The sequence below is a fragment of the Pseudodesulfovibrio hydrargyri genome, assembly GCF_001874525.1.
GTDB classification, from domain to species: Bacteria; Desulfobacterota; Desulfovibrionia; order Desulfovibrionales; family Desulfovibrionaceae; genus Pseudodesulfovibrio; species Pseudodesulfovibrio hydrargyri.
In genome coordinates this window covers 1-908,185 of record NZ_LKAQ01000001.1, presented here as the reverse complement: position 1 = coordinate 908,185, position 908,185 = coordinate 1, and the positions used below count along the sequence as shown (strand labels likewise).

807 protein-coding genes, 19 tRNA genes, 1 other RNA gene, 1 pseudogene and 3 riboswitches (1 of these 831 cut by a window edge) are annotated in these 908,185 nt (G+C 63.4%); of the genes and pseudogenes, 436 read left to right on the top strand and 392 right to left on the bottom strand.

Annotated features, from left to right (window positions below; genetic code table 11):
• Window positions 1-103: the beginning of an ABC transporter substrate-binding protein gene (locus BerOc1_RS04080; RefSeq protein WP_071544418.1), read on the bottom strand. Its footprint begins 971 nt before the window's first position; 103 of the gene's 1,074 nt are visible here — the first part of the coding sequence; the start codon lies at window positions 101-103; the stop codon falls past the left edge of the window.
• A gap of 678 nt (window positions 104-781) precedes the next feature.
• Between BerOc1_RS04080 and BerOc1_RS04075 the strand changes: the two genes are divergently transcribed.
• The gene (locus BerOc1_RS04075) at window positions 782-1,093 is read left to right on the top strand and encodes a TIGR03905 family TSCPD domain-containing protein (protein ID WP_071544417.1); all 312 of its coding nucleotides are present in this window, start codon (window positions 782-784) and stop codon (window positions 1,091-1,093) included.
• A gap of 33 nt (window positions 1,094-1,126) precedes the next feature.
• Here BerOc1_RS04075 and BerOc1_RS04070 read toward each other — a convergent pair whose 3' ends face one another.
• Window positions 1,127-1,837: a 4Fe-4S double cluster binding domain-containing protein gene (locus tag BerOc1_RS04070; RefSeq protein ID WP_071544416.1), complete on the bottom strand. Its 711-nt coding sequence runs from the start codon at window positions 1,835-1,837 to the stop codon at window positions 1,127-1,129.
• A gap of 170 nt (window positions 1,838-2,007) precedes the next feature.
• Between BerOc1_RS04070 and BerOc1_RS04065 the strand changes: the two genes are divergently transcribed.
• Together BerOc1_RS04065 and BerOc1_RS04060 are read left to right on the top strand one after the other, a co-directional pair.
• On the top strand, window positions 2,008-3,291 hold the full coding sequence (locus BerOc1_RS04065; protein ID WP_071544415.1) for a permease: 1,284 nt from the start codon (window positions 2,008-2,010) through the stop codon (window positions 3,289-3,291).
• A gap of 244 nt (window positions 3,292-3,535) precedes the next feature.
• Entirely contained in the window at window positions 3,536-4,159 is a 624-nt protein-coding gene (locus BerOc1_RS04060; protein WP_071544414.1) for a hypothetical protein, read from the top strand.
• 178 nt (window positions 4,160-4,337) lie between these two features.
• Here the strand turns inward: BerOc1_RS04060 and BerOc1_RS04055 are convergent, their stop codons facing one another.
• From BerOc1_RS04055 to BerOc1_RS04005, 12 genes are all read right to left on the bottom strand, one after another.
• Entirely contained in the window at window positions 4,338-5,861 is a 1,524-nt protein-coding gene (locus tag BerOc1_RS04055; RefSeq protein ID WP_071544413.1) for an ATP-binding protein, read from the bottom strand.
• 46 nt (window positions 5,862-5,907) lie between these two features.
• Entirely contained in the window at window positions 5,908-6,336 is a 429-nt protein-coding gene (locus tag BerOc1_RS04050; RefSeq protein WP_071544412.1) for a response regulator, read from the bottom strand.
• A gap of 10 nt (window positions 6,337-6,346) precedes the next feature.
• Window positions 6,347-7,276: a sensor histidine kinase gene (locus tag BerOc1_RS04045; protein WP_071544411.1), complete on the bottom strand. Its 930-nt coding sequence runs from the start codon at window positions 7,274-7,276 to the stop codon at window positions 6,347-6,349.
• Window positions 7,273-7,671 (bottom strand): sigma-54-dependent transcriptional regulator, encoded by a 399-nt coding sequence (locus BerOc1_RS04040; RefSeq protein ID WP_071544410.1) that lies wholly within the window; start codon window positions 7,669-7,671, stop codon window positions 7,273-7,275. Before BerOc1_RS04040 ends, BerOc1_RS04045 begins: the two co-directional genes overlap by 4 nt.
• Window positions 7,668-9,344, bottom strand: coding sequence for a sensor histidine kinase (locus tag BerOc1_RS04035; protein ID WP_071544523.1), 1,677 nt, complete (start codon window positions 9,342-9,344; stop codon window positions 7,668-7,670). Before BerOc1_RS04035 ends, BerOc1_RS04040 begins: the two co-directional genes overlap by 4 nt.
• Window positions 9,341-11,956, bottom strand: a complete 2,616-nt coding sequence (locus BerOc1_RS04030) for a PEP/pyruvate-binding domain-containing protein (RefSeq protein ID WP_071544409.1) — start codon at window positions 11,954-11,956, stop codon at window positions 9,341-9,343. Before BerOc1_RS04030 ends, BerOc1_RS04035 begins: the two co-directional genes overlap by 4 nt.
• Window positions 11,957-11,971: 15 nt before the next feature.
• The gene (locus tag BerOc1_RS04025) at window positions 11,972-12,355 is read right to left on the bottom strand and encodes a response regulator (RefSeq protein WP_084641049.1); all 384 of its coding nucleotides are present in this window, start codon (window positions 12,353-12,355) and stop codon (window positions 11,972-11,974) included.
• Window positions 12,356-12,474: 119 nt separating this feature from the next.
• On the bottom strand, window positions 12,475-13,023 hold the full coding sequence (locus BerOc1_RS04020) for a Yip1 family protein (protein ID WP_071544408.1): 549 nt from the start codon (window positions 13,021-13,023) through the stop codon (window positions 12,475-12,477).
• 31 nt (window positions 13,024-13,054) lie between these two features.
• Window positions 13,055-13,204: a hypothetical protein gene (locus tag BerOc1_RS19005; RefSeq protein WP_165610774.1), complete on the bottom strand. Its 150-nt coding sequence runs from the start codon at window positions 13,202-13,204 to the stop codon at window positions 13,055-13,057.
• A 72-nt stretch (window positions 13,205-13,276) separates the two neighbouring features.
• Entirely contained in the window at window positions 13,277-15,127 is a 1,851-nt protein-coding gene (locus BerOc1_RS04015; RefSeq protein WP_071544407.1) for an SLC13 family permease, read from the bottom strand.
• A gap of 27 nt (window positions 15,128-15,154) precedes the next feature.
• The gene (locus BerOc1_RS04010; RefSeq protein ID WP_071544406.1) at window positions 15,155-16,054 is read right to left on the bottom strand and encodes a response regulator; all 900 of its coding nucleotides are present in this window, start codon (window positions 16,052-16,054) and stop codon (window positions 15,155-15,157) included.
• Window positions 16,055-16,074: 20 nt separating this feature from the next.
• Window positions 16,075-16,509: a response regulator gene (locus tag BerOc1_RS04005; RefSeq protein WP_071544405.1), complete on the bottom strand. Its 435-nt coding sequence runs from the start codon at window positions 16,507-16,509 to the stop codon at window positions 16,075-16,077.
• A 406-nt stretch (window positions 16,510-16,915) separates the two neighbouring features.
• Here BerOc1_RS04005 and BerOc1_RS04000 point away from each other — a divergent pair, with 406 nt between their 5' ends.
• The gene (locus BerOc1_RS04000; protein WP_071544404.1) at window positions 16,916-19,951 is read left to right on the top strand and encodes a hypothetical protein; all 3,036 of its coding nucleotides are present in this window, start codon (window positions 16,916-16,918) and stop codon (window positions 19,949-19,951) included.
• Here BerOc1_RS04000 and BerOc1_RS03995 read toward each other — a convergent pair.
• A complete protein-coding gene (locus tag BerOc1_RS03995) occupies window positions 19,920-21,596 on the bottom strand; it encodes a sensor histidine kinase (protein WP_071544403.1) in 1,677 nt (558 codons plus the stop codon). The two genes, BerOc1_RS04000 and BerOc1_RS03995, sit on opposite strands and share 32 nt — an antisense overlap.
• Window positions 21,597-21,824: 228 nt before the next feature.
• Between BerOc1_RS03995 and BerOc1_RS03990 the strand changes: the two genes are divergently transcribed.
• Window positions 21,825-24,347 carry a sigma 54-interacting transcriptional regulator gene (locus BerOc1_RS03990; protein WP_071544402.1) on the top strand — a complete coding sequence of 841 codons (2,523 nt, stop codon included), beginning with the start codon at window positions 21,825-21,827 and terminating at the stop codon, window positions 24,345-24,347.
• A 417-nt stretch (window positions 24,348-24,764) separates the two neighbouring features.
• Here BerOc1_RS03990 and proX read toward each other — a convergent pair whose 3' ends face one another.
• The 6 genes from proX to BerOc1_RS03960 form a co-directional block, all read right to left on the bottom strand.
• Window positions 24,765-25,793 (bottom strand): glycine betaine/L-proline ABC transporter substrate-binding protein ProX, encoded by a 1,029-nt coding sequence (gene proX, locus BerOc1_RS03985; RefSeq protein ID WP_071544401.1) that lies wholly within the window; start codon window positions 25,791-25,793, stop codon window positions 24,765-24,767.
• Between the two features lie 25 nt (window positions 25,794-25,818).
• Window positions 25,819-26,649 carry an ABC transporter permease gene (locus BerOc1_RS03980; protein ID WP_071544400.1) on the bottom strand — a complete coding sequence of 277 codons (831 nt, stop codon included), beginning with the start codon at window positions 26,647-26,649 and terminating at the stop codon, window positions 25,819-25,821.
• Complete coding sequence (gene proV, locus BerOc1_RS03975) at window positions 26,649-27,869, bottom strand: glycine betaine/L-proline ABC transporter ATP-binding protein ProV (RefSeq protein ID WP_071544399.1); 1,221 nt, start codon at window positions 27,867-27,869, stop codon at window positions 26,649-26,651. Before proV ends, BerOc1_RS03980 begins: the two co-directional genes overlap by 1 nt.
• A 923-nt stretch (window positions 27,870-28,792) precedes the next feature.
• Complete coding sequence (locus BerOc1_RS03970; RefSeq protein WP_071544398.1) at window positions 28,793-29,230, bottom strand: arsenate reductase ArsC; 438 nt, start codon at window positions 29,228-29,230, stop codon at window positions 28,793-28,795.
• Window positions 29,231-29,240: 10 nt separating this feature from the next.
• On the bottom strand, window positions 29,241-30,344 hold the full coding sequence (gene arsB / locus BerOc1_RS03965; RefSeq protein ID WP_071544397.1) for an ACR3 family arsenite efflux transporter: 1,104 nt from the start codon (window positions 30,342-30,344) through the stop codon (window positions 29,241-29,243).
• A gap of 15 nt (window positions 30,345-30,359) precedes the next feature.
• Window positions 30,360-30,710, bottom strand: coding sequence for an ArsR/SmtB family transcription factor (locus BerOc1_RS03960; RefSeq protein ID WP_071544396.1), 351 nt, complete (start codon window positions 30,708-30,710; stop codon window positions 30,360-30,362).
• 271 nt (window positions 30,711-30,981) lie between these two features.
• Here BerOc1_RS03960 and BerOc1_RS03955 point away from each other — a divergent pair, with 271 nt between their 5' ends.
• Complete coding sequence (locus BerOc1_RS03955; protein WP_071544395.1) at window positions 30,982-32,340, top strand: phosphomannomutase/phosphoglucomutase; 1,359 nt, start codon at window positions 30,982-30,984, stop codon at window positions 32,338-32,340.
• A gap of 477 nt (window positions 32,341-32,817) precedes the next feature.
• Here BerOc1_RS03955 and BerOc1_RS03950 read toward each other — a convergent pair whose 3' ends face one another.
• Window positions 32,818-34,905: a molybdopterin-containing oxidoreductase family protein gene (locus tag BerOc1_RS03950; protein WP_071544394.1), complete on the bottom strand. Its 2,088-nt coding sequence runs from the start codon at window positions 34,903-34,905 to the stop codon at window positions 32,818-32,820.
• Between the two features lie 271 nt (window positions 34,906-35,176).
• On the opposite strand from BerOc1_RS03950, the gene BerOc1_RS03945 reads away from it, so the two are divergent.
• From BerOc1_RS03945 to BerOc1_RS03935, 3 genes are all read left to right on the top strand, one after another.
• A complete protein-coding gene (locus BerOc1_RS03945) occupies window positions 35,177-35,626 on the top strand; it encodes a 4Fe-4S dicluster domain-containing protein (RefSeq protein ID WP_071544393.1) in 450 nt (149 codons plus the stop codon).
• Between the two features lie 84 nt (window positions 35,627-35,710).
• Window positions 35,711-36,838 (top strand): sulfite exporter TauE/SafE family protein, encoded by a 1,128-nt coding sequence (locus tag BerOc1_RS03940; RefSeq protein WP_071544392.1) that lies wholly within the window; start codon window positions 35,711-35,713, stop codon window positions 36,836-36,838.
• Window positions 36,839-36,915: 77 nt separating this feature from the next.
• The gene (locus BerOc1_RS03935) at window positions 36,916-37,572 is read left to right on the top strand and encodes a hypothetical protein (protein WP_071544391.1); all 657 of its coding nucleotides are present in this window, start codon (window positions 36,916-36,918) and stop codon (window positions 37,570-37,572) included.
• A gap of 69 nt (window positions 37,573-37,641) precedes the next feature.
• Here the strand turns inward: BerOc1_RS03935 and BerOc1_RS03930 are convergent, their stop codons facing one another.
• Window positions 37,642-38,154 (bottom strand): PH domain-containing protein, encoded by a 513-nt coding sequence (locus BerOc1_RS03930; protein WP_071544390.1) that lies wholly within the window; start codon window positions 38,152-38,154, stop codon window positions 37,642-37,644.
• A 164-nt stretch (window positions 38,155-38,318) separates the two neighbouring features.
• On the opposite strand from BerOc1_RS03930, the gene BerOc1_RS03925 reads away from it, so the two are divergent.
• From BerOc1_RS03925 to BerOc1_RS03905, 5 genes are read left to right on the top strand one after another with little or no spacing between them, the layout of a single operon-like run.
• Window positions 38,319-39,257, top strand: a complete 939-nt coding sequence (locus BerOc1_RS03925; RefSeq protein ID WP_129586476.1) for a phosphate/phosphite/phosphonate ABC transporter substrate-binding protein — start codon at window positions 38,319-38,321, stop codon at window positions 39,255-39,257.
• Window positions 39,258-39,263: 6 nt separating this feature from the next.
• Entirely contained in the window at window positions 39,264-41,324 is a 2,061-nt protein-coding gene (locus tag BerOc1_RS03920; protein WP_084641045.1) for an ATP-binding protein, read from the top strand.
• Between the two features lie 3 nt (window positions 41,325-41,327).
• Window positions 41,328-41,693 carry a response regulator gene (locus BerOc1_RS03915; RefSeq protein WP_071544388.1) on the top strand — a complete coding sequence of 122 codons (366 nt, stop codon included), beginning with the start codon at window positions 41,328-41,330 and terminating at the stop codon, window positions 41,691-41,693.
• Window positions 41,694-41,747: 54 nt separating this feature from the next.
• Complete coding sequence (locus BerOc1_RS03910; RefSeq protein WP_071544387.1) at window positions 41,748-44,201, top strand: PEP/pyruvate-binding domain-containing protein; 2,454 nt, start codon at window positions 41,748-41,750, stop codon at window positions 44,199-44,201.
• Window positions 44,194-45,258 carry a dual specificity protein phosphatase family protein gene (locus BerOc1_RS03905; RefSeq protein ID WP_071544386.1) on the top strand — a complete coding sequence of 355 codons (1,065 nt, stop codon included), beginning with the start codon at window positions 44,194-44,196 and terminating at the stop codon, window positions 45,256-45,258. The genes BerOc1_RS03910 and BerOc1_RS03905 overlap by 8 nt, the downstream gene beginning before the upstream one ends.
• A gap of 7 nt (window positions 45,259-45,265) precedes the next feature.
• On the opposite strand, the gene BerOc1_RS03900 is transcribed toward BerOc1_RS03905, so the two are convergent.
• From BerOc1_RS03900 to BerOc1_RS03890, 4 genes are read right to left on the bottom strand one after another with little or no spacing between them, the layout of a single operon-like run.
• A complete protein-coding gene (locus BerOc1_RS03900; RefSeq protein WP_071544385.1) occupies window positions 45,266-46,120 on the bottom strand; it encodes a hypothetical protein in 855 nt (284 codons plus the stop codon).
• Window positions 46,092-46,850 (bottom strand): molybdate ABC transporter permease subunit, encoded by a 759-nt coding sequence (gene modB, locus BerOc1_RS03895; RefSeq protein WP_071544384.1) that lies wholly within the window; start codon window positions 46,848-46,850, stop codon window positions 46,092-46,094. The genes BerOc1_RS03900 and modB (BerOc1_RS03895) overlap by 29 nt, the downstream gene beginning before the upstream one ends.
• 7 nt (window positions 46,851-46,857) lie before the next feature.
• The gene (locus BerOc1_RS19405) at window positions 46,858-46,980 is read right to left on the bottom strand and encodes a hypothetical protein (protein ID WP_278248038.1); all 123 of its coding nucleotides are present in this window, start codon (window positions 46,978-46,980) and stop codon (window positions 46,858-46,860) included.
• Between the two features lie 8 nt (window positions 46,981-46,988).
• Window positions 46,989-48,083: a LeuA family protein gene (locus BerOc1_RS03890; protein ID WP_071544383.1), complete on the bottom strand. Its 1,095-nt coding sequence runs from the start codon at window positions 48,081-48,083 to the stop codon at window positions 46,989-46,991.
• Window positions 48,084-48,407: 324 nt separating this feature from the next.
• Between BerOc1_RS03890 and nifH the strand changes: the two genes are divergently transcribed.
• The 12 genes from nifH to BerOc1_RS03830 all read left to right on the top strand — a co-directional run bounded on the left by nifH (window position 48,408) and on the right by BerOc1_RS03830 (window position 59,780).
• The gene (gene nifH, locus BerOc1_RS03885) at window positions 48,408-49,238 is read left to right on the top strand and encodes a nitrogenase iron protein (RefSeq protein ID WP_071544382.1); all 831 of its coding nucleotides are present in this window, start codon (window positions 48,408-48,410) and stop codon (window positions 49,236-49,238) included.
• Between the two features lie 156 nt (window positions 49,239-49,394).
• Window positions 49,395-49,748, top strand: a complete 354-nt coding sequence (locus tag BerOc1_RS03880) for a P-II family nitrogen regulator (protein ID WP_071544381.1) — start codon at window positions 49,395-49,397, stop codon at window positions 49,746-49,748.
• On the top strand, window positions 49,748-50,122 hold the full coding sequence (locus BerOc1_RS03875; protein ID WP_071544380.1) for a P-II family nitrogen regulator: 375 nt from the start codon (window positions 49,748-49,750) through the stop codon (window positions 50,120-50,122). Before BerOc1_RS03880 ends, BerOc1_RS03875 begins: the two co-directional genes overlap by 1 nt.
• A gap of 22 nt (window positions 50,123-50,144) precedes the next feature.
• Window positions 50,145-51,782 carry a nitrogenase molybdenum-iron protein alpha chain gene (gene nifD, locus BerOc1_RS03870; protein WP_071544379.1) on the top strand — a complete coding sequence of 546 codons (1,638 nt, stop codon included), beginning with the start codon at window positions 50,145-50,147 and terminating at the stop codon, window positions 51,780-51,782.
• A gap of 9 nt (window positions 51,783-51,791) precedes the next feature.
• Window positions 51,792-53,168 (top strand): nitrogenase molybdenum-iron protein subunit beta, encoded by a 1,377-nt coding sequence (nifK, locus tag BerOc1_RS03865; protein ID WP_071544378.1) that lies wholly within the window; start codon window positions 51,792-51,794, stop codon window positions 53,166-53,168.
• Between the two features lie 73 nt (window positions 53,169-53,241).
• Window positions 53,242-54,411: a radical SAM protein gene (locus tag BerOc1_RS03860; RefSeq protein WP_071544377.1), complete on the top strand. Its 1,170-nt coding sequence runs from the start codon at window positions 53,242-53,244 to the stop codon at window positions 54,409-54,411.
• A gap of 20 nt (window positions 54,412-54,431) precedes the next feature.
• Window positions 54,432-54,734, top strand: a complete 303-nt coding sequence (locus BerOc1_RS03855; protein WP_071544376.1) for a (2Fe-2S) ferredoxin domain-containing protein — start codon at window positions 54,432-54,434, stop codon at window positions 54,732-54,734.
• A gap of 16 nt (window positions 54,735-54,750) precedes the next feature.
• Entirely contained in the window at window positions 54,751-55,182 is a 432-nt protein-coding gene (locus tag BerOc1_RS03850) for a GNAT family N-acetyltransferase (RefSeq protein WP_071544375.1), read from the top strand.
• A 23-nt stretch (window positions 55,183-55,205) separates the two neighbouring features.
• On the top strand, window positions 55,206-56,600 hold the full coding sequence (gene nifE, locus BerOc1_RS03845; protein ID WP_071544374.1) for a nitrogenase iron-molybdenum cofactor biosynthesis protein NifE: 1,395 nt from the start codon (window positions 55,206-55,208) through the stop codon (window positions 56,598-56,600).
• Window positions 56,593-57,960, top strand: coding sequence for a nitrogenase component 1 (locus BerOc1_RS03840; protein WP_071544373.1), 1,368 nt, complete (start codon window positions 56,593-56,595; stop codon window positions 57,958-57,960). Before nifE ends, BerOc1_RS03840 begins: the two co-directional genes overlap by 8 nt.
• 94 nt (window positions 57,961-58,054) lie before the next feature.
• Complete coding sequence (locus BerOc1_RS03835) at window positions 58,055-59,323, top strand: radical SAM protein (RefSeq protein WP_071544372.1); 1,269 nt, start codon at window positions 58,055-58,057, stop codon at window positions 59,321-59,323.
• Window positions 59,324-59,444: 121 nt separating this feature from the next.
• The gene (locus BerOc1_RS03830; protein ID WP_242652854.1) at window positions 59,445-59,780 is read left to right on the top strand and encodes a hypothetical protein; all 336 of its coding nucleotides are present in this window, start codon (window positions 59,445-59,447) and stop codon (window positions 59,778-59,780) included.
• A 73-nt stretch (window positions 59,781-59,853) separates the two neighbouring features.
• Here BerOc1_RS03830 and BerOc1_RS19400 read toward each other — a convergent pair whose 3' ends face one another.
• The 3 genes from BerOc1_RS19400 to BerOc1_RS03815 all read right to left on the bottom strand — a co-directional run bounded on the left by BerOc1_RS19400 (window position 59,854) and on the right by BerOc1_RS03815 (window position 63,817).
• The gene (locus BerOc1_RS19400) at window positions 59,854-59,982 is read right to left on the bottom strand and encodes a hypothetical protein (RefSeq protein WP_278248037.1); all 129 of its coding nucleotides are present in this window, start codon (window positions 59,980-59,982) and stop codon (window positions 59,854-59,856) included.
• Between the two features lie 272 nt (window positions 59,983-60,254).
• A complete protein-coding gene (locus BerOc1_RS03820; protein ID WP_071544370.1) occupies window positions 60,255-61,838 on the bottom strand; it encodes a sigma 54-interacting transcriptional regulator in 1,584 nt (527 codons plus the stop codon).
• A gap of 158 nt (window positions 61,839-61,996) precedes the next feature.
• Entirely contained in the window at window positions 61,997-63,817 is a 1,821-nt protein-coding gene (locus tag BerOc1_RS03815) for a YgiQ family radical SAM protein (protein ID WP_371912882.1), read from the bottom strand.
• A gap of 159 nt (window positions 63,818-63,976) precedes the next feature.
• Here BerOc1_RS03815 and BerOc1_RS03810 point away from each other — a divergent pair, with 159 nt between their 5' ends.
• From BerOc1_RS03810 to BerOc1_RS03790, 5 genes are all read left to right on the top strand, one after another.
• Entirely contained in the window at window positions 63,977-64,972 is a 996-nt protein-coding gene (locus BerOc1_RS03810) for a zinc-dependent alcohol dehydrogenase family protein (protein WP_071544369.1), read from the top strand.
• Window positions 64,973-65,553: 581 nt separating this feature from the next.
• On the top strand, window positions 65,554-67,752 hold the full coding sequence (locus BerOc1_RS03805; protein ID WP_071544519.1) for a type I secretion system permease/ATPase: 2,199 nt from the start codon (window positions 65,554-65,556) through the stop codon (window positions 67,750-67,752).
• Between the two features lie 7 nt (window positions 67,753-67,759).
• Window positions 67,760-69,088, top strand: coding sequence for an HlyD family type I secretion periplasmic adaptor subunit (locus BerOc1_RS03800; RefSeq protein WP_071544368.1), 1,329 nt, complete (start codon window positions 67,760-67,762; stop codon window positions 69,086-69,088).
• A 7-nt stretch (window positions 69,089-69,095) separates the two neighbouring features.
• The gene (locus tag BerOc1_RS03795) at window positions 69,096-69,824 is read left to right on the top strand and encodes a transglutaminase-like cysteine peptidase (protein ID WP_071544367.1); all 729 of its coding nucleotides are present in this window, start codon (window positions 69,096-69,098) and stop codon (window positions 69,822-69,824) included.
• Window positions 69,825-69,868: 44 nt separating this feature from the next.
• The gene (locus BerOc1_RS03790) at window positions 69,869-71,971 is read left to right on the top strand and encodes an HD domain-containing phosphohydrolase (protein ID WP_071544366.1); all 2,103 of its coding nucleotides are present in this window, start codon (window positions 69,869-69,871) and stop codon (window positions 71,969-71,971) included.
• Between the two features lie 463 nt (window positions 71,972-72,434).
• On the opposite strand, the gene BerOc1_RS03785 is transcribed toward BerOc1_RS03790, so the two are convergent.
• The 4 genes from BerOc1_RS03785 to BerOc1_RS19395 form a co-directional block, all read right to left on the bottom strand.
• On the bottom strand, window positions 72,435-73,775 hold the full coding sequence (locus BerOc1_RS03785; RefSeq protein ID WP_071544365.1) for a TolC family outer membrane protein: 1,341 nt from the start codon (window positions 73,773-73,775) through the stop codon (window positions 72,435-72,437).
• Between the two features lie 307 nt (window positions 73,776-74,082).
• Complete coding sequence (locus BerOc1_RS03780) at window positions 74,083-74,907, bottom strand: hypothetical protein (protein ID WP_071544364.1); 825 nt, start codon at window positions 74,905-74,907, stop codon at window positions 74,083-74,085.
• Between the two features lie 80 nt (window positions 74,908-74,987).
• The gene (locus BerOc1_RS03775) at window positions 74,988-84,920 is read right to left on the bottom strand and encodes a cadherin-like domain-containing protein (protein WP_071544363.1); all 9,933 of its coding nucleotides are present in this window, start codon (window positions 84,918-84,920) and stop codon (window positions 74,988-74,990) included.
• 694 nt (window positions 84,921-85,614) lie between these two features.
• A complete protein-coding gene (locus BerOc1_RS19395; RefSeq protein ID WP_129586475.1) occupies window positions 85,615-88,008 on the bottom strand; it encodes a calcium-binding protein in 2,394 nt (797 codons plus the stop codon).
• Window positions 88,009-88,697: 689 nt separating this feature from the next.
• Between BerOc1_RS19395 and BerOc1_RS03765 the strand changes: the two genes are divergently transcribed.
• Window positions 88,698-89,519 carry a nitroreductase family protein gene (locus BerOc1_RS03765; RefSeq protein WP_071544361.1) on the top strand — a complete coding sequence of 274 codons (822 nt, stop codon included), beginning with the start codon at window positions 88,698-88,700 and terminating at the stop codon, window positions 89,517-89,519.
• 73 nt (window positions 89,520-89,592) lie between these two features.
• On the opposite strand, the gene BerOc1_RS03760 is transcribed toward BerOc1_RS03765, so the two are convergent.
• Complete coding sequence (locus BerOc1_RS03760) at window positions 89,593-90,207, bottom strand: TetR/AcrR family transcriptional regulator (protein WP_071544360.1); 615 nt, start codon at window positions 90,205-90,207, stop codon at window positions 89,593-89,595.
• 101 nt (window positions 90,208-90,308) lie between these two features.
• Between BerOc1_RS03760 and BerOc1_RS03755 the strand changes: the two genes are divergently transcribed.
• A complete protein-coding gene (locus tag BerOc1_RS03755) occupies window positions 90,309-91,847 on the top strand; it encodes an MFS transporter (RefSeq protein ID WP_071544359.1) in 1,539 nt (512 codons plus the stop codon).
• A gap of 271 nt (window positions 91,848-92,118) precedes the next feature.
• Window positions 92,119-92,194, top strand: a tRNA-Ala gene (locus BerOc1_RS03750).
• Between the two features lie 90 nt (window positions 92,195-92,284).
• Here the strand turns inward: BerOc1_RS03750 and BerOc1_RS03745 are convergent.
• Complete coding sequence (locus tag BerOc1_RS03745) at window positions 92,285-92,842, bottom strand: LysE family translocator (protein WP_278248041.1); 558 nt, start codon at window positions 92,840-92,842, stop codon at window positions 92,285-92,287.
• Window positions 92,843-93,004: 162 nt separating this feature from the next.
• On the opposite strand from BerOc1_RS03745, the gene BerOc1_RS03740 reads away from it, so the two are divergent.
• Window positions 93,005-93,880, top strand: coding sequence for a LysR family transcriptional regulator (locus BerOc1_RS03740; protein WP_071544357.1), 876 nt, complete (start codon window positions 93,005-93,007; stop codon window positions 93,878-93,880).
• Window positions 93,881-94,376: 496 nt separating this feature from the next.
• On the top strand, window positions 94,377-94,613 hold the full coding sequence (locus tag BerOc1_RS03735) for a hypothetical protein (RefSeq protein WP_071544518.1): 237 nt from the start codon (window positions 94,377-94,379) through the stop codon (window positions 94,611-94,613).
• 163 nt (window positions 94,614-94,776) lie between these two features.
• Here BerOc1_RS03735 and BerOc1_RS03730 read toward each other — a convergent pair whose 3' ends face one another.
• On the bottom strand, window positions 94,777-95,826 hold the full coding sequence (locus BerOc1_RS03730) for an NAD(P)-dependent alcohol dehydrogenase (protein ID WP_242652849.1): 1,050 nt from the start codon (window positions 95,824-95,826) through the stop codon (window positions 94,777-94,779).
• A 290-nt stretch (window positions 95,827-96,116) separates the two neighbouring features.
• Window positions 96,117-97,055 (bottom strand): AraC family transcriptional regulator, encoded by a 939-nt coding sequence (locus BerOc1_RS03725; RefSeq protein WP_071544356.1) that lies wholly within the window; start codon window positions 97,053-97,055, stop codon window positions 96,117-96,119.
• A 546-nt stretch (window positions 97,056-97,601) separates the two neighbouring features.
• Here BerOc1_RS03725 and BerOc1_RS03720 point away from each other — a divergent pair.
• Window positions 97,602-98,747: an aldo/keto reductase gene (locus BerOc1_RS03720; RefSeq protein ID WP_071544355.1), complete on the top strand. Its 1,146-nt coding sequence runs from the start codon at window positions 97,602-97,604 to the stop codon at window positions 98,745-98,747.
• Window positions 98,748-98,888: 141 nt separating this feature from the next.
• Here BerOc1_RS03720 and BerOc1_RS03715 read toward each other — a convergent pair whose 3' ends face one another.
• From BerOc1_RS03715 to metE, 9 genes are all read right to left on the bottom strand, one after another.
• Window positions 98,889-99,530: an ABC transporter ATP-binding protein gene (locus tag BerOc1_RS03715; RefSeq protein WP_071544354.1), complete on the bottom strand. Its 642-nt coding sequence runs from the start codon at window positions 99,528-99,530 to the stop codon at window positions 98,889-98,891.
• Window positions 99,523-100,446 carry an ABC transporter ATP-binding protein gene (locus BerOc1_RS03710; protein ID WP_071544353.1) on the bottom strand — a complete coding sequence of 308 codons (924 nt, stop codon included), beginning with the start codon at window positions 100,444-100,446 and terminating at the stop codon, window positions 99,523-99,525. Before BerOc1_RS03710 ends, BerOc1_RS03715 begins: the two co-directional genes overlap by 8 nt.
• Before the next feature lie 2 nt (window positions 100,447-100,448).
• Window positions 100,449-101,333, bottom strand: coding sequence for an ABC transporter permease (locus BerOc1_RS03705; RefSeq protein WP_084641044.1), 885 nt, complete (start codon window positions 101,331-101,333; stop codon window positions 100,449-100,451).
• A complete protein-coding gene (locus BerOc1_RS03700; RefSeq protein WP_071544352.1) occupies window positions 101,330-102,325 on the bottom strand; it encodes an ABC transporter permease in 996 nt (331 codons plus the stop codon). The genes BerOc1_RS03705 and BerOc1_RS03700 overlap by 4 nt, the downstream gene beginning before the upstream one ends.
• 54 nt (window positions 102,326-102,379) lie before the next feature.
• Window positions 102,380-103,981, bottom strand: a complete 1,602-nt coding sequence (locus tag BerOc1_RS03695; protein WP_071544351.1) for an ABC transporter substrate-binding protein — start codon at window positions 103,979-103,981, stop codon at window positions 102,380-102,382.
• Between the two features lie 192 nt (window positions 103,982-104,173).
• Window positions 104,174-104,398, bottom strand: a complete 225-nt coding sequence (locus BerOc1_RS03690) for a hypothetical protein (protein WP_071544350.1) — start codon at window positions 104,396-104,398, stop codon at window positions 104,174-104,176.
• Between the two features lie 17 nt (window positions 104,399-104,415).
• Window positions 104,416-106,506 carry a ribonucleoside triphosphate reductase gene (locus BerOc1_RS03685; protein WP_071544349.1) on the bottom strand — a complete coding sequence of 697 codons (2,091 nt, stop codon included), beginning with the start codon at window positions 106,504-106,506 and terminating at the stop codon, window positions 104,416-104,418.
• Window positions 106,507-106,675: 169 nt separating this feature from the next.
• Window positions 106,676-106,851, bottom strand: a riboswitch (cobalamin riboswitch).
• 65 nt (window positions 106,852-106,916) lie between these two features.
• Window positions 106,917-107,789, bottom strand: coding sequence for a methylenetetrahydrofolate reductase (locus tag BerOc1_RS03680; protein WP_071544348.1), 873 nt, complete (start codon window positions 107,787-107,789; stop codon window positions 106,917-106,919).
• Between the two features lie 59 nt (window positions 107,790-107,848).
• Complete coding sequence (gene metE, locus BerOc1_RS03675) at window positions 107,849-110,119, bottom strand: 5-methyltetrahydropteroyltriglutamate--homocysteine S-methyltransferase (protein WP_071544347.1); 2,271 nt, start codon at window positions 110,117-110,119, stop codon at window positions 107,849-107,851.
• An 84-nt stretch (window positions 110,120-110,203) separates the two neighbouring features.
• Window positions 110,204-110,391: riboswitch (cobalamin riboswitch) on the bottom strand.
• A gap of 324 nt (window positions 110,392-110,715) precedes the next feature.
• On the opposite strand from metE, the gene BerOc1_RS03670 reads away from it, so the two are divergent.
• The gene (locus BerOc1_RS03670; RefSeq protein WP_071544346.1) at window positions 110,716-111,156 is read left to right on the top strand and encodes a flavodoxin; all 441 of its coding nucleotides are present in this window, start codon (window positions 110,716-110,718) and stop codon (window positions 111,154-111,156) included.
• 277 nt (window positions 111,157-111,433) lie between these two features.
• On the opposite strand, the gene tpx is transcribed toward BerOc1_RS03670, so the two are convergent.
• On the bottom strand, window positions 111,434-111,952 hold the full coding sequence (tpx, locus tag BerOc1_RS03665; protein WP_071544345.1) for a thiol peroxidase: 519 nt from the start codon (window positions 111,950-111,952) through the stop codon (window positions 111,434-111,436).
• Window positions 111,953-112,320: 368 nt separating this feature from the next.
• On the opposite strand from tpx, the gene BerOc1_RS03660 reads away from it, so the two are divergent.
• From BerOc1_RS03660 to BerOc1_RS03645, 4 genes are all read left to right on the top strand, one after another.
• Window positions 112,321-113,088, top strand: a complete 768-nt coding sequence (locus tag BerOc1_RS03660; RefSeq protein WP_071544344.1) for a PEP-CTERM sorting domain-containing protein — start codon at window positions 112,321-112,323, stop codon at window positions 113,086-113,088.
• Between the two features lie 339 nt (window positions 113,089-113,427).
• Window positions 113,428-114,852: a sigma-54-dependent transcriptional regulator gene (locus tag BerOc1_RS03655; RefSeq protein ID WP_071544343.1), complete on the top strand. Its 1,425-nt coding sequence runs from the start codon at window positions 113,428-113,430 to the stop codon at window positions 114,850-114,852.
• A 74-nt stretch (window positions 114,853-114,926) separates the two neighbouring features.
• Window positions 114,927-115,382: a hypothetical protein gene (locus BerOc1_RS03650; RefSeq protein ID WP_071544342.1), complete on the top strand. Its 456-nt coding sequence runs from the start codon at window positions 114,927-114,929 to the stop codon at window positions 115,380-115,382.
• A 472-nt stretch (window positions 115,383-115,854) separates the two neighbouring features.
• Entirely contained in the window at window positions 115,855-116,367 is a 513-nt protein-coding gene (locus BerOc1_RS03645) for a PilZ domain-containing protein (protein WP_071544341.1), read from the top strand.
• Between the two features lie 143 nt (window positions 116,368-116,510).
• Here the strand turns inward: BerOc1_RS03645 and galE are convergent, their stop codons facing one another.
• Window positions 116,511-117,542 carry a UDP-glucose 4-epimerase GalE gene (galE, locus tag BerOc1_RS03640; RefSeq protein ID WP_071544340.1) on the bottom strand — a complete coding sequence of 344 codons (1,032 nt, stop codon included), beginning with the start codon at window positions 117,540-117,542 and terminating at the stop codon, window positions 116,511-116,513.
• A 302-nt stretch (window positions 117,543-117,844) separates the two neighbouring features.
• Here galE and BerOc1_RS03635 point away from each other — a divergent pair, with 302 nt between their 5' ends.
• Complete coding sequence (locus BerOc1_RS03635; protein ID WP_071544339.1) at window positions 117,845-119,209, top strand: NAD-dependent succinate-semialdehyde dehydrogenase; 1,365 nt, start codon at window positions 117,845-117,847, stop codon at window positions 119,207-119,209.
• A gap of 82 nt (window positions 119,210-119,291) precedes the next feature.
• Here BerOc1_RS03635 and BerOc1_RS03630 read toward each other — a convergent pair whose 3' ends face one another.
• A complete protein-coding gene (locus BerOc1_RS03630) occupies window positions 119,292-119,825 on the bottom strand; it encodes a ferritin-like domain-containing protein (RefSeq protein WP_071544338.1) in 534 nt (177 codons plus the stop codon).
• A 264-nt stretch (window positions 119,826-120,089) separates the two neighbouring features.
• Here BerOc1_RS03630 and BerOc1_RS03625 point away from each other — a divergent pair, with 264 nt between their 5' ends.
• Complete coding sequence (locus tag BerOc1_RS03625; RefSeq protein ID WP_071544515.1) at window positions 120,090-120,557, top strand: methylglyoxal synthase; 468 nt, start codon at window positions 120,090-120,092, stop codon at window positions 120,555-120,557.
• Between the two features lie 103 nt (window positions 120,558-120,660).
• Here BerOc1_RS03625 and nhaB (BerOc1_RS03620) read toward each other — a convergent pair whose 3' ends face one another.
• From nhaB (BerOc1_RS03620) to BerOc1_RS03610, 3 genes are all read right to left on the bottom strand, one after another.
• Window positions 120,661-122,283 carry a sodium/proton antiporter NhaB gene (gene nhaB, locus BerOc1_RS03620; RefSeq protein ID WP_071544337.1) on the bottom strand — a complete coding sequence of 541 codons (1,623 nt, stop codon included), beginning with the start codon at window positions 122,281-122,283 and terminating at the stop codon, window positions 120,661-120,663.
• Window positions 122,284-122,466: 183 nt separating this feature from the next.
• A complete protein-coding gene (locus BerOc1_RS03615) occupies window positions 122,467-124,266 on the bottom strand; it encodes an SLC13 family permease (protein WP_071544336.1) in 1,800 nt (599 codons plus the stop codon).
• Between the two features lie 43 nt (window positions 124,267-124,309).
• Window positions 124,310-124,789, bottom strand: a complete 480-nt coding sequence (locus tag BerOc1_RS03610; protein ID WP_084641074.1) for a putative universal stress family protein — start codon at window positions 124,787-124,789, stop codon at window positions 124,310-124,312.
• 703 nt (window positions 124,790-125,492) lie between these two features.
• Here BerOc1_RS03610 and BerOc1_RS03605 point away from each other — a divergent pair.
• Complete coding sequence (locus tag BerOc1_RS03605) at window positions 125,493-127,562, top strand: S16 family serine protease (RefSeq protein ID WP_071544334.1); 2,070 nt, start codon at window positions 125,493-125,495, stop codon at window positions 127,560-127,562.
• Window positions 127,563-127,566: 4 nt separating this feature from the next.
• Here the strand turns inward: BerOc1_RS03605 and BerOc1_RS03600 are convergent, their stop codons facing one another.
• The 3 genes from BerOc1_RS03600 to BerOc1_RS03590 all read right to left on the bottom strand — a co-directional run bounded on the left by BerOc1_RS03600 (window position 127,567) and on the right by BerOc1_RS03590 (window position 131,104).
• On the bottom strand, window positions 127,567-128,898 hold the full coding sequence (locus BerOc1_RS03600; protein ID WP_071544333.1) for a sigma-54-dependent transcriptional regulator: 1,332 nt from the start codon (window positions 128,896-128,898) through the stop codon (window positions 127,567-127,569).
• Entirely contained in the window at window positions 128,895-130,307 is a 1,413-nt protein-coding gene (locus tag BerOc1_RS03595; protein WP_084641041.1) for a sensor histidine kinase, read from the bottom strand. Before BerOc1_RS03595 ends, BerOc1_RS03600 begins: the two co-directional genes overlap by 4 nt.
• Window positions 130,308-130,432: 125 nt before the next feature.
• Window positions 130,433-131,104: a hypothetical protein gene (locus BerOc1_RS03590; RefSeq protein ID WP_071544331.1), complete on the bottom strand. Its 672-nt coding sequence runs from the start codon at window positions 131,102-131,104 to the stop codon at window positions 130,433-130,435.
• A gap of 256 nt (window positions 131,105-131,360) precedes the next feature.
• Between BerOc1_RS03590 and BerOc1_RS03585 the strand changes: the two genes are divergently transcribed.
• The 15 genes and pseudogenes from BerOc1_RS03585 (at window position 131,361) to BerOc1_RS03515 (ending at window position 146,929) form a co-directional block, all read left to right on the top strand.
• The gene (locus BerOc1_RS03585) at window positions 131,361-131,930 is read left to right on the top strand and encodes a TetR/AcrR family transcriptional regulator (RefSeq protein ID WP_071544330.1); all 570 of its coding nucleotides are present in this window, start codon (window positions 131,361-131,363) and stop codon (window positions 131,928-131,930) included.
• A 77-nt stretch (window positions 131,931-132,007) separates the two neighbouring features.
• A complete protein-coding gene (locus BerOc1_RS03580) occupies window positions 132,008-133,243 on the top strand; it encodes an HlyD family secretion protein (RefSeq protein ID WP_071544329.1) in 1,236 nt (411 codons plus the stop codon).
• A 2-nt stretch (window positions 133,244-133,245) separates the two neighbouring features.
• Window positions 133,246-134,820: a DHA2 family efflux MFS transporter permease subunit gene (locus BerOc1_RS03575; RefSeq protein ID WP_165610773.1), complete on the top strand. Its 1,575-nt coding sequence runs from the start codon at window positions 133,246-133,248 to the stop codon at window positions 134,818-134,820.
• A 60-nt stretch (window positions 134,821-134,880) separates the two neighbouring features.
• Window positions 134,881-135,345: a Cys-tRNA(Pro) deacylase gene (gene ybaK, locus BerOc1_RS03570; protein ID WP_071544328.1), complete on the top strand. Its 465-nt coding sequence runs from the start codon at window positions 134,881-134,883 to the stop codon at window positions 135,343-135,345.
• Window positions 135,346-135,472: 127 nt separating this feature from the next.
• A complete protein-coding gene (locus BerOc1_RS03565; protein WP_071544327.1) occupies window positions 135,473-137,086 on the top strand; it encodes an aldehyde dehydrogenase family protein in 1,614 nt (537 codons plus the stop codon).
• 254 nt (window positions 137,087-137,340) lie between these two features.
• Window positions 137,341-137,769 carry a PPC domain-containing DNA-binding protein gene (locus BerOc1_RS03560; RefSeq protein ID WP_242652847.1) on the top strand — a complete coding sequence of 143 codons (429 nt, stop codon included), beginning with the start codon at window positions 137,341-137,343 and terminating at the stop codon, window positions 137,767-137,769.
• Window positions 137,770-137,772: 3 nt separating this feature from the next.
• Window positions 137,773-138,366, top strand: coding sequence for an ECF transporter S component (locus BerOc1_RS03555; RefSeq protein ID WP_071544325.1), 594 nt, complete (start codon window positions 137,773-137,775; stop codon window positions 138,364-138,366).
• 16 nt (window positions 138,367-138,382) lie between these two features.
• Window positions 138,383-139,207 carry an energy-coupling factor transporter transmembrane component T family protein gene (locus BerOc1_RS03550; RefSeq protein ID WP_071544324.1) on the top strand — a complete coding sequence of 275 codons (825 nt, stop codon included), beginning with the start codon at window positions 138,383-138,385 and terminating at the stop codon, window positions 139,205-139,207.
• 59 nt (window positions 139,208-139,266) lie between these two features.
• On the top strand, window positions 139,267-140,091 hold the full coding sequence (locus BerOc1_RS03545; protein WP_071544323.1) for an alpha/beta fold hydrolase: 825 nt from the start codon (window positions 139,267-139,269) through the stop codon (window positions 140,089-140,091).
• A 3-nt stretch (window positions 140,092-140,094) separates the two neighbouring features.
• Window positions 140,095-140,625 (top strand): annotated as a pseudogene (locus BerOc1_RS19490) (energy-coupling factor ABC transporter ATP-binding protein); the annotation flags it as partial.
• 323 nt (window positions 140,626-140,948) lie between these two features.
• Window positions 140,949-141,770 (top strand): energy-coupling factor ABC transporter ATP-binding protein, encoded by an 822-nt coding sequence (locus tag BerOc1_RS03535; protein ID WP_071544321.1) that lies wholly within the window; start codon window positions 140,949-140,951, stop codon window positions 141,768-141,770.
• Between the two features lie 127 nt (window positions 141,771-141,897).
• Entirely contained in the window at window positions 141,898-143,901 is a 2,004-nt protein-coding gene (locus BerOc1_RS03530; protein ID WP_071544320.1) for a GNAT family N-acetyltransferase, read from the top strand.
• A gap of 10 nt (window positions 143,902-143,911) precedes the next feature.
• Window positions 143,912-144,523: an SET domain-containing protein gene (locus BerOc1_RS03525; protein WP_071544319.1), complete on the top strand. Its 612-nt coding sequence runs from the start codon at window positions 143,912-143,914 to the stop codon at window positions 144,521-144,523.
• A gap of 151 nt (window positions 144,524-144,674) precedes the next feature.
• Window positions 144,675-146,033 carry a dihydrolipoyl dehydrogenase family protein gene (locus BerOc1_RS03520; RefSeq protein ID WP_071544318.1) on the top strand — a complete coding sequence of 453 codons (1,359 nt, stop codon included), beginning with the start codon at window positions 144,675-144,677 and terminating at the stop codon, window positions 146,031-146,033.
• Window positions 146,030-146,929, top strand: coding sequence for an Lcl C-terminal domain-containing protein (locus BerOc1_RS03515; protein WP_071544317.1), 900 nt, complete (start codon window positions 146,030-146,032; stop codon window positions 146,927-146,929). Before BerOc1_RS03520 ends, BerOc1_RS03515 begins: the two co-directional genes overlap by 4 nt.
• A gap of 7 nt (window positions 146,930-146,936) precedes the next feature.
• Here the strand turns inward: BerOc1_RS03515 and BerOc1_RS03510 are convergent, their stop codons facing one another.
• Window positions 146,937-150,287, bottom strand: coding sequence for a response regulator (locus tag BerOc1_RS03510; RefSeq protein WP_071544316.1), 3,351 nt, complete (start codon window positions 150,285-150,287; stop codon window positions 146,937-146,939).
• A 252-nt stretch (window positions 150,288-150,539) separates the two neighbouring features.
• Between BerOc1_RS03510 and BerOc1_RS03505 the strand changes: the two genes are divergently transcribed.
• The gene (locus tag BerOc1_RS03505) at window positions 150,540-151,565 is read left to right on the top strand and encodes an HD-GYP domain-containing protein (RefSeq protein ID WP_071544315.1); all 1,026 of its coding nucleotides are present in this window, start codon (window positions 150,540-150,542) and stop codon (window positions 151,563-151,565) included.
• 27 nt (window positions 151,566-151,592) lie between these two features.
• Here the strand turns inward: BerOc1_RS03505 and BerOc1_RS03500 are convergent, their stop codons facing one another.
• From BerOc1_RS03500 to BerOc1_RS03485, 4 genes are all read right to left on the bottom strand, one after another.
• Window positions 151,593-152,381 (bottom strand): hypothetical protein, encoded by a 789-nt coding sequence (locus BerOc1_RS03500; protein WP_071544314.1) that lies wholly within the window; start codon window positions 152,379-152,381, stop codon window positions 151,593-151,595.
• Window positions 152,382-152,384: 3 nt separating this feature from the next.
• Window positions 152,385-154,169 carry a DEAD/DEAH box helicase gene (locus tag BerOc1_RS03495; protein ID WP_071544313.1) on the bottom strand — a complete coding sequence of 595 codons (1,785 nt, stop codon included), beginning with the start codon at window positions 154,167-154,169 and terminating at the stop codon, window positions 152,385-152,387.
• 137 nt (window positions 154,170-154,306) lie between these two features.
• Window positions 154,307-155,089 carry an NAD kinase gene (locus BerOc1_RS03490; protein WP_071544312.1) on the bottom strand — a complete coding sequence of 261 codons (783 nt, stop codon included), beginning with the start codon at window positions 155,087-155,089 and terminating at the stop codon, window positions 154,307-154,309.
• A 66-nt stretch (window positions 155,090-155,155) separates the two neighbouring features.
• Window positions 155,156-156,484 (bottom strand): citrate synthase, encoded by a 1,329-nt coding sequence (locus BerOc1_RS03485; protein ID WP_084641038.1) that lies wholly within the window; start codon window positions 156,482-156,484, stop codon window positions 155,156-155,158.
• Between the two features lie 383 nt (window positions 156,485-156,867).
• Between BerOc1_RS03485 and BerOc1_RS03480 the strand changes: the two genes are divergently transcribed.
• The 3 genes from BerOc1_RS03480 to BerOc1_RS03470 all read left to right on the top strand — a co-directional run bounded on the left by BerOc1_RS03480 (window position 156,868) and on the right by BerOc1_RS03470 (window position 158,826).
• Window positions 156,868-157,932: a 4Fe-4S dicluster domain-containing protein gene (locus BerOc1_RS03480; protein WP_071544310.1), complete on the top strand. Its 1,065-nt coding sequence runs from the start codon at window positions 156,868-156,870 to the stop codon at window positions 157,930-157,932.
• On the top strand, window positions 157,922-158,383 hold the full coding sequence (locus tag BerOc1_RS03475) for a 4Fe-4S ferredoxin (protein WP_071544309.1): 462 nt from the start codon (window positions 157,922-157,924) through the stop codon (window positions 158,381-158,383). Before BerOc1_RS03480 ends, BerOc1_RS03475 begins: the two co-directional genes overlap by 11 nt.
• 107 nt (window positions 158,384-158,490) lie before the next feature.
• Window positions 158,491-158,826 carry a tRNA-binding protein gene (locus BerOc1_RS03470; protein ID WP_071544308.1) on the top strand — a complete coding sequence of 112 codons (336 nt, stop codon included), beginning with the start codon at window positions 158,491-158,493 and terminating at the stop codon, window positions 158,824-158,826.
• Window positions 158,827-159,182: 356 nt separating this feature from the next.
• Here the strand turns inward: BerOc1_RS03470 and BerOc1_RS03465 are convergent, their stop codons facing one another.
• The 3 genes from BerOc1_RS03465 to BerOc1_RS03455 all read right to left on the bottom strand — a co-directional run bounded on the left by BerOc1_RS03465 (window position 159,183) and on the right by BerOc1_RS03455 (window position 161,268).
• The gene (locus tag BerOc1_RS03465; RefSeq protein ID WP_071544513.1) at window positions 159,183-159,794 is read right to left on the bottom strand and encodes a nitroreductase family protein; all 612 of its coding nucleotides are present in this window, start codon (window positions 159,792-159,794) and stop codon (window positions 159,183-159,185) included.
• A 122-nt stretch (window positions 159,795-159,916) separates the two neighbouring features.
• Window positions 159,917-160,969 (bottom strand): N-acetyl-gamma-glutamyl-phosphate reductase, encoded by a 1,053-nt coding sequence (argC, locus tag BerOc1_RS03460; protein ID WP_071544307.1) that lies wholly within the window; start codon window positions 160,967-160,969, stop codon window positions 159,917-159,919.
• A gap of 11 nt (window positions 160,970-160,980) precedes the next feature.
• Window positions 160,981-161,268, bottom strand: a complete 288-nt coding sequence (locus tag BerOc1_RS03455; protein WP_071544306.1) for a DUF1844 domain-containing protein — start codon at window positions 161,266-161,268, stop codon at window positions 160,981-160,983.
• 357 nt (window positions 161,269-161,625) lie between these two features.
• Between BerOc1_RS03455 and BerOc1_RS03450 the strand changes: the two genes are divergently transcribed.
• The 4 genes from BerOc1_RS03450 to BerOc1_RS03435 all read left to right on the top strand — a co-directional run bounded on the left by BerOc1_RS03450 (window position 161,626) and on the right by BerOc1_RS03435 (window position 167,176).
• Entirely contained in the window at window positions 161,626-162,774 is a 1,149-nt protein-coding gene (locus BerOc1_RS03450) for an efflux RND transporter periplasmic adaptor subunit (protein ID WP_242652845.1), read from the top strand.
• 3 nt (window positions 162,775-162,777) lie between these two features.
• Window positions 162,778-165,930 carry an efflux RND transporter permease subunit gene (locus BerOc1_RS03445; protein WP_084641036.1) on the top strand — a complete coding sequence of 1,051 codons (3,153 nt, stop codon included), beginning with the start codon at window positions 162,778-162,780 and terminating at the stop codon, window positions 165,928-165,930.
• A gap of 127 nt (window positions 165,931-166,057) precedes the next feature.
• Window positions 166,058-166,861: a substrate-binding periplasmic protein gene (locus BerOc1_RS03440; protein ID WP_071544304.1), complete on the top strand. Its 804-nt coding sequence runs from the start codon at window positions 166,058-166,060 to the stop codon at window positions 166,859-166,861.
• 108 nt (window positions 166,862-166,969) lie between these two features.
• Window positions 166,970-167,176, top strand: coding sequence for a hypothetical protein (locus BerOc1_RS03435; protein ID WP_071544303.1), 207 nt, complete (start codon window positions 166,970-166,972; stop codon window positions 167,174-167,176).
• A 325-nt stretch (window positions 167,177-167,501) separates the two neighbouring features.
• Here the strand turns inward: BerOc1_RS03435 and BerOc1_RS18770 are convergent, their stop codons facing one another.
• The 6 genes from BerOc1_RS18770 to cbiR all read right to left on the bottom strand — a co-directional run bounded on the left by BerOc1_RS18770 (window position 167,502) and on the right by cbiR (window position 174,237).
• A complete protein-coding gene (locus BerOc1_RS18770; protein ID WP_129586473.1) occupies window positions 167,502-168,137 on the bottom strand; it encodes a hypothetical protein in 636 nt (211 codons plus the stop codon).
• Window positions 168,127-169,086, bottom strand: a complete 960-nt coding sequence (locus BerOc1_RS18765; RefSeq protein ID WP_129586472.1) for a hypothetical protein — start codon at window positions 169,084-169,086, stop codon at window positions 168,127-168,129. Before BerOc1_RS18765 ends, BerOc1_RS18770 begins: the two co-directional genes overlap by 11 nt.
• Window positions 169,087-169,210: 124 nt before the next feature.
• On the bottom strand, window positions 169,211-171,880 hold the full coding sequence (gene polA, locus BerOc1_RS03430; RefSeq protein WP_071544302.1) for a DNA polymerase I: 2,670 nt from the start codon (window positions 171,878-171,880) through the stop codon (window positions 169,211-169,213).
• Between the two features lie 18 nt (window positions 171,881-171,898).
• A complete protein-coding gene (locus BerOc1_RS03425; RefSeq protein ID WP_071544301.1) occupies window positions 171,899-172,894 on the bottom strand; it encodes a DHH family phosphoesterase in 996 nt (331 codons plus the stop codon).
• 3 nt (window positions 172,895-172,897) lie between these two features.
• Complete coding sequence (locus BerOc1_RS03420; protein WP_071544300.1) at window positions 172,898-173,407, bottom strand: bifunctional adenosylcobinamide kinase/adenosylcobinamide-phosphate guanylyltransferase; 510 nt, start codon at window positions 173,405-173,407, stop codon at window positions 172,898-172,900.
• Complete coding sequence (gene cbiR / locus BerOc1_RS03415; protein ID WP_242652843.1) at window positions 173,404-174,237, bottom strand: cobamide remodeling phosphodiesterase CbiR; 834 nt, start codon at window positions 174,235-174,237, stop codon at window positions 173,404-173,406. Before cbiR ends, BerOc1_RS03420 begins: the two co-directional genes overlap by 4 nt.
• Before the next feature lie 68 nt (window positions 174,238-174,305).
• Between cbiR and BerOc1_RS18995 the strand changes: the two genes are divergently transcribed.
• The gene (locus BerOc1_RS18995) at window positions 174,306-174,449 is read left to right on the top strand and encodes a hypothetical protein (protein WP_165610772.1); all 144 of its coding nucleotides are present in this window, start codon (window positions 174,306-174,308) and stop codon (window positions 174,447-174,449) included.
• On the opposite strand, the gene BerOc1_RS03410 is transcribed toward BerOc1_RS18995, so the two are convergent.
• Complete coding sequence (locus BerOc1_RS03410; RefSeq protein WP_071544298.1) at window positions 174,446-177,544, bottom strand: UvrD-helicase domain-containing protein; 3,099 nt, start codon at window positions 177,542-177,544, stop codon at window positions 174,446-174,448. The genes BerOc1_RS18995 and BerOc1_RS03410 overlap by 4 nt on opposite strands.
• A gap of 95 nt (window positions 177,545-177,639) precedes the next feature.
• Between BerOc1_RS03410 and BerOc1_RS03405 the strand changes: the two genes are divergently transcribed.
• The gene (locus BerOc1_RS03405; protein ID WP_071544297.1) at window positions 177,640-178,110 is read left to right on the top strand and encodes a MarR family winged helix-turn-helix transcriptional regulator; all 471 of its coding nucleotides are present in this window, start codon (window positions 177,640-177,642) and stop codon (window positions 178,108-178,110) included.
• A gap of 257 nt (window positions 178,111-178,367) precedes the next feature.
• Here BerOc1_RS03405 and BerOc1_RS03400 read toward each other — a convergent pair whose 3' ends face one another.
• The gene (locus tag BerOc1_RS03400; protein ID WP_242652842.1) at window positions 178,368-178,667 is read right to left on the bottom strand and encodes a late competence development ComFB family protein; all 300 of its coding nucleotides are present in this window, start codon (window positions 178,665-178,667) and stop codon (window positions 178,368-178,370) included.
• Between the two features lie 150 nt (window positions 178,668-178,817).
• Between BerOc1_RS03400 and BerOc1_RS18760 the strand changes: the two genes are divergently transcribed.
• On the top strand, window positions 178,818-179,432 hold the full coding sequence (locus BerOc1_RS18760) for a hypothetical protein (protein ID WP_071544296.1): 615 nt from the start codon (window positions 178,818-178,820) through the stop codon (window positions 179,430-179,432).
• Between the two features lie 382 nt (window positions 179,433-179,814).
• Here BerOc1_RS18760 and BerOc1_RS03390 read toward each other — a convergent pair whose 3' ends face one another.
• From BerOc1_RS03390 to BerOc1_RS03365, 6 genes are all read right to left on the bottom strand, one after another.
• Window positions 179,815-180,990 (bottom strand): pyridoxal phosphate-dependent aminotransferase, encoded by a 1,176-nt coding sequence (locus BerOc1_RS03390; protein ID WP_071544295.1) that lies wholly within the window; start codon window positions 180,988-180,990, stop codon window positions 179,815-179,817.
• Window positions 180,991-181,067: 77 nt separating this feature from the next.
• Complete coding sequence (locus tag BerOc1_RS03385) at window positions 181,068-181,496, bottom strand: FKBP-type peptidyl-prolyl cis-trans isomerase (RefSeq protein WP_071544294.1); 429 nt, start codon at window positions 181,494-181,496, stop codon at window positions 181,068-181,070.
• A 69-nt stretch (window positions 181,497-181,565) separates the two neighbouring features.
• Window positions 181,566-182,555 carry a tryptophan--tRNA ligase gene (gene trpS, locus BerOc1_RS03380; protein WP_071544293.1) on the bottom strand — a complete coding sequence of 330 codons (990 nt, stop codon included), beginning with the start codon at window positions 182,553-182,555 and terminating at the stop codon, window positions 181,566-181,568.
• A gap of 25 nt (window positions 182,556-182,580) precedes the next feature.
• Window positions 182,581-183,222, bottom strand: a complete 642-nt coding sequence (locus BerOc1_RS03375; RefSeq protein ID WP_071544292.1) for a site-2 protease family protein — start codon at window positions 183,220-183,222, stop codon at window positions 182,581-182,583.
• 74 nt (window positions 183,223-183,296) lie between these two features.
• Window positions 183,297-184,265, bottom strand: a complete 969-nt coding sequence (locus tag BerOc1_RS03370; RefSeq protein ID WP_071544291.1) for an HD-GYP domain-containing protein — start codon at window positions 184,263-184,265, stop codon at window positions 183,297-183,299.
• Between the two features lie 183 nt (window positions 184,266-184,448).
• Window positions 184,449-184,820 (bottom strand): response regulator, encoded by a 372-nt coding sequence (locus BerOc1_RS03365; protein WP_071544290.1) that lies wholly within the window; start codon window positions 184,818-184,820, stop codon window positions 184,449-184,451.
• Between the two features lie 206 nt (window positions 184,821-185,026).
• Between BerOc1_RS03365 and BerOc1_RS03360 the strand changes: the two genes are divergently transcribed.
• From BerOc1_RS03360 to lepB, 6 genes are all read left to right on the top strand, one after another.
• Entirely contained in the window at window positions 185,027-185,224 is a 198-nt protein-coding gene (locus tag BerOc1_RS03360) for a hypothetical protein (protein ID WP_071544289.1), read from the top strand.
• A gap of 14 nt (window positions 185,225-185,238) precedes the next feature.
• Window positions 185,239-186,156 (top strand): TIGR00269 family protein, encoded by a 918-nt coding sequence (locus tag BerOc1_RS03355; RefSeq protein WP_071544288.1) that lies wholly within the window; start codon window positions 185,239-185,241, stop codon window positions 186,154-186,156.
• A 4-nt stretch (window positions 186,157-186,160) separates the two neighbouring features.
• Complete coding sequence (locus BerOc1_RS03350) at window positions 186,161-187,180, top strand: glycosyltransferase family 2 protein (RefSeq protein ID WP_071544287.1); 1,020 nt, start codon at window positions 186,161-186,163, stop codon at window positions 187,178-187,180.
• A gap of 65 nt (window positions 187,181-187,245) precedes the next feature.
• Entirely contained in the window at window positions 187,246-187,644 is a 399-nt protein-coding gene (locus tag BerOc1_RS03345) for a RidA family protein (RefSeq protein WP_071544286.1), read from the top strand.
• On the top strand, window positions 187,641-188,759 hold the full coding sequence (locus BerOc1_RS03340; protein ID WP_071544285.1) for a threonine synthase: 1,119 nt from the start codon (window positions 187,641-187,643) through the stop codon (window positions 188,757-188,759). Before BerOc1_RS03345 ends, BerOc1_RS03340 begins: the two co-directional genes overlap by 4 nt.
• Window positions 188,760-188,776: 17 nt before the next feature.
• Entirely contained in the window at window positions 188,777-189,619 is an 843-nt protein-coding gene (gene lepB, locus BerOc1_RS03335) for a signal peptidase I (RefSeq protein ID WP_084641032.1), read from the top strand.
• Window positions 189,620-189,629: 10 nt separating this feature from the next.
• On the opposite strand, the gene BerOc1_RS03330 is transcribed toward lepB, so the two are convergent.
• The 4 genes from BerOc1_RS03330 to BerOc1_RS18990 all read right to left on the bottom strand — a co-directional run bounded on the left by BerOc1_RS03330 (window position 189,630) and on the right by BerOc1_RS18990 (window position 192,331).
• On the bottom strand, window positions 189,630-190,355 hold the full coding sequence (locus tag BerOc1_RS03330) for a Ppx/GppA phosphatase family protein (protein WP_165610771.1): 726 nt from the start codon (window positions 190,353-190,355) through the stop codon (window positions 189,630-189,632).
• Window positions 190,356-190,727: 372 nt separating this feature from the next.
• On the bottom strand, window positions 190,728-191,792 hold the full coding sequence (gene mltG / locus BerOc1_RS03320; protein ID WP_071544282.1) for an endolytic transglycosylase MltG: 1,065 nt from the start codon (window positions 191,790-191,792) through the stop codon (window positions 190,728-190,730).
• Window positions 191,768-192,181 (bottom strand): Holliday junction resolvase RuvX, encoded by a 414-nt coding sequence (gene ruvX, locus BerOc1_RS03315; RefSeq protein ID WP_071544281.1) that lies wholly within the window; start codon window positions 192,179-192,181, stop codon window positions 191,768-191,770. The genes mltG and ruvX overlap by 25 nt, the downstream gene beginning before the upstream one ends.
• Window positions 192,182-192,331 (bottom strand): hypothetical protein, encoded by a 150-nt coding sequence (locus tag BerOc1_RS18990; RefSeq protein WP_165610770.1) that lies wholly within the window; start codon window positions 192,329-192,331, stop codon window positions 192,182-192,184.
• Between the two features lie 193 nt (window positions 192,332-192,524).
• Here BerOc1_RS18990 and BerOc1_RS03310 point away from each other — a divergent pair, with 193 nt between their 5' ends.
• Window positions 192,525-193,562: a T6SS phospholipase effector Tle1-like catalytic domain-containing protein gene (locus BerOc1_RS03310; protein WP_071544280.1), complete on the top strand. Its 1,038-nt coding sequence runs from the start codon at window positions 192,525-192,527 to the stop codon at window positions 193,560-193,562.
• Between the two features lie 9 nt (window positions 193,563-193,571).
• On the opposite strand, the gene BerOc1_RS03305 is transcribed toward BerOc1_RS03310, so the two are convergent.
• The 3 genes from BerOc1_RS03305 to BerOc1_RS03300 form a co-directional block, all read right to left on the bottom strand.
• Entirely contained in the window at window positions 193,572-197,093 is a 3,522-nt protein-coding gene (locus BerOc1_RS03305; RefSeq protein WP_071544279.1) for an FAD-binding and (Fe-S)-binding domain-containing protein, read from the bottom strand.
• A gap of 282 nt (window positions 197,094-197,375) precedes the next feature.
• Window positions 197,376-198,899, bottom strand: coding sequence for a P-loop ATPase, Sll1717 family (locus BerOc1_RS18755; protein ID WP_129586471.1), 1,524 nt, complete (start codon window positions 198,897-198,899; stop codon window positions 197,376-197,378).
• A gap of 354 nt (window positions 198,900-199,253) precedes the next feature.
• Entirely contained in the window at window positions 199,254-201,200 is a 1,947-nt protein-coding gene (locus BerOc1_RS03300) for a methyl-accepting chemotaxis protein (protein WP_071544278.1), read from the bottom strand.
• Window positions 201,201-201,469: 269 nt separating this feature from the next.
• On the opposite strand from BerOc1_RS03300, the gene BerOc1_RS03295 reads away from it, so the two are divergent.
• From BerOc1_RS03295 to BerOc1_RS03285, 3 genes are all read left to right on the top strand, one after another.
• On the top strand, window positions 201,470-202,609 hold the full coding sequence (locus BerOc1_RS03295; protein ID WP_071544277.1) for a pyridoxal-phosphate-dependent aminotransferase family protein: 1,140 nt from the start codon (window positions 201,470-201,472) through the stop codon (window positions 202,607-202,609).
• A 36-nt stretch (window positions 202,610-202,645) separates the two neighbouring features.
• Window positions 202,646-203,830 (top strand): phosphoglycerate dehydrogenase, encoded by a 1,185-nt coding sequence (locus BerOc1_RS03290; RefSeq protein ID WP_071544276.1) that lies wholly within the window; start codon window positions 202,646-202,648, stop codon window positions 203,828-203,830.
• A gap of 164 nt (window positions 203,831-203,994) precedes the next feature.
• Window positions 203,995-206,166 (top strand): methyl-accepting chemotaxis protein, encoded by a 2,172-nt coding sequence (locus tag BerOc1_RS03285; protein WP_071544275.1) that lies wholly within the window; start codon window positions 203,995-203,997, stop codon window positions 206,164-206,166.
• 95 nt (window positions 206,167-206,261) lie between these two features.
• Here the strand turns inward: BerOc1_RS03285 and BerOc1_RS03280 are convergent, their stop codons facing one another.
• From BerOc1_RS03280 to BerOc1_RS03270, 3 genes are read right to left on the bottom strand one after another with little or no spacing between them, the layout of a single operon-like run.
• Window positions 206,262-206,972 (bottom strand): DUF3298 and DUF4163 domain-containing protein, encoded by a 711-nt coding sequence (locus BerOc1_RS03280; protein WP_071544274.1) that lies wholly within the window; start codon window positions 206,970-206,972, stop codon window positions 206,262-206,264.
• Between the two features lie 9 nt (window positions 206,973-206,981).
• Window positions 206,982-209,300 (bottom strand): carbamoyltransferase HypF, encoded by a 2,319-nt coding sequence (hypF, locus tag BerOc1_RS03275; protein ID WP_071544273.1) that lies wholly within the window; start codon window positions 209,298-209,300, stop codon window positions 206,982-206,984.
• 40 nt (window positions 209,301-209,340) lie between these two features.
• Window positions 209,341-210,291 carry a DUF362 domain-containing protein gene (locus BerOc1_RS03270; RefSeq protein ID WP_242652839.1) on the bottom strand — a complete coding sequence of 317 codons (951 nt, stop codon included), beginning with the start codon at window positions 210,289-210,291 and terminating at the stop codon, window positions 209,341-209,343.
• Window positions 210,292-210,343: 52 nt separating this feature from the next.
• Between BerOc1_RS03270 and BerOc1_RS03265 the strand changes: the two genes are divergently transcribed.
• The 4 genes from BerOc1_RS03265 to BerOc1_RS03255 all read left to right on the top strand — a co-directional run bounded on the left by BerOc1_RS03265 (window position 210,344) and on the right by BerOc1_RS03255 (window position 212,941).
• Window positions 210,344-211,840: an ATP-binding cassette domain-containing protein gene (locus tag BerOc1_RS03265; RefSeq protein ID WP_071544272.1), complete on the top strand. Its 1,497-nt coding sequence runs from the start codon at window positions 210,344-210,346 to the stop codon at window positions 211,838-211,840.
• A gap of 246 nt (window positions 211,841-212,086) precedes the next feature.
• Entirely contained in the window at window positions 212,087-212,353 is a 267-nt protein-coding gene (gene rbp, locus BerOc1_RS03260; protein ID WP_071544271.1) for an RNA-binding regulator, read from the top strand.
• A 103-nt stretch (window positions 212,354-212,456) separates the two neighbouring features.
• Window positions 212,457-212,615: a hypothetical protein gene (locus BerOc1_RS18985; protein WP_165610769.1), complete on the top strand. Its 159-nt coding sequence runs from the start codon at window positions 212,457-212,459 to the stop codon at window positions 212,613-212,615.
• 95 nt (window positions 212,616-212,710) lie between these two features.
• Window positions 212,711-212,941 carry a cold-shock protein gene (locus BerOc1_RS03255; protein ID WP_071544509.1) on the top strand — a complete coding sequence of 77 codons (231 nt, stop codon included), beginning with the start codon at window positions 212,711-212,713 and terminating at the stop codon, window positions 212,939-212,941.
• Here the strand turns inward: BerOc1_RS03255 and BerOc1_RS03250 are convergent.
• Window positions 212,938-214,899: a molybdopterin biosynthesis protein gene (locus BerOc1_RS03250; protein WP_071544270.1), complete on the bottom strand. Its 1,962-nt coding sequence runs from the start codon at window positions 214,897-214,899 to the stop codon at window positions 212,938-212,940. The genes BerOc1_RS03255 and BerOc1_RS03250 overlap by 4 nt on opposite strands.
• A gap of 346 nt (window positions 214,900-215,245) precedes the next feature.
• Window positions 215,246-216,448 (bottom strand): aminopeptidase, encoded by a 1,203-nt coding sequence (locus BerOc1_RS03245; RefSeq protein ID WP_071544269.1) that lies wholly within the window; start codon window positions 216,446-216,448, stop codon window positions 215,246-215,248.
• A 283-nt stretch (window positions 216,449-216,731) separates the two neighbouring features.
• Between BerOc1_RS03245 and BerOc1_RS03240 the strand changes: the two genes are divergently transcribed.
• The 5 genes from BerOc1_RS03240 (at window position 216,732) to BerOc1_RS03220 (ending at window position 219,806) form a co-directional block, all read left to right on the top strand.
• Complete coding sequence (locus tag BerOc1_RS03240) at window positions 216,732-216,920, top strand: ferredoxin (protein WP_066802455.1); 189 nt, start codon at window positions 216,732-216,734, stop codon at window positions 216,918-216,920.
• Between the two features lie 283 nt (window positions 216,921-217,203).
• Window positions 217,204-218,028 carry a YkgJ family cysteine cluster protein gene (locus tag BerOc1_RS03235; protein WP_071544268.1) on the top strand — a complete coding sequence of 275 codons (825 nt, stop codon included), beginning with the start codon at window positions 217,204-217,206 and terminating at the stop codon, window positions 218,026-218,028.
• A complete protein-coding gene (locus BerOc1_RS03230; protein WP_071544267.1) occupies window positions 218,025-218,390 on the top strand; it encodes a hypothetical protein in 366 nt (121 codons plus the stop codon). Before BerOc1_RS03235 ends, BerOc1_RS03230 begins: the two co-directional genes overlap by 4 nt.
• 15 nt (window positions 218,391-218,405) lie before the next feature.
• The gene (locus BerOc1_RS03225; protein WP_071544266.1) at window positions 218,406-219,032 is read left to right on the top strand and encodes a tetratricopeptide repeat protein; all 627 of its coding nucleotides are present in this window, start codon (window positions 218,406-218,408) and stop codon (window positions 219,030-219,032) included.
• Window positions 219,033-219,116: 84 nt separating this feature from the next.
• On the top strand, window positions 219,117-219,806 hold the full coding sequence (locus BerOc1_RS03220; RefSeq protein WP_071544265.1) for a DVU0298 family protein: 690 nt from the start codon (window positions 219,117-219,119) through the stop codon (window positions 219,804-219,806).
• A gap of 112 nt (window positions 219,807-219,918) precedes the next feature.
• Here BerOc1_RS03220 and BerOc1_RS03215 read toward each other — a convergent pair whose 3' ends face one another.
• Complete coding sequence (locus BerOc1_RS03215; RefSeq protein WP_071544264.1) at window positions 219,919-220,320, bottom strand: VOC family protein; 402 nt, start codon at window positions 220,318-220,320, stop codon at window positions 219,919-219,921.
• A gap of 197 nt (window positions 220,321-220,517) precedes the next feature.
• On the opposite strand from BerOc1_RS03215, the gene BerOc1_RS03210 reads away from it, so the two are divergent.
• The 9 genes from BerOc1_RS03210 (at window position 220,518) to BerOc1_RS03170 (ending at window position 230,195) form a co-directional block, all read left to right on the top strand.
• A tRNA-Val gene (locus tag BerOc1_RS03210) sits at window positions 220,518-220,592 on the top strand.
• A gap of 218 nt (window positions 220,593-220,810) precedes the next feature.
• A complete protein-coding gene (gene thrS / locus BerOc1_RS03205; RefSeq protein WP_071544263.1) occupies window positions 220,811-222,748 on the top strand; it encodes a threonine--tRNA ligase in 1,938 nt (645 codons plus the stop codon).
• A 1-nt stretch (window position 222,749) separates the two neighbouring features.
• Window positions 222,750-223,280 (top strand): translation initiation factor IF-3, encoded by a 531-nt coding sequence (gene infC / locus BerOc1_RS03200; RefSeq protein ID WP_071544262.1) that lies wholly within the window; start codon window positions 222,750-222,752, stop codon window positions 223,278-223,280.
• A gap of 42 nt (window positions 223,281-223,322) precedes the next feature.
• Window positions 223,323-223,520: a 50S ribosomal protein L35 gene (rpmI, locus tag BerOc1_RS03195; protein WP_071544261.1), complete on the top strand. Its 198-nt coding sequence runs from the start codon at window positions 223,323-223,325 to the stop codon at window positions 223,518-223,520.
• A gap of 179 nt (window positions 223,521-223,699) precedes the next feature.
• Window positions 223,700-224,053 (top strand): 50S ribosomal protein L20, encoded by a 354-nt coding sequence (gene rplT / locus BerOc1_RS03190; protein WP_014321735.1) that lies wholly within the window; start codon window positions 223,700-223,702, stop codon window positions 224,051-224,053.
• Window positions 224,054-224,056: 3 nt separating this feature from the next.
• The gene (gene pheS, locus BerOc1_RS03185; protein ID WP_071544260.1) at window positions 224,057-225,109 is read left to right on the top strand and encodes a phenylalanine--tRNA ligase subunit alpha; all 1,053 of its coding nucleotides are present in this window, start codon (window positions 224,057-224,059) and stop codon (window positions 225,107-225,109) included.
• A 232-nt stretch (window positions 225,110-225,341) separates the two neighbouring features.
• A complete protein-coding gene (gene pheT / locus BerOc1_RS03180) occupies window positions 225,342-227,744 on the top strand; it encodes a phenylalanine--tRNA ligase subunit beta (RefSeq protein WP_071544259.1) in 2,403 nt (800 codons plus the stop codon).
• Between the two features lie 343 nt (window positions 227,745-228,087).
• Window positions 228,088-228,396 carry a MerR family transcriptional regulator gene (locus tag BerOc1_RS03175; protein ID WP_071544258.1) on the top strand — a complete coding sequence of 103 codons (309 nt, stop codon included), beginning with the start codon at window positions 228,088-228,090 and terminating at the stop codon, window positions 228,394-228,396.
• A gap of 26 nt (window positions 228,397-228,422) precedes the next feature.
• A complete protein-coding gene (locus BerOc1_RS03170; protein ID WP_071544257.1) occupies window positions 228,423-230,195 on the top strand; it encodes an AsmA family protein in 1,773 nt (590 codons plus the stop codon).
• Here BerOc1_RS03170 and BerOc1_RS03165 read toward each other — a convergent pair.
• Genes BerOc1_RS03165 through flgB form a run of 7 tightly spaced genes read right to left on the bottom strand, consistent with a single transcriptional unit; the run spans window position 230,192 to window position 236,192 of the window.
• On the bottom strand, window positions 230,192-231,610 hold the full coding sequence (locus tag BerOc1_RS03165) for a FliI/YscN family ATPase (RefSeq protein WP_071544256.1): 1,419 nt from the start codon (window positions 231,608-231,610) through the stop codon (window positions 230,192-230,194). The two genes, BerOc1_RS03170 and BerOc1_RS03165, sit on opposite strands and share 4 nt — an antisense overlap.
• A gap of 2 nt (window positions 231,611-231,612) precedes the next feature.
• Window positions 231,613-232,362, bottom strand: coding sequence for a FliH/SctL family protein (locus BerOc1_RS03160; RefSeq protein WP_071544255.1), 750 nt, complete (start codon window positions 232,360-232,362; stop codon window positions 231,613-231,615).
• Window positions 232,349-233,347 carry a flagellar motor switch protein FliG gene (gene fliG, locus BerOc1_RS03155; RefSeq protein WP_071544254.1) on the bottom strand — a complete coding sequence of 333 codons (999 nt, stop codon included), beginning with the start codon at window positions 233,345-233,347 and terminating at the stop codon, window positions 232,349-232,351. The genes BerOc1_RS03160 and fliG overlap by 14 nt, the downstream gene beginning before the upstream one ends.
• A 3-nt stretch (window positions 233,348-233,350) precedes the next feature.
• Window positions 233,351-234,943 (bottom strand): flagellar basal-body MS-ring/collar protein FliF, encoded by a 1,593-nt coding sequence (gene fliF, locus BerOc1_RS03150; RefSeq protein ID WP_071544253.1) that lies wholly within the window; start codon window positions 234,941-234,943, stop codon window positions 233,351-233,353.
• A gap of 50 nt (window positions 234,944-234,993) precedes the next feature.
• Complete coding sequence (gene fliE / locus BerOc1_RS03145) at window positions 234,994-235,323, bottom strand: flagellar hook-basal body complex protein FliE (protein ID WP_071544252.1); 330 nt, start codon at window positions 235,321-235,323, stop codon at window positions 234,994-234,996.
• A gap of 17 nt (window positions 235,324-235,340) precedes the next feature.
• Window positions 235,341-235,781 (bottom strand): flagellar basal body rod protein FlgC, encoded by a 441-nt coding sequence (flgC, locus tag BerOc1_RS03140; RefSeq protein ID WP_071544251.1) that lies wholly within the window; start codon window positions 235,779-235,781, stop codon window positions 235,341-235,343.
• On the bottom strand, window positions 235,782-236,192 hold the full coding sequence (gene flgB / locus BerOc1_RS03135) for a flagellar basal body rod protein FlgB (RefSeq protein ID WP_071544250.1): 411 nt from the start codon (window positions 236,190-236,192) through the stop codon (window positions 235,782-235,784).
• 434 nt (window positions 236,193-236,626) lie between these two features.
• On the opposite strand from flgB, the gene BerOc1_RS03130 reads away from it, so the two are divergent.
• The 3 genes from BerOc1_RS03130 (at window position 236,627) to hflX (ending at window position 240,082) form a co-directional block, all read left to right on the top strand.
• Window positions 236,627-237,190 carry a tetratricopeptide repeat protein gene (locus tag BerOc1_RS03130; RefSeq protein WP_071544249.1) on the top strand — a complete coding sequence of 188 codons (564 nt, stop codon included), beginning with the start codon at window positions 236,627-236,629 and terminating at the stop codon, window positions 237,188-237,190.
• Between the two features lie 457 nt (window positions 237,191-237,647).
• A complete protein-coding gene (locus BerOc1_RS03125) occupies window positions 237,648-238,244 on the top strand; it encodes an IMP cyclohydrolase (RefSeq protein WP_071544248.1) in 597 nt (198 codons plus the stop codon).
• Window positions 238,245-238,363: 119 nt separating this feature from the next.
• On the top strand, window positions 238,364-240,082 hold the full coding sequence (gene hflX, locus BerOc1_RS03120; RefSeq protein WP_242652837.1) for a GTPase HflX: 1,719 nt from the start codon (window positions 238,364-238,366) through the stop codon (window positions 240,080-240,082).
• Window positions 240,083-240,097: 15 nt separating this feature from the next.
• Here hflX and BerOc1_RS03115 read toward each other — a convergent pair whose 3' ends face one another.
• The 4 genes from BerOc1_RS03115 to BerOc1_RS03100 form a co-directional block, all read right to left on the bottom strand.
• Entirely contained in the window at window positions 240,098-240,667 is a 570-nt protein-coding gene (locus BerOc1_RS03115; protein ID WP_071544247.1) for a hypothetical protein, read from the bottom strand.
• A gap of 95 nt (window positions 240,668-240,762) precedes the next feature.
• On the bottom strand, window positions 240,763-241,734 hold the full coding sequence (locus BerOc1_RS03110) for a cation diffusion facilitator family transporter (RefSeq protein ID WP_071544246.1): 972 nt from the start codon (window positions 241,732-241,734) through the stop codon (window positions 240,763-240,765).
• A 4-nt stretch (window positions 241,735-241,738) separates the two neighbouring features.
• Window positions 241,739-242,326 (bottom strand): glycerol-3-phosphate 1-O-acyltransferase PlsY, encoded by a 588-nt coding sequence (gene plsY / locus BerOc1_RS03105; protein WP_071544245.1) that lies wholly within the window; start codon window positions 242,324-242,326, stop codon window positions 241,739-241,741.
• 70 nt (window positions 242,327-242,396) lie between these two features.
• Window positions 242,397-244,451 (bottom strand): ribonuclease catalytic domain-containing protein, encoded by a 2,055-nt coding sequence (locus tag BerOc1_RS03100; RefSeq protein WP_071544244.1) that lies wholly within the window; start codon window positions 244,449-244,451, stop codon window positions 242,397-242,399.
• 88 nt (window positions 244,452-244,539) lie between these two features.
• On the opposite strand from BerOc1_RS03100, the gene BerOc1_RS03095 reads away from it, so the two are divergent.
• Window positions 244,540-244,836 carry a SemiSWEET family sugar transporter gene (locus BerOc1_RS03095; RefSeq protein ID WP_207503285.1) on the top strand — a complete coding sequence of 99 codons (297 nt, stop codon included), beginning with the start codon at window positions 244,540-244,542 and terminating at the stop codon, window positions 244,834-244,836.
• Between the two features lie 55 nt (window positions 244,837-244,891).
• Here the strand turns inward: BerOc1_RS03095 and BerOc1_RS03090 are convergent, their stop codons facing one another.
• Window positions 244,892-246,166, bottom strand: a complete 1,275-nt coding sequence (locus BerOc1_RS03090; RefSeq protein WP_071544243.1) for an IMP cyclohydrolase — start codon at window positions 246,164-246,166, stop codon at window positions 244,892-244,894.
• 242 nt (window positions 246,167-246,408) lie between these two features.
• On the opposite strand from BerOc1_RS03090, the gene BerOc1_RS03085 reads away from it, so the two are divergent.
• From BerOc1_RS03085 to BerOc1_RS03060, 6 genes are all read left to right on the top strand, one after another.
• A complete protein-coding gene (locus BerOc1_RS03085; RefSeq protein WP_071544242.1) occupies window positions 246,409-248,091 on the top strand; it encodes a methyl-accepting chemotaxis protein in 1,683 nt (560 codons plus the stop codon).
• Between the two features lie 152 nt (window positions 248,092-248,243).
• A complete protein-coding gene (locus BerOc1_RS03080; RefSeq protein ID WP_071544241.1) occupies window positions 248,244-248,639 on the top strand; it encodes a hypothetical protein in 396 nt (131 codons plus the stop codon).
• Between the two features lie 111 nt (window positions 248,640-248,750).
• Window positions 248,751-250,013, top strand: coding sequence for an adenylosuccinate synthase (locus tag BerOc1_RS03075; RefSeq protein WP_071544240.1), 1,263 nt, complete (start codon window positions 248,751-248,753; stop codon window positions 250,011-250,013).
• A gap of 12 nt (window positions 250,014-250,025) precedes the next feature.
• A complete protein-coding gene (locus BerOc1_RS03070) occupies window positions 250,026-250,865 on the top strand; it encodes a DNA polymerase III subunit delta' (protein ID WP_071544239.1) in 840 nt (279 codons plus the stop codon).
• 3 nt (window positions 250,866-250,868) lie between these two features.
• A complete protein-coding gene (locus BerOc1_RS03065) occupies window positions 250,869-251,360 on the top strand; it encodes a GNAT family N-acetyltransferase (RefSeq protein ID WP_071544238.1) in 492 nt (163 codons plus the stop codon).
• 64 nt (window positions 251,361-251,424) lie between these two features.
• Entirely contained in the window at window positions 251,425-251,880 is a 456-nt protein-coding gene (locus BerOc1_RS03060) for a TIGR02594 family protein (RefSeq protein ID WP_084641028.1), read from the top strand.
• An 85-nt stretch (window positions 251,881-251,965) separates the two neighbouring features.
• On the opposite strand, the gene BerOc1_RS03055 is transcribed toward BerOc1_RS03060, so the two are convergent.
• From BerOc1_RS03055 to BerOc1_RS03045, 3 genes are all read right to left on the bottom strand, one after another.
• A complete protein-coding gene (locus BerOc1_RS03055; RefSeq protein WP_071544236.1) occupies window positions 251,966-253,663 on the bottom strand; it encodes a Na+/H+ antiporter NhaC family protein in 1,698 nt (565 codons plus the stop codon).
• 180 nt (window positions 253,664-253,843) lie between these two features.
• Window positions 253,844-254,167, bottom strand: coding sequence for an antibiotic biosynthesis monooxygenase family protein (locus tag BerOc1_RS03050; protein ID WP_071544235.1), 324 nt, complete (start codon window positions 254,165-254,167; stop codon window positions 253,844-253,846).
• A complete protein-coding gene (locus tag BerOc1_RS03045; protein WP_071544506.1) occupies window positions 254,143-257,982 on the bottom strand; it encodes a class I adenylate cyclase domain-containing protein in 3,840 nt (1,279 codons plus the stop codon). Before BerOc1_RS03045 ends, BerOc1_RS03050 begins: the two co-directional genes overlap by 25 nt.
• A 277-nt stretch (window positions 257,983-258,259) precedes the next feature.
• On the opposite strand from BerOc1_RS03045, the gene BerOc1_RS03040 reads away from it, so the two are divergent.
• From BerOc1_RS03040 to BerOc1_RS03020, 5 genes are all read left to right on the top strand, one after another.
• Window positions 258,260-260,428, top strand: a complete 2,169-nt coding sequence (locus BerOc1_RS03040) for an acyl-CoA dehydrogenase family protein (RefSeq protein ID WP_071544234.1) — start codon at window positions 258,260-258,262, stop codon at window positions 260,426-260,428.
• A gap of 359 nt (window positions 260,429-260,787) precedes the next feature.
• On the top strand, window positions 260,788-262,629 hold the full coding sequence (locus BerOc1_RS03035; protein ID WP_071544233.1) for a 4Fe-4S ferredoxin: 1,842 nt from the start codon (window positions 260,788-260,790) through the stop codon (window positions 262,627-262,629).
• A gap of 301 nt (window positions 262,630-262,930) precedes the next feature.
• Entirely contained in the window at window positions 262,931-263,740 is an 810-nt protein-coding gene (locus tag BerOc1_RS03030) for an electron transfer flavoprotein subunit beta/FixA family protein (protein ID WP_071544232.1), read from the top strand.
• An 11-nt stretch (window positions 263,741-263,751) separates the two neighbouring features.
• On the top strand, window positions 263,752-264,759 hold the full coding sequence (locus BerOc1_RS03025; protein ID WP_071544231.1) for an electron transfer flavoprotein subunit alpha/FixB family protein: 1,008 nt from the start codon (window positions 263,752-263,754) through the stop codon (window positions 264,757-264,759).
• An 80-nt stretch (window positions 264,760-264,839) separates the two neighbouring features.
• Window positions 264,840-265,247 (top strand): rhodanese-like domain-containing protein, encoded by a 408-nt coding sequence (locus BerOc1_RS03020; protein ID WP_084641027.1) that lies wholly within the window; start codon window positions 264,840-264,842, stop codon window positions 265,245-265,247.
• On the opposite strand, the gene BerOc1_RS03015 is transcribed toward BerOc1_RS03020, so the two are convergent.
• The 3 genes from BerOc1_RS03015 to BerOc1_RS03005 are packed head-to-tail and all read right to left on the bottom strand — an operon-like array spanning window position 265,240 to window position 268,112.
• Complete coding sequence (locus BerOc1_RS03015; RefSeq protein ID WP_071544230.1) at window positions 265,240-267,288, bottom strand: ATP-binding protein; 2,049 nt, start codon at window positions 267,286-267,288, stop codon at window positions 265,240-265,242. The two genes, BerOc1_RS03020 and BerOc1_RS03015, sit on opposite strands and share 8 nt — an antisense overlap.
• Window positions 267,285-267,704, bottom strand: coding sequence for a response regulator (locus BerOc1_RS03010; RefSeq protein ID WP_071544504.1), 420 nt, complete (start codon window positions 267,702-267,704; stop codon window positions 267,285-267,287). Before BerOc1_RS03010 ends, BerOc1_RS03015 begins: the two co-directional genes overlap by 4 nt.
• A 54-nt stretch (window positions 267,705-267,758) precedes the next feature.
• A complete protein-coding gene (locus BerOc1_RS03005; RefSeq protein ID WP_071544229.1) occupies window positions 267,759-268,112 on the bottom strand; it encodes a DsrE family protein in 354 nt (117 codons plus the stop codon).
• Between the two features lie 186 nt (window positions 268,113-268,298).
• On the opposite strand from BerOc1_RS03005, the gene BerOc1_RS03000 reads away from it, so the two are divergent.
• Entirely contained in the window at window positions 268,299-268,853 is a 555-nt protein-coding gene (locus BerOc1_RS03000) for a cysteine hydrolase family protein (RefSeq protein WP_071544228.1), read from the top strand.
• Here BerOc1_RS03000 and hgcB read toward each other — a convergent pair.
• From hgcB to BerOc1_RS02975, 5 genes are all read right to left on the bottom strand, one after another.
• Window positions 268,850-269,137 carry a mercury methylation ferredoxin HgcB gene (hgcB, locus tag BerOc1_RS02995; protein ID WP_071544227.1) on the bottom strand — a complete coding sequence of 96 codons (288 nt, stop codon included), beginning with the start codon at window positions 269,135-269,137 and terminating at the stop codon, window positions 268,850-268,852. The two genes, BerOc1_RS03000 and hgcB, sit on opposite strands and share 4 nt — an antisense overlap.
• Before the next feature lie 11 nt (window positions 269,138-269,148).
• Window positions 269,149-270,300 carry a mercury methylation corrinoid protein HgcA gene (hgcA, locus tag BerOc1_RS02990; protein WP_278248040.1) on the bottom strand — a complete coding sequence of 384 codons (1,152 nt, stop codon included), beginning with the start codon at window positions 270,298-270,300 and terminating at the stop codon, window positions 269,149-269,151.
• Window positions 270,301-270,350: 50 nt separating this feature from the next.
• Window positions 270,351-270,668, bottom strand: coding sequence for an ArsR/SmtB family transcription factor (locus BerOc1_RS02985; RefSeq protein ID WP_071544226.1), 318 nt, complete (start codon window positions 270,666-270,668; stop codon window positions 270,351-270,353).
• A gap of 75 nt (window positions 270,669-270,743) precedes the next feature.
• A complete protein-coding gene (gene rarD, locus BerOc1_RS02980; RefSeq protein ID WP_071544225.1) occupies window positions 270,744-271,667 on the bottom strand; it encodes an EamA family transporter RarD in 924 nt (307 codons plus the stop codon).
• An 81-nt stretch (window positions 271,668-271,748) separates the two neighbouring features.
• Window positions 271,749-273,173 carry an aminotransferase-like domain-containing protein gene (locus BerOc1_RS02975; protein WP_071544224.1) on the bottom strand — a complete coding sequence of 475 codons (1,425 nt, stop codon included), beginning with the start codon at window positions 273,171-273,173 and terminating at the stop codon, window positions 271,749-271,751.
• Window positions 273,174-273,312: 139 nt separating this feature from the next.
• Between BerOc1_RS02975 and BerOc1_RS02970 the strand changes: the two genes are divergently transcribed.
• The 4 genes from BerOc1_RS02970 (at window position 273,313) to BerOc1_RS02955 (ending at window position 277,045) form a co-directional block, all read left to right on the top strand.
• Window positions 273,313-274,023 carry an AzlC family ABC transporter permease gene (locus tag BerOc1_RS02970; protein WP_071544223.1) on the top strand — a complete coding sequence of 237 codons (711 nt, stop codon included), beginning with the start codon at window positions 273,313-273,315 and terminating at the stop codon, window positions 274,021-274,023.
• Window positions 274,008-274,334 (top strand): AzlD domain-containing protein, encoded by a 327-nt coding sequence (locus BerOc1_RS02965; RefSeq protein ID WP_071544222.1) that lies wholly within the window; start codon window positions 274,008-274,010, stop codon window positions 274,332-274,334. Before BerOc1_RS02970 ends, BerOc1_RS02965 begins: the two co-directional genes overlap by 16 nt.
• Before the next feature lie 9 nt (window positions 274,335-274,343).
• The gene (locus BerOc1_RS02960) at window positions 274,344-275,033 is read left to right on the top strand and encodes an aspartate/glutamate racemase family protein (protein WP_071544221.1); all 690 of its coding nucleotides are present in this window, start codon (window positions 274,344-274,346) and stop codon (window positions 275,031-275,033) included.
• Between the two features lie 140 nt (window positions 275,034-275,173).
• Complete coding sequence (locus BerOc1_RS02955; protein WP_084641025.1) at window positions 275,174-277,045, top strand: AMP-binding protein; 1,872 nt, start codon at window positions 275,174-275,176, stop codon at window positions 277,043-277,045.
• A 23-nt stretch (window positions 277,046-277,068) separates the two neighbouring features.
• Here BerOc1_RS02955 and BerOc1_RS02950 read toward each other — a convergent pair whose 3' ends face one another.
• From BerOc1_RS02950 to BerOc1_RS02935, 4 genes are all read right to left on the bottom strand, one after another.
• Window positions 277,069-279,276, bottom strand: coding sequence for a response regulator (locus tag BerOc1_RS02950; RefSeq protein WP_084641024.1), 2,208 nt, complete (start codon window positions 279,274-279,276; stop codon window positions 277,069-277,071).
• A 212-nt stretch (window positions 279,277-279,488) separates the two neighbouring features.
• Entirely contained in the window at window positions 279,489-280,034 is a 546-nt protein-coding gene (locus tag BerOc1_RS02945; protein ID WP_071544219.1) for a peptidylprolyl isomerase, read from the bottom strand.
• A 127-nt stretch (window positions 280,035-280,161) separates the two neighbouring features.
• Window positions 280,162-280,551 (bottom strand): response regulator, encoded by a 390-nt coding sequence (locus BerOc1_RS02940; protein ID WP_071544218.1) that lies wholly within the window; start codon window positions 280,549-280,551, stop codon window positions 280,162-280,164.
• A 194-nt stretch (window positions 280,552-280,745) separates the two neighbouring features.
• The gene (locus tag BerOc1_RS02935) at window positions 280,746-280,988 is read right to left on the bottom strand and encodes a hypothetical protein (RefSeq protein ID WP_071544217.1); all 243 of its coding nucleotides are present in this window, start codon (window positions 280,986-280,988) and stop codon (window positions 280,746-280,748) included.
• Between the two features lie 149 nt (window positions 280,989-281,137).
• On the opposite strand from BerOc1_RS02935, the gene BerOc1_RS02930 reads away from it, so the two are divergent.
• The 3 genes from BerOc1_RS02930 (at window position 281,138) to BerOc1_RS02920 (ending at window position 285,972) form a co-directional block, all read left to right on the top strand.
• Complete coding sequence (locus tag BerOc1_RS02930; protein ID WP_071544501.1) at window positions 281,138-284,008, top strand: sigma 54-interacting transcriptional regulator; 2,871 nt, start codon at window positions 281,138-281,140, stop codon at window positions 284,006-284,008.
• A 158-nt stretch (window positions 284,009-284,166) separates the two neighbouring features.
• Window positions 284,167-284,514 carry a thioredoxin family protein gene (locus BerOc1_RS02925; protein ID WP_071544216.1) on the top strand — a complete coding sequence of 116 codons (348 nt, stop codon included), beginning with the start codon at window positions 284,167-284,169 and terminating at the stop codon, window positions 284,512-284,514.
• A gap of 96 nt (window positions 284,515-284,610) precedes the next feature.
• Window positions 284,611-285,972, top strand: coding sequence for a radical SAM/SPASM family putative metalloenzyme maturase (locus tag BerOc1_RS02920; RefSeq protein WP_071544215.1), 1,362 nt, complete (start codon window positions 284,611-284,613; stop codon window positions 285,970-285,972).
• A 119-nt stretch (window positions 285,973-286,091) separates the two neighbouring features.
• Here the strand turns inward: BerOc1_RS02920 and BerOc1_RS02915 are convergent, their stop codons facing one another.
• From BerOc1_RS02915 to BerOc1_RS02855, 13 genes are all read right to left on the bottom strand, one after another.
• Window positions 286,092-287,690, bottom strand: coding sequence for a C69 family dipeptidase (locus tag BerOc1_RS02915; protein WP_071544214.1), 1,599 nt, complete (start codon window positions 287,688-287,690; stop codon window positions 286,092-286,094).
• 351 nt (window positions 287,691-288,041) lie between these two features.
• Window positions 288,042-288,923, bottom strand: coding sequence for an N-carbamoylputrescine amidase (gene aguB, locus BerOc1_RS02910; protein WP_071544213.1), 882 nt, complete (start codon window positions 288,921-288,923; stop codon window positions 288,042-288,044).
• Between the two features lie 9 nt (window positions 288,924-288,932).
• A complete protein-coding gene (locus BerOc1_RS02905) occupies window positions 288,933-290,003 on the bottom strand; it encodes an agmatine deiminase family protein (RefSeq protein WP_071544212.1) in 1,071 nt (356 codons plus the stop codon).
• 55 nt (window positions 290,004-290,058) lie between these two features.
• Window positions 290,059-291,501: an aminobutyraldehyde dehydrogenase gene (locus BerOc1_RS02900; protein WP_071544211.1), complete on the bottom strand. Its 1,443-nt coding sequence runs from the start codon at window positions 291,499-291,501 to the stop codon at window positions 290,059-290,061.
• 11 nt (window positions 291,502-291,512) lie between these two features.
• Window positions 291,513-292,868 carry a putrescine aminotransferase gene (locus BerOc1_RS02895; protein ID WP_071544210.1) on the bottom strand — a complete coding sequence of 452 codons (1,356 nt, stop codon included), beginning with the start codon at window positions 292,866-292,868 and terminating at the stop codon, window positions 291,513-291,515.
• Between the two features lie 60 nt (window positions 292,869-292,928).
• Window positions 292,929-294,467, bottom strand: coding sequence for an amidohydrolase (locus BerOc1_RS02890; RefSeq protein ID WP_165610767.1), 1,539 nt, complete (start codon window positions 294,465-294,467; stop codon window positions 292,929-292,931).
• A gap of 64 nt (window positions 294,468-294,531) precedes the next feature.
• Complete coding sequence (locus BerOc1_RS02885; RefSeq protein ID WP_071544208.1) at window positions 294,532-295,572, bottom strand: polyamine ABC transporter substrate-binding protein; 1,041 nt, start codon at window positions 295,570-295,572, stop codon at window positions 294,532-294,534.
• Entirely contained in the window at window positions 295,565-296,386 is an 822-nt protein-coding gene (locus BerOc1_RS02880; RefSeq protein WP_071544207.1) for an ABC transporter permease, read from the bottom strand. The genes BerOc1_RS02885 and BerOc1_RS02880 overlap by 8 nt, the downstream gene beginning before the upstream one ends.
• Window position 296,387: 1 nt before the next feature.
• Window positions 296,388-297,308 (bottom strand): ABC transporter permease, encoded by a 921-nt coding sequence (locus BerOc1_RS02875; protein WP_071544206.1) that lies wholly within the window; start codon window positions 297,306-297,308, stop codon window positions 296,388-296,390.
• Window positions 297,301-298,323: an ABC transporter ATP-binding protein gene (locus BerOc1_RS02870; RefSeq protein WP_071544205.1), complete on the bottom strand. Its 1,023-nt coding sequence runs from the start codon at window positions 298,321-298,323 to the stop codon at window positions 297,301-297,303. Before BerOc1_RS02870 ends, BerOc1_RS02875 begins: the two co-directional genes overlap by 8 nt.
• Window positions 298,324-298,333: 10 nt before the next feature.
• The gene (locus BerOc1_RS02865) at window positions 298,334-300,106 is read right to left on the bottom strand and encodes an aldehyde ferredoxin oxidoreductase family protein (RefSeq protein WP_071544204.1); all 1,773 of its coding nucleotides are present in this window, start codon (window positions 300,104-300,106) and stop codon (window positions 298,334-298,336) included.
• A gap of 6 nt (window positions 300,107-300,112) precedes the next feature.
• Window positions 300,113-301,414, bottom strand: a complete 1,302-nt coding sequence (gabT, locus tag BerOc1_RS02860; RefSeq protein ID WP_071544203.1) for a 4-aminobutyrate--2-oxoglutarate transaminase — start codon at window positions 301,412-301,414, stop codon at window positions 300,113-300,115.
• Window positions 301,415-301,801: 387 nt separating this feature from the next.
• Entirely contained in the window at window positions 301,802-303,523 is a 1,722-nt protein-coding gene (locus BerOc1_RS02855) for a sigma 54-interacting transcriptional regulator (RefSeq protein ID WP_084641020.1), read from the bottom strand.
• 357 nt (window positions 303,524-303,880) lie between these two features.
• Here BerOc1_RS02855 and BerOc1_RS02850 point away from each other — a divergent pair, with 357 nt between their 5' ends.
• Window positions 303,881-304,540, top strand: a complete 660-nt coding sequence (locus tag BerOc1_RS02850) for a substrate-binding periplasmic protein (RefSeq protein ID WP_071544499.1) — start codon at window positions 303,881-303,883, stop codon at window positions 304,538-304,540.
• A gap of 63 nt (window positions 304,541-304,603) precedes the next feature.
• Here BerOc1_RS02850 and BerOc1_RS02845 read toward each other — a convergent pair.
• A tRNA-Ala gene (locus BerOc1_RS02845) sits at window positions 304,604-304,679 on the bottom strand.
• Between the two features lie 37 nt (window positions 304,680-304,716).
• On the bottom strand, window positions 304,717-306,258 hold the full coding sequence (locus BerOc1_RS02840) for a glycosyltransferase family protein (protein ID WP_165610766.1): 1,542 nt from the start codon (window positions 306,256-306,258) through the stop codon (window positions 304,717-304,719).
• Between the two features lie 69 nt (window positions 306,259-306,327).
• Here BerOc1_RS02840 and BerOc1_RS02835 point away from each other — a divergent pair, with 69 nt between their 5' ends.
• The 4 genes from BerOc1_RS02835 (at window position 306,328) to BerOc1_RS02820 (ending at window position 309,733) form a co-directional block, all read left to right on the top strand.
• Entirely contained in the window at window positions 306,328-306,927 is a 600-nt protein-coding gene (locus BerOc1_RS02835) for an RlmE family RNA methyltransferase (protein WP_071544201.1), read from the top strand.
• Between the two features lie 53 nt (window positions 306,928-306,980).
• Complete coding sequence (locus BerOc1_RS02830) at window positions 306,981-307,727, top strand: YebC/PmpR family DNA-binding transcriptional regulator (RefSeq protein WP_071544200.1); 747 nt, start codon at window positions 306,981-306,983, stop codon at window positions 307,725-307,727.
• Window positions 307,728-307,732: 5 nt separating this feature from the next.
• Window positions 307,733-308,236 (top strand): crossover junction endodeoxyribonuclease RuvC, encoded by a 504-nt coding sequence (gene ruvC / locus BerOc1_RS02825; protein WP_071544199.1) that lies wholly within the window; start codon window positions 307,733-307,735, stop codon window positions 308,234-308,236.
• Between the two features lie 120 nt (window positions 308,237-308,356).
• Window positions 308,357-309,733, top strand: a complete 1,377-nt coding sequence (locus BerOc1_RS02820; RefSeq protein ID WP_071544198.1) for an amidohydrolase family protein — start codon at window positions 308,357-308,359, stop codon at window positions 309,731-309,733.
• A gap of 80 nt (window positions 309,734-309,813) precedes the next feature.
• Here the strand turns inward: BerOc1_RS02820 and BerOc1_RS02815 are convergent, their stop codons facing one another.
• On the bottom strand, window positions 309,814-310,368 hold the full coding sequence (locus tag BerOc1_RS02815; RefSeq protein WP_071544197.1) for a hypothetical protein: 555 nt from the start codon (window positions 310,366-310,368) through the stop codon (window positions 309,814-309,816).
• A 158-nt stretch (window positions 310,369-310,526) separates the two neighbouring features.
• Between BerOc1_RS02815 and ruvA the strand changes: the two genes are divergently transcribed.
• The 3 genes from ruvA (at window position 310,527) to BerOc1_RS02800 (ending at window position 312,358) form a co-directional block, all read left to right on the top strand.
• Window positions 310,527-311,138 (top strand): Holliday junction branch migration protein RuvA, encoded by a 612-nt coding sequence (gene ruvA, locus BerOc1_RS02810; protein WP_071544196.1) that lies wholly within the window; start codon window positions 310,527-310,529, stop codon window positions 311,136-311,138.
• On the top strand, window positions 311,135-312,121 hold the full coding sequence (gene ruvB, locus BerOc1_RS02805) for a Holliday junction branch migration DNA helicase RuvB (RefSeq protein WP_071544195.1): 987 nt from the start codon (window positions 311,135-311,137) through the stop codon (window positions 312,119-312,121). Before ruvA ends, ruvB begins: the two co-directional genes overlap by 4 nt.
• A gap of 81 nt (window positions 312,122-312,202) precedes the next feature.
• Complete coding sequence (locus BerOc1_RS02800) at window positions 312,203-312,358, top strand: rubredoxin (protein WP_071544194.1); 156 nt, start codon at window positions 312,203-312,205, stop codon at window positions 312,356-312,358.
• Between the two features lie 434 nt (window positions 312,359-312,792).
• Here the strand turns inward: BerOc1_RS02800 and BerOc1_RS02795 are convergent, their stop codons facing one another.
• The 3 genes from BerOc1_RS02795 to BerOc1_RS02785 are packed head-to-tail and all read right to left on the bottom strand — an operon-like array spanning window position 312,793 to window position 316,608.
• Window positions 312,793-313,695 carry a CPBP family glutamic-type intramembrane protease gene (locus tag BerOc1_RS02795; protein WP_071544193.1) on the bottom strand — a complete coding sequence of 301 codons (903 nt, stop codon included), beginning with the start codon at window positions 313,693-313,695 and terminating at the stop codon, window positions 312,793-312,795.
• Window positions 313,688-314,860 carry a class II aldolase/adducin family protein gene (locus BerOc1_RS02790; RefSeq protein ID WP_071544192.1) on the bottom strand — a complete coding sequence of 391 codons (1,173 nt, stop codon included), beginning with the start codon at window positions 314,858-314,860 and terminating at the stop codon, window positions 313,688-313,690. Before BerOc1_RS02790 ends, BerOc1_RS02795 begins: the two co-directional genes overlap by 8 nt.
• Window positions 314,857-316,608 (bottom strand): aldehyde ferredoxin oxidoreductase family protein, encoded by a 1,752-nt coding sequence (locus BerOc1_RS02785; protein WP_071544191.1) that lies wholly within the window; start codon window positions 316,606-316,608, stop codon window positions 314,857-314,859. The genes BerOc1_RS02790 and BerOc1_RS02785 overlap by 4 nt, the downstream gene beginning before the upstream one ends.
• A 92-nt stretch (window positions 316,609-316,700) precedes the next feature.
• Here BerOc1_RS02785 and BerOc1_RS02780 point away from each other — a divergent pair, with 92 nt between their 5' ends.
• Entirely contained in the window at window positions 316,701-317,228 is a 528-nt protein-coding gene (locus BerOc1_RS02780; RefSeq protein ID WP_071544190.1) for a tetratricopeptide repeat protein, read from the top strand.
• 74 nt (window positions 317,229-317,302) lie between these two features.
• On the opposite strand, the gene BerOc1_RS02775 is transcribed toward BerOc1_RS02780, so the two are convergent.
• Window positions 317,303-317,779: a hypothetical protein gene (locus tag BerOc1_RS02775; RefSeq protein ID WP_242652835.1), complete on the bottom strand. Its 477-nt coding sequence runs from the start codon at window positions 317,777-317,779 to the stop codon at window positions 317,303-317,305.
• A gap of 203 nt (window positions 317,780-317,982) precedes the next feature.
• Here BerOc1_RS02775 and BerOc1_RS02770 point away from each other — a divergent pair, with 203 nt between their 5' ends.
• The 4 genes from BerOc1_RS02770 (at window position 317,983) to BerOc1_RS02755 (ending at window position 320,708) form a co-directional block, all read left to right on the top strand.
• On the top strand, window positions 317,983-319,269 hold the full coding sequence (locus BerOc1_RS02770) for a DUF401 family protein (protein WP_071544188.1): 1,287 nt from the start codon (window positions 317,983-317,985) through the stop codon (window positions 319,267-319,269).
• A 110-nt stretch (window positions 319,270-319,379) separates the two neighbouring features.
• Window positions 319,380-319,760: a pancreas/duodenum homeobox protein 1 gene (locus BerOc1_RS02765; protein WP_071544187.1), complete on the top strand. Its 381-nt coding sequence runs from the start codon at window positions 319,380-319,382 to the stop codon at window positions 319,758-319,760.
• Window positions 319,761-319,951: 191 nt separating this feature from the next.
• Window positions 319,952-320,317, top strand: coding sequence for a hypothetical protein (locus BerOc1_RS02760; protein ID WP_071544186.1), 366 nt, complete (start codon window positions 319,952-319,954; stop codon window positions 320,315-320,317).
• A gap of 106 nt (window positions 320,318-320,423) precedes the next feature.
• Entirely contained in the window at window positions 320,424-320,708 is a 285-nt protein-coding gene (locus BerOc1_RS02755) for a hypothetical protein (protein ID WP_129586470.1), read from the top strand.
• 251 nt (window positions 320,709-320,959) lie between these two features.
• On the opposite strand, the gene BerOc1_RS02750 is transcribed toward BerOc1_RS02755, so the two are convergent.
• Window positions 320,960-321,886: a 4Fe-4S binding protein gene (locus BerOc1_RS02750; RefSeq protein WP_071544184.1), complete on the bottom strand. Its 927-nt coding sequence runs from the start codon at window positions 321,884-321,886 to the stop codon at window positions 320,960-320,962.
• 124 nt (window positions 321,887-322,010) lie between these two features.
• On the opposite strand from BerOc1_RS02750, the gene BerOc1_RS02745 reads away from it, so the two are divergent.
• Window positions 322,011-322,406, top strand: coding sequence for a YidH family protein (locus BerOc1_RS02745; protein WP_071544183.1), 396 nt, complete (start codon window positions 322,011-322,013; stop codon window positions 322,404-322,406).
• A gap of 12 nt (window positions 322,407-322,418) precedes the next feature.
• On the top strand, window positions 322,419-323,357 hold the full coding sequence (locus BerOc1_RS02740; protein WP_071544182.1) for a DMT family transporter: 939 nt from the start codon (window positions 322,419-322,421) through the stop codon (window positions 323,355-323,357).
• On the opposite strand, the gene BerOc1_RS02735 is transcribed toward BerOc1_RS02740, so the two are convergent.
• The 5 genes from BerOc1_RS02735 to BerOc1_RS02715 all read right to left on the bottom strand — a co-directional run bounded on the left by BerOc1_RS02735 (window position 323,354) and on the right by BerOc1_RS02715 (window position 329,339).
• A complete protein-coding gene (locus BerOc1_RS02735; RefSeq protein WP_071544181.1) occupies window positions 323,354-324,406 on the bottom strand; it encodes an ABC transporter ATP-binding protein in 1,053 nt (350 codons plus the stop codon). The two genes, BerOc1_RS02740 and BerOc1_RS02735, sit on opposite strands and share 4 nt — an antisense overlap.
• Complete coding sequence (locus BerOc1_RS02730) at window positions 324,403-325,230, bottom strand: ABC transporter permease (RefSeq protein WP_242652833.1); 828 nt, start codon at window positions 325,228-325,230, stop codon at window positions 324,403-324,405. The genes BerOc1_RS02735 and BerOc1_RS02730 overlap by 4 nt, the downstream gene beginning before the upstream one ends.
• Before the next feature lie 3 nt (window positions 325,231-325,233).
• A complete protein-coding gene (gene wtpA, locus BerOc1_RS02725) occupies window positions 325,234-326,208 on the bottom strand; it encodes a tungstate ABC transporter substrate-binding protein WtpA (RefSeq protein WP_071544179.1) in 975 nt (324 codons plus the stop codon).
• A gap of 194 nt (window positions 326,209-326,402) precedes the next feature.
• Window positions 326,403-328,250 carry a translational GTPase TypA gene (gene typA, locus BerOc1_RS02720; RefSeq protein ID WP_071544178.1) on the bottom strand — a complete coding sequence of 616 codons (1,848 nt, stop codon included), beginning with the start codon at window positions 328,248-328,250 and terminating at the stop codon, window positions 326,403-326,405.
• Between the two features lie 129 nt (window positions 328,251-328,379).
• Window positions 328,380-329,339, bottom strand: coding sequence for a hypothetical protein (locus tag BerOc1_RS02715; protein WP_071544177.1), 960 nt, complete (start codon window positions 329,337-329,339; stop codon window positions 328,380-328,382).
• Between the two features lie 109 nt (window positions 329,340-329,448).
• Here BerOc1_RS02715 and BerOc1_RS02710 point away from each other — a divergent pair, with 109 nt between their 5' ends.
• Both BerOc1_RS02710 and aspA read left to right on the top strand, forming a co-directional pair.
• Window positions 329,449-330,723 carry an aromatic amino acid transport family protein gene (locus tag BerOc1_RS02710; protein WP_084641012.1) on the top strand — a complete coding sequence of 425 codons (1,275 nt, stop codon included), beginning with the start codon at window positions 329,449-329,451 and terminating at the stop codon, window positions 330,721-330,723.
• 12 nt (window positions 330,724-330,735) lie between these two features.
• Complete coding sequence (gene aspA, locus BerOc1_RS02705) at window positions 330,736-332,145, top strand: aspartate ammonia-lyase (RefSeq protein WP_071544175.1); 1,410 nt, start codon at window positions 330,736-330,738, stop codon at window positions 332,143-332,145.
• Between the two features lies 1 nt (window position 332,146).
• On the opposite strand, the gene BerOc1_RS02700 is transcribed toward aspA, so the two are convergent.
• Window positions 332,147-332,923: a substrate-binding periplasmic protein gene (locus tag BerOc1_RS02700; RefSeq protein ID WP_071544174.1), complete on the bottom strand. Its 777-nt coding sequence runs from the start codon at window positions 332,921-332,923 to the stop codon at window positions 332,147-332,149.
• A gap of 177 nt (window positions 332,924-333,100) precedes the next feature.
• Between BerOc1_RS02700 and BerOc1_RS02695 the strand changes: the two genes are divergently transcribed.
• Window positions 333,101-333,841, top strand: coding sequence for a septal ring lytic transglycosylase RlpA family protein (locus tag BerOc1_RS02695; RefSeq protein WP_071544173.1), 741 nt, complete (start codon window positions 333,101-333,103; stop codon window positions 333,839-333,841).
• A 162-nt stretch (window positions 333,842-334,003) separates the two neighbouring features.
• Entirely contained in the window at window positions 334,004-334,276 is a 273-nt protein-coding gene (locus BerOc1_RS02690; protein WP_071544172.1) for an HU family DNA-binding protein, read from the top strand.
• A gap of 79 nt (window positions 334,277-334,355) precedes the next feature.
• Here BerOc1_RS02690 and BerOc1_RS02685 read toward each other — a convergent pair whose 3' ends face one another.
• The 12 genes from BerOc1_RS02685 to BerOc1_RS02630 all read right to left on the bottom strand — a co-directional run bounded on the left by BerOc1_RS02685 (window position 334,356) and on the right by BerOc1_RS02630 (window position 355,510).
• On the bottom strand, window positions 334,356-335,933 hold the full coding sequence (locus BerOc1_RS02685; protein WP_071544171.1) for a methyl-accepting chemotaxis protein: 1,578 nt from the start codon (window positions 335,931-335,933) through the stop codon (window positions 334,356-334,358).
• A 158-nt stretch (window positions 335,934-336,091) separates the two neighbouring features.
• On the bottom strand, window positions 336,092-338,242 hold the full coding sequence (ldhH, locus tag BerOc1_RS02680) for an L-lactate dehydrogenase (quinone) large subunit LdhH (RefSeq protein ID WP_071544170.1): 2,151 nt from the start codon (window positions 338,240-338,242) through the stop codon (window positions 336,092-336,094).
• 2 nt (window positions 338,243-338,244) lie between these two features.
• The gene (locus BerOc1_RS02675) at window positions 338,245-338,871 is read right to left on the bottom strand and encodes a LutC/YkgG family protein (RefSeq protein ID WP_071544169.1); all 627 of its coding nucleotides are present in this window, start codon (window positions 338,869-338,871) and stop codon (window positions 338,245-338,247) included.
• Between the two features lie 60 nt (window positions 338,872-338,931).
• The gene (locus BerOc1_RS02670; protein WP_071544168.1) at window positions 338,932-340,134 is read right to left on the bottom strand and encodes an acetate/propionate family kinase; all 1,203 of its coding nucleotides are present in this window, start codon (window positions 340,132-340,134) and stop codon (window positions 338,932-338,934) included.
• Window positions 340,135-342,249 (bottom strand): phosphate acetyltransferase, encoded by a 2,115-nt coding sequence (gene pta / locus BerOc1_RS02665; RefSeq protein ID WP_071544167.1) that lies wholly within the window; start codon window positions 342,247-342,249, stop codon window positions 340,135-340,137. It lies immediately after the preceding gene.
• Between the two features lie 33 nt (window positions 342,250-342,282).
• Window positions 342,283-343,563, bottom strand: a complete 1,281-nt coding sequence (locus tag BerOc1_RS02660) for a (Fe-S)-binding protein (protein WP_071544498.1) — start codon at window positions 343,561-343,563, stop codon at window positions 342,283-342,285.
• A gap of 9 nt (window positions 343,564-343,572) precedes the next feature.
• On the bottom strand, window positions 343,573-344,958 hold the full coding sequence (locus tag BerOc1_RS02655) for an FAD-binding oxidoreductase (RefSeq protein WP_071544166.1): 1,386 nt from the start codon (window positions 344,956-344,958) through the stop codon (window positions 343,573-343,575).
• 139 nt (window positions 344,959-345,097) lie between these two features.
• A complete protein-coding gene (locus BerOc1_RS02650; RefSeq protein ID WP_071544165.1) occupies window positions 345,098-346,807 on the bottom strand; it encodes an L-lactate permease in 1,710 nt (569 codons plus the stop codon).
• 110 nt (window positions 346,808-346,917) lie between these two features.
• Entirely contained in the window at window positions 346,918-350,508 is a 3,591-nt protein-coding gene (nifJ, locus tag BerOc1_RS02645; RefSeq protein ID WP_071544164.1) for a pyruvate:ferredoxin (flavodoxin) oxidoreductase, read from the bottom strand.
• 334 nt (window positions 350,509-350,842) lie between these two features.
• The gene (locus BerOc1_RS02640) at window positions 350,843-351,406 is read right to left on the bottom strand and encodes a DNA-3-methyladenine glycosylase I (RefSeq protein WP_071544163.1); all 564 of its coding nucleotides are present in this window, start codon (window positions 351,404-351,406) and stop codon (window positions 350,843-350,845) included.
• 8 nt (window positions 351,407-351,414) lie between these two features.
• A complete protein-coding gene (locus tag BerOc1_RS02635; protein WP_071544162.1) occupies window positions 351,415-352,854 on the bottom strand; it encodes a sigma-54-dependent transcriptional regulator in 1,440 nt (479 codons plus the stop codon).
• Between the two features lies 1 nt (window position 352,855).
• Window positions 352,856-355,510 carry a hybrid sensor histidine kinase/response regulator gene (locus BerOc1_RS02630; protein ID WP_071544161.1) on the bottom strand — a complete coding sequence of 885 codons (2,655 nt, stop codon included), beginning with the start codon at window positions 355,508-355,510 and terminating at the stop codon, window positions 352,856-352,858.
• A 277-nt stretch (window positions 355,511-355,787) separates the two neighbouring features.
• Here BerOc1_RS02630 and BerOc1_RS02625 point away from each other — a divergent pair, with 277 nt between their 5' ends.
• Together BerOc1_RS02625 and BerOc1_RS02620 are read left to right on the top strand one after the other, a co-directional pair.
• A complete protein-coding gene (locus tag BerOc1_RS02625) occupies window positions 355,788-356,090 on the top strand; it encodes a Dabb family protein (protein WP_071544160.1) in 303 nt (100 codons plus the stop codon).
• A 100-nt stretch (window positions 356,091-356,190) separates the two neighbouring features.
• Window positions 356,191-356,559, top strand: a complete 369-nt coding sequence (locus tag BerOc1_RS02620) for a hypothetical protein (RefSeq protein WP_071544159.1) — start codon at window positions 356,191-356,193, stop codon at window positions 356,557-356,559.
• A 678-nt stretch (window positions 356,560-357,237) separates the two neighbouring features.
• On the opposite strand, the gene nhaB (BerOc1_RS02615) is transcribed toward BerOc1_RS02620, so the two are convergent.
• The 12 genes from nhaB (BerOc1_RS02615) to BerOc1_RS02560 all read right to left on the bottom strand — a co-directional run bounded on the left by nhaB (BerOc1_RS02615) (window position 357,238) and on the right by BerOc1_RS02560 (window position 372,680).
• The gene (nhaB, locus tag BerOc1_RS02615) at window positions 357,238-358,860 is read right to left on the bottom strand and encodes a sodium/proton antiporter NhaB (protein ID WP_071544158.1); all 1,623 of its coding nucleotides are present in this window, start codon (window positions 358,858-358,860) and stop codon (window positions 357,238-357,240) included.
• A gap of 52 nt (window positions 358,861-358,912) precedes the next feature.
• Complete coding sequence (locus tag BerOc1_RS02610; RefSeq protein ID WP_071544157.1) at window positions 358,913-360,334, bottom strand: transferase; 1,422 nt, start codon at window positions 360,332-360,334, stop codon at window positions 358,913-358,915.
• 94 nt (window positions 360,335-360,428) lie between these two features.
• Window positions 360,429-361,904: an SLC13 family permease gene (locus tag BerOc1_RS02605; RefSeq protein WP_071544156.1), complete on the bottom strand. Its 1,476-nt coding sequence runs from the start codon at window positions 361,902-361,904 to the stop codon at window positions 360,429-360,431.
• A 26-nt stretch (window positions 361,905-361,930) separates the two neighbouring features.
• The gene (locus BerOc1_RS02600) at window positions 361,931-362,452 is read right to left on the bottom strand and encodes a CBS domain-containing protein (protein WP_071544155.1); all 522 of its coding nucleotides are present in this window, start codon (window positions 362,450-362,452) and stop codon (window positions 361,931-361,933) included.
• A gap of 305 nt (window positions 362,453-362,757) precedes the next feature.
• Window positions 362,758-363,096: a NifB/NifX family molybdenum-iron cluster-binding protein gene (locus tag BerOc1_RS02595; protein WP_071544154.1), complete on the bottom strand. Its 339-nt coding sequence runs from the start codon at window positions 363,094-363,096 to the stop codon at window positions 362,758-362,760.
• 9 nt (window positions 363,097-363,105) lie between these two features.
• Entirely contained in the window at window positions 363,106-364,494 is a 1,389-nt protein-coding gene (locus BerOc1_RS02590; RefSeq protein WP_071544153.1) for a sigma-54 interaction domain-containing protein, read from the bottom strand.
• A 137-nt stretch (window positions 364,495-364,631) separates the two neighbouring features.
• Window positions 364,632-364,928: a hypothetical protein gene (locus BerOc1_RS02585; protein ID WP_071544152.1), complete on the bottom strand. Its 297-nt coding sequence runs from the start codon at window positions 364,926-364,928 to the stop codon at window positions 364,632-364,634.
• A 195-nt stretch (window positions 364,929-365,123) separates the two neighbouring features.
• Window positions 365,124-366,929, bottom strand: a complete 1,806-nt coding sequence (locus tag BerOc1_RS02580; protein WP_071544151.1) for a methyl-accepting chemotaxis protein — start codon at window positions 366,927-366,929, stop codon at window positions 365,124-365,126.
• Between the two features lie 781 nt (window positions 366,930-367,710).
• Complete coding sequence (locus BerOc1_RS02575) at window positions 367,711-367,971, bottom strand: hypothetical protein (RefSeq protein ID WP_071544150.1); 261 nt, start codon at window positions 367,969-367,971, stop codon at window positions 367,711-367,713.
• Between the two features lie 69 nt (window positions 367,972-368,040).
• Window positions 368,041-368,889 (bottom strand): hypothetical protein, encoded by an 849-nt coding sequence (locus BerOc1_RS02570; protein ID WP_071544149.1) that lies wholly within the window; start codon window positions 368,887-368,889, stop codon window positions 368,041-368,043.
• A gap of 84 nt (window positions 368,890-368,973) precedes the next feature.
• A complete protein-coding gene (locus BerOc1_RS02565) occupies window positions 368,974-369,633 on the bottom strand; it encodes a tetratricopeptide repeat protein (protein ID WP_165610765.1) in 660 nt (219 codons plus the stop codon).
• A 77-nt stretch (window positions 369,634-369,710) separates the two neighbouring features.
• A complete protein-coding gene (locus BerOc1_RS02560) occupies window positions 369,711-372,680 on the bottom strand; it encodes a CHAT domain-containing protein (protein ID WP_071544147.1) in 2,970 nt (989 codons plus the stop codon).
• Between the two features lie 264 nt (window positions 372,681-372,944).
• Here BerOc1_RS02560 and BerOc1_RS02555 point away from each other — a divergent pair, with 264 nt between their 5' ends.
• From BerOc1_RS02555 to BerOc1_RS02510, 10 genes are all read left to right on the top strand, one after another.
• Window positions 372,945-373,523 (top strand): type III-E CRISPR-associated RpoE-like sigma factor, encoded by a 579-nt coding sequence (locus BerOc1_RS02555; RefSeq protein ID WP_278248035.1) that lies wholly within the window; start codon window positions 372,945-372,947, stop codon window positions 373,521-373,523.
• Window positions 373,524-373,600: 77 nt separating this feature from the next.
• On the top strand, window positions 373,601-374,845 hold the full coding sequence (locus BerOc1_RS02550; protein ID WP_071544145.1) for a hypothetical protein: 1,245 nt from the start codon (window positions 373,601-373,603) through the stop codon (window positions 374,843-374,845).
• A gap of 14 nt (window positions 374,846-374,859) precedes the next feature.
• The gene (locus BerOc1_RS02545; RefSeq protein ID WP_071544144.1) at window positions 374,860-375,309 is read left to right on the top strand and encodes a hypothetical protein; all 450 of its coding nucleotides are present in this window, start codon (window positions 374,860-374,862) and stop codon (window positions 375,307-375,309) included.
• A gap of 50 nt (window positions 375,310-375,359) precedes the next feature.
• On the top strand, window positions 375,360-376,667 hold the full coding sequence (locus BerOc1_RS02540; RefSeq protein WP_129586469.1) for a hypothetical protein: 1,308 nt from the start codon (window positions 375,360-375,362) through the stop codon (window positions 376,665-376,667).
• A gap of 124 nt (window positions 376,668-376,791) precedes the next feature.
• A complete protein-coding gene (locus BerOc1_RS02535) occupies window positions 376,792-377,370 on the top strand; it encodes a hypothetical protein (RefSeq protein ID WP_071544142.1) in 579 nt (192 codons plus the stop codon).
• Window positions 377,371-377,395: 25 nt separating this feature from the next.
• On the top strand, window positions 377,396-377,821 hold the full coding sequence (locus tag BerOc1_RS02530; protein WP_071544141.1) for a hypothetical protein: 426 nt from the start codon (window positions 377,396-377,398) through the stop codon (window positions 377,819-377,821).
• Window positions 377,822-377,928: 107 nt separating this feature from the next.
• On the top strand, window positions 377,929-378,474 hold the full coding sequence (locus BerOc1_RS02525) for a hypothetical protein (protein ID WP_071544140.1): 546 nt from the start codon (window positions 377,929-377,931) through the stop codon (window positions 378,472-378,474).
• A gap of 81 nt (window positions 378,475-378,555) precedes the next feature.
• Entirely contained in the window at window positions 378,556-379,209 is a 654-nt protein-coding gene (locus BerOc1_RS02520) for a hypothetical protein (protein ID WP_071544139.1), read from the top strand.
• A gap of 36 nt (window positions 379,210-379,245) precedes the next feature.
• Window positions 379,246-379,896 (top strand): cold-shock protein, encoded by a 651-nt coding sequence (locus tag BerOc1_RS02515; RefSeq protein WP_071544138.1) that lies wholly within the window; start codon window positions 379,246-379,248, stop codon window positions 379,894-379,896.
• 729 nt (window positions 379,897-380,625) lie between these two features.
• Window positions 380,626-381,582 carry an integrase domain-containing protein gene (locus BerOc1_RS02510; RefSeq protein ID WP_071544137.1) on the top strand — a complete coding sequence of 319 codons (957 nt, stop codon included), beginning with the start codon at window positions 380,626-380,628 and terminating at the stop codon, window positions 381,580-381,582.
• Between the two features lie 153 nt (window positions 381,583-381,735).
• Here BerOc1_RS02510 and BerOc1_RS02505 read toward each other — a convergent pair whose 3' ends face one another.
• Window positions 381,736-383,421: a site-specific integrase gene (locus tag BerOc1_RS02505; protein ID WP_071544136.1), complete on the bottom strand. Its 1,686-nt coding sequence runs from the start codon at window positions 383,419-383,421 to the stop codon at window positions 381,736-381,738.
• Between the two features lie 153 nt (window positions 383,422-383,574).
• A tRNA-Leu gene (locus BerOc1_RS02500) sits at window positions 383,575-383,661 on the bottom strand.
• Between the two features lie 228 nt (window positions 383,662-383,889).
• On the opposite strand from BerOc1_RS02500, the gene modA (BerOc1_RS02495) reads away from it, so the two are divergent.
• From modA (BerOc1_RS02495) to BerOc1_RS02440, 12 genes are all read left to right on the top strand, one after another.
• The gene (modA, locus tag BerOc1_RS02495; RefSeq protein ID WP_071544135.1) at window positions 383,890-384,624 is read left to right on the top strand and encodes a molybdate ABC transporter substrate-binding protein; all 735 of its coding nucleotides are present in this window, start codon (window positions 383,890-383,892) and stop codon (window positions 384,622-384,624) included.
• 3 nt (window positions 384,625-384,627) lie between these two features.
• Entirely contained in the window at window positions 384,628-385,284 is a 657-nt protein-coding gene (gene modB, locus BerOc1_RS02490) for a molybdate ABC transporter permease subunit (protein WP_071544134.1), read from the top strand.
• Entirely contained in the window at window positions 385,284-386,036 is a 753-nt protein-coding gene (locus BerOc1_RS02485; RefSeq protein WP_071544133.1) for an ATP-binding cassette domain-containing protein, read from the top strand. Before modB (BerOc1_RS02490) ends, BerOc1_RS02485 begins: the two co-directional genes overlap by 1 nt.
• A 293-nt stretch (window positions 386,037-386,329) precedes the next feature.
• Complete coding sequence (locus BerOc1_RS02480) at window positions 386,330-386,539, top strand: TOBE domain-containing protein (protein ID WP_071544132.1); 210 nt, start codon at window positions 386,330-386,332, stop codon at window positions 386,537-386,539.
• Window positions 386,540-386,852: 313 nt separating this feature from the next.
• The gene (rfbG, locus tag BerOc1_RS02475) at window positions 386,853-387,947 is read left to right on the top strand and encodes a CDP-glucose 4,6-dehydratase (RefSeq protein ID WP_071544131.1); all 1,095 of its coding nucleotides are present in this window, start codon (window positions 386,853-386,855) and stop codon (window positions 387,945-387,947) included.
• Between the two features lie 632 nt (window positions 387,948-388,579).
• Window positions 388,580-389,197: a hypothetical protein gene (locus BerOc1_RS18750; protein WP_129586468.1), complete on the top strand. Its 618-nt coding sequence runs from the start codon at window positions 388,580-388,582 to the stop codon at window positions 389,195-389,197.
• Between the two features lie 1,810 nt (window positions 389,198-391,007).
• Window positions 391,008-391,250 carry a GlsB/YeaQ/YmgE family stress response membrane protein gene (locus BerOc1_RS02465; protein ID WP_071544129.1) on the top strand — a complete coding sequence of 81 codons (243 nt, stop codon included), beginning with the start codon at window positions 391,008-391,010 and terminating at the stop codon, window positions 391,248-391,250.
• Between the two features lie 197 nt (window positions 391,251-391,447).
• Window positions 391,448-391,648 (top strand): BON domain-containing protein, encoded by a 201-nt coding sequence (locus BerOc1_RS02460; protein ID WP_071544128.1) that lies wholly within the window; start codon window positions 391,448-391,450, stop codon window positions 391,646-391,648.
• Window positions 391,649-391,769: 121 nt separating this feature from the next.
• The gene (locus BerOc1_RS02455) at window positions 391,770-394,805 is read left to right on the top strand and encodes a chemotaxis protein CheB (RefSeq protein ID WP_071544127.1); all 3,036 of its coding nucleotides are present in this window, start codon (window positions 391,770-391,772) and stop codon (window positions 394,803-394,805) included.
• Window positions 394,802-396,025 carry an ATP-binding protein gene (locus BerOc1_RS02450; protein WP_071544126.1) on the top strand — a complete coding sequence of 408 codons (1,224 nt, stop codon included), beginning with the start codon at window positions 394,802-394,804 and terminating at the stop codon, window positions 396,023-396,025. The genes BerOc1_RS02455 and BerOc1_RS02450 overlap by 4 nt, the downstream gene beginning before the upstream one ends.
• Before the next feature lie 505 nt (window positions 396,026-396,530).
• Window positions 396,531-397,610 carry an ATP-binding protein gene (locus BerOc1_RS02445; protein WP_071544125.1) on the top strand — a complete coding sequence of 360 codons (1,080 nt, stop codon included), beginning with the start codon at window positions 396,531-396,533 and terminating at the stop codon, window positions 397,608-397,610.
• Window positions 397,611-397,693: 83 nt separating this feature from the next.
• The gene (locus tag BerOc1_RS02440; protein ID WP_071544124.1) at window positions 397,694-398,068 is read left to right on the top strand and encodes a hypothetical protein; all 375 of its coding nucleotides are present in this window, start codon (window positions 397,694-397,696) and stop codon (window positions 398,066-398,068) included.
• Window positions 398,069-398,106: 38 nt separating this feature from the next.
• Here the strand turns inward: BerOc1_RS02440 and BerOc1_RS02435 are convergent, their stop codons facing one another.
• On the bottom strand, window positions 398,107-399,585 hold the full coding sequence (locus BerOc1_RS02435) for a B12-binding domain-containing radical SAM protein (protein WP_071544123.1): 1,479 nt from the start codon (window positions 399,583-399,585) through the stop codon (window positions 398,107-398,109).
• 406 nt (window positions 399,586-399,991) lie between these two features.
• Here BerOc1_RS02435 and BerOc1_RS02430 point away from each other — a divergent pair, with 406 nt between their 5' ends.
• The gene (locus tag BerOc1_RS02430) at window positions 399,992-408,766 is read left to right on the top strand and encodes a GH36-type glycosyl hydrolase domain-containing protein (protein WP_129586467.1); all 8,775 of its coding nucleotides are present in this window, start codon (window positions 399,992-399,994) and stop codon (window positions 408,764-408,766) included.
• Window positions 408,767-409,662: 896 nt separating this feature from the next.
• Window positions 409,663-410,619: an integrase domain-containing protein gene (locus tag BerOc1_RS02425; RefSeq protein WP_071544121.1), complete on the top strand. Its 957-nt coding sequence runs from the start codon at window positions 409,663-409,665 to the stop codon at window positions 410,617-410,619.
• A gap of 152 nt (window positions 410,620-410,771) precedes the next feature.
• Here BerOc1_RS02425 and BerOc1_RS02420 read toward each other — a convergent pair whose 3' ends face one another.
• Together BerOc1_RS02420 and BerOc1_RS02415 are read right to left on the bottom strand one after the other, a co-directional pair.
• Entirely contained in the window at window positions 410,772-412,457 is a 1,686-nt protein-coding gene (locus tag BerOc1_RS02420) for a site-specific integrase (protein WP_071544120.1), read from the bottom strand.
• A gap of 153 nt (window positions 412,458-412,610) precedes the next feature.
• Window positions 412,611-412,697: transfer RNA gene (locus BerOc1_RS02415), tRNA-Leu, on the bottom strand.
• Between the two features lie 158 nt (window positions 412,698-412,855).
• Here BerOc1_RS02415 and BerOc1_RS02410 point away from each other — a divergent pair.
• A complete protein-coding gene (locus tag BerOc1_RS02410; protein ID WP_071544119.1) occupies window positions 412,856-413,761 on the top strand; it encodes an AEC family transporter in 906 nt (301 codons plus the stop codon).
• Window positions 413,762-413,835: 74 nt separating this feature from the next.
• On the opposite strand, the gene BerOc1_RS02405 is transcribed toward BerOc1_RS02410, so the two are convergent.
• The gene (locus BerOc1_RS02405; protein ID WP_071544118.1) at window positions 413,836-415,590 is read right to left on the bottom strand and encodes a methyl-accepting chemotaxis protein; all 1,755 of its coding nucleotides are present in this window, start codon (window positions 415,588-415,590) and stop codon (window positions 413,836-413,838) included.
• A 173-nt stretch (window positions 415,591-415,763) separates the two neighbouring features.
• On the opposite strand from BerOc1_RS02405, the gene BerOc1_RS02400 reads away from it, so the two are divergent.
• From BerOc1_RS02400 to BerOc1_RS02375, 6 genes are all read left to right on the top strand, one after another.
• A complete protein-coding gene (locus BerOc1_RS02400) occupies window positions 415,764-416,981 on the top strand; it encodes a bifunctional folylpolyglutamate synthase/dihydrofolate synthase (RefSeq protein WP_242652831.1) in 1,218 nt (405 codons plus the stop codon).
• 13 nt (window positions 416,982-416,994) lie between these two features.
• The gene (gene selA / locus BerOc1_RS02395; RefSeq protein ID WP_071544116.1) at window positions 416,995-418,401 is read left to right on the top strand and encodes an L-seryl-tRNA(Sec) selenium transferase; all 1,407 of its coding nucleotides are present in this window, start codon (window positions 416,995-416,997) and stop codon (window positions 418,399-418,401) included.
• A 13-nt stretch (window positions 418,402-418,414) separates the two neighbouring features.
• Window positions 418,415-419,797, top strand: a complete 1,383-nt coding sequence (locus tag BerOc1_RS02390; protein ID WP_084641008.1) for an aminopeptidase — start codon at window positions 418,415-418,417, stop codon at window positions 419,795-419,797.
• A 7-nt stretch (window positions 419,798-419,804) separates the two neighbouring features.
• Window positions 419,805-420,425, top strand: coding sequence for a LysE family transporter (locus tag BerOc1_RS02385; RefSeq protein ID WP_071544114.1), 621 nt, complete (start codon window positions 419,805-419,807; stop codon window positions 420,423-420,425).
• Window positions 420,426-420,791: 366 nt separating this feature from the next.
• Window positions 420,792-422,699, top strand: coding sequence for a selenocysteine-specific translation elongation factor (gene selB, locus BerOc1_RS02380; RefSeq protein WP_071544113.1), 1,908 nt, complete (start codon window positions 420,792-420,794; stop codon window positions 422,697-422,699).
• Between the two features lie 31 nt (window positions 422,700-422,730).
• On the top strand, window positions 422,731-423,480 hold the full coding sequence (locus BerOc1_RS02375; protein WP_084641006.1) for a lipid-binding SYLF domain-containing protein: 750 nt from the start codon (window positions 422,731-422,733) through the stop codon (window positions 423,478-423,480).
• Window positions 423,481-423,487: 7 nt separating this feature from the next.
• Here BerOc1_RS02375 and BerOc1_RS02370 read toward each other — a convergent pair.
• Window positions 423,488-423,563: transfer RNA gene (locus BerOc1_RS02370), tRNA-His, on the bottom strand.
• Between the two features lie 68 nt (window positions 423,564-423,631).
• On the opposite strand from BerOc1_RS02370, the gene murA reads away from it, so the two are divergent.
• From murA to BerOc1_RS02330, 8 genes are all read left to right on the top strand, one after another.
• Complete coding sequence (murA, locus tag BerOc1_RS02365) at window positions 423,632-424,888, top strand: UDP-N-acetylglucosamine 1-carboxyvinyltransferase (RefSeq protein WP_071544111.1); 1,257 nt, start codon at window positions 423,632-423,634, stop codon at window positions 424,886-424,888.
• Window positions 424,889-425,295: 407 nt separating this feature from the next.
• Window positions 425,296-427,782 (top strand): DNA internalization-related competence protein ComEC/Rec2, encoded by a 2,487-nt coding sequence (locus BerOc1_RS02360; protein WP_242652829.1) that lies wholly within the window; start codon window positions 425,296-425,298, stop codon window positions 427,780-427,782.
• Between the two features lie 50 nt (window positions 427,783-427,832).
• The gene (locus tag BerOc1_RS02355) at window positions 427,833-428,696 is read left to right on the top strand and encodes an HDOD domain-containing protein (protein WP_071544110.1); all 864 of its coding nucleotides are present in this window, start codon (window positions 427,833-427,835) and stop codon (window positions 428,694-428,696) included.
• Window positions 428,696-429,577, top strand: a complete 882-nt coding sequence (locus BerOc1_RS02350; protein ID WP_071544109.1) for an MBL fold metallo-hydrolase — start codon at window positions 428,696-428,698, stop codon at window positions 429,575-429,577. Before BerOc1_RS02355 ends, BerOc1_RS02350 begins: the two co-directional genes overlap by 1 nt.
• Before the next feature lie 110 nt (window positions 429,578-429,687).
• Entirely contained in the window at window positions 429,688-430,083 is a 396-nt protein-coding gene (locus BerOc1_RS02345; RefSeq protein ID WP_071544108.1) for a response regulator, read from the top strand.
• A 178-nt stretch (window positions 430,084-430,261) separates the two neighbouring features.
• Entirely contained in the window at window positions 430,262-431,410 is a 1,149-nt protein-coding gene (locus BerOc1_RS02340) for a PSP1 domain-containing protein (protein WP_071544107.1), read from the top strand.
• A gap of 44 nt (window positions 431,411-431,454) precedes the next feature.
• Complete coding sequence (gene metG / locus BerOc1_RS02335; protein WP_071544106.1) at window positions 431,455-433,392, top strand: methionine--tRNA ligase; 1,938 nt, start codon at window positions 431,455-431,457, stop codon at window positions 433,390-433,392.
• A 400-nt stretch (window positions 433,393-433,792) separates the two neighbouring features.
• Complete coding sequence (locus tag BerOc1_RS02330; RefSeq protein ID WP_129586466.1) at window positions 433,793-434,563, top strand: hypothetical protein; 771 nt, start codon at window positions 433,793-433,795, stop codon at window positions 434,561-434,563.
• 56 nt (window positions 434,564-434,619) lie between these two features.
• On the opposite strand, the gene BerOc1_RS02325 is transcribed toward BerOc1_RS02330, so the two are convergent.
• Together BerOc1_RS02325 and BerOc1_RS02320 are read right to left on the bottom strand one after the other, a co-directional pair.
• Window positions 434,620-435,570 (bottom strand): YbgA family protein, encoded by a 951-nt coding sequence (locus BerOc1_RS02325; protein ID WP_071544104.1) that lies wholly within the window; start codon window positions 435,568-435,570, stop codon window positions 434,620-434,622.
• A 162-nt stretch (window positions 435,571-435,732) separates the two neighbouring features.
• Complete coding sequence (locus BerOc1_RS02320; RefSeq protein ID WP_071544103.1) at window positions 435,733-436,014, bottom strand: FeoA family protein; 282 nt, start codon at window positions 436,012-436,014, stop codon at window positions 435,733-435,735.
• A 398-nt stretch (window positions 436,015-436,412) separates the two neighbouring features.
• Between BerOc1_RS02320 and carB the strand changes: the two genes are divergently transcribed.
• The 8 genes from carB (at window position 436,413) to BerOc1_RS02280 (ending at window position 448,575) form a co-directional block, all read left to right on the top strand.
• The gene (gene carB, locus BerOc1_RS02315) at window positions 436,413-439,646 is read left to right on the top strand and encodes a carbamoyl-phosphate synthase large subunit (protein WP_071544102.1); all 3,234 of its coding nucleotides are present in this window, start codon (window positions 436,413-436,415) and stop codon (window positions 439,644-439,646) included.
• 29 nt (window positions 439,647-439,675) lie between these two features.
• Entirely contained in the window at window positions 439,676-441,088 is a 1,413-nt protein-coding gene (gene purF, locus BerOc1_RS02310; protein WP_071544101.1) for an amidophosphoribosyltransferase, read from the top strand.
• Window positions 441,089-441,213: 125 nt separating this feature from the next.
• On the top strand, window positions 441,214-442,227 hold the full coding sequence (locus tag BerOc1_RS02305) for a KpsF/GutQ family sugar-phosphate isomerase (protein WP_071544100.1): 1,014 nt from the start codon (window positions 441,214-441,216) through the stop codon (window positions 442,225-442,227).
• Entirely contained in the window at window positions 442,227-442,790 is a 564-nt protein-coding gene (locus BerOc1_RS02300; RefSeq protein ID WP_071544099.1) for a YkgJ family cysteine cluster protein, read from the top strand. The genes BerOc1_RS02305 and BerOc1_RS02300 overlap by 1 nt, the downstream gene beginning before the upstream one ends.
• A gap of 10 nt (window positions 442,791-442,800) precedes the next feature.
• Window positions 442,801-445,149, top strand: coding sequence for a penicillin-binding protein 1A (locus BerOc1_RS02295; RefSeq protein ID WP_071544098.1), 2,349 nt, complete (start codon window positions 442,801-442,803; stop codon window positions 445,147-445,149).
• Between the two features lie 17 nt (window positions 445,150-445,166).
• Window positions 445,167-445,949 (top strand): PhzF family phenazine biosynthesis protein, encoded by a 783-nt coding sequence (locus BerOc1_RS02290; RefSeq protein WP_071544097.1) that lies wholly within the window; start codon window positions 445,167-445,169, stop codon window positions 445,947-445,949.
• An 11-nt stretch (window positions 445,950-445,960) separates the two neighbouring features.
• Window positions 445,961-446,299, top strand: coding sequence for a phenylpyruvate tautomerase MIF-related protein (locus tag BerOc1_RS02285; protein ID WP_071544096.1), 339 nt, complete (start codon window positions 445,961-445,963; stop codon window positions 446,297-446,299).
• Between the two features lie 248 nt (window positions 446,300-446,547).
• Window positions 446,548-448,575: a methyl-accepting chemotaxis protein gene (locus BerOc1_RS02280; RefSeq protein ID WP_071544095.1), complete on the top strand. Its 2,028-nt coding sequence runs from the start codon at window positions 446,548-446,550 to the stop codon at window positions 448,573-448,575.
• A gap of 147 nt (window positions 448,576-448,722) precedes the next feature.
• On the opposite strand, the gene BerOc1_RS02275 is transcribed toward BerOc1_RS02280, so the two are convergent.
• Window positions 448,723-450,729: a peptidase U32 family protein gene (locus BerOc1_RS02275; RefSeq protein WP_071544094.1), complete on the bottom strand. Its 2,007-nt coding sequence runs from the start codon at window positions 450,727-450,729 to the stop codon at window positions 448,723-448,725.
• 11 nt (window positions 450,730-450,740) lie between these two features.
• Here BerOc1_RS02275 and BerOc1_RS02270 point away from each other — a divergent pair, with 11 nt between their 5' ends.
• From BerOc1_RS02270 to BerOc1_RS02260, 3 genes are all read left to right on the top strand, one after another.
• Window positions 450,741-451,526 (top strand): iron-sulfur cluster-binding protein, encoded by a 786-nt coding sequence (locus BerOc1_RS02270; RefSeq protein WP_071544093.1) that lies wholly within the window; start codon window positions 450,741-450,743, stop codon window positions 451,524-451,526.
• A 12-nt stretch (window positions 451,527-451,538) separates the two neighbouring features.
• Window positions 451,539-452,456 carry a dihydroorotate dehydrogenase gene (locus BerOc1_RS02265; RefSeq protein ID WP_071544092.1) on the top strand — a complete coding sequence of 306 codons (918 nt, stop codon included), beginning with the start codon at window positions 451,539-451,541 and terminating at the stop codon, window positions 452,454-452,456.
• A gap of 62 nt (window positions 452,457-452,518) precedes the next feature.
• Window positions 452,519-452,610 (top strand) — tRNA-Ser (locus BerOc1_RS02260).
• Window positions 452,611-452,682: 72 nt separating this feature from the next.
• Here the strand turns inward: BerOc1_RS02260 and BerOc1_RS02255 are convergent.
• Complete coding sequence (locus tag BerOc1_RS02255) at window positions 452,683-452,871, bottom strand: hypothetical protein (protein ID WP_071544091.1); 189 nt, start codon at window positions 452,869-452,871, stop codon at window positions 452,683-452,685.
• A gap of 305 nt (window positions 452,872-453,176) precedes the next feature.
• On the opposite strand from BerOc1_RS02255, the gene BerOc1_RS02250 reads away from it, so the two are divergent.
• Together BerOc1_RS02250 and BerOc1_RS02245 are read left to right on the top strand one after the other, a co-directional pair.
• Window positions 453,177-453,824 (top strand): transporter substrate-binding domain-containing protein, encoded by a 648-nt coding sequence (locus BerOc1_RS02250; protein WP_071544090.1) that lies wholly within the window; start codon window positions 453,177-453,179, stop codon window positions 453,822-453,824.
• 174 nt (window positions 453,825-453,998) lie between these two features.
• Window positions 453,999-457,412, top strand: a complete 3,414-nt coding sequence (locus BerOc1_RS02245) for a hybrid sensor histidine kinase/response regulator (RefSeq protein ID WP_084641003.1) — start codon at window positions 453,999-454,001, stop codon at window positions 457,410-457,412.
• Between the two features lie 40 nt (window positions 457,413-457,452).
• Here the strand turns inward: BerOc1_RS02245 and ffs are convergent.
• An RNA gene (ffs, locus tag BerOc1_RS02240) (signal recognition particle sRNA small type) lies at window positions 457,453-457,546 on the bottom strand.
• A 165-nt stretch (window positions 457,547-457,711) separates the two neighbouring features.
• Here ffs and arsS point away from each other — a divergent pair.
• The 3 genes from arsS to BerOc1_RS02225 all read left to right on the top strand — a co-directional run bounded on the left by arsS (window position 457,712) and on the right by BerOc1_RS02225 (window position 460,532).
• A complete protein-coding gene (arsS, locus tag BerOc1_RS02235) occupies window positions 457,712-458,656 on the top strand; it encodes an arsenosugar biosynthesis radical SAM (seleno)protein ArsS (RefSeq protein WP_207503284.1) in 945 nt (314 codons plus the stop codon).
• 79 nt (window positions 458,657-458,735) lie between these two features.
• Window positions 458,736-459,659 (top strand): bile acid:sodium symporter family protein, encoded by a 924-nt coding sequence (locus BerOc1_RS02230; RefSeq protein ID WP_071544495.1) that lies wholly within the window; start codon window positions 458,736-458,738, stop codon window positions 459,657-459,659.
• Window positions 459,660-459,785: 126 nt separating this feature from the next.
• Window positions 459,786-460,532, top strand: coding sequence for a DUF4198 domain-containing protein (locus tag BerOc1_RS02225; RefSeq protein WP_071544088.1), 747 nt, complete (start codon window positions 459,786-459,788; stop codon window positions 460,530-460,532).
• Window positions 460,533-460,572: 40 nt separating this feature from the next.
• On the opposite strand, the gene BerOc1_RS02220 is transcribed toward BerOc1_RS02225, so the two are convergent.
• Window positions 460,573-461,010: a hypothetical protein gene (locus BerOc1_RS02220; RefSeq protein WP_071544087.1), complete on the bottom strand. Its 438-nt coding sequence runs from the start codon at window positions 461,008-461,010 to the stop codon at window positions 460,573-460,575.
• Between the two features lie 287 nt (window positions 461,011-461,297).
• On the opposite strand from BerOc1_RS02220, the gene BerOc1_RS02215 reads away from it, so the two are divergent.
• On the top strand, window positions 461,298-462,515 hold the full coding sequence (locus tag BerOc1_RS02215) for an OmpP1/FadL family transporter (RefSeq protein ID WP_071544086.1): 1,218 nt from the start codon (window positions 461,298-461,300) through the stop codon (window positions 462,513-462,515).
• Between the two features lie 131 nt (window positions 462,516-462,646).
• Here the strand turns inward: BerOc1_RS02215 and BerOc1_RS02210 are convergent, their stop codons facing one another.
• Window positions 462,647-463,267: a PEP-CTERM sorting domain-containing protein gene (locus BerOc1_RS02210; RefSeq protein WP_071544085.1), complete on the bottom strand. Its 621-nt coding sequence runs from the start codon at window positions 463,265-463,267 to the stop codon at window positions 462,647-462,649.
• Between the two features lie 391 nt (window positions 463,268-463,658).
• Between BerOc1_RS02210 and BerOc1_RS02205 the strand changes: the two genes are divergently transcribed.
• The 3 genes from BerOc1_RS02205 (at window position 463,659) to BerOc1_RS02195 (ending at window position 466,029) form a co-directional block, all read left to right on the top strand.
• Complete coding sequence (locus BerOc1_RS02205) at window positions 463,659-464,402, top strand: energy-coupling factor ABC transporter ATP-binding protein (RefSeq protein WP_071544084.1); 744 nt, start codon at window positions 463,659-463,661, stop codon at window positions 464,400-464,402.
• Window positions 464,399-465,109, top strand: a complete 711-nt coding sequence (locus BerOc1_RS02200) for a cobalt transporter (protein ID WP_071544083.1) — start codon at window positions 464,399-464,401, stop codon at window positions 465,107-465,109. Before BerOc1_RS02205 ends, BerOc1_RS02200 begins: the two co-directional genes overlap by 4 nt.
• Before the next feature lie 95 nt (window positions 465,110-465,204).
• Window positions 465,205-466,029 carry a rhodanese-like domain-containing protein gene (locus BerOc1_RS02195; protein WP_071544082.1) on the top strand — a complete coding sequence of 275 codons (825 nt, stop codon included), beginning with the start codon at window positions 465,205-465,207 and terminating at the stop codon, window positions 466,027-466,029.
• Between the two features lie 16 nt (window positions 466,030-466,045).
• On the opposite strand, the gene BerOc1_RS02190 is transcribed toward BerOc1_RS02195, so the two are convergent.
• From BerOc1_RS02190 to thrC, 3 genes are all read right to left on the bottom strand, one after another.
• Window positions 466,046-466,921, bottom strand: a complete 876-nt coding sequence (locus BerOc1_RS02190; protein WP_071544081.1) for a DMT family transporter — start codon at window positions 466,919-466,921, stop codon at window positions 466,046-466,048.
• Between the two features lie 4 nt (window positions 466,922-466,925).
• Entirely contained in the window at window positions 466,926-467,675 is a 750-nt protein-coding gene (locus BerOc1_RS02185) for a TlyA family RNA methyltransferase (protein WP_071544080.1), read from the bottom strand.
• Window positions 467,676-467,823: 148 nt separating this feature from the next.
• Complete coding sequence (thrC, locus tag BerOc1_RS02180) at window positions 467,824-469,272, bottom strand: threonine synthase (protein WP_071544079.1); 1,449 nt, start codon at window positions 469,270-469,272, stop codon at window positions 467,824-467,826.
• Between the two features lie 165 nt (window positions 469,273-469,437).
• Between thrC and BerOc1_RS02175 the strand changes: the two genes are divergently transcribed.
• Together BerOc1_RS02175 and BerOc1_RS02170 are read left to right on the top strand one after the other, a co-directional pair.
• Window positions 469,438-470,319 carry a patatin-like phospholipase family protein gene (locus tag BerOc1_RS02175; RefSeq protein ID WP_071544078.1) on the top strand — a complete coding sequence of 294 codons (882 nt, stop codon included), beginning with the start codon at window positions 469,438-469,440 and terminating at the stop codon, window positions 470,317-470,319.
• 101 nt (window positions 470,320-470,420) lie between these two features.
• Window positions 470,421-470,771: a carboxymuconolactone decarboxylase family protein gene (locus tag BerOc1_RS02170; protein ID WP_071544077.1), complete on the top strand. Its 351-nt coding sequence runs from the start codon at window positions 470,421-470,423 to the stop codon at window positions 470,769-470,771.
• A 44-nt stretch (window positions 470,772-470,815) separates the two neighbouring features.
• On the opposite strand, the gene BerOc1_RS02165 is transcribed toward BerOc1_RS02170, so the two are convergent.
• From BerOc1_RS02165 to BerOc1_RS02125, 9 genes are all read right to left on the bottom strand, one after another.
• Window positions 470,816-471,313 (bottom strand): DUF456 domain-containing protein, encoded by a 498-nt coding sequence (locus BerOc1_RS02165; RefSeq protein ID WP_071544076.1) that lies wholly within the window; start codon window positions 471,311-471,313, stop codon window positions 470,816-470,818.
• Window positions 471,314-471,322: 9 nt separating this feature from the next.
• A complete protein-coding gene (locus BerOc1_RS02160; protein WP_071544075.1) occupies window positions 471,323-472,612 on the bottom strand; it encodes a phenylacetate--CoA ligase family protein in 1,290 nt (429 codons plus the stop codon).
• A gap of 21 nt (window positions 472,613-472,633) precedes the next feature.
• On the bottom strand, window positions 472,634-474,088 hold the full coding sequence (gene dnaB / locus BerOc1_RS02155; RefSeq protein WP_071544074.1) for a replicative DNA helicase: 1,455 nt from the start codon (window positions 474,086-474,088) through the stop codon (window positions 472,634-472,636).
• Window positions 474,057-474,608 carry a 50S ribosomal protein L9 gene (rplI, locus tag BerOc1_RS02150; RefSeq protein WP_071544073.1) on the bottom strand — a complete coding sequence of 184 codons (552 nt, stop codon included), beginning with the start codon at window positions 474,606-474,608 and terminating at the stop codon, window positions 474,057-474,059. Before rplI ends, dnaB begins: the two co-directional genes overlap by 32 nt.
• Window positions 474,609-474,620: 12 nt before the next feature.
• Complete coding sequence (gene rpsR, locus BerOc1_RS02145) at window positions 474,621-474,884, bottom strand: 30S ribosomal protein S18 (protein WP_014321549.1); 264 nt, start codon at window positions 474,882-474,884, stop codon at window positions 474,621-474,623.
• Between the two features lie 11 nt (window positions 474,885-474,895).
• Window positions 474,896-475,186: a 30S ribosomal protein S6 gene (rpsF, locus tag BerOc1_RS02140; protein ID WP_014321548.1), complete on the bottom strand. Its 291-nt coding sequence runs from the start codon at window positions 475,184-475,186 to the stop codon at window positions 474,896-474,898.
• Between the two features lie 263 nt (window positions 475,187-475,449).
• Window positions 475,450-476,346: a phosphoribosylaminoimidazolesuccinocarboxamide synthase gene (locus BerOc1_RS02135; RefSeq protein ID WP_071544072.1), complete on the bottom strand. Its 897-nt coding sequence runs from the start codon at window positions 476,344-476,346 to the stop codon at window positions 475,450-475,452.
• Between the two features lie 28 nt (window positions 476,347-476,374).
• The gene (gene hisD, locus BerOc1_RS02130) at window positions 476,375-477,679 is read right to left on the bottom strand and encodes a histidinol dehydrogenase (RefSeq protein ID WP_071544071.1); all 1,305 of its coding nucleotides are present in this window, start codon (window positions 477,677-477,679) and stop codon (window positions 476,375-476,377) included.
• Window positions 477,680-477,897: 218 nt separating this feature from the next.
• Entirely contained in the window at window positions 477,898-479,256 is a 1,359-nt protein-coding gene (locus BerOc1_RS02125) for an outer membrane homotrimeric porin (protein WP_071544070.1), read from the bottom strand.
• A gap of 280 nt (window positions 479,257-479,536) precedes the next feature.
• Between BerOc1_RS02125 and uvrC the strand changes: the two genes are divergently transcribed.
• The gene (gene uvrC, locus BerOc1_RS02120) at window positions 479,537-481,351 is read left to right on the top strand and encodes an excinuclease ABC subunit UvrC (protein ID WP_071544494.1); all 1,815 of its coding nucleotides are present in this window, start codon (window positions 479,537-479,539) and stop codon (window positions 481,349-481,351) included.
• 32 nt (window positions 481,352-481,383) lie between these two features.
• A complete protein-coding gene (locus tag BerOc1_RS02115; RefSeq protein ID WP_242652825.1) occupies window positions 481,384-482,292 on the top strand; it encodes an aldo/keto reductase in 909 nt (302 codons plus the stop codon).
• Window positions 482,293-482,296: 4 nt separating this feature from the next.
• Here the strand turns inward: BerOc1_RS02115 and BerOc1_RS02110 are convergent, their stop codons facing one another.
• Complete coding sequence (locus BerOc1_RS02110; protein ID WP_071544069.1) at window positions 482,297-482,974, bottom strand: metal-dependent hydrolase; 678 nt, start codon at window positions 482,972-482,974, stop codon at window positions 482,297-482,299.
• 293 nt (window positions 482,975-483,267) lie between these two features.
• On the opposite strand from BerOc1_RS02110, the gene BerOc1_RS02105 reads away from it, so the two are divergent.
• A tRNA-Arg gene (locus BerOc1_RS02105) sits at window positions 483,268-483,344 on the top strand.
• A gap of 52 nt (window positions 483,345-483,396) precedes the next feature.
• On the opposite strand, the gene BerOc1_RS02100 is transcribed toward BerOc1_RS02105, so the two are convergent.
• On the bottom strand, window positions 483,397-483,801 hold the full coding sequence (locus BerOc1_RS02100) for a bacteriohemerythrin (protein WP_071544068.1): 405 nt from the start codon (window positions 483,799-483,801) through the stop codon (window positions 483,397-483,399).
• Between the two features lie 231 nt (window positions 483,802-484,032).
• On the opposite strand from BerOc1_RS02100, the gene BerOc1_RS02095 reads away from it, so the two are divergent.
• The 3 genes from BerOc1_RS02095 (at window position 484,033) to BerOc1_RS02085 (ending at window position 486,785) form a co-directional block, all read left to right on the top strand.
• On the top strand, window positions 484,033-484,311 hold the full coding sequence (locus BerOc1_RS02095) for a hypothetical protein (RefSeq protein WP_071544067.1): 279 nt from the start codon (window positions 484,033-484,035) through the stop codon (window positions 484,309-484,311).
• A 108-nt stretch (window positions 484,312-484,419) separates the two neighbouring features.
• A complete protein-coding gene (locus BerOc1_RS02090) occupies window positions 484,420-486,264 on the top strand; it encodes a UbiD family decarboxylase (RefSeq protein WP_071544066.1) in 1,845 nt (614 codons plus the stop codon).
• Between the two features lie 11 nt (window positions 486,265-486,275).
• Window positions 486,276-486,785, top strand: a complete 510-nt coding sequence (locus BerOc1_RS02085; protein ID WP_071544065.1) for a hypothetical protein — start codon at window positions 486,276-486,278, stop codon at window positions 486,783-486,785.
• A 66-nt stretch (window positions 486,786-486,851) separates the two neighbouring features.
• Here the strand turns inward: BerOc1_RS02085 and BerOc1_RS02080 are convergent, their stop codons facing one another.
• Both BerOc1_RS02080 and BerOc1_RS02075 read right to left on the bottom strand, forming a co-directional pair.
• A complete protein-coding gene (locus tag BerOc1_RS02080) occupies window positions 486,852-487,253 on the bottom strand; it encodes an Hpt domain-containing protein (RefSeq protein ID WP_341349788.1) in 402 nt (133 codons plus the stop codon).
• A complete protein-coding gene (locus tag BerOc1_RS02075; RefSeq protein ID WP_071544064.1) occupies window positions 487,250-488,194 on the bottom strand; it encodes a chemotaxis protein in 945 nt (314 codons plus the stop codon). The genes BerOc1_RS02080 and BerOc1_RS02075 overlap by 4 nt, the downstream gene beginning before the upstream one ends.
• Before the next feature lie 214 nt (window positions 488,195-488,408).
• Here BerOc1_RS02075 and BerOc1_RS02070 point away from each other — a divergent pair, with 214 nt between their 5' ends.
• The 22 genes from BerOc1_RS02070 (at window position 488,409) to BerOc1_RS01965 (ending at window position 514,444) form a co-directional block, all read left to right on the top strand.
• Entirely contained in the window at window positions 488,409-491,369 is a 2,961-nt protein-coding gene (locus tag BerOc1_RS02070) for an NAD-glutamate dehydrogenase domain-containing protein (protein WP_071544063.1), read from the top strand.
• 116 nt (window positions 491,370-491,485) lie between these two features.
• Window positions 491,486-491,842, top strand: coding sequence for an ArsR/SmtB family transcription factor (locus BerOc1_RS02065; RefSeq protein ID WP_071544062.1), 357 nt, complete (start codon window positions 491,486-491,488; stop codon window positions 491,840-491,842).
• A 77-nt stretch (window positions 491,843-491,919) separates the two neighbouring features.
• The gene (locus BerOc1_RS02060; protein WP_071544061.1) at window positions 491,920-493,011 is read left to right on the top strand and encodes an SO_0444 family Cu/Zn efflux transporter; all 1,092 of its coding nucleotides are present in this window, start codon (window positions 491,920-491,922) and stop codon (window positions 493,009-493,011) included.
• Between the two features lie 113 nt (window positions 493,012-493,124).
• Window positions 493,125-494,051, top strand: a complete 927-nt coding sequence (locus tag BerOc1_RS02055; RefSeq protein ID WP_071544060.1) for an ABC transporter substrate-binding protein — start codon at window positions 493,125-493,127, stop codon at window positions 494,049-494,051.
• A gap of 3 nt (window positions 494,052-494,054) precedes the next feature.
• Entirely contained in the window at window positions 494,055-494,789 is a 735-nt protein-coding gene (locus BerOc1_RS02050) for an ABC transporter ATP-binding protein (protein ID WP_071544059.1), read from the top strand.
• Window positions 494,783-495,547, top strand: coding sequence for an ABC transporter permease (locus BerOc1_RS02045; RefSeq protein ID WP_071544058.1), 765 nt, complete (start codon window positions 494,783-494,785; stop codon window positions 495,545-495,547). The genes BerOc1_RS02050 and BerOc1_RS02045 overlap by 7 nt, the downstream gene beginning before the upstream one ends.
• On the top strand, window positions 495,514-496,533 hold the full coding sequence (locus tag BerOc1_RS02040) for a PhoH family protein (RefSeq protein ID WP_207503283.1): 1,020 nt from the start codon (window positions 495,514-495,516) through the stop codon (window positions 496,531-496,533). Before BerOc1_RS02045 ends, BerOc1_RS02040 begins: the two co-directional genes overlap by 34 nt.
• Window positions 496,530-497,036, top strand: coding sequence for an rRNA maturation RNase YbeY (gene ybeY / locus BerOc1_RS02035; protein ID WP_071544057.1), 507 nt, complete (start codon window positions 496,530-496,532; stop codon window positions 497,034-497,036). The genes BerOc1_RS02040 and ybeY overlap by 4 nt, the downstream gene beginning before the upstream one ends.
• A 2-nt stretch (window positions 497,037-497,038) precedes the next feature.
• Window positions 497,039-498,604, top strand: coding sequence for an AlbA family DNA-binding domain-containing protein (locus tag BerOc1_RS02030; protein WP_071544056.1), 1,566 nt, complete (start codon window positions 497,039-497,041; stop codon window positions 498,602-498,604).
• Window positions 498,605-498,732: 128 nt separating this feature from the next.
• The gene (argF, locus tag BerOc1_RS02025; RefSeq protein WP_071544055.1) at window positions 498,733-499,632 is read left to right on the top strand and encodes an ornithine carbamoyltransferase; all 900 of its coding nucleotides are present in this window, start codon (window positions 498,733-498,735) and stop codon (window positions 499,630-499,632) included.
• A gap of 25 nt (window positions 499,633-499,657) precedes the next feature.
• The gene (locus BerOc1_RS02020) at window positions 499,658-500,890 is read left to right on the top strand and encodes an argininosuccinate synthase (RefSeq protein ID WP_071544054.1); all 1,233 of its coding nucleotides are present in this window, start codon (window positions 499,658-499,660) and stop codon (window positions 500,888-500,890) included.
• Window positions 500,891-500,893: 3 nt separating this feature from the next.
• Window positions 500,894-502,279, top strand: a complete 1,386-nt coding sequence (argH, locus tag BerOc1_RS02015; RefSeq protein WP_071544053.1) for an argininosuccinate lyase — start codon at window positions 500,894-500,896, stop codon at window positions 502,277-502,279.
• A gap of 142 nt (window positions 502,280-502,421) precedes the next feature.
• Window positions 502,422-504,458: an ATP-dependent zinc metalloprotease FtsH gene (ftsH, locus tag BerOc1_RS02010; RefSeq protein WP_071544052.1), complete on the top strand. Its 2,037-nt coding sequence runs from the start codon at window positions 502,422-502,424 to the stop codon at window positions 504,456-504,458.
• 17 nt (window positions 504,459-504,475) lie between these two features.
• Complete coding sequence (gene folP, locus BerOc1_RS02005) at window positions 504,476-505,315, top strand: dihydropteroate synthase (RefSeq protein ID WP_071544051.1); 840 nt, start codon at window positions 504,476-504,478, stop codon at window positions 505,313-505,315.
• 9 nt (window positions 505,316-505,324) lie between these two features.
• On the top strand, window positions 505,325-506,074 hold the full coding sequence (cdaA, locus tag BerOc1_RS02000; RefSeq protein WP_071544050.1) for a diadenylate cyclase CdaA: 750 nt from the start codon (window positions 505,325-505,327) through the stop codon (window positions 506,072-506,074).
• A gap of 1 nt (window position 506,075) precedes the next feature.
• Window positions 506,076-506,981 carry a CdaR family protein gene (locus BerOc1_RS01995; protein WP_071544049.1) on the top strand — a complete coding sequence of 302 codons (906 nt, stop codon included), beginning with the start codon at window positions 506,076-506,078 and terminating at the stop codon, window positions 506,979-506,981.
• 31 nt (window positions 506,982-507,012) lie between these two features.
• Complete coding sequence (gene glmM / locus BerOc1_RS01990; RefSeq protein ID WP_071544048.1) at window positions 507,013-508,365, top strand: phosphoglucosamine mutase; 1,353 nt, start codon at window positions 507,013-507,015, stop codon at window positions 508,363-508,365.
• A gap of 25 nt (window positions 508,366-508,390) precedes the next feature.
• Window positions 508,391-509,263 (top strand): UTP--glucose-1-phosphate uridylyltransferase GalU, encoded by an 873-nt coding sequence (galU, locus tag BerOc1_RS01985; protein WP_071544047.1) that lies wholly within the window; start codon window positions 508,391-508,393, stop codon window positions 509,261-509,263.
• Between the two features lie 61 nt (window positions 509,264-509,324).
• A complete protein-coding gene (locus BerOc1_RS01980) occupies window positions 509,325-510,050 on the top strand; it encodes a hypothetical protein (RefSeq protein WP_071544046.1) in 726 nt (241 codons plus the stop codon).
• A gap of 7 nt (window positions 510,051-510,057) precedes the next feature.
• Window positions 510,058-512,424, top strand: coding sequence for a replication restart helicase PriA (priA, locus tag BerOc1_RS01975; RefSeq protein WP_071544045.1), 2,367 nt, complete (start codon window positions 510,058-510,060; stop codon window positions 512,422-512,424).
• 70 nt (window positions 512,425-512,494) lie between these two features.
• Window positions 512,495-513,004, top strand: coding sequence for an OmpH/Skp family outer membrane protein (locus BerOc1_RS01970; RefSeq protein WP_071544044.1), 510 nt, complete (start codon window positions 512,495-512,497; stop codon window positions 513,002-513,004).
• 12 nt (window positions 513,005-513,016) lie between these two features.
• On the top strand, window positions 513,017-514,444 hold the full coding sequence (locus tag BerOc1_RS01965; protein WP_071544490.1) for a hypothetical protein: 1,428 nt from the start codon (window positions 513,017-513,019) through the stop codon (window positions 514,442-514,444).
• 68 nt (window positions 514,445-514,512) lie between these two features.
• Here BerOc1_RS01965 and BerOc1_RS01960 read toward each other — a convergent pair whose 3' ends face one another.
• A complete protein-coding gene (locus BerOc1_RS01960) occupies window positions 514,513-514,953 on the bottom strand; it encodes a hypothetical protein (RefSeq protein ID WP_071544489.1) in 441 nt (146 codons plus the stop codon).
• A 110-nt stretch (window positions 514,954-515,063) separates the two neighbouring features.
• Window positions 515,064-515,167, top strand: a riboswitch (TPP riboswitch).
• A gap of 75 nt (window positions 515,168-515,242) precedes the next feature.
• On the opposite strand from BerOc1_RS01960, the gene thiS reads away from it, so the two are divergent.
• The 7 genes from thiS to BerOc1_RS01925 all read left to right on the top strand — a co-directional run bounded on the left by thiS (window position 515,243) and on the right by BerOc1_RS01925 (window position 521,389).
• Window positions 515,243-515,443 carry a sulfur carrier protein ThiS gene (thiS, locus tag BerOc1_RS01955; protein ID WP_071544043.1) on the top strand — a complete coding sequence of 67 codons (201 nt, stop codon included), beginning with the start codon at window positions 515,243-515,245 and terminating at the stop codon, window positions 515,441-515,443.
• 8 nt (window positions 515,444-515,451) lie between these two features.
• Window positions 515,452-516,231, top strand: coding sequence for a thiazole synthase (locus tag BerOc1_RS01950; RefSeq protein WP_071544042.1), 780 nt, complete (start codon window positions 515,452-515,454; stop codon window positions 516,229-516,231).
• Window positions 516,228-517,364 carry a 2-iminoacetate synthase ThiH gene (thiH, locus tag BerOc1_RS01945; RefSeq protein ID WP_071544041.1) on the top strand — a complete coding sequence of 379 codons (1,137 nt, stop codon included), beginning with the start codon at window positions 516,228-516,230 and terminating at the stop codon, window positions 517,362-517,364. The genes BerOc1_RS01950 and thiH overlap by 4 nt, the downstream gene beginning before the upstream one ends.
• Window positions 517,361-517,990, top strand: coding sequence for a sulfur carrier protein ThiS adenylyltransferase ThiF (gene thiF, locus BerOc1_RS01940; protein WP_071544040.1), 630 nt, complete (start codon window positions 517,361-517,363; stop codon window positions 517,988-517,990). Before thiH ends, thiF begins: the two co-directional genes overlap by 4 nt.
• A complete protein-coding gene (thiE, locus tag BerOc1_RS01935; protein WP_071544039.1) occupies window positions 517,990-518,640 on the top strand; it encodes a thiamine phosphate synthase in 651 nt (216 codons plus the stop codon). The genes thiF and thiE (BerOc1_RS01935) overlap by 1 nt, the downstream gene beginning before the upstream one ends.
• 5 nt (window positions 518,641-518,645) lie before the next feature.
• Window positions 518,646-519,950 carry a phosphomethylpyrimidine synthase ThiC gene (thiC, locus tag BerOc1_RS01930; RefSeq protein ID WP_071544038.1) on the top strand — a complete coding sequence of 435 codons (1,305 nt, stop codon included), beginning with the start codon at window positions 518,646-518,648 and terminating at the stop codon, window positions 519,948-519,950.
• Window positions 519,951-520,363: 413 nt separating this feature from the next.
• Window positions 520,364-521,389, top strand: a complete 1,026-nt coding sequence (locus BerOc1_RS01925) for a 2,3-butanediol dehydrogenase (protein WP_242652824.1) — start codon at window positions 520,364-520,366, stop codon at window positions 521,387-521,389.
• Between the two features lie 80 nt (window positions 521,390-521,469).
• On the opposite strand, the gene BerOc1_RS01920 is transcribed toward BerOc1_RS01925, so the two are convergent.
• Window positions 521,470-522,540: a class I SAM-dependent methyltransferase gene (locus BerOc1_RS01920; protein WP_129586465.1), complete on the bottom strand. Its 1,071-nt coding sequence runs from the start codon at window positions 522,538-522,540 to the stop codon at window positions 521,470-521,472.
• Between the two features lie 71 nt (window positions 522,541-522,611).
• Complete coding sequence (locus BerOc1_RS01915) at window positions 522,612-523,403, bottom strand: DUF4079 family protein (protein WP_129586464.1); 792 nt, start codon at window positions 523,401-523,403, stop codon at window positions 522,612-522,614.
• Window positions 523,404-523,623: 220 nt separating this feature from the next.
• Here BerOc1_RS01915 and BerOc1_RS01910 point away from each other — a divergent pair, with 220 nt between their 5' ends.
• Window positions 523,624-524,283 (top strand): hypothetical protein, encoded by a 660-nt coding sequence (locus tag BerOc1_RS01910; RefSeq protein ID WP_071544034.1) that lies wholly within the window; start codon window positions 523,624-523,626, stop codon window positions 524,281-524,283.
• A 220-nt stretch (window positions 524,284-524,503) separates the two neighbouring features.
• On the opposite strand, the gene BerOc1_RS01905 is transcribed toward BerOc1_RS01910, so the two are convergent.
• Complete coding sequence (locus BerOc1_RS01905) at window positions 524,504-525,907, bottom strand: anion permease (RefSeq protein ID WP_071544033.1); 1,404 nt, start codon at window positions 525,905-525,907, stop codon at window positions 524,504-524,506.
• A gap of 301 nt (window positions 525,908-526,208) precedes the next feature.
• On the opposite strand from BerOc1_RS01905, the gene BerOc1_RS01900 reads away from it, so the two are divergent.
• The 4 genes from BerOc1_RS01900 (at window position 526,209) to BerOc1_RS01885 (ending at window position 529,389) form a co-directional block, all read left to right on the top strand.
• On the top strand, window positions 526,209-526,712 hold the full coding sequence (locus tag BerOc1_RS01900) for a MarR family winged helix-turn-helix transcriptional regulator (RefSeq protein WP_084640997.1): 504 nt from the start codon (window positions 526,209-526,211) through the stop codon (window positions 526,710-526,712).
• Between the two features lie 45 nt (window positions 526,713-526,757).
• On the top strand, window positions 526,758-527,048 hold the full coding sequence (locus BerOc1_RS01895) for a cupin domain-containing protein (RefSeq protein WP_071544032.1): 291 nt from the start codon (window positions 526,758-526,760) through the stop codon (window positions 527,046-527,048).
• A gap of 2 nt (window positions 527,049-527,050) precedes the next feature.
• Complete coding sequence (locus tag BerOc1_RS01890; protein ID WP_071544031.1) at window positions 527,051-528,241, top strand: MFS transporter; 1,191 nt, start codon at window positions 527,051-527,053, stop codon at window positions 528,239-528,241.
• Window positions 528,242-528,432: 191 nt separating this feature from the next.
• Window positions 528,433-529,389, top strand: coding sequence for an aldo/keto reductase (locus BerOc1_RS01885; protein WP_071544030.1), 957 nt, complete (start codon window positions 528,433-528,435; stop codon window positions 529,387-529,389).
• Between the two features lie 204 nt (window positions 529,390-529,593).
• Here the strand turns inward: BerOc1_RS01885 and catA are convergent, their stop codons facing one another.
• The 3 genes from catA to BerOc1_RS01870 all read right to left on the bottom strand — a co-directional run bounded on the left by catA (window position 529,594) and on the right by BerOc1_RS01870 (window position 530,885).
• Entirely contained in the window at window positions 529,594-530,247 is a 654-nt protein-coding gene (gene catA, locus BerOc1_RS01880; protein WP_071544029.1) for a type A chloramphenicol O-acetyltransferase, read from the bottom strand.
• A gap of 342 nt (window positions 530,248-530,589) precedes the next feature.
• Window positions 530,590-530,666, bottom strand: a tRNA-Met gene (locus BerOc1_RS01875).
• Between the two features lie 142 nt (window positions 530,667-530,808).
• Window positions 530,809-530,885, bottom strand: a tRNA-Met gene (locus tag BerOc1_RS01870).
• A 161-nt stretch (window positions 530,886-531,046) separates the two neighbouring features.
• Between BerOc1_RS01870 and BerOc1_RS01865 the strand changes: the two genes are divergently transcribed.
• Genes BerOc1_RS01865 through BerOc1_RS01855 form a run of 3 tightly spaced genes read left to right on the top strand, consistent with a single transcriptional unit; the run spans window position 531,047 to window position 532,732 of the window.
• Entirely contained in the window at window positions 531,047-531,769 is a 723-nt protein-coding gene (locus BerOc1_RS01865) for a glycosyltransferase family 2 protein (RefSeq protein ID WP_071544028.1), read from the top strand.
• A 2-nt stretch (window positions 531,770-531,771) separates the two neighbouring features.
• Complete coding sequence (locus BerOc1_RS01860) at window positions 531,772-532,032, top strand: lipid A biosynthesis domain-containing protein (protein ID WP_071544027.1); 261 nt, start codon at window positions 531,772-531,774, stop codon at window positions 532,030-532,032.
• Window positions 532,019-532,732, top strand: coding sequence for a TVP38/TMEM64 family protein (locus tag BerOc1_RS01855; RefSeq protein ID WP_071544026.1), 714 nt, complete (start codon window positions 532,019-532,021; stop codon window positions 532,730-532,732). Before BerOc1_RS01860 ends, BerOc1_RS01855 begins: the two co-directional genes overlap by 14 nt.
• 38 nt (window positions 532,733-532,770) lie before the next feature.
• Here the strand turns inward: BerOc1_RS01855 and BerOc1_RS01850 are convergent, their stop codons facing one another.
• Window positions 532,771-533,367: a phosphatase PAP2 family protein gene (locus BerOc1_RS01850; protein WP_071544025.1), complete on the bottom strand. Its 597-nt coding sequence runs from the start codon at window positions 533,365-533,367 to the stop codon at window positions 532,771-532,773.
• A 97-nt stretch (window positions 533,368-533,464) separates the two neighbouring features.
• Between BerOc1_RS01850 and BerOc1_RS01845 the strand changes: the two genes are divergently transcribed.
• Window positions 533,465-534,598 (top strand): glycosyltransferase family 4 protein, encoded by a 1,134-nt coding sequence (locus BerOc1_RS01845; protein ID WP_071544024.1) that lies wholly within the window; start codon window positions 533,465-533,467, stop codon window positions 534,596-534,598.
• A 75-nt stretch (window positions 534,599-534,673) separates the two neighbouring features.
• Here the strand turns inward: BerOc1_RS01845 and BerOc1_RS01840 are convergent, their stop codons facing one another.
• Window positions 534,674-535,624, bottom strand: coding sequence for a UDP-glucuronic acid decarboxylase family protein (locus tag BerOc1_RS01840; RefSeq protein ID WP_071544023.1), 951 nt, complete (start codon window positions 535,622-535,624; stop codon window positions 534,674-534,676).
• Between the two features lie 181 nt (window positions 535,625-535,805).
• Between BerOc1_RS01840 and BerOc1_RS01835 the strand changes: the two genes are divergently transcribed.
• From BerOc1_RS01835 to BerOc1_RS01745, 19 genes are all read left to right on the top strand, one after another.
• Complete coding sequence (locus tag BerOc1_RS01835) at window positions 535,806-536,510, top strand: 2-phosphosulfolactate phosphatase (RefSeq protein WP_071544022.1); 705 nt, start codon at window positions 535,806-535,808, stop codon at window positions 536,508-536,510.
• Window positions 536,511-536,519: 9 nt separating this feature from the next.
• On the top strand, window positions 536,520-537,857 hold the full coding sequence (locus BerOc1_RS01830) for a diguanylate cyclase domain-containing protein (protein WP_071544021.1): 1,338 nt from the start codon (window positions 536,520-536,522) through the stop codon (window positions 537,855-537,857).
• 294 nt (window positions 537,858-538,151) lie between these two features.
• The gene (locus BerOc1_RS01825) at window positions 538,152-538,529 is read left to right on the top strand and encodes an NADH-quinone oxidoreductase subunit A (RefSeq protein ID WP_071544020.1); all 378 of its coding nucleotides are present in this window, start codon (window positions 538,152-538,154) and stop codon (window positions 538,527-538,529) included.
• On the top strand, window positions 538,508-539,053 hold the full coding sequence (locus BerOc1_RS01820; RefSeq protein WP_071544019.1) for an NADH-quinone oxidoreductase subunit B: 546 nt from the start codon (window positions 538,508-538,510) through the stop codon (window positions 539,051-539,053). The genes BerOc1_RS01825 and BerOc1_RS01820 overlap by 22 nt, the downstream gene beginning before the upstream one ends.
• A 2-nt stretch (window positions 539,054-539,055) precedes the next feature.
• Entirely contained in the window at window positions 539,056-539,583 is a 528-nt protein-coding gene (locus tag BerOc1_RS01815; protein ID WP_071544018.1) for an NADH-quinone oxidoreductase subunit C, read from the top strand.
• 42 nt (window positions 539,584-539,625) lie between these two features.
• Window positions 539,626-540,798: an NADH-quinone oxidoreductase subunit D gene (locus tag BerOc1_RS01810; RefSeq protein WP_071544017.1), complete on the top strand. Its 1,173-nt coding sequence runs from the start codon at window positions 539,626-539,628 to the stop codon at window positions 540,796-540,798.
• Between the two features lie 9 nt (window positions 540,799-540,807).
• Window positions 540,808-541,791, top strand: coding sequence for an NADH-quinone oxidoreductase subunit NuoH (gene nuoH / locus BerOc1_RS01805; RefSeq protein ID WP_071544016.1), 984 nt, complete (start codon window positions 540,808-540,810; stop codon window positions 541,789-541,791).
• A gap of 10 nt (window positions 541,792-541,801) precedes the next feature.
• A complete protein-coding gene (locus BerOc1_RS01800; RefSeq protein ID WP_071544015.1) occupies window positions 541,802-542,389 on the top strand; it encodes a 4Fe-4S binding protein in 588 nt (195 codons plus the stop codon).
• Between the two features lies 1 nt (window position 542,390).
• Complete coding sequence (locus BerOc1_RS01795) at window positions 542,391-542,915, top strand: NADH-quinone oxidoreductase subunit J family protein (protein ID WP_071544014.1); 525 nt, start codon at window positions 542,391-542,393, stop codon at window positions 542,913-542,915.
• The gene (gene nuoK, locus BerOc1_RS01790) at window positions 542,915-543,223 is read left to right on the top strand and encodes an NADH-quinone oxidoreductase subunit NuoK (protein WP_071544013.1); all 309 of its coding nucleotides are present in this window, start codon (window positions 542,915-542,917) and stop codon (window positions 543,221-543,223) included. Before BerOc1_RS01795 ends, nuoK begins: the two co-directional genes overlap by 1 nt.
• Window positions 543,224-543,228: 5 nt before the next feature.
• On the top strand, window positions 543,229-544,773 hold the full coding sequence (locus tag BerOc1_RS01785) for a monovalent cation/H+ antiporter subunit D family protein (protein WP_071544012.1): 1,545 nt from the start codon (window positions 543,229-543,231) through the stop codon (window positions 544,771-544,773).
• Window positions 544,774-544,783: 10 nt separating this feature from the next.
• Window positions 544,784-545,047, top strand: a complete 264-nt coding sequence (locus BerOc1_RS01780; protein WP_071544011.1) for a hypothetical protein — start codon at window positions 544,784-544,786, stop codon at window positions 545,045-545,047.
• Complete coding sequence (locus BerOc1_RS01775; RefSeq protein ID WP_071544010.1) at window positions 545,037-546,836, top strand: Na(+)/H(+) antiporter subunit D; 1,800 nt, start codon at window positions 545,037-545,039, stop codon at window positions 546,834-546,836. Before BerOc1_RS01780 ends, BerOc1_RS01775 begins: the two co-directional genes overlap by 11 nt.
• A gap of 23 nt (window positions 546,837-546,859) precedes the next feature.
• Window positions 546,860-548,395 carry a complex I subunit 4 family protein gene (locus BerOc1_RS01770; RefSeq protein ID WP_071544009.1) on the top strand — a complete coding sequence of 512 codons (1,536 nt, stop codon included), beginning with the start codon at window positions 546,860-546,862 and terminating at the stop codon, window positions 548,393-548,395.
• Window positions 548,396-548,407: 12 nt separating this feature from the next.
• Window positions 548,408-549,865, top strand: coding sequence for an NADH-quinone oxidoreductase subunit N (locus BerOc1_RS01765; protein WP_071544008.1), 1,458 nt, complete (start codon window positions 548,408-548,410; stop codon window positions 549,863-549,865).
• Between the two features lie 312 nt (window positions 549,866-550,177).
• Window positions 550,178-550,981 (top strand): 4Fe-4S binding protein, encoded by an 804-nt coding sequence (locus BerOc1_RS01760; RefSeq protein WP_071544007.1) that lies wholly within the window; start codon window positions 550,178-550,180, stop codon window positions 550,979-550,981.
• 50 nt (window positions 550,982-551,031) lie between these two features.
• Window positions 551,032-551,844, top strand: a complete 813-nt coding sequence (locus BerOc1_RS01755; protein ID WP_071544006.1) for a DUF169 domain-containing protein — start codon at window positions 551,032-551,034, stop codon at window positions 551,842-551,844.
• Between the two features lie 83 nt (window positions 551,845-551,927).
• Window positions 551,928-552,503 carry a type I restriction enzyme HsdR N-terminal domain-containing protein gene (locus BerOc1_RS01750; RefSeq protein ID WP_071544005.1) on the top strand — a complete coding sequence of 192 codons (576 nt, stop codon included), beginning with the start codon at window positions 551,928-551,930 and terminating at the stop codon, window positions 552,501-552,503.
• 9 nt (window positions 552,504-552,512) lie between these two features.
• Window positions 552,513-553,064: a hypothetical protein gene (locus BerOc1_RS01745; protein WP_071544004.1), complete on the top strand. Its 552-nt coding sequence runs from the start codon at window positions 552,513-552,515 to the stop codon at window positions 553,062-553,064.
• Between the two features lie 39 nt (window positions 553,065-553,103).
• Here BerOc1_RS01745 and BerOc1_RS01740 read toward each other — a convergent pair whose 3' ends face one another.
• Window positions 553,104-553,319: a 4Fe-4S domain-containing protein gene (locus tag BerOc1_RS01740; protein ID WP_071544003.1), complete on the bottom strand. Its 216-nt coding sequence runs from the start codon at window positions 553,317-553,319 to the stop codon at window positions 553,104-553,106.
• A gap of 442 nt (window positions 553,320-553,761) precedes the next feature.
• Here BerOc1_RS01740 and aroL point away from each other — a divergent pair, with 442 nt between their 5' ends.
• The 4 genes from aroL to aroC are packed head-to-tail and all read left to right on the top strand — an operon-like array spanning window position 553,762 to window position 557,453.
• Window positions 553,762-554,292, top strand: a complete 531-nt coding sequence (aroL, locus tag BerOc1_RS01735) for a shikimate kinase AroL (RefSeq protein WP_071544002.1) — start codon at window positions 553,762-553,764, stop codon at window positions 554,290-554,292.
• Window positions 554,293-554,328: 36 nt separating this feature from the next.
• Entirely contained in the window at window positions 554,329-555,693 is a 1,365-nt protein-coding gene (locus BerOc1_RS01730) for a TrkH family potassium uptake protein (RefSeq protein ID WP_071544001.1), read from the top strand.
• A 20-nt stretch (window positions 555,694-555,713) separates the two neighbouring features.
• Window positions 555,714-556,373 (top strand): potassium channel family protein, encoded by a 660-nt coding sequence (locus tag BerOc1_RS01725; protein ID WP_071544000.1) that lies wholly within the window; start codon window positions 555,714-555,716, stop codon window positions 556,371-556,373.
• Between the two features lie 15 nt (window positions 556,374-556,388).
• Window positions 556,389-557,453 (top strand): chorismate synthase, encoded by a 1,065-nt coding sequence (gene aroC, locus BerOc1_RS01720; protein ID WP_071543999.1) that lies wholly within the window; start codon window positions 556,389-556,391, stop codon window positions 557,451-557,453.
• Window positions 557,454-557,692: 239 nt separating this feature from the next.
• On the opposite strand, the gene BerOc1_RS01715 is transcribed toward aroC, so the two are convergent.
• From BerOc1_RS01715 to BerOc1_RS01705, 3 genes are all read right to left on the bottom strand, one after another.
• On the bottom strand, window positions 557,693-558,031 hold the full coding sequence (locus BerOc1_RS01715; RefSeq protein ID WP_071543998.1) for a YbjQ family protein: 339 nt from the start codon (window positions 558,029-558,031) through the stop codon (window positions 557,693-557,695).
• A gap of 205 nt (window positions 558,032-558,236) precedes the next feature.
• Window positions 558,237-558,920, bottom strand: coding sequence for a TIGR02391 family protein (locus BerOc1_RS01710; protein WP_071543997.1), 684 nt, complete (start codon window positions 558,918-558,920; stop codon window positions 558,237-558,239).
• 94 nt (window positions 558,921-559,014) lie between these two features.
• The gene (locus BerOc1_RS01705; RefSeq protein WP_084640993.1) at window positions 559,015-561,723 is read right to left on the bottom strand and encodes a M16 family metallopeptidase; all 2,709 of its coding nucleotides are present in this window, start codon (window positions 561,721-561,723) and stop codon (window positions 559,015-559,017) included.
• 426 nt (window positions 561,724-562,149) lie between these two features.
• Between BerOc1_RS01705 and BerOc1_RS01700 the strand changes: the two genes are divergently transcribed.
• From BerOc1_RS01700 to BerOc1_RS18980, 6 genes are all read left to right on the top strand, one after another.
• Window positions 562,150-562,800, top strand: coding sequence for a succinate dehydrogenase/fumarate reductase transmembrane subunit (locus BerOc1_RS01700; protein WP_071543996.1), 651 nt, complete (start codon window positions 562,150-562,152; stop codon window positions 562,798-562,800).
• Window positions 562,801-562,813: 13 nt separating this feature from the next.
• Window positions 562,814-564,649, top strand: coding sequence for a fumarate reductase flavoprotein subunit (locus BerOc1_RS01695; RefSeq protein WP_071543995.1), 1,836 nt, complete (start codon window positions 562,814-562,816; stop codon window positions 564,647-564,649).
• A 3-nt stretch (window positions 564,650-564,652) separates the two neighbouring features.
• Window positions 564,653-565,390 carry a fumarate reductase iron-sulfur subunit gene (locus BerOc1_RS01690; protein WP_071543994.1) on the top strand — a complete coding sequence of 246 codons (738 nt, stop codon included), beginning with the start codon at window positions 564,653-564,655 and terminating at the stop codon, window positions 565,388-565,390.
• 304 nt (window positions 565,391-565,694) lie between these two features.
• The gene (locus tag BerOc1_RS01685) at window positions 565,695-566,534 is read left to right on the top strand and encodes a fumarate hydratase (RefSeq protein ID WP_071543993.1); all 840 of its coding nucleotides are present in this window, start codon (window positions 565,695-565,697) and stop codon (window positions 566,532-566,534) included.
• The gene (locus tag BerOc1_RS01680) at window positions 566,534-567,085 is read left to right on the top strand and encodes a Fe-S-containing hydro-lyase (RefSeq protein WP_071543992.1); all 552 of its coding nucleotides are present in this window, start codon (window positions 566,534-566,536) and stop codon (window positions 567,083-567,085) included. The genes BerOc1_RS01685 and BerOc1_RS01680 overlap by 1 nt, the downstream gene beginning before the upstream one ends.
• Window positions 567,086-567,176: 91 nt before the next feature.
• Window positions 567,177-567,347 carry a hypothetical protein gene (locus BerOc1_RS18980; protein ID WP_165610763.1) on the top strand — a complete coding sequence of 57 codons (171 nt, stop codon included), beginning with the start codon at window positions 567,177-567,179 and terminating at the stop codon, window positions 567,345-567,347.
• Window positions 567,348-567,445: 98 nt separating this feature from the next.
• Here BerOc1_RS18980 and BerOc1_RS01675 read toward each other — a convergent pair whose 3' ends face one another.
• A complete protein-coding gene (locus BerOc1_RS01675; RefSeq protein ID WP_071543991.1) occupies window positions 567,446-568,198 on the bottom strand; it encodes a substrate-binding periplasmic protein in 753 nt (250 codons plus the stop codon).
• A 357-nt stretch (window positions 568,199-568,555) separates the two neighbouring features.
• On the opposite strand from BerOc1_RS01675, the gene BerOc1_RS01670 reads away from it, so the two are divergent.
• The 3 genes from BerOc1_RS01670 to BerOc1_RS01660 are packed head-to-tail and all read left to right on the top strand — an operon-like array spanning window position 568,556 to window position 571,922.
• Window positions 568,556-569,734 carry an aminotransferase-like domain-containing protein gene (locus BerOc1_RS01670; protein WP_071543990.1) on the top strand — a complete coding sequence of 393 codons (1,179 nt, stop codon included), beginning with the start codon at window positions 568,556-568,558 and terminating at the stop codon, window positions 569,732-569,734.
• Between the two features lie 50 nt (window positions 569,735-569,784).
• Window positions 569,785-571,494: an FAD-dependent oxidoreductase gene (locus tag BerOc1_RS01665; RefSeq protein ID WP_071543989.1), complete on the top strand. Its 1,710-nt coding sequence runs from the start codon at window positions 569,785-569,787 to the stop codon at window positions 571,492-571,494.
• Window positions 571,495-571,526: 32 nt separating this feature from the next.
• On the top strand, window positions 571,527-571,922 hold the full coding sequence (locus tag BerOc1_RS01660) for a response regulator (RefSeq protein ID WP_071543988.1): 396 nt from the start codon (window positions 571,527-571,529) through the stop codon (window positions 571,920-571,922).
• Window positions 571,923-572,121: 199 nt separating this feature from the next.
• Here the strand turns inward: BerOc1_RS01660 and BerOc1_RS01655 are convergent, their stop codons facing one another.
• The 5 genes from BerOc1_RS01655 to BerOc1_RS01635 form a co-directional block, all read right to left on the bottom strand.
• Window positions 572,122-573,129, bottom strand: a complete 1,008-nt coding sequence (locus tag BerOc1_RS01655) for an ABC transporter ATP-binding protein (protein WP_071543987.1) — start codon at window positions 573,127-573,129, stop codon at window positions 572,122-572,124.
• A gap of 2 nt (window positions 573,130-573,131) precedes the next feature.
• Complete coding sequence (locus BerOc1_RS01650) at window positions 573,132-574,103, bottom strand: ABC transporter ATP-binding protein (RefSeq protein WP_071543986.1); 972 nt, start codon at window positions 574,101-574,103, stop codon at window positions 573,132-573,134.
• Between the two features lie 3 nt (window positions 574,104-574,106).
• Complete coding sequence (locus BerOc1_RS01645; RefSeq protein WP_071543985.1) at window positions 574,107-575,024, bottom strand: ABC transporter permease; 918 nt, start codon at window positions 575,022-575,024, stop codon at window positions 574,107-574,109.
• Window position 575,025: 1 nt separating this feature from the next.
• Window positions 575,026-576,003: an ABC transporter permease gene (locus BerOc1_RS01640; RefSeq protein WP_071543984.1), complete on the bottom strand. Its 978-nt coding sequence runs from the start codon at window positions 576,001-576,003 to the stop codon at window positions 575,026-575,028.
• A gap of 168 nt (window positions 576,004-576,171) precedes the next feature.
• The gene (locus tag BerOc1_RS01635; protein WP_071543983.1) at window positions 576,172-577,797 is read right to left on the bottom strand and encodes an ABC transporter substrate-binding protein; all 1,626 of its coding nucleotides are present in this window, start codon (window positions 577,795-577,797) and stop codon (window positions 576,172-576,174) included.
• 313 nt (window positions 577,798-578,110) lie between these two features.
• On the opposite strand from BerOc1_RS01635, the gene BerOc1_RS01630 reads away from it, so the two are divergent.
• Window positions 578,111-578,437 (top strand): hypothetical protein, encoded by a 327-nt coding sequence (locus BerOc1_RS01630; RefSeq protein WP_129586462.1) that lies wholly within the window; start codon window positions 578,111-578,113, stop codon window positions 578,435-578,437.
• Here the strand turns inward: BerOc1_RS01630 and BerOc1_RS01625 are convergent.
• The 4 genes from BerOc1_RS01625 to BerOc1_RS01610 all read right to left on the bottom strand — a co-directional run bounded on the left by BerOc1_RS01625 (window position 578,434) and on the right by BerOc1_RS01610 (window position 583,732).
• On the bottom strand, window positions 578,434-580,980 hold the full coding sequence (locus tag BerOc1_RS01625) for a TIGR03960 family B12-binding radical SAM protein (protein WP_071544486.1): 2,547 nt from the start codon (window positions 580,978-580,980) through the stop codon (window positions 578,434-578,436). The genes BerOc1_RS01630 and BerOc1_RS01625 overlap by 4 nt on opposite strands.
• 86 nt (window positions 580,981-581,066) lie before the next feature.
• Window positions 581,067-581,396: a hypothetical protein gene (locus BerOc1_RS01620; protein WP_071543981.1), complete on the bottom strand. Its 330-nt coding sequence runs from the start codon at window positions 581,394-581,396 to the stop codon at window positions 581,067-581,069.
• Window positions 581,397-581,843: 447 nt separating this feature from the next.
• Window positions 581,844-583,418 (bottom strand): sodium/solute symporter, encoded by a 1,575-nt coding sequence (locus tag BerOc1_RS01615; protein ID WP_071543980.1) that lies wholly within the window; start codon window positions 583,416-583,418, stop codon window positions 581,844-581,846.
• Between the two features lie 2 nt (window positions 583,419-583,420).
• Window positions 583,421-583,732 (bottom strand): DUF485 domain-containing protein, encoded by a 312-nt coding sequence (locus BerOc1_RS01610; protein WP_071543979.1) that lies wholly within the window; start codon window positions 583,730-583,732, stop codon window positions 583,421-583,423.
• A 193-nt stretch (window positions 583,733-583,925) separates the two neighbouring features.
• Here BerOc1_RS01610 and BerOc1_RS01605 point away from each other — a divergent pair, with 193 nt between their 5' ends.
• From BerOc1_RS01605 to BerOc1_RS01590, 4 genes are all read left to right on the top strand, one after another.
• Complete coding sequence (locus BerOc1_RS01605; protein ID WP_071543978.1) at window positions 583,926-584,984, top strand: putative nucleotidyltransferase substrate binding domain-containing protein; 1,059 nt, start codon at window positions 583,926-583,928, stop codon at window positions 584,982-584,984.
• An 80-nt stretch (window positions 584,985-585,064) separates the two neighbouring features.
• Complete coding sequence (locus tag BerOc1_RS01600) at window positions 585,065-586,612, top strand: glycosyltransferase family 9 protein (protein WP_071543977.1); 1,548 nt, start codon at window positions 585,065-585,067, stop codon at window positions 586,610-586,612.
• Window positions 586,613-586,690: 78 nt separating this feature from the next.
• A complete protein-coding gene (locus tag BerOc1_RS01595) occupies window positions 586,691-587,293 on the top strand; it encodes a DUF8043 domain-containing protein (protein WP_071543976.1) in 603 nt (200 codons plus the stop codon).
• Window positions 587,294-587,295: 2 nt separating this feature from the next.
• On the top strand, window positions 587,296-587,652 hold the full coding sequence (locus tag BerOc1_RS01590) for a hypothetical protein (protein ID WP_071543975.1): 357 nt from the start codon (window positions 587,296-587,298) through the stop codon (window positions 587,650-587,652).
• A 125-nt stretch (window positions 587,653-587,777) separates the two neighbouring features.
• Here BerOc1_RS01590 and BerOc1_RS01585 read toward each other — a convergent pair whose 3' ends face one another.
• Together BerOc1_RS01585 and mltC are read right to left on the bottom strand one after the other, a co-directional pair.
• On the bottom strand, window positions 587,778-588,704 hold the full coding sequence (locus BerOc1_RS01585) for a hypothetical protein (RefSeq protein WP_071543974.1): 927 nt from the start codon (window positions 588,702-588,704) through the stop codon (window positions 587,778-587,780).
• Between the two features lie 12 nt (window positions 588,705-588,716).
• Window positions 588,717-589,874, bottom strand: a complete 1,158-nt coding sequence (gene mltC / locus BerOc1_RS01580) for a membrane-bound lytic murein transglycosylase MltC (protein ID WP_071543973.1) — start codon at window positions 589,872-589,874, stop codon at window positions 588,717-588,719.
• Between the two features lie 120 nt (window positions 589,875-589,994).
• On the opposite strand from mltC, the gene BerOc1_RS01575 reads away from it, so the two are divergent.
• Window positions 589,995-590,303, top strand: coding sequence for an Hpt domain-containing protein (locus BerOc1_RS01575; RefSeq protein ID WP_071543972.1), 309 nt, complete (start codon window positions 589,995-589,997; stop codon window positions 590,301-590,303).
• A gap of 302 nt (window positions 590,304-590,605) precedes the next feature.
• Here the strand turns inward: BerOc1_RS01575 and BerOc1_RS01570 are convergent, their stop codons facing one another.
• The 7 genes from BerOc1_RS01570 to BerOc1_RS01540 form a co-directional block, all read right to left on the bottom strand.
• On the bottom strand, window positions 590,606-591,397 hold the full coding sequence (locus BerOc1_RS01570; protein ID WP_071543971.1) for a 2-amino-3,7-dideoxy-D-threo-hept-6-ulosonate synthase: 792 nt from the start codon (window positions 591,395-591,397) through the stop codon (window positions 590,606-590,608).
• 237 nt (window positions 591,398-591,634) lie between these two features.
• Window positions 591,635-592,018: a Rid family detoxifying hydrolase gene (locus tag BerOc1_RS01565; protein ID WP_071543970.1), complete on the bottom strand. Its 384-nt coding sequence runs from the start codon at window positions 592,016-592,018 to the stop codon at window positions 591,635-591,637.
• A gap of 19 nt (window positions 592,019-592,037) precedes the next feature.
• Window positions 592,038-593,003, bottom strand: a complete 966-nt coding sequence (locus BerOc1_RS01560; RefSeq protein WP_071543969.1) for a hypothetical protein — start codon at window positions 593,001-593,003, stop codon at window positions 592,038-592,040.
• Complete coding sequence (locus BerOc1_RS01555; RefSeq protein WP_071543968.1) at window positions 593,000-594,085, bottom strand: glycosyltransferase; 1,086 nt, start codon at window positions 594,083-594,085, stop codon at window positions 593,000-593,002. Before BerOc1_RS01555 ends, BerOc1_RS01560 begins: the two co-directional genes overlap by 4 nt.
• Before the next feature lie 204 nt (window positions 594,086-594,289).
• Window positions 594,290-596,425 carry a ferrous iron transport protein B gene (feoB, locus tag BerOc1_RS01550; RefSeq protein ID WP_071543967.1) on the bottom strand — a complete coding sequence of 712 codons (2,136 nt, stop codon included), beginning with the start codon at window positions 596,423-596,425 and terminating at the stop codon, window positions 594,290-594,292.
• Between the two features lie 4 nt (window positions 596,426-596,429).
• Window positions 596,430-596,672, bottom strand: a complete 243-nt coding sequence (locus BerOc1_RS01545; protein WP_071543966.1) for a FeoA family protein — start codon at window positions 596,670-596,672, stop codon at window positions 596,430-596,432.
• Window positions 596,673-596,731: 59 nt separating this feature from the next.
• The gene (locus tag BerOc1_RS01540; protein ID WP_071543965.1) at window positions 596,732-596,914 is read right to left on the bottom strand and encodes a FeoB-associated Cys-rich membrane protein; all 183 of its coding nucleotides are present in this window, start codon (window positions 596,912-596,914) and stop codon (window positions 596,732-596,734) included.
• Window positions 596,915-597,154: 240 nt separating this feature from the next.
• Here BerOc1_RS01540 and BerOc1_RS01535 point away from each other — a divergent pair, with 240 nt between their 5' ends.
• Entirely contained in the window at window positions 597,155-597,352 is a 198-nt protein-coding gene (locus BerOc1_RS01535) for a hypothetical protein (protein ID WP_071543964.1), read from the top strand.
• 256 nt (window positions 597,353-597,608) lie between these two features.
• On the opposite strand, the gene BerOc1_RS01530 is transcribed toward BerOc1_RS01535, so the two are convergent.
• From BerOc1_RS01530 to BerOc1_RS01485, 10 genes are all read right to left on the bottom strand, one after another.
• On the bottom strand, window positions 597,609-598,307 hold the full coding sequence (locus BerOc1_RS01530; RefSeq protein ID WP_071543963.1) for an acylneuraminate cytidylyltransferase family protein: 699 nt from the start codon (window positions 598,305-598,307) through the stop codon (window positions 597,609-597,611).
• Entirely contained in the window at window positions 598,304-599,215 is a 912-nt protein-coding gene (locus tag BerOc1_RS01525) for a Gfo/Idh/MocA family protein (RefSeq protein WP_071543962.1), read from the bottom strand. Before BerOc1_RS01525 ends, BerOc1_RS01530 begins: the two co-directional genes overlap by 4 nt.
• Before the next feature lie 3 nt (window positions 599,216-599,218).
• Entirely contained in the window at window positions 599,219-600,286 is a 1,068-nt protein-coding gene (locus BerOc1_RS01520; protein ID WP_071543961.1) for a nucleotidyltransferase family protein, read from the bottom strand.
• Window positions 600,283-600,576, bottom strand: coding sequence for a hypothetical protein (locus tag BerOc1_RS01515; protein WP_129586461.1), 294 nt, complete (start codon window positions 600,574-600,576; stop codon window positions 600,283-600,285). The genes BerOc1_RS01520 and BerOc1_RS01515 overlap by 4 nt, the downstream gene beginning before the upstream one ends.
• Complete coding sequence (locus BerOc1_RS01510) at window positions 600,573-601,691, bottom strand: LegC family aminotransferase (protein WP_071543959.1); 1,119 nt, start codon at window positions 601,689-601,691, stop codon at window positions 600,573-600,575. The genes BerOc1_RS01515 and BerOc1_RS01510 overlap by 4 nt, the downstream gene beginning before the upstream one ends.
• A gap of 8 nt (window positions 601,692-601,699) precedes the next feature.
• Window positions 601,700-602,710 (bottom strand): NAD-dependent 4,6-dehydratase LegB, encoded by a 1,011-nt coding sequence (locus BerOc1_RS01505; protein ID WP_071543958.1) that lies wholly within the window; start codon window positions 602,708-602,710, stop codon window positions 601,700-601,702.
• Window positions 602,711-602,813: 103 nt separating this feature from the next.
• On the bottom strand, window positions 602,814-603,845 hold the full coding sequence (locus BerOc1_RS01500) for a glycosyltransferase family 9 protein (RefSeq protein ID WP_071543957.1): 1,032 nt from the start codon (window positions 603,843-603,845) through the stop codon (window positions 602,814-602,816).
• A gap of 259 nt (window positions 603,846-604,104) precedes the next feature.
• Window positions 604,105-604,836: an amino acid ABC transporter ATP-binding protein gene (locus BerOc1_RS01495; protein ID WP_071543956.1), complete on the bottom strand. Its 732-nt coding sequence runs from the start codon at window positions 604,834-604,836 to the stop codon at window positions 604,105-604,107.
• Window positions 604,837-604,838: 2 nt separating this feature from the next.
• Window positions 604,839-605,849, bottom strand: coding sequence for an amino acid ABC transporter permease (locus BerOc1_RS01490; RefSeq protein WP_071543955.1), 1,011 nt, complete (start codon window positions 605,847-605,849; stop codon window positions 604,839-604,841).
• 76 nt (window positions 605,850-605,925) lie between these two features.
• Window positions 605,926-606,750 (bottom strand): transporter substrate-binding domain-containing protein, encoded by an 825-nt coding sequence (locus tag BerOc1_RS01485; protein WP_071543954.1) that lies wholly within the window; start codon window positions 606,748-606,750, stop codon window positions 605,926-605,928.
• Window positions 606,751-607,164: 414 nt separating this feature from the next.
• Between BerOc1_RS01485 and BerOc1_RS01480 the strand changes: the two genes are divergently transcribed.
• The 7 genes from BerOc1_RS01480 (at window position 607,165) to BerOc1_RS01450 (ending at window position 617,116) form a co-directional block, all read left to right on the top strand.
• Window positions 607,165-608,730 carry a hybrid sensor histidine kinase/response regulator gene (locus BerOc1_RS01480; RefSeq protein ID WP_071543953.1) on the top strand — a complete coding sequence of 522 codons (1,566 nt, stop codon included), beginning with the start codon at window positions 607,165-607,167 and terminating at the stop codon, window positions 608,728-608,730.
• Between the two features lie 40 nt (window positions 608,731-608,770).
• Window positions 608,771-609,880, top strand: a complete 1,110-nt coding sequence (locus BerOc1_RS01475) for an AI-2E family transporter (RefSeq protein WP_071543952.1) — start codon at window positions 608,771-608,773, stop codon at window positions 609,878-609,880.
• Window positions 609,881-609,984: 104 nt separating this feature from the next.
• A complete protein-coding gene (gene mltA / locus BerOc1_RS01470; RefSeq protein WP_242652820.1) occupies window positions 609,985-611,136 on the top strand; it encodes a murein transglycosylase A in 1,152 nt (383 codons plus the stop codon).
• A 37-nt stretch (window positions 611,137-611,173) separates the two neighbouring features.
• Window positions 611,174-611,575 carry a type II toxin-antitoxin system HicB family antitoxin gene (locus BerOc1_RS01465; protein WP_071543950.1) on the top strand — a complete coding sequence of 134 codons (402 nt, stop codon included), beginning with the start codon at window positions 611,174-611,176 and terminating at the stop codon, window positions 611,573-611,575.
• Window positions 611,576-612,023: 448 nt separating this feature from the next.
• A complete protein-coding gene (locus tag BerOc1_RS01460) occupies window positions 612,024-613,160 on the top strand; it encodes a class II glutamine amidotransferase domain-containing protein (protein ID WP_071543949.1) in 1,137 nt (378 codons plus the stop codon).
• Complete coding sequence (locus BerOc1_RS01455) at window positions 613,124-614,758, top strand: glutamate synthase-related protein (protein ID WP_071543948.1); 1,635 nt, start codon at window positions 613,124-613,126, stop codon at window positions 614,756-614,758. The genes BerOc1_RS01460 and BerOc1_RS01455 overlap by 37 nt, the downstream gene beginning before the upstream one ends.
• A 30-nt stretch (window positions 614,759-614,788) precedes the next feature.
• Entirely contained in the window at window positions 614,789-617,116 is a 2,328-nt protein-coding gene (locus BerOc1_RS01450) for an FAD-dependent oxidoreductase (RefSeq protein WP_071543947.1), read from the top strand.
• A 250-nt stretch (window positions 617,117-617,366) separates the two neighbouring features.
• On the opposite strand, the gene BerOc1_RS01445 is transcribed toward BerOc1_RS01450, so the two are convergent.
• The 5 genes from BerOc1_RS01445 to modA (BerOc1_RS01425) form a co-directional block, all read right to left on the bottom strand.
• Window positions 617,367-617,966 (bottom strand): DUF922 domain-containing protein, encoded by a 600-nt coding sequence (locus BerOc1_RS01445; protein ID WP_071543946.1) that lies wholly within the window; start codon window positions 617,964-617,966, stop codon window positions 617,367-617,369.
• 188 nt (window positions 617,967-618,154) lie between these two features.
• Window positions 618,155-619,963 carry an ABC transporter ATP-binding protein gene (locus BerOc1_RS01440; RefSeq protein ID WP_071543945.1) on the bottom strand — a complete coding sequence of 603 codons (1,809 nt, stop codon included), beginning with the start codon at window positions 619,961-619,963 and terminating at the stop codon, window positions 618,155-618,157.
• Window positions 619,964-620,176: 213 nt separating this feature from the next.
• Window positions 620,177-620,902, bottom strand: coding sequence for a Rossmann-like domain-containing protein (locus BerOc1_RS01435; protein ID WP_071543944.1), 726 nt, complete (start codon window positions 620,900-620,902; stop codon window positions 620,177-620,179).
• Between the two features lie 8 nt (window positions 620,903-620,910).
• Window positions 620,911-621,579 (bottom strand): molybdate ABC transporter permease subunit, encoded by a 669-nt coding sequence (locus BerOc1_RS01430; RefSeq protein WP_071543943.1) that lies wholly within the window; start codon window positions 621,577-621,579, stop codon window positions 620,911-620,913.
• Between the two features lie 3 nt (window positions 621,580-621,582).
• A complete protein-coding gene (gene modA / locus BerOc1_RS01425) occupies window positions 621,583-622,317 on the bottom strand; it encodes a molybdate ABC transporter substrate-binding protein (RefSeq protein ID WP_071543942.1) in 735 nt (244 codons plus the stop codon).
• Window positions 622,318-622,474: 157 nt separating this feature from the next.
• Between modA (BerOc1_RS01425) and BerOc1_RS01420 the strand changes: the two genes are divergently transcribed.
• A complete protein-coding gene (locus BerOc1_RS01420; protein ID WP_071543941.1) occupies window positions 622,475-623,536 on the top strand; it encodes a TOBE domain-containing protein in 1,062 nt (353 codons plus the stop codon).
• Window positions 623,537-623,612: 76 nt separating this feature from the next.
• Here BerOc1_RS01420 and BerOc1_RS01415 read toward each other — a convergent pair whose 3' ends face one another.
• Window positions 623,613-624,461, bottom strand: a complete 849-nt coding sequence (locus BerOc1_RS01415; RefSeq protein ID WP_071543940.1) for an FRG domain-containing protein — start codon at window positions 624,459-624,461, stop codon at window positions 623,613-623,615.
• Between the two features lie 76 nt (window positions 624,462-624,537).
• Window positions 624,538-624,624, bottom strand: a tRNA-Leu gene (locus BerOc1_RS01410).
• A gap of 208 nt (window positions 624,625-624,832) precedes the next feature.
• Between BerOc1_RS01410 and BerOc1_RS01405 the strand changes: the two genes are divergently transcribed.
• Window positions 624,833-626,149: an APC family permease gene (locus BerOc1_RS01405; protein ID WP_071543939.1), complete on the top strand. Its 1,317-nt coding sequence runs from the start codon at window positions 624,833-624,835 to the stop codon at window positions 626,147-626,149.
• Here BerOc1_RS01405 and BerOc1_RS01400 read toward each other — a convergent pair.
• Window positions 626,133-627,803 carry a YcaO-like family protein gene (locus BerOc1_RS01400; protein WP_071543938.1) on the bottom strand — a complete coding sequence of 557 codons (1,671 nt, stop codon included), beginning with the start codon at window positions 627,801-627,803 and terminating at the stop codon, window positions 626,133-626,135. The two genes, BerOc1_RS01405 and BerOc1_RS01400, sit on opposite strands and share 17 nt — an antisense overlap.
• Window positions 627,804-627,955: 152 nt before the next feature.
• On the opposite strand from BerOc1_RS01400, the gene BerOc1_RS01395 reads away from it, so the two are divergent.
• The gene (locus BerOc1_RS01395) at window positions 627,956-628,702 is read left to right on the top strand and encodes a TVP38/TMEM64 family protein (protein WP_071543937.1); all 747 of its coding nucleotides are present in this window, start codon (window positions 627,956-627,958) and stop codon (window positions 628,700-628,702) included.
• Here the strand turns inward: BerOc1_RS01395 and BerOc1_RS01390 are convergent.
• From BerOc1_RS01390 to rdgC, 3 genes are read right to left on the bottom strand one after another with little or no spacing between them, the layout of a single operon-like run.
• A complete protein-coding gene (locus BerOc1_RS01390; protein ID WP_071543936.1) occupies window positions 628,692-629,258 on the bottom strand; it encodes an arylesterase in 567 nt (188 codons plus the stop codon). The two genes, BerOc1_RS01395 and BerOc1_RS01390, sit on opposite strands and share 11 nt — an antisense overlap.
• 4 nt (window positions 629,259-629,262) lie before the next feature.
• Window positions 629,263-629,784, bottom strand: a complete 522-nt coding sequence (locus tag BerOc1_RS01385; RefSeq protein WP_071543935.1) for a hypothetical protein — start codon at window positions 629,782-629,784, stop codon at window positions 629,263-629,265.
• 9 nt (window positions 629,785-629,793) lie between these two features.
• Entirely contained in the window at window positions 629,794-630,408 is a 615-nt protein-coding gene (rdgC, locus tag BerOc1_RS01380; protein ID WP_071543934.1) for a recombination-associated protein RdgC, read from the bottom strand.
• Window positions 630,409-630,572: 164 nt separating this feature from the next.
• Here rdgC and BerOc1_RS01375 point away from each other — a divergent pair, with 164 nt between their 5' ends.
• Window positions 630,573-630,950, top strand: a complete 378-nt coding sequence (locus BerOc1_RS01375; protein WP_071543933.1) for a hypothetical protein — start codon at window positions 630,573-630,575, stop codon at window positions 630,948-630,950.
• On the opposite strand, the gene BerOc1_RS01370 is transcribed toward BerOc1_RS01375, so the two are convergent.
• Window positions 630,947-631,504, bottom strand: coding sequence for a PilZ domain-containing protein (locus BerOc1_RS01370; protein ID WP_071543932.1), 558 nt, complete (start codon window positions 631,502-631,504; stop codon window positions 630,947-630,949). The two genes, BerOc1_RS01375 and BerOc1_RS01370, sit on opposite strands and share 4 nt — an antisense overlap.
• A 209-nt stretch (window positions 631,505-631,713) precedes the next feature.
• On the opposite strand from BerOc1_RS01370, the gene BerOc1_RS18975 reads away from it, so the two are divergent.
• On the top strand, window positions 631,714-631,857 hold the full coding sequence (locus BerOc1_RS18975; protein ID WP_165610762.1) for a hypothetical protein: 144 nt from the start codon (window positions 631,714-631,716) through the stop codon (window positions 631,855-631,857).
• Between the two features lie 106 nt (window positions 631,858-631,963).
• Here the strand turns inward: BerOc1_RS18975 and rfbA are convergent, their stop codons facing one another.
• A complete protein-coding gene (gene rfbA / locus BerOc1_RS01365) occupies window positions 631,964-632,845 on the bottom strand; it encodes a glucose-1-phosphate thymidylyltransferase RfbA (RefSeq protein WP_071543931.1) in 882 nt (293 codons plus the stop codon).
• Between the two features lie 137 nt (window positions 632,846-632,982).
• Here rfbA and BerOc1_RS01360 point away from each other — a divergent pair, with 137 nt between their 5' ends.
• From BerOc1_RS01360 to BerOc1_RS01340, 5 genes are all read left to right on the top strand, one after another.
• Window positions 632,983-633,714: a DUF1614 domain-containing protein gene (locus tag BerOc1_RS01360; RefSeq protein WP_071543930.1), complete on the top strand. Its 732-nt coding sequence runs from the start codon at window positions 632,983-632,985 to the stop codon at window positions 633,712-633,714.
• A gap of 17 nt (window positions 633,715-633,731) precedes the next feature.
• Complete coding sequence (locus BerOc1_RS01355; protein ID WP_071543929.1) at window positions 633,732-634,523, top strand: MogA/MoaB family molybdenum cofactor biosynthesis protein; 792 nt, start codon at window positions 633,732-633,734, stop codon at window positions 634,521-634,523.
• A 191-nt stretch (window positions 634,524-634,714) separates the two neighbouring features.
• Window positions 634,715-635,983: a TolC family protein gene (locus BerOc1_RS01350; protein ID WP_242652818.1), complete on the top strand. Its 1,269-nt coding sequence runs from the start codon at window positions 634,715-634,717 to the stop codon at window positions 635,981-635,983.
• A 4-nt stretch (window positions 635,984-635,987) separates the two neighbouring features.
• Entirely contained in the window at window positions 635,988-636,194 is a 207-nt protein-coding gene (locus tag BerOc1_RS01345) for a dual CXXC motif small (seleno)protein (RefSeq protein WP_071543927.1), read from the top strand.
• 19 nt (window positions 636,195-636,213) lie between these two features.
• Window positions 636,214-637,137 carry a lytic murein transglycosylase gene (locus BerOc1_RS01340; protein WP_242652816.1) on the top strand — a complete coding sequence of 308 codons (924 nt, stop codon included), beginning with the start codon at window positions 636,214-636,216 and terminating at the stop codon, window positions 637,135-637,137.
• 6 nt (window positions 637,138-637,143) lie between these two features.
• Here the strand turns inward: BerOc1_RS01340 and BerOc1_RS01335 are convergent, their stop codons facing one another.
• Window positions 637,144-638,253 carry a glycosyltransferase family 4 protein gene (locus BerOc1_RS01335; protein ID WP_071543925.1) on the bottom strand — a complete coding sequence of 370 codons (1,110 nt, stop codon included), beginning with the start codon at window positions 638,251-638,253 and terminating at the stop codon, window positions 637,144-637,146.
• A 72-nt stretch (window positions 638,254-638,325) separates the two neighbouring features.
• On the opposite strand from BerOc1_RS01335, the gene BerOc1_RS01330 reads away from it, so the two are divergent.
• The 5 genes from BerOc1_RS01330 to BerOc1_RS01310 all read left to right on the top strand — a co-directional run bounded on the left by BerOc1_RS01330 (window position 638,326) and on the right by BerOc1_RS01310 (window position 644,934).
• Window positions 638,326-639,186: a glycosyltransferase family 2 protein gene (locus BerOc1_RS01330; protein ID WP_071543924.1), complete on the top strand. Its 861-nt coding sequence runs from the start codon at window positions 638,326-638,328 to the stop codon at window positions 639,184-639,186.
• A gap of 79 nt (window positions 639,187-639,265) precedes the next feature.
• Window positions 639,266-641,923 (top strand): tetratricopeptide repeat protein, encoded by a 2,658-nt coding sequence (locus tag BerOc1_RS01325; RefSeq protein WP_071543923.1) that lies wholly within the window; start codon window positions 639,266-639,268, stop codon window positions 641,921-641,923.
• 83 nt (window positions 641,924-642,006) lie between these two features.
• Entirely contained in the window at window positions 642,007-642,753 is a 747-nt protein-coding gene (gene gpmA, locus BerOc1_RS01320; protein WP_071543922.1) for a 2,3-diphosphoglycerate-dependent phosphoglycerate mutase, read from the top strand.
• Window positions 642,754-642,765: 12 nt separating this feature from the next.
• Window positions 642,766-643,860, top strand: a complete 1,095-nt coding sequence (gene mutY / locus BerOc1_RS01315; RefSeq protein WP_071543921.1) for an A/G-specific adenine glycosylase — start codon at window positions 642,766-642,768, stop codon at window positions 643,858-643,860.
• A 108-nt stretch (window positions 643,861-643,968) separates the two neighbouring features.
• Complete coding sequence (locus BerOc1_RS01310; RefSeq protein ID WP_071543920.1) at window positions 643,969-644,934, top strand: VgrG-related protein; 966 nt, start codon at window positions 643,969-643,971, stop codon at window positions 644,932-644,934.
• Between the two features lie 341 nt (window positions 644,935-645,275).
• Here BerOc1_RS01310 and BerOc1_RS01305 read toward each other — a convergent pair whose 3' ends face one another.
• Both BerOc1_RS01305 and dksA read right to left on the bottom strand, forming a co-directional pair.
• Complete coding sequence (locus BerOc1_RS01305) at window positions 645,276-646,793, bottom strand: NFACT RNA binding domain-containing protein (protein WP_071543919.1); 1,518 nt, start codon at window positions 646,791-646,793, stop codon at window positions 645,276-645,278.
• A 30-nt stretch (window positions 646,794-646,823) separates the two neighbouring features.
• Window positions 646,824-647,186, bottom strand: a complete 363-nt coding sequence (gene dksA / locus BerOc1_RS01300; protein ID WP_071543918.1) for an RNA polymerase-binding protein DksA — start codon at window positions 647,184-647,186, stop codon at window positions 646,824-646,826.
• A 224-nt stretch (window positions 647,187-647,410) separates the two neighbouring features.
• Between dksA and BerOc1_RS01295 the strand changes: the two genes are divergently transcribed.
• From BerOc1_RS01295 to BerOc1_RS01275, 5 genes are all read left to right on the top strand, one after another.
• A tRNA-Gly gene (locus BerOc1_RS01295) sits at window positions 647,411-647,485 on the top strand.
• Between the two features lie 7 nt (window positions 647,486-647,492).
• Window positions 647,493-647,567, top strand: a tRNA-Cys gene (locus BerOc1_RS01290).
• 4 nt (window positions 647,568-647,571) lie between these two features.
• A tRNA-Gly gene (locus tag BerOc1_RS01285) sits at window positions 647,572-647,646 on the top strand.
• 62 nt (window positions 647,647-647,708) lie between these two features.
• Window positions 647,709-647,783 (top strand) — tRNA-Gly (locus BerOc1_RS01280).
• Between the two features lie 190 nt (window positions 647,784-647,973).
• The gene (locus BerOc1_RS01275) at window positions 647,974-648,993 is read left to right on the top strand and encodes a hypothetical protein (RefSeq protein WP_071543917.1); all 1,020 of its coding nucleotides are present in this window, start codon (window positions 647,974-647,976) and stop codon (window positions 648,991-648,993) included.
• Window positions 648,994-649,370: 377 nt separating this feature from the next.
• On the opposite strand, the gene BerOc1_RS01270 is transcribed toward BerOc1_RS01275, so the two are convergent.
• Window positions 649,371-650,237: a DMT family transporter gene (locus BerOc1_RS01270; protein ID WP_071543916.1), complete on the bottom strand. Its 867-nt coding sequence runs from the start codon at window positions 650,235-650,237 to the stop codon at window positions 649,371-649,373.
• Complete coding sequence (locus tag BerOc1_RS01265; RefSeq protein WP_071543915.1) at window positions 650,234-651,235, bottom strand: metal-dependent hydrolase; 1,002 nt, start codon at window positions 651,233-651,235, stop codon at window positions 650,234-650,236. Before BerOc1_RS01265 ends, BerOc1_RS01270 begins: the two co-directional genes overlap by 4 nt.
• Before the next feature lie 107 nt (window positions 651,236-651,342).
• Between BerOc1_RS01265 and BerOc1_RS01260 the strand changes: the two genes are divergently transcribed.
• The 6 genes from BerOc1_RS01260 (at window position 651,343) to leuB (ending at window position 657,581) form a co-directional block, all read left to right on the top strand.
• Window positions 651,343-651,990, top strand: coding sequence for a phosphatidylserine decarboxylase family protein (locus BerOc1_RS01260; protein ID WP_071543914.1), 648 nt, complete (start codon window positions 651,343-651,345; stop codon window positions 651,988-651,990).
• A 27-nt stretch (window positions 651,991-652,017) separates the two neighbouring features.
• Window positions 652,018-652,785: a CDP-diacylglycerol--serine O-phosphatidyltransferase gene (pssA, locus tag BerOc1_RS01255; protein ID WP_071543913.1), complete on the top strand. Its 768-nt coding sequence runs from the start codon at window positions 652,018-652,020 to the stop codon at window positions 652,783-652,785.
• A gap of 139 nt (window positions 652,786-652,924) precedes the next feature.
• Window positions 652,925-654,457 carry a 2-isopropylmalate synthase gene (locus BerOc1_RS01250; protein ID WP_071543912.1) on the top strand — a complete coding sequence of 511 codons (1,533 nt, stop codon included), beginning with the start codon at window positions 652,925-652,927 and terminating at the stop codon, window positions 654,455-654,457.
• Between the two features lie 4 nt (window positions 654,458-654,461).
• Entirely contained in the window at window positions 654,462-655,721 is a 1,260-nt protein-coding gene (gene leuC / locus BerOc1_RS01245; RefSeq protein WP_071543911.1) for a 3-isopropylmalate dehydratase large subunit, read from the top strand.
• A gap of 12 nt (window positions 655,722-655,733) precedes the next feature.
• Window positions 655,734-656,225: a 3-isopropylmalate dehydratase small subunit gene (locus BerOc1_RS01240; protein ID WP_071543910.1), complete on the top strand. Its 492-nt coding sequence runs from the start codon at window positions 655,734-655,736 to the stop codon at window positions 656,223-656,225.
• A gap of 288 nt (window positions 656,226-656,513) precedes the next feature.
• Window positions 656,514-657,581 carry a 3-isopropylmalate dehydrogenase gene (gene leuB, locus BerOc1_RS01235; RefSeq protein ID WP_071543909.1) on the top strand — a complete coding sequence of 356 codons (1,068 nt, stop codon included), beginning with the start codon at window positions 656,514-656,516 and terminating at the stop codon, window positions 657,579-657,581.
• A gap of 74 nt (window positions 657,582-657,655) precedes the next feature.
• Here leuB and BerOc1_RS01230 read toward each other — a convergent pair whose 3' ends face one another.
• From BerOc1_RS01230 to BerOc1_RS01220, 3 genes are all read right to left on the bottom strand, one after another.
• A complete protein-coding gene (locus BerOc1_RS01230) occupies window positions 657,656-658,111 on the bottom strand; it encodes a hypothetical protein (RefSeq protein WP_071543908.1) in 456 nt (151 codons plus the stop codon).
• The gene (locus BerOc1_RS01225) at window positions 658,108-658,356 is read right to left on the bottom strand and encodes a hypothetical protein (protein WP_071543907.1); all 249 of its coding nucleotides are present in this window, start codon (window positions 658,354-658,356) and stop codon (window positions 658,108-658,110) included. Before BerOc1_RS01225 ends, BerOc1_RS01230 begins: the two co-directional genes overlap by 4 nt.
• A 102-nt stretch (window positions 658,357-658,458) precedes the next feature.
• Window positions 658,459-658,734 carry a GIY-YIG nuclease family protein gene (locus BerOc1_RS01220; protein ID WP_071544485.1) on the bottom strand — a complete coding sequence of 92 codons (276 nt, stop codon included), beginning with the start codon at window positions 658,732-658,734 and terminating at the stop codon, window positions 658,459-658,461.
• A 100-nt stretch (window positions 658,735-658,834) separates the two neighbouring features.
• On the opposite strand from BerOc1_RS01220, the gene BerOc1_RS01215 reads away from it, so the two are divergent.
• The 5 genes from BerOc1_RS01215 to BerOc1_RS01195 all read left to right on the top strand — a co-directional run bounded on the left by BerOc1_RS01215 (window position 658,835) and on the right by BerOc1_RS01195 (window position 664,186).
• Window positions 658,835-660,808, top strand: a complete 1,974-nt coding sequence (locus BerOc1_RS01215; RefSeq protein WP_071543906.1) for an ABC-F family ATP-binding cassette domain-containing protein — start codon at window positions 658,835-658,837, stop codon at window positions 660,806-660,808.
• Window positions 660,805-661,194, top strand: a complete 390-nt coding sequence (locus BerOc1_RS01210; protein ID WP_071543905.1) for a (deoxy)nucleoside triphosphate pyrophosphohydrolase — start codon at window positions 660,805-660,807, stop codon at window positions 661,192-661,194. Before BerOc1_RS01215 ends, BerOc1_RS01210 begins: the two co-directional genes overlap by 4 nt.
• Before the next feature lie 123 nt (window positions 661,195-661,317).
• Window positions 661,318-662,190: a methylenetetrahydrofolate reductase gene (locus BerOc1_RS01205; protein WP_071543904.1), complete on the top strand. Its 873-nt coding sequence runs from the start codon at window positions 661,318-661,320 to the stop codon at window positions 662,188-662,190.
• A gap of 18 nt (window positions 662,191-662,208) precedes the next feature.
• The gene (locus BerOc1_RS01200; RefSeq protein ID WP_071543903.1) at window positions 662,209-663,234 is read left to right on the top strand and encodes an aspartate-semialdehyde dehydrogenase; all 1,026 of its coding nucleotides are present in this window, start codon (window positions 662,209-662,211) and stop codon (window positions 663,232-663,234) included.
• Window positions 663,235-663,244: 10 nt separating this feature from the next.
• On the top strand, window positions 663,245-664,186 hold the full coding sequence (locus BerOc1_RS01195) for an aminotransferase class IV (protein WP_071543902.1): 942 nt from the start codon (window positions 663,245-663,247) through the stop codon (window positions 664,184-664,186).
• 428 nt (window positions 664,187-664,614) lie between these two features.
• Here BerOc1_RS01195 and BerOc1_RS01190 read toward each other — a convergent pair whose 3' ends face one another.
• Window positions 664,615-665,517 carry a glycosyltransferase family 2 protein gene (locus BerOc1_RS01190; protein ID WP_071543901.1) on the bottom strand — a complete coding sequence of 301 codons (903 nt, stop codon included), beginning with the start codon at window positions 665,515-665,517 and terminating at the stop codon, window positions 664,615-664,617.
• 277 nt (window positions 665,518-665,794) lie between these two features.
• Between BerOc1_RS01190 and BerOc1_RS01185 the strand changes: the two genes are divergently transcribed.
• The gene (locus tag BerOc1_RS01185; RefSeq protein ID WP_071543900.1) at window positions 665,795-668,584 is read left to right on the top strand and encodes a SulP family inorganic anion transporter; all 2,790 of its coding nucleotides are present in this window, start codon (window positions 665,795-665,797) and stop codon (window positions 668,582-668,584) included.
• On the opposite strand, the gene rfbD is transcribed toward BerOc1_RS01185, so the two are convergent.
• From rfbD to BerOc1_RS01130, 11 genes are all read right to left on the bottom strand, one after another.
• Window positions 668,581-669,456, bottom strand: coding sequence for a dTDP-4-dehydrorhamnose reductase (gene rfbD, locus BerOc1_RS01180; RefSeq protein WP_071543899.1), 876 nt, complete (start codon window positions 669,454-669,456; stop codon window positions 668,581-668,583). The genes BerOc1_RS01185 and rfbD overlap by 4 nt on opposite strands.
• Complete coding sequence (gene rfbB, locus BerOc1_RS01175) at window positions 669,456-670,472, bottom strand: dTDP-glucose 4,6-dehydratase (protein WP_071543898.1); 1,017 nt, start codon at window positions 670,470-670,472, stop codon at window positions 669,456-669,458. Before rfbB ends, rfbD begins: the two co-directional genes overlap by 1 nt.
• Window positions 670,473-670,548: 76 nt before the next feature.
• The gene (locus BerOc1_RS01170; protein ID WP_071543897.1) at window positions 670,549-671,010 is read right to left on the bottom strand and encodes a tRNA (cytidine(34)-2'-O)-methyltransferase; all 462 of its coding nucleotides are present in this window, start codon (window positions 671,008-671,010) and stop codon (window positions 670,549-670,551) included.
• A 3-nt stretch (window positions 671,011-671,013) separates the two neighbouring features.
• Window positions 671,014-671,721 (bottom strand): molybdopterin-guanine dinucleotide biosynthesis protein MobB, encoded by a 708-nt coding sequence (locus BerOc1_RS01165; protein ID WP_071543896.1) that lies wholly within the window; start codon window positions 671,719-671,721, stop codon window positions 671,014-671,016.
• 16 nt (window positions 671,722-671,737) lie between these two features.
• The gene (locus BerOc1_RS01160) at window positions 671,738-672,391 is read right to left on the bottom strand and encodes an energy-coupling factor ABC transporter ATP-binding protein (protein WP_071543895.1); all 654 of its coding nucleotides are present in this window, start codon (window positions 672,389-672,391) and stop codon (window positions 671,738-671,740) included.
• On the bottom strand, window positions 672,388-673,083 hold the full coding sequence (locus BerOc1_RS01155; RefSeq protein ID WP_071543894.1) for an ABC transporter permease: 696 nt from the start codon (window positions 673,081-673,083) through the stop codon (window positions 672,388-672,390). The genes BerOc1_RS01160 and BerOc1_RS01155 overlap by 4 nt, the downstream gene beginning before the upstream one ends.
• Before the next feature lie 67 nt (window positions 673,084-673,150).
• Entirely contained in the window at window positions 673,151-673,975 is an 825-nt protein-coding gene (locus BerOc1_RS01150) for an ABC transporter substrate-binding protein (RefSeq protein ID WP_071543893.1), read from the bottom strand.
• Between the two features lie 54 nt (window positions 673,976-674,029).
• Complete coding sequence (locus BerOc1_RS01145; RefSeq protein WP_071543892.1) at window positions 674,030-674,416, bottom strand: winged helix-turn-helix domain-containing protein; 387 nt, start codon at window positions 674,414-674,416, stop codon at window positions 674,030-674,032.
• Between the two features lie 125 nt (window positions 674,417-674,541).
• The gene (locus BerOc1_RS01140) at window positions 674,542-675,378 is read right to left on the bottom strand and encodes a HesA/MoeB/ThiF family protein (RefSeq protein ID WP_071543891.1); all 837 of its coding nucleotides are present in this window, start codon (window positions 675,376-675,378) and stop codon (window positions 674,542-674,544) included.
• Between the two features lie 4 nt (window positions 675,379-675,382).
• A complete protein-coding gene (locus BerOc1_RS01135) occupies window positions 675,383-675,610 on the bottom strand; it encodes a MoaD/ThiS family protein (protein WP_071543890.1) in 228 nt (75 codons plus the stop codon).
• Window positions 675,611-675,702: 92 nt separating this feature from the next.
• On the bottom strand, window positions 675,703-677,430 hold the full coding sequence (locus tag BerOc1_RS01130) for an aldehyde ferredoxin oxidoreductase family protein (RefSeq protein WP_071543889.1): 1,728 nt from the start codon (window positions 677,428-677,430) through the stop codon (window positions 675,703-675,705).
• 171 nt (window positions 677,431-677,601) lie between these two features.
• Here BerOc1_RS01130 and BerOc1_RS01125 point away from each other — a divergent pair, with 171 nt between their 5' ends.
• A complete protein-coding gene (locus BerOc1_RS01125; protein ID WP_071543888.1) occupies window positions 677,602-678,183 on the top strand; it encodes a hypothetical protein in 582 nt (193 codons plus the stop codon).
• 108 nt (window positions 678,184-678,291) lie between these two features.
• Window positions 678,292-678,654 (top strand): SpoIIAA family protein, encoded by a 363-nt coding sequence (locus BerOc1_RS01120; RefSeq protein WP_071543887.1) that lies wholly within the window; start codon window positions 678,292-678,294, stop codon window positions 678,652-678,654.
• Window positions 678,655-678,743: 89 nt separating this feature from the next.
• On the opposite strand, the gene BerOc1_RS01115 is transcribed toward BerOc1_RS01120, so the two are convergent.
• Window positions 678,744-679,484 carry an SDR family oxidoreductase gene (locus BerOc1_RS01115; protein ID WP_071543886.1) on the bottom strand — a complete coding sequence of 247 codons (741 nt, stop codon included), beginning with the start codon at window positions 679,482-679,484 and terminating at the stop codon, window positions 678,744-678,746.
• A 286-nt stretch (window positions 679,485-679,770) separates the two neighbouring features.
• Between BerOc1_RS01115 and BerOc1_RS01110 the strand changes: the two genes are divergently transcribed.
• A complete protein-coding gene (locus BerOc1_RS01110; RefSeq protein ID WP_071543885.1) occupies window positions 679,771-680,370 on the top strand; it encodes a TetR/AcrR family transcriptional regulator in 600 nt (199 codons plus the stop codon).
• A gap of 171 nt (window positions 680,371-680,541) precedes the next feature.
• On the opposite strand, the gene BerOc1_RS01105 is transcribed toward BerOc1_RS01110, so the two are convergent.
• From BerOc1_RS01105 to BerOc1_RS01055, 11 genes are all read right to left on the bottom strand, one after another.
• Window positions 680,542-681,834, bottom strand: a complete 1,293-nt coding sequence (locus BerOc1_RS01105) for a hypothetical protein (RefSeq protein WP_071543884.1) — start codon at window positions 681,832-681,834, stop codon at window positions 680,542-680,544.
• Window positions 681,835-682,204: 370 nt separating this feature from the next.
• Window positions 682,205-682,281 (bottom strand) — tRNA-Val (locus BerOc1_RS01100).
• A 76-nt stretch (window positions 682,282-682,357) separates the two neighbouring features.
• On the bottom strand, window positions 682,358-684,460 hold the full coding sequence (locus BerOc1_RS01095; RefSeq protein WP_071543883.1) for an FAD-dependent oxidoreductase: 2,103 nt from the start codon (window positions 684,458-684,460) through the stop codon (window positions 682,358-682,360).
• 12 nt (window positions 684,461-684,472) lie between these two features.
• A complete protein-coding gene (locus BerOc1_RS01090; RefSeq protein ID WP_071543882.1) occupies window positions 684,473-685,048 on the bottom strand; it encodes an electron transport complex protein RnfA in 576 nt (191 codons plus the stop codon).
• Entirely contained in the window at window positions 685,048-685,560 is a 513-nt protein-coding gene (locus BerOc1_RS01085) for a DUF2059 domain-containing protein (protein WP_071543881.1), read from the bottom strand. Before BerOc1_RS01085 ends, BerOc1_RS01090 begins: the two co-directional genes overlap by 1 nt.
• Before the next feature lie 2 nt (window positions 685,561-685,562).
• The gene (gene rsxE / locus BerOc1_RS01080) at window positions 685,563-686,240 is read right to left on the bottom strand and encodes an electron transport complex subunit RsxE (RefSeq protein ID WP_071543880.1); all 678 of its coding nucleotides are present in this window, start codon (window positions 686,238-686,240) and stop codon (window positions 685,563-685,565) included.
• Between the two features lie 10 nt (window positions 686,241-686,250).
• Entirely contained in the window at window positions 686,251-686,829 is a 579-nt protein-coding gene (rnfG, locus tag BerOc1_RS01075) for an RnfABCDGE type electron transport complex subunit G (RefSeq protein WP_071543879.1), read from the bottom strand.
• Window positions 686,830-687,810, bottom strand: coding sequence for an RnfABCDGE type electron transport complex subunit D (locus BerOc1_RS01070; protein WP_071543878.1), 981 nt, complete (start codon window positions 687,808-687,810; stop codon window positions 686,830-686,832). It abuts the gene before it with no gap.
• Window positions 687,804-689,009: an electron transporter RnfC gene (locus BerOc1_RS01065; RefSeq protein WP_071543877.1), complete on the bottom strand. Its 1,206-nt coding sequence runs from the start codon at window positions 689,007-689,009 to the stop codon at window positions 687,804-687,806. Before BerOc1_RS01065 ends, BerOc1_RS01070 begins: the two co-directional genes overlap by 7 nt.
• A gap of 14 nt (window positions 689,010-689,023) precedes the next feature.
• Entirely contained in the window at window positions 689,024-689,764 is a 741-nt protein-coding gene (locus BerOc1_RS01060) for a cytochrome c3 family protein (RefSeq protein WP_071543876.1), read from the bottom strand.
• A gap of 127 nt (window positions 689,765-689,891) precedes the next feature.
• On the bottom strand, window positions 689,892-690,179 hold the full coding sequence (locus tag BerOc1_RS01055) for a potassium:proton antiporter (RefSeq protein ID WP_071543875.1): 288 nt from the start codon (window positions 690,177-690,179) through the stop codon (window positions 689,892-689,894).
• Between the two features lie 65 nt (window positions 690,180-690,244).
• On the opposite strand from BerOc1_RS01055, the gene BerOc1_RS01050 reads away from it, so the two are divergent.
• Window positions 690,245-690,874 carry a PilZ domain-containing protein gene (locus tag BerOc1_RS01050; RefSeq protein ID WP_071543874.1) on the top strand — a complete coding sequence of 210 codons (630 nt, stop codon included), beginning with the start codon at window positions 690,245-690,247 and terminating at the stop codon, window positions 690,872-690,874.
• Between the two features lie 10 nt (window positions 690,875-690,884).
• On the opposite strand, the gene BerOc1_RS01045 is transcribed toward BerOc1_RS01050, so the two are convergent.
• The 4 genes from BerOc1_RS01045 to BerOc1_RS01030 all read right to left on the bottom strand — a co-directional run bounded on the left by BerOc1_RS01045 (window position 690,885) and on the right by BerOc1_RS01030 (window position 693,789).
• Window positions 690,885-691,793 (bottom strand): NAD(P)/FAD-dependent oxidoreductase, encoded by a 909-nt coding sequence (locus BerOc1_RS01045; protein WP_071543873.1) that lies wholly within the window; start codon window positions 691,791-691,793, stop codon window positions 690,885-690,887.
• Window positions 691,794-691,867: 74 nt separating this feature from the next.
• Complete coding sequence (locus tag BerOc1_RS01040) at window positions 691,868-692,650, bottom strand: sterol desaturase family protein (RefSeq protein WP_071543872.1); 783 nt, start codon at window positions 692,648-692,650, stop codon at window positions 691,868-691,870.
• 17 nt (window positions 692,651-692,667) lie between these two features.
• Complete coding sequence (locus BerOc1_RS01035; RefSeq protein WP_071543871.1) at window positions 692,668-693,456, bottom strand: HD domain-containing protein; 789 nt, start codon at window positions 693,454-693,456, stop codon at window positions 692,668-692,670.
• 3 nt (window positions 693,457-693,459) lie between these two features.
• On the bottom strand, window positions 693,460-693,789 hold the full coding sequence (locus BerOc1_RS01030; protein ID WP_071543870.1) for an SHOCT domain-containing protein: 330 nt from the start codon (window positions 693,787-693,789) through the stop codon (window positions 693,460-693,462).
• Window positions 693,790-693,974: 185 nt separating this feature from the next.
• On the opposite strand from BerOc1_RS01030, the gene BerOc1_RS01025 reads away from it, so the two are divergent.
• From BerOc1_RS01025 to lpxC, 10 genes are all read left to right on the top strand, one after another.
• Window positions 693,975-694,373 (top strand): response regulator, encoded by a 399-nt coding sequence (locus BerOc1_RS01025; RefSeq protein WP_071543869.1) that lies wholly within the window; start codon window positions 693,975-693,977, stop codon window positions 694,371-694,373.
• Window positions 694,374-694,408: 35 nt separating this feature from the next.
• Entirely contained in the window at window positions 694,409-695,224 is an 816-nt protein-coding gene (locus BerOc1_RS01020) for a Tim44 domain-containing protein (RefSeq protein WP_071543868.1), read from the top strand.
• A 44-nt stretch (window positions 695,225-695,268) separates the two neighbouring features.
• Window positions 695,269-695,994, top strand: coding sequence for a class I SAM-dependent methyltransferase (locus BerOc1_RS01015; protein ID WP_071543867.1), 726 nt, complete (start codon window positions 695,269-695,271; stop codon window positions 695,992-695,994).
• Entirely contained in the window at window positions 695,991-697,718 is a 1,728-nt protein-coding gene (locus BerOc1_RS01010; protein WP_071543866.1) for a YcaO-like family protein, read from the top strand. The genes BerOc1_RS01015 and BerOc1_RS01010 overlap by 4 nt, the downstream gene beginning before the upstream one ends.
• Window positions 697,719-697,930: 212 nt before the next feature.
• Window positions 697,931-698,248: a TusE/DsrC/DsvC family sulfur relay protein gene (locus BerOc1_RS01005; protein ID WP_014321317.1), complete on the top strand. Its 318-nt coding sequence runs from the start codon at window positions 697,931-697,933 to the stop codon at window positions 698,246-698,248.
• A 169-nt stretch (window positions 698,249-698,417) separates the two neighbouring features.
• Entirely contained in the window at window positions 698,418-698,645 is a 228-nt protein-coding gene (gene rpmE / locus BerOc1_RS01000; protein WP_071543865.1) for a 50S ribosomal protein L31, read from the top strand.
• Window positions 698,646-698,842: 197 nt separating this feature from the next.
• Window positions 698,843-699,769 (top strand): DUF1385 domain-containing protein, encoded by a 927-nt coding sequence (locus tag BerOc1_RS00995; RefSeq protein WP_084640991.1) that lies wholly within the window; start codon window positions 698,843-698,845, stop codon window positions 699,767-699,769.
• Window positions 699,770-699,771: 2 nt separating this feature from the next.
• Window positions 699,772-700,839 (top strand): peptide chain release factor 1, encoded by a 1,068-nt coding sequence (prfA, locus tag BerOc1_RS00990; RefSeq protein ID WP_071543863.1) that lies wholly within the window; start codon window positions 699,772-699,774, stop codon window positions 700,837-700,839.
• 22 nt (window positions 700,840-700,861) lie between these two features.
• The gene (gene prmC, locus BerOc1_RS00985) at window positions 700,862-701,713 is read left to right on the top strand and encodes a peptide chain release factor N(5)-glutamine methyltransferase (RefSeq protein WP_071543862.1); all 852 of its coding nucleotides are present in this window, start codon (window positions 700,862-700,864) and stop codon (window positions 701,711-701,713) included.
• Window positions 701,714-701,894: 181 nt separating this feature from the next.
• Window positions 701,895-702,812, top strand: a complete 918-nt coding sequence (gene lpxC, locus BerOc1_RS00980) for a UDP-3-O-acyl-N-acetylglucosamine deacetylase (RefSeq protein ID WP_071543861.1) — start codon at window positions 701,895-701,897, stop codon at window positions 702,810-702,812.
• Window positions 702,813-703,084: 272 nt separating this feature from the next.
• On the opposite strand, the gene BerOc1_RS00975 is transcribed toward lpxC, so the two are convergent.
• The 13 genes from BerOc1_RS00975 to BerOc1_RS00915 all read right to left on the bottom strand — a co-directional run bounded on the left by BerOc1_RS00975 (window position 703,085) and on the right by BerOc1_RS00915 (window position 714,339).
• Window positions 703,085-703,912, bottom strand: a complete 828-nt coding sequence (locus tag BerOc1_RS00975) for a hypothetical protein (protein ID WP_071543860.1) — start codon at window positions 703,910-703,912, stop codon at window positions 703,085-703,087.
• A gap of 9 nt (window positions 703,913-703,921) precedes the next feature.
• Window positions 703,922-704,329, bottom strand: a complete 408-nt coding sequence (locus tag BerOc1_RS00970) for a hypothetical protein (protein WP_071543859.1) — start codon at window positions 704,327-704,329, stop codon at window positions 703,922-703,924.
• An 18-nt stretch (window positions 704,330-704,347) separates the two neighbouring features.
• Complete coding sequence (locus tag BerOc1_RS00965; protein WP_071543858.1) at window positions 704,348-704,674, bottom strand: hypothetical protein; 327 nt, start codon at window positions 704,672-704,674, stop codon at window positions 704,348-704,350.
• Between the two features lie 3 nt (window positions 704,675-704,677).
• Window positions 704,678-705,379: a flagellar basal body-associated FliL family protein gene (locus BerOc1_RS00960; RefSeq protein ID WP_071543857.1), complete on the bottom strand. Its 702-nt coding sequence runs from the start codon at window positions 705,377-705,379 to the stop codon at window positions 704,678-704,680.
• A gap of 27 nt (window positions 705,380-705,406) precedes the next feature.
• Window positions 705,407-705,787, bottom strand: a complete 381-nt coding sequence (locus tag BerOc1_RS00955; RefSeq protein ID WP_071543856.1) for a chemotaxis response regulator CheY — start codon at window positions 705,785-705,787, stop codon at window positions 705,407-705,409.
• A gap of 23 nt (window positions 705,788-705,810) precedes the next feature.
• Entirely contained in the window at window positions 705,811-706,596 is a 786-nt protein-coding gene (locus tag BerOc1_RS00950) for a FliA/WhiG family RNA polymerase sigma factor (RefSeq protein WP_071543855.1), read from the bottom strand.
• Window positions 706,538-707,365: a MinD/ParA family protein gene (locus tag BerOc1_RS00945; RefSeq protein WP_071543854.1), complete on the bottom strand. Its 828-nt coding sequence runs from the start codon at window positions 707,363-707,365 to the stop codon at window positions 706,538-706,540. The genes BerOc1_RS00950 and BerOc1_RS00945 overlap by 59 nt, the downstream gene beginning before the upstream one ends.
• 17 nt (window positions 707,366-707,382) lie before the next feature.
• The gene (locus tag BerOc1_RS00940) at window positions 707,383-708,462 is read right to left on the bottom strand and encodes a flagellar biosynthesis protein FlhF (protein WP_071543853.1); all 1,080 of its coding nucleotides are present in this window, start codon (window positions 708,460-708,462) and stop codon (window positions 707,383-707,385) included.
• 9 nt (window positions 708,463-708,471) lie between these two features.
• A complete protein-coding gene (gene flhA, locus BerOc1_RS00935; RefSeq protein WP_071543852.1) occupies window positions 708,472-710,571 on the bottom strand; it encodes a flagellar biosynthesis protein FlhA in 2,100 nt (699 codons plus the stop codon).
• A gap of 61 nt (window positions 710,572-710,632) precedes the next feature.
• Window positions 710,633-711,703 (bottom strand): flagellar biosynthesis protein FlhB, encoded by a 1,071-nt coding sequence (flhB, locus tag BerOc1_RS00930; protein ID WP_071543851.1) that lies wholly within the window; start codon window positions 711,701-711,703, stop codon window positions 710,633-710,635.
• Window positions 711,704-711,711: 8 nt separating this feature from the next.
• A complete protein-coding gene (fliR, locus tag BerOc1_RS00925) occupies window positions 711,712-712,500 on the bottom strand; it encodes a flagellar biosynthetic protein FliR (RefSeq protein WP_071543850.1) in 789 nt (262 codons plus the stop codon).
• Between the two features lie 121 nt (window positions 712,501-712,621).
• Window positions 712,622-713,527: a M23 family metallopeptidase gene (locus tag BerOc1_RS00920; protein WP_071543849.1), complete on the bottom strand. Its 906-nt coding sequence runs from the start codon at window positions 713,525-713,527 to the stop codon at window positions 712,622-712,624.
• A gap of 62 nt (window positions 713,528-713,589) precedes the next feature.
• A complete protein-coding gene (locus BerOc1_RS00915; protein WP_071543848.1) occupies window positions 713,590-714,339 on the bottom strand; it encodes a tRNA lysidine(34) synthetase in 750 nt (249 codons plus the stop codon).
• Between the two features lie 167 nt (window positions 714,340-714,506).
• On the opposite strand from BerOc1_RS00915, the gene BerOc1_RS00910 reads away from it, so the two are divergent.
• Genes BerOc1_RS00910 through moaC form a run of 4 tightly spaced genes read left to right on the top strand, consistent with a single transcriptional unit; the run spans window position 714,507 to window position 717,711 of the window.
• Window positions 714,507-715,844 carry a DUF4340 domain-containing protein gene (locus BerOc1_RS00910; protein WP_071543847.1) on the top strand — a complete coding sequence of 446 codons (1,338 nt, stop codon included), beginning with the start codon at window positions 714,507-714,509 and terminating at the stop codon, window positions 715,842-715,844.
• Window positions 715,845-715,877: 33 nt separating this feature from the next.
• Window positions 715,878-716,105 carry a DNA-directed RNA polymerase subunit omega gene (gene rpoZ, locus BerOc1_RS00905; RefSeq protein ID WP_071543846.1) on the top strand — a complete coding sequence of 76 codons (228 nt, stop codon included), beginning with the start codon at window positions 715,878-715,880 and terminating at the stop codon, window positions 716,103-716,105.
• 10 nt (window positions 716,106-716,115) lie between these two features.
• Complete coding sequence (dnaJ, locus tag BerOc1_RS00900) at window positions 716,116-717,228, top strand: molecular chaperone DnaJ (protein WP_071543845.1); 1,113 nt, start codon at window positions 716,116-716,118, stop codon at window positions 717,226-717,228.
• A 3-nt stretch (window positions 717,229-717,231) separates the two neighbouring features.
• Window positions 717,232-717,711 (top strand): cyclic pyranopterin monophosphate synthase MoaC, encoded by a 480-nt coding sequence (gene moaC, locus BerOc1_RS00895; RefSeq protein WP_071543844.1) that lies wholly within the window; start codon window positions 717,232-717,234, stop codon window positions 717,709-717,711.
• A gap of 246 nt (window positions 717,712-717,957) precedes the next feature.
• On the opposite strand, the gene hisF is transcribed toward moaC, so the two are convergent.
• From hisF to BerOc1_RS00870, 5 genes are all read right to left on the bottom strand, one after another.
• A complete protein-coding gene (hisF, locus tag BerOc1_RS00890; RefSeq protein ID WP_071543843.1) occupies window positions 717,958-718,737 on the bottom strand; it encodes an imidazole glycerol phosphate synthase subunit HisF in 780 nt (259 codons plus the stop codon).
• Window positions 718,727-719,368 (bottom strand): imidazole glycerol phosphate synthase subunit HisH, encoded by a 642-nt coding sequence (gene hisH, locus BerOc1_RS00885; RefSeq protein ID WP_071544484.1) that lies wholly within the window; start codon window positions 719,366-719,368, stop codon window positions 718,727-718,729. The genes hisF and hisH overlap by 11 nt, the downstream gene beginning before the upstream one ends.
• Before the next feature lie 154 nt (window positions 719,369-719,522).
• A complete protein-coding gene (locus tag BerOc1_RS00880; protein WP_071543842.1) occupies window positions 719,523-720,302 on the bottom strand; it encodes a J domain-containing protein in 780 nt (259 codons plus the stop codon).
• 16 nt (window positions 720,303-720,318) lie between these two features.
• Window positions 720,319-720,756, bottom strand: a complete 438-nt coding sequence (locus BerOc1_RS00875) for a YkgJ family cysteine cluster protein (RefSeq protein ID WP_071543841.1) — start codon at window positions 720,754-720,756, stop codon at window positions 720,319-720,321.
• Window positions 720,753-721,172 carry a CoA-binding protein gene (locus tag BerOc1_RS00870; protein WP_071543840.1) on the bottom strand — a complete coding sequence of 140 codons (420 nt, stop codon included), beginning with the start codon at window positions 721,170-721,172 and terminating at the stop codon, window positions 720,753-720,755. The genes BerOc1_RS00875 and BerOc1_RS00870 overlap by 4 nt, the downstream gene beginning before the upstream one ends.
• Before the next feature lie 87 nt (window positions 721,173-721,259).
• On the opposite strand from BerOc1_RS00870, the gene BerOc1_RS00865 reads away from it, so the two are divergent.
• Both BerOc1_RS00865 and BerOc1_RS00860 read left to right on the top strand, forming a co-directional pair.
• Complete coding sequence (locus tag BerOc1_RS00865) at window positions 721,260-722,483, top strand: M24 family metallopeptidase (protein WP_071543839.1); 1,224 nt, start codon at window positions 721,260-721,262, stop codon at window positions 722,481-722,483.
• Between the two features lie 92 nt (window positions 722,484-722,575).
• Window positions 722,576-722,965, top strand: a complete 390-nt coding sequence (locus BerOc1_RS00860; protein WP_071543838.1) for a hypothetical protein — start codon at window positions 722,576-722,578, stop codon at window positions 722,963-722,965.
• A 47-nt stretch (window positions 722,966-723,012) separates the two neighbouring features.
• On the opposite strand, the gene BerOc1_RS00855 is transcribed toward BerOc1_RS00860, so the two are convergent.
• Both BerOc1_RS00855 and BerOc1_RS00850 read right to left on the bottom strand, forming a co-directional pair.
• Window positions 723,013-724,209: an iron-containing alcohol dehydrogenase gene (locus tag BerOc1_RS00855; RefSeq protein WP_071543837.1), complete on the bottom strand. Its 1,197-nt coding sequence runs from the start codon at window positions 724,207-724,209 to the stop codon at window positions 723,013-723,015.
• 28 nt (window positions 724,210-724,237) lie between these two features.
• The gene (locus BerOc1_RS00850; protein ID WP_071543836.1) at window positions 724,238-726,070 is read right to left on the bottom strand and encodes a protein-disulfide reductase DsbD family protein; all 1,833 of its coding nucleotides are present in this window, start codon (window positions 726,068-726,070) and stop codon (window positions 724,238-724,240) included.
• Between the two features lie 98 nt (window positions 726,071-726,168).
• On the opposite strand from BerOc1_RS00850, the gene BerOc1_RS00845 reads away from it, so the two are divergent.
• Both BerOc1_RS00845 and BerOc1_RS18740 read left to right on the top strand, forming a co-directional pair.
• A tRNA-Lys gene (locus BerOc1_RS00845) sits at window positions 726,169-726,244 on the top strand.
• A 282-nt stretch (window positions 726,245-726,526) separates the two neighbouring features.
• A complete protein-coding gene (locus tag BerOc1_RS18740) occupies window positions 726,527-727,174 on the top strand; it encodes a hypothetical protein (protein WP_129586459.1) in 648 nt (215 codons plus the stop codon).
• A 38-nt stretch (window positions 727,175-727,212) separates the two neighbouring features.
• On the opposite strand, the gene mdoH is transcribed toward BerOc1_RS18740, so the two are convergent.
• The 5 genes from mdoH to BerOc1_RS00820 all read right to left on the bottom strand — a co-directional run bounded on the left by mdoH (window position 727,213) and on the right by BerOc1_RS00820 (window position 733,660).
• Window positions 727,213-729,309 (bottom strand): glucans biosynthesis glucosyltransferase MdoH, encoded by a 2,097-nt coding sequence (gene mdoH, locus BerOc1_RS00840; RefSeq protein ID WP_071543835.1) that lies wholly within the window; start codon window positions 729,307-729,309, stop codon window positions 727,213-727,215.
• Between the two features lie 8 nt (window positions 729,310-729,317).
• Window positions 729,318-729,689, bottom strand: coding sequence for a hypothetical protein (locus tag BerOc1_RS00835; protein ID WP_071543834.1), 372 nt, complete (start codon window positions 729,687-729,689; stop codon window positions 729,318-729,320).
• Window positions 729,673-731,274: an OpgD/OpgG family glucan biosynthesis protein gene (locus BerOc1_RS00830; protein ID WP_071543833.1), complete on the bottom strand. Its 1,602-nt coding sequence runs from the start codon at window positions 731,272-731,274 to the stop codon at window positions 729,673-729,675. The genes BerOc1_RS00835 and BerOc1_RS00830 overlap by 17 nt, the downstream gene beginning before the upstream one ends.
• Before the next feature lie 314 nt (window positions 731,275-731,588).
• A complete protein-coding gene (locus BerOc1_RS00825; RefSeq protein ID WP_071543832.1) occupies window positions 731,589-732,965 on the bottom strand; it encodes a HAMP domain-containing sensor histidine kinase in 1,377 nt (458 codons plus the stop codon).
• Window positions 732,962-733,660, bottom strand: coding sequence for a response regulator (locus BerOc1_RS00820; RefSeq protein ID WP_071543831.1), 699 nt, complete (start codon window positions 733,658-733,660; stop codon window positions 732,962-732,964). Before BerOc1_RS00820 ends, BerOc1_RS00825 begins: the two co-directional genes overlap by 4 nt.
• Window positions 733,661-733,807: 147 nt before the next feature.
• Between BerOc1_RS00820 and BerOc1_RS00815 the strand changes: the two genes are divergently transcribed.
• Genes BerOc1_RS00815 through BerOc1_RS00805 form a run of 3 tightly spaced genes read left to right on the top strand, consistent with a single transcriptional unit; the run spans window position 733,808 to window position 739,714 of the window.
• Window positions 733,808-735,289 carry an efflux transporter outer membrane subunit gene (locus tag BerOc1_RS00815; RefSeq protein ID WP_242652814.1) on the top strand — a complete coding sequence of 494 codons (1,482 nt, stop codon included), beginning with the start codon at window positions 733,808-733,810 and terminating at the stop codon, window positions 735,287-735,289.
• A gap of 2 nt (window positions 735,290-735,291) precedes the next feature.
• Window positions 735,292-736,551 (top strand): efflux RND transporter periplasmic adaptor subunit, encoded by a 1,260-nt coding sequence (locus BerOc1_RS00810; protein ID WP_071543830.1) that lies wholly within the window; start codon window positions 735,292-735,294, stop codon window positions 736,549-736,551.
• Complete coding sequence (locus BerOc1_RS00805) at window positions 736,544-739,714, top strand: efflux RND transporter permease subunit (RefSeq protein ID WP_071543829.1); 3,171 nt, start codon at window positions 736,544-736,546, stop codon at window positions 739,712-739,714. The genes BerOc1_RS00810 and BerOc1_RS00805 overlap by 8 nt, the downstream gene beginning before the upstream one ends.
• Window positions 739,715-739,780: 66 nt before the next feature.
• On the opposite strand, the gene thiE (BerOc1_RS00800) is transcribed toward BerOc1_RS00805, so the two are convergent.
• From thiE (BerOc1_RS00800) to fdnG, 10 genes are all read right to left on the bottom strand, one after another.
• The gene (gene thiE / locus BerOc1_RS00800; protein ID WP_071543828.1) at window positions 739,781-740,419 is read right to left on the bottom strand and encodes a thiamine phosphate synthase; all 639 of its coding nucleotides are present in this window, start codon (window positions 740,417-740,419) and stop codon (window positions 739,781-739,783) included.
• Complete coding sequence (gene thiM, locus BerOc1_RS00795; protein WP_071543827.1) at window positions 740,416-741,231, bottom strand: hydroxyethylthiazole kinase; 816 nt, start codon at window positions 741,229-741,231, stop codon at window positions 740,416-740,418. The genes thiE (BerOc1_RS00800) and thiM overlap by 4 nt, the downstream gene beginning before the upstream one ends.
• A complete protein-coding gene (locus BerOc1_RS00790) occupies window positions 741,228-741,530 on the bottom strand; it encodes an MTH1187 family thiamine-binding protein (protein ID WP_071543826.1) in 303 nt (100 codons plus the stop codon). The genes thiM and BerOc1_RS00790 overlap by 4 nt, the downstream gene beginning before the upstream one ends.
• Window positions 741,531-741,788: 258 nt before the next feature.
• Window positions 741,789-745,295: a pyruvate:ferredoxin (flavodoxin) oxidoreductase gene (gene nifJ / locus BerOc1_RS00785; protein ID WP_071543825.1), complete on the bottom strand. Its 3,507-nt coding sequence runs from the start codon at window positions 745,293-745,295 to the stop codon at window positions 741,789-741,791.
• A 381-nt stretch (window positions 745,296-745,676) separates the two neighbouring features.
• Complete coding sequence (locus tag BerOc1_RS00780) at window positions 745,677-747,059, bottom strand: MBL fold metallo-hydrolase (RefSeq protein ID WP_071543824.1); 1,383 nt, start codon at window positions 747,057-747,059, stop codon at window positions 745,677-745,679.
• 77 nt (window positions 747,060-747,136) lie between these two features.
• Complete coding sequence (locus BerOc1_RS00775; RefSeq protein WP_071543823.1) at window positions 747,137-748,183, bottom strand: hypothetical protein; 1,047 nt, start codon at window positions 748,181-748,183, stop codon at window positions 747,137-747,139.
• Between the two features lie 355 nt (window positions 748,184-748,538).
• Window positions 748,539-750,590, bottom strand: coding sequence for a bacteriohemerythrin (locus tag BerOc1_RS00770; RefSeq protein WP_084640989.1), 2,052 nt, complete (start codon window positions 750,588-750,590; stop codon window positions 748,539-748,541).
• A 163-nt stretch (window positions 750,591-750,753) separates the two neighbouring features.
• Entirely contained in the window at window positions 750,754-751,548 is a 795-nt protein-coding gene (locus BerOc1_RS00765; protein WP_084640987.1) for a formate dehydrogenase accessory sulfurtransferase FdhD, read from the bottom strand.
• Window positions 751,549-751,661: 113 nt separating this feature from the next.
• A complete protein-coding gene (locus tag BerOc1_RS00760; protein ID WP_071543821.1) occupies window positions 751,662-752,396 on the bottom strand; it encodes a 4Fe-4S dicluster domain-containing protein in 735 nt (244 codons plus the stop codon).
• Between the two features lie 11 nt (window positions 752,397-752,407).
• The gene (fdnG, locus tag BerOc1_RS00755) at window positions 752,408-755,449 is read right to left on the bottom strand and encodes a formate dehydrogenase-N subunit alpha (RefSeq protein ID WP_071543820.1); all 3,042 of its coding nucleotides are present in this window, start codon (window positions 755,447-755,449) and stop codon (window positions 752,408-752,410) included.
• Between the two features lie 563 nt (window positions 755,450-756,012).
• Here fdnG and BerOc1_RS00750 point away from each other — a divergent pair.
• Window positions 756,013-756,345, top strand: a complete 333-nt coding sequence (locus BerOc1_RS00750) for a zinc ribbon domain-containing protein YjdM (RefSeq protein ID WP_071543819.1) — start codon at window positions 756,013-756,015, stop codon at window positions 756,343-756,345.
• Window positions 756,346-756,461: 116 nt separating this feature from the next.
• On the opposite strand, the gene BerOc1_RS00745 is transcribed toward BerOc1_RS00750, so the two are convergent.
• The 5 genes from BerOc1_RS00745 to BerOc1_RS00725 all read right to left on the bottom strand — a co-directional run bounded on the left by BerOc1_RS00745 (window position 756,462) and on the right by BerOc1_RS00725 (window position 760,960).
• On the bottom strand, window positions 756,462-757,751 hold the full coding sequence (locus BerOc1_RS00745) for a TRAP transporter large permease (RefSeq protein ID WP_071543818.1): 1,290 nt from the start codon (window positions 757,749-757,751) through the stop codon (window positions 756,462-756,464).
• Window positions 757,752-757,755: 4 nt separating this feature from the next.
• A complete protein-coding gene (locus BerOc1_RS00740; RefSeq protein WP_129586458.1) occupies window positions 757,756-758,235 on the bottom strand; it encodes a TRAP transporter small permease in 480 nt (159 codons plus the stop codon).
• A gap of 103 nt (window positions 758,236-758,338) precedes the next feature.
• Entirely contained in the window at window positions 758,339-759,406 is a 1,068-nt protein-coding gene (locus BerOc1_RS00735) for a DctP family TRAP transporter solute-binding subunit (protein WP_084640986.1), read from the bottom strand.
• Between the two features lie 448 nt (window positions 759,407-759,854).
• Window positions 759,855-760,544 (bottom strand): substrate-binding periplasmic protein, encoded by a 690-nt coding sequence (locus tag BerOc1_RS00730; protein ID WP_165610761.1) that lies wholly within the window; start codon window positions 760,542-760,544, stop codon window positions 759,855-759,857.
• Between the two features lie 340 nt (window positions 760,545-760,884).
• Window positions 760,885-760,960, bottom strand: a tRNA-Asn gene (locus tag BerOc1_RS00725).
• 277 nt (window positions 760,961-761,237) lie between these two features.
• Here BerOc1_RS00725 and lysS point away from each other — a divergent pair.
• From lysS to BerOc1_RS00665, 12 genes are all read left to right on the top strand, one after another.
• Complete coding sequence (gene lysS / locus BerOc1_RS00720; protein ID WP_129586477.1) at window positions 761,238-762,746, top strand: lysine--tRNA ligase; 1,509 nt, start codon at window positions 761,238-761,240, stop codon at window positions 762,744-762,746.
• 5 nt (window positions 762,747-762,751) lie between these two features.
• Window positions 762,752-763,981 (top strand): lipoprotein-releasing ABC transporter permease subunit, encoded by a 1,230-nt coding sequence (locus BerOc1_RS00715; RefSeq protein ID WP_071543814.1) that lies wholly within the window; start codon window positions 762,752-762,754, stop codon window positions 763,979-763,981.
• A complete protein-coding gene (locus tag BerOc1_RS00710) occupies window positions 763,974-764,657 on the top strand; it encodes an ABC transporter ATP-binding protein (RefSeq protein WP_071543813.1) in 684 nt (227 codons plus the stop codon). The genes BerOc1_RS00715 and BerOc1_RS00710 overlap by 8 nt, the downstream gene beginning before the upstream one ends.
• Window positions 764,647-767,367 carry an outer membrane protein assembly factor BamA gene (bamA, locus tag BerOc1_RS00705; RefSeq protein ID WP_071543812.1) on the top strand — a complete coding sequence of 907 codons (2,721 nt, stop codon included), beginning with the start codon at window positions 764,647-764,649 and terminating at the stop codon, window positions 767,365-767,367. Before BerOc1_RS00710 ends, bamA begins: the two co-directional genes overlap by 11 nt.
• A gap of 36 nt (window positions 767,368-767,403) precedes the next feature.
• Window positions 767,404-767,919 (top strand): OmpH/Skp family outer membrane protein, encoded by a 516-nt coding sequence (locus BerOc1_RS00700; protein ID WP_071543811.1) that lies wholly within the window; start codon window positions 767,404-767,406, stop codon window positions 767,917-767,919.
• Between the two features lie 3 nt (window positions 767,920-767,922).
• On the top strand, window positions 767,923-768,963 hold the full coding sequence (lpxD, locus tag BerOc1_RS00695) for a UDP-3-O-(3-hydroxymyristoyl)glucosamine N-acyltransferase (protein ID WP_071543810.1): 1,041 nt from the start codon (window positions 767,923-767,925) through the stop codon (window positions 768,961-768,963).
• On the top strand, window positions 768,956-769,414 hold the full coding sequence (fabZ, locus tag BerOc1_RS00690; protein ID WP_071543809.1) for a 3-hydroxyacyl-ACP dehydratase FabZ: 459 nt from the start codon (window positions 768,956-768,958) through the stop codon (window positions 769,412-769,414). The genes lpxD and fabZ overlap by 8 nt, the downstream gene beginning before the upstream one ends.
• A complete protein-coding gene (lpxA, locus tag BerOc1_RS00685; protein WP_071543808.1) occupies window positions 769,414-770,223 on the top strand; it encodes an acyl-ACP--UDP-N-acetylglucosamine O-acyltransferase in 810 nt (269 codons plus the stop codon). The genes fabZ and lpxA overlap by 1 nt, the downstream gene beginning before the upstream one ends.
• Before the next feature lie 15 nt (window positions 770,224-770,238).
• On the top strand, window positions 770,239-771,078 hold the full coding sequence (locus tag BerOc1_RS00680) for an LpxI family protein (RefSeq protein WP_071544480.1): 840 nt from the start codon (window positions 770,239-770,241) through the stop codon (window positions 771,076-771,078).
• Window positions 771,079-771,210: 132 nt separating this feature from the next.
• A complete protein-coding gene (locus BerOc1_RS00675) occupies window positions 771,211-772,110 on the top strand; it encodes a damage-control phosphatase ARMT1 family protein (protein ID WP_071543807.1) in 900 nt (299 codons plus the stop codon).
• A complete protein-coding gene (locus BerOc1_RS00670; RefSeq protein ID WP_084640984.1) occupies window positions 772,103-775,258 on the top strand; it encodes an AsmA family protein in 3,156 nt (1,051 codons plus the stop codon). The genes BerOc1_RS00675 and BerOc1_RS00670 overlap by 8 nt, the downstream gene beginning before the upstream one ends.
• Window positions 775,259-775,343: 85 nt before the next feature.
• Window positions 775,344-776,732, top strand: coding sequence for a YhjD/YihY/BrkB family envelope integrity protein (locus tag BerOc1_RS00665; RefSeq protein WP_071543805.1), 1,389 nt, complete (start codon window positions 775,344-775,346; stop codon window positions 776,730-776,732).
• A 9-nt stretch (window positions 776,733-776,741) separates the two neighbouring features.
• Here the strand turns inward: BerOc1_RS00665 and tgt are convergent, their stop codons facing one another.
• Window positions 776,742-777,860, bottom strand: coding sequence for a tRNA guanosine(34) transglycosylase Tgt (gene tgt, locus BerOc1_RS00660; RefSeq protein WP_071543804.1), 1,119 nt, complete (start codon window positions 777,858-777,860; stop codon window positions 776,742-776,744).
• The gene (nth, locus tag BerOc1_RS00655; protein ID WP_071543803.1) at window positions 777,860-778,495 is read right to left on the bottom strand and encodes an endonuclease III; all 636 of its coding nucleotides are present in this window, start codon (window positions 778,493-778,495) and stop codon (window positions 777,860-777,862) included. The genes tgt and nth overlap by 1 nt, the downstream gene beginning before the upstream one ends.
• A gap of 120 nt (window positions 778,496-778,615) precedes the next feature.
• Between nth and cutA the strand changes: the two genes are divergently transcribed.
• From cutA to pal, 12 genes are all read left to right on the top strand, one after another.
• Complete coding sequence (gene cutA, locus BerOc1_RS00650; RefSeq protein WP_071543802.1) at window positions 778,616-778,945, top strand: divalent-cation tolerance protein CutA; 330 nt, start codon at window positions 778,616-778,618, stop codon at window positions 778,943-778,945.
• Between the two features lie 72 nt (window positions 778,946-779,017).
• Window positions 779,018-779,953, top strand: coding sequence for a carbohydrate kinase family protein (locus BerOc1_RS00645; RefSeq protein WP_071543801.1), 936 nt, complete (start codon window positions 779,018-779,020; stop codon window positions 779,951-779,953).
• Window positions 779,954-779,984: 31 nt separating this feature from the next.
• Window positions 779,985-781,067 carry a phosphotransferase family protein gene (locus BerOc1_RS00640; RefSeq protein ID WP_071543800.1) on the top strand — a complete coding sequence of 361 codons (1,083 nt, stop codon included), beginning with the start codon at window positions 779,985-779,987 and terminating at the stop codon, window positions 781,065-781,067.
• A gap of 2 nt (window positions 781,068-781,069) precedes the next feature.
• The gene (locus BerOc1_RS00635; protein ID WP_071543799.1) at window positions 781,070-781,657 is read left to right on the top strand and encodes an adenylyl-sulfate kinase; all 588 of its coding nucleotides are present in this window, start codon (window positions 781,070-781,072) and stop codon (window positions 781,655-781,657) included.
• 74 nt (window positions 781,658-781,731) lie between these two features.
• A complete protein-coding gene (miaB, locus tag BerOc1_RS00630) occupies window positions 781,732-783,078 on the top strand; it encodes a tRNA (N6-isopentenyl adenosine(37)-C2)-methylthiotransferase MiaB (RefSeq protein WP_071543798.1) in 1,347 nt (448 codons plus the stop codon).
• Window positions 783,072-783,566, top strand: coding sequence for a bifunctional nuclease family protein (locus BerOc1_RS00625; protein ID WP_071543797.1), 495 nt, complete (start codon window positions 783,072-783,074; stop codon window positions 783,564-783,566). The genes miaB and BerOc1_RS00625 overlap by 7 nt, the downstream gene beginning before the upstream one ends.
• A 7-nt stretch (window positions 783,567-783,573) precedes the next feature.
• Entirely contained in the window at window positions 783,574-784,224 is a 651-nt protein-coding gene (locus tag BerOc1_RS00620; protein ID WP_071543796.1) for a histidinol phosphate phosphatase domain-containing protein, read from the top strand.
• Between the two features lie 139 nt (window positions 784,225-784,363).
• A complete protein-coding gene (locus tag BerOc1_RS00615; protein ID WP_071543795.1) occupies window positions 784,364-785,068 on the top strand; it encodes a MotA/TolQ/ExbB proton channel family protein in 705 nt (234 codons plus the stop codon).
• A gap of 9 nt (window positions 785,069-785,077) precedes the next feature.
• Entirely contained in the window at window positions 785,078-785,494 is a 417-nt protein-coding gene (gene tolR / locus BerOc1_RS00610) for a protein TolR (protein ID WP_071543794.1), read from the top strand.
• 21 nt (window positions 785,495-785,515) lie between these two features.
• Complete coding sequence (locus BerOc1_RS00605; RefSeq protein ID WP_071543793.1) at window positions 785,516-786,439, top strand: energy transducer TonB; 924 nt, start codon at window positions 785,516-785,518, stop codon at window positions 786,437-786,439.
• A 5-nt stretch (window positions 786,440-786,444) separates the two neighbouring features.
• On the top strand, window positions 786,445-787,752 hold the full coding sequence (locus tag BerOc1_RS00600; protein ID WP_071543792.1) for a beta-propeller domain-containing protein: 1,308 nt from the start codon (window positions 786,445-786,447) through the stop codon (window positions 787,750-787,752).
• A 120-nt stretch (window positions 787,753-787,872) separates the two neighbouring features.
• Window positions 787,873-788,430, top strand: coding sequence for a peptidoglycan-associated lipoprotein Pal (gene pal / locus BerOc1_RS00595; RefSeq protein ID WP_071543791.1), 558 nt, complete (start codon window positions 787,873-787,875; stop codon window positions 788,428-788,430).
• A gap of 333 nt (window positions 788,431-788,763) precedes the next feature.
• On the opposite strand, the gene BerOc1_RS00590 is transcribed toward pal, so the two are convergent.
• A complete protein-coding gene (locus BerOc1_RS00590) occupies window positions 788,764-789,249 on the bottom strand; it encodes a phosphatidylglycerophosphatase A family protein (protein ID WP_071543790.1) in 486 nt (161 codons plus the stop codon).
• 208 nt (window positions 789,250-789,457) lie between these two features.
• Here BerOc1_RS00590 and BerOc1_RS00585 point away from each other — a divergent pair, with 208 nt between their 5' ends.
• Complete coding sequence (locus tag BerOc1_RS00585; protein ID WP_071543789.1) at window positions 789,458-789,946, top strand: GNAT family N-acetyltransferase; 489 nt, start codon at window positions 789,458-789,460, stop codon at window positions 789,944-789,946.
• Window positions 789,947-790,022: 76 nt separating this feature from the next.
• A complete protein-coding gene (locus BerOc1_RS00580; RefSeq protein ID WP_071543788.1) occupies window positions 790,023-790,592 on the top strand; it encodes a class I SAM-dependent methyltransferase in 570 nt (189 codons plus the stop codon).
• A 22-nt stretch (window positions 790,593-790,614) separates the two neighbouring features.
• Here the strand turns inward: BerOc1_RS00580 and BerOc1_RS00575 are convergent, their stop codons facing one another.
• The 4 genes from BerOc1_RS00575 to BerOc1_RS00560 all read right to left on the bottom strand — a co-directional run bounded on the left by BerOc1_RS00575 (window position 790,615) and on the right by BerOc1_RS00560 (window position 793,279).
• Window positions 790,615-791,037, bottom strand: a complete 423-nt coding sequence (locus BerOc1_RS00575; RefSeq protein ID WP_071543787.1) for a GNAT family N-acetyltransferase — start codon at window positions 791,035-791,037, stop codon at window positions 790,615-790,617.
• Window positions 791,038-791,085: 48 nt separating this feature from the next.
• Complete coding sequence (locus BerOc1_RS00570) at window positions 791,086-791,586, bottom strand: DinB family protein (RefSeq protein WP_071544479.1); 501 nt, start codon at window positions 791,584-791,586, stop codon at window positions 791,086-791,088.
• Between the two features lie 189 nt (window positions 791,587-791,775).
• The gene (locus BerOc1_RS00565; protein ID WP_071543786.1) at window positions 791,776-792,669 is read right to left on the bottom strand and encodes a glycosyltransferase family 2 protein; all 894 of its coding nucleotides are present in this window, start codon (window positions 792,667-792,669) and stop codon (window positions 791,776-791,778) included.
• Window positions 792,662-793,279, bottom strand: a complete 618-nt coding sequence (locus BerOc1_RS00560) for a Maf family protein (RefSeq protein WP_071544478.1) — start codon at window positions 793,277-793,279, stop codon at window positions 792,662-792,664. The genes BerOc1_RS00565 and BerOc1_RS00560 overlap by 8 nt, the downstream gene beginning before the upstream one ends.
• 204 nt (window positions 793,280-793,483) lie before the next feature.
• On the opposite strand from BerOc1_RS00560, the gene BerOc1_RS00555 reads away from it, so the two are divergent.
• The 12 genes from BerOc1_RS00555 to BerOc1_RS00500 all read left to right on the top strand — a co-directional run bounded on the left by BerOc1_RS00555 (window position 793,484) and on the right by BerOc1_RS00500 (window position 805,278).
• Window positions 793,484-794,206, top strand: a complete 723-nt coding sequence (locus tag BerOc1_RS00555; protein ID WP_071543785.1) for an OmpA/MotB family protein — start codon at window positions 793,484-793,486, stop codon at window positions 794,204-794,206.
• A gap of 16 nt (window positions 794,207-794,222) precedes the next feature.
• The gene (locus BerOc1_RS00550) at window positions 794,223-795,110 is read left to right on the top strand and encodes a motility protein A (protein ID WP_071543784.1); all 888 of its coding nucleotides are present in this window, start codon (window positions 794,223-794,225) and stop codon (window positions 795,108-795,110) included.
• Window positions 795,111-795,217: 107 nt separating this feature from the next.
• A complete protein-coding gene (locus tag BerOc1_RS00545) occupies window positions 795,218-796,180 on the top strand; it encodes a glucokinase (protein ID WP_071543783.1) in 963 nt (320 codons plus the stop codon).
• Window positions 796,177-796,872, top strand: a complete 696-nt coding sequence (locus BerOc1_RS00540; protein WP_071543782.1) for a TVP38/TMEM64 family protein — start codon at window positions 796,177-796,179, stop codon at window positions 796,870-796,872. Before BerOc1_RS00545 ends, BerOc1_RS00540 begins: the two co-directional genes overlap by 4 nt.
• The gene (locus tag BerOc1_RS00535; protein WP_071543781.1) at window positions 796,865-798,316 is read left to right on the top strand and encodes a dihydrolipoyl dehydrogenase family protein; all 1,452 of its coding nucleotides are present in this window, start codon (window positions 796,865-796,867) and stop codon (window positions 798,314-798,316) included. Before BerOc1_RS00540 ends, BerOc1_RS00535 begins: the two co-directional genes overlap by 8 nt.
• A gap of 57 nt (window positions 798,317-798,373) precedes the next feature.
• Window positions 798,374-798,856, top strand: a complete 483-nt coding sequence (gpt, locus tag BerOc1_RS00530) for a xanthine phosphoribosyltransferase (protein ID WP_071543780.1) — start codon at window positions 798,374-798,376, stop codon at window positions 798,854-798,856.
• A gap of 127 nt (window positions 798,857-798,983) precedes the next feature.
• Window positions 798,984-800,132: a BMP family ABC transporter substrate-binding protein gene (locus tag BerOc1_RS00525; RefSeq protein WP_071543779.1), complete on the top strand. Its 1,149-nt coding sequence runs from the start codon at window positions 798,984-798,986 to the stop codon at window positions 800,130-800,132.
• A 10-nt stretch (window positions 800,133-800,142) separates the two neighbouring features.
• Window positions 800,143-801,204 (top strand): ABC transporter permease, encoded by a 1,062-nt coding sequence (locus BerOc1_RS00520; RefSeq protein ID WP_071543778.1) that lies wholly within the window; start codon window positions 800,143-800,145, stop codon window positions 801,202-801,204.
• Window positions 801,205-801,207: 3 nt separating this feature from the next.
• Window positions 801,208-802,125, top strand: a complete 918-nt coding sequence (locus tag BerOc1_RS00515; protein WP_071543777.1) for an ABC transporter permease — start codon at window positions 801,208-801,210, stop codon at window positions 802,123-802,125.
• A gap of 16 nt (window positions 802,126-802,141) precedes the next feature.
• Window positions 802,142-803,665 (top strand): ABC transporter ATP-binding protein, encoded by a 1,524-nt coding sequence (locus BerOc1_RS00510; protein ID WP_071544477.1) that lies wholly within the window; start codon window positions 802,142-802,144, stop codon window positions 803,663-803,665.
• 80 nt (window positions 803,666-803,745) lie between these two features.
• Window positions 803,746-804,507: a basic amino acid ABC transporter substrate-binding protein gene (locus tag BerOc1_RS00505; RefSeq protein ID WP_071543776.1), complete on the top strand. Its 762-nt coding sequence runs from the start codon at window positions 803,746-803,748 to the stop codon at window positions 804,505-804,507.
• Window positions 804,508-804,567: 60 nt separating this feature from the next.
• On the top strand, window positions 804,568-805,278 hold the full coding sequence (locus tag BerOc1_RS00500; RefSeq protein WP_071543775.1) for an amino acid ABC transporter permease: 711 nt from the start codon (window positions 804,568-804,570) through the stop codon (window positions 805,276-805,278).
• A 148-nt stretch (window positions 805,279-805,426) separates the two neighbouring features.
• Here the strand turns inward: BerOc1_RS00500 and BerOc1_RS00495 are convergent, their stop codons facing one another.
• The 7 genes from BerOc1_RS00495 to BerOc1_RS00465 form a co-directional block, all read right to left on the bottom strand.
• Window positions 805,427-806,473 (bottom strand): hypothetical protein, encoded by a 1,047-nt coding sequence (locus tag BerOc1_RS00495; protein WP_071543774.1) that lies wholly within the window; start codon window positions 806,471-806,473, stop codon window positions 805,427-805,429.
• A 290-nt stretch (window positions 806,474-806,763) separates the two neighbouring features.
• Window positions 806,764-806,985: a YgdI/YgdR family lipoprotein gene (locus BerOc1_RS00490; RefSeq protein ID WP_071543773.1), complete on the bottom strand. Its 222-nt coding sequence runs from the start codon at window positions 806,983-806,985 to the stop codon at window positions 806,764-806,766.
• Window positions 806,986-807,079: 94 nt separating this feature from the next.
• Entirely contained in the window at window positions 807,080-807,865 is a 786-nt protein-coding gene (locus tag BerOc1_RS00485; protein WP_071543772.1) for an amidohydrolase family protein, read from the bottom strand.
• A gap of 85 nt (window positions 807,866-807,950) precedes the next feature.
• Window positions 807,951-808,370: an acyl-CoA thioesterase gene (locus BerOc1_RS00480; RefSeq protein ID WP_071543771.1), complete on the bottom strand. Its 420-nt coding sequence runs from the start codon at window positions 808,368-808,370 to the stop codon at window positions 807,951-807,953.
• Window positions 808,370-809,563, bottom strand: a complete 1,194-nt coding sequence (locus tag BerOc1_RS00475; protein ID WP_071543770.1) for a cofactor-independent phosphoglycerate mutase — start codon at window positions 809,561-809,563, stop codon at window positions 808,370-808,372. Before BerOc1_RS00475 ends, BerOc1_RS00480 begins: the two co-directional genes overlap by 1 nt.
• Before the next feature lie 11 nt (window positions 809,564-809,574).
• Window positions 809,575-810,873 (bottom strand): homoserine dehydrogenase, encoded by a 1,299-nt coding sequence (locus tag BerOc1_RS00470; protein ID WP_071543769.1) that lies wholly within the window; start codon window positions 810,871-810,873, stop codon window positions 809,575-809,577.
• Window positions 810,874-810,875: 2 nt separating this feature from the next.
• The gene (locus BerOc1_RS00465; protein WP_071543768.1) at window positions 810,876-812,087 is read right to left on the bottom strand and encodes an aminotransferase class I/II-fold pyridoxal phosphate-dependent enzyme; all 1,212 of its coding nucleotides are present in this window, start codon (window positions 812,085-812,087) and stop codon (window positions 810,876-810,878) included.
• 218 nt (window positions 812,088-812,305) lie between these two features.
• Between BerOc1_RS00465 and BerOc1_RS00460 the strand changes: the two genes are divergently transcribed.
• The 9 genes from BerOc1_RS00460 (at window position 812,306) to ettA (ending at window position 823,491) form a co-directional block, all read left to right on the top strand.
• Window positions 812,306-813,229, top strand: a complete 924-nt coding sequence (locus BerOc1_RS00460) for a branched-chain amino acid transaminase (RefSeq protein ID WP_071543767.1) — start codon at window positions 812,306-812,308, stop codon at window positions 813,227-813,229.
• A 132-nt stretch (window positions 813,230-813,361) separates the two neighbouring features.
• Window positions 813,362-815,209 carry a DNA polymerase III subunit gamma/tau gene (gene dnaX / locus BerOc1_RS00455; RefSeq protein WP_071543766.1) on the top strand — a complete coding sequence of 616 codons (1,848 nt, stop codon included), beginning with the start codon at window positions 813,362-813,364 and terminating at the stop codon, window positions 815,207-815,209.
• Window positions 815,210-815,232: 23 nt separating this feature from the next.
• Window positions 815,233-815,544, top strand: coding sequence for a YbaB/EbfC family nucleoid-associated protein (locus BerOc1_RS00450; RefSeq protein WP_071543765.1), 312 nt, complete (start codon window positions 815,233-815,235; stop codon window positions 815,542-815,544).
• Window positions 815,545-815,637: 93 nt separating this feature from the next.
• Window positions 815,638-816,243: a recombination mediator RecR gene (gene recR / locus BerOc1_RS00445; protein WP_071543764.1), complete on the top strand. Its 606-nt coding sequence runs from the start codon at window positions 815,638-815,640 to the stop codon at window positions 816,241-816,243.
• 11 nt (window positions 816,244-816,254) lie between these two features.
• Window positions 816,255-818,465 carry an SF1B family DNA helicase RecD2 gene (gene recD2 / locus BerOc1_RS00440; protein ID WP_071543763.1) on the top strand — a complete coding sequence of 737 codons (2,211 nt, stop codon included), beginning with the start codon at window positions 816,255-816,257 and terminating at the stop codon, window positions 818,463-818,465.
• 191 nt (window positions 818,466-818,656) lie between these two features.
• A complete protein-coding gene (locus BerOc1_RS00435) occupies window positions 818,657-819,163 on the top strand; it encodes a ferritin (RefSeq protein ID WP_071543762.1) in 507 nt (168 codons plus the stop codon).
• 73 nt (window positions 819,164-819,236) lie between these two features.
• Window positions 819,237-820,922, top strand: coding sequence for a 2-oxoacid:acceptor oxidoreductase subunit alpha (locus BerOc1_RS00430; RefSeq protein ID WP_071543761.1), 1,686 nt, complete (start codon window positions 819,237-819,239; stop codon window positions 820,920-820,922).
• A gap of 15 nt (window positions 820,923-820,937) precedes the next feature.
• On the top strand, window positions 820,938-821,768 hold the full coding sequence (locus BerOc1_RS00425) for a 2-oxoacid:ferredoxin oxidoreductase subunit beta (protein ID WP_071543760.1): 831 nt from the start codon (window positions 820,938-820,940) through the stop codon (window positions 821,766-821,768).
• Window positions 821,769-821,808: 40 nt separating this feature from the next.
• A complete protein-coding gene (gene ettA, locus BerOc1_RS00420; RefSeq protein ID WP_071543759.1) occupies window positions 821,809-823,491 on the top strand; it encodes an energy-dependent translational throttle protein EttA in 1,683 nt (560 codons plus the stop codon).
• A gap of 347 nt (window positions 823,492-823,838) precedes the next feature.
• Here ettA and BerOc1_RS00415 read toward each other — a convergent pair whose 3' ends face one another.
• The 3 genes from BerOc1_RS00415 to BerOc1_RS00405 all read right to left on the bottom strand — a co-directional run bounded on the left by BerOc1_RS00415 (window position 823,839) and on the right by BerOc1_RS00405 (window position 829,985).
• Window positions 823,839-826,019 carry a GGDEF domain-containing protein gene (locus BerOc1_RS00415; RefSeq protein WP_242652811.1) on the bottom strand — a complete coding sequence of 727 codons (2,181 nt, stop codon included), beginning with the start codon at window positions 826,017-826,019 and terminating at the stop codon, window positions 823,839-823,841.
• Between the two features lie 296 nt (window positions 826,020-826,315).
• Window positions 826,316-828,562 (bottom strand): carboxyl transferase domain-containing protein, encoded by a 2,247-nt coding sequence (locus tag BerOc1_RS00410; protein ID WP_071543757.1) that lies wholly within the window; start codon window positions 828,560-828,562, stop codon window positions 826,316-826,318.
• Window positions 828,563-828,566: 4 nt separating this feature from the next.
• Window positions 828,567-829,985, bottom strand: coding sequence for a biotin carboxylase N-terminal domain-containing protein (locus tag BerOc1_RS00405; protein ID WP_071543756.1), 1,419 nt, complete (start codon window positions 829,983-829,985; stop codon window positions 828,567-828,569).
• A gap of 248 nt (window positions 829,986-830,233) precedes the next feature.
• Here BerOc1_RS00405 and BerOc1_RS00400 point away from each other — a divergent pair, with 248 nt between their 5' ends.
• Window positions 830,234-831,496, top strand: a complete 1,263-nt coding sequence (locus BerOc1_RS00400; protein WP_071543755.1) for an NAD(P)/FAD-dependent oxidoreductase — start codon at window positions 830,234-830,236, stop codon at window positions 831,494-831,496.
• A 267-nt stretch (window positions 831,497-831,763) separates the two neighbouring features.
• On the opposite strand, the gene BerOc1_RS00395 is transcribed toward BerOc1_RS00400, so the two are convergent.
• Window positions 831,764-833,971 (bottom strand): CHASE2 domain-containing protein, encoded by a 2,208-nt coding sequence (locus tag BerOc1_RS00395; RefSeq protein WP_071543754.1) that lies wholly within the window; start codon window positions 833,969-833,971, stop codon window positions 831,764-831,766.
• A 161-nt stretch (window positions 833,972-834,132) separates the two neighbouring features.
• Window positions 834,133-834,855, bottom strand: coding sequence for a sulfite exporter TauE/SafE family protein (locus BerOc1_RS00390; protein ID WP_071543753.1), 723 nt, complete (start codon window positions 834,853-834,855; stop codon window positions 834,133-834,135).
• A 161-nt stretch (window positions 834,856-835,016) separates the two neighbouring features.
• On the opposite strand from BerOc1_RS00390, the gene BerOc1_RS00385 reads away from it, so the two are divergent.
• Window positions 835,017-835,199 (top strand): ferredoxin, encoded by a 183-nt coding sequence (locus BerOc1_RS00385; RefSeq protein WP_071543752.1) that lies wholly within the window; start codon window positions 835,017-835,019, stop codon window positions 835,197-835,199.
• A 72-nt stretch (window positions 835,200-835,271) separates the two neighbouring features.
• Here BerOc1_RS00385 and BerOc1_RS00380 read toward each other — a convergent pair whose 3' ends face one another.
• From BerOc1_RS00380 to BerOc1_RS00355, 6 genes are all read right to left on the bottom strand, one after another.
• Window positions 835,272-835,718 (bottom strand): DUF1499 domain-containing protein, encoded by a 447-nt coding sequence (locus tag BerOc1_RS00380; RefSeq protein ID WP_071544476.1) that lies wholly within the window; start codon window positions 835,716-835,718, stop codon window positions 835,272-835,274.
• A 65-nt stretch (window positions 835,719-835,783) separates the two neighbouring features.
• Complete coding sequence (locus BerOc1_RS00375; protein ID WP_242652810.1) at window positions 835,784-836,653, bottom strand: DMT family transporter; 870 nt, start codon at window positions 836,651-836,653, stop codon at window positions 835,784-835,786.
• Window positions 836,654-836,710: 57 nt separating this feature from the next.
• On the bottom strand, window positions 836,711-837,043 hold the full coding sequence (locus BerOc1_RS00370) for an MGMT family protein (RefSeq protein ID WP_071543749.1): 333 nt from the start codon (window positions 837,041-837,043) through the stop codon (window positions 836,711-836,713).
• 46 nt (window positions 837,044-837,089) lie between these two features.
• Window positions 837,090-837,800, bottom strand: coding sequence for a DUF554 domain-containing protein (locus BerOc1_RS00365; RefSeq protein ID WP_071543748.1), 711 nt, complete (start codon window positions 837,798-837,800; stop codon window positions 837,090-837,092).
• 130 nt (window positions 837,801-837,930) lie between these two features.
• Window positions 837,931-838,248 carry a DUF190 domain-containing protein gene (locus BerOc1_RS00360; protein WP_071543747.1) on the bottom strand — a complete coding sequence of 106 codons (318 nt, stop codon included), beginning with the start codon at window positions 838,246-838,248 and terminating at the stop codon, window positions 837,931-837,933.
• Window positions 838,249-838,460: 212 nt separating this feature from the next.
• Entirely contained in the window at window positions 838,461-839,270 is an 810-nt protein-coding gene (locus tag BerOc1_RS00355; RefSeq protein ID WP_071543746.1) for a ZIP family metal transporter, read from the bottom strand.
• Between the two features lie 482 nt (window positions 839,271-839,752).
• On the opposite strand from BerOc1_RS00355, the gene BerOc1_RS00350 reads away from it, so the two are divergent.
• From BerOc1_RS00350 to BerOc1_RS00340, 3 genes are all read left to right on the top strand, one after another.
• On the top strand, window positions 839,753-840,004 hold the full coding sequence (locus BerOc1_RS00350) for a hypothetical protein (protein WP_071543745.1): 252 nt from the start codon (window positions 839,753-839,755) through the stop codon (window positions 840,002-840,004).
• An 8-nt stretch (window positions 840,005-840,012) separates the two neighbouring features.
• Window positions 840,013-840,201: a hypothetical protein gene (locus BerOc1_RS00345; RefSeq protein ID WP_071543744.1), complete on the top strand. Its 189-nt coding sequence runs from the start codon at window positions 840,013-840,015 to the stop codon at window positions 840,199-840,201.
• Between the two features lie 746 nt (window positions 840,202-840,947).
• Window positions 840,948-841,271, top strand: a complete 324-nt coding sequence (locus BerOc1_RS00340) for a TIGR03905 family TSCPD domain-containing protein (RefSeq protein ID WP_242652808.1) — start codon at window positions 840,948-840,950, stop codon at window positions 841,269-841,271.
• A 142-nt stretch (window positions 841,272-841,413) separates the two neighbouring features.
• On the opposite strand, the gene BerOc1_RS00335 is transcribed toward BerOc1_RS00340, so the two are convergent.
• The 7 genes from BerOc1_RS00335 to BerOc1_RS00305 all read right to left on the bottom strand — a co-directional run bounded on the left by BerOc1_RS00335 (window position 841,414) and on the right by BerOc1_RS00305 (window position 847,687).
• The gene (locus BerOc1_RS00335; RefSeq protein WP_071543743.1) at window positions 841,414-842,616 is read right to left on the bottom strand and encodes a multidrug effflux MFS transporter; all 1,203 of its coding nucleotides are present in this window, start codon (window positions 842,614-842,616) and stop codon (window positions 841,414-841,416) included.
• A 472-nt stretch (window positions 842,617-843,088) separates the two neighbouring features.
• Window positions 843,089-844,255: a sensor histidine kinase gene (locus BerOc1_RS00330; protein ID WP_071543741.1), complete on the bottom strand. Its 1,167-nt coding sequence runs from the start codon at window positions 844,253-844,255 to the stop codon at window positions 843,089-843,091.
• Between the two features lie 628 nt (window positions 844,256-844,883).
• Entirely contained in the window at window positions 844,884-845,513 is a 630-nt protein-coding gene (locus BerOc1_RS00325) for a hypothetical protein (RefSeq protein WP_071543739.1), read from the bottom strand.
• Between the two features lie 112 nt (window positions 845,514-845,625).
• Window positions 845,626-845,721, bottom strand: a tRNA-Ser gene (locus BerOc1_RS00320).
• Between the two features lie 191 nt (window positions 845,722-845,912).
• On the bottom strand, window positions 845,913-846,299 hold the full coding sequence (locus tag BerOc1_RS00315; RefSeq protein WP_071543737.1) for a NifB/NifX family molybdenum-iron cluster-binding protein: 387 nt from the start codon (window positions 846,297-846,299) through the stop codon (window positions 845,913-845,915).
• A 75-nt stretch (window positions 846,300-846,374) separates the two neighbouring features.
• Window positions 846,375-846,863: a nucleoside deaminase gene (locus tag BerOc1_RS00310; RefSeq protein WP_071543735.1), complete on the bottom strand. Its 489-nt coding sequence runs from the start codon at window positions 846,861-846,863 to the stop codon at window positions 846,375-846,377.
• Between the two features lie 8 nt (window positions 846,864-846,871).
• Window positions 846,872-847,687: a phosphoribosylformylglycinamidine synthase subunit PurQ gene (locus tag BerOc1_RS00305; protein ID WP_071543734.1), complete on the bottom strand. Its 816-nt coding sequence runs from the start codon at window positions 847,685-847,687 to the stop codon at window positions 846,872-846,874.
• Between the two features lie 173 nt (window positions 847,688-847,860).
• Here BerOc1_RS00305 and pyrG point away from each other — a divergent pair, with 173 nt between their 5' ends.
• The 15 genes from pyrG to BerOc1_RS00230 all read left to right on the top strand — a co-directional run bounded on the left by pyrG (window position 847,861) and on the right by BerOc1_RS00230 (window position 860,574).
• On the top strand, window positions 847,861-849,498 hold the full coding sequence (gene pyrG, locus BerOc1_RS00300; RefSeq protein ID WP_071543733.1) for a CTP synthase: 1,638 nt from the start codon (window positions 847,861-847,863) through the stop codon (window positions 849,496-849,498).
• 3 nt (window positions 849,499-849,501) lie between these two features.
• A complete protein-coding gene (gene kdsA / locus BerOc1_RS00295) occupies window positions 849,502-850,305 on the top strand; it encodes a 3-deoxy-8-phosphooctulonate synthase (protein WP_071543732.1) in 804 nt (267 codons plus the stop codon).
• Complete coding sequence (locus BerOc1_RS00290) at window positions 850,298-850,822, top strand: KdsC family phosphatase (RefSeq protein ID WP_071543731.1); 525 nt, start codon at window positions 850,298-850,300, stop codon at window positions 850,820-850,822. The genes kdsA and BerOc1_RS00290 overlap by 8 nt, the downstream gene beginning before the upstream one ends.
• Window positions 850,823-851,440, top strand: a complete 618-nt coding sequence (lptC, locus tag BerOc1_RS00285; RefSeq protein WP_071543730.1) for an LPS export ABC transporter periplasmic protein LptC — start codon at window positions 850,823-850,825, stop codon at window positions 851,438-851,440.
• The gene (locus BerOc1_RS00280; RefSeq protein WP_242652806.1) at window positions 851,424-852,305 is read left to right on the top strand and encodes an LptA/OstA family protein; all 882 of its coding nucleotides are present in this window, start codon (window positions 851,424-851,426) and stop codon (window positions 852,303-852,305) included. The genes lptC and BerOc1_RS00280 overlap by 17 nt, the downstream gene beginning before the upstream one ends.
• A complete protein-coding gene (gene lptB, locus BerOc1_RS00275; RefSeq protein ID WP_071543728.1) occupies window positions 852,306-853,031 on the top strand; it encodes an LPS export ABC transporter ATP-binding protein in 726 nt (241 codons plus the stop codon).
• A gap of 237 nt (window positions 853,032-853,268) precedes the next feature.
• The gene (gene rpoN / locus BerOc1_RS00270; protein WP_071543727.1) at window positions 853,269-854,678 is read left to right on the top strand and encodes an RNA polymerase factor sigma-54; all 1,410 of its coding nucleotides are present in this window, start codon (window positions 853,269-853,271) and stop codon (window positions 854,676-854,678) included.
• Between the two features lie 36 nt (window positions 854,679-854,714).
• Window positions 854,715-855,257 carry a ribosome hibernation-promoting factor, HPF/YfiA family gene (hpf, locus tag BerOc1_RS00265; protein WP_071543726.1) on the top strand — a complete coding sequence of 181 codons (543 nt, stop codon included), beginning with the start codon at window positions 854,715-854,717 and terminating at the stop codon, window positions 855,255-855,257.
• Between the two features lie 2 nt (window positions 855,258-855,259).
• Entirely contained in the window at window positions 855,260-855,709 is a 450-nt protein-coding gene (locus BerOc1_RS00260) for a PTS sugar transporter subunit IIA (protein WP_071543725.1), read from the top strand.
• 20 nt (window positions 855,710-855,729) lie between these two features.
• On the top strand, window positions 855,730-856,611 hold the full coding sequence (gene rapZ / locus BerOc1_RS00255) for an RNase adapter RapZ (RefSeq protein ID WP_071543724.1): 882 nt from the start codon (window positions 855,730-855,732) through the stop codon (window positions 856,609-856,611).
• 2 nt (window positions 856,612-856,613) lie between these two features.
• Window positions 856,614-857,051, top strand: coding sequence for a PTS sugar transporter subunit IIA (locus BerOc1_RS00250; RefSeq protein ID WP_071543723.1), 438 nt, complete (start codon window positions 856,614-856,616; stop codon window positions 857,049-857,051).
• Between the two features lie 10 nt (window positions 857,052-857,061).
• Window positions 857,062-857,526, top strand: a complete 465-nt coding sequence (locus BerOc1_RS00245) for a PTS sugar transporter subunit IIB (RefSeq protein WP_071543722.1) — start codon at window positions 857,062-857,064, stop codon at window positions 857,524-857,526.
• A gap of 26 nt (window positions 857,527-857,552) precedes the next feature.
• A complete protein-coding gene (locus BerOc1_RS00240; protein ID WP_071544474.1) occupies window positions 857,553-858,227 on the top strand; it encodes a PTS sugar transporter subunit IIC in 675 nt (224 codons plus the stop codon).
• A 335-nt stretch (window positions 858,228-858,562) separates the two neighbouring features.
• Window positions 858,563-859,483 carry a manganese-dependent inorganic pyrophosphatase gene (locus tag BerOc1_RS00235; protein ID WP_071543721.1) on the top strand — a complete coding sequence of 307 codons (921 nt, stop codon included), beginning with the start codon at window positions 858,563-858,565 and terminating at the stop codon, window positions 859,481-859,483.
• Window positions 859,484-859,857: 374 nt separating this feature from the next.
• Window positions 859,858-860,574 (top strand): PEP-CTERM sorting domain-containing protein, encoded by a 717-nt coding sequence (locus tag BerOc1_RS00230; RefSeq protein ID WP_071543720.1) that lies wholly within the window; start codon window positions 859,858-859,860, stop codon window positions 860,572-860,574.
• Window positions 860,575-860,750: 176 nt separating this feature from the next.
• Here BerOc1_RS00230 and dapA read toward each other — a convergent pair whose 3' ends face one another.
• The 14 genes from dapA to BerOc1_RS00160 all read right to left on the bottom strand — a co-directional run bounded on the left by dapA (window position 860,751) and on the right by BerOc1_RS00160 (window position 874,473).
• The gene (dapA, locus tag BerOc1_RS00225) at window positions 860,751-861,632 is read right to left on the bottom strand and encodes a 4-hydroxy-tetrahydrodipicolinate synthase (RefSeq protein ID WP_071543719.1); all 882 of its coding nucleotides are present in this window, start codon (window positions 861,630-861,632) and stop codon (window positions 860,751-860,753) included.
• Between the two features lie 48 nt (window positions 861,633-861,680).
• Complete coding sequence (locus BerOc1_RS00220; protein ID WP_420705222.1) at window positions 861,681-862,541, bottom strand: UshA-like (seleno)protein family 2; 861 nt, start codon at window positions 862,539-862,541, stop codon at window positions 861,681-861,683.
• A 1-nt stretch (window position 862,542) separates the two neighbouring features.
• Window positions 862,543-862,818 (bottom strand): HU family DNA-binding protein, encoded by a 276-nt coding sequence (locus BerOc1_RS00215; protein ID WP_014321169.1) that lies wholly within the window; start codon window positions 862,816-862,818, stop codon window positions 862,543-862,545.
• A 136-nt stretch (window positions 862,819-862,954) separates the two neighbouring features.
• Window positions 862,955-863,764 (bottom strand): MinD/ParA family protein, encoded by an 810-nt coding sequence (locus BerOc1_RS00210; RefSeq protein ID WP_071543717.1) that lies wholly within the window; start codon window positions 863,762-863,764, stop codon window positions 862,955-862,957.
• A gap of 12 nt (window positions 863,765-863,776) precedes the next feature.
• Window positions 863,777-864,628, bottom strand: coding sequence for a GGDEF domain-containing protein (locus tag BerOc1_RS00205; RefSeq protein WP_071543716.1), 852 nt, complete (start codon window positions 864,626-864,628; stop codon window positions 863,777-863,779).
• Window positions 864,606-865,725, bottom strand: a protein-coding gene (gene prfB, locus BerOc1_RS00200) for a peptide chain release factor 2 (protein WP_129586456.1) whose coding sequence is annotated in 2 segments (ribosomal slippage) — window positions 864,606-865,649 and window positions 865,651-865,725 — 1,119 coding nt in all. Because the reading frame shifts where the segments join, the coding sequence is not laid out codon by codon here. The genes BerOc1_RS00205 and prfB overlap by 23 nt, the downstream gene beginning before the upstream one ends.
• Window positions 865,725-867,242, bottom strand: a complete 1,518-nt coding sequence (gene lnt, locus BerOc1_RS00195) for an apolipoprotein N-acyltransferase (protein WP_071543715.1) — start codon at window positions 867,240-867,242, stop codon at window positions 865,725-865,727. Before lnt ends, prfB begins: the two co-directional genes overlap by 1 nt.
• A gap of 3 nt (window positions 867,243-867,245) precedes the next feature.
• On the bottom strand, window positions 867,246-868,067 hold the full coding sequence (locus tag BerOc1_RS00190; protein WP_071543714.1) for a hemolysin family protein: 822 nt from the start codon (window positions 868,065-868,067) through the stop codon (window positions 867,246-867,248).
• Between the two features lie 130 nt (window positions 868,068-868,197).
• Window positions 868,198-870,081: a tRNA uridine-5-carboxymethylaminomethyl(34) synthesis enzyme MnmG gene (mnmG, locus tag BerOc1_RS00185; protein ID WP_071543713.1), complete on the bottom strand. Its 1,884-nt coding sequence runs from the start codon at window positions 870,079-870,081 to the stop codon at window positions 868,198-868,200.
• 13 nt (window positions 870,082-870,094) lie between these two features.
• A complete protein-coding gene (locus BerOc1_RS00180; RefSeq protein ID WP_071543712.1) occupies window positions 870,095-871,318 on the bottom strand; it encodes a M20 family metallo-hydrolase in 1,224 nt (407 codons plus the stop codon).
• Between the two features lie 101 nt (window positions 871,319-871,419).
• Window positions 871,420-871,707, bottom strand: a complete 288-nt coding sequence (locus BerOc1_RS00175; RefSeq protein ID WP_071543711.1) for a PxxKW family cysteine-rich protein — start codon at window positions 871,705-871,707, stop codon at window positions 871,420-871,422.
• A gap of 129 nt (window positions 871,708-871,836) precedes the next feature.
• The gene (locus tag BerOc1_RS00170) at window positions 871,837-873,186 is read right to left on the bottom strand and encodes an amidohydrolase (protein WP_071543710.1); all 1,350 of its coding nucleotides are present in this window, start codon (window positions 873,184-873,186) and stop codon (window positions 871,837-871,839) included.
• Window positions 873,187-873,189: 3 nt separating this feature from the next.
• Window positions 873,190-873,939, bottom strand: coding sequence for an S-methyl-5'-thioadenosine phosphorylase (mtnP, locus tag BerOc1_RS00165; RefSeq protein WP_071543709.1), 750 nt, complete (start codon window positions 873,937-873,939; stop codon window positions 873,190-873,192).
• A 12-nt stretch (window positions 873,940-873,951) separates the two neighbouring features.
• Complete coding sequence (locus BerOc1_RS00160) at window positions 873,952-874,473, bottom strand: adenine phosphoribosyltransferase (RefSeq protein ID WP_071543708.1); 522 nt, start codon at window positions 874,471-874,473, stop codon at window positions 873,952-873,954.
• A 113-nt stretch (window positions 874,474-874,586) separates the two neighbouring features.
• On the opposite strand from BerOc1_RS00160, the gene rsmA reads away from it, so the two are divergent.
• The 9 genes from rsmA to cbiB all read left to right on the top strand — a co-directional run bounded on the left by rsmA (window position 874,587) and on the right by cbiB (window position 883,776).
• Window positions 874,587-875,372, top strand: coding sequence for a 16S rRNA (adenine(1518)-N(6)/adenine(1519)-N(6))-dimethyltransferase RsmA (gene rsmA / locus BerOc1_RS00155; protein WP_071543707.1), 786 nt, complete (start codon window positions 874,587-874,589; stop codon window positions 875,370-875,372).
• Between the two features lie 273 nt (window positions 875,373-875,645).
• Window positions 875,646-875,918 (top strand): HU family DNA-binding protein, encoded by a 273-nt coding sequence (locus BerOc1_RS00150; protein ID WP_071543706.1) that lies wholly within the window; start codon window positions 875,646-875,648, stop codon window positions 875,916-875,918.
• A gap of 14 nt (window positions 875,919-875,932) precedes the next feature.
• Entirely contained in the window at window positions 875,933-876,103 is a 171-nt protein-coding gene (locus BerOc1_RS18970; RefSeq protein ID WP_165610760.1) for a hypothetical protein, read from the top strand.
• A 180-nt stretch (window positions 876,104-876,283) separates the two neighbouring features.
• The gene (gene rpsU, locus BerOc1_RS00145; protein ID WP_071543705.1) at window positions 876,284-876,484 is read left to right on the top strand and encodes a 30S ribosomal protein S21; all 201 of its coding nucleotides are present in this window, start codon (window positions 876,284-876,286) and stop codon (window positions 876,482-876,484) included.
• Between the two features lie 3 nt (window positions 876,485-876,487).
• Window positions 876,488-876,934, top strand: coding sequence for a GatB/YqeY domain-containing protein (locus tag BerOc1_RS00140; RefSeq protein ID WP_071543704.1), 447 nt, complete (start codon window positions 876,488-876,490; stop codon window positions 876,932-876,934).
• Between the two features lie 23 nt (window positions 876,935-876,957).
• The gene (locus BerOc1_RS00135; protein ID WP_071543703.1) at window positions 876,958-879,255 is read left to right on the top strand and encodes an endonuclease MutS2; all 2,298 of its coding nucleotides are present in this window, start codon (window positions 876,958-876,960) and stop codon (window positions 879,253-879,255) included.
• Between the two features lie 21 nt (window positions 879,256-879,276).
• On the top strand, window positions 879,277-881,034 hold the full coding sequence (gene dnaG / locus BerOc1_RS00130; protein ID WP_071543702.1) for a DNA primase: 1,758 nt from the start codon (window positions 879,277-879,279) through the stop codon (window positions 881,032-881,034).
• A complete protein-coding gene (gene rpoD / locus BerOc1_RS00125) occupies window positions 881,021-882,772 on the top strand; it encodes an RNA polymerase sigma factor RpoD (protein ID WP_071543701.1) in 1,752 nt (583 codons plus the stop codon). The genes dnaG and rpoD overlap by 14 nt, the downstream gene beginning before the upstream one ends.
• Before the next feature lie 50 nt (window positions 882,773-882,822).
• On the top strand, window positions 882,823-883,776 hold the full coding sequence (gene cbiB, locus BerOc1_RS00120) for an adenosylcobinamide-phosphate synthase CbiB (protein WP_071543700.1): 954 nt from the start codon (window positions 882,823-882,825) through the stop codon (window positions 883,774-883,776).
• A gap of 300 nt (window positions 883,777-884,076) precedes the next feature.
• Here the strand turns inward: cbiB and proC are convergent, their stop codons facing one another.
• From proC to BerOc1_RS19465, 16 genes are all read right to left on the bottom strand, one after another.
• Window positions 884,077-884,880, bottom strand: coding sequence for a pyrroline-5-carboxylate reductase (proC, locus tag BerOc1_RS00115; protein ID WP_071543699.1), 804 nt, complete (start codon window positions 884,878-884,880; stop codon window positions 884,077-884,079).
• Window positions 884,880-885,302, bottom strand: coding sequence for a nucleoside-diphosphate kinase (gene ndk / locus BerOc1_RS00110; RefSeq protein WP_071543698.1), 423 nt, complete (start codon window positions 885,300-885,302; stop codon window positions 884,880-884,882). The genes proC and ndk overlap by 1 nt, the downstream gene beginning before the upstream one ends.
• Window positions 885,303-885,382: 80 nt before the next feature.
• The gene (locus tag BerOc1_RS00105; protein ID WP_071543697.1) at window positions 885,383-886,177 is read right to left on the bottom strand and encodes an ABC transporter ATP-binding protein; all 795 of its coding nucleotides are present in this window, start codon (window positions 886,175-886,177) and stop codon (window positions 885,383-885,385) included.
• Window positions 886,174-887,073 carry an ABC transporter permease gene (locus tag BerOc1_RS00100; protein WP_071543696.1) on the bottom strand — a complete coding sequence of 300 codons (900 nt, stop codon included), beginning with the start codon at window positions 887,071-887,073 and terminating at the stop codon, window positions 886,174-886,176. The genes BerOc1_RS00105 and BerOc1_RS00100 overlap by 4 nt, the downstream gene beginning before the upstream one ends.
• A 126-nt stretch (window positions 887,074-887,199) precedes the next feature.
• On the bottom strand, window positions 887,200-888,150 hold the full coding sequence (locus tag BerOc1_RS00095; RefSeq protein ID WP_071543695.1) for an ABC transporter substrate-binding protein: 951 nt from the start codon (window positions 888,148-888,150) through the stop codon (window positions 887,200-887,202).
• Window positions 888,151-888,555: 405 nt separating this feature from the next.
• Window positions 888,556-889,533 (bottom strand): flagellar motor switch protein FliM, encoded by a 978-nt coding sequence (fliM, locus tag BerOc1_RS00090; RefSeq protein ID WP_071543694.1) that lies wholly within the window; start codon window positions 889,531-889,533, stop codon window positions 888,556-888,558.
• 389 nt (window positions 889,534-889,922) lie between these two features.
• Window positions 889,923-891,161, bottom strand: coding sequence for a divergent polysaccharide deacetylase family protein (locus tag BerOc1_RS00085; protein ID WP_071543693.1), 1,239 nt, complete (start codon window positions 891,159-891,161; stop codon window positions 889,923-889,925).
• Window positions 891,162-891,179: 18 nt separating this feature from the next.
• On the bottom strand, window positions 891,180-892,463 hold the full coding sequence (locus BerOc1_RS00080; protein ID WP_071543692.1) for a S41 family peptidase: 1,284 nt from the start codon (window positions 892,461-892,463) through the stop codon (window positions 891,180-891,182).
• 48 nt (window positions 892,464-892,511) lie between these two features.
• A complete protein-coding gene (locus BerOc1_RS00075) occupies window positions 892,512-893,618 on the bottom strand; it encodes a murein hydrolase activator EnvC family protein (protein ID WP_071544473.1) in 1,107 nt (368 codons plus the stop codon).
• A gap of 6 nt (window positions 893,619-893,624) precedes the next feature.
• Window positions 893,625-894,278: an endonuclease III domain-containing protein gene (locus tag BerOc1_RS00070; RefSeq protein WP_071543691.1), complete on the bottom strand. Its 654-nt coding sequence runs from the start codon at window positions 894,276-894,278 to the stop codon at window positions 893,625-893,627.
• 3 nt (window positions 894,279-894,281) lie between these two features.
• Window positions 894,282-895,142, bottom strand: coding sequence for a 50S ribosomal protein L11 methyltransferase (locus BerOc1_RS00065; RefSeq protein ID WP_071543690.1), 861 nt, complete (start codon window positions 895,140-895,142; stop codon window positions 894,282-894,284).
• 78 nt (window positions 895,143-895,220) lie between these two features.
• Window positions 895,221-895,448 carry a hypothetical protein gene (locus tag BerOc1_RS00060; protein ID WP_071543689.1) on the bottom strand — a complete coding sequence of 76 codons (228 nt, stop codon included), beginning with the start codon at window positions 895,446-895,448 and terminating at the stop codon, window positions 895,221-895,223.
• A 65-nt stretch (window positions 895,449-895,513) separates the two neighbouring features.
• The gene (locus tag BerOc1_RS00055) at window positions 895,514-896,722 is read right to left on the bottom strand and encodes an aspartate aminotransferase family protein (protein WP_071543688.1); all 1,209 of its coding nucleotides are present in this window, start codon (window positions 896,720-896,722) and stop codon (window positions 895,514-895,516) included.
• Between the two features lie 13 nt (window positions 896,723-896,735).
• Entirely contained in the window at window positions 896,736-897,194 is a 459-nt protein-coding gene (gene dut / locus BerOc1_RS00050) for a dUTP diphosphatase (RefSeq protein WP_071543687.1), read from the bottom strand.
• A 252-nt stretch (window positions 897,195-897,446) separates the two neighbouring features.
• Window positions 897,447-899,054, bottom strand: a complete 1,608-nt coding sequence (locus BerOc1_RS00045) for a sodium:solute symporter family protein (RefSeq protein WP_071543686.1) — start codon at window positions 899,052-899,054, stop codon at window positions 897,447-897,449.
• Window positions 899,054-899,185, bottom strand: coding sequence for a symporter small accessory protein (locus BerOc1_RS19465; protein ID WP_341349789.1), 132 nt, complete (start codon window positions 899,183-899,185; stop codon window positions 899,054-899,056). The genes BerOc1_RS00045 and BerOc1_RS19465 overlap by 1 nt, the downstream gene beginning before the upstream one ends.
• A gap of 509 nt (window positions 899,186-899,694) precedes the next feature.
• Here BerOc1_RS19465 and BerOc1_RS00040 point away from each other — a divergent pair.
• From BerOc1_RS00040 to secF, 8 genes are all read left to right on the top strand, one after another.
• Complete coding sequence (locus BerOc1_RS00040) at window positions 899,695-901,224, top strand: glutamate synthase-related protein (protein WP_071543685.1); 1,530 nt, start codon at window positions 899,695-899,697, stop codon at window positions 901,222-901,224.
• Between the two features lie 12 nt (window positions 901,225-901,236).
• Window positions 901,237-901,683 carry a 4Fe-4S dicluster domain-containing protein gene (locus BerOc1_RS00035; protein WP_071543684.1) on the top strand — a complete coding sequence of 149 codons (447 nt, stop codon included), beginning with the start codon at window positions 901,237-901,239 and terminating at the stop codon, window positions 901,681-901,683.
• A gap of 9 nt (window positions 901,684-901,692) precedes the next feature.
• Window positions 901,693-902,979: an NAD(P)/FAD-dependent oxidoreductase gene (locus BerOc1_RS00030; protein ID WP_071543683.1), complete on the top strand. Its 1,287-nt coding sequence runs from the start codon at window positions 901,693-901,695 to the stop codon at window positions 902,977-902,979.
• A gap of 11 nt (window positions 902,980-902,990) precedes the next feature.
• Window positions 902,991-904,088, top strand: coding sequence for a class II glutamine amidotransferase (locus BerOc1_RS00025; RefSeq protein WP_071543682.1), 1,098 nt, complete (start codon window positions 902,991-902,993; stop codon window positions 904,086-904,088).
• Window positions 904,089-904,850 (top strand): GltB/FmdC/FwdC-like GXGXG domain-containing protein, encoded by a 762-nt coding sequence (locus BerOc1_RS00020; RefSeq protein WP_071543681.1) that lies wholly within the window; start codon window positions 904,089-904,091, stop codon window positions 904,848-904,850.
• Between the two features lie 43 nt (window positions 904,851-904,893).
• Complete coding sequence (gene yajC / locus BerOc1_RS00015; protein WP_071543680.1) at window positions 904,894-905,259, top strand: preprotein translocase subunit YajC; 366 nt, start codon at window positions 904,894-904,896, stop codon at window positions 905,257-905,259.
• A 129-nt stretch (window positions 905,260-905,388) separates the two neighbouring features.
• On the top strand, window positions 905,389-906,984 hold the full coding sequence (gene secD / locus BerOc1_RS00010) for a protein translocase subunit SecD (RefSeq protein ID WP_071543679.1): 1,596 nt from the start codon (window positions 905,389-905,391) through the stop codon (window positions 906,982-906,984).
• Between the two features lie 10 nt (window positions 906,985-906,994).
• On the top strand, window positions 906,995-908,059 hold the full coding sequence (gene secF, locus BerOc1_RS00005) for a protein translocase subunit SecF (RefSeq protein WP_071543678.1): 1,065 nt from the start codon (window positions 906,995-906,997) through the stop codon (window positions 908,057-908,059).
• Window positions 908,060-908,185: the final 126 nt, after the last annotated feature.

The following is a 908,185-nucleotide window of genomic DNA, read 5'->3' as shown; positions in this document are numbered from 1 at the left end:
AGTGCACGGCCCTGTCGGCGGCCCGGGACAGGCCCGGCACGGCTGCGAGCAGGGTGCCCATGGCACCCATGGCCGAATATTTCAGGAACTCCCTTCTGCGCATATGTCCTCCTCGGATGGTGCTGCACGATCGGCAGGCGAGCGTTGTTGATATGGACGTATGAGCAATATGCGTACCACCTCATTGGAAGGAGTGGATTGATTTGTTCAAAATGTAAAAAATGAACGATTGTCCGCCTACTCCCGTATGCTGTTTTCCCGATATTGCAAAATATTGGGAGATGTTGGCCTGTCGGCATCGCAGCCGGTTTTCGGATCGCCCGCGCGAATCGCAATCGGCCTCGCGGGTCAGCTCGCTGCGGTTTTCCGGATGCGCCCCGGACACACTCCGGCACCTTTCAGCCGAGGGACCGTTTTTGTATCGTTTTGAGACTTAATGGCTTTACACTTGGCGGCACGTTGGCTTCAACGTGTTGATATGGCGACTTTTCGGACCAAATGGCCAGGGACGGGCAGGGCGTTATCGGATTGATACAACGGTTGACAATTATGTGGCACGGAATCCGGGCCTGTTCGGGACAAGGGGCGGGTTTGTCCTTGCGGAATATGCCACCGGGGGGTATGTTGAATTCCTCGCCGCAACGTCGGGAGCGCGCCGGTCCCCTTCGACCGGCCGGGACCGCGGACCGCCTCTGGGCGGAAAGCGGTTTTTTCACTGGCCCCGCGCGGGCCGACCCGGCCTTCTGCGCCGTTTCGCCAACTTCAACCCATTGCTCAAGACATGAAATCCAATCTCTCCGAACTCACTCCCCTCACCTCTCTCGATCTGACCGCACCGGCCTCCGATGACCGCGAAAGCTTCAAGCCCGAGAACGTCTGCTCCAAAATGATCCGCTACAAGGTCGAGAACGGCCGTTTGACCCGCCTGGATTTCACCGGCGGGTGCGACGGCAACCTCAAGGCCATCGCCGCCCTGGTGGAGGGCATGAAGGTCGAGGACGTGATCGACAAGCTCAAGGGCATCACCTGCGGCCGGAAGAACACTTCCTGCGCGGACCAGCTCTGCGTCGCCCTGCTGGGCGGCGGCCGCTGATTTTTCGGACGCCCTCCGCGACCGAGGCGGCCGTCAGGCCGCCTTGGCCCGTTTTTTCGCGCCCCAGGGGCAGACCTTGATGCATACGCCGCAGATGGAGGATTTGATATTCTCCATGCTGGCGCAGACGTCGCGCACGTGGTGCAGGCAGCGCTCAAAGTGCAGGGCCTCGTCGCGCGACGCGTAGTGCGAGTCGGTGTTCACGTTCTTGATCGCCCCGGCCGGACAGGCGTCCGTGCATTTGGTACAGCCGCCGCAGCGGTTCCTCAGGGGCTCGTCCGGGACCAGGTCCGCGTCGGTCAACACCGTGACCAGGCGGATGCGCGGGCCGAAGTCCGGGCTGACCGTGAGCAGGCTCTTGCCTTGCCAGCCGATGCCGGCGGCCACGGCCACGGCCTTGTGTGACAGGAAGGAGAGGTTCCGCTCCGCGTCGAGCACCTGGCTGGCGGGCAGGGGCATGGCCCTGGCTCCGCGCTCCTCGATGTAGCGCGAGACCCTCAGCGCCGCCTCGTCCAGCAGCGCGTTCACCCGCGAGTAGTGGGAGGCGTAGATGGGCGTGGGCCTGTCCGTGATGGTTTCAATGATCGAGTCGCTCAGGGCGATGGCCATGGACACCGCGCAGCGGAATCCGTCGAGCAGGTCCGGCGGCATGGTCTCGATGCCCCGGAGCCGATCGAGGTCAGCGATGCGCGCTCTGGTCGCGCCCGCTTCCACTGCGAATTTCTTGAGTTCTTCACTGTTCATGCGAGTAGGCTAGCAGTGCTCCCCCCCGGTTACAAGCGGACATTTACGCCGTAGCCGCACTTTTCTGATCGGCCGTGCGCGCTGCCTGCCCTTACTCGGCCGTTTGCCGCGCCCGCTCCCCTGTGCTATACTTTGCAGTTAGGACCAACGGCATGGAAACAGGGAGGGACATGAAGACGTTTTTGACCTTGTGGAACGAATCGGCGGTGACCTCGCTCGGCCTGTTCTGGACGGCCTTCTGGGCCTTCGGGCTGGGCTATCTCGTCAGCGGCATGATCCAGGTCTTCGTCACCCGCAGCCGGATGAAGCGGGGCATGGGCAAGGCCACGGCCGGGAGCGTGGGGCTCGGCACCTTCTTCGGCTTTCTGTCCAGCTCGTGCAGCTTCGCGGCCCTGTCCACCACCCGTTCGCTCTTTGCCAAGGGGGCGGGACTGGTGCCCGCCCTGGCCTTCATGCTTTCGTCCACCAACCTGGTGGTGGAGTTGGGGATCATCATCGCCCTGTTCCTCTCCTGGCAGTTTGTGGTCGGCGAGTACCTGGGCGGGGTGCTGCTCATCGTCTTCATGTGGATCGTGGTCGCCCTGACCCTGCCCGCCGGACTGGAGGACGAGGCCAGGGAGCACGCCCGCGCCCGGGCCGGGGACGGCGACGAGGACGAGAACCCGGACTGGCGGACCCTGATCCGCTCGCCCGGGGGGTGGCTGAAGGTGGCCCGGCGCTACGCCATGGAGTGGGACATGGTCTGGAAGGACGTGTCCATCGGCTTCACCGTGGCGGGTATCATCGCGGTCTTCGTGCCGCGCGATTTCTTCCAGGCCCTGTTCATCGACTCCGGGGCCGCCCATCCGGCCTTTTGGCAGGTCCTGGCCCAGGCGGTCATCGGGCCCGTCGCCGCCTTCTTCACCTTCATCGGCTCCATGGGCAACGTGCCGCTGGCCGCCGTCCTCTTCACCAACGGGGTCAGCTTCGCCGGGGTCATGGCCTTCCTGTTCAGCGATCTGGTGGTCTTTCCGGTGGTCCGCATCCAGGCGGGCTACTACGGCTGGAGGATGGCCCTCTATCTCGTCGTGGTCCTGCTCCTGGCTCTGGTGGCCACGTCCGTGGTCCTGCACTACGGGTTCGCCGCCTTCGACATGCTCCCCAAGGGCGGAGCGGGAAGGATCATGGCCGACCGCGAGTTCTTCGCCGTGGACTACACCCTGTTTCTCAACGCGGCCTTCGCCGTCCTGTCCGGAGCGTTCTGGCTGTGGAAGCGCGCCGCGGACCGGGCCGCCATGGCAGGGCGTACGGCTCACGGTTCCGGCCATGACGGCATGGACATGCCCCACGGTTCGGATCATGAAGGCATGTCCCACGGCTCCGCCTCCCTGGGCGACCGCCTGCTCTTCTGGTTCGCCATGGCCGCCTTCGCCTGGCTGGCCGGGGGCGTGGCCGTTCCCCTGTTCGCGGGGTGACCGGTCGCCGTTTTCTATCCCGCAAAATCTCTTCCCGAGCGCGCAAGCCCTCTGGCGGCGGCCTTGCAAAATTGCGCCAGCGCGCCCCGAGTCTGGCAACCTGGAGGCTTTGCCGTATTTTGCTATAGATATTATTCAATAAAATCAATCAAGTGAAAAAAATATTTTGTTCACGGCCAATGCGGCATGCCCTATGCAAAGTTGTGAGGCAAGAAACGCGACCACCCAACAAGGAGAGAGGATAATGGAGATAATCTTTAGCGCACACGGTCACTCCTGCGACCTTGCCCTGCATCCGGTTTCCGAGAAGACGGCCCGCACCATCCAGAAGTACGGTTCCGAAGTTTATTCCATGAGGGCCCTGGAATGGTGGCGCAAGGGCAAGACCGCGACCTGGGGCATGCGCATCGACGACATGTGCAACATCCAGGTCTCGGTGGACGGCAAGCCGGTGGAGTTCGACTACAACCGGATCATCGCCGATCCGCTGAAGATTCGCCGCCGCATGTACCTCGACAGCCGGGCCAAGTACCTTTGCGTGCTCGGTTTCGACAACGAAATGTGCAAGTTTTCCTGGAAGTGGAGCGATGTCACCGAGTACGACCCCTCCAAGTTCGAGTTCATGGTCCACCAGTGGGACCGCATCATGGGCGAAGAGGGCTACTTCATCCTGGACGAAATCCGCTACTGCAACGAGTTCGCCACCAGCCACGACTGGTGCGACGCATCGGGTTTCACCCTGGTGCCGCCGCGCATCATCGACCTCGACGAGGTCAGGCGCGAACTGGCCCAGGGCGGTCCGGAGCACATCGGCCCCGCTTTCCCCTCCCCCCAACATACCACACCTTCTCCCAAGTCCCCGGAGTAGTCCGGGCACTCCTCTTCCCGTCAGGGGCATCCGCAGCCCCGCAGGGCTGGCCCCGCGCAGACTCCTCTGCGCGGGGCCTTAGGTTTTCCGGGCCCGGACTCCTGTCGGGGGCCACCCTCTTCCCAAACAGAGCCCCCGTGCCTTGCGGCGAGGGGGGCTCTGTTTATAAGGGAAGAGGTTAGATATTGTTTGATTCGTTCCGGACCGGATGCTCCACGTCCATGGCCGGCGGCAGGCGCAGGGTCACGGTGGTGCCCTGGCCCGGACGGCTGGCCAGGGTCACGTGGCCCCCGGACTCCTCGATGATCTTCTTGATCAGGGCCAGGCCCAGTCCGTTGCCGTCCGCCTTGGTGGAATAGAAAGGGTTGAAGGCGCGGTCCAGCTCGGTCTCGCTCATGCCCGAACCCGTATCCGTGATGCGCACGACCACGTCGCCGTCGCCCAGGGACAGGTCGATGGTGATCTCGCCGCCGCCGGGCATGGCCTCGATGGAGTTCCTGATGATGTTCACCAGGCACTGCTTCAGGGAGTCGGCGTCGCCCTGCACCGAGGGTAGGTGCTCCTCGGCCTTGATGACGAAGGCGTATCCCTGGCGGCCGTAACCCACGTCCATGAGCTCGGCCACGTCGCGGCACACTTCCGCCAGGTCCACGGCCGAGCCCGGTCCGGGCGAGGGGCGCACGAAGTTGAGCATGTTGGTCAAAAGCTTGTCCAGGCGGCGGGTCTCCTCCACGATGATTTGGACCTTTTCGCGTTCCTGTTCGTCCAGCTTGGGGGAGCGCAGCAGGGCGTTGGCGAATCCGCCCACCGCGTAGAGCGGGTTGCGGATTTCGTGGGCCAGGTAGGTGGATATCTCGCCGATGATGGCGAACTTGTCCTGCTGTTGCTGGTACTTCTCACGCTGGGTCCGCTCGGTGATGTCCCGGTGCATGACCATGATGTGGGACATGTTCCCCCGCATGTCGAAGATGGGGTAGGCGTAGAGCCGGTAGTACTGGAGCAGGCCGCCGCCGTTGACCCGGGTGACCAGGGCCTCCTCCTTGCGCCCGCTTAAGAGCGTCTTATGGAAGGGGCAGACCGGGTCGAGCTGGTTGCAGAAGGTCGAGCCGTCGCGCAGCCTCGCGGCCTCCCAGCACGGCCTGCCGAGCAGCTCCTTGCGCGGCACGCCCGCCCGTTGCCAGACCGTGCGGTTCAGGTCCTGGATGTTCCCACTCTTGTCCAGAAGGAAGATGTCCTCGCGAATCTCGTCGATGATGGACTGGATCAGGGTGCGCTGGTGGTCCAGGCTGGTCATGTAGTGTCCCTTGACCACGGCCATGTCGTGCAGACCGCACAGGAAGATCAGCTCGCGGTGGTCGATCAGTGCGACCGTGGCGGGCAGTTCCTTGCGCAGCGATGCCGCGGCACCCCGGTCGCCGGTGATCTCGACCACCAGGTTGATCTCCGGGTGGGCGTCGAGCATCTCCCGGTAGGTCGGGTAGATGGGGCAGGTCTCGCAATCCTCGGGCAACGGCTCGCCCGGCGTGGTGTCGCTGATGGCCGACAGGCACATCTCGGGCAGGAATTCGCGAAAGGCCTCGTTGTAGATGATGTCGAGCAGGACCCGGAGCATGGAGCCGGTGCCGACCACGCCCACGTTGAAGGGTCCGAGCGTCCCGTTCCAGTAGCAGATGCCGAGGTTTTCGTATGCGAAATCGTCCATGAACGTCCTCCGGTCCGTCCTTTCCGTCCCATCGGGCCCGGGCGGCCTAGCGGGAGCCCGACCCGTCCAGCAGTTCCGAAACGCCGATCTCCCCGTGACGCAACAGCTTGCGCTCCATGGCCCGCTGCACGGTATCGAGGATTTCCTGCATGGACGCGGGCTTGAGCAGGTAGTCGAAGACCCCGTTGTGCAGCAGCTTCATGGCGTCGCTGATGGAGGTGTGCCCGGTCAGGCAGACGGTCTCCACGTCAAAGCCCTGCAGCTGTATCTCGGTGAAGGTCTCCGCGCCCGACATGCCGGGCATTCGCATGTCCAGCAGGACCACGTCGAACTCGTTCGTGGCCAGCTTGTTCAGGGCGTCGAGCCCGCTTGCCGCCGAGTCCACGGTCAACCCCTCCGCGCGCAGCAGGCGGCACAGGGACTGCCGGAACCGGTCTTCGTCGTCGACCACGAGGATTCTCGCCTTTACGGTCATGGTACACCTCTTATCGTTTGAAGGGAATGCGCACGGTGAACGACGCGCCCTTGCCCGGGGAGGACTGCACGAGAATGTCCCCGCCCAGTTCGTTGATGATCCGCAGGCTGACCGACAGGCCGAGCCCGGTGCCCTGGCCAGGAGCCTTGGTGGTGAAAAACGGGTTGAAGATGCGTTCGCGGTCCTCCTTGGAGATGCCCGGGCCGGTGTCGCGTATCTCGGTGCAGGCCATGTCTCCCTCGCGGAAGGTGGTGATGAAGATGTCGCCGTCGCGGTCCACGGCCTGGACCGCGTTGATGAGCAGGTTCAGAAAGACCTGGCGCAGCAGGGGAGGGTCCGAGATCACCGTGGGCAGGTCCGGGCCGGGCTGCCGGTGGATGCGGATGTTCCGGGGGCCGGATTCGCGCTCCACCAGCTCGAGCATGTCCTCCACCAGCCGGTTGACGTCGGCCGCCTGGGACACGGGCTTGCGGTTGCGGGCCAGGTCCAGGAGCTTGTGGGTGATGTCCGAGCAGCGGGAGACCTGGGCGTAGATGACGTCCAGGCTGGTGCGGATCTCCTCCAGGACGTCGGGCAGGTCCTCGGGCGCGGGGGCGGCGGCCAGGTTGTAGCGCATCAGCTCCGCTTCCTGGAGGATGATGTTCAGGGGGTTGTTGATCTCGTGGGCTATGCCCGTGGACAGTTCGCCCAGGGCCAGGACCCGCTGGGACTGGATGAGCTGGTCGCCCATCTCGGTCCGCTCGGCCTCGGCCTGATCCAGCCAGCGCGCCGATGCCCAGAGCAGGAGCCACATGCCCCCGGCCACGGCCACGGCCGCGACCAGGGCCAGGCCGTCCCCGGTGCGCCCGTGGAACCAGGCGGCCGCGCCCACGGCGAGGCAGGAGACGGGAAAGGCGGAGCGGCCGAGCATGATCACCCGCCGCGCGTAGGTCAGGCTCATTGCTGTCCCCGCCTTGCGATGCGCAGCTTGGCGTGCTCGTTGGCCGCCCGGATGCGCCCCAGCAGGTTGTCGATGGAGAACGGCTTGAGGATATAGTCGTAGGCCCCGAGGCTGATGCCCTCGATGCCGGACTGCAGGGAACCGTGTCCGGTGAGCATGATGACCTCGGTGTCGCGGAACCGCTTGCGGATTTCCTTGAGGGTGTCGATGCCGGACAGTCCGGGCATGCGCACGTCGAGGATGACCACGTCCACCGGGTGCTCCCGGAGGAAGGCCAGGGCCGCCTCGCCGTTGGTCACGGTGTCCACGTGCACGTTGCGCTTGGTCAGCCTGCGCTTGATGAGCTTCAGGAAATCGGGTTCGTCGTCGACCACAAGTACGCGGATCTGGTTCATGGTTCCTCCTTGCCGCCGGGGAATTGCGGCCCGGTGAAGGGCAGGCGGATGGTGAAGGTCGTGCCCTGTCCCGGCTCGCTGTTGACCTTGATGGTCCCGCCCAGCTTGCTCAGGGCGCTGTAGACGATGGAAAGCCCCAGTCCGGTCCCCTCGCCGGTGGGCTTGGTGGTGAAAAAGGGGTCGAACACCTTGGCCAGGTTCTCCCTGGCGATGCCCTCCCCGCTGTCCGCGATGTTCAGAACCACCCCGTCCCGGCCGGTCCGGGTGACCAACGTGATCTCGCCGTCGCGGTCGATGGCGTCGATGGCGTTTTCCAGCAGGTTCAGGATGACCTGCTGCAGCTGGTTGGCGTCGGTGGTGATCAGCGGCAGTTCCGGGTCCAGGTCGGTCTTGAGCTCGATGTTCCTGTGCCGGGTCTCGTTTTCCAGGAAGGAGGCGGTCTGGTTGGCCAGCATGTTCAGGTCCACGTCCTCCTGCAGCGGCTCCATGCGCCGGGCGAAGCCGAGCATGCGGTGGGTCACGGTGCGCGCCCGCTCCACGTGGCGGTCGATGTCCGAGACCGCTTCCTCGAGTTCGTCCACGGCCGGGCCCTCGCCCAGCTCGCCGTCGTTGATGATGTCCCGGATCCAGCCCGCGCTCTCGCGGATGATGGACAGGGGGTTGTTGACCTCGTGGGCCACACCGGCGGCCAGCTTGCCCAGGGAGGCCATCTTGCTCGACTGCATGACCGCCGCGTCCATGTCCGCCCGCTGGCGGTCAGAGGCGCGCAGCCGGGACACGGCCGAGGACACGGTCAGGTAGGCCCCGAGGAAGATCATCAGGCCGCAGGCCCCGAGCAGCGCGTAGACGATGGACCGGGTGCGCACCAGGGGGGAAAGCTCCTCGTCCGGGTTCTCGGTGACGACCAGCCGCCAGTTGGTGTCGGGCAGGGGGGTGATCCCGGCTATGACCGGAACGCCGTCCCGCCGCCAGGACGCGATCTCCACGCCCTCGCCCCGCGGGTGCACGGGCAGGGCGACACGGGCCAGGGCCTTGCCGCCGAACCGCGACGGGGTCTGGAGCACGTCCTTGTCGTTGACGATGTAGGCGTCGCCCTGCTTGCCGGTGCGCACGTTGCGGACCAGCGAGGTGAATACCTCGGAGTCGATGGTCGCCCGCAGGATCCAGGTTCGGCCCGCCTCCTGGCGCTTCACCGCGATGATGAAGTGCGGGAAGTTGCGGAAGCCCATGAACACGTCGCTGATGTACAGCCCCTTGAGCATGACCTGGTGGAACCACGGCTCGTCGCGGTAGTTCACGTCCATCAGATCAAAGGGGCCGCAATACGCCTCGTGCCCGCCGTTCTGGCCGATGACCCCGATGTCGAAGAACGAGCTGGACGTGCCGTGGACCGCCTCGAAGACCCTGTTCAGGTAGGCCTGGTTGGACATCTCGGCAAAGGAGTGGATGTCGGCCAGCATCTGCAGCTGGACCACCCGCTCGCCCAGGAACATGGAGATGGCGTCCCGCCGGTTGGCGACCATCAGCCGCAGGTTGTCGGTCAGCTTCTCCTCGTAGGTCTGCCTGAACTCGCTGTGGATGACGTAGCCGAGCGCGAAGAGCGGGACCAGGGAAAGCCCCAGGGTGATCAGAACCAGGTACCACTTGAGCCGGGCATAGGGTGTGGCGTTCACGCTGCGCACCCCGCTTCCCGGAGCTCATTGGGCAGTCCTTCCAGCAGCCTCTCGATGTCCGCCTCGAACCGTTCGCGGTAGCGCACGGTCATGCCCGGGTCGGCCATGGACATGTCGATCTGCCGGGTGTGCATGAGCAGGTAGCCGAGCACGGCCATGGCCTGCTCCACGGCCTGGCGGCTGACGCCCTCCAGGCGCGCGAACAGGGCGTCTTCTCGGATTTCGGCGATGAAGCCGCGCTTCTCCAGGATCTCGGCCACCAGGCGCGAGCGCAGGTGGCGGCGGTCCATGCTCGCCCCGCCCCCCTTGAACTGGAACAGGGCGTAGTTCACGTTGGGGTCGTCGCCCGCGAAGCCCTCGATAGTGCAGAAGTGGAAGCCGAACCGCGATTGCAGGTTGCAGTAGCGGCCGCCCACGATGAAGTAGTTGCGCTCGCCCATGTCGTTGCGCACCCCGGCCGCCAGGGCCGGATTCCGCGCCGCGCTGGTCATCACCGACATGAACCCGTCCATGGTCGGCGGCGGCGGGCCCTCCCAGGGAACGGCCATCATGCCGTACCACAGGGCGCGCATGGGACTGGAGCACACGGCCTCGATGGTGATGTCCCGGCGGGAGTTCGCGGGCCCGCCCGCGTCCGCCGAGGTCCCGCCGCCGATATCCACCAGCCAGTACTGCATGGCCCGTTCTCCTGCCAGCCTGCGCGCGCCCGACACCGGGCGGTCGCCCTGGGCGAACATCTCGTAGACCGCCTTTTCGTGGCAGAACCGGGTGATGTCGTGCATGGACCGGCACCCCTCGGGCCTAAATTCCGTGGACTCGGGGTCGGTCAGGGTCAGCGGGGTGATGAACCGCAGGACCCGCTCCAGGGCCAGTCCCACGTCCGTGGTGCGCACCCGGGCCGTGGGCCGGGCCTCACGCTGGATCATCCGCTTGCGGCGGCCCAGGTAGATGGTCCCGTTGCTTCCGTTGACCGTGATCACGCCCACGCCCGAGAGGCGTTCCACCGCGCCGGGCGCGCCGATCAGGGCCGGGATGGCGTATTCCCTGGCGACGTTGGCCAGATGGCCCACGGAACTGCCGAACTCGGCCACCAGGGCCGCGGCTCTGGGCAGCAGGGCGGAGAGCTGTGGCCGGGCGTTGCGGGCCAGCAGGACCGCGCCGTCCGGGAAGCGGAACATGTCCTCCTCGGTCTCCACCTTGACCACGTAGCCGGCGGCCGCGCCCGGGCTGGCCGGGATGCACCCGGACAGAATGGCCAGCCCCCGGCTCTCCTCGTCGTCGGACCACGGCTTGGACCTGGGACCGGGCGCGTCCTCGCACACGGTCAGGGGACGGCATTGCAGGATGACGATCAGCCCGTCGCGGTCCTTGGCCCACTCGATGTCCTGGGGATGGCCGAAATGTTCCTCGATGCGCAGGGCCAGGGCGGCCAGCCGCTCGATATCGCGGTCCGGCACGGCCGGTTCCAGTTCCCGGCCGCCGTAGAGCTTCTCCTTGCGCACCTTGCCGCCCGAGGTCAGGATGAAGCGGATCTCCTTCTCGGCGATGTCGCGGCTCCTGATTCTGCCGGTCTCGCGGTCCACGCTGTAGGAGTCGGCCATGGAGCTGCCGTCCACCACGGCGCAGGGCAGGCCGGGCACCGCGTTGACGATGACCGCGTCCGAGTCGCCGCCCACCGGCGGACGGGTGTAGATCACTCCGCCCGCCACGGCGTTGATCATCTCCATGCATCCGGCGGCCATGACCATGCCGTCCTCGCGCAACCCTCGGTTGCGCACGTAGGTCATGGCCGTGGCCGAGTACATGCTCGAGACGACCTCGCGGTAGGCGTCGGTCACCTGGGCGGGCTTGACCCCGAGCCGGGTGGCGAACTGCCCGGCGAATCCGGCCTGTTCCGAATCCTCGCCCAGGGCGCTCGAGCGCACGGCGAGGCGGACGTCGCCGAGTCGGGCGCACTGTTCGCGCACGGCCGTTTCCAGCTCTTCGGGCATGGGGGCCAGATCGATGGCCTGGCGGATGCTTCGCGCCAGGTCGGTAAGCTCCTCCAGGGAGTTCCCGTCGTGGATCTGGATGAGCCGGTTGATCTCGTCGTCCAGTCCGGTGGACTCCATGAACAGGCGGAAGCCCGAGGCCGTGATGGCGAAGCCGCGCGGGACCACCGCGCCGAGTTCGGCCTTGATCTCGCCGAGCATGGCCACCTTGGAGCCGGTCTCGAGCAGGTCGATGGCGCGCAGATCGGCCATGCGCACGACAGTCGGCCCGAGCGGCCCCTTCGGGGGACCGGCAAAGGCCTGGTCCATGTCCTGGACGATGGCGTTGAAAACCTCGCGCAGGGCGTCGTATCGGCCCGGGGCCATGCGGCATAACCGTTCGATCATCTGGCGCACGCTGGAGGCGACCATGACGCTGAACGCCCGCACCCGGGTGATCCCGGACGGGTGGCCGGAGCGGGCCGCCTCGGTCATCTCGGCCATGAGCTCCAGGGCCTTGCCGTTGGCCGCAAGAAGGAGCCTGAATTCTTCGGACTTGTTGAGGAACTTTTCAACCGCTTCCCGCTTTCCCTCGGGATTGCCGTGGATGAAGTGGAACAGTGTCTTGAGCGCGGTCTTCATGGCGAACCTCCGGGGCTACGGTTGGCCGCGACGGCGGGAGCGAACGGCGTCCAGCACCTTGAAATAGAGCTCGTCGGTGCCCACGGGCTTGAGCAGGAAGTCGAAGGCGCCCATGTCCATGCCCTCTATGAGCACGCCGGAGTCCGCGTGGCCGGTCAGGATGATGACCGGCAGGTCGGGTTTGATGGCCTTGATCCGGCGCAGGGTCTCCAGCCCGTTCATCTCCGGCATCATGACGTCGAGGATGGCCACGTCGAACTCGCCCTCGCGGACTCGGTCGATGGCCTGCTGGCCGCTCTGGGCCTCGGTGATCTCCACGTTCCTCCGCTTGAAGCGGCGGGCGTAGGCGGTCAGGAAGTCGGGTTCGTCGTCGACCAGGAGCAGGCGTATCTTCTTCATGGCGGTCCTCCCGTGTGTGGCCTCCCTCCAGGGGCCGGGGGCGGGGGCGCGCCCCCGGCCGTATGGGGAGGGTAAGGAATGCATTCGCGCGCGGTCGCCCGCGGCGCAGGGGGACATTCCTATTGGAACAATTGCTTCAGCTCGACGACCATGGGAGCGGCGGTCCAGAAGAAGAGGAGCATGATCACGGCGGTCAGGACGATGAGCATGCACGCCCTGGTCTTGCTCACCCCGAGCCCCTTGTGCAGTCCCACGCCGATGAGCACGGCGCGCACCGGTTCCATGATGATGGCCAGCCCCGGAATCCAGGAGACGACCATGACCGCGCCGCTGGCGTAGGCGTAGATGTTGAAGACCCGGCCGAACCGGACCCGGTCCCGGCCGGTCATGCCCGTGAGGATGAAAGTGATGACCGCGCCGAAGGCGGGCATGAGGACGGCGTTGAGCATCATGACCATCCCCATGGCCAGCGAGTTCTCGAAAAAGTAGGTCATGCTCACCGAGCAGTAGAACAGGGCCGAGATCATCAGGAAGATGAGGGCCCGCCGGGAGCCCGGCTCGTCGGCCACCCGTTCGAAGTGGCGCACGGGCGTGCGCATGACGTCCATCAACGTCTCGAAATATTCCCGGATCCCCATCCTGGCGGTCGTTTCCCGTGTCGCTTCCATGGTGCCCCTCCCTGGTTGATGATTCGAAGGCCTAGAACAGGTCCCTGGAGCATTCGAAGATGCCCCAGACCAGCATGAACATGGTCAGGACGAACAGAATTCTGCGTTCGGTCCGTTTGGAGAAGTAGGTCACGCCGTTCTTGTGGACGAATCCGCGTTCTTGCTTTTCTTGTTCCTGCATCGTGAGCTCCCTTTGTTGTCGGCGGCCCGCCCGGAGGCGGGCCGCCGGTATTGTTGTTTCAGGTCAGGGTCGTCAGAACGATGGCAGACTGCCGAACCCGACGCCGCTCCAGTAGACCGCCGTTATCAGCACGATCATGATGTTGGCGACGAACCACATCGGGATGCCCACGCGCAGATAGTCCTTGGGCTCCAGGTAGCCGGAGGCGTAGACGATGGCGTTGGGCGGGGTTCCGATGATCAGGCAGTAGGCGAAGGAAGACGCCACTGCGGTGGCCATGGCCATGAACGGCAGGAAGGTGGTGCCCGGGTGCACGATGCTGGCCATGTTCAGGGTGATGGGACCGACCGCGGCGGCAGCCGGGCCGTCGGCCATCAGGTTGGTCAGCACGGCGGTCAACCCGTTGGAGGTCAGCATCAAGGGGATGCCGTGGTCCATGCCCAGCGGGGCCAGCAGGTCGATGACCGACTGGGCCAGCCAGTAGGCGGCACCGGTCTTGTCCAGGGTGCGGCCGAAGATGATCGCGCCCGCGTACAGCCAGACAACGCCCCAGTCGACCTTTTCCTGGTAGTCGCGCCAGTTGACCACGCCCGCCAGCAGGTAGGCCACCGCGCCCGCGACCGCGATGACGCCGATGCCGAGACGGATGGGGTAGATGCCCATGTTGTAGAATTCCTTCTCGGTGAACCACCCGAAGACCATGATGACGAAGATGACCATGGCCCAGATCTGGTGCTTGTTCCACTTGCCCATCTTGCTGATTTCGCCTTCCAGGTGGCGCATGGCCGGGGCCAGGGAGGAGATGCGGGGCTTGAAGAGCAGGTTGGTGGCGAACCAGGTGATCGGGATCATGACGACCACGAACGGGAAGCAGTACATGATCCACTGCGCGTACCCGATGTCCATGCCGAACATGTCGGTCAGGTAGGTCATCATGATGACGTTGCGCGCGCCGCCGGACGGAGCGCCGGGGCCGCCGATGTTACAGGCCATGGCGATGGTGATCATCAGCATCTTGGCCAGTTCCTTGTCCTCGGGCACCTCGTCGGTCAGGCTGTTCTGGTAGAGCAGCATGCCGATGGGCAGGAACATGGCGGCCAGGGCGTGGTCGGAGATGAACGCGGCCAGCGGGGAGATGACGATGAAGAAGATGAGCGTGATCCAACGGACGTTGGGCACGGCCAGCTTCTTGAACATGAGCAGGCACATTCGCTTGTCCACGCCGGTCTTGACGAAGGCGGCGGCGAACATGAGCGAACCCATGATGAACCATACGGCGTCATCCCAGTATAGCCCCGCCACCTCGCTGCGCGAGACCACGCCGGTGAAGACCAGGATGAGGCCGATGCAGAAGGCCACGCCGGGCAGGGGCATGCACTCGGTCATGAAGCAGAAGACCACGAACACGACCATGGCGATGGCCACCTTGATGCTCCAGGCCCCCTTGTTGGCGCTCTTCTGGTCCTTTTGCGAAAGTTCCAGGTAGTCCATCCCCTTCATGCGCTTGTCGAAGGCGCCCTTCATGATGACCATGTACTTGTCGGCGGGAATGGTCTCGCCCACGAATGTCAGGGCGCGCTTGAAGTTGGCCGAATCAACGGGGATCTTGTATTTCTTGGCCCACTTCTCGTTGCGCTTCATCAGCCGTTCCTTGGACAGGGCGCCCATGCGCATGTTCTGTTCCATCATGCGCGCGGTCAGGATCTGCCACTGCTCGCAGTCCGAGCTCTTTTTCTGGAAGAGCTCCTGGCAGAGGTAGTTGGTCACGACCTTGGGGCCGACCGAATACTGCATGCCCACCTTTTTCATCCCCTGGGGGGTGGGAAGGAGCAGGATCAGAACAAAAAGTACCACCGGAATTATGAGCAGCTTCCAGTTGACGAACTTATCGTAACCGGTCGCTTTCTTCTTTGCTTGAGCCATGTTGTAACCTCGCAATCGGGCTTCGGGTTAGCTGGACGAAATGATCTTGGCGATTTCGTAGAAGAGTTCCTGTTCGCGGACGATGCCGATGTCCGCGTTCCCCTCCCGGACGAGCATGCGCCGCGCAGGAAGCGTGATCATCGTGTTGGCCACGTCCATGAGGTTGGCGTCGGCATTGATGACCGGGACGGTGTCGGACATGATGTCGCGAACGGGATTGCCCATGATTTCCCTGACCCGCGAGGAGAACAGCCCCTGCCAGAACATGGTCGAATACTGCAGGCTGTCCGCCATGGACGGTTTGGGCGCGGACAGGTAGCCGGGTCTGATGGCGTCCACCAGGTCCAGGGGGCTGAGCAGTCCGGCCACGCTGCCGTCGGGATTGGTGACCACCACCGAGCGGTGGCCGGTGTCCATGAGCCTGTCCGTGGCCAGGAGATGGCGCATGGACTCCTCGAGGGCCGTGATGGCGTCCCGGACGGTGCTGTTCAGGGGAATTTGCGTGTATTCGTCCAGGGGGATCATGATCCCCTTGGCCAGCTTTTCGACGTAGGGCGCCTTGGTGGCGTACTCGAAGGCGTCCTGGATCTTGGTGCTCAGCAGATCCACGTCGCACGGTTTGGCCAGGTAGTCGAACGCACCCGTGTCGAGCGCCTTCTTGGCCCCGGGCATGTCGCCGTGGCCGGTGAGCATGATTACCGGGAGCTCCGGCAGCTTGTCCTTGATCAATTTGAGCGTTTCGTGCCCGTCCAGGCCGCCCATCTTGACGTCCAGAATGACGACGTCCGGCTTTTCGGCCAGTTTTTCCAACGCCTCTTCCCCACTGGCCGCCAGGATCGTGTCGAATCCTTTGCGGGCCAGTATCTTCGCAGTGGTGGTGCGGAAGCGCTCCTCATCGTCGACCATGAGGACCTTGATTTTAACCATTACAACCTCCTTGAAGTTAGCTAGCGCAGTTCACCCTGACCGGCGGACTCGGCCATCCGGGCAGAGTGTATTTTCTTTTTTTGAAGCGTAACTTTTTCAAATGCTTCCTCGGCCTTGCCGAGAAAGTCCTTCATGCTGACGGGCTTTATCAGGTAGTCCAGGGCGCCGAGCTTGAGGCCCTCCACCGCGGTCTCCATGGTGGCATGGCCGGTAAGGATGATGACCTCGCTGATGGGATAGTCCTTCTTGATGTGCTGCAGCGTCTCCATGCCGTCCATTCCGGGCATCTTGATGTCGAGAAAGATGACATGCGCTTCATAGGTCTTCAGCACGTCGAGGGCGTCGGCTCCGGAAGTGGCCGTGCGCGTCTCGATGCCGAGCTTCTCGAAGAGCTTCTTCGTGGTACTGAGCAGGCGCTCTTCATCGTCCACGAGCAGGATTTTCATCTGTTCCATGATGTCACCGTTGGGTTGATCGGTTGTTATTCCGCAAAATCTGCCCCGACTAAGCAACTCACATGCCAACCATATTTATTTGATTTTTATTTATATTTTCTTGCAAAATTGATTGCGAGAATGCTTTGCGAGATGGTATTGCGCGCAAAAACGGGCCGATCCGGACCGGGAAGGAAGCGGACCGCGACAGGCAGGGGAGGGGGCGAAAGCCTACAGCCCCAAGGGATGGCTGAATAAATTCGGCGCAGGCACGCACATCCCACATGACGGAAGGCATGGATACTGCTAGGCTGTGTTACGTTCGTGTTAAGAAAGAGGTCGCTCAGACCAAGGGGAAAGGTGTCTCATGCCTTCGCTGTATTACGATAAGAATGATCACAAACTTCTTGAAATAGTGGAAGATGTTTTGAATCGCGGGGTGGACAGGGCGCAGTTCAAAACCCTGCTCGAGCCGTATCTCAAGCCCCACGGCATCAAGGAACTGGCCGCGGACAGGGGATTGCGCATCGCCTATGCGATCATGCATCTGCTCGAATCGCTCAAGTCGGACCAGGCCTCGGAGAGGACCAAGGCCCTCATCGCCCTGCGCGACGAGACCCTGACCGCGGCCAAGGGGGCCATGCGCAACAACCGGGCGCGGGTCCTGGTCCAGATCGGCAAGGAGCTGGTCCGGGCCAAGGGTGACCGCTGCCGCCAGCTGGCCCTGGCCCACGATTTCCGCCGGGCCGCGGCCGGAAAGATCGGCTTCCTGCGCCAGCAGATGCGCCGCTACCACCTCCTGGAGATGCCCGAGGAGTGGAACCAGATCGCTTTTGACGACCGCGTGCACGACGCCAACAGCAAGGGGCGCAAGTCCGCCACCCACCTGGTCATGGACGCCTGGATCAAGGGTATCCGCTACCTGACCGTGGTCTACTACGACTGCGTGGACCTGCCCGTGGCCCGGGAACTGCTGGCCTCGGCCTCCATCCTCGGCATCAAGGTGCGCATCGGCATCGAATACCGGGCCATGCACCGGGGCCGGTTCGTCAAGATCGTCTGGTGCCCCGGCGGGCTTCGGGACGACTGCGACATCGAGAGCCTGTTCAAGGTGGACGCCGTGCGCGAACTCATGGAGCAGGGCCGGGCGGTGCGCGAGACGAGGAGCGAATACGTCCGGGCCGTGATCGGGGCCTACAACGAGCACCACCGTCAGTCCATCCGCAAGGAATTCGGGGTCATGCTCCCGCCCGTGGATTATGATGAAATGGTCGCCGCCGTGGGCGTGGACCAGCCGTCCGTCCTGCACCTGGGCAACTACATCCATACCCAGGCCATGCCGCTCTTCGAGGAGCGGGTGGCCGCCCTGCGCCAGGGTGCCGACCATGCCGACTACGACGCCCGGGCGGCCATCGCCATGCAGGTGGAGTCCCTGGACGCCCTGGACGTGGACACCCTGGTGGCCCGCTATCTTTCCCCGGACGAGAACCGGGACATCCCGGACCCGGATTTGCCCCGCGACCAGGGCATGCCCTCGCTCCTCTCCCTGACACCGGCCGAACTGACATCCCGGCTGCGCAAGGCCGCCCACTCCAGCCATCTGACACTGATCCTGGCCGATCTCGATCTGGAGGACGCCCTGGAGATCCTGTTCCACTGCCAGGGACGGATCACCCACCTGGAGGTCTTCAACACCAAGCATCTCGACCCCGGGCAGACCCGGCAGCGCATGCCCTTCAGCCAGTTGCAGCAGGCCCTCAACGAACAAAACGCGGTCAAGCTCAAGCGGCTCATCCGGGGGTGCATGGACGACGTGCGCCAACGGGGCGGTCCGGACAGCGAGGAGCGGCTGGAGATCCTGGAAGGACTGCTGGAGCGGTTTGACAGGCTCCTGGAATTCTACCGGCGGGTGCCGCTGGGAACGAGCATCGGCTCCGGGTCCACGGGGCGCTCCACCCGGACCCACGGCATGGGCTTCGCGGTCCTGGAGACCCTGCCCCTGCGGGCCCAGCGCGAGGCCGCGCGGCTGCGCCCGGGCGACCGCATCCCGGTGCAGTGCACGGCCATACGGTCCAACGAATACGTCATGCCCCGGCCGACCAGGGGAATATGGAGCGGGCTTATCCACATGGCCTCGCAAATGTCCGGCCTGCGTAGGCTGGTTTGCCGGATGTGCACCCGGTGGCGCGTGGAGGAGTACGCCGTGACCGAGACAGGCGGCAACCTCGTCGCCCTGGGAGGCAGGCGGCAGGAGGGCAACGGGCTGTCCCTGTTCAAGGCCGAGGACTCGTGCAGGCGCCGCCCCTCTCCCGGCCATCTGAACACCCGGCTCAAGAACGTGCTCAAGGTCCTGGCCGGGTTCATCCCCGCCTTTCTGACCTTCTACCTGACCAAGGACTGGTGGGTCCTGGCCTACCTCGGCGGGGTCATCTGGTTCTCCATCACCGGCCTGCGCAACGTCATCCAGTCCGTGCTCGGCGGCGGGGGGCTCAGACGTTCGCCGTTCCTGGCCTGGAACGACTACATCGACTGGGAGCGCATCTCGGAATCCCTGCTCTACACGGGCTTTTCCGTGCCCCTGCTCGACTGGCTGTGCAAGTCCGTGGTCCTGGACAAGGGGTTCGGCGTGACCACGGCCACCAACCCGCTGCTGCTCTATACCATCATGGCCCTGACCAACGGGGTGTACATCTCGACCCACAATGTGGTCCGGGGGTTGCCCCGGGAGGCGGCGGCCGCCAACTTCTTCCGCAGCGTCCTGTCCATCCCCATCGCCATGCTCTTCAACTGGGCGGTCCAAGGCATGCTGGTCCTGGCCGGTTCGGCCGACCCCATGGCCGTGCTCCAGCTGTGGGCGGCGGTCATCTCCAAGCTCGCCTCGGACTGCGTGGCCGGGGTCATCGAGGGGTTCGCGGACCGCAGGCGGAACATCGCCATGCGCCGCTGGGACTATTCGGAAAAGCTGCGCCAGGTCTTCGAGATATACTCGCGCCTGGAGATCGCCTTCCCCACCCGGGACATGCTCGGCATGCTCAACCGGCCCGCCGAGTTCATCGCCTTTTCCCGGGAGTCGAACTTCAACCACGTGCCCGAGGTTATCGCCAACGCCCTGGATCTGCTTTACATCATGGCCTACAAGCCGCGCGCCCGCGAGGCGTTGCGCCAGGCCCTGGAAGCCATGTCCGAGGACGAGGTCGCCGTGTTTCTGGCCTCGCAGCAGATTCTGCGCGAGGAACAGTCCGTGTCCATGCTTTTCGTGGACGGGCTGGTGGGGCGCAACTTCGCCAAGGGGTTGTCCTTCTATCTGACGCGCTACGGGGCCTACCTGGACGATATCGGCAGAATGACCGCCGAGGCCCTGCGGAAGATGGCGGGGAACGGGGCCGAAGTCCCGTCCCCCGATGGGATCCCGTCTCCCGGGGAGGACGGCATTACGCGTCCCTGCCAGGGATACGAACGGTGAAGGTCGTGCCTTCGCCCTTGGCGCTGTCCACGGTCAGCTCCCCGCCCAGGGAGTCGATGATCGAGTGGCAGACGGACAGGCCCAACCCCGTGCCCTGGCCGGGCGCCTTGGTGGTGAAGAAGGGCATGAATATCTTGGACAGACTCTCCTGATTGATGCCGCAGCCGTTGTCGGCCACGGTGATCACGGCCCGGCCCCGGTCGTCTCCCCGTGCGGCCACCTCGATGCGCCCGCCCTTTGACCCGTGGCGGTCCACCACCGCATGTATGGCGTTGTTCAGCAGGTTGATCATGACCTGCTGCAGCTGACCCGGGTCGGCCAGGACATTCGGCACGTCCGGGGACACGTCGCAGGTCACGTCGATGCCGTTGACCTGCGCCTTGTTCTGGACCATGGCCCCGACCTTGGGCAGGAATTCGGCCAGGTCCATGTCCTCCACGTGCGGGGCGTCCTGCCGCCCGAAGCGCAGTATCTCGCGGGTGATGGCCGCGCACCGCCCGATCTGGATCTGGAACTGGTCCGCGATTTCCTTGAGTTCGTCGCACGCCTCGCGGTTGGCGCACACCTCGGTCACGTCCTTCAGGGTCAGGTCCAGGAGGGCCAGATCGGTCTTCATGATCTGCAGCGGGTTGTTGATCTCGTGGGCGAAGCCCGCGGCCATCTCGCCCAGTTCGGCCAGGCGGGCGGCCTGGAGCAGCTGGCCTTCCAGCTTGCTGACCGCCTCGGCCTGGCCGTGCAGGGTCTCGGACAGGCGGCGGCTGACGATCAGCGCCAGGACCACGATGAGCGCCCCTCCGCAGAGCAACACGAAGATGACCGTGTAGCCCGCCATGAACACGGCCTGGAAGGCCTCCTCCTCCTTCTGGCGGACGATGAGCCGCCACTTGCCGTCGTTGAGCCGGGCCGAGGCGAACAGGTAGTCCTCGCCGCCGTCCGAGCCGGTGAAGGAAATCAGGTTCTCGTCCTGGGAAGGGTAGGCGTAGCCGTCGCGCTCGAGCAGCCCGCCGCCGGACCGTCGGTTGGTCTGGAACAGCCCCTCCCGGTTGAGGATGTACGCCTCGCCCGTGTCGCCGATGCCCGGCGCGTTGACCATGTTGCCGAAGATGGTCGGGTTGACCGTTGCCCGCAGGGTCCAGACCCGGCCGTCGATGCGCCGGGTCACTGCTATGACGAAGTGGGGCACCTTGCGGTAGCCGAGATACACGTCGCTGATGAAATAGCCCTTCTGCAGGGTTTCCCTGAACCAGTCCGCGTCGCGATAGTCCTTGTCGGCCAGGCCGAAGGGCCCGACGTAGGCCGTGTGACGCCCCAGCGGGTCGATGAGTCCCATGTCCTGGAAGACCGGGCCCCCGGAGTGCTGCCAGGCCGTCACTTCGGCCTGGGCCCTGGACCCGCGCAGGGCGTCCTCGGGAAGCAGGGCCAGGAACGACTCGAGATCGTTGCGCCGCTCGTGGAGAAATTCATCGATGAGCGCGGTCCGGTCCACGGCGGCCTGGCGGATGGAGGACACTGCGAACCGCCTGGACGCCCCGGCAAAGGAATAGAATCCGATGGCTGCCGAGATGAGCAGGGGGATAGCCGGGATGACGATCATGGTGACGAGGAGCAGTCTGTGAATCCCGCAAAGGTGCTTTTGCTTGGCCATGGTTTTTCTGCCTGATTATTTTTGCAAGATATTTTAAAAATTAATATTTATTCCAAATAGTTAAAAAATCGCGCAAAACTTCAACATTGCATGACAATGTCAAGGAGTATTTAGCAACCATCGTGCCGGAAAAGGTTTGACAAAGGGGTTGGGAGCGGCATAACGGCAAAAACACATGAGGCGGCGTTCACCCGTTCGGCTCGCCGCAAGCAAGTGCTGGAGGTTGCCATGACGTCATTTCCCTCTTCGGGTTCCCGGATGTCCGACTGGATGCGCAGGCATCTGCCCGGCCTGGTGCGCCGGCTCGGGCTGCGGGGCAAGCTGCTCCTGGCCCTGATGCCGTCCATCGTGGGCATTCTCCTGTTCACGGGGTGGGCCTCCTACCGGGTATCCGACGAATTCATCGACATCGCGCTCAGCCGGACCGTGCGCCAGAACACCATGGCCGTGGCCCACGAGATGGAGCAGTACCTGGACGGCTGCCGTACGGATCTGCTCTTCTTCGCCGGGGGGCGGGCCGATCCGGACAGCCTGCGCGACGCCTTTTCCCGGCTCATGCGGGCGGGCGGAAGGCCGTACCTCGAACTCTGCTACCTCCCGGCCTCGGGCGGGGAGCCCGTGGTCCTGGTCCGCCAGGACGGCACGGTCCGCGCCGTGGCACCGGCCGCCCTGGACCGGGTGCGGCCCAACCCCTTTGCCGAACTGGACCGGTTGGCGACCCTCAAGCCGGGTCGGGTGGCGGCCTCGGACGTGCTTGAGGTCTCCTATCCCATGCCCACCAAGGACAGCGCCAACCGCTACACCACGGCCAACGTGGTCCGTTTCTACACCGCCTGTCCCGGCGACGGCGACGAACCTCCGGGGCTGCTCTTCCTGTCCGTGGAAGCCACCACCCTGCGCAACATCCTTTCCTGGTACAATTCGCGCAAATCGCCCCTGTGGGCCTATCCCCGGAGCGACGAACTCCGGTTCAGTTATTTTCTCAATCATGAAGGGTGGATGCTTTTCCAGTCCGAAGACTATGACAAGCAGGGGAACGAGCTGACCACCTACCTGGCCCGCGAGGGCTTCGACGGTTCCCTGGGCAAGCCCGGCAACGCGGCCGCGTTCAGGCCCAACGAGAAGTACGACCTGTACTGGGAGGCCGTAACCTCCATGGGCAAGGGCGGGAACGGCCTGGCCCGGGTTGAGGAGAACCATCCGCAGCAGTCCGGCGTGGACTTCCACTATTTCAGCTACGCCCCGGTCCTGTTCCGCGCCGATCCGGCCGGGCCGCCCACGGTCTACGGCGGGGTGGTCTTCGTGGACCGCAGCCAGTTGCCGATCATCGCGGGCTACAAGAACATGGACGTCATGCTCTTCGTGACCATCGGCGGTATCGTGGTCATCTCCATCCTCATCTTCCTGTTCGGGCGCATCCTGACCAAGCCCATCCGCGAGCTGGCCGCCCGCATGAACACCCTCAACTCGCTGGAAGAGATGGAGGAAATCCATTTGCCCTACAGCGGCTACGACATCACGGTGCTCCAGGAGTCCATCAACAACATCATCCGCCGGGTCAAGCAGCAGGTGGTCGAGATCCAGGCCAAGGACGAGGCCATCCTCAACGTGAACAGGCGGGAGCGCGCCACCCTGGACCGCGAGCGCGAACTGCTGGTCGAGAACGAGTTGAGCCGCATCCCGGAGATCGTGGGCATGGGCTCGGCCACAGCCAACCTCAAGGTCAACATCCTCAAGGCTGCCCAGGTGGACGTGGACGTGCTCATCGCGGGCGAGACCGGCACCGGCAAACAGCTGGTGGCCGAGGCCGTGCACGCCCATTCCAGCCGCGCGGACAGCCCGTTCATCTCCATCAACTGCGGGGCACTGGACGAAAACCTGCTCCTCGACGCCCTGTTCGGCCACGTCAAGGGGGCCTTTTCCGAGGCCAAGGAGGACCGCAAAGGCGCGTTCGTCGAGGCCGACGGCGGCATCCTCTTCCTGGACGAGGTCCAGTCCGCCTCGCCCAAGGTCCAGCAGTCCCTGCTCCGGGCGCTGGCATCACGCAAGATCAAGCCCCTGGGCAGCGACCGCGAGGTCACCGTGGACGTGCGCATCCTGGCGGCCACCAACGTGGACATCCCGTCGCTTATCGAGGACAAGGTCTTCCGCGAGGACCTCTACTACCGGCTCAAGGTCATCTCCATCAACACGCCCGCCCTGCGCGAGAACCGCGAGAACATCCCGCTGTTGTCCGTCTACTACCTCAAGCAGGCCGAATCCCTGGCCGGGCGCGAGCACCTGGACCTGAGCAAGGGGGCACTGGCCAAGCTCGTGTCCCACGACTGGCCCGGCAACGTCCGCGAGCTGGTCAACTGCATCACCCGCGCCGCGGTCATGGCCGAAACCGACGTCATCCAGCCCGAGGAGATCCGCCTGGAAAGCGACTTCTACGCCTGGCCCGCCCAGCCTCTGTCCGCCGAATCCGCCAACACCGACAGCCCGCGCCCCCAGGCCCCGGACATCCCCGCGCCCCACCCGGCGCCGTCCGCCGCCCCGGAGGCCGATACCGGTCTCAACCCCCGCCAGAAAGAGGCCTGGGACGTCATTCGCAGGCAGGGCACCGTGACCCGCAAGCAATACCAGGACCTGGTCGGCGGCAACCTGCCGACCCGTACCGCCATCTACGACCTCCAGGATTTCGTCAAACGAGGCCTTCTGACCAAAAGAGGCAAAGGCCCCTCCACCCGCTACGAACTGACGGGCGAGTAGGGAGGGAGCCTCCGGCGGCCGGGGAAGGGGAAGGAAAAACCTTTGAAAAGGGCTTTCCTTCCCTTCCCCGGACCCCCATCCCCATCCTTTCCTAAACTTCTTATCGCCGCTTCGCGGGGCGGGACGCAAAAAAGAGCCTTCTACTCAGCATGAGTCGAAGGCTCTGTCTTTCTTTTTGGAGCGATTCGGGTGCTTCAGCACCCGACAGCGGCTCAGTCCTCCGCACCAGGAATAGGCTTCCGAGAGTGGGGCAGCTGTGCATTTTTTTTGGCCGGGGCAACCGCAGCGTAGCCGTCTACGTGAGGATTGCCTCGGCCGGAAAAAATGTGCAGATGGCCCGCTATCGGAAGCCGCCCCCCAGCGAAAAAAGGCGGCCCCCGAAAGGGCCGCCGTATTTTCGCCGGTCATCCGGACTCGTTATTTGGCTGCTTCTCGGGCGGCTTTGAGCCAGCCGTCCCAGGTCGCCTTGTTGTTCTTGATCCATTCGTCCGCATGCTCGGCGATGTCCTTGTCGGACTTCTCGCCTTCGTTCATGCGGGTGTTCTGGGCGTTGATGTCGGCCAGGGGCAGGGTGAACAGCTCCAGGAACTTGGCGGCCGCCGGGTTCTTTTCCAGGAACTTCTTGTTGGCCACGGCACGGATGTCGGAGACCACGAAACCGGCCTTGAGCGGGTCGGAGACCGCGCCTTCGACGCCGGAAACGGTCATGCGGTCGGCGTCGGAGGCCTGGGCCTCGGTGGGCTTGATCTCGGGCACGTTGATCCAGACCACGTCCTTGCCGGGCTTGAACTTGTACACGGTCCAGTTGGGCGTCCATGTGTAGAAGAAGACCGGCTTGCCGGACTTGAATCCGCCCAGCGCAGCGGCCATGCCCGCCTCATAGGAGGCCTTGACCGGGTTTATGTAGTCCTTGAGGTCGTAGACCTTCATGTGGTGGGTGATGACCTGCTCGCAGCCCCAGCCCGGAGGGCAGGCGGTCAGATCGGCCTTGCCGTCGCCGTTGGTGTCGAAGGCCTTCATGACCTCGGGCCGCTTGAAGTCGTCCAGGGACTTGATGTCGTATTTCTCGGCGTCGCGTTTGGACACCAGGTAGCCCTGCATGCCGCCCGCCTTGGCAACATAGCCGATCTTTTGCGCCTTCTCGTCGAAGTTTTTGGGCAGCTGGGCGTTGTGCATGGGGAACCAGCCGTTGGTCCAGTAGTCCACGTCGCCGAGGGTCACGGACTTGTAGAAGATGGGGTTGGTCAGGTCGCGCGGCTTCTTGACCTCGTAGCCGAGCGCTTCGAGGCCCTTGTGGACCAGGGCTTCCTGGAAGAAGCCGGTGTTCCAGGTGGCGCGCGCGGGCTGGACCGTGACGCCCTTGCCGGGCTGCATGTCCATGGCGAACGCGGAGGACGCGATCAGGACCGCGAACAGGGCGGTCGTCAGGGATTTCATCAGTTTCATGGAACCTCCTCGGATTCGATTTCGGTTATTTTCTTTGAGCCATTGACTGGGTGATGCGGTCCAGGACGATGGCCATGAGCACGATGCCCAGGCCGCCGACCACGGCGCGTCCGATGTCCAGGGTGTTCAACCCGAGGATGACCGGGGAGCCGAGTCCGCCCGCGCCGATGAGCGCGGCGATGACGACCATGGACAGGGCCATCATGATGGTCTGGTTCAGGCCGGCCAGGATGGTCGGCATGGCCAGGGGAATCTGGACCTTGACGAGGACCTGCCAGCGGGTGGCGCCGAAGGCCTGGGCCGCTTCCACCAGCTCCGGGTGGACCTGCCTGATGCCCAGGCCGGTCAGGCGGATGATGGGCGGCAGGGCGAAGATGATGGTCGCCAGCACGCCGGCCACGTTGCCCACGGAAAAGAGCATGACGATGGGCACGAGGTAGACGAACGCGGGCGTGGTCTGCATGGCGTCGAGCACCGGCCGGAGCCCGGCCTCGAAACGGTCGCTGCGGCCGGACATGATCCCCAGCGGGATGCCGATGACCGCGCAGATGACCACGGACGACAGGACCATGGCCAGGGTGATCATGGTGTCCTCCCAGAGGCCCAGGAAGCCCACCAGGAGCAGGGAGGCCAGGGAGAAGGCGGCCAGCCGCTTGCCCGAGAATCTCCAGGCCAGGAAGCAGACGATGGCAATGACCACGAGCGGGTGCACGCTGGTCAGGCCGTGCTCGAAGCCGCCCAGAAGCCAGTCCACCGGCCATTTGAGCATCTGGAAGAATTCGCGGTAATTGTCCACCAGCCATTCCACGGCCACCGAGACCCACTGGTCCAGGGGGATGATTGCGTCTTGAAACATTATTGGTCACCTCCTTCGGAAAGGGCGACTTCGGTCTTGTGCAGGGTCTTGAGGAACCGGTTCTTGGAGACCACGCCGAGGTAGCGGTTGTCGTCGTCCACCACCGGGATGGGCCAGGTGGCGGCGGCCACCTGGGGCAGGATGTCCTGCATGGAGTCATCCTTGTGCACGGCGAACGCCTCGGGCAGGAAGACCTGGTTCAGCGGGTGCTCGGGCAGCCCGGCCTCGAGCGCGTTGCGGATGCCCTCGGACGAGATCACGCCGAGGAAGTGGCGGCGGGAATCCACGGCATAGCCGTATTCGAGTTCGCTGCCGCTCAAAATTTCATGGGCGATGCGCAGGCTGCCGCCCTTGGTGATGACGATGGTCGGGTGCGAATCGCGCACGATGTCGCCCGCGCTGATGACTCCGGTGGGGTCCACGCCCCGGAAAAAGGCGCGCACGTAGTCGTTGGCCGGGTTCTGCAGAATTTCGTCGGGCGTGCCCACCTGGACCACGTTGCCGCCCTCCATGATGGCGATGCGGTCGCCGATGCGCAGGGCCTCGTCCAGGTCGTGGGAAATGAAGACGATGGTCCGCTGGTGCTCTTCCTGGAGGTTGATGAGCTCGTCCTGCATCTCGGTGCGGATGAGCGGGTCAAGGGCCGAGAAGGCCTCGTCCATGAGCAGGATTTCCGGGTCCACGGCCAGCCCCCTGGCCAGGCCCACACGCTGCTGCATGCCGCCGGAAAGCTGTTTGGGATACTGGTCCTCCCATCCGGCCAGACCTACCTGGGCGAGCGCCTCGCGGGCCCGTTCGTGCCGCTTGGCCTTGTCAACCCCGGCCAACTCCAGGCCGAAGGCTGCGTTGTCCAGCACGGTCTGGTGCGGCATGAGCGCGAACGACTGGAAAACCATGCTCATGTTATGCAGCCGGAACTTGACCAGCTCATCGTCGTCCATGGCCGTGACGTCCTCGCCGTTGACCAGGACCCGCCCGGCCGTGGGCTCGATGAGCCGGTTGAGCATGCGCACCATGGTGGACTTGCCCGAGCCGGACAGCCCCATGATGACAAATATCTCGCCATCCTCGATGGTGAAGGAGGCGTTGTTCACGCCCACCGTCATGCCGGTCTTTTCCAAGACCTCGGCCTTGTCGAGCCCTTTCTTCAGCAGCTCAAGGCCCTTCCGGGGCTTGCTCCCGAAAATTTTGTAAAGGTTTTCTACTTTGATTTGTCCCATGTTAACTCCGTTGAATGTGGCGACGGGCTCCCGCGCCAGCGGCGTGGGAGCGTCCGAAAAGAAGACGGTCGAAATGGAATCAGAGGAGGGGAACCCGATCGCGGAGACCGCAAGGGGTGGCCGCGCGCGGACGGCGTACGGACAGGGTTCCTTGTCCGCTATGGCATTTCGAGGTCAGTGGCATGTAAATCGTATTGTGCACGATTTCTAATGTTGTTTTACTGATAATACAGTTATCAATTGCTACAACAGTCTTTTGTATTAGGTGTTAGCAACTGTAGGAATGGATTTATTACTGTATTATCTGATTGAATCTTTGTTACAAATTGAAAACAACAGTTTTAGATGTGCATCGTCGAATTCCAATTTATGATCATATCGGAATAACTGCATCATGTCAAAAATTGATTTTTTATTCATTATACGACGCTGTTTTTCCGGGTGGAATCATAAGTAACATAGCCTAAAAACGGCTCTGTCGCGACAATATTTTAATCTTTTTTGGCGACGTGTTTGCGGATGTGAAAACAGGGGGAGTCGCATGACGGTCAGGTGTCAAAAATATATTGATATAATTATTCTTTTCTCAGCCGTCTGGAAGGGGGTAATGGGTGCTTGCGTGAGCATGTATGGCAGGGATTGAAGATGAGGTGCGACAGGGACAAACCCAGGGAGGAATGCCGGGCGGGATGGGGGAGGCGGGACGCCGTCCGACCCGGCTGAATCGCGGCGGAGTGACCAAGAAATCGAAGGCCCGGCGGGAATTCCCGCCGGGCCTTGTTGTATGGCCGGTTTACGTATTGCCTAGGCGAACAGGGAGAAGCGGAGCTCACCGCTCTCCTCGACCCGGATGCACGCGGTCCAGGCGCTCAGGGGCGACCAGGAGCGGATCCGTTTCCACAGGTGCTTTTTCATTGTATTCCTCAGCGGCCGTCCGGTTCCTCCAGGGAGCCGGGCAGCCCTTGGACAAAGGCCTTGATCTCGTCTCGCACGCGACGGTACACGGCGAGGATTTCGGCCTCGTCGGTCAGGGTCTTGACCAGGGCCGGAGGGTCGTCGAAGCCGACGTGGACCACCTTGGTCCTGGCCGGGAAATAGGGGCAGTTCTCGTTGGCGTGGCCGCAGACGGTGACCACGTAGTCGAAATCCACGTCCACGGGCAGGTCGTTGGTCAGCTTGGAACTGTGGCCGGAGATGTCCACGCCCGCCTCGGCCATGACCTGCACGGCCAGCGGGTTCAGGCCGTGGGTTTCCACCCCGGCGGACCAGGCCGTGAATTCGTCCGCCTTGAGCGCCTTGGCCCAGCCTTCGGCCATCTGGCTGCGGCAGGAGTTGCCGGTGCATAGGAAAAGTATGTTCATGACGCGGCTCCTATTCTGCGTTGGAGGTTTCGCAGCGGACGTGGCACACGCCGCCGATGGTTTCCTTGGCAAAGGGGAAGTGGCGGCGCTTGAAGCGCACGGCCACGTTGACCAGTGCGATGAGCACCGGGACCTCCACCAGCGGGCCGATGACCGCGGCGAAGGCTTCGCCCGAGTCGATGCCGAAGACCGCGATGGCCACGGCGATGGCCAGTTCGAAGTTGTTGGAGGCCGCGGTGAAGCTCAGAGTCGCGGCCTGCTCGTAGGTGGCGTCCGCTTTCCACGACAGGTAGAAGGAGACCAGGAACATGACCAGGAAGTAGACGGTCAGGGGGATGGCGATGCGGATGACGTCGAACGGCAGGGCCACTACCCGGTCGCCCTTGAGCGAGAACATGACCAGGATGGTGAACAGCAGGAAGATCAGTGTCAGCGGGCTGATCCTGGGTACGAACACGGTCTCGTACCACTCGCGTCCCTTGACCTTCAGCCCGATGAAGCGCGAGGCCATGCCCGCCAGAAACGGGATGCCCAGGTAGATGAACACGCTCTCGGCGATCTGGCCCATGGACACGTCCACGGCCGCGCCCTCAAGCCCGAACCAGCCGGGCAGGACCGTGATGAACACGTAGGCGTAGACCGGGAAGAAGAGTACCTGGAACACGGAGTTGAAGGCCACCAGCCCCGCGCAGTACTCGGAGTCTCCTCCCGCCAGGTCGTTCCAGACGATGACCATGGCGATGCATCGTGCCAGGCCGATGAGGATCAGGCCGACCATGTATTCGTGCTGGCCGGACAGGAAGGTCACGGCCAGGCCGAACATGAGCACCGGGCCGATGACCCAGTTCTGGACCAGGGACAGGGCCAGCACCCGGCCGTTGCGGAAGACCCTGCCCAGCTGCTCGTACTTCACCTTGGCCAGGGGCGGGTACATCATCAGTATCAGGCCGATGGCGATGGGAATGTTGGTGGTTCCCACCTGGAAGGCGTCGATGACCCGCTTCACGCCCGGGAAAAAGTAGCCGCAGCCCACGCCCGCGAACATGGCCAGGAAAATCCAGAGGGTCAGGTAGCGGTCCAGGAAGGAAAGTTTTTTCAATGCGGTTTCGGTCATTGCCGGTCCCTCTGTCTAGTTTGAGCAGGTTTCTTCGGTCTTGTTCGCCAGATGGGTCATGAGCCGTTCATGGTCCCGCCTCGCCTGTTCCAGGTCCGGCAGCCGTCTTCTGAGAATCTCGAGGACCTCGGATTGCAATGCGTCCGAGGGCGCGGCCAGGGTGTAGTAGACCCATTTGCCCTTGCGGCGCCCGTTCACCCAGCCGCCGTTGCGCAAAAAAGACATGTGCCGGGAGACCGTGGATTGCGGCAGGTCGAGGGCGGCCATCAGGTCGCAGACGCACAGTTCGCCGTGGTCGAGCAGCCTGATGACCCGCAGCCGGGTGGGGTCGCCGAGCCCTTTGAGTTTCAATGCGAGTTGTTCCATGGGATGATAAATATCCGCTTATGCGGATATGTCAATGACGGTTGTGTGACGATTTTGTACCCGGTCCTTGAAACGGCCGGTGGTATTTCCGCTGAAATGTCTGTATACGGTGTCATGAACCGAGGTGCTCGCCGGTGGAAATCCGCGGCGGCCGGGAGGAATCCCTGACAACGCACCGCAATGGATGATTGAATGCCACTCCGGCCGCGCGGCCGGGATATTTTGTATGACAAAGACCGATCGCCCGCTACACGGGCAGGGAGGAATACGCATGAAGCCTATATCGCGAGAAGTGTTCAGGACCTATGACATTCGCGGCGTGGTGGACAAGGATTTCGACAAACAGTGGGTCGAGCGGCTCGGCCGGGCCTGCGGTCAATATTTTCTGGAGCGCGGCTCCAAGACCGCCGTGGTCGGCCATGACTGCCGCCATTCCTCGCCCGGTTACGCCGAGGCCCTGGTGCGTGGCTTGAACTCGACCGGGGTGGATGTCGTGACCATCGGCCAGGTTTCCTCCCCGGCCTTCTACTGGTCCGTGACCAAACTCGGCGAGACCGCAGGCGTGATGATCACAGCCAGCCACAATCCGTCGGAATACAACGGATTCAAGGTATGGCAGGGGATCAGCACCATCCACTCAGATGAAATCCAGGACGTCTTCGAGCTCATGGAAAAGGGCGACTTCCCCGAAGGCAAGGGCACCTCGCGGCATGAGGACATGCTCGGCAAGTACGTGGACGAGTTGTCCGGGGACGTGACCTTTGCCAAGCCCGTGAAGGTCGTCGTGGACGGCGGCAACGGCACGGGCGGGACGCTCACCGCCGACGCCCTGGAAAAGGCCGGAGCCGAGGTGGTGCGCATCTATTGCGAGCCGGACGGCGCTTTCCCCAACCATCACCCCGACCCGGTGGTGGAGAAGAACATGGTCGCCCTGCGGGAGGCCGTGCTCAAGGAGAAGGCGGACATCGGCATCGGTCTGGACGGCGACGGCGACCGCATCGGCGTGATCACCGAAAAGGGCGAGCTGCTCTTCGGCGACCAGCTCGTGGCCATCTACGCCCGCGACATTCTCAAGGCCTTCCCGGGCGCGTCCATCATCGGCGAGGTCAAGTGCTCGCATCTCATGTACGACGACATCCGCGCCCACGGCGGCGACGCGGTCATGTGGAAGACCGGCCATTCCCTGATCAAGGCGCGCATGCGCGAGATCGGGGCCAAGTTCGCGGGCGAGATGTCCGGCCACATGTTCTTCGCCGACCGTTATTACGGGTTCGACGACGCCACCTACGCGGCCCTGCGCATGGTCGAGATTCTCTCCAAGTCGGACAAGCCCATGTCCGGACAGCTCAACTGGCCCAAGACCTGGTCCACCCCGGAAATTCGAGTGGACTGCCCCGAGAACATGAAGGAGCGCGTGGTCGGCAAGGCGGTCGCCTACTTCAGCTCCAAGTTCGACGCCATCGATATCGATGGCGTGCGCGCCGTCTTCCCGGACGGCTGGGGACTCATCCGCGCCTCCAACACCCAGCCCGTCCTGGTCCTCCGTTTCGAAGCCGAAACCCCGGAACGCCTCGACGAAATCCGGTCCATGTTCGAAGAAAAACTCCAAACCTGGATCGCCGAAGGCTAGCCACATTCAAGTGAACAATCAAAAAGGCGCGGACCTGATGGTCCGCGCCTTTTTTGATTGTGCCTCCGGCGGCCGGGGGAAGGGGAAGGAAAACCCTTTGAAAAGGGCTTTTCCTTCCCTTCCCCGGACCCCCATCCCCATCCTTTCCGAAACTTCTTATCGCCGCTTCGCGGGGCGGGTCGCTAAAAGGGCCTTCTACTCAAAAATGAGGCGAAGGTCCTGCCTTTCTCTTAATGGAGCGAATCGGGTGCGGAGCACCCGACAGCGGCTCAGTCCCCCGCGCTCGCACAAGGCTTTCGAGAGTGGTGTAGCTGTGCATTTTCTTCCGGCCGGGGCAACCGCAGCGTAGCCGTCTACGTGAGGATTGCCCCGGCCGGAAAAAATGTGCAGATGCGCCGCTATCGGAAGCCGCTCAACGCAGAAAAGGCCAGCATCAAAAAGATGCTGACCTTTTCATATTATGGGGGTGTGGTAGGTTTATTTGGATACGGAAACGAAGTGCTCCTGCATGGCGATGGCCCCGCCGCCGTGGTCCCACTTGTCGATGCCCTTGGGCATGAGCATGTTGTCGGCCGCGCCTTTGCCGTTGGCGCGGGTCTCGCACGGCAGGTCGTGGCCGAAACCATGGACCATGAAGACGGCCTCGGGATGGACGAAGTCCGTGACGAACGCCTTGATCTTGGCCTTGTAGCCGTTGCTGCCCACGGTCACGTACTCGTCCTGCTCGATGCCCAGCGCTTCGGCGCGCTTGGTGTTGATCCACAGGACGTTCTCGGGCATCTGCTCGAAGAGCAGGGAGTTGTTCACGGTGTGGCCCTGGGTGTGCAGGGCGCAGCGGCCGAAGGTGATGCGGAACTTGCCCTCAGGCGCCTGTTCCGGGGCCTCGTAGGGCTTGAGCGACGGCATGCCGTCCGCCTCGAGCTTGGCGTCGATCATCTGGACCTTGCCGGACGGGGTCTTGAAGGAGCCCTCCTTGACCGGCTTGTACAGCGGATCGGAGGCCAGGGACACGATGCCGGTCTTGGCGAAGTCCTCGATGGACACGCCGGTGCCCTCGAGCTGGAATTTCCAGATGTCCTCGATGTTGGTGTAGTCCAGCTCCTTGAGGCCCATGCGCCGGGCCAGGCCCGCGTAGATCTCCCACACGGCCTTGGTGTCGTAGACCGGCTCGATGGCGCGTTTGCGCACCTGGAAGGCGGGCTTGGGGCCGTTCTTGGTCATCAGGATCTCGTCCCGTTCGAGATACGGGGAGATGGGCAGGATCACGTCCGCGTTCCAGGCGGTGTCGGACCAGGAGAAGGTCACGGCCACGAGCAGTTCGATGTCCTTCCACTTGGCCTTGACGTCTTCCTTGTCCGGGAAGGCCATGAGCGGGTCGTGGCGCTGGGCGATGTACGCCTTGATCGGGTAGGGCTTTTCCTCCACCGCGGCCTCGTAGGCCAGGTGGACCAGGCCCGGGCCCGCGTCGAAGTGCTTGCGTCCTTCCATCCAGCCGATGCCGTCCGCGCGCTGGCCCTCGGGCTTGGGATAGAGCTCCATGAAGCTCTTCAGCCCCTTGGCGCCCACGTCGCCCGGCTTGTTCATGAACGGCAGGCCGCCCTTGGCCCCGATGGCCCCGAGCAGCGCGTTGATGATGTAGATGGTCCGGGTCATGTAGAAGGAATCGGAGTAGCGCGCCGTCATCCAGCCCGGATGCCAGATCACGCTCGGCGCGGCCTCGGCCAGCTGGTTGCAGAAGTCGATCAGGCCCGCCGCGGACACGCCGGTCTCGCCCTCGGCCCACTCCGGGGTATAGGGCTTGACGAACTCGGCGAGCTTGTCGAAGTCCTCGACCCAGTCGGCCACGAACTGTTTGTCGTACAGCTCATTGTTGATCAGGACGTTGATGACCGCCAGGTTGAAGGCGTAGTCCGTGCCGGGCCGGACCATGAAGAAGTTGTCCGCCTTGGTGGCCGGGACGTTGGCCCGGATGTCGATGACCGTCAGCTTGGCGCCTTTCTCGATGCCCGCGAACAGGTTGTTCACCTCGGCCACGTTGATGGCCTCGAGGATGTTGCGCTGCTGGAGCACCACGTGCTTGGCGTTTTTCAGGTCGTAGGACACGCCCTTGCGGCCGAAGCCGAATACGGACAGGGCCGCGTTCTGCACGTTGCGGGCGCAGGCCGAGTCGTGGTTGTTGTAGTTGGCCGTGCCGATACCGCGCAGAAAGGCGCGGTAAAAGTCGCGGAACGGGCCGCCGCGGTCCGAGAACAGGACCGAATTCTTGCCGTAGGTGTCCTGGATGCGGGTCAGTTCCTCGGCCACGTAATCCAGGGCCTCGTCCCACGACACACGCTTCCATTTCCCTTCGCCGCGTTTGCCCGTGCGCACCATGGGGTACTGCGGGCGGTCCTCGTCGTAGGTCAGGGCCGTACCGGCAGCGCCGCGCGGACACAGGGAGCCCATGATGCCGGGGGCATCGGGATTACCCTGGATATATTCCGCTCTGCCGTCGACCACTTCGACCTCGATAGGACATCGTACAGAGCACATGCCGCATATGCTCTTTACCAATTCCTTACCCATACACTCCTCCTGTACAGACAATGGTGATACTGCGCGCTTTTTGATTATGTTGGACCTTATGCGTGGCGGTCCTCCGTGGGCAATGAATACCCGGCATGTGAAATCTATAACATGATTTTTCTTTCACTCGTGAGAAAAAAGGGGTTATGATTGGTTTTGATTGAGAAATTTCTCACAAGAGGGGAGATTGTTGACCAAGTCCGGATTTTTCTTCAGTTCCTGGACTACTAACAAGACTGCGCGCCCAAATCCAAGTCTGCAGAGGTGGAAAATGGCTGGTTACAGAATGAAATTCGACAAGAAGCGGTGCATTGCGTGCAACGCCTGCCTGGTTCACTGCAAGGTGAAGAACAAGGTGCCCGCCGGGCTTTCCCTCAACCGCCTGGAGGCGGAGGGGCCCGTGGCCGACGAGGACGGCAAGCCTTCGGCCAAGCTGAAGTATACCAACTGCCGGCACTGCAAGAAGCCCGAATGCGTGAGCGCGTGTCCCACCGGGGCCATGTATAAGCGCGAGGACGGGCTGGTGCTGGTGGACCTGGACAAGTGCGACGGCTGCAAGAGCTGTATCGAGGCCTGTCCGTGGACCGTGCCGGTGTTCAGCGAGGCCACCGGCAAGATCATGAAATGCGATTTCTGCGTGGACAGGGTCGATGCCGACGGCATCCCTGCCTGCGTTGTCGGCTGCACGGCGAACGCCCTGAGCTTCGTGCGGCCGGAATAGACTGGGTACCAACTCCGCTGCCTAGGGGGGCGCGGAGTGACATTTTGGGGTCCTTTTAACATTCATTATGAGGAGGAGGTAACTGTGTTACGTTCCAAGAAAACTCTCCTGATGCTGGCCCTGGCCGCGGCTGTCTGCCTCATGGCTCAGCCCGCCCTGGCCGATCGTCTGGCCGACGCCATAGCCGAGGCCAAACCCACCGGCGAGCCCGGCTACATGGGCATTCCCGGCGGACCGCAGCTGAACATCATCATCGGTTTCCTGTGGGCGATCTGGGTAGGCTGGATCTTCTCCACCGTCGGCGCCTTCGGCGGCATCATGGCCGGTGTCGGTCACATCACCATCTACGGCCTGGGCGACTACGCCAGCTCCTTTGGCAAGGGCTCCAAGATGAACAAGGTCGTCACCGACTCCATCCGCGTGTCCAACCAGTGGCTCGTCGGTTGTTCCGCCGCCCTGTCCTCCTTCAACTACTACAAGGCCGGCCGCCTGGTGCTGCCGCTCGGCATCGCCCTGGCCATCGGTTCCGTGGCCGGTTCCTGGCTCGTGCCCTGGCTGACTGCCGGTAAGATCAGCCTGAAGGCCTACCTTGGCTACTTCGGCATCTTCGTCCTGTTCCTGGGCTGCTACCTGTTCTACCAGACCACCCCCAAGGGCCAGGCTGGCAAGCAGGCCGCCAAGAAGGCCGCCGAGGCCTTCCAGAAGTCCGTCAAGGAACAGCAGCAGGGCGGCACCGTGGACATGGCCGAGATGGGCGTGAAGGTCCAGAAGTTCACCCCGACCATCTGCGAGTTCACCTTCTTCGGCGTCGAGTTCAAGTTCAACCCCCTGATCCCCGTGATCGGCGGTTTCTGCATCGCGGCCCTGGCCTCCTTCCTGGGTGTCGGCGGCGGCTTCCTGCTGGTGCCGTTCTTGACCTCCGTGGCCGGTCTGCCCATGTACCTGGTTGCCGGTACCTCCGCCCTGGCGGTCCTCATCGGCATGGTCAACTCCATCGCCTCCTACATGCTGCTCAAGCAGACCCCGGTGGCCTGGGGCCTGATCGGCGCCGAGCTCGTCGGCATCGTCATCGGCTCCATCGTCGGACCCAAGACCTCCAAGTTCATCCCGGACAAGGTCCTGAAGTACATCTTCATCGTCCTGGCCGTGTACGTCGGTCTCCGCTACACCACCAAGGGCTTCCTGGGCTACTCCATCGTCCCGCCCTTCTAAGTCGGGCGAACTGACGGCAAGAAAGGGGGCCGCCCATACCGGGCGGCCCCCATGACCAACCTCTCACAGGAATGAACATGACCGGCCAAATCGTATACGAATTTCTCGACCCCTGGATGATCTGGGCCTTCCGCACCTCCGGCAACGCCTACGTGGGGTTCGCCCTCGGTCTGATCTGGGTCGCCCTTGCGGCAACCGTCATCGGCGAATTGTGCATGGCCGGGGTCTATTTCACCAACAAGAAGCATTTTAGGACCATCAACCGGGACATGGTCGACCACCACAACCTGTCGGTCAAGGCGCTGGGCGCCAAGAACAAGACCGCGTGGAAGGCCTGCAACTCCATCGCCAACGACGCCTTCGGCAAGAACTTCTTCGCCCGCATCGCGCTGTTCGCCTCGTCCCTGTGGGTGGTCCCGTTCGGCATCGGCTGGCTGTTCTACCGCTTCGGCCAGGTGGACTTCACTGTCCCGTTCCTCGGCTCGGTGGGCCCGGCCTTCGTGTTCATTCCGGTCTACATCCTGGTCCGCTATCTGTTCAGCCTGGCCAAGCCGTGGCTGCCGGTCTTCAAGACCATCCGCCAGAAGGTCAAGGACAACGAGGCCGGGGACGAGATGCTGGAATTCACGGACCTGCTCAGCGAAGAGGACAGGAAGGAATACATGCGCAAGAAGGAGCGGGCCAAGGTCAAGCCGGGGCTTGTGAAGAGCAAGCCGGTCCCCGAAGGGTCCTAGCGATTTCGAAAAAAGGAAAAGCCGCCCCATGGGGCGGCTTTGTTCTTTGATATGTCCGGCCGGGCCGGTCTAGGGAGCACCCTTCTCCACGGCCTCCAGAAAGCCGGGGAGGTCCGAGGGGCCGATCAGGTAATACCGTTCCTCGGTCTGGACGCAGAGCACGTCCTCGCGGTTGGTGACCACGACCGCCTCGCGGCCGTCCTTGATCTCGACCATGCCGGACCGGTAGGCGCCGAAGGTCATGTACTTCTTGGTCTTGGTGAAGTGGAAGTCCGCATCCTTTTTCAGGTCCACGCGGAAGGTCTTGACCACCGAGGCCCACGGGATGACCGCCGATGCGAACGGCGGGGCGGCCAGGAGGATGCCCTCGTCCGCCACCGTGACCGAGGCCCGCTTGGGCGTGATGTAGAGCATGTACCAGTAGAACAGGGAAAGCGGTCCGGCCACGGCGATGAGGCAGATGCCGGTCCAGGTCAGGCCGGAGTTGAAGCTCCAGGCCACGGCCGCGGCGACAACGGCCACGACCAGGAGGAAAAAGGTGAGCACGGTCTTGCTCATGGGGATCTTGAAAATCGTCGTCATGGGAATCTCCTTGCTTGGGCACGCCCGTGTGCTGGTCCCCTTCATACTGACTTGGCGGCGAGTTGCCAAGGGATAAGACTTGTTGGAATGCGGCCTGAATTTCTGTACTGTTTCAGGGCATGTCCGAAACGCGGCGCACGGCGCCGGGAACTGCTGATCCGATGATGACCATGATGAGAATCCGAATGACGACCTGGGCGGCCCTGCTCGCGCTCCTTCTGCCCGTGGCCTTCGCGTCCGGGTGCTCGGACGAGAAGCCGGTCAAGGTGGACCTGTCCAAGCGCGAGGACCTGGTGGCCCCGCGCATGGACGAGGCCATCACCTACGCCTACCTGCCGCAGTATTCCCACACCATCTCCTACCAGCGCCACCGCAGGCTGGTTGAATACCTGCGCAAGGCCACCGGCCTGCCCATCCGACAGATATTCCCCGACACCTTCGAGGAGCACGTCAAGATGGTCGAGCGCGGGGAGATCGACATCTCCTATTCCAATCCGTTCGTCTACGTGCGCCTGGCCAAGGCCGGGGCCCAGGCCTTCGCCCGGGTCATCGAGCCCTCGGGCGAGCCCAACTTCCGGGGACAGATCATCGCCCGCGCGGACAACGCGGCCGTCAATTCCATCGGTGACTGCCGGGGCAAGCGCTGGATCGCGGTGGACCCCAACTCGGCCGGCGGCTACCTCTTCCCCCTGGGGCTGTTTTACGACCACGGCATTCATCTATCCGACTTCGAGACCGTGGACTTCGCTCCCGGTCCGGGCGGCAAGCAGGAAAAGGTCGTCCTGGCCGTGCACGCGGGCGTGTACGACATCGGGACCATCCGCAAGGGCACCCTGGACGTGGTCAAAAACAAGATCGACCTCGGTTCCATCCGCGTCCTGGCCGAGACCCGCACCTATCCCGGCTGGGTGTACGCGGCCCGCAAAGGGCTCGATCCGGCAGTGGTGGAGGCCGTGGCCCAGGCCATGTTCGCCCTGGACGTGGACACCCCCGAGCACCGGGCCATTCTGAGCGCGGCGGGCATGAAGGGCATCATCCCGGCCCGCGACCTCGACTACGACCCGGTCAGGGAGCTGGCCGAGAAATTGAACCTGGACCGGTAGCCGTTCATGCGCATATTTCCCCGCCTCAAGTTCCGCACCAAGCTCAACCTGGGCATGTCCGCCATCCTGGTGGGCATGGCCGTGCTCCTGCTGCCCCTGGTCGGGACCATGAGCGCCAACTCCCTGGTGGAGGAGAGCAAGAAGCGCGGCTCGGCCCTGGCCGAGGGATTGTCCGTGCGCGCCGTGGACCCCATGCTCGCCCGCGACTTCCTGCGGCTCAAGAACATGGTCGACGAGCAGTCCACGGTGGAGGACGTGATCTACGCCTTCATCCAGGACAGGAACGGCTTCGTCCTGGTCCACACCTTCCAGAAAGGATTCCCGGTGGACCTCATCGACGCCAACCGGGCCGCCTCGGGCGAGTCCCTGCGCATCCAGCTTCTGGCCGACGGCTCGCGGCGCATCTACGACTTCGCGGCCCCTATCCTGGTCTCGGAGGGGCGGCTCGGGACCGTGCGCATCGGCCTGTCCCAGGCGCGCATCCAGATGGCCGTGCAGCGCCAGCTGACCCTCATGGCCGGGCTGTTCACCGGGGCGCTGATCCTGGCCACGTCGCTGGGCACGGTCTTCGCCCGGCGCGTCACCGCGCGCCTGGGGCGGCTGCGCTCCCATGCCGAGGAGATGTTGACCGGCAACCTGGACATCACCTCGGGCCCCACCTGGGGCATCCACTGCTGGGAGAAGCAGGAGTGCGGGACCACCCAGTGTCCGGCCTACGGGGAGACCCGGCGGCGGTGCTGGTACATCGCCGGGACCATGTGCCCGGACTGCAACAACGAGGGCAATTTCCAGTGCCGCCTGGAGTCCTGCCGCCGGTGCGTGGTCTACCGCGAGAACGCGGGCGACGAGATCCAGGACCTGGCCGAGACCTTCGACGTCATGGCCCTGTCGCTCAAGAGCCACATCGAGGAGCTGCGCGACGCCGAGCGCAACCTGCGCGACCAGCAACGGCTGACCCGGACCATCCTGGACGTCTCCCCGGACCGTGTCTCCCTGGTGGACTCGACCATGCGCTACCGGGGCTGCAACAAGAGCTTCGCCGAGTCCGTGGGCATGTCCCTGGCCGAGATCGAGGGCAAGACCGATTTTGACCTCTTCCCCGAGGCCGAGGCCGAGGAACGGCACATGGCCGCCCGCGACATCCTCCAGTCCGGGCGTAGGCTGGACACCCAGCTGATGGTCGAGACGGGCGGGGGCGAGCACTGGTTCCACGTGGTCTGCGTGCCGGTCTTCAACGACGAGGGGCGCATCGACGGGCTGCTGCGGACCGACCGTGACATATCGGACATCAAGCGCTACGAGAACCAGCTCATCCAGGCCCAGAAGATGGAGTCTCTGGGACTTCTGGCCGGCGGCGTGGCCCATGAGATCAACACCCCGCTGGGCATCATCCTGGGCTACGCCCAGCTGCTCCAGGAGGACGTGGATGCGGGCAGCCAGATCCACCAGGACCTGGCCATCATCGAGAAGCAGACCCAGGTCTGCAAGAAGATCGTGGCCGACCTGCTCGGCTTCTCCCGCCAGACCCAGTCGGCCAAGCGCGAGATGTGCTTCAACAACTCGGTCATGGAGGCGGTCTCCCTGGTGCGCCACACCCTGGAGCTCGACCAGGTGGAGATCATCACCCAGCTCGACGACCGCTACCCGATCATCTACGGCGACCCCGAGAAGCTCAAGCAGGTCTGGATCAACCTGCTGACCAACGCGCGCGACGCCATGGCCGGCCAGGGCGGGACCATTCTCATCCGCACCCGGCTGGACACCCCGGTGGGCATCGTCTCCCTGTGGGTGGCCGACAACGGCTCGGGCATCGCCGAGGACGCGCTCAAGAAGATTTTCGATCCGTTCTACAGCACCAAGGCCGTGGACAAAGGCACCGGCCTGGGGCTGTCCGTCTCCTTCGGGATTATCGAGGACCACGGCGGCGACATCCGCGCCGTGAGCCCGGTCCCGGACGATTTCGGGTTCCCGGACGCCAGGAAGGGAGCCGAGGGCGGCGGAACGGTCTTTGAAGTGAACCTCCCCCTGGACCATCAGGCCGACGGCGGGGAACCCGAAAAGGAGTAGATCATGGCGAATATATTGGTACTCGACGACATCAGCGACGCCGGGATGCTGGTCAAGCGCATCCTGGAGCGCAAGGGGCACAAGGTGTGGAACTTCACCGAGGAGGAAGACGCCCTGAAGCACGCGGCCGGGAAGAGGATCGACCTGGCCATCCTGGACATCAAGCTCAAGAAGATGACCGGCGTGGAGGCCCTCGAGGAACTCAAGAAGGTCAACCCGGAGATGAAGGCGATCATGCTGACCGGCTATCCCACCCTGGAGACCGCCCGCGAGTCGCTCAGGCTCGGGGCCCAGGAATACTGCGTCAAGCCCATCAACAAGGAGGAGCTGGAGGCCAAGGTGGCCGAGGTCCTCGACGGCGGGGAATAGGGAAGGGCAAAGGCCCGCGGGCAGCGAACCACATAGAAAAGCCAAGGACGATCCATGTATCTCAAACAGCTCTTCAGGCACTGGACCTATCAGGTATTCGCGCCGGGCACCCTGCTTCGGCGCAAGTACGAGGCGTTCAAGTCCCTGCTGGCCCACGACGCCGTGGCCCTGGAACTGGTCGCCGACCTGGAGGAGATGTTCTACGGCAAGCGGCTGGCCGACCGCCAGCGCGCGCTCTGGATGACCAACCGGCTGTCCTCGGCCGTGTCCACCATGGCCGGGCAGCTGGTGGAGATGAACCCGACCCGGTACATGGATCTGCCCGAGTACTTCCGCAAGATCGACTTCTACGTGCACATGGCGCTGGAGCTCGAACAGCCCGAGGTGGGCCCGCCGTACATCCTCTCCCTGGAGGAGGCCGGTGCCCTGCCGAGGCTGGCGGGCGGCAAGGCGTCCAACCTGGGCCGGGCCAAGGCCCTGGACGGCATTCCGGTGCCGCCCGGCTTCGTGGTCACGGCCAACGCCTTCAACTACTTCATCGACTTCAACGGCCTGGGCGAGGAGATCGAAAAGCGGCTGCGCCAGATGGTCGTGGGCGACCGCGACCTGCTGGCCCGGCTGACCGCCGAGATGCAGGAGCTTATCCTGGCCGCCGACGTGCCGGAGGAGATCGCCCGGGGCATCCGCTACGGCGTGTCCGAGATCATCGAGGGCGACGACCTCATCGCGGTCCGCTCCAGCGCCTTGGCCGAGGACGGCGAGATATCCTTCGCCGGGCAGTACGCCTCGGAGCTGAACGTCCAGCCCAACGACGTGCTCGAGGCGTACAAGCGGGTCCTGGCGGGCAAGTACTGCCCGCGCGCCGTGGCCTACCGCATCTCCAACGGGCTGACCGACAGCGAGACGGCCATGGCCGTGCTGGTCATCCCCATGGTGGACGCGGACACCGCGGGCGTGCTCTACACCCGCGACCCGGACTGCCGGGGACGCGAGGCCATGGGCGTGTACGGCGTGCGCGGCCTTGGCCACGGGCTGGTGGACGGCTCCACCTCCCCGGACAAGGCCGTGCTGACCCGCGAGACGACCCCGCGCCTGGACGCGGACTGCACCCCGGACGTGGGCGGACTGCCCTCCGAGGAATCCCTGGTCCGGCTCGGTCAGCTGGCCATGCGCTTGGAGGAGGCCTTCGGGCGGCCCCAGGACATCGAGTGGGCAGAGGATGTTACCGGCAAACTGTATATCCTCCAGACCCGGCCTCTTCAGGAGGAGCGCGAGGAGGCCCTGGCCGCGCCGGAGCCCCTGCCCATGGCCGTCCGGCCCATCGCCGAGGGGCTGGAACGCGCTTCCACCGGCGCGGGCTGCGGCAAGGTGTATTTCGCCTCCACGGGCGAGCGCATCGCCCAGATTCCCGAGGGGGCCGTGGTCGTCACCCCGAGCCTCAAGCCGTCGCTTCTGACCTTCATCGGCAAGATGAACGGAGTCATCGCGGCCACCGGCAGCCGGGCCAGCCACTTCGCCTCCGTGGCCCGCGAATCGGGCGTGCCCGTGGTGGTCGGCGACGTGGGCGACCAGCTCGCCCAGGGGAGGCTGGTCACTGTGGACGGCACGCACGGGGCCGTTTACGACGGCTGCGTGGAGGAGATCATGACCCGGGCCCGGGAAGGGCAGCAGGTCTCGGCGCGGGTTGTCGAGCAGTACGCCAAGGTCGCGCCCCTGACCGTGCGCCTGAACCTGACCGACCCCCAGAGCGAGGACTTCACCCCCATGGGCTGCAAGTCCCTGCACGACGTGATCCGCTTCTGCCACGAGAAGTCCGTGAACGAGATGTTCGCGGTCATGGACAAGAAGGGGCGGGGCATGCACACGGCCAAGCGGCTGGAGACCAGCCTGCCCCTGGTCATGTACGTCCTGGACCTGGGCGGCGGCTTTTTCGCCAACGCGGGCGAAGGCAAGACGGTTTCGCCCCAGGACATCAAGTGCCGACCCATGTGGGCCCTGTGGTACGGACTGGCCGACGACCGGGTCCAGTGGCCCTCGCGGCTGACGGCCATGGACTGGGAGGAGTTCGACAAGGTCTCGGGCGGCATCTTCAGCTTCGATTCCAAGCTGCTGGCCAGCTACGGACTGATCTCCGAGGACTACCTGCACCTGATGGTCCGCTTCGGCTACCACTTCTCGGTGGTGGACGCCATCTGCGGGCCCGAGCAGGGGGCCAACTACATCAATTTCCGCTTCAAGGGCGGCGGGGCCGGATTTGACCAGCGCCTGCTCCGCCTGGAGTTCATCCGCCGGGTCCTGGAGCACTACGGGTTCGAGACGGCCACGCGCGGCGACATGATCGACGCCAAGTGCGCCCGGCTGCCCGAGAACGACATCCGGCGGCTGCTCATGCGGTTGGGCTACCTCATGGCCGTGACCCGGCTCATGGACATGCGCATGGACGACGAGGAGCAGGTCGCGGCCGAGGTCGAGCGGTTCATCAACGACGCGGAGTCGCGCGATGGCTGACAAGACCGCCGCCTACAAGGTCACCTGGGTCACGGACCAGCTCGGCGTGGGCAGCGCGCCCATGAGCTACCCGCAGCTGGAGGCCATCCGCGCCCAGGGCGTTGACGCCATCCTCAACCTGTGCGGCGAGTTCTGCGACCTGCACGACATCGAGAAGGACGCGGGCTTCGAGGTCCACTATCTGCCGCTCGAGGACGAGGAGGCCCCGGGCCTGATCGAACTGGAAAAGACCCTGGCCTGGCTGGACGAGGCCATCTACCTGGGCAAGAAGGTGCTCATCCACTGCCGCCACGGCATCGGCCGGACCGGCACGGTGCTCAATGCCTATCTGCTGCGGCGCGGCCTGGGCCACAAGCTGGCGGGCAAGGCGCTCAAGAAGCTCAAGAGCAAGCCCGCCAATTTCGTTCAGTGGCGGACCATCCGCAAATACGGCAAGCAGTCCGGCCAGCTGACCGTGCGCGAGCCGTCCCTGGAGTTCAAGCGGCTGGTGGACCTGTCGCCGTTCTTCAACGATTATTCGGAGCTGGTCGCGCGGGTGGACGAGAGCGGCCAGGCCACCGAAGGGCTGGCCTGCGGCCTGGACCACAGCCAGTGCTGCACCACCCCGGTTTCCCTGACCCTGGCCGAGGCCGTGTACATCTCCCACCGCATCAACCAGAAGCTGTCCGGCGAGGAGCGCCTCAAGGTCATCGAGCGGGCCGTGGCCACGGCCCAGGCCGAACGCAAGGCGGCCAGCGATCTGGCCGGAGGCGGGGAAGGGGAATACTGCCTGTCCGAGGCCGGGGCCGTCTGCCCCCTGCTCGAGAACGACAAGTGCCTGCTCTTCGAGCACCGGCCCATCCAGTGCCGCGCCTTCGGCCTGGACCGGCAGGACGCCGGAGGCATGTGGGGGACCATGATCAACCCGGCGCTGAACAAGATCTCGGCGGAAATATGGTTCGCCTACACCGGTTCCATGGCGTCCGGCGACATGCCGCGCTTCGCCCTGCCGGACGTGGTCTCCGGCAAGTTCGTGGAGACCATCTTCCGGTACATGATGCGGCAGGGGCTGGAATAGGCCGCGCCTAGACCGAGCAGTGCAGCTCCACGAAGGGGTTGGCCAGCTGCGGCAGGTGGGATTCGGCGAAGAAGACGTGTCCCTCCCTGGGCAGGGTCATGGGTGTTGCGTCCGGGTCGGTGGATACGCTGACCGTGTCCTTGGTGAAGGTTACGGTCATGGGCACCACTTCCTGTTCCGCCTCGCTGCACAGGCTCTCCCGGGTCTCCGGCACGTGGCAGTGGGTGTGCCCGTCCGGGTGGATCACGGTCAGCTTGGTCAGGGTGGTTATCACCCGGCAGACCTTTCCTTCCTCATCAAACATCAGCGAATTGGCGTCCCCGTTCACGCCCACGGCGTCCGGGTCGTAGGCTGTCATCTCGCCCGCTCGGGTGGGTACGGAGGTGGGTTTGGCCGGCTCCAGGGAGCGGACCTTGCCGTCCCGGGTGAAGCTGACCCCGATGCGCGCCTCGATGGGCCCGGCCGGGGTGGGCACCGACAGGGTCTCGCCCGGCCACAGGGTCAGGCTGCGCAGGCTGCGGTCGTCGTAGAAGCTGACGCTCAGGACCTTGACCCGGATCAGACCGATGGGCGTGGTCAGGGTGACCGGCTTGGACAGTGCGGCCTCGTCGTCCTGGCTCCAATAGCCCGACAGCTTGCCGTTCAGGGGAAAGATGCGGTTGATGGCCCCGTTCTCGTGAAAGGAGATCAGTTCGGCCGGAATCTCGCCCGCCGGGGTGGCGATGACCGTCTGGGTCTCCAGGGGCACGGACTTGAGCCCGCCCGACCCGTGGTATTCCACGGGCAGGATCTCCCGTTTGCGCAAATCGTCGGACGTGTGTTGGGGAATCAATTCACCGTACTGCGTGGATATGGTCTGCATGATAACCTCTCTTGGAGTCTTGGAAGGCGGGTCGGCGCCGGGGGTGGCTGCCGTCCGGAATCCTTGAGGGTGCGGGGCGTCCGGCCAGGCCGTGGCGTCCGATGAAGAGCAATGTCGCGTAGCTGACGAGCAGCAGGGCCAGGGAGAGCAGGCCGGCCTGGCCGTATTCCAGGGACTCGGTGTGCTCGAAGATGGCGATGGAGGCGACCTTGGTTCGGCCCGGGATGGACCCGCCGAGCATCAGGGCCACGCCGAACTCGCCCACGGTGTGCGCGAAGATCAGCGCGGCCGAGGCCGTGAGTCCGCCCTTGGCGTTGGGCAGGATGACGTGCCAAAAGGCCTGGGCGTGGGTCATGCCCGAGCAGCGGGCCGCCTCGACGATGCCGGGGTCGATCTTCTCGAAGGCCGCGCGCATGGGCAGCACCCCGAAGGGCAGGCTGTAGACCAGGGAGCCGATGACCAGCCCGGAAAAGGAAAAGGGCAGGGCAAAGCCGAACAGCGATTCCCAGGCCGCGCCCAGGGGCGAGCTCGGGCTCATGACCATGAGCAGGCCGAAGCCCAGGACCGTGGGCGGCAGGACCATGGGCAGGTTGCAGGCCGCCTCCGCGTACCGCTTGCCCGGCATGCGCGACACGGCCAGCCAGTAGGCCAGGGGCATGCACAGGCACAACAGCAGGGGAGTGACCGCCAGGGCCAGCTTGCCGGTGATCGTCAGCGCCGTGAAATCCATACCGTACCTAGGGGTTGAGGGTGGCCTGGGCCGCCGTAATCGTCGGGGCCGCGTCCGGGGGCGTGGCCGTGGAGGCCGCGCCGGACAGGACGCAGAGCCAAAGACAGATGTACAGGACTTTCTTGAACACGGTCCCTCCTAGTTTTTGACCAGTTTCGAGAGTTCGCTGTCGGTCAGGGGGCGTTCCAGCTCCCAGGCCAGCTTCCTTACTTCGTCGACAAGGGCCGGAAGGCCCTGTTCCGGAAGGTCGAGGCCGTGGTCCGCAAGGGCGCTGGCGATCGCCGCTCGCCCACTTTTTCCGCCAACAGCGACCATCCGGTTCGCACCGATGCGGCCGGGGTCGAAGGGTTCGAAAAGCTCAGGCGACTTGCTGAGGGCGTGCGCGTGAAGGCCGGACTCGCAAGCGAAAATGTCCTTGCCCGCGATCGCCTTGGTTCGGGGAATCGGCACCCCGGCAGCTTGAGAAACGAAATGGCAGAGGTCGCGAAGGTCTTCAACTTTGTACGCATGGCTTTTCTCCTTGAGTGTCAGGTAGGCGGCCAGCTCCTCGGTGGCCGCGATGCCGGACCGTTCGCCGATGCCGAGCAGGCTGACGTCGGCGTAGTCCGCGCCGGCGGACAGCGCGGTGACCGCGTTGCCCGTGGCCATGCCGAAGTCGTCGTGACAGTGCACGGCCAGGTCGATGTTCAGTTCCTTCTTGAAGGCCGTGATCAGGGCCGCAGTGCCGGGCGGGGTCAGCAGCCCCAGGGAGTCGGACAGGCGCACGCGGGACGCGCCCACGTCCTGCGTCAGCCCGGCCGCCTTGAGGGCGAAGTCCTGGTCGGCCCTGGAGATGTCCTCCAGGCCGACGGACACGTATTCCAGGCCCAGGAGCCCGGCCGCGAGAACGGTTCGGGCCAGACGTTCCAGGAGCCCCTCGCGGTCCGTCCCGAGTCGGTTTTCGATGTGCAGGTCGGATACGGGCACGCCGATGTTGATGCGGTCTATCTTAAGGCCCGCGGCCTTGCGGATGTCCGCCTCCCGGCAGGGCGACCAGACGGACAGGGCGGTACCGTTGCGCCGCTTGCCTATCCTCCGTATGAGCTCGTCCAGCCCTTCCTGTCCCACCCAGCCCAACTCGATCTCGTCCACTCCTATGGCAAGGAGGCCGGACACGATTCTCTCCCGCGCCTCCATGGAGAAGTAGGCCCCGAAGAGCTGCGCGCCTTCTCTGAGTGTGGTGTCGATCAACATGTGGTTTGTCCTCTTATTATTGTTGCGGGTGATGCTGACTCTCTATGAGCAGGAAGGGTGCCAATTCTCAATTTATAGCTATCCAGTTGATATTATAAGTGAAAATTATTGACGTAAAAGATAGGGATTTGCCTACGTTTTTGTAGGCTACAACACTTGTGTCTGCGTGTTTGGTGTGAACCTACACTTTTTGTAGGAAGCTACACCGCTGTAGGAAACTATATTTCTCCTTTAAAAACAGATTGTTAACACTGTGTAGGCAGTTTGGCACGGCGTTTGCCTTAAGGGCTTCATCGACGCAAACAAACCCATGGAGGAGAAATCATGAGGAAAGTAGCAATTTACGGAAAGGGCGGAATCGGAAAGTCCACCACCACGCAGAACACTGTTGCCGGCCTGGCTGAGATGGGCCGCAAGGTCATGGTCGTCGGTTGCGACCCCAAGGCCGACTCCACCCGTCTCCTGCTCGGCGGCCTGGCGCAGAAGTCCGTGCTCGACACCCTTCGCGAAGAAGGCGAGGACGTGGAACTCGAGGATATCCGCAAGCCCGGTTTCGGCGGCACCTGGTGTGTTGAGTCCGGCGGTCCGGAGCCCGGTGTCGGTTGTGCCGGCCGCGGCATCATCACTTCCATCAACATGCTCGAGTCGCTGGGTGCCTACGAGGAATCCGAGGGTCTGGACTACGCCTTCTACGACGTCCTCGGCGACGTTGTCTGCGGCGGCTTCGCCATGCCCATCCGCGACGGCAAGGCCCAGGAGATTTACATCGTCTGCTCCGGCGAGATGATGGCCATGTACGCGGCCAACAACATCTGCAAGGGCATCATGAAGTACGCGGAATCCGGCGGCGTCCGCCTGGGCGGCCTGATCTGCAACTCCCGCAACACCGACCGCGAGGCCGACCTGATCACCGAGCTGGCCGCCAAGCTGGGCACCCAGATGATCTACTTCGTGCCCCGCGACAACGACGTGCAGCGCGCCGAGATCAACCGCAAGACGGTCATCGAATGGGACGGCTCCGTGCCTCAGGCCAATGAGTACCGCGGCCTGGCCAAGGCCATCGACGAGAACGAGATGTTCACCATCCCGACCCCGCTCGAGATCGAAGACCTGGAACAGCTGCTCATGGACTACGGCATCATGGAAGCCGCCTAGTTCTCCCCCGACATTTCGCCCGGTCGGCGGCCCCGGCAGGCGCGGAATTCGAAAGAATTCCGTGCCTACAGGGGAGGACCGGCCCGAAAATACGGCGAAATCGGGACCTGAAAACAATCAAAGTCCTTTAATTAAGAAGAGATAGGAGAGAGCAAAATGATGATCATGGTACGAGCAATTGTGCGGCCCGAGAAAGCGGACACCGTTCTGGCCGCTCTGATGGACAACGGCTTCCCCGCCGTCACCAAGTATTCCGTGGCCGGTCGCGGCAAGCAGCGCGGCATCAAGATCGGCGAGGTCACCTACGACGAGATCCCCAAGACCATGCTCATGTGCGTTGTCAACGCCGCCGACAAGGACTTCGTGATCAACACCATCATGGACTCCGCCCGCTCCGGCACCAAGGGCGCGTTCGGCGACGGCAAGATCTTCGTTTCCGACGTGGAGGACGTCTACACCATCAGCTCCGGCGTGAACGAGACCGCCGCAGCCAGCGAGGAGGCCGCGTAATGAAGGAAGTCATCGCAGTCGTGCGCATGAACATGATGAACCAGACCAAGGCCGCCCTGAGCGAAGCCGGCGTGGACGCCTTCTTCGCCCACGCAGCGGAAGGCCGCGGCAAGGGGTTCGTCAACTCGGCCGTCGTCGAAGGCGCTGAGAGCGGCTACGAGGAAGCCGCCGCGGTGCTCGGCGAGAAGGGCAAGCTCTATCCCAAGCGCATGGTAACGGTAGTGGTCCCCGATGACATGGTGGAAGACGTCGTCGAAGCCGTCATCGCCGCCAACAAGACCGGCAAGCCGGGCGACGGCAAGATCTTTGTCCTGCCCGTGGGTGACGCCGTCCGCGTCAGAACCGCCGAAACCGGTGCAAAGGCCATAGCCTAGCCGACATCAAGGAGTACTGAGAATGGCCAAGACCAAGAAAGTGGTGCAGCTCATGCCCACCGACATCAAGGAAGAACTTCTCAAGAAGTATCCTCCCAAGGTGGCTCGGAAGCGCGCCAAGCAGATATTGATCAACGAAGCCACGGAAGCCGAGGCGCCGCCCGAGATCCTGGCGAACGTCCGTACCATTCCGGGCATCATCACCATGCGCGGATGCACCTATGCGGGCTGCAAGGGCGTTATCATGGGCCCGACCCGCGACATCCTGAACATCACCCACGGCCCCATCGGCTGCGGATTCTACTCCTGGCTCACCCGCCGCAACCAGACCGATGCGAGTGCGGACGGCGTGAACTACATGCCCTACTGTTTCTCCACGGACATGCAGGACCAGGACATCATCTTCGGCGGTGAGAAGAAGCTCGCCGCCGCCATCCAGGAAGCCTACGACATCTTCCATCCCAAGGGCATCTGCGTCTTCGCCACCTGCCCGGTGGGCCTGATCGGCGACGATATCCACGCCGTGTCCAGGAAGATGAAGGAGAAGTTCGGCGACTGCAACGTCTTTGCCTTCTCCTGCGAAGGCTACAAGGGCGTGTCCCAGTCCGCCGGCCACCACATCGCCAACAACCAGGTCTTCACCAACCTTGTCGGCGAGAACGAGACGCCCAAGGAAGGCAAGTACAAGATCAACCTGCTCGGCGAGTACAACATCGGCGGCGACGGTTTCGAGATCGACCGTATCTTCAAGAAGTGCGGGATCACCAACATCTCGACCTTCTCCGGCAACTCGACCTACGACCAGTTCGCCTCCGCCCAGCACGCCGACCTCGACTGCGTCATGTGCCACCGGTCCATCAACTACGTGGCCGACATGCTCGAGACCAAGTACGGCATCCCCTGGATCAAGGTGAACTTCATCGGCGCCGAGTCCACGGCCAAGTCCCTGCGCAAGATCGCCGAGTACTTCGGCGACAAGGAGCTCACCGACCGGGTCGAGGAAGTCATTGCCGAGGAGATGCCCGAAGTGAAGGCCGTGGCCGCCGACGTGCGCACCCGCACCGAGGGCAAGACCGCCATGCTGTTCGTCGGCGGTTCCCGCGCCCATCACTATCAGGACCTCTTCGCCGAGATGGGCATGAAGACCCTGTCCGCCGGTTACGAGTTCGCCCACCGCGACGACTACGAAGGTCGCCAGGTCATCCCCGAACTGAAGCCCGACGCCGACTCCCGCAACATCGAGGAGATCGAGGTCGTGGCCGACGAGAAGCTCTACAACCCGCGCAAGACCACGGATGAGTACAAGGCCCTGGAAGATGCCGGCTTCGAGTTCAAGCACTACGAGGGCATGAACGACCAGATGGACAAGGGCACCCTGATCATCGACGACCTGAACCAGTACGAGGCCGACAAGCTGGTCGAACTGCTCAAGCCCGACATCTTCTGCGCGGGCATCAAGGAGAAGTTCTCCATCCAGAAGCTCGGCGTGCCCATGAAGCAGCTGCACAGCTACGATTCCGGCGGCCCCTATGCCGGGTTCAAGGGCGCCATCAACTTCTACAAGGAAATTGATCGGCTCGTGTCCTCCAAGGTGTGGTCCTACATGAAGGCCCCCTGGCAGGAATCCCCCGAACTGACCGCCACCTTTGTTTGGGAATAGGAGAATACAATGGCTTTACTGAAGCATACACCCGTTGAAATCAAGGAGCGCAAGGCGCTCACCATCAACCCGGCCAAGACGTGCCAGCCCATCGGCGCCATGTACGCCTCGCTCGGCATCCACGGCTGCCTGCCGCACTCCCACGGCTCCCAGGGTTGCTGCGCCTACCACCGCTCTGCCTTGACCCGGCACTACAAGGAGCCCATCTCCGCCGCGACCTCGTCCTTCACCGAAGGCGCGTCCGTGTTCGGCGGTCATGCGAACCTGATTCAGGCCATCGACAACATCTTCACGGTCTATGACCCCGAAGTGATCGCCGTGCACACCACCTGCCTGTCCGAGACCATCGGCGACGACCTGAACCAGATCTTCGACAAGGCCCAGAAGAGCGGCAAGGTGCCCGAGGGCAAGACCTGCCTCGGCGCGCCCACCCCGAGCTACGTCGGCTCCCACGTGACCGGCTTCTCCAACATGGTCAAGGCCATGGCCCAGCTGGCCGAGCCCTCCGGCAAGAAGACCCACAAGGTCAACGTCATCCCCGGTTGGGTCGAGCCCTCCGACATGGCCGAGATCAAGCGGCTGTGCGCCATGGTCGGCGTGGACATCACCCTGTTCCCGGACACCGACGGCGTGCTCAACGCCCCGCTGACCGGCGAGTACAAGATGTTCCCCGACGGCGGCGTGACCATCAAGGAACTCAAGAAGACCGGCGACGCGCTCGGCACCCTGGCGCTCGGCGAGTGGTGCTCGGCCGACGCCGCCCGCTGGCTCGACGCCAAGTGCAAGGTCCCGTGCACCGTGCTGGACATGCCGTTCGGCCTGGCCGCCACCGACCGCTTCATCGACGTGCTGCGCACCGTTGCCGGCGTCTCGGTCCCCGACTCCGTCGCCTTCGAGCGCGGCCAGCTCGTGGATATGATCTCCGACATGCACCAGTACTTCTACGGCAAGCGCGTGGCCATCTGGGGCGATCCGGACCAGCTCATCTCCATGTGCGAATTCCTGGTCTCCCTGGACATGCAGCCCGTCTACGTGGTCACCGGCACCCCGGGCAAGGCGTTCGAGCGCCGCATCAAGGCGATCTGCGCCGACCAGCCCTTCGAGGTCAAGGTCAAGGCCAAGGGCGACATGTTCCTGATGCACCAGTGGATCAAGAACGAGCCGGTCGACCTGCTCATCGGCAATACCTACGGCAAGTATATCGCCCGCGACGAGGACATCCCGCTGCTGCGCTGGGGCTTCCCCATCCTGGACCGCCAGGGGCATCAGTACTTCCCGACAGTCGGCTACAAGGGCGGACTCAGGCTTCTCGAGAAGATTCTGGGCCTGCTGATGGATCGTAAGGACCGCGACGATCCTGAGACGACGTTCGAACTCGTCCTGTAGCGTTCATACCCGGTCCGGGGCGGAGACCTTCCCCCTCCGCCCCGGACCAAACCCTCAACCCAAGAAGGCTGTCATGTCCACCAATGCTGATCGTACATCCCATCCCTGTTTCGGCATGACCGCACGCAAGACCGTGGGCCGTCTGCACCTGCCCGTGGCCCCGCGCGCCAACGCCCGCATCCGCTTCGCGGGCGGCAACGGCAACAAGCCGGCCATGATGCCCGAAGAGGCGCTTACCTGGCTCGACCACGTCATGGAGCAGGGCAAGCCCGTCTCCATGGTGGGCATCACCGGGCCCGGCGACCCGCTGACCTCTCCGAAATTGACCCTGCACACCCTGCGCCTGGTCCGGGAGAAGTACCCCGATCTTTCCCTCTGCCTGACCACGCTCGGCATGAACGGCGCCGAGTACGCCGAGGAGCTGGCCGAGATCGGCCTGTCCCACATCACCGTGCTCGTGGACGCCGTGGACCCCGAGGTGGCGGAGAGCCTCTACGCCTGGATCCGGCCCGCCAAGCATACCCTGCCCCTGAAGGCCGCCTGCGAACTGCTGGTCACGGACCAGGCCCGGTCCGTGTCCGCCTTCAAGAAGGCCGGGCTGACCGTCAAGGTCAACACCACCGTGTACCCCGGCTACAACGCGGGCCACGTCGAGAAGATCGCCACCGTCATGTCCGACCTCGGCGCGGACATCATGGCCGTGGTCCCGTTCCACCCCGAGGAGGGCGTGGAGGACGCGCCCCAGGCCACCGACATGGAGCTTTTGTCCGAGATCCGCGATCGCGCCGGACGGCACATCGAGCTCATGCCCACCTTCAGCGAGTGCGGCGAGAACATGGTCGGCCTGGACAACCCGGACAAGCCCGGCGCACCGGTCTCGGTCCTGCCCAAGCCCACCAAGGAGCGGCCCAACGTGGCCGTGGTCAGCTCCACCGGCATGGATATCGACCTGCATCTGGGCCACGCCATCAAGGCCATGATCTACGGCCCGCGCGGCGACGGCCTGGCCTGCCTGCTGGGCGTGCGCGACCTGCCCGAGCCCGGTGCTGGCAACCAGCGCTGGGAGACCCTGGCCGACACGTTGGGCGACTGTTTCGTCCTGTTGACCGCCTCGGCCGGAGAGAACCCGAGAAAAATTTTGAGCCGCAAGGGTCTGTCCGTCCTGATCACGGACGGCGAGATCGAGGGAACCGTGGATGTGCTCTACGGGGGCGGTAAGAAAGGCAAGAAGAACAAGAAGTAACCAGAAGGAGAGTAAAGGAAATGGCGATTCCCGAGAGAATGATCATCTGTTGTCAGTCCTTCCGTGCGGCCGGAGATCCCAAAGGCATCTGTCATAAGCAGACCGACGGATTCCTGCAGTACATCGAGGAAGAAATTTTGGATCGCGGTCTGGACGCGCTGGTGGTCGGCTCCACCTGCCTGAAGCAATGTGAATCCGGCCCCATGGTGGTCATTCAGCCTGAGAACTGGTGGTTCAAAGGCGTGGATTCCGAGGCTGCGATCGACGCTATTCTGGACGGCCTGGAAGACGGCGAGCCCGCCGAAGAATACCTGGCGTCCTAAAAGGAATCAGAGTCCCATGCCTGAAGCCGTCGTCATCCGCCCCGCAACCCGCACGGACCTTACCGGTCTCGTGTCCCTGCTCGGTTCGATCTCCTCTCTCCGTGAGGAGTTCGCCGGAAGGGACGGGCAACGGCGTGATCTGGAACTGATGCTGAAAAACGGTCGGGGACGCATCCTGATCGCGAGCGTGGCCGACGGGACTGTGGTCGGCATGTGCTCGGGGCGGCTGACGATCCAAAAGGCTGAAGGCGGCCCCGCCGTCCTCATCGAAGATGTGGTTGTCCGTGAGGACTGGCGGGGCCAGGGCCTCGGCGAATTGCTGATTCACCGGCTCACCGAGTGGGCCAGGGCCGACAGCGCGGGGAGGCTGATGCTCCTCGCAGACCCGGACGCGGCCCCGGCTCCCGGATTGGAAAACAACACCCATCGTCCGGACAACCGACTGTAATCTATCGATATAGGGGAAGTAAAATGAGTACGACCAGTTCGACCATACTCGAGGAAAGAAAGGACCAGATCCACCGGACCGGCGAGGGCGCCATCGACATCGCCTGCAACCGTGAGTCCCTTGCGGGCGCCGTCAGCCAGCGCGCCTGCGTGTTCTGCGGCTCCCGCGTGGTCCTCTATCCCATAGCCGACGCCCTGCACCTGGTGCACGGCCCCATCGGCTGCGCGGTCTACACCTGGGACATCCGCGGCTCGCTGTCCAGCGGCCCGGAGCTCCACCGGCTGTCCTTTTCCACGGACCTGCAGGAGACCGACGTGATCTTCGGCGGCGAGAAAAAGCTTACCGCCGCCCTGGACGAACTCATCGACCGGCATTCCCCCAAGGCCGCCTTCGTCTACTCCACCTGCATCGTGGGGCTCATCGGCGACGACCTGGAGGCGGTCTGCCGTAAGATGACCGAAAAGAAGGGCATCCCCGTGCTCCCGGTCATGTCCGAAGGGTTCAAGGGCAACAAGCGGGCTGGCTATCTGGCCGCGTGCAAGGCCATGTTCCGGCTCATCGGCCAGGGTGACACGTCCGGTATCTCGCCAGTTTCCATCAATATTTTCGGCGACTTCAACCTGGCTGGAGAAATCTGGATCATCCGCGAGTACTTCGAGAAGATGGGTGTCCAGGTGGTCGCCAACGTGACCGGCGACGGCCGCGTGGCCGACATCAGCCGTTGTCACGGCGCGGCCCTGAACCTGGTCCAGTGTTCCGGGTCCACCCAGGACCTGGCCAAGATGATGGAGGAGGAGTTCGGCATTCCGTACCTGCGCGTCTCCTACCTCGGCATCGAGGACATGGCCGACTCCCTGTACAAGGTGGCCGACTTCTTCAAGGACAAGGACCCCGGGATCGTCGAGAGGACCCAGGCCCTGGTCCGCGAGGAGTTGAACAAGCTCATGCCCGAGCTGGCCCGTTACCGCAAGGACCTGGAGGGCAAGCGGGTGGCCATGTACGTGGGCGGCTCCTTCAAGGCGTTCTCCCTGGTCAAGGCCTTCCGTCACCTGGGCATGAAGGTCGTGGTCGTCGGCTCCCAGACCGGCACCAAGGAGGATTATGCCGAGCTGGCCGAGATCACCGATCCCGGCACGGTCATCATCGACGACGCCAACCCGCTCGAACTGTCCCATTTCATCAAGGAGAAGGACGTGGACGTGTTCGTGGGCGGGGTCAAGGAACGGCCCATCGCCTACAAGCTGGGCGTGGGCTTCTGCGACCACAACCATGAGCGCAAGGAGGCCCTGGAAGGGTTTGCGGGCATGCTCAACTTCGCCCGCGAGATCCACTCCTCGGCCATGTCCCCGGTCTGGCAGTTCGCCCCCCGGCGCGCCAACCGTATCAAGGAAGCCCGGAAGGAGGCCGTCAATGAGTAAGGTCAAGACCGCAAGACCCAATTTCGTCTCCACGACCAACGCCTGCAAGCTGTGCACGCCGCTCGGGGCCTCCCTGGCCTTTCGGGGCGTGGAGGGGGCCATTCCCTTCCTGCACGGCTCCCAGGGGTGCGCCACCTACATGCGCCGCTACATCATCTCGCATTTCCGCGAGCCAGTGGACATCGCCTCCTCGGCTCTGGGCGAGAAGAACGCCATCTACGGCGGCGGCCCGAACCTGAAGAAGGGCATCCTCAACGTCATGAAGAAGTACAACCCCCAGCTCATCGGGGTGGCGACCACCTGCCTGACCGAGACCATCGGCGACGACGTGCCCATGTACTTCAACGAGTTCTTCAAGGAGTTCGGCGACCTCGACCTGCCCGAGCTGGTCCGGGTCTCCACCCCCAGCTACAACGGCACGCACATGGACGGCTGGCACGGCGCGGTCCGCTCACTGGTGGAGCAGCTCTGCCTGGAAAAGGCGGACGACGACGGCCGGGTGAACATCCTGCCCAGCCTGGTCTCCTGCGAGGACGTCCGGCACCTGCACGACATCTGCGACCACTTCGGGATCAAGTCGACCATCCTGCCCGACATCTCCGAATCCCTGGATGGCCCGGCCCTGGAGGACTACGTCGACATCCCCGAGGGCGGCACGCCGATCAGCGAGATCAAGACCATGAGCGCGGCGGCGGGAACCATCGAATTCGGCCGCTGCCTGCCTCCCAAAACCGGCGGCACCAGCCTGGAGGAGCGTTTCGGCGTGCCCAACCACCGCATCGGCCTGCCCATGGGGCTGCGTGAGTCCGACCGTTTCTTCGAGACCCTGGAGGAAATCTCCGGAAAGCCCATGCCGCGCCGTTACGAGCTGGAACGCGGCCGGTTGGTGGACGCCTACGTGGACGGCCACAAGTACATCTTCGGCAAGCGCGCCGTGGTCTACGGCGAGGAGGACCTGGTCGTCGGCCTGTGCGCCTTCCTGGCCGAGATCGGCGTGGACGTGGTCCTGGCCGGGACCGGCGCGCGCGGCAAGGGGCTGGAGCAGGCCATCGCCAAGGTCACCGACGGCGTGGCCCGCATGGCCCCCGAGGTCCGCGAGGGCGTGGACTTCCACGACATCGCTGCCGAGGCCGAGGAACTCGCCCCGGACCTGCTGGTGGGGCACTCCAAGGGCTACCGCTACGCCAAGGCGTGGAACGCGCCCCTGGTGCGCGTGGGCTTCCCCATCCACGACCGGTTCGGCGGCCAGCGCACCCTGACGCTCGGCTACAAGGGCACTCAGGCCCTGTTCGACCGTGTGGTCAATGCGGTCATCGCGAAGAAGCAGGCCGATTCCCCCATCGGCTACGGATATATTTAACCGCGGAACGAAACGCCGACACCAAGGCAGACACAGAACCGACAAGCAGCCCGGCCCCGGTTCCCGACCGCCGGACAACCACAGGAGACCTGATATGTCCAAGGATACCACCAAGCACCCCTGTTTCAACAAGAAGAGCGCCGGAAGCTGCGGCCGCGTGCACCTGCCCGTGGCCCCCAAGTGCAACATCCAGTGCAACTACTGCAACCGCAAGTACGACTGTGTGAACGAGTCCCGCCCCGGCGTGACCTCCGGCGTGCTCAAGCCGTTCCAGGCCGCGGAGTACATGGACAAGGTCCTCGAGAAGGAGCCGCGCATCACCGTGGCGGGCATCGCCGGTCCCGGCGATCCCTTCGCCAACCCCGGGGAGACCCTGGAGACCATGCGTCTCTTGAACGAGCGCCATCCCGAGCTGCTCTTCTGTTTGTCCTCCAACGGCATGGGCATCCTGCCGTACCTGGACGACATCGCCGAGCTCGGCGTGTCCCACGTGACCATCACCATTTCGGCCGTGGACCCGGCCATCGGGGCCAAGATCTATGCCTGGGTCAAGGACGGCAACGTGGTCTACCGGGGAGAGAAGGGCGCCGAGATTCTCCTGGACCGCCAGCTCAAGGCCATCAAGGGCCTCAAGGAACGGGGCATCACGGTCAAGATCAACTCCATCGTCATCCCGGGCGTCAACGACCACCACATCGTCGAGGTCGCCAAGGTCTGCGCCTCGCTCGGCGCGGACATCCAGAACATGATTCCGCTCAAGCCCACGGCCGACACCCCGTTCGCCGGGATTCCCGAGCCGGGCCGCGAGACCGTTCTGCCCCTGCGCAAGGAGGCCGAGCCGTTCATCGAGCAGATGACCCACTGCAAGCGCTGCCGCGCGGACGCGGTCGGCCTGCTCAGCGACGACCAGTCCGTGGCCCTGTGCGGCACGCTCCAGGCCTGTTCCAAGCTCAAGCCCCTGGAGGCGACCATGGCCCGTCCGTTCGTGGCCGTGGCCACCCGCGAGGGGCTGCTTGTCAACCAGCATCTGGGCGAGGCCAAGTCCTTCCAAATATGGGGCGAGTCCGAGACCGGCGGCTACCGGCTCATCGAGGAACGCCAGGCCCCGCAGGCGGGCTGTGGTCCCCAGCGCTGGTCCGATCTGGCCGCCACCCTCAAGGACTGCCGCGCGGTGCTCTGCGCCGCCGTGGGCGAGACCCCGCGCATGCTTCTCGAGGAGCACGACATCAAGTGCCACACCGTGGACGGCTTCATCGAGGATGCCCTGCGTTTCGTCTTCGAGGGCGGCGACATCAACGCCCTCAAGGTCCGCCGCGCGGGCATCGGCTCCGGCTGTGCCGGAGGCGGTGCGGGCTGCGGTTAATCGCGGCCGCGCGCCGGGTCCGATCGTCGGGCGCGGGAGGAAAGCCGGGAACAGCCTCCACCCGGGAGGGCCCGGTTTCCTCGCCCGCGGCGAGGCGATCGAACCGGCAGGGTGATCGGATATGGCCGAAGCGGCCGGGCGCGGCACCCGACAGTCTTTTCCGGGCCGGTGCTTTCCGGCCCGCAACCAGAAGGAACCCATGGAGGAACGCATGAACAAGGCGACATTGGAGAAAGTTTTCGAATACGCGTCCAAACCCGTGCAGGGGACCATGTCCCGCAAACTGCGCAAGGACGTGAAAATCCAGGTCAACGAGGGCGAGGTCTACGAGGGGGCCACTCTGTTCCTGGGAGAGGAGTTCGTCCGCGTGACCTGCGTCAAGGACGGCCTGAACATCAACACCTACTACGATTGGGAAAAGATCGCCTCGGTGCGTACCCTGGGTGCGGTCGAATAGCCCGTCCCGCCCCGTCGAAAAAACAAGGCCCCGCCGTGACCGGCGGGGCCTTTTCTTTGATGTCCGGGGCGCTTTAATAGAAGCGCCAGCTTCCGGGCGCTTCGCGGTAGAACTCGTCCATGTCCTCGCTGATGCCGATGCGGACCTCGTCGTCCACTTCGGTGCGGATCACGTTTCTGGCCGGGTCGAGACCGACGTCCAAGGCTATCTCTTCCAGATAGTGTTGGACCCGGTTCGCCTTTTCGCGGAGCGCGCCATCGGTTTTCAGCCGGTTTTTATCGAATCGAGCTGCGGTAACATAGGTCTTGGCAGCCTCCTTTCCGGCCCGGGGCCGAACTCATTCATCTTCTCAATATAATAAGCCTTCGGGGCGCGGAAGCAAGCGGAGCGCGGCCGCCGAAACGGCGGACACCCCCCGCCGGGCCGTCCGGCGAGGGGTGTCTTGCATGGGGTGGAGGTATGTATGCCGAAATTTTAGGTCTGGCCTTCCTTGATGCGCCGCAGCTTGGCCCTGCCCTCGGCGATCATGGATTCGAGCCCGTACTTCTTGACCCGGTAGCCCATCTGGCGGGCGGACAGCCCCAGCGCCTCGGCGGCCTTGTACTGGACCCAGCCGCTGCGCTCCAACGCGGCCATGACCTCGTTGCGCTCGAACTCCTTGAGCGAGGTGTGGCGCGGCGCGTCCTCGGACATGGGGATGGCTTCCTGGACCGTGGCGGACTGTCCGGGCGCGAGGTAGGACTTGAGAAATTCCAGGCTGATGCGATCCTCTTCGGACATGATCACCAGCCGCTCGATGAGATTCTGCATCTCGCGCACGTTGCCTGGCCAGTCGTAGCGGATGAGCGCGTCCAGGGCCGTGGAGGTCAGGTGGATGCTCCGGCCGTAGTCGCTGGCCATCTTGTGCAGGAAATGGTTGAGCAGGCCGGTGATGTCCTCCTTGCGCTCGCGCAGGGCGGGCACGCGGATGGGGAAGACGTTCAGGCGGTAGTAGAGGTCCAGGCGGAACCGTCCGCGCTCCACCAGGTGGCCGAGGTCGCGGTTGGTGGCGGCCAGGATGCGCACGTCGATGGTCCGGGTCCGGTTGGAGCCGAGCCGCTCCAATTCCTTGTCCTGGAGCACGCGCAGCAGCTTGGCCTGCAAGCCCATGGGCAGTTCGCCGATTTCGTCCAGGAAGATGGTCCCGGTATCCGCTTCCTCGAACCGGCCGGGCCGCGTGCCCGTGGCCCCGGTGAAGGCTCCTTTCTCGTGCCCGAAGAGCTCGGATTCCAGGAGGTTGCAGGGAATGGATGCGCAGTTGACCTTGATGAACGGGTTGCCCTTGCGCTCGGACAGTTCGTGGATGATCCGGGCGATGAGCGTCTTGCCCACGCCGGATTCGCCGAGCAGCAGGACCGTGGCCCGGGTGGGCGAGACCTTTTCCATCTGGCGCTGGACCTCGACCATGGCCGAACTCTGGCCCACGATGTACGGGCCCTTGGAATTCTTGGAAATCTGGTATTTTAGCGAGGTGTTCTCGCGCTTGAGCGCGGCCTCGCGGGCCATGATCTTCTCGTTCAGGCTGAGGAACTGGCCGATGAGCGTGGCCACGACCTTGAGGAAGTCCACGTCCTCCTCGTAGCTGATTTCGTCCTCGAACAGCCGGTCCACGTTGAGCACGCCGATGGGGTCGCCGTGCAGGATGATCGGCACGCCGATGAACGAGATCATGCCGCGCTTGACCCGGCGCGATCCGGTCTTGTCGAGGAACAGCGGCTCCTTGTCGATGTCCGGCACGTAGTACGGTTCGCCGGTCTGGAAGATGCGGCCGGTGACGCCCTCGTCGAGCCTGTAGACGCCGCGCCGCTTCTCCTCGATGGTCAGGCCGTAGGAGGCGTTGATGGACAGCTGGCCCGTCTCGGGGTCGAAGAGGGTGACCGTGGCGCGCTGCATGGACAGCTGTTCGGAAAGGATTTTCAGGACGCCGTCCAGTGCCGACTGCAGGTCTATGGCCTGGTCGATGACCTGGCAGATGGACTGCAGGGCCGACAGTTTTAATCCTGGGACGTTGGCTAGCATGGCGAGTGAATAGCAAGCACAGTGCCATGCGCGAAATATGGCGCTGGGCTTGGCTTTCCGGGTCGCAGCCGCATACGAAAAGGGAGAATTAATTTAACAAATATGTAATTTCAGAGCAAAAGATGTACATATCTGCAATATTGCGCAGGTAGTCCTTGTCATCTGCGGGCGCGGCGCTCGTCGCCGGACCGGGGCCGTTTCCGTCCCTTGCCGCGCCGTTCCTGGCCACCGCGCCCCTTGCCGCCGGGGACGCGCCCGGTGTCCGGCATGAGGATGGCGTGCTGGCGCAACCGCTCCGCGTCGGTCTTGGCCACGTATATGGGCTCGCCCCGCATGTCGCATTGGGCGTGGAACATGGCCGCCGCCGCGGTGCCGGGCAGGGGGATGAAACACTGGACCTGCTCGGGCTTCCAGCCGCGCGCGTCGAGCCAGGCGTGCAGGGCGCGCATGTCCTCCTCGGTGCAGCCCGGGAAGGCGGACATGAGGTAGGGGATGACGTACTGCTTCTTCCCGGCCTTTTTCGACTCCTTGTCGAACAGGTCCAGGAAGGTTTCGAAGGTCTCGAAGCCGGGCTTGCGCATGAGTTTCAGCACGTGGTCCACCTGGTGCTCGGGCGCGACCTTGGCCTGTCCGCCCACGAACTCGCGGATCATGGTGGTCAACGCCTGCATGTCGGTCACGGCCAGGTCGATGCGCCAGCCCGAGGCCACGCGCACGTGGTCCACGGAGTTGACGTCGGACACGGCCCGCAGCAGGGAGATGAAGTCGCGCTGGGCCACGCGGTAGTGCTTGCAGATGCGCGGGGTCAGGCAGCTGGGCCGCTCGCAGGCCGACTGGTCGGAGGCGCAGTGCGCGCCCCACATGTTGGCGCTCGGGCCGCCCACGTCCGAGATGGACCCGGTCCATCCCTTGACCTCGGTGATGGCCCTGACCTCGCCCAGGATGGACTTTTTGCTGCGCGAGCGGATGGTCCGCCCCTGGTGCAGGGCCAGGGTGCAGAACGAGCAGCCGCCCGAACAGCCCCGGTGGGTGGTCACGCTGGTCCGGATCATGTCCGCAGCCGGGATACGCTCCCTGTAGGCCGGGTGGGGCAGCCGCGTGAAGGGCAGCCCGGACAGTTCGTCCAACCCCGCCGTGTCGAGCAAGGGGCCGGGCGGGGCGACCAGGACCATCCGGCCGCCGGTTGCCTGCACGGCCCAGGCCTTGTTTTGATGGACCTGTTTTTCGAGCAGTTTGGTGGCCTCGATGAGCTGTTTCGGGTCGTCCAGGATCGCTTCGTGGGAGGGCAGCTCGATGACCTCGGCTCCCTCCGGGATGTCGTCCTTGGTCCCGGCCACGGCCAGGCCGGGCAGCCCGGCCAGCTGGGGGCGCAGGGCGCGCAGGTCCACCTCGCCGGTCTCGTCCAGGATGGTCGCGATGGTCCGGGCCAGGGTGACGATGGAATTCTCGGCCATGCCGTAGGTGATGGCCGTGGCCTTGGAATCGAGCAGCACGGATTTGCGCACCGAGTCGGACCAGAAATCGTAGTGGGAGATGCGCCGCAGCGACGCCTCGATGCCGCCCAGGATCACCGGCAGGCCGGGGAAGGCACGCTGCACGGCGTTGGTGTAGGCGATGCACGCCCGGTTGGGACGCGCGCCCGCCTTGCCGCCCGGGGTGTAGGCGTCGTCCGAGCGCTTCTTGCGGAAGGCCGTGTAGTGGGCCAGCATGGAGTCCAGCGACCCGGCGGTGACGCCCGCGAAGAGCCTCGGGCGGCCCAGGCGCAGGATGTCGTCGGGCCGATCCCAGGCGGGCTGGGCGCAGATGCCGGTGCGGAAGCCGTGGCGGACCAGCCAGCGCCCGAGCAGGGGCGCGCCGAAAGACGGATGGTCCACGTAGGCGTCGCCCGAGACCAGGAGAATATCCAGCTCCTCCCAGCCGAGCGCGTCCATCTCCTCGCGGGACATGGGCAGGACTTCGGGCTGGCGGAGGGGAGGCATGTGTTCGTTTCGTGACATCCGCGCATGATGAACCACGCGCCCGTCCAGGTCCACCTATTTTCCGCGTATGCTCCCGTCCGCCGCCCGGCGTCCGGCCCCCTTCGGGCCTGTACAGGCCGGGGGGATACGGGTACTATGTTCAGACCGGAGGATTTGCTCATGAAAGCCATGCTGCTGACGGAATACGGTGGGGAATATCCCTTTGCGGAGCGCGACGTGCCCGTGCCCGAACCCGGGCCGGGCGAGGTCCTGGTCCGCGTGGCCGGGACCAGCCTCAACCCCATCGACAACAAGATCGCCACCTTGGGCGCGGCCCTGGCCTTTGCGCCCGATCCGCCCGCCCTGCTGGGTATGGACATGTCCGGCGTGGTTGAGGCGGCAGGGCCCGGCGCGACCCGCTTCCAGGCCGGCGACCGGGTGTTCGGCTGCCCGGGCGGGGTAAGGGGGCTGCCCGGCACCCTGGCCGAATACGTGGTCGCGGACGAGCGGCTGCTGGCCCGCGCGCCCGAGAACATGGATCTGGTGGACGCCGGGGCCGTGCCCCTGGTGGCCACCACGGCGTGGCTGGGCCTGTTCGACAAGGCCGGGCTGACCTCCGGCGAGCGGCTTCTGGTCCATGGCGGGGCCGGGGGCGTGGGGCACATGGCCGTGCAACTCGGGGTTCACGCCGGGGCCGAGGTCTTCGCCACGATCTCGTCCCCGGACAAGGCGGCCGTGGTCGAGGCCCTGGGCGGCACGCCCATCGACTACACGGCCGTGGATGTGGACGCGTACGTCGGCGAATGCACCGGCGGCCGGGGATTCGACGCGGTTTTCGACACCGTGGGCGGCCCGGTCCTGGACGACTCCTTCAAGGCGGCCCGCATGGGCGGCCGGGTAATCTCCACCAACACCCGCTCCACCCATGACCTGGGGCCGCTGCACGCCAAAAGCCTGTCCCTGCACGTGGTCTTCATGCTTCTGCCCCTGGTCACGGGTGAAGGCAGGGAGCGGCACGGCGAGATCCTGGACCGGGTGGCCGGGCTGATCGACGCGGACGAACTGGCCGTGCTCCTGGACGAGCGCCGCTTCGGCTTCCGCGACATCGCCAAGGCCCACCGCTACTGGGAACAGGGCCGGGCCCTGGGCAAGATCGGGATTTCGGTCGAGGACTGAGCCCGCTGGCCGCCGGGGATCACGGGCCGGAATATCGTCCAGCGCGTATTTTTGAACTGTGCGGGATACAAGGAAGAATCTAATTGAAACTTGACAAAATCAGTCTCAAGATAAAGATTGTGTCACTATAACTGTAAGAACTGAACGGCGGCCTTGTTGTGCGGCCTCCGCGCGCTCAATCAATCCTCATCCAAGTGAAATCTATGCCTGCCGAGAAAAAGCCAGCGTCAGCAGCCTCGAAGCCTGCTCAAGCCCCTGCGAACGGGGCCGGAGCCACATCGAGCCAGGCCGGGCCCACGCCCGTGCCGGGCAAGGCCCGTCCCGTATCGGACAGGTCCGATGACGGAAAATCCGCGACCCGGTCCTTGCGCCTGGATGCGGGCCCCATGCCGGGCGGCGGGAACCAGGCCGGACCGGCTCCTTCGGGCGCGGACGATACCCGTGCCGTCTCGGGCGGCAAGCCCGCGTCCGCCGATTCCTTGCAGACCGATCCCGCCCCGGCGGGGCAGGACGCGCCCGGCGGGCCGCAGGCTCGGCCGCAACAAGCCCAGCCCAATCCCGGTCAGCCGGGCAAGGGGCAGATGCCCCCGGGCATGGCCGCAATGCCGGGCATGCAGAAGCCCATCCGGGTGGAGACCGATGAGCGGCTGACTCCCAAGGATATCGACTTCCAGCCGCCCCTGGTCATCTGCCTGTCGATCATCAGCCGTCTGCTCGGCAAGCCGGTTTCCTCGGCCACCCTGAAGGCGGGCATCCCCCAGCAGGAGGGGGTCATCACCGCCGCCTCCATCGTCCGCTCGGCCGAGCGCATCGGCATCAAGGCCAAGACCGTGTACCGCGAAAAGCTCCAGGCCATCACCAAGCTGGTCATGCCCTGCATCCTGCTGCTGCGCGGCGGCAACGCCTGCGTGCTCCTGGACTTCACCGGCAACATGGCCCGGGTCATCGTGCCGGGCCACGGCATGGACGAGACCGAGATTCCCATCGCCACGCTCGACGAGGAGTACACCGGGTACGCCATCTTCTGCCATCGCACGTCCAAGCTGGACAAGCGGGCCAGCGAGCTCAAGCTGCTCAAGACCAAGCGCTGGTTCTGGGGCGTCATCGGCAAGTTCTGGCCCATATACAAGCACGTCATCGGCGCCTCGATCATGACCAACATCATCATCATCGGCTCGCCGCTGTTCGTCATGAACGTGTACGACCGGGTCATCCCCAACAACGCCACCGAGACTCTCTGGGCCCTGGCCATCGGCATCGCCATCGCCTACCTGTTCGATTTCCTGCTCAAGAACCTGCGCTCCTATTTCGTGGACGTGGCCGGGCGCAACGCCGACGTGCTCATCGGCTCCAAGATCATGAATCACCTGACCTCTGCGCGGCTGGACTACATGCCGGAGTCGGCGGGCGCGGTGGCCAACAACATTCGCGAATTCGAATCCCTGCGCGAGTTCTTCGGCTCGTCGTCGCTGGTGGCCCTCATCGACCTGCCGTTCCTGATCCTGTTCATCTGCGTCATCTACTACATTGGCGGGCCCATCGCCTATCCGATCTTCGTGGCCGTGCCCCTGGTCATCCTGGTGGGCGTGTTCATGCAGATTCCCTTCCAGCGGATCATCGAGAACCACTACAAGGAATCCACCCAGAAATACGCGCTCCTGTTCGAGGTCGTGCAGGGGCTGGAGACCATCAAGACCAGCATGGCCGAGGGCCGCATCCAGGCTCGCTGGGAGAACGTGGTCGGCCTGTCCGCCCACTCCAACAGCCACGCCAAGACCATCGCCAACGTGTCCATCTCCTTCTCGGTCTTCGTCACCCAGATGGTCTCCGTGGCCGTGGTCATCACCGGCGTGTATCTCATCTCCAAGGGCGAACTGACCGTGGGCGGGCTGATCGCCTGCAACATCCTTTCCGGCCGGTCCATGGCCCCGCTGTCCGCCGTGGCCGGGCTGCTCTCCCGCTTCCAGCAGTCCCGCATGGCCTTGAACGCCCTGGACATGCTCATGGAGATGCCGTCCGAGCGGCCCGACGACAAGGAGACTTTCCACTACGGGGCCATCGAACCGTCCGTGACCCTGACCGACGTGGCCTTCAGCTACCCCGGCACGGACAAGGCCGTGCTCCACGACATCAACCTCAAGCTCAAGCCGGGCGAGAAAGTCGGCATCGTGGGCCGCACCGGCGCGGGCAAGACCACGCTCGGCAAGCTCTGCGTGGGCCTCTACCAGCCGATCGAGGGCTCGGTGCAGGTGGGCGACATCGACCTGCGCCAGATGGACGTGGCCGACCTGCGCCGCAAGGTGGGCTACATCTCCCAGGACAGCCTGCTCTTTTACGGCACGCTCAAGGATAACATCGCGTTTGGCCTGCCCGAGGCGGACGACCAGTCCATCAACGCGGCGGCCGAGATATCCGGGGTCAACGACTTCGTCCGCGACCACCCGGCGGGCTTCGGCATGATGGTCGGCGAGCGGGGCACCTCCCTGTCCGGCGGCCAGCGCCAGGCCGTGACCATCGCCCGCGCCATCCTGCCCGACCCGGAAATCCTGATCATGGACGAGCCGTCGAGCAACATGGACAACCAGTCGGAATACCGCCTCAAGGAGCGGCTCAAGGAATACATCGAGGACAAGACGCTCATCGTCATCACCCATCGCCATTCCATGCTCGATCTCGTGGACCGGCTGGTGATCATGGACCGGGGCAGGATCGTCGTGGACGGGCCCAAGAAGGCCGTGCTGGACGGACTGCGGTCAGGTCAAATCAAGGTTTCCCTGTGAGGGCGCAATGAGTCAGAAATTCGATAGAGAAACGCTGCTGTTCATGAGCGAGGTGGACCAGGCCATGTACGGCAGGGGCCACAGGCTCGCCTACCTCATGTCCACCGCCATCCTGCTGCTGATGGTCCTCTTCATCCTGTGGGCCAACTGGGCCATGCTCGACGAGCGCACGCGCGGCTTCGGCCGGGTCATCCCGTCCCAGCGCATCCAGGAGATCCAGAACCTGGAGGGCGGGATCATGAACGAGCTCTTCGTCCAGGAGGGCCAGACCGTGGAGAAGGGCGACATCCTCTGCCGCCTGTCCAACGAACAGGCCGCCAGCTACTACCGCGACGCCCAGAGCAAGGCCCTGGAGCACCAGGCGGCCATCGCCCGGCTCACGGCCGAGGCCAACGGCACGGACGAACCGGATTTCCCGGCCGACGTGGTCGAAAAGGCGCCGCAGCTGGTCGAGGACCAGCGGCGCATCTTCATGGCCCAGCGCAACAAGCTGAACATCGACATCGGCCTGCTCGAGGACCAGTACCAGCAGCGCCAGCAGGAAGTGAACGAGATGGTCGCCCGGCGCAACCAGCTGCGCCAGAGCCTGGAGGTGGCCGAGAAGCAGCGCGACATCGCCAAGCCCCTGGTGGAAAAGCACATCCACTCCGAACTCGACTACCTGCGCCTGGAGCAGACCGTGGTCCAGCTGCACGGCGACATGCAGGCCCTGACCCTGGGCATCCCCCGCGTGCAGCGCGCGGCCAAGGAGGCCAAGGGGCGCATCGACCAGGCCAGGGCCGAGTACCGGGCCAACGCCCTGGAGGAGATCAACGCCCGCAGGCAGGAGCTCAACTCCATCCTGGAGAACCTGAGTTCCGGCGGCGACCGCGTGACCCGCACCGACGTGCGCTCGCCGGTCCGGGGCGTGGTCAAGCACATCATGGTCAACACCATCGGCGGCGTCATCCGGCCCGGCGAGTCCATCATGGAGGTCGTGCCCCTGGACGACACCCTGCTGGTCGAGGCCGAGGTCAAGCCTTCGGACATCGCCTTTTTGCATCCCGGCCAGAGGGCCAAGGTCAAGATCACGGCCTACGACTTTTCCATCTACGGCGGCCTGGACGGCACCGTGGAGAACATCTCGGCCGACACCATCGAGGACGAGAAGGGCGAGAGCCACTATCTGGTCAAGGTGCGCACCAAGGAAAACGCCATCACCTACCGGGGCCAGCAGCTGCCCATTATCCCGGGCATGACCGCGAGCGTGGACATCCTGACCGGCCGCAAGTCGGTCCTGGCCTACCTGCTCAAGCCGCTGCTCAAGGCCAAGCAGAACGCGCTTCGGGAACGATGAGGCGTGAATGAGGGCGGTGCGGAGGGGGATATACTCGGCGCTCGCGGCCGCGCTCTGCGCGGCCTGCATCGCCGCCGCCGTGATCCGGCCCAGGGCGGCCCTTGCGGCCGAACCCGCCGCGGCCGAGGTCTCTGCCCCTAAGCCCGACAAGCGCCAGCTCTTCGGGACCATGGAGTTCAAGGGCAAGCTGCAGAAGCTCCCCAAGTGGACCGGCGTGCTCGCCAAGATGAAGGCCTGGAAGGGCTATTTCAAGGACGACAGGACCGCCAACCATCCGTCGAAAAAGGCCTGGGAGACCCTCAAGACCCAGGCCCGGGGCAAGTCCGAGCTGGACCGGCTCAGGGCCGTGACCAAATTCTTCAACAAATGGCCGTACCGTCTGGACAAGGCCAACTGGGGCGTCAGCGACTATTGGGAGACGCCCTGGGAATTTCTCAAGAAATCGGGCGACTGCGAGGACTATTCCATCGCCAAGTTCTACGCCCTCCAGGAGCTCGGCTTCACCGGCGACCAGATGCGCATCGTGGCCGTCCGGGACGCCATCCGGGGCATCGGGCACGCCGTCCTGGCCGTCTACGCCAAGGACGACATCTACATCCTCGACAACCAGACCGACATGGTTCTGCCCCATACCAAGTACAAGCATTACATCCCGCAGTACTCGGTCAACGAGCACTACCGCTGGATGCACGTGGCCCCGCAGAAGCGGACCACCTATGAAAAGGCGAAGCAATAAGGCCCGCCCTCTCGGGCTGGCCATAAACCAGATGGAGAATCGACATGGCTGAACATCCTACAAAGACCGCAGAGGTCCCCAAGTCCATCGGAGGGGCCGGACAGGGCGTCAAGATCGGCGTGGTCCTGGCCTTTGTGCTGGTCATCTCGGTGGGCATCGCCCTGCTGGCCGCAAGGGCCGTGCGGGACAACGAGGCCTCGGTGCTCGAGAACCAGCAGAAGCGATTTCAACTGCTGACCCAGGGGCGCACCGAGGTCATCGCCTCCTGGCTCGACAACTTGTCCCACCAGGGGGACCGGCTGATCAAGTCCGACCTCTTCCGGCTCTACGCCTCGGAGGTGGACACCTATGCGGGCGACCTGTCCAACCTCTTCGGTCGGCTGCATGCGGACCGGTCCGTGGAAGGACAGGAGGGCGCGACCCTGGCCGAGCAGCTGCCCATGATGGAGAACATGCTCCGCGAGTTCTCCACCTACGCGGGCTTCCTCAACGCCCGCATCCTGAGCCGCAAGGGCGAGGCGTACATCGCCACCGACGGCTACCTGCCGCCCATGAACCAGGAGCAGATCGGCCTGGCCACGGCCGCCATCAAGGAGAACGGGCCGCGGTATTCCACCCTGCGCAAGACCGCCCAGGGGCTGGAGATGGACGTCTTTGTGCCGGTCTACCCGCCCGACGCCGTGGGCGGCACGGATGAGGCCACCGGCCAGAAGGCCGTGGGCGTGCTCATGATGACCCGCCAGATTTCCGGCAAGATCACCGAGCTGCTGTCCAATTCGCCCCTGGCCGCCAAGGGCGAGAAGACCCGGCTCATGCAGAAGAGCGGGGCGGGCTACCGCGAGATCGCGCCCTGGACCGCCGACGGCTTCCTGGACGTGGGCTTCCCGGTCAAGGTCGACGAGGATGGCCATATCCCGTTCGGGATGCGGCCGAGCATCGAGGACGCGGACACCCGGGTCTACTCCATGGGCGTGCGCATCCCGGGTCCGGCCTGGTGGCTGGTCCAGGAGATCGACTACGGCCAGGCCATGAAGCCCATCCTCGACTATGACCGCACCGTCTACATCGTGGCCGGGCTGGGCATCCTGACCGCGCTGCTCATCGCCGGGCTGGCCTGGTGGATCCTGACCGGCGTGCAGAGCCAGCGCATCGCCGAGCAGTTCCGCGCCCTGGCCACCCAGATCGAGGAGCAGAAACTGTTCATCGACTCCATCAACGCCAACATCGACGAGTTCATCGTGCTCAAGGACGCCCACGGCAAGTTCACCTACGTCAACGACGCCTTCGCTTCGGCCGCCGGGCGGCCCAAGGAGGAGCTCATCGGCATGGACACGGCCGCCGTGTTCGGCTTCGACACGGCCAAGCGGCTGGAGTCCATCGACGAGGTGGTCGTGCGCGAAAAGCGCCAGATGACCGTCAGCGAGCCCATCTTCCTGCGCTCCCGCCGCCACCAGTTCCAGGTGTCCAAGTCGCCGTATTGCGCCAAGGACGGCTCCTGCCAGGGCATCGTCGAGGTCTACCGCGACGTGACCGAGTTCGTGGCCGCGCAGGAGCGGAACAAGCGGCTGATCAGGAACGCCATGGAGGCGCTGGGCTCGACCATCGAGGCCGCCGACCCGTACCTGGGCGGCCACACCAAGCTCTTGGCCGGGCTGTCCGTGGAGGTGGCCAAGGCCATGCACCTGTCCGAGATGGACATCGCCGAGATCGAGACCGCCGCCAACCTGTCCCAGATCGGCAAGATGTTCGTGCCCAACGATATCCTGACCAAGCCGGGCAAGCTCACCCCCGAGGAGATGACGGTCATGGAAGGGCACGTGGAGCACGCCTACCGCATCCTCAAGGACATCGACATAGCCGAGGGCGTGCTCACGGCCATCTACCAGATGAACGAGCGCCTCGACGGCACGGGCTACCCCAAGAAGCTGAACGACGGCGAGATCATCGTCCTGGCCCGCATCCTGGCCGTGCTCAACTCCTTCTGCGCCATGATCCGCCCCCGCTCCTACCGGGGCGCCAAGGAGCCGGAACAGGCCCTGGAAATCCTGTCCGGAGAAAGCAACCGCTTCGACCCCGCCGTGGTCGCGGCCCTGGCCGACGTCATCCGGACCCCGGCCGGGGAAAGGCTGCTCGCCGACAAGGATTAACCTCCACTCCATCTGGTTACGCAAAAAGGCCCCGGTGTATACCGGGGCCTTTTTGCGTTCTTATGGCGCGGCCTCCGATAAGGGGCCATCCGCACCTTCTCCCGGGCGGGCTTTGGCCGCAGCGTAGCCGTCTACGTGAGGATGGAGACCCCCGGAAGGAAAACACGGCTGCCCCACTCTCGACAAATCCGCAGGACAGCGGATTTGGGCGTTGCGGTCTTTCCGCAACGCCCCGAGGGGGTGAGCCCCGAGACGGGGCGAATCAAAGCCTTGGGCCGTGCGAGCGCAGGGGAGAAGAGCCGCTGCCGGGTGCCTGAGGCACCCGATCCGCACCAAGAGGATAGGGCGGAAGCGGGGCTTTGAGCAGGCTTCCCTCTGTGTCCGGACGGAGTCGGCAGCCAAGAAAAGGGGCGCAGCCACGACGGCTGCGCCCCTTGAAGACTGTTCTCGCAGTGCTGTCTTGCTATTTGGCGGCGGTTTCCATGGACGCGTTCTCGTAGGTGTCGGGCGCGATTTCCAGGGTCTTCATGAGCTGGCCTTCGAGGGTCAGGAACTTGTAGACCGTGTAGTCGCGGTTCATGGTCGCGGTCTCGAGCTGCACGCGGTTGGTGAACACCTCGTTGGTGGCGTCCAGCAGGTCGAGCAGGGAGCGCTGGCCCACGTTGAACTGCATCAGGTACATGTCCAGGGACTCGAGGCTGTACTGCAAGGCTTCCTGGTACTTCTCGATCTGGCTCAGGCTGGACTGGTAGTCGGCCCAGGTGGAGGCCACCTGGCGGACGATGTCGTCGGAGGTGTCCTGAAGGTTGTCCTGCGCCTCACGGATGCGCGCGGCGGCGGTCTGGACGTCGTAGTAGTCGCTGGTGCCGTTGAAGATGTTCCACTGGGCGCGCAGCATGGCCTTGTTGTCCTGGACATAGGTGTCCACGCCGTCGAGGTTGTCGGTGTGGCGGGAGGACAGGTAGGCGTCCACGGTCGGGTACATGGTCGACTCGAGCTGGCCCTTGGTCTGTTCGGCCACGCTGATCTCGGCCTTGTACACGGCGATCTTGGGGTTGTTGTCCAGGGAAAGCTGGAGGATCTGGTCGGCCTGGTTCGGGATGTAGTTCGGCAGGTACTGGGGGTCGGCCAGGGAAGTGGGCGCCGTGCCCACGGTGCGGATGTACTGGGCCTCGGCGGTGCGCAACTCGCCGGTATAGGTGACCAGGGTGGTCTCGGCGCGGGCCACGCGGCCCTTGGCCTGCATCTCGTCGGCCCGGTTGCCCGCTCCGCCCTGCACGCGTTCGGTGATGGAATCGAGCAGGTTCTGGTGCGCGGTGATGTTGTCTTCGGCCAGGGCGACCAGCCTGCGCAGGCGGACCACATCCACATGGGCGCGGACGGCGTCCAGGCCCACGGTCTCGACGTTGTCCACCAGGCGGCCTTCGGCCGAGGTCAGGCGAAAGCCTTCGCGCTTGAAGTCGTGCCAGCGGTCGAAGCCGTCGAAGATGGGCTGGGTCAGGGTGGCCCGGAAGTCGGTCGGGCTGCGCCAGTGGTCCTCGGTGCCGTCGATGCGGGTGGCCGCGCTGTTGTACTGCTGCTTGCCGAGCTCGCCGGTCAGGTCGAGGGACGGGAAGAAGCGGCCCAGCGCGGAAAGTTTGGCCTTGGCCACGGCGTCCCTGTTGTTCAGGAGCGCCTTGATCTGCGGATGCTGCTTGACCGCGGCGACGACGCTGTCCTTGAGCGTCATCGTGCCGTTGGCGGCAAAAGCGGGCACCGACAGCGACAGCGTCAGGATGAGAATCGCGAGAACTTGTTTTTTCATTGTCTTCCCCATGGTTGGGTTGTCAAAGGTACTTACTGCTATGCTTGTAGCCGGTTATATAATTATGGTCAAGAATGTAGGGAAGCTGTATCCATAAGTCCGGGAAATTCGGACTGTTGCGTTTGAGAGTGATATTTATTCATTGATATCAGGACAATGTCTTTGATTCGGCCACGGGACCAGGGGAGCGCTGTTCTGCCGGGCCGGGGCGGTCTGAAACCGGGCGTTACGGCACCGTCTGATCGCTGCCGTAAAAAACGCGTCCCGAAGGACGCGTTTCCAGGCCGCCGTACGGGTTTCAGGCCGTTCATTCCATGTGCCTGCCTGAGTGGATCAGATGGGTGATCAAGTCGTCGCCGGAGTGGTCCGCGTCGATATGGATGTCGTGACCGGGCATGTCCGGGTGCGAGACGCCGAGCAGCTTGACCACGATGTCGTCGCCCGTGTGGTCGTTCTGGGCGAGGATCACCGAGGTCAGGTCGTGTTCGTGGTCCACCACCACGTCCTTGACGGACAGGGTGTCGGGCAGTTCCAGGTGGTTGCTGCCCAGGGTGAAATTGCTGATCACGATCTCGCTCTGCCCGTGCGCGAGGACCGAGGGGTCGATGAACAGGTCGCCCGCGTTCGCGCCCGCGTGGAGTTCGTGACCGTCCGTGTGTCCTTCTCCAATGTGGTGGGCCGTGTGCCCGGCAGCGAAGATGTCGTGTTCGGGCAGGTCAACGAGCAGTCCGTCGTGCGGCAGGTCCGCGCCGGGAGCCGGGTCCGCGCCGGTATGCACGGCGTAGGAGCCGTCGCCCAGCAAGGCGATGGAGAAGGTTCCTTCCTGCCCGCCCGGGTTGAAGCCCGCGTCGTCGAACAGGACGTTGTGCATGGTGTTGCTGTTGGCCAGCACCCAGTTCCCGGAATCCTTGATGAAGTGGAAGTCCGCCCCCATGTCCAGGGCGGCCCGGTCCACGTCCGGGAGGAGGAAGAACCGGATCTCGGCGTCGCCCGCGAACATGCCCACCAGCCGGCCGAGCATGGCCGTGTCCTGGCAGTCGGACAGGACGATCTCCGGATCGACCGGAACGTTCCCGTCAAGGGTGTAGGTGCCGAGCATGGTAGTCTGGTTCATATTGATAGTATCGGTCATATTGGTCTCCTTGTATAGGAGAAAAATGCAGTATTGGTCCCCCGGCCCGGCGGTCTCGCCGGGCCGGGGGCTTCGTCCGTCTAGGAGGAGTGCCCCCCGGAGTTTATGATGTGCTGGATCACCGTGTTCAGGTCCTCGCCGGTGGCGGACAGGTCCACCTGGTGGTCGACCGCGTCGTGGGACGGGGGCAGCACGCCCTGGAGGGTGATGGTGATGTCGTCTCCGGCCGGGTTCACGTTGCCGATGGTCACCACCAGGTCGCCGCTGTCCCCGGCGGAGGTGACGTCCACCAGGCCGCCGGACAGGCCGCTCAGGTCGAGCTGGTCGCCCTCGCCGATGTTGAAGTCGGTCACGGTCATGTCCCCGCCGCCGTGGCCGGCGGTCAGGTAGCCGGGGTCGACCATGATGGTGTCCGCGCCCGCGCCCAGGGTCACGGTGTCGTGGCCCGAGCTGACGAACACGGTGTCGTCGCCCGCACCGGCGTGGATGACGTCGTTCCCGGCTCCGCCCCACAGGACATCGTTGCCGTTGCCGCCGAACAGGTAGTCGTTGCCGTCCCCGCCGTGCAGGACGTCGTTGCCGTCGCCGCCGCTGATGAAGTCGTGGCCCGCGCCGCCGTCGATGGTGTCGTCGCCCGCACCGCCGTACAGGAAGTCGTTGCCCGCATGGCCGTTGATGACGTCGTTGCCGCCGTGGCCGTATATCAGGTCGCTGCCGTCGGTGCCGGTGAACTGGTCGGCTCCGTCCGAGCCGCTGAAGGTCGAGGCGTTGACGTGGACCGGGACGTACAGGGTCGCGGTGTCGGTCAGGCCGTGGGAGTCGGTCACCTGGTAGGTGAATTGCTCTACGGTGGGTTCGGTCAGCCCGCTCGTGGTGATGGAGTGGGCGTTCTCGTTCGGGGTGTAGGTCCACTCGCCGTTGGCCGCGATCTCCAGGGTGCCCCATGTTCCCACGCCCGAGCCCACGATGGCCGCGGTCATGGCCGCGTCGTCCGAGCTGTAGACGTTGGCAAACAGGGAGCCGGTCACGGACGGCAGGGTCAGTTCGCCTGTGGTGCCGTTCCGGACCCACTCTCCGCCGGTGGTGGCGTTGATGTAGTTGAGCGAGAACCGGGTGTGCCACGCGCCGCCGATGGTCACGGACTTGATAAGCAGTTCGCCCGAGCCGTCGAGGTCCCCGTGGCTGCCGGTGATGTAGTATTGGTTGTTATTGGCCTTGGTCAGCACCACCGTGCCCGTTCCGTCGGTATAGGTCGCGTTGTTGCCGCCCGCGCCGACGTGCACGGTGAACGTATGGTCGTTGCTGTCCGTGATGGTGAAGATCACGTCTTCGCCGGTCTCGACGTTGTTCAGCATCAGGTAGAGCTGCTCGGGCAGGCTCTTGCCCTCGTCGCCGAACTCGAGGGTCAGGGCCTCGCGGTACAGCGGGCCGTTTTCGATCTCATGGCTGTCGGGGACGAGCGGGGTGTTCACGCCGATGCCGAGGCCCTCCACTTCGCCCACCCAGGCCGGGAAGCCGTCGATGGTGGCGGACACCTTGAGGCCCATGTCGTGGGCCAGGGTCTGCCATTCGTTGGGGTTGCCGTCGGTCTGGTTGGCGAAGTTGATGTCGTGTCCCCAGCCGCTCTGCCACTGGTAGGCGGGCTCCAGGGTATCGGTGACCATGGCCCCGTGGCCGAGGTCCGCGTGGGCGACCAGGGTGTTGATGGTCGCGTTGACCTCGATCACGCCGTAGTCCACGGCCCCGTCCGTGTCGGACACCTGGTAGGTGAAGGACTCGGTGTAGTCGCCCGCGGGCAGACCGTCATGGGTGGTGTAGGTGTAGGAGCCGTCCTCGGCGATGAGCAGGTCGCCGTACTGGCCGTGGACGGTCGCGCCCACGCCGTCGTCTCCCAGGCTGAAGGTCCCGGAGTCGCCGTTGAAGTCGCCGTCGGCCAGGTGCTGGTCGTATTGGGCCTGGGTCAGGTCGTCCAGGTCGCCCGCGGCCGCGCCGGTGACGGTGAGTTCCGTGGAACCGGCCGGGAAGCCCGGGCCGTCGGTGTAGTCGGTATCCTGGGCGTCGTGGTCGTTGGCCAGCACGTTGCCGGTGATCACGGCCGCTTCATAGGTGCCGGACAGGTGGTCCACCGGATCGGAGCCGTGGACTTCCTTGAGAGCCACCGAGGCGTTCGGGTCGTCGGGATCGGCCATGACCACCACGGTGCCGATGACGGCGGTGGAGCTGGTCACTGTGACCACGTCCCCGGACTCGCTGATGGTCAGGTCTGTGATCGGGTTGCCGTCGGGGTCCCAGGCCTGGAGGGATTCCTGGCCGTTGCCGTCGCCGGTGAACTTGAGGCTGACAGACTCCTGCGGGTCGTCGAACTGGATGAGCAGCCGCTCGGCATTGCCGTCGTTCTCGATGAACTTGTCGTCGCCGCTCTTGCCGTTACCGCCGGAGGCGGATTCGACGCCGTAATGGCTGCCGTTGCCGTTGCCCCAGTGTTCCAGGGTGGCCTGGACCCACTTGCCGGACTGGGCGTCGAACTCCTGGGCCACCAGGTGGAACGCGTCGGAGCCTTCCACGGTGCCGATCACGCCGCCGTCGCCGGTGATGGTCCCCGAGCCCGAGCCGGTGTCGTCCACGGCCACGGGCGGGGTGTTGTCGTCCACCGGGACCACGTGGATCACGGAAGTGGCCACGTTGCTCGGCGCGCCCGTCGGGTCGGATGCGTCGTCCCAGACCTGGACGTCGATCAGCCGGTCGCTGGCGTCCGGGTCGTCCGAGCCGTTGGAGAAGGTGATCCGCTCGATGGCGGACTCGTAGTCCGAGATCGGCGCGTCGCCGGACAGGATGATCCGGTTGCCGTCGATCGTGGCGGTGATGCCGCCGGGCAGGGCGCTGGTGTCGATGTTCAGGGAATCCATGTCGTGGGCGTTGGTCAGGGTGATGACCGCCTGGGACATGTGCGTGGAGTCCGCGTCCGAGATGTTCACCTCGCCGGTGATGTGCACCGGGCCGCCGTCTTCGACAAAGGTGTTCTCGAATCCGGTGCCCGCATGGTCGTTTTCCCGGATGACGAGGTCGTTGAAGTCGTCGTCATCGTCCACATCCCGCGGGTCGCCGGTCAGCATCTGGTCATCCACATGAATGACCCGGCCGTTGGCGTCGGTCTCGATCCGGAAGGTGTCTTCCGGGTTGTTGTTGATGCCCGCGTCGTCGAACCGGACCTCGTGGGAGGTGGCCCCGCCGTCAAAGGAGATGTCCCACCCGCCGGAGCCGTTCGGGACAAAGGTCGGGACGCCGTTGCCGACGTTGGTGTTCGGGATCAGGAAGTAGTGCAGTTCCTGGCCGTCGCCGAAGGTGGCCAGGAGCTGGCCGTCGGTGCCGCTGTTCGAATCGACCAGGATGATCTGCGGGTTGGTCGGGTGGCCGTCACCGTCCAGTTCGTAGATGCCGACCATGTTGTTGTTGCCCGCGTCCTCGCTCACGAAGGTGACCGTGCCCGCGGACAGGTCGATGGTCGGGGCGTCGTTGTCCGGGGTGATGTCGATGGCCAGGTTCGCCGAGGCGTAGCCGCCGTTGCCGTCGGTCACGGTGTAGGTGGCCGTGGGCACGTCGCCGTCGTAGTCGGCCGCCGGGGTGAAGGTGTAGGAGCCGTCGGCGTTGATGACCAGGTCGCCCACGCCGTCGATGTGCGCGGTCTCGCCCGCCGCATGGGGGGTGGCGTCGCCCTGGACCGTGAAACCGGTCACGGTCAGCGTGTCGCCGTCCGCGTCGGTATCCTGGCCGAGGTGTTCGGAACCCGCGCCCTGGATGACGTTGCCGCTGGCGGTGTGGTCCTCAAGCACGGTGACGGTGTCGTTCGCCGCGACCGGCGCGTCGTTCACCGGGGTCACGTTCAGGTAGACCGTGGCCGTGTCCGTGGCGCCATGGTCGTCGGTGATGGTGTAGGTGAAGGAGTCCGGGCCGTTGTAATCGGCGTTCGGGGTGTAGACGACCTCGCCGTTCACCAGCGCGACGGTTCCGTGCGCCGGGTCGCCCAGGCCGGTGATGGACAGGTGGTCGTTGGGCAGGTCCGGATCGGTGTCGTTGGCCAGGACGTCGATGGAGATCGAGGAGTCCTCGGCCACCACGATGGCCCCGTCCGTGGACGAGTAGTCGGTCACCTGGCCGGAGATGGACTGGACGTAGAAGCCGTCCTCGGAGCTGCCGGCCGGTTCCACGACCACGTACACGAACGGCTCGGAGCCGGTCAGGTCGATGGTCGGGTCGGTCTGGTCCACGCCCACGTTGTAGGTCCCGACCACCTCGCCGTCCGCGTTCAGCAGGGTGATGATCGCGTCGTCGTCATGGTCCGTGTTGTTGAAGTCGGCCAGGGTGATGGTCGCATGGGCCTGCGGGTCGTCGAACTGGAAGGTGACCTTTTCCGCGCCCTGGGTTGTGTCGATGGCCGAGTTGTCGCCGGGGCCGGTCTTCACGCCCAGGCCGAAGGTGTCATGGATGACCGTGTGGTCCGTGGTCTGGTCCTCGACGATGGTGATGCCGTCGGCCGTGAACCCGTTGGCGATGTTCAAGGCCACGTCGTGGGTCGCGCCGGTCAGGCCGGGCACGCCGTCGTCCACCGCGTCGGGCGCGTCGTTCAGGCCGTTCACCGTGATGACCAGGTTGGCGGTCTGCGCCGCCGGATCGTTGTCCACGGTGTCGCCGTCGGTCATGGTGTAGGTGAAGGTCTCGGTGGGCGCGTCGCCTGGAGCCAGGGTGTCGTCCGTGGCGGTGTAGGTGTAGTCGCCGTCCGCGCCGATGACCAGGTCGCCGTGCTCGCCGTGGATGACCGCGGTGCCGTCCGAGCCCCACTCGGCATGGCTGCCGGTGATCTGGTGGTTCGCGAAGTCCACGGTGGTGTCGCCGAAGGTCACCTTGGTCACGGACATCTCGCCGGGCGTGTTGTCCGCGTCCACGTCGTTGGACAGGACATTGGCCGAGACCGAGTGGTCCAGGCCGTCGGTGTTGGGCTCGTGGACCGAGGCCGCGTCGTTCACGGCGGTCGGGTCCTCGTTGGCCTGGCCGGGAAGCACGTCCACGGTCACGGTGTAGTCGCTGTCGCTGACCTGCCCCTCGCTGTCGATGGGCCGGTAGGTGATGGTGTCGTTTCCGGCGAACTCCACGTCCACGTATTGGAGCTCCCAGTTGGCGTTCCAGTCGCGCGGGCCGTCTTCGGTGGTGCCGAAGACGATCCTGTCGAAGTGCTCGCCGCCCAGGATGGTCTGGTCGAGGACCAGGGATTGGAAGGTGTCGCCGTCGCCGCCGCCGATGGTCCCGGACTGGCCGGTGACCGCGTTGGTCCAGGTCATGACCGAGTTGTCGACCGTGCCCGAGGCGATCAGCTGATCGCCGTCGTACACGGCCCAGGTGGCCTGGCCGTTCTGCTGACCGCCGTGGTCGAAGTAGCTGCCCAGGCCGCCGAAGCCGATGTCGGCGTAGGACACGTCCCTGCCCTCGAAGGTCATGGTCAGGGTCTCGCCCGCATCCAGCCCGTTGTTGCTCGAGTTGGCCAGCCCGTGGTCGATGTGGCTCTGCTGGTCCGAGTAGACCTTGAGGTTGCCGGAGCTGATATGGGTGGTGACGGTAACGTCGGCGGAGCCGTCGCCATCGGTATCCACCGACAGCTGGCGGGTGGAGCCGTTCACGCGCTCGCCCCAGGTGTCCAGCCCGGCGTCCTCGGCCAGGCGGGAGCCGATGAGCACGCCCTGGCCCGCGGGCGCGTCGCCCTTGTAGGTGAAGTTGTCCAGGTCGTCGAAACGGGTGGAGTTGTCGACGTCGTCCTGGGTCACTTCATGACCGTCGTAGTAGAGCGTGCCGTGGTCCGGCAGGCCGGTGATGACCACGCCGGTGTCCAGGTCGTCGCCCGTGTCGTGGTCGTCCTCCACGTCGGTGATGGGCGCCTGGTCGAAGTCGATGTGCACGGGCTCGCCGTAGGCGTTGCCGTGGACCGAGAAGTCCGCGCCCAGCGGGGCGTCGTTCTCGCCGCCCACGGTCACGGTCACGGTGTGCTCGGTGCCGTCGGCGGAGCGCACGGTGAAATCGTTGGAGAAGCCGCTGTTCACGCCGTCCACTTCGCCCAGGTGCTGGACCGAGCCGTTGTCGATTTCATAGCTCCAGGTGCCGTCCGCGTTGATGTGGAAGGTGCCGCCCTGGGAATCGGTGATGGTGTCGGCCTGGAACAGGTTGTCCGGGTTGTCCGCGTCCGAGGCGAACAGTTGGCCGGAATCGGTCAAGAGGCCTCCGGAGGTGACGTTCACGTCCTCGGTCACGGCCCCGGTGGAGTCGCCGGTGATCGTGGCCGCGTCGTTGGAGCCGGTGACCTCGATGGACAGGGTGGCCGTGTCGGTCGCGCCGAGGAGGTCGCTGACGGTGTAGTTGAACTCGTCGTGGACCACCTGGCCCTCGGCCAGGGCCTGGGTGTCGGGGTCGTTGTTGTTCAGCTCGTACCGGTATTCGCCCGAGGGCTTGAAGTACAGGGTGCCGTACTGGCCTTCGATCGAGGCCCAGCCGAAGAGGTGCGAGCCCGCCTGGCCGCCGGTTTCCGAGCCTTCGGCTCCGGCGCCGGCCTTGGTCACGAAGATGACGGAACTGTCCACGTCGCTGTCGTTGGCCAGGACGAATCCGTGGGCGAACTGGTTGCCCGCCTCGTCCGCGCCCGCCTCGACCACCGAGCCGGTGTTGACGTCGTCCACGGCCGTGGGCGCGTCGTCGGAACCCCAGACTTCGATGTGCAGGGTCGCGGTGTCGGTGCCGCCCATGCCGTCGGACACGGTGTAGGTGAAGCTGTCCGTGGGATGGTCGAGCACGTTCAGTTCATTGACGATCGCGACATCGTTGTCGACCTCGTAGTGGTAGGAGCCGTCGGCCTCGATGTACAGGGTGCCGTACAGGCCGGTGACGGCCGTGGTCCCGCTGACGTCGGCCTCGCTGCCCGCGTTGCCGACCGAGGAGACGTGGGTCACGGTCAGGTCGGTGTTGTCCACGTCGGAATCGCCGCCGATGTTGCCAAGAATGGGCAGGTCCATGCCGTGGATGACGTTGCCGGAGGCGTCGAAGCCGTCGGTGTAGAAGCCCGCTTCCTTGGCCAGGTTGTAGTCGTCGGAGGCCGTGGGGGCGTCGTTGGTCCCGTTGATGGTGATGGTCAGGGTGGCGGAGCTTTCCTTGGCGTCGCCGCTCTGGTTGTCGGACATGGTGTAGGTGAAGACGTCGGTGACCGGGTCGCTGTCGCTGTTCAGGTGATCGGTCGCGTTCGGGTTCTCGGTATAGGTGTAGGACCCGTCGGCGTTCATGTGCAGGGTGCCGTAGCGGCCGACGATGTCGAATCCGCCGGAAGCGTCGTTGTCGGTCCCGCCGTGGCCGGCCACTCCGGTGACCGTGAAGTCGGAGACCTCGTTGTCCACGTCGGTGTCGGCCACGCCGCCGTGCGCGTCGCCCGCCAGCACGTTGCCGCTCACGCTGGCGGCGTCCGCGCCGTCCACGGATTCGGTCAGGGAATTGGTGTCGGCCATGGCCGTGGGGGCGTCGTTGGCCCCGTTGATGGTGATGGTCAGGGTGGCGGAAGCGGTGCCGGGATGGCCGTCCGCGTTGTCGGTCATGGTGTAGGTGAAAACGTCGCTGACCGGCTCGCTGTCGTTGTTCAGAAAGCCGGTGGCGGCCGGGTTCTCGGTGTAGGTGTAGGACCCGTCGGCGTTCATGTGCAGGGTGCCGTATTGGCCGACGATGTCGAATCCGCCGGTTGCGTCGGAGTCGGTCCCGCCGTGGCCGGTGACCGAGGTGATGGTGAAGTCGTCGACCTCGTTGTCCACGTCGGTGTCGGCCACGCCGCCGTGCGCGTCGCCCGCCAGCACGTTGCCGCTCACGCTGGCGGCGGGGTCGAGGTCCACGGATTCGGTCAGTGCGTTGGTGTCGGCCATGGCCACCGGGGCGTCGTTGGAGCCCGTCACGTTGATGGTCAGGGTGGCGGGTTCGCTGTACACGCCGTCGGCGTAGGGGTTGGTCAGGGTGTAGGTGAAGACGTCGCTCTTCACTTCGCCTTCCTGCAGGGCCTGGACGTTGTCCCACTCGTTGTGCAGCGCGTAGTCGTAGCTGCCGTCGGCATGGATGGTCAGGGTGCCGTATTCGCCGTCGATGGTCACGGAGCCGTCCGGGTCCATGTTGTCGTCGGTGTACAGGGTGCCGTTGTGGTCGGTCTGGGAAGAGATCGTGGACACGAACATCCGCGTGTCGTCCACGTCGGTGTCGGCCACGCCGCCGTGCGCGTCGCCGGTGACGACGTTGCCGGAGACCACGGCCGAGTAGTCGGCGTCGCCCTCGAATCTGATGCCGAATTCGGCCACGTTGTTCTGGTCGGCATTGGCCACGGGCGCGTCGTTGGCGCCGTTCACCGTGAAGGAGATGTTGGCGTAGCTGAAGGCCCCGGAGTCGTCCATGATTCCGTAGGAGAAGGCGTCCACGTTGTCCTCGCTGCCGTAGTTGAGGGCGTTGAGGGCGTTGTAGGCGTCGCCGTCCTTGGGCGTGTAGAGCCGGTAGTCGTAGGAGCCGTCCGCGTGGATGGTCAGCACGCCGAACTCGCCGTTGACCGTGACCGAAGCGCTCGGGTCCATATGGGCCTGGTCATAGGCCTGCTCGGCCGTGGGCGTGAAGTCGCCGTTCTGCTCGTCGGGCAGGACATAGTCCATGGTTTCGGTGGCGTGGGAGTAGACGCCGACCACGAACATGGTCTGGCCGTCCGGGGAGTCGCCGCTGTCCACGTCGCCGTCGGCCACGGAGCCCGCGTCGTCACCGGACAGGACGTTGCCGTGGACCACGACGGAGCCGTCCTGGGTGTAGTCGTGATGGTCGCTGTCGTGCACGGCCACGTCGCCGCCCGCGCCGCCATTAAGGTCGGCGTCGTGCACGCTGGCGTGCAGGCCGTAGTCGGTGGAGTCGCCGCCCTCCACGGCCTGTACGTTCAGGTCGTCGTGGGCCACGGGCATGTCGTTGGCGCCGTTGACCGTGATGGTCAGGGTGGCGGTGTTGGAGACGAGCCCGTCGGAATCGGTGATGTTGTAATGAAAGATCTCGTCGTAGGATTCGCCCTCGTTGAGCGCGTCGGCCCATTCCTGGTTCAGGGTGTATTCCCAGTGGCCGTCGGGATCCACGACCAGCACGCCGTACTTGCCCACGATCACGATGTCGTCGGACGTGATCTGCACTGCGGCCGGGTCCACGCCGTCATGGTTCACGCCGTCATAATCCACGGTGTACATGGACAACTGGCTCTGGGGGCCGTCCGGGTCGACGTCGTTGTCGATGACGTTGCCTTGGATGGTCTCGTCCGTCTGCGGGGGATTGGGGTAATCGATGTAGAACCCGCCGCCCGTGGACAGGGGGAAGAATTCGCTCAGCGCGGAACCTTCGCCGCCGGCGTGGAGGGCCACGGCTTCCTGATAGTCTTCCAGGCTGTCCACAAAGATGACGTGGCGGCCGACGGAGAAGTCGGCATCGCCCTGTTCGTCGATGGACGCGAAGTCGTCGTTGGCGATGGGGGCGAACCGGCCAAGGACGCCGCCGATGGTCGGGAAGGCGTGCGTGCCGTAAGCGTCGTCCTGGCCGCCCAGGGCGTTGATGCCGGCCGAGAGCGTGCCCGCGTCGTCATTGTACTGGCCCGCGCCCGAGCTACCCGTGGTTCCGGCCGCCGCTGTCTCCAGGTCGGCGTTCTGGTCCGCGCCCTCGAAGGCGAAGAGATAGACATCTCCGGCCACCTGCTCGCCGTTGAGCATTTCGAACAGCGGAAGGCCGCCCGTGTCGGCCAGGGGTTCGTAGTTTTCGAGGACAACGGTGCCGCCGCCCTCGACGGTGATTTCAAGGTTGCCGTTCTCGCCGGTGAACACCGCGTTGGCCAGATCGAAATCGAACTTGACCGGGGTGTCGGCATCAAGGTGGTAGGTCTGTATGTTCCCAGCTCCGGGAAGCGAAACGTGAAGCTGGTTTATATTCGTGTCCGCCATGGTGAACTCCTGGTCTGAAGTAAAGCGATTGTGTTTAATGTCGTCCTCATAAAGATATCTCAATGGCTATTTTTTAGTCAATTGAGAAAAAAATATTTAAATAAGTATGTTAGCATGTGGAAAATAGTGGATGGCAGGCATTTATGCCTGTATTTGCAGGCTGTATATGAATCGACGATTTTTGGTGTTTATTCAGTCTTATTAGATGTTATCAACATATATATGTTGATAAGAAAAAATAGGGGATGCAGTTTTCCCCATAGAAATTATGAAGAAAATAAAAAATTAACAGGCTTGTTTAATTGGATAAAAATTAAAATTATGAGAATTGCTACTACTTATTGGGACGACTGAAGATATTTCGCATCCCTCTGAGCGGTGGACGAAATGTCTGGAGCCAAAAGTCATGTGTTTACCTAATAATTATAGATATTGTGACTTTTTATAGGCGGTGTGGTTCCGTCCGGGCTGCGACCCGGGGCATGCCTTGACTTGCCCGGCTCGGCGAGGAGTCTGCCAAATTACGGGCGGCCATGCTCGGTCTGCCGGCTGGATGGCGGTCGAAACCACGGGCCGGGGCGAAGGTGCGAGGGGCCGTCTTTGGCGGAGGTGTGATTTTGCGGGAGGGTTGCCCGGCGGGGGAAGCCGGGGGTGTTTTCCGGCCCGGTCTCGCGACCGGGCCGGGGATGTTTGTCTAGGTGTCGGTGCCGGTGCTGATGATGTGCTGGATCAGATGGTTCAACTCGTCGCCGGTGGCGGTGATGTCTATCGAGTGGGTGATGTCCGCATGGGCGACGGAGGTCATGGCGCCCTGGAGGGTGATGGTGATGTCGTCGCCGGCGTGGTTCGCGTCGGTGATGGTCAGGACCAGGTCGTTGCTGGAGCTGGTGGTGGTGATTATCGCCTCATGGCCGGTCAGGTTGCTGACGTCGAAGTGGTCGTTTTCACCAATGTGGAAGTCGACGACGTTCATGGACGCGTCGCCTTGGCCCGGGGTCAGGTAGGTCGGGTCGATGACGATGGTGTCCTCACCCGCACCGAGGGACACGGTGTCATGTCCGGAGCTGATGAACACGGTGTCGTCGTCGTTGCCCGCCAAGATGAGGTCGTTCTCGGCGCCGCCCCAGAGGAGGTCATTTCCGTTGTCGCCCGAAAGGACGTCCATGCCGTCGCCGCCGAACAGGTAGTCGTTGCCGTCGCCGCCGTACAGTTGGTCGTTGCCCGCACCGCCGTTGAGGTAGTCGTGCCCCGCATTGCCGTACAGGTTGTCGTTGCCGTCGCCGCCGTACAGGAGGTCGTTGCCTCCGGCGGCGTGGATGCTGCTGCCGTCTGTGTGGGCATAGATGGCGTCGTTGTTGTCGGTGCCCCAGGACGTGCCGGAAACGGCGTTGCTTTCCGAGGCGTCGATGTGCACGGGGATGTACAGGGTTGCCGTCTCGGCCGCTCCGCTGGCGCTGTCGATCACCTGGTAGGTGAACGTCTCCACGGTGGGATGGTCGAGGCCGGTGGTGTCGATGGTGGTGCCGTCGTGCGGGGTGTAGGTCCAATCGCCGTTGGCGGCGATGGACAGCGACCCCCAGGAGCCCGCGACCGAGTCCACGGCGACCGCGGCCGAGACTTCGGTGCCGTAGCTGTCGAGCAGGTTGCCGGTCGCCGCGGTGACCGCGTCGCTGGAGGTCGAGGCCGAGGCGCTGTTGCCGCTGACGGCATCGGCGATCAGGGTGTGGGCGTCGATGCTGCTGGTGGCCACCTCGAGGGTCGTCGTGGCTACGTTGCTCGCCGCGCCGGTGGGGGAGGCGGCGTCGTCCCAGACCTGGACCTCGATGACCCGGGCCTCGGTGTCCATGGTGTTGCCCAGGGAATTGTCGAAGGTGATCAGGCGGAGGGCCTGCTCGTAGTTGGCGATGGGCACGTCGCCGGTGAGGGTGATCACCGTGCCCGTGCCGTCGAAAGCGGCCGTGATGCCCAAGGCCGCCAGGGAGGCCGCGTCCACGTTCAGGACGTCCCCGGCGTGGGCGTTGGTCAGGGTGATGACCGCCTGGGACATGTTCGCGGAGTCCGCGTCGGATATCTCCGCCTGGCCGGCGATGTGCACCTCGCCGAGCCCCACGTAGAACGTATTGTCGAATCCGGTGCCCGCGTTGGCGTTTTCCTGGATGATGGTATCGTTGAAGTCGTCGTCGTCATCGGGTTCCAGCAGCTGGTCGTCCACCAGTACCTGGCGTCCCTGGGGCGTGTCCACGAATCTGAAGGTCTCCTCGGCATACCCGTTGAGGGTTGCGCTGTCGAAGCGGACCTCATAGGAATGGGAGTCGCCTGCAAAGGAGATCGACCATTCCCCGGTGACGGGATCCTGGCTCAAGGTGGCGGGGCCGCTGGCCGCGGTCGCTCCGACGACCAGGAAGTAGTGCAGTTCCTGCCCCTCCTCGATGGTGGTCAGCACCTGGTTCGGCGTGGCCGCGTTCGAATCCAGGAGGATGATCTCCGGGTTGATCGGCCTGCCGTCCGCGTCAAGCTCGTAGATGCCGATCATGTTGTTGTTCTTGGCGTCCTCGCTGACGAAGGTGACCGTGCTGGTGGACAGATCCAAGGTCGGGGCCGCGTTCTCCGGGGCGGCGGCAGTGTCGAGCAGCAGGCCGGTGACCGGATCGGAGATCGGGAAGGCGTGCGGGTCGTAGGCGTCGCCCTGGCCGCCCAGGGCGTTGAGGCCGTCATAGAGCGCGCCGGGGTCGTCGTTGTACTGGCCCGCGCCGGAGCCCGAGGTGGCGTTGCCAGCCGCGGTCTCCAGATCGCCGTTCTGGTCGGCGCCGTTGAAGGCGAAGAGGTAGGTGTCGCCCGCGATCATCTCGCCGCCGGGCATCTCGAACATCGGCAGGTGGCCCGAGTCGGCGAGCGCCTGGTAGTTTTCCAGGATGACGGTCCCGCCGCCTTCGACGGCGATCACGAGATTGCCGTTCTCGCCGGAGAACACGGCGTTGCTCGGGTCGAAGTTGAATATGACCGGGATATCGCCGTCAAGGTGATACACCTCGATATTGCCATTGCCGGGCAGAGAAATCTGCATTTCTTGTGTGGTTGTGTCGGCCATGGTGATCTCCTGGGGCTGAACGTGCGTAAAAATTTTTGAGTGAACAATCTGTTCTATTTTATACCCATTGGCCGATTTTTAGTCAATTTTAAATAATTTAATAAGCCAGTATGTTATGGTGTGGAGAAAGCCCTATTCGGGGTGCTAACGGCAGTGGTTCTAGGCATGATTCGATATCAAGAATAATGGCAACTAGATTGTAAAATTTTATGTTTTCAACATGGTCATGTTTAAAAATAATTGGTGGCCGATTGGTTTTCCCCATGGATTGGATAAATCGATATGGAGACAACAATTACGTATTGTTGGATAAAATTTACGCATGGAGGAGTCGGTCCTATTTTCATTTTATTTGAGGGTGCTCCCTGTGCTTGCGAGCGGGGTGCGAAAAGCGCCGATTAAGGCCTGGATGCGGGGTGGGGCAACCGTGTCCTGGTCCGCACGCCGTACGGGTGTGTCCGGGAGCGGTAACGGCGTTGTCCGCGTATTGGTCACTGCCCCTTCTTTATATGGCATTATGTCAAACGCGGCCGGAAGACCGTCGGACGGCCCGTTCAGGTCCGCATGGCGCAACCCGGCGGAAAGTCGTGATTCCTACCTGCGCGGAACCGCAGCACGGAAAAGTGCCTGCTTCCGTTTGCGGCCAGGCCTGCTATGGTGGATAAAATCAACCGGACAGGAGAACGATCATGTTGAATTTCACGGTGGATGCGGACAAGTGTACCCGTTGCGGGGAGTGCGCCAGGGACTGCCCGGCGGGCGTCATCGACATGGACGGCCTGCCCGTGGTCCGGCCCGAAAGGGAAGCCCGGTGCATCGAGTGTCAGCACTGCCTGGCAATATGCCAGCCCGGCGCGCTGGGTGTCTTCGGCAAGGACCCGGCCGACAGCCTGCCGCTCAAGGGCATGTTCCCGGTCCCGGCCAAGATGGAGACCCTGATCATGGGCCGCCGCTCCGTTCGTCGATACAAAAAGGAGGGCGTGGACCCGGCCCTGATCCGTCATCTGCTGGATGTCGCCTCGCACGCGCCCACGGCCGTGAACGGCCGTCCTGTTACCCTGACCGTGATGGACGACCCGGCCGCGATGGACCGGCTGCGCGCCGAGATGACCGCCGAGGCCGTGAACCTACTCCACGGGGACGGCTTTCCGGCAGGCTGGGAGCATGTGGCCGATTACGTGCGCGGCTGCGAGGACGGCACGGACATTATCTTCCGCAACGCCCCGCACGTGCTGATCGCCTCGGCCCCGGAGGATTCCTTCGCGCCCATGGCCGACTGCCACATCGTCATGAGCTATTTCGACCTGCTGGCGAGCGCCCACGGCCTGGGTACGGTCTGGAACGGCATGGTCCGCGCCATGCTCACGGAAATCCTGCCGCGGTTCCGGACCCGGCTCGGCATCCCGGAGAACCACCTTCTGGCCTGCGTCATGTCCTTCGGCTGGCCCGCGGTCAAATATCACCGCACGGTCCAGCGCCCCGGAGGAACCATCCGCCGGGCGGATTTCTAGCCGGAGGGGGGGCGCTCTCGGGCCCGGAGAGCCATGCGGAGTCGGGAGAGACATCCCGGCTCCGCCATGCCGTTCATCCCCGGGGCCAGGCGGCCATGGCGCAGTCCACGGCCTGGACCAGCGCTTCGCGGGGGACGTTGTCGCGGGCCTGGATGGAGAGCCCGTGGAGAAAGGTCGTGTAGAACGAAGCGAGGGCCGCGATGTCGGCTGTGGCGGGCACGTCCCCCTCGTCTATCCCGCGCTGCAATCTTTTCCTTATGAGTTCAGTTGTTTCCAGCCGAATGGAGGCCAGGTGATCCTGGATGGCGCGGCTGGCCTTGCTCGTGTTGATCGTGGAGAGCACGATCAGGCAGCCCGGCGGCGTGTCCTCCGCGCAGAAGGCGTCCACCGCGCCGTAGAGCATGGTCTCGACCGCTCGCCTGGCGGTGGGCTCCCGCGTCAGTGCGCGTACCGTCCCCGTTCCCACCGTGGAGCGGTAGAGATTGACGGCCTCGTGGAAGAGTTTTTCCTTGGAGCCGAACGCTGCATAAAAGCTCGGGGCCGAAATGTTCCCCATGGCGCGTTGCAGGTCGGTTAGAGTCGCCCCTTCGTAGCCCAGCCTCCAGAACGTGCGCATGGCTTTGACCAGCGCCCCTTCCCTGTCGAATTTCCTCGGCCTGCCGCGCTGTCCCGGCGTCTTCTCCGTCATGGTTCCTCCATTCTGTAGTGTGCATTATAAAAACATTGACACAAAAGAGCAAGGCCGCTAACTGCTTTTTGTAGTGATTGCTACAAAAATAGGAGAACAACATGCGGACTCTGGACGTTTCCCGCCGGAGCGGGAGTGTTTCGCGGGCGTACGCCACGCTGGCGACGGTATGTGCGGCGGCCCTGGTGCTGCCCCTGAGCTTTGCGGGGGCGGTCGTCGCCATCCCGGCCATCGCCAGGGAAGTGGGGGGCGGTCCGGTCGGGCTTAACTGGGTGGTCAACGCCTTCATGCTTGCCTTTGGCAGTTGCCTCATGATGGCGGGCACCCTGGCCGACCGGTATGGGCGAAAACGCATTTTCGCGTTGGGCATGACGTCCTTTGCCGCGTCATCGCTGCTCATCGGGTTTTCGCCCGGCATTGCGGTCATCAACCTGTTGAGGGCGGTGCAGGGGCTTTCCGCCGCCGCCGCGCTGGCCGGGGGGGCGGCCGCCCTGGCCCAGGAATTCGACGGTGACGGGCGCACCCGCGCCTTCAGTCTGTTGGGGACCACGTTCGGCGCAGGTCTCGCCTTCGGCCCTGTGCTGTCCGGTTTCCTGGTGGAGTGTCTGGGCTGGCGTTCCGTGTTCCTGTCCGGAACGGTCATCGGCGTGATGGTGCTGCTGTTCGGGCTGCCATACCTGCGGGAGAGCCGCGACAGCGGGGCCGATCGCCTGGATGTCGGCGGCGGGTTGAGCTTCACGGTCATGCTGGCCCTCTTGACGTTTGCCGTGCTTCAGGCTCCGGAGTACGGATGGAACCACGTTGCGGTGGTGTCGTCGCTGGCCATGAGCGTGGCGGCTCTGGCCGTTTTCATCCGCGTGGAATGCCGGGGAGCGCGACCCATGCTCGATCTGAGCCTGTTCCGTTCCCCCCTGTTTCTCGGGGTCCAGGTCCTGCCCATGGCGACCTGCTTCTGCTATGTGGTGCTACTGGTCATATTGCCTATCCGCTTCATCGGGATCGAGGGCTATTCCGCCATGCAGGCAGGCCTGCTCATGATCGCGCTTTCCCTGCCCATGCTCTTCGTTCCCTTTGTCGTCTCGACGTTGGCGTTGCGCTATCCCGGCTATCTGCTCTGTTGCCTCGGACTGGTATGGGCGGCGGCAGGGCTATTGCTCCTCGCCGGGTTGGGGTTGCATCCCCCGGTGGGGTCCCTGGCCGCAGTCCTGGGTATGATCGGATTCGGCGCGGCCATGCCGTGGGGGTTGATGGACGGACTGTCGGTCAGCGTGGTTCCAAAGGAGCGCGCGGGTATGGCCACGGGCATCTTCAGTACGGTCCGCGTGGCGGGCGAGGGCGTTTCCATTGCCGTGGCCGTGGCCATGTTTACCTGGCTGGCGCGCGATGCCGTCCTTGGGCTGGGAGCCGGAATCAACGCGCCGGCCGCCGACCTACAAAGCGCATCGCAACGTTTGGCCACCGGGGACTTGCCCGGCGCGCAACGTCTGCTGCCCGGTCTCTCCGTCTCGGACCTGGCGGGCGCGTATGCTGAGGCCTTCGAATCCCTGATCCTCACCCTGTTCGTTCTGACCCTGGCCTCTTCCTTGGCCATTTTCCTGCTTTTCAGCCGAGCGAGGCGGAGGGAGCATGAAGAGCCTTGAGGTTTTTTGCCGGAGTCAGATCAAAATCGTCATTCAGAAGCGGGACTTTGAGGGGCGGCTCACATGCGCCACTATCTCCGCCGTAAGGCGGCATCCGTAGTAGTCGGCCCAGGATGGAACATCCCCACGGAGCCTTAAAGCGAGGTCGGCGGACAGCGTGCGCCTGTCGGCGTCCACGGCGATAAAAAAACATCCGAAGCGATGAATTTTGTGCGCATTTCCTGTTGACAAAAACCACCCCCTTGGGACAAGTTGTCTTTCCCAACGACGTGGGGCTGTAGCTCAGTTGGGAGAGCGCTTGAATGGCATTCAAGAGGTCGTGGGTTCAATTCCCTCCAGCTCCACCAATGATTATAAAGGCTTAGAAGGTTTTCCTTCTAAGCCTTTTTTCGTGGAATATACAAAAGGATATACAAATCGCCTGCGCCCGTGGAGGGTCAAAAGCCGATGGATGTCAGGAGAAGATATACTGCACACATGCACAGTAGCGAGCCCATGGCTATATTGAAGCGTCGCATCTTCTTTCGGGTGTCGAGGATCACGCCGAATCGGGTTCCCATGGCGGCCCAGGTGGCGAGAGAGAGATAGCAGATGATGAAATAGAGGCCGGAGAAGAGAAAGAGCGGGGCATGGGAGCCTGGATTCGTGAACATGGAGATGCCAGCGATGCAGGCCAGCCAAGCCTTGGGGTTGAGCCACTGCATGAGGAAGCCCTGCTTGAAGTCGGGGCAGGGGACCTCCTCGGTGGAGAGTTCGGGAGCGGCCAAGGCGATTTTGTAGCCGACATAAATAATGAACGACGAGCCCGCCAGGGAAAGGTATTTGAGAAGGTCGGGATATGCTGTCACGATTTGCATGAGCCCAAGCCCCAGCGAGAGCAGGAGCAGGATGAATCCGATGGTCGCACCTGAGACGAACAGAAGCGTCCTCCTCAATCCGTAGGTCGCTCCTGAGGCGAGGATCGTCATGTTGACTGGCCCGGGTGAAATGGACATTGTAAGTGAGAATACACACATGGCGGCAATAAGAGTGAACATTGTTGCCTCGCGGTTGAAGTTTTGGGAAAGGCCTTACAAGCTAGGGGTTGGCTGCAGTTGAGTCCAATTAAATGATTGGATTAACCCGATAAACGCCATGGATTGCCGGGAGTAGTTGTTGTGGAGCTGTACCAACTTGTGTCCTTTGTTGCCGTAGCCGAAGAGGGCAATATGACGCGGGCGGCGAGTCGGCTGAATATGAGTCAGCCCGCGGTCAGTGCGCAGATCAAGGCTCTGGAGGAAGAGCTCGGGATCAGTTTGTTCTGGCGGACACCCCAGGGCATGGATCTGACCAAGGGCGGGGAGCGTTTGAAGGACAGGGCGGATATCATCCTGCGTGATGTCGACGCCTTCAGGAATGAGGCTGAAAAGGCCCGGGGCGGCGGCCGTGGCTCCATCGCCCTCGGGGTTAACACCGACCCTCGCCTGCTGCGGTTGAAGAACGTTCACTCCTTGCTGGCAAAAGAGTTCCCGGAGATATTCCTGGTTGTTAAGGAGACAATGAGCTGGGACGTTGCGTCGGAGCTGTCTTCAAGAAACATTGATCTGGGCTTTTCCTACACTCTCCCCGATGACGACAGAATTGAAGCGCAGTCTCTGGGGGAGATTGAATTGTCGATTGTCGCATCCGAAGCCTGGCGAGAGCGGCTGGGGGCTCCCGGCTTGAAGGAACTCGCATCTTTCCCGTGGGTCTGGACCAGTGACCATTGCCCGATGAACAAGGTGCTCTCCGGTCTGTTCAAGAGTATTGGGGAGGAGCCGGTCAAGGCCGTAGTGGTCGATCAGGAATCGGCCATCCTGCGTTTGGTGGCGGACGAGGTCGGCCTTGGGATCATGCCCGCGCTTAAAGTGGAAGACGTCTCCGATGCGTATGGTATATTCTCCGTGATGAATCTTGAGAAAAAGCTCACTCTCCACCTGCTCTCATTGGAGCGCAGGGCGGATGAACCCATGATAGCCGCGATGGTGAGTCTCATAAGGGAGGTCTGGAGCTAGCGGCACTGCCCGGATAGCCTTGAATGGCTCAAGAAGCCGTGGATTCAATTCCCTCGGCTCCACCAAAAAGGCTTAGAAGGTTCTCCCTCTAAGCCTTTTGGGTGGTATGTAACGTATACGAATTAAATAAGTAAGTTAGAGTTGAAATCGGTTTGAAAACTGTCCAATGAAAAACGGCATTTGCGGTCCGGCAAAGTGGGGATGCCTTCTTTCGGCATGTAGAAATGGCGCGAACAGGAAGAGCTTGACTCCTTGATAAAATGGACACTACCACAATACGTTAACTATCAAATGTTCATGAGGCCGGACCCGCTTTAATGGCAACCGGGCTCACTTACGGTGCGAATAGACTGGAAAACACGGCCCCGGGCTCGCGTTGGACGCAATGGAGCGTAGGCCAGGGAAGATTTACTGAAACCCCATGCTCCCAGGTCGGATTACGGGCATCGGCCCTGGGGTCGAACACGGAACGGCCAGCAACAAGCGAGGACAGGATATGAACGGCGAACAGGAAAAGGTCAAAACGATTTTCATGGGCTACCACCCTCGGACGCATGACGGCAGCTCTCCGCGATCCCGCACCCTCGGCGACGCCATCGCCGTCATGGATGCCTTCAACAAAAGTCAGGGGGAGGGCACGCTTCGGGCCGAGGTTGTCGAAATCGCCTATAGCGACCTTTGCGCCGTTGCCGTGATGGAAACAACAATCGGCAAGGTCTGGCAGTACCTCTGATCCCCGCAAAAATTCTCTTTTTCGATTCGCCGGAGCCCGTTCCTGTCGGGATCCCGGCGTGACGGCCACCCCTTTTTCGAATCTCGCAATAAAAGCGGCCCCGGTTGCGTGGCAATCGGGGCCGCCTTTGTTGCGGCGTATGGTTTCCGCGAGTTGAAGGGGGTTAGCTCGTCAGATCGATCACGAAGCGGTAGCGGATGTCCTTGTTCACCACGCGGTCGAAGGCCTCGGTGATCTGGTCGGGCTTGATCAGTTCGATGTCGGCCTTGATGTTGTGGGCCGTGCAGTAGTCCATGACCTCCTGGGTCTCGGCGATGCCGCCGATGACCGAGCCCGCCAGGCTCCTGCGTCCGCTGGTCAGGGTCATCCCGGGGATGTCCTCCAGCTGGTCCAGGGCGCCGACGTTGACGAGGGTTCCGTCGACCTGGAGGAGGTTCAGGAACTGGTTCACGGGGAATCCCTTGGGGACCGTGGAGATGATCAGGTCGAAGTGCCGGGTGAGCCGCTGCATGGCGTCGGCGTCGCTCCACAGGACCGCTTCGCGCGCGCCCAGCTCCCTGGCCGCGGCCACCTTGCCGGGCGAGGTGGTGAACACCGTGACGTCCGCCTTGCGCGACACCGCGAGCTTGACCGCCATGTGGCCCAGTCCGCCGAGGCCGATCACGCCCACCCGCTGGCCGGACTCGACCTTCCAGTGCTGGATGGGCGAGAAGGTGGTGATCCCGGCGCAGAGCAGGGGGGCCATGGCCGGCAGGTCCACCCCCGGCGGCACCCGGATGGCATAGTGCTCGCGGACCACGATCTTGTCGGAGAAACCGCCGTAGTTGTAGCCGCCCGAAATCTTGTCCGGTGCGTTGAACACGAGGGTCCAGTCGGGGCAGTACTGCTCCAGATCGGATTCGCAGCACTCGCAGGTGCCGCAGGAATCCACGATGCAGCCCACCCCGGCGAAATCGTCCACCCTGAATTTCCTGACCTTGCTGCCCACGGCCACCACCCGCCCGATGATCTCGTGCCCGGGAACGCAGGGGTAGTTGGCCGGGCCCCACTCGCTCCGGGCCATGTGGATGTCGGAATGGCAGATGCCGCAATACATGATGTCGATCAGCACATCGTCCGGCCTCAAGGCCCGGCGTTCGATGGTCATGGCCTGGAAGCCGTCCGTCGGACCGTTCACTCCGTAGGCCTTGATGGAATAAGGGCCGTTACCCATGTCGCTGCCTCCTTAACGGTTTGCGCGTTCATGTTCACAGGTCTTCATGCGCCCTTTACGGCCTCGGGGGAGAAATTCTTCCGCCCGGCCCGCGGCATATGAAGATGCCTATTGTCCCTATAGCAGCGTCCGTCAAAAAGGTCATGAAACGATTGTGTCTTATTCATGCATAATCCTGTCGCGTGGCGCGGGCGGGCACCGTTTGATCGCATGAAAACGAAAGCGGGACCGATGGCTCGGCCCCGCTCGATCGGTTTCATCGGAGGAGGGCCCGTCGGGCCCAAGGGAAGCTAGGCCGCGCCCGAGACGACCTCGGTCCGGCCCTGCCGGTGCAGGTTCTTGATGTCGCGCAGGGGCGGCGCTCCGAACTGGCGCTTGTATTCGCGGCTGAACTGCGACGGGCTCTCGTAGCCCACCTGCAGGGCCGCGGTGGTGGCGTCCTGGCTTTCGGTCAGCATCAGCCGTCGGGCCTCGTGCAGCCTCAGCCATTTCTGGAACTGCAGGGGGCTCATGGCCGTCATGGCGCGGAAATGGTGATGGAAGGTGGACACGGACATGCCGGTCTCCCTGGCCAGCCCCTCCACTTTGAGCTGCTTGGCGTAGTTCTCCTTGAGCCAGTCCACGGCCCGGGCGACCTGCTGGCCGTGGCTCTCGGCCGTGGCGATCTGGCGCAGGCGCGGGCCGAGCTCGCCCATGAGCAGGCGATACAGAATTTCCTTGAGAATCAACGGGGAGAGGATGGGGATGTCCTCCGGGGTGTCCAGGAGGTCGATCAGCCGCTGGAACCCGTCAAGCAGCGGTTCGGACACCTCGCACACGGCCATGCCCCGGCCGGTCCGGCGGTTGTTCGGGGCCGGGAGATTGCTGTCGACCATGAGTTGGGCGACCATGCCCAGGTCGATCTTCAGGACCAGGCTGAGGAGGGGGGCCTCCTTGCTCGCCTTGAGAACGTTGGCCATGACCGGCAGGCCGACCGAGGTGATCAGCATGTGGTTCTCGTCGTAGACGTATTCCTCGTCGCCGAGCTGGACCCGTTTGGCCCCCTGGGCGACCACGCAGATGCACGGTTCGTACATGGCGCTCTTGGGCTCCGTGGGTGTCTCGTAGCGGACCAGCATCAGGCCCGGGATGGCCGACTCCAGGTGGCTGTCCGTTTCGGTCCAGCGGTAGATCCGCTCCGCCAGGGCGCTTCGCGCCGCACTGATGTCGCCGGTCGTTTCCTTGCTCATTGTGCGTCTCCTTTGCGTGTATCCCTAGCAGTACCCGGACGCGTTGGACAAGAGGCGGAGTGTTTATTCCGGACGATCGGGCAATAATGAAAGAGGATCGGTCTATCCTTCCCGGCTCTCCCGGCCGTATACGATGGAGGAAGTCGGGCCATCCGTACGGAGAAGCCCGCCGTCCTGTCCAAGACGATACACCATAGGCCCGGGGATATCCACGAGGGACATGCCCACGTTTTCGATCGGAGTACCTCCGTCCGATTTCGGGCATGGGCGCCCTTTCCCCGTCCGGGGGAAAGGGGTCTGTTGCCGCCCGCCGTGTTGCGTTGGATGCCGCAGTGCATTCTATCGTGCAATCGGCGGCTTTGGGGTGGCCGGTGCCGATATTGCCGGATGCTCCGAGAGGGAGGGAATCCGTGCGACCGATCCGTGCCCCGGAGGGGCGGCGATGATAAGGGAAAGTACGCGCAGCCTCGGACGGGGGCGCGCGTTTCATGGCGCGTCCGGCTGCGTCCGGCCGCCAGAGATGTTCATATTCCACAAGGAGACCAGATGCTTTACAGAACAATGCCCAAGAACGGCGACAAACTCTCCGCCCTGGGGTTCGGGTGCATGCGCCTGCCCATGACGGACGGCGTCATCGACGAGGAGCGGGCCATCGCCCAGATCCGCCAGGCCATCGACAATGGGGTCAACTACGTGGACACGGCCTGGCCGTACCACAACGGAGAGAGCGAGCCGCTGCTGGGCAAGGCCCTGAAGGACGGCTACCGCGACAAGGTCAAGCTGGCCACCAAGCTGCCCACCTGGCTGCTCAAGAGCCGCGAGGACATGGACACCTTTCTTGACGCCCAGTTGGAAAGGCTCGGCACCGACCACATCGACTACTATCTGGTCCACGCCCTGTCCGGCCCGTCATGGAAGACCATCGAGGCGCTCGGGGCCAAGGCCTTCCTGAACAAGGCGGTTCAGGAAGGGCGCATCGTCAATCCCGGCTTTTCCTTCCATGGATTGGCCGAGGATTTCCAGCCCATCGTCGACGCCTACCCCTGGGTCTTCTGCCAGATCCAGTACAACTTCCTGGACACCGATTTCCAGGCCGGGACCAAGGGACTGGAATACGCGGCCTCCAAGGGGCTGGGCGTGGTCATCATGGAGCCCCTGCGCGGCGGCAACCTGGCCCTGCCCGAGCCGCCCCAAGCCATCGCCGACATCTGGGACTTGGCCGAGGACGAGCGGACCCCGGCGGAATGGGCCCTGCGCTGGGTCTGGAACCACCCGGAGGTCACCGTGGTCCTGTCCGGCATGAACGACGAGGAGCATATCCGCCAGAATATGGCCGTGGCCGCCGAAGCCGAGCCGGATTCCCTGACCCGCTCCGAGCTGGACCTGGTCAAGCGCGTGGCCGATACCTACCGGCGGCTCATGCAGGTCGGCTGCACCGGCTGCGGCTACTGCATGCCGTGCCCGGCGGGCGTCCAGATTCCCACCTGCTTCGATATGCTCAACAAACTGCACATGTTCGGCAACGAGGCCGAGGCCAAGCACATGTACAACGCCTTTGCCGCGGGCACGGTCCTGCAGCGCGAGCCCGGTTTCGCCTCCCAGTGCGTGGAGTGCGGGAAGTGCCTGGAGAAGTGTCCCCAGTCCATCGAGATCCCGGAGGTCCTCAAGCGGGTCGCCGCCGCCCTGGAATAACCAACCGCCGACAATATCACCGGAGATGTCCGGTTGCCGAAAGGCCTGGAAGCGAACCTTCCAGGCCTTTTTTTGCCCGGAGGAGGTGTCCGGGAAGATGGTTCGCCGCGTCCGCCGCCATGCGGGCGGTCTTCAAACCCGTCAGGCGGCGGCGCGGTGAATTGTCGGGGACTCGGCCCGGTCCGGAGGCGCGAAGGTCTCGTCGATGCGGTGGGCGACGCGGCCCAGGAGGTTGCGGTCGTGGCTGATGGCCAGCACGCCCGCGCCCTGTTGCTCGGCCCAGTGTAGGACCGCGTCCCAGACCATGGCCTGGGTGTTGGGGTCGAGCATGGCCGTCATCTCGTCGGCCAGAAGATAGCGGGTGCGCGGGGACATGACCCGGGCCAGGGCCAGCCGCTGCAGCTCGCCGCCGGACAGTTCGTGCGGGTAGCGGGACAGCCAGGCGGGCTCGACGTTCAGCCGGGCCAGGGTGCGGGCGTCGGGCCGCCACCCCTCGTTCAGGCTGTCGCCGAGCTTCCAGCGCGGGTTCATGGTCAGCTCGGGATGCTGGAAGATGAGCTGCACCGGGCTGAAGGCGCGCCGGGGCAGGGGGTGGCCGTCGCAGGTCACCGTTCCCTGCTGCGGGGTCAGGTGCCCGGCCAACAGCTTGGCCAGGGTGGACTTGCCCCGGCCGCTGGGGCCGGGCAGGCCGACGACTTCCCCGGGCTGGACGGAGAAGGTCAGCCCCTCGATGATCCACGGCGTGGTCTCGTAGCGGAAGAACAGCTTGTCGCCCTTAAGCATGGCAGCACCTCACCTGGCCTCCCCCCACCACGCGCAGCGGTTGGGGGCTCTTGCAGTCCTCGCGGCATTCGGAGCAGCGCTCGGCGTAGATGCATCCTTCGACCAGGCTGTCCTCCATGGGCTGATTCCCGGCAACATACCGGAATCCCTGCTGCGGCAGGGCGTTCCACAGGGCGCGCGTGTACGGATGGCGCAGCCGTCCCCGGCCCGCGAAGTCCGAGGCCGGGGCCGTCTCCACCGTGGTTCCGGCATAGATGACCGCCACCCGGTCCGCGATAGTCACGGCCGCGTCGATGTCGTGGGTGATGAGCATGATCCCCTTGCCCGAGTCGGCCAGTTCGCGCAGGTGGTCCAGGGACTGGCGGATGACCCCGGCGTCCAGGCCGGTGGTCGGCTCGTCCGCGATGAGCAGGTCCGCGTCGCCGGCCGTGGCCGTGGCCGTGAGCACTCGCCGGGCCATGCCGCCCGACACCTGGAACGGGTACATGGCCTTGACCTTGTCCTCCAGCCGGTAGCGGGCGAAGGCGCAGTCCGTGTTCCGGGCCGCGTCCGTGCAGCATTGGCCGCTCAGTCGCGAGGCCCGGTAGACCTGCCTGCCGACCCGGGCCAGGGGATTCAGATAGGCCACGGACTGGGGGATGAGGGCGATCCGTCTGCCGCGTAGCCGTTTTACGTTGCGCGGGGTCACGGGTTCGCCCTGGAACAGGATGTCCCCGGTGTGCCGGGCGTTGCCCGGCAGCAGGCCGAGGACCGCGTGGGCCAGCAGGCTCTTGCCCGAGCCGCTGGAGCCGACCACGGCCACGATCTCGCCGGGGGCGATGCGCAGCGACAGGTCGCGCACCGGGTGCAGGGTCCGGCGGCGCCATCCCTTGTCGTAACGGGAAAATTCGATGGACAGGTTGTTGACCGACAGCATGGCTACTCCTGGCTGGTTTTGGGATCGGTGATGACGCGCAGGCCGTTGCCCAGCACGTCGAAGAGCTTGACCGTGACCAGCAGGGACAGGCCGGGCAGGATGGCCAGCCACCAGTAGCCGGTCGAGATGTGGCGCATGGACTCGGACAGCAGGATGCCGATGGACGGGTTGTGCGGCGAGAGCCCGAAGCCCAGGAAGGTCAGCCCGGCGGCGTGCAGGATGGCGTGCGGAAAGAGCAGGATCAGGCCGATGGTGAACTGGGGCACGATGTGCGGGAGCATGTGCCTGCGCGCGATCCACCAGGGGGAGCGGCCGAGCCGGCGCGAGACCATGACGTATTCCGCCTGCTTGAGTTGCAGGATTTCGGCTCGGATGATGCGCGCCAGCCGGGTCCAGTGGGACACGGCCACGGCGATGATCACCCCGGTGGCCCCGCCACCGCAGGCGAACGAGACCAGGATGAGCAGGACCAGGTGCGGGGTGGCCATGACCAGGTCAATGAGCGTGGTCACCACCGCGTCGGTCCGCTTGCCCATGGTCGCGGACAGGGTGCCGAGCACGGCCGAGACCACGGAGCTGACCGTGGCCGCCAGCAGGCCGATGCCCAGGCTGCGGGTCAGCCCCTTGACCGTGCGCACGAGCATGTCGCGGCCCAGCCAGTCCGTGCCGAAGGGATATTCCAGGCAGGGCGGCAGCTTCTTGTGCAGGAAATCCGTGGTCAGCCCGGTGTCGCCCATCAGCCGGGAGGCGGCTGTCAGGGCGGCGAAATAGGCCAGGCACAGGCAAAGCGCCCAGGCGGCCCGGCCCCGGCCGTCCAGCAGGCGCAGCCGCCCGGCCAGGTGGTACAGCCGTTGGGACGGGGTGGGAGCGGCGGTGACGGTGGTCATCGCGCCTCCTCCGCGCCGATGCGGATGCGCGGGTCGAGCACCCCGTACAGGATGTCGGCGATGAGGTTTCCGGCGAACACGAACACGGCGCTGAACAGGGTGATGCCGAGCAGCAGCGGCACGTCGCCGCGTATGCCCGCCTCCACCGTGGCCTTGCCCAGCCCGGGATAGGAAAAGACCTGTTCGGCCAGGACCGACCCGCCGAACAGCTCGCCCAGGGAGGCGAACTGGAGGGTCACGGCGGGCAGGGCCACGTTGCGCATCGCGTGCCGCCAGGCCACGCCCGCGCGCGACTCGCCCTGGGCCAGGGCGAACAGGGCGTACTCGCTGTGCATGGCGTCGATGGTCTTCTCGCGGGTGTGCAGGGCGATCTGGGCCACGCCGATGAGCGACAGGGTGGCCGCCGGGAGGATGAGGTGGTGCAGCCGCTGCCACAGAGTGGCGTCGCCGGGCGACACGCCCGGCGGGGTGGCGCAGCAGATGGGCGTCCAGCCCAGGGAGACCGAGAACACGGCCAGCAGGACCAGCCCCATCCAGAAGGACGGGGTGGAGGCCAGGGTGTAGCTGTACACGCGGATGACGCGGTCGGCAAAAGAGTTGCGGTTGGTGCCCGCCGTGACCCCCAGGACGAAGCCGAGCAGGCCGGACAGCAGCCAGGCCGAGGCCATCAGCCACAGCGAGGTCACGAACCGCTTGCCGATGACCGTGGTCACCGGCTCGTTGAAGATCATTGACTGGCCCAGGTCGCCCCTGAGCGCGTGGCCCGCCCAGATGGCGAACCGCTCGGGCGCGGGCCGGTCCAGCCCCCATCGTTTGACGATGCGCTGTTCCTGCTCAAGGCTTATCTGCATGCGGTCGATGCCGATGTAGGCGTTCACCGGGTCCACCGGCGACAGGGAGACCAGGGTGAAGGCCAGGACCGAGACCAGCGACAGGATCAGGGCCAGGCGTCCAAGCTTGCCCAGACAGAAGGATGGTGAAATGGCGTGCATTGCGGCTCGTTCCGATCCCGGGGCGCGGCTGCCCGCGCCCCGGGAGACGGATGGTTAGTCTTTCCAGGTCCACTTCTGGATGTTGGCCGTGACGGGCCAGCCGTGGCCGTGGGGCTCCACTTGGGAGACGCCCACGTCCAGGTGCTCGCTGACGAAGTAGGTGTGCTCCAGGTTGACCAGCCAGACCCAGGGCGCGTCGCCCAGTCCGTTGGAGCCTGTGGTCCCGTCCCACTGGGCCTTCCTCCACAGGGGAAGCGACGCCTCGTAGTTCTCGGCGGCCACGGCCGCGTCCAGGTATTCGTCGACCTTGTCGTTCTTGTAAAAGCCGGGATTGTTGAAGCCTTCCCCCGCATGGTGGCTCGAATACAGCTGGTAGACCTCGATGGGATCATGGGCCCCCCAGCCGAAGACGATGACCTCGGAATGCATCAGGTGCTTGATCTCGTCCCAGCTGCGCTTGCCCTCGACCACGGCGTGGATGCCCACGGGCCGGAGCATGTCGGCCACGGCCAGGGCCAGGTACTGGCGGATGGCCCGGTCGGCCGGGTAGATGACCGTGAACTCGGCCTTGACCCCGTCCTTCTCGACGATGCCGTCGCCGTCCGTGTCCTTCCAGCCCGCGTCGGCCAGGATCTTGCGCGCGGCGTCCGGGTCGGCGTCCTTGAAGACGTTCTCCGGGTTGTCCCAGGGCAGGCCGTCACAGGGGCCGTAAGCCGGGCGGCCGAACCCTTCGAGCACGCCTCTGACCAGCAACTCGCGGTCCACCGCCACGTCGATGGCCTTGCGGATGGCCGGGTCGGCGGTCACGTCATTGCCGATGGGCGCGCCCTTGTCCGTGACCTGGCCGGTGTCCGGCACGCAGGGAAACATCAGCCCCCGGTTGTCCACGCTCTTGACCGGATGGAGGACCATGCCCGGGATGGTCTGCACGGCCAGGGCCTGCGGGACCACGACGACGTCCACCTTGCCCGCCTTGGCCGCGGCGAACGAGGTGTCCTCATCGGTGAACAGGAAGACCAGCCGTTTGAAGAAGGGTTTGTCCCCGTAATAATGGGGGTTGATCTCGGCGATCATCTGCTGGCCTTCGTTCCATTCGACCATTTTGTACGGCCCGGAGCCCACGGGCCGGCGCGCGTAGCCGGGGCCGTGCAGGGCCTTGGGCACAATGCCCAGGCTGATCAGCCGGTTGATGAAGGTCGTGTCGCGTTTCTTGAGGGTGATCCGCACACCGTATTCGCCGGTGGCCTCGGCCTTGTCCATGTTGATCAGGTCCACCTTGCCGCCCGCCTTGGCCGCGGTGTTGAAGGTGTAGGCCACGTCCTCGGCGGTCAGTTTCGAGCCGTCGGAAAATCTGGCGTCCTCGCGGATGGTCAGGTTCCAGGTCAGGCCGTCCTCGGACAGGCTCCTGGCCGTGGCCAGGTCGTTGACGATGTTCAGGTTCTCGTCGCGTTTGAGCAGGGTGGACTGGAACAGGGGGTTGCCGTAGCGGCCCCAGCCCAGGGTGGGGTCGTATCCGTCGTCCGGCTCGCCCTTGACCGCCAGGGTGAGTGTGTCCCTGGCCAGGGCCGGGGCCGAGGCCAGCGTGCCCAGGACAAGCAGACCGGCCAGTGCGGCCAGAAGCAGCCTGCCCGCACGGCATTGAGTGAAAACGTGCATGAACTCCTCGCTTTGAGTACTCGTTTCGGAAATGATTGCGCTGGATAACACTTTCATAAAAAAAGTGTCAACATAGACATATGAAAAACGAAAAGATGAGCAGTTTACCCCGCCCGTCCGGGCACGAAAAAGGCCCGGCCCGCCGTATGGCAGGTCGGGCCCTGGTCGTCGCGGGACGCCGTGGACGGGAGTCTAGTCGGGCTGGTCCGAGGCCAGTTCGCCGATCGTCTTGAGGGTCTTGCCACGGTCCTGGGCCAGCTTCTTCCACTTCCGCTTTTCCTTTTTCAGGGCCTCGACGGTGTGCAGGAGGTCCTGGACGGTGCGCGCCGGGTAGCCGTGCGTGGCGCGGCTGCCCCTGCGCAGTTCCTCGTCGTTGTGCTGTCGGATGGAAGCGAGCTGGTTGGCGTCGAGTATCATGGGTTTCCCGTATCAGGTCAGGCGGCGGGCTCGCAAGCGGTCTCGCAGGCCGACGAGCAGAAGCTCAGCTGCGAGTATTCGACGCGGTCCTTGTACTCTTCCTGCTTGCCTTTGTTCCAGCGGCCCACCGGGCGGTAGTAGCCGACCACCCGGGTGTAGACCTCGGTCTCCTTGTCGCAGGTCGGGCAGTTGAAGTGCTCGCCGTAGATGTAGCCGTGGTCCTCACAAACGGAGAAGGTCGGGGTGACCGAGATGTACGGGATCTTGGTCTTGCTCATGGCCTTGAGCAGGAAGCTCTTCACGCTCTCCTCGTCCGGGGCGGCCTCGCCCAGGAAGGTGTGGAAGACCGTGCCCCCGTTGTACAGCGTCTGCAGTTCGTTCTGGTGTTCCAGGGCGAAGAAGACGTCCGAGCTGATGCCCACGGGCAGCAGGGTGGAGTTGGTGTAGTACGGGGTCTCGTCGCCCGAGGTGTGGATGTCCGCGTACAGCTCCTTGTCGATCTTGGCCAACCGGTAGCAGGTGCCTTCGCCGGGCGTTGCCTCGAGGTTGTACAGGTTGCCGGTCTCCTCCTGGAACTGGACCACCAGTCGGCGCAGGAGGTTGAGCACCCGCTGCATGAGCCGGGAGCCGGACGGGGTGTCGAGCCCCTTGTGCAGCAGGTTCATGCACGCCTCGTGGCCGCCGATGAGCCCGATGGTCGAGAAGTGGCCCTTGAACCCGTTCTTGAGGTAGCGCCGGGAGAACGGGAACATGCCCGCGTCCAGGTTCTTCTGGACCACCTTGCGCTTGAACTCCAGGGACTCCGAGGCCAGCCGGGCGTACTCGGAGATCAGGTCCATGAAGTCCTCTTCGTTGTGGGCCAGGTAGGCCAGCTTGGGCAGGTTCAGGGTGACCACGCCGATGGACCCGGTCAGGTCGCCCGCGCCGAACAGGCCGCCGGTCTTCTTGCGGATCTCGCGCAGGTCCATCTGCAGGCGGCAGCACATGGAGCGCACGTCCTCGGGGTTGAGGTCCGAGTTGATGAAGTTCTGGAAGTAGGGCGCGCCGTACTTGGCGGTCATCTTGAGCAGCAGCTTGCCCTCCTCGGACTCCCAGGGGAAGTCCTTGGTCACGTTGTACGTGGGGATGGGGAAGGAGAAGATGCGCCCGTCCGCGTCGCCCTCGATCATGACCTCCAGGAAGGCCCGGTTGAACATGGCCATCTCTTCGGCGTACTCGCCGTAGGTGGAGTCCTTGAGCTCGCCGCCGATGATGACCGCCTCCTTGGCGATGTGCGCGGGCGGCACGAAGTCCAGGGTGAAGTTGGTGAACGGCGACTGGCCGCCCCAGCGCGAGGTGGCGTTTAAGTTGTGCAGCAGCTTCTGAACCTGCTGTTTGACGTCGTGGTAGCTCAGCCCGTCGTTGCGGATGAACGGGGCCAGATAGGTGTCCACGTTGTTGAAGGCCTGGGCCCCGGCCCATTCGTTCTGCAGGGTGCCGAGGAAGTTGACCATCTGGCCGCAGGCCGCGTCAAAGTGCTTGGCCGGGGTGGACGAGCAGCGGTCGCGCAGGTTGAACCCTTCGAGGAGCAGGTCGCGCAGGGACCAGCCCGAGCAGTATCCGGCCAGGCCGAAGGACAGGTCGTGGATGTGGAAGTAGCCGTGGGTGTGGGCCAGGCGGACCTCCTCGGGGTATTTCTCGAGCATGTACCGGGCCTGGACCGAACCGGCCATGTGCAGGATCAGCCCCTGGAAGGAGTGAGTCATGTTCGAGTTTTCGTTGACCCGCCAGTCCACGTTGTTCAGGTAGCCGTCGGTCACCTTGGCGATGTCCAGGAACGCCTCGTCCTGGGAGCGCAACTCGCGTCGTTTCTCGCGGTAGATGATGTACCGTTCGGCCACCTTGTACAGGCGGGCCTCCATGAGGACCTCCTGGACCATGTCCTGGACCTGCTCCTGTTCGGGGATGTCCACGTCCTTGAGTTTCTTGGCCACCTTGCCGGCCAGCCGGTCGGCCAGCAGCGGGTCCTTGATGCCGCTGCCCTTGAGGGCCTTGAAGATGGCGGAGCCGATCCGTTTGGTGGACCAGGTTTCGATGCATCCGTCTCGTTTGAGAATTTTGCTGGGCATGTGAGTCTCTTGCAGGCAACGCGGAGGACGGCGCACGATCAGGGTGCGGCCGCTTGTTAAACTGCCTGCGCTGTCGCCGATGAGCGGTCTCGCGGCGGAACCGCGGACCCGGCGACGGTTGTCGGGTGGGCTTCATTCTTGTCCGCATGCGGGTTCCGCGATCCGCATCCGGCAGGAAACGCTTCAGGTAGGTCTTCTGGCTCTCCCCGTCCGGCCCGCCTTCCCGCCTTGCGGCAGTGGCTTTCGGACCGGACCTCCATGGGGGATCACAGCGGCGGGACCGCTCCGGCTTCGCACCGGATTCCCTGTTATGGCCCGGGGGCCACCTGAAGGACATCTAGAACTTTTCGAGAGTAGCCAAAGCGGCGGTGAAGCGCAAGGGCCGAATTCACCAAACCGGCCCCGGCGGGTCAGCCGCCCAGTTCCGGCACCCCGGACAGGATGTCCAGGCAGACGTCGGCGTTATTCAAGGAATACAAATGGATACCGGGTGCGCCGAGGTCCAGCAACTCGCGCACCTGGCGCCGGGCGATCTCGATCCCCTTGCGCCGCACCGCCTCGTTGCCGCCTGCCTGGTCGGCCTCCTGGAGCTCCAGGTAGAGCTTGAGCGGGATGTTCGCCCCGCACAGGGACAGGATGCGGTTCAGGGACGCCATGCTCAGGACCGGGAGGATGCCCGGCAGCACGGGATCGGTCACGCCCCGGGACTCCAGCCTGCGGACCAGGTCCCGGTAGCGGCGCACGTCGAAGAAGAGCTGGGTCACGGAGAAGTCCGAGCCCGCGTTGAACTTGTGGCAGGTCCAGCGCAGGTCGTCGTCGATGGACGGGGACTCGGGGTGGGCGTCGGGATAGCAGGCCGTGGCCACGCCCATCCCGGGCCAGTCCGCCTTGACGAATTCCACCAGGTCCGAGGCGTGCCGGAAGTCTTTCCAGATGTCCTCCTCGTTGCCCGGCATGTCGCCGCGCAGGGCCAGGACGTCGTGGATGCCCGCGTCCCGGAGCCGGTCGACGTATTCGGCGATGGACCGCTTTTCGGCTCCCACGCAGGTCAGGTGGGACATGACCGTCAGCCCGAACCGCCTGTGCATCTCGGCGGCGATGTCCAGGGTATTGTCACGAAACGAACCTCCGGCCCCGTAGGTCACGGAGGCGAACACCGGGTCGAGTTCGGCCAACCGCTCCACTTGGCCGAAAAAGCGGGGCCACTGCTCCCGCTCCTTGGGCGGAAAGAATTCGAGGGAGAGGAAGGGGGATTTGTCCTTGATGCGGTCGATGATCTTCATGGGGTATCCTTGTCGGGGGCGGGCGGGAAGCCGCCTTCCCGCCCGCTCGGGTTCGGTGGTTATCGTTGTTCCTCGCGCAGCCTGCGGGTCGCCTTGACCATGTTGTCCAGGGAGGCCAGGGTTTCGGGCCAGGCGCGGGTCTTCAGCCCGCAATCCGGATTGACCCACAGCCTGCGGGCCGGGATGACCGCCAGGGCCTTCCGCAGCAGGGAGTGGATCTCGTCCTCGGACGGTACGCGCGGGCTGTGGATGTCGTACACGCCCGGGCCGATGTCCGCCGGGTATTCGTCGGCGTCGAAGTCGTCGAGCAACTCCATCTTGCTGCGGCTGGCCTCGATGCTGATGACGTCCGCATCCATCCTGGCGATGGAGGACAGGATGGCGTTGAATTCGCTGTAGCACATGTGCGAATGGATCTGGGTCTCGTCCCGGACGCCCCCGGCGGCCAGCCGGAAGCAGTCCACGGCCCAGCGCAGGTAGTCGGCCTGCTCGGCCCTGCGGATGGGCATGCCCTCGCGCAGGGCGGCCTCGTCGATCTGGATGGCCTTGATGCCCGCCGTCTCCAGGTCCAGGACCTCGTCGCGCATGGCCAGGGCGATCTGGCGGCAGACCTCGTCGCGCGGCATGTCGTTGCGCACGAAACTCCAGCACAGAATGGTCACCGGGCCGGTGAGCATGCCCTTCATGGGCTTGCCGGTCAGGGACTGGGCGTACACGGCCCAGTCCACGGTCATGGGAGCCGGGCGGGATACGTCGCCGTAAATGACCGGCGGCTTGACGCAGCGGCTGCCGTAACTCTGGACCCAGCCGTTTTGGGTGAAGCAGAATCCCTTGAGCTGCTGGCCGAAGTACTCGACCATGTCGTTGCGCTCGGGCTCGCCGTGGACCAGCACGTCCAGTCCCAGCTCCTCCTGGTGGGCGACCACTTCGGCGATCTCGGCCCGCATGGCCGCGACGTACTCCGTCTCCGTGATTTCGCCCTTGCGGAAGCGCAGCCGCGTGCGGCGGATTTCGGCGGTCTGCGGGTAGGAGCCGATGGTCGTGGTCGGGAACAGGGGGAGTTTCAGCCGCTCATGCTGCGCCTCGGCGCGCACGGCCAGGGGCGAAGTGCGGTCATACATTCCGGGCGTGATCGCCAGGACCCGCTCGCGGACCGCCTTGTCCGCCACGTCGCGGTGCGCGGCACGTGCCAGCAGGGCGTCCTTGTTCTCCTGAAACAGTCCGGGCGCGCCCTTGCCCACGGCGGCCTGCTTCAGGGCCGCGATCTCGGCGCATTTCTGGGCGGCGAAGGCCATCCAGCGTTTGATCTCGGGGTCGAGTCCGGTCTCGCCCGCCGCGTCCACCGGGCAGTGGAGCAGGGAGCAGCTCGAGCCGATCATGAGCCGGTCCGTTTTGACCTGCTGGCGGGCCGTGTTGACCTTGCGCAGGGCGGTTTCCAGTTCGGTCTTCCAGATGTTCCGGCCGTCCACCAAGCCCATGGAAAGGGTCATGTTCGGCGGCAGCTTGCCCAGGATTTCCGTCAACTGGCCCGGTGCGCGGACCAGGTCCGCATGCAGGCCGTCCACGGGCAGGGCCAGGGCCGTGTCCAGGTTGTCGCCCGGCGCGCCGAAATAGGTGGCCAGGAGCAGCCGGGAGCTGATTGCCGCTTCGCGGATGCGCGCGTACGCCGCGGCAAAGGCAGCCTTGGCCTTGTCGGAGAGGTCCGTGCACAGGATGGGCTCGTCCAGCTGGATCCAGGCGCACAGCCCGTCCAGCTCGCGGATGACCGCACAATAGGCGTCCACCAGGGAGTCGAGGTGCGCCCAGCGGTCGCAGCCGTCGACCTCCTTGGCCAGCAGCAGGAAGGTTAGCGGACCGACCAGGACCGGTTTGGGGGAGAGCCCCAGGGACCGGGCCGACTCCACCGCCTCGAGAAGGCGGCTGCCGGTCTTGGCGAAGGTGGTGTCCGGGGCCAGTTCCGGGACGATGTAGTGGTAATTGGTGTCGAACCACTTGGTCATCTCCATGGCCGGAATGCCGTGTTCGGCGTCGCCCCGGGCCATGTGGAAGTAGGTCTCAAGGTCTACCTCGCCGCCGCCCCGGCCAAAGCGGGGCGGGACCGCGCCGAGCATGGCGGCCGTGTCGAGGACGTGGTCGTACAGGGAAAAGTCGCCCACCGGGACAAGGTCCAGCCCGGCCCCGGCCTGGACGGCCCAGTGCCGTTTTTGCAATTCGTCGGCCGTGGCGGCCAGATCGGCTTCGGGAATCTCGCCCCGCCAGTACTTTTCCAGGGCCCATTTCAGTTCCCGGTCGATCCCCATGCGGGGAAATCCCAAAACGTGCGCGTGCATGTCTGCTCCATGGTTACGGGTGAAAATCAGTCTGCGCCCGCCTCGCGACGCCGACCGCCGCGGGTGGCCGGGTGTGGTCGCGAAGTGGTGCGCATCCCGGCAAGACGTCTTCTGGCTTCCGGCCCCATCATGTTGATTCCCTTCCCGAATCCGGTGGTCCTCAACGAGTTATGCCGGTTACAGCGGCCCGTCCGCAGCGGTCTTTCACCGCTTTCCGTTTCTTGCCATATCCTTATATCAAGATGTATTGATATTTGAACATGCGACAAATGGCAAGCATTTGTTCGACGCAGCGGGAGGCTGTGCGCGGGCAGCACTGGACCGGTTGAGCTCCCCGCAGGCTGAAAAGGCGAGAACGGGAAGGCGGCGAAGTTGGAAAAGTGGGTGGTTGACAAATGGCGGACAGCCTCCTATTTTTCGTGAAAATGATTTTCACTTTCACTATAGGCAATTGACATGGGGCATTCGCGACTACGGATGCCAGCCTAACCGCCGGAGCTGGAGTTGAACATGATTTCCTCTTTCCCTTCATACTGTATCGGGCCCGGCGAGGGCCCGTGCGCACGAGACAACTTCAACGCAACGAGGAAAACACCATGGGCAAGGTATTGATCGTCTACGGTTCGACCACCGGCAACACCGAGAGCGTGGCGGACGCCATCGCGAAATTCCTGGAGAAGAACGGACGGAAAGTGGAGGCCAGGAATGCGGCCGACGTGGCCGTGGAGGATATGGCCGACGGCTTCGACGCCGTGCTCCTCGGCTCTTCCACCTGGGGCGACGACTCCATCGAGCTCCAGGACGACTTCATCCCGGTCTACGACAACCTGGACAAGGCCGGGCTGCAAGGGAAGAAGGTCGCGGTCTTCGGTTGCGGCGATTCGTCCTACGAGTACTTTTGCGGGGCGGTGGACGCCATCGAGGAGAAGGCCGAGGATCTGGGCGCGGTCCTGGTCGGCGATTCCCTGAAGATCGACGGAGACCCCGACATGGGGGATGTCACTGCCTGGGCCGGAACCATCCTGCCCGGATTGTAGCGCCGCGCCCGTCTGCGCCTTCGGAAAAGACGGTCGCTTCGGCAAGGGCAAAGGCTTGGAAGGATATCCTTCCAAGCCTTTTTTCGAGGAGATCGGGGTGCGGTGGGAGGGGGGGGCAGTGGATGACGGGCCGTGAGGACGCCGGTAAGGTGGTGTCAAACTTTCCGACAGGCCTTGACGGCGCGGCCGGGAAGGTCGGGATCCTCCGCCGCAGGACATGAAAAAGCCCGGAAGTTTTGCTTCCGGGCCAAAATGCCGTGCGCAGCGCGGGGACGGATCAGCCGATCAGTTCGCGGACGACCTTGAGAGCGGCCTCGTAGTCGGGCTCCTCGGTGACTTCCTTCAGGTACTGGACGTAGGCGATCTTGCCGTCCTTGCCCACCACGAAGACCGCGCGGGTCAGAAGGCGCAATTCCTTGATGAGGGTGCCCCAGTTCTCTCCGAAGGAGGCCTGGGCGTGGTCGGACAGGGTCTGTACGGCCTCGATTCCGGCCGCGCCGCACCACCGGGCCTGGGCAAAGGGCAGGTCCATGCTGACGGTCAGGATTTTCACGTCGTCGCCGAGCGCCGTGGCCTCGGTGTTGAAGCGACGCGTCTCCATGTCGCACACGGGGGTGTCCAGGGAGGGCACCGAGGCGATGACCAGCACCTTGCCGGAAAAGTCGGCCAGGGTGGCGGGTTTCAGCGCGTTGGTGATCACGGTGAAGTCGGGAGCGGTGTCGCCGACTTTGACTTCAGGGCCTATGAGGGTCAGCGGATTGCCTTTGAACGTGATGATTTCGGTTCTTTCAACCATGATATTGGCTCCTTTCACGAATGTGGGTTGGTCGTTCTCATTCAAATAAGTATCCACAATGGCGAGTAAAGGTGCAACCAATAATTGTTCTCGTTCTTTTTTGCGGGGTTGGGCGGACTCAGCCCCCTTCCCGGACAGGCCGACCCTGTCGGTTATCGGCGGTTGGCCCGTTTTTTTTCACATTCCATGGTTAAAATCTATGGCATCATGTTCAAACAAGCACAAAATGTAAGAGAGTCCGACAAAATGTCGGGTAAAATGACATTTTTCATACGTTCAGGACGTCAAAACCCGTGTTTTACATGTCTGGCATGTTTTGTGCTTATTTCCGGTAAGAAAAAAACGGGGAATTCAACGTGGGAGACACCATGAAACGCCTTATTGCAATAGCTCTGTTCGCCATCTGCCTGCTCCAGGCCCCGTACGCCCGGGCGTATTCGGTGGCGTTCGGGGACGATGTGAATTACTGGTCCGGATACGGGAACCGCAACCGGGACGTTGTCAACGGCTGGTGGGTCCCGCAAAACAACCGGGATGTCATCGGGACCCCGGACATTACCGGCGGCAACTTCATCTTCGACGGCCACACCCTTTCCGGAATCCAATTGAACTACTCGAGCACCAGCCGGAGTCTCGTTCCCGGCGACTGGTTCTTCGATACGAATCAGGACGGGGCGTGGGACTATGTCCTGCACCACACGCTGCGGGTCTTTGGGGACGGGTCCATCTCCAGGGAGGAGTTCGGCTACGGCCTGTTCGCCTTGGATGATCTGTCCTATGAAAACGGCAATCGGGTCGGCTACCAGGAGTCCTTCTGGCCCCGGGGCGCAGAGGGCAGGCATGATCACCCGGTCCGGGCCTGGGTCGACCTGGATGACGTCCTGTCGGACGTCGGCTACGACGGCTGGGATTACTGGATCGCGGAAAACAGCCTGGGCGAGACCAATTGGTCCGACATCAACCTCGATTTCTCGGGAATCAGGGCGTTTACCTACGGTTTCGCCATGACCTGCGGCAACGACGTGCTCTTCGGCGAGGCCCTGGTCCCCGCTCCCGAACCCTCCACCTTCCTGCTGCTCGGCTTTGGCGGCCTGGGGCTGCTGCTCTACGGTCGCAGGAGAAAGCGCTTTTTCTGATCCGCGTCCACCGTTAAAGTAATGGAAGGCCGGACAGTCCGCGGACTGTCCGGCCTTTTTGCCGGCGGTGCTCCCGCCCGGCTTTCGGCGTTCGGCATCGTCCTTCACGAATTCGAACCGGAAAGTCTTGAAAAATCGGAGAAGAGGGGTATGCTGAAAGCAAGGGGTTACACGGGTTTTTAACCCTGCGGAGGGTCTTTGTCCGGGAAAAACGGAAACGGGAGTTTCTCCTATGGACAGAAAAAACGCGCCTATGTATAGAATCGCTAACTTTTGTCCGGTATCCGTTGTCCGCAGGGCCGCAGGTCAGGGATAGGAAATTGTGGAGTGGAGTCTTTAGTGGGAAAGATATTACTCATAGATGACGACCCGTTCCAATGCGCCGTCGTCGAGTCCATCGTCAAGAAGATGGGCTACGACTGCCATTGCGTGTATTCCGGGATAGAAGGGCTGACGCTCCTCAAGAGCAGCCACTTCGACATCATCTTTCTGGACCTCAACCTCCACGAGGGCAGCGGGCTGGCCCACATCCCCCGTCTGACCGAGCTCGACCCCGACGTGGATATCGTCATGCTCACCGGAGAGCCGGATACCGACTACATCTCCCAGGCCTTTGCCGCAGGGGTCAAGGATTACCTGGTCAAGCCGATCAAGGAGGAACGCTTCCGTCAGGTCATCCAGAATCTGCTGCAGCAGAAGACCGTCCGGAAAGAGCGGACCGAGACCCTGATCCGCGACGAGATCATCGGCGATAGCCCCGCCCTGAACCAGTGCCTCGAACGGCTGGCCATCTCCGCCAAGGGCAACGGCAACGTGCTCATCACCGGCGAGACCGGGACCGGCAAGGAGCTCTTTGCCCGGGCGCTGCACAACAACAGCGACCGCAAGGACAAGCGGTACATCGTGGTGGACTGCACCAATCTCCCTTCGACGCTGGCCGAGAGCCTGCTGTTCGGCCACTCCAAGGGGTCCTTCACCGGGGCGGACCAGGACCGCAAGGGGCTGTTCCACCTGGCCCACGGCGGAACCTTGTTCCTGGACGAGATCGGCGATCTCGACCTGGGTATCCAGAAGTCCCTGCTCCGCGTCCTGCAGGAGAAGACCTTCCGCCCGCTCAGTTCCAGCAAGGAGGTCTACAGCGATTTCAGGCTGGTGGCGGCCACCAACCGGAATCTCGAGGAGATGGTCGCCCGGGGCGAATTCCGCAGCGACCTCTATTACCGGTTGCAGAGCGTGATCATCGACCTGCCGCCCCTGCGCGAACGCAACGGCGACATCGAGATGCTGACCCGGCACTACCTGCCCTCCCTGTGCAAAGAGAACGGCATGGAGGCGAAGGAGGTCGATCCCCAGTTCATCGAGACCCTGCGGCTTTACGACTGGCCCGGCAACGTGCGCGAGCTGGTCAACGTCCTCCACGTCTCGCTGCAGAAGGCCCGCTTCTCCAAGTACTTGAATATCTACCATCTTCCCCAGCAGTTGCGCATGCGCCGCGTGTTTCAAGACATGGGCGAAAACGGCCAGCCCACGCAGGACGCGGGCGTCATGCCGAGCCAGTTCTCCCTGCCCGCCACGGTGGAGGACTTCCCGATCATGAAGGCGGCACGCCAGGAAGCGGTGGAGGCCATGGAACAGGCCTACCTCGTGCGGCTGGTTCAGCTCAGCGACGCCTCCATCTCCACGGCCTGCAAGCTCTCCGGCCTTTCCCGCGCCCGCCTGTACGAGCTGTTGAGCAAGCACAACCTGTCCCTGAAAAGCAGCTGACGCGCCCTGATCGGCCGTCTTGATTTTTTCCGCAGGTCGCGTCTTTTTGGCGCGAAATTTGCTTTCAAAATTACATGTACGACTACAAGATCAATAAACGGATGCATGTCGCCGTAAAGGACGGCGCCGCGCTCACCGAGATCGTCAACCGGCTCGGAGCGCTCTTGGGGAGCGCCCTGGCGGAAGACGCCCCGGACGCCAACGACAGGCGGTGTTGCCCGCGCAGGTCCGTCACGATCCCCGGACTGGTCCAGGTGTTGAAATCCAGCGGGGAGATCATGGTCTTTCCCGTCCAGATCCGGAACATCTCGAACCAGGGCATGCTCCTTGAATTCAAGGACAAAGGGCACGTGTTCGCCGGCATGCTCCAGCAGATCGAAGGGCTGAGCGTGACCTTCCAGGTGGACGATTCGGTCACGACCCTGGAGTGCCTTCCCAAGCGTATCGTCCTGGACGACCCGGTGGAAGTGGGCGTCCAGGTCTCGGACGAGACCGACGACAAACCGCGCATTCAGCGTTTCCTCATGTAGCCGGTTCCGGGCCGATCCTCCCTCGGGGACGCCGACGGGCGCGCCCGTCTTTACGTCAGATTTCCTCAACCGTTATCGGTACGGCCGCCACGACCGCAGGCGGGATATCCTTGTCGCGGGATTCCATCTTGTTCGGCTCGATGTCGGATTGCCAGACACTGTGTAAGGGGTTCCCGGCCCTGTCCGGCGCGGAATTGTTTCGGTCGGATGGCGGGAGCGCTTTTTTTGGTGTTCGGCTTCCGGTTGGGAGCGGGCTTCTAGCTCCATTGTATTATTCGATAATTTCGGATCGATTTCGCATGTCGCGGGAGATCACCCCTTCGCCTCCCGTACGGAGTGACGGAAGGGTGGAATCGTGCAACAGACGCGGTATGTTTTTTGCAAAATTATTAAAGATTGTTGAGGTATTGGAACGGGGCTCCGGGGGAACCGCCCCACGCACTGCACGATACGTTTTAAGGTAGTTGTAAAGATGTCTGAATCGGTGAAAATATGTTTCGACATGGATCGTGAGAATTTTCAGGCACTCAAGCGCGTGGCCAGAGCTGAGGGGCTGGACTGTTCCCAGTATGTTTCCAACCTCGTGGAAGGGACCCTGAAGCATTTCATCAGCCGGGACTGGTCGATGAACGGCAAGGAGCGGCGGCGTTACCATCGGGTGGATGTGTCGCTTCCCGCGATATCATGCGTAAAGTTTTCCGACAGGGAGATGCGGAGTTATCCGGTGGTGGTGGACGACATTTCCCAGGGCGGATTGCGTATCTCCTTCAAGGATATCCCCCCGGAATTGGCGGAGAAGCTGGCGACATCCTCGTTTTTCGAGGTGTTTTTCACCCTGCCCCATCTTGCGCAGACGGTCTCATTCTATTGCAGGCGGTTGCGCCACAAGGTGGACCGCGACGTGTCCATGGTCGGGGTGTTCGAAAGCAACAACCCCGAAACGGTCTCCATGGTGGATGCCATGATGGAGTATTATACCGCGTAGGCAACCCAATCCGTTACCATTGTCGTCGGACCGAACAGTGCCGTCTCGCAGGGGCGCGCCTGGTGTGCGGTAATTCCGGACGGCTCGCGGCGGCTCCGCCCGCCGAGCCCTTTAAAGCGCGTTTCCGCGCTAAAACATTGCCTTTATCCATCGGCGTCCCGATAGCCTTGGGGGTTCTTGGACTGCCAGTTCCAGGTGTCGCGGACCATGTCCTCAATGGTGTGGGTCGCCTGCCAGCCAAGCTCGTTCCGGGCCTTGTCCGTGGAGGCGTAGTTGGCGGCCACGTCGCCGGGGCGGCGGGCGGTGATCTCGTAGGGAATGGTGACGTTGTTGACCCGCTCGAAGGCGCGGACCAGCTCGAGCACGCTGCATCCCTTGCCCGTGCCCAGGTTGTGGACCGTGTAGCCGGGCTCCGCCTCGAGCTTGCGCAGGGCGGCCACGTGGCCCCGGGCCAGATCCACCACGTGGATGAAGTCGCGCACGCCCGTGCCGTCCGGGGTGTCGTAGTCGTCGCCGTAGATGCTCAGTTTTTCGAGCCGCCCCACGGCCACCTGGGCGATGTACGGCATGAGGTTGTTGGGGATGTCCGCCGGGTCCTCGCCGATGAGCCCCGAGGGGTGCGCGCCCACCGGGTTGAAGTAGCGCAGGATCGACATGTTCCAGTCCGGCTCGGCCGTGTGCAGGTCCTTCAAAATCTCTTCGATGTACAGTTTGGTGCGACCGTAGGGGTTGTAGGCGCTGGTCGGGGTTTCCTCGGTCAGAGGGAGCCTGTCGGACAGGCCGTAGACCGTGGCCGAGGAGCTGAAGACGATGTTTTTGGCCCTGCCCGGGCCCATGGCCCTGCACAGGTTGATCAGGCTGAGCAGGTTGTTTTCATAGTACATGAGCGGCTTTTGCACGGATTCGCCCACGGCTTTGTGCCCGGCGAAGTGGATGGCCGCGTCGATGGCCTCCTCGCGGAACAGGGCCCGCACCTCGTCCAGGTTGCAGAAGTCCATGCGGTGCACCGGAATGGCGGTGCCGGTGATCCGTTCCACCCGCTCCATGGCCACGGGCGAACTGTTGTTGAAGTTGTCCGCACAGATCACGTCGTATCCGGCGGCGATCAGTTCGATGCAGGTGTGGGTCCCGATGTAGCCCGCGCCCCCGGTGACCAAAACTCTTTGTATCTTCATGGGAGGTCCTTGTCTGCCTGGTTCGCCCTTCGGGCATTGGAATCTAAGCGGTTACAGGTTCAACGAATCCGACCCGTTTGTCCAGCCCAAATGGCGGCGGAGGCCGTCTCGCGCCGAACGGGCCCGTCCGGGGATCATGCCCGTGCGGACTTGATGCTGGACAACCCGGGGATTCTGGCTTAAGCCCGGAAAATGCGCCGGACCGGCCGTTTGGCCCGGCGCATCCCGCTTGATCGGAAACCGGTTACCGCACTCCCCAGGCCGGTTCCGGAGTGTTTCACCCCTTTTTTCCGGAGAAAAAAATGCCTCTGCAGAGTCTCAATCCGTTGACCGGCAAGGTCACGAAGCAGTTCGACGAATTCACCCCCGAGCAGACCGCCGAAGCCGTTCGCGCGGTGGCCCAAGGATATGCGTCCTGGAAGAACACCGATTTCGCCCACCGGGCCGAGTGCCTGCTCAGCCTGGCCGAAGTGCTCAAGGCGCGGGCGGACGAGTTCGCCGCGATCATGGCCGAGGAGATGGGCAAGCCCGTGAGCTTCGGCCGGGCCGAGGTCCTCAAGTGCGCGGGCGTGTGCGAGTTCTACGCCAAAAACGGCGAGGCCATGCTGACCCCCGAGCCGGTGGCCGGTTGCGGGCAGGAGGCCTATGTGGACTTCGCCCCCATGGGCACGGTGCTCGCGGTCATGCCGTGGAATTTCCCCTTCTGGCAGGTTCTGCGCGTGGCCGCGCCCTCGCTCATGGCCGGCAACACCGTGGTCCTGAAGCACGCCTCCAACGTGCCCCAGTGCGCCCTGGCCATCGAATCCGCCTTCCGCGAGTCCGCGTTCCCGGACAACGTCTTTCGCACCCTGCTCATCGGGGCGCGCCAGGTGGAGTCCGTGCTCGACGCCGACTCGGTCATCGGCGTGAGCCTGACCGGCAGCGAGGGGGCCGGGAGCAAGGTCGCGGCCGCTGCCGGCGCCCGGCTCAAGAAGTGCGTCATGGAGCTGGGCGGCAGCGATCCGTTCGTGGTCCTGGCCGACGCGGACATCGACAAGGCGGCCAAGGTCGGGGCCATGTCCCGCTGCGCCAACGCGGGCCAGACCTGCATCGCGGCCAAGCGGTTCATCGTGGCGGACGCGGTCTACGACGACTTTCTGGCCGCCCTGGGCCGGGAGATGGACGCCCTCAAAATGGGCGACCCCATGGACAAGGACACCGTGGTCGGGCCCATGTCCTCCACCGGCCTGCGCGCCGAACTGCAACGCCAGGTGGAGCGCTGCGCGGCCGAGGGCGGCAGAATCGTCAAGGGCGGGGTCCTGCCCGAGGGCGAGGGAGCCTTCTATCCCCTGACCATCATCGCGGATGCGCCCTTTGACGCCGAGGTCTGCCGCGAGGAGTTTTTCGGCCCCGTGGCCCTGGTCTTCCGGGCCAAGGACGAGGAACAGGCCGTGGCCATGGCAAACGACACCCCGTTTGGCCTGGGCGGCTCGGTCTGGACCGGGGACGGCGCGCACGGCCTGGAGCTGGCCCGGCGCATCGAGGCGGGCGAGGTGGTGGTCAACGGCCTGGTCCGCAGCGACCCGCTCATGCCGTTCGGCGGCATCCGCCGCTCCGGCTTCGGCCGCGAACTGTCCGCCTTCGGCATCCGCGAATTCGTGAACATCAAGTCGGTCATCCGCGACTAGCTTTTACGCGCAATCAAACGGAAAGGCCCGGCCAGTGTACACTGGCCGGGCCTTTTTTCATGCGCTGAGGGAGGGCGCGGTTCTAGGCGTTCTGGGCGTTGATGACAAAGCCCTGGTCGGCCAGGCCGGTGGACGAGGGGGTGCCGGCGATGCGGGACAGGAAGGTGTTGCCCAGCTTTTCGATGTGTCCCTTGATCGCATCGAAGTAGTTGAAGTGGGCCTGTTCCTCGTCGATGATGGTCTCGAACAGTTTCTCGCTGATGGAGTCGCCGTTTTCGCGACAGACCAGCAGGAACTGGTTGTAGGCGTCGATGGTGTCGTCTTCCTCGGTGGAGTCGTAGGTGTAGATGACCTCGATCTTCTGGCCCCGTTCCACCTTCTTGGACTTCTTGTCCGTGGGTTCGCCGCCCAGTTCCTTGATACGCTCCGCGAACTGCTCGGCGTGGCGCATCTCGTCGATGGCGATGAGCTTCATGTTGGAGGCCAGTTCGCCGTAGTCCATGTCGTCCAGGTTGTAGTGCTGGTTCATGTACAGGTGGATGGCCTGCAGTTCCATGGACCGGGCCTGGTTCAATACTTCGACGACTTTCTCACGACGTTCTTCCTTGGTAGCCATGGTGTTTCTCCTTTGCATCGCTGTTGCGGACAGCCGGCATGCGGTCCGTTGCGACATTGTTGTTACGTTGTGTCAGATGTTCATACGCGTGGTATACATTGATAGCCCAAAGGGTAACTGCGCTCCCGGTCCGCGTCAAGACGGTTCGGGGAAAATCGGGCCTATCTTTTGGGGGCTCGCTCCGGCTTGTTCCCGCCCCCGGCGGATGGTATTGAACGGATGGCGGCCGTGTGCGCGGCCGACAACTTCAAGCCCGGAGAATACATGGACAGGATCAAGAATATTGCGGTGGTCGCCCACGACAACTGCAAGGAAGAATTGCTCGATTTCATCGACTGCAACCGCGAGGCCCTGGCCCCGCACCGCCTGGTCGCCACCGGGACCACCGGGCGGCTGGTGGAGGATCTCCTGGCCGAGAACGAGGATGCCGGCGCGGAACACAAGCGCGTTCGGCGGCTCAAATCCGGCCCCCTGGGCGGGGACCAGCAGCTTGGGGCCATGATCAGCAACGGCGAGGTGGACGTTCTGTTCTTTTTCTGGGACCCCATGGAGCCCCAGCCGCACGACGTGGACGTCAAGGCGTTGCTGCGCCTGGCCGTGCTCTACAACATTCCCACGGCCTCCAACCGCTCCTCGGCCGAGTTCCTGATCTCGTCGACCTTCTTCGACCACGAGTTCTGCATCAAACGCGGGCGCTATTTCGAATACGCCGACCGCGAGCTGAAACCGTAGAGGGTGCCGCCCGGCAGCCCGAACCGCCGGGCAAGGACGTGAAAAGGGCTCCCGAGACGATCTCGGGAGCCCTTGCGTTGTTGAAGGCCGCGCCTTTGGGAACCTAGAGGAAGGCGTACACGGCGAACAGGCCGGTGATGGACATGGTGATGGTGTACGGCAGGGCCAGCATGACCATTCTTCCGTAGGACAGGCGGATGATCGGGGCGAGCGCGCTGGTCAGCAGGAACAGGAAGGCCGCCTGGCCGTTGGGGGTGGCCACGGACGGGATGTTGGTTCCGGTGTTGATGGCCACGGCCAGCTTGTCGAAGTGCTCCATGGTCTCCTTGACCATGGTTGCCGCGTTCTGCGGGAGGGTGGCGAGCACGTCGGCCCGGGCGATGTGGGGGTCCGTCATCTTGTCCATCAGCGCCTGGCCGGTCATGCCGATGTCGGGGATGGCGCCCAGCACGTGGACGAAGTGCAGCTTGGTCTCGGAGATGTAGACCGTGGCCACGAAGACGTTGTCCGAGATGGAGGAGAGCAGGCCGTTGGCGACGTAGTAGGCCGCCAGCTGGTCCTGGCCCTTCAGGCTCAGCACGAACTCGATGATCGGGGCGAACAGCTCCTGGGAGTGGATGACCGCGACCACGGAGAAGAAGACCACCAGCAGGGCGGTGAAGGGCAGGGCTTCCTCAAAGGCGTGGCCGAGCTGATGTTCCTCGGTGATGCCGGTCAGGGAGGTCAGCAGGATGATGACCGACAGGCCGATGAGGCCGACGGCGGCCAGGTGGAAGGCCAGGGCCAGGACCAGCCACAGGCCGGTGCAGGCCTGGATGATCAGCTTGAGTTTGCCCTTCTGGCCTTGCTCCTGTTCCATCTGCACGGCGGTTTCCAGCAGGAAGGAGCGGATGTTGCCGGGCATCTGGAAACCGTAGCCGAAGATGTGGAACTGCTCCACGGCCAGGCAGGTCAGCAGGCCGATGACCAGGACCGGCATGGTCACGGGCATGGCGTGCAGGAAGAACGGGATGAAGTGCCAGCCCATCTCGCCGCCCACAAGCAGGTTTTGCGGCTCGCCCACCAGGGTGCACACGCCGCCGAGCGCGGTGCCGACCGCGCCGTGCATCATCAGGTTGCGCAAGAAGCCTCGGAACTCGAGCAGTTCCGCGCGGGTGGTCTCCTTGACGCTTTCGTCGTTGACCAGGTCGTGGCTGTCGGCCGCGCCCTTGCCGGAAGCGAAGCGGTGGTAGACGTTGTAGAAGCCGAAGGCCACGGCCATGATGACCGCGGTCACGGTCAGGGCGTCCAGGAAGGCGGACAGAACCGCGCCGGCCAGACAGAAGAGCAGGGCGATGACCTTCTTGGAGCGCACGCGCACCAGGATGCGGGTGAAGGTGAACTGCAAAAAGTCCTTCATGAAGTAGATGCCCGCGACCATGAAGATCAGCAGCAGGATGACTTCGAAGTTCTTCAGCGCCTCGTGGTACACGGTTTCGCTCGAGGTCATGCCCATGATCACGGCTTCCAGCGCCAACAGGCCGCCCGCGGGCAGCGGGTAGCACTTCAGCGCCATGGCCAGGGTGAAGATGAATTCGGCGATGAGCGCCCATCCGGCGACGAATTTTCCGACCGTGAGGATGAGCACGGGGTTGAGCACGAGAAAGGCGATGATGGTCAGCTTGTACCATGAGGGAGCGTTCCCGAGGAACGTTTCGACAAAGGTTTTCGACAACGATGGCTTCATTCAGTTTCTCTCCTTTAATACGACGAAAACGCCACGAACAACCATGGCGGCGGACAACAATCCGTCGTTGGGTCGAGGCGCAACGTCGTTGAAAAATCCTTGGCGGGCTGTGAGTTACAGTTCGTGGATCCTCAATTGCCACAAAAAGGGCGCCGGTAACGACTACCGGCGCCCCGTCGGCGATCAGTAGAATAGCATCAAGGCGGATATCATGACAACCATGTAAAGCACGGTCATCCCGGCCCCGCTTTTGACGTAGTCGATGGTGCGGTATCCGCCCGGGCGCATGATCAGCGCGTTGACCTGGTGGGTGGGCAGGACAAAGGTGTTGGACGCTGCCACGGCCACGGTCAGGGCGGCCACCCTGGGGTCCACGCCCGCGTTGAGCGCCATGTTCATGGACAGCGGGACCAGGAGCACGGTGGCGCCCACGTTGGAGGCCACCAGGGTGAAGAAGGAGGTCAGGATGCCGATGACGGTGAGCAGGACCAGGGCGGACGGCGTGCCCAGGGCGGCCATGATGGTGTCCGCGATGAACTTGGCCGCGCCGGTGTTCTCGAAGGCCATGCCCAGCGGAATGAGCCCGCCGAGCAGGAACACGGTCATCCAGTCCACGGACTGGTAGGCCTCGTCGATTGTCAGGACCTTGGTCAGGACCATGCCGAGCGCGCCGGTCAGAAGCGCGATGGACAGCTGCACGTGGAAGCCGAGGATCATGACCAGGGACACGGCCAGCCACATGAGCGCGATCTTGGCCTTGTCCGTGCGCAGCAGTTCGCCCTTGACCGTCTCGGTGAAGACCAGGTCGGGCAGTCCCTTGAGCATGTGGAACATCTCCCAGCGGCCGTGCAGGAGCAGGGCGTCGCCGGACTCGATGATGATGTCGGACAATCCGCTGACGAAGATCTTGTCGCCCCGGAAGATGGCCAGGGGAGAGACCTGGAACCGTTCGCGGATGCGCAGCTCGGCGATGGTCTTGCCCATGAACTCGGAGCGGGGGGTGACGATGCCCTCCATGATGCCCGCGTTGTTCGGGGACAGTTCCTCGGCGAAGGTGGTCAGTTCGGGCCGCAGCTCCCAGCCGAGGTCCTCGGCCATGTGCTCCACGAACTCCTGCGGGCCCACGACCACGATCTCGTCGCCCGGCCGGATGGTCTCGTCCGGCAGGGGGGCGAAGATGTGCTGCTTGCCGTTCTCGCGGCAGATGGCCACCAGGGTGCAGAAGTAGATGGGCCGCAGGTCCAGGGACTTGAGCGGGGCGTCGTTGGTCCAGTCCGCGGGCACGGCCAGCTCGAACAGGGAACCGACGTTGTTGTAGGTGCCGGTCAGGATCGAGGACATGGGGCCGGAGCTCTCCTCGTCGGACCGGGCGGGCAGGATGAACCGTCCGAGCAGGATGAAGTAGAGCAGCGCGGCGGCGATGAGCAGCAGGCCCACGGGGGTCACGCTGAACAGGCCGAACGCGTCGTACTTCTTGCCGCCCACGACCATCAGGTCGTTGAGCAGGATGAGCGGGCTGGACCCGACCAGGGTCAGGCAGCCGCCGATGATGGCGCAGAAGCCCATGGGCATGAGCAGGCGGCCGACGGGCACGCCGGTCTGGTTGCCGATGCGCTTGGCCGCGGGCAGGAACAGGGCCGCGGCCCCGATGTTCTGCATGAAGCCGGATATGATGGCCACGGTGCCCGCTATGAGCGTCATGATCCGCGATTCGCTCTTTCCGGCGAAGCGCAGGATGACTCGGGCCATGGAGTTCATGACGCCGGTCTTGTCCAGTCCGGCGCCGATGATGATGACGGCGATGATGGAAACGACGGCGTTGCTGCTCAGCCCGCTGATGGCCTGTTTCGGCGTGACCAGGCCAAGCAGGGGCAGAAGCACCATCATGATGATGCCGACCACGTCAACCCGGACCCATTCGAAGATGAAGAGGAGTACGGCGAATACGAGAACGGCCAGAACCGTTATGATCTCTGGGGTCATTGTGCGTCCTTGGGAAACGTGAGTTTTCTACGTTGCGGGCGTCTTATTTCGCCCGCAACGTAGCTCGGGTGTACACGGGGATGCTTCTCCTGTTCTTGCAGACGGCTGCGGAGTCGTCCATGACGTAACGGAAGCTCGGGTCCTTCTCATGCATGCGGGCGACGATGGCGTTCTCGTCCCCCTGCTGGATTTCGTGGCTGAAGGCCAGGCCCGCGTCGGCCGCCCTGGCGTTGAAGTATTCGATGTTGCGCTGCGCCTGGCTGCGGAACCCGTCGAAGTCCTTGCCCGATTCGTCGATGTTCAGGGCCACCAGGGAACTGCGGGTCTTGCAGGCCATGTCCACCGCGTAGTCCGCGATGCCACGGGAAAATTCCTGGCCCTTGCAGACGATGAGAATCTTGCACTGCTGCCTTTCATTGCAGACGCAATCGGCGGCGGCCGAAGCGGCTGCCGTGGCGGCGGCAGGTGCGGGGATGACGGTTTGGCTATGGTTTCCGGAGATACGCTTGAAAAAAGTCTTCATCGAAGAACCTCCCGATTTCTCCAATAAATGATTTTCATGGCAGACGACCCACGTGCCCACGCTGCATGTGTTACAGTTCGCCGCGGCCTGGGCCGCATAATGCTTGTCCACCATTCTCTTGACCGAATTGAAGAGGGCCATTTCTCAACTCCTTGCTGCAGGTTTGGAGATTGCTTTTCGCCCCTGTCTGCTGGCTTGTGAATCAAAACACATGCCAAGACGGTCATGTGTGTTAACGCCTTGAAAAATAATGATTAATGAAAAATCAAACCTTGTAGTGGCACTCAGTGTGATGCGATACGCAACGCTGACGCCTTGTTCTCGGGACGATGTATGGCTGTGTGGCGTGATTCTGCGGTTTTCGGTTGTGATGCAGTTTGCAACGGTGTGTCGTTCCGCCAAGAGAAACGATGATCGGGGTAACTAAAGGGCGAGGATAATCTCTGTGGGGGGGAATGCGGTGTTGTCCGGGGGGATATTTGAAAATCTGGTATAACGCATGGTTATGTCGCATTTTTGAAGAAGATGCGACGTGGAAAAAAGACGGGCCGGGCACGGTCGGGACGAAAAAGGCCGATGTTGCGCATTGCAACCTTAACAACTCCAAAATTGCGTGATAGATAACTATAATAGGGTAATATGACTTCAACGCTTGTGAAAAGGGGATGTATTTCCTTTAAGCAGGTCAGCAGGAGGCGACGCCATGGGTTGGTTCGGCAAACGAAGGTCTTCCATTCCCGGCGAAGTGGCGTCCGCACCGGTGGAAACGCCTGCGGCGCGGCCCTCGCCGCCCCCCACACCGGCTCACGACTCCCTGCGCGAGCAGGTCGAATCCGCCGGGCTGCCGCCGGAGATTCTGGACACCGCCCGGGCCGAATGCGAGCGCATGGACAACCTGGACCCGGCCTCGCCTGAGTACGCCATCAGTTTGAATTTTTTGGAAGTCATCCTCTCGCTGCCGTGGAACACGGCCACCCGCGACAATCTGGACATCATCCGGGCCGAGGAGGTCCTCGACGCCCGCCATTACGGATTGCAACGGGTCAAGGACCGCATCCTCGAGTTTCTGGCCGTCAAGAGCCTCTGCTCCCGGCGCAATCCGCGCATCCTGCTGGTGGACGACGAACTCATCGCCCGCGAGAACCTGACCATCGTTTTCCAGGCCGACGGCTACGAGGTGGAGGCCGTGGGCAACGGGCTCGAGGCGGTTGCGGCCATGGAGCGCGAACCGGCCAACATCGTGGTCTCGGACCTCAAGATGGAGGGTATGGACGGCATGGAGCTGCTCCAGGTCCTGCGCAAGCGGTGGCCCGACACCAAGGTCATCATGATCACCGGATATGCAACGGTGAAGACGGCCGTGGACGCCATGCGCCGGGGCGCGGACCAGTACCTGGGCAAGCCGGTCAACCTGACCAAGCTGCGCCGGCACGTGGCCGAATTGTGGGAGCAGAGTCTCCGGGCGCAGCACCTGCGGGGCTTCGTGCTCTGTTTCACCGGCCCTCCGGGCATGGGCAAGACCTCCATCGGCAAGGCCATCGCCGAGGCGCTGGGGCGCAAGTTCATGCGCCTGTCCCTGGCCGGGCTGCGCGACGAGGCCGAGCTGCGCGGGCACCGGCGGACCTACGTGGGAGCCATGCCCGGCCGGATCATCCAGGGCCTCCGCAAGGTCGGCACCCGCAACCCGGTGATCATGCTCGACGAGGTGGACAAGGCGGTCCAGGACTTTCAGGGCGACGCCGTCTCGGTCCTGCTCGAGATGCTCGACGCGGAGCAGAACTCCGCCTTCGTGGACCATTACCTCGGCCTGCCGTTCGACCTGTCGGCCGCCCTGTTCATCTGCACGGCCAACGGGGTGGAGCGCCTTCCGGCCCCGCTGCGCGACCGCCTCGAGGTCATCGAGTTCCCGAGCTACACGCCCGGGGAGAAGTTGCAGATTGCAACCCGCTACCTCATTCCCGAGGTCATGGCCCAACACGGGCTGGACGACAGGCTGGTGACCATTCCAGGCGAGACCGTGGCCCTGCTGATCAAGGGGTATGCCCGCGAATCCGGGTTGCGCAAGCTCCGGCAGCAGGTCGCCTCCCTGTGCCGCAAGCTGGCCAAGCGGGTTTTGTCCGAGGGGTTGGGCAAGGTGGTCGTGGACGAGGCCATGTTGCAGGAATTGCTCGGCGCGCCGCCGTACACCTCCACCCCTGCCCAGGCCAAGCCCCGGGTCGGCCTGGCCACCAGCCTGGTCTGGACCGAGATCGGCGGCGAGATCATCTTCATCGAGGCGGCCCGCATGCGCGGCTCCAAGCAGCTCATCCTGACCGGCTCTCTGGGCGAGGTCCTGCGCGAGTCGGCCCAGACCGCTCTGAGCTTCTGCCGCAGCCACGCGGACGGGTTCGGCATCGACCCGGAGTTCTACGCCGCCTCGGACATCCACGTGCACATCCCGGCGGGCGCGGTCTCCAAGGAGGGGCCGAGTGCGGGCGTGGCCATCACCATCGCGCTGCTCTCCCTGCTCACCGGACGGCCGGCGCGCCAGGACGTGGCTTCCACCGGCGAATTGTCGCTGCTCGGCGAGGTCCTGCCCGTGGGCGGCATCCGCGAGAAGCTCATGGCCGCCCGGAGCGCGGGCATACCCGTGGTCATCCTGCCGCAGGGGTGCGAGGCGGCAGTCAAATCCGTGGAGGACGAGGTGGTCGAGGGGCTGGACATCCGCTATGTCTCGACCATGGAGGAGGCTGCGGAGATCGCCCTGTGCGAGGCGGATGAGTCCGCCGGATAGTAACCTATTCCAGGTGGTAGCGCTTGATTTTGCGCCACAGGGAGACGCGGTCGATGCCCAGGATGCGCGCGGCCTGGGTCTTGTTCCCGGCCGATGAGGCCAGCACCTTTCTGATGTAGGATTTCTCCATGTCCTCCAGGGTGGCCAGCGGCGCCTTGGCCTCGGTCTCCGCGATCTCGGCGGGCAGCAGCTCGGGGGTGAAGGTCGTGCCCTGGCCCAGGGCCAGCGCCCGTTGGACGATGTTCTCCAGCTCGCGCACGTTGCCCGGGAACGGGTACGACATGAGGATGTCCAGGGTATCCTGGTCTATGGAGTTGATGGTCTGGCCCGGCTGGCGGTGCTTTTCCAGGAAATGGCCGATGAGGATGGGGATGTCCTCGCGGTGTTCGCGCAGGGGCGGGGCGTGCAGGGTGACCACGTTCAGGCGGTAGTAGAGGTCCTGGCGGAACTCGCCTTTCTCCACCAGCTCGTGCAGATCGCAGTTGGTGGCCGCGATGACCCGGATGTCCACCGGAATCTCCTTGGTCCCGCCCACGCGCAGAAAGTTGCGCTCCTGCAGCACCCGCAGCAGCTTGACCTGCATGTTCAGCGGCAGTTCGCCGATCTCGTCGAAGAATACCGTGCCCCCGTCGGCCGCCTCCAGGATGCCTTTCTGGCCCCGGTTGGCCCCGGTGAAGGCCTCCTTTTCATGGCCGAACAGCTCCTTGTCCATGAGCTCGGCCGTGAAGGTCCCGCAGTTGATGGCCATGAACCGCTCGCCCGACCGGGTGGAGAGCATGTGGATGCCCTGGGCCACCAGCTCCTTGCCGGTGCCGGTCTCGCCCTGGATGAGCACGTTGCAGTTCATCTGGGCCAACTGGCGGACGTCCTTCTTGAGCTGCACGAAGGCGTCGCTCTCGCCCACCAGAGGCAGGTCGCGCTTGCCCTGGGCGATGATCTCGCGCAGCCGCCGGACCTCCACGGACAGGGCGTGCTGCTCCAGGGCGCGCTCCACCTGCAGCCGCAGTTCGTCGAGCTTGAGCGGCTTGGCGATGTAGGAGTGCGCCCCCTTCTGCATGGCCTTGACCGCGTTGGCCACGGTGGCGTGGCCCGTGACCACGATGACGATGGTCAGGGGATGGTGGGCGCGGATGTGCTCGAGCAGCTGGATGCCGTCCATGCCGGGCAGCATCAGGTCGGTGATGACCAGGTCGAATTCCTTCTTGTCCAGCTCGCGCATGCCTTCCTCGGCCGAGGCGATGGCCGTGACCATGTACCCGCTCCCGGTCAGGACGTGGGTCAGGTTTTCGCGGGCGATGCGTTCGTCTTCAATGACCAGGATGGACGCGGCCGTCATGCGTTCTCCTCGGGCTCAAGGGGGAGTTTGATGATGAAGGAGGTCCCCTCGCCGGGGGCGGAGTCCACACGGATGGTGCCCCGGTGCTCCTCTATGATGCCGTAGACGATGTACAGGCCCAGGCCCGTGCCCTGGCCCACCTCCTTGGTGGAGAAGAACGGGTCGAAGATGCGCTGCAGGGTGTCCGGGGACATGCCCGGCCCGTTGTCGGAAATGGTCAGGACCTTGTGGTCCGTCTCCCGCGAGGTCTCGATCGTGATGGTTCCGTCCGCGTCGCCGATGGCCTGTATGGAGTTGATGATCAGGTTGAGCAGGGCCTCCTGGAAGCGTTGCCGGTCCAGGTACAGGGTCACGTCGTCCGGCACCCGGATGTCCACGCCGATGCGCGGCCCGAGCTGGCCCGAGACCAGGCGCACCGCGCTCTCCAGGACTTCCCTGAGATTGCACGGCGCGGGCGAGAAGTCCTTGTGCCGGGAGAATTCGAGCAGCCCCTTGACGATGTCGCGGGCACGCAGGGTTTCCTGGGTGATGTTGGCCATCATCTTGTCCGCGAACCGATCCTTGCCGCCGGTCTCCTCGGCCAGGATCTGGGCCGAGGTGGAGATGTTGTTCAGCGGGTTGTTCAGCTGGTGGGCGATGCCCGAGGCAAGCGTGCCAATGGACGAAAGCTTTTGCGCCTGGACCAGCTGGGTCTGGCGCTTCTTGAGCTCGTCGACCATGGAGTTGAGGGCCACGAAGACCTGCTGGATCTCGTCGCCGTCCTCGCGCACGGCCAGGGGCACGAAGGTCCCCTGGGCGATGCGCCGCGTGGCCGCCTGAACCTGGGTCAGCGGCCCGAGGATGGCCTTGGACACGAAGATCACCAGGGCCAGGACCACCAGGGCGACCACGCCCATGGAGATGAACAGGGTCATGCGCAGCCGCTGGTTGATGTTCAGGATGTTGTCGCGCTCCAGCTCGGCGATGGCCCTGGAGTGCTCCACCAGGTTCTGGCCGGTCTCGCGCAGGGCATGGGCGGCCGGGCTGTTCTCGCCGATGTCCCCGGCCGCGTTGCTGAACCGGGTGAGCAGTTCGCCGTAGCGCCGCATGCCCTGGTCCAGGTCGGCGCCGTGCGCCTCGCCGTGGAGCTTGGCGATCTCGCCGGACAGCTCGTCGAGGATGGTCCCGGCGCGGTTGAGGTTCTCGCGGCCCACGGAGAACAGGGAGCTGTCCTGGTAGAGGAAGAAGTTCTTTTCCTCGCGGCGGATTTCGAGAATCAGGTTGCGCAGATCGTCTGCCCGTTCCACCAGAAGGACCGCCTCCTGCAGCCTGTTCAGGTTGGACAGGGAGAGCAGGGCGATGCTGCCGAAGGCCAGGGTGAAGATGGCTATGCCGAGTATGATGGTATGTCTCAGATTGGGTCTGACCACGCCGCTTCCCTTCATCCGCATGATTTGCAAGTGTTTTCACACTATGCCGCGGACAGGGAAAAGGCAAGGGGACGGGGCCGGGCAAGCCCCCCCGGCCCTGGCGGGAAGCTGTTTCGCGGGGCGGATCAGATGACCATGTCGATGTGCTCGCCGGGCGGGACGTCGACCTGCGTTCCGGCCGCCGCTCCAGGCTCGGCCTCGGCCGGGGCCTGGGTTTGTGGCTGTTCCTCCTGCGCGGCGGCCTCGACGACAGGGACCTCGGGTGTCTCCGGGGTTTCGGCCTCATCTTCGGAAGGCGATTCCACGGCGTTGGCGGTCTCGGTGGCGTCCGCGGCGTCGGTCGGGACCTGGGCGGTCCGGTCCTGATCCCCGGCGATCTTCTTGTCCACCGCTTCCTCCATCTCGTCGGTGTTCTTCTCGACCTCTTCGCCTACCGCGTCCGAGACTTCGCCCTCGACCACGTCCTCGACCTTGCTCGCGGCCTCGTCGGCGGCCAGGATTCTCTTGGCGTAGTTGTCCATATCGGAGGGGGCGACCAATCCGCCTTGCTGCACCAGGGATTGGAGCTGGGTAGTGAACGTGTTCTCCATCTTGAGGGAGTCGAGCAGGCCGGTGGCGTATTTGGATTGCTGGTAGTCCTTGTCGAAGAAATTGGATGCCAGCATGTTGTTGGAAGTGATGCCGCTCAGGTCCACTCCGCCTCCCCCGGCGGGGGATGTCCCTTTGGCCTCGTCTTCACCGGGCTTCTTGCCGATGGTCAGAGCTATGCGCATGGTGTTGGTTTCGTCGATACGCACGGTATTCCCCTTGTTGTGTGAACATGCGTTCATGTCTTGTTTCGGCGAAGAGTTATGTTTCTTTAGGCCGAATGCGATAGAAACCGCCTCCCGGGCGACTTTTTTCTAGTACTCCGGGTCAGTCGTTGACAGTGCAACTAATTGGCGCGTAATCCATGCCTTTCAATACTGACCGGTCAGTACTGACCATGTCCGCGGGACCCCGGCCTGAAGCCGGGGCCTTCCGACGCCCATGCAGAACTAAGGAAGACAGGCGATGAAGGAAGACAGCGCAAAGGAACAACGCATCCTGGACACGGCGGCCGAGCTTTTTTCCCGGCAGCCCTTTCACAAGGTTCTCTTGAGCGACGTGGCCCGCGCGGCTGCGGTGGGCAAGGGGACCCTGTACCTCTATTTCAAGAGCAAGGACGACCTCTATTTCGCGGTCCTGTTCCGGGAGTTCTCCACCCTGATCGACTCCATGCGCCGCTTTCTGGACGAGAACGCCCTCGGCCCGGGCGAGCAGTTGGCCGGAGTGGTCCGCATCCTGGCCGAGCATTTCCATACCACCTCCTTCAACATGGAGTTGCTGGGTTCCGTGATCACCTGCCCGGTGACCGACGAGTGGAAACAGCTGCGCGCAGACCTCTGGGATCTGTTCGCGAGGATCATCCGGCGCGGCATCGACAAGGGCGTGTTCCGCGACGAGGCCCCGGACCTGACGGCCCGATACATCTCCGGACTGGTTCGGGCGGTCTGCCTGTTCGCGCCCGCGAACGCCGACCTGGATTCGGTTTGCCGCCACGCCAGCGGATTCGTCCTGCGCGGGCTCGCTCTGGAACGGTAAGGCGGCGGATGTCCGTTCCCGGTTCGGCCGGGACGCCGCGCCATAGGGTATTTCAAGTATTTTTTTGAGGGAAACCGATGAGTGACGATAACGCGAACAACAGCCCGGCCTCCAGGCTCAAGGGGCTGATCGCCAAGCGCAAGGGGCTGGGGTCCAGGAAGACCCTGCTCGTCCTGGGACCGGTGGTCCTGGTCCTGGCCGTGGCCCTGGGCTATCCCCTGTACCTGCGGATCATGACCCACGAATCCACGGACGACGCCTTTGTGGAGGCCCATGTGGTCTCCATGAGCCCGCGCGTGGCCGGGCACGTGGCCGAGGTGCCGGTGCACGACAACCAGTGGGTGGAAAAGGGCGACCTGCTGGTTCAGGTGGACCAGCGTACCTTCCAGGTGGCCCTGGACGTGGCCAAGGCGCGGCTGCAGTCCGCCGACGCGGCCATGCAGGAGGCCGAGGCCGAGGTTTCGGCCGCGCGCTCCCTGGTGGCCCAGCGCAACGCTGCCCTGTCCTCCAACCGTTCCGAACTGGCCCAGGCCAGGGCCGGGGTGGACGAATACGCAGCCGGGCACAGCCGCGACGAGAACGATTTCAAGCGCATGGACGAGATGGTCGAGGCCGGGGCCGTGTCCCGCCAGGAATACGACCACGCCCGCGCACAAGCCGCCGTGTCCAAGGCCAAGCTCTTGTCCGCCAGGAAGAAGATCGACACCCAGTCGGCCCAGATCCGCCAGGCCGTGGCCTCGGCCCAGGCCGCCGAGGACGAACTGCTCCAGGCCCAGGCCGTGGTCGACAAGCGCCGCGCCGAGGCCAACGAGGCCGAGGCCCAGGTCCGCCAGGCCGAGCTGGACCTGTCCTACACCCGGATCACCGCCCCGTGCGCCGGCTTCGTGACCAAGAAGTCCGTGGAGCCGGGGGCCTACGTCCAGGTGGGCCAGCAGCTCCTGTCCGTGGTCGGGCGCGACGTGTGGGTGGTGGCCAACTTCAAGGAGACCCAGATTTCCGGCATGAGGCCCGGCCAGCCCGTGGACATCGAGGTGGACGCCTATCCCGACGTGGTCTTCAAGGGGCGCGTGGACTCCATCCAGCGCGGCACCGGCTCCCGGTTCACCCTGCTGCCGCCCGAAAACGCCACCGGCAACTTCATCAAGGTGGTCCAGCGCGTGCCGGTGAAGATCGTCCTGGACCGGCGAAACGGCGGCAACGGCTATCTCCTGGCCCCGGGCATGTCCGTGATCCCGGACGTGGATCTGGCGGACCGGCCGGGGCATGACGGCCTGGCTGCGGCGGATCCCGGCCGCGCCACGGCGATGCAATAGCCATGAGCCTGTACAAGGACCCGGAGGAGATGACTCCGGCCGAACGGTGGACCATCGCAGCCACCGTGGTGTTCGGCGCGTTCATGGCGGTCATGGACACCAGCGTGGTCAACGTGTCCATGCCCCACATGATGGGCGGCTTCGGCTCGGACCTCTCGGCCATCACCTGGGTGGCCACCAGCTATTCCATCGCCGAGATCATCATGGTCACCATGTCCGGCTGGTGGTCCGCGCTGCTCGGGCGCAAGAACTACTATCTGGCCTCGTTCGCCCTGTTCACCATCGGCTCCATCCTGTGCGGCACGGCGACCTCCTTTTCCCAGATGATCATCTATCGGATTCTCCAGGGCATCGGCGGCGGGGCGCTCATCCCCGTGTCCCAGGCCATCCTGCGCGAGACCTTTCCCCCGGCACAGCAGGGCATGGCCATGGCCCTGTACGGCATGGGCGTGGTCCTGGCCCCGGCACTGGGCCCCATCTGCGGCGGCTGGCTGACCGACGCCTGGGGCTGGCCGTGGATATTCTACATCAACGTGCCCTTTTGCGCCGTGGGCGTGCTCCTGACCATGCGTTTCATCCATGACCCGCCGTACCTGCGCCGGGGCATCCGCTCCGTGGACTGGCTCGGCATCATCCTGCTGACCGTCTGTCTGACCGGCATGCAGGTGGTCCTGGAGCGGGGCAACGACGAGAACTGGTTCGAATCCTCCATGATCGTCTGGTGGACCGTTGCCTCGGCTGCGGCCCTGCTCGTGCTGATATTCTGGGAGCTGCGCAGCAGGGAGCCGGTGGTCAACTTCCGCGTGCTCAAGGACCGCAACCTGGTGCTCGGCTCGGTCATGGGGCTGGTCTTCGGCGTCTCCCTGTTCGGGACCACCTTCGTCCTGCCCCAGTTCACCCAGCGCATCCTCGGCTACCCGGCCTTCGAGTCAGGCCTGGTCCTCGCCCCCCGCGCCCTGGTCCTGCTCCTGTGCATGCCGCTGGCGGGCTGGGCCTTCCAGCGGGTCGGGGCCAAACCGCTGCTCATGACCGGCCTCGGGGTCATCGTCCTGGCCTACTACCAGCTCATGCAGCTCTCGACCACGGCCGGATTCCTGGACCTCGTCCCGCCCCTGATCGTCATGGGCATCGGCATGCCGTTTATGTTCGTGCCCCTGTCCACGGTCTCCCTGATGACCGTGGACAAGAGCCAGATGACGGACGCGTCCTCCATCTACACCCTGACCCGGCGGGTGGGGGGCAACATCGGCTACAGCCTGGCCGCCGTGCTGCTCGACCGGGGCGAGGCCATCCACCGCGTCTACCTGACCGAGCACGTCAGCCAGCTGAGCCGGACCACTCAGGAATACCTGGCCCGGACCATGGACGCCCTGCTGGCCAAGGGCGTGGGCACGGTCCACGCCACGCGTCTGGCTCTCGGCCTGCTCGAGCAGAAGGTCATGCGCCAGGCGACCATGATGGCCTACAACGACATTTCGTTCGTCTTCGGCTGCCTGTTCCTGCTGCTCATCCCGATGATCTTCCTCATGCCCGGCCGGGCGGCCATCCGGGCCGTGATCGGCGGCAGGCACAAGTGACCGCGCAACCCGGCCCCGCGCCCCTTGCGCGGGCCGGCTCCATCCGTTAGGTAACTGCCCATGACGCCAGCCATCAACGCGGCCAAGAAGGCCAAGATCAAGTACACGGTCCACGAATACGATCACGATCCCGCGGCTCCGTCCTTCGGGGTGGAGGCGGCGGAAAAGCTCGGCGTGCCCCCCGGGCGCGTTTTCAAGACCCTGGTGGTGGACGCGGGCGGCACCCTGGCCGTGGCCGTGGTCCCGGTCCTGCTCAAGCTCGATCTCAAGGCCATGGCCAAGGCCGTGGGAGCCAAGAAGGCGGCCATGGCCGAGGTCAAGGTGGTCGAGCGGACCACCGGCTATGTGGTCGGCGGGGTCTCTCCCCTGGGCCAGAAGAAGCGGCTGCCCACGGTCCTCGATGCGTCGGCCCAAGGGCTCGACAGCCTGTTCGTCAGCGGCGGGCGGCGCGGCCTGGACATCGAGCTCGCCCCGGCCGACCTGGCCGCCCTGACCCGGGCCTCCTTCGCGGCCATCGCCCGCTAGGAAGCCCCGGCGGGCCGGACGCTCCGGTTTTCGCCCCAAAAAGCGGTTGTCATCCGCGCGCGCCTTTCATATTGTGTCCATCCGGACATAATAACATGTCTCGGCAAACCTGGAAGTCAGAGACGTCATGAGCTCACCAAACACGTTATTCCCCGAAGAATCCGCCATCCCCGAACCGTTCCGCATCGACACCCCGCTGGAGGTCTCCGAGTACCTGCTCGACGGCCGCATCGAACAGTGGGGGGGCGAGACGCAGCGGGTCGACTCCGCCATAGAGACCGCCGTGGACGGCGTGTACGCCCCCAAGCACATCGGGTCCTGCCCGGATATGGACGAAGCGGCCGGAGCGGCCGCCGTGGCCTCCACCCGGGGGGCCTGGGACAACGGCATGGGATTGTGGCCGACCATGTCCGTGGCCGGGCGCATCAAGCATGTGGAGGACTTTACCCACCGCATGATCGAGGTGCGCGACGAGATCGTCCGCCTCATGTGCTGGGAGATCGGCAAGCCGTACAAGGAGTGCTGCGTGGAGTTCGACCGGACCATCGAATACGTCCGCGACACCATCGACGCCCTCAAGGAACTGGATCGGACCTCGTCGCGCTTCGTCATCGAGTCCGGCATCTACGCCCAGGTCCGGCGCGCGCCGCTCGGGCCGACCCTGTGCATGGGGCCGTACAACTACCCCCTGAACGAGACGTTCGCCACGCTCATCCCGGCCCTGCTCATGGGCAACCCGGTGATCATCAAGCCGCCCAGGCACGGCAAGCTGCTTTTCGCGCCGCTCATGGAGGCGTTCCGCGACTGCTTCCCGGCGGGCGTGGTCAACCTGATCTTCGGCAACCGCAGGCTGGTCAAGCCCATCCTCGAATCCGGGGTCGTCAACGTCCTGGCCTTCATCGGCTCCAGCGAGGCGGCCAACGCCATGCGCCTGCTGCATCCCAGCCCCAACCGGCTGCGCTGCATCCTCGGCCTGGGGGCCAAGAACGCGGCCGTGGTCATGGAGTCCGCCGACATGGACCTGGCCGTGTCCGAGGCCGTGTCCGGCAGCCTGTCCTTCAGCGGCCAGCGGTGCACGGCGCTCAAGATTCTTTTTGTCCACGAGAACGTGGTGGACGAGTTCATCCGCCGCTTCAACGAGGGGCTCAAGAACATGCCCATCGGCATGCCCTGGGTCGACGGCGTGCGCATCACGCCCCTGCCCGAGCCGGGCAAGATCCAGTACCTGACCGACCTGGTGGCCGACGCCGAGGCGCACGGCGCCAAGGTGGTCAACCCCGGCGGCGGGGCAGTGGACCGGTCCCTGTTCCATCCCGCCGTGCTCTATCCGGTGAACGGGCAGATGAAGGTCTACCACGAGGAACAGTTCGGCCCGGTGGTGCCCATCGTGCCGTTCAAGGACGTGGAAACCCCCATCCGCTACATCATCGAGTCCCGCTACGGCCAGCAGATGTCCATCTTCAGCGACGACGCGGCCGAGGTCGCCTCCCTGGTGGACCCCATGGTCAACCAGGTTTGCCGGGTCAACGTCAACTGCCTGTGCCAGCGCGGGCCGGACGTCTTTCCGTTCACCGGGCGCAAGGACTCGGCCGAGGGCACCCTGTCCGTGGGCGACGCCCTGCGCTGCTTCTCCATCCGCACCCTGGTGGCGGCCAAGGGCACCCCGCGCAACAAGGCCCTGCTCTCGGACATCGCCCGTAACCACAAGTCCAATTTCCTGAGCACGGACTTCATCATGTAGCCGGCCGCCCGGCCGGACAACGCCATAAGAGTGAAGAGGCTTGGGAGGGGGTCCTTCCAAGCCTCTTTTTTTTCGGTTTCCCGTCCATTCACGGATCGTCCGGGTGGTTATGCCTTGGGGGGAGAGGCGCAGTGTCAAATTCCAAATAGACAAAATATATTGACAGGATTCGACGGTGCAATAGTAAGTGATGGATACACGGTACCGCCGGGCTTTGCCGGGTCGGACCATGAAACCGTTTCGAGGGGGCAGTGATGGAACACGCGCCAACCATGACCGCGGTGGCGGCGCGACTGACTCCGGGGCAGGACCTGCTCGCGGAGCTGGAGCGGCTGTTCGCGGAGAGCGGGGCCGGGGCGGGCTGCGTCCTCGCCTGCGTGGGCAGCCTGACCACGGCGGTCATCCGGTACGCCGACCGGCCGGAGTCGGCCACCCTCACGGGACATTTCGAGATCGTTTCGCTGACCGGCGTGCTTTCGCCGGACGGGGCGCACTGCCACATCGCCGTTTCCGACGGCGAGGGCGGGACCAGCGGCGGGCACCTGATGGAGGGCTGCCGGGTATACACCACGGCGGAGATCGTGCTCGGCCTGCTGCCGGGCGTGCGCTTCTCGCGGCCGTTCGACCCGCAAACCGGGTACCCGGAGCTGGCCGTGGAAACCATGCAACCGGAGGAGGAGTAGGGTATGAGCATTTCCGAGCAATTGAAGAAGGAATTCAGCACGTTCACTTTCGTGCTGATCGCCGTGGCCATCGTCCTGAACATCGTGGTGGGGCAGCTCGTCTCCCTGCTCAAGCTGCCGGTCTTCCTCGATTCCATCGGCACGGTCCTGGTCGGCGTGCTGGCCGGTCCGTGGGCGGGCGGCCTGGCCGGCCTTCTGACCAACCTCATCTGGGGCGTGATCTCCTCGCCCGTGGCCGCCGCGTTCGCTCCCGTGGCCATGGTCATCGGCATCGCGGCCGGGCTGTGCGCCCGGTACGGCCTGTTCCGCACCTGGTGGCTGGCCATTGTAAGCGGCGTGATCATCACCGTGTTCAACTCCATCGTGGCCGTGCCCATCCGGCTGTACATGTTCGGCGGCATCACCGGCTCGGGCGCGGATTTCTTCACCGCCTACATGCTCGCCCTGGGCAACGACCTGTTCGGCTCGGTGGTGGTCATGGTCTTCACCTCGAACCTCCTGGACAAGGTGGTCACGGCCCTGATCGCCTGGGGCGTGGTCAAGGCCATGCCCGGTCGGACCACGGCCCGGTTCCCGGGCGTGCGGTCGGTCTCCTGACCGGGCCGCTTCGTCCATGAAGGGCACCTCCCCGGGCATGACCCTCTTTGTCGAGGGCCGTTCCTTCGTCCACGCGCTCAACCCGCTGACCAAGCTGGCCTGGGTCCTGCTGGCCGGGGCCCTGGCCTACGGCGCGCCCGTGCCCTCGTCCGCGCCCGAGGCCCGCTGGCTGGTCTGCGCCGCGCTCCTGGCCCTGGACGGCTGCCTGCTGCTCTCGGCCGGGGCCGCGCCCAGGGCGTGGGGGCTCGTCTGGCGGATCATGTTCCCGCTCGCGCTTTTCATGCTTCCCATCCATGGGCTGCTCTATCCTGGCAATCGCACGGTGGTCTGGGCCTGGCAGGGGATCACCGTCCACCGTGAGGGGCTCGTCTTTGCCATGACCGTCCTGCTCCAGGTGGCCGTGCTTCTGTCCGCTTCCCTGCTCTTTGTCCTGTGCACCCATCCGGCGGACATGGTCACGGCCGTGACCCGGGCCGGGGGGGCGCCCAAGCTGGCCTTCCTGGTGGGCAGCCCGCTGCTCATGCTCCCGGCCATGCGGGCGCGCGCGGCCACGGTCCAGGCGGCCCAGCGGGCGCGCGGCCTGGATTCCGAGGGCAACATATTCAAACGCGCGAAGGGGCTCGTCCCCCTGGTCAAGCCGTTCCTGCTCGGCGCGATCATGGACATCGAACAGCGCGCCGTGGCCCTCGAGGTGCGCGGTTTCAACTCGCGCTCTCCCCGGACGGCCTGGCGGGAGGTGGCCGATTCTCCGGCCCAGCGGTGGGCCCGCCGGGCCATGCTGGCCGTCTGCCTGGGCGTGGCCGTGTACTGGATTGTTGTAAAAACGGGGCTCGGCGCATAGGCTGACCGGAAACGGTCTTCACCAGGCCCGCCCGCCGGGCGAAGCACGAAAAGGAACCCATGTCCGACACCGATTGGAACCTGCGACAGACCTTCACCTTCCAGGGACGGGAGGTGGCCTGCGACGTGATGGGGCGGGGGGAGCCCCTGGTCCTGGTCCACGGTACGCCCTGGTCCTCGTTCAACCTGCGCCACCTGGCCCGGGGCCTGGCCGATTCCTTTCGGGTCCACCTGTTCGACCTGCTCGGCTACGGCCAGTCGGACAAGTCGGACAACGACGTCTCCCTGGGCGTGCAGAACCGGCTCCTGACCGCACTGATCGGGTTCTGGGGGCTGGAGAATCCGTTCGTCGTCGGGCACGACTTCGGCGGCACCACCGTCCTGCGCGCCCACCTGCTGGACAAGACGGATTTCAGGAAGATCGCGCTCATCGATCCGGTGGCCGTGTCACCCTGGGGCTCGCCGTTCTTCCGCCATGTCCGGGAGCACGAGGCGGCCTTTGCCGGGCTGCCCGACTACATCCATGAGGCGGTGGTCAGGGCCTACGTGGGGTCCGCCGCCTTTTCCCCCCTGCCCGAAGAGACCCTGGCCTGCATCGTCGCTCCGTGGGCGGGCGCGCGGGGCAGGGCTGCCTTCTACCGGCAGATGGCCCAGGCCGACAGCCGGTACACGGACGAGGTCCAGGACTTGTATCCGTCCATACAACGGCCCGTGCTCATCCTGTGGGGCAGGGAGGATACCTGGATTCCGCCTGAAAAGGGCCGCCTGCTCAATCGGATGATCCCCGGCTCGACCCTGGTGGAGCTGCCCGGAACCGGACACCTGGTTATCGAGGAACAGCCGGACGCCCTGGTGCGCGAGATCAAGACCTTTTTCCATCATTGAGCCATGGCGCACATTTCACTCGACAATCTGACCTACACCTACCCGGCGGCCAAGAAGCCCGCGCTGGACGGCATCACCCTCGACATCGAGGAGGGGACGTTCACGGCCATCGTCGGCCGCAACAACGCGGGCAAGACCTCCCTGTGCTACGCCCTGGCCGGGGTCATTCCGCACCTCTACGGCGGGGACATGGCCGGGCGGGTGCTGGTGGACGGCCTGGACACGCGCGAGTCGGACGTGGCCGACCTGGGCCTGCGCGTGGGGCTGGTCATGCAGAATCCGGCCAGCCAGTTTTCGGGGGCGCGCTTCACCGTGTTCGAGGAGGTCGCCTTCGGCCTGGAGAACCGGGGCGTGGAACGCGACCTCATGGCCGAGCGCGTGGAGCGTGCCCTGCGGCTGGCCGGGATAGGGGATCTGGGCACCCGGTCGCCCGCGCACCTGTCAGGCGGCCAGCAGCAGAAGGTCGCCCTGGCCTCGGTTCTGGTCAGCGATCCCGACGTCCTGGTCCTGGACGAGTCGACCACCTTTCTCGACCCGAGCGGCGCGGTCCGGGTCTTCGAGACCCTGGACGGGCTGTGCCGCGAGGGGCGTACCGTGATCCTGGCCGAGCACCGCCTGGAGTGGATCGCCCGGTTCGCGGACCGGGTCGTGGTCCTGGATCACGGGCGCGTGGCCCTGGACGGCCCGCCCGCGGAGGTCCTGGCCTCGCCCGAATTGTCCCGCACAGGCCTGCCCGGCAACCGCTACACCGAGGTGGCCCGGCTGGCCCGGGAGCTCCGGATGTGGGATAAGGGCCGCGCCCTGGCCGTCACCCTGGAACAGGCCGTGACCGGGCTTGAGGCCGGGGGGGAGCGCTGATGCCGACCGAACTGCGCGGCGTGACCTTCGCCTATCCCGACGGAACCGAGGCCCTACGCGACGTGTCCCTGTCCATCGAAGCCGGGGAGCGCATCGCCCTGGTGGGGCGCAACGGCTCGGGCAAGTCCACCCTGGCCCGCCACCTGAACGGGCTGCTGCGTCCGTCCTCGGGCGAGGTGCTGTTTGACGGCGAGCCCGCGGCGGACCTGTCCGTGGCCGAGTTGGCGGGCAAGGCGGCCCTGCTCTTCCAGAACCCGGACGATCAGATATGCAAGGGGCGGGTGGCCGACGAGGTCGCCTTCGGCCCGCGCAACCTCGGTTTTTCGCCCGCGCGCACAGCCAAACTCGTGGCCGAGTCCCTGGCCCTGTTCGGCCTGGACGGACGGGAGGAGGCCAACCCCTACGACCTGGGGCTGTCCGAGCGCAAGCGGCTGGCGCTGGCCTCGGTGGCGGCCATGGACACGCCCCTGCTGGTCCTGGACGAGCCCACGGCAGGGCTGGACGCCTTCGAGGCCGGGCTGCTGGCCTCGGCCCTGGACGGACTCAGCGGGCAGGGCAGGGCGGTGCTACTTATCAGCCACGATATGGATTTCGTGGCCGAGAACTGCGAGCGGGCGGTCAGCCTGGAGTCCGGACGGTTGCGTTTCGACGGCCCGGTTACCGAACTGTTCACCCGCGACGACCTGCTCGCATCCTGCGGCCTGCTCCCGTGCCAGGTGGCCCGGCTCAGCGCCTGTTTCAAGCTCAGGCCGGACCGGTTCACGCCCGGTGCGTTCCTGGCCTCCCTGCGCTCCGGCCGGGCCGGGACCGGCAGGGGATAGGCCGTTGCGAAAAAGGTGCGCCGCACCCACGCGTTTTCTGTTTACCTCCCCGAAAACCGGGTATATGGGAGTGCCATTCTCGGGCGCATGATCGCGGCCCGGGTGGCCTGCAACTTCGGGAGGCTTCATGAGCCTTGCGTGCGAGACGCCAGCCGTCTCCTTTCCCTCCTCCTCGGTCCGCCCGGCGACCCTGGACGACCTGCCTCTATTCGAGGCCTGCGAGCGGACCGGCTTCAGCGAGAACCGGCGCGCCTCAAAGGCCAGCCTGCGCCACAGCATCACCAGCCCGTCCCAGCTGGCCCTGGTCATCGAGGGCAGGGCCCGGCGCAAGAAGCCGGTTCCGGCCGGATGCGCCGTGGTCTTCCAGTACAAGCGGTCCCTGCGCGTCTACTCCCTGGCCATCCTCAAGGAGCACCGCATGCTCGGCCTGGGCGAGGCCCTGGTCCGGCACATCGTGGAGTTCGCCGCCAGCCACGGGTACGAGCGCGTCACCCTGGAAGCGGACATGAACAACCCCAAGCTGGTCAACTGGTACCGCAAGTTCGGCTTCGAGCCGGTGCGCTCCCTGCCCGACTACTACGGCCCGGCCGAGCCCGCCGTGCGCATGGTCCTGTCCCAGCTGAGCCGCGACGGCTCGCCCGAGAGCGTGGTCATCGTGGTGGACGAGCCGGGCCGGGTCCGGGACTGCTGCCCGGGCGTGCAGTTCTGCTCGGCCACCGATTATCTGGCGGACACCAACTACGCCGGGTCCAACCGGTTCCACGTCCTGAACCTGTGCACCTCGTACAAGACCCACTCCATGGGCTACTACGTCTCCCTGCTGGCCTCGGCCCGCAACCACCGCGTGACCCCGTCGGTCATGACCGTGAAGGACGTGACCACGCCCCTGGTGGCCCAGTCCCTGCTCGACGAGATCAAGGACGCCATCCACCCCAGGCCGCTGCCGGAAAAGGGCGCACTCCTGGAGCTGACCATCATCCTCGGGCGCACCCCGGACCCGTGTCGGGCCGAGCTGGCCCGCAAGCTCTTTTCCCTGTTCGCCATCCCGTTCTTCACTATCGTCATGGAGCGGCTCGACGACGGCTGGAAGTTCCGCAAGGTCAAGCTCCTGCACCTCAGGCAGGTGGCCCGGCAGTGGCCCGAACTGCTGCGCACGTCGCTCGAGGCCTTCTGCCTGAAGAAGCGCTACAACCGGCCCCGGCTGAAGAGCTACCAGTACGACCTGGCCATCCTGGCCGACGCGACGGAACCCACGCCGCCGTCCAGCCCCATGGCCCTGGAAAAGTTCCGCAAGGCCGCAGAAAAGGTCGGCTTCTTCGTGGAGTTCATCACCAAGGCGGACCACCGGCGCATCTGCGAGTTCGACGCCCTGTTCATCCGCGAGACCACGGCCATGGACAACCACACCTACGCCATGTCCCGGCACGCCTACACCGAGGGGCTGGTGGTCGTGGACGACCCGTGGTCCATCATGCTGTGCTCCAACAAGGTCTATCTCCAGGAGCGGCTGGCCCATGCCGGGGCCAACCAGCCGCGCGGCTGGCACCTGACGCGCAAGGAGTGCACCCCGAAGTTCCTGAACAGCCTGCCCCTGCCCCTGGTCCTGAAGCTGCCCGAGAGTTCCTTTTCCCTGGGCGTGTTCCGGGTTTCCTCGGTGGAGGAGCTGGGCGACAAGCTGGTCGACATGTTCAAGCACACGGACCTGGTCATCGCCCAGGAGTTCCTGGTCTCGGACTTCGACTGGCGGGTGGGGCTGCTCGACAACAAGCCGCTGTTCGCCTGCAAGTACTACATGGCCAACAACCACTGGCAGATCTACAACTGGCAGGAGAGCGAGGACCAGGACGGCGACGGCTTCAGCGGGCGGTCCGAGACCATACCCGTGGACGAGGTCCCGCCCCACATCCTCAAGGCGGCCATCCAGGCCTCGTCGCTCATCGGCAACGGCCTCTACGGGGTGGACCTCAAGGACATGGGCGGCAAGGCCTACGTCATCGAGGTCAACGACAACCCCAACGTGGACGCGGGCATTGAGGACCTGGTCCTGGGCGACGAACTGTACGAGCGCATCATGCGTTCCATCCACAACCGCATCGAGGCCGAGCGGCACCAGGTGCGCTACATCTATTGAGAGGGTGCAGATGATCCATCCCAACACCCGGGTCCTGTCCGGGGACCCGGCCATCGGCGTGGGCGTGTTCGCCACCGCCCCCATCCCCAGGGGGACCGTGGTGGTGGTCCGCGACCGGTTCGACGTGAGCATGAGTCCGGAGGCGTTCCTCCATCTGCCCGAACCCCAGCGCGCGGCCATGGAGACTTACATGTACCACGACAAGTGCGGCAACCTGGTCCTCAGTTGGGACCACGCCCGGTACATGAACCACAACTGTCACCCGACGACCATGATGACCGACTACAACCTGGAGATCGCGGTGCGCGACATCGCGGCCGGGGAAGAGCTGACCACCGAGTACGGGTTGCTCAACATCCAGGAGCCCTACGCCATCTGCTGCGGCTGCGAGCACTGCCGCGAGCATCTGCGCCTGGACGACATCGACGTGTACGGCGACGACTGGGACGCGCGCATCCGCGAGAGTCTGACGCGCATCCCGCGGGTCGCCCAGCCCCTGCTGCCCCTGCTGGCCGGGGAGCCGCGCACCCGGCTGGAGGACTTTCTGGCGGGCCGGGCGGATTACTCGTCGGTGCGCAACCTCAAGTGGCTGGCCGAACCCGTGTGCGGGGCCGCCGGATAGGCCGGGCCGAGACCGATATTTACCGCAGCGGGCGGGACGTTTCCTTTCGGGGGCGTCCCGCCCTTTACATTCCGCGTGAATATGCGAGGATGGACCGAACCGGTTCGCCGAGGGCGGGCCGTCAACCTGGAACCATACCTGGAGCAGACCAGTGACCCGACAGACTTATGATGTGATCGTGATCGGTTCCGGCCCCGCGGGCGGCATCGTCGCCCGCAGGCTGGGCGAGGCCGGGCTGGACGTGGCCGTGGTGGAGAAAAACGGCTGGGGCGGGGTGTGCCCCCTGCGCGGGTGCGAGCCCAAGAAGACCCTGGCCGACATGACCCACGAGATTCTCCGGGTGCGCGACATGGCCGCCCACGGCGTGGCCGGGAACCTGCGCGTGGACTGGGCCTCGCTCATGCGTTTCAAGCATTCGGTCATCGATCCCATCTCGGACCGTGTCTTCGACTCCTTCCACGGCCGGGGCGTTACCACCTTCCACGGCGAGGCCCGGTTCACCGGCCCGGACACGGTGGAGGTGGGGGAGATCGGCCCGCTGACAGCCAAGCATATCGTCGTGGCCACCGGGGCCGTGCCGCGCAAGCTCGATATCCCGGGCGAGGAACTGCTCATGACCAGCGACGGGTTTCTGGATATGGAGGAACTGCCCGAGTCCATGCTCTTCATCGGCGGGGGATTCGTCTCCTTCGAGTTCGCCGGCATCGCGGCCGCCGCCGGGGCCAGGGCGACCATCCTGCACCGCAGCCGCCGCGTGCTCAAGGGGTTTGACGAGAGCCTGGGCCGCAGGCTGGTCCAGGCCATGCAGGATCAGGGCGTGGCCGTGCACACCGACCATCCGGTCAAGGCGGTGGAGCCGTTCGAGGACGGCGTGCGCGTGATCGTGGCCGGACCGGACGACGTGGAGATGGAGTTCGTGGCGGCCGCCGCCGTGAGCGGCGCTGGCCGGGTGCCCGACCTGGACGGCCTGGACCTGGACAAGGCGGGCGTTCAGCGCGGACCGAGCGGCATCGACGTGGACGTGCGCATGCGCAGCGTGTCCAATCCCAACGTTTTCGCCGCGGGCGACTGCGTGGAACCGGGCCACCCACTGACCCCGGTGGCCGCCCTGCAGGCCGACACCGTGGTCCGCAACATCCTCGAGCCGGATTCGGCCCGGTCCGACCTCTCGGGCACGGCGGGCGCGGTCTTCACCCACCCGGTCCTGGCCTGCGCCGGATTGCTGGTGGAGCAGGCCAGCGAGCAGGGCTACGATTTCAAGATCTATGAGGGCGACGCGGCCAAGTGGTCCGAGCACAACCGGCTGGGCATGGCCCACGCGGGCTACCGCATCCTGGTGGAGCGGGGCTCGGGGCGCATCCTCGGGGCGCACTACCTGGGCGCCCACGCCGAGGAGGTGGTCAACATCTTCGGCATGGCCATCCGCCACGGCCTGACCCGCGAGGACCTCCTGGGCCAGCCGTGGTCCTACCCGTCCTTCGGCTACACCGTGAGGTACATGCTGGGATGACGGGGGCCGCGCATGAATCCCGCTTCACGGTCAGGGGGGACGTGGTCGAGGACAACCTGACCGGGCTGGTCTGGCCCCGGCTGGCCCAGCCCGCCGAGACCGGACTGTCCTGGCCCGAGACGTTCCAGTTCGTCGAGGCCATGAACCGCGACAACCGCTTCGGCTTCGCTGACTGGCGGCTGCCCAACCGCCGCGAGCTCTATTCCCTGGTGGATCATGGGCAGCGCGAACCGGCCCTGCCGCCCGGCCATCCCTTTGAGCACGTCTGGGCGGGCAAGTGCTGGACCGCCACCACCTCGGCCCGCGACCACGCCTACGCCTGGTGGGTGCAGTTCAGCGGCGGGCGCATGTTTTTCGGCAACAAGGCGGACGACGCGGTGGTCTGGCCCGTGCGCGGGGAGTCCAAGGCCCTGTGGGCCACCGGGCAGACCGGCTGTTTCGGCACGGACGGCTCCCCGGTGGACTGCGCCGGGAGCGGCCAGGACGGGGCGTTGCGCATGGGGTGCCTCTGGCCCGAACCACGATTTCGTGAGAACGGCGACGAGGTCGAGGACCGCATGACCGGGCTGGTCTGGCGCCGGAGCACCGACCTGGCCGGTGGCATGGTCGACCGCGTGGCGGCGGGCCGCGCCGTGGATACGCTGGCCCGCGAGACCGGACTGGCCTGGCGGCTGCCCGCCATCATGGAGCTGGAATCCCTGACCGACTGCTCGCGGGCTGACCCGGCCCTGCCCGAGGGGCACCCGTTCAAGGACGTGCGCGAGGCCTACTGGTCGTCCACGGACAGCGGCTACGACCCCACCTGGTCGTTCTGTTACTATCTGCACAAGGGCGCGGTGGGCGTGGGCTTCAAGGCGAGGGCCGAGTTCCACGCCTGGGCCGTGCGTTCGGCCTAGGCCGGGCTCATCCCTCTTCTTCCTGCTTTTCGTCCGGGCACTGGCCTTCACGGCAATGGGCCATGAGTTCGCGCAGGATGTTTCCGGCCGAGGTGAAGTCGAACTGGTCGATGAGCCGGGCCATGGTCCGGCCCTGGGACGGCGCGTTTTCCTCCAGCTTGTCCCGCAGGGTGGAGAAGAGTTTCTGGGCGTCGATGTCGTGGCGGTCGAGCAGGCCGAGGAGCGCCTCGAGTTCGGGCAGCATGGCCCGGACCCCCTGAATCTCGATCCGGCCCTTGTCCTCGGCCGGAATTTCGGGTTCGTCCTCGGGCGGGTAGGCCGCGAGGATGCCGTCGGCGACCCGATGGGCCTCGCGCACGGCCTCGTCCATGCGGGTGTGCAGGTCCCCCTGGCCGCTTAACAGGGTCTGTTCGAGCCGGGCCAGGACTTCGCGCAACCGGTCGGCCCCGATGCTTCCGGCCACGCCTTTGAGGTTGTGGGCCACGCCCCGGCAGGCGTCGAACCGCTCGGCCGCCGCGTCGGCCGCCAGCTTGTCCAGGAGAACGCTGCTGTCCTGGGCGAAATCCTGGAGCAGCTTCTGGTAGAGTTTTTCGTTGCCGCGCAGTCTGGACAACCCCTGGTCCGTGTCCACGCCGGGCAGATCGGGAATGACCCCCGGTGCCCGGACGGGCGCGGCTGTTTTCGTGGGCCGGCGCGGCGCCTCGCCTTCGCGCTTCGGGAGCCACTGGGACAGGGTCCGCATCAGCTCCTCGGGGTCGATGGGCTTGGTCACGTGGTCGTTCATGCCCGCCTCGATGCTCCTTTCCCGGTCGCCCACCAGGGCGTGGGCGGTCATGGCGATGATCGGCAGGGAGTCCTTGCCTCCGCTGCGGATTCCCCTGACCGCCTTGAAACCGTCCATGACCGGCATCTGGATGTCCATGAGCACGGCGTCGAAGTCCTGGGCCAGGGCCATGTCCAGAGCTTCCTGGCCGTTGTTCGCGATGGACACCCGGATGTCCGCGCTCTCCAGGATTTCGCGGGCCACCTGCTGGTTGATCTCGTTGTCCTCGGCCAGGAGAATGTGCGCGCCGGGCAGGTTGGGCGGCACCCCGGACTGGTCCATGTGCAGGGACACCCTGGGCTTTTTTCCGTCGTCGCCGTTCAGGGCGTCCATGATGGTGTCGAACAGGATGGAGCGGTTGAATGGTTTGAGCATGTACCCGTCCAGGCCGATCTCCTGCGCCCGATGGCGGATGGACTCCTGGCCGTAGGCCGTGACCATGATGATCTTGGGCTTGTGTTCGATGGCCCGGTTCTTGCGGATGCGCAGGGCCAACTGGATGCCGTCGGTGTCCGGCATGTTCCAGTCCGTGATGACCAGCCGGAACGGGGTGGTTTGGTCCCGTTCCTCGAGCAGGGTCAGGGCGTCCGCCGCACAGCTCGCCTCTTCAACTTTAAAAGTAAACGATTCCAAAACCTTGCATAGAACAAGGCGGGACATCCGGCTGTCGTCTACCACCAGGACGCACAGCCCTTTGAGCTCGGTCGGGTATTCGAAGGTGTCGTCCCCATGGTCGGGCTGGAGCTTCAGGGGGATGGTGAAGGAGAATTCGCTGCCCTTGCCTTCCTCGCTGGTCACGCTCATTTCGCCGCCCATCATCTCCACCAGCCTTTTGGAGATGGACAGACCGAGGCCGGTCCCGCCGAACTGGCGGGTGATGGAGCCGTCGGCCTGGCTGAAGGGCTGGAACAGCCTGCTCAGGTGTTCCCGGCTGATGCCGATGCCCGTGTCGCGGACGCTGAACCGGATTACCGCCGTGTCACCGTCCTGTTCCAGGAGGTGGGCGCGCAGGATGACCTCGCCTTTTTTGGTGAACTTGACGGCGTTGTTGGCCAGGTTGAGCAGGATCTGGCCCAGCCGGAGCGCGTCGCCTCTGAGGCGGTTGGGCACCGTGCTGGGGACCAGGAGCAGGAACTCGATGCCCTTTTCCTCGGCCGCCAGGCCGAGCATGTTGATGACGTTGTTGAGCACGTCGTCCAGGAGGAAGTCGGCTTCGTCCACGGTCAGCCTGCCCGCCTCGATCTTGGAGAAGTCCAGGATGTCGTTGATGATCCCGAGCAGGGAGTTGGCCGACAGGGAGACCTTGGACAGGTAGTCCGCCTGCTTGTCCGTCAATTCGGTCTTGAGCGCCAGGTGGGTCAGGCCGATGATGGCGTTCATGGGAGTGCGTATCTCGTGGCTCATGCGCGCCAGAAAATCGCTCTTGGCCTGGTTGGCCTCAACGGCGGCGTGCCGGGCGGCCTCGAGGTCCCGGCGGTTGCGTTCCCTGGCTGCGGAGAACCGGGCTCTGGTCAGGCCGATGAGGATGGACAGCAGGAAGATGGCTCCGAAGATGGTCAGATAGCGCAGCCGCACCGGGGCGACATAGGCCCGCAGATTGCCCTCGGAGGTGAAGCAGACCACCTTCCACGCGTGGGACTCGGCCACCTTGACCTCGGTGGCGTCCACGGGCGTGACGCGGATGGTGCTGACCGTGTAGACGCCCCCCGGAGTGGAGAACTGGCCTTCGTCCATGGTTTTGATCCGCGCCCAGGTCTCGGGGTGTGCCGCCTTGAAGCTTTGGTCCTTGCGGTCTTCGTACATGAAGGCCCAGTTCTTTTCCGGATAGGGGGAGGCGAGCCAGTAGCCGTTCTCGTTGAGGAGCATGGTCGGCTCGCCCTCGTTATGGCCGTCCTTGCCCAGGCGGTCGATGATCCGCTGCCCCAGGTAGTTGAGGATGGCGAAGCCGAGGCGGCGCCCGGTGTCGTCGTACACGGGGGTGGATACCCTGATCATCGGCTTCAGGGGCAGTTCGATCTTCTTGTTCTCGATGTTCAGGTCAAAGGGGGAGACGTATATCTCGCCGTTTTTCAGGGGCAGGGAATCCTGAAAGTAGTACCGGTCCGCCTTGTTCTGGAGTTGGTCCGGGGGAACCGGCGCGGGATGGCCGTTGTTGTAGTTGACCCGGATCAGTTCCATGCCGTCGTTGCCCAGGAGGCGGATCTGGTCGTAGGCCCTGCTGATGGTGCTCAGGGCCATGAACTCGCTCTCGAGGTCGCGCTGGTTGCCGTCGGTCCGGTCCTGGAGGAAGTATTTGGTCTCCGCGTGGTTGGCCACCAGGTAGAGATCCATGAACAGGGTCTTGAGGTCTAGATCTATGCTCTGGGCGATCATCCTGTTGTGGATGGTTTCGTTCAGCTTGAGTGACCGCTCGATGGAATGCGCCGCCTGCGCGTACAGGAAATAGACGCCCAGGGCCGCAAGCGCGGTCAGGAAGATGACGGTCCCGAGAAAGCTGCGCAGGGCCAGGGACATGTCGGAGTAGTGTTTCAGCATTAACTTCTCAATTTGCGGTGCCGTCCTGGTTGTTCGATCCGGGACCATGATACCAGCAAAACAAATTTGCGATGTATTATAAATAGACGAGTATTCTTTTTGCGTCGTAACCTCATCAGGTAATTGATGTTTGCCGGATCAGCCTGACTCCGCTCCGAGGGAGCTGCGGGAAAAACCAATTATAATTGCGCGCACGCAGCCTTGTGGGGATGATTTCAGGCAGGCTGCGTGTCGAGGAATATCGGAGGTCGCATGGCGGACAGGGAAAAGCAGACCGTGCTGGTTGTGGATGACATCCCCACCAATCTCGATCTGCTGGTGGAGACTCTGAAGAACGAATACCGGGTGCTGGCCGCGCTCAGCGGCCGCGAGGCCCTGGACATCGTCCACTCGGGCACCCCGCCGGACATCGTCCTCCTGGACGTCATGATGCCGTACATGGACGGCTACACGGTATGCGAGAGGATCAAGGCGGACCTGCGCTCCCGGAACATTCCGGTCATCTTCGTCACGGCCCGCGACCAGGAACAGGATCAGACCAGGGGATTCGAGGTCGGCGGAGTGGACTACATCACCAAGCCGGTCAGCCCGGCCGTGGTCCTGGCCAGGGTGCGCACCCATCTGGCCCTGCACAACCAGAACCTGGCCCTGGAGCGGAAGGTGGCCGAACGCTCCCGCGATCTCTATGAGACCCGGTTGCAGATCATCCGCAGGCTCAGCGTGGCCGCCGAATACAAGGACAACGAGACCGGCATGCACATCGTCCGCATGAGCGGCTATTGCCGGGCCCTGGCCAAGGCCGCCGGGCTGGACGAGGAGGCGGTCGACCTGATCCACAGCGCGGCTCCCATGCACGACGTGGGCAAGATCGGCATCCCGGACCACATCCTGACCAAGCCCGCCAGGCTCGACCACGACGAGTGGGAGATCATGAAGACCCACACCACCATCGGCGCGGCCATCATCGGCGAGCACGACAACCGGCTCATGGTCATGGCCCGGCGCATCGCCCTGACCCACCACGAGCGCTGGGACGGCACGGGCTATCCCGAGGGGTTGGCCGGGGAGGACATCCCGCTGGAAGGCCGCATCGTGGCCCTGGCCGACGTGTTCGACGCCCTGACCTCCCGGCGTCCCTACAAGGAGGCCTGGCCAGAGGACGAGGCGTGCGCCCACATCCGCGAGCAGCGGGGCAAACACTTCGACCCCGAACTCACGGACCTCTTCCTGGACAACCTGGAGACCCTGCGCGAGATCAAGGCGAGCGTGGGCGAATAGGCGAAGGGAGGGCTGGCGGCCGCCGGATCAGGCGAACCGCTCCCGGATCATCTTGAACAGCGAGGGCTTGCGGTCGTATTGATGGACCAGGCGGGGCACGCGCCCGGCCCGGTTCAGTATCTCGCCGCGCGTGTTGATTGACGGTTCGCCCCGGGTCTGGGCCAGGGTCAGGATCGGGCCGTCATTGCCGTACAGGGTCAGGCGGTCCAGCCCGCCGGTGTGCACGAGATGGTTGTGGACACCCTGGTCGTACCCGGCCATGCACTCGCCCGTGGACGGCGGCAGGAGCCGGTCGGTCATCTTTTCCAGATAGGCGAGCATGGCCCCGTGGTCGGCCACGGTGGTCCCGGAGCAGGACACGGGCCGGTCAGCGATGGCCTCAAGTGCGGCCCGGCCCAGGTGTTCGCGCACCCAGCGGGCGTTGAACGGGCAGGACCCCACGGTGGCCGAGGGGTCCTCCAAAGCGCAGCAGACGCCGTCCGGCCAGGGAAAGTCGAAGGGATCGCCCTGGAAGATCACGTCGCGCACGTCGCTGATCAGGATGCGCCCGTAGGTTTTGCCGCGGGTCCGCAGATAATCCAGGTACAGGAAGTAGCGCAGCCCGTTGCAGGGCACGTCCTCGAGGCCGGGTGGCCGGTCCATGGGCAGGAGTTCGGCCCCGTGCCCGCGCATTCGTTCGAGGTCGCGGGTGGTTTCCGAGACGAATAAAACGAGATCGCCCGCGTACGCCGCCCTGTCCAGGGAGGCGAGGAACGGGCGAACGTCGCCGTAATGATAGCCTGCTGCCAGGCCGAGGATCAGCGTCCCGCCGCTCACGGCCTAGCTGCCGGAGGGCTTGCGCCGCCTTCTGCGCCTGCGCCGCTTGACCTTGGGCCTGGATTCCCCGTCCTCGTCTCCGGCCGGGCCGCTGTCGCGCGGCTCCTCCGGCGCGGCCTTGGGCTCGGGCGCGGGCCGGTCGTTCTGCGGTTTGGCTGCTCGTCTTCCCCTGGACCGGGGCGGGCGGGGCTGCTCCTTGGCCGCCCGGGGCTCGCGGGATTCGCCGGGTTCCTGCTGCTGGGCACGGGGTTCGCGCGGCTCGTCGTCGCGGGCCGGTTCCTCGGTCCGGGCGGGCTGCTCTGGCCGGGCGGACCGCTCGGGACGCCGCTCCCTGGGCTTGTCCGCGGGCCGTCGGTCCCTGCCGCCGCGCTCGCGGGGGGCGGGCCGTTCGCGCCGGGGCTCGGGAGCGGTGTCGGGCTCGGCGGGCTTGCCATGCAGGGTGGGCTGGTACAGCTCGTCCAGAAGCATGGCCAGCAAGGCCAGGGACTCCTCGTCCTCGGCGTATTTCTTGACCAGGGGCAGGAAGCGGGAGACCCGCTCGCGCTGCAGATTGGTCAGCTTGCGGTATTTCTTTTCCAGGATGGCGGTCAGCCGCTCCCCGATAATCGCGGTCACGTCATCCTCGGTGGGGTCCTTGATCTCCTCGAAGTGGATCTTGAACCGGGCGGCGATGCGCTCGAGCTCCATCTTCTGGATGACGTCGACCATGGTGATGGCCGTGCCCGTGGCCCCGGCCCGCCCGGTGCGGCCAGCGCGGTGCACGTAGGACTCCGGGTCCTCGGGCGGCTCCATCATGAACACGTGGGACAGTTCCGGGATGTCGATGCCGCGCGCGGCCACGTCCGTGGCCACCAGGAAGCGCAGCTGCCCGGCCTTGATGCGGGTCATGAGCGCCTCGCGCTTGTTCTGGGTCAGGTCCGAGGTCAGCCCCTCGGCGTCGAACCCGAACTGGGAAAGCAGGGCGGCGGTGAACTCCACGTTCCGTTTGGTGTTGGAGAAGATGATCGCCGAAGACGGGTTCTCCAGCTCGATGAGCTTGATGAGCTTGCGTTCCTTGCCCATGGCCGGGACCTCGACGAACTGGTGGGCGATGGCCGAAACGTTCTCCTCGTCCGAGGAGAGGCTCATGAACTGCGGCTTGACCATGAACTCCTCGGCCAGGCGCAGCACGCTGGGCGGGAAGGTGGCCGAGAACATGAAGGCCCCGTCGATGTTGCGCGGCAGGTACCGCTTGACCTCGAGCATGTCCGGGTAGAAGCCCACCGAGAGCATGCGGTCCGCCTCGTCGAAGATCAGGACCTTGAGGTCGTCCAGAGTCAGGTTGCGGCGCATGAGGTGGTCAAGGATGCGGCCGGGGGTGCCGACCACCAGGTTCGCGCCCTCGCGGAAGGCGTCGAGCTGTTCCTTGTAGCCCACGCCGCCGTAGACGGCCACCACCTTGAAGCCGTCGCCGGCCAGCATGCGCGCCTCCTGGGCGACCTGCTTGGCCAGTTCGCGGGTGGGCACCATGACCAGGGCCTGGCAGGTGTGCCGGGACGGGTCGAGCTTGTGCACCAGCGGCAGCACGAAGGCGCCGGTCTTGCCGGAACCGGTCCGGGCCTGGACCATGACGTCCTGGTTGTCGAGGAGGAAGGGGATGGCGCGCTCCTGGACGGGCATGAGCCTGTCCCATCCGGCGCGTTCGCAGGCCTGCCGCAGGTTCTCGGGCAGGGTGTCGAAGGTGATCGGCGCGGGGCCGGTTTCCGTTGTTTCGGTCCCGTTGTCGGGATGCTGTGTGTCGTTTTCCATTTCTACCTACTGTGTGATGTGGATTCCGGCCATTGAGTATGGTTTTGCGCGGGCCGGAATGGGAAATTCGTTCGTTGCGGGGAACACTATACCGTATTTGCCCGGTTGTACAATACACCCGGTGGGGGGCTCCGGGATCAGTGCACGAACTGTTCGTTGAAGATGCGCTCCTCCAGGGAGTGGTTGGGGTCGAACAGGACCAGGGCGGGCCGGGAATGGTCCTCGGCCACGCGCACCCTGGCCACGTCGCGGATCTCGAAGGAATCGGCGGACGCGCCCACCGGCCGGTGCTGGGGATCGAGGACGATGAATTCCACCTCCACGGAGTGGGGCAGGAGCGCCCCGTCCCAGCGGCGGGGCCGGAACGGACTGACCGGGGTGAGGGCCAGAACGTTGGACCCGATGGGGATGATCGGGCCGTGGGCGGACAGGTTGTAGGCCGTGCTTCCGGCCGGGGTGGCCACCATGACGCCGTCGCAGACGAGCCGGTCCAGCCGCTCGCGTCCGTTGACCAGCACCCGGATGTTGGCCGACTGCTGGGAGTAGCGGTGCAGGGCAACCTCGTTGAAGGCCAGGGCCGTGCAGGACCTGCCGTCCACCGTCTCGGCGGTCATGACCAGGGGGTTGAGGACCACGCGATGAGCCCGGTCGAGCCGCTCCATGAGCCCGTCGAGCTCGAAGCGGTTGAGCAGAAAACCGATGGTCCCCCGGTTCATGCCGTAGATGGGGATGCCGGAATCCCGGTAGTCGTGCACGGTCTGGAGCATGAACCCGTCGCCGCCCAGGGCCACCAGGACGTCGGCTTCGTCGGTCGGGACCAGCTCGTAGCGCTCGGCCAGCTGCCTGAACCCCTTGACCGCCTTGGGCGAGTTCGAGGCCACGCAGGCGATGTGTTTGATCGGTTTGTGAAAGGCGTTCATGCGGTGAAATTCACTCCGGGGCCGGAACGGACCGGAGGCCCCTGGCGGGGCCTCCGGTTCTTGACGTTAGATTCTGGAGTCCAGCGGCACGTAGACTCTGGGCTCGCGGCCGGTGTAGACCTGGCGCGGGCGGTGTATCTTGGTGGCGCCGTCGGCGTAGGCCTCGTACCAGTGGGCGATCCAGCCGGGCATGCGGCCGATGGCGAACATTACCGTGAACATGTTCACCGGGATGTTCAGGGCGCGCAGGATGATGCCCGAGTAGAAGTCCACGTTGGGGTAGAGCCTGCGTTCGATGAAGTACTCGTCGCTCATGGCCGCGTCGGCCATCTCCAGGGCGATGTCCAGCAGCGGGTCGTCGTGGCCAGTGGACTCGAGCATGTCGTGGGCGGCCTTGCGCAGTATCTTGGCCCTCGGGTCGAAGGACTTGTAGATGCGGTGGCCGAAGCCCATGAGCTTGCATTCCTTGTTTTTGACCTTTTCGAGGTAGTCCGGGATGGACGTGCCGCCCTCGTGGATGTGCTCGAGCATCTCGATGACGCCCGCGTTGGCTCCGCCGTGGAGCCGTCCCCACAGGGCGCAGATGCCGGCCGAGACCGAGGCGAACAGGTTGGCCTCGGTGGATTGGACCATGCGCACGGTGGAGCAGGAGCAGTTTTGCTCGTGGTCGGCGTGGAGCAGGAAGAACAGGGTCAGGGCGCGGACCTGGGCGTCCGTGGGCTCGTAGTGGCGGTGCGGAATGGAATGCATCATGTGCAGGAAGTTCCGGCAGTAGGAGAGCTTCGGGTCCGGGTACATGAACGGCAGCCCCTGGGCCTTGCGGTAGGACCAGGCCGCGATGGTGCGCACCTTGGAGATGATCTTGGCCGCGGCCCGCAGGAAGTCCGCCTTGGAGTCGATCTCCAGGAGGTCCGGATGGTAGCAGCCCAGGGCGTTGATCACGGCGGACAGGATGGCCATGGGATGCCCGGTGGACGGGAACCCTTCGAAATGGTGCCTGAGCCCCTCGTGCAGCAGCTCCTGCTCGCTCAGGAGGTCGCGGAACTTCTGGCGCTGGCCGCGCGTGGGCAGGTCGCCGAAGATGAGCAGGTAGGCGGTCTCGATGAAGGTGGCGTGTTCGGCCAGGTCCTCGATGGGGTAGCCGCGATAGCGCAGGATGCCCTTTTCGCCGTCGACGAAAGTCACGTCGCTCTTGCAGGAGCCGGTGTTGGCGTAGCCCGGATCGTAGGTGATGTAGCCGGTTTCGTTTCGCAGCCGGGTGATGTCGATGGCGTGTTCGTTTTCGGTGCCGATGATCACGGGCAGCTCGAAGGTCTTATCGTCGATGATGAGTTTGGCGGTCTTGCCGCAGGCGCATTTGTCGTCTTTTAGCATCTCGTTACCTCTGGAAATCATACGTCAAGCCTCCCAACCGTTGTCGGGTTTCGAAAGAAATTCGGTCGTCTGGCCTGGTTCCGGTCGGCCTTCAGGGGTCAGGCCGTACCATGCGATGGAAGCTTCCGATCAAGAAAGGACTTACAATCCGAATCGACTACTTATAATGAAAATGGGTATTGTGTCAAACGCCGTGTTGGCAGCTTCGTGGACAAGTGTAATTTTAACAGCATGTTAACATTTTAAAGCAGACAGGGCGAGGAGGTGATCCCTCGGCTTCCCGATTCATCGCCCAACACCTCTGCCGGGGTTGACTTTCGGAATTATACCCCTATAGGGTATGTACAGAAACGCCGGAAGGATGTCCGGTCCGCAAGCATACCAAGACGAGGTGGCAAACCAACATGTCAGAGAAGAAATATCGGGCAAAAGCCGTCAGCCGACGCGGGTTCCTCAAGGCCCTGGGCGTGGGCTCCGCCGGGGCGCTGATCCCGGCCGCGCCAACCTTGGCCGCTCAAGAGCGGGCGGGCGCGCCGTCGGACGGCGAACTGGCAACCCTGCTCGACCTGTCCAAGTGTATCGGCTGCGGTGCCTGTGTCGAGGCCTGCCGCGAATCCAACAGCGCCAAGTTCCCGGAGCCGGTCAAGCCGTTTCCGGACATGCTTCCGTCCCGCCGGGCCAAGCCCGAGGACTGGTCGGACATGCGCGACGTGGACGACCGGCTGACGCCCTACAACTGGCTTTTTCTGCAGAACGCCGTGGTTGAGTACGAGGGCAAGCCATACGCCATCAATATTCCCAGACGGTGCATGCACTGCCAGAACCCGCCGTGCGCCAACATGTGCCCGTTCGGCGCGGCCAACAAGCAGGTCAACGGACTGACCCGGATCAGCCCCGGCCTGTGCATGGGCGGGGCCAAGTGCCGGGCCGTGTGTCCGTGGCACATCCCCCAGCGCCAGTCCGGGGTGGGGCTGTACCGCCATCTCATGCCGCGCCTGGCGGGCAACGGGGTCATGTACAAGTGCGACCGCTGCCACCAGCTCCTGGACCAGGGCGAGTTGCCCGCGTGCATCGCGGTCTGCCCCGAGGACGTCCAAACCATCGGCCCGCGTCATGAAATCGTGGCCCGGGCCAAGGAACTGGCCAGGGAGATGAACGGGTTCATCTACGGCCTGGAGGAGAACGGCGGGACCAACACCCTGTACGTCTCCCCGGTCCCGTTCGAGCTCATTGACCGGGCCATCGACAAGGATTCCGGCCCCGGCGCGAACAAGGCGGGAAAGGGCAAGAGGAAGCGCACCCCCCTCGGCCCGGGCAAGCCGCATATGGGACCGGTCAAGGACGTCATGGCCGACGAGACCAACCTGGCCGCGGCCGCGTTCATCGCCCCGGTGGCGGGCATCGCCGCGGGCGTCCTCGGCCTGGGTTCCAAGCTGCTGAGCAAGGGGGAGGGCGATCATGAGGACTAGACCCTATCCGGCCTGGATTTCCCGGCTGTTCATCCTCCTGGTGGCCGCCCTGACCTTCACCGGGTTCATGCAGATGCCCCTGGCCAAACGCTACGCCCTGACCACGGTGCCGGGCATGGCCTGGACCGGCGACTTCTTCCTGGTGCACAAGATCCACTACGTTCTGGGCGTGGCCTTGCTCTTTCTGGTCGCCCTGGTCGCGGTCAATTGGATCAAGTCCTGGAAAAACACCCTTGCCCTGACCGGCCTCGGGCTGGCCCGCGCGGGCGTCGTCTTCGGCCTGGTCGTCTCCGGCCTGTTGCGCGTCTACCGCAACCTGCCCGGCGTGACCCTGGACCCGGCCGCCATCCTGGCCATCGAGTGGGTGCACCTGACCCTGGTCATGGTCCTGGGCGTCCTGGCCCTTGTCGCGATTATCCGCAAATCCTCGGCCTACGCCGTGCGTCGATAGTTTTGTCTCACTCCATTCCCACAGCCGGAAAGGGGGCCTTCGGGTCCCCTTTCTTGTGCCCGGCAAACGTGCTACCTCCTCCCGAAGACAATCAAACGGAGAGCCCCATGGAAACCATATCCTGGAACGATTTCGAAAAGGTGGAGCTGCGCGTGGGCACCATCGTCAAGGCCGAATCCTTTCCCGAGGCCCGCGTCCCGGCCTTTAAACTCCTGGTGGATTTCGGCGAGGACATTGGCACGCGCAAGTCCAGCGCCCAGATCACCGACCTCTACAACCCCGACGAACTCGTCGGCAAACAGATCGTCGGCGTGGTCAACTTCCCGCCCAAACAGATCGGCCCCATGCGCTCCGAATGCCTGGTCACCGGCTTCTTCAGCCCCGAAGGCGTCGTCCTCGCCATCCCCGACAAACCCTGCCCCAACGGTCTGAAGTTGGGATAGGAATGCCTCCGGCGGCCGGGGGAAGGGGAAGGAAAACCCTTTGAAAAGGGCTTTTCCTTCCCCTTCCCCGGCCCCCCATCCCCATCCTATCCTAAACTTCCTATCGCCGCTTCGCGGGGTGGTAGACGCAAAAAAAGCCTTCGACTCAGCAATGAATCGAAGGATCTGTCTTCCTTGGAGCGATTCGGGTGCGCCAGCACCCGACAGCGGCTCTCTTACCGCGTTCGCACAAGGCTTCCGAGAGTGGGTCAGCTGTGCATTTTCTTCCGGGGGGCTTTCACCGCAGCGTAGCCGTCTACGTGAGGATGAAAGCCCCCCGGAAAAAATGTGCAGATGGCCCGCTATCGGAAGCCGCCTTACTCCAAGATCATATCGTCTAAAGGTTGGCGCCAGGCTTTGGGGTGGACCTGGAGGTCCGGAATGCGGTGACCCACGGCGATGAGCATGGGAATCCAGTACTGGTCCGGGATGTTGAACTCCTTGCGCACGGCCTCGCGGTCGAACCCGTCCATGGGGTGGGTGTCCAGGCCGTGGGAGCACGCGGCGAACATGAAGGACATGGCGAACAGGCCCGCGTTCTTGGCGGCAAAGGCCAGGGAGGCGTCCGGGGTGTCGCCGTACAGGAACTTGGTGGAGTTGACCAGGTAGTCGCGCTGCTCCGGCTTCATGCTGTGCTGGAAATGGCCCTCGAAGTTGGGGGTGCCTTCCTTCCAGCCGTCGCGGTCGCCCAGAAGGATGAGCACCACGGGGGCCTCGGTGATCTTGGGTTGGTCAAAGGCCACGGCGCGCAGTGCGGCCTTGCGCGTCGGGTCGCGGAGGATCTTCACCTTCCATGGCTGGAGGTTGAAGCTGGACGGGGCCATGGCCGCCTCGGCCAGGACGGTGCGCAGCAGGTCGTCGGGCACGTCCTGCGAGGGATCGAAAAAGTTGATGGCCCTGCGCCGTTCCAATATCTCGCTGAAATCCATATAGATATCCTCCATGTTGGGGATGGGGTTAAGGTTGTCCTCCACCAATATATACATTGGCGGAAAAAAGAAAAGGCCGTCGGTGACGACGGCCTCTCATTTTGTCGGAATGGAATACGGCGTCAGGGCATCATAGGGGCCATGGGCAACCCTTCGTCGATGTCCAGGCCGCAGATCAGGTTGGCGTTCATCAGCGCCTGGCCCGACGCGCCCCGGCAGAGGTTGTCGATGGCCGACAGGATGATCAGCCGGTTGGTCCTCGGGTCGACCACCAGGCCGATGTCGCAGAAGACCGTGCCGCGCACGAACCGGGTCTCGGGCAGCTGGCCCTTGGGCAGGACGCGCACCAGGGGCTTGTCCGCGTAGAAGTCGGTGTACGTCCGGTGCACCGCGTCGAGATCGGCCTCGCCCTTGAGCCGGGTGTAGATGGTCGACAGGATGCCCCGGTCGATGGGCAGCAGGTGGGTGTTGAACGAGACCGTGATTTCGGTCCCGGCCAGCTTGGAAATTTCCTGTTCGATCTCCGGGGTGTGCCGGTGGGTGGGCAGGCCGTAGGCCTTGAAGGAATCGGCCACCTCGCAGAACAGGTTGCCGACCTTGGCCCCGCGCCCCGCTCCCGAGGCCCCGGACTTGGCGTCGATGACGATGTTGTCCGTCTCCACCAGCCCGGCGGACAGGGCCGGAGCCAGGCCGAGGATGGAGGAGGTCGGGTAGCAGCCCGGGTTGGCGATGAGCCGCGCGCCCATGATCCGGTCCAGGTACAGCTCGGGCAGCCCGTAGACCGCTTCCTTAAGCAGGTCGGCGCGGGTGTGCTCCACCTGGTACCACGCCTCGTAGGTGGCCTTGTCGTTGATGCGGAAGTCGGCGGACAGGTCCACTACCTTGACGCCCGCCTCGATCAGCTCGGCCGCGATCTCCATGGCGGTCTTGTGCGGCACGGCCAGGAAGACCACGTCGCAGTCCGCCAGGTCGGCGGCGTCGGGTTGGGTGATGACCAGTTCGCCCAGCGGCAGCCGGTTGAGGAAGGGGTAGAGGTCGGCGAGCTTCTTGCCCGCCTCGGACCGGGAGGTGACCCGGACCAGTTCCATGGAGGAGTGGTGGATCATGAGCCGGGCCAGTTCCATGCCGGTGTAGCCGGTGACGCCCACCAGCCCGGCCTTGATGATCTGAGACATTGTCGTTCCCGTTATTTGGTCTTGTTAACGTAGGCCATGCGCAGGTTGTAGACGAGGTCGCACAGAAGCTTCTTCTCGTCCTCCTCCAGGCCGTTGTCGAATTTCTGTTTGAGCATGCCGAGCACGTCGATGGTGTGCTTGGCCAGGTCCTTGTTGAAGGAGACCTTGCCCGTGCCCGGATCGGCGGCCTCGCCCAGGGCGACCATGGCCGAGGACGACAGGGAGTAGATGAAGGTGGTGAAGTTGATGCCCAGGGGGATGCCCTTCATGGGGTTTTCTCTGCAGTTATTCTGGCCCATTTTCCTCTCCGTGCTGATTGAAGGCGGTTGTCGCTGACCGATAAGTACGGTCTGGCCGGGCCGGAGTCAATACGGAGGGTGCCGGTTTAAGCCCTGCCGGAATGGCGCAAGTGCACGCATTATGTGAAATAACTAATATACATGCTTGCGTGAAGCTTGTAAGGTGTGCACAATTGTCCATGGTGACGAGAGGTCTTTTCATAACAACACAATGCAAGGTTTTTCGAGATGGTAAACTCTGTTTTGCGTTCCGCGTCGGTCTGTGGTGTCGTCCTGTTTCTCTCCCTGGCCCTGGCCGGATGCTCCGGCAATAATGACAAAAAGGCGGCGGAGAATGCGCCCCAGGAAGCTGCGCCCATGAAGGTGGTCAAGGCCGAGATCCGCGACGTGCCCAACTGGGGCGAGTGGGTCGGCCAGATCAGCGCCCACGAGACCGTCGAGGTCCGGGCGCGCGTGGCCGGGTTCCTGATAGAGAAGAATTTCGAGGAAGGCAGGACCGTCAAGAAGGGCGACCTGCTCTTCGTCATCGATCCCAAGCCGTTCGAGGAGGACCTGAAGCAGGCCCAGTCCGGTCTGGAATACAATCAGGCCCTGTACAACAAGGCCGCCAAGGACCTGAAGCGGTTCAAGAAGCTCTTTGACGAGGGCGTGGTCAGCCGCGACGAATACGAGAGCTACGAGACCCAGGCGGCGACCTACAAGGCCCAGATAGCCGATAACAAGGCCAAGGTGGAGAACGCCAGAATCCAGCTCGGCTACACCAAGATATACTCGCCCATCGACGGCGTCATCGGCCGGGTGCAGGTGGACGTGGGCAACCTGGTGGGCCAGGGCGAGAACACGCTGCTGGCGACCATCTCCACCATGGACCCGATCTATGTCAGCTTCAGCGTCAGCGAGGGCGACTACATCCGGGCCATGCGCGACCAGAAGGCCCGCGAGTCCGGCCAGCGGCCCATCCGCCTGATCCTGGCCGACGGCGGCGAATACAGCCAGCCGGGCCGCTTCGACATGGTTGATCCCACCGTGGATCCGCAGACCGGAACGCTGGGCATCCGCGTGCTCTTCCCCAACCCCGAGAATCTGCTCAAGCCCGGCCAGTACGCCAAGGTCCGGGTGCGCGTCTCCAACCACCAGGACGCGGTGGTCATCCCGGTCACGGCGATCATGGATGTCCAGGGCATGAAGTCCGTGTACCTGGTGGACGCGGACGGGGCCGTCAAGAACCAGCCGGTCAAGCTCGGCACCGAGTCCATGAACCTGGCCGTGGTCACCGAGGGCGTCCAGGCCGGGGACATGGTTCTGGCCGAGGGCATCAACCGGGTCAAGCCGGGCATGAAGATCAAGCCGGTGGTGGTCCCCATGGACCCCGGCACCCCGCAGCAGACCGAGGCCTCCGGCGACGCCGGAGCCACGCCCGCGCCGGTCGCCGGCGACGCGGCCCGGCCCGATCCGGGAGCGGCCCAACCCGCCCCGGGCGACGGCGCGAAGACCGGAGCGGAGTAGCCCATGTTCGTCCGCTTCTTCATCGACCGGCCCATCTTCGCCTCGGTGGTGGCCATCATCATCCTGCTGGTGGGCTCGCTCTCCCTGTTCGCCCTGCCCATCGCCCAGTATCCGCAGATCTCGCCGCCTTCGGTCAGCGTCAAGGCCACCTACACCGGCGCGGACGCCGCCACCGTGGAGCAGTCCGTGGCCGCGCCCATCGAGGAGCAGGTCAACGGCGCCCAGGACATGATGTACATGAAGTCCATCTCGGCCAACGACGGCTCCCTGAACCTGACCGTGACCTTCCAACTGGGCCGCGACCTGGAGCTGGCCACCGTGGACGTGCAGAACCGCGTCAACCTGGCCTCGCCCCAACTGCCCCAGGAGGTCCGCAACACCGGCATCTCCGTGCGCAAGCAGTCGCCCGAGTTCGTGCTTATCGTCTCCCTGACCTCGGACAAGCCGGAATACGACACGCTTTTTTTGAACAACTACGGCAAGATCAACCTCTATGACGCGCTCAGACGCATCGAGGGCGTCGGCGACGTGAACATGTTCGGCGACCTGGACTACGGCATGCGGCTGTGGCTCGACCCGGACCGCCTGGCCTCCTACAATCTGACGGTCAGCGACGTGATCAACGCCGTGGAGGAGCAGAACACCCAGGCCCCGGCGGGCCAGATCGGCATGCCGCCCACGCCCAAGGACCAGCAGTTCCAGATGACCCTGCGAGTCAAGGGGCGGCTGGCCGACCCGGACGAGTTCGGCAACATCATCCTCAAGGCCGAGGCCGACGGGTCCAACGTGCGCATCAAGGACGTGGCCCGCGTGGAGCTGGGGGCCAAGAACTACTTCACCTTCGCCCGGCTCAACGGCCAGGCCAACGCCTCCATGCTCATCTACCAGCTGCCCGGCTCCAACGCCCTGGACGTGGCCAAACAGGTGCGGGCGACCATGGAGGACCTGTCCCGGTACTTCCCGGAGGGCATCCACTATTCCATTCCCTACGACACCACCCGGTTCGTCAACTCGTCCATCGACGAGGTCATGTCCACCCTGTACGAGGCGCTGATCCTGGTCTTCCTGGTGGTCTTCGTCTTCCTGCAGAACTGGCGCACGACCGTCATCCCCATGGTCTGCGTGCCGGTCTCCCTGATCGGCACCTTCGCCCTGTTCCCCATGCTCGGGTTCTCCATCAACACCCTGACCCTGTTCGGCCTGGTCCTGGCCATCGGCATCGTGGTCGACGACGCCATCGTGGTGGTGGAGGCGACCCAGCGCAACATCGACGACGAGGGCATGAGCCCCAAGGACGCCACCAAGAAGGCCATGAGCGAGGTCACCGGCCCGGTCATCGCCAGCACGCTGGTGCTCATCGCGGTGTTCATCCCGGTGGCCTTCATGGGCGGCATCACCGGCCAGCTGTACAAGCAGTTCGCCCTGACCCTGTCCGTGTCCGTGGCCATCTCGTCGGTCAACGCCCTGACCCTGTCGCCCGCCCTGTCGGCCCTGATCCTGCGGCCGTACGCGCCCATCCGTGGGCCGCTCGGCTGGTTCTTTAGCAAGTTCAACACGGTCTTCGACTGGGTCACCGCGCGCTACAACAAGGCCGTGGCGGCCATGGTCCGGCGCGCCTTCATGGGCGTGCTCGTGGTGGCCGTGCTGATCGGGGCCTGCGGCGGGCTGTTTTCCATCCTGCCGTCCAGCTTCGTGCCGGACGAGGACCAGGGCTATTTCATCATCAACGTCTCCCTGCCCGAGGGCGCTTCGCTGGAGCGCTCCGACGCGGTCATGAAAAAGGTCGAGGCCTACCTCAAGGACGCGCCGGGCATACAGAACTACGTCGTGCTCGGCGGGTTCAACCTGCTGACCGGGGCGTACTCCTCATACACCTCGGCGCTCTTCGTGATTCTGGACGACTGGTCCGAGCGGACCACGCCCGACCTGTCGCTTGCGTCCATCATGGGCAAGGCGCAGAAGGCGTTCTGGGGCATCCAGGAAGCGGTGGTCATGGGCTTTTCGCCGCCGCCCATCCCGGGCCTGTCCTCCACCGGCGGGTTGCAGTTCGAGGTCCAGGACCGCTCGGGCAACTCCGTGGCCGAGCTGGCCGCCGTGACCAAACAGTTCATCGCCGAGGCGTCCAAGCGCCCGGAGATCACCAACCTGTTCACGACCTTCAGCGACAGCGTGCCGCAGTACTTCGTGGAGATCGACCGCGACAAGGCCAAGAAGCTCGGCGTGCCCATCTCCGATGTGTTCAAGACGCTGCAGACCTACCTGGGCGGCTACTACATCAACGACTTCAACAAGTACGGGCGCACCTACCGGGTCATGGCCCAGGCCGAGTCCCAGTTCCGCACCCGGCTGGAGGACCTGAACCGGTTCTACATGCGCTCCAACACCGGCCAGATGGTCCCGCTGTCCACCCTGAGCAACGCCAAGCGCATCGCCGGGCCGGAGTACATCCAGCGCTACAACGTCTTCCGCACGGTGGAGATCAACGCGGCCACCCCGGCCGGGTACAGCTCGGGCCAGACCATCGCGGCCATGGAGGACGTGGCCGCGAAGAGCCTGCCCGAGGGGTACGGCTACGACTGGACGGCCATCGCCTACCAGGAGAAGACGGCGGGCGGACAGGTCGGAATAATCTTCGGCCTGGCCATCGTCATGGTCTTCCTGGTCCTGGCCGCGCAGTACGAGAGCTGGACCACGCCGTTCGCGGTCATCCTGTGCGTGCCGCTGGGCATCTTCGGGGCCATGTCGGCCCAGTGGATGCGCGGGCTGGACAACAACGTCTACGCCCAGGTCGGCCTGGTCATGCTCATCGGTCTGGCGGCCAAGAACGCGATCATGATCGTGGAGTACGCCAAGGACAAGCACGACGCGGGCATGTCCATCCTGGAGGCGGCCAAGGCCGCGGCGGCCCTGCGCTTCCGGCCCATCCTGATGACCTCGTTCGCCTTCATCCTCGGGGTCATCCCCCTGGTCCGGGCCTCGGGCGCGGGCTCGGCCAGCCGCCACGCCCTGGGTACCTCGGTCTTCGGCGGCATGATCGCGGCCACGCTTCTGGGCGTGCTCGTGGTCCCCTCGCTGTACACCGCCATCCAGGGCGCGGGCTCGTGGATCGGCGGGTTCCTGCGCAAAGAGGGCATAGCCAACAAGAAAGAAAAATAGTCTGGCAACTATAAGACAACACAGAAAAAGAGCCGCCTTCGGGCGGCTTTTTTCGTCATTGCCGTACTTCCGCATGAATCGGTGCGTATGCTGTTGACTGAGGTAAGGAATCTGCTACCGTCCGAACATGCGCGGAAACAAACTGCGAATAAAATTCAGCATCGCCGGAAAATGGCTGCCCGGCCTGTGTCTGGCCGTGGCCCTTCTGGCGGGCTCCTGCCCGGTGTCGGCGGAGGAGCCCCTGCGCGTGGTCTATCCGGATTACTGGCCCTTTTTCACCCGGACCGGGGAAGGGTACATGACCGGAATTTTCTTCGATATCGTCAGCGAGGCCCTGGGCCGCGTGGGCGTCGGCGCCAAGTGGGAGGCCTATCCGTGGAGCCGCTGCCAGGCCCTGGTCCGGTCGGGCGAGGCCGACGCCATGATCACCGTGCCCACGGCCGAGCGGCTGGTCTACGCGGCCACGCACGACGACCCGTTCTACATGAAGCGGCTCAAGGTCTTCACCACCGTGGGCCATCCCAAGGGCGCGGCGATCAGGAACATCAAGTCCATCGACGACATCTACCGGCTGGGGCTGGTGGTGGTCACCTACCACGGCAACGGCTGGAACGATAAGTTCATCCGTTCGCGCGGCATCAAGACCTACGAGTCCCCGATGCTCAAGAACGTCTGGCTCATGCTGGCCAACCATCGGGGAGACATCGCCATCGAGTGGCCCATGGCCGCCTGGCCCCTGATCGAGGAGGGCGGGGTGGCGGGCCGCGTCGTGGAGACGGACGTCTCGCTGGAGGCCATGCCGTTTCACCTGCTCATCAACCGCGATTGCCGCTATGCCGCGCGGCTGCCCGAGTTCAACGAGGCGGTCAAACGGATGCGGGCCGAAGGGCGGATCAAGGCCATCCTGGCGAAGTACGTGGGAAAGCAATAATCGCGGGTGGTTATTTTTTTGCCTATGGCAACCGGCTAGCCGATATTCTGTTTGCGTTTCACATCGTGTTCTATATGATGGAACAAACGTCATACTACGGGAGGTTTCATGTATAGATATTACGTCAACAAGCATGCCCAACGTACCGGCGAACACGAGGTCCACACGAGCCTGTGCGGGTACAGGCCCCAGCCGGACAACTGCATCTATCTCGGCGAATTCAAGTCCTGCCAGGGGGCGATCGCCAAGGCCCGGGAGTATTACGCGGATGCGGACGGCTGCTATTTCTGCTGCCGGGAATGCCATTCCCGCTAGTCGTCGAGAAGGAACAAAGCAAAAGCATAAGGCCCGCGGGAGCGGGCCTTATGCTTTTGAAAGACAAAGGCGAAGGCAAAGACAAAAGCGAAGACGAAGAGAAGAAGAGAGCCGTCGCTGGCGCTCCTCCCAGTTTTTTGCAGCCCTCCCGGCGGGGTTCTTTCTTTTGCTGGCCCAAAAGAAAGAACCAAAGAAAAGGGCCTGGAGGGGCGCACCGCCTTCCTCGCCAGCCCAAGAATCTGATTGGACCGGCTCCGCTCCCGATCCAGTCGTCCGCTCCGCTCCCTCCCAGGATCGAAGAGCCGCTCCGCTGCTCCGTCAGCTTCTAGGGCTGACGAGGAGATGGCTGAGACTGTTCATCATTTGCTCCTTGCGGCAAGCGTCGAGCTTCACCTTCCCAGTGGATGCGATCTGCTGTGAAGAATAGACCAAGTAATGTCGTAGTGATTAGATTAAAGAAAACGAAAGAATAAAATAAAGTGAATGTATAAAGCACAATGCGATGAAGTTGGTCTGGTATGATCGAACAAGCTAAACTGTAAAAGAGGCTACAGAAAAGCCCTATTAAATATAGCATTAAGCTTGTAAAGCTTAAATACCCGAAAAGATAGCAGAGGAATCGTCTTCTAGTTAATTTTCGTGGTTCAGTTGATCCGTTCTCTTTCGCTTGTAGAGTGGGACAATTCCCAGACATATACTCATCTAGCTCCCCTTTATTGAACGATGCAACAGCAGCTAGGGATGCAATAAAAAAACCTGTTAATAGCTGCAAGATGCCAGATGCCATTTTTAGAAAACCATTATCCCCAAAAATAGCTATTTGGTTTGGATTGAGTGCTAGTATAAAAGTAAATGCAATGGAGAATAAAATCGGCAATAGAAAGCAATAACGATTTTTGTTAGTAAACTTTATTCTTAAAAAGTTAAGAGGCCTGAGTAGGCGAGAGGATTCAAGCATCATCTTGCCACTTATTGCGCTCGATTTCGAGTAGTTTGAACATTTTTTGGAAAAGTTCTTTATGTATTTTTATACAGCATTGCTCTACTTTTCTGTTAACAAATATTCTTTCTATTTTATCATAGATGATGTTTGAAAAGTCATCTACAGTCATATCCACCCCCACTGTCTTTTGTTTGCTGTCGTTTCTTTTGTACCGGACTATGAGGTCATCGTAGTTTGGGCGTATTCGTTTGATTTTTTCTAGTAGGCCAACAGCCTTATCGCCTTCAAAGTGACCAGTGATGTCTACTTTTAACGATTTTGTCTCTTCAACAATACTCGCCCCTTCATCAAGTCTTTCTTTAATTGAGTGGTATTTTACAAGCTCTACTCCACTTAGAACTCCTCGTTTGAGGTCTTCTCTAAGTGTCTGCGCCATCAGAGGGTCAATATTAATGATGGCTCTATAGTTTCCATCTTTATAAACATTGGGTTTAATTTCTTTCCTGTATTTCTGTGGATAGTATTCTTTAAAAAAAGTATTCAGAGCACTAATAAAATAGTAATTTGCAAGTGTGGGTATTCTCTCTCGGACAATGTGATAAATCGATTTTTTTGATCTATCTAATGAAATTATCATATGACATGATGCTGCAATTCCTTCGAGCTCTTTTTTTTCTTCAACTCTTACATCTCCTGTCTGCATATTACAGAAAGCAGGATCGGCTAGGTTTTTATCACCGAATTGCCAGAGTAAAACTGCAGCCCCTTGTTCGTTTAACACCTTGATATCGGATAGCCGGAGAGCTCGTGTCTCTTTGTTGAACATTTTTACTAAGTTTTTCTGCTTAGTGACAGCAGCCAACCTATCCATTAGTTCAACCATGGTGAAGTCATCGGGAGCGCTATTGGGAGAAGGTCGGAGAGTTGCCCCTTGGAAGAGAATCCAGCGGGTGTTCGAATCGATCATTTAGAACCCTCTATCGTTGTTGAGTGTAAGTGTATAGATACATATATACCGTAGTATAGGCAAGAGGGTGTTAAGCGGATCGTGTATATTGTTCGTAAAATACCTTCTAGCTTATTGGATCGACCTAATGCGCCTCCGCCCAATTCTTCCCCACGCCCATATCGACCTTGAGCGGGACGTCCAGCTTGGCGACGTTCTGCATGATCTCCATTAAGCGCGCGCCCGCTGCCTCGATGTTGGCTTCGGGGGCCTCGATGATCAGTTCGTCGTGGACCTGGAGGATGAGGCGGGCGTTGAGTTCTTTGAGGGTTTTGTCCTTGTGGGCCTGGACCATGGCCATTTTGATGATGTCGGCGGCCGAGCCCTGGATGACCGTGTTGACCGCTTGGCGGCGGGCCTGGGACGAGAGTTGGTTGTTGCGGGAGTGGAGCTCGGGCAGGAGGCGGCGGCGTCCGGCCAGGGTGGTCACGAAGCCGTGCTTGAGCGCGTCCTCCACGATGGTGTCGTAGTACGCCTTGAGCGTGGCCATCTTCTCGAAGTATTTGTCCGTGAACTCCTGGGCCTCGGTCTGCTTGATCTTCAGCTCGCGGGCCAGCTTCTGCACGCCCATGCCGTAGATCAGGCCGAAGTTGATGGTCTTGGCCCCGCGCCGCTCGCCGTCGGTCACGTCCGCGATGTCCTTTTCATGGATCAGCGCGGCCGTGCGCGCGTGGATGTCCTCGTCGTGGCGGAAGGCGTCGATCAGCGCCGGGTCCTTGGAGAAGTGGGCCAGGACGCGCAGCTCGACCTGCGAGTAGTCCGCCGCGGCGAGCCGGTTGCCGTCCTGCGCGTTGAAGCAGGCGCGCATCCTCGGGCCGTGCACCCCCCGGATGGGGATGTTCTGCAGGTTCGGCTGGGAGCTGGACAGTCGGCCCGTGGCCGTGGCCAGCTGGTTGAAATGCGTGTGCAGGCGGCCGTCCTCCCCGACCATCTTGGGCAGGGGCTCCAGGTAGGTGGAGCGCAGCTTTTCGAGCATGCGGAATTCCAGCACCGCGTCCACGATGGGATGCTGGTCGCGGATTTTCTCCAGCACCTGGTTGGCCGTGGAGCGCAGCCCGGTGGAGGTCTTGGACCCGGCCTTGATGCCCAGGCGGTCGAACAGGACCACGGCCAGCTGCTGGCTGGAGCGGATGTTGAACTCCTCTCCGGCATGCTTGATGATCGTCCGGGTCAGCTCGTCGAGCTGACCGTTGACCTCGTCCAGAAACGCCTGGAAGGCCGCGTCGTCGATGGCGATGCCCGCCCGCTCCATGCCGACCAGCACAGGGATGAGCGGGATTTCCAGCTCGCGCATCAGCGCGTTCAGGTGCGCGCCCTCCACCTGGCCCCGGACGGACGCCATGTAGGCCAGGGCGGCCAGCCCCTGGGACTGCGGATGCAGGTCGCGGGCCGCGTCCGCGAATTCGGCCCGGCCGTCCTGGAACATGGACTGGCGCAGCCGCGCCCAGGTGTAGTTGCGCGCCTCGGGGTCGAGCAGGTAGGCGGCCAGGCTGAGGTCGAACCACTGGCCCGACAGGATGTGGCCCCACGCCTCGTCCGCGCGCAGCAGGTCCTGCACGCTCGGCGTGGCGATGACCGAGGCGTGCTCGATCTTGCGCACAAGCTCCCTGGCCGGGCCCGCATAGCGGTATTCCTGGCCGTTCACGCCGATGAAGAACGCCTCGTCCTCAAAGGTCAATCCCACGTCCTCGCCGCCCAGGTCGGGCAGGGAGTCCACGGTCTCGGCCACGTTCACGTCCATGGGCTCCTCGGCCTTTTCATCGGCCGGGGCCTCGCCGAACAGGGAAAACTGCTTTGCCTCCACGGCGGGAGCGGCCTTGGCCGCCTTCCTGACCGTCTCGGCCAGCGGAGCCTGGGCGGCCTGGGCCGCGCCCGTTCCCCTGGGCAGGAGCCGCTGCAACCCGCGCAGCTCGTATTCCTCGAAAAACGCGTCCAGGGCGGCCAGGTCCGGCTGGCGCAGCTTGAAAAAGTCCAGGTCCTGGTCGCAGCTGTCGGTCTTCATCCGCGTCAGTTCGCGGTAGGTGAAGACGTTGTCCATCTCGGGCTCGACCTTGGCGCGCAGCTTCTCGGGCACCTTGTCCAGGTTGTCGCGCACCTCCTCCAGCGTGGGGCCTGTGGCGGCGAACAGCTTGCGCGCGGTCACCGGGCCCACGCCCGGGACGCCGGGGATGTTGTCCGCCGAGTCGCCGATCACGGCCTGGAAGTCCGGCCAGGTGGCGGGTTCCATGCCCTCGGCCTCGCGGAAGGAGTCGAGCGTGTGGATGGTCTCCTTGCGCCCCATCTGGCTGACCATGACCACCTGGTCGTCCAGGCACTGCTTGATGTCCTTGTCCGTGGCCAGGATGATCACCGGCCGGTCCGCCTTGTAGCGGCCCGCCAGGGAGCAGATGCAGTCGTCCGCCTCCACGCCCTCGGAGACCAGCAGCTTGACGCCGAGCAGCTCCACGCCCCGGCGCACGGGCTCCACCTGGTCTCGCAACGGCTCGGGCATGGCCGGGCGGTTGGCCTTGTACTCGCCGTACAGCGCGTTGCGGAAGGTCGGCCCCTTGCCGTCCATGAGAAAGCCCACGTGGTTCGGGTTCTCGTCCTTGAGCAGGTTCATGAGCACGCGCATGACCGTGTTGATGGCGTTGGTCGGGAACCCGTCCGAGCGGGACAGGTCGGCGCGGGCGTAGAAGGCGCGGTAGAGCAGGGCGGTCCCGTCGATCAGGTACACCGGGTCCTTATCGAAATTGAGGCGTTCTTTTAACGACATAGATATGGGGGGTGGGGGTTAGATTCTGTGGATGGAGGATTTGCGGCCGTGTCCCAGGCGTTTGAGCATGAAGATTTCCGGGTCCACGCCGTCCAGTTCGGCCAGCGCCACCTCGGCCCGGGCCGCCTGTTTGTGCCCGCCCGCCGAGCCGAGCCCGTTCATGATCTTCTGGGCCATGGTGCCCATGTCGCGGCGCAGGCCGTCGCCCCGGAAGATGCAGACCAGCTTGTCGTCGGCCGTGCCCGAGACCACCACCCAGGCCACGTTGTGCACCCGGGTGAAGAAGTCGGCCACGATGACCAGGATGTCCGGGTTGTCCACGTTGCCGCAGTGTGCGAACAGCCCGTGGCCGATGCGCCGCAGGTTGTAGAAGGCGCGCGAGAAGTAGCGCATCCAGTCCAGGTGGAACTCGCTGCGGCTGATGCGGTTCATCAGCTTGGAGTCCGCGAATTTGCTCAGATACTTGAAGGCGGCCATGTCCGCGTCGATGAATTCGCGCTCGAACGTCTTGGTGTCGCAGCGGATGCCGTACATGAGGGCCGTGGCCAGCAGTTTGGGCGGGCGGATCTTCATGTTGTACAGGTACTCGGTCATCATGGTGCAGACCGCGCCGTACTTGGGCCGGATGTCCACGTAGTCGGCCTGGACCAGGTTATCCTGCACGATCGGGTGGTGGTCGATGACCACCGAGAAATCGAACTGCTTGAACTCGGGGTTGTGGTGCGGCTGGGAGTCCACCAGGGCGAACTTGTCATACTGGGCCGCGAGGTTCGGGATGAGCTTCTGGGTGGGGATGCGGCAGTAGCGGATCATGGACAGGTTGTCCGGCCGCTTGATTTCGTTGATCTGCGCAATGGCCGCGGCGTTCACGCGCCGGGTCATGATCCGTTTCAGGGCCAGGGCCGAGCCCAGGGCGTCCGGGTCGGCGTTGATGAGGATCAGCCAGTTGTCTTCCTTGTTGAACAGGCTGAGCAGCTGCTCCACCTGTTCGTCAAGTTGTCGAAATAGTGCCACGTACTATCCCTGTTTCAGGGTTAACGGCAGCCCGGCCGCCACCAGGAACGCCTGGTCGGCCCGCACGGCGACAGCTTGGTTGAGCGCGCCGAGGCTCCGCACGAAGGCCCGGACCGCGCTGCCCGCAGGCAGAGGCCCAAGCCCGGTCTCACAAGAGACGAGTATCAAATCCGTGGAGCCCCAGTCGTCGAGAACTTTCAGGAACTCCTCAACCTTAACCGGCTCGCAACCGGCCTCGCGGCAGGCGAACAACCAGTAGTCGAGGCTATCCACCAGCACGGCCGGAAACGACAATTTAGCCTTTTGGAGCCTTTGAGGCAAGCCCTCGGCCACTTCCGCCACTTCGATATCCGGTCCCCGGCTTTGGCGGTGGCGCCGGATCTGGTCGCGAAATTCCATGTCCCGGGCCTTGCCCGTGGCCACGAACAGGCCCGGAGAGGCCGATCGGGCCAGCAAATCCAGCGCGAAATCGGATTTTCCGGATTTGTTGCCGCCGAGCACCAATGTGATCATTTTTCTTTCTCCCACCTGGCGAGCCACTCGCCGAACAGGTCCAGGGAGTCGAACAGCCCGCTCCGCCCGAAGACCTCCAGGGTCACGGTGAAGTCCGACGCCCGCTCAAGCAGGGTCCGAAGCAGCACCTGGCCCACCGGGTCCAGCTCGTTTAGCGGCCAGTGGCGTCGGTCCCGCTCGGCCCCGTACACGTGGAGCATGCGCACCCGATCCCACAGGCCGGGCAGCCCGAGCACGTCGCGTTGGTCGTAGGCCTGGATGTGCCCGATGTCCAGGCAGGCGGAAAAGCCGCCCTCCACGATCTCTTCCCAGATCGTGGTCAGGCTGCCGCCGCTGACGTTCTCGATCAGGAAGCGGGCCGGGTCCACGCCCTTGTCGCGCAATCTCGCCGCCAGGGGAAGGAGCATGTCCGGTCCGTCCGGCGGATGGAGCACGTAGGCCCAGGGCGAGACCGGGGCGATCTTGTCCAGCAGCCCGTCAATCTTTTGCCAGACGGTCTCGAACCCGGCCCGCCACGGCAGGTCCAGGGGCATGTGCACGTGCCAGGAGCAGGGCAGGTCCGCGAGACTCGGGGGCAGGTCCTCGTCCGTGTAGGCCAGGCAGGCCTCGGTCTCGAAGAAAAGGACAGCGATTTCAGGAAAATGGTCGGCCAGAAAGAGGGCGTTCCCGGCCAGCCCCGTGGGCAGCACGGCCGAGGGCGCGGCCAGGGGGAAGGGGAAGCGGACGCCCCATTTTTCCTCCACGTCCCGTACGGACAGGGGGACGGAGTGCGCACTATTTGCCCGGTTCGAGCCGGGCCGGGGGTGGGAACCCGCCGGTTTCGTTGACATAGGGTCTCGGGGCATGGCTATTGCAGCGAATCGCTCAGTGTGACGAACGATTTGCCGAGGTTCTGAATATGATCGGGTTTCGGAATTATTTCCAACATAAGTTCAACCCCCTGCACGTCTTCTGCCGGTTGCGCCGATTCGGCGTGTCCCGGTCCGCGGCCCGCAATCTCTGCTGGGTCTACGAACGCGGACTCTACCGCTTTCTTCTCTAATCGAGCAGGCCGAGTTGCTTTTCCTTGGTCACCTTGCGGGCGGCCAGGGTTGACTTGGTCAGGAGTGCTTCCGGGATTTCCCGCAGGTAGCGCGACCTCGGCAGGGTCAGGGTCTTGCCGTAGAGCTGCCTGCTCTTGGCGTGGCTGAGATAGAGGTTGCGCCGGGCGCGGGTCATGCCCACGAAGGTCAGGCGGCGCTCCTCGGCGAACCTCTGGCTCCGGCCCGGGGTCAGGGTGACCTTGGCGGTGAGCAGGTCCATGCCCGCGAACGGCAGGATGCCCTCCTCGCAGGCGGGCATGAAGACGGCCTCGAATTCCAGCCCCTTGGAGGCGTGCAGGGTCATGATCTGGACCTTCTCGGCGGTCCGGCGTACCAGTTCGAGCTCGGTCTGGAGCGACACCCAGTTGACCAGCCCCTGCCAGCCGCCGCGCCGGTCGAACTCCTTCTTGAGCTCCTTGAACTGGCGGCTTTCCCAGAAAAACTGGTCGAACGGCGGGGTCTCGCTGAGGAAGGCCGCCAGCCCCACCGGGCCCTTGGCCAGGATGTGGTCCGGGATTTCGATGGTGTCCTCCACGCCGGACAGGGTCATGCCCAGGAACTGCTCGGCGGCCCTGAGGATGGAGGCCACGCGGGGCTCCTGCCAGAACCCCTCCAGCTCCGGTGTTGAGACCGGCACGCCCGCGCGCTTGAGGGCCTTTTCGATGACCGGGATGAGCGCCTTGAAGCGGACCAGCACCGCGATGTCGCCGGGGGCCAGTTCGCCGCCGCCCTCGCCGTCCACGATGGAGTGGCTGGTGGCCCCGATGAGCCCCTTGATCTTGTCGCTGATCCAGGTGGCCTCGCGCATGGAGTCCGGGGCCTCGAACAGGTGCATGGTCGCGTCCAGGTCCTTGCGCGCGATCAGACGCGGGGACTCGGGAAAAAGATTGCCCGCCCCGTCCAGGATGGTCTGGCCCGAGCGGTAGTTGTCGATCAGGGTGACCAGCTCGATGTTCGGCCAGACCCCCTTGAGGTGCTCCTCCACATCGCTTACGGCCCCACGGAACCCGTAGATGGACTGCTTGGGGTCGCCGATGCAGAACAGCCCCTCGCCGGACTGTCCGGCGATGCCCCGGACCACGGCCAGTTGCAGGGGGGTGAGGTCCTGGACCTCGTCCACCAGGACGTGGGTGTAGGGCATGTGGAAGGTCGGCGCGCCGCTTTGTTCGAGCATGAATTCCAAAAGGTCGGTGTAGTCCACCAGGTCCCAGTGGTTCTTCTGGTTGCCGTAGCTGATGTGCGCCTCGGCCAGGTCGTCGGGCAGGCCGGCCAGTTGCTCGCGGGCCAGGATGTACTTGTTCCAGTAGTGGTCCAGGTTCTTGCCCGCAAACTCCGGGTTGACCTCGGCGAAAAGTTTCTTGGCCGCTCCCTCGGGGACCACGATGGGCGTCTCGGAATAGGCGTGCTTCCAGTAGTCGAAGCACAGGGAGTGGAGCGTCCCGGCCTGGGGCATGTCGGCCTTCTCGCCGCGCAGGGCGTGCAGCCGGTCGCGCATCTCCTGGGCGGCCCGGCGGGTGAAGGTCAGGGCCAGGATGCGCTTGGGGTTGACCCCCTCGTCCATGAGCCGTTCCACCCTGCCCATGAGGGTCTGGGTCTTGCCGGTGCCGGGGCCCGCCAGGACGAGCACCGGGCCCGGGCCCGCGTCTATGGCCGCCTGTTGGGCGTCGTTGTAGGCCAGGGGCACGGCTTCGACCTTGGGCCGGGACACGGCCTTGCAGGTCGCGGTCATGCCTGGATCGGGCCTGACTTCGGGCCGGGGAATGTGGATGAGCGTGGCCCCGTTCTTGATCTCGGCGCGCTCCTTTTCCGAAAAGACCGAGATGACCCCGAACTCGCCGTCGAACCCGGCCTTGCGGATGACCTGGCCGTCGCGCATGCGGGTGATGCCCTCGGCCAGGTGGCAGGAAAAGCGGCTCAGGTCTTCGGCGGGCACCCGCTGGAGCACGTCCAGCTCGTTGCCGAACTCGCGGATGAGCTGCATGTACAGGTGGTCGACCTTCTTGGAGCCCGTGCCCACGCCGAGCACCTCGGAGAGAATCTCCTTGAGCGGGATGAGCGAGACGAAGCCGGGCGCGCCCGCGGGCTGGACAGGCTCCTCGCGGTCGGCCAGCTCCAGGACGCGGTTGTACACGCCCACGGTCACTGGCTTGCCGCAGACCGGGCAGATGCCGTCCCGGGCGATGGTCTCGTGGGGATCCATGGACACGCCGCACTTGCGGTGCCCGTCCATGTGGTACTTGCCCTCCTCGGGGAAGAACTCGACGGTGCCGAGAAATTTGTGACCCAGTCCCTCGCCGCGCAGGGCCCGGTAGATGCCCTCGTAGGAAATCTCGCCCCGGAACAGGTTGGCCTCGCGGCCGAGCTTCTCGCCGGAGTGGGCGTCGGAGTTGGAGATCAGCCGGATGCGGTCCAGCTCGGACCAGGTCCAGTTCATCTCCGGGTCGGACGACAGCCCGGTCTCCATGGCGAAGATTTCGTCCGCGTAGTCGCCGAAGCACTCGCGGATGGAGTCGAAGCCGGACTTGGAGCCGAACAGGGAGAACCAGGGGGTCCAGATGTGCGCCGGGACCAGGAAGGCCTGGGAGTGGGTGTCCAGGACCAGGTCCATGAGGTCGCGGGAGTCCAGGCCGAGGATGGGGCGGCCGTCCGAGGCCAGGTTGCCCACCTGGCCGAGCCGCTCGTTGAACCGTCTGACCGCGTCCAGGTTGGGCATGAAGACCAGGTTGTGGACCTTGCGGACCTTGCCGCCGCGCTTGTAGATGGAACTGATCTCGGTCTGGAGCATGAACCGGGTGCGGCCGGGGATTTCGCCGTCAAAGGCCGGGATTTCCCTTTCCAGCCCATCGGGCTCCCGCAGGGTGAACAATCCCTTGCCGTTGTCCTCCAGCTGCTCCTCGATCTCCGACAGCCACTCCGGGTGGGTGAAGTCGCCCGTGCCGAGCACGGAAAGCCCCTTCAGGCGGCCCCATGCGGCCAGGTTCCGGATGGTCAGTTTCTTGCTGGTGGCACGCGAAAAACGGGAGTGGATGTGCAGGTCGGCGGTGAATCTTTCCATGGAGGGAACAGTATAGGCATACTCCTATTATTGCAACCCGTGGTCCCCGGCAAAATGGGTTGACTGCGGGTTTTGTTGCAGATACAACTTTCGCCATGAATCTTGAACGACTGAATCCGAGGGAGTCCATCGGCTTCCTCACATGGAAGGTGGCCCGCATACACGCCAACGACCTGGCCGCCCGCTTCGCCGAGGCCGGGGTCAAGATCACGGTGGAGCAGTGGCGCGCCCTGTTGCCGGCCTACAAGGCCGACGGGCTGACCCAGGGGAGGCTGTGCGACATGCTTTCCCAGGAGAAGACCGGGGTCAGCCGCCTGGTGGCCGCCCTGGAAAAGCACGGCCTGCTGCGCCGCGAGTCCGGCGACGACGACCGGCGGGTGAAGTACATCTACATCACGGACAAGGGCCGCGAGCTGGTGGACTTCACCCTGGACATCGTCCAGGAGAGCCGCTCCGAGATAGCCCGGCACGTGGACCCCGAGGAGTTCGCCGTGTGCAAGCGGGTCTTGTGGCAGCTCATCGAGCCGCACCTGGACGAAAACTGTTGCCTCAAGAGAGAGCCGTGACGCGACACGGGACCGGGAAACGGCCGAAGGGACCGCTTCCGCGCGCCGCCGTCCGCTCCAACACGGTGCCCGCGCACGGATTTGCATCGTTTCACTGAGGCGGGGCGCCGTCCGGATGCCGCGTCCGGCGTACCTCCGCTTTCGCGGGAATCCGCAATGTGGACGTCGAGGGCGGATATGGGCCGAAAAAAAACGGCCGACCATGTTCGCCATGGCGGGCCGTTCGTTGTGCCTTCTTCCCTGCCGCCGAACCTCGGCTAGCCGCTCGCCCTGGTGGGGTTGTCCAGGACCCGTTCCACGGCCTTGCGTATCTGGGAGCGCAGCTCGTAGTCGGAGATGCGGTCCGAGAGCACGATGGACCCGGCCTGGGCATAGGCGGCGGGCAGCAGGTTCAGGGCCAGGGCGTAGATGTCCTGGATGTCCAGGTCCTCGAAGATATAGTCTTTGTAATATTCCTCGAGGATTTCCGGGATCAGCCCGGCCACGCGCCGTTCGTTGCGGTTCACGATCTTGGATACTTCCACCCCGTTTATCTTCAACGTCTTCTTGAGCATCATGGCCTTCCCCCGGCGGTTGGCGGTTTGTCAGGAGTTGCCCCATTCTAACCTTGATCGCCGATTCTTGGCAATCGAATGGTACATTTCATGCTACGAATATAGGGTGAACGTCTGCGGTTTTTCGGTGCAACGCCTGCGCGGGAAGGCATTATGGCAACGCAACCTATTGAACAGGCTGTACAAGGGTACACGTACAAGCGTCCGAGGAGATCCGCCTCGGACGGCGAATTTCCCCTGGGTCCCGAGCAGTCAAAAACCCGTCGAGACGACGGCTCCGCCTCGGGATCGGTCCTGCGCGGCTATCTGCGCGACCTGCTTTCCACCGCATCGCCCGACGCCGGCGGGCAGCTGACCTTCGCCGACGTCGAGAATCGCCACGCCGAACTGCTCGAAACCTGGACCGACGAGGTCAAGGCCGACCTTGAGGGCCTGGGCGTGAACACCGCCACGGTTTTCCGCCTGCTCTACGATCCGGCTGGCTCGGCCGCGGTCGCGGGCGAACACCCGGACAAGGACATGATCAACGCCTATTTCGCGGCCAACCCAGACCGGGTGCGACAACTCGGCCAGGCCCTCCAGTTCGGCAAGCTCGCCGCCTCGGCCAGGAACGGCCTGCCCGAACAGGACATGACCCGCCCCCTGTCCGCCGAAGCCATGGCCAACTGGTACGCCGCCAACATGCCCCCCCAATCCCTGTTCGCCCCCGGCGGCGTTGTGGTCGGCGCGGGCGCCGCCCCGTACAAGGGGCTGGACATCCGGGTGTAGGGGGCGCCTCCGGCGGCCGGGGGAAGGGGAGAGGGAAACCCTTTGAGAAAAGGGTTTCCCTCTCCCCTTCCCCCGGACCCCCCATCCCCTCTTCCTTCCTAAATTTTTTGGATGCGTTTCCGCGCGGGGGGCGGATCGAGGCGGGGCGGACGTCCGGATGGAACATGGGCGGATGCGCAAGCGTGGTTGAGAGGGGACTCTCTGCGCACGCACGGCCCCGCGAAGCGGCAGAAAAAGTTTTGGAGATTCTCAAGGACCTTTTTCAAAAGGTTCTTGAGCCGTCGGAGACGCCCGGCCGGCGAGGCCCCGCCGGAGGCCTTTCCTGGGCGCAAAAAAGGGGAGCATGTCGACTGCTCCCCTTTGATTGGCGTGTAGGACGGAACTAACTGAAGTCCTTCAGATACCTTTCCAACCGGTTCATGCCTTCCTCGATGTTGGCCATGGAGGTGGCGTAGGAGAAGCGGATGTAGCCCTCGGCACCCTGGCCGAAGTCGATGCCCGGGGTGACGGCGATGTGCGCCTTTTCGAGGATGTCGTAGGCCAGGGCCAGGGAGGAGCCGCCGAACTTTTCGGCGTAGGGGCGCATGTTGATGAGCACGTAGAACGCGCCGGTGGGCTCGTGCCTGACGGGCAGGCCCATGTTCTTGAGGCGCTCGAGCATATAGACGCGGCGCTTGTTGTAGGTGGTCTTCATCCGTTCCACGTCCTCTCCGGCCTCTTTGAGCGCGGCCAGGCCGCCCCACTGGGCCATGGTGTTGGCCGAGATGAAGAAGTTCTGGCAGAGGTTCTGGAGGGTGCGCATGAAGTTGGGCGGGGCGATGAGATAGCCCAGCCGCCAGCCGGTCATGGCGTAGAGCTTGGAGAAACCGTTGAACACGAAGGCGCGGTCCGTGTATTCGAGGATGGAGTGTTCCTTCCCCTCGTAGACCAGGCCGTGGTAGATCTCGTCGGACACGATCCACAGGTTGTGCTCCTCGGCGATCTCGGCGATGGCCGCAAGCCGCTCCTCGGAGAGCAGGGTGCCGGTGGGGTTGGCCGGGGAGTTGATCAGGATGGCCTTGATCCGGTTGTTCTCCGCAAGGGCCCTGCGGATGGCGGACACGCGGTACTGGAAGCCGTCGTCCTCGAAGACCGGGACCTTGACCGGCTGCGCTCCGGCAAAGGTGATGAAATTGTCGTAGCAGGCGTAGCACGGGTCCGAGGAGATGACCTTGTCGCCCTGGTCCAGGATGGTGGAGAAGAGCACGAGCATGGCCGGGCTGGTGCCCTGGGTGACGACCATGTTGTCCGGGGAGATGTCCACGCCGTAACGCTTTTGGTAGTCCTCGCAGATGGCCTCGCGCAGCTCGCGGATGCCGAGCGAATGGGTGTAGTGGGTCTGGTTGTCGTCGAGCGCCCGGCAGGCGGCCTTCTTGGCGCATTCGGGCGTGTCGAAGTCCGGTTCGCCCACGCACATGCGGATGACGGACTGTCCGGCCCGCTCCATGGCCTCGGCCTTCTCGTTGATTTCCATGACCAGGAACGGGGTGATGCCGCAGCAACGATCGGATATGCTCATGACGCGTCTCGCAAAAGAAAACCCCGCCCCTCGCCGGTGCAGCAAGAGGCGGGGAAAGTTGTTAACAGTGTCGCCGGTTACGCTACTTCAACGATTTCGATGTCGAACACCAGGGTCTGGCCGGACAGGGGATGGTTGCCGTCCAGGGTGACCAGTTCCTCGTCGAACTCGGTCACGCGGACGTAGGCGGGCTGGCCGTCCTCGGTGCGGATCTCCAGCATGATGCCCTCCTCCAGCTCCACGGTGGGCGGGAGCTGCTCGCGGCGGACCTGGAAGACCAGCTCCTCGCTGGGGGAGCCGTAGCCCTCCTCGGGCGGAATCTCCACGGTCACGGTGTCGCCCGCGGACTTGCCGATCACGGCCTTCTCGAATCCGGCGATGACCATGCCTTCGCCCAGCTTGAACTCCAGCGGCTCGCGGCCTTCGCTGGAATCGAACTGGCTGCCGTCCTCCTTGAGGGTGCCGGTGTAGTGTACCTTGACGGTGCTGCCATTCTGCGCAGTCATAGAATCTCCTGGATGGTGGTTTGGCCCGGTCGTGTCCGGGTGGATTCGAACACTCTAGCGCGTTTTCGCCTAGAAGTCGAAGTTGATGACCTTGCGGACCTCTTCCATGGTCTTTTCGGCGTAGGAACGCGCCCTGGCGTTGCCCGCCTCCAGGATTTCCCGGACCTTCTCGTCGGTGCAGGCGGCGCGGCGCTCGTGCAGGGGGGTGAGGAACCGTTCCAGGGACTCCATGAGCAGCTTCTTGCAGTCCACGCAGCCCCAGGACGCGTCCTTGCACCCCTTGATGATCTCGGGGAGCCTGGCCTTGTCGGTCATGAGCCGGTGGTAGGGGAAGAGGTTGCAGACGTCCGGATCGCCCGGGTCGGATTTGCGCAGCCGGTTCTCGTCGGTCTTCATGCCGCGCACCTTGGGCATGATTTCGTCCAGCGGCTCGGAGAGCATGATGGAGTTGCCGTAGCTCTTGGACATCTTGCGCCCGTCCAGGCCGGGCAGGACCGGCTCCTCGGTGAGCATGTCGGCCGGTTCCGGGAACAGGTCGGTGTTGTTCAGGTGGTTGAAGCGGCGCGCGATCTCGCGGGTCAGCTCCAGGTGCGGCAACTGGTCCTTGCCCACGGGCACGGCCAGGGGCTTGTACATGAGGATGTCCACGGACATGAGCACGGGATAGCCGAGGAAGCCGTGGGTGTTCAGGTCCTTCTGGGACAGCTGCTCCTTCTGGTCCTTGTAGGTCGGGCAGCGTTCGAGCCAGCCCAGCGGGGTGTACATGGACAGGATCAGGTTGAGCTCGGCGTGCTCCTTGATCTGTGACTGCTGGAAGATGGAACACTTTTCCGGGTCCAGTCCGGCGGCCACCCAGTCCTTGACCAGGCCGGGGATGAACCCCTTGATGCGGGTCGGGTCGGCGTATTCGCTGGTCAGGGCGTGCCAGTCGGCCACGAAGAAAAAGCAGTCGTACTCCTCCTGGAGTCTCAGCCAGTTGTCGATGACGCCGAAATAGTGGCCGAGGTGCAGGGGGCCGGTGGGACGCATGCCGGAAAGAATTCGTTGTTTTTCGCTCATGATGAAGTGGTCTGCGGTTAGAAGGTTAGAGGGGCACGCCCAACAGGGAGCCCAACCCCTGGACCAGGGGGACGATCACCCGGCCGACGATGTCGAGCCCGGTATAGCGTCCGAGCAGGATGATGGCGATGAGGATGATGAACCCGTAGCGGCTCAGGGACATGTACTTGTAGGCGGCTCGCGGGGAAAGAAAGTACGCCAGGACGTTGCTGCCGTCCAGCGGCGGGATGGGCAGGAGATTGAAGGCGGCCAGGATGAGATTGACGAAGACCCCGTAGTAGGCCACGGCGTAGAGCGCGCTGCTGGGGCTCAAGCCGAACAGGGCCATGAGATGAAAGGCCCCGGCAAACAGGGCGGCCAGGATGAAATTGACGCCCGGCCCGGCCATGGCCGTGAACATCATGCCCTTGCGCGGGTTCTTGAAATAGCGGGCGTTGACCGGCACGGGCCGCGCCCAGCCGAAGTGGACGAAGAAGAAGGCCAGTGTCCCGATGGGATCCAGGTGCTTGAGCGGGTTCAGGGTCAGCCGCCCGGCGGATTTGGCCGTGGGGTCGCCGAGCAGGTAGGCCACGTAGCCGTGCGCCACCTCGTGGAAGACCAGGGCGATGAGCAGACCCGGTGCCAGGGTCAGGTAGACCTGGATGTCCTGTGCGGTGATGTTGAACATCAGGTGCGGCTACCATGCAACGGGGTGGCGCGGCAAGGGATTTCAGGCCGCGAGCCCGCCCGGAGCGTGGGTTGTTACACGATCTCCGCCCTGGACAGGAGCTTGATGAACCTCTTGATCATGTCCGGCTCCACCAGCCCCTTGTCGTCGGTCAGGGCCTTGAGGGCGTCGAACGGCTTGATGGCCCGGCTGTATGGGCGGTTGCGGGTCAGGCCGTCGTAGCGGTTGCACAGGGCGACCACGCGGGTGGGCAGGGGGATTTCCTCGCCCGTCGCCTGGGTGGGGTACCCCTTGCCGTCGACCCTTTCGTGGTGGAACAGGATGCAGTTGGTGGCGATGACCGGCAGGTCGAAGTTGGCGCACACGCGCACCCCGATGAGCGGGTGCATGGCGTAGGCCTGGAACTCGGCCGGGCCCATGGTCTCGGGATCGGCGTTGAGCAGTTCCTCGTCCATGCCGACCTGGCCGATGTCGTGGAGCAGCGCGCCCATGCCGCAGGCCAGGACGTCTTCGTCCTCGAACTTGTATTCCTGCATCAGATTCACGGCGTAGACCATGGTAGAGATGCCGTGGTGATAGGTCCCGTATCCCTTGCCGATGAACCGGGCCAGGTTCTTGAGCGGGGCCGGGGATTTCAGAAAGCTCGTGCTGCTGTGGATGAGTTCCTGGAAGCGGACGTAGCGCTTCTTGAAGGCCGGGCCCGGCAGGTTGGTCTCGAACAGTTCCTGGGACAGGGCCGAGGCCGCGTTGGTCCACGCCTGGGCGCGTTCGGCCAGGGAGATGGACTCGTCCTCGAGCAGGTCGATGAGGTTGGCTTGGATATAGCTGTGGTAGAGCTTGCGGGAGCGCTTGTCCAAGTAGATGGTAACGATGCCGGCCAGGGCCAGTTCCTTGCGCTTGGCCTTGGTCAGGGTCCGGCCGCTGGCGTTGAACAGGACGTAGCTGTCGTCGTGGCGCAGGAAGATGTCGAAAGGCACCTTGAAATCCGGCCGCAGGATGAGCGGCGAGATGGGGAAATATTCAGCCTTGGTCAGTTGGGCCATGGACATCTTCCTGTTTTCCCGGTCGTCCGGAACCCATTGTTCCCTCCCGGAATTCTTTCAGCTATCCATGAAAGTTGTCGGTTGTCAATGATAGCCGGACGCTCCCCCGGGGGTGTGAAAAAGCGGGACGCCCCCCCTTGAAGGAAGGGCGTCCGTTTCGGGAGTGAGCATGAAGGAGAAATACTAGACGCCGGCCTTGTTCAAGGCCATCCGGACCTTGTCCTTCAACTCGGTCAGGTCCACGGACTTGACCACGTAGTAGTCAGCCGCGATGGATTTGAGGTCATGCTGGAAGGAGTCGTAGGCGGTCGAGAGAATGACCGGAATCTGCTGATCCTTGGTGCGGATCTCCTGCAACAGGTCGAGGCCGGAGCGGTTGACGCCCAGCTTGATATCCAGGATGACGATGGTTGGGTTCTCCCTGGCGATGACATCGAGAATGTCCTCTTCTCCGTCCGAGGTGGCGACGACGTAGTCGTCGGCTTCCAGTTCTTCTCGATAGAGCATGCGAATGTGTTTTTCATCGTCGACTACGAGAATCTTGGGTTGGCTCATGGCTTCCTCCTTGGAATTAGCCCTTGGTACGAACATAGGCGATATATCACTTTAGGGTCAACAGCGGTTTTGCAATTAATGGCAGATAATCGCCAGGGCCCCGGTCCGGGTGGCCGCGCGGGCAAAACTTGAACTCGCCCGCCAACATGGGTACTGTCCGCCGCAGCCGCTGGCCCTCAAAATGACCTGCGGCAAAGGAGACACCCATGATCATTGTCAATCTGGAACCGGACGGAAAGCGCATCGAGCTGCACGACACGCGCTCGGTGCTGGCCGTGCTGAACAAATTGCGGCTCCGTTCCACCATGGCCATCGTCGCCCGCGGCGGTGAGCTGCTCACCTCGGACCGCAAGCTGAACAACGGCGACGAGCTGCTGGTCCGCAAAGTCACCTCGGCCGGTTAAGGGGGTATGTTCACATGAAATGCACCCGCTGCCGCAAGACGGCCCACGTGGCCCTGCCGAGCCACCATTCCGGCTTTTGCGCCGACTGTTACCCGCTCTTCTTCACCAAGCAGGTGGAGACGGCCATCCGACGGGAGAAGATGTTCACCCGCGACGACCGGGTTTTGGTGGCCCTGTCCGGGGGCAAGGACTCCCTGGCGCTGATGCTCGAACTCAAACTGCAGGGGTACGACGTGACCGGCCTGCACATCGACCTGGGCATCCCGAACTCGTCGGACAAGGCCCGCGGCAAGGTCGAGAACTTCTGCGAACTGAACGGACTGCCCCTGCGCGTCTTCGAGATGGCCGCCTGGGGATTGCCCATCCCGGACGTCAAGGAACACATCAAGCGTCCGGTCTGCGCCGTGTGCGGCAAGATGAAGCGCCACCACTTCAACCGCATCGCGGTGGAGGAGGGCTTCGACGTCCTGGCCACCGGGCACAACCTGGACGACGAGGTGGCCCGGCTGTTCGCCAACACCCTGCGCTGGGACACGGCCTACCTGTCCGACCAGGGGCCGGTCCTGCCCGCGTCCGAGGGGTTCGTGCGCAAGGTCAAGCCCCTGTTCCGCCTCAGCGAATTCGAGACCGCCAACTACGCCTTCCTCAAGGGCATCGAGATCCACTCCGACCCCTGCCCCTATTCGGGCGGGGCCAGCTTCACCGGCCACAAGGAATTGTGGGGCGAGCTGGAGCACCGCAGCCCGGGGCAGAAGTTCCAGTTCTACCAGTCCTTCCTGAAAAAAGGGAAACCGGCCTTCGCCCAGGTGGAGAAGGAGACCGGGGCGGAACTGAAACCGTGCACCGAGTGCGGCTCGCCCACCAGCGCCGAGATCTGCTCGGTCTGCCGCATCAGGGCGGCGGTGCGCGAGAGCAAGGCTAAGGCGGAGTAGTCCCGTGGCCGGACCTCGAATATCCGTGACCATGCCCTGCTATAACTGCGGGCAGACCGTGGCCGGGGCGCTCGATTCGCTCCTGGCTCAGGAGGGCGCGGATTTCGAGGTGGTGGCCGTGGACGACGGATCGACCGACGACACCGCGTCCGTCCTGGCCGAATACGCGCGCCGGGACGGACGCGTCCGGACCTTCTCCATCCCCCACGGCGGGGTCATCAAGGCGGCCAACGCGGCCATCGAGGCTTCAAACGGGCAGTATGTCGCGCGCATGGACGCCGACGACGAGGCGTTGCCGGGTCGCCTTGCGGCCCAGGCCGGACTGCTCGACGACCACCCGGAGGTCGGGCTGGTCGGCTGCCGGGTGCGTTTCGGCGGCTGCCGCACGGCCTGTCGGGGGTACGCCCATTACGTGGACTGGACCAACACCCTGCTGACCCACGAGGCCATCAGCCTGAACCGGTTCGTGGAGTTCCCGGTGCCCAACCCGTCCATCATGTTCCGGCGCGACTGCCTGGAAGAGCACGGCCCATACCGCGAGGGCGACTTTCCCGAGGACTACGACCTGCTCCTGCGCTGGCTGGAGGGCGGGGTCAGAATGCTCAAGGCGGACGCCGAGCTGCTGGTCTGGAACGACCCGCCGGACCGGCTGTCGCGCAACCACCCGCGCTATGATGTGGACGCCTTTTACCGCATCAAGACCGAGTACCTGGCCCGCTGGCTTGCGCGCAACAACCCGCACCATCCGGTGGTCCACATCCTGGGCTCCGGGCGGACCACCCGCAAGCGGGCCGACCTGCTCCTCAAGCACGGCATCGAGTTCGCGGCCTACTACGACGTGGACCCGAAGAAGATCGGCCACGTGGTTCACGGTCTGCCGGTCCGCGACCGCGGCGAGGCCCCGGCACCGGGCCAGGGGTTCTGCCTCCCCTACGTGGCCAGCCGGGGGGCGCGCGGGGAGATCGCCGCATTCCTCGAAGAGCGCGGCTGCGAGCTTGGCCGCGACTACATCCCGGCCGCCTGATCTTCCTCTCTTTCTAGCCATTCCTCACGGAATCTGGCACGGTTCGCTCAAGACAAGGAGTATTCATGAAATTCGTATCCACCCCGGATTGCGCGCCCCCGGCCGGACATTATTCACAGGGCGTCGTTCACGGCGGCCTGGTCTGGGTCTCGGGCATGCTCGCCGTGGACCCGGCCACGGGCGAGCGCAGGCTCGGCACCGTGGAGGAGCAGACCCGGCAGGCTTTGGCCAACGTGGACGCGGTTCTGCGCGCCGCCGGGTCGAGCCGCGACCGGGTGCTCAAGTGCACCTGCTATATCTCGGACATCGAACTATGGGGCCGGGTCAACGCGGTCTACGCCGAGTTCTTCGGCGACCACAAACCCGCCCGCGCGGTGGTCCCGACCCGGGACCTGCACTACGGTTTCCAGGTGGAGATCGAGTGCGTGGCCGCTGTCGGCGACAGCGAAGGGGAGGGCGCATGACCCGGTTCGTCTGCCGCGACTGCGGCCTTGATTTCGACGTCATGGTCCCGCGCTGGCGCTGCGACTGCGGCGGCCTGCTGGACCTGGATTTCACCCCGAGCCTCGATCCCGCCAAAGTGGCCGGGCGGCCCGCCACCCTGTGGCGCTATCGCGAGGCGCTGCCCGTGCCCGAGGGCGCGGAACTGACCCTCGGCGAAGGGTTCACCCCCATGGTCGAGGTGGAACTGGGCGGGCGACCCGTGCTGGTCAAGCAGGAGCAGCTTTTCCCCACCGGCTCGTACAAGGACCGGGGCGCGGCGGTCATGATGGCCATGGCCGCGCACATCGGCGTGACCGACGTGGTCGAGGACTCGTCCGGCAACGCGGGCTGCGCCGTGTCCGCCTTTGCGGCCAAGGCGGGCATCCGCTGCCGGATATTCGTGCCCGCCGACAACTCGCCGGGCAAGCTCGGCCAGATCGAGCTCTACGGGGCCGAGCTCAACCCCGTGCCCGGCTCGCGCGAGGACACGGCGGCCGCGTGCATGGCGGCGGCAAAGGATCACTACTACGCCAGCCATGTGTACAATCCGTTCTTCTTCCACGGCACCAAGACATTCGCCTACGAGGTGGCCGAGCAGCTCGGCTGGCGGGCCCCGGACACCGTGATCCTGCCCGCGGGCAACGGCACCCTGCTCCTCGGGGCGCATATCGGTTTCGGCGAACTCAGGGACATGGGACTGATCGAGCGCGTGCCTCGGCTGGTGGCCGTGCAGTCGGCCCGCTGCGCGCCGCTGTGCGCGGCCTTCGCCGAAGGTGCCGACGGCGTGTCCGCCGCCGTGTCCGGGCCCACCCTGGCCGAGGGCATCGCCATCGGGCTGCCCATGCGCGGGACGCAGATGCTTCAGGCCGTGCGCGACACCGGCGGGACCTGTCTGGCCGTGTCCGAAGAGGCCATCCTGGCCGCCTTCCGGGACGCGGGCCGCAAGGGATTCTGCATCGAGCCCACCTCGGCGGCCGTGGCGGCCGGGGCCGCGCGGTACGCGAAAAACGCCGATCCGGACGAGACCATCGTGACCATGTTCACCGGCCACGGGCTCAAGGTGGGCGACAAACTGCACAAGCTGGTCAGCGACTGACCGGGAGGACGCTTCCCATGACCGACGCGTTCGACATGCCTGTCGTCAAGCCGCGCAGCCCGTGGCTGGCCCTGTTCCTTTCCCTGGTGGCCGTGGGGTTGGGCCAGGTCTACAACGGGCAGTGGAAAAAGGGGGCGGGCCTCTACCTGGCCGAACTGGTCGTGGCCCTGTTCATGGTCCTGTTCTGGGCCGATTTCGCGGCCATGCTTCTGTGCGTGTCCATCCTGATCGGCTACAACCTGTTCGCGGCCGGAGAGGCCTTCGCCACGGCGCGCAAGCTGACCGGGTACACTCTCAGGCCGTGCAACCGGCTGTGGATATACCTGGTCTGCCTGGCCGTCAGCCTCGGCACGGGCGCGGCCTTCGAGCGCACGATCAACGGCTGGTTCTTCAAGGCCTACAAGGTGCCGTCCGCCTCCATGCTGCCGACCATCCGGGTGGGCGACCACTTCATGGCCGAGGTCCTGGAGCCCGGGGATCGGCTTGCGCGGGGCGAGATCGTCATCTTCTCCACACCCGGGACCAAGGGGCGCGATTTCGTCAAACGGATAGTGGGACTGCCGGGAGAGACCGTGGAGGTCAGGGCGCGACGGGTGCTCATTGACGGCGCGCCCCTGGACGAGCCCTACGTCTGCTACACCAGGGAGGGCATCCTTCCGGTGCGCGACACTTTCGGGCCGGTCACGATGGGATCGGACGAGTATTTTCTGATGGGCGACAACCGGGAGGACAGCCTGGATTCGCGCTGGCTCGGACCGGTGCCACGGAATCGGATTACCGGAAGGGCCGGGTATATCTATTTCCCCGGCGACATGAACGCGCCCGACTGGTCGGACAGGTTGGGAGCGCCCCTGAGATAGACGGGGCGGCCTACCAGAACTCGCGGGTCGCGAACAGCCCGTCGGCCTGGTTGATCTTCAGCGGGCGGACTTCCTTGATACCCAGGGCGTCCATGTAGCCCAGGACCAGGATGAGGTTGGTCAGCCGGCTCTCGGCGTATTCGCTCTCGAACGCCTTGTCCGGCTTGCCGGTCCATTTCTGGAGCGCCTCGGCCACCTCGTCGCGGGTGTAGGTTTCCTTGCGCCCGCCCAGGACCTCGGGCACGGAGTAGTAGTGCACCCCGCCGATGCCGGCCACGGTCAGGCCCGGATGGGCGACCCGATTGGCGATGTACAGGGGCACGGTCATGGCCGCGTGGGCCTGGATGTAGGCCAGGGCCTGCTCAGCCTCGCCGGTGCTGACCGGGTTGGGGCTGACCGTGGTGTTGATGTCCTTGCGCTGGATGTTGTGGATGACCACGTTCTTGAAGGCGATGGAGGCCATGGGATCGAGGTAGAAGAGCAGGCCGCCGTCCGGCTTGCGGATGGTCATTTGCATGGAGTTGCCGCCGATGTCCCAGACCAGGAGGTCGTGGGCCTCGTCGCCCAGCTCCTGGCGCACGGCGTGGTAGCCGAGCATGGCCGCCTGCTGCTCTGAGATGACCCGCGAGGGGATGCCCGTCTCCTGGCGGATGCGCACGAAATACGCCCGCCCGTTCTGGGCCTCCTGGAAAATGCGTCCGCCCACGGCCGAGTATTCCAGGGCGTTCCGATCCACGGCCACGGCCTTGAGCTTGTCCCTGGTCCATGACGTCCTTGCTCAGGTTGCCGTCGTAGGAGCGGGCCAGGTCTTCGGCGAAATCGACCTTTTCGGACAGGGTCGCCACCGGGGCGACGATGCGGCCGGTGGAGATGTCCACGTCCGCGATGATGCATTTGATGTTGGCGGAGCCGATGTCGAAGGCCGCGCGGCGGACCACGGTGGCGTCCTGCGCGGATGACGGCGAGGCCAGGAAGAGGCACAGGATCAGCCCGGCCAGCAGTGCGATGTTCAATGTCGGACGCATCATTCTCCCCCGATGTACCGATTGCGCTTACCCGTGTAACTTATAGAAAAACGGGTGGGTGCGCAACGCCAAGGCTTGGCGGGTCATTGTTTGGTGGAGCGGTAGGTGGATCGGTTGCGTTTGAGCTGGTATTTGCGCACGGCCCGGTTGTGTTCCTCCAGGGTCCGGCTGAAATGGTGCGAGCCGTCGCCTTTGGCCACGAAATAGAGGAACTGGTGTTCCTCGGGGTGGACCGCGGCCATGAGCGAGTCCAGGCCGGGCGAACAGATGGGGCCCGGCGGCAGCCCGGGGTGGACGTAGGTGTTGTACGGGTTGTCCCGGTCGGTCAGGTCGCTGCGCTTCAGATTGCCGTCGAACTCCGGGCCCAGCCCGTAGATGATGGTCGGGTCGCACTGGATGAGCATGTGCCGCTTCAGCCGGTTGCGGAACACCCCGGCGATGCGCGCCCGCTCGGTCGCGTCGCCGGTTTCCTTTTCCACCAGGGAGGCCAGGATCACGGCGCGGTGCATCTCCTTGAAGGGCGGCAGCCCGCCGGGCCAGACCTTGTGCGCGTTCTTGAAGAATTCCCGGATCATGACCTCGGCCATATGGTGGGCCGGGCGGTCCTTGGGCGGGGTGAGCAGGTAGGTCTCGGGAAAGAGGTAGCCCTCGGCGTCCCTGGCCTGGATGCCGTACCCGGCCAGCAGTTCGGGATCGGCCACGGCCTTGGTGAAGCCGTCCGCGCCGCCCAGGCCCGCCTCCTCGATGACCGAGGCCGTCTGCCACCAGGTCAGCCCCTCGCGCACGGACACCCGGCGCATGACCCCGGTGGACGAGGTCAGCTCGGTCAGGACGCGCTCGGGCACCCAGCCCGTGGACAGCCGGAACACGCCGGCGCGCACGGCCGAGCCCTTGCCCGTGCGCACGGCCAATTGGTAGAACCGGCGGGTGTCGGTGATCAGCCCCTCGCTCTTCAAATTGGCGGCGATGGTGGTGAATATCTGGCCCGGCTCCACGCGGAACAGGATTTCGCGGCCGGGCGTCTCGGGCGCGGTCTTGAGGAACTGCTCCTCCTGCCACGCCTTGTACCACTTGTAGCCGCCCACGCCGAGTCCGGCGAGAACCGCCAGCAGGACCGAGGCAATCAGGAAGTAACGGAATCGAGCCATGAGCGAAGGATGACCACGGCGGCCTGGCTGTCCAGGGCGGCCTTGCGTTTGGCGCCGTGCAGTCCGGCGGCGTTGAGTTCCTCTTTGGCCTGGGCCGAGGTCAGCCGCTCGTCCATGAGGTGGACGGGCGCATCGATCCTCCGCTCCAGGCTCTGCGCGAAATTGCGGGCCTGCCGGGTGGTCAGGGTGTCCTCGCCGTTGAGAGCGAGCGGCAGGCCGACCACCACGGCCTCGATGGCCTCATCATGAATGATTTCGGTCAGTTCGTCAAAGAGCGCCTGGCGCGTGGTCCGCTCGATGGTCTTCAGCGGCGAGACCAGGGTGCCGGTCCGGTCGCTGACCGACAGCCCCACGCGCTTGAGCCCGAAGTCGATGCCGAGCGCGCGCACTTAGGCGGCCTCCAGCAGGAGCCAGGTCCGGCGGCCCTCGCCCATGCGGCGGACGGCCGCGCCGGATGAGGCCTTCGGTGCCTCAATGCCTGCGTGGGCGGCGAACCGGTTCTTCCCGTTGAAGAGTCGTCGTATGTCCTGGCTGTCCATGGGCCTCCCTTAACGCGTGAATGACTGAGACAAAAAAGCATGCCCGCCGTCCGTGGTCAAGGTCCGGATGGGCCGGGCAGGGTAAAACCTCCGGGGCTGGCGGAGGTTATTTTTTGCCGTATCGATTTGACGTATAATTTGTATCGGGTGTATGAATCCGGAGTGTGCGTTCACTGCAAACCGGGGAGGCGGCATGGCTGACGGGAAGCGGATAGCGATTTTTTGCGACGGCACCTGGAATTCGCCCGACACGACCAGCGAGGGCGTCTCCTGCGCCACCAACGTGGTGCGTATGGCCGAGGCGGTCAGGCGGGAGGGCAAGGACGGCGTGGAGCAGAAGATGTTCTACGATCCCGGCGTGGGGGCCAGCGGCAGCAGGCTCAGGCGGGTCTTCGAAGGGGCCACGGGCACCGGACTGTCGAAAAACGTCCGCGAGGCCTACCGGTATCTTTCCTCGGTCTACGCCAAGGGCGACGACCTGTACCTCTTCGGGTTCAGCCGGGGCGCGTTCACGGCGCGCAGCCTGGCCGGGCTGATCCGCAACTCCGGGCTGCTTTGTCCCGAGCATCTGGACAGGGTCGGCATGGCCTACAAGCTGTACCGGTCCCGCGCCAGGGAGTCGCACCCCCGGGCGCGGGAGGCCGTTCTGTTCCGCAAGACCTACGCCTTTGAGGACGTCACCCCGATCAAGTTCGTCGGGGTCTGGGACACGGTCGGCGCACTGGGCAACCCGGCCTGGCTGCAGAGCCCCCTGAGCCGCCGCAATTCCTTCCACGACGTGGCTCTGAGCTCCAAGATCGAGAACGCTTTCCAGGCCCTGGCCGTGGACGAGAAGCGCCGCCACTTCAAGGACAGCCTGTGGGTTCAGGACGATCCCGCGCCCAAGGGGCAGACCCTGGAGCAGGTCTGGTTCGCCGGGGTGCATTCGGACGTGGGAGGAGGCTATCCGCAGACCGGGCTGTCGGACATTCCGCTGAAGTGGATGATCGACAAGGCCAAGTCCTGCGGACTGGAGTTCTCGCCGTTCAGGCCGGGGCCCAAGCCGGACCCCATGGCCGAACGCCACGAGTCGTGGAAGGGGTTCTACCGGATCATCGCGCCCCACCACCGCAAGGTGATGCAGACGGACCATTCGGGCGAGTCCCTGCATCCGTCGCTGGAACGGAAATACCGGGAGGACCCGTCCTACAAGCCGGAAAACCTGCGCCACATCCTGGGGCCGAAACCCTAGGGGAGACGGCTACGCGCCCTTGCGCTCCACGGTTTCGAGCAGCTTCATGAGATCCTTCTCCCACCTGGGGCCGCCCACGCACTCGGCCAGGTACTCCACGGCGTGCAGGACCCGGTTGGGGCGCTTCATCTGGAGCATGGACCTCTTTATGCCGATCTTGCACGACGGGCAGCCTACCACGATGGGCCGCTGGCGGTCCATGCCCAGGTCCTCGCGCAGCTGCTCCTGCTTGCGGTCGCGAAGCCGGTTGTAGATGGCCGGGCTGGTCATGGCCCCCATGCCGGACTCGCCGCAGCAGCCCGGGGAGAGGTCCACGTCCGTGCCGGTCAGCTTGGACAGGGCCGCGCGGTACATCTCCGGGGCCTTGAGCTTGGGCACGCCGGTCCACTCCATGTGGCAGGCCGAGTGGTACAGGACCGATTCGGCCTGGCGCACGGCGGGCAGCCGTTCCATGAGGTACTGGACCACGTCCAGGTGCTCGAGCGGGTCGGCCAGTTCCGAGGAGAAGTCGTAGGTCTCCAGCGACTCGCGGCAGGTGCCGCAGGCCGTGAGCAGGGTGGTGGCCTTCAGGCCCGCCTTGCCGGTCTTGACCAGGAGGTCCAGGAACTCCTGCCCGTTGCGGTGGCGGTTGGTCTTGTAGGCCTCCTCGCAGCCCGAGGCGAGCAGGGGATAGCCGCAGCACATGTGGTGGTCGGGCAGGACCACGTTCACCCCGCTCTTGAGCAGCAGGTAGACCGAGGCCATGCCGATGGACCGGGAGAAGAGCGAACCCCCGCAGCCCGGGAAATAGAGCACGGTCCGGTCGCGGTCCGCGCCCGGGTTCCTGAACACCGAGCCCTCTTCGAGATGGAGCTTTTCCGACAGGTTGCGGTAGTCCATGTCCGGGGTGTGGTGCTTGATCACGGGCGACTGGATGCGCGACAGCCAGCGGGCCGGGATCATGCCCAGGGTCTTGTCCTGGATGGACTGGCCAACGGACAGGACCTTGGCCGCCATGGGCAGGGTCTGGGCCGGGTTCTTGGCCAGGTTGCGCAGCACGATCTGCTTGAGCGGATGGCCGGACTTGCCCTTGGAGTCGAGGAACGAGCGCATGGACAGGGCGGCCCCTGCCGAATCGATCTTGACCGGGCAGGCGGCCTGGCATTTGCCGCAGGCCGTGCAGTGGTCCATGAGGTCGCGCAGCTCCTTCATCAGCCGGTGGGCGGGCTCGCCGGTCTGGATCTGCGAATAATAGATGCCCTCGATGAGCGCGCCGAGCGCGATGTTCTTGTTGCGCGGGTGGTACATCAGGCCGCGCGCGGGCTGGTACATGGGGCAGACCTGCTTGCACTTGCCGCAGCGGGTGCAGGTCTGGATGTTCCTCAGCAGCCCCATGAGCGCTTCCTTGTCCTTGAGGGCCGTGCCGTCCAGGTCGTGGATCAGCCGGTTGAAGGAGAAGGTGAACGGCGTGCTCGGCAGGGTCTTGGACGTCAGCTTGCCGGGGTTGAAGACCCCGCCCGGGTCCACCTGTTTGCGGTATTCGCCGAGCGCCCTGATCTTCTCGTCGCTCAGAAAGCCGATCTTGGTGATGCCGATGCCGTGCTCGCCGGACACCTGGCCGCCCATGTCCAGGACCTTGCTCATGACCGTGTCCGCGGCTTCATGGGCGGCGGCCAGCATCTCGGCGTCGTTGGAGTTGACCGGCAGGTTGACGTGGCAGTTGCCGTCGCCCGCGTGCATGTGGTTGGCGATGACGATGCGTTTGAGCTGCAACTCCTGCCACAGCGCCTTTATCTCGCGGTCCAGCTTGGGGTAGGTGTCGCGCAGCTTGAGGAACAGGAACCGGCACTGGGCCTCCTGCTCCACGTCCGAGAAGTCCTTGGAGGTGATCTCGTGGCTCAGGATGGCCCGGATGCGTTCGCGGGCCTCCTTGATGTCCTTGTCGCCCGGGTTGACCCCTTCCAGGGCCTCGACCTTGTTCAGGGTGGCCGCGTAGATGTTCGCCAGGTAGATGAGGTTCAGGTCCTCGAGGAACTCCGAGAATTGCGGGATGACCTCCATGGGGATGACCACGTCCTCGTTGATCTTGAACCCCGAGGTGCGTCGGGCGATGGCGGACAGCTTGTGGCGGTCCTCCCAGAAGAGCTCGGCCTCGCGCTCGTCGCGGGCGGCGAAGATGTCCACGCCGTCGTAGGGCTGGGCCAGGGCGAGCACGGTCTGGCGGGCGGCGTCCAGGGCGTCCTTGTCGTCCGAGTCCAGTTGCATGATGATGACCGAGATGGGGTCGCCCTCGTACTGGGTGGACTTGGTCTGGTACTCGATGGCCTGGACGTACTTGGGCCCGAACTCCTCCAGGGCCGAAATCTTGACCAGGTCCCCCTCCTCGCGGATGGTGTCGCGCATTCTGACCACGTCCTTGATGACCAGCATGGCGTTGCCCATGGACCGGCCGAAGAACTCCAGACAGAGCACCTGGGAGTGGGCCAGGGTGGGGTAGCAGACGAAGGTGGCCGTGGTGATGATCCCGTCCGTGCCTTCCTTCTGCACGCCGGGCAGGCCGCCCAGATATTTGTTGGACACGTCCTTGCCCAGGCCCGGGCCCCGGATTTCGTCGCCGTTCAGGGTCACGGTGTCCAGGAGTTTGCCGCTCTGGTCGAGGATCTCGAACACGGCGGTGTCGAACGGGTAGATCTTGTGGCGCGGGTGGTCCTTGCGCCGGACCTCGATGAGCGAGCCGTCGGGCCGGACCATGCGGTAGCTCAGGATGTTGTCGATGGTCGTGCCGTATTCGAAGGCGAACGGCCCGCCCGCGTTTTCCGAAATATTGCCGCCCAGCGAGGAGCCCGCCTTGGAGGCCGGGTCCACGGTGAAGAGCAGGCCCTCTTTGGCCGCGGCCTGGATGGCGTTCAGGGTGATCACGCCGGACTGGGCGGTCATGGTCCGCTCGGCCGGGTCGATGTCGAGAATCTTCTTGAACCGGGAAAGCGACAGGATCACGCAGCGCGCCTCGGCCGGGATGGCTCCGCCGGTCGCGCCCGTGCCGCCGCCGCGCGGGATGACCCCGAAACGCATCTCGTTGGCCAGCCGGACGATGGACTGGATCTGGGCCTCGTCCTCGGGGAAGAGCACGAGCATGGGCAGTTCCATGCGCAGGTCCGTGGCGTCCGTGGCCGACTCGATGCGCGAGTGCGGCTCGTTGCCGATGGCGTCCTCGGGCATGAACCGCTTCAGCCGGGAGACCACGTTGTCGCGGAAGGCCAGCTCGTTTTCGTGGCGCTCCCAGAACAGTTCCACGCCTTTGGTCAGGATGGTGGCGAACTCCCGGTCCAGCATGGGCCGGGACATGTTCAGCCGCCGCTCCACCGCGGTCTTGACCAGTTCGGGGTCGATGAACGGGTTGTAGCGCACCAGGAACAGTTCGGCGGCCAGGTTCGAGGCGAGTTTCTTGACCTTCTCGGGCCAGTGCTGAAACTGCTCCATGTCCACCACCCCGAAGGCGCGGGTGATGAGCTGTTCGTCGGAAATCGATATATGGGGTCCAAGCTGGGCCATGTCTTATTACTCCATGGATGGTCGGTGAAGGGAAGAGGAGTAAGACCTTTTGGCTTGGTTGGCAAGGGTGGCTATTAATACTGCTTTGGGGAGGGATTTAATCCAGAGGGGAAGGCTCTCTCTCTTTGGGGTGGAGGCCAAAAGTCGGTATCATACTCTATAATAAATAATCCGCAGGATTTTAAAAGTGAGGGGGAGGAGCCAAGAGGCAACGAAATTGTGTATTATAAAGTTAAAATGTAATTGGTGGATAATTGATTCGTATTTGATCAGCCCCTTTGGCTATTGTCCCTTTTTCCATGGTTTATATGGTAAAGATTGTTGTCTGTCATCATCCATCATTGAATAGAAAGCGGGGTGTACTTCCCATTGACATTTTTGAAGTTCTTGAATGTTGTTATGGGAAACAAAATTTGGCGAGTCATAGAATGCTACATGAGCAAAACCTTCTGGTTGTGTGGGGTCATAAATGCGAGGGTTAACTATATTGGCCATATGTAATACTCGCATAATTTCAATTGCTGAGGCAGTGTCATTGGCATTCATAGTCTTTCCATCGATATCGATCCTGCGAATAGAGGGGGTTGTTTGTACGATTTTTAAGTAGTCCGTAAAGTCGTATATTTGCTTTTTTAGGACGACATTTGTTATCGTCTCTAAAGAAGGGCATATGTCAGCAAATTCGGCATATGTTCTTGCTAACACACCTTTACCGTATTTTGCCATCGCTTTATATGCGTGGTTTGCAGTTATTTTATGCTCTTTGGCTTCTTTTAAAATAAGCTGCATGAACAATACTAACTCTCTTGGCTTATTTCTACTTGTCTTCGCTAAAAAAGATGTCCATTTGCGAATGATCTCTTTTTTCCCGGGGAGAACCAAATCTTTGCTTTCAAAAAAAGGGTTAACTCCTGGCTTTGGTTTTGGTGATAGTTCATCAAATGCTGCATCAAGACGTTTCACTAAAATACGTTCCACGTCTTCATCGGACATTCTGAGTCTAATTATGTCATTAATTTTATCACGTCTGTCGCTGCCAAGTCCCCGTCTTTCCATCGTGTGCCAAATGTCATTTCGGACGCAAACTACCGCATTGATACATGGAATTGATAAAGTTAGTTGATATAGTGCGTCAACGATAGCCCAGCAATTTGAGTAGTTGAGTTTGGTCTTTTCATTTGGGCTAATAGCTGCTTGAGTTGCTGCCCTATCAATATCATCAACGAATAGGAATAGTTTTTTCTGTTGTGCTTTTATTACATTGTTTATTGAGTTTGAGATTGATGAAGGTTTGCTATACCCATCTAGCTCCATTATACCTTTGACGACATCTGTAGATCTTGGAATTATTGACGAAATGAATTTAGTCAATTTAACACTAATATTGTTACATTGAATATTTTCATCATTGACCGCACATTTTAATAAATGCCGTTCGTCTTCGTCGACAATGGATATTTCTTCTGCTGCGTTTAACAGTATGCTGATTATTTTTTGATTAAGTTGTTTTTCAAATTCATTTGATTTTGAGGACAGGGCTGAGCAGCTATTGACAAGTTCTATATTGAAGTCTGAAGGTGTGATTAAGATCGATAAAGTGTTTTCATCCAATAGTCTTGAGTGCGTTTCTTCGATAAGACAAGATTTCCCAACCCCTTTGGGAGAAATAAGAATTTTCAGTTTGCCAAAAGAAAAGTCAAAAATTTCTTCATATTGTTTTGTTTTTATGAAAATTTTGTCTCTAATATCCCGCTCAGCCTGGGCGTCACCACTTTTAAAATATTTATGGAGTACATGCATGCTCATTAGGGGAAATCCTTGTTTTTATGATTTCGTATTAGATTAACTCGCATAAGTATCAAGTGCAATATTTAATTGGGTTGCTGCATCTTCAATTTTGCTCACTTTGTATTTTTCACCCCGCCTGTTGTTCATTAAAATATTTCCCATCGGATTGGGTAGGACCTCTTTTCTTGCAACAATTACTAAGAATTAGGTGAGGCTGTGATTAATCCAGAGCTTGCGGTTTTGAAACACGGTAATGTCGAGTTAGAGTGAAGTGGATACTTGAATGCTCTTTCGTCGTGGTATATTCTAGAAAACAAAAAACGCGCGGCACCTAACAGGTACCGCGCGTTTTTTGTTTTCTAGAGCCTTCGCCTAGAACCGCTCGAAGTCCCCGTCGCCGCTTTCCAGGGCCGGGGGGGCCTTCCTGGAGGCGGTTTCGGAACCGGGCAGGGCCTTGGGGCGGGCGGGCATGGCGCGGACCTGGGTGGTGTGGCCCGCGTCCACGTTGAAGAAGGCCATGGTGGTCTGCAACTCCTGGCCCTGGGCCGAGAGCTCCTCGCTGGTGGAGGCCATCTCCTCGGAGGCCGAGGCGTTCTGCTGGATGACCTGGTCGAGCTGCTCGATGGCCTTGGAGACCTGGTTGGCGCCCGCGTTCTGTTCGTTGCTCGACGCGGTGATCTCCTGGACCAGGGAAGCGGTCCTTTCGATGTCGGGCACCAGTTGCTGCAGCATCCTCCCGGCCTTGTCGGCCACGGCCAGGCTGTTTGCGGACAGGTCGCTGATCTCGGCCGCGGCCACGCCGCTGCGTTCGGCCAGCTTGCGCACCTCGGCCGCGACCACGGCGAATCCCTTGCCGTGCTCTCCGGCGCGGGCCGCCTCGATGGCCGCGTTCAGGGCCAGCAGGTTGGTCTGCCGGGCGATTTCCTCGATGATGGAGATTTTTTCGGCGATGCTGTTCATGGCCTCCACGGTCATGACCACGGACTCGCCGCTTTCGCGGGCGTCGGCCGCCGCCTTGTTGGCCAGCTCCTCGGTCTGCCGGGCGTTGTCCGCGTTCTGGCCGATGTTGGAGGCCATCTGCTCCATGGAGGAGGATATCTCCTCGATGGACGCGGCCTGTTCCGTGGCCCCCTGGGCCAGGGCCTGGGCCGAGGCGGACAGCTCCTCGCTGCCCGAGGCGATGTTCTCCGAGGCCGCGCCCACGGACTGGACCACCTGGCGCAGCTTGACGACCATGTCGTTCAGGGCGGCCGCGAGCACGCCTATCTCATCCTTCTGGTCCACGTCGAGCGTCTTGGTGAAGTCGCCGCCGGCCATTTCCTCGGCAAAGCGGACGCCCTTGGCCACCGGCCGGGTGATGGACAGGGTCAGGAGCACGGCGGCGGCCAGACCCAGGAGCAGGGACACGCCCGCCGTGCCCAGGCTCAGACGGTTGGCCCACATCATGTCGTCGAGCATGGCCTGCTTCTGTTCGGCGCGCGCCTGGCGGCAGACCTCGTCCGCGGCCCGGGCGGCCTTGACCATCCCGTCCTCGGCCACGGTCTGGCTCTGCACGTACGTATAGAAGGTCTCGAACTCGGTCCGGTAGCGGGTCACCGCCTCGCTGACGCGTTGGAGCAGGTCGAGGTTGCGCTGATCGTTGAAGCGGGTTCCCAGGTCGGCGGTCAGGGCCAGGATGTTCTGCGTGTCTTTCAGATTGGCGTCATGGTAGGCGCCGTCCTTGGACACGATGTATTCCTTCTCGTTTTTGCGCGCGTCCAGGATTTGCTTGATGATCCGGTTGGCGTCGTCCGCCTTGGCCAGCTTGGACTCCAGTTCGCTCCGGGGAGCCGTGCCTCCGGCGAGCATGGTGGTAAACTGTCCCTTCTGCTCGCTGCGCAGCTCCTCGGCCAGGGCCAGGGCCGCTTGGGCGCTCTCGCGCATCTGGGCCAGGTTGGCGGCCTTTTTCCGTTCCAGGTCCACGTAGTCGGCAAAGGCCTTTTCGTAGTTGCGGACCGCCTCCACGGTCGCGGCCATCTGGTCCTTGTTGGCCTGGTTGTCGAACTTGTCGCTGGTCGCGTTAGCCTGCGCGAACAGGGCCTTGAGGGTGGCCGCGTGCTCCTCGATGAGTTTGGCGTCCTTGCGGATGATGAAGTTCTTTTCCTTGATGCGCCCCTCGAGGATGAAGCGGACCAGGCGGTTGGCGTCGTCCGCCTTGTCCACGCGGTCCCGGATGGACGACATTCCCTGGAGGCAGATCACGGCAATGGCCGCCGTCAATATGAGGACGATTCCGAAACCGATGCCCAACTTCACTCCCAAACGTAGATTCTTTAACATGGTCGTTCTCCCGACGGGATTGGCTGTTGCGAATATCCGGCGTATGACGCCGCGTCGGGCATAGTGTTCACGCCAAGTCGGATCGACGATATTATAAATTGCATCCCGTTACGTGCGGGGCGCGTTTTCGGGAACAGTCCGTGCGGGAAAGAGGGCCGGGCGGGCCCGTCCGTCTTGCCTTTCGGCCCGGCCCGTTATACTGATCGAAAACATTTTTCATGGTATGGACCGACGTATCTTTTCGTCACAATCACTGAAGGGTAGAGACTATGAGCAAGCCGACTTTCGCGCCTCTGAAACTGTTCATCACCGGGCCGACCTACATCCGCCAGGATGTCAAGGAGGCGGCCCTGTTGCCCGAGTTCGGGCATCGCGACGCGGAAAACGACCTGCGTTGCGTGCCCATCCGGGAAAATCTGCGCAAGCTCGCCGGGTGCGGCGACGACTTTGAGCCGATCCTCTGTCTGGGCTCCGGGTCCACGGCCATGGAGACTTCGGTACGCTCCCTGGTGGCCGACGGCGAGACCATCCTGAACGTGTCCGTGGGCGCGTTCGGCGACCTCTACTACAACCTGGCCGCGTCCAACGGCAAGAAGTGTGAAAACCTCAAGTTCGACTACGGCACGGCCGTCGACCTGAACGTGCTCGAGGACAAGCTCAAGGAACTCAAGCCCGAAGTGGTCTCCTTCACCCACAACGAGACCTCCACCGGCGTGGTCAACGACATGAAGGCCGTGTGCGGGCTGGTCCGCAGGCACGGGGCCATGCCCCTGGTGGACGGCGTGTCCATCTACGGCGGCGCTCCGCTCGATTTGTCCGACTCCGGGGCCGCCATGTATTCCACGGCCACCCAGAAGTCGCTGGGCCTGCCCGCCGGATTCGGCATCGGCTTCGTCTCGAAGGAGGCCGAGGAAAAGGCCGAAAGGGTGACGAACAAGGGCCACCATCACGACCTCACCAAGCACCTGGACAAGGCCCGCAAGAACCAGACCCTGACCACCCCGAACACCTGCCTGATCAACCAGATGTGGTATCAGCTCGACCGCATCGTCAACGAGGAGGGCATCGAGAACCGGTTCGCCCGCCACGCGGCCATGCGCGGCCAGGTGGAGAAGTGGGTCGCCGGGCTCGACGGCTTTGATATGTTCGCCCCCGAAGGGTACCGTTCGCCCACCGTGTCCACCGTGCTCTGCCCCGAGGGCGTGACCGTGGCCCAGCTCAAGAACGGCGTGAAGGAGGCCCTGCGCGGCGAGGGCTATCTCATGGACCCGGGCTACGGGAAGCTGAACGCCGCCCTGGAGGGAGCTGGCCGCCGCCTGGTTTTCCGCGTGGGTCACATGGGCGACATCACGCCCGACATGCTCGCGGCCTACCTGGGCAAGCTCGAGGAGGCGCTGAGGAAGTTGTAACCGTCTGCCATAAAAACATGGCATGGGGAGGAGCGTATGCGGATACTTGCCAACGACGGCATTGTGGAGGAGGCGCGGAAGTATTTGAAGCAGCAGGGCTTCACCGTGGAGACCGAGAAACGCGACGAGGACGACCTCCTCAGCGAGATAGGCTCCTTCGACGCCCTGCTCGTGCGCTCGGCCACCAAAGTCACCCGGGCCCTGCTCGAGGCCGGGGTGAGGGACGGGGGCAAGCTCAAGATCGTCGGCCGGGGCGGCGTGGGCACGGACAACATCGACCTGGAGGCGGCCAAGGAGCTGGGCGTGATCGTCAAGTTCGCGCCCAACGGCAACACCAACGCCACGGCCGAGCACGCCCTGGGGCTGATGTTCGCCATCGCCCGCAGAGTGCCGTTCGCCCACAGCGCCCTCATGAGCGGCACCTGGCACAAGAAGCGTTTCAAGGGCGTGGAGCTGTTCGGCAAGACGCTGGGCATCATCGGCTGCGGCCGCATCGGCCAGGCCCTGGCGGCCAAGGCCTCGGCGCTGGGCATGAAGGTCCTGGGCTACGACCTCCGCCGGTCCATCGACGCGCCCCTGACATACGTGGACACCATCCCGGAGCTGCTCGGCAAGTCCGACTTCGTGTCCCTGCACTGCGGCGGCGATGACCCGGTCATCACGGAGGCGGAGTTCGCGCAGATGAAGGACACCGCTTTCCTGATCAACGCCTCGCGCGGCAAAAACGTGTCCGAGGACGCCCTGTACCACGCCCTCAAAACCGGGCGGATCGCGGGCGCGGCGCTTGACTGCTACGAGACCGAACCCAAGCGTGAGGGGCTGCCCTTCGCGAACAGGCTTCAGGAACTGGACAACATCGTCATGTCCGCGCACCTGGGCGCGTCCACCAGCAACGCGACCATCCGCACCGGCCTGGAGATTGCCGAGGTGGTCACCGGCTACCTCAAGCGCGGCGAATACGGCAATTCCGTGAACGTGGGCGAGACCGTGGAGGAGGAGGGGGCCGACGTCTACACCATCTTCATCACCCACGAGGACAAGCCCGGCATGTTCGGCAAGTTCGGCACCCTCATGGGCGAAATGGGCGTGAATATCCGGGAGAACAACTCCCGCAAGCTCGGCGGACAGGTCCAGACCGTGTACATGGTCCACTCCAGGCCCGACGAGACGGTCCGCAAGGCCCTGAGCTCCATTCAGGGCGTAAACCGCGTGACCATCTGATCCGGGCGCGCATCCGAAGTCAGACGGGCCGGGGAGTTTCCCCGGCCCGTTTTTTTGTGTCCGCGTATTTCGTAACCATATCGTAACATTAATATAATGGATGGAGATGTGTTCCTGTCTGATGAGTGATTAATACCATTGTCATCCCCAGGAAGGAGATTTTCATGTTTCACGCCCTGAAACTCAGGACCAAACTATTGTTCGGCTTCGGCACGGCCAGTCTGTTGCTGCTCGTCGTGGTCGGCCTGTACCAATACGCCAACACTGTCTCAGTGCGGGGGTTCGACCGGCTGCTGGGCGAGCAGGTGGCCATCAGCGCCCGCGCCCGGCAGGCCGAGATAGCCATGCTGCAATGCCGCCGCAACGAGAAGGACTTTCTCCTTCGGCTGGACAGGAAATATCTCACGGACTTCGAATCCAACCTGGCCCGTGTGAACGAGCACGCCTCGGCCGTGATTCCCCTGGCCGAGGCCATCGGCCAGCCGGATCTGGCGGCCCGGGCGCGGTCCGTGGAATCGGCCGCCGTCGAGTACAAGGCCGCCTTCCTGGAACTGGTCGCGGCCTGGGAGCGGCGCGGCCTGACCCCGGACACGGGGCTGCAGGGCGCTTTTCGGGACGTGGTCCATGCGGCCGAGGCCGCCTTCGAGCGGCATCAGGTCCAGGACCTGTACATCGACATGCTTTTCATGCGCCGCTGGGAAAAGGATTTTCATCGAACCGGCGCGGACCGCTACCTGAAACGGCTGCTGGACGCCATGGACCGCTTCGAGCACGATTTGGATCTGAAGGAGAAGAGCGCGCTGCTCGACGACGCGGGCAAGTCGCTGGCCGATTACCGCGCGGCCTTCGACAGCTTCCGCGCCACCCGTTCCGATCCCGATTACCAAGTCGTGCGCGAGACCGCCGAAGCCCTGGAAAAGATCCTGGATTCGGTGTTCGTGCCCGACGTCAAGGGGCTCCTGCTCATGGTCCGCCGCGGCGAGAAGGACTATCTGTTGCGCGGCGACGGGAAGTACGTGCGCAAGACCCACGCCAGCCTGGACAAGCTGGTCGCCGCCTTCGAACGGTCCGGGGCGGACCAAAAGTACGTGCGCGAGGCCGGGGAGATGGTCAAGGCGTACGCCGCCTCCTTCGACGCCCTGGTGGCCGAGGACTCGCGCATCAAGGAGGTCACCGAGCGCATGCGCACGGCGGTGCACGCCATTGAGCCCCTGGTGGAGCATCTTTCGAGCGAGGGGGCGCGGCTGGCCGGGGAACGGGCCGTGGAGGTCGGCGACAGGGCCGTGTGGCTGGGCCGCATGGCCATGGTCATCGGGCTGGTGGCCATAGTCCTGAGCCTGGTCTTCGCCGTGTTCATCGTGCGCGGCGTGCTCGGCCAGCTTGGCACCGACCCCATGGAGCTGGTGCGCATCACCCGGCTCATCGCGAACGGCAAGCTCGGCGTCCGGTTCGACGGAAGCAGGAAGGCCGGTTCGGTATACGGGGCCATGCGGGCCATGTCCGAGAAGCTGGTGGAGGTGGTCTCGACCGTGTCGGACGCGGCCTCCAGCGTGACCGCCGGGGCGGAGGAGCTCAACGCCACCGCCGTGCTGGTGGCCGAGGGGGCCAACCAGCAGGCCGCCGGGGTGGAGGAGGTCTCGGCCAGCGTGGAGCAGATCGTGGGCTCCATCCAGCAGAATTCCGAAAACGCTTCCAAGACCGAGTCCATCTCGCGCCAGGCCAGCGGCGACGCCGAGGAGGGCGGCCGGGCAGTGGGCGAGACCGTGCAGGCCATGCGCGACATCGCGGAGAAGATATCCATCATCGAGGAGATCGCCCGGCAGACCAACCTGCTGGCCCTGAACGCGGCCATCGAGGCGGCCCGGGCCGGGGAGCAGGGCAAGGGATTCGCCGTGGTCGCGGCCGAGGTGCGCAAGCTGGCCGAGCGCAGCGGCAAGGCCGCGGCCGAGATCAGCGAGCTGTCCACCAATTCCGTGGCCGTGGCCGAGCGGGCCGGGGAGATGCTGTCCAAGATGGTCCCGGACATCCAGCGGACCTCCGAGTTGATCCAGGAGATTTCGGCGGCCAGCGCCGAGCAGTCACTTGGGGCCGGTCAGATCAACACCGGCATCCAGGGGCTGGACCAGGCCATCCAGCAGAACGCCTCGGCCTCGGAGGAACTGGCCTCCACCGCGGAGGAACTGTCGGGCCAGGCCATGCAATTGCAGAGTACGATCAGGTTCTTCGACCTGGCGGGCACCGTCAGGCCGGACGATTCCGGGCGGCCCAGGGCCTTGCCGCCCGTCTCGGACGCCGGCCCCGATGACGATTCGGACGAAGACCTGGAACGGTTCTGACATCGGGAAGCCAAAAGGGCCCGGCGTGCGCCGGGCCCTTTTTTGACGTCCACCGGCGGATGGCGGACTGATCTCCGGTCGCGGCGCATCGGCCGTCAGTCCCCCCTCGCCGTGGACGCGATACCCGGGGCCATGAGCCCGCCCAGGCGGTCGTAGGGGATGGTCACCACCTGTTCGCCCGCCGCGTAGGGGGCCACCTGGTAGGGACCGAAAAAGAAGGCCACGCCCTCGCGGGTCAGGACGAAGCGGCTGAAGTTGTCGGCAGTGGGCGTGAGGCCCGCGTCGAGCATGTCCGGCACGAGCATGCCGCCCAGCGACCCGGACAGGACCTCGCGGCACAGGCCGGACACTTTGGCCAGGGCCGCCTCGCGGTCCGGGAACAGGCGGTCCAGGGTGATCTCGCCGCCGTCCTCCATGTCGAAGACCCAGGTCATGGGCCAGTTGTTGGGATGGGCCCCGCCGGTGTAGGCCATGACGTGCAGCTTGACCGAGATGTAGCGGCCGCCGGGCGTGGCCCAGACCGCGTACCGGGTGATCAGTTCATAGGGATGGGGAAAGCGGTGCAGGTCGTGGTCCGGGTCGGTCTTCTTGAACTCGTGGACGGTCCCGGACACGTAGTCGCGCACGGCCCGGGTGGGCTCGGCCCGGCAGAGGACCGGGTATTCGGCGTCCACCTTGAATCCGGGCGTCCGTTCCCCGATGGTCACCGCGCCCAGGACCGGCGGGGAGCAGAGCGGGGCGGCCCAGAGCGTTGACGGGCCGAGCAACAGGAAAAGGATGGTCGGCAGCGTCAGTCTCCGGGGCATGGTCCCTCCCTATGGTTCGTTGAGCAGCTTGCGCAGTCCCCACGCCGCCTGGCCCAGGGAAATGCACCCGTCGTTGGGCGGCAGCTGGGTATGGACCAAGGATAGCAGACCCGCGCCCTGGAGGGCCAGGGGCAATTCGCGGGCCAGGGTCAGGTTCTGCATGACCCCGCCGGACAAGGCCACGTGGTGGATGTCCAGGAGCATGGAGAAGGAGAAGGCCATCTCGGTCAGCCCGTTGATCAGTCCCAGGTGGAAGCGCCGGGCGATTTTGCCCACGGAAACGCCGTTCTCCAGGTCGTCCAGGGCGGCCGCCACCAGGGACAACGTGTCCAGGGCGACCGGGTCGTCGGACCTGAGCGGGCAGGGGTACGCCCCGGCCTCGTCCATGTCCTGGGCCTTTTCCAGGAGAATGGCCGCCTGCCCCTCGTAGGAGATGGCGCTGGTCAGGCCGCACAGGGCGGCCACCGCGTCGAATAGCCTGCCGCAACTCGACGTCAGCGGCGCGTTCAGTCCCTTTTCGAGCATCTGCGGCACAAAGCGGCTCTCGGCCTCGAAATCCTTCAGCCACGGCCAGGCGTACGCACCCGGCTCCTTCACGCCGATCTCCCACAGGGCGGCCTGGGCGATGCGCCACGGCTCCCTGACCGCGGCCTCGCCGCCGGGCAGCCGGAAGCGCGCGAAATGGGCCAGCCGCTGGTGGTCGAGGGGGTGCGGGTCCACCAGCAGGCACTCGCCGCCCCAGATGGTCCCGTCCTCGCCGTAGCCCGTGCCGTCCAGGGCCAGGCCGATGACCGGCCCGTCGAATTTGTTCTCGGCCAGGACCGCGTGGATGTGGGCGTAGTGGTGCTGCAGCGCGGCCACAGGCACGCCCCGTTCCCGGCCCAGTTCCTCGGCCAGGGAGGTTGTCATGTAGTCCGGGTGCAGGTCGCGGACGATGAGCCTGGGTTCGACCTGCAGAATGTCTTCGAGATGGGCGCGGATCTCGTTGTGGAACGTAAGCGTCTCCAGGTTGGACATGTTGCCGATGTGCTGGCTGGTGAAGGCCTGGTCCCCCTTGGTCAGGGTCAGGGTGCATTTGAGCTCGGGCCCCACGCCGAGCACGGTCTCCCCCTTGACCGGCAGGAAGACCGGGGAGGGCACGAAGCCGCGCGCCCGGCGCATGAAGATCGGCTCGTCCGAGTCCGGGTTGACCCGGACCACCGAGTCGTCCGTGCGGATGAGAATGTCCCGGTTGTGGAACAGAAAGATGTCCGCGATGTCGGTCAGCCGCTCCAGGGCCTCGTCGTTGTCCAGGCAGATGGGCTCGGAGCTCATGTTGCCCGAGGTCATGACCAGGGCGGCCTCGGAACCCATGAGCTCGGCGTAGTCGTGAAGCAGGATGTGGTGCAGCGGGGTGTAGGGCAGCATCAATCCGACGAAATCCGTGTCCGGAGCCACGCTTGCGGCCAGCGGGAACGGGCGCTTCTTGGCCGTCAGGACGATGGGCCTGCGGATGCCGGTCAGCCACTCTTCCTCGGCCGGGGAGACGCAGGCCAGCCGCCGGGCCGTGTCCATGTCCGCGACCATCACGGCCAGGGGTTTGTCCGGGCGGTGCTTGCGGCGGCGCAGTTCGTCCACGGTCGCGGTTGATCCCGCGTCGCAGACCAGGTGGAAACCGCCCAGCCCCTTGACCGCCGCGATTTTGCCCGCCGCCAGTTCGATGGCCAGCCTGCGCAGGGATTCGTCGCCCTGGGCCACGACCATGCCGCCGCTGTCGGTCAGCCAGGCCCTCGGGCCGCAGCGCGGGCAGGCGTTGGGCTGGGCATGGAAGCGCCGGTCCAGCGGGTCGGCGTATTCGGCCCCGCACTCCGGGCACAGGGCGAACTTGGCCATGGAGGTCTGGGGCCGGTCGTAGGGGATGGACCGCGTGATGGTGTAGCGCGGGCCACAGTTGGTGCAGTTGGTGAACGGGTAGCGGTAGCGCCGGTTGTCCGGATCGCGCATGTCGTTCAGGCAGTCCCGGCAGGTGGCCACGTCCGGGCTGATGAGCACGGAGTGGCCCGCGCTCTTGGTGGATTCGAGGATGATGAAGCCGTCCTCGGACTTCACCGCGTCCATCTCCTCGGAGTCCAGGGTGACGATGCGGGCCAGGGGCGGCAGCTTGCCGGTCAGGTCCTCGGCGAACCCGCTCACCTGCCCGGCGTCGCCCTGCACCTCGATGAGCACCCCGTCCGAGGAGTTGTTCACCGAACCGGTGACGCCGTGGTCAAGGGCGATGCGGTAGACAAAGGGCCGAAACCCCACTCCCTGCACTTGGCCGGTGATGGTGAAACGCTGCCGAATGGTCATGGTTGTGCATACCGTCCAAGACTATTTTACGCAAGGGGAATCAGTTTTTTGCAAGATGTTTCAACAGGCTGCGTACCCGTCCACGGATAAGTCGCATGGGCGCGAAGGACAGTTCGCGGGCCTCGGAAAGCATGAACCCGTCGGTGTCGAACCCTTCGGGCGATTCCAGGGGGTAGACCAGCCGGGCAGGGTCCGCGCCGTCCATGCCTCGGGTACGGGCCTCCTCCCACAGGGGAACCTGCTCCGGAGAGAGTCCAAGCAGGGAGCAGGCCATGGTGTCCAGGGCCACGCCGTTTCTCGACGCGGCCAGCATGCCCAGGGGGAACGGCTCGCCCTTGATGGGGCCGTCCCTGTGCATGGGCTCGACCGCGTCCATGAGGTGCATGGTCCTGGGCAGGGCGCGGTACACGTCCATGACCATGGACCGGAAGATCGCGTGGCTGTGCCCCAGCCGGTGGTGGGCGAACGCCTTGCGAAACCCGACCACGCAGCCGAACAGGTTCTTGACCGCGCCGGACACGGTCATCTGGCAGTGGACCTTGAGCTTGGGCAGATTGAGGATGCGGTCGGCCTCGAGGGCGTCGCGGGACAGTCCGATGGTCCCGCCCAGGGTCAGGGGCAGGGGCGCGGGACGGCCCAGGCTTCTTGCCTCGAGGCCGAGGTCCGCCAGGGCCGCCTCCAGTCCCGAGGCGCGGGCCACGTGGGACGCGGGGCCGAAGGCCGGGGAGTCGGCCACGGTGACCTTGGCGCCGTGGTCCAGAAGCCAGGCACAGGCCGCCCGGACCACCTGCGGGTGGGTCGTGCAGCGGGCCGCATTGCTCCCGTTGACCAGGTTCGGCTTGACCAGCACCCGGTCGCCGGGAGCGGGGTGGAATTCGATGGCGTCCAGGAGCAGGGCCACGGCCTGGCCGAGGGGTTTTGTCCGGTATTCCGGGACCCGGAGTATGGCGACGGTTTCGGGCATGGGGGCGAGCATAGGCCCGGTGCGCATGGTTGACAAGTCGGGGCTTGCCAGCCGGGCCGGGAAAGGAGACAATAGCCAAATGAATCCACTTGTTTCCCTGAAAGACGTGTCCGTGACCCGCAACGGCAGGCGGCTGCTCGGGCCCGTGACCTGGCGACTCGAGCGCGGCCGTCACACCGCCGTGACCGGGCGCAACGGCTCGGGCAAGACCACCCTGCTCAAGCTGCTGCGCGGCGAGATCACCCCGGACATCGGCGGCGAACGCGTCTACGACTTTGGCGAAGGAACGCAGCGGACCGTGCTCGGCCTGCGCCAGCGCATCGGCCTGGTCTCGGCGGACATGCAGGACTTCTACTTCCTGCACACCCCCCGGGTGAAGGGCCGCGACGTGGTCCTGGCCGGGTTCTACGACACCCCCATCCTCTACGACCGGGCCGAGCCCGGCGAGGAGGCCGCGGCCGACGCGGTCATCGACCGGCTCGGCATCCGCGAGCTGGCCGAGAGCGAGCTGCGCACGCTTTCCACCGGCCAGGTGCGCAAGCTCCTGGTGGCCCGCGCCCTGGCCCCGGAGCCGGACATCCTGCTCCTGGACGAAGCCCTGGACGGGCTGGACGCGGCTTCCCGGGCCGAGGTGGTCAGGCTGCTCGATCTGGCCGGGGAACGGACCACCCTGGTCTGCGCCGCCCACCGGACCGGTGATCTGCCCGACTGCGTGCGCCACGCCCTGGCCCTGGACCACGGCGGGGTCCTGGCCGAAGGGGAGCGCGCACAGGCCGAGCGCGTCCTGTGCGAGGCCGCCCCGGACACGCTCGCCTGCGACCTGCCGCCCGTGCCCGAACCCGAGAATTTCGAATACCTGTTGCGCATGACCGACGTGTCCGTGGTGGCCGACGGCAAGCGCATCCTCGACAAGATCGACTGGCAGGTCCTGCCCGGCGAGAACTGGCTCGTGCTCGGCGAGAACGGGGCGGGCAAGTCCACGCTGCTCAAGTTGATCCTGAGCCACGTCGCCCCCTATGCCGACGGCGAACGGGGCACGGGCACGGTGGAGCGGTTCGGCGGCATGACCATGGACGAGGCCAGGCCGCTCATCGGCGTGGTCTCGCCGGACCTCCAGGCCGGGTATGCCCGCGAACTGGGCTGGGAGGTGACCGCCGAGGAGACGGTCATGTCCGGGTTCAGAGGCTCGGTGGGCATGCTCGACGAGCCCACCAGCCGGGAGCGGCTCGGGGCCGAACAGTGGCTGGACATCGTCGGCCTGCACGGGCTGGGGGCGCGGCGGCTGCGGCACATGTCCTACGGCCAGCAGCGGAGGGTCTTCCTGGCCCGGGCCATGGCCCCGGGGCCGAGGCTGCTCCTCCTGGACGAACCGCTGTCCGGCCTGGATCCGGCCTCCAGGGGGCTGACCATCGGCCTCATCCAGCGGCTGGCAGAGGCCGGAATCCCGCTGATAATGGTCTCCCATTACGCCGAGGACCGGGTGCCCGCGATCAACCGGATCATGGTCATGGCGGGCGGTAAACAGCGCTTTTGCGGCGACCGGAGCGGGTTTGAGGCGGACATGTCCAGGGGGTGAAAATGGAACCCCGCTATTTAATTCCGTTTAAATTTTAAAAAACCCCTTGACTTATTCTGTTTTTTGGAGAACTGTGCCCACTAGTGTGTCAGCGGGACCCTTCGGGGACGGTCTCATTTCCGGCCGACGCTGATTGGGGAAAGGAAACAGGTATATCGAGAAGCAGTGTGCGCATCGTGTACGCTGCTTCTCTTATTATTTCATCGATGCGAAAGCATCAAATCGCATTCACCAGGAGTGAATATTATGTCCAAGAATATCTATGTCGGCAATCTGCCCTGGTCCGCCACCGAAGACGAAGTCCGCGCCGCTTTCGAAGCTCACGGCCAGGTTTCCTCCGTCAAACTGATCGAAGACCGTGAGACCGGCCGCCCGCGCGGTTTCGGTTTCGTGGAAATGGACGACGATTCCGCCGCTCTGGACGCCATCGAGGCGCTGGACGGCAAGGATTTCGGCGGCCGTAACCTGAAGGTCAACGAAGCCAAACCCCGTGCGGAGCGCCCCCGCTGGTAGTCCGTACCCGCCATTAATGGCATCTGTGCCCGTCTCTCTCAAGGGAGGGACGGGCTTTTTATTCTCCGGCGTCCGGCCGGTCATCCAATAACCGGGAGTTGTTTTGGCCAAACCGAATTACAAGTTCGCAAAGCGGCAGAAAGAGTTGGCGAAGAAAAAGAAGAAAGAGGAAAAACTCAAGCGCAAGGAACTGAAGAAGCAGGACGGCTTTGATCCGGGCGACGACGCGGAAGCGGACGGCGACGACGGCGAGGCGTCCTGATTTCATTGTCGGGCCGGGGCGGTCGGCGCATTGCCAAGACCCCGGCCAACGGGTAGTATCGGGCAAATTCCATGCGCGAGCATGCGGAGGAAGCCATGCGACACAAGGGTGAAGTGACCTGGTTCAACGAACAGAAGGGGTTCGGGTTCATCGCCGGCGAGGACGGTCGCGACGTCTTCGTCCACTACACCGAGATCGTCCGAGACGGGTTCCAGACCCTGGAGCCCGGCGAAAAGGTCACCTTCGGTCTGGCCGACGAGGAGACCGGCCCCAAGGCCGTCGAGGTCCGCCCGGCCAAAGAGGCCAAGTCCGCCTCCCTGATCTAGTCCTGTCCCAACCCCATGCCCGGCTCCATGACGCGGCCGGTCAGATCCGTCTCGTATCCGCCCTGGGCCTTGATCCTGGTCTGGACGGGCTTTTGGGCGATGACCGCCAGCAGGGTCCCGATGCGCGGGTCGTCCATGTGTTTCTCCGGAATGACCAGGTCGTAGCGCTCGTGGGCCAGGGGCACGAAGTCCAGGCCGAGCGCCTTGGCCGCCGCGTAGATGCCCAGCCCGCAGGAGGCCGCGCCGGTGAGCACGTTCACGGCCACGGCCATGTGGGTGAATTCCTCGTTCTCGTACCCGGCCACGTCGCGCGGGTCGATGCCCGCCCTTTTCAGATGGTGGTCGAGCAGGATGCGCGTCCCGGCCCCGCGCTGGCGGTTGATGAAGGTCACGTCCCTGCGGGTCAGGTCCTCCACGCCCCGGATGGACTCGGGGTTGCCCTTGGCCACGATGAGCCCCTGGTGGCGGATGGCCAGGTTGACCACGGTCACCGGGAGGCCGCTCAAATACCTCTTGATGAACGGAAAGTTGAAGTCCCCGGTGTCGGGGTCGAACAGGTGCGCGCCCGCGAACAGGGCCGAGCCCGCCTTGAGCGCGGTCAGGCCGCCCATGGACCCGGCGTGGCTCGAGACCAGGCGCAGGGGATCGGACAGCCCCATCAGTTCGTTGGCCAGGAGGTCCAGGGTGTTGTCGTGGCTGCCCACGTGGACCAGCACCCGGTCCAGGTCGGCCTTGTGGACCAGCAGCTCGGCACGGACCGTCTCGCCCTGTTCCACGCCTTCCACGTCTTCGGGAATGTAGGTCACGGCCTGGGCCTTGGTCATGGTCGAGATCATGCCCGCGCCCCGGGCCAGAGGCGCGCCCACGATCTGCTCGCCGATGCGCCCGGCGGCCAGCCGGATGGCCTCGCGCATGCCCGGCCTGGACGGCGTCTTGCGGGCCAGGACGATGTCCGCCTCTGCCCGCTCGGGCGCGGATTTGCCCATGAGCCAGTGGACCACGGGCGCGAGGATCTTCTCGTGGCAGACGATGGCCGACACCGGATAGCCCGGCGCGCCCACCAGGAGCCTGCCCGGATACCCGCTGCGCTCGTCGGTCACGGCCAGCAGGCTCGGCTTGCCCGGCATGACCGAGATGCCGTGGACCAGGACCGTGCCGATGGATTTGAAGACCTTCTTGGAAAAGTCCTTGCTCCCGGCGCTCGATCCGGCGCCGACCACGACCATGTGGCACCCTTTGCGCAGCCCGTCCAGGACCGCCTCGCGCAGGGCGTCCTCGTCGTCCGGCACCGGGGGAGACCACTGGGCGTCGATGCCCCAGCCCTTGGCGTAGGCCAGGAAGACCTGGGAGTTGGATTCGATGACCTGCCCGGCTCTGGGCTCGGGCCTGTCCAGGAAATTCAGTACCTCGTCGCCCGTGGGCAGGAAGATGGTCCGGACCCGGTCGCGGACCTCCACCTCGTAGATGCCCGCCGAGATGAGCGCGCCGATGTCCGACGGCGTCAGCTCCCGATTCTGGGGGATGAGCAGTTCCGTGGCCACGATGTCCTCGCCGATGCGGCGCACGTGCTGCCACGGAAAGGCGGGCCCGTCGATGAGCACGGTGGATTTGTCCTTCTGGACCACGTCCTCGATCATGACCACCGCGTTCTTGCCGTCGGGCAGGGGATTGCCGGTGTTGACGAACAAAAATCCCTCGCCGTGCTCCAGGGCCACGGGCGCGTCCTCGCGGGCCGCGAAGGTGGATTCGGCCACCACGGCCACGCCGTCCATGGCCGCCGCGTGAAAGGTGGGCGAGGAATACCTGGCGTAGATGGGCCCGGCCGTGACCCGGCCCGCGGCTTCGTGCGTGGGCACCCGCTCGGTGCCGAGCAGGGCGTCGCGGTTCAGATTGGCCTTGGCCAGGGCCACCGCCTCTTCGGGCGGCACGGTCTTCAGATAGATATTGCGTTCGCTCATGGTGGGAATGCCTCCGGCGGCCAGAGGGGAAACTTAATCGCTGCTGCCGCCATCTCTAGAGTTCGAAGACTCACTAAGAGCTGGCGCTGAAAAAGTTTCCCCTCTGGACTCACCTTCAAAACTTTTTATCGCGCTTCGCGACGGACTCAAACATATGTAGATGTATCGTTCCGGCGGGAAAAAAGGCAAACCCTTTCCTGATTTTCCGTTCCGGCACGGCCTATCCCGCGAAGCGGCACAAGAAGTTTAGGAAGGGAGAGGGGATGGGGGGTTCGGGGGAAGGGGAGAGGGAAAGCCCTTTTCAAAGGGTTTCCCTCTCCCTTCCCCCGGCCGCCGGAGGCGTTTCTTATTCGTACTGGAATTCGCCGTCGGTGTAGATGACGAGTTCCTCACCGCCCTTGAGGGTGGCGGTGACGGTTTTCTGCTGGGTATTGACCAGGTCCCAGTGCAGGGCGGAGTCGTTGAAGCCGAGCTCTCTTTTCAGCCCTTCGTCCAGAGTGGACTGGTCGCCGGAGAAGGTGTCGGCGTAGGACGCGCCCACGGCCACGTGGCAGTTGCCCTGGGGCCCGCCGAAGTTTTCGTCGAACAGGGTGTTGGCCATGAAGGCGTTGATTTTGGAGAAGCGGCGGTCGGTCAGGGAGAACTCGCCCAGCCTGTTGGCGCCGTCGTCCAGGGTCAGCTGCTTGGCCACGAAATCGCCGCCGGTCTTGGCCTCGGTCTTGACGGCCACGCCCTTCTCAAAGGTCAGGCGCACGCCCTCCACGAAGTTGCCGGAGCGGAAGGAGGGCTGGTCGGCGTAGTACACGCCCTCGGTGCCGCGCCAGTCCGGGGAGAGGAATATCTCGAAGGACGGGATGTTGTGGCCGGACACGCCGAGCCAGCGGCGCTGCTCGCCCGGGACCACGATGAGGTCCGTGTCCTTGGACTGGATGCGCAGGTGCTCGATGGTCAGGTTGTTCAGCCACGCCTTGACCTTCTCGGCTTCCTTGAAGATGTCGTTCCAGCGCTCGGGCGGGTTGTCGTCGTCCAGGTAGCAGGCCTTGACCACCTGGGCCTTGAAGTCGGCCATGGACAGCTTGGCCGCCTCGGCCAGGGCCGGGGTGGGGTAGATGCACAGGGTCCAGCCGAAGTCCCCGGACTGCTCGCGCTTCTCCATGATGTCGCGCATGAACTTGCGGGCCACGGCGGCCTGGCCTATGCGTTTGGAGTCGATATCCTGCAGGTGGGTCAGGGAGGCCGGAGCGATGAGCGAGATGAGCCCGTTCAGGCCGCCGATGAACTCGCGGTCGCCGGACGGGATGGCGGTCAGCTGGGCCTCGCTTCCCTTGCCGTAGAAGGAGAGCTCCATGTTGGAGGACAGGTTCTGGCGCGGGATCGGGTTGATGCCCTTTTCCATGAGCAGGTCGAACATGGCCTCGGCCAGTGGCAGGGCGTCGGGGTCGAAGCGCAGGAGCACGAAGTCGCCGGGCTCGTACGGTTTGGTGCGTGCGGTGGACAGCCCCCACCACAGGGTTTCGGCATATTTTTTCAATTCGTCGTTGGTGAACATATGCGTACCTCGTTTGGTTGGTCTCGTGATTTCAGGCCATAAGGTTAAACGACTCCGGGCCGCACCACAAGTCGCCATCGCGGATCACGATTTTGTAGGACTTTGGAAAAGCGCTTTCATGGCTTGACACAGGGCGGGCTTGAATATATCAGCAAGTTCGTGCCCGGTCCCGCGTGACCGGAATCGTACTTTGAAATGTCGTGTCCCGACCCGGTCGCAAGCGAACGGGCAGCGCGAGAAACAGCCCCGAAGGGGGCATCCCAATTATCTTCTGGAGGGAAAAATGGGCTACACTATCACTATCGACACCGACAAGTGCACCGGCGACGGCGAATGCGTGGATGTTTGCCCCGTTGAAGTTTACGAACTTCAGGACGGCAAAGCCGTTGCGGTCAACGAAGACGAATGTCTCGGTTGTGAATCCTGCGTCGAAGTCTGTGAAAACGACGCCATCACTGTCGAAGAGAACTAGTCTTTCGATCTGATATGGCTACGGGAGCGGCGGATATCCGCCGCTCCCGTTCCATTTTTGGGGCCGCCGGACGATGGGCGCGCTGCGGGTCGCGGCCACGGGGAAACGTTCCGGGCCGCCTTTTTTTCGCCGAAGCCGTCGTTCGAAGGCCTCGATTTCCCAGGGTAAGCCCCTTCCATATTTTGCGGCGGCGCGGTTGACGGCGCCGAATCACGACTTAATTGGTCCCAAGCGAAACACCATCCATGCCGGCGTTTTCGCCGGACCGGCCCAGGAGCAGACAATGGCCCTTGATTTTACGGAGTATTTCAAAAAATACGAAGCCATCGTGGCCGAGGTCGACGCGGTCTTCAAGAAGTTCGAGACCGAGATGCCGGACCTGGTCAAGTGCGGCAAGGGGTGCAGCGACTGCTGCTACGCCCTGTTCGACGTGACCCTGGTCGAGGGCATGTACATCAACGCCAAGTTCAACGAGAAATTTTCCGGCCTGGAGCGTTCGGCCATCCTGGACCGCGCCGACAAGGCCGACCGCGAGATCCACAAGCTCAAGCGCAAGGTCTACAAGGCGAGCCAGGAAGGCCGCCCTGTCAACGACATCCTGCTCGAGGTGGCCAAAGCCCGGGTGCGCTGTCCCATGCTCGGCGACGACGACCTGTGCTCCATCTACGAAAACCGGCCCATCACCTGCCGGTTGTACGGCGTGCCCACCTCCATCGGGGGCGAGGCCCACACCTGCAACAAGGCGGGCTTCAAGGGCGGGGAGAAGTATCCCACGGTGAACATGGACATGGTCCTGGACCGGCTGCTGGCCATCGGCAAGGAGCTTCAGTCCGGCATCGGCTCCCGGTTCCGGGAGTTGGGCGAGATGCTTCTGCCCGTGTCCATGGCCATCGTCACCGATTATGACGAGACCTACCTCGGCGTGGGCGAGAAGACCGCGCTCAAGGAAAAGAGCCCCGAGGAAGAGGAGCGGCCCAGGGAGATCGTCGCCCCGGCGGCGGCCAAGGAGCCCGCCAAGTCCTCGGCCTGCGCCTCCTGCACCGAATCCAAGTCCGCCTGCTCGTCCTGCGGCGAGTCCATTGTCCTGGGCGGAAGGAATAGGCCATGACCAAGACGGTGAACTACGAGGAGATGCCGGACCACGAGGTCGAGGCCCGAAAGCGGTTCATGTACGAAAAGATGTCGCCCCGGCGGCGCAAGTTCGTGGACCGCCTGGGCTACGAGAACTGGGACCCGTTCCAGGCCCCGTTCGACCCCATCGACATCCGCGTGGAGAAGACCGGCCTGACCCAGACCCAGCTGACCCAGCTGTTCATCCGGGAGTCGGGCAAGCATTTGAACCAGGAGTACATCGATCAGATCAACGAGTTCAACGTGATGCTGGTCATGAACTTCGAGAAGATCCGCCCGGTCTACGATTTCTGCCTCTGGTACGCGGAGCACTGCAAGAAACACGGCGTCCAGCCATAAAGCAAGGATAACCCAATGGAACAATTCGACAATATTGAAGATTACATTGCCGATCTCAAGTCCAAACTGCGCGACAACCCGACCTGCGGCAACACCCATTACAATCTGGGTGTGGCCTATCTTTCCCGCCGCGATTTCATGGAGGCCGAACGCGAGTTTCTGGACGCCGTGGCCCATTCCCCGCGCATGGCCGAGGCCTACGTGCAGCTGGGCGGCATCGCCCTGCAGCGCGGCGACCTGGACTCCTGCCTGAGCTACAACGTCCAGGCCACCCAGCAGCGCCCGTTCTTCGCCGTGCCCTGGGGCAACATCGGTTTCGTCTACATGCAGCAGGGCGACAACGACAAGGCCCACAAGTCCCTGAAAAAGGCCCTGAAGCTCGACCCCGAGTTCGCCCAGGCCCAGGCGACCATGTCCAGCGTGCTTATCGCCATGGGCGACTTTGAGGAGGCGGACAAGGTGCTCAGGAACCTGCTCGAAAAGCAGGCCCACTTCGGCCCGGGCTGGAACAACAAGGCGATCATCGAGGCCGAACGCGGCAACTGGTCCGAGGCCGCCGTGTGCATCCAAAAGGCCGAGGAATCCGGCTTCGAGGTGCCCGCCGAATTCAAGCAGGAAGTGGAGGCGCAGGCCGGGGCGTAAACGCTCCTGTTGCCCGACCCGCGAAGATGATTATATTAAGGGGGCTGTCCTGTGACGGCTCCCTTTTTTTATCGGAGGAGTGCCATGTCCCGATTCCGCAGCGTCAAGAAGACCGTTCGAGATATCCTGGCCGACGATGATTGGCAGGCCCGGCTGGCCGAGCTGGACGGGTTTCGCCCCGCCGACCTGGTCCCCCCGCTGCTCAACCTGCGTCTGGATCGGCTGGAAACCGTGCGCTGGCGCTCGGCCACGGCGTTCGGCCTGACCGCCGCCCGCATGGCCGAGGCGTCCATGGAAAAGGCGCGGGTGATCATGCGCACCTTGATGTGGTACATGAACGAGGAGTCCGGCAACCTCGGCTGGGGCATCCCGCTGTTCATGGCCGAGGCCATGGTCAACAGCGGACGCATTGCCGAAGAATTCCACAAGATACTGGTTTCCTACATATTCTGCGACGAGGAGTGCGACGGCAATTTTCTGGACCACCCAGAGCTCAGGCGCGACGTCTACTGGGGGCTGGTCCGCCTGGCCGAGTACCGGCCCGAGCTGGTGGCCCACGGCGAGCGGTTCCTGATGGTCGGCCTGGACGACCCCGACGCCTACAACCGGGCCTACGCCGCCCGCGTGCTCGGCCTGATAAAGGCCGAAGGGGCCCGGACCCGGCTCGAGGCCCTCAAGGACGACCCGGCCGGAATCCGCACCTTCCACCACCGCGAGATCCTCGACACCACGGTGGGCGAGCTGGTGCGGGCGGCCCTGGATGACCTGGGCTAGTTCCCGTCGTCTGAAAAGATGAAGCCGCCCTAAGGGGCGGCTTTTTTTGGGGATGTTGCACGGGCAGGGGTGAGCGGGGTTCCCGTGCACATCGGGCGCTTCCCGCACCCGATTACAGATAGTATTGCTTGAACTCCTCGCTCGGCTCGATGTCCACGTAGACGTACAGGGCCACGCCGTAGGGATCCAGCGTGCAGAAGCCCCGGTCGCCCCAGGGGTGGTCCTCCAGGGGCATGACCATGGGCAGGCCCGCTTTCACGGCCTTGCCGTGGGCCGCGTCGACCTTGGCCGCGTTCTCCAGCTTGATGTTGTAGGTCAGGCCGCCCTGGTAGAGCTGATGGTCCGGGGACCGCGGCTGCATGAAGTGCAGGGTGGGGCCGTCCTCGCCGAACTGGAGGCCGATATACCAGCCGCAGTCGAAGATCAGACGGCCGTTCAGATGGGTGGTGTAGAAGGCTCGGGCCTTGTCCAGGTCCTCCACGACGATGGTTGCGGATATGTCGATGGGATTCATGGTTCTCTCCTTGGTGTTGGTGCTCCGTAACCTGTACGGTAAAACGGGTGGTTGCGCCATCCAGAAGGACGAAAACGGCACGGGGACGGCGTCTACGGCGGGGTGGCGGAAACGGGATGCGGAAAAATGAAAAAATCCGCACAACGTGCTTGACAACCAACCGGCCTCCATATAGTTTCCACTCCGCTTCGACGAGAAGGCGCGTAGCTCAGGGGGAGAGCATTTGCTTGACGTGCAAAGGGTCGTGGGTTCAAATCCCTCCGCGCCTACCAGAACATCCCCGGAAGGGAGGCCTAGTGGCCTCCCTTCCATTTTTTGGTTGAAGCGAAAACGCCGGTCCGGCCCGTCTGCCCATTGACGGCCCCGGGTTCCGTTCCTACCTTCTCCGGAGTAGAACGCGAACCGCTCCGGCGGATCGGAACAGATGTCACACGGCGGGCCCATGGCGCGCCCAAAGAATCCGGCCACGGCCGGGCAAGGGAGAGATGAAGTGTTGGTTGAAATCTCCGGTAAACAGGTTGAAGCGGCCGACGGCGCATCCTGCGCCGACGTCCTCCAGGAAGAGCTGTCCAAGAAACAGTTCAAGAACGTCGTGGCCGTCAAGTGCGGCGACGCGATCGTGGACCTGAGCACTCCCGTTACCGAGACCTGCACTACCATCGAGCCCGTCTTCGCCGACAGCGAGGAAGGGCTCGGCGTCATCCGCCACTCCGCTGCCCACGTCATGGCCGAGGCCGTCAAGAAGCTGTTCCCCTCCGCCAAGGTGACCATCGGCCCGTCCATCACCGACGGCTTCTACTACGATTTCGATTACGAGCGCCCGTTCACGCCCGAGGACCTGGAGGCCATCGAAAAAGAGATGCTCTCCTCGGTGGGCGCGAACAAGGAGTTCACGCGCACGGTCATGTCCAAGGCCGAGGCCAAGAAGCTCTTCGAGTCCATGGGCGAGACCTACAAGTCCGAGATCATGGACGACCTGGGCGGCGACGAATTTTCCATCTACACCCACGGCGACTTCGCCGACCTGTGCCGCGGCCCGCACGTGGCCCGCACCGGCCAGATCAAGGCCTTCAAGCTGCTCTCCGTGGCCGGGGCCTACTGGCGTGGCGACGAGAAGAACAAGCAGCTGCAGCGCATCTACGGCACCGCCTGGCAGGACCCCAAGGCGTTGAAGAAGCACCTGGCCCGCCTGGAAGAGGCCAAGAAGCGCGACCACCGCAAGCTCGGCAAGCAGCTCGACCTGTTCTCGTTCAGCGAGGAAGTCGGCCCGGGCATGTCCCTGTGGCACCCGCGCGGCATGCTCCTGCGCGCCATCCTCGAGGACTTCGAGCGCAAGGAACACCTCAAGCGCGGCTACCAGCTGGTCCAGGGCCCGATCATTCTCAAGCGCGAGCTGTGGGAGAAGTCCGGCCACTATGACAACTACCGCGAGAACATGTACTTCACGGAGATCGACGAGCAGGCCTACGGCATCAAACCCATGAACTGCCTGGCGCACATGATCATCTATAAACGGAAGATCATGAGCTACCGCGATCTGCCCCAGCGCTATTTCGAGCTGGGCGTGGTCCACCGCCACGAGAAGTCCGGCGTGCTCCACGGGCTCATGCGCGTGCGCACCTTCACCCAGGACGACGCGCACCTGATCTGCCGCCCGGATCAGGTGGAGGAGGAGATCCTCAACCTGATCAAGTTCTACCAGGACATCTACGCGCTGTTCGACTACGAGTTCGACGTGGAACTGTCCACCCGGCCGGAGAAGTCCATCGGTTCGGACGCCGACTGGGAGCTGGCCACCGAGGGCTTGCGCCAGGCCCTCGACAAATCGGGCATGCCGTACGCCATCAACGAAGGCGACGGCGCGTTCTACGGCCCGAAGATCGATTTCCACCTGCGCGATTCCATCGGCAGAAGCTGGCAATGCGGCACAATTCAAGTGGATTTCACCTTGCCAGAGCGCTTTGACATAGTATATGTGGGCGAGGACGGTGAGAGGCACCGGCCCGTGATGATCCATCGCGCCATGCTCGGCTCCATCGAACGCTTCATCGGCGTCTTGACGGAGCACTGTGCCGGCGCGTATCCTGTCTGGCTGGCGCCCGTGCAGGCGCGGTTGCTGAACGTGACCGACGCGCAAGCGGATTTCGTAAAGAAAGCCGAGGCGTTCCTCGTCTCCAAGGGGATCCGCGTCGAAGCGGACACCCGCAACGAGAAGCTCGGCTACAAGATACGGGAGGCTCAGGTTGAGAAGATCCCGTACATGTTGGTAATCGGTGACAAAGAGGTTGAGGCCGGATGCGTCAATATCCGTTCGCGAGACGGAGAAGACCCCGGGATGGTGACACTGGAGGAAGCCGCGCAGTTGATTTTGGATGCTGCAAAGGCGCCCTTCAAAGCAGGAGGAATGAGCTATAGCTTTTCGGGGTAACATGCGCCGCGACCAGAAGAGGGAAGACCTGGTCCGGCGGAACGAAAGAATCCGCATCCCCAAGGTGCGGGTCGTGGACGATGACGGTGAGCAGCTCGGTGTGATGGCAACCCGCGACGCGCTTGATCGCGCCCGGGAAAAGGGTCTCGATCTTGTGGAGGTCGCGCCCAACGCCGACCCGCCCGTCTGCAAGATCATGGATTACGGCAAATTCAAGTACCAGCAGCAGAAGAAGCTGCAGGAAGCGAAGAAGAAGCAGACCGTAATCAAGATCAAGGAAGTCAAATTCCGGCCCAAGACCGACGAGCACGATTACCAGACCAAGCTCAAACAAATTGTAAAGTTCCTGGAAGGCGGCGACCGTTGCAAGGTGACCATCTTCTTCCGGGGACGCGAGATCGTCCACAAGGACCGCGGGCTGGCCATGCTCGAACGGGTCGTGGTGGACACCCAGGATTTAGCCAAAGTCGAGAGCAAGCCCATGTCGGAAGGACGGACCATGACGATGATGCTCGCTCCGGTGAAAAAATAGAGACGTGAGAAGGGACCTCTGGTCCCATTCTAGGAGGATACTATGCCCAAGATCAAAACCCGCCGTGCAGCCGCCAAGCGGTTCTCCAAGACCGCGACCGGCAAGTTCAAGCGCCGCCGCAAGAATCTCAGGCACATTCTGACCAAGAAGAATGCCAAGAGAAAGCGCCGCCTCGGTCAGTCCGCTACCGTGGACACCGCGAACATGAAGGCTGTCCGTCGTCAGTTGCCCAACGGCTAGCAGTCCGCCTGATACGGCCATCCGGCGGCGTCACAAGAGAGGAGGGGAACGGCCCCGACTCGCACGTACGCCGGTTGCGCCCAGACGAGATGCCCGTTGATCCCTTAACCCTATAAAGCAATCCACCTCGTCGGGGGAGTCCGTCCGGCCCGGGAGGTAAAAGCGATGGAGGTTTTACCATGAGAGTAAAGCGTGGAGTTGCCGCCAAGCGGCGTCACAACAAATATCTGAAAATGGCCAAGGGCTATCGCGGAGCGGGTTCCCGCCTGTACCGCACCGCCCGTGAGCGCGTCGAAAAGGCCCTGTGCCATGCCTACAAGGACCGTAAGCGCAAGAAGCGCGAGTTCCGCAAGCTGTGGATCATGCGCATCAACGCCGCCGCCCGCATCAACGGCATGTCCTACAGCCGTTTGATGGATGGCCTGAAGAAGGCCGGCATCGAGCTGAACCGCAAGGTTCTGGCCGATATGGCAGTGCGCGACCCGCAGGTGTTCGCCAAGATCGCCGAGGCAGCCAAGGCCAAAGTGAGCTAAATCGTGAGTAGTGAATTGAAGTCCTTCCTGGAAGGACTCGACAGCCTGGCCCAGGATTGCGCATCGCGCAAGGGCCAGGCTTGTTCGTTAAAGGAACTGGAGGAACTCCGCATCGAGTTCCTGGGCCGGAAGGGCAAGCTCGCCCAGATCATGGGCAGGCTCGGCAAGCTCGACAATTCCGACAAGCCCGAGGCCGGCAAGAAGGCCAACGAGGTCAAGCAGGCCATCACGGCCACGCTTGACGCGTGGGAGGCCGAGCTGAACGCCGCCGAGGCGGGCCAGGCCATGTCGCGCTTCGATCCCTCCATGCCGGGCCGCAAGCCGTGGGCCGGTTCCCTGCATCCCGTGACCCTGGTCATGGACGAGATCGCCTCGGTCCTGGTCGGGCTCGGCTTCGAGCACGCCGCCGGGCCCGAGGTGGAGAACGACTGGCACAACTTCGAGGCCCTGAACATGCCGCCGGACCACCCGGCCCGCGACATGCAGGACACGCTGTACGTGTCGGAGAAGATCGTCCTGCGCACCCACACCTCGGGCATGCAGATTCGTTCCATGCTCAAGCGCCAGCCGCCGGTGGCGGTCATCGCCCCGGGCAAGGTCTATCGCCGCGACTCGGATCTGACCCACACCCCCATGTTCCATCAGATCGAGGGGCTGCTGGTCGATAAAAACGTGTCCATGGGCGATCTGCGCGGCACCCTGACCGTGTTCGTGCGCAAGGTCTTCGGTCCCAAGACCAACGTCCGTTTCCGTCCGAGCTTCTTCCCGTTCACCGAACCCAGCGCCGAGGTCGACATCTCCTGCGCCGTGTGCGGCGGCAAGGGCGAGATGCACGGAAAGACCTGCCGTGTCTGCAAGGGCACCGGCTGGGTGGAGATCCTGGGCTGCGGCATGGTCGATCCCAACGTATTCAGGTCGGTGGGCTACGACCCCGAGGTCTACACGGGCTTCGCCTTCGGGCTCGGCGTCGAGCGCATGGCCATGCTCAAGTACGGCATCGACGATCTGCGCATGTTCTTCGAGAACGACGTCCGTTTCCTGGAACAGTTCGCCTAGATTTTGTGGCGGCACGGGAGGGCGTCAGCCTTCCCGCGTGCCCCTTTTGACATACTGAACTCGACAGGGTTCACCTCTTACGAAGACAACTTTTCCTCCCCCTCCGAACGCGCGCACTGCGCATCCAAAAAAGTTTAGGAGGGGAGATGGGGATGGGGGTCCGGGGAAGGGAAGAGGGAAGCCTTTTCAAAGGGTTCCCCTCTTCCCCTTCCCCCGGCCGCCGGAGGCACTCATGTTAGTTAGCTTGAATTGGTTGCGTGAATTCGTCCCCTACGAGGGGGATATCCAGGTCCTGGGGGACAAGTTGACCATGCTCGGCCTTGAGCTGGACGGCATCACCGATCCCTTCGAGGCCGTGCAGGACATCGTGGTCGGCTTTGTGGCCGAGCGCGAGCCTCATCCCGAGTCCGACCACCTGTCGGTCTGCACCGTGGATGTGGGCGGCCCGGAGACCCTGACCATCGTGTGCGGCGCGCCCAACGTGGCCAAGGGCCAGAAGGTGCCCGTGGCCATGGTCGGCACGACCATGCCCGACGGCATGAAGATCAAGAAGGCCAAGCTCCGGGGCGTCAAGTCCATGGGCATGATCTGCTCCGAGCGCGAACTGGGCTTTTCCGAGGATCACGAGGGCATCTGGGTGCTCGACGACTCGCTTACGGTCGGCGACAAGCTGGTGGACGCCCTGAACCTGGAGCGGGTGGTCTTCGACTTCGACATCACCCCCAACCGCGCCGACTGTCTTTCCATCCTCGGTTTCGCGCGCGAGACCGCGCTGGCCTTCGACCTGCCCCTGACCATGCCTCAGCTGAACCTGGTCGAGGGCGGCGGCAATGCCGCGGACGAGATCAAGATTCTGATCGACGACCCCGAGTACTGCCCGCTTTTCAACGGACGCGTCATCAAGGGCGTGGAGACCCGCAAGGCTCCGGACTGGATGCGCTTCAAGCTGCTCGCCCTGGGCCAGCGTCCCATCTCCAATATCGTGGACGTGACCAACTACATCATGTTCGAACTGGGCCAGCCCATGCACTCATACGATCTCGACCGGGTCGAGGACTCCACGCTGCGCGTGGCCCTGGCCGAAGAGGGCATGAAGTTCACCACCCTGGACGACGTGGAGCGCACGCTCACGGCCAACGACCTGCTCATCCGCGACGGCAAGCGGGCTGTGGGCCTGGCCGGCGTCATGGGCGGTTCCAATACCGAGATGCACGCCGGGTCCACCAACGTCCTGCTGGAGGCCGCCGTGTTTCGTCCCGGCACCATCCGCAAGACCGCCCGCCGCCTGGCCCTGCCTTCCGAGGCGTCCTACCGCTTCGAGCGCGGTGTGGACCAGCAGCTCAACCGGTTCTGCATCGACCGCGCGGCCCAGCTCATGGCCGAGACCTCGGGCGGCACCGTGCTTACGGGCGTGGTCTCCAACGAGCCCCGGCCCTGGCAGGACCGCACCCACGGCTACCGCCACAAACGGTGCATGTCCCTGCTCGGCCTGGACCTGGAACCGGCCTTCGCCAAGAAGGTCTTCGAGCTTGAAGGGTGCACCGTGGACGATGCCGATCCGGACAACTGGACCGTGAATTCCCCGTCCCACCGGTTGGACCTTGAGCGCGAGGTGGACCTGTACGAGGAAGTGGGCCGCGTCTACGGCCTGGACCGCATCCCGGCGGTGCTTCCCAAGGTGGCCAAGTCCCTGGAGGGCGTGGCCGGGACCCCGGTGTACGATTTCATCAGGCGGGTCAAGCTGTGGGGACGCGGCGTGGGCCTGAACGAGGCGATCAACTACAGCTTCACCGGCTCCGACGACCTCGACCGCCTTTCCCTGCCCGAAGAGGGCCGCGTGTTCATCGCCAACCCGTTGTCCGAGGAACAGAACGTCATGCGCACCGAACTCGCCCCCGGCCTGCTGGGCGCGCTCAAGAACAACCTGTCCAAGGGCAACAACCACATCCGCCTGTTCGAGGTGGCCAAGCAGTTCGTCTTTGACGAGACCTCCGAGACCGAGACCCGCGAGCAGACCCGGCTGGGCATGCTGCTCTATGGTCCGCGCCACGCCGAGGAATGGCCCTGGGCACACGGCGACGTGGACTACCTGGACATCAAGGGCCACGTGGAGCACCTGCTGGCCGACACCCTCAAGCTCGAAGCCCCGGTCTTCACCATGGCCGAGGGCGAGCACCCCTACCTCACGCCCTGCGTGCGGGTGGCCGTGTCCGGCGAACCCGTGGGCGTCATCGGCCGGGTGCGCGAGGAAATGGCCGACTACTACCACGCCCGCAAGGACGTCTGGCTGGCCGACTTCAACCTGGACGGCCTGCGCGACATGGTCGATGCGCACAAAATCAACTTCCAGTCGCTGCCGGTCTTCCCGCCCAGCCGCCGCGACGTAACCGTCATCGGCCCCGTGACCCTGCATGCCGACGCCATCCGCGAGACCATCCTGTCCGCGGGCGTGGACATCCTGGAGTCCGTGGAGCTCGTGGCCGAGTTCGTGCCCGAAGGCCAGGAGGAGGAACGCAACCTGTCCTTCCGCCTGACCTACCGCTCGCCGACCAAGACCCTCAAGGACAAGCAGATCGACAAGGAACACAAGAACATCCTGGACGCCCTGGAAAAGAACCTGCCCATCCGGTTCTAGCCGCCCGAACAAGAACGCCAAGGCCCCGCTCCGAAAGGAACGGGGCCTTTTTTGTGCTGTACGGATGCCTCCGGCGGCCGGGGCGCTGCCCCGGACCCCGCTCAAGAACCTTTTGAAAAAGGTTCTTGAGAATCTCCAAAACTTTTTATGTGCCTTCGGCAAGGCCGTGCGTGCACGGAAGTGTGAGTGAATGAGGATAGTTCCAAGCTCGCACCATCCGCGAAGCGGCAATAAAAAGTTTGGGAGGGTGAGAGGGGGTTGGGGGGCGGCCAGGGGGGAAGGGGGAGGCATCTTCCTCCCAAACATAGTTGAAGGCGGCGGGGGTATTTGGTAGACGTAGGGGATGGAAGATTTGCAGGAATTCAAGCGGTACAAGATCGGGCAGGCGGCCAAGGCCATCGGGGTCAAGACCTACGTGCTCCGGTTTTGGGAGGGCGAGTTCGACGAGATCGACCCGATCCGCACGGAGAGCGGCCAGCGGCTGTACACCGAGGAGCACCTGGAAATCATTCGCGAGATCAAGCGGCTCCTGTATGACGAGGGGCTGACCATCGACGGAGCCAAGAAGAAACTGCGCAGCCGCGAGCACAGCGACATTTTGTGCGAAGTGCGCGACGAACTGCTGGCCATCCGCAACCTCCTGAAAAAATAGCGGGATATTCCGCAAAGGGGCGGACCATGGGCAGCCTCCTGAAATTCGGGCTGATCGGCCTTGGTGTCTGCCTTGTCCTGTGTGCGGTCGCGGCCGTGGTCTTCATGGCCGTGTTCGATCCCAACGACTACAAGGACCGCATCAGCCGGGCCGTGCTCAAGGAGACGGGCAGGGCCCTGACCTTTGACGGCGACATCGGGGTGACGTTTTTCCCGAGCCCGGGCGTGCGGCTGGGAGGGCTCTCCCTGAGCAACGCGGATGGGTTCGGGGCCGGGCCCATGGTTTCAGTGCGTTCGGCCCGGGTGACCGTGCGCCTCCTGCCCCTGCTCACGGGCAAGGTCCGGTTCGGGGAACTGGAACTGGACGGGCCGGTCCTGAATTTGGGCCGCGACGCGCAGGGCCGGGCCAACTGGGACGACCTGGTGGGGCGCGAACCGGGGAAGGGCGGAAAGGGGGATCGCGGCCGGTCCTTCGACCTGGTGGACCTGGCGGGCGTGTCCGTGACCGGCGGCGAACTGACCTGGGACGACCGCGGGACGGACGTCCGGTTCGCCCTGAACGGCCTGGAAGTGACAGCGGGCGCGGTCGGCAAGGACGGGCTGTTTCCGGTCAAATTGTCCGCTCGTTTCGACTGCGGGCATCCCGACATCAAGACACGGATTGAGGCGGACGGCACGGCCCGGGTGGATTTCAAGCCCGGCCGACTGGTCATAGAGGATATGGAGTTGTCCGTGGACGGGACCCGCATTGTCGGCCGGGTGACGGTGGAGCGGAGCGGCGAATGGCCCCGGATCACGGCCCAGGTGGACGTGGGCGACCTGGATCTGGACCGCTATCTGCCATCCGGGCATGGGGCTGCCGGGGCCGGCCTGTCTGATGCCACGATCCTGCCCGGGAGAGTCCTCCGGCGGCTCGATTTCGGCCTGGACGCCAAGGTCGCCAGACTCAAGCTCGGCGGGGCGCTTTTCAGCAACGTGGCCGTGGCGGCAAGCGGTGTTGACGGATTGGTGACGGTCGATCCCTTCTTTGCCGAGGCCTACGGCGGGACCATCAGGCTGACCGGCACGGTGGACGCCCGCAGCGGCGTGCCCGTGACCCGGACCCGCACCGTGGTGGCCCACCTGGACGTGGCCGGTCTGGCCCGGGATGTGACCGGCAAGGACGAGTACGCGGGTGTGGCTGACTACGATTCCTCCCTGAGCGCGCGGGGTCAGCGCGTGCGCGATATCTTGGGCACCCTGGGCGGCGATTTTTCCTTCAAGTTGTCGGACGGGGTGTTTCCCGGCGTGGATTTGATCGGCCTGGCCCGGTCCACCCATTCGGCCCGGGACAGGCAGGGCACGGTGGAGGGGGAGACCGGCTCCACCCGGTTCGGCTCCATCTCGGGCACCGGGACCGTCCTGGACGGCGTGGTCCGCAACAGAGACCTGGAGGTCAAGGCCCCGGGGCTGCGCGCCGACGGGCACGGCGCGGTCTCCCTGGTCACCCGCCGGATCGACTACATGGTCCGGGCCAAGCTGGTGCCCACGAGCGAGGGGCAGGGCGGCAAGTCGTCCGAAAACCTCATCGGGGTCATGGTCCCCATCCACGTGACCGGAACCATCGACAGGCCGCGCTACTGGGTCTCGATCCAGGAGTACGTCAAGGCGCTGGGCGGCGTGGTGGTCGACACCGTGGGCACGGTGCTCGGCGGGGTGAAGAGCGTGGTCAGGGGCGTGGGCTCGGCCCTGGACAATTCGTCCGGCGGGGACGAGGAGTCCGGCAAGTCCGGGCGCAAGAAGTTTCTCGGAATATTCTAGCGGGCCTTCACCTTGATGTTGGCCGGGGACGTCCCGTTCGGGCGGGCCACCTTTTTGAGCTGCTGCCGCGACTTGGCCGCCGGGGCGGCGGGCTTTCTGGGGGCTGTCGGGGCGGCGTCCTCGCCCACCAGTTCGTGCATGGCCGCGAACGCGCCGTCCAGGGGCTCCTGCTCCTCCACCAGCTGGCGCAGGAATCGGTTGATGGGCCCGACCATGGCGATGGCCTTGTCCACCTCGGCGTTGGCCCCCTTCTGGTACGCCCCGATGTTGACCATGTCCTCCACGCGCTTGAAGGTGGCCATGTGCCGCAGCAGGGCGCGGCCGTCCGCCTGGGCCTGTTTGGTGGTGATGTCGCTGCGCAGACGGCTGATGGACTTGAGCACGTCGATGGCCGGATAGTGGCCCATGTCGGCCAGGTCGCGGGTCAGGACGATGTGCCCGTCCAGGATGGAGCGGGTGGAGTCCGCGATGGGTTCGGTGAAGTCGTCGCCGTCCACCAGGACCGTGTAGATGCCGGTGATGGACCCCTCGCGGTTCTTGCCCGCGCGCTCGAGGAGCTGGGGCAGGTGGGCGAAGACCGACGGGGTGTAGCCGCCGCGCGTGGGCGGTTCGCCGGCGGCCAGGCCGACCTCGCGGCCCGCCATGGCGAAGCGGGTGACCGAGTCCATCATCAGCAGCACGTCCTTGCCCTGGTCCCGGAAATATTCGGCGATGGCCGTGGCCGCGTAGGCCGCGCGCATGCGGATGAGCGGGCTTTTGTCCGACGTGGCCACCACCAGGACGGACCGGGCCATGCCTTCGGGGCCGAGGTCGCGCTCCATGAATTCGACCACCTCTCTACCGCGCTCGCCGACCAGGGCGATGACGTTGATGTCCGCCTTGGTATAGCGGGCCATCATGCCCAGAGTGGTCGACTTGCCCACGCCGGAACCGGCCATGATGCCCACGCGCTGGCCCTTGCCCAGCGTCAAAAGGGCGTTGACCGAGCGGATGCCGACGTCCAGGGGCTCGTTGATGCGCGGGCGCTCCAGCGGGTTGGGCGGCTCGCGGTGCAGGGGGGCGTAGGTTTCGGCGTGAATGGCGCCCTTGCCGTCCAGGGGGTCGCCGAAGGCGTCCACGGCCCGGCCGAGCAGGGCGGAGCCCACCGGGACGTGCGGCGGGGTGGCCGCGTTCTGGATGAGCGAGCCCGGTCCGATGCCGCGCATGTCCGAATAGGGCATGAACAGGCAGGCTCCGTCGCGGAAGCCGACCACCTCGGCCGGGATGGGGTCGTGCCCCGTGGGCAGGAGATAGCAGACCGAGCCGAGCGGGGCCTTGATGCCGTGGCCCTCGGCGATCAGGCCGACCACCTTGGTGACCTTGCCGAAGGTCTGGCAGGGATCGAGCTCTTCCAGCAGTCCGAGCCGCGAGTCCATGCCTACTCCTTGCTCCCCGAGGTGATCTGCTCGGCCAGTCGGTCGAAGATCGGCTCGACCAGCTTCCAGCGGGTGTCGATGGTATTGTCCACCTTGCCGCCCTCGGCCTCGATGACCACGCCGCCCATCTCGATGGAGGCGTCGCCTTTGACGGTCCAGTACTTGAGGGTCGGGTTGCGGTCCTGGATGATCTTGACGAACTCGTCCAGTTCGGCGGTCTCCTCGGGGTTGCAGCGGATCTCGATCCGCCGCTGGGACTCGATGCGCTCCAGGGCCTCGGCCATGAGGACTTCGAGGGCCTGGCCGCGCTTCTCGTCCAGCTCCACCTTGAGGGTTTTTTTCAGGGCCAGGCGGATGAGCGTGACCACGTCCTGCCGCCTGGTCTCGTAGATGTCGCTCCCTTGGGCCCCGAGCTGGGCGAACAGGGCCTCGGCCTTGGCCGAGACGTCCTGGATGTGCTGGTCCACGAAATCCTGGGCCTCGGCCATGCCCTGGGCGAACCCCTCGTGCCGGGCCGTGGCGCGCAGGGCCTCGGCCTCGAGCTCGGCCAGCATCTTGATCTCCTTGGCCGCCTCGCGGGCTTTTTCGCGCACGCGGGCCAAATACTCCTCGTTGGTCGAGTCGTCCCAGATGAGCTGGCGCTTGCCCTCCAGCTCCTGGATGGTCATTTCATCCGGACCGGGGGTGTCCATGCCGACCACGACCTTGCCGGTCATGCGCGGACGGTGGGGCTGGAGCTTAGATAAAGACATCGCTGCCACCTCGGCTGATGACGATCTTGCCCTCGTCCTCCAGGCGGCGGACGGTCTTGACGATGGACTGCTGGGCGGCCTCCACCTCGGAGAGCTTCTTGGGCGGCATGATCTCCAGGTCCTCCTTGATCATGGCCGAGGCGCGCTCGGACAGGTTCTTGAAGAACTTTTCGCGCAGGTCCTCGCTGGCGCCCTTCAGCGCCACGGTGAGGTCCTCGTTGGAGACCTCCTTGAGCAGCTCGCGGATGGCGATGTCGTCGATGCCCTTGACGTCCTCGAACACGAACATGAGGTTGCGGATGTCCTCGGCCATCTGGGTGGACTCCTCCTCGATTTCGGACAGGACCTCTTCCTCGGTGTTGCGGTCCACCGCGTTGAGAATCTCGGCCACGGAATTGACGCCGCCGACCTTCTTGCCTTCCTTGCCGCCCATGGCGATGAGCTGGCTCTGCAGGACCTTGTCCACTTCCATGAGCATCTCCTCGGCCACGGCCTCGAGCTTGGCCAGGCGCATGAGCACCTCGGCGCGCACGCCGGCGGGCAGGTTCTGGATGAGCTCGGCGGCCTGGTCCGGGTGCAGGTGGCCCAGGATGAGAGCCAGGGTCTGCGGGTGCTCGTTGCGCAGGATCTGGGCCAGAATGCGCGGGCTGACGTTCTCCAGCTCCTGGAACGGCGTGGGGCCGGTGTCCAGGTCCAGGGAATCCATGATGTACTTGGCGGTCTCCGCGTCCAGGGACTGGGTCAGCAACCGCTTGACCTGTTCCGGCCCGCCCACCAGAAGCTCCGCGCCGTAGGCCAGGGACTCGTTGTACTCCTTGAGCACTTCCAGGACCTCCTCCTTGGGCACGGAGTCGGTTTCGAGCATGGCCTTGGACACGGCGGCGATCTCGTTGCGCTCCATGCGCTTGAACACCTCCGCCGTGAACTTCTCTCCCAGGGAGAGGAGCACGATGGCCGTTTTCTGGGGGCCGGTGAAGTCTGCCATTTCTTACGCCTCCTGGGTAAGCCAGGTTTTGAGCAGGTGGACCGCCTGGTCGATGTTCTCGTCGGACAGCTGAATGGCGTGGTTTTTGGCGTTTTCGAGCCGACGGGAAGTGTCCAGGGCCTCCTCGTCCATCTCGTCGTCCTCCAGGGCCAGGCGCTCGGAACCGGGCAGCCCGGCCATCTCCTCGATCTCCTGCTCGGCGACCCTCGGCCGGATCAGGGCCATGACCACCGGGCGGACGACCAGGATCAGGAAGAGGAAGATCAGCAGTCCGTTCAGGAACGGCTTGCCCAGCCGCTGGGCGTATTCCAGCATGGTCCGCATCAGGGAATCGCCGCTGGCCAGCTGCGGTTCGCCGAACGAGATGTTGCTGACTTCGATGGTGTCGCCGCGCGCCTCGTCGAAGCCCACCGCGTTCTCGATCAGGGTGCGGATGCGGTCGATCTCCTCGGCGGTGCGGGGCACGTAGACCTGATTGCCGTCGGCGTCAGCCTGCCACGTCCCGTCCACGATAACCGCAACGGTCAAACGTTTCAATTCCCCGACGGGGGCTACGATATTTTCTTCCTGCTTGTCGATCTCGAAGTTGGTGGTCCGGGACTCGCGGGTGGAGTCCTGGGTGGTCTGGGTGCCGGTGAAGCCGTCGCCCCGGAAGTTGGTGTCGGGCGCGCCGCCCGCCAGGTTGGCCGCGCCGTTGGTGGTCTCCTCGTTGCGGGTTTCGGAACGGACCACGGCGCTGGCCGGATCGTAGGTCTCCTTGCGCACGGTCCGCTGGCTGAAATCGAGGTCCGCGTTGACCCGGGCGATGACCTTCTCCGGGCCCACGGCCGGTCCGAGCAGCTCGAGGATGCGGCGTTGCAGCTTGCTTTCCACGCCCGCCTTGTGTTCGAGCTGGGCGTTGGACATGGCCAGGCCGGAGGCCTCGTCCTGCGGGGTGTACAGGGGGTGCCCCTTCATGTCCGTGACCGTGATGTTCTTGGGTTCGAGCCCTTCCACGGCCATGGACACCAGGTTGACGATGCCTTGGATCTCGTCGGGCTCGAGCTTGCCGTCGCCCTTGAGCTGCAGGACGATGGACGCGGACGGCGGGATCTGGTCCTCGATGAACAGGGACTTCTGCGGGATGACCAGGTGCACCCTGGCCTTGTCCACGATGGGAAATTCGGTGATGGTGCGGGCCAGTTCGCCCTGGAGCGCCCGCTGGTAGTTGACGTGCTGGACAAAGTCGGTCTGGCCGATCTGGACCTCGTCGAAGATCTCGAAGCCGATGCCCTGGCCGTGCAGGTTGCCTTCACCCGCCACCTTGAGCCGCAGCTCGTAGACCCGGTCGGCCGGGACCATGATGGTCGTGCCGTTGTTCTCGAGCTTGTAGTCCTCTTTCTGGGCCTGGAGCATGCCCACGACCCGGGACGCGTCCTCGGGATAGAGGTTGGTCATCAGGACCCGGTAGTCCGGCTTGTTCATCCAGTAGATCATCAGCGCGAAGGAGATGACCACGGCGGCGGCCAATCCTCCGATGAGGATGCGCTGGGACACGGTGCGGTCGGTCCAGAGCCCTTGCATTTTGTTCCAGTATTCGTCGACGAACGGAGGCATCTTCTATTTCTCCAGCTTGCGGTGGCGGTGTGATCCGGTTGCTGCGACGCCTAGAAGGGCATCTGCATGATTTCCTTGTACGCGGTCATGATCTTGGAGCGGACGGCGCCGGTCATCTGCATGGCCATGCCCGCCTTCTGCATCGCGATCATCAATTCGTGCACGTTCTGGGTCTTGCCGGAGGCGAATTCCTTGATCATGGATTCCTTGGTCTCCTGGAGGTCATTGACCTTGACCAGGGAGGACTTGAGGGTGTCCTGGAAGCTGGTGGCGGGTGCCTGGGGCTTCCTGAGACTCTGGGAGACCGTGGAGTCCACCGTGCGGCGGCGGAGGTCCATGGCGTTCTGATAGGCATTGAATGCGACGCTTTTGACGACCATTTGCTCTTCTCCTTTTCCTAGCTCTGCCCGATGGTCAGGGCTTTCTGGAACATGCGTTTGGCGCTTTCGATGGTCTGGACGTTGGACTCGTATCCGCGCATGGCCTGCATCATGTTGGCCATTTCCTCGACCACGTTGATGTCCGGGTAGAACACGTAGCCCTGGTCGTTGGCGTCCGGATGGTTCGGGTCGTAGACCTGCTTGAACGGACGCTCGTCACGGATCACGCCGAGCACCTTGACCCCTTCCAGGTTGCGGTTGAGCTGGTCCTGCATGGCCTGGTCGAAGGGCGAGTAGACCGGTGTGGCCTCGAAGGACACGGACTTGCGCTGGTACGGGCCGCCCGCCTCGGTCTTGGTGGTCCGGATGTTGGCCATGTTCATGGAAATGACGTTCAGCTGCGCCCGCTGGGCCGAGAGCCCGGACGCGCCGATGTCGAGGGCGGTCATGATATCCATTTACTTGCTCCCTTCCTGGATGACTCTGTTCATGCCGTCGAAGCTCTTCTTGATGACCGAGGCCAGGGCATTGTACATCATGGTGTTCTTCGTGTTGGTGGCCATTTCCTTTTCCAGGTTGACCTCGTCCTGGCCCCAGACCTCGCGGCCCCGGAAATCGTCCAGCCCCTCGCCCTTGAATCCGTCGGGGTCGAAGGTGGCGGGCAGGTGGTCCTGCTTGGTGCGGGTCAGCTTGCCCAGTCCGTCCTGGTTCAAGGCGGCCTGGAGCTGGTTCTCGAATTCGAGGCGGCGGGCTTTGTAGCCCGGCGTGTTCACGTTGGCGATGTTGCCCGTGACGATATTTTGACGTTGCAGGCGCAGGTCCATGACCTTTGCCGTTATGTTGAGGTGATGCTCGAAAAGTCCTCGCATTCCTTGCTCCTCCTGCGTTCGCGTGACGTTCCTGGGGGCGGCGGAGGCATGTTTTTCCGCCGAGTCCGCAGGAGACTTAGCAACTCCCGTTCCAATCAAACAACTTATTGAAATCGAAGAGAATTTGTAGACAATGGGCCTGTCGTGCGTCAGACTCCCGGTCAAAGAGCTCGGGGCGGTGCCGTCCGGGCAGGGCATAAAAATAGGGTAGAATCTGCCTCCCGGGGTGGTTTCGGGCAGGATTGAGGCTCTGGAGCTTGCTGGCCGGTTTGTGTGAAAATATATTTATTACAGCGTATTAAGAAAATAGTGTCCGTGCTGGAAAATTCGTTTTTTCCCTTTTTGGCACATTGATTGCTAGATCGGTTGCGGCCGATTCGGCCATGGAGATCTTTTCAGCCCGCTCTCGGGCAAAGGAGAAATGGAGGGGAACTATGAGTGGTCATCTGGATTACGAAATCAACAAGGAACTCGGCGAATGCTACCTGTTCATGGGTGAGCTGGACAAGGCCGAGGAGTACTACAAGAAGGCGGTCAGTTCCAACGGCGTCCATCCGGACCCGTATCTCGGGCTGGCCACTGTCGCCGTTCAGCGCGGCGATCTGGAAGACGCCGAACTGATGTACAGGAAGGCCCACAAGATCGCGCCTTCGGACAAGAGTCTTTCCGGGATAGCGCTCATCCGCATGGAGAACAACGACAGGGAGCAGGCTTTTTCCCTGTTCGTCGAGGCCATCGGGATGAATCCCGAAAACATGGTCGCCCTGTTCAGCCTGATCAGGCTCGGCCATGAACTGGAACGCATCGGCGAAATCATCCCGCACCTCGAGAACTATCTCGAAATCGATCCGGCCAAGCACGAAGTGCGCTACTCCCTGGCCGGGTGCCTCGCCTGCGTCGGGCAGAAGGACGCGGCCGTCAAGGAACTCGAGACGATCCTGGAAAAGGATCCCGAGAACGCGCCGGCCAAGGAAATGCTCGACCAGTTCCGGTCCTGACAACGGTCTCCCCTCCCCGTTGATTTCCCGTCCCGCGTCCCTTGCGGAGGCGGGGCGGGAAATCAGCCTTGAGACCGTCCGGCGGCCCGGCCGCCACCCACGTGGCAACCGTTCGCGCATCAGCCTGCGCACGGTCTTGTCTGCTTTCCGCTTCCCATCCCCCTTGCCCCGCGCGCGCCCGTTCCCTCGAGCCATATCCGGAAATGGCTTTTGTGCTGTTTTCGTTGATCTTCCGTCCATAGTAGGCGATCCCCGCGGGGTATGACTCTGGCCGCGCATCGGGCGCCTAACTCCCGGTTTTTCCGGTTTTTTCGGATTCACTCTTTTTCCCGTTATACACACCTGTGGAAAACCAGAGTCCCGTCGGGCGGTTTTTCGCCGGAAACCATGGCCTTCCGCGCCTTGCGTTTGGGCGGCAAATCTGGCACAGGCACTCAAAACATCAAGTGAGGTTGCGATGAATCTGTTGCCTGTTAAGAGAGCGATACTATCCGTTACGGACAAGACCGGTCTGGCCGAGTTCGGCAAATTCCTGGTGGACCGGGATTGCGAACTGGTGTCCACCGGAGGGACCAAGAAGATGCTGAAGGACGCCGGGCTGCCGGTCACCTCGGTGTCCGACGTCACCGATTTCCCCGAAATCCTGGGCGGCCGGGTCAAGACCCTGCACCCGCACATCCACGGCGGCATCCTGGCCGACAAGGACGACGAGGCGCACATGGAGACCCTGCGCGATTTCGGCATCGAGCCCTTCGACCTGGTCTGCGTCAACCTGTACAACTTCGCCGACGCGGTGGCCAAGGGGTTGGACCTCAAGGCGGCGGTGGAGCAGATCGACATCGGCGGCCCGACCATGCTGCGGGCCACGGCCAAGAACTTCCACTCCATCTGTGTGGTCCCCGATCCCCAGTACTACGAGACCGTGGTAAAGGAGATCGAGGAGCATGGCGGCCTGACCCTGGAATTCCGCAAGGAGATGGCCACCCTGACCTTCCGGCTGACCAGCGAATACGACGCCATGATCACGAAATACCTCAGCGAAAACGACGCCTAGGCGTTGTTTTTCGTCCGCCGCGCGGCGTCGGGGGGATTGCCGCGCGGCGTTTGAGGGTGCATAGTCGAATCACGCCGATCAGGGAGTTGGGATCAAGGGTCCCGGCTCCCTGATCGACAATGGGATTCCAGAAATTTTTCGGCTGCGGAAATCGGTCGTGGGACCGCCGCGGACACGTTTTATCCAGGAGCGTCATCATAGCCCAGAAGCCCAAGGGCAACCTGCAAGGGTTGAAGCCCAGCCAGATCAAGCGGCTGTCCCGCCTGTACCAGCGTCAGTTCCCGGTCAGCGAGGCCTACACCAACGAGCAGGCCCGCGAACTGGCCGAGCTGTCCGAGGACACCGGCCGCCAACTCGGCCTGCTCATCGACCGCCAGGGCAAGGTGGCCATGGTCCTGGTCGGCGACAACCGGTCCATCTACATCCCGGAGCTGCCCAGGGCGCGCATGAGTTCGGGCCGTCTGCGCGGCCTGCGCCTGCTGCACACCCACCTGGCCGAGGAGAGCCTGAGCCAGGAGGACCTCATGGACATGGTCTTCCTGCGGCTGGACTCCGTGGCCTCCCTGACCGTGCGCGAGGGATTTCCGGTGGCCGTGGAGGCCGCCCACCTGCTGCCGCCCAACACGGACGAGAAGAGCTACGAACTTTTCCCGCCCGTGCGCTGGGACCGCTTCGACCATGACCTGGGGGCCATCACCTCGGCCATCGAGGACGAGTTCGGCCGCCAGGCGGACGGGCAGGGGCTGGGCTCGGACGAGGACCGGGCGCTTTTGGTCAGCGTGGACGAGACCCCGCGCCCGGTGCAGGAACTCTCCCTGGAGGAGCTGGCCGAACTGGCCGATACCGCCGGGCTGGTGGCGGCCGGAACCATGATCCAGCGGGTGCGCCAGCGCAATCCCAAGTTCATCATGGGCAAGGGCAAGCTGGCCGATCTCGAGGTCCGGGCGTTGCAGGCCAACGCCTCGATCATCATCTTCGACCAGGAGCTGTCGCCCACCCAGATGCGCAACCTGGCCGAGATCACCGAGCGCAAGATCCTGGACCGCACCCAACTCATCCTGGACATCTTCGCCCAGCACGCCACTTCCAAGTCGGGCAAGCTCCAGGTGGAGATGGCCCAGCTCAAGTACACTCTGCCCAGGCTGGTGGGAAAGAACCGGGCCATGTCCCGGCTCATGGGCGGCATCGGCGGGCGCGGGCCGGGCGAGACCAAGCTCGAGATCGACCGCCGCCGGGCCAACGACCGGCTGACCCGGCTCAAGGCCGAGCTCAAGCAGGTCCGCAGACACCGCTCCCAGACCCGCGAGCGCCGGGCCAAGGCCGGGCTGCCCATCGTCTCGCTGGTGGGCTACACCAACGCGGGCAAGTCCACGCTGCTGAACACTCTGACCAGTTCCAAGGTCCTGGCCGAGGACAAGCTCTTCGCCACCCTGGACCCGACCAGCCGCCGCATCCGTTTTCCCGAGGAGCGCGAGGTGGTCCTGACCGACACGGTCGGCTTCATCCGCCGGTTGCCGCCGGACCTCAAGGAGGCCTTCAGGGCCACCCTGGAGGAGCTGGACTCGGCCGACCTGCTCGTGCTCGTCTGCGACGCCTCCCACCCGGAGGTGGAGGAGCAGGTGGAGGCGGTCCGCGCCATTCTCGACGAAATGGAGCTGGCCGAGATCCCGTCCATCCTGGTCCTGAACAAGTGGGACAGGCTCGACGAGGAAGGACGCGAAGCGATGGCCCGCGTCTTCCCCGAGGGCATCCCGGCCGTGGCCGTGGACCGCGCCTCTCTGGAGCCGGTGGTCGAGGCCATCCTCGGCAACCTCCCGTGGGAGAAGCAGGGCGCCTGAGGTCTTCCCGGCCCATTACCCGCGGCCCGCCCTGCGGCGGGCGCGGTAGGCGTCGGCCACAAAGATCAGCGAGACCAGTTGCTGGGCCATGAGGATGTAATAGCCCTGGCTGCCCATCAGGACCGCGCAACTGAGGTTCCCGAGCATGAACCCGAAGTAGCCGTTCACGTTGTCTTTGGCCGAGAAGTAGGTGCCGATCAGGAATCCGGCGGCCACGCACAGTTCGTAGATCTGCGTCAGGGTCGTTATCCCACCGAAATCATACAGGCTTGCCGCCAGCCCGAAGACCACCGAGAAGCGCGCCATGTAGTCGAGCCATCTCGGTTCGCGCCCATGGCCGCGCAGGGCGATGATGAAGCCCATGAGCATGGCCGGCGCGCCGCCCGCCTCCACGGCGGCCGCGATCCAGTTGTGTTCCAGGATGAAAACGGTGACCCAGGCGGGCAGCCCGGCCAGGAAGATGGCCCACGACCGCAGCCGCCAGGCCTTGTTGGATTCCGGGGCGGCGCTGCGCTCCGCCCGGGAAAAGCATATCTTGTTGAGCAGGTACGAAGACCCGCCCCATATCTGAAGCAGAATATCCATGTGTTACCTCGTGTCCGGCGCCAGGGCCGGTTAAGGACGTGACAAAAGACATGGGCCTCGGCCCATGGACCTCGAAAGAGGTGGGGGAGCAGGGTCTACTCGCCCGATTTGTCCGTCAAAGGAGGCGACATCATGGGACATTCTCCGCCAAGACTGGCCGCGCAGGCTCCGCCCACGTCCCTCCCGTCATAGGAGGTGTCGCATTCCAGCGGCTCGACGTGGATGGTCACCTCGGCGCGGGGCAGCTTGGAGTGGATGAGTTCTTCAATGAGTTCACACAGTTCATGGGAATCGTGCACAGTCATGGAACCGGGCACCACCAAATGAAAATCGATGAATCGCTTGGGCCCGGACTTGCGCGTGCGCAGGCCGTGGAAGGACGACTCCGTGCCCGCGTAGCTGTGGATGGCGTTGGCGATGAGCTTGAGTTCCTCTTCGGGCAGGGCGTCGTCCATGAGCCCGCCCACGGACCGCTTGAGCAGCCCGATCCCGGTGAAGACGATGTTCACGGCCATGATCACGGCGATGATCGGGTCCAGGATCTTCCATTGGGGCATGACGATGATCACGGCCAGCCCGGCCACCATCCCCACCGAGGTCCAGACGTCGGTCAGCAGGTGCCGGGCGTCCGCCTCCAGGGTGATGGAGTCGAACCGGTCGGCCGCGCGGAGCATGATCCGGGCGACCAGGAAGTTGACGGCCGAGGAGACCAGGGCCAGGACCAGGCCGGGGCCGAGGTGGCGCAGGTCCTGGGGCGAGAGGAAGCGGTCCACGGCCGCGTAGCCGATGCCGAAGGCGGCCACGATGATCAGCGAGCCCTCGATGCCGCTGGAGAAATATTCCGCCTTGCCGTGGCCGTAGGCGTGGTCCGCGTCGGCCGGGCGCAGAGCGATGGTGATGGCCGTCAGGGCGAGGACGCCCGCGGTCAGGTTGACCAGGGATTCGGTGGCGTCCGAGAGCAGGCCGACCGAGCCGGTCATCCCCCATGCGCCGAACTTCAGCACCAGGGTCACGATGGACGCCCCGATGGAGTAGACGGCGTAGCGCTTGGGGGAGGCCTTCTGCACGGGGTTACCCCTTTTTGAGCCAGGGATTTTCCTCGCCCCTGGCCAGGCGGCGGATGTTCTCCCTGTGTCGCCAGAACAGGACGAGCATGACCACCACGGCCACGGGGATGAAGGCGAAGTTGCCGGACAGGAGCATGAGTACGGGCAGGGACAGGGCGAAGGTCAGGGAGCCCATGGACACGTGCCCGGTGAGCCAGACCATGAGCAGGCACAGGACGATGCAGATCAGCGCGGGCCAGAAGGCCAGCCCCAGGAACGCGCCCACGGTGGTGGCCACGGCCTTGCCGCCTTTGAAGCCCATGAAGCAGGAAAAGACGTGGCCCAGGATGGCCGCCAGGGCGACCAGGGACAGGGCGAACGGGGATTCGAGCCAGGAGGCGGCGAAGACCACGGGGAGCAGTCCCTTGAGCAGGTCGCAGGCCAGGGTGGCGATGCCGTACTTCATGCCGCACAGCCGGGCCACGTTGGTGGCCCCGGTGTTCCTGCTGCCGTCCTTCCGCGGGTCGATGCCGCACGCGGACTTGGCGATGACCAGCCCGAAGGGGATGGAGCCGAGGACATAGGCGAGCAGGGCCCAGAAAATGAAGGTCATGGTGATTTCTCCTGATAAATCGCGATTGCTGCGTGATATTACAGATTTTGCGGCACGTTGAAAAGCACGCTTATTCCTCCAGGGCCTCGCTCAGACGGATTTCGTTGGTCAGCGGGTCGATGCGCGAGAAGCTGATCTGGAACCGCTGGCCCGGATAGAGCTTGTCGCCGAGCATCTTTCTGGGCGCGCGCACGTTGACCTGGAGGTGCGGCATGGCCAGGGTGGCCATGGGGCCGGCCTCGTCCACCAGCACGGCGGGCTGGAACTCGCGGCGGCGCTTGGCCAGGTAGACCAGTTTCCAGTACCGGGGCCGGAACCGCTGCACCGTGCTGACCGACTGGATGCGCATGTTCAGGTGGGTGATCAGCTGGTCCAGTTCCTCGCGGTCGAGCCTCGGCTCGCCCGAAGCCAGAAAGGCGCTGACCTGGGCCATGTTGATGAAATCGGTGTAGCGCCGCAGCGGCGAGGTGATCGGCGCGTAGGCCGCCACGCCGAGCGCCGCGTGCCGCTTGGGCGCGGTCTCCAGTGTCGGAGGTAGGAGCAGCTTGACCGAACGCAGTATCTCGGCGGGCTCGGTGAAGATGCCAGCGGCCTCCGGGGGCAGGGCGATGTCCTGGGTGCGGTGGAGCAGGGGCACGCCGTTGTCCTTTGCCCACAGGGCCAGCCCCGAATTGGCCAGGATCATGAATTCGCTGATGACCAGCTCCGAGCGCGGGCTGGGCGTCTTGAGCTCGATATCCACCGAGGTCTGCGCGCCGCTGCCCGTAAGGGTGACGATGGGCTCGGGCTTGCGGATGACGCACGCCCCCGAGGCCAGCCGCCGCTCCAGGAGGTGGGTGGCCAGGTCATGGGCCAGCATCAGGGATTCGTCGGTCCGCTCCCGGATGGCCCGGTCCGCGTCCTCGTAGGTGGTGTTGGCCTTGACCCGGACCCAGGCCGTGCGCGGCTCGACTTTGTCCAGGGCGCCGTCGGCCGCCAGGAAGAAGTCCGCGACCAGAGCCGGACGCGCCTCTCCCTGCAACAGGGAATACTGGCCGGTGCCGAGCCGTTCGGGCATCATGTGGCTGGTGCCTTCGGGCAGGTAGAGGCTGGTGGCCCGGTGCAGGACCGCCCGGTCCAGGGGGGAGCCGAAGGTCCAGTGGGCCTCGGGCCGGGCCAGAACGATTGACAGCTTGTAGCCCGCGCCGCGTTTTTCGATGCGGAAGGCATCGTCGATGTCCCGGGTGGTACTGCCGTCGATGGAGACCAGGTCCTCGATCTCCGGCGTCTCTGCCTGATTGAAAAACCTGTTTTCTATCTCTTCTATTTCATTGATGAAGGATTGCGACCACTCGTCGCCCCAGGCGTAGTCGGCCTCGTCCAGGTGATAGTTGTGGTGCATGGGCAGCACGCCCCAGGTCTGGGCCAGGAGCAGGGCCAGGTGCGGGACGTCGGGCAGCCCCTTGGAGATGGCCGTCCATATCTTGCGGTCGTTCTCGTCCAGGTTCTCGCCCACCTTGCCCCTGAGGATGCGGGCAAGCCCTTTGGCCAGCTCCGGGTCCAGGTCGGGCAGGTTCGGCCTGCGGCCCTGGCCGTGGGCGGCCCAGAGGTCCTTGAGCAGGGTCTGGCCCGCGCCGGTGATGGCCTCCCGTTCCTTTTCCTCGGCCTGTTGCCGGAGTTTCTGCTCCACCTTTTCGGCGGGCCAGATCTCGAAGACGGGCGGGCGGAACTTGAAGTGGGTCTTGGCCTGGAGCATGGCCCGGCCCAGCGCGGCCAGCCGGTCCTCGTCCCACTCCTCCCAGAGCAGATCGGCGAACCAGGTCAGGGGCGCGGATTCCAGTTCGCCCTGGGCCAGGTCCCACAGTTCCATGACGTTCAGCCCGGCCTGGATTTCGCCGCGCGCCTCCTGGCGCTCGTTGAGGATATTCTGGATATCCTGGCGCGAGGCGTCGGCGGACAGCACCGGGCCGTGCCACGGCAGCAGCCGGGCGGCGGGCAGTTTCATCTCGCGCTTGTTGATGGTCAGCAGGCGGAGCTTGCCGGACGATTCCTCGAGCACCCAGGCGAGCTGGGGCTGGTCGCCGTGCATGAATTCCACCACCGTGCCGGGGCGGACCAAGGGGCCGAGCGGGGTTGTTTTAGCCATATGTCAGTCGATTCTTTTTCGTTGCGCTTAAGGGTTCGGTTAGCATGAAACGGTTGTCAGCGTAAGACCGTGCGCGTATGGGAAATACATGCAGATGGATTATCCGGAACTCATCGGCCTGGCGGCCGGATGCTGCACCACGGCGGCGTTTTTCCCGCAGGTCCTGCACACCTGGCGGACCCGCTCCGTGGCGGACCTGTCCCTGCGCATGTACCTGCTGTTCACCCTGGGGGTCCTGCTCTGGCTGGTCTACGGCATCCACATCGGTTCGCTGGCCGTGGCCCTGGCCAACGGCGTCACCCTGGTTCTGGCCGCGTCCATCCTGGTCATGAAACTCGCTTACGACGATCCTTCCCGCAAGGGGAACGGCCGCCGTCCCAAATAAAAGGCTTCGCCGAACTCCTGCCCGGCGAAGCCCATTCCCTTTCGATCGTTTCGAACTAGTGCTTGAAGGAGCGCTGTCCGGTGAAGACCATGGCCACCTGCGGCTCGGCCTCGTTGACCGCCTGGATGACTTCAAAGTCGCGGATGGAGCCGCCGGGCTGGGCGATGGCGGTCACGCCCTGGTCGATGCACAGGTCCACGCCGTCGCGGAACGGGAAGAACCCGTCCGAGACCACCACGGAGCCGGGCAGGCCGCCACGCGCCTCTTCGGTGCGCCTGTCGATGTCGGCCAGCTTGGCCTTCATCTCCGGGTCCTTGATGGCCTTGAGCTTGAGCTCGAACAGGGACATGCCCAGTTCCTTGGAGGCCAGCAGGTCCGCGTATTTGATGTACGCCTTGGTCACGGCCAGGAGCACGCAGCCCACGCGGTCCTGTTCGCCGGTGCCGATGGCGGTGGTCACGCCGTCGCGGGCGAAGATCACGGAGTTCGACGTCACCCCCGCTTCCACGGCCCAGGCGAAGAGCAGGTCGTCCGCCTCCTGTTTGGAAGGGGCGCGGGCCACGAAGGCGTTGCCGTCCTTCTCGGCTTCGGCCGGGAGGAAGTCGTCGACGGCGAGGATGGCGTTGCGGAAGGAGAACTGTAGGACCATGCCGCCGTCGGACAGGGACTTGATGTCCAGAAACGGCGTGGTGGACAGGGATTCCAGTTCGGTGATGCCCGGAATCTCCAGGATGCGCAGGTTCTTCTTCCTCTTGAGCACGTCTAAGGCGTCGGCGTCGAACGCGGGCGCGGCCACGACTTCGAAATATACGGAGTTGATCAACTCGGCGGTGGCCAGGTCGAGCGTGCGGTTGACCACCACGGCCCCGCCGAAGGCGGCGATGCGGTCGGCCTCGAACGCCCGCTTCAGGGCCACGGCCACGCCCTCGTCGGTCCAGGCGGCCCCGCACGGGTTGTTGTGCTTGAGGATGAGCGCGGCCGGTTTGGCGGAAAGATACTGCAAGATGTTCAGGGCGTTGTCCACGTCGGTCAGGTTGGTCTTGCCGGGGTGCTTGCCCGCCTGGAGCATGTGCTCCTCGGTCAGGGCCGAGACGAGCCCCTGGCCCGCGCCGATGAACTTGACGCCGCCGACTTCAAGCTGCCCCCGCGCCAACTCGTAGAGCGCGGCGGGCTGGTCCGGGTTCTCGCCGTAGCGCAACCCCTTGGTCTCGCCGTCGATCTCCCAGGTCCGTTTTTTGAAGACCAGTTCCTGGTCGCCCAGGGTCAGTTTCATGTCCGCCGGAAACGGGTCCTGCTGCAAGGTATGGTACATCTTTTTCAAATCGCTCATCGCTTGGACTCCCTGTTGTTGCCGTGTGAGGGGGCGGTCATAACACACCTTCCACAGGCGGGCAATGACTGGAGCCCGTATCGTCCCGGAACTCAAGCATCTGTTTGAAATTTCCGATAAATAATAATTGTTCTAACGCGATAACATAGTAAGCTTGAATCAGGCGAAAACCAATTGTAATGAGCACGGTTTTCGCTCGGCGCTGTAGTCGTCGTTGGAATTTTCAGCGAACAGGAGGCGTTATGCGTATATTCAACTTCAAGGACTGGGGACTGCAGAGCAAGATCCTCAGTTTCTTCCTGGCTGCGGTAATCCTGATCCTGGCGGGTTTGCTCGGATATTTCCTGCCCGTGGTGGGCGATTCGCTCATGCAGGAGAAGCGCATGGCCACGCAGGGCGTGGTCGAGGTGGCCTACGGGACGATCGCGTCCTGGGCCGCCAAGGCCGAGTCCGGGGCCGTGACCCTGGAGGCCGCGCAAAAGGCCGCCAAGGAGGAAGTCGCGGAGCTGCGCTACCATGGACAGGAGTACTTCTGGATCAACGACCTGCACCAGGTCATCGTGGTCCACGGGGTCAAGGCGGAACTCAACGGCAAGGACCTGACGGACATGAAGGACCCCCACGGGGTGTATCTCTTCCAGGAAATGGTCAAGGTGGCCAAGGCCGAGGGTCAGGGCTTCGTCAATTACATGTGGCCCAAGCCCGGTTCGGACCGGCCCGTTCCCAAGATCTCCTACGTCAAGCTGTACAAGCCCTGGGGCTGGGTCGTGGGCTCGGGCATCTACGTGGATGACGTGGACGCCCAGGTCTCCTCCCTGCGCTGGAAGATTCTCATCCCCACCGTGCTGGGCATGGGCGTCCTCATCCTCGTGGTCTTTCTGGTGCTTCGCGGCATCATCCGGCCTCTGCGCGAGGCCGTGGCCGTGTCCAACGCCATGGCCGAGGGCGACCTGACCGTGGACATCGTTTCCCGGAGCAAGGACGAGGTCGGCCAGTTGACCGCGGCCATGTCCAACATGCTCGGGGCCCTGCGCAACGTGGTCTCCGAGGTCAGCCTGGCCTCGGAACAGGTCACCTCGGGCAGCGAGGAGCTGGCCTCCTCGGCCATCGACCTGTCCCACGGGGCCACCGAACAGGCCTCGGCCGTGGAGGAGGTCTCGGCGGCCATGGAGGAGATGACCTCGTCCATCGGCCAGAACGCGGAGAACGCTCAGACCACCAACACCATGACCAACAAGGCGGCACGCGACACCGAATCCGGCGGCAAGGCCGTGACCAAGACGGTCGGGGCCATGAAGCAGATCGCGGAAAAGATCTCCATCATCGAGGAGATCGCCCGCCAGACCAACCTGTTGGCGCTCAACGCGGCCATTGAGGCTGCCCGCGCCGGGGAACACGGCAAGGGATTCGCCGTGGTCGCGGCCGAGGTCCGCAAGCTGGCCGAACGCAGCGGCGCGTCCGCCGCCGAGATCAGCGAACTGTCCTCGTCCAGCGTCGAGGTGGCCGAAGAGGCCGGGAACCTGCTGGCCCAGATCGTTCCCGACATCCAGAAGACGGCCGAGCTGGTCCAGGAGATATCCGCCGCAACCAACGAGCAGAACGCGGGCGGCACCCAGGTCAACGCGGCCATCCAGGACATGGACAAGGTCATCCAGCAGAACGCGGCCGCGTCCGAGGAAGTGGCCTCCACGGCCGAGGAGCTCTCGTCCCAGGCCGTGCAGTTGCAGAAGGTCATCAGCTTCTTCAAGCTCGGCGGGACCGCCTACGTCCCGGCCGCCAACAAGGTCACGGTGTCCAAGCCCAAGGCTCCGGCCATCGGCAAGGGGGCTTCCAAGCCCGCCGCCTCCTCCGCGCCGCCCGCCGCCTCCGGCGGGATGGACCTGGACATGAACGAAATGGACGACGGCGATTTCGAGCGCTTCTGATCCGCACGCGCCCCTGTGAACGATATGGCCGCCCGGTTCTCCGGGCGGTCTTTTTTGTCCGGGACGGACCGTGATTTTGCCTTGGCGGGGGAGCTCAATATTTGTTATGCAGAAAATCCCGGCATGCGTTTTTCAGTAATCAAGGAACACCGATGTCAGAAAGCTACATGGAAAAGGCGCTCTTGAAACTCGCCCGTCAGATCAATGCCTACGACGAGGCCTCGCTCATGAGCCTTTGGGAAAAATATGCGGAAAAGGTCCGCCATTTCGAGCCCACCAAACGGTGGGAGGAATCGGTCCTGGTGTTCAATCTCATCCAGTCCACCCGCCTCAAGAACCAGCTTTTCAACTATAATTGGGCGCAGTCCCGCCAGCCCGGGGAAGGGCCGGTGGAGATAGACCTGGCCGCCCTGACCGCGCCGGAAAAGGGTTCCGGGCCGGTGAACGGCGACCTCGCCTCGGCCCGGGACCAGGACCATGGGGCCGGGCCGGACAAGAAGGACCGGCGGGGCAAGCTGCTCACCCTGACGCCCAAGAACGGCAAGTAGCCGCCGCACCGGCCGGTTGACATAGACGCCCGTTTATATTTACGGAACATAACCGTTTGTGCGCGCATCCCCGGCCGGGGGCCGCAATCCCGGTATTTCAAGGAGCTAACAATGTCCAATATGGTGGTTTTCGGTTCCCAGTGGGGAGACGAAGGTAAAGGCAAGGTCGTCGATATGCTGGCCGAGAAGGCGGACGCCATCGTTCGTTTCCAGGGCGGCAACAACGCGGGGCATACCCTGGTGGTCGACGGCGAGCAGTGCATCCTGCACCTGATCCCCTCCGGCATCCTGCACCCCGGAAAGCAGTGCCTCATCGGCAACGGCGTGGTCCTGGACCCGTTCGTCTTCTGCGAGGAACTGGACAAGCTGGCCGCCAAGGGCGTGGACGTGTCCCCCTCCCGGGTAATGATCAGCAAGAAGACCCACGTGATCATGCCGTACCACTGTCTCATGGACGCGGCCCGCGAGTCCTCCAAGTCCGCCGACGGCAAGATCGGCACCACCGGCCGAGGCATCGGCCCGTGCTACGAGGACAAGATGAACCGCTGCGGCATCCGCGCCGGCGACTTCGCCGATCCCGAACTGCTCAAGGACAAGATCGCCAAGGCCCTGGAAGAGAAGAACGTGCTCTTTAAGCACCTGTACGGCGCCGAGCCCCTGGACGCCGGGGAAGTCTTCGATAAGGTCATGCCCGTGGCCGAACGGCTGGTGCCGTACCTCGGCGACGTATCCTCGGCCATCCAGGCCGCGGACTGCGTGCTGTTCGAGGGTGCCCAGGGCACGCACCTGGACATTGATCACGGCACCTATCCCTTCGTTACCTCGTCCAATACGGTCACGGCCAACGCGGCCTCGGGCTCCGGCTGTTCGCCGCGCGAGCTCGACCGGATCATCGCCATCGTCAAGGCGTACACCACCCGCGTGGGCAGCGGCCCGTTCCCCACGGAACTGCTGGACGCCGACGGCGACTACCTGCAGTCCAACGGCCACGAGTTCGGGGCCACCACCGGGCGCAAGCGGCGCTGCGGCTGGCTCGACCTGGTGGTCCTCAAGGAATCCGCCCGGCTGAACGGTCCCACCGAGTTGGCCATCACCAAGCTGGACGTCCTGTCCGGGCTCAAGGAAGTGAAGCTCTGCGTGGGCTACGAATACAAGGGCGAGACCGTGGCCTACCCGCCCCAGGAGCAGAACGGCATGGCCCACGTCACCCCGGTCTACGAGACCATGCCCGGCTGGGACGAGGACATCTCCGGCGCGCGCAGCTGGGACGACCTGCCCGAAAACGCGGTCAGCTACCTCAAGCGCATCGAGAAAATCTCCGGCGTGAAAATCGGCATCGTCTCCGTGGGCCCGGACCGGGTACAGACCTTTTAGGGAGCGTTGGGCATGACGCTGCACGACGATCCGCTGGCGGCCCTGGTTGGGCAGGAGCACGCGGTCCGGCGGCTCAACGCCATCGCCCACGACCCGCCCCAATCCATTGTCATCGAGGGGGGCGACGCGGATTCGCGCGTCGCCCTCGCCCTGTATTGGGCCATGCGCCTGAACTGCGCGTCCGGCTCCGTGCCCTGCGGCCAGTGCCCGGCTTGCAGGCAGATCGCGGACCTGGCCTTCAACGACCTGCTGTTCTTCGACGGCCGCGAGGGGCTGATCAAGGTGGACTCGGTGCGCGAGAAGCGCTCCACCTGGGGCCAGCCGCCTCACGGCGACGGCTACCGCGTATCCATCTTCGCCGAGGCCCAGATGTTCATGACCGAGGCGGCCAACGCCCTGCTCAAGTCCCTGGAGGAGCCCAGGCCCGGCAACGTCTTCGTCCTGGCCGCGCCCCAGCGTGAGCGGCTCCTGGAGACCCTGGTCTCCCGCTCCTGGGTGGTCACCCTGTCCTGGCCGGACGTGCGCGTGAACCCGCCCGAGGTGACCGAGTGGACCACGGCCCTGGTCGATTTCTGGCAGACCGGGCGGGGATGGTTCGAGCGCACCCAGGTGCGCGGCGCGGTGGACCGCAATCTGGCCATGGACGTGGTCATAGGCATGCAGCGCGAACTGCGCGAGGCCCTGTCCGGGGCCTGCTCGACGCCTCTGTCGGCGGGCATGGCCAGGGCCTACGGCCCGGCCGACCTGCGGCGCATCGGCCTGGTCCTGGAACAGGCCCAGGACGCCCTGAACACCCAGGTCCCGGTCAATCCGACCATGGTCCTCGACTGGGTCGCCACCCGGATGGCGTAGGCCATGCGCATCGTCCAATACGATCAGCTCGACCCCGAGCACGACGCCGACTCCATCGTCAGGCTCATCACCACCATCCAGATCGAGGAATTCGGCGTGGCCACCTCGGCCGAGAAGCAGCCGGACCTGCGGGACATCCCCGGATACTACCAGTACGGCGCGGGCAGCTTCTGGCTCGCCTTCGAGGGCGGCGAACTCATCGGGACCATCGCGCTGAAGGACGTGGGCGACGGCGTCTGCGCCCTGCGCAAGATGTTCGTCAAAAAAGCCTGGCGCGGCAGGGAGCGCGGCGTGGGCGCGAAGCTCATGCGGACCCTGCTCGACTGGGCGCGGGAGCACGGCGTGCGCGAGGTCTACCTCGGCACTGTGGACGTGTACCACGCGGCGCACCGCTTCTACGAGAAGTCCGGCTTCATCGAGGTCGCCCGGGACGAGGTCCCGGACACGGTCCCGCTCATGGACGTGGACGTCAAATACTACCGCTACCGCTTTTGATTTTTATCCCCCGCATGGTATGGACGCATAGGTGGCTTTGAACTCTAGCGGTTCGGAGGTGGGTATGCGTGCGATCCAAATGACGGCGTTCGACATGGCCCAGCGTTTCGTCGGGGTCCGGGAAGTGCCCGGGAGCCAGTCCAATCCGGCGGTCCTGGCCATGCTCAAACTCGACGACGATTGGCCCGAGGGAGACGACGTGCCCTGGTGTTCCGCCTTTGCCAACTACGTGGCCTGGCTGCTTCGCCTGCCCCGGTCCAAGAGCCTGATGGCCCGTTCCTGGCTCAAGGTGGGCCGGGCCGTGGGCGGGGAGGCCGAGCCCGGTTTCGACGTGGTCGTCCTCAAGCGGGGCACCGGCAAGCAGCCCGGCCCCGAGGTGCTCGACGCTCCCGGCCACGTGGGTTTCTACGCTGGCGAGGAGAACGGCAGGGTGCTGGTCCTGGGCGGCAACCAGAAGGACGAGGTCAACATCGCCGCCTACCCCAAGAGCCGGGTCCTGGGGATCCGGCGGCTGTACTGACGGGGACGGAATGTCTGTCGGCGGGCATGAAAAAAAGCCCGGATCGGTTCTTCGATCCGGGCTTTTTTTGTGTCCTGCGGCCGGGCTAGGCGTCGACCTTCTTGCCCGCGAAACGGATGACCAGGGCCGTGGCCAGGATGCCGAGCGGCAGGGTCAGGGAGACGGGCAGACCCAGTCCGGCCGGAAGGTAGCCGGTGACGATGGCCAGCCCGGCCACGACCACGGCGTAGGTCAGCTGGGTGCGCACGTGGTCGATGTGGTCGCAGCCCGCGCCCATGGAGGACAGGATGGTCGTGTCCGAGATGGGCGAGCAGTGGTCGCCGAAGATGGCTCCGGTCAGGACCGAGCCCACGGACAGGACCACGAACTCCGGGGCCGGGTTCAGGGCAAACGCCAGGGGGATGGTCAGGGGCATGAGGATGCCCATGGTCCCGTAGGAGGTCCCGGTGGCGAAGGAGATGACCGAGCCGAGGATGAAGATGATGGACGGCAGCAGGTAGGCGGGCAGGGCGTCGGACAGCGCGCCCACCAGATAGGTGGCCGTGCCCAGCTCCTTCATGACTCCGGACAGGGACCAGGCCAGGAGCAGGATGACGGCGGTGATGTTCATGGACTTGATGCCGGTGACAAAGGTCTCGATGGCCTCCTTGAGCGGCATGATCCTGCGGGACACGGCCATGGCGATGGCCACCAGGGAGGCGAGCAGGGCGGCCTGGAACAGGACCACCGAGGCGTCCGAGGCCCCGAAGCAGATGCGCATGGAGGCGAACGACAGAGGCGAGGCGTTGACCGAGGCCAGCAAGGTCGGATCGTCCAGGTTCCGGTAGCCGTTGAAATAGAAACCCAGGAAGGCGGCGACCATGAGGGTGCCGATGGGCAGGATGGCGCTCCACACGGACGGTTTCACGTGGGCGGCGGGCTCCAGGGTGGTGGCCTCGTCCGAGGCCATGGGCACGGCGTTGTCGCCGAGGACCTTGCCGTGGGTCCGGGCGCGCATCTCGGCCGCGTACATGGGCCCGAAGTCGCGTTTGAGCCACACGGCCAGGAGGATGAAGAGCAGGATATAGATGTTGTAGAACCTGTACGGGATGGTCTGGACGAAGATGCCGTAGGCGTTGCCGCTGATGCCGATGGTCTGGTAGCCGTCGCGGATCAGGCCGACCTCGTAGGCCACCCAGGTGGAGATCAGCGCGATGCCCGCGATGGGCGCGGCCGTGGCGTCGATGATGAAGGCCAGCTTCTCGCGCGAGACCTTCAGGCGGTCGGTCACCGGGCGCATGATCGGGCCCACGGTCAGGGAGTTGGCGTAGTCGTCGAAGAAAATGAACAGCCCCATGAGCCAGGCTGCCAGCTGGGAGGAGCGCGGGGTCCGGGCCCAGCGGGAGATGGCCCCGGCTATGGCCTGGGCGCCGCCCATCTTGGAAATCAGCGCAATGAGCCCGCCGATGGCCAGGACCTGGAGCACAATGCCCGCGTCCCACGGATCGGCAAGGGAGGTCAGGACCTGGGTGGACAGGTGCAGGAACCCGCCGACCAGGGCGTGGTACACGTCGTACCCCTTGAGTTCGAGCATGAAACAGCCCGAGAACACGCCGATGAACAGCGACAGGACGACGTTTTTGCTGGCAAAGGCCAGGGCGATGGCCAGCAGCGGCGGGATCAGGGTCAACAGCCCCCAGTGTTCCGCGTTGGCGGCGGCCACCACAGGATCGGCGGCCAGGGCGGAGGCGGGCATGAGAAAGGCCGCCAGACAGGCGGCCGACAGTATGAGAGGTTTGCGCATGACGTTCCCTTTGAAATATGCTCGTTGGAGTACGGAATAATCGGAATCGGCACGGAAATACAAAATTGTATTCTGCGCCGACGGAGAGCAGGCATATATCATTCATCAGGTTTTGTCGATGGGGAAGGGATATCGGCTTCCGGATGAATTGCCAAAAAAGGGAAGTCCCGCGCCGCCCGGTCAGGGAAAGCGGCTTTCGCGCTCCACCTTGCAGACGCGGGTGGCGAAGGACGCGTACCACTCCCTGCGGCCCCGCGCCTGGGCGGCCTGGTGCTCGGGGTGCTCGCGCCACGCCCGGATGGCTTCCGGGCTTTCCCAGTAGGACACGGTGATGCCGACCTCCTCGCGGGCGGAATCCACGCCCAGGAAGCCGGGCATGGACCGGGCCAGTTCGAGCATGCGCCCGGCGGTTTCGGCGTAGCCCTCGTCCGTGTCCGTGCGCACGGAGGTGAAGATCACGGCCCAGCAGGCGGGGCCGTTCAGATCAGAGTGATTCTTCGGCATTGCGATCCCTTGGGCGTGAACAGCCCCAGTTTGACGGTTTCGGACAGCGTCTGGCCGACCTTTTCGGCCAGGAAGCGGGCCGGGTCGCGCTCGAACAGCGGACCGGGTTGCAGGAAGGTGCGGCAGAACATCTCGCCCCAGTTGGTCGAGTAGATCACCGAGACCCGTTCGATGCGGCTGGCCTCGCGCGGGACGGCCATGTTGACGATGAAGAAGGCCCGGGAGATTTCCTCGGCGCGCAGACCCTCGTTGATGTCCGGTTCAAAGGTCTCGGCAAAGGGGAAGGCGTCGTGCAGGGCGGCCATCAGCTTCTGCAGGTCGGCCAGGGCGATGGGCGCGATGGACCGGTCGGCCTGCAGCAGGCTCTTGGGGTGGAAGATTCGGTTGGCCAGCAGCCAGGCCAGCAGATGGACGGGAAACTGGTTGCGGTGCAGCAGCTGGAGATGCTCGGCCGCCTGTTTGGCCTGCACCCGGGTGCCGCCGCGCACCGTCCAGACGGTCGGCTTGCCGGTCGCCTTTTCCGCGGAGAAGTGCAGCAGGGGGAAACCGTTTTCGCGGGTGTCCATGAACGGCACGCGCATGATCTTGTGGTTCTTGCGCGCGAAGTTGGCCGCGATGCGGCGGCCCATGCGCGTCAGGTCCTCTGGATTGATCAGAGCCCTGGTCCTGCCCTTGTCCCGCCTTCCGGCGGACAGCCCCTCCTGGATGCGCTGGTACGTGTCGACCATGTACCGGCGCACGTGCGCGCCCATGCGCAGGGACTTGTCGAAGGGCCAGGTGCGGTGCGACTCGGCCAGCCTGCCCGGCTCCACGTAGCCCGAGCCGAACAGGACCGAGATCAGGGACTCGTCCTCGGGCCGGGTGGGTAGGTTCATGAACAGGGGGATGTCCGACAGATTGGCCTTGAGCCGGAAGGACTCCTTGAGCAGGGCCGCGGCGTTGTCCTCCCCGCGCCCGGAGTAGTAGTCATGCAGGGTGGAGTAGAGAGCGGTGTACGGGTCGGTGTCCTGCCGCCCTTGGCGGTTGCGGATCAGGTTGCGTTTGATGCGGTCGCACAGGGGCAGGGCGGATGCGCCGGGCGCGGCGTAGGTCTCGAGCAGGCCGAGCTTGAGCACGGACTTGAAGGGCGAGTGGATGGCCTTGACCATCTGCCACAGGGACCCGCCGAAATATTCGGCCGGCGGCACCTCGGCCAGGTGGCCGAAGTCCTCCAGGCGCGGCTTGCCGCACAGGGGGTAGCGCCGGGCCGCGCGGATGCACGACTCGTACATCTTGCGGCTGGCCCCGGCCGGAGTGACCCACCAGGCGATGTTCTTGCCCGCCAGTTTGAGCGCCGTGCGGTAGAACTCCTCCTTGAGCAGCAGGACCTGGGCCGAGCCCGAACTCTCCTCGTCCCCGGACAGAAAACGGTTGTCGCGCACGTCGTCCATGCGCATCGGGTAGAAGTGCACTTCCAGGCCGAAATCGCTGTCCGCCCACAGGGCCATGGCGTCGAGCTTGCGCCGCAGACCGTTTTCCACGGTCATGGTCACGTCGCCATCGTAGCAGACCCAGCAGTCCAGGTCCGAACTGGAGGTCTGGGCCACGGTGCCCAGGCTGCCCATGGCGTAGACCGCCTGGATGCGCACCTCGGGCGAGGGCTCGAACTCCGGCTCCAGCCCCATCCGCTCGCCGACCAGTTCCAGCTCGGTCAGGCAGGGGTAGTAGCCCCAGACCCGGCTGGACGGGATGTTGCCGAAATTGTGGCGGCGCTCGAACAGGTCGCTGTCCAGGAGCAGGGGGAGCATGCGCAGAAAGGCCTGCTGGTCGCGGGTCAGGGTGCCCATGGCCCGGTGCATGCGCTGGCGGTTGTTGTCGAGCATGCGCCGTTCCCTGCGCATGAAGGTCAACTCCCTGGACCACGCTGCCAGCGCCCTCTGCGCCCGGAATGGGTCGGTCTCCCGGCTTTTGGAGACCCCGTTTTTTTCCGCCTCCCTGGCGAACACGGTCAGCTGGCGCAGCCGGTTGGCCATAAATTGCGGGTGCCCGGCGTCCGAGTTCTTGATCACGGACCGGGTCACGGACGAGCCGGGCAGCTCCATGGACAGGAGCACGCAGTCCCGGATGTACAGTCCGTGCAGGCAGGCGCGGCAAAACTCCACGCCCCGGAAATCGTCGCCGATCCATTCGCTGAAGGACAGGTCGCACTCCTCGAACCGGGAGGAGCGCACGGAGCAGCCGTGCAGGATGCTTCCGGCCAGGGTGCAGGCCGTGAAATCGCTGCGGTCCATCCGGCAGTCGCGCAGGGCGGTCTCGCTGAACGTCGAGGTCCGGAAGCGGCACCCCTTGAAAGCACAGCCGGAGAAAAACGCGCCCGTGAAAGTGCAGTCCGTGAACACGCACTCCTCGAACCGGGTGCCCGCGAACTCCATGCCGGTCAGGCGCACCTCCCGGAACTCGATGCCGGACAAGGTGCAGTCGCGCATGAGTCCGTCGGCCAGGTCGACGTTGGAGAGCTTTCCCCGGAAGAAACCGGTGTTGACGAACGAGGACCCGGCCAGGCCGAGCCCGGTCAGCTCCCGGTTTTCCAGCTGGCCGCCGTCCACGGCCGAGCCGGGCAGGTCCTGGTCGCGGACGTTGCCGGGCTTGGGCAGTATATCCTGCAGGGTCCGGGGCCTGGACCGGAACAGCCCCTTGAGGAAGCCGGTCCTCTGCGCCTCGGGCGCGTCCCGGCGGGGCTGGGCCGGAGGGGCGGCCTCCAGGACGCGGGGGGAGCCGGTTCCCCTGGCCGGGCATTCTCCGGACACGTTGCGCACGAAGTCCGGCGCGATGGCCTCGAGCGCGCCGAGCATCTCGAGTTGGACGTCGGCCCGGCGCTCCTCGGGCTGGGAGGAGATGTACTGGACGTAGCCGATGTCGCCGAGCAGGGGGGCGCGGGCGATGGCGGCGGCGCGGATGCCCGGCATGCGGGAGCGGACCGAGGCCAGCAGCTTGCCCATGCCCGGGTGGTCCTGGCGGATGAGCGCTTCCAGGCACGCCCCGCCGACCTTGGCGTCGGCTTTGGGCAGGATCTTGAGCAGCGTGTCCAGGATGGTCTTGTTGCCCGCCTCGCCCACGGCCGCGATGGTCCGCAGAAGCGTCTCGTTCGCCTTGAAACGGCCGAGGGCCACCCCTTGGGCCAGGGCCTCGCCGTGCGCCGAGTCGCCCAGGCCCCGGATGACCCGGCAGAGCTCTTCCAGGTAGGCCTCGGCCACGCCGTTGGTCAGTCTGGAGTTGAGGTGGCGGCCGAACAATCCGCCCACGATGACCTGCCTGACCGGGAAGGCCAGGACCTCGTCCTGCTCGCCGAGCCGGGCCACGAACGGGACCAGCTCCTCGGGGTCCGTGCCCATGAGCGGCTTGAGCCGTTCCTCGATCCAGGTCAGGGTGTCGCGGTCCATGTCGCCGGGAAAGTCCTTGAGCATCGCGTGGGCCAGGGCCAGCCGGTCGCGGGCGGGCCAGGCCGCCACTTTGGGCTCCAGGCGGGGCAGGGGGGTGTTGCGGGCGTTGAGGCACCGGACGCACAGGGTCCGGCCGAACCGGTTCGATCGGACCAGTGCCTGGAGGCAGGCCTGGACCGTGTGGATGTCGGCCGAGTTCGCGGCCAATCGGTACAGGGCCAGGAGGGCCTCGGCCAGGGGCACGGCCTCGCCGTGGGCCGGGTGGGGCGTGGCGTCGCACCAGCGCATGACATCCGCCGTCAGTTCCCCGATGCCGGGGCCGCCGGAAGGCGCGCCCTCGGAAAGGGCGCCGATGTCCCTCGCCAGGGTTCGTATGTTCGGAATGTCTTGGCCCATCGCCGTTGCCGCCTTTTCTGAGATTGCGCGATAGTGCAGGGAATCGGGGGCGAAGTCAAAGCGCGATTCCATCCTCCTTGCCCGGCGTTCCCCGGTTTTTGGAAAAAGATCGGTTTCCGGGGGGCGAAAATGGGTCCGAACCGCCCGGAAAGCCGCTGAAACGCTTGTTTAAGAGGCAAAAACACTTTGACTCACCAGGGACAATGGCCTATCGTCCCGGACTATTATTGAGAACTGAAAATTCCAGTCAAATAACAACCTTTCAGGGAAGCTGCTTATGTATACACTTCGTACCCTTCCGGGAGACGATGTCCGTCAACTCATGTGGCGTTTCGCCGAGCGTTTCGATCTCCAGATGTCCGTGCAGAGCGCCCGGTCCATCGCCCGCACCACTGTGGCCAAACTGGTGGCCGAAGGGGCACGCAACACGCACGAATGGACCGAGCAGAAGGGCGAGCTGCTGACCGCCTTTGACCAGGCCGGGCTGACCGCGCTGTTCATGGACCCCCACCAGGGCGGTTTCATCGAGGGCCCCAAGAACCTGGCCCTGGCCCTGGTCGCTTTCGAATTGGCCTGGGTGGACGCCGGCGCGGCCACCTCCTCCCTGGCCTCCTGCCTGGCCCTGGCCCCGATCCACGAGAAGGGGACCCCGGAGCAGCGCGACAAGTACATGGCCGCCTGCGTCCCGCCCCAGCCGGGCGAGGATCGCGAGATCTGGCGCGGGGCGTTCGCCCTGACCGAGCCGCTGCCCTACGTGGGCGTGGACACCGGCGTGCTCTGCGGCAAGGCCACCGTGGCCGAGTGGAAGGACGGCGAGGAGCCCATGCTCCAGGTCGACAAGCGCGGCCGGTTCATCACCAACATGGACTTCGCCAACTTCGTGACCGCCGCCGTGGAGTCCAACGACGAGCGCATCAAGGGGACCTTCATGGTCATCCTCGAAGAGGGCGACGAGGGCACCTTCGACCGGGGCGCGCCCACCCTCAAGATGGTCCACCAGCTTTCCTCCACCCGCGATCCCGTGCTCAACCTCAAGGTGCCCGCCTCCCGCATCATCGGCGGATACGACGTGGTCGACGGCGTGATCGTGCCCAAATACAATCATTCCGAGATCATCGGCGCGGTCTTTCACCGCACCCGTATCCCCGTGGGGCTGATGACCTCGGCCAAGCTGCTTTCCGCCGTGGAGCCGGTTATCCGCTACCACCGCAACCGCTTCCGGGGCGGCGACGCCTGCAAGGAAGGCTCCCCGCGCTTCGACAAGGGGTTGCAGATCAACGAGGACGCCCTGCAGCGCCTGGCCGACGTCTGGGCCAGCGGCGAGGCGGGCTGTTCCCTGGCGTTTGCGGCCGCGCGCCTGGCCGACCGCTTCGACCCCATCGAAAAGGCCAAGGAGGCCCATTTCGCGGCCGAGGGCGTGACCTCCATCCGCAAGCAGATGGCCGCCCTGCGCAAGCTCCACGACCAGGTCCGCGAATTCATCAAGCTGGAATATTCCGCTCCGGGCACTCGCGATGAGGCCCGCTACAATGAACTTTCCAGCGACACCCTGGTCCAGTACGCCTACATGGAGGCCCTGGCGGGCATCCTCAACCCGGGCGTGAAGCTCTGGAACACGGGCGAGGGCGCCAACAAGATGCGCGAGGCCGTGGCCCTGGTCGGCGGCTACGGCATCACCGAGGACTGTCCCGGCTTCCTTATGCAGAAGTGGAGCGACTGCCAGCTCGAGGCCACCTACGAGGGCCCCGAGGCCGTGCAGCGCCGCCACCTGACCATGACCATGACCTCCGACATCTTCGGCTGCGTCATGGAGAACTGGATCGGGCAGATGCGCCGCGCGGGCCAGGACGTCCCGGGTCTGGGCGGCTACGTGCTCGCCTCGGCCATGGAGCTGTGGCAGTGGACCCTGGCCTTCCTGCAGGAGGCCACGGACCAGGACGGCCGCAAGCTCTACCACAACAAGCGGCAGGGCGTGACCTTCCCCATGGCCGATGCCCTGGGCTGGATTCTCGGACCCTACTTCCTGGCCTGCGACGTCATGGAGCTCATCGAAAAGGGCCCCATGTCCATGACCCTGGCCGAGGGGCTGGACGATCTGACCGGGTTCTACAAGGACCTGTGCCACGTGCAGGCCGCCCGCGCCGCCGGCGAAGTGGCCCGCATCTGTTCCGAACTGGTCTACGGCTACAACTGGAATCGTTGCCCGACCCCGGACGGCGGCATAGCCGAGAAGTGCGAGCCCGAGCTCAAGTCCAAGGAGGAATGCGCCCAGGACGGCACGCTGGGCGACCAGTCCAAGTGCGCGCGCCCGGACCTCGTCCGTTTCCGCGAACTCAAGGCCACGCTCGACATGTGCCTGGCCGGTTCCCGCCTGGCCAAGGACCGCGCGGGCAACGCCCTGGCCGAAGTGATGATCCCCGAAGCCCTCGATTACCCGCAGGGTTAGAAAAGATAGCAAGATGCGAGAGGGAAACCTTTTGAGAAAGGTTTCCCTCTCGCGCTCTCCCTTCCAAAACTTTTTGTCGCCGCGCCGCCTGGAAGGGGAGAGGGCAGCCGAATATGATACTGGCGGCGCGGGGATGCGGAGCCGAATTTCGCGTCCTGAGAAACAAACTTCAACCAAACCCACCCCCCACAGGCGCACCGGGAAGGGGCACGCCTGAACAACCTCCCGACACACCCCGCGAAGCGGCCCAAAAAGTTTAGGAGGGAAGAGGGGGATGGGGGGTCCCGGGGGAAGGGGAGAGGGGAAGCCCTTTTCAAAGGGTTCCCCTCTCCCCTTCCCCCGGCCGCCGGAGGCACCCCATGAGCGACGAGACGCCGCGTGTCGAGATGGAAACGGACATTGTATGTGTGGGCTTCGGCCCGGCCGCGGGCGGTTTCCTGACCACCCTGACGCGCGGCCTGATGAACGAGGACGGCACGCCCGTGGCCGAGTCGAAGGTCATGCCGGGCATGCCGCCGCAGGTCATCTGCTACGAGCGCGCCGACGACATCGGCTTCGGCGTGTCGGGCGTGGTCACCAAAGGGCGCGCCATCAAGGCCACGTTCCCGGACCTGGACCTGTCCCAGATCCCCATGGCCTGCGAGGTCAAGGAGGAGAAGGTCCTGTTCCTCAAGGACCCGGTGGGCGCGAGCCGCAGGCCGGGCGCGTTCAAGGTGGCCGACAAGGTCCTCGGCGCGTTCATGAAGGACGACGCCTATGAACTGCCGTACATCCCGAAATTTCTGGAAAAGCATCCGGGCATGCTGTTTTCCGTCGGCCAGCTCAACCAGTGGGTGGGCGCGAACCTGATGGGCACGGGCATGGCCCAGATCTGGCCGTCCAGCCCGGTGGCCGAGCCGCTGCTGGAAGGCTCGGCGGTCAAGGGCGTGCGCATGGCCGACCAGGGCGTGGAAAAGGACGGCACCCCCAATGCGGGCTACATGCCCGGCATGGACATGAAGGCCGCCCTGACCGTGGTCGCGGACGGTCCGGTGGGCCCGGTGGGCCAGCGGCTCAACCGCAAGCTGGGCATGCCCGAGGGCAACCACCAGCGCGAGTGGGCCGTGGGCATGAAATGCGTGGTCGACCTGCCCGAGGGCTGCCACTGGGAGCCGGGCACGGTGCTGCATACCATCGGTTATCCCGAGCCCGAAATCTTCGGTTTTCTGTACGTCTATCCCGGCAACGTCGCTTCCCTGGGCATCTTCGTGCCGTCCTGGTTCGACAACCCGGTGCGCACCGCCTACCGCTACATGCAGCACTGGATGCTCCATCCGTACCTGTGGAAGGGGCTGAAAGGCGGCACCCTGCGCTCCTGGGGGGCCAAGTCTCTGAACGAATCGGGCAAGCGCGGCGAGCCGATCCTGTGCGGCGACGGGTTCGCCCGCATCGGCGAGGGCTCGGGCTCAACCAACATCCTGACCGGATCGGGCGTGGACGAGGCCTGGGCCACGGGCGTGCAACTCGGCGAGGCCGTGCTCGAACTGCTCAGGTCCGGCCGCGAGTTCACCAAGGAAAATCTGGAAAACACCTATGTTTCGCGCCGCCGCGCCTCCTGGGTCGAAAAGGAGGCCGAGGTGGCCAAGAAGTCCCGCGACGGCTTCACCAAGTCCGTCATCTCCGGCATTTTCGGCATGGGGCTGAGCGGCCTGACCAACGGGCTGCTGAACATGCCGGGCAAGGCGGTCAAGCCCCAGGACCGCATCCCGTCCGTGGAGGACTACTACCGCGACGTCATCCCGGCGGGCGAGATCGCGGCCATCCGCGCCGAGTGCGCCAAGAAGGGCGCGAGCCTGCACGACGCGCTCATGGACCGTGCGGGCTGGCCCGAAATTCCCCTGGACGGCCAGTTGCTGGTCTCCCACCAGGACGCGCTGCTCATGGGCGGCAAGGTCCAGGCCAACCCCGGCTATGGCGACCACGTGCGCTTCGCGGACACGGCCCTGTGCGCCAAGTGCCGCGAACAGGTCTGCATCGAGGCGTGCTCGGGCCAGGCCATCTACACCAATCCCGACGGGGGTGTGCCGCTGTTCGACCGCGAAAAGTGCGTCCACTGCGGGGCGTGCATGTGGAATTGCAGCAAGTCCAACCCCGAAGACCACGAACGGACCAACGTCAAGTTCATGGCCGGTTCCGGCGGGCTGCATTCCGTGGAGAATTAGGATAAAGAAGGATCGAATCGCCTGCGGCGAATTGGACGGGTGATTTCGCCTCCGGCGGCCAAGGGGTTATGACCCCTTGGAACCCCATTGTCGCCTTCGGCGAAGTTGTTCATAAAAAAGAGAGCCGTATTCGCGCGGACGCACCCCCGCGCAGCGGCGATAAAAAGTTTTGGAGATTCCTAAGAACCTTTTTCAAAAGGTTCTTAGGCCGCCGGAGGCATCCCCGCGCAGCGGTGGCCGAAGGCATCGAATGGACGGCATGAGAAATGCGATTGCCGCCGCTAATCAAGGAGAACATTGAATGGGTAGTGAATTCCACATCGTGGTCTGCGGCTCCATCGTCCCGGACCCGCTCCAGACCCTCGCGCCCCAGGACGGGCCTGCCGGGCCGTCCCTGAAGAACGAAATGATGCTTCCCGCCGTGCTCGACCCGTGGGCCGGGCACGCCCTGTTTGAAGCCGCGAACCTGGCGGCCAAGAACCCGGGCAGCCAGGTCTGGCTGGTCAGCCTCGGCCCCAAGGCCAAGTTGCAGCAGGTCATGATGTCCGTTTCCCAGAAGGCCCCCTTCCAGCTGGTCGTGGCCGACGGCTCGGCTTCGGGCTTCACCGATGCCTACGAGACCGCCAGGGTCCTGGCCGAGACCATTGAGGGCATAGGCGGGCTGGACAAGTCCAAGATGCTGCTCTTCGGCGGCTGGCAGTCCGCTTCGCGCGGTTCCGGCGCGGTCATCCAGATGGTCGGCGAGCTGCTCGGCGTGACCGAACAGTTCCAGGGCGTGGACCGGCTCACCGTGGGTGGCGACGGCTCCCTGGAAGTGCTTGAGCGCGTGGAGGGCGGCGCGTACCAGAAGTCCGTGGTGGACGGCGCGCCCGCCGCGTTCGGCTGGGCCACGGGCGAGCTGCCCGAGCCGCCGAACAATCCGCAGGTGGGCATGCAGAACATGCAGAAGAACATGCCCGCGCTGATGCAGGCCAAGCCCGCCGACCTGTCCGGCACGAGCCTGAAGTTCTCCTCGGTGGAGCTGCCCAAACAGCGCCGCGAGACGCGCATCGTCAAGGACGTGCCGGTGGATGAGATGGCCAAAGAAATCGTCGAATGGATCAAGGGTTAGGGGGAATCGCCATGACTGTTTTGTATCTTGCGCACACCGAATGCGACAACTCCCTGCACAAGTCCGCCCTTGAGGCGCTGACCGCCGCCAAGGCGCTGGCCGACGGCCTGGGCACCGACCTGGCGGTGGGGCTCATCGGCGCTGACGTGGCCGAGGCCGCCGGAACCATCGGCGGCTGCAATGCCAAATTCTACGCGGTGTCCGGTCCCGAGTTTGCGGACGGACGCTACGCTTCCGATTTGGCCGCCGCCGAGGCCATGGCCAAGGCGTGCTCGCCCGAAGTGGTGGTGGCCCCGGCCACGTCCCGCTTCAGCCGGGCCCTGCCCGGCCTGGCCATCCGCCTGGGCGGCCGGGTGGACACCCACCTGTCCGGGCTGGCGGCCGAGGACGGCAAGCCCGTGGCCAAGCGGTGGTTCTACCGCCAGCGCATGGAAGGGACCCTGACCCGCGACGAGCGGCCCTGGGTGCTGACACTCGATTCCGGCTGCGCCGAGCCCTTTGCGGGCGCGGGCGCGGCGGATGTGGAGGCATTGACCGTGAACGTGTCCTCGCGGACCAAGGTGGCGGGCATGGAGTGCGCCTCCGAGGACCAGCAGACCATCCGCCCGGATGCGGATCTGCTCTTCGTGGCCGGCGCGGGCTGGACCAAGAAGCAGGCCGACGGTGCCACGCACGTTCCCGAGGCCGAGTCGACTATTCGTGCCTTCCTGGACGCCACCAAGTCCTCTCTCGGCTCGTCCAAGTCCCTGGTGGACATCTCGGGCGAGGGCGGCGCGGTCATTTCGTTTCTGACGCACATGCACCAGGTGGGGCAGACCGGCGCGACCCCGCGCCATCCCAAGGGACTGTCCACCTGCTGCCACGGCGAGGAGCCGCACGTGGTCGGCTGGCGCTTCATCAAGGAGCGGAGGGCCATCAACCTGGACGCCGGTTGCGGCTGGGCCCAGGGCAAGTGCGACGTGCTCTACGTGGGCGACGCCTTCGCCATCATGGCCAAGGTCAACGAACTGCTCGGCTGATCCGGGCGGGTATGAGACAATGGAGGCCGCGCCTGTTCCGGGTGCGGCCTCTTTTCCTATAAGCGTTTCGGAGGACCCGAGTGAATCCACGATATATCGTTCTCATCCTGGCCGCGCTGTCCGTGGCCTTTCTCCTGTACAGGCAATACGGCCAGGCCGCGCCGGAGGGCGTCGCCGCGGTGAGCGCGGCCGAGGCGCGGGCCGCTCTGGCCGCCGACCCGGATATCCGCGTGCTCGACATCCGGACCCCGGCCGAATACGCCGAAGGGCATGTCCGGGGCGCGCTGAACATCGACTTCATGGGCGCGGATTTCGTAAAGCGGCTGGGCGAGCTCGACCCGGACGCGAAGTATCTCGTCTACTGCCGGTCGGGCAACCGCAGCGCCCGGGCCATGAAGGTCTTCGGGCGGCTCGGCTTCACCCGGATTCTGCACATGTCGAAGGGGATCAGGGACTGGCAGGGGCAGGGGCTGCCGCTGGTCAGATAGGCCTGTCGGCGGCTGTCGTGCACACGGCGTCGAGCAGCTCCCAGGCGTCGAAGGGCTTGGTCATCACCCTGTTCATGCCCGCGGTGAGGAAGCGCTTGCGGTCCTCCTCGCCGGAGTAGGCGGTCAGGCCGATGATCGGGATGTCGGCATCGATGCCCTCGGCCGCGCCCGAGCGGATGATTTCCGTGACCTCCATGCCGTTGATGACCGGCATCTGCACGTCCATGAGCACCAGGTCGAAGCCGCCGTCCATCAGGGCGTCTATGGCCTGCTGGCCGTTGTCCACCACGGTGGCGGCGTGGCCGTGGTTGCGCAGCAGCTGCGAGGTGGCCAGGGCGTTGACCTCCTCGTCCTCGGCCACGAGGATATTCAGGTTCAGGCGGGCCTTTTGCTCGGCCAGGCCGGCGTCGGCCCGGTCCGGACAGTGGCGCAGGGGCACGGTCAGGGTGAAGACCGAGCCCTCGCCCGGGCGGCTCTCCAGGCCTATGGTCCCGCCCATGATCCCGGCCAGCTTGCGGGAGATGGCCAGCCCCAGCCCAGCGCCGCTGTAGCGCTTGGTCATGTACTCCTCGCCGAGCATGAAGCTTTCGAACACGGCCTCCCGCTTGTCGTCCGGGATTCCCACGCCGGTGTCGGCCACCGCGACGGACAGGCTGATCCGTTCCGGCGCATTCTGGACCGGTTCCCAGCTCGCGGACACCGTGACCGATCCGCTCTCTGTGAATTTTACGGCGTTGTGCACCAGGTTGATGAGCACCTGGCGCAGTTTCTCCGCATCGCCCCGGACCAGGGCCGGAAACCCCCGGCCCAGTCGGCAGTGCAGGCGCAGCCCCTTGGCCTCGGCCTGGTGAAGCAGGGGATCGACCGCCGAGCGGATGATGGCGGGCAGGTCGAAGTCCACGCAGTTCAGGCCGGTGCCGCCGGATTCGATGTTCGACAGATCGAGCAGCGAGGAGAGGACCCCGGACAGGTGGGCGCTCGATTCCAGGCTGAGCCGCAGGTATTCCCGCTGCTCGTCGGTCAGCCCTTCGGTGCCCAGGAGCAACTGGGTCATGCCCATGATGCCGTTCAAGGGCGTGCGCAGTTCGTGGCTCATGTTGGCCAGGAACTGGCTCTTGGCCCGGTCGGCCTGCCGGGCCTCGCGCATGGCCCGGATCAGGTCCGCCTCCATGCGTTTGCGCTGGATGAGGTACCAGACCCGCTCCATGATCAGGGCGAGCTGGACCGCGTCGGCATCGGTGTAGTCCTCGTCCTTGTTGGCCACCCCGACCAGCATGCGGATGCGGTCCTTTTCGATGATCGGCACGTTCATATGCCGGACGAGGGGGACGTGGCCCTCGGGGGTGCCCCGTCTGTCGGGACTGTTGTGATAGTCGTTGGTGATGATCGCCCGGCGCTCCCGGATGGCGTCGGCCCACAGCCCGGCCCCGTCGATCCTGAAGGCCCGGGACGGATTGCGCACGGTGCATTCGCCCAGGTCCGGCACGGACCAGGGGCGCAGGCGCAGTTCGGACTCGGCCTCGTCCAGGAAGCCGATGTAGCCCATGCGGCTGTCGGTCATGTACACGCTCTGGACCAGGGCGTAGTCGAGAATTTCCTCCTCGGTGCGGTCGAACATGCGCGACAGGGTGTACAGGGTCTTGAACCGCTGTTCGTCCAGGTCGGATTGCATCTCGCGCCGACGGCGCACGGTGATGTCGCGCAGGATGATCACGAACAGGGAGTCGCCGTCCAGTTCAAGCGCGTGGGAGCGGATCTCCACGGGCGTGGCCCGGTCCTGTCCGCACAGGGTATGCTCAATGCGCCGGGAGCCCGTCTCGAACAGGCTCTGGCCCTCGGCAAGGGCGGCGAAATTGGTGATGACCCGGCCCGGGGTGCGGGCCAGAAGTTCCTCTCGGGTCATGCCGAGCAGGACGCAGGCGGCCTCGTTGGCTTCGATGATGCGGGCTTCGCTTGGTTGCCTCCCCTCCGTCCGGCAGGCCAGGGCGGCTTCCGGTTCCTGCAGTTTGAGGATGTTGCGGAGGAGATCGGCGCTGCTCATGGTTGAGGCGTCTCCCCCAGGGTGCGGGCGACGAATTTGAGCAGCGGAACCTTGCGGATCGGCTTGGCCATGAAGTCCGAGCAGCCTGCCTTCATGGAGCGTTGCCTGTCCTCGGCGAACGCGTTGGCGGACACGGCCACGATGGGCACGGGAGACAGGCCGCGCTCCTTCTCGAAGCTGCGGATCTCGCGGGTGGCGTCGAGGCCGTCCATGACCGGCATGAAGATGTCCATGAGCACCAGCTCATAGGAGCCCTTCTTGAACCGGGCCACGGCCTCGCGCCCGTTTTCGGCAAAGTCCAGGGTGTAACCGGAGTCGGTGAAATACAGGGAGAGGAGCATCTGGTTGCTCTCCGAGTCCTCGGCGACGAGGATGTGCACGGGTTTGTCCGGCCCGTCGTCCCTTGCGGGTGGCATGCTGTTCACTATCGTCTCCCTGTTGTCCGGTTTCCGTACTGTGTGGGCGACTGGTCAGAATGTCAACTGCGTCCAGCCGCTTTTCAGCATTTCGGTAAAGGGTTCACCAACATAGAGTACGTTCGCTCCCAGGGTTTCGAGTTCCTCGACCACCCCGTAGTTTTCGGCGCACGCCCGGCAGGCCCAGACCTCCACGCCGTCGGCCATCATCTCCCTGAGGCGCGCCCGGACGGGTTCGTCGCTGGCCACGAGCGGGGCCGTGGGGCCCCAGATGATCAGCCGGACCTGCTTCCACCAACTCTTGTTCACGGCATTCTGGGTGTACATGAAGACCAGATTGTCGGCCACTTCTGGGTTGGGGGAACTCCAGATGACGCACAGGGCGTCGCGCGCGGGGATATCATTCATCGTCAAGCCTGTGAGCGGCGCTCTTCGCACCGGTTAATAGTTTGATTATCCAATACATAGCCCAGTGGAGTTTTTGTGGCAAGCCTTCAGATGATGAATATTGGATACATTGATGGGCGTATCGGGGAAACCGATTGGACCCCACCCGGAGGGAACGGGTATGGTGGCGTCAAAACGGAGGTGCCCATGAAAACGGCCCTGATGCTCATCGATCTGCAAAACGACTATTTCCCGGGCGGGCGCATGGAACTCGTCGGTTCCGAGTCCGCCGCCGCCCGCGCGGCACGGGCCCTCAAGCTGTTCAGGGAGCGCGGCCTGCCGGTCGTCCACGTACGCCACGAGGCGCTTCAGGCCGGGGCGGCGTTCTTTTTGCCCGGCACTGCGGGCGCGGCCATCCACGACGCGGTCACGCCCGTTGACGGCGAGCCGGTGGTCACCAAGCACTACCCCAACAGTTTCCGCGAGACGGACCTGCTCGAACGGCTGCGCGAGGCGGGGGCGACCCGCCTGGCCGTGGCCGGGATGATGACCCATATGTGCCTGGACGCCGGGGTGCGCGCGGCCGTGGACCTCGGCTTCGAATGCGCGGTCCTGTCCGACGCCTCGGCCACCCGCGACCTGGAGTTCGACGGCCGGATCGTCCCTGCGGCCCAGGTGCACGGCGCGTTCCTCGCGGCGCTTCAGGCCGCCTACGCGCCGGTCATAACCGTGGACGAGATGCCGTCGTTCCTCGGCCTCTAGCAGCAGGCGGAATCGACCTTGCGGCCGGTAAGCTTGTGCAGCCAGACCGAGATGAGGTAGGAGGCGCAGCCCACGCCGGGCGTGACCGTGACCGCCCGAACCGGGCAGTTGGTGGCGCAGGCCCCGCACTCCATGCAGGCATCCGGGTCGAGGATGGCCGCCTTTTTCCCGCGCATCTCGAGGATGCGGTGCGGGCAGACCTCCACGCACGAGCCGCAGCCGACGCAGGCGTCCGTATCGAGCGCCAGGGTGGCCACGCCGTCCAGATAACGGAAATTCTTCATCACGGCCTCCTTTATTTGAGAAACGGCGCCGCCAGCCACAGAGCCAGGGCCGCGAGCCCGGCCAGCGCCTGGAGCGGGATGCCCCGGCGCATTTCCTTTTCCACGCCCGAGGGCGAGGTGTACGGCGTGGAGCCGGTGAAGTTCATGGCCAGATAGGACGACACGGCCGTGGTCCACAACAGGACGGCCAGGGGTTCGAGCAATCCGTTCAGCGGCAGCAGCAGCGCGGCCGCAAGTCCGGCCACGGCGCCGGTGAGCGCACCCTTGGGCCAGAAGGAGCGCCACGGCAGCCGGTCGAGGAGCAGGGGCACCGCCGCGCAGCCCGCCAGCACGCCGAACAGGGTGGCCAGCAGGGCATTGAGCCCCCGGTGCCACAGCGCGGAGAGCGAGAAGACGTCCGGGCCGATGGCCGAGAGCAGGAAGAGCGCGGGCAGGGCCCAGGCCAGGGACTTCCAGAGCAGGAATATCTCCACCGGGATGAGCACGGCCCGTTCCTTCAAGGGGAAGGTGACCATGCGCATTTCCCGGTCCGCCTGGTTGCCGTTGGCCAGGAATTCGGGCAGGTCTTCGGCCCGCACAGGGCCCCAGATCACTTTGAAGCCGCACGCCTTTCTGACCTCGCGTCCGGCCACGCCCGTGGCCCCGAGCTGGGGCAGGATGAGGTCGCGGTGTGCCGCCACCTGGTGGAGTCGGGAGCGGTTCACGCTGTAGACGATCTCGTCGGTGGCGAACAGTCCCTTGCCCGCCGCGCACCACACGTTGATGCCGCGCGTGTCCGCCACCAGCAGCCAGGCGTCGATGCCCGCCAACTCGCGGCGCACCGCGTCGAAGGTCAGCTTGTAGTTGGCCGTGACCAGGACCGGGGAATCCGGGGTGGGATCGCCCACGCAGTACAGGCCGGGCACGACCTTGTAATCGCTGCGGGTCGCCCCAAGCCGGGCCAGGGCCGTGCCCAGCCGGTCGGACGGAAGCATGCGGGTACGCACGCGCGGCACCGGCCCGACGGGCGTGTCCACGAATCCGTCCACGAACGGCTTTATGGCGTATCCCGGTTTTTCGAAGACCCCGGCACGGGGGTCGGGCCTGGGGCCTCAACAGGGCGCGTCGTCCTCAGGCGAGACGGGGGGACAGAGGGCTGCCGCGCGGGCCTGGGACGGGGCCATCAGCTCCAGAGGCTTGAGGTCTTTTTCCTCGGGGCGGGGCGTTAACGGATTCATGAGGCCTCCGGCGTTATCGACAGGAGCGCGCGGATGAGCGGCCCGAACCGGTCCATGGTTTTCCGGTTCACGCAGTAGCAGGTCCGGGGCCCTTCCACCTCGCCGCGCACCAGGCCGGCGTCGCGGAGGACCTTGAGGTGCTGACTGACCGTGGATTGGGCCAGGGGCAACTCGCCCACGAGCTGCCCGCAGGTACAGCTGTGCTCGGTCATCAACTGCCTGAGGATGCGTATGCGGGCCGGGTGGGCCAGCCCCTTGCAGACCTCGGCCAGGAATGTTTCGTCTTCACTGTGCAGGGGAGGAGTAAAAAACATGGCGCCTCCGGGGTTGCATTATCGTAAATCGACGATAGACGATAGCCATGTGATTGTCAACGGTTGTCCGATAGTTCAGGCCGCGGGTCTGGCCCCGGCCAGGCGGCGCTGGGCGCGCATGGTCATGACCGATTCCGCGGTGTACACGGCCAGGCCGGACCAGATCAGGGCAAAGGTCAGCAGGTGGCTGGCGTTGAATGGCTCCCGGTAGACGAACACGCCGAGCAGGAAGGCGATGGACGGGGCCAGGTACTGGAGCAGGCCCAGGGTGGTCAGCTGCAGCCGCCGGGCGCCGTAGGCAAAGCCGATGAGCGGCGAGGCCGTGGCCACGCCCGCGCCCACGAGCAGCAGGTCCACGTCGAGCCCCTGGTGGAACAGGGCGGACGCCCCGTGGGCCTGGAGCCAGAGGATGTAGCCCAGGGCAAAGGGGCCCAGGACCATTGTTTCGAGGAACAGGCCGGGCAGGGACTCCACCGAGGCGATTTTGCGCAACAGCCCGTACAGGCCGAAGCTGATCGCCAGGGCCAGGGATATCCAGGGAAGCTGGCCCTGGGCGACCACGGAGTTGACCACTCCCAGGGCGGCCAGGCCGATGGCGATCATCTGGAGCGGACGCAGCCGTTCGCGGAGGAAGACGAAGCCGAGCAGGACGTTGACCAGGGGATTGATGTAGTAGCCCAGGCTGGTGTCCAGGACGTGGTCGTTGTTCACGGCCCAGATGTACAGCAGCCAGTTGAACCCGATCATCAGCGAACTGGCGGTCAGGATGAGCAGGTCGCGCCTGGATCTGAGCGGCACGAGGGTCTCGCGCCATCCCCGGCGCAGGGTCAGGATGATCGCGATGAAGATCAGGGACCAGACCACCCTGTGGCAGAGGATCTCGAAGGGATTCACGGTGATCAGGGCCTTCCAGTAGACAGGAAGGAGTCCCCAGCCGAAGAAGGCGGCCAGGGCGGCGGCAAAGCCGTAGGTTTTCTGCTTGGGATCGATTGGGGGCATGGGGTCCTCTCTCCGGGTGTCGGAGCGAGAAGATACTCGGGGACGCGGACCGGGTAAAGTCGGAAATGGTGATGGCCCCGATCAGGGGCGGCACATGGACCCGGCCAGCCTGCCCAGGGTGCGCACGCCCCGTTCCAGATCATCGGTCCACGGGTAGCCGCAGCTCAGACGGATATAGTTGGAAAACTTGTCCTGGGTGGAGAAGATGGCTCCGGGCGCTATGCCCACGCCCTCGGCCCGGGCCTGGAAGAACAGCTCCACCGAGTCCACGGACTTGGGCAGCTCCAGCCAGAGGACCGCGCCGCCCACCGGGTGGGTCACCCGGGTCCCGGCCGGGAAATGGCGGCCCAGGTGGAGCTGCATGGTGTCCATCTGCCGCTCCAGGTCGGTGCGCAGCTTCTTGAGGTGGCGCTCCATGCGGCCCTGGCGCAGGTATTCGGCGATGGCCATCTGGGCCGGGGAGGAGCTGGACACGTTGGTGGTGGCCTTGATCTCAAGCGCCTTCTGGCGGTACCGGCCGGGCAGCATCCAGCCCACTCGGAAGCCCGGCGCTATGGTCTTGGAAAAGGAGGAGCAGAGCAGGACCAGCCCCTTTTGGTCGAACTGCTTGTAAGTCCCCGGCCGCTTGGGGCCGAAGTGCAGGTCCGTGTACACGTCGTCCTCCACCAGGGGGATGTCGCGTCTGGCCAGCATGGCCACGATCTCCTCCTTGGCCTCGTCCGGGGTCAGGCTGGAATCCGGGTTGTTGAAGTTGGGCGCGAACACGCAGGCCGCGATGTCGAAGGTCTTGAGCGCCCGGGCCAACTCCTCGGGCGCGACCCCGTGGTCCGGGTCGGACGGCACCTCCACGGCGCGCAGCCCCAGGGTCTCGAGCAGTTGCAGGAAGCAGTAATAGGTGGGCGACTGGATGAGCACGGTGTCGCCCATGCGGCAGGTGGAGCGCAGGGAGATGTACAGGGCCTCCAGGCATCCGGCGGTGATCAGCGGGTCGTCGGGGTCGGCCGGGATGCCGAACTCCATGGAACGGTAGGCGATCTGGTGAATGAGCTTTTGGTCGCCGGGGATGGGCGCGTAACCCATGGCCCGCTCGGGCTCGGCCCGGACCATGGCCGCCGTTATCCGTCCGAGCTCGCGCAGGGGCATGCGCTGGGGGCCGGGCGCTATGACGTCCAGCGCCACGCGGTCCGCCGCGCCCACGGATTCGAGCACGCTCTGTATCAACCCTATGCGGGTCACCGGCCTGGGCTGGGCCAGGGGCGCGGGCGCGGTCTCGGTGCGCGGCAGCCGCTTGGATTCGCGGCGCACGAAGAATCCGGATCGGGGCCGGGCTTCGATGACACCCTTGCGTTCGAGTTCCAGGTACGCCTGGTTGACCGTGGAAACGGACACCCCGAGCTTGGCGCTCAGGGAGCGCAGGGAGGGAAGCTTGTCGCCCAGCCCGAGCGCGCCCGCGTCGATCATGGACATGACGTTCTTCTCCACGTTCCGGTAACGGTATGTCTCCATGGTTCACCTGAATCTGTTTCGTATGCTTTTTGTTTGAACTGTATCTGTACCGATTACAGAAAATCGGCTTTACTGCAAGGCACGGATACAGCAGATTAACCGGGCCATGGCCTGAAAACCGTTTGGAGAGAGGCTGTTCATGACCACCAAAGCCCTTGCCGGAGAGCAGTCCGGTTCCCCCATGATGGCCGCCGCCCGGCAGGTGGCGCCCATCGTCATGGGCTACCTGCCCGTGGGCGCGGCCTACGGGGTTCTGGCCCAGCAGGCCGGGCTTTCCCTGCTCAACACCGTGCTCATGTCGGTCCTGGTCTACGCCGGTTCCGCCCAGCTCATCGCCGTGGCCATGTTCGCGGCCGGGTTGAATCCGGTATCGATCATCGCCACCACCTTCGTGGTCAATCTGCGCCACCTGCTCATGAGCGCGTCGCTCGCCCCGAACCTGAAAAGCTGGAACAAATGGGAACTGGCCCTGTTCGCCTACGAGATCACGGACGAGTCGTTCGCCGTGCACTCGGTGCGTTTCGCGCGCGGCGACCTGAACAAGACTACCTGTTTCGGCATCAACGGCCTGGCCCAGATATCCTGGGTGCTGGCCTCGTTCGCGGGCTATTTCGCCGGGGCGTCCATCCCGAGCGTGGAGCCGCTGGGCATCGACTACGCCCTGCCCGCCATGTTCATCGCGCTCCTGGTCATGCAGATGAAGAACGGTCTGCACGTCCTGGTGGCCGGGTTCAGCGGGTTGCTCGCCCTTGTTCTGAACCAGGCCGGGGCGGACCAGTGGTCGGTCATCCTGGCCACGGTCATCGGCGCAACCTTTGGCGCGGGAGTGGAATCATGGACCAGAAAATAGTCTTTTTGACCATCGTCGGCATGCTCGCCGTGACCTACATACCGCGCATGGTGCCGCTGGTTGCATTGGCCTCCCGGACCCTGCCCGAACCCGTGGTCCGCTGGCTGTCCTATGTTCCGGCCGCCGTGCTCGCGTCCATGCTCTTCCCGGCCTTGCTGCTCAAGGACGGCGGTGTGGACGTTTCCCCGGACAACTACTTTCTGTGGGCGGCCGTCCCGGCCTTCATCCTGGCCTGGCGGACCAGGTCCTTTTTCGGCACCGTGGCCCTGGGCATGGCCCTCGTGGCCGCGGGCCGTCATTTCATCGGATAGGAGCGGATCATGAAGACCATCGGACTGATCGGCGGCATGAGTTGGGAATCCTCCCTGGAATATTACCGGATCATGAACGAGGCCGTGAAGGCGCGCCTGGGCGGCCTGCACTCGGCCCGCATCCTCATGAACTCCGTGGACTTCGCCCCCTTGCGCGAACTGATGCGAGCGGACGACTGGGCGGCCGTGGGCGGCCAATTGGCCGACGCGTCCCGCGCACTGGAACGGGCCGGGGCCGAACTCATGGTCATCGGCACCAACACCATGCACAAGGTGGCCCCGGAGGTGGAGGCGGCGGTCTCCGTGCCGCTCGTCCACATCGCCGACGCCACGGCCGAGGCGGCCCGCGCGGGCGGCTTCTCCCGGGTGGCCCTGCTCGGGACCGCCCTGACCATGGAGGACGACTTCTACGTGGGCCGCCTCAGGGGCCATGGCTTCGAGGTCCTGGTGCCCGAAGCCGAGGACCGCAAGCTGGTGGACCGGGTCATCTTCGACGAAATGTGCAAGGGGTTGTTCCTGGACGGCTCCCGCACCGAGTTCGTGCGCATCATCGACGGGCTGGCCGCCCGGGGGGCCGAGGCGGTGGTCCTTGGCTGCACCGAGATCGGCCTGCTCGTCCGTCCCGGCGACACCGGTGTGCCCACCCTGGACACCTGCCGCATTCACGCCGAGAGGGTGGTGGAGATCGCCCTGGGCTGACACCGGCCCGCTTCGCCCGGTCAATCCCGGCTGTCCGGCCGTTGCCCCCATCCCGCGCTTGACGCGCTCCCGTAACGTGATATGCCATGTTGGCGTGCCGCGGGGGCCCGCTTTTGTCTCATGATCATCGGGGAGGGTGTGTGAGCGAGACTGCCGACATGACCTTGAAGGATTTGCTGAACCGTTCCGTGGAGCGGTTCCCGGACCGCGTCGCCCTGTCCTTTGTGGACGGCGAGCCCATGACTTACGCCCGGTTCGGTCTGCTCGTGGAAGAACTGCAAACCGTCCTGCGCGGCATCGGCATCAAGCCCGAGGACAAGGTCGCCCTGATCGGCGAGAATATGCCCAACTGGGCCATCGCCTACTTTGCCGTGACCTCCATGGGGGCCATCGTGGTGCCCATCCTGCAGGAGTTTCACCCCAGTTCGGTGCATCACATCCTGCGCCACTCCGAGGCAAGGATGGTCGTGGCCTCGCGCCGCTACATGGACAAGGTCGAGGGCGAGAACATCCCCAGCCTCGAGACCGTCATGGTCATGGACGACTTCTCCATGGAGGATGGGGAGGGCACGCGGACGACCTACCGCGAGGCCCTGGAAAACGCTGGCGAGCGCATCGAGCAGTTCGCCGAGGCGGCCCGCGAGCGGGTGGAGCACCTGGGCGAGGCAGCCCGGGACAAACTGTCCGACTCCGCCAGGGAGAAGATGCACAAGTTCAGCGACAGCGCGCGGGAGAAGATGGGCCGGTTCTCCGACTCCTACAAGGAGACGGTCAAGGAAACCGTGGAATGGTTCAGCGCCTCGGCCCGCCGGTTCATCGACTGGAAGACCGGCAAGCCGTTCGAACTGACCGACGACCACGTGGCCGCCATCCTGTACACCTCGGGCACCACCGGCCACTCCAAGGGCGTGGTCCTGACCCACCGCAACCTGGTCCAGAACTGTATTTCCGGGGTCAACACCATCCCGGTCTTCGAGACCGACCGGTTCCTGTCCGTGCTGCCCATGGCTCACACCTACGAGTGCACCGTGGGGCTGCTCATCCCCATTCTGTCCGGCAGTTCGGTCTTTTACCTGCAGAAGCCGCCGACTCCCAAGACCCTGCTGCCCGCCATGCAGAAGGTCAAGCCCACGGTCATGAACGTGGTTCCGCTGATCATCGAGAAAATTTACAAGAGCCGGATCAAGAAGAAGCTGACCGGCTCGGGCGTGACGCGCGGGCTGATGAAGATCGGCGTGACCCGGCGCAAGCTCTCCCAGGTGGCGGGCAAAAAGCTCATCGAGGCGTTCGGCGGCGACCTGCGCTGCCTGTGCATCGGCGGGGCCCCCCTGGCCCCGGAGGTGGAGCTTTTCCTGATCGACGCCAAAGTACCCTACGCCAAGGGGTACGGCATGACCGAGTCCGCGCCCCTGCTGGCCGGGATCAACACGGACGACCAGCGGTTCAAGGCCATCGGCCCGGCCGTTCCGGGCGTGGAGCTCAAGATCGACGACCCCGACCCCGAGACCGGGGAGGGCGAGATCCTGGCCAAGGGCCCGAACATCATGGTCGGCTACCACAAGGCCCCCAACGACACGGCCGGGACCTTCACCGAGGACGGCTGGCTCAGGACCGGCGATCTGGGCAAGTTCGAGGATGGCTACCTGATCCTCAAGGGACGGCTCAAGAACGTGGTCATCGGCCCCAGCGGCGAGAACATCTATCCCGAAGAGGTGGAGTCCATCATCAACGCCAACGACTATGTCCAGGAATCCCTGGTCCACGAGTCCGGCGGCAGGCTGGTGGCCCGCATCCACCTCAACTACGAGGCCCTGGACGAGCAGTTCGACGTCAAGAAGATGATCGAGTCCGAGGTCCGCGAGCGCGTGCGCAAAATCCTCGACGGCATCCACCAGGACGTCAATTCCAAGGTCTCCTCCTTTGCCCGGCTCAACCGCGTGGTCGAACAGACCGAGCCCTTCGAGAAGACGCCCACCCAGAAGATCAAGCGGTTTTTGTACACCGACCAGTAGCGCGGCGCAGGGCGCGCCGCGAGCTAGTGCGATGTTTGGGCCGTCCTGGCCAGCGCGGTCTGCAGGTCTTCCATGTCCACGGGTTTGGCCAGATAGTCGTCCATGCCCGCGGCCAGGAACCTTTCCTTGTCGCCCAGCATGGCGTAGGCCGTCATGGCGATGATCGGGATGGACTTGTTCGCCTCGCCCGCCTCGCCGTCCCGGATGCGCCTGGTGGTCTCCACGCCGTCCATGACCGGCATCTGCACGTCCATCAGAACCAGGTCGAAGGGATGCTCGCGCAGGGCGTCCAGGGCCTTTTGCCCGTCCATGGCGGCCACGGCCTCGTGCCCCAGCCGCTTGACGAGTTTGTTGGCGGCGATCATGTTGACCGGATCGTCCTCCACGACCAGCACCTTGAGCGGGGAGGCAGCCTCGCTATCTCCGGCGGGCCGTACGGCCTCGGGCGCAGTGTCCGGGGCGTGGTCGGCCAGGCCGAACGGGATGTTGATGTAGAACGTCGTTCCCAGCCCCTCGTTGCTTTCCACGCCGATCGTCCCGCCCATGAGCCCGGTCAGGCGTTTGGTTATGGCCAGCCCCAGCCCGGCCCCCTGGTATTGGCGGGAAAAACTGGAGTCGGTCTGAGTGAACGGGGTGAAAAGGGCCGCCAGCGCCTGGTCGCCGATGCCGATTCCCGTGTCCGAGACCGTGAACAGCACGCGGCGCTCGTCCGGCCCCGCTCCCGGCATGGGCATGGCGTCCACCTCCACGGCCCCCCGGTCGGTGAACTTGATGGCGTTGCCCACGATGTTGCTGAGCACCTGCTGCAGGCGGGGGGCGTCGCCGAGCAGTTCGGCGGGAATGCCCGGGTGCACGCGCACCCGGAAGTCCAGCCCCTTCTCCCTGGCGCTCGGGCCGAAGAGCTGGGCAATGGCGTCCATGGCGTCTTGCAGATCAAAGGGGTCGCGGACCATGGCGATATGCCCCGCCTCCACCCTGGACAGGTCGAGGATGTCGGAGAGCAGCCGGGTCAGCCGGTTGCTGGACAGGATGGCCGTGCCCACGTACTCCGCCTGTTCGTCGTCCAGCGGGGTCATCTCCATGAGCTGGAGCATGCCCACGATGCCGTTGAGCGGCGTGCGGATTTCGTGGCTCATGTTGGCCAGAAACGCGGATTTGGCCTCGTTGGCGGCTTCGGCCGCCTCCTTGGCGTCCTTCAGCCTCCGTTCGTTGCGCCGCAACTCCCAGGTGCGCGCCGCGACCTGACGCCGCAGGGAGTGGTTGAAGAGGATCACCCCGACCAGGAGGAGCAGGACCGTCAGGAAGATGGCGGCGATGCCCTTCAGATTGCGCTCGAAGAAGCCCGGCTTGCGCTCCAGGTTGAGGGTCACCCACTTGTTGTAGATGGCTTGGCGCTGCTTCTCGCCGATGGTGTTGAGGACCTTGTCCAGGATCGACCGGAGCGGGGCCTTGGATCTGTTCACCGCGAACCGCAGGTCCCAGTGGAAATCGAGTTCCGCGTCGTAGCGGAGATTGGTGATGCCGTATTTCTCGATCAGGTAGCTGGCCATCATGTAGTCCACGATCGCGCCCTGGGCCGCGCCCGCCGAGACCTTGAGCAGAACGGTCAGGTCGTCGCCGCAGTTGACGATCCTGGCCCCGGGATAGTGCCGTTTCACGTAGTCCAGGCTGGAATACCCTTCGATTCCGGCCAGGGTCATGGAGTTGAGCTGGTCCAGGGATTTCATGCGCGGGCTCTTGGTCCGGGTCAGGATGACCAGCCGGGTCTTCAGGAAGGGCTGGGTGAAGGCGAGCACCTTTTCGCGCTCCTCGGTCTTCTGGCACGCACCCACCAGATCGTACTCGCCGGTCATCAACCCGTGGTAGTAGGGGCCCCAGCTGTCGTAGTAGACGCGCTGGAAGCGGACGCCGAGCCTTTCCTCGAATATTCCGATGTAGTCGGAGACGATCCCCTTGTGCCGCCCGTCCTCCATGTAGTCGCCCGGCGGCCAGGAGGGATTGGGGCCGTAGCGGATGGCGTCCTTGTTGGCTTCGAGCCAGGCGGTTTCCTCGAGCGTCAGACGGAGGGACGGATCGGGCGTTGCAAGGGCTTGCCCCGTGGCCGCCAGCAGGAGGCAGGCGAGCAGGACCGGGATGAGAGGCCGCGTGTTGCGGACCCGCAAGCGGGGCTCGGGTGAGTGGCGCTGTCGGACGACGTGCCGGTTCGGGCGTGTCTCTCTGTCTGCGGCCATGGCGGGTCCGTGCCGAATCCGTGTTCGTTCGTTGGAGGAAGCGGGACAACTCCGATCATCGCCATCAAAACAAAAAACATCGACGATGTCCAATGGCAAATATTCAGTATGCGTAGGAAGGGGCTGGAGGCGCGGGGCGGAGAGGGAGGCTGGAAGAGGGAAGGAAGGGGGGAGGGAGCCCTGTCGAAAGGCCCATCCTCCCCCGGAATGGTTTACTTTACGTCGGCGGCCACGCGCAGGCGGACGATCTTGTCCGGGTTGCTGACCATGCCGCTCTGGCCGGTCCCCTTCTTGATCTTGTCCACGAACTCCATGCCCGAGGTGACCTGGCCCCAGACCGTGTACTGGCCGTCGAGGAACGGAGCCGGGGCAAAGCAGATGAAGAACTGGCTGTCCGCGCTGTCCGGGTCCGTGGCGCGGGCCATGCCCACGGTGCCGCGCTGGAACGGGGCGTTGCTGAACTCGGCGGGCAGGTTCTGGCCGGAGCCGCCCCGGCCGGTGCCGGTGGGATCCCCGGTCTGAGCCATGAAGCCGTCGATGACCCGGTGGAAGACGATGCCGTCGTAGAATTTCATGCGCGCCAGTTCCTTGATTCGGGCCACGTGTTTGGGGGCCAGGTCGGGGCGCATTTCTATGACCACCCGCCCGTCGGCGAGATCCAGGTAGAGGGTGTTTTCCGGGTCCTGGGCCTGGGCGGCCGGGCAGGCCAGCAGGACCATGACGGCGCAGGCGAAGAGGGATTGCAGCAGGATTTTCATTTCGCTCCCGTGGGTTGTGTTTGCATGAGGCGGCGCGGCCCGAGCGGGCCGCGTCCCCACGGATGTAGCGATTTTCGCCGGGGAATGGAAGCCGCGGGAAGCGGTTTTCGCGCGGGGCGGCGTCGGGTCAGTTGTTCAGGTGCTTGCCGCCGTTGCCGAGGCAACGGGCGATGTAGCCCTGCAGTTCCGCGCGTTCCAGCGGCTTGGCCAGGAACAGGGTGGCACCGAGCTTGAGCAGGTTGGAGATGTCGCTTATGCCGACCACGGCGGACATGATGATGATCGGCAGGTCGTTGAACTGCTGGTCGCCGCGCAGGGTCTTGATCAGCTGCTGGCCGTCCATCTCGGGCATCATGATGTCGGTCAGCAGCAGGTCGATGTCGTTGTTGGCCATGAGCGTTTCGTAGGCGTGCTTCCCATGCGGGCTGACAAATGCGGTGTGCCCCAGCTCCTCGACGATCTTGGCGGCGAGTTTCTGGGATATGCGGTCATCCTCGGCGATCAGTATCTTGGCCATGGCCGACCTCCCCTCGTTTTGGCGCGGCGTTCGATTATGGTGGGCGATAAGAAATTGAGATTAGCAGACAACGGCCGCCGTGTCATCGGTCTTGGCGATGCCCATGCACAAAAAATAACGGGCTGGCGTCTGCCGGGGCTGGGAAGGGAAGGGACTGGGGGGCCGCGTCCGCCGGGGCGGGCGCGGCCGGGAAATCAGGCCTTTTCGACGTGCATGACGTCACCGAAATCACAGGTGACCTTGTAGTTGCCACCACTGGTCTCGACGACGAAATCGTTGCCGGGGAACAGGGTGCAGGCGGCCGCAAAGCCATCATTGATCATGATATCCTTGGCCTCGCCATTGGATTCGAACCTGACCGTGGTTCCGTCAGCGAGGGTGATCATTTCTCCATGATGGACATCGACGGGCAGATCGGCTTCGGTAAAAGATGACATACTATCCTCCTGAGTTATGGAAAAGACCCCACCATGGTTTGGGCTATACACCTTGAAAAGGGAAATGAACAGCCAAAAAGGGAAGGAGGCGGCGCGGGGCTGGTTTTCGACGGGCAAGTGATGTATGAGTCATTCCAGGAGATATGCCGGTGAGTTCGACCATTCTCGTCGCCGACGGCGACGCCTCCATACGGGCGCTGATCAAAGACATCCTCGAGGCCAGGGGCTACCAGGTGGAGACCGCCTCCAGCCCGGCCTCGGCGGCCGCGCTCATGGCCCGCCGGGGGCCGGCCCTGGTCCTGGCCGCCCACGGCGAGGAGGACGACGGCGGCTCCCTGGTGCACGAGGCGGCCCGGCTCGGCCTGGTCACCCCGGTCATCCTGCTCATTTCCTCCACCTCGGACAATCCCGGCCGTCTGGCCCGCGACTGCGGGGCCATGGCCTATCTCCAGAAGCCCGTGATCCGCTCCCAGCTCGAGATGCTCGTCCGCCTCGGCCTGGCCGAGAACGAGCTGCGCTCCACGGCCACCCTTCAGGAGGCCCGGCTGTCCACGGCCCAGGCGTTCCTGAAGTCCATGCTCAACGCCGACGAGGGGGTCATCTTCCTCCTGGACGACGAGGCCGAAGTCATCGACTGCAGCGGCCCGGTGGAGAGCCTGCTGGGCCGGGAGGTGGGCGAGTGCGCCGGGCGGCCCTATCCCTCGCTTTTTTCGGATGCCGTGGCCAACCTGCACGAGGGGGCCATCGCCAAGGCGCGGACCACCCGCGAGGCGGCCCGGCTCGAGGAGCACCGCAGCGGCATGGTCCTGGAGACCCGTGTGCGGCCCGTGCTCCAGGGGGACACCCTGTCCGGCTTTGTGGTCTCCCTGCGGGACATCACCACCAGGCGGCGCGGCGAGGTCGGGCTGGCCGAGAGCGAGAAGCAGTACCGCAGCGTGTTCGCCGGGGCCTCGGACGCGATCATCCTGGCGGACCGGGAGCACGGCACGGTCATGGAGTGCAACGACGCGGCCTGCCGCGTTCTGGGCTACGATTCGGCCGAGGTGCGCGGCATGGCCGTGCAGGATATGGTGGCCCACCCGGAGCAGATCATGGCGGCCATGAACCAGGGCGGCAAACGGGTGTCCTACGACTATCTCAAACGCAAGAACGGCTCGTCGCTCCCGGTGGAGATGTCCATGAGTTATTTCACCAACGCGGGCCGGGACGTGTGCATCCTCTACGCCCAGGACATCTCCCGGCGCCGGATCGTGGAGGAGGCCCTGCGCGAGGGCGCGCGGCTGTACCGGGCCGTGGTCGAGGACCAGACCGAGTTGATCTGCCGCTACGCGCCGGACGGTAAGCTGACATTCGTGAACAACGCCTTCGAGCGGTTCGTGGGCCAGGACGAGGAGGACGTCCTGGGCAGCGACTTCTTCGCCTCCATGGGGTCCATGGACCGCCGGATCCTGACCGAGTGGCTCGACCATTTCGACCCGTCCCGTCCCGTGCTCGACCGGGAGGTCCTGCACATCCGCCCCAACGGGGAGGAACGCTGGATATCGTGGACCCACCGGGCCGTGCTCAACGACCGCAACTCGGTGGTCGAAATCCAGGCCGTGGGCCGTGACGTGACCGAGCACAAGGCGGCCGAGAACGCCCTGGCCCGGGCCACCCAGGAGAAGGAGCAGTACCGGCTGAATCTGGAGGCCACTTTCGCCTCCATCCCGGACGCCATCCTGACCGTGGACTCCGGACTGTCGGTCATCGCCACCAACAACGCGGCCAAGAGCCTGTTCGGGTTCGAGGAGGAGCGCTCCAGGGGGCATCGGCTCGAGGACGTGGTCCGGGACGAGAACAATCCGTGCGTCCAGGTGCTGCGTCAGGTCCTCAGGACGGACAAGCCGGTGCACGGTTACGAGATCGAACTGAAGACCGCGTCCATGGGCGACCGCATGGTCGAGATCAACTGCTCGCCCCTGGTGGACAAGGACCGGCGGCACGCGGGCGCGGTGCTCATCGTGCGCGACATCTCCCACATCGCTGACCTGGAAAAGCAGTTGCAGCAGCGGCACGGCTTTCGGGGGATCGTGGGCCGCAGCGGCCCCATGCAGGACATCTACCAGCTCCTGGAACAACTTTCGTCGCTGGATTCCATCGTGCTCATCCTGGGCGAGTCGGGCACGGGCAAGGAACTGGCGGCCGAGGCCCTGCTCTACGGCGGAGTTCGCGCGGGCAAGCCGCTGATCAAGGTCAACTGTTCGGCCCTGTCCGAGAGCCTGCTTGAGAGTGAATTGTTCGGGCACGTGCGCGGGGCCTTCACCGGGGCGGTCCGGGACAAGGTCGGGCGCATCCAGGCGGCCCAGGGGGGGACCCTGTTCCTGGACGAGATCGGCGACATCTCGCCCATGCTCCAGCTCAAGCTCTTGCGCTTCCTGGAGAGCCGGGAGTACGAGCGGGTGGGCGAGTCCCGGACCTATACCGCGGACGTGCGCATCATCGCGGCCACCAACGCGGACCTGCGCGAGGCCGTGCGTCGGGGCTCCTTCCGCGAGGATCTGTACTACCGGCTCAACGTCATGCCCGTGACCCTGCCGCCCCTGCGCGACCGGCAGGCGGACATCCCCATGTTGACGGACCATTTCCTGTCCATGTTCGCGGAGAACTTCGGCAAGCATTTCGACGGGGTGTCCGAGGAGGTCATGGACCTGCTCCTGACCTATTCCTGGCCGGGCAACGTGCGCGAGCTCAAGCACGCCCTGGAGCACGCCTGCATCCTGTGCCAGGGCAAGACCGTGGAGCTCAGGCACATCCGCAAGGACCTGGTGGACCAGATCCGCAACAGCGCCCAGGAACCGGCTTCAGCCACGGCGGCGGAGCCGGGCGTCCCTGCGTCGTTCATGCCGTACAGGCCGGGCAGGGACGATATCCTGGCCGTGCTGCGCGACTGCGGGGGCAACAAGGTCCAGGCCGCCCGCAGGCTGGGCATTCATCGGGCCACCCTGTACCGCAAGCTCAAGGCCTGGGGTCTGGACGCCTGACCCCGACCGCCCGGACCGGGGCGCAACCGGTTGCCTTCCGTAAATTTATAACCATACTAACGTGTTGATGTAATGCATCACGGACCGCTCCCTGCTATGTTTCAAGGCAGGCCCGGACGGTGGACTTCCGCGCTCGCGGCCCGGGGAGGAGTGAAAACATGCGTACGGTCAAGATCATCGAGCCACAAGCCATAGACATGGAATTGCAGAGCGGGGGCGGGCCGCTCCTCGTCGCATTCCTGAAACGGAACGAGAAATACTCCGGCCAGGTGGCGGTCCTGGAAGCGGCCTGCCGGACGCACGGCGGAGCGGTCAGGTGTTTCTTGTACAATACGGACTACCTGGACACGGCCACCGACCGGTTCGCGGTCAAGGGCACGCCCACTTTCCTGCTGTTCCACGGCGGGCGGGAGGTCAACCGGCTGATCGGCGAGTCGGACGGCCCCACCCTGGACGAGTTCATTGACGCCTCGGTGGAGGGGCTGTCGGGCGCCGTCCGTTCCTAGGACGGCCGTATGCCGTACCGGGCGGCCTCTCGACGGCGGCGGCCGTTTGCCGTATACAGGCGTTTTTCCCGAATCAACCCGATAGAACCGCCGACCATGAACCGCCTTCAACCGATCCCGACTTCCGTTGCCCCCGGGCTGGAACCGTCGTTTCCGTCGAGGCTCCAGGTGGAGGTGACCACGCGCTGCAACATGCGTTGCGCCATGTGCGTCAAGTCCGCCCCGGACAGCCATATTCCCGAAACCGATCTCGACCTGGCGGCCTTCACCCGGCTGGGCCCGGCCCTGGCCCGGTGCCGGGCGTTGGTCCTGAACGGCATAGGCGAGCCCCTGCTCAACCCGGACCTGGCCGACATGGCCGCGTTCGCCCGCACGGCCATGCCCGAGTCCGGCTGGATCGGCTTCCAGACCAACGGGCTGCTGGTCACCGAAAGCCTGGCCGACCGGCTGGTCGAGGCGGGCGTGGACACTTTCTGCATTTCGGTGGACACCCTGGAAATGGGCGGCTGCGGGCAGCCCGACGGCGGCGGCGAACTGCACGGCGGGACCGGTTCGGCCCGGCTGGAGCGCGCCTTCCGCCTGCTGCGCGAGGCCGGGGAGCGGTACGGCCGCACGCTGCGCCTCGGGGTGGAACTCGTATTCATGCGCGACACGGCCGACCAATTGCCCCTGGTCATCCGCTGGGCCGGAGAACTCGGCCTGGACTTCGCCGTGGTCTCCCACATGCTGCCCTATGACCAGGCCATGCAGGACCAGTCCCTGTTCAATCCCAACACGCCCGCGGCCACGGCCCTGTTCGAAAAGTGGCAGGCCAAGGCGCGGGCCGAGGGGCTCGATCTTCACGGCCAGCACGGCGTGGCCTGGAAGTTCGTCAAGTCCGACCGCGAAAAGCGGCTGCACGAACTGGTCCGGGGACTGCTCGGCGAGGCCGAGGCGTCCGGCGTGTGGGTCCATCTGCCCCGCCTGCTCGAATGGGACCGCCGCAACCGGGAAGGGGCCGGGCGGCATCTGGCCCACCTGTTCCGCCAGGCCGGAGACCTGGCGAGGCGTGCGGGCATGGAATTGCGCCTGCCGCCGCTTCAGGCCCTGGACGAGCGGCATTGCCGTTTCGTGGAGGACGGCACGGCCTTCGTCACTTCCCGGGGCGACGTCAGCCCGTGCCAGTTCCTGTGGCACCAGTACGCCTGCCACCTGGACGGCGACAGGAAAGTGATCCGCCCGTGGCTGTTCGGCAACATCCGCGAACAGGACCTGGTGGACATCTGGCGGGGCGCGGCCTACGCGGACTTCCGCCGCCAGGTCCTGGCCTACGACTACCCCTATTGCGCCAACTGTCCCTTCGTGCCGTGCGACGACATCAAGGGCGCGCCCCTTCCCTTCGACTGCGACTGCCTGGGCGCAACCATCCCTTGCGGCCACTGCCTGTGGTGCATGGGCGGGTTGCAGTGTTTGTTGTAAGACGGTCCCGACCGCGAATTATCCTTCCTTGAATTAATTGGATCCTTCCCCTGGGGAAATGAAAACGGCGCGCAATATTGCATTGCGCGCCGAGTCTTTTGGGTGGGTGACGGTTGGATCTACCAGGAGCTGGAGTCCACAGCCGCCTTGGTGATGTTGTCTTGGGCGACGCCGGCCAGGTTGAACGCCTGGATGCTCTTGTCCCTGACAAAGTCGGTGAGCCCGGTAACGGCTTCGTCATGCTGGCCGTTCTTGGCGGTTTTCATGAACAGGGCTTCCGCCTGGGCCATGTCCTTGAAGAGCGATGCCTCAAAGGGATCGAAGGCCTTGCGGATGACCGCATGGTAATCCGTATAGCGGGTGAAGGCCCTGGCAGCGATGTTCTGGTAGGCGGCGGCCGCCTCCGGGCCCTTGAACCGGTTGTCCACGTCCGTGATGCCTACATAGAAGGGGACGTAGACGGAGTTGCACGGCTGCATGAAGGCATGGAGCATGTATCCGAGTTCGTTGGGCACGCCCGGCCTGGCCATCATCACTGCCGAGGCTGCGGTGGCGTCTTCCACTCCGTGATGGCAGATGGCCCGGATGAACATGTTCTTGTCCGTGGTCGCGCGCTCGGGCTCGGACGTCAGCCACTCCTTCCACTCCATTTGCCCGGAGCTGTAGAAGGGGGTCTGGTGCATGTCGATCACCTTGCCGCCGGGCAGGGTGTATGTATCGAAGTGGTCGCGGGCAAAGGCCATGAAATCCTCGGGTTGCAGCCTGCCTTCCTTGCCCTTCAGCAATTCCATGGCCCGCTGGTAGCGGATTTCGGTGTTGTACATGCTCTCGGCCTTGTGCCGTTTTTGCAGGTCGTTGTCCTCGGGGTAGAGCTCGTCGGTGGAATAGACCTTGGTGAAGTTGATCCGCTTGGTGCCGGCGGGCACCCAGCCTTGCTTCACGGCGAAGCCGACCAGGTCGGGCGAGGCCAGGTCGTAGTCGTCCCCGATCTCGTATTGGTTGGATCGGGCGGTGACCGTGTCCGTGTACCGCTTGGCGACCCAGCGGGGGCCGGTGATGGCGACTACCCAGAGTTCGTTGGGGTCGCCGATTTCGAACATGATGCCGTTCCAGGCCTGCCCGAATTCGGGGACCAGGGCGGCGATGACGTCAACCCCCTGGCGGGCCGTCTTGGCCCGCTCCAGGACCAGCCGGACAAGGTCGTTGTCGTGCAACCCCTTTTCAAAGGCGAGCGTGTCCCGGCTGGGGGCGTCGTTGTCCGACACGATGACTTGGTATTCGTTGACGCCCATGCCGTATCCCCACCGCCCCGCACTGCGCGACCCGATGAATTTGCAGGTCTTTTCCTGTTCGGGGATGTTGATGTAGGCGGCCTTGTACACGGCCCCCCGAGGGTGGGCGGCGGCTTCGCGGCAATCGACTTCGCTGAGCGTCTTGGTGCCGAGATCGCGGTTCTTGGTGATGATGGTCCCTTTGCCGGAGGCCAGCGCCTTTCCCTGGGCCATGAACGTGGTGCATTCTCCGGAGAATCCCGTTGCCATTCGGTTGTTGGTGTTGAAAACCAGAAGGTTTTCGTAGGCAACTCCGGAACCCGCCGCGACGCCTTTCAGCCAGTCCACCTTTTCAGGCAGGATTTCCTTGTAGAGCGCTTCGGATTCCAGGGCGCTCTCGATGACGGGCCGCATGTCGACATGCTTGTCGCGGGCTTTTTCCAGCATTGCGCCGACATTATCCTCAACGGCCTTGCGGTGGCTTTGGCCGAAGGAAAAACCTTCCGCGTAACTTTTTGTCTCGGCTGAATATGATACGCTGCCAAACGCTAACAGCAGGAATGCCGTCAAGGCGCATAGTAACGTTTGTCTCGAAACCCTTGAACTGATGCTTTTCATGTGTACTCCTCTCTCGTGTGTGAAGATTGCAAAGCGTATGGAGCGTCGCCATTCATGGTGTGGAATGGTATTGTCGGGATATAAAATATCAATCACGAAATGCATGAAAACAGTATGGCGGGCTTTGGCCCCGGATCGGCCTTGCGGCGAATCGTGCCATCCCTTCCGGAATATTGGCTCCTATTTGATCGGCGTTTTGCCGTCCAGGGTCATGAGCGTGTGGTAATGCGCGGGCCGCCGGTCGCGGTAGAAGCCCCAGCCGGTGCGGAAGTTGCGGATCTCGTCGAAATCCACCTCGGCGGTGGACACGCCCTGGGTGGTCCGGTCGGCGTCGGCCAGCAGTTCGCCCAGGGGGTCGGTGATGAACGACGAGCCGTAGAAGGTCATGGTCACGTCGTCGTCGGTCTCGGCGCCGATGCGGTTGGACGCGCAGACCGGCAGGATGTTGGCGGCCGCGTGGCCCTGCTGGGTGCGCCGCCAGTGCGGCATGGAGTCGCAGTCCGGCATGGTCGGCTCGCTGCCGATGGCCGTGGGGTACAGGAGCACGTCCGCGTCCATCAGCGCCATGGACCGGGCGCATTCGGGGTACCACTGGTCCCAGCAGATGCCCACGCCGACCTTGCCGAAGGCCGTATCCCAGACCTTGAAGCCGGTGTCGCCGGGGGCGAAGTAGTACTTCTCCTCGTAGCCCGGTCCCTGCGGGATGTGTGTCTTGCGGTACAGGCCAAGCCATGCGCCGTCCGCGTCCATCATGGCCATGGAGTTGTAGTACGCCTTGCCCGCGCGCTCGAAGAAGGACACGGGCAGGACCACGCCGAGTTCCCTGGCCAGGCCGGAGAACCGGGCCAGGAGCGGGTCGTCGATCCGCGCCTCGTGGGCCAGGGAGAAGTACTCGAACTTCTGCTTTTTGCAGAAGTAGGGTCCCTCGAAGAGTTCCTGCAACAGGATGATGTTCGCGCCGAGCCCAGCCGCCTCGCGGACCAGGGATTCGGCCCGGTCCACGTTGGCCGCGAGATCGTCCGAGCAGGCCATCTGGGTGACGGCCAGGGTGGTCTTGGTCATGGCTTTCTCCTAAAACACCGGCAGCGGGCCGCCCTTGGGCTGCTGCTGGGTGATGCAGTGGATGCCGCCGCCCCCGGGGAAGATGTCCAGGCCCGAGAGCTGGACCACCTCGTGGTCGGGGAAGGCCTCGCACACCAGCTTGTACGCCACCTCGTCCATGGGGTCGTCGAAGGAGGACATGACGATGCCGCCGTTGGCGATGTAGAAGTTGATGTAGGTCAGGTCCATGCGCCAGTCGCCGTTGTAGCGCGGCGCGGGCTGGGGCATGCGGATGATCTCAAACGACCGGCCGCGCGCGTCCGTGGCTGCTTCGAGGCGTTTTATGGCGTCCTGCGAGACCTTGTGGTTGGCGTCGTCCGGGTCGGTGCAGTCGTGGACCATGACCACGCCGGGCCTGACGAAGCAGGCCAGAATGTCCACGTGGCCGTTGGTCTCGTCGTCCTCCAGCCCGTCGCCGAGCCAGATGACCTTTTCCGTGCCCAGGTAGGCGGCGAAGACGTCCTCGAAGTCCTTTTTCGTGAAGCCCGCGTTGCGCCGGGGATCGAGCTGGACCTGTTCGGTGGTCAGCAGGGTGCCCTCGCCGTCCGAGTGGATGCCCCCGCCCTCGATGATGCAGGGCGCGGCGTAGCGGCGCATGGACAGGTGCTCGAGCACGGCCTGGGCCATGGGCTCGTCGTATTTGCCCTCGTACCGGGCGATGTGGCCCCAGTCGTTGAAGACCCAGTCCACGCCGGCCACGCCGCCCTTGCCGTCGATGACGAAGGTCGGGGCCGAGTCGCGCGACCAGGAGTCGCGGGTGTCCATGGGCACCAGGGTCACGGCGTCGCCGCACAGGGATTGGGCCTGGTCCATGAGCTCGGGGCGGCACATCATGCGGACCGGCTCGAACCGGCTGATCGCCTTGGCCACCTCGGCATAGGCGCGCCGGGGCTTGTCCAGGCCGAACGGCCAGGCCGACGGTTTGCACGGCCAGATCATCCAGGTGGCCTCGTGTTCGGCCCATTCGCCGGGCATGTACAGCCCGTCGCAGGCCGGTGCGCGGACCGGGACGCGGATGGGGGTAACGGGGGTGTTCGCCATGTCTCTCTCGGTCTGCCTCAAGGGCAGGAGGTTGAATGTTTCTGCCGGGGCCCGTCTAGGCCCCGGTGTTGATCATCACGTGCTTGGTCACCAGGTAGTCGCCCACGGCCTCGGCGGACAGGTCCTTGCCGAAACCGGACTGCTTGAAGCCGCCGTGCGGGGTCTCGGAGGCCAGGGGCAGGTGGTCGTTGACCCACACGGTGCCGAATTCCAGCGCCTTGGACACGCGCATGGTCCGGGCCACGTCCCTGGTGAACACGGACGACGCCAGGCCGAAGACCACGTCGTTGCCCATGGCGATGGCCTGGGCCTCGTCGTCGAAGGTCTGGATGGTGATGACCGGGCCGAAGACCTCCTGCTGGACGATCTCGGAGTCCTGGCGCACGTCGGTGACGACCGTGGGCGCGTAGAAATGGCCTGGCCGGTCGAGCTTCCGGCCGCCGCAGAGCACGGTGGCCCCGTCGGCCCTGGCGCGCTCCACGAAGCCGGAGACCATCTCCAGGTGGCGGCCGGAGATCATGGAGCCCATCATGGTCTTGGAATCGAAGGGATCGCCGACCACGACCTTCTTCATGGCCTCGGCCATGACGTTGCAGACCTGCTTTTCAACGGACTTGTGGCAGATGATCCGGGTCGCGGCGGTGCAGTCCTGGCCGGAGTTGCAGAAGGCGGCCACGGACAGCTTCTCGGCCACCAGGTCGATGTCCGCGTCGCTGAAGACCAGGCACGGGGCCTTGCCGCCCAGCTCCAGGTGCACGCGCTTGACCGTGTCGGCCGCGCTCTTCATGACCGACTTGCCGGTCTCGGTGGCCCCGGTCAGGGAGACCATGCGGATGTCCGGGTGGCTGGTCAGGATGTGGCCCACCGAGCCCGCGACCACGTTGACCACGCCGTCCGGGATGCCCGCCTCGGCGGTCATTTCGCCGAGCATGAGCGAGGTGCGCGGGGTCAGGGTGGCGGGCTTGAGCACGGCGGTGCATCCCGCGGCCAGGGCCGGGCCGAGCTTCCACACGCCCATGAGCAGGGGGTAGTTCCACGGGGCGATCTGGCCCACCGGACCCACCGGGTCGCGGCGGTAGATGGAGGTGTACCCCGGAGCGAACTCGCCCGCGTGGTGGCCCCCGGTGTCGCGCGCGGCCGCGGCGAAGAAGCGCAGGTTGTCGATGCAGAACGGCAGGTCCGCGCCCAGGCTGAGGAATTCGTAAGGTTTGCCCGTGTCCTCGGACTCGATGCGGGCGAACTCCTCCTTGCGGCTTTCCAGCAGGTCGGCCAGCTTCCACAAACACTTGGAGCGCTGGGCCGGTGTCAGTCCGGACCAGCGGCCGTCGTCGAATGCGGTCTTGGCCGCGGCCACGGCTTTGAGCACGTCCTTTTCCCCGGCCTCGGCCACGGTGGCCACGGTCTCGCCGGTCGCGGGATTCTCCACTTCCACCCGACCGCCGTCGGCAGCGTCGGTCCACTGGCCGTTGATCCAAAGCTTCATGTCTGTCGCGTTCATGGGAATCCTCCTTAGCTGCTGGGCAGCGATTTAAAGACGTCTTCCATCTTGTTCAGGGCCTCGTCAAGCAGTTCCATGGGGATGTTCAGGGCGGGCTCGAAGCGGATGCACCGGGCGTTGGTCAGGGTTCCGGCGGTGATCACGCCGCGCGCGAACAGGCCCGACGCCACGTGGTAGCCGATCTCGTCGTCCACGAAGTGCATGCCGATGAGCAAGCCCTTGCCGGTGACCTTGTCCAGGATGCCGGGGTGGCGCTCGGACAGTTCCTGCAGGCGGTTCATGACGTACTCGCCCTTTTCGGCGGCCTGGGCGGGCAGGTTCTCCTCGTGCATGACCGTTATGGCGGCCAGGGCCGAGGCGCAGGCGATGGGGTTGCCGCCCGTGGTGGTGGTGTGCATGAACGGGTTGGGCTCCATGACCTCCCATATCTTGGGGGTGGAGAAGAAGCCGGACATGGGCACCACGCCGCCGCCCAGCGCCTTGCCGAAACACATGATGTCCGGGGCCACGTCCCAGTGGTCCACGCCGAATATCTTGCCCGTGCGGCCGAAGCCGGTCTGGACCTCGTCGGCGATGAGCAGCACGCCGTACTTGTCGCAGACCTGGCGCAGGCCGGGCCAGAAGTCGTCCGGCGGCACGATGGCCCCGGCCTCGCCCTGGATGGGTTCGGCCACCACGGCGGCGATGTCGTCGCCCACGGCGGCCGCGTACTTGAGTTCATGCTCCACGGCCTCGACATCGCCGAAGGGCACGTGGCGCATGCCTTCGAGCAGGGGCAGCAGCGGGGCGCGGTAGTCGTTCTTGCCCATCAGGGACAGGGAACCCAGGGTCTTGCCGTGGAAACCCTTGAGCATGGAGATGAAGCCCTTCTTGCCGGTGTAGAACTTGGCCAGCTTCATGGCCCCTTCCACGGCCTCGGTGCCGGAGTTGGCGAAGAAGCCGTACTGGATGTCGCCCGGGGTCAGCTTGGCGATGACCCGGGCGAGCTTGGCGCGCAGGGGGTCGAGCATCTCCTGGGAGTACTGGGGCGAGCGGTCCAGCTGGGCCTTGACCGCCTCCACGATCTTGGGGTGGCGGATGCCGTAGCTGTACAGGCCGAACCCGCCGAGGATGTCGATGAATTCGCGGTCCAGGGCGTCCTTGAGGATGGACCCCTGGCCCATCCATTCGGTCACGGCGAACTCGCCCGCCTCGGTCACGGACTTGCGGTACTCCAGAAAGCCCTTGTTGATGTAGTCGCGGAAGTTCTCCACGGTCTCGGTGGCGATTTTGCGCCGCTCCTCCAGGGAGACGGTGCCCACGGGCTTTTTGATAATATCAATGAATTCAGTTGCTTCTTTAAACGCTTCGTCGATGTTACGGGTCATGATTCCACTCCGGTTTTTTCTGGTGATGCTTCGGGACTTTGGTCATGGGGATGGAGGCGGTCAGGCCTCGGGCCCGTCCCTGGGATCATCCACCGGTTTGCCTTCCACGATGGTCTTGACGATCTTGATCTCGCGGATGGACTCGGGGGGAACCTCTGTCGGGTCGGCGCTCAGAATCACCAGGTCGGCGATCTTGCCCGGTTCGATGCTGCCCCGGTTGGCCTCGTCAAAGGCGCTGTAGGCGGCGTCGATGGTGAACATGCGGATGGCTTCCGTCGGGGTCAGGCGCTCCTCCTCGATGGGGTGGAGCACGGCGGTCTGGATGCCGACGAGCGGGCCGTGCGGGGTGACCGGGCAGTCCGAGCCGCCGGTCATGATCACGCCGTTGTCGAGCATGGTCCGGTAGGGGTGCATCCAGCGCAGCCGGTCCCAGCCGAAGCGCTTTTCGTAGTCTTCCATGTCCACCAGGTAGTGGATGAAGGCGGGCTGCATGCCCGCGAGAATCTTTGCCCGGCCCATGCGTTCCACCTGGTCCACGGTCGGGATTTCGCAGTGCTCGATGCGGTGGCGGTGGTCGTCGCGCGGGAAAGCGGCGATGGCCTTTTCCATGGCGGACAGGACCTGTTCGATGGCCCTGTCGGTCTCGCAGTGAACGGCCACCTGGAGGCCCGCCTTGTGGGCTTTGAGGACGAATTCGTCCATCTCCTCCTGGGTGTAGTTCAGGGTGCCGCGATTGCCGGGCCGGTCGCAGTAGGGCTCGAACAGGGCCGCGGTGTAGGCGTCGATGGCCCCGTCCGCGCAGATGCACCCGCCGATGCGGGGAAGCCCCATGCCCACGGTCTCTTCCACGTCCATGACCTGGTTCCAGAGGACCACGTTGAGCGGAAGCCGGTCCAGGTTGTCGAGGACGAAGCGGGTGTCGCCCGGGCCGAAGCCGCCGCCCTCCAGGCAGTGCAGGGTGGTGATGCCCTGTTTCAGGGCGACTTCGCAGGCCATGCGGAAGCTCTCGATCTTGACCTCCCCCGGTGTGCGCGAGGACACGGCCGGGAAGATGAAATCGGGCGCGCCCGGGTCGCGGACCACGCCGGTGGGCTCACCGTCCGGTTTGAGGTCCATGCCCGGCAGGTCGGCGGGCGGGGACAGAATTTCAAGGGCCAGGGAGTTCAGGGAGCACATGTGCCAGGAGGAGTGCACGATCATGACCGGCTTGTCGGCGCAGACCGCGTCCAGTTCCTCCTTCAGGGGCATCCGCTTCTCCTTGAGCGAGAAGTCGTTCAGGGTGTAGCCGAGGACCCAGGCCCCGGGCCCGACGGCCAAAGCCTCCTCCCGGACCTTGTCGAACACGGTCTTGAGGCTTTCGGTCCCCTGGAAGTCCATGCCGTTCAGGACCTGGCCGGTCAGGCCGAGGTGCTGGTGGCTGTCGATGAAGCCGGGCAGCACGGTCCGGCCTTGAAGATCGGTCACGGGCCAGCCCGCCTCGGCGAGGTCGGCCATGTCGTTGTTCGAGCCGACCCGGAGGATGCGGCCGTCTTCCACGGCCATGGCTTGGGCGCGGGATTCCCGGCCGTCCATGGTGATGATGTTTCCGTTCGTCAGCAAATAGTGGTCTAGCATGATGGATAGGGCGGCCGGGGTGTGGTCCCCCGGCCGCCGGGTTGAAGGATTAACGGGTCTTTACCATGGTCCAGATCTGGTCGTACATCTTGTTCTCGTTGCCCAGGTCCTTGATGAACTGGATCTTGGGCATGTAGGACTTCTCCGGATAGATGGCCGGGTTCTTGAAGTCCTCGGGGGTGATGTACGGGTAGGCCGCCTCGTTCGGGGTGGCGTACTGGGTCCAGTTGGACAGCTTGGCGCCGACCTTGGGCTCGAGCACCCAGTTGATGAAAGCGTAGGCCAGGTCCGGGTGCGGGGCACCGATGGGAATGGACATGTTGTCCACCCAGCCGATGGTCCCTTCCGTGGGGTTCACGAACCCGCAGGTGTCCGGGTTGTCGGCCACGGCGCGCAGGGCGTCGCCGTTGTACACGATGGCGGCCACGGCCGTTCCGGCCACGACCTTGGAACGGCCGCCGGTGCCCACGTCGAATCCGGCGAAGTATTTGGATTTCTTGGCCTCAAGCATGGTGTCGAGGAGTTTCTTGAGGTCCGCCTTCTCGGTGGTGTTCACGTCCATGCCCATGGCGCATTGGGCGCAGCCGAGCATCTCGCGGATGGAGTCGACGAAAATGAACGCGCCCTGGCGCTTCTCGGGGTCGAACATGACCGACCAGGAGCCGTCGAAGTCCTTGAGCTTGTCCTTGCGGTACATCATGCCCAGGGTGCCCCACTGGTAGGCCACGGTGTACTTGTTGCCGTCGTCCCAGGCGGGGTTGATGAAGGTCGCCTCGAGGTTCTTCAGGTTGGGCAGCTTGGAGTGGTCGAGCTCCTTGAGCAGGTCCAGCTTGATCATGGCCGGGATGATGTAGTCGGACGGGACGACCACGTCATACTGGTTCTTGCCGCCCGCCTGGAGCTTGGCGACCATTTCCTCCATGGATTCGTAGTACTCCACGCGCACCTTGATGCCCGTGTCGTGCTCGAAATCCGTCAGGAAATCCTCGGGCATGTATTCGCTCCAGATGAGCAGGCGCATTTCCTCCGCCGCAAACGCGGACGGCACCATGACCAGGACCATCAGGATGGCCAGCAGCAGTTTACGCATCATCTCTCTCCTTTTCACTGAAACTGTTTGATATTTTTTGGGAGGTGATGACCAGGACGATGGTCACCAGCAGACCGACCGTGGACAGGGCGTGGATCTTCGGCGTGATGCCGCGATGCACTTCCGCGTATATGTAGAGCGGCAGGGTCACCGAGGTGGGCCCGGCCGTGAAGAAGCTGATGATGAAGTCGTCCAGCGACAGGGTGAAGGCGAGCATGGCTCCGGACACGATGCCCGGGGTGAGCATGGGCAGGATGACTTTGCGCAGGGTGTACCAGTTGGTGGCGTAGAGGTCGTGGGAGGCCTCCTCGATCTCGTTGTTGAAGGCCGCAAGGCGCGAGCGGACCACCAGGGCCACGAAGGCCACCTGGAAGGTCACGTGGCCGATAATCATGTTCAGCATGCCTGGCTCGAACGCCGAGGAGAAGTAGCGCAGGGAGGCAAAGGCGATGACCAGCGCGCCCGCGAACACGATCTCCGGGGTGATGACCGGCATGTACAGGTTGAATTCGAAGAAGGCCGAGGTCTTCTTGGACCACGGGAACCGGCTCATGCCGATGGCCAGGGCCGTGCCCACCACCGTGGCGATGACCGTGGAGACCAGCCCCAGGAGCAGGGTGTTGCCCACGGCTTCCAGAATCTGCTCGTTGCGGAAGAGCTCCAGGTACCACTTCCAGGTGAATCCCTGCCAGGCCAGGCCGAAGCGGGAATCGTTCACCGAGAACGAGGCCACGGCCATGAGCGGGATGTACAGGAAGGCCAGGGTCCCCAGGGCCACGGCCGGGACCAGGATCGGCTTGCGTTGCGCCTGCATCTTAGATGACCTCCATCTTTTCGCCCTTGCGCCGGAACACGAACAGGCCGACCAGGGTCAGGACCATCAGGGCCAGGGAGACCGCCGCGCCGAACGGCCAGTCGCGGCTCTTGCCGAACTGCTGCTGGATCAGGTTGCCGACCAGCATGTACTTGGCCCCGCCCAGAAAGTCCGGGATGAGGAACATGCCCATGGCCGGGACGAAGGTCAGGATGGCCCCCACGGACAGGCCGGGCAGGGTCTGGGGCAGGATGGCCTGCATGAACACCCGCCGCCGGTTGGAGTAGAGGTCGAAGGCCGCCTCCACCAGGGACCAGTCGAGCTTTTCCACGCTGGAATAGAGCGGCAGGACCACGAAGGGCAGGAAGGCGGAGATCATGCCCAGGTACACGGCGAACTCGGACGGGTAGAGCGGGCTGCCCTCCGGGATCAGCCCGAGGGCGGCCGCGAACTTGGCGATGGGCAGGTCCGGGGAAAGGACCAGCTGCCAGGCGTAGGTGCGGATGACCAGGTTGGTCCAGAACGGGATGATCACCAGGGTCAGCCAGACGTACCGGGTGGTCTTGGGCTTGCTCGCGATGAAGAAGGACAGCGGGAAGGCCAGCGCCGTGCAGATGGTGGTGGTCACGAAGGCCACCCACAGGGAGCGGGCCAGGATGATCAGGTAGTCCGGGCTCCAGCCGAACATGCCGTACCCGGCCAGGCGGGTGAAATTCTCGAAGGTGAAGATCCATTCGATCTCGCCGTAGCCGCCGCGCGTGGCGAAGGACAGGGCGATGAGCGCCAGGGCGGGCACGGTCAGGAAGATGAGGATCCAGAACAGGCCGGGCGAGACCTGGAGCAGGCCGCGCCGCCGCAACGCCGAGCGGGTGGTCAGCTCGCCGTACCAGATGCGGGTGTCTTGTTGTTGATCGCTAGTCATCGATGGCCACCAGTGCGTCCTTGAGCAGTTCTACCCAGACCTTGTCGCCCACCTGGAGTTTCTTGTGCGGGGCGCAGCGCATGCGCAGGCCCGCCGGGTCCAGAGTGATGTCCAGGAAGTTGCCGCGGTAGAAGGTTTCCGTGACCGTGGCCAGGACGCCGTTGGTCTCGGGCTCCTGGTCGCGCAAAACGATGCCCTCGGGCCGGATGACCAGGGCCCCGCGCTTCCACTGGGGCGGGGAGGGCACGGTCAGCCTGCCCGCGTGGGTGATGATCTGGTCGTTGCGCCGCTCGGCCTCCAGGATGTTGGCCGTGCCGATGAACTCGGCCACGAAGCGGCAGTTGGGGCGGTCGTAGATCTGCCGGGGCGAGCCGTGTTGGAGGACCTCGCCGTCCTTCATGACCGCGATGCGGTCGGACACGGTCAGGGCTTCGTCCTGGTCGTGGGTGACCAGGATGAAGGTCTTGTTCAGCTGCTGCTGCAACCGCCTCAGCTGAATCTGCAACTGGGTGCGCAGCTTGGCGTCCAGGGCGGACATGGGCTCGTCCAGCAGGAGCAGCTCGGGCTCGCAGACCAGGGCGCGGGCCATGGCCACGCGCTGCCGCTGCCCGCCGGACAGCTGGTCCGGGTAGCGGTCCTTGAAATTGGTCAGCTCCATCATCTCCAGGATTCTGTTCACCCTGGTCCGGATGTCGCCCTCCGGGATCTTCTGGGAGCGCAGGCCGAAGGCCACGTTGTCCGCGTTGGTCATGTGCGGGAACAGGGCGTAGCTCTGGAAGACCGTGTTCACCGGACGTTCGTTGGCGGGCTTCTGGGTGATGGGCAGGCCGTTGAGGAAGACCGAGCCGGCGTCGGCCTGTTCCAGTCCGGCGATGATCCGCAGCAGGGTGGTCTTGCCGCAGCCGGACGGACCGAGCAGGGTGAACAGCTCGCCCTTCTGGACGGTCAAATCGACGTTCTTCAGGGCCTGTACATCCCCGTAGCTCTTGTGGACGGCATACGCTTCAAGGGTCATATCTTTCCTCCTATTCGGCGGCCGGGACGGGCGGTACGCCCGATTCATCCCAGCCGCGCAGGCGATAGTATTCATTGAGGAGGAGCGCGTACTCCTCCCGGGTGATGACCTGCCCGGTGGGCAGGGATTCATGGAGTTTCCTGGGCAGCTGGTCGTCTTGCGGGGTCAGCCCCTCGCGGACGTTGAATCGCCGGGTGTCGTCCACCACGCGGGCCGCTGCCCGGCGCAGGGACGGTTCATCCCATGGTTCCCCGGTGACCAGGGCGAGCAAGCGGACCAGGGCGGCCCAGTCGTACATGTCGCGGTAGAAGCGGCACAGGATCAGGCAGTCGAACACGACCAGCCGGTCCTCGAAATCTATGAGCAGGTCGGCCTTGCCCTCCACGGCGTCCGACGGGATCATCCCGGACAGCTCGGCCTTGTAAAAAGTGGTTCGCAGGTGGCAGGCCCCGCGTGGGGAGGTCCCGTAAGTCAAGCCCATGCCCTTGAGCACGCGGGGATCGTAGCCGGCCGGTTCCAGCCCCTTGACGTGCACGGCCATGTCGGACAGGCCGAGTTTGTCCGCGCCCCTGGCGATGCCGTCGGCCAGGACGTCGCCCAGCCCCTCGCGGTTCGCGATCTGCTCCAGCAGAGCGGCGATGGTGGCCGCGTCGCCGTAGGTCAGGGGCGCGTCCAGGCGGCCCTGGCTGGACGCCTCGGCGACCATGGCGCAGAGGTTGCCCGCCGAGATGGTGTCCAGGCCGAGGCGGTCGCAGAGGTCGTTCAGGTGGGCGATCTCGTCGATGTTGCGGACCATGCACAGCCCGCCGAAGGCGTAGATGGTCTCGTACTCCGGTCCCTCGAGGGTCAGTCCCTTGTGTGGGCCGCTGATGATGCGCGCCTTGCGGCCGCAGGCCATGAAGCACTTCAGGCAGGCGTGGGGCGTGACCTCGTGCTGCTCGTGGAAGACGTCGCCGCTGATGCGCTCCCAGTGGTCGCAGGTCCCGGCCGACCAGTAGCGGCTCGGGAACGCGCCCACGGTGTTCATCAGGGCGACCATCTGGGTGGTGCCCCGCGCGCGGTACGCCTTGACCGCCGGGGAGTCGCCGTGGGCGTCGCGGAATTCCCCGGCGAAGGCCTTCAGTCCCTCGGGGTCGGCGACCCGGCGCTTGCGGTCCCCGGCAAAGACCAGTCCCTTTATTTTCTTTGCGCCGAGCACCGCGCCCAGGCCGCATCGTCCGGCGCTGCGCCAGTAGTCGTTCTCGATGACCGAGAAGGCCACCAGGTTCTCGCCCGCCGGGCCGATGACCATGGCCCCGGGACGGCCAAAGCCCTCGCCCCTGGGGGCGTAGTCCTGGATCAGGGCGTCTTCGGCGGCGTAGGTCTCGAGCCCCTTTAGCTGCGGGGCTTCGTGAAAATCGCAGCCGTCCGGGTGGACGGCCAGGACGGTCAGCGCATCGGCCGCGCCGGTCACGACGATGGCGTCGAAACCGGCCCGGTCGATGGCCTCCGGGGTTTTGCCCCCGGAGTAGGATTCCGCGTAGAAGCCGGTCTGCGGCGACTTGGAGAAGACGCCGTAGCGGCTGGAGCCCCAGGCGGACGTGCCGCAGCACGGGCCCGTGGCGATGACCAGCCGGTTGTCCGGGGAGAGCGGATCCACCCCGGCCGGATTGTGTTCAAGGAGCAGGCGCGTACCCAACGCCTTGCCCCCGGGCAGGGGCAGGCCGGCGTCCCCGAGCGGCTCGATGGAGAACGACCGCTCGGTGACGTCGATGAAGAGTATGCGCCCGTGAATTCCTTGCACCGATCGCTACCCCTTGGCCACTTCGGCAAAGGCCGTTTCCAGGACGGACATGCCCTTTTCCAGCTCGGCGTCGCTGATGACCAGCGGCATGAGCGTGCGGATGACGTTGCCGGAATGGCCGCAGGACAGGATGATCAGCCCGTTCTCGCGGCACTTGGCGACCAGCGCCTTGGCGATGTCCGGGGCCGGAGTCTTGGCCGCCTTGTCGTGGACCAGTTCCAGGGCCAGCATGGAGCCCAGGCCGCGCACGTCGCCGATGCAGTCGTATTTCTTGGCCATATCCTCGAAGGCGGAGCGGACCTTGGTCCCCAGGGCCTGCGATTTTGCCACCAGGTTTTCGCTCTCGACCACGTCGAGCACGGCCAGGGCCGCGGCGCAGCTCACCGGGTTGCCGCCGTAGGTGCCGCCCAGGCCGCCCACCTGGGGCGCGTCCATCAGCTCGGCCCGGCCGGTGCAGGCCGAGATGACCGTGCCGCCGCCCAGGGACTTGGCCGAGGTCAGCAGGTCCGGGACCACGTCCCACTGCTCGATGGCGAACAGGGAGCCGGTGCGGCAGATGCCGGACTGGACCTCGTCGATGATCAACAGGATGCCGAACTCGTCGCAGATTTCCCGAATGCGCGGGAAGTATTCCTTGGGCGGGACCACGAAGCCGCCCTCGCCGGCCACGGGCTCCAGGATCACGGCGGCCACGCTCTCGGGGTTGACCATGTCAATGAAGCTCTTTTTCAGCAGCTCGGCGCACTGCATCTTGCAGCCGGGGTAGGAGCTGCCCACGGGACAGCGGTAACAGTAGGCGTAGGGGATGTGGTAGACCTCGGGGGCGTAGGGCCCGAACCCGGCCTTGTAGGGCATGACCTTGGCGGTCAGGGTGGAGGCCAGCAGGGTGCGGCCGTGGAAGCCGGAGGCCGAGGCCACGATGGCCGGGCGGCCCGAGGCCCTGCGGGCGACCTTGACCGCATTTTCCACGGCCTCGGACCCGGAGTTGACCAGGACGGTCTTCTTGGCGTGGTCACCGGGGGTCAGGGCGTTGAGCTTCTCGGCCAGGGCCACGTAACCTTCATATTGAAAGACGTGGTAGCAGGAGTGCAGCAGCTTGCCCGCCTGTTCTCGAATGGCCTCGACCACCTTGGGGTGGCAGTGGCCCACGTTGTTCACCCCGATGCCGCCCGCGAAGTCGATGAACTCCTTGCCTTCCACGTCCGTGACGGTCGCGCCCTTGGCGCTGGCGGCGAAGATGGGACCGGCGTTGGAGACTCCCCTGGGGACGGCCGCCTCTCTCCTCTGTTGCAGTTCCTTGTTGGTCATGATGTATCCACCAAATGTATTGTAAGAGTTGAAGTCGAAAACCGTCTTTCCTACAGCAAACGCCGATCCTACTTATGTTAGTTGTTTTATTTCGAATAGTTAAATTAAATGCTTAGCGGAGGCCGGTTTTCCGGTTGATTCAAAATTAAATCAGCAATTTTTTGTAATATGCTGGTTTTAATGAATAAATGTGCGATTTAAAATTGAATCAAATCAGAATTTAACAATTATGACTTGGCGGTTTTGCCAAACGGGCATGAGGGGGCTGAAAATGGCCTTCGCGTTGCAAAAAAGTCAGACACCGTCTTCGCCTCCGTTAATAAAATGGAGAAAATGACAATACTGTTAAAAGTGCTGTTTTGCGAATTGAGGCGATTCAAATGTGAATCACAAATTGTTCAGCTTGTAGCGTTGCATCTTGCGCACCACGGTGGGCTGGCTGACGCCGAGGAATCCGGCCATCTCGCGGGTGTTGGAGCATGCCTCCATGGCTTGGCGGAGCATGCGGCGCTCCAGCCTGGCCACTTCCTCGGGCAGGGTGCCGTTCTCCGTCACGGCGTCCTCGGTGTGGTCGAAGAGGTCCCTCAGGTAGTCGTCGAGCAAGTCGTCCTCGCCGATGACCACGGCCTTCTTGATGATGCCGATGAGTTCGCGGACGTTTCCCGGGAAGGGGTATGACTGAAGCAGCTTCATGCCCGCCGGGCCGATGCGCTTGGTCGTGCGGAAGGCCGCGTTGAACTGCTTGAGGTAGTGGTTGATCAACTCGAATACGTCCTCGGGTCGTTTCCGGAGTGGCGGGATGCGCACGGTGAAGGTGTTCAGCCGGTAGAGCAGGTCGCGGCGGAAGGCCTGCTTGCGCACCTGGGCCTCAAGGTCGCGGTTGGTGGCGGCCACGATGATGCAGTCCATGCGCTTGGGCTTGCTCGCGCCCAGCGGATAATAAATATGGTCGTCCAGGCAGTTGAGCAGCTTGGCCTGCATGTCCAGGGGGATTTCACCCACCTCGTCCAGGAAGAAGGTCCCGCCCGAGGCCAGTTCGAACAGGCCGGACTTGCCCTGTTCGGACGCGCCGGTGAAGGCCCCTTTTTCATAGCCGAACAGCTCGGCCTCGAACAGGGTTTCGGGCAGGGTGGCGCAGTTGACCTGGATGAACGGCTTGCCGCGCCTGGGGCTGGTGTCGTGGATGAACTTGGCCAGCAGCCCCTTGCCCGTGCCGGAATCGCCCGTGAGCAGGATCTCCGAGGTCTCGAATTGGGCCAGCTTTTGAGCCGTGGCCATGGCCTTGCGCATGGCCGGGCTCTCGGCCACCACGCGGCTCTTCTTGAGCTCCATGAGCGACATGCCGGTCAGTTCGGCCTCGGCCTTTTCCTTGGCCTTGCGGGTCTGGGCCAGGGTGGTGCGCAATTCGTTCAGGTCGGTGATGTCCCGCTCGTTCAGGACCACCAGCCGGATGTTGCCGTCCGTGTCGAAGGTCGGCGTGCCTGTGACGATGAGCTGCCGCCCGGTGCGGGTGACCTCCTGCAGGACCGAGACCCGGCGTTTCTTGCGCAGCACCTCCAGGGTGGCGGACCGGTCTATGGTCCCGTTCTCCACCAGAGTGGCCACGGGCCTGCCGACAACCTCGTCCGCCGAAATGGAGTTGAGGCTCTCGGACGCGGTGTTGATGTTCAGGACCACGCCGTGGCCGTCGGTCAGCCAGATGCCGTCGCTGGACGCGTTGAAGACCGCCTCCATGTGCTCGGCCAGGGTGCGGTAGGTTTCGGACCGGGCCACCTTGTCCGGGCCCGGCTCGGGATGGAGGGTCAGCAGGTTGCCCACGGTCTCGCCGTTCAGGACGATGGGGCTGCGCGATACCGCGTTCAGGGTGCCGTCGGGCAGCTTCACGCGCGCGGCCGCCTCGCCGTCCCCCGTATCGCCGTTGACAACGGCGTAGGGCAGGACTTCGGCCATGGGCAGGCCGTGCATGCGCCCCGGGCCGAAGCCGAAGGTCTGTTCCGCGCACGGCGTGGCATAGGCGATGAGCCCGGACGAATCGGCTGCCAGGGCCGCGACGTCGAGCCGGTTGAGGATGGAATGGAAAGGGATATCCACGGGATTGGTGTCGGACACGCCGTACTCCTGCCGGTTCTGATGCAACAATGAATCTTATTTCGGGTTTAGCCCATTCCCTGCGGGAAGTCATCAAAAAGCCGCTTTCGTTTGGGCTTGATATGTTTGATTTTCATGAAAAAGTTATGCGCCTCGGCCGGGACGGGGGGGCTGTCCTGAGTCGATCCAGCCCGGGGGCGGAATGAAAACCCGTGGGTTGCCGGGTGCCTTCAGTCAATAATGGACAGTGCCTAACGTCTCGTATATGATGTTGCCACATATTGCATCTACGCGGGAGAATCTGTGCGCAAGACAATCGTACCGGCTATATGCCTTACGCTGTTTGTGTCGGCTGCGGCCTTCTGCGGCGAGTTCAACATGCAGGCAATCGTCTACCCGCCGTTGGTCTACGCCGATCAGGATAAATTGTGGGGCGTGGCCCCGGAAGTGGTTCTCGAGATTCAGAAGATCGTCGGCGACGACAGTCCGCTGAAGGATACGCCGTGGCTGCGCGGGTATGAGCAGGCGCAGAAACTGCCCATGCAGGGACTGTTCGCCATCGTACGCATCCCGGAGCGGGAAAAGCTTTTCAAGTGGGTCGGCCCGATCTTCGGCGAGGGGGATTATTTCTTCAAACACCGGGGGTCAGCCCTGCGGGTCGAGAACCTGGACGACGCGCGCCGGGTGGAGCGCATCGCCGTGCGCAAGGACGGCTACACCCACCAGGCCCTGGCCGCCATGGGGTTCACCAACCTCGACGTGGGCCCGACCTACCAGTCCAGCTACATGAAGCTTGTCGAGGACCGCGTGGACCTTGTGCTCATGGGCGAGCGCACCTATTATTATATGGTCAAGAAGGCCGGTCTCAACCCCGCCGATTTCGAGCGCACGGGCTGCAAGTTCGGCGACTCCGCCGCCTGGCTCGCCTTTTCCCTGGACGTCCCGGACGAGACCATCCGAAAATGGCAGAACGCCCTCGACACCCTCAAGGAAAACGGTGTCTACCGGAAGATCATGGAACGGAACTTCACGTACTAGAAGCCGAAGCTGGAATGGAAAAAAGCCCCGCCGTGCTGATCACGGCGGGGCTTTCAGTATTCTTGGTGGAGACGAAGAGATTTGAACTCTCGACCCCTGCCTTGCGAAGGCAGTGCTCTCCCAGCTGAGCTACGTCCCCGTTGGTGGAGGGTAGTTAACGCTTTTCGGAGTGAAGCTCAAGCCTTTTGAGCGGATAAAAGATTCATTGCCCTGAAAATGGTTTCCACCCGGTTGGCGTAGGTGTGGTCCCTGAGGATGCATTCCCGCCAGGCGCGGCGCAGGGCGCGGTTTTCCGGGCTCCGTTCGCGGCGGCGGATGACCATGTCGTGGATGTCGGCGGGCCGGGAATAGGCGACGGGCTCGACCAGTTCGTCCGGGAAAATCCGCAGGCCCGGGTGGGTGTCCGTCAGCAGGAATCCGCCCGCGCACCAGACGTCGAAGTTGCGCTGGTTCAGCCCGGCCGGGAGCTGCATGCCGGTGACGTTGAGGACCACGCCCGCCGTCCGGTACAGGGCGGGCAGGTGGGCGTAGTAGTCCACCACCGGGCGGACGTCCGCGTCCGGGGCGTCCAAGTCCTTCCAGCCGTCGTCGCCGAATATCGTGATCCGGCCCGCCGCGTTCAGGCAGCGCTTTTTCCAGAGGTTGGAGGCGAACTCCGCCCCCGCGCCCACGGCCCGGACCCGGTTGCCCGGCCAGAGCGGCGCAATGCCCAGCCGCTCGCGCCACCAGTGGTAGTCGAATCGGGTGGGACCGGTGGCGTCCGTGACCAATGCGGCGGCGTCCTCGGGCACGGTCTCGCCCGCGAAGAATTTTTCCCGGTCCGGGAATTGGGAGCGGCCCACGAAAATGAGTTTGCCCTCGATATCCCGGGCGTGGTCCGGAAGCGTCCCGCCGCTTTGAAACAAGGCCGGCGAGGCGGCCAGGGGCAGGTGGGTCACCCGCCGGGCGCCGTTTTCGATGAGCGGGCCGATGAAGCTGTGGTCCGTGACGAACAGGCTGAGTTCGCGCCACGCCTCGGTCTTGACCGCGGTGAGCAGATTGAACGGGTTGTCCACCATCCAGACCGCCACCTTGACCCCGGCCTCGCGCAGGATGGCCTGGCCCAGGCCGAAGTGGTCGAGCCCCCGGAAATTGATCGAGAAGAAGAGGTCCGGGACGCCCTCCTGCAGGTAGTCGGGCAGGACCCTGCCGGGATGTTTGCCCAGGGACTCGTGGTCGATGCGGACCACCCGCCAGCCCGCGTCCGCAAAGGCGCGGGCCAGCTCCTCGACGAGCAGGGCGTCGTTGTCCACGGGCAGCCATACGGTGCGCGTCAGCCTCGGCCGGGGCCGGTCGGCCAGGGTCAGCCGGGCGGTCAGCGGGCCGTAGAAGGACGGGAACGCCTTCTGCGCGGGCAGGTAGCGGACCACGTGGGCGCGGGCGGACGAGGCCACGGTGAAGTTCTCGGGCGCCATGGGCCGGAAGTTGGCGGGCACGCGGTCGAGCCAGCCGTCTATCTGGCCGGTGAAGTCCGGGGTGTCCAAGTAGAAGAATGTCTCGTTGTCCGGGAGGTCGAACCATTCCGGGATCTTGTCCGGCTCCGGGCCGAGGCCGAGAAAGATCACCGGGGCCTCGTCGAGAGCGGGATTGACCCGCCATTCGAAGTGGCTTTTGTCGGCGGGCATGGACTTGGCCAGGCCGAGTTCGTCGCGGATGGATATATGTCGGGGTCTGGGCACGTTGTTCACTTGGCTTTTCCGGCGGATTCGGCTACTAAGCGCTCCACGCCGCATTGACGGAGCGATACCATGAAACAGTACCAGGACAAATACTTCAAAAGGGCCAAAAAGGAAAATTACGCCGCCCGCTCGGTCTACAAGCTCAAGGAGATGGACAAACGGTTCCACATCTTCAAGAGCGGCCAGACCGTGCTCGACCTGGGCGCGGCCCCGGGCTCCTGGACCCAGTTCGCCGGAGAGCGGGTGGGTCCGCAGGGGAGGGTGCTCGGCGTGGACCTGCAGACCACCAAGCACACCTTTGCGGACAACATCACCTTCCTGCAGGCGGACGTGTTCTCGGACTCGCCCGAACTGCTCGAGGCCATGGAGCCGCTCGCGCCGTTCGACGTCATTATCAGCGACATGGCCCCCAAGACAACCGGAATCAAGTTCGCGGACCAGGCCAATTCGCTCGAGCTGTGCGAGCGGGCCTTCGAGGTGGCGCTCAAATACCTCAAGAAGGGCGGCAACTTCGCGGTGAAGATCTTCGAGGGCGGCGAGATCAACGACTACCGGGATACGATCCGTCCGTATTTCGGGAAGATAAAGAATTTCAAACCGTACAGTTCCCGGTCCGAGAGCAAGGAGATCTTCATCGTTGCGCTTGGCTTTAAGGGAGTTGACGGGTAGAACATTGGACCGACCAGCAATAAAGACCGATATCGATATATTCAGGAGGAAATATGGCCGGACATAGTAAATGGGCGAACATTCAGCACCGCAAGGGGCGTCAGGACGCCAAAAAGGCGAAATTTTTCACCAAGGCCGCCAAGGACATCATCCTGGCCGCCAAGGCGGGCGGCGGCAACCCCGACGACAACTCGACGCTGCGCCTGGCCATCCAGAAGGCCAAGGCGGTGAACCTGCCCAAGGACAAGATCGACAACGCCATCAAGAAAGGCACCGGTGAACTGGCCGGCGGCGATCTGGCCGAGGTCATGTACGAGGGCTATGGCCCGGGCGGCGTGGCCATGCTCGTCGAGGTGGCGACCGACAACAAGAACCGCACCGTGGCCGAAATCCGCCACGCCTTCACCAAGCACGGCGGGAACATGGCCGAGAACGGCGCGGTGTCCTACATGTTCAACCGCAAGGGCGTGATCGTCTTCAACGGTGAGAAGTACACCGAGGACGAACTCATGGAAGCGGGGCTGGAGGCCGGTGCCGACGACATCGTCGAGGACGGCGAGACCTTCATCGTTTACACCGAGCCCGCCGACTTCATGGCCGTGCAGCAGGCCTTTGCCGACGCGGGCATGGAGTACGAGTCCGCCGAGTTCAACCAGGTCCCCGAAAACCTGGTGCCGGTGGACGCCGCCGTGGGCAAGAAGGTCATGAACCTGTTCGACGCCCTGGAAGACAACGACGACACCCAGAACGTCTACATGAACGCCGACCTGCCGGACGACCTGTTCGACGAGGAAGACTAGCTTCCATGGCGGAAGGGCTGGTCGTCCTGGGGCTCGACCCCGGAACGAGGGTCACCGGCTACGGCGTGGTCCGGGAACTCTCGGGCAAGGCCGAGCTGGTGGCCACCGGCACCATCCGCACCCCGGTCAAGAAGGACATGGCCACCCGCATGGGGGTCATCTTCAACCAGCTCCAGGAGCTCATCCGGCTCCACGGCCCGGCGGAAGCCGCCATCGAAAACGTGTTCGTTTCCAAGAACCCCTCGTCGGCCCTCAAACTCGGGCAGGCGAGGGGTGCCTGCATGGCCGCCTGCGCCGTCAACGACATCCCCATGGGCGAGTACGAGCCCTCCAAGGTCAAGAAGAACCTGGTCGGCGTGGGCAACGCGCCCAAGTCCCAGGTGGCCTACATGGTCGCCCACTGCCTGGGCATCAAGAAGCCGGACTGGCCCGAGGACGCCTCGGACGCCCTGGCCATCGCCATCTGCCACCTGAACGAGCGGCGCATGCGCCGGTTGACTTGCGGCTGACCGCCGCCAGCGAACAACGCTCTTGAAACCGCCTCCCGAGGCGGTTTTTTTACATCCCTATTTGACTTGTATTGCGTTTCCTGTATGCGGGATATGACGCCCAAAAAACAGGAGGCTGTCATGCGGATCAACTGCCATTGCCACGTGTTTAATCTGCAGTCGGTTTTCACCAAGGAAACCCGGGACATCTTCAAGGTCAAACTGGACGATCGCGGAGTCCCGGAACAGCTTTCCAACCTGCTGCTGGCCATGCTGACCATGATCCTGGAGAAAAAAAGCGGGGTGGACCTGCGGGCCGACCGCAATTTGGAGATCGCGGACATCCTGCGCGAGCTCAAGGAGTATGACGAGCGGACCAAACTTTTCGAGCGCGATCCCAAGCTGTCCATCGGCGACGTGTCCCGCCTACTCAAGTCGTTCACGTCCAGGACGGACAAGAGCGCATCCGTTGCGGTCGACAAATTCGTCTCCGGATTGAACGCCCTGTTCGACCCGGCCGTCCTGGACGGAAGCGGCACGGATATCGAGGATCTGCTGGCCTACGTGTCCATCGGCTTCGCCCGGTCCATGGACCAGGTCACGGACAAGCTCATGGCCGGGCTCGACCCCGACGTGGCCATCGTGCCGCTTATGATGGACATCACCAAGTTTCCCAAGGACGACTACCCCCTGTTCGTGGCGCAGACCGAAGGGACCAGGCGGCAGATATTCCGCTATCCGGGCAGGGTTTTTCCTTTTTTCGCGGTCAACCCCAAGCGCGGCAATACCCTCAGCCTGATGAAGGACTCCCTCGGTACGGGCTTCGTCGGGGTCAAGCTGTACCCCGCCCTGAACTACAGCGTGACCTCCTCGGCCATGGCCAGGGTACTCGCCGAATGCGACGGGACCGGGACGCCGCTGCTCATGCACTGCATGCGGCGCGGCTTCAACGCCGACCGGTTCTCCTACCGGCACGGCGCGCCGGTCCATTGGAAACGGCTGCTGGAGGACCATCCCGGACTCAGGATATGCTTCGGGCACTTCGGCGGGGACGAGAACCTGCTGGCCGCGGGGGGCCCGGACAAGGACAGCTGGACCTCGGACATCCTGGACCTGATGCTCCGGTTCGAGGGCCGGGTCTACGCAGATTTGGCGGCGCACACGGACTGCATGACCGAACACAGGTTGAAGAACTACTTCGACAACCTGAACGCGCTGATCGCCGGGCCGCACGGGAAGTACATCCTCTGGGGCTCGGACTGGTTCATGATCCGGACGCGGATCAGCGAGAAGAATTTCTGGAAGGTCTTCGAGAAACGGATCAGCAAGGAGAACTTCAAAAGGATTTCGGAAGAGAACCCCGTGCGCTTCCTGGGGCTGCCTGTGGGCGGCAACCCCATGGGCGAGAACATCCGGCGGCAGGTGGAGTACATGAAGCCGCGTGCGGACAGATTCGGGGAGGGGATCGGTTCCTTCTCCCTTCCGGAGTGGCTCGCCGGACAGCTGGGCGCGGCGTAGCGTCATCCATCCTTCCGTCCACGCATGAAAAAGGCCCGCTCGGTTTTACCGGGCGGGCCGTTTCGTCGTCTGCCTTCGGGCTACTTCTTCTTGGGCTTCTTGCTTTTGCCCTTGCCCTTGGACATGTCGTCCATGCTCTGACCCATCTCCTGATTCATCTCTTCGCTCATTTCCTCATTCATTTCCCCGCTCATCATTCCCTTGTTCTTGCCTTTGCCCTTGGCCTTGCCCACGCCGTGCCCACCGCATTCCTTGGCGATGCGGCCCCAGCCCATACCCGAGTCGCGCATGGCCCGAATCTGGTCGCTGGTCTTGCCGCATTGCAGGGCGAGCCGGTCCACCTTGGCGTTGTCCAGGTTGGACTGAGCCCGGTTGTACCGGTCCTGGGCTTGTTCATATTCCATCTGCGCCCCGGCAACGTCCTTTTCAGGGGCGTTTTTCCTGTTGCGGATGGCGTCCAGGATTTCCTTGGCCTTGGCCACCTCTTCGGAGGATTTGGCGGCCTCCTCGACCACGGCCTCGCCCACCAGGGAGACGAGTTCGTCCTGGGTCAGGTCCTCGCCCTGGGCCAGGGCCGACGAGGCGGCCAGGATGAGCAGGGCGGCCGCCAGCAGGTAATACGCGATTGTTTTCATGGGGAGCTCCCTCGTTGCAGATTGGTTCCACCCACGATTCGCGGACGGAGGACGGAAAATCCAGCCTTGGATATAAAATGGCCAGACAATTTGGTCAAGGCGGATACCCTTTGAATTACGTTCACTCTTCGGATAAAGTCACAGCACGGAGGGATTTTATGATCGGATACTTGCGGGGCGAACTGCTCTCGGCGGATGAGAAGGGCCTGGTCCTGCTCACTCCCGGCGGCGTGGGGTACGAGGTGGCCGCGCCCACGTCGGTCCTGGCCAAGCTGCCGGGCAAGGGCAAGGAAGTGCGGCTGTACGTTCACACCCAGGTGGCCGAAAAGGCCATCGACCTGTTCGGCTTCCTGGAGGCCGACGACCTGGACCTGTTCCGCACGCTCATCTCCATCGACAAGCTCGGGCCCAAGAAGGCCATGGCCATTTTGTCCATGTTCGACGCGGCCCACCTGCGCGAGATCGCTTTCAGAGAGGACGTGACCACCCTGTCCACCGTGCCCGGCATCGGGCCCAAGTCCGCCAAGCAGATTCTCTGGAATCTCAAGGACAAGGTGGACAAGCTCGCCTCGACGACCGGCAAGGCCCCGAGCGCGCCCCAGGGCCCGCAGGGCGAGTACCTGGACGCCCTTGCGGGGCTCAAGGGGTTGGGCTACGGTGAGGACGAAATCCGGCCCATGCTTCTCGAAACCTTCGACGACGAACCCGATCTCGACGCCGCCGGGGCCATCCGCGCGGTGCTCAAGAAGATCAACGCGGCACGCTCATGAGCAAATGCACCCTTCCCGAGGAAAACGTCCGGCCCCGGAAACTGTCCGAGTTCATCGGCCAGGTGGACCTGCGCACCAACCTCGACGTCTTCATCCGGGCCGCGCGCGAGCGCGAGCGCTCCCTGGACCACACCCTGTTCTACGGCAACCCCGGCCTGGGCAAGACCACCCTGGCCCGGATCATGGCCTCGGAACTGGGCGTGAACATGGTCTCCACGTCCGGCCCGGTCATCGAACGGTCCGGCGACCTGGCGGCCATCCTGACCAACCTTGAGCGCGGCGACATCCTGTTCATCGACGAGATCCACCGCATGCCGCCCACAGTGGAGGAAGTGCTCTATCCGGCCATGGAGGATTTCCAGATCGACCTGGTCATCGGCTCCGGCCCGGGGGCGCGCACGGTCAAGTTGGACCTCGAGCCGTTCACCCTGGTCGGGGCGACCACCCGCCTCGGGCTGCTGACCTCGCCTTTGCGCGACCGCTTCGGCTGTATCTTCCGCATCGAATTCTACTCTCCCGAGGAGCTCGGGCGCATCGTCGAGCGCAGCGCCGCCATCCTCGGCGTGGAGGTGGAACCCGAGGGCGCGCTGGCCATCGGCCGGAGGGCGCGCGGCACCCCGCGCATCGCCAACCGGCTGCTCAGGCGCGTGCGCGACTACGCCCTGGTCCACGGCTCGGGCGTGGTCACCCGCGAACTGGCCGAGTCCTCGCTGGAGCGCCTCGACGTGGACCAGTACGGCCTGGACAACATGGACCGCAAGATTTTGACCCTCATGGTCGAGCACTTCAACGGCGGCCCGGTGGGCCTCAAGACCATTGCCGCGGCCTGCGCCGAGGAGGTCCGGACCATCGAGGACATCTACGAGCCGTACCTCATCCAGTGCGGCTTCCTGAAACGCACCCCGCGCGGCCGCGTGGCCACGGCCAAGGCATACCAGCATCTCAAGATGCGCATGAACGACGGCCAGACCTCCCTGCTCTGAGCCGCGTCGCGGAAAATCATTGTCTTCCCGGCCCGGTTCATTAGTATTGGGCCAAACGACAACCCCTATGGAGGTGCCGGCATGGATAAATGGGAATGCCCGTGCGGCTATGTGTACGACCCTGCGGAAGGCGACCCGGAGAACAACATCCCCATCGGGACCAAGTTCGAGGACCTGCCCGACGACTGGGTCTGCCCCCAGTGCGGCGCGGAAAAGGAATATTTCGAAAAACTCTAAAAAAAGCGTAACAGCCCATTGCCATCGGCCGTACAAACCGTGTATGGTTGAATCAAGTCAAAGGAAGTGTTTCCAGGCAACGCCAGACAAACCGCATGATTTAGTGAAGCTAGACAGCGTTTCAAGGCAACCTCGCTAACAACAACGTCCTTTGGTAGAGGCCCGTAACTCGGCAACCTCAAGAGGCAACATTTACAAAAGCCCCCGTGAAGGGGGCTTTTTTTATGTTGCGTGGCGGCTTCCGAGAGCGGGCCATCTGCACCCGAATCGCTTCAGTTAAAGAGGGGGGGGGGCAGGGGTGAGCCAAAGGGATTTTTTTGAGGGGAGTGGCCCGCGAAGCGGAAACAAAAAGTTTGGGAGATTCTCAAGAACCCTTTTCAAAGGGTCTTGAGCCGTCGGAGACGCCCGGCCGGCGAGGCCCCGTCGGAGGCTTCCTAGTCGCGCCGCAGTTTGCGGAGCACGGCGATGGTGAGACAAGTGAGGGCGGTCCAGGTGAAAACGCCGGTCAGGCCCATGGCGCCGCCGAGCAGGGGGTGGGCGTGGGGGAACATCCAGTTCCAGATGCCGTAGCCCTGGGCGTTGGCCGCGCCGTGGAGGAATCCTGCCAGGACCGAGGACCGGTAGTACAGGGTCATCTCGTTGAGGAATGCGCCGAAGGCCAGGCAGACGAGGCACATCATCAGGATGCCTTCAATTGGCTGGCCGGGGTAGTTGAGCCCGGCCAGGATCAGCGGCGCGTGCCAGAGGCCCCAGAGCAGGCCGAGTATGAGATAGGCGACGGGTTTGCCGAGCGGCATGAGCCGGGGCAGCAGGAACCCGCGCCAGCCCAGCTCCTCGCCCATGCCGAAGGCGAAGTTGATCAGCGGGCCGAGCACGATGGACAGGGGCAGCATGACCTGGAGGGCCGTATCCTGACCAATGGGCGTGCCGGATAACGCTGATAAGGACTCCATTTCGGGGTCGAATCCGGACAGCCCGGCGCTCCAGGTGAGGCCGTATATGATTGCGTAAGCCAGAGGGATAAGGGCGATGCCCAGGAAATAGGGACCCACGGACCCCAGGCGTAGGGAGAGGGCGGGGATCAGGCCGCGCGCGCCGGTCCGCTCCATGAACAGGGTTACGAGGAGCGCCGCCAGGCCGGGAATCCACATGACGCCCATGAGCCACAGGGCGGGCGAGGATTGGCCCACAAGGTAGTCGAAGCGCAGACCCTCCGCTATGAGCGCGCCCTCAATCCCCCAGGTGGCCGCGAAGGTGACCAGGACAAAGGCCAGGACCGGGCCGGGCCGGAAGCGGCCGGGAGCGGTTTCGGCGGTGCGGGGCGTGGGATCAGACATATTGGGACAGCCTCTCGAAGTAGAGGTCGCGGCAGCGATTCTCGATCTCCAGCAGCCGGGCGAAGGGCTTGTTGAAATCGTTGTTCCCGGCGGTGAACAGGCCGTGCCCGTGGACCATGGCCGCGCCGTTTTTAGCCATGGCGGGCGGCAGGGTGTGGCACAGTCCGGTGGGGCCGGTGCCGACCTCGCCCGGCACGATGGGCACGCCGTCCACGGTCCGGCATTCGGTGCAGTGGATGTGGCAGCGGCCACGGTTGGGGCAGTTGTCGCGTTCGCAGTCCATGGACATGATTACCGAGAATCTCGGGTGGCCGTGGAGGATGCAGTCAAAGGCGGAGCGGCGGTAGACGTCCTCGTGGGCGGACAACTCGCTCGACGCGGTCAGCCCGTTGGTGGCCGAGCCGTCCATGGGGCACGGGTCGATGCACCCTTCGAGCTCGTCCAGGGAGCTGCCGGTCTGCGAGATGTGGATGGTCTCGCCCAACCTGTAGGAAATGTTGCCGAAAAACGAGTCGACCAGGCCGAAGCCCACGACCTTGCGGCCCGCTTCGGCCATGGCCGCGACCACGCTTTCCTCGTTGATGAAGGGACCGGTCGCCAGGCCGGGCAGGTCCGTGCGCGGCGCGGGCAGGAGCCGGACCACGCGGGAGAAGACGTCGACGTATTCGTCGTCCAGGGTGACGTTCCGGGCGCGGTTCAGGTAGTCCGAGAAGAAGAGCACGAAGGTTGCGAAGACCGCTGAGGAGACGGACACGAATCCCTGTTCCGGGGTGACCGTGCCGCAGGCGGCAACGCCCTGGCCGGGGATCACGATGACTTTGCGCCGTTTGAGCCGCGCGGCCATGGCCTCGGCGGTGAATTCGCCGCAGACCGGGATGTCGTGGAGGAAGGTGCGGGTCTCGGTGTCCTCGGGCCGGATGCCGTCGGGGTTGCGCGCGGCCAGGAAGTCCAGGATGGTCCGGTACGGCTCGGCCGGTCGGACGAAGACCAGGGAGTTGATGGACAGGCGCGAGAACAGCCCGGACAGTACGTCCGTGCGCGGGTCCTCGCGATTCCAGACCAGTTCCGCGTCCAGGCCGCCGACCAGGGGCGCGTCCGGCCCGTGGCCCGTGGCCAAGCCCTGTGCGGCCAGTTTGGCCGCGTATTTCTCGCACAACGTCTTCATCGATCCAGTCCCAGCCGTTGCAGTGTGTCGGCGGTGGGATCGCCGTTTTCGTCCAGGCCGCGCACCCAGTAGTAGTTGCGCCGGGCGGCCAGAAATTTCTCGCGGTCGATGGGCGGGACGTCCACGCCGCCGCCCGAGGTGCCGGGCTCGGTGAAGAACCGTTCGGGCAGGTCGTCGTCGGTGGAGTCGAAGCCGTTTTCCGCATTCATGCGCCGCTCGTTCACGGTGGTGCGCTCGCCGACCTCGAGCAGGGACTGGACCGACCAGTCCTTGCCGGTGACCGCCGTGAGCGCCTTGGCGTACTCCTCGAGCCCGGCGGCCAGGAAGATCAAGCGGCAGGCGTTCATGGAGTCGCAGGCCGCGATGGCGTCCTCGGCCAGCTTGATGATCCGGGCCTTGCCGCTGAAGGTGAAGCGGTCCGTGGCCACGGGCTTGCGCAGGACCTCGTGGCTGATGGGGTAGGCCCGCTGGTGGCAGCCGCCCCGGGTGGACACGGCGTAGGCCAGGGCCAGGCCGTAGCCGCCGCGCGGATCGAAGGCGGGCAGTTCCAGCCCCTTGACCGTCATGGCCGTTTCCGGGCGGCCGCACGCCTGGGCCAGGTTGAGCGCACCCGCGGCCAGGTCGCCGCCCTCGGCCATGGCGCGCAGGGTCGAGATCAGGGTTTTGTCCGTGTAGTCCTTGCCGGTGATCTCGCGCAGGCAGGCCAGGGTGGATGCGGCGGAGACCGGGTCCAGGCCGAGCCTGCCGCACAGGTCCGCCGCTTCCATGGCCGCCTCCGGGTCGGCGTTGCCCACGTCGGCGGTGAAGTGGGCCATGGTCTCGAACCCGGGTAGGCTGCGTCCGTCCAGGGCGATCTTGCGGCAGCGGATGTGGCAGCCGAGACAGCCGTGGTCGCGCGGCTTGTAGAGCCGGGCCAGGGCGGCCGCGTTGACCTCGGCCCCCTGGTCGAACCAGGTCTTCCGGAAATTGTCCGTGGGCAGCATCCGCCGCGAGTTGATCAGGTCGAACAGGGCGCCCGTGCCCCAGTGCGAGAAGCCGTGCCCGCCCATGAGCACGGGCGAGGCCATGGTCAGCCGGACGATGGCCTCGCGCGCCTCGACAAGGGCCGCCGGATCGTGGACCCGGACCTCGCCCGTGCCGCGCACGGTCAGGTATTTGAGATTCTTGGCCGCCCAGACCAGGCCCAGGCCGCCGCGCACCCCGCCGTGGCGGTGGTCCACGGCCACCGAGGCGAGAAGCGAGCCGTTTTCGGCGGCCGGGCCGATGCAGGCCAGGGAAGTGTCCTCGGGCAGCCGCCGTTCCAGCGCGTGCAGGACCGCGTCCGTGTCCTGGCCCCACAGGGAGGTTTCGACCACGCGCACCTCGTTGTCGTCGATCTCTATGCCGCAGGGCGCGGGCGCGCGGCCGGTGATGACCAGGCCGTCGTATCCGGCCTTTTTCAGCCGGGTGGGCAGGCCGCCGCCGATGGACCCGTCGCACACGGCCCCGGTCAGGGGCGAGCGGGACAGGATCGTGCCCCGTCCGGAAGTGGGCGATTCGGTTCCGGTCAGCGGGCCGGTGAAGAGGAGCAGGGGCAGGTCCGGGTCGGTGTATTCGCGGTCGACAAACGGGTGCAGGTAGTGCCCGGCCAGCCCCCGGCCGCCGAGAAACCGCTCGTAGACCGTCCCGTCGGGATGTTCGGGAGTGGCCGCGCCCGTGGTCAGGTCGATATGGAGGACCGTGCCGGTCCGGCCGTAACATTCGTCCATGCCCGGGAATCTTCCATGAACCGCCTGAAAAGGCAACCGGTTGCCGCCTTGACGATGCGGATGAAACGGGTATTCTGCGGGCCGGAGGAAACATGGCTGAAAAGAAGATAGACAAATCCCGCCGAAACTTCCTGTTCGGGGCCGTGCGCCGCATCAGGAAGGAGGACGAACAGCCCGTGGCCTCCACTGCCGGGGGCATCGAGGTGGTCAAGGCTGCCAACGCGCTGTACGTGGACGGGAACTGGGAGGGCGCGCGCCTCAAGTACAAGGAGTGCCTCGAACAGGACAAGAACGACGCGGACGTGCGCTATCGCCTCGGGGTCTGTTCCTACCGGCTCGGCATGTACCGCCAGGCCAAGCTCGAGTTCGAGCGCACCTTGCGCATCGACCAGAACTACCAGGACGCCTTTCTCTATCTTGGGCTGACCCTGGTCCGGCTGGGGCGGCCCGAAAAGACCCCGGGCGTGTGGTCCCGCTATTTCAATCCGTCCGCCGTCAAGGTCATGCGCGAGCTCAACCTGCAGTTGGGGCTCATCGAAACCCACCAGCCCGACCCGGACGAGGACATCGCCCTGGCCGTGGAAAAGGCCATCGCCGAGTCCGGCGACGCCGTGGGCTGATCGTCGTTCGTACCCCGGACGCGAAAACGCCCCGTCACCGTGAGTGGCGGGGCGTTTTCGCGTCCGGGCAAGGCTCAGCAGTTGCCCTTGAGTTCGTCGTCGCCCACCTGCTGGGCTATTTTGGCCATCTGGGCGCGGATGTAGCTGGCGGCCACGTCGCCCAGGTCGTTTTCGCCCGACCCCTTCATGCCGTGCTGGCGCAGGTCCTCGTCGATCTGCTTCTCCATGCGCGCGGACTCCAGGAACATGACGTAGGCCAGTACCAGGGCGGCGTTGTTGTCGTCGGCCCCGTCGCACAGCAGTTCGATGTTGTTCAGGTCCACGGTCTCGATCAGCCGGTCGATGAACATGGTGATCCACTTCTCGTAGAGGTCGTGCATGATCGGCGGGATCAGGCTGGCGATCTGCTCCGGCGCGTTGCCCGCGGTGCCGGTCACGGCCATGAATTCGTTCAGGGCCTCCTGGCGGCGGGTTTCGTCCTGCTCCTCGACCTTGTTGATGATGGTGGCGAAAATATGGGCTCGTATCTGTTTCCTGTTCATCTCGTGCATCCATGTCTCTGCGTGGTGAAAAAACCTTGCCTGCAACATACTCTGTAACGCAATGCGACGGTCCGGGCAAGAGGCCGGAATCATTCCCCGCCTCCTCGGCCGGAGCCGGAGCCTGCGGCTTTTGCTTGCATTTTGCCCGCGAAGGACGGAAGCTTGTCCAGTCACCAACGCCATCCCATTCCTACCCATAAGGATTTATTCGCATGGATTCGCTTCTCGTCACCCTGGCTCCGTTTCTCAAGGTCCTCTTTTCCTTTCTGCTCATGTTGGCGGGCATGCGGTTTCGCATCGGCCTGGGGTTGGCCATCCTCGCGGGCGGCGTGGCCATGGGGCTGCTCTTCGGCATGGGCCCGCTGCCCATCGTCCAGACCGGCGCGCTCGCCCTGACCCAGGAAAAATTCCTTTTTCTGGCCGCCATCGTCGGCCTTATCCTGATCCTGAGCGACGCCATGGAGCGGTCGGGCCAGTCCAGGCGGCTCATGGAGGCGCTGTCCGGCTTCCTGACCAGCCCGAGACTTCGGCTGGTCTTTTTCCCGGCGCTCATCGGGCTGCTGCCCATGCCCGGCGGCGCGGTCTTTTCCGCGCCCATGATCAAGACCGTGTCCGAGGACATGCGCATCACCAATTCGGACCGGGCCGTGCTCAACTACTGGTTCCGCCACGTCTGGGAACTGATCTGGCCGTTGTATCCCGGCATCATCCTGACCCTGGCCCTGGCCGACCTCCAGATCATCGACCTCATCTCCTACACCTGGCCCGCCACCCCGGTCATGCTCCTGACCGGCTGGTTCTTCTTTCTGCGGCCCGGCGTGCTCGGGGCCAAGGACCTGACCGTGCCCATGCCCCTGACCACGCGCAGCAAGTCCGCCGCGCTGCGCGAAGGCCTGCCCCTGCTCATCGCCATCGTCGGGGCCATCGGGCTGGAGACCGCCATCGCCGCGCTGGCCCCGTCCATCCCCTTCGAGTTCGGCGTGGTCGCCGCACTGGCCGCCGCCGTGGTCTGCGTCATGGTTCAGAACACCCAGCTCGGCCTGAACTTCCTGCGCCAGGTGCTGTCCAAGCGCTCCCTGTGGTCCATGATCTCGGTCATCTGCGCCATCTTCATCTTCAAGGACATCCTCCAGGCCGCGGGCGTGGTCACGGAGATGGCCCGCGTGGCGGGCGGCGACGCGGCCCTGTTCGCCTCGGCCGCCTTCCTGCCGTTTCTCGTGGGCATGGTCGCGGGCATCAACGTGGCCTTTGTGGGCGCGACCTTCCCGCTGCTGCTCGGCGTGCTCTCCTCGCTGGGCATGCAGGATCAGACCATTCCGTACATCGTCCTGGCCACGTTTTGCGGCTTCACCGGCGTGATGATCTCGCCCATCCACATCTGCTTCATCCTGACCTGCGAGTACTTCCAGTGCGACCTGGGCCGGACCTGGCGCAAGGTGGTGGCCCCGTGCCTGATCTTCATGGCGTCCGGCGTGGCCCTCTTCTTCCTGTACTCCTGATCGCGCACGGCATATCCGCTTGGGATGGCCTTGCCCGGCGTGGGGTTTTTAGGTAAATACCTGGCCTTGCCCGAGTGGGCGATCCAGTAAACAATTTGGGGGGACCGTTCATGAGCCAATACGGCCACATCTTTACCGAGGACGCCTTGCAGACCATCTTCCCGCCCGAACGGACCGAGGCCTTTTTCGAGGCCCTGTTCGGCGACGCGGAGGAAGGCAGCTACGACATCAGCCTGGCCTTTTCCGGCAACCGGGGCCAGGACCTGGACTTCGAACTCAAGCTTCTGCAGCGCCCCGGCAAATGCCTGGCCTGCAACCTGACCTACGGCCTTCCCCAGGTTTTTTCCCGGCATCCGGTCATCAACCTGAACGGCATCGCCGACGCCGTGGCCCGGGCCGCCGGTGCTCCGTCCGCCGACTGGACGATCGGCAACACCCACGAAATCTCCCGCGAACTTCACATCATCCCCCTGACCATCACCCTGGCCTAACCCGCCGGGACACAACACTAAAGCCGGACCGCGAGCGTGCTCGCGGTCCGGCTTTCCTTTCATGTCCGTTCGAATCCGGCAGGCTATTGGAAAATTTATAACCCTCATTGCAAAAGGATCGATTTGTGCTATCTGAAAGCCGGGGGACGATAGATTTCATATATCCACACCAGCCGAGTGAGGCTTGTCGTATGCCCTATACGTATGAAGTGCTGAAAAAAGACGGCTATATCCAGCTCACCTCGTCGGGGAAGATCGGGTCGATGGAAGACCTGGTCGAACTGGGCCGGTCCATGGAGGACCTTGCCAACCGGTTGGACTGCCGGCGCTTCCTGATCGATGAGAGATCGGTGGTCATGGCCATAGAGCCGCTGGATCTCACCGCGTTCGCGGAGAGCCGGATGGACGAACCGAGAACCGGCATGCGTGTGGCCGTCATCTATACCCCGGAAAATTTGTCGCGGTTCCATTGGATCGAAACGTTCCTCCAGAACCGCTGCATACCCTACAGACAGTTTTCGTCCTTTGAGGAGGCTGAACAATGGCTCATGTCCTGATGCCCGCAAGGGTATGGTAGCGGCCGTGCCGATACAGTATCACTCGGAGATCAAAAGCGGCTACCTTTACGTCGTCACACAAGGCTCGCTCTGCTCCGCCGAAGAAATGATCGCTTACATAGACAGGATACACGGCGATCTCGTGCGGGCCGGCCTGAGCAGGGTCCTGGCCGACGAAACCAATTGCCACGTGCACATGAACCTCGACGAGTTGGGCCGCGCGCTCAGGGAGGTTCGGGAACCCGAAGAACTCACGGCGGCCGGGCGGAAATCCGCCGTGGTCAGTTCAAACGTAAACCACATCCTGTCCCAGCATATTTTTGACCCGGTAAAAAACATCAAGGTCTTCACCGATCGGGAAACGGCCAGAAAGTGGCTCACCGAGAGCTGACCGCTTCCCGTTCAAATAACAGGGCTTTCTACTCAACATCGAGTTGAAGGCCTTTCTTTCCTCTTGGAGCGATTCGGGTGCGGAGCGCGCGACAGCGGCTCTTTTGCCGCGCTCGCACAAGGCTTTCGAGAGTGGGGCAACTGTGCATTTCCTTCCGGCCGGGGCAACCGCAGCGTAGCCGGCTACGTGAGGATTGTCGCGGCCGGAAAAAATGTGCAGATGACCCGCTATCGGAAGCCGCCTCCCGCGCCCTACAGCTTCTCAACAAGAAGGGGCTCTCCCTTTTCGGGCGCCAACCGCAAGGTGATGGCGTCCTTCGAACAGGACAGCGTGCACACGCCGCAGCCCATGCAGCGGTCTTCGCGGATGTATGCGCCTTCCTTGTCGAAGGCGATGGCCTTGAACTGGCACTTCTGGGCGCAGGTGCCGCATCTGGTGCACAGGCCTTGGTCCACCCGGGCGAGGTAGCCCGAGGAGCAGACCATGGGGATGCCCATGGCGTGGGCTTTCATGGCCCCGCAGCAGCAGGAGCAGCAATTGCAGATGGCGTAGAACTTGCCGATGGCGATGTCCTTGAAAAAGGCGTGGGACACGTGGCCGCGCGCCTGTTCGGCCTTGACCACGGCCACGGCCTCGTCAGCGGTGATGGCCCGCGTCTTGTCCGGGTGGTGTTCGAGCATGAACGAGGCGAAGGGGTCGCCGATGATCAGGCAGACGTCCGTGGGCGTGCACGGATTCCTCATGCCCGCGCGGCAGGGACAGTCCAGGAGCACGATCTTTTCCGGGTTGCCCAGGATGATGTCGCGCGCCCGGGTGTAGGGCAGGACGGTTTCGGGCAGGGAGGTGTTCACCGGGCGGTCCAGGCGGATCAGCTTGGTTGCCTCGTTCAGCGGCATGGCCTTGCCGTGGTAGGCGTCGCTCCAGGTGGCCTTGGTTTGGTTCGGGTCGCCCGAGCGGTGCGCGTCGGTCTCGGTGAACGGGTGGACGCGGTCGATGATGAAGACCAGCGGAACCCACAGCCAGCGCCACCACGGGTCCTTGTCCCCGGCCAGGCCGATGTAGTGGTAGCACCACCGGCCGTAGACGTAGCCGTGGATGAAGTCGAACAGGGACATGCCGCTTTCGCGGCACGCGCGGTAGTAGTCGCGGGTCGATTGCTTGACGAAGGGTACTCTCATGGTCGATTCTGGCCCCGTATCCGTGTAACAAGTATGATGATAGTACCGGTTGGAGCGACAAAGTCAACGCCAGGGCCGGGACATTCGGCAAAGAATCTGGTAGGTCGTGCTGCGGAGGCGACGGATGACAGACAAGAGTTCCGAGGATATGCGCACCCAACTGGCGCGCCAGCGTTGCGACATGGCCGTGAAGCGGACCAGGCTGGCCAACCGGCGGACCTTCCTGGCCTGGTGCCGGACGGCCCTGGCCTTCATGACCTTCGGATTCCTGCTGGAAAAGGTCGATACCTTCGTGGCCCTGCAAAAGGCCGCAGTGCCCGAGCGGGTCATCTCGGAACTGGCCGTGCTCGGCAAGTTCGCCTTTGTGGGCGGGCCGGTGCTGGTGATCTTCGCGGGCTGGCGGTACTATACTCTGGAAAAGGAGCTGGGCTTCGATTCCGGCGATCTCTACGTGATCCCCGAGTTGATCCTGTTCGGCGTGATCATGGCCAGCGCGGCCATCTACCTGTTCTTCCTCTAACCGGTTCGGGCCATGTTTCGCATCATCCTTCTGGGCGTGCTCGCCGCGCTCTTTTTCTCCTCCACCTTCGTGCTCAACCGGGCCATGAGCCTGGAGGGCGGGCACTGGGTCTGGTCCGCGTCCCTGCGCTATTTCTGGATGCTGGTCATGCTCTTCGGCTGGCTGGCGGCCACGGGCAAGGGGCGGCTGGCCGTGGACTCGGTCCGGCTCTTTGCGCGCCACTGGGTGTTCTGGACCGTGGCCGGCTCGGTCGGCTTCGGCGTGTTCTACGCCCTGATCACCTTCAGCTCGGTGTTCGCGCCGGGCTGGGTGGTGGCGGCCACCTGGCAGACCACCATCCTGGCCGCGCCGCTGGTGCTGCTCGGCTTCGGGCGCAGGGTACCGCTGGGAGCCCTGGCCCTGACCTTGCTCATCTTTGCGGGCGTGGTCCTGATCAACCTGGAGCAGGCCACGGAATCCGGCCTGCACGAGGTCCTGCTGGGCGCGCTGCCCGTGCTGGTGGCGGCCTTCGCCTATCCCTTCGGCAACCAGCTGGTCTGGGAGGCGCGGCGGGGAGAGAAATCGTTTTTGCCGCACATCGATCACCCGGCCATGGACGATCCCTTTTGCCGGGTGCTGCTCTTGACCATCGGCTCGCTGCCGCTGTGGTTCGCGCTCATCGCGGCCACCGAGCCGCCCCTCCCGTCTTCGGGCCAGCTGATCCAGACGGCCATTGTCGCGGCCTGCTCGGGCGTGGTCGCCACCAGCCTGTTCCTGGTGGCCAGGAACACGGCCGGGTCCACGGCCGAACTGGCCGCCGCCGACTGCACGCAGTCCATGGAGGTGGTCTTTTCCCTTGTGGGCGAGGCTGTTTTGCTGGGGCACGTCCTGCCCGGCCTCATGGGCTGGCTCGGCATCGCGCTGACCATGGGTGGGCTGATGCTCTACATCACGGTGCAGAGCCGGGGCTAACCGGTCGCGGGCATGTGGTGGAGGTGTTCCCCGGCAAAGCCGACGGTCACTTCGGAGCCGCTCTCCAGCCCCCGGTTGAGGACCATGTGGCGGTCCACCAGGGCGGTCACGGCCTGGTCGCCGCAGCGCACCACGGCGGTCCAGGTGAACCCCTCGCGTTCCAGCCGTTCCACGGTTCCCCGCAGGACGTGCCAGTCCCTCGGGAAATCCTCGACGCTCCCCACGAACACGTCTTCGGGCCGCAGGGCCGCGAAGCCCTGGTCCCACACGGGCAGTTCGGGCAGCCCCGAGAAGGCGTGTCCCGCGAAGGTGCACGCGCCCTGCGCGTAGCTGGCCGGGAATACGTTGGTCATGCCCACGAAAGAGGCGGTGAACGGCGTGGCCGGGCGGCGGAAGATGTTGGTCACGGTGTCCTGCTGGTGCAGGCGGCCGTCCTTGATGACCGCGCCGCGCTCGGCCAGAATCATGGCGTCCGTGAAGTCGTGGGTGACCATCAGGAAGGTGGTCCCGGTGGTCTCGTGCACGTGCTTCAGGGTCCGCCTGAGCTCGCCCCTGAACTGCGGGTCCAGGGAGGACAGGGGTTCGTCCAGCAGGACCACGTCCGGGCGGCAGGCCAGGGCGCGGGCCAGGGCCGTGCGCTGCTTTTCGCCGCCGGACAGGTGCTCGGGCCGCCGGTTTTCCAACCGCGACAAGCCTAAGGCTTCCAGCAATTCGCGGGCCTCGCGCCTGCCGTCCTCCTTGCCGATGCCGTGGTAGCGCTGGCCGTACATGACGTTCTGCAGCACGCTCAGGTGCGGAAACAGGGCGTGGTCCTGGTAGACCAGGCTGACCTTGCGCTCCTCCGGGGCGAGCCGGGTCACGTCGCGGCCGCCGATGACCACGGACCCCTCGTCGAGCTTGATCAGCCCGGCCACGGACTCCAGGACCAGGGTCTTGCCCGAGCCGGTGGAGCCCATGAGGGCGAAGAATTCGCCTGGGCGGACGTGCAGGGAGACGTGGTCCAGGGTGAAGCCGGAAAAACGGATGGTCAGGTCGGTCAGGCGGATCACGAGTTGCTCCCCTTGGGCAGCGACAGGGACCGCAGGAGCAGGAAGAAGACCAGGCTGACCAGGATGAGGATGACGGCCACGGGCTGGGAGTATTGCAGGCCATAGGCCGTGAACCGCTCGTACATGAGCACCGGGGCGACCATGGGGTGGTAGGCCACGATGATGATGGCCCCGAACTCGGACAGGGCGCGGGCCATGCACATGATCATGCCGACCAGCATGTAGCGCCAGCACAGGGGCAGGGTGACGCGGAAAAAGGTGGCCCCGGCCCCGGCACCCAGCGAGCGCGAGACATTCTCCAGCCGCCGGGGGATGGACTCCATGCCCGACTTGGCCGCGTTGACGTAGAACGGCACGCCCACGAAGACCAGCACGGCCACGATGCCCGTGGTCGTGCCCATGATCTCGATGCCCATGGCCTGGAGCGCCTGGCCGAAGGCGGTGTTCGGGCTGGTCAGGCCTAGCAGGGCGATGCCCACCACCGGGTGGGGGATCATGATCGGCAGGTCCACCAGGCTCTCGACCACCTTTTTGCCCGGAAAGTCGTTGCGCGCCAGCAGGTAGGCGAGCGGGGTGCCGAAGACGAAGGCGATGAGCGCGGCGATGGCCGAGGTGGACATGGACAGCCAGACCGAGTTCATGACATCGGCGTCGCCCAGTGTCTCGACAAAGACGTCCCAGGTGGGACTGGCCAGGGTGGTCAGCATGGGCAGACCGATGAACAGCAGCACCAGCGCGGCCGAGGCGAGCATCCATCCGTGGAATATGCGGCCGGGGAAGGAGCGCATGAAGTCGCTCCCTCCCCGGAGGGTCGTTTCGGTCATGGGTTATTCGGAGACGGTCACCAGAGGCTTGAGGGACTCGGGCATCTTGGCCATGCCGGCGGCGGTGGTGCGCACCGGAACGAACGGCGGCTGCCCCATTTCCTCGAGGATCTTCAGGCCGCCCTCGGGATCGAACAGGTAGGCCAGGAAGGCGTCTGCCGCCTCGGGGTTCGGCCCCTTGTCGACCTTGGTGATGCCGTAGGTGATGGACTTGCCCACGCGGTCGATGAAGGTGCCGGGCTTCTTGCCCGTGACCTTGACCTTGGCGTTGGCGTAGAATTCGTCCATGGCGGAGTCGCCGAGGTTCAGGTGGTTGTCCAGGGTGACGTACTTGAGATGGTGCTGCACGGCCACGGACAGGTATTCCCAGGCGTAGTCCATGTGCCCGGACTCAAGCAGGGAGACAAGCTCCACGGACTTGGGCCGGATGTTCTTCTCGGGACGGTTGGCCAGAAACTGATTGTACAGGCCGGGCCGCTTATAGAATTTCTCGGCCAGCTGCAGGACCATCAGGGAGCGGTAGCCGGCGGGGTCGAGGTTGGGATCGGAATGGCCCCAGACCACGCCCTTGCGCAGCAGAATGTCGGCCCAGTTGTCGGCGTTGATCTCACCCGCGAACTTGGACTTGTCCGTGTAGCACAGGACCATCTGGTTGGAGGCGAAGCGCACGTTCCAGGACGCGAATTTGGGGACCAGGCTCTTGTCGATGACCACGTAGTCGGCCGAGGCCATGATGTCGGCGGGCTTGCCCACCTCGGAGATCAGCCGGGCCATCTTTGTGGAGCCGCCCGCCTCGCGCAGGACGTCCACCTTGGGGTATTTGGCTTCGAAATTCTTTTCGATGGCCGCGAAGGGCACGGACAGGCTGCCCGCGTGGAAGATGATCAGTTTGCCGGACGGCTCGGCCTGGGCCGCGCCCGCCAGCGTGAGCAGGGCCAGGGCCAGGGAGGCGATGAAAGCGGTGAAGCGATGCGACATTTTTCCTTCTCCTTGAAAGATAGGGATGCATGTTTTTTCTGACTGTGGGAATTGTGCTCGCCGAAGCATAGCGTGTCAATTGTTCAGTCAATCCATGCCATTAAAATTCACCGGCAGGGCATATCAACCCAAGGTTCAGGCACAAAAAAAGGCTGCGTCGTAACGCAGCCTTTCCCATTGGCATTATGTTATTTTTAGCCGTTTTCCTTGCCCTTCTTTTTCTTTCCTTCCTCACGATGCCGCACCAGCCCCGAGAGCTCGGTCTTGCGCAGCCGGATGGACAGAGGGGTGACTTCGACCTCCTCGTCGTCCTTGATGAAGTTCAGGGCGTACTCCAGGGTCATGGGCTTGACCGGAGTCAGGACCACGGCCTCGTCCTTGCCCGAGGCGCGCATGTTGGTCAGCTTCTTTTCCTTGGCCGGGTTGACGTTGATGTCGTTCTCCCGGTTGTGCTCGCCGATGATCATCCCCTCGTAGACCGGGTCGCCGGGGACCACGAAGATGCGGCCGCGCGGCTCCAGGTTGAACAGCCCGTAGGCCACGGCCTTGCCCGTGCGGTCGGCCACCAGGGAGCCGGTGTACCGGGAGGTGAATTCGCCCCGGTATTCGCCGTACTCCTCGAGGTAGGAGTTCATGATGCCGGTGCCCTTGGTGTCGGTCAAGAATTCGTCGCGGTAGCCGATGAGCGCGCGGGACGGGACCGAGAACTCCAGGCGGACCCGGCCGGTGCCGTGGTTGACCATGTTGGTCATGCGGCCCTTGCGGATCTGGATCTTCTCGGTGACGATGCCCATGAAGCTCTCGTCGCAGTCCACGTACAGGTGCTCGATGGGCTCGGTCTTCTGGCCGTCCTCGTACTTGAGGATGACCTCGGGACGGCCCACGGAGAGCTCGAATCCCTCGCGGCGCATCTGCTCCACCAGGATGGCCATCTGAAACTCGCCGCGTCCCTTGACCAGGTAGGCGTCGCGACCGTCGGTGTCCTCCACCTGGATGGCCACGTTGAGCAGGGTCTCCTTGTGCAGCCGCTCGCGGATCTTGTTGGTCTGGACCAGTTTGCCTTCCTGGCCCGCCAGGGGCGAGGTGTTGATGCCGAAGCGCATGGACACGGTGGGCTCGTCCACGGTGATGCGCGGCAGGGCCTTGGGGTCTTCCTTGGTGCAGATGGTGTCCCCGATGTGCACGTCCTCGATGCCCGCGATGACGACGATGTCGCCGGGTTCGCAGGTGTCGGTGGGAACCACCTGGAGGCCGTCGTAGGTCTGCAGCTTGGTCACCTTGAGCGGCACGGTCCGGCCGCCGTCGGCGATGCACAGGAGCTGGTCGTTGGACTTGGCCACGCCGTGGTGGACCTTGCCGATGGCCAGGCGGCCCACATAGTCTGAGTAGGACAGGTCGGAGACGAGCATCTGGAAGGGCTCGTCCGGGTCGTGTTCCGGGCCGGGCACGTGGTCCACGATCATATCGAGGAGGATGTGCAGGTTCTCGCCGCGCTCGTCCGGGGACTCCATGGCGATGCCGTCGCGGCCGATGGCGTAGAGCAGCGGAAAGTCGAGCTGTTCCTCGCTGGCGTCCAGATCGATGAAAAGGTCGTAGATCTCGTTGAGCACTTCGGCCGGGCGGGCGTCCTGGCGGTCGACCTTGTTGATGACCACCATCAGGGAAAGATGCTGCTCCAGGGCCTTCTTGAGCACGAAGCGGGTCTGGGGAAGGGGGCCTTCGGAGGCGTCCACCAGCAGGATGGCGCCGTCGGCCATGGACAGGGAGCGCTCCACCTCGCCGCCGAAGTCGGCGTGGCCCGGGGTGTCGATGATGTTGATCTTGGTGTCCTTCCAGGAGACGGAACAGTTCTTGGCGGCGATGGTGATGCCGCGCTCCCGCTCCAGGTCCATGGAGTCCATGATGCGTTCGTCCACGTCCTGGCCTTCGCGGAAGAGGCCCGACTGCTTGAACATGGCGTCCACCAGGGTGGTTTTGCCATGGTCGACGTGGGCGATGATGGCGATATTGCGAAGTCCGTTGTTGTATACTTTGTTGCTCATGGTTTCTCCGATAATAAGTAATAGGCGCAAGTGCGCAGGGAAGCGGTTAACCGAAAGCGGTTCGGCTGGCAAGCGGAGATTTGGCGTCGCCCGGGAAAAAAGCGTCCGGCGCGTCCGCGTGGCGCGGGGCTATGGCGTGTGAGAGGGCCGCTTCCGGCGGCGGTCGACCGCGTCCTGGTTCAGGGTTTTCCAGCCCAGGCGGTCGGTGGCGCGGAAGCCCGTGGCGGCCAGCATGGCGCGGATGAATCCCTGACGGCGGAGTTCCTTGAGCCCGGCCTGCAGGGCGTTGAAGACCGCCTCGCCGTCGGGGTGGTGGCGCGAGACCATGAAATGGCGGCTTTCGATGAGTGAGAAGCGGATGCCCGGGACCGGGACGAACCGGTGGCCTCCCATGAACCTCTCCATGCCGGGATGGTTGCTGGCCTCCATGGGGATCCAGTCCGCCCGGCCCGCCAGGATCATCTTGATCAGGCAGGGGAAGGTGGGGGCCTGGGTCAGGCCGGTGACGCCCATGTCGGTGAGGACCTTCCGGTCGTTGTTCCAGACCGAGCCGATGATGCCCCGCCCGGCGCGGTTCAGTTCCTCGACGCTGTGCGCGGCGAGCACCTTTTTGTTTTCCGGAAGACAGTAGAATAGCTTGTGAAATTCTCCGACAGGGGTTACGGGATCGCTGAGGTAGAGGTCCTTGACGTTCTGCCGGGCGTTCAGGACCGAGGTGTCGAGCTGCTGGCCGGTCATGACCGCGTTGCCGCAGAGGACCTCCTCCACGGCGCGCCGGGCGTTGCTCGTATTGACGAAGGCCACGGGTCTGTTCATGCCGCCCAGGCGCAGGGCCCTGGCCACGATGACCAACTCGACAGCGGTCCGGTCGTACCGCCCGGCCGGGATATCCGGGGTCACCTTGAGGGGATCGCCCCCGAAGAGGGCCAGGATTTCCCGGTAGGCATTGATGATGTCCTTGTTGGCGGTCACGGTCACCGGATCAACGCTCCCGGCGAAGCCGGGGAGCGCGGAGAGGCAGATCGAGGCGAGGACGAGGGCCGGAAGCAGACGGCGAAGGCCCTTCAGGACGGCGGCGATCGAAGACATGCCGCTGCTTTACATGTTTGCAGGTATATTGCAATGGTAATAATATCCTATACCATTGGTCGGAAATGACGCCGCCGAGGCCCATTTCGCCGATAGGGAGAAAGGACGCATGACGCAGTGCAGCAGAGGCGGCCGGGGGGGGCCTGGAGAGCCGGAGGACGGCAACGCGCCTTCCACCGGCAGGATGGTGACCACGGCCCTGATCGTCACCGGAAACATGGTCGGGGCGGGCATCCTGGCCCTGCCCGTCAACCTCGGGCCCTCGGGGTTTCTGCCCGCCGTGATGGGGGCCCTGGCCATGTGGGCGATCATGACCACCACCGGGCTGATCATCGCCCGGCAACCGTTCCTCGAGGAGAACGAGAACGCGGACCTGCCCACCTTTTTCCAGGCCGTGCTCGGGCCTTGCGGCAAGTGGCTTTCCGTGGCCGCCAACCTGGTCATCCTCTACGGCCTGCTGACCGCCTATCTGGCCGGGGTCGCCTCTGTGGCGGCCGGTTCCTTCGGCCTGGGCATTCCCGAGTGGGGCTGGCTGCTCCTCTATTTCTGCGCGGCCACGCTCCTGGCCTCCTTCGGCAGCGGGGTGCTCAGGCGGTCCAACGCCCTGCTCATGACCGTCATGTGGCTCCTGTTCGGGGCGTTGCTGGTCCTGGTCGTGCCCCATTTCCGCCGGGCGGACCTGGCCGCCGGCGACCTGACCTTCTTTGTTTCTGGATTGCCCATCCTGGTCACGGCCTTCAACTTCCACAACGTGGTCCCGACCATGTGCCGGACGCTGAATCATGACCGCAAGGCCGTGGCCAGGGCCATCTGGCTCGGGTCCGGCATCGGCGCGTTCATGACCCTGCTGTGGACCGTGGCCGTGATGGTCACCCTGCCCATGGAGTCGGCGGACGGCGTGTCCATCATCCATGCGTTCCAGGCCGGGGTCCCCGCCACCGTGCCGCTCAACCAGCTCATCAGGTCGCCTCTGTTCGTGGACGCCTCCATCGGGTTCGCGGTGGTGGCCATGACCACGTCGTACATGGCCACGGGCGTTGCCCTGACCGCCTTTCTCAAGGACGTGACGGGCGAGCGGGTACGCAGCCGGACGGCCATCTGGCTGCTGACCTTTCTGCCGCCCGTGGGTATCGGGGCCCTTTATCCGGACATCTTTCTCAAGGCCCTGAACGTGGTCGGCGGATTCGGCGTGGGCACCCTGTTCGGCATCCTGCCCGGGGTGCTGCTCGTGCGTCAGGGCGCGCCCGGCTCCCGGACCCGGCGGCTGGGCTGGCTGCTGGTCGGCGTGTTCGCCTGCGTGTTATTGGTGGAACTGGCCCAGGAGACCGGCATGTTGCAAATCAGCCCGGACGTGGAGTACTGGTCCGCGCATCGTTTTCATTAAAGGAGGGAATCCATGACCCAAATGCGGATGGAGCACGACAGCCTCGGCGAAGTGGCCGTGCCCGGAAACGCCTACTACGGCGTCCAGACCCGGCGCGCCCTGGACAATTTCCACATCTCGGGCATCCCCATGTCCCACTACCCCCGGATGATCAACGCCCTGGCCTACGTCAAGATGGCCGCGGCCGAGGCCAACGCATCCCTGGGACTGCTCGACGAGGACAAGTGCCGGGCCATCTGCCGGGCCTGCGAGGACATCCTGGACGGCAGGCTGCACGACCAGTTCGTGGTCGACGTGATTCAGGGCGGGGCGGGCACCTCGGCCAACATGAACGCCAACGAGGTGGTCTGCAACCGCGCCCTGGAGTTTTTGGGCCATGCCAAGGGAGAGTATGAGCACCTCCATCCCCTGAATCACGTGAACATGTCCCAGTCCACCAACGACGTCTATCCGTCTGCCTTGAACATCGCCCTGATCCTGGACATCCGCGAGCTTGTCGACGCCATGGCCTATCTGCGCAAGGCCTTCAAGCGCAAGGGCGAGGAGTTCGCCGATGTCCTCAAGATGGGCCGCACCCAGCTGCAGGACGCCGTGCCCATGACGTTGGGCCAGGAATTTAGCGCCTGGGCCGTGACCATCGGCGAGGACATCCAGCGGCTGGACGAGGCCCAGGCCCTGGTCCACGAGATCAACATGGGGGCCACGGCCATCGGCACCGGGCTCAACTCCCACCCGGACTACGCCCGCACGGTCACGGAAAAGCTGGTTCAGCTGACCACCCTGCAGTTGGTCTCCTCTCCGGACCTGGTCGAGGCCACCCAGGACACCGGGGCCTACGTCCAGCTGTCCGGGGTGCTCAAGCGGGCCGCCGTGAAGCTGTCCAAGATCTGCAACGACCTGCGCCTGCTTTCCAGCGGCCCGCGCTGCGGCCTGAACGAGATCAACCTGCCGCCCATGCAGCCCGGCTCCTCGATCATGCCGGGCAAGGTCAACCCGGTCATCCCCGAGGTGGTCAACCAGGTGGCCTTCACCGTGGTCGGCCACGACATGACCGTGACCATGGCCTGCGAGGCCGGGCAGCTGGAGCTCAACGTCATGGAGCCGGTCATCGGCTACTCCCTGTTCCAGTCCATGAACATGTTGCGCCGGGCCTGCCTGACCCTGGCCGACAAGTGCGTCCTGGGCATCACCGCCAACCGCGAGCGGTGCCGCGAGTTGGTCGAGCACTCCATCGGCCTGGTCACGGCGCTGAACCCGTACATCGGCTACGAGAAGGCCGCGGAGATCGCCAAGGAAGCGATGAAGACGGGTGGCTCGGTGTACGGGATCGTCCTGGAAAAGGGCTATCTCAGCCGCGAGGAATTGGACGACATCCTCAAGCCCGAGAACATGGTCAAGCCGCGCTACGTGCACCGGCCATGAACTATTGGTAGCGCTTCAGGATGGCCTCGAGACGGCCGTCCTCGCGCATGGCCTTGAGCTCCCGGTTGAAGCGTTCGATGAATCCTTCCCAATTGCCGGCCCGGGTGAAGGCGAAACGGTAGGGGGCGGAGTCCACCGCGGTCTCGGCAAAGGCGAAATCCTCGGGGTTCAGTCCCTCGTCCTCGCGCAGAATCCATTGGGCGACGAACCGGTTGCAGACCGCGCCGTCGACATGGCCTCGGCCGAGCATCTTCAGCATGAGTTTCGTGGAAGGGGCCTTCCAGGGACGAATCAGGCCCTGGTCGAAAAGCGGTTCCAAGGTCGGGTAGGAATAGCCGAGGACCACGCAGATGTTTCTGCCGATCAGATCCTCGGGGGATTGAAAGGGGATCGGCGATTGTTTCCGGTACACGACGACGTCCGTGGATACGACCACCGGGTCGGTCCACAGGTATCGTTGCGGATCGTCGACCCACTTTTCGGATTTTGGCCAGGAGTCCAGGCTACCGTCGGCCAGATAGAGCATGGCCCGCTTGTCGGGGTAGTAGACCTCGGCCACTTTGAGATCGAGGCGGTTCGCCACGGCCCGCAACACGTCGGGCATGATCCCCGTGGCCGGTTCCCCGTCGGCGGCGGGGATGAAGAAGGGAGGCCATCCCTCGTGCGGGCCCCCCAGAAGGATGGTTCCTTCCAGGGCGTGCGCCCGGGCAGGGCCAAGGAGGCAGAGCAGCAGCAAGCTCAATGCCAGGCAGCGGGACTTCGGGATGGTTGATTTCATTGCGTGTTTGTCACCTGGCGCGGAAAATACTAGGATTGACCGGACCCGTCAACAAGACGCCCCCGGGTGTCGCCGGGGACGCGGCGCGGGGCATTGCTTTTTACGCTCACTTCCTCTACGGTTTTCTAGACTTAATCGAGACAATCTCCCGTTCCCTGCGTGCAGGACGGAGGAAGCATGCGTCAGCTGACAACCCTGTTCATCATATCGGTCCTTCTGGCCCTGGCCGGATGCGGTACGGTCAATCCCTATCCGCAGCACGTCTATTCCACGCCGTCCGCCAAACGGGGGGAATACGATCCAAAGACCAAGCCGTACACGGTCCTGGGCAGGACCTATTATCCGCTCAAGTCCGCTGCGGGCTACGACGAGATCGGCATGGCCTCCTGGTACGGGGCGGACTTTCACGGCAAGCGGACGGCCAACGGGCAGACCTACGACATGTATGGCGTGTCCGCGGCCCACAAGACCCTGCCCCTGGGCAGCCGGGTGCGGGTGACCAACCTGGAGAATCAGCGCTCCGTGGTCCTGACCATCAACGATCGGGGCCCGTTCGTGAACGAGCGCATTCTGGACCTGTCCTACGGCGCGGCCAAGAAGCTCGGCACCGTGCAGACCGGCGTGGCCAAGGTTCGGGTCACCTCCCTGGACGCGAACGTCGTGCCCGCAAGGCTTGCGAATGCGCCGGGCAAGCTCTACAGTGTCCGGGTCGGAGCCTTTGCCGTGCGCGACAACGCCCTGCGCGTGCATCAACAGTTGCTGGCCCGGGGCTACAGCGGCGCGAACATTTCCGTGGTCGACCGAGGCGGCCAGATCCTGCATATCGTCCTGGCCGGGAGCTTCAAATCCAGGGATCAGGCCGAGCGTGTCATGGAGGCCCTGAAGGACTCATTCCCGACCTGTTATATTCTCAGTTGAAATTCAACCGAAGTGGTGGCATAGCTTCCCGGTTTTGTGTATGAACTTTCCGTGGGCAGCGCATTTGCGCTTCCCATATCCCTGGCAAGAGTGTATGACACGAGAGACGTATTTGCGTGTCACATGTAAATAGCATCAACAAACCACTATAGGAGTTTTTTTATGACCAAAGCTGAACTCGTAGCGAAGATCGCTGAAAAGATCGGCACTTCCAAAGCCCAGGCCGAGGCCTCCATGAACGCCATTCTGGACACCATCCAGGAAGAACTGGCCGCCGGCAACAAACTGACCCTGACCGGCTTCGGCACTTTCAGCGTGAGCGAGCGCAAGGCCCGCACCGGTCGCAATCCCCGCACCGGCACCGCTTTGAACATCCCGGCCTGCAAGGTCGCCCAGTTCAAGCCCGGCAAGGTCCTGAAGGACGCCGTGAAGTAGCTGCGAGGCTGTTTTTGAGAGAAAAGCCCCCTTGGCCGTAGCCAAGGGGGCTTTTCTTTCGCCCGGGTCAACGGGCGGGTTATTGCATCTCGGCGATCACGCCGGACAGGCGCCGGGCCAACTCGGCCAGGTGATCTATGGCCTTGGATGCCTCGACCATGAGTTCGTCGGTGTCCTCGCAGACCCGGGTGACCTCGGCCGTGGCCGCGCTGATCTGCTCGCTGGCCGAGGACTGCTGCTCGGCGGCTGCGGCGATGGAGTGGACCTGGTCGGCCGTGCCCCGGGTGGTGGACAGGATGGAGGTCAGGGCCTCCCCCGAGCGGCCCGCCAGTTCGGTGCTCCGGGTCACGGAGCCCACGGCGGTCTGTGTGGCCTTGACGTTCTGCCGGGCCACGTCCTGGATGCCCTTGACCGCCGAATGGACCTCGCTGGTGGCGTTCATGGTCTTTTCGGCCAGCTTGCGGACCTCGTCCGCGACCACGGCGAAGCCCCGTCCTGCCTCGCCGGCGCGGGCCGCCTCGATGGCCGCGTTCAGGGCCAGAAGGTTGGTCTGATCCGCGATGTCCTCGATGACGCCGAGGACCACGCCGATCTCCTCGGCCCGGTGGTCCAGCTGTTCCATGGACTGCTTGAGCCCCGAGGCGTGCCGCGAAACCTCGTCGATGGCCTCGATGACCTGGCCGACCACGGCCTCGCCCTCGCAGGCCTGGTCGCTGGCGGCGCGGGCATCGCGGGCCGCCTCCTGGGCGAAGCGGGCGACCTCGAGCACGGCGGCGTTCATCTCCTCCATGGCTGCGGCGGTTTCGGTGGTCCGGTCCGTCTGCTCGTGCGAGCCCTGCCGGGCCCGGTCGACCAGCCCCGCCAGGGTCCGGGACGCTTCGCCCAGCTGTTCGGAGACGGCCGTGGCCTCGCGTGCCGCGGTGGAAATGCGCTCGTTCTGGCTGGTGATTTCCCGCTCGCGCCGTTTCAATTCGGTGGTGTTCATATACAGGCAACAGCCGCCGATGACCCTGTTCTCCACGTCGTGCAGGGGAAAGAGGTTGATGAGCACGTGGATGTCGCTGCCGTCCGCGTGCTTGAAGACCGCCTCGACGTTCATGTCCCGGGTGTCGTCGGCCATGCTGTCCGCGATCTTGGACCGACGGTCGTCCTTGTAGAAGACCTGCGAGATCATCCGGCCGTAGTAGGTCTCGGGCTTCTCGCGCGAGCCGAGCATGTCCAGACATTCGCGGTTCAGGTAGGTCAGCCGCTGGTCCGTGTCCACGATGGCGCAGGGGATGGGCAGGCCGTGCAGAATGGAGCGGGCGAAGCCGAGGCGTTCCTTGTAACGCGAGGCCAGTTCGCCGATCTGGGCGCCGAGGCCCGGCACGGCGGCGGCCAGGGCGTCGCTGTCGGCCCGCCCGTATTCCTCGGCGAGCATGTGCCCGGTGAAGTCCGAAAGCACGGCCGCCGGGCGGACCAGGGAGCCGTGCAGGACCCACAGGATGACCACCCCCAGCAGGGTGAAGGCCGCGATCATGGCCGCGACGACCGGCATGCCGATGGTCGCGGTGCCGAAGAGGAAGAAGACGACGGCGGACGCCACGGCCGAGACGAGCAGGGCGGCTCCGTAGAGCCCGGCGGACAATTTGAAGCAAAAGGGGGTATTCTGGAACATGGTTGTATCCCTGGGCTATAAATAAGGAGGGTTCTCCGCCCGTGGGTGGACGGAGAACCCGTTTGAGGCCGGTTCGTTCAGGAGGAAGCAGGGTGTGGGTGCTTCTGCGGATTGCGGTCCTTACCTTCGGAGAGCCTCAAATATTACGGCAAAGCCGGTTATTTCTTGTTCTTGGACATGACCTCGGCCACATGCTTCACCTGGACCTTGGACCCGCGGCGCTTGAGGCCGCCGCGAAGCTGCATGATGCAGCCGGGGCAGTCGGTCAGCAGGGTGTCCGCCCCGGTGGCCTCGACGTTGTCGAGCTTCTTCTTGAGCAGCTCGGCCGAGAGTTCCGGGAACTTCATGGAGAAGGTGCCGCCGAAACCGCAGCAGACCTCTTCCTCGGCGCATTCCACGTATTCCAGCCCGCTCTTTTCGATGAGCTGGCGCGGCGCTTCATGCACGTCCAACCCCCTGCACAGGTGGCAGGGAGCATGATAGGTAGCCTTTTCACCAGTCTGCGTAAAGTCTTTGGCCTCGACTTTGAGCACGTCGTTCACGAAGGACGAGTAGTCGATGATCTTGGCCGAGAACGCGTCGGCGCGCAGCTTCAGCGACGGCTTATCCATGACCAGCTTCGGGTAGTTGTGCTTGAGGTGCGCGGCGCAGGAGGCGCACAGGGTGACGATGTAGTCGTAGGCGTCCGGTTCGAAGGCGCGCAGGTTCTGCGCGGCCACGTCGCGCGACGCCTTGGTCTCGCCCATCATCTGCACGGGCAGGCCGCAGCAGGACTGCTTCTCCGGGAACTCCATGGCCACGCCGTTGGCCGCAAACACGTCCACGGCCGCCTGCATCTGCTCTGGATAGACGAAGTCCTGGACGCAGCCGGAGAACAGGGCCACCCGGTACTTGGGATTGTCCACCTGGGGCCGGTTCTCCTTCCACCAGTCGCGGAACGGGGTCTCGGCGATGGTCGGCAGGGCGCGGAACTTGTGCTCCTTGGAGAAGATCATGGGCAGATGGCGGATGAATCCGTCCTTCTCGGCCACGGGCTTCTGGCCCCACTTGGCGGTGCGCAGCAGGGTGTGGAACAGCTTGCGGTTCCTGAGGACCTTGCCGAGCAGGAGGCTGGGCAGCGGATGGCCGTCCTCGTCCTGGATGCGCGCGTGGACTTCCTTGATCAGGCGCGGCAGGTCGATGCCGCCCGCGCAGACGTCCTTGCACGCCTCGCAGTTGATGCAGTTCTGGACCAGGTTCTTGGCCTTTTCCTTGCCGTGGAAGAAGTAGGTCAGGATCAGGCCGATGGCGCCGATGTAGATGTGGCCCATCTTGTGCCCGCCGACCAGCCGGTAGACCGGGCAGACGTTGGCACAGGCGCCGCAGCGCACGCAACGGTTGATCTGGGAGAAGACCGGGTCCTTGATCAGTTCGCTCCGGCCGTTGTCCAGGACCACGTAGTGGATTTCCTTTTTGCCGTCCTCGGCCGCCAGACATTCGTTGTTGCCGGTGATCCAGGTGACGTAGGAAGTCAGGTTTTGTACGGTGGCGTTGCGCGGCAGGACCTTGAGGATGCGCAAGGCGTCCCGCAGGTTGGGCAGCAGCTTGTCGATGCCCATCAGGGCGACGTGGACGCGGGGCAGGGTGGTCACCAGGCGGGCGTTGCCCTCGTTGGTGACGATGCCGATGCCGCCGGTCTCGGCTATGGCGAAGTTGGCGCCGGAGATGCCCATGTCGGCCTCGACGTATTTCTGGCGCAGCTCGCGGCGGGCCACCTTGACCAGTTTCTCGATCTCGGTGTCCTGCTTCTTGCCGGTCACCTCGGTGAACAGATCGCCCACCTGGTAGCGGGACAGGTGGATGGCCGGCATGACCATGTGGGACGGGCCCTCATGGCGCAGCTGGATGATCCACTCGCCCAGGTCGGTCTCGGTCACTTCGATACCGGCGTCTTCCAGGTCGTGGTTGAGGAGCGTCTCCTCCGCGGTCATGGACTTGGACTTGACGATTTTCTTGCAGTCCGCGTCCTTGGCGATCTTGGTGATGATGCGGTTGGCCTCCTCGCCGTCCTTGGCGAAGTGGACATGGACACCAGCGGCCTCGGCATTCTTCTTGAACTCCTTGAACAGGGCCTCCGAGTTCTGGGCGGCCGCGTCCTTGGACGCGGCGACTTCCTGGATCAGCCCACGGACGTCGATGTCCTTGAAGATGTTGGCGCGGTTGGTACGGTAGGCAATGGCGAAGTTGTCCAGTGAGGTACGCAGGAAATCGTTTTCCAGCGTTTCGTGAAGTTCCTCGCGGTATTCCTTGAGGTTGTGAGCTTTCTGCATGGCTAGTCCTCCAGGAGCAGGATGTGCAATTCAAGGGGGCCGTGGACGCCGAGCGCCAGGACGCGCTCGATGTCGGCGGTCCGGCTGGGGCCGGTGATGAAGGCCAGGTAGTCCGGCGTCTTCTTCATCCGCGTCAGCATCATCTTTTCCACGGCATAGGTGTTGGCCTTGATCTTGGACTTGGGCAACACGCAGACGTGGAACTCGCTGACCATGGTGGCCAGGCGCATCTCCTCGCCGGGGCAGTCGAGCATCAGCGTGCCGGTGTCGGCGATGCCGTACTCGGCGTAGGTGAAGCCGATGTCCACGCCGGCCAGATGGTCGCGCATGCCCTTGTCGATGCACTCGAACCCGGCCTTCTTGGCCTGGGCCGCCAGCTTCTTGTACAGGTCCTCATTCAGGCCCGGCGCCGCGATGACCTTCTTCTGCTTGGTATCGCAGAGCGCCTCGGCCTTGTCGGACAGATCGGCTTCGCAGCCGCTGACCAGAAGCTGGCAGGCCTCCTTTTCTCCACACAGGTTGATGACATATTTGAGCGCATCGTCCTCACTGGCGATGCTCGTCACCTTGGCGGCCACAAGCTCCGCCTTTTCCACGAATAACTGGTACAGGTCTTCCTTGGAAGGCATGGTACCTACCTCCATGTATGTTTGACCCCAGGCCCTTTTGGGCCTCCGCAACGGGTCGGTTTACTTGATGAGTGCCACGGCCTCGCGGGCAATGGCCAGTTCCTCGTTGGTCGGGATGACCCAGATGGCCACGTCGGAGTCAGCGGTGCTGATCCTGCGGGCTTCCTTGGACCTGATCCCGTTGGCTTCGGGGTCGATTTTCATGCCGAAAGGCTCCAGCCCCTCGATGGTTTCGGCGCGGACGATGTCGTCGTTCTCGCCGATGCCGGCGGTGAAGACGATGGCGTCCACCCGGCCCAGCACGGCCATGTAGGAGCCGATGTACTTGCGGGTCCGGTAGGTCTGGACGTTCAGGGCCAGCTTGGCGCGTTCGTCGCCCTTTTCCACGGCCGCGTGGATGTCGCGCATGTCGTTCATGCCGCACAACCCCTTGAGGCCGGATTCCTTGTGCAGGATGTTGTCGATGGCGGCGATGTCCAGGCCCCGGTTCACGGCCAGGTAGTTGTGCACGGCCGGGTCCACGTCGCCGGACCGGGTGCCCATGACCAGGCCCTCGAGCGGGGTCAGCCCCATGGAGGTGTCGGCGCACAGGCCGTTCTTGACGGCCGACATGGAAGCGCCGTTGCCCATGTGGATGGTGATCAGGTTCATCTCCTCGACGGGCTTGCCCATGAGCCGGGCGCACTCGTTGGCCACGTACTTGTGGGAGGTGCCGTGCGCGCCGTAGCGGCGGATGTGGTCCTCCTCGTAGTACTCGTACGGCAGGGCGTACATGAAGGCGTGGGGCGGAATGGTCTGATGGAAGGCGGTGTCGAAGACCAGGACCTGGGGCACGCCCGGGAACAGCTTGGTGGCGTCCTTGGCCCCGCCCAGGTTGGCGGGGTTGTGCAGGGGGGCCAGCCGCTCGGTCTCGGTCAGGTCGGGCCACATGTCCTCGGTGATGACCACCGGCACGTTGAACTTCTCGCCGCCGGCCACCACGCGGTGGCCGACAACGTCGATCTCGTCCATGGCGCAGACCGCGTTTTCGCCCTTGCAGATCAGATCGATGGACATCTCCAGGCCCACCCCGTGGGTGGGGATGGGCTTTTCGATCTCGGTTTTGACTTCCCTGTCGGTGCCGGGGAAGGTTTTGCTGGTCAGGCTGCCCATGTCTTCGCCGATGCGCTCCACCAGGCCGGTGACCATGACGGATTCATCGCTCATGTCGATGAGCTGGTACTTGATGGAGGAGCTGCCTGAATTGATCACGAGAACTTTCATCTATTCACCTTTTTCAGCCTGGGCCTGGATGGCCGTGATGGCTACTGTGTTGACGATATCGGGAACGGTGCAGCCGCGGGACAGGTCGTTGACCGGCTTGTTCAGGCCCTGGAGAACCGGGCCGATGGCCACGGCGTTGGCGGCCCGCTGCACTGCCTTGTACGTGTTGTTGCCGGTGTTCAGGTCCGGGAAGATGAACACGGTGGCCTTTCCGGCCACGTCGGAATCCGGCATCTTCACCCGGGCCACGTCCGGGTCGATGGCCGCGTCGTACTGGATCGGTCCCTCCAGGGGGATGTCCAGGCCGCGCTCCTTCATGAGCTCGCGGGCGATCTTGGTTGCCTCGATGACCTTTTCCACGTCCTCGCCCTTGCCGGACGAGCCGGTGGAGTAGCTGAGCATGGCCACGCGCGGCTCCACGCCGAAGATCTTGGCGGTCTCGGCGGAGCCCAGGGCGATCTCGGCCAGCTGTTTGGCGTCGGGGTTGGGGTTCACGGCGCAGTCGCCGTAGACCAGGACGCGGTCCTTGAGGCACATCAGGAAGACGCTCGACACGATGGAGCTGCCCGGCTTGGTCTTGACGAACTCGAACGCCGGCCGGATGGTGTGGGCCGTGGTGTTGATGGAGCCCGAGACCATGCCGTCGGCAAAGCCCTTGTGGACCATCATGGTGCCGAAGTAGGTCGGATCGGCCATGCGGTCCCAGGCCTGCTCGGCGATCATGCCCTTGTGCTTGCGCAGTTCCAGATATTCCTCGGCGAACGGGTCGAGCAGGTCCGAGTTGGACGGGTCGATGATCTGCGCGCCGGAAACATCCACGCCGTAGTTGGAGGCGTTGGTCCGGATGGTCTTCTCGTCGCCCAGCAGGATGACCTCGGCCGCGCCTCGGCGCAGGACGATGTCGGCGGCGCGCAGGATGCGCTCCTCCGGGCCCTCGGGCAGAACGATGCGTTGCGGGTTGCGGGACGCCTTGTCCATGAGGGAGTACTCGAACATCTTGGGCGTGACCTTGGTGGAGCGCTTCTCGACCACGCGGTCGCGCAGTTCGTTGACGTCCACGTGCTGGGCGAAGCCGCCGAGCGCGGTGGCGATGCGCTGGTAGTCGTCCGCCTCGATGCGGCCGTACAGGCAGTTGAGGTCCTGCACGGTCTGGTAGGTGTGGCCCTTGGCCGACAGCACCGGGACCGGCACGCCGGTCCAGCCCTCGATGAGCTTGTGCACGTTGACCGACACGTCCAGGCCGCCCGTCAGGACGATGCCCGCGATGTCCGGGTAGGAACTGGACAGCCGGGAGGCCAGGCTGGACAGGATGATGTCCGAGCGGTCGCCCGGGGTGATGATCAGGCTGCCGGGCCGGATGTACTGCAGGAAATTGCCGATCTGCATGGCCGCTACCAGGTAGTTGTCGACCAGGGTTTGCAGACCGGAGTGCCCGTAGAGGACGTCGGCGTCGAGCCAGCGGCGCACGTCGTTGATGCTCGGCTTGCCCAGGGCCTCGTCCTCGGGGATGACGTAAACGGGCATGGGCTCCTGGCCGCCCTTGCGCTCGATGTGGCGGACCAGTTCGTCGGTCATGCCTTCGGGCGCGCGGTTGACGATGCAGGCCAGGGAGTCCACGCCCTTTTCAGCCAGGGTGTCCAAGGTGGTCTGGGAGATGTTGACCACTTCCTCCGGGGCCTTCTCGCGGCCGGACGTCACCACCAGCATGGGAGCGCCGATGTTGGCGGCGATGTCCGCGTTGAGATCGAATTCAAAGGCGGGGTCCTTGCCCTTGAAATCGGTTCCTTCGCAGAGCACGAAGTCGTACTGCTCCTCCAGCGTCTTGTACTTGTTGAGAATGTTCTCGAGCACAAGGGCGTGCTGGCCGGAGTTGATCAACTCGCGGGTCCGCTTCAGGGTATAGGCGTAGGTGTCTTCGTAGGGAATGGACAGCTTGAAGTGATCGATCATCAGAGCGATGTCGTGGTCCTTTTTCCCTTCTCCCGGATCATTGATGATGGGCCGGAAGATGGCGACGTTGTGGAGTTCCCTCGTGAGCATCTGCATGACCCCGAGGACCACGGCGGACTTGCCGCTGCGTTCCTCGGTGGCGCTCACGTACAGGTTCTTGGACATGGTTTTTCCTTGTTGTTTGCCGTTGATTATCCGTTATAGGGAGTCGGCATAGAGTTCTATGACATGCCTGACGCTCATGTCGGCTCCTTTTTGTGACAGCATGTCCGTGATCTGGAGCATGCAGGCCGGGCAGCTGGTGGCCGCCACCTTGGCCTTGGACGCGATGATGTTGTCCGCCTTGCGGCTGCCGATCTCGCGGGACAGCTCGTAGTGGGCGATATTGAAGCTTCCGCCGCAGCCACAGCAGGTGCCCGCGTCGGTCATTTCCTTGAAGTCGCACCCGGCCGCCTTGATCAGGGTCCGGGGCTGGGCCGTGATGCCCAGGGAGTTCTTCAAGTGACAGGGATCATGGTAGGTCACACTCCTGCCGCCTGCAAGCTCCTTGGGTTCCACTTTCAATACATCCACCAGGAACTGGCTGATGTCCATGGTTTTCCGGGCCAGCACGCCGATGTCGTAGGTCCGGGAGGAATCGCCCTTGTACATGTGGGGCCACAGTTCCTTGATGGTCGAGGTGCAGGAGGCGCAGCCGGTGACCAGGTAGTCGAACTCGCCTTCCTTCAGGATGTCGACGTTCATGCCCACCAGGGTGTCGAAGGTGGAGGTGTCGCCGCTGGACAGGACCGGAATGCCGCAGCAGGCCTGGCCCGAGGGCATGTACACGCCCACACCGTGGTGCTTGAGCACCTTGAGGATGGCCTCGCCCACCTGGGGGTAGATCTTGTCGATGACGCAGCCCACGTAGAAGGCCACGCGCAGGCCGGAGGATCCGGCCGGGGTGTCCATCTCCGGGACGATCTTGCGAAACGGTTTGCTGGCCAGGGTGTTGAAGTGCCGGTCGGCGATGATCGGCGCGTTGAACCGGGCGCAGGATGAACCGAGCATATCGTCCACCTTCTTGGTGAAGATCCCCTGGAACTTGGCGCCCATTTCGGTCAGGGCGTTGAACAGCTTGGGGTTCTTCAGCAGGCCGCGGAAGATGGCCTTCTTGGCCGGAGACAGGCCGAAGTAGCCGGTCATGATCGCGCGGGCCTTGAGGAAGATGTCCATGACGGACACGCCGGACGGGCAGTTGGCCTGGCAGGTGCCGCAGAGCAGACAGCGGTTGAGCTTCTCGTTGACGCCCTCCGGATCGGTGAGCATCTCGGAGGCGAGGCCGTCGAGCAGGGCCAGCTTGCCCCGGGTGACGTCGGTTTCCTTGCCGCTCAGCTTGAAGATCGGACAGACCGCCTGGCACATGCCGCAACGCATGCACCCGACCAGCTGGTCGTCCAGTTCCTTTAACATTTGTGCGAGTTTATGAATATCGGCCATGGTGATCACCTATTCGGCGCCGACGATCTTATCGGGGTTGAGGATGCCTTTGGGATCGAGAACGGACTTCATGCGGCGGGCGTAGGCCAGGGTGGCCTTGGAGGTCTCCTGGGCCAGGTACTTGGACTTGGCCAGGCCGATGCCGTGCTCGCCGGACAGCGTGCCGCCCATGGACAGGGCCTTGTCGAAGATCATGTCGATGCCCTTTTCCACGCGTTCCCACTCTTCCTTGTTGCGCTTGTCGGTCAGGATGGTCGGGTGCAGGTTGCCGTCGCCCGCGTGGCCGAAGGTGCCGATGGTCAGGTCGAGCTTCTTGGCGATTTCTTCCAGGGCCTCGATCATGGCCGGAATCTTGGAGCGGGGCACGGTGGCGTCTTCGAGCACGCAGGTGGGCTTGAGGTTGGCCAGGGCGGGCAGGGCGTCGCGGCGGGCCTGCCAGACGGCGTCGCGCTCGGCGGCGTCCTTGGCCACGTGCAGCTCGGTGGCGCCGTTCTCCTTGCAGATACGCTCGACCACGGCGGCCTCGTCGGCGACCTGGCCGGGGTGGCCGTCCACCTCGATGAGCAGCAGGGCGGCGGCATCGACGGGAAGGCCCGCGCCGCGGAAGTTCTCCACCGTGCGGATGGTGAAGTTGTCCATCATCTCCAGGGTGGCCGGGACGATCTTGTTGGCGATGATCGAAGCCACGGTTTCGGAGGCGGCCTTCATGGACGGGAACACGGCCATCATGGACTTGGCGGCCTGTGCCGGGGGAACGAGTTTCAGGATGATCTTGTCGAACACGCCCAGCGTGCCCTCGGAGGCGACCATCAGGCCGGCCAGGTTGTAGCCGGTGACGCACTTGACGGTCCGGGAGCCGGTCTTGACCAGTTCGCCGTTGACGTCCCAGAAGTCCATGCCCATGACGTAGTCCTTGGTCACGCCGTACTTCAGGCCGCGCAGGCCGCCCGCGTTCTCGGCCACGTTGCCGCCCAGGGTGGACACGGCCTGGGAGCCCGGATCCGGGGGATAGAACAGGCCGCGCTTGGCCACTTCGGCCGCGAACTGGGCGGTGACCACGCCGGGTTCGACCACGGCGTACATGTCGGCCTCGTTGATCTCGAGGATGCGGTTCAGGCCGTTGGTCAGGACCACCACGCCGCCGGGATGGGGGATGGTGCCGCCGGACAGGTTGGTGCCCGCGCCGCGAACGGTCAGGGGCAGGCCGTTGTCGTTGCAGAGCTTGGTCACGGCGCCCAGGACCTCGCTGGTCCTGGGACGGACGACCAGGGCGGGCATGACAGAGTCGAGGACGGCGGCGTCGTAGGAATAGGCGTGACGGTCGGTCTCGCCGGTCATAACGTTTTCGGCACCGGCTATGGTTTCGAATTCTTTGATTATCGCTTCTTTGGTCATGGTCGACTCCTAAAGAAAAATTGTGATCCCCGTGGGAAGTCCCGGGGCTTGTTTCGTTATGGGGTGAAGCAGGCGGACACTTCGGTTGACGGTTGAACGGGAGGCGGGCGTTTGCCCGCCTCCCTGTTGATCTCCAGGGTTAGAACAGGCCGGGCAGGAACACGAAGCTCATCAGCGAGGCCACGATGCCGACCACAACGCCGTACAGCAGGAAGGGCCAGATGGTCCGCTTGAGGATCAGGCCTTCCATGCCGGACAGACCGACAACGGCGCAGGCCGCCACGATGTTGTGGATGCAGACCATGTTGCCCATGCCGCCGCCGACAGCCTGCGCGGCCACGATGATCTGGCGCGGCAGCTCGAGCTGGGCTGCGACGCCCCACTGGAACTCGGCGAAGAGCAGGTCGGAAACGGTGTTGGAACCGGTGATGAACGCGCCCAGACCGCCCACGAAGGAGGCCACCATGGGCCAGGCGTTGCCTGCGATGGCGGCCACTGCCTTGGCCATGGCCAGAGGCATGGACGGGTAGGAGTGCGGGTTCAGGGCGGCGTCGGCGATGCCGGAACCGCGGAAGATGGAGACAAGGGCGACCGCCGCGAACAGGGCGATGGTCGGGTTCTTCATGGTCTTGATGGCCTGGGACCAGGACAGCTTGACCTTGTCGGCGGGCATGCCGTGGATGAGCACGGTCAGCAGGGCGACCAGGATGAACGGAATGGTACCGGGCAGGTACAGGTAGGCGATGGAGGCATTGACGGACTTGAAGCCCAGGATGCTGGTGAACTTGATAGCCTGGCTGGCCAGCATGCCCTTGAGACCGAGCTCGGGGATGCGGGTCACGACCAGGATCAGGCCGATCAGGATGTAGGGCAGCCAGGCGCGGAACTGGCTCATGTGGGCCTTGAACTCGGAGGCGTCCGCGGACACGGAGCCGGTCCATTCGGGATCCCACTTGGCCGGATCGCCGAAGTCCCAGTTGTTCTTGGGCATGCAGAAGCCCTTCTTGGCGCCGACGATGATGATGCCCAGGCCGATCAGACCACCGATCAGGGACGGGAACTCGGGACCGACGTTCCAGGCGAAGATCAGGTAGGGGATGGTGAAGGCCACGGCGGCGAAAATGCAGAACTTCCAGGCGGCGAAGCCGGGCTTCCAGCTGCGCTCGGGGCCGAAGAAGCGGGTGATGAAGCCGAGCATGAAGATCGGCAGGATGAAGATCATGGCCAGGTGCATGAGGGTGGCCCACTGGCCGACCAGCATGATGAAATCGCCCATGTTGGCGAAATTCAGGCCCGGGGTGCCGGCCTTGACCGCGGCGTCCACGCCGGGAGCCAGGAACTTCAGGCCCAGGACGACCGGGGTGCCGACCGCGCCGAAGGTGACCGGGAAGGAGTTGAAGACCAGGCAGATGATCGCCGCGGCCAGAGGCGGGAAGCCCAGGGAGAGCAGCAGCGGGGCGGCCAGGGCGGCCGGGGTGCCGAAGCCGGCGGCGCCTTCGATGAAGGCGGCGAACATGTAGCCGATGATGATCGCCTGGATGCGGCGGTCCGGGGTGATGTTCTGCATGCCGTGCTGGATGGTCTCCATGCCGCCGGAATGCTGCAGGGTGCGCAGGATCAGGATGGCGCCGAAAACGATGATCAGGATGCCGATGGCCGTGACGAAGCCCTGCAGGGTCAGGGCGGCGACATAGGCCACGGGCAGGCTCCAGGCCAGAACCGCGCCGGCTGCGGCGGTCAGCCATGCCAGGGGCATGGCTTTGGTGGCGGGCCAGCGCAGGCCGACCATGAGTACGAGCGCCACCAGGATGGGCAGCAGCGCGATTAACGCGAGCACTTCATTAGACATTCAAAAAACCTCCATAGGTGTGAGGAGCGGTCCTCACGGTTTGAACAGATGTGCGGGACGGGTCAGGCAGAAGCCTCCGCAACACCCCGTCCCGCACATGCCTCTAACTATTATCTGCCGTCGTCGCAGGGTTCACCGGAACCCGGGGCTTCGGCCGACACGCCGGTTTCGCAGGCGGCAGGCTCATCCAGCTCGCCTTTGCCGTAGTCGGCATCGGCCAGGTAGGTGAGGATGGCGTAGCGATCGGCGTAGTCCTTTTCCAGTTTCGCGCGGAACGCCTTGGACAGTTCCGGATGGAACCGTTCCAGCATGGCGTAGCGGTTTTCGCCGGACAGGAACTCCTGGAGGGTTCCGTCGGGAGCCTTGGACTCCAGGATGAACGGGTTCTTGCCCTGTTCGGCGAGTTCGGGATTGAAGCGGTACAGGGGCCAGTAGCCGGAGGCCACGGCCAGCTTCTGCTCGAGCTGGGTCTTGCCCATGCCCTTCTTGATGCCCTGGTTGATGCACGGGGCGTAGCAGATGACCAGCGAGGGTCCCTTGTAGGCCTCGGCCTCCTTGAAGGCCTTGATCAGCTGCTGCTTGTCCGCGCCCATGGCCACGGAGGCCACGTACACGTAGCCGTAGGTCATGGCCATGCGGCCCAGGTCCTTCTTGCCGGTGCCCTTGCCCGCGGCCGCGAACTTGGCGATGGAGCCGAGCGGGGTGGCCTTGGAGGACTGTCCGCCGGTGTTGGAGTACACCTCGGTGTCCATGACCAGGATGTTCACGTCCTTACCCGAGGCGAGCACGTGGTCCACGCCGCCGTAGCCGATGTCGTAGGCCCAGCCGTCACCGCCGAAGATCCACACGGATTTCTTGGTGAACAGATCGGCGTCGGCCGCGATGGCCTTGAGGTTCTCGTCGGTGGCGCCGTCCAGCGCGGCCTTCAGGGTCGCGCCCGCCTCGGCGGAAGCCTCGGCGTCGTCCTTGGCGGCCAGCCAGCCCTCCAGGGCGGCCTTGACGTCGGCGGAAGCGCCGCACAGGGCCTCTTCACACTTGGCGACCAGGGTCTTGCGGCGGTTGTTCACGCCCATCTCGATGCCGAAGCCGAACTCGGCCGCGTCCTCGAACAGGGAGTTGCCCCAGGCCGGGCCGAAGCCGTCGCGGTTGGTGCAGTAGGGGGTGGAGGGAGCCGAAGCGCCCCAGATGGAGGAGCAGCCCGTGGCGTTGGCGATGATCATGCGCTCGCCGAACAGCTGGGTCAGGACCTTGACGTACGGGGTCTCGCCGCAGCCCGCGCAGGCGCCGGAGAATTCCATGAGCGACTGCTTGAACTGGGAACCCTTGACGGAATCACGCTTGAAGGCGTCCTTGTAGGACACGGTCTCGGAGAAGTCGAAGTTGGGCACCTGCGCATCGGTCTGGGTGGCGATGGGCTTCATGACCAGCGCCTTTTCCTTGGCCGGGCAGATGTCGGCGCAGTTGCCGCAACCCAGGCAGTCCATGGTGTTGACCTGCATGCGGTACTTCATCCCCTTGACTTCCTTGCCCTTGGCGTCCTGAACGGCGAAGGAGGCCGGGGCGTCCTTCATTTCGTCCTCGGTCACCAGGACCGGGCGCAGAGCGGAGTGCGGGCAGATGAAGGCGCACTGGTTGCACTGGATGCAGTTGTCGATGATCCACTCGGGGACCTTGATGGCCACGCCGCGCTTCTCGTATTTGGAAGTGGCGACCGGCACGGTGCCGTCCTCGGAGAACACGGAGACCGGCAGGTCGTCACCCTTCTGGGCCAGGACCGGGCGCATGATGTTCTTGACGTAATCGGGCTCGTTGGCGTCGGTCTTGGCGTCGTCGGCCAGGCTCGCCCAGGCGGCCGGGACCGGGATCTCGACGATGGCGTCGGAGGCCCTGTCCACGGCGGCGCAGTTCATTTCGACGATCTTCGGGCCCTTCTTGCCGTAGGCGGCTTCGATGCCGCCCTTGAGCAGGGAGACGGCCTGGTCGAACGGAATGACGTCGGCCAGCTTGAAGAAGGCGGTCTGCATGACCATGTTGATGCGGCCGCCCAGGCCCACTTCACCGGCGATCTTGACCGCGTCCACGGTGTAGAACTTGAGCTTCTTCTCGGCGATGGTCCGGCGCATGGCGGCGGGCAGTTCCTTGTCCATCTCCTCGGCGGTCCAGGGGGAGTTCAGCACGAAGGTCCCGCCGTCCTTGATGCCGTCGAGCACGTCGTACAGGTGCACGTAGCTCGGGTTGTGGCAGGCCACGTAGTCGGCGGCGGTGACCAGGTAGGTGGACTGGATGGGCTTTTCGCCGAAGCGCAGGTGGGAGATGGTGATGCCGCCGGACTTCTTGGAGTCGTAGGCGAAGTAGCCCTGCGCGTACATGTCGGTGTTGTCGCCGATGATCTTGATGGCCTGCTTGTTGGCGCCGACCGTCCCGTCGGAACCGAGACCCCAGAACTTGCACTGGACGGTGCCTTCAGGGGTGGTGTCCAGGGTCCCGGTCGTGACGAGGGAGGCATTGGTGACGTCGTCCTCGATGCCCACGGTGAAGTGGAGCTTGGGGGCGTCCGCCGCCATGTTGTCAAACACCGCCTTGGCCATGGCCGGGGTGAACTCCTTGGAGCCCAGCCCGTAGCGGCCGGCGGTGAGGACGGGGCCGTTGCCCTGTTCCAGGAACACGGTGCTGATGTCCTGGTACAGCGGATCGCCCAGGGCGCCCGGCTCTTTGGTGCGGTCGAGCACGGACACGAACTTGGCGGTATCGGGCAGCACGGCCAGGAAATGCTTGGCCGAGAACGGGCGGTACAGGCGGACCTTGATCAGGCCGACCTTTTCGCCCTCGGCGACCAGGCGGTTGACCACTTCCTCGATGGTCTCGCAGGAGGAGCCCATGGAGATGATCACGCGCTCGGCGTCGGGCGCGCCCACATAGTCGAACGGCTTGTAGTCGCGGCCGGTCAGGGCGGAGACCTTGTTCATGTACTCCTCGACGATGGCCGGGATGACCTCGTAGTGGGAGTTGGAAGCCTCGCGGCCCTGGAAGTAGATGTCCGGGTTCTGGGCGGTGCCGCGAACGTCCGGATGTTCCGGGTTCATGGCGCGCTTGCGGAAGGCGGCCACCTTGTCCATGTTCAGCAGGGGCTTCATGTCGGCGTAGTCGATGGTCTCGATCTTCTGGATCTCATGGGAGGTCCGGAAGCCGTCGAAGAAGGAGACGAAGGGCACGCTGGCCTCGATGGTGGACAGGTGGGCCACCAGGGAGAGGTCCATGACTTCCTGGACGCTGGCTGCGGCAAGCATGGCGAAGCCGGTCTGGCGGCAGGCCATGACGTCCTGGTGGTCGCCGAAGATGGACAGGGCGTGGGCCGCGATGGCGCGGGCCGACACGTGGAACACGCAGGGCAGCAGTTCGCCCGCGATCTTGTACATGTTCGGGATCATCAGCAGCAGGCCCTGTGAGGCTGTGAAGGTCGTGGTCAGCGCGCCGCCGGCCAGACCGCCGTGCACGGCGCCCGCGGCACCGGCCTCGGACTGCAGCTGGCGGACCTCGACGGTCTGCCCGAAAATATTCTTGCGGCCTTGCGCGGCCCATTCATCGGCTATCTCCCCCATGGTGGACGAGGGCGTGATGGGGTAGATGGCGGCGGTTTCACTCATGGCATAGGCCACCCAGGCGGCGGCGGTGTTGCCATCCATCGTTTTCATCTTGGACATTCGTACTTCTCCTATTGTGGGTCGTCGGAATTTCTTGGCGTCCGCCGAGCGGACCCGTTCATTTGATGACACGATCCTTACTCAACATCCGTGCCAACTTTGTGAATTTTAAAATCATCCGGAATTGCGATGTGTTACGGGAATGTGGCGCTGGGAGAGGAGATCCCGGAAATAGGTGCAGTCTGAAAAATAGGACGGAACGGCCGCTGCGGACATGATAAAGTTCCGGCTTTGGGGCCGTTCCATCCGTGACGGGCGCGAGCGGACAAAAAAAACCGGCCTGTCCGAAAAAAAGGACAGGCCGGAATACGTCGGAATACGGGGATATCTTGTGTCATCGCGCAGAGGTTCCGGCCCAGGCCGGACCGGCCGCGAGTATCTTTTCGTGGATCGGGCAGGAGTCCACGTGCGCCCCTTTCAGGTAGCCGGAACTCATGAGGAATTCCCCCACGATTTCGCCGCCCACGAATTTGAAGCGTTTTTTGAAGAGCTTGACCCATTCCGCCTTGTCCAGGGGATGGTGGGCGTCCAGCCAGTCTTTGAACGAGCCGTGCTCCCGCTGCAGGTCGAGGATGGCGCCCGCATTGTGGATGGCCGCGTTGACCTTGAGTTTGTTGCGGATGATCCCGGCGTCGGCCAGGAGCCTGGCCCGGTCCGATTCCCCGTACGCGGCCACGGTGGGGATGTCGAAGCCGTGGTACGCCTTGCGGAAGTTCTGTTCCTTGTTGAGGATAGTCCGCCAGCTTAGCCCGGCCTGGTTGATCTCCAGGACCAGCAGGGCGAAGAGTTCGGTGTCGTCCGTGACCGGGAAGCCGTACCGGGTGTCGTGGTAGACGCGGTCCACGTCGTCCTTGTCGCGCGCGGCGCAGAAGTCGCAGTAGGAATCGAAGTCGGCCATCAAATCTCCTAGAGGGACAGGCCGTACTTCTTGAGCAGGCCGTAGAAGTGGGAACGGGAGAGCTTGGAGACCTCGAGGATGCGCGGCAGGTCGCCGTCGCACTGGCGGATGAGCTCGCCCAGGTAGACCTTCTCGGCCGTGCTCTTGAAATCCCGCAGGGTGGGCAGCTCCTGTTCGAAGATGTCCTCGAAGATGTCCTGTCCGATTTTTCGGACAGGCTCCGTATAGGGCGCGGGCGGCTCCTCTTCGGGCGCGGCATTGGTCATGCGCTCGATCTGCGCCTTGGCGATCTGGATGCGCAGTTCGCGCGGCAGATGCATGGCGTAGAGGGTCTTTTCGTTGCCCGAGGTGACCACGGCCCGCTCCAGAATGTTGAACAGCTCACGCACGTTGCCGGGCCAGTCGTAGCTCTCCAGGGCCGGATTGAAGTCCGAGCCGAAGGATTTGGGCGGCATGCTGTACTGGCGGCAGAGCTGGCTGACGCGATAGGTGCACAGGGACTTGATGTCCTCGGGCCGCTCCCTGAGGGGCGGCAGGTGGATGTGCATCGTCTTGAGGCGGTACAGCAGGTCCGACCGAAATGTCCCCTTTTCGACCATCTCGTCCAGGTCCCGGTTGGTGGCCGCCACCAGGCGGAAGTCGCTGGTCTGCTCGCGGGTGTCGCCCACCGGGCGGAAGGTCCGTTCCTGCAGGACGCGCAAAAAGGCCTTCTGCATGGACAGGGGCATCTCGCCGACCTCGTCCAGGAACAGGGTGCCGCCGTCGGCCAGCTTGACCAGACCGATGCGGTCGCTCTGGGCCCCGGTGAAGGCTCCCTTGCGGTGGCCGTACAGGGTGGATTCCAGCAGGGATTCGGTCAGCCCGGCGCAGTCCACGACCACGAAGGTGCCGGACTTGCGCTTGGAGTTGGCGTGGATGGTCGAGGCGAACAGCTCCTTGCCCGTGCCGGTCTCGCCGGTGATGAGCACGTTGGTCTCGGACCGGGCCGCCTGGGACAGGAGGTTGAAGCTGACCTTGATGACCGGGCTGTCGCCGACCACGCCGTTCAGTTCCAGGCCCCGGTCGCCGTCGCGGCCGCGCTTTTCCTCGTGGTACTTGAGCGCCCGGCCCAGGGTCAGGGAAATCTCGCGGATGCTGGACGGCTTGAGCAGGTAGTCCCAGACCCCGCCTCGGATGGCCAGCTCAGCGCCGTCGGGGTCGCCCTTGCCGGTCAGGATGATGACCTCGGGCGGATCGGGCATGGCCATGATCTCGGGCAGGATGTCCAGCCCGTTGCCGTCGGGCAGCCGGACGTCGAGAAAGATCACGTCGAAGGCCTTCTTGCGCATCATCCGCAGCCCGGAGTCCAGGGTGTGGGCGGAGACGCACTCATGGGTCAGCCTGGTGATCAGGCTCTCCATGGTCTCGCAGACATCGAGGTCGTCATCTATGATCAGTATCTCCGCCACGTCACTCCCCTTGCTTTTCCTCGCTCAACACCGTGCTGATGGCTCTGGACAAGTCCTGCTTGTCATAGGGCTTGATAACCACGAGACGGATGTTCGGCAAGTCCACGGCTGCGGATACCGCGTCTTCGCGGCCGGAAATGAGGATCACGGGCAACCCCGGCTCGATGACCGCCAGCCGCCGGGCCAGCTGGGTTCCGCTCATGCCGGGCATGTCGTAGTCGGTGATGACCAGGTCGAATTCGCCGGGCATGTCGTTGACCCTGCGCAGGGCCGACAGCGGGCTCTCCTGGCCTTCGACCACGTAACCCATGGTCTCGAGCAGGCGCGGCGTGGTCTGGAGCTGGTCGGTGTCGTCCTCGACGAACAGGATGTGCGCGCCCAGGTTGTGCGGCACTCCGGTCAGGTCCACGTCGCTGCACAGGTCCGCGTCGCCCTTGGGCAGGTAGATGGAGAAGGTCGTGCCGCCGCCCTCTCGCGGGCCCACCAGCAGGCCGCCCTTGTGGCTGCGCACGATGCCGTGGACGACCGCCAGCCCCAGCCCGGTGCCCTCGGTCTTGTCCTTGGTGGTGAAGAACGGGTCGAAAATCTTGTCCACGATGTTCTGGGGGATGCCCGGCCCGTTGTCCTCGACCACGAGGCGGACGTACTCGCCCGGGTACAGCCCGAGGATGTCCGCTTCCTCGCCCGAGACCTCGGCTTGGTCCAGGCGGACCTCGATGGTCCCGCCCGTGCGGCGCAGGGCGTGGAAGGCGTTGGTGCACAGGTTCATGACCACTTGGTGAATCTGGGTCGGGTCCGCGTTCACGCAGGACAGGTTCTCCTTGATGCTGGAGCGGACCTCTATCTTGCGGGGCATGGAGGATTCCAGCAGCCCGATGGCCTCGGTGATGACCGCGCCCACGTCCGTGGGCCGGAACCCCTCGGTGGAGGGGCGGCTGAAGGCCAGGATCTGCTTGACCACCCGGCCGCCGCGCCGGGCCGCCTTGAGCACCCGCTCCAGGTCCCTGGTGGTCATGGACTCGGGGTCCAGGTCGCCCACGGCCAGTTCGGTGGAGTTGATGATGCTGGTCAGGATATTGTTGAAATCATGGGCGATGCCGCCGGCCAGGGTGCCGATGGCCTCCATCTTCTGGGATTGCAGCAACTGCTTTTCCAGGTTCAGCTCGGTGGTGATGTTGTCGGCCATGGAGAGCACGCCCACGATCTGGCCCGAGCGGTCGTTGATGGGCACCTTGGTGACCTCGATCCAGGCCGGATTGCCCGCCGCGTCGGCCAGCTTGCGCCGCTCCTTGCGGAAGGCCTGGCCCTTGCGGATGACGGACTTGTCCGCGCCCGATTCCCAGGACGCATACTCCAGGTCCTGGATGACGTCGTGGGTGTTCCGGTTGGCCATGCCCGTCCCGTGCTCCAGACCGAAGAACTCCGAGAAGGCCCTGTTGGTGCCGAGGTAGCGCCCGTCAGCGTCCTTCCAGGACACCAGTTGCGGAACCGTATCCATGAGGGTCTCCTGAAAGGCGAGCTGGTCCTTGATCTTGCGCTCCACCTTGCGCCGCTCGAGCATGGTCAGGGTCAGGAAAATGAGGACCAGGACCAGCAGGACGAAGCTGACCATGATCGTCCAGAAAACTTCCTTGGAGAGTTCGTAGAACGCCTTGGGAGCGTTGATGATGTGACTCCCCTCGGGCAGCAGGTCCATGTCCAGGTGAAGCCGCTGCATGACCTGGTAGTCGAAGATGTATTGCCCGGTGGTCTCGCGGAACACGGGGATGTCGTCCGCAGGCTTGCCGTCCAGGATCTCCATGGAAATCTCGGCGGCCCGTTTACCGTGCAGGTAGCCGGAGAGCATGTTCCCGCCCACCGCGCCGTTGCCCGCCAGGAACTCCCAAGCCGTGTAGATGGGCACCGGGGACCGGGCGTAGATGGCCTGCATGGCCTCCTCGGCGGTCAGGAAGCGGCCGTCGATGACCTGGTAGTAGGGAATGAAGAAGAGAAAGGTGTCTTCGGGCAGGTGGGCCACCCGGTCGAGCACGTTTACGAGGGACATGTCGGTCCAGTACTCGGTGTCCAGCGGCGTCTTGTAGCGCGCCAGCTGGTTCTGGACCTGGCGCTTGATGGCCGCTCCGGCCGTGGAGGAGTCGCCGACCACGACGATGCGCCGTTTGTCCGGGTGCAGGCGCAGGGCCACGTCCAGGGTCTTGGACAGGTCGAAGCTCTCGATGACGCCCGTGGCGTTGTCCGAGTCCGTGTCGTCTGTGTTCAGGAAGTTCACGCCGCAGTAGACCAGGGGCACACCCGGAAAAAGGATGTCCCGGTACTGGGTGACGAAGGAATAGGCGTCGTTGTCCGAGGTCATGATCAGGTCGAACTTCTCGTTCTTGAACTTCTCCCTGTACAGCCGCAGGAGCATGCGGGTGACGTCCTCGTAGTTGTATCGCTTGGCGTCCATGTACTCGATCTGGAGGTCGATCTTGTAGTGGCTGTTCTCCAGGACCGAGCGGATGCCGCGCATGATGGCGTCGGACCACTGGTAGCCGTGGTGATAGGAGTTCAGGCAGAGGACGCTCTTCTTGGGTTTTTCGACCGCGCCGAGGACCGGCCGGGCGGGCAGGACGCAGAGGCAGGAAAGCAGCAGGGTCAGACAGAGTATTTTACGCATTGTGGCTCTTTTTGGCATTTCTCGTGCATAAGGAAAATCACGCAAACGGCGTTGCCTGGGCGCATGCAAAGGTTGGGCCTTTGCGCTCCAAAGTCAAGGCGGCGCGCTCCGGGCGGCATCACCTTCTCCCGGAAAATCGGTCAAGGGAATGATATATTTCCGAGAATTGGGGTGACAAAATGGTAAACCGTGATTACACTGTTTTGTGTAAACAAGTGTCTATCGCACGCCGTTTTGTGCATCTTGTTTGAATTGTTACACTTCAAGGAGAGTTCAAGTGGTCAGACACATCGTCATGTGGACATTGAAGGATGAGGCCGAAGGCCGGACAGCCAAGGAAAACGGCGCAAAGATGAAGGAAATCCTGGAGGCGCTCATGGGGCGCATCGAGGGGCTCAGGCATATCGAGGTCAGCGCGGACATCGTGGCCGCCGACCCGGAGTGCCACGCGATTCTGTGCTCCGAGCACGACGATGTGGATGCCCTGAACCACTATCAGGATCACCCGGAGCACCAGGCCTGCGTCGCCTTCATCAAGAAGGTCGCCTCGGGCCGCAAGGCAGTTGATTACATGATTTAGGGAGGTCTGGCCGGGATGATTCCGGCGGACCGCAACACGAGGGGTGAATCCTAACCCACGCGGCCTGAGAGGGAAGGAAGGCCGCGTCAAGGAGGACGCCATGTCCATGCGTTTTGACCAGGAGCGGAAGCGGATCATCTGCCGCTGGGAAGAACCCACCAAAGTGGTGATGAACAAGAAGGAAGGCCTGATCAACCGGTCCAGGATGATTACCGTCAAGGTAAACGACAACGGCAAGTTGAACAGCAAGGATCGTAAACGGCACGCGGACCATCCCATGTTTCCGATCATCAGCCGTTTCAACCAGATGCTCAATTCCATCGAGTGCTATCCGAAGTGCGAGAACGAGTACCGCTGCGCGGTCTGCGGCGCCACGCGCGGCGTCAGCCCCCACTTCGATACCGAGAGCCAGTCCATCGTCTGGCTGTGCAAGGAGCATCTGGACAATTCGCCCAAGCTGGACGCCTAACATTCGGGTCGTACCGGGCCGCGCAGGCGGTCCGTACGGCCTTCCGTGTCCGGAAAAACGGACTGCCCGGCGCACTCGCCAGTACCATGGCGGGTGCGCCTTTTCTTTTGGCCTGATCCCGCCGCCGGGCGGTCGCGCGGCCGGATGCCGCGCCTGGAGCGGGAAAACGGCGGACGGCTCCCGGCCGGATGTTGCCAGGCCTGGTGCGGAGCCGCGAGGGCACGTTTCGCTTTTGCCAGAAAATTCCGCAAGTAAGGTCGTTGCCGCTGAGGGTGGAACCGATTACGCCACTGAGTCCTCCGTTGCCTGGACCGTAAGCCGCATGTTGGCGGCGGGCTCCGGCGGCATCGCAAGACGTCGCTGCCCGATTCCGCGACAATCCGCGGGTTGCCGGGAATAACCGCTCGTCCTTTTGGCATAATACGCGTCGAAAGCCGTGTTTCGAAATCGCGTTCCGGCTTTCCGGCATTCGCCCTCGGCATTCCCCGTTGTTTTGTTAAAATGTCTGCACAACGCGTTGCCGATCGTGTCGAACGTGCGCAGAATAGTGCATTCGCCAGCCGGTTCCTGCACAAGCGTGTCCGGAGAATCGGACATTCACCCTTGCCGGAAAAGGGCGAGAGGGCAAAAAAAGGCCCCGCTGGTGCGGGGCCTTTCGAATTGCGGTCGTACCGGTGGCTACCAGGAGAAGAAGTAGGTGGCGGCCAGGCCGGTGATGGACATGGTGATGGTGTAGGGCAGGGCCAGGACGACCATGCGGCCGTAGGACAGGCGGATGACCGGGGCGAGCGCCGAGGTCAGCAGGAACAGGAAGGCGGCCTGTCCGTTGGGAGTGGCCACGGACGGGATGTTGGTGCCGGTGTTGATGGCCACGGCCAGGTGGTCGAAGTGGGTCATCATCTTGGCGACCTGGTCCTGGATGCCGGCGGGCAGGGAGGCGATGACGTCCGTGCGCACCAGGTGCGGGTCGGTCAGCTTGTCCATCAGGGCCGCTGCGTCGGTCACGCCCGGGACGCTCGCCAGGAGCTGGACGAAGTGGATTTTGGTTTCGGAGATATACACCGTGGCCACGAACACGTTGTCCGAGATCATGGAGAGCAGTCCGTTGGCCGTGTAGTATGCGGCGAGCTGGGCCTGGCCCTCCAGGCCGAGGACCAGGTGCATGACCGGGGCGAACAGGTGCTGGTCGTGGATGACGCCGACGATGGAGAAGAAGACCACGAGCAGGGCGGTGAAGGGCAGGGCCTCTTCAAAGGCCGGGCCGAGCTGGTGCTCGTCGACAAAGCCGTTGAAGGCGGTCAGGAAGACGATGACCGAAAGGCCGATGATGCCGACCTCGGCCAGGTGGAAGGCCAGGGCCAGGATGAGCCAGACGCCGATCAGGGCCTGGACGATGAGCTGGGCCTTGCCCTGGAAGCCGCGCTTGGATTCCATTTCGATGGCGGTCTCGAGCAGGTGGGAGCGGATGTTGCCCGGCAGTTTCGCGCCGTAGCCGAAGATGTGGAATTTCTCGACGATCACGCAAGTCAGCAGACCGATGGCCAGGACCGGCATGGAAACGTGGGCCACGTTCAGGAAGAAGGGCACGAAATGCCAGCCCATGACCTCGCCGATGAGCAGGTTCTGGGGCTCGCCCACCAGGGTGCACACGCCGCCCAGCGCGGTGCCGACCGCGCCGTGCATCATCAGGTTGCGCAGAAAGGCGCGGAATTCCTTGAGGTCGTTCCGCTCATGCTCCTTGATGGCGATGTCGTCGCACAGGTCGTGGGCGCAGTTGGGGGTCTTGCCCGAGGCGAACCGGTGATAGACGTTGTAGAACCCGTAGGCCACGGCGATGATCACGGCGGTGACGGTCAGGGCGTCCAGGAAGGCGGACAGGAAAGCGCCCGCGAAGCAGAAGAGCAGGGAGATGACTATCTTGGACTGCACCCGGGTGAGAATGCGGGTGAAGGTGTACTGCAGAAAGTCCTTCATGAAGTAGATGCCCGCGACCATGAAGATCAGGAGCAGAATGACCGGGAAGTTGGTCAGGGCTTCATGGTAGACGGTTCTGGGCGAGGTCATGCCCATAATGACCGCCTCGATGGCCAGCAGGCCGCCCGCGGGCAGCGGGTAGCACTTGAGCGCCATGGCCAGGGTGAAGATGAACTCGGCGATGAGGACCCAGCCCGCGATGAACGGCCCGGCCGTGAGCATGAGGATCGGGTTGATGACCAGAAATACGACAATGGCCATTTTGTACCAGTTGGGCGCATTGCCGAGGAAGTTTCTGCTAAAGGCCTGTGTCAGTGTCTGAGGCATGTTCGGTTACTCCTGATGATTGGATTGCCGGGATCTGTCTCGAAGGCAAGATCTAGTCCCCGATAGTCATAGTGGGATACATGCCAGCATCCGGGCCCGATTGGAAGGGCTGAAGGATATTGAAGGCTGCATCCCGTGTTTTTTGGGCATGTCCGCGGGTGTTGTCGGACCCGTCGAAGTATGCGCCGTTCTCTTCACGTATGTGGTCGACGCGGTGTCTGAACGCGTCGACGAAAGCTTTTCCGTCGCCCTTGAAGGTGGCGTTGCCCAGGGTGAGGTCCGTGAGCGCGGCCATCTTGTCCAGGTCCATGCATTGAGTTTCGAGGTCGGCCTGCTTGGTGACGTATCCCCAGACAGCCGAGTTGTCCGGAATTATGATGCATTCCTGCGGGTCGATGATGGTATGGGGCATGACGATGGAGTCGCGGCCGATGGTGATGGGGCAGTCCTGACTGCCGTGGACAAAGGAGTTGAAGCCCACGAAGACGTTTTCGCCCACGGTGGCCCAGATGACCTTGCCGCCGTGCGCGGTGACGTCGTTGCCCTCGTAGACGGAATTTTTGATGTAGCAGTTCTCCTGGGCGTTGGACCCCTTGCCGATGATCGAGTCCTCCACGTGGGCGCGCTGCACGATGAGCGCGTTCTCGCCCACCACGCACCGCCCCTTGAGTACCGCATAGGGCGAGACGTAGGCCGTGTCCGGGACCTTGAAGTCCGTCTCGGGCCGGGCCGTGGAGTAGATGGGCACGAAGTCCTCCTTGAACTCGTCCACGTAGTCCACGAACTTGCCGGTCAAATGCCCGTTTTCGTCCAGCTTGACGTACTGCTCGATGACCCCCTCGGGATAGATGTAGTTGAACTCGAACAAGTCGCCGGATTTGATCCACACGCGGCCGGGCTCCACGGTCAGCCGGGAGAGGTCGCCCGCCTGGACGTAGGCGAAGTCGCCGATGACGCAGTTGTGCATGATCGACAGGTCGGCCGTGGCGAACGCCCCGAGGTACACGCCCTCCAGCGTGGTCCCGTGGATGTTGGAGTAGTGCATGGCCGCCGAGTTGAGGATGCGGAAGACCTCGGGGGTCTCCGGGTTCTTGGAGTTGTTGTGGACCAGGGTCTTGACCAGGTAGGAATTGATGATCCGGATGACCTCGTCGTAGAAGAGCTTGGTCTTGACCCCGTTGAACTCGACCACGTCGCCCTTGCGCTTGAGCTCGTCGCCGCGCACGTTGGACTTGTACAGGACCGAGCTGTCCACCAGGGTCTTGCCCAGGAAGTAGGTCCCGGCGAGGTTGGAGTTCTTGAACTTGAAGCTGATGGGGTGGTCCTCGGTCAGGGCGTAGAACGCGTAATAGAGGATGTGGCGTTCACGCGGGATGGAGTTCTGCAGAATGGAGCGGACGTCAATGCCCATGGGCTTGAGGTTGACGTTCACCCTGGACGCTATGTGATCGAACAGTTCTTCGAGTTTTTCCATGTGGCTCACCGTTGTTGAAGGTTGTTGCACAAACGGCTGCCGAGCGTGGGCGCGGCAGCCGTTTGTGGTAACTACGGGATACGTCCTGGGCAGCCTAGCCTCCGGCCGGGAGGGTGATGGGCATGCCCATGATCGGCCAGATGACCAGGACGGCGAGGCCGACCAGGACCATCAGCAGCAGGGACGCCGGGATGCCCCATCCGAAGAATTCACCGGTGGTGAACTGGCCGGAGTCGTAGGCGATGGCGTTGGGCGCTGCGCCCACAAGGAGCAGGAAGGGCATGCCCGCCATGACCAGCGAGGCGTACAGGATGACTTCGGGGGCCACGCCCAGGTAGGGGGCGATGACCAGGGCCACGGGGAGCGATATGGCGATGGCCGCCACGTTCATTATGAAGTTGGTCATGATCATCACGAAGAAGGCGATGGACATGACGAAGACGAACCAGTTGGCGTCCTGGAACATGACCAGCCAGTTGACGGCCATCCACTTGGCCGCGCCGGTCTCCCACAGGCAGAAGCCGATGGACATGGCCCCGGCGAAGAGCAGGATGATGTTCCAGGGAATGTCCTCCAAATCCTTGAGGTCCAGGATCTTGAAGATGAAGAAGAGGACCGAGGAGCAGAGGATGATGGCGGTCTTGTCCACGGCCTTGAGCGCCGGGACAAAGGCCCGCAGGGACATGATGATGATGACCGTGGCCACGATGATCGCGGCCAGGATCTCGTTGCGGGTCAGGCCGCCCATCTTGGCGTTGAGCTCGCGGGCCTTTTCGCGCAGGCCGGGGATGCGGTCCTTCTCGGGCTTGCACACGATCATGAAGAAGCCCCACAGCAGGAAGGTCATGCCCCAGCCGATGGGGGCCATGTAGTAGGTCAGCTGGAAGAAGCCGACGTCCACGCCGACGATCTCCTTGAAGAAGCCCAGGGCCACCGCGCCGCGCGCCGCGCCGAGCAGGGTGACGACGGAGCCCGCGCCGGCCACGTAGGCCATGCCGATGAACAGCCCCTTGCCGAATTTGGTCGGCCTGTCGCCCTCGCCGTACAGGGCGTAGATGGCGAGCAGCAGCGGGTAGATGGTCGCGGCCACGGCGGTGTGGGCCATGATGTGGGTCAGGGCGGCGGTGACCACGAACACGCCGAGATAGATCATCGAGGTGCGTTCGCCCACGATGTCGAGCATCTTGTAGGCCAGCCGCTTGGTCAGGCCGGTCTTGGTGAAGACCAGGCCGATCATGATGGAGGCGAAGATGAACAGGACCGACGGGTCCATGAAGTCCTTGAAGGCCACCTTGGCCGGACGGATCAGGAACATGACCTGGAGGATGCCGATCATCAGCGAGGTGACGCCGATGGGCACCACTTCGAAGACCCACCAGGTCCCGGCCAGCAGGAACACGGCGATGGCGCCCTTGGCCTGGACCGACAGGGGAAAGTGTTCGCCCATGGGGTCGATGGCGTCGGGCCAGGGCGCGCTACAGTAGACGATGGCGAAAAGCAGGACGCCCGTGAGCATGAACACCAGGCGTTTCCAATCGAAGGCGATTTTTTCGGTACGAGCTGTCTCCATGATTGTCTCCTCGTTGGGCCCGGGGCCTAGTCGGCCATGGCGCAGGTGTGCATGCGGCCGATGATTTCATTGAAGACGTCCGACATGCGCAGCACGCCGGTGACCCGGCCGTTGTCGCGGACGATCAGCGGCTGGGGCGTGCCGACCATGTACATGTGCACGCCGTATTCGAGGTCGTTGTCCTCATTGATGTAATGGCCTTCCTCGGGGACGTGCATGGCGTCCGTTACCTTGATCTTCACGCCTCGGGCGCAGATGTTGGTCAGGGTGTCGGACCAGAGATTGAATTCCTTGAACTGCTCGGCGACGTAGCGGTTGGAGAGGGTCTCGCTTTGCAGATTTTTCTTGAAGAGTTTTTTGTAGTTGGGTTCCAGCGCGGTGATGATGTCGGACATGGTCAGGATCCCGGCGAAGGCGCCCTGTCCGTCCACGATGAGGATGTCCCGGTGGCTGCCGGGTTGCAGGACGGCGACGACGTCGCCGAGCGTGGCGTCCGTGCCCAGTGTCTGATAGTCGCCCACCGGGGTCATCAGTTCTTTGACTTTCATGTAATTCTTCCTCCCGAGAAGTACTGTTTGCACAAGACCGGGACGTCCGCTTCAACGGGAAGCGGAACGTCCTTTGTGAAACGAAGCCGTGGACCGTCCCACCGGCATCGACCCCCATCGATGCGGCGCGAACAAGGTTCGCATCCTGAAACGGTCATCTGGTCCGCGTTTCTATAGATAGCAATTGGTTCCTTGCGTCAAGCGTATCACGTGAAACTTTTCGCAAGAACGATTTGAAACATTTTGGAACTGTTTTGGAACAGCGTTCCGTGTCACAATGAAACAAAACGGTACGAAACGACGGGTCAGAAATAATTTTGGCCTGGGGAGAGCCGTCCGGCCAGATAGGCCTCGAGAATGGGGTCCACCGGGCCGCAGACGTTGTCCACGACCTTGATCCCCTTGCGTTTGAGGAATTCGTAGACCTCGTTCTCGATGCCCGCGCAGATGATGGTCTGGATATTCTCGGCCATGACCAGACGGTACATGGCCTCGGCGGACGGGGTTTCCAGGTTGACGATCCGCTCGCTCAGGGTGCCCATGGCGCTGGTTTCGCGGGTGATGGAGATGATCAGGATCTCCGGGGCGAGGTCGAAGCGGGGGGACAGTTCGTTGTCCATCAGGGGGATGAGGATATTCTCCATGGGAGCCGCCTATTCGATGCCGAAGTGTTTCATCTTGCGCCACAGGGTGGAGCGGCCCCAGCCGAGCAGCTCGGCGGCCTTGGACTTGCGGCCGCCGGTCTTGACCAGGGCCTCCAGGATCATCTTGCGCTGCACGTCCTCCCAGCGCTCGGGCGGGGCCGCGCGGACCGCCCCGTTTTCCGGCGCCCTGGGCGGCACGGACAGGTTCTCGGGCAGGTTCGGCCCGTGGAGCAGGTAGCCCGGCAGGTGGCGCATGCGCACCACGTTGGTGTCGCAGAAGTTGACCGCGTATTCGATCAGGTTGCGTAACTCCCGGATGTTGCCCGGGAACTCGTAGGAGCGCAGCAGTGTCTCCACGTTCTTGGAGAAGCGGTCCACCTTCTTGCCGTAGCGAACCTGGAACATCTTCAGGAAGTGGTCTTGAAGAAGGAGCAGGTCCTCGCCCCGCTCGCGCAGGGGCGGCAGGTGCAGACGGATGACGTTCAGCCGGTAGAGCAGGTCGCGGCGAAACCGCTTGCGCCGGACCATATCCTCCAGGTCGTAGTGGCTGGCGGCCATGATGCGCACGTCGGTGTGGACCACCTTGGTCGAGCCGATGGGCCGGACCGCGTGGTCGTCCATGTAGGCCAGCAGCTTGGTCTGCAACGGCAGGGGCAGGTCACCGATCTCGGTGATGAACAGCGTGCCGCCGTGGGCCATGCGCAGCCGGCCGGGCTTGGCGTGGTCCGCGCCGGGCAGGGCGTTCTTGGCGTGGCCGAACAGCTCGGACTCGAGCAGGGGCACGGGCAGGGCGCCGCAGTTGACCTTGACGAAGGGCCCGTCCCGGTCCGATTCCTTGTGGATCTCCTCGGCCAGCATGTCCTTGCCCGTGCCCGTCTCCCCGGTGATCAGCACCGGGGAGTCCGTCTGGGCGATGGACGGGGTCATGGCGAATATCTTGCGCACCTCCGGGCTGCGCCCGACCAGTTCGCCCAGGCCCGAGACCCCGCTGACGATCTCGTCCATGGCGTGCGTGGACGCGGGCATCAACGTCTCGATGACGCCCCGGATGGACCCGTCCTCGGCCACCAGGGGGGCCAGGGTCAGGTGCACGCTGACCTTTTCCCGGTCCCGGTTGATGATGTTGGCCTCCAGCGTGCGCGTACGCTTGTCGGTCCACCCGCCCAGCACCGGGCAGTTGCGCATGCAGTAGTCCGAGCGCAGGGCGTGCAGGCAGCGGATGCCGAGCACCTGTTCGCCCGTCACCCCGGTCAGGGACTCGTAGTTCTGGTTGACAGCGAGCAGGGTTCCGTCCCGGTCCATGATGGCCACGCCCAGCGGCAGGACGTCCAGCAGAGCCGCAAGTCCCTGCTTGTTCGACAGACTCCGTATTAAAGCGGCCGGGTCGGTTATGGCCATGGAATTCCCCTGTGTTGCGCGTCGGTTCGTCAGTTTGTGAACCATAATGAAACGTTCACGCGATGACAAGCGGTCTCAGAATTCCGTCGTGCAGAAAAAAGCCTCCCGGAGGAGGCCTGGTGCGGTCATTCGGAAGGTCAGCCAGCTATGCCGAGCTTGGCTTTTGCCATGGCTGTCACCCCCTCGGAGTCCGCGAATTTATATCCTTTCTCCAACAGCTTTGTCGTGTAGGACTTGTTGTAAAAGAAGGCCCAGATGATGCCTCCGATCCCCATGGTCAGGATGTTGATCACGATCACGATGAGGCCGGTCAGGATGTCTCCGCGGAAGAGAGCCGGGAAACCTCCGAAGAAAAAGGTGGTCCAGCTGAAACCGACGAATCCCTTTTTCACTATTCCGTTTTCCGAATTCTTCAGCATTACTGTTTGTGCCATGCCATCTCCTTGCATAGTTGAGCGATAAGGAATTTTCTCCATTATCCCATTCAAAACACTCCTCAAAACTGACAAGACGTTAATATGTGAGCGGTCAGGATGTAAACAGCTAAAAGGATTGTGTTTATATTTTATAAAGAAACGGGGGCCGCATCGCTGCGACCCCCGTCCTCATTTCATATCGGGCACGCATTCTCAATGCGCGTTCATTTCCTCGATAAGCTTCAGGAGCTGGCCGGACAGCCGGGCCAGTTCGTTGATGGCTTCGGCGGACTGGTTCATGCCCTCGGCGGTTTCCGAGGCGATGAGGTTGATGTCCTCCACGGCCCGGTTGATCTCCTCGGACGCGGCCGACTGTTCCTCGGCCGCGGTGGCGATGGATTGGACCTGCCCGGAGGTGTCGTCGGAGTAGTGGACGATGGATTCCAGGGCCTCGCCGGACCGGTTGGCCAGATCGGTGGCCTGCCCCACGGCCTGGGCCGCGTGGTCCACGCTGCGGATGTTGGCGGCGGCCGCGTCCTGGATGACCTGGATGGCGTTGCCGACCTCCTTGGTGGCGTCCATGGTCTTTTCGGCCAGCTTGCGGACCTCGTCGGCGACCACGGCGAAGCCGCGCCCGGCCTCGCCCGCGCGGGCGGCCTCGATGGCGGCGTTGAGCGCCAGCAGGTTGGTCTGGTCCGCGATGTCCTCGATGACGTTCATGATCTGGCCGATGTCCGTGGTCTGGTTGCCCAACTGGCCCATGGACTGCTTGAGGGTGGCGGTCAGGTCGTGGACCTCGCGGATGGCGTCGATGGCCTCGCGCACGACTTTGGCCCCTTCCTGGGCCTGGTTGCGGGCGTTGGCCGCGGACTCGGCGGAATTGGAGGAGTTGCGGGCCACTTCCAGGACCGTGGCGTTCATCTCTTCCATGGCCGTGGCGGTCTGTGTGGTGCGGTCGCGCTGGACATCCGCGCCCTTGCTGACCTGCTCGGCCTGGGAGGAGAGCTCGTCGGCGGCCGAGGTGACCTGCTCGGCGATGAGCGAGGCCTCACCCGCGATGCGCTGCATGGTGGTCAAAAGGGTGTTGGTCCTGGCCTCCTGATCCTTGGCTTCCTTCATGGCCTTTTCAGCCACGTCCTGGGCCTGTTCGGCCTCTTCCTTCTTCTGGTCGGCCTCGAACATCTTGGCCTTGAGGTTGCCGACCATGGTCTGGATAGCCTCCTTGACCACGCCCAGTTCGGCGGCGAATTGCCCTTCGGGCTTGGCCTCGATGTCGCCCTCGGCCACGGCCTTGGCATAGGTCCGGATGCGGAAGAGCGGGCTGACGATGATCAGCTTGACCAGGATCCAGACCAGGATGCCCACGGCGAGGAGCACGGCCACGGTCTCAAGGGCGGCGTAGATCTCGGCCTTGGCCACGCTGGCGTTGACTTCCTCCAGGGAGGTCGAGATTTCGAACGCGCCGTGGATCTCGCCTTCCTTCCAGCCTTCCTTGACGCCGCCCACCGGATCGAGGTCGCCTTTCTTGTCGCCGTGGCAGTAGAGGCATTCCTTGGTCAGGCGGATGGGCCGGAAATAGTGGATGGCGTTGTCCTCGATGATGACCTTCTCGGTCAGGTTCCCGGCCTTGAGTTCGGCCAGGATCTTCTTCTCGAAGGGGGTGGGCTTGTTGATCGGGTTGCGCGGAGAGACCTTGGGGACCCGGAAGTTGTATTGCAGCTTCTTGGCCTGCTGCTTGGCCATGTTGATGGCGGTGATGACCGGGATGGACTCCAGGAGCTTCTCCGGGGTGTCGAGCTGGTCGAAGGGCACGATGATGCCCATGTTGAGCTTTTTGGCCATTTCGTTCCGCGCCGCCTCGGCCATGAGGATGAGCGCGCGGCTCTGTTGGACAATGCCCTTCTCGGCGTCGTCACGGATCTGGATGGCCTGATGAACGGACAGCACCAGGGCGACGATGACCGGCCCGAACAGGGCCAGGGCCAGCACTTTAACCTTCAAGCTCAAATTGGCGAACATTGAACCCCCAAGATATTTGAATGTCACGACAACAGCGGTATCGTCCGACTTTGTATAATACTATACGGGAAAGATGTCTTTGGTAAGAAAAAAGTGGTGAAATGATCCGGCTTCGCGCACCAGGGAAAAAGTCTTCCAAACAGGGGCCGGGCATATGCGGCTGGTCCGCCGGGACGCGGCGCCCCGCGTTCCGCCCGGGAGAGAAGGCCGACGCGGCTTTCTCTGGTTGGCATGTATCCGAATTTCCTTCACCTGTCCATCGCGGAGAGGGGCCCTGAAACGGAAAAAGGGCCGCATCATCAAGGATGCGGCCCTGTTTCATTCTGGTGCCGAAGAGAAGACTCGGAAGTCCTTATTTTTCGACTGTGCGGCAATATGCTGATTTTATGAATCTAATTTGTTTTGGCGTGTCCTTCGTATTTGTTCTTTGCCCTACCACTTTGACCCAGCTTCAGCAACTGGAAGGATATAATTTTGAACGAAGGCACCCTTTCCTAAAAGGTTTGGAAGATTCTTAAAAGTACCCACCGCGTTTCTGAAAAGCCGCCCCCTGCCTTGTTTTTCAAACAGGGCAGGGGGTATTTGACAATCTATGGTGATCCCGGATGTTTTCCGGTGATTTCGGAAATAAGTTTACACATTTTTTCACACACCGGCTTTTTTTTTAGTGTAGTTTAAACCACTTATAGTCAAAATCACAGACTATGCCAACTTAGGTGCATTTGCTTGACGTTAAGGAGAGAGGTTTGTTGCTCTTGGCATTGTTCTCCCTGTCTTCGGGTCATTTCCGTTTTTTACCTGGCTTGGCTGGCACGACCGGAACGGGGATCGGCATGGTCCCCAGCCAGAAACCGAGCAATGCGAGCCAAACCAGAACCTTTCCGCCGATGGACACGAGCGAAATCAGCATTGAAAACTCCGATCCGACAACTTGGCCCATGGTGTAGATGCAATAGATCGCTCCGTCATACAGGAGATAGCAGCCCCAGATAATTAGTAACAGCTTGCTGGCCAAATTCATGAAGCTCTTTGCCTTGTCCATTGTCTTGCTCCTTTGGTTGCCGCCCGGCAAAACTTGTCTGTCGGGCGGATGTTTCCGTGATTTTTAGGCTTACGAATTCAGCTTTTTGATCATGTCATCAACGACCCGTCGCACTTCCTGTTTGTGGATGTCCGTTTCGAACCGCAGCGTCTCCACGTACTTGCTCTGCGTCTTGACGAGGCTGCCCTCGTGCACGGAGATATCCCGGCTTTCGTTGGTCAGGAATTTCTGTTCATACATGACCTGGCCCTGCCGCAGGTCCGTGACCGTCACGTTCCGAAACCAGGAATAGGTATGGGTGTCCGTGTCCGAGGCGACCAGCGCGTCCAGCCCAAGGGTCAGGAATCCGCGCAGCGCTTCCGATCCGTGGTGCCCGTCGATCTCAAGGATGGACTTCTGGCCGGGCATGGGCTTCCGGTCGGACGCGAGGACGAAGTACTCGTAGCCATCCTCGGCCAGCTTCCGCTCGATGACCGTCAGGAGGCGTGCGGCTTCGGCCTCCCTCTGCTCTCTGCTCTTTATCCCGTTGAACGCCTCGGGGTTGATGAGGACGAGGGTCGGGACGGCACCGCCCTTTTCCAGGGCCGCAGCCAGCATATACTGGAACTGGTTTTCGGTCTGCATCGAGGAGAGCACAGCCTGCCCTGTATTGCTCTCATTGAGCTTGGAACCGTTGTTCGCGGTCCTCTCCAGAATGTCCTTGTACCCGGTGGCGACGTAGGGGTGCTGAGCAAGCGGCTCTTTGGGATAGTCCGGCGCCCATCGGGCGAATACGGCGACCTTCTTCCCCTTGAAGCAGGGGATGTCGCCGGACACGCCCGCGTCGGCGGTGAAGGTCTCGGCAGTGTTCTTCATGGCGCAGCCGGAGGCGGCCAGGGCCAGGATCAGCCAGAAAAGGACGATAAACGTGGTTCGCATTGCGGACTCCTTGTGTTGTGCTTTTTCGGACCCCAGTCGGGCCTCTGCACAAGGAGTCGGGCAAGCGCGGAAAAGGTGACGCGCCTATGGCGTTTTTGGCGTGGCTCGGCGCTGGTACAAGTCGATAGTGCGGGTTCTGTTTTTCAGTATCCGCTCGGACTTGCTGTATAAATCCGGATAAAGCGGCGTCAGGTCATAACGAAAATATTGAGAATATACATGGCCGAGCAGCCCGTTGGCGTTTTGCGAAACCGGCGGTCCGGCGTGGGTCAGCCGGGCCAGCCACTGCTCCGCCTCGTGGAAGTGGACCTGCGCCTCTTCCCTGTTCCCTTTGCCGCCGTCCAATGCCTGTTGCCCGAGATTGATCTCCGGGACGACCTTGCGCTGCAGGACGGCGACCGGGGCTCCCAGGTACTCGTTTGCATAGGCGTTGAGGTCCCCGCTCCGGCATTCCTCGGTGAGTCGAGCGGCTTCCCGCAGGCCCTCCTCGGGCGAGCGGTCCATATCCAGCCCCAGCTGGAGGCATTGGGCCAGTCCGAACCTAGCGGCCATGTGCCCCTGCTCCGAGGCGGCCGTCAGCCAGTGGATCGCCTCGGCGTCGTCACGCTCCACGCCCAGGCCGAAGCGATACATCACGCCCGTGCGGAACTGCGCCTCCCCGTCGCCTTTTATGGCCCGGTATTTCAAGTCGGGAAACGCCTCCTCGAACTGAAGGGCGTCATAGCGGCTGAGGTCCTTCTTCATGGAACCGCAGTCCTGCGCCGCTGCGCCCAAAACGCTCGCAAGGACGAGCACACACGCAAGAATCCATGTCCAACGCATCAGGGTACTCCGTAGATGACGAATCCGGCCCAGTAAAAGGGATTGTCCGAACGCCCCGCCCTGCGCTCTGCGGCGAGTCGATCCAGCATCGCCTGGTGGAAGGCCTCGTCCACCGGCATGTTTTGATGAAGAAAACGCTCATACATGTCGACCATGGTCCGCCGCGTTTCCTCGTCGGGAACGCTCCACAGGCTGACGACCAGATGGCGCGCCCCGGCCAGGAGAAACGAGCGCCGCAGGCCGTACACGCCGTCGGCGTCGGCGATGGCACCCAGCCCCGTGCCGCAGGCCGACAGCGTCACCAGTTCCGTCCCCGCGAGGTCCAGTCCCAGCACCTCCTCTGCCGTGAGGACACCCTGAGCGGCCAGGCGGTTTCCGTTCCCGGCATCGGCGGCCCCGGCCAGGATCAGGCCCGACCGGAGCAGCGGCTCGGCGGCGGGGGACAGCCAGGCCTGGACCGATTCGTTGCCGCTCGCCTCGATGCGGAAGGAGCGCCGTCCGCCGTCAACGGCGGCATCCCCGTCGTCCAGGAAGAACCCGTGGGTGGCCAAATGCAGCACCCTGGGACGGTGCACGCCGAACAGAACCGATTTGCTGGCGGCGGTCCCGGTGAAGAGGTGCGCGTCCCTGCCGGCCAGCGTCCGGATGGCCCGGCCCTCCGCCTCGGTGCCCGGCAGGGGCGCGAGGGAGAACCGCACCACCCGGCTGTCGCCGCCGGGCTTGGGGGACGCCGCAACGCTCTCGCCCGCCCCGGCCGTGGTTCCGAAGTCCGGGTTGGCCAGGATGACGACCGCGCCATTGACGTCGCCCGGCTTTTTCGGCCGGGCCAGCTCCCTGGCCGTGGCCAGATAGGTGATGCGCCAATGCTCGGCCAGGAAAGAGCCGTCCTCCCTTTGCAGGATCTCCAGCGGCAGCCGCTGCAGCGCACCGTCCGGCACAACCAGGAGTCGCTGGGCTCCGACAAGGGCCGAGGTTAGGGGGGCGACCAGCAGGGTCCGCAACCGCCGGGCCTGTGCGCCCAAGACGGAGGCGTCGGCCCGGCTCCCCTTGACGATTTCCCCGCGCCAAGCGGCGAGGGCGTCATCCACTTTCTTGGCATCCCCCAGAGCAATCAAAGTGACGCGGCCATGGGGCCGGACCACGAAGGCCCAATAGCCGCCGGGCTGTTCTGCCGTTGCGCCAAGGTGGACGAAATCCACCAGCGCCGCATTCGCGGGGAGAGAAAGCGATTCCGGCGTGACGCCCAGCCTCCCGGACTCTTGGTTTTTCCGGTTTAGGGTGCGCAGGAGTTCGTCCCGCCTGGCCGTCAGCTCGGCGATGACAGTGCGGCTGTTGCGGCCTTCGGATGAGGGGGCATACGCCGCATAGGCCAGTTGGGAACGCAGGGAGGCCAATTCCGCCTCCGCCCCGGTTTCCCCTCCGAGGGCCTGCCGGTACAGGGCCTGGGACTCGAAGAAGGCGCCCTTGCGGTTGAGCCATACGGCATAGAGTTGCCCGGGGGCGAGCCAGGCGTCCCCGGCGCGAAGCAGCAGTTCGATGTTGCCCTTGGATGACGTGAGATACGCCTTGCGCTGGGCCTCGGACGGCAGGCGCTGGACCATGTCCGCCTGGCGGATGCCGATACGCTCCGCCCGAAGGAGCGTCGCGTACCCTTCCTTTTTTTTGCCCGTGGCGAGTTCGGCCCGGCCGAGCGTCGACAGGGCCGCGAAGGTCAGGGGGTTGTCGTCGCCGCCCAGGGGGCGGCATGCCTCGACAACCTGCCGGGCGGCCTCTGCCGCTTCCCCGGCATGGCCCAGGGCCAGGGCGTCCCGGGCGAACGCCATGCGGTTCGCCCACCGCTCCGGATGGTCGGCGGGAATGACCCGCTCGGAGATTTCCCTGGCGCGGTTCAGCCGTTTCCAGGCCTTTTCCCGGTCCCCGTCCAGGGCCGCGATCCGGGACAGGATCGAATAGGCCTGAGCCACCTCGTAGGAAAACTGCCCCCGGTTGTCGGTAACCATCCGGACCGCTTCCCGGCAAAGCTTTTCCGCAGCTCCGGACTTGCCTTCGGCGAACAGGGCCCCGGCCAGCCGCACCTGAAGGCCGGTCACGCGCATGTCCGCGGATACATAATTCTTCTCGGCCAAAATCAAGCCCTTTTCATACTCCTTTCGAGCGGCCTCCGGATTGCCGAAGTTCAAGAAAAGGTCTCCCAGCAGGGCGTGATATTGGTACAGGCGATATTCCTTGTCGGGCAGGTCCCGCCATATGGCGTGTGCCCGTTCCAGGTGCTTTTCCATTTTCGGGAGGTCGCCCCGGATCCGGTACTGGATGGCGAGCAACAGGCGAATCTCGCTCTCAAACTTGAGGTCGATCTGATCCGGCTTTTCCAGCAGCCATGATTCCAGGATGGCGGTACGCGCGTCGGAGAGCACGTATCGCTCCCTGTAGGCGTTGTAGACCTGCCCCAGCACCATCCGTTCCACTTTCGGAAAGACCTGCGGTGGCAGAGTGGTCCTCAGCACCTTGAACAGCGGCCCCTGGATAGCCTCGCCCGGCGTCAGGTCTCCGGCGAGGAATCTGTCGCGGCATACATAGATCAAGGCGAAGGAAACGGTCCGTTGTCCCTGGTTGTCGAGTTTGGGCAACAGCCCCAGGCTTTCCTCTGCCGCCTTGAGACCTGCATCCGAGTCGCCCATGGAAAAGAGCAGCTGGGCATACTCGGCCAGGAGCAGCGCCCGTATCTTGGGCGGCATCGACTTTTTCGCCAGCTCGACGCGCTCCTTCATGATGGGAAGCGCCTTCTCGCCATCCCAATCGTGCAGCGCCTGGTAGTATTGCCGGTAGAGATCGGCGTCCCTGGCGGGCAATCCTTCGGGGGCGATCATGGGAATCTTGGCTTTGATGGCGAAGAAGCTCTGCGGGAGCTTGGCGGCCAGGGCCGGGCAGGCGATGAGCACCGAGACGATACAGGCGAGCCAGACGGTCATAATCCGATATGTATTCCTGCCACTAAGTTGCAACGCATCCTCCCCGATTATCTAATAGCCATTTGAGGCGACATGCGATAACTATCGATATTCTTGACTGATTAGAAGTGCTCTAATACAGTTTCGACGCATCGCTATCAAGGTTTCTTCCGCGACGCTCACCAAAGGAGTCGTGACGTTCGGCCGGAAGTGACATCGGTGCACGAGTGCAACCTGAGACTCGACCTCCATTGTTGAAGCTCGCATGGATACCGGATTCGACTTGTGGCCCATTTCTGCATAGATTGTTTGATTCGCAGCTCAGGCTGCAGAGACTGCCCCATCGCTCCCAGCGGTCTGACCGAAGCTTTCGGCAAGGCCGTCCGCGGCATTGAAATCGACATCGCCCGCCAGTATCCCCGTTTCGATTCTCAGGTCCGCGAGGACGTCATCGCCGACACCGTGGCGGGCGCCATCCGGAACTTTCCCCAATACGAAGGCCGCAGGGAGGCCAAACTCGTTTCGTGGATCAAGAGCATCTATCGGAACAAGGTCACGGACCTCCTGCGCAGGAACTACGACATCACGCTCGTGGCGTATGACGCCGGGGCCGACAACCGCGTCGCCGGGGAGGACCAGGAGGAAGAGCCCCTGGACGGCCTGGTCGCCATTCTCAAGGAGATGTCCGAAGGCGCCAGGGAAAACTGCGCCAGGCTGTTCCTCTCCCTGCACGATTATTTCCGGCAGGGCAGGACTCAAAAGGAGATGGCGAGCGACATGGGCATGAAATCCAACTCGCTGAACCAGAAGATCAAGCGGTGCAGGGAATGGATCCGGGAACGGATCGGCAAGGATGATTTTTGATGTTTCGCGTCACTTTTTTCGGAGCGGCCCGACTCCTGGGTTGAACGCCGCCTTGAAACCGGAAAACGGAGAGATGAATGACAGCCTCCTTGAACATGCATAAAGTGGAAGTCGCCCTCATGAAGGAACATGCCTTCTCTTCCGCGCTGCGCCGTTTTCTGGAATTCGGCAGGGGCTGCCTGCTCAACGTCCCCGGCGATGAGCCGCCCCTGCCGGAGGCGGCGGATTTCGAGCCGTTGGCAGGCATGCTGGCCCAGGCCGGGGACGCCTTTGCCGGCGACCTCACCCTCGGCCTCGCCAGCGAGGATTCGGAAATCATCATTCCCCTGCTGGCGGCGTTCAACCTCGGCGACTACGCGTGCGAAGCCGCCGACCGCCTCATCGATGTCACGGACCAGGCCCGGGACGCCGCCATGAAAGACGTCTGCGCGCTGTCCGACGACATCGACGGCCTGCCTTTCGGCCGCCTGATCCCCCTGAACGAATGGCGCAGGGAGCTACTCGGCCAGATCCCGCAGGAGAATCATTTCCTCTTTCCGTGGCTGACCGAATGCGCGCAGTTCGACAGCGACAGCCTGGAGCGCATCATTCAGGCCTGGGACGAGCTCTGGGACCGCACGGCCACCAGGGACGACGTCGAAGCGCTCGTCCCGGTCCTGGCGGCGATCCAGTCCGACACCGCGCTTCTGGACCATCTCAAGGCCGAAGCCCGGTTCCACTCGTCCGTCATGAAGGCGGCGGGAGAACTGGCCCGGCAGCAGCACATGGAGCGCGCCCGCCGGTCAGCCGGGAAAGCCCCCGGCATCATGGACCGCATCGTCTCCTGGCTGCGCATGCCCGCCGTGTCCGGCGCTGTGGCGCTGGTACTCGTGGCCGGCATCTTCTTCGCCACGCAGGTGGACAAGGGCGGACGTCCGATGCCCATCGGCGTGACCATGGAGATGCTGGTCTATCAGGACGGCCTGACGGTCCGTGGCGGAGAGGAGGCCGAGCCGGAGGTCCGCAAACCGGCCGACGCGCCGTTAGAGGAAGGCGACGCAATCCAGATCCGGTTCATGCTGGAGGAGGCCGCATACGTCTATCTGTTCCACGAACAAAAGGGAGCACCGCACGAGCCGCTCTTCTCCGGCAGGCTCGGCAAGGGCGAACATATTTTTCCGGAAGAGGGAAAGCGCATCCGCGTGATCGCTCCCTCGGAAGAGGAAGGGGTCGCGCTGGTGGCGTCCCGGGAGCCGCTTTCCCCCGCCGACCTGGAGAAGGCGCTGGCGGACGAGGCCGATGGCGGTGCGGCGAAGGCGACCATCATTCACTTTCAATTCTAGCCGGGGCGGATGCGATGGATAAAAACTTCGAAAAGAAACTCGGACTGTACGTCGTCAGGAACAACCACAAATACGTTGGCCCCTTCACCAAATTCGAACGGCTGGGGGGACGGTTCTCCGCCACCTGGCACTGGCCCGCGTTCTTCGTGCCCGCCTGGTGGTTCCTTTACCGAAAGATGTACCTGTGGGCCGCCATCGAGTTCTTCCTGACCCTTTTCCCGCAGACATGGCTCATCGGGGCCATCGCGGGGGGCATTTCCGGCAACTGGTTCTATTACCGGAAGATGAAGGAGGATTTCAAGGCCATCGCCAAAGTCGAGGACAAGCGCTACGCGCTCAAGCACATGGGCGGCGTGCACGCGTGGGTCCCTTGGGTGGCGCTCGTCATCAACCTGATGTGGCTTATGGTCGTCGCTTCGTTCTGGGTCGTTTTTCTCGGCATATTCAGGGCTGCAACCATGTAGCGCGGCGTCCGTCGCCATCCAACGCAAAAACAACGTTTTCGGGAGGAACTGTGAAAATTCGCACTGCTCTTTTGGTGGTGGCCCTTTGCGGCTCACTTTGCGCCTGCAACACCTTGGGTTCGTTCGGCCTCGGAGGCGGCGGCAATTCGAGTGCCGCCAAATCGGATTCGGCCACGGTCAAGGAGACCTCCGCTGTCCGGTTCCCCCAGGCCGTCGCCGGGGACCAGATCATTCCCTTTTCGAACAGCCCGCTCCTTCAGCCCAAAACGCTGTGGATTCCGGCAAGGTATCGCCGGGACAAGTCCAACGCGCTCTTCATCGACGGCAGGCGGGTGGTCGTGGATGGCGGCTACAGCAACGTTGTCGGTTTCCTGTTCGCCGAGGACGGATACCTCGTCGCGGTCAAGCAACCGGCCAAGTCGATAGGCCAGAACTCGCAGTCGGCGGTCATCGTCTTCTACTTCGTGAAGGGCGACGGCTCGACGCGGCAGATCGGCAGGATAGACAACGCCTATAGCGCCGTGGTTGCGAAAAACGGCATCTTCGCCAGACGCCCGGCCGGGGGCGGAACATACGAATATCTCGGATACGACGTCCAGGGCAATCTGGTCAGCGGCCCCCAAGGAGTCCTGCACGCCGCCCCGCTGCCGGACGGCGGCTGGTACTATGAACTCCTGGGCGACAAGGGGCTGACGGAGACCAAGGTGACCTGCGCCATCCAGGGCGCGGACGGGAGCATGCGGATCGTCGGCAAGAAGTACGTCAACGTGAAAGGCACCTATGGATGGGCCTCGGGGGCATACGCCGCCTTCAACATGCCCAACTACAGCGAATCCACCCGAACCGGGCTGATCGTCTCGTACTACGAGAAATATTTGTCCTATTGGACCGGCACCATGGATTGGTACATACAGCTCATCGACTCCCGGACAGGGCAGCCGGTCATGACCAAGGACGTCGGCTCGTACAGCAAATCTCAGGAGCGAGTCGTCCAGGAAATATGCAACAGGACGGCCCTGTTTTCGATCGACGACAAGCCGTTCGTCATTGCGCAGACCGGAGGCGAGCTCTTTTCGGCGCAGTGCGTCAGCAAGATCGACGTTGCGAGCAAGCAGGCAACCCCAATATTCGAAATCATGGGCGGGGGCATGAATATGTTCCGCATGTTCACCAAAGGTAACAGCGGCAAGGTGGCGCTGCACGACGCGAACGACGCCTATGCCTTCCGGTCCGGGGACGCCTGCGTCCTCTTCAGAGACGTCGACGGCAAGTTGGTCGGCTACGACTTGGTGAGCAATAAGGCGACCACGGGGGATGAAATCGAACTCTTCCTGTCTCACTATGGCGTTACCCGCTGACGCTGTAGAGTGAATCGGGCTGGGATTTTTGTCCGGCCGCTAATTCGTCGTCACCTTTTCCGTCAAAATCCGACTCCTTGTCTGAAGCCGCAAGGCCAACCAACCACAGACAAGGAGTCGTTTCATGTCCAAGATCAAATCCCGCCTTTTCCTGACAGCCTTCCTTTCCCTGCTTCTCGTCGCCTCTGCCCAGGCCGGAACCTATTTCGGTCTGACGCCCGGCGACACCACCTACAAATCAGTGCCCGAGATCGTCCGCAAGAGCGGCGGGCGCTGCAACGACCAGTTCGGATACAAGGGTTACGGGGACCTGCCCGTGATCCGGGTCGATGCCTATGGCCCGTTCGAGAAGTACGGCGCCCTCGACGAGGCATGGCTGCAATTTACTCCCTCGGGCAAACTCCACCAGATATATGTGTCCTGGTTCGACGAAGGGCAAAGCTTCCGGACCATCAAGGACGCTTTGGAAGTCAAGTACGGCCATGCGTCGCCACACGGATTCGGGTTCAACCAGGAATACGAGTATCGGGACGGGAAGGTCGCCATCATCCTTGGCCGGAACACCTTCGGTTTCGGACGCGACCAGAAGACATCGCTGACATATACGCACACGCCTTCGGCTGGCGAGGTGGAGGCCATGAAGAAAAAGATCGAGGCCAAGATCCGGAACGCCAACGCCGCCAAGGCCGCGGGCGACCTCTAGCACGGACGGGAGAAAGGAGAACATCATGCGCATCAACAAGATCACCATTGTCCTCGGCTTCGCCGCGTTTGTCGCCGCCTTCTTTCCAATGGCGTCCAGGGGGATGTTCACGGTGGGCGTCGAGCATCTAGGCGGCGCGGCAAACCTCCTCTACTTGCTCCCCTTCGGCGTTATCGGGCTGTCCTGCTTCACGGACAGGCTGCCGTTCCGGAGCTTTTCCGTGGGGCTGGGGTTGACGGGCGCGGCCGTTACGGCATTGGCCGTATGGTCGGCCATGCAACAGCTCGAATTCATGACCGGAGGCGTTTTCGGCGGGCTGGCGCGAAAGGCACTTGGCCCGTTTGACGACCCCGTGCTTCCTGGCCTGGGCGGGGGCATCGCATTCGCCAGTTACGTGGCAACCATCATCGCGGCGTTACTCCATAACCATCCACAGATAAAGCAGAACTGACCTTCCTACCAAGGGGCCGCCTGCTGGCGGTCCCTTTTTTTGTCACCTTTTTCCGCCCCGCCCGACTGTGAATGCAGAAACCCTAACCGCATTCACAGGAGAACGACATGAACCGGCATCTCACCGACAGAATATGGGGCCTGTTGCTCAAGATCGCTTTCGGACCGCTCAATTGCAACACCACGGACGACGTCGCCGCCGACCGGACGGTGATTCCGTATGGCTCCGCCCGCCGCGCGCTCGCCCTGCTCGGGGGCGACATGGAAGAAAGCGGCGACGACTCCGGCATGACCCTCACGCTCGGCAACCCGATGCATGCCAATGCCGGAATCAGGAAGCTCTCGCTGCGTTTCAACCCCACCCGCCGCCTGACCGGCATCAGCATCACCTGGGACGCCGACGGCAACACCTTCGGCAAACTGAAATCCTGGCTGGACCGGGATGTCCGGACCGCGAGATGCCATCGCGTCGGGTATGACCTCGCGTGCCACTATGAATTGGAGAACTCCCACATCGAACTGATCGGCAATCCGTTCAGTTTCGGCATGTCCCGCGAGGTAACCCTTTCCTGCTTTCTTGACTCCGGGGGCAAGATGACGGCCCTGTTTTCCAACCTCGGCAAGACGAGCGGCGCCCAAAGCATAGCAGCCTGATTATACAGGGTTTGACAGAGGCTGGGCCGCATTATATTCAGAGTGGCAGCCTCTCAAAGACAAAAAAGTGGAGCCGCAACAATGACCTATCGCACCCCGACCCTCCTTCTGACGCTCATCGCATTGGCCGCGCTCTCTCTGGCCGGGTGCAAGACGGGATCGGGCACGCCGTCGCCGGTCATCGAAAAGCTGGAGACGTACCATCTCGAAATCACCGACAACTCGGCATTCAACGCCAAGGAGCACCTGGCCCAAAGGGTCGACAAGGAGCTGTCGGACGATGGATGGACGGCGACGGACAGCCGGCAATCGGCAAAGTGGCCCATGCGCCTCCTCCTGACATATGGAACCGTACAGCAACTGGACCACAGCGATCTCGGCAGCGCGCCGATTCCCGTTCCCATGGACCCGATTTCCGTCCTGATCAACGCCTGCTACTTCCTCGGCTGGTCGGCCAAGGAGGTGGGCAAGCAGGCCGTGAACGCGGGCACACCGAACTACCTCATCCACATGCGCCTCCATGTTCTCGATCCCGAAGGAACCGTCTGGCGCATCGAGGACGAGATCCCGCTCTACACGCTCGACAACGAGAAAAGCCGGGAACACATCGCCCGCGAGGGCGCGGACAAGATCGCCGGCTACCTGGACGCATTTCGGGCGGGCGAGAAAATCGAAAACGCAGTTGAAGAAACCAATGCCTATGAGCTGGAACAATTCCACGCCGCATCGAATTGACCCGCTTGAAAACCGTCACATCGAAAGGAACAGCCCATGGAAGGCCGCATCAAGACTTTTCTCCCCAGCAAGGCCTACGGATTCATTGAGGGTGACGACGGCAAATCCTATTTTTTCCACATGCAGGACTTCAAACCCGCAACAGCCAGGATCGAAGAGAATCTCTTCGTCGCCTTCGAGGAGACGGCCACTCCGAAAGGATACCGCGCCAAGAATGTCGAGTTGATCGGCGGGCAAATCGAATACCAGGAAATTTTTGACGGATTCAGAACCAGCCGGAAGGGGAAGCCCAACGGCACGGATGTCCTGTTCTCCGCGATGGTCGCGGTCGGCGACAAGGACCTGGACCTGGCGAAACGCGAACTGGCGTACATGGCCAATCGGTTCGGGTGCAACGCCGTATTGAACATCGTCTACTCGAAAGAGACGCGTTCAAGAGGGAATTACCGGTATTCGTACCACAATTTCACAGGCGAATGCGTCGTCATGTCACAAAAACGGTTTACCCGTAACCGGAAGCAGGCCGATCAGAAAAATCAGGAAGTGAAGGAACTCCTGGAAAAAGTGGATGCCAATTATCGAGAATACCTCGAAGAGGAAAGACGCAAGCAGAGGATGAAATCGCTGGCTCTCATGGTAGGAGCGGCTGTCATCCTGGCTGTTATTCTCATTTTTCAACTCAGGTAGACTTTCCAATTGTCCTTTAAGATGATCTCAGCTGCCTTCATCCCTTGAGCCGGAGTCGAAACCGCCATCCCTCTCGCCATCGCCTGCGCGGATGACGACGCAAGCAAAGTCGTCGGGGCCAGGCCGGACCGCGAAGCGTCCGCCCGAAGGGCTTGGCCTTGCCTTGACGGCTGCTTGCGTCACGCTCGCAGGGAAAACGGCGGGAGGGCTAGAAACCCTGCCGCCGAACCTTGCGCGGCGATTCTCCAGGATGATACGACAGGGCATAACCAGATAGGTTGAGTAACCAGAAGGAGGTAAAAGGCGATCAGGCGCGTTCATAAGTTTTGACGAAGTCTAAACTGATGAACGCTTAAGTAGGCACTAACGTGCCGTAACACCTAACACTTCGCTGCCGTTCATTTCCAAACGGCACGCTTTCACATCCAAACGCCAGGCTGGAACACAGCACCCCCGCCGGACAAACGACAGGTATCTAGAAATCTGCCGTTGTCGAAATTCCCCCATGGCCACCGCTTTTTGCGCAGGACGAATGAGTCTGCGTGGTGGCACCCCTTATTAAATGGATTCTCAGGATTTTTCCTTCTGTGGGAAACGGACATTGATTTGTCCCGTGTCGGTTGTTGTGTGGCGCGTTCGCGCCATGGGCAGGTCATTTCCCGACAAACGGGGAAGGTCCGACCTGCTTTGTCCAGGGGCACTGCCCCGAACTTCAGGAAGGAGATCCATATGAAATCCATCAGTCTGGTCCTGGGCGCGAACAGGGCAACCTTGTCCGGCCCGCGCTCGAAGCAACATAGGGTCCGTCAGAATGCCCGAGCCTTTGCCAAGCGGCTTCGCCGTGCGGGGTTCGGGGTTCGGAAATGGACCAACATCACGAACAAGCATTTTGCGGCGGTTGCCCGGCAAATGCAGGAAGAAGGCAAGAGTGACGGGCGCATCGCCGAAATCTTTTCGGCGGCCCGTGACCTTTGTAAAGCCTATGGGAATACCGGCATCAGCCCGACCAATGACGTGTTCGGCGTGAAGCGCGGGACCATTGCCAACGCCGACAGCAAGGCGGTTGCCCCCGGTTTCGTGCAGGGGGCAATCGACAAGCTGGAAAACGAGCGTGGTTATGAATACGGCCCCCGGTGCGCCGCTCAGATTCGTCTGCAATGGGAACTGGGGCTGCGCCGGGAAGAATCGGCGAAGGTCGATCTGGTCAGCGATTGGGATCGCCAAGGGCGCACCCTTCATGTCCAGTATGGGACGAAGGGGGGAAGGCCACGGACGTTGTTCAACTTGTCAGACAGGCAGCAGGCTGCTCTGCAGAGCGCATTGCCGTTTGTCAGCCTGTCGGACCGGCCGGGGATCCACAACCTGATGCCTGAAGGTATGGGGGACAAGTGGCAAGAAAAGTTGTCCTACGCGGCCAGGTTGTGCGGTTTCACCAAAAAGGAAAGCGGGTGGACCCTGCATAGCAATCGTCATGAACGATTCCACACCCTGTACGTTGCCCATACGGGTTTCCAGCCACCGAATCAGCATGAATCCGTGGCAGCCTTCCAGCAAGCCGCCCACAACGCGGCAGGGGAAGAATGGCCCCGACTCGATGCCGAAGCCCGTGACGAAATCGAAGTGACCGCAGGACATTCCGCCGGGCGGCGTGACGTGTCCGATGCCTACCTTGGCAGCAGTCAGTGACAAGACCCCGCTTCGGCGGGGTTTTCCTTTTGGGCGTGAGGTTCCATGGGTGAGATAAATCGCCTAGGCGATTTATCTCACCCATGGAACCGTCCTTTCCTCCCGTCGGCTTGAGGCCGACGGAAGGGAAGGACTATCACCAAATGAGGGCCACTACTTGGGAACGTATTTCGATTTTGCCAGATGAGACAGGTCTACCCCGTAGTCGAGGTGGGCTATGACCTCCTCGAAGCACATGGAGGCCGGGAAACGCCCCCCATATCTTTCGGCGGACATCTTCTTGAGCTTGTGGCCAAAGGTCTGTTCGAACGGGTCGTCCTGCAGCTTCTTCTGCTTGAAGAAGTTGGAGAACGTGTGCCGCAAGCTGTGAAAATCCTTGACCCCTTCTGCTTCCTCAAGTTCGATGATTTTTCTGAATTCACTGAACCTTTCGCCGAGTTTGTGTCCGTAGTTCGTGTTGATCTTGACGAGTTCGGGAAAGATACGCAGGTGTCCCTTTTGGGCCTGTTGTTGGGCAAATTCCGGGAAGCGCAGTGTTTCAACGAGGAAAGGATGAAGCGGGAGGAGCCGCTTGGCGCTTGGGTTTTTCAGCTTCTTGTTGGCGAACCCATGAACATTCTTTTCCTTGTTGACATCCAAGACCCACACCCCTTCCTCCTGTCGGACATCTTCAACGTGGAGTTGGCATACCTCCTCACGCCGTGCACCCGTGAAAAGGGAAAGAATAGGGCACCAGAAGTCGGACGGGTGCAGGAATGTGTCGTCAACATATTGAGGAGCGTTGAAGATGTTTTCCAAGTCTTTGGTCGTGTACGGGGATCGGTGTTCCGTTTCCGGCTTTTCTTCTTTGATTTTCAGACGGTGAGCGGGGTTGGTGGGAATAAGCTGCTCATCCTCGCACCACGTCAAAAATGATGAGATGTTGGTCAGGTTGTTATTCACGGTGCTGACGGCAACGGTATTGTCTGGTTCAAGGGCGACCATTTCTTGGATGGTCTTGCCCTTGAATCGTTTGCTGTTCCGAAATCGGGGGAGCTGGAGCAGGGTATCCCGAACATGGCGCACTGCCTGTCGGTCCACTTCATCCACCGGAATGTCGCCAAGGATGTCGGTCAGGCTGTTTAGCGTGGACATGATGTCCTTGGCACTGCCCTCGCTCCAGCGCTTGGCGGCGATCCTGTCCGCCTTGTAGCGTTCCAGGGCTTCGGAAAGTAGGATTTGGGGCTTGGGTTCCTGTGTCGGCTGCGGAGCGACTGATTCGGGCGGCAGAATGGATTTTTCAAAGGTGTAATCGCCTTCGGCCCGGTGGCTGATGATGCGATAGTAGGCGATAAGGGTTTTGATGAATTCGTGTGCGAACTCATCGGACAGGGGGAGCGAGTCAGGTGGGCCGAAAGCCCCGTCTTCAGCCGCCATGATCGTGTATTTCCGCATGGTGGCGTAGTCTTTGGACACCATCAGGGCCTTGAGTGTTTCGATAATCCTTTCGGTATTTCCCGGCACGTATTGCGTGTGGGGGCTGGGCGGTGTGAGCTTTTTGATGGCAATGTGTTCATTTTCTTTCAGGAAACGCTTGAGCCAGTCGTTCATGAAGACTTTTATCTGGTCGAAATCATCCATGGGGAGTTCACCGTTCCTCATCTTGGTCAGTATTCGTTTTACGCCCGAGGCCAATATTCGGGCCTTGGGCCTTGCCTCGGCCAGGTAGCCTGTCTGGAGAGACATCCTGACTTCGGAGCGGCCCAACGAGTCCCGCAGGTCGTGCGGGATGACGTGGCGAAAGTAATAGATTGAGCCCTTCCGGTAAAGATGGTTCGGGCAACGTGCGATTTGCGGCATGTGACGTCTCCGGCGGTAGACGATTCCGGGTACTTTGACCCACCATTTTGACCCCGCGGGGTCAAATCACGCCGAAAAGGAGAAAATCATGTAAGTTGCCGAATCAAAAAGAAAAAGGGTTGTAGCTAGTTAGCCACAACCCTTGTTTCATTCTGGTGCCGAAGAGAAGACTCGAACTTCCACGGTCGTAAGACCACATGGTCCTGAACCATGCGTGTCTACCAATTCCACCACTTCGGCACGGTCAGGAAGAGACTGTCTATAAGAGAACCGGGTGGTTGGCAAGCACTATTTCAAACTTTTTCATTCCCGGCGGACCGGGGAGACGGGGCACCGGAAAGTGCCGTCGGCGAACTGTCACGCTTTTTGGAGTTTGCGTGACGTACTTGTCCGAAGTGTGCGGATGTTCATATGAACGGGGCGCGTCCTCTATCCGTTTCCAACCAAAAACATACCTCAGGAGTCGACATGAAACGCATTTGTTCACTGATACTTGCACTTTGTCTTCTCGTTCCTTCGGGGGCGTTCGCCGCGGACCTGTTCATCGCCCAGGCGGCCAATTTCACCCCGGTGATGAAGGAGATCATCCCGGCCTTTGAAAAGGCCACCGGCCTGAAGGCCCAGGCCACCTACGCCTCCACCGGCAAGCTGTACGGCCAGATCGTCAACGACGCGCCGTTCGACATCTTCCTGGCCGCCGACGAGAAGCGCCCGAACAAGCTGTTTGCCGACGGCCTGGCCGAGAAGCCCTTCGTCTACGCCAAGGGCCAGGTGGTCCTGTGGTCCAACGACAAGAATTTCTGCGGCGACGACTGGAAGGCCACCGTGGTCAACGACGCCGTGAAGCGCGTGTCCATCGCCAACACCGAGACCGCGCCCTACGGCACCTCGTCCATGAAGGCCATGCAGGCCGTGGGTATCTGGGAAAAGGTCCAGCCCAAGCTGGTCTTCGGCCAGTCCATCTCCCAGGCCTTCCAGTTCGCCTCCACCGGTTCGGCGGACGCGGGCTTCTGCGCCTACTCCTCCGTGTTCACCGAGGTGGGCCAGAAGGGCTGCTTCACCGTGGTCGACGAGGCTCCGCCGGTCGTTCAGGCCGCCTGCGTGCTGAAGTCAGCTCCCCATGCCGACGCGGCCGCCAAGTTCGTCAAATTCCTGGCCTCCCCCGAGGTGCAGGCAATGAAGCTCAAGTACGGATACAAATAGCTCATGGATTGGACACCACTGATCCTCTCGGCCAAACTGGCCATTTGGACCATGTTGCTCATCCCTATCTTGGCCTCCCCGATGGCCAGCTTGCTGGCCTTCGGGAGGTTCAAGGGGAAGAGCCTCCTCGATGCCGTGGTCACTCTGCCCATGGTCATGCCCCCCACGGTCCTGGGCTTCGCCCTGCTTGTGGTCATGGGGCCGCGCGGCTACATGGGCGGGCTGTGGGAGGACGTCACCGGCAACCGGCTGGTCTTCAGCTTTTCGGGCATCCTGATCGCATCCATGGTCTTCAACCTGCCATTCGCGGTCCAGCCCCTGCGGGCCTCCCTGGAAAAGCTGGACCCGAGGCTGCTCGAGAGCGCGGCGGTCCTGGGCCTGTCCCCCCTGTCCACCTTTTTCCGCATCGTTTTGCCCAACTGCCTGGGCGGCCTGGCCGCCGCGTCCATCCTGGTCTTCGCGCACAGCCTCGGCGAATTCGGCGTCATCCTCATGGTCGGAGGCAGCATCCCCGGGCAGACCCAGGTGGCCTCGGTGGCCATTTTCGAGGCGGTCGAGGCCCTGCGCTTCGACGATGCCTTCCGCATGTCGGCGGCCTTGATCCCCGTCTGCTTCGCGGTGCTTCTGATAATCAACAAGATCAATGCGAGGCGCGCCTGATGCTCAACGTCGAAATGACCAAACGGCTGAAACACTTCGACCTCGACCTTTCCTTTTCCTGCGCGCCCGGCGAGATTACGGCGGTGATCGGCCCCTCGGGCGCGGGCAAGACCACCCTGGTCCGGCTGCTGGCCGGGCTGGAACGTCCCGACGGGGGGAGAATAACCTTCGGGGATACGGTCTGGGCCGATCCCGAAAAACGCATCTTCGTGCCCGCGCGCAAGCGCGGATTGGGGTTGGTCTTCCAAGACTACACGTTGTTCCCGCATCTGACCATCCGCAAGAACGTGGCTTTTGCCGCGTCCGACGACAATCGGGTGGACGAGCTCATGACCATGTTCGGCATCCGCCATCTGGAGGCAAGCAGGCCGGCGGGCATCTCCGGCGGCGAGCGCCAGCGGGCGGCCTTTTGCCAGGCGCTGGCTCGCGACCCGGTGCTGCTGCTCCTGGACGAACCGTTCTCGGCCCTGGACGTGGCCAACCGGCGCAACCTGCGCAGTTGCCTCAAGGAATTGAAGAGCGAGCTGAACATCCCCATCCTGCACATTACTCACGACCTGGACGAGGCCCTGTACCTGGGCGACCACATCCTGGCCGTGGAGAGCGGCAGGATCGCCCCCCACTGGCTCAAGGAGCAGCAGGCCATTCAGCACCGTCTGGCGGTGTCCGGCCTGGCCCGGAGCGGGGAGGCGGCCGTGGCCCGCGCCGAGGAATCGAGGCCCGCGGAGCGAGCGCTTCTCGGCTGCGGATGATCGAGCGGGCCGTGACGGCGCGTTCGGTGACATGCCGGGTGCGTTCAGCCCGCGAGCAGAGTGATTCCGAGGATTTCCCACGGTTTTCATCGCATACGCATCCCCCACGAGCCCGCATCCGGCTGGCGATGCGCGTCATGCGGTCGGTGGCGAACCTTCCTTCCACCAATGGATAGACCAGCCGCACCACGTGGTTGAACGGCCTATCCGGCCGCCTTGCGAGTGCGCGCAGAGCATCCGTCTCCGTCATTCTTTCGGACACCCCATCAACCTGAACTAGAAGGAGGCTCGTGATGAAGCTGAGTGCAAGAAACCTCATTCCCGGCAAGGTCAAGGACGTGACCGTGGGCATGGTCAACGCCGAGGTGGTCATCGAGATCGCCCCGGCGGTGGAGATCGTTTCCGTGATCACCAAGAATTCGTTGGAACGTATGGACATCAAGGTCGGCGACGAGGTCGAGGCCATGGTCAAGGCGACCAGCGTGATGGTCGTCAAGGACTGATCCCCGCGTCCGGTCCCGAACGCCAGGGGCATCCTCGTGGGGGTGCCCTTTTTTTGCGTGCCGCTCAGCATGCCGGGATTTCTGGATATCTGTTTCGCAAGGCCCGATGGTCCGGCCCGGGCCGTCGATGTATCATTGACGCCGCGCGTGTTTGGGAGCATACCCGCCATGCGGACGGACTCGTGAACGGGCCCGCCGCCGGAGCCGTCGAGCGGCCGGGAGAACCGGCCGCCGGTGCCCGCGACGACTCCTCCTGTCGACATGACGACTTCAACCCCCTCCGGGCTTCGGGCCAAAGCCCAGCTATACCATCATGATTCCGTTTTCCGATTTCTATAGGGGCCGGAAGGTGTTCCTGACCGGCCATACCGGTTTCAAGGGCGCATGGCTCGCCCTGTGGCTCCATTCACTGGGCGCGGAGGTCTCCGGGTATTCCCTGGCCCCGACGTCCGAGCCCAATCTGTTCGAGGCCGCCGACCTGGCGGACCGCATCCGTCACGTCTCCGGGGGCATCCTCGACGCCGAGGCCCTGGACCGGGCCATGGCCGAGAGCCGCCCCGAGGTGGTCTTCCACCTTGCGGCCCAGGCGCTCATTCCCGAGTCCCTGGAGCATCCCCTGGAGACCCTGCAGACCAATGTCATGGGCTCGGCCAACGTCCTCGAGGCGGTACGCCGGACCGATTCCGTGCGCGCCGTGGTCTGCGCCTCCACCAACAAGTGCTACGACAACCTCAAGCAGCCCTGGGGCTACCGCGAGAACGACCCGCTGGGCGGCCATGATCCGTACAGCGCCTCCAAGGGAGCCATGGAGATGGTCTGCGCCTCCTGGAACCGGTCCTTCTTCAGGCCCGAGGGGCGCGTGGGGCTGGCCACGGTCCGGTCGGGCAACCTTATCGGCGGCGGTGACTTCAGCCCCTGGCGGCTGGTTCCGGATTACGTCCGGGCCGTGCGCGAGGGCAGGATTCTCGAAGTCCACAGGCCCAACGTCGTGCGCCAGTGGCAGCACGTGCTCGAGCCCCTGAGCGGCTACCTCTGGCTGGCCGTCAAGCTGGCCGGTGATCCGGCGCGCTTCGGCGGGGCCTGGAACTTCGCGCCCTCGGACAACACCTGCTCGGTCGAAACTCTGGTGGAGACCATTCACTGCCTGAGCGGCATGGGCGGCTGGAAGGCCGTGACCGGGGAAGGGGAGGGGTGGCTGGAAGCGGCCATGCTCAAGCTGTGCAGCGACAAGGCCGCCGTGGAGCTGCAATGGAAGGCGGTCCTCGACCTTGAGAGGACCGTGGACATGACCATGCGCGGCTACGGCCCGTTTCTCGGCCGGGAGTTCGACGCCGGAGAGGTCTGCCTGAGCCAGATCGACGAATACACCGCCCTGGCCGCCCGCAGGGGCATGCCCTGGGCGCTCTGATCCGGGCGCGGGGAGCTCCCTGCCGGAAAGCCATATAACAATGAAAAAGGGCCGCATCCTTGAGGATGCGGCCCTTTTTCATTCTGGTGCCGAAGAGAAGACTCGGAAGTGCAAAATCTCCGACAATGCGACAATATATGATTTTGTTTGTTTATTATGTCCTAGCGTGTTCTTCATGTTTGCACTTTGATCCCCAGCTTCAGCAACTATGGAGCGGGGACTTTACATGTGAAGTTGGAAAACCTTTTTTGCCAGATCAATGCCGATGGTAGTAATACTTTTCATTGGACCCGTTTCTTACGTTTGAGCTTGTACTTCATGTACAAGCTTGGTGACAGCCTAGGGTGACCCTGATGAAAAGCCAAAGAGCTTATCAAAGGAGTTGATCCATCCCATTACCTTAACTTCTGATCCAGTTTTTCGGGAAATTTCTATATAATAACTGGCTCTTGATAAACTTATTGACTGCAGAAAGTCGATGGAGATATATTAGCAGTACGATTCAGGGTGGCATGACCATAGAACCTGTACTACTTAAGTTAGCCGCTCAGTGGTCCAAAGACGTGAGGCCAGTTCTCAAAGTTAGTACTAATCCAGCAAGTCATAATTTTTTAAACAGGTAAGGAGATCGTATGTGCAACAGGGTACCAACTTCTTGTGACGTTCAAAAAATTCATGAAGAGATTAATCAGCTTGCGAATCAAAGATTCTTGCTTACGACACTTTCAGTAACTGTATTTGGTTTGGTGCTGACAATGCAATTGCCAAAAGATATTCCAGTTCAAGGGGCGGATATTGGTGGACTACATTACATGCTTTCTATAATATCTTCAATTGTAATATTTTTTTTATATGTTCTTTCTCACTATACAAAAGGAATGCAAAGAATTTGCACCTCGTACCTTGTTGTCACAAAAACATCTACATGGGAAATGGACTGGGAAGAATTTAGAAAAAGGCCGCATTTTGGCTATACGAAACCACAGACTGCATTATTTTTATTAATCAATGGGCTTATTGTGATGTTTCCATTTGTTTATGCGTTTATTTGCGAACAACAATTGAAGCCGCTAGGTGGTATGTTTACATTAATTTTAGTAGGGTTAGCTTTGGAGGTTTTAATGTATTTGATGGGTTTTAAAAACGTATTTGATCTCCATAAAGGAGTAAAAAAAACTTGGGAGGAGATAAAAATTGTGGAGAATGTTCAAAAAGACCACAGAAGTGGATCCACTTTGTTGGACCACTGAGCGGCGTTTTAAGGTGGACAGGTTCTCGGGCTATTTGAGTTCTGGCGTTTAGAGCTGCTTTATCCTTCGCCATACTTTTCACCGTGGTTTGCCATGATAATGACATAAGCAAGGTCCCCGGGGCAAGGCCGGACTGTGTGAAGCGTCCGTTCGAAGGACTTGGCCTTGTGCTGGCGGTTGCTTGCGTAATGCTCGCGGAAAAAGCGGAGGGAGGTCAAAACCCTGCCGCCGGAAGTTGCGCGGCGATTCTTCGGGATGATACGATAGGGCATAACCAGTTAGGTTGAGTAATCAGAAGGAGGTCAAACGAGATGAGGTCGCGTTTATAAGTTTTGGCGCCAGTCTAAACTGATGAACGCTTAAGTAGGCACTAACATGCCGTAACACTAAACACTTCTTTGTCGTTCATTTCCAAGCGGCACGCTTTCACATCCAAACGCGAGGCTGAAACACAGCACCCCCGTCGGACAAACGACAGGTATCTATCACCTGCCGTTGTTGACCCCCACGGCCATCGCTTATGCGCAGGACGAACGAGCCTGCGTGGTGGCACCCCTTTATTAAATGGGTTCCTGAATTTTCCTTCAGTTGGGAAATGGACATTGATTTGTCCCGTGTCGGTTGTTGTGTGGCGCATTCGCGCCATAGGCAGGTCATTCCTCGGCAAACGGGGAAGGTCCGACCTGCTTTGTCCCGGGACGTTGGTCCGAATTTTAGGGGGTAGGATCTAACTGACGAACTTGCAGGATAAATACGAAAAAGGGTTGCAGCTGGTTAGCCGCAACCCTTGTTTCATTCTGGTGCCGAAGAGAAGACTCGGAAGTCCTGATTTTTCGGCTGTGCGGCAATGATTTGATTTTATTAGTCTATTCCTGCTCGACGTGTCCTTCCTGATTTATGGTTGACCTACCATTTTGACCCGGCTTCAGCAACTGGGAGTTTCCTCAAATTTAAACGAAGGTAAAACTCTTCTTAAAAGTACCCACCACGCTTCTGAAAATCGATTGCCCGCTTTATTTATCAAATAAGGCGGGCACTTATCATTGAATGATTTTCGGTGTTATACGAAAGCATTCGTGAATTTTCGAAACCGTTTTACACATTTTTTCACACACGCAAACAAAACAATCGTGTTTAATTTTAGCCAATTATAATCTCGCGTTAACTTAACTCGCCTATACTTTGGTCTTATGGGGCAAGGAACCCTTCAATCTGAGCTACTGTTAATGGCGTAACGGGTTGCCGTTCCAGGTTCGGAGAAATTCAGTTTGAGGGAATACTAGGATTTCTTCTGTTTTCTTTTGGGAGAAAATTGGCCACACCAATCCGTATTTTTCACTTTTGGCCAGATGCCCATGGCTTGTTCGGAGATCAGAGAAATGGTCGGAGGCGCGAACCTGCACGTCCCGTCCTCTTTGTAATTCGTCTGAACCGCGAGATAATAACGACAGTTTTCACACAGTTCATCCATGTGGAGTTCTCCTTCAGAGTAGTGACCATGAGCCGGAATTGGCACTGAGTCCTGTCTCAGACGGTATGCCTCTCGTGGATTTGGGTCAATCGCGCACTCAGAAAACAGGGTTCCTGGGGATGAGTTCGTTCCCTTGGGTACTTAACGATGGATTTGAGTTGGACAGAGTATCAAGTTGTGCCGCTTTTTCAATCCAAGCCGGTTTCTGTCCACCGGACAAGTTCAGCTTTCCTGGAACGATTGTGCATTCGCTGTATTAATAAAATTTATAGTGTTCATTGTTGCTGCATATGCTAAACTGAAACCAGTTGAATATCTTTTTAATCTCAGGGGGACATCATGGCTGCATTATTCTGGTTCGTATTGATAGGACTGGTTGCCGGCTGGCTGGCCGGGATGCTTATGAAAGGCGGATTCGGTCTCATTGGAGATATCGTCATCGGTGTTCTTGGGGCGGTGATAGGCGGATACGTCTTCGGACTTCTTGGGATCAACTCAGGCGGACTGATCGGGGCAATAGTCACAGCGACAGTGGGTGCGGTGATCCTGATTTTCATTCTGCGTCTGTTCAGAAGAGCCTGATCGACGTACTCCATGGCACCCGCCGTTTAAGCTTCCGCAGCCCTCCATACCCGCTTTTGAAACACGCCTGGCCGTTCCGCGCATCTTTGCCGCGCCCACACGACTCCACACTGTAACATTACCCGTTGAGATTCTGCTTCCATCCGGATTCTTTGCCGTTTTCTCCCTCGCAGAACCAGTCGACGGACGCCGCAAAGATGGAACCCCCGGGAGAGGTGGTGGACGATGCCGCCATCACCGCCATGGCCGAGAGGACGTTGTCCTACCATCGCCCAATCGGCACCCTGAACGGCGAGGCCGGAAGCCATGCCGAGAAGGACCTGGCCGGAAAGCTCGTGGATGATGTTCACGGCGTGAAGAAGATAGTCAACAGTACCAATTGGATAGAAACGCCTTGAGGAAGTATGCCGGGGGGGCTGGCGGAGGGATGCCCGAGGGCAACGCCCCGGCATCCGACAGGGTCTTATCACGCGACAATTGGTGTTGGACAAGGTATGAGGTGAAGACGAAGGCAGGTTCATGAAAAAGAAAAAAGACACACCCGATTCCAAGCTGCAAAAGACCTCCCCCGTATCGAACGACAAAACCGTTCCCGATCCGGGGCGCTGGTCTGGATCGGTCTTTCCCATCGTGGGCATCGGCGCCTCGGCCGGAGGTCTGGCGGCTTTCGAAGCCTTTTTTTCCGGCATGTCCGCCGCCGCCGATCCGGGGATGGCCTTCATCCTGGTGCAACATCTGGCTCCGGATCACAAGAGCTTGCTGACCGAGCTCATCCGCCGCTGTACCCGCATGGAGGTCTTCGAGGTGGAAGACGGCATGGAAGTCCGGCCCAACTGCATCTACATCATCCCGCCCAACCGCGACATGGCCTTTCTGCACGGCAGTCTGCACTTGATCGAATCCATCGCCCCACGGGGACAGCGGCTGCCCATTGACTATTTTTTCCGCTCCCTGGCTCAGAGCCTGCATGAATCAGCCATCGGCGTCGTGCTCTCCGGCACGGGCAGCGACGGCACCCTCGGCGTGCGGTCCATCAAGGGCGAAGGGGGCATGGTCATTGCCCAGACGCCCGAATCCTGCGAGCACGACGGCATGCCGCGCAGCGCCATTGCCACCGGCCTGGTGGATTACGAGCTGGTGCCGTCGGAGATGCCCGCCCGGATCATCGCCTATGCGAACCATGCCTATGGTCCGCCTCTCCGAACGGCGTCCGCGCCCGTGACCGACAATGCGCTGCGCAAAATATGCATCCTGCTGCGCGCCCAGACCGGACACGACTTTTCCCAGTACAAACCGAGCACCATTCATCGCCGCATTGAACGCCGAATGGCCGTGCATCAGATCGACACGCTGGATGCGTACATTCAATACCTGCGGCAAACCCCGATGGAAGTGGAGGCCCTTTTCCGCGACCTGCTCATCGGCGTGACCCGTTTTTTCCGCGATGCCGATGTGTTCAAGGTGCTTGAAGAAAAAGTCATCCCGAAACTCTTTGCCGGGAAGTCCCCGAATTCCTCAATCCGAATCTGGTCGGCGGGATGCTCCACCGGAGAGGAGGCTTACTCCATCGCCATTCTCCTTCAGGAGTACATGGAAAAGACCCGACAAACATTCAAGGTGCAGGTCTTTGCCACAGACATTGACAGCCAGGCCATAGCCACGGCCCGAAGCGGGCTGTATCCGGCCAGCATCGCCACCGACGTCACACCGCAACGGCTGGCGCGGTTTTTCTCGGTTGAAGCCAATGGCGGCACCTACCGCATCCACAAAACGCTCCGCGACATACTGATCTTTTCGGAACAGGATGTGATCAAGGACCCGCCCTTCTCCAGGCTCGACTGCATCGTATGCCGCAACCTGCTCATCTACATGGGCGGGGAGTTGCAGAAAAAACTCATCCCGCTCTTCCATTACGCCTTGCGACCCGGCGGTTTCCTTTTTTTGGGCACATCGGAAACGGTGGGCGACTTTGGAGACCTGTTTACCGCAGTGGATCGCAAGTCGAAACTGTATCTGCGCAGTGAAGTTGCGCGCGGCAGGCACTCCGCGCCCATGGGCCGTTTCCTGCCGCCGCTGACGGTCCTTGACTCGTCCCCCCTCCGGCCGACAGGCGTAAAGGAGGCCGCCCCCGCTAAACTGCCGTTGCGCGAATTGACCGAACAGACGCTGCTGCATCGGTTCATCCCGGCGGGAGTGCTGGTCAACGCCCAAGGCGACATCCTCTACCTCCATGGGCGCACCGGCCAGTACCTGGAACCCGCGCAAGGCGAAGCGGGCACCAACAACATCCTCAAGATGGCGCGGGAGGGATTGCGCCGAGGGCTGAGCACGGCCCTGCACAAGGCGCGATCGTCCGGTGAAACCGTTCGCAGCCAGGCTTTGCGGGTCAAGACCAACGGGCCCTTCACTTCGGTCGATCTGACGGTCTGCCCGGTGGCGGCCGACCATGCCGGGTTTTCCGCCTCCCTTTATCTGGTGGTCTTGAGGCCGACGTCGCAAGCCGACCTCGGGGCGGTGCAAAAATCCCATCTCCCGGACGTCGAGGATGGGGCAGAGAAACTGGCCAGAGAAAAGAATGAGATCGCGACATTGCGGCAAGATCTGTTGGCCAACGAGGAGTATCTCCAAAGCACCATCGAGGAGCTGGAGACGTCCAACGAGGAACTCAACTCCTCCAACGAGGAAATGCAGTCCATCAATGAAGAACTGCAATCTTCGAACGAGGAGCTGGAAACCTCCAAGGAAGAGCTGCAATCCGTCAACGAGGAGTTGTCCACCGTCAATGCCGAGCTGCAGAACAAGTTGATCGATCTGTCGCAGGCCAACAACGACATGAGCAACCTGCTTTCCGGCACGGGCATCGCCACGATATTCGTGGATCACCAGCTGTGCATCATGCGCTTCACCCCGGCCGCCACCCGGATCATCAACCTGATCCCGATCGATATCGGGCGGCCCGTCGGCCACATCGTCTCCAAGATGGTGGGTTACGACAACCTGGTTGAGGACGTGCGGTCCGTATTGGAGACGCTGCTCCCCAAGGATCTGGAGGTACAGACGGCGGACGGCAAATGGTACACGATGCGTATCCAGCCCTATCGCACCCTTGAGAACGTGATCGAGGGGGCGGTCATCACCTTTGTCGACATAACCGAGATGAAGAAATCCCACGAGTTGTTGCGGGAGGCCCATGGCCAAATCCGTCTGGCGGTGGTTGCGCGGGATTCGCTGGACGCCATCGCCGTCTTGGACACGAAGGGAGATATCCTGTCCTGGAATCCCTCGGCGGAGCGCCTTTTCGGGTGGAGTGAAGGGGAGGCGCTGGCCATGAACATTCGGGATATGCTTCCGGAGGATATGCAGTCGCAGGAGCTGGAGAACATCCGGCAAGTCGCGGCGGGCGTCATGCCGGCGCCCTATGAGACGAGCCGCGTCCACAAGGACGGACAGACCTTGGAGGTATGGCTTACGGCCAGCCCGTTGGCGGACGACGCGGGTCATGTCTATGCCATGGCAACCATACAACGGATGGCCCCGGGGAGGGACAGCACATGACAGACAAACTCAGACATCAAGCCGAAGCTTTGATCCAGGCGACTGAATCCGCGGACAAATCCCCTCTTTCTTCCGAGGCGGCGCAGCAGGCGCTCCACGAGTTGCGGGTCCATCAGATCGAGCTGGAGTTGCAGAACGAGGAGTTGCGCCGGGCCCAAACGGAACTGGATGCCGTACGGGCGCGCTACTTTGATCTCTATGACATGGCCCCGGTCGGGTATTGCACGGTCAGCGAAAAAGGGCTGACCCTCGAGGCCAATCTCACCGCCGCGACACTGCTCGGCATGCTTCGTGGTGAAATGGTAGGACAGCCCTGGACCAGGTTTATCCATAAGGAGGACCAGGACATCTATTACCGGCACCGCAAAGAGCTCTTCAACAATGCTTCGCCTACAGCGAGGGCGGAATGTGAATTGCGTCTGGTGAAAAAAGACGGGAGCGAGTTCTGGGCACTTTTGACCGGCTCAATAGCCCCGGATGACGAAGGCGCTCCCGTTTGCCGCATCGTGATACACGACATTGCGGCGCGCAAACAGGAAGAACAGTTCCGGGAGGACGTGCAAAGCATAATACATCACGACATCAAGGGGCCGCTCACCAGTTTGTATTCCTTGGCGGAATTGTTTTTGAAGGGGAAGATGGACGATGCCTTGATGGACGTTTTCCCGCAAGTCGTTCTCGGCGTCCGGCAGGTGATCCGTCTCATTGATGCCGCCGAGCCCTTGCGCGAGATGGAAAGGGGTGAATACACGCCGGCGGAAACACTGCTCGAAGTCCATCCACTCCTTGAATCCGTGAAGGATTCCCTGGCGATACTCTCCGCGCAGAACGATGTGACCATCCTCCTCCAGCCTTCGGCGGAGTGTGTTGCCGGAAGGGCGCGGGTATGCGGAGAAGCCTTTCTCTTTGAAGACCTGTTCGCGAATCTGGTGAAAAATGCTATCGAGGCCTCTCCCGGCGGGGGGAGCGTGACCATCGCCTGTCGAGTGGATCCCGAAGTGGTGCACGTTGCCATCCACAATACCGGTGCGGTGCCTGAATCAATCAGGGACCGGTTCTTCGAGAAATACACCACTGCGGGCAAGCGGTTCGGCACGGGGTTGGGGACCTATAGCGCCCGGCTCATCACCGAGGCGCATGGCGGCCATATCGGACTCGCCACATCCGAGGCCGACGGAACCACGGTCAGCGTCTCGCTCCCCCGCTGCGACATCCGGTAGCGTGCCTTCAGCCCGGCCCGCCGAAAGCCCTTGTATCTGAAAGTAGGAATACAACGTCCTTTGCCCCATGGCTAAAGCCTCATGGAGGTCTCTTCGAGCCGGATCGAGGCTTGTCGAGACTCGGTTCCACCGCTCGTGCCGGGTGTCCTGACCGCCGAAGAGGGTGGGGGATGACGGTTGCCGATCCGGAGCGGGGCTCTCCCCCCGTTGCCAGGTCGTTCTAACAACACTCTGGGTCATCGGATCGAAACAATCCACATCGAATGGGATCGGCAACTCGCCAATAACTCACGGCAAGTCCGATTGATTTTATATTTGCTCCGCATGAACTGTTTTATGAAAATATGCAGTGACAATCCCAGATCATGGAGTACTATGTAAATACTCATTGGCCTTTGTGTCTGTGTTTAAAATGGTGGTATTTCAATTAATAGTCCCATCAGTGCACATTGATTGAATATAATAAATGTATTGTAAATACGATGTTGCGGCAGGAGCCCAAACAATGGATATCAAAACATTCGAATCACCCGTACCCGAGGTCTGCGCCAGCAAGATTTTCGAAGCCTGCGGCGCGAAGTTCGATACGGACGTCGTTACCGATCTTTGGCAAAAAATCAGGCGGCATCAGTGGGTCCTGTCCGAAAAACTGGACCGGGATGTCGGATTCAAGATCGCCTGCAAGGATTTTGTCGATAATATCGGTACGGACGAGGAACTCGCCACGCACAACCAGGAAAAACTGCTGGTGCAAATGGGCGCACAGGCCATCACCCGCGACATATGGGACACCATCTCCGATACCCAGCCGCCCAAGAAGTTGATACAAAAGAAGATCATTCTTCCTTTGGTTGAGGAGGAACTCTCTCGGAAGCATGGCGTCACTCCACCCAAGACCATCATTTTCTTCGGCCCTCCCGGCACGGGTAAAACCCATTTCGTCAAGGCGATGGCCGGAAGGCTGGCGTGGTGGTACGTGGAAATCATGCCGAGCATGCTCATGGTCGACGGAGTGGACAAAATCGGCGCCCACCTGCGTAGTGTGATGGAGAAGGCGCGAGACTTGGAAGAAGTTGTTATATTCATAGACGAATTCGAAGAACTTGCAGGCAATCGGGATAAAGCCAGTCGTATAGACAGGTCCATCACCAATGAGTTTCTCAAGCAGGTCCCGCTCATCAAAAGCCATACCAGCAAGGTGCTGCTCGTCTGCGCGACCAACTACATTCGCCAACTGGACGCCGCCCTGCTGCGGCCTGGGCGATTTGATTGCATCATCCCGGTCGGGACTCTCGACGAGAGCGGAAGGGAAACCATACTGAAATATTTCTTGTCCAAGATGAACGTAGGCGCCATCGATTTGGCGCGTATCATCGCCTTGACGGGGAAATACACCCCGGCCGACATCGAATACCTCTTTCAGACCATAGCCCAGCACGCCTTTGAAGAAGAATGCGAAAGCGGGAGCAACGTTCCGGTGACAACGGACGCCATCGTCCAGGCCATTGCAACCTTCACCCCCTCACTGACGGAGGGCGTGATCGAGGAATTCAAGGAAGACATCATCAAATACTCACGCGCTTGATCCGCGCGGGTTTCCGCGAGCAGCTTCCGCCATCACTTCGGCCGCCGGATTTCGGCAAAATGTCAACGCAACAAGGAGAGCATATGAGCACTCAATTGTCATTCACCAAGCAGGAGCAGGGAGCCCGCAGCCGGTTCCGCGAGTTGCTGACCCAGGCCGAATCAACGGAAGACGTGAAGAAATTCTTCTATCAGACGGTGCGGGATCTACTCATGGACGTCTGCGGCACGCTGCCCGCTTTCAACATTCAGGACGTCCAGCTCGACCTGGATCAGGGCGAAGGCTATACGCTTTCGGACCGCCTGATGAACGAAGCGGATTTGAGCAATCTGATGCATGGCTCCGACCTGGATGACATCCTGGGGCGCTTGTCGAAAAACGCATGGAACCGCTACCGCCAATTGGAAAAGAATCCGGCCAAGAGCGAACAGAAGATCTTTCCCATTCCGGGCAGTTGATCCGTCCATACACAGGGGGCTTCGTGCCCCCTGTTTTCTCACACACCCATGATGCGCCGGGACACCCGGGTGAAATGCAAGCCTTGAATCGCAAGCTCGACCACGGCGGACAGGGCTTTCGGCTTGGTCAGCAGCGTCCTCAGCACCAGTTTCCAGTAGAGGACGCGGGCGGGTGAGGCTATCCCGACAGCCCACATGCTTTTCAAAAAAGCCTGAATATCCGTCCGCACCATTTTCCCTCGTGCAGTGGGCGCGTAGGAAGAGAGAAACGTGCTGATCCGGTCATAGTATTCCCTGGGAGAGTAGAGCTCATTCACGAGTTTCCGGTATCCATCCAGCAGGGCTTCGCATCCCATGCGGGGGTTGAAGTTCACGCAGGCGTCGGTGTTCTCTCCGCTTAATTCGCCAAGCAATCTCCCCTCTGATTTGAGCCGGTTCCAAAGTCTCGTATGCGGCATCGCGTTGAGAACCCCGATCATGGCCGTCACGACCCCGATCTCCTGAATGAATCGGAATTGCTGACCAAAAATCGATGTGGTGTCGTTGTCGAAGCCCACGATGAAACCACCCATCACCTGCATGCCGTGTTGGTGAATATCCCGAATCGCCGAGCTGAAATCGGTGGTGACGTTCTGTTTTTTTCCGCATTCAACCAGGCTTTCCGTGGAGGGCGTTTCAATGCCGATGAAAACCTTATGGAAGTTCGCCGCACTCATCATCTCCATGAGTTCATTGTCCTGCGCCAGATTCACACTGGCCTCGGTCATGAGTTTGAAAGGATAATGGTGCAGCTTCTGCCATTCGGCGAGCCTGGGCAGAAACTCCTTCACCCGGGCTATGTTCCCGATGAAATTGTCGTCCACGATAAAGACGGACTCCCTCCATCCGGCATCATACAGACTTTGGATCTCCCGCATCATCTGATCGGGATTTTTTACACGAGGGCGCCGTCCGTTCATGGCCACAATGTCGCAAAACTCGCAATCAAAAGGGCAGCCGCGGGAATACTGCACCGACATGGAGATATAATCCTTCATTCTCAACAGGCTCCAGGCGGGAAGCGGCGTTGAGTCCAAATCGGGGTGCTCAGAAGAAATATACTGTTTCTTTGCCGCTCCCCGTTCGAAGTCATGCAGAAATTCGGGCATGACGGTTTCGGCTTCGCCGATGATGAAATGATCCGCATCGGGAAACTGCTCCAGGTGCGACCTGAAGGCCGGGCCTCCCGCGATCACGATTTTGCCGGCTTCTCTGGCGCGTTTCATGATTTTCCTCGCGCTGGGAAGCTGCACCATCATGGCGCTGATCAGGACCACGTCCGCCCATTCGAGATCGGCGTTGCCCAGAGGGGCGACATTTGTGTCCACCAGGCGTTTTTCCCATTCCACGGGAAGCATCGCGGCCACGGTGAGCAAGCCGAGCGGTGGAAAGGCCGCCTTTTTGGAAACAAAGGACAGTATACTCTTGAAACTCCAAAACGTATCCGGATAAGCGGGATAGACAAGAAGAGCGTTCATAATTTGTTACCTCATACATACAATACCCCTTTTGTAGTAATTTACAATCGGATTTATATGATTGTTTTATGTGGAGATAATATTGGGGCGTATATTACGAGTTGGCGAATTAATACTTGCTGTTACAGATATTTCTTAGCCAGATGATGATATTTGCAATAGTTGCCCTATCTGCGGGCTAAAATTTGCGCTATACATTAAACTACTCGGACACTCGCGCCTTCCCGGACGTGTTTACTCGTCAAGACGTCCCGGCCGGTAGGAATTCCTTCCATGTCCGTACCGAACCTTCACCGAAAATTTATCCGTCCGTGAAAGCGGTTTTGCAGGCCCTCCCACCGACGAGCCCTGTTTCAATCCGAACGACCCCGCCATTGTTTCGGCGGCAGGAGATATCGATATGGGCATGAGCCACAAGAACATGGGCGACAGGCTTTCCGAAGTCTGGTCTCGCCTGCGTGAATCAGTCCGGGGCACGAAGAGGGTGGAGGAGCCGTCCCTGCGCTCGACACTGTTCAACGCCGACCAGATGGAGCAGCACGGCAAGATTCTTGCGGAGTCGCACAAGCTGATGGCAAGGCGCTCCAGGGACCGTCTGCTTGCGCGGCTGGCTGAAAACCAGGCCGTGCTGTTCGACGTCCATACGCAACTCACCGAGGACGTGAAGACGGGCCGCCGGATTTCTCCGGCCGGGGAATGGCTGCTGGACAATTTTTATGTGATAGAGGAACAGATCCGCACTGCCGGGCTTCACCTTCCCAAGGGCTATAGCCGGGAGCTTCCGCGCCTGGCCGACGGCTCTTCGGCCGGCCTCCCGAGGGTGTACGACCTCGCCCTGGAAAGCATTTCCCACAGTGACGGACAGGTGGCCCCGGAGAGCCTGAGAAGCATCGTGGTGGCCTATCAGTCCGTGGTCCCTTTGAACTTGGGCGAACTCTGGGCCATTCCGATCATGCTGCGCCTGGCGCTCATCGAGAATCTGCGCCGGGTGGCCGTCCGCATCGCCCGCTATAGAGCTGACCGCAACCGCGCCGAATTCTGGGCCGACCAGATGACCGGAGTTGCCGCCAAACAACCGCAAGACCTGATCCTGACCATAGCCGACATGGCCCGTTCCGATCCGCCCCTGGCGAGTTCGTTCGTGGCCGAGCTTTCGCGCCGTCTGCACGGCAAGGGCCCGGCTCTGGCCCTGCCGTTGACCTGGATCGAGCAGCAGTTGTCCGGAACCGGCCTGACCATCGAGCAGTTGGTGTACCTGGAAAACCAGCAACAATCCGCCGACCATGCCTCTATGAGCAACAGCATCGGCAGCCTGCGCTTCCTCGGCGTAATGGACTGGAGCGAATTCGTCGAGTCCACGAGTCTTGTCGAGAAGGCTTTGGGCGAGGATCCTGCCAAGGCATATGGCGCCATGGATTTTGCCACGCGTGATCGCTATCGCCATGTGGTGGAGCGGATGGCCAGGAGGAGCCCTTTTTCAGAGGTTGAGATCGCGCACAGGGCCATCCACTTGGCCCGGGAGGGCGCAACCGTTCATGGCGAAGACTCTCTCACAGCCCATGTCGGATACTATCTCATCGACAAGGGCTTGGCTCAACTCAATAAATCGGCAAAAGTGGGCAACTCTGCGGTAGAGTTCATGGCCTCACCGGGCAGCCGGTTCCCCCTGCTGCTTTATGGCGGCGGCATCCTGCTCTTGTCGATGCTCTTCGCCGGAGGTTTGGCGGTCAGGGCGCAGGCCGATGGCCTGCACGGGTATGGGCTGGCTCTGATGTGCCTGCTCCTGCTTGCATGCACCAGCCATTTGGCGGTGGCACTGACGAACTGGGTGGCAACCCTGCTGACCACGCCGCACGTCTTGCCGCGTCTGGATTTTTCCAAGGGCATTCCGCAGGACCAGCGTACCCTGGTCGTCATTCCGACCATGATTACCAATGCCCCGGCCATCGAAGGCCTGGCCAAGGCCCTGGAAGTCCGTTTTCTGGCCAATAGAGACAAATACCTGCACTTCGGACTCCTTACGGATTTCAGCGATGCGGCCCAGGAGATACTGCCCGGCGATGCTTCCCTGCTGCTTCTGGCCCGACAGTGCATAGAGGGGCTGAACAGGCGGTACCCGAGCGCGACAGGCGACATCTTCTACCTGTTCCACCGGCCGCGCCGCTTCAACTCCCAGGAGCGGATCTGGATGGGCTATGAGCGCAAGCGTGGCAAGCTGGCGTGTTTGAACGGCCTGTTGCGCGACGGTCTGTCAGCGTCCTTTTCCCTCATTGTCGGCGATGCAAGCGTGCTGCGCGGGGCGAAATACGTCATCACGCTGGACACCGACACGCAGCTGCCCCGCGATTGCGCCCGGCAATTGGTGGGGGCCATGGCCCACCCGCTGAACCGTCCCCGCTACGACACGCATGCCCGGCGGGTGATCGGCGGCTACGGGATTCTCCAGCCGCGCGTGACCGCCAGCCTGTCCGGGACCAACCGGTCCCGATATGCGCGCATGTGCGCCAGCGAAGTCGGCATCGACCCCTACACCCGGGCGGTCTCCGACGTGTACCAGGACCTGTTCGGCGAAGGCTCGTTCATCGGCAAAGGCATCTACGAGGTCGAGGCCTTCGAGCGCATCCTTGGCGCGCGTTTTCCGGAGAACCGCATTTTGAGCCATGATCTCCTGGAGGGTTGCTATGCCCGGGCCGGACTTCTGAGCGACGTGCAGTTGTTCGAGGATTACCCCTCCAGCTACGGCGAGGATGTGAGACGCAGAACGCGCTGGATTCGCGGCGATTGGCAGATCGCACGGTGGCTGTTGCCCGGCGTTCCCGGCGCCGACGGCTCGCGCCGGGAAAACCCGCTCTCGCTCCTGTCGCGGTGGAAGATCCTTGACAACCTGCGGCGCAGCCTGACCGCTCCTGCGCTGGTCCTGCTCCTGTTGGCGGGGTGGACTGTTCCGGCTTCCGCCTGGTTCTGGACCCTGACCGTGAGCGGCATCATTTTGCTGCCGTCGGTCATCGCTGCGGTGTTGAACGCGCTGCAAAAACCCGTGAACCTGTCCCTGCTGCAGCACCTCGCCGCCGCAATGGAGCTGCTGCCCAAACATTTCGCCCAGGCATTATTTGCCCTGGTCTGTCTGCCCCATGAGGCATTCTACAGCCTGAAAGCAGTGGCAGGCACCATCTGGCGGATGCTTATCACGCATCGGGGACTCCTTGAATGGGAGCCGTCGGGCGGGGAGGGGAGCAAGAACCGCATGGACCTCGTTGGCTCGTACCGGAACATGTGGTTCGGACCGTTCTTCGCCGTGGCCACGGCCTTCGCCCATGGTACGGTCAACCCGCCTGCGTTGCTCGCTGCCGGGCCGGTGTTGGGCCTCTGGTTTCTCTCTCCGGTCCTGGCCTGGTGGCTCGGTCAGCCGCTCTCCCTCCGCCATGAGCGGCTCACGGATGGCCAGACCTTGCTCCTGCGCAGAATAGCCCGCAAGACCTGGCGGTTTTTCGAGACCTTTGTCGGCCCGGAGGACAACTACCTGCCGCCGGACAACTTCCAGGAACGGCCCGAAGCCGTCATCGCGCACCGCACCTCGCCCACGAACATGGGCCTGGCCCTCCTGGCCAATCTTTCCGCGTTCGATTTCGGCTTCATCTCTTGTGGACAACTGCTGGAGCGCACCTCGCGGGCTCTGGAAAGCATGGAGCGGATGGACCGGTACGAAGACCATTTCTTCAACTGGTACGACACCCGCACCTTGCAGCCGCTTGCGCCGCGCTATATCTCCTCCGTCGATTCCGGGAATCTGGCGGGGCATCTCCTGACTCTGCGGGCGGGGCTTTTCGCACTGACCGAGGACCATATCCTTTCTCCCCGGCTGTTTGAAAGCCTGGGCGACATCCTGGATATCGTTCTGGACGACCTGTCTGGCGACCTGCCAACCGCTGTCGCGTCCCGGATGGACGCACTGCGTCGGGATGTGGCCGAGGCCGCGCTCAATCCGCCCGTCACCTTGAGCGCCACGCGGTTGTGCCTCGAAAGACTGAAGATATCGGTGGCGGCAGTGACCGACAGCCGGGATTTCCAGACCGCCGCCCCCGACAACTCGTTCCGCTGGTGGCTCCAGGCCTTTGCCGGGCAATGCAGGGACGCCCTGGCCGAACTGGACCTGCTGACCCCGTGGGCTGCGTCTTCCCGCGAATTCCCCGAAGAATTGGCTTTTCTGGACGAGATTCCGACGTTGGGTGGGTTGGCTGTGCTGGAAACCCGGTTTGGGTCCGCCGCAACAGCGGCGCAGGCAGCGGAAATGAGGGACATGATCAGTGCTGCCTGCCGGCAGGCCAAATCCAGAATGGGACGCCAGAACGCACTCGTCCAACATTGTGACACCCTGGCCCGGATGGAATACGGATTTCTGTATGACAAGACGCGGCACCTGCTGGCCATCGGCTACAATGTGGACGAACGTCGCAGAGACCAGAGCTTCTACGATCTGCTGGCCTCGGAGGCGCGGTTCGCCACCTTTGTGGCCATCGCCCAGGGGCAGCTGCCGCAGGAGAGCTGGTTCGCCTTCGGGCGGTTGCTGACCTCCGCCGGAGGAGAGCCGATTCTGCTCTCCTGGAGCGGTTCCATGTTCGAATACCTGATGCCCAACCTGGTCATGCCCAGTTATGCGAACACGCTTCTTGACCAGACCTGCAAGGCGGCAGTGGCCCGGCAGATCGACTACGGCCGGAAAAACGGGGTACCCTGGGGAATCTCCGAATGCGGCTACTACGCCATAGACGCGCACCGGAGCTACCAGTACCGCGCTTTTGGCGTGCCCGGCCTGGGGCTTAAGCGCGGCCTGGCCGAAGATCTTGTCATCGCGCCCTATGCCACGGCTCTGGCGCTTCTTGTTGCCCCGGAGAAGGCCTGCAAGAATCTGGAGCGCCTGGCGAAAGAGGGGCTCGAAGCCCGTTATGGCCTGTACGAGGCTGTCGACTACACGCCGTCCCGTCTGCCGCGCGGCCAGAAAAGGGCCGTGGTTCGGTCCTTCATGGCCCACCACCAGGGCATGACTCTCCTGGCCCTGGCCGGGACACTGCTTGAGGGTCCGATGCAGCGGCGTTTCGAATCCGACGTCCGGTTCCTGGCCACACTTCCCCTGCTTCAGGAGCGCATCCCCCAATCGGCGGCTTTTTTCGCCCACACCACGGAACTTGCCGAGCATCACCATGCGGCCGGGGCCGCAGCCACGCCCATGCGTGTCTACGACTCTCCCGACACGCCGAGCCCGGAGGTGCAACTGCTCTCCAACGGCCATTACCATGTCATGGTCACCAACGCCGGCGGCGGTTACAGCCGCTGGGGTGACATCGCCGTGACCCGCTGGCGCGAGGACCCCACCCGCGACAACTGGGGGACATTCTGCTACCTGCGCGACGTGGACAGTCGGGAATACTGGGCCACCACCCATCAGCCGACGCTCAGGCGCTCGAATCATTTCGGGGCGATCTTCTCTGAAGGCAAGGCCGAATTCCAGTGCCGCGAGCAGGACTACGACGCGCATACCGAGATCGCCGTCTCGCCCGAGGACGACATCGAGTTGCGCCGCCTGCGCATCACCAACCGCGCCCGCACCCGCCGGGCCATCGACGTGACCAGCTACACGGAAGTGGTTCTGGCGCCGCAGGCGGCGGACGCCCTGCACCCGGCCTTCAGCAATCTCTTTGTGCAGACCGAGATCATCTCCGGGAACCGGGCCATCCTCTGTACCCGCCGGCCTCGCTCTCAGGATGAAAATCCACCGTTCATGCTGCACATGATGGCCGTGCGCGGCTCCGAGGGCACGAACGCCTCTTGTGAGACCGACCGCATGTGCTTCATCGGCCGCGGCAATACCACCGCCGCACCCTTGGCGCTGCAAAGAGATGGCGGCGGAGATGAGGACTCCCTCTCGAACAGCGAAGGGACGGTGCTCGACCCCGTAGCCGCCATCCGTCAGCGCGTAACCCTCGATCCGGGCGAGTCCGTGATCGTCGATATGATCTTCGGCATTTCGGAAACCCGCCAAGGAGCCCTTGGCCTGATGGGAAAATACCAGGACCAGCGCATGGCCGACCGCGTCTTCGACCTGGCCTGGACCCACAGCCAGGTCCAGCTGCGCCAGTTGAATGCCACGGAGGCCGAGGCGCAGCTCTATGGGAGGTTGGCCGGTTCGATCCTGTACGCCAATTCCGCGCTCCGGGTCGAAGCGGAAGTACTCATCAAAAATGCCCGTGGACAATCCGGACTCTGGGGCTATTCCATTTCCGGGGACCTGCCCATCGTGCTGTTGCAGATCGAGGACGCGGTCAACATCGAGTTGGTGCGCCAGCTAGTGCGGGCCCACGCCTATTGGCAGCTCAAGGGACTGGCGGTGGACCTGGTGATCTGGAATGAGGACCATGCCGGATACCGGCAGATTCTCCACGACCAGATCATGGGGCTCATCGCCGGAGGCCCCTCGGCAAACCAGGCGGACCGGCCCGGGGGAATATTCGTCCGGCCCGCGGATCGCATAGCCGAGGAAGATCGCATCCTGTTCAAGGCCGTGGCCCGAGTCGCCCTCTCCGACACCCGGGGGACCTTGGCGGAACAAATCGGCGGTCACAGCCTGGCGGGGACAACGATGCCTCGACTCGTCCCGACACGCCCCTTGCGTGCGGCCCCCCCCGCCGTTGCGCCGCTGCCGCGAGAGGACCTGAGCTTCTCCAACGGCCTGGGCGGCTTTACACCGGACGGCAGGGAATACGTCATCACCACGGCCCAGGGACAACGGACGCCCACACCATGGATCAACGTGCTGGCCAACTCGGATTTCGGTACCATTATCTCCGAAAGCGGCATGGGCTGCACCTGGAGCGAGAACGCCCATGAATTTCGCCTGACCCCTTGGAGCAACGATCCGGTCAGCGATTCGCGGGGGGAGGCCTTTTATATCCGTGACGAGGAGCGGGGCCATTTCTGGTCGCCCACGCCGTTGCCCTGCCGCGGGACCACGTCCTACGTCACCCGTCACGGCTTCGGATACAGTGTCTTCGAGCACACCGAGCGCGGTGTCGTTAGTGAACTGTGGGTCTACGTGGCTCTTGATGACGCCGTCAAATTCGCTGTGCTGAAAGTCCGCAACGAGTCGGACAGAGCGCGCAGGCTTTCGGCCACCGGCTATGCCGAATGGGTGCTGGGAGATTTGCGCAGCAAGGCCGCCGAACACGTGGTCACTGAAATTGATCTGAACAGCGGGGCGCTTTTTGCCCGCAACGCCTACAACACCGAATTCAGCGGCCGGACGGCCTTCTTCGATGTTGACGAAACCACACGCACCGTGAGCGGCGACCGTGCGGAATTCATAGGCCGGGGGGGCACGTTGGAGGCCCCTGCCGCCATGACGCGTACCCGGCTTTCCGGCAGGGTGGGAGCCGCCCTTGATCCCTGTGCGGCCATTCAAGTGGCTTTTGACCTGGAGGCCGGGCAGGAGCGAGAGATCGTCTTCCGGCTCGGCGTGGGGCGCGACGTCGCCGCCGCCAGGAGCCTGGTTGAGCGCTACCGTGGACCGACCGCCGCGCGCATGGCCCTGGACAAGGTCTGGCAGCACTGGACGCACACCCTGGGGGCAGTGCATGTTGAGACCCCGGACCATGCGTTCAATATATTGGCAAACGGTTGGATCCTGTATCAGACTCTGTCCTGTCGCCTCTGGGCGCGTTGCGCAACCTATCAATCCGGCGGCGCGTTCGGCTTTCGCGACCAGTTGCAGGACGTCATGGCCCTCATTCACGCCCGGCCGGAGCTTGTGCGCGAGCATTTGCTGCGCGGCGCCAGCCGTCAGTTCGAGGAAGGCGACGTGCAGCACTGGTGGCATCCTCCGACGGGCCGGGGTGTACGCACCAATTGTTCCGACGACTATCTCTGGCTGCCGTACTCCGTGACCCGCTATGTGCGCGCCACCGGAGACACCGGCGTGCTGCACGAACCCGTGGGTTTCCTGCAAGGCCGAAGGCTGAAGGCGGACGAGGATTCCTACTATGACCTGCCGGGACAATCCGAAGAGACGGCCAGCCTGTACGAGCATTGCACCAGGGCCATCGAACACGGCCTCCGCTACGGCGTACACGGTCTGCCGCTCATGGGGTCAGGCGATTGGAACGACGGCATGGACCTTGTGGGCCGAAACGGCAGGGGCGAGAGCGTGTGGTTGGGCTTCTTCCTTTTCGACGTACTCAACGAGTTTTCCGCAATTGCCCGTTCCCATGGCGACGCCCCCTTTGCCGAACGCTGCGACACCGAGGCCGCGGAACTGCGCGGCAGTATCGAGGCCAATGGCTGGGACGGCGAGTGGTATCGCCGCGCCTACTTCGACGATGGCGCGCCGCTCGGTTCCTCGACGAACCTCGAGTGCCGGATCGACTCCATTGCCCAAAGCTGGTCAGTGCTCTCCGGGGCCGGAGAGTCGGAACGTTCACGTCAGGCCATGGAGGCTGTGGACCAGCGTCTGGTCCGCCGCGAGCAAGGGCTGGTGCAGTTGCTGGATCCTCCTTTCGACACCTCCCCGCTCAATCCCGGCTACATCAAAGGCTATGCCCCAGGGATACGGGAAAATGGCGGTCAGTACACGCACGCAGCCATCTGGGCGACCATGGCCTTTGCGCGGCTGGGCGACAATCGTCGTGCCTGGGAACTGTTCGGCATCATCAACCCCTTGAACCATGCACTCACGGCCAAACAGGCATCGGTTTACAAGGTCGAACCCTACGTCATGGCGGCGGATGTCTACGCGGTATCCCCCCATGTCGGCCGGGGCGGATGGACTTGGTACACCGGCTCTGCGGCCTGGATGTATCGGTTGATGCTGGAATCGCTTCTCGGCCTCAGCCTTGAGGTGGACCGACTGCATTTTTCTCCCTGTTTACCGCCCGATTGGAAGGGGTTCACTCTGCATTACCGCTATCGGGAAACGGTATTCCACATCCAGGTTGTGCAGGTCTTGGAAGAGAAGGGAGAGTTGAGCGTGAGCCTGGACCGCATCCAGCAGCAGGATGGCTGCATTCCCCTGACGGATGATCGCAAGGAACACTGGGCCGAGGTGCGGGTGCCGATTTCAGGGGCAAGCACGCCGGCGGCAGAGTCTTTCATGAATGGGGGAAACCCCGAACAACCGCTGAATGCAGACCAGTAGTGCAGGAGTAGTCCTATTTTATTGGATCGTTGACCAGCCCTCTATCGCTTGGCGGGCTAGGCCAACGGAACTCCGCATCCAGAAGGACGGCCGACTTTTCAATGATCGTTTTTTCCAACTCATTCATGTTATAATACAGTTCGATACCAGTATGTTATCTCATGGAGTCCGGTTAGACCGCATTGCATGAAGCTCTTCACAACACTGTGCAGATTTCATGGTTCGAAATCCCTTGAGCCTGAGTCGAAATCGCCATCCCTCTCGCCGTCGCCTGCAGAGGTAACGACGCAAGCAAAGTCGTCGGGGCAAGGCCGGACCGCGAAGCGTCCGCCCGAAGGGCTTGGCCTTGCCCCGGCGGCTGCTTGCGTCACGCTCGCAGGAAAAACGGCGGGCAGGGACAGAAACCCTGCCGCCGAACCTTGCGCGGTGATTTCTCGGGGTGATACGACAGGGCATAACCTGTCAGGTTGAGTAATCAGAAGGAGGGCAAACGCGTTCAGGCGCGTTCATAAGTTTTGACGATAGTCTAAACTGATGAACGTTTAAGTAGGCACTAACATGCCGTAACACCAAACACTTCTTTGCCGTTCATTTCCAAGCGGTACGCTTTCACATCCAAACGCCAGGCTGAAACACAGCACCCCCGCCGGACAAACGACAGGTATCTATACACCTGCCGTTGTCAAAATTCCCCCACGGCCACCGCTTTATGCGCAGAACGAACGAGTCTGCGTGGTGGCACCCCCTATTAAATGGATTCCTGAATTTTCCTTCAGTGGGAAACGGACATTGATTTGTCCCGTGTCGGTTGTTGTGTGGCGCGTTCGCGCCATAGGCGGACCCGTGGGTTCGCTTTGTCCCGGGGCATTACCCCGAACTTCAGGAAGGAGATTCACATGAAATCCATCAGTCTGGTACTGGGCGCGAATAGGGCAACCCTGTCCGGTCCGCGCTCGAAGCAATACAGGGTCCGTCAGAATGCCCGAGCCTTTGCCAAGCGGCTTCGCCGCGCGGGGTTCGGGGTTCGCAAATGGACCAATGTCACGAACAAGCATTTTGCGGCAGTTGCCCGGCAAATGCAGGAAGAAGGCAAGGGTGACGGGCGTATCGCCGAAATCTTTTCGGCGGCCCGTGACCTTTGCAAGGCCTACGGGAATACCGGCATCAGCCCGACCAATGATGTGTTCGACGTCCGGCGGGGCAGCATTGCCAACGCCAACAGCAAAGCGGTTGCCCCCGCCTTCGTGCAGGGGGCAATCGACAAGCTGGAAAACGAGCTTGGCTATGAATATGGTCCCCGGTGTGCCGCCCAAATTCGCCTGCAATGGGAACTGGGCCTTCGCCGGGAAGAATCGGCCAAAGTCGATCTGGTCGCGGACTGGAATAGGGAAGGCCGCAGCTTGCTCGTCCGGTATGGGACAAAAGGGGGACGGCCGAGGACGCTGACCAATCTGTCCGACAAGCAGCAGGCTGCTCTGCAGAGCGCATTGCCGTTTGTCAGCCTGTCGGACAGGCCGGGGATCCACAACCTGATGCCTGAAGGTATGGGGGACAAGTGGCAAGAAAAGTTGTCCTACGCGGCCAGGTTGTGCGGTTTCACCAAAAAGGAAAGCGGGTGGACCCTGCACAGCAATCGTCATGAACGATTCCACACAATGTATGTGACCCATACAGGCTTCCAGCCGCCTAATCAGCATGAATCCATAGCCGCCTTCCAGCAAGCCGCCCACAACGCGGCAGGGGAAGAATGGCCCCGACTCGATGCCGAAGCCCGTGACGAAATCGAAGTGACCGCAGGACATTCCGCCGGGCGGCGTGACGTGTCCGATGCCTACCTTGGCAGCAGTCAGTGACAAGACCCCGCTTCGGCGGGGTTTTCCTTTTGGGCGTGAGGTTCCATGGGGGAGATAAATCGCCTAGGCGATTTATCTCCCCATGGAACCGTCCTTTCCCCTGGTCGGCTTGGGGCCGACGGAAGGGAAGGACTATCGCCAAATGAGGGCCACTACTTGGGAACGTATTTCGATTTTGCCAGATGAGACAGGTCCACCCCGTAGTCGAGGTAGGCTATGACCTCCTCGAAGCACATGGAGGCCGGGAAACGCCCCCCATATCTTTCGGCGGACATCTTCTTGAGCTTGTGGCCAAAGGTCTGTTCGAACGGGTCGTCCTGCATCTTCTTCTGCTTGAAGAAGTTGGAGAACGTGTGCCGCAAGCTGTGAAAATCCTTGACCCCTTCTGCTTCCTCAAGTTCGATGGTTTTCCTGAATTCACTGAACCTTTCGCCGAGTTTGTGGCCGTAGTTCGTGTTGATCTTGACGAGTTCGGGGAAGACCCGAAGGTGTCCCGTTTCGGCCTGTTGTCGAGCGAATTCGGGGAAACGCAGTGTTTCAACAAGAAAGGGATGAAGCGGGAGAAGGCGTTTGGCACTTGGGTTTTTCAGCTTCTTGTTGGCGAACCCATGAACATTCTTTTCCTTGTTGACATCCAAGACCCACACCCCTTCCTCCTGTCGGACATCTTCAACGTGGAGTTGGCATACCTCCTCACGCCGTGCGCCCGTGAAAAGGGAAAGAATAGGGCACCAGAAGTCGGACGGGTGCAGGAATGTGTCGTCAACATATTGAGGAGCGTTGAAGATGTGTTCCAAGTCTTTGGTCGTGTACGGGGATCGGTGTTCCGTTTCCGGCTTTTCTTCTTTGATTTTCAGACGGTGAGCGGGGTTGGTGGGAATAAGCTGCTCATCCTCGCACCACGTCAAAAATGATGAGATGTTGGTCAGGTTGTTATTCACGGTGCTGACGGCAACCGTGTTGTCCGGTTCAAGGGCGACCATTTCTTGTATGGTCTTGCCCTTGAATCGTTTGCTGTTCCGAAATCGGGGGAGCTGGAGCAGGGTATCCCGTACATGGCGCACAGCTTGCCGGTCCACTTCATCCACCGGAATGTCGCCGAGGACGTCGGTAAGGCTGTTGAGCGTGGACATGATATCCTTGGCACTGCCCTCGCTCCAGCGCTTGGCGGCGATCCTGTCCGCCTTGTAGCGTTCCAGGGCTTCGGAAAGCAGGGGTTGGGACTTGGGTTCCTGTGTCGGCTGCGGAGCGACTGATTCGGGCGGCAGAATGGATTTTTCAAAGGTGTAATCGCCTTCGGCTCGGTGGCTGATGATGCGATAGTAGGCGATAAGGGTTTTGATGAATTCGTGCGCGAACTCATCGGACAGGGGGAGCGAGTCAGGTGGGCCAAAAGCCCCGTCTTCAGCCGCCATGATCGTGTATTTCCGCATGGTGGCGTAGTCTTTGGACACCATCAGGGCCTTGAGTGTTTCGATAATCCTTTCGGTATCTCCCGGCACGTATTGCGTGTGGGGGCTGGGCGGTGTGAGCTTTTTGATGGCAATGTGTTCATTTTCTTTCAGGAAACGCTTGAGCCAGTCGTTCATGAAGACTTTTATCTGGTCGAAATCATCCATGGGGAGTTCACCGTTCCTCATCTTGGTCAGTATTCGTTTTACGCCCGAGGCCAATATTCGGGCCTTGGGCCTTGCCTCGGCCAGGTAGCCCGTCTGGAGAGACATCCTGACTTCGGAGCGGCCCAACGAGTCCCGCAGGTCGTGCGGGATGACGTGGCGAAAGTAATAGATTGAGCCCTTCCGGTAAAGGTGGTTCGGGGAACGCGCGATTTGCGGCATGTGACGTCTCCGGCGGTAGACGATTCCGGGTACTTTGACCCATCACTTTGACCCCTTAGGGTCAAATCACGCCGAAAAGAAAACAATCACGTAACTTGCCGGATAAAAAAGAAAAAGGGTTGCAGCTAGTTAGCCGCAACCCTTGTTCATATCTGGTGCCGAAGAGAAGACTCGAACTTCCACGGTCGTAAAACCACATGGTCCTGAACCATGCGTGTCTACCAATTCCACCACTTCGGCACGTTCAGGCGAGAAGGGGTATATATGCCCTGCGGGCGGTTGGCAAGCATTTTTTGCGGGGAAATGCGCAAACGTCGGCCCCGGGGCGGCGGATTGACCCGAACGTCTTGAAATTGCCGTGAAATCCCGGTATCGACAGGGCACAACCGGAGTATTCAATGGACAATTTTCTGCTGCTGGGCATCTGTTTCGCCCTGGGCGTGGGGCTGCGGGTCGCGGGGATCATCGACGAGCACGGTCCGGCCGCGCTCAACGCGGTCATCATCCACATGTCCCTGCCCGCCCTGGCCCTGCTGTACGCCCACGACCTGCCCATCGGGCCGGAACTGATCCCGCCCGCGGCCATGGCCTGGATCGTCTTCGGCGCGGGCTACGCCCTGTTCGCCTTCCTGGGCCGCCGCCTGGGCTGGGACCGCAAGACCGTGGTCTGCCTGGCCCTGACCGGCGGTCTCGGTAACACCTCCTTCGTGGGGCTGCCCATGATCGAGGCCTTTTACGGGCCGCAGTATCTCGGCGTGGGCATGCTCTGCGACACGGCGGGCTCGTTCATGGTCCTGGCCGGTCCCGGCATGGTCCTGGCCGCCGGGGTTTCGGGCGGGGACCTGAGCCGACGCGAACTGGCCCGCAAGGTCCTGCTTTTCCCCCCGCTCATCGCCATCGTCCTCGGCTTCGCCCTGCACGCGGTTCCCTATCCGCAATGGCTTGCCGGGATGCTCTCCCGCCTGGGCTCCACCCTCAGTCCCCTGGCTTTGCTGTCCGTGGGGTTGACCCTGCGCTTCAAGTCCGTGGCGGGCGTGGGCAGGGAACTGGCCGTGGGGTTGGGATACAAGCTGGCCGTGGCCCCGGTGCTCATCCTGGTCCTTTACGTATGGGTGCTGGGGTGGGCCGACACGGCCACCAAGGTGACGGTCTTCGAGGCGGGCATGGGACCGATGATCTCCGGCGGGATCATCGCCATGACCTACGGCGCCCGCCCCAGGCTGGCCGCGACCATGCTCGGCATAGGCGTGCCGCTGTCCATCCTGACCCGCCCCCTGTGGTACTGGCTGCTCACCCTCGTCTGACCGGCCTGTCCCCGGACAATGAAAAGGGCGCGCCGCCGTAGCGGTGCGCCCTTTGTTTTCCTCTGGTGGGCGGACTAGAACCGTTCGAAGTCCTTGTCCTCCATGTCGTCCATGTCCAGGTCGAGTCCGCCGGCGTCGGGCGCCTGCGGTTTGGCGGGCGGCAATTGGGCCTGTGCGGGGCGGGAAACCCTGGCCCGGGTCATCTCGGGACGGTCCGCCTTGGGCTGGGACGCCTTGGGTTGGGCCGTCCTGGGCTGGGGCCGGGACGCGGACCGGGAGTCGATGGTGAAGTACTGCATGGCGTGCTGGAGCTGGCCCGCCTGGGCGGTGAACTCCTTGGCCGTCGCCGCCAGTTCCTCGGAGGCCCCGGCGTTCTGCTGGATGACGCTGTCCAGCTCCTGGATGGCCCGGTTGATCTCCTGGGCCCCGGCGTTCTGCTCGGAGCTGGCAGCCGAGATTTCCTGGACCAGGTCGGCGGTCTTGCGGATATCGGGCACCATGCGGGTCAGCATGGCCCCGGCCTCGTCGGCCTTGGCCAGGGTGGTGGTCGACAGCTCGCCGATCTCGGCGGCGGCCGCGCCGCTGCGTTCGGCCAGCTTGCGCACCTCGGCCGCGACCACGGCGAACCCCTTGCCCGCCTCGCCCGCGCGGGCCGCCTCGATGGCCGCGTTCAGCGCCAGGAGGTTGGTCTGCCGCGCGATCTCCTCGATGATCGAGATCTTTTCGGCGATGTTCTTGATGGAGTGGACCGCTTCCATGACGGTATCGCCGCCCTTTTGCGCGTCCATGGCCGTCTGGTGGGCCATGCGCTCGGTCTGGGTGGCGTTCTCCGTGTTCCGGCTGATCTGCCCGATCATCTCTTCCATGGAGGCGGAAACCTCTTCCACGGACGCGGCCTGGCGGTTGGCGCCGTCGGCCAGGGAGGTGGCCGAGCTGGTCACCTCGGAACTGCCCGAGGCCACCTGGTCCGCGCCGTCCTTGGCCTGGCCCACGATCTGGCGCAGGCGGCGGACCATGACGCCCAGGGAGGCGGTCAGCCTGCCGGGCTCGTCGTTGTATTCGGAGGAGATGTCGCGGGTCAGGTCGCCCGCGGCCACGTGGTCGGCCAGCTCCAGCGCCTCGTTCAGGGGCTGGATGATCGACCGCACGATGAGCAGACAGAAGGGCAGGATGAGCAGGATGAAGACGCCGAGGATGGAACAGCCGACTATCCATACGTACTTGGAGACGATGTCCCCGATCTTGTTGGTGATGTCCAGCTTCTTCTCATTCACGTTGTCGAGGTAGACGCCGGTGCCGATCCACATGTCGGTGCCGGGGATCAGCGTGGCGTAGGAGAGCTTGGGCTGGTCGCCCTTGCCCGGCTTGGGCCAGATGTAGGTCACGAAGCCGCCGCCGTTGTGGGCCAGCTTGTTCAGTTCGACGACCAGCTGCACCCCGTTGGCGTCCTTGAGGTGGCCCAGGTCCTTGCCCTGCAGGGCGTGGTTCGTGGGCAGGGACACGTTGGTGGTCTTGTTGTAGACGAAGAAATAGCCGGACTCGTCGCTTTCGAAGCGGATCTTGTCGATCAGCTTACGGATGATCTCGATCTTGGCTTCGGGGTCGGGGACATCGGCGATGGCCGTTCCGAGGCTTTCGGCCATGGCCTTGGTGGCGACCTCGATTTTCCAGTTCTGGCCTTCGAGCATCGCCTGGGTGGCGAAGTCGACGCCCACGTTCTTTACAGTGTTCACGCCGTCCAGGAAGGCCAGGGTGAATCCGGCCGTAAAGACGACGATGCAACATATCAACAGTAGAATACGTACCTTGATGGTCATTTTTCTGAGCATTTGCTTCTCCTTGCAGTGTGGACAGCTACAGCAACTAGCATATTTGCTTCCCCTTACACCATAGGGGGATTGCAATTTATAATGAACCGATAGGAATAAAGGGATTAGGGAATACGGGGATGGGCGTTTCTGGGGAGTTCCATCCCGGCCGCATTCCTGATAGGAACCCCTTCGTGACACGATTCAGCAACTACACCGAACTGACCGCCTACATGGACCGGTTGGGTCTGTTCCGCATGGACCTGACGCTCGGCCGCATGGAGGCGTTCTGGAAAGCCTACGGCCTGCCCGCCGTGCCCGTGGTCCACGTGGTCGGCACCAACGGCAAGGGGTCCACCTCCGCGTTCCTGACCTCCCTGGCCCGCGCCCACGGGCAGAAGGTCGGCACCTTCATCTCGCCCCATTTCGTCTCCCCGCGCGAGCGCATCCAGGTCAACCGGCGCATGCTCTCCCGCGACGATTGGGTGGAGCTGGGCAACGAGGTCATGTCCGTGCCCGGCGGCGAGGACCTGACCTACTTCGAGTTCCAGACCTGCCTGGCCATGCTCGCCTTCGAGCGCGCCGGGGTGGACCTGGCCGTCATGGAAGCCGGGCTGGGCGGACGCTATGACGCGACCAACGTGTTCCGGCCGGGGCTGACCCTGTTCACGCCCATGGGGCTGGATCACGAGAAGATTCTCGGCCCCACCCTGGCCGACATCGCCCGGGACAAGGCCGGGGCCATCCACGAGGGCGGGGTGGCCCTGACCGGCCCCCAGGAGCCCGAGGCCATGATCCAGCTGCAGGAGCGGGCCGAGGCGGTCGGAGCCCGGCTGGTCTACTCCGTGGACGCGGCCGGGCCGGTGGACGGGATCAAGCTGGGGCTCAAGGGCATCCACCAGACGACCAATGCCCGCCTGGCCCTGGCCGGATGGCGCTGGTTCTCGGCGGGCCGGTCCCTGCGCACCGACCACGCCACCGAGGTCTTCGGCCTGGAGAGCACCTTTTTGCCGGGCCGGTTCCAGTTTGTCGAACTGGACGGTCGCCAGATCATCCTGGACGGGGCGCACAACGCCCACGCCCTGGCCGCCCTGAGCGCGGCCCTGCGGGCCGAGAACATCCGGCCGGGCAGGCTGGTCTTCGCCTGCCTGCGCGACAAGAATCTGACCGACATGCTGCCGTTCATCCGCTCCCTGACCGACGGGCCCATCCTGGTCCCGGCCATGGAGGGCGAGCGGGCGGCCGACAACCGGGCCATCGCCTCGGCCATAGGCGAGCGGGCCACGGCGTCGGATTCCATGGAAGCGGCGCTGGAGCAGGGGCCAGACGTGGACGGACCGACACTGGTGTGCGGGTCCTTGTATTTGCTTGCGGAGTTCTATATCCTGAATCCTCGTTTTCTCACCGCCTAACACGGGAATACGCATGAGCAATCTTTTCAGGCACCTGCCTTCGGTGGACGAGATCCTGTCCGTCCTGATCAGGGAGGAGGGGATCGGCGGGCTGCCCCGCCCACTGGTCAAGAACCTGGTCAACGAGTTCCTGGACATCTGCCGCGAGGAAATCCGCGCGGGCGCATTCTCAAGGCCCGAGGAGCTGTCGGTCGCGGCCCTGGCCCCCCGGCTGACGGCCTATGTCCGGTCCAAGGCCCGGCCCCATTTCCGCAGGGTGCTCAACGCCACGGGCGTGGTCGTGCACACCAACCTGGGCCGCTCCCTGCTGGCCCGGTCGGCCATCGAGGCCGTGGTCGAGGCGTGCGGGCACTATTCCAACTGCGAGTTCGACCTGGCCACGGGCAGGCGCGGCAGCCGCTACTCCCACGTGGAACAGATCCTGTGCGACATCACCGGGGCCGAGGCCGCCCTGGTGGTCAACAACAACGCGGCCGCCGTGTTCATCATGCTCGAGACCCTGGCCAAGGGGCGCGAGGTCATCGTCTCGCGCGGCCAGCTGGTCGAAATCGGCGGCTCCTTCCGCATCCCGGACGTCATGGCCAAGTCCGGCGCGATTCTCCGCGAGGTCGGGGCCACCAACCGGACCCACGTGCACGATTACGAGAACGCCATCGGCGACGAGACCGGGGCGCTGATGCGTGTGCACACCTCCAATTTCCGCGTGGTGGGGTTCACCAAGGAGGTCTCCCTGGCCGAGATGCGCGTGCTGGGCGACCGCTACAACCTGCCGGTCATCGAGGACCTGGGCTCCGGCTCCCTCTACTCCCTGGAAGGGGAGGGGCTGCTCGGCGAACCCACGGTGCAGCAGGTGGTGGCCCAGGGCGCGGACGTGGTCTCGTTCTCGGGCGACAAGGTCCTGGGCGGCCCCCAGGCGGGCGTCATCGTGGGCCGCAGGGAATACATCGACCGCATCAAGAAGAACCCCATCAACCGGGCCGTGCGCATCGACAAGATGACCCTGGCCGCCCTGGAGGCGACCCTGCGGCTCTACCTCGACATGGGCGAGGCTCGGCGCAGGATCCCCACCCTGAACATGATCACCGCCTCGCCCGAGGCGCTCAAGTCCAAGGCCCGGCGGCTGGCCGAGGCCGTGCGCGAGGCACTGGGCGAGCAAGCCTCGGTGGGCATGAAGAAGGGCGTCTCCCGCGTGGGCGGAGGAGCCTTCCCCGAGTACGACCTGCCCGGCACCATGGTCACCGTGGCCGTGGGCGGCCTGGCCGTGGAGGATCTGCGCGACGCCCTGCTGGACACCGACCCGCCGTTGGTGGCGCGCATCGAGGACGACGAATTTCTGCTGGACCCCCGCACCCTGGGGTCCTCCGAACTCAAGCTGGCCGCCCACGCCCTGAAGCAGGCCGTGGCCGCCCTGACCGAATAGGAAGGATATGCATATGAGCAAGCTGCAATTGGAATACGAACCCACGTCCGCCTGGGAGGCGTATGCCTCCAAAAAGCACGTCAAGGCCATGGACGCATTGGCCGCCGACTACCTGAAATTTCTGAGCGAATGCAAGACCGAGCGGCTGGTCATGGACTACGTGCGCGCCCGGGTCGAGGGGGCCGGTTTCGTGGACGACCTCAAGGCCCCGCAGGCGTACCGCTTCAACCGCAACAAGACCTGCTTCCTGGCCCGCAAGGGCAAACGGCCCCTGTCCGACGGCTTCCGCCTGGTCGGGGCCCACGCCGACTGCCCGCGCCTGGACCTCAAGCAGCGCCCGCTCTACGAGGACCTGGACATCTGCCTGGCCAAGACCCACTACTACGGCGGCATCCGCAAGTACCAGTGGCTGACCATCCCCCTGGCCCTGCACGGCACCGTGGTCAAGAAATCCGGCGAGGCGGTCTCCGTGTGCATCGGCGAAGACCCGGCCGACCCGGTCTTCACCATCACCGACCTGCTGCCGCACCTGGCCTACAAGGAAGTGACCAAGAAGGTGGAGGACGCCTTCGAAGCCGAGAAGCTCAACGTCATCCTGGGCCAGTCCCCGGTCCCGGCCCCCAAGGTCGACGAGGACAAGGCCAAGGAGCCGGTCAAGCGCAAGGTCCTGGAGATTCTGCACAAGCGCTACGGCATTGAGGAGGCCGACTTCCTCAGCGCCGAGATGCAGGCCGTGCCCGCCGGTCCGGCCCGGTACGTGGGGTTGGACGAGGCCCTCATCGGCGGCTACGGCCAGGACGACCGGTCCAGCGTGTTCTGCGCGCTGGAGGCCCTGCTGGCCGAGCCCGAGCCCGAATACTGCCAGGTGGTGCTCTTCTGGGACAAGGAGGAGATCGGTTCCGAGGGGGCCACGGGCGCCAAGTCCTATTTCTTCGAGTACTGCATGGAGGAGCTGGTTGAGGCCTGGGCGCCGGGCGCGCGCCTGTCCTCGGTGCTGATGAAGGGCTCGGCCCTGTCCGCCGACGTGTCCGCGGCCATGGACCCGGACCACAAGGACGTGTACGAGCCGCTCAACGCCGCCCGCCTGGGCTACGGCCCGTGCTTCAACAAGTTCACCGGCCATCGCGGCAAGGTCGGGGCCAACGACGCCCATCCGGATTTTATCGGCTGGCTGCGCTCCATTTTCGACGGCGCGGGCATCCCGTGGCACATGTCCGAGCTGGGCAAGGTGGACGCGGGCGGCGGTGGCACCGTGGCCAAGTTCCTGGCCGTGTACGGCATGGACGTCATCGATGTGGGCGTGCCGGTCCTGTCCATGCATTCGCCCTTCGAATTGTCCGCCAAGGCCGACATCTACGCCTGCGTCCTGGCCTTCCGCGAGTTCCTGAAGCTGTAGGGGGATTGTGTCCGACTACTCGTTTCTCTGGGGCTTCGGCTTGGTCTGGGCCCTGGCCGTGATCCTGCCCGGCCCCAATTTCCTGGTCGCGGCGCGCAGCGGCCTGACCGCCACGCGCGGCCGGGCGCTGCTTACGGCCCTGGGCATCGCCACGGGGTCCGTGACCTGGGCCTTCTCGGCCATGGTCGGACTGCACGCCCTGTTCCTGGCCTTCGCCTGGCTGTACGGCGCGGTCAAGATCCTCGGCGGCCTGTACCTGCTGTACGTCGGCCTGACCGTGATCCGGTCCGCCTTCGCCCAACAGGAGCGGGCAACGGAGGAGGCCGATCCGGGCCGGGCCGGAGGGTACCGCATCGGGCTGTTGACCAACCTGTCCAACCCCAAGAGCGCGGCCTTTTTCGGGAGCATGTTTTTGACCCTGCTGCCGCAACAACTCGATTCGTTCCAGTCCCTGACCACGCTGGCCCTGGTCTTCGCCATCTCCCTGTCCTGGTATTCCCTGGTTGCCGTGGGCTTTTCCCTGGGCTTCATGCACCGGGGCTACCAGCGTGTCCAAAGGGGGCTGTCGGCCTGCATCGGCTCGCTCATGCTCTTTTTCGGCGTGCGCCTGATCTTCGCCAAGGAATAAGAGAGGGCGGCGGGAACATTTCCGCCGCCCTTTGTCATGCCCCAACGTCGCCACGGTTCTTGTCTTGGGCGGCCCGTTTGATCCAGGGCGTCGGGGTGAGCGGGCGCGGGGACGCCTCCGGCAGGATATCTCGCAGTACCGCGGTTCGCTCGGAAAAACGGCTTCCTGTTGGAATAGGTATTTCATATGCGCAATAACACTGTGTATCAAATATAGATCAACGCGATTGCGGGCTTCCGCTCATGCGGCAAGGTCGTTTCTAACCCCGAATTGCGTCCGAAGCCTTGTTACGCGGCCGGTTTTTTCCTACCATGCTTTCCTGTCGCACCCTCAATTTCAAACAGCACGCAGCGGAGAACACGCATTATGCCCGTCATCATGGGAACCGCCGGCCACATCGACCACGGCAAGACCACGCTCATCAAGGCCCTGACCGGCATTGACTGCGACCGGCTGTCCGAGGAGAAGAAGCGCGGCATCACCATTGAGCTTGGGTTCGCCTTCCTGGACCTCGGCGAAGAGAACCGGCTGGGCATAGTGGACGTGCCGGGCCATGAGAAGTTCGTCAAGAACATGGTCGCGGGCGCGGCGGGCGTGGACTTCGTGGTCCTGGCCATCGCGGCCGATGAAGGCATCATGCCCCAGACCCGCGAGCATCTGGAAATCTGCCAGCTGCTCGGCGTAACCACCGGTCTGGTGGCCCTGACCAAGACCGACATGGTCGACGCGGAGTGGCTGGAGATGGTCAAGGAGGAGGTGGCCGCCTACCTGGAGCCGACCTTCCTCGGCGGCGCGCCCGTCCTGCCCGTGTCCGCCCACACCGGCCAGGGGTTGGACGAGCTCAAGGAGGCCCTGCGCAAGCTCGTGGCCGAGTTCAAACCCAGGCGGCGTTCGGACCTCTTCCGCCTGCCCGTGGACCGGGTCTTCACCATGAAGGGCCACGGCACCGTGGTCACCGGGACCATGATCTCCGGCGACCTGTCCGTGGGCGAGGACGTGATCCTGTATCCGGGCACGGCCACCTCCAAGGTGCGCGGCCTGCAATCCCACGGCAAGACTGTGGAGACGGCCCAGGCCGGACGGCGCACGGCCGTGAACCTGGCGGGCCTGGAAGTGGACGAGGTCCGCCGGGGCGACGTTCTGGCCCGGCCCGGCTCCCTGTTCCCGTCCGACGTCTGGGACATCGAACTGACCGTGCTCGAATCCTCGCGCCTGCCGCTCAAGCACCGCAAGGAGATCCATTTCCATCACGGCGCGCGGGAAGTCCTGGCGCGCATCCACCTGCTCGACCGCGACGAACTCGCGCCCGGCGAGACCGCCGTGTGCCAGGCCCGCTTCACCGAGCCCATGGCCGGTGTCTGGGGCGATCGCATCGTGCTGCGCTCCTTCTCGCCCCTGCGCGCCTTTGCGGGCGGGCGGCTCATCGGCCCGTCCGGGCACCGCGTCAAACGCTTCTCCAAGGATGTGGAGCGGCTGGGGCGGCTGGCCTCGGACCGGCCCGAGGAAGTGGCCGCCGCCCAGTTGGAACTGGCCGGGCCCAAGGGGGTGAATTTCGCCGAACTGCTGACCATGACCAACCTGGAGACCAAGGGGCTGGAAAAGACCTTGGGGGTGCTCGGCGGGCAGCAGCGGGCCGTGCTCTTCGACAAGGAGACCCGCCGCTATGCGGGGGGGGAGACGGCTGAGCGCCTCTCTTCGGAACTCCTGGAATTTCTGGCGGCCTACCACCGCAGGGAGTCCATGAAGCCCGGCGTGCAGCGCGGCGAGTTGGCCTCGTCCTGGGGTCGGGACCTGCCGCCCAAGCTCCTGCATTTTCTCCTGGAGCGGCTGCTTAAGAAGGGCGATGTCGTGGCCGAGCAGGAGGTCGTCCGGCTCAAGGACCACAAGGTCTCCCTGGCCTCGGACCAGGAAAAGGTCCGTGAGACCATCCTGTCCGCCTACACCGAGGGCGGGGCCATGCCGCCCAACCTCAAGGACGTGCTCGAACCGCTGGGCATGGACGCCAAGCAGGCCGGGCCCGTGCTCCGGCTCATGCAGGACCAGGGGGAACTGACGCGCGTCAAGGATGACATGTACTACCACGCACCGGCCCTTGCCGGGATACGCGACGCGGTCGTCGGCTTCTTTGACGGCCGCGACGAGATGTCGGCCCCGGACTTCAAGGAACTGACCGGGCTGTCGCGCAAATACCTCATTCCGGTCCTCGAGTATTTCGACAAGGAAAAATTGACCGTGCGCGTGGGGGACGTCCGCCGACTGCGCAAACGTTCTTGACAGGTCAGGACGCACCCTTTAGGCCAATGCTATGGTAATTCGAGCAATGCACATCGCGGCCGTCCCACTGCTCCTGGCCCTTTTGGCCGGGTGCGCGGCGACCGCCTCCAAGGGGGCGGCCACGAACCGTGGAACGGCCCAGGCCCTGGTGGATGAAGCCACCGTCATGGTTGAAGATTCCCTGAAAGAAGACAAGGACGGGCGGGTCCACCGGCTGATCGGTGAGGCCAAGGGAATCATGATCATCCCGGCCATCGGCGACATCGGCTTCATCTTCTCCGTCGGCCACGGCAACGCGCTGGTGGCCGCGCGCACGGACAACGGCTGGTCCGGGCCGGTCTTCATGTCCAAGTCCTCGGTCGGCTGGGGGCTCCAGGCGGGCGTGTCCAAGGAATCCGGCCTGCTCCTGATCATGGACCAGGACGATGTCCGCTACATCCTGGAAAAGGGCGCGGTGCTCAGCGGCAAGGCCCGGGCCGTGGCCCTGAACGCCCAACTCGATGTCGACCAGACTCCCGAGTTCTACGAGTCCGGAGCAATCTATTTCGTGGGCGAGCGGTCCGGCCTGTATGCGGGCGTGGCCCTGAACACCGGCGGGTTCTCCAACCGCACGAACCTGAACCAGGCCTTTTCCGGCGTGGAAGGCGGCTCGCCCGAGACCATACTCTTCGACAGGCAACTTCGGCCCCATGGCGCGGAACGGCTGCTGGAACTCCTGGACAAGGCCGCATCCGAATCCCAGAAAAACGAAAAGGACGGAACCGAAGTTCCGTCCAATTGAGTCAAACTGGGGTGAGTGATGGGACTTGAACCCACGGCCACCTGGGCCACAACCAGGTGCTCTACCAACTGAGCTACACCCACCGTGTGAGGGGCAGTTTTTAACCAAGCTTTCATCCCCGGTCAAGCAAAAGAATCAAAAAAGGATACACATGGATAAACTTATCATCGAGGGCGGCGTTCCGCTCCAGGGAAGCATCCAGGTCAGCGGCGCGAAAAACGCGGCCCTGCCCATCCTCATGGCCTGTCTTCTGGCCGAGGGAAAAGTCTCGCTGACCAACGTGCCCCGGCTGGCCGACATCCGCACCTCGCTCAAGCTGCTCAACATCCTCGGCTGCGAAACCACCTTCGAGGACAACGCGGCCACCAGCCTGTGCACCGGCCTCAAACCCGAGGCCCCCTACGACCTGGTCAAGACCATGCGCGCCTCGGTGCTCTGCCTCGGCCCGCTTCTGGCCCGGCTCGGCGAGGCCAAGGTGGCCCTGCCCGGCGGCTGCGCCATCGGTGCCCGCCCGGTGGACCTGCACCTGCGCGGCTTCGAGCGCATGGGCGCGGAATTCGAGATCACCGAGGGTTACATCAAGGGGCGCTGCAAGGACGGCCTCAAGGGCGCCAACATCACCCTGGACTTTCCCACCGTGGGCGGCACCGAGAACATCCTCATGGCCGCCGCCCTGGCCGAGGGCGAGACCGAGATCGAGAACGCGGCCCGCGAGCCCGAGGTCGTGGACCTGGCCAACTTCCTCAACGCCTGCGGGGCCAAGATCACCGGCCAGGGCACCAGCGTCCTGCACGTTGAGGGCGTGTCCTCCCTGTCCGGCTGCGAATACCGCATCATGCCCGACCGCATCGAGGCCGGGACCTACATGGTCGCCGCGGCCATCACCGGCGGCGAACTGGAAATCCTGGACTGCCCGTTTCAGGACCTGGACGCGGTCAGCTACAAGCTGCGCGAAATGGGCGTCTGGCTCCAGGAAGAGGACAACTACGTCCTGGTCCGCCGGGCCAACGGGCTGCTCGAAAACGTGGATGTGACCACGCTGCCGCATCCCGGCTACCCCACGGACATGCAGGCCCAGCTCATGGCCCTGATGTGCTTCGGCAAGGGGACCGGCACCATCGAGGAAAAAATCTTCGAGAACCGCTTCATGCACGTCCTCGAACTCGTCCGCCTGGGCGCGGACATCCGCCTCAAGGGCCGCACCGCCATGGTCAAGGGCGTGGGCTCGCTCAAGGGCGCGCCGGTCATGGCCTCCGACCTCCGCGCCAGCGCCTCTCTGGTCCTGGCCGGGCTGGCCGCCGAAGGAACCACCACCATCGAACGCATCTACCACCTCGACCGGGGCTACGAAAACATCGAAGCCAAACTCTCCGGCGTCGGCGCCCGCATCAAGCGCGTCAGCGCGTAGCGCGTTGTATCCATCAAAAAAGGCCGGGCTCCCTTCGGGGACCCGGCCTTTTTTGATGCCTCCGGCGGCCAGAGGGGGAACCTCTTGGAAGAGGTTCCCCCTCTGGACTCCCCCTCCAGAACTTTTTGTGTGCCTTCGGCAGGGGCGTGCGGGAGCGGGTGGCCGTGCGATTTTATGCGATTCTTTGTGCACGTTCAGGCCCTGGCGAAGCGGCACAGGTTGTCTCAATCTGCCGTACACGCGAATGCGTATCCAAAAAGTTTAGGAAGGGAAAGGGGATGGGGGGTTCCGGGGGGAAGGGGAAAGGGAAAGCCCTTTACAAAGGGTTTCCCTTTCCCCTTCCCCCGGCCGCCGGATGCATCCTCCTTCTCTTTCTCAATCTGTCGGTTCCTGGTAACGGAAGGGGGGTGAAGGGTGCCTGCTGGACATATGACGAATCGCTGCCGGGCTTGTTGCCGTGGCAGACCTATGTGCTGGCGTTCACGGTCGGTGTCTTCGCGATCCGGTTCACGGTGGCCGGGGTAGCGGCGTTGTTGCTGCTCCTGGTTGCCGAGGGCGTGCTGCGCGGGCGGGAGTGCCGGGTGCCGGTGTTGGCCGTGGCCTTGTGCGCGGTCTTCGGGTTCGCCTATGCGACCCAGCGCACGCCGGGCTTGCCGGACGGGATGCCCGGCTGGATGGCGGCGCGCCAGGCCGTGGTTCTGGAGGGCACGGTGGACAGGGCCGAGCCGCGTCCGGGCCGCCGGCTGCGGGTGATTCTCGATAAGGTGCGGGCCGACGCGGGACAGGGGGGCGAGCCGTTGCCCGGGAAAATGGCCTGGTTCATCCGCAATCCCGACTATGTGCCGTTGCCCGGCCAACGGGTGCGGACCGTGTCCCGGGTGGTGCCGGTGCACGGCTTCGGCAATCCCGGGCTGTGGGATTACCGCTGGTATTGGCGGCGGCAGGGCGTTTTCTGGCGCGCCTGGCCCGCGAGCCGGGAAAAGCCGGTCTGGTCCGCGCGGCCCGAGTCGTCGCTGGCCGGGATGCGCGGGAGGTTGCGGGAGCTGGTGGCCGACCATCTGCCCCAGACACAGGGCGGGGCCATGGTCCTGGCCCTGACCACGGGCGACCGCTCCCGGCTGGACATGGCCACCATGGACGCCACGCGGGGCGCGGGTCTGGCCCATACTTTGGCTCTTTCCGGGCTGCATGTGGGGTTTGTGGCCGCCATGGGCTGGGGGCTGGCCTACCTGGCCGGACTGCTTTGGCCCGGACTGCTGCTGCGTGTGCCCAGGCCCAAGCTGGCCGTGCTCCTGGCCGCGCCCCTGGTCCTGGCCTATGCCTGGCTCGGGCAGCCGTCGGCCTCGCTCGTCCGGGCCTCGGTCATGTTCGGCTTCTGGGGCGTGCTCCTGCTCCAGGGGCGTGGCAGGGTGCTCATGGACGGGCTGTTCTTCGCTCTGGCGGCCATCGTCTTCGTCTCGCCGCTGTCCTTGTTCGATCTCGGGTTGCAGATGTCCCTGGCCGCCGTGGCCGGGATCGGGCTGCTCTATCCGTTTTTCCGGTTTCTCTTCGCCACCCGGCGCAGGGGAGTGGGGCGGGTGTTTTCGTGGGCCGCCGGCACGCTGGCGGTCAGCGTCTGCGCCACCCTGGCGATCATGCCGCTGGTCTCCTGGTATTTCGGCACGTTCAGCCCCAATCTGTTGCTCAACCTGGTCTGGCTGCCGGTTCTGGGATTGGCGATCATGCCGCTGGGGCTGCTCGGCGCGCTTTTGACCGGCTTTGGCTGGACCGCGCGGGCGGCAGGGCTGCTGCTCGGCCTTGCGGCACGCCTGGCGGACGGGCTGCTCTGGCTGCTGGACGCGGCGCGGTCGAGCGGGTTGACCCCGGTCTTTGCCGTGTTGCGGCCCCTGTGGCCCGAGATGCTCGGCTTCGCGCTGCTCCTGGTCACGGCGGCGGTCTGCCTGCGCTCGACGCGTCGGGTACCGGCGCTTTTGGCCGGGCTCGGGTTCGTCCTGCTGGTCGCGCCGCATGTCTTTGTCATGGCCGAGGACAGCCGCGACCGGGTCGGCCTGACCATGCTCGACGTGGGGCTGGGCCAGTCCCTGGTCGTCTCCCTGCCCGGCGGGCGCCGCTGGCTGGTGGACGCGGGCGGCGGGTCGGCCACCTACGACTTGGGCGAGGCCGTGGTCGGGCCGTCCCTGGCCCTGGGGCGGCCGCCCCGACTGGACGGTATCTTTCTGTCCCATCCGGACGTGGATCACAGTCATGGGCTGCCGTACCTCATCGAGCGGTTCGAAGTGAGGGCGTTGTACACCAATGGCATGCTCCCGCGCGGCCTGACCGGCGAGCGGCTGGACCGGGCCTTGCCCGGCAGCGGCGTCAAGGTCTCGGCCCTGGCCGCCGGGGATGCGGTGGACCTGTCGTCCGGCGCGCGGATGGCGGTCCTGCATCCGGACGCGGAGTTCGCCGGTGCGCGGGCCAACGAGCGGTCTCTGGTCCTGCGGCTGGAGAGGGAAGGGCGGGCGCTGGCGCTGTTGCCGGGCGACGTCGAGACCAGCGGCATCCGGGCCATGCTCGATCGGGGGGCGGACATGGCGGCCGAGGTCCTGGTACTGCCGCATCATGGCAGCCGCAGGAGTTTCGATTCGGATTTTTACGCCGGGGTGCGACCCAAGGCGGTCCTGTGCTCCAACGGCTTCATGAACCGCTACGGGTTCCCGGACCCGGGCGTGGTCGAGGCGGCTTCGGCGGCCGGGGCCGGAGTGTACTCCACGGCGCGAAACGGCCGGGTGGTCTGCTCCTGGGACGGGGGCGGAGGACCTCTCGAGGTGCGGCCCATGCGCGACCCTTGCCAGGAATGTCCGTCTGATATAGAAGTCCGAGTAGAGGGCGAATCCGGTCCCGAGACCGAATAAATATGGAGGCGGTTCGCCCCCGAGCGCCGTCGAGGCAGGCAGATCAGCGCATGAACAACGACGTCAGACAGACATTGCTCGAGGCCGTGGAGCGGATGCCCGCGTTTCCCGAGAGTGTGCATCAGATCCTGGAGCTGTCCGGGGACATCAACTGCTCTCAGAAGGACTTGGTCGAGGTCATCAAGAAGGACCCGGTTTTCACCCTCAAGATTTTGCGTCTGGTCAACTCTCCCTATTTCGGACTGTCCAGGGAGATCTCCTCCATCAACCACGCCAGCGTCTACCTCGGCCTGAACACCCTGAAGAACGTGTCCCTCGGGCTGGCCGCGGTGGGGGCCATTCCCCGTTCCGCCTCGGACCGGCTGGACATGGGCGCGTTCTGGCTCCATTCCCTGGCCGTGGCCGCCTGCGCGTCCATGCTCGGCCGAAAGCTCGGGGTCTCCCGCGACGACGTGGCCAACTATTTCGCGGCCGGGCTGCTCCACGACATCGGCAAGGTGGTCTTCGCCCTGTACTTGCCCGACCGGTTTCAGACCGCCATCCGCCTGGCCGCCGAGCCGGGAAGTTCCCTGCATCGCTGCGAGCTGGAGGTCATTGGGGCCACCCACGCGGACATCGGCGGGCTGCTGGCCGAGAAGTGGCACCTGCCCGGCGAGTTGCGGGAAACCATCGCATCCCACCATTCCATGGGAGAGGGCGGGGACTTCATGCTCACCGACTGCCTGTTCACCGCCAACCAGATCAGCAAGAAGCTGTCCTTCGGCTCTGCGGGCGATTTCCATGTGGAGCCGCTGCCCGCGGGCGTCGTCAACCGGCTGGGCATGACCATGGACGAACTCATCGCGGATTTGCCTTCCCTGGGCGAGGAGGTCGAGAACGCGCGCATCTTCATCAAGCTCGGGGAGTCCCGCTGATGCGCGTCCGGTTCCGGGGCACGCGCGGCTCCCTGCCCGTTCCCGGGCCGGAGACCCTCAAGTACGGCGGCAACACCTCCTGCATTGAGGTGCGCGCCGACGGCGGCGGCCTGCTCGTCCTCGACGCGGGCACCGGCATCCGGGAGCTGGGGGGCGAGCTGGCGGCCGAAGGGCCCGTGTCCTGCGACATCTTCATCACCCACGTCCACTGGGATCATATCTCCGGGCTGCCGTTCTTCATGCCTCTGTTCACGCCCGGCAGCCGGGTGACCGTGCACGGGCCGGGCGATCCGCTGAACATGACCGGCATCGAGGCCGCCCTGTCGCGGCAGATGGAGTACCCGTTCTTTCCGGTGCGGACCGCCGAGCTGGCGGCCGACATCCGATACCGCACCCTGGCCGAGGGCGAGACCGTGGACCTGGGATTCGCCCGGGTCACGCCCCTGCTCATGAACCATCCTGCTCCGAATTTCGGATACCTGGTGCGTTGCGACGGCCGTTCCCTGTTTTTCACCGGCGACCACGAGCCGTTCTCCAACATCTATTCGCCGGGGGACGAGGACTTTAACGTCTACGAGGCCCTGGTGGCCGAGCGCAGGCGGGCCGTCCTCGACCTGCTGCGCGGGGTGGACCTGCTGATTGTCGACGGCCAGTACACCCCGGAGGAGTACCGGCTCAAAAAGGGCTGGGGCCACGGCTCCATGCAGTCGGCCCTGGAACTGGCCCGCGCGGCCGGGGTGGGCATGGCTGTGCTGACCCACCACGACGTGAACCGGACGGACGAGGACCTGGACGGGCTGGACGCCTGGCTGCGGGCCCGCTGGAAGGACCGGGGCGTGCGCTTCGAACTGGCCCGGGAGGGCATGGAGCTCGAACCGTGAGCTGTCGTTCGTGCGCTTTCGGACGGGCCGAACTGTTGCGCTTTTCATGAGAAAATGACATTGAAACATATCTCCAACTCAAGACGATGAGGCTCAGAGGAGGGCGAAAGATGAAAGCGTTGATCGTGGATGACGATTTTTATAGCCGGAACATGATTCACGAAATATTGCGTCAGGTCGCCAAATGCGACATCGCCGTGAACGGCGAGGAGGCCATCGAGGCATTCCGTCGGGGCCTGCTCGACGGGGAGCCCTACGACCTGATCTGCCTCGACCTGCTCATGCCCGAACTGGACGGCCAGCAGGCCCTGCGCGAAATCCGCACCCTGGAGCAGGAGAACGGCGTCAGCCCGCACCGTGAATCCAAGGTCATCGTCACCACCATGCTCGCGGACGAGAAGGAGACGCACGACGCCTTCTTCCTTGGCGGGGCCACTTCCTACCTGGTCAAGCCCATCGACGAGGCCAAGCTCATGGAAGAGATCAAGAGCCTCGGCCTCATCTGAAGCGAACAACGCCAGCGAATTGAAGACGTTGCAGCCGGGTGCCGTGCCTAGAAGCGGCATCCGGTTTCGCGTTGGCGAACGGATTTGAAGTTGGAGCCGTTTTCTAATATGTTAACTCTCTTTGCTCGATACTCACTCCCCCCGCGACCTGGGGGGCTTTTATACAGGATAGGAATTCATGAGCCAAACACTTGGTGTAAAATTCAATGACTACGGGCAGGTGTATTACTTCGGCTCCGGTCCGTTCGTAGTCCGCGAGGGCCAGCACGTCATCGTCAAGACCGACCAGGGCATGGGGCTGGGCAAGGTCATCCTCGTCCGCCAGGCGCCCAAGGAGATGGACGACGAGGACCCCGAGGGGCACGCGGCCATCTACCGGCTGGCCAACGAAAAGGACATGGAGGCCGTGGCCGAGAACGAGGTCCTGTCCAAGGATGCCTTCAAGTTCTGCCGGGCCTGCATCAACACTCACAAGCTAGGCATGAAACTGGTCGACGTGGAGGTCTTCTTCGACCGCTCCAAGATGGTCTTCTACTTCACCGCCCCCGGCCGCATCGACTTCCGCGAGTTGATCAAGGACCTGGTCAAGGAATACCGCACCCGCATCGAGCTGCGGCAGATCGGCGTGCGCCACGAGACCCAGATGCTCGGGGCCATCGGCAACTGCGGACAGATGTGCTGCTGCCGCCGGTTCATGCGCAAGTTCGTTCCCGTGACCATCAAGATGGCCAAGGAGCAGAACCTGTTCCTCAATCCCACCAAGATTTCCGGTATCTGTGGGCGGCTGCTCTGTTGCCTGAGCTTCGAGCAGAAGGGCTACGAGGAATTCCACCGCATGTGCCCGCGCGTGGGCAAGAAGTATCAGACCTCGCTCGGGCAGATGAAGGTCCTTCGTTCCAATTTCTTCAAAAAGTCCTTATCCCTGCTTGACGAGAGCTTCGAAGAGCAGGAAGTTTCCATTGACGAATGGAATGAAATAGTTAACAAGCCGCCGAGCGACGAGGCCAAGGCGGAAGCCAAGGCCCGGGCCGCCGTTCCCCAGGCACGGAGAGGCGGACGACGTCCGCCCCGGCCCGAAACGGGCGGCTCCCAATCCGGCGAGCCCGGCCCGTCCGATTCCGAGAATCCGCCCAGCGCCCGGGAAGCCAGACCGGCGCGGGACGACCGCAAGCGCCGTCCCCGCAAGGAGACGCCGTACAAGGCGGACGCTTCCGAACCGGGGCCCGAACAGGCGGCCTCCGGCCCAGACGCGGGGGAGGCGGACGACGCCAAGTCAAAGCGCGGCCGCAGGCCCAGAAGGCGCAGGCGCAGGCCTCCCAAAAAGTAACGCCCGTCCGGCGGCCGCTTTCGTCACGACAAGGAGAATTCGATTTGCAACGCTTTTACATCACCACGCCCATTTACTATGTGAACGCCAAACCCCACCTGGGCCACGCGTACACCACCACGGTGGCCGATTCCCTGAATCGCTTCCACCGGCTCATGGGCGAGGAGACCTACTTTCTGACCGGCACCGACGAACACGGCGACAAGATCGTCCAGGCCGCGGAAAGCAACGGACAGACGCCCCAGGAGTATGTTGACGTCATCAGCAAGCTCTTCAAGGACCTCTGGCCGAACATGAACATTTCCAACAACGACTTTATCCGGACCACCGAGCCCCGGCACAAGGAAGTGGTCCGTCAGATCCTGCAGAAGGTCTACGACGCCGGAGACATCTACTTCGGCGAATACGGCGGCCACTACTGCTTCGGCTGCGAGCGGTTCTACACCGAGAAGGAACTGGTCAACGGACTCTGCCCGGACCACCAGACCAAGCCCGAGTACATCGCGGAGAAGAACTACTTCTTCAAGATGTCCAAGTACCGCGACTGGCTCCTGGAGCACATCAACCAGAACCCCGACTTCATCCGGCCCGAACGCTACCGCAACGAGGTCGTGTCCCTGCTCGAGTCCGGCGAACTCGAGGACCTGTGCATCTCCCGGCCCAAGTCCCGCCTGACATGGGGCATCGAACTGCCGTTCGACGCCGACTACGTGACCTACGTCTGGTTCGACGCGCTGATCAACTACGTGGCCGCTCTGGGCTGGCCCGATGGTGAGAAGTTCAAGAAATTCTGGCCCGTGGCCAATCACATGGTGGCCAAGGACATCCTCAAACCCCACGCCATCTTCTGGCCGACCATGCTCAAGGCCGCCGGCATCGAGCCGTACCAGCACCTCAACGTGCACGGCTACTGGCTGGTGGAAGACACCAAGATGTCCAAGTCCATCGGCAACGTGGTCGAGCCCCTGGCCATGAAGGACGCCTACGGCCTGGACGCCTTCCGCTATTTCCTGCTGCGCGAGATGTCCTTCGGCCAGGACTCCAGCTTTTCCGAAAAGGCCCTGGTCGGCCGCCTCAACGCGGACCTGGCCAACGACCTGGGCAACCTGTTCAACCGCACCCTGTCCATGACCCACAAGTACTTCGGCGGCCAAATCCCCCGCCCGGACGTGGAGGACGTGGTCGACGCGGAGATCAAGAAGATCGGCCAGGACGCCATGCAGTCCTTCCAGGACTTCTTCTCCGAGCTGAAGTTCTCCCGCGCCCTGGAAGGGCTCTGGGAATTGGTGCGCGGCCTGAACAAGTACATCGACGAGACCGCGCCCTGGGCCCTGTTCAAGGCCGGGAACACCGGGCGGCTGTCCACGGTCATCTACGTGCTCCTCGAGAACATGCGCAAGATCGCCGTGCACCTGTGGCCGGTCATGCCCGAGGCGTCCGAGAAGATGCTCGAACAACTCGGCATCGCGTTTGCCCCGGAAAAGGTCAACCTGCCCAAGGAACTGGACGTCTGGGGACTGATCGAGTCCGACATCACCGTGGCCGAGACCTCCAACCTCTTCCCCCGCGTGGACCTGCCCGCCGAGGAAGCTCCGGCCGAGCCAGCCAAGAAGGCCAAGAAGACCCCCAAGAAGGACAAAGCCGAGGAAACCGTCTGCGAGATCGAGTTCGAGGATTTCCAGAAGCTCGACCTGCGCGTGGGCACGGTCCGGGAGGTGGAGAAACACCCGGACGCCGACCGGCTCCTGCTGGTCAAGGTCGATACCGGCGACAAGGACCTGCGCCAGGTGGTCGCGGGATTGGCCGATTATTTCGAGCCCGCCGACCTCGTCGGCAAACAGGTCGTGGTGGTCGCCAACCTCAAGCCCCGCAAGCTGCGCAAGCAGCTCTCCCAGGGCATGGTCCTGGCCGTCAAGACCGACAAAGGGATGGAACTCCTCACCCCCACCGGCCAAGTCCCCCCGGGCAGCAAAGTCAGCTAGCCACGGTAGTGACACATATCAAACGAAAGGGCCCCGCATTGCGGGGCCCTTTCGTTTGGATGCCTCCGGCGTCCAGAACTTTTTGTGTGCCTTCGGCAGGGGCGTACAGGAGCGTTTTGAAGTGCTCTTTCTCATTGTTTTTGGGGTAGTCGGACTTGGAGCAATCGCACGTCTCTTCTCGACCCACCGCACGCGCGCATGCGCAAACAAAAAGTTTAGGAAGGGAAAGGGGATGGGGGGTCCGGGGGAAGGGAAAGGGAAAGCCCTTTTCAAAGGGTTTCCCTTTCCCTTCCCCCGGCCGCCGGAGGCATGCCTTTTGGCAAAGTGTTTGCAATAATCGTTGTCAGGTATGCCCGGGGTGTCAAAAAACGGGCGTCCAAGGTGGCGTATGCGATTGGAAATGCGAACGATCATGCCTGAAAAGGCCGAATGGGACAGGGAACCCTTTGCGCGCGGTGTTGTCCGCTTTGACCGGAACTGGAGTCTGGACGAAGTGGAACGCGCGGTCCGCGAGCGGGGGTTGTCGAGCCTGGCCTTTGAGGACGCGGCCATGTTCGCGGACCACGATCGGGTGGTGGACATGTGCCTGGACATGCGCGTGCGCGACCTGAACGTATTGTGGAGCGCGCGGCTGGACACGGTGCCCACGGACGGCCTGCTCAAGGCCATGCGGCTGGCCGGGTGCCAGCGTCTGGACATGCGGCTGAACCCGGACGAGGCCGTGGAAGGGCTGTTCTGGGCCCGGCGCTACGGGTTCGACGTACGCGTCCGCAACCTGGACGGCGCGTCCTATGCGGCCGAGCGGATCACCTACGGCGTGGCGGAACGCGAGGCCATCGCAGGACGGTTGCCCGGCCTGCACTCGGCCCAGTTCGACCTGGCCGTGGCCTATTACCGGGCCGGACGACTGGCTGACGTCATGCTGCCGCTGGGCAAGGCCATGACCCTGCGCTTCCCCATGAACGAGTTGTGCCTGAACTTGCTGGCCTGCCTGTCCGCGGCCAAGCACTACCCCGACCAGGCGGCCGGATTGCTCGATCAGGCCGGGTACGGTTGTCCGCACCCGGTGGTCTTCCGCAACCGCGAACTGCTCCGGGCGTGGCTGGCCGGAGGCGGAGACCTTAAGGGCGTACGATTGCGCCTGGAGCCCGAGCATTCAGCCTTTTGCTAGGCCTCGATTTTTTGAATGGAAAAAGCCCCCGCAACGATTGTTGCGGGGGCTTTTCGTCAGGCGTGGTTGAGGAGTTGGAGTTCGGCGGGGTCTGGATTGAGGTAATACTGCTGGGTCAGGTACGGCCTGCGGTATTTGCGGGCGTAGTGGTTGAGCAGGGTGACGGGCACGAGCAGGGGAACCTTGCCCTTGGCGTAGGCGGTGATCGCGGCGTGCAGTTCGCGCTTGTCCTCGGCGTCCAGGTCCTTCTTGAAGTAGCCCGCCGCGTGGGAAAGCACGTCGCGGTTCTTGCTCGGCGTGGCCTTGAGGGTCAGGGACTTGAAGAGCAGGGTGGCATATTTGTCGAAGATGGTTTCGGCGTTGTGCAGGGTGCTTTCGCCGAGCAGGCGGCCGAGTTCCCGGTAGCCGCGCAGGTCATGGGCGCGGATGAGCATCTTGTGCCGGGTGTGGAAATCCACCAGGCTGCCGATGGACACTCCCTTGGCCGTAAGCGCGCGCCAGCGGTGCAGGACGAACACCCTGCGGATGAAATTTTCGCGCAGGACGGCGTTCTGCAATGCTTCGGAGGAGACCACGGGCAGCAGGGGATCGTGCTCCTGAAGCAGGCGGGTGAAGAAGCCGGGGCCGAGATGCGGCGGTTTGCCGTCGGTGGGGTGGATCCTGGCCTTGCTCACCGCACAGGACGGGGAGTGCACGCGCAGGACGAATCCGCAAACGCCCTCCTTGTCCAGTCCCTTGAGCACGCGGTGCGCCCACTTGGTCATCTTGGCGGTCAGATCCTTGCCCGACTCGTAGCCGATGAGCCGGATTTCGCCCGCGCAATCCACCTGTCTGAGCGGTTCGCGCGGAATGCCCATGCCGCAGGCGATCTCCGGGCAGATGGGCACGAATTCCACATGCTTGGCCAGGGTTTCGGCCAGGTAGGCGTTGCGCCGGTGGGTGCGGTCGAAACGGACCCTTTCCCCGGCCACGCAGGCGCTGACGCCGATCTTGATGCTGTCGGACATTTTTCCTCCCAAGATTCTTCCTCCCAGGGTACCACCGGGCGGCGGCGTGAAACAAGCAAAAATCACAAAGTGGTGGGTGGCGGCCCGGGGCTTCTTCCCTTTTCCTGTCGATAAAAAAGCCGCCCAAATGGACGGCTTTGTGAGATTCGTCGGGAAGCCCGGCTAGGAGGCCCTGGCGTGGGGGCCGGGGCAGCAGGAGCAACGGGGGCCTTCGTCGGAGTCATCGGGCACGGCCAGGATCTTTCCAGCCAGGCCACAGCAGAGGACCACGTCCGAGCCGCGCACGCGCACGCGGCATCCGTTGGAGCCGCCGCTCAAGACCTCCACCGGACAGCCGGGGGTCATGCCCATGGCGAGCATGCGGGCGCGCGCCTGACGGCCGCCGTCTATACCGGCTATTCGAACCACGGACCCTGTCGGAAACTCGGTCAAAGGCTTTTGCATCGCTGGAATTTCCCTCAAAATTTGCGTTGAAGTTGAGAGTAAGTATCAACCTCTGCGCTGTCAACGGGAATCTGCGATCTTTGCACGCCCTCTTGGCAATCGGCACGGGATGCTTATGGTTCGGTGAGACGGCCACGCTTCTCTGGCAAGCGGCGTTTTTCGGGGCCGAGGCTTGGCCGATCGGCGGCTTGGGGGCGACGGCGAGGCGGGCGTGGGGAAAGTATGAAAGCGCGGCTCCCGCAAGATGGGCGCAGGGTATATAACCATTGCGTTTCGGGGGATAACCTTATAATAAAGATTGCTTGTCCGGCGGGCGGCGGCGGTGCCGAGCCGGGCGAGGGGAAGGGGGTCGCCCCCCTCTCTCGAATACCGCCGTAACTTCAACTACTTCGAGCAGAATGCCCAAACGCACAGATATCAAGAAGATCATGTTGATCGGGTCCGGCCCCATTGTCATCGGCCAGGCCTGCGAGTTCGACTACTCCGGTACCCAGGCCCTCAAGGCGCTCAAGGAGGAGGGGTACGAGGTGGTCCTGGTCAACTCCAACCCGGCCTCCATCATGACGGACCCGGAGCTGGCCGATGCGACCTACATCGAGCCCATAGAGCCCGAAACCGTAGCCCGAATCATTGAAAAAGAGCGTCCCGACGCTCTTTTGCCGACTTTGGGGGGGCAAACCGGGTTGAACACGGCCCTGGCCGTGGCCGACATGGGCGTGCTCGACAAGTTCGGCGTGGAGCTCATCGGCGCCAACATCGACGTCATCAACAAGGCGGAATCCCGTGAGGAATTCCGCGAGGCCATGCGCAACATCGGCCTGGGCATGCCCGAGAGCGGCATCTGCCACAACATGGACGACGTGCGCGAGTGGGGCGAGAAGATCCCGTTCCCGATCATCGTCCGGCCCGCCTATACCCTGGGCGGCTCCGGCGGCGGCGTGGCCTACAACATGGAGGAGCTGGAACAGATCTGCTCCAACGGGCTGGCCCTGTCCATGAAGCACGAGATCATGCTCGAGCGCTCCATCCTCGGCTGGAAGGAGTACGAGCTGGAGGTCATGCGGGACAAGAAGGACAACTGCGTGATCATCTGCTCCATCGAGAACCTGGATCCCATGGGCGTGCACACCGGCGACTCGGTCACCGTGGCCCCGGCCCAGACCCTGACCGACGACGAGTATCAGCGCCTCAGGGACGCGTCGCTCGCGGTCATGCGCGAGATCGGCGTGGAGACCGGCGGGTCCAACGTCCAGTTCGCCATCAACCCCGAGGACGGCGAGCTGATCATCATCGAGATGAACCCGCGCGTGTCCCGGTCGTCGGCCCTGGCCTCCAAGGCCACCGGCTTTCCCATCGCCAAGATCGCGGCCAAGCTGGCCGTGGGCTACACCCTGGACGAGATTCCCAACGACATCACCCGCGAGACCATGGCCTCGTTCGAACCGGCCATCGACTACTGCGTGGTCAAGATACCCCGCTTCACCTTCGAGAAGTTCCCGGGCACCGAGGACTACCTGACCACGGCCATGAAGTCCGTGGGCGAGACCATGGCCATCGGTCGGACTTTCAAGGAAGCGCTGCAGAAGGGATTGCGTTCGCTCGAGACCGGCCACCCCGGCCTGGGCGAGCAGTTCGACAACTGCGACATCGACCGCAACGAGGTCCTCAGGCTCCTGCGCCGTCCCAACTCCCAGCGGCTGTACGCCCTGCGCAACGCGCTCAACTGCGGCATGACCGAGGAGGAAGTCTTCGAGGCCACCAAGATCGACCCGTGGTTCCTGCGCCAGTTCAAGGACATCGTCGACATGGAGCACGCGCTCATCGACTTCGGCAAGCGCGAGGGCGTGACCGCGGAGGCCGAGGGTATGGCCGAAATGCTTAGGAAGGCCAAGGAATACGGCTATTCCGACCCGCAGCTGGCGTCCATGTGGCGGACCAGCGAGGACGCGGTGCGCAGCCTTCGCAAGGAGCTGGGCATCGAGCCGACCTACTACCTGGTCGACACCTGCGCCGCCGAGTTCGAGGCCTACACCCCGTACTATTATTCCACCTACGAGACCGGGCAGGAGAACGTCCGCGAGGACCGCAAGAAGATCGTCATCCTGGGCGGCGGTCCCAACCGCATCGGCCAGGGCATCGAGTTCGACTACTGCTGCTGCCACTCCTCCTTCACGCTGAAAGAGATGGGCGTGGAGTCGATCATGGTCAACTCCAACCCGGAGACGGTCTCCACCGACTACGACACCTCGGACAAGCTCTACTTCGAGCCCCTGACCTTCGAGGACGTCATGAACATCATCGAGTTCGAGAAGCCGGACGGAGTCATCGTCCAGTTCGGCGGCCAGACCCCGCTCAACCTGGCGCTGCGGCTGATGAACGCGGGCGTGCCCTTGATAGGCACCAGCCCGGACGCCATCGACCGCGCCGAGGACCGCGAGCGGTTCAAGCAGTTCCTGAACAAGCTGAACCTCAAGCAGCCGCCCAACGGCACGGCCATGTCCATGGTCCAGGCCCGCGAGATCGCTGAGAAGCTGACCTTCCCGCTGGTCCTGCGCCCGTCCTATGTGCTCGGCGGCCGGGGCATGGACATCGTCTACTCCATGGACGAGTTCGACCACTACTTCCGCCATTCGGCCTTGGTCTCCCCGGAGCACCCGACCCTGATCGACAAGTTCCTCGAATACGCCATCGAGGTGGACGTGGACGCCCTGGCCGACGGCGAGGACGTGTACATCGGCGGGGTCATGGAGCACATCGAGGAGGCGGGCATCCACTCTGGCGACTCCGCCTCGGTGCTGCCGCCGTATTCGCTGTCCGCCGAGCTGATCCGCGAGATCGAGCGACAGACCGTGGCCATGGCCAAGGAACTGGGCGTGGTCGGGCTGATGAACGTTCAGTTCGCCATCAAGGACAACGAGGTCTACATCATCGAGGTCAACCCGCGCGCCTCGCGCACGGTGCCCTTCGTGTCCAAGGCCACGGGCGTGCCCCTGGCCAAGATGGCCACGAGGGTCATGCTCGGCGAGAAGCTCAAGGACCTGAAGCCCTGGGAGCTGCGCAAGAAAGGCCACGTCTCGGTCAAGGAGTCGGTCTTCCCGTTCAACCGCTTCCCCAACGTGGACGTCCTGCTCGGACCCGAGATGCGTTCCACCGGCGAAGTCATGGGCATCGACCCGAGCTTCGGCCTGGCCTACATGAAGTCGCAGCTGGCCGCGGGCCAGAAGCTGCCGACCAGCGGCACGGTCTTCATGTCCGTCAACGACTGGGACAAGTCCAAGATCGTGCTGGTGGCCAAGGACTTCGAGGCCATGGGCTTCAAGGTGGCGGCCACGGGCGGCACGGCCGACTTCCTCATGGAGAAGGGCGTCAACGTGGAAAAGGTCCACAAGGTCCACGAGGGCCAGCGGCCCCACGTGGTAGACCACATCAAGAACGGGGCGTTCGACCTGGTCATCAACACGCCTTCGGGCAAGAAGACCGTGGGCGACGCCAAGATGATCCGCCAGAACGCGCTGCTGTACGACATCCCCTACACCACCACGGTGTCCGGGGCCCGCGCGGTGGTGCAGGCCATATGCGAACTCAGACAAACCGGGCTGCAAGTGAAGAGCCTGCAAGAATATTACGGCTAGAGAGAAGCCGGACACACGAGAGAGTTTCCATGAAAAAAGAGTATTGCGGTCTTTTCGGCATCTACGGCAACAAGGAGGCGGCGCGCATGACCTATTTCGGTCTGTACGCGCTGCAGCACCGCGGGCAGGAGTCCGCGGGCATCGTTACCTGGGATGGCGAGAGGATCCGCGAACAGAAGGGCATGGGCCTGGTGGCCGACGTGTTCAACGAGCGGCACCTGGGCAAGGAGCTCAAGGGCTCCATCGCCATGGGCCATATCCGTTACTCCACCACGGGCGCGTCCCTGATCCGCAACGCCCAGCCGTTCCTGGTCCGCCACGGCGACCTGCGCCTGGCCGTGGCCCACAACGGCAACCTGGTCAACACCTACGAGTTGCGCACCGAGCTGGAGCAGAACGGGTCCATCTTCCAGACCACCATGGACACCGAGGTCTTCGCCCACCTGATCATCAAATACCTGCATGAGTCCGAAACCATCGAGGAGGCCGTGGGCAAGGCGTGCAACCGGGTGCGCGGGGCCTACTCCATGCTCATCCTGGCCAACGACAAGATGATCGCGGTCAAGGACCCCAACGGCTTCAGGCCCCTGGTCCTCGGCAGCGTGGGCGGCAACTACGTCTTCGCCTCCGAAACCTGCGCCTTCGACCTGGTCGAGGCCGAGTACCTGCGTCCCCTGGACCCCGGCGAGATGGTCGTGGTCCACAAGAACAAGCTGAGCAGCCACCGCTTCGCCGAGCCCATCCGGTGCAGCAAGTGCATCTTCGAGCTCATCTACTTCGCCCGGCCCGACTCCCATATCTTCGGCGACGTGGTCTACGAGCGGCGCAAGGCCATGGGCGTCATGCTGGCCAAGGAGGCTCCGGTGGACGCGGACCTGGTCATGCCGTTCCCGGATTCGGGCAACTACGCGGCCGTGGGCTACTCCCAGGAGTCCGGCCTGCCCCTGGAGCTGGCCATGATCCGCAACCACTACGTGGGACGGACCTTCATCCAGCCCTCGCAGGACATGCGCGACTTCTCGGTCCGGGTGAAGCTCAACCCGGTCAAGTCCATGATCCAGGGCAAGAGGATCATCATCATCGAGGACTCCATCGTGCGCGGCACGACCATCCGGGCGCGCGTCAAGAAGTTGCGCGAGCTGGGCGCGCGGGAGATCCACCTGCGGGTCAGCTGTCCGCCCATCCGCTTCCCCTGTTTCTACGGCATCGACTTCTCCTCCAAGGGCGAACTCATCGCGGCCAACCACTCGGTGGAGGACATCGCGCGGTTCATGGGGCTCGATTCCCTGCACTACCTGTCCATCCCCGGTCTGCTCGACTCCGTGACCCAGGATGAATGGTGCCTGGCCTGCTTCGACGGCAACTATCCGGTGCCTCTGGCCGACCGCATGGGCAAGGACTGCCTGGAGGCCGCGCCCGGAATCATCAAGGAATTCTGCTAGGCAGCGAATCATCAACGCCCGGCACCCCCTGACAGGGGCACGGCCGGGATGGGGCGGCGCTAGGGCCGCCCGCCGGGAGGACGCGTTTTCGCGTCCGTTCCGGTTCCTATTCGGGAGAACAACGCATGGCATGTACATCCGAACGCAAGGACTGGCTGGAGCTGGCCCGCGAGGTTCTGGACATAGAGGTCCAGGGGCTTGAGGCCGTGCGCGACCAGTTGGACGGGCCGTTTATTGAAGCCTTGACCGCCATGGCCAAGTGCACGGGCAGGGTGGTCATCACCGGCTTGGGCAAGTCCGGGCTGGTGGGCCGCAAGATCGCGGCCACCCTGTCCTCCACGGGCACGCCGTCCTTCTTCCTCCATCCGGTGGAGGGGGCCCACGGCGATCTGGGCATGATCCGGGACGAGGACGTGGTCCTGGCTCTGTCCAACTCCGGGGCCACCGACGAGGTCAACGCCATCCTGCCCACGCTCAAATCCCTGGGGGCCACGGTCATCGCCATGACCTCCAACCCGGCCTCGCCCATGGCCGGGCTCTCCGACGTCCACATCCAGGTCCGCGTGCCGCGCGAGGCGTGCCCCATGGGCTTGGCCCCGACGTCCTCCACCACCGCGCAGCTGGCCGTGGGCGACGCTCTGGCCGTCTGCCTGATGGAGTGGAAGTCTTTCGGCCAGGACGATTTCAAGCGGTTTCATCCCGGCGGTTCGCTGGGCCAGCGGCTGGCCACCTGCGTGGATCAACTTATGCACAGCGACGGTCTGCCCGTGGTCCGGGAAGAGGCCGCCCTGAGGGACGCCCTGGCCACCCTGAACGGCGGCGGGCTCGGCCTGGTGGCCGTGGTCGATGGGGCCACGCTGCTCAAAGGCGTGCTGACCGACGGCGACGTGCGCCGCCTGGTCTGCGCCGGGGGGCTCGACATGGACCGCCCGGTGAGCGCGGTCATGACCGTGTCGCCGAGAAGGGCCACGGCCGGGGAGTCCTCGGCCCGCGTGCTCGATTTCATGGAGCGCAGCCAGATCACCGTTTTGCCCGTGGTCCGCGATGACGGGCGGTTGGCGGGCATGGTCCACCTGCACGACCTGCTCGGCAAGGGCGAGCTGACCTTTTCGGGAGGCAACGGCGGGGGAGCCGGTTGATGGCCCGGACCCGTACCGAAGACGCCGACGTCTGCAGGCGCTGCTCCTTCCAGGGGCCGACCTGCTGCCGCATCACCACGGGCCAGGAGGAGTACTGCTTCCCCCTGTCCCAGACCGAGAAGGAGCGCATCCAGGAGCTGGTGCCGTACACCGGCGGCTTCGTGGTCTCGCCCAACTCCAAGGCGTTCATCGACTACGCCTGCCGCCTCTTCCCCGGCGAAGAGGAGGAGGTCCGGCGCATCTTTCCCGAGGGCAAGGAGCACTTCCGGCTGGCCGTGGATTCCATGGGCGCGTGCCGCTTTCTCGGCCCGCTGGGCTGCGAGATCCCGCAGGAGGCGCGCCCCTACTACTGCCGCCTCTTTCCCTTCTGGATGGCGGGTCGCACGGTCACGCATTTCGACACCCCCACCTGTCTCGCCCGGCGGGAAGGGGGCACCCTGGCCCGGATTCTCGACATCCTTGACACCAACAAGGCGACCGTGAAGGATCTGTACGGCCGATTGCGCCTGGTCTGGGGACTGCCCCCGTCCAAGGGCGCGAACCCGGTCAAGAAAACCTTCTGATGGATGGAACATGAAGAAATTCCTTAAGATATTCTGTATATTCGTGCTCGCTTGCATCCTCTCGGGCATCGGCGGGGCCGTCTGGCTCTACCATTGGGCCTCGAACGACCTGCCCGGATTCAAGAACATCACCGACTACAAGCCGCCGCTGGTGACCACGGTCTACGCCCAGGATAACCAGGTGCTCGGCTATTTCTACAAGGAGAAGCGGTTCCTGGTCACTCTGGACCAGATGAGCCCGTGGATTCCCAAGGCGTTCCTGGCCGCCGAGGATGCCTCCTTCTACGAGCACGACGGCGTGGACCTGACCGCCATCGTCCGCGCCTTCAAGGCCAATCTCATGGCCGGGCGAACCAAGCAGGGCGGCTCGACCATCACCCAGCAGATCATCAAGCGCCTCCTGCTGACCTCCGAGCGCAGCTACAAGAGAAAGCTCAAGGAGGCCATCCTCGCCTTTCGTCTGGAGAACTACCTGACCAAGGAAGAGATCCTGACCATCTACCTGAACCATATCTTCCTGGGTGCGCACTCCTACGGCGTGGAGGCCGCCGCCCGGACCTATTTCGCCAAGCACGCCAAGGACCTGACCGTGGCCCAGGCGGCCATGATCGCGGGGCTGCCCCAGGCCCCCACGCGGTACAACCCCTACCAGAACTACCAGCTTGCCCGGCAGCGCCAGGAATACGTCCTCGGCCAGATGCGCAATCTCGGATGGATCACCGAGGAGCAGTATCAGGAGGCGCTGGTCGAGCCCATCGAACTCAAGTCCATGGACGACCCGTCCTGGCAGGTGGGCGCGTACTACCTCGAGGAAGTCCGCCGCTGGCTCGTCGACCAGTACGGCGAGGACGAGGTCTACAACGGCGGCCTGACCGTGACCACCCCGTGCGATCTCAAGCACCAGGCGGCCGCCGAGAAGGCGTTGCGGCGCGGGCTTATCGACTCGGCCAAACGGCGCGGCTGGATCGGCCCGGTCGGCCATTTCACCGCGGCGGACGAACCGCGAATCCTCGAGGAAGGGCCGCAGACCACGGACAACATCATGGCCAAGGACCAGCTCCTCAAGGCCTTCGTGACCAAGGTGGCCAAGGACAAGGCCCTGGTCCGTTTCGGCAGGTTCAAGGGGGAAATCCCCATCAAGGCCATGTGGTGGGTGCGCGAGCCCGATATCCGGAAGAGCCACGAGGACGTGCCCGACCCGACCGACGCCCGCAAGATCCTCAAGATGGGTGACGTGGTCTGGGTGACCGTGGACACGGCCCCGAAAAACGAGGACGGCACCTGGATTCTCGACCTGGAACGCGAACCGGAGGTCCAGGGCGCGCTGGTCTCCATCAAGCCCGGCACCGGCGAGGTCGTCGCCCTGGTGGGCGGCTATTCCTTCGCCACCAGTCAGTTCAACCGGGCCACCCAGGCCAGACGCCAGCCCGGTTCGGCCTTCAAGCCCATCGTCTACTCGGCGGCCATCGACAACGGCTTCACCCCTGCCTCCATCGTGCTCGACGCGCCCATCGTCTACGCCAACGACGCCGAGGGCAAGCTGTGGCGGCCCGAGAACTTCGAGGGCACCTTCGACGGACCGACCCTGCTGCGCACAGCCCTGGTCAAGTCCAAGAACCTGTGCACCATCCGCATCGCCCAGAAGATCGGCATCCGGACCATCATCGACCGGGCCAAGGCCATGGGCCTGGACACCGACTTCCCCGTCGACCTGTCCGTGTCCCTGGGCTCGGCCGTGGTCACTCCCATGAACCTGTGCGAGGCCTATACCACCTTCCCGCGTGGCGGGTCCTACATCAAACCGCGCACGGTCCTGTCCGTGAAGTCCGCCTGGGGCGACGAGCTGTACTCCTCCAAGCCCGAGGCCGTGGACGCCATCAGTCCGCAGACCGCCTACATCATGGCCACGCTCATGAAGCAGGTGGTCCAGAACGGCACCGGCTGGCGCGCCAAGGTCCTGGGCAGGCCCGTGGCGGGCAAGACCGGCACCTCGAACATGGAGCAGGACGCCTGGTTCATGGGCTACGCCCCGTACCTGCTGACCGGCGTGTACGTCGGTTTCGACGAGCTGACCCCCATGGGCAAGTGGGAGACCGGCTCGCGCGCTGCCTCGCCCATCTGGGTGGACTACCGCAAGGAGGTGGAGAACGATTATCCCTATGAGGACTTCACCCAGCCGCCGGGAATTGTTATGGTCAAGGTGGACGGCGACACGGGCAAGCTCGCCTCGCCGTCCTCGACCCAGGAGTTCTTCCTGCCGTTCAAGGTGGGCTCCGAGCCCACGGAAACGGCCCGCCCGTACGGCGGGAGCGGAGAGGCCCCGGCGTCGGCCGACGATTTGTTCAAGCAAACCTTCTAGGCAGTTGGGGGGGGGCCATGGAACTCGATCTCTATCAGGTGGACGCATTCGCGGACGAGGTCTTCACCGGCAACCCGGCGGCCGTGGTCCCGCTCTACGAGTGGTTGTCCGACGAGTTGATGATGCGCATCGCCCAGGAAAACAACCTGGCCGAGACCGCTTTCTTCGTGCGCAAGGGCGAGTACTTCGAACTGCGCTGGTTCACCCCGGAGATCGAGATCGACCTGTGCGGCCACGCCACCCTGGCCAGCGCCCACGTCCTCTACCGCCACCTGGACTACACCGACCCGGTCGTGGTCTTCGAGACCAAGAGCGGGCGGCTCTTCGTGGACCGCGAGGGCGACGGCTATTCCATGGACTTCCCGGCCTGGTCCTGCGCCAAGAGCCAGGTCACCGAACGGGTGGCCGCGGCTCTGGGGGCGCGGCCCGCCGAACTGTACATGGGCGGCCGCGACATGATGGCCGTTTTCGAGACCGAGGACGAGATCCGTGCGCTTGACCCCGACTTCCGCCTTGTCTCGGGCCTGGACGGGCTGTGCCTCATCTGCACCGCGCCCGGCATGGACCACGACTTCGTGTCCCGCGTCTTCGTGTCCGGCGATTCCGTGCCCGAGGACCCGGTCACCGGGTCGGCCCACTGCACCCTGGTCCCGTACTGGGCGGACCGCTTGGGCAAGTCCTCGTTCTCCTCCTACCAGGCCTCCAGGCGGGGCGGCTCCCTGCGCTGCGAATACCTCGGCGACCGGGTCAAAATATCCGGCAACGCCGTGACCTACATGACCGGAATCATCCACCTCTAAGGAGGACCGCCATGCCGTTCATCAAAGTGGAGACCAACGTTATCGCGCCCGACGAGGAGGCCTGCCTCAAAGGGTTGTCCGCCCTGGCCGCCGAACTGCTCGGCAAGCCCGAGGCCTACGTCCTGGCCGAACTGGAGTCGGGCAAAAAGCTGCTCTTCGGCGGCACCGGCGACCCGGCGGCCTTCGTCACTCTTGACTCCATCGGTCTGCCCGAGGACCGCACCCCGGAGTTCTCCGCCGCCATAAGCGGGTACCTGAACCGGGAACTGTCCATCCCGGCCAACCGCGTGTACATCGCCTTCGGCGACATCAAGCGCCACCTCTTCGGCTGGGATGGCGGGACGTTCTAGGCGTCCCCGGTCCATCTCCTTTCTTTCCGACAGGCCGTACGGCGGCTTTTGCGAGGCCCGGTCCGACCGGGCTTTTTCGTTTTCCCCTCTCTCGGACGCATAGTGCCGATTGCCGGTGAAAATGGTTGCGCAAATCGAAATTGCGCAACGTTGCGCGATTATCAACAAGAAATCATTGAATAATTCTTGTGCACACCTTTTGCACTCTTTTAGCTTTTCGCAACGCTGTTTTTCATGAGGGGGCATTCATGAGCATCAAGAACAAGCTGATCCTGATCTTTGTGTCCGTGCTGCTGGGCCTGGCCGGAATCTTCGCGGTGAATTACGTGGGCGGGCAATACGTGATCAAGACACGCAAGCTGGCCGCGCTGGCGAGGGAGGGCACCGTTCTGTTTCTCCAGGCGCGGCGGCATGAAAAGAACTTTTTATTGCGCAAGGACGAGCAATATACCCGCAAGGCCCTGGAAGATGCGGACAAGGCCGGGCAGGTGCTTGAAGAAATTGTCCGGATCAAGCCGGGTCTGGCCGACCGCTGCCGCGAGGCCCTGGACATCCTGCGGCAATACCGGGAGGCGCTGATCCAGGTGAACGACCATTACGTGGCCATGGGGCTGACCATGAAGGAGGGGCTGCGCTGGGCGTTCATCCAGGCGGCCCGTAACATGGAGGCCGAGTTCGCCAAGACGGCCATGAGCGAGGAGTTCGTCATCAAGCTGCTCCAGATGCGGCGGCATGAAAAGAACTACATCATTCGGGGCGACACCCAGTACGTGGGCCGCGTGGCCAAGGGCGCGCAGGAGCTGCGGGCCATGCTCTCGTCCGGGTACACTCCCGGGGAGGGGGCCGGGCAGCTCAAGGCGTTGCAGGGCTATCTCGACGCCTTCAACAATTATGTGGACCGGGAGAAGCGGATCGCGGACATCACCGGCGGATTGGTGGAGGCGGCCCGTTCCCTGGAGCCGGTCTACGACGAAATCGCCGAGAGCAGTGCGGCCCAGTCGCTTCACGACGCGCGGATGATCGACTACGGCGTGCTCGGCGTGGAGCTGGGCGTGGGCGCGGCCATTCTGCTCTTGCTCCTGTGGGTGATGCGGTCCATCAACAGCCCGCTCATGCGCCTCAACGCCTTTGCCCGCAGCGTGGCCGGGGGCGACCTCGACGCGCAGCCCCAAGGAGTGTTTCGGGCCGAGCTGGGCGAACTCAAGGGCGTACTGGTGGACATGGTCGCCAATCTCCGCGCCGTGATCGCCAAGTCGCGGAAGATGGAGGAGGACGCCCGCACCCAGGCCGGAGAGGCGGGGCGGGCGCGGGACGAGGCTTTGGCCCAGCAGGAGCGCGTCCAGACTCTGCTGGAACGCATGGGCGAGGCCGCCGGGCGTGCCGACGAGGTGGCCCGGAAGCTGGCCACGGTGTCCCGGGACCTCAAGGAGCGCACCGGGAAGATCGCCGGAAGCGCGATCACGCAACAGGAGCGCATGTCCGAGTCGGCCACGGCCATGGAGGAGATGAACGCCACGGTCAACGAGGTGGCCATGAACGTGAGCGACGCGTCGGGGCTGGCCAACGAGGCCAGCACCGAGGCCAGCCAGGGCATCCAGGTGGTCCATCGGGCCGAGAAGTCCATGGCCGAGGTGGCCGGGACGGTCTCGGTGCTGGAGGAGGGCATGGCCCGGCTGGGCTCGGACACCGAATCCATCGGCCAGGTCATCAGCGTGATCAACGAAATCGCGGACCAGACCAACCTGCTGGCCCTGAACGCGGCCATCGAGGCCGCCCGCGCGGGCGATGCCGGGCGGGGTTTCGCGGTGGTGGCCGACGAAGTGCGCAAGCTGGCCGAAAAGACCATGGTCGCCACCAAGGAAGTGGAGGAGCGCATCACCGCCATCCAGGAGGCCACGGGCCGCAACATTCACGACGTGAAGGAGACCCTGGCCCACGTGGCCTCGGCCAACGGCGAGGTCGGCAATTCCGTGGACGCCTTCCGGAACATCAGGGAGTTCTCGGCCAATGTTGCCGACAGGATCGAGGGCATAGCCATCGCGGCCCGTCAGCAGTCCGCGGCCAGCGAGGAGATCAGCGGCGCGGTGCTGGACGTCAGCCGGCTGGCCTCGGCCACGGCCGAGGACGTGCAGCAGGCCGCCTCGGTCATAGCGGGCCTGGCCGACATGGCCGAGACCCTGCAGGCGATCATCGGCCACCTGGGCGGCGAGGAACGGGAGTCCGAGAGGGTCTTGCCCGGCAAGGCCGAAAGCCGCAAGCTGGGAGCCGTGCAATAGAAAGGGCGGCCGTCACGGCCGCCCCCATCTCAGCCCAATGAATAAACCCCGCCGAAGGCGGCACAGGGATTCCAAAGGGGGCCCGCCCCTTTGGCCGCCGGAGGCGAAATCATCCGGCAATCCCGCCGAAGGAGGCATCCCTCTTTCTTATAGCAACTTCAGCCGCCAGTTGAATTCGCTGGTCCGGGTGGGGCGGGGCACGTTGCGCGGCCAGGGTTCGAGCATGGTCACGAAGGTCTTGAAGCCGAGCCGCTCCAGGGTGCGGGCCTCTTTGGTCAGGTCCACTTCCCAGCCCGGGAATATCCAGTTGTTCTGGCCGTACTTGCGCACGAAGGCGACCTCGTTCATGGGCGACTTGATGGCCTCGTCGAATGGCACGGCGTCGGCCAGGAACCGGGAAATGCCGAACGGCCACATGCCTTTGATGACGAAGCCGAGCGGCAGGGGCGGATTCTGGGCCAGTCCCTGGAGGTCCTCCAGGGGCAGCTCCGGGTTGATGATGGCGCTGGAGAAGCCAAGCTGGCGCAGGACGTCCAGGGCCAGCCTGTTGGCGGTATTGCAGAACGGCCCGGCGGTCAGGGTCACGTTTTTGCGGTCCTCGAAGTAGGCGGCCTGCCACGGGGCGTTGAGCACGAACTCGCGCGCGCCCTTGCGCACCGCCTCCTTGATCAGGGAGCGGTATTTCTTGTCCTCGTCGGGCCAGACGACCGGGGGCAGCCACCACTGGGCGCGGGCCGTGTCCTTTCCGGCCACCTTGCCCAGTATGGAGCGCTCCAGCCAGAAGGCCGGGCGGTCCCAGGTCTTGCCCTTGGGCGGCAGGCGGAAAAGGCTCACGGATTCGGTCCGGGGAGAGCTCTTCCCCTTGCCCTTGCCGCGAACGCGGGGCGCGGCCTTGGGCCAGGTGGGGGTGAAGGTCGATTCCTTCATCTCCGGTGCCGGGAAGAAGTCGAGCTCCTTTTCCAGTTCCCTGATCCGCTTGACCAGCTGCGGTTCGCGCCGGTCCACCAGAAAGACCTTGGTGCCCGTGGGCAGGGGGGGGCCGACGTGCTTGCGGGAAAAGGGAATGTCCATGCGCCCGCGTTTGGGCACGCGGCGGCGGATGGGGATGGTCCGATGGCCGGGCTGGTCCTCGTAGCCCACGCGAACCAGGTCGCCGGTTTCGAGCTGCTCGCGCGGCTCGAAGAAGAGCTTTTTCTGGTCACGCCTGATCTCGCCGATGAGTCGTCCGGAACTGGTCTCCTCCTTGGGTTGGACGGGCTGAAACGGGCGCTGGGGCAGGAATACGGAGTGGCTGGACGGCCGCCCGAGGGCCTGGTCGAGCAGTTCCATGGCGGTCTTCTTGGCCTGGGCGTCCTGCGGGTTGTCGCGCAGCATCTGGTACGCTTTGACCGTGTAGAAGACGTAGTGCGGGCCCTTCTTGCGGCCCTCGATCTTCCAGGCGGCCACGCGGTCCATGGACAGCAGCGGCTTGGTCAGTACATCCAGGGAGAGGTCCGAACAGGAGAAGAGCCGCTCGGGCTGCTCCTTACCCCGAGTGTAGAGGCGGCGGCAGGGCTGCACGCAGCGGCCGCGCAGGCCGGACTTGCCGCCCAGGTAGCTGGACCAGTAGCAGCGCCCGGAGACGCAATGGCACAGCGCGCCGTGCACGAAGATTTCCAGGTCCAGGTCCTTGGGGCAGGCATCGGCCATGAGCTTGACCTCGTCCAGGTTCAGCTCGCGGGGCAGGACCACGCGGTTGGCGCCGAGCTTTTTGGCCACGTCCAGCCCGGCAGGGTGGGACACGTTGGCCAGGGTGGACAGGTGCAGCTCGCCGGTGTAGCCCGCCTGCTTGGCCAGGGTCAGCATGGCCAGGTCCTGGACGATGAGAGCGAACGGCTTGACGTTTCTTTGCAGCCGGTCGATGAGCCTGCCCGCGGATTCCACGTCCTGGGGCTTGACCAGGGTGTTCATGGCAACGTAGGTCTTGGTGCCGCGATCGCGGCCCAGGCTTGCCAGCTGCGCCAGCTCGCTGATAGAGAAGTTCTGGGCCTGCATGCGGGCCGAGAAGTGTTTCAACCCCACGTAGACCGCGTCCGCCCCGGCCGCCACGGCGGCCAGGAAGGCGTTTTTGTCCCCTGCGGGGGCCATGATTTCCGGAATATGTTTTTTGCTCATAAGGTATCTGTATGTCCTTGAGGAATTGCCGCAGTGTCAAGGTATTGAAAGTATCCCCGGTCGGTCAATCAAAAACGGCCGGCGAATTCTTCGAGCTGACGCTCGAACGACCGGACTGGGACGGGTGGAAGCCCGGTCAGTTCGTCATGATCCGGCCCAGCTCCTGGGAGCTCGACATGCTCTGGGGCAGGCCGTTCTCCCTCAGTTCGGGGGACGACGACTCCGTCACCCTGTTCATCCAGGCCGTGGGGCGGGGCACCCGGCGCATCGCCGAGTTGTCGCCCGGCGACGCGGTGACCATGTGGGGCCCGCTCGGCAATTCCTTTGCCGTGGAGCCCGACGTCCCGACCCTGTTGCTCGCCGGGGGCATCGGCATCGCACCTTTTCGCGGATATGTCGAGCAACATCCGCGTCCCGAAAACCTGTCCCTGTTCCTGGCCCACCGTCTGCCGCTGGACTGCTACCCCTATGATCTGCTGTCCCGGACCGTGGACTGCCGGTGCATGATCGAGGCCGAGCCGTCGGATCTGGACTGCATCATCGACACCCTGCGCGGGCTGATCGAGGACAACGCGAAGCGGGGCGGCCTGACCCTGTGCTGCGGCCCCACGCCGTTCATGCGCACGGTCCAGCGGTTCGCCAGGGAGTACGGCGCGAGGGCGCAGGTCTCGCTGGAGAACCGGATGGCCTGCGGTGTGGGCGCGTGTCTGGGCTGCGTGACCAGGGACGGCGAGGGGCATCACGTTCAGGTGTGCACGCGGGGCCCGGTGTTCTGGGCCGACAAGGTGGAGCTGTAGGAGGCCGCAACCATGGATATGCAAGTCAATTTCGGCGGTCTTTTCCTCAAGAACCCGGTCATGACCGCGTCCGGGACCTTCGGCTTCGGCCTGGAATTCGCCCCCTACGGCGACCTGACCCGGCTGGGCGGCTTCGTGGCCAAGGGGTTGTCGCTCAAGCCGCGCGAGGGCAACCCCATGCCGCGCATCGCCGAGACGCCGTGCGGCATGCTCAACGCCATCGGCATCCAGAATCCGGGCGTGGAGTATTTCGTGACCAAGGCGCTGCCGTACTTGCCGTGGCGCGAGGTGGCCGTCATCGCCAACCTGTACGCCTGCGACGCCGAGGAGTTCGGCGAACTGGCCGGGGTGCTGGCGGGCGAGGAGGGCGTGGCCGCGCTCGAGGTCAACGTGTCCTGCCCCAACGTCAAGGAGGGCGGCGTGGCCTTCGGCCAGGACCCGGCCCAGATCGCCAGGGTCACCGAGGCGGTCAAGAAGAAGGCCGGGAACAAGCACGTCATGGTCAAGCTCTCGCCCAACGTGACCGACATCGCGGTCTGCGCCAGGGCCGCGGCCGAGGGCGGGGCCGACTCCCTGTCCCTGATCAACACCCTGTCCGGCATGGCCGTGGACATCCGCAGCCGCAGGCCGCGCATCGCCAATGTCATCGCCGGTCTGTCCGGCCCGGCCGTCAAGCCGGTGGCCCTGCGCTGCGTGCACCAGGCCGTGCGGGCCGTGGACATCCCGGTGGTCGGCATCGGCGGCATAGCCTCGGCCGAGGACGCCCTGGAGTTCATCCTGGTGGGCGCGCAGGCCGTGCAGGTCGGCACCGCCAATTTCCTGCGGCCGGACTTCGCCTTTGGCCTGGCCGACGAGATGGAGGCCCTGCTGTCCGAGATCGGCGCGGCTTCCTTGGACGAGTTCCGGGGCAGCCTGCAACTGCCGCTTTAAAAAGGGGAAAATTTGTGCTTGCCAAGCCCCACCATATTGGGTAGAAACTGCCTCTCTGACGCGGAGAGGTGTCCGAGTCCGGCTTAAGGAGCACGCCTGGAAAGCGTGTTTGGGGGGAACTCCAACGGAGGTTCAAATCCTCTCCTCTCCGCCACTGAATGCAAAAGGCCTACGGGAATTCCCGTAGGCCTTTTTTCGTGTCGCGGGCCGGGGTGCGCAGACTGGGCTAGCGTGGGTCCCGGGGGCTCGCGATCAGGTTGTCGTCGACATCTTTCCTTTTGGCGTTTTTCTCCATTCCCTTTGTCTTGTCCCGGGCCGGGCCCGATATGCGCTTGGCGGAAATGGGTTGGTCAGACAGGAGGAATCTGATTTCCGTCTCGCTGAGAATGGGTTCGTGCCCATTGTTGTCGAACATGTGTGCCGCCTTGGTTGAGGTTGCCCCCCTCCTGTATTGTTAAGCGCTCCGGCCGCCGCCGAGGTTACAGAAAAGTGGCTGCCGTCCGGCGGAAAAGGCCGGGAATAAGGGCTGGCACGGGCCGCGGCCATGTGGTATTCTATTGCATCTTAAATGCTTTTTTTCACCTGGCAGGGCAAAACGGAGGTCCCTTCGGGGTGCGATCGATGAGGCGGCTTGTTCGAATCTTTCTGGCGCTATGCTGTCTGGGGCTTGCTTTTGCGGCAGCACCCGCCCGGGCGGCGGAGCCGACGTTTTACTGCGGCATGGCCACGGGCTATCCGCCGTATCAGTACCTGGACGACAAGGGGGAACCGGCCGGTCTCGACGTGGAGGTGACCCGGCTTGTCCTCGCCCGGCTCGGCGCCCGGGTGCGCATGGTGCCCGGGCACTGGGACGACATCGTCGCCAATCTGCGTCTGGGGCGGCTGGACTGCGTGTGCGGCATGGAGATCAACCGGGAACGCATGAATTTCTTCGCCTTCACCTCGCCCTATTACAGCCGAAAAGTGGTCATCTTCGTGCCCCGGGGCGAGACGGGCATCCGCTCGGCGGACGACCTGGTCGGCAAGGTGGTGGCCGGTGACCGCAACTCCTTTGTGGAGCGGTACCTGAAGGAGCGGGGAGTGTTCAACCTCGTCCGCATCGTCAGGACCAAGACCAAGGAGCAGTCCATGCGCATGCTCAAGGAGGGCAAGGCCGTGGCGGCGATCGCGCCCCTGGCCGTGGGCCGTCTTCTGGCGGACCGGGAGGGCCTGGACGTCCGGGTCATGGATGTGGGCGATCCCGGCTCTCCCGTGGGGTTCGCCGTGGAAAAGGGGAACGCCGCCCTCTTGGGGAAACTGGAAAAAACCCTGGAAACGCTGAAGCGGGAAGGCGTCCTGCAGCCGGTTCTCGATCGTTGGCTGCGTTGAAGCCGCGCCGGATGCGGATGTTGAATATAATCGACTGGAAGTTGGCTTCGGCCTATGAGATGGATGTGTATGGAACTTTCGAATCGGGCCGGTTCCCGCAGGCCGCCGACGGGCGATGCGGCGGGGAGCGGCCTGTAACAGGGCCCTGAGCCATTCCCGGAGAAGGCGCGGACCATGCCATTGCTGCATAAAATCAGGAGTGATCGCTCCCTGGTGCAACACCTGACCTCGAGCCTGGTCATGGTGGTGGTCCTTTCCTCCTTCGCCGTTTCCTCGATCATCTTCATCATCCTGTTCCAGAAGTCCGAAGCGCAATTCCAGCAGCGGGCGGATGAGGCCCTGACGCACCTGGCCAACAGCCTGGAATCCTACCTCTGGCATATGGAGGAGGAGTCCGTGGTCAACCTGTGCAACACGTTCGCCAACATCGACATCGTGGTCCTCATCGAGGTCCGCGACCATCGGGGCAACGACATTTACCGCTACGGCGAGGCCACCCCCGGCGAGACGATCATCAAGGAAAAGCGGATAACCTACGACAACATCGAGGTCGGCGTGGTCCGGCTCGGCCTGACCCCGGCCATCTTTCGGGAGAAGGTCTACGAGACCACCTGGATCAGCCTGCTCTCCCTGCTGTCCGTGGTCATCGTGGTAGGCCTGTCCACCCGTCTCATTCTGAACCGCAGCCTGCGCATGCCGCTGGGCCGGCTCATTCAGCGCATCGAGGGGCTCTCGGCCGGGGAGTATTCCGAGCACGAGGAGGAGCAGGGCGGGTTCCTGGAGGTCCAGCACATCCTTTTCAAGTTCAACGAGATGGCCAAGCAGGTCCGGCTGCGCGAGACCGAACTGCGGGCCAGCGAGGAGAAGTACCGCCGCCTGTTCGAGACGAGCATCGAGGGCATCGTCATGATCGACGTGTCCGAGCACATCTTCCAGGTCAACCGGATATTCGCGGACATGCTCGGCTACACCGAGGACGAACTGGTGGGCATGTACGTGCCGGACCTCATTCACGGCGACGACCAGGGGAACCACCGCAACGAGATCGAGAAGCGCCGCGCCGGGCAGGCCTCCCAGTATGAGCGGCGGTTCGTGCGCCGGGACGGCAGCGAGGTCTGGGCCATGATCTCCGCGAGCCCCCAGTTCGATCCGGAAGGCAATTTCGACGGGGTCTTCGCCATGGCCACGGATATCACCCCACTGCGCATCGCACAGGCCAACCTCAAGACCGCCTACGAAGAACTGGAGAAACGGGTCGTCGAGCGCACGGACGAGCTGAACAAGACCAACCGGCTGCTGACCTCGGAGATCCACATCCGCAAGCAGACCGAGAAGGAGATCATCAAGGCCAAGGAGGCGGCGGAAAAGGCCACCCAGGCCAAAAGTGAATTCCTGGCCAACATGAGCCACGAGATCCGCACACCCATGAACGCCATCATCGGCATGACCCATTTGATCAAAATGACCGAGCTCTCGGCCGCCCAGCGGGACTACCTGAACAAGATCGACATCTCGGCCAAGTCCCTGCTCGGCATCATCAACGACGTGCTCGACCTGTCGAAGATCGAGGCGGGCATGCTCACCGTGGAATCCGTGGGCTTCAAGCTGGAGCAGGTCCTCGAACAGCTGACCACCATCGTCTCGCCCCGGGCCAACGAAAAGAAGCTCGAATTTCTCATCAGCGTGGGCAAGGACGTGCCGCCCGCCATACAGGGCGACCCCATGCGCCTGGCCCAGATCCTCATCAACCTGTGCAACAACGCCGTCAAGTTCACCGACGAGGGGTCCGTGGTGGTGGCCATCTCCACCGTGGAAAAGGGGATGGACACCGCCAAGCTGCGCTTTACGGTCAGGGACGACGGCATCGGCATCAAGGCGGACAAGATCCAGGAGCTGTTCCAGCCCTTTACCCAGGCCGACGCCTCCACCACCCGGAAATACGGCGGCACCGGCCTGGGGTTGAGCCTGTGCAACCAGTTGGTGGACCTCATGGGCGGCGAGATCGGGGCTGAGAGCGAATTCGGCAAGGGCAGCCTGTTCTGGTTCGAGGTCACCTTCCCCATACACCGGGAGGAGTCCGAGAGCGCGACTCTGCCCCAGGAACTGCTCGGCATGCCCGCCCTGGTGGTGGACGACAATCCCACCTCGCGGATCATCCTCAAGGGCATGCTCGAGTACATGGGATTGTCCGTGACCACGGCCAAGTCGGGCTTCGAGGCCATCGACATCCTGCATGGATGCGGCGGCGAGGAAGGCTTCAAGCTGCTCGTGGTGGACTGGCGCATGCCGGACATGGACGGTCTGGAGACCGCCGAAAAGATTCTCAAGGACGAGGCCATCGAGGTCAAGCCGCCCATGTTCATGGTCTCGGCCTACGGCAACGCCTCGCTGGTCAAGCGGACCAACGAACTGGGCTTCCGCGGCCTGCTCTTCAAGCCGGTGAATCAGTCCTTCCTGTTCAATCTGGTTGTCGAAACCCTGGGCAAGGGCATGGTCACCCTGAACGAGGTCGTCCGGCCCGAAAAGGCGCTGGATCAACTCGCCGGCAAGCGGGTCCTGCTGGTGGAGGACAATGAGATCAACCGCCAGGTGGCCCAGGAGATCCTGGCCTCCATCGGGGTCGAGGTCTTCGAGGCCTTCAACGGGCGGAGCGCCCTGGAGTTTCTGGACGGGAACGAAGTGGACCTGGTGCTCATGGACATCCAGATGCCGGTCATGGACGGCCATGAGGCCACCCGGCGTATCCGCGCCCAGGATCGCTTCAAGGACCTGCCCATCGTGGCCATGACCGCCCACGCCATGCTCGCCGACATCGAGATGAGCAAGGAGGTGGGCATGAACGACCACATCGCCAAGCCTTTTGATCCGGACGACCTGTTCGCCGTGCTGACCAAGTGGCTGGTCAAGGGAACGGGCAAGGCGGCCGCCCCGGTCCGGATCGAGGCCGAGACGGAGCGGTCCCCTGCGGACGAGGAGTCCCTCCCGGCCATGATGCAGGGCATCGACGTGCAGCTCGGCCTGCGCCGCGCCCGGGGCAACGAGAAGCTCTATCGGACGCTGCTCCTGCTCCTGGACGAGAAGTATGCGGGCGCCGCCGTGCAGATCGGCGAGCACCTGGGCGCCGGGAAACGCGAGGAGGCCGTGGCCCTGGCCCATTCGGTCAAGGGGACCTCCGGCATGCTCGGGGCCATGGATTTGTTCGAGGCCGCCGGGGCCCTGGAAAAGGCCCTGGACCAGGGGGACGAAAATCCCGCCGAACTGCTGGCCGTGTTCACGGACCGGCTGGCCGTGGTGGTCGGGAGCATCGGCGTGCTCAAGCAGTCCCAGTCCGAGGAATCGGAATTTCCGGAGGGCGGGGAGGCGGCTTCGGCCGAGGAACTCCTGGCCAGCCTGGAAGGCCTCAGGGGCCCCCTTTCCCAGGGAGCCCCGGTGGAGTGCCGGGAGCGGAGCCGGGACGTCAAGGCGTTGGTCTGGCCCGAAGAGACGCGGAGCGAAGTCAAGCAGCTGCTCAAGTCCATCGCCGAGTACGATTTCAAGAACGCCCTGGTTGTGCTCGAGGAATTGCGGGCCTCCATCGGCCAGGCCTGATCGGACAATGAAAAAGGCGCGTTCATAGCTGAACGCGCCTTTGAGTGGAAACCGGACACCCGGCAGCAATCAATACCGCTGCTTCCTCTCGGACCTGACGGGGTTCTCGACGCAACCGCCGTCCGGCTTCCCTCTGTACGGGAATGGTCTTCCTACAGCGTTCCCGATCGTTCGTCAACTCCCCCTTTGCATCGATCTCCACGGTTCTCGGAGAGAATACGCTCCCTTTGGAGTCTGGATGTTGCATCCCGGCGGGGTTTCCGTTTAGGCTGGGAAAAACCGCAACAGGCGAGGTACCGGTGAACGCTTTCGACAAGAAAATCGGCGGGCCGCTTCTGGCCGCCGATCTGGATATCCTGCAGGTCAACGTGGGACTCAAATGCAATCAGGCCTGCATCCATTGCCATCTGGAATGTTCCCCCGCGCGCGAGGAACTCATGGACCGCGCGACCATGGAGCGGATCGTGTCCTTGGCCGAATCCGTCCGGCCCGGGTTGGTGGACATCACCGGCGGCGCGCCCGAACTCAACCCGCACCTGAAGGATTTCATCACCGCCCTGACGGACCTGGGCCTGGTCGTGCAGTCGCGGACCAACCTGTCCGCCATGGAGGAGCCGGGTATGGACGGCTATCCCGAATTCTTCGCCGAAAAGGGCGTGGGGCTGGTGGCGTCCATGCCGTGCTATCTCGAGGAGAACGTCAACCGCATGCGCGGGGAGCGGTGCTACGCCAGTTCCATCCGCATGCTCAAGCGGCTCAACGGGCTCGGCTACGGGCAGGGGAACGGCCTGACCCTGGACCTGGTCTTCAATCCGGGTGGTCCGGACCTGCCTCCGGACCAGAAATGCCTTGAAGACGCCTACAAGCGGGAGATGCTCGACAGACACGGGGTGGCCTTCGACCGCCTTCTGACCATCACCAACCTGCCCGTGGGCCGGTTCATGCTCATGCTCGAGGAGCAGGGCAGGGACGGCGAATACTTGGAGCTTTTGGACGGCTCCTTCAATCCGGCCACCGTGGACGGGCTCATGTGCCGCCACCAGGTCAATGTCGGTTGGGACGGAAGGCTCTACGACTGCGACTTCAACCAGGCCCTGAATCTCGGCACGGCCCCGGACGCGCCGGACCGGCTGGGGGATTTCGACCTGGCGGCCTGGGTCCGCAGGAGAATCGTCACCGGCCCGCACTGCCTGGGCTGCACCGCCGGGGCCGGATCGAGCTGCGGCGGGGCCATTAAGGCCTGATTCCCTTCGAAAATCGTGGCCGGACCCCGGTTTTCGTCCCGGCGTTGACAAAACCCCGTATTTGGGCCACCCCACGGGCATGAAAATCGACGCCGTACCCTTTTTTATCGAGCGCAACTTCATTTTGATCGCCGTGGGCATGTCCGCCGTGGCCCTGGCGCATCCTCCGGCCTTCACCTGGGTCAAGCCGCACATCCCCCTCGGGCTGGGGATCATCATGTTCGGCATGGGGCTGACCCTGGAGTTCGGGGATTTCGTGGACATCCTGCGCAAGTGGCCCCTGGTGGGACTGGGCATGATTCTGCAGTACGCCATCATGCCGCTCTTGGCCGTGTCCATATCCCATGTCCTGGGGTTGCCCGCGGACATCACCATCGGCATGATCGTGGTCGGTGCCTGTCCGGGCGGCACGGCCTCCAACGTCATCGCCTACCTGGCCAAGGCCAACGTGCCCCTGTCCGTGACCATGACCCTGGCCTCCACCTGCCTGGCCCCGGTCCTGACCCCGGCCATCATCTATCTTTTCCTCGAACGCCAGGTCGAGATCGACTTCTGGTCCATGGTCACGTCCGTATTCTGGATCGTGGTCTTCCCCCTGATCGACGGCCTTGTCCTGCGGCGCATCTTCCGCCGTCGGCTGGAGCCGTTCCTGCGCTGGTTCCCGTCCCTGTCCATCATCGTCATCGCCCTGCTCATCGCCTGCATCATCGGCCTGAACCAGGCGACCCTGCTCGGGCTGCCGCTCCTGGCCCTGGTGGCCGTAGTCCTGCACAACAGCCTGGGCCTGGCCGCCGGGTACGGACTGGCCCGGGCGGCGCGCTGCGGGAAGAGGGACGCCCGAACCCTGGCCATCGAAGTGGGAATGCAGAATTCCGGCCTGGGCGTGGCCCTGGCCGTGAAGCATTTCGGGGCGGCCACGGCCCTGCCCGGCGCGCTCTTCAGCCTGTGGCACAACCTCTCCGGCGTGGCCCTGGCCCGGCGTTGGCGCAATAGGACCGACTAGCTCCTCCTCGCAGTGAGGCGTAATGAATTCCTATTCTTGCTTGACTTGTGTTACTAAATTGATAGTGGTAACATCATTCGATCAAGAAATGGTCTTTCATGTTTGCAACACTGTGAGGAGCGTGTGATGAAAAAGTTGATTTTCGCCTTGGCGGTTATGTCCGTCGTGCTGTTCGCCGGACAGGCCTTCGCCCACTTCGGCATGCTGATCCCGGACACCGACGAATTGACCCAGGCCAAACGGACCGTGAACCTGGTCCTGTCCTTCTCCCATCCCTTCGAAGGGCAGGGCATGGAGCTGGAAAAGCCCGCAGCGTTTTTCGTGGCCGTGGACAATGACCAGCGGATCGATCTGCTGGCCACCCTGAAACCGGCCGAAGTCATGGGCCACTCCGCCTGGAAGACTTCTTTCACTGCCAAGGCCCCCGGCCTGTACACCTTTGTTTTCGATCCGGTTCCCTACAAGGAGGACGCCGAGAACAACTACATCCGCCACATCACCAAGGTGGTGGTCGACGCCTACGGCGAGGGTGAGAACTGGAACACTCCCCTCGGCCTGGACACCGAGATCGTGCCGCTGACCCGGCCGTTCGGCAACTACGCGGGCAATGTCTTCCAGGGCGTGGTCCTGGTGGGCGGCAAGCCCGCTCCGTACACCCGCGTGGAAGTGGAATTCTACAACAAGGACGGCAAGCGTGAAGCGCCCAACGAGCGCATGGTCACGCAGGAAGTGCTGGCCGACGGGCAGGGCGTGTTCACCTTCGCCTGTCCGTGGAAGGGGTGGTGGGGCTTTGCCGGCCTGAACACCGCCGAAAAGCCCTATGAAGGCCGCGAACTCGAAATGGGCGCGGTCATCTGGGTGGAAATGAAGTAGCCTATCCCTGTCCGGCAGGCCGTTGGCGCCGTTTTCGGCGTCAGGGCCTGTCGGACGCCTTTTCTTCCATCCTGCCCAGGATGGGCGTGACGAATTCGTCCGGCATGGCCCCGCAGGCCGCGCCGATGTAGGCCCCGACAATGGAGCCGATGATCAGGTTGGTCCCGTCCGGGCTGACCGCCACCTGGAACAGGGTGCCCACCAGAGTGCCCATGAATCCGCCCATCATCCAGCCGTCGTTGTTCACCCCTCGATAGGGCTTCATGCCCCTGACGGCGCGGAAGCAATCCTTCAGGAAGAATCCGGTGAATCCGCCGAAAAAGGCCCCCAACAGGGTCAGCAGCATGCCCGGAAACGCGGTGTGCAGGGTCAGGCCGTACCGCACCGACCCCTCGATGATACCCGCCAGCCCCCCGACGATCAGCAGACCGTGGAAGCTTTTTTCCTTGGTGTCGGGTCTGGGGATGAATTCCTTCATGCGTCCTCCTGCGCCGGGCAGATTATTCCGCATCCCGGCATCTAACGGGTCCATTGCCAGATTCATGCCGTTGTTCCGAGCTTTTCCCCGATCCGATAAATGTGTTAAACAGCTGTTTGAAAAGACTTTTCCGTTTTACATTTATTTGCCTGTCATGTATGCATTGGCAGTTTGTGCAATATGTAACGCAATGCTCCCGGAGCGGGATGGAACCGTCGCATCTGGGAGGGTGCTGGGAGCATTGGAAGAACGCTGCCGTAGGTGCGGCAACTACCTAAGGGGGAAGGATGAAACGCGCATCCGCATATTTTGTATTCAGTTTTCTGGTCTGCCTGCTGGCGACCGCGTCCGTGGTCCAGGCAGGCGGCTTTGCGCTGTACGAGTGGGGCAACCGTGCATTGGGCATGGGCACGGCCAACTACGCCACCGGCGCTGACGCTTCGGTCGTCGCCTACAACCCGGCGCTGATGACCAGGCTCGAGGGCACCAACGTCTACGGCGGCGTGACCGCGGTCTCTCCGAATTCGGATGTGTCCATCAACGGCGACACCAGCAGCACCCAGAATCAGGTTTTCGGCGTCCCCCACGGTTTCGTGACCCACCAGATCAGCGACGATTGGACACTCGGCATGGGCGTGTTCACCCGGTTCGGCCTGGGCACCAAATTCGACGGGGACTGGCCCGGGGCGACGCTGCTCAAGGAGGCCCGGCTGGAAACCTTCTCCTTCAACCCGAGCGTGGCCTACAAAGTGAACGACGACCTGTCCATCGGGGGCGGCATCGAGATCATCAAGGGCGACTTCTTGCTCAGGAAAAAGCTGCCCGTTCCGGCTGGCGGAGGCGACCTTCGGGTCAAGGTGTCCGACACCGCCCTGGCCTTCAATCTGGGCCTGGCGTACAAGCCCATCGACATGGTCACCGTGGGGTTGAGCTACCGCTCCCCCGTGCATTTCGAAGGACACGGGCATGAGTCCGTGACCAACAACATGGGTTGGACCAACTCGGACAAGGCCACCATGATCGCCGATTTCCCGGCGAGCTACACGGTGGGGCTGGGGATCACCCCCACCGAGAAGCTGACCATCGAATTCGACGTGATCTACACCCAGTGGGAGCAGTTCGACCGCATCGAGTTCGACTTTGAACCTTCCTTTGCTCTGGGCGACAATGCCGAGGACTTCAACTACAAGTCCGCCTGGCGTTTCCAGCTGGGCGCGGAATACAAGCTCACCGACGCCCTGGCCATGCGTGCGGGCTACGTCTACGACCAGACGCCCATCCGGCACGAATACGCCTCTCCCATGCTGCCCGCCAACGATCGCCAGATGTTCACCCTGGGCGCTGGCTACAAGTGGGATTCCTGGACCGTGGACGTGGCCGGCATGTATCTCATCAGCAAGGAACGTAGCGGCATGAGCAAGAGCGACGGAGTGGATTCCTACAGCATGGATTTCAAGAACGGCCGGACCTGGGGACTCGGCTCCTCCATCGGCTATACCTTCTGATTGCTGCGAATCGAGAAGTTCAAGGCCCCTGCTTCGGCAGGGGCCTTTTGTTTGGTCGATGCGCAGCTTCCCGATGGGGCCCGGCGGTGAAAACGTGGCGGCGCTCCGGCACCCCGCCTCAAGAACGCCGGTTACTCCCGGCGCCGCCCGAAGAGGACATACCCGGCCAGACCGGAGCCCCCCGCCAGCAGCAGGACCGCTGTGGAGGGTTCGGGCGTGGGGACGGCAACGGGTTCATTGTAGGTGAAGTCGTCCATGACGAATGTCGGTCCGGTTCCGCCGTCGTTGGGGGAAAAATCGACACCGCCGAACGGGGAGAGGGTCAGGCTGTCAATCCCGGAGAAATCGAAGGAGAACTGATTGGCGGACAGGGTGTCCACGGTGATGGTTTGGCCATAGAGTTGGGAGCCGCCGAGATAGCCCTTCACGTCGATGTTCAGGCTGGTGTTCCAGGCCGCCGTGAAATAGGCGCTGTTGAAAGTGAACAGGGAATCGTCGAAACGCCTGATGTTGAGATCGAGCCCGTAGCCGTTGAAAAGGGTATTGTGCGGGCTGACCGTTCCGGTCTCAAACCCGCTGTCCGGACGGTAGGAGTCCTGGATATAGAATGCGTTCCACCCCCAGCTGAAGGATGAATAGCCGGGGGAAATGGTGCCGGTGTTCCCATCGAATTCGTCGAAGCCGACGGTGGAGGCCTGGGCGGCTCCTGCGGCCATGATCAATAGCATAAGGGCAATCAGCAAGTTCTTCATGTTGCTCCCTCCCTGTTGCCGGTTGAGGTCAATGCGGCAGCGGTGGACGTCAGAGGGAAATATGCAAAACATATACCATAATGATAATTATTATCATCATAAATGGTTGTCGGAATGCGGTTGGTCGGACAATGTAAAAAGGCGACGAAACATGTCGGCTTTATTTACACGAATGGGAGTTGTCCGGTGGTTTGGCCCGTGCGGCGACAGGGGGGGGCCGAGCTCCGATTGCCGCACGCGTGTTGCTCCATGGCGGGCTTTGCAATCGGTCCTGGCCGCCAGTCATTTGGGCTTTCCCGGTCCGGTCCACGTGGACTTGTCCCACATTGACCCGCTTGGCCATTGTTGACAGACTTCGGGTAAATGTTGATGAGTTGGCAGCGAGGAACGCATGATAGAACTCAATACCGTTACGTTCGCCTATCCCGTCGGGGACGAGGTCCTGTCCGGCGTGTCCCTGACGGTGGAAAAGGGGGGGCTGCTCGGCCTGGCCGGCGCCAACGGCAGCGGCAAGTCCACTCTGCTCTCCCTGATGGCCGGCCTGTTCGCCCCCTCGCGGGGGAGCCTGGAAGTGGCCGGGCGCGTCAGCCCGGGACATGAGGGGGACATCCGCAACGTCTGCCGTTTGGTCATGCAGGACGCGGACCTGCAAATCCTCGGGGCCACGGTGGAGGAGGACCTGCTCCTGGGCCGCGCGCGCGGCCAGGCCGCCACGGCCGAGGCCCGGACCATGGCCGAACGGTTCAACCTGCTGAAATACTGGGACAGTCCGGTTCAGACCCTGTCCTGGGGCACCAAGCGCAAGCTCTGCCTGACGGCGGCTCTCCTGGACAGACCGCGCGTGCTTCTCCTGGACGAGCCCTTCAGCGGCCTGGATTATCCCGGCGTGCGCGAGATGCGCGCCCTGATCCGGGCCAACCGGGAGGCCGGGCTGACCCAGGTGGTCTCCAGCCACGACCTGGAAAGCTTCATCGACCTGGTGGACGGCCTGGCCGTGCTCGACAATGGCCGACTGGTCCTGAACGGTCCGGCGGAAAGCGTGCTCGACCACGTGGCCGAGCACTCGGTGCGCGCGCCGGGCTCCTGGACCGCCTGTCGGACCATCGTGCCGTGGGACGAAGGGGAGCCCCGATGATCGACGTGGCCGGGACGGTCCGCGCCCTGGACCCGCGCCTCAAGCTGGCGGCGGCCCTGCTGGCCGGTCCCTGTTTGTGGAAGGTTCCTGTGGCGGCAGCCACGGCCTGCGCCCTGATCCTGCTCGTTCTGGTCCTGTTTCTGGCCGCCGGGCAGCCGGGCGGGGGCAGGATGGTCCGCAGCCTGCTTTCCTTCGTCTTCTTCTGGGTGGCGGTCAAGGTTCTCCTGGACGCCGTCTCCGGCGTGCCCATGGAGCACATGGCTCTTGATGCGGCCCAACTGGCCGTGCGCCTGGTGGCCCTGCTCATGCTCGGCCTGGGGCTGGCCCTGTCCACTTCGGCCCGCGCCCTGGGACTGGCCGTGGCCTGGGCCCTGAGGCCGTTTGTGGGCCGCAGCCGCGCCTGGCGCATCGCACTGGCCCTGTCCCTGATGGTCCATTTCCTGCCCGTCTGCCTGTCCACTCTGTCGGGCGTGCGCGAGGTGGCCGCCCGGCGTTTTCCCGAGGCCGGGTTCTTCCGGCGCATGCGCATGGTCCCCCAGGCCGTGGTCCGCAATCTCGGGCAGAAAACCTGGAACCAGACCTTGGCCGTGGCCTGCCGCGGCCTGGACCGTCCCGGGGCCTGGGATGCCGACTTCGCCTGGTCCGGCCGGGACTGGTTCGGCTCCGTCCTGGTGCTCGCCGCTGCCGGAGCCATGTTTTTCCTGTAGCCTCCTTTTGTCCGTATTGACGGAACGAGTCGTCCCTCCTACTGTTTCCCGAAGGGCAGCCCTGCCCGCCAGACCGCAATATCCAGGGGGAAATCATGTCCACCATCACCCAGATGACGCCGGATGAGGCCCGCAAATTCATGGAAGGCAGCAAACCGGACTCGTTCACGCTCCTCGACGTCAGGCAGGAATCGGAATACGAGCAGGACCACATCCCGGGGGCGAAATTGCTGCCCCTGTCGGAGTTGCCCGACCATTTCGACGAATTGGACAAGGCCAAGCCCCTGCTGGTCTATTGCGCCTCGGGCGGCCGATCCATGGCCGCGGCCGGGCTCCTTCAGGGCCAGGGGTTCGAGGACGTCAACAACCTGGTGGGCGGCATCTCCTCCTGGGAGGGCGAGGGCGCGTTCGGTCCCATGGAACTGGGCATGATCGCCTTCACCGGGGCCGAAGGCCCGGCCGAGATCATTCTCAAGGCCTACGCCATGGAGAACGTGCTCCAGGCCTTTTACGTACAGCGCGCGGACATGGCCGAGACCATGGAGCGCATCGGGCTGTTCATGCGCCTGGCCGGGTTCGAGGACCGACACAAGGACGTCCTGTACGAGCTCTACACCCGCATCGCCGAAGAGGTCATGAGCCGCGAGGAGTTCGAGCAGACGGCCCTGCGCAACGCCACGGACATGGCCGAGGGCGGGGTGCCGGTCGACGAGTTCATGGACCGTTTTCCCGGCGCGTTCGAAGACGACCTCGGCGTGCTGGAGTTGGCCTCCATGGTCGAGGCCCAGGCCCTGGACTATTACCTGCGCTGCGCCATGCGCGCCAAGAGCGAGGGGACGCGGGACGTGTTCCAGCTCCTGGCCCGCGAGGAAAAGGCCCATCTCAAGATCATCGGTAAGTACATGGACGGCAAGGAATGAGTCCGGCCCGGCGCGGTCAGTTCGTCGCGGCGGGCTCCCGGTGGCGCAGGTTGGGCGCGACGATGCCCAGGACGATCAGTACAGCGCCCCAAATCTGAAGCTGGACCACGGGTTCGCCCAGGAACACGGCCGCCGCCGCCAGGGTGATGACCGGCTCCACGGACGAAAAGATGCAGACGTAGGCGCTGCCGACCCGCTCTATGGCCGTGTACTGCAAGGTCGCGGCCAGCAGGCCCGGGAAGAGGCCCAGCGCCAGGCTGATGCCCGCCTGTTCCAGGTTCATCGATCCCCACGCATGGATGTCGCCCGACAGGGTGAAGGACACCGCCGCGAACCCGATGACGTAGAAGGTGGCGGTCAGCGGTTTGATTCCCTTGAGCAGTACCTGGATCAGGATGACGTAGACGGAGAAGGTGGCCATGGCCCCCAGGGCGTAGGCCAGCCCTGTTCCGTCCACCTCGCGCAGGAAGGCGTCGTAGAAGACCAGGCAGCAGCCGGTCATGACCAGGGCCAGGGAGAGGACGACCACCCGGTTGATGCGCATGCGCAGGAACTGTGAGGAGAGCAGGGTCACCGCCATGGGGTGTCCGTACAGAACCAGGGCCGCCGTGGAGGCCGGGATGGTCTCCAGCGAGTAGACGAAGCAGGAGGTCTGCATCCAACAGACCACCAGTCCTAGAAAGGCGCATTTGCCCAGGTCGCGCAGGGAGATGCGCAGCATCCGGGGGGACTTGGCCAGCAGGTAGAGGAACAGCATGGCCGTGGCCACGGTGAAGCGCGTCTGCATCATCACCGCGCCGTCCATGCCCGCCATGTAGCCGAACTTGATCAGGATGGCCATGGAGCCGAAGCAGGCGGCCGAAATCACCGCATAGATGAGTCCTCTGAGCACGATGCTATTCCGGCAAGGCCATGTAGGCCATGTATTCCTGGTTGCCCTTGGGTCCCAGTATCTGGGACGGCACCACGCCGCGCACGGTCAGCCCGAGTTCGGTCTCGCAGAACCCGACCACCATGTCCACGGCCTCCTGTCGCAGCCGCTTGCTGCGGACCACGCCCTTGTCGGTCTGGCCCGGGCCCACCTCGAACTGCGGTTTGATCAGGACCACCAGCTCGCCGCCGGGCTTGAGGAATTGCAGGCACGCGGGCAGGATCTTGGTCAGGGATATGAACGATACGTCGGCCACGATCACGTCCACCGGCTCCGGGATCAGGTTCGGCTCGGCATGGCGCACGTTGGTCCGCTCCAGGTTGACCACCCGGTCGTCCTGCCTCAGCTTCTCGTGCAACTGGCCGTAGCCCACGTCCACGGCATAGACCCGCACCGCGCCGAACTGGAGCATGCAGTCCGTGAACCCGCCCGTGGACGCGCCCGCATCCATGGCAATCTTTCCCTTGAAATCGATGGAGAATTCCTCGATGGCCGTGAGCAGCTTGTACGCCCCGCGCGACACGAACCGCTCGTCCTTCGGGACCACGAATTCCGTTTCCGGGTCGAACTGCTGGCCCGGCTTGACCACCGGCGTCTTCTGGCCCCGGTCCATGTAGTGGACCTTGCCGGCCATGATCAGCCGCTTGGCCTTGCCACGGCTCTCCACAAGGCCCTGCTGGGCCAGGAGCTGATCCGCGCGTTGTTTTTTGGGCATTTGGGTGTGCCTCCGGCGGCCGGGGGAAGGGGAGAGGGAAAGCCCTTTTCAAAGGGTTTCCCTCTCCCCTTCCCCCGGACCTCCATCCCCTCTCCCTTCCTAAACTTTTTGGGCCGCCTGCGGCGGGAGCGGGAGAGCGGGGGAGTGGTTATTTCTTTTCGAGGCCGAGTTTGGCGACCACCTTGTCGGCGGTCTTGCGGGTGAAGTCCGCTTCGGACAGGGTTTCCTTCTCCTCCAGGGAGATGACCAGTTCCGGCTTGTTGGCCAGGGCCATGTCCGGCTTGACGCCGAATTCGGGCGGGAAGGAATTGTCGAAGTACATATTCTGGAAATCCACGAACTTGAGCTGGTGGGCCGTGGAGTCGAGGACGCACAGTTCGTCCTTGCTGACCAGGCCGAGCTCCAGGGCGCGCTTGGCCCCGGCAAACGACTCGCCGCCCTGGGTGCAGGCGATGTGCCCGTTGCGGTTGGCCTGGATCATGGAGTCCATGATCTGCTGCTCGGTCACCTGGATGACCTGGAAGGCGCGCTTCCCGCCCACGGCCTCGAACTTCTCGGCAAAGTATTTGACGCGCGGGAACGAGACCGGGTTGCCGATCATGGCCGCCTGGGCCACGGACGCACTGACCTTCATGGGGTGGTATTCGCGCTCCTTCGGGTCGTCCACCGCGTAGTAGCGGTAGACCGGGTCCGCGTGGTGGGACTGTACGCCGAATATGCGCGGCAGTTCGGTGATGACTCCCAGGTCGTATAGCTTGAGAAAGCCGGCCATGATGGCGGTGATGTTGCCCGCATTGCCAATGGGCACGAAGATGCACTTGTCCTTCATGTCCCAGTCGAACCACTGGGCACACTCGAAGGCGTAGGACTCCTGGCCCAGGATGCGCCAGGCGTTTTTGGAGTTGAGCAGGGCCACGCGGTAGTTGTCGGCCAGGTGCTCGACCACCTTCATGCAGTCGTCGAACACGCCGGGCACTTCCAGGACCACGGCCCCGGAGCCGAGCGGCTGGGCCAGTTGGGCCGGGGTGACCTTGCCGTGCGGCAGGATGACCACGGACTTGATGGCCCCGCCCGCGTAGGAGGCGTAGAGCGCGGCCGCGGCCGAGGTATCGCCCGTGGAGGCGCAGACCGTCAGGATCTGGTCCCAGCCATGGCGGCGGATGAGCGAGCGCAGGTAGGAGAAGCCGCAGGCCATGCCCCGGTCCTTGAACGAGGCCGACGGGTTCTGGCCGTCGTTCTTGTAGGCCGTGGTCAGCCCGGTGGCCGCGTTGAGCGCCGGGCTGGAGGCCACCAGCGGGGTGTTGCCCTCGCCGAGGTAGACGATGTCCTCCTCTTCGAGCACCGGGGCCATGAGCTCATAAAAGCGGAAGATGCCGCGCAGGGCGGTCTTCTTGGATGCCGCGCGCTGATCGAAGATGGCCCGCCACTGCTCGCCGCTGGTCTTTTTCAGCTCGTCGAAATTCAGGTTGTCGAGCAGGAACACGCCGCCGCAGTCGGGGCAGGTGTAGTACAGCTCGTCGGTGGGGAATCGCTTGCCGCAGCCCAGGCAGAAGTATTCCATGCGGCCGCGGTAGGAGGGAAAAAGATCGGCAGTCATTGTCTCACCCGATGGGAATAAGGTTCTCTCGTCACACTCGCCTCGAAAGGGACCAAAGATTCGCTTAAAAGGTAGTGTATGGCAAGTCAAAATTATGTAGGCTGGCCTTGCAAACAGCGGGACGGCGGGCCTTTTTCTCTTCGTCCCGAACCGGAGAGGCATCGGATGAGGAAGAGAACCATATCGCTGGTCCTGGGCAGCGGCGGGGCGCGCGGGCTGGCGCACATCGGCGTCATCCGCTGGCTCGAGGAGCACGGTTGCGAGATAAAGTCCATCTCGGGCTGTTCCATGGGCGCGCTGGTGGGCGGCATCCACGCCACCGGCAAGCTCGACGAGTACGAGCGGTGGGCGCGGCGCATCACCAAGCGGGACATGCTCGCCCTGATGGACCTGTCCTTCGGCATGGACGGGCTGATCAAGGGCGACCGGCTCATCGACACCCTGCGCGACGTGGTCGGCGAGGAGCGCATCGAGAACCTGCCCATCAGCTTCACGGCCGTGGCCGCGAACATCTCCCGGCGCAAGGAGGTCTGGATACGCAAGGGGCCGCTCTTCGACGCCATCAAGGCGTCCATCGCCCTGCCGCTGGTCTTCAAGCCCGTGGTGGTCAACGGCGAGGACATCATCGACGGCGGCATCCTCAACCCCGTGCCCATCGCCCCGACCTTCGGCGACCTGAACGACTTCACCATTGCCGTGAACCTGTGCGCGCCTCCGGTCAAGGGGGCCGAGATCAAGGCAGGCAAGCACGACGGCGACAACGGCTCCGGGGTGTCCCACGCCGTGACCGAGTTCATCGGCTCCATGACCGACAAGATCGCCCAGAAGCGCAAGGACATCCGCGCCTATGACATCCTCTACAAGTCGTTTGACGCCATGCAGGGCTCCATTGCCCGGCAGAAGATCGCGGCCTACCCGCCCGACGCCGTCTTGGACATCCCCATCAACCTGTGCGGCCTGATGGACTTCGACAAGGCTGCGCCTATCATCGAGCACGGCTATAAGCTGGCCGGAGAGCGGTTGCCCAAAGTCTTTTCGGCGAGATAGGTCCGTTCGGTCAGGCCGATGGTCCGCATCGGCGATTTCGGATTGTCCGTATCCCCGTTCCGGCCATAGTATGGCCCTCAACAACCATTGAAGGAGGCAACATGTTGGAAAGCCAAATGGAATTGCGGGTGGAAAACGGGCGCAATGCGGCCATTTACAAGAAACTCATGCCCGAGGTGGCCGAGCCCTACACCGCCCTGAACCAGGAAGTCTACAAGGACGGCGCGGTCAGCGGCAAACACAAGCGGCTCATGGCGCTGGTGGCGGCCTTGTGCTCGGGGTGCCGGGCGTGCATCCTCTTTCAGTGCGACCAGGCCATCGAACTGGGAGCAGAACTGGAAGAGATTCTCGAGGCCTGCGCTGTGGCCGTGGCTTTGCGCGGGACCATGGGCATGGGCGAAACCGAACGCGTGGTGGCTTACCTGCGCGAGCGGGGATTGATCACCGACTAGAGGAAAGGGGCTCGGGGACGGCCGCGCCGTCCTCCAAAAGGAACTCAGGGCCAGACGCGCGGGATGGACAAAATGACCATGGTAGCGCCGATGGCGGTCTTGACCGTGAAGCCCAGCGCCTTGCCCACGAACGCGCCCTTGGCCGCGCGCAGGGCCTCGGGCCGGGTGCGGCCAGGGGTCTCGGCGATGAAACAGCCGAGCCAGGCTCCGCCCAGGGCACCGGCAAGGGCGCCCAGGCCGAAGAGGAAGGGCGCGCCGAAGATGGCTCCGGCCACCGCCCCGACGATGCCGCCCACGTTCCCGCGCACGGACGCGCCGTAGCGGCCCGCGCCCCAGGCCTGCAGGCCGAATTCCAGGGCCTCGCCAGCGGCCGCGGCCACGCCCAGGACGACGACGAAGTTCCAGGTCATGGACTCGGGGTAGACGTACTTCCACAGGGCCACCAGGGCCAGCGCCACCCAATTGGCGGGCAGACTGAATATCTGGAGGATCTGGGAGAACATCAATCCCAGGATGAGCAGGACGGCCCAGACGTATTCCATGGGTCGGCCCTACTCCTTGCCGCGCAGGTCCACCACGCGCACGGCCTTGCCCTGGGCCTTGGGGATGGATTCGGACTGGCACAGCTCCACGCGCGGGGTGACCAGGATCTCCGAGCACAGGTTTTTGGCGATGCGCTTCTGCAATCCCTGCAGGGCGCGCATGTCCTCCACGAAGTATTCGTCCTTGATCTCCACCTTGACGCGCATCTGGTCGGACACGCCCTCGCGGACCAGTTCGATGAGATAGTTCTGGCCCACCTCGGGCATGGCCATGAGGCACTGCTCGATCTGCATGGGGTAGATGTTCACGCCCTTTAAGATCATCATGTCGTCGGCCCGGCCGGCGATGCGGTCGATGCGCCGGTGGGTCCGGCCGCACTCGCACTCGCCCGGAATGAACCGGGTCAGGTCGCGGGTCCGGTAGCGGATGATCGGCATGCCCTCGCGTGTGAGGGTGGTCATGACCAGCTCGCCCACTTCGCCTTCGGCCACGTGTTCCCCGGTCTCGGGGTTGATGACCTCGGCGATGTAGGCGTCCTCCCACAGGTGCATGCCCTTCTGGTGGACGCACTCGAAGGCCACGCCCGGGCCGTTCATCTCGGACAATCCATAGGAGTTGTACGCCTTGATGTGCATGAGCTGCTCGATCTTGGCCCGGGCCTGCTCGGTGTGGGGCTCGGCGCCGATGAGCGCGATGCGCCACGGCATGTCCTTGGGATCGTATCCGGCCTCGCGGACTTGTTGGGCGAAATACAGGGCGAACGACGGGATGATGTGCAGGACCGTGACCTGGTGGTCGAGGATCATCTTGATCTGGCGCTTGGTGTTGCCCGCGCCCGCCGGGATGGTCAGCATGCCCAGCCGCTCGGAGCCGTAGTGGATGCCCAGGCCGCCGGTGAACAGCCCGTAACCCGAGGTGTTCTGCAACACGTCGGATTTGCGGCAGCCGCAGCAGTACATGGACCGGGCCATGAGGTCGGCCCAGGTGTCCAGGTCCTTCTGGGTATAGAACACGGCCACCGGGGTGCCGGTGGTGCCGCTTGAGGCGTGCAGCCGGACGAAGTCGTCCAGGGGCCGGGCCAGCAGCCCGTGCGGATACTGGTTGCGCAGGTCGTCCTTGGTGGTGAAGGGCAGGGAGGTGATGTTCGCCGGGCTTTTGATGTCGCCGGGTTCCAATCCCTTGAGACGCTCGGCATAGAAGGGCGAACGCTTGGCGATTTCGATGGTCTGTCTGAGGCGTTCGGCCTGGAGCGATTCCAGGGCGGCGCGGTCCATGGTCTCTACCGGATCGTAGTACATAGCGGTTCCGCGTGATTGATGTTAGTCGGAGTCCGGATGGAACCCCTCGGGCAGTTCCGAGGGATAGGCCGTGGCGTCCATGTTCTCGAACAGGGTGTATTCCTTCTTGAAGAAGAGTTCGCACCGTCCGGTGGGGCCGTTGCGCTGCTTGCCGATGATGACTTCCGCGTGGTTCTTGAGCGGGTTGTCCTCGCTCTTGTTGTACGCGGCGTCGCGGTAGAGAAAGATGATGATGTCCGCGTCCTGCTCGATGGCGCCGGATTCGCGCAGGTCCGACATCATGGGCCGCTTGTCCGTGCGCTCCTCGACCTTGCGGTTGAGCTGGGACAGGGCGATGACCGGCACGTTCAGTTCCTTGGCCAGGGCCTTGAGATGGCGCGAGATGTCCGAAATCTCCTGCTCGCGGGAGTCCGGCCGGGCGCTGGAGCGCATCAGCTGGAGGTAGTCGATGACGATCAGCCCGAGGTTGTGCTCGGCCTTGAGGCGGCGGCAGCGGGCCTGGAGCTCCAGGGTGGACAGGGCCGGGGTGTCGTCGATGAAGATCGGGGCCTTGCTGAGCACGTCAGCGCCCTCGTACAGCTTGTTCCAGTCCGAGTCGTCCAGGTAGCCGGTACGCAGGTTGGACAGCTCCACCTTGCTCTGCACGGCCAGCAGACGGGTCATGAGCTGCTCCATGGACATTTCCAGGGAGAAGATGGCCGTGGGGCATTCGGACCGGGCCGCGGCGCGCAGGGCCACGTTCAGGGCGAACGCGGTCTTGCCCATGGACGGGCGGCCCGCGATGATGATCAGGTCCGAGTTCTGCAGGCCCGCGGTCATGTTGTCGAACTCGTGGTAGTGGGTCTGGATGCCCGTGACCACGGACTTGTTGTTGAACCGGGCGGTCAGCTCGTCGAAGACCTTGGGCACCAGCTGGCCGCTGGACTGCATGCCGCGCATTTCCTTGGTCTGCGCGATGCGGAAAATTTCCTTTTCGGACTCGTCCAGGACCTCGCCCACGTCGGCGGAGGAGAAACAGTTGGAGATGATCCCGCTGGAGATGTCGATGAGCTCGCGCAGGATGCACTTGTCGCGGACGATCTGGGCGTGGTGCAGGGCGTTGGACGCGCTGACCACGGAGTCGGACAGCTCGGCCAGGTAGACCGGCCCGCCCACGGTGTCCAGGGTGCCGTTCTTGGCCAGCTGGTTGGCCACCGTGACCACGTCGATGGGCTGGTGGTCGTCGTAGAGCTGGGTGAAGGCCTTGAATATGTCCCGGTGGACGGGGGAGTAGAAATCGTCCGGGCCGATGATGTCCACCAGCTGGTGGAACATGGCCTCGGACTGGAACACGCCGCCGAGCACGGCCTGTTCGGCTTCGAAAGAGTGTGGGGGGACCTTGCGTAGGATATCGGAAGAGGCCCTGTCCAGGGCCTCTTCCGGATTATCGGCGTATTGGCCTGATTTAGGCCTCTGCGGTTTCGGCGTCTTCGGCATTCTCTACGGATTCCTCGACGGCCTCGGCCACTTCTGCGGTTTCTTCGACTTCTTCGATCTCCTCGACAACGGGGCCGCCGTGGCGGGCGACGGTGAGCTTCAGCTCGCCGCGAACGTCCGGATGCAGGCGGATCTCGATCTCGTACTCGCCGAGCGAGCGGATGGGCTCGGGCAGGATGATCTTGCGGCGGTCGATTTCGATGCCGGCGGCTTCCATGGCGTCACCGATGTTGGTGGTGGTCACGGAGCCGTACAGCTTGTCGCCGTCGCCGACCCGCACTTCGATCTCGATGGGGGAAGCGGCGATGCGCGAAGCCAGACCTTCGGCCTGGGCGCGCAGGGAATCGGCCTGCTCCTGCAGCTTGCGGCGCTCCAGTTCGAAGGCCTTCAGGTTGGCGGTGGTTGCCGGCTTGGCAAGTCCCTGGGGAATCAGGTAGTTGCGGCCGTAACCGGGCTTGACGGTAACGATGTCTCCGAGTCGACCCAAAGCGTCGACGTCAGCGCGTAAGATAAGTTTCATGGGTCCTCCCTCCTACATGGAGCTCCGTTTCTTCACATCGGTGCTGTGAACGGTGGTGTAGAAAAGCAGGGCCATCTGACGGGCGCGCTTGATCTCGTTGGTCAGCCGGCGCTGGTGCTTGGCGCAGGTGCCGGTGATGCGACGGGCGATGATCTTGCCGCGTTCGGTGACGAAGTCGCGGAGGATGTCCGGGCGCTTGTAGTCCAGGGGCAGCTCTGCGTCCGCGCAGAAGCGGCAGAACTTCTTCCTCGGGGTGAATTTTTTGCGGAAAGCCATGGTGAAACCTCCTAGGCAGCCAGTTTGACGGTCATGAACTTGAAGATGCCGTCGGTGATGCGGATGTTGCGCTCGAGTTCGGCAACCAGCGCGCCGGGGGCGTCGTACACCAGGCGAACGTAGTATCCACGGGTCTGCTTCTGGACGGGGTAGGCCAGCTGGCGCATGCCCCAGTCGTCGGTCTCAACCATCTTGCCGCCCTCGCGATCCACGATGCCGGTCAGAGTGTCCAGGATGGTGGTCCTGTCCTCTGCCGCCAGCTCCGGGGAGAGCAGGACGAGCGTCTCGTAATTGTTTGCCATTTCATTCTCCTTTTGGTCATTGGCCCTCCCCCACCTGGGGGAGAGCAAGGCAAGAGGCGTTACATATGGGGAATCGGGCCGAGTGTCAAGAGGCGCCCCAGGCCCCGATCCCCCTATTTCTTATCCTTGTCGCCGGGCGGCGTCCAGCCGCATTGGTTCGACGGCCCTCATCCTCCGCCGAATTTTCCGCGCAGGAACCGGCCGATGACCAGCCCCAGGACAACCAGGGCGATGAGCTGCAACCATTCGGGCATGCGCCCTCCTTAGACCTTCAGGTCCTCTCCGGTCAAAAGCTTGTACGCTTCGAGGTACTTTTCGCGGGTCCGCGCGGCGATGTCCTCGGGCACGTGCGGCGCGGGCGGCTGCTTGTTGAAGCCGATCTCCAACAGCCAGTCGCGGAAGTACTGCTTGTCGAAGCTCGGCTGGGACTGGCCCGGCGCGTAGCCCTCTTCGGGCCAGAAGCGCGAGGAGTCCGGGGTCAGGGCCTCGTCGATGAAGATCAGCTCGCCGTCCAGGATGCCGAATTCGAACTTGGTGTCCGCGATGAGGATGCCGCGCTTTTTGGCGTAGTCCCGGGCGCGGGTGTAGATGCCGAGCGCCAGCTTCTCGACCTTGCGCATCATCTCCTCGCCGAGCAGTTCGGCGGCCTTGTCAAGGGTGATGTTCTCGTCGTGCTCGCCCAGGTCCGCCTTGGTGGACGGGGTGAACAGGGCCTTTTCGAGCATCTCGGATTCCTTGAGTCCCTCGGGCAGCTTGTGGCCGCAGACCTCGCCGGTCTTGAGGTAGTCGGACCAGCCCGAGCCGGTGATGAAGCCGCGCACGATGCATTCGATGGGCAGGGGCTTGGCCTTCTTGGCCAGCACCGAGCGGTCCTGCAGCTGGTCGCGGTACTTGCGCAGCGGTTCGGGGTAGTCGTCCACGTCGGTGGCGAGGATGTGGTTGGGGACCAGGTCCTCCATCATCTTCATCCAGAACAGGGTGATCTGGTTGAGCACCTTGCCCTTGTCCTCGATGGGATCGGGCATGACCACGTCGAAGGCGGAAATGCGGTCGGTGGTCACCAGGAGCAGGGTGTCCGCGTCGATCTCGTAGATGTCGCGGACCTTGCCGCGGGAGATGAGCGGATATTCGGTGATGTTGGTTTCAAGAACGGCAGCCATGATATTCCCTCTATTATTAGATGTAATGTTACTTGTTGCGTTGTTCCACGCTGCGGGCGTGGGCTTCGAGCCCTTCCAGCCGGGCCAGCCGGGCGATCTTGTCGCCGTGTTCGGCCACATAGCTGGGGCTGGCGGCGATCACACTGGATTTCTTGCAGAAGTTCTGCACCGACAGGGCGGAGGAAAAACGGACCGTGCGCAGGGTGGGCAGCACGTGATTGGGCCCGGCGAAGTAGTCGCCCACGGGTTCGGGCGAGTTGTGGCCCATGAAGATGGCCCCGGCGTGGCGGATGGAGCCGAGCATGGCCCACGGGTCGCTTACCGCCAGCTCCAGGTGCTCGGGGGCCAGCAGGTTGACCAGCTCCGTCCCGGCGGCCAAGTCGGGCACGGTGACGATTCCGCCCCAGTCGTCCAGGGATTTGCAGGCGATGTCGCAGCGGGGCAGGGCGGCGCACTGGGTGTCCAGCTCCTCGCGGACCCTGGCGGCCAGGTCCGTATCCGGGGTGACCAGAATGGACGCGGCCAGGGGATCGTGTTCGGCCTGGGAGAGCATGTCCGCGGCCAGCCAGGCCGGATTGGCGGAGCCGTCGGCCAGGATGACGATCTCGGACGGACCGGCGACCATGTCGATGCCCACCTGCCCGATGAGCTGGGACTTGGCCGTGGCCACGAAGATGTTGCCCGGACCGGCCAGCACGTCGCACGGCGCGATGGTTTCCGTGCCGTAGGCCAGGGCCGCGATGGCCCAGGCGGACCCGGTCAGGTGGATCTCGTCCAGGCCGAGCAGGGCGGCGGTGGCCAGGATGTACGGGTTGAGCGTGCCGTCCTTGCGCGGGGGCGAGGTCACGGCGATGGATTCGACCCCGGCCACCTGGGCCGGGACGGCGTTCATGATCAGGCTCGAGATGAGCGGGGTCTCGCCCCCCTGGCCGCCGGGCACGTACAGCCCCACGCGGTCCACGGGCCGAACCATCTGGCCGAGGATGGTGCCGTCCGCGGCGGTGACCCACCAGGACTTCTCCTTCTGGTTCAGGTGGAAGTCGCGCACCCGGCGGATGGCCTCCTCGAGTATGGCGACGTCCTGGGCCGGTATCCCGGACAGGGCGGCCTCGATGGCCTGTCCGGGCACGCGCAGGGCGGCCGCGTCGAAGTCCGGGCAGTCGAATTTGCGGGTGTACTCGGCCAGGGCCTCGTCGCCGCGCTCGCGGACGTCGGCCAGGGTGTCCCGCACCACGGCGTCCACCTTGGTGTCCGGGTCCTTGCGCCGCTCCAGCCACCGGCCGATGGCGTCCCAATCGTCACGGCTCGTATATGTCAATGCTCTGCAATTCATGTCGACCTCGAAAAAGGCGGTTGTCTTGTTGTTCGTCCAAGGGAAAATTTTATAGCCGAGCGCCGCTCAAAAGTCGAGGGCACCGAGGAAGGGAAAGCGGGCCCGGGCGCGCCGCGTTCCGGCGGCGGAAAAAAGAAAAGAGGGCCGGGGTTTGCACTCCCCGGCCCTCTGGGCGTCACTTGGCAAGTAAGCTTTTCAGCTTAAGGTTCTAAGCGAGCTTAGAACTTGTAGACGACACCGGTAGCGACCTTCCAAGCGTCGTCCTCAACATCGCTACCCCAGACATCTTCGTCGAAGTCGGAGTTGATGTAGCCGAGCTGGCCGTACAGGGTCAGTTCGTCGTACACGGCGTAAGCGGTGTTGAAGTCAACTTCCCACAGGGAGTCTTCTTCGGTCAGGAGGGCGCCGGCGGAGTAACCGGAAACGTCCATGTCCTCGTCGTTGGTACCCTTGACGTACAAGACGTGGAAGTCGTGGGTCAGGCCCTGGGCGAAGGACTGGATGTCGGTCAGAGACAGACCGAGGACCCAGAAGCCGAGGGGATTGCCGTCTTCGGAATCCATGTCGTCACCGGTGATGGCGCCACCACCGAAGTAGAAGGAGCCAACGGCCCAGTCGCCCTGCAGGACGGGCATGGACTCGAGGCCATCGGAGTTGTCGTCGTCAGAACCGGAGGTGTACACGAAGTACGCGGACGCGGTCATGAAGTCGAAGCCGGTGTAGTCCAAGGCCACGTCGAACATCCAACCGGAAGCCTCGTTGGCATCGGTGTCGCTGTCGAGGTTACCGTAGGCAACGTCGGCGCGGACGATGAAGGGATCCAGGATGGACATGGTGAAGTCGGTGCCGTACCAGTAGGCGGCGGCGTCTTCATCATCAAAGCCAGCGGCGGTAGGAGCGTTGGCGGGATCGGTGACGTCGAAGTGGTTGCCGGCATTGCCGTACAGGAAGTACGGGGTGGCGGCGAAGCCTTCGAAGTTCAGGGGCAGAGCGATCAGGTAGCCGTCCAGGAAGCTGTCGCCCATCAACTCGTCGTCGCTGCCGTCATCATTGTCGTACAGGCGGGTGTAACCGGCCAGGACGGAGACGTTGTCGGTCAGCGGGGCGGTGACCATGACGGCGCCGGCGCGCTCGGCCACGATCATGGAAGCGCCGCCAACGGCCGCGGGCAGGGCCACGGGGTAGATACCGGCCTTGACGTTGATGTCGGTGCCGGGCCAGTTGAAGTCGATGTAGGCGTCACGGATGCCCAGCGTGGCGGCGTCCGTATTGCCGGGTTTGTCCAGACCATATTCGCGACCACCCCAACGGCCGGTGTAGCTGCTGTCGCTCTTCTGGGAACGCAGGCCGAGAACACCTTTCAGGTTCTCGTTGGCGGTCACCGTGAAGTACAGGTCGGCACGCTCGACGATGTTGAAGTTTTTGGAGTGCTGGTTGTCATTGAAGTCCCAGTTGTTCATCCACACCGCGTTCACGAGGAGGTTACCGGAGATGGAAACCTCGGGAGCGGCGGAAGCGGACACAGCCATGCCCAGGACCATGACCAGGGCGGCTGCGAGCAGAGACAAACGTTTCATTTGTTCTTCCTTTTTTTGCAGGTTAAAAAGCCAAGTTAACGCCTTAACTGCATTCCGTTTATCGCAGCCCAAGGCGTTTTGCAAGGGTTTTGGGGCAAAAAAGCGAAGAAAGTAAAAATTTTTTTACCGGCAAAAAAATTGAACTTCGGCCTTTGGTCGTATGTTGTTAAAGTAAATTAATTTAGCATGTTATCGTAAGGATTGTGAAGGATGATTTGTGGCTAAAATTCCCGTATAGTCCTTCCCGGCCTAAATTGTGTTGAAAAAAAACCGCACCGACATGGATACCGAGTACAAATTTTTTGCCGACCGTTTTCCGGACACGCCCGGCGTCTATTTAATGAAGGATGGGCGCGGCCGGATCCTCTATGTGGGCAAGGCCAAGAAGCTGCGCCGCAGGCTGGCCTCCTACTTCCGCAACCCGGCCGGGCAGACCCCCAAGACCCGGGCGCTGGTCGGCCACATCCGCCACGTCGACACCCTGCTCACGGCCACGGAAAAGGAGGCCCTGCTCCTGGAGTCCGGGCTGATCAAGAAGCACCGGCCGCGCTACAACGTGGTCCTCAAGGACGACAAGCAGTACGTCCTCTTCCGCCTGGACCGGCAGAACGATTTCCCGCGCCTGTCCATGACCCGCAAGGTGGTCCGCGACGGGTCGGTCTATTTCGGCCCGTTCACCTCGGCCTCGGCCGCGCGCACGGTCTGGAAGCTGCTTGGCAAGGTCTTTCCCCTGCGCAAATGCAAGGACGCCGCCTTCCGCAATCGGGTGCGTCCCTGCCTGTACCACGACATCGGCCAGTGCTGGGCCCCGTGCGTCAAGGACGTGGACCGCGCGGAGTACGCCGAGATGGTCCACCGGGTGGAGATGCTCCTGTCCGGCCGCAGCCTGGAGCTGGTGGATGACCTGACCCGCAAGATGAAGGCGGCGTCCAGGGACATGGAGTTCGAGCGGGCCGCCGAGTACCGCGACCAGATCCGGGCGGTGAAAAAGACCGTGGAAGGGCAGGCCGCCGTGATCCACGACAACCGCGACCGCGACGTGGTCGGGATCGCGGAGAACGGCCAGGGGCTCGGCCTCGGGCTGCTTTTCGTGCGCCAGGGGCGGCTGCTCGACCAGAAGCAGTTCTTCTGGCCCGGCCTGACCCTGGAGGAGGGCCCGGAGGTGGTCGAGAGCTTCATCGGCCAGTTCTACGGGGTGGGCCGGTTCATCCCGTCCACGCTGGTCGTGCCCATGGACCTTGAGGAATCCCCGCTGCCCGAGATCCTGGCCGAGCGGAGCGGCCGAGGCGTGCATATCGTCGCGCCCCGCAACACCCAGGAGAAGCAGTTGCTCGGCATCGCCCGCAACGTGGCCGCGCGGTCCATGGAGGTCCATGAGACCATCACCTCCCGGCTGCAAAAGGCCCTGCGCCTGCCAGAGGAACCCGTGCGCATCGAGTGCGTGGACGCCTCGCACCTGGGCGGCCGGGACATGCGCGTGGGCCAGGTGGTCTTCGAGGACGGGCGGCGCAACCCAGAGGCCTCGCGGGTGTACGCCTTTCCCGATCTGGACGGGTCGGGCGACGATTACGCGGCCCTGGCCGGATGGGCGCGGCGGCGCATGGAGTCCGGCCCGCCGTGGCCCGACCTGGTGCTCATCGACGGCGGCCGAGGCCAGATCGCGGCCGTGGAAAAGGGGCTGGCCGAGTGCACCGAGGAGTGTGGGTGGGAGCTGGCCTCCATCGCCAAGGGCGAGACCCGGCGCGCGGGCGAGTTGGGCGACGTGATTTTTCGGCCCGGCCGCAAGAACCCCATGCCGCTCAAGCCCGGCAGCCCGGAGCTGCTCTTTTTGCAGAAGATCCGCGACGCGGCCCATCGTTTCGTCCTAGGCAGGCAGCGGCGGGCGCGCAAGAAGGCGGTCCTGAGCAGCGAGCTGACCTCCCTGCCCGGCATCGGCCTCAAGACGGCGCGTATCCTCTGGGACCGCTTCGAGTCCCTGGACGCCATGCTCGAGGCCGGCCCCCAGGCCATCGGCGCGCTGTCCGGCATCGGGCCCAAGCGGGCGGACAAGATCCACGCCGCCCTGCAGGCCCTGAAAACGTCGCGGGAGTCCTGATTTCGCGGGTTGAAACCCGACGGGAATGCCGTATGCTGCAGGAAACGGCCATTGGCCGCGCCCACAACTTCATCCTCATATACCCGGAGACAGCCATGCACGAAATACGCATTCCCGAGACCACCCTGAACGACGGCCGGACCATGCCCGCTCTCGGCCTGGGCACCTACAAACTCAACGGTTCGGCCGGGGTCGAGGCCCTGGTGCGCGGCATCGATGCCGGATATCGCCTGCTGGACTCGGCCTTCAATTACGAGAACGAGGGCGCGTTGGGCCAGGCCGTGCGGCGGGCCGGGGTGGATCGCGAGGAGCTTTTCCTGGTCTCCAAGCTGCCGGGCCGCCACCAGCGCCGCGAGGAGGCCCTGCGCACCGTGGAGGAGTCCCTGTACCGGGCCGGGCTCGACTACTGGGACCTCTATCTGATCCACTGGCCCAACCCGAAACAGGGGCTGTTCGTCGAGGCGTGGCGGGCCCTGCTCGAGGCCAGGGAGCGCGGCTTGATCCGATCGGCGGGCGTATGCAACTTCCTGCCCGTCCACCTGGACGCCCTGGTCCGGGAGACCGGCACGCCCCCGGCGGTCAACCAGGTGGAGCTGCACCCGTATTTCTCGCAGAAGGAGCAGGTCGCCTTCGACCGCAGGCACGGCATCGTCACGCAGGCGTGGAGCCCGCTGGCCAGAACAAACAATGTATTGAAGGAGAAGGCGCTGCGGGAGATCGCCGAGGTCACGGGCAAGACCGTGTCGCAGGTCGTCCTGCGCTGGCACGTCCAGTCCGGCACCGTGCCCCTGCCCAAATCCGCCTCGCCCGAGCGTCAGGCGGAGAACCTGGACGTGTTCAACTTCGAGTTGTGCGACGCGGACATGGCGGCCATCGACGCGCTCACGCGCCCGGACGGCCGCCTCAAGGGGCAGGACCCGGCGGTCTATGAGGAGTTCTAGACCGCTAGATGGTCAAGGGCTCGCCGATGGCGAGTTCGAGCATTTCGGTGTCCGGGGCGACCAGGGCGAGCTGTTCGGCCATGGACCGGGTGTTCTGGTCCAGGATGGGCCACGTTCCCCAGTGCTGGGGGATGAGCTTCTTGCACTTGAGCAGCTTGCAGGCGTACGCGGCCTGCCGCGCGTCCATGGTGAACCGGCCGCCGATGGGCAGGATGGCCACGTCGATGGCGTGGAATTTTCCGATCAGCTCCATGTCCCCGAACAGGCCGGTGTCGCCCGAGTCGTAGACGCACAGGCCGCCCGGCTCGGTGATGACGAAGCCCGCGGGGAAGCCGCTGGCCGAGGAGTGCGTGGCCTGGACCATCTGGATGTCCAGCCCCTTGCGGCTGACCGTGCCGCCGATGTTCATGCCCACGCCCAGGTGTTCGGGCAGCCCCTGTTTGATCAGGTTCTGGATGACGTCGAACATGGCCACCACCTCGGCGTCGTGCTTGACCGCCAGCTCCAGGGTCTGGCCGATGTGGTCGTGGTGGTCGTGGGTCACCAGGATGAGGTTGCACTCGTCCACGTCCTTGTAGGAACCGGGGGCGCTGGGATTGCCCACAAAGAACGGGTCGATGAACAGGGTGGCGTCGGCGGCCTTGATTCTGAAATTCGCGTGGCCGAACCAGGTGATTTCCATGGCGTTTTCTCCTACTTTCCCCATCCCCTGAACGGGACGTGGGGAATGTCCAGTTGGTCGGGGGCCTTGCTGGTCAGCTAGCCGGTCAGGTCCGCAATGGTTGCCGGGCGATGATGCGTTTTGCTTCCATCTGTTCTCCCGTCCGGCTGCTACTGGGCTTATAGACTTTTTTTAGACTTTTTTGCAAGGGGAAACCGACCGGCGCGGTTTCCGCCCGTTCCCTGTTTCATTTTTGTAGTGGATAGTATAGGCTTGACAAAGGAGTAGGGGAAGTATAGCTACTTCCTTCCCGTGGGCTATTAGCTCAGTTGGATAGAGTGCTTGCCTCCGGAGCAAGAGGTCGCAGGTTCGAATCCTGCATAGCCCACCATGAAAAAAGGAAAAGCCCCTGCGTTTACGCAGGGGCTTTTCCTTTTTCATGGTTACGCTCCCTCGTCGTCCGTTTCCGGGAGCCAGGGGATGAATTTGCGGTCCTCGTGCATGATGTGGTTGGTCAGCCAGCGGCTGAGGAAGATGAAGATCTGGGAGAGGTTGGTCTTGACGAGCATGTCGCGCCTGAATTCGTCCACCTTGTCCGCGTAGGAGCGGTGCTGGTCGGCGTGGGCGTCGATTCCGGGGTAGCCCAGGCTGCGCAAGACCGCTTCCTCGGCCTGGAAGTGAACCACGGAATAGTCCCGCATCTTGTCCACGAGCGAGATCATGCGCGGCTCGTCATGGCGTTGGATGGCGTCGAAGGCCTCGTTGATCAGGTCGATGAGTTCCCTGTGCTGGGCGTCCAGCTCGTCCATGCCCACGGACATGGCCTCGTCCCATTGAATGAGGGGCATCGGTATCCTCCAAACACGGTTTCGGTCTCGAGGGAGACTAGCAGATACGCGGTAAATGACAAGACCGGGATTCGGGTCGGGTGTGGAGTGCCGCGATTCCGGCGGGTTGGAAACAGCCGTGTGTCCGGCGGGTGAAATATCGGGCGGGCGCGTTCAGATTATAATACTCAAAAAGCCCCGGCCGTGCTTACAGGCAATACTGAGATCATACCCGGTTCGGAGGACTGTACAATGCGTAAAATGTTAACGATGTCAAACAACTGCCAGGAGTGCGTCTTCCATCACAAGAAGTGCATTCTCGGGCATCAACGCCCCTGGAACGCCGCTGTCTGCGACGACTATCAACCCTATTGCCTGGTCTGCGGCTATCCCGAGGAATTCTGCAACACCTGCCGCAACCTCGCCTCACGCTGGATGAAGCCTTTGGAAGAGGAACTGCATTCGGCCTACCGCCAGCTTTCGCCCGGGCGGTACGCCTGCGTGTGGGAGCCTCCCCAGGCGTCCAACTAGCCCCGGCGGCTCCCGCTCCAAGGTTCCCGCGAAGATCGATTCTCCGCTTAACTTTTCCGCCTTTTCCGTCTAGATTGGCTCGCCACAAGTCAACAAACGGGAACCGCAATGGGATACAGGAATACGCGTGAATGCCTCGAGGCCCTCGAGGCAGGGGGACAGCTCGTCCGCATCGACAAGTGCGTGGACGCCAAGCTCGAGATCGGCGCCATCCAGCGTCGGGTCTTTCGGGCCAAGGGGCCGGCCTTGCTCTTCAGCAATGTCCGGGGCTGCCGCTTCCCCATGGCCGCCAACCTCTACGGCACGCGGGAGCGCATGCGCTTCCTCTTCCGGGACACCCTGGAGACGGTCGAGCGGCTGATGAAACTCAAGCTTGACCCCATGGAATGCCTGCGCCGCCCGTGGCGATACCTGGACGCGCCCAGGACGGCCTGGCACACCCTGCCCAAGAAGGTCTCGGACGGTCCGGTCATGGCCAACGAGACCGTGGTGTCCAGCCTGCCGGAACTCCAGTCCTGGCCCATGGACGGCGGTCCCTACGTGACCCTGCCCCAGGTCTATACCGAGGACCCGGCCGCGCCGGGATTCGCCGGGTCCAACCTGGGCATGTACCGCGTCCAGTTGTCGGGCAACGACTACGTCCGCGACCGGGAGGTGGGGCTGCACTACCAGATCCACCGGGGCATCGGCCACCACCATGCCGAGGCCCTGCGCCGGGGCGAGCCGCTCAAGGTCAACATAGCTGTGGGCGGCGCGCCGTCCATGACCCTGGCCGCCATGATGCCCCTGCCCGAGGGGCTGGCCGAGATATTCTTCGCCGGGGCCCTGGGCGGCCACCGCATCCCCATGGTCATGCGCCCGGGCCTGCTGCCCATCCCGGCCGAGGCGGACTTCTGCATCTGCGGCACCGTGGTCCGGGGCGGGGAAAAGTCCGAGGGGCCGTTCGGCGACCACCTGGGCTACTACAGCCTGGCCCACGATTTTCCGGTGCTCAAGGTGGACAGGGTCTTTCACCGCGACGACGCGGTCTGGCCGTTCACCACCGTGGGCAGGCCGCCCCAGGAGGACACCCTGTTCGGCGGGTTCGTCCACGAGCTGACCGCCGAACTGGTGCCGTCGGTCTTCGCGGGCGTGCACGAGGTCCACGCCGTGGACGCGGCCGGGGTGCACCCGCTGCTTCTGGCCGTGGGCAGCGAGCGCTACGTGCCGTACGCGGCCGAGCGCCAGCCCCAGGAGCTGCTGACCAACGCCATGGCCCTGCTCGGCAACACCCAGACCTCGCTGTCCAAGTACGTGCTCATCGCGGCCCGCGAGGACCTGCCCCACGGGGTGGGCTGCCACGACGTGCCCGCCTTTTTCCGCCACCTGCTGGAGCGGGCGGACCTGACCCGCGACCTGCATTTCATCACCCGGACGACCATCGACACCCTGGATTACTCGGGCATCAGCCTGAACCAGGGCTCCAAGCTCGTCCTGGCCGTGGCCGGGGACCGCAAGCGCGAACTGGCCGCCGAGGTCCCGCCCGGGCTCGACCTGCCGCGCGGCTTCCGCGACCCGGTGGTCTTCGCGCCGGGCATCCTCATCGTCAAGGGCCCCAAACACCGCCGCAAACGCGACCAGCAGGACCCGGCCCTGGAACGGCTGGGCGATATGCTGGCCGGGGTTTCGGGCATCGAGGGCTTCCCCCTGGTCGTGGTGGCCGACGACGCGGGGTTCACGGCCAAGGATTGGGACAATTTCCTGTGGGTGACCTTCACCCGGTCCGACCCAGCCACGGACATCTATGGCGCGGGCGCGTTCACCCACGCCAAGCATTGGGGGGCGGACAAGGCGCTGGTCGTGGACGCCCGGCTGAAGACCTACCACGCGCCGCCCCTTGAGGACGACCCCGAGGTGGAGAAGCGGGTGGACGAATTGGGCGCCAAGGGCGGCCCGCTGCACGGAATCATCTAACGGAGAACCGCATGGACGAAAAAGTCGCACAGGAACTGAAGCTCGCCTTTTCCCTGGACCTCTACGAAACCGTCAAGGCCGCCCGCAGGAACCGGGACGAGCACGTCTTTCGGCACACCATGGCCGAGGAGGGCGGGCAGATGGTCTTTGTGGGCATGTTCCCCAAGAAGGACCTTCTCGAAATGCCGAACATGACCGAGGAGTTCGCGGCTCGGCTGCGGACCTTCAACCTGCTCGGGGTGGTCACGGACGGCAAGTCCGGCCTGGACATGTTCTACCTGGGCGGCATGAACAAGCCGTACACCACCCTGAACAACGGCCGTGAGCTGGCCGGGACCCTGGCCGACGAACCGGTCTTCGCCTTCCTGGAGATGTACTTCAGGATCAAGGGAATGATGTTCGATTTCCGGGTCATGACCTACGACGAGTTCCTCAAGGCCGTGGAGAGCGAGGTCTTCAAGAGCACCTCGTTCTCGCGCATGAGCGAGGCCCAGGAACTCCTGGCGGCCATGGAAAACTGATCCTCATCGTCACGAAAAAAAGCGGCCGCGCCCCATGGGGCGCGGCCGCTTTTTTGTTCGATGTCCCTATTTGCCCTGGAGAGTCTTCTGGACGGCCACTTCAAGCATGTGCTTGTGCAGCCGGGTGGAGATGGCGTCGCTGCGCTCGATGTTCTCGATCAGTTCGCGGAGCTTGTCCACGGACTCGAGGCAGGCGGTGATGATGATTTCCGAAGGGGCGATTTCCTTCTTGCGGATCATCTCGAAAACGTTTTCCAACTTGTGAGCCAGGTCCTCGACGGTGACCAGCTTGAGCAGGTTGGACCCCGCCTTGACCGAGTGGGCGTCGCGGAAGATGGAGTTGATGGTTTCGGGCTCGCAGTCGCCGCCGCAGTTCTCCAAACGCAACAGACCCGACTCGATGGAATCGAGCCGGTCAGTTGTCTCTTCGAGAAATACTTCGAGGACTTCGTCCCCACGCTGGATCAATCCGCACCACCTTCGATGAGTTCAAGCGCCACCTGCGGGATGGTGTGCAGGTCGGGCTTGGATATCTGCATGTCCGCGCCCACCGACTCGCCCTTGTGCCGCAGTTCGTTCGTTATGATGGAAGAGTACAGTATGACCGGAAGCTTTCGCAATACCGGATCCTGTTTAATGTTCTTGGTCAGGCTGAATCCGTCCATGAGCGGCATCTCGATGTCGGAAATGACCAGGTCCAGGTACTCGGTGATGTCCTTGCCCTCGGCCTCGGCCTTGTTCTTGAACTCCATGACCGTGCGCAGGGCCTCGTCGCCGTTGTTGGTGATGATCGGCTTGAGGTTGGCCTCGGTCAGGTTGGCCTTGATCATGGCCCGGATGGTGGCCGAGTCGTCGGCCACCAGAATCTTGTATTCGTTGGCGGACACGGCCATCTCCAAGCCGTCGTCGGGCTCGAACTGGGAGAGAATGGTCTCCAGGTCCAGGAGCTGGACGAAGTAGTCGCCCTTGTCGATGAGGCCGACGATGGCGTCCGTGTTGGTGGAGATGATGCTCGACGGCGGGATGACCTCGCCCCAGCCCACGCGGTGGATCTCGGTCACGCCCGAGACCAGGAAGCCGGTCACGGATTTGCTGAACTCGGTGACGATGACGATGTCCCGCTCGGTCTTGGGCATGTCCAGCTCGAGCCAGACGGACAGGTCCAGCACCGGGAGGATGAGGTCGCGCAGGGGGATGGTCCCCATGAACGAGGGATGAGGCGCCGACTCGGGCGGTTCGAGGTTGGGGGTCTCGATGACCTGCATGACCTTGGCCACGTTGATGCCGAAAAAGTTGGGAACGGGTTCCTTCCCTTCTTCGCGGATCTCGTTGATGTAGAACTCGAGTATTTCGAGTTCGTTGGTTCCCGTCTCCAGGAGGATCCCGGTATCGATGGCGCTCTTGCTCATATCCCTACTCCCTTATCGGATTTTCTTTCCTGGGTGCCCATACCCGTATTACATACGCTGTCACACTTTTTATGTCCACGCCATTAGATTGATAAGTAAGACATTTATAACGCCTCGCCACGATGGTCGCTGCGTTTTCATGGGGTTGACGCGGTGGCTTCGTCCATGCACAAGGGAGACACGTGGAAAAGTTACCCAAAAGGAAGGGAGACGCATGATAGACGGGAATTCGCCGGTTGATCCGGCCAAGATTCGGGAAAAGCTCCTCAAGACCCTGGAAGAATCGGCGACACCCCTGGTTCCATGGTTTTACGGCAACATGCCGGAATACTACTTCCAGACCCACGGCGAGGACGAGCAGATCAAGCACCTGATGGCGCTCATCTCCGGCATGGTCCGCGAGGAGAAACAGTCTATCGCCCTGCACAGTCCGTGCGGGTCCAGGGTGACGCACATCTCCCCGAACGGGGACATGGACACCCTGGGGTGGGTGCTCAAGCAGTACCGCGACAAGGACATCCAGCACGCGCGCATCTATTCCAGCCGCGACGACACCATCCGGCTGGACACCTTCGTCATCGGCCCGCAGCCGCTGTGCGCGGCGGACCACGCGGGCGTGCGCGAGGTCCTGGAAAGGGCCCGCGCCGGGGAGATGGACCTCGATCCCGGCGACCTGAACGGGTTCGAGCGGTTCCTGGGCTGGGCCAGCGAGGACTACATCGAGAAGTTCGAGCCGGGCCGGGCCATCCGCCATTTCAAGACCTGCGGCTGCCTGGAGAACGAGGAGCGGGTCCAGGTGCAGCTCGAAAAGAACGTCCATCCCGGCTTCGACCGCATCGGCATCGCCATGGCCCAGCCGCCCAAGAAGGGGTTGCTGCACACTGTGGTCAACGTCATCGCCCGGCAGGGCGTTCCCGTGGATCGGGCCTATGCCGACGAGTTCGAACGTCCCGGCCTGCCCGCCATCTCCATCATGAGTTTCTACCTCGACCACCGGCGTGTGGACCTGGATGAAAACGGCCCGCAATGGCAACGGCTCAAGCGGCAGCTCGAGATGTGCAAGTGGTTCGCGCCCCACGGCCTGGACGCCCTGGCCTACGAGGACGGCTGGGAGCTGGGCCAGGTCATGCTCATGCAGGCCGCGGGCGAGTTCGCCCATCAGTTCCTGATCCGCAAGGACCTGCACGCCTACACCTCCTCGCGCATCGTCTACGCCATTCTCAGGCACCGGGACGTGGCCGGACTGCTTATGGAATACTTCGATGTGCGCTTCAACCCGGCCTTCTCCGGCGACCGGCCCAAGACCTTGCGCGAGCAGCGTGATCGCGTCCGCGCGGCCATCCGGGACGTGGACAACGCCATCCACCGCGACATCTTGACCTACATATACAAATTTTTCCGCTACACCCTGCGGACCAACTATTACCTGGAACACAAGCTCGGGCTGAGTTTCCGGCTCGACCCGCTCATCCTGGCTCCGCTGCCGCGCAAGGAACGGCCCTTTGGGGTGTATTGTTTCCACGGCCCGTACAGCTGGGCCTTCCAGGTGCGCTACCGCGACATGGCGCGCGGCGGCGTGCGCGTGGTCCGGACCTGGAGCCAGGAGCAGTTCGAGGTGGAGTCCAACCGGCTGCTCGACGAGGTCACCAAGTTGGCCCGGGCCCAGCAGTTCAAGAACAAGGACATCCCCGAGGGCGGATCCAAGGCCGTCATCCTGCTCGGCCCGGAAGGGGACATCGACCTGGCCCTCAAGTCCATGGTCGACTCCTTCCTGGACCTGCTGGTCGTGCCGGAGGGGAGCGCGGGGTTCGTCCAGCCCGGCATCGTGGACTACCTGAACCGCGAGGAGATCATTTTCCTGGGCCCGGACGAGAACATCACCCCGGCGCACATCCAGTGGATGGCGGACCGGGCCGCCCGGCGCGGCTACAAGTGGCCCAGCGCCTTCATGAGTTCCAAACCCGGCGCGGGCATCGCCCACAAGAAGTACGGCGTGACCTCCGAAGGGGTCATTGTCTTTGCCGAGGAACTTTTGCGCACGCTGGGCATCGACCCGCGCAACGAGCCGTTCACGGTCAAGCTGACCGGCGGCCCGGCCGGGGATGTGGCCTCCAACGTTATGCGCATCCTTATTCGCGAGTATGGCGGCAACGCCAAAATACTGGCCATGTCCGACGGCCACGGCGCGGTCCACGACCCGGACGGCATGGACCACGGCGAATTGCTCCGGCTCATGGACAACGACCTGCGGACCTCGGATTTCGACACGTCCCGGCTCAGGGGGAAGGGTGCCTTCGCGGTGACCTCGGCCGACCCCAAGGGGACGCGCATCCGCAACTCCCTGCACAACACGGTGGTCGCCGACATCTTCATTCCGTCCGGCGGCAGGCCGGACACGATAAACATGTCCAACTGGAAGGAATTCCTGCAAAAGGACGGCACGCCTTCGGCCCGGGGGATCGTCGAGGGGGCGAACATCTTCATCTCCGCCGACGCCCGCGTCCAGCTCGAAAAGGCCGGGGTGCCGGTGGTGCCCGGCCCGTCGGCCAACAAGACCGGCGTGATCTGCTCGTCCTATGAAATCCTGGCCGGGTTGATCCTGAGCGAAGAGGAGTTTCTGGGCATCAAGGACGAGTACATCGCCCAGCTCCTGGACATCCTCAGGCTGCGGGCCCGGTCCGAGGCGCGCCTGCTCATGCGCGAGTACAAGCTGGCCGGGGGGCGGCGGACCATCACCGAACTCTCCTATGCCGTGTCCGAGTCCATCAACGCCCTGGCCGACAAGGTGGACGCCGTGCTCATGGAGTCCGTGGACCGGGTGGCCGACGATCCGACGCTGGTCGAGGTCCTGCTGGCCTATTGCCCGGCCGTGCTGGTCGAGCACTACCGCGACCGCATCGTGAACGACCTGCCGCGTCCCCATCAGCTGGCGCTGCTGGCCTCGTTCATCTCGGCCAGGATGCTCTATCAGGAGGGCATGGGGTGGGCCGACCGGCTGGTCTCCCTGCGCGCCGTGCGCGAGGTGGTCTTCGGCTACCTCGAACAGGAGAAGGTCGTGGCCGGGCTTGTGGCCGAGGTGCGCGGCGCGGGCCTGGCCCACGCCGAACTCATCGACCGCATCCTGGATTTTTCGGGCCGCAAGCTTCTGACCCTGGACCGGCTCGGGCTGGGGTGAGCCGGGGGCACGGCGACGCCACACCCGACAGTCCCCGCGCGGGGGCCGGGCTTGACAAACAGGAGGTATGACCGTACCATTATAACAAATGAGTGATTATTCATGTGAGGGAAGAAATGTCGAACATTGCCTGTAGTGATACCGAGCAGCATGTCAAAAACGTTGCCGCCGCCCGGGAAGCCATGCTCTCCGAACGGGAATTCCTGTTCCTGGCCGAATTATTCAAGGCGCTGGGGGATTACACTCGCGTGCGCATCCTGTTCGCCCTGTCCATAGGCGAGCTCTGCGTCTGCGCCCTGGCCGAGGTCCTGGACATGTCCCAGTCGGCCATCTCCCACCAGCTGAGGCTGCTGCGCGCCGCCAAGCTGGTGCGCTACCGCAAGGAGGGCAAGAATGTCTTTTACTCCCTGGACGACGACCACGTGCGCAACCTGGTCTCCCAGGGACTGGATCACATCAAGGAAGAGGCGTAGCCCGCCTCCTCCTTTTTTTTGCCCAGTATTATGAATAGGTATTCATTTGTGACTAAAACGTCTTTGTAGGTTTTTACATGGTTGATATCATCGTCAATGTCCTGGTCGAGTCCTGGCACGTGTTGGTGGAGGCCGCACCGTACGTGCTCTTCGGTTTCTTCGTGGCCGGCCTGCTCAAGGGATTCGTGCCCGATTCGTTCATGGCCCGGCATCTGGGCGGCAAGTCCTTAAGTGCGGTGCTCAAGGCCGCGGTCATCGGCGTGCCGCTGCCCTTGTGCTCCTGCGGCGTACTGCCTGCGGCCCTCGGGTTGCGCAGGCAGGGGGCCAGCAAGGGGGCGACCACTGCCTTCATGATCTCCACCCCCGAGACCGGGGTGGACTCCATGGCCGTGACCTACGCGCTCATCGACCCGATCATGACCGTCATCCGGCCCGTGGCCGCGTCCATCACGGCGGTCTTCGCCGGGGTGCTCATCAACGCCTTCCCTGACGACAAGGCCGAACCCCTGCCCATGGCCGGGTTGTCCCAAAGCTCCGCCGGTTGCACCGGCTGCGGATGCGGCGGCTCCTGCGCCGCTCCTCCGCCCCCCACCTTCAAAGGGCGGTTCGGGGCTGGCATGCGTTACGCCTTCGGCGAGATGATCGAGGACATCGGCCGCTGGCTCCTGGTGGGCGTGCTCATCGCCGGGATCATTTCGGCGGCCATCCCTGCGGACGCCCTGGACCGCTGGGTGGGCACCGGCCTGTTCTCCTACGTGGCCATGCTGGTGGTGGCCCTGCCGCTGTACGTCTGCGCCACGGCTTCCACGCCCATAGCGGCCTCGCTCCTGCTCAAGGGGCTCTCGCCCGGCGCGGCCCTGGTCTTCCTTCTGGCCGGACCGGCCACCAACGGCGCGACCATCACAGTCATGCTCAAGACCCTGGGCAAGCGGGCCGCAGGGCTCTACGTGGCCTCCATCATGGTCTGCTCCCTGGCCCTGGCCTGGGCCACGGATCACCTCTATTCGGCGCTCGGCCTGGACGTCCGCGCGACCATCTCGGACGTGGGCGAGCTGCTGCCCCACTGGGTGGGCGTGGCCGCCGCCGTGCTGACGCTCATTCTGGTGGCCAAGAGTTTCCTGGGCGGATTTTTCTCCGGCGAATCCCACTCCCATTCCCACGGGGGCTGAGGTCGGAACCGACCGTTTCCCTCTTTCCGGACGCGGCGGCAAGGGGCTGTCGCGTCTTTCTTTTCTCGGCGCATCATGCTAAAAGCCCGCCAGCAAATCCAAGGGGAATCGGAATGAAGAAAATCCTGCTCGCCCTGGCCGTGATCCTTGCCCTGGGCACCACGGCCCGCGCGGAAAACACCAAGATCCGCTTCGGTATCCTGCCGGTCATCGACACCCTGCCGCTGCAGGTGGCCGAAAGGGAAGGGTTGTTCGCCGAGCAAGGACTGGACGTGATCCTGGTCCGGTTCATGTCCGCGCTGGAGCGCGACACGGCCATGCAGACCGGCCAGATCGACGGTTATTTCGGCGACCTGGTGGCCACTTATCTGCTCCTGGATCGGGGCGTGCCCATGCACATCGCCCTGACCTCCTGGCGGACCACGCCGGGCTACCCCATGTTCGGCATCGCGCTTGCGCCCGCCAACCGGGACCAAAACCTGGCCGACATGCAGGGGCACACCCTGGCCCTGTCCAAGTCCACGGTCATGGAGTTCCTGGCCGACAAGCTGGAGGGCCATCTCGGGGTGAAGCCAAATTATTTCGAGCAGCTTGAGGTCAAGAAAATGCCCATCCGGCTGCAGATGCTCCTGACCGACCAGGTGGACTCGGCGCTGCTTCCCGAACCGCTGCTCTCCCTGGCCCGGCTCAAGGGCGGCAACGTCCTGGCCACGGCCGAGGATCTGAACCTGCCGTTGACCGTGCTCTGTCTGCACAAACGCTATTTCGAAGGCAACGGCGCGGCCTATGCCAAGTTCCTGGCCGCCTACACCGAGGCGGTCCAACGGCTGGCCGAGAACCCGGAAAAGTACCGCCCGCTCATGGCCGAGACCTGCCGCATCCCCAAGCCGCTCGTCTCCCGGTTTCCGATCTACCCCTTCCCCGCGCCCGCGCTGCCCGCCGTCGCGGAACTGAACGAGGTCCAGGACTGGATGATCGCCAAGGGATTGCTCAAGGAACGAGTGCCCGACGCTTCGGCCCTGCCGCCCGCGCGTGACTAGCCCATGCTGACCGCCGAGAACCTGGGCAAGTCCTATGACGGCAAAACCGTCATCCAGGACGTTTCCTTCACCCTGGAGCAGGGGGAGACCCTGGCCGTGGTCGGCCCGTCGGGCTGCGGCAAGACGACCCTGCTCTACCTGCTGAGCGGCCTGGCCGCGCCCGACAGCGGGCGGGCCCTGCTCGACGGCGGTCCGATCTCGGGCCCCACCTCGGACATCTCCATCATTCTCCAGGACTACGGGCTGCTGCCCTGGCGCACGATCATCGACAACGTGGCCCTCGGCCTCAAGATCCAGGGCGTGGGCCGCAGGGAACGGCTTGAGCGGGCGCGCGCCCAACTGGCCGATGTCGGCATCACCGGGCGCGACAACGAGTATCCGGCCAATCTTTCGGGCGGGGAGCAGCAGCGGGTGGCCATCGCCCGCGCCTTCGTCACCCGGCCCCGGCTGACCCTGCTGGACGAACCCTTTTCCTCTTTGGACGCCCTGACCCGCGAGCGGCTGCAACTGGCCCTGCTCACGGCCTGGCAGGCGCGCCAAGTGCCGTACGTACTGGTCACGCACTCCCTCGAGGAGGCGGTCATGCTCGGCCAGCGGATCATGGTCATGTCCGCGCGTCCGGCCCGGCCCGTGGCCGTGTTCGACAACCCCGGCTTCGGCGACGCGCGCATCCGCGACACCGAGGCGTGCTTCGCCCTGCTCAAGGAGTTGCGCCATACCGTGGAGGCCCAGTGGTGAGGCCGGTCAACGCCATCTTGCGCTACGGCCTGGTCGTCCTGGTGGTGGGCGTGCTCTGGAAGCTGACCGCCGCGGCACTGGGCGGAGTCATCCTGCCCGATCCCGAGGACGCCCTGGCGGCGTTGCTCAGGGCCATGTCCACGCGCATCTTCTGGGAGCACTTCGGGGTCAGCCTGTACCGCTCGGTGACCGCCATGGGGCTGGCCTGGATCACGGCCTTTCCGCTGGGCCTGGTCATGGGCAGCGTCAGGCGGGTGGACGACATTCTGGCTCCGTTCGTCTTCCTGACCTATCCGGTGCCCAAGATCGTGCTCCTGCCCGTGTTCCTGCTCTTGCTCGGGTTGGGCGACACCTCCAAGATCGCCATGATCGCGCTGATCCTCGGCTACCAGATCCTGGTCACCACCCGCGACGGGGTGCGCTCCATCCATCCCAAGTATTTCGATTCGGTCCGCTCCCTGGGCGGTTCGAACATGGACGTCCTGCGCGAGGTCCTGCTCCCGGCGGCCCTGCCGCACGGGTTCACGGCCCTGCGCCTGGGCACCGGCGTGTCCGTGGCCGTTCTTTTTTTCGTTGAATCCTTTGCCACCACCAGGGGCCTGGGCTATATGATCATGGACGCCTGGGGAGCCATGGACTACCTGACCATGTTCTCCGGCATCCTCGGCATGTCCATCATGGGCGCGGCCCTGTACGAGGTGGCCAATATCCTGGAACGCAAGGCATGCAAGTGGATGTTTTTGCGCGCCAAGGATTAATTTCGGAGGAAATCGTTCTGCCCGTCACCAAGCTTGAATTCGACGACGGCCACATGGCCAGCCAGCTTTTCGGCCCCCACGGCCAGCATCTGAAACTTCTGGGCGAGCGCATCGGCGTGCGCATAGAGAGCCGGGGCAACACCCTGGTCATCCACTCTCAGGATGGGGAGGAGGACAAGGGCGACCTGGCCGCCCAGGTCCTGACCCAGCTCTACGCCATGATCCGGCGCGGCAAGTCCGTGTATCCGCAGGACGTGGACTTTGCCTGCCGCATCCTCGAGCGCCAGCCCTCGGCCGACGTGTGCGAGGTCTTCAAGGGCGACGTCTACGCCACCTCGGGCAAGCGGACCGTGTCACCCAAGTCGCTGAACCAACGGGAATATCTCGACGCCATCCGCGAGTCGGACATGACCTTCGGCATCGGCCCGGCGGGCACGGGCAAGACCTACCTGGCCGTGGCCATGGCCGTGGGCGCGCTGACCCGCCGCGAGGTCAAGCGCATCGTCCTGACCCGCCCGGCCGTGGAGGCGGGCGAGAAGCTCGGTTTCCTGCCCGGCGACCTGGCCGAGAAGATCAACCCGTACCTGCGCCCGCTCTACGACGCCCTGCACGACATGCTCGATTTCGCCAAGGTCCAGGACTACCAGGAGTCCGGGGTCATCGAGGTGGCCCCGCTGGCCTTCATGCGCGGGCGCACCCTGAACGACGCCTTCATCATCCTGGACGAGGCCCAGAACACCACGCCCGAGCAGATGAAGATGTTCCTGACCCGGCTCGGCTTCGGCTCAAAGGCCGTGGTCACCGGCGACGTCACCCAGATCGACCTGCCGGTCCACGCCAAGTCCGGCCTGCTCCAGGCCCGGCACATCCTCGACGGGGTCAAGGGCGTGAAATTCATCACCTTCGACGAGAAAGACGTGATCCGCCACCCGCTGGTCGGGCGCATAGTCCGGGCCTACGACGCCCACGAGGGCAACGGGCAATGAGCGTGAGCGGCCCGGTGGAGATCATCCGGGAGACCCGGCTCGACCCGAGGTTTCCCCTGTCCCGGTCCGAGCTCGGGAGGCTGGCCGCTATCCTGCTCGAGGCACTGGGCCTTGAGGGCCGCACCTTCGAGCTCAAGCTGGTGGACGACCGTGAGATCGCCCGGCTCAACAGCGAATTTCTGGGCTGCACCGGCCCGACCAACATCCTCAGCTTTCCGGCCCGCGACGCCGACGAAGCGGATTACGCCGAAGACGCCGACGGCCCGGGCGGGGAGGTCGGCGAGCCCGGCGACCAGGCCTTTCTCGGCGAGCTGGCCCTGTCCGTGGACGCCCTGGCGCGGGAGACCGACCTGTACGGCCAGGCCCCTCTGGAGCACCTGGCCCGGTTGCTGGCCCACGGCCTGCTGCACCTGGCCGGATTCGACCACGGCGAGATCATGTTCGACATGACCGACGCGGCCGTGGACCGGGTTCTGGACGAATACGCGGAGGCGGCGGGGTAGGCATGCGCGGCATCAAGGGCAAGCAGCTGTACAAGTTGTTGTTTTACGGCGTTATTTTCGCGGTGGCGGCCATGGGTGCGCTGGTCTACACGGGCGTGCGCGAGATCCGCAGAGACGCGGCCGTGGTGGCCGTGGAGAGTTCGGCGCGCGGGCTGTCCGGCGCGGTGACCGTGCTTCTCAACGCGGTGCGCAACTCCAACCAGGAGATGGGCCAGGGGCTGCTCAAGAGCCTTGAACCCGCCGCTTTGCGCAAGGAGTTCGGCGCGGTGCTCAAGGAGCACCAGAACCTCGAGGCGATCCTGGTCAGCGACGGGCAGGGGATGCGCTACATGCTCACCCGGCGCTTCGGCGGCATGGTCGAAGCCGTGCCCGACGAGATGCACACGGTCCTGAAATGGGAGCTGCTCAAGGACGGCAAGCCCAGCGACCAGCCGTTCACCGGCTGGGCCCTGGACCTGGGCGAGGTTGACCGTTCTTTGTCTAATGAATTCAGCCACTTGGAACCGGGTCAGGTCAATTGGCGCAGCGCGGGCCGGTTCCACCACGTCAAGGTGGCCTGGATCACGGCCTCCTCCCTGGTGGATTCCGATTCGGGCCAGCGGCTGATGCTCTCCTTCGCCTTCCCGGCCGAGGTTATCCTGTCCCAGCTCAGCGAGGCCGAGCACGGCGGGGCGGAGCGGATTTTCCTCTATTGGGGCGATGGCCGGGCCATGCCCGTCGGCGGGCTCGGCGAGGACGTGGGCCCGGACCTGGCCGGACAGGCCCTGACCCCGGACAAGCTGCCCGACCCGGTGGTGCGCAAGGCCGTGTCCGGACTGGCCGCCCTGGAGGCCGGGACCCCGGACAAGCCGTTCTCCTTCGTCTCGGGCGGCGAGACATGGTGGACCTGGGCCATGCCCCTGTCCATCTTCGGCGACACCCTGTCCCTGGGCGTGGCCGTGCCGCGCAAGAACGTCCTGTCCGCCCTGACCAGCGACTCCTTCCTGCAGGCCGGGGCCGTGGTCCTCATCCTCATGGCCTTCGGCGTGCTCTTTGTCCTGCACCGCAACCGGGGCCGCATCGAATCCCTGGGCCTGCGCCGCGAGGCCGCGATCACCGCGGGCGACGTCATCGACTTGGTCCGGGCGGGGGAGGGGGGCAGGCTGGAGTTCAAGCAGACCCTGCGCTTCAATCTCAAGTCCGGCAAGAACGGCAAGGAGATCGAGCACGCCTGTCTCAAGACCGTGTCCGCCTTCCTCAACACCGAGGGCGGAACCCTGCTCATCGGCGTGGCCGACGACGGCACCGTGACCGGCTTCGACGAGGACCATTTCGAGAGCGACGACAAGGCCTTGCTGCACTTCAACAACCTGGTGGACCGGCACATCGGCACCGAGTTCTCGCGCTACATCGACAGCCGGGTCATCGAGGTGGGCGAAAAGCGGGTCCTGCGCGTGCATTGCGTCCCGGCCCCGGCCCCGGCCATCCTGGACGCGGCCAAGGGCGAGGAGTTCTACGTGCGCAGCGGACCGGCCAGCCGCTGCCTGACGCTCAAGCAGTTCCACGACTGGCTGCGCAAGCACCAGTAGCCGCGCGGCCTCGGCCCGCCTTGGGTTCCCGGCTTCCGGCGGCCAAATTCCTTTACATTCATATTAATATGGGCCAAACTCCATCTCTTTCCTGATATCATGGTAATCGATGATGGAGTAAACGTACGATGCCCAAACATTTTTTGACCATTCTGGACATCCCCAAGGATGAAGTGAAGCAGGTCGTCCTGCGCGCCAAGGAGATGAAGGACGGCAAGGTCCGCACCGATCTCCTGGACGGCAAGACCCTGCTGCTGATTTTCGAAAAAGCGTCCACCCGGACCCGCGTGTCCTTCGAGGTGGGCGTGCGCCAGTTGGGCGGGGACCCGGTGTTCATCGCCGCCCGCGATTCCCAGCTGGGGCGCAGCGAACCGCTCAAGGACACCGCCCGTGTCCTGTCGCGATACGCTGACGGGGTCATCGTGCGAACCTTCGGCCAGGAGAAACTGGAAACCCTGGTCGATTACGGCGACATCCCGGTGGTCAATGCCCTGACCGACGAATACCACCCGTGCCAGGTCATGGCCGACGTCCTGACCATGTACGAGCGCACCCCGGACCTGGAAAAGGTCAAGGTGGCCTGGGTCGGCGACGGCAACAACATGGCCCACTCCTTCATCAACGGCTCGGCCGCCTTCGGCTATGAACTGCGCCTGGCCTGTCCCGAGGGGTACAGGCCCGACACGGCCATCCTGGACAAGGCCGTCAGCCTCGGCGCCAGGATCACCCTGACCGACGACCCCAAGGTCGCCGTGGCCGGGGCCGACTACGTCAACACCGACGTGTGGGCGTCCATGGGCCAGGAAGAGGAGCAGAAGAAGCGCGAGGCCGCCTTTGCCGGCTACATGGTGGACGAGTCCCTCATGGGCCTGGCCGCGCCGAACGCGGGCTTCATGCACTGCCTGCCCGCCCATCGCGGCGAGGAGGTCTCCGAGGGGGTCTTCGAATCCCCGGCCTCCATCGTCTGGGACCAGGCCGAGAACCGGCTCCACGCGCAAAAGGCGATTCTTGAGTGGATCTTTAAATAATTCGATCGAGTACGAGGAATATACAATGCAGAAAATAGATAAGGTCGTGCTTGCCTACTCGGGCGGGCTGGATACCTCCATCATTCTCAAGTGGCTGAAGAACAACTACGACTGCGACGTGATCTGCATGACCGCCGATCTCGGCCAGGGCGAGGAGATGGACGGCATCGAGGCCAAGGCGCTCAAGACCGGCGCGGTCAAGGCCTACGTCGAGGACCTGCGCGAGGAGTTCGTGCGCGACTACGTCTTCCCCATGTTCCGGGCCAACGCCCTGTACGAGGGCCGCTATCTGTTGGGCACGGCCATCGCCCGGCCGCTGATCTCCAAGCGCATGGTCGAGATAGCCGAGATGGAGGGCGCCCAGGCCGTGGCCCATGGCGCCACCGGCAAGGGCAACGATCAGGTCCGCTTCGAACTGGCCACCATGGCCCTCAACCCACGGCTGACGACCATCGCCCCGTGGCGCGAGTGGGAGCTCAAGTCCCGCACCGACCTGATCAATTTCGCCCAGGAAAACGAGATTCCCATCCCGGTCAGCCGCAAGAAGCCGTGGTCCATCGACGCCAACCTGCTCCACACCTCGTTCGAGGGTGGCGAGCTGGAGGACCCGTGGAACTCCCCGGGCCCGGACTGCTACCGCAACATCACCCCGCCCGAGAAGTGCCCGGACCAGCCCGAGGAGATCACCATCGACTTCGAGGCCGGCGACCCCATCGCCATCAACTCCGTGAAGTACTCCCCGGCGGCCCTGCTGGCCAAGCTCAACGAGCTGGGCGGCAGGCACGGCATCGGCCGGGTGGACATGGTCGAGAACCGCTTCGTGGGCATGAAGTCGCGCGGCGTGTACGAGACCCCGGGCGGGACCATCCTGGCCGCCGCCCACCGCGACCTGGAAGGGCTGTGCATGGATCGCGAGATGATGCACCTGCGCGACTCCCTCATTCCCAAATACGCCGAAATGGTGTATTATGGTTACTGGTTCTCGCCCGAGCGTGAGGCCCTGCAGGCCATGATCGACAAGTCCCAGGAAAAGGTCACCGGCACCGTGCGGGTCAAGCTGTACAAGGGCAACTGCGTGCCGCTGGGCCGCAAGTCCCCGTTCTCGCTCTACAACTCCGAGCTGGCCACCTTCGAGGAGGACTACGTGTACGACCAGGCCGACGCCGCCGGGTTCATCAAGCTGGTGGGTTTGCGCCTGAAGGGCCGCATGCAGCAGTCCAAGTGGGGCGGGAAAGAGACCGAAGACTCCTGCGAGTAAGCCATGGCAGACAAGAAGATGTGGGGCGGGCGGTTCGCGCAAGGGACCGCCGCGTCCATGGAGGCGTTTTCCGAGTCCGTGTCCTTTGACCGGCTCCTCTACGCCGAGGATATACGCGGTTCCCAGGCTCATGCCCGGATGCTGGCCAGGCAGGGCTTTCTGACCGATGACGAGGCCCGGGCCATCTGCGACGGGCTGGACAAGGTCAAATCCGAGATCGAGTCCGGCGCGTTCGTCTGGAAGACCGAGATGGAAGACGTGCACATGAACGTCGAGTCCCGGCTGACCGAGATCATCGGACCGTTGGGCGGCAAGCTGCACACCGCGCGCAGCCGCAACGACCAGGTGGCTCTGGACTTCCGCCTGCACGTGGCCGCCCGGCTGGCCGCCTGGCAGGAGTACCTGGCCTCGGTCGTCACGGTCTTCGTGGACCGCGCCGAGGAGCACAAAAACACCATGCTGCCCGGCTGCACCCATTTCCAGCCCGCCCAGCCCGTGACCCTGGGCCAGCACCTGCTGGCCTACTGCCAGATGTTCAAGCGCGACCATGAGCGCGTGACCGACGCCCTGAAGCGGGTCCGGGTCATGCCGCTGGGCGCGGCGGCCCTGGCCGGGACCACCCATCCGGTGGATCCGCGCGCCGTGGCCGACGACCTCGGCCTGCCCGCGACGTTCGCCAACTCCATGGACGCCGTGTCCGACCGCGACTTCGTGCTCGAAGCCGTGTTCGCGGGCTCCCTGGTCATGGCCCACCTGTCGCGCATGTGCGAGGAGCTGATCATCTGGGCCAATCCGAATTTCGGCTACGTCAAGCTGCCCGACCAGTACGCCACGGGCTCCTCGATCATGCCCCAGAAGAAGAATCCCGATGCCTGCGAGATCATGCGCGGCAAGACCGGCCGCGTGGTCGGCTCGCTCATGGGCCTGCTCGTCCTGATCAAGGGGCTGCCCATGACCTACAACCGGGACATGCAGGAGGACAAGGAGCCGTTCTTCGACGCGGACCGCACAGTCACCGCGTCGCTCGGCATCATGGCCGACATGCTCCGGCTCATGGAGTTCGTGCCAGAAAAGATGGCCGCGACCGTCAAGCGCGGCTTCCTCAACGCCACCGAGCTGGCCGACTACCTGGCCGCCAAGGGCGTGCCCTTCCGCGAGGCGCACCACATCACCGGCGCTGCCGTGGCCTATGCCGAGGGCAAGGGCGTCGGCCTGGAGGATCTCGATCTGGACGAACTGAAGCGTTTCTCCGGCGAGATCGGGGAGGACGTCTACGCCGTGCTCGACTACTCGGCGGCCATCCGGCGGCGGATTACCCCCGGCGGAACGGGCCCCGAATCGGTGGCCGCCCAGATCAAGGCGTTGAGGGGATGGCTCGGTTCCCTGTAGGGGCTGACCGTAATCCGAGTTTTTTTGCCGATTCACTTGATTTTTCAACCAACGGCATTACTCTAGATTCCTGAAATCGCGGTCAACGCGACGTCAAGCGGGCCCCCCGGGCCGTTAATTGACCCTTACGGAGGACTCTCCTTTGAACAATCATATGAAAAATCTTGTCATCTGGGCGATCATCTTCATTCTGATGGTTGTCCTGTTCAACCTTTTCAACCAGCCGCCCGTGCCCAAGGACACGCCGTCGTACAGCGAGTTCCTGTCCATGGTGGACAGCGGCGCCGTGGACTCGGTCAAGATCCAGGGCCCGAAGATCACCGGCATGAAGACCTCCGGCGAGCCGTTCCAGACTTACGCCCCGGACGATCCGAAGATGATCGAGACCCTCATCGGCAAGGGCGTGGAGGTCAAGGCCGAGCCGCCGGACGAGTCGCCGTGGTACCTGACCCTGCTTCTGTCCTGGTTCCCCATGATTCTGCTCATCGGCGTCTGGATATTCTTCATGCGCCAGATGCAGGGAGGCGGCAGCGGCGGACGCGGGGCCATGAGCTTTGGCCGGTCCAAGGCCCGGCTGATCAACGAGGAGACCGCCAAGGTCACCTTTGACGACGTGGCCGGCGTGGACGAGGCCAAGGAGGAGCTCTCCGAGGTCGTGGACTTCCTGCGCGAACCGCGCAAGTTCACCCGGTTGGGCGGCCGCATCCCCAAGGGCGTGCTCCTGGTGGGCAGCCCCGGCACCGGTAAGACCCTGCTGGCCCGGGCCGTGGCCGGCGAGGCGGGCGTGCCGTTCTATTCCATTTCCGGTTCGGACTTTGTGGAGATGTTCGTCGGCGTGGGCGCGTCCCGCGTGCGCGACCTCTTCGCCCAGGGCAAGAAGAACGCCCCGTGCCTGATCTTCATCGACGAGATCGACGCCGTGGGCCGCCAGCGCGGCGCGGGCCTGGGCGGCGGGCACGATGAGCGCGAGCAGACCCTGAACCAGCTGCTCGTGGAGATGGACGGCTTCGAGTCCAACGAGGGCGTCATTTTGGTGGCGGCCACCAACCGCCCGGACGTGCTCGATCCGGCCCTGCTGCGGCCCGGCCGTTTCGACCGCCAGGTGGTCGTGCCCAATCCGGACCTGCGCGGCCGCGAGCGCATTCTCAAGGTACACAGCCGCAAGACCCCGCTGGCCCCGAGCGTGGACCTGGAGATCATCGCCAGGGGCACCCCCGGCTTCTCGGGCGCGGACCTGGAGAACCTGGTCAACGAGGCGGCGCTCGGCGCGGCCAAGCTGGGCAAGGACCGGGTGGACATGAACGATTTCGAGGAGGCCAAGGACAAGGTCATGATGGGCGGGCGCGAACGCCGGTCCATGATCCTCTCCGAGGACGACAAGAAGACCACGGCCTACCACGAGGGCGGCCACGCCCTGGTGGCCAAGTTCCTTCCCGGCACCGATCCGGTGCACAAGGTCTCCATTATCCCCCGCGGGCGCGCGCTGGGCGTGACCATGCAGCTGCCCGGCGAGGATCGCCACAACTATTCCAAGGAATACCTGCGCAACAACATGGCCGTGCTCATGGGGGGCCGCGTGGCCGAGGAGGTCGTGCTCAATCAGCTGACCACCGGCGCCAGCAACGACATCGAGCGGGCCACCAAGACCGCCCACAACATGGTCTGCATGTGGGGCATGTCCGACAAGCTCGGTCCCATGAGCTTCGGCGACAACCAGGAGCAGGTCTTCCTGGGCCGAGAACTCATCCACAACAAGAACTACGGCGAGGAGACGGCCAAGCTGATCGACTCCGAGGTCCGGCGGTTCGTGGAGGAGGCCCACGACAAGGCCACCGTCCTGGTCAAGGAGAACCGCGAGCTGCTCGACGCCATCGCCATGGCCCTGCTGGAACGCGAGACCATCACCGGCCACGATATCGATCTGCTCATGGAAGGCAAGGAGCTGCCGCCCGTGGAACCGAACAACAACTCCGGTTCCGGCCAGTCCGGTTCCTCCGGTTCGGGCACGGCTGCGGGCTACACCGCCGACGGCCGAGCCACCAGGGATTCGGGCCCAGGCTATGAACCCGTGAGCGAGAAGCCCGGCGAATCCGGCGGCGAGACCGGCGACGACTTCGTCCTCGACGACGGCGAAGGAGAAGGGCACGACGGAGACGGCGGCGAGAACAAGCTTCAATAATCTGCAAGCGGCACATCATGAACGATACGACATGGACAGTTAAGGGGGGCAAGGTCTTGGGACCTGCCCCCTTCTTCATTGCCGGGATAGTCAACGTGACCCCGGACTCCTTTTATGACGGCGGGACCCACGCCGACACGGCGTCGGGCGTGGCCCATGGGCTGGAACTGGCCCGGCAGGGCGCGCACATCCTGGACATCGGCGGCGAGTCCACCCGGCCGTACAGCGACCCGGTGGGCGAGGCCGAGGAGATGGCCCGCGTCCTGCCGGTGGTTCAGGGGCTGATCGAGGCCCGGACCTGCGCGGTCATCTCCGTGGACACCTACAAGGCGAAGGTGGCCGCCCGCTGCCTCGAGGCCGGGGCGGCCATCATCAACGACGTGTCCGGGTTCCGCTTCGAGCCGGAACTGCTGGACGTGCTCGCCGAGTACAAGCCCGGCTACGTGCTCATGCACTCCCTGGGCCGCCCGGAGACCATGCAGGTCGAGCCGCGCTACGACGACGTGGTCGGCGAGATCATGGCCTTTTTCGAGGAGCGCCTCTCCGTCCTGGATCGGGCAGGGCTGCCCATGGATCGCGTGGTCCTGGACCCGGGCATCGGGTTCGGCAAGAAACTGGAGCACAATCTGACCATCCTCCGCGAGATCGAGCGGTTCTATGCGCTCGGCCTGCCCATTTATATGGGATTGTCCAACAAATCCATATGGAAAGGGCTGCTTGGGGCCGAATCCGGTGAGCGACGGAACGCCACCCAGGCGGCCACGGCCGTGCTCGCGGCCAAGGGCGTGCCCATCCACCGCGTGCACGAAGTGCAATTAACGCGACAATCATTGACCATAGCTCGGGAATTGGCGTAGTTAAAGCGCATGTTTGAGCTTTTCGGTATTCAAGTCACCTGGAGGGTCCTGCTCGATATCGGGCTGGTGGCCTTCATCTACTACAACATCATCGTGCTCGTCCGGGGGACCCGCGCCGCCGCCGTTCTCTACGGCCTGGTGGTCGTGCTGGTGGTCTACTACGTGGCCGAGAAGTTTAATCTCTACACCCTGAACGCGTTGCTCGGCGAGTTCCTGACCTCCCTGTTCCTGGTGGTGGTCATCCTGTTCAAGACCGACATCCGCAAGGCGCTCGCCTCGGTGGGCACCAAGCGTTTTTGGACCAAGTCCGACGTGCGCGACGACACCCTGGATCAGCTGACCCAGGCGGTCATGACCATGTCGCACACCTCCACCGGGGCGCTCATCGTCATCGAGAAGAACATGCCGCTTGGCGACATCATCGAGCGCGGCATAGAGCTGGACGCCAAGGTCAACAAGGAACTCATCGAGACCATTTTCTTTTCCGACACCCCCTTGCACGACGGGGCGGTCATCGTTCGCCGCGACCGCATCGTGGCCGCGGCCTGCATCCTGCCCCTGTCCAACAAGCTTCGGGGACAGCCCATGTACGGCACCCGGCACCGGGCGGCGCTGGGCATCTCCGAGGGATCGGACGCCATCACTGTGGTGGTCTCCGAGGAGCGGGGTGAAGTCTCCGTGGCCATGAACGGCCGCCTGACCACCAGCCTGGACGAGACGCGCCTGCGGCGCGTGCTCAAGAACGCTCTGGGGCGCTGATATGCTGCGAAACTGGCAAACCATACTGTTGTCCATCGCTCTGGCCGTGTTCACCTGGTTCCTGGTCACCGGCCGGGAGGTGGTCGAGACCTGGGTGGACATGCCCGTGGTCATGACCAACCCGCCCGAGGGGCTGATCATCGAGGACGGTCTGGTGGACAAGATCCAGGTCCGCCTGCGCGGCCCCAAGGGGCTGGTCGGCAACCTCTCCTCACAGAACCTTGCCTATCCGGTCAACGTCAGCAACCTCAAGGTCGGTGAGCAGGTGGTGGACATCGATTCAGCCAAGATTCCGCTGTCCTCGACCTACGAGATCATCGAGGTCAAACCAAACCGGCTCCGGCTCACCGTGGACCGGCGCATCTCCAAGAAGATCACCGTTGAGGCCGCCTGGTCGGGCAACCTCAATGCAGACTACAAGCTGCAGGAGGTCACGGCCTCGCCCGACGTGGTCACCATTCGGGGGCCCGAGACCCTGCTCAGAAAGATTTCCAAGACCCGCGTGGTCCTGAAGGGCGACTTCCCCGAGGACGTCCCCCGGTCCTGGGCCGAGGACGTGGCCCTGGAGGTTCCGGACGAGATCGAGGCCCTGCCCGGTCAGGTCAACGTGGAGGCCTTTTTCGCGCCCAAGACCCGCGAAATATGGGTCAAGGTGCCCATCGAGTACCAGGACCCCGAGGGGTACAAGGTCTCGGTCCAGCAACGCTACGTCCGCCTGCTCATCGAAGGGCCGGTCTTCCTGTTCCACGACGACGAGTACCGCAAGGCCATCCTGGCTTCGGTGACCTTCGGGGGCAAGATGACCGAGGGGCAGTTCGAGATGAACTACGACGTGACCCTGCCCGAAGGGTGCAGGCTCGAAAAGAAGAATCCCGAGACGGTCACGGCCGTCCTCAAGAAGAATTAGCCGCCGCCCGGGCGGCAAGTTGGAGTATTCAATGAAACAAAGGCTCTTCGGAACCGACGGCCTGCGGGGGCAGGGGAACATCTTCCCCATGACCCCCGAGATCGCGCTCCGGCTCGGCCTGGCCGCAGGCCAGTATTTCCGCAACGGCAACAAGCATCACCGGGTGGTCATAGGCAAGGATACCCGGCTGTCCGGCTACGTGTTCGAGACCGCGCTGACCAGCGGCCTGTGCGCCAACGGCATGGACGTCTTCCTGGTCGGCCCCATGCCGACCCCGGCCATTTCCTTTCTGACCCGGAACATGCGCGCCGACCTCGGCGTGGTCATCTCCGCCTCGCACAACCCGTTCATGGATAACGGCATCAAGTTCTTCGACCGCAACGGCTTCAAGCTGCCGGACGAGGTGGAGGACGAGATCAGCGAACTGGTCCTGGGCAAGGACACCCAGTGGGACTACCCCCCGGCCGAGGACGTGGGCCGCGCCCACCGCATCAATGACGCGCCCGGGCGGTACATCGTCTACCTGAAGAACAGCTTTTCCCAGCACCTGACCCTGGACGGGGTCAAGATCGTGCTCGACTGCGCGCACGGCGCGGCCTACGGCGTGGCCCCGTATGTCCTCGAGGAGCTCGGGGCCGAGGTCGTCACCGTGGGCGTGTCCCCGGACGGCCTGAACATCAACCAGAAGTGCGGCTCCCTCTATCCCGAAGTCATCGCCCGGATGGTGGTGGAGGAGGGCGCGGACATAGGCATCGCCCTGGACGGCGACGCGGACCGGCTGATCGTCTGCGACGAGAAGGGCCGCATCCTGGACGGCGACCAGATCATGGCCCTGTGCGCCCTGGAGCTCATGGAAAAGGACGGGCTGCCGGGCAACATGCTCGTGGCCACGGTCATGTCCAACATGGCGCTCGAACTGTTCATGAAGGAGCACGGCGGGCGGCTGCTGCGCACGGACGTGGGCGACCGCTACGTGGTCGAGGCCATGCGCCGCGAGGGCGCGGTGCTCGGCGGCGAGCAGTCCGGGCATCTCATCTTCATGGACCACGCCACCACCGGCGACGGGTTGCTGGCCGCCCTGCAGCTGCTGCGCATCATGCGCGAGCGGGAGCGTCCCCTGTCCGAACTGGCCGGGCTGCTCGAACCGTTCCCCCAGGTGCTCAAAAACGTCCACGTCAAGCGCAAGATTCCCTTTGACCAGGCCCCGGAAGTCCAGGAGGCCGTGCGCAAGGTGGAGGCCGCCCTTGAAGGCAAGGGCCGCGTGCTCCTGCGCTACTCCGGCACCGAGGCGGTCTGCCGCGTCATGGTCGAGGCCGCGGACCCGGCGCTGGTGGAGCGGTATACCGGCGACATCGTCGCGGCGTGCGAAAAGTATCTCAAATAGGACAACCACCACAGCGGAGGATCATATGGAAATAACCAAAGCCGTCATTCCGGTCGCAGGCTGGGGCACCCGTTCACTCCCGGCCACCAAGAACGTACCCAAGGAGATGCTGCCCATCTTCCGCAAGCCCATCGTCCAGTACATAGTGGAGGAGGGCATTGCCGCGGGCCTGAAGGACGTGGTCTTCATCACCAACCAGAACAAGACCATCATCGAGGATCATTTCGACCGCAACTTCCTCCTGGAGCAGCTCCTGGAGCGGGCGGGCAAGACCGCCATGCTCGAAGAGGTTAGGCGCGTGGCCAGCCTGGTCAACGTCATCGGCGTGCGCCAGAAGGAACAGCTCGGCCTGGGCCATGCGGTGCTCACCGCCCGCGAGGTCTGCCAGAATGAGCCATTCGCGGTCATGCTCGGCGACGACCTCATGTTCGGCGTGCAGGCCGGCATCGGCGAGCTGCTCAAGGCCGCCAAGGAGACCGGCAAGGCCGTGGTCGGCGTCATCGAGGTGCCCAAGTCCAAGGTCAGCCGCTACGGCGTGATCAAGGGCGAATCCATCGACTCGCACACCTACCGGGTGACCAACCTGGTGGAGAAGCCCAAGCCCGAGGAGGCCCCGTCCAACCTGGCCATCATCGGCCGCTACGTCCTGCTGCCCGAGATATTCGATATTCTCGAGGGCCAGCGCGCGGGCGTGGGCGGCGAGATCCAGCTGACCGACGCCCTGCAGGGGCTGGCCGACCAGGACAAGCTCATCGCGGTCCGGCTGGCCGGACAGCGGTTTGACGCGGGCGACTGGGTGGAATATCTCACCGCCAACATCTACTTCGCCCTGCAGGACGAGGAGCTGCGAGACGACCTGGTCAAGCGGCTGCAGGAACTGCTTTCCTGCTCGTCCTAACGCGCAATGAACCGGCGGGCGCTCGCGCGCCCGCCTTTGCGATCCTGAATCCAGAGAGAACATGAAGACCCTGTTGACCCTGTTGCTGGTGTGTCTGACCGCGCTTCCCGCCTTCGCCTTCGTGCCCGACGGCGAGGAATTGGCCGCGCGGTTGCGGAAGAACTACGGTCCCATGCGTTCCTGGCAGGCCCGGATGACCTTCCCTGACTACCCCGGGGTGTCCGTGGACCTGTGGTACGCGCGCGGCAAGTGGCGCCAGCAGTGGCGGGCGGGCGACAAGGCCGTGGCCGTGGGCTCGCTCGGCAACGTGGCCGGGGCATGCACGGCAGGGTCTTTTCCCTTGTCGCCCCTGTTCGTCTGGATGGTCCCCCATCCGGTCGGGACCTGGCGCTCCTGGGGCGTGGACGTGACCACGGGCAGCTACGGATTCTGCGGCGAGGCCCCGTGCCTCATGCTCGGCGCGGATCCCGCCGACGAGGGCAATCCAGCGATCTTCCTCAACAACGAGGACCTGGCCCCGCTCACGATCCGCTACAGGGCGGACGGGGGCATGGTCACCGTGGAGTTCGCCGACTACCGGACCTATGCGGGGTACCGCGTGCCGCAAAAGGTCGCGGTCCGCTCGGGCCAGGGCGAACTGGCGGCCGACGTGGAGTGGGTCCGGCTCAACGGTGCGGACGGCGAGGAGCTCTTCGCCCGCGACGCGCTTGATCCCGCGCCGTGCGCCGAACCGCCCATGCCGTTCGACCTGATGCGCCGAACCTTCCGCTACCCGCAGGCCAAGTAATCCCGCCATGGCCGATCTCTGGCAGGTAACGCTCGTCAGTCCGCCCTATGAGACGTGGACCTACGGGCTCCCTTCGCATTTTCCGCCCCTTTCCCCCGGGCAGCGGGTGATCATTCCGTTCGGCAAGTCCCACCGCGCGGGGGTGGTGGTCGGCCCGGCCGAAGCCGCGCCCCGGGGCGTGGAGATCAAGAACATGATCTGGCCCCTGGAGCTTTCGCCGCTGCTGGACCAGGATTTCGTGGACATGGCCGTGAACCTGGCCTCGCGGCAGATGGTCCACGTGGGCCGCATCCTGGAGATCGCCCTGCCGCGCGGCCTGCGCACGGCGGCCGTGACCTTCAAGGTGGACCGGCACATGACCGAACGCAATCTGCCCGCGACCATGCGTCCGCCCGACATCGTCCGGGTCAAGGACAGGGATCGGGCCGCGCTCGTGGACCTCTGGCTCGAAGGGCGCATGCGCGTGCGCATCAATGCGAAAAAAGAGGCCGAGGAGCGCTACGTCTCCCTGGAATCCGATCCGCCGTGGGCCGTGCGGCCCAATGCCAAGCGCCAGCTCCGGCTCCTGGAACACCTCATGGAGAACGGCCCGCAGAGCCTGTATTCCCTGCGCCATACCCTGGGCGACTGGGCCCCGGACGTGGCCGTCAAGCTTGAAGGCGCGGGCGTGGTCCGGCTGGGCGAGTTGACCGCCGACCATATGGCCGAGATCGACGGGGCGGGGCAAAACGGGGCGGACGATCCCGGTTGCGAATTCGCCCTGACCGACGAGCAGCGGACCGCCCTGGACGAGATGACCGAGACGCTGGAGAGCGGCGGGGGCGCGCACCTGGTCCACGGTGTGACCGGCAGCGGCAAGACCGTGCTCTACATGGAGATGGCTCGGCTGCTGCTGGAGCAGGGGCGGTCCGTGCTCTTCCTCGCCCCCGAGGTGGCCCTGGCCTGCCAGCTCTACCGCACCGTGGCCAGGCGGTTCCCGCATTTCAGGACCATATTCTATCACGGCTACCAGAGCCCCAAGAAGCGCGAGGCCTCCTTCCGCGAACTGGCCGGGGGCGAGGACCCGGTTCTGGTGGTCGGCACCCGGTCCGCCGTGTTCCTGCCCCTGCCCAACCTGGGCATGGTGGTCATGGACGAGGAGCACGACGAGTCCTTCAAGCAGGAGGACCGGTTGGCCTACCACGCCAAGGAGGTGGCCTGGTTCCGCACGGGAAGGAGCAAGGGGTTGCTCCTGCTCGGCTCGGCCACGCCCGACGTCAAGACGTTCCAGGCGGCCAGTGCGGGGCGCATAAGGGTGTCCACCCTCAAGGAGCGGGTGGGCGACGCCCGGCTGCCCGACGTGGAGCTGGTCAACATCGCGGAACTCGGCAGTTCCAAGCAGCTTTTGTCGGACAGGGTGCGCGAGGCGGTCCGCGAGACCGTCAAGGCCGGGGAGCAGGTCATCGTCATGCTCAACCGGCGCGGCTACGCCCCGCTCATGTACTGCCTGGACTGCGGCGAGACCGTGCGCTGCCCGGACTGCGAAGTGGGCATGACCTACCACAAGGGGCGCGAGCGGCTGGTCTGCCACTACTGCGGCCGGACCTATTCCTATCCGTTGACCTGCCGCAAGTGCGGCGGAGTGAATTTCATCCCCATGGGCGAGGGCACGGAACGGCTCGAGGAAGCCCTGACCGACCTGTTGCCCGAGGACGCCAAGGTCCTGCGCCTGGACCGCGACGCCACGAGGCGGCAGGAGCGGCTGGAGGAGATACTCGGGGCTTTCGGCCGGGGCGAGGCCCAGGTCCTGGTGGGCACGCAGATGATCTCCAAGGGACACCATTTCCCGGGCGTGACCCTGGTGGTCGTGGCCGACGGCGACCTTGGCCTGAACCTGCCGGACTACCGTTCCTCGGAACGGACCTTCCAACTGCTCGTCCAGGTGGCGGGCCGGGCCGGGCGCGGCGAGCATCCGGGCCGCGTGCTCATCCAGACGCGCAACCCGGACCATCCCATCTGGAAGGAGATTCTGGGCGGCGACTACCAGGGATTTTTCGACCGCGAGGCCTCCCGGCGCAATATGTTCCGCTATCCGCCGTTCTCCCACATGGCCCTGGTGCGCATCAGCTTTCCTGCGGACTACGACAACGGCCCGGCGGCCCTGAGCCTCATGGGGGAAGTCCTCCGCGAGCAGGGCAGGGCGCTCGGTATCAGTGTGCTTGGTCCGGCCCCGGCCCCGCTGTCCATGTTGCGCGGGCGCAAGCGGTTCAACTGCCTGCTCAAGTCCGACGACTGGGGCAAGGTCCGGGGGCTGTACGCGGCCATGGCCCGGGCCAATCCCGATCCGCGCAAGGTGCGCACCGGCCTGGACCTCGATCCTCTGTCCACCCTGTAGGTATCGACAGGGGCCGGGTTGTCGGCTAGGTTGTTCCCATTCTTCAACGACAATGAGGTATCCACCCCCTATGAAGCGTTTTTCCCTGATCCTGTGGCTGTGCGCCGTCCTGCTCCTGGCGGCTGTCCCGGCCCTGGCCCAAACCTCCAAGGTCGGGTTCGTCAACCCGCAGCGGATCATCAACGAATCCAAGATAGGCAAGATCGCCCAGGAAGATCTGGCCCGGCTGGGCAAGGAAAAGGACCGCCGCGTGCGCGAGGCCTTGGACAAGGTCAACAGGCTCCAGGAGGGCCTCAAGGAGGACGCCCTGTCCGTGAGCGAGCAGCAGAGCCGCGAGACCGAACTGCGCGCCACCGTGCGCGACTACGAGCAGCTGGTCCAGAACAGCAACCAGGAGATCCAGAGCGAGGAGCGCCAGCTCATCCGTTTCGTCATGCGGAAGGCCGACTCCATCCTCAAGGAAATCGCCAGGGAGCAGGGATTCACCATGATCCTGACCGACCCCGAGATCATCGGGTACGTGGACGGCTCCATGGACATCACCGACCGGGTCATCCATGAACTCAACTCCATGAAATAGGCGGTGTTTCCCATGCGCAGAATCTATTCCATCCTCGTCGCCGCCGTCTGTCTGGTCCTGGCCGCCGGACCGGCCTTCTCCTTCGGTGAAATCATGTATTCGGACCGTCCGCTGAACCTGCGGGACGCCCGTTCGCCCAGGGCGGAATGGGTCGGCAGCCTGTACGCCGGGCAGAAGGTCCGGGTGGCTCACGAAAAGGACGGCTGGGTGGCCGTGTACGAGCCCGACGCCACCGACCCGAGCGAGTCCAAGGCGGCGGGCTATTCCAACGCCAAGTTTCTCAAGCCCACCCGGGGACGGTACGAGCCCAAGCCGTGGGGCGAGCTGGCCGTGTCGTCCACCAAGCTGAACATCCGCAGCCAGCCGAGCGTCCGGGGGGCCAAGGTCCGCACCCTGCAACCCGGCGAACGCGTGCTCGTCGATTTTCCCGAGGACGATTGGACCGTGGTCTTTTCGTCCGACGCCACCATCCGCTCGCGGTTGAACGGCATCGGCTACGTCAGCATCAAGTACCTGGAGCCCGTGACCGAGGCGACTTCGTCCGCACCGGCTCCGGAACCCGAGCCGGAACCGGCTCCCGCGCCCGCCGCGCCCGTCGTCCGCCAGGCCGTGGAACCGCCTGCGCAGTCCCCGACCCCGGCCGAGCCCGTGTCATCCCCGGCCATCCGGCGGGTGGCCCTGACCGACGCGGTCAACGTTCACCAGAGCCGGACCACCACCTCTCCGCTGGTGCAGACGCTTGAGCCCGGCGAGGTGGTCCAGCTGGGCCTGCTGCGCAACGGCTGGTACGCGGTCTTCAAGGCCAGCGACATGATCCGCTCGGAGAGCAGCTCCATCGGCTACGCTCTGCAGACCGCCATGCAGACGAACTCCCGCGAGGCGGGGCTTACGGTGGCCCCTGCCGCACCCGTGGAGCCCGCCAAATCGGCAGCGCCCGCGAGACCGCAAAGGTCTGCGCAACCGGTTCCGCCCGCAAAGTCCGTAGCGCCTGCCGAGCCCGTGGTGTCCGCCGAAGCCCTCAAGGCCGAGGCGCTCAAGAGCGAACGGCCCGCGCCCGCGCCCGCCCGGCAGCAGACCATGGTCATCGACCGGTCCGCGTTCAAGGACGTCAAACGGCCCGACCCGACGCCGGACCAGAATGCGCACGGCTACCGCTACAAGTTCCTGGAGAAGTCCGAGAATCGCGAATACGGGCAGATATGGATTACCCTCAAGGTTTTCCTGGCCACCACCAAGCTGCCCGACCGCACGGCGCTGCGGGATTTTGCCTCCAGTCTGTGGAAGGATCACCGTCGGGTGACCAAGAACGTGTTGGTGGAGATATATCTGCCGGGCATGGATATGGAAGACCTGGCCTGGGGCGTGATCAAATTCGACTACGACGGCATGACCGAACTGTGGACCCGCAGGGCAACCCTGTTCGGGACCAAATTCATGTAGTCCGCTTCGACGCAAGAAAGCCCCCGCACGGTCCGCCGAGCGGGGGCTTTTTCGTTCCTTGGGCCGGGTCAGCTCATTTCCTGTTCGAGGAACAGGGGAACGGTCTTGTCCAGGGTGGTGCGCAGGCGCGGCTTTTTCTGCGGTCCCTTTTCGGATTCGCGGGGGAGGATGTACAGGCCGTGGCAGCTCTGGCACTCCCAGTGGTTCTCGCGCCGGTGCAGGTGGACCAGCAACCCGTCGCGGTCGTAGCAGACCTGGCAGAACGGCCCCTTGCGTTCGCCGTCCTCGTCGAGCCAGTACTTCTGCCCGTCGAATTGAATTTTTTCAGCCAGGTCGAGGACTTCCGCCACCTCGGCCAGTTGTTTCTTGAGGGCCTCGTTTTCGTCGCAGACCGCCAGAAATTCGTCCTGCAGGCTCTTGAGCAGCGCCTTGCCTTCATCGAATCGTCCAGCCTCGAACAGGTCGAGGGCCCGCTTGAAACCGGTCGCCTGGAACAGTGTGGAAAACATGAACAACATCCCCCGTTGTGTTATATGCCACGGGTGCCTTATCGGACAGGTTTGTCCGCTACTTTAGCCTTGACGAATAACTTTACATGTCTTGCAAAACCGCATAGGGTTCCGACAGCTAGGGGGGCCCTTGTGGCTGAGATGGATCGAGAGGATCCGACCCTTTGAACCTGATTCGGACAATACCGACGGAGGGAAGCTGCCACAGGATGATCTCGTCATTGTGCCGCGCTTGCCTCACATCGGAGGCAGGCGTTTTTTTTGGCAACGCGCCTGCAGGGAGACCGTTATGATCGTCACCATCAACGGCAAGGCGTCGGAGCTTGACGAGCCCCTGACCATTCTCGCCTTGCTTGAATCAAGAGGGATCGCGCCGAGCGCCGTGGTCGTCGAACGCAACGGGGAAATCGTCCCCGGCGAGCGGTTCGGCGAGGTCGGCCTGAACGACGGCGACCATCTGGAAGTCCTCCGCTTCGTAGGCGGGGGATAGGAGAAGACATGAGCGAGGATACCTTCGAGATCGGCGGCAGGATCCTGTCCAGCCGCCTGTTCACCGGCACCGGAAAATACGGCGACGACAGCGTCATTCCGGATGTCTGCCAGGCCTCGGGCTCCGAGGTCATCACCGTGGCCCTGCGCCGGGTGGACCTGGAGTCCGCCACCGGCAACGTCATGGATTTCATTCCCAAGCATATGCAGCTGCTGCCCAACACCTCGGGCGCGCGCACCGCGGACGAGGCCGTGCGCATCGCCCGGCTGGCCCGGGCCATGGGCTGTGGCGACTGGATCAAGATCGAGGTCATCTCGGACAACCGCTACCTGCTGCCCGACGGCTTTGAGACGGTCAAGGCCACGGAGATCCTGGCCAAAGAGGGATTCGTCGTCCTGCCTTACGTCAACGCCGACCTGTACGTGGCCAAGGCGCTGGTCGACGCGGGCGCGGCCGCGGTCATGCCGCTGGGCGCGCCCATCGGCACCAACCGGGGGCTCAAGACCCGCGAGATGGTCCGCATCCTCATCGAGGAGATCGACCTGCCCATCGTGGTGGACGCGGGCATCGGCCGCCCGTCCGAGGCATGCGAGGCCATGGAGATGGGCGCGGACGCGGTTCTGGTCAACACGGCCATCGCCACGGCCAGCGACCCGGTCATGATGGCCCGCGCCTTTGGCAGGGCGGTTCGCGCCGGGCGCGAGGCCTACCTGTCCGGCCCCGGCGCCAAGCGCGTTCTGGCCGACGCCTCCTCGCCCCTGACCGGCTTTTTGGGGGGCGCGGCATGAGCTTTCACCCGCTTATAGCGGCGTACGCCGAGGGCTTGCCCGACGCGCGTTTCGACGACTTCACCGAACAGGACGTGCGCCGGGCCATGAACCGGACCACGGCCACGGCCGAGGACTTCATGGCCCTGATGAGCCCGGCCGCCTCCTCCCTGATCGAGGAGATGGCGCAAAAGGCCAGCCGGTTGACCGTCCAGCACTTCGGCAAGACCGTCAGCTTGTTCACGCCGCTCTACCTGGCCAACTTCTGCACCAACCACTGCGTCTATTGCGGGTTCAACTGCACCAACTCCATCCACCGCTCCAAGCTGACCCTGGAAGAGGTGGACGCCGAGGGCGCGGCCATCGCGGCCACCGGGCTGAAGAACCTGCTCATCCTGACCGGCGACGCCCCGGCCAAGACCGGGGTGGACTACCTGGAGGCCTGCACCAGGGTTCTGAACAGGCACTTCCCGTCCGTGTCCATCGAGGTCTTCGCCCTGACCGAGGAGGAATATGCGCGCCTTGTCCGGGCGGGCGTGGACGGCATGACCATGTTCCAGGAGACCTATGACGAAGAGCTCTACGCCGTGCTCCATCCCAAGGGTCCCAAGCGTGACTACCGGTTCCGCCTGGATGCCCCGGAGCGGGCCTGCCGGGCCGGCATGCGCGTGGTCAATATCGGCGCGCTGCTCGGCCTGGGCGACTGGCGGCGCGACGCGCTGCTGACCGGCCTGCACGCGGCATACCTGATGCATGAGTATCCGGAGACGGACATCGCCGTGTCCCTGCCGCGCATGCGTCCGCACGTGGGCGACTGGGAGCCCGCGACCATCGTATCGGATCGGGACATGGTTCAGTTCCTCATGGCCCTGCGGCTGTTCCTGCCCCGGGTGGGCATCACCATCTCCACCCGCGAGAACGCCGAATTCCGCGAGAACATCCTGCCCCTGGGCGTGACCCGCATGTCGGCGGGCGTGTCCACGGCCGTGGGCGGCCACGCGGACGGAACCGGCGACGAGGAGAACACGGGCCAGTTCGACATCAGCGACGCGCGCGGCGTGGACGAGGTCTGCGCCGCACTGCGCGCCAAGGGATACCAGCCGGTCTTCAAGGACTGGGAGCCCATATTCGAAACCGCGGGAGAAGGCGCATGAACAACGTGGAGCAAGGCATAGCCGCCCATATCGGCGAGGCGAACCTGGCCCGGCTGCGGGAGGTCACGATCGGCATCGCCGGATGCGGCGGGCTGGGGTCCAACTGCGCCATGCACCTGGTGCGCAGCGGCTTCACCCGCTTCGTCCTGGTGGACTTCGACCGCGTGGAGTACTCCAACCTCAACCGCCAGGCGTTTTTCAACGATCAGGTGGGGCAGTACAAGGCCGAGGCCCTGGCCGCCAACATGCGTGCCGTGAATCCGGACCTGGATTTGGACATCTACGTGGAGCGCGTCGACGTGGCCCGGGTGAAGAAGCTGTTCGGCCGGTGCGATGCCGTGGTCGAGGCCTTCGACCGGGCCGCCGCCAAGAAGCGGCTGGTCGAGGCCCTGCTGCCCCTGGGCAGGTTGGTGGTCTCGGCCTCGGGTATCGGCGGGTGCGGCGACGGCGACGCCCTGGCCACCCGCAAGGTCCGCGACAACTTCTACCTCATCGGCGACGGCGTGACCGAATGCTCCCTGGACACGCCGCCCCTGTCGCCGAGGGTGGGCATCGCGGCCGCGAAGCAGGCGGACGTCATCCTGGCCCATTTCCTGGGCCCCGTGAACGGCAAGGAGGGCGAGTGATGGCCTTCAACCGCCGCAACATTCTGGACACCGATCTGTATTGCCTGACCGCCGAGAAGTTCTCCAACGGACGGTCCAACCCGGAAGTGGTCCGGGAGATGCTCGACGCGGGCGTGAAGCTCGTCCAGTACCGCGAAAAGGAGAAGAAGGCGGGCGCGAAGCTTAAGGAGTGCCGCGCCATCCGCGAGATGACCCGCCGGGCCGGGGCCGCCTTCATCGTCAACGACGACATCGACATCGCCATCCTGGTGGGCGCGGACGGCGTGCACGTGGGCCAGGAGGACCTCCCGGTCGAGTGCGTGCGCGAACTGGTCGGCCCGGACATGGCCATCGGCCTGTCCACCCACAGCCCGGAGCAGGCCCGAGACGCCATCGGGCGCGGCGCGGACTACATCGGCGTGGGCCCGATCTTCCGCACTTACACCAAGGACGACGTGGTCGATCCGGTGGGGCTGGAGTACCTCGACTATGTGGTCGCCAACCACGACATCCCCTTCGTGGCCATCGGCGGCATCAAGGAACACAACCTCGGCGAGGTGGTCCGGCACGGTGCGCGTTGCGCGGCCCTGGTCACCGAGATCGTCGGGGATGCGAATATCGCAGCAAAAATAACCGCCCTCCGCAATCAGATGGAAGCGGCGAAGGAGTAGAACCAATGTCTTATACCACTCAGATGGACGCCGCCCGCAAGGGCATCGTCACCCCCCAGATGGAGACCGTGGCCCGAAAGGAAAACATCCGCGTCGAGGATCTCATGGAGCGGATGGCCCGTGGAGCCGTGATCATCCCGGCCAACAAGAATCACAAGAACCTGGATGCCGAGGCCGTGGGCGAGGGCATGCGCATCAAGATCAACGTCAACCTGGGCATCTCCAAGGACTGCTGCGACGTGGAGCCCGAGCTGGACAAGGTCCGGGCCGCCCTGGACATGAAGGCCGAGGCCATCATGGACCTGTCCTGCTACGGCAAGACCCAGGAATTTCGGCAGAAACTGGTCGAGATGTCCCCGGCCATGATCGGCACCGTGCCCATCTACGACGCGGTGGGCTTCTACGACAAGAACCTCCAGGACATCACCGTGGACGAGTTCTTCAAGGTGGTCGAGCGCCACGTCCAGGACGGCGTGGACTTCCTGACCATCCACGCGGGCCTGAACAAGCACACCGCCGAGAAGGTCAAGACCGCGAAAAGGCTGACCAACATCGTCTCGCGCGGCGGCTCCCTGCTGTTCACCTGGATGGAGATCAACAACGCCGAGAACCCGTTCTACGAGCACTTCGATCGTCTGCTGGACATCTGCGAGGAGTATGACGTGACCCTGAGCCTGGGCGACGGCTGCCGTCCCGGCTGCCTGTACGACGCCACCGACGCCTGCCAGGTGGAGGAACTGATCACCCTGGGCGAGCTGACCAAGCGCGCCTGGGAGCGCAACGTTCAGGTCATGATCGAGGGGCCCGGCCACATGGCCATGAACGAGATTCCCGGCAACATGATGATGGAAAAAAGGCTGTGCCACAACGCGCCGTTCTACGTGCTGGGCCCGCTGGTCACGGACGTTGCCCCGGGCTACGACCACATCACCGCCGCCATCGGCGGGGCCATCGCGGGCGCTTCCGGCGCGGACTTCCTGTGCTACGTCACCCCGGCCGAGCACCTGCGCCTGCCCACCCTGGAGGACATGAAGGACGGCATCGTGGCCACCCGCATCGCGGCCCACGCCGCCGACATCGCCAAGGGCTACCCGGGCGCGGCCGACTGGGACAACAACATGGCCAAGGCCCGCGCGGCCCTGGACTGGGACGCCCAGTTCGCCCTGGCCATGGACCCGGTCAAGCCCACGGAATACCGCAAGTCCTCGGAGCCCGAGCACAAGGACTCCTGCACCATGTGCGGCAAGATGTGCGCCGTGCGCAATATGAACCGCGTACTCGAGGGCAAGGACATCCAGCTGGACGACTAGCCTGGTCCTTTCCAAGACGAAACCGGCCCCGGAGGCGCTCCGCCTCCGGGGCCTTTCCCTTTTTTGCTCCGCTCCCCGTCCTTCCTGGGTGTTTTTCACTGTCCGTTTTCTGTTCGGAAAACAGACAGTGTTCCCGCCTTTGTTCGAATTCCGCACAGGTCCGGTTTTTCTACCGTTTTGGTCCGGTTCACCGGGCCCGCTGTTTTCCTCGACCTGATTTCATTGGAGTTCCCGGTCCGCACTCTGGGAATACGCAGCCGCTCGGGCGCTTACCGGCATGGGGGGTGCAATCCGGCGGGTGCCGTCGCAACGGCGCTGGCGGCGACCGTGAACCCTCAACCAGAAACCAAAGGAAGTGACCCATGAGTGAGACGATGCGAGCCGCAGTTTGGCATGGCAGAGAGGATATCCGTGTGGAGACCGTTCCCGTTCCCCCGTCCCCTCCGGCGGGCTGGGTCAAGATCGCGGTTCAGTGGTGCGGCATCTGCGGGTCCGACCTGCACGAGTACGTGGCCGGTCCCATCTTCATCCCGGTGGACGCCCCCCATCCCCTGACCGGAAAGCAGGGCAGCCTGATCCTGGGCCACGAGTTCACCGGCACGGTGGTGGAGGTCGGCGCGGGCGTGACCAAGGTCAAGGTCGGCGACATGGTCGCCCCGGACGCCTGCCAGCACTGCGGCGAGTGCGTCACCTGCCGGGCCGGGCGATACAACGTCTGTGAGAAGCTGGCCTTCACCGGGCTGCACAACGACGGGGCGTTCGCCAGGTACGTCAACGTTCCGGCCGAGCTCTGCTTCGTGCTGCCCGAGGGCGTGTCCGCCGAGGCCGGGGCGGTCATCGAACCGCTGGCCACCGGGTTCAAGGCCGTGCGCGAGGCCGGTTCCATCCTGGGCGAGACGGTCGTGGTCATCGGCGCGGGGACCATCGGCCTGGGGACCATGATGGCCGCCAAGGCCGCGGGCGCGGGCAAGGTCATCGTCCTGGAGATGTCCGCCGCGAGGATCGCCAAGGCCATGGAGTGCGGCGCGGACGTGGTCCTCAACCCCCGTGAATGCGACGCCGTGGCCGAGGTCAAGGCCATGACCAACGGCTCCGGGGCCGACGTGTCCTTCGAATGCGTGGGCAACAAGATGACCGGCCCCCTGGCCGTGGACATCATCCGCAACGCGGGCCGGGCCGTCATCGTGGGCATCTTCGAGGAGGCCAGCGAGTTCAACTTCTTCAGCCTGAGCGGCACGGACAAGCGGGCCATCGGCACCCTGGCCTACACCCTGGACGACTTCATTGGCGTGTCGGCCCTGTTGGCTAGCGGCGCGCTCAAGGCAGAGCCCTTGATAACGGGCCGCATCGGCCTGGAGGACATCGTGGAAAAGGGCTTTTTGGAACTGATCAACAACAAGGACGAGAACATTAAGATTCTGGTCAGGCTGGGGGATTAGCCGGGCTCGAAAACGTGATGGTTCGCGGGGCGGTTACGCCCCGTAATGGAGCGTGCCGCCCGGGTGGGGCGGCACGTCTCTTATTCCGGTTTGTGTCCGTAGGCCAGGAACAGCGGGTCGCTGACTCCCCTGGTTTCGAGAAACGCGGGATCGTCGCGGTCGCGCCAGTCGTTGCGCATGGAGACCGTGCCGAGGCCTTGCGTGACCCCGGCCATGCGCAGGTATTCCAGGGCCAGCCCCATGCGCTCGAACGGGTGGAGTTCGCTCCAGCCCCGGATGGCCCGTTCCGGGTCGAAGGCGTGGGTGAAGGCCAGGACCACGGGCGCGCCGGGCGTCAGGAAGTGGTCGATGTAGCGCAGGATGTCCACGGGGCGGTCCATGTATTCCAGGGCGCAGAGACAGGCGGCCGCGTCGTATTTGCCGGTCGGGCGCTCGGAGTCCGGGGAGAGGTCCAGGACGCGCATGCCGGGCCGCACGAACCGGGCGAGGAGGCGCCGGTAGTTGCGCAGGGCGGCCGCGTCGGGCGCGGGCGGGCGGAAGTCCTCGCCGAGGTCCGTTGTGCGGTCGAAGAAGGCGGGGTGGAAGAAGTCCGGCGGCTCGCCGTCGAGCATGGCCTGCATGCCCGGCCCCCAGTCGCAGGTGGCCTCGCGCCAGTGGGTCAGGGAGCCGTAGGTGCCGGTGTCGCGTTCCTCCAGATACTGGACCTTGGCTTCGATGGTCACCGGCACGTCGGCCAGGGGGTGGTTGCGGTCGGCGGTGAAGGTCTCGTCGTCGAGGTCGATCAGCCTGAACGGAGTCAGGGTATCGGGGTAGACGTCAAGCAGCCCGTCGATGTGCCCCTGGGGATAAAAACGGCCCAGGCGCGGGATGATCGGATCGCCCGACACGGTCTTGCGCCGCAGCCGGTCGCGGGTCAGGCGCAGGATCAAATTGTCCTTTCTTCGAGGAATGCACAGGCGCGGCTCGTAGGTGAAGGCCACGGACTCCCCGGCCTGTTTGTCCTCCAGGGCTTGGCGCATGCCGCGCGGGAAGATATCGTTCACCGGGTTGACTTTGCGGCCCAGGAACCACTCCTCATGGCGCTCGCCGTCCCGCTCCCAGGTCACGGTGAATTCCAGCGCGCCTATGGCGTTGTCGTTGAATACGGTCATGATGCCCGGATAATGGACATAAAAAAGGCGGGGTTGCAAGCCCCGCTGTGAAGAATCCGCGATGATCCGCCTTAGGGCGCGAGCAGACGGGAGAGGATGCCCATGCCCGTGACAAGCTGAGCCACGGCCAGGAGCAGCAACAGCAGGTTGGCCGCGCCGTGCAGGACGGGCATGACCGTGCGCTTGGCCTTCCTGCGGTCCATGTACAGGCCGGTGACGGTGCCGAAGGCGATGAGCCAGAGTATGATCGAGGCCATGCCCTCGTGGAGTTCGTAGGCGTCGGGGATGCCGTGGAGCATGTCGGTGACCACGGATCCGCCCACGGCCCCGGTGATCCACAGACCCATGACCACCAGTCCGTAGCGGGTGTGTCCCTTCCAGTTGAAGGCGGCCTTCCGCTTGAGCAGGGTAAAGCGGGCACGGTTCAGGCCCTGCCAGGCAACCCACAGGGCGAGGAGCAGGGTCAGGGTCATGAGCACGGGGTGGGCCAGGATGACGATGATGGAAACGCCGCCGGTCCGGTCCTCGGGGCTGCCGGGAGCCGGGCAGTTCAGGGCCTCGCGAACCTTGGCGTGATCCGGGTCGGCGAGCAGGGCGACCAGGCCGGGGACCTGGTCCGGGCCGACATGCGCGCCGTTGGCGATCATCCGTTGTACCGTCTTGGTCCAGAACTCGCCGCCCCTGTCCACGTTCCGGCAGATGCGCTCCATCGAGTGGCAGGCCAGGCAGGGTTTGATCTGCGGCGCGGGATCTGCCGCCAGGGCTGCGGCGCTTGACAAGAGCCAGCACAGGATGAGCGGCGCGAGAATACGCGGGAATCGTCCGGACCATGTCGCAACAAGTGAAGTGGTATGGCTTTTCATGGTTTCTTCTTATAGCCGATAAACCGGGTTTCCCGTCAACCGTCGGGGCCGGTTCTTCACAAATTGACGCATTTTGTGTGCGAACAATGGGGGTTTTTGAGTTTTCCACAGGTTAACCAGATGAAATACAGTCTGTTTTGACAGAGGGTGTCCGTTGTGGTAATGATGTTCCAAACGTATTTCCCTGGGGGCAACGACCTTTTATTCTCTGGAGGTTCTTGTGGCGGAATCGGCTTCTTCTCAACATTCCATCCAGGTGGATCTTCCCGAGCCCGGCAAGGTGGCCGAGTACACGCTTTCGCCCGATATGCCGGTCAAGTTCGGTTTCTTTGTCTCGGAGGTGCTGTTCTCCTGCGACGGCAAGGACCTGGTCCTGACCGGCGAGCACGGCGGCGTGGTGGTCTTCAAGGATTACCAGGCCATGGCCCAGGAGGGCGAACTGCCCCTGTTCGAGCTGCACGGCGGCGAGCTGGTGCCGGGCGATATCTATCTCTTCGCCTTTTCCGACACCGCCCTGGAGGTGGAGACCGCGGCCGGGCCGCTCCCGGACCGCACCGAGGGCGTGGAGATCAAGGACCATTCGGACGCCAAGGGCGGCCTGATTCATGGCGGAGACGAACATTCCGCCCTGGATTCGGTTCATGTCCATGACGGCGTAGCGCATGCCGGGCACGGCATCCTGACCTATTCCGAACTCTTTTCCGACAGCCACGAGGAACTGTTCCTCCACCACGGGGACGAAGCCGGGTACGTGCCCGCCCTGTTCGGCGCGGAGCACTGCGTAAGCACAGTCGGCCTGGCGTCCTGCTCCTTTGCGGATAGCTTCGATCCCCTGGACGACGCCCTGCAACAGGTCACGGACTTTCACCACGTGCTTTAGGACAGATTTTCTCGATACTATTTAAAGCCCGGCCGGTCGGTCGGGCTTTTTTTGTGCCCCCCACTTTCCGCACCGAAGGCGCAATATGGGATGCAAGGGCGCGAGGAGGCGAAGTCATCCGGTATCCGCCGCAAAGCGGCCTTCAACTTCTGTCTTTCTCCCAAAAAAACCGGCCGCACATGTCGTGCGGCCGGCGGGCTTGTTCGCGATGGGAACGCGGTTAGACGTAAAAGGCCGTGACCCCGATCATGGCCAGGAGGTAGAGCAGGCCGAAGATGCCGCCGAGCGCCCACCAGCGCGCCTGGCTGATGAAGCCCGCCCCGTACCAGATGGGCGAGGGCCCGGTGGCGTAAGGGGTGATGATGCCCATGAGGCCGAGGGAACCGGCCAGCATGAGGGCGACCTTGGGCAGCATTTCGGGCGGCAGCAGCGGGGCGGCCGTGGCCATGAACAGGGGCAGCAGGGCCGTGGTGTGCGCCGTGGTGCTGGCGAAGAAGTAGTGGAGCACGAAGAAGAGGATGACCAGCAGGACCACCACCGAGGCCGGGGCCATGCCGGTCAGGTTGGTGGAGATCATGTTGCCCACCCAGTCGAGCACGCCGGTCTTCTTGAGCCCGGCGGCCATGGCCACCAGGGTGGCGAACCAGGTCAGGACGTTCCAGGCGCCCTTGTTGGTGATGACGTCCTCCCAGGTGATGATGTCGGTCAGGACCATGAGGACGAGGACGAAGATGGCGGCCACGGTGGAGTTCACGTGCAGCTGCTTGCCGAATATCCAGAAGATCAGGGCCAGGATGGCGTAGCCGAGCATCATCAGTTCCTTGGTGCTGACCGAGCCCATCTTGCGCAGTTCCTCGGTGGCCCAGGCCGGGGCCTCGGGCGAGTGCTTCAGGGTCGGGGGGAAGAGCACGTAGCCCAGCCACGGGGTCAGGATGAACAGGGGCAGCATGGCCGGAAGCATGATCTTGGCCCAGTCGCCCCAGCCGATGGAGATGCCCACGCTCTTCTGGATCATGTCCACGGCCAGCAGGTTCGGAGCCAGGGCGGTCAGGAACATGGAACTGGTCACGCAGGTGGCGCTGATGCCCACCCAGTGCAGGTACGCGCCCATCTTGCGCGGCTCGTTGTCCGGGGTGGAGTTGAACATGGGCGGGATGTTGCTGGCGATGGGGTAGATGGTGCCCGCGCTGCGGGCGGTGTTGGACGGCATGAACGGGGCCAGGATGGCGTCGGAAAAGGCGATGGCGTAGCCCAGGCCCAGGGTGGACTTGCCCAGGAAGCGGATGAGCAGCAGGCTGATCCGCTTGCCCAGGCCGGTCTTCTGGTAGCCCAGGGCGAACATGAAGGCCGAGAAGATCAGCCAGATGACGCCGTTGGAGAAGCCGGACAGGGCCCAGTTGCGGTTGGCGGTGGGGCTGGGGTCGATGAGCCCGAGCACGGCCACCAGGGCGACGCCGGACAGGCCCACCAGGGCGGCCGGAACGGGCTCGATGATCAGCCCGACAACCACGCCGACGAAGATGGAGAGGAAATACCACGCCTGGGGGGTCAGCCCCTCGGGCGTGGGCAGGATGGCCATGAGAACGGCCACGATGACCGGGGAGAACTTCAGAAGGATCTTCATGGTACAAACCTCGTCTTGGTGCATCGGTTGCTGTGAAGTTTGATGAAGTGAACGATCGCCATGCCGGAAACGTTTGCAACTCCGAATATTTTTAATCCTATTCTCCCCAATGCCAGAATCAAATTGTACAGTCAATCAGTCGATTGATTTTAAACGGAACATCTCGGACCGGTTCAGGGCGCGCGGCTAGGGGGCAGCCGTGGTCCGCGCGGGTTGCCGGTCAATCTCCGGAGGCCGGATTGACAGAATCCATCGCGGTCGATATTGTTGTCATGACAACAAAGTTCATCCCGGAGAAACAATGAGTGACAAGAGCAAGCCAGGGGGCATCCCTGACGGGAGGGAGCACTATGCGGCGCTCCCGGAATACCTGTCCGACGGGACCATCGGCTTTCAACTGTATTCCACGGCCCTGGCCCTCAAGAAGCGGTTTTCGCGTGCGCTTGGAGAGTCGGGGTTCGGGGTCACCCAGGAGCAGTTCACCCTGCTCGGGCTGCTCTGGGAGCACGACGGCCTGTACCAGAGCGAGCTGGCCGAGGGCGCTTTCAAGGACCGGCACAGCGTGACCCGCATCCTTGCGGGTCTGGAAGCCAGGGGGCTGGTTGAGAGGCGGCCGGACGAGACCGACGCCCGGCTGGCCCGCTGCCATCTGACCGGGGCCGGGCGGGCCCTGTGCGGGCCGCTGTGCGAGGTCGATGCACGCCACCTGAGGGAGGCGTTTCGCGGCATGGACGCGGAGGAGGTGGCCGGGCTGCGGAAGGGGCTGGCCCGGCTGCGCCGCAACCTGGAGGAAGATCTTTCATGACGGAATCGGTCCGTTGATCCCCAACCCTGAACCCGAGGAGGCATCATGCCCGACATTACCCGCATGTTTCGTGGACCGCTCAACGATTTCGAGGTCGAGGTCGTTTTCGGCGGAACCGAGGACACCTCGCCATACGAGGCCCATACCTACGAGGAATACGTCTTCCTGGCCGAGGGAGAGATCGTCGTGACCCGCGACGACCGGGACGAGCCGGAAACGTTCACGGGCCCGGCTTACCTGCACGTCCCCACCGGGGTCATGCACAGCTTCGACCTGCGCAAGACCCCGACCCGTTTGGTGGTCATCCATCCGGCCCGGAACGACGGGGGCGTCTGATCATGGCGCGAATCCAGGCCGGACCGGACGACGGCCGGGAGTTCCGTCGGGATCTGGTCATCCTGCTCGGCAGCAGCCTCACGGTCATGGCCGGGGCGACCATCGCCCCCTGTCTGCCGCGTATGGCCGTCCATTTCCAGGACGCGCCCCAGGCCCAGATGCTGGTCAAGATGCTGCTCTCGGTGCACGCCCTGTTCATCGCCCTGACCGCACCGCTCATGGGCATGCTCATGGACCGGTTCGGACGCAGGCCGGTGCTGGCCGTGTCCCTGCTCCTGTACGGGCTGGGCGGCAGCTCCGGGGCCTACCTGGATTCGCTCTACGCCATCATGGCCGGGCGGGCGCTGCTCGGCGTGGCCGTGGCCGGGATCATGAGCGGCTTCACCACCCTGATCGGCGATTACTACCAGGGCGAGCGGCGCAACCGGCTCATGGGCCTGCAGGCGGCCTTCACCGGCTTCGGCGGGCTGGTCTTCCTGACCGCCGGGGGCATGCTGGCCGACGTGGGTTGGCGCTACCCGTTCCTGATCTATCTGTTCGCCTTCTGCATCCTGCCCGGGGCGCTGGCCTATCTCTACGAGCCGGAAACGGCCGCGCACGTCAAGGCCGGGACGGAAGGGGAGGGCATGGATTCGCTGGTCCGGTTCCTGCCCATCTATCTGCTGGCCTTCACGGGCATGGTCATCTTCTACATGATCCCGGTCCAGCTGCCGTTCCACCTGAAGTCTTTGGGCGGGGTCAGCAACACCGGCATCGGCGTGGCCATCGGGACCATGAACCTGGTCGGCGCGGTGTCGTCCATGCAGTTCGGGCGGCTCAAGGCCCGGTTCTCCAACACCGGCCTCTTCGCCCTGTTCTCCCTGCTCATGGGGCTGGGCTACGGCGTGGTCTGGCTGGCCGGAGGGTATTACGGCGTTCTGGCGGGCATGGTCGTGGCCGGGATGGGATTCGGCCTGCTCATGCCCAACGTCAACGTCTGGCTGCTCTCCCTGGTTTCGGCTCGGTCCCGAGGCAGGGCCGTGGGCGGGCTGACCACCTTCTTCCTGCTGGGCCAGTTCGTCTCGCCCATGCTCTTCGAGCCCCTGGTGGACCGGTTCGGCATAGCCGACTGCTTCGGCGCGGTCGGAGCCGTCCTCCTGGCCGGAGGCGTCCTGTTCGCGCTGTCCGCCCGGTCTGCGCGTGATCGGGGGTGATCATTCATCACAATGAAACGACAAGGCAAAGGGCCTGCGGCGGAATGCGTCGCAGGCCCTTTTCGTAGCAGGATCTGTCGGCGGATTTCCCCGGACGCCTTGGCAGCTTTTTCGCGAGGTGGTATGCTTGAGCAATACGGCTGGAGGAATGGACCGTCATTGCCAAATCATGACGAACAGAGAGGCGCAATATGAAAACGAGAATGTTGGGAAAGGGCGGCCTGAGCGTCTCGGCGATCGGGCTCGGCTGCATGGGCATGTCCGATTTCTATGGGCCGAGAGAGGAAAGCCAGTCACTCGGGACGTTGAACCATGCCCTGGACGTGGGCGTGAACTTCTGGGACACGGCGGACATGTACGGCCTGGGCGGGAACGAACGCCTGCTCGGCAAGGTGCTCGCCAAGCGCCGGGATGAGGTCGTTCTGGCCACCAAGTTCGGTGTGGTGCGGAACGCCGAAGGCGAATTCACCGGCCTGGACGGCCGTCCGGAATACGTGCGTAAGGCCTGCGAGGCCAGCCTGCGCCGTCTCGGCACGGACCATATCGATCTCTACTATCAGCACAGGATGGACCCGGACGTGCCCATCGAGGAGACCGTAGGGGCCATGGCCCGCTTGGTGGAGGAAGGCAAGGTGCGCCATCTGGGGCTGTGCGAGATCACGGCGGACGAGCTGCGCCGCGCGGCGGCGGTGCACCCCATCACCGCGCTGCAATACGAGTATTCCCTGTGGACCCGCGAGGTCGAGGGCGACATCCTTGACGCCTGCCGGGAGCTCGGCATCGGCCTGGTGGCCTACAGCCCCATGGGGCGCGGCTTTCTGACCGGGAAGATCAAGAGCCGCAACGACCTGAGCCCGGACGACTGGCGGCTGGAGAATCCGCGCTTTTCCGAAGCGAACCTGGCCCGGAACCTCAAGCTGGTCGAGACCGTGGAGGCCGTGGCCCGGGACAAGGGCTGCACCCCGGCCCAGCTGGCCCTGGCCTGGCTGCTCGCCCAGGGCGGGGACGTGGTCCCCATCCCCGGCACCCGCCGGGCCGAGCGGTTGGATGAAAACGCGGCGGCGGTGGACGTCGGCCTGTCGGCGGAGGACTTGCGGCGGATCGACGCGGCGCTGCCTCCGGGCACTGCCTCGGGGGAGCGGTACTGACCGGCCGGGCCGACCTCCGGCGCTGCCCCATCGAGCGATTGCGCACCGCTCGGATGAGAAAAAGCGGTTGCGCCCATTCGGGTGTAACCGCTTTATATTGTATTTTGTAGGTGCAGTATCTAGTCTCTTGAACCGTGGCCTTCAAGTTGCGGCTCCGGCGCATTCTTCGATGCTGCCGAACAGAAGTGACAACGGCTGACTATCCTATTGTGGCAGCCACTGCTTGCAATCGTTTATCAGTGATTTTACATTTTCTATGAATTTACCGACATGCAAGCCGTCACACACCGCATGGTGGACCTGAATCGCAAGCGGCATCATCGTTCTCCCTCTCTCTTCGATATACTTACCTATCGTAAGAATTGGAAGTAGGTAAGGTGTGTCAGAAAAAACATTAATATTGAATGCGCTAAAATCAATCCACGGCACGCTTGATATGGTAAAAATATTCGTCGGACAGTCCGGTTTTGGGAATAAAGCGCCTGTGCAAAATTGAGTTATGTCAGCAGTACATCTGTCATAAAATGGTGCAAACGATCTGTCGTAACAAGTCCATATGGAAGAAAAAAACTCATTTTCCCTGTTTAGTACGGTATAGAGCGGATTCACCATATCCCAGTACCCGAGGCGGCCTTCATTATCGAGGCTCATTCTGAATTCCGGAAAGTTGTTCACGGCACAAGCCAGGATATATATTTGTGCAACGTAATTCTTCAGGCCAAGCAGTTTAAGTCGGTTGCGAAATTCGGTGATATCTATATTGACGACAACGCTGTATGAGCAACGGACATTGTTCAGATAGTGTTCGAAATGTTCCCTTCTGTTCCATGTCGCCAGGTCGATCACGTTAAAATTCATATTATTTCACCTTATTGGCTGCTGGTGTCGTATTCCGCTCCTTGAGGGACAAGTATACGACTTCTTTCTGCTGGTCTACCGCATCCCTCTTTGATGCCCGGTCCTGCGACTCTCGGCGGACAATCCTGCTCCTCGCCAAGTGTGTTCCTCGTATCCTGCGCGCATCAAGCAGGGAGGTTTTCCCAACTGTCCGGCAAAACGCCGTGGATGGGCATTCTCCTCCGCCTTTATCCGGAGAGAGGGAATGCTTCGCAAGCCGGTCCGTTCATGGTCGAGAGGTGGGCGGGAAGAGAGGGAAGGAAGAAGGGCTTACGGATGTCTTCCGTAAGCCCTTGATTTCTTTGGTAGCGGGGGCAGGATTTGAACCTACGACCTTCGGGTTATGAGCCCGACGAGCTACCGTACTGCTCCACCCCGCGACACGTGAGACGCCGTTTCTAGGTTGATACCGAATCTTTGTCAACCCGCTGGGCTGTCTTTTTCTTGCGACAGGGTACCCCGCGTCGTTTGAACAAAAGAAAAAGCGGTTACACCCATTCAGATGTAACCGCTTGATTTCCTTGGTAGCGGGGGCAGGATTTGAACCTACGACCTTCGGGTTATGAGCCCGACGAGCTACCGTACTGCTCCACCCCGCGACACGTGAGAAGCAGTTTCTAGGTTGATGCCGGATTTTTGTCAACAGCAAATTTAGAGAAATTCCCAAAAGATTTTCCGGGCCGCGAAATCCTTGGTCAAACGGGTAAATGACCAGCAAAAAGTTTACAACCGCGTCCGAATTCCGTAGAGAATCACCCCTATGAGCAACGCAGAAAAGTTTTCCGTGGTCCTGCCGGTCTACAACGAGCAGGACAACCTGCAGACCCTGTTCGCCGAGATCAGGGCTGCGGCCGATTCCACGGGCCGCCCCTGGGAGGCCGTGTTCGTGGACGACTGCAGCACGGACCGGAGCCTGGCCATCATCCGCGAACTGGCCGAAGCCCACCCCGAGGTGCGCTACGTGGCCTTTGCCGAGAACCGGGGCCAGTCGGCCGCCTTCTGCGCCGGATTCGACGCCGTGGACTCGGACATCGTGGTCACCATGGACGCGGACCTGCAGAACGACCCGTCCGACATCCCGGACATGCTCGCCGCCTTCGGCCGGGACTGCGAGATGGTCATCGGCTGGCGGGCCAAGCGCCGGGACACCTTCATCAAGCGCATTTCCTCCAGGATCGCCAACAAGATCCGCGACTCCATCGTGGACGACGGCGTGCACGACACCGGCTGCTCGCTCAAGGTCATGCGCACGGACCTGCTGCGCCGCATCCCCCGGTTCAAGAACATGCACCGCTATTTCCCCATCCTGATGAAGATGGAGGGCGCGCGCATCCACGAGGTCAAGGTCAATCACCGGCAGCGCGGGGCGGGCGTGTCCAAGTACGGCACCCTGGACCGGGCCCTGGCCGGCATCTGGGACCTCATCGGGGTCAAGTGGCTCATCACCCGGCACATCGGCTATACCGTCAAAGAGAAGAAATAGGCATGACCCCGCCCGCCTACTGGTGGCTGCTGGCCCTGGTCGTGGTCATCCAGGGGTTGTTTTTCGTGCGGATCATTGTTTTACGGATGCGCGGGAAAGGAGTACAACCCTTGGCGCGTCCGGCGCGGGCCGCCCTGGCGGCCTCGGGACTGGCCGGACTGGCCTACGGATTCGTGCAGCGCGACCCGCTGTTCTTTCTGGGCCAGGCGTGTCTGCTGATTCTCTACTATCGTATGCAACGTGAGCGAAATGACCTCGGATAAGCAAAACTCCAACCTGAATTTCAAGTCCCTGTCCAAGGGGCTGATCATGCTGGCCGTGCTCGGCGGGGCGGTCTACGTCTCCCGGGCCATGGGCCTGGGCGACATGCTCTCCGATACGCAGTGGTTCAACGACCACGTGCTCGGGAGCGGGCCGCTGTCCGTGATCATCTTTCTGGCCGTGAGCGCGGTCTTCACCGGAGTGGGGCTGCCCCGCCAGCTCATCGGCTTTCTGGGCGGCTTCGCCTTCGGGGTCTTCGGGGGCACGGTGCTGTCCACCGTGGGGTCGGGTCTGGGCTGCGCCATGGCCGCGCTGTACGGCCGCATGGGCGGCCGCGACCTGGTGGAGCGCAAGCTGGGAACGCGGGTGCACAAGGTCAACCGCTTCCTCCAACACGAGCCGTTCAACACGGCCCTGGCCATCCGGCTGTTTCCCCTGGGGTCCAACCTGATCGTCAACCTGGCCGCCGGGGTCAGCTCCATCCCGCTGCTGCCCTTCGTGCTCGGCTCCACCCTGGGCTACATCCCGCAGAATTTCATCTTCGCCCTGTTCGGCGCGGGCATGAACCGCGAGTCGACCACGGGCGTGGTCCTGTCCGTGGGGATGAGCATCGCGCTGTTCGTGGTTTCGGGCTGGCTGGGCATCCGGGTCTACCGGCGCTACCGCAGTCAGGCCGGAGTGTTGGAGGATACGGACGAGTAGTCCGGCCCTGGCAAGCTATCCCTTTTAAGCCAACGCGCCTATTCGGGGCGCAGGGACGGAAAGCGGCGCGCGAGCTCCCGCCACAGGAGCCAGACCGCTCCGGCCACGACCACGCCCCAGAGCCATCCGGCAAGGACGTCCGTGGGGAAGTGCTTGCCCAGGTAGACGCGGGAATAGCCCGACAACACTGGCACCAGCAGCGGCCACGCCCTGAGGCGGGGCCACAGGAGCATGGCCAGCAGGGCCAGGGCCATGGTGTTGGCGCTGTGGGCCGAGGGGTAGGAGGAGCCGTTTTCCTTGGTCCGGACAAAGGAGCCCGGCCGGGAGCGCCACTCGCCGTTTTCCACGTAGCGGGTCCCGGCCACGGCGTTGAGCGGGCGGACCCGGTGGATTTCGTCCTTGGCCAGCTTGGTGGTGAAGTCCGAGACCCCCATGCCCGCCAGCAGGACGAGGAAGAGGATGAGTTGTTTTTTGCCGCCCCTGAGCACTGCGGCGACCACGGCCACGGCCAGGATGGCCATGAGCACGGCCGTGGACGAGAACAGGGGCATGATCGCGTCCAGCAGGCCGGAGTGCCAGTGCTGGTTGATGAGCAGGAAGAGTTGCAGGTCCAGGGCTGGGGTGGCGAAAAACATGGCGTTCCTTTCGATTTTTCGGAATGCATAGCCGTCTTTGGCCCGGCGGGCAACTCCGGGGTTGTCAAACCGTAAAAAAGGTTCAAGAGTCCGTTTCATGGAAACAGCGGTAAGAAAGGCGCGGCTGGCCGTGACCATGCCCAGGTTGAGCCGGTACGGCGGTGCGGAATCCTTTGCCTGGCGGCTGAGCGAGGTCCTGGCCGCGCGCGGCCATCAGGTGGACTTCATCTGCGCCCGGTGCGAGACCGATCCGCCCGAAGGCGTCAAGCCCGTGGTGTTGGGCCGGTTCGGGGCGTTTCGCATGGTCAAGGTCCTGTGGTTTGCTTACGGCGCGGACAAGGCGTGCCGCAAGGGCGGCTACGATCTCGTCTTCGGCATGGGCAAGACCCTGAACCAGGACATCCTGCGCATCGGCGGCGGGCCCATCTCCAAATTCTGGGAGCTGTCCCGGCGGGCCTGGCCCGAGGGGGTCGCCCGCTCCTTCAAGATGTTGCGCAGGCGGCTGTCTCCCGGCAACTGGGCCATCCATCTCATCGACCGCATCCGCATGCGGCGCACCCCGCGCATCGTCTGCGTCTCTCACCTGGTTCGCGATTGGCTGGTGGAGGCGCATCCGTCCCTGAACAAGGACGCCATCGACGTGGTCTACAACCGCCCGGACCTGGAGCGGTTCTCGCCCATCGGCAGCCAGGAGCGGCTGCGGCTGCGGGCCGCGTCCCAGATAGGGGAGGACCAGGTGGTGGTGGCCACGGCGGCCACCAACTTCGCGCTCAAGGGCATCCGCCATCTCGTGGGCATGATGTCCCTGCTGCCCGAGAATTTCATCCTGCATGTGGCCGGGGGGCGCAACCCCGCCAAGTACGAGCGTTTGGCCAGAGAGCTCGGCGTGGCCGACCGGGTCCGCTTCCTGGGCCGGGTGGACGACATGCCCGCCTTTTACCGCGCGGCCGATGTCTTCATCCTGGCCACGTTCTACGACGCCTGCTCCAACGCCGTGCTCGAGGCCCTGGCCTGCGGCTGCCGGTCCGTGTCGAGCCGGCTGAACGGAAGCGCCTATTTTCTGCCGCCTCGCTGGGTCTTCCCCGATCCCGCCGACGAGAAGTCCATGGCTGATCTGGTCCGCCGGGTGGCCGACGAGCCCAGGCCCGGGCCGTTTGAGTGGCCGGAGGACGTGCGCTCGGGGCTCGAACCGTATGTGGAAATGGTAGAGCGGGCCCTGGCCGAAAAATAGCCGGTCCGGCAGACGCGAAGCGGCCGGGGGACAATCATCCCCCGGCCGCTTCGCGTTTTCGGTTCCGGTCCCCGGTTACATCGATTGCAGTTCACTTTCGAAGTACTCGATGGTCCGGGCCAGCCCGGCGCGCAGTTCAGTTTTCGGTTTCCAGCCCAGTTTTTCGCCGGCCAGGGTTATGTCCGGCTTGCGCTGCATGGGATCGTCCGAGGGCAGGGGCTTGAAAAGAATCTTGGACCCGGAGCCGGTCAGTTCGATGACCGTCTCGGCCAGCTCGCGGATGGTGAACTCCATCGGGTTGCCCAGGTTCATGGGGCCGATGAATTCGTCGTCCGTGTCCTCCATGAACCGGACCATGCCGTCCACCAGGTCGTCCACGTAGCAGAAGCTGCGCGTCTGGTTCCCGCTGCCGTAGACCGTGATGTCCTCGCCCTTGAGGGCCTGGACCACGAAGTTGGAGACCACCCGGCCATCGTTCATGGCCATGCGCGGGCCGTAGGTGTTGAAGATGCGGCAGACCTTGATGGAAAGCCTGTGCTGGCGGTGGTAGTCGAAGAACAGGGTCTCGGCGCAGCGCTTGCCCTCGTCGTAGCAGGAGCGCAGGCCGATGGGATTGACGTTGCCCCAGTAGTTCTCGGTCTGGGGATGGACCTCGGGGTCGCCGTAGACCTCGGAGGTGGAGGCCTGGAAAATCCGCGCCTTGAGCCGCTTGGCCAGTCCGAGCATGTTGATGGCGCCGTGGACCGAAGTCTTGGTGGTCTGCACCGGATCGTGCTGGTAGTGCACGGGCGAGGCCGGGCAGGCCAGGTTGTAGATTTCGTCCACTTCCACATAAAGGGGGAAGGTGACGTCGTGCCGGATGACTTCGAAGAAGGGATTGTCCAGCAGGTGCAGGATGTTGGACTTGCTTCCGGTGAAGAAGTTGTCCACGCAGATGACCTCCCGGCCCATATCCAGGAGCCGTTCGCACAAATGCGAGCCGAGGAACCCCGAGCCGCCGGTAACGAGTACGCGATTTTTCATCATGCCGCTGGTTTGCAATAAAACGGCAGGACCGTCAACAGGCGGAAAAACCTTTACTGTTCGTGCGTTGCGGGTTTAAGAGGGATGATAAACCGTTTTTGGGCGACCGTGTTCCGCTTGAGATTCAAGAGGTTGAGGCGGTTTCGGAACGGGCCGCCCGGCATCAACAAGACAGGATTTCCCGATGATCGTGAATGTGGTGGAATGTTTGTCCGGCGCGCGGAGCGCCAAGGGTCTGGTCGTTATCGTGGACGTCTTTCGGTCCACCACCCTGGGTTGCTTCCTGGCTGCCGGGGGCGCGGCCGAGTACATCGTCACCGACAGCCTGGACCGGGCGCGGGCCATGGCCGCCCAACGTGGCGGCAAGGTCATAGGCGAGCTGGTGGACGTGCCCCCCAGCGAGTTCGACTACCTCAACTCCCCATACCTGATCGAGAAGGCGGACATCAGGGGCGAGACCCTGATCCACGTGACCAACGCGGGCACGCGCGGGCTGATGGTCTGCGAGAACGCGGACGAGGTCGTCATGGGCTCCTTCGTCAACGCAGGGGCCGTGGTCGACTACGTCCTGGCCAGGCAGCCCGAGGTGGTCACCCTGGTGGCCATGGGCACCGGCGGGACCATGCGCGCCCAGGAGGACATGATGTGCGCCATGTACATCAAGAACGAACTCGAGGAATATCCCAACAGTTTCGAGACGCTGAAGAAGTTTCTCCGCGACGTGGACACGGCGGCCAAGTTCTTCGACGACGCCCGCGAGGACTGCCCGGAGGAGGATTTCGACCTGTGCATGGACCTCGACCGTTTTGATTTCATCCTCAAGGGGGAACCCGTGGAGGGCGGCGTGAGGCTTGAAAAGGTGGACGTTCCCGCGAGGAAGACCACCTAGGGAGAGAGCATGAGCGACCAGTTGCAGAAGATCCTCATCGTCGACGATTCCCGGACCAACCTGGCCCTGCTCAACCATATGCTCCGCGACGTGGAGTGCGGGGTGGTCCAGGCGGACAGCGGCCTGGAGGCCGTGGACCTGGCCCGCAACGACGATTTCGCGCTGATCCTTCTGGATATCCAGATGCCCGGCATGAACGGCTACGAGGCCGCGGCCAGGATCAAGGAGCACGAGCGCAGCCGGAGCGTGCCGATCATTTTCATCACCGCCATCTTCCAGGACGAGGAGAACGTGCGCCAGGGCTACGAGACCGGGGCCGTGGACTACCTCTTCCGGCCCGTGGACGTGGACATCCTGATCAGCAAGGTCAAGGCGTTTTTGCAGATGCACCGCCAGAAGGTCCTGCTCGAGCAGGAGATCGAACAGCGTCGCCGCACCGAGGCCGCCCTGCGTGTGGCCGAGGAAAAGTACCGGTCCATCTTCGAGCGGGCCATCGAGGGGATTTTTCAATGCACCCCGGAAGGGGAGTTCCTGGAGGCCAACCCGGCCATGCTGCGCATCCTCGGCTACGACCGCATGGAGGACGTCATCGGCAGGCCCGCCTTCCGGGACCGGTTCATGCCCGATGAGAGCGAGCGGCTGATGTACCGGGAGATCATGGAGCGTAACGGGGCCGTGACCGGCTTCGAGTTCCGCCTGCAACGCCGCGACGGCGAGGTCGTCTGGTGCTCGGAGTCCTCCCGGGTGGTCCGCCCGGGCAATGGCGAGGACTTCATCGAGGGGGTCCTGGAGGACATCACCGAGCGCAAGAACGTCGAGCTCGAACTCAAGCGGCTGGCCACCCTGGACAGCCTGACCGGCATCGCCAACCGGCACCGCTTCTTCGATCGGCTGGAGCACGCCCTGGCCCTGGCCAAGCGTTACGGAACCAAGGTGGCCGTGCTCTTCGTCGATCTCGACCAGTTCAAGCGCGTCAACGACACCTACGGCCATCAGACCGGGGACGAGTTGTTGCGCCAGGTCGCCGAGCGGCTGCAGCTGCGCACCCGGGAGTCCGACACCCTGGCCCGGCTGGGCGGGGACGAATTCGGCATCCTTCTGCCCGGGATCACCGATCAGGAAGGGACCCTGCGCTTCACCCGCGATCTCCTGGACGTGGTCCGGCAACCCTACGACGTGGACGGTCTGGAACTGGTCATCGGAGCGACCATCGGCATCAGCTTCTACCCCGACGACGGCAAGGATACCGTGACCCTGATCAGCCGCGCGGACGCGGCCATGTACGGGGCCAAGAAAAAGGGGAGGGCCGATTTCGGCACCTTTGCCGAATATGATTCGCCGGAGTAGGTCGGCGGCCCGTTGTGGGCGGTTTTTCCAAGAGGCGTTTCGCGTGGGCGAAACGCCTCTTTTCGTCTCGGCGGGCAAGATTCCCCGCCTTGCCGGGGGAAAAACGGGGCCGGGAACCGTGTCTGGCCGGGGGCTGCGCAGAGTGAAGAAAATTACATACTTAGGCGGTGGGTTCTTTACGAAAAAAAGCGCAAGGTGCTTGACTTGGGGCTTTTTTCGAGGCATGGAACTCGTTAATTCTTGAAAAGTTTTTTGGTTCAAGATTTCCGCAAATTTACTGCCAAAGGATGGGGTATGATTTTCAATTGGCTGCATTTTGCAATCGTCTTGTTTCTGCTCGCTGGTCTGCTGTTCGCCATCGGGCCGCTGATTCTGGCGGGGCTGCTGGCCCCCAGAGCGAGGGGAGGGGATATCGGCATGCCGTACGAATGCGGCATGATCCCCTATGGCAGTTCGTGGGCCCGGTGGGGGGTATCCTATTACGTATACGCCCTGATCTTCCTGGCCTTCGACGTCGACGTCCTTTACCTGTTCCCGGTCTCCACGGCATATGCCGACGCCGAGGGCTGGGTGCCCTTCGTAAAGGTCTTCGTCTTCCTGTTCTTCCTTATTCTCTCCGTCATCTATTTTTGGGCGAAAGGGGTGTTCACATGGCCGCGCAGGATTCAGTAGTGCAACAGGAGTACCTGACGGCGGGCAACCATCGCATGGACCCGCCGCTGGTCAACATGAAACTGGCCCAGGACATCTTCGACGTCTGCCGCTCCATGTCCTTGTGGCCCATGACCTTCGGCCTGGCCTGCTGCGCCATCGAGATGATGGCCACCGGCATGGCCCGGTTCGACATGGCCCGCTTCGGGGCCGAGGTCTTCCGGCCCTCGCCGCGCCAGTCCGACGTCATGATCGTGGCCGGCACCGTGACCAAGAAGATGGCCCCGGCCGTGGTCCGTCTCTATGAGCAGATGCCCGGACCCAAGTGGGTCATCGCCATGGGCAACTGCGCCATCTCCGGCGGCCCCTTCAAGATCAAGGACAACTACAACGTGATCCAGGGCGTGGACACGCTCATCCCCGTGGACGTCTACGTGCCGGGCTGTCCGCCCAGGCCCGAGGGGCTGCTCGAGGGATTTTTCGAGCTGCAGCGCCTGATCACCGGCAAACGTTGGTGGCCCGTCGCCGCCAAGGTGGAGGGCTAGCCATGTTGCAGGCTTTGGAAGGAGTGGCGACCCAATGCGTCGCGAAACAGGATCCGGCGGCCACGGGGCACGCCTGGTCGGTCTTTCTGGCTCCCGGCCAGATTCTCAAGGCCGCCGGGAAGCTGTTTACGGCCGGTTATTCCCTGGAGGACATCCTCGCCCTGGACGTGGATGAGGGATTTCTGGTGCAGTATCATTTCAACCGATGGACTCCGAACGAGCGGATTGTCCTCCGCGTCCTCGTGGGCGGAGACAACCCCGTGGTCCCGTCCATCACGTCCGTCTTCGACGGCGCCGAGTGGCACGAGCGGGAGACCCGCGACTTCCACGGCGTCGAGTTCGAAGGCAACCCCAACCTCGTGCCGTTGCTCATGACGGTGGAGGACAAGGATCTCTTCCCGCTGCGCAAGACCGACAAGGTGCGCAAGTCCGTCAAGGACTTGCTCTCCCTGGGTGAAGTCGTGTCCTGCTCCCCGGAAGTGGAAGCGTTGTTTGCGGAAGCGGAGGCCGGGGAGGCCTCCGACGCGTAGGCCGGGGCGACCGGTCGGTATCAAACACCGGACTGAGAGTGTATGTCGGCTTACCAGAATACGGAACAAATGAAGGGTGATTTCTACACCCAGAAGTTCGAGGCCGGGAAGCAGGACGGCACCCTGATCATCAACATGGGTCCGCAACACCCGTCGACGCACGGCGTCTTGCGGATCGTGATCGAGGTGGACGGCGAATACATCGTCCGTGCCGAGCCCGTGCTGGGCTACCTGCACCGCATGCATGAAAAAATGGGCGAGACCCAGACCTGGGGAGGATTCATCCCCAACATGGGCCGCGTCGACTACGGCCACGCCATGGCCTGGAACTGGGCCTACGTGGGCGCGGTCGAAAAACTGATGGGCATCGAGGTCCCGGAAAGGGCGGAATACCTGCGGGTCATCATGACCGAGCTCAACCGCCTGGCCTCCCACCTGCTGTGGTGGGGCGCCTACATCCTCGACCTCGGCGCGTTCACGCCCATCATGTACGCATTCGACGATCGTGAAATGCTCCTGGACATCCTGCAGAGGCCGTCGGCCTCCAGGCTGACCTACAGCAACTTCCGCGTCGGCGGCGTGCAGATGGACATCGACGACAAGTGTATCGAACTGATCAAGGCGTTCATCCCGCACTTCCGCGAGAGACTGCCCATGTACCGCGATCTCGTCACCGAGAACCTCATCCTGCGCCGCCGCATCGAGGGCATCGGCATCATCGACCAGGACATGTGCCGCCGCTACGGCTGTACCGGTCCCGTGCTCCGTGGCGCCGGCGTCCCCTATGACGTGCGCAGGGACGAGCCGTACTCGATCTACGACCGTTTCGATTTCGAGATTCCCACGAGCGACACCTGCTGTTCAGCGGGGCGCTACCACGTCCGCCTGGCCGAGATGGAGCAGAGTCTGCGCATCATCGAGCAGGCCCTGGAGCAGCTCCCGTCCGCCGAGGGCAAGCACATCATGGACAAGGCCCCCAAGCCCTCCATGAAGCCGCCGGCGGGCGAGGCCTACTTCAACGTGGAGGGAGGCCGGGGCAAGATCGGCGTCTACGCCGTGTCCGACGGCGGCAAGGTGCCGTACCGCATCAAGCTGCGCGCGCCCGGGTTCTCCAACCTGAGCGCCTTCGCCGAGGCCGCCACGGGCACGCTCCTGGCGGACGCCGTGGCCATCCTGGGCAGCCTGGACCTGATCATTCCTGAAATCGACCGGTAGGGGGAATTCATGAACGCATTCTTAATGAACCTGTTAGTCCTGATCATCGCGGCGGTGGCCGCCATGGCCTGGCTGGGGATAAACGCCCTGGTGTGGGTCTATTGCGAGCGCAAGTTCGCGGGCCACATCCAGCGCCGCCCCGGCCCCTTCGAGGTCGGCCCCCACGGCGTGCTCCAGCCGCTCATCGACGGCCTGAAGCTCATGGGCAAGCAGCTCCTGACCCCGGACAACGCGGACGCGGTCCTGTACTGGCTGGCCCCGCTTCTGTCCATGCTGCCGGTGCTGCTGCTCTTTCTGCCCATCCCGTACGGCCCGGTGCTGACCGGCATGGACGTCAATCTCGGCCTGCTGCTGATCCTGGCCTTCTCCAGCTTCAACGGGCTGGCCGTCATCCTGGCGGGCTGGGCCTCCAACAACAAGTGGGGCGTGCTCGGCGCGGCCCGAGCCGTGTCCCAGACAGTGGCTTATGAAATCCCGCTGCTGCTCACCGTGCTGGCCATCTCGTTCATGACCGGGACCCTGAGCCTGACCGAGATCACGGCCATGCAGGAAGGTTACATATGGAACTGGTTCATCTTCAGGAACCCGTTCACCTTCCTGTCCTTCTTCGTCTTCATCATCGCCATGTTCGGCGAGACCAACCGTGCCCCGTTCGACTTGGCCGAGGCCGAGTCCGAGCTGACCGCGGGATTCCACACCGAGTATTCCTCCATGGGCTTCGGCCTCTTCTTCATGGCGGAATACGGCTACATGGTCGTCATGTGCTCCGTCTGCTCCGTCCTGTTCCTGGGCGGCTACCACGGCCCCATCCCCGGCATCGACGGGTGGTGGTGGATGCTCGTCAAGACGTATGCCCTGTTGTCGCTCATGGTCTGGGCTCGCTGGACCTACCCCCGCGTCCGGTTCGACCAGCTGCTGAACATCAACTGGAAATGGTTGCTGCCGCTGGCCACCTTCAACCTGTTGGCCATCGCGCTGATCGTGAAGCTGTAGGGGTGTAGCAATGGGTAAATTCAAAGAAAAGGTCATTCAGCCGATCCTTGACTCATGGTCCCTGATCGTGGGCCTGAAGATCACGGGCAAGTACTTCTTCAAGCCCCTGATCACGGTCCACTATCCGCGCCAGGTCATCGACGACGAGAATCTGGAAACATATGGCGGGCACGTCGAACTCATCGGCAAGCCCAAGGATCCGGCCACGCCCAAGTGCATCTCCTGCATGATGTGCGTGACCAACTGCCCGAGCAAATGCCTCACCGTGGTCAAGTCCAAGCCTCCCAAGCTCACCGCCGCGGAGGAAGAGGCCATGAAGGCGGCCGAGGAGGCGGGGGAAAAGGTCGTCAAGCCCAAGGCCCCCAAGAACCCGGCCAAGTTCCTCTACGACTACACCCTGTGTTCGCTGTGCGGCACCTGCATTGACAACTGTCCGGCCAAGTCGCTGAAATTCTCCAATAACATCTATTGGGTGGCGACTTCCAGAAAAGAGATGAAAATCGATCTTCTCGCCCGGCTCAAGGAGCAGGCCACGGAACTTTCCGCGCCTGCCCCCAAGACCGAGGCCGCCCCGGCCGCGGCGGAGAAGGAGGCCTAATATGGAAGTCTTGGCAAAAATAGCATTCGGCGTGTACACGCTCGTCATTCTGGGCGGGGCCGTCCTCGCCGTGTCGAGCAGCAGCCTGGTGCGCGCCCTCATCGGCCTGATCACCACGCTCATCGGCGTGGCCGGGATGTACCTGCTCCTGGCGACGCCCTTCATGGCCTTCATGCAACTGCTCATCTACATCGGCGCGGTCAGCGTCCTGATCTTCTTCGCGGTCATGCTGACCCGGGCGGAGCAGGGCGGCGACGAATCCGACAAGGCGCCCATGAAGCGCTATTTGTACGGACTGGCGGCCACCATGGCCCCGGCGGCCTTGCTGGGCTGGCTGGTCCTGACCCGGCCCGCCGCGTCCGTGGCCGTGCCCGTGGAAGTGCCCATCAAGCAGCTCGGCGACGGACTGCTCGGTTCCTACTTCCTGCCCTTCGAGCTGATCTCGGTCATCCTGATGGTCGCCATGTCCGGCGCCGTCCTGCTGGTCTGGGAAAAGCGGGGCGCCAAGAATGGAGGGGACAGGTAATGAGCGCACTGACCCTCTATCAAATCGTCGCCCTGATCCTCCTGTGCGCGGGCCTGTTCGGCCTGACCCAGCGCAGGAGCCTCGTCGGCATGCTGATCTCGGTGGAGCTGATGCTCAACGGCGCGGGGCTGTCCATGGTGGCGGCCGCGCAGCTGACCGACTTCAGCGCGGTCCTGGGACAGCTCGGCACCCTGTTCGTCATGGGGCTGGCCGCAGCCGAAGCCACGCTGGTCCTGGCCATGGTCGTGGTGGTTGCGAGACGTTTCAAATCCGCCAAATCCAGTGACATCACTACTCTGAAGGAATAACTATTATGGAAGGTGTAACGACATATAGTCCCATTCTTCTGCCGGTGGTGTTCACGCTCCTCACGCCGCTCTTCATCTACCTCTGTAGAGGGGAGGAGAACCGGCGGGAGGCGATCAGCTTCATCGGTGCGTTCCTGACCTTCACCTCGGTGCTCTGGATGGCGCCGAAAGTCCTCGCCGGACAGGTCCTCTACTACCACGTAACCACCATCCTGCCGGGCATCACCATTGCCTTTGCGGCTGACGGGCTGTCCATGGTCTTCGCCCTGATCGCCCCGTTCCTCTGGTTCTTCGTGACCAGCTACAACATCGGCTACATGCGCGGCCTGAACGAGCACGCGCAGACCCGTTACTACGTCTGCTTCGCGGTGGCCATCTTCGGCGCCATCGGCGTGGCCCTGTCGGCCAACGTGTTCACGCTCTACCTCTTCTACGAGGTCATCACCGTGTTCACGTACCCGCTGGTCTACCACCACGAGGACGACGAGGCCAAGGTCGGCGCCCGCAAGTACATCGTCTACCTGATGGGTACCTCCAAGCTCTTCCTTTTGCCCGCCATGGTCCTGACCTACGTGCTGGTCGGCAACCTCGACTTCAACCTGGCCGACATCCAGCACGGCATGTTCTCGGCCCAGGTCATAGCCGAACACCCCAGGCTGGTCGCCCTGACCTACTGGCTGTTCATCTTCGGCATCGGCAAGGCGGCGCTTATGCCGTTCCACAACTGGCTGCCCTCGGCCATGGTCGCGCCCACCCCGGTTTCGGCCTTGCTGCACGCGGTGGCGGTCGTCAAGGCGGGCGTGTTCTGCGTCAGCCGCATCGTGCTCTCGGCCTTCGGGACCAAGACCGCGGCGGCCCTGACCATGAGCCAGGTCTTTATCGGCTCGCCCGGCTCCTGGCTCGGCGATCTGTCCATCGGCCTGGGCACGGCGTACATAGCGGCCTTCACCCTGACGGTGGCCTCGTTCATCGCCCTGACCAAGGACGACATCAAGGCGCGGCTGGCCTACTCGACCGTGGCCCAGCTCTCCTACATCGTGCTCGGCGTGACCATGCTGGTCGATTCGAGCGTGCAGGGCGGGGTGATGCACATCGCCCACCACGCCTTCTCCAAGATCACGCTGTTCATGGCGGCGGGCGCCATCTACGTCGCCTGCCACCTGAAGAAGATCAGCCTCATGGACGGACTGGGCCGGCGCATGCCGCTGACCTTCGGGGCATTCGGTATCGCCTCCCTGTCCATGATCGGCATGCCGCCGGTCTGCGGTTTCGTCTCCAAATGGTACCTGGTCAACGGCACGCTGGACGCGCACCAGTGGCCGCTGTTGTGCGCGCTGCTGTTGTCCACCGCGCTCAACGCGGGCTACTTCGTGCCCATCACCTACAGGGCCTTCTTCAAGAAGCCCCGGCCCGAGGCCAATATCGGCCAGTACAACGAGCCGTCCCTGACCATGGTGATCCCGCTGTGCATCACGGCCTTCATCTCGGTGTTCTTGGGTCTGTATCCGCAGACATTCCTGAACTTCGTCAACGTTCTCGGCAAGTTCTAGGGGGGTATATATGAGTCAACAAAATGGATTGGGCGAGATCCTCGCCAAATGGAGAGACAACTGGAAGACGTGGAGGACCATCTTCTTCGTCGTGCTGGGCGTGCTCGTGCTGCTCAACATCCCGTTCGTCACGCATCATCCGCACTTCGGTCTCGACAAGTACCCCGGGTTCTTCGCCGGATTCGGCCTTGTCGTCGGGCTGGCCATGGTCATCGTCATGAAGAAGATCGTCCAGCCGTTCATCGCCCGCAAGGAGGACTACTATGGGGATTGATACCTTCATCCACCCCGCGGCGGGTTTCCTCCTGCTCGCCCTGCTGGTGCCCCTGATGCCGCTGGGCCTGTGGAAGAACAAGGCCTTGCGGGGCGCGCTGGCGATCATTCCGCCGCTCATCGCCCTGTACTCCATCTTCACGGTGGAGCCGGGCTCCTACGGGGTGCTGCACTACCTTGATCAGGCCCTGACCTTCGGGCGCGTGGACAAACTGTCCATCGTCTTCGGCCAGGTCTTCGCCATCATATCCTTCATCGGCTGCATCTACGGCATGCACGTGGAGGACAAAGGGCACTACGTCTGCGCCTCGCTCTACGTGGCGGGCGGATTCGGCTGCGTGTTCGCGGGCGACCTGCTGACGGTCTTCCTGTTCTGGGAGCTGATGTCCATCGGCTCGACCTTCCTCATCTGGCAGGCCAGGACCAAGGAATCCGTGCACGCCGGTTTCCGCTACTTCCTGTACCACACGGTGGGCGGCCTGTTCCTGCTGGGCGGCCTGCTGCTGAAATACAAGGCCACGGGCGGCTTCGCCTTCGACCTCGTCAATCCGGCCGAGGCCCATCTCTACGATTGGCTGATCCTGACCGGCTTCTGCGTCAACGCCGCGGTCGTGCCCCTGCACGCCTGGCTGCCCGACGCCTACCCGCGCGCGTCCGTGGCCGGTGCGGTGTACATGTGCGCCTTCACCACCAAGACCGCGGTCTACGTGCTCTGCCGGGGCTTCGCCGGCTGGGAGGTCCTGGCCATCGCCGGTACCTTCATGGCGGTCTACGGAGTCCTTTACGCGTGCATCGAAAACAACGCCCGGCGCATCCTGTCCTACCACATCGTCTCCCAGGTGGGGTACATGGTCGCGGGCATCGGCATCGGCACGGCAATGACCATCAACGGCGCCGTGGCCCACGCCTACGCCCATATTCTTTACAAGGGTCTGCTCTTCATGGGCACCGGCGCGATCCTGTACTCGGTCGGCACGGCCAAGCTGGACGAACTCGGCGGCCTGGTCACCAAGCTGCCCTGGGTCATGGTCTGGTACATGGTCGCGGCCCTGTCCATCTCCGGCATGCCGCTGTTCAACGGTTTCATCTCGAAGACCATGACCATCGCGGGCGCGGCCGAACATCATCGCACCTTCCTCGCCCTGGGCATGGAGATCGCGGCGGTCGGTACGTTCATCTCGGTGGGCATCAAGCTCCCGTACTTCGCGTTCTGGGGGCGCAAGAAGGAATTCACGGGCGAGGTCAAGCCCCTGCCCGTGAACATGTACATCGGCATGGGCATCTGCGGCCTTTTGTGCATCGCGCAGGGCGTCTATCCCCACATGCTCTACAAGTACCTGCCCATGGTGGTGGAGGAGCATCCCTTCCACCCCTGGACCATCGACAAGGTTCTCAACGCGGGGCTGCTGCTCGGCTTTTCGGGCCTGGCCTTCTACCTGACCCGCTACATCATCACGCCGCACAAGGCGCTCAACCTGGACTTCGACTGGTTTTACCGCCTCATCGGCAAGGTGACCATGAAGGCCGTCTGCTGGCCCTCGGCCAAGGTTGACGACGTCTGGACCGAGGTCTACCGGACCGTCGGCCTGCGGTCGCTCATCGGTATGGGGAGAGGCACTTCCTGGTTCGACAAGAAGGGCATCGACACGGTGGTGGACGGCAGCGCCTACACCGTCAGGAACATCGGCAGGGCGGGGGCCAAGGTCCAGACGGCCAACCTGCAGGACTACCTGGCGCTGGCCGCCGTTCTCGGCTTGGGCATCTTCGCCCTGGTATGGTACTTCGGCTAAGCCGGACAATCTAAGGAGAGCTCATTTTGGACTTCGGATATCCGGTACTCACGATATTGATCGCATTCCCGCTCATCGCGGCGTGCGGACTCTTCTTCCTGCGGGCCCCGCAGGTGGTGAGGTACTACACCATGGCGGTGTCCCTCATCGAGTGTCTGCTGGCTGTGCCGCTCATGGGCTTCAAACTGAACGCTGACTTCCAGTTCGTCGAGAAGCTGGACTGGGTCCACCAGTGGGGCCTGCAGTACTACCTCGGCGTGGACGGCATCAGCATACTCATGGTCCTTCTGACCATCGCGGTCCTGCCGCTGTGCGTCATGTGCTCCTGGACCTACATCGGCAAGCGGGAGAAGGAATTCCACTTCTGCCTGCTGTTCATGACATCCTCGGTGCTCGGCGTGTTCTGCGCCCTGGACCTGGTCCTGTTCTACGTCTTCTGGGAAGCCATGCTCATCCCCATGTACCTGCTCATCGCGGTCTGGGGCGGCGACGACCGCAAGTACGCGTCGCTCAAGTTCTTCCTGTACACCCTGGCGGGGTCCACCTTGCTCCTGGCGGCCATCGTGGCCTTCCGGGTCACGGGCGGCACCTTCTCCATTCCGGACCTGATGCAGATGAACTTCAGCTTCCGCTTCCAGTTCTGGGCGTTTCTGGCCATGGCTCTCGCCTTTGCCATCAAGGTGCCCATGTTCCCGTTCCACACCTGGCTGCCAGCGGCCCACGTGCAGGCGCCCTCGGCCGGTTCCGTCATCCTGGCGGCCGTGCTGCTGAAGATGGGCACCTACGGGTTCCTGCGTTTCTGCCTGCCGCTCACCCCGGCGGCCAGCGAATACTTCGCCCCCATGATGATCGCGATTTCCATCGTGTCCATCCTGTACGGCGGAGCGATCGCCCTGGGACAGTCCGACATCAAGAAGCTGGTCGCCTACTCCTCGGTGGGCCACATGGGCTTCGTGACGCTGGGCATCTTCCTGTTCAACCAGCGCGGCGTGGAAGGCGCGCTCTTCCAGATGCTCAACCACGGCATCGTCACCGGCGCGCTGTTCATGATGATCGGCGCGGTCTACGAGCGCAGCCACAGCCGCGAGATCTCCAAGAACATGGGCCTGGGCAAGTACCTGCCCGCCTTCATGTTCTTCTGGGGCCTGATGGCCCTGGCCTCCTTCGGATTCCCCGGGACCAACGGGTTCGTGGGTGAAATCCTGGTCTTCATCGGCGCCTTCCAGGACTCCCCGTTTATCGGCATGTTCCTGGTGCCCGGCGCGCTGCTGGGCGCGGCCTACATGTTCCGCGTGTCGCTGAAGATGGCCTGGGGCAAGCCCAGTACGGCCAAGGCCTGGCGCGATCTGAACGCTCGGGAGTGGATCTATCTGACCATCCCGGCCGTGTTCGTGCTCTGGATCGGCCTGGCGCCCACCGGCTTCTTCAAGGTCATCGATCCGTCCGTCAACAAGCTGCTCAACGACTTCGACCAGCGCAAGGTCGCCGCCGTGGAAGCCGAGCAGCCTATGCAAACAGCCGCCGCGGACATCCACAGTCTGCTGGCGGAAAAGGAATAGGGGGCTTACGACGTGAACTTCAACATCACTGCGCTTGTCCCGGAACTGTTCTTCCTGTGTATGGTGCTGGCCCTTCTGGTCCAGTCGCTGGGCAGCAGGGAGTGGAAACCGCCGGTTGAGAAATGGCTGCCGTTCGGCGCCTGCGCCGCGTTCTTCGTGACCATCACCGGCTTCCATCTGCATGGGGCCATGTTCTGGGACGTCTACAAAGTGGACCTCATGTCCCAGTTCTTCAAGATCGTCATCACCTTCGGCTTCTACGTGGTCGTGCTCAACGCCTCGCGCCAGCCGACCTTGGCGGAGGGCAAGCGGGCGGACTACTATATGCTGCTCGGCTTCTCCACCCTGGGGTTGATGATGCTCGCCTCCTCCGTGGAGCTGATCACCATCTACCTGGCCCTGGAGCTGGCCTCCTACTCCATGTACGCGGTTATTCCGCTGCGTGCCAAGGACAAGGGCGCGGCCGAGGCGGGCATCAAGTACATCATGTTCGGTGCGGTCGCCACGGCCCTGGCCCTGTACGGCCTGTCCTACATCATGGCCACCCAGCACACGACCTACATCGCCGAGCTCATGAACAAGCCCTGGTCCTTTGCCGACCAGCCCATGGCCGTTGTCGGGCTGTCGCTCTTTTTGGGCGGCATGTTCTTCAAGCTGGCCCTGTTCCCGTTCCACTTCTGGTGCCCGGACGTCTACCAGGGCGCCAGCAACGAGACCGCCGCGTTCGTGGCGACCATGCCCAAGATGGGTGCCATCGTGGTCCTGTGCCGCCTGGCCGTGCTGCTCAAGCCCGGCCTGGAGATCACCACCATCCTGGCGGTGCTCGGCGCGCTGTCCATGACCTTCGGCAACCTGTCGGCCCTGGCCCAGACGGACATCAAGCGCTTGCTCGGTTTCTCGTCCGTGGCCCACGCGGGCTACATCATGGTCGGCCTGGTCTCGGGCACGCCCGAGGGCATCGGCGCGGCCGCCTTCTACGGCATGGCCTACCTGGTCATGAACCTGCTCGTGTTCTGGATCGTCAGCCGCGTGGCCTCGGACGGCCGCAACCTCAAGCTGTCCGATCTGAACGGCCTGTACAAGAAGGCCCCGGTCCTGGCGTTTTCGCTGGCCGCCGGCGCCTTCGCCCTGGTCGGTCTGCCGCCGACCATGGGCTTCATGGGCAAGTTCTTCCTGATCACCTCGGCCTGGGATCACGGCTACAACTGGCTGGTCATCACCCTGGTGGTCAACTCGGCCATCGCCATCTACTACTACCTGTCCCTGTTCCGGCACGCCTTCACCGAAGAGTCCGCGCCGAGCCATGCGGCTCCGCCGGACAACGGCTGGTTCGCCTCCGCGGGCGCGGGCATGCTCGCCGCCGCCGTGCTGGTCATCGGCATGGTCCCGGCGCCCCTGTTCAACTTCGCCATCAACGCGGGCAAGACCCTGTACGGCATCACCGTCACCTTCGCGGGCGGCGGGCACTAGGACAGGCTGCATAAACCAATAAAAAGGGCGGAAGCGGTGCTTCCGCCCTTTTTTGTCTCCGACGGCCGGGGGAAGGGTTTCCCTCTTCCCCTTCCCCCGAACCCCCATCCCCATCCCCCTTCCTAAACTTTTTGGGCCGCTTTGCGGGGTAATGCTTGTCTTTTTTGTGGGATGTGTTTGACCGGGGCGGGAGGGCGGTTTAGAAAGAAATAGTAGCAAACGGCGGATACGGTTGCTGTCTGGAGCGTGTGGAGGGACGCGGTCCGCTTGGCCCTTTTGCCTATTCACTCCAACACGCACAGGAAGATTGCCATGGATATCCGATCGTTGAAACTGGCCTATTTTTCTCCCACCGGAACCACCGCAGCCATTGTCGAAGCCATTGCCGAGGGGCTGGGGTACGACGTGGCCGAGGACGCGGACATCACCATGCCGCAGGCGCGGCAGGAACCGCTGCACGCCTCGGCCGACGAACTGCTGGTGGTCGCCGTGCCGGTCTACGGCGGGCGCATTCCCCTTCTCCTCGAGCCGTGGCTGCGCAGCCTGCAACTGGACGGAACGCCCGTGGTCTGTGTGGTCGTGTTCGGCAACCGCGCCTTTGAGGACGCCCTGATCGAGTTGGCCGACATCGTCACCGGGCAGGGCGGGGTGGTCCTGGGCGGCGCGGCCTTCATCGGCGAACATTCCTTTTCGAGCGACAAGTATCCCGTGGCCGTGGCCCGGCCCGACGCGGACGACCTGCGTGGGGCCGAGGACTTCGGGCGAAAGGTGCGCCAGGCCCTGGACGCGCTCGCCGATATCGACGAGGCTCCCAAGCCCGCCATCCCCGGCGATCGTCCCTACAAGGAGCGCACTCCGCGCGGCCCGGTGGACTTCATCAGCGTAGGCGAAGAGTGCGTCCTGTGCGGCGTCTGCGCCGAGCAGTGTCCGGTCGGGGCCATCGACGAGGCGGATTTCAAGAGCACGGATCCGGAAAAGTGCATCATGTGCTGCGCCTGCATCAAGGTCTGCCCCGAGCACGCCCGCAGCGCCAAATCCGGCAGCCCGGTGGAGGGCTTCGCCAAGTGGCTGAACGGGAATTGCGCCGAGCGCAAGGAGCCAGCCTACTTCCTTTAATATTCCGCCTTGGCCCATGGTGAAAAGTCGATGAACGAAAAGGAGTGGATATGGACAGTTCGCTCGTTCGCAATCTCGGACCGGAATTCGAACCCGTGGCCATTGTCTGGAGCGACAGCGTTCCCGACGACGTTTTCCAATTCAAGAAGGGGCGGTTCGGCTGCACCCTCTATCTCTTTGCCGAGGCTTCCCTGAACGGGAGGATAGCGACCGGCAGCCGCGAGACGGTCATGTGCCCCGGAGGGCGGGCCGCCTTGGGGCTCGGCGTCGAGTTCGACGCTTCCGAGGAAATGCTGGACCAGCACGCGGCCCTGTTCAGCAAGGGCGTGCGTTCGGCCCGCGACAGAAAGGCCTATGAGGCGGTCATGGAAGGTGTCCCCCGCACCTGGCGCGACATGTACGAATACGGCGAGCGCAGACACAGTTCCGGTGATCTGGCCAGGGATTGGATCCTGCACGAGCTGCCACGCTATGACATCCCGCACGAATATGTCCTGTTCAAGCCGTTGAGCCGGACGGAAAGGGACGAAAACATCCGGGCGGTCATTTTTCCGGTCAACCCGCTTGAACTCTCCGGTCTGGTCACCCTGGCCGGGTCGGTCATGCCCGGCGTCGATCCGGTTCAGGTTCCCCAGGGACCGGATTGCACCAGCCTGGCCGCGTTCGCCTATGCCCAGGCCGAAACCGGGAACCCCCGGGCCGTCCTGGGAATGATGGGCCTTGATGGCCGGGAAATGATGCGCAAACGATTCCGGGATGACGTCTTGACTTTTACCGTGCCCACGCCGCTGTTCGAGCGCATGGAGGCCGAAGCGGACGACAGCGTGTTCCGGCTTTCGTCGTGGGCGAAGCTGGCCGGTTAGGCCCCCTTGCGGCGGCCTCTCCTCCGGGCGGCCTTGCCTCTACCGGGGTACGGCTTTATCTATGGGGATAAGGAAGTGATTCGATGCACGAAACCAGCCTGGGCGGCACGCTCCGCGATTATCTCTCCGGCGAGGAGATAGACGAGACCACCTTCGAGGAGTTCCGCCAGCTCCTGGCCCGCCTCCTGGTGGAGGAGAAAGGGTACCCCAAGAACCTGCTCAAGGCCAAGGTCCCGCTGCAGTATTGTGTGGAAGACAAGGAGTTCGAGCGGGTTATCGATTTCGTCCTGTACGACAAACAGAACAGACCCGTGTTCCTGGTCATGTTCTGCGCGGGCGACGTGGCCACCTTTGAGCGCGAGACGGTCTGTGCGGCCCGGCTCATCGATGGCGGCCCGGTTCCGTACGCCCTGGTCACCGATACCATGGACGCCACCCTGCTCGACGTGCGCACCGGCGACGAGGTGGCGCGCGGCATGAACGCGGTGCCTGATTATGCCCGCCTCATGAAGATGGTTGAAGCGGCCGAAATCAAGCCGCTGACCGAAGAACAGCGTGAAAAGCAGACCCGCGTGTTTCATACCTATTGCGGCTTTGTCTGCGGCGACCACTGCGAGTGCTCGCTGCCGCCCATGCCGGACTTCCCGTTGAAAAAGTAGGGCGTTGGGATGGCCGAGGAGATCGTCGTCAAATACACCATGCGGGCGGGCATGATCGTGCTTTGCGTTTTCGCCTTCCTGACCTGTCTGGGAGTGCTGGCCTTCGGGAGGGCGACATGGTCAACAACGTTGCCTGGACAGTCCCTGAAAGTGTTTGTCGGCGCCGGGGGCTTGGGGGCGCTGTGGGCGGTCTGGACGGTGATCAACTTGGCCGGGGGAAAGCCTTTCCTGGAAACGAGCCGGGATGGCATATTCATCGGAACAGGGTTGCATCGCTACGTCCCCTGGGAGAATATGCGGGGCATTACCGCGCGGGAAAATGAGATCCGGACCCGCTTCGGCAATAGCATCGTCAAAGTCTGCTCCATTGAATTGCATGATCCCGACGATATTTATTTCGACAAATTTCTCCATAGGATCGCGCGAAAATACCTGGACCGTAGCCAGATCATTGATCTGCCTGCCGACGCGAGGACCAATTGGACCAGAGAACGGCTGGCGAGCGCTTTGCGCAAGCGCTGGCAACAGGAGTTCGACCAGACGCGGGAAAGCCGGGCCTAGGCCCGGCTTTCCCTTTTTCAAAGGGGAGGTTGAAAGGGATTAATCCACGAAGACGATGCAACCTTCCGGGCAGGTGTTCATGATGTCGCGAACCTCTTCCTCGGTGACCTCGGACCTGCACACATAGGGCATGTCCAGGGCATCGTCCCACTGAAATACGTCCGGGTTGAGGTCGATGCATCCCTGGCAGGAGCGGCAGTCCCCCAACTCGATGGCCACTTCACGATGCTTGGTACAGGTATTGGTATCACTCATGATTTGATAATAGTTATTAATGATATTGATGGCAAGTATTATCGTTATCGTCTTTCATGCTCGAAGTGATGATCGGCAAAATCGGGAGGAGTGGCACGGCGGTCCGCGCTCGCACACATCCCGCGAAGCGGCGCAAAAAGTTTAGGAAGGGAGAGGGGATGGGGTCCGGGGACATTCCTAGGCGTTGTTTCAAGCACCGACGTATTCCAAACCGCCGGTTTCGTCCCGAGCCCCCGCAGTAGGGGCTTCGGCTCGGTCTCGCCAGAATCGGAAAGGCTGAACGTGACGGATTTCCAGTCTTCATCCCTTGCAGAAACGAACGGTTAACGCATTTTCCGCCAGGGATTTGGAGGAGGGGGCTTGTCGTTCCTAAGGGGATGCAAAGAAAGGGAGACGCGGCAAAGCATTGAACGCGGGGCGGTTTTCCCTTACGGTGCCTGTCATGCACAAGACGGGGAACATCTTTCTCATCGGGCCGCGCGCCTGCGGCAAAACCAGCGTGGGCCAGGCCCTGGCCAAACGTTTGGGCAGGAAGTTCGTGGACACGGACCACGCCTTTGCCCAGGCTGTGGGCATGGACATTGCGTCCTATGTCGAGGCCAACGGCTGGGACGCCTTCCGCGACGAGGAGGCCGCGACGCTCAAGCGCGAGGCCCGGCCGGGCGGCAGGGTCATCGGCTGCGGCGGGGGCATTGTCCTGCGCGAGGAGAACCGGGCCGTGTTGGCCCGGGGCATGACTCTTTACCTCAAGGCCGGGGTCGAGGAGTTGGTCCGGCGGTTGATGGCCGACCCGCTTGAGACCCAGCGGCCGTCCCTGACCGGCAAGTCCCTTGCCGACGAGGTCCGTGAGGTCCTTAAGGCCCGCGCCCCCTTGTACGAAGAGTGCGCCGACCACGTCATTGAGGGGGCGAGCCTGGCCGCCACCGTGGAGCGGGCGTTCAAGGCGGTGAAAACCTTTTCCGAGCGTTTTTGACAGGTTGGACCGTCAGGCATATAAGCGTGAAAAACCATGCGTACTAAAGTCTTTTCGCCGTATTGGATGCCGGTCTGGTTCTTTGCCGGGGCCATATTGATCGGCGCTCTCATACTGCATATGGACGTGAGCCACCCCGGTGGCCCGTTGTCCTTTGTGGACGCCCTGTTCACGGCCACGTCGGCCATGTGCGTCACCGGTCTGGCCGTGGTGGATACCGGCTCGTACTTTTCCACCCTGGGCCTGGACGTCATCCTGGTGCTCATTCAGCTGGGCGGGTTGGGGATCATGACCTTCACCACCCTGATCATCCACCTGTTGGGGCGGCACGTCTCCCTGACCGACCGGCTGGCCGTGGGTCAGTCCCTGCTGCACGACCCTTCGTTCAGCCTGCCCCGATTCCTCATGCGGGTGGTCCTGTGGGCCTTTTCCTTCGAGGCTGCGGGCGCCTTGAGCCTGTGGCTGCTGGACCCGGCGGGATTCAATCCGTATTCGGCGGTCTTCCATTCGGTGTCGGCGTTTTGCAACGCCGGATTTTCGTTGTATCCCGATTCCCTGACCCGGTGGTCCGGCAATAGCGGGGTGAACATGGTCTTCATCGTGCTCATCACCGCCGGGGGCCTGGGCTTTTACGTGCTCAACGAGTGCGGCTCATTGATCTGGCACGCGCTGTTCAGGCGCAACCGGCGCAGGCGGGGCAGGCCGCAGATGAGCTGGCACACGGCCATCGTGCTCAAGACCACCCTGGTCCTGGTGGTGGTCGGAGCCGTGGTCATCTTCGCGGCCGAGGGCGCGGCGGGCAACGCACCGGACAACGTGCTCGAACATTTCTGGAACGCCCTGTTCCAGTCCGTGACCTGCCGCACCGCCGGGTTCAACACCGTGGACATCGGCGGCATGACCAACGTGTCCCTGGCCGTCATGATGGTCCTGATGTTCATCGGCGGCTCGCCGGGCTCCTGCGCGGGCGGCATCAAGACGACCACCTTCCGCGCCCTGGTCGGCTTTGTCTGGGCCGAGTTCCGGGGGTGGGAGCAGGTCCGTATCGGGCGCTTCGCCCTGGACCAGAAGGCCATGAACAAGGTGGTTTCGCTGGTGACCATGAGCCTGCTGCTGGTGGGCGTGGGGACCATGATCCTGACTTCCATGGAGAGCGGGGACAGCTCCTATCTCATGGCGCGCGGCGAATTCATCGCCGACATGTTCGAATCCATTTCCGCCTTTGCCACCGTGGGGTTGTCCACGGGCATGACCCCGCTGCTCGACAATTTCGAGCGGGTCACGCTCATCGTGCTCATGTTCGTGGGGCGTCTCGGCCCCATCTGGATGCTCTCGGCCCTGCAAAGCTGGCAGTCCGAGCGGCGCTTCAAGGTGCCGACCGCGACGCTGCCCTTCGGCTAGATCGACAAGGAGATTTTTCAATGGCTGCAAAAAAGGAAATCGCCGTCATCGGACTGGGCAAGTTCGGCTACGCCCTGGCCAAGGCCCTGACCGAGCTCGGCCATTCCGTGGTCGGGGTGGACATCAACCCCGAGTACGTGCGCCGGGCCCAGGACATCATCGCCCAGGCCTACCAGGCGGACGCCACGGACGAGAAGATGCTCGGCCAGATCGGCATCAAGGACCTGGACCGGGTCATCGTGTCCACGGGCGACTCCATGGAGGCGAGCATCCTGGTGGTCCTGAACCTTCAGGCCGTGGGGGTCAAGAACATCTGGGTCAAGGCCATTAGCGAGGCGCACGAGCGGGTGCTCTACAAGCTCGGCGTGCCGTTCGTGGTCTTTCCCGAGGCGTTTGTGGCCGCCCAGATGGCCAACCGGCTGACCGCGCCCGGGTTGCAGGAATACTTCGGCCTGGGCAAGGACGTGGCCGTGCGCGAGATCATCGTGGAGAACTGGATCGGAAAGACCTTGCGCGATCTCAACCTGACCAATAAGTACCAGGTGCAGGTCATCGCCTTCCGTCTGGCCGGGGACTCGGAATTCCATTTCGTGCCCCAGGCGGACAGGGCGCTCAAGGCCGGGGACGTCCTGGTCCTCCTCGGGCGGACCGAGGACATCATGCGGGTCGACAAATTTTAGGGAGCGGGAGAAAACATGAGCGGCAACACCTTCGGGCAGATATTTCGGCTGACCACCTTCGGTGAGTCCCACGGACTGGGCCTGGGCGGCGTGGTGGACGGCTGCCCTTCGGGCATCCCTCTGGACGAGTCCATCATCCAGTCGGAACTGGACCGGCGCAGGCCCGGCCAGGGCGGGCTGGCCTCCACCACCCGCAACGAGCCGGACCAGGTCAGGATCCTGTCCGGCGTGTTCGAGGGCAGGACCACGGGCACGCCCATCGGCTTTTTCGTGGAGAACACCAATCAGCGCTCCCATGACTACTCCAAGATCAAGGACGTGTTCCGGCCCGGGCACGCGGATTTTTCCTACAACGCCAAGTACGGGTTCCGCGACTACCGGGGCGGCGGGCGTTCATCCGGCCGCGAGACCGTTTCCCGCGTGGCGGGCGGGGCCATCGCCCAGGAACTGCTGCGCCTGGAAGGAATTTCCATCTACGCCTATACCGTGGAATTCGGCGGCATCAAGGCCGAGGTCAAGGATATGGAGGGGGCCCAGGACCGTTCGTATTTCAGCCCGGACCCGGATATCGTCGGGACCTGGGACGAGCGGGTCATCAAGGTCCGCGACGACGAGGACACCCTGGGCGGGGTGGTCGAGGTCCGGGCCACGGGCTTGCCCGCCGGACTCGGCGAGCCGGTCTTCGGCAAGTTCGACGCGCGGATAGCGGCGGCGTTCATGTCCGTGGGCGCGGTCAAGGGCGTGGAGATCGGCTCGGGCATGGGGGCCGCGCGCTCCTTGGGCAGCGAGAACAACGACCCCATCGGCCCGGACGGCTTCCTGTCCAACAACGCGGGCGGCATCCTGGGCGGCATCTCATCCGGCCAGGACGTGGTGGCCCGCGCCTACGTCAAGCCCATCGCGTCCATCCTCCAGGAACAGCAGACCATCACCACCAAGGGGGAACCGACCTTCATCATGGTGGGCGGCCGCCACGACATCAGCGCCATCCCGCGCATTAATCCGGTTCTCAAGGCCATGATGGCCCTGACCATCGCGGACCTGCTCCTGCTCGACAGGCGGTTGGGCGTACGCGATTAGCTCTGAAGAGGGTATTGCAAAGAAAGAGACCGACGCACTCAGTGCGTCGGTCTCTTTCTTTGCAAACTAGTTTTAATTACGGGACAAACTCCCCCGCACCGAAGGTGCCAAAGGGGTTCCAAGGGGCCATGTCCCCTTGGCCGCCGGAGGCGAAGTCACCCGACAACCGCCGCTGAACGGCCTTCAACTTCTGTTTTTCCAACCATGCCGCCGCGCCGGGCTGCCTCATTCTTTATGGGTTACTTGAGCTTTTTCAGGCGCACGGCCGTGCCGTAACAGGAGTAGTACTTGTCGCCCTCGGGATGGAAAGCCACGGTCTCGCGGTAGCCGACGATGGCGTCCGCGTTGACGTCCACGGCCTGGGCCATGAGCCCGTAGAAGGCGTTGTCGAAGACGTAGCTGCGGCAGACGATGAGCCCGAAGGCGGACTGGATCTCCCGGCCCGGAACCGTCTCGGTGGTGACGATTTTCATCTTTCCGGCCATGTATATGTCCTTGGCCAGGGTCAGCCTGTGGTCGGTGCCGACCTCGTCCTTGTCCGTGGCCTGCTTCCTGGGCGAACCGAATATGAGCGCCATGCGTCTCCCCTCGATGTTGGTAACTGAAAGTTGTTGCTCACGATTTGTAGCGCACCACACGAAAGGGGGCAAGCCTTTGGAGAGGAGGATGGGCAGTGTTGAGCGCGTTTAGAGTAGTAGACTCAACACTACGTTTTTTGTCGTTTATCGTCTGTGGGAAATTTGTGATTAATACTGTTGGCGAGTTAAAGGGAGTTTGTAGCTATTAAGTTGTGATGTTTTTTTCCTGTATAATCCCTTTATCGAGCATTTTGAACAACAGACTAGCTATAAAAAGATAATGAATAGACAGTTCTTTTGATATTTTTAAATTGTTATGAGCGTTGGGGTTACGGATTGCTTGAATTGATCCAGCAAATAAATACATATATCCCTCTTGGATGTTTCTGCCAGTCACCATATCTAATTTAGAAAGTAATATTGATGGGTTTTCGCTAGAAAAAGCTTTGAACATCAGAGATTTCCCATCTTCCTCTTTTCCCGTCTTCTTATAGTGTGCGCTTTTGACGATGGCGTTGATTTCCTTAAATGCAGCTTCTACTGAATCGGCATAGTGCCCACTCTCGAAACGAGATTTGCAGATTTCTGTTATTGTAGGGTGCATTAATTCCCAGATGCCGGAATGATCTAATCCGGATATAAATTGTTTCGCCCATGGATAAGGTTGCCCACACTGGATACAAAAATCATTTTTGCGGGGAAAATTGACTGGAGTGTTGTTTGTAAAATATTTGCGAGACTCAAAATAATTTGGAATATCGCTGTTACAGCTAGGACATTTACTTATCAGTTCCTCTCCACATGTCGTGCAGTATTTCTGGGTAGGCATTCCGCCTTCAGCATAGACTACATGATCATTGGGACAAAACTTCATGTAAAAATTAGCCATAGTTACTCCCCCGTCTATTTTGTTCTCGAGTAAAGGAGTATTTTATTGATAATATCAAAAAAGGGGGAGGTTGACCCTCCCCCCGATTGGTGTCCTACGGGGTGACCTTCATGAGGTAGGCCTTGTCCGGGGTGAGGTACTGTTTGACCATATCCTGGATTTCGGCCGGGGTGACGGTCTGGGCCCGGTCGATGAGGTTTTGCTCGTAGTCGAGGTCGAATCCGCGCACCTGCAGGCTGGCGGCCTCGCGGCTGCGGGAGAGCAGGGACTGGTGTTCCTGGTAGTAGTCGCCGGTCAGGATGTTCCGGGCGCGGTCGATTTCGTCCTGGGGCAGGGGGGTGGCGGCCAGATCGGCCAGGACCTTGTTGAAGCCGGTCAGGGACTGGTCGACCTTGTCCGGCCCGGTGCCGATGTACAGGGCCATGAACCCGGTGTTGCGGCTCTGCCAGAGCATGGCGGTGACCGTGTAGGCCAATCCCTGCTTGTCGCGCAGGTCGCGGAAGAGCAGGCCGGACTGGCCCGCCAGGGCGGCGCGCAGCAGTTCGAGCTTGGCGGACGCCTCCTGGTCGGTCTTGCCCGGGGTGGGGAAGATCATCAGGATGTGCGCCTGGTTGCGGTCGGGCAGATGGAGGTCGTCCTCGCGTTCCGTGCCCCATTCGGGGGTGGTGAAGGCGTACTCGCCGGTGGGCGCGGTCAGGGTCCGGGCGATGTTGGTCGCGAACGTCTCCATGGCCTCCTGGTCGAAGTCGCCGCACACGGCCAGGGTGAACGGGTGCATGGACTGGCGGCTCCAGAAGCGGATGATGTCGGCCGTGGTGAACTGTTCCACGCCCTCGGGAGTGCCCATGTGGAGCAGGGAGTATGGGCCGGTCTTGTACAGGAACGGGAAGAGCTGGCGGAAGGCCAGACCGAGCGGCCTGTCCTCGCTCTGCTTGATGCCCGCGATCTGGTCCTGTTTGGCCCGTTCCACCTCGGTCTGGTTGAAGGCCGGTCCGGTCAGGGTTTCGCTCAGGACCGGCAGAACCTGGTCCGTGAACCGGGTGGGGAACTTGGCCTCCACGGCGAAGACGTTGCGTCCGGCGGTGGAGCCCAGGCTGGCCGCGTGGTCGGACAGGAAGTCCTGCAGTTCGGTGGCGGACATCTTGAGGGTCCCGCGCGTCAGGGAGGCTGCGGTCAGGGCGGCCAGTCCCTGCTGGGACGGGTCGAGCTCGCCGTCGCCGCCGGTCCAGTACATGGACATGGCGGTGTAGGGCAGGGTGTCGTCGGGCAAAAGGATCAGCTTGGAGCCGCCGGGCAGGGCGACCTCGGCCGGGCCCGTGGCCTGCTTGGCGGCCTGCTGGGCCTTGGCCGCCTTTTTGGACGGCCAGTTGGCCGTGGTGATACCGGTCAGGCCTTCGGCCGAGACCGGGGCGTCTTCAGGCGTGAGCACGGCCAGTGTCAGCCGGTCGGGCCGGATGTATTCGTCGAAGAGCCGCTTCAGTTCGTCGCGGTTCACCTGGCTCAGGGCGAAGAGGTAGTTTTTCTCGGCCTGTTCGCCGCTGTCCAGGAACTGGAAGTAGCCGAGCTTCCCGGCCAGGCCGGACAGGGTCTCCTTGGCCAGGAACAGGGAATTCTCGAGATTCAGGCGGGCGCGTTCGATCTCGCGGTCCGTGAAGTCCGCCGGGTCGAAGGCGGCCATCTCCTTGTTCAGCGCGGTCCAGAACTCGTCCACCTTGTCCGCGTCGAGCACGGCGTGGACGTAGAGCATGCCGCCGCGCTCCAGCGACAGCGGCGAGACCGAGATGTCGTCGACCAGCTGCTTGTCGTACTTGAAGGTCCGGTACAGGCGCGAGGTGTCGTCCCCGCCCAGCAGCTGGCAGAGCATCTCCAGGCCCGGGATTTCGGCCGAGGTGCCGTAGGGGATGGGGAAGGCCGCGCCCATGTAGACCTTGTTCCACTTGCCGGTCAGCTTGACCACGCGGGGGCCGTGGCCCGCCTCGGGCACGGGCAGGGGCGCGGGCGGGGTGAAGGAGCGGGTGTTGACCAGGGAGCCGACCAGTTGGTCGGCCTCGGCCAGGATCTTGTCCGGATCGACCTTGCCGACCACGGCCAGGAGCATGGACTGCGGCTGGTAGTGGTTGGCGATGTACTGCTTGATCTGCGGCCGGGTGATGCCGGACACGGTTTCGCGGGTGCCGATGATCGGCCACTCGTAGCTGGTGTCCTTCCAGACCATGGACTGCAGCGTCTTGAACAGCTTGCTGGTGGGCGTGTCCTCGCCGCGCTCGAGCTCTTCGAGCACGACCTTCTTCTCGCTCTCCAGTTCCTTGGGATCAATGGTCTGGTGGAAGGCCATGTCCGTGACCACGTCCATGCCGAGCTTCCACTGGGTCTCCGGGACCTCGACATAATAGACGGTGTAGTCGAAGCTGGTGGCCGCGTTCAGGCTGCCGCCCACGGACTCGATCTGCCGGGCGGTCTCGCCCGGGGCGCGTTTGTCCGTGCCCTTGAAGACCATGTGCTCGAGCAGGTGGCTGATGCCCGCGATGTCGGGCGTCTCGTAGGCGCTGCCCGCGTGCACGTACAGGCGGACGTTGACCAGCGGGAAGCGGTCGTCCTCCTTGATGAGCACGGTCAGGCCGTTCTTGAGCCTGACGATGTGCGTGGCCGCCTGTTCGGAGCCGTCCAGGGTGGGGAGGGACGCCGCCTTGGCGGTCGTCGGGGCCGGGGTCGGGACGGTTTCGGTACGGTTATTCATGGATGCTGTTTTGCAACCCGCGAGGAGCAATGCGAGCCCCGCAAGCAATAATAGTTTTCGGAACATGGATAGAACTCCATAAATTGGTCTTTCTCACTAGTTTGGACATCAAGTTGCTGTTCTGCGTGCTGAATAGGATAAGTCCGATTGCCCTGCTGGCAAGCGGTCCCGGAGTTTCTCGGCCTGAGCGGTCAAATATACTAACCGAGGCGGCTCGAAATGGAAACCCGAAAAGCGGGCGGCCGGGATCAGGGGGGACGCCTCATGTGGTGTCGCGGCGGGTGGTTATTTGCTCTTTTCGGAAAAGGCGGACTGTTCCGGGGTGCCCGCTTGACCGCGCAATCAATGCCTTTTTCTCTGTGTGGCGGGGGTTGCGAATCGGTGAAGAGCCGTTGAGATGGGGTTGGAGATATTGACAAATTTCTTTTTTCAAGACTACGTTGGCTAACGATTGTCTAGGGTGATTCCGGGTTAAACCAAACGGAGGAACGAATGTCCATAAGTTACGCACCAGCTGGCAAATCCGGCAAGTGGGATGGCGCGTTGGATTGGCTGCAAATGCTGACCGGCGCCAGCCTGATTTTGTTCATGTGGTGTCACATGCTGCTGGTTTCCAGCGTCGTCATCAGCCCGAGGCTGATGAACGCCATCGCCGGGTTCTTCGAGGCGACGTACATGGCCCAGGTGGGCGGTCCGCTCATCTTTCTCGGTTTTCTGCTCCATTTCGTCCTGGCCGCCCGGAAGATTCCCTTCCGCGCAGAAGGCCAGAAGACCATCTGGCAGCACGCCCGCATGATGCATCACGGCGACACCTGGCTTTGGGTGGTCCAGATCGTCTCCGCAATGCTCATCCTGGTCATGGGCTCCATCCACATGTGGGTGGTCCTGACCGACCTTCCCATCACGGCGGCAAAGTCCGCGGCCCGCGTCCAGAGCGGATTCTGGGCCGTGTTCTATTTCTTCCTGCTCCCCCTGGCCGAACTGCACGTGGGCATCGGTTTCTATCGTATCGGGGTCAAGTGGGGCTTTATCAAGGACCGGGAGCGGGACAAGTTCAAGCGCGGCGAGAACCTGCTGACCGGCATGTTCATCGCCATCGGGCTGATCACCCTGATCCGCTTCCTGTTCCTGAGCGTCAACTAACGGAGAATATGCCATGCAGACTATCTACACCGATTTTCTTGTTGTCGGAGCGGGTCTGGCGGGCGAGCGCGCGGCCGTGGAAACGGCCGAAGCCGGTTTCTCCGCCATCTGCCTGAGCCTGGTGCCGGCCCGGCGGTCCCATTCCTCCGCCGCGCAGGGCGGCATGCAGGCCTCCCTGGGCAACTCCGTCATGGGCGAGGGCGACGGCCCGGACGTCCATTTCGCTGACACGGTCAAAGGATCGGACTGGGGCTGCGACCAGGAGGTCGCCCGGCTGTTCGCGGACACCGCGCCCATCGAGATGCGCCGCCTGGCCCACTGGGGCGTGCCGTGGAACCGCGTGGTCCCGGGCAAGTCCATCTACTACAAGGGCGGCAAGCAGTTCGAAAAGGTCGAGGCCGCGGAAAAGGAGGGGCTGATCATGGCCCGCTCCTTCGGCGGCACGGCCAAGTGGCGCACCTGCTACACCTCGGACGGCACGGGTCATGCGGTCATGTGCACCATGGACAACCGCTGCGCCGAGAAGGGCGTGGAGGTCCACGACAAGACCGAGGCCATCGCCCTGCTTCAGGACGGGGAGGCCTGTTTCGGCGTGGTCGCCCGCTGTCTGCGCACGGGCGAACTGCGCGTCTATCTGTCCAAGGCGACCATGATCGCGGCGGGCGGGTTCGGCCGCATCTATCCGAACACCACCAACGCGGTCATCTGCGACGGCGGGGCGCACGCCATGTGCGTGGCCACCGGCCTGGTGCCCATGGGCAACATGGAGGCGGTCCAGTTCCATCCCACCGGTATCGTGCCCACCGACATCCTGGTCACCGAAGGGTGTCGGGGCGACGGCGGCACGCTGCTCGACGTGGACGAGAAGCGGTTCATGAACATCTACGAGCCGGAAAAGGCCGAGCTGGCCTCCCGCGACGTGGTCTCCCGCTGGATGACCCACCACATGCGCGAGGGCCACGGCGTCAAGTCCCCCTACGGCGAGCACCTCTGGCTCGACATCCGCCACCTGGGCAGGGAGCACATCACCGGCAAGCTGCGCGAGGTCTACGAGATCTGCACCTCGTTTCTGGGCGTGGACCCCATCCACCAGCTCATCCCGGTGCGCCCGACCCAGCACTATTCCATGGGCGGCGTGCGCACCAACAAGGACGGGGCCGCCTACGGCCTGAAAGGCCTGTTCGCCGCCGGCGAAGCCGCCTGCTGGGACATGCACGGCTTCAACCGCCTGGGCGGCAACTCCCTGGCCGAAACCGTGGTCGCGGGCGGGATCATAGGCCGCAGGATCGCCGAGTTTCTCGAAGGATGCGAGACCGAGTTCAAGACCGGGCTGACCAACGACGAGGTCAAGAGGCAGCAGGCCCGCATCGACGCGCTGATCTCGGGCCGCGACGGTTCCGAGAACGTCTACAAGGTCCGGGCCGCCATGCAGGACGCCCTGCACAAGGGGGCGAACATCTTCCGCACCCAGGAGGGGCTGGAAAAATGCGTGGCCGATCTGCAGGAGGCCCTGATCCGGGCCAAGAAGGTCGGGCTGCGTTCCAACGGCAAGGGGGTCAACCCCGAGCTGACCGCCGCCCTCAAGCTCGAAGGGCAGGTCAGGCTCGCCCTGATGGTCGCCTACGGCGCGCTCATGCGCACCGAGTCGCGCGGGTCGCACAACCGCGAGGATTTCCCCGCGCGCAACGACCGCGACTGGCTGACCCGGACCCTGGCCTACTGGAAGAAGCCGGAAGACACCCTGCCGACCCTCGAGTACGAGCCGTCCACCACCGTGGTGGAGATTCCGCCGGGCGATCGGGGCTACGGCCATGCGGAAATCATCAGCGCCGACGACAAGAAGGAATAGACCATGTCCAGATTACTCAAACTCAACATCTTCCGGTACAATCCCGAGGACGAGCAGTCCGCGCCGCACATGCAGGAGTTCGTCCTGGAGGAGACCGACTCCATGACCCTGTTCATCGCGCTCAACCGTGTGCGCGAGGAGCAGGACCCGTCCCTGCAGTTCGACTTCTGTTGTAGGGCGGGCATCTGCGGTTCCTGCGGCATGGTCATCAACGGCCGTCCCGGCCTGGCCTGCCACACCAAGACCCGCGACCTGCCGGGCGAGATCACGCTCCTGCCCCTGCCGGTCTTCAAGCTGGTCGGCGACCTGTCCGTGGACACCGGCACCTGGTTCCGCGAGATGTATACCAAGACCGAATCGTGGATTCACACCAACAAGGTGTTCGACCCCACCGCCCTCGAGGAGCGCATGGACAACAAGGACGCCGTGGCCATCTACGAGCTGGAACGGTGTGTGGAATGCGGCTGCTGCATCTCGGCCTGCGGCACCGCCCGGCTGCGCGAGGACTTCATGGGCGCGGCCGCGCTCAACCGCGTGGCCCGGTTCCTCATCGACCCGCGCGACCAGCGGACCGACCGTGACTACTACGACATCATCGGCAACGACATGGGCATCTTCGGCTGCATGGGGTTGCTGGCCTGCGAGGACGTCTGCCCCAAACACCTGCCGCTGCAAAACCAGCTCGGCTTCCTGCGACGCAAAATGGGCATCACTTCCATAAAGCGTTTGTTCAGTAAGTAAGATGCCTCCGGCGGCCGGGGGAAGGGGAGGAAAAACCCTTTGAAAAGGGTTCTTTCCTCCCCTTCCCCCGGACCCCCATCCCCTCCTTTTCCCAAACTTTTTGGGTCGCTTCGCGGGGTAGGAGACGGACGGTCAGGCCGTTATGCGGGGCTTTTCAATAGGTAAAGGGTGAGGTTTTGAATCAACGCGCTCGCACGGCTTCGAGCGAAGCGAGCGATAAAAAGTTTTGAAGGGGAGTCCAGAGGGGAAACTTTCTCAAAAGTTTCCCCTCTGGCCGCCGGAGGCATTCATCGGAGGCTAATCAATGAGAGAGATTCAAGGAAAGGATGTCATCGAGGCCGTGGCCGGGATGTGCGTGCGGGGCAACACGGAGTTGCCCGCCGACGTGCGCAGCAAGCTGGAGCGGGCCATGGCCGGGGAGGATTCCCCGTCGGCCGTGGAGGTCCTGCGCCAGTTGCTGGAGAATGCCGACCTGGCCCATGACACCAAATTGCCGCTGTGCCAGGACTGCGGCCTGGCCGTGCTGTTCGTGGAGGTCGGCGACGACTGCAGGGTGGTCGGCGGCAATCTGCGCGATCTGATCAACGATGGCGTGCGCAAGGGATATGCGGAAGGGTATCTGCGCAAGTCCGCGTGCGATCCGCTGACCCGGGCCAACACCGGCGACGGCACCCCGGCGATCATCCATTTCGACCTGGTTCCGGGCGACAAGCTCAAGATCGCCTACATGGCCAAGGGCGGCGGGGCCGAGAACATGTCCCGCGTGACCATGCTCGCCCCGGCCCAGGGTTGGGAGGGCATCAAGAAGTTCGTGGTCGAGCGGGTGGCCGAGGCCGGACCGAATCCGTGCCCGCCGACCATCATCGGCGTGGGCATCGGCGGGACCTTCGAGCACGCGGCCAAGATCGCCAAGCGCGGCCTGCTGCGCAAGCTGGACGACGTCCACCCCGACCCCAAGGTCGCGGCCATGGAAAAGGAACTGGAAGAGGACCTCAACGCGCTGGGCATCGGCCCCATGGGGCTGGGCGGCAAGACCACCGTGCTCGGCGTGAAGATCACCCTGGAACCGTGCCACCTGGCCAGCCTGCCGTTGGCGGTCAATGTCCAGTGTCATTCCCAACGCCATGAGGAGGTCGAACTGTAATGGCCGAATACAAGCTGAACACGCCGTTGAGGGACGAGGACATCGAGCGGCTCGAGGCCGGGGACGTGGTGTTCCTGACCGGGATCATCTATTCCGCGCGCGACGCGGCCCACAAGAAGCTGGTGGAATTGCTGGACGCGGGCAAGGCGCTGCCGTTCAAGCTGGAAGGCTCGGCCATCTACTACGTGGGTCCGAGCCCGGCCCCTCCGGGCCGCCCCATCGGCTCGGCCGGGCCGACCACTTCCTACCGCATGGACACCTACGCCCCGAGGCTGCACTCGCTGGGCATGAAGGCGTCCATCGGCAAGGGCAAGCGTTCGGGCGAGGTTAAGGCGGCCATGCGGGAATACAAGGGCGTCTACTTCGGGGCCACGGGCGGCGCGGGTGCGCTGCTGTCCAACTCCATCGTGGAATCCGCGGTCATCGCCTTCGAGGAACTGGGGCCCGAGGCGGTGCGTGAAATGAAAGTCAAGGATTTCCCGCTGCTGGTCATCAACGACTGCCACGGAGGGGAATTATACGTCAAACCGAGGCTTGACACTGCCGATTAATTGATTCACGAAAGGGGCGGGGCGCAGGGCGTCCCGCCCCGATATGCACACTGCGTCGGGGGGCTTAAGTCCAGGATATCAGAGGTTTATCATGGAACATGCATACTTTGAAAACGTGGAAAGCCACGAAGAGGCCAAAAAGAACGAGAACATCTACACTCCGTATCCCGGTGCGGACGAAAAGTATGATGACGGTTCCGACTGGCGTCTCTACAATCCCGACAAATATCGCGACCCTAACTGGTCTCCGGATAAGGAATAACGCAAAAGGGGCCCCACGGCCCCTTTCTCTATTGTTCCGTATCCGTACGGTTTAGTTGACTCTCTTCTCGCCTCCCACTGCGGAACCGGCTTCCTCGCCTAGTCGGCGAACATCTTGTCGAAACGGCTCAGGCCCTGCGGGCCCGTGGCCTTGATCTCCTGTAGCGCCTTGTTGAGCCGACGGATCAGCCGATCGTCGGTGTCGCGGCTGAAGGCGAAGTACAGGGGCTCCTCGTCGAAGGTGAAGTAGACGGCGAAGTCGTCCGGGCGCAGCCCCATGCCCGCCAGTTGGCAGGCAGCTCCGAGTTCGGTGGACGCAAACAGGTCCGCCTCGCCGCTGTCGAGTCGGCGCAGGGCCTGGACGTGGCTCGGACTGCGCAACAGCCTCTCCTCCTCCATGCCGCCAGCCAGCAGGGTCTTTTCCGGCCTGCTCCAGCGCACGGTGGCGATGCTGTAATCCTTGAGCTGTTCCCTGGTGGGGATGAAGAGCTTGTCCCGTTTGCGGCCGATGAGCACGATCTTGGCGGTGGCTACCGGACCGACCCATTTGTACAGGTGTTCGGTCCGGATATTGCGCTGGGCATTGAGCAGGATGCGCTGCGTCTGCCGGGCCGCGCTCTCGTAGCCGTAGGCCCAGGGCGTCAGCCTGATCTCGCGGTCGCTGATCGGGGTGTCGCACATGTTCATGATGGTGGTCAGGGTGGATACCGCCATGCCCTTGACGGTCAGGCCGTCGCTGACGCAGTAGGGCGGGTAGGGCGCGCCCATGGCGATGAAATCCCCGGCCCCCGCGCGCGGCGCGGCGCCCAGGCCCAGGATGAGGAATATCGCGGTGGTCAGTATGCGTTTCATGGTATCCTTGCGACCGGCTTTTCTTAGCAAATCCCCCTTGCGGAAGCAATATTCATTCCATGGCGGCGCGCGGCATGGGGCGGCTCGCGCGTCTTTTTGGCGCTTCGGGCTTGACTCTTTTCCGGTAATAGTTATTTTTAATGTGCAATGGCCGCCATCCACGGACGGAGCGTTTCCCGGCCGGACGGATGACGGCAGGACCTCATGGTACATGCATATTCTCCTCTTCTTGCCCCCTGAGGACCGGATTGATCCCCGGTCCTCTTTTTTGGGCCGAAAACCCGGACCTTCTCTTCTCTCATGCTCTTGCAAGGGAATGGCTTTCGGAGTATCCCAAAGGGCTTGAAGGAGAAAAACATGTCCCAACATTTCGCCCGGAGGATGAGCACGGTTCACCGCTCGTTCATCCGGGAAATTCTGAAAGTCACGGCCGATCCGGAAATCATTTCCTTTGCGGGCGGTTTGCCCAACCCCGAACTCTTCCCTGTCGCCGCCATGGATGCGGCCGCCCACGAGGTCTTCCAGGACATCGGGGCCGGCGCCCTGCAGTACTCGACCACCGAGGGTGACGCGGGGTTGCGGGCCATCATCGCCGAGCGGTACAGGAAGCGCGGCCTGACCGTGGACCCGGACACCATCCTGGTGACCACCGGCTCCCAGCAGATTCTCGACATTTGCGCCAAGGTTTTCATGGATCGTGACAGCAAGGTGGTCATCGAGCGGCCCGGCTATCTCGGGGCCATCCAGGCCTTTTCCCTGTTCGAGCCCGAATTCGTGACCATCTGTCTGGAGGATGACGGGCCGAATCTCGAGGAGCTCGAGGCGGCGTTCAAGGCCGGAGCCGACTGTTTTTACGCGGTGCCGAACTTCCAGAACCCGTCGGGCGTGAGCTACTCGCTGGAAAAGCGCAAGGCCGTGGCGGCCCTGGCCGACCGGTACGACGCGCTCTTTGTCGAGGACGACCCCTACGGCGAACTGCGTTTCCTGGGCGAGGACCTGCCGAGCGTCTTCTCCTTCAGCGAGAAGAAGGGGCTCTTGTGCGGTTCGTTCTCCAAGATCGCCGCGCCGGGCTTCCGCCTGGGCTGGGTGGTCGCCCCCAGGAAGGACGTCTACGACAAGCTGGTCATCGCCAAGCAGGCGGCTGATCTGCATACCTCCACCGTGACCCAGACGATCATGCGCCGCTACATGGAGACCAACGACATCGAGTCCCACGTGGCGCTCATCAAGGAACGGTACGGCCGCCAACGCGAGTGCATGGTCGAGATGATCGGCCGCTATTTCCCGGAAGGGGTGGACATCACACGGCCCGAGGGCGGCATGTTCCTGTGGGCGACCATGCCCGAGGGGTGTTCGAGCATGGAACTGCTCGACATGGCCATCAAGGACAAGGTGGCCTTCGTGCCCGGCAGGCCGTTCTTCGTGGACGGTTCCGGCGATAACACCATGCGCCTGAACTTCTCCAATTCGGACGAGGCCCGGATCGAGGAGGGCATCAAGCGCCTCGGCAAGTCCATCGCATCGTTCCTGAAGTAACGCCGGGGGCGCGAGGGACGCCCACGGCTCAAGATACCAAGGATGAGTTTATGTCTCAGCACATCGTAGTCATCGGCGGCGTGGCGCTCGGGCCCAAGGCCGCCTGCCGTTTCAAGAGGTTGGAGCCCGAATCCAAGGTAACCATGATCGACCAGTCGTCCATGATCTCTTACGGCGGCTGCGGCATCCCTTATTACGTCTCGGGCGACGTTTCGGACGCGTCCGAGCTGTGCACCACCAGTTTCCACATGCTCCGCGATCCCAAGTTCTTCAAGGAGGTCAAGGGGGTGGACGTCCGCATCCTAACCAAGGCCACGCGGATCGACCGCGATAACAAGCGTGTGGAAGTGGAGAACGTCCAGACCGGCGGGAAGGAGTCCATCTCCTACGACAAGCTGGTCATCGCCACCGGCGCGTCCCCGCGCAAACTGGGGCTGCCCGGCGAGGACCTGAAGGGCGTCAACTACGTGGCCAACCCCGGCGACGCCACGCGCATCCGCGAGGCCATCTCCAAGGGCGAGGTGGGCAGCGCGGTGATCATCGGCGCGGGTTTCATCGGCCTGGAAATGGCCGAGGCGTTCGCCGACATGTGGGGCGTGGAGACCTCGGTGGTGGAGATCACCGATCAGATCATGCCCCGTCTGGTCAGCCCGACCCTGGCCACCATGGGCCGCAAGCACATGGAGGAGAACGGGGTCACCTTTTATTTCGGCGAGACCGTCAAGGCCATCGAGGGCGAGGACGGCGTGGTCAAGCGGGTGATCACCAGCGAGCGCGTGCTCGACGCGGACGCGGTGATCATTTCGGCGGGCGTGGTTCCCAACTCGGACATCGCCAAGGAGGCCGGGCTGGCCGTGCACGAGCGCGGCGGGGTGTATGTGGACGAGTTCATGCGCACCAACGACCCGGACATCTATGCGGGCGGCGACTGCTGCATCGTTCCGAACCTGGTCACCGGCAAGGACGCCTTCCTGCCGTTGGGGTCCATGGCCAACCGCCAGGGCCGCATCATCGGCACCAACCTGGCGGGCGGGGCGGCCAAGTTCGACGGCGTGGTCGGCTCGTTCGTGGTCAAACTGTTCGAGACCTCCATGGCGGGCACGGGCTTGAGCCTGGATTCGGCCAAGGCCGCCGGGTTCGACGCCATGTCCGTGCTGCTCATCCAGCTGGACCGGGCGCATTTCTATCCGACCAAGGAGCTGATGACGCTCGAAATGGTCGTGGACAAGCCCACCCGCCGGGTGCTCGGCGTGCAGGGCTTCGGCTCCTCGGGCGATGCCATGGTGGGCCGCATCAACGCGGTGGCCGCCATCCTCAAATCGTCCCCGACCATCGACGACGTGTCCAACATGGAGCTGGCCTATTCCCCGCCGTTCGCCGCGGCCATGGACATCCTCAACACCCTGGCCAACCTGGCGGACAACGCGCTCGCCGGCATCAACCGGGGCGTGGGACCGGCCGGGTTCAAGGAGTTGTGGGACAACCGCGACAAGGACGCCTGCTTCTTCCTGGACTGCCGGGAAAAGGGCGACGCCGATCCGTTTGTGGAACGCAATCCGGAGTTCTGGCACAATGTCCCGCAGGGCGAGATCTACAACCGTCTGGACGAGATTCCCAAGGACCGGCCCGTAGTGCTGATCTGCAATACCGGGGCGCGGTCCTATGAGGCGCAGATCATGCTCGACGAGAAGGGCTACAAGGACGTGACCAACGTTCACGGCGGCATGGCGGCCATCAAGAAGTACGGCATCGATCTCTAGGTCGGATACACGCCACAAACGCCGGAGGCGGCATGCGGTTCCTGATCGTCGATGACGACGAGAGCATACACCTCTTTATGCAGGTCATCCTGGCCCCTTATGGAGAGTGCGCCACGGCTTCCACCGGCGAGCGCGCGGTGGAGATGTTCGCCCGTGCGCGGGACGAGGGACGTCCCTTCGACGTGGTCCTGATGGACATCCTCATGCCCGGCATGGACGGGCACCAGGCGGCGGAACTCATGCGCGCGCGGGAGATGGAGGACGGCGTGGCCGAGGCCGACAGCTTCAAGCTGGCCATGATCACCTGCGTGGTGGACGACACCAGCGTGGACAAGGCGTTCTTCAACACCCGAGCGTGCATCTACATAGTCAAGCCCTTGGACCGGCACAAGGTGGTCAGCGAGCTCAGGGAGCACTTCATCATCTAGCCCGTCGCTATAATGCAAACAAAAACGGCGCACTCCAAAAAGTGCGCCGTTTTTTTATTTCCCAACAGTGAACCGACGCAAGCACCCTGCGGAGCGGCACTAAAAAGTTTAGGAAAATAGGGGGATGGGGGTCCGGGGGAAGGGGGAGAAAGAACCTTTTCAAAGGGTTTTCTCCCCTTCCCCGGCCGCCGGAGGCCGCTTATACCCGGCCTTCCTCGACGCCGTGGCAGGCGACCACGGTGCCGTTCTCAAGGGTGCGCTGCTTGGGGATTTCCCGGGTGCAGCGCTCGTTGGCGTGCGGACACCGGCCGTGGAAGACGCAGCCGGTGGGCAGGTTGATGGGGGTGGGCACGTCGCCGGACAGCTTGACGTGTCCCCCGGCCTGGCCGCCGAGCCTCGGGATGGCGGACAGCAGGGCCTGGGTGTAGGGATGCTTCGGGCTGGTGAACAGCTCCTTGGCCGTGGCCAGCTCGCAGACGCAGCCGAGATACATGACCAGTACGCGGCTGGAGATGTGCTCGACCACGCTCAGGTCGTGGCTGATGAACAGGTAGGTCAGTCCGCGCTGCTCCTGGGCATCCATGAGCAGGTTGAGGATCTGGGCCTGGATGGACACGTCCAGGGCGGCGATGGGCTCGTCGGCCGCGATGAATTCCGGGTCGAGGACCAGGGCTCGGGCGATGGAGATGCGCTGGCGCTGGCCGCCGGAGAACTCGTGCGGGAAGTTGGTGGCCCAGACCGGGTCCACGCCCACCTGGCGCATGACCTCGGCCACGCGGTCGCGGACCTCGTCGCGGTTCATGTCCGGGTTGTGGAAGCGGACCGGCTCCTCCAGTATCTGGCGCACGGTCATGCGCGGATTGAGCGAGGCGTACGGGTCCTGGAAGACCATCTGCATCTTTGTCCGGTAGGGGAGCATCCTGGCCGAGCTGAGGTTGTCAATGCGCGCCCCCCGGTAGTGGATTTCGCCCTTGTTGGGCCGGTACAGCCCCATGACCGTGCGGGCCAGGGTGGACTTGCCGCAGCCGGATTCGCCGACCACGCTCAGGGTCTCGCCCGGCTGCACGTCCAGGGAGACGCTGTTGACCGCCTTGACCACGGTTTTCCTGCGGCTGATCTTGCCGCCGGTGAGCCGGATCTGGTCGATGACCGAGCCGGAGATGTCGAAGTGTTTGTCGATGTCCCTGACTTCGAGGATGGCACTCATGGTTATTCGCCTCCTTCGGACATGAAACAGGCGACCTGCGTCCCGTTCTCGAGTTCATGGAGTTTGGGGATTTCCGTCTTGCAGCGCTCGGTGCGGATGGTGCAGCGCGGCTCGAAGGGACAGCCCTTGGGCATGTTCAGCAGCGAGGGCATCATGCCGGGAATCTGGTTGAGCCGCCGCTCGCCGCCCGCCATCTGCGGCAGGGCCTGGATGAGCCCCTTGGTGTAGGGGTGCTGCGGGTCGCTGATGAGGCGGTCGGCCGGGCCGAGTTCGACCACCTTGCCCGCGTAGAGCACGGCGATGCGCTGGGTGACCTCGGAGACCACGGCCAGGTCGTGGGTGATCAGGATCAGCCCCATGTTCTCCTTTTCGCAGAGCTCCAGGAGCAGGTCCATGATCTCGGCCTGGATGGTCACGTCGAGGGCGGTGGTCGGTTCGTCCGCGATGATCAGCTTGGGGTTGGTCAACAGCGAGATGGCGATGACGATGCGCTGGCGCATGCCGCCCGAGAACTCGTGCGGGTATTGCTTGAGCCGTTTTTCCGGGGACGGGATGTAGACCTTGCGCAGCTTGTCCAGGCAGATGGCCTCGGCTTCCTTGTCCGAGACCTTCATGTGGGCCAGGATGGTCTCCTTCATCTGGGTGCCGATGGTCAGCACCGGGTTGAGCGTCATCATCGGATCCTGGAAGATCATGGAGATGTCGTTGCCCCGGATGTGGCGCATCTGGTCGGCCTTGAGCTTGGTCAGGTCCCGGCCGTCGAAGAGTATCTGGCCGCCGGTGATCCTGCCGGGCTTGGAGATGAGGTTGATGAGCGAGAAGCCGAGCACGGATTTGCCCGCGCCGGACTCGCCGACAATGCCGAGGCGTTCGCCCTTGTTGATGACCAGGCTGACGTCGCGCACGGCCCGGACGGTGCCGGAGCGCAGGGCGAAGTCCACGCGCAGGTTCTGGATGTCTATGAGTTTTTCCACGCCTTACCCCTTGTAGAGTTTGGGGTTGAGGAAGTCCCGGACCCAGTCGCCCAGGAGATTGATGACCAGGATCAAGGTGACCAGCAGGATGCCGGGGAAGATGGTGATCCACCAGGAGCCGGAGAAGATGTACTCGAAACCGGCGGTGATCAGGGATCCCAGCGAGGGCTTGGTCACGGGCATGCCCAGCCCCAGGAAGGACAGGGCCGCCTCGCTCATGATGGCGTTGGCCACCTGGACCGTGGAGATGACCAGGACCGGGGAGAGGGTGTTGGGCAGGATGTGCCGCCACATGATCCGGGTCTTGGACAGGCCGATGACCCGGGCCGCCTCCACGTATTCCTTCTTGCGTTCGGCCAGCACCGAGGCGCGCACGGTACGGGCGTACTGTGGCCATTCGGCCAGGCCGATGATGACGATGATCAGCGGCACGGCCACCTCGTCGTACCCGGCCACGCCGAAGGCGGCCTGGACAATGGCGCCGATGAAGATGGCCACCATGTAGGTTGAGAACGACAGCTGGACGTCGGCTATGCGCATGAGGATGTTGTCCAGCCGCTTGATGTATCCGGAGAGCAGACCGACCACGATGCCGAGGAAGGCCTGGAGACAGACCGCGCCGATGCCGATGATGATGGACACGCGCATGCCGTAGAGCATGGTCGAAAGCATGTCGCGGCCCTGGGCGTCGGTGCCGAGCAGGAAGTCCGCGTTGCCGCCGTGTTCCCAGGCGGGCGGGAGCTGCGCGTTCATGATGTCGATGGTCTTGGTGTTGTACGGATCGTGCGGGGCGACGACCGGCGCGGCGAAGGCGGTGAAGAACAGCAGGGCCAGGATGGCGAAGCAGGTCACGGCCATGGGATCGCGCAGGAAGCTGTAGAGCATGTAGGATTCTTTGAAGCGTTGCCAGCGGGTTCTCATGCTACTGCCTCCCTGCCACGCGGACCGTGGGGTTGACCAGGCCGTAGATGATGTCCACCAGCGTGTTCACAAGCACGAACACGATGCCCACGAAGACCAGGTAGGCGACCATGAGCGAGGTGTCGGAACGCTCCACGGACTCGATGAACATGGAGCCCATGCCCTGCCACTGGAACACGGTCTCGGTCAGGATGGTGAAGGCCACCATGATGCCGAGCTGCACGCCGCCCACGGTGATGACCGGGAGCAGGGTGTTCTTGAAGGCGTGGACCAGCCAGACGCGCCAGGGTTTGATGCCCTTGGCCCAGGCGAATTTGACGTATTCGCTCTCGAGGACTTCCATCATCTCGGAGCGGATGAGCCGGATGAACAGCGGGAGCATGATGGAGGACAGGGCGATGGACGGCATGATCAGGTGCTTGAGGCCGTCCGCCGTGAGCAGGCCGCTGTCCCACCAGCCGAACAGGAGCACGGTCTGGCCCCGGCCGTAGGACGGCAGCCAGTGCAGTTCCACGGAAAAAATGTAGATCAGCAGAATGGCCGTCAGGAAGACGGGCATGGACACTCCGACGATGGACCCGCCCATGACGATCTTCGAGAAGAGGCTCTTGGGCCGGATGGCCGAGTAGATGCCGAGCGGAACGGACAGGACCACGATGATCAGCGCGGCGCAGAAGACCAGTTCCAGGGTGGCCGGGGCCTTTTTGACGATGACCTCGGTGGCCGGTTTTTTGAAGAAGTAGCTCTGGCCCAGGTTGCCGTGCAGGGCGTCGCGCAAAAAACGCACGTACTGTACCGGGAAGGGGTCGTTGAGGCCGAGGCGTTCGCGGATCTGCGCCCGCTCAGCCGCCGTGACCCGCTGGCCCACCAGGTCGCGGACCGGGTCGCCGAAATTGTGCTTGATGGCGAATCCGATGAAGCTGATGATCAGCATGACGATCACGGCTTGCAGGACTCGTTTTACGGTGAATGCAAACATGTTGACTCATTGACGTTTATGTTTTCCGGCCACGGGATTGTGTGCCGGGGTGGGGGATGGACCGCAACGTTGTCGGCCACGAGGCCGCAGTGTGTATGAAAGGGGAACCCTGGCTGAGCCGGGGTTCCCCTTTATTGTTATTTTACGGTTAATGCAAGCCGACTGGCGCTACTTGATGACCAGATCGCCGAAGTACGGGAAGTTCATGACGTTCACGATGTCTTCGGTGTTCATGTTGGACTTGGAGGCCCAGGACAGGTTCTGCCAGTGCAGCGGGATGAAGCCCGCTTCGTCGTACTGGATCTGCTCGGCTTCCTGCAGGTCGGCGGCGCGCTTGGCCGGGTCGGTCTCGGTCTGGGCGGCCAGGGTCAGTTCGTCCACCTTGGCGTTGCAGTAGTTGCCGGAGTTGTACTGGCCGTAGCCGGTCTCGGCGTTGCGGCACATGGACAGGAACTCGAAGAAGTTGCCGGAGTCCTCGGTGTCGGAGTGCCAGCCGATCATCTGGATGTCGGCCACCTGGGCGTCGAACTGATCCCAGTACTGGGCCTTGGGCATGGTCTTGAGCGAGATCTTGATGCCGAGCTTGGACATCATGGAGACGAAGGCCTCGGCGATCTTCTCGTCGTTCACGTAGCGGTTGTTGGGGGCGATCATGGTCGCTTCGAAACCGTTGGGGAAGCCGGACTCGGCCATCAGGGACTTGGCCTTGTCGAGGTCGAAGCGGGGCACCAGGGAATCGACGTGGCCGACGTAGCCCTTGGGCGACATCTGGCCGGCCGCGGTGGCGAAGCCGTTCATGATCTTCTCGACCACGCCCTGGTTGTCATAGGCGTAGGCCATGGCCAGGCGGACCTTGGGGTCGGCGAAGGCCGGGTTGCGCTTGCCGTTCAGCTGGAAGGTGATGATGCGCGAGCCGGACATGGTCACGAGCTGCAGGCCGTCGGTGGATTTGATGCGGTCCAGGTCCTGCGGGGGCACGGGCATGACGAAGTCCACGTCGCCGGACATGAGCGCGGCGGTGCGGGTGGCGTCATTCTTGATCGGGGAGAGGACGATCTCCTCGATGTTGCCGGTGTCCTTGTCCCAGTAGTCCTTGAAGCGGGTGAAAACGGTCTTCACGCCCTGCTCTCGGCTGGTGACCACGAAGGGACCGGTGCCGGACTCGTTCTCGTTGGCAAAGGAGTAGTCGGTCTTGAGGATGAGGTCCTTGGCCTTGCCCTTGTCGTCGGTGCCGGTGTAGAACTGGCTGTCCATGGGGAAGACGTAGGTGGCCATGTTCAGCACCAGGCCGTAGGGCTTCTTGGTGACCAGATCCACGGTGTAGTCATCCACGGCCACGGCGCCGGAGAAGGGCTCGAAGAGGCCCTTGAAGTCGTCCGACTTCTTCAGGCGGTCCAGGGTGAAGACCACGTCCTTGGCGGTGAAGTCGTTGCCGGAATGGAACTTGACGCCCTTGCGCAGGTGGAAGCGCATGGTCAGATCGTCGACGCGCTCCCAACTCTCGGCCAGGCGGGGAACGAAATTCATGTCCTTGTCGTAGCGGACCAGCGGATCGAAGACCATGTGGGAAAACTGTAGCATGCCGCCGGACAGCTGGACTTGGGGATCGAGGGATACCGGGTCGGCATCCATGGCGAGCTTGAGGGTGATTTTCTCAGGGGCAGCGGGGGCGGCTTTCTCGGCTGCCTCTTTCTTCTCCTCGCCGCTGCAGCCGACCAGCATGAGGGCGGCGACCAGCAGAGAGAGAACGAGCAGGGAGAATTTGCCGGCGGTTTTGAACGTCGACACTTTCATAGGTTGTTCCTCCGTAAATTAATTCGATTGCGCCAGCACGGCGCGTTCCATACCTTTGCTTGCGCTCCTTGAGGCGCAGTCCGAAAAACCGCCTCCCGCAGGGGTTGCGCGCAACCCCCGGGACGGCGTAGTTTCAGCGGACGAAAACGAAACATTCATACACGCTTCGTCAGGCTTTAACAATAGCGTAATGAATTTGACGACGAACTCGTGGAGGCGAATCTTGTTCAAAAAAGTTTGTTTTTTTGCCCTGTGCCCGTTTTTTGTTCTGGTTTTGAGTGCATGCTCCGGTACTTCTTCAGTCGACGGCGGGTTGTCGCCTGTTGAAACGATTGTTTTAGATGACGAGTACAACGCCGCCCTGAGCGTGGACAAGGATCAGGTCTTCGCCCTGGACATGCTCCGCCCGGCGGCCAAGGGATACCGCATCACCGGAGCGGCCTTTGACCCGGCGATGCTGCGCATGGAACGGTATCTGGAATATGACGACGGCGAGCCCAGGGCGCGCTATCTTTTCACGGCCCTACAGGAGGGCGTGTCGGACGTGCTCATCAGGATGGTTCCCGTGGCCGGAGGCGATGTGACCACCTATCGGCAGGTCACCGTGACCGTCGGCTCGGGCGGCGGCTGGTTCGGCTAGGCGTCCCCGCCGGGCTCCGGGGCGAAACGCTGTTCGGTCTTGGTCAGGCGGAAGTCGAGCAGCCCGGCGTCCTCCATGACCGTGGCGCACAGGGCCAGCGGGCTCATGTATTCCTCCCGCCAGTCCATGACCAGGGTCAAGCCGTCTCCGGCCTCGGCGGCCTCGCGGACCATGGGCCGCAGATCCACCTGCCTGGGCTTGCCCTTCTTGGTCTTCTTCTCGATGAAATGGTGTTCCGAGGCCATGAACGCCCTCCACTGCTCCAGGCGCCGCCCGTTGTCGCGGACAAAGCGCAGCTCATAGACCTCTTCCACGGCCTGGGCCTGCTTGCGGCCCATGGACAGCCGCTGCGCGCTCCGGACGACGAGTCCCTTGGGCATGTTCCGTCCGAGGCGTTCAACCACCTCGTCCGGCCCGAAGTCCTCGCGCAGGAACACGTTGATCCACTCGCTCAGGCTCTCCACGCCCACAGGCAGCGCCTTGCCGAAGGACAGCCTCGGCATGGGATGGAATCCGGCGGAAAAGGCCATGGGCAGCCGCGCCCGGCGGAAGGCCCGCTCGAACACGGCCTGCAGCTCCAGTTGGCTGAGGAAGGCGGCCGGGCCGGTCTTCTCATACCACACCCGGTAGTGGGCGGCCTTGCCGGTCAGGTCCGGCTTTTCCACGGTATAGGGCGGCTGTTCGCCCTCCTGGTCCCGCTGCGGAAATACCAGTCTGGGCCGGATGTCCTTGTCTCCGGCCTGACCCGTCAGGGTCGAGACCCGGCCGTCGAACTGGCAGACGCCGCAGTTGCGGCACGCCCCGTAGCGGCAGTCGTCGGTGATCTTTCCGGCCAGGGAGCGTTCGCGTTCCTTGAGCAGGAACCGCTTGGTCAGGCCGCTGGACAGATGGTCCCAGGGCAGGGGGCCTTCCGGGTCGCGCGGACCGGTGTATTCGTTCCAGTCGAGTCCGGCCTCGTCCATGGCCTCGCGGTAGGGCGCAAGGCGCAGGTGGTCCTTCCAGCTGGAAAAGAGCGCGCCCTTGGCGTAGGCCCGCTCGACCACTTCGGCCAACCGGCGGTCGCCGCGCGAGAAAACCCCTTCCAGGGAGGTCATCTCGGGCTCGTGGTACTTGATGGAAATGCGCTTGTGCGGCCTGAAGATATTCCGCAGATGGTCGATGCGCCGGTAAATCTCGTCCAGCGGAATCTGTGGCTCCCACTGGAACGGGGTGTGCGGCTTGGGCACGAAGGGCGAGACCGCGGCCGAGACCTGCAGCCTCTTGATATGTCTTCCGGCCGCGTCGCGCACCTTGAGGCAGAGGTCCAGGATGGCGTCCAGGTCCTCGTCCGTTTCGGTGGGCAGGCCGATCATGAAATAGAGCTTCACTCCCTGCCAGCCGTTGTCGAAGAGCAGCCGGACGTGCTCGATGAGACCGGCCTCGTCCACGCCCTTGTTGATCACGTCCCGCAGCCGTTGGCTGCCCGCTTCCGGGGCGATGGTCGCGCCCGTGCGCCGGATTGACGAGATGCGCTCCATGATCGGCGCGGACAGGGAACCGACCCTCAGGGACGGCAGGGAGATGGAAATCTGTTCGGCAGCGCATTTGTCGAAGCTGCGGGTGAAGAGCGAGTCCAGGCCCGAAAAGTCGCCGGTGGACAGCGACAGCATGGAGGTCTCCTCGTACCCGGTCTCGTCCAGGCCGTTGGTCAGGATGGCGTCCAGGCCGTTGAGGGAGCGCTCGCGCACCGGGCGGTAGATCATGCCCGCCTGGCAGAACCGGCAGCCGCGCGTGCAGCCCCGGGCGATCTCCATGGTCAGCCGGTCGTGGATGGCCCCGAAGGGGATGACCTGGCCCGTGGGGAACGGGGCGCGGTTCAAATCGTCCACCACGGCCTTTTCCACGGTCTCGTATCCTTCCTTGAGCGGTTTCAGCGGCTTGCCCGGCCCCTGGTCCTCGAACAAAGACGGCACGTACAGGCCCGGAATTCCGGTCAGGGAATCCAGCAGTTCCGCCTTGGACAGCCCGCCTTCCTTGGCCCGTTCCACGGCGGCCAGGAGCGCAACCATGGCCTCCTCGCCGTCGCCCAGGACCATGGCGTCGAAGAACGCGGCCACGGGCTCGGCGTTGAAGGCCGCGCCGCCGCCCGCCACGATGAGCGGGCAGGGCTCCTTCCGGTCCGCGCTGCGCAGCGGGATGCCCGCCAGGTCCAGCATGTACAGGATGTTGGTGTAGCACAGCTCGTGGGTCAGGCTGAAGCCTACCACATCCATGTCCTTGAGCGGGGTATCGGACTCCAGGGTGGCCAGGGGCGCGTCGTGCTCGCGCAGGATAGCCCCGGCCTCCTCGTCAGGCGTGAAGACCCGCTCGGCCCAGAAATTCGGCTGCGCGTTCAGGGCCTCGGACAATATTTTCTGGCCGAGATAGGACATGCCCACCTCGTACATGTCGGGGAAAGCCAGGGCACACCGCACGGTCACGGTGGACGGGTCCTTGAACACGGCGCCCCATTCGCTGCCGATGTAGCGCGAGGGACGGGGGAGAATGGGCAGCAGTTCTTTCATGATCTCGAATGGTTCGGTGAACGGAAAAAACGGGGTTGGCTCCATGAACCAGCCCCGTCCGAAATAACAGGTTTCGCGTGGGTCGGCTAGCTGAGATCCAGGCCGCCGCCAGCGCCGCCGCCCATGCCGGACAGGTCGAGCCCGCCGCTGGACAGGGAGATGTTGGTCTTGGCTTCGATATATTTGGTCTTCAGCTCTTCCGGGCAGTTCTTGTATTCGAACAGCACGTGGCTCTGGGCGATCTTGCCCTGCATTTCCTGGTCAAAGGGATATCCGTAGGGCAGCAGGACCATCTGGGTGCCCTGCTGGGTGGGCATGGCCTGCAGGATGGCGGGTTCCTCAATGTCGCTGCCGACATAGTTGCCGACAACCATCTCGCCGCTGACCAGTTTGACCAGCCTGATATCATAACTCATGGTGCTCTCCTTGAAAGTTGTGGTGCGTCCTTAAGTAGGTATCCCCCTTGACGCTGTCAAGGAAAGCCTCCGGCGGCCGGGGAAGGGGAGAGGGAAATCCTTTGAGAAAAGGGTTTCCCTCTCCCCTTCCCCGGCCGCCCATCCCCTCTCCCTTCCAAAACTTTTTTGTATGCGCATGCGCGCGTGTGGGAAGTGGAGGGAAGGCGCGCCTTGGACCGTGATTTGTGCGGACGTGGTTATGCGGGAGAAAAGAGGCACGGCAGATCGCGTCCGCACGGCCCCCGCGAAGCGGCGACAAAAAGTTCTGGAGATGCTTAAGAACCTCTTTCAAGAGGTTCTTAAGCGGGGTCCGGGGCAGCGCCCCGGCCGCCGGAGGCATCCCAAACAACGCAGGACGGCGCCGAGACACCTCGGCGCCGTCCTTTATGGGGAGTGGGATGTGTGGGCTTATGCCTGTTCGGGGCCGTGGAGCAGGGTCATGACCTCCATGGTGTCGTGCGGCAGGGCCGTTTCGCCCTTGGCGGCGTATTCCATCTTGGACACGGTGTAGATGGCGATGAAGGACAGGATCATGACGAACCCGCCGGGGTTGTTGTACTGCAGGAAGTGCGGCAGCATGCCCTTGCCCAGAATCATGAAGAACGAGCCGACGATGCCGGTGACCAGTCCGGCGCACGCCCCGCCCTTGGTCATCCTGGGCCACCACACGCCCATGACCAGGACCGGGAAGAAGGTGGACGCGGCGATGGCGAAGGCCAGTCCCACGAGGATGGCGATCTGCATGGACTCGGCCCAGAAGCCCAGCGGGATGCCGAGCAGCCCCACGGCGATGGAGGCCACGCGGGCGACCTTGACGCGGGAGCGTTCGGGCATGTTCGGGTTGAAGACATTGACCACCAAGTCGTGGCCGATGGCCCCGGCCGAGGCGATGATCAGCCCGGCCACGGTGGACAGGATGGCGGCGAAGGCACCGGCCACCACGATGCCGAGCAGGACCTGTCCGCCGAAGTAGGAGCCCGCCACGGGCACGGCCAGGTTCTTGCCGTTGTCGGCCAGCCACTGCATCAGGTGCGGGGACACGCCCATGGCCTCGCCCTGCAGGAAGACGTAGCGGATGACGTGGCCCACGTAGGGGCTCAGGATGTAGAACATGCCGATGAGGAAAAGCACGTAGATGACGGTCCTGCGGGCGGCCTTGCCGTCCGGGGCGGTGTAGAAGCGGACCAGGATGTGCGGCAGCCCGGCGGTACCGAACATGAGCGCGAGGAGCAGGGACAGGGTGTCCTTGAGGCTGGTCAGCCAGTATGCCGGGCTGGTGTAGGCGGCCCCGTCGAACTCCTTGCCGGTGATGGGCGTGCTGCCCTTGAATTCGGCCAGGAACTTGACCACGTCGGTGTAGGTCAATCCCTTGAGCATGAAGGGGATGAAGGCCAGCAGGAACATGGCCCCGAACAGGATCCAGAACTGGACCAGCTGGTTGACGGTGGTGGCCTTCATGCCGCCCACGGTGACGTAGAAGGTGATGATGCAGGCGATGATGATGATGGACGTGGAATAGTCCAGGTTGAGCAAGAGCCCCATGACCTTGCCCGCGCCGAGCATCTGCGGGGCCATGTAGAAGAGCGAGATGAAGAGCACGCCGATCACGCCGAGGATGCGCGCGGTCTTGGAGTGGAAGCGCTCGGACACGAAGTCGGGCACGGTGTAGCGGCCGAATTTGCGCAGGGGGCTGGCCAGGAAGAGGAGCAGGGCGATGTAGCCCACGAAGAAGCCAAGGGCGTAGATGATCCCGTCGAAGCCGAACAGGAAGGCCACGCCGGCCACGCCCAGGAACGAGGCGGCGGACAGGTAGTCCGAGGAGATGGCCGAGGCGTTGATGAAGGAATTGACCTTGCGTCCGGCCAGATAATAGTCGGCGGATGTTTTCTGGCTGCGGAACATGAAGGTGGTGACCACGGTAAAGGCCAGCATGGCCCCGATGAGCAGCAGGGCCGTGACCGGTATCTGATATCCGAGTTCCATGACTACGCTCCTTCCCGGGCTTCCATGGTGTTCATGGTGTCCATGGGTTCCGGGGTTTCGATGGTTTCGGCGATCTCGTCCTCTATCTCGTTGGCCTTGCCCACGTACCAGATGAACAGCGCCCAGGTGATCGGGTAGATGGCGACGGCCACCAGCCAGTAGTGCAGGGGGAATCCGAGGATGCTGGTCCCGGTTACCCATTCGCCTGCCAGGTAGACGAGCAGGAAGACGCCGATGACGAAGGCGAAATAGGGAATGCCCACGCCGAGCGCGATGCCGAGTTGCCGTTTGCGAATCCTTTCGATCTGGTCCATTTTTTACCCCCGATACGGTTGAAAGTTTGCCGTTGGAGCCCTTTTACAGTAGGGAAAACAAAGGAAGCATCCGTTTTCAGGTAAGCGGTCGAAGCCGGGCGGTCGTGGGCTCGGCCAATGATGGCCCGGCGGCGAACGGGCGGTTTTCCCCGGTCAACGGTCAGTCTTTCGGCCATGGAGCGTGCGTTTGGATATGGAATTGAATGGCGAGCGGCCCGTGAACGGTATTGGAGGCGTCCCGGACGGCCTTTTGGACGAATTGCGGGTCATGGCCCGCGAGGGCAAGCTGGCGGGCATCCGCCGCATCCGGCTCGACCTGGTCCAGGAGTGGCTTGACCAGGGGGCGTCGGCCGAGCGGGCGTGCAAGCGGCTGACCCGGTTCAACCGCGACGTGGTCGTGGCCGTGCTCGAGGCCCATGCCGCCCAGTATCCATGGCTGGCGCAGTGCACCTTCATGGAGTTCGGTTCCGGCGGGCGGGAGGAGATGGTCCCGGGTTCGGACCAGGACAACGGGCTGCTCATCCCGGTCAGGGTGGACGAGGACGAAGTGGACGACTGCACCCAATCCATCGTCATCGCCCTGGATGGCGCGGGGCTCTCCCTGTGCGACGGCGGGGTCATGGTCAGCAACGCGGAGTGGCGGGGGGATTTCGACGCCTGGCTCGCCCGGCTGACCGGCTGGCTGTCCAACCCGGCGGAAAAGGGGCCGTGGCAGTCCGGGCTGATCCTGGATTTCCGGGCCGTGTACGGTGCCGGGGACGAGGTCAGGCGTCTGCGCGAGCGGCTGTGGGAGTACGTGCGCACCAAGCCCATCGCCCTGTCCCTGCTGGTCCGGGAACTGACCGACTACCGGCTGCCCCTGACCTTGTTCGGGGCGTTCGTCACCGAGCGCGAGGGGGTGTGGCACGGCTTTTTGAACATCAAGTCGTCGGTCCTGGCCCATCTGACCAACAGCGCGCGCATCCTGGCCCTCAAGCACGGGGTGCGGCCGCACAACACCTGTGAGCGGGTCCGCGCCCTGGGCGAGGCCGGGCACATCGCCAAACATCACGTCCGCTCCCTGCTCGACGGCTGGGAATACCTGCAGCGCAAACGGCTCGACATCGGCCTGGAATGCGACCGCATCGGTCTGCCGCCGCACAACTACGTCAACCCGGCGGCTCTGGACCGGGGCGAGCGGCTCCGGCTCAAGGCGGCCATCCAGGCGGTGGAGAAGCTGGTCCGGCTGGTCCAGGCCGGTTCCGGTCTGTGATTCGGCTCTTTTTTTGCAATAATCCGGCGGTCCGGCGGTTTTTCGACGGTCCGTTCATCCATTTATAAGGATTTTGGTTCGTGAACGTCCTGATTATCAATCTGACCCGCTTCGGCGATCTCATCCAGACCCAGCCCGTGATCGCCGGTTTCAAGAGCCGCGGGCACCGGGTGGGGCTGGTCTGCCTGTCCAACTTCGCTTCGGCGGCCGCGTTGCTGACCGGCGTGGACCGGGTTTTCGCCTTTCCCGGAGCCGGGCTGCTCGCCGGTCTGGACCAGGATTGGCGGCTGGCCGTGCGCGACCTGGACGGGTTCCGACAGTCCGTGTTCGAGGAGTTTTTGCCCGGCGAGACCGTGAACCTGACGCCGTCGGTCTCCTCGCGTCTACTGGCCTATGGCCTGACCCCGGAGAACGGCAGGACCACGGGCTTCACAGTGGACGAGTTCGGCTTCAATGCGGACACCTCCACCTGGGCCGCGTTTCTGCAACTGGCCGGGGCCAACCGGGGGGCCAGCCCGTTCAACGTCTGCGATCTCTTTCGCCGGGCCGCCGGATTGGACCGCGAGGGCAACGAGTTGGTTCTGGCCGCGCCGGACGAACCGGCCCTGGCCCGCGCCGGCGAGCTGCTGTCAGCGCAGGGAGGGGCGCAAGGATTTGTCGCCTTGCAGCTCGGGGCCAGCGAGGAGCGCCGCCGCTGGCCCGTGGACTATTTTCGCGAGACCGCCCGCAGGCTGTACGAGCGCGACGGCCTGGTGCCGGTCCTGCTCGGCGCCCGGGGCGAGGCCGGGCTGGGCGAGCGGTTCGCCGAGGGTGCTCCCTTCCCGCTCGTCAACTGCATGGGCAGGACCTCCCTGACCGAACTGGCCGGGGTGCTGGGCCGCAGCCGGGTACTGTTGACCAACGACACCGGGACCATGCATCTGGCTGCGGGGCTGGGCGTGCCGCTGTGCGCGGTCTTCCTGGCCACGGCCCAGCCGTGGGACACCGGGCCGTACCGGGCGGGCAACATCTGCCTGGAGCCGGACATGGACTGCCATCCGTGCGCCTTTGGCGCGGCCTGCCCCCGCGATGAGGGCTGCCGCTGGGCCGTGACCCCGGAGGCCATGTACGCCTGCGCCAAGGCGGTGATGGACGGCGCGGATCCCAAGGCCGTGCCCGGCACGCGCATCTGGCGCACCAGAACCGGCGCGGACGGGTTCATGGAGCTTGAGTCCCTGTCCGGGCACGACGGTTCGGACCGGGCCGTGTGGATCGCCCTGCAGCGGGCGCACTTCGCCGCCTTCCTGGACGGCCGGACCATCGCCGGGCCCACCGGGCTGGGCACGCGGCTGGGGCCGGACATGCGCCAGGAGTTGTCCAAAACTTTGACGAGCGCGCGGGACATGCTCTTCCTGCTTTCCCAGCAGGGGGCGCTGCTGCGCGTGAATCCCCGGCCCCAGGCCAAGACCAAGTTCCTGGCTTCCTGGCAGCGTGTGCAGAATATCTTGTCTTCAAGCAATTACTTGAATATATTGGCGTTGTTGTGGATGTTCGAAAGCCAGCGCCAGGGCGAAGACCTCGCCTCGCTGCTGTTGGTTGCCGAACGCCATCTCGGGCTCCTGACCGCCCTGTTGGACGAATTGGCCTGATCGGCATGAATCTTGAAAAGACCGGGTTGCACCGGAACAATCGGCAAATTTTATCTACTCACGGAGGAGAAGGTCAGCATGATCACCATTGATGGAAAACAATATGATATCGGGGCCCAGAATTTCGAGAACCTGGAACAGGTCTTCACCAAGGTGGTCGAGGACGGCCATCTGGAGGACCGCATCGTGACCGACGTTATGGTCAACCATGAGCCGTTCACCGAGATCTACCCCCACCAGGCCGAGGACATCGACATGTCCGAGGTCGAGTCCGTGGAGATCGTGACCATGGCCACCGAGGACATGGCCGTGGAGATCACCCTGGAACTCTACAAGGTCGTCAACCTCATGAGCGAGGGCGGCAAGCGCGTGGCGACCCTGTTCCGCCAGGCCGACGACGCCGAGGCCCTGGAGACCTACCAGGACCTCATCGACGTCATCCGCAACTTCCTGAACATGATCGGCATTCTGCGCGACGAGTACTCCCTCAAGGATCACCCGTCCTACCTGGAGAGCGCCGAGGAGCTCAATTCCATGTTCACCGAAATGAGCTCGGTGCTTGAAAACGAGGACTGGATTCTTCTGGCCGACCTGCTTGAATACGAATTCCTGCCCGCGGTGGAGAAATGGAAAAAGGTCATCAAGGCCCTGCGCGACGACATCCGCAAGGCGAAGAAGTAGATATGGCCGGGCGCAGCCAGATGCTGGACGAGGCCATCATCATCGGACGCAGGGAACTCGATTCCCTGGTGGCCGGGGACGTGTACGAGGCCGAGAAACTGGCCCGTTCCCGCGAGCAGCTCCTGGACGAGGCCGTACGCGGCCTGTCCGGGGACAACCTCAAGCTGCTGGCCGACAAGCTCGTGGAGATGAAGTCCCTGCACGACGAGATCACCGGTGAGGCCAAGAGGCTCAAGCAGTCCCTGAAACAGGACCTGACCAGCATGAAGCGCCAGAACCGGCGCATCTCGGGCTACAGCTTCGGGGCGGGCAACATGCCCCGGCTGGCCAAGGAGCGGTTCCTCAACAAGAAGGGCTGATCTCCTCGAAAATACGCCTGAAAAGCCCTGGCCGAATGGTCGGGGCTTTTTTGCGTGCCGCGCCTTTTCCCGACGAAGGGGGACGTCGCGCGGGGCTGGGTGAGCCCCGGCCCGTTTTTCCGGTGCTACAGATTGATCCAGTCGAGGCGGCCGGTGTTTCGGTCCACCCCGGCTGTGGCCGTGAATTCGATGCCCATGCGCGTGAAGCCGGGGCGGCCCTCTTCGAGGGTGCGGATCTCGCCCGCGTACCAGTAGGGCTTGAAGGTCTTTTCCCGGAAATTGAACATGAAGAGGTTGATGACCACCGGCGTGGACACGGCGCAGGTCTCGGGGATGAGCCGGTTGAGCACGGACAGGCCGAGGCCGCCGTCCGAGATGTTGATGACCGCGTTGGCGCTCTGTTCCGGCTCGTCCGAGGCGAACGAGTTGACCCCGATCTGCGGAGCCGCGTCCTCGAAGGCCAGCTCCGAGGTCCGAGGCGAGGCGGTCCACAGCTTGACCCGGATGAACTGCTGGTCGGCCACGCGCTTGCGCTGGTGCTTGCGGCGCGGGATGAGCGCGTAGTCGTTGGGCCCGGCCAGGACCAGCCGGTCGGCCCTGCGGCCGTCGCGGTCCGATTCGGTCAGAGTGGCCGTGAAGGAATTGATCCGCCCGTTGCGCGTCTTCATGGGCGCGAACACGCAGACCAGTTCGCTGCCGGGCCTGGTCCGGATGACGTCCAGCCGCTCGATGATCTCGCACTGGACCCTGTTGGACTTCACGGCGGTGATGACGCAGCGTACGGCCACGGACTCGTCGTCCGGCCCTGCCAGCACGTCCACGACCACGCCTTTCTGCTGCAGGGAGCGCGGTATGCCGGTGCGCGTGGACGGGGAGTTGTGCGCCGGGCGGCGCAGCAGCCTCACCCCGAGGAACAGCAGGACCAGGACCAGTAGCCCGAGCAGCGCGGCCCCGGTCGTGCGGAGATTCTCCGGAGACATGCCTGGGAAGAGAAGGGCGATGAGCCGGTCGAATTGGGCTGCGACGGACGAGATCGGTTCCTGCGGGTTCATGGCGCGTGGCGACTAGAAGTTGACGAACTGCTTCTTGGCTTCAAGAACCTTGCCAAGATAGCGCCGGGTCTCGGCAAAGGGAAGGTCCTTCCGCAGCTTTTCATACACCTCGGCGGGCTGCATGGCGTTGATCTTCTTGGCCGCGCGGCCCTTGTCCCGGTCAAAGGTTTTGAGCACGCCGCCCGCGCCGCCGTTGTACCCGGCGATGACGCAGTACTCCCGTGACACCGGATTGTCGATGCCGCCCAGGAACCGGTCGTCGAGCAGGTGCAGGTAGGCCGTGCCGTAGGTGATGTTGGTCGGCGGTTCGAACAGGGCCTTGCGTGAGGGCTGCCCGACCTTGCCGTGCAGGAACCGGTATACGTCGCTGCCCGCCGTGGACGGGACCACCTGCATCAGCCCCACGGCCGAGGCCGCGCTGACCGCGAACGGGTTGAAGTCCGACTCAACCTTCATGATGGCGTAGACCAGGTTGCGGCTGATCCGGAAGCGGTCGGCGGTCGTCCGCACCAGTTCGCGGTATTTGGCCGCGCGCACCGAGAGGTGGTCCCTGACCATGTGGAAGGTCACGGACCGGGCGGTCTTGCCTTTGACCGTGCGCGTCTTGAGATCGTTTTTGATGAGATGGTCGGCGTACCGCCCGGCGCGCCAGTCCCAGCGGATGTCGTGGCCGTCCGCGTCCTTGACTTCGCCGAGCAGGAACGGGGTGTCCCCGAGTTTGACGGTCTGTGCCGAATAGAGGTCCACGGCGCGCGGGTCGCCCGGGGTGAGCAGGGTGGTCACGATGGCGTTGCGCAGGCTTTCGAGCGGCTTGTCTTCGGCCACGGTCTCGACCACGATCACCCCGGTGTCGAAGTCCACGCTGGCCCGCGAGAGGTAGTTGTCGGTGTACTTGACGTACTGCTTGGGCGCGGGCACCCGCACGTCGTCCTCGCCCCAAACCCCGGTCACGGCCTTGACGAAGTTCTCCAAAAGTTTTTTGAAATTCTTCAGGTCGTTGCCGATGGCGGCGGGGTTGCTGGCGTAGCCGATGGCCTTGTCCCGGGCCAGGGCCTCGGCCGCTGCCGCCGGGTTGCCCGTGGCCGCCGCCCGGGCGATGCGTACCGCGTCGTACCGGGAACAGGACCCGACCATGCAGGCCAGCAGCAGGAGAATGATAATTCGTGTCATATCGTTGTGATGAATATTTTATTTGACAGCGGGATCACTATCCTTAATGTCCGCCTGGATCATACGTTCCGATTTTCACATATTCAACCAAGTGCACCTGTCTGCACCAAGGATATACCCATGCCCGAGTACCCGGAGGTCGAGCGGATACCGTCCGATCTGGAAGAATTGCTGGACCGGTTTTTCGACGTCTCCCGACAGGATCTTGAACAGATGCGCAATGCCCTGCGAGCGGGGGATTTCGAGACCCTGGTCCGCCTGGGGCACACGGCTCGGGGCACGGGCAGCGGCTACGGATTCAAGGGCATGGGCAGGATCGGCCACGAGATCGAGCTGGCCGCCCAGGAGCGCGACCCCGACGCCCTGGAAAGGCATATGGACACCCTGGCCCATTACCTCGACACCGTCCGGGTCGAGTTCGACAGCTAGCGGCATTGAAGCGCCCGACCAGCGGGGCGTCTCCGACGGCTTAAAAGACGTTTTAAGAATCTCCCAAACTTTTTATGTGATTTTGCAGGTTCATGCGTTCGCGCATGGGCCATGCTTCCCTGCGGCCATTCTCTCACCCGAACAGCGCAAGGTAAAGCGGCAAGATCCCCCGCCACGCGCCGCACCCGCGAAGTGCTACAAAAAATTTGGGAAAGGAAGGGGGATGGGGGTCCGGGGGAAGGGGGGAGGGACAACCCTTTTCAAAGGGTTTTCCTTCCCCCTTCCCCCGGCCGCCGGAGGCGTTACAACAGCTCCATGGCGGCGTCGACGGTCCAGTCTTCGTGGACGACTTTGTTGAGGGCGGCCACGATCTTGGCCGGATTGGGATGCTGGAAGATGTTCCGGCCCACGGACAGGCCGCTTCCGCCCGCCTGGATGGAGTCGTGGACCATCTGGACGAGGTCGCGTTCGCTTTCGAGCCTGGGGCCGCCCGCGATGACCACGGGCACGCAGCAGCCCTCGACCACGCGCGAGAAGGACTCGGTGTCGCCGGTGTAGTTGACCTTGACGATGTCCGCGCCGAGCTCCACGCCCACGCGGGCGCAGTGAGCCACGATCTGCGGGTCGTATTCGTCTTTGATCTTGGGGCCGCGGGCGTACATCATGGCCAGCACGGGCATGCCCCATTCATTGGCCTCGGAGCAGAGCGCGCCGAGGTCGGAGAGCATCTGCGGTTCGGTCTCGTCACCGAGATTGACGTGGATGGACACGGCGTCAGCGCCGAGCTTGATGGCGTCGGTGACCGAGCCGACCATGGTCTTGGCGTTGGGGTACGGGGACAGGGAGGTGGACGCGGACAGGTGGATGATCAGGCCGATGTCCTTGCCGCCCGCGCGGTGGGAACAGCGGGGGATGCCCTTGTGCATGAGCACGGCGTTGGCCCCGCCCTCGGCCACCTGGTCGACGGTCTCGCGCAGGTCCACGATGCCGTAGATGGGGCCCACGGTCACGCCGTGGTCCAGGGGGACCACGATGGTCCGGCCGTTGTTGCGGTTCATGATGCGTTCCATCCGAATGGCTTTCCCGAGATGCATGACGGTGCTCCTTGTTGCTGGCGGCTGCGGCGCGGCCAAAAAGAAAGAGGCCGCGGACTTTGCCCGCGGCCTCTTGGTTGTGTTTTTACTTCTTATGACTAGCGCACACCAAGACCGCAGGCGTTCCTGATAAAGCTAAAAAAGAAAAAGAAACGGGCGGTGTTGTTGTGCATGGAATGGAAGTACTTGTTTTGCGCCGAAACTGTCAAGTAGAGTTTTGTTACGCGTTTTGGACGATTAGTCGATGACGGCCACGCACTTGAACTCGACCAGTCCGCCCAGAGGGAGTGCGGCAACCTGCACGGCGGCGCGCGCGGGCTTGTGGTCGGAGAAATATTCGGCGTAGATCGCGTTCAGGTCGGCGAAACGGCCCATGTCCATGAGGAACACGTCCACGGCCAAGACCTTGTCCAGGGATGACCCGGCCTGTTCGAGGATGGCCTTGACGTTTTCCAGGGCCTGACGGGTCTGGGCCTTGAAGCCCTCGGCCAGCTTGCCTTCGGACGGGACGATGCCGAGCTGACCGGACACGTACAGGGTGCCGTTCACGGCCGTGGCCTGGGAATAGGGGCCCACGGCGGCCGGGGCCTTCTCGGTATGGATGAGTTGGATATCGGACATGTCGTTCTCCTTTAAGTGGTTATTTCTCGGCCCACAGGCAGGCGGTGCGGGCCCGTTCGGGCATGCGGCGGACGATCCGGACGATGGCGGCCATGGCCAGCATGGCGAAGATCAGCCGTCCCCAGAGCACGCCGCTCAGGTGCCCGCCGATGAGCACGATCAGCAGGGTATCCTCGATGAGCGAATGGCACAAGCCCATGAAGGTCAGGGAATAGAAGACATCCTCCCTGCTCAGTTTGCCGTTGCGGGCCTCATTGATGATCAGCCCGCCGCCGTATGACAGCCCCATGGTCAGGCCGATGACGGTGATGGCCGAGGCCTTGGGCCCGATGCCGATGAGGTCGAGCACGGGCCGCAGGCAGCGGTTCATCAATGCGATGGCCCCGATGGCGCCGAGCACGCGCATGATGGCGATCAGGGTGAAGATGATGCAGAAGATGGACGCCAGGTTGCGGACCTGGCCCAGGGCCCAGGCCGCGATGGAGCCGGTCCCGGCGGATGCGTCGGTCTGGAAGAGCATGGGCGCGGGACCGCTCAGGGTGCCGGTGGCCGAGTAGATCAGGTGGAGCAGCCAGGCCAGGACAAAGGCCCCGGCCATGCGCACGCAGCACTGGAAGAGGAAGCGGGCCCCGGAGCGGTCGGCGATGGCGGTCTCGATGGGCAGGCCGTGGGCCACGAGCATGAGCACGCCGAGGACCGTGGCCTGGGCTCCTGTCAGGGGCGCGTCCCCGGTAAACGAGGCCAGGACGATCATGCCGGTGTAGATGTTGTTGATCAGGGTGGTGGCCCAGACCAGCCCCATCTCGGCGGGCAGGCCGAGCACGCCCATGACGGGCTCCAGCGGCCAGGCCAGATATTTGATCAGGCCGAACTCCTGGAGGACCTTGACCAGGATGAGCACCGGAATCATGACCTTGAACAGTTCGTAGGAGGCCAGAGCCGCCTCGCGCAGCATGCGGCCCAACTCGTTGAGGATGCGGGTCATGCCTTTCTTCGTCCGCCGCGGTCCGCGATGAACCGTCCGAGCCAGGCGGCAAGTCGTTTCGCCTGGCCGTCTAGGGAAAAGGTCCTGCCCGCGTGGGCGTGGAACTCCCGTTTCAGGGCCAGCAGATCGTTGTCGGGCATGTCCAGCAGCCGGGCCAGGACGTCGCGGAATTCCGGTCCGCCGCCTTTGGGATCGACAAGCAGGTCGGTGTGTCCCGGATGCCAGATTTCGGTGGGGCCGCCGATGTTGCGCGATACCGGCACGAGGCCGTTGGCCATGGCCTCTTCCAGGGCGATGCCCAGCGGCTCGCACCCCGTGGGCAGGACAAAGATGTCGGCCCGGCGGAGTTGGACGGCCACTTCGGTGACGAAGCCGGTCCATTCGACGCGCCCGTCCAGGCCCATGTCCCCGCAGGCCCGTTTCAGCATGGCCTCGTCCCGGCCCGTCCCGGCTATGATGCAGCGGAAGTCGTATCCGTCCCGCATCAGTGCGGCCAGCGCCTCCAGGAGATGGATGTGCTTCTTGTCCGGGTTGAGTTGGCTGGTGGCGACGATCACTCTCGGCGCGTTGACCGAATCCGGCGGAACGGAATTGATCGCCGTGCCCGGGAAAATGGCCTCAAAAGGATAGTCTTGGTACATGGGGACGGAAACCAGCAATTTCTGGCGGACGTATTCGCTGCAGGCGATCAGTCCCGGCCGGAGCAGCCGTTGGGTCAGGCGGGTTTTCAGCCTGTTGGACACATCTCCGGGCGAGCCCAGCCGGTGGACGACCGGAATTCCGGCCAAACGGGCGGCCGCGCCCGCCGTGCGCAATCCCTTGGAGATGTTGCAGATGACCACGTCGGTCTCGAGCTTTCGGTAGAGCTTGAGAAAGAAGGCGATGGAGGCCGGGTTGAAATCCAAACCGAAGTCGTGTGCCTCGGCCCTTATGCCGAGCTTGCGGGCCTTGTCCACGAACGGTCCGGGCCGGCCCACGAGAGCGGTCTCATGACCGAGTCCGGCCAGGGCTCGCGCCATGTCGATGGACCATGTTTTGACCCCGCCCCAACCTCGGGTGGAATTGACGAAAAGTATGTTCATGCCGCTGGTGGAAAATTGGTGTCAACCGGTTGTATGTATCGGAATTCGATCGTCCTGGCTGTTTACCCGTATTCGGCTCGACTCGGGGGCAAGAGAAAGGGAAAATACTGGCCGGAACGTCGCGGTCGAACCATAGGGGATAACGGGACAAAAGAAAAGGGAGCCCGATCGGGCTCCCTTTTGGGGTGTGACCTCTCTGTGGGGCTAGAGGAAGGCCTTGGACACGTTGTAGGCGAGGACGGCCATGACGAAGGCCAGGCCGGTGGAGCCGACCACGCTGAAGGCGGCCCAGCGCCAGCTCGACTCGCGGGCCATGGTCACCACGGTGACGAAGCAGGGCGCGTAGAGCATGGTGAAGATGATCAGGGCAATGGCCGTGGCCGTGGAAAAGGCCGGGTCGGCCACCAACCGTTCGGACAGGGGCTGCGCCTCTTCGGCGTCAACCTCGCCCAGGGAATAGGCCGTGCCCAGGGTGGAGACGATCACTTCCTTGGCCGCGAATCCGCCGGTCAGGGCGATGTTCACCCGCCAGTTGAAGCCGGCCAGCTCGGACACGGGTTCCAGGGCGGTGCCGATGCGGCCCGCGATGGTGTGGCGAATGGCTTCTTCGGCCTCGGCGTTGTCGATTGTGGTGATCTGCTCCTCGCTCTGCGCCGCGGCGCGCTGGGCCTCGAACTGGGCCACGCGGTCGGCGGGCAGTTCGGGGAAGGTCATCATGGCCCAGAGCAGGATGGAGATGCCCAGGATCACGGTACCGGCCTTCTTGGCGTACTCCCAGGTGCGCTCCCAGGTGTGGATGAGCACGCCCTGCAGGGTGGGCATGCGGTACGGGGGCAGCTCCATGACGAATGGGGTGGACGCGCCCTTGATGACCGTGGAACGCAGCAGCCGGGCCACGAGCAGGGCCATGGCCCAGGCGGACAGGGTGATGACCAGCATGATCGTGGCCGAGTCCTCGGGGAAGAAGGCGGCGGCCAGCATGAGAAAGACGGGCACCTTGGCGCCGCAGGTCATGTACGGGGCCACGAACAGGGTGGCCAGCTTCTCCTTGGGCGAGCGCAGGGTGCGGGTGGCCATGACGCCGGGCACGGCGCAGCCGCCCGCGATGCCGCCGGACACGATGAACGGCAGCACCGAGGTGCCGTGCAGGCCGAAGACCTTGAAGACGCGGTCGAGCATGTAGGCCATGCGGGCTATGTAGCCGGAGTCCTCCAAAGCGGAGATCATCAGGAACATGAACATGATCAGGGGCACGAAGCCGAGCACGCCGCCCACGCCGTCGATGATGCCGGAGACGATGAGCGACTGCAGGTGGCCTTCGGGAAGGATGTTGGTGGCCGTGTCGCCGAGGAAGCCGAAAAGGGCTTCCAGCCAGCCCATGGGGATTTCGCCCACGGCAAAGGTGATTTCGTAGATGAGGTAGACGATGCCGAGCATGATCAGCGGGCCCAGAACCTTGTGGGTCAGGACCTTGTCCATCTTGTCGGAGCGGCTGATGCGGTCCTCGCTGGAGGCCGGGTAGGTGACCACATCCTTGATCATGGAGGCGATGAACCCGTAGCGGTAGTCGGCGATGAGCGCGTCGGGCCGCATGTTCAGGGTCTTCTGGGTGTGCTCGGCCACCTCGCGGGCCATGGCTTCGAGTTTTTCCGAGAGCATGGTGTTGGCCATGCGTCCCTTGACGATGACGTCCTCGTCGCGTTCCAGGTACTTGATGCCGGTCCAGCGGGCGGGCGCCTTGTCGGTCAGGAAACCGGCATCGGTGATCATCTTCTCCATCTCGCACAGGACCGGGTCCAGGTCCGGGCCGTAGGAGATGTTCAGGGGCTTCCATTCGCCGGTCTGCGCTTGGGCCACTTCCATGGTTGAGCGCAGCAGCTCCTGGGCCCCCTTGCCGGAGCGGGCCACGGTCTCGACCACGGCGCAGCCGGACAGCTCCTCCAGGCGCGCGCTGTCGATCCGTTTGCCGGATTTGCGCACCTCGTCCATCATGTTCAGGCCGAGGATGAGCGGCACGCCGAGCTCCATGATCTGCACGGCCAGGTAGAGGTTCCGCTCCAGGGCGTCGGCGTTCATGATGTCGATGACCGCCTGGGGCCGGTCGTCCACCAGGAAGTTCCGGGCGACCAGTTCCTCCTGGGTATAGGCGGTCAGGGAATAGGTTCCGGGCAGGTCCACGAGCTCGACGGCGTCGGAACCTGTGTTGATGTGTCCCATCTTCTTTTCGACGGTCACACCGGGCCAGTTGGCCACATGCTGGCGCGCACCGGTCAGGGCGTTGAACATGGTGGTTTTGCCGCAGTTCGGGTTGCCTGCGATGCCGATGGTGTAAGTACCCATGTGTTTAGTCCTCCAGGGGGGTGACGGTGATGTGGTCGGCCTCGCTGTTGCGCAAGGTCAGGGTGAAGTCGCGCAGCCTGAGGGCCACGGGGTCGCGCAGCGGGGCCTTGCCGATGACCGTGACCTCGGTGCCGGGGATCAGCCCCATGTCGCGGATGCGGCGGCCGAGCTCGCCGTCCGCACTGACCGTTCTGATTTTCAGTTTCTGGTTGACCTTGGCTTTGCGTAAACACATGTCTTGAGCCATGTTGGTGATCCTCGAAAAGAGTTTGTTGAGAATTGTTCTCAACGGTTGGTCAAAAAAAATTACTTTGAGCCGCAGCAGTCGTGCTTGTCCGGGCCGTCCTTGATGCCGGAGCACGACCCGGACTGTCCGCAGCCGCCACATCCGCAGCCGGGTTGCTTGGCCGTGAAGGATCTCAGAATCCTGCGGCCCACGAAAAAGGCCGCTATGGCGATGATGGCCACGACAATGAAAGTGTCGAGCATGTGATTTCCCCCAATTTTTGACCCGGCAGCGTTGCCGGACATTCACTTGATAGTGATGTTGAGAATCAGTGTCAAGCAAAAAACCTAAAAAAAAGCGAGTCGGGCCGGAAGGGCGAACAGCCCGGTATTCCTTGTCCTTCACCGCGTTTTATGGTCATATGCCTGCGTTCGCCAGCGGATGATAATGGTATTGTCCGGGCGCTGCAACCGCTCATATCAGACCTGTCACGGAGAGCCTTCATGGATGATGACGGAAAGGATTTCATGCAGTGGATCGATGTCCTGGCCAAGGGCATCATCGCAGGCTGTGCCATCGGCTATCTCTTCAGCTTCACCGACCTGATGGCCCCGGGCAAGGCCGTGGCCCTCGGCGGTCTGGCCGGCTGCCTCGCTTCCATCACCTTCAAGAACCGGCAGGACGACAAAAAGGGCAAATAGCGCCCGGCCGTTTCTATCGAGCGGCGTGATCAGGGAAGTATTCAGGCAGAGCTGCCTTACCGCAGTCTCTGACAGGTCGGGTGGCGTGGCGCGTATTCCCGAATTCTCCGTCCCCCCTCCTCGCAATCCGGAAAGCTTGTTCAGTGCGTAGCGACCTTGTGTCCCGGCTTGCGTACATGCGTCAGCTTGCCTTTCGGCATACTACGCGGCCTCATTGCCGGGGGCGCGATCATGGCCTTTTCGTTCGCCAGGACAATCAGTCTTTTGATGCCTTTTGTTGGTTTCGCTCCATCAGGAATTGCGCAAAGGCGAAGTCCAGTTCGGTATCGATGTCCAGAGCGCGTTCCGGCGGAATAATCGCCGCCTTGACCCTCCCTTGGAACACACCCTCGTGTCTCCTGATGAAATCCGGCGTGGTCACGTAACAGACCGTGGTCAGGTCATAGATGGGAGGGGCGTCCTGGCGGCGGTTGATGCGCTCGCTCGGCGGCATGGCGATGGCCGCGTATCCGTCTCCGCTCATGGTGACCATGTTGAAGGCCGGGTGTCGCTCGGCGGGCCGGGCCGTGACCACCATGTCGCAGCCGCCCCGTTCGAACAGTTCAATGCAGTCGCGCACGTCCCTGGCGATGCGCAGGGGAGCGGTGCACGGCAGGGAGACGAACAGGTCGAAGTCGTCCACGGCCTCCACAGCATGCCGCCAGGCCAACCACTCGGGCGCGTCGTCGAGGGCCAGTTCGGCCGGGCGCATGAACGGTACCTCTGCCCCGTATTCTTCGGCCACGGCCGCGATCTTCGGGTCGTCCGTGGATACGATGATCCGGTCGAGCAGGCCGCTGTCCCGGCCAGCGCGGATGGCGTGGGCGATAAGCGGCACGCCGCCCAGCGGGCGGATGTTCTTGCCGGGCACGCCCTTGGATCCGCCCCGGGCGAAAATGAATCCGTAGCGCTTCATGACGCGGACTCCCATATTTGTTGTTCGGCGCATTGTTCCAGGGTTTCGATCAACCCGACCAGGGCCAGGCCCTGCGCGTAGGTGCATGGCGTGGGATCGCCCATGGCCATGGCCTCCAGCTGGCGGCGGTAGGTGGCGTCCCGTTCCACGGGGAACTCCTCCATCGTGCCGTTCACGGTGAGCATGCCCGCCATGAAATCGGCCCGCAGGGTCATGTCCGCGCAGGTGATGTCGTAGCCGCGATGGGTGGACCGGCTGAGATAGTCCATGTGCACGCCGACCACGGGACAGCGCTCGGTCTCCATGAGCACGGCGAACTGGTCGTCCGAGTCGATGGCCAGGTCGCTGTAGTGGCCTCCCATGGCCGTGGCACGTTTCCAGTCGCCCAGGAGGAACCGGGCCAGATCCAACTCGTGGGACAGGTCGCGCAACACGCCCCCGCCTTTGGCCCGGCTGGCCGAGTAGCTCTTGGTGTAGTCCTGGCCAGGCCGCCAGTCGGGCAGATACTGGCCCACGGCAAAGCGCGCGTTCAGGATATTGTGTCCGGCCAGCAGTTCGCGGGTGCGGGCAACCATGGGGTGGAAGCGCAGGTTGTAGGCCACGAATACGTTGTCGTTGGGCGCGGGGGCAATCTCGCGGACCTTCTCGAAGAGGGGTTTCTCCACCAGGATGCGCCCCGTGAATCCGGCCTTGAGCAGCGCCTTGAGGCCTGCGGCGTGTTCCGCCGTGGCCGTGGATATCACGGCCAGCCATGGCGTGGTCTCCTCAAGGGCCGCCCGGATGTTCGGGAAGGCCGGGAAGGGGCATTCCCTGTTGCGGGTGACACAGGCCACCTCGTGGCCCATGGAGGCAAGCAGGCGCGCGTGGCGCGCGCCGATGGAGCCGTAGCCGATGATCAGGGCGTGCATGATTCAACAGCCTTCTTCGCGCATCCGGAAATGCATGTCGTAGTCGCAGTTGGCCTGGTCGAAATCCTGTTTGCGGCCGATGTCCATCCAGTACTCGTGGATGGGGAAGGCTGCCGTGGTCTCCCCCCGGTCCATGAGCCTGCCGAACAGGGTGGGCATGTCCAGGTACTCGTTTTTCGGAATGGAAGCGGCCACGTCCGGTTCGAGCACGTAGATGCCCGCGTTGACGAAAAATTTGTGGGTCGGCTTCTCTTCGAGCTTGGTGATGCGGTGGTCCTTTACCTTGACCACGCCGTAAGGCACCTGAATGTCGAAGCGGCGCACGGCCATGGTCGCCTTGGCCTCCTGCTCGCGGTGGAAGGCGAGCATGCCCGGGAAGTCCACCTTGGTCAGCAGGTCGCCGTTCATGACGAACACGGGCGCGTCCGGCTTATCCGGGATGAGGCCCACGGCTCCGGCAGTGCCGAGCTGCTTGTCCTCGCGCAGGTAGCGGATCTCCACCCCGTGCTTCGAGCCGTCGCCGAAGTACTCCTCGACCATGTCCGCGCGGTAGTTGACCGAGATGTAGAATTTGCCGAAGCCGTATTCCGCGAACTGGTCCAGGATGGTCTTGAGCAGGGGCTTGTTGCCCACGTTCAGCAGCGGTTTTGGGCAATCCTCGGTCAGGGGCCGCAGCCGCTGGCCCAGGCCGCCGGCCATGAGCACCACCCAGTTGTCGCGGTGCTCCGGGGTGATGACGTCGAGCAGGGTGCGCAGACCGGCCACCCGGCCGTCCTCGTCCAGCAGCGGTACCTGGCGGATCTCACGTTTGCGCATGGTGGCCAGCAGGGAGGCCTGGTCCTCGTCCGGACTGGCCGAGAAGAACTTGGTCTCCATGATTTCCACGGCCGGGGATTCCAGGGTCTTGCCGACCAGCAGGCCTCGCCGGATGTCGCCGTCGGTGATGACTCCCTTGAGTTTGCCGTCCTGATCGGTCAGCAGGGCGATCTGCAGGTTGATGCGGTTCAGGGTCTCCGCCGCGTCACGGATGGTGGCCGTGAGCGGGATGACGGCGTCTTTCCATGTATTCATAGGTACTCTCTAGTCCTTGGACAGGCGGTGGTCGATGTCGAAGAAGGGCTTGGCACTTTGGGCGCGTCCTGTTCCAGGATGTCCGGCATGCGCTGGCTGATGCCGTATCTCTCATACGGGTTACGGGCCTGCTTGGCAATGTCCGCCCTCCAGGGCGACAGGGCGTGGCGCAAGGGCCGGCCCACGGCTTCTGCGGTCAGGTCGACGTGTTGCCTGGACAACTCCATGTCGCGGTTGTGGATCACGCCTGCCTTGGCGGTGAAAAGGATCGGTTCGCGCTGCATGCTCACGGTTTGAGCCTTGGCCCGCTGGGCAGGTTTACGGCCCGCTCGGCAAGGTCTCGGGCGTTTTTTAGGCCGTCGTTTTCGTGGTTCGCGTACATGGGCAGGTCGGCCATGAGCGCCCACAGGGGACGGGTCATGACGCCCGCGTCGTTGGACCTGGCCAGGAATTCGTCGCGTTGCTTGCGGTCCTCGAAGAGCACGGTGTTCAGCCAGTAGTTGGACAGGCAGCCCTGCGGGGCGTCCACGTAGTCGATGCCGTCCACGCTCGCGAAGAAGTCGCGGTAGGCCGCGGCCACGGCCCGCTTGTCGGCCAGAATCTCGTCGAGCTTTTCCATCTGTGCGCAGCCCAGGGCCGCGTTGATGTTGGGCATGCGGTAGTTCCAGGCCACGGCGTCGTGGCGGAACTCCCAGCGGTGCGGCACCTTGGCCGTGGCGGTCATGTGCTTGACGTGCCCGCCCAGCTCTTCGTCGCCCGCCAGGATCATGCCTCCGCCGCCTGTGGTGATGGTCTTGTTGCCGTTGTAGCTGAGCACGCCGAGCTTGCCGAAGGTGCCCAGGTGCCGTCCGTCCAGAAAAGAGCCCAGCCCTTCGGCCGCGTCCTCCACCACGGGGATACCGTGCCGCTTGCAGACGTTGCAGATTTCGCGGATGCGGCAGGCGTGGCCCAGGATGTGGACCGGCACGCACGCCTTGATATGCGGTATTTCTTCGGGATGAGCGTCCAGCCAGACCTCGAGCGCCTTGGGGCTCATGCCCAGGGTGTCGGGGTCGGAGTCTATGAAAACGGGGATGGCGCCGGTATTGGAGATGGCGTTGGCCGTGGCCACAAAGGTCAGTCCCTGGGTCAGGACCCGGTCGCCGTGGCCCACGCCGACCAGTTCCAGCGCGGCGGTCAGGCCGCAGGTGCCGTTGACCACGGCCACGGCCCGCTTTGCGCCGGTGAAGTCGCGGGTCATCTCCTCGAACCGGGTCACGTATTCGCCCACGCTGGACACGAAGGTGGTGTCGATGCAGTGGGACAGGTATTCCTTTTCCCGCCCGGTGAAGACCGGGGCATGCAGGGGAATGAAGGCCTCCGGCTCGCCGTAGAGCTGCCGTATGAATTGGATGATGTCGTCCACGATCGATCCTATATATTGTATATGTCGGCCTTGTAGCGCCGCAGGTTGTCCGGGTCGGCGAACCACTCGGCGGTCAGCTTGAGGCCCCGCTTGAAACCGTCGAGCCCGCCGAATTCCGGCTCCCAGCCGCACAGCCGTTTGGCCTTCTCGTTGCCCGCGAACAGCCGCTCCACCTCGCTTTTGGCCGGGCGGATACGCTCCTGCTCGCAGACGATCTCGATGTCCGCGCCCATGACCTCGGCAATGGCCTTGGCCGTGTCGCCGATGGAGACCTCGAAGCCGCTGCCCACGTTGACCACCTCGCCCACGCAGGCGTCGGACGCGGTCACGGCCTCGAAGCCGCGCACGGTGTCGGATACGAAGTTGAAGTCCCTAGTGGGCGTCAGGGCTCCGAGCTTGATCGTTCTGGCCCCGTTGCCGATCTGGGTGATGACCGTGGGGATGACCGCGCGGGCGGACTGCCTGGGGCCGTAGGTGTTGAACGGGCGGATGACGGACACCGGGGTTTCGAAGGCGTTGTAAAAACTCATGGCGATCTGGTCCGCCCCGATCTTGGTGGCCGAGTAGGGCGACTGGCCCTGAAGTGGGTGGTCTTCGGTGATGGGTACGAACCTGGCCGTGCCGTAGACTTCGCTGGTGGAAGTGACCACGCACCGTTCCACGCCCAGGTCGCGGGCCGCCTGGACCACGTTCAGGGTGCCCTTGACGTTGGTGTCCACATAGGTGTCCGGGGAGTGGTAGGAATAGGGGATGGCGATGAGTGCGGCCAGGTGCATGACCACGTCGCACCCTTTCATGGCCTCGCGCACCCCGTTGGGGTCGCGGATGTCGCCCGCGAAGATCTCCAGGGAATCCCGAATCTCCTTGGGAGACTCGTCTAGCCAGCCCCAGGAGTTGAAGGAGTTGTACAGGACGAATGCGCGGACCGTGTAGCCCTGCCGGACCAGGTGTTCCACCAGGTGGGAGCCGATGAACCCGTCCGCCCCGGTGACCAGTATTGTCTTGTTATTGAGATGCATGCTGCTCCAACGGCGTTGGCCGTGAAAATGGCGAATGATGATGCTCCACTGTATATATCCTGTCCATGCCCATGGCAAGGCGCGGCGGGAACGGCTTGGGCGTTCACTTGTACTTGAGGGCGAGCAGGCGCAGGGCTTCGTCCAGGCATTCCTCGGGGAGGAAAGTCTCCAGGCACTCCAGGGTATCGCAGGAGTTCTTGTTGCAGGAGCGGCAGGGCAGCCCCTTGTCCACGCTGGAGTGGCGCTCGGACTTGGGGCACCAGCCGAAACCGGTGGCCCCGTGGATGGCCAGGGACGGGGTGTCCACGGCCACGGCGAAGTGCCGGGGGGCCGAGCAGTTGCCCACGTGCAGGGCGGCCATTTCCTGGACTGCGGCCATCTCGCGCAGGGTAAGCATGTGCTCGGAGACGACCACGCCCTCGCCCGCCAGTTCGGCCACCTTGCGGGCCACGTCGATCTCGCCCGGGCCGTAGAGGATGAAAAATTTGAGTTCGGGACGCTTCTCGCGCATGAGCCTGATCAGCCCGGCGAAGTGGCGTTCGGGCCATTTGCGGGTGATCCGCCGGTGGGACGGGTCGATGGTCACGAAGCGGTTTTGCTCCATGCCCTCGGTCCGGATGAATTCCTCGGCCCAGGCCCGTTCCTCGTCGGTCAGGTATAGCCTGGGCAGTTCCCCGTCCCAATGGATGCCCAGCGGCCGCAGGATGGACGCCTTGAGCATGGCCGCGTAGCCGTAGATCACGTCGCTGAAGTGGGTGTAGAAGAGCCTGTTGTACCAGGCGGTGTGCTGGGTCAGCTTGACCGCCGCGCCCGAGAACAGGATCACGTACCGGCAGCGGGGCAGCCGCTGGAAGTCCACGATCAGGTCGTAACCGCCGCGGCCCACCTTGCGGTACCAGAGCAGGGCCGTGAGGGGATTCCGGAGTTCCTTTTTGTCGATGGCCCAGACGTGGGACAGGTGGGGGTTGTTCTCCACCACCGGAAGGCACTTCTTCTCGGTCAGCAGATGAATCTCCGCGTCCGGAAACCGTTCCTTCAACAGTTGTATGGACGGCGTGGACAGGAGCACGTCGCCGATCTGCCTGAGCTGGCAGACCAGAATCTTTTTTGGGTGCAGAGTGGAAATATCTTTCATTGCGGTCAGTTCCGGGGACGGCGCCGGGTCGCCCTTGGTTTGGGCGCAGACATACACCGGTTTCCGACTGGGCACAAGCGCCGACTGTGAGCTGTTCTTGCGGGGCCTGCCCGGCCCGCCTTCAAGGGGCAACTCCGCGCCGAAGACGTGGCCTGCCTCGAAGACCAGCCAAGGGGGAGAATATGGAAATTGCAAGCAGGAGGGGAAATGAGGGAAGAAGCGGTGTCCTTTTCCGTGAAACCGCCTCTTCCCTCAGGGGTTACAGAATCTGGCTCAGGAACAGCTTGGTTCGGTCGTTCTGCGGGTTGGTGAAGAAGTGTTCCGGGGTGCCCACTTCGACGATCTTGCCTTCGTCCATGAACACGACCTGGTCGGCCACTTCGCGGGCGAAGCCCATTTCGTGGGTGACCACGACCATGGTCATGCCTTCCTTGGCCAGGGCCTTCATGACGTCCAGGACCTCGCCGACCATCTCGGGGTCCAGCGCCGAGGTCGGCTCGTCGAAGAGCATGACCTTGGGGTCCATGGCCAGGGCGCGGGCGATGGCCACGCGCTGCATCTGGCCGCCGGACAGCTGGCCGGGGTAGTTCTCGGCCTTGGCGTGGATGCCGACCTTGTTCAGCAGAGTCATGGCCTTTTCCGCGGATTCCTTCTTGCCCCTTTTGCGCACCGAGGTCTGGCCCACGGTGACGTTTTCCAGAACGGTCAGGTGCGGGAAGAGGTTGAAGGATTGGAAGACCATGCCCACGTCCATGCGAACCTTGTTGATGTTGGTCTTGGGATCGAGGATGTCCACGCCGTCGATCATGATGTGGCCCGAGTTGGCCTTTTCCAGGCGGTTCAGGCAGCGCAGGAAGGTGGACTTGCCGGACCCGGACGGGCCGATGACCACGACCACCTCGCCGGGGTTGATGTGGTAGGACACGTCGTGCAGGGCCTGGACCTCGTGCGGGACGAAGAAGGTTTTGTATACGTTTTTGACATCGATCATGGCTAGGCCTCCGCTGTCCTTCTTTCAAGGTACTGGACGAACATGGACAGGGTGAAGGTGATGACCAGGTAGAGCACACCGCACACGAACCACAGTTCGTAGGGCATCAGGCTGGTGGTGACCGCCTCTCGGGTGGCCTTGGTCAACTCGCGGATGGCGATGACGCCGAGCAGCGAGGAGTCCTTGATCAGGCTGATGAACTGGCCGGCCAGGGGCGGCAGGATACGCTTGAAGGCCTGGGGCAGGATGATCTTGCGCATGGCCGTGGCCTTGGTCATGCCGAGCGAGCGCGCCGCCTCCATCTGCCCCTTGTGGATGGACTGGATGCCGGCGCGGACGATCTCGGCCACGTAGGCCCCGGCGAAAATGGCCAGGGAGGCGATGCCGAACCACAACTCCGGAACCTGGAACAGGCCCGCCTTGCTCAGCAGGTTGTTGATGATGGTGCCGAGCACGAAGTACCAGATCATGATCTGGACCAGCAGCGGGGTGCCGCGGATGATCTCGATGTAGGTGATGGCCGACAGCTTGAGGAATGGATTGGTCGAAATCCTCGACAGGCCGGTGAACAGGCCGATGAGGATGCCGAAGAAGATCGATACGATGCTGACCTCGATGGTGATGATCGTTCCTTCCACCAGCAACCCCATCCGGCCTTCGGAATAGGTGCCGATGGTGTCGCCCACAAAGACGGTCTGTCCCTCGCTCACCTCGAGTTTGGAGCCCGGGACGGTATAGTATTCCGAGTCGGCGCCGTCGGAGACGATGACCACGGAATCCTCGTCCTTCTTGGTGATGGAGGTCACGTCGCCTTCCATCTCGGCGGTTACGTTGACCGTGTCTACGTAGTAGAAATATCTCGGGATGCGGTTCCAGCGCCAGATGTAGTCGGTCTGCGTGGTGGCCCAGTAGAAGCCCAGGCACACCGCGACGAGAGCGACCGCATACGCCGTTTTCCAAATCAGATTTTTGTCGATGTCCTTCTTGGGCTCGACCTTCGCGGTTTCATTCATTGTCAGCTCGATGGGATAGGTGCGCGGAAAAAAACCGGGGGCCGCTTAGAGCGGCCCCCGGAGAATCGGTCGGCGGTTACTGGATGTTGGCGTACCAGTCGTTGGAGCCGAACCACTTGTTGTAGATCCGCTCGTAACGGCCGTCGTTCTTGATCTGGACGATGAAGTTGTTCAGCCAGTTCAGGAAATCCGGGTCACCCTTGTTGATGGCCCAGCCCAGCGGCTCGTAGGTGAAGGGCTCGTCCAGGAAGACCATGCCCGCGTCCTTGCCGTGCTGGGAGTAGAAGATGGAGGTCATGGGCAGGTCGTAGACGGTGGCGTCGGACTTGCCGTTCATGGTTTCCAGCATGGCCTGGTCCTCCATCTCGAAGGACTTGTAGGTGGCCTTGGGGAAGAGGCGCTTGGCGGCCTGTTCGCCGGTGGTGCCCAGCTTCGAGGTGATGACGATGCCCGGCTGGTTCAGGTCTTTCCAGGACTTGATCTTGTCGGCGGACTTCTTGGCGATCAGCGCGGTCTGGCCGACGATGATGTAGGGGCTGGCGAAGTTGACCTTCAGGTTGCGTTCCTGGTTGATGGTCATACCGGAGGCGATGATGTCGTACTTGCCGGAGAGCAGGCCGGGGATGATGCCGTCCCAAGCGGTGTTGACGAGTTCGAGCTTCACGCCCATGGCCTTGGCCATTTCCCTGACCATGTCGACGTCGAAGCCGACGATGTTGCCCTTCTTGTCGGTCATCTCGAAGGGCATGTAGCCGGCTTCGAGGCCCACGCGCAGGGTGCCCCGCTGGACGATCTGCTCCAGGGTGGACGTCTTGGCGAGTTCGATGTCGGCGGCCTGGGCGGACATGGCGGCGCACAGCAGCAGAGACAGCACGGCCACGAGAGTAATGATGCGTTTCATCCTTTCCTCCAATGAAACATTAGGTTGGTTGATATCCGTTGCCCCGATTCCGTCCGGGTACACGGCCCCGGGGCAGAGGTTCCTCTCCTTCGTCATATGAACGATTTTGTTCATAGAACGACAGTATTCCATAGCCTCAATACCTGAAAACTTCAAGGTGGTTCTCGGATGGCGCGGGTTGCCGTTTTATCCTTTAAAACAGAATGTAATACTGTTGTCTTATTAAAATACAGAATAAATGACGTGATTTTGCGGTTAAATTCCTTGATAATATGATTTCTGTTCTGCGACTTTGAAAAAATGAGACAAAGGTGGTCCGGAAATTAAATTTATCATTTTTCTGTGGTATGATCGGCGGTACGGTACGCGCAGGGATCAAAACGTACCGGCAGCAGGCCTCCAACGGAGAAAAAGATGCCTACCAACAAGATATTGGTCGTCGAAGACGACGCCGTCGCCCAATTGGACATCAAACTGGCCCTGGAGCGTGCCGGATACGGCGTGCTCGCCATGACCGGCAGCGGCGAGGAGGCCCTTGTCCTGGCCGACAGGCTGGCTCCGGACATCGTGCTCATGGACATTATGCTCGAAGGGGAGATGGACGGGCTTGAGGCCGCGGGCGAGATGCGCAACCGATTCGACATTCCCGTCATATACCTGACCGTGGTGGTGGATGAGGAGACCCTGCAGTGGGCCAAGGTGACCGGACCCTTCGGGTATCTGGTCAAGCCCGTGGACCATATCGAGTTGCGCGCGGCCATCGAACTCGGGCTGTACAAGCACCAGATGGAGCGCGAACTGCGCAAGGCCAAGTTGGCGGCCGAGGCCGCCAGCCGGGCCAAGGCCTCGTTCCTGGCCACGGTCAGCCACGAGCTGCGCACCCCCATGACCGGCGTGCTCGGCATGACCGAACTGCTGCTCATGTCCGACCTGGGCGAGCCGTACCGCGAGAACGTCCGGCTGATCAAGGAATCCTCCATGGGGCTGCTGTCGGTGCTCAACCAGATCATCGACTACTCCAAGCTCGAGACCAGCTCCCTGACCGCGCGGGTCATGGATTTTCGGCTTGAGGACCTGATTACCGGCATCCTCTCGCAACACCGGCGTCCGGCCGCGGCCAAGGGCGTGAGCCTGAATTACTCCCTGGACCCGGCCATTCCCGACTGGGTGCGGGGCGACCCCGCCAAGCTGCGCCAGGTGGTCGGCAACCTCATCGCCAACGGAGTCAAGTTCACCCCGGAGGGCCAGGTTCTGGTCGATGTCTCCATGGCCGAAAAGGGCGACTGCGCGGACCAGGGCGAGGGCGCGCTGGCCGTGCAGATACTGATCCGCGACACCGGCGTGGGCATTCCGAGCGACAAGTTGGACGAGATCTTCGAGAGCTTCAAGCAGGGCGAGGATCACCTGCACCACTCCTCGGGCGGCCTGGGGCTGGGGCTGGCCATAGCCGGCCGGCTTGTGGAATTCCTGGGCGGCTGCCTGCGCTGCTCGAGCGAGGAGGGAAAGGGCAGCGTCTTTTCGGTCTCCGTGCCCCTGGAGTACAGCCCCTACGAGACGTCGTCCCCGTCCGCGTCGGTCCTGGGCGTGGACTCGCCGCTCAAGGGCGTCCGAATCCTGGTGGCCGAGGACGACCTGGTCAACCAGCGCTATCTCGTCCGGCTGCTGGAAAAGATGGGTTGCGCGGTCACCCTTGCCGAGACCGGTGCCCAGGCCGTGGAGGCCTTGAAGGAGTCGTCCTTCGATCTCGTGCTCATGGATGTGGAGATGCCGGTGATGGACGGCATCGAGGCCACCCGGCGCATCCGCGACCCCGAAACCGGCTGTCTGGACCCGGCCGTGCCCATCGTGGCCCTGACCGCGCGGGCCATGTGGGGGGACGAGCAGCGCTGCATCCACGCGGGTATGGACGATTATCTTTCCAAGCCCGTTGACGTTGACACCGTCGCCGCAATCATACAATCAACTCTGAAGAAGGAATGAACCCAGCCTGGCTGTTCCCCTCCACGGAGCCTGAACGAGTATGAGCGATTTCAACGGACCGACACCGCTGATCAGCGGCGGCATCTACAAGGTGTTCCTGATCCTCCTCCTGCTGTTTTCCCTGTATCTGGGGTTCTCGCTGGTGGAGCCCTTCATGCACACCATGATATTCTCCACCGTGCTGGCCGTCCTGTTCACCCCGGTGTTCAACTGGGCGCTCAGGCTGTGCAAGGGGCGGCGTACATGGGCCTCGGCCCTGACCGTGGCGATCATCGTCTTCGCCCTGGTTTTGCCCCTGGCCTTCCTGTTCATGGCCCTGATCAGCCAGGGCGTGGAGTCCCTGGTGGCCCTGAACGCCTGGATAGCCCAGGGGACCTACAAGTCCTTCCTCAGCCTGGAGATGCTCGACAAGTACGCGGGCCTGATCCACGATCAGTTGCCCTTTTTGCGTATCGACGAGGTCCAGATCCAGGCGGGCGTGCTGCAGTACTCCCGCGAGTTCGCCCAGAACATGCTCTCCTTCGGCACCTCCCTCGCCCGGGACGGAGCCAAGCTGGTCATGCACTTCCTGCTGATGGTCTTCGTCCTGTTCTACTTCATGCGCGACGGCACCAAGATGGTCGCCTACATCAAGCGGCTCTCGCCGCTTAGGCCCAAGCAGGAGGACTACATCATCGACAGCCTGAAGCGGGTCGCCCGGGGCGTGCTCATGGGCTGCCTGCTGGTGGCCGTGCTCCAGGGCTTCGCCGGGGGAGTGGGGCTGGCCGTGGCAGGCATACCCGCCTTCTTCTGGGGCGGCATGATGGCCCTGTCCTCGCTCATTCCGGTACTCGGCACCGGCCTGGTCTGGGTGCCCGCCGTGGGCTACCTGTTCCTGTCCGGGCAGTGGAAAATGGCCATCTTCCTGGCCCTGTGGTGCGGCATTTTCGTTGTCGGCATCGACACCATCCTGCGTCCCATATTCATGCGCGAGGCTTCGCGCGTTTCCACCTTCTACATCTTCATCGCCATCCTCGGCGGCATCTATTCCTTCGGCATGCTGGGCATCTTCTACGGCCCGCTGATCCTGAGTTTCGTCATGGTCATGCTGCAGATCTATCTCGAGGAATACGCCGACGACCTGGACGACCACGAAGAGGCGGCTCAATGATTTCAAGGAATTCCCTGTTCGGCTCAGTCATTCTGTTTCTCCTTCTCGCTGCCGGTTGCGCTCCCAAGGCCCCGGCACCCGCTCCGGCGACCCCGGAACCTCCGGTGCAACCGGCTCCACCTGCCCCACAGGTCCCGACCTTCGCGCCGGTGGGGGAGGGCGCGGCCCACGATCTGGCCGAATCCCTCTCCTTCAAGCCCCAGAATCTGTGCTCCTGGACGGATTTGCGTCCCGGCATCGAGGCCAGCCTGCACTACATCCGTTCCCGGCCGCAGAACGCGGTCTGCGTGGACCAGCCAGGCCTGCGCCTGACCTGGGGGCAGCTGCGCGAGTCCGTGGCCGAACTGGCCTCCACTCTCGCCCTGTTGGACCATGCGCCATCCCTGCTTGCCGAGCGGTTTACCTGGTACAAGCTTGAGCCCGGCACCTTGCTGACCGGCTACTACGAGCCGTGGCTCAAGGCCTCGCTCACGCCTGATGCGACCTACAAGTATCCGCTCTACGGCGTGCCAGCCGACCTCAAGGTGGTGGATCTGGGCAGCTTCCATCCGCGCTGGGCCGGGCAGAAGCTGGTCTATCGCGTGGAAGGGGACAAGGTGGAACCGTATTTCGACCGTGCGGCCATCGATGGCCTGGGTGCCCTGGAAGGGGCGGGCGACGAGATCGCCTGGGCCGCCGATCCGGTGGACGTCTTCTTTCTCCAGGTCCAGGGGTCCGGCAGGCTGGACCTGCCGGACGGGAGCTACAAGCACATCCTCTACGGCGGCAAGAACGGCCGCCAGTACGTGTCCATCGGCAAGGTGCTCATCGACAAGGGGTATATACCTAAAGAAGAGATGAGCATGCAGCGCATCCGCCGGTTCCTGAACGAACACCCGGGCGTGGCCGAGGACGTCTTGTTCCGCAACCCGAGCTACGTCTTCTTCCGGCTGGCGGACGAAGGGCCGTTCGGCTCCATCAATTCCATTCTGACCCCGCGCGTCAGTGTGGCCGTGGACCGGTCCATGATCCCGCTGGGCAGCGTGGTGGCCCTCAAGACCGCGCTCATGGACTATGACACCGGCCAGGCCGACCCGTTCTTCTCCCTGGTCTTGGCCCAGGACACGGGCGGGGCCATCCAGGGCACGCGCATGGACCTGTTCTGCGGTGCGGGCGAGGAGGCCGAGACCCTGGCCGGGCACCTCCAGGAGGGGGCCGATGTCTACATGCTCCTGAGCAAGCGGGTCATCGCGTCCATGAAGGGCGATTCCCGCTAAATCCTTTCATCACTACCCGCAGCCGAGGAGGCGATAAATGCAGTATGTTGCGCTGTTCGAACAGGAGAAGCACGGCCTGGCCGTTACCTTCCCGGATTTCCCGGAGTGCACCAGCTTCGGCGAGGACCTGGACGAGGCCGTGGACAATGCCCACGAAGCCCTGGCCATGTTCGTGGAAGACCGTATTCAGGGCGGCGAACTCCTCCCGGAGCCCTCGAAAAAGAAGGATTTGCTCGCCCAACCTGAGAACCAGGGCCGGAAAGCGATCAATATCTCGGTTGAAGGGGACGGAAGCGACTTCGAGGAGTTCGAAATGTCCATGCATGTTCATTTACTGGCTAGAATCGAGAAGTATTGCCGCCAGTATGGGGCTTCACCGGCCGATTTTTTGGCGGCTGCGTCGCGTTTGGCGATCAAAACCGATATTTTTGCTGCCTGACATCCCCGATTCCACCATTTCGTAGCCTTTTTTTAACCGGGTTGCCCTGGACGTGAGAATTTAATTCTCCTGTCATTCTTGAGGGCTAGGGTAATTCTTTGTCTGTCCTGTTTTGTCATTTTACAAATTTGGCAAAGCTTATTAATATGTTACAGTTGCACGTTTCCCCGTTTTGATTTAGGTTCTGCTTCCGGGATTTGTATACAGCCAATATACAATGCAACGGGAAACAGCTCCTTGGAAGTTGCATTATTGTGAAACGCTTGAGCCGAAGAGCCTGCCGTGACCGCTTCCCGGTCGCATCGCAGGCTTTTTTGCCCTGCCGGATGCGCCCCCTGTGAGGCTGCTATTTTTGGGGATCATTGGATTTTTTCCGGTGTCTGCTATGCGTGCCGTCGTTTATTCGCGGCGGGGCGGAAGATCTTTAACTGTGGAGTGAATCGAGACCATGTGCCGTTTGTTTGCGCTTACAAGCCGTGACCCGGTGTCACCCATGCGCGCCATCGATGCCCTCAACGTCATGAAGGAAGGGCACGACGGCTCCGGCGTGGGACTGTTCCTGAGCGGTCTGGGAGGACCGTGGGAGGAACTCAAGGAATATCCCATTCTATCCGGCATCTTCACCGACGCCGGTCTGGCGCGGATGTCGGAATACATGACGAAAAACGGATTTCAGTCCAAGTATTCCGCGACCTTCAAGCCGGACGTCGAACCGCCGGTCGGGACGCCCAAGCGGGGCACCTACGCCTCCATCGCCTTCAAGATTCCGGACGAATGGAAAGGCATGACCCAGGCCCAGGTTGATTCCAACCTGGTCCAGATGCGCCTGGACCTCCGGGCCATGGGCGAGGCCGAGGGCGACATCATGGTCTTCTCGTTCTGGCCCGACACCATCATGATCAAGGAAGTGGGCGATCCCATGGCCATCGCCGGGTACCTCAAGCTCGACCGCGAGGAGCTCTACGCCCGCCACATCCTGGCCCAGGGCAGGCAGAACACCAACTACGCCATCAACCTGTACGCCTGCCATCCCTTCTTCATTGAAGGCATCTCCACCATGACCAACGGCGAGAACACCGCCTTCGTGCCCATCCGCGAGTATCTCATGTCACGCGGGGTCACCGGCTACCAGGGCTACCAGTCCGACTCCGAGGTGTTCACCCACATCGCCCATTACGCCACTAAGCGGCTGGGCCTGGACATCAGCTCGTACAAGCACGTCATCACGCCCATGAACGACGACGAGATGCGCGACCATCCGGACCGGGCATTTTTGTCCGATCTCAAGCGCGCCTGTCGCAAGCTGATCATCGACGGCCCCAACTGCGTCATCGGGTGCCTGCCCGACGGCTCCATGTTCATGGCCCAGGACCGCAAGAAACTGCGGCCCGGCGTGGTCGGCGGCAACCCCGAGCTCGGCATCTACGGATTCTCCTCCGAGATATGCGGGCTCAACGCCGCCATCCCCGACCGTGACCGGACCAAGGATTTTCAACCCATGCATCTCGACACGGCAATCGTCGGACCCGATTGCCGGGAGGTTCTCCAATGCTCGCAGAAAGACCCATTACGCCAGCAACTTTAAGCCGCAAGGACCTGCCCTGGCAGATCAAGTGGGACATCAACACCTGCACCAAGTGCGGCCGGTGTACCTCGGTCTGTCCGGTCAACGCCATTGAGTTGGGCGTGTTCCGCAAGCGGGACGTCAAGCCGCCCATGGGGCTGTCGGCCAAACCGACCACGGAATTCTCCACCTTTTACGGCATCCGCCAGCGGACCGACCCGGCCTACGCCTGCATCGGCTGCGCCATGTGCAACATGGTCTGCCCGAACAACGCCATCGAACCGAGCCGCCAGTACGACTCCACCACGCTCCAGTTTCACAACAACCGGGGCGGCCAGCCCAGGACGCGCGGCGGCCGCAGGAACAGTTCCGAGTCCCTGCTGGACCAGATCAAGTTCATCCGCATCTCCATGCTCACCGACCCGGCGCTCGACGCGGGCCGCCACGAGTTCGACGTGCGTACGCTGCTCGGCCGGGTGCTCTCGCCCGAGGCCGAGATCAAGTGCTTCCGCGAAAACGGCTGGAAACCGCCGGTCCGGGAGATTTATCCCCTGGTCATCGGCGGCATGTCCTTCGGCGCGCTCTCCCCGAACATGTGGGAAGGGTTGCAGATGGGCGTGGCCTACCTGAACGAGGAAATGAACATGCCGGTGCGCATCAGCACGGGCGAGGGCGGCTGTCCGCCGCGCCTGCTGCGCTCCCGCTTCCTCAAGTACGTCATCCTGCAGATCGCCTCGGGCTATTTCGGCTGGGACGAGATCATCCACGCCATCCCCGAGATGAAGGAAGATCCCTGCGCCATCGAGATCAAGTACGGCCAGGGCGCCAAGCCCGGCGACGGCGGCCTGCTCATGTGGTACAAGGTCAACAAGCTCATCGCGGCCATCCGCGGCGTGCCGTCCGGGGTCTCCCTGCCCAGCCCGCCGACCCATCAGACCAAGTACTCCATCGAGGAGGCCGTGGCCAAGATGATCCAGTCCATGTCCATGGCCTGGGGCTTCCGCGTGCCGGTCTACCCGAAGATCTCGGCGTCCTCCACTTCGCTCGCCGTGCTCAACAACCTGGTCCGCAACCCTTACGCGGCGGGCTTGGCCATCGACGGCGAGGACGGCGGCACGGGCGCGGCCTACAACGTGTCCATGAACCACATGGGGCATCCCATCGCCTCCAACCTGCGCGACTGCTACAAGGCGCTGTGCGTGGCCGGGGCCCAGAACGAGATTCCGCTCATCGCGGGCGGCGGCATCGGCAAGCACGGCAACCTGGCCGCCAACGCCGCGGCCCTGATCATGCTCGGGGCCTCCATGGTCCAGGTCGGCAAGTACGTCATGCAGGCCGGCGCGGGCTGTCTCGGTTCCGAGAAGGACCGCTGCAACGTCTGCAACATCGGCGTCTGCCCCAAGGGCATCACCTCCCAGGACCCGAGAGTCTACCGCCGCCTCGACCCCGAAAAGGTCGCCGAACGGGTGGTCGACTTCTATCTGAGCTTCGACACGGAACTGCGCAAGGTCATCGCACCGCTCGGCCGGTCCACGTCCCTGCCCGTCGGCATGTCCGACGCGCTCGGCATCTCGGACAAGGACGCGGCGGACCGTCTGGACATCAAGTACGTCATTTAATCGAAGCTTCAGGATATATCGGAGTACACAATGGCTAAGAAAATACGCATAGACGGGCACGAGAACGGTGTCCGCGTGGAATCCCGCATCCTGGAGGAACGCATCCAGGCGGCGGTCCGGCAGGGCGCGCGCCGACTGGAGATCGACGCCATGGGCCAACACGGCCTGGGCGGCCGACTCTGGATTTCCAAGGACGAGCCCATTTCCGTGACCATCACCGGTTCCCCGGGCCAGCGCATCGGCTCCAAGGGCTTCCCGGGCACGACCATCGAGGTCATGGGCCCGGCCTCGGACGACGTGGCCTGGCTCAACGCGGGCGCGGAGGTCGTCGTCCACGGCAACGCCTCCAACGGCGTGTGCAACGCCATGGCGCAGGGCAAGGTCTTCATCGCGGGCAACATCGGCTCGCGCGGCATGACCATGACCAAGACCAACCCCCGTTTCGACCCGCCCGAACTGTGGATCCTGGGCTCGGTGGGCGACTACTTCGCAGAGTTCATGGCCGGCGGCACGGCCGTGGTCTGCGGCCACGAGGGCCAGAACCCCAAGAACGTGCTCGGCTATCGCCCTTGCGTGGGTATGGTCGGCGGCCGCATCTTCGTGCGCGGCCCCATCGACGGATTCTCCCAGGCCGACGCGCTCATGGAGCCCATCGACGACGAGACCTGGGCCTGGCTGACCAAAAACATCGAGGAATTCCTCAAGAAGATTAAGCGCTCCCGCCTGCTCAAGCGGCTGACCCGCCGCGAGGAGTGGCAGCTCATCCGGGCCAAGACCCCCTTTGAGAAAAAGGGCAAGGTCCGCAGGGCCATGCACGACTTCCGGGTCAATACCTGGGACGCGGAACTGGGCAAGGGCGGTATCATCGGCGACCTGACCGATCTGGACCGTTCACCCATCCCGCTCGTGGTCCACGGCGATCTGCGCCGCAAGGTGCCCGTGTGGGAGAACCGCAAATACATGGCCCCGTGCCAGGCCAGCTGCCCCACGGGCATGCCCGTGCAGAAGCGCTGGCAGCTCGTCCGCGACGGGCTGGTGGACGAGGCCGTGGATCTGGCGCTGGCCTACACGCCGTTCCCGGCCACGGTCTGTGGCTACCTCTGTCCCAACCTGTGCATGGAGGGCTGTACCCGGTCCACCCAGCAGCATATGGCCGCCGTGGATATCACCAAGCTCGGCAGGGAAGGGCACAAGTCCAAGGTCCCGGACCTGCCGCCCCTGTCCGGCAAGCGCGTGGCCGTCATCGGCGGCGGCCCGGCCGGCATCTCCGTGGCCTGGCAGATCCGCATGAAGGGGCACGAGGCCGTGGTCTACGACATGGCCAAGACCCTGGGTGGCAAGATCACCTCGGCCATCCCCTACAGCCGCGTTCCCAAGGAAGTGGTGGAAAAGGAAGTCGAGCGCGCCGCCAAGGTCATCCCCCACGTGCACCTGCAACAGGAGCTCAAGGCCAAGGAGTTCGTGGAACTCCAGCAGGAATACGACTTCGTCATCCTGGCCATCGGTGCCCAGAAGCCGCGCATCATCCCGGTGCCCGGCCACGAGCGCATCTACCCGGCTCTGACCTTCCTCAAGGACGCCAAGGCGGGTACCGCCGAGATCGGCAAGAAGCTGGTCATCATCGGCGCGGGCAACGTGGGCTGCGACGTGGCCACCATGGCCGCCTCCGTGGGTGCCGAGGACATCACCCTCATCGACATCCAGGAACCCGCCTCCTTCGGCAAGGAACGCAAGGAGGCCGAGGCCGTGGGCGCGCGCTTCAAGTGGCCCTGCTTTACCAAGGAGATCACGGACAAGGGCGTTCTGCTGCAATCCGGCGAACTGCTCGAGGCGGACACGGTCATCATGTCCATCGGCGACCAGCCGGACGTGGACTTCCTGCCCGACACCATCGCCCTGGATCGCGGCCACGTGGTCGTCAACGACGACTACCAGACCACGGACTCCCGCGTCTTCGCCATCGGCGACGCCGTCCGTCCCGGGCTGCTGACCCATGCCATCGGCCACGGCCGACGCGCGGCCGAGGTCATCGACGACATCTTCAACAACCGTCGTCCGCAGTCCGACACCCGCGACATGATCGATTACACGCGCATGACGCTGGAGTACTTCGACCCGCGCGTCATCGAGTTCAGCGACGCCAACCAGTGCGGCGCGGAATGCTCCAGCTGCGGCTCCTGCCGCGACTGCTACATCTGCGACACCCTCTGTCCGCAAAACGCCATCAAGCGCAACGAGTTGCCCGACGGCGGCTTCGAACGAGTGGTCGACCCGGACAAGTGCATCGCCTGCGGCTTCTGCGCCGACGCCTGCCCCTGCGGCATCTGGGACATGAAAAACCCGGCCCCCATGGAATAAGGCGAACCCGACACAAATAAAAAGGGGCGACGGTGTACCGTCGCCCCTTTTTTGTAATGCCCCCGGCCCCCCATCCCCATCCTTTTCCAAAGCTTTGTATATCCGCTGCGCGGGGCAACAGCGCAAAACAAAGTCCCTGACTCAGAGATGAGCCAAGGACTTTGTTTTGACTTTTCTTTGGAGCGCTACGGGTGGCAAAGCCACCTGTAGCGGCTCTCTCCACTGCCCCCAATCCATTCTCGAAAGCCGCTTAAGGATAGCGTCCCATATTCCTTTGCTGTTTGAATCCGTGTTGGGTGAGGGCGTCGTAGGACACCTGGTCCTTTTTCATTTGTTCCAGAATGCGGCGGGCCTTGACCTTGGCGGTGCTCTTGATGTTGTGACAGTCGCCGGTTTTGAGGTTCTCCAGGGTGTCGCTCAACTTGTGGGCCGCCTTGGTGGATATTTCGCCGTGAATGAGTTCGTGCTTTTCGAGTTGGCGGTAGAAACCGCGCCACCACTTTCGGGTCTCGAAGTCCACGCTGTGCTTGAGCTTGGGGTAGAGATAGGTCAGGTGCAGATAGACGACGACGTTGGTGATCCGGCAGGTATCCCCGCGCTGCTCGATGTTGTAGGTGGTCCGAATGTACGTGCGCGTGTTGGCCTGGTACGTCTTGTTCCCCTCGTTCAGGGGGGAGCTGCGTTTGAGATTGAGGATGATGGTCGTCGGCTCGGTCCCTTCCACCATGTAGTATTCGGTGGACACCGTGCGCACCACGTCGGCCAGGGCCGGCGCGGCCAGGAGGAGCAGGGAGAGGGCCAACGCGGCCGGGATGAATCGCCGGAGGCGGCGGGAGGGAACATGCTGCATTTTGGAATGATAAACATTCCCGTCTGTACGGGCAAGCCCGCCCCATCCGTCGCGCGGCCAGAAAGCGCCCTCGGGGAAGGTTCACGCCGAGTCAGGTGAGCCCATCCCTACGGCGTTGCCGTTGTCTCGATTCGTCGATGGCGGCGAACCCGCGGCATTGGCCGTGAAGATCGAAGGCGGGGTGAAAATCAGACCAAACGCGGGGCGGTGCAGGCGGCGTCCGCCCGGCTTGTCTCCGTCGTGTCTTCGAATTGCATCTGGTAGAGCCGGTCGTAGAGGGGGCAGGTGGCCAGCAGTTCGTCGTGCTTGCCTCTGGCGACGATCCGGCCGTCCTTCATGACCACGATGACGTCGGCGGTGAGGATGGTCGAGAGGCGGTGGGCGATGACGATGGAGGTGCGGCCCTGCATGAGGTTGTCCAGGGCCTTCTGGACCACCCGTTCGGATTCCGTGTCCAGCGCGCTGGTGGCTTCGTCCAGGATGAGCAGGGACGGGTTCTTCATGATCGCCCGGGCGATGGTCAGCCGCTGTTTCTGGCCGCCGGAAATCTTGACCCCGCCCTCGCCGACCACGGTGTCGTAGCCTTCGGGCATCACGGTGATGAACTCATGGGCAAAGGCCGCGTCCGCCGCGCGCCGTACGTCGCTCATCTCGTAGCCGTCATGGGCATAGGCGATGTTGTCGGCAATGGACACGTTGAACAGGAAGGTGTCCTGGGAGACCAGGCCCAGGTGCGTGCGCAGGCTCTCCAGGGTGTAGTCCTCCAACGGGACTCCGTTGAGTTCCACGACCCCTTCCTGAGCCAGGTAGAAGCGGGGGATCAGGTTGACCAGGGTGGTCTTGCCCGAGCCGCTGGGCCCGACGATGGCCACGCGCTGTCCGGCTTCGATGGTCAGGTCGACCCCGTCCACGGCCGGAGCCGGGCAGCCGGGGTAGGTGAACCGGACGCTCCGGAACACGAGACTGCGCAGGGAGCCGTCGAATACGGTCTTGCCTTCCTCCTCCACCTGGATGGAGGGGGAGTCGAGGATGTCGAAGACGCGTTCGGCACCCGCCAGGCCGCCCTGGATCTCGTTGTTGGCGGTGTTCAACTTCTTGATCGGTTCATACAATTGAAGCACGCACAGGGAAAAGGCCATCAGATCGCCGGGGGTCATGTCGCCGTTGATGACGCGCATGCCGCCGAACCACAGGACCGAGGCCCCGGCGCAGGCGCCGACTATGTCCATGGCCCGCGAGGACCCCTCGTTGTAGAGTATCTTGCGCACGAGCAGCCGGGTCAGGCTGTCGTTTTCCTTCTTGAATTTGAAATCTTCCCGGACTTCGTTGGCAAAGGCCTTGATGACCTTGATGCCGGAGAAGCTTTCTTCCAGGACCACGTTGACCCCGGACAGTTCGGCCTGGGTCTTGCGTCCGTATTTGCGGATTTTTTTCCCGAAGTAGGTGAACGGGTAGATGGCGGCGGGCATGACCAGCAACGCCCACAGGGACAAATAGGGGTCCAGGTAGATGGTCGTGCCGATGAGGGCGATCAGGGTGAATATCTGCCGGACGAACATGAGCACGCTGGGCAGGCAGGCGCGCACGGCGGTCACGTCGGCGATGATCCGGCTCATGAGCATGCCTACCTCGCTCTCGGCGAAGTAGGGCATGGGCAGGCGGATGATTTTTTTGAATAATTCGTTACGGATATCGCGCAGGACCAGCATGCCGGTGGCCTGCATGGTGTACGCCTGGCCGATCATGAGCAACCCCCTGAGCAGCCATAAGCCGAGGAATGCGAGGATGCACAGCTTGAGCATGCCCATGTCCTTGGCGATCAGGACGTCGTCCATGACGTACTTGCCGATCCAGGCCAGGGCCGGGGAAATGGGGCTCAGCAAAAGCATGGAAGCCACGGCCAGGGCGACGCGCCCTTTGTACGCGCCGAAATAGCCGATGGAGCGCTTGAGAAGATAACGGTTGGAGAAGGTGTGCAGATCGGGTTTGCGAGCCAAAAAAAACTCCCGTCATCCCGCAAGGGGATTGTTGTTTTCTGATGCCTCCCTCAAATAAGGTGTTGGGCGCGATGAGTAAAGGGATAATGTTGGCGTGGGGTGGGCACGGGCATGGTGAAGCGGTCACCTGGGCGGTCCGCCGCTTGGGAAAGGGTCCTTGCGCGGCAAGCAAGAACCCTTTCCCCGCAGCCGGGGAGGGATGGAGGAGGCCCCCTAGCTGCTCTGCGGACAGTAGCGGTTCCAACCCATGAGGCTGGCCGCTCCGGCTATGGTCGTGCCGTAAAACAGCACGGGTTTGCCGGTGAGAAAGAGGTCGATGGACGAGTTGGCCAGGGTGGTGCCGGTGACCAGCAGCAGGTCGGCCCAATCCACGGCGTCGGCCGTGGCCTCACCGCCTTCCACCAATACGCCCCGCTTGGTCTGGCCGATGTTGTCCGGGTCCAGGTCCACCAGTCGGACGTCGGTCTCGCTGCTCACGGCCTGGGCCAGGGTGGGCTGGAAGCCGATGATGGTCACGCGCCCCTTGCCGTAATAGTCGTCGATGTAGCGGAACACGCCCTTGGCGCATTCGGCGGGTCCGGTGTCGCGGCAATGGACCGTGTTGCCCGTCTGCCCCAGGGAGCGGCTTACGGCGTTCATGGTCGAGATGAACACGGCCCGGTGGTAGTTGTCGTCGCGCGGCAGAGCGGCGATCTGGCGCAGCGTGCCGGAGTAGTTGCCGTAGTGGTCGGTGAAGGCCTGGCCGCGCGCGCCGTGGAAATTGGCCTCCATCAGCTTTTCCTTGCCCTTCTGGATGGGGAAGTCGTTGCCCTCGGGCGTGCCGATGGCCTCCTTCACGCTCAGGGGCGCGGCGGTCACGGTGATGGTCTCGTCCAGGAGCCCCTCACGGGTCCAGAGGTCGAGGGCTCGTTCGCACACGGTGTCAAAAACGCTTTTCATTGCCTCTCCTACACGGCGGACAGTTTTTTCAGCGCGATGAAGATGGTCAGGGAGAACAGGCCGATGATCACTGCCAGGACCATGGCCCGGTCGAATTCGCCGCTGAAGACCGCGTTGTAGATTTCCAGTGACAGGGTGTTGGTCTTGCCGATGATGTTGCCGCCGAGCATGAGCGTCACCCCGACTTCGCCGAGGGAGCGCCCCAGGGCCAGGAACCAGCCCGCAGTCACGTTGCGCCGGATATTGGGCAGCAGCACCAGCCAGAAGGTCTGCCAGTCGCTCTTGCCAAGGACCTGGGATATCTCCCCCAGCCGCCTGACGTCGCCCCTGAGCGCCGCCTCCACCGGCTTGACCATGAGCGGCAGGCCGGACACGAAGGAGGCCAGAACAACGCCGCGAAAGTTGAAGACGATGTCCATGGGCGCGAACCGTCCGAGCCAACCGGCCCTACCCAGGAGCATGAGCAGGATGAACCCCGTGGCGATGGGCGGAAAGACCAGGGGCAGGGTGACGAAGAAGTCCACCGCCGAGCGCGTCGGCCCCTTGCCCGAGGTCAGGTAGTAGGCGATGAGCACGCCGCAGACCAGGTGCAGCAGACCGGCCACGGCCAGCGCCTTCAGAGTGAGCCGGAGCGGGTTGAGGGTTTCCGGCTGGGTCATGATGCCGACGAAATCCATGTGCTACAGGCCGTTCGCCCTGACGATGGCCTGGGCCTCGTCCGTCTTGACGAAGTCGATGAACGACTGCGCCTTGTCCTTGTTGGCGGAGCTCTCCAGTATCGCCGCGATGATGCTGATGGGCGAGTAGTCCTTGTCGTCCAGGACCACGTACCCGCCCAGCTTGTCCTTGACGTTCAGGGCGTGGGTCAGGTTGAGGAAACCCATGTCCACCTCGCCGGTGGCCAGGTAGGAGAAGACTTGAGGCACGGTGGCCACTTCCACCAGCCTGGGCTTGATGTCCGGCAGCCTGCCGGTCTTGGTCAGGTATTCGCGGGCGGCGCGGCCGTAGATGGCCTTGCTCGTGTCCGGCATGGCGATGCGTCCGGCCTCGGGGTTGTCCAGGTCGGCCACCTTGGAGAATTTGGACCCCTTGGCGAATGCCAGGACCAGCTTGCCCCGGCCCAGTTCGGTCTTTTCGGTCACGGCCAGGGCCGCGCGTTTGAGCAGAAATTGTTGGTCGCCCAGGACGATGTCCACCTTGCCGCTCTCCTTGGCCAGGGTGGTCACGCGGCCCATGTTGCCGTAAATGAGGTCCAGGGTCTTGCCGGTCTTCTTTTGGTAGGCGGCGCTGAGGGCGTTGACCATCTTCTTGTACCCGGCACCCGCGGCCAGGACGACGTCGCTGTCGGCCCAGGCACTCGCCGGAAGAGCGAGAATCAGGCTGAGTATGAGAGTGCAGATTCGCAACAATCGCATGGGGGCTCCTTATTGTCTCCGCGCCGGGACGCGGCTGGGTGTGCGCTTTTCGAACGGGTTGTGTCCCGTCCCTAAATCCCCTATGTTCTGTGCTCTTATCTCGCAACCAAGTCACGCGAATGGATAAAAGCGTGATAACCCGTCAGGTGAGCCGTTCATGCAAGAGAACAAGCCTTCGGGCAAGATGCATCCCCGGGAGTTTTTCAGCGTCTCGGATCAGGTCAGTTATCTGGAGCCGTCGCAGATGTGCGCCCTGGAAGAAGCCTTCCGCACATGGAAGGACTCGGCCAGGCGCATGGACAGCGTTCGGGCCCGGACCCGGCTCTGGCTGCTTTTTCAACTCGTCCGCCACACCGGGGCGCGGTTGGGCGAAATTCTGTCCCTGGACGATACCGAGGCGTTTGACGCGGAAGGCCCGTTCGTTCGCTTGGGCCGGGAGGACCGCATGCGCGAGGTCCCGCTGCCCGAGGAGTTCTATGCCGAGCTGGCCGCCTTCCTGGAAAGCCCCATGGGGTACGGCCTGCGCGGGGAACTTTTCCGCGTGGACCCCGGTTATTTCCGGCGCATCTGCTACGAGCGCGGCAAGGAGTGCGGCCTGGCCAAGGATATGGTCTGTCCGAAGTCCCTGCGCAACACCCGGGCCGTGGAGATGCTTCGCAGCGGGGTGCCCATCACCATCGTCAAGGAAGTCCTGGGCCAGTCGTCCCTGGACCTGACCGCCAACTTCCAGCAGTTTTCGCCGGGCGACGTGCAGACCATCGTGCGCACCGCCTACGAGGCCATGCGCAAGCGCACCTCGGCCAGAAACTCCTTTCTGGGCCACGTCGTCCATGTGGACACGGACCCGGTCATGGCCCAGGTGGTCCTGGAGACCCGCTCCAACATCAAGATCAGTTCGGTCATCACCATGGACTCCCTGCGCAACCTCAAGATCCAGGTGGGCAGCCCGGTCGTGGCCACGGTCAAGGCCCCGTTGGTCAACGTCCTGCGCCGGGCCGACCACATTCCCGGCAGCGCCCGCAACCGCCTCGAGGCCGAAATCCTCCGGGTCACCGACACCCCGGTCCTGTCCGAAGTCCTGGGCCGCCTCCCGGACGGCACCGACGTCTGTTCCCTTATCTCCGCCCAAAGCGCCCAGGACCTGGTCCTCAAGCCCGGCGACCAGGTCGAGTTCTGGTTCAAAGCCATGTCCGTGGTGCTGAACACGGTTCAGTTGTAGAAGGGCGATAGCCTTCGGAAAATACAATCGGCTCGCGCCGTAAGGCAGCGAACCGATTTCCTTCACCGGGAATGGGTTATGCACTTATGATGGATATGTTGCCCATCACTGCGGGCGGTGTGAACGGGTTGTCCAGAAAAACTTGATAACCGGGATCGTGCATCGGAGGCGGAAACATGAATGAGCCCTTCGTCAATAGAGAGTCTCCCAACCAATTGAGCGCGTTCTGCGTTGCAATTCTCATTACCAGAACAACGCAATCACTATAGTCCGGACCGGTCCCCTCCGTTAGGTTGCCTCGCATGGCCAGGAGTCCGTGTTGAGAGTGAGGCCTTAAATAGTTTGACGGAGCGGCAACTCGCAAGTCCGCGAGCAGCATTCCTTTGTTGGTTGTGTGGATGCCATTGGTGATTCTTTTGTCCTTTGTCCCAAACTGCATCATATAGATATAACAATATTCTTTTTTTGACTTTTCATAGTGCGTATATCTGCCCTCTTTTATGCTGCTGGCAGAATGCGTGGCGAACCACAGGCCACTCCAAATATTGTCAACAAGGTCGATCCATGGTGTTGCCAATCCATAATGTTGAAGGAGTGGTTCGAATGCTTCTTTTGGTGTTCCTCTGAGAAATGAGGAAATGCATTCTTCGGATTTTATAAAATCTCTCGATTGTTTTACTCTTGCAGTGCATCCACTGGAAGTGTCGACATTTCTGAAGAGCGTAGGCCGCATTTGATCATAGTTTGATCCTTGGCCTCTGAATAACACCGGACCGTCTTTTGATAATTTATATTTTGCATATCCCGCCATCTGGCAGAGTGCGAATGGAGTCTCTATGTTGAAAATCTCATTTTCCGCATCCCAATGGCTGATTTTATCCATTGCGATGAGATTGCCGCTTAATGCTAGGTTTTGACTTCTCATTTACCGCTCCGTTTACGGCACCGTATGAAATTTTTATAAAAAAAAGCAAGCTGCAACTCGGCAACTTGCTTAAAAATGGTACCCGAGGTGGGAATCGAACCCACACAGACAAATGTCCGAGGGATTTTAAGTCCCTTGCGTCTACCAGTTCCGCCACCCGGGCTTGGGGTGTGTTTCAGTATCGTGCATTCCGGCGGGGAGTCAATGGTTTTGGCCGGTTGGCGGTGGAGCGGGTGGTGCAAAAATGCGCTCCGCTTTCTTCTTCCGGTGGATTGGGCTATTCTATCCGGCATCCGCCGGATTCCGGCGGTCAACATTTTCGAAGAGAAACGGCCGGGGCTCCGGCTTTCATCCGGGAACAAGGCGAATATATGGCGTTGAACGACGATAAAATGGGTCTGTGGGGAGCCGTCTCCATCGGGGTGGGCGGCATGGTCGGGGGCGGCATCTTCGCCGTGCTGGGCTTGAGCGTGCAGCTGGCCAGGGGCGGCACGCCCGTGGCCTTTGCCGTGGCCGGGGTGGTGGCATTGATAACCGCCGCGTCCTATGCGCGGCTATCAGTGCGCTACGCCGGGCCGGGCGGAACCGTGGTCTTCCTGGACCGGGTCTTCGGCAACTCCATGCACGTGGGCGCGCTCAACGTGCTGCTGTGGTTCTCCTACGTGGTCATGCTCGCCCTGTACGCCCACGCCTTCGGTTCCTACGGCGCGGTCTTCTTTCCGGGGGGCGGCTGGTTCACCCTCCACGGGCTCATCTCCCTGGCCATAATCGTGCCCGCCGTGCTGAACCTGGCCAGCGCCAAGGTGGTGGGCAAGGCCGAGACCTATGTGGTGGTCGTCAAGATCGCCATCCTGCTTTTTTTCCTGGCCGTGGGGTTCAAGGGCGTGGAGCCCGCGCGGCTGGCCGTGGACACCTGGGTGCCGCTGCTCCCGCTGGTGGCCGGGGGCATGATCATCTTCGTGGCCTATGAGGGGTTCGAGCTCATCGCCAACACCGGGGCGGACATCCGCAAGCCCGAACGCAACCTGCCGCTGGCCTTCTATATTTCCGTGGGATTCGTGGTCCTGCTCTACGTGGCCATCGCCATCGTGGTGGTAGGCAATCTTCCGCTCAACGCCATCGCAAACGCCCGCGACTACGCCCTGGCCGAGGCGGCCAAGCCGTTCCTGGGGCAAACCGGGTTCACGCTCATCGCCGTGGCCGCGCTCCTGTCCACCTTCTCGGCCATCAACGCCACGCTCTACGGCGCATCGAGGCTGTGCTACACCATCGCCAAGGAAGGGGAATTGCCCGTCCAACTGGAGCGGCAGATGTGGGGCGCGCCGGCCGAGGGGCTGGTGGTCACCGCCGTGCTCGCCCTGATCCTGGCCAACGTGGCCGACCTCTCGGCCATCTCCACCCTGGGCAGCGCGGGTTTCCTGTCCGTGTTCGCCGTGGTCAACGCGGCCAATTTCAAGGACGAGGAGGGCTGGGGCACGGGCCGCGTCCTGTCCGCATTGGGCGTGCTTACCTGCGCGGCGGCTTTTGTCGCCATGGTCTGGCAGAGCGTGGGCGACAACCCGGCCACGGCCTGGGTCCTGGCCGCGCTCTTCGGCGGGGCGGGCGTCCTGGAGGTGGTCTACCGGACCATCGGCACCAAGGGCCCGCGCAAGCGCCGCCGTCAGGCCAGGGTTACGCGCACGCTTTGAGGTAGTTCCGGTACAGCCTCGGGCTGACCCGCGAATACTGGTCGAAATCGGAGATCAACTCCAGGCCGGGAACCATGGCCCGGACCACCGGGATGTTCAGGTCCCGGCGGGTCAGGTCCACATAGGCGGGCCGGTAGCCGTTGGCCGCAAGCGTCCTCTCCAGCACCATCACATCGCCCTCGGCGCTGCCCGTGGACAGGTCGGGCAGGTCCTCGAGGCTGCGCACCGGCAGCCCTTCAGGGGCCGGGCCGCTCTTGGGACCGGGATAGGGGTAGGCCGTCTCGGTCATGGCCGATATCAGGGCCGAGGGGCCGCTCAACGAACAGCCGCCGCCCTTGTTCACGTCGCCGTGTTTGCCGAGCACCACGGACTTGTAGCACGGCACGCCCAGTTCGGTGGTCATGTCCATGAACCACACGTCGATGCCGTCCTCGCGGTATTTTTCAAGCAGCCCTGCGATCTCGGGATCATCGCTTTCCACGCGGAAGCATTTGTCGGGGGCGAAAAGCTGCGTCGCGTCCGAGTCCCGTTCGATGACCTCGGTCAGGGCGGCCGCCTTGGCCTCGAACAGGGTGTTGCCCGAGGCCAGGCCGGTGGAGCCCAGCGCGCTGAACAGGGACGGTTCGTCCAGGTTGCAGAATAGGAACACGAACTGGGCCGGGACCAGGACCGGCCGACCGTCCGGGGTGTGGCCCTCCAGCCAGTGGAGCTTCTGGCCCGCGTAGGGCACTTCCAGACGGATGTCCGCAGGGTTGACCGCCGGGACGTCCAATTCGTCATAAGACGCCAGGGTAAGCGGATAGTCGCGGGCGTAGCCGAGCACGCCCTTGGGGCCGAAACTGGCGTAGGAGGAAAAGCGTTCGGCCAGCTCCATGGCGTAGGAGGCCTCGGCTCGTTCCATGCTCAACCCGCGTCCGTAGCAGGTCTGCAATCCCTGCAGGGAGTTGGACAGGTTGCCGTTGACCGTGCGCGTCTTCACCGACCAGTGGCGCAGCCGGGCGCAGGGCGACAGGGAGGCCTTGTGTTCCATGGCCGGGCCCACGAAGGCGTCGGCCTTGCCCAGGGCGGGCAGGGCGGTGTCGATGGTCTCCTTGAGCGGCCTGCGCGGCAGTGGCGGGGGCAGCTCGCCGTCCAGTTCGGCGCGCGCGCTCGCGGCGCCGACCGGCCCGGGCGCGGCCAGCTCCTCGTCGCCGAAGAGCGGCTCGGGCGCGTCCGCAGGGGCGGGCAGGGGGGCCATGGCGAAGATGTTCCGGCCGAAGACGCGGGTCCATTCACGGTGCAGGGGCTGGTCTTCCAGCAGGCGGGAGCGGATGTGGATGGCCGGGGTGAAGTCCAGGAAATCCTCGGGATCGAGGCCGTCGAACAGGGGCAGGAGCCGGTTCAGGCGCTGATGGCAGATGCACGCCTCATACATGATCGTGGTGCCCACCGGATCGGACTTGCCCCGGTCGCGCATGGCCTCCTTGATCATCTTTTCCAGCTTGCGCGGGCGGAACTCCTTGAACCCCTGGAGCACGAACTCGTGCATGTGGTCGTCCATGGGGTGTTCGCGGAGATGGTCCATCATCTCGTTGTGGCTCAGGTTCACGTCCGGCAGGGCGGCGAACATGCCCACCCCGAAATCCGTATCCATCATCTGCAATTTGTAGCGCATCGTCTTCCTTTGGTTTCCCTCTGCATTTCCGCCTTCATTTTCCGGCCATAACCCCGTAGAAGGAGGAAGGGCCGGGACCCGCGCTAGGCTATGGCATTCCCCGCCCGAGCACAAGGCCCGGACCCGCCGCGCACGCCCGGAGGACGCGTCACATGGCACGACACGGAAAAAAAACATCCCGGCCCTGGCCGATGATCATCAAGTTCGCGGTGGTCCTGGGGCTGCTCGGCCTGCTCTCCCTGGCCCTGGAGCACTGGGGGGAGCGGTACATGTCCCGCGTTACCGAATTCGTGGCCGACCAGGGGGAGCTGGCTCCGCTGGTCTTCATCGCGGTCAACGCGCTGCTGACTCTGTTCCTGGTGCCCCAGGTGCTCTTCACCGTGGCGGCCGGGGCGCTCTTCGGCTGGAAATTCGGGGCGGCCTATGCCTCGGCGGGCATGACCATCGGCGCGACCATGGCCTTCCTGCTTGCCCGCTACGGCGTGCGCGAACGGCTGCGCGCCCGGTTCGCGGGCCATCCCGTGTACCGCCGCATGCTCTCGTTGAGCCGCGTCCATCCCCTGCACCTCATCTCCCTGAGCCGGATCATCCCGGTCCTGCCCTTTCCGGCGACCAGCTACCTGCTCGGCATCACCGAGGTCCGCTGCCTGCCGTACGCGCTGCTTTCCTGGCTGGCCATGCTGCCCGAGACCATTTTTCTGGCCTCGGGCGGGCACCTGCTCACCTCGGGCGTGCGCGGCCACGTTTCCGCGGGGGCGGCCGTGGCGCTGGGTGTGGCCGGAGTGGCGGTGGCCTTCACGGTCCACCGGATGAAGAAGACGTTCCTCAAGGACGAGGAAATTGCAAGGGAGAAGAGCGAAGGGGACGGTGAAGGGAAGGAGAACCCGCCTACGCCGTGACCCCGCGTGCCAGCGCTTCCGCCATGGGAAGCAGGGCATGGCCCATGGCCTCCACTCCGGCCTCATTGGGATGCAGCCCGTCCAACAGAGTCAGGGACGGGTCGCCCTGGTACGGGGCGAGGAGGTCCGGGAACAGGGGGAGTCCGTAGCGCTCGGCCAGGGCCGGGAAGATCGCCTCGAAGCGCGTCCGGTAGGACGGGTCCGGGTTGAGCCCGGCGTTGACGCCCACCAGCAGGACCGGGATGTCCCGGTCGCGGAAGGCCTCGATCAGGGCGGACAGCCGCGCGGCCACCTCGTCCACCGGTTCGTCCAGGAAGCAGTCGTTGGCCCCGAAGGCCAGGATCACGCGGTCGGGTTCGGCCTCAAGGATGTCGTCCAGGCGGTCCAGGCCGTCCTCGGAGGTGTCGCCGGACACCCCGAAGTTGAGGCAGTGGGCGTTCACGCCCCGTTCATACAGCTCGCGCTGCAGGATGGCGGGCAGAGCCTCCTGCCGGGCCAAACCATAACCTTCAGTCAGACTGTCGCCGAAGCAGGCGATGCGCAGGGTTTCGGACATGATGCTAGCCGTTGATCCAGAGCTTGACACGGGCGGATTCCTCGGCCCAGTCCTTGCTCAGTCGGAGGTTGAGAAATTGGGTGAAGACCACGTCGAACATCTCCAGGCAGCGTTCCACCAGGAATATCTTTTCCAGGAATTTGGCATCCGGATCGTCGCCCTCGTCGTCCTTGGTGCTGATCTTCGGGGTTTTCAGGCCGGACAGGCCGAAGTCGACGGCGCCGACCGTGACCAGCCATTCGTCCTGGTCCATGGAAAACATCAGCTGGGCCTTGTGGACCTTCTTGCCGGTGCGCAGGCCCGCCTTGGCCTCGGACATCTCGCCCGCCGGGCTGGACACCGTGGCCGTGGACTTGGTCTCGCCCTCGCCGCCCTGGACGGACAGCTTCTGCTCCATGTGCAGGGTGAAGGTCCGGTTGTCCTCGAGCTTGAAGAGCACGGCGTCCTCGTCGGTCTTGTACCAGAGCCAGGTCAGGAAATCCTGGCCGAGCAGGGTGTTTTCGCGTTCTACGAGTGAAAGATCCATGGCGTGCTCCTAGACGAAGATGGTCGGGTCGAGGTTTTCCAGCCTGGGCGCGGCCTCTTCGCCGAGGATGTCCATGGCCATGAAGAAGGCGGTCAGCGGTTCCAGGTGGAGGTCGAAGGTCAGGGCGAAATGGTCCTCGAACAGAGCGCGGACCTTGGCGTTGGTGGTGTCCAGGTAGATCCGGTTGGCCGAGGCGTTCCAGACGATGTCGAAGACCGCCGGGATGGGCAGGGTCCGGGCGCGCAGCCGCAGGGTGACCTGCTCCTTGAGCTCGCGCTTGCGGTCGCGGGACACGAAGTTTTTGCCCTGTTCCTTGTTGTGCTCCAGCTCCTTGTTCACCGCGATGGTGTTGTGCTTCTTGAGCACGGAGGGCGGGATGCGACGGGTGTCCAGACGCAGGGAAAAGGCGAAGTAGTCGGCCTTCTCCGGCGGGGACACGGTCCAGTTCGTATCCAGCATGTCGTCGAAGTTTGTCCAGCCGAAGGAGCGTTCGTCGGCCGTGCCGTCAATGTCCACCATGCAGAATTGTTTCAGTTTTTCAGGCACCTGCTGAAGCAGTTCCCTGGGAACCTCTTCGATGATGCGGTATCGTGTCAGCCCGAGGCTGGAGGAGAGTAGGCTCAATTCGAGTCTCCTTGGATGTTCGTGTTCCGGGACCCCATGAGGTAAAACCTCTTGGCTTCCGTGTAAAGCGGATTCAGCGGTCCGTCCCGCGCTTCCCGCTTCCGCACGGCCTTGTTTTCAAAGAGTTTCGCGGCTATGCTTGAGCAAAAAAACAGGAGACCGCCATGTCCGATACCGCCTTGCCGGGACTGATAACCTTTTTGGAACACATAAGCGCCGACGTGAAGCGCATAGAGGCCGACGGGGAGGACGCCCTGGCCCAGGGCGGGCAGACCGCGTTCCAGGCCTGCCTGGAGAAGAAGGCCAAGCTGTTGGCCGGATTGGCCGAGAACTCGTGGGTCCTGGTGGAGCGTTTGTCTAAGAACGAGGCGGACGGCGTGGCTCGGCGGCTGGAGCAGTTCTCCATGAGCGCCAGCACGGCACTGCGCCTGGGCTCGGTTTTCTTCATGACCGCGCTGCTCTACCCCGAGGACCACAAGCCGGGCGAGCCCAACGATCTCGACGCTTTTATAGGGGAATTGCGCGAGAGGGCCAAAGGCTAGGGCCGGTTTTTTCTCTTCCTGGCCATGGTCCTGCGGGCGGCCAGCTGTTTTTCGCCTTCCAGGACGATGCGGCCGATCGCGTCCTCCTGCTTGCGGTCCAGTTCCACGAAGGCGCAGCCGACCACGCCGCGTTCGTGGCGCATGACCTGGCACGGCACGCCCTCGACCTCCCGGCCTCCGTTGATGAGCAGGTCCATCTTGATCTTCACGCCGCATTTGATCCTCGGCTTCTGGAAGCGGAAGCCCAGGCCCGAGGCGCTGATGTCGGTCACCGGGAAGGTCTTGCCCAGCCGGGGAATGAACGCGGCCAAGCCGTCCACGGTGACCCGGAACGCCTTGCGCTTGGTGATCCTGCCGTCCTTGATGGTGATGCTGAAGCCCAGCTCCCCCTCGTCCGCCGGACCGGCGTGGAAGACCTCGTCCCGGTCCGGCCCCTTGGGCGTCTTTGCGGCCGAGCCGGGGCGGGAGACAGGGGCGGCCGCCTTGTTCGCGGGCTTGGTGCCGTCCTTGCCGGATTTGGAGAAAAGCTTGCCGAGGGAGTGCAGAATGCCCATTGTTCGTAGTTTGTTGAAGGGTTTGTTCGCTTTCGCGGTAATATTATGGCAAAGACGGGGGCGTGACAAGCCGTGCGGGCGGCTTCCGGAAGAGGGCTTGGGGAGAGGAAGGGATCGGGCAAATGGCGGAATGGGGTTGACAACAAGCCTTTTAGAGGGGCAATAAGGTACATCTTTTCAAGCTAAAAGGGTGAGCGAGGAGGAATAACATGATTGGCGAACTGCTTCACGGTATGGCTCAGAGTTCCGGACCCGGCTTTGTCGGCGTGTCCCTGATTTTCATCTACCTGGCCTGGATTCTCACCATCGGTGTCATCCGCGTGTGCGAGGCCATGCACAGCGACCACCACTAGAGCCTGACGGCGCGGTCCCCGGACCGCGTTTCCCTCTTTATGGCGAAGCCGCTTCCTCTTGTCGGGGAAGCGGCTTCGTTGTTTTTTGCGTATGCCGTATGCCGGGCTAGAATATGCCGGGCTCCTCCTTGGCCACCTCAAGGAGGTATCGGCCGTATTCGTTGTTGCTCATGGCAGCGGCCAGGAACAGGAGCTGGTCGCGGGAGATGAACCCCCGGCGGTAGGCGATCTCCTCGGGGCTGGAAATGACGTAGCCCTGCCGGGCCTGGACCGCGCGCACGAAGCCGGACGCCCCGTGCAGGGACTCGTGGGTGCCCATGTCGAGCCAGGCGTACCCCCGGCCCAGAGTCTGGACCTCCAGGTCGCCGCGTTCGAGGTAGAGCTTGTTGATGTCCGTGATCTCGAGTTCGCCGCGCGCCGACGGCTTCAGGGATTTGGCCATGCCAATGACGTCGTTGTCGTAGAAGTACAGCCCGGTGACCGCGTACTTGGACTTGGGCTCGGCCGGCTTTTCCTCGATGGACAGCGCCTTGAAATTGCGGTCGAACTCCACCACGCCGTAGCGTTCCGGGTCCTTGACCAGATAGGCGAAGACCAGTCCCCCTTTTTGCAGGCGGCCCGCCGACTGCAGGATGGAGCCCAGCCCGTGGCCGTGGAAGATGTTGTCCCCGAGCACCAGGCAGACGTTGTCGTTCCCGATGAAATCCTCGCCGATGAGAAAGGCCTGGGCCAGCCCATCGGGCCGTGGCTGCTCGCGGTAGGTCAGGTTCAGGCCGAGCTGGGAGCCGTCGCCCAGCAGTTTTCGGAAGTTGGGCAGGTCGTGCGGGGTGGAGATGATCAGGATGTCCCGGATGTCCGCCAGCATCAAGGTGGACAGGGGGTAGTAGATCATCGGCTTGTCGTAGACGGGCAGGAGCTGCTTGCTGACCACCCGGGTCAGGGGATGGAGCCGGGTGCCGGAGCCGCCCGCGAGGATGATGCCTTTCATATATGCCTCTGAGTGCTTTGATTTACTTCGATTTCAAGTTAGGATACACCCCAACTGCATGGACATTGCCTTACTATAGGGCCGGGATAAAAGCAAAAGCAACCAGGCCGGGCGCGTCCTTACCAAAGGTGTAATCAATGAATCCCTATTTTCAATATTCCGGCGGCATCATCCCCGCGCTGCTCCTGCTGGTGGCGCTCTTCTTCCTGTTCGTGTTCCTGCCGGTCTCCCTGGTGGCCGACGCCTTTTCCAAGCTGGGGCTGACTCCGGCCCAGGGCGTGCTCATGCTCATCGCCATTCTGCTCGGGCGGATGATCAACATTCCGGTGCACACCAGCGAACGGCTGGTGGTGGTCACCCGGCCCCGGACCGTGAGCTTCGGCATGGACGAGGGCGGCCGTCCGGTGCGCATCGAAGAGGAGGCCGAGAGCGAGCTCAAGAAGCAGGTCTTCGCCCTCAACGTGGGCGGCTTCCTCATGCCCCTGCTTTTGAGCGTGACCTTCATCATCCGCCAGCACATGATCTTTCAGGCGGGCGGGGTCTACCCCTGGATCGGATTCGTCCTGCTCATGGTCGCGGCCGGGTGTTACGCCATGTCCAAGCCCGACCCGTTCACCGGAATGCGCATCCCGCTGGTCCTGCCCGCCCTGATCACCTTTGCGTGCGTCTATTTTCTCGTGCCCCCCGAGTTCCGCCCCGTGGCCGCCTACGTGGCCGGGACCATGGGGGCCGTGCTCGGCGGCAACGTCATCCCGCTCATGGTGCCGCGCTTCCGCAACCGCGTAGGGACGGAGATGGTCTCCATAGGCGGGCCCGGCACCTTCGGCGGCGTGTTCGTGGCGGGCATCCTGTCGGTCCTGCTGGCCTGATAACCAAGGGAGTAATCATGACCTGCAAAAGCCTGAATCTCAGTCTTGCCGTCCCGGTGAACAAGGGAGGCTTCGTCCATCTCCGCGCCGGAGACGGCGTCCTGTCCCCGGCGGCCGCGACCACGGACACGCTCCGTCCCGGCCTGCGCGCGGGCGACAAGTTGGCCGGGGAGGGCGGTTCGTTCAAGGTCCGCTCGGCGACCTGGCTGGCCGCGGGGCCGGGGAGGGCGTCGCAGCCCCTGTACCTGCTCGAGGCCATGGACGACATGGCGGCGGGAAACGGGACCTTCGAGGTTTCGCGCACCGGATACGCCCTGGCCTGGATCACCCTGAGCGACAAGGGCGCGCGCGGCGAGCGCGTGGACGAGTCCGGCCCGCTGGTGGGCAGGCTGGTGGGCGAGGTCCTTGAATTGAACAACGTCCAGGGCTTCGTCATCCCGGACGAGACCGCGCAGCTCAAGGGACTGCTCGTCGACCTGGCTCTGAATCAGGGGTTCGACCTCATCCTGACCACGGGCGGCACGGGGGTGGCCCCCCGGGACGTTTCCCCGGAGGCGACCCTGGCCGTCATAGAGAAGAGGCTGCCCGGCTACGAGCGGGCCATGACCATGGCCAGCCTGGCCAAGACCCCGCACGGGGCCATTTCGAGGGCCGTGGCCGGGACCCTGGGCCACGCGCTCATCGTCAACATGCCCGGCAGCCCCAAGGCCGTGGCCGAGTGTCTGGAACCGCTGCTGCCGACTTTCCGGCACACATTGGAGAAGCTTCAGGGCGATCCGTCGGACTGCGCCGCTTTGCGTGACGGTTGACGTTTTGTCTTGCGACCTCCAGAAAAAGTCGTTAAATAGTTGGGTTGATGATTGTTGATGGTTCAACTTAACGTGCAATTTCAGGCAGGAATCCCAATATGAACCGTACACGGTTTTTGTTTTTCGCTTTCATCCTTACGGCCCTTGTGGCGTCAGCCGGGATCGCTTTCGCTCAGGACGCCGACCCCGCCATGGACAAGGATTCGGCCGAGAACCTCTCCGGCCCCTTTGATCTGGAGCGGTGCGTGCAGCGGGCCCTCGGGTACAATCCGAACATGCAGTCCATTCGCGCCCAGCTGCGGGGTGCCGAACACGGCCAGCGGTCCGCTCTCGGCAAGTTCGGGCCGACCCTGAGCGGTACCTACGGGTATACCTTTTACAATCGCGATTATCAGTACAGCGGCAAGGACGGCGACTGGGTCGCCTCCCTGAACCTGACCCAGCCGATCTTCCAGGGCTTCAACCTTTTGGCCAACTGGCAGAAGGCCAAGCTGAACCGGGAGTCCACCGAGGCCTCGCTGACCAACGTGGAACTGACCTTGATCGAGAGCGTGCAGTCCAACTACCTTTCCCTGCTCAAGGCGCGCATGGACGTGAAGAGCGCCGAGGACTCCGTGGCCCGCCTGGAATCTCAGCTCAAAGTGACCAGCGCCTTCTACGAGGTCGGCCTGCGGCCCAAGGCCGAGGTCCTGGACGCGGAGGTCGACCTGGCCACCGCGCGACAGGATCTGCTTCAGGCGCGCAACTCCGTTTCCATCCAGACGACCCAGCTCAATACCTTGCTGAACATTCCCCTGGAGGCTCCGATTCAGTACGTGGGGGAACTGACATACACCCCTTTCGGTCTGACCCTCAAGGAATGCCTGACCCGGGCCTACGATCACCGGCCCGACCTGCTCATGGGCGAGAAAAGCGTTGAGATGGCCCAGAAGGACGTGACCATGTCCGAAAGCAGCTTCTACCCTTCGGTCAACGGCCACTGGGACTACGTCACCCGCGGTGACGACGCCGGCGTCAACGGCAGCGGCTACAGATCCGAGGAGTCCGGTGAATACTGGACCGCAGGCGTGGACGCCTCCATGGACATTTTCCAGTGGGGAGCCGACTACTACGAATCCAAGCAGTACGACGAGATGGTCAAGCAGATGCAGGCCGACCTGGAAAACACCAGGCTCAACGCGGGTTTCGAGGTCAAGAGCGCCATTCTGAACCTGCAGGAGGCGGCCGACCGCATCTCCGTGGCCAAGAAGTCTGTCGTGGCGGCCGAAGAGGCCTATCGCATGGCCGTGGCCCGCTACCAGGCCCAGGTGGGCACCAACACCGACGTGCTCAACGCCCAGGAGCGGCTGAGCATGGCCGAGGCCCAGCTCTCGCAGGCCCTGGCCGACTACGGAACCGCCTTGTCCGCCCTCTACGTGGCCATGGGCGAGAAGAACCTCGGCCTCAAGGAGATCAAGTAGCATCGTGTTTTCCGGCCGTAAACGCACCTGGCAAGCCAGGGGCATGGAGTGCGAGAAGTGCGGTCAGGACCTGACCGCCTACCGGGGATGCCGCGAGGTCACGCTGAAGTGCCCATCCTGCGGCAAGGTCTATGATCTCAGGGAGTTCTCTTCCAGAATGGACGACGACTTCGAGGAGGAAATGGGTTTTGTGCCCATGGACCGAATTTGACGCAAAGCCCGAAAGGCGCATGAAACGCGCGGCCATCGAAACGACGTTGGCCGCCGTTTTCTTTTGTTGCCTGGGGCTGTTGGTTCTGGCCGGACCGGCCGAGGCCGGGAGCCTGTGGGACCCGCTGGTGGACCGCCTGTCCGCCGACGGGCTGGAGCGGCGCAAGATCGCCTACCTCTTTTCCAGCCCGGACCTCGAGTTCCAGCCCGAGATCATGGCCCGCAAGATGAACGTCCTGCTGCACACCAGGATGTCCGCCCGGAAGCCGGGGCCCCAGCCCGAGCCCGAGGTCATGGACCGCTACCTCAATCCGCTGCTCATCGCCGGGGCCTACGCCTTCTATCGCGAGCACCGGGCGGAGCTGGCCGTTATCCACGAGAAATTCGGAGTGCCGGGCGAGATCCTGACCGCGCTCATGCTCATCGAATCGCGCCTTGGCATGACCGTGGGCGACTACAACGGCTTCACCATCCTGGCCTCCATGGCCCTGGCCGGGGATTTCGAGCTCATCCGCGACCGCATCGACGCGGTGGACGTGCCCGGCGAAACTCTGGACTGGCTGAAGAAAAGGACCAGGGAGAAGGGGGACTGGGCCTACGAGGAGCTCAAGGCGCTCATCCGCTACGCCCGGGCCAACGGCCAGGACCCGCTGACCATCCGCAGCTCCGTGTACGGGGCCATCGGACTGTGTCAGTTCATGCCCACCAGCGCCGAGCATTACGGCCGCGACGGGTCCGGCGACGGCCGCGTGGATCTGTTCGAGACCCGGGACGCCCTGTACTCCATGGCCAACTTCGTGGCCGAGCACGGCTGGAAGGACTCCATGACCGAGGCGCAGAAGCTCAAGGTCATATACCGTTACAACCACTCCGAGAGCTACGCCATGACCGTCCTGGCCGTGGCCGACCGGATCGCCAAGACCCGTGAGCTGTTCGGCGGCTGACCGGGATCAGTCCCCGTCCACGAGGCTCTGGTAAAGATTCAGGGTCCGCTTGAGGAATTCGTCCAGCGTGAGTTGGGACATGGTCCGCTTCTGGGCGGCCATGACCTGTTCGCGCAGGCCGCCGTCCCCGGCCACCGCGCCCACGGCTTCGGCCAGGGTCTGGACGTCCCCGGGCTTGACCAGCACGGCCGGGTCCACCAGGTCCGGCATGACCCCCACGTCGGTGGACACCAGCGGGCGTTCGGCGGCCATGATCTCCAGGGCGGAGCGGGCGATGGCCTCGGACCACAGGGAGGCGACCACGCCGACGTCGAGGGCGCTGATACAGGCGGCCACGTCGTCGCGTCTGCCGCTGATGCGGGTGATGTCCTCGATCCCGGCGTCGCGGATGTGCGTCTTGATCTGGTCGCTGGTCATGGCCGTGTCGAAGCCGATCAGGAAGAGGCGGATGTTGTCCATGCCGCGCCCGCGCAGTTCGGCCACGGCCTCGATGGTCTCCTTGTGCCCCTTGACCCGGTCGAAGCGGCCGAGCAGGCCGACCACCATGTTGTCCGGTCCGAAGCCGAATTCCTCGCGGACGCGTTCGCGCCCGGCCTGGTCGAAGTGGAATTTAGCGGTGTCCACGCCGCCGTGGATGAGCCACACTCCGTGCCCGGGGGTGCGCATCCGGTGCAGGAAATAGTCGGCCATGCGCCGGTTGGTGACCACCACGGCGTCCGCCACCCCCGCGTGAAGCCAGCGGTTGAGGGCGTCCGAGCGCGGCGGGCGCTGGTCGCCCCGGGTGCGCACCAGCCGGTAGTGAAAGCCGAAGAGCTTGAGCAGTCCCCAGAGGAAGAATCCTTCCCCCCGGTGGCAGTCGACGATATCCGGACGGTGCGTCCGTAAAAGTTGTATGATATGCCTTGCGGCACCGGCGAAGCGCACGGGATTGGTGGTGTTCAGATCCACGGCAACGGTGCGCAGTCCGGCCTCCCGGGCCGCGGCCTCGGACTGGGTCCCGGCCTGGGTCAGGACCAATACATCGTGGCCCGCGTCGGCCAGGAGCTTGCTCAGGGTGATGGCGTACCACGCCGTCGCGTTGAACCAGCGGACATTGATGACTTGAAATATTCTCATTGATTGCGCCTGGGTGGACTGTTGGATACACAACATGACAGTTCGCGACGGCGAAGGCAAGGGCTCACATACATGAAAAACAGTCTGGTCTCCATCATCCTGCCCACCTACAACCGGGCCCAATACCTCGGCAGGGCTCTCGAATCCGTCCTGGCCCAGACCTACGCCAACTGGGAGTGCCGGATCATCGACGACGGCTCCACCGACGACACCGAAGCGGTCCTGGCCCGGTTCGACGACCCGCGCATCCTCTGCCTCCGCCAGGAGAACCAGGGCGTGTCCGGGGCGCGCAACACCGGCATCGCCGAGTGCCGGGGCGAGGTCGTGGCCCTGCTCGACTCCGACGACGAGTGGCTGCCCGGCAAGCTCGAAACCCAGCTTTCCTACATGGCCGAGCACGGTTACGAGATCTGCCAGACCGAGGAGATCTGGTACCGGGGCGGCAAGCGGGTCAATCAGCCCGTCCGGTACGCCAAGCCCGAAGGGTGGTTCTTCGAGGCCGCGCTGGAGATGTGCCTGATCAGTCCGTCGTGCACCATGTTCACCCGCGCGGCCTGGGAGGTCATGGGCCCCTTCGACACGGCCATGCCCTCCTGCGAGGACTATGACATGTGGCTGCGCGCCTGCCTGCACTTCCCGGTGGGGCTGGTCCGCGAGCCCCTGACCCTGAAGCACGGCGGCAGACCGGACCAGTTGTCCGTGTGCGTGCCGTGCGCCGACCTGCACCGCATCCGTGCGCTGGTAAAAATCCTGCAAAGCCGAAAACTTGACGAAAAGCAGCACCAATCTGCCCTGGATTCCCTGCGCCGCAAGGTCGACATTTACATGCAAGGGTGCGAAAAGAGAGACAAAAAGGATGAGGCCGAGCGTGTTTGGACCCTGTTTTGCATGGTCCGCGAGGGGAAAGAAATTCCCCTGAATACGTTGAGTTAGCGCATGCCGGACGGCACCGTGCCGCCGAGCGTGCCTTTTCCATTGCAAACGACGCCGCCGCAAGGCGTGAGGTGGACCCGTGCCGACCCTAGCCAATCTCCTGGATACCCTTCCCGTCATCAACCAGTCCCGGCTGGTGGCCTCCGGTTTCGGCATCTGGGTGGCCTGGAAGGGCAAGTTGCACAGCGCCGTGGACAGCACCCTTCAGGAATACGGCGCCCTGTGCGTGGCCAAGGATCTGGACCAGGCCCTGTGGTACTGCAACACCGTGGAGGTCTTCCGGGCCCTGGCCCGGCTCCAGGTCTGGGCCAGGGTCAACCCCATGCCGGTGTTCTGCCAGATGGTGCCCCTGACCTTCCTGGTGGGCTACGACATGGAATACTCCGTGTCCCTGTCCGTGGAGCTGGACCGCCAGAGCGTGGTCCCGACCGACGATTTCGAGGTGGTCGTCCACCCCAAGCTCAAGGCCCAGGTCCAGTCCGTGGCCGGGCTGACAACCGAGGCGGCCGGGCGCACGGACGGGCTGGCCAACGTGGAGTGGCTGCGGCTGGTCGCGGACCAGGGGCTGGACTACGAGTCCACCTTGCGCTGGTTCTTCATCATCAAGCCGCTGGGGCGCATGTCGGACAAGGAGAGCATCCTGGGCTGGCGCGATTTTTCCACCGACGTCATCGAGCTGCTCCAGCGCCTCGGGCTCAAATACATCTCCGACGTCAAGGAGGGGGCGCTCTTCCTGCCGCTGGAAAGCTTCCGGCTGCTCAAGAGCTTCACCACCGAGATGATGAATCTCATTCGGCACAACAAGGAGGCCCCGGACAAGAAGTACTGGCCCGTGGTCATGGCCGCCGTGCCCCAGGGCGATCTGCACTTCACCGCCGACCTGCCCCGCAAGGTGGGGCTGGACTGGAACCGGCTCACCCCGGACTATCCCCACGTGCGCTTCATGGACGGGTTCCTGCTCTCGCCCTGGTTCCGCATGAACGAGGCCCGCTACGGCGCGGGCTCGGTCAATCTGGATTCCTGGTGCACCCTGGCCCTCAAGGACGGTGACGACGGCGCGGGCTACGGGACCATGCAGGTGGCCCTGCCCAACGCCCTGGTGGCCTCGGACGGGGATCACGAATGCTTCTATTGCGGGCTCAAGAACCACAAGGCGGCCGATTGTCCGAGCAAGCGGATCGCCACCCCGCAGCCCCAGGTCTGGCGGCTGCTGGCCAAGGCGGACATCAACGATTTTTCCGACGGATTCTCCGGCCTGGACAAGGACGTGTCCAAGGATGATTTCGTCTCCTCCATCCTCCGGGTCATGGAGTCGAGAAACGATCTGGAGAGCCTGCTGGCCCGTGCGGTCTTCGAGATCAACTCCCCGGTCCAGCTGCGCACCCTGAAGCTCGTCTGGCGCAGCCGGGGCAAGGAGTGGGAGGACGGCTTCAAGCAACTCGCTCCCCAGGAAGGGGATTACATCTGGGAGGCCATGGAAAATCTCGAGCATGGGGCCATGGAGGAGGCGGAGAAGATGCTCAAGGAGGCCCAGGTCAAGTATCCGAGGAGCTACCAGCCCCAGTCCCTGTGGGGCTACTGGCACATGGAGGGCGGCGACCTGAATCAGGCCATGTTCCATTGGCAGGAGGCCGAGCGCATGAGCTACACGACCATGCAGCAGGGGTGCATGGCCTTCCTTCAGGCCCGGCTCATGGAGGTGGAGGGCAACTACAAGGATGCCATCAACACCTACAAGCGGGTCAATTCCCTGTCGCCAACCTGGCTCCAGCCCGTCTACCGGCAGGCCGTCTGCATGGTCAAGATGGGCTTCACCGGCCAGGCCATGGATACCCTGTTCGACCTGATGGCCCGCGACCCGAACATCTTCAACCGCATCCTGGTGGACCCCGAGCTCGACCGGGGCAGGGTGCAGCTCCTGAGCGCCATGTGGGAGAAGTGGCACGAGGCCGAGACCACGGTGGAGTCCACCCGTACGCTGGTGGAGGAGCTGACCGACGACATCGCCAGGCGGTTCGACGAGAACCATCCTTATTTTGAAACGGCCAACGAGGAACTGGACAGGCTGCGCAATTTCAGCCGGACCAACAACTATGTGGCCTACCACCAGCTGCTCAAGGGCACGGAAAAGTTCCAGACCGCGCTGGACGACGAGGTCCGGCGCGAGATCAAGCGGGTCAACGCCAACATCGAATACCTGGCGGAACGGGTGCGCGACATCCAGCGCGAGGCCGCCTGGTTCCCCTTTCCCAAGCTGCTTTTGGAGTTCAACAAGGAATTCAACTACTGCGTGGACAAGATCAACTGGATACGCACCCAGCGCCTGCACGACGCGGACAACTTCCGCAAGTCGCTGCGCTTCGTGGAGGAGGTCGAGGAACACATCGACAGCCTCCAGGGCCGCCTGGTCACCCTGCGCATCATCCGCGACTCAACCCTGTTCATCCTCATGCTCGGACGCAATTTCATCTGGCTCGAACTCCTCGGGCTGGGCGCGTTGCTCGTCGCCGTGCCGTCGCTCATCTATTTCACCCAGAACATCGAGGGCAACATGATCCTCGACACCATCAAGGATCCGAGCCAGCGCTGGGAAATATCCAAGGGGCTGATCATCATCCTGAGCATCCTGTGCGTGGCCATGGCCGCGGTCAAGAGCGCGGTGACCTTCGACAAGCGCAAGCGGGAGCTGTTCACCCAGGTCGAGAAGGAAACGCGCAAAACCCGCAAGCGGCGATGATCTTTTCACGCCGTCCCTTCCCAAGAATCCCGTTCTCGGGTTATGCTCCTGCCTGATGAAGTAAATCCGAAGCGGGAGGCGTCATGCATAAATTGGTATTGATCCGGCACGGGCAGAGCGAGTGGAACCTGGAAAACCGGTTTACCGGCTGGACCGACGTGGACCTGACCGAACAGGGCGTGCGTGAGGCCGTGGACGGCGCGCGACTGCTCAAGGAGGAGGGATTCACCTTCGACGTGGCCCACACCTCCCTGCTCAAGCGGGCCATCCGCACCCTGTGGCTGGTCCAGGACGAACTTGACCTCATGTGGCTGCCGGTCTTCAAGACCTGGCGGCTCAACGAGCGCCATTACGGCGCGCTCCAGGGGCTGAACAAGGCCGAGACCGCCCAGAAATACGGCGACGAGCAGGTTTTTGTCTGGCGCCGCAGTTTCGACACTCCGCCGCCCGAGCTTGAACCCGACGACGGGCGCTTCCCGGGCAACGACCCGCGCTACGCGGACCTCGCGCCCGGAGAACTGCCGCGCTGCGAGAGCCTCAAGCTGACCATCGACCGGACCATGCCCTACTGGTTCGACGCCGTCGCCCCCCAGGTGCGCGCCGGGCGGAAGGTCCTCATCGTGGCCCACGGCAATTCCTTGCGCGGGCTGGTCAAGTTCCTGGACAACATGTCCGACGAGGCCATCACCAAGCTGAACATTCCCACGGGGTTGCCCCTGGTCTACGAGCTCAACGACGACCTGACCCCCATTCGGCACTACTACCTGGGCGACCAGGAGGCCGCGGCCAAGGCCGCCGAGGCGGTTGCCAACCAGGCCAAGGGGGGGTAAACAACAGCGGTCATGGACCGGAACGGATTCACCCGCGCATTGCTTCAATGGTACGACGCCGAACACAGGGACCTGCCCTGGCGGCGCGACCCGAGCCCGTACAGGGTCTGGGTCTCCGAGATCATGGCCCAGCAGACCCAGATGGACCGGGTGGTGGAGTACTACAAGCGGTGGATGGACCGGTTCCCGGACGTCCGCTCACTGGCCGAAGCCCATGAGGAAGAGGTTCTCAACCTCTGGGAGGGGCTCGGCTATTATTCCCGCGCCCGCAACCTGCACCGCGCGGCCGTATTGATCCAGGATCAATTCAACGGCGAATTCCCACACGATTTCGCGGACATCCATTCCCTGCCCGGCGTGGGCGAGTACACGGCCGGGGCCGTGGCCTCCATCGCCCTGGGGCAGCGCGAGCCGGCCGTGGACGCCAATGTCCTGCGGGTCTTCGCCCGGCTCCTGGACATGGATATTCCGGTTCGGGACAGGGCAGGGCGCAACATGGTCGAAGACGCGGTCCGGCGGCTCATCCCCGAAGACCGGCCCGGCGACTTCAACCAGGCGATCATGGAGTTCGGGGCTCTGATCTGCCGCAAGAACCCGCGTTGCGAGGCGTGTCCGGTGCGTGCGTACTGCCGGGCGTATGCATCGGGCACGGTTCCGCTGAGGCCGGTCCTGCCCGTGCCCAAGGAGGCCATCCGCATCGACATGGCCACCGGCTTTCTGGTCCATCGGGGCAGGGTGCTCATCCAGAAGCGCAAGCCCGACGACGTCTGGCCCGGTCTGTGGGAGTTCCCGGGCGGATGCGTCGAGCCGGGCGAGACCGCCGAGCAGGCTCTCAGGCGCGAATACCTGGAAGAGGTCGAGCTGGCCGTGGAGCCGGTGGAGAAGATCACCGTGGTCCGTTACAGCTACACCCGGTACCGGGTGACCATGGACTGCTTCCTGTGCCGCTACGACGGCGAGCCCTCGGAGCCGGTTTTTCACGAGGCGGTCAAGGGCGGGTTCGTGCGTCCCGCCGAGCTGTCCGATTATGCCCTGCCTTCGGGCCACCGCAAGCTGGTGGACCGCATGCTCGCCGATATGCGCTTCTCTCACCTTTTCAAGTCCTGATTCCCAGCGAATTCGCCATGCTGTGTCCATAGGCACGGCCCTTGCTTCTCTCCTTGCGCACCCCTTTGCGGGGTCAATGTTTTGACGTTCTCAGCGCAGGAGCAGCTTATGTCCATTGGCAAGATCGGCGGGTACGATATCCCCAAAGCGGCGCAGAATGCGCCAGCCGCCCGCGACGGCGAACGGCTGGCCATGAAGGCCGCCTTCGACAACCAGATGAGCATGGCCCAGGCACTTTTCGGCAACGGGGCCGACAAGTCCGGAGAAGGGGGGGGGGGCTTCGACGTCTCCATCATCAACGACTCCCAGATGCTCGAGGCGCTGTCCGCCCTTTCCCGCATCATGCGTGACGAGGCGGGCCTCAAGGCGCCGCTTGTCCGGCCCCGGACCGACGCGCAACCCGCTGCGGATATCTCCCGGCCCGCAACCAACGCCCATACTCCCGGCGCACTGGCCGCCCGGTTCGAATCGGGCGAGGCGGGCGTGGCTGCCGTCGGCTACGACCGCGTGGGCGGGACCTCCTACGGTAAATACCAGATCGCCTCCAAGCCCGGCACCATGGACGAATTTCTGTCCTATCTCGACGAAAACCGGCCTGAATGGGCTGACCGGCTGCGCGACGCCGGGCCCGCCGACACCGGCTCCAAGCAGGGCGGCATGCCTTCGGTTTGGCAAGCCATCGCCACCGAAGATCCGGCCGGGTTCGAGCAGGTCCAGCACGACTTCATCGCCCGCCAGACCTATGATCCGGCCCGGAATATGATCCTCGACCGCACCGGCCTGGATTTCAACAGTGCGCCGCCCGCGCTCCAGGAGGTCCTCTGGTCCACCTCGGTCCAGCACGGTCCGACCGGCGCGGCCAATATCTTCAACAAGGTCATCGACCGCTTCCTGCACAAGGGCCAGAACGACGACTTCAACGCCCAACTCATCAAGGGCGTGTACGAATCCCGTAAAAATCAGTTCGGCTCATCCTCCGCCCGCGTCCAGAAAAGCGTGGCCCACCGCATGGATTCCGAAAAACAACTCGCCCTGAACATGCTCGAAAAGATGTCCGTCAACCGCATGGTTTAGGATGCCTCCGGCGGCCAGGGGGAAAGGGGAGAGAGGGAACCTTTTGAGAAAAAGGTTCCCTCTCTCCCCTTTCCCCCCCCTGGACCCCCCAATCCCCTCTTTCCCTCCCAAACTTTTTGTATGCGCATTCGCGCGTGTGGCGGGTGGAGGTAAGAAAGACCTTTTCTTTTCGTTTCTTCAGGATAGGTAAATCGTCAGGAATAGAAACGGGATAGATGCTGTCGCACATCCGCGAAGCGGCGCTAGAAAGTTTAGGAAAGGATGGGGGTCTGGGGGAAGGGGAAGGAAAAGCCCTTTTCAAAGGGTTTTCCTTCCCCTTCCCCCAGCCGCCGGAGGCATTCCTAGCCTAACTTTTCTTCAAGCGACGGGTCGAGGTCGACGCGCAGGGTGCCGAGTTTGCGGTCCACGGCGACCTGGCCGAGGTTGAACCCTTTGACTTTGCGCACGTCCTTGACCAGGGCGTACATGATGTCGGCCTTGCCGTCGTCCTTGCGGTAGCTCTTGAGCCCGCAGAGGACGGCGGCCTGGATCAGGGAGGTTTCGGGCACTTCCTGGCCGGGATGGTCGCGTTTGAGGATGACGTGCGAGCTCGGGCCGTCCTCCACGTGGAACCAGTAGTCGAAGGGCGAGGCCGCCTGGCTGAGCATGTGGTGGTTGGCGGTCTTGTTCTTGCCCCGGATGACGGTGAACCCGTCGCTGGTGCGGAACAGGCGCACGGCCAGGCCCCGGAACCGTTTGGGCAGGGCGGCCGGGCCTTCGGGCTCGGGGGTTCCCCGCAAGGTCGCGGCGGGGTGGATTTCCAGGGTGCCGTCTTCCGCCTTGGAGAGCTGTGTGAGGAGCTCGCGGCGGCGGCGCTCCATGTGCGGGAAGCCGCGCTGTCCCTTGGCCGCCAGCTTGAAATAGCGCGTCATGTTCTCGGTGGGCGAGAGGAACGGGTTCAGCGGCACGGTCATGGGACCGTGCACCGGGTGGGTGACGTCAACGGACTCGAGGCCTTCGGCGTCCTTGAACCGGTAGAGTTCGGCCTGGAGCGCCTCGGCCTTGACCTGTTCGGCGACGAGCTGCTCAAGCCGCGCCTGCTCCTGGTCCAGGCTGGCGAGGTTGCGTCTGAGTTTCTTGCGCACGCGCTTGAGCTGGACGGTCTGGGCCTTGTCCTCCTCCATGTCGAGCAGGGGAAAGAGGGTGCGTTCGCCGTAGGCGCGGGCCGCGTCCAGGGCCGAAACGTGGGTTTCATCGTCCTTGCCGGACGGCCAGGCCGTGGGCGGCGACCATGTATCGCCGGACCGGGCGAGATGGAAGACGTCGGCCGAGGCCGTGGCCACCCGGAAATAGAGGGTGTGGGCGTCGTCTTCGGGCAGCCCGGCCAGAACCTTGCGCAGGGGCGGGGAGATGTGCGGGTATTCGCGCCAGATGTCCGGGTCTTCCAGGACGTCCTCCAGGGCGGGCCATTCCGGCTCGTGGGCGAAGGTCGGGGGCAGTTCGTCGGCCAGGGACATGCCGGTGCGGCAGTCGAGGATGAGGAAGGTTTTGCCGTCCGGATCGGTGCGCGGAGTGAGTTCCAGAGCCAGGCGCAGGTTGGGCCAGTCCGTGTGTGCGGCCAGGATCTTGCGGTTGCGCAGCCGTTTGCGGAACCACATGGCCATGGCCGGGGCGGTCTGTGGGTTGACCGGCTTGACGGGGGAGAGAAATAAATGGCCCGCCGATTTGGCGGGCCTGAAGATCAGGTGAAGGGGGTCGCCCGTGTTCTGGATGGCCAGCACCCAGACGCCGGGGGCCGGGCCGAATACCTTGTCTATTCGGCGACCGGCAAGGGTGGACGAAAGTTCCGCGCTCAGGAAGCGGAAGAAATTGGCTTCCATGGCCGTCTCCGTCCAGGCGAAGCCGGACGGCTAGTCGCCGCGTACGGCCTCGTCCTCTTCCTGTTTGCTTTTGCAGTTGATGCACAGCGTGGTCATGGGCCGCGCCTTGAGCCGGGCGATGGAGATGTCGTCGCCGCATTCCTGGCAAATGCCGAACTCGCCATCTTCGATGCGGTTGACGGCCTGCTGGATTTTCTTGATCAGCTTTCGTTCGCGGTCGCGCAGACGCAGTGTGAAGGCGCGGTCGCTTTCGGCCGTGGCCCGGTCCGCCGGATCGGCGTACACTTCGCCCGATTCGGTCATGTCCTCGATGGTCGCCTCGCTTTTCTTGAGGATGTCATCGAGCATGCCGTCCAGGGTTTCCTTAAAGTACTTCAGGTCATTCGCTTCCATATGAACCTCCCCCTCTGTGAGTGAGCAGTCTGTTGAGGAGCTAAGGGTGCAACCCCTTTTCTACTGAATTAAAGCGCGTTGGTATACCAAAATGACCCAAAAAGTAAAGTCTTTCCATTAGGCCAAAAATTCCAGGGAGTTCATATAGCTCATAATTTCGAAAAAAACTAAAATACCCTTGACACCCAACGGGGCCACGGGTAAACAGTGGTTCGCTTTTGAGGGCGGGAATAACTCAGTGGTAGAGTGCAACCTTGCCAAGGTTGAAGTCGCGGGTTCAAATCCCGTTTCCCGCTCCAAAACGACGGCGACATAGCCAAGTGGTAAGGCAGAGGTCTGCAAAACCTCCATTCTCCGGTTCAAATCCGGATGTCGCCTCCACTCGGCGGGAATAACTCAGTGGTAGAGTGCAACCTTGCCAAGGTTGAAGTCGCGGGTTCAAATCCCGTTTCCCGCTCCAGCTAATTAAGCCGGTCTCCGCGAGAGACCGGCTTTTTTAGGGGAGCCCGCCGCCGAAGACACGCGGGAATAACTCAGTGGTAGAGTGCAACCTTGCCAAGGTTGAAGTCGCGGGTTCAAATCCCGTTTCCCGCTCCAGAAACGATCAGGCCGGTCCCAAGGGGGTCGGCCTTTTTCGTGTCTGTCATATTTTTTATCTCATTGATATAATTTTATAATCAAGAAAACATGACTTTTATGCGTCTTTTCGGACGCGCCCGGTATGGTCCGTGCAGATACGGGGCTGGACGGCAACAATTTCCCCAAAACCGCGACCGTTCGGACAACCATGAGCAAGACGAGCATACCCCACATCTTCGACCCGGCGCACGGCCCCGTTTCCGGCGCAATGGTCGGTTCGCCCCTGGCTTCGGCGGGCATGCAGGCCCGGAATTTCACGACCATGGTCGGCCTCCCGGCCCCGGCCATCGCCCCGGATTTCTACACGCCCGACGCCCTGGTCTCGGACGTGGAGCGGCTGTGCGACCCCGGCGAGCCCGTGTCCGACACCCGGCTGCTCAACGTGGCCGTCAAATATTTCTTCGCCTACGTACACGAGGACGCCCACCGCGACACCGTGCCCTACGGCGAACTGGCCGGGCTGTTCGAGCAGTTTTCGCGCCACCAGTCCATGAACGAGCCGGGCGACGACATCGAGGTCATGAACCGGCTGCGCATGTGGTCCTCGGTGCTCCGCGTGCTGGCCGACGCCCCGCGCGCGGCCCATGTCATGCGTGCGGTCCTGGCCCATGCGGACATCTGCCCGGGCAGCGGCCCGTTCGTGGGCGTGGACATCGGAGCCGGGACCGGCATCATGCTCCTGGCCTTGCAGATCCTGGCCCGGCGCAGCGGCTTCTCCGATATCCAGACCCTGGGCTACCAGTGCGACCCGGTGTCCGGGGAGCGGACACACGATCTGGTCCATTCGCTGGGCGCGGGCTCGGTCATGCTCGCCGATCCGGGCAGGCCCAACGCCTTCGGCATGGTCCGGGGCAGGGCGGTCAACTACGTGGCCAACGAGGTCATGGCCGGCATCCAGCAGTCCCTGGACGCGGACAACTGTTTTCACAAGTACAAGACCTTCCTCGATACCGTGGGCGACAGCCTGGACAACGCCGTGTTTTTCCCCGAAGGGCTCATCGCCCACAGCACCGCCACCCGCGCCTCGGTCATTCTGGCCCGCGAAAACGGCTTCCAGCCACCGGCCGAATACTTGACCGAACGGTTCATCCCCCAGGGGCTCATCCTCGAGGGCAAGGTCCTGCCCATGCACCGTCTCGGCAGCGACTTCTACCGCTACCTGACGTAATCCTAATAAGTATTATGAGATGAAGCCCGGTTCGCCGGGCTTTTTTTTGCGCCTCTGGCGGGCCCTCGCCGGGCGGGCGTCTCCGACGGCCAGGGAACCTTTTGGAAAAGGTTCCCTGGACCCTCCAAAACTTTTTGTCGCCGCTTCGTGGGGGATGATATTGTGGTTGCAATCATTCTCGTCTCTGCCCGACCGTACAGTCTCAACCGGCCGGGCGTCGGCGAAGAAGCAAGGCTTGCCTCGGCCCACCGCACGCGCGGATGCGCATATAAAAAGTTTAGGAAGGGAGAGGGGATGGGGGGTCGGGGGAAGGGGAGAGGGAAACTCTTTCCTCAAAGGGTCTCCCTCTCCCCTTCCCCCGACCGCCGGAGGCGTCCTCATCCCCAAAGAGCGATGACGGCGGCGCCTGTGGTCATGATGACGGTGCCGATCAGGCGGAAGCGGATGCCGGTTTCATGGAACAGGAGCCAGCCGTAGAGGACCGAGAAGAGGCCGGTGGTGCGTTTGATGGTGATCATGTAGGCCGCGGCCACCAGACTCATGGCCGTGTTGTGGCAGACCATTTCGGCAAAGACGATCAGTCCGGCCAGAGCGCCGAGCCGGTGATTGCGGGTGATGTTTTTGAGGGTCGCCTTGCCTGTCATGAGCAGAATGGCGGTCAGGATCAGGCCGTAGAGTATGAAGATGGTCACGGCCGCGAACAGGGGCGAGGAATCGAGGATCATGACCTTGCCGCCCACGGAGGTCAGGCCGTAGATGAAGGCGACGATGAGCATCAGGGCCGAGCCGGGTTCTTTCCAGATGGCCCTGATCGGACCCAGGTAGCCGTACCGGGTGGCGTCGAGGTTGAGCACGTAGCCGCCAAGGACAACCAGAAGCATGCCCATGATGCCTTGCGGGGTGAGGGTTTCGTCCAGGATAAGCCCGCCGGTGAACAGGACGAAGACCGGGGTGAAGCTCAGAAAAGGCAGGGTCAGGGACATGGGCGACATGCGGATGGCCGTGTAGTGCAGGATGATGGAGATCATGAGCAGGGGCAGGACCCAGGCCAGGGTCGGGAGAAAGCGCGGGCCGATGGCCGGGATGCCGACAAAGGGCAGGGCCAGGACCATGAGCGGCAGGGCGTAGAAATAGGGAATGAGGCTCATCTCCCAGGCCGAGAGATCGGAGAAGAACCGCTTCATCAGAGCGGCGTTGGAGGCCATGAAGAACGCCGCCCCCAGCGAGAGGACGAACCAGGTCACTGTATCAGATCCTCGGCGTCGGCCCGGGAACTGACCCCGCCTTCAAAGGACCAGGTGATGATGCTGCCCGATTTGTCTAGCTGCACGGTCAGGGTGAAGGGCTGGCGCTTGCCCTGGTAGTACCAGGCCATGATCGGGTTGGTGGAGGTGAAGCGCAGGTCGCGGAAGACGAACCGGGCCCCTTGAGGGGGGGCGGTCTCCTCCACGTAGGGCCACTTGGTGAACCATGCGTAGGTGGCGAACAGGGATTGCTGCTCGCCGAGCTTGCGCAGGAACGACTTGTCCGCCCGTCTGACGCGCAGGGGGGCGGCGGGCTCGCGGTCGCCGAACAGGTCCATGGTGTCCAGGAGGTAGTCAGGCCCGGCGGTGACGACCACCTTCCAGAACCGGGGCGCCAGGGCGTCCGGGGTGACGTGGACGTGGTCGTAGGCGATTCCCTTGGCGTCGAGGCGGTGGGCGTAGACGTTCTGGAGTACTGCTCCTGTGCCCATGTTGGCCAGGGGGTAGGCGAAGAACCAGGCCATGCCTACCAGGGCGATGGCGTGACGGTGTCTTTTCATCAGCCAGGCGGCGAGGATGAGGGCAAGGGCCGTCAGGGTGAAGACCGGGTCGATGATGAACGCCCCGTCCAGGGCGAAGCGGCGGTTGGAGAACGGGGCCAGGATCTGGGTGCCGTAGGTGGTGATCAGGTCGAGCCAGACGTGGGTCAGGGAAAGCGAGTAGAACAGGGCGGTGATCTTGATGAACGGCGTGCGCCGGGAGACGAGCCTGTACAGCCCGGCCAGGGTGAGCGCCAGGAGGAAGGTGCCGAAAAAGGAGGTGCTGATGCCCCGGTGGTAGAGCAGGTTGAATTCCGGGCCGTCGCCGAAGAAGATGTCCACGTCGGGAATCCAGGCCGCGAGCATGCAGGCGGGCACGAGGAATTTCGCTTCGGGGAACCACTTGCGCGCGGCCAGGCCGCCCATGAGTCCCGAGGAAAGATGCGTTACCGGGTCCATGACCCGGGGTATACCTTGCGCCGAATATATTGTAAAAAACAAACTTGCGGTTTGGGGGAGCCAAGGGTAAGGAGCGGAAACTTAGCAGAAAAGGAGCTCGACGCGCCATGTTGAAACCGTCCGTCGGCGTCGCCCTGGAAGGGCTGCCCTACATCGTCATCGCGGCATTCACCACCCTGATCTTCGCCATCATCGGCTGCTGGCCCGTGGCTGTTCTCGGCCTCGTCGCCACCGCCTTCATCGGGCATTTCTTCCGCGACCCCGAACGGGTCGGCCCGGAGGACGCCGAGGCCGTTTCCGCCCCGGCGGACGGCAAGGTCATCAAGGTCGGCCGGGCCGTGGACCCCGTGACCGGGGATTCCCGCCAGTACATCGCCATCTTCATGAACGTCTTCAACGTGCACGTGAACCGCATGCCGGTCAGCGGCAAGGTCGAGACGATCCGCTACATCCCGGGCAAGTTCTTCAACGCCTCCTTCGACAAGGCCAGCGAGGACAACGAGCGCAACATCGTGGTCGTCACCGGCAAAGGCAACCAGCGGTTCACCATGGTCCAGATCGCGGGCCTCATCGCCCGGCGCATCGTCTGCTGGGCCGAACCGGGCGACAAACTCAAGCGCGGCGAGCGGTATGGTTTGATTAAGTTCGGCTCAAGAGTTGACCTTTACATTCCGGATGGCTATGTACCAACTGTCAGCGTCGGTCAAAAGACCGTCGCCGGCGAGACGGTCCTGGCGGAAAAACGTCCCGCCTGATCCGGAGAATGCAAGTAACTGATCGCCATGTTTGAGGAAGATTTGCCGCGACATAAGAGTGTCTACCTCCTGCCGAACCTGCTGACCACGGCCAGCCTGTTTACCGGCTTTCTGGGACTGACCTGGGCCATCCAGGGGGACATCGCCTCCTGCGCCCTGTGCATCCTGGCGAGTTGCGTGTTCGACGGTCTGGACGGCAAGGTGGCGCGGATCACCAACACGCAGAGCGAATTCGGCGTCCAGCTCGACTCCCTGGCCGATCTGGTCGCCTTCGGCGTGGTCCCGGCGGTCATGTCCTATCTCTGGCTGTTGCACGACTTCGGCCGTCTCGGCCTGATGGCCGCCTTCCTGTTCATGGCCTGCGGAGCCCTGCGCCTCGCCCGGTTCAACGTCCAGGCGGCGACCACCTCCAAGAAGCATTTCGTGGGCCTGCCCATCCCGGCGGCGGCCTGCACCCTGGCCACTCTGGTGCTCTTCACCGACTACGTGCCGCAGGAATACCTGCACTCCGTGATCTCGGTGGGCACATTGGTCCTGGTCTACGTGTTGTCCTTCTTCATGGTCAGCACCATCCGCTTCTATTCCTTCAAGGAAATCAGCGCATTCAAAGCCCATCCCTTCAGCTGGATGGTGACCGCGATCCTGATCTTCTCGCTCATCGCGTCCCGGCCCAAGGTGCTCGGGTTCGTCTTTTTCCTGGGCTACCTCGTTTCCGGTCCGCTCTACACCCTTTTCCTACTATCCCGCAGAAGCAAGCGACTACTACGGGACAGCTCCAAGAAAGAGCTAGGCTAGCTCTCCTCATCCCATATTAGTACGTCGTACTGACCCTGATCGCCACGCTGCCCGCGCGGGTTTTGCGTTTGGCGGTTGCATACCGTTTGTCAAACATTTAGAACATACCCCCACACGGGGAACCATTTTGGAGGATACCATGGCAGAAAGAGTGTATGTATTCGACACCACCTTGCGTGACGGCGAACAGTCTCCCGGCGCGACCATGAACCTGGACGAGAAGATCCGCATGGCCCGCCAGCTGGAGACCCTGGGCGTGGACATCATCGAGGCGGGCTTTCCCATCGCCAGCCAGGGCGACTTCGAAGCGGTCCAGGCCATTGCGGCGGCCGTCGAGAAACCGCAGATCGCGGGGCTGTGCCGCGCCGTGACCGGCGACATCGACCGCTGCTGGGAAGCCATCAAGGAGGCCAGGCATCCGCGTATCCACGTCTTCCTTGCCACCAGCGAAATCCACATGAAGCACAAGCTGGGCAAGACCGGTGACGAGGTCATCGTCATGATCGACAAGGCTGTCCGCCATGCCCGGCAATACACAGAGAACGTGGAATTCTCGGCCGAGGACGCCTCGCGCTCGGACTGGGATTTCCTGGTCAAGGTTTGCGAGACCGCCATCGAGGCCGGGGCCAACGTGGTCAACGTCCCGGACACCGTGGGCTACACCCAGCCCTTTGAATACTACGACATGGTCAAATACCTCATGGACAACGTGAGCAACGTGGACAAGGCGGTCATCTCGGTCCATTGCCACAACGACCTGGGGTCGGCCGTGGCCAACTCCCTGGCCGCGATCAGGGCGGGCGCGCGCCAAGTGGAGTGCACCGTGCTCGGCATCGGCGAGCGCGCGGGCAACGCGGCGCTCGAGGATGTGGTCATGGCCCTGAACACCCGCAAGGAACTGTACGGGGTCGAGACAGGCATCGTCACCGAGCAGATCTTCCCGTCCTGCCGCCGCCTGTCCCAGATCATCGGCATGCCCATCCCGCCGAACAAGGCCATTGTCGGGGCCAACGCCTTTGCCCACGAGTCCGGTGTGCACCAGGACGGCGTGCTCAAGAACCGGCTGACATACGAGATCATGACTCCGGCCTCCATCGGCCTGACCAACAACGAGATCGTCATCGGCAAGCACTCCGGCTCCCACGCCGTGCGCAAAAAGGCCGAGGAGCTGGGCTACAGCCTGGACGAGGACCAGGTCAACGTGCTCTTCAAGGCGGTCAAGGATTTGGCCGACAAGAAGGAGCAGGTGTTCGACGAGGACGTGGAGGCGCTCATCCTGGAGTCGGTGTACCGCCGCAAGGACCGCTTCCGGTTGGTGGACATGTCCGTGTTCTCCGGCACCGGCGACGTGCCGCCGCACGCGGCCACGGTCATGGAATTCGGTGCCGAGGGCGAGGCCGAGGTCAAGCGGACCAGCAATTTCGGCGAAGGTTCCATTGACGCCGTGTTCCACTCCATCTACTCATTGGTGGGCGTTTCCCCGAAACTTGAAAGTTATACGGTCAACGCCGTGACCGAAGGCTCCGACGCCCTGGCCGGCGTCGCCGTGCGCATCGAGCACGACGGCGTCAAGGCCGTGGGCCGCGCCAACGACGGCGATGTGGTCAAGGCCAGCGCCTTGGCCATGGTCAACGCATTGAACCGCTTGGAAAAAGCGAAAGAGGAGAAATAGACAAATGGGTCAGACCTTAGCTGAAAAGATTCTGCAGAACCACACGGACGAGCAGGTTACCGGCGCGGGGCAGATCGTCCAGTGCAAGGTGGACATGGTCCTTGCCAACGACATCACCGCCCCCCTGGCGATCAAGTCCTTCAAGGCCATGGGCGCGAAGAAAGTCTTTGACCGGGACAAGATTTCCCTGGTCTGCGACCACTTCACCCCGAACAAGGACATCGACTCCGCCGAGCAGGTCAAGGTGGTCCGCGACTTTGCCGAGGAAATGGGCGTGACCCATTACTACGAGTGCGGCGAGGTCGGCGTGGAGCACGCGCTGCTGCCCGAGAAGGGCATCGTCGGCCCCGGTTACGTGGTCATCGGCGCGGACTCCCACACCTGCACGTACGGCGGCCTGGGCGCGTTCGCCACGGGCATGGGCTCCACCGACGTCGGCGCGGGCATGGCGCTGGGCGAGACCTGGTTCAAGGTTCCGCCGACCATCCGCGTGAACCTGACCGGCACCCCCGGCAAGTACGTCGGCGCAAAGGACTTCGTGCTCAACCAGATCGGTATTCTCGGCGTGTCCGGCGCGTTGTACAAGGCGCTCGAATACGGCGGAGAAGTGGTCGACAACATGACCATCGAGGGCCGCATGACCATCGCCAACATGGCCATCGAGGCGGGCGGCAAGGTCGGCCTGTTCCCGGTGGACCAAAAGACCTTGGACTACTCGTCCAAAGCCGGGTTCAAAGGCGGCGAGCTGATGACCCCGGACGCCGACGCCGTGTACGAGCGGGTGGTCGACATCGACGTCACCGGCATGGCCCCCCAGGTGGCCTGTCCGCACCTGCCCGACAACGTCAAGCCCGTGGACGAGACCGCCGGGCTCAAGATCCACCAGGCCGTCATCGGCTCCTGCACCAACGGCCGCATCGAGGACATGCGTGAGGCCGCCGAAGTGCTCAAGGGCCGCAAGGTCGATCCCAAGGTGCGCTGCATCATCCTGCCCGCCACCCCGTCCATCTGGAAGGCGTGCATGCAGGAAGGGCTGATGGAGATATTCATGGACGCGGGCTGTATCGTGGGCCCGCCCACCTGCGGCCCCTGTCTGGGCGGCCACATGGGCATCCTGGCGGGCGGCGAGCGCGCCATCTCCACCACCAACCGGAACTTCAAGGGCCGCATGGGCTCCCTGGAGTCCGAGGTCTTCCTGTCCAACCCCGCCGTGGCCGCCGCCTCCGCCGTGGCCGGCGAGATCATCAACCCCGCCAAGCTGTAGGAGGGTGCAATAATGAAAGTAACCGGAACCGCTCACAAAGTGGGCGACCATATCGATACGGACGCCATCATCCCGGCCCGCTTCCTGGTGACCACCGACGCCAAGGAACTGGGCGCCAACTGCATGGAGGGCCTGGAGGCCGGATGGGTCAAGCGCGTCAAGGAAAACGACGTCATGGTCGGCGGCGTGAACTTCGGCTGCGGCTCGTCCCGCGAGCACGCGCCCATTTCCATCCTGGGCGCGGGCATTCCCGTGGTCCTGGCCCACAGCTTCGCGCGCATCTTCTACCGCAACGGCTTCAACATGGGGTTGGTCCTGCTCGAGATCGGCGACGATATCGACAAGTTCAGCGACACCGATCAGATCGAAGTGGACACCGCCTCCGGCGTCATCAACAACCTGACCACCGGTGCGACCGTGCAGGCCGCCCCGGTCCCCCCGTTCATGCAGGAAATCCTCAACGCGGGCGGACTGGTCGAGTACGCCAAGAAAAAACTGGCCTAAGAAGGCCTTCGGCGGGCGGGGGAAGGGGAGGAAAAACCCTTTAAAAATGGCTCTTTCCTCCCCTTCCCCCGGGCCCCCATCCCCTCCTTTTCCCAAACTTTTTGGCGCCGCTTCGCGGGTAGGGGAACGGAAATTTGATAATGGCATTGATTGTACGCTCCAACGGCCCCGCCGAAGGCGCGACAAAAAGTTTTGGAGAGTCCAGGGAACCTTTTTCAAAAGGTTCCCTGGTCCCGCCGAAGGCGACCGCCGGTAGGCCCGCCGGAGGCATCACAACAGGAGAGAGTAATGAAGATTTGTGTATTGCCCGGTGACGGGATCGGTCCGGAGATCGTGGCCCAGGCCCTGCGGGTTCTGGACAAGGTGGGCGACAAGTTCGGCCGTGGTTTCGAGACGACCGAGGCGTTGATCGGCGGTTGCGCCATCGACGCGGAAGGCGTGCCTCTGCCCGCCGATACCGTGGCCAAGTGCCGGAAGGCGGACGCCGTGCTGCTGGGCGCGGTGGGCGGTCCCCAGTGGGACACCATCGACCCGGCCATCCGCCCGGAAAAGGGGCTGCTCGGCATCCGCAAGGAGCTCGGGCTGTTCGCCAACCTGCGTCCGGCCCGGCTGTTCAAGGAACTGGCCGACGCCTGCTACCTGCGCCCGGACATCGTGGCCCGCGGCCTGGACGTCATGGTCGTGCGCGAGCTGACCGGCGGCATCTACTTCGGCGAGCCGCGCTATGACGGCGAGAAGGACGGCGAGCGTTTCGGCTTCAACACCATGGCCTATTTCGAGCACGAGATCCGGCGCATCGCCAAGGTGGCCTTCGAGGCCGCCCGCAAGCGCTCCGGCCGCGTCTGCTCCGTGGACAAGGCCAACGTGCTGGACGTGTCCCGCGTGTGGCGCGAAATCGTCATCGACGAGCACAAGAACTACCAGGACATCGAATTGTCCCACCTGTACGTGGACAACGCGGCCATGCAACTGGTCCGCGATCCGTCCCAGTTCGACGTGGTCGTCACCGGCAACCTGTTCGGCGACATCCTGTCCGACGAGGCCGCGGCCATCACCGGCTCCATCGGCATGCTGCCGTCGGCGAGCCTGGGCGCTGGCAACCCCGGCCTGTTCGAGCCCATCCATGGTTCGGCCCCGGACATCGCGGGCAAGGACCTGGCCAACCCCCTGGCGACCATCCTGTCCGTGTCCATGATGCTGCGCCACGCCTTCGACATGGGCGAGGAGGCCGACTGCATCGAGCGGGCCGTGGAAAAGACCCTGGAGCAGGGCTACCGGACCGGCGACATCGTCCAGGAAGGCGGCAAGGCCGTTGGCTGCACCGCCATGGCCGACGCCGTGCTGGCGAACATGTAGTTCGATCGAAAGAGTGCGAACAGGGGCCGTGTCGCTTGGCGACGCGGCCCTTTCTATTGCGTGTGGAAAGAGGGTCAGAGCGAGGGGGTGCTGAGCTTGCCCGCCTTTTTCGCCTGGTTCCCGGTCTCCAGATCGATGAAACCGAGCGCCATGCACACGCCGATGTAGTCCATCTTGAGGATATCCATTTTCTTCAGCGCCCGCTCGTGCTGTTCCCTGGTGATCTTGCCCTTGTTCAGCAGGTAGCGCCCGACCTTTTCGTTTTCGTCCGATTCGACCGCTTCCAGGTCGGCCACGGTGATGCCCCGAATGTCGCCCTGGGAGCTGCGCAGGGTGGCCAGGGTCTGTTCCTTGGAGACCAAGTCCCGCTCCAGGTCCCGCTTCTGGTCGCGCAGGGACTGATGCCTCGTTTCGAGCTCGTTCTGCCGGTTCTTGAGCTCGCTCATGGTCGCGTACCGGTATTTGGAGATCATCCGGAAGGCTATGAAGAAGAGGGCCAGAAACAGGCCGAAGAGCATGCTGAAGGTCATCTTGAATGCGCCCGCTGTTCCATGATGCCTATCTGTTCGTCGAGTTCGCCCACCTTGTTCTTGAGTTCGGCGATATGCTCCTCGAGGACCGAGTTCTTGGCTTCAAGGTGCACGGTCAGCCGCCGGACCTCGTTGCGCTTGCGCCGAATCATGTCCGAGCTGTTGTGATGGTGGATGACGATGACCCCCACGAGCACGAACCCGAACATGGTCAGGAGAAGATATACGGTACTGACTTCCAGCATTGGGGTGTCTGTGGGTTGTCGGGTTCGGGCGGGGCCTCGGGTCGCGAAAAAGGTACGTGGAAACAGGGCGGTTGGCAAGGAGACGCGGTTTTCTCCGGCCGGTCACCCGGTGGTGATTTGTCCTGTCTGCGAATGGTTCATGAGCCGCTCGATCTTTCGCCCTGCGGGCAGTTTCTTGACGGCCAGTTCCAGTTTCAGGGCCGCGCTCTTGCCGTCCACCTCAACGCTGGCCGCCAGGGCCACCGGTAGACGCGTCCGGGTGTACTTGGAGGCGGTCCCGGCGTTGTGCGCCCTGATCCGCCGGTCCAGGTCGTTGGTGATGCCGCAGTAGAGGCTGTTGTCCGCGCAGCGGAGCAGGTAGACGTACCATATTCGCATGGCGGCAGTGTACCCGTCGGACCGCGCGCGGTCAAAACAGTTGCCAATCCGCTTCACGCATTATATCTCTCATCCGCAAACGCAAAAGGTCCATTATTATATGTCGCGCATCACAGTACAGAGTCTTGAAAAATCCTACGGCGGCGAGCCGATCTTTTCCGACGTGGCCTTCGAGGTTTCGCCGGGCATGCGCCTGGCCCTGACCGGCCCCAACGGCTGCGGCAAGAGTACGCTGCTCAAGGTCCTGGCCGGGGAGGTCGAACCCGACGGCGGCCAGGTCACGGTGACCAAGGGAGCCCGCGTGGGCTACGTGGCCCAGGAGATGACCGGCGAGGTCCTGGAGCAGCAGCTCCTGGCCTGGGTCCTGTCCGCGCTGCCTTCCTGGAACGAGTTCTGGGAAGCGTGGGAAAAGGCCGTGCGCGAAGGGGACAACGCGCGCATCGAGCAACTGTCCCACCGCCAGGCGGAGTTCGAACAGCGTTACGGCTACAACCCGGACCACAAGGCACGGGCCATCCTGACCGGCCTGGGCTTTGCGGAAGGCGACCTGCTCAAGCGCATCGGCGAGCTGTCCGGCGGCTGGCGCGAGCGGGCCAAGCTCGGCAGGGTCCTGTTGCAGGGCGCTGACGTGCTTTTGCTCGACGAGCCCACCAACCACCTCGACCTGGAGGCCGTGGAGTGGCTGGAGGACTATCTGCTCAATTTTCGGGGCACCCTCGCCTTCGTGGTCCACGACCGCGTCTTTCTGAACCGCGTGGGCACCCATGTGCTTTTCCTGGGCGGGGCCAAGCCGCTGCTGCGCAAGGGCTCCTTTGACGAGTTCCTGGTCTGGGACGAGGAGAACCGGGAGCAGCGGCGCAAGGAAGCGGACAAGCTGTCGGCCAGGATCGACAACGAATACAAGTACATCAACAAGTTTAGGGTGAAGGCGCGCAAGGCGGCCCAGGCCCAGAGCAAGCTCAAGAAGGTGGAGAAGCTCGAACAGGAGCTCAACCAGATCAAGCAGGTCCAGGCCGCCCATCACCGGGGCCGGAGCCTGAACTTCCGCCTGCCCGAGCCCAAGCGGGGCGACAAGGTCCCGGTGTCCGTGGTGGACCTCGAATTTCATTACGAGGGTGGCCGTTCGGTCTGGCCCGCCCTCAACTTCCAGCTCTTCCGGGGCAAGAAGGTGGCCGTGGTCGCACCCAACGGCGCGGGCAAGTCGACCCTGCTCAAGCTCCTGGCCGGATCGCTGACGCCGTCCGCCGGGCACGTCAAGATCGGCCCGGGCACCGAGATGGGCTATTTCAGCCAGCACCAGCACGAGATCCTCAACCTGGACAACTCGGTCATCGGCGAGATCCGGCGGCTGTCCAGCCCGGGGCTGACCGAGGAGCAGGTCATGAGCGTGCTCGGCCTGTTCCTGCTTGGCGAGCCGTATTTCGAGCGCAAGGTCAAGGGGCTGTCCGGCGGCGAGAAGTCCCGTCTGCTCCTGGCCACCCTGTTCCTGGCCAAGGCCAACCTGCTCATCCTGGACGAGCCCACCAACCATCTGGACATCGAGACCCGCGAGGGGCTCATCCGGGCCCTCCAGGACTATGACGGCACGTTGCTCTTCGTGGCCCACGACCGTTATCTGCTCAACGAGGTGGCCGAGGAGGTCTGGTCCCTGGACGAAAACGGGCTGGCCCAGCACGTGGGCGGGTTCGAGGAGTTCCATGCCCGCCAGAAGCGCGAGGAGGCCTGCCGCAACAACCCGGCCGACTGCGATTCCGAGGACTCCCTGGAGAAGCGCAAGCTGACCAAGGAGGAGAAGCGCCGCCAAGCCGAGGAGCGCAACCGCCTTTACCGTGAGCTCAAGCCGCTCAAGAAGAAGTACGAGAAGCTTGAGGCGGACCTGGAAAAGGTTCTGGACGAGCAGGCCGGGCTGGAAGAGAAGATGAACGATCCCGCGACCTACGAGAAGCCCGAGCAGGCGCTGAAGCTCAACGCGGCCTACAAGGACGCCACCGAGTGGGCCGAGACCCTGATGGAGCAGATGGCCGAGCTGGAAGGGCGCATGGAGGCCATCACCGGCGAACCGGGGGCGGCATGACCAAGCCGGTCCTGGAGGTGGTGGCGGGCATCGTCTGGCAGGGCGGCCGGTACCTGGCCGTGCAGCGGCCCGAGGGTGGCCCCATGGCCGGATGGTGGGAATTCCCCGGCGGCAAGGTGGAGCCGGGCGAGTCGCGCGAGCGGGCCCTGGTCCGCGAGTTCCGCGAGGAACTGGACGTCACGCCCGAGGAATTCGCCTTTTGGCGCGACCTGCGTCACGAATACGACGAGTTTTCCGTTCATCTGCATTTCTATCATATCACAAAATATTCCGGTGAGTTGAAGAGTATGGAAGGCCAGAATATGGCCTGGACCGATCCCAAGGGGGCCATCGCTCTCGACTTCCTGCCCGCCGACATCGCCATCGTCGAAGCCCTCCATGGCTGATTCCGATGCCCGCCCCGCGTGGATTTACGCCATTTCGCCATTGAAGGTTGAGCCGAGAAGGAGTATGTAACTTCACTTGCCCGAATCGGGCTTTACCTGAAGTGATTGTTGAAGGAGTGAGCATTGCGTGTTTGTGATCTGATCGACGGGAAGTCCCCGTTCGTCTCCTTGGAGTTCTTTCCTCCCAAGGAACGGGAAGCCTGGCCCGCCTTTTTCGAGGTGGTCGACAAGCTCAAGGTTCTCGATCCCCTGTTCGCGTCCGTGACCTACGGCGCGGGCGGCGGCACCCAGGACAACACCCTGGAGATCGCCACCCGGATGAAACGGGACCACGGCCTCGAGCCCATCACCCACCTGACCAGCGTGGGCGCCTCGGCCGAGAAGCTGGACGGCTTTCTGGAAAGCCTGGTCAAGGCCGGCATCGACAACGTCCTGGCCCTGCGCGGCGACCCGCCCCGGGGCGTGGAGAATTTCGACTTCAGTTCCCAGGATTTCCGGCACGCCTCGGAACTGATCGAGTACATCTGCTCGCGGTATCCGGATCTGTGCGTGGGCGGCGCGGCCTATCCCGAGCCTCACTGCGAGTCCCCGTCCATCAAGTCCGACCTGGACATGGTCCACCTCAAGGTGCGCAAGGGCGCGAAGTTTCTGGTCACCCAGATGTTCTTCGACAACCGCATGTATTTCGACTACGTGGAGCGTCTCAAGCTGATGGGCGCGAACGTGCCGGTCATCCCGGGCGTCATGCCGCTTCTGAGCCTGAAGTCGGCCAAATTCATTCTCAGCCTGTGTGGCGCGGCCATTCCGGGCAAATTCCTGAGCGCACTCGAGAAGGCGCATGAGGAGGGCGGTGACGATGCCGTGTACGCACTGGGCATCGACTACGCCACCAAACAGGCCCAGGAACTCATCGACGGCGGCGCGCCGGGCGTGCATCTGTACACGCTCAACCGCGCCGAGGCGGTTCTTGAAATCGGAAAAAATCTCAATATATAGTCTTTGGGGGTAAGGAAAATGAGCAAGAATTTCGTTGTCGCGGTCTGCGGCGCCACGGGCGCCGTGGGCCAGGAGATGTTGAAGGTCCTGGAGCAGAGGGATTTCCCCTACAGCAAGGTCATTCCCCTGGCCTCGGCCCGCAGCGTGGGCAAGAAGGTCGAGTGCAAGGGCGAGGAACTGACCGTCCAGGAGCTGACCGAGGATTCCTTTGACGGCGTGGATATCGCCCTGTTCTCCGCGGGCGGCTCCATCAGCGAGAAGTTCGCTCCCATCGCGGCCAACGCCGGCTGCGTGGTGGTGGACAACTCCTCGGCCTGGCGCATGAACGATGAGTGCCCCCTGGTGGTTCCCGAAGTGAACCCCCAGGACCTGGACTGGCACAAGGGCATCATCGCCAACCCCAACTGTTCCACCATCCAGATGATGGTCGCGCTCAAGCCCATCCATGACGAGGCCAAGATCAAGCGCGTGGTCGTGTCCACCTACCAGGCGGTGTCCGGCACCGGGCACAAGGCCATCGAGGAGCTGGAGAACCAGGTGCGCCGCCTCATGTCCGGCCAGCCCGTGGTGGCCGACGTGTACCCGCACCAGATCGCCTTCAACTGCCTGCCGCACATCGACGTCTTCATGGACAACGGCTACACCAAGGAAGAGATGAAGATGGTCAACGAGACCATCAAGATCATGGGCGACCCGTCCATCAAGGTCACCGCCACCTGTGTGCGCGTGCCGGTCTTCTACGGCCACTCCGAGTCCGTGAACATCGAGACCGAACTCAAGCTGACCGCCGACGACGTCCGCGCCCTGCTGGCCAAGGCCCCGGGCGTGACCGTCGAGGACTACCCGGAAAAGCTTATCTATCCCATGGCCATCAACGCCTCGGGCGAGGACGACACCTACGTCGGCCGCATCCGCGAGGACGAGACCATCGAGAACGGCATCAACATGTGGGTCGTTTCCGACAACATCCGCAAGGGCGCGGCCCTGAACACCGTGCAGATCGCCGAGACCCTGATCGAGCGCGACCTGGTGCGTGTGCCCTAAGGAGTTTATCGTGGCCAAGGTAGCGGATTCCAAAACGTATCTGGAAGCCATGCTGGCCGTCGATCGGCCGGGCGCGGGCGAGATCCAGGCCTTCTACGAGCACCGTGTGGGCATGATCTGCACGGACCCCAAGCTCATGGTCATGCCCTGGGACGACCATCTGGTTCATCGCGGGGACGGCATCTTCGAGACCATGAAGTTCGTGGACCGGAAGCTCTACCAGCTCGAGCCGCACATGGCCCGCATGCAGCGGTCCTGCCAGGCCATCTACATGACCCCGCCGTGCTCCTGGGACGACATCCGGGGGCTGATCCTCGACGTGGCCCGGGCGGGCGGCCGGGACAGCGGCATGGTCCGTGTGCTCCTGGGGCGCGGCCCCGGCGGCTTCGGCATCTATCCGTCCGAGTGCCCGGAATCGAGCCTCTACGTGGTCTCCTACGACATGCACCCCAAGCCGGAATCGGTCTACGAAAAGGGCGTCACCGCCTTCAAGACCTCCATTCCGGCCAAGCAGTCGTACCTGGCGACCATCAAGTCCATCGACTACCTGCCCAACGTGCTCATGAAGCATGAGGCCGAGGAAAAGGGCTTTGACTTCCCGTTCTGTTTCGATCGCAACGGGTTCCTGGCCGAAGGGGCCACCGAAAACGTATGCATCGTGGACGAGAGCGGCAAGCTGGTCATCCCGGAGTTTACCAACGCCCTGGCCGGAACCACTCTCATGCGCGCCGTGGATCTGATCAAGAGCGAGGTGTCCATCGTCTTTCGAGGCATCAGCGAAGAGGAAATCCTCCTGGCCCGCGAGGTCATCATCGTCGGCACCACCGGCGACGCCATCCCCGTGGTCCGGTTCAACGGCAAGCCCATCCACGACGTCAAACCCGGCCCCGTGGCCGCCCGCATCCGTGAACTCCTCAAAAAGGACCTCCTGGACACCGGCATCCCCCTCTAGGTCGGGTCTCCAGTGCTATTCAAAAGGGGCCGCCCAAAGGGCGGCCCCTTTTTTTGCCTCCGGCGGTCGGGGGAAGGGGAGAGGGGAACCCTTTGAGAAAAGGGTTCCCCTCTCCCCTTCCCCCGAACCCCCCATCCCCGCTCCCTTCCTAAACTTTTTTATCACCGCTTCGCGGGGTAGGGCGCAAGATTCGTCTTTTACTCCCTCTCAAAAAAGGAGCGAATCGGGTGCGTAGCCACCCGACAGCGGCTCTCTTACCGCGCTCGCACAAGGCTTTCGAGAGTGGTGCAGCTGTGCATTTTCTTCCGGCCGGGGCAACCGCAGCGTAGCCTTCTACGTGAGGATTGCCCCGGACGGAAAAAATGTGCAGATGCGCCGCTATCGGAAGCCGCCTTCCGCAACCATTATCTTACTGAATGAATGGTTGATTAGAGGAGGTGGGAGTTGATGACCGCCTGGTCGAACTGCCGGATGGCCTCTTCTGCCAGGGTGTCGGTGCCCATGGTGCGCATGGCGTGGTCGTGGAGCATGCGGGTCACGTCCATGGGGCCGGGGATGGTCATGAAGGAGAAGGCCTCGGCCCAGGCCTCGCCGCGCAGGTAGGAAAGGGCCCAGCGCACGGTGTGCTCGTGGAAGAAATGCTGGTTGTTGATGACCAGGACCGCCTTGCAACGTCCGTCTTCGGCCCGTTCCTTGAACGAGACCTTGCGATGCTCGCAGGAGGTCAGCGGGTAGCCGACGTGATAGAATTCGGCACCGGCCTGCGCGGCCTGGACCCACAGGTCCCAGTCGCGATAGAAGGTGTTGTCCCGGAATCCGGTGGTCCATCCGAAGGCCTCGCGGGTGATGAGCACGCCGGGGCCGAGGAAGCCGCGCGCCTGGAGCAGGCCGTCGCGGTAGGGCGGCAGCTGAACCATGGACGGGCCCATGGAGCGGTTCGCGCCCGGCGCGAGCCGGATGTAGTCCGCGTACATGACGTCGGTGCCGGGGTGGTCCGCGAAGACCGCGTCGGCCGTGGTCAGGTACTTGGGGTCCAGCCGGTGGTCGGGGCGCAAAAACACGAGCCGGTCGCCGATGGCCTTGGCCGCGGCCAGGTTGCGTGCTCGGGAAGGGGTCACGTCGGGCTCGAAGGTCTCCAGCCGGACGGCGTCCAGGCCGGTGATGGCGCGCCAGAGGCTTTCGTCGGAAGGTGCGTGACCGCCGTTTCCCGCCACCACGATCTCGGCCCGGTCCAGCCCGTCGGACTGCCGGGAAATGGACTGCAGCAGCCGCGGCAGGCCCGGGTGGGTTTCCAGGTCGGAAACGATTATGGAAACGGTATGCTTGCGCATGGTCGCCCTTCCATGGGATTACGAGTTCCTGTCCGAGAAAGGCCGGTACGATCCGTGTACACAATTCACCTCACTCGCACCAAATATATCGGCCCATAAATGGGGAACTTTAGACCCGGGGAGCGAATTTTCGGAAAAAAGATATTGAACAGACGTCCAAGCGTCGGCTTGCGCGTGGGACTGGGTTGACGTATGTACTTAAATGCGTGAAACAATATGGGAACCGGTTTCGTCCTTTCCGGACTTTTGTAGCACCTCTTGAATCCGGCGGTACCTTGTGGCGATCTTCAAGTGTGAATCCTGCGGTTATGAGCGCGTTGTCCCGGACGGTCTGACAGGGAAAAAGGCCCGCTGTCCCGGTTGCGGCCGGGGCGTGACCATTGCGGCCCCGGAAGCGGCCGGGAACAAGACCGGGAACGAGGCCGAAGATGCGGCCGGGATCGTCCCGGACGATACTCCTCATGACCTGGACAAGGAGGAACCGGCCGGCGTGCCGGGCGATGCGGCCGTTGCGCCCGAGGGCGAGCCGCTTCCCGACGGGGGGGACGGCGAGCCGCTCAGGCCCATTGACCTGGACGGCGTCGAGCTCGACCTGAACCTGCAAGGACCCGAGGACGTTCTCTGCGCCGCCTGCGGCCATGTTCAGGATCCGGGCCACGGCGTCGCTTGCGCACAATGCGGCGCTACGCTTCGGGCCGTGGAGGAAATGCCCGAGGTCGACGAGAGCGAGATAGACGTCAGCGACCTGGCCGAGCCCCACGAACCGCAGGTCTGGGACGCCGACTACAAGGGCGGCGCGGACGGGACCAGCATCGAGGAGGACAGGGACCCGGACCGCTGGCGGCTGCTGCGCGGCGGCAAGACCTTGAACCTGTACGCGGGCATCGTGTCCGGCGTGCTGTCCCTCTTTTTCGTCTATTCCCTGTCCTTGCTGGCCGCATCCCAGGGGGGCATGCACCAGTATCTGCCGTTCATGCTCGGCGCGGCTTTGACCGGGGTCATCGTCGGGTCCATCTTCTTTTCCTTCCTGTCCCGCATCCCCTTTGCCCTGGTCGGGCCGGAGACGGTTCTGACCGCCGTGCTCTTCCTGTTCATGGGCAGCATGTACCGCTACATGGCCGAGACTTTCGCCCCGGAACTGATCCTGCCGACCCTCCTGGCGGGCCTCGCCCTGGCGGCGTTTCTGACCGGGCTGTGCCTGCTGGTCCTGGGCCAGTTCAAACTCGGCGAATACGTCCGCTACATTCCTTTGCAGATTATCGGCGGGGTCATCGGCGGCGTGGGCGTTTTCGTGCTCGTCGGGGCGTTCGCCTGGATGGGCGGGCTGAACCTCGACTGGAGCAACGTCTACAGCCTGGGGTTGTCCGTGGCGACCAACTTCAATCTCGACCAGGACCTCTACACCATGGGGCCGAGCGTGGTCTTCGGACTGATCCTGTTTTTCGCCATGTTCCGCAGCAAGAATTCCCTGTTCCTGCTGGCCCTGATCCTGGCGGCCGTGGGCGCGGGCAACGCGGCGGGCGTCTGGGCCACACCTCCCGCGATCCGCGACCTGGCCGAGCCCGTGGCCTTTCCAAAGGGCTCTCTGCTGGTCCACCTGGTGGAAGTGCTCAAGTCGCCCCTGCTGTTCAGCGACATCCAGTGGGCGGTGATCAAGTCCCACGGCCTGTATATCGGGGCCATGGTCGCCCTGGCCGTGCTCACGGTCATGTACCGGATCACGCGGCTGGAACTGATTCGGGGGCGCGAGAGCGACCTGAGCCGCGAATACAGCTCGCTCGGCGTGACCAACATGGTCTCCGGGCTGTGCTGCGGCATGCCGGTCTCCCTGTCCTTCGGCCGTAGCGCGGGCAGCTACGCCTCGGGCGGCAGGGGACCGCTGGCCGGTATCGTGGCCGGGTTGATCTGCGCGGTCGGGCTGTTCTACGCGGACTTCATCCTGCCCGTGATTCCCCGGTTCGTGCCCGAGGGGCTGCTCGTCTACGCCGGGCTGGACCTCATCCGCGACTGGCTGCTGCGCACCCGGTCGTCCTTCACCAGCCGCTCCGAGCTGTGGCTGCTCCGGCTGACCTTCGCGGCCACCATCCTTCTCGGCTTGCTCGAAGGCATCGGCTTCGGCGTGGCCCTGGCCCTGATGGTCACGGTCAGCCGGGCCGGACGAGGCGGGGCGGTCCGCAACGTGCTCTCCGGCTCCCAGCACACCAGCAACGTGGACCGGGCCTCGGCCCAGCGGCGCGTGCTCAAGGAATTCGGCGACCACATCCACATCATGCGCGTCCAGGGATTCCTCTTTCTGGGTTCCATGGAACTGCTCATCAGGGACATCCGCAGGCGGCTGGAGGATCCCGATCAGCTCTCCCTGGAATACCTGGTTCTGGATTTCCGGCTGACCCGGGGGTTCGCCTCAGCCTCGAGCCTCGGCTTCGCCAAGTTGTATAAGCTCGCCGTGCAGAACAGAATCCAGGTGGTCATCACCAGCGCCCCGCTGGAGCTGGAGTCGCACATGGCCTCCCTGGGCTACGCGGGCGACGAGGAGGGGCAGTTCAAGATATTCTTCGACCTGGACTACGCCCTGGAGTGGTGCGAGAACCGCGTGCTGGACGCGGAAGGCATGTTGGAAATCCGACAGAAGACCCTGCCCGAACTGCTCGTGCCGATCTTTCCGGAACCCAAATACATTCCGGCGCTGATGAAGGTCCTCAAGCGCGAGGCGGTCCAGGCGGGCGAGGCGGTCTTCCGCCAGGGCGACAACTCGGACGCCATGTACTTCGTGGAATCCGGCCGTCTGGACGTGGAGTTGGAATTGCCCGACGGACGGGTCATCCGGCTCAAGAAGGTCGGGCCGGGCGCGGTCTTCGGCGAGATGGGCATCTACACCCTGTCCCCGAGGTCGGCGACCATCCGGGCGGCGGAGAAGTGCGTCCTCTACCGCATGACCCTGCGCAAGCTCGATGCCATCGAGGCGCGAGCGCCCCGGCTGGTCACGGCCGTCAACCGGTTCCTGATCAATCTTCTGTCCGAACGGCTTGTCGACGCCAACGCCAGGGTCCGCGAACTGATGCTCTAGGCGCCCAGGCCGAGGTCATCCACCACGTATTGCCTGAGGGCGTCTTCCCAGGGGCGCGGGGTCAGTCCCGTGGTCCGGGTGAACTTGGACAGGTCGAGCACCGAATAGGGCGGCCGGGTGGCCTTGGTCGGGTAGGCCGTGGTGGGCACCGGCGAGACAGTGCACGCCTTGTCGGCCAGGGCCACGGCGGTGCTGGCCAGCCCGTGCCAGGAGGTGGCGCCCGAATTGGCCAGGTGGAACAGGCCCGTGGCGTCCTTTTCCAGCAATCTGAGGGTGTTTTCCGCGATGTCCGGGGCGTAGGACGGGGAGCCGGTCTGGTCGTCGACCACGGTCAGGTTCTCGTGTGCGTCGGCCAGTCCCAGGATTTTCTTCACGAAATTCGTCCGTCCGGGCCCGAAGAGCCAGGAGATGCGGATGATCAGGGTGCGCTTGTAGCCGAGCTTGAGCAGGCCGCGTTCGCCGTCCGCCTTGCTGATCCCGTAGACCGAGGAGGCGTCGGGTTCGTCGTATTCGGTGTAGGGCGTCCGCTTCCGGCCGTTGAACACGAAATCCGTGCTGTAGTGGACAAAGGGGATGGCCCGGCGCGCGGCCAGGGTGGCCAGCAGGGGCGGGACCGTGCCGTTCAGGGCGAAGGCCTTTTCCGGCTCGTCCTCGGCCAGGTCCACCTGGGTGTAGCCCGTGGCGTTGACCAGCAGGTCCGGATCGTTCTTGTCCAGCCATTGCTCCACTGACATCGGGTCCAGGACGTCGCAGTCCTGCCTGGACAGGGGGAAGGTCAAGGCCCCTGCGTTGTCGAAGGCACAGGCCAGGGCCTGGCCGAGCAGGCCGGTCCGGCCGCCGAGTACGGCTATGCGCGAGCCCTCTATACGCATCAGGCGCGCTCCCCGTACCAGGAGTCCATGAACGTCCGGTATTCGCCGCTCTGGACCTGTTCCAGCCAGGTGGTATTGGCCTCATACCAGGCGATGGTCTGAGCCAGCCCCTGGTCAAAGGGCAGGGTCGGGGCGAAGCCCAGCTCCTCCGCCGCCAGGGAGAAGTCCATGGCGTACCGCTTGTCGTGGCCTGGGCGGTCCGTGACATGGGTGATCAGGGACTCCGGCTTGCCCACGATGGACAGCAGGGTCCTGACCACGGAAATGTTGGTCTCCTCGGCATTGCCGCCGAAGTTGTACGCTTGGCCCTCGCGTCCCTTGGTCAGGGTCAGTTCCACGCCCCGGCAGTGGTCGTCCACGTAGATCCAGTCGCGCACGTTGAGCCCGTCGCCGTAGACCGGAAGCCCCTTGTCCGCCTTGGCGTTCAGGTACATGAGCGGAATGAGCTTTTCCGGGAACTGATACGGCCCGTAGTTGTTGGAGCAGCGGGTGATCAGCACCGGGAAGCGGTAGGTCTCGAAATAGGCCCGGGCCATGAGGTCCGCGCCCGCCTTGCTGGCCGAGTACGGGCTGTTGGGGGCCAGCGGCGTGGTCTCGGTGAATTTGCCGGACGGTCCGAGGGTGCCGTAGACCTCGTCCGTGGATACGTGGACGAACCGTCCCGTGCCGCACTGACGGGCGCACTCCATGAGGTTCTGGGCACCGGCCACGTTGGTGGCCACGAACGGCGACGGGTCGTTGATGGACCGGTCCACGTGGGACTCGGCCGCGAAGTTGACCACCGCGTCGATCCTTTTGCCGCCCAGCAGGTCCATGACCAACTCCCGGTTGCAGATGTCGCCCCGGACGAATTCGTAGCGCGGCTCGTTCTCCTCCAGGTCCAGGAGGTTCAGCCGGTTGCCCGCATAGGTCAGCTTGTCCAGGTTGAGGATGGACCAGTCCGGATGCGAGGCGAGCATGAGCCGGATGAAGTTGGTGCCGATGAAGCCGCAGCCGCCGGTGACGAGAAGTTTCATGGAATGTACGCGTTCTCTGGTGAAAGGGTTCGGAATTTGTTGGGCCGTCGAATCCTACCGCCGGGGCGGCGAAAACTCAAGCCGGGACGTCGTCCACGATGCCGTCTGTCTGGCGCAGGGCCTCGTAGAGCAGGATGCCCGTGGCCGTGGACAGGTTCAGGCTGCGCACCTCGCCCCAGATGGGGATGCGCACCTTGGGGTGCCCCTCCATGAGCTCCATGGGCAGGCCGCGCGTCTCCGGGCCCAGCACGATGGCGTCGTCGGGCATAAACGCGAAGCGGTGGTGGGACGCGCTCCCCTTGGTGGTGGCCATGACCAGGCGCGGCGGGGCCACGGTTTCCAGGAACTGGCCGAAGTTCGGGTGCACGGTCACGTTCACATGCGGCCAGTAGTCCAGTCCGGCGCGCTTGAGGTGCTTGTCGTCGATGGTAAACCCGAGCGGCTCGATGAGATGCAGCGGGGTCCTGGTGGCCGCGCACAGCCGGGCGATGTTGCCGGTGTTGGGCGGAATCTCCGGCTCGAAGAGGACGATGCGCATGGGCTAGACGTCCAGCCTGATGGTCGCCTTGCCCGGTGCGTACCCCTTGAGGGTGCGGATCATCTCGCGGATGGAGGCGGAGATGATGTCCTCGACGAACGGTTTCATGCCGACCGCCGCGCCGTCGATGTCCACCTGGATGGAGTTGTGCATGGCCAGGCAGGCCCGGGGAGTGGTCTTTCCGGCCACGATCTCCGAGGCCAGGGTGCGGCAGTCCGGGCGGCCGCAGGTCTCACAGTCCATGCCCGGCAGGAAGAAGCCCTTTTCGAGGACCAGATCGGCCAGAGACGGAAGGTCGTTGACGACCGGCACGCCGTCCACGGACGTCTCGCCCACGCTGGCGATGGCCAGTTCCGGGTGGAGCCAGTCGATGCCGTCGGACAGGTCGCCTCGCAGACAGAGGATGCGGGGCAAGAAGCCGAGTTCCTTGCCGCCCTCGACGATGAGCACGTCGTTGGTCAGCAGCGGCAGCAGGTCCGGCAGAAATTTGTGGGCGGTCCAGTGGATGAAGGTCTCCTTGGGGGCCAGCCCGGCCACGGTGTCGCACACGGCGGCGTAGTCCGTGGTGTCGGCGTCGCTCCAGTCGAAGCCGTGGTGGCTGAACTTGGCCGCGGACACGGTCAGTCCCCGTTCCTTGAAATGGCGGGCGAGCTCCACGCCCAGGGTGGTTTTGCCGGAATCTTTCGGTCCGATGATGGAGACAGCCTTCATGGGGTCCTCCGAACGGTTAGACGGTCCGCACCAGGCGGCCGTTTTCGAGGTAATGGATGTGGTCCGTGACCGCTTCGAGCCAGCCCATGTCGTGGCTGGCGATGACCAGGGCCGCGCCGTATTCGTCGCGGGCGGACAGGGCGGCCTGATGGATCAGCTCGGCGCTCTTGGCGTCCAGGCTGGCTGTGGGCTCGTCCATGAGCAAAAGCTTGGGCTTGAGCACCAGCCGGGCCGCCAGGGCCACGCGCTGGACCTCGCCGCCGGACAGCTCGTACCATTGCCGCTTGGCGAAGACGGCGGGATCGAGGCCGACGACCTCCAGGGCGCGGAAGACCTTGGCCGGGATGTCGTTCTTGCTGCGGATGCGCAGGCCGTAGGCCACGTTGGCGAAGACCGTGCGTTTGAGCAGGTAGGGCTCCTGGACCAGCAGGGTGACCTGCCGGTTCACGGCCGATTTGGCCGAGGCGGGACGGCCGAGAAAGCTGACGGTCCCCTTTGCCGGGGGCTCCAGGAAGGCGAGCAGGCGCAGCAGGGTGGACTTGCCCGAGCCGTTGGGTCCGGCCAGGCCGGTGATGGTCCCCTCCGCGAACTCCAGGTGCTCGATGTCGAGGACGGTCCGGTCCGAGTAGCGCTGCCGGATGTTGTCGAGGGCGATCAGCGGCGTGCTCATTGTACGGCCCGCTTCTTCAGGCCCGCGGCCCCGATGTTGACCAGCAGGGCCACCGTCAGGAGGACCATGCCGAGCGCGATGCCCACGGCGAATTCGCCCTTGCCGGTTTCCAGCGCGATGGCCGTGGTGATGGTCCGGGTGTGCCATTTGATGTTGCCGCCGACCATCATGGAGATGCCCACCTCGGAGACGATGCGCCCATAGGCGGCCATGGCCGCGAGCATGATGGAGTAGCGGGCCTCGAGGACCGTGGCCCACATCATCTGGCCGGGGTTGGCGCCCAGCGTTATCAGGGTCATGGGCAGCCGTTTGTCCAGACCCTCCACGGCGTTGGCGGTCATGGCCACGATGATCGGCAGGCCGAGCAGGGTCTGGCCGATGGCCATGCCCGGGATGGTGAAGAGCAGGCCGGTGCCGCCAAGCGGGCCGTTGCGGGTCAAAAAGGCGTAGACCACCAGCCCGATGACCACGGTGGGGAAGGAAAGCAGGGTGTCCACTATGGTGCGGACGACCTTCTTTCCGGGAAATTTCTTGTAGCCGAGCAGAAAGCCCAGGGGAACGCCGATGGCCATGCTGCAGATCATGGACAGGGTCGAGGCGTAGACCGTGGCCCAGATGGCCGAATAGGCCTCGGGGTCGCCCGAGAAGAGGAGCATGAAACCCTGGCTAAAGCCTTCAAGCAGATAATCCATGTGTCATCTCGCGAAAACGGGGGAGGGAGTTGCCGCCTCCCTCCCCCGTCGAGTCAACCGTGCGGTCTTATTGGGCGTTGGGGATGAACAGCTTCTTGCCGAGCAGCTTGAAGTCGCCGATGGCCTTCTGGGTGTCCGGGGAGGCCATCCAGTTGATGAACTTGGTGGCCAGGTCGTACTGGGCGTCCTTGCACTTGGCGGTGTTCACGGCCAGGGCGCTGTACTGGTTGAACAGGACCTTGTCGCCCTCTACCAGGACCACCAACGGCGGGTTGCCGCCCTTGGTGTCCGCGTACTTGATGTAGGTGCCGCGGTCGGTCATGGTGTAGCCGTTCTTTTCGTTGGCGATGTTGATGGTCGGGAGCATGCCCTGGCCGGTCTGGATGTACCAGGCGTCCTTCTCGGGCACGGCCATGCCGGCGGCCTTCCACAGGGAGAGCTCCTTCTTGTGCGTGCCGGAGTTGTCGCCACGGCTGGCGAACACGGCCTGCTTCTCGGCGATGGTCTTCAGGGCCTGGGCCACGTCCATGCCCTTGACGCCCGCCGGGTCGGAGGCCGGGCCGATGATGACGAAGTCGTTGTACATGAGTTCCTTGCGGTCAATGAGCACGCCTTTGTCCACGTAAGCCTTTTCGGCTGCCGGGGCATGGACCAGGACCACATCCACGTCGCAGTTCTCGGCCATTTTGAGGGCCTTGCCGGTGCCCACGGCCACGTATTTGATCTCGATGCCGGTGTCCTTCATGAATTTGGGCACGATCAATTCGTCCAGCAGGCCCGTGTTGGCGGTGCTGGTGGTGGTGGCCATCATCAGGGTCGGACCGGCCAGCGCGGGCAGGGCCATGACCATGGCGATAAGGCAGGACAGGGCGGCGATAAGCAAACGTTTCATTTTTACCTCCAGTGATGAACAGTTGTATCCGCAGACCTCAAACAGGATGAGGGCCTATTCCATGTCGTCCCGGTAGAATTCGCCGGATTTCTTGACGTCCATTTCCAGCAGCTCCGAGGCGCGTTTGGTGGCGTATTCCTCCACGTCCAGGTAGAAGTGCAGGAATCTCTCCATGACCTCCTTGCCGTAGGGCGAGAGGTTGAAGCGCTGGCCCTTGCCCTTGGTCTTCTCCACCAGGGGCCTGCCGATGCGCTCCTCGGCGTTCTTCAGTTTTCCCCATGCCCGCCTGTAGGACATGCCCAAGGCTTCCGACGCCTTGCGCAGGGACCCCAGTTTCTCCACCTGTTGCAGCAGCAGGGTGCTGCCGATGCCGATGTAGGTTTGATCCTCTTGTTCAAGCCAGACGCGCAGCCTCAGTATGGTTTCGGGGTTTCGCTCCATGGGGTACCTCAGAGTTCACTTGTCTAAAGAAACAGATGCGATGGATATTCTACCAAGTGAAGAAAATAGACGAATTTTTCGAATTACGTCAATGAAAACATAATAGGGCAGAGCTTGGCACCAAATCAGAGCGAAACGGTCTCGAATGTGTGCGAACGAAGGTCCACGAGCAGCATACGTCCGGCCAGGGTCGGCGCGCCGGTCAGGACGTTGACCACCTCCGAGGCCATGAGCGAGGCCACCAGGTTCACGGCCGGGGCCGGACAGCCGAGCTTCTCCTCGCCGCCGTTGTTCGTGCCCATGAGGTCGGCCGGGCCGAGTTGCCCAGGCATGACCACCGCGACGTACCCGCTCCAACCGGCCAAGGCCCCGGTCACCAGGGGGATGCCCGCCCGGGACGCGGCCCGTTGCAGGTGTCCGCGCATGTCCAGGCCGCCCAGGGCGTCCACGGCCAGCGCGCAGCTGTCGAGAAAACCGGGCAGGGCCTCGGTGGTGAGAAATTCGGAGCGCGTCTCCAGGGTGGTCGAGGGGTTGACCGCCTCGGCCCGCAGCCGGGCCGCGCGGGTCTTTTCCCGGCCCAGCCCGTCCAGGGTGGACAACGCCTGACGGTTCAGGTTCGAAGCCTCGAAAAGGTCGCCGTCCGCCGCGCGTACGCGGCCGATGCCCAGACGCAGGAACTGCTCCAGCAGGGAGCCGCCCAGGCCGCCGAGCCCCACCAGGGCGACGCTGGCCCTGAGCAGGCGGATCTGGTCCTCGCGGCTGACGGACCGGCGGTTGCGCAGGTAGCGGGCGGGCGTGACGTCCTGGTTGAGCGCCAGGGCCTCGATTTCGTGGCCCGGCAGGCCGTGCTTTTCGGCCAGTGCGGCCACATCCAGGACGTCCAGGACCGGCCCGGTGCCGCCCCAGGGCAGGGCGCGGGACTGCGCGAGACCTCGGATGGAGTCCTCAAGGGAGGCGCTCAAGCGGCTAGCCTCCGCCCACCGGGGGAAACAGCCCCACGCGGTCGCCGTCCCTGATCTCGCTGTCCAGGTCGGAGCGCAGGGCGTTGATGAACACGATGGTCACTTCCTCTTCCGGGATGCCGAGCCTGTTCACCAGGGAGCGGACGGTCTCGCCCGGCTCCACGGGGTAGTCGTCGCTGTTCTCCGGCAGGTGGTCCCGCAGGGTGGCGAAGCATTTGAGTTCAATTCCCATATGACGAACCTAGGAGGTTTGGGGTGCGGGGGTCAACCACAAAAAGGGGCCGGGGAAAAACCCCGGCCCTTGTCGTTGTTTCGATGCGAGGCCTAGGCCTTGGCGCCCTGGAGTTCTTCCACGGTGTAGTCCCAGGTGACGTTGTGGGGCGGCAGGGGATCGGTCTCGAAGAAGCGGGGCAGCTGGTCGTCGACCTTGGAGAATCCCGCGCGCTCGTTGAAGTCCTGTTCGTCCTGCATGGCACCCGCGCCCAGGGCGACCAGGTCGTCCACGGAGAAGTCGTTGCCGGTCCAGGACTGGACCAGGTCGGCCATGGTCTGGACGCCGTTGTCGGAATCCAGGACCGCGAAGGCCACGAACAGGCAGAAGCCCATGGAGTCGATGGCCGCGGTGGCCACCTGGAGGTTCTTGGACAGTTCGACGTTGCCTTCCTTCTTGTGACCGTCGACGGAACCGCCCACGCCCAGGACGTTGGCGGTGACGCCGTACCCGGCGGTGTGGTCCGCGCCCATGGCGGTGGTGGCGTAGGTCACGCCCACGCCCTTGACCGCGCGCGGGTCGTAGGCGGGCATGGACTGGCCCTTGACCGTGGGCAGGCGGTCCACGCCGAACGCGCCGCCGGCGAAGTCCACGCCGTTGCCGATGATCATGGCCAGGGGATCGCCGGAGCCGATCTTCTCAAGCAGTTCGATGGCGGCCTTGCCGTCACCCCAGGGGATGATGCCGCCGTCCATGGCCACGGCGACGGTGTTGCCGATCTCGATGGTGTCCATGCCCTTTTCGTCGCAGATGCGGTCGATCCGGGCGATGTCGTCAATGTCCTTGATCAGGGCGTTGGCGCCCAAGGCCCAGACGGTCTCGTACTCGAAGCCGGAGGTCACGTAGTTGCCGTCCGCGTCGTTGTACTGCTGGGAGCACTGGATGATGCAGCCGGTGTGGCAGCCCTCGGTGGTCTTGCCGCCGCGCTCCTTGATGACGTCGGCGATCTTCTCGCCGGAGATTTCGGCGGCGTGATCGCACTGGCCGTAGCGGAAGTTCTTGGTGGGCAGTGCGCCCGCTTCATTGATGATGTTGACCAACACGGAGGTGCCGAAGCCGGGCAGTCCCTGGGACGTGACCGGATGGCCCTTGAGGATGGAGACCCAGGTGGAGCGGGCTTCCTTGAAGGCGTCCGCGTTGGCGGCCGAGACCTTGATGTTGACCTCGGGGTCGAGGACGATGGCCTTGATCTTCTTGGAGCCCAGGACCGCGCCGGTGCCGCCGCGTCCGGCGGAACGGGCGGGCCGCTTGTACGGGTCGGTGAACTGGATGGTGGCGGTCTTGCGCAGGGTCTCGCCGGCCGGGCCGATCATGGCCGCGCAGAGCTTGTCGCCGTACTGGGCCAGGAGCTTGTCGTGGCCGGGGTAGGTGTCCAGGCCGGTGATGTCGGCGGCGTCGCGAAATTCGACCTTGTCCTCGGTGATGAACAGGGTGGAGAAGGGAGCGCCTTCCTCGGGCTTGTCCTCGAGGATGATCGCCTTGAGGCCCATTTTGGGCATCTTGTGGGCGAACAGGCCGCCGGAGTTCGACTCCTTGATGCCGCCGGTCAGCGGGGACTTGGTGCCCACGGACACACGGCCGGAGTTGGCGGCGGTGGAGCCGCCCATGAGGCCGGTGGCGATGACCAGCTTGTTCTCCCCGGACAGGGGATGGCAGGTGGCCGGGACTTCCTTGTTGATGACCCGGGAGGTCAGGGCCCGTCCGCCGAGCCCGGCGTAGGGGCCGTCGTCCTCAAAGGAATATTCCTTTGTCCTACAGTTGATTCTCAGGATTCTTGACATTGATTCACCCTCAGTCTTTGTTGATATGCGCGTTGCTCTTGACGCAAAGTCGATAAACGGACTAACTGTCTCCTCATACCTCCTTTTTAAAATTAATGTCAAAAAAAACAGTATATTGTGTTCACTTCGGCATAATGTTCCATTTCGGGGCAATACTATTGGAAGGCGACAATGGAATTGATCAGTAAGAACGACTGCATGGAAATTTCGATGGCGGCCGAGGCGGCATGGAGCTGGAATTACATTCTCCAGAAAGGATTCTTCCTGGACGGGATTTCCGGGACTTCGGTGCGCCGGTTTCTGCACGAGGCACTGGGGTTCGACGACGCTTTCATCGAGTCCACGGTCCGGACCATATTCCTGAACAACAGCCCGGTGGACGACCTGGACGACACCTATATCAAGGACGGGGACCGCATGGCCCTGGGCAGCGCCATGCCGGGCCTGGTGGGCATCGTCATGGGCCGGGACAATTTCTACAAGAGCTTTCGCAGCGGCATCGCGGTCAAGGACCATTCCCGCAGCGAGGCGGCCCCGGCCCGGTTGTCCATGAAGGTCTTCAGCACCCTGGCCGTGGAGAGCGGGCGTGGGCTGCTCGCCCGGGGCATCCTGGTGGACGCCGTCCTGCTGGCCGGGTTCCTGCGCGAAAAGAAGGTCCAACTCATCAAGGGGGACGGGTTGGATGCGGACGGATTCCTCGCCCGGCTCGAGGACCAGAGCGGTCCGGTATCCGTCCGGGTGACCTTCGCCTGACGGACCGGAACGGTGCCGGGCGGATGATCCTTCGGAGCGTGCTGGGCACGGCCGTGCAAATGGGCTATATTCCCGGTACGGCGTCGTATGCGTACAAGGAGGTTGAGCATGATCACCGTTATGGAACAGTCCACGACCCGGATGCTGGCGGTCCGCGCCTCGGACAGACTTTCCGACGACGACTATCGGAACGTCTGGATTCCGGCCCTGGTGACGATCATCCGGGAGCACGGCAAGGCCGACGCCCTGCTGTACATGGACGCGGGTTTCAAAGGCTGGGAACCCAAGGCGTTGTGGGACGACGCCAGGTTCGGCATGGCCCACCGCAAGGAGTTCCGCAAGCTGGCCGTGGTCGGCGGCCCGGCCTGGATCCGCTGGGGCGTCAAGCTCGGCGAACTGCTCATGGACTGTGAGGTCAAGCTCTACCCGGCGGAGAAGCTGGACCAGGCCTTGGATTGGATTTCGGCCTAGAGCAAGAAAACGGACGCTTTCACAAGCGTCCGTTTTTCTTGGGGCGTCCCTTGCTGGGTGAACACCGCCTTTTGGGTTGTTCACCAGGCTTACGCGAATCCTCCATTCACCCGCAGCACCTGAGCATGGACCCAGGTTCCGTCGGGACCGGCCAGGAAGGAGGCTGCGGCGGCGATTTCCTCCGGTGTGCCCAGTCGGGGTTCCAGCGGTGTCATGCCGCTGATTCTGGCGATCTGCTCCTCGGTTTTCCCCTCCATGAACAGGTCGGTGCCGATGGGGCCGGGGGCAATGGCGTTGACGGTGATGCCCCGGCCGCGCATCTCGTTGGCCAGCACGCGGACAAGGCCCTCGACTCCGGCCTTGGAAGCGATGTACGGGCCGTATCCCGGATACGCGTGGGCAATGACGCTGGAGGACAGGGCGATGATCCGTCCCCCTCGTTCAAGGTGCTTGGCCGCCAATCCCAGAACGATGAACGTCCCCCGGAGATTGACGTTGATGACCTTGTCGAAGTCGTCCACATCCGCCTCCTGGATGGGCACCATGGGCATGATCCCCGCGCTGTTCACGACAACGTCCACGCCGCCGAAAGTCTCCCTGGTCGTGTCGAACAACCGTTCCATATCCTCGACTTTACCTACATCGCCCTGGACGGCCAGGGCCTGACCTCCCAAGCCCTTGATGTCGGCGACCGTCCGGTCCGCCTGTTCCCTGTTGCCGATATAGTTCAGTGCCACGGCGAATCCGTCCCTTGCGAGACGAAGTGAAATCGCCTTTCCGATGCCTCGCGAACCACCGGTGACAATAGCCGTCCTGGTTGTTGTGTTCATGGCTTTCTCCTTTGTGGGGGGACCGGCTGATCCCTTATCCGCTGTTGGAAATTGGATGATTATTTTTCATTTTATTACAAGTTACTTTTAATATAAGTTGTAATTAAAAAATCGTCAACCCGGAGTTGCTTATCCGTGCACCCCTTGGACCGCGCCGTTTGACAAGCTGTGTTGGGTTAATTACATTTTTTTAAAATGTAATGAGGTCGATTTTTTTGTGTCCCGGCATCGACTCAAGACAGGGTGCCGTGCCGGGAAAAATACGAAAGGCGAACAAAGGCGTAAAATGCCGAAGACCGGATTGAGCTCAGAGGAGATGGTCGAGAGAACCATTGAAATCGCCCGGGAGACCATCCGCCGGGTCGGACTGGACAGGTTCCGGCTTGTGGATGTCGCCAAAGGGCTGGGGGTGACGCATGCGGCCTTGTACAACCACTTCCCGAACAAGGAGGCGATCCTCGACGCCATCTCGGAGCGCTGGCTGAATGAGATGGATGAGGCGATGGAGCGGGTGGCCCGGACCGTCGGCCCCGCCCGGTTGGCAATCCTCGAATGGTTCATGGCGTATCATCGCCAAAAGCGGAACAAGGTCATGCGCGATCCTGAACTGTACCGGTCGTTCAACATGGCGGTGGAGGCGGACAAGCCCTTCGTGCGCCGCCATCTGGAAAAAATGCACGATCAGTTGCTGTCGTTGTTGGAACGCGGAGCGGATTCCGGTGAACTGGACATAGCGTTGCCTGAAAGGGCCATGGAGGTCCTCTTCGAGGCCACCGTCTCGTTCCACCATCCGGCCCTGGTTTTGGAACACAAGGACGAGGACAGGGAGCTTCTGCTGCAAAGGGTGGTCTCGGCCGTCCTTGCGGGGCTTTCGGCAAGCCGGTAGGCTCCCTATGGCTCAAGGGCGGAGGCAGCCGATTGCGGCTGCTGAAAATAAAACCGGACGGCTACGCGGCCTGTCCGGCTCAGCGACGGGCGCGCCTACGTGGTCGTGAACATGATCGGCCGTGGTGCCATGCACGTGCCTCTGGACACCATCGACATCATCAAAAGGTAGCTACTCGTCTTTAGCCTTGGATTTTCCGAGGAAAGCTTTGCAGAAATCGGTTAACTGCTCCGTGGGCATTTTCCCTTCCTTAGGCTGGGGCATTTTATCGATGTTGCCGAAGTACCTCTCCGTGAGACCCTCGATTTTTGCCTTGCGTATATCTTCGTCCAAGGTAGCCAGGAATGGCTCAAGGGCCAGCATCTCTAAGGCGTATCGTTTGGCCCGACGTGCTTCGATCCGGTGCCCCCTGGATTCGATGGTCATGTAAGTCGCCGGAGCAGCAAGCATGAAGATCGCTGCAATACGACCTAGCACCTTCCCAATCGTTGGTTCTCCCCCAAGAGAGTGGATGACATATCCCGTGGCTGCGGCCGCTAGAATCCAAAGCCAACCGGCGAATTTGCGAAATAGGTCAGCGGCCTCTTTTTCTTCTTCTGCGGTCTTGGAAAATCCATCAGCCATCGTGGAACCTCCGATCATGTGCAGAAGCTTTTTAGCCTGTTCCTTCATAGATTCCATTTCATTGAGGATGGAGGGACCGTCTTTATCTAGGTACTGCCGTAGATTACTTTTGGCGTCTGATAGGGCTAGTTTGCTCTCGTCGGTAAAGGTGCTGATGGTCTCGGAGCCTTTCTTTTCGAATTCGGATACGGCTGTCAGGGCAGCCGTGTTACGTTCCTTTTCTGCAATCTGAAATTCTTCTGAGAATCCACCATTGAGCGCGATAATTTCTTTATGCTCGTCGTCTAAAGCTGTTTTCAGTTCCTCAATGGTTTCTTTCGTTTCGGTTTCAAATTCATCTAGGGATTCTTCGATAGAGTCTTTCTTCGAAGTTAGTTCCGTGAAATTTTTATCTAACGCGGCCTGCTCTTTATGAAAAGCGGAAACCAAGTCCATGGTATCTGAGCGTATTTGTTGAAGAGAAGACGCAATAGTTTTCGCAAACGCTTCTGGATCGGTTCCAGTGCTAATTGTTGGGATACGTCCTTGAATCAGCCGGGCGAACGCTGGGAGGAAGTTGTTTTGAATATTGTTTATGTGGGCTTGGTTTGAATTGGCAAAAAAATTATCAAGATTGTCTTTTATGTTATCTAATGCCCCCGAAATTTCGTTCGCGTCTTGTGGAAAGAGCAGTTCGGCAGGGCACTGGGAGATACGCGTTTTGGCGCACATCATAACCGCGTCGATACGCGTATATAACTCATGATGATCTACGAACGTTTCTTGATTTGGAAACTCGCCGTTTGTTTTTATAACGACTTCTATTTCTTCAATAATTTGTTTTTTAGCTTCATCACTCATTTCTGAACCTACCCATTTTTTTATGTATCATTGTGCATACTTAAAAATTATTGAAAGAGGAACTATGTTGAAGCGCAACTTCTAAAAAAAGGAAGGGGAAGTAAATGAAGGGGATTCTTTTGATCGCCGTTGAGCGCGGGCGGCAAGGCACAGCAGGTGGGTGCTAGGGCGCGAGTGGACGACCGCCGCCAGTGTTACATGCTCTGGCCTCAGTAGCTACTGAAAGGTGATGTAGACGTTTTCGGCGTGCCCGAAAATAGCAGATATCGTGGTGAAGGTGAGGCGGGAATAGGAGGAGTGGTCCTCATTTGTTCCCCATGTTAAAACAGGTAGCTAGCCGTGCTAACTACCTGTTTTAATTTATACAAAGTGGTGGGCGATACGGGATTTGAACCTGTGACTTCCACCGTGTGAAGATGGCACTCTGACCAGCTGAGTTAATCGCCCACTTTGGTCTTGCCTGAGGACTTCGCCTCAAGGGAGAAACTGTATATCGTCAAGATTTGCGCTTGGCAACCCTTTTTTACTGATTTTTTACGCAATCCCCGCTGGCGCATTCCTGGCCCTCGGCCATGTCGCGGTTGTAGCAGGTCAGGCCGCAGCGCAGGCAGCGGCAGGTCTCGTGTTTGGCCTGGACCTCGTCCAGCGCGCCCTCGATTTCGCCAAAGGTGCAGGAACGTTCGTCGCACTCGATCAGGTGGGGCATCTCGGACCGCTCCCGGTAGCCCACGTCCGGCACGTCGGTGAACATGGTGTAGGGCAGCAGGTCGCGCTGGGTCCGCTCGGCCGCGTGGGGCGTCTCGCCGTTGAGATACTGGTGGATGGACCGGGCGGCCTTGCGGCCTTCGCCCAGGGCGGTGATGACCAGGGCCGGCCCGGTGTGCATGTCGCCGCCGGTGAAGACGTGGGGCATGGCCGTTTGCAGGGTGTCGGGATCGGCGGCCAGGGTGCGCCAGCGCGTCTCCTCCAGCTGGCAGACGCCGTTCTCGTACAGGCAGGACAGCTCGGGCTTCTGGCCGATGGCCGTATATACGGTGTCCGCCTCCATGAGGGTCTCCGACCCCTCGACCGGGATGGGGCTGCGGCGGCCGGACTGGTCGGGGGCGCCGAGTTTCATCCTGATGTGCTCGATGTGGGTCACGCGGCCGTCCCCGTCCTTGACGATGCGCGTGGGCGCGGCCAGGAAGAGGTATTTGACGCCTTCCTCCTCGGCCCCGACAATCTCCTCGATGTTGGCGGGCATTTCGTCGCGGGTGCGGCGATACATGAGGGTCACGTCCGCGCCCAGCCGCACGCTGGTCCGGGCCGCGTCGATGGCGGTGTTGCCGCCGCCCACGACCACGACTTTTTTACCGATGCCGCTTTCCATGCCCAGGCCCACCTTGGTCAGGAACTCGGTGCCCGTGGACACGCCCTCGGCGTCCTCGTTGTCGATGCGCAGGTTCAGGTTCATCCACGCGCCGATGCCGAGGAACACGGCCTCGAACCCCTCCTCGCGCAGGGTGTCCAGGGTGAAGTCCTTGCCGAAAAACTGTTCAGAGCGCACGTCGATGCCCAGGTCCAGGATGCCCTGGATCTCCCAGTCCAGCACGGTCTTGGGCAGCCGGTATTCCGGGATGCCGTAGCGCAGCTGGCCGCCCAGCTTGGGCATGGACTCGAAGATGGTCGGGCTGTGGCCCAGGCGGCGCAGGAAAAAGGCGCAGGACAATCCGGCCGGACCGCCTCCGACCACGGCCACCTTGCGGCCTGTGTCCGGGGCGCAGGGGATGGGCAGCCGTGTCCCGGAGTTCATCTCCCAGTCGGCCGCGAACCGCTTGATCATGTTGATGCCCACCGGCTCGTCCACGTGGCCCCGACGGCAGACGCCCTCGCAGGGGTGGGGGCAGACCCGGCCGATGGACAGGGGCATGGGGATGCGCTCGCGGATGGTCTCCAGGGCCCCGGCGTAGTCGCCGCGCGAGACCTGCTCGATGTAGCGGGGAATGTTGATCTGCCCCGGGCAGCGCTGGCGGCACGGGGCCAGGCAGTCGGTTTCGAGGTTGAGGTGGGTGATGCGCGCGGACATGCCCCAGATGGTGATCACGCCTCGCGGGCAGACCTGTTCGCAGCCGCCGCAGGCGGTGCACAGGTTCGGGTCCACCACGGGGTAGCCGTTGGGTCCCATCTCGATGGCCCCGAACTGGCAGGCCGTGACGCAGGTGCCGTAGCCGAGGCACCCCTCGGGGCACATCTTGGAGCCGGAGTAGAGCATGTGTTGGGCGCGGCAGTCCTTGACCCCGGCGTACCGGTAGACCTCTTCTGCCCGGAAGCCGCCGGTGCAGTCCACAAAGGCGATCTGCTTTTCCATGGACGCGAATTCCAGCCCCATGATGGCGGCCACCTTTTCGGCCACCGCGTCGCCGCCGATGACGCAGACCGTGGCCCCGGCCTTGCCGTCGACCACGCCCTGGGCCGCGCCCGCGCAGCCGGGAAAGCCGCATCCGCCGCAGTTGGCCCCGGCCAGCACGCCTTCCACCTGGGCGATGCGCGGGTCCTCGTAGACGTACAGCAGCTTGGAGGCCACCGCCAGGATAACGGCGGCGGTGAACCCGATGCCGAGGAGGATGAGTACGGAAGCGGTGATCATAGCGTCTTACTCCTAGGATGCCATGCCCTTGAAGGCGAAAAAGGCCAGGGACATCAATCCGGCCATGACCAGGCCGAGCGGGGTGCCCCGCATGGCCATGGGCACGCGGGACAGGTCGAGCCGCTCGCGGATGCCCGCCAGGAGCACCAGCGCGAGCAGGAAGCCCGCGCCCGAGGCCATGGAGAAGAGGAAGGTCTCGAACAGGCCGAACTCCTCGCGCTGGCAGATGATGGCGATGCCGAGCACCGCGCAGTTGGTGGTGATCAGCGGCAGGAAGATGCCCAACGATTTGTACAGGGGCGGGATGGCCTTTTTCAGGAACATCTCCACGAACTGGACCAGGGCGGCGATGACCAGGATGAAGGCGATGGTCTGAAGATAGTCGAGGTCGTTGGGCGCGAGCAGGTATTCCTGGACGCACCAGGTGATGACCGCGGCCAGAGTGGCCACGAAAACCACGGCCAGCCCCATGCCGAGCGCCACGCCCGAGTCCTTGGACGTGCCGATGAACGGGCAGTTGCCCAGGTATTGCGCCAACACGATGTTGTTGACGAAGATGGCGGCGATGACGAGGACGAAGTAATCCATTACAATACGCCCTCCTCCCTTTGGTCCAGATACCCCTCGTCCTTGAGCCGGGCGAGGATGCGGGAGACCATCTCCCGGGTCATGCGCGGGACGTCGTCCCGCAGCATCCTGCTGTATTCCGAGGCCACGTACTGCCTGGACACCTCGACCTGTTTTTGCCAGGCCGGGGAGTTGTAGATGGCGATGAGATCGTCCACCTCCTTCTGGGACATGTGGTCGGCGAAGAAGGCCATCTGCTTGGCCAGTATTTCCTTGATGATGGACTGGACCCCGTTGTGCATCTCGTCGTTCACTATTCGGGCCGCGTCTTCCGGCAGGTTGGGGAGGCGCGCCTGCATGCTCATCTGGGCCCGGGCGAGGAGTTTGGACATCATGGCCTGGATCGTCTCCACGGTGCCCGATGCCTTGAGCATGGTCATCATGCTCTCATCGGTCGGCCGGTCCGCCAGGGCCGGGGTCGCGGACAAAACCAGGCAGAGAACAAGGAGCGGGAGTATGAGCGGTCGTTTCATGATTACATCCTCGGTTTGACGGCGCACATGCCGCAGGTCTTGCAGTCGTGGACCGGGCCTTCCACGGCCTCGAGCCCCTTGGTCTTCCGTTGCCAGTTGGTCAGGGCGTTCATGCCCGCGAGCAGCACGCCCAGGCAGACGAACGCGCCCGGTGCCTCGACCATGAAGCCGAACGGCTTGAACCAGCCGCCCATGACGTGCATGCCGAACCACGTGCCGTAGCCGAACAGCTCGCGCAGGGAGCCGAGGAAGGTCAGGGACAGGGTGAAGCCCATGCCCATGCCCAGCCCGTCGGCCACGGACAGCAGGACCGGATTCTTGGAGGCGAACGCCTCGGCCCTGCCCAGGATGATGCAGTTGACCACGATCAGCGGCACGAAGATGCCGAGCTGCTGGTAGAGCGGGTAGGCGTAGGCCTGCATGAGCAGCTCCACGCAGACCACCAGGGAGGCGGCCACCACGATGAAGCAGGCGATGCGCACCTTGCTCGGGATGATCCCGCGCAGCATGGATATCAGCATGTTCGACAGGGCCAGGACGAAGATGACGGCCATGCCCATGCCGAAGCCGTTGTAGGCGGTCTTGGTCACGGCCAGGGTGGGGCAGAGCCCCAGGACCAGCTTGAACGGCGGCAGGTCGTGCCACAGTCCCTTCGAGAATTCCTTCCACAATGTGCTCATGGCGATAGTCCTATGATGCCCACGTCGCGTGGATATTGTCCTTGATCTGTTGGAAAATCCGGATCGCCTGGTTGACCGCGGCCACACTGGCCGTCGACGAGATGGACGCCCCGGCGATGGCCGCGATGTCGCCGCCATCCTTTGTCAGGGCCACGGACCGGGTGGTGTGGCCCCGGAACTGGTCGCGGTACTCGGGCTCCACCAGGCGCATGCCCAGGCCGGGCGTCTCCTTGAGGGTGGTGGTGCCGATGCCGGCCAGTTCGCTGCCGTCGGTGTTGAATCCGACCATGATGCCCACCGGGCCGCCGTAGCCCTTGCCGAAGGTCTCGAAGGCCACGCCCACGAGCTTGCCGTCCTTCATGGCCGGGAACACGGTCACCGGGCCGTCGGGCAGGTCGAAGGTCTTGCGGTCCCTGACCGGATTGTTGTCGTAGCCGGTGAATATCTGGGCCAGGGCCGGACCCTGCACGTAGGTCATGACCTGCTCCTCAATGCGCTCGGACGTGGCCTGGCGCACCGAGGCCAGGGTCAGGCCGGACAGGCCGCAGAAGAGCGACAGGACCAGGACCATCTTGATCATTTCCTTCATCTAGGCGCCCTCCGTCCCGCTCCGGAAGGAGTAGGGACCGCCGAACGGCTTGGGCCGGATGCGGTCGAGCAGCGGGGTGAACAGGTTGGCCAGCAGGATGGCGAAGGGCACGCCGTCCGGGTACATGCCGTACACCCGGATGATGATGACCATGGCCCCGGCCATGAACCCGAAGAGCACGGCGGGCAGCCGTCCGATGGGGCTGGAGGACGGGTCCGTGGCCAGGAAGAAGGCCCCGAACACCGCGCCGCCCGCCAGCAGGTGGAACAGGGGCGGGGCGTAGGTCGTGGGGTCCATAAGCCGGTAGATCCAGGCGGCCAGCATCAGGCCGACGATGAACCCGGCCGGGACCTCCCATTTGATGTGTCCGCGCACGAGCAGGTAGGCGGCGCCCGCCAGCAGCGCGGCCACATGCACCGCGCCCAGGCCGCCGAGCTGGTTGCCCAGGAGCAGATCGGAGAGGGGAATGGAGCCGATGGCGTCCAGGCCGAAATACTTGAGCTGCTGCAAGGGCGCGGCCAGCTGGGAGGAGAGCATGGTCGCGTTGGTGTCCATGTAGCTTCCCCAGGAGATGCGGCACGCGGCCCAGCCGACAATGGCCGGACAGAGCGGGCTGCCGCCCAGGCCGCCGAAGATCATCTTGCCCAGGGCGATGGCGGCGAAGGAACCCACGGTCACCAGCCACCACGGGCTCGACGCCGGGAGCAGGAAGGCGAACAGCAGGCCGGTGACCAGGGCGCTGTGGTCGTCCACGGACTGCTCGCGCTTCATGATCCGGTTGAGCAGAACCTCGGCCGTCACGGCCACGGCGCAGGACAAGGCCATGACCCGGAGCGCTCCCACGCCGAAGACGACCACGGCCATGACGGCCGCGGGCAGGAGCGCGATCAGGGTGTCGAGCATGTAGCGCCGGATGGACCGCCCGCAGTGCACGTGGGGAGGGACGGCCACGGTCAGGATAGGATTGAGCGGCTTCAGCATGGCGTGTCTCCGGTCTGCTCCTTGATTTGGTCTTCCGAGGGCGCGGACGGCGCGTGGGCCCCGGCCAGCAGGGCCAGTTCGTACTTGGCCAGGCGGATGTACTGCAGCAGCGGACGCCGGGCCGTGCACCAGTAGCCGCACAGGCCGCACTCCATGCACGAGTGGATGTGATAGGCTTCGGCCCGGGTGAACTGCTTGAATTCGGCGCAGCGGCTGATCATGCCGGGCATGATCCGGGCCGGACAGTGGCGTTCGCACGAACCGCAGCCGAGGCAGAAGTTGTCGGTGGTCTCCAGGCTTGTCTCGCGGCGCATGAGGGTCAGGCCGTAGGTGTCTTTGTCCACGCCCTGTTCCAGGTTGACCGCGGCCAGGCCGCGCAGGGGGCCGCCCAGGACGGCGCGGTCGCCGGGCTGGACCTGGGCCCCGGCCTCGGCGGCCAGGAAGCCCACGGGGGTGCCCACCCGCACCAGCTGGTTCTGTCCGCCGATGGTCATGACCGTCTCGGTCAGGGGGCGGCCCGTCTCCATGACCCGGCCGATGGCGTACAGGTCCTTGACTGACAGCAGGGTGGCGTCGTCCGGCCGGGAGCCGGGCAGGACTTCCTGCCTAAGGACCGTCTTGTAGACCAGTGGGTCCAGCCCGCTGGGATAGACCGGATTGACGTGGACCACAGTGCAGTTGGCAAAGGCGTTGGCCCGGTTGCCCTTGGCCCCCACCAGGAATATCTTGGCCGGTTCGACCACCTTCTGGACCGCTTCCAGCCCCATCTCCAGGGTCTTGCGGTAGTCGCGCAGCAGAGGATCGAAGACGGAGATGCCCGGCTCGGGCGGGACCCCGTTGAGGATCAGGGTGGCTGCCTTGTACAGGGCGCCCACGTCCACGCCCATGGACTTGAGCCACAGCCTGAGCGGTTCGCCGCCTTCGGCGCAGGGGGAATGGGGATCGGCCTTGCCGCCGTTGTCCACCTCGATAAGCATGGAGTAGAAGTCCATCTCGACGATGGTCCCGGCCAGGGGGGCGTGCAGGTCGCCCTTGTCCGGGCCGTTACCCACGGCCACCTTGGTGCCCCCCAGGACCTGGTCGCCCACGGCCAGGACCGGGGTCACGCCCTCCAGGGAAAGACGCAGCCTGTCCGGCCGCGAGGCCGTGGTCAGGGGCCCGGTTTCGCCGCACAGCAGGCTGAAGTTGAAATCGCTCATGGTTCTGCGGTCCCTTATTTCATGTGGCATTGGTAGCAGGCGTCGTCGCCGAACGGGCCGGAGCCGTTTTCCTCATGGCACCCCTGGCACTGCGTGTGGAAGGCGGCCATGGTCGCTGGGATCAGCTGATCCGCGGGCGCGGCGTGGCAGCCGGCGCAGGCTTGGTAGTCCGCCTCGGACGCAGGTTCGGCCTCGCGTTCGTGGCAGCTGGCGCAGCCTGCCGTCCCTTCCTTGTACAGGTCGTCGTGGCAGTCCGCGCACCGGGTGTGGGCCGCGTCGCGCAGGCTCGGGCGGGCGTCGCTCCCGTCCGTGTGGCAGTCGGAACAGGCCTGCGGTTCGGGCTCGATGTCTTTGCCGTGGTGGCAGGTCCGGCAGTCGCCGGAGGCGTAGTCCTCGGCGTGCTCGTCATGGGCGAATTTTCCGATGGTCGCCCCGGGATGGTGGCAGGAGGCGCATTGCTTCGCGTCCATGGTCTCCTGGTGCGCGGCCGCGAATTCCTTACCGAATTTGGCCACGTGGCAGGAGGAGCAGGCGGGCGGGTTCGGGTCTTCGCCCGAGGTGTGGTGGCAGTCCGCGCAACGACCGTCCATGTCGTCGATGTGCCGGGCGTGGTTCAGGATGACCTTGCCGCCCTTGTTCTCCAGGAGCACCCGCACCGGCGGCCCTTGCGAACCGGCCGGAGCCAGGTAGCCGCCCAGGGCGACGAGAAAGAGAATACCGGTTACGATGGTGGTGGGCAGATACCGTTTTTGCAATGGGTCGACCTCACGATTGGGAGCTGAATACTAACTTGTATCCGATAGCGTGTGGTTTAGTCCATAGCAGAAAGGGTTTTTTAAGTCGCGTCGGCTATTCTCCGGAGAAGAAGGGGTTGCGTCGAATTCATCTCCGGCCGAGCAGCCCGAGGATGAACATCAGGCCGAGCAGGGCCGCTCCGGCCCACCACAGGAAGACGGTCAGTTCCGTGGTGAAGAGCACGTAGGCCGCTTTGGCGGCGATATCCAGGGGGAATTGGCGGGCCAGGGTGAGCAGGTCGAGGCCCAGCAGTTTACCGAAGACGTCCAAGAGGGTTATGGAAGGCCAGGACCCGGTGATGGCCCAGGCCGCCCCCTGCCAGGCCAGGGTCAGCAGGCATCCGCCCCAGGCGAGAATTCCGAGCGTTTTGAGCATAGGGAGCGTATATATAATTGCGGACCGAAGCGCTATGGTTTATTGATACAATACGGGAGGGTGGCATGGACATCGCCGTGGGCGACAGCATCATTCTGGAGGTCTCCACATTCGAGGACCGCTTCCTCGGCATGGTGGCCGGGCTCAAGCCCGACGGCCGGCTGATGGTCTTTGCCGACCTGCCGGAGGCGGCCGTGCGGCGTCTGGAGACCGACGCCTTCGCCCTGGTCCGCTACGCCTTTGACGGCAAGCTGCTCGGCTTCAACACCCGGGTGCTGAGCACTCTGGACTCGCCGGGCACGATCCTCGAACTGGCCGCCCCCAAGAAGATATTCAACGCGGAGGAGCGCAGCGAGCCGCGCTGCTCCTGCTCGTTTCCCGCCTTTGTGGTCGACGGGCGGTCCGCCGCCAGGGGCGTACTGGAGGACATGTCCGCCAGCTGCACCCGCGTCCGGTTCATGGGCGACGGCGGGGACGGGCTCCTCTCGGAGCCGGGCGGGAGCGTGCGCCTGACCTTCCATCCCTTCGACATGGCCGGGGACGGAATCTCCGTGGGCTGCACCGTGCTCAAGACCTTCATGAAGGACCACGTGCACTACGCGGTGCTCCGGTTCAACAACGACGAACCGGATGCCCGCAAGCGGATATCCGGTTTCATCGAGGCCCAGGTCTGCTGCCGCATCCCCGGGCTATAGCCCTTTCAGGTTACTCGTCCTTTTCAAGCTTCTTGGCGTAGGTGGCGGCTTCGATGCCGGCCACGCACCCCTCGCCCACAGCCTTGGCCATTTGCAGGGGAGGGCCGCAAATGTCGCCTGCCGCGTACACGCCGGGCACGTTGGTGCGCTGCTTCTTGTCCGCCTCGATGTACTTCATGTTTTCGTCCAGCTGAACGCCGAGCATGGCGGTCAGTTCCAGCACGCCCTTGGCGCCCAGCTCGATGAACACGCCGGTGACGTCCTGGGTGGCGCCGTCGGAAAGGAGCACCGAGGAGACGGCGTTTTCGCCCCGGATTTCCTTGATGGACACGCCTTCGTGGACCTTTACCCCGGTCTCGTCGAGCTGCCTGCGCAACCCTTCGTTCACGTCCAGCTCCTCGCAGTAGAGGTGCACTTCACTGGCGAAGTTGGTCAGGGCAACAGCCCCGCCCGCGGCGGCGCTGCGGCATCCGGCCACGGCCACCACCTCATTGCGGTAGAAGCCCGCGTCGCAGTCAACGCAGTAGCTCACGCCCTTGCCGAGCAGCTCCTTTTCGCCGGGCACGCCCAGCTTGTTGCGGCTGGATCCGGTGGCCAGGATGACGGTCTTGGCCCGGACCGTGTCGCCGGATTCGAGCTTGAGCGAGAAGAGCTTGCCGTCGGGCTCGATGGCCAGGACGTCCTCGTCCCGGAACTCGGCCCCGAAGCTCTCGGCCTGGTCGCGGCCCTTCTTCAGGATTTCCTCGCCGGATATCTTGATCTGGCAGCAGTAGTTTTCTACGTGGGCCCAGTACAGGCTGGAGTTGTCGATGCGGCCGAGCATCAGGGTCCTGGCCTTCTTGCGCGAGGCGTGGATGGCGGCCTGCAGCCCGCCGGGCCCGGAACCGAGTATGACGACGTCGTAGAGTGTATCGGACATGGGATTCTCCTGTGTTCGGATGGCAATGCGTTACCGAAAAGAATAAGCATTCTCAGGAGGAAGTAAAGCGGCCCTTAGAGAAACGGTATGGTCAGCATGCGGATCAACCCGCCGTACTCGCGGTCGCGGAAGATGTTCAGGCCGATGCGCATGCGCTCGTGGCCCAGGTCGGGCTGGGGCTTGTAGGTCCGGAACATCCGGTCCCACCACGGGAAGTTGAAGCCGAAATTCATGTTGGCCTCGCGCATGTTCGTCGAGTGGTGCACTCGGTGCTGGTCAGGGGTGACCAGGAAGAGCCGCAGGACCCGGTCGACATGCAGCGGGATGCGCACGTTGGCGTGATTGAACACGGCGCAGCCGTTGAGCAGGATTTCGAACAGGATTACGGCCCCGGCGGGCGGGCCCAGGACCAGGACCACGGCCAGCTTGATGAGCATGGACAGGACGATCTCGATGGGGTGGAAGCGGATGCCGGTGGATGCGTCGATGTCCAGGTCCGCGTGGTGCATGCGGTGCACCCGCCAGAGCAGCTGTCGGCGATGGAAAAGGACGTGCTGCCAGTAGATGGCCATGTCCAGGACGAGCACCGAGACGATCCAGGCGAGAACCGGCGGCGGGGAGACGAGGTGGAGCAGGCCGAGGCCGTGCGTCCGGCAGTAGGCGGCCACCCCGGCGGGCAGGATCGGGATAAGCACACGGGTCAGGACCGAGGCGAGGACTGCCACGGACAGGTTGGCGAACCAGCGGCGTCCCTTGCCCGTGGACAATCCGCGCCGGGGCCGGAGGGTCTCCGCCGCGCCCATGACCGCCAGGATGGCCAGGAACGAACCGAGTCGGAGCAGGGTTTCCGTGGTCACAGCGCCTCCTTGGCTGTCTAACCTTCGGGCCGGGCCGCTTCCTTCGCTTCCAGGTGGCGGAAGACTTTCTTCTCCAGGGCCCTGATTTCCTCGTTTTCGGGCAGCATCCCGAAGGTCCGGGCCACCAAGCCGCGCTCGCGCAGCAGCCGGGCCGAGGTCCCGTATCGCAGTGAGAAGAGCCAGCCGGTCAGAAGCAGCAGGAAATCCTTGTCGTATTTGAGCAGCGCGTAGTCGCAGGAGCCGCCGGACATGACCGCCTCGTAGACCGCCGGGGTATAGCGCGTGGGGTGTTCCTCGAGCTGGTGAATGACCACTTGGCCCGGCGAGCGCGGGCGGGACAGGTGGTCCAGGATCACGGAGAAGATGTCGATCTTGTCCGCGTCGCGGGTGACGCCGACCATGACGGCCAGAGGCTTCTTCATGTCCGGGTTGACCTCTTTGACGTTGTGCAGCCCCACGGCGGTCTTGATCAGACGCCACTCGTGGTCCGTGAACCCGCCTGGCAGGTCGAGGCGGCGCAGGGTCAGCACGCCCATGCGGCCGTGATTGACCGAGTCCGCGTCCTTGAAGGTGGCGTAGCGCGCGAACTGCGGGAATCGACCGATGTCGTGATACAGGGCGGCCATGGCCGCCAGTTCCCCGGTGCGCCCGTTGATGCCCTCGTTTCCGATGATCGCCAGCCCGTTGTCCAGGACCCGCATGGAATGGTCGAGCTTGAGGCGGATATGGTAGTCGTTGTTTTCCTCGCCGGTGAGGTGGCTCTCGGCGAACTCTCTGACCAGTTTCTTGTGGGTGGACAAGGGCATGGTCTAATCCTTGAGCCTTTTCATCTCAATCTTGTAGTCCGCCTCGGAAATCTCGCCAGCGTCGAGCCGTTCCTTGAGTTCGGCCCGTTCCCGCTCGGTCTCCTGGCGGGCCTCCTCCTCGAGTTCCTTGTCGCGCAGCGGGCCGCCGGGGCCGAAGAGCAGCCGGAGGAAGAGCAGGATCACGCCCATGATCAGGGTGACGAAGAGCAGTCGGGCCACGGCTGGCAGGATCTGCTCACCAAACCCGGAATTGAACGGCCAGGCCCGCCATTCGGGGCTGTCCAGGAAGTTGAGAAAGCTTCCGAGAAAGGCGGGAATATGTGAAAAGTCCATATGTTTTTTCCTCCGAAGCGGCGTGGTTCCGCCGTGGCCCTGTTCCTACGTGGCAATCGGCCTCAGGGCAAGCCCCGGCGCAGGAGCGGGCCGTGTGTGAAGGCATTATAGATTGCGTCCGGGTTGCCCCGGCCCGTTGAAATCCTTCCGGGAGTGGTGTATCTCGGCTCTAAGAAGGAGAATCAATGCGTATCCTTATAGTAGAAGACGAATTCACCAGCCGCAAGCTGCTGACCGCGCTCCTGTCCGATTTCGGCGAGTGCGACACCGCCTCGGACGGGGTGGAGTGTGTGGACGCCTTCCGCAAGGCCATTGACGAGGGCCGCCCCTATGACCTGGTCTGCATGGACATCATGATGCCCAACAAGGACGGTCATCAGGCCTTGAAGGACATCCGCGCCATGGAGCAGGAGGCGGGCGTGTCCGCCGCCGACGAGGCCAAGGTCATCATGATCACCGCCCTGAACGATCCCAAGACCGTGGTCCGCGCCTATTACAAGGGCGGGGCCGCGGCCTACCTGCCCAAACCCATCGAGGTGGAAAGCCTGTACGCCATCCTGCGCAATCTCGCCCTCATCGATTGATTGCCTGTACGGCCAGTTTGTTTTACGAAGCATTCATGCACAACGACAACAACGTGAACGCGTCCGGTTTCGCCGGTCGTTTAACAGGCCGCCCGATCCTGTGGCTGTCCGCGCCCGCCCTGGTCCTGATCATGGCCACCCCGGCCCTGGCGCAGGCCGCCCCCCCGAGCCGCAGCGGCTCCGTCCTGAACATCCTCCTTCTGGTGCTCATCGCCTATTTCCTGGTCCGCATGTTCCGGCGGCGGTCCGGCGGCGGCAACGACAAGACCCGGCCCGGGCGCTGGTCCCGGCCCGACTATCCGACCAAACCCGGCGAGGGGGACGGCTCCGGTTCCGACGCCGATTCCTCCTCCGCCTCCGAAGACCGGCCCGCGCAAAAGCCCCAATCCATGGATCGGCACGAGGCCGCCAGGCGGACCTGGGACATGCTCCGTTCGGAGGACACGGCCAAAACGTCGCCCTCCACGCCCACGGGCGCGCCGCCGCGCGCGGACGGATTCGACGAGGCCGAGTTCCTGGAGGGGGCCAAGGTCCTTTTCTCCCGTTTTCAGCAAGCCCGCGACAAGGAAGACTACGACGCGTTGCGCGACTTCTTGTCCGACGAGGTCTACAGCGACGCGGTGGCCGCCGGGGAACGCCCGCGCACCGAGGTCATGCTGGTTTCGGCCCTGCTCACGGAACTGCACTCGGCCGATGGCCGGACCGTGGCCTCGGTCCATTATGACGCGCAGTTGCGCACGGGCGAGGAGGGCCGCCCGGTCCAGCTTCGGACCGTGTGGGAGTTCGGCCGTGACGACTCCGTGCCCGGCGGGCTGTGGGTCCTGGAAAAAATCAATTCGATAGACCAGTAAAATCAGAAGCCTCGTAAAGAGGCTTTCCGTTTCCGGAGGGAAGAATGGCGGATACCGTTTTCAACCTGGACCAGCCTATTGGTGCGCTCATCGACGTGGCCGTGAGGGAATTCGGCGAGGTCGGTTTCGAGACCGTGACCATAGGCGGCCGGAACCTGGAGGTCCTCCAGGTCAGGCAGATGCAGAAATATCTCGACAAGCTGGTGGACCGGACCCGGGGGGGCAAGAAGATATCCCTGCCCCTGTGGGCCAAGGTCTGGCCGTCCTGCCTGGTGCTCGGCTACACCCTGACCCGGTTCCCGTTCGCGCCCGGCTGCTCCATCCTCGAAGTGGGCGCGGGCTGCGCCGTGAACGGCATGGTCATGGCCTCGTTCGGGCACGACGTGACCGTGACCGACGTGGAACCCTACGCGCTGCTGTTCAGTCGGATCAACGCGCTCAAGAACGGCCTGGAGGACAAGGTGACCATCAGCAAGGCCGACTTCACCAGGGATTCCCTGGGCAGGTGTTTCGACTACATCATCGGCTGCGAGGTCCTCTACGAAGAGGCTGTGTACGAGCCGCTGGTGGACTTCCTCGACGCCCACCTGGCCGAGACGCCGTCCGCCGAGGTGCTCATGGCCATGGACAGGAAGCGGCAGGGCAGGAAGTTCTTCGACAAGGCCGACGGGCTCTTCGCCATGATGAAGTCCGAGGCCAAGTACAAGGACAACGAGACCGGCGAGGAAAACGTCATCAACATGTTCCGCATGAAGAGGAAGGGCGCGTGATCGAACTCAAGAGCTGTCCCAAATCCTTCACCACGGACCAGGACAAGGCGTGCACCCCGGTGGAGACCGTGCGGCGCGTCAAAGCCGCCCTGGCCGAGAAGTGCGAGGGCGTCCTGGCCCAGACCGACCGCGTGGACACCGGCAGGCTCGGCATCCCGGTCTTCGTCAGCCAGTGCGGCCCCGCGGCCCGCGAGGTCATGCCCACGCGCAAGCAGATGGGCAAGGGCGCGTCCCCGGAACAGGCCGAGGCCTCGGCCTTGATGGAACTGGTCGAGCGTTTCTCCTATTTCAGCTTCTGGGCCGACCCGGCCAACTTCACGGAACTGACCTGGTCCGAGGCCCGGGAGAAATGGCCCGGACAGGTCATGGACATCGGCCAAGTGCTCCGTTCGGTGGGCGAGGAGATCGCCTCCGACAAGGCCGTCCGGCTTATGGACCTCATCCGCTGGCGGTTTCACCCGGCCCTGGACGTGCGCACCGGACGGACCGAGTACGTCCCCCTGGACTGGTTCAAGAAACTCAATGAATTCAACGGATCGTCCGCCGGAAACACCTTCGAGGAGTCCATCGCCCAGGGCGCGTGCGAACTGGTGGAGCGGCACGTCTGCGCGGTCGTCGACCGCTCCCGCCAGACCACTCCGACCATCGATCAGGCCACCTGCGGCGACCCGGTCCTGCGCCGTCTGCTGGACTGCTTCGAGCGCAATGGCGTGACCATCATCCTCAAGGATTTCTCGCTGGGCTACCCCGTCCCCACGGTGGCGGCCGTGGCCTGGGACCGCAAGACCTTCCCGGCTCTGAGCGAGATTGTTTTCACCGCCGGGACAGCGGCTTCGCCGGTCAAGGCGGCCATCCGCGCCGTGACCGAGGTGGCCCAGTTGGCGGGCGACTTTGAGACCAGCCGGGTATACGAGGCCTCGGGTCTGCCCAAATTCACCGAGCTTGACCAGATCGAGTGGCTGAAGGAGGGCGAAGTCGTTGCCCTGGATTCCCTGCCCACGGTGGAGGACGGGGACATATATAATGAATTGATGGCCCTGGCAGAGGGCCTCTTCGAGAAGGGCGATACCCTGTACGCGGTGGATACCCGGCATCCGGACCTGATGGTCACGGCCAACTACAACTTCGTGCCCGGCTTCGACTTCCGGGAGCGTACCCCGCACCGGTCCATCGGTCTGTTCGTCGGCCGCATCCTGGCCGAGGACGCCGACTTCGACGAGGCCCTGGAAGGGCTGGACGTGCTCGAGGAAATCTACCCGGACGCATACTTCCTGCCGTTCTTTCGGGGGCTGCTGGCCCTGCGCATGGGCGATCCCCTGTACGCGGCGGCCCGGTTCGAGGAGTCCGTGGACCTGCAGCCCGCCAACGCCGAACGCGGCCTGGCGGTCTTCTACCAGGCCTACGCCCTGTCGCAGGTGGAGGAGTGGGAGGACGCCCTGGCCCTGCTCGACCGGGCCGTGGAGCTGGACGACGAGTGCCGGGAGTTCTTCAACCTGCGCGGCGTGGCCCACTTCAAGGCGGGGCGCTATGCCGAGGCGGCGGACAACTTCCGGGCGTCCCTGGATATCGACAGCGGATCGCCCCATGACCTGGCCAACCTCGGCCTGTGTCACAAGTTCATGGGCAACCGGCAGGAGGCCGAGGATTACCTCAGGGCGGCCCTCGACATGGACCCGACCTTGGATTACGCCCGTGAGCATCTGTTGGAACTGGAGGAATCCTAATCTGTTATAGGCAGATTAAGGGAATCGCTTATATCGTATTGAAATGTGCCGAGTACTTGACAAGGTTGTGGAGGAGACGTAATGTCCCTCCACGGTTTTAGACCGAGTCTCTACTTTCGCAGCTAAGCAGCGGATCGCTGTTTATTTGGATATGGTCGCCTCGGGAGTCTCCCGGGGCTACAGCAAGACAAACATCCACTTAGGAGGATACAATGGCTGTTGTTGAATTCCAGGGCTCTTCTTTCGAAGTTGACGAAGACGGCTTCCTGCAGAAATTTGAGGATTGGACCCCGGTTTGGGTCGAATACGTGAAGGAATCCGAGGGCATCAAGGAGATCTCCGAGGACCATCAGAAAGTCATCGACTTCCTGCAGGACTACTACAAGAAGAACGGCATCGCTCCCATGGTGCGCATCCTCTCCAAGGTCACCGGCTTCAAGCTGAAGCAGATCTACGAACTGTTCCCGTCCGGACCTGGTAAAGGCGCCTGTAAGATGGCCGGCCTGCCCAAACCCACCGGCTGCGTCTAGTTCTCGACCGAACTCGACTGACAAAGGCGGGAGCTTCGGCCCCCGCCTTTTTTGCGCCTTGGCGGGATCATGCGAGCCCCCGGGGATTGCCGGAAAATTTTCCTTGCCAAGCGGTGGGGCAGTGCGTATAAGACCGAGTTCCACGCACAAAGAATGACAGGAGATAGTCATGAAAAACGATATTCATCCCAAGACTTACAAGGCCAAGATCCGCTGCCACTGCGGCTACGAGGCCGAGCTGCTGACCACCAAGGGTGAGGAGTTCGAAGTGGAAATCTGCTCCAACTGCCATCCCTTCTACACCGGCAAGCAGCGCTTCGTGGACACCGCCGGCCGTATCGACCGCTTCCGCAAGAAGTATGGCGATCTGAGCGCTCTGGCCGCAAAGTCCAAGTAGCTCCGTTTTTTCGGCGCAAGCCGAGACCATATGCCTTCGTTGGGGTCGTGTACCCTTCGGAGGCATATTGTTTTATCCGGCCTTTACAATCGGCGGGGAATCCATGATTCTCCCCCCATGCGGAAGATGGCGCTGATCGCCAGGGAACGCTTCCTTTACCGGAGGGTATCTGATTGAGAATGCGAGGAATTCTGACGATGGCCGCACCTCAGGCCGTGGGCGGCCAGGCGGTCATCGAAGGCGTCATGATGCGCGCCAAGGACAAACTCGCCATCGCCATCCGCAAGGCGGACGGCGAGATCGTCACCGATGTCCGGCCGTGGTTCACCCTGGTCAGACATCCCTTGCTCAAGAAACCCTTCCTGCGCGGCTTCCCGGTGCTCATGGAAACCATGGTCAACGGCATCAAGGCGTTGAACTATTCCGCCATGCAGGCCGCCGATGACGGCGAGGACGAGGGCGGCGAGCTGACCACCTGGCATCTCGTCCTGACCATGGCCCTGGCGCTTGGTGCGGCGCTCGGCCTGTTCGTTGTCCTGCCCCATTTCCTGTCCGTGGGCATGGAGCTGCTCGGCCTGGGCGGCGACGTGGATTCCCTAAGCTTTCACGCCTGGGACGGCCTGATCAAGATGATCGTCTTTGTGGGCTACATCCTGGCCATCTCCTATATCCCGGACATCCGCCGGGTCTTCCAGTATCATGGGGCCGAGCACAAGGTCATCTGGACCTGGGAGGAGGGCAAGGAGCTCTCCCCGGCATCGAGCCGTTTCTACAGCCGCCTGCATCCGCGCTGCGGCACCGCCTTTTTGCTGTTCGTCCTGGCGGTGTCCATCATGCTCTACGCCGTGTTGGTGCCCTGGCTGCTGACGTTCTATTCGCCGGAACATTTCATGGTCAAACATCTGTACATCGTAGGCATGAAACTCTTTCTCATGATCCCGGTCAGTTGCGTGGCCTACGAGATGATCAAGTTCGCCGGTAAATACAGCAAGAACGGCCTGTGCAAACTGATGTGCTGGCCCGGGCTGATGATGCAGATGCTGACCACCAAGGAACCTGACGACAGCCAGCTCGAGGTGGCCATCGCCGCCCTGCGGTGCGCTGTCAACGCCGAGGAGTGCTGATCATGTTTGGCAAGCTTGAAGAGATAGAGGAAAAATACGTTGAGTTGGAGCAGGAGCTTGCCCAGCCCGATATTTTCAACGACCAGGAGCGGTACAAGAAGGTCTCCAAGGCCCACGCCGATCTGGGCGAGGTGGTCGAGGTCTTCCGCAAGTACAAGGTCCTGTCGCAGGAGCTCGAAGACAACCGCGAGATGATGAACGACTCCGATCCGGACATCCGCGACATGGCCAAGGCCGAGATCGACGAGATCGAGGAGCAGCTGCCTGAGCTTGAGGACGAACTCAAGGTCCTGCTGCTGCCCAAGGATCCCATGGACGAGAAGAACATCATCCTGGAGATCCGCGCGGGCACCGGCGGCGACGAGGCCGCCCTGTTCGCGGCCGACCTGTATCGCATGTACACTCGCTACGCCGAGATCAACCACTGGAAGGTCGAGGAGATGAGCTCCAACCACACCGGGTCCGGGGGCTACAAGGAAGTCATCGCCTCCATCTCCGGCGACAAGGTCTACAGCAAGCTCAAGTACGAGTCCGGCACCCACCGGGTGCAGCGCGTCCCGGCCACCGAGTCCCAGGGCCGCATCCACACCTCTGCCGTGACCGTGGCCATCATGCCCGAGGCCGAGGAAGTCGACGTCGACATCCGCCCCGAGGACCTGCGCGTGGACGTGTTCCGGTCCTCCGGTCCCGGCGGCCAGTCGGTCAACACCACGGATTCGGCCATCCGAGTGACCCACATACCCTCGGGGCTGGTGGTCATCTGCCAGGACGAGAAGTCGCAGCACAAGAACAAGGCCAAGGCCTTGAAGGTCCTGCGCTCCCGCCTGCTGCAGATGGAGCAGGACAAGGCCAAGGCCGAGGAGGAGGCCGCCCGGCGCAGCCAGGTGGGTACCGGCGACCGGTCCGAGCGCATCCGCACCTACAACTATCCCCAGGGCCGCGTGTCCGATCACCGCATCAACCTGACCCTGCACAAGCTTCCCCAGATCATGGAGGGCGAATTGCAGGAGCTGACCGAGGCGTTGATCAGCCATTTCCAGGCCGAAGCGCTCAAGCGGCAGGGCGACTAGCCGTCCCGGCCAAGGAGCCTCCGTGTCCCGCAATATTCAGGACGTGCTCAAGGAGTGCGAGTCCCGCCTGTCCGGCGTGGATTCGCCCCGTCTGAGCGCGGAACTCCTGGCCGCCCATGCGTTGGGCTGTTCGCGCCTGACTCTGAACCTTGAGCGGGGCAGAGTGCTCGGCGACGGCGAATACGCGGCGCTCCAAGCCTTGATAGACCGCCGCGAGGCGGGCGAGCCCGTGGCCTACATCCTGGGCACCAGGGAGTTCTACGGGCTCGACTTTACGGTCTCGCCCGCCGTGCTCATCCCCAGACCCGAGACCGAACACATCGTGGAGGCGGTGGAAACGTCCTTTCCCAAGGATCAACCCTTCCGATTCGCCGATCTCGGCACCGGGTCCGGCATCCTGGCCGTGACCATCGCCAGGCTCTTCCCCATGGCCCGAGGCGTGGCCGTGGACATCAGCCTTGATGCCCTGGCCGTGGCCAAGGTCAATGTACGAACCCACAACGTGTCGGATCGACTGGAGCTTATCCAGGCGGATTTCACCAGCGGGCCCGTGGCGGGAATGTTCGATCTGGTGGTTTCCAACCCTCCTTACGTGAGCGAGCCCGAATTCGCGGCCGCCAGCCATGAGGTCACCGGATTCGAGCCGACCGGGGCCCTGGTCAGCGGTCCGGACGGCCTCGATCACATCCGGGCCATGCTCCCGGGGGTTGCCGCCATGCTCAAGCCGGGAGGGCGTCTTTTCATGGAGATCGGTTACGATCAGGCAAAAATGGTAATAGATATCGTTATTGATAAATACCCGGAATTCGAAGAGGTTGGAGTGCAAAAAGACCTCTCCGGACGGGACCGCGTGATCTTCGCGCGTAAAAAATAATCGTAGAAATGCAACAACTCGAACCCGTCCTTGTTGTAAAAAAACAAAGAGTTGCTGGAATGCAACACGTGTTCGGACTGCTGCAGGTAATGAATTTCAATAAAATTCGGTTGGTTACAACCTGTGTTTGCCGTGGCATTTTTCTTGCTATTTGGTAATTGGTTAATCAACCGGAGGAATAATGTCTCAGACAACCATACATAGATCAGTACGTTGCACCGGTATCGGGCTCCACAGCGGCAAGCAGGTGGATCTGGTTCTCCGGCCCGCAGCGGAGGACACCGGCATCCTGTTTTCGCTACGCGACGGCACCGGGTCCACCTTCCTGACCCCCGCCCCGTCCCTGGTCGTGGAGACCAGCCTGGCCACGGTGCTGGGAGACGGCCGCGAGACAGTGGCCACCGTCGAACATCTGCTCGCCACCATCAACGGCATGGGCATCGACAACATCCATATCGAAGTCACGGGCAAGGAAGTGCCCATCATGGACGGCAGCGCCGGTTCCTTCGTCTACCTGCTCAAACAGGCGGGCGTGCGCACCCTGAACAAGCCCCGCAAGGTCTTGACCTTCAAGAAGACCATGGAGTTCGAGCAGGACGGCAAATACATCAAGGTCCGCCCCTACGACGGCCTGCGCGTGGACTACACCATCGAGTTCGCGCACCCGCTCATCGGTCGTCAGCAGATGGCCATGGAGATCACCCCCGAGAATTTCACCCAGCATCTGGCCAAGGCCCGCACTTTCGGTTTCCTCAAGGAGGTCGACTACCTGCATGCCAACGGCCTGGCCCTGGGCGGCTCCCTGGACAACGCGGTCGTCTTGGACGAATACAATATCCTCAATGCCGAAGGGCTGCGCTTCGAGGACGAGTTCGTGCGCCACAAGATGCTTGACTTCGTCGGCGACATCGCCACCTTCGGCGCGCGGCTTCAGGGTCACTTCGAGGTCTTCGCCTCGGGCCACGCCCTGAACAACGCCTTCCTCCGCCATCTCGACGAAAACCGCGACCTCTATCTCGAGGAAAAGGTTGAGCCCGTTCCCGCCGCCGAGGAATCCCCGGCGCGCGAACAGCTCCAGCCCACCCCCGCCGTGGCTTAGGCGTCAGCCTACAAGTCTACGAGGCCAACAAAAAGCCCGCCGCCAGGCGGGCTTTTTTTGTGGCCTCGGGATGCCTCCGGCGGCCGGGGCGCTGCCCCGGACCCCGCCAGGAAACCCTTTGAAAAGGGTTCCCTGGATCCTCCCAAACCTTTTGTGCCGGCTGCGGCGAAGGGAATAGGGCGGCGTCTTGAGCTGTGGCGAAAAGGACCACCCCATAGGCCCACACCCCGCGATGCGGCATCAAAAGTTTAGGAGGGAAAGGGGAGGCGCCTTTATCTCTTGAACAATAATTCGGCGAGGATGCCGCTGTGGCTGGTTCGGGGGAGTTTGCCCACGCCGAGGTGTCGGATCTGAAAAGGGCTGCCGGGGTGTTGGCGGGAGTCGAGATAGCGCGAGAGGGATTGGGCGTGTTCGGGATGTTGGAGCTGAACACGGCAGGACAGGGTTTCGGCCTTGCGCAGGAATTGGACGCGGGTGAGGCCCATGCGCGCGTGGTCGAACTCGACAAGGATTTCGGTGAGTTGCGAGTCGGCCTGGGCGTGGCGCATGATGGTGGCCTGCCGCCGTCCGGTGGGCGCGAGCCAGGGCTGGTAGCTGAGGGTGCCTTTGTCGGCGTCCCGGAGGGCTCCGGACAAGGGGTTGGCGCAGTTTGCGGCGTCCTGGTAGGCGGCGTGGAGCAAAGGGTCGGCGGCCAGCAAAGCGAGGAAACCGGGCAGGGGCAGGGGGCTACCAAGCAAACCGGCCTCGTGGAGTACGGGGCGGAACCGGTTTTCGAACAGGGTGCGGGCCGAGTCGAAGTCGCTGACCCGGGTGAGGGCGGTTGCCGCGTTGCCGTGGGCCTCGCCGGTCAGTTCCTTGAGGATGATCCGCGGGACGAGCTGCTGGACGAGGAAGAGGAGCCGGCTGCCTTCCGGGCGGGCAGTTTCGAGTTGCGCCAGGAGCCGTTCGCCGTCGATGTCCACCCAAGCCATGGAGTCCGGGAGGTTCTTGACGAGCACGCCCCGGACCTTCTGGCCGGGCCGGTGGCGGTTGCGGAACCGGTCGGACCGGCTGCCGCCACCGTTGTAGGAGCCGCCCGTGCCTGAACCCGAGACGCGCACGGGATGCCCCTAGGCCTGGTCGATGATCAGTTCGACCTCGTCCAAGGCGAGGCCGGTGGATTTGGCGAGCTGCATCGGGGTCTTGCCGGAGCGGTGTCCCTGGATGATGATTTCACGCATGAATTGCGGGGACTTGGCATACTCGTTGGCGAGCTTGACCAGTTTCTTGAGCTCGGCGGCCTTGTTCTCCAACTGGGTGTTCAGGGCAACCAGTTCCTGCTGGCGCTGCTCGAAGGTGGATACCAGTTCGTTTTCCAGCTGGGTGTTGAACTGGAGCCGTTTGATGAATTCCTCCTGCTTGGCGTGCAGGCCGGAGAGCAGGGTCTCGGATTTGCGCAGGCGCAGGAAGAAGAGGATCACGACGCCGAGCAGGACGACCTCGCTGATGGTGAAGAGCATGATGAGCAGAGTGGACATGATTCGGCTTGCCTTGGGTCAGATCTTGACATTGACGATGTTGCCGGACCAGGGGGAGCCGCTGGAGGCCCCGGTGTCGGGATCGTCCCCGTCCGGCTCGCGGTCCTTCCGGTCCGGTGCGGCTTCCTGCCGCTGGTCGTTGTGGCCGTCGCGGTCCACGGGATCGGTGGCGGTCTTCTTCTGGACCTGCTGGACCGTGCCCTCGCGCTGGCGGAGCTGTTCCTGGATCAGCGGACCGAAGAGTTGCTGGTTGATCTCGGGCGTGGCCTTTTCCGCATGGGCGATCTTCTGCACGAAGGGCAGTTGGGAAATGAGTATGGGCAGGTCCAAAGGCGTGGTGCTCATGGATCACCTCACAAGATATTGTTCGAACATCAACGTATCGAACTGGCCGAACCCCATGTATTGGTTGATGATGACCAGCAGTTCCCTTTTCAGCTTCTCGCTGTTCTCCTTATCGGACAAAAACTGCAAATCCTTATTCTTGAGATAATAGTACAGGGCGTTGCGGACGGCAAACGTCTCCTGCTTGAACTGCCGGGCCAAGCCGTCGTCCTCGGTAGACAGGAGGATGCTGACCTCGAGGAAGCGGATCTTGCCCGCCGCGTCCGTCTGTTCGATGAGGAACGGATCGAGCTTGATGATGATCTGGGGCGTCTCCGGAACCTCGGGCGGCGGTTCCGGGATGGCCGGTTGCTCGACCGGCGGCGGTGGCGGCGGTGGCGGCGCCTCGGGTTCGCGCAGCAGGAGGATGATGATGACGACCAGCAGGAGCAGGATGACGCCCAGGCCCATGAGCACGAATTTGTTCTTGAGCAGGGCGACCAGACCCGGTTTGGGCTTGCCTTCGTCCTCGGTCAAGAACGGAGTCTCGCTCTCAACCTCCTCGATATCCTCTTCCTCGTCCTCGTCTTCGAGGAACGGGGCGTCGTCGAGGTCGAGATCGACCTTCTGGGTGGCCTTGCTCGCGGCCGCGTCGTCCAACTCCGCTTTCCGCTCGGCGGGAGCGTCGGTTACATCTTCGGCATCATCCGGAACGAGCAGGACCATGGCATACGCCTAAACGGCAACGGTGGTTTAGGCGAAGATTTTGTCGATCTTCTGGCCCAGTGTTTCGGGAGTGAACGGCTTGACGATGTAGTTGGACACCTTGGCCTGCACGGCCTCGATGATGTTCTCCTGCTGGGCCTCGGCGGTGACCATCAGGAAGGGGATGTCCGCGTATTCCTCGCTGGCGCGCACCTTGCGGAGCAGGTCTATGCCGGACATGGTGGGCATGTTCCAGTCGGAGACGATGAAATCGATGTTGTCCTTGTTGAGCACTTCCCAGGCGGTGGAGCCGTCGTCGGCCTCGACGATGTTGTTGAAACCCAGCTGGCGCAGGATGTTTTTGATGATTTTACGCATGGTGGAGAAATCGTCAACAACCAGGACGCGCATGTTGGTATTATAACCCATCGAAAGTCTCCTTTACATGAGTGCTACTCGTTTTCATAACGAGCTCTGAACGTTTTTCTTAATTTATTCAATGCTTGGGAGTGGAGCTGCGAGACGCGTCCCTCGGTTATGTCCATAACCTCGGCCGTCTCCTTCATGTTCAGTTCCTCTCCGTAATACAGAGATATGACCAATTTTTCTCTCGGCGTCAATTCTTCAATGAGATTGGCTACTTTGTCAACAATCTCCTGAAAGGCGGCCGACTGGAATGGTTCGTTGTCGGTCATCTTCTTCTGGCCGATGAGGTTTTCCTGAAAGGTGTCGAGGCTGAGACAGACCTGATTGTTCAGGGCCTCGAGTCCCTGCTGGACCTCTTTGTCGGTCATGCCGGTGTGTTCGCAGAGCTGCTCCGTGGTGGCCGGGGAGCCGGTCTCGTGCTCGATCTGGCGCATGGAGTCCTCGAGCACCTTGACCTTCTGCCTGAGCCCTCTGGAGAACCAGTCCATGCGCCGGAGCTCGTCGAGCATGGCGCCCTTGATGCGGTTCTCCGAGTAGGTGTCGAACTTGATCCCCAACTCCGGGTTGAACTTCCCGAGGGCGTCCAAAAGGCCGAGGCTGCCCGCGCTGATGAGCTCGTTGAGCTCAACGCTCTGGGGCAGCTTCGCCTTGAGCCGCAGCGCCAGAATCCGGATTTTGGGCGCATAGTAGCGGACGATGTTTTCCCGGTCCCTCGGCGAAAAATCGTCCCAGCGCTTGACGCCCTGTTCCAGCTCAAGCCACGGATCGTTCCTGGAAGAGGAGTTTTTTCCAGAAGAATTTAATATTGCCATCGGTGTTGGGGGTTACTTGCCAGTTTTTGACCTTCTGGGCCGTCTGCCGGACAGCCACGCTGGCCGGGGTCTTGGGAAACTTGTGACAGAACGGGGTCTGCGCGATGACCGAGTTGCGCACGTTCTGGTCATACGGCACGAAGCCGACCAGGTCGAGCGAAATACCGTCGAGGAAGTGGTCGCAGGCGTTCAGGAGTTTGAGGTAGACCTCGCGGGCCATGCTCACGTCCTTGACCATGTTCACCAACACTCGGAACTTCTCCACCCCGTGGTGCAGCTTGAGTACCTTGATCAGCGCGTAGGCGTCGGTCAGGGAGGTGGGTTCCGGGGTGATGATCAGCAGCCTCTCCTGCACGGCCAGGTTGAAGTAGAGGACATTGTCGTTGATGCCCGCGCCCGTGTCCACGATGAGGTAGTCCACGCTATCCTCCAGGGAGTCCATGGCGTCCAGGAGGTCGAGCTTCTGGCCCTTGTCCAGGTTGACCATGTCGCTGACGCCCGACGAGGCCGGGAGGATGCGAAAGCCGTAGGGGGTGTCGAACAGGATGCGGTCCAGGGTCATTTCCTCGTGGAACAGGTGGAAGAGATTGTGTTGGGGCGCAAGCCCGAGGATGACGTCCACGTTGGCCAGCCCGAGGTCGGCGTCCAGAAGGACGACCTTCTTGCCCGCGGCGCTCAGGGAATAGGCCAGGTTGACCGACATGTTGGTCTTGCCGACGCCTCCCTTGCCGGAGGTGACGGAGAGGACCAGGGGAAGATTCGAACTCATAACGTGTGTCGCGCTCCTTAGGGTTGCGTGTTGCCGTCGGGCAGTCTGCGCATGAACATCAGTCGCCAGATCATCTCTTCCGTGGCCGGGCTGATGCTGTTTTTCAGGCCGGGTCCGTAGGAAAGCGCGGACACCGGCAGCCCGCCTGCGAACGCCATGTTCAATATTGACCCGAATGTACAGGCTTCATCGAGTTTCGTCCAGATAACGCTGGCTAGTTGTTCACTTTTATATTTGTCCATGAACCGCTCGAACTGGCCCTTGCTGTAATAGGGGTTCATGACCAGGTGGATGGACAGGTCCGGGCACTCGTCCAGGCCGTACAGCCGCGACCATTCCTCCAGGGTCGTCCGGCCGGACAGGCCGGGCAGGTCGATGAGGATCATGTCGAATTGCCGGGCCTCGTCCCGGAGCAGGGCGAAGTCCTCGCGGGTGATGATCTCGCGGAAGGCCAGGCCGCTCAGTTCGGCGTAATGCTTGAGGATCAGGCGTCCCTTGCCCCGGCCGCCGTCGGCCGTGGCAAGGCACAGGCGCATGCCGGGACGCTCCTTTTTCATGCGCAGGGCCAGGCGCACCAGGCTCGAGGTCTTGCCCGCCCCGCCGGGGCCGGCAAAGGCGTGAAAGGTGTTGGTCCAGGTCCCGGACGTGAACGGCGTGGCCTTGAGCAGCGGGTCCAGGGCGGTCATGACCGGGCAGTTCTCGGTTTCGCGCATGGTGCAGTACACGTGGGTCAGGACGCGCTCGTCCACTTCCTCGCGCTCCAGGTACTCCAGGGCCACGCGCTGCTTGGGCGAGAGGCGGGCCGGGTCCATCTGCGGCTTCATCAGGGCCATGATCTGCCCTTTGATCTGGCTCCACTCGCGCTGCCAGCCCACCGAGTCGCGCAGGGCGGCGTCGACCACGCCTTCCTTGGTATCTTGCTGCGGGCGTGCGGGCCGTGCGGGCTGGTTGTCCACCGCGGCCACGATCTCGCAGCATTTGCAGCCGTTTTCGGTGACGGTCTTGTTGGACAGGATCACGGCCTCGTCGCCGAGTTCGGATTTGACCTTGGCGAATGCGGCCGTGGACGTGGCGGCCCGGTAAGTCTTCATTCTCATAATCTGGTCCTAGAGTTCGACGGTTGCGACCGACTGAATTTTGACGTCCGCCGGAATCTCGGCCTGCGAGATGACCGGCAGGGTGGGGATGAACCGGGTCAGGAGCTGGGCCAGCTGCGACCGGATCTGCGGGGTGACCAGCAGGATGGGCTGGCCGTCGGCCACCATGGCGTCCTCGGTGGAGCGGTTGATGGCCTGGATGATCTGTTGGGCCACGCCCGGTTCCAGGGCCAGATAGCCTCCCTGTTCGGCCGGGCGCATGGCGCCGTTCAGGATTTCGTCGATCTGCGGGTTCAGGGTGATGATGGGCAGGACCCCGTTGTCCCCGATATACGGCTTGACGATGGTCCGGCCCATGCGGGCGCGGACGTATTCCGTGAGCTGGGTCGGGTCCTGGGTGGCCACGCCGTAGTCGGCCAGGGTCTCGACGATGGTCAGCAGGTCGCGGATGGACACGTTCTCCTGGACCAGCCCCTGAAGGACCTTCTGCACCCCGCCGAGGCTGAGCACTCCGGGCACCAGGGATTCCACGGCCTTGGGCGCGCGTTTGGACAAGTTGTCGAGCAGTTCCTGGGTCTCCTGGCGGCCGAGGAATTCGTGCAGGTTGCGCCGGAAGACCTCGGTCAGGTGGGTGGCGATGACCGTGGACGGGTCGACCACGGTGTAGCCCGCCAGCATTGCCTCCTCCTTCTGGGCCTCGGGAATCCATACGGCCGGGAGATTGAAGGCGGGTTCCACGGTCTCCACGCCCTCGATGCGCTGCTTGGCGTCGCCCGGGTCCATGGCCAGGTAGTGGTCGATGAGCAGCTCGGCGCTGGCCACCGGGTTGCCCTTGATGAGCACGCGGTATTCGCCCGGCTTGAGCTGGAGGTTGTCGCGCAGGTGCAGGGACGGGACGACCACGCCCATGTCCAGGGCGAACTGGCGGCGGATGGACCGGATACGCGAGAGCAGGTTGCCGCTTTGCTCCTCGTCCACCAGCGGGATGAGCCCGTAACCCACCTCCAGTTCCAGCTGGTCCAGCGGAAGCAGGGCCTGAACCTCTTCCGGGGTGTCCAGGGTGGAAGGCTGCCCCTGTTCCTTTTCCTCTTGCTCAACGACAAGGTTGTGCTGTTGTTTGGAGGAAATCTGGCCCACGGTGAAGACTATGGCGGCCAGGGTCAGGAACGGGATGGTCGGCATGCCCGGCACGATGCCGAAGATGACCAGGATGCCGGACACGAGCTTGAGCGCACGATGGTGGAAGGAGAGTTGGCCGATGAATTCCTCGCCCATCTTGGCCTCGGCGGCCGCACGGGAAACGATGATGCCCGCCGAGGTGGAGATGATCAGCGAGGGGATGGTGGCCACCAGGCCGTCGCCGATGGTCAGCAGGGTGTAGGTGTGGGCCGCGTCCATCCACTGCATGTCCTTTTGCAGCACGCCGATGAGGAAACCGCCGATGATGTTGATGGCCGTGATCATCAGGCCTGCCTTGACGTCTCCGGAAACGAACTTGCCCGCACCGTCCATGGCACCGTAGAAGTCGGCCTCGCGGCGCAGGTTTTCGCGCTGCTTGGTGGCCTGCTCCTCGTCGATGAGCCCGGCGTTGAGGTCCGCCTCGATGGCCATCTGCTTGCCGGGCATGGCGTCCAAGGTGAATCGGGCGGCCACCTCGGCGATGCGGGTGGTACCGGTGACGATGACGGTCTTGTTCAGGATGAACAGAATCATGAAGATGACGATGCCGATGACGTAGTTGCCCCCGACCACGAACTCGCCGAAACTTTGGATGACCGATCCCGCGGCCGAGGTGCCCTCGTCGCCGTGCAGCAGGATGGCGCGGGTGGTGGCCACGTTCAGGGCCAGGCGGAGCAGGGTGGTGACCAGCAGCAGCGATGGGAAGATGGAAAATTCGAGCGGCGAGGTCATGAACATGGACGTGACCAGGATGACCAGACCGAGCGAGATGGAGACCGAGAGCATGAAGTCGATGAACGGAGTCGGCAGGGGGATGAGCATCACGAAGAGGATGACCACCACGCCGCCCGCGAGAAGCACGTCGCCCTGTTTGGCGAACTTGGTGTAGTCTATTTTCGGAATTACGGTCTTGGCGGAAGGCTGGGCCATGTTTTTGACACCTCTCGGACGGTTGGGCTGTGGATTCCTGGGAGGGTGTCAGGCTTTGCAACTACCGGCGATGCTTGAATTTCTCCAGCTTTGCCAGGATGGCGGCCACGGCCTGAAACAGTTCCTCCGGGATGGTTTCTCCGATCTCCACCTGCTTATACAAAGCCTGTGCCAAGGGGCGGTTTTCTTCGATGGGGATGGAATGTTCCCGCGCAACTTCCTTGATTCGTTCGGCAACCTTGTTCACGCCCTTGGCCAGGACCAGGGGAGCCGGGGCCTGGAGCGGATCGTACTGCAGGGCCACGGCGTAGTGGGTCGGGTTGGTGATGACCACGTCCGCCTTGGGGATGTCCTGGAACATGCGTGAGGCCATGACCTGCATCATCTTCTGGCGCTGTTGCTGTTTGACCTTGGGATCGCCTTCCGCCTGCTTGCGCTCGTCCTTGATCTCGTCCTTGGTCATCTTGATCTGCTCCTCGTAGTTCCAGCGCTCGTACACGAGGTCGGCCACGGCGATGATGAACATGGGGATCAGCGCGTAGCAGACCATCTTGTAGCCCACGGCGAGGATGAAGGAGATGATCCCCTGGACGTTGGCGTGAAACAGGGGGAGCAGGTTGGGCAGCTCCTGCCTGATGACGATGTACGGGGCGATGGCCACGGCCATGGCCTGGAGCAGGCTCTTGACCAGCTTGAGCAGGGCGTCCGGGCTGATCATGAGCTTCTTGATGCCGCCCATGATGTTGAAGAGTTTGCCGAACTTGGGCTCCAGAGGCTTGGTGGTCCACAGCGAGCCGACCTGCAGTCGCATGGTAAGGAAGGCCACGAAGGCGATGACCACCATGAACGGCACCACCAGCAGGGCCATCTTCTGGACTCCCCAGGTGAACAGGGCGTAGGCCATTGGCTTGTCGACATTGAAGTTGATGGCTTCGAGAAAGGTCCAGCGGTATATCTCGGTGAACTGGTCGTTGTAGAAGCCGATCATGAAGCGCAGGACAAGGACCCCGGAGAGCAGGCTCATGACCTTGGGGATTTCCTGCCCCTTGGCGACGTTGCCTTCCTTGCGTTGCTTCTCGCGCCGTTTTTGGGTGGCGCTTTCGGTTTTACTTGGATCTTCCTGGCCGATCATGGCAGTTCCTACGGGATGACGGAGGTCCCGAATTTCATGACGTTTTCGAACATGTTGTTCAACCCGGCCAGGAAATCGCCCACGTACAGGGACATGATGGAGAAGATGAAGCCGAGGAAGAAGAAGCCCACGGTGATCTTGATGGGGAAACCGAGGACGAGCACGTGCATCTGGGGCGCGGCCCGCGAGATCAGGGCCAGGGCGAGGTCCACCAGGAACAGGGCGGCCATGACCGGGGCCGCGATCTTGATGGCCAGGGTGAACATCAGGTTGGAGAACTGGAAGATGTCGTTGGCCAATTCTGGCTGGAGCAGCAGGGTGCCCGGCGGGATGTACTGGAAGGTCGTTCCCACGGCCTGGAGCAGATAGAGGTGGCCGTTGAGGACCAGAAAGGTCAGCATGGTGCACATGTACAGGAAGTGGGCAGAGACCGCGTTGCTGGTGCCGGTGATCGGGTCGACCACGTTGACCATGGCGAACCCCATCTGGAAACCGATGATCTGGCCGCCCAGCTGGACCGCGGCGAACAGAAAATTGACGAGCATGCCGAGGATCAGGCCGAGGAGCAGCTCGCCGATGAACATGATGACGATGTTCCAGCCCGTGGGCATCATTGCGGCCGGGAAGGAAAGCTGCGGCCAGAGCGCCATGGACAGGACCAGCATCAGTGCGGCCTTGACCGTCCTGGGGATGGATTGCCCGCCGAAAAAGGGCAGCAGGAAGAGCACGACGCTGATCCGGAACAGCGTCAGGAAATAGCTGAGCATGTCGCTCGGGGTGAAGCCGAAGATATCCATTACCCGCTCACTGCAAAACCCGAACCAACGGGGCCGTCGTCCGGCCGGGACCGAAAAGGACAGGCCCTTCTGGAACGTCGCATTCCAAAAGGGCCTGGAGCATTCACGATTCGGGGCCTGTTTAGTTGAGGATGTACCGCTTGGGGTTCACCGGCACGCCGTTCAGGCGGACCTCGTAGTGGAGGTGGGGGCCGGTGGAGCGGCCCGTGTTGCCGACGTAGCCGATGAGCTCGCCCCGGGTGACCTCCTGGCCGCTCTTGATGGCGATGCGGTTGAGGTGCGCGAACCGGGTGGACAGGCTGGCGTTGTGCTTCAGGCGGATGGACAGGCCGTAGGACCCGTCGCGCCCGGCAAAGGTCACGGAAGCCCTGGCCGGGGCGTACACCGGAGTGCCCCGGGGCGCGGAGATGTCGAGCCCCTTGTGGAACTCGCGCTTGCCGGTGAAGGGCGAGGTGCGCCAGGCGAAGCCCGAGGTCACCCAGCCGGAGGTCGGCCAGATGGACGGGGTGGCTTCAAGGATGTTCTGGTTGGAGCGCAGGGTGTGCATGATCTCCTGCTGGCGGACCTCTTCAAGGCGCGCCTCCACGTTCAGCTGGCGCAGGAACTCATGCATTTTGCGGGCGAGCAGTTCCTGGCGGTAGAGGGGCAGATACCCCTTGGAGAAATTTTCGTTGGCCGGGCCGCCCTTGGGCGCGGCCGCCTGGCTGCCGTCCTGGTCCAGGTTGATCATGACCCGCAGTTTGGAGTCGAAATCACGGATGCGGTTCAGGTTGCCCTGCAGGGAGGTGATCTTTTGGGAGAGGCTCAAGAGCTGGGTCTTCTGCTCCTGCACGGTCTTTTCCGCAATGTTCAGCCCCTGTTCGATGCGGGAGTGCTCGGCATATTTCTTCCAGAGAATGACGTTGCCCGCCGCCATGGACACGGTCATGAACAGCAAAAATATGATAAACCAGCCTCTTAGCTGGAATTTCTTGCACGACCCCTGTTTGTCCTTGAAGACAACTATGTGGTATTTTCGGAAAAGCATTACCTTTCCAGGATGTTATAAGTTCGTTGAGCAGCCTGATGCGAGCTTTGAGTACTTTTAGTCTAGACTTTTTTGCTTGTCAAGTCGACTTGTTGCCGGGTTATGGCGTTGAAGATATTGTTTTTTATGCGTTTATCCTTCTTCCACATGGTCCGGAGCCATTCGTGTATTTCATCACGTTTCGTGTAACCGTTCGAAGGACAGACGTTTTCCCATATGGGCAGTTCCCATTGGTTGGCCGCCTTGATGACCGTTTTCTTGTCCAGGAGCATGGTCGGCCGGATGACCTTGAGCTTGCCGCCAAAGAACGGCTCGTTGGCCGACAGCCCGTCGGCCCGTCCGTTCTGGACCACGTTCATGAAGAAAGTGACCACGTTGTCGTCGGCGTTGTGCCCGAAGGCGAGGTGGGTCAGGTTGTAGTCGCGGCATAGTTCGAAGAGGCGCTTGCGTCGCTGCATGGCGCACCAGAAGCACGGCGAGTTCTTGCGGTTCTCCTCGGAGTGGGCGCGCGGCCCGAAGTCGGTCAGTTCGATGTGCGCGGCCATGCCGTTGTCGGCGCACCAGCGGACCAGCGGCGCATGGGAGGCGGGATCGAAGCCCGGATTGACGTGCAGGGCCATGAGCTCCACCGGGAAGGGCATGATCGCCTGCCGGATGGTCATGACCTTGAGCATGAGGAAGCTGTCCACGCCGCCGGAAATGGCCAGGCCGATGCGGGCTCCGCCCGAGACCATGTCGGTCCGTTGCATGAGCTTGCCGGTGGCGGTGACGCACTTTTTCTGCGCAAAGGTAAGTTTGCCCCATGAGGCCATCTGTCATTCTCCCGTTTGATTTGCTATGCAGGGCGGACCAGGTCAGGCGGATAGGTTATTCCCGCTTGACTTGCAAGCTCCTTTGGGGCAGCTTTACAAGCTTTCGCGTCATGGTCGGAATCGCCCGTTTTCGACCGGAAACCAGGTTCCCCCGGAGGCTGCCTGTTTTGAGACGGATATTGTTCCTTGTCCTCATCGTGATTGCGGCCGGTCTGGCCGCCAGCGCGTACTGGTACCGGACCACCATGGATGAGCCGGTCACGGCGTCCCGCTGGCTGTCATATTCCCTGGACAAGGTCAAGTCCGTGGACGTCGCGGCGCAGGGCGAGGCCTATACCCTGGTCGCCGCCGGGAACGAATGGGAGACGCGGGTTCCGGACGACTCGTCGAGCGTATCGGCCGGGGCGCTGAACGGCCGGGTCCGGGATTACCTGAACCGGTTGTCCGAGTTGATCCCGCTGCTCTCGTTCGAGGAGGGCGATACGGTGGCGCTCAAACGGCACGGTCTGGGCAAGCCCGGGGTGAAATTGACCGTGCGGTTCCGGGACGAGAACGTCCCGCCTCTGGAAATCCGGTTCTCCCGGGACGAATCCGGCAGGACGTACGGCTGGAATTCCGAGACGCCGGGGCGGGCCTACGAGTTCGGGGCCGAGGTCTACGGACAGTTCGCCCAGCCCGCCGCCCATTTCCTCGATACCAAGGTATTTCATTTCGAAGAGGAGCGGGTCTACCAGGTGCAGCTCGTCCAACCGTTCGGTTCGAGCTGGCTGGTCAAACGCGGTGGTAACGGATTTACCTTTGTCCTGCCCGGCTATCTCAAGGACAAGACGGCGTCCGCCTCGGAACTCAAGCTCTACCTGCACGCCCTGGCCCTGCTGCGGGCGAACAGGCTGGTGCTGGAGCCAGCGGAGCCGGAGCGGGGCATGGCGGCCCTGACCATCAAGGTCTGGGCCGGGAAGGCCAAGGAGCCGTCCATGGTGGAGTTCTTCACCATCGAGGATGACCCCAAGCATTATTTCGGGCGCTCCTCCGGGCTGACGGTGCCGTTTCTGCTCGATGCGGAGAGCGTCAGCCAACTGGTCAAGAGCGCCTTCGACGTCCAGGGCCGCAACGTGTTCACCCTGGACATCAGCCAGGTGGCCGTCATCGTCATCCTCAACGGCGACCGGCGTTACGTGGTCAGGCACGAGCACTCCGGCTGGCGCGTGGAAGGGGGCGAAAAAAACGTCCCGGGCATTGACATGGCGCTCTGGCGATTTACTGAATTACAGTTTGAGGCGTTGCCCCTGAACAACTTGGCCGCCACTGCTGTGAAGCTCATGCACTGCCGCCTGCTGGACGGCGACGGGGACGAATTGAAGGCGGTAACCTTCTATGCGGATCCGCAGCTGCCGCCGGGGCAGTGTTGGATGAAGAACGGAGACGGCATGTACTACCCCGTCTCCTCGCGGCTGCTCAAGGACCTGCAGGGCATGTTCCCCGGCGGTCCGGCAAAGACGGAATAACGACGCTTCAAACGAAGTCTCAAGGAGAATATCATGGCAAGGATCACCGTAGAAGATTGTCTGGCGAAAGTGAGTAATCGTTTTCTCATCACCCAGATGGCCATCAAGAGGGTCAAGCAGTACCGCGAAGGGTACGATCCCCTGGTCGACACCAAGAACAAGGAAGTGGTCAACGCCCTGCGCGAGATAGCGGCCGGCAAGGTCGTGCCCGACACTTCCGACGACCTCCACCTCCACTCCGCCCCAACCGAGGAAGCCTAAGTAGCCGACCATGTCCAAACGCGACTATTACGAAATCCTGGAGGTGGAACGCACCGCCACCAAGGATGAGATCAAGACGGCGTACCGGAAGCTGGCCTTCAAGTACCATCCGGACCGGAACCAGGACGATCCCGACGCCGAGTCCAAGTTCAAGGAGGCCGCCGAGGCCTACGAGATTCTGGGCAACGACGAGAAGCGCCAGGCTTACGATCGGTTCGGCCACGACGGCGTGAACGGCAACGGCTTTTCCGGCTTCTCCAGCAACGAGGACATCTTCGGCGCCTTCAGCGACATCTTCGGCGAGGTTTTCGGCTTTTCCTCGGCCGGGCGGTCCAACCGCCCCCGGGCCGGTTCGGATCTGCGCTACAACCTGGAGATTTCCTTCCGGGATGCGGCCAAGGGCACCGAGGTGGGCATCAAGATTCCGGTGGAGACCTCCTGCGAGACCTGTGGAGGCAGCGGGGCGGCTCCGGGCTCCACGCCCGAGACCTGTCCTCAGTGCGGCGGCTCCGGCACCGTGCAGCAGTCCCAGGGTTTTTTCCGTATTTCCGCAACCTGCCCCCAGTGCCGGGGCGCGGGCAAGCTGATCACCGACCCCTGCGACACCTGCATGGGGCGTGGCTCGGTCATCAAGGACAAGGACCTCAACGTCCGCATCCCGGCGGGCGTGGACAACAACTCCCGCCTGCGGCTGCGCGGCGAGGGCGAGGCCGGCGTCAACGGCGGCCCTCCGGGCGATCTCTACGTGGTCATCCGGGTCATCCCGGACGACACCTTCGAGCGCCAGGGTCAGAACCTGATCATCAGCCGGGAAATTTCCATGGTCGAGGCCGCCCTGGGCCACCGCCTTGAGGTGCCCACCCTGGACGAGCCGGTCAACCTGGACATTCCCAGCGGCACCCAGTCCGGCGAGGTCTTCAGGCTGCGCGGCCTGGGCCTGCCCCATCTCGGCTCCAGCCAGAACGGCGACCTGCTTGTGGAAATCCGCGTCAAGACGCCGTCCAAGCTGAATAGCCGCCAGGAGGAGATCCTCAGGGAGTTCGCCGAGATCGAGGCCGGAAAACTCAAGAACAGGGCCAAGGGCTTCTTCAAGAAGGCCAAGGACAAGGTCATGGGAGAGTAGACGATGGCGGACGGTTTTTCGCACATGGACCGGGACGGCAACGCCCGCATGGTGGACGTTTCCTCCAAGAACGACACGAGCCGCACGGCCATCGTCCGGGGACTGGTCCGCCTGTCCGCCGAGACCATGCGCCTGCTCAAGGCGGACGCCCTGCCCAAGGGCGACGTGCTGACCACGGCCAAGATCGCGGGCATCCAGGCCGCCAAGCGGACCAGCGACCTCATCCCCATGTGCCACCCCCTGCCCATCAGCTATGTCGACGTGCGCTTCACCGTGCACGACGGCGATTCGACCATCGAGCTGGAATGCGAGGTGCGCACCACCTACAGGACCGGCGTGGAGATGGAGGCCCTGATCGGCTGCCAGGTGGCGGCCGCGACCATCTACGACATGTGCAAGGCGGTCCAGAAGGACATCGTCATCGACAATTGCCGCTTGGTCTACAAATCCGGCGGCAAGAGCGGCACTTTCACCGCTGAATAAAAGCGGCTTGCGATAGCGGGCCATCCGCACATTTTTCCCGCCCGGGCCAATCCTCACGTAGACGGCTACGCAGCGGTTGCCCCGGCCGGGAGAAAATGCACGGTTGACCCACTCTCCCAAGCCTATCCCGTGACGAAGAGTCGCTGTCGGGTGTCTACGACACCCAATTCGCTCCAGAAAGATAAAGAAAAAGCCCCGCCGGATTATCCGGCGGGGCTTTTTTTATGCTTTGCGCCGTTGGCGTTGTTACCAGACCATGCGGGTCTGGACGCCGTGCTCGGACATGTACTTTTTCAGTTCCGGAATGGTGTATTCGCCGTAGTGGACGATGGAGGCGATGAGCGCGGCCGTGGCCTTGCCCTCGGTCACGGCGTCGACCATGTGCTGGGGGTTGCCCGCGCCGCCGGATGCGATGACCGGAATGGTCACGGCCTCGGCCACCAGCCGGGTCAGTTCCAGGTCGTAGCCGTTCTTGACGCCGTCCGCGTCGATGGAGTTCAGGCAGATCTCGCCCGCGCCGAGCGCCTCGCCGGTCTTGGCCCACTCGATGGCGTCCATGCCCATGTACTTGCGGCCGCCGTGGATGACGATCTCGAAGCCCGAGGGGATGTCCTCGCTCACGGGCACGCGCTTGACGTCCATGCCGAGGACCACGCACTGGGAGCCGAACCGGGCCGCGCCCTCGCTGATGATGTCCGGGTTCTTGACCGCCCCGGAGTTGACCGAGACCTTTTCCGCGCCCGCCACGAGCACGTCGCGCATGTCGTCCACGGTGTTGATGCCCCCGCCCACGGAGAACGGGATGAATATCTGGGAGGCGACCTTCTCGACCACGTCCAGGAAGATGCCGCGTGCCTCATGGGAGGCGGTGATGTCGTAGAAGACGATCTCGTCCGCGCCTTCCTCGTAGTATTTCCTGGCGGACTCGACCGGATCACCGATGTCCACGTTGCCCTCGAACTTGATGCCCTTGGTCAGACGGCCGTTGCGCACGTCGAGGCAGGGGATGACGCGCTTACTCAGCATCGCTGGCCTCCTGGCAGAATTTGTAGAAGTTCGAAAGCATCTTCAGGCCGGGGCGTCCGCTCTTTTCCGGGTGGAACTGGACGGCCCACAGCCCCCTGCGGCCGTGCACCGAACAGAAGTCGATGCCGTAGCGCGTGGTGCCGATGACGAACTCCTCCTTGGGAGCGGGGTAGTAGCTGTGCACGAAGTAGAAGTCCGCGTCCGGATCGATGCCCTCGAACAGCTCGCACTCCTTGATCAGCTCCACCTGGTTCCAGCCCATGTGCGGCACGCGGATCTGGATGTCCTCGTAGTCCACCCAGGAGGGGTTGAACAGGCGGCATTCGCCCGGGATCACTTCCAGGGCCTTGGTATCGTTTTCCTCGGAGTAGTCCAGGAGAATCTGGCAGCCCACGCAGATGCCGAGCACCGGCTTCTTCTGCGCGATGAGCTTCTTGATGACCTCGTCGAGGCCGCCGGATTCGAGCTCTTCCATGGCCTGTCCGGCCGCGCCGACGCCGGGGAAGATGATTCCCTTGGCCCGGTCCAGTTTTGCGGGGTCGTTGGTAATCTCATTGGGGATGCCCAGGTGCTCCAGCGCCCTGTGGACACTGGTCTGGTTTCCCGCCTTGTAATCGAAAATGGCGAGCATGGGTTCCTCCATTTAAATCTCGGTATGCTACAGCGACTAGTAAAATTACCAGGGGAAAACAAGGCTTTTATTTCTGCGGCAAAAATGTATGCCAGGATTGGCAAATGCACGTCGAGTCAGGGGCTTGTGAGAGGGCGGCCAGGCGGCCGGGAGGCTATTTCCCGAGGATGCGCAGGAGCAGGTCGCCCTTGAACGGGCCGAGCTTGCGGCCCAGTCCTCTGAGCCGGATGGGGCGTCCGACCACGAAGTCCCTGGGCAGGGTTACCTCGATGGTCTTGGACCCCTTGGTGAAGGGCTGCTCCACGGTGATGCGCACCTTGCGCCCGGGCAGGAGATGGGAGGCCGGGTAGTAGACGGTCTGCTCGAAATCCATCTGGCCCTTGAGCCAGCCCTTGATGCCCTTGGAGAAGTCCAGGTTGATGGTCCGCTCGCCCCAGTGCAGCTGGAGGTTGCGCTTCTTGAGTTCCAGCGGCCCCTTGTATCCGGGCTTGTCCCTGCGGATCTGCGAGTAGATGTCCTCGAAGACCTTCTTGGCGAACGGGTCGTTGAGGATGGTCCGCAGGACCTCCTCTTCCTTGTAGTAGTATTGCTGGGTCCTGGCACGGGTGGAGCGCTCGCGCTGTTTTTTCTCGGGCCTGGGCGGGGGCGTCCTCCGCTGCTGCCGGGCGTACGCCCTGGCCCCCTGGTCGCGGCTCGCCCGGGGTTCCTCGGGCTCCCGGTCGGAGGAGGCCGACGCGGCCGGGCCGCTCGTCTCCATGAGCTTTTTGGCCGTGACGTAGGCCTCGTTGACCACGCGGAATTTTTCCGCCGCGTTGGGCCCGGGATTCAGGTCCGGGTGATACTTGAAGGCCAGTTTGCGGAAGGCGGACTTGACCTCGTCCAGGGTTGCCCCGGGGGCGAGCTTGAGCTCTCTGAGGCACTCCTGGAGATTCATCGGGCCGCGTCCTTGGTTAATCGTCGGAAATCAATGCGTTGGGGGACGAGTCGGGATCATAGCGCAAAAGGTCGTGCTCACGCAAATAGGCGCGGCCCTGGCGGACGAACTCCGCGTGCCCGGCCTTGGGATTCACCCCGGGGCAGTATTCCTGGATCATCTCCCAACTCGTCTCGTCGATGAGATTGCCCCGGAAATAGGGCCAGGCGCGGCAGATGTCCGGACGGCCTGGATGCACGCCGCAGCCTTCCTTGTAAAAGACGCAGAACTGGTCCTCACCCACGTTGAGGTGGATCTTGCCGCCGCGCGTGTGTGCGTAGCGGGCGACCAGTTCGTCCTCGGCGATGCCCAGGAAGGCGGCCAGCCGTTCGCGGTCCTTGGCGGTCATGACGATGCCGCCCTCGCCCTGGCAGCAGTGGCCGCACATGCGGCATTCAAAGGCGGCTTCGGTCATCGACGAATACCCATGGCCTGCATCTCGACCTTGGTGCAGCGGTCCTCGACCACCGTGATCCCGCTGGAGGCCAGCAATTCGCGGGCCTCGGGGCTGGTGATGCCGGACTGCATCCAGAAGATTTTGGGCAGCGGGTCCATGGCCAGGGCCTCGCGGGCATGGTCCGGGCAGAACTGCGGGGCACGGAATACGTCGACCAGGTCCACGGCCACCGGGATGTCGCCCAGGGCCGGGTAGGTGGTCAGTCCCCAGACGCCGGTGCGCTTGGGGTGGACCGGAATGACGGTGAAGCCCATGTCGATGAGGGCGCGGCCGACCATGTCCACGGGACGGCCCGGCTTGTCCGCGGCCCCAACCACGGCGATGGTCTTGACCTCGCGCAGCAGGGGGGCTAGCTCTTTCATGTCGATCAGCATTGCTCGATACCTCGTCTTATTGAGAAGGTCTTTGTACAGCAAACCCTTCCGATTGCCTAGTTGATATATCCCCCAAGGAGCCTCCCCATGTTCGAAGCCATCGCCCGTATCCCCGAAGAGGAACTCAAGCGCCGCCAGGACTCGGTTCGGCACCACCTGCAGGCCGTCGCCCCGCAGGCGGGCGGCATTCTCGTCTTTTCCAGGCTGAACATCTACTATCTGACAGGCACCTTCGGCCAGGGCGTCCTCTGGCTGCCGCTGGACGGCGAGCCCGTGCTGCTCATCCGCAAGGGCGTCAACCGCGCCCGCCTGGAGGCCGGGATCAGACACATCCTGCCGTACAAGTCCTACTCCGAACTGCCGGGCCTATGCGCGGACACGGGCAGCCCCTTCACCCCGACCCTGGCCGCGGTCATGGCCGGGCTGACCTGGCAGCTCGGGACCATGCTGGCCGCCAAGCTCAAGGACTTCGCCATCGTGCCCGGGGACCACGCCGTGGCCCTGGCCAAGATGGTCAAGTCCGAGTTCGAACTGGATATCCTGCGCCGCTGCGGCGACAAGCACCACCGCTGCCTGCACGACATCCTGCCGACCATGATCCGCCCCGGCATGACCGAGCGCGAGATCGCCCACAAGGCGTGGGAGTCCTTTTTCAACGAGGGGCACATGGGCATCCTGCGCATGCAGGCCCACGACGAGGAGGCCTTTCTCGGGCACGTGTCGGCCGGCGATTCCGGCAACTATCCCAGCGGGTTCAACGGTCCGCTCGGGCTGCGCGGCGAGCATCCGGCCTCGGCCCTGATGGGTAATGTGCACAAGATATGGCGGACGGGCGAGCCGCTCATGCTCGACATCGGCTTCCAGCTCGAGGGCTACCACACGGACAAGACCCAGGCCTATTTCGCCGGGCCGGATACGTCCATCCCCGACGACATCCGCCGCGCCCATGACTTCTGCATCGAATTGCAGGATTGGATGTGCGCCACGGCCAAGCCGGGGGTCACCCCGGAGGAACTCTACCTGCACTGCCTGGACGAGGCCGAGCGACAGGGCTTTGCCGAGGGCTTCATGGGGCTGGACGAGAATCAGGTCCCGTTCGTGGGCCACGGCATCGGCCTGACCATCGACGAGTTCCCGCCCATCGCCAAGGGCTTCACCCAGCCGCTCGAACAGGGCATGGTCATCGCTTTGGAGCCCAAGCAGGGGATTCGCGGGGTGGCCATGGTCGGGGTGGAAAACACCTTCGAGATCACGGCCGACGGCTGCCGCTGCATCTCGGGCGACAAATACGACATGGTCCCCGTGGAATAGCTGGTCCGGCGGGATGGACGGTTTCCCTCGACTATAGTACACTTGAGAGGTGGGAAATAGCCTCGGCCAAGTCCGGGGCCGGGGAGGGAAACATGGCTTACTCGCAGATATTCACGTCCACGGACGAATACCTTTTATGCATCACCGACGGCGAGGTCTCGGACGCCGAGACCTTCATCGAGTGGGGCCTGAAGCTCGTGGCCAAAGCCCGCGAGGCGCGCCGGACAAAGGTGCTCGTGGACAACCGGACCTTCCGCCTGCACCTCTCGTCCCTGGACATCATCACCTTCGCCAACTTCATGGAGGAGAAGGGCGCGGCCAAGCTCGGCCTGCGCATGGCCGTTTTGTCCAACCCGCACAACCCGGAGAACAGCCGGATGGTGGAAACCGCCCTGGTCAACCGCTCCGCCTCCTACAAAAGCTTCCGCAACCAGGTGGAGGCCAAGGAATGGCTCCTCCGCGAACCGCAGGCGACCGAATGAAAAAGGCTCCCGAGAGGGAGCCTTTTTAGTTGGGCATACGGGGGGGCTTACTCGTAGGCCGCCTCGTAGATGGCGATGACGTCGTCCACGTCCATGTCCACCGGGGTGACGGCAAAGAGCGCGCCCATGACGGACAGGGCGTTTTCCGCCAAAGCCGGAATCTCCTCGCGGGTCACGCCGTAGTCGGACAGCTTCTCGTCGGCCAGGCCGACCTCGGTGATGAGCGTGTCCAGGGCGTCCAGGAAGGCCACGCCGGCCACCTCCTCATCCAGGTCCTCGGCCAGGGTGTCGCCCATGGCCAGGGCCAGGTCGGCCAACCGTTTCTCGCCGCGCGCGGCCAGGAAGCCGAAATACGCCTTTGACAGGAGAACCAGCCCGGCCCCGTGGGGCAGGTCGGGGTGGAAGGCGGACAGGGCGTGCTCCAGGGAATGCTGGGAGATGCACGAGGAATAGGTCTCGCACAGACCTGCCGCGGTACACGCCCAGGCCATGACGGTCCGCGCCTCCAGGTTGCCGCCCTCGGCCACGGCCTGGGGCAGGGTGTGGCTGATGAGGTGCACGGCCTCCAGGGCCAGCGCATCGCTGGCGGGCTGGCGGCAGGTGGCGAGGTACGCCTCGACGGCGTGGAAAAAGGCGTCCATGCCGGTGTAGGCGGTCTGCCTGGGCGGCACGGAGAGCATCAGCTTTGGGTCCACGATGGACAGGGTGGGGAAGGTGCCGTCATAGCCCCAGCCGACCTTTTCGCGCGAGTCGCTGCCGGACTTGGTGATGACCGTCCACGGGTCGGCCTCGGTGCCGGTGCCCGCCGTGGTCGGGATGGCCACGATGGGCAGGGGCTCGTTCTCCGGGGTCTGCCCGCCGCCCGTGCCGGACTGCATGTAGTCCCAGTACCTGCCGGGGTTGGTGGCCATGGCGGCGATGGCCTTGGCCGAGTCGATGGTGGACCCGCCGCCCAGGCCGACCACGAACTTGACGCCCATCTTGCGGCAGACGGCCGCCGCTTCGTCCACGGCGTCGGACTCGGGGTTGGGTTTGATGCGGTCATAGATAATGGTTTGGACGTTCTGTTTGGAGAGCTGGGACTGGACGCGGGCCAGGTAGCCCTGTTCGATCATCACGCCGGATTCGCCGATGACGATCATGGCCTTGTCGCCACGCGGCAGATGCGGGGTGTCGCCCAGCTTGTCGAGGCTGTCGGGGCCGAAGATGATGCGGGTGGGCATGTAGTATTGGAAATCGAGCACGGAGCGTCTCCTCTTTTTTCCGGGTTACCTATAGGGATTTCAGCAGCTTTTCAAGCTGGTCGGCGGTGTACAGGTCGCGGATGACCACCGGGGTCTCGCGGCCGTTCACGCGGAACACGGCGGCGGTGGGCAGGCTGCGGCTGCCCAGGGCGGCCAGCAGGGCCTCGGTCTCGGGGTCGCGTTCGGTCATGTCCACCTTGATGAAGCGGACGTTGTAGCGCTCCTTCCAGGCGGTCACGTTGGCTCTGGTCAGGACCGTGGCCTCAAGCACCTTGCAGGTGGGGCACCAGTCGGCGGTGAAGTCCAGGAGGATGTTCCCGCCGCCCAGGTCGCGGTTCAGGGCGGCCGGGTCGAAGGGCTCCCACGGATCGGCCTCGGCCCTCTTGGGCGTGGTCCAGTACACGGTGGCGGCCAGGAGCACAAGCACGCCCACGCGCAGGAGAAGCTGGACGCCCTGGCCCGCTGTCCGTGACCGGCCCCACAGCCAGCCGCCGAACAGGATGACCCACAGCGGGGCCAGGATGCGCAGGCTCGCGCCGCCCAGGGCGATGCCCGCCAGGTAGAAGGCCGTGCCGAGCAGAAAGAAGGCGATCGCCTTTTCCACGTATTCGATCCACGGCCCGGACCGGGGCAGGAAGCGCGACAGGCCGGGGCTGATGATCAATAGAATATAGGGCGAGGCCATGCCCAGGCCGATGGAGAAGAAGACCGTGGCGATGACCAGCGGCCCCTGGATGAGCGCCCAGCCGAGCACGCCGCCCAGGAACGGGCCGCTGCACGGGGTGGCCAGCAGGGTGGTCAGCATGCCGGTGAAGAACGCCTGCTGGCGCGGGTCTTTGTGCCCGGCCCCGAACTTGAGGTCGATGACCGGCAGGTGGAACAGGCCGAACAGGCTCAGGGCCAGCGCCCCCATGATCGCGGCCATGGCGACGACCAGCCAGCGGTTCTGGAAGAGCGCCCCCCAGGCCGAGCCCGTGGCCCCCAGGATCGCGGCCAGGAACAGGAAGAACGTCAGCACCCCGAGCACGAAGAAGACGTTGTGTTGCCGGAAGACCCGGATGCGCGCTTGGGGGTCGCCCTCGGCTCCGGCCCCGAGCAGGGAGGAGAGTTTCAGGCTGACCACGGGCAGGACGCACGGCATGACGTTGAGGATGAGCCCGGCCAGCAGGCCCATGAGGATAGCCGAGAGCAGGCCGCCGACCTCGAGCCCGGGCTGGAAGTAGGTGGGGGTGAACTGCCAGTTCACGATGGCCTCGCCCGCCTCGGACTCGTCCGGGGTCGCCTGTGCCTGCGCCTTGCCGTGGGCCATGCGCAGGAAGTCGTCCCACCACGGCTGCGCGTCTGCGGGCGGCAGTCCGGCCGTGTCCAGTCCGGCCTGGCCGAAGGATTGTTCCACCCGCGCCGGGACGCACCGGGTCGGATGGCACAGGAGCAGGTCCAGGGAGAGGCTCACCGGAAACGGCGCGTCCAGGCCGTCGGGCACCAGGACGAAGAGGGTGGTCCCGTCCAGGTAGGCGAACACGGTCACGGTCGGGTCGTAGCTGTCCGGCTTCTTCTTGCCCCTGGGGTAGAACACGGTGAGCGCCGTGCCGTCGGCGGCCGTGGCGGTCAGGCGCGTGGGCTTGCCCGTCTCGCCCGGGATGTTGGAATAGGCGTACCAGTCCTTGTCGATATGCATGGTCAGGGCCAGCAGGGTGCCGCCGGACGAACCTGGCCCCATGGCGTCCGGGGCCACGGCAAAGGGGGCCACCGAGGTCTTCATGGCCAGGGAGGACGGCTGCATCAGGGCGTTTGCGGGCCGTGCGGGCAGGAGCAGGAGGGCGCTCAGGAGCAGGGCGGAAAAGAGCTTGTTTATGGGCATTTAGGTCCTGTGTTAAAAAAGTGAAAATTTGTGGTTGACTTTTCCGGGTCCGACTTATAGTTATCTCTCCGTCGTGACGAACAACGCCGCGACCGAGTGGGTCACTAGCTCAATTGGCAGAGCAGCGGACTCTTAATCCGGAGGTTCAAGGTTCGATTCCTTGGTGACCCACCACTCGAAAAACACACCCCGTCAGCAATGGCGGGGTTTTTTGTTTTGGGTTTTTGGTCAGTGAAAAGGCGGCGGTTGCGGTCATCGTATTTCTCGTCGCTGTGTCGGTGGTTGAAAGGTGCCGGACCTGCCCCGCCCATGGGCGGACGGTCTATCCGGCGCAAGACCCATCTTACCTCACCCCGGCGTCAGGTCAATGAGATGATGACTTGATTGAGGAACGGACCGGGAACAAGGAAGCGTCGTAAGATTTTGTTTCGTCTGGTTGTGTGATAAGTGGCGTACATGGCATATATCAAAGAAACTGTTCTCCCCACGTTCAAGTTGATCCTGAGTAGATTGGTACGGACAACCGTACACCTTCTATTGAAACCTTGGCCTCTGTGGTGTCTGATCGTATATATTGCTTTTCATTGGTTGCTGCGAAACCAAGTTGATTTTGAATTGAGAGAGAGGGTTGACCGTTGGGTGATTGTGATTGCCCAAGTGGTTGGAGCTGCACTCGTGCTGTGGTCATTGAATAAGAACTTAGGGCTACTTGATGAGAAGACTTGGTTTCCTAGATTGTGGGAATGGGGCCGAACTCTTTGGAATATTTGGTTTCCCCAGAAAACGTCTGTAAATATTACAGTTGTTGAAGCAGACGATAGCGCTTGTATTAGTGTAACTACTGCTCCTTCAATGTGGTCTTTAGAGGAGAGAGTTGTTGAGCTGGAGAGGCAGTATAATGAACTGCATGGGAAGATTCATCGACATAAAAATGAACTAACACAACGTATTGAGTGTACCCAAAAGGACCTTCAATGCGAGATTGAGTTGAAATCAAACGACACACGCCGTCTAATCGAGCTTGCGACTGTAAAAGGACTTAGGCCTCAGATTTTTGGAGCTCTTTTAGTAATGTACGGTGCTTTGATACCCGTTTTAAATTGAAATCATTTTAGGAATAGACCCTAACGTCACGAAATAGCTCAGGCCCGCTTGAGCCACGCCCTGCGCACGGCGTCGCCGTCGGCGGTCCAGGCGCGGGTGTGGACTTCCAGGAGGGAGTCCGGGGCGCGCAGCAGGCATTGCTTCTCGCCTGCGGACAGTGAGTTGGGGCCTTCTTCCAGCAGTTTCTCCACCAGGCGCGCGTTGCGGGCGCGGGCTATCTCGCCGGGGTTGCGCTTGTGGCGCAGGAGCAGGGCGCGGCGCAATCCATTGAGCCCGGGGTCGAGCAGGGCGCGCAGGAAGCCGGATTCGCGCGGCAGGTCGAGGGGCACGGGCGCGGCCTCCATCTCGGCGGTGTAGCGGGTCACGTCCTGGATTTCCCGGTCAGGGAAGGTTTCCTCCGGGATGAGCAGCAGCCGCTTGTCGCGCAGCCAGCGGCCCGGGCCGTCGCTGCTGGTCAGGACCGACAGGGGCATGGAGAAGACGATGGGCAGGACTATGGGTGCGATCCACCAGAAGAAGCGCGGGGCGTAGAGCAGGACGATGCCGCCCCAGACCAGCCCGAACAGCACGCCGGTGCCGTGGAAGCGCAGCGCCTCGCCCCAGGTGGTCGCCCGGTCGTCGCGCTGCTGCGAGCCCCAGCCGATCTTGCGCCCGAGGAGGGTGATACACACGAACTTGCTGTGGAAAAGCATGCGGATGGGGGCCAGCAGGGCCGAGAAGGCGACTTCCAGGACAATGCTGCCCATCAGCCGCAGCGGGCCGCCGAACAGTCTGGAACTGCGCGTCTTGAAGACGATCAGGAGATAGCTCAGGACCTTGGGGAAGAACAGGAGCACGCCCGTGGTGGCCAGCAGGACCAGAGCCCAGAGAGGCTGCCACACGGGCCAGGCCGGGAACAGGGAACGCGTGGCCGTGAAATAGTTCGGTCCGACCACGGCCTGGATCACGGCCTCGACCGAGGAGAGCATCAGGAACAGAAACCACAGCAGGGCCGAGGCGTAGCTCATGGCCCCGTTGAGGAAGAGCACCCGGTGGGCCGGGAAGAGCCCCTCGGTGAACAGCAGGCGGAGGTGCTGCAGGTTGCCCTGGCACCAGCGGCGGTCGCGCTTGAGCTCGGAGAGCAGGTTGGGCGGGCATTCCTCCCAGCTGCCGGTCAGGTCGAAGGCCAGCCAGACCTCCCACCCGGCGCGGCGCATGAGCGCGGCCTCCACGAAGTCGTGGCTGAGTATGTCGCCGCCCAGCGGCGGCTTGCCCGACAGCCGGGGCAGGCCGCAGTGGCGCATGAACGGCTCCACGCGGATGAGCGCGTTGTGCCCCCAGTACTGGGCGTCGCCCAGCTGCCAGAAATGCAGTCCGGCCGCGAACATGGGGCCGTAGGCGCGGTTGGCGAACTGTTGCAGCCTGCCGAGCAGGGTGTCCCGGCCGAAGCAGGCGGGCGCGGTCTGCAGGATGCCGATCCGGGGCCGCCGCTCCATGATGTGGACCATTTTGTTCAGGGTGTCGCCGCGCATGACGCTGTCCGCGTCGAACACGGCCATGTACTTGTAGTCCTTGCCGTGGCGGCGGCAGAAATCGGCCACGTTGCCGCTCTTGCGCTTCAGGTTGACCTTGCGGTTGCGGTAGAAGATGCGGTCCTGCGCGCCCAGCTCCTCCACCAGCGCGGCCCAGGCGGCCTCCTCCTCCATCCATTTGTCCGCGCCGCCCGAGTCGCTGAGGATGTGGATGTCGAACTGGTCCGCGCCCGGCGTATCCCTCAAGGAAAGATAGGTGGTCTTGATTCCGGCCATGACCCGGGGCGTGTCCTCGTTGCAGATGGGGAAGAGCACGGCCGTGCGCGGGCGCTCGCCCGGTTCCAGCGGTTCGGACAAAGCGTGGCTGGTCGCAAACCGGTCGTAGCGGCGCATGATCGTGAACCAGCCCATGATGGCCGTCCAGAATCCCACGGATATCCAGGCGAACAGGATGGAGTAGACGATGATGATGGCCAGTTCCAGCGGGGTGGACCCCTTTTCGGGCAGGACCGAGCCCACGTAGGCGCTGGCCATGGCCGACGGGATCAGGATGAGCAGGGTCAGTATCAGGCGCCGTTTTCCGGTGGAGAATTGCAGGCGGGAGTCGCGCGGATCGCGTTGCATCAGGGGCCTCACTGGGAGATGTTCAGCAAAAGCGTCAGGGCCAGCAGCAGGCCGACCACGGCCAGCCAGCCCCATTGGGCCAGAAAACCGCCCAGGCCGGAGCGCGGACGGCCCAGGTACTGGCAGGGCATGTGGCTGCGCCCGACACACGGGTGGTCGGGCGGAAACGAAGCCGGTTCATGGGCGGGCAGCAGGGCCAGCAGCGCGTCCAGGCCCTGTTCCGGAGTCGCTCCGGCTGGCAGCTTGCGCAGGGCCGCGAGGACCAGCTCAAGGCGCTCCTCCGTGGTCAGGGGGAGCTGTTCCGCATAACTGAGCAGGCAGCGGGCGGTCCGCTCGCGCGAAGCATCCGCGTCCCGGCCGTGGTCAGGGGCGATAGGCATAGTTCCAGGTTTCCGTCAGAGTGGTGTCGTTGATCTTGAGGAACGCGCGCAGGTCGACGGGCGGCTTGCGCTTGGGAAGGACTTTCTCCAGGGCCGAGGGGGCCTGGTCGGGCCGGACCACAAAGGACAGCCGCCAGCCGCCGGTGTGCTCGTTCTTTTCCACCAACTGGTCGGACACGACCGCGCCCTTGCCGCAGGTGACCACGCCCTCCACCTTGGAAGGGGGCAGGAGCAGGCTCAGGGCCTTGCTCTCGAAATCGATGACGAAACGCTGCCCGCCGTCCCCGGCGTCGCCGGCGCGGGTGGCCTCCACATAGCCCAGGGGAGGATGGGTGAAGCCGTCGCCGTTCCACAGCAGCCGGTATTCGTAAGTCTGCGGCACGCCCACGGGCAGGGCATCCTTGGGGCTCCAGAAGGCGACTATGTTGTCGTGGATCTCCTGGTCGGTGGGGATGTTGATCAGCTCCACATGGCCGAATCCCCAGTCGCCCACGGGTTCCACCCACAGGGTCGGGCGGCGTTCGTAGGCCGCCTCGAGGTCCTGGTAGTGGGGGAACTCCCTGTCCCGCTGGACGAGGCCGTAGCCGCGCACATTGTCCGCCTGGAAGGCGTTGACGTCCAGGTTTTCGGGGTTGTCCAGGGGGCGCCAGAACCATTCGCCCGAGTTGTTCTTGATCAGCAGGCCGTCCGAATCGTGCACCTCGGGCCGGAAGTCGCGGACCTTGCGTTCGTCGGTGTTCTCGCCGAACAGGAACATGCTGGTCAGCGGGGCGATGCCGATCTTGGCCACGGGCACGCGCAGGAACAGGGTGGCGGTGACGTCCATGGCGGTGGTCTTGCCGCCCTTGACGACAAAGGTATACGCCCCGGTCAGGCTTTTGCTGTCCAGCAGAGCGTGCACGGTCAGGCCCGGGCTCTTTTTGGCCGGTTTTTCGATCCAGAATTCCTTGAAATAGGGGAACTCCTCGCCGTCCGGCAGGGCCGTGTCCACGGCCAGCCCCCGGGCCGACAGACCGCGGACCTGATCGGGGGCCATTGCCTGGAAGTAGCTCGCGCCCAGGAAGGACGCGATCTCATGAAACGGCATGGAGGCGTTGCCGGGGCCGTCGATGCGGAATCCGGCGAATCCGAACTTGTCCGGTATCTGCTCCGGCAGGGTGTGGTTGTTGCCGTAGTCGAACATGGCGCGATCGAAGGGAACCGGCTCGGCCGCCCCTTTATCCACGACGTTGACGGCCACCAGCCGGTCGTAGAGCAGGCCGGGGTGGAAGAATTGCACCTGGAAGGGCAGCTTTTCCTTTGCCCAAAGGACTTTTTCCGGACGGTAGGTGATGTTGTTCCAGGCCGCATCGCTCAAGTCGAGCAGTGCCTGGGGCACCTCGCCCTGGGGCGGATTGAACGGGGACTGGCTCAATTCCCGAGCCTTGTCCACCACCACCTGGCGGGTGAATCCCGCAGGTTCATCGGCCTTGGCCGGTTCCGCGTGCAGTGTTCCGGGCCAGGCCTGGACGAGCAGGAACAGAGCCGGGATCAGGAGATGTATGCGCCGGAGCGCGTGCCTCGGCGAACGTGTGCTATTCGACATGGTTGTTGTGCGTCTTCGTTTTTTGTTTGTTTCCGGCCAGAGCATGTAAGCATGTACCGGGTTTCAAAGAGAAATGACAGTACGCGATGACAATCGTTATATCAATTTTGAAACGCGTATTTGCACAAGGTTCTTTTTTTCTGGATATTCAGTGTGTTGTCGGTGAGTGCACTGAAAAAACAATTGAAATACTTCTTCGCGCCGGAAGAAAATGATAGGCGATCTCTATGGGACGAGGGAGAAGGCGGCGCCGGGAGTGTCCGAGTCGCCGGTCCGTTGCGGGGGCCGCCGCAGGGGCGGCTCGTTGTTGAAGATCAGTCCAGCGGCAACCGGATGGTTATGGCGAAGCCCTCGCCGGGGCTGTCCGCGCGGATGGTCCCGCCGTGGTCTTCGACGATCCTCCGGGCAAAGGCCAGGCCGAGTCCGTTGCCTTCCACCTTGTCGTAGCCCAGACGCCGAAACGGCGAGAACACCGCCTCCAGCTCCTGGTCGCTCAGGGCGGGGTAGTCGTTGGTCACCCGGATGGTCAGGGCCTCTCCGTCGGAATCGCAGTGGATGTCCACCGGGCCGTTGTCCGGACTGTACTTGACCGCGTTGGACAGGACGTTGTCCAGGACGATGCGCATGTCCTGCCGACGGCAGCGGTAGGGCGGCACCGGCGCAAGATGCGGCTTGAGCCGGACGGCCCGATCGCCGATGAGCGGCCTGACCCTCTCGGCCGCCGCTTCGAGCATCTCGTCCATGTCGACCACGTCGTCGCGCGGCGGCGGCTCCTGGAGATCGAACTTGGACAGCTTGATGATCTGGTCGATGAGGGAATCCATGTGGTCGATTTCCTCTTCCATGCGCCGGACGTGCTTGGTCACGCCGTCCGTGCGGCCCGACTCCAGCCGTTCACGGACGATCTGCTGGGACACGCGGATGCGCGCCAGGGGGGAGCGCAGTTCGTGGGACAGGTTGGCGGTCAGTTCGCGCCCGCCCCGGACCATCTTTTCCAGGCTGCTGGCCATGTGGTTGAAGGTCCGGGCCAGGGTGCCCATCTCGTCCTTGCGTTTGGCCTCCACCCTGGGGGAGAAGTCGCCCCGGGCGAGCTGTTGGGCGGACTCGGTCATCTGGATCATGGGCCGGGTGATGCGCCGGGACACCGGTATGAGCAGCAGGGCGGCCACCGTGGCCATGAGGCCCAGCCCCTCCATGAACCAGACTTCTTCGTTATGGGTGATCCACGCGTTGAGCAGGTGCACGGTCAGGGTGCCCATGGGCGTTATGAGCGGCCCGTAGGCGTAGATGGAACCCTGGTCGCCCTTGCGCACGAAATAGATGTGGTCGCCCTTGTCCGTGGTCAGCTTGAGGTCCAGCTCCTCCTCGCCGGTCAGGGGCGGGGCCTGGAAGGACCGGGCCACGGTCTCGCCGCGTTCGTTGGTGATCCACGCCTCGCCGCTGAAGGCGTTGGCGTACACGTCGAGGAGACGGTCGAGGCGGGCGCGCAGTTCCGGGGTGAGCCTGTCCGCCCCGTCGATCTCCATGCCGATGATCTGCTGCAGCGCCTCGCTGCGGTTCAGGGCGTGCCGGGCGAACGGCGGGCGCATGTGGCCCATCTTGAGCAGCCCGCCGATGGCCGCGATGGCCACGGCCTGGACCAGGATGAAGGCCACGAGGATATTGAGGTACAACCGGCTGACCTTCATCATTCCCCCACGAACATGTAGCCCGTGCCCCAGACGGTCCTGATCCGCTTGGCGTGATTCGGGTACGGCTTGAGCTGGGAGCGCAGCTTGCTGATGTGCACGTCGATGGATCGGTCATAGGCCGCGAAATCCTTGTCCCAGACCATGTCCATGAGTTCGTCGCGGGTCAGGGCGCGGTCCGCGTGGGTCATCAACGCCTTGAGCAGGCGGAATTCGGTGGGGGCCAGTTCGATCTCGTCGCGGTCGACGACCAGGACCTGCCGGGAGAGGTTCAGGATGAGCCCGCCCGCGCGGACGGCCTCGGCGTCGGCCCTGCGCTCCCCGCAGGATTCCACCCGCCGGAGAACGGCCTTGATCCGGGCCAGCAGTTCGCGCGGGTTGAACGGCTTGGCCATGTAGTCGTCGGCCCCGAGTTCGAGCCCGACGATGCGGTCCGTGTCCTCGCCCTTGGCCGTGAGCATGATCACCGGGGTGACGAATTCGGCGCGGATGTCGCGCAGGACGTCGAGCCCGTCCTTGCCCGGCATCATCACGTCCAGGATGATGACGCTCGGGTTGATGGAGCGGATGGTCTCCGCCGCCCGCGCGCCCGAAGGCAGCGTGGCCGTGGAGAAATCGTATTCCTCCAGGTATTCCGCCACCAGTTCGCGCAGCTTCTGGTCGTCGTCGATGATCAGCACCGGACCGTTGTTCTTCATGCTGTCCCCTTACCCGCATGTCGTCTGAAATGAAAAGGTTCCCGAGCCGCTTTTTACAATCTTTAACAACTTTTATCATCCCCCCAACACTTCTCCCATATTTTTTCGGTAGGTTCGGGACCAGTGAAACCACCCATGGAGAACAATGTGAAAGGCAAGATGAAAAAAACGGCCGTCCCGGCGGCGCTCACCCTCCTGGCAGTGCTCCTCGCGGCCTGCTCGCCCTTCAGGCCGGACGCCCGCACCGACGACGCGGCCCCGTTGCCCACGGCGTACACCCTCTATTCCGACCGGCCCCTGGAGACCGGCAAGTGGTGGGAGGCGCTGGGCAACGAGGAACTGAACGGCCTGGTGGAGACCGCCCTGGCCGCCAACTTCGATCTGGAACAGGCCTGGGCCAGGCTGCGCCAGGCCGGAGCCGTGGCCGTCCAGTCCTCGGCGGGCAAGTATCCGACCCTGGACGCCACCGGCGACTACAAGCACACCCGGTCCTACACCAAGGGGGCCAGGGGCGGCACAATCACCGACGAGACCCACTCCATCGGTCTGGAAGCCGGGTACGAACTCGACCTGTGGGGCCGCGTCGAGGCCGGGGCCAGGGGCGGGGAGCTCGATTACCGGGCCACGCGCGAGGACTTGAGCGCCTCGGCCATGACCGTGGCCGGGGAGGTGGTCTCCCGCTGGCTGGAGATCCAGTCCCAGCGGCGCAAGGAGCGGATCATCGAGGAACAGATCAGGACCAACCAGACCTACCTTGAACTCATCGAACTGCGTTTTCGCAACTCCATATCCACGGCGCTGGATGTCTACCAGCAGCGCCAGAACCTGGCCATGGTCAAGGCACTGCTGCCGCCGGTCAAATCCCGGGAACAGCTGCTGCTTAACGAACTGGCCTTGCTCATGGGCAAACCCGCCGGGTCCGTGACCGTGGCCGGCGCCGAGGTGCCCCAACCCGAAGCGTTGCCCGGGCTGGGCCTGCCCGCCGATCTCCTGGCCAACCGGCCCGACGTGCGCTCGGCCGGGCTGGCCCTGTCGTCGGCGGACTGGGGCGTGGCCGCGGCCCGGGCGGACCGGCTGCCTTCCCTGACCATGGCCGGGACCGGCCAGTTCACCGGGGACCAGCTCGGGACCCTGTTCGACAACTGGATACTGACCCTGGCCGGGGCCGTGGTCGGCCCCATCTTCGACGGCGGCTACCGCAAGGCCGAGGTGGACAAGGCCAGGGCCGTGGTCGACGAGCGGCTCGGGGCCTACAAGTCCACCGTGTACACCGCCTTCAAGGAGGTGGAGGACGCCCTGGCCGAGGAGACGTGGCAGAAGCGGTACCTGGAGGCGCTCTCGGCCCAGCTCGAGGCCTCACGCGTGAGCCTGCGCGAGGCCGTTTCCCGCTATACCCAGGGGCTGGACGACTATCTTCCGGTCCTGAGCGCGCTGATGTCCGTGCAGGACCTCGAGGTGACCATGGTCACGGAGCGGACCAACCTGATGCTCTACCGCGTGGCCCTGTACCGCGCTTTGGGCGGGACCTGGACCGACTCCCTGACAGATCCGTCCGCTGCGGCGGACAAGACAATCGCCGATGACGGAACTATTGAATCTCATGATATAAATTCTGGAATCAAGGGGTAAACATGAACCTTTACTTTAATAAAATACGCGCTGTTTTCCGCCTCAAGCTGCTCGTGCCCCTGGCCATTGTCCTGGCGTCCGGCGCGGGCTCGTATCTCATCATGGTCTCCGCGCCCAAGGCCAAGATGCGGCCGCCCCAGGTCATCCGCCAGAGCGTGGAGACCAGACAGGCCGCCCTGGCGAATCACCGCGTGGTGGTGGACGTCATGGGCACGGTCACCGCGGCGCGCGAGATCGATCTCAAGTCCCAGGTGTCCGGCAAGGTCGTCGAGGTCAGCCCGGACTTCGTGCCCGGCGGATTCTTCCAGGCGGGCGAGCCCATCCTGAACATCGACGCCAAGGATTATGAGCTGGCCGTTCGCGAGGTCGAGGCCCAGGTCACCGAGGCCGAGTACGACCTCAAGGTGGAGCAGGGGTACCAGAAGGTCTCGGCCCGCGAGTGGGCCCTGCTGCAGGAGGCCGGGAACGCCACCCAGGCCGAGACGGACCTGGCCCTGCGCAAGCCGCACCTGGCCAAGGCCCAGGCCGACCTGCGCGCGGCAAGGGCCAAGCTCGAACAGGCGCGCATCGACCTGTCGCGGACCCGGATCGCCGCCCCGTTTGCGGCCATGGTCGAGTCCAAGGACACGGACCTGGGCGCGGCCGTGGCCGTGCAGGGCGGCCTGGCGACCCTGGTGGGCACCGACGAGTTTTGGATCCAGGCCTCGGTGCCCGTGGACCGGCTGGGCTGGATCAACCTCCCATCCGCCGTCCGGCCCGAGGGCTCCACGGCCCGGATCATCTCCGGCAGCGGCGCGGACGAAAGCGTGCGCAAGGGCCGCGTGGTCCGTCTGCTGCCGTCGCTCGAGGATGAGGGGCGCATGGCCAGGGTGCTCATCGCGGTCAAGGACCCGCTCAATCTCGAAGGACGGGCGGGCGTCAAGCCGTTGCTGCTCGGCAGCTACGTCTCGGTCAGGATCGAGGGCAACGAACTCACGGACGTGATCGCCGTTCCCAGGACCGCTTTTCGGGACAACAGCCGTGTCTGGGTGCTGGCCGGGGACGGCACCCTGGACATCCGGACCGTGGACCCGGTCTGGAAGGACGAGGAGAGCATCGTCATCCGGGAGGGGCTGGCCCCGGGCGAGCGGATCGTCATGACCGACCTGGCCGCGCCGGTCCAGGGCATGCTCCTGACCGGCGTGGACGACGGCAGCGGTGCGGCCGCCCAATCGGTCCCGCAATCGGCCGGAACCACGACCGGGGAGGCGGACAATGGCTAACGTACCGCAGGAAAACGGCAAAGGGCCCATCGCCTGGATGGCGGGCAATTCCGTGGCCGCCAATCTGCTCATGGTCGTGTTTCTGGTGGGCGGGCTGATCTTCGCCCTGCAGATCAAGCAGGAGGTCTTTCCCGAGTTTTCCCTGGACACGGTGACCGTCTCCATCGCCTATCCCGGGGCCAGCCCGTCCGAGGTGGAGCAGGGGTGCGTCCTGGCCATCGAGCAGGCCGTGCAGGGGCTCGACGGGGTGAAGGAGGTCACTTCCACCTCTTCCGAGGGCAGCGGAACCGTGGTGGTCGAGGCCCTGGAAGGGGCGGACGTGCAGAAGCTGACCCAGGACATCAAGACCGAGGTGGACCGGATCACGTCGTTCCCCGAGGAGGCCGAGGACCCGGTCATCTCCGAGGTCTCGCACCAGCGCCAGGTCTTGTCGGTGATGATCTCGGGAGACCAGCCCGACACCACCCTGCGCGAGTTGGCCGAACAGCTGCGCGAGGAACTGATCGCAAGCGACGGCATCACCCAGGCCGAACTGGCCGAGGTCAGCGGCTTGCAGATATCCATCGAGATACCCCAGAGCCGTTTGCGGGCCCACAACCTGACCTTGGGCGAGGTGGCCGAGCGCGTCGGCGAGGCCTCGGTGGACCTGCCCGGCGGGGCCATCAAGGCCGATTCCGGCGAGGTCCTGGTGCGCATGAAGGACCGCCGCGACTATGGCCGCGACTTCGCCCGCATTCCGGTGGTCACCGGCAACGACGGCACCCAGGTGCGCGTGGAGGATCTGGGGCGGGTCATCGACGGGTTCGAGGACGACGACATCATCACCACTTACAACGGCAAGCCCGCCGTGCGCGTGGACGTGTACCGCGTGGGCGACCAGACGCCCATCTCCGTGTCCGACGCGGTCAAGGCGTCGCTTGCGACCTTCCGGGCGCGGCTGCCGTCGGGCGTGTCCGTGGACATCCTCAACGACATGTCCGAGGTCTACGCCCAGCGCATGGACCTGCTGCTCGGTAACGGCTACCTGGGGCTCGTCCTGGTCTTCGGTTTTCTGGCACTGTTTCTGGAGCCGAGGCTGGCCTTCTGGGTGGCCATGGGCATCCCGACCTCGTTTATGGGCAGTTTCCTGATCCTCTCGCTCTTCGGGGTGAGCATCAACATGATCACCATGTTCGCCTTCCTCATAGCGCTGGGCATCGTGGTCGACGACGCCATCGTGGTCGGCGAGAACGTGTTCACCATGCGCCAGCAGGGCATGGGGCCGCTTGAGGCGGCCATCGTCGGGGCCAGGCGCATCGGTATGCCCGTGGTCTTCAGCGTGCTGACCAACATCGCGGCCTTCATGCCCCTGCTGTTCATTCCCGGCGTCATGGGCAAGATATTCTGGTCCATCCCGGTGGTGGTCATCTCGGTCTTCGCCATCTCGCTTGTCGAGTCCCTGTTCGTCCTGCCCGCCCACCTGTCCCATCTGGGCGGCCACAGGAGTTCGATCATGGTCTGGATCACCAGATACCAGGAAAAGGCGGCCCATGGATTGCTCCGCTTCATCCGGGGCGTGTACCGTCCGTTCCTGGACTGGTGCCTGCACTGGCGCTACGCCACTGTGGCCGCGGGCGTGGCCCTGCTGCTCGTGTGCACGGCCTACGCCCTGAGCGGCAGGCTCGGCTTCACCCTCATGCCCAAGGTGGAATCCGACTTCGCCTACGCCACGGCCGAGCTGCCCTACGGCTCGCCCGTGGAAAAGACCGAGGCGGTCCGCGACCGGCTCCTGGCCGCCGCCCGCAAGGTGGCGGAAGAGAACGGCGGGGATAGGCTGGTCATCGGCATGGACTCCAAGATCGGCGGTGCGGGCCGCGAGCTTTCCGGTCCGCACGTGGTCAAGATCAACGTCTACCTGGCCGGGGCGGACGTCCGGCCGATCACCACCCAGCAGTACGTGGACAAATGGCGGGCCGAGGTCGGCGACATCGTCGGCCTCGAGGTCCTGTCCTTTGCCTCGGACCGGGGCGGACCGGGCGCGGGCAACGCCCTGGAGTTCGAACTCAGCCATTCGGACACCAAGGTTCTGGAGCGGGCGGCCCGCGACCTGGCCGACGCCCTGGAGCAGTACCCCAGGGTCAAGGACGTGGACGACGGGTTCTCGCCCGGCAAGGACCAGCTCGATTTCACCATGACACCGGCGGGCCGGGCCCTGGGGCTGACCGCACAGGGCGTGGCCGCCCAGGTGCGCGCCGCCTACTACGGCCGGGAGGTCCTGCGCCAGCAGCGCGGCCGCAACGAGGTCAAGGTGATGGTCCGCAGGCCCGAGAACGAACGCATCTCGGAATACGACCTGGAAGAGCTGATGCTCAAAACGCCGGACGGCAAGGAAGTGCTCCTGCGTGACGTGGTCGACGTGAAGCGGGGCAGCGCGTACACCTCCATCAACCGCACGGATGGCCGCCGCGTGCTCTCGGTCACGGCGGACGTGGACCCGCGCGACCAGGCGACCCAGGTCATGCAGTCGGTCCTGGCCGAGGTCATCCCGAGGCTCAAGGCCGAGTATCCGGGTCTGTCCTGCCGCATGCAGGGCAAGCAGGCCGACCTGAGCGAGTCGACCAACACGCTGTTCGAGGGGCTGTTGCTGGCCATGCTGGCCGTGTACGCCCTGCTGGCCATCCCGTTCAAGAGCTACGTCCAGCCGCTGATCATCATGGTCAGCATCCCGTTCGGCGCGGTGGGCGCGATCCTCGGGCACATGGCCTTCGGCTACTCCATCAGCCTGATGAGCCTGCTCGGCATCGTGGCCCTGTCCGGCGTGGTGGTCAACGATTCGCTGGTGCTCATCGACTGCGCCAACGAGTTCGCCAGGGCGGGCAAGTGCGCCCATGACGCGGTGCTGGACGCGGGCACGGCCCGGTTCCGGCCCATTCTGCTGACCACCCTGACCACCTTCAGCGGCCTGGCCCCGATGATCCTGGAGACCTCCATGCAGGCCCGGTTCCTCATTCCCATGGCCCTGTCGCTGGGATTCGGCATCCTGTTCGCCACCGTGATCACCCTGATCCTGGTCCCGGCCCTGTACATGATCCTGGAGGACATCCAGCGCAGGCTGCACATCATGGCCTTCAAGCGGCCGCCCGAGCCGCACGGCGCCGGGCGGGAACTGGCCGAACAAAAATGACGCGGCCCCCCGAGGAAGGCCGCGCAAACGCCCCGAACAATGGGGCACGAGTGAAGGGGGGCGGTCCTACCGCGCCCCTTCCTTCATGGTGCGGACCAGCTCCCGCGTCGCCTCGGTCGGGGAGGGGGCGGAGCAGATGGCCGAGACCACGGCGATGCCCGCCACACCCGAACCGGCCACATCCTTTACGTTGTCGCGCTGCACGCCGCCGATGGCCACCAGCGGGAGGGAGGACAATTCCACGGCGCGCCTGAGTCCGTCCGGGCCCCAGGGCGATCCCTTGACGTCCTTCTTGGTCTGGGTGGGGTAGACCGGGCCGATGCCTATGTAGTCCACCGGGCGGTTTTGGGCGTCCAGGAGTTCGGCCTCGGTCTCCACGGACAGGCCGACGATGGCGTCCGGGCCCATGAGTCTGCGGACGTCTTCGGGGAGCATGTCGGACTGACCCACGTGCACGCCCTCGACCCCGGCGGCCAGGGCCACGTCCACGCGGTCGTTGATCAGCAGGGGGATGGACAGGGGCTTGAGCAGCTTGTGCAGGGCGCGGGCGAGGGCCACGAATTCGCCGGTGTCGGCCTCCTTTTCGCGCAGCTGGACCATGGTGCAGCCGCCCTCGGCGGCCCGGGCCACGACCTCTTCCAGGGACCGGCCCAGGCAGAGGCTGCGGTCGGTCACGAGATAGACGAGCAAATCTTGAGGATTCATTCCGCCACCACCTTGAGCCGGGCGCGCACCGTGTCCTCGTCCAGGAGGTAGAGCGCGTCGTGAAAATGCATCTGGAGGCTGCCCGGGCCGGGCGAAACCTCGGCTGCCTGCTCCCCGGCCATGTTCATGACCGCCGCGGTGTCCACGGCGGCCTGGAAAAAGTCGGGCTGTATGGCGGCGAACGCCCCGGCCAGGGCGGTGCAGGTGCAGCCGAGCCCGGTCACGCGCGGCATCATGGCCGACCCTCCGGCCAACCGCGTCTCGCGGTTCTTGCCGACCACCAGATCGGTCTCGCCGCTGACCAGGACCACGCAGCCGTAGCGCTCGTTCAGGGCCTTGGCCGCGCCTTTTGCCTCGTCCACGCCCATGAAGGTGTCCACGCCCTTGGGCTTGCCGTCCTCCCCGGCCACGGCCATGATCTCCGAGGCGTTTCCACGGAGGATGGCGGGGTGGTACTTTTCCAGGAATTTACGGGAGATGTCGGTGCGCAGGGCGTTCACCCCGGCGGCCACCGGGTCGAGCACGATGGGCATGCCCATGTCGTTGGCCCGGGCCATGGCCGCGTGCATGCCGACCACGTAGTCGTCGGCCAGGGTGCCGATGTTGACCACCAGGGCCCCGGCCAGGTTGACCAGGCCGGGCAGGTCCTCTGCCACATGGCTCATGGCGGGCGACGCCCCCAGGGCGAGCAGGGAGTTGGCCGTGTTGTTGGTGACCACGTAGTTGGTGATGTTGACGATGAGCGGGGCTTTTTCGCGGACCGCCCGGATGTCCCGCCAGATGGTTTGGATCAACGTCTCGGGAGCGCTCATTTCAGCAACTCCCCGACGCTGTCCACCTTGCCGCGCATGCGCCCGGATTCGCCTTCCCGGGAGTCCACGGCCAGGGTCAGGTAGACCCGGCCGCATTCCTTGCGCATGTCGTCGTGGCATTGCTTGATGGTCCGCATTATGTCGGCGAGGTCGCCTTCCAGCACGGTGCCCATGGGGCCGAGTTCATGGGCCAGGCCGGATTCCCGGACGATCTCGATGGTCCGGGCCACATAGGGCGCGAACGAGCCCTGGTCCGGCCGCTCCAGGGGAAAGAGGCTGAAGGTGGCTACACAGCTCATGGTATCCTTCCTTGTAAATGTATCCGTTCAAGGCCGCCGGGCGGCCGGTGCACGCAGAATTGATCCATTCCCTTCCAAGGTCAATGCCCGTTCTCTTCCAAATGTAATTTCTCTCGTTCACCCCTTCGTCACATCGCGACCGCACGCCCCTGCCGAAGGCACCTGAAAAGTTTAGGAAAGGATGGGGATGGGGGGCCGGGGGCAAAAAAGGCCGGAGCAAATGCTCCGGCCCTTTTATAGGTCACGGTTATCGCGGGGTTATTCCTTGCAGTCTTCGCCCGCCATGTGCTTGAGGGTTTCGTAGCGCTTGTTATAGGTGTTCTCGATTTCGGCCCGGTATTCCTTGGAGAACTCGGGGTAGAAGCGCTCGAGCATGGCGTAGCGGTTTTCGCCGGACAGGAACTCCTGGAGGGTGCCGTCGGGCGCCTTGGATTCCAGGATGAACGGGTTCTTGCCCTCGTCGGCCAGCAGCGGGTTGTAGCGGTAGAGCGGCCAGTAGCCGGAATCCACGGCCAGCTTCTGTTCCAGCTGGGTCTTGCCCATGCCCTTCTTGATGCCCTGGTTGATGCACGGAGCGTAGGCGATGATCAGGGACGGGCCGGGGTAGGCCTCGGCCTCCTTGATGGCCTTGAGGAACTGCTGCTTGTTGGCGCCCATGGACACGGAGGCCACGTAGACGTAGCCGTAGGTCATGGCCATGCGGCCCAGGTCCTTCTTGTTGGTCGTCTTGCCGGCCGCCGCGAACTTGGCGATGGAGCCGAGCGGGGTGGCCTTGGAGGACTGGCCGCCGGTGTTGGAGTAGACCTCGGTGTCCAGGACCAGGACGTTGATGTCCTTGCCGGAAGCGAGCACGTGGTCCAGTCCGCCGTAGCCGATGTCGTAGGCCCAACCGTCGCCGCCGAAGATCCAGATGGACTGCTTGGTGAACAGGTCGGACATGTCCAGGATTTCCTTGAGAGCCTTCTTGCGCGTGCCTTTGAGTGCCTTCCTGATGGCCTCGCCGGCAAGCTTGGACTCTTCGGGATCGTTCATGACCTTGGCCCACTTGTTCAGCTTGGTCTTGAGCGCGCCGGTTTCGGCCTTGGCGGCCTCCTGGCAGAGCTGGGCCAGGTGGGTGCGGCGCTGGTCCGTGGCCATCTCGATGCCGTAGCCGAATTCGGCGGCGTCCTCGAACAGGGAGTTGCCCCAGGCCGGGCCATGGCCGTCGGGATTGACGCAGTACGGCGCGGTGGGAGCGGAAGCGCCCCAGATGGACGAACAGCCGGTGGCGTTGGCGATGACCATGCGCTCACCGAAGAGCTGGGTGATGACCTTGACGTACGGGGTCTCGCCGCAGCCCGCGCAGGCGCCGGAGAACTCCATCAGGGATTTGCGGAACTGGGAGCCCTTGACCGTGTCGCGGCCGAAGGCGTCCTTGTAGGTGACGGTGTCCGAGAAGTCGAAGTTGGGCACCTGGACCTCGGTCTGGGTGGCGATGGGCTTCATGACCAGGGCCTTTTCCTTGGCCGGGCAAATGTCGGCGCAGTTGCCGCACCCCAGGCAGTCCAGGGAGTTGACCTGGAGGCGGAAGTGCATGCCCTTGACGTCCTTGCCCACCGCGTCGATGGTCTCGAAGGTGGCCGGGGCCGTCTTCATCTCGTCGTCGGTGGCCAGCACGGCGCGCAGGGCGGAGTGCGGGCAGACAAAGGCGCACTGGTTGCACTGGATGCAGTTTTCCTTGATCCATTCGGGGACCAAGATGGCCACGCCGCGCTTCTCGAATTTGGAGGTGGCGGCGGGCATGGTGCCGTCGTGGGAGAAGGCCGAGACGGGCAGGGAGTCGCCCTTCTGGGCCAGGACCGGGCGCATGACGTTCTTGACGTAGTCCGGCTCGCGGCGGCTGGGGGCCTTGTCGTCCTTGAGACTCTTCCAGGACTCGGGCACCGGGATCTCGACGATGGCGCCGGTGGCCGCGTCCACGGCCGCGTTGTTCATGTCCACGATCTTCGGGCCCTTCTTGCCGTATGCCTTTTCGATGCCGTCCTTGAGCAGGGCCACGGCCTTCTTGAACGGGATGACGTCGGCCAGCTTGAAGAAGGCGGTCTGCATGACCATGTTGATGCGGCCGCCCAGGCCGACCTCGCCCGCGATCTTGACCGCGTCCACGGTGTAGAACTTCAACCCCTTCTCGGCGATGGTCCTACGCATGGCGGCGGGCAGTTTCTTGTCCATCTCCTCGGCGGTCCAGGAACAGTTGAGCACGAAGGTACCGCCGTCCTTGATGCCTTCGAGCACGTCGTAGAGGTTGACGTAGCTCGGATTGTGGCAGGCGATATAGTCCGCGTTCTGGACCAGGTAGGTGGACTGGATGGGCTTCTTGCCGAAGCGCAGATGCGAGATGGTGATGCCGCCCGACTTCTTGGAGTCATAGGCGAAGTAGCCCTGGGCGTAGAGGTTGGTGTTGTCGCCGATGATCTTGATGGCCTGTTTGTTCGCGCCCACGGTGCCATCGGAGCCCAACCCCCAGAACTTGCACTGGACCGTGCCTTCGGGGGCGGTGTCCACGCAGTCGCAGTCGAACAGCGAGGTGTTGGTGACGTCGTCCAGGATGCCCACGGTGAAGCCGTTCTTGGGCCTGGACAGGGAGTTGTAGATGGATTCGACCTGGGCCGGGGTGAAGTCCTTGGAACCCAGGCCGTAGCGGCCGCCCACGATGACCGGGGCGTTGCTCTTGCCCGCGTAGGCGGCGCAGATGTCGAGGTACAGGGGATCGCCCAGGGAGCCGGGCTCCTTGGTGCGGTCGAGGACCGCGATCTTCTTCACGGTCTTGGGGATGGCGGCCATGAGGTGCTTGATCGAGAAGGGCCTGAACAGGCGGACTTTGACCAGGCCGACCTTCTTGCCGTTGGCGTTGAGGTAGTTGACGGTCTCCTCGATGGTCTCGCAGCCGGAGCCCATGGCGATGATGATGCGGTCCGCCTTGGGATGGCCCACGTAGTCGAACAGCTTGTAGCGGCGGCCGGTGATCTTGCCGACCTGCTTCATGGCGTTGGTGACGATGTCCGGGATGGCCTCGTAATAGGCATTGGTCGCCTCGCGGCCCTGGAAGTAGATGTCCGGGTTCTGGGCGGTGCCGCGAACGTCCGGGTGCTCGGGGTTCATGGCCCGTTTGCGGAATTCGGCGACCTTGTCCATGTTCAGCAGGGGCAACATATCCTCGTAGTCGATGACCGCGATTTTTTGAATCTCATGAGAGGTGCGGAAGCCGTCGAATGCGGACAGGAACGGGACGGATGCCTCGACAGTGGAGAGGTGGGCCACCAGGGAGAGGTCCATGACCTCCTGGACGGAGTTGGAGAAGAGCATGGCGAAGCCGGTCTGGCGGCAGGCCATGACGTCCTGGTGGTCACCGAAGATGGACAGGGCGTGGGCCGCCACGGCGCGCGCGGACACATGGAAGACGCCGGGCAGCAGTTCGCCGGAAATCTTGTACATGTTCGGGATCATCAAAAGCAGTCCCTGGGAGGCGGTGAAGGTGGTGGTCAGCGCGCCTCCGGCCAGGGAGCCGTGGACCGCGCCCGCCGCGCCCGCTTCGGACTGCATCTGGCGGATCTGCACGGTCTGGCCGAAAATGTTCTTGCGTCCATGGGCCGCCCATTCGTCGGCGATCTCGCCCATGGGCGTGGACGGGGTGATGGGGTAGATGGCGGCCGTCTCGCTCATGGCGTAGGCCACGTGCGCGGCAGCGGTATTGCCGTCCATCGTTTTCATGGTCTTCTTGGGCATTTGCTTCTCCAAGTGGTTTGATTTGGCCTGTGTCTGCTAAGGGACATATAGCGGGATCGACGATCGAGTCCCGTGCGGTCCGGTGCGGACCGGATCATGCAAGGCTATACACGTTCCATTCTAGTTGTGTCGCGATTTATGAAGCCGGGGTCAAGTCCTTTGCCTTCCGTTCCCCGACCAATCGGGGCCATTTACCGATTTTTTTGGGATTGCCGAACGGAATGCGGGATTTTTGTGATTTTATTCACATAGTTCTTTAACGCCTGTTCATAACGTTCAATGGGACGTTTTTGCAACTAGATTAGGGAGTTCGTGAGGCGCGAACAGCCGGCCACAAAAAAAGGCCCCGATGATCCGGGGCCCTTTTGTTTGTTTCGTGAATTATTTTTCCGTCTTGAAGCCTGCCCGGCTCCAGGCGAGGTAGCCGCCCGCCAGGCTGCGGACGTCCCAGTAGCCGTGCTTCTGCAAATAGGATGCGGCGATGTTCGCGCGGTAGCCCGCCGCGCAGTAGATCAGGTGATGGGCGTTCTCGTCCAGGTCGAACTTGCCGTCCAGGATGTCGACGAGCGGAATGTGCTTGGCTCCGGGAATCCGGCCGCCTTCCCATTCCACCGGGGTGCGCACGTCGATCAGGCTGATCTCCTTGCCCTCGTCCTGGATGTTCTGCAGGACCTGGGCCGAGTCGATGGCCAGGGAATCCACCGCGCGCCCGCTGTAGACCCAGGCCTGGATGCCGCCGGACAGATAGCCGAGGATGTTGTCGTAGCCGATACGGTGCAGTTCCACGCGCATGCGTTCGTAGTCGTCGCGGGTGTCCACCACCAGGAGGATGTCCGCGTCCGGCTCCACGGTCATGCCCACCCAGTTGGCCAGGCTGGGCTCGAAGCCGATGTTCAGGGAGCCGGGGATGTGGTACCCGGCATAGGCCGCGGCGTCGCGCACGTCGATGACCACCGCGCCGTCCTGCATCCTCTCCTCGAACTTGTACGGGTTCATGGCCAGGTCCAGGGGGCAGCGCTCGAGCAGGGGCGCGCCCGAGGCGTTGGTGGATATGATGTGGCTGAAGGACTTGGGCCGGGCCGGGAAATTCTGGCTCATGGCCCGGTGGAAGTCCTCGAATTTGTCGAAGCCAAGCATGGGGTTGTGGCGGCGTTCGAAGCCCAGGGTGGAGCTCGGCTTGGAGGACATGCCGCGCCCGCACAGGGAGCCCGCGCCGTGGGCCGGGAAGACCTCCAGGCTGTCGGGGAACTTGGCGAACTTCACGTACAGGGAGTTCCACAGGTTTTGGACCTGTTCGTCGAGCTTGGCTCCGCCGACCAGGTCGGGCCGCCCGATGTCGCCGACAAAGAGCACGTCGCCGGTCAGCAGCATCCACGGCTCGTCGCCGCGTGTGGTGTCCGTGACCAGCAGGGACAGGGCGTCCGGGGTGTGCCCCGGGGTGAACAGCACCTCGAGCTTGGCGTTGCCCACGGTCAGCTGCTGGCCCTCCACCAGCGGGGTGAATGCGTAGTCCACGGGCGAGGTCTCGTAGACCATGATGTCGCAGCCGGTCTGGGACTTCAGTTCCTGCGCGCCGGACACGTGGTCCGCGTGCACGTGGGTATCGATGACGTGGACGATCCTCATGCCCTCCTCGCGGGAGATGTCCAGGTAGTCCTGCACGTCCCGCTTGGGGTCCACAACGACCATCTCACCGGCGGCTGGGCAGCCGATGACGTACGAGAAGCAACCGAGTCCGGGGGTGGTGATCTGTTTGAAGTACATTGAGAGCTCCTTGGTGAATTCTCTTCTTGCTACCGGAGAGAATACCACAAAGAACATTCAATGCAACATATGAGCACTTATTTGAGTTCGTCCGCCTTGGCCCGGAAGCGCGCGGCCAGGTCGTCCATCAGGTCGGCGGCCGTGCCGAAGGCCTTGAGCTTTTCCTCGGGCTGGCCGAGGGTGCGCCGGTAGGCCCACTGGGAGAGATAGAAGAGCTCGGATTCGGGGCAGGCCTGGCAGACCTTCCGCAGGTGGGTGACGGTCTCGGCCCGGGAGCGCTCGCGGAACAGGATGGCCTGCTTGAGCCGGTCGCTGGCCTCGCTCGTGGCCTTGCCTTCGGCAATGGCGGTCTGCAGCTGGCCGTTGGCCCGCTCCACGGCCTTGGCCGCGCGGCGGTACCTGCCGGCCATCTCGACAATGGCCGGATCGTCGGCAAAGGCGTGGAAGACCTCGGCCGTGCGCTCGATGCGTCGGGCGTTGAGCCGGAGCATGACCTTGATCTCGTCCGTGGACAGGGTCCGGGTCTCCTTGTCGTCGCCGACCATGTATTCGCGTTCGGTGTTGGCCGCCGTGTCCACCAGGTGGACCATGAAGGCCGGGACGTAGATGTCGTACAGGGTCTTGAGCATGGCCGGATTGAAGGCGTAGTCGTAGACCGCCTTGCGCGAGCCGTTGATGTCGTCGCCGCTCACCGCGAAGCCGTCCAGCTCGCGGCCGTAGTAGCGGTTCAGGGACACGGCCGTGGCCAGGGAATCGGGCTTGCCGTTGGGGCCGCGCGGCTGAAAGCGGTGGAGCAGGAAATCGGCCAGGGATTCCACGAAGGTGAAGGTGACCACCTTGTCCTCGGAGACCTCGATGGTCTTGGGCTCCTCGGTCTTCTCGGGTTCGGCGGCGGGCGGCGGGGTGACCGTTTCGGGCTCGGCCGTGGACGGCGAGTAGTCGGGCTTGGCCTCCTGGCCCTTGCCCACCCAGTCCGGGGCCCTGGCGGGCTCGGTTTCGGGCGGGACCACCTCGGACCGCACGGCGGAGGGCTCTTCACCGCCCCGGTTCAGGATGAGAAAGGCGCCGACGGCGAGCAGCGCGGCGCAGGCGATGAGGATGAGGGCGGTCCGATTCTGTTTCATGACCTTGCCTCCCGGCAGGGATGTTGGTTGTCCTTCGTGTTCCAGGCGTACTGGTCGTCCATGTCGGCGCAGCCGATGCCGTTTGGGCGGCATCCGCCCCGACGAGCCCAAGGCTACCCTGAGCGTCGGTTTTGGGCAATGCCTCTTTGGGCCCAGCGGAAGGCACGGACAAAACTGGGTCGGAAACCCACCGGGAAAGGAAGAACGCAGGCCTTGAAACAGTGAGGCGCAGTCAACTGCATTGCTATCTATGCTGATGATATTATGAGATAATTTTTTATATGCCGAGTCGCGAGAGAGAGGCCGTCGGTTCCGGGCCACCGGGGGCGGTCCGGAACCGACGGCCAAGGATGGGCTACCTGTCGTTTTCCATCGCTTCCTTCAAGAAGGGGATGTAGCGGTAATCCACGCCCTTGATATGGTCGACCAGCCAATCCTTGAGGAAGAAGAACAGGTCGTGGCTCATGCCGGTTTGTCCCGATTGGAATCGCTCGATGAAAGAGTTGGCCTGGCCCAGCAGATCCCGGTGCACGGCCTTGTGGTCCTCGACCTCGGGATAGCCGTATTTGTCGAACAGGGCTTCCTCCTGGCCGAAATGGTAGGTTGCGTAGCGGCCCACTTCCTCCAGAATCTCGCCGAGCACTGCCTTGCCTTGTCCCTGCTGCATGGCGCTGTTGAGCCGGTTGATCAGGGCTATCAGCTCCTTGTGCTGGTCGTCGATGATCTCAATGCCCGTGGCGATGGAATCGTCCCAGACGATGAGCGGCTTGGTCTGCTTGATATCCGCCGGGGAGGGGCGCAACGGCTGGGCCGGTTTGGCGGCGGGCGCGACGGCCGGTCTGGGCGCGGGGCGCACGACCGGTCTGGAAACCGGTGCGGCCGGAGGCAGGTATTCCCTGTTCGGTTTGACCACGCGGGGCGGCACCGTGCCCTTGTTGTCGCTTCCGGTCCGGAAGAACCGCAGTTCCTGGCGGAGGCCGGACGCCTCTCCGGACAGATCCTCGGTGGTGTCGGACAGTTCGCGGGCCATGCGCGCGGTGTCCTGGATGCCCGAATCCAGGTCCCGGACGGCTCTGCCTACCATCTCGGTGTCGCGGTGCTGCTCGGAACTGGAGGCGTTGATCTCCTCGATCATGGCTGCGGTCTGCTCTATGTCGGGCACCAGCAGCTTGAGCAGCTCGCCCGCCTGGTTGGATATGTCCACGGTGCCGGCCGAGAGTTCGCTGATCTCCTTGGCCGCCGCGCCGGACCGTTCCGCCAGTTTGCGCACTTCGGAGGCGACCACGGCGAACCCCTTGCCGTGGTTTCCGGCGCGCGCCGCCTCGATGGCCGCGTTCAGGGCAAGGAGGTTGGTCTGCCGGGCTATCTCCTCGATGACCGTGATCTTGCCCGCGATGGTGGTGATGGCCTCCAGGGCCGTGCCCACGGACTCGCCGCTCTGGCGGGCGTCCTCGGCCGCCTTGGTGGCCAGTTTGTGGGTTTTCCTGGAGTTGTCGGCCGTGGTGGCGATGTTGGAACGCATGCCTTCCATCAGCGAGGCGATCTCGCTGACGGATCCCGCCTGCCGCGTGGCGTTTTCGGCCAGGGTGGCGGCCATGCCGTTCAGTTCGGAACTCCGATGGGCCATGGTCACAGTGGAATCCTTGGCCTGGCTGACCACATCCTTGAGGCGGCTTTCCATGGCGGCCAGGGCACGTGCCACCATGCCGATTTCGTCCTTCTGGTCATTGAGGCAGACCCCGGTCAGGTCGCCCTTGCAGATGGTATCCATGGTCGCATTGAATTCGCGCAGCGGCAGGATGAGTTTGCGTTGGATGGCCAGGAAGCTGATCAGCGTGGTCAGGAGCATGATGACGATGCCGATGATCTGTGAGAGGAGCAGGACGCGCACGCGGTTTTCGGACTCCGCCTGCATCATGGTCACGGCCTGGTTCATGTTGACCAGCACGGCCAGGCTCTGCTTGTTGAAGTCGCTCTCCAGGGCCTGACGCTCCAGGATGCCGTCGAGGGCGGAGCTGTAGGGCTCCCACAGCTTCTGAACTTTGAGCAGTTGCTCCCTGACCGGGCCGGAGGGAGCGGGAAGGTCGCGCTTCTCGCCGTCCGGGTCGGTCGAGATCGGGGCCGGGCCGGAATCGGTCAGGGCGGCCAGGGTGTCGCGGAACAGCCGCGAGGTGGTTTCCACCTGCTTGCCCATACCGGCGCCGTCCCTGCCGGCGCGACGCTCCTCGAGATAGAGCAGGGCTTCCTTGGCCATTTTCTGGCTGAGCATCCGCTGGCGGCCCGCCAGGTTGATGACCAGCCCATCCTTGTCTTGGGCGGCGGTTATGACCAACGTGGCCACGAACATGGCCAGCCCCACGGCCAGCAACAATCCGATGGCCGAATACAGCTTCACTCGCAGACTCATTCTTCCCTCCCAACATCGGCATACGGCAATATGCAGATTCAATATATGATTGTGAGATAGGGATAGAATGTTACCAGAAAAATATCGCCCGTGTGATTATAATTCCGCAGCCGGGAAGTGGGGGAGTGCGGCCCGACCGGTCGGGCAGGCCCGGAAATGGGGTTCAGGAACGGATTCGCCAGCCGTTGGCGTAGACGGTGAACCCATCCCCGCCCATGCGTCCGATGAGGGTGATGCCGCTTCTTTCGGCCAACTCCATGCCCGAACTGGTGGCGGCGGAAAATCCGCACAGGACCGGAATGCGGGCCGCGGCAGCCTTGGCCGCCAACTCCGAAGCCAGGCGTGAGGTCAGCATGGCGATGTCCACCTCGGTCAGGAGGCGGCCTTTCAGGGCCGCGCCCACAGCCTTGTCAAAGGCACAGTGGCGGCTGACGTCCTCGCCGTAGGCCAGCAGTTCGCCGCCCGCCTTGAACAGGGCGGCCGCATGAGTGGCCCGGGTGCTGTGGTAGAGCCGCTGGCGTTGCTCGAACCCGTCGCGCAGCCGGAAGATTTGTTCGGGATCGATGCGCGGTCCGCCGGACAACGGGCCGGGCGCGCGCCGGGGAGGCGTCTGCCTGAGCCTGACCACTGCCTGGGCCGGGGCGTTGCCGCGAAAGGTCATGTCGAGGATGTCGGCATGGCTGCGGATGAGTCCCAGGGTGAAGAGATGCCCGGCGATCAGGTGTTCGTCGTCGCCCGGAGTGCGCGGCAGGATGATGTCCTCGCGGCCCGGCACGGTGATGCGCAACGGTTCCTCCACCACGACCATGGCCGTGCGGCCCTGCATGGCCCCCGCGCAATAATGCTCCAGGGCGGCCCCGCGCACCAGTTCCGGAGCCTGAACCGGGGCGTTGGGACAGGAGGCCGGCTCACGGGAGGGCAGGGGGGGAATGTTCAGGGAGAGTTGTGTGGAGGGCATCGGCTGTCCTTGTCGGTTCGCTGTCGCGCCGGGCGTTCACGCGGGGCCGGAAGGCCCCAGGCGGCCGGAGCGTCGCGGGGGACGCTCCGGCCCGGTTCCGGAGGCGGGACGGTTTAGGCCTTCATCGCCTTGATCGGGCTCGCCAGTTTGGCGAACAACTGCTTCTTGGTCATGGGGGAGGTCGGCTTGGCCTCGGCCACCGCGTACTCGTGGTAGGTGTCGGGCGTGTCGGTCATCAGGTAGATGACGCTGACGTCCTCGGGATCGCCCAGCGACGCCTTGGGCCATTTCTTCTTCAGGAGCGCGAGCCGCTCCTCGGCCAGCTTGAGCATGTCTTCCCTTTCGCCGAAGTTCATGGTGCCGGTGGGACAGGCACGCACACAGGACGGGGGGAGACCGTTGGTGATGCGGCCGAAGCACATGGTACACTTGGACATAAGGCCGGTCTGGTCGTTGCGCCGGGGGATGTTGTACGGGCAGGCTTCGCGCACCTCTTCGGCCTGCTCCGGGGTGAACTGCATGGTCTTCTCGGTGTACAGTACCGCGCCGGTCTTTTCATCCTTGATGATGGCGTTGTCGATGTACACGTCGCCCACTTCCTTGCACGGCGGGACCTCGCAGTGACGGCACTGGTCCGGGAAGAAGTTCCAGCGGATGGTGCCGGTCTCGTCCATGTAGTCGTGGAAGCGGACCAGTTTATAGTTGTTGGGATTCAGGTCCGGCGGATTCTGGTGGCTTCCCCATTGCAGGGTCTTGTTGGCGGGAAGCCCGTGCCATTCCTTGCAGGCCAGTTGGCAGCCGCGGCACGCGGTGCAGCGGGATGTGTCTATCAGGAAGGATTTGGACATGATTGTCTCCTCTACCGTGCCAGTTCGGTGATCTTGTCCGCCTTGCGGATGTTCACGCAGCACGCTTTGTATTCCGGGATGGTGGTGTTCGGGTCGCCCACCGAAGGCGTCAGCCGGTTGGTGGAATCGCCGCTGCCGGGCGTGGTCCAGCCGAAGCAGTAGGGCATGCCGATTTCATGGATGATCCGGCCGTGCACCTTGAGCGGGCGCATGCGCACCGTGACCATGGCGATGGCCTGGACCTTGCCCCGGATGGATTCGATGATCACGCCGTCCCCGTTCTTGATGCCCTTTTCCTTGGCCAGTTCCGGGCTCATCTCGACGTAGAGCTGCGGTTCCGCCTCAAGCAGGTTGGGCACGTTGCGGGTCTCGCCGCCGCCGCACCAGTGCTCGGTCAGGCTGTAGGTGGTCAGCACGATCGGGTAGTTGGGATCGGCGGGCTTGGCCAGGACGTCGGGCGCGCTGGTGGTGAACTTGTAGACCGGGCTCGAGAGCTGCTTGGAGAACAGGTTCTTGTTCACCGGGGTCTCGGCGGGCTCGTAGTGCTCGGGGAACGGGCCGTCCATGCGGCCGGGGCCGAACAGGTGTCCCAGGCCGTGGGTCTGCATGATGAACGGCAGCTTGCCCTTGCCTGTGGACAGGGGCGGCCATCCGCCGTCGGGCACGTCGCCGACCCACTTGCCGTCCTTCCACTCGATGACCGCCTTGGCCTTGTTGTACGGCTTGCCGTTGAGATCCACCGAAGCGCGGTTGTAGAGGATGCGGCGGTTGACCGGCCAGGACCAGGACCAGTTGGGGTACAGGGCGATCTTGGCCTGCATGGGGGTCTGTTCCGGGGAGCGGCGCAGGGACTTGTTGCCGTCTTCCTCGGTCCAGCTTCCACAGTACAGCCAGTTCAGGCTGGACGTGGCGCCGTCGGCGCTCAGGGCGGTGAAGGAAGGCACCTGCTGGCCCTTCTTGTACATCTTGCCCTTGACCTCGGTGTCCTTCTGGAAGCGGCCGTTGATGCGCTGGCAGAGGTCCTCGGGGTCGAACTTCTCGGGCCAGTCCTGGTTGAGCACGGGCGCGGCGAAGGTGCCGCCCTCGTTGCGGTACATATCGCGGATGATGTTGAACAGCGGCACGTACATCTCGCCGAAGGGCCGGGTCTTGAACTGCGGCGGCACGCACTGGTGGTGCCACAGGACCCAGCGGCCGGAGTTGGTCACCGAGCCGGATTTCTCCATGCGGTGGGCAGACGGCAGCAGGAACATCTCGGTCTTGACCGTCTTGGGGTCGACGTCCGGACGGTGCCAGTTCTCCGTGGTCTCGGAGTTGTGCAGCTCGGCGCAGACGCACCAGTCGAGGTTGTCCATGGCCTTGCGGATCTTGTGCGTGTTGGGCACCGAGTTCATGGGGTTGAGGCCCATGAAGAAGCCGCCCTTGATCTCGCCCTTGTACATGCGGTCGAAGAGGAACAGGTACGAATAGTCGTGCCCCTTCTCGATCTTGGGCAGCAGGTTGTAACAGAAGTCGTTCTGGGCGGTGGCATTGTCGCCGAACCACGCCTTGAGCAGGCTGGTCATGTATTCGGGCTTGTGCTGCCACCAGTTGGCCGACTCGGGGTCGTGGCTGACCGGGGTGTTGGCCTCGTTGTATTGCGACAGCGTCTGCCACGGGGCCGCGGGCATGGCCATGTAGCCGGGCAGGATGTGGTAGAGCATGGCGTGATCCGTGGAGCCCTGGACGTTGGGCTCGCCGCGCAGGGCGTTGATGCCGCCGCCGGCCACGCCGATGTTGCCGAGCAGCAGCTGGATGATGCCCGAGGTGCGGATGTTCTGCACGCCCACGGTGTGCTGGGTCCAGCCGAGTGCGTACATGACCGTGCCGGCCTTGTCCGGGCGGCCGGTGGCCGAGAAGGTCTTGTAGACCTTTTCCAGGATCTTGGGGTCGACGCCCGTGGTCTTGGACACGGTGTCGAGATCATAGCGCGAGTAGTGCTTTTTGAGGAGCTGGAAGACGCAGTGCGGGTCCTTCAGGCTCTTGTCCTTCTTGGGCTTTCCTTCCGCGTCCATCTGGTAGGTCCAGGTGGACTTGTCGTAGGTCCTGGTCATGGGGTCGTAGCCGGTGAACAGGCCGTCCTTGAAGCCGAACTCCGGGTTCACCAAAAGCGAGGCGTTGGTGTACTCGGTGACGTACTCATGGAAGTAGCGGTCCTTCTCGATGATGTATTTGACCATGCCGCCCAGGAAGGCGATGTCCGTGCCGGAGCGCAGGGGCACGTGGAAGTCGGACCTGGCCGAGGTCCTGGAGAACTTCGGGTCCACGTGCATGACGGTGGCACCCTTGTCCTTGGCGCGCAGGACGAATTTGAAGGAAATGGGATGGTGCTCGGCCGCGTTGCTGCCCATGATCAGAATGGAGTCGGCGTTGGCGATGTCGGTCCAGTGGTTGGTCATGGCGCCGCGACCGAAGGATTCGCCCAGGGCGGACACGGTGGAGCTGTGGCAGACGCGGGCCTGGTGGTCCATGTAGACGATGCCGAGCGCGCGGGCGAACTGGTGTGTCAGGGCGCATTCCTCGTTGGAGGCGTGGGAGGTGCCGAGCAGGAACATGGACTCGATGCGGTTGACGGCCTTGCCGTCCTGGTTGCGCAGGATGAAGTCCTTGTCGCGGGTCTCCTTGACCCGTTTGGCGATGCGGTCGAGGATCCAATCCCAGCTCTTCTCTTCCCACTTGTCGGAGAACGGGGCCCGGTACATGGGCGTCTGCAGCCGGTTGTGCTCGGTGGTCATGGACAGCATGGCCGCGCCCTTGGCGCACAGCGCGCCTTCGTTGACCGGGTAGTCGGGGTCGCCTTCGGAGCTGACCAGCTTGCCGTCCTTGACGTAGCCGATGACGTTGCAGCTCACGGAACAGAAGGGACAGACGGTCAGTATTTCCTTGGCGCCGCTGATCTTGAGTTGCGCGGCGTACGCCTTCACGGGAGCAAGGTCGAAACCCAGCTGTCCCAGCGTCATACACGCAGCTCCCGTACCTGCGAGTTTGAGAAAGTTTCGGCGATCCAGTTTCATGAGGATGCCTCCTTGAGTTTTGCCGTACCGCTCACCGCACGGTCATTAGACGGAAGTGTGTCTTGAGCGATTTTGTAAATACCATAAAAAAATCCATGATTTCATTATGTTCATTTGAACAATGGCCTGTTTTGGGCCGTGATTTGGTGTCGGAACGTTGTATTGATGTGTTTTTTTAAATATAGATATTGTAAATGACAGGTATTTATAAATCGAATTAGTTATTTTCAACACATTAAAATTACGTGGTTTTTTATTTGTGCCAGATCGAGGTGAAGAAACAAACGCGCAAAGCAGGGCGGAACAGGCTGAATTGCTTGGGGCCGGGCGGTCCGGGCCGGATTTGCCGGTGTGAGGAGGCAGGGGCCCGGTGTCGCCCCGAGGGAATGAAAAAGGCGTCCGTAGAGGTCGGGAATACGTGGATCAAAGAGAGGCGATCAGGGGAGAAAGGGACTGAGACGGACATTTTTCGGTCCGTTTTGCATTGATTAGACGGCGGCTATTATGTATTGCCCGAATCGGTTTGGCCTTGAGACGGAAACCGATAACCGAATTGGAGAGTCATGGAAAATTTACCTGATTGCCCGAAGTGCCGGTGCGAGTACGTGTATTCCGACGGCACCGTCCTCATTTGCCCCGAGTGCGGGCATGAATTTCAAGCGGACGACGCCCAGGAGAAAATCTACAAGGACGCCAACGGCAATGTCCTTGTGGACGGGGACGACGTCATCATCACGCAGGACCTGAAGGTCAAGGGTGCCTCGCCGCTCAAGAAGGGGACCAAGGTCAAGAACATCCGGCTGATAGAGCCAGAGGACGGAGTTCACGACATCGCCTGTAAGATTCCGGGGTTCGGTTTCATGTACCTCAAGACCTCGGTGGTCAAGAAGGTCTGATGGGGGAGCCGGTTTCACGAACAAGACGACCAAAAAAATGAGCCCTTGCGATTATTCGCAAGGGCTCATTTTTTTTGTTTCCGGACAACGGGGGCGTTCCGTCTTCGGTCAGGTTTCTATGGCGTGTATAGCCCGGCCCATTCGGGTAGGAACAGCGACAGCGCCGGGATCAGCGAGATGACGATCAGGACCACGAAGTCCATGACCACGTAGGGGATGGCCTCTTTGGCGATCTCGTCCACTTCGCATCCGACCAGGTTGGCCGCGGTGAACAGGTTGACGCCCACGGGCGGCGTGGCCTGGCCGATGGCCAGGGCCGAGATGAAGATGACCCCGTAGAAGACCGGATCCACGTGGAAGGCCGACAGGACCGGGATGAGGATCGGCATGAGCAGGTACGAGATGGAGATGGCGTCGAGGATCATGCCCAGGGCGAACAGCAGGACATTGACCAGCACGATCATGACCACGGCGTTGGGGGATACCTTGATGATGAAGTCCGCCAGGGTGTCGATGACGCCGGTGACCGAGGCCGCCCAGGTGAATATGCCGGCAAAGGCCACGATGAACATGATCACGGAGCTGGTCACCGCCGACTCCACCAGGATTTCAATTAGGTCGCGCCAGCCGATGGAGCGGTAGATGACCACGGCCACGAACAGGCTGTAGAACACCGCCACCACGGCCGCCTCGGTGGGCGTGAATATGCCGGTGTAGATGCCGCCCAGGATGACCACCGGGGCCATGAGCGCCCAGAACGATTGGCGCAGGGCCTTGAGCAGGTCGGCCATGCAGCCTCGGCAGACCAATCCCCGGTAGCCGCGCCGGTAGGAGATGTACCAGGCCACGAACATGGTGGCCAGGCCGGTCAGCAGGCCGGGGATGATCCCGGCCACGAACAGGGCGGACACCGATACCGAGGTGATGTTGCCGTAGATGATGAACGCGATGGACGGCGGGATGATGATGGACAGGTCCGACGCATTGGCGATGGTCGCTCCGGAAAAGGCTTTGTCATAGCCGTTGTTGAGCATGGGGGTGAGCAGGATCATGCCCACGGCGGCCGTGGTCGCCGGGCCGGAGCCGGACATGGCCCCCCAGAACATGCAGGTCAGCACGGCCACGATGGACAGGCCGCCCGTGGCGCGCCCCACGAGCAGTTCGAAGAAGGCGGCGATGTGCGCGGCGATGCCCGCCCGTTGCAGGATCACTCCGGCCAGGACGAAAAAGGGAATGGCCAGCAGCGGGAACGAGGCGATGCCCGAGGCGAAGTTGACCCCCAGCATCTCGGCGCCGAGGTCGAAGTACATGATGGTGGCCACGGCAGAAACGCCCAGGGAAGTCCCGATGGGCGCGCCGATGAACATCAGGACCAGGAACAGGGCGAGGATGAGCAGGAATTCCATGGCGCTAATCCTCCTTCCGTTCGGCCAGCCTGGTCATGGCGTCCTTGTAGATGCCCTTGAAGACGAAGACCGACAGGACCGGCAGTCCCAGGTAGTATATCCATACCGGAATATCCAGGGCGGCGGAGCGGGCCTGGAACAGGGTGACCTCGTCGTAGATGGCCTGGATCATGTAGTAGTCCAGGACCAGGAAGAGGCCGACCGCCAGCACGGAATAGACGATGATCCACGTTTTCTGCAGGGCGCGGGGGAACATGTTGAAGAAGGTCACCATGCCCATGTGGCCACCCCGCTCGAACGCGATGCCGATGCCGATGACGGTCATCCAGACGAAAAGATTGATGGTGATTTCCTCGGTCGCGGCCAGCGAGAAGTGGAAGATGTACCGGCTCAGGATGTTGAGGAAGGCGATCACGACCATGGCGGCCATGCAGATGGCCACCAGCCAGTGACCGAGAGGAAATCCGAATAATAACTTTTTCACACACTTACTCCACGATTCGGATTCCGCACGCGGAATCCCATGATAGAACCTGCCCCGGAAAGCGGTTCTCCGGGGCAGGAAACGGTCGTCACGAAGGGGACGGTTACTTGGCGATGTCGGCCTTGGCCTTCTCGTAGACCTCGGGCCCGATCTCCTGAATCCACTTGTCGTAGACAGGGCGCGTGGCCTGGGCGAAGGCTTCCCGTTCTTCGTCGGTAAGCATGTGGATCTCCATGCCCTTGCCCTCCATGAAGGCAATGGGGTCCGGAACTTCCATGGTGTAGTTGAATTCGTCCTTCAGGATGTTGAGGGACTTGTCGCCGTCCAGGCCAGCGCGGCTCAGGGCGGTTTCGAATCGGCCCGCTTCCCGGGCGGCCGCGAGAACGGCGTCCTGGATGTCCTTGGGGAATTCGTTCCATTCCTTCTGGTTCCAGTAGATGATCAGGGGGTCGACCACGTAATTCCACATGGTCGCGTACTTGTGGTACTGGTAGATCTGGATGGGAATGAGGACGCCGACCGGGTTTTCCTGGCCGTCCACGACACCCTGCTGGAAACCGGCGACGGCGTCGCCCCAGTTCATGTTCACGGGGTCGGCGCCCAGGGCGCGGAAGGTGTCTATGAACAGGGGATTGCCGACCACGCGGATGCGCAGACCCTTCATGTCGGCCGGGGTCCTGACCAGGACCTTTGAGTTGGTCAGCTGGCGGAAGCCGTTCTCGGCCCAGCCGAGGGGCTCGATCCGCTTGGCCCGCATGGCCGCGAACACGGCCTCACCGGCCTGGCCGAACTTCACCTTGTCCAGGGTTTCGAAGTCGTTCAGAAAGAACGGAAGATGGAAAATATTGGCCTCGGGGATGACCGGGCTGATGTTGATGGTCGAATCGATGGCGCAGTCGATGACGCCCTTGGCGACCATCTGCGAGCTCTTCAGCTGGGCGCCCTTGAGCAGGGCGGAACCGAAGTAGGGTTTGACGATGATCTGGCCGTTGGTCTTTTCCTTGACCAGCTCGGCGAATTTGGTGGCGCCCATGCCCCAGTAAAGCTTGGGGCCGACCGTCACCTGCATCTTGTATTCCCTCTTGAATCCGGCATTGGCGGCGACGGCCGCCATGAGAACGAACACGGCAGCGAATGCGGCCGCCTTTTTGGTCAGTTTGAAATGCAGCATTACCAAACACTCCACAGCAATAAATGAATGTCGAAGTCGCGTACTCCTGCGCGATCCAAAGGCCGCAGGCCGGTGCGCTCCAACAAAAGCTATATGTAAACAAGGGGATATTCGGGTCGCGTTCAATCCTCTGCGGCTGAAGAACCGCCGCTGCACGGGATTGGGAACGGCATCGACCGACCTCGCATCTCTGCGGATAATGCGGCGGTACATACGTTGTCCCGCCCGCATGGCTCACCCTTGAACAACCCTTGAACGAATCCCGGAGCATCAGGCCCCCCGGCGCTCCGATTCCATCCTTGGTCGTACGGAATCGCGCGGCGTTGGGCCGCGCGCCGTAAAAGTCGCAGGATATCAGCACAGGTCAATGCAAAAGTCCACCCTTGGCAGGCGGTTCGCGGGGGGCGCCCCTCCCGGGCGGCAATGGCGAAGGGGGATGGGGAGGGCGTCAGTGTTCCGGGGCCTCATGGATGTATTTGGCCACGATGCGCCGGAAGGCCCCCTCGCGAACGAGATCGGCCAGGACCGAGTTGAATTCGTCCAGCCGGTCGGCCAGCGGGGATTTCCTGGACAGGACCATGTAGACGTCCTGCCTTTCCCGGTAGATGTAAGGAGCCTTGGCCACGGAACCCTGCAGGCCGAACTTGCGGATCTCGTAATCGCCGGCCGCCTCGGTGTTGACCGCGACGTCGATGCGGTTCGCTACGAGCATGCGCAGGCTGAGTTCGAAAGAGTGGGTCGCGACCTTGGCGATCTTCGCGTCGTTGTCGAATTGCGGAAAGTATTTCGTGCCGATCTGCGTTCCGACCCGCAGGCCGTGCAGGTCGTCGTAGGTCCGCAGCAGGTGGCTGCGTCCCCGGAGCAGGTAAAAGGCCTTGTCGCTGTGGTTCTTGTACGGCGGCTCGAGATAGTGGAGGTAGGCTTCGCGTTCCTTGCGGCGCAACACGCCCGACATCATGTCGGCCTCGCCGTATTCCAGCTGGTAGAGGGCGCGGCTGAACGGATACATGGCGTATTCGACTTTCAGGCCCATGCGCCGGGCGAGCATTTCGATGAAATCCACGTCCATGCCGCGCGGTTCGCCGTCCTGGTCCAGGTATTTCCATGGAGGAAAGGGGTCCAGCGCCACGCGCAGCACGTCGCCTTCCGCGTGGGACGGAATAGGAGAGAGGAAAAGGAGGAGCAGGAGGATTGCCGTAACGCGCCCGAAAAACGCCATCTGCCGTTGTGTCCCCGTTGTCGTGACAGGCACGCGTTCCGTGCGGCGGCCATCCCGTCCGGCCCCCGGTCCGCATTCACCGACTCATCCATTACGCGAGCGTCCGGGCAAAGTGAAGCGGGGCAAGGGGGAAAATACTGTTTGGTCCGCCTGCGGACGGGGTGGGCGCGAACGGATTAACGGACAGGGGGAGAAGAGGTCTTATGGCGGTGCCTAAGGAAAAAGCCCTTACGATTTCTCGTAAGGGCCTTGTTCTCTTTGGCTCCCCAGCACGGACTTGAACCGCGAACCTAGTGATTAACAGTCACCCGCTCTGCCGATTGAGCTACTGGGGAACATTTCTCGTCGAAGCGAGAAGAGTGTTTAAACAAATCGTTTCGGGGGGTCAAGCAAAAAACGTAGACTTTTTCAGGAAAAAGCAAATAAGGTTTTGCCGGGGTCTAAGGTTCCCATTTCCTTGACGGCATCCGTTATATGGCTTACGGATTCAACGTCTCTCGTATTTTTCTAGATTTTTAGGGAGACAGGGAAAAAATTTTGGGACAAGACACTAAAAACGCAAAGAAAATAAAGCTGGCCACCAAGTCGCCCAACGCGGCTCGGTTCATGCCCATGCTCGAGGCCCTTCAGGCCAAGGACGAACTCAACTCCGTCATCAAGACACGCGTGGAAAAGGCGTGCCTGCTCCTGGACAACGGCATCGACCTGTACCCCAACAATTTCCGTCGCGATACGGAGATCCAGTCCATCTGGAATGAATATGGGGAAACCGATGGCGAGGTCCTTGAAAAAACGGAATTGGAGTTCACCATCGCCGGGCGGGTGGTTTCGTACCGCTCCTTCGGCAAGGTGACCTTTTTCCATATCCAGGACACCAGCGCCAACATCCAGGTGTACGCCGCCCGCGACGAACTGGGCTCCGACGAATACCAGCTCTTCAAGAAGACGGACATCGGCGACATCGTCGGCGTGACCGGCTCCCTGTTCCGGACCAAGACCGGCGAGCTGACCGTCAAGACCAAACATTTCCAGCTGGTGACCAAGTCCATGCGTCCGCTGCCCGAGAAGTACCACGGGCTCAAGGACGTGGAGACCCGCTACCGCCAGCGCTACGTGGACCTCATCGTCACGCCCCGGACCAAGGAGATATTCCAGGCCCGCACGGCGATCATCCGCGAGCTGCGGAACATCCTGGACGAGAAGGGGTTCATGGAAGTGGAGACGCCGATGATGCAGGCCATTCCCGGCGGCGCCACGGCCAAGCCTTTCGAGACCCACCACAACGCCCTGGACATGAAGCTCTACATGCGCATCGCGCCCGAGCTCTACCTCAAGCGTCTGTTGGTGGGCGGGTTCGAACGGGTCTACGAGATCAACCGCAACTTCCGCAACGAGGGCATCTCCGTCCGGCACAACCCCGAGTTCACCATGCTCGAGTTCTATTGGGCGTACGCCACCTTCGAGGATCTCATGGACCTGACCGAGGAGATGATCTCGCGCATAGCCGAGAAGGTCACCGGTTCGACCGTGGTTCCGTACCAGGGCGAGATGATCGACCTGTCCATCGGCGCCTGGACCCGCATGCCGTTCCACGAGTCCCTGGAGAGGATCGGCGGGGTCTCCCCCGATATCTACACCGACTACGACAAGTGCGCGGCCATGGTGAGGGAGAAGGGCGAGAAGGTCGTTGACGGCGAAAAGCTCGGCAAGCTCCAGGCCAAGCTCTTCGACATCCTGGTCGAGCCCAAGTTGGTCCAGCCCCATTTCATCTATCATTACCCGACCGATATTTCGCCTCTGTCCCGCAGAAACGAGGACAATCCCGACATCACCGACCGTTTCGAATTGTTCATGACCGGCCGCGAGCTGGGCAACGCCTTTTCCGAGTTGAACGATCCCGTGGACCAGCGGGGCCGTTTCGAGATCCAGGTTCAGGAGAAGGAGGCCGGCGACGACGAGGCCCATTTCATGGATGAGGACTACGTCCGCGCCCTGGAATACGGCATGCCCCCGGCGGCCGGGCAGGGCATCGGCATCGACCGCCTGGTCATGCTGCTGACCGACTCCGCCTCCATCCGCGAGGTCATCCTCTTTCCGCTGCTCAGGCCGGAGGCCGGGTAGGGTCTATGCGGTTTGAGACCTTTGTCGCACTGAGATACCTGTTCGCCCTGCGGAAGCAGTCGTTCATTTCCGTCATATCGCTGTTCGCCATCTGCGGCGTGGCCATAGGCGTGGGCGCGCTCATCGTGGTCATAGGGGTTATGAACGGGTTCTCGACCGATCTGAGGGACAAGATCCTCGGCGTCAACGCGCACATACTGGTCACGTCCATGCGCGGCGGGATCAACGATTATCAGGAACTGGCCGACCAGGCGAAGCAGGTTCCGGGCGTCACGGGTGTGACGCCCTTCGTCTATTCCGAGGTCATGCTCTCCACACGCACCGGGGTCAAGGGCGTGGTCCTGCGCGGCATCGACCCGACCACCTCGTCCTCGGTCCTGTCCCTTTCCAAGGATATGGTCAGCGGCAGCGTAAGCCGCCTGAACGACGACGGGGATTTCCCCGGGATCATCATCGGTTCGGAACTGGCCAAGCGGCTGGGCTTGACCGAGGGCTCCCTGGTCAACCTGCTGTCGCCCTCGGGTAGATCCAGCTCTGCCGGGTTCACGCCCAAGGTGCGCCGCTTCACCGTGGCCGGCATCTTCCGCACCGGCATGTTCGAATACGACTCCTCCATGGGCTACGTCAGCATCCCGGCCGCGCGCCAGCTGCTCGGCTTCAAGGGCGACCTGGTCTCCGGGCTCGAGATCAGCGTCAACGACGTCTACAACGTGAAGGAGATTTCCAGCGCGCTGCGCGACAGGATATCCTCGTTCACGGTCTACGTGCGTAACTGGCAGGAGATGAACGCCAACCTTTTCGCCGCCCTGGAGCTTGAGAAGACGGCCATGTTCATCATCCTGGCCATGATTGTCCTGGTCGGCTCCTTTTCCATCGTCACCACCCTGGTCATGCTGGTCATCCAGAAGACCAAGGACATCGCCGTGCTCATGTCCCTGGGCGCGGACAAGAAGAGCATCCGCAACATCTTCATGTTCCAGGGCACGTTCATCGGCCTGGCCGGGACGCTCATCGGTTTTCTCATCGGGGTGCCGCTCAGCCTGCTGCTCAAGGAGTACCAGTTCATCAAGCTGCCGAGCAACGTCTACCCAGTGGACTATCTGCCGGTCCGCCTGGAGGCGCTCGACCTGTTCACCATCGGGGCCGCCGCCTTCCTGCTCTGTTTCGTGGCCACCATCTATCCCGCCCGGCGGGCGGCGGGCCTGAGCCCGTCGGAGGCCTTGCGTTATGAGTAGGGAGGCGATATACCAACTGATTAACGTCAGCAAGGAGTTCGACGGACCGTCCGAAGTGGTCCGCGTGCTCCGCGGGGTCGATCTGGAAATCCCTCGAGGCGAGTCCCTGGCCATCCTGGGGGCGTCGGGGTCAGGCAAGACCACGCTGCTGCACATGCTCGGCACGCTGGACACCGTGTCCGGCGGGAAGATTTATCTGAATGGTGTCGATCTCGGCACCTTGGGTGACAGGGAGCGGGCGGAATTGCGGAACCAGGAAATCGGCTTCGTGTTCCAGTTTCATCATCTTCTGCCCGAGTTCTCCACGCTGGAGAACGTGGCGATGCCCGCCTTCATCGCCGGGAAGGGGCGCAGCCAGGGGTTGCGCATGGCGAAAGAGGCCCTCGACATGGTAGGACTTGCGCACAGGCTCGAACACAAGGTAACGACCCTGTCCGGCGGGGAACGGCAACGGGCGGCCATTGCCCGGGCCATCCTGCTCAAGCCCAAGGTCCTGCTCGCCGACGAGCCCACGGGCAACCTCGACGAGGAAAACGGTTCCAGAATCGGCCATCTGCTGACTTCACTTAATAATGAATTGGGTATGACCTTTATAGTCGTCACACATAATCCGGAACTCGCAGCGATGATGCATCGGCGCTTCGAACTGCGTTCAGGAGAACTCTATGCTCAGTAATCTCGCTCGCGGTCTGGCGATGGGGATGATCGCCGTCTTCATTGTCCTGGCCGCCGGAACGGGCCATGCCGCCGAAAAGCTCAACCAGGACGTGTCCGTCGCCGTGCTGCCCTTCGAGGTCAACGCGGGGGACGACCTGAGCTATCTCAAGGACAGCCTGCCCGAGCTGCTGTCCGACCGGCTGAAGGAGGTCGGGTTCAAGGTCGTCGCGGCTGAAGAGGTCGGCCGGAAGATCGCGGACAAGGGGTACACCCAATTCGACCCGGACAAGGCGCGCGAGATCGCCCTGTTGGCCGGGGCCCAGTTTTCCGTCTACGGCTCCCTGAACCAGATCGGGGAGAACCTGACCATCGACGCCCGCCTGGTCGACGCCTACGCCAAGGACACGGGCAAGAAGCTTTCGGTTACCAAGCAGGGGCTGATCAATCTGCTGCCCGCGGTGGACGCCCTGGTGGACCGCATGCGCATGGACCTCCTGCGCATGGACATCGTGTCCGAGGTTGACGTTGAGGGCACCAAAGTCCTGGACAAGGAAGTGGTCCTGATGCGCATGACCATGCAGAAAGGCGACATGATCACCGCCAAGGCCATCAATACCGCGCTGAAGAACGTCTATGATCTCGGATACTTCGATGATGTTCGCGTCAGGGTCGACGACGTCGACGACGGAAAGAAGGTCGTCTTCGTGGTCAAGGAAAAGCCGCGCATTCAGGCCATCGGCGTGCGCGGGGCCAAGGAGATCGACTCCGAGGACATCCTCGAGGCGGTATCCACCAAGAAGGGCAGCGTCATCAACCCCAAGGTCCTGTCCGACGACATTCGCGTCATCCGCGAGATGTACCGCAAGGAAGGCTACTACAAGGCCAACGTCACCCAGGAGATCGAGGATGCGGGGGCCGGCATCGCCCGCCTGACCTTCGTCATAGACGAGGGACCGCAGCTTTACATCGAGCATGTCATCATCGACGGCGCCAAGCAGCTCGATCCGGACGATATCAAGGACGTCCTGGCCCTTAAGGAACGGGGCTGGCTCTCCTGGATCGACGACTCCGGCGTGCTCAAGGAGGAGCTCCTCGACCGCGACGCATCGGCGATCATGGCCTTTTACCAGTCCAAGGGCTTTCTGACCGCCAAGGTCGGCCAGCCCGAGGTGGACATCAAGGACGACGGCATCGACGTCATCTACAAGGTCTGGGAAGGCGACCGCTACAAGATGGGCGAGACCACCTTTACCGGCGACCTCCTGGACGATCCTTCCAAACTCCTTCAGGTGACCAAGATCGACGAACTCAAGGCCGAGGACGAGTATTTCGACCGCCTGATCCTCCAGAAGGACATCTCGGCCCTGACCGGCTATTACAACAATTACGGCTACGCCTACGCCGACGTGGGCGTGAAGCTCGACGACAACCCCGAGACCAAGATCGTCAACGTCGTCTACAATATCAGCAAGCACCAGCGGGTGCACATCCGCCGGGTGCTCATCGAGGGCAACACGGTCACCCGCGACAACGTCATCCTGCGCGAGATGCGTCTGGCCGACGGCGACCAGTTCAGCGGCGAGAAGCTCAAGCGTTCCAGCCAGCGCCTGACCAACCTGGACTTCTTCGAGAAGGTCGATATCGCCCCGGTGCCCACGGGCAACCCGGAGGAGATGGACCTGGTGGTCAAGGTCAAGGACAAGGCGACCGGCAAGATCAGCGGCGGTGTGGGTTTCTCCACCTATGACGGCGTCTTCTTCGGCGGTGAAATCTCCGAGCGAAATCTCTTCGGCCGGGGGTATGACGTGGGCTTCAACGGGCAGATCGGCGGCTCCACCAACCGGTACACGGTCCATTTCACCAACCCGCATATCAACGACACCGATCTCGGCCTCAACACGGAAGTATACAAGCGCGATACCGAGTACTCCCAGTACGACGTCGACCGGGTGGGCGGAGATGTCCAGTTCATCTATCCCATCGGGGAGTATACCAAGCTCTCGTGGGGATACGGGCTGGAATCCTACGAGATCACCAATGTGGACGACGACGCCTCCCGGAGCAGGGATGACGAGGGTTCGCATCTCGCCTCCAAGGTGACCGGCAAGGCGATCCGCGACACGCGGGACACGTTCCGTGATACGACCTCGGGTACCAGGACTTCCCTGGGGATGACCTTCGGTGGCGGCCCCCTGGGCGGCACCGACGATTTCATCAAGTACGTCGGAGAGTTCGAATGGTGGCAGCCGGTCTTCGAGCAGGTGGTCTTCCACTCCAAGTTCTGGGCCGGGTACCTGCAGGAGAACCTGGGCGGGGGCGATGTCCCCGCCGCGGAGCGGTTCGAACTCGGCGGCGTATACACGGTGCGCGGCTATTCCAACTACCTGATCACGCCTACGGAGGGTCCGAACTCCGATGCGGATGTGGGCGGTAACAAGGCCTTTTATACCAACCTCGAAGTCAAGCGCCCCATCAGCAAGGAACTCGGCATTGTGGCTCTGGGCTTCTTCGACGCAGGCAACTCGTGGAAGGAAACCGAAGAGTGGTTCGAGTCCGTGAAACGCGGCGGTGAGGATGAGCCTTCCCTGGGCCTCTACAAAAGCGTCGGCGTCGGCGTGAACTGGTACTCCCCCATGGGCCCCGTGGGCGTGATATACGCCTACGCCTTGGACGACCTGGTCGACTCGAAGGTGCACACCGTCGAGTTGATCATGGGCCAACAATTCTAACCCAATACCGATTTCATTCAGTCAAGGAGTCATACAATGAAAAAGATCTGTCTGTTCACCATTTGCTTCGTCTTTCTGCTTCAGGCCGCAGCCTTCGCCGAAACCAAGATCGCGGTCTTCAGCACCAAGGATGTCGTGCAGAAGTCCGCCTACGGTAAGGAGGTGCGTGACAAGCTCGACGCAAAATTCACCGCCCGCGGCGAGCAGCTCAAGAAGGAGCGTGAAGACCTCGGCAAGCTCAAGATGCAGATCGACAGCAACGCCTTCCAGGGCAAGGTCCTGCAGGACAAGGTCACCGAACTGCGCCGTCGCGGCCGTGACTGGAACGAGGACTTCTCCGTCTACCAGAAGGCCATCCAGGCCGAGCAGAACGAACTGGGCAAGCCCGTTCTCCTGAAGCTCGAACAGGTCGTCCTGGACTACTGCAAGGCCCACAACTACACCATCGCCTTCGACAAGCAGACTCCCGGCCTGGCCTATATCGCCGACGGCCTGGACATCTCCGATGAGCTCGTCAAGGAACTGGACAAGACCAAGAAAGCCGGAAAGTAATTCATGCCCATCATGCTGTCCGCTCTGGCCGACAAGCTCGGCCTGGAGTACACCGGTGCGGATAGGGATATAGCCGGGGTGAATACCCTGGAAAAGGCCGGGCCCGACGACCTGTCGTTTCTGGTCAATCCCAAGTATCTGCATCAACTGGAAACCACCAAAGCCGGATGTGTCCTCACATCCGGCTCTTATGCCGACAGGGTCCCGTGCGCGCTCGTTAGCGAGAATGTGTACATGGACCTGGCTCGGGTGGTGAACGTCTTTGCCCGCCCCCAGGGATGCCTCGAGGGCGTGCATGCGCTGGCCTTTGTCCACCCGGACGCCGACGTGGCCGATTCCGCCACGGTCTATCCCTTCGCCTTTGTGGGCGAGGGGGTTGTGATCGGGCCCGACACGGTGATCTTCGCCGGGGCCTACGTGGGCGAGGGGACCGTGATCGGCAAGGGGTGCATTCTCTACCCCAACTGTGTGGTCATGGGCGGTTTGACGATCGGCGACAACGTCATCCTCCAGCCCGGCGCAGTGCTCGGAGGCGACGGCTACGGCTACGCCCAGACCCCGCTGGGGCACATGAAGATTCCCCAGATCGGGACCGTGGCCGTCGAGAACGATGTGGAGATCGGTGCCAATACGGCCATCGACCGGGCCGCCCTGGACACCACCCGCATCCGCCGGGGCACCAAGATCGACAACCTGGTCCAGATCGGCCACAATGTGGAGATCGGCGAGCACTGCCTGATCATCGGGCAGACCGGCATCGGCGGCTCCACCGTGGTCGGCAACGGCGTGGTCCTGGCGGGCCAGACCGGCGTGCCGGACAACGTCACCATCGGCGACGGGGCCATGGTAGCGGCCCAGAGCGGCATCCTCGGCGACGTGGAGGCCGGTGCCAAGGTGGCCGGCAGCCCGGCCATCCCGGCCAAGGGCTACTTCAAGTCCATGGGGGTGTGCATGCCCAAGCTGCCCGATCTGTTCAAGCGGGTGAAGAAAATGGAGAAAGAACTGGCCGCACTGAAAGCGGCCGCCGGAGTGAGCGATGAGTAATCAGTACCCACTCGATATACGCAAGATCATGGAGATGCTCCCGCATCGCTATCCCTTCCTGCTGGTGGACCGCGTGCTCGAATACGAGCCGGGCGCCCGCCTCAAGGCCATGAAGAACGTGACCATCAATGAGGAGTTCTTCCAGGGGCATTTCCCCGGGCTGCCCGTCATGCCCGGCGTGCTGCAACTGGAGGCCCTGGCCCAGACCGGCGCGGTCTTCGTCCTGCACTCCTTTGACGAGCCTCTGGAGGACAAGGTCTTCCTGTTCACCGGGCTGAACAAGGTCAAGTTCCGCAGGCCGGTGGTTCCGGGCGATCAGCTGATCATGAATGTGTATTTCGAGAAACAAAAATTGAACATATGGAAGATGCGCGGCGTCGCCGAAGTGGACGGTCAGGTGACCTGCCAGGGCGAGTTCTCGGCCGCCATCGCCAACAAGGGGGACATGTAATGTCCAGTCAGATCCATCCCAGCGCCGTCATTCATCCTTCGGCGGAGCTGGGGGCCGATGTCCGCATCGACCCGTACGTCGTTGTGGGAGCCGACACCAAGATCGGCGACGGCACCTTCCTGGAGGCGCATTGCGTCATCCAGTCCAACACCGAAATCGGAAAGAACAACCATATCCATCCGCATGCCGTCATCGGCGGCGAACCGCAGCACGCGGCGTTCAAGGGTGAGAAGACCTACACCCGCATCGGCGACGACAACATCATCCGCGAGTGCGTGACCATCCACCGCGGCACGGTGCAGGGCGTGCAGGAGACCGTCATCGGTTCCGGCTGCATGTTCATGGCCTATTCGCACGTAGCCCACGACTGCAGGATCGGCGATCACGTCATCCTGGCCAACGCCGTGCAGCTGGCGGGCCACGTGGAGGTGGGCCGCAACGTGATCATCTCCGGCATGTCCGCCGTCCAGCAGTTCATCCGCATCGGGGAATACTCCTTCCTCGGCGGCGCCAGCGGCTACAAGCTCGACGTGCCGCCGTTCATGCTGGCCCATGGTGTCCGGGGCATGCTTTTCGGCCCCAACCTCATCGGGCTCAAGCGCAACGGCTTCGACTCCGCCGCGTGCAAGGCACTCAAGAAGGCTTACAAGATCATCTTCCGCTCCGGCCTGACCAAGGAACAGAGCCTGGCCCAGGTGGAAGAGGAGATGCCGGGCATTCCCCAGGTGGCCCGTCTCGTCTCGTTCATCCGCGAGAGCAAGAACGGCGTTGTGCCCGACCACAAGCAGCGCTGCTCCAACGGCCACTAATCCTTGCAATACGGCATGACCGAGCCTGTCAGCACCATCGGCCTCATTGCCGGAGGCAAGCAGTTCCCCGTTCTGGTGGCCCGTGGCGTCAAAGCCAGGGGCCACCGGCTCGTGGTGGCCGGGTTCACGGGCCACACCAATATGGACGTGGCCCCGCTGGCCGACGTCTTTCGGGAACTCAAGCTTGGCAAGCTCAACCAGCTGATCGGCTTCCTCAAGGACGAGAAGGTGGACAAGGTCATCATGGCCGGGACCATCGAGAAGCCCAAGGTCATGGACATCCGCCACCTGGACATGCGGGCCATCAAGCTCGTCCTGGGCCGCAAGGACAAGGGCGACGCCGCCCTGCTGGGCGTCATCGCCCGGGAGTTCGAGAAGGAGGGCATGACCGTGGTTCCGGCCCATGAATACATGCCGGACCTGCTCTCGCCCGAGGGGGTCATGACCCGCCGTCGGCCCAACGACCGGGAGTGGAGCGACCTCAGGTTCGCCTGGGACGTCGCCAAGGAGCTCGGCCGGTTGGACGTGGGCCAGTGCGTGGTGGTCCGCGAGGGCATCGTGGCCGCCGTGGAGGCCCTGGAGGGTACGGACGAGACCCTGCGCCGAGGTTTTTCCTACGGCGGACCGGAGTGCACGGTGGTCAAGGTCTTCAAGCCCGGCCAGCAGAAGGAGGTGGATCTGCCGAGCCTCGGCCTGGACACCCTCAGGCTCATGGCCGAGGGCAAGGCCACCTGCCTGGGCGTTGAGGCGGGCAAGAGCCTGTTCTTCGACCGTGAGGCGGCCATCGAGTTCGCCGACCGGGCGGGCATCTCCGTGGTCGGCCTGACCCCGGATTGTTTTCCCGAATCTTCCTGATCTATTCCGAACGATTCCGAACCCCGCCTTGCCAATGGCGGGGTGTTGTGCGATTACTCTTTGAAGTCATGGAGTTATGGTCGGCCATATTCTCCGTGATCCCGAATTGCCCTATCAAAGACGGATTGCCCCATGGATACTGCCCTCGAATGCATGCCCTGTTTCAGGCGAATGGCGGTCAGGGAGGCGGAGATCGCCTGCCCTGACGACCCCGCCCTCCGCGAGGAAATCGTCGCTCGGTGGGAGGCTTTGCTTCCCCGGCTGGACATGGACGAGCCGCCGCCGGCCATCGCCCGCCAGTTGGCCGAACTGGTCCGCGAGATTTCCGGCTGCACCGACCTGTACGCGCAGGACAAGCGGGAGGCCAACGCCTTTGTCCTCGGGCTGCTGCCGTCGCTGGAAGAGCGGGTGGAGGCCCAGCGCGGCGCGGGCGACCCTCTGGGCCTGGCCCTGGAGTTGGCCATCATCGGCAATTACATCGACCGGGGCGTGGAGCTGGATTTCGACCTGGAAAAGGAGTTGGCCGAGGTGGCCGAATCCGTGTCCCCGAAAGTGCTGGCCGTCTTGCGCGAAAAGCTGGTCCGGGGAGCGTCCGTGCTCATTCTGGGCGACAACACCGGCGAGATCGTCCTCGACACCCTGTTGGTCCGCGAACTGACCCGGCTCGGCTGCGAGGTGACCTACGCTGTCCGCTCCCGGCCCGTGCTCAATGACGCGACCATGGCCGACGCGAGGACCGTGGGCATGACCGAATTGTGCTCCGTGGTGGAGTCCGGCGTGGACACGCCCGGCACGGTTCTGAGCCGCTGCACCGTCGAATTCATCGAGCGCATGCGCCGAAGCGACGTCATCCTGAGCAAGGGGCAGGGGAATTTCGAGGCCCTGGACGGGCTCTGGCCCGGCGTGTTCTGTGCCTTCAAGGTCAAGTGCCCGCGTATCGCCCGCAAGACAGGCCTCGAGTTCGGGGCGAGCGCCCTGTGCATGAGCGTCCGCGAACGTAGCGACAACGGGGACGGGGAGGAGCATGCTTAAACGGTTGCCGCGCATCCTGATCGAGTGCCTGGTGGCGCTCATCCTGGTCTGCACCGGCGTGCTGCTGTGGGCGTCTTATTATATCGACACAGGCGAGTTCCGCGCCCGGTTCACCCAGACTCTGGAGGCCATCCTGGCCCGGCCCGTGACCCTGGAAGGGGACCTGGACATCGCGATCTGGCCCCGGCTGGCACTGACCGTGGAGGATTTGGCCATAGGGGAGGCCCCGGGCTTTGGCGACGGCCCGGCGGCCCGGTTCGACGACATCGACATCAGCGTGCGGATCATCCCGCTTCTTTCCCGGCGCATTGAAGTGGATTCCCTGGATCTTGCCGGGGTCGAGGGAGTCCTGGTCCGCGACAAGGCGGGCGTCTTCAACTGGCAATCCATGCTTGAGCGGAGCGGGCGCGCCATGTCCGGCCCGTCCCCGGACCAGGAATGGACCTTTGCCGTGGACAGTGTGGAGATCACCGACGCCGAGATTCTGTTTCGCGACGAGATGGCTGGCACCGAATACAAGCTCTCCGGCATCGACATCCACACCGGGACCGTGACTCTGGGAGAGGACGTGCCGTTCTCCCTCCGGAGCGACTTTTCCTGGGCCGACCAGGGGATCAAGGCCGATCTGGTCCTCAAGGGCATGGTCCGGGTCATGGACGACGGCACCCCGCCGGTCTTTTCGCAGGCGAGCGTACAGGCCAGGGTGTACGGCGATTTCCTGCCCGACAAGGCCGAACCAGGCGAATTCATCGCCAGGATGGACCTGGACTGGGACAAGCGGACCGTGGCCTTCGAGGATTTCAAGGCCAGCCTGTTCGGCTTGCTCGCCGAGGGCGACATGACCTCCGGCGACCTGGAGAAGGGGCTGGACTTCAGGGGGCACATCACCGTGCATCCCTTCGCGCCGCGCCGGCTCATAGCCCAATACGCTCCGGACCTGCCGATCAAGGACGTGGACGGATTGAACAGCAGCGCGCTGGCTTCCTACGTGCACGTCACCGAGGACGGAGCGAGCTTCGAAAACCTCATCCTGACCCTGGACGACATCACCGTGCGCGGCCAGTGCGGCTTCAAGGACTGGACTCGTCCGGTCTTCGATTTTGCCCTGCGGGCCGACACCATCGATCTGGACAACTACCTGCCCCTGTTCCGCACCGGCACCCCGTTCGTCTGGGACGACTTCAGCCTGCCGTTCTTCCGGGCCTTCCGGGGCAGCGGCACGATCCGGGCGGACGGCTTCGATGTCCTGGACACCCTGGTCTCGGACATCCGTCTGAATGTGGACGCCACGGACAGGGGCATCGCCTTTGACGCCGGGGCCATCCGCGAAGGCCTGGCCTCCCTGGGCGGGAGCATGACCGTGGTCCTGGGCGAGGCCGGGAAGGGCGAGCCGACCCTGGCCCTGAACGGCGTGCTTGACGCCGAGTCCCAGCGGCGCGGGTTCGAGTTTTTGCACCGCACTCCGGTGCGTTTCGACGGACCGGGCACGGCCCACCTGGAATTCTCGGTCCCGGCCATGTCCTGCCCGCCCGAGGTCCGTTCCATCTACATCCTGCAGCATCTTACCGGCCTCGTCCGGTTATCCCTTGGACAGGGCAGGGCCGAGGCCAGGCGGATAAAGGGCGATCCGCTCTCCCTGGAGTATTCCAAGGCCGACCTGGAATTGAAGGTCCGTCCCGATGGAAAAGGTGCCAAGGGCGTATGGAACTCCGTGCTGTCCGCGGGGTTGAAGCTGCGCAGCGGCGGCGACCTTGAATCGGTAAACGTCACGGCCGAGGGACCGTTTTCCACGGCTGTCGACGAACTCCGCGCCAAGAGCTCCGGCATGGCCGTCAATGGCTACCTGACCACCTCCCTGTTGCCCAAGGCGGCCAGTCGGCTGACCTTCGGAGGCAAGGTCGCCTTCGACTCCAAGGGCGGCGAGGCGGCCCTGACCGACACCGTGATCCAGGCATTCGAGACCACGCTGGCGGGCGACGCGCGGCTGGCGGGCGGGGCCAAGGACCGGCGGGTCGAGGGCAGCCTGTCCGTTGCCCAGGCCGATCCCAAGCGAATCGTCTATCTCCTGACCGGCGAGAACATCCGCACCAGGGATACCGACGCCCTGCGGAGCGCGTCCCTGAAGACGCGGTTCAAGGCCGATGGTGAGGGGTTCACCCTGAGCGAGCTGAGCGGCGAACTGGACGGCACTCCGGTCAAGGGCCATGTGGTCGCCACCGGGTATGCGCATCCCCTGTTCGCCTTTTCCCTGGCCGCCGGGTCCTTTAACCTGGACCGCTACCTGACGCCCGCACCGGCTCCCACCTTGAGCGACGTCCGCGAGGGCAGGGAGCCCGAGTCCACACCCACCGACCTGCCGCTCGAATTTCTCCGTTTTCTCAAACTCAACGGCAAGGTCCTCTTTCAGGAGTTCACCCTGGCCCGGGTCCGCAGCGAGTCGTTGGAAGGATTTGTCCGTGCCAACGAGGGAGCCATCCATCTGGCCGAAGTGCAAGGCAGGATCCACGGGGGGACGCTCAAGGCGGACCTGGAGGGCCAGGCGGACGAAAAGGCCCTGGACCTGCACCTGGTTCTGGACGTGAACGGCATGCAGGCCGGTCCGTTCATGGAGGACATGGCCGAACGCGAATATCTGCGCGGAGAGACGGACATCAAGGCGGACCTGTACAGCGTGGGACGGACCGACGACGACATCCTGGCCAACCTGGACGGCACGGCCTCGCTCCGGATCACCAACGGATCGTTCAAGTTCACAGGATGGGACCTCAAGCCCAAGCAGGCCAATGCGGGCCGGACCCTCCAGATCGGCGCGGACGTGCAGCGCAAGACCGAAGGGCGGACGACCTTCCGCCGGGCATCCTCCGAGGCCACGGTGAAGCAGGGGGTGTTCACCCTCGACCAATTCCGGCTTGAGGCCCCGCCCGTGTTGCAGTCTTACGGAGAGGGAGGCTTCAGCCTGCCCGCCAACACCATCGACCTGTCCATTCGCAACGATTTCGTGGCCGTGCCGAGCGTGACCCTGCATCTGACGGGCAAGCTGACCGACCCCAAGGTGGAGGTGCCCACGGGCAAGATCGTTAACGACACGGTGCTGAACATCCTGAGCCTGCCCAAGAAGTCCTTTGAATTTCTGCGGGATCTGTTCTGATCGGAGGACAGCGGGCTTGCCTGCGCGTTCGCAAAAGATGTAAGCGACAACCAGGACGAAACCTCAATTCCAACGTGGAGCGGTCATGAGTCTGGCGCGGAAGGTCATACAGCTGAAGAGGCGGTTGGTGGAGGACATCTGGGAGCGCAACACCCCGGAGACGCCGTACTGGTTGCGCACCTGGCGGGGTGCCTGCCGCCTGCTCTACCTGGTGTTCTTCAGCTTCGTGAAGGATCAGACCATCATCCGCGCGGCGGCCCTGACCTTCACCACCATCCTGTCCATCGTCCCGTTCCTGGCCGTGGCCTTCTCCATCTCCAAGGGGTTCGGTTTCCAGAACACCGGCAAGATGCGCGACCTGATCCTGCACCTGACCACGGGCCAGCCCGAGGTGGCGGACAAGATCATCGAATACATCGACCGGACCAATGTTCAGGCCCTGGGCTGGGTCGGCGTGGTCACATTGCTCTTCACCGTCCTCTCTCTGGTGGGGACCATCGAAAAGGCCTTCAACGTCATCTGGAGCGTGAACAAGGGGCGGTCCGCCTGGCGCAGGATCACGGACTTTTTCCCGATCATCCTCTTTGGCCCGATCTTCCTGTTCATCGCTTCGAGCTTCAACTTCAGCCTGCAGAACCAGGACTTCATCGCCCGTCTGATGAGCCTCAAGGCCATCGGCTATCTGGAGACCGTGTTCCTCAAGGCCGTTCCCTATCTGCTGATCATCATGGCCTTTTCCATGATGTACGCCTTCATTCCCAACACCCGCGTGCGCGTCCGGGCCGCGCTCCTCGGCGGCGCGGTCGGCGGGGTGCTGTGGCAGATGGCCCAGTGGCTGTACATCAACTGGCAGATCGGCGCGGTCAAGTACAACGCCATCTACGGCAGCTTCGCCCAGCTGCCGCTGCTTTTGGTCTGGATCTATCTCAGCTGGGTCATCGTCCTGCTGGGGGCCCAGGTCAGCCACGCCTGGCAGAACATCAATTCCTTCGTCAAGCAGCGCTATTTCGGCTCGGCCACGCCGTATGAACGGCAGAAGATCGCGGTGCTGATGATGGTCGTGCTGGCCAAGCGATTCCACGACGGCGGCCAACTGCCGTCCGTGGAGGAGATATCCGACGGCCTCATGGCCCCGGCCACCCTGGTCTCGGACCTGTTCCGCGTGCTGCAGCAGGCGGGCTACACCATCCCGGCCGAGGTGCCGGGGTGCGAGGTCTATGCCCCGGCCCGGGAATTGGCGGACGTGCGCGTGCTCGACGTCATCCGGGCCGTGAACATGGAAGGCGAGCAGCGTGTCTTTGCCGAGTTCGACCAGAAGTACGGCTTCCTGGACAGTATCCTGGGCGGTCTGGGCGAGGCCACGGCCAACAGCGAGGCCAACATGACCCTGCTGCAATGCGCCGAGGAATACCCGGGCGCCGTGTTCGGCATCGTCCCGGAAGACGAGGCGGGCCGTTGCCCGCAGCGTTCCTGATCCCGAAGCCTAGCGCTGGCCGTAGGCCGCTTCGTATCTGCCCTTGAGCTCGCGGAAGGAGCCTTCCTCGATGGCCTTTCTGATCTGTTTCATCAGGTCCAGGTAGAAGTACAGGTTGTGGTAGGTGTTCAGCCGGTAGGAGAGCAGCTCCTTGGCCATGTACAGGTGGCGCAGGTACGCCTTGGTGAAGTTGCGGCAGGTGTAGCAGCCGCAGTTCGGATCCAGCGGCGAGTCGTCCTCTGCGTATTCGGCGCGCTTGATGTTGATCTTGCCCGTGGAGGTGAACAGGGTCCCGTTGCGGGCGTTGCGCGAGGGCAGGACGCAGTCGAACATGTCCACGCCCGCCGAGACCCCTTCCAGGATGTCCAGCGGCGTGCCCACCCCCATGAGATAGCGGGGCTTTTCATGCGGCAGCTTGGGCGCGATGTGGTGCAGGATGTCGTACATCTCCTCGGTGGACTCGCCCACGGACAGGCCGCCGATGGCGAACCCCTCGAAGTCGATCTCGCGCAGCTGTTCAAGGCTGCGGTCGCGCAGGTCCTTGTAGAATCCGCCCTGGACGATGCCGAACATGAGCTGGCCGCCGCTGCCCTTGGGGTAGTGGTCGCGGCAGCGCCGCGCCCAGCGGGTGGTCATCTCCAGGGACTTCTCGGTGTAGGCGCGGTCGTTGCCGTAGCCCACGCACTCGTCGAGCACCATCATGATGTCCGAGCCGAGGTTTCTCTGGATGTCGATGGCCTTTTCCGGGGAGAAGAAGTGTTTGGACCCGTCGATGTAGGAACGGAACTCCACGCCTTCCTCGGAGAGCTTGCGGATGCCCTCCAGGCTGAAGACCTGGAACCCGCCGGAGTCGGTCAGGATGGGCCGCTTCCAGCCCGCGAACTTGTGCAGGCCGCCGCGCCGGGCGACCAGATCGTCGCCGGGCCGCAGGTACAGGTGGTAGGTGTTGCCCAGGATGATCTGGGCCTCCATCTCCTCCAGGTCGAGCGGGGTCAGGCTCTTGACCGTGCCCTGGGTGCCGACCGGCATGAATATGGGCGTCTGGATGTCGCCGTGCGCCGTGCCCAGGGTGGCGCGCCGGGCCAGGTTGTCCGTGGCGTGGATGGTGAAATCGCCGGGCCTGGTCATTACGCGACCCCCTTTTTCGGGCAGATGTCATTGAGCTCGCAGATGTCGCACTTGGGCTTGCGCGCCGGGCAGACTTCGCGGCCGAAGAAGACCAGGAGGTGGTTGACGTCGCCCCAGGTCTTGCGCGGAAAGAGCGGCATGAGGTCTTTTTCGATGGGAATGGGGTCGGTCTTGGTGGTCAGCCCCATGCGGAAGGCCAGCCGTTTGACGTGGGTGTCCACGGCGATGCCCTCGTTCACGCCGAACGCGTTGGCCAGGACGATGCTCGCGGTCTTGCGGGCCACGCCGCCGAGCGTGATCAGTTCGGCCATGGTCCGGGGCACCTCGCCGTTGTATTCGCTCATGATGCGTTGCGCCGCGGCCTTGATGTTCTTGGCCTTGTTGCGGAAGAATCCGGTGGAACGGACCACGTCCTCGATTTCGGCCACGTCGGCCCCGGCCGCGTCTTCGATCGTCGGCCAGCGTTCGAAGAAGACCGGGGTGACCTTGTTCACCCTCTCGTCCGTGCACTGGGCGGACAGGGCCGTGGCCACCAGCAGTTCCCAGGCCGTGGTATAGTCCAGGGCCGGTTTGGGGGTAGGGTATCGTTGCGAGAGACGGTCGAAAATTTCGGCTGCGCGTTCTTTCTTGTTCATACATACTCCGTGTCGGAGGGTTGTTAGCATCTGCGGCCGCTCGGCTCAAGCGCCAAGCTTTCCCCGCGCCGGTTGCGTCCGCTGCCGAACCATGTATCATCAATAAAAATGGAGGAGCCCATGTCCGAGTCGTTCATCTACATCACCTGCGCCGACGAGGCCGAAGCCGAGGCCGTCGGGGGGATGCTCGTGGAGAAGCGGCTGGCCGCCTGCGTGAATATCCTGCCCGGCATGCGCTCGCTCTACTGGTGGCGGGGCAAGGTGGAGCGGGGCGAGGAGACGGTGCTCATCGCCAAGACACGGGACGACCTGGTGGAGGCGCTAACCGAAGCCGTCCAGGCGGCCCACGGCTATGAGGTGCCGTGCGTTGTCTCCCTGGCGATCACCGGAGGCAATCCGGATTTCCTTACCTGGATCAGGGACGAAACGACCGGGGCCGTTAAGGAATAAGGGCCCCCGTTGACAGGGGGACGGGCATGCACGTAGGTTCCGGTCAACCGAATTCGTTTCTAAGGAGTATTCATGCAGATCTACATTTCCGGGTCTCTGGCCTTCGACCGCATCATGACCTTCCCCGACAAGTTTTCCAATCACATCTTGCCGGATAAAATACATATTCTCAACGTCTCCTTCCTGGTGGACGGGCTGGTCGAACGCTTCGGCGGCACGGCCGGCAACATCGCCTACAACCTGTCCCTGCTCGGCGAGAAATCGACCATCCTGAGCCAGGTGGGCAAGGACTTCGGCCCCTACGACGAGCGGCTCCAGCACTACGGCATCGCCCTGGACGGCATCCGGACCATCGAGCAGGAGTTCACCGCCGGGTGCTACATCACCACGGACATGTCGGACAATCAGATCAACGGATTCAACCCCGGGGCCATGAAATACCCCAGCCAGTACGACATGACCCGCATCGACCCGTCCGACGCCATGGGCCTGATCGCGCCGGGCAACGTCAACGACATGGTCGATCACCCGAGATATTACCGCGAAAACGGCATCCCCTACATCTTCGACCCGGGCCAGCAGATTCCGGCCCTGGGCGGCGACAATCTGAAAAAGGCCATCAACGGCGCGGAGATTCTGATCGTCAACGACTACGAGTTGGAGATGGTCATGAAGTCCACCGGCATGTCCAAGGAGGACATCGTCGGCCAGGTCGGCTACCTGATCACCACCCTGGGCGAAAAGGGCTCCATGGTCAGTTGCAAGGACGGCGACACCACCATCGGCGTGGTCCCGGCCAGGGAAGTGCTCGACCCCACCGGGGCCGGGGACGCCTTCCGCGCCGGGCTGCTCAAGGGACTGTCCATGGGCAAGACCGTGGCCGAATCCTGCAAGCTGGGCGCCACCTGCGCCACCTACGCGGTGGAGTTCAAGGGCACCCAGGAGCACACCTTCACCCTGGAGGAATTCACCGAGCGCTACGAGTCGGTCTTCGGACCACTGACGTAGCCTGCGGCCCGATGGGGCCGAGGAGGGCGACATGATCGAACTCAAGGTCCAGGCCATCGAAACGTACCTGCGGCGCGTGTACGGCGACGGAGTCCGCCTTCTGGGCGCGGGCGACATCGGCAGTCTCAACGCCCAGGGCATGAAGGGTTTCGGCTACGGCAAGCCTCTTCTGGTCCGCTTTCAGGTCGGCAGCGAGGTCCGGGAGGCCGTGTTCTCGGTCATGAAAGGGGACAAGTACGGCCATCAGTTCTACTGGGACCGGGCGGCCATCCTCATGTTCCAGTACGAGACCTCGGCCCGCATGCCCCGCCATGTCCATCCCCTCGGATTCGGCTACGTGGACGGCGCGGACGCGCTCATCCCGGTACGCGACCCCAAAGAGTTTTTCATCGTCAACGAGAAGCTCGAAGGGCACGATTACTTCCTGGACCTGGAACGCATCCGCAAAAGCGAACTGCTCGACCGGGACCTGGAAACGGCCCGCGAGTTCGCCCGCTGGCTGGCCGGAGTGCACGCCGAAAAGCTCGAAGACCCGCCCCTGTACTCCCGACGCATCCGCAACCTGCTCGGGGCCAGCGAGTGCATCCTCGGGCTGGTGGACGAGGCCTTTCCCCGGGACTACGCCTTTTTCGGCCCGGATCGGTTCAAGACCCTGGAAAAGCGGCTCATCGACTGGCGCTGGAAACTGAAGGGGTATGCCCACCGGCTGAGCGCGGTGCACGGGGATTTCCACCCGTGGAACGTGCTGGTTTCCGACGATGGGGACTTTTCGGTGCTCGACCGCAGCCGGGGCGAGTGGGGCGAGCCGGGCGGCGACCTGGCCTCCATGGCCGTCAACTATCTGCTCTGGGCGCTGTACGACCACGAGAAGCTGGCCGGTCCCTTCCGGGAACTGTACCTGGCCTATTTCAGTGAATACCTGGAGCGCACCGGGGATACCGAGGTACTGGAGGTCCTGGCCCCGTTCTGCGTCTTCCGCGGTCTGGTTATCGCCTCGCCCGAGTGGTACCCCGACCACCCCGATCCGGTGCGCCGCCGCTTGTTCAATTTCGTGTCCAATGTCCTCGAAGACCAGGTCTTCGACTGGGAACACGTCAACCGGTACCTGGAGTAGCCATGGCCGACCGGACCGGGGAAGGCTGGGCGATCTGGGTGGTCGGCCTGCCCGGCAGCGGCAAGTCCACCCTGTCGCGCGGCCTGCGCGACGCGCTGCAAGGCCGGGGCGTGGACGCGGTCCTGCTGCAGATGGACGAGCGGCGCAAGGCCTATTTCCCGGAACCCGAGTACACTCCCGAGGAGCGCGAGACGGCCTACCGGATGTTCGCCGAGGAGGCGGCCGGATTGGCTCGCGAGGGGCGTAACGTGATTCTGGACGGCTCCGCCTACCGGGTGTCCATGCGCCGTACCGCCCGGGAAAAAATTTTTCGCTTCGCTGAAATCTTCGTGCATTGCGACCTGGAAACGGCCATGGTGCGCGAGGCCTCCCGGCCTGCGGGAAAGGTCATGGCCGACCTCTACCGCAAGGCCCTTGTACGCAAGGAAACAGGGTATGATTTCGATGGATTGGGTGATGTCGTCGGGGTGGATGTCCCCTTTGAGCAGGACCCCTTGGCCGAGTTCGTCATCGACAACACCGAACTGACCGAAGAAGAGACGTTGAGAAAAACCTTGCACTTTGTAGACACTTGGCTCGCCAGTGTATAATTGCCCCCTTAACCGTGCCGAAATATCGGCCTGAAACGAAAAGGACCGGCCGCATTGCGGCCGGATGAACGGATATGAAATTTCACATCACCACCTTCGGGTGCCAGATGAACGTCCACGACTCGCAGTGGCTTGCCCGCGCCCTGGAAAGCAGGGGGTGGGAGGAGACCGGCGCCGAGGACGCCCAGGTCTACATCCTGAACACCTGCAGCGTGCGCGACAAGCCCGAGCAGAAGGTCTACAGCGAACTCGGCCGGGTGGCCGCGCACCTCAGACGCGACGAGAACGTCTTCGCCGCCGTGGGCGGCTGCGTGGCCCAGCAGGTGGGACGCGGCTTTTTCGAGCGCTTCCCCTTCGTTAAGCTGGTTTTCGGTTCGGACGGCATCGCGGGCGCGCCCAACGCGCTCGAACGCATTGCGGCGGGCAGAGAGGAGCGCGCGGCCCTGCTGGATTTCGTGACCCTGTACGAGGAACGCGAACAGCCCGACCAGCCCGTGGCCGCCGATGAATCCCGCCAGGCCTTCGTCAACATCATGCAGGGGTGCGACAACTTCTGCGCCTACTGTATCGTGCCCTATACCCGGGGCCGCCAGAAATCGCGCACCCCGGAGGCCATCCTGGACGAGTGCCGTTTGCTGGTGGAAGGCGGCGTGCGCGAAATCACTCTGCTCGGGCAGAACGTCAACAGCTTCGGCCTGGACAAGGGCGGGGTGGGCGTCAGCTTCGCCGAGCTCCTGCGTTCCGTGGCCGCCATTCCCGGCCTGGACCGGCTGCGCTTCACCACCTCGCACCCCAAGGACATCGCCGGGGAGGTCATCCGGGCCTTCGGCGAGCTGCCGAACCTGTGCCCCTCCCTCCACCTGCCCATGCAGGCCGGGTCGGACAAGGTGCTCAAGGCCATGCGCCGCAAGTATGACATGGAACGCTACCTGTCCATCGTGGACGGGCTGCGCACGGCCAGGCCGGACATCAGTCTGACCACGGACCTCATCGTGGGCTTTCCCGGCGAGACCGAGGAGGACTTCCAGCAGACCCTGGACATGGTCGAGCGGGTGGGTTTCGAGTCGAGCTTTTCCTTCAAGTATTCCGACCGGCCCGGCGTGGCGGCCGTGAATATGGAGCCCAAGGTCCCGGCCGAAGAGGCTTCCGAGCGGTTGCTGCGCTTGCAGACTCTGCAAAATAATATTACTAGAGAATGTCTAAAGAATCTTGTGGGCGCGCGGACCGACGCGTTCATGGAAGGGTTGAGCCGCATGCAGGACGGGGACGCCGTCTCCTGGAAGGGGCGCGACCCGGCCGGGCGGATCGTCAACGTCTCCATGTCGGAGACCGCTGGATTGACCGGCATGATGGTCCCGGTGAGGATAGTGGAAGCCAAGAAACACTCCCTGGTGGGAGAGAGGACGGGCGAGCCGTGGTAAAGGTCGAAATTTTCGGACTGGCGGTGGACGAGGCGGGCAAGTCTCCGATCATCGTCCTCAAGGACGAGGAAGAGACCAGGGTCCTGCCCATCTGGATCGGGGCCATGGAGGCCATGGCCATATCCATGGCCATCAACAAGGTGCCGTTCCCCCGGCCCATGACCCACGATCTGCTGCTCAACGCCGTCCGCTCCCTGGGCGGCACCGTCAATCGCGTGGAGATCACCGACATCGAGAACGGGACCTTCTTCGCCGAGATCGTGGTCTCGGCCAAGGAGGAGACCCTGCGCCTGGACAGCCGCCCGTCGGACGCCATTGCCCTGGCCGTGCGCGCCGAATGCCCCATCTTCGCGGGCGAGGCGGTCCTCAATGAGGCCGGGGGCGCGTTCCCGGATCATCCCGAAACGGTCATCAAGACGGAAAACGCCGACAAGTGGCAGGAAGAATTGGACAAGCTCTCAGAAGACGACATCAAATACAAGATGTAGGCCCCGCATGATCGATCTGCACACCCATACCATTTTCAGCGACGGGGAACTGATCCCCGCCGAACTCGTCCGCCGGGCCGAAGTGCTGGGCTACAAGGCCCTCTGCATGACCGACCACGCGGACGAGGCGACCACCTACCACATCCTCGAAAACGTGCTTCGCTTCGTCAAGAAACACGGGCACTTCTTCGACATCAACGTCCTGGCCGGGGTCGAACTGACCCACGTGCCGCCCGCGCTCATCGCCGAGATGGTCAAGAGCGCGCGTGACGCCGGAGCGCAGGTGGTGGTCATGCACGGCGAGACGCCGGTGGAGCCCGTGGCCCCCGGCACCAACCTGGCGGCCATCGAGGCGGGGGTGGACATCCTGGCCCATCCCGGCCTGATCACCGACGAGGAGGTCAAGCTCGCCGTGGAAAAGGGAGTCGCCCTGGAGATCACCACGCGCGGCGGACACAGCTACACCAACGGCCACGTGGCCGCCATGGCCCGCAAACACGGGGCGAAACTCGTGGTCAACAACGACGCCCACGCCCCGCGCGACCTGGTGGGCGAGGATCTGCGCAGGACCATCGCCCTGGGCGCGGGGCTGACGGTGGACGAATACCGGCAGACCGAGGCCAATGCGTGGGAAATCGTGCAGCGGTGCATGAAATGATGTTTCCGGTTCGTCGCAAATCCGTGACCATGAAGGCGTAGACACGTACAGTACAACAGGAAAGCCGAGGCTTGCTTGAGGCCCGGCTTTCTTCGCATGAAGCGGGCCCGACGGCCCATAGACCCGAAAAGGTGCAACCATGAATTTTCTGCCCGACAACTCCATCCTGTCCCTGCTTGCCGGGGCGACCCTGGCGGTCAAGCTGGTCATGCTCTTTCTGGGATGCATGTCCCTGTGGAGCTGGACCATCATCTTCTTCAAGTTCTTCACCATCGGCACGGCCCGCAAGAAGGTCATCCAGGGCTACGACGCGTTTGTTGCCGCAGGTGATCTGGCCAAGGGAATCAAGGGGTTGGGCGACAAGGACGACTCGCCCCTGGCCCGGGTCTCGTCCCTGGCCGTGAAGGAGTTCCGGCTGCTGGAAAAGGCCGACGTCAACCGCGAGCGCAAACGGCTGCTGGTCAAGGACACCCTGCGCCGCGTGCTCAAGCAGGGCATCTCCAAGGAGATGCGCTCCCTTACCCGCAACCTGCCGTTTCTGGCCACCTGCGCCAACGCGGCCCCGTTCATCGGCCTGTTCGGCACGGTCTGGGGCATCATGCACTCGTTCCACTCCATCGGCATGGCCCAGAGCGCGGCCCTGGCCACAGTGGCGCCCGGCATCTCGGAAGCGCTCATCGCCACGGCCATCGGATTGCTCGTGGCCATCCCGGCGACCATTTTCTACAACTATTTTCTGGGCAAGCTGAACGAGGTCGAGTCCGGCATGGTCGACTTCGCCGGGGCCTTCCTGAACCGCGCCGAACGCGAGATCGCCTGGGCCGACAAGCCCGAGCGGGACTAGGAGCGAGCCATGGCGATCAAGACCGGCGGCGGGTTCCTCAACGAGATCAACGTCACGCCCTTTGTGGACGTGATGCTGGTCCTGCTGATCATCTTCATGGTCACGGCCCCGCTCATGACCCAGGGGGTGGAGGTGGACCTGCCGACCACGCGCACGGTCCGCAACCTGCCCCAGGATTCCGAGCACCTGGTCCTGTCCGTGAAGAAGGACGGCACGATCTTCCTGGACGAGTACCAGGTGGCCCTGGACGAGCTGCAGGCATACATCCAGCGGCTGGTGGCCAAGCAGAAGAAACAGCTCTTCCTGCGCGCGGACAAGGAAGTCCCCTACGGCACCGTGGTCCAGGTCATGGGCGAGATCAAGGCCGCGGGCATCGACAGGCTCGGCATCGTGGCCGAACAGCCCAAGCAAGACAAAAACAAGTAAATCTCCAGAGTTGCTATAGATATGCGGCAGGGCCTCGGTTTTCTCCTCTCCCTATTGTTCCACGCGGGCATATTCGTCTTCGCGCTGTACGGCGTGAACTATACGGCCACGCGCGTGAACATGGACCGGCCCGTGTACAACGTGGACCTGATCTCCCTGGCGCCGCCTCCATCCGGCCCGCCCGTCAAGGTGCAGGCCAAGGCCGAGGCTCCGGCCCAGGCCCCGAACGTGCCTGTGGTGGAGGCCAAGCCCGAGCAGGCCGAGGCCAAGCCCGTGCCCGTGGTTGAGGCCAAGCCTGAGCCCAAGCCTGAACCGAAACCCGAGCCGGAGCCCGAGGTCAAGGACATCAGCCCCAAGAAGGTCGAGAAGAAGACCGTGGTCAAAAAGAAAGATGACCCAAAGCCGAAACCCGAGCCCAAACCCAAGCCGAAGCCCGAACCCAAACCGGAGCCTAAACCGAAGCCCAAGCCGCAGAAGACGGCACAGCAACTGCTGGCCGAGGGCATGGCCGCGGCCAAGGCCCAGGCCAAGCGCGAGGAAGCGGCCAAGCAGAGCGCCCTGTCCAGCGCTCTGGACAACCTGAGGAGGCAGGAGGGTAGCGGCGTCTACGAGCACGGCGGCCAGGAGGGCGGCCGGGAAGGCGGGACAGTGGGAGGCATAGGATCCGGTGTGACTGATATGTATACAACAAAAGTCAGTTTTACCATCAGGAGAAATTGGACATTTTCAGTAACTAGGGATGTGAACCTCAGGGCTGTCGTTGAGATATCCATTGCGGAAGATGGCAAGATTCTTTCTTCGAAGATCGTGGAATCCTCGAATAACTCATTATTTGATACTTCTGCATTACGAGCGATCAAGTATACCGAGTATGTGGAGAAACCGCCTACCGAGCGTGAGCGGCGTATCAAGGTCGTTTTTAACAGTCAGGACCTACCAGAGTAGACAGTATGAAACAGATAACTACATTTTTTGCCTCATTTGTCCTCATGTGTCTCACGGCCGCGCTCGCCTCGGCCCAGGGCATCCCGACCGTAGACATCCATGGCCCGGGCCAGCGGATTGTCAACATAACCCTGCTTCCGCCCAAGGGGCTCGACGGTCAGCCCGTGCCCGCTGCCGAGGCCAAGGCGTTTGCGGAACTGGTGGCTACCGACCTCACGTATATTCCGTTCCTCAAGCTGGTTTCGCCTAGCACGCTGCTTGGCGGCGACCCGAGCCACGGCGTGACCGCAGAGGACATCGATTTCAAGCCATTCCAGCTGGCCCGCGTTGACCTGTGCATGACCACGGGATGGAACGGCCAGTATCTTGAGGCCCGCGTGTACGAGACCTTCAGCGGCCGCCGGGTCGTGGGCAAGGCCTACCGCGACGTGGCCGACAAGCTGCCCATGGTGGCCGACCGGTTCTGTTCCGCCTTCCTGGAGGCTCTGACCGGCAAGAAAGGATTCTTTGATTCGCCCATCGCCTTCGTCAAACAGGTGGGCAAGACCAAGGAGATCTACACCGTCCTGCCGCAAGGCAGGGGGCTTACGCAGATCACCGACCTGGGCGGATTCAATCTCAGCCCGGCCTGGTCCGCCAACGGCGACCAACTGGCCTTCACCCATATCGGCAACGAGCGCCACGAGCTGTGCATTTACGATCACAAGACGCAGAAGATCCGGCGTATCGCCAAGGGGCTGGGTGACACGGTCATCAGCCCGGTCTACGGACCGAACGATGTGCTTTACGCCTCGCTGAACCTGAACGGGACGACCAACATCTACGAATTGAGCAAGACCTTGAAGGTCGGCAAGCGGCTGGCCGCAAGCCCGTACATCGACGTCTCGCCGAGCTTCGACCGCACCGGTTCCAAGATGGCCTTCACCTCGGGCAGGGCGGGGAATCCGCATATCTACCTTCTGGACATGAAGTCCGGCCGGGTCCAACGCGTGACTTCCACGGGCAAATACAACACCCATCCGTGCCTGAGCCCGGACGGGCGGTACGTGGCCTACACTCACCAGACCTCGGACGGGCATCGTATCTATCTGCACGACCTTGAGACCGGGCGCGAAAGGCAGCTGACCTTCGGTCCGGGCAACGACGAATATCCGGCCTTCGGCCCGGATGGCTACTTCGTGGCCTTCGCGTCCAGCCGGACCGGTCAGTACCAGCTGTACCTGACCACCCGGCACGGAGACGCGCCGCGCAAGATATCCACTGGTAAGGGGGCGGCCTTCGCGCCCGCTTGGGATACGTCCCTGCAGTGGTAATTGACATATAATCAGGGTTGATTTTTATCTGGGAAAAGGTACACCGTAAAATGTGCGAAAACCGAGCGCTCTCGGGTTACTGTAAATAAAGCCGAGCGACGGCTCTATCAAGGAGTGAGCATGAAAATCAAATGGTATGTTGGAATGGTGGCCCTCATGGCCGTGTCCCTTCTTCTCTTTGCCGGCTGTGCAAAGAAATCCACAACCACGGAGCCGACCGAAGGTTCGGTCGGAGTCCAGGACGATAGCAACACCAAGTGGACTCCGCCGCAGCAGGAGTCTGGTGTAGATGAAGCCACCTTGGCCGCCGAGGCGCAGGCCCGGGCCAAGGCCGAGGCCGTCCAGGAACTGACCAGCGTGACCATCCACTTCGCCTTCAATTCCTATGAACTCAGTGACGAAGCCCGTTCCGTCCTGGCCCAGAAGGCCACCATCCTGCGCAAGTTCGACGGCGTCAACGTGGTCATCGAAGGCCATTGCGACGAGCGCGGTACTGAGGAATACAACCTCGCCCTCGGCGAGCGCCGTGCCCGCGCCGCCTACGAGCACCTGGTCATCCTCGGCGTGGAACCGGAACGCATGAAGATCGTCAGCTTCGGCGAAGAATATCCCGTGGACCCCGGCCACAACGAGACCGCCTGGGCCAAGAACCGCCGCGACGAATTCGTGGTCAAATAGCCTGGCGAGAATATAGCCAAAGTAAAAAAACGCCGCTCATATGAGCGGCGTTTTTATTTTGCCTCCGGCGGCCAGGGGAAGGGGGAAAGGAAAACCTTTGAAAAGGGCTTTCCTTCCCCTGGCCCCTCATCCCCTTTTCCTTCCGAAACTTTTTGTATGCGCATATGCGCGTGAGGCGTTAGGAGGAACGAAGTATTGCTTTTCCCCTACATGCGCGGAATCGAAACCTCGGTGAGCGGAGAAGCGCGGCGGACAGTAGTGTGCGCTCCCCGCGAAGCGGCAACAAAAGGTTCTCTGGCCGTCGGAGACGCCCGGCCGCCGGAGGCATTTCTTTTACCCGATTACGGAAACGAGGTAGGCAAGGAGATGCAGGCAGCCCATGGCGTAGAGTCCGGCCACGCCGTCGTCGATCATGACGCCGAAGCCGCCGGGAAAGGCTGTTTCGGCCCATTTGACGGGCCAGGGCTTGAGGATGTCGAAGACGCGGAACAGGGCGAAGGCGGCGGCCAGATACCATAGGGGCATGGCTTGGTAGAACAACAGGGTGAGCCATTGGCCGAAGAGTTCGTCCACGACCACGCAGCCGGGGTCCTTTTCGCCCATGACGGTTTCGGCCCGGTCACAGGCCCAGGTGCCGAGGAGGAAGACGCCCACGAGCACGGCGGCACGCCAGGGCAGGGGCAGGGTCAGGAATAGCGAGGGCGCGGCCACGGTGGCGGCCAGGGAGCCCCATGTGCCGGGGGCTTTGGGAAAATGGCCCACCGGGCCGAGGGTGGCCACGGCGAGGGCCAGCTTGTCGAGGGGATGCGATGCGGACATGGACGGACTCCGGGCTGCGGTTTACGGCCTTGATAATCGGAAACGCGGCCGCAGGCAATGGTCGAAAAGGAACCCCTGTAGTTGGTCCGTTGGCAACCATCGGGGCGGCCGTTCATCAAATCTTGCATGCCGGGCAAAGGGCGTTTATTGTCTGCTTCGCCAACCGATATCGAGATCGGCAACACCCGGGAATCCAAGGAGTAAACCCATGCAACCCGCCACCGACAGAGACCTCCCGAGAATCGTCGACATCTACAACTCCACGGTGCCCACGCGGCTTGCCACCGCCGACACCGAACCGGTCAGCGTGGAGTCAAAGCGGGCCTGGTTCGACAATCACGTGCCCGGCAAGCGGCCCATCATGGTCGAGCGCATCGACGGCGAGGTGGCGGCCTGGGTCAGTTTCGAATCTTTCTACGGCCGCCCGGCCTATGCCCGTACCGCCGAGATCAGCATCTACATCGCTCCCGAATACCGGCGGCAGGGGCTGGGCAGGAGGCTGCTCAAGGAGTCCCTGGACATGACCCCGGAACTGGGCATCCGGACCGTGGTGGCCTATATCTTTTCCCACAACGAGGGGTCCATGCGGCTGTTCGGTTCCTTCGGGTTCGTGACCTGGGGCAAGCTGCCTGACATTGCCGAGATGGACGGCAAGCGCTACAGCCTGTCCATCCTGGGCAAACACGTCAATCCATAGTCCGACCGGCGGTTTTGACGCCGCCGGTCCCGGCGCGTATCCTGACACGAAATCAACTTCTTTACCTGGAGCACCCATGGACGTGAAGCCCAAGGCCGCCGGAAAAAGCAGCATCAACCACATCGACCAGGACCTCGCTTTCGAAAACATCATGGTCGGCTCGCGGGCCACGTACCTCGATCTCGGCTGCGGCGCGGGGAACTACACCCTGGCTCTGGCCCGTCGGCTGGGCGCGGGCTCCCTGGTCTACGCCCTGGATCTCTGGGAGGACGGCATCGCCGCCCTGGCCGAGAGCGCGCGCGAGGAGGGGCTGGGCAATGTCGAGCCCAAGGTGGCCGACCTGTCACAGCCGCTCCATCTGCCCACCGGCTCGGTGGACGCCGCGTTCATGGCCACGGTGCTGCACGACCTGCCGGAATCGGCCCGGCCCGGACTCATGGAGGAACTCTGCCGGGTGCTGGTGCCCGGCGGCATCTTTGCGCTTATTGAGTTCAAGAAGTTCGCCCAGGGCCCGGGGCCGTCGTCTCCGGACAAGCGCATCGGCCCGGAAGACGCCGATCGGCTGACCGCGCCCCACGGGTTCGTCCGCGACACGGTGGTCGACCTGGGCGAGTTCACCTACCTGGCGCGGTACATCAAGAAGTAGTGCGCGGTGTCTGGAGGGGCGGTTATTCGATGAAGCCCTTGTCCCGCATGGCGTCGGGATTGGCGAACCGCGCCATGCCCGTCTTCATCCTGCTGAAGCCCTGCTTCCGGTAGAATCCTTCCTTGCCGGGCGCGGCGTACAGGATGACGTTGCAGTCGCCCACGCCGGCCAGGACGGCGTCCATGATCCTGGTCCCGAGCCGGTGCCCTTGATACTCCGGGAGTACCGCGCAGTCATAAATCGCCGCCTGGTACGCGCCGTCCGAGAGGGCCCGGCCGAAGCCGATCAGCCTGTCCCCGTCGTAGACGAACACTGTGGTGTGGCTGGCCTTGAACGCTTTGGCGTGCACCCCGGGCGCATGGTGGGCCATGCCGACCTCTTTCAGGATGTCGGCCACGGCCTGCCAGTCCACGCCCGCGCAATCGTTCTCTATCCGTAAATCCATTGTGTATCCTTTTTGCCCGCCTCGCCCGGCAAGGGCGCGGTTTCATCATTAGAGTTTAGACAGATATTCGTCCCTGGTCAGCCACAGTTCCTCCATCCGGTACATGTGCCAGTGGTCGTGCATGAGAATGTGACGGGTGAAGATGAACAGCCCGTACTGCTCGTATTCGGGATGGATCGCGGTCCGTTTCCAGTCGTCGGCAGAGGCGTTTTTCAGTAGTTCGAGCTGTTTTTTCCGTCCTGCCCTGAAGTTGGCGATGATTTCATCCACCGGGATCAGGGGCGGCTTTTCGGTTTCCTTCTCCTGGTCCGGGGAGAACGGCACGAACTGGGGCACGTCCTCGGTCAGGATACGCCGCATCCGCTCCAGTCCCATGGGCTGGACATCGGCCAGGTGGGCGGCGTGCTCGCGCAGGGTCCAGAACCCTTCCCCGCGCTTGATGTCCAACGCCTCGGCCGGGATGGACCGAAGCAGGTCGTCGAATATCGCGATCGCCCCTTCCAGGGCGTCGAGGATTGCGGTGATGGTTTTTTCCGGTGTATCGGTCATGGCGGTCTCCATTTTGGGGATTGAGGAGGAGCTGGCGAGGCGTGCCAGAAGGAGGCCCGGCAGCAGTTCCAAGTAGTGAACGATGATACCCGAACGGAGCAGGACTTCAACCTTCTTGGTCACGGTGGGCCATCATTTATTCCGGTGGGGCTGGTCCGTTAAGCCGAAGGGGGGATCGGGAAATCCCGGCTACCGGCCCCGGATCTTTGCCGCCAGGGAGAGGGCCGCATTCCGCCGTCTCTCATTCCCCCTGGAATGAAACTCCTCGGCCCTTGCGGTCAGGAAGTCGACATAGGCCTTTTGCCGCGCGGCGGACAGCTCTTCACTGTGGAGCCTTGCGAGATCGGGGGGCACGGCTTTGCGCTGGATAAGCGCGTTGGCGTAGAGGAAGGCGAGCGGGTCCTTTCTGACCAGTCCCGTCATCTGGCCGTCGATCTGCCGATGGATGAAATAGTCGCCGGTGTGTTCGGGGATGTGATGAAATTCGTATCGGGCCGCCATCCGGCGCCAGAGATCAAAGTCCACCAGTATCCGCAGCCGCTCGTCCAGGCCGCCCACCGCGGCGAAGCATTCCCGTCTGTGCGTGACGGACAGCCAGGTGATCCTGTTGCGAGCAATGAAGTCCCGGAATCCTACCGGTGCGTCGTAGAGGAGATTTCGCGAGGCCTCTTTCTCGTTGCCGCGCCGGTCCCGCTCAAGGACGATTCGGTGCGTGTCGGAATGGTGGAACATCGCTTCCGGATTCAGATCGTACCGCTCGAAATGCGTCCGCAGATGGTTGGGCAGCCACTGGTCGTCGTCATCCAGGTAGGCGATGAATTCGCCTTTCGCGTGGCGGAACGCCTCGTTTATGGCTGCGGATTTCCCCTTGTTGTCTTCGAAGTTCAGCAGGGTAATGCGTTTTGATAGGAATGAGTTGGCGATCCGTGAGACATCCTCGCCGCCGTCGTTGACCAGGATCAGCTCCCAATGGGGATATTGCTGCTTCACGATGGAACGTATGGCCAGCGGGAGCCTGTCGGCCCGATTGTACGTGCTCATGAGCACGGAAAAGAGCGGGGAATCGCCTCGGGGATTACCCATCGGACGGCATCCGGGGCTCGACGCAGCCCGTGGCGGTCAGCACCTCCAGGACTCGCGCCACGGGCAACCCGACCACGTTGGTGTAGGAGCCGCGTATGGCCGTGACCAGGAAGGTGCCCACACCCTGGATGGCGTAGGCCCCGGCCTTGTCCATGGGCTCGCCGGTTTCGATGTAGCTCATCAACTCGCCCTCGGTGGACACGCGCATGTCCACGTCCGTGCTCACGGCCTCGGACACGGTCTTGCCGTCGGGCAGGACCACGCAGAATCCGCTGACCACCTGGTGAGTGGCGCCGGACAGGGTGGTCAGCATCTCCAGGGCGTCAAGCCTGGACCTCGGCTTGCCCATGATCCGGTCGCCCAGGACCACGGCGGTGTCCGCGCCGATGATCGTCGCGCCCCGGAAGCGGGCGGCCACGTCCAATGTTTTGAGTTCGGCCATGCGCAGGACGTAGCTGGCGGGCGACTCGCCCGGTCCGGGCAAGGGCTCTTCAAGCGGGCTCGGGTGCACGTCGAAGGTCAGGCCGAGGTCGGACAGCAGTTCGCGCCTGCGGGGCGAGCCCGAGGCCAGGACAAGGGGGGAACGATTGCGGAAGGGGCCTTTTTGCATGCCCGGAATGTTCCCCATATCCCGGCCCGCGTCAACGACGGACTCTTGACGCCGGGTCCGCATCCCCGTCGGGGAGACCGTTCACGAACTGACATGTATCGTAACTTTTCCGGTCATTCCGGTCGATTATCACCCTGGCAGGTTTTTTGCTTTATATCGTGCGCGCGGGAATGCAGCCGTGCGTTCGAGAACGCGGGAGCGACAATGCAGAAGATGGATACAAAGATGGATTCGGGATTCACCTCGTTTCACCAGATGGAAGGGGAGGACCCGGCTCGAGGGGCCAATGACTGGGCCGTGCCGTGGTCCGACCTGATGATGGTCATGTTCGTGCTCTTCGCCGTGCTGTTCATCTACGCCAGCACGCGGCAGGACGTGAAGGTCCTGTTCAGCAGGCAGACTGCGGAGAAGGCCCAGTCGGCCAGCGCGCTCGATCCGCTCATCGGGCTCATCGGGCAGATCGCCAGCCGGACCGCCACCGGCGGGTCGCAGGACGTGGTCCGCGTGGCCGAGAGCGAGGTCCTGTACCGTTCCCGGACCAACGGTATCACCGTGGTCCGCGAGGCCAGGGGGCGTGTGCGCGTGACCCTGCGCGGCGACCTGTTCTTTGACGGCAATTCCGGGCAGCTCAAGCCCGAGTCCGCGGCCTACCTCGACGAGATCGGGGACCTGGTCCGGCTGAGCGTGGGGCAGGTCCACGTCATCGGGTTCGCGGACCAGAGCGAGGCGCAGGGGGCGCAGAGCTTCACCCTGTCGTCCGAGCGCGCGGCGGGCGTGGCCGACCAGCTCATCAACCGCATCGGCATCGATCCCAAGCGGCTGATGGTTACCGGCCGGGGGGCGTACCAGCCCGAACTGCCCGACACCTCGGCGGCCAACCAGGCCCTGAACCGGCGGGTAGAAATCGTCATTTCCAACAACAGCTGATCGATCGGAGGCATTCATGGGTAGAAAAAATTTCATCGGCATCGGCCTGAGCCTGACCATTTTCGCGGGCAGCTTCATGCTCACCGGAGCGGCCGGGGCGTACTTCAACCTGGCGGCCTTTCTGGTGGTCATCTCCGGCCTGAGCGCGGCCATGCTCATCAGCTACCCGGTGGGGCACGTCAAAAACGCCTTTTCCGTGGCCAGAAACGTCTACTCCAACGGCCGGACCACGGCCGAGGAGATCGTCAATACCCTGCTCGATCTGTCGGTCAAGTCCAAGGTGGACGGCGTGCTCTCCCTGGAACGCTCGGCCAACAAGGCGACCGGTTCCTTCCTGAAAAGCGGATTGTGCCTGCTGGTGGACAACTACAAGGAGGACGAGATCCGCGAGTGCCTGAGCGCGGAGATGGCCTTCTTCAACCTGCGCCGCCAGCAGAGCGAGCGGTTTTTCCAGACCCTGGCCCGCACGGCCCCGGCCTTCGGCGTGGCCGGTTCGGTCATCGGGCTCATTGGCCTGCTCATGGGCATCAACGACACCGCCGTGATCCTCAAGAACATCCCGGTGGCCTTCATCTCCACTCTCTACGGGCTGATCCTGTCCCATCTGGTGTTCTCGCCCATTGCTGAAAACATCAACTATTCCACCAGGGCCGAACTGCTCAACCAGAAGCTGGTCATGGAAGGCATCGTGGCCATCAGCAAGGAGCAGAATTCCTACAAGCTCGAGCGCAAGCTGGCCTCGTTCCTGTCCCCGGCCGAGCGCGAAGGCAAGACCGAGACCCTGCGGCGCATCACCCGTAAATACGTGCAGCGCAAGCGTCAGCCTGTGGAACTTGCGGACATGGCGGATTCGTTGGAGAAGCCCGGAGAGGGCGGCCTGGACAAGGCCAGTGAGGCGGCCTGACCGGAACGGGCCGTCGAAGCGGTCGATTCAGCTGGGAAAGGGGCCTTCGGGCTCCTTTTTTTTTCGCCCGATTGTGATAGGGTGCGTTCCACGGAGGAGAAGGGCGCATGGCCAAGATTCTGGCCGCCGACATCGGCGGCACCAACAGTCGGTTCGCCTTGTTCGAGGCGCGGGGCGGCGGGCTCGAGATGCTGGATTCCGTCTGGCTCGAAACCCACGGGGCGCGGACCTTCCCGGAGCTGGTCGAACAGCTCTGGGACAGCGATTTTCCGGTGCGGCCGGGCTCGTTCGAGGCCGCGGTCCTGGCTCCGGCCGGGGCCGTGTACCACGGGGTGACCTGCCCGAACCTGCCCAACGCGCCGTGGGGCATCGACCTGCGCGAGGTGGACTTCGGCACGCCCGCCGTGCGCCTGATCAACGATTTCTCGGCCCAGGCCTACGCCTGCCGCACCTCGGCGGTGGACGACGCCCTGGTCATCCAGGCCGGGGAGCCGGTGGAGGGCGAGACCATCGGCGTCATCGGGGCCGGGACCGGGCTCGGTTATTCCGCGCTGCTCAAGACCGGCGCCCGATGGACGGCCCTGCCGTCCGAGGGCGGACACATGGCATTTCCCTTTGTCGGCCGGGAGGAGGCCGAATACGCCGAGTTCAACCGCACGGAGAGCGGGCGCAACTGGCCCGAGGGCGACTCCGTGGTCACCGGGCTGGGGCTCCAGCTCGTGCACCGCTTCCTGACCGGCGAGGACCTCACCCCCAAGGAGGTTTCCGCCAGGCTGACCCCGGAGAGCGAGACCGCCCGGTGGTATGCCCGCTTTTACGCCAGGGCGTGCCGCAACTGGGCCATCGGGCTGATGACCACCGGCGGCCTGTTCATCGCGGGCGGGGTGGCGGCCAGGAATCCCATGCTCGTGCGGATTCCCGAGTTCTTGGAGGAATTCCACAACTCGCACGTGTACGGGGATTTCCTGCACACCGTTCCGGTCAAGCTCAATGCCAACCAGGCGAGCGGGCTGTTTGGCGCGGCCTTTTACGGTGCGCAGATGCTCGCAGGGAACGGCGAGGGCGCATGAGCCGGGGGGCGGCCAGGAAGATCCTTGTCGCGGCCTGTCTGGCCGGGCTGGTGGCCGCCTATTTCCTGTTCGATCTCGGCCGTTTTTTCTCCCTGGACTACCTCAAGCAGTCCCGCGAACAGTTTCAGAACCTCTATGAGGCGCACACCTTCCTGGTGCTCGGCGCGTATTTCCTCATATATGTGGCCGTGGCCGCCCTGGGGCTGCCCGCGGCCACCGTGGTGACCCTGGCGGGCGGAGGACTCTTCGGGTTGTGGGTCGGCCTGGCCGTGGTCTCGGTGGCCAGCACCCTGGGGGCGTGCCTGGCCTTCCTGCTGTCGCGCTACGTGCTGCGCGACTCGGTCCGTCGCCGGTTCGGCGACAAGCTCGCGCGTATCGACCGGGGCGTGGAGGAGGAAGGGCCGTTTTATCTGTTTACCCTGCGGCTCATTCCGATTTTCCCCTTTTTCGTGATCAACGCGCTCATGGGCCTGACGCCCATGCGTCTGTTCACCTACGCCTGGGTCTCCCAGGTGGGCATGCTGCCGGGCACGGCGGTTTACGTCAACGCGGGCAAGGAACTCGGACGGCTCGACTCCCTGTCCGGGCTGCTCTCGCCGAGCCTGATCCTGTCCTTCGCCGTGCTGGGGCTCTTTCCCCTGGCGGTGAAGAAGGCGCTCGGCTGGTACCGGAAGCGGAGGAACAATGGCTGAATACGACTATGACATCGGCGTCATCGGCGGCGGTGCTGCCGGGCTGACCGTGGCCTCCGGGGCCGCCCAGCTCGGGGTGAAGACCGTGCTCATCGAGCGCGGGCCCAGTCTCGGCGGGGACTGCCTGCATACCGGCTGCGTGCCGAGCAAGACCCTCATCCGCACGGCGGCGGTCTATCACGACATGCGCCGCGCAACCCGCTACGGCCTGCCCGAGGTGGACCTGCCGCCCGTGGACATGCTCTCGGTCAACGGCCGCATCCGGGAGGTTATCGCCGCGATCCAGAAGCATGATTCCGAGGAGCGGTTCTGCGGGCTGGGCGTCAAGGTCCTGTTCGGAGAGGCGCGCTTCGAGGACGATCACGTGGTTGACTGCTCGGGGAAACGGCTGTCCGCCCGATTTTGGGTCCTGGCCACGGGCTCGGCTCCGGCCGCGCCGCCCATCGACGGGCTTGACGGCGTGGACTACCTGACCAACGAGGACCTCTTCAGCCTGGACAGGCTGCCCGGCTCCCTGGCCGTCATCGGCGGCGGGCCCATCGGTTGCGAGATGGCCCAGGCCTTCGCTCGGCTCGGGACCAGGGTGACCGTCGTGCAGCGCAACTGCCAGCTGCTTCCGGTGGAGGACGAGGACATGGCCGAGGTGGTCCGGGGCGCGCTCATGGCCGAGGGTGTGACCGTGGAGCTGTGCGCGGCCACCTCCGGGGTGCGCCGGATCAACGGTGAGGTGGAGGTCGTCTTCACCCGCAACGGCAGGCCGCACACGGTCCGGGCCGAAAAGCTGCTCGTGGCCGCCGGGCGCATGCCGCGCGTGGCCGGACTGGGGCTTGAGAACTGCGGGGTGGAGCTGGCCGGGCGCGGGGTCAAGGTGGACGCCCGCCTGCGCACCACCCGAAAACACATTTTCGCCTGCGGCGACGTGCTCGGCCGCTACCTGTTTACCCACGCCGCCGGCTACGAAGGATCCATCGTCCTGTCCAACGCCGTCTTCCGGCTGCCGCGCAAGGCGGACTACACGCGGCTTCCCTGGTGCACCTACACCGACCCGGAGCTGGCCAGCGTGGGCATGAACGAGAAGCGCGCCGCGGCTGCGGGCGTGGAGTACAAGGTCTTCGAGGAGTCCTTTGCGGACAACGACCGCGCCCGGGCGGAAGGAGGAATCGACGGCAAGGTCAAGCTGATTCTCGACCACCGGGAGAGGCCGCTGGGCGCGCAGGTCGCAGGGCTCCACGCGGGGGAACTGGCCGGGCAGTGGACCACCGCCCTGGGCGGCGGGGTGAAGCTGTCCGCCCTGGCCTCGACAGTCATGCCGTACCCCACCCTGGCCGAGATCAACAAGCGTGTGGCGGGGCGGGTCCTGTCCGCCAAACTGTTCTCGCCCAAGGTCCGTAAGACGCTCTCTTTCCTCTTTGATTACAAAGGCAGGGCCTGCACCCTTGATTAATTGTCCGGACACGGGTACGAAGCCCGTCGTTCCGACATCCCGCAAGGAGAATTCCCCATGGTTGACAAGAGCCGATATCAGAAGATGTTTCCGGTTTCCTGGGAACAGTTGCACCGTGACTGCCGAGCCCTGTCCTGGCGGCTGGTGGAGAGCGGCCCGTGGAAGGGCATTCTGGCCATCACCCGGGGCGGACTGGTGCCCGCCGCGATCATTGCCCGAGAACTGGACATCCATCTCATCGACACCATCTGCCTGTCCTCCTACAATTGGAAGGACCAGGGCGAGGCCAACATCCTCAAGGGCGTGGACTGCGAGGGCGAGGGCTGGCTGCTCATCGACGACCTCGTGGACACGGGCAAGACAGCCAAGATCGCCCGCGACATGGTCCCCAAGGCGCACTTCGCCACGGTCTACGCCAAGCCGGCGGGTCGGCCCACGGTCGACACCTTCATCACCGAGGTCAGCCAGGACACCTGGATACTCTTCCCCTGGGACGCCGGTTCCCAGTTCGTGGAACCTATCGCCCAGGTCTCCGACTAGGCTTCGGGCAAAATACATATCCTTATATTGCGGCTCACTGGGGTCGCCCCAGCGAAATTGGGTCTTGCCCGATACTGGGAGCTGGGATATGCGTTTTTGATATTCAACCGCTAACGGAGAGGTCTTCATGAAGAAACTGCTCAAACTGATTGGTCTGCCCGCGGCCTTGCTGCTGGCGCTGTCCCTTTTCGCCTGCGGTGAAGCCCCGCAGGAGGAGAAAAAGGCCGAGGAACCGGCCAAGACCGAAGAGGCCCAGGCCCCCGCGCCCGCGGGAGAGGCCAAGGTCGTCAAGACCGGGTTCATCTACGTCTCCCCGGTGGGCGACGCCGGTTACTCCTACGCCCATGACCTCGGCCGCCAGGCTGTGGACGCCCTGCCTTACGCCACCACCAAGTACGCCGAGTCGGTGCCCGAGGGCGCGGACTCAGAGCGCGTGCTGCGGAACATGGCCCGCGAGGGAATGGACGTCATCTTCGCCACCAGCTTCGGCTACATGGACCCGGTCATGAAGGTCGCCAAGGAATTTCCTGACACCAAGTTCATGCACTGCTCCGGCTTCAAGAAGGGACCCAACGTCAGCAATTATTTCGGCCGCATCTACCAGGCCCGTTACCTGACCGGCCTGATCGCCGGCTCCATGACCAAGAGCAACAAGCTCGGCTACGTGGCCGCCTTCCCCATCCCCGAGGTTATTCGCGGCATCAACGCCTTCACCCTCGGCGCGCGCGAAGTGAACCCGGACGTCAAGGTCCACGTGGTCTGGACCAAGACCTGGTATGACCCGGCGCTGGAAAAGGACGCCGCCAAGTCCCTGCTGGACGCCGGTTGCGACGTCATCACCCAGCATCAGGATTCTCCGGCGGCCCAGGAGGCGGCCCAGGAGGCCGGGGCCTACGCCATCGGCTACAATTCCGACATGGCCTCCTTCGCGCCCAAGGCCAACCTGACCTCGGCCATCTGGAATTGGGGCCCCATGTATGTGAAGACCGTCGAGGAAGTTCGCGACGGCACATGGAAGGGCGACCAATCCATGTGGTGGTCCATGCAGGACGGCGTGGTCGACATTGCGCCCATGGGCTCCATGGTCCCGGACGACGTCAAGTCCATGGTCAACGCCAAGAAGGCCGAGCTCATGGCCGGCAAGGACACCGTGTTCATGGGGCCGGTCAAGAACCAGGCCGGAGAAGTGGCCATTGCCGAGGGCACCACCCCGGACGACGGCGCGCTGCTCGGCATGGATTGGTTCGTGGAAGGCGTGGTCGGCACCACCAACTAGATCGGGTACCGTGCTGAAGATCAGAAAAAGAGATGAACCCTGGAAGTGGGGCGCCCTGGTTGTTTTCCTGGGCGCCCTGCTCTTTTCCCTCGTGCTCAGCGCCCTGTTGCTCAAGGGCCAGGGCAAGGACGCCCTGTACGGCCTGACCGTGCTCTGGCAGGGGAGTTTCGGCAACGTCTGGTCGCTTGAGGACGTGCTCCTCAAGGCTATCCCGCTGTTCCTCTGTTCGCTGGGCGTGGCCGTGGCCTTCCGCATGCAGATATGGAACATCGGGGCCGAAGGTCAGTTCGCACTGGGGGCCATCGGGGCCACCTGGATGGCCCTGGCCTTCCCCGGACTGCCCCGATTCGTGCTCCTGCCGCTCATGTTCGTCATGGCCTTCATCCTGGGCGGCGTCTGGGCGCTGATCCCGGCCGTGCTCCGGCTGAAGCTGCGGGTCAACGAGATCATCTCGACCCTGATGCTCAACTACATCGCCATCCTGCTTCTGGATTTTCTGGTTTTCGGGGTATGGAAGGACCCGGCGAGCTACGGCTTCCCCATGACCCCCGAGTTTACCGAAGGGGCGATCATCCCGGGCATCGCGGGCAGCCGCGTGCACTGGGGCATCGTCTTCTGCGTGGTCGTGGGCATCGGGTTGTGGGCCTTCATGCGTTTCACCCGGCTCGGCTTCGAGCTGACGGCCAGCGGCGAGGGCGCGCGCGTGGCCCGGTACGCCAAGATCCGCTACGGCATGCTCGTCCTGCTGGTCATGGGACTGTCCGGCGGGTTCGCGGGCTGGGCCGGATGCGTGGAGACCTCGGCCGTGCTCAACCGTTTGCAGCCCTCCCTCATGGTCGGCTACGGCTACACCGCCATCGTGGTCGCCTGGCTGGCCCGGTTGGAGCCGCTGAACATCGCCTTCGCCTCCTTCCTGTTGGCCGCGCTCAGGGTCGGGGTGGAGAACATGCAGCTTAAACTGCAGATCCCGGCGGCCTTCGGGACGATCATGGAGGGCATCATCCTGCTCACCGTGCTGGCCGGGCAGTTCTTCCTGACCTACAAACTGGTCCGCAAGCCGAGGCAGGAGTAGGCCATGTGGGATTTCCTCATACCGCTGTTCGCGGCCACGGTGCAGTCCGGCACCCCCATCCTGTACGCCACCCTGGGCGAGATGATGACCGAGAAGGGCGGAGTGCTCAATCTCGGCGTGGAAGGCATAATGGCCGTGTCCGCCCTGGCCGCCTTCTGGGCCAGCTTCGTGACCGGCTCGCCGTGGCTCGGGTTTCTGGCGGGCGGCTTCGCCGGAATGGTCATGGCCTCCCTGCACGCGTTCGTCTGCGTCTCCTGCCTGGGCAACCAGGTGGTCTCCGGCCTGGCCCTGACCATCCTGGGCGGCGGACTGACCCATTTTCTCGGCGTGCCGTACGTCGGCCTGGCCGCGCCCGGTTTCGATCCGTTCAATTTCCCGCTGCTCTCGCAAATTCCGTTCCTGGGCGACATCTTCTTCAAGCACGACATGCTGGTCTACGTCTCCTTCGTGATCCCGGTCCTGTTCTGGTTTTTCTTCAGGCGGACCAGCCTCGGCCTGCACGTGGCCGCCACGGGCGAGATGCCCGCCGCAGCCGCGGCGGCGGGGCTCAAGCCCATCCGGCTGCGCTACCTCGCGGTCATCGCGGGCGGGTTCCTGGTCGGGCTCGGCGGGGCGTACCTGTCGCTCGCCTACACCCACCTGTGGACCAACGGGTTGTCCGGCGGACGCGGCTGGATCGCGGTGGCCCTGGTCATCTTCGCCTTCTGGCGTCCGGGCCGGGCCGTGGTCGGCGCGTACCTCTTCGGCGGTGTCATGGCCTTCCAGCTGCGGCTCCAGGCAGCGGGCACGCACCTGCCGTCCTCTCTGCTGCTCATGCTTCCGTATCTGCTGACCATTCTGGTCCTGATCCTGTCCGCCTGGCGGGGCCGCCGCATCGACGCGCCCGCCGCGCTCGGCACCAACATCGAGCCGGAGGGGTAGGGCGGTGACCGACCAGATGTTCGTCCGGCCGGTGCGCACCCGGCCCATCCCCGAGGGCGCGCGGCCCTTGGTCAGCCTCAAGGGGCTGACCAAGCGGTTCGGCAAGGTTCTGGCCAACGACGCCATCACCCTGGACGTCTACCCGGGCCGAATCAAGGCGCTGCTCGGCGAGAACGGGGCGGGCAAGTCGACCATGATGTCCATGCTGGCGGGCCGCTACAAGCCGGACGAGGGATGGATAGAGGTGGACGGCGAACCGGTGCGCTTCACCTCCTCCAAGGACGCCATCCGGGCGGGCATCGGCATGGTCTACCAGCACTTCATGCTCGTGGATTCCATGACCGTGGCCGAAAACGTCCTGCTCGGCCAGGAAGGGAGCTTTTTCGTCTCCCCGCGCGAGATGGAACATCGCGTGGGTGAGCTGGCCGAACGGTACGGGCTGAACATCGCCCCGGACGCGCACATTTGCGATCTGTCCATGGGCGAGCGGCAGCTGGTGGAGATCCTCAAGCTGCTCTACCGCGAGAGCCGTATCCTCATCTTCGACGAGCCCACGGCGGTCCTCACCCCGGAGGAGACCCGCAATCTTTTCGAAGCGCTGTGGCGCATGACCGAACAGGGCAAGGCGATCATCTTCATCTCCCACAAGCTGGAGGAGGTCATCGCCCTGGCCGATGAGATCGCCATCCTGCGGCGCGGCCGCATCGAGGGCGAGCTGGATCCGGCGTCCATCGAGTCCAAGGCGGACCTGGCCTCGCGCATGGTCGGCAAGGAGGTCCTGCTCGAGGTGGACCGCCAACCCGCCGAGATCGGCGACAAGGTCCTGGAGGTCAAGAATCTCACCGGGCTCGGCCTGACCGGGGTGGACCTGGACGTGCGCCGGGGCGAGATCGTGGCCCTGGTGGGCGTGGCGGGCAACGGCCAGAAGGCGCTGGTCGAGGCCGTCACCGGCCTGATCCGGCCGCCGCAGGACACGGTCTTCATCATGGGCAAGCCGTGGCGCAAGTTCTTCGCCGAATCCACCTGGAACCGGTCCATGTGCTACATCCCCGAGGACCGGCTCGGCCTGGCCACGCTGCCCAACCAGAATCTGGTGGACAACCTGCTCCTGACAACGCGCAAGGGGTTCGCCAAAGGGCCTTGGCTGGACAAGAAGAAGGCCGCCAAGCACACCACCCGGCTCATCGAGAAGTTCGACATCCGGCCCGGCCGCATCCACGCCCTGGCCTGGCAGCTGTCCGGCGGCAACCTGCAGAAGGCCGTGCTGGCCCGCGAACTCTATCGCGAGCCCAAGCTTATCGTGGCCGAGCAGCCCACCCAGGGGCTGGACGTGTCCGCCACCGAGGAGGTCTGGAACCGGCTGCTCGAGACCCGGGCAATGGCCGGGGTGCTCCTGGTCACCGGCGACCTCAACGAGGCCCTGCAACTGGCCGACCGCGTGGCGGTCATCTACCGGGGTCGGATTCTGGGCGTCCTGGACAACACGGACAAGGACATCGCCCGCAAGGTCGGCCCGCTCATGGCAGGCATCGTCGACTAAGTCGGCTTCCCGCCGATGAAACATATTTCCCGGTTCCCCGACCGGATTAATCCCATTAATCGTTCAGCAAGGAGAAAAATATGAAGTTCAACAAAATGCGCATGCTGCTCGCGCTCGTCGCGCTCGTTTCCCTGTGCGCCTTTTCCACCTTGGCCCAGGCCGCAACCACCCTGGACAAGATCAAGGACGCGGGCGTCATCACCGTGGGCAACTCCCCGGACTATCCCCCGTTCGAAGCCATCGGCGACAGCGGTGAGCGCGTCGGCTTCGACGTGGACCTCCTGAACGCCATCGCCGCCAAGATGGGCGTCAAGGTCAAGTGGGTGACCATGGACTTCGCGGCCATCGTCACCGCCACTCAGAGCGGCCAGGTGGACATGGGCATGTCCGGCTTCTCCATTTCTCCCGAGCGCGCCGAACAGGTCAGCTTCTCCGCCCCCTACATCGCCAGCGGCCAGGTCATCGTGGTCCGCAACGACTCGGACATCCAGTCCGCCGCCGACCTCAAGGGCAAAAAGATCGCGGTCCAGCTGGGCACCACCGGCGAGCAGGAGGCCGACAAGATCGAGGGCGCGGAAGTGGTCAAGCCCGAGAGCTACAACATCGCCTTCATGATGCTCAACAACAAGGTCGCGGACGCGGTCATCGCCGACATCTCCGTGGCCGACGAGTTCGTCAAGCAGGGCAAGTTCAAGCGTGCGGGCGAGCCTCTGTCCTACGAGGAATTCGCCATGATTACCCGCAAGGGCAACGACGGCCTGCTGCAGGCCCTGAACAAGGCGCTGGAAGAAGTGAAGGCGGACGGAGCCTACGCCGCCATCGTCAAGAAGTGGAATCTCTAGTTTAGCCGCAACCGGGCCGGGGGCGTGCGTCCCCGGCCCTTTTTTCCAGGAGTTTTGGCGATGGATTTTTCCCTTCTTTTCAAACACCAGGACATGCTTCTGAACGGAGCCTGGATCACCCTGCAGGTGACTTTCGGGGCCCTGGCCCTGGGGCTTGTCCTCGGCATTCTGGCCGGGACCGGGCGGATCAGCCGCCGCGTCCAGATACGGGTGCTCGCCGATGCCTACATCCAGGTCATCCGTGGCACCCCCATGCTGCTCCAGATATTCTTCTTCTACCTCGGCTTTCCGCAGCTCTACATGCTGGCTACCGGCGACGGGTTCACCCCGGACCCTTTGATCACCGGCATCGTGGCGCTGGGCATCAACAGCGGGGCGTACAACGCCGAGATCATCCGCGCGGGTATCCAGTCCATCAACAAGGGGCAGATGGAAGCCGCGCGCGGCACCGGGCTGTCCCACACCCAGGCCATGTTCCACGTCATCCTGCCCCAGGCCCTGAAGCGGATGATTCCGCCGCTGGGCAACGAGCTCATCGTCCTGCTCAAGGACTCGTCGCTCATCTCGACCATCGGCGTGGCCGAACTGATGTTCACCGCCAAGGTGCTGGGCGCGCGATACTACACCTACGTGCCGTTTTTGCTGGGCGTGGGCTGCATCTACCTGGTGCTGACCTTCGGCTTTTCCCGTCTGTTCAACGTCCTGGAGCGCAAGCTGTCCGCGGGCAGCGGGGCCCGTGAGGATAAAGGGGCCGTCCCTGATCTGGGATGACTTCCGCAGCGCAAGCCCATGAAAGCCTCTCCCCACTTTGGCGGGGAGAGGCTTTTTTGATGTCCGGGCAACGGTTTTTGGCCGTCTTCAAGCGCATTACAGGACACGTGGACCGTACGCCGTGTTTACGCTTTAGACGGCAGTGTCTTCAGATTCGTGGCGGGGTGTCCACAATGTGCAATACCTCGGCATGGAAATGGAAACTGTAAAGCTTTTCCGTTTCGGGATTGAACAGGTAGGTATCCCTTTCAAAAAGCTGCACTGCGGGATACGTTGCGTCGAATATGGTGATTGTCTTGTCCGCAAGCCAGTCAAGTACCGCTTGATCGCGGGGAAACAGAATGCCTCCCTTGTCCGGTGGCGCGATGGAGTCGTCCCTGGTCATGACAGTTATGCCGGACTTGTTTGCTTGCGTGGTAAAATTGCGCTCCTGTAATTTCAGTGGCGTCATAGGCCATACATCTCCGGCAGGACCGGCCCCAGGCGCAATCGCAAAATGATCCTTCGCACCGGCGAAGAGTTGCTCGCGAGTAAACAATGTCTTTTCCTTGATGGTGGAAAGGAATGCTGCGAGTCCCGCATGGTATGAGGGATCGATTTCCCAAAACCACGAAACCCGATATCTCGCCGAATGAAAGGGGATATTGTTCTTTTCGTAGTAGTATGAACTCCCTTCAATCAGATATTCGTCGTTCGTGTCATAGCCGGAAATACGGCCTTTGATGCGCTCATATTTCGCTACGCATGAAGACCGGGTTATGTTGGCGTCTTCAGCAAATCGATCCGGGTTATAAGACGCCGAATAATCCTCGATGACATCCATTTTACCGGGATCCTCGATATAATATGCCTTGCCAAGCTCCCATCTATCGGTCTTGAACTGTGTTGGCCTTCTCTTCTGCGGAACCCTGAGATAGATGTCCGCGCCTGATGGCAGGCGATGCTGGACCCACACCACCCCCTGCGTCCACTGCTCATGGGTATCCCCTATTCCTCCCGTCAGATACTCGTGCATGCGCACCGTACGGGTAATGGTCACGGGCTTGCCTTCCGCCGTAATGGAGACTGTCATCTTGCACGGGTAGCTGTTGCTCAGAGGCGACGTCGTAAGATGCGGGTTATACGTCTTATCGTGGGCGCAACCGGCAATGGATAGCACGGCCAGCACGCACAAAGCGTGAATGATTTTGCTCATGGTAAGGATTCTCCGTTGTATGAGGTTCGAAAAAGCCGGTTGCGAAGGGGGAATCATTGCCCATACTTTCACCATGTATCTTGAAATAATCCTAGCTCGGTCCACTGATGGTGTCGATAGAGCACGCTTCGGCACAAAGGGCGGCTGCTTCAGCGCCCACGACTATTTGCCCGATCGTGTGTTTTTACCGACCTGAACCGCAGTACGTCGAAAAAGCCATGCCCCGTCTGGAGCGGGGGCATGGCTTATTGCAGAAAGAGCCTCGTGAATGCCAATTTGATGTGAAAGACTTACTGCTCCTTGATGAGCCTGATTTCCTGTTTGCCAAGGGTCACCTGCTGCCCATTTTCGTCGGTGAAGGCGTAGGTGTCCGTGCTCACGTCGTAGACGGGGTGGTCCTGGGCGATGTAAATCTGCCCGCTCGTGGTGGTGATCTTGTAGCTGGTGGTCATGCAGGCCGCCAGGCCGATAACCAGGATGCAGGCGGCGAGCAGTCTCGACAATGCGGACATGCTGAACTCCGGAAAACGTTGGTGAAGCAATTGGCCTAATCTAGCCCTGAATCGACTCGTTTATCAACGCAAAAATGGGAAAACAGGACTTTTTCTAGCTGAAAAGGTTGTCCGCGCGGTTCAAAAAGGCGTCCAGACGCTCCTCGGACAGGTTCAACCGTTTGGTGATGCGCTTGATCTCGTCCCCGGCGTCGTACAGGGGATAGTCGCTGCCGAACAGGATGCGGTCCGGGGTGAATGCCTTGACCAGCCGTTTCAGCAGGTCGTCGTCCACGAAGTCCATGACGCTGGAGCAGTCCACGTACACGTCCAGCCCCGCCAGGTGCTCCATGGCGTATTCCCACTGCTTGAGTCCGCCCATGTGGGCCGCGATCATGACCGGTTTGGGGAAGGCCCGGCGCAGGGCGGCCATCTTCCTGGGGCAGGACGGATTCAGGTCGGGCGGCAGGTCGTCGCCCACGTGGAACATGCAGATGAACCGTTCGTCCACCAGCTCCATGAGATCGTAGAACGCGGGATCGTCCATGCGGAAGCCCTGGAAGTCGGGATGGAATTTCAGCCCGCGGATGCCGTTCTCAGCCAGCCGTTCCAGTTCCTCGGCGTTATGGTCGTAGCCGGGATGCAGGGTGCCGAAGGGGATCAGCCGGGGCGCGGTCTTCTGTAGTTCGATGGCCCAGTTGTTGGCCGGGACGACCTGATGGGGGGAGGTGGCGGCGGCGAGCACCACGGCCTTGTCCAGGCCCGCCCGGTCCAGGCGCGCGATGAGGTCGTCGGCTCTGCCCGTTCCCACCGGGGTGATGCCGTAGTGGTCCACCAGATGGTCCACCGCCTTGGCGGCGATCTTATTGTGGAAGGCGTGGGTGTGTATGTCTATTCGCATGGCGAAAAGCCTACCCCCGGTGGTTCGGGAAAGCAAACGGTTGTTTGAATTCAAAAACAAAAAAATAAGTTACAATCCCGATGCGTTATTGAAACAGCTCCTTCAGCCATCCCGGAATGGCCACCGGCTTTCCGGTGAGGTCGACGCAGGCGTGGCCGGTCATGCCCGTGGCGTGGAGCACGGTCTTGTCGTCGTTCCAGATCTCGTAGACGAACTCCACCGAGGCGCGGCCCCACTTGGAGATGCCGCAGCGCACGTGGATGCGTTCGTCGTAGCGGATGGGGGTGCGGTAACGGCAGTTGGCCTCGCGCACCGGGAGCATGACTCCGCGCTCCTCGGCCACCCGGTAGCTGATGCCGGTCTCGCGCATGAACGCGCTGCGCGAGCGCTCGAAAAGGTGCAGGTACTCGGCGTGGTAGACCACGGCCATGGCGTCGGTCTCACCGTAGGACACGTAGTGCGTGTACCAGCCGTCGCGTTCGGGAAAGGGCGCCCTGGGTGCCATCACTTCATCCCGAAGGTCTTGAGGGCGTGGGACAGCAGTTCGTATCCCTTGTCCAGTTTCAGGCCCGAGGCGGCGTTTTTCTCACTGAAGCCGTCCACACCCGAGGGGGCGCAGCCCGGCCCGTTGAGGATGAAGGGCACCGGGTCGGTGGTGTGGGTCTTTTCCGCAATGGGCGTGAAGTGGTCGCAGGTCACGATCCAGGCGGTCTCCTCGTCCTTGAGGGCCTCGCGCAGTGGGGCGACGATGCGCGCGTCGAACCGGGAGATGGCTTCTACCTTGTCCTTGGCGCTGCCGCCGTGGCCGCACTCGTCCGGGCCTTCCAGGTGCACGAAGACGAAGTCGTGGTCCTTGAGGAAATTGATCGCCGCCTCCACCTTGCCCTCGTAGTTGGTGTCGAGCAGGCCGGTGGCGCCGGGCACGTCCACGACCGCCATGTTGGAGGCGAAGCCGAGCCCCTTGATCAGGTCCACGGCCGAGATGACCGCGCCGTCGAGCCCGAAGGTCTCCTTGAAGTCCGGGAGGTTCAGGGGACGGCCCTGGCCCCACGGCCAGATGGAGTTGGCCGCCGAGCGGTTCACGCTCCGGTCGGCCAGCAGCTCGTGTGCCTCGAAGAGCAGGTCCCACAGGTCCGGGCTGCGCGAAAAGGCGCGCAGGTCGAACTTGACCGGCTTGTCCGTGATGTCGTGGGGCGGGTTGATGAACAGCCCCGCGTCGTCGGTCAGCGCCCCGTCCTTCTGGACCAGCAAGTGGCGGTACTGGATGCCCGGATAAAAGGTATAGGTCTCGTTACCGAGCTTTTCCTGGAGTTTCTCCACCAGGGGACGGGAAATCTCCGAAGCGATGTGACCCGACGAGTAGTCGCGCATGATCCCGTCGATGGTCAGCTTGGAGACTGTGACCAGGTTGAGCCGCCAGACCAGGTCGTCCGGGCCGAGTTCAAGTCCCTGGGCGGCAGCCTCGATGGGGCCGCGTCCGGTGTGGTAGACGGCCGGATCGAAGCCGAGCAGGGCCATGTTGGCCACGTCCGAGCCCGGGGCCATGCCCTCGGGCACGGTTTGGGCCAGGCCGACCGCGCCGGTGGCGGCCAGTTCGTCCATGTTCGGCGTGACGGCGGCCTCCATGGTGGTCTTGCCGCCCAGTTCGTCCATGGGCCAGCCGCCCATGCCGTCCGCTATGAGATAGAGGAGTTTCATGTAAGGTCCGGTTACAGGATTCGGAATTTGACGCAGGGCTCCACCGAGAAGTCCATGGCGTCGATCTCGGCCAGGACCGCGTCCGCGTCGCGGGCCGAGGTCTCGTGGGTGATGATCACCAACGGGATGCCCTCTGCCCCGGATTCGCCTTTCTGCACCGCCTGGGCGATGGACACGTTGTGGTCGGCCATGGACCGGGTGATGGCGGCCATGACGCCGGTGCGGTCGGCCACGGTGAAGCGGAAATAGTACTTGGACTCGGATTCCTCGGGCGGCAGGATTCTGGCCCTGGGGATCGGCTGGTTGTGGAAGCCGGTGTTGTCCGGGCCGGTGCAGCCGTCGCTGATCTTGCGCACCAGGTTCATGATGTCCGCCAATACGGCCGAGCCCGTGGGCAGGTCGCCCGCGCCCTGGCCGTGGAGCATGATCGGGCCCACCGCGTTGCCTTCCAGGCGCACGGCGTTGTAGTTGCCGCCCACCCGGGCCAGCAGATAGGTGTAGGGCACCAGGGCGGGGTGCACGCCCGCCTCCAGGCGGCCGTGCACGTCCATGACGTGGGCCAGCAGCTTGATGCGGTAGCCGAACTCGCGGGCGAACTCGATGTCCATGGGCGTCACGCTGGTGATGCCCTGCACGGGCAGCTCGGCCAGCGGGTAGTCCACGCCGTAGGCCATGCGGATGAGCACGCACAGCTTGTGGGCCGTATCGAACCCCTCGATGTCGAAGGTCGGGTCCGCCTCGGCGTAGCCCAGGTCCTGGGCGTCGGCCAGGGCGGTCGAAAAGTCCATGCCCCGGGTGGTCATCTCGGACAGGATGTAGTTGGCCGTGCCGTTCATGATCCCGAGCAGCTTGACGATCTCGTCGCCCGCCAGGCTCTCCTTGAGGGTCTGGACGATGGGGATGCCGCCCGCGCAGCTGGCTTCGAACAGGAGCCCGACCGCGTTGTCGGCCGCGGCCTGGAAGAGTTCCAGGCCGTGCTCGGCGAGCAGGTGCTTGTTGGCCGTGACCACGTGCTTGCCTGCGGCGAATGCCTTGAGCATGAGATCCCTGGCCGTGTCCAGGCCGCCCATGAGCTCCACCACGATGTCCACGGACGGGTCGTTGACCAGCGCGTCCGGGTCGTCGGTGAAGACCACGTCCGGGCCGGGATCGAAGGCCCGCTTCTTGGTCAGGTCCCTGACCAGGATCTTGGAGATCACAACCTTTTTGCCGAGCCGCCTTTCTATGCGTCCGGCATTCATATCCAATATCTTCGCCAGGCCCGAGCCGACCGTTCCGAATCCGCCGAGACCGAGTCTGATTACATCCATGATTACCCCTTTGAGAAGAATTTGCGCAAGTTGCGCACGGCCTGGTTCGTCCGGTGGCGGTTTTCCACGAAGCTGAAACGCACGTGGTCGTCGCCGTACTGTCCAAAACCGAGGCCGGGAGAGACGGCCACTTCAGCTTCCTGCAGGAGCATTTTGGAGAACTCCACGGACCCCATGGGCCGGAACTCCTCCGGAATCTGCGCCCACAGGAACATAGTCGCCTTGGGCGGGGTGACGCACCAGCCGACGCGGTTGAGGCCCTCGCACAGGGCGTCGCGCCGGTCCTGGTACACGGCCATGATCTCCTTGACGGCCTGGTCCATCTCCTCGCGGGTGAACTTGGGGCAGTCGTCGAGGTCGCCGTTCAGGGCGCAGGCGGCCGCGATCTGGATGGGCTGATAGATGCCGTAGTCGAGGTAGCTCTTTATGCGGGTCAGGGCGTTGACCATTTCCGGGTTGCCCACGCAGTAGCCCACGCGCATGCCGGCCATGGAATAGCTCTTGGTCATGGAGAAGAACTCCACGGCCACGTCCTTGGCGCCGTCGGCCTGCATGATGCTCGGGGCCACGTAGCCGTCAAAGACGAAGTCCGCGTAGGCCAGGTCGTGGATGACGTACAGCCCGTTCTCCTTGGCGAAGTCGACGATGCGCTGGAAGAAGGGCAGTTCGACGCACTGCGTGGTCGGGTTGTGCGGGAAATTGATGATCAGCACCTTGGGCTTGGGCCAGGTGTGCCGGATGGCCGTCTCCAGGTTCTCGAAGAAATCCTGGCCCGGCCCGATGGGCACGCGGCGCACGTCCGCGCCCGCGATGATCGAGGCGTACGGGTGGATCGGGTAGGCCGGGTCCGGGGCCAGGACCACGTCGCCGGGGGAGAGCATGGCCAAGGCCAGGTGGGCCAGTCCCTCTTTGGCGCCCATGGTCACGCAGATCTCGTTGTCGCGGTCGAGGGTGACGTCGAAGCGGCGGTAGTACCAGTCCTGCACGGCCTTACGCAGACCCTTGATTCCCTTGGATGCCGAATACTTGGAGTTTCCGGGCTTGTATGCCGCCTCTGCCAGCTTGTCGAGAATGGGCTTGGGGGTGGGCACATCGGGGTTGCCCATACCCAGGTCGATGATGTCCGCGCCCGCGTGGCGCAGCTTCATCTTGAGCTCGTTGACCTGGGCGAACACATAGGGGGGCAGTCGATCGACTCTCGCAAACTTGGACATGGCGAAAAACTCCTCAAAATGTATTAGTACAAGGGAATTTTCTTACTCTGCGCGGTGTGCACTGTCAAAATGAAAATGACCGATATTGTCTGCCGGACAAAGCGGCGCAACCAGCGAGTTCGCGGTTGTGTCTTGACCTCACTGCCGGTTTTTTTTAGCGTCCATTTTTCATCTGGAATATATCCGGCCGGGGGCCGAAATACATAAGGAGATATTTCATGGTTCAGAAATCCGAAACCATCTGGTTCGACGGCAAACAGGTCCCTTGGGACGAGGCCAACGTCCACGTCCTGACCCACGCCCTGCACTACGCCACGGCGGTATTCGAGGGCATCCGCGCCTACGAGTGTGCGGACGGCTCGTCCGAGGTCTTTCGCCTTCGGGACCACATGATCCGTTTCGTCAATTCGGCCAAGATTCTGGGCATCAAGATGCCCTATACCGCCGATGAGATGACCGAGGCCGCCATCGAGACCCTCAAGCGCAACAAGCTGGCCGGGGCCTATGTCCGTCCGCTGGCCTTTGTCGGCGAGGGAGCCATGGGCGTGTACCCCGGCGACAACCCGACCCGCGTAATCGTCGCCTGCTGGCCGTGGGGCGCTTACCTGGGCGAAGACGCCCTGGAAAAGGGTATCAATGTCCGCTGCAGCAGCTTCAGCCGCCACCACATCAACGTCATGATGGTCAAGGCCAAGGCCTCCGGCAACTACGTCAACTCCGTGCTGGCCAAGAACGAGGCCCTGGCCGACGGTTATGACGAGGCCATCCTGCTCGACACCACGGGCCACGTATCCGAGGGCACCGGGGAAAACATCTTTCTGGTCCGCGACGACATCATCTACACCCCGCACCTGGACGGCGTGCTCGGCGGCCTGACCCGCGACTCCATCATCAGCCTCGCGAACGACCTGGGCTACGAGGTCCGCGAGGAACCCATCGCCCGCGACATGCTCTACGTGGCCGACGAGGTTTTCTTCACGGGCACCGCGGCCGAACTGACCCCGATCAGCTCCGTGGACCGCCGCACGGTCGGCACCGGCACGGCCGGTCCGGTGGCCAAGCTGCTCCAGACCGAATTCTTCAAGATCGTCAAAGGCGAGAACCCGGACTACGAGCACTGGCTGCACCGCTACCAGGCTTGATAGAAAGTCTAGAAAACCGGTCCATCATCTGGTAAGTAAGGGGAAATCCGGCGCGGATTGTCGGGTTTCCCCGTTTTTCATCCCATCATTTCAGGCGATTGCCGATTCCGCGCCACAGCCCCAGGCACACCCATGAGCACATCGAACCTCACGGCCAAGTATCGCCCCCAGACCTTCGAGGAAGTGGCGGGGCAGCAGGCGGTCAAATCCATCCTGTCCCGGGCTGCCGCCCAGGACAAGATCGCTCCCGCCTATCTCTTTTCCGGCACCCGGGGCGTGGGCAAGACGACCATCGCCCGCATCTTCGCCAAGGCGCTGAACTGCGTGAACGCGCCCACGGGCGAGCCGTGCAACGAGTGCGACCACTGCCGTCAGATCACCGCGGGCGTGGCCCCGGACGTCATCGAAATCGACGGCGCGTCCAACCGGGGCATCGACGACGCCCGCCGTCTCAAGGAGGACATCGGATACGCGCCCATCGACGGCCGCTACAAGGTGTTCATCATCGACGAGGCGCACATGCTCACCAAGGAGGCCTTCAACGCGTTGCTCAAGACACTGGAGGAACCGCCGCCGCGCGCGACCTTCATCATGGCCACCACCGAGCACCACAAGTTTCCGGCGACCATCGTCAGCCGCTGCCAGCATTATACCTTCAAGATGCTGCCCCAGGCGGAGCTGGTGACCCACCTGGAAAAGATCATGAATCTCGAGGGGCTCAAGTACGAGCCCGGCGCGCTGTCCATCATCGCCAAGCGCGGCGCGGGGTCGGTCCGCGACTCCATGTCCCTGCTCGGCCAGGCCCTGGCCATGGGCGAGGACGTGTTGAAAGAGGCCGACGTGCGCGGCTTCCTCGGTCTGGCGGGCCAGGACGTCTTCTTCGGGCTCATGGAGTCCATGCACGCCCGCGACCTGGTGGCCGTGGGCCACGTCCTGCGCCAGGTCCTGGACCAGGGGCTCGACCTCGGCTTCTTTCTGCGCGAGCTGACCAACTGCTGGCGCAACATGTTCCTGCTCCGGCAGGCGGGTGAGGAGGCGCTGCCCCTGCTCGGCCTGTCCGGCGAGGAGGCGTCCAACTGGATGGGCTGGGCGAACAAGTTCGAGCCCGCGCACATCCACGCCTGCTGGCAGATGACCCTGGACGGCCAGCGGAAGGTCATGACCAGCCTGGAACCGGCCCTGGCGCTCGAGCTTCTGCTCCTCAACCTGACCAGCCTGCCGGACCTGATCAACCTGGAATCCATGGGCCCGCGCAGCGGCGGCGCGCCCAAGCCCCCCATGGGAGGCGGCGGGCGGTCCGGTCCGGCGCAGGGCGGCCCCGGCATGCCGGGCGGGCAGGGGGGCATGCCCCCGGGCGGCAGGCAGTTCGCCCCGCCCCAGGCCGCGCCAAGGCAACCCGCGCCTCCCAAACCCGTGCAGCCGCAGACCGCGCCGCCCACGCGCTCGGGCCAACCACCGCACTACGAGACGCGCGAACCCGGCGGGGCCGGCTTTGCGCAGCCCAGGGCGCAGTCCGCGCCCCCGGCCCGGCCTGAGCCGGAACCCGAGCCCGTCGGCCCGTCCGACGCCACGCCCCTGTCCGAGTCCGCGACGCAGCGCGTCACGGCCGCGTCCATTCCCGGCCCCCGGGACTGGGACGGCTTCCTCAAGTTCGTGGAGGCGCGCAACGGCGAGGCCGGAGTCAAGGTGTCCATGCTCCACCTGACCAAGGGGGAGCGGGACAAGAACGGACTCAAGATCGTCTGCCGCACCCGGACCATGTGCTCGCAACTCAAGGAGAAGTCCACGCTGGCGGCTCTGGACGGGCTGACCAGGGAATTTTTCGGCCCAACGGTTGAGGTTCGCGTGGAAACAGGCGATATTGCCGAGCCCAAATCCGACAGGCAACTCATGGATGAGGCGGAAAACCATCCCGGCGTGATCAGGGTCATGGAGGCCTTCAACGCCCAGATGCTTTCGGTAAGTCATAGAAAACAATAAGCATACGACTCGAGGAGAATATAATGAAAGGCATGAACGAAATGCTCCGTCAGGCCCAGATCATGCAGCGTAAGATGACCGAGGCCCAGGACGCGCTCAAGACCAAAGAGGTCGAGGCGTCCAGCGGCGGCGGCATGGTCACCGTCAAGGTCACCGGCGCCCAGGAGGTGACCGAGGTGCGCATCGAGCCGTCGGTCATGGAGGCGGGCGACGTGGAGATGCTCCAGGACCTGGTCATGACCGCGGCCAACGAGGCCCTCAAGAAATCCAAGGAAATGATGGAAGAGGCCATGAAGGGCGTGACCGGCGGTCTGTCCATCCCCGGCATGTTCTAATTCCCGTCCGCCGTCCGGCGTATTGCGGCGGCCCGGATGTCCGTCCGTGCCGCTCGCTCGCCCCTGGACGGCCGCTTTCTTCAAGGAGTCGCATTGCAGAATCTTCCCGGACCGCTCAAGGAAGTGGTCGAGCAACTGTCGAGCCTGCCTGGCATCGGCCCCAAATCAGCCCTGCGCATCGCTCTGACCCTGCTCAAGATGCCGCGCGAGCGGGCCTCCGGGGTGGGGCAGTCCATCATCGAGCTGCGCGAGCGCCTCTGCCTGTGCGAGGACTGCGCCTGCCTGGCCGAGTCCAGCCCGTGCGCCATCTGCGCAGACGCCTCCCGCGACACCGGGCAGATATGTCTGGTGCCCGAGTGGGACGCGCTCCTGGCCATGGAGGAGATGGGCATCTACCGGGGCAAGTACCTGGTCCTGGGCGGGCTCCTGTCCCCCCTGGACGGCGTGGACCCGGGCCAGTTGGAGATCGACCGTTTGCGGCGCAGGCTGGCCACAGGCGATTTCGACGAGATGATCCTCGCCCTGGGGGCTACCCTGGACGCCGAGGCCACGGCCTCCTATGTCAAGAATCTGGTGGAGTCCGAGTTCCCCGGCGTCTCGGTGACCCGCCTGGCCCAGGGCATTCCCATCGGGGCCGAAGTCAAGTTTATGGACAAGGAGACCCTCAAGCAGTCCCTGGTTCATCGGCAGAAGATGTAACCGGGAACCCCATGAGCGACGAAAATCTCAGCCAGTTGAATGACGTCGAAGTCGTCAGCACCGTCTATTACAACAAGGAAAACGGCTACGCCATCGTCCGGGTCAGGGCCAAGGACGAGCCGGGCCAGATCACCATCGTCGGTACCCTGGGCGAACTGGCCGGGGGCGCGACCCTGAACCTCGCCGGCCGGTGGATCGTGCACCCCAAATTCGGCCGCCAGTTCGAGGTGGCCACCTTCGAGCAGGCCCGGCCCGCCACCGAGAACGGGGTCATCCGCTTCTTGCAGTCGTCCATCAAGGGGGTGGGGGAGAAGACCGCCACCCTCATCGTGGAGGAGTTCGGCATAGGCGTCCTGGACCTGTTGGACGAGGACCCGGACCAGCTCCTGAAGATCAAGGGCATCTCCAAGAACAAGCTCAAGGATATAATTGAATCCTGGGGCCGCCAGCGGGAAATCAAGAACCTGCTGGTCTTTCTCCAGTCCCATCAGGTGCCGACCACCTTCGCGGGCAAGATCTTTCATCTCTACGGAGCCCAGGCCGAGGCCAAGCTGCGGGAGAACCCGTACGACCTGGCCTACGAGATTCGGGGCGTGGGCTTCAAGACCGCCGACCACATGGCCATGAAGCTCGGCTTCGCCCCGGACTGCGCGCAACGGCTGGAGGCGGCCATCGCCTACACCATGCTGACCTCCTGCGAGCGCAACGGGCACCTGTTCATCCCCAAGCCCAAGCTGCTCGAGGACGTGGCCCGCATGCTCGACACCACGGACTACGACAAGCTGGAGCTGGCCCTGTTCGGGCTGGAGGAGAAGAAGCGCATCCGCATCGAGAATCTGTCCGAGCAGGGCATCTCCGAGGCGGTCTATCTCATGTACTTCTTCCACTACGAGAACGAGACCACCCAGCGCCTGTACCAGCTCATCAGCCATCCCACGCCCATCTCGCGCAAGAAGATCGACAAGACCCTGCCCAAGGTCGAGGACAAGCTCGGCTTCAATTTGTCCGACGAGCAGCGCGAGGCGGTCTTCGAGGCGTGCTCCAACAAGGTCTTCATCATTACCGGCGGGCCCGGCACCGGCAAGACGACCATCACCAAGGCGATCCTGCTGACCCTCAAGGAACTGGGCCTCAAGATCAAGCAGGCCGCGCCCACCGGGCGGGCGGCCAAGCGCATGGCCGAGGCCACCGGGCATCCGGCCAAGACCGTGCACCGCATGCTCCAGTTTCAGCCCGAGGGCGGGTTCCATTACTGCGAGGACCAGAAGCTCAAGGCGGACGTCCTGGTGGTGGATGAGGCCTCCATGGTCGACGCCCAGCTCTTCGTCTCCATCCTGCGGGCCCTGCCGCACACCTGCCGCCTGATCCTGGTCGGCGACGTCAACCAGCTGCCCAGCGTGGGCCCCGGCAATGTTCTGGGCGACCTGATCGACTCCCGGAAGGTACCGTGCGCCGTGCTGACGCACATCTTTCGCCAGGCCCAGGAGAGCTTCATCGTGGTCAACGCCCACCGCATCAACGAGGGCAAGTTTCCGCGCCAGCACCCGTGCCCGCCGCCCGAGGCCGATTTCTACTGGATTCCCCAGGAGGACCCGGTCAAGGTCCAGAAACTCATCCTGGATTCGGTCTGCGAACGCATCCCCGAGCGGTACGGGCTCGACCCGTTGCGCGACATCCAGGTGCTCACCCCCATGCACAAGGGCGACGTGGGCACCCAGGCCCTGAACTCGGCCCTCCAGGCCCGGCTCAACCCGAAGGGGCCGGGCGTGCGCGAACTCAAGCGCAAGTTCGCCACCTTCCGCGAGGGCGACCGGGTCATCCAGCTCAAGAACAACTACGACAAGGAAGTCTTCAACGGCGACCTGGGCTGGATCGTGGAGGTCGACTCCGACAGCCACGAGCTCATGGTCGAGTTCGACGGCAACCACGTCCACTTCGAGTCCTCTGACCTGGACGAGCTCGGCCTGGCCTACGCGGTCAGCGTGCACAAGTCCCAGGGCAGCGAATACCCGGCCGTGGTCATGCCCATCGTCACCCAGCACTTCCTGCTGCTGCAGCGCAATTTGCTCTACACCGGCCTGACCCGCGCCCGCGAACTGGCCGTGCTCATCGGCTCGGACCGGGCCTTCAGGATCGGCCTGAACAACGCGACCTCGGGCAACCGCAACACCCACCTCGCCTACCGGCTGCGGGCCATCTTCGCCGAGAACCGCCTCTATTAGCCGCCGTCCCGGTCCAGCCCCGGGATGGATTCCCTCTTCGACACGGTTCGGTGGTTGCAAAACCTCCGAAAAAATGGTGTAAAATGCACTGGCCTTTTCGCTTGTGATGATTATTGTCATTTCTTGGGACAAGGGCGGGAGCACGCCTGGTCCGCATATATGAGAACAACAAATTCAAGGAGATGTCCGTTATGCTCAGCGAGAAACTGGAAGATGCGCTCAATGAACAGATGAATTGGGAAATCTTTTCCGCCAATCTGTATCTTTCCATGTCCTCCCACTTCGCCCACGAGGGGCTGGCCGGGTTCGCCGCCTGGATGAACGCCCAGTACCAGGAGGAGATGTTCCACGCCATGCGTTTCTTCAACTACATCAACAACGCCGGAGGCCACGCCAAGCTCGGGGCCATCGACGCGCCGCAACACACCTGGAAGACGCCTCTGGCCGCCTTCGAGGACGCCCTGGAGCACGAGAAGGGCGTGACCGCGCGCATCAACAAGATCGCCGACCTGGCCGTGGAGGAACGCAACCACGCGGTGGGCATCTTCCTGCAGTGGTTCATCTCCGAGCAGGTCGAGGAAGAGGACTCCGTCAGCGATGCGGTCGGCAAGCTCAAACTCGTGGGCGACGGCGGCGGGCTGTTCATGCTCGACCGCGACCTCGGCACCAGGGTCTTCACCCCGCCGACCAACGCATAATCAGCCGAATATGTCCGGCCGGGGGAGCCAACCGTTTCCCCCGGCCTTTTTTCACTCTCAACCAGGGGACGGTATGCCTGAAAAAAGCGTGAACATCGTCATCGGCGGCGCGGCGGGCCAAGGTCTGGTAACCATCGGCCAACTGCTTTCCAAAGCCATAACAAGGGCAGGGCACCATCTGTTGGTGACCCAGCGATACATGTCCAGGATTCGCGGCGGGCACAATACCTATGCCATCCGCATGGGCGAGGAGGAGATGCTCGGCGGTACCGAGACCATCGACATCCTGGCCGCCCTGAACGCGGAGACCCTGGACAAACATCTGGACGCCATGAGTGCAGGCGCGCTCGTCGTGGCCGGAGACGATCTCGACACCAAGGGGCTCAACGCGCTGCGCATCCCCTACGAGAAGCTCGCGTCCAAACCGCTCTTCCACAACACCGCCATGCTCGGCGTGCTCGGCCGGGCCGTGAACCTCGATCTCGGCATCCTCGAGGAACTGCTCCGGCAGACCTTCGCCAAGAAGGGTGACGAGGTGGTCGGGGCCAACCTCGACGTCCTGCGCAAGGCCTATGCCTGGGTCTCGGACCAGGACCACGATTTCTTCTGCGACATCAAGCCCGGCGGACCCAAGGGGCGGATGATGGTCAACGGCAACGAGGCCATCGGCCTGGGCGCACTGGCCGCTGGCTGCAACTTCGTCTCCTTCTATCCCATGACCCCGGCCACCGGGGTGGCCATGGCTCTCGTCGCCAAGGGCGCGCCTCTGGGGCTGCAGTATGAGCAGGTCGAGGACGAGATCGCGGCCATGAACATGGCGATCGGCGCTTCCTATGCCGGGGCCAAGGCCTTGGTGACCACCTCGGGCGGCGGCTTTGCCCTCATGGAGGAGGGAGTCAGCCTGGCGGGCGTGTCCGAGACCCCGCTGGTCTGCGTGGTGGTCCAGCGGCCCGGCCCGGCCACCGGTCTGCCCACCCGCACAGAGCAGGCGGACCTCAATCTGGTGCTCCATTCAGGACACGGCGAGTTCCCCCGGGCCATCTTCGCCCCGGCCACGCCCGAGGACTGCTTCTATCTGACCCACCGGGCCTTCGACCTGGCCGAGACCTACCAGACCCCGATCTTCATCCTGTCCGAGCAGTACCTGGCCGACAGCTACCGCGACGTGGAGCCGTTCGATCTGGACGATCTTCCCGAGGTCGCCGCGCCGCTGCTCGAGTGGAAGGAAGGCGACTACAAGCGCTACGTCCTTACCGACGACGGCATCTCTCCGAGGGTGGTGCCCGGCTTCTCCGAGACGCTGGTCCGGGCGGACTCCCACATCCACGCGGAGGACTCCTCCATCACCGAGGAAAAGTCCCTCAGCGTGGCCATGAACTCCAAACTGTTGCGCAAGGGCGCCGGGTTGTTCGAGGAGGTCATCGGTCCCGACTACTACGGCGCGGACAACCCCGATGCGCTGCTGGTCTGCTGGGGGGCCAACCTGGGCGCCTGCCTGGAGGCCATGGACCGCTACGACGGCGGCAAGTCCCTGGCCGTCCTGCACTTCAAGCAGGTCTACCCCCTGCGCGAGGAGCAGTTCATGGACCACCTCGAAGGAGCCGGCCGGGTCATCGCCGTGGAGGGCAACGCCACGGCCCAGTTCGCCCAGCTCATCGCCCGCGAGACCGGGTTCATGACGTCCGACCGCATTCTGCGGTTCGACGGCCGGGCCATGACCTGGGAATACGTCCTCAAGGGCCTCACCGACATCCTCTAGACCAGGGAGCGAATTATGGTTTCCATCGAAGAATACGGCGAATACGAGACCGCGTGGTGCCCGGGCTGCGGCAACTTCTCCATCATCAAGTGCCTCAAGCAGGCCCTGGCCGAACAGGACCTCGCGCCTCACGACATCATCATCTCCTCCGGCATCGGCCAGGCGGCCAAACTGCCGCACTACATGCGCTGCAACATGTTCAACGGGCTGCACGGCCGATCCCTGCCCGTGGCCCAGGGCATCAAGATGGCCAATCCGGAAATTCCCGTGATCGTCACCTCCGGCGACGGATGCAGCTACGGCGAGGGCGGCAACCACTTTCTGGCCGCCCTGCGGCGTAACATGGATCTGACCGTACTTGTCCACGACAACCAGATATACGGCCTGACCAAGGGCCAGGCCAGCCCGACCACGGCGCGCGGCCACGTGACCAAGGCCCAGCCCGAGGGCAACCGGTCCGACGGGTTCAACCCCGTGGCCACCACCGTGGCCATGCGCGCCAGCTTCGTGGCCCGCGCCTTTACCGGCGAGCCCGGACATCTGGTCGCGACCATCAAGGAGGCCATGACCCACAGGGGCTTCTCCCTGGTGGACATCCTCCAGCCCTGCGTCTCCTTCAACAAGGTCAACACCTACGCCTGGTACAAGGAGCGCGTGCACATCCTCGAGGATCACGACCCCACGGACTGGGCCGCGGCCATGACCCTGAGCGAGGAGTTCGGCGACCGTATTCCGCTGGGCGTCATCTACCGTGAGGATAAGCCGGTCTTCGGACTCGGCGGCAGGCTCGCGGAACATGCCTACGACAAAAACGACTTGAAAGCGGTCTTGCAGTCGTATACCTAAAACGGCTGCTTACGAAATCCACTTTCAACGAGGTCCATGCATGAGCAACGAAGCGGAAAAGATCATCTACTCCATGTACAAGGTGACCAAGCGTCACGGACAGAAGGAGGTGCTCAAGAACGTCTCCCTGTCCTATTTCTACGGCGCCAAGATCGGCGTGCTCGGCCTGAACGGCTCGGGCAAGTCGTCGCTGCTCAAGATCCTGGCCGGAGTGGACGATCAATTCGAGGGCGAAATCCAGGTCAAGGACGGCTACACCATCGGCTATCTCGAACAGGAACCCCTGGTCGACGAGACGCGCACCGTGCGCGAGGTGGTCGAAGAGGGCGTGTCCGAGGTCATGGCCATCGTCCGTGAATACAACGCCATCAACGAGAAGTTCGCCGAGCCCATGGAGCCCGAGGAGATGGACGCCCTGATCGAAAAGCAGGGCAAGGTCCAGGAGCTCATGGACGCCAAGGGCGCGTGGGACATCGACTCCAAGCTCGAAATGGCCATGGATTCCCTGCGCTGTCCTCCGGCAGACACACCGGTGTCGGTCATCTCCGGCGGCGAGCGCCGCCGCGTGGCCCTGTGCCGCCTGCTGCTTCAGGCCCCGGACATCCTGCTCCTGGATGAACCCACCAACCACCTGGACGCGGACTCCGTGGCCTGGCTGGAACGGTTCCTGTCCTCTTTCCCCGGCACCGTCATCGCCGTGACCCACGACCGCTACTTCCTGGACAACGTGGCGGGCTGGATCCTTGAGCTCGACCGTGGCCGGGGCATCCCCTGGAAGGGCAACTACTCGTCCTGGCTCGAACAGAAGCAGAACCGGCTGGCCCAGGAGGGCAAGCAGGAGGCCGACCGCCAGAAGACCCTGGAACGCGAGCTGGAATGGATACGCATGTCGCCCAAGGGCCGCCGCGCCAAGTCCAAGGCGCGCATCAACGCCTACGAGTCCATGCTCTCCCACGAGGCCGAGCGTTTGGCCGACGACCTCCAGATCTACATCCCGCCGGGACCGCATCTCGGCAAGCAGGTGGTCGTGGCCGAGAACGTGACCAAGTCCATGGGCGACAAGCTGCTCATGGAGGACGTCAGCTTCATCCTGCCGCCCAACGCCATCGTCGGCATCATCGGCCCCAACGGCGCGGGCAAGTCCACCCTATGCAAGATGATCGTGGGCCAGGAACAGCCCGATTCCGGAACCCTGACCCTCGGCGCCACGGTCAAGCTCGCTTACGCCGACCAGAACCGCGAATCCCTGATCCCCGGCAAGACCGTGTACGAGATCATCAGCGGCGGGGCCGAGTTCATCAAGCTCGGCGACCGGGAGGTCAACGCCCGGGCCTACTGCTCACGCTTCAACTTCGCGGGTCAGGACCAGCAGAAAAAGGTCGACGTCCTGTCCGGCGGCGAGCGCAATCGCGTGCACATGGCCCAGATGCTCAAATCCGGGGCCAACGTGCTCCTGCTCGACGAACCGACCAACGACCTGGACGTCAACACCATGCGCGCCCTGGAGGACGGCCTGGAAAACTTCGCGGGCTGCGTCCTGGTCATCAGCCACGACCGCTGGTTCCTCGACCGCATCGCCACCCACATCATCGCCTTCGAAGGCGACGCCAAGGTGATCATGATCGAAGGCAACTACTCGGACTACGACGCCGACCGCAAGAAACGCCTCGGCGCCGACGCCGACCAGCCGCATCGCTTGAAATTCCGCAAGCTCACTCGATAGGAAAACAAAAAAAGGGCCGGTGTTACCGGCCCTTTTTGTTTATTGCCCCGGCCCCCACTCCCCTCCTCCTTTCGTAAACTTTTTGTATACGCATTCGCGTGGGGCAGGATGCGGGGGAGTTGTGCGATTTCGCCTTCGGATATGCGTGGTTACTTAAGAGAAAGGAGGAGAGGCAGGGCAGGCCGGCTTCGTGTGCATTTCGCGAAGCGGCAACAAAAAGTTCTGGAGATTTTTAAGAACCTCTTTCAAGAGGTTCTTAAGCGGGGTCCGGGGCAGCGCCCCGGCCGCCGGAGGCATATACGCCTGTCATCGTCAAGCGGCAGTCTTCAAGTCCTGCTTTAATAAATTCACTTGCACACGGTGTTGTCGATCTTGCCGATGGCGGGCCTGCGGTCGATGGCCACGGAGTTGCCGGGGATGGATTTGGCGTATTTCTTGATGTGCGCGGCGCGTTCGCCGATCTCCATGAGGGAGCAGGGGCCGTCGATTTCGATGACCCCGAGCGAGATGGTCACCAGGGGGTATTTGCGTTCCTTGTCGTCCCGGCCCTTGGCCTGTATCCAGCCGCGTTGCTGGTCTTCGAGGCAGTAGCAGTTCTTGACCAGGCGGCCGAAGCAGCGGGTGATGGACTGGCACAGCCGCTGGACCGCGTCGGGCGGGGTGATGAGCACGAAATCGTCGCCGCCGATGTGGCACAGCCGGGCGTCGCTGGGACCATGCTTGCGCGTAGCCCAGGACATGATGTCCGCGGCCAGCTTGATGATCCGGTCACCGTTCTTGAACCCGTAGGTGTCGTTGTAGACCTTGAAGTGGTCCAGGTCGCCGTAGATGATCGAGAAGGGACGTTTCTGCTTGATGCGCGACTCGACCTCCTGCTCGATGGCCACGTTGCCGGGCAGGCCGGTCAGGGGGTTGGTGCCCTTGGCCATCTCCACCTGTATCTTGGCCAGGACGTTGAGCATGTCCTGGACCGTGACCACGCCGTAGAGCAGCCCCTTCTTGGTCACGATGATGTCGTCGTAGGCCTTGATGTGCTCGCGCTTCATGGCCGTGCGCGCGACCTGTTCCACGGGCATGTCCAGGTCCACGATGAGCGGGCTCTTGTCCATGACCGCGTCGATGGACCGCTTGTGGTACAGGGCGATGCCGAACTGGGAGGAGAGCTGGCGGTTGAGGTGGTACTCCATGACCAGCCCCTTGGGCACGTTGTCGCGGACGACCACGATGTTGGTGAAGGTGTCGTTCTTGCGGAAGAAGTCGTGGGCCGTGGAGACCAGGCAGGACAGTTCCACGGCGTGGGGGGCCTTGGCCAGGTCGCCCACGGGCGGGGAGCAGATGATGTTGTTGGCGATGTCGCCCACGGTCTTGAGGTGGCGGCACTCCTCGTTGACGTCCGGCTTGGGCGCGGCGGGTCGGGCCAGGAAATAGCCCTGGCCGCAGTGCACGCCGATGTCCTTGAGGCAGACGGCCTGGTCGCGGGTCTCGATGCCCTCGCCGATGATCCGGGAGCCGATCTTGTCCGCGAAGACGGCCGTGGTCTCGACCAGGGCGCGTTTGACCGGGTCCTTGTGGATGTCGTCGATGAGCGACTTGTCGAGCTTGATGTAGTCGGGCTGCAGTTCGGCGATGAGGGTCAGGCCAGCGTAGCCCGCGCCCGCGTCGTCCACCGCGATCTGGAACCCCTGGCTGCGGTAGTGGGCCAGGGTTCGGTAGAAGAGGTCGAAGTCCTGGACCGAGTGCTGCTCGGTGATCTCGAAGACCACGTTGTCCGGGGTCAGCCCGTACTTGTCCATCAGCTCCAGGGTCTGGCCGGGAGAAAAGGCCGGGTCGGCCATGGTCTTGGGGTGGATGTTCAGGAAGAGTTTCTGGCCGTCCTTGAGTTCGCCCACGTTGCGGATGGCCGCCTCGCGGCAGAGCTTTTCCAGAGCGAACAGGCGGCCGAGCTCCTCGGCGGTCTGAAAGAGCATGACCGGGGAGCGGAAGGTGGACCCCTCGGGGCCGCGCGCCAGGGCTTCCCAGCCCAGGATGGTGTCCGTGCGGAAATCGAGGATGGGCTGATAGTGGGCCGAAACCCAGCCCTGGACCAGGATGGTGTTGAACCGGCTGGTGATGGACAGCTCGTTCATGTCCAGGGGGCGGCTCTCCATGCGCCGGGCGATGCCCAGGGCCTTGCTCAGGGCCGCGTCCCATTCGTGGTCGTCCTCCTGGCAGGAGACCGGAGCGAAGCCCATGCCGAGATCGATGCCCAGGCCGGTGTGGCGGAGCATGGTCGGCTCCAGGTCCTTCTGGGCCTGGGTCTTGTATTCATAGGCGATGTCGGCCGGGTTATTGTCCTGGGGAACGACGAACGCGGCCTTGCCCGAGGCCGGGCGGATGACGCGGAGATGGTGGGTGTTGTTTCCGGCCGCGGTGGCGGCCAGCGAATCGCCGAGCTCCTTTTCCAGGAGATCGACGAAACTCTGTCCGTACATCTCCCTGAGCTTTGCGTAGTCCCGGATGGTGATCAGGACGAGTGTTCTGGTCACCATGGATCCTGTGGGAAGATTGATCAGCATATCTGCGGAAAGTCCCTTGTGCATCATCGTTCCCCTGTGGCCGGGAGGCGAATCGAGTAGGTTGACGAAGTTGCATGATGGAATGTCATCGCCGTTTCGCCGCTCGCGCGGCAATGCAGGCACCGCCAGGTGACAAGCGCTCCGAATCTGATACATGGGTTGCAGGTTCGGTTGTTACCGGTTGGTGACAGGTTCCCGAATCTTTTGTTTCAGGCACAAAAAAAGGCAGCTGCGGGGGCTGCCTCGTTTTGTCGAACCGTGGGAAGGGGTTAGCGGTAGTACAGGTTCCGTCCGCCGATGGTCAGGAAAGCCTGATGCAGGTTCTTGCGGATGTCCTTGCGGCTCCACACGCCCTGGATGTGGCCCCTGGACAGGGCCTTGTAGCAGTTGTGGTAGTTGGGCGGAATCTCCAGTCCGGTGGTCTCCTTGATGACTCCGGGACCGGCGAACCCGATACGCGAGGAGCGCACCGCGTACTGGTAGGGCGAGCAGCCCAGGAACGAGGCCACGGGACCGGCGTAGGAGTTGGTGTCGTACAGGACGATATACAGGCCGCCTTCCTCGATGTAGCGGCGCACGGCCATGGTCACCCTGGGCATCTGGATCAGTCCGTTGACGCCTTCCTGGATGCGGATGCCCGCCGTGCCGTGGATGTAGGCCAGGAAGGGCTGGTGCTTGGTCTGGGCCAGTTCCAGGGCGCGGATGAACTTCTCGCCCTCGGCCGAGCCCACGGAGCCGCCCCGGAAGTTGGCCACCAGGGTGGCGCAGGTGACGCGCAGCCCCTCGAGGCTGGCGTTGAAGGTCAGGCAGCTGGATTCCAGGCCGGTCTTCTTCTTGGCGGCCTCTATCCGGGCATCGAAGTTGGGGAAGCCGGTCGGGTTGCCCGAGGCTATGTCGTGGTTGAACTCACGCACCGAGCCCCGGTCGAAGACGTTGTGGAGAACCCACTGGTATTCCATGGGGAAGTTGTAGCCGCAGTTGGGACAGACTCCGGCGTAGTCGGTGAACAGGTCCCTGGCCCAGATGTCCAGGCAGCCCCGCTTGCTTGAGTGGGGGCAGGATATTTCGCGGTCCTGACGGGCCTGGGGGCTGACGTAGTCGCTATCGTTGACAAGGGCGGGCGCTTCGGGCTCGGCCTGGGACAGGCCGGTCAGCTCCATCTCCTTCTGCTTGTCCATGCCCGGTTTCACACCGACCTTCTTGAGCAGGCCGCGGAACACGCCGGTGAACTTGGCCGTAATCACGTGGATCTCGTCCGAGGCCTCCTCAACGATGCGCTCCACGCGGTGCTTGAACGGCTTGATCAGCCCGTACAGGATCAGGCTGGCCGTGTTGGAGACCAGCCCGGAGCTGGTGGCGCTGAGTTTTTCCAGCAGGGAGCGGTTGTCCTGAAAGGCGCTCTGGGCCAGGCGGCGGTATTTGCGGAATCGCTTGGCCACCAGGCGTTCGCGGGCCTTCTCGTTCAGGGACCAGCGCACGATGATGTCGGTGTTCTTCTTGAAGTGGCGCAAGGCCAGGGCGCGGAACAGGCGTACGCCGCGTACGTTCAGGGCGACCTCGTCCGTGGCCCGGATGACCTGCTCGCGAACTTGCTTGAAGAAGTCGAAGTGGTCGGCCCGCGCACCCAGCGGCGGCTCCTGGATGATCTCGTCAATGTAGCCGTTCGCCAGGTTGTCCTGGGCGGTGATCTTCTGGGCCATGGCACAGGATTCGATGAGCTCGGCCGGGGCGCGTTCGGAACCTCTGATATGGCCCTCGATGGCTGCCGCGCCCTCGGGCGAGATGACCGAATAGTAGCCGTGGGAGAGCATGAGGCGCTTGTCGGCCATGCCGATGGCCTCGGCTCCGCCCGAGCCGCCCTCGGAGAAGATGGCCACGATGGGCACGTCCAGCCCGGCCATTTCATAAATGTTCTCGGCGATCTGCTGGGCGGCTCCCGGGAAGTCCTCGATGGGGTAGGAGCCCGGCGTGTTCACGTAGGCGTGGATGGGAATCTGCTCCCTGGCCGCGACCTTCATGTACTTGAGCGCCTTGGAGTTGCCCCACGGCTTGATGGAACCGCCGTTGCGGAACTCCTCTCCGTGGCCCTTTTCCTGGCCCACGACCATGACCGGCTGGTTGATGATCTTCTTGCCGCGCCGCCTGGTGATGTAGGCCCGGGCGATGAGCATGCCGGGGTCGATGGAGTGCTCGTCCTGGCCGCCCATCTCGGCGTAGTTGTCGTAGACGTTCTCGAGGATGTCCTTGAGGCTGGCCCGCTGGGGATGGCGGACGATACGTACTTTGTCCATGGCGGTCAGCTGGGCGTCGATGGCGGCTTCCATGGCGGACAGCCGTTTTTCCAGGGATTCCACTGCCCGGATGGCCTGTTCCTCGGAAAGATCGGCGTTCTTTTCCGGGAACGCGCCGATCTCCGTGGCGAACGCTTCCAACTCGGGGCGGGACTTGTTGCCCAGGATCTCGCGGGCGTAGTTGACCCGGCCCAGGAGGGCCTGCAGGGTTTTTTCTATGTTCATAGGCTTAGAATTCGAGGAGGTTGGCGGTTTTTGCGATGAGGAAGGGGATGTTCGACTTCATGTTTCCTCCGGCGGAGTCCGAGCCGTTCAGCCTGAGCTCTTCCAGGAACCGGAGGCCGCGCGCCTTGGCTTCCTCCAGGTCCTTGCCCCAGATGATGGCCAGGGCCAGGTTGGGGTCGTACTCGGTGGGAATCTGGTAGGTGCGGTCCGTGGGCACGTGGGTGTGCATTCTCACCCAGTCGTGTTCGGGCCATTTGAGTTCCTCTATCCTGCCCACCCAGGGGGCGAAGCCGCTTTCGGTGTCCTCGGCGATGAGCCGGTATTCGATGCCCACGCCGTCAAAGGACACGTCGTCCTGGGTGTAGCCCAGGGGATCGCCCAGGCCGATGCGGATCTGCTCACGGACCAGGTTCACGTCCCGGTCGCCCCTGATGGAGCTGATGCGGGCCGACACGCCGTTCTCCACCTGGATGCGGGTGTTCACCTCCATGAGGAACGGCTCGCCGTTCGGGGTGACGATCCACTCCCAGGTGCCCACGTTGTCGTACTTGATCTCCTTGGCGATGGACAGGGAGTAGCCGGTGATGTCGTCCAGCAGCTTGGCCGCGTCGAAGGAGTAGGAGAGTCCCTGGGGCCAGAAGCCGGGGGCCACCTCGATGCGCTTCTGCAGGCCGGGCGACTGGACCGAGCAGTTGCGGGTGCCGAAATGGACCGGGTTGATCCCGGACCGGTCGGACACGATCTGCACTTCCAGGTGGTTGAAATTGAACACGCGCTGCTCGATGAGCACGCCCTCGTCGTTGAAGGTGCGCAGGGAGTAGTTGCGGATGCGTCGGTAGGTCTGGCGGAAGCGGGCCATGTCCTCGCATTCGTCGATGCCCATGCCGCCGCCGCCCGCCGAGGCCTTGACCAGGACCACGGGCCTTTTTATGCCCATCTTGGCCTGGAACTCGAAAAGGCTCTCGGCAATGGCCTCGGCCTCCAGTTCGTCGTATATGGCCCGGTCCGAGCCGGGCACGGTGGGCACGCCCAGGGCGCGGGCGATGCGTTTGGTGTTGATCTTATCGCCCAGGTCGCGGATAACTTCCCAGGAGGGGCCGATGAAGGTCATGGGGCGGTCACGCTGGACCACGCGCCGGGCGAAGCGGTAGTTCTCGGAAAAGAAGCCGTATCCGGGATGGATGGCCGTGGCCCCGGCCTCGTCGGCCACGGACAGGATGTCCCCGGCGTCGAGGTAGTTGTGGATGCGGTACAGGGATTTCTCTCCGCCCAGCCTGCGGGCCACGTCCAGGTGGCCGGACTGGGAGTCCTCTTCGGTATACAGGGCCGCGAAGGGCAGGCCGAGGTCGGAGCATGCCTCCATGATCCGCACGGCGATCTCGCCCCTGTTGGCAATGAGTATCTTGTGTCCGTCTATGCTCACGTTGGATATTCTCGTTTTCTGGTGTGGTTTTAGCGGTGCCCTAAATAGCGTTTCTTCCTCTATCTTGCAAATTTTTTAAAATGGTGTTTAATTAATAAAATCAGATTGTTATTATGAAACAGCCGTTTTAATTATTATCTGTGGATTTTTTACTAAAAAATGTGTAGAAAATCGGTCCGGCAAATTCTGGAGGCCCTGTTTTGCTGGAATTGTCAACGAGCCGGGGAACGGACATGGAGGGATTTCGCATGGATTACGTTATTGTGGGAAACGGCGTTTCGGCCATCGGCGCCATTGAGGGCATCCGCCAGCACGACAAGACCGGCTCCATCACGATTATCAGTGACGAGGCCGTGCCGACCTATGGCCGTCCGCTTATTTCCTATTACCTGTCGGACAAGATCAAGTTCGATACCCTGCCGTTCCGCCCCGAGGAATTTTACGAGCGCAACCAGGTGGCCATGCGGCTCGGCTCGCGCGTCCTGTCCGTGGACGCGAAGGAGAAGGTCCTGGTTCTCGACTGCGGCGACAAGGTCAAGTTTGACAAACTGCTGCTGGCCACGGGCGGCACTCCGGTCAAGCCGTCACTGCCCGGCATCGAAGGACCGGGGGTGCACAACTTCACCACCGTGGCCCATGCCGAGACCCTCAAGGAACTGGTCGACAAGGTCAAGCATGTCGTGGTCATCGGCGCTGGGCTCATCGCGCTCAAGGCCGCCGAAGGGTTCGCCGAGAAGGGCGTGGACGTGACCATCGTGGTCCGCTCCCGGATCATGCGCGCCTACTTCGACGAGACCGCGGGCGAACTCATCGTGGAGCACCTGGAGAAGAACGGCATCCGTTTCATGCAGGGCACGGCCACCAAGGAGATCATCCGTTACGAGGACGGCACCATCAAGGGCGTGGAGACCGACCAGGGCCTGGTCCCGGCGGACGTGGTCATCGTGGCCGCGGGCGTGCGCCCGAACATGGGGCTGGCCATCCAGGCCGGGCTGGCCACGGATCAGGGCATCCGTGTGGACGACTACATGACCACCAGTGATCCGGACGTCTTTGCCGCGGGCGACGTGGCTGAGGCCAAAGACCTGCTGACCGGGGAGTACACCGTCCGCCCGATCTGGCCCAACGCCTATTCCCAGGGACTCAACGCCGGCCGGAACATGGCCGGAGCCCGGACGCCGTACTCCGGCGGCCTGTCCATGAACTCCATCACCTATTACGGGCTGCCGACCATCTCTGTGGGCGAGACCAACCTGGCCGACGACGACCGGTTCGAGACCGCCGTGTTCCTGGACCGCGAGAACTCGGTCTACCGCAAGCTCATCTTCAAGAACAACGTCCTGGCCGGATGCATCCTCATCGGGGAGATCGACGCGGCCGGGTTCTACACCAGCTTCATCAAGAACGGCTTCGAGCTCGACGCGGAAGGCAAGGAGCGGCTCATGGAGGGCGACCCCTCCCCGGCGCTCTGGCCCGACAGCTTCATCGAGGCCATGATGAACAACCCCTAGACCGGGTATCCATACGAATTGCAAAGAGCCGCCTTCAAAGCGGCTCTTCTTTTTTCCTCTGGAAGCCGCAACGCTGCCCCGAACTTTCCTCATTAATTGCCTTACGGAAAAGTCGGCGAAGAAAAGCAAGGCCCACCGCGTCCCTCACCTGCGAAGCAGCAACAAAACTTTTGGAAGGGAAGGGAGATGTGGGTTCGGTGGAAGGGGAAAGGGAAAGCCCTTTACAAAGGGGTTCCCTTTTCCCTTCCCCCGGCCGCCGGAGGCAGCCTACTTCGTCTTGTGCGTGAACACGCAGTCCCAGTCGCAGTCGGGCGGGGCGTCCTTCATGTGTTCGCACCGTTCGAGGTACAGGTCGTAGAGGACCGGTTCGGCCCCTGTTTCGCGCAGTTCGCGGAAAAGCGTCCCGGCGCCGTCGAAGTTCCGATCCACGTAGGCCTGTCGGGCCTTCTCGTACAGATCGAGTTCGGCCTTGCGGGCCTGCGCCTCCTGCAGAGTGTAGACGGTGTGGATGGTCACGGGCGCTTCCTTGCCCTTGACCCGGACGTTGTCCAGGATGCGGAAGTAATAGCCGTCCCCGCAAGCGTCCTTGATGGCCTGGCTGACCACCAGGGTCTGGCCGTAGAACTTGGTCAGCCCCTCCAGCCGGGAGGCCAGGTTCACGTTGTCGCCGATGAGGGTGTAGTCGAAGAGATCGTCCGAGCCCATGTTGCCCACGCGCACCGGGCCCGAGTGGATGCCGATGCCCACGGCGATGGCAAAGCCGTATTTGTCGAGGAAGGTCTCGTTCAGCTCCCCGAGCCTGCGCTGCTGGGCCAGGGCGGCCCGCAGGGACTTCTCCTGGTGGTTCTCGATGTCCAGGGGGGCGTTCCAGAAGGCCATGACCGAGTCACCGATGAATTTGTCAAGGGTGCCCTCGTGCTCGGTGATGATCCGGGTCATGGGAGTCAGGTAGTCGTGGAGCAGGTTGGTGACCTGGGCGGGGGAGAGCTTCTCGGACAGGGAGGTGAAGTTGCGAACGTCCGAGAACTGGATGGTGATCTCCTTTTCCTGGCCTTCCAGAGTCAGGGCTTCCGGGTTGTCCATGATCTGGGAGATGACCGACGGGGCGAGGTAGTGGGCGAAGGCCCCGTGAATGTAGCGCTTGGCGATTTCCTCGCGCCAGAACTTGATCAGCGTCAGGGTAATGAAGGTCAGCCCCAGGGTGAGGTAGGAGTACATGGGCGAAATGAAGAACTCCTGCTCCCGGTAGAAGAACACCGAGCCGTACCACATCACTCCCCCCATGCAGAATACGGGCAGTATGATCCAGGAGGCCCGGGCCCACATGAGCAGGAAGGTGGTCGCCAATCCGCCCGCGAGCATGGCGAGGAATTCCAGGCCCGGCGCCCAATCCGGGACCGACAGGATCTGCCCGGAGAGGATGTTGTCCACCACGGTGGCGTGGGCCTCCGCGCCCGGAAAGCCGGGGTCGAGGGGCGTGGCCCGGATGTCCTTCAGGCCCGAGGCCGAGGTGCCGATGAAGGCGATTCGGCCGCGCAGGGAGCCGGGCGGCAGCTTGCGGGCGAGCACGTCCGAGGCCGAGATGTATTCGAAGGTCCGCATGGGGCCCCGGTAGTTGATGAGCAGCTGCCCCCGGGAGTCCGTGGGAATGACCATGTCGTTGAACCGGATGGACTCGATGCCCACGGGTGACATTTTGAGGACGATGTCCTTTTTCTCCGTGGCCTGCATGAGCGTGGCCAGGGCCAGGCTGGGGTAGTACCGCCCCTCAAAGCTGTAGAGCAGGGGCACCCGTCGGTACACGGAATCCAGGTCCGGGGTGATGGTGATGAAACCGCACTCCGGCGCCGCCTCGGCCAGGACCGGGATGGGGCAGATCATCCCCTTGGCCCGGGGCAGGAAGTCGTGGGGAGATGGCGCGCCCGGTGGGGAGAGCACGGACACCTTGGCGGGCCGAACCCGGCAGTCATGGTCGCTAGGCACGGATTCGCGGCTGAAGTCGAAGCCGAGGATGTAGGGGCCGCCCTTGAGGTTGTAGGCCAGAAGCCGGTCGTAATCCATGAGGTCCCCGGGCAGCCCCGTGAAACCGATGTCGATGCGCAGCTCCCGTTTGACGTCCTCTTTCATGATCGCGGGCGAGGTCCGGTCGGGTTCGCTGAAGATGATGTCCGAGGCCACGGCCACGGCCCCGTAGGCGGTCAGGTACTTGAGCAGCAGGGCCACCCGGTAGCGCGGCCAGGGCCACTGGCCCAGTTCGGACAGGCTCTTCTCGTCCAGGTCGATGATCACCGGGACCCGGGTGGCGGCGGGCTGATGGTATTGGCGGAGATAGTCGTCGTAGATCTTCAGGTTGAGCAGGTGCAGGAACTTCGGCTGGCTGACGTACAGCGCGATCATGATGACCGTCACCGACACGCCCGCCCCCAGGAGTATCAGCTGGTCTTTCTTGAACAATCGTCTCAGCCGTTCGAGCATAGATTCCGACCGCGTTTTTGTGTGCGTGTTCTCTATTATTGCAGATAAACCTCGGCATATAAAGAAAAAGGAGCGCCACCCGCCAAATCATATGACGGGCGGCGCTTCGGCTGGTTCGCTGGTTCGAAAATATGCGTTATCCAGAACGGTTGGAGCGTGTGTTATATGTTTCGATAGAGCATCATGCAGCCGAGCGTAAAGACCAGGGCAAGGGCGAGTTGCCGGTAGCCGTTGTCCGAGAGGCGGTCGTACGCCTTGATCCCGAGGAAGATGCCGGCCAGCAGGGCGGGCAGGCACAGGGCGTAGAGATGCAGGACCTCGCCCGTGAGCATGCCGGACGCGGCATGGGTGGCGATGATGACCACATTGGACAGGGCGAAGAAGCAGGCCAGGGTGGCCTTGGCGCGGTCCTTGGTCCAGGGCTGGAGAGCGGTGTAGACGATGACCGGCGGACCGCTCACGCCCAGGCTGCCGCCGAGTACGCCGGAGAAGAATCCGGCCAGCACGGTCAGCCGTTTGCCGAAGCTCCGGGGCTTAGGCCGGGCCAGGAACTGGTAGCTGGTGAAGGCGACCATGATCACGCCCACACAGATGGACAAACCCTGGGCGGGAACCCGTTTGAGGATGTAGACCCCGAGCGGAATGCCGATCAGACTGGCGGCCAGCAGTGTGAAAGCGGATTTGAGATCAATGCTCTTGCGCAGGCGCAGGCTCAGGTAGATACTGATAATTGCGGCCAGAAGGACCATCAACGGTACACTGGTCTTGATGCCCATGAAGAATCCCAGCAGGGGCAAGGCGATGAGCCCGAATCCGAATCCGGTCAGCCCCTGCAGGAAGGCGGCCGCGAGTACGATGGCGACGATGGCGAGTGTTTCAAGCATGGGCGGTGGAGTACAGCATTTGCCCCCGGCTGCCAACGGCGAATTCACCACCCGGCAAATTGAACGTAAAAACAGTTGCCACAAAATTGGCTCGCAAGGTATAGATATCTACAAATGGAAATTCAGTTTTAACTAATTCCAGTATCTCAGGAGGTTGAGTTATGGCCATTGTTATTGATCAGGATGAATGCATCGGTTGTGAGTCTTGCGTCGAGATCTGTCCGGAGGTGTTCGAGATGGATGACGACGGGGAAAAAGCCACAGTCATCGCCCCGGACTCCACCCTTGACTGCGTGGACGAAGCCATCGACACCTGCCCCAATGAGGCTATTTCCAAGAAGTAGCGCATTACTTGGCACGAAAAAAGACCGCCCCTTGAGAGGAGCGGTCTTTTTTTTTGCGCTTTCCGGAAACGGTTACTGCATGTTGGAAAAGAACATCCGCACTTCTTCAATCTGGTCGCGGCTGTCGGAGAAATCCAGGACTTCGCCCCGGGACAAGGCATGAATCTGGATCAGGCCCGCTTGCTGGTCGTAGAGGAATTCCGCGTCATCCATGGTGCGCAGGATGCTGCTCTTGAACTCGGCGCGCAGGTAGTTGCCCTCGGATAAAAGCACCTTGCCGCCGAAAACGGATTCCACGGCTCTGCCCAGGTCGACCATGACCTTGTTGGGATCGCCCGTGGCTTTGATCGGGTCTATCCTGTGCTTGGCGTCCGTTGCCTGCGAGGAGACGCAGTCGACATTGGCCGGGCAGACGGCGAATTTGCCTTCGGCCATACCCAGGTCCGGGGCTTTGGTGGAGCAGGCGGAAAAAGCGGCCAGGGAGACGGCGATGAGGGTGGTCAAGAGTAGCTGTTTCATGGACTTCAATCTATTGTGAAACCGGGTAAAAAGGCAACCATTTTCCGGCGGGAATCGGACCGGGATCAGCGTGGGCGGGTGGCCATGACCACGCCGGAGAAGATGAGCACGAACCCCACGCCGTGGACCACGGTCACGGGCTGGCCGAGCATGAGCCATGCTCCGAGCCCGCTGAAAACCGGCATGAAGTACTGGAACAGGGCCGTATTGCCCGGTCCGATATGCATTATCGCGGAATTCCAGAGGAAGAAAGCGACCAGCGAGGCCAGCACGCCGATGTACAGGACCGCGCCGAGCACGGCCGGGGTGAAGGTCCAAGCCGGGGCGAACCATTGTTCGATGAGCGCCGCCGGGACCAGGGGGACGGTTCCCAGGAGAAAGGTCGCCCCGAGGTAGGCGTTCTGGCTGATGGTCGGCGGCTTGCATTTGACCAGAATGGTGTACACGGCCCACAGGAACCCGGCGGTGAGCATGACGATGTCCCCCGCACGGAAGGTCAGGTGGACGAGTACGTCCAGGCTGCCCCGGGTGGCGATGGCCAGCATCCCGGCGATGGCCACGGCCAGCCCTGTCCAGCGCAGCAGGGAAATGCGCTCCTTGAGGAAGATGCGGGCCAGGATGACCACGAAGACCGGCGTGGTGGAGGCGAACAGGGCCATGTTCACCGTGTCCGTGGTCCGCGCGCTGACGTAGACCAGGGTGTTGAACAGGGTCACGCCGGTTATGGCCGCCACGGCCAGTTCCAGGCGGTTGTCGAGCAGGGCCCGCATGTCTCGCCGCATGTCCCGTTTGGCAAAGGGCAGGAAGACCGCCGTGGCCGTGAGCCAGCGCAGGGCGGCCAGGGTCACGGGCGGGATGTCGTCCACGAATCCGCTGGCGATGAGGAAGTTGCCGGACCAGATGGTCACGGCGAGCAGGGCGAAGAGGAATCCCAAGGGACGGTTGCCGGGCATAGCGGGATAGATAGTCGAAGCGGCTTGGCTTGGCAACCGCTATGCGCCCGTGACCATTGGATCGAAGGGAGGCCACCCGAAGCGCTCGAGGTCGATGCGGTCCGTCTCGTCGAAGCGCACGCCCTCGGCCTGGAGGAGCCGTTTCTGTTCGTCGTATCCCTGGAGTTCGCCCAGGGATATCCTGCCCTCCCGGTTGATGACCCGGTGCCAGGGCAGATTCTCCGTGCGTGAACTGGTGTGCAGCACGCGGGCCACCTGTCGCGCGCCCCTGCGGTTGCCCGCAAGGGCGGCCACCCGGCCGTAAGTGGTCACGCTGCCCTCGGGGATGGCCCGGATGGTCTCGATGATCTTCTGGGTGAACGGTGAAGCCATGGGACCTGATATACCGCCGGGCGCCCCGAGGGCAAGCCGCGGAGTTCTAGAACAGCCGAGCCCAGAGGTCGGACAGGGGCATGACCAGGAGCAGGGCCGGGATCATGCTCGCCACCGGGAACTGCTTGATGCCGCAGATGCGGAAGCCCGTGGCCAGCATGATCAGCCCGCCGCAGGCCGAGAAGTCGGCCAGCATGTCCGGGGTGGTCAGGGGCAGGATCAGGGACGAGGCGTAGTAGAGTACAGCCTGGACGGCCAGTTGCGGGATGACCAGGATGCCAACGGACAATCCCATGGTCGAGGCGAAGATCGGAGCGGTGAACAGGTCGAGAATTGCCTTGACGATGAGCAGGGTGGGGTCGCCGGTCATGCCTTCGCTCATGGCCCCGTACACGCCGGTGCCGCTCAGGCAGAAGAGGACCAGCAGGGCCACGAACTTGTCCAGGTATTCCTCCTGGCTCAGGTCGCCGCTGGGCCGGGCCACCTTGTCGATGAGCCTGCGGGTCTTGCCCGCGCCCTTCTGGATCAACGATTCCAGCTGGACGAGTTCGCCGAGCACCGAGCCGAGCACCAGGGCCAGAACCACCGGGGCCAGGAACTTGACCTTGACGATCATGGCCACGCCCAGCCCCATGGAGGCGCAGCCAAAGACCATGGGCATCTTGAGACGAAGATTCATGCTGAGTTTGGGGCCGAGAACCGCCCCGGCGACGCTGCCTACTACCAGCGCCGCTCCGTTTACTAAGGGACCAATCATATAAAAATCCTTACTGCCGGGCGCGGTGTCGGCGCGTCCGGTTGAGATGGTGATGTAAGAAAACAGATGTTCACACGGCGTCAGGGGCGCAGTGGAAGCAATGCCGAATCAGGAGGGAAGGCTGGCGGGGTCAGCTGTCCGACGTGAAGCCGAATTCGATCTCGGACTTGGTGTAGAAGACGCGCAGACCGGTTTCCGCAAACCGGGCCATGAGCTTATCGCATTCGTCCTGCGTCAGGGCCAGGGCGACCTGCACCGGCGCATCCTCGAGGTCGAAGAAGTTGTCCGAATGGAAGCGGCCGTCATGGCCGAATCCCTCGCTGCCGGAAAAGAGTGTCGCACCGCGCACGCCGAGGCGCCGAGCCTCTTCGACGATCCACGAGGCCACGGGCTGGCCGTTGTGTTCACGGCTCTGTTGGGTAAAAAAGGTAACAAAGTATCCTTGCATAACATCAATCCTGAAAAACAAATGTGTTGCATACAGGTCCGCCGGGGCAGAACGGGAATCGTTCATGGCGGGCCGGGGGGAAGGTCTCCCGCCCAAGTGGCAAGAGGTTACACCCGACTGTTGCGGGACTCAACTATTTCTTCCTGTGTAGAATTATATTCTTGTATCCAGGTTTAATAGTATGTGTTTTTTTGAATAAAACAGTCGAGTTGTCAGCCCAGAGCCACATCCAGAACCATCATGACGGTAAAGCCGAAGATGACGCCCATGGTGGCCAGATCTCCGTTGCCCGAGGACTGGGATTCGGGAATGACCTCTTCCACGACCACGAAGATCATGGCCCCGGCGGCAAAGGCCAGAGCATAGGGCAGCAGGGGGCGTGCCAGGAGCACGGCCCCCGCGCCGAGCACGGCGGCCATGGGTTCGACCATGCCCGAGGCCTGGCCGTATAGGAAGGACTTGGTCCGGGACATGCCTTCGCGCCGCAGGGGCACGGACACCGCCGTGCCTTCCGGGAAGTTCTGGATGCCGATGCCCAGCGCCAGGGAGATGGCCCCGCCCAGGGTGGCCGAGTCCAGCCCGGCGGCCACGGCCCCGAAGGCCACGCCCACGGCCAGCCCTTCCGGAATGTTGTGCAGGGTGATGGCCGTGACCAGCAGGGTGCTGCGTCGCCAACTGGTTTTGATGCCCTCGGCTTCGGACAGGGGCGCGTTCAGGTGCAGGTGGGGCAGGACCATGTCCACCAGCCGCAGGAAGGCAGCGCCGAGCACGAAGCCCACGGCCGCCGGGACAAAGGCCAAGTCGCCCAGGTAGCCGGACATCTCTATGGCCGGGGCCAGCAGCGACCAGTAGCTGGCGGCGATCATCACCCCTCCGGCGAAGCCGAGCATGACGTCGAGCGTTCTTTTGGAAATGTCCCTGGCCGTGAAGACCAGGGCCGCGCCCAGGGCGGTCACGCCCCAGGTGAACAGGGTGGCCAGAAAGGCCTGGTAGACGGCGTTCTGTTCCATGAACCAGTCCATGCTGGGAGACTCCTTTGGCTGAGGCTATTCCGGTCGGGCTGTGTGCCCGGGGCTGTTCCGACTTATAAAACCTAAGGCCTATGTCTCCATGGGACAAGCATTAATTCAACGCGGTATCTCCGTCTGTCGCGGTTCTCATGCGTCGCCCTCTGAGACCATAACCCGTTCCTCTCTGTGGTTCGGACTCCGCTTGCCGCCTATCGGCGATAGCGGTTTTCCTACGTTAACCAAATGAACAGCGAGCGGCCTGAGCGATCGACTCCTGGATAGCCACCCGGCCCAAGAGCAACGCTCCGTCGGCAAGACAGGTGCCTTTTCTTCGACGGTCAAAGAACTTGACCAGTGGACGAGGAGGATATAAAAACATATATGAGTCCAATATGTTCTCATGTGGAGAACTTTTCCCTCCGACCTCCTGGACCGCTTTCTCGGCGGTAGGGCGGCTTTCAAGGGGGGCAAAAATCCTCATTGGAGGCGAATAAATGGGAAAAGTCATAGAATTCCCCAAGAGCGTTGGGGAGGAGCCGGAAGAGCCGGCCTGCCGGATGAGTGAATGGCTCTACATTCTGTATAGCCATCTTCTCGACCAGCGGGAGCGGCTGGCCGGGATCGATCGGCAAGATTTGGTCGAGGACACGGACGATGTCTTGGCCCGGATCCCGGTAGAGGTCATCGGTCACATGAATCAACGCTACGGACAGGAACGCGGCATGGATTGGCCGCCCGAGAAATAGGGGGAATCATGAACGACAAGGATACTCAGATCATCAGCGTCCGTGGCATGGACACCGCCGTGTGGCGGGCGTTCCAGGCCTATATCGCCATGACGGACCAGAAGACGCCCGACGCCATCAAGAAAGCCATTGAATCCTTCATGCGTGAGGAAGGCTACGGCAGGCTGCTCAACTTCCGGCCGGATAACGGGGAGTGACCCCGGAAGCGCCGACTGTCGCCGTCTATATGCGCATATCGATATCGCGTGCCGGCCGAACGCCAAGTTCGGCCGGTTTTTTTGTTGGAAAGGGCGGAGTGACGGGCGCGGTTAGGCTAATTATCGTCAAATTTCACATAATTTTTTATTTTGGTTAAAATACAACTAACACTTTGATTTATAAAAATATTATTTTGTTATAAGAGGGCAAAATGTCGGCCTCCCGACATTTTCCTGCCTAACTGGGAGGAATAAATGTTCCATATTTCACAATTGGCGTTTGACATGGGGTTTGAGTTTTTGTAGGTCACTCCTCGGTGAACGGGGAAATCCCCCTCCCCGCGCCGTTTGGTAGAGAGAGTTCAAGGCATGTGGCCATCCCGTCTGCGCGAGCATCATGCGCCTATTGAGAAAAATGGCGCAAGCGGGAATGGCCCTGCTGGGGGGTATTTTACTGGAGGTTCGAAACCTCCCCTCTCCACCGCGGGAACGCGGCGGGCCCGGAATACGCCGGGCCCCCGGTGTCGGACCGCTTGGCAAAATCGTTTGCGTCGATTTGCAGCGTGTTCCCGTAATCGCCTTGAGGAATCGTCTTTGCCCGCAGGGAAGACGGGTGACGCTCGCCGGAGCCCGTGTTTCGGGCGGTGCCGAAGAGCGCGAAGCTCGTGCGCCATGCCGCGGGAAAAGGCGAGTTGTTTCACAACCGGTTGATCCGGCTGAATCTTAAAGGAAATGGGTTGAATACAATGGATAACGCATATCATCAGGTGGCCCCCATGGTCTCCGCACCGCGCGGCCGCACCAAGGTCGAGCACTTCGTCCCCGAAGAGGGCGTCGGAGTCTGCACCAAGGAAATCGATTTTGTCGTGGACAACGGCAGCATCGATTACGTCAACTTCTGCGGCGGCTGCGAAGGCAACCTCAAGGCCATCGCCGCCATGATCGAAGGCATGAACGTCGATTTCGTCCTGGACCGTTTCAGCGGCATTACCTGCGGCTCCAAGTCCACCTCCTGCATGGACCAGTTCTGTCACGCCCTGCAGGCCTACAAGGCGAAGCAGCAGTCCTAATGCGCCACGCCTTTGCCGTTTCCCTCCATCGGAAACATGACAAAGCCCCGGGTCAATGACTCGGGGCTTTTTTGTCTGCCGTTGCGGACACGGCATCTAACGAGTGTAGAGAATATTACGCAGTCGCCCGGCCAACTGGCCGCTATGCGTATTTCCGCCCTTTTCCCACGACGGACAGAAAGGCCGCCGCCGAAAACAGCAGCATGATCACGGTCATGGTCCACGGCGTGCCCTTGCCGAACACGGCGATCAGCAGCGAGGAGATGATACCGCTGCCGTACTGCAGCGAACCGATCAGGGCGGAGGCGGAGCCAGCGATGTGGGGCACTTCATCCAGAGCGGCCGCCGTGGACGTGGCCGCGACGATCCCGTTCATGGAGAAGAAGAGAAAAACCATGGCCACGATGCCGGGCAAACCGTAGAGTTCCGCCCTGACAAAGACCGTCATCGCGGCCATGGCCAGCAGGGCTATGGCGGACGCTATCTGCAGCAGTCTGCGCAGGGGAAAACGCAGGACCAGATACCGGTTGAAAAAACTGAGGGTCATGACTCCGACGATGTTCAGCGCGAACAGCCAGCCGTAGTGCTGGGGATCCACTCCGAAATAGGAGATGTAGATCCTCGGGGAACCGGCGACAAAGGCGTATACCGCGACATAGTAGAAGGTGACGCAGAGGGTGAAGCGCATGAACACTTTATGTCGCAACAAGTGATAGTAATTGATAAAAGCCCTTTTGAGGGAGGCGGGAACCCTTTTCTCGCCGGGCAGCGTTTCGGGCAGCCGGAAGAGGGAAACGAACATCACCGCGCCGATTCCCGTGAGCAGCCAGAATATGCTGTGCCAACTGCTCACCTTGATGATCTGGCCGCCGAGCAGCGGGCCGACGATGGGCGCTATGGCCATGATGATCATCAGGGTCGAGAGCTTCTGTGCGGCCTGGGTGCGTGAAAACAGGTCCCGGATCATCGCCCGGGCCAGCATGGGGCCGGTGCATGCGCCGAACGCCTGGACCACGCGCCAGAGCACGATTTGCCCGATGGACTGCGACAGGGCGCATCCGGCGGCCCCGGCGGCAAAGATCAGCATGCCGATGAAGAGCGGCACCTTGCGCCCGATGCTGTCGCTGATCGGCCCCCAAATGAGCTGGGCAAAGGCGAAGCCGATCAGAAAACCGGTGATGGTCAGTTCGGCGTCCCCGTTCAGCTCCCTGGCCATGGCGGGCAGGGCCGGAAGATAGATGTCCGTCGAAAGTGACGTGAACGCCATCAATGCCCCGAGAATGGACATGAAAAGCGCGCCGGTGACGACTTTGGCGTCGTTGTTCGTGATTTTGCTGTTGTTCATTGTTCCTAATATCCGTTCCTTACCGGACGAGCGGTTCATTGCCCGGTCGCCGGGAGTCCCGTCCCGGGGCTGCCGGAGTACAATCGGGCAACCGGCGGTACCCGGCTTCATGCGGTCCTGTCAACGCATTGCCGGCATCTTTGCATTTCGTGACTGCGCTCGCCCTGATGGGAGGTATACGGGTCTGGACGAAAATAGGTAGATTGATCCTGCCTGATTGTTGCCTGATTGTACGAATGTTGGGCGTTGGCATCTTGTTGGAGCTGGCGGGTTCCAACAACGAGTTGAGCGGAATATGGATATAACATGCATAAAACTCAACCAAGATGTCGGAGGGCAATCCGTGCGATGCCTGGCGTGTTGAAGGGGAGGATTGCCCGATGGGCCGTGGAATGGCCGGTGTCGGCAAACAGCGCCGAAGCCGGATGGGACCCCGCTTTTGGGTCGGTTGTCCGGACGGGCAGGACGTCCGTTACAAGAGCTTGGGCAGGACAAAGACGAACGAGGCGCCCGGGCCTTCTTCCTGTGTCACCCTGCCGCCCAGGTCCACGGTTATCTCGAAGAGCATGGTTATACCGAGGGACTGCGCGGGGCAGGAGTCCAGGGACGCCCGAAATCCCGGTCCGTTGTCCCTGTAGGTGAAGCGGAAGGTTTCTCCCAGGTCCTCGAGCGCCAGGGTGATGGTCGGGTCCGGGTGGTCCGGGCCAAAGGCGTGGGTGAAGGAGTTGGTCACGAGTTCGTTCAGGAGCATGCCGAAATACACGACCCGGCGGCCGGAGATTTCCAGTTTCTCCAGCGAGGCATCGAGCCTGACCTGGCGGTTCGGGGCGGCCTTGATCCAGTTTTCCATCATCCTGCGGATGTAGGCCGAGAGCTCCACCGTCTCGTGGCCTTCGTAGGCCAACAGGGTGTGCAGTTCAGCCACGCCCTTTATCTGACTGGTCAATTTTTTTTGATAGGCCACGAATTCCTCTTTGGAAAGATCGCAGGCCATGTCCAGTTGGATCAGGCTGCACAGGATGTTCAGGTGGTTTTTCACGCGGTGGTGCACTTCGCTGATGGCCGTGTCGAACTGCCGTTTGTGGCTGGTCGTCTCTTGTTTTTCCAGTTGCAGCTGCAGGTCGGTTTCGGCGATGGACTTGAAGAGGGCGATGTCCTCGAGCAGGGCCCGGTCCTCGGGCATGGGCTTGTCGCCCAGGGCGCACAGGGTGCCGAACAGTTCGCCGTCGGGCCAGCGGATGGGCACGCCGATGTAGGAAATCAGCGAAAACTCCACGCTGGGATTGTCCTTCCAGGCCTCGTCGCTGAGCGAATCGGGCACGAAATTCACCGTGTCGCCGCTCAGGGTGGTTTCGCAATACACGCCGAGCCCCAGGGGAAAGCGATCATACTTGATGAAGGTCGCGTCCTCGGTCTCGTTGTGCAGGAAGACGTACAGCGTGTCCTGATCCAGCCTGGTGATGAGCGCGTGCGGCTGGCGCAGGGCCACGGCCACGTGATTGACCAGCCGTTGCCACTTCTCTTTAGTCTCGGCCGGAAGTTCGGGCTTGGACCGCGACGAGGCGGCGACGTAAACAGCCTTGTCGTCAAACCTGCGCAGGCGGGAAATAACGTACCCGGTCCCGGAGTCCTTGCCCATCCGACCTACCTCTGTATTGTTTTGCCTTATTTTTTCCTATAGCGAAACAGCTTATACCAGAATAACACTATAGTTCAACCGGGCAAATTCTTCTTTCGGAATGACAGTCGGGCGTTCGGAGTTAAAGAATCGGGGCGAACTGCCTGCAATGGAAGAAAAAAGAGGCTAGATGTTATGCTGGTTCTCTCTTGGATTTCTGGAAAGGAGGGAGGAAATAGGGGAGCTATTTTTATTGTTTTCAAGCATTGTGTAACGCAACGAATTTATGGTCGATACTGAAGCTTAGTGTTTGTTTGGCAAAGGAATTGAGTATGAAGTATGTTTGTTTCTCCATCCTTGGGGGTCGGTGGACATTGCGATTGTGATGAGGGCTTACGTCTATTACAATCTAAAAAAAATGAATTTCTATATGTCAAGGAAAAAACCACCTCGCAGTTTCGATGTTTCAATCGATATTGATGGTAACACCCACGCGGGGAAGTGGTTTTCCGAGAAAGGTTGCATCATCGTTCGATATGGATGGGCAGAAAAAACAACCCAAACGGGAAGTATGCCTCCTGAGTTTTTAGCCCGAATGCTTTTAAAGGAGATTGTGAAGGAAAAGAGCTATAATCTGGAATGACTTCACCTAGCTTGAACTTCGTATTATTTGGACGAGGAAATATCCTCCTGTAGCCAAGGCAAAAAGGAGTGGCCCAAAGTAGTCCAAAATTGCGAAGCGAAGTACCAATGTAAGTTGGTGTCGCCAAAACTTTTTTTCGAGCAGTTCCAACTTGTCACTGTATGTGGCAAAGGTTTGGTGAAGTGTCTTAAGCTTTGTTGGAGGATATGCCCCTTCAACAGGCTGAGCTGTTTGCTCCTCTAGATCATTTATGAGTCGTCTAAAGATCTTATAAGCAACTCCATACTGTGGGTCATTAGGGATAGCCAGAATATCCCCCAGTGATTCAATGAATTCTTGCTGAGTTGGTCCTGTCAATCTTAGTTTCCACTTCTGAAACGACTCAAAGCCATGCACTATCAACATGATAAAAAAATAAAGGATACCGCCGAGGAGCAACCAATCCAATTTTTCTGGGGTAATCCCTGTTAGGGTTGTTTGCATGACGGTTATTGGCCCTTCGATGGATATGCCAGATATTCTGGCGCAAACGATCAGGCTACAAAGAAGCAGGCTGCGTCGAGCTTTCATCGCTTGGATGGTTAGCTCGACAAATGGCTCGCTGATAACAGCATTCGTATTTTTGTCTAATCCCATAATTCTTCCTATGGGTTATTTACCCTTCATATATATCAGAAATATCAGCGTGTAAAAGTCTCAATGCACAAAAAAGCCCTTGAGCCTAGGGCTCAAGGGCTTTTCATAGTCCTGGCGGAGAGGGTGGGATTCGAACCCACGTGACGGTTACTCACCGCCAACTCGATTTCGAGTCGAGCGCGTTACGGCCGGACTTCGCTACCTCTCCTTGGGTGGCTAGCGCCAATGTGAAGTGGGTATATAAACAGACTCGCGGCAAGTGGCAAGCATCTTTTGGAGTTGATCGCGGATGGAGGGGGCGGTCCGGCTTGGAATGGGCCGGATGGACATGGAGCGCAGACAAAAGCCCCCGAACGGGATCGGGGGCTTTTGCGTTGCAGATGTGTTCGCCGGGGCGGCCTAGAGCGGCTTGAGTTCGGTCAGGACCGGCTCGTCGTGGTGGTCGCAGTCGTGGTGGTCGCAGGTGATCCGGTTGTCCTCAAGCTCGCCGGACAGCCATTTGGCGAGGACGTCCTCGATGGGGCCGGAGCAGCCCCGGACCACTTCGATGCCCGCCTTCCTGAGGATGTTCAGCGCGCCCTCGCCCATGTTGCCGGCGAGCATGACCTTGACGCCGCGGCCGGCCAGGACCGGGGCGATGTCGGACTTGCAGCCGCATCCCTGGGGGGAATCCATGCGTTCGCTGAAAACGATGCGGTTATCCTCCACGGTCACCAGGGTGTAGTGGTCGCAGTGGCCGAAATGGTCGTCGATAAGGCCTTCGCGGGTGGGCAGTGCGATGATCATATGTCTCTCCTGAATGGATGAATGGGTCTGAATATGAAAAATAAGGCGGATTGTCCCGTTGTAAAGAGGGGCGGCCTATTTTCTCCTTTCCAGGAAGAACCGTTTGAGCAGGGAGGAGCACTCGGTGCCCATGACGCCCTCCACGGTCCACAGCCGGTGGTTGGTAAACGGCAGGGAGCAGCCCTCCAGGTTGGAGACCAGGGCCCCGGCGCGTTCGTCCCTGGCCGCGAAGACCACCCCGGCCACCCGGGCGTGGATGAGCGCGCCCGTGCACATCAGGCACGGCTCCAGGGTCACGGCCATGATCGTGTCCGGCAGCCGGTAGTTGCCCATGACGCGGGCCGCCTCGCGCAGGCAGAGAATCTCGGCGTGCCCCGTGGGGTCGTGCGAGGCGATGGGCCGGTTGTGGGCCGAGGCGAGCAGGGTGCCGGTGGGCGTGAACAGGGCCGCGCCGATGGGGGCCTCGCCCGCCTGGGCGGCCTTGCACGCCTCGCCGAAGGCCACGTCCATGAGATCGCGCCAGGTGGTCCCGGCGGGCGGTTGGGGCGCGGAGGGGGCGGCCATGTCCGGGGCTACCGCTCCTTGAGGTAGCGCACCCCGGCTTCGAGCATGGTCAGGCCCAGCGGGATGTCCGGATCGGTGCCGCGCGTCCAGGACGGATGGTTGGTCTTGTGGTTGTACGCCTCGGGGTGGGGCATGAGGCCCAGGATGCGGCCGGTGGGGTCGGTCAGCCCGGCGATGCCCAGCGGGGACCCGTTGGGATTGTACGGGTATTCCAGGGTCACCTCGCGTGTCTCGGGGTGGACGTACTGGACCGCGATGAGATTTTCGTCCCGCAGGGCCTGGAAGGTGGCGTCGTCCATGGGGATGATCTTGCCCTCGCCGTGGCGGATGGGCACGTCCAGGTAGTCGATGCCCTTGGTGAACACGCAGGGCGAGGCCGGGTTGGTCTTGAGCCGCACCCAGCGGTCCTCGAACCGGCCGGAGTCGTTGTAGGACAGGGAAACCTGGCGCTCGAAGTAGCGCCCGCCGATGCCCGGGAGCAGGCCGAGCTTGCACAACAGCTGGAAGCCGTTGCAGATGCCGAGGATGATGCCGCCCTTGTTGAAAAAGCCTTTCAGCTGATCCAGGACGGGCTTGCCGTCCGCGTCGTTGGACCACCGCCAGCGCAGGGCGGCCGCCTGGGCCGCGCCCAGGTCGTCGCCGTCGAGAAATCCGCCGGGGCAGAGCAGGTAGTTGTAGTCGTCCATGCGGACATGGCCCGCTGCGAGATCGGAAAAATAAACGATATCGGCATTGTCCGCCCCGGCCTCCTGCAGGGCGTAGGCGGACTCCTTTTCGCAGTTGGTGCCGTATCCGGTGATGACGAGTGCGTTGACGCGGGCCATGAAAATCTCCTCTTCATATTGACTTTGTCGCATTACCCTGCAAAATTTGCGAAGCAGCGACGTGCTGGGCTGGAACATACGTGTCCGACGCACGACAGTCAACATAACCGGCGGATGAGACTGGTTATGATATATCCTTATAATTCAAGCATAATCAAGGGGCTTCCTGACGTATGAAAACCAAGTTCATATTTATTACCGGTGGTGTTCTTTCCTCCCTGGGCAAGGGGCTGGCCGCGGCATCCATCGGCGCACTCCTCCAGGCCCGCGGCCTCAAAGCCACCATTCAGAAGCTCGATCCCTACATCAACGTCGACCCCGGCACCATGAACCCGTTCCAGCACGGTGAGGTCTACGTCACGGACGACGGCGCCGAGACCGACCTCGACCTCGGCCACTACGAACGCTACCTGGGCGCGGCCCTGAGCCAGCAGAACAACTACACCTCCGGCTCCATCTACAACTCCGTCATCCAGAAGGAACGCCGCGGCGACTACCTGGGCGGCACCGTGCAGGTCATTCCGCACATCACCGACGCCATCAAGGAGGCGGTCATCAACCTGCCCAACGGCGAGGATGTGGCCCTGATCGAGATCGGCGGCACCGTGGGCGATATCGAGGGCCAGCCGTTCCTGGAGGCCATCCGCCAGCTCAAGAACGACCTGGGCAAGGAGAACGTCCTGTTCATTCACCTGACCCTGGTCCCGTACATCAAGGCCGCCGGCGAGCTGAAGACCAAGCCCACCCAGCACTCGGTCAAGGAGCTGCGCTCCGTGGGCATCCAGCCCGACATCATCATCGCCCGCTCCGAAGTACGCCTGCCCGAGGATCTCAAGAAGAAGATCGCCCTGTTCTGCGACGTGGACCAGGACGCCGTGTTCACCGGCGTGGACGTGGACAACATCTACAAGGTCCCGCTCGAATTCTACAACGAGGGCGTGGACCAGAAGATCGCCATCCTCCTGAAGCTGCCCGCCAAGAACGCGGAGCTCGCACCCTGGGAAAACCTCGTCTACAACCTGGACAACCCCAAGGGGTCGGTCAAGATCGGCATCGTCGGCAAGTACGTGGACCTGACCGAGGCCTACAAGAGCCTGCACGAGGCGCTGATCCACGGCGGCGTGGCCAACGAGGTCAAGGTGGAGTTGGAATACGTCAACTCCGAGAAGGTCACCCCGGCCAACGTGGAGAAGAAGCTCAAGGGACTGGACGGCATCCTGGTGCCCGGCGGCTTCGGCTCGCGCGGCATCGAGGGCAAGATCCTGTCCATCAAGTACGCCCGCGAGAACAAGGTTCCCTTCTTCGGCATCTGTCTGGGCATGCAGTGCGCCTGCATCGAGTTCGCCCGTAACGTCATCGGCCTGGAAGGGGCCAACTCCGAGGAATTCGACAAGACCACCCCGCACAACATCATCTACCTGATGAAGGAATGGTTCGATTTCCGGACCAAGAAGACCGAGACCCGCTGCGAGGAGTCCGAGAAGGGCGGCACCATGCGCCTGGGTTCCTACCCGTGCAAGCTCAAGAAGGACACCAAGGCGTTCGAGGCGTACAAGGCCGCGAACATCGACGAGCGGCACCGCCATCGCTTCGAGTACAACAACAAATACATCGAGCAGTTCGAGCAGAACGGCATGGTCCTGTCCGGCACGGCCCCGGACGAGTCCCTGGTGGAAATCGTGGAACTGCCCGGCCACCCCTGGTTCCTGGGTTGCCAGTTCCACCCGGAATTCAAGTCCAATCCCATGAAGCCGCATCCGCTGTTCCGGGAATTCATCCGGGCATCCAAAGACGAGAAGGCCAAGAAGTAGCCTATGGCAGACCTGTATACCGCCAGCCGGTCCGGCCCGTTCATTCTGGCCGGACCCTGCGCCATTGAGACCAGGGAGATTGCCCTTCGGACCGCCGACGTGCTCGCCGGCCTGGCCGCCAAGCTGGACATCCCCCTCGTCTACAAGAGTTCGTTCGACAAGGCCAACCGGACCTCGCTGACCAGTTTTCGGGGGCCGGGCATGGAAGAGGGGCTCGCGATCCTGGCAGAGGTGAAGCGGACCACGGGACTGCCCGTGGTCACGGACATCCACCACCCGGAACAGGCCGCGCCCGTGGCCGAGGTGGCCGACGTCCTGCAGATTCCGGCCTTCCTCTGCCGCCAGACCGACCTGCTGGTGGCCGCCGCCGAAACGGGCAGGGTGGTCAATGTCAAGAAAGGGCAGTTCCTGGCTCCCTGGGACATGAAAAACGTGGTCGACAAGCTCCGCGCGGCGGGCAACGACCAGGTCTGGCTGACCGAGCGCGGCTCCACCTACGGCTACAACAACCTGGTGGTGGACATGCGCTCCATCCCGCAGATGCGGGCCTTCGGCGTCCCGGTGATCATGGACGCCACCCACTCGGTGCAGCTGCCCGGCGGGCTGGGCGGCGCTTCGGGCGGGCAGCGCGAATACGTGCCGGTCCTGGCCTCGGCCGCCGTGGCCGCGGGCGCGGACGGTGTGTTCATGGAAGTCCATCCCGACCCGGACAAGGCGCTGTGCGACGGCCCCAACTCCCTGCCCCTGGCCGAGGTCGAAACCCTGCTGAAGAGGCTGCTGGCCCTGTGGGAGATCAATCGTGGCTGACGCGACCGCCCTGGCGCGGAACATCAAGCTGCTGGTGCTCGACGTGGACGGCGTGCTCACCGACGGCGGCCTGTACTATGGCGACGAGGGCATCCTGATGAAGCGGTTCAGCGTCCAGGACGGCCTCGGCATCAAGCTGGCCCAGGCCGTGGGTCTGGAAGTCGGGATCATCACCGGCCTGGACCAGAAGCCGGTGGAGAGACGCATCACCGAACTGGGCATCAAACACTACTATGCGGGCCATCATCGCAAATTGCCGCTCTTCGAGCAGATGTGTGAGGAGGTCGGCGTCGCCCCGGAAGAGGCCGCCTACATGGGCGACGACTGGATCGACCTGGCCGTGATGGCCCGGGCCGGCCTGGCCCTGTGCGTGCCCAACGCGGTGCCCGAGGTGATCGAGGCCGCGGACTGGATGTCCTCCCGCAAGGGCGGGCAGGGCGCGGTCCGCGAGGCCATTTCGTTCATTCTCGAGGCCCGGGGGCTCAAGGAACAGGCCCTGCAGCGCTGGGTGGACTAGATGAGAGGGCGTCCTGCTCTGGTCCTGTTCGTCATCTTCGCCCTGGGGCTGCTTCTCGGCCTGGGCGTCAACGAGCTCTTTTTTTCCGACCCCATTCTGGAAACCCCGGACACTGTCGGGCAGGCGCCCGTCTCCCGCAAGGACATGTTCGCCGACGCCGACGTCTCGGCCGAGGACATCGAACTGGTCCAGGGCAAGGAGGGCAGCATGACCTGGAAGCTGTTGGCCAAGAGCGCCAAGTACAACCAGGAACTCGGCATTATCGCCGTGGATTTTCCCCAGCTGACCGCCTACTTCGGCGACGACCGCCAGGAAGTCTACGTCCAGGCCGATCGTGGCGAGGTGGACCAGGCCAATGACAACCTGACCCTGTACGACGGGGTCAGCGGCCGGTTCGGCGACATGGCCTTGGACGCCCAGCACCTTGATTATGTGGGCGCAATAGGTAAGGTGTATCTCAAGGGCGGCGTGACCGTGCGCCGCCCGGACATGACCGTCCAGGCCAAGGCCCTGGAGATCGACCTGGTCACGAGACAGATGGTGGCCGCCGGCGGCGTGGAAGCGCTGCTGGCCCCCGAAGGGCTGGGAAGGAGTCCTTTGAATGAAAACAAGGAATAAGACGTTGCTGAAAACGGTTCGCCATACGGGAATTCTGCTGATGCTGGCCCTGCTGCTGGTTCCGGCCCGGGCCATGGCCCAGGACTGGGGCGAGGTGCGCGAGGCCACGGTCAACCTCAACGTCCGCAAGGCGCCCCGGCCCGGAGCGGAGCACGTGGTCACCCTGGCCAAGGGGCAGCGGGTAAGGACCGACTTTCCCCAAAACGGCTGGCTGGCCGTGTTCGAGCTGGGCGAAAAGGACCGCGACCCGGCCAAGGCCGTGGGCTACGCCAACGCCAAGTACCTCAAGGTGATCGAGGCCGAGATGGCCGCGTCCGTTTCCGCCACCGCATCAGAGCCCGCGCCGACGCCTGCTCCGGCAAAGGATTCCGGCGAGGGCGAGCTCAAGGCCCCGGTGGCCGCGACGCCGCCCGCGCCCATCCCGGTGGGCGTGGACCCGAGCCGCCTGCCGGTGAAGATCACCTCCGACCGCATGACCTACGACGAGACCGGCAAGGTCATTTCCTTTGTGGGCCACGTGGTCGCCACCCACGGCGAGTTGACCCTATGGGCCGACAAGCTCTCGGCCTATCTCGCGTCCAGCACCGACAAGAAATTCTCCGCCGACAGCGTGGACCGCATCGTGGCCGACGGCAACGTGCGTGCCAAGAAGGGGACCACCGAGGGGACCTGCGGCCTGCTTACCTACCTGGTGGGCCCGCAACTGCTCAAGATGGAGCGGGATCCCAAGCTCCAGGACGGCCCCAACTCGTTGACCGGCGAGGTCATCAACTTTCACATCAAGGACGACCGGTCCGAGGTCATCGGCGGCAAGCAGCGCGTCAAGGCCGTCTTCATGACTCCCGGCAACCTGAAGGTGCAATAAATGGCCGAGGGTCTGCGCGCAACCAACCTGTCCAAGCGGTACGGTCAGAAAGAGGTCGTGCACGGCATCAACATCAAGCTCGACGCGCGCGAGGTGGTCGGTCTGCTCGGCCCCAACGGCGCGGGCAAGACGACCACGTTCTACATGCTCGTGGGCATCGTCCAGCCCAACACCGGGGAGGTCTCCCTGGGTGGCCACGTGCTCACGGACAAGCCCCTGCACGAGCGCGCCCGCCTGGGGGTGAGCTATCTGCCCCAGGAAAGCTCCATCTTCAAGAAACTGACCGTGCGCCAGAACCTGGAGATCATCCTGGAGCAGACCTCCATGACCTCGCGGCAACAGCGGGCCCGGGCCGACGAACTCATGGAGATGTTCACCATCACCAAGCTGGCGGACCAGGCGTCCATGTTCCTGTCCGGCGGCGAGCGGCGCAGGCTCGAAATAGCCCGGGCGCTCATCCTCGATCCGCAGTTCATCCTCCTGGACGAGCCGTTTGCCGGTATCGATCCCATCGCGGTCATCGACATCCAGGAGATTATCTCCGTGCTCAAGTCCATGGATATCGGTATCCTCATCTCGGATCACAACGTCCGGGAAACCCTGAATATCTGCGACCGGGCCTACCTGGTCTACGAGGGCACGGTCATCCTGGAGGGAGCCCCATCCGAGATCGTCAAGTCCAGCCGCGCCCGGCAGATATATCTGGGCGAGGATTTCCGGCTTTAGCCCGCCGTTTTCGTCTTTTTTTCCTCTTTCCCGATTTACACCGTTGCTAAAGGTTGGTACACTTTTTTCATATCATAATATGCAGGCGGAAATATTAATGTAAACAGGATGTTAACACAATTGTGTTGCATCCTTTAGTTCACTGTGGCATGGTTGAACCGGAAAAAATGTCTGGCGGTTAAAAAAAATTTCTTTATCCGGCAATCGATAAACACAACCTCAAGCGGGTAGCGCATCATGGGATTGGAACTTCGGCAACAGCTCAAGCTCTCACAGCAACTGGTCATGACGCCCCAGTTGCAGCAGGCCATCAAGCTGCTGCAACTGTCGCGGCTTGAACTGCTGGAGACCGTGCAGCAGGAATTGTTGGAGAATCCCTTCCTGGACGAAACCGAGACCGACACCGAGGTCCCGGACAAGACCGAGGTCCTGACCGAATCCCAGGCCGAGGAGGAACTGGTCCGCAACGCGGACTGGGAAAACTACCTGGGCGAATTTTCCTCCACCTCCAAGCAGGCCCTGTCTCGCGACATGGAGATGCCCGAGGAGGGCATGTCCTTCGAGGCCCGCCTGGCCTCGAAGCCCTCTCTGGAAGGGCACCTGAACTGGCAGATGCGCCTGTCCAACTTCTCCGAGCACGAGCTGGCCATCGGCGACGTCATCCTCGGCAATATCGACGCCAACGGCTACCTGCAGGCCACCATGGAGGAGTTGACCGCCATGGTCCAGGCCTCGGAGGAGGAGATCGAGTCCGTTCTGCGCCGCATCCAGCACCTGGACCCGGTCGGCGTGGGCGCCCGGACCCCGCAGGAGTGCCTGCTGGTCCAGATGGAGGTCCTCGGATATGACGACCCGATCCTGGTCTCCCTGGTCAGCGACCACCTGGAGGACCTGGAGAAGAATCGTTACAAGCCTCTGGCGCGCAAGTTCAAGATCACCATGGACGAGCTCAAGTCGTACCTGGATCTGATGCAGACGCTCGATCCCATGCCGGGTGCCAACTTCTCCAGCACCGAGCCGCACTACGTCAGCCCGGACGTGTTCGTCTACAAGTACGGCGAGGACTTCGTCATCATCCTCAACGAGGACGGTATGCCGAGGCTCCAGATGAACACCTTCTACATGGATTCCATGAAGGGCGCGGCCGACAAGGAGAAGGAATATTTCCAGGAAAAGATGCGTTCCGCCGCATGGTTGATGAAAAGTCTGTACCAGCGGCAGCGAACCTTGTATAAAGTAGTTGAGAGCATTGTCGGCTTCCAACGGGCATTCTTCGAGGAGGGCGTGACAAAGCTCAAACCCCTCATCCTCAAGGAGGTGGCGGAAGACATCGAGATGCACGAATCCACCGTGAGCCGGATCACGACCAACAAATATGTCTCGACCCCTCACGGCATCTTCGAGCTGAAGTTCTTCTTCAACTCGGCCCTGGACCTGAACGACGGGTCCCAGGTGGGTTCGGAGAGCGTCAAGGCGCTCATTAAGCAAATGATCGCAGATGAAGACACGAAGAAACCGCTCAGCGACGAGAGGATAGGCGAGATCCTCCAGGAAAAGCTGGAAGTGAACATCGCCCGGCGCACGGTCGCCAAATACCGCTCGGCCATGGGCATAGCTTCGTCTTCGAAACGAAAGCAGTACTTCTAGGGGCTGCTTGAAGCACTCTCAACCAGGAGGCAGCGTATGAACATCAGCTTCACTTTCAAGAACTTCGAGCCTTCCGATCACCTCAAGGGTTATGCGGAAAAGCGTTTTGAAAAGGTAGCAAGATACGTTTCCGATGCGGAGGCCGATCTCCAGGTCAACCTGCTGGTCGACAAGTTCCGCCACAAGGCGGACGTGATCCTGAACTCGGATCGCATACATATCTCGGCCTATGAAGATTCGGAGGACATGTACTCCACCATCGACATGGTCCTGGACAAGCTGGAGGCCCAGCTGCGCAAGATGCGCGAAAAGATGAAGAATCGCCCCAGGCAGGCGCGTCCCAATAAGATGGTGCAGATGAACTACCTGTCCTACGAGGACATCGCTCCCGGTTCAGCGCCCACCATCGTCGGCACCGACGCATACGAGCCCAAGCCCATGTCCGTGGACGAGGCCGCCATGCAGCTGGATGCCCGTGACAACGAATTCCTGGTCTTCCTCAATGCGGAGACCGACGGCGTCAACGTGATATACAAGAGAAAGAACGGCGATTACGGCCTCATCGACCCCGGAAACTAAGCATGAAACTCAGTGATTACCTGGCGAAGGAGCTGATCCTTCCCGAACTCGAGTCCGCAACCAAGTCGGACGTATTGAATGAACTCGTCGCCCCCCTGGGCGTACAATATCCAGAGATGGACACGGACCATGCGGTCCGTGTCCTTCTCGATCGTGAACGGCTCGGTTCCACCGGCATCGGAGACGGCATCGCCATCCCTCACGGCAAGCTTGAGGACCTGGAAAAGGTCATCGTGGTCGTGGGCCGCAGCCGCAAGGGCGTGGAATTCGAAGCGCTGGACCACGCCCCGTGCACCATCTTTTTCCTGGTGCTCGCCCCGGAACAGGTGGCGGGCATGCATCTGCGCGTCCTGGCCCAGATCTCCCGCCTGCTCAAGGACGAGGAATTCCGCAAGGCGTTCCTGTCGGCCGATGACCTTGAGGGCCTCTGGGCCCTGCTCAAAAGCGTGTAACCGAAGGGACGGAATCCGTTGTGACCTCGACCAACCCCTTCCCGGTGGTGATCGTCACCGGACTCTCCGGCTCGGGCAAGAGCACCGCGCTCAAGGTCTTCGAGGACCTGGGGTTCTTCTGCATCGACGGGCTCCCGTCCGAGATGTCGGCCAAGCTGGCCGACCTCATCCTCTCGTTCGACACCAAATACCGCGGTCTGGCGCTCGGCATGGACCTGCGCCAGTTCGAGTTCGTGGACGGCTGGAGCAAGGCGCAGGAAGGGTTCGCTCAACTCGGCATCACCCCTCAGGTCCTGTTTCTCGAGGCCAAGATGGCCGAGCTGGTCCGCCGCTACGCCACCACCCGCCGCCCGCATCCGCTGGAATCACGCAACCTGGGCCTCGAGCAGGCCCTGGAGATGGAAAAGAAGCTTCTGGAGCCGGTGCGCCTCGGAGCCGTTCTGGTCCTGGACACCACGGATTATTCCATCCACGACCTGCGCCGGGTCATCCAGACCAAGTGGTCGTCCCTCAAGGACGTGAGCAAGGGCATGCGGGTGCACATCATCACCTTCGGCTTCAAATACGGCGTGCCGTCCGAGGCCGATCTGGTCTTCGACCTGCGCTTTCTGCCCAACCCCTATTTCGACAAGTCCCTGCGCCCCCTGTCCGGCCAGGACAAGGCGGTCGCCGACTACGTCCTGGGCAACCCCACGGGCGAGGGGTTCATTAAGCGGTTCCATGAATTTCTGCTTTACATCCTGCCGCTTTATGCCGAGGAAGGGCGTTATCGGATCACCCTGGCCCTGGGCTGCACCGGCGGCCGCCACCGGTCGGTTTCCGTGGCCGAGTCGGTACTGGCAACCCTGAAGGAAAAAGGGTATACTGTTTCGATCGAACATCGACACATGGAACTCGGTTAGACATGGTTGCAAAGACTGACAAAAAGGACGGCGTGATCGGCGTGGTGCTGGTCACCCACGGGACCTTCGGCGAGACCCTGCTTCAGGCCGCCGAAACGGTCATGGGGCCGCAGGAGAACTGCCTGGCCGTGGGCGTCGACGTGAACAAGGGCGTTGACGAGACCCTGGAAGGCGTGCGCAAGGCGATCCATTCCGTGGAGCAGGGCAAGGGCGTCCTGGCCTTGACCGACCTGTTCGGCGGCTCTCCCACGACCATGTCCCTGTCCCTCATGAAGTCGGAAAATCTCGAAGTCATCACCGGCGTCAACCTCCCCATGGTCGTGGCGGCCCTGCAGGCCCGGTCCATGAAGCTGCCCGAGCTGGCCGAAAAGGTCATGAACGCGGGCCAGCAGGGGATCAAGGTGGCCGGGGCGATGCTGCGCAAAAAAGCAAAGAAATAGGTATGATGCCGTGACTCTCGTTCGTATCGACAACCGCTTGATTCACGGCCAGATCATCGAGACGTGGCTGCCATACACCGGAGCCAAGAACGTCGTGGTGGCCAACGACGAGCTGGCCCACGACATCCTCCAACAGGAAATCATGTCCCTGGCCATCCCACAGGCCGTGAAGAGCTCCTTCGTCACCGTGGAAGAGGTGCCCGCGATCATGTCCCGGCTCTTCTCAGCGCCCGGAGACCATGACTCCATCATCCTCTTTTCCAGTTGTGCCGATGCCCGTCGCGCCTTTGATTCCGGGTTCGATTTCCATGTCCTGAACATAGGCAACGTCCACTACAGCCCGGGCAAACGCCAGGTCTCCCCGAGCGTGGCCCTGTCCGACGAGGACGAGACCTGTCTGCGCCACCTGAACCGCAAGGGCGTGGAACTGGACTTCCGGTGCGTACCCAACGATCCCGTGCAGGTGAGGTTCTAGGCCATGGTCGTTCAGCACACCTTCGCCTGGTTCGCCATGGTCGCTTTTTTTTTGCCCTGTTTTCCCAGTTCCGCTCGTCCCTAAGCATCGGCCTGCTTGAGCGCCCCCTGGTGGTCGGCTTCTTCTGGGGCGCGGCCACCGGCGAGTACACCACCAGCCTGTACATCGCCATCTTCTTCGAACTCTTCTGGCTCGACCTCATCCCGGCCGGGACGTATATTCCGCCCCAGCTCACGGCGGCCACCTTTTCGGCCCTGGCCCTGACCACCTGGTTCGGCCTGGATCAGCCGTCACGGATCATGTTCGTGCTCTTTGCCAGCATGCCGTTGGCCTGGATCGGCACCAAGGTGGAGGGGTGGCTGCGAGAACGGGAGCAGGGGAGCTACAACGCGCTGCTCAACTGGGCGCGCAACCCGGACTCCAAACACCTGCCCGGCACGCTCATCCTGCGCTCCATGGCCAGGGGGCTGGTCATGAGCTGGGCAAGCTTCCTGGTGGCCGTGCTCATCCTCAAGCAGGGATTCGACCTTGTCTTCTCCGCGTATCCGAGCATGTTTCCGCCCTTGGGCGTGACCTGGGCCCACCTTTGGGTGGCCGCTTCGGTCGGCGGCCTCATGGCCCTTCGCCTGAAGCGGGCTTACGCCATCCTGGCGGCGGGCGTCATCCTCTTTGCCCTGTACCGCTTCCTGCCAACCTTGTAAGGAGTCCGCTCCAGACCTCCCGGGACGTCTCCGGACGCGATAACGTCGCTGGAGCAGGGGCTTGGGATCATCTTCACATTGTCGGGACCATCCGGCTTGCGTTCGACTGGCTTCAACAGGTGATGCGCAAACCTGTTCATCCCCGCCGGAAGCGTTGCAATCCGGGGCTTGTGGCGGATCTATGGCATTCCGGCGACGGGCCCTATTCATTTCACGCTTTTCTCGTTCGGACTGCGCTTTTAGCTTGGCAGTCGATGTGCTTTGTGATATCTGTCACATTCTGTTTTCAATGCTCAATTTCCTTATACGGGATAATTTAATTAGGAGGACTTGATATGGCTATTTTGGTTGTTGGACACAAGAACCCCGATACCGACACCGTCGCTTCCGCGCTCGGTGCCGCCGATCTGTACAGCAAACGTGGTATGGAAGCCAAGGCCGTGACTCAGGGCGAGATCGCCCCGGAGACCGCCTTTGTGCTCGAGAAGTTCGGCTTCGCCGCTCCCGAGATCGTCACCGACGCCACCGACAAGCAGATCATCCTGGTCGACCACACCGACATTTCCCAGACCATCGACAACCTGGACAAGGGTGAGCTCCTTGCCGTCGTCGACCACCACAAGCTGGGCGACATCACCACCGCCGGTCCGCTGGAAATGTGGGTCTGGCCCGTGGGCTGTTCCGCCACCGTGTTGAAGTCCATGTACGACTTCTACAACGTGGAGATCCCGGCCAACATCGCCGGTATCCTGCTGTGCGCCATCCTGAGCGACACCGTCATGTTCAAGTCCGTCACCTGTACCGACGCCGACAAGGCCGCCGTCGAAGCCCTGGCCAAGATCGCCGGCGTGAGCGACGTCATGGCCCTGGGCATGGAGATGTTCAAGGTCAAGTCCGCCGTTGACGGCGCTCCCGCCAGCGAGCTGGTCTTCCGCGACTACAAGGACTTCGACATGTCCGGCAACAAGGTCGGCATCGGCCAGCTGGAAGTGGTTGACCTGTCCATGCTTGACGCCCACAAGGACGCCCTGCAGGCCGAGATCGAGAAGGTCAAGGCCGACGGCCGCCACTCCGTCTTCCTGCTCCTGACCGACATCATGAAGGAAGGCTCCGAGATGCTCATCGCCTCCGACGATCCTTCCGTCGTCGAGAAGGCCTTCGGCATCGCCACCAAGGGCGAGCCCGTCTGGCTTGACGGCGTCATGAGCCGCAAGAAGCAGGTCGCCCCCAACTTCATCAAGGCCTTCGAAGGCTAAGCTGTAACAAGCTGATAGAGTGCGCAAAGTCGGGCCCGCCAGCGTTGTGCTGGCGGGCCTTTGCTTTGCCCTTTTTTGATCCATACCGAGAAATACGTCGTATCGCCGTGCAACTTGTGCGGGCTGGAGCAATTGTCGCTCCTTGTTCGTGTTCCTGTTTGTCTTGATTCGTATTGCACGCGCAAGGGATAAAGAAGTGTAAGGTTTTCTTTCGGCAACAGGGCGATTGTGTAAAGTCTGCCGACAATATTTTCAGTTTTAAACAACCAGTTTATTGAAATACATAGGGGTTTTATTTGGCATGTGCCTTGCTTTGTGAATATGTTGTCAAATGTCTTCCGGTCCTGGTCACTCTATACCAAAAGGCGACCCCTATGCAAAAAATTCTGTTGTCTCTTGCCATCTGCCTGCTGTTGATTCCCAACATGGCCAACGCCAGCGTTTTTACCTTTGATGATGACTCCGAACTCTCGTCATGGTACCCCGACCGTACCGCTCCCGACCAGTTCGAGACCACTCCGGACGGCCGTCTCGTCATCGGTATCGCGCCTCCCGTGCCCAGCCAGGAATTCTATCAGACCAAAGAAAAGACGGACATCGGCACGCCCGCCACGGGCAAGATGATCATCGGCGACCTGTTTGTCGACGCCGCTTGGCATGACATGCGCGCGGGACTGTGGGGAACCTCGAGCGTCGGCGGTGTGACCGGCTGGCCGATCATCAGTTGGCACAATCTGACCGACAGCTACGGATTTCATGTCTGGGATCTGAATCATTGGGTCGCGGTCGGCCAGGATTTAACGGACGAAGACGCTTGGTATTCACTGGGAATGGCCATCACCGGCAGCGCCATCGACTACTACATCAACAATTCGCTGGTATACAGCTCCTCTCTTTTCCTTCCCACGACGATCGATGAGATCATCTTGAACACCAAAACATCCTTCGCTCAGGAATATACGGTGTTATGGGACAATGTCGGCGTGGTCGACGCGCCGACGCCCACTCCCGAGCCGTCCACGTTCCTCCTGCTCGGTGTTGGACTCGCCGGTCTGCTGTCTGTCGGAAGAAAAAAGTTCGCCAATAAGTAAAGCGATTCGCCGAACAAAAGAAAGAGGCACCCATCAAGAAGGGCGCCTCTTTCTTTTTGTCGGAGGCTGGACACCAAATCAGAAAGGTGGCGGCATCAAAAAAGGGACGGCTTGGACCGTCCCTTTTCCGGGAGATGACGAAAAAAGGCCCCGGCTGTGAGCCGAGGCCTTGGATATCACAAAAGACCGGCGGTTTTCAGCACGGCTTCCAGTTTGGGTTTGTTTTCGTCCTGCAGAGGGACGATGGGCAGTCGGAACTGGGCGTCCTTGAAAATGCCCATCATGGCCAGGGAGGACTTGACCGGGATGGGGTTGGTTTCCATGAACATGGCCCGGTTGACCGGGGCCATTTTGAGGCTCAGTTCGAGCGCCTTTTCATGGTCCTTGGCGAAAAAGGCGTGGCACATGGAGCTCATGGCCTTGGGCATAATGTTGGAAATGACCGAGATGACGCCGACGCCGCCCACAGCCAGCAAGGGCAGGGCGGTGAAATCGTCGCCGGACAGAAGCATGAAATCCCGGCCGCAAAGCTCCACAACTTCGGCGCCCTGGCACAGGTTGCCGGTGGCTTCCTTGACCGCGATCGCTTCGGGCACGGCGTCCTTGATCATCTTCAGCGTGGACGGCAGGCAGTTCAGGCCGGTCCGCCCGGGCACGTTGTATATGACCATGGGAAGGGGGGCCGCCTGGGCGATGGCCTTGAAGTGGGCCACCAGGCCGCCGGGCGTGGGTTTGTTGTAGTAGGGCGTGATCTGCAGGGTGGCGTCGGCCCCGGCGTCCTTGGCCATCTTGGTCAACTCGATGGCTTCCTTGGTGGAGTTGGACCCGGCCCCGGCAATGACCGGCACGCGGCCTTTGGTCTGCTCGACGCAGATCTTGATGACCCGTCCCTGTTCCTCGTGGGACATGGTCGCCGCTTCGCCGGTGGTGCCGCAGGGCACCAGGCCGTCAATACCCTGCTCGATCTGCCATTCAATGAAATCGCGATAGGTCGATTCGTCGACCTCGCCATCCTTGAAGGGCGTCGAGAGAGCGGTGAAAGCTCCTCGTAATTCCATCGTCATCTCCTCCTGAAGTATACTTATCCATCCGAAAACGTTGCCGCTTTATTGAAAAAAAGCATCGATTTCCGGATTGTCCACAATCGTGTCGTTCATACCTATGGAAGCCGATGTATAATTCTTCGCTTCTTCCCAGGCAAATGAATTTTCTCTTTTGGGCCATTGCAGGACGTTTACCTGGGCCAGGCTGCGGCCCTTGTCGTAAGGCCTGACCCAGAGGCAGCGGCCGTCGGCCTGGATGCGCCCGTTGATGCCGGATCCGCCTCCGCTACCCAAAAGCATGTCCGGGACCTGGGCCGGGTTCGACTTGAGGTAGTCGCTCTCGGCCACCCAGCCCCAGTCACACAGACCGATGAGCAGGTCCACCTTGCCCCGGTACGCCTTGATCTCCTTGGAGAGCTTGGCGATCAGGGCCTTGGACGGCCCATCGGCGTCCGCGGGCAGGGACGGGTAGCGCAGGAAGCCGACCTTGCGGCCACCGGCCACCTCCCGCACGGTGAACGGCTCTTCCTCGGCCGTCTTCTGCCACGGCCAGCGGGGCACGTCGTCCCCGGCAAGCTTCTCGGCCTCCCGGGCAGTGAGCAGCCCCACGTCGTAGTGCATTTCGTTGAACGCCTTGCTCAGGGCGACCATGGTTCTGGTCAGTCCCGGATTGCCGTTGGGCCGGAAAAATTCCCAGCCGCCGGAAACCAGCAGCCTGGGGGCGTCGTTTTGTTGAACGTCCATAAAATACGTGGCCCGACGGGCCACCCCTCCGAGGGTCTTGCCGCCTCAGGTAGGGCATGGCCGCACCGCGCCATACGTATTTGCCGAGTAAAGGATGGTCAAAACAGAACCCTGCGCCCGGGCATCGCCGCACACAAGGATCAACGTTGCCAGAAACAGGCAATATGTGAGTCGTCGCATCCTACTGGTTGATGTATTCCTTCAACTCTTTGCCAGGACGGAAGAAAGGAAGTTTCTTGGGTCTGACCTGGACGACGGTTCCGGTCTTGGGGTTGCGTCCGGTGTACCCTTCGTAGTCCTTGATCTTGAAGCTGCCAAAACCGCGAATCTCCACGCGATCGCCCCGAAGCAGGGCTTCCTTGACGGAATCCACGAAGGCGCCGACCACCTTGGTGGCCTCGTCCACATGCATTTTTTTCTGTTCTGACAGAGCCTTGATCAATTCGCTCTTATTCATGATGTTCCCCCTGAAACATATGTTTCCCGCAGGTTCCGTGATTGGTCCTGTGAGGTCACAAAAAAGGAATCAGTCCGAAATTCTCACTAACTATGCCGAAAAATAACTCTTTTCGTCAACCATTATTTCCTGAATTTCATTCCGATGGAAAATCCTTCAGAATGGGGCGGCCCGCGATACGCTCCCGGTTGTCCTCGCGGTACCGGATGAGCTTCTTGGCAATACCGACTATATCCTTGCTGGCCGTGGCCTGCGGGGCGAATTTCATGAGCGGGGTCTGTCGGCGAACCGACTCGACCAGGGTGCGGTCCTGGTGCACGAAGCCCAGGTTGCGCAGTTCTATGTTCAGGAAATTCATGCACGCGGCGTTGAGCCGGTCAAAGGTCTGGTTGGCCTCCTTGGCGCTGGTGGCCTGGTTGACCAGGACCAGGAAGTCCTTGATGTCGTGTTGGGTGGTCAGGACCTTGATCATGGCGTAGCTGTCGGTCAGGGAGGTGGGCTCAGGAGTGACCACCACCACGCGCAGTTGGGTCAGGGCGGCCAGGGACAGGACCGTGTGGCTGATGCCCGCTCCGAGATCGAGCATGAGGAAGTCGTACTCGCCCGCGATGTTGATGAGCTTCTTGAACAGGATATCCTGCAGGTCCTCGTCCATCTCCACCAGTTCGGGGACGCCGCTGGTGGCCGGGAGCATGTCGAAGCCGTCCTCGATGGACACGAGCACGTCCTCGGCGTCAACGCCGGTCTGCAGCAGGTCGTGCAGGTTGCGGTCCGGAGAGATGCCGAGCAGGACGTCGAGGTTGGCCAGCCCGAGGTCGCAATCCATGAGCATGGACGTGATGTCCATGGCGTGCAGGGCGTAGCCCAGGTTGAGCACGATGTTGGTCTTGCCGACCCCGCCTTTTCCGCTCATGATTGAGAGACTGAGTGTAGTGTTCTGATTCATTGTCCGTCTCCGTTATTTCCCGCCGAACAGGAACTGCTTTTCGTTGGCGTGCACCAGGGTCTCGTTGGGGACGTTGTCCGCGAACGCGAGCCTGGAGACCTTGACCTGGTCCTTGCCTGCGGCCTTGGCTTCATAGAGCGCGCCGTCGGCCAGTTCGATCAGTTCCTTGTCCGTGATGTTCACGCTCCCCTTGTAGCAGGTGAGGCCGACGGAACAGGTGACGTGAAAAGTCCCGTCCCCGTCAGGGGTGGTAAATTCGAGCTGTCTGAATTCGTTGAGCAGGCGGCTCAAGAGCCGCTGCGCCTTGACCAGGCCGGACCCGGCCATGATCAGGGAGAACTCCTCGCCGCCGAAGCGGGCCGCCAGGTCGTAGCGCCGGGTGGTCGCCTTGAGGTGCCGGGCAAAGGTGCTCAGGACCTCGTCTCCCTTCTGGTGACCGTAGGTGTCGTTGACCCGCTTGAAGTCGTCCAGGTCGAAGATGGCCAGGGAAAGCGGGGTGCGGGCGCGCTTGGACCGTTCGATCTCGATGTCCAGGATGCGGTCGAAGGCACGCCTATTGGCCAGCCCCGTGAGCGGGTCGTGGTCTGTCTGGTAGGCCAGCCGCTCCAGGGTCTCCTGGAACCGTTTCAATTGCGGGTAGGTGTCGCCGTTGATGGGCAGGGTGAGCCATTGGCCGAGGTCACGCCTGGCGGCGATGGACTCCCATTCCTCACAGCTGACCCCCTGGATGAGCCGAAAAACCCAGACCGCCTGGTCGAGATTTTCACCGCTCCCCTTGGAATATTCGCACAGCTCCTCCTGGAGGGTGCAAAGTTCCGAGGCGAGTTCGTTCTCGGGGAATTTAATTTTTTTGTCCGTGGGCATGGATGAATAGTAGGTAGTTTCGGATCATTCCGTCCAGGTCACCGTCCAGGAAGGCATCAACGTTGCCGCTTTCGCTGTTGGATCGGTGGTCCTTGACCAAACGATACGGTTGCAGGGTGTATGTCCGTATCTGGCTCCCCCAGGCGATGGCTTCCTTGGCCTGGTAGTCCTGTCTGCGGCTCTCCTCGATCTTCTTCAATTCGCGTTCGTACAGCCGGGCCTTGACCAGGCGCAGGGCGGTGGCCTTGTTGCGGTGCTGGGACTTCTCGTTCTGGCACTGGGCCACTATGCCCGTGGGAATGTGGGTGATGCGCACTGCCGAACTGGTCTTGTTCACCGACTGGCCGCCGGGCCCGCTGGACCGGAAGGTGTCGATGCGCAGGTCCTCGTCCCGGACCTCGATCTCGATGTCGTCGTCCATGTCCGGGTAGACGTCCACCGAGGCGAACGAGGTGTGCCGCCTACCCGAGGAGTCGAAGGGAGAGATGCGGATCAGCCGGTGCACGCCGGTCTCGCCCTTGAGCAGCCCGTAGGCGAAGAGCCCCTCGATCTGCAGGGTCACGGACTTGACGCCGGCCTCGTCGCCAGCTTGGTAGTCCAGTTGGGTGACCTTGAACCCCTTGCGCTCGGCGTAGCGGTTGTACATGCGCAGGAGCATCTCGGCCCAGTCCTGGGACTCGACGCCGCCCGCCCCGGGGTGGATTTCGAGGATGGCGTTGCCCTTGTCGTGCTCAAAGGCGAACATGGTCGCCAGCTCGGTCCCGGCCAGCCGCTCGCGGAGCAGGTCAACCTGCGCGTTCAGAGCGGACAGGGATTCCTCCTCGGGTGCCTCGTGGGCCAGTTCCAGCCAGGCGTCCAGGTCCTCGCGGGCCTCGGACAGATTGTCGTACATCTCGAGCTTGGTGGAGAGCTGGCTCTTTTCTTTGAGCATGGGGGTCAGGGCCTCGGGATTGTCCCAGGCTCCCGGCTTGGAGAGTTCCTTCTCTATCTCGTCGAGGCGCGTCTTGGTCTCGGCGTAGTCAAAGACGCCCCCAGAGGGATTCGTATTGCTCGATCAGGTCCGATGAGGCGGCTTTCAGTTCGTTGTATTCCAACATTATTCAATGATTCCTTTATTTCGTCTGGCCGCAAGGGCGATGAAGCCGAAGGCGGCCGCAGTCATCACATAGATGAACGCCCTGAGCCAGCCGTGGATGCGATGATACACGGTATTGGCTTCAAGGGCAGCGATTTTCATGCTCAGGGTCTCGGCCCGGAACTGGTTCCCAATGGTTGCCTCGCGGCCCACCGGGTCTATGAACGCGGAGATGCCCGTGTTGGTGCAGCGGACCAGCCAACGGCCCTGTTCCACGGCCCGCATGGTCGCCAGGTCGAGATGCTGGCCCGGCGCGGACGTGTTGCCGAACCATGCGTCGTTGCTGATGTTCACCAGCACATTGGCCCCGCGCTCCACCTGCTGCTGGGCCAGGTCCGGAAAGATCGCTTCATAGCAGATGAGCATGCCCAGCGCAACGCCGTTCAGTTTGAGCGGCCTGTTGTCCACGCCCGGCTTGAAATTGCCCGCGGCCTGGACCAGCTGCTTGAAGGGCACCCACTCGGCGAACGGCATGTACTCGCCGAACGGCACCAAGTGCTCCTTGTCGTAGTATTGGGTGGTCAGCCCCATGGAGTCCATGAGCCAGGCCCGGTTGTACAGGTCGTAGGCCCGGGTCTTCATGTCGGTCACGTGGTAGGCGGGCGAGCCGGTGATGATCGGGGTGCCGGTCTCGCGGGCCAGGGCTTCCAGCGCCTTTCGGTAGGGGGTCGGGTCCTGCAGATAGAAGGGCATGGCCGTCTCGGGCCAGACAACCACTTTGGGGTGGTTCACGGCCACGGCCGCGTCGGTCAGTTTGGCGTATTTCCTGATGGTCCCGGCCTGATAGGCGGGGTCCCACTTCAGTCCCTGGTCCACATTTCCCTGGACCAGTGTGACCATGTAGTCGAGCTTGCCCACGTCGAAGGAGGACACGCGGTAGAAGCCGAAGCCGACGATCAGCGCGCCCAACCCAACGGCCAGGAACAGGGCGGAGCGGTAGGTGGAGCAGAGCAGCACGGCCACGGCCAGGGCGGCGAACACCCCGGACAATCCGAAAGCCCCGGCCACGGACGCCCCCTGCACGGCAAAGGGCCAGGCCGCGAAGGCCGAGGACAGGTTCATCCACGGGAACCCGGAGAACAGGGTGCCCATGAGCGTCTCCATGCTCGCCCAGGCGAACCCGGCCAGAAGGCAGAGGGGCAGGCCGTCGATGCGCTTGGCCGCGTGGTGCATGCCATAGGCGAACAGTCCGAAATAGAGGCCGATAAACGCGGCCAGGAGCACCGGGCAGGGCAGGGCGATGAACCACGGCAGGCCCCCGTAGATCTGCACCGGGATGACCATCCAGTAAAAGCAGCCAGTGGCCGCCAGGGTCCCGGCCAGCCAGCCGAAGCGCAGCGCCTTGCCGCCGGACACGGCGCGCAGACCGATCCAGGCCAGCCCCAGTGGGAAGGCCAGCACGGCCAACGGGAAATGGAAGAGCGGGTTGGCGAACCCGATCCAGGCCCCCAACGTCGCGATAAGAACCAGTTGATACACGGTTTACACGTTCCCCAGGGGTTCGACCTTGATGGTCCAGATCTGGCGTTCGTCGGCCTCCATGACCGCGAACCGCCAGCCGGAGAAGGTGTAGAGCTCTCCCTGCAGGGGGATGCGCCCGGCCAGGGCGGCCAGGTAGCCGCCGATGGAGTCCACTTCCTCGCTTTCGAGGTCCAGGGCGAACTTCCGGTTGACGTCCTCCAGCGGCGCGCGGCCCGAGACGATGAAGGTCCCGTCCGAATAGTCCTGGATCTCGTCGGGGCGCTGGTCGTCGTATTCGTCCGAGATTTCGCCGACGATCTCCTCGAGCACGTCCTCCATGGTGACCATGCCAGAGGTTCCGCCGTATTCATCCTGGACAACGGCCATGTGCAGCTTTTCCTTCTTGAAGTAGGCCAGGACCTCGTCCAGCGGCTTGTCCTCGGCCACGAAGAAGGCGGGCCGCAGGAGTTCGACCACGGACCTGTCGATCTCGCCGTTGAGCAGGGGCTCGAGCAGGTCCTTGGCGTGGACCAGCCCGAAGATGTGGTCCTTGTTGTCCTGGTAGATGGGGATGCGGGAGTGGGCGCCCTGGTTGACGATGAGTTCGGCCACGTCCTTGACGGTGCTGGAGGCGTCGGCGCAGACCATGTCCGTGCGCGGAACCATGATCTCCTCGACGAGCTTCTGGTCCAGGCCGAGCACGTTCAGGAGCATGGAGACCTCGTGGCTCTCCAACTCCCCGTCGGCCCTGGCTTCGAGGATGTGTTCCTCTATCTGATGGTCGTTGTTACCGAATATTTTCTTGAATATATTTCGAAATCGACTGTCGGATCCTTCGTCCAAGACCAGACTCCTTGAAACGGTTGCAAAACGATGTGCGGGAACCGGCCCGCTGCCGAGCGAACGTCGTGTCAATATTCATATATTTAGACAGACCGGGACAACCTGTCAACAAACGAAAGGCCGGGGCGTGTTACGATAGGCCGAGTTTTTTCAGGTGGATCTCCAGACAGGACAGGGCCGCGGGTGTGACCCCGGAGATACGCCCGGCCTGGCCCAGAGTCCGGGGCTGGATACGGGTCAGCTTTTCGACCACCTCGCGGGTCAGGCCGGAAACCGCCGCATAGTCCAGGTCTTCGGGCAGGACCTTGTCCTCCAGGGACTTGAATTTGGCGACCAGTTCCTCCTGCTTGACCAAGTACCCCTCGTAGCGCACCTGCACCTCGGCCTCGCGCAGGACCTCCTGATCCAGCTCGGCGAGTCCGGAGTGGAACACGGCCAGCCGTTCGATGTCCATCTGCGGCTGACGGAGCAGGGCGGCCAGTTCCACGGCCTTGCCCGGCACGGACGCGCCGATGGATTCCAACAGTTCGCGGGTGGGCGCGTCGGGCCGTACCCGGATGGAATGCATGGCCTCAAGCGTTGCTTGAAGTTTTTCCCGCTTGGCTGAAAAAAGCGCCCACTGGGCGTCGTCCACCAGCCCCAGGTCGCGGCCCACCGGGGTCAGCCGTTCGTCCGCGTTGCCTTCGCGCAGCAACAGCCGGTGCTCGGCGCGGGAGGTGAACATGCGGTAGGGCTCTTCGGTGCCCTTGGTCACAAGGTCGTCCACCAGTACGGCCATGTACGCCTGGTCGCGGGAGAGCAGGAACGGTTCGCGGCCAAGCAGCTTGCAGGCCGCGTTGAGCGCGGCCCAGAGTCCCTGGGCCGCGGCCTCCTCGTAGCCCGAGGTGCCGTTGATCTGGCCCGCGCAGTAGAGCCCCTCCACCGCCTTGGTCTCCAAGGTGGGGCGCAGTTGAGTGGGCGGAACGAAGTCGTACTCGATGGCGTAGCCCGGCCGGACGATCTGGGCGTTTTCCAACCCCTTGATGGCCCGGATCATCTTCTTCTGCACGTCGAACGGCAGGCTGGTGGGGATACCGCTGGGGTACATCTCCGGGCTGTCCAGTCCCTCGGGTTCGACAAAAATCTGGTGCCGGTCCTTTTCCGGGAACCGGGCCACTTTATCCTCGATGGACGGGCAGTAGCGCGCCCCGGTGCCCTCGATGATCCCGGTGAACATGGGCGAGCGGTCGAACCCGGAACGGATGGCCTCGTGGGCCGCCTCGTTGGTGTAGGTCAGCCAGCACGACACCTGGGGCATGGGCACGGTCCTGTTGCGGAAGCTGAAGGGCACGGGCGGATCGTCGCCGGGCTGCTCCTGCATCGCCGAGAAATCGATGGAATCGCGCAGCAGGCGCGGGGTGGTGCCGGTCTTGAGACGGCCCAGGGTGAAGCCCAGCTCGCGCAGGTTGGCCGACAGGGAGTTGGCGGCCGGATCGCCCATGCGCCCGCCGCTGAAGTGCTCCAACCCGATGTGCATGAGCCCGCGCAGGAAGGTGCCGGTGGTCAGGAGCACGGCCCGTGCCGGGAATATCTCGCCCAGCTCGCTGCGCAGGCCGCTGACTCGGCCGTTTTCGGTCAGCACGGCCGCGCCCGTGTCCTGGAAGACCCACAGGTTCTCCTGGGCGAACATGGACGCCTGGACCACCTGCATGTACCGGGCGCGGTCGATCTGGGCGCGGCTGGACCGGACCGCCGGGCCCTTGCGGGTATTCAGGATGCGGAACTGGATGCCCGCCGCGTCGGCCCACAGCCCCATCATGCCGCCCAGCGCGTCGATCTCCTTGACCATGTGGCCCTTGGCCAGGCCGCCGATGGCCGGGTTGCAGGAGAGATGCCCGATGCGGTCCACGTTGATGGTCAGCAGCAGGGTCTTCAGGCCGAGCCGGGCCGAGGCCATGGCGGCTTCGCAGCCTGCATGGCCCGCGCCGACCACGATAAGGTCGAACTCGGCCGGAAACGGGGTCTTGTGCTGCATGGTCGGTACGGCGCTACCGGGTCAGGAGCATGTCGGCGATGACCTTGGCGTCGCCGATGGTGCTCTTGATGGACGACCACTCGTTGGGCTGGTGAGCGTTGTGGAACAGGGTGGACCAGACCACGGCGTTGTAGCCCCTGCGGCGCAGGAACGCGGCCACCGTGCCGCCGCCCACGCCCACCGTGCGCGGATTGTTGTCGTAGATCTTGCGCACCGACGCCATGGTCCGGACCGCAATCTCGCTGTCCGCCGGGGTGGCCGGGGCGGCCTGCTCCCACATGACGGGCTCGCACTCGACGCTCACGCCGTACTTGGCCGCGATCTCGGCGGCCATGTCCTTGATGGTGCCGATCACGTCGTTCAGGTCGTATTCAGGCATGACCCGGCAGTCCACGTAGAACACGTCCCGTCCGGGAAGGGTGTTCACGTTGGCCACGTTGGCCTCGCGCATGGTCGGCTGGAAGGTGGAGCGGGGCGGGTCGAACAGGCTGTCCTCGGCCGGGTACAAGGTCTCCAGCTCCTTGATGCGCAGGATGAATTCGGCGGACGGAAACATGGTGTTGACGCCCTGGGCCGGGGTGGAGGCGTGGCACTGTTTGCCGATGACCGTGACTTTAACCCAGAACATGGATTTCTCGGCCACCTCGACCATTTCCGAGGCGGGCTCGCCCGAGTCCGGGACCAGGAACAGGTCGTTCTCGCGGAACAGGTCCGCGTGCTCGCGGACGATGTAGTCCAGGCCGAAGCCCGAGCCGGTCTCCTCGTCGGACACGAGGATCAGCCCGTAGTTCATCTCCGGGGTGATCTTCAGGTCAAGCAGGGCCTTGGCGGTCAGCAGCGAGGAGACCATGCCTTGCTGGTTGTCCTCCACGCCGCGCCCGATGAGGGTGTCGCCGTCGTGCTGAACCACGTAGGGATCGGAGTTCCACAGGTCGAGGTCTCCCGGAGGGACCACGTCGATGTGGGAGATGACCCACAGGGTCTTTTCCGTGTTCTTGCCCGGGATGATGGCCGCGATGTTGGGCCGGTACCCGCAGGGCACGTCGGGATCAGGGGCGTTGTATTCGCGGATGTCCCCGATACCCATGGCCTTGAGATGGCCGAGCAGGAAGTCGGCCTTGGCCTTTTCGCCTTCGCCCCCGTTGCGGGGGCCCAGGGCCGGAATGGCCGTAAGCTTGGTCTGCAGTTCGACAACCGCCTCTGTCTGGCGGTCCAGTTCGGAAAAGAGCGCGTCCATGGGACCTCCGATTGCGTTTTCGATGAAACTAGCCCAAAAATCGGATCACACAAACAAAAAAAAGGCGGGGACAACGCCCCGCCTTTCCTGCTTGCGGTGGTCTAGCGACCGCGCGCGGCGCGCTTGGAGGCCTTGAGCGGGTTGACCTTGACCTTGCCGGCCTTGTCCACTTCGGCGCGTACGTGCGTGGCGAAGTTGCACACGCCGCCTGCCCACTTGCGGGCGGGCTGGGCATAGGTCGGGCAGAACTGCTCGTCCTCGAAGGGAACGATGCGCTCGCAACCTTCACACTGTTCAACAACGGGTTCCATGACGACGCCCTTGTAGGTCAGACCGGCATCGGTCTTGACGGCGCCTTCCAGGGAAACGATTCCTTTTTTCTTGGCCATGTCGTGCCTTCCTCCTAAAAATAATGCGGCTCACAGGATGCCAGCGGCATACGTAATTTCATTTCGGTGCAAGAGCAGACTTCGATATGCACCCAGGGCGGGTGTTGTCAAGCTCTTTGCGGTTCTTTTTCATTTTCCGGAGGCGTTGCGGACCCACTTTGCGCACCGTACGGCCTCCTTGCGCAGGCCGCTGACGTCGAGGGTCCGGAATTCGCCGTACAGGTACAGAACCTCGCCCGCCACCATGGTCATGCATACCTCCATGCCTGTGGACGCGTAAACCGCGTGGGACACGTGGTTGAACACGGGCATGAGGTTGGGCGAGGAGAGATCCAGGGCGATCATGTCCGCCGGGTGTCCGGCCTGGATCCGGCCCAGTTCGGGCCAGCCCAGGCAGCGGGCCGAATTGCGAGTGGCCATGTCCAGGGCGGTCTGGGCGTTCACGGCCGAGGCGTCGCCGTGGCGGACCTTGCCCATGAGCGCGGCCAGTCCCATGTCGCGGAACATGTTCAGCTGGTTGTTGCTCGACGCGCCGTCCGTGCCCAGCCCCACGTTGACCCCGGCGTCGAGCATGGCCTGCACCGGGGACATGCCGGAACAGAGCTTCAGGTTGGACGCCGGGTTGTGGACCACGTTGGTCCCGGACGCGGCCAGCTGGGCGATCTCCTTTTCCTCCACGTCCACGCAGTGGTGCAGGGTGACGCGCGGCGAGAGCAGCCCTTCCCGGCGCAGAATCTCCACCGGACGCATGCCGTACTTGCCCAGGCAGACCGCCGTTTCGGTCGGGGATTCGGCCAGGTGGGTCTGCCACGGGATGTCCAGGGACTCGGCAAGTTCGAAGCTGGCGGCCAGGACCTCGGGCGGCACGGTGAAGGCCGCGTGCGGCGTGACCGCAGTGCGTACCAGCGGGTCGTCCCGAAAGTGTTCCTCCAGGGAGCGGATCGCCTCCCAGCAGACCTCGGCCGTGGGGAAGAACGGGGAGGGGAAGGCGAAGAATCCTTCGCCCAGAACCGCGCGCAGGCCGCAGCCCGAGGCCGCCTCGCCGGTCACCCGTTCATGGAAATAGCCGTTCAAGAAGGCCGTGCACCCGGTGCGGATGAGTTCGGCGCAGCCGAGCCGCGCGCCAATGCCGAGCAGGTCCTCGTCAAGCTTGGCCTCCACGGGCCAGATGTGGCCCTCAAGCCAGTCCATGAGCGGCAGGTCGTCGGCGAATCCGCGCAGCAGGGTCATGGGCAGATGGGTGTGGCCGTTGACCAGACCGGGCATGAGCATCTTGCCCGACATGTCCAGCCGCTGAAGGGGGTCGTAGCGGGCGTCGAGGGTGGCGTAGTCGCCGACCTCGATGACCATGCCGTTGAGGATGGCGACGGCCGCGTCGGTCAAGACGCGCCTCTCGTCGTCCTGGGTGATCACCGCGTCGGCCCGGACCAGCAGGTCGCAGGCGCGGGGCGCGGAATCGGCGAAAGCGGTGGATGCCATGGTCTAATCCAGTTCCTTGATGGCTTCGACGAGCAGGGAAGTGACCTTTTCCACGTTGCCCTTGAAGACCTCGAGTATCTCCTCCCAGGTCACCGGGGCCTCGTCGGTCTTCCAACAGTCATAGTCCGTGCTCATGGCCACGGCGGCGTAGGGGATGCCCGCCTCGTTGGCCAGGATGCACTCTGGAGCCACACTCATGTTGATGACGTCCGCGCCCCACATCCGGAACATGTTGGACTCGGCCCGGGTCGAGAAACGAGAGCCCTCGATGGTGATGACCGTGCCGCTCTTGTGGTGGGCCAGGCCCAGCCGGTCGCAGGCCTCGTTGAGCAGGCCGCGCATGTCGGCGTCAAAGGGATCGGCCATGGCTGTGTGCACCGCGCAGTGCGGCTCGAATTCGTCGAAAAAGGAGACCTGCCTGCGCCGGGTGAAGTCGATGAACTGGTCCAGGATGACCAGGTGGCCCCTGTCGATCTCCTGGCGCAGGGAGCCGCAGGCCGTGGTGGCCAGGATGCGCGTGCAGCCCGCGTCCTTCAGGGCCTTGATGTTGGCCCGGTAGTTGACGAAGGTGGGCGGAATGGTGTGCTCCCGGCCGTGCCGGGCGAGGAGGACCACTTCCCGGCCCGCGATGGTCCCTTCCTTGAGGAGAGCGGACGGCTTGCCGTAGGGCGTGCCCATCTCCACGTCGCGTGCGTCCAGCAACAGATCCGGATCGTCCAGTCCGCTGCCGCCGATGATGCCGATTTTGCTCATGGCCGTTCCTTGTTAGTCGATTTCAATGAGGAAATCATGTTTCACTCCGGCAGCGCGCATGACCTCGTCGCCGTCCAGGAAGGAGAGTTGGATGACGAAGCCCGCGCCCACGATCTCGCCGCCCGCCTCGCGGATCAGCTTGACCATGCCCTCGGCCGTGCCGCCCGTGGCCAGCAGGTCGTCGATCATCAGGATTTTGTCGCCCTCGTCGATGGCGTCCACGTGCATGCACAGGGTGTCGGACCCGTATTCCAGGTCATAGGTCACGCAGCGGTTCTTGTACGGCAGCTTGCCCGGCTTGCGGATAGGCACGAAGCCGATGCCCATCTTGAGGGCCAGGGGGGCGCCGAAGATGAAGCCCCGGGCGTCGGCGGCCACGATCTTGTCCGCGCCGCTGTCCTTGTACTTTTCGTATAGCTGGTCGATGACGTAGCGGAAGGCCTTGGGCGTGCTCAGAATGGGCGTGATGTCGAAAAAGGTGATCCCTTTCTTGGGATAATCCGGGATGTCCCGGACATAATGGCGCAGATTCATGAATCCTCCTCATTGAATGAATACCGGGGATTCATACGTTTTCCCAGGAGATCGTGTCAATGCTGTTGCCAGCCGGACCGGGTTCCGCTATCCCCTGACGACGGAGAACGCACATGGCGCAACAAGACGGACCGCACCGGGCCAAGAAGAGCCTGGGCCAGAACTTTTTGACCGACCCCAACATCTGCCGCAAGATCGTGGACGCGCTTTTGCCCGCGCCCGGGGACTATATTATAGAAATAGGCCCTGGACAGGGGGCGCTGACCGAACACCTGGTCGAGACGGGCGCGCGCCGTCTGCGCGTGGTGGAAATGGACGACGGCCTGGCCGAGCGGCTCGAGGAGCGCTGGCCTGAACTGGATGTGGTCCGGGCCGACGCCCTCAAGTTTCCCTGGGCGGACCTGAACGGGACCGGACCGTGCAAGATCATCGGGAACCTCCCGTACAACGTCGGGTCCAAGCTGATCTGGGACATCGTCAGCCGGGTGGAGACCTTGGAACGGGCGGTCTTCATGGTCCAGCACGAGGTGGCTCTGCGGTTGACCGCCGAACCCGGCACCAAGGCCTTCGGCGGGCTGACCGCCTGGGTCAGGAACTTCTGCGACACGCGCTATCTGTTCAAGGTGCCGCCCGCGGTCTTTCGGCCGCGCCCCAAGGTGGACTCCGCCGTGGTCCGTTTCGACCCGCTGCCGCTTGCGGACCGGCCGACCGACCCGGACAGGCTGGCCGGGCTGATCAAGCTGCTTTTCCAGCAGCGGCGCAAGCAGATTTCCACCATCCTGAAGAAGCGCATGACCCTGGAAGTGGAGCAGTGGTTCCGGGATGAAGGGGTCAGCCCGTCGGCACGCCCGGAAAACCTCACGCCGACGCAATTCCGTACACTTTCCTTAATATATTAGTACATATTTTCACAAAGACCGATAAAATACCTGACCCTTGGTACTGAAAGGCGGATTTTTGAGCCCCGAAAATAGGGGGGCAAAAGTCCCGGAAGCACCATATAGCGTAGGTTTTTTCGTTTTTTTTCAGCGCTCGGGCTGGACACGGGGCGAAAGTTCATTTAAAGGCCAAGAGGTGAGTTGGTGACGGAAACAAAGTGCAAGTCGTTTTGTGCTCTGGCTGCACTTTAACAAATACCATCTGGGTAATATTTCACCGAGGAGGAAGGACTGATGACAAAGGCAGAATTGGTTGTCAAAATCGCGGAAAAGGCCAACCTGACCAAGGCGAACGCCGAACGCGCCCTGAATGCATTTCTGGAGACCGTGGAAAGCACCCTGGTTTCCGAAGGCAAGCTGACCTTGACCGGTTTCGGCACCTTCGCCGTGGAACTCCGCAAAGCCCGCGTCGGCCGCAACCCCCGCACGGGTCTCGAACTCAAGATCCCCGAGACCAAGGTTGTCAAGTTCCGTCCCGGCAAGATTCTCAAGGACGCCGTTAAATAATTGGAGATGATACGATGATTCACGGTGAAACCGTTCACAGCCCGCTGCCCATGGATCTTCCCTGGTGGATGCCCGACCATTTCGTCTTTTTCGGTGTCCTGTACATCGTCCTCGGCGTCATCGGTGTCGCCCTGGCGGTTACGGTCCTGCAGTCTTTGCGTGACGCGAAAAAGGCTGATCATTAGTCTCTGATACCATTGCATCGAAAGGGCCTGCCCGGGTACTGCCGGGCAGGCTTTTTTTGATCCGTTTTAAAATTCTCCCGAATTTTTGGGTTGCCTTTTCTCTTTTTTGTTTATATGTAGTGTCTCTTATTTCGCTGGCCCGCCATATGAGCGGGCGGTTCACCGAGGAGGTGATTTTCATTGCCCGGAGTGTATTTTGACGACAACGACAACTTCGACGTTTCTCTGCGCCGCTTCAAGAAGCAGGTGGAGAAGGCCGGAATTCTGTCCGAACTGAAGAAGCGCCAGCACTACGAGAAGCCCAGCGTGCAGAAGAAGAAAAAGAAAGCTGCCGCCAAGAAGAGGCTCGCCAAAAAAATGCGCAAGATGCGCAGCATGTAGATTATGAGTCTGTCCAAGCAAATAGACAAAGACTACATCGAGGCCTACAAGGCCAAAGCTACGGTAAAAGTGGCCGTCTTGAGACATCTCAAGACGGCCATTAAAAACCGTATGGTCGAGGATAAAAGCGACGCGCTCTCCGACGAGACCGTGCTTGATCTCATCGCCAAGCAGGTCAAGCAGCGCAAGGACTCCTTCGACCAGTACACCAAGGCGGGGAGGGACGACCTGGCCAAGGTCGAAGCCGACGAACTCGCCGCCCTTGAAGTCTATCTTCCCAAGCAGCTGTCCGACGAGGAACTTTCCGCCGCCATCGACAAGGCCATCGCCGACCTCGGGGCGTCCTCCATGGCGGACATGGGCAAGGTCATGCAGGCCTTGCTCGCCGCGCACACAGGGCAGGTCGACGGCAAGAAGGCCAGCGGACTGGTACGGTCCAAGCTCTCCTAACTCTCCAACCCCCCGGCTCGTCCATGGAGTCCAGAACTTTCCAGGTATTGGAATTCCCCAAGATCCTCGGGGCACTGTCCGGTTTCGCCACGTCCGAACCCGGGGCTGCCGCGTGTCTTGCCATCCATCCCTACGACACCCTTGAATCCGTCCGCCGGGCAGGGACCCTGTTCGAGCAGGGCGCGGCCTGGGTGGGGGAGTCGGGTTTTCGCATGCGCGCCTTCCCTGAACTGGGCGGCATCTTTCCGCACCTGGACAGCGAACTGGCCGTACTCGACCAGGATGCGCTCTTCGCGCTTAAGATCCTCCTGGATTTGGCCAAGGACGCCCGCGAATCCCTGGCCGGCTTTGAGGGACGCGACTGGGAGGTGCTCGAAAAGGAGCTTTTCGCTTATGCCTGGCCGCAGAAGACCGTGTCCGGTATCGGGCGCTGCCTGGACGCCGAAGGGCAGATCAAGGACGAGAGTTCCCCGAACCTGATGTCCGTACGCCAGGAAATCCGGGCCATCCACCAGCGCTGCACCAAGCGGGTCAAGGACTTCATCCTTCAGGAGAACCTGGGTGCGGCCATGCAGGACGAGTTCATGACCGTCTCGTCCGACCGCTACGTGCTGCCCATCAAGGCGAATTTCAAGAACAAGACCAAGGGCATCATCCACGACTACTCGCAGACCGGCGAGACCTGCTACTTCGAGCCCATCTTTCTGGTGGAGACCAACAACAAGCTCCAGGAACTCAAGCGCGAGGAACGGGCCGAGGAATACAAGGTCCTGCAATACCTGACCGGCCTGGTGCGCCAGGAGCAGGACGAGGTCCGTGACGCCTATGACGGACTGGTCACCCTGGACGTGCTCATGGCCAAGGTCCGCCTGGCCGACGCCTACTCCGGCCGGACCATCGAGGTCACGGAGGAGGGCGCCCCCAGGCTGCTCAAGGCCCGCCATCCGCTCCTGGCCCTGACCGACGAGTCGGTCCACCCCGTGAACATCGAGCTGCTGGATGGACAGAGGGCCATGATCGTCAGCGGCGGCAACGCGGGCGGCAAGACCGTCTGCCTCAAGACCGTGGGCCTTATCGGCCTGATGGCCTTTTCCGGCCTGCCGGTCCCGGCCGCCGAGGGCAGCAGCCTGCCCCTGTGGGACGACATTTTCGTCATCATGGGCGACGAGCAGTCCTTGGAGGAGAACGTCTCCACCTTCACCGCCCAGATTCAGTACCTGAAACGGGTCTGGGACAAGGTGGACGGACACTCCCTGTTCATTCTCGACGAGTTCGGCGCGGGCACGGACCCCACCCAGGGCGCGGCCCTGGCCCAGGCGGTCATCGACTCCCTGCTGGAAAAGCGGGCCACCGCATTTACGGCCACCCATTTCCCGGCGCTCAAGGCCTACGCCATGGCCACCAAGGGCGTGCGCGCCGCCAGCGTGCTCTTCGACCCGTCCACCAAGAAGCCGCTGTTCCGACTGGCCTACGACCAGGTGGGCGCATCCATCGCCCTGGACGTGGCCCGCGAGCACGGTCTGCCCGCCGCCATCCTGGAGCGGGCCGAAAAATATCTCCTGCTGGACGGCTCCGACACCTCCGCCGTGCTGGACCGCCTCAACGCCATGGCCGTGAAGAAAGAGGCCGAGCTGGACGCCATCGAAGACGAGCGCATCCGCATCGAAAGGAAGCGGGCCAATCTCGAACAGAAATTCGAGAAGGAGCGCACCAAAATCCTTAAAGAGGTCCAGTCCAAGGCCCAGGACGTGGTCAAGCAGTGGAAAACCGAGCGCATCGGCCAGAAAGAGGCGCGCAAAAAGCTTCACCAGGCGCGCCTGCGCATCGAGGACATCGCGCCGGAACGCAAAAAAGAACCCGTGTTTTCCTTCTCGGATATTGTCCCGGGCAAGAAAGTGTCGTATCTGGCTTGGAACAAGTCGGGTACCGTGCTGGAAATCAACGAGAAAAAGAAGCAGGCAAAGGTCGATATCGGTGGCGTGGCCATGTGGGTCAAGGCCGACCATCTCGGCCCGGCGGACGGTCCTTCGCGGCCTGTTGCCCAGCCCACGGGGACCAAGGCAGCGGCCCCGGGCGACTTGGTGATCGAGGTGGACCTGCGCGGCAACCGAGCCGACGAGGCCATCAGCGAACTGGAGCGGGCCATGGACGCCGCCCTGCGCAAGGGCGCCGGCAAGCTTGAGATCGTACACGGCCGGGGAACGGGTGCGCTGCGCCGCGAGGTACACGAGTTTTTGAAGTACTATCCCGCCGTGGAGAATTTTTCCCTGGCCCCCGAGGACCGGGGCGGGGACGGCATGACCGAGGTAACGCTCAAGTAACGGCATTGCCGGAGGCGTCTGGTGGACAGAAGTGGTATCGAGGCCGTCAAGGCCCGGATCAATATCTCGGACGTGGTGCGCCGGTATGTTGACCTGAAACCGGTCTCGGGCCGGTGGATGGGCGCGTGCCCGTTTCACCAGGAAACCAAGCCCTCCATGTCCGTGAACGACGAAGAGGGCTTCTTCTATTGCTTCGGCTGCCAGGCCTCGGGCGACGTCATCGATTTTTACGGACGCATCAACGGACTGGAGTTCCGGGAATCCCTGGAACAGCTGGCCGCCGAATGCGGGGTGGAACTGAGCCACGTGCCGCACGATCCGCACGCGGCCGAGCGCAAGGCCAAAAAGCAGATCCTCCTCGACATGCATGACGAGGCGAACCAGTTTTTCCAGCGCAATCTGTCCCTGGCCTCCGGGGACCATTGCCGCCGTTACCTGACCGACCGGGGCATGACCCCGGAGATGATCGCCAAGTTCGGCCTGGGCTATTCGCCCGACGACTGGCACGGCCTGGATAATTTTCTCAAAGGCAAGGGCCGCAATCCGGAATTGGGGGTTGAGGCCGGACTCTTGTCAAAAAATGAAAAAGGTAATATCTACGATAGGTTCCGTGGGAGATTGATCTTTCCCATTCAAAATTTGTCGGGTCGGGTTATTGCTTTTGGCGGCAGAATAATTACTGAAGGAGAACCCAAGTATCTGAACAGCTCGGATACGCCTATATACAAGAAGGGCGACCACTTGTATGGGCTCAGTCTGGCCCGGTCCACCATGACCCGCACCAAGCGGGCCATCCTGACCGAAGGATACATGGATGTGATATCGCTCCACCAGTTCGGCTACACCGACTCCTGCGGCGTCTTGGGCACGGCCCTGACTGCGGATCAGGTGAAACGGCTGGCCGGATTCTGCTCGCGCGTCGACCTGGTCTTCGACGGCGACGGGGCGGGGCGCAAGGCGGCCATGAAGTCCAGCAGGATGATCCTGCTTCAGGGCGTGGCCTGCAAGGTGGTCCTGATGCCGGATGGCGAGGACGTGGACAGCCTGCTCCAGACCAAGGGAGCGGACGGATTCGAGGCCTGCATGAGCGAGGCCCCGGACGGTTTGACTTTTTGCATGAACACCCTGCGGGAGGAGTACGCCCCCAGGGACATCATGGCGTGGGCCAAGAGTTTTTTGTCGGAATTGTCCGACGCGTCCTTGCGGGCGTTCTACCTGCCTCGCATTGCGAACGGGCTCGGACTGTCGGAGGCTGACTTCAGGCGTGACACGGGTGCTGCGGCACCGCAGCAACAGCGCAATCCAAGACATCAGCCGCGGCAGACGCAACGGGTCGAGCAACAGCAGCCGGGTATGGGCGTGGGCAAGGACTTTGCGGATGACCGGTATTTTTTGCGGTTTTCGATCCAGTACCCGGAATATGTGCCGGAACTGGCCAAAAGGGGAATGACCCAGGTTCTTCGCACCCCATGGGCGCAGGCATTGTGGAACAAGCTCGAAACAACGCAGCAAGGCCAAGTAGCGAGCCTGCTGAACGAACAGGAAAAGGGCTTCTACATCCAATGCCGCGAGGAATTGCATACGAACGTCCTTTCAGGCCGGGAATTGCTGAATGAGTGGGTTTACATCTGTGAGCAGATTGAACGCGGGTTAACAGATATGGACAATCGCCAGCTCAACGAGTCTATCAGGCAGGCGTACGAAAGTGGCGACAACAAGCGTGCACTAGAGCTTTTAGCCTTGAAGAAGTCTCGCAGGAGGGACAATGAGCAACATTAAGGAAATCCAACAGATCAAAGCTCTTATCGCCGAAGGTAAGAAAAAGGGATTCCTGACATACGAAGAGTTGAGCAAGGCTCTGCCTTCCGACTACAACAGCCCGGATCAGCTCGAGGAAATTCACGCCATCTTCGACCAGATGGATATCGCCCTGGTGGATTCGGACGATTCCGACAAGAAGCTGGTCGACGACGAAGATGACAAGGAATTGGAATTCGACGACGGCGACGACGATTCCACGGAATACGCTTCGCGGAGCACCGATCCGGTACGCATGTATCTGCGCGAAATGGGCGCCGTGCCGCTGCTCGACCGCGAGGGCGAGGTGGTCATCGCCAAGAAGATCGAAAACGGCGAGCTGGATGTCCTCTATTCCCTTGTGGAGGTGCCCGTGGCCGTTGAGGAACTCATTTCCGTGGGCGAGGACCTGGAAGACGGCCGTATCAAGCTCAAGGACGTGGTCAAGACCATCGAGGAGGACGATCCCTCCGAGGACGAGATGAACCAGCGCCAGCGGGTCATCTTTCTACTCGCCGAGATCAAGAAACTCTACGCCAAGAAAAAGAAGATCTACGAAAAGCTCGACTACTGCGCCTGCCTGGACAAGCGCGTGTTCGGCGTGCAGCAGGAAATCCTCAGCTATAAAGAGGACATCGTCACTCGGCTGCGCGACATCAAGCTGGAAAAGACCCTCATCGACCGGATCATCGAAACGGTCAACGACTATGTGCGGCAGATGCACAACTGCCAGCGCGACCTGTCCGCCTATGTACTGTCCGTGGGCAAGACCAAGGCCGAGATAGAGGACCTGTTCAAGCAGGTGGACGACCGTGCGATCAACCCGGTGGCCGCCTCGACCCAGTTGGGCATGACCGTGGAGGAGTTCTTCTCCTTCAAGGAAATGCTCGCGGGCAAGCTGGAGATTATGAACCGCCTGCAGGACAAGTGTTGCCATTCGGTGCACGATCTCGAAGAAGTCCTGTGGCGCATCAAGTCCGGCAACCAGACCGCCATGCAGGCCAAACAGGAGCTCATCCGCGCCAACCTGCGCCTGGTGGTCTCCATCGCCAAGAAGTACACCAACCGCGGCCTGCAGTTCCTGGACCTCATCCAGGAGGGCAACATAGGCCTGATGAAGGCCGTGGACAAGTTCGAGTACCAGCGCGGCTACAAGTTCTCGACCTACGCCACATGGTGGATTCGCCAGGCCATCACCCGCGCCATCGCGGACCAGGCTAGGACCATCCGCATCCCGGTACACATGATCGAGACCATCAACAAGCTCATCCGCACCTCGCGCTACCTGGTGCAGGAACTCGGCCGCGATCCGTCTCCGGAGGAGATCGCCGAGCGCATGGACTACCCGCTGGAAAAGGTCAAGAAGGTCCTCAAGATCGCCAAGGAACCCATTTCCCTCGAGACCCCCATCGGCGACGAGGAAGATTCCAGCCTGGGCGATTTCATCGAGGACAAGAAGGCCACCGCGCCCGCCGAGGAAGTGGTTTCCACCAAGCTCAGCGAGCAGATCGCCTCGGTCCTGTCCGACCTGACCCCGCGCGAGGAGCAGGTCCTGCGCAAGCGGTTCGGCATCGGCGAGAAGTCCGACCACACTCTTGAGGAAGTGGGCAAGCTCTTCAACGTCACCCGCGAGCGCATCCGCCAGATCGAGGCCAAGGCCCTGCGCAAGCTCCGCCATCCCGTGCGAAGCGCGCTGCTGCGGTCCTACTTCGAGAACTAAAGACCATCAGGGCCGGGAAGAGCATCTCTTCCCGGCCCTTTTTGTATCCAATGGAACATCCCGCAGCCGTCTTTCTCATCCCCGCGCTGGCCGTTGTCCTGGACCGCCTCGTCGGCGACCCGGCCAACTGGCCGCACCCGGTCCGACTCATCGGCAAGGGGCTCGACCTCTTCGAGGCGGCCGTTCGCCGTACGAGCGTCAATCTCCGCCTTGCGGGGTGGGGGGCCGTGCTCCTCTTCGCCTGGGCGGCTTGGTTCGTCGTGGCCGAACTCACGTCCATCCGCTATCTCGGCCCGCTTCTGGCCGTGTATTTCGCCTACGCGGGCCTGGCCCTGGGCTGCCTGCTCAAGGACGCCCGCCGGGTTGCCGGACTCCTCGACTCCGGAGATCTGCCCGGCGCGCGTAAGGCCCTGTCGATGCTCGTCAGCCGCGAGACCGCCGCACTCGACGCGCCCGCCGTCCGCCGCACCCTGGCCGAGACGGTCAGCGAGAACCTCAACGACGGCTTCACCGCTCCCCTGTTCTACCTCGCGCTTCTCGGCCCCGGCGGTCTGTGGGCCTACAAGGTGGTCTCCACCATGGACTCCATGTGGGGCTACCGCACGGACCGTTACATCCGGCTCGGACAGGGCGCGGCCAAAACCGACGACGTCCTGGCCTGGATTCCGGCCCGGCTGACCGCCTTTTTTCTGTTCCTGGTCGGCAAGCGGCTCGGCCTCAAGGCTGCAACGGCCCGTGGACGCTACCGCGACGACGCCCGCAAGATGGAAAGCCCGAATGCGGGCTGGCCCATGGCCGCAGCGGCTTGGCTCCTGGAAGCGCAGATGGGCGGCCCCACGGTCTATTTCGGAAAGGTCAAGGACAAGCCGGTGCTCGGCCCGAAAGGAGCCGACTGGGATCGCGCCAAGCTCCGCAAGCTGTTCAGGCTAGCCGCAAAGACTGGAACCCTGGCCGCCTGCGTGCTCATCCCGGTGCTCGGATTGATTCGGCTATTGTTCGCCTGATGGCGAATCGGGGGAAGGGAGGGAAAAACTTTTGAGAAAGTTTTTCCCTCCCTTCCCCCGAACCCCCCATCCCTCCCTTTTTCAAAACTTTTTGTGTCGCTTCGCGAAGTGCGGAGGGCGGCATTGTCCCTGCTGCTCTGCGGCTCTTTTGCATACAAAAGAAGACGCGCATCCACTGACGCACGCCCTTGCCGAAGGCACACAAAAAGTTTGGGAAAGAGGGGGGTGGGGGGTACGGGGGGAGAGGGGAGAAGAACCCTTTTCAAAGGGTTTTCTCCCCCCTCCCCCCGAGTCTATTCTCTATTGGTCGCCGAGTTCGATGCTGCGGTAGTAGGACTCGAAGACGCCGTCGATGATGTCGCCTTTGAGGGCCTGCCTATCGAAGTGCATGAGCGCGCGAATGGTGGTCCCACCGGGGGAGGTGACCATTTCGCGCAGTTCGGACACGGAGTGTTCGCTCTGGTCGGCCATGGTGGCGGAACCCAGGAACAACCCCTTGACCATTTCCACGCTCTGCGGCCGGGTCAACCCCAGGGCCACGCCGGACTCGATCATGGCTTCCATGAAGTAGAAGACGTAGGCCGGGCCGGAGCCGATCACGCCGGTGAAAGCGTCGAAGAGCTTTTCCGGCAGCACGTGCGTCTGGCCGATGGAGGCGAAGAGTTCGGGCACGAACGCCTTCATGTCCTCGGTCAGGTTATGGTTGTCCAGGCAGATGGCCGACACTCCAAGGCCGACCAGAGCCGGGGTGTTGGGCATGATGCGCACCACGGGGCAGCGGTCCTCGGTCCATTCCTCGTAGGTGGACAGGGGGATGCCCGCGCAGATGGCGGTCAGGCATTTGCCCATGTCGAGCACGGGCGTCAACTCCTTGACCACGGGTTCGGCGTGCTGCGGCTTGACGGCCAGGACGATGTAATCGCACGCCTTGGCCAGGTCGGTCGCGCTCTCGTGGATGATGAGCCCGTGTTCCTTGTTGAGCCGTTCGAGGTTGGCCTTGTTGAAGTCCGCCCCGTGCAGTTCGATGTCGTCTCGCGAGGCCAGCCCCTTGACTATGGCCGACCCCATGTTGCCTACGCCTATGAACCCGATTTTCTTTGTCATTATCCCACCAGCTCGTCGTCGTTGAAGAAGTATGCCACCTCGGTCTTGGCGGTGTCGGGACCGTCGGAACCGTGGCAGGAGTTGTTCTGGATGTCCAGGCCGTAGGCGGCACGGATGGTGCCCGGAGCGGCCTGGGCCGGATTGGTCGCGCCCATGAGGACACGGTATTTTTCGATGGCGTTCTCGCCTTCAAGGCAGGAGACCACCACCGGGCCGGAAATCATGTAGTCCACCAGCTCGCCGAAGAAAGGGCGTTCCTTGTGCACCGCGTAGAAGCCCTCGGCCTGGGCGCGGTCCATGTGGATCATCTTCATGCCTTTGATCTTGAGGCCGGAGTCGGTGATCATTTTCAGGATCTCGGCGATGAGGCCGCGTTTGACCGCATCGGGCTTGATGATGGAAAAGGTCTTTTCGATTGCCATGGATGCCTCCGTTTGTCTGTTACTGTCTTATACGTGTCGGCAGCAATTTGCCAGCATATGGATCGCGGCCCGCACCGGCCTCAACCCAACAACATCCGGTCGGAAACCCCCTCGTCCCCGCGCAGGCGCGAGAAACGCTCCAAGAGGTCCTCAACCTTGAGATTTTTCTTTTCCTCGCCGTCGATGTCCAGGACCACCTGTCCCCGGTGGAACATGATCAGCCGGTTGCCCAGGGTGATGGCCTGCTTCATGTTGTGGGTGACCATGAGGGTGGTCAGGTTGAGCGAGCCGACGATCTCGTCGGTCAGGTCCAGGACCATGCCCGCGGTCTTGGGGTCCAGGGCGGCGGTGTGCTCGTCGAGCAGCAGCAGGCGGGGGCGGACCAGGGTGGCCATGAGCATGGTCAGGGCCTGGCGCTGGCCGCCGGAGAGCAGGCCGGTGTGGGACTTGAGCCGGTCCTCGAGGCCGAGGCCGAGGATGGCCAGCTTTTCCCGGAAGAACTCGCGTTCCTTCCCCTTGACGCCCCAGGACAGCCCGCGGAACTTGCCGCGCTTGTTGGCCATGGCCAGGTTCTGCTCGATGGTGGCCCCGCCGCAGGTGCCGAGCAAGGGGTCTTGGAAGACCCGGCCGACGAGCGAGGCGCGCTTGTGTTCCGGCCACTTGGTGATGTCCAGGTCGTCCAGGACGATCTTGCCCGAATCCACGGGAAAGGAGCCGGCCAGGGCGTTGAGGAAGGTGGACTTGCCTGCGCCGTTGGAGCCGATGATGGTGATGAAGTCGCCGTCCTTGACCTCGAGGTTCACGCCGTTGAGTGCGGCGACCTCGTTGACGTCGCCCCGGTTGAACGCCTTGGTGATGTTGGAAATGGAGATCATTTGGACCTCCCGGCCAGGAACTGGCGTTTCATCTTGGGCATGACCAGGGCGAAGACCACCAGGATGGCGGTGATCAGGTTCAGGTCGCTGGGGGTGATGGCAAACGAGCCGAGCTTGAGGCCGAGCGCCAGGCCGATGGCCACGCGGTAGAGCACCGAACCGAGCAGGGCGGCTATGAGCGCGCGGGTGATGGTCTTGTCCCCGAACACGGTCTCTCCGACGATGACCGAGGCCAGACCCGCGACGATGGAGCCCACGCCCATGTTCACGTCGGCCGCGCCCTGATTCTGGGCCACCAGGGCCCCGGAGGCAGCCACCAGAGCGTTGGACAGTCCCACGCCGAAGATGATGACGTTGTCGGTGTTCACGCCCTGGCTGGTGATCATCTGCTTGTTGTCGCCCGTGGCCAGGAAGGCCAGGCCGATCTCGGTGTGCAGGAACCAGATGAGCACGATGACCACGGCAAAGCAGATCAGGCCGAAGAGCAGCGGAGTGGAGTGCTGGGGCAGCATGTTGGTGAAATCCACGAACCAGTCCACCACGGTGTCCTGGCCAAGCAGGGCCATGTTGGGCCGTCCCATGATGCGCAGGTTGATGGAGTAGAGCGCGATCATGGTCAGGATGGAGGCGAGCAGGTGGAGGATCTTGAACTTGGTGTTCAGGATGCCGGTGGCAGCCCCGGCCAGGAACCCGGCACCGGCGGCCATGAAGATGGCCAGGAGCGGGGAATAGCCCGAGGTGATGGCCACGGCCGAGACGGCCGCGCCCAGCGGCAGGCTGCCGTCCACGGTGAGATCCGGGAAATCGAGCACCCGGAAGGTCAGGTACACGCCGATGACCATGAGGCCGTAGGCGAACCCCTGTTCGATGGCGCCGAAAAAAGCGTAGAGAGTCATGTACTAATCCTAATGGTTGCCGAGCCGGGCCCTTGCTGGCGGTCCGGCGAGAAACGAAAAAGGCGCGTTGATGAAGCAACGCGCCTTGTATCGTTTATGGGCACGATTGGCAAATGCGTTTCGCGTCTACTCAAGGACCTTGTCGGCCCGGTCGAGCACGGACTGCGGCACGGTCACGCCCATGGCCTTTGCCGCCTTCATGTTAACGTGCAGGCTGAGATCATCGAGGAACTCCACAGGCATATCGGCGGGCTTGGCACCGTCCACCAGGATGCGGGCGATCATGTCGCCGGTCTGCAGTCCCATCTTGTAATAATCCACGGCCTCGGCCGCGATGGCCCCGCGCGCCACGGAGTCCACGTCGCCGACGATGAGCGGCAGCTTGTTGTTTTCGCAGACCTTCACGGCGGACTCGAGGGCCGAGACCACGGTGTTGTCAGTGCCCACGTAGACCGCGTCGCACCGGCCGACAAGGCTCTTGGCCGCCTGGTACACGCCGCTGGAGTTGGAGATGGTCGCCTCCTCCACGTTGATGCCGAGCTTGGCCGCCTCTCGCTTCAGGGCCTTCAGGATGGGCACGGCGTTGGGCTCGCCCGAGTTGTAGATGATGCCGATGGTCTTGACGTTCGGCACGAGCTCGCGGATCAGGGCCACCTGCCTGTCGATGGGGCTGAAGTCGGACATGCCGGTGATGTTGCGGGCTCCCGTGTTTTGGAGGTCCTTGACCAGCCCGGCGGTGACGGGATCGGTTACGCCGGTGAAGACGATGGGGGTGTCATGTATCTTCTGGGCGCAGGCCTGGGCTCCGGGGGTGGCGATGGCCAGGACCACGTCGGGCCGCTCGCCGATGATCTGGCCGACGATCTGGGTATTGGTGGCCATGTTGTTCTGGGCGTTGTGCACGTTGTAGTCGAAGTCGATGCCCTTTTCCTTGAGACGGTCGGCCACCCCCTGGCGCATGGCGTCCAAGGCCGGGTGCTCCACGATCTGGGTCACGGAGATGACGTACTTCTTGCCTGCAAAGGCGGTGGAGGCAACCAGCAGGGCGGCCGCCAGGAACAACAATATCTTTTTCATGGGAAAATCCTCCTCGAAGTGCTTTTCAAAAGAGGACTTTGACCGTCTGGTCCACTTTTCGTCAAGGCATTTTGATTTGGGAATAAACCAACAAACAAAATCGCCTGCCCGCGCCAAAGGCGCATAAACGGGATGCAAGGGTGCGAACTCGGCCTCCGCCGCCATTTATAGGGCTCGAAGACTCGCCAAGATCTGCCGTTGCCAGCCGACAAATCCGCAGGACAGCGGATTTGGACGCCGGTCTTTCCGGCACCCTGAAGGGGTGAGCCCCAGGACGGGGCGAATCAAGGCGAAGCCACCCGAAAATCGCCGCGAAGCGGCATTCATCTTATTATTTCGTTAGTTGTTTTAGATAAAAAGAGCCGCACGGGGCGGCTCTTTGAAACGCTTTTCAAACGGACGGGATCAGAAACGGATTTCCTCTTCCTTGATGACCTTGAAGGACTTGTTGCCCTTGACCCGGCCGGGCAGTCCCTGGAACTTGCGCACGCCTTCGACCTCGGCCTCAAGGAGCTCATCCTCGTCGGTGTCGAGCAGGATAATGTCGCCTTCCTGGAGATAGAGCAGCTGGCGGCCGGAGATGGTGGTCCGGCCCAGACGCACGACCATTTCCACGGGCGTCTCCATGAGCCGCTCCTTGAAGCGGTTGATCCAGACGTGGTCCACTTCCAGCCGCTCGGACTGGAAAGAGGCGTGCAGTTTCGAGCGGATGGGCTCCATGGTGGCGTAGGGCAGGCAGACGATGAGTGAGCCGATGGCGTTTTCCAGCTCCACCTCGAAGGTGACCACGATGACCACGTCCGAGGGCGGCACGATGGCGGCGAACTGGGGGTTCACCTCGGTGCGGACCATCTCCACGTGGACCTCATGCACCGGTTTCCAGGACTCCTCCATGTTGGCCAGGGCGATCTTGACCACGCGCTCGACGATGGCCTGCTCGATGGGCGTGAAATCGCGGCCTTCGACCTTGGGCTGGCTGCCCGCGCCGCCGAAGAAGTTCTCGACCAGGGCGAAGACCAGGCGGGAGTCGACCACCAGCAGGGCATTGCCGCGCAGGGGGTCCATCTTGAAGATGGAGATGGAGGTCGGCACCGGCAGGGAACGCATGAAATCGCCGAATTTGGACATGTCTATGGAGATGGGGTTGATGTCGACCCGCTTGCGCATGGTGTTGGCCAGCGCGTTGGTGCACAACCGCGCGAAACGGTCGTTGACGATCTCGAGCACGGGCATGCGGCCGCGAATGATCCTGTCCTGATTGGCCAGGTCGAACGCGACCACACCGGTATCGTCCTCCGGTATCTCGGTCTCGGTCTCGACATCCCCACCGGAAAGACCCCGGAGCAGGGCATCAACTTCATCTTGTTCGAGGATTTTGCTCATCTGGACAAAGCCTCATATTCGCCGATCTCACGGCCCGTTTGACCGGCCTGTGCCGGAAAATTGAACGTCGCTAAACAATTAGCAAAAAACGGGCCGTCCCGTCAGTTTCCTATCGGCCGAATTTCAAAAATCCTTATGCGTCCGCATACCGCGCCAAGGGGGTGGCTGGCAACGATTCCATGGATTTTTCGTCCTATTTTGCTTGAGATTGTTTAGACAATAGCGAGAAATAATCAAATACCAATATCAGCATGTTCGAATATTTCAACAAATTCAGGATAATGAACTAGGTCTTAAAGAAAACGTCCCGTTTTCGTCGGGAATTGGCATAATTAAGGCCCGGGACACCGAGCCAATGAACGAGGGTCGAAATCAATTTCGCTGAGAGGCTATTCCGTGGGAAGCTTCGACAAGGGAATGACCTGAATGGACGTGTCCCGGCTGTCCTGCCACTGTTTGAGAGCGGCCAGGGTTTGCCGGTAGGGGTGCCCGATGGCGATGGCCCGGCCCTGCCGCTGGGCAACCCGTTCGGTTTTGCGCAACTGGAGCAGGATGGCGTTCACGTCCTTGACGTTGTCCAGGAAAGTGTCCCGCTCATAGAAGGGGATGCCCACGTTTTGGGCCGTAGCCCGGCCCACGCTTTTGCCCGAGGTTAGGCTGTCCAGGAAGAACAGACCGTGGCGCTTGAATTCGGCCAGTGCCACTGCCATGCCCGGCCCGTTGGAGGTGAAACGTGAGCCCATGTGGTTGTTCACGCCGATGGCCTCGGGGATGCGCTCAAGGTTCTCCTTGATGCGCTGCCGTATCTGGCTGCCGGTCATGGATACGAACAGGGCGTCGTCGCCCGGCTTGACCTTGGGGTAGCCCATGGGCTCCATGGGAAAGTGGACAAGCAGGTCGTGATGGGTCCCGGAGATCAGCTCCACGCACTCGCGGGTGTGGCTGGCATGGGGCCAGACCGCGAAGGTCAGGGGCAGGTCGAGACCGGCCAGCCCCTTGAGCACTCCGTAGTTCTCGCCCACGTCGTCGATGACCACCACCAGCTTGGGCCCCTTGGCCTCGGGCCGGGCGATGATCCGCGGCGTGGCCTCGAGCAGGAGCCGGTGGGTGCGCACGCCGTTGATCTCGATTGCCGCCTCGGTGTCGCCGTTGTCCAGCAACACCGCGTCGGGCAGTCGCTCGTAGAGCCGCTTGCGCAGGGTAACCAGGAATTGGTTGCGGTCCGTGACCTTGGGGAACAGGAGGACCTGGTAGTGGTAGCCGCGTTCCTCAAAGCTGCGCAGCTCCACGTCCACCAGGTCGAGGTCGCGCATCTTGAGGTCGAGGTCGCGCATGGTCTCGATCAAAGCCAGGTCCGCCTGTTTGACCAGGTCCTCCATGTCGGAGGTGGCCTCTTCATAGACCTTGTCCGGGGTCTTGTCGGGCTCGGCCTTGCGTTCCTCGGCCACGGGCGCAATCACCTGGGGCGGCGGAGTCTTGGCGTTGAGGACCATCCAGCCGAGCCCGGCCAGGGCCAGAAAGGCGAGGGTGAACAGGCAAATGAGAGGACCGGGCCGATAGATTCCCTTGAGGAATCCATCGAGCCCGGTCTTTTTTTCAGTCTGGTTGTCGGGGGCGCGATCGTCCATGGGCGCTGTCCGGCCTCCCTATTGGATTTCCTTCAGTCGGGGCAGGCTCTTGACCAGCTCCAGGGCCATACGCAACTGATTGTCGCGGGCCAGCATGTCCTTGGCCTTTTCGGCATCCTCGTCCTTCTTGCGCTTGGCGGTCTTCTGGCCGTTTTCCAGATGTCCGCTCAGATCCTTTTCACGCAGGGTGAAGCGATCGCGCAGGTCGTTCTCGTCTTCCCGGGGCGCCTCGAAGGGGATGCGCAGATCGGGATCAATGCCCTTGGCCTGAATGGAGCGGCCGCTCGGGGTGTAATAGAGCGCGGTGGTCAGCTTGATGCCGGAGCCGTCGGACAGGGGGATGATCTGCTGGACGGACCCCTTGCCGAAGGAGCGTTCTCCCACGATCAGGGAGCGCTTGCGGTCCTGCAGGGCACCGGCCACGATTTCGGAGGCCGAGGCCGAGCCCGCGTTGATCAGGGTGACCATGGGCACCTTGACGTCGTCGGAACTCTTGGTGGCGAAGAAGTCCTTGCGGTTGGCCGGGTCCCTGCCCTGGATGTAGACGATGGTGCCGTCCTGCAGGAAGGTGTCGGACACGGAGACCGCCTGATTCAGCAATCCGCCGGGGTTATTGCGCAGATCGAAGACGATGCCCTTGAGGGCGTGCTTCTTCTGGTACTCGGCGATGGCCTCGCGCAGGTTCTTGGTGGAGGATTCCTGAAACTTGGTCAGCCGCAGGTAGAGATAGCCGTCTTCCAGGGACTGGGTCTTGACGTTGACGATGGGAATGGTCCCGCGGACGATGGCCACTTCCACCGGCTTGTTGGAATCCTTGTGCAGGATGAGCAGGGTCACGGGGGTACCCTTTTCGCCCCGGATCAGCTTGACCGCGTCCATGAGGGTCATGTCCTGGGTGGATTCGCCATCGATCTCCAGAATGATGTCACCCGCCAGCAGGCCCGCCTTGTAGGCCGGAGTGTCCTCGATGGGCGAAACCACGATGATCCGCCCCTGGTCCATGCTGATCTCGATGCCGATGCCGCTGAACTTGCCGGCGGTGTCCACCTGCATATCCTTGAAGTCCTCGGGCGAGAGATAGGTGGAGTGGGGGTCGAGCTCTTCGAGCATGCCCTTGATGGAATTATCGATCAGATCCTTCTTGGTCACCGGCTTGACATAGTTGCTTTCAACCAGGTCGAGCACCTGCGAGAAGGTCTTGAGCGCTTCGAATTGGTCCCCTTTGGCCGCTATGGTCTGGGACGGAGCGACGGTGAGGGTAAACAGAAGCAGAAAAGTGACTATCCAAAGCGTTACACGCATGAATGCCTCCCGAATAACGGAGTCCTAATGTGTTGGGTTAACGACAATTCATCTCAGGGCTGTTAACCAAGTTTCTGGGTTAATTGGTTTTTGATGAAAACGCAATTCAAAATACAGGCCGGGCCCATCCAGCTTGGGGAAATAGCCCACCGTGCCCAGGGGTTCGTTCTTTTCCACCTCCTGTCCGTTGCGCACGAACGTATCGGACAAATAGGCGTAAAGGCTGTAGTAATTATATCCGTGGTAGATGATGACCACGTGCCCGAAGCCGCGCAGGGTGTCGTTGTGCACGACCTTGCCCCAAAATATAGATTGCACCGTGCTGCCGTCCGCCGCCCCGATGGCCAGGCCGCGCACCGGGGGGTTGGCCTTGAGGTTGAACCCGGCCTCCACCTTGCCGCGCACGGGCCAGGGCAGGGTGCGCTTGTACAGGGCGAAACGCTTGGTCTTCTGGGACTGCAACTGGTACTTGAGGTCCTCGATGGTGGCCAGGATCCCGGTCAGTTCCTCCTCCGCGTTCTCCTTCTGCCGGTTGATCTTCTTGAGATTCCTGCGCAAGGCGTACTGGTTGCTGAGCAGCCGGTCCTTGCTCTGGTTCACCTGGGCCAACTGCTTTTCGGCCTCCTCGGCCAACTGGCGCTGGTTCTCCAGGTTCAGGGCGATCTTCTCGGAATTGGCCCTGGCCTCGTCCAGCTTGCGGTTGGTGGCCTCATAGATGTCCGCCAGCCAGTTGAAGCGGCGATCGAACATGGCCCAGTCCTCCACGCCCTCGAAGCGCGAGCGGACGTTCTGCAGGTGCACCGGCCACAGGGTGCGCATGAGCCCGGACAACTCCAGGGTGATCCGCTCCTTCTCCCTTTCCAGGGCGAAGTGGTCCTGCTCGGCCTGGCGCTCGTTCTTCCGGATGTCGGTCAGGACCGCTTCCTGGTCCCGGATGCGCCCCTTGAGCAGCTTGACGTCGTCCTCGATATCCGACAGCCGGGTGGATATCTGACCGGCCTTTTCGGTCAGGGCCCTGACCTTCCGCTCGTTCTCGTCCGCCTTCTGGTGTTCCTTCTGCAAGGAGTCGCTCAAGACCTCGTCCTGGGCCTGGGCACGGGCCAGGGCCGGAAACAGCAGGATGCAACATACTGTCAGGACAAGAAAATTACGCATACCCATTTATTGTTCAAGGAAAGGTTGAAGGGGGCAGGATTCGCACAAACCGGCCTTTTTTCGGCACCAGTTCGCCCCCACGCGAACTATGAGGGCGTGGTATTCATTATATAGTGCCACATCCTCCGGCAGGGCGTCCATGAAAATGGATTGCAGCCCGTGGTAGTCGATGTCCTCCCAGGCCAGGCCGTGGCGGCCCATGAGCCGGGCCGTGTAGGCGTCGACCACGAAGGTCGGGAAATCCAGGGCGTAGAGCAGGATGCAATCCCCGGTCTCGGGCCCGATGCCGTTGATGGCCAGGACCTGGGGCCGCAGCTCCGAGAGTTCCCGGACCTTCAGGGAGAGCAGGTCGAACTCCGCCTCATCCTTGAGAAATTGCAAAAAGTTGTGAATCCGCTTGGCCTTGACGTTGTAGTATCCGGCCGGGCGGATCAGCTCGGCCAGTCTGGGCACAGGCAGCGCGTGCAGGGCCTCGGCCTCGAGCACACCCGCGTCCTTGAGGTTGTCCAGGGCCTTTTCCACGTTCTTCCAGTTGGTGTTCTGGGTCAGGATGGCCCCGATGGCGATCTCGAAGGGCGTCTCGCCCGGCCACCATCTGCTCGGGCCGAGCTCGGCCAGCATGGCCTCGTACATCCCCATGAGCGTACCGTGCAGGGCCATGGGCTAGTCCCTCAGGTTTTCCCAAACCAGACAGATCCACTCGCCCTCGACGAACCGCTGGGGTTCGCCCAGGCCGCGCCTGGCGTAGGCCTCGGCCACCGCGTCCGACTGCTTGTCGGCCAGGATGCCGGACAGGACCAGAGAACCGCCGGGCCTGACCCGGGGGAGAATCTCCCCAGCCATTTCGATGAGCGGGCCGGACAGGATGTTGGCCACCACCAGGTCGAAGGTCCGGTCCTGCTCCACGCAGTCTATGGAGCCCACGGCCAGGCTCATGGAGCCGGACACGCCGTTGGCCTCCAGGTTCTCCACGGCGCAGACCACGGCCTGCGGGTCGATGTCCAGGCCGATGCCGGTCAGGCCGAGCTTGGACAGCCCGATGCCGAGGATGCCGGAGCCGGTGCCCAGGTCCAGGAAGGTCTGTCCCTTGGCGATGGTTCCGGCCTGGGCCAGCCTGCCGATGGTCGCCAGGCAGAGCGAGGTGGTGGGGTGGTGGCCGGTGCCGAAGGCCATCTTGGGCTCGATGACGATGTGGGTATGCTCGCTGTCCCCGTCGTCCAGCCAGGGAGGATAGATGCGGAAGGATTCCCCGCAGTTGACCGGGACGAAGAAGTCCTTCCAGGCCATGGCCCAGTCCTCGGACTCCCGCTCGGACCAGGTCACGTCCGATTCGGGAAAGCGGGCCTGGAACTCCTTGACCATTTCATGGCCCAGGGGATGGTCCTCCAGGTACAGCGTGAATTTGCGACCGTCACCGGCGGGCGTTTCCTCCCAGCCGTGGGGGACCTTGGAGGCGATGAAGACTCCGGCCTCGTCGGCGACCTGTTCGGGGATGGTGAATTCGATTTTCAGCAGGGTGGACATGAAGCGGGTCCCTTCCTTGTAATATGACAAGGCCGGGAACTTGCCCCGGCCTTGAATGGTTGCGTCATCTAAGCCAAACTAGAATACCTTGTCGATGAACGAGCCCTTGCCCGTATATCGAAAGTCGTAGAGGGTGGCTTGCTCGGCCTGCCTCGCCGCGTCCGACTTGGCCTCGGGCACGGATTTGACCTCGGCCTTGGGCTGCTCAGCCCGGGAGGCCGTTTCCGACTCCTTTTGCCGCTCCAGTTCGTGTTCGCGCCGGAACAGGTACTCGGGGGTGGAACCTATGGGGGCGACGCCGCTCATGACTCGATACCTCAAGCCCCAGAGTACGCCTTCGCCACCGGGCGGTCAAGCCGACCTCCTTTCGATTACCCCTCCATCGAAGCCAGGACGTCGTCCAGGGCGTCCATGAAGGTCAGAACGTCGTCCTCGGTGACGGTCAGGGGCGGCACCAGGCGCAGGATCGTGCCCTGGGCCAGGTTGCAGACCATCTTGTGATCCAGCAGCCCCTTCCAGACCTCCGGGCCGTTCTTGGCCAGTTCGATGCCGAAGAGCAGGCCCAGGCCACGGGTCCCGGCAATGGCCTCGGGGTACTTCTCCTTGAGTGCGACGACCTGCTCTGCGATGAATTCGCCCATCTTTTGGGCGCGCTCGGCCATTTTCTCTTCAACCATGATGTCCACGACCTTGGCGGCCACGGCCGAGACAACGGCCCCGCCCCCGAAGGTGGTGGCGTGGGAGCCGGGCGTGAATCCCTTGGCCACCTCGTCGGTGCACAGGACCGCGCCCATGGGCAGGCCGTTGGCCAGGGCCTTGGCCGAGGTGAAGATGTCCGGGGTGATGCCGTAGTGCTGGTGTGCCCAGTACCGGCCCGTGCGGCAGACGCCGGTCTGGACTTCGTCGACGATGAGCAGGATGCCGTTCTCCTTGCACAGGGCCACGATGTCGTTGACGTAGTCCGTGGGCAGGGGCCGCACGCCCCCCTCGCCCTGGACCATTTCGATCATGATCGCGGCGGTGTGGGCGTTGATGGCCCCGCGCAGGGCGTTGACGTTGCCGAAGGGCACGGTCACGAACCCCTCGGGCAGCGGGTTGAAGCCGTCCTTGATGGGGCCGTACTGGCCGGTGGCGGTCAGCGTGGACAGGGTCCGGCCGTGGAAGGACTTTTCCAGGGTGATGATCTCGTGCCGTTCCTCGTTGCGCACGGTGTGCATGTACTTACGGGCCAGCTTGATGGCCCCCTCGTTGGCCTCGGCCCCGGAGTTGCAGAAGAAGACCTTGCCCGCCGCGCAGGTGGACAACAGCTTCTCGGCCAGATCGAGCTGGGGCTCCTGGTAGAAGAGATTGGAGACGTGGACCATCCTGCGGGCCTGCTCGGCCATGACCTCGGCCAGATCCTCCCGGCTGTGGCCCAGGGAGCAAACCGCGATGCCCGCCAGGAAGTCGTAGTACTCATTGCCGTCCAGATCGTACAGACGGCAGTCCTTGGCCTTTGACACGGCCAGGGGATAGCGGCCGTAGGTATTGCAAAGAAGGTTGGATTCCCGTTCTTTGATTGCTTCGAATTTATCAGACATTTTCGTTCTCTCTTTAGTGTTTCCCCGTGGAGCCGAACCCGCCCGCGCCGCGCGCGGTCTGGCCGAGTTCCTCCACCGGGCTGATTGTCGCTTGAAATACGGGCATGAAGACAAGCTGTGCGATGCGCTGTCCGCGCCTGATTCGTCGCACCTCGCCCGAGGTATTGAGCAGTGAGACCTTGATCTCCCCGCGATAGTCCGGATCGATGACGCCGACGCCCTGGCTGACGGTCAGCCCTTCCTTGGTGCCCAGCCCGGAGCGGGAGAACACGTATCCGGCCACGCTGGGCTCGCGGACCTCGATGGCCACGCCCGCCGGGATTGCGGCCTTTTCGCCCGGGCCGATCTCGATCTCGCCCTCGTCGATACAGGCGCGCAGGTCCAACCCCGCCGAATGCTCGGTGGCGTAGGCCAGTTCATTTTCTTGCCAAACCTCATGCAGGAACTTCACGTTCACGTCGATCTTGTTCATTGTGCGTCTCTATCCTTGTGTTGAACGAATGGTTGTTTATGTTCGCTTCAAAAGCAACTGTCAACAAAGCTCGCTCCAGGCACCGCAGGTGCCCATATGGGATGCAAGGGTGCGAACCCTTGCCCGCCGGAGGCGAAATTACCCACCATCGCCGCGAAGCGGCTTTCCCTTTAAAATTCTTCAAAAACTTGTAACAAAAAAGCGCCGTCCCTCTCGGAACGGCGCCTTGCGATAACATCATCCGACAACGGATCAGCAGAGTCCTTCCCAGCAGAGTTCCAAGTGTTTCTCTTCAATTCGTCGGGTGGCCAGGCTGACGCCCACGGCCAGGATGAGGGAGACGGGCAGGGCGACCACGTTGGGATCGACCCACTGCATGAGCCACATCCAGGAGCCGGGCGCGGCGTCGGCCACCAGGGTGGCCTTGCCGAACATGGCCTGGCACAGGCCGATGAAGCCCGCTTCCTTGACGTGGACGAAGAGCAGCCAGAACATGGAGAAGCAGAATCCGCCGACCATGGAGACCTTGGCCCCGGTCTTGGTCATGCCTTTCCAGTACAGCCCGAGCAGGTAGATGGGCAGGAAGGAAGCCGCGCACAGGCCGAAGAAGAAGGCCGTGGCCCGGGCGATGACCCCGCCGGGCAGCAGCCAGGCCCAGACCAGGGTGGCGATGATGGCCACGGTCACGCCGAGGCGGTTGAGCTTCATGGACGAGCCGTTGTTGCCCACGGTCACGTACTGTTCCAGGAAGTCGCGGGAGAGCGAGGTACCGCCCACGTGGTACTGGGAACTCATGGTCGACATGGCCGCTGCGAACATGGCCACCAGGAACAGACCGGAGAACCAGCCGGGCATGACCTTGTCAATGTACAGCGGGATGATGGAGTCGAAGTTGCCCCCGGCCATGGTGATGGCGATCTTGCCGAACTTCTGGAAGAAGACCACGTTGGACAGAGCCCCGGTGACAAAGGCCACGCCGGTCATGAGCAGGATGAAGATGCCGCCGATGGCCACGGCCCGGTTGAGCTCGCGGTCGGACGGCACGGTCATGTAGCGGATGGCCAGCTGCGGCTGGGCCAGCACGCCGATGCCCACGCCGTAGATGATGGTCGTGTACACGGTCAGGCCGATGGGCGACTGGAGGTTCGGTCCGGTGGTCCAGCCGGTCAGGCCGCCCTTGGCCAGCTTGGCCGGGATCATGCCCACCATGTCGGTCAGCGCCTGGTGGGCCTCGGTCACGCCGCCGAGCAGGGTATAGGTGGTGACGATGAGGATAAGCATCATGACCGCCATGATGGTCCCCTGGAACGCGTCGGTGTACATGACGGCCTTGAGCCCGCCGGTGACCACGTACACGGCCACGATGGCGGTGACGATGAGCAGCCACGCGCCGTAGGTCACGAGCGGAAAAGCCACCTCGAGCATGCGGCAGATGCCGATGAGCACGGCGGCCGCGTAGACCGGAATGAATACGAAGATGACCACGCCGGAGAACTGTTGGATGAACTTGGAGCCGTACCGCCTGCCCAGGAATTCGGGAAAGGTGTGGGAGTCCAGCGCGAGCCCCATGCGCCGGGTGCGCTTGCCGAAGAAGACCATGGCCACGAAGATGCCCACGAAAATGGTCAGAAAGGTCAGCCAGAGCAGGGACATGCCGAACATGCCCGAAACGCCGCCAAAGCCGACGATGGCCGAGGTGGAAACGAAGGTCGCCCCGTAGGACATGGCCAGGACGAACGGGTTCATGCTGCGTCCGGCGAGCATGTAGTCCGTGGACTCCCGGGTCTTGAGCCAGGCCCGGTAGCCGAGATAGAAAATGATCCCGAGATAGATGAGGACGCCGATGAGTTTGCCGGTCATTACTCGCCTCCTCCGGTTTTGTCGGTGCCCTTGTTGTTCCAGTTCACAATTCCGTAAACGACGCACAGAACCGTGGCCCCAACGGACAGCCAGAAGGCCAGCGCGATCTCAACACTCCCCAATCCAAGCATCATGATGTCGCCCCTTGATTGCGGGCCGGAAGCGCTTGGGCCGCAAACAAAAAGGGCCGCAAGCTTGTCGCCTGCGGCCCTGGTTGTGGATGAAACTACTTGTCAGCTAATCGCACACCGTAAGACCGCAGGCGCTTCTAAAAAAGCGAAAGCTAAAAAAGAAAAAGAAACGGATGCGGCTGTGGTGCGTTTGCATGATCACCTCTTAGCCGCGAAAACCGCGAAAGTCAAGGGATATCGGGCCTTGCGTAGAGCGAGGCCGCTTCCCGTGCCGGATATGCCGAATCGATACGCTCCGTGTATCGGTCGAGATGCTTTCCAAATATATACATAGTATATGAAATCAGTATGTTATAGACAGTCTTGACAGGCGATAGGATGATGTGTTTTGGTGACTCCCCTTTGTTGTTCGGTATTATTGCCCGAATTGTGAAAGCCGCGGAGGTCCGCTCCGACCATCTTGTCCGCAAGATGACTTTTTTGGCAACTAACGAGAGAGGTAACCTGTCTTGCTTTTTCAGCCCATCAACAAGAATTACCATGAGTTCTGCATCGAACGGGACCCGGAGCTGTGCATCAACTGCAAGGTCTGCGTCCGCCAGTGTTCGTACGAGGCTCACTATTGGGATGAAGCCCGGCAAAAGGTCATGCATGACAACACCAAGTGCATCGGCTGTCACCGCTGCGAGGCGCTTTGCCCGACCGCGGCCCTGAACATCGTCAAGAAGCGCTCGGACTTCAGGACGAACAGCCTGTGGCGTCCGGTGTTCCTGCAGAATATCTACAAGCAGGCGGACACCGGCGGGGTGCTGCTGGCGGGCATGGGTTCTCCGGTGGACATCCCGGTCTACTGGGACCGCATGCTGCTCGACGCCAGCCAGGTGACCAATCCGTCCATCGATCCCCTGCGCGAGCCCATGGAGCTGAAGACCTTCCTGGGCGCCAAGCCGCGCAAGGTCGAACTCGCGACGGACAAGAAGACCGGCAAGGTCACGCTCAAGACCAAGCTCACCCCGCAGCTCGAACTGGACGTGCCGATCATGTTCGCGGCCATGAGCTTCGGGGCCATCAACTTCAATCTGCACCGGGCCATGGCCCGCGCGGCCACCGAATGCGGAACCTATTACAACACCGGCGAGGGCGGCCTGCACAAGTCCTTATATAAATACGGCGAGCACACCATCGTGCAGGTGGCCTCGGGCCGCTTCGGCGTGCACCGCGACTACCTCCGGGCGGGCGCGGGCATCGAGATCAAGGTGGGGCAGGGCGCCAAGCCCGGCATCGGCGGGCACCTGCCCGGCGAAAAGATCAACGACAAGGTCTCCGAGACCCGCATGGTCCCCATCGGCTCGGACGCCATCTCCCCGGCCCCGCATCACGACATCTACTCCATCGAGGACCTGCTCCAGCTGATCTACGCCCTGAAGGAGGCCTCGGAGTACAAGGCCCCCGTCTCGGTCAAGATCGCGGCCGTGCACAACGTGGCCGCCATCGCCTCGGGCATCGCCCGGGCGGGCGCGGACATCATCACCGTGGACGGCATGCGCGGCGGCACGGGCGCGGCACCGGCCATGATCCGCGACAACGTGGGCATCCCCATCGAGCTGGCCCTGGCCCAGGTGGACCAGCGGCTGCGCGACGAGGGCATCCGCAACAACGTGTCCATCGTGGCCGCGGGCGGTATCCGCTGCTCCGGCGACGTCATCAAGGCCATCGCCCTGGGCGCGGACGCCGTGTACATCGGCACGGCCACGCTGATCGCCGTGGGCTGCACCATCTGCGGGCGCTGCTACACCGGCAAGTGCCCGTGGGGCATCGCCACCAACGATCCCAAGCTGTCCAAGCGCCAGAACCCGGACATCGCGGCCAAAAAGCTGGCCAACCTGATCCACGCCTGGGGCCACGAGATCGAAGAGATGCTCGGCGGCATGGGGCTCAACTCCATCGAGTCCCTGCGCGGCAACCGCGACAAGCTCAGGGGCATCGGCCTTTCCGACACCGAACTCGACATCCTCGGCATCAAGCATGCCGGCCGCTAAACGGAGGACATCATGAAGAGAGTCTATCCGGACAAGGAATACTGCATCGGCTGCCACCTCTGCGAAGTGGCCTGCATCACCGCCCACTCCAAGTCGAAGGACGCGATCATCGCCTTCCGGGAGGAGCAGGGCAAGGACGGGCTGACCGCCTGCAAGAAGGTCTTCGAGAAGGGCGACATCTGCGTGGCCATCTCCTGCCGCCACTGCGACGAGCCGTCCTGCGTGGCCGCGTGCATCTCCGGCGGCCTGCACAAGGACCCGGAGACGGGCCGCACGGTCTACGACCGCGAGAAGTGCGTGGGCTGCTGGTCCTGCCTGATGGCCTGTCCTTACGGGGCCATAAAACGGCACCCGACCGAGAACAAGATCGTCAAGTGCGACCTGTGCGAAGGGCGCGAGGGCGGCCCGGCCTGCGTGGCCGCGTGCCCGAACCAAGCCCTGAAATACGAGGAGAGGTAGGGAGCGACCATGAAATACGTCATCATCGGCAACGGCATCGCCTCCATCGGAGCCATCGAGGGCATCCGCAAGGTCGATACCAAGAACGAGATCCTGGTCATCGGGGCCGAGGACGCCCCGGCCTACGGCCGTCCGCTCATCTCCTATCTGCTGGCGGGCAAGATCGGCCCGGACCGGCTGGCCCTCCGGCCACAGGAATTCTACGACAGGAGCAACGTCTCCCTGATGCTCGGCACCAAGGTCACGTCCATCGACGCCCAGGCCAGGACCGTGGCCACAGACAAGGGCGAGACCGTAACCTACGAAAATCTGCTCATCGCCACCGGCGGTATTCCGTTCACCCCGCCCATTCCGGGGTCGGATGGCTCGGACGTCTACAACTTCACCAACCTGGCTCACGCCCACACGCTCATCTCCAAGGCCAAGGAGATAAAGCGGGCGGTGGTCATCGGCGGCGGGCTCATCGGGCTCAAGGCAGGCGAATCCCTGTTCGACCGGGGCGTGGACGTGACCATCCTGGAGCTCTCGCCGCGCATCCTGAGCCTGGCCTTTGACGAGAACGCGGCCGCACTGGCCGGTTCCCGACTGGCCGAGGTGGGGTTGAACGTGCGCTGCGGGGTATCCGCCAAGGAGATTCAGCGCGATCACGACGGCAATCTCAAGGGCGTGCACCTGACCGACGGCGACTTTCTGCAGTGCGACGTGGTGGTCATCGCCATCGGCGTGGTCCCCAACTACGATCTGGCCCAGGAGGCCGGGATAGCGGTGGACCGCGGCATCAAGGTGGACGACCACATGCGCACCAGCGCGGCCGGCGTGTTCGCTGCGGGCGACGTGGCCCAGGCCAAGGACCTCCTGTTCGGCGATGACCGGGTCATCCCGATCTGGACCAACGCATACAACCAGGGGTTCTGCGCGGGCAAAAATATGACCGGCGCGGACGTTCCCTTCACCGGGTCCCTGGCCATGAACTCCATTTCCTTCTACGGGCTGCCGACCATCTCCGTGGGCACGGTCAACCCGCCCGAGGGCGACGAAACCTACGACACGGCCGTCTCCCTGGACGAGAAGAAGAAAAGCTACCGCAAGCTCGTGTTCCACAACGACCGGCTGGTCGGTTACGTGCTGGTGGGCGACATCGACATGGCGGGCATGTACACCGCCTTCGTCAAATTCCAGCTGGCCGTTCCCGAGGACGCCAAGAAACAGATCCTGGCCGGAGCGCCCGACGTGCTCATGTGGCCGGACGAGTTCTTCAAGGAAACCTGGAATCCCGGCGTCGTCGAACCTGACTAAAGGATAATGCCATGAAAGCACCTGAAAGATATTATGATTTCCAGAAGGATATCTCCGGCTGCGGGATATTCGGCGTGATCAACAGGAAGCGGGGCCTGATCCCGGGCGACATGCCCATCCAGGCCATGACCTGCATGCACGACCGGGGCAACGGCCTGGGCGGCGGCTTCGCGGCCTACGGCATTTACCCCGAGCACGCCGAGAAGTACTGCTTCCACATGATGTGCGACGACGACGCGGCCATCAAGGGCTCGGAAGAGATGCTCAAGCGGTACTTCGACCTGCACTTCTACGAGCCCATCCCCACCCGCCGGACCTTGGCCATCCTCAATCCGCCCAAGTTCAACCGCTACTTCGTGACCGTGCCCAGGAAGCCGGAAAACGAGTTCCGCGGGCTGCCGGAAGAGGACTACGTGGTGGCCGTGGTCATGAAGCTGAACGCCACCGTGGGCGGGGCCTTCGTGGTCTCGTCGGGCAAGAACATGGGCGCTTTCAAGGGCGTGGGCTTCCCCGAGGACATCGCCGAATTCTTCCGTCTGGAGGAATACAGCGCCTACATATGGACCGGCCACAACCGGTTCCCGACCAATACCCCGGGCTGGTGGGGCGGGGCGCACCCGTTCACCATCCTGAACTGGTCCATCGTGCACAACGGCGAGATATCCTCCTACGGCATCAACCGCCGCTACCTGTGCGAACACGACTACCTCTGCACCATGATGACCGATACCGAGGTCGTGGCCTACGAACTGGACATGCTCATCCGCAAGCACGGCCTGTCCTGGGAATTGGCCGCCAAGGTCTTCGCTCCGCCTTTCTGGGACGAGATCGAGCGCATGGACGAGGACGACAAGCAACTCTACACCGCCTTGCGCGCCACCTACGGACCGGCCATGCTCAACGGCCCCTTCGCCATCCTGGTGGCCGACAACACCCGGCTCATGGGCCTCAACGACCGCATCAAGCTGCGGCCTCTGCTGGTGGCCGAAAAGGACGACATGATCTTCATGTCGAGCGAGGAATCGGCCGTGCGCGACGTCTGTCCCGAACTGGACCGCGTCTGGATGCCCAAGGCGGGCGAACCCGTCATCGTGGACCTGGAGGATTAGATGGCTGCCAAGAGAAAACAGAAGACCCTGACGGCAGGGCGGACGTACTACAAGCAGTTCAACGAGGAGATCCGCGCCCTGGTCAGGGACGGGGTGACCGATTTCATCATCAAGGAGTGCAACGGCCAGCGCTACCTGGCAACCGCGCTCGACGGCGACGTGCACTTCGACATTTACGGCGTTCCCGGCCAGGATCTGGGCGCGTTCATGCGCGGCCCCAAGGTGCGAGTGCACAACAACGCCCAGGACGGCGTGGGCAACACCATGGACGACGGCCGGATCGTCATCGAAGGGCTGGCCGGCGACGTCATCGGCTACGCCATGCGCGGCGGCGAGATATTCATCAAGGGCGACGTGGGCTACCGGGTCGGCATCCACATGAAGGCGTACCTGGAGCACCAGCCCAAGATCGTGGTCGGCGGCAAGGCCGGGGACTTCCTGGGCGAGTATATGGCCGGTGGAATTATTTTGCTCTTGGGTATGTTTTCTGATAAGCCTGATGCGCCCATTGCGGGACGGAGTCTCGGAACGGGCATGCACGGTGGCGTTATCTACGTCCGTGGTTCCGTTCCCGAAGACCAGCTTGGTCCCGGACTGACGGCCAACCCCGTGGACTCCGACGACCTGGAGGTCATCGAAGGGCTGGTCAACGAATACGCCAAGGAATTGAAGCTGGACAGCAAGGCAATTTTAAGCGAGAACTTCTTGAAAATTCGTCCGTTTTCGCACAGACCGTACGGCAACCTGTACGTCCCTTGCTAGACGGCGGGGAAGATACAACACTCATTACCTTTTGGAGGAACCAATGTTCTTCGATTCCGTAGCCTACGCCATGGCTCCGCCCGCGGGCGGCGATGGCGGCGCCGCAGGCGGCCTCGGCGGCATTCTCGGCGGCCCGCTGCCCATGCTGGTCCTGATGTTCGCCATCTTCTACTTCCTGCTCATCCGCCCCCAGCAGAAAAAACAGAAGGCCCACAAGGCCATGCTGGATGATCTGCGCAAGGGCGACAAGGTCTGGACCAACGGCGGCATCCTCGGAACCATCACCGACATCGATGGCGACAACCTGACCATCGAGATCGCCAAGGGCGTCGACGTCGTCATCAAACGCGGTTTCGTTGCCGACAAAGACGGCGGTGCCGCTCCCGCGACGGACAAAAAGAAGAAGTAGGTTCTTGCACCCGTACCTGAGACTTCCGTGCGGATCGGACCACACGCATAACGTGGCCCGGTCCGCGCTTGCGTTTGTCGACGGAACCCTCAGGAAGGCAGCAACCAGTTTGTATTACAGGGAGATTTCATGCAAAGTTTGCGTTTGAGAGCCATCCTCGCTCTCTTGATCGTACTCGTGGGGCTGGCCTACATGCTCCCGTCCCTGCCCGGGGTCAAAGACTCCGCCCTCGGCAAGATTCTGCCGGGCAACGGGATCAACCTCGGCCTCGACCTCAAGGGCGGCATCCACCTGACCCTCGGCGTGGACATGAAAACGGCCATGGACAACAACCTGGCCCGTCTCGGCGACGACCTCAAGGCCTCCGCCCGCGAGCAGGAAGTCTACATCCTGCGCCCGACCGTGCTGAACGAGACCGAAATCGAGGTCACGCTCATCAAAGCCGAACAGAAGGACGCCTTCGAGGGCGTGATCAAGGACTACTCGCCGTTCGCGGTTGAACAGAGCGCGCAGCTCGACGGCGACAAGGTCAAGTACGTCCTTTCCGTCCCGGCCACGTACCGCAGCGAGATCGAAAAGCTGACCATGGACCAGGCCATCAAGACCATGCGCAACAGGATCGACCAGTTCGGCGTGGCCGAACCGGACATCCGCAAGGAGCAGGGCAACCGCATCCAGGTTCAGCTGCCCGGCCTGAAGGACCCCGAGCGGGCCATCAAGATCATCGGGCAGACCGCGCATCTCGAATTCAAGATGGTCGATGACGCCGCCGACCTGAAGAAGGCCCAGCAGGGCATCCTGGCCCCGGGCCGCGAGCTTTCCGTGCTCCTGCACCGCCAACCCAACGGCAGCTACAGCGAATCGCCCATCGTCCTCAGGAAGGACGCGGTCCTGACCGGCGAATACGTGTCCGACGCCCAGGTCCGCCTGGATCAGTGGAACAACGCCTACGTCGCGCTGACCTTCAACGCGCGCGGCGCCAAGATCTTCACCGACCTGACCACGGACAACGTCAACAAGCGCATGGCCATCGTCCTGGACGGCAAGGTCTATTCCGCGCCGGTCATCCGTGAACGCATCTCGGGCGGCAAGGCCTCCATCACCGGCAGCTTCACCCGTGAAGAGGCCCGCGACCTGGCGGTCGTGCTCCGCGCCGGCTCCCTGCCCGCTCCCGTGACCATTCTCGAGCAGCGCGCCGTGGGTCCGTCGCTGGGCCAGGAATCCATCAACAACGGCATCATGTCCGCCATGGTGGGCATGGCTGCGGTCCTCGGATTCATGATCATCTACTACGGCTTCGGCGGAGTGGTCGCGGACATCGTGCTTGTCCTGAACATCATGCTCATCATGGGCGGCCTGGCCGCGTTCGGCGCGACCCTGACCCTGCCGGGCATAGCGGGCATCATCCTGACCATCGGTATGGCGGTCGACGCCAACGTCATCATCTACGAACGCATCCGCGAGGAGCTCAGGCGCGGCCTGTCCGCCAAGCAGTCGGTGGAAGAAGGATACGGCAGGGCGACCCTGACCATTCTCGACGCCAACGTGACCACGGTCATCGCGGCCATCATCCTGTACCAGTTCGGTACGGGCCCGATTCGCGGTTTCGCCGTCACGCTGACGCTCGGCATCATCACCTCCATGTTCACGGCCATCTTCGTGTCGCGCATCCTGTTCGATCTGTATCTGAAACACCGCGCCGACAACGCGAAGCTGAGCATCTAGGGGAAAGATAATGGGACTTCAAATAATCAAACCCGATACCAATCTCGACTTCATCGGCATCAGGAAGATCGCCTTCATCGTCTCGGCGGTCCTCATCCTGGCCGGTCTCGGCTCCCTGGCGATCAAGGGCGGCCCCAAGTACGGCATCGACTTCGCGGGCGGCATGATCGTCCAGGTGAAGATCGACAAAGCCATCGGCGTGGGCGACATCAAGGACGCGGTGGAGGAACTCAAGCTGCCTGGCCTGGTTGTCCAGACCCTGGGGCTTGAGGGCGACCACGAGTACCTGATCCGGACCTCCTCTTCGAACATCACCTCCGAAGAGGTCCGGACCAAGATCAACCAGGCCCTGACCGACAACCTCAAGGCGGGCTTCGAAATCCAACGCCTTGAAATGGTCGGCCCCAAGGTTGGCGCAGACCTCCGCTCCCAGGCCCTCGAGGCCCTGTTCTACGCGGTCCTGCTCATCGCCGTATACATCTCCGGCCGTTTCGAGCAGCGCTGGACCGCGGCGGCGGTCATGGCCGCGGCCCTGGCCGGCGGCGTCTACGGCATCGGCCTGCTCGGTCTGGACATGGGCTGGCTCATCCTGGTCGCCCTGGTCATCACGCTGGGGTTGTGCTGGTACCTCAAGCTGAACTACGCCCTGGGCGCGGTGGTGGCGCTCATACACGACGTGATGATCACGGTCGGCCTGTTCTCCATCATGAACAAGGAATTCGACCTGACCATCATCGCCGCGCTGCTGACCATCGTCGGCTACTCGCTCAACGACACCATCATCGTGTTCGACCGCATCCGCGAGAACACCAACGCCAAGCAGGGCAAGCTGACCTTCGGCAAGATCATCAACCTGTCGGTGAACCAGACCCTGTCGCGCACCATCCTGACCTCGGGCACCACGCTCCTGGTCGTGCTCTGCCTGTACGTCATGGGCGGCTCGGTCATCCACGACTTCGCCCTGGCGCTGCTCATCGGCATCACCGTGGGTACGTACTCCTCCATCTTCGTGGCCAGCCCCATCCTCTACGGATTCGGCCCCAGCGAACCCCGGGAGACGGAAGCCGAAGCCTAATCGGCTCGTCATACGTTATATAAAAAGGGGCGGCTTGATAGCCGCCCCTTTTTTCTCGCCTCGCCGTCGGGCGTCTCCGACGGCCTAAGAACCTTTTGCAAAAGGTTCTTAGGAATCTCCAAAACT

What these genes read in the sequence shown, in the direction of transcription:
- BerOc1_RS04075 (WP_071544417.1), top strand. Translation starts at nt 782, where the DNA reads ATGAAATCCAATCTCTCCGAACTCACTCCCCTCACCTCTCTCGATCTG.
- BerOc1_RS04070 (WP_071544416.1), bottom strand. Translation starts at nt 1,837, where the DNA reads ATGAACAGTGAAGAACTCAAGAAATTCGCAGTGGAAGCGGGCGCGACC.
- BerOc1_RS04065 (WP_071544415.1), top strand. Translation starts at nt 2,008, where the DNA reads ATGAAGACGTTTTTGACCTTGTGGAACGAATCGGCGGTGACCTCGCTC.
- BerOc1_RS04060 (WP_071544414.1), top strand. Translation starts at nt 3,536, where the DNA reads ATGGAGATAATCTTTAGCGCACACGGTCACTCCTGCGACCTTGCCCTG.
- BerOc1_RS04055 (WP_071544413.1), bottom strand. Translation starts at nt 5,861, where the DNA reads ATGGACGATTTCGCATACGAAAACCTCGGCATCTGCTACTGGAACGGG.
- BerOc1_RS04050 (WP_071544412.1), bottom strand. Translation starts at nt 6,336, where the DNA reads ATGACCGTAAAGGCGAGAATCCTCGTGGTCGACGACGAAGACCGGTTC.
- BerOc1_RS04045 (WP_071544411.1), bottom strand. Translation starts at nt 7,276, where the DNA reads ATGAGCCTGACCTACGCGCGGCGGGTGATCATGCTCGGCCGCTCCGCC.
- BerOc1_RS04040 (WP_071544410.1), bottom strand. Translation starts at nt 7,671, where the DNA reads ATGAACCAGATCCGCGTACTTGTGGTCGACGACGAACCCGATTTCCTG.
- BerOc1_RS04030 (WP_071544409.1), bottom strand. Translation starts at nt 11,956, where the DNA reads ATGAAGACCGCGCTCAAGACACTGTTCCACTTCATCCACGGCAATCCC.
- BerOc1_RS04025 (WP_084641049.1), bottom strand. Translation starts at nt 12,355, where the DNA reads ATGAAGAAGATACGCCTGCTCCTGGTCGACGACGAACCCGACTTCCTG.
- BerOc1_RS04020 (WP_071544408.1), bottom strand. Translation starts at nt 13,023, where the DNA reads ATGGAAGCGACACGGGAAACGACCGCCAGGATGGGGATCCGGGAATAT.
- BerOc1_RS19005 (WP_165610774.1), bottom strand. Translation starts at nt 13,204, where the DNA reads ATGCAGGAACAAGAAAAGCAAGAACGCGGATTCGTCCACAAGAACGGC.
- BerOc1_RS04015 (WP_071544407.1), bottom strand. Translation starts at nt 15,127, where the DNA reads ATGGCTCAAGCAAAGAAGAAAGCGACCGGTTACGATAAGTTCGTCAAC.
- BerOc1_RS04010 (WP_071544406.1), bottom strand. Translation starts at nt 16,054, where the DNA reads ATGGTTAAAATCAAGGTCCTCATGGTCGACGATGAGGAGCGCTTCCGC.
- BerOc1_RS04005 (WP_071544405.1), bottom strand. Translation starts at nt 16,509, where the DNA reads ATGGAACAGATGAAAATCCTGCTCGTGGACGATGAAGAGCGCCTGCTC.
- BerOc1_RS03995 (WP_071544403.1), bottom strand. Translation starts at nt 21,596, where the DNA reads ATGGCCAAGCAAAAGCACCTTTGCGGGATTCACAGACTGCTCCTCGTC.
- BerOc1_RS03990 (WP_071544402.1), top strand. Translation starts at nt 21,825, where the DNA reads ATGACGTCATTTCCCTCTTCGGGTTCCCGGATGTCCGACTGGATGCGC.
- proX (WP_071544401.1), bottom strand. Translation starts at nt 25,793, where the DNA reads ATGAAACTGATGAAATCCCTGACGACCGCCCTGTTCGCGGTCCTGATC.
- BerOc1_RS03980 (WP_071544400.1), bottom strand. Translation starts at nt 26,649, where the DNA reads ATGTTTCAAGACGCAATCATCCCCCTGGACCAGTGGGTCTCGGTGGCC.
- proV (WP_071544399.1), bottom strand. Translation starts at nt 27,869, where the DNA reads ATGGGACAAATCAAAGTAGAAAACCTTTACAAAATTTTCGGGAGCAAG.
- BerOc1_RS03970 (WP_071544398.1), bottom strand. Translation starts at nt 29,230, where the DNA reads ATGAACATACTTTTCCTATGCACCGGCAACTCCTGCCGCAGCCAGATG.
- arsB (WP_071544397.1), bottom strand. Translation starts at nt 30,344, where the DNA reads ATGACCGAAACCGCATTGAAAAAACTTTCCTTCCTGGACCGCTACCTG.
- BerOc1_RS03960 (WP_071544396.1), bottom strand. Translation starts at nt 30,710, where the DNA reads ATGGAACAACTCGCATTGAAACTCAAAGGGCTCGGCGACCCCACCCGG.
- BerOc1_RS03955 (WP_071544395.1), top strand. Translation starts at nt 30,982, where the DNA reads ATGAAGCCTATATCGCGAGAAGTGTTCAGGACCTATGACATTCGCGGC.
- BerOc1_RS03950 (WP_071544394.1), bottom strand. Translation starts at nt 34,905, where the DNA reads ATGGGTAAGGAATTGGTAAAGAGCATATGCGGCATGTGCTCTGTACGA.
- BerOc1_RS03945 (WP_071544393.1), top strand. Translation starts at nt 35,177, where the DNA reads ATGGCTGGTTACAGAATGAAATTCGACAAGAAGCGGTGCATTGCGTGC.
- BerOc1_RS03935 (WP_071544391.1), top strand. Translation starts at nt 36,916, where the DNA reads ATGACCGGCCAAATCGTATACGAATTTCTCGACCCCTGGATGATCTGG.
- BerOc1_RS03930 (WP_071544390.1), bottom strand. Translation starts at nt 38,154, where the DNA reads ATGACGACGATTTTCAAGATCCCCATGAGCAAGACCGTGCTCACCTTT.
- BerOc1_RS03925 (WP_129586476.1), top strand. Translation starts at nt 38,319, where the DNA reads ATGACCATGATGAGAATCCGAATGACGACCTGGGCGGCCCTGCTCGCG.
- BerOc1_RS03920 (WP_084641045.1), top strand. Translation starts at nt 39,264, where the DNA reads ATGCGCATATTTCCCCGCCTCAAGTTCCGCACCAAGCTCAACCTGGGC.
- BerOc1_RS03915 (WP_071544388.1), top strand. Translation starts at nt 41,328, where the DNA reads ATGGCGAATATATTGGTACTCGACGACATCAGCGACGCCGGGATGCTG.
- BerOc1_RS03910 (WP_071544387.1), top strand. Translation starts at nt 41,748, where the DNA reads ATGTATCTCAAACAGCTCTTCAGGCACTGGACCTATCAGGTATTCGCG.
- BerOc1_RS03905 (WP_071544386.1), top strand. Translation starts at nt 44,194, where the DNA reads ATGGCTGACAAGACCGCCGCCTACAAGGTCACCTGGGTCACGGACCAG.
- BerOc1_RS03900 (WP_071544385.1), bottom strand. Translation starts at nt 46,120, where the DNA reads ATGCAGACCATATCCACGCAGTACGGTGAATTGATTCCCCAACACACG.
- modB (WP_071544384.1), bottom strand. Translation starts at nt 46,850, where the DNA reads ATGGATTTCACGGCGCTGACGATCACCGGCAAGCTGGCCCTGGCGGTC.
- BerOc1_RS03890 (WP_071544383.1), bottom strand. Translation starts at nt 48,083, where the DNA reads ATGTTGATCGACACCACACTCAGAGAAGGCGCGCAGCTCTTCGGGGCC.
- nifH (WP_071544382.1), top strand. Translation starts at nt 48,408, where the DNA reads ATGAGGAAAGTAGCAATTTACGGAAAGGGCGGAATCGGAAAGTCCACC.
- BerOc1_RS03880 (WP_071544381.1), top strand. Translation starts at nt 49,395, where the DNA reads ATGATGATCATGGTACGAGCAATTGTGCGGCCCGAGAAAGCGGACACC.
- BerOc1_RS03875 (WP_071544380.1), top strand. Translation starts at nt 49,748, where the DNA reads ATGAAGGAAGTCATCGCAGTCGTGCGCATGAACATGATGAACCAGACC.
- nifD (WP_071544379.1), top strand. Translation starts at nt 50,145, where the DNA reads ATGGCCAAGACCAAGAAAGTGGTGCAGCTCATGCCCACCGACATCAAG.
- nifK (WP_071544378.1), top strand. Translation starts at nt 51,792, where the DNA reads ATGGCTTTACTGAAGCATACACCCGTTGAAATCAAGGAGCGCAAGGCG.
- BerOc1_RS03860 (WP_071544377.1), top strand. Translation starts at nt 53,242, where the DNA reads ATGTCCACCAATGCTGATCGTACATCCCATCCCTGTTTCGGCATGACC.
- BerOc1_RS03855 (WP_071544376.1), top strand. Translation starts at nt 54,432, where the DNA reads ATGGCGATTCCCGAGAGAATGATCATCTGTTGTCAGTCCTTCCGTGCG.
- BerOc1_RS03850 (WP_071544375.1), top strand. Translation starts at nt 54,751, where the DNA reads ATGCCTGAAGCCGTCGTCATCCGCCCCGCAACCCGCACGGACCTTACC.
- nifE (WP_071544374.1), top strand. Translation starts at nt 55,206, where the DNA reads ATGAGTACGACCAGTTCGACCATACTCGAGGAAAGAAAGGACCAGATC.
- BerOc1_RS03840 (WP_071544373.1), top strand. Translation starts at nt 56,593, where the DNA reads ATGAGTAAGGTCAAGACCGCAAGACCCAATTTCGTCTCCACGACCAAC.
- BerOc1_RS03835 (WP_071544372.1), top strand. Translation starts at nt 58,055, where the DNA reads ATGTCCAAGGATACCACCAAGCACCCCTGTTTCAACAAGAAGAGCGCC.
- BerOc1_RS03830 (WP_242652854.1), top strand. Translation starts at nt 59,445, where the DNA reads ATGGCCGAAGCGGCCGGGCGCGGCACCCGACAGTCTTTTCCGGGCCGG.
- BerOc1_RS03820 (WP_071544370.1), bottom strand. Translation starts at nt 61,838, where the DNA reads ATGCTAGCCAACGTCCCAGGATTAAAACTGTCGGCCCTGCAGTCCATC.
- BerOc1_RS03815 (WP_371912882.1), bottom strand. Translation starts at nt 63,817, where the DNA reads ATGCCTCCCCTCCGCCAGCCCGAAGTCCTGCCCATGTCCCGCGAGGAG.
- BerOc1_RS03810 (WP_071544369.1), top strand. Translation starts at nt 63,977, where the DNA reads ATGAAAGCCATGCTGCTGACGGAATACGGTGGGGAATATCCCTTTGCG.
- BerOc1_RS03805 (WP_071544519.1), top strand. Translation starts at nt 65,554, where the DNA reads ATGCCCCCGGGCATGGCCGCAATGCCGGGCATGCAGAAGCCCATCCGG.
- BerOc1_RS03800 (WP_071544368.1), top strand. Translation starts at nt 67,760, where the DNA reads ATGAGTCAGAAATTCGATAGAGAAACGCTGCTGTTCATGAGCGAGGTG.
- BerOc1_RS03795 (WP_071544367.1), top strand. Translation starts at nt 69,096, where the DNA reads ATGAGGGCGGTGCGGAGGGGGATATACTCGGCGCTCGCGGCCGCGCTC.
- BerOc1_RS03790 (WP_071544366.1), top strand. Translation starts at nt 69,869, where the DNA reads ATGGCTGAACATCCTACAAAGACCGCAGAGGTCCCCAAGTCCATCGGA.
- BerOc1_RS03785 (WP_071544365.1), bottom strand. Translation starts at nt 73,775, where the DNA reads ATGAAAAAACAAGTTCTCGCGATTCTCATCCTGACGCTGTCGCTGTCG.
- BerOc1_RS03780 (WP_071544364.1), bottom strand. Translation starts at nt 74,907, where the DNA reads ATGACCGATACTATCAATATGAACCAGACTACCATGCTCGGCACCTAC.
- BerOc1_RS03775 (WP_071544363.1), bottom strand. Translation starts at nt 84,920, where the DNA reads ATGGCGGACACGAATATAAACCAGCTTCACGTTTCGCTTCCCGGAGCT.
- BerOc1_RS19395 (WP_129586475.1), bottom strand. Translation starts at nt 88,008, where the DNA reads ATGGCCGACACAACCACACAAGAAATGCAGATTTCTCTGCCCGGCAAT.
- BerOc1_RS03765 (WP_071544361.1), top strand. Translation starts at nt 88,698, where the DNA reads ATGTTGAATTTCACGGTGGATGCGGACAAGTGTACCCGTTGCGGGGAG.
- BerOc1_RS03760 (WP_071544360.1), bottom strand. Translation starts at nt 90,207, where the DNA reads ATGACGGAGAAGACGCCGGGACAGCGCGGCAGGCCGAGGAAATTCGAC.
- BerOc1_RS03755 (WP_071544359.1), top strand. Translation starts at nt 90,309, where the DNA reads ATGCGGACTCTGGACGTTTCCCGCCGGAGCGGGAGTGTTTCGCGGGCG.
- BerOc1_RS03745 (WP_278248041.1), bottom strand. Translation starts at nt 92,842, where the DNA reads ATGTCCATTTCACCCGGGCCAGTCAACATGACGATCCTCGCCTCAGGA.
- BerOc1_RS03735 (WP_071544518.1), top strand. Translation starts at nt 94,377, where the DNA reads ATGAACGGCGAACAGGAAAAGGTCAAAACGATTTTCATGGGCTACCAC.
- BerOc1_RS03730 (WP_242652849.1), bottom strand. Translation starts at nt 95,826, where the DNA reads ATGGGTAACGGCCCTTATTCCATCAAGGCCTACGGAGTGAACGGTCCG.
- BerOc1_RS03725 (WP_071544356.1), bottom strand. Translation starts at nt 97,055, where the DNA reads ATGAGCAAGGAAACGACCGGCGACATCAGTGCGGCGCGAAGCGCCCTG.
- BerOc1_RS03720 (WP_071544355.1), top strand. Translation starts at nt 97,602, where the DNA reads ATGCTTTACAGAACAATGCCCAAGAACGGCGACAAACTCTCCGCCCTG.
- BerOc1_RS03715 (WP_071544354.1), bottom strand. Translation starts at nt 99,530, where the DNA reads ATGCTTAAGGGCGACAAGCTGTTCTTCCGCTACGAGACCACGCCGTGG.
- BerOc1_RS03710 (WP_071544353.1), bottom strand. Translation starts at nt 100,446, where the DNA reads ATGCTGTCGGTCAACAACCTGTCCATCGAATTTTCCCGTTACGACAAG.
- BerOc1_RS03705 (WP_084641044.1), bottom strand. Translation starts at nt 101,333, where the DNA reads ATGACCACCGTCACCGCCGCTCCCACCCCGTCCCAACGGCTGTACCAC.
- BerOc1_RS03700 (WP_071544352.1), bottom strand. Translation starts at nt 102,325, where the DNA reads ATGCACGCCATTTCACCATCCTTCTGTCTGGGCAAGCTTGGACGCCTG.
- BerOc1_RS03695 (WP_071544351.1), bottom strand. Translation starts at nt 103,981, where the DNA reads ATGCACGTTTTCACTCAATGCCGTGCGGGCAGGCTGCTTCTGGCCGCA.
- BerOc1_RS03690 (WP_071544350.1), bottom strand. Translation starts at nt 104,398, where the DNA reads ATGATACTCGACGCCAACCAGCTCGCTTCCATCCGACAGCACAACGAC.
- BerOc1_RS03685 (WP_071544349.1), bottom strand. Translation starts at nt 106,506, where the DNA reads ATGCCCAGCAAAATTCTCAAACGAGACGGATGCATCGAAACCTGGTCC.
- BerOc1_RS03680 (WP_071544348.1), bottom strand. Translation starts at nt 107,789, where the DNA reads ATGAAGATCATCGACCGCATCAAGGACAAATCCCCCTTCCTCTCCCTC.
- metE (WP_071544347.1), bottom strand. Translation starts at nt 110,119, where the DNA reads ATGCACGCGCACGTTTTGGGATTTCCCCGCATGGGGATCGACCGGGAA.
- BerOc1_RS03670 (WP_071544346.1), top strand. Translation starts at nt 110,716, where the DNA reads ATGGGCAAGGTATTGATCGTCTACGGTTCGACCACCGGCAACACCGAG.
- tpx (WP_071544345.1), bottom strand. Translation starts at nt 111,952, where the DNA reads ATGGTTGAAAGAACCGAAATCATCACGTTCAAAGGCAATCCGCTGACC.
- BerOc1_RS03660 (WP_071544344.1), top strand. Translation starts at nt 112,321, where the DNA reads ATGAAACGCCTTATTGCAATAGCTCTGTTCGCCATCTGCCTGCTCCAG.
- BerOc1_RS03650 (WP_071544342.1), top strand. Translation starts at nt 114,927, where the DNA reads ATGTACGACTACAAGATCAATAAACGGATGCATGTCGCCGTAAAGGAC.
- BerOc1_RS03645 (WP_071544341.1), top strand. Translation starts at nt 115,855, where the DNA reads ATGTCTGAATCGGTGAAAATATGTTTCGACATGGATCGTGAGAATTTT.
- galE (WP_071544340.1), bottom strand. Translation starts at nt 117,542, where the DNA reads ATGAAGATACAAAGAGTTTTGGTCACCGGGGGCGCGGGCTACATCGGG.
- BerOc1_RS03635 (WP_071544339.1), top strand. Translation starts at nt 117,845, where the DNA reads ATGCCTCTGCAGAGTCTCAATCCGTTGACCGGCAAGGTCACGAAGCAG.
- BerOc1_RS03630 (WP_071544338.1), bottom strand. Translation starts at nt 119,825, where the DNA reads ATGGCTACCAAGGAAGAACGTCGTGAGAAAGTCGTCGAAGTATTGAAC.
- BerOc1_RS03625 (WP_071544515.1), top strand. Translation starts at nt 120,090, where the DNA reads ATGGACAGGATCAAGAATATTGCGGTGGTCGCCCACGACAACTGCAAG.
- nhaB (WP_071544337.1), bottom strand. Translation starts at nt 122,283, where the DNA reads ATGAAGCCATCGTTGTCGAAAACCTTTGTCGAAACGTTCCTCGGGAAC.
- BerOc1_RS03615 (WP_071544336.1), bottom strand. Translation starts at nt 124,266, where the DNA reads ATGACCCCAGAGATCATAACGGTTCTGGCCGTTCTCGTATTCGCCGTA.
- BerOc1_RS03610 (WP_084641074.1), bottom strand. Translation starts at nt 124,789, where the DNA reads ATGAAGACTTTTTTCAAGCGTATCTCCGGAAACCATAGCCAAACCGTC.
- BerOc1_RS03605 (WP_071544334.1), top strand. Translation starts at nt 125,493, where the DNA reads ATGGGTTGGTTCGGCAAACGAAGGTCTTCCATTCCCGGCGAAGTGGCG.
- BerOc1_RS03600 (WP_071544333.1), bottom strand. Translation starts at nt 128,898, where the DNA reads ATGACGGCCGCGTCCATCCTGGTCATTGAAGACGAACGCATCGCCCGC.
- BerOc1_RS03585 (WP_071544330.1), top strand. Translation starts at nt 131,361, where the DNA reads ATGAAGGAAGACAGCGCAAAGGAACAACGCATCCTGGACACGGCGGCC.
- BerOc1_RS03580 (WP_071544329.1), top strand. Translation starts at nt 132,008, where the DNA reads ATGAGTGACGATAACGCGAACAACAGCCCGGCCTCCAGGCTCAAGGGG.
- BerOc1_RS03575 (WP_165610773.1), top strand. Translation starts at nt 133,246, where the DNA reads ATGAGCCTGTACAAGGACCCGGAGGAGATGACTCCGGCCGAACGGTGG.
- ybaK (WP_071544328.1), top strand. Translation starts at nt 134,881, where the DNA reads ATGACGCCAGCCATCAACGCGGCCAAGAAGGCCAAGATCAAGTACACG.
- BerOc1_RS03565 (WP_071544327.1), top strand. Translation starts at nt 135,473, where the DNA reads ATGAGCTCACCAAACACGTTATTCCCCGAAGAATCCGCCATCCCCGAA.
- BerOc1_RS03560 (WP_242652847.1), top strand. Translation starts at nt 137,341, where the DNA reads ATGGAACACGCGCCAACCATGACCGCGGTGGCGGCGCGACTGACTCCG.
- BerOc1_RS03555 (WP_071544325.1), top strand. Translation starts at nt 137,773, where the DNA reads ATGAGCATTTCCGAGCAATTGAAGAAGGAATTCAGCACGTTCACTTTC.
- BerOc1_RS03550 (WP_071544324.1), top strand. Translation starts at nt 138,383, where the DNA reads ATGAAGGGCACCTCCCCGGGCATGACCCTCTTTGTCGAGGGCCGTTCC.
- BerOc1_RS03545 (WP_071544323.1), top strand. Translation starts at nt 139,267, where the DNA reads ATGTCCGACACCGATTGGAACCTGCGACAGACCTTCACCTTCCAGGGA.
- BerOc1_RS03535 (WP_071544321.1), top strand. Translation starts at nt 140,949, where the DNA reads ATGCCGACCGAACTGCGCGGCGTGACCTTCGCCTATCCCGACGGAACC.
- BerOc1_RS03530 (WP_071544320.1), top strand. Translation starts at nt 141,898, where the DNA reads ATGAGCCTTGCGTGCGAGACGCCAGCCGTCTCCTTTCCCTCCTCCTCG.
- BerOc1_RS03525 (WP_071544319.1), top strand. Translation starts at nt 143,912, where the DNA reads ATGATCCATCCCAACACCCGGGTCCTGTCCGGGGACCCGGCCATCGGC.
- BerOc1_RS03515 (WP_071544317.1), top strand. Translation starts at nt 146,030, where the DNA reads ATGACGGGGGCCGCGCATGAATCCCGCTTCACGGTCAGGGGGGACGTG.
- BerOc1_RS03510 (WP_071544316.1), bottom strand. Translation starts at nt 150,287, where the DNA reads ATGCTGAAACACTACTCCGACATGTCCCTGGCCCTGCGCAGCTTTCTC.
- BerOc1_RS03505 (WP_071544315.1), top strand. Translation starts at nt 150,540, where the DNA reads ATGGCGGACAGGGAAAAGCAGACCGTGCTGGTTGTGGATGACATCCCC.
- BerOc1_RS03495 (WP_071544313.1), bottom strand. Translation starts at nt 154,169, where the DNA reads ATGGAAAACGACACACAGCATCCCGACAACGGGACCGAAACAACGGAA.
- BerOc1_RS03490 (WP_071544312.1), bottom strand. Translation starts at nt 155,089, where the DNA reads ATGAACGCCTTTCACAAACCGATCAAACACATCGCCTGCGTGGCCTCG.
- BerOc1_RS03485 (WP_084641038.1), bottom strand. Translation starts at nt 156,484, where the DNA reads ATGATTTCCAGAGGTAACGAGATGCTAAAAGACGACAAATGCGCCTGC.
- BerOc1_RS03480 (WP_071544310.1), top strand. Translation starts at nt 156,868, where the DNA reads ATGTCAGAGAAGAAATATCGGGCAAAAGCCGTCAGCCGACGCGGGTTC.
- BerOc1_RS03475 (WP_071544309.1), top strand. Translation starts at nt 157,922, where the DNA reads ATGAGGACTAGACCCTATCCGGCCTGGATTTCCCGGCTGTTCATCCTC.
- BerOc1_RS03470 (WP_071544308.1), top strand. Translation starts at nt 158,491, where the DNA reads ATGGAAACCATATCCTGGAACGATTTCGAAAAGGTGGAGCTGCGCGTG.
- BerOc1_RS03465 (WP_071544513.1), bottom strand. Translation starts at nt 159,794, where the DNA reads ATGGATTTCAGCGAGATATTGGAACGGCGCAGGGCCATCAACTTTTTC.
- argC (WP_071544307.1), bottom strand. Translation starts at nt 160,969, where the DNA reads ATGTCTCAGATCATCAAGGCCGGGCTGGTGGGCGTCACCGGCTACACC.
- BerOc1_RS03455 (WP_071544306.1), bottom strand. Translation starts at nt 161,268, where the DNA reads ATGGGCCAGAATAACTGCAGAGAAAACCCCATGAAGGGCATCCCCCTG.
- BerOc1_RS03450 (WP_242652845.1), top strand. Translation starts at nt 161,626, where the DNA reads ATGAAGGTGGTCAAGGCCGAGATCCGCGACGTGCCCAACTGGGGCGAG.
- BerOc1_RS03445 (WP_084641036.1), top strand. Translation starts at nt 162,778, where the DNA reads ATGTTCGTCCGCTTCTTCATCGACCGGCCCATCTTCGCCTCGGTGGTG.
- BerOc1_RS03440 (WP_071544304.1), top strand. Translation starts at nt 166,058, where the DNA reads ATGCGCGGAAACAAACTGCGAATAAAATTCAGCATCGCCGGAAAATGG.
- BerOc1_RS03435 (WP_071544303.1), top strand. Translation starts at nt 166,970, where the DNA reads ATGTATAGATATTACGTCAACAAGCATGCCCAACGTACCGGCGAACAC.
- BerOc1_RS18770 (WP_129586473.1), bottom strand. Translation starts at nt 168,137, where the DNA reads ATGATGCTTGAATCCTCTCGCCTACTCAGGCCTCTTAACTTTTTAAGA.
- BerOc1_RS18765 (WP_129586472.1), bottom strand. Translation starts at nt 169,086, where the DNA reads ATGATCGATTCGAACACCCGCTGGATTCTCTTCCAAGGGGCAACTCTC.
- polA (WP_071544302.1), bottom strand. Translation starts at nt 171,880, where the DNA reads ATGTCGTTAAAAGAACGCCTCAATTTCGATAAGGACCCGGTGTACCTG.
- BerOc1_RS03420 (WP_071544300.1), bottom strand. Translation starts at nt 173,407, where the DNA reads ATGATCACATTGGTGCTCGGCGGCAACAAATCCGGAAAATCCGATTTC.
- cbiR (WP_242652843.1), bottom strand. Translation starts at nt 174,237, where the DNA reads ATGTCAACGAAACCGGCGGGTTCCCACCCCCGGCCCGGCTCGAACCGG.
- BerOc1_RS18995 (WP_165610772.1), top strand. Translation starts at nt 174,306, where the DNA reads ATGATCGGGTTTCGGAATTATTTCCAACATAAGTTCAACCCCCTGCAC.
- BerOc1_RS03410 (WP_071544298.1), bottom strand. Translation starts at nt 177,544, where the DNA reads ATGGAAAGATTCACCGCCGACCTGCACATCCACTCCCGTTTTTCGCGT.
- BerOc1_RS03405 (WP_071544297.1), top strand. Translation starts at nt 177,640, where the DNA reads ATGAATCTTGAACGACTGAATCCGAGGGAGTCCATCGGCTTCCTCACA.
- BerOc1_RS03400 (WP_242652842.1), bottom strand. Translation starts at nt 178,667, where the DNA reads ATGATGCTCAAGAAGACGTTGAAGATAAACGGGGTGGAAGTATCCAAG.
- BerOc1_RS18760 (WP_071544296.1), top strand. Translation starts at nt 178,818, where the DNA reads ATGGCAACGCAACCTATTGAACAGGCTGTACAAGGGTACACGTACAAG.
- BerOc1_RS03390 (WP_071544295.1), bottom strand. Translation starts at nt 180,990, where the DNA reads ATGAGCATATCCGATCGTTGCTGCGGCATCACCCCGTTCCTGGTCATG.
- BerOc1_RS03385 (WP_071544294.1), bottom strand. Translation starts at nt 181,496, where the DNA reads ATGACTGCGCAGAATGGCAGCACCGTCAAGGTACACTACACCGGCACC.
- trpS (WP_071544293.1), bottom strand. Translation starts at nt 182,555, where the DNA reads ATGAGCGAAAAACAACGAATTCTTTCCGGCATGCGTCCCACCGGCCCC.
- BerOc1_RS03375 (WP_071544292.1), bottom strand. Translation starts at nt 183,222, where the DNA reads ATGTTCAACATCACCGCACAGGACATCCAGGTCTACCTGACCCTGGCA.
- BerOc1_RS03370 (WP_071544291.1), bottom strand. Translation starts at nt 184,265, where the DNA reads ATGGCCCAACTGACCAAGGCTGAATATTTCCCCATCTCGCCGCTCATC.
- BerOc1_RS03365 (WP_071544290.1), bottom strand. Translation starts at nt 184,820, where the DNA reads ATGAGCCAACCCAAGATTCTCGTAGTCGACGATGAAAAACACATTCGC.
- BerOc1_RS03360 (WP_071544289.1), top strand. Translation starts at nt 185,027, where the DNA reads ATGATCATTGTCAATCTGGAACCGGACGGAAAGCGCATCGAGCTGCAC.
- BerOc1_RS03355 (WP_071544288.1), top strand. Translation starts at nt 185,239, where the DNA reads ATGAAATGCACCCGCTGCCGCAAGACGGCCCACGTGGCCCTGCCGAGC.
- BerOc1_RS03345 (WP_071544286.1), top strand. Translation starts at nt 187,246, where the DNA reads ATGAAATTCGTATCCACCCCGGATTGCGCGCCCCCGGCCGGACATTAT.
- BerOc1_RS03340 (WP_071544285.1), top strand. Translation starts at nt 187,641, where the DNA reads ATGACCCGGTTCGTCTGCCGCGACTGCGGCCTTGATTTCGACGTCATG.
- lepB (WP_084641032.1), top strand. Translation starts at nt 188,777, where the DNA reads ATGACCGACGCGTTCGACATGCCTGTCGTCAAGCCGCGCAGCCCGTGG.
- mltG (WP_071544282.1), bottom strand. Translation starts at nt 191,792, where the DNA reads ATGGCTCGATTCCGTTACTTCCTGATTGCCTCGGTCCTGCTGGCGGTT.
- BerOc1_RS18990 (WP_165610770.1), bottom strand. Translation starts at nt 192,331, where the DNA reads ATGGACAGCCAGGACATACGACGACTCTTCAACGGGAAGAACCGGTTC.
- BerOc1_RS03310 (WP_071544280.1), top strand. Translation starts at nt 192,525, where the DNA reads ATGGCTGACGGGAAGCGGATAGCGATTTTTTGCGACGGCACCTGGAAT.
- BerOc1_RS03305 (WP_071544279.1), bottom strand. Translation starts at nt 197,093, where the DNA reads ATGGCCCAGCTTGGACCCCATATATCGATTTCCGACGAACAGCTCATC.
- BerOc1_RS18755 (WP_129586471.1), bottom strand. Translation starts at nt 198,899, where the DNA reads ATGAGCATGCATGTACTCCATAAATATTTTAAAAGTGGTGACGCCCAG.
- BerOc1_RS03300 (WP_071544278.1), bottom strand. Translation starts at nt 201,200, where the DNA reads ATGTTAAAGAATCTACGTTTGGGAGTGAAGTTGGGCATCGGTTTCGGA.
- BerOc1_RS03295 (WP_071544277.1), top strand. Translation starts at nt 201,470, where the DNA reads ATGAGCAAGCCGACTTTCGCGCCTCTGAAACTGTTCATCACCGGGCCG.
- BerOc1_RS03290 (WP_071544276.1), top strand. Translation starts at nt 202,646, where the DNA reads ATGCGGATACTTGCCAACGACGGCATTGTGGAGGAGGCGCGGAAGTAT.
- BerOc1_RS03285 (WP_071544275.1), top strand. Translation starts at nt 203,995, where the DNA reads ATGTTTCACGCCCTGAAACTCAGGACCAAACTATTGTTCGGCTTCGGC.
- BerOc1_RS03280 (WP_071544274.1), bottom strand. Translation starts at nt 206,972, where the DNA reads ATGCCCCGGAGACTGACGCTGCCGACCATCCTTTTCCTGTTGCTCGGC.
- hypF (WP_071544273.1), bottom strand. Translation starts at nt 209,300, where the DNA reads ATGACCATTCGGCAGCGTTTCACCATCACCGGCCAAGTGCAGGGAGTG.
- BerOc1_RS03270 (WP_242652839.1), bottom strand. Translation starts at nt 210,291, where the DNA reads ATGCGCACCGGGCCTATGCTCGCCCCCATGCCCGAAACCGTCGCCATA.
- BerOc1_RS03265 (WP_071544272.1), top strand. Translation starts at nt 210,344, where the DNA reads ATGAATCCACTTGTTTCCCTGAAAGACGTGTCCGTGACCCGCAACGGC.
- rbp (WP_071544271.1), top strand. Translation starts at nt 212,087, where the DNA reads ATGTCCAAGAATATCTATGTCGGCAATCTGCCCTGGTCCGCCACCGAA.
- BerOc1_RS03255 (WP_071544509.1), top strand. Translation starts at nt 212,711, where the DNA reads ATGCGACACAAGGGTGAAGTGACCTGGTTCAACGAACAGAAGGGGTTC.
- BerOc1_RS03250 (WP_071544270.1), bottom strand. Translation starts at nt 214,899, where the DNA reads ATGAGCGAACGCAATATCTATCTGAAGACCGTGCCGCCCGAAGAGGCG.
- BerOc1_RS03245 (WP_071544269.1), bottom strand. Translation starts at nt 216,448, where the DNA reads ATGTTCACCAACGACGAATTGAAAAAATATGCCGAAACCCTGTGGTGG.
- BerOc1_RS03240 (WP_066802455.1), top strand. Translation starts at nt 216,732, where the DNA reads ATGGGCTACACTATCACTATCGACACCGACAAGTGCACCGGCGACGGC.
- BerOc1_RS03235 (WP_071544268.1), top strand. Translation starts at nt 217,204, where the DNA reads ATGGCCCTTGATTTTACGGAGTATTTCAAAAAATACGAAGCCATCGTG.
- BerOc1_RS03230 (WP_071544267.1), top strand. Translation starts at nt 218,025, where the DNA reads ATGACCAAGACGGTGAACTACGAGGAGATGCCGGACCACGAGGTCGAG.
- BerOc1_RS03225 (WP_071544266.1), top strand. Translation starts at nt 218,406, where the DNA reads ATGGAACAATTCGACAATATTGAAGATTACATTGCCGATCTCAAGTCC.
- BerOc1_RS03220 (WP_071544265.1), top strand. Translation starts at nt 219,117, where the DNA reads ATGTCCCGATTCCGCAGCGTCAAGAAGACCGTTCGAGATATCCTGGCC.
- BerOc1_RS03215 (WP_071544264.1), bottom strand. Translation starts at nt 220,320, where the DNA reads ATGAATCCCATCGACATATCCGCAACCATCGTCGTGGAGGACCTGGAC.
- infC (WP_071544262.1), top strand. Translation starts at nt 222,750, where the DNA reads ATGCGCCGCGACCAGAAGAGGGAAGACCTGGTCCGGCGGAACGAAAGA.
- rpmI (WP_071544261.1), top strand. Translation starts at nt 223,323, where the DNA reads ATGCCCAAGATCAAAACCCGCCGTGCAGCCGCCAAGCGGTTCTCCAAG.
- rplT (WP_014321735.1), top strand. Translation starts at nt 223,700, where the DNA reads ATGAGAGTAAAGCGTGGAGTTGCCGCCAAGCGGCGTCACAACAAATAT.
- pheT (WP_071544259.1), top strand. Translation starts at nt 225,342, where the DNA reads ATGTTAGTTAGCTTGAATTGGTTGCGTGAATTCGTCCCCTACGAGGGG.
- BerOc1_RS03175 (WP_071544258.1), top strand. Translation starts at nt 228,088, where the DNA reads ATGGAAGATTTGCAGGAATTCAAGCGGTACAAGATCGGGCAGGCGGCC.
- BerOc1_RS03170 (WP_071544257.1), top strand. Translation starts at nt 228,423, where the DNA reads ATGGGCAGCCTCCTGAAATTCGGGCTGATCGGCCTTGGTGTCTGCCTT.
- BerOc1_RS03165 (WP_071544256.1), bottom strand. Translation starts at nt 231,610, where the DNA reads ATGGACTCGCGGCTCGGACTGCTGGAAGAGCTCGATCCCTGCCAGACC.
- BerOc1_RS03160 (WP_071544255.1), bottom strand. Translation starts at nt 232,362, where the DNA reads ATGTCTTTATCTAAGCTCCAGCCCCACCGTCCGCGCATGACCGGCAAG.
- fliG (WP_071544254.1), bottom strand. Translation starts at nt 233,347, where the DNA reads ATGGCAGACTTCACCGGCCCCCAGAAAACGGCCATCGTGCTCCTCTCC.
- fliF (WP_071544253.1), bottom strand. Translation starts at nt 234,943, where the DNA reads ATGCCTCCGTTCGTCGACGAATACTGGAACAAAATGCAAGGGCTCTGG.
- fliE (WP_071544252.1), bottom strand. Translation starts at nt 235,323, where the DNA reads ATGGTCGTCAAAAGCGTCGCATTCAATGCCTATCAGAACGCCATGGAC.
- flgC (WP_071544251.1), bottom strand. Translation starts at nt 235,781, where the DNA reads ATGGATATCATGACCGCCCTCGACATCGGCGCGTCCGGGCTCTCGGCC.
- flgB (WP_071544250.1), bottom strand. Translation starts at nt 236,192, where the DNA reads ATGCGAGGACTTTTCGAGCATCACCTCAACATAACGGCAAAGGTCATG.
- BerOc1_RS03130 (WP_071544249.1), top strand. Translation starts at nt 236,627, where the DNA reads ATGAGTGGTCATCTGGATTACGAAATCAACAAGGAACTCGGCGAATGC.
- BerOc1_RS03125 (WP_071544248.1), top strand. Translation starts at nt 237,648, where the DNA reads ATGAATCTGTTGCCTGTTAAGAGAGCGATACTATCCGTTACGGACAAG.
- hflX (WP_242652837.1), top strand. Translation starts at nt 238,364, where the DNA reads ATGGGATTCCAGAAATTTTTCGGCTGCGGAAATCGGTCGTGGGACCGC.
- BerOc1_RS03115 (WP_071544247.1), bottom strand. Translation starts at nt 240,667, where the DNA reads ATGGATATTCTGCTTCAGATATGGGGCGGGTCTTCGTACCTGCTCAAC.
- plsY (WP_071544245.1), bottom strand. Translation starts at nt 242,326, where the DNA reads ATGACCTTCATTTTCTGGGCCCTGCTCGCCTATGTCCTCGGCTCCATC.
- BerOc1_RS03100 (WP_071544244.1), bottom strand. Translation starts at nt 244,451, where the DNA reads ATGGCTAAAACAACCCCGCTCGGCCCCTTGGTCCGCCCCGGCACGGTG.
- BerOc1_RS03095 (WP_207503285.1), top strand. Translation starts at nt 244,540, where the DNA reads ATGCAGATGGATTATCCGGAACTCATCGGCCTGGCGGCCGGATGCTGC.
- BerOc1_RS03090 (WP_071544243.1), bottom strand. Translation starts at nt 246,166, where the DNA reads ATGAGCGATTTGAAAAAGATGTACCATACCTTGCAGCAGGACCCGTTT.
- BerOc1_RS03085 (WP_071544242.1), top strand. Translation starts at nt 246,409, where the DNA reads ATGCGTATATTCAACTTCAAGGACTGGGGACTGCAGAGCAAGATCCTC.
- BerOc1_RS03080 (WP_071544241.1), top strand. Translation starts at nt 248,244, where the DNA reads ATGTCAGAAAGCTACATGGAAAAGGCGCTCTTGAAACTCGCCCGTCAG.
- BerOc1_RS03075 (WP_071544240.1), top strand. Translation starts at nt 248,751, where the DNA reads ATGTCCAATATGGTGGTTTTCGGTTCCCAGTGGGGAGACGAAGGTAAA.
- BerOc1_RS03070 (WP_071544239.1), top strand. Translation starts at nt 250,026, where the DNA reads ATGACGCTGCACGACGATCCGCTGGCGGCCCTGGTTGGGCAGGAGCAC.
- BerOc1_RS03065 (WP_071544238.1), top strand. Translation starts at nt 250,869, where the DNA reads ATGCGCATCGTCCAATACGATCAGCTCGACCCCGAGCACGACGCCGAC.
- BerOc1_RS03060 (WP_084641028.1), top strand. Translation starts at nt 251,425, where the DNA reads ATGCGTGCGATCCAAATGACGGCGTTCGACATGGCCCAGCGTTTCGTC.
- BerOc1_RS03055 (WP_071544236.1), bottom strand. Translation starts at nt 253,663, where the DNA reads ATGCGCAAACCTCTCATACTGTCGGCCGCCTGTCTGGCGGCCTTTCTC.
- BerOc1_RS03050 (WP_071544235.1), bottom strand. Translation starts at nt 254,167, where the DNA reads ATGCCGAAGAATCACTCTGATCTGAACGGCCCCGCCTGCTGGGCCGTG.
- BerOc1_RS03045 (WP_071544506.1), bottom strand. Translation starts at nt 257,982, where the DNA reads ATGGGCCAAGACATTCCGAACATACGAACCCTGGCGAGGGACATCGGC.
- BerOc1_RS03040 (WP_071544234.1), top strand. Translation starts at nt 258,260, where the DNA reads ATGTATACACTTCGTACCCTTCCGGGAGACGATGTCCGTCAACTCATG.
- BerOc1_RS03035 (WP_071544233.1), top strand. Translation starts at nt 260,788, where the DNA reads ATGAGCGACGAGACGCCGCGTGTCGAGATGGAAACGGACATTGTATGT.
- BerOc1_RS03030 (WP_071544232.1), top strand. Translation starts at nt 262,931, where the DNA reads ATGGGTAGTGAATTCCACATCGTGGTCTGCGGCTCCATCGTCCCGGAC.
- BerOc1_RS03025 (WP_071544231.1), top strand. Translation starts at nt 263,752, where the DNA reads ATGACTGTTTTGTATCTTGCGCACACCGAATGCGACAACTCCCTGCAC.
- BerOc1_RS03015 (WP_071544230.1), bottom strand. Translation starts at nt 267,288, where the DNA reads ATGAGCAGCGCCGATCTCCTCCGCAACATCCTCAAACTGCAGGAACCG.
- BerOc1_RS03010 (WP_071544504.1), bottom strand. Translation starts at nt 267,704, where the DNA reads ATGCCACCCGCAAGGGACGACGGGCCGGACAAACCCGTGCACATCCTC.
- BerOc1_RS03005 (WP_071544229.1), bottom strand. Translation starts at nt 268,112, where the DNA reads ATGAATGATATCCCCGCGCGCGACGCCCTGTGCGTCATCTGGAGTTCC.
- BerOc1_RS03000 (WP_071544228.1), top strand. Translation starts at nt 268,299, where the DNA reads ATGAAAACGGCCCTGATGCTCATCGATCTGCAAAACGACTATTTCCCG.
- hgcB (WP_071544227.1), bottom strand. Translation starts at nt 269,137, where the DNA reads ATGAAGAATTTCCGTTATCTGGACGGCGTGGCCACCCTGGCGCTCGAT.
- BerOc1_RS02985 (WP_071544226.1), bottom strand. Translation starts at nt 270,668, where the DNA reads ATGTTTTTTACTCCTCCCCTGCACAGTGAAGACGAAACATTCCTGGCC.
- rarD (WP_071544225.1), bottom strand. Translation starts at nt 271,667, where the DNA reads ATGCCCCCAATCGATCCCAAGCAGAAAACCTACGGCTTTGCCGCCGCC.
- BerOc1_RS02975 (WP_071544224.1), bottom strand. Translation starts at nt 273,173, where the DNA reads ATGGAGACATACCGTTACCGGAACGTGGAGAAGAACGTCATGTCCATG.
- BerOc1_RS02970 (WP_071544223.1), top strand. Translation starts at nt 273,313, where the DNA reads ATGACCACCAAAGCCCTTGCCGGAGAGCAGTCCGGTTCCCCCATGATG.
- BerOc1_RS02965 (WP_071544222.1), top strand. Translation starts at nt 274,008, where the DNA reads ATGGACCAGAAAATAGTCTTTTTGACCATCGTCGGCATGCTCGCCGTG.
- BerOc1_RS02960 (WP_071544221.1), top strand. Translation starts at nt 274,344, where the DNA reads ATGAAGACCATCGGACTGATCGGCGGCATGAGTTGGGAATCCTCCCTG.
- BerOc1_RS02950 (WP_084641024.1), bottom strand. Translation starts at nt 279,276, where the DNA reads ATGGCCGCAGACAGAGAGACACGCCCGAACCGGCACGTCGTCCGACAG.
- BerOc1_RS02945 (WP_071544219.1), bottom strand. Translation starts at nt 280,034, where the DNA reads ATGAAAATCCTGCTGCAATCCCTCTTCGCCTGCGCCGTCATGGTCCTG.
- BerOc1_RS02940 (WP_071544218.1), bottom strand. Translation starts at nt 280,551, where the DNA reads ATGGCCAAGATACTGATCGCCGAGGATGACCGCATATCCCAGAAACTC.
- BerOc1_RS02935 (WP_071544217.1), bottom strand. Translation starts at nt 280,988, where the DNA reads ATGTCATCTTTTACCGAAGCCGATCTGCCCGTCGATGTCCATCATGGA.
- BerOc1_RS02925 (WP_071544216.1), top strand. Translation starts at nt 284,167, where the DNA reads ATGCGTACGGTCAAGATCATCGAGCCACAAGCCATAGACATGGAATTG.
- BerOc1_RS02920 (WP_071544215.1), top strand. Translation starts at nt 284,611, where the DNA reads ATGAACCGCCTTCAACCGATCCCGACTTCCGTTGCCCCCGGGCTGGAA.
- BerOc1_RS02915 (WP_071544214.1), bottom strand. Translation starts at nt 287,690, where the DNA reads ATGCTGGAAAAAGCCCGCGACAAGCATGTCGACATGCGGCCCGTCATC.
- aguB (WP_071544213.1), bottom strand. Translation starts at nt 288,923, where the DNA reads ATGACCAAGACCACCCTGGCCGTCACCCAGATGGCCTGCTCGGACGAT.
- BerOc1_RS02905 (WP_071544212.1), bottom strand. Translation starts at nt 290,003, where the DNA reads ATGGCGAACACCCCCGTTACCCCCATCCGCGTCCCGGTCCGCGCACCG.
- BerOc1_RS02900 (WP_071544211.1), bottom strand. Translation starts at nt 291,501, where the DNA reads ATGAACGCGACAGACATGAAGCTTTGGATCAACGGCCAGTGGACCGAC.
- BerOc1_RS02895 (WP_071544210.1), bottom strand. Translation starts at nt 292,868, where the DNA reads ATGACCCGTAACATCGACGAAGCGTTTAAAGAAGCAACTGAATTCATT.
- BerOc1_RS02885 (WP_071544208.1), bottom strand. Translation starts at nt 295,572, where the DNA reads ATGCGTAAACTGCTGCTGGCCATCCTGATGGTCCTGGTCATGGTGCCG.
- BerOc1_RS02880 (WP_071544207.1), bottom strand. Translation starts at nt 296,386, where the DNA reads ATGCAGGCGCAACGCAAGCCGATCCTGGTCCCGGCCGTGGCCCTGGGG.
- BerOc1_RS02875 (WP_071544206.1), bottom strand. Translation starts at nt 297,308, where the DNA reads ATGACTAGCGATCAACAACAAGACACCCGCATCTGGTACGGCGAGCTG.
- BerOc1_RS02870 (WP_071544205.1), bottom strand. Translation starts at nt 298,323, where the DNA reads ATGACCCTTGAAGCGTATGCCGTCCACAAGAGCTACGGGGATGTACAG.
- gabT (WP_071544203.1), bottom strand. Translation starts at nt 301,414, where the DNA reads ATGACCAACAAGGAACTGCAACAGAGGAGAGAGGCGGCCGTCCCCAGG.
- BerOc1_RS02850 (WP_071544499.1), top strand. Translation starts at nt 303,881, where the DNA reads ATGCAGGCAATCGTCTACCCGCCGTTGGTCTACGCCGATCAGGATAAA.
- BerOc1_RS02835 (WP_071544201.1), top strand. Translation starts at nt 306,328, where the DNA reads ATGAAACAGTACCAGGACAAATACTTCAAAAGGGCCAAAAAGGAAAAT.
- BerOc1_RS02830 (WP_071544200.1), top strand. Translation starts at nt 306,981, where the DNA reads ATGGCCGGACATAGTAAATGGGCGAACATTCAGCACCGCAAGGGGCGT.
- ruvC (WP_071544199.1), top strand. Translation starts at nt 307,733, where the DNA reads ATGGCGGAAGGGCTGGTCGTCCTGGGGCTCGACCCCGGAACGAGGGTC.
- BerOc1_RS02820 (WP_071544198.1), top strand. Translation starts at nt 308,357, where the DNA reads ATGCGGATCAACTGCCATTGCCACGTGTTTAATCTGCAGTCGGTTTTC.
- BerOc1_RS02815 (WP_071544197.1), bottom strand. Translation starts at nt 310,368, where the DNA reads ATGAAAACAATCGCGTATTACCTGCTGGCGGCCGCCCTGCTCATCCTG.
- ruvA (WP_071544196.1), top strand. Translation starts at nt 310,527, where the DNA reads ATGATCGGATACTTGCGGGGCGAACTGCTCTCGGCGGATGAGAAGGGC.
- ruvB (WP_071544195.1), top strand. Translation starts at nt 311,135, where the DNA reads ATGAGCAAATGCACCCTTCCCGAGGAAAACGTCCGGCCCCGGAAACTG.
- BerOc1_RS02800 (WP_071544194.1), top strand. Translation starts at nt 312,203, where the DNA reads ATGGATAAATGGGAATGCCCGTGCGGCTATGTGTACGACCCTGCGGAA.
- BerOc1_RS02795 (WP_071544193.1), bottom strand. Translation starts at nt 313,695, where the DNA reads ATGTCTGATCCCACGCCCCGCACCGCCGAAACCGCTCCCGGCCGCTTC.
- BerOc1_RS02790 (WP_071544192.1), bottom strand. Translation starts at nt 314,860, where the DNA reads ATGAAGACGTTGTGCGAGAAATACGCGGCCAAACTGGCCGCACAGGGC.
- BerOc1_RS02785 (WP_071544191.1), bottom strand. Translation starts at nt 316,608, where the DNA reads ATGGACGAATGTTACGGCCGGACCGGCACGGTCCTCCATATCGACCTG.
- BerOc1_RS02780 (WP_071544190.1), top strand. Translation starts at nt 316,701, where the DNA reads ATGGCTGAAAAGAAGATAGACAAATCCCGCCGAAACTTCCTGTTCGGG.
- BerOc1_RS02775 (WP_242652835.1), bottom strand. Translation starts at nt 317,779, where the DNA reads ATGCACGAGATGAACAGGAAACAGATACGAGCCCATATTTTCGCCACC.
- BerOc1_RS02770 (WP_071544188.1), top strand. Translation starts at nt 317,983, where the DNA reads ATGGATTCGCTTCTCGTCACCCTGGCTCCGTTTCTCAAGGTCCTCTTT.
- BerOc1_RS02765 (WP_071544187.1), top strand. Translation starts at nt 319,380, where the DNA reads ATGAGCCAATACGGCCACATCTTTACCGAGGACGCCTTGCAGACCATC.
- BerOc1_RS02760 (WP_071544186.1), top strand. Translation starts at nt 319,952, where the DNA reads ATGCCCTATACGTATGAAGTGCTGAAAAAAGACGGCTATATCCAGCTC.
- BerOc1_RS02755 (WP_129586470.1), top strand. Translation starts at nt 320,424, where the DNA reads ATGATCGCTTACATAGACAGGATACACGGCGATCTCGTGCGGGCCGGC.
- BerOc1_RS02750 (WP_071544184.1), bottom strand. Translation starts at nt 321,886, where the DNA reads ATGAGAGTACCCTTCGTCAAGCAATCGACCCGCGACTACTACCGCGCG.
- BerOc1_RS02745 (WP_071544183.1), top strand. Translation starts at nt 322,011, where the DNA reads ATGACAGACAAGAGTTCCGAGGATATGCGCACCCAACTGGCGCGCCAG.
- BerOc1_RS02740 (WP_071544182.1), top strand. Translation starts at nt 322,419, where the DNA reads ATGTTTCGCATCATCCTTCTGGGCGTGCTCGCCGCGCTCTTTTTCTCC.
- BerOc1_RS02730 (WP_242652833.1), bottom strand. Translation starts at nt 325,230, where the DNA reads ATGACCGAAACGACCCTCCGGGGAGGGAGCGACTTCATGCGCTCCTTC.
- wtpA (WP_071544179.1), bottom strand. Translation starts at nt 326,208, where the DNA reads ATGTCGCATCGCTTCACCGCTTTCATCGCCTCCCTGGCCCTGGCCCTG.
- typA (WP_071544178.1), bottom strand. Translation starts at nt 328,250, where the DNA reads ATGAGCAACAAAGTATACAACAACGGACTTCGCAATATCGCCATCATC.
- BerOc1_RS02715 (WP_071544177.1), bottom strand. Translation starts at nt 329,339, where the DNA reads ATGTCTTCGATCGCCGCCGTCCTGAAGGGCCTTCGCCGTCTGCTTCCG.
- BerOc1_RS02710 (WP_084641012.1), top strand. Translation starts at nt 329,449, where the DNA reads ATGACGCAGTGCAGCAGAGGCGGCCGGGGGGGGCCTGGAGAGCCGGAG.
- aspA (WP_071544175.1), top strand. Translation starts at nt 330,736, where the DNA reads ATGACCCAAATGCGGATGGAGCACGACAGCCTCGGCGAAGTGGCCGTG.
- BerOc1_RS02700 (WP_071544174.1), bottom strand. Translation starts at nt 332,923, where the DNA reads ATGAAATCAACCATCCCGAAGTCCCGCTGCCTGGCATTGAGCTTGCTG.
- BerOc1_RS02695 (WP_071544173.1), top strand. Translation starts at nt 333,101, where the DNA reads ATGCGTCAGCTGACAACCCTGTTCATCATATCGGTCCTTCTGGCCCTG.
- BerOc1_RS02690 (WP_071544172.1), top strand. Translation starts at nt 334,004, where the DNA reads ATGACCAAAGCTGAACTCGTAGCGAAGATCGCTGAAAAGATCGGCACT.
- BerOc1_RS02685 (WP_071544171.1), bottom strand. Translation starts at nt 335,933, where the DNA reads ATGTTCCAGAATACCCCCTTTTGCTTCAAATTGTCCGCCGGGCTCTAC.
- ldhH (WP_071544170.1), bottom strand. Translation starts at nt 338,242, where the DNA reads ATGCAGAAAGCTCACAACCTCAAGGAATACCGCGAGGAACTTCACGAA.
- BerOc1_RS02675 (WP_071544169.1), bottom strand. Translation starts at nt 338,871, where the DNA reads ATGCCTTCCAAGGAAGACCTGTACCAGTTATTCGTGGAAAAGGCGGAG.
- BerOc1_RS02670 (WP_071544168.1), bottom strand. Translation starts at nt 340,134, where the DNA reads ATGAAAGTTCTCGTGATCAATTCAGGCAGCTCCTCCATCAAGTACCAG.
- pta (WP_071544167.1), bottom strand. Translation starts at nt 342,249, where the DNA reads ATGTCCAAGAACCTGTACGTGAGCGCCACCGAGGAACGCAGCGGCAAG.
- BerOc1_RS02660 (WP_071544498.1), bottom strand. Translation starts at nt 343,563, where the DNA reads ATGGCCGATATTCATAAACTCGCACAAATGTTAAAGGAACTGGACGAC.
- BerOc1_RS02655 (WP_071544166.1), bottom strand. Translation starts at nt 344,958, where the DNA reads ATGACCAAAGAAGCGATAATCAAAGAATTCGAAACCATAGCCGGTGCC.
- BerOc1_RS02650 (WP_071544165.1), bottom strand. Translation starts at nt 346,807, where the DNA reads ATGTCTAATGAAGTGCTCGCGTTAATCGCGCTGCTGCCCATCCTGGTG.
- nifJ (WP_071544164.1), bottom strand. Translation starts at nt 350,508, where the DNA reads ATGTCCAAGATGAAAACGATGGATGGCAACACCGCCGCCGCCTGGGTG.
- BerOc1_RS02640 (WP_071544163.1), bottom strand. Translation starts at nt 351,406, where the DNA reads ATGGCCGACTTCGATTCCTACTGCGACTTCTGCGCCGCGCGCGACAAG.
- BerOc1_RS02630 (WP_071544161.1), bottom strand. Translation starts at nt 355,510, where the DNA reads ATGCGTAAAATACTCTGTCTGACCCTGCTGCTTTCCTGCCTCTGCGTC.
- BerOc1_RS02620 (WP_071544159.1), top strand. Translation starts at nt 356,191, where the DNA reads ATGTCCATGCGTTTTGACCAGGAGCGGAAGCGGATCATCTGCCGCTGG.
- nhaB (WP_071544158.1), bottom strand. Translation starts at nt 358,860, where the DNA reads ATGCCTCAGACACTGACACAGGCCTTTAGCAGAAACTTCCTCGGCAAT.
- BerOc1_RS02610 (WP_071544157.1), bottom strand. Translation starts at nt 360,334, where the DNA reads ATGGAAAAACTCGAAGAACTGTTCGATCACATAGCGTCCAGGGTGAAC.
- BerOc1_RS02605 (WP_071544156.1), bottom strand. Translation starts at nt 361,904, where the DNA reads ATGGAGACAGCTCGTACCGAAAAAATCGCCTTCGATTGGAAACGCCTG.
- BerOc1_RS02600 (WP_071544155.1), bottom strand. Translation starts at nt 362,452, where the DNA reads ATGAAAGTCAAAGAACTGATGACCCCGGTGGGCGACTATCAGACACTG.
- BerOc1_RS02595 (WP_071544154.1), bottom strand. Translation starts at nt 363,096, where the DNA reads ATGGAGAATATCCTCATCCCCCTGATGGACAACGAACTGTCCCCCCGC.
- BerOc1_RS02590 (WP_071544153.1), bottom strand. Translation starts at nt 364,494, where the DNA reads ATGGCCATAACCGACCCGGCCGCTTTAATACGGAGTCTGTCGAACAAG.
- BerOc1_RS02585 (WP_071544152.1), bottom strand. Translation starts at nt 364,928, where the DNA reads ATGGCACAAACAGTAATGCTGAAGAATTCGGAAAACGGAATAGTGAAA.
- BerOc1_RS02580 (WP_071544151.1), bottom strand. Translation starts at nt 366,929, where the DNA reads ATGTTCGCCAATTTGAGCTTGAAGGTTAAAGTGCTGGCCCTGGCCCTG.
- BerOc1_RS02575 (WP_071544150.1), bottom strand. Translation starts at nt 367,971, where the DNA reads ATGGACAAGGCAAAGAGCTTCATGAATTTGGCCAGCAAGCTGTTACTA.
- BerOc1_RS02570 (WP_071544149.1), bottom strand. Translation starts at nt 368,889, where the DNA reads ATGCGAACCACGTTTATCGTCCTTTTCTGGCTGATCCTGGCCCTGGCC.
- BerOc1_RS02565 (WP_165610765.1), bottom strand. Translation starts at nt 369,633, where the DNA reads ATGAAGAAGGACCTCAGCCGCTATGACGCCCTTCAGTTCGAGGAGGCG.
- BerOc1_RS02560 (WP_071544147.1), bottom strand. Translation starts at nt 372,680, where the DNA reads ATGACCGTCTGGCTCGCCTGTATCGTCTCGGTGCTCATCGCCTGCCCG.
- BerOc1_RS02550 (WP_071544145.1), top strand. Translation starts at nt 373,601, where the DNA reads ATGACAGCCTCCTTGAACATGCATAAAGTGGAAGTCGCCCTCATGAAG.
- BerOc1_RS02545 (WP_071544144.1), top strand. Translation starts at nt 374,860, where the DNA reads ATGGATAAAAACTTCGAAAAGAAACTCGGACTGTACGTCGTCAGGAAC.
- BerOc1_RS02535 (WP_071544142.1), top strand. Translation starts at nt 376,792, where the DNA reads ATGTCCAAGATCAAATCCCGCCTTTTCCTGACAGCCTTCCTTTCCCTG.
- BerOc1_RS02530 (WP_071544141.1), top strand. Translation starts at nt 377,396, where the DNA reads ATGCGCATCAACAAGATCACCATTGTCCTCGGCTTCGCCGCGTTTGTC.
- BerOc1_RS02525 (WP_071544140.1), top strand. Translation starts at nt 377,929, where the DNA reads ATGAACCGGCATCTCACCGACAGAATATGGGGCCTGTTGCTCAAGATC.
- BerOc1_RS02520 (WP_071544139.1), top strand. Translation starts at nt 378,556, where the DNA reads ATGACCTATCGCACCCCGACCCTCCTTCTGACGCTCATCGCATTGGCC.
- BerOc1_RS02515 (WP_071544138.1), top strand. Translation starts at nt 379,246, where the DNA reads ATGGAAGGCCGCATCAAGACTTTTCTCCCCAGCAAGGCCTACGGATTC.
- BerOc1_RS02510 (WP_071544137.1), top strand. Translation starts at nt 380,626, where the DNA reads ATGAAATCCATCAGTCTGGTCCTGGGCGCGAACAGGGCAACCTTGTCC.
- BerOc1_RS02505 (WP_071544136.1), bottom strand. Translation starts at nt 383,421, where the DNA reads ATGCCGCAAATCGCACGTTGCCCGAACCATCTTTACCGGAAGGGCTCA.
- modA (WP_071544135.1), top strand. Translation starts at nt 383,890, where the DNA reads ATGAAACGCATTTGTTCACTGATACTTGCACTTTGTCTTCTCGTTCCT.
- modB (WP_071544134.1), top strand. Translation starts at nt 384,628, where the DNA reads ATGGATTGGACACCACTGATCCTCTCGGCCAAACTGGCCATTTGGACC.
- BerOc1_RS02485 (WP_071544133.1), top strand. Translation starts at nt 385,284, where the DNA reads ATGCTCAACGTCGAAATGACCAAACGGCTGAAACACTTCGACCTCGAC.
- BerOc1_RS02480 (WP_071544132.1), top strand. Translation starts at nt 386,330, where the DNA reads ATGAAGCTGAGTGCAAGAAACCTCATTCCCGGCAAGGTCAAGGACGTG.
- rfbG (WP_071544131.1), top strand. Translation starts at nt 386,853, where the DNA reads ATGATTCCGTTTTCCGATTTCTATAGGGGCCGGAAGGTGTTCCTGACC.
- BerOc1_RS18750 (WP_129586468.1), top strand. Translation starts at nt 388,580, where the DNA reads ATGTGCAACAGGGTACCAACTTCTTGTGACGTTCAAAAAATTCATGAA.
- BerOc1_RS02465 (WP_071544129.1), top strand. Translation starts at nt 391,008, where the DNA reads ATGGCTGCATTATTCTGGTTCGTATTGATAGGACTGGTTGCCGGCTGG.
- BerOc1_RS02460 (WP_071544128.1), top strand. Translation starts at nt 391,448, where the DNA reads ATGGAACCCCCGGGAGAGGTGGTGGACGATGCCGCCATCACCGCCATG.
- BerOc1_RS02455 (WP_071544127.1), top strand. Translation starts at nt 391,770, where the DNA reads ATGAAAAAGAAAAAAGACACACCCGATTCCAAGCTGCAAAAGACCTCC.
- BerOc1_RS02450 (WP_071544126.1), top strand. Translation starts at nt 394,802, where the DNA reads ATGACAGACAAACTCAGACATCAAGCCGAAGCTTTGATCCAGGCGACT.
- BerOc1_RS02445 (WP_071544125.1), top strand. Translation starts at nt 396,531, where the DNA reads ATGGATATCAAAACATTCGAATCACCCGTACCCGAGGTCTGCGCCAGC.
- BerOc1_RS02440 (WP_071544124.1), top strand. Translation starts at nt 397,694, where the DNA reads ATGAGCACTCAATTGTCATTCACCAAGCAGGAGCAGGGAGCCCGCAGC.
- BerOc1_RS02435 (WP_071544123.1), bottom strand. Translation starts at nt 399,585, where the DNA reads ATGAACGCTCTTCTTGTCTATCCCGCTTATCCGGATACGTTTTGGAGT.
- BerOc1_RS02430 (WP_129586467.1), top strand. Translation starts at nt 399,992, where the DNA reads ATGAGCCACAAGAACATGGGCGACAGGCTTTCCGAAGTCTGGTCTCGC.
- BerOc1_RS02425 (WP_071544121.1), top strand. Translation starts at nt 409,663, where the DNA reads ATGAAATCCATCAGTCTGGTACTGGGCGCGAATAGGGCAACCCTGTCC.
- BerOc1_RS02420 (WP_071544120.1), bottom strand. Translation starts at nt 412,457, where the DNA reads ATGCCGCAAATCGCGCGTTCCCCGAACCACCTTTACCGGAAGGGCTCA.
- BerOc1_RS02410 (WP_071544119.1), top strand. Translation starts at nt 412,856, where the DNA reads ATGGACAATTTTCTGCTGCTGGGCATCTGTTTCGCCCTGGGCGTGGGG.
- BerOc1_RS02405 (WP_071544118.1), bottom strand. Translation starts at nt 415,590, where the DNA reads ATGCTCAGAAAAATGACCATCAAGGTACGTATTCTACTGTTGATATGT.
- selA (WP_071544116.1), top strand. Translation starts at nt 416,995, where the DNA reads ATGAGCAATCTTTTCAGGCACCTGCCTTCGGTGGACGAGATCCTGTCC.
- BerOc1_RS02390 (WP_084641008.1), top strand. Translation starts at nt 418,415, where the DNA reads ATGAGCAAGCTGCAATTGGAATACGAACCCACGTCCGCCTGGGAGGCG.
- selB (WP_071544113.1), top strand. Translation starts at nt 420,792, where the DNA reads ATGCCCGTCATCATGGGAACCGCCGGCCACATCGACCACGGCAAGACC.
- BerOc1_RS02375 (WP_084641006.1), top strand. Translation starts at nt 422,731, where the DNA reads ATGGTAATTCGAGCAATGCACATCGCGGCCGTCCCACTGCTCCTGGCC.
- murA (WP_071544111.1), top strand. Translation starts at nt 423,632, where the DNA reads ATGGATAAACTTATCATCGAGGGCGGCGTTCCGCTCCAGGGAAGCATC.
- BerOc1_RS02355 (WP_071544110.1), top strand. Translation starts at nt 427,833, where the DNA reads ATGAACAACGACGTCAGACAGACATTGCTCGAGGCCGTGGAGCGGATG.
- BerOc1_RS02350 (WP_071544109.1), top strand. Translation starts at nt 428,696, where the DNA reads ATGCGCGTCCGGTTCCGGGGCACGCGCGGCTCCCTGCCCGTTCCCGGG.
- BerOc1_RS02345 (WP_071544108.1), top strand. Translation starts at nt 429,688, where the DNA reads ATGAAAGCGTTGATCGTGGATGACGATTTTTATAGCCGGAACATGATT.
- BerOc1_RS02340 (WP_071544107.1), top strand. Translation starts at nt 430,262, where the DNA reads ATGAGCCAAACACTTGGTGTAAAATTCAATGACTACGGGCAGGTGTAT.
- BerOc1_RS02330 (WP_129586466.1), top strand. Translation starts at nt 433,793, where the DNA reads ATGCGAACGATCATGCCTGAAAAGGCCGAATGGGACAGGGAACCCTTT.
- BerOc1_RS02325 (WP_071544104.1), bottom strand. Translation starts at nt 435,570, where the DNA reads ATGTCCGACAGCATCAAGATCGGCGTCAGCGCCTGCGTGGCCGGGGAA.
- BerOc1_RS02320 (WP_071544103.1), bottom strand. Translation starts at nt 436,014, where the DNA reads ATGCAAAAGCCTTTGACCGAGTTTCCGACAGGGTCCGTGGTTCGAATA.
- carB (WP_071544102.1), top strand. Translation starts at nt 436,413, where the DNA reads ATGCCCAAACGCACAGATATCAAGAAGATCATGTTGATCGGGTCCGGC.
- purF (WP_071544101.1), top strand. Translation starts at nt 439,676, where the DNA reads ATGAAAAAAGAGTATTGCGGTCTTTTCGGCATCTACGGCAACAAGGAG.
- BerOc1_RS02305 (WP_071544100.1), top strand. Translation starts at nt 441,214, where the DNA reads ATGGCATGTACATCCGAACGCAAGGACTGGCTGGAGCTGGCCCGCGAG.
- BerOc1_RS02300 (WP_071544099.1), top strand. Translation starts at nt 442,227, where the DNA reads ATGGCCCGGACCCGTACCGAAGACGCCGACGTCTGCAGGCGCTGCTCC.
- BerOc1_RS02295 (WP_071544098.1), top strand. Translation starts at nt 442,801, where the DNA reads ATGAAGAAATTCCTTAAGATATTCTGTATATTCGTGCTCGCTTGCATC.
- BerOc1_RS02290 (WP_071544097.1), top strand. Translation starts at nt 445,167, where the DNA reads ATGGAACTCGATCTCTATCAGGTGGACGCATTCGCGGACGAGGTCTTC.
- BerOc1_RS02285 (WP_071544096.1), top strand. Translation starts at nt 445,961, where the DNA reads ATGCCGTTCATCAAAGTGGAGACCAACGTTATCGCGCCCGACGAGGAG.
- BerOc1_RS02280 (WP_071544095.1), top strand. Translation starts at nt 446,548, where the DNA reads ATGAGCATCAAGAACAAGCTGATCCTGATCTTTGTGTCCGTGCTGCTG.
- BerOc1_RS02275 (WP_071544094.1), bottom strand. Translation starts at nt 450,729, where the DNA reads ATGAGCAAAAAACATATTCCGGAAATCATGGCCCCCGCAGGGGACAAA.
- BerOc1_RS02270 (WP_071544093.1), top strand. Translation starts at nt 450,741, where the DNA reads ATGTCCTTGAGGAATTGCCGCAGTGTCAAGGTATTGAAAGTATCCCCG.
- BerOc1_RS02265 (WP_071544092.1), top strand. Translation starts at nt 451,539, where the DNA reads ATGGATATGCAAGTCAATTTCGGCGGTCTTTTCCTCAAGAACCCGGTC.
- BerOc1_RS02255 (WP_071544091.1), bottom strand. Translation starts at nt 452,871, where the DNA reads ATGTTCGACAACAATGGGCACGAACCCATTCTCAGCGAGACGGAAATC.
- BerOc1_RS02250 (WP_071544090.1), top strand. Translation starts at nt 453,177, where the DNA reads ATGGCCACGGGCTATCCGCCGTATCAGTACCTGGACGACAAGGGGGAA.
- BerOc1_RS02245 (WP_084641003.1), top strand. Translation starts at nt 453,999, where the DNA reads ATGCCATTGCTGCATAAAATCAGGAGTGATCGCTCCCTGGTGCAACAC.
- BerOc1_RS02230 (WP_071544495.1), top strand. Translation starts at nt 458,736, where the DNA reads ATGAAAATCGACGCCGTACCCTTTTTTATCGAGCGCAACTTCATTTTG.
- BerOc1_RS02225 (WP_071544088.1), top strand. Translation starts at nt 459,786, where the DNA reads ATGAAAAAGTTGATTTTCGCCTTGGCGGTTATGTCCGTCGTGCTGTTC.
- BerOc1_RS02220 (WP_071544087.1), bottom strand. Translation starts at nt 461,010, where the DNA reads ATGAAGGAATTCATCCCCAGACCCGACACCAAGGAAAAAAGCTTCCAC.
- BerOc1_RS02215 (WP_071544086.1), top strand. Translation starts at nt 461,298, where the DNA reads ATGAAACGCGCATCCGCATATTTTGTATTCAGTTTTCTGGTCTGCCTG.
- BerOc1_RS02210 (WP_071544085.1), bottom strand. Translation starts at nt 463,267, where the DNA reads ATGAAGAACTTGCTGATTGCCCTTATGCTATTGATCATGGCCGCAGGA.
- BerOc1_RS02205 (WP_071544084.1), top strand. Translation starts at nt 463,659, where the DNA reads ATGATAGAACTCAATACCGTTACGTTCGCCTATCCCGTCGGGGACGAG.
- BerOc1_RS02200 (WP_071544083.1), top strand. Translation starts at nt 464,399, where the DNA reads ATGATCGACGTGGCCGGGACGGTCCGCGCCCTGGACCCGCGCCTCAAG.
- BerOc1_RS02195 (WP_071544082.1), top strand. Translation starts at nt 465,205, where the DNA reads ATGTCCACCATCACCCAGATGACGCCGGATGAGGCCCGCAAATTCATG.
- BerOc1_RS02185 (WP_071544080.1), bottom strand. Translation starts at nt 467,675, where the DNA reads ATGCCCAAAAAACAACGCGCGGATCAGCTCCTGGCCCAGCAGGGCCTT.
- thrC (WP_071544079.1), bottom strand. Translation starts at nt 469,272, where the DNA reads ATGACTGCCGATCTTTTTCCCTCCTACCGCGGCCGCATGGAATACTTC.
- BerOc1_RS02175 (WP_071544078.1), top strand. Translation starts at nt 469,438, where the DNA reads ATGAGGAAGAGAACCATATCGCTGGTCCTGGGCAGCGGCGGGGCGCGC.
- BerOc1_RS02170 (WP_071544077.1), top strand. Translation starts at nt 470,421, where the DNA reads ATGTTGGAAAGCCAAATGGAATTGCGGGTGGAAAACGGGCGCAATGCG.
- BerOc1_RS02165 (WP_071544076.1), bottom strand. Translation starts at nt 471,313, where the DNA reads ATGGAATACGTCTGGGCCGTCCTGCTCATCCTGGGATTGATGTTCTCC.
- BerOc1_RS02160 (WP_071544075.1), bottom strand. Translation starts at nt 472,612, where the DNA reads ATGTACTACGATCCGGTAGAGACCATGGACCGCGCCGCCCTGGAATCG.
- dnaB (WP_071544074.1), bottom strand. Translation starts at nt 474,088, where the DNA reads ATGCCGAAGACGCCGAAACCGCAGAGGCCTAAATCAGGCCAATACGCC.
- rplI (WP_071544073.1), bottom strand. Translation starts at nt 474,608, where the DNA reads ATGAAACTTATCTTACGCGCTGACGTCGACGCTTTGGGTCGACTCGGA.
- rpsR (WP_014321549.1), bottom strand. Translation starts at nt 474,884, where the DNA reads ATGGCTTTCCGCAAAAAATTCACCCCGAGGAAGAAGTTCTGCCGCTTC.
- rpsF (WP_014321548.1), bottom strand. Translation starts at nt 475,186, where the DNA reads ATGGCAAACAATTACGAGACGCTCGTCCTGCTCTCCCCGGAGCTGGCG.
- BerOc1_RS02135 (WP_071544072.1), bottom strand. Translation starts at nt 476,346, where the DNA reads ATGGCTGCCGTTCTTGAAACCAACATCACCGAATATCCGCTCATCTCC.
- hisD (WP_071544071.1), bottom strand. Translation starts at nt 477,679, where the DNA reads ATGAATTGCAGAGCATTGACATATACGAGCCGTGACGATTGGGACGCC.
- BerOc1_RS02125 (WP_071544070.1), bottom strand. Translation starts at nt 479,256, where the DNA reads ATGAAACGTTTGTCTCTGCTCGCAGCCGCCCTGGTCATGGTCCTGGGC.
- uvrC (WP_071544494.1), top strand. Translation starts at nt 479,537, where the DNA reads ATGGATACCGAGTACAAATTTTTTGCCGACCGTTTTCCGGACACGCCC.
- BerOc1_RS02115 (WP_242652825.1), top strand. Translation starts at nt 481,384, where the DNA reads ATGCTGCAGGAAACGGCCATTGGCCGCGCCCACAACTTCATCCTCATA.
- BerOc1_RS02110 (WP_071544069.1), bottom strand. Translation starts at nt 482,974, where the DNA reads ATGGAAATCACCTGGTTCGGCCACGCGAATTTCAGAATCAAGGCCGCC.
- BerOc1_RS02100 (WP_071544068.1), bottom strand. Translation starts at nt 483,801, where the DNA reads ATGCCCCTCATTCAATGGGACGAGGCCATGTCCGTGGGCATGGACGAG.
- BerOc1_RS02095 (WP_071544067.1), top strand. Translation starts at nt 484,033, where the DNA reads ATGCGTAAAATGTTAACGATGTCAAACAACTGCCAGGAGTGCGTCTTC.
- BerOc1_RS02090 (WP_071544066.1), top strand. Translation starts at nt 484,420, where the DNA reads ATGGGATACAGGAATACGCGTGAATGCCTCGAGGCCCTCGAGGCAGGG.
- BerOc1_RS02085 (WP_071544065.1), top strand. Translation starts at nt 486,276, where the DNA reads ATGGACGAAAAAGTCGCACAGGAACTGAAGCTCGCCTTTTCCCTGGAC.
- BerOc1_RS02075 (WP_071544064.1), bottom strand. Translation starts at nt 488,194, where the DNA reads ATGAGCAAGAGCGCCATCGATACCGGGATCCTCCTGGAGACGGGAACC.
- BerOc1_RS02070 (WP_071544063.1), top strand. Translation starts at nt 488,409, where the DNA reads ATGATAGACGGGAATTCGCCGGTTGATCCGGCCAAGATTCGGGAAAAG.
- BerOc1_RS02065 (WP_071544062.1), top strand. Translation starts at nt 491,486, where the DNA reads ATGTCGAACATTGCCTGTAGTGATACCGAGCAGCATGTCAAAAACGTT.
- BerOc1_RS02060 (WP_071544061.1), top strand. Translation starts at nt 491,920, where the DNA reads ATGGTTGATATCATCGTCAATGTCCTGGTCGAGTCCTGGCACGTGTTG.
- BerOc1_RS02055 (WP_071544060.1), top strand. Translation starts at nt 493,125, where the DNA reads ATGAAGAAAATCCTGCTCGCCCTGGCCGTGATCCTTGCCCTGGGCACC.
- BerOc1_RS02050 (WP_071544059.1), top strand. Translation starts at nt 494,055, where the DNA reads ATGCTGACCGCCGAGAACCTGGGCAAGTCCTATGACGGCAAAACCGTC.
- BerOc1_RS02040 (WP_207503283.1), top strand. Translation starts at nt 495,514, where the DNA reads ATGCAAGTGGATGTTTTTGCGCGCCAAGGATTAATTTCGGAGGAAATC.
- ybeY (WP_071544057.1), top strand. Translation starts at nt 496,530, where the DNA reads ATGAGCGTGAGCGGCCCGGTGGAGATCATCCGGGAGACCCGGCTCGAC.
- BerOc1_RS02030 (WP_071544056.1), top strand. Translation starts at nt 497,039, where the DNA reads ATGCGCGGCATCAAGGGCAAGCAGCTGTACAAGTTGTTGTTTTACGGC.
- argF (WP_071544055.1), top strand. Translation starts at nt 498,733, where the DNA reads ATGCCCAAACATTTTTTGACCATTCTGGACATCCCCAAGGATGAAGTG.
- BerOc1_RS02020 (WP_071544054.1), top strand. Translation starts at nt 499,658, where the DNA reads ATGCAGAAAATAGATAAGGTCGTGCTTGCCTACTCGGGCGGGCTGGAT.
- argH (WP_071544053.1), top strand. Translation starts at nt 500,894, where the DNA reads ATGGCAGACAAGAAGATGTGGGGCGGGCGGTTCGCGCAAGGGACCGCC.
- folP (WP_071544051.1), top strand. Translation starts at nt 504,476, where the DNA reads ATGAACGATACGACATGGACAGTTAAGGGGGGCAAGGTCTTGGGACCT.
- cdaA (WP_071544050.1), top strand. Translation starts at nt 505,325, where the DNA reads ATGTTTGAGCTTTTCGGTATTCAAGTCACCTGGAGGGTCCTGCTCGAT.
- BerOc1_RS01995 (WP_071544049.1), top strand. Translation starts at nt 506,076, where the DNA reads ATGCTGCGAAACTGGCAAACCATACTGTTGTCCATCGCTCTGGCCGTG.
- glmM (WP_071544048.1), top strand. Translation starts at nt 507,013, where the DNA reads ATGAAACAAAGGCTCTTCGGAACCGACGGCCTGCGGGGGCAGGGGAAC.
- galU (WP_071544047.1), top strand. Translation starts at nt 508,391, where the DNA reads ATGGAAATAACCAAAGCCGTCATTCCGGTCGCAGGCTGGGGCACCCGT.
- BerOc1_RS01980 (WP_071544046.1), top strand. Translation starts at nt 509,325, where the DNA reads ATGAAGACCCTGTTGACCCTGTTGCTGGTGTGTCTGACCGCGCTTCCC.
- priA (WP_071544045.1), top strand. Translation starts at nt 510,058, where the DNA reads ATGGCCGATCTCTGGCAGGTAACGCTCGTCAGTCCGCCCTATGAGACG.
- BerOc1_RS01970 (WP_071544044.1), top strand. Translation starts at nt 512,495, where the DNA reads ATGAAGCGTTTTTCCCTGATCCTGTGGCTGTGCGCCGTCCTGCTCCTG.
- BerOc1_RS01965 (WP_071544490.1), top strand. Translation starts at nt 513,017, where the DNA reads ATGCGCAGAATCTATTCCATCCTCGTCGCCGCCGTCTGTCTGGTCCTG.
- BerOc1_RS01960 (WP_071544489.1), bottom strand. Translation starts at nt 514,953, where the DNA reads ATGTTTTCCACACTGTTCCAGGCGACCGGTTTCAAGCGGGCCCTCGAC.
- thiS (WP_071544043.1), top strand. Translation starts at nt 515,243, where the DNA reads ATGATCGTCACCATCAACGGCAAGGCGTCGGAGCTTGACGAGCCCCTG.
- BerOc1_RS01950 (WP_071544042.1), top strand. Translation starts at nt 515,452, where the DNA reads ATGAGCGAGGATACCTTCGAGATCGGCGGCAGGATCCTGTCCAGCCGC.
- thiH (WP_071544041.1), top strand. Translation starts at nt 516,228, where the DNA reads ATGAGCTTTCACCCGCTTATAGCGGCGTACGCCGAGGGCTTGCCCGAC.
- thiF (WP_071544040.1), top strand. Translation starts at nt 517,361, where the DNA reads ATGAACAACGTGGAGCAAGGCATAGCCGCCCATATCGGCGAGGCGAAC.
- thiE (WP_071544039.1), top strand. Translation starts at nt 517,990, where the DNA reads ATGGCCTTCAACCGCCGCAACATTCTGGACACCGATCTGTATTGCCTG.
- thiC (WP_071544038.1), top strand. Translation starts at nt 518,646, where the DNA reads ATGTCTTATACCACTCAGATGGACGCCGCCCGCAAGGGCATCGTCACC.
- BerOc1_RS01920 (WP_129586465.1), bottom strand. Translation starts at nt 522,540, where the DNA reads ATGACCGTATTCAACGACAACGCCATAGGCGCGCTGGAATTCACCGTG.
- BerOc1_RS01915 (WP_129586464.1), bottom strand. Translation starts at nt 523,403, where the DNA reads ATGAAAAGCCATACCACTTCACTTGTTGCGACATGGTCCGGACGATTC.
- BerOc1_RS01905 (WP_071544033.1), bottom strand. Translation starts at nt 525,907, where the DNA reads ATGAAGATCCTTCTGAAGTTCTCCCCGGTCATCGTGGCCGTTCTCATG.
- BerOc1_RS01900 (WP_084640997.1), top strand. Translation starts at nt 526,209, where the DNA reads ATGAGTGACAAGAGCAAGCCAGGGGGCATCCCTGACGGGAGGGAGCAC.
- BerOc1_RS01895 (WP_071544032.1), top strand. Translation starts at nt 526,758, where the DNA reads ATGCCCGACATTACCCGCATGTTTCGTGGACCGCTCAACGATTTCGAG.
- BerOc1_RS01890 (WP_071544031.1), top strand. Translation starts at nt 527,051, where the DNA reads ATGGCGCGAATCCAGGCCGGACCGGACGACGGCCGGGAGTTCCGTCGG.
- BerOc1_RS01885 (WP_071544030.1), top strand. Translation starts at nt 528,433, where the DNA reads ATGAAAACGAGAATGTTGGGAAAGGGCGGCCTGAGCGTCTCGGCGATC.
- catA (WP_071544029.1), bottom strand. Translation starts at nt 530,247, where the DNA reads ATGAATTTTAACGTGATCGACCTGGCGACATGGAACAGAAGGGAACAT.
- BerOc1_RS01865 (WP_071544028.1), top strand. Translation starts at nt 531,047, where the DNA reads ATGAGCAACGCAGAAAAGTTTTCCGTGGTCCTGCCGGTCTACAACGAG.
- BerOc1_RS01860 (WP_071544027.1), top strand. Translation starts at nt 531,772, where the DNA reads ATGACCCCGCCCGCCTACTGGTGGCTGCTGGCCCTGGTCGTGGTCATC.
- BerOc1_RS01855 (WP_071544026.1), top strand. Translation starts at nt 532,019, where the DNA reads ATGACCTCGGATAAGCAAAACTCCAACCTGAATTTCAAGTCCCTGTCC.
- BerOc1_RS01850 (WP_071544025.1), bottom strand. Translation starts at nt 533,367, where the DNA reads ATGTTTTTCGCCACCCCAGCCCTGGACCTGCAACTCTTCCTGCTCATC.
- BerOc1_RS01845 (WP_071544024.1), top strand. Translation starts at nt 533,465, where the DNA reads ATGGAAACAGCGGTAAGAAAGGCGCGGCTGGCCGTGACCATGCCCAGG.
- BerOc1_RS01840 (WP_071544023.1), bottom strand. Translation starts at nt 535,624, where the DNA reads ATGATGAAAAATCGCGTACTCGTTACCGGCGGCTCGGGGTTCCTCGGC.
- BerOc1_RS01835 (WP_071544022.1), top strand. Translation starts at nt 535,806, where the DNA reads ATGATCGTGAATGTGGTGGAATGTTTGTCCGGCGCGCGGAGCGCCAAG.
- BerOc1_RS01830 (WP_071544021.1), top strand. Translation starts at nt 536,520, where the DNA reads ATGAGCGACCAGTTGCAGAAGATCCTCATCGTCGACGATTCCCGGACC.
- BerOc1_RS01825 (WP_071544020.1), top strand. Translation starts at nt 538,152, where the DNA reads ATGATTTTCAATTGGCTGCATTTTGCAATCGTCTTGTTTCTGCTCGCT.
- BerOc1_RS01820 (WP_071544019.1), top strand. Translation starts at nt 538,508, where the DNA reads ATGGCCGCGCAGGATTCAGTAGTGCAACAGGAGTACCTGACGGCGGGC.
- BerOc1_RS01815 (WP_071544018.1), top strand. Translation starts at nt 539,056, where the DNA reads ATGTTGCAGGCTTTGGAAGGAGTGGCGACCCAATGCGTCGCGAAACAG.
- BerOc1_RS01810 (WP_071544017.1), top strand. Translation starts at nt 539,626, where the DNA reads ATGTCGGCTTACCAGAATACGGAACAAATGAAGGGTGATTTCTACACC.
- nuoH (WP_071544016.1), top strand. Translation starts at nt 540,808, where the DNA reads ATGAACGCATTCTTAATGAACCTGTTAGTCCTGATCATCGCGGCGGTG.
- BerOc1_RS01800 (WP_071544015.1), top strand. Translation starts at nt 541,802, where the DNA reads ATGGGTAAATTCAAAGAAAAGGTCATTCAGCCGATCCTTGACTCATGG.
- BerOc1_RS01795 (WP_071544014.1), top strand. Translation starts at nt 542,391, where the DNA reads ATGGAAGTCTTGGCAAAAATAGCATTCGGCGTGTACACGCTCGTCATT.
- nuoK (WP_071544013.1), top strand. Translation starts at nt 542,915, where the DNA reads ATGAGCGCACTGACCCTCTATCAAATCGTCGCCCTGATCCTCCTGTGC.
- BerOc1_RS01785 (WP_071544012.1), top strand. Translation starts at nt 543,229, where the DNA reads ATGGAAGGTGTAACGACATATAGTCCCATTCTTCTGCCGGTGGTGTTC.
- BerOc1_RS01780 (WP_071544011.1), top strand. Translation starts at nt 544,784, where the DNA reads ATGAGTCAACAAAATGGATTGGGCGAGATCCTCGCCAAATGGAGAGAC.
- BerOc1_RS01775 (WP_071544010.1), top strand. Translation starts at nt 545,037, where the DNA reads ATGGGGATTGATACCTTCATCCACCCCGCGGCGGGTTTCCTCCTGCTC.
- BerOc1_RS01760 (WP_071544007.1), top strand. Translation starts at nt 550,178, where the DNA reads ATGGATATCCGATCGTTGAAACTGGCCTATTTTTCTCCCACCGGAACC.
- BerOc1_RS01755 (WP_071544006.1), top strand. Translation starts at nt 551,032, where the DNA reads ATGGACAGTTCGCTCGTTCGCAATCTCGGACCGGAATTCGAACCCGTG.
- BerOc1_RS01750 (WP_071544005.1), top strand. Translation starts at nt 551,928, where the DNA reads ATGCACGAAACCAGCCTGGGCGGCACGCTCCGCGATTATCTCTCCGGC.
- BerOc1_RS01745 (WP_071544004.1), top strand. Translation starts at nt 552,513, where the DNA reads ATGGCCGAGGAGATCGTCGTCAAATACACCATGCGGGCGGGCATGATC.
- BerOc1_RS01740 (WP_071544003.1), bottom strand. Translation starts at nt 553,319, where the DNA reads ATGAGTGATACCAATACCTGTACCAAGCATCGTGAAGTGGCCATCGAG.
- aroL (WP_071544002.1), top strand. Translation starts at nt 553,762, where the DNA reads ATGCACAAGACGGGGAACATCTTTCTCATCGGGCCGCGCGCCTGCGGC.
- BerOc1_RS01730 (WP_071544001.1), top strand. Translation starts at nt 554,329, where the DNA reads ATGCGTACTAAAGTCTTTTCGCCGTATTGGATGCCGGTCTGGTTCTTT.
- BerOc1_RS01725 (WP_071544000.1), top strand. Translation starts at nt 555,714, where the DNA reads ATGGCTGCAAAAAAGGAAATCGCCGTCATCGGACTGGGCAAGTTCGGC.
- aroC (WP_071543999.1), top strand. Translation starts at nt 556,389, where the DNA reads ATGAGCGGCAACACCTTCGGGCAGATATTTCGGCTGACCACCTTCGGT.
- BerOc1_RS01715 (WP_071543998.1), bottom strand. Translation starts at nt 558,031, where the DNA reads ATGGCGCTCATATTCGGTTCGCCCAGGAAGCAGGCCACGGACAAGGAC.
- BerOc1_RS01710 (WP_071543997.1), bottom strand. Translation starts at nt 558,920, where the DNA reads ATGGCTAATTTTTACATGAAGTTTTGTCCCAATGATCATGTAGTCTAT.
- BerOc1_RS01705 (WP_084640993.1), bottom strand. Translation starts at nt 561,723, where the DNA reads ATGTTCCGAAAACTATTATTGCTTGCGGGGCTCGCATTGCTCCTCGCG.
- BerOc1_RS01700 (WP_071543996.1), top strand. Translation starts at nt 562,150, where the DNA reads ATGTCCATAAGTTACGCACCAGCTGGCAAATCCGGCAAGTGGGATGGC.
- BerOc1_RS01695 (WP_071543995.1), top strand. Translation starts at nt 562,814, where the DNA reads ATGCAGACTATCTACACCGATTTTCTTGTTGTCGGAGCGGGTCTGGCG.
- BerOc1_RS01690 (WP_071543994.1), top strand. Translation starts at nt 564,653, where the DNA reads ATGTCCAGATTACTCAAACTCAACATCTTCCGGTACAATCCCGAGGAC.
- BerOc1_RS01685 (WP_071543993.1), top strand. Translation starts at nt 565,695, where the DNA reads ATGAGAGAGATTCAAGGAAAGGATGTCATCGAGGCCGTGGCCGGGATG.
- BerOc1_RS01680 (WP_071543992.1), top strand. Translation starts at nt 566,534, where the DNA reads ATGGCCGAATACAAGCTGAACACGCCGTTGAGGGACGAGGACATCGAG.
- BerOc1_RS18980 (WP_165610763.1), top strand. Translation starts at nt 567,177, where the DNA reads ATGGAACATGCATACTTTGAAAACGTGGAAAGCCACGAAGAGGCCAAA.
- BerOc1_RS01675 (WP_071543991.1), bottom strand. Translation starts at nt 568,198, where the DNA reads ATGAAACGCATACTGACCACCGCGATATTCCTCATCCTGGGCCTGGGC.
- BerOc1_RS01670 (WP_071543990.1), top strand. Translation starts at nt 568,556, where the DNA reads ATGTCCCAACATTTCGCCCGGAGGATGAGCACGGTTCACCGCTCGTTC.
- BerOc1_RS01665 (WP_071543989.1), top strand. Translation starts at nt 569,785, where the DNA reads ATGTCTCAGCACATCGTAGTCATCGGCGGCGTGGCGCTCGGGCCCAAG.
- BerOc1_RS01660 (WP_071543988.1), top strand. Translation starts at nt 571,527, where the DNA reads ATGCGGTTCCTGATCGTCGATGACGACGAGAGCATACACCTCTTTATG.
- BerOc1_RS01655 (WP_071543987.1), bottom strand. Translation starts at nt 573,129, where the DNA reads ATGAGTGCCATCCTCGAAGTCAGGGACATCGACAAACACTTCGACATC.
- BerOc1_RS01645 (WP_071543985.1), bottom strand. Translation starts at nt 575,024, where the DNA reads ATGAGAACCCGCTGGCAACGCTTCAAAGAATCCTACATGCTCTACAGC.
- BerOc1_RS01640 (WP_071543984.1), bottom strand. Translation starts at nt 576,003, where the DNA reads ATGTTTGCATTCACCGTAAAACGAGTCCTGCAAGCCGTGATCGTCATG.
- BerOc1_RS01635 (WP_071543983.1), bottom strand. Translation starts at nt 577,797, where the DNA reads ATGAAAGTGTCGACGTTCAAAACCGCCGGCAAATTCTCCCTGCTCGTT.
- BerOc1_RS01625 (WP_071544486.1), bottom strand. Translation starts at nt 580,980, where the DNA reads ATGAAAGAACTGCTGCCCATTCTCCCCCGTCCCTCGCGCTACATCGGC.
- BerOc1_RS01620 (WP_071543981.1), bottom strand. Translation starts at nt 581,396, where the DNA reads ATGAGTTATGATATCAGGCTGGTCAAACTGGTCAGCGGCGAGATGGTT.
- BerOc1_RS01615 (WP_071543980.1), bottom strand. Translation starts at nt 583,418, where the DNA reads ATGGAACTCGGATATCAGATACCGGTCACGGCCCTGCTGCTCATCGGG.
- BerOc1_RS01610 (WP_071543979.1), bottom strand. Translation starts at nt 583,732, where the DNA reads ATGGACCAGATCGAAAGGATTCGCAAACGGCAACTCGGCATCGCGCTC.
- BerOc1_RS01605 (WP_071543978.1), top strand. Translation starts at nt 583,926, where the DNA reads ATGGAATTGAATGGCGAGCGGCCCGTGAACGGTATTGGAGGCGTCCCG.
- BerOc1_RS01595 (WP_071543976.1), top strand. Translation starts at nt 586,691, where the DNA reads ATGATCACCATTGATGGAAAACAATATGATATCGGGGCCCAGAATTTC.
- BerOc1_RS01590 (WP_071543975.1), top strand. Translation starts at nt 587,296, where the DNA reads ATGGCCGGGCGCAGCCAGATGCTGGACGAGGCCATCATCATCGGACGC.
- BerOc1_RS01585 (WP_071543974.1), bottom strand. Translation starts at nt 588,704, where the DNA reads ATGAACCCGCAGGAACCGATCTCGTCCGTCGCAGCCCAATTCGACCGG.
- mltC (WP_071543973.1), bottom strand. Translation starts at nt 589,874, where the DNA reads ATGACACGAATTATCATTCTCCTGCTGCTGGCCTGCATGGTCGGGTCC.
- BerOc1_RS01575 (WP_071543972.1), top strand. Translation starts at nt 589,995, where the DNA reads ATGCCCGAGTACCCGGAGGTCGAGCGGATACCGTCCGATCTGGAAGAA.
- BerOc1_RS01570 (WP_071543971.1), bottom strand. Translation starts at nt 591,397, where the DNA reads ATGCATCTCGGGAAAGCCATTCGGATGGAACGCATCATGAACCGCAAC.
- BerOc1_RS01565 (WP_071543970.1), bottom strand. Translation starts at nt 592,018, where the DNA reads ATGTCCGATATCCAACTCATCCATACCGAGAAGGCCCCGGCCGCCGTG.
- BerOc1_RS01560 (WP_071543969.1), bottom strand. Translation starts at nt 593,003, where the DNA reads ATGACCCGCATCCTCAACGAGTTGGGCCGCATGCTGCGCGAGGCGGCT.
- BerOc1_RS01555 (WP_071543968.1), bottom strand. Translation starts at nt 594,085, where the DNA reads ATGAACATACTTTTCGTCAATTCCACCCGAGGTTGGGGCGGGGTCAAA.
- feoB (WP_071543967.1), bottom strand. Translation starts at nt 596,425, where the DNA reads ATGGGTACTTACACCATCGGCATCGCAGGCAACCCGAACTGCGGCAAA.
- BerOc1_RS01545 (WP_071543966.1), bottom strand. Translation starts at nt 596,672, where the DNA reads ATGGCTCAAGACATGTGTTTACGCAAAGCCAAGGTCAACCAGAAACTG.
- BerOc1_RS01540 (WP_071543965.1), bottom strand. Translation starts at nt 596,914, where the DNA reads ATGCTCGACACTTTCATTGTCGTGGCCATCATCGCCATAGCGGCCTTT.
- BerOc1_RS01535 (WP_071543964.1), top strand. Translation starts at nt 597,155, where the DNA reads ATGGATGATGACGGAAAGGATTTCATGCAGTGGATCGATGTCCTGGCC.
- BerOc1_RS01530 (WP_071543963.1), bottom strand. Translation starts at nt 598,307, where the DNA reads ATGAAGCGCTACGGATTCATTTTCGCCCGGGGCGGATCCAAGGGCGTG.
- BerOc1_RS01525 (WP_071543962.1), bottom strand. Translation starts at nt 599,215, where the DNA reads ATGCACGCCCTGATCATCGGCTACGGCTCCATCGGCGCGCGCCACGCG.
- BerOc1_RS01520 (WP_071543961.1), bottom strand. Translation starts at nt 600,286, where the DNA reads ATGAATACATGGAAAGACGCCGTCATCCCGCTCACGGCCACCATCCGT.
- BerOc1_RS01505 (WP_071543958.1), bottom strand. Translation starts at nt 602,710, where the DNA reads ATGCATCTCAATAACAAGACAATACTGGTCACCGGGGCGGACGGGTTC.
- BerOc1_RS01500 (WP_071543957.1), bottom strand. Translation starts at nt 603,845, where the DNA reads ATGAAAGATATTTCCACTCTGCACCCAAAAAAGATTCTGGTCTGCCAG.
- BerOc1_RS01495 (WP_071543956.1), bottom strand. Translation starts at nt 604,836, where the DNA reads ATGATCGATGTCAAAAACGTATACAAAACCTTCTTCGTCCCGCACGAG.
- BerOc1_RS01490 (WP_071543955.1), bottom strand. Translation starts at nt 605,849, where the DNA reads ATGAATGAAACCGCGAAGGTCGAGCCCAAGAAGGACATCGACAAAAAT.
- BerOc1_RS01485 (WP_071543954.1), bottom strand. Translation starts at nt 606,750, where the DNA reads ATGAAACGCATCATTACTCTCGTGGCCGTGCTGTCTCTGCTGCTGTGC.
- BerOc1_RS01480 (WP_071543953.1), top strand. Translation starts at nt 607,165, where the DNA reads ATGCCTACCAACAAGATATTGGTCGTCGAAGACGACGCCGTCGCCCAA.
- BerOc1_RS01475 (WP_071543952.1), top strand. Translation starts at nt 608,771, where the DNA reads ATGAGCGATTTCAACGGACCGACACCGCTGATCAGCGGCGGCATCTAC.
- BerOc1_RS01465 (WP_071543950.1), top strand. Translation starts at nt 611,174, where the DNA reads ATGCAGTATGTTGCGCTGTTCGAACAGGAGAAGCACGGCCTGGCCGTT.
- BerOc1_RS01460 (WP_071543949.1), top strand. Translation starts at nt 612,024, where the DNA reads ATGTGCCGTTTGTTTGCGCTTACAAGCCGTGACCCGGTGTCACCCATG.
- BerOc1_RS01455 (WP_071543948.1), top strand. Translation starts at nt 613,124, where the DNA reads ATGCTCGCAGAAAGACCCATTACGCCAGCAACTTTAAGCCGCAAGGAC.
- BerOc1_RS01450 (WP_071543947.1), top strand. Translation starts at nt 614,789, where the DNA reads ATGGCTAAGAAAATACGCATAGACGGGCACGAGAACGGTGTCCGCGTG.
- BerOc1_RS01445 (WP_071543946.1), bottom strand. Translation starts at nt 617,966, where the DNA reads ATGCAGCATGTTCCCTCCCGCCGCCTCCGGCGATTCATCCCGGCCGCG.
- BerOc1_RS01435 (WP_071543944.1), bottom strand. Translation starts at nt 620,902, where the DNA reads ATGAAAAGCGTTTTTGACACCGTGTGCGAACGAGCCCTCGACCTCTGG.
- BerOc1_RS01430 (WP_071543943.1), bottom strand. Translation starts at nt 621,579, where the DNA reads ATGGATTTCGTCGGCATCATGACCCAGCCGGAAACCCTCAACCCGCTC.
- modA (WP_071543942.1), bottom strand. Translation starts at nt 622,317, where the DNA reads ATGCGATTGTTGCGAATCTGCACTCTCATACTCAGCCTGATTCTCGCT.
- BerOc1_RS01420 (WP_071543941.1), top strand. Translation starts at nt 622,475, where the DNA reads ATGCAAGAGAACAAGCCTTCGGGCAAGATGCATCCCCGGGAGTTTTTC.
- BerOc1_RS01415 (WP_071543940.1), bottom strand. Translation starts at nt 624,461, where the DNA reads ATGAGAAGTCAAAACCTAGCATTAAGCGGCAATCTCATCGCAATGGAT.
- BerOc1_RS01405 (WP_071543939.1), top strand. Translation starts at nt 624,833, where the DNA reads ATGGCGTTGAACGACGATAAAATGGGTCTGTGGGGAGCCGTCTCCATC.
- BerOc1_RS01400 (WP_071543938.1), bottom strand. Translation starts at nt 627,803, where the DNA reads ATGCGCTACAAATTGCAGATGATGGATACGGATTTCGGGGTGGGCATG.
- BerOc1_RS01395 (WP_071543937.1), top strand. Translation starts at nt 627,956, where the DNA reads ATGGCACGACACGGAAAAAAAACATCCCGGCCCTGGCCGATGATCATC.
- BerOc1_RS01390 (WP_071543936.1), bottom strand. Translation starts at nt 629,258, where the DNA reads ATGTCCGAAACCCTGCGCATCGCCTGCTTCGGCGACAGTCTGACTGAA.
- BerOc1_RS01385 (WP_071543935.1), bottom strand. Translation starts at nt 629,784, where the DNA reads ATGGATCTTTCACTCGTAGAACGCGAAAACACCCTGCTCGGCCAGGAT.
- BerOc1_RS01375 (WP_071543933.1), top strand. Translation starts at nt 630,573, where the DNA reads ATGTCCGATACCGCCTTGCCGGGACTGATAACCTTTTTGGAACACATA.
- BerOc1_RS01370 (WP_071543932.1), bottom strand. Translation starts at nt 631,504, where the DNA reads ATGGGCATTCTGCACTCCCTCGGCAAGCTTTTCTCCAAATCCGGCAAG.
- BerOc1_RS18975 (WP_165610762.1), top strand. Translation starts at nt 631,714, where the DNA reads ATGATTGGCGAACTGCTTCACGGTATGGCTCAGAGTTCCGGACCCGGC.
- rfbA (WP_071543931.1), bottom strand. Translation starts at nt 632,845, where the DNA reads ATGAAAGGCATCATCCTCGCGGGCGGCTCCGGCACCCGGCTCCATCCC.
- BerOc1_RS01360 (WP_071543930.1), top strand. Translation starts at nt 632,983, where the DNA reads ATGAATCCCTATTTTCAATATTCCGGCGGCATCATCCCCGCGCTGCTC.
- BerOc1_RS01355 (WP_071543929.1), top strand. Translation starts at nt 633,732, where the DNA reads ATGACCTGCAAAAGCCTGAATCTCAGTCTTGCCGTCCCGGTGAACAAG.
- BerOc1_RS01350 (WP_242652818.1), top strand. Translation starts at nt 634,715, where the DNA reads ATGGACAAGGATTCGGCCGAGAACCTCTCCGGCCCCTTTGATCTGGAG.
- BerOc1_RS01340 (WP_242652816.1), top strand. Translation starts at nt 636,214, where the DNA reads ATGAAACGCGCGGCCATCGAAACGACGTTGGCCGCCGTTTTCTTTTGT.
- BerOc1_RS01335 (WP_071543925.1), bottom strand. Translation starts at nt 638,253, where the DNA reads ATGAGAATATTTCAAGTCATCAATGTCCGCTGGTTCAACGCGACGGCG.
- BerOc1_RS01330 (WP_071543924.1), top strand. Translation starts at nt 638,326, where the DNA reads ATGAAAAACAGTCTGGTCTCCATCATCCTGCCCACCTACAACCGGGCC.
- gpmA (WP_071543922.1), top strand. Translation starts at nt 642,007, where the DNA reads ATGCATAAATTGGTATTGATCCGGCACGGGCAGAGCGAGTGGAACCTG.
- mutY (WP_071543921.1), top strand. Translation starts at nt 642,766, where the DNA reads ATGGACCGGAACGGATTCACCCGCGCATTGCTTCAATGGTACGACGCC.
- BerOc1_RS01310 (WP_071543920.1), top strand. Translation starts at nt 643,969, where the DNA reads ATGTCCATTGGCAAGATCGGCGGGTACGATATCCCCAAAGCGGCGCAG.
- BerOc1_RS01305 (WP_071543919.1), bottom strand. Translation starts at nt 646,793, where the DNA reads ATGGAAGCCAATTTCTTCCGCTTCCTGAGCGCGGAACTTTCGTCCACC.
- dksA (WP_071543918.1), bottom strand. Translation starts at nt 647,186, where the DNA reads ATGGAAGCGAATGACCTGAAGTACTTTAAGGAAACCCTGGACGGCATG.
- BerOc1_RS01275 (WP_071543917.1), top strand. Translation starts at nt 647,974, where the DNA reads ATGAGCAAGACGAGCATACCCCACATCTTCGACCCGGCGCACGGCCCC.
- BerOc1_RS01265 (WP_071543915.1), bottom strand. Translation starts at nt 651,235, where the DNA reads ATGGACCCGGTAACGCATCTTTCCTCGGGACTCATGGGCGGCCTGGCC.
- BerOc1_RS01260 (WP_071543914.1), top strand. Translation starts at nt 651,343, where the DNA reads ATGTTGAAACCGTCCGTCGGCGTCGCCCTGGAAGGGCTGCCCTACATC.
- pssA (WP_071543913.1), top strand. Translation starts at nt 652,018, where the DNA reads ATGTTTGAGGAAGATTTGCCGCGACATAAGAGTGTCTACCTCCTGCCG.
- BerOc1_RS01250 (WP_071543912.1), top strand. Translation starts at nt 652,925, where the DNA reads ATGGCAGAAAGAGTGTATGTATTCGACACCACCTTGCGTGACGGCGAA.
- leuC (WP_071543911.1), top strand. Translation starts at nt 654,462, where the DNA reads ATGGGTCAGACCTTAGCTGAAAAGATTCTGCAGAACCACACGGACGAG.
- BerOc1_RS01240 (WP_071543910.1), top strand. Translation starts at nt 655,734, where the DNA reads ATGAAAGTAACCGGAACCGCTCACAAAGTGGGCGACCATATCGATACG.
- leuB (WP_071543909.1), top strand. Translation starts at nt 656,514, where the DNA reads ATGAAGATTTGTGTATTGCCCGGTGACGGGATCGGTCCGGAGATCGTG.
- BerOc1_RS01230 (WP_071543908.1), bottom strand. Translation starts at nt 658,111, where the DNA reads ATGACCTTCAGCATGCTCTTCGGCCTGTTTCTGGCCCTCTTCTTCATA.
- BerOc1_RS01225 (WP_071543907.1), bottom strand. Translation starts at nt 658,356, where the DNA reads ATGCTGGAAGTCAGTACCGTATATCTTCTCCTGACCATGTTCGGGTTC.
- BerOc1_RS01220 (WP_071544485.1), bottom strand. Translation starts at nt 658,734, where the DNA reads ATGCGAATATGGTACGTCTACCTGCTCCGCTGCGCGGACAACAGCCTC.
- BerOc1_RS01215 (WP_071543906.1), top strand. Translation starts at nt 658,835, where the DNA reads ATGTCGCGCATCACAGTACAGAGTCTTGAAAAATCCTACGGCGGCGAG.
- BerOc1_RS01210 (WP_071543905.1), top strand. Translation starts at nt 660,805, where the DNA reads ATGACCAAGCCGGTCCTGGAGGTGGTGGCGGGCATCGTCTGGCAGGGC.
- BerOc1_RS01200 (WP_071543903.1), top strand. Translation starts at nt 662,209, where the DNA reads ATGAGCAAGAATTTCGTTGTCGCGGTCTGCGGCGCCACGGGCGCCGTG.
- BerOc1_RS01190 (WP_071543901.1), bottom strand. Translation starts at nt 665,517, where the DNA reads ATGCGCAAGCATACCGTTTCCATAATCGTTTCCGACCTGGAAACCCAC.
- rfbD (WP_071543899.1), bottom strand. Translation starts at nt 669,456, where the DNA reads ATGCGTATAGAGGGCTCGCGCATAGCCGTACTCGGCGGCCGGACCGGC.
- rfbB (WP_071543898.1), bottom strand. Translation starts at nt 670,472, where the DNA reads ATGAAACTTCTCGTCACCGGCGGCTGCGGCTTCATCGGCACCAACTTC.
- BerOc1_RS01170 (WP_071543897.1), bottom strand. Translation starts at nt 671,010, where the DNA reads ATGCGCATCGTCCTCTTCGAGCCGGAGATTCCGCCCAACACCGGCAAC.
- BerOc1_RS01165 (WP_071543896.1), bottom strand. Translation starts at nt 671,721, where the DNA reads ATGAAGGCTGTCTCCATCATCGGACCGAAAGATTCCGGCAAAACCACC.
- BerOc1_RS01160 (WP_071543895.1), bottom strand. Translation starts at nt 672,391, where the DNA reads ATGAGCACGCCGCTGATCGCCCTCGACAACATCCGGCAGCGCTACTCG.
- BerOc1_RS01155 (WP_071543894.1), bottom strand. Translation starts at nt 673,083, where the DNA reads ATGGATTATCTGCTTGAAGGCTTTAGCCAGGGTTTCATGCTCCTCTTC.
- BerOc1_RS01150 (WP_071543893.1), bottom strand. Translation starts at nt 673,975, where the DNA reads ATGAAACGTTTGCTTATCGCCGCCCTGTCCTGCCTTATCGCCATGGTC.
- BerOc1_RS01145 (WP_071543892.1), bottom strand. Translation starts at nt 674,416, where the DNA reads ATGGAGCGAAACCCCGAAACCATACTGAGGCTGCGCGTCTGGCTTGAA.
- BerOc1_RS01135 (WP_071543890.1), bottom strand. Translation starts at nt 675,610, where the DNA reads ATGGGAATTGAACTCAAATGCTTCGCCACCCTGCGGGACCACCTGCCG.
- BerOc1_RS01130 (WP_071543889.1), bottom strand. Translation starts at nt 677,430, where the DNA reads ATGTCAAGAATCCTGAGAATCAACTGTAGGACAAAGGAATATTCCTTT.
- BerOc1_RS01125 (WP_071543888.1), top strand. Translation starts at nt 677,602, where the DNA reads ATGGAATTGATCAGTAAGAACGACTGCATGGAAATTTCGATGGCGGCC.
- BerOc1_RS01120 (WP_071543887.1), top strand. Translation starts at nt 678,292, where the DNA reads ATGATCACCGTTATGGAACAGTCCACGACCCGGATGCTGGCGGTCCGC.
- BerOc1_RS01115 (WP_071543886.1), bottom strand. Translation starts at nt 679,484, where the DNA reads ATGAACACAACAACCAGGACGGCTATTGTCACCGGTGGTTCGCGAGGC.
- BerOc1_RS01110 (WP_071543885.1), top strand. Translation starts at nt 679,771, where the DNA reads ATGCCGAAGACCGGATTGAGCTCAGAGGAGATGGTCGAGAGAACCATT.
- BerOc1_RS01105 (WP_071543884.1), bottom strand. Translation starts at nt 681,834, where the DNA reads ATGAGTGATGAAGCTAAAAAACAAATTATTGAAGAAATAGAAGTCGTT.
- BerOc1_RS01095 (WP_071543883.1), bottom strand. Translation starts at nt 684,460, where the DNA reads ATGATCACCGCTTCCGTACTCATCCTCCTCGGCATCGGGTTCACCGCC.
- BerOc1_RS01090 (WP_071543882.1), bottom strand. Translation starts at nt 685,048, where the DNA reads ATGGATTACTTCGTCCTCGTCATCGCCGCCATCTTCGTCAACAACATC.
- BerOc1_RS01085 (WP_071543881.1), bottom strand. Translation starts at nt 685,560, where the DNA reads ATGAAACGACCGCTCATACTCCCGCTCCTTGTTCTCTGCCTGGTTTTG.
- rsxE (WP_071543880.1), bottom strand. Translation starts at nt 686,240, where the DNA reads ATGAGCACATTGTGGAAGGAATTCTCGAAGGGACTGTGGCACGACCTG.
- rnfG (WP_071543879.1), bottom strand. Translation starts at nt 686,829, where the DNA reads ATGAAGGAAATGATCAAGATGGTCCTGGTCCTGTCGCTCTTCTGCGGC.
- BerOc1_RS01070 (WP_071543878.1), bottom strand. Translation starts at nt 687,810, where the DNA reads ATGCTGAAGCCGCTCAATCCTATCCTGACCGTGGCCGTCCCTCCCCAC.
- BerOc1_RS01065 (WP_071543877.1), bottom strand. Translation starts at nt 689,009, where the DNA reads ATGAGCGATTTCAACTTCAGCCTGCTGTGCGGCGAAACCGGGCCCCTG.
- BerOc1_RS01055 (WP_071543875.1), bottom strand. Translation starts at nt 690,179, where the DNA reads ATGCTCAAAACGCTCGGAATTCTCGCCTGGGGCGGATGCCTGCTGACC.
- BerOc1_RS01050 (WP_071543874.1), top strand. Translation starts at nt 690,245, where the DNA reads ATGGACATCGCCGTGGGCGACAGCATCATTCTGGAGGTCTCCACATTC.
- BerOc1_RS01045 (WP_071543873.1), bottom strand. Translation starts at nt 691,793, where the DNA reads ATGTCCGATACACTCTACGACGTCGTCATACTCGGTTCCGGGCCCGGC.
- BerOc1_RS01035 (WP_071543871.1), bottom strand. Translation starts at nt 693,456, where the DNA reads ATGCCCTTGTCCACCCACAAGAAACTGGTCAGAGAGTTCGCCGAGAGC.
- BerOc1_RS01030 (WP_071543870.1), bottom strand. Translation starts at nt 693,789, where the DNA reads ATGGACTTTTCACATATTCCCGCCTTTCTCGGAAGCTTTCTCAACTTC.
- BerOc1_RS01025 (WP_071543869.1), top strand. Translation starts at nt 693,975, where the DNA reads ATGCGTATCCTTATAGTAGAAGACGAATTCACCAGCCGCAAGCTGCTG.
- BerOc1_RS01020 (WP_071543868.1), top strand. Translation starts at nt 694,409, where the DNA reads ATGCACAACGACAACAACGTGAACGCGTCCGGTTTCGCCGGTCGTTTA.
- BerOc1_RS01015 (WP_071543867.1), top strand. Translation starts at nt 695,269, where the DNA reads ATGGCGGATACCGTTTTCAACCTGGACCAGCCTATTGGTGCGCTCATC.
- BerOc1_RS01005 (WP_014321317.1), top strand. Translation starts at nt 697,931, where the DNA reads ATGGCTGTTGTTGAATTCCAGGGCTCTTCTTTCGAAGTTGACGAAGAC.
- rpmE (WP_071543865.1), top strand. Translation starts at nt 698,418, where the DNA reads ATGAAAAACGATATTCATCCCAAGACTTACAAGGCCAAGATCCGCTGC.
- BerOc1_RS00995 (WP_084640991.1), top strand. Translation starts at nt 698,843, where the DNA reads ATGGCCGCACCTCAGGCCGTGGGCGGCCAGGCGGTCATCGAAGGCGTC.
- prfA (WP_071543863.1), top strand. Translation starts at nt 699,772, where the DNA reads ATGTTTGGCAAGCTTGAAGAGATAGAGGAAAAATACGTTGAGTTGGAG.
- lpxC (WP_071543861.1), top strand. Translation starts at nt 701,895, where the DNA reads ATGTCTCAGACAACCATACATAGATCAGTACGTTGCACCGGTATCGGG.
- BerOc1_RS00970 (WP_071543859.1), bottom strand. Translation starts at nt 704,329, where the DNA reads ATGTCCACTCTGCTCATCATGCTCTTCACCATCAGCGAGGTCGTCCTG.
- BerOc1_RS00965 (WP_071543858.1), bottom strand. Translation starts at nt 704,674, where the DNA reads ATGAGCACCACGCCTTTGGACCTGCCCATACTCATTTCCCAACTGCCC.
- BerOc1_RS00960 (WP_071543857.1), bottom strand. Translation starts at nt 705,379, where the DNA reads ATGGTCCTGCTCGTTCCGGATGATGCCGAAGATGTAACCGACGCTCCC.
- BerOc1_RS00955 (WP_071543856.1), bottom strand. Translation starts at nt 705,787, where the DNA reads ATGGGTTATAATACCAACATGCGCGTCCTGGTTGTTGACGATTTCTCC.
- BerOc1_RS00950 (WP_071543855.1), bottom strand. Translation starts at nt 706,596, where the DNA reads ATGGCAATATTAAATTCTTCTGGAAAAAACTCCTCTTCCAGGAACGAT.
- BerOc1_RS00945 (WP_071543854.1), bottom strand. Translation starts at nt 707,365, where the DNA reads ATGAGTTCGAATCTTCCCCTGGTCCTCTCCGTCACCTCCGGCAAGGGA.
- BerOc1_RS00940 (WP_071543853.1), bottom strand. Translation starts at nt 708,462, where the DNA reads ATGAGAATGAAGACTTACCGGGCCGCCACGTCCACGGCCGCATTCGCC.
- flhA (WP_071543852.1), bottom strand. Translation starts at nt 710,571, where the DNA reads ATGGCCCAGCCTTCCGCCAAGACCGTAATTCCGAAAATAGACTACACC.
- flhB (WP_071543851.1), bottom strand. Translation starts at nt 711,703, where the DNA reads ATGATCGGCCAGGAAGATCCAAGTAAAACCGAAAGCGCCACCCAAAAA.
- fliR (WP_071543850.1), bottom strand. Translation starts at nt 712,500, where the DNA reads ATGGATATCTTCGGCTTCACCCCGAGCGACATGCTCAGCTATTTCCTG.
- BerOc1_RS00920 (WP_071543849.1), bottom strand. Translation starts at nt 713,527, where the DNA reads ATGCTTTTCCGAAAATACCACATAGTTGTCTTCAAGGACAAACAGGGG.
- BerOc1_RS00915 (WP_071543848.1), bottom strand. Translation starts at nt 714,339, where the DNA reads ATGGCCTCATGGGGCAAACTTACCTTTGCGCAGAAAAAGTGCGTCACC.
- rpoZ (WP_071543846.1), top strand. Translation starts at nt 715,878, where the DNA reads ATGGCAAGGATCACCGTAGAAGATTGTCTGGCGAAAGTGAGTAATCGT.
- dnaJ (WP_071543845.1), top strand. Translation starts at nt 716,116, where the DNA reads ATGTCCAAACGCGACTATTACGAAATCCTGGAGGTGGAACGCACCGCC.
- moaC (WP_071543844.1), top strand. Translation starts at nt 717,232, where the DNA reads ATGGCGGACGGTTTTTCGCACATGGACCGGGACGGCAACGCCCGCATG.
- hisF (WP_071543843.1), bottom strand. Translation starts at nt 718,737, where the DNA reads ATGCTGAGTAAGCGCGTCATCCCCTGCCTCGACGTGCGCAACGGCCGT.
- hisH (WP_071544484.1), bottom strand. Translation starts at nt 719,368, where the DNA reads ATGCTCGCCATTTTCGATTACAAGGCGGGAAACCAGACCAGTGTCCAC.
- BerOc1_RS00880 (WP_071543842.1), bottom strand. Translation starts at nt 720,302, where the DNA reads ATGAATCTCCAGGAGTGCCTCAGAGAGCTCAAGCTCGCCCCCGGGGCA.
- BerOc1_RS00875 (WP_071543841.1), bottom strand. Translation starts at nt 720,756, where the DNA reads ATGACCGAAGCCGCCTTTGAATGCCGCATGTGCGGCCACTGCTGCCAG.
- BerOc1_RS00870 (WP_071543840.1), bottom strand. Translation starts at nt 721,172, where the DNA reads ATGCTGATCGACATGAAAGAGCTAGCCCCCCTGCTGCGCGAGGTCAAG.
- BerOc1_RS00865 (WP_071543839.1), top strand. Translation starts at nt 721,260, where the DNA reads ATGTTCGAAGCCATCGCCCGTATCCCCGAAGAGGAACTCAAGCGCCGC.
- BerOc1_RS00860 (WP_071543838.1), top strand. Translation starts at nt 722,576, where the DNA reads ATGGCTTACTCGCAGATATTCACGTCCACGGACGAATACCTTTTATGC.
- BerOc1_RS00850 (WP_071543836.1), bottom strand. Translation starts at nt 726,070, where the DNA reads ATGCCCATAAACAAGCTCTTTTCCGCCCTGCTCCTGAGCGCCCTCCTG.
- BerOc1_RS18740 (WP_129586459.1), top strand. Translation starts at nt 726,527, where the DNA reads ATGGCATATATCAAAGAAACTGTTCTCCCCACGTTCAAGTTGATCCTG.
- mdoH (WP_071543835.1), bottom strand. Translation starts at nt 729,309, where the DNA reads ATGCAACGCGATCCGCGCGACTCCCGCCTGCAATTCTCCACCGGAAAA.
- BerOc1_RS00835 (WP_071543834.1), bottom strand. Translation starts at nt 729,689, where the DNA reads ATGCCTATCGCCCCTGACCACGGCCGGGACGCGGATGCTTCGCGCGAG.
- BerOc1_RS00830 (WP_071543833.1), bottom strand. Translation starts at nt 731,274, where the DNA reads ATGTCGAATAGCACACGTTCGCCGAGGCACGCGCTCCGGCGCATACAT.
- BerOc1_RS00825 (WP_071543832.1), bottom strand. Translation starts at nt 732,965, where the DNA reads ATGATGAAGGTCAGCCGGTTGTACCTCAATATCCTCGTGGCCTTCATC.
- BerOc1_RS00820 (WP_071543831.1), bottom strand. Translation starts at nt 733,660, where the DNA reads ATGAAGAACAACGGTCCGGTGCTGATCATCGACGACGACCAGAAGCTG.
- BerOc1_RS00810 (WP_071543830.1), top strand. Translation starts at nt 735,292, where the DNA reads ATGAACCTTTACTTTAATAAAATACGCGCTGTTTTCCGCCTCAAGCTG.
- BerOc1_RS00805 (WP_071543829.1), top strand. Translation starts at nt 736,544, where the DNA reads ATGGCTAACGTACCGCAGGAAAACGGCAAAGGGCCCATCGCCTGGATG.
- thiE (WP_071543828.1), bottom strand. Translation starts at nt 740,419, where the DNA reads ATGAATCCTCAAGATTTGCTCGTCTATCTCGTGACCGACCGCAGCCTC.
- thiM (WP_071543827.1), bottom strand. Translation starts at nt 741,231, where the DNA reads ATGAGCGCTCCCGAGACGTTGATCCAAACCATCTGGCGGGACATCCGG.
- BerOc1_RS00790 (WP_071543826.1), bottom strand. Translation starts at nt 741,530, where the DNA reads ATGAGCTGTGTAGCCACCTTCAGCCTCTTTCCCCTGGAGCGGCCGGAC.
- nifJ (WP_071543825.1), bottom strand. Translation starts at nt 745,295, where the DNA reads ATGCCCAAGAAGACCATGAAAACGATGGACGGCAATACCGCTGCCGCG.
- BerOc1_RS00780 (WP_071543824.1), bottom strand. Translation starts at nt 747,059, where the DNA reads ATGTACTTCAAACAGATCACCACCCCCGGACTCGGTTGCTTCTCGTAC.
- BerOc1_RS00775 (WP_071543823.1), bottom strand. Translation starts at nt 748,183, where the DNA reads ATGAAACAGAATCGGACCGCCCTCATCCTCATCGCCTGCGCCGCGCTG.
- BerOc1_RS00770 (WP_084640989.1), bottom strand. Translation starts at nt 750,590, where the DNA reads ATGAGTCTGCGAGTGAAGCTGTATTCGGCCATCGGATTGTTGCTGGCC.
- BerOc1_RS00765 (WP_084640987.1), bottom strand. Translation starts at nt 751,548, where the DNA reads ATGCCCTCCACACAACTCTCCCTGAACATTCCCCCCCTGCCCTCCCGT.
- BerOc1_RS00760 (WP_071543821.1), bottom strand. Translation starts at nt 752,396, where the DNA reads ATGTCCAAATCCTTCCTGATAGACACATCCCGCTGCACCGCGTGCCGC.
- fdnG (WP_071543820.1), bottom strand. Translation starts at nt 755,449, where the DNA reads ATGAAACTGGATCGCCGAAACTTTCTCAAACTCGCAGGTACGGGAGCT.
- BerOc1_RS00750 (WP_071543819.1), top strand. Translation starts at nt 756,013, where the DNA reads ATGGAAAATTTACCTGATTGCCCGAAGTGCCGGTGCGAGTACGTGTAT.
- BerOc1_RS00745 (WP_071543818.1), bottom strand. Translation starts at nt 757,751, where the DNA reads ATGGAATTCCTGCTCATCCTCGCCCTGTTCCTGGTCCTGATGTTCATC.
- BerOc1_RS00735 (WP_084640986.1), bottom strand. Translation starts at nt 759,406, where the DNA reads ATGCTGCATTTCAAACTGACCAAAAAGGCGGCCGCATTCGCTGCCGTG.
- lysS (WP_129586477.1), top strand. Translation starts at nt 761,238, where the DNA reads ATGCTCGAGGCCCTTCAGGCCAAGGACGAACTCAACTCCGTCATCAAG.
- BerOc1_RS00715 (WP_071543814.1), top strand. Translation starts at nt 762,752, where the DNA reads ATGCGGTTTGAGACCTTTGTCGCACTGAGATACCTGTTCGCCCTGCGG.
- BerOc1_RS00710 (WP_071543813.1), top strand. Translation starts at nt 763,974, where the DNA reads ATGAGTAGGGAGGCGATATACCAACTGATTAACGTCAGCAAGGAGTTC.
- bamA (WP_071543812.1), top strand. Translation starts at nt 764,647, where the DNA reads ATGCTCAGTAATCTCGCTCGCGGTCTGGCGATGGGGATGATCGCCGTC.
- BerOc1_RS00700 (WP_071543811.1), top strand. Translation starts at nt 767,404, where the DNA reads ATGAAAAAGATCTGTCTGTTCACCATTTGCTTCGTCTTTCTGCTTCAG.
- lpxD (WP_071543810.1), top strand. Translation starts at nt 767,923, where the DNA reads ATGCCCATCATGCTGTCCGCTCTGGCCGACAAGCTCGGCCTGGAGTAC.
- fabZ (WP_071543809.1), top strand. Translation starts at nt 768,956, where the DNA reads ATGAGTAATCAGTACCCACTCGATATACGCAAGATCATGGAGATGCTC.
- lpxA (WP_071543808.1), top strand. Translation starts at nt 769,414, where the DNA reads ATGTCCAGTCAGATCCATCCCAGCGCCGTCATTCATCCTTCGGCGGAG.
- BerOc1_RS00680 (WP_071544480.1), top strand. Translation starts at nt 770,239, where the DNA reads ATGACCGAGCCTGTCAGCACCATCGGCCTCATTGCCGGAGGCAAGCAG.
- BerOc1_RS00675 (WP_071543807.1), top strand. Translation starts at nt 771,211, where the DNA reads ATGGATACTGCCCTCGAATGCATGCCCTGTTTCAGGCGAATGGCGGTC.
- BerOc1_RS00670 (WP_084640984.1), top strand. Translation starts at nt 772,103, where the DNA reads ATGCTTAAACGGTTGCCGCGCATCCTGATCGAGTGCCTGGTGGCGCTC.
- BerOc1_RS00665 (WP_071543805.1), top strand. Translation starts at nt 775,344, where the DNA reads ATGAGTCTGGCGCGGAAGGTCATACAGCTGAAGAGGCGGTTGGTGGAG.
- tgt (WP_071543804.1), bottom strand. Translation starts at nt 777,860, where the DNA reads ATGACCAGGCCCGGCGATTTCACCATCCACGCCACGGACAACCTGGCC.
- nth (WP_071543803.1), bottom strand. Translation starts at nt 778,495, where the DNA reads ATGAACAAGAAAGAACGCGCAGCCGAAATTTTCGACCGTCTCTCGCAA.
- cutA (WP_071543802.1), top strand. Translation starts at nt 778,616, where the DNA reads ATGTCCGAGTCGTTCATCTACATCACCTGCGCCGACGAGGCCGAAGCC.
- BerOc1_RS00645 (WP_071543801.1), top strand. Translation starts at nt 779,018, where the DNA reads ATGCAGATCTACATTTCCGGGTCTCTGGCCTTCGACCGCATCATGACC.
- BerOc1_RS00640 (WP_071543800.1), top strand. Translation starts at nt 779,985, where the DNA reads ATGATCGAACTCAAGGTCCAGGCCATCGAAACGTACCTGCGGCGCGTG.
- BerOc1_RS00635 (WP_071543799.1), top strand. Translation starts at nt 781,070, where the DNA reads ATGGCCGACCGGACCGGGGAAGGCTGGGCGATCTGGGTGGTCGGCCTG.
- miaB (WP_071543798.1), top strand. Translation starts at nt 781,732, where the DNA reads ATGAAATTTCACATCACCACCTTCGGGTGCCAGATGAACGTCCACGAC.
- BerOc1_RS00620 (WP_071543796.1), top strand. Translation starts at nt 783,574, where the DNA reads ATGATCGATCTGCACACCCATACCATTTTCAGCGACGGGGAACTGATC.
- BerOc1_RS00615 (WP_071543795.1), top strand. Translation starts at nt 784,364, where the DNA reads ATGAATTTTCTGCCCGACAACTCCATCCTGTCCCTGCTTGCCGGGGCG.
- tolR (WP_071543794.1), top strand. Translation starts at nt 785,078, where the DNA reads ATGGCGATCAAGACCGGCGGCGGGTTCCTCAACGAGATCAACGTCACG.
- BerOc1_RS00605 (WP_071543793.1), top strand. Translation starts at nt 785,516, where the DNA reads ATGCGGCAGGGCCTCGGTTTTCTCCTCTCCCTATTGTTCCACGCGGGC.
- BerOc1_RS00600 (WP_071543792.1), top strand. Translation starts at nt 786,445, where the DNA reads ATGAAACAGATAACTACATTTTTTGCCTCATTTGTCCTCATGTGTCTC.
- pal (WP_071543791.1), top strand. Translation starts at nt 787,873, where the DNA reads ATGAAAATCAAATGGTATGTTGGAATGGTGGCCCTCATGGCCGTGTCC.
- BerOc1_RS00590 (WP_071543790.1), bottom strand. Translation starts at nt 789,249, where the DNA reads ATGTCCGCATCGCATCCCCTCGACAAGCTGGCCCTCGCCGTGGCCACC.
- BerOc1_RS00585 (WP_071543789.1), top strand. Translation starts at nt 789,458, where the DNA reads ATGCAACCCGCCACCGACAGAGACCTCCCGAGAATCGTCGACATCTAC.
- BerOc1_RS00580 (WP_071543788.1), top strand. Translation starts at nt 790,023, where the DNA reads ATGGACGTGAAGCCCAAGGCCGCCGGAAAAAGCAGCATCAACCACATC.
- BerOc1_RS00575 (WP_071543787.1), bottom strand. Translation starts at nt 791,037, where the DNA reads ATGGATTTACGGATAGAGAACGATTGCGCGGGCGTGGACTGGCAGGCC.
- BerOc1_RS00570 (WP_071544479.1), bottom strand. Translation starts at nt 791,586, where the DNA reads ATGACCGATACACCGGAAAAAACCATCACCGCAATCCTCGACGCCCTG.
- BerOc1_RS00565 (WP_071543786.1), bottom strand. Translation starts at nt 792,669, where the DNA reads ATGGGTAATCCCCGAGGCGATTCCCCGCTCTTTTCCGTGCTCATGAGC.
- BerOc1_RS00560 (WP_071544478.1), bottom strand. Translation starts at nt 793,279, where the DNA reads ATGCAAAAAGGCCCCTTCCGCAATCGTTCCCCCCTTGTCCTGGCCTCG.
- BerOc1_RS00555 (WP_071543785.1), top strand. Translation starts at nt 793,484, where the DNA reads ATGCAGAAGATGGATACAAAGATGGATTCGGGATTCACCTCGTTTCAC.
- BerOc1_RS00550 (WP_071543784.1), top strand. Translation starts at nt 794,223, where the DNA reads ATGGGTAGAAAAAATTTCATCGGCATCGGCCTGAGCCTGACCATTTTC.
- BerOc1_RS00545 (WP_071543783.1), top strand. Translation starts at nt 795,218, where the DNA reads ATGGCCAAGATTCTGGCCGCCGACATCGGCGGCACCAACAGTCGGTTC.
- BerOc1_RS00540 (WP_071543782.1), top strand. Translation starts at nt 796,177, where the DNA reads ATGAGCCGGGGGGCGGCCAGGAAGATCCTTGTCGCGGCCTGTCTGGCC.
- BerOc1_RS00535 (WP_071543781.1), top strand. Translation starts at nt 796,865, where the DNA reads ATGGCTGAATACGACTATGACATCGGCGTCATCGGCGGCGGTGCTGCC.
- gpt (WP_071543780.1), top strand. Translation starts at nt 798,374, where the DNA reads ATGGTTGACAAGAGCCGATATCAGAAGATGTTTCCGGTTTCCTGGGAA.
- BerOc1_RS00525 (WP_071543779.1), top strand. Translation starts at nt 798,984, where the DNA reads ATGAAGAAACTGCTCAAACTGATTGGTCTGCCCGCGGCCTTGCTGCTG.
- BerOc1_RS00515 (WP_071543777.1), top strand. Translation starts at nt 801,208, where the DNA reads ATGTGGGATTTCCTCATACCGCTGTTCGCGGCCACGGTGCAGTCCGGC.
- BerOc1_RS00510 (WP_071544477.1), top strand. Translation starts at nt 802,142, where the DNA reads ATGTTCGTCCGGCCGGTGCGCACCCGGCCCATCCCCGAGGGCGCGCGG.
- BerOc1_RS00505 (WP_071543776.1), top strand. Translation starts at nt 803,746, where the DNA reads ATGAAGTTCAACAAAATGCGCATGCTGCTCGCGCTCGTCGCGCTCGTT.
- BerOc1_RS00500 (WP_071543775.1), top strand. Translation starts at nt 804,568, where the DNA reads ATGGATTTTTCCCTTCTTTTCAAACACCAGGACATGCTTCTGAACGGA.
- BerOc1_RS00495 (WP_071543774.1), bottom strand. Translation starts at nt 806,473, where the DNA reads ATGAGCAAAATCATTCACGCTTTGTGCGTGCTGGCCGTGCTATCCATT.
- BerOc1_RS00490 (WP_071543773.1), bottom strand. Translation starts at nt 806,985, where the DNA reads ATGTCCGCATTGTCGAGACTGCTCGCCGCCTGCATCCTGGTTATCGGC.
- BerOc1_RS00485 (WP_071543772.1), bottom strand. Translation starts at nt 807,865, where the DNA reads ATGCGAATAGACATACACACCCACGCCTTCCACAATAAGATCGCCGCC.
- BerOc1_RS00480 (WP_071543771.1), bottom strand. Translation starts at nt 808,370, where the DNA reads ATGGCACCCAGGGCGCCCTTTCCCGAACGCGACGGCTGGTACACGCAC.
- BerOc1_RS00475 (WP_071543770.1), bottom strand. Translation starts at nt 809,563, where the DNA reads ATGAAACTCCTCTATCTCATAGCGGACGGCATGGGCGGCTGGCCCATG.
- BerOc1_RS00470 (WP_071543769.1), bottom strand. Translation starts at nt 810,873, where the DNA reads ATGGATGTAATCAGACTCGGTCTCGGCGGATTCGGAACGGTCGGCTCG.
- BerOc1_RS00465 (WP_071543768.1), bottom strand. Translation starts at nt 812,087, where the DNA reads ATGTCCAAGTTTGCGAGAGTCGATCGACTGCCCCCCTATGTGTTCGCC.
- BerOc1_RS00460 (WP_071543767.1), top strand. Translation starts at nt 812,306, where the DNA reads ATGGTTCAGAAATCCGAAACCATCTGGTTCGACGGCAAACAGGTCCCT.
- dnaX (WP_071543766.1), top strand. Translation starts at nt 813,362, where the DNA reads ATGAGCACATCGAACCTCACGGCCAAGTATCGCCCCCAGACCTTCGAG.
- BerOc1_RS00450 (WP_071543765.1), top strand. Translation starts at nt 815,233, where the DNA reads ATGAAAGGCATGAACGAAATGCTCCGTCAGGCCCAGATCATGCAGCGT.
- recD2 (WP_071543763.1), top strand. Translation starts at nt 816,255, where the DNA reads ATGAGCGACGAAAATCTCAGCCAGTTGAATGACGTCGAAGTCGTCAGC.
- BerOc1_RS00435 (WP_071543762.1), top strand. Translation starts at nt 818,657, where the DNA reads ATGCTCAGCGAGAAACTGGAAGATGCGCTCAATGAACAGATGAATTGG.
- BerOc1_RS00430 (WP_071543761.1), top strand. Translation starts at nt 819,237, where the DNA reads ATGCCTGAAAAAAGCGTGAACATCGTCATCGGCGGCGCGGCGGGCCAA.
- BerOc1_RS00425 (WP_071543760.1), top strand. Translation starts at nt 820,938, where the DNA reads ATGGTTTCCATCGAAGAATACGGCGAATACGAGACCGCGTGGTGCCCG.
- ettA (WP_071543759.1), top strand. Translation starts at nt 821,809, where the DNA reads ATGAGCAACGAAGCGGAAAAGATCATCTACTCCATGTACAAGGTGACC.
- BerOc1_RS00415 (WP_242652811.1), bottom strand. Translation starts at nt 826,019, where the DNA reads ATGGTGACCAGAACACTCGTCCTGATCACCATCCGGGACTACGCAAAG.
- BerOc1_RS00410 (WP_071543757.1), bottom strand. Translation starts at nt 828,562, where the DNA reads ATGAACATAGAAAAAACCCTGCAGGCCCTCCTGGGCCGGGTCAACTAC.
- BerOc1_RS00400 (WP_071543755.1), top strand. Translation starts at nt 830,234, where the DNA reads ATGGATTACGTTATTGTGGGAAACGGCGTTTCGGCCATCGGCGCCATT.
- BerOc1_RS00395 (WP_071543754.1), bottom strand. Translation starts at nt 833,971, where the DNA reads ATGCTCGAACGGCTGAGACGATTGTTCAAGAAAGACCAGCTGATACTC.
- BerOc1_RS00390 (WP_071543753.1), bottom strand. Translation starts at nt 834,855, where the DNA reads ATGCTTGAAACACTCGCCATCGTCGCCATCGTACTCGCGGCCGCCTTC.
- BerOc1_RS00385 (WP_071543752.1), top strand. Translation starts at nt 835,017, where the DNA reads ATGGCCATTGTTATTGATCAGGATGAATGCATCGGTTGTGAGTCTTGC.
- BerOc1_RS00380 (WP_071544476.1), bottom strand. Translation starts at nt 835,718, where the DNA reads ATGAAACAGCTACTCTTGACCACCCTCATCGCCGTCTCCCTGGCCGCT.
- BerOc1_RS00370 (WP_071543749.1), bottom strand. Translation starts at nt 837,043, where the DNA reads ATGGCTTCACCGTTCACCCAGAAGATCATCGAGACCATCCGGGCCATC.
- BerOc1_RS00365 (WP_071543748.1), bottom strand. Translation starts at nt 837,800, where the DNA reads ATGATTGGTCCCTTAGTAAACGGAGCGGCGCTGGTAGTAGGCAGCGTC.
- BerOc1_RS00360 (WP_071543747.1), bottom strand. Translation starts at nt 838,248, where the DNA reads ATGCAAGGATACTTTGTTACCTTTTTTACCCAACAGAGCCGTGAACAC.
- BerOc1_RS00355 (WP_071543746.1), bottom strand. Translation starts at nt 839,270, where the DNA reads ATGGACTGGTTCATGGAACAGAACGCCGTCTACCAGGCCTTTCTGGCC.
- BerOc1_RS00350 (WP_071543745.1), top strand. Translation starts at nt 839,753, where the DNA reads ATGGGAAAAGTCATAGAATTCCCCAAGAGCGTTGGGGAGGAGCCGGAA.
- BerOc1_RS00345 (WP_071543744.1), top strand. Translation starts at nt 840,013, where the DNA reads ATGAACGACAAGGATACTCAGATCATCAGCGTCCGTGGCATGGACACC.
- BerOc1_RS00340 (WP_242652808.1), top strand. Translation starts at nt 840,948, where the DNA reads ATGGATAACGCATATCATCAGGTGGCCCCCATGGTCTCCGCACCGCGC.
- BerOc1_RS00335 (WP_071543743.1), bottom strand. Translation starts at nt 842,616, where the DNA reads ATGAACAACAGCAAAATCACGAACAACGACGCCAAAGTCGTCACCGGC.
- BerOc1_RS00330 (WP_071543741.1), bottom strand. Translation starts at nt 844,255, where the DNA reads ATGGGCAAGGACTCCGGGACCGGGTACGTTATTTCCCGCCTGCGCAGG.
- BerOc1_RS00325 (WP_071543739.1), bottom strand. Translation starts at nt 845,513, where the DNA reads ATGGGATTAGACAAAAATACGAATGCTGTTATCAGCGAGCCATTTGTC.
- BerOc1_RS00315 (WP_071543737.1), bottom strand. Translation starts at nt 846,299, where the DNA reads ATGATCATCGCACTGCCCACCCGCGAAGGCCTTATCGACGACCATTTC.
- BerOc1_RS00310 (WP_071543735.1), bottom strand. Translation starts at nt 846,863, where the DNA reads ATGGCCGCCCCCTCCGCGCCCCAACCGCCCGCCGGGACCACCTGGCGC.
- BerOc1_RS00305 (WP_071543734.1), bottom strand. Translation starts at nt 847,687, where the DNA reads ATGGCCCGCGTCAACGCACTCGTCATCACCGGATACGGCACCAACTGC.
- pyrG (WP_071543733.1), top strand. Translation starts at nt 847,861, where the DNA reads ATGAAAACCAAGTTCATATTTATTACCGGTGGTGTTCTTTCCTCCCTG.
- kdsA (WP_071543732.1), top strand. Translation starts at nt 849,502, where the DNA reads ATGGCAGACCTGTATACCGCCAGCCGGTCCGGCCCGTTCATTCTGGCC.
- lptC (WP_071543730.1), top strand. Translation starts at nt 850,823, where the DNA reads ATGAGAGGGCGTCCTGCTCTGGTCCTGTTCGTCATCTTCGCCCTGGGG.
- BerOc1_RS00280 (WP_242652806.1), top strand. Translation starts at nt 851,424, where the DNA reads ATGAAAACAAGGAATAAGACGTTGCTGAAAACGGTTCGCCATACGGGA.
- lptB (WP_071543728.1), top strand. Translation starts at nt 852,306, where the DNA reads ATGGCCGAGGGTCTGCGCGCAACCAACCTGTCCAAGCGGTACGGTCAG.
- rpoN (WP_071543727.1), top strand. Translation starts at nt 853,269, where the DNA reads ATGGGATTGGAACTTCGGCAACAGCTCAAGCTCTCACAGCAACTGGTC.
- hpf (WP_071543726.1), top strand. Translation starts at nt 854,715, where the DNA reads ATGAACATCAGCTTCACTTTCAAGAACTTCGAGCCTTCCGATCACCTC.
- BerOc1_RS00260 (WP_071543725.1), top strand. Translation starts at nt 855,260, where the DNA reads ATGAAACTCAGTGATTACCTGGCGAAGGAGCTGATCCTTCCCGAACTC.
- BerOc1_RS00250 (WP_071543723.1), top strand. Translation starts at nt 856,614, where the DNA reads ATGGTTGCAAAGACTGACAAAAAGGACGGCGTGATCGGCGTGGTGCTG.
- BerOc1_RS00235 (WP_071543721.1), top strand. Translation starts at nt 858,563, where the DNA reads ATGGCTATTTTGGTTGTTGGACACAAGAACCCCGATACCGACACCGTC.
- BerOc1_RS00230 (WP_071543720.1), top strand. Translation starts at nt 859,858, where the DNA reads ATGCAAAAAATTCTGTTGTCTCTTGCCATCTGCCTGCTGTTGATTCCC.
- dapA (WP_071543719.1), bottom strand. Translation starts at nt 861,632, where the DNA reads ATGGAATTACGAGGAGCTTTCACCGCTCTCTCGACGCCCTTCAAGGAT.
- BerOc1_RS00215 (WP_014321169.1), bottom strand. Translation starts at nt 862,818, where the DNA reads ATGAATAAGAGCGAATTGATCAAGGCTCTGTCAGAACAGAAAAAAATG.
- BerOc1_RS00210 (WP_071543717.1), bottom strand. Translation starts at nt 863,764, where the DNA reads ATGAATCAGAACACTACACTCAGTCTCTCAATCATGAGCGGAAAAGGC.
- BerOc1_RS00205 (WP_071543716.1), bottom strand. Translation starts at nt 864,628, where the DNA reads ATGCCCACGGACAAAAAAATTAAATTCCCCGAGAACGAACTCGCCTCG.
- mnmG (WP_071543713.1), bottom strand. Translation starts at nt 870,081, where the DNA reads ATGCAGCACAAGACCCCGTTTCCGGCCGAGTTCGACCTTATCGTGGTC.
- BerOc1_RS00180 (WP_071543712.1), bottom strand. Translation starts at nt 871,318, where the DNA reads ATGGACGCGCTCTTTTCCGAACTGGACCGCCAGACAGAGGCGGTTGTC.
- BerOc1_RS00175 (WP_071543711.1), bottom strand. Translation starts at nt 871,707, where the DNA reads ATGGCCAAGAAAAAAGGAATCGTTTCCCTGGAAGGCGCCGTCAAGACC.
- BerOc1_RS00170 (WP_071543710.1), bottom strand. Translation starts at nt 873,186, where the DNA reads ATGGCATCCACCGCTTTCGCCGATTCCGCGCCCCGCGCCTGCGACCTG.
- mtnP (WP_071543709.1), bottom strand. Translation starts at nt 873,939, where the DNA reads ATGAGCAAAATCGGCATCATCGGCGGCAGCGGACTGGACGATCCGGAT.
- BerOc1_RS00160 (WP_071543708.1), bottom strand. Translation starts at nt 874,473, where the DNA reads ATGAATCTGCGCCATTATGTCCGGGACATCCCGGATTATCCCAAGAAA.
- rsmA (WP_071543707.1), top strand. Translation starts at nt 874,587, where the DNA reads ATGGCGCAACAAGACGGACCGCACCGGGCCAAGAAGAGCCTGGGCCAG.
- BerOc1_RS00150 (WP_071543706.1), top strand. Translation starts at nt 875,646, where the DNA reads ATGACAAAGGCAGAATTGGTTGTCAAAATCGCGGAAAAGGCCAACCTG.
- BerOc1_RS18970 (WP_165610760.1), top strand. Translation starts at nt 875,933, where the DNA reads ATGATTCACGGTGAAACCGTTCACAGCCCGCTGCCCATGGATCTTCCC.
- BerOc1_RS00140 (WP_071543704.1), top strand. Translation starts at nt 876,488, where the DNA reads ATGAGTCTGTCCAAGCAAATAGACAAAGACTACATCGAGGCCTACAAG.
- BerOc1_RS00135 (WP_071543703.1), top strand. Translation starts at nt 876,958, where the DNA reads ATGGAGTCCAGAACTTTCCAGGTATTGGAATTCCCCAAGATCCTCGGG.
- rpoD (WP_071543701.1), top strand. Translation starts at nt 881,021, where the DNA reads ATGAGCAACATTAAGGAAATCCAACAGATCAAAGCTCTTATCGCCGAA.
- cbiB (WP_071543700.1), top strand. Translation starts at nt 882,823, where the DNA reads ATGGAACATCCCGCAGCCGTCTTTCTCATCCCCGCGCTGGCCGTTGTC.
- proC (WP_071543699.1), bottom strand. Translation starts at nt 884,880, where the DNA reads ATGACAAAGAAAATCGGGTTCATAGGCGTAGGCAACATGGGGTCGGCC.
- ndk (WP_071543698.1), bottom strand. Translation starts at nt 885,302, where the DNA reads ATGGCAATCGAAAAGACCTTTTCCATCATCAAGCCCGATGCGGTCAAA.
- BerOc1_RS00105 (WP_071543697.1), bottom strand. Translation starts at nt 886,177, where the DNA reads ATGATCTCCATTTCCAACATCACCAAGGCGTTCAACCGGGGCGACGTC.
- BerOc1_RS00100 (WP_071543696.1), bottom strand. Translation starts at nt 887,073, where the DNA reads ATGACTCTCTACGCTTTTTTCGGCGCCATCGAACAGGGGTTCGCCTAC.
- BerOc1_RS00095 (WP_071543695.1), bottom strand. Translation starts at nt 888,150, where the DNA reads ATGAAAAAGATATTGTTGTTCCTGGCGGCCGCCCTGCTGGTTGCCTCC.
- fliM (WP_071543694.1), bottom strand. Translation starts at nt 889,533, where the DNA reads ATGAGCAAAATCCTCGAACAAGATGAAGTTGATGCCCTGCTCCGGGGT.
- BerOc1_RS00085 (WP_071543693.1), bottom strand. Translation starts at nt 891,161, where the DNA reads ATGGACGATCGCGCCCCCGACAACCAGACTGAAAAAAAGACCGGGCTC.
- BerOc1_RS00080 (WP_071543692.1), bottom strand. Translation starts at nt 892,463, where the DNA reads ATGCGTGTAACGCTTTGGATAGTCACTTTTCTGCTTCTGTTTACCCTC.
- BerOc1_RS00075 (WP_071544473.1), bottom strand. Translation starts at nt 893,618, where the DNA reads ATGCGTAATTTTCTTGTCCTGACAGTATGTTGCATCCTGCTGTTTCCG.
- BerOc1_RS00070 (WP_071543691.1), bottom strand. Translation starts at nt 894,278, where the DNA reads ATGGCCCTGCACGGTACGCTCATGGGGATGTACGAGGCCATGCTGGCC.
- BerOc1_RS00065 (WP_071543690.1), bottom strand. Translation starts at nt 895,142, where the DNA reads ATGTCCACCCTGCTGAAAATCGAATTCACCATCCCCGAACAGGTCGCC.
- BerOc1_RS00060 (WP_071543689.1), bottom strand. Translation starts at nt 895,448, where the DNA reads ATGAGCGGCGTCGCCCCCATAGGTTCCACCCCCGAGTACCTGTTCCGG.
- BerOc1_RS00055 (WP_071543688.1), bottom strand. Translation starts at nt 896,722, where the DNA reads ATGTCTGATAAATTCGAAGCAATCAAAGAACGGGAATCCAACCTTCTT.
- dut (WP_071543687.1), bottom strand. Translation starts at nt 897,194, where the DNA reads ATGAACAAGATCGACGTGAACGTGAAGTTCCTGCATGAGGTTTGGCAA.
- BerOc1_RS00045 (WP_071543686.1), bottom strand. Translation starts at nt 899,054, where the DNA reads ATGACCGGCAAACTCATCGGCGTCCTCATCTATCTCGGGATCATTTTC.
- BerOc1_RS19465 (WP_341349789.1), bottom strand. Translation starts at nt 899,185, where the DNA reads ATGCTTGGATTGGGGAGTGTTGAGATCGCGCTGGCCTTCTGGCTGTCC.
- BerOc1_RS00035 (WP_071543684.1), top strand. Translation starts at nt 901,237, where the DNA reads ATGAAGAGAGTCTATCCGGACAAGGAATACTGCATCGGCTGCCACCTC.
- BerOc1_RS00030 (WP_071543683.1), top strand. Translation starts at nt 901,693, where the DNA reads ATGAAATACGTCATCATCGGCAACGGCATCGCCTCCATCGGAGCCATC.
- BerOc1_RS00025 (WP_071543682.1), top strand. Translation starts at nt 902,991, where the DNA reads ATGAAAGCACCTGAAAGATATTATGATTTCCAGAAGGATATCTCCGGC.
- BerOc1_RS00020 (WP_071543681.1), top strand. Translation starts at nt 904,089, where the DNA reads ATGGCTGCCAAGAGAAAACAGAAGACCCTGACGGCAGGGCGGACGTAC.
- yajC (WP_071543680.1), top strand. Translation starts at nt 904,894, where the DNA reads ATGTTCTTCGATTCCGTAGCCTACGCCATGGCTCCGCCCGCGGGCGGC.
- secD (WP_071543679.1), top strand. Translation starts at nt 905,389, where the DNA reads ATGCAAAGTTTGCGTTTGAGAGCCATCCTCGCTCTCTTGATCGTACTC.
- secF (WP_071543678.1), top strand. Translation starts at nt 906,995, where the DNA reads ATGGGACTTCAAATAATCAAACCCGATACCAATCTCGACTTCATCGGC.